Below are 910,656 nucleotides of genomic sequence, written 5' to 3' on the forward strand. Positions count from 1 at the left end.
CCGAGATCGCCGACATCGGGCTGTCACCGACGACGGGATACCGCAATATCACCGACACCGTGTCGATCAAGCGACCGTGCGGTCCGGGTCGGCTCAGCCCGCAGTGCGGGCAACGTAGACGGTGTTCGCGGACTGGCCGCCGGTCAGCGGGTTGGCGAACGGCACGACGTGCGCCCGCGCGGTCGCGAACACCTCGCTGAGCGCGGCCGTGAACTCGGCGTCCGGCGGGTCGTCCGACCAGAGCGCGAAGATTCCCTCCGGACGCAGCAGGGCGGCCAGACGCCTCAGCCCGGCCGGTGCGTAGAAGGCGGCGTGGCTGGGATGCAGGACGTTGCGCGGAGAATGGTCGACGTCGAGCAGCACGGCGTCGAACCGTCGCCCCGGCGCCTCGGCGTCGAACCCGGTGTCGCCGGCCACCGCGGCGAAGAAGTCGGCCTGCACGAACCGGGTCCGCGGATCCTCGGCGAGCCCCGCCGCGAACGGCAGCAGCCCCTGCCGGTGCCAGTCGATCACGTCCTCGATCGCCTCCACCACCAGCAGCGACCGCACCCGCGGGTCGTCCAGCGCGGCGCAGGCTGTGTAGCCCAGCCCGAGGCCGCCAACCACCACGTCGAGCGTGTCACCGGCCAGCTCGGCCAGGCCCAGCCGGGCCAGCTCGATCTCCGCGACCGGGAAGAGGCTGGACATCAGGAACTCGTCGTCGAGCTTGACCTCGTACACCTCGACCTGGAGCGCCGGGTCGCGACGCCGGCGCAGGCTGATCGCGCCGATCGGGGTTTCCCGCCAGGCCAGCTCCTCGAAACGCGTGCCCACGGGTGCCCTCTCGCCGCCGGATTCGTCCCCGGATGGTACCGGCCCGACCGGCGTCGGCCACGCAGGGTCCACGGGACATCGACGCAGCGCATATCCTGTGCCCCGGCCGATCCAGCGGGAAGGGACCTCACGCCGTCGCGGCAGGACCAGCTGCACTCCTACCAGTTCAGCGTCCAGCGGGCGGTCGCCGCACTGGTGATGCGCGAGACCGATCCGGCCCAGTCGCCGTTCCGGCGGCTGGCCGGCGCCGCCCTGGCCAGCGTCCTGGTCGCGGCGATCGGGCTGGGCGGCTCGGCGCTCTACGGCCTGTTCGCCGGCGGCGGCAGCGGCTGGCGCGAGCCGGGTGCGGTGATCGTCGAGAAGGAGTCCGGTGCCCGGTTCGTCTACCGCGAGCAGAAGCTGCACCCGGTGCTCAACCACGCGTCGGCGCTGCTGATCGTCGACGCGGACCGCTCGAAGACCGTGCGCTGCCCGCACCGGGCCGGTTGGCCACGGCGGCGTGGACGGTCTGCTCGACGATCCCGCCCGGCGCGGGCGGCGAGCTGCCCCGCTCCGCCCTGCTGATCGGCGCCGAGCCCGGCAGCGGCCGGCCACTCGGTGACGAGGCCCTGCTGGTGCGCCACCCGGACGGTGGGCTGCACCTGGTCTGGCACCAGCGGCGCTACCTGATCCGCGACCCCAGCCGGGTGCTGGCGGCGCTGGCCACCACCCGGGCCCGGGCGGTGCCGGTGGCTCCCGCCCTGCTCAACTCGCTGCCCGCCGGCGCCGATCTGGCCCCGCTCGCCCTGCCCGACCTGGGCCGCCGCGCCTCCGGGGTGCCGGGCGCCACGATCGGCCAGGTGTACCTGGTGCGCAACTCCGGTGGCGGACGGCAGTACGCGGTGGCGCTCGACGCCGGGCTGGCCGGGATCACCGAGTTGCAGGCCGGGCTGCTGCTGGCCCGCACCGGGCAGGGCGAGCCGGAGCCGATGACGTTGGGCCGGTTGGCCGCGCTGCCCACGGCGTCCGACCTCGCCCCGAACGGTCCGACCGCCCCGCCGCCGGCCCCGCCCCGGCTCGCGGCCGGCGGCGACGGGGCGCTCTGCACCCGGGTCGGCGACGACGGCGGGGCCGGGGAGGTGCGGTGGGGCGTACCGCTGCCGGACCTGGCGGCCGTGCCGCGGACCGCGCCGGTCGGCGGCGCCGTGCTGGCCGACCACGTGGTGGTGGAACCGGGCCGCGGCGCGGTGGTCGAGGCCGCGGCGGCGCCCGGCGCGTCCGGGGGCGCGGTCTCCGTGGTCACCGACCTGGGCCGGCGGTACGTGCTGGCCGACCGGGACGTGCTCGCGATGCTCGGCTATCGCAACGTGCGCCCCCTGCGGTTGCCGGCGGGCCTGGTCAGCCTGGTGCCGGCCGGCGCGACCCTGGACCCGGCCGCCGCGCGGGCCGTCGCCGCCCCCGCCTGACGGCCGGCGGACACGCGGGTGCCGAGTCGGGTGTCAGGCGGCCGGGCGGCGCAGGATGGTGACCGCGAAGGGCGCATCATCGCGCCACGGGCGCAGGTCCCAGGTGGCGAAACGGTGCTCCAGGCGCAGCCCGGCGGCGACCACGTCGGCGTCGAACGCGGTCAGCGCGTAACCGCGATCGGTGCCGAAGCCGACCGCCAGCACGCCGTCCGGGCGCAGATGCCCGGCGAGCCGGCGCAGCACCTCCGGCTCGGTGCCGGCGGCGACGAAGGCGAGCACATTGCCGGCCAGCACCGCGGCGTCGAACGGCTCGGCCTCACCGAGCGCCGGCAGGTCCAGCTCGGCCAGGTCGGCGACCAGCCAGTGCGGGCCCGGGTAATCGGTGCCGGCGGCGGCCACCAGCGTGGGGTCGGCGTCCACCCCCACCACGGTGTGCCCGCGGTCGGCCAGCGCCGCACCCACCCGACCGGTGCCGCTGCCCGCGTCGAGGATCCGGGAGCCGGGCGGGACCAGGGCGTCCACCAGCCGGGCCTCGCCGGCCAGGTCCGCTCCCTCGGCCGCGAGCTTCCGGAACCGGTCGATGTACCACTGCGAGTGCTCGGGTCCGGTGTCGGTCGCCCAGCGGGTCGGGTTGGCCATGTCGCCACCGTAACCGTGTCCGGCAGCGCCGCGACGCCCAACCCAGCCCCCGCCCCCGCCGCCGCCCCGCCCCCGCCCCGCCCCCGCGCCGGCCCCGCGCCGGTCCCGCGCCGCCGCCCCCGCGCCGGCCACCAGCGGCCGCCCCGCGCGCCGGCCACCCGCGTCGATCTAGGGCATATCGTCGTCCGTAGAGATCAACGAGCGCTGATATGCCCTAGATCGGCGGGGTGGGGGGCGCGGGGGCGGGGACGGAGGGTGGGGGCGTGCCGGGCGCGGGGGGTCAGCCCTTTTCGGCGCCGCTGGTCAGGCCCTCGGTGAGTAGGCGCTCGCTGGCGAAGAAGAGGATCACGATGGGCAGGGTGAGGACGACCGACCCGGCCATCAGCACCGTCTTGGGTACCTCGACCCCGTCGGCGAGCAGGGACAGGCCGAGCGACACCGTCCACCGGTCGGGCTTGTCGACCAGGAACAGCAGCGCAAAGAGGAACTCGTTCCAGGCGATCATGAAGTCGTAGAGCGCGACCGCCATGATCGACGGCATGGCCAGGGGCAGGCTGACCCGGCGGATGATCCCGAGCCGACCGGCACCGTCGATCGCGGCGGACTCCTCCAGACTGACGGGGATGGTCTCGAAGTAGTTCTTCAGCATGTAGACCGAGACCGGCAGCGTCTGCGAGATGTAGACGAGGACCAGGCCGAACAGTGAGCCGCGCAGCCCGGCCCGGGTGAAGACCACGAACAGTGGGATCGCGATGACGATCGACGGGAACAGGTAGACCGCCAGGAACAGGAAGTCGACCTGCCGCCGGCCGAAGAACCGCAGCCGGGCGACCGCGTACGCCCCGGGGATCGCCACCACCAGGGTGAGCAGGGTCGCCGCGACCGCGACCAGGCCGCTGTTGCGGATGAACGTGAGGAACCCCTGGCCGCCGTCGTCGGCGGCCTTGAGCACCTCGGCGTACGTGGCGACGGTCAGCTCGCCGAAGCCGACCACCAGTGAGCCGGGGTCGAGCAGCAGCCGCTCGATGGGGCGCACCGACAGCATCAGCATGTAGTAGAAGGGAAAGACGGTGACCACCAGGAACGCGGCGATCACCAGGCGGCGCAGCCAGCGCAGGCTCACCGTCTCGACGGCGTCCCGGTCCATCAGCCGACCCTCCGTCCGAAGAAGCGCAGGTAGATCAGCACGAACACGATCAGCACCACGGCCAGCACGACCGCCTGCGCGGCGGCGGCGCCGATGTCGGTCCGCGCGGTGAGGAACTCGTACACCCGCACGCTGACCACCTCGGTGCCGGCCGCCCCGCCGGTGAGCAGGTAGACGTCGTCGAACTTGTTGAACGTCATGATGAACCGCAGCACGCCCAGCAGCGCGATCACCGGCAGCAGCTGCGGCAGCAGGATGTGCCGGAACCGTTGGGTGGGGGTGGCGCCGTCGACCCGGGCGGCCTCCTCCAGCTCGCCGGGTACCGCTTGGAGCCGGGCCAGCAGGAACAGGAACGCGAACGGGAAGTACCGCCACGCCTCGAACACGATCACCGTGGCCAGCGCGGTCGACTCCTGGGACAGGAACGGCACCGGGGCGTCCCAGCCGAGCAGCCGCCGGCCCCAGTCGTTGACGATGCCGAGCTGCGGGTCGAGCATCACCTGCCAGACGAAGGTCACCGCGACCACCGGCGCCACGTACGGCAGCAGCATGGACGCCCGGACCAGGGTGCGACCGCGGAAGGGCCGGCGGACCACCAGGGCGGCGACCAGGCCCAGCAGGATCGACCCGACGGTGCCGCCGAGGCTGTAGACCAGCGTGGTCCACAGGGTGCTGGCGAAGCCGGGGGTGTGCAGGACCCGGTCGATGTTGTCCATGGTGAACTCGCCGAACAGCCCGGTCCTGCGCAGCGTGGCGAGCCGGACCCGCTGGAAGGCGAGCACCACGGTCCAGATGATCGGGATGCCGATGACCGCGATGGTGACGAGCAGGGTGGGTGCGACCAGCGCGAGGCCGGCTCGGGACTCGCGGCGGCGCAGGGTCAGGGGCCGGCGGCGCGCCGGCGCCGGCCGTTCCCGGGTGGGGGAGCGGCCCGGTCCGGGCGCGGTGGTGGTCAATTGACGCCCGCCTTGATGGCCTCGACGTCCTTCTTGGCTCGCGCGGCGGTGGCCGCGGCGTCGGACTTGCCGGCGATGAGGTCGCTCATCGCCTTGGGCACCGGCAGCTCGCCGAGCATCGCGCCGACCAGCTTGCCCTGCCCCTGGCTGAGCCCCCAGCGTTGGAAGGTGTCCGGGCTGCGGCGCAGCGTGGCCAGCACCTCGTCGCCGTACACGTCTGCGAGGGGCTTCTTGGCGTCGACGCCGGCCTGGCTGGTGTTCCAGGCGGTGAGGTACGCCTCGGGCTCGGCCGGGGTGCCCTTGCGCACCGGGAAGCGGCCCTCGGGCGACATGCCGAACCAGCGCGGGTAGCCGTCGCCGAGCATGTACTCCACGAAGGACTTCGCCGAGCTGGTCGCGGCGCCGTCGAGCACCGCCCACGAGCTGATCTCGCCGTACTGGGCCGGTTCGGCGCCGTTCGGGCCCTTGATCGCGGTGACGAACCCGCTGTTCTTCGCCAGGAACGTCGGGTCGGCCTGGCACTGCGGGCAGGTCGGCTTGGCGTCGTTGCGCAGCCCGGCCAGCTCGTCGAGGATGAACGGCGACCAGACCACCATGGCCGCCTTCCCGGCGAAGTAGGTGGCCCGGGTGGTGTCGACGTCCTGCGCGCCCTTGACGGAGCTGTTCCGGATCAGGTCGCCGTAGAAGCGGAAGGCCTCGACGCACTGCGGCGAGTCCAGGGTGACCTTGCCGGCGTCGTCGGTGAGCTGGCAGCCGTTGGCCAGCGCCAGGTGCTCGAAGGTCTGCTGGGTGAACACGTCGCTGGGGGACGTCGCCGCGGTGATCCCGGCGACGCCGCCGGTGTTCAGCCTCGTCGCGGCCGCGGTGATCCGCTCGTACGTGTCGGGGGCGGGCAGGCCGGCGGCGTCGAAGAGGTCCTTTCGGTAGACGAGCAGCTGCCCCCAGCCGTCGCTGGGCACGGAGAGCTGCTTGCCGTCGTCGGAGGTGAGTTCCAGCGCGCGGGGGGAGAAGGTCTGCTTGCCGAGCGTGTCGACGATCTCGGTGTTGGCCGAGGCGTGCAGCAGCTCGTTGCCGGCGAGGGTGCGGATGCCGGCCAGGGAGACCGAGCCGACCACGTCGGGCAGGTCGCCGGCGGCGGCGTTGGCGGCGATCAGGGACGGGAACTGGTCCTCGTTGACGGTGACCAGCTCGACCTGGATCCCGCTCTTCGCGGTGAAGTCGGCGATGATCGCCTTGGTGGCGGTGACCCGATCGGCCACGTCCTCCAGGCTCCACACGGTTATCTTCTTGCTGTCGCTTTCTGGCTTATCGTCCCCGCAGGCCAGCAGGGTGGACCCGGCCAGTGCCATGATCAGGGTGGTCGCGAGGATCCGCATCGGAGGTGCTGACATCGGTGGCACTCCTCTCGAAGGGTACATGACGGATTCAACGCGCTCGATTGATCAATGACAAGACATATAGCGATTTTTTGCTATCCTGGAGCCCAGTGCTACCGGGATGTGACTCATGGTCAACTGGGTTGTCTCACTTGCCGGGCCCCGACGGATCAGCCTCGAGCCCTGCTCGCCGGATCCGCTCGGTCCCGGCCAAGTCCGGGTCCGCACCTGCTACTCCGGCATCTCGGCCGGCACCGAGCTCACTCTCTACCGGGGCAGCAATCCACGACTCAGCAAGGACTGGGACGACGCCGCGCGGATGTTCGTGCCCCGGCAGACGCCGGTGCCCTACCCGCTGATCGGCTTCGGGTACGAGGAGGTCGGCGAGGTCGTCGAGGTCGCCCCGGAGGTCGCCCACCGGCACCCCGGGCAGATGGTCTGGGGCATCTGGGGACACCGCGCCGAGGCCGTGCTGGCCGCCGGGGCGGTCCGCCCGCTGCCCGCCGGCCTCGACCCGCTCGCCGCGGTCTTCGCCCGGCCGGGCGCCATCGCGCTGACCGCCGTGCTCGCCGGCGACCTGCACCTCGGCGACTGGGTCGGTGTCTTCGGGCAGGGCGTCATCGGGCTGCTCGCCACCCGACTCGCGGTGCTCTCCGGCGCCCGGGTGGTGGCGGTCGACCGCGTGCCCGGCCGGCTGGAGCACGCCGCCCGCTACGGTGCCCGGTCGACAGTGGACGCCGGCGCCGAGTCCGCCGCCGCCGTGCTGCGGCGGGCCACCGCCGGCCGGGGCGCGGACGTCTGCCTGGAGCTGTCCGGGGCGTACCCGGCGCTGCACGAGGCGATCCGGTCCACCGCACACGCCGGCCGGGTCGTGGCCGCCGGCTTCTACCAGGGCCAGGCCGACGGGCTCGGCCTCGGCGAGGAGTTCCATCACAACCGCATCCAGTTGGTGGCCGCCCAGGTCTCCGGCCCCACCCCCGCGCCGAGCATGGCCGGCCGGTGGACCGGCGACCGGGTGACGCAGACCTTCATGGAGCTGGTGGCTGAGCACAGCGTCGACCCGTTGCCGCTGGTCAGCCACATCGTCGACGCCAGCGCCGTCGCCGACGCCCTCGCGCTGCTCGACCGCGGCGCCGGTGACGTCCTCCAAGTGGTGTTGAGGTTCTGATGACCACCATCGCGCTGGCCTGCCAGGAACAGCTCCTGCCGGGCACCGACCTGATCCAGAAGTACGCTCTCGCCACCGCCCTGGGCTATCAGGGCATCGAGCTGCGCGGGCGCGGCGACCTCGCGTTCGCCCGCCGGCTGCCCGAGCTGCGCCGGGCCCGCGCCGCCGGGGTGGTGATGCCCACCGTCTGCGTCGAGATGGACCACTTCATCGGCGACTTCGATCCGGCCCGGTCCGCCGACGCGGTGCGCAACCTGCGCTCCCAGCTCTCGGTCATCGCCGAGCTGGGCGGCGTCGGGGCGATGACACCGGCATCCTGGGGGATGTTCTCCCGGCGACTGCCTCCGTTCGAGCCGCCGCGCCCGCCGACCGGCGACCGGCGGGTGCTCCTCGACGCCCTCGGCGAGCTGGGCGAGCACGCCCGGAGCGAGGGGGTCAGCCTCTTCCTGGAACCCCTCAACCGGTACGAGGACCACATGGTCAACCGGCTCGACGAGGCGGTCGCGCTCTGCGCGGCGGTCGGGCTGCCGTCGGTGCGGGTGGTCGCCGACACCTTCCACATGAACATCGAGGAGGACGACGTGCACCGGGCGCTGCGCGCCGCCGCGCCGTACCTCGGGCACGTGCAGATCAGCGACTCCAACCGGTACCAACCCGGCGCCGGGCACCTGAACTGGCCGGCGCTGGTGCGGACCCTGCTGGAGCTGGACTACCGGGGCTGGCTGGCGCTGGAGTGCCGGCTGCGCGGTGACCCCGTCCGCGCCCTCCAGCAGGCCGCCACGGTGCTGCGGCACGCGCTGCCCCGGCGGGCCGCGGCATGACCGCCGGCGCCCCGGCCCGCACCGGCGGGCCGGCAGACCTCGCCGGGCTGCGCCGGCTCGCGGTAGCCACCCTCGACGCCAACTGGGAGCACGACCACACCGTGCCCTCACGCACGCTCTACCCGCACCAGTGGAGCTGGGACTCCGCGTTCATCGCCATCGGGCTGGCCCAGGTCCGTCCCGAGCGGGCCTGGCGGGAGCTGGCGAGCCTGTTCCGGGCGCAGTGGGCCGACGGGCGGGTGCCGCACATCGTGTTCAACCCGGCGCTCCGGGTCGGCGCGTACTTTCCGGGGCCGGAGCTGTGGCGCTCGGCGACCGCCGAGGGGGCGCCGGCCGTCGACACCTCCGGCCTGGTCCAGCCGCCGGTGCACGCGCTCGCCGCGTGGCTCGCGTACCGGCGGGCGCCCTACCCGGCCGGCCTGGCCGCGCTGCGCCGGCTCTATCCCGCGCTGGTGGCCCAGCAGCGCTACCTGGCCGCGCGGCGGGACCTGACCGGCTACGGGTTGGCCTGCATCGTGCACCCGTGGGAGTCCGGCCTGGACAACAGCCCGGCCTGGGACGAGCCGATGGCCGCGGTGCCGGCCGAGGCGACGGTGATGCGCGCGTACCGCCGGCACGACACCGCCCACGCGGACGCCGCGCACCGCCCCACAGACCTGGACTACGCGCGCTACCTGGCGATCGTCGCCGCCTACCGGGACAACGGCTACTCCGACCGGGGCCTGGCCAACGGTCACCCGTTCCTGGTGGAGTGCCCGCTGTTCAACGCGGCGGTCGGCGCGGCCGAACACGCGCTGGCCGAGATCGCCGCGCTGGTCGGCGCCGACCCGGGGCCGCACCGGGCCCGCGCGACCCGGATCACCGAGGCCCTGGTGCGCCGGCTGTTCGACCCGGCCACCGGCACGTTCGCTCCCCGCGACCTGCGCACCGAACGGCTGGTCCCGGCGCGCACGGTGCTCGGGCTGGCGCCGCTGATCCTGCCCGACCTGCCGACCCGACAGGCCGACGCGCTGGTCGTCGAGGCCCGGTCGGCGCGCTTCGGTGTGGCCCGGCGGATGGACCGGCCGCTGCCCAGCTACGACCGGACCGCTCCGGACTTCGAACCGTTGCGCTACTGGCGCGGGCCGAGCTGGCTGAACGTCGGCTGGCTGGTGCGGCGCGGGCTGCTCGCGCACGGGCACCCGGAGCTGGCGGCCGGGCTGCGCCGGTCCATGATCGGGCTGGTCGCCGGGGCCGGATGCCACGAGTACTTCCATCCGGACAGCGGCGCCGGGCTGGGCTCGCCGGCGTTCAGTTGGACCGCCGCGCTGCTGCTCGACCTGTTGGCCGAGGACGCCGGGACCGCGCCGGGCTGAGCACGCCCGGTGCGTCGGCGTACCGTGTCCTCTTCCCATGGACGCGAAGGAGCATCGTGCCTGAGATCGACAAGGTGGCCTGGATCCTCATCGAGGACGGGCGGGTGCTGAGCACCCGCTCCCGGGGCAAGGACGTCTGGTACCTGCCGGGCGGCAAGCGCGAGCCGGGGGAGACCGACCTGGACACGCTGCGCCGGGAGGTCGCCGAGGAGTTGAGCGTCGCGGTGGACGTCGCCGGCGCCGTGCACGTGGGCACGTTCACCGCCCAGGCGCACGGCCACGCCGCCGGCACGACGGTACGCATGACCTGCTACCGGGCCGAGCACGACGGCGAGCTGAGGCCGGCCAACGAGATCGCCGAGGTGGCCTGGCTGGGGTACGCCGACCGGCACCGCACCTCCCCGGTCGACCAGGTCATCTTCGACCATCTGCTGGCGGCCGACCTGCTGCGCTGACGGCGCAGTTTGCCGGCACCGGCCGGGGGTAAGCGCCCGGGCGTGACCGACAGGGCGGGCGGCGGGCAGTTCCCACACTTCATCGACGCGGTGTCCCGGCGGTCCGGTCTGCCGACCGAGCAGGCCGCCGCCGTCGCCCGCGCGGTGCTCCAGACGATGGCCGAGCGGGTGACCGGTGGCCCGCCCGACCCCCTCGCCGGGCACCTCCCGGACGACCTCGACGGCTACCTGGCCGACCCGGCCCCGCCCGCCGTGACCGCCGGCCCGGACGGCGGCGTGGCCGGCCCGGATACCGGCGTGGCCGGGCTGGACGGCGGCGTGGCCGGCCCGGACAGCGGCGTGGGCCTGGACGTTGGCGGCACGGCTGCGGCCCCGCCGGCGCCGGACGCCGGGCCGGTGGAGTTTCTTCGCCGGGTGGGTCAGCGCGCCGGGGTGGACCCGACCACCGCCCGGACCGGCACCGGCGCGGTCTTCGCGACCCTGCGGGAGGCGGTGACCGTGCAGGAGTTCCGGGAGATGGTGGCGCGCTTGCCGCGCGACAGCGATGGCGCGGTCGCGCCGGCGCCGTCCGATCCGTACGGACACTGATACGGCGCACATGTGCGTTTCCGGCGAGATCCACTCCAGGTCGTAGAAAATTGCGTTATCCCTGACATTCGAATGGCCGCAGGCCTCCGAAACTGGTGTCGATCATCCGACGGATCGACTGTCGATCCCGCGACTCCACTGTGCCGGTCGGGAAATTCCACCGCGCAAGGAATCCCGGGCCGCAAAATTGGCCGCCGGCAATCGTGTTAGGCGAAAATTCGGCGTTACGCCAGGGGGATGATCGGACGAGATTCCCCGTCCCTCGTCCGAGCCCCGAGTCGACCCTTTGGCTCGACTCTAATCGATGATCTTTCTCGACAGTCATCGAACCCTATGCTCCTTCCATTGTGAAGTCCTGGGGGGGGATCATGATCACGATTGTCGATTGTTGCGCGGCCGTCTGTTGTGGATCGGCGTGCGCGTCCTGAGATGGGAAATTCGACGCTGATCCATCGCTTCAGCGATGCCGCCGCCGCTCGTCCCGACCATCCCGCCGTACTCGGCGACACCGGCCCACTCGACTACGCCGCCCTCGCCGGCCTGGCCGGGGGGCACGCCGACCTGCTGGCCGCGGCCGGCGTCCGGTCCGGTGACCGGGTCGGCCTGCTGACCGCCCATGGCGCCGGCACCATCGCCGCCATCCTCGGCACGCTCGCCGAGGGCGCCGCCTACGTTCCGCTCGACCCCGGCTTCCCGGAGCAGCGACTGCGCCACCTGCTCGACGGCGCCGACGTCACCGTCCTGCTCTGCGGCGGCGAGCACACCGAGCTGGCCCGTCGGCTCGCCGCCGACCGGCCCGGCCTACGGGTCGTCCCGGCCCTCGACGTGCGGCCCGCGCCGCTGCGGCCGGTGCCGGTGGCCCCGGACGCGCTCGCGTACGTGCTGTTCACCTCCGGCTCCACCGGGCGGCCCAAGGCGGTCGGGCAGAGCCATCGCAACCTGACGCACGTCGTGGACAACCAGATCGCTCTCCTCGACCTGCGGCCGGACGACCGGCTGAGCCTGCTCGCCTCGTTCAGCTTCGACGCGGCGATCCCCGACCTGTACCCGGCGCTGCTCACCGGCGCCACCGTCGTCCCGGTCGACCTGCGCCGGCACGGGCTGGCGTACGCCGTCGAACAGTTGGCCCGCCACGGCGTCACCGTCTACCACTCCACCCCGACGGTCTACCGGTACCTGCTGGACACCCCGGGCGTAAAGCGACTGGACCGGGTCCGGGTGGTCCTGCTCGGCGGCGAACAGGCCAGCTACGCCGACGCGGCCCGCGCGCGGGGCCGCTTCGCCCCCGGCTGCGTCCTGGTCAACGGCTACGGGGCCACCGAGATGACCTTCGGCGCCCGGTACGCGCTGCCGCTGGCCGATGTCGACCCGGCGGCCACCGGTCCGCTGCCGATCGGCGCCGCCCTGCCCGGGTACGCGCTGCGGCTGGCGCCGGACGGCGAGATCGTCGTACGCAGCCGGCACCTCGCCCCCGGCTACCTCGACCAGACCAGCGACCGGTTCGGCCACGACCCCGACGGCGTGCCGGCGTACCGCACCGGTGACCTGGGCGAGCTGCTGCCCACCGGCGAGCTGCGCTGCCTCGGCCGGCTGGACCGACAGGTCAAGGTGCGCGGGTTCCGGGTCGAGCTGACCGAGATCGAGTCCGTGCTCGCCGCCGAGCCGGGCATCGCCGAGGTGCGCGCCATCGCCCGCGACGGCGAGTTGCTGGCGTACGTCCGGCCGGCCGGGCCGCGGGTGGACGCGGTGGCGCTGCGGGCCGCCCTGGCCCGGCAGCTGCCCGAGTACGCGTTGCCCCGCGCCGTCGTGCCGGTCGCCGAGTTCCCCCTGACCGCCAGCGGGAAGGTCGACGAGCGGGCGCTGCCGGACCCGGCCCGGGCGGTGCCGCTCGGGGACCGGCCCGCCACCCCGACCGAGCGGGTCGTGCACGACATCTGGTGCGCCGTGCTCGGCCGGGACGCGGTCGGTCGCACCGACAGCTTCTTCGACGTCGGCGGGCAGTCCCTGCTCCTCGGCCAGGTGCAGCAGCGGTTGGCCGACCGGTTCGGTGTGGCGGTGCCGCTGCTGCGGCTCTTCGACCACCCGACCGTCGCCGCCCAGGCCCGGTTGGTCGACCCGCCGGCACCGACCACCCCGCCGCCCGCGCCGGTGGTTGCCACGCCGACCCTGCCCGCCGAGGCGCCAGCCGCCCCCGGCCTGTCCGCCGCGCCGGCCGGCGTGCGCGACCACACCGGCGACGAGATCGCCGTGGTCGGTCTCGCCGGCCGGTTCCCCGGCGCGCCGGACCTGGCCACCTTCTGGTGGAACCTGTGCGCCGGGGTGGACGCCATCCACGACCACAGCGACGAGGAGCTGGCCGCGCTGGGCGTCGGCCCGGGGCTGCGCGCCGACCCCCGGCACGTCAAGTCCACCGGCCGGCTCGGTGGGGTCGCCGACTTCGACGCGGAGTTCTTCGCCTTCGGCGACCGGGAGGCCGCCCGCACCGACCCGCAGCACCGGCTGTTCCTGGAGACCGCGTGGGAAGCGCTGGAGGACGCGGGTCACGACCCGGCCCGGTTCCCCGGCCTGGTCGGCGTGTACGGCGCCACCTCCGTCAACCGCTACTTCCTGTTCCACCTGATGGACAACCCGGCGGTGGTCGGCGACGTCGACCCGGACGACTGGGAGGCCCGGCTGATCGGACGGCAGCTCACCGACCACCTGCCCGGGCAGGTCGCGTACCGGCTGGGGCTGACCGGGCCGGCGGTGGCGGTGCAGAGCGCCTGCTCCAGCTCACTGGTGGCGGTCTGCCTCGCCGCGCAGAGCCTCGCCGACTACCAGTGCGACCTCGCCCTGGCCGGCGGGGTGAGCGTGACCTGGCCACGGCACCGGCACACTCCCGGTGGCCTGGCCTCCCCGGACGGCCGCTGCCGCGCCTTCGACGAAGCCGCCCAGGGCGCCGGGTTCGGCTCCGGCGTCGGGGTGGTGGCGCTGCGCCGGCTCGCCGACGCGCAGGCCGACGGCGACCAGGTCCTCGCGATCCTGCCCGGCTGGGCGGTCACCAACGACGGCGCCGAGCGGGCCGGCTACGCCGTCCCCGGCCCGGCCGGCCAGGCCGCCGCGGTGGCCGGCGCGCTCGCCGCCGCAGAGGTCGACCCCGGCGAGGTCCGCTTCATCGAGACGCACGGCAGCGGCACTCCGCTCGGCGACGCCATCGAGGTGGCCGCGCTGCACGAGGTGTACCAGGGCGCCGCCCCGGCCGAGACCTGCGCGCTCGGCTCGGTGAAGACCACCATCGGGCACCTCGACGCCGCGGCCGGGATCGCCGGGCTGATCAAGGCGGTGCTCGCCGTGCGGCACGGCGTCATCCCGCCGAACCTGCACTTCACCCGCCCGCACCCGGAGATCGACCTGGCCGCCGGCCCCTTCTACGTACCGACCAAGGTGCGGGACTGGCCGGACGCGCCGCGCCGGGTCGCCGGGGTCAGCTCGTTCGGGCTGGGCGGCACCAACGCGCACGTCGTGGTCGAGCAGGCCCCGCCGGCCGATCCGGTCGACCCGCCGCCGGCCGGGGCGCACCTGCTGCCGGTGTCGGCGCGTACCCCGGCGGCGCTGCGGGCGGCGTTGACCCGGCTGCGGCGGCACCTCGCCGGGACCACCCCGGCGCTGTCCGAGGCGGCCGCGACGCTGGCGCTGGGCCGGCGCGCGTTCCGTCACCGGGCCGCCGTGGTGGCCAACGACTCGGCCGGCGCGGTTGCCGCCCTCGACGAGTTGCTGGCCACCGACGCGCGGGTGGCCGGCGCACCCGGGCCGCTGCGCGAGCTGGCCGCCGCCTGGGTGGCCGGGCGCGACGCCGACCTCACCACCCTGCATCCCGCCGGCACCGTCCGGCGAACCTCGCTGCCCACCTACCCCTTCCAGCGGCAGCGGTACTGGATCGACCCCCCTCAGAAAGGCGTGCGGTGAACTGGTTCATCTCCGCCGGCAGCCGCGACCCGGCACCGGTGCAGTTGTTCTGCCTGCCCTACGCCGGTGCCGGCGCCAGCGCGTTCCGACACTGGCCCGACCGGCTCGGCCCGGACGTCGAGGTGCTGCCCGTACAGCTCCCCGGCCGCGAGAACCGGATCAGCGAGGACCCGCGATTCCAGATCGCCGACGTGGCCCGGGCCATCGCCGAGCGGGCCGACCGGCCGTACGCCATCTACGGGCACTCGATGGGCGGCCGGGTCGGCTTCGAGGTGGTCCGCGAGCTGCGCCGCACCGGGCGGCCGCTGCCACTGCGCCTCTACGTCGGCGGCGCCCGCGCCCCGCACGTCAGCGCGCCCAGCGTCTTCGACGGACTGTCCCAGGTGGACGACGCCGAGCTGCTGCGCCGCTTGGAGGCCGGTGGCGGGCTCCCCGCCGGGCTGCTGGAGCACCCCGAACTCGTCGAGCTGCTGATGCCGCTGCTGCGCGCCGACTTCGACCGGGTGGACGGCTACCGCTACCGGCCCGAGGCGCCGCTGCCGGTGCCGATCGTGGCGTTCACCGGCCGCACCGACCAAGCGGTGACCCGGCAGCAGAGCGCCGCCTGGCGGGAGCACACCGCCGCCCGCTTCGCCCTGCGCGAGCTGGACGCCGGGCACTTCTTCCTGCACGACGCGCTGCCCGCGCTGGCCGCCGTGATCCGCGCCGACCTGCGCGCGGCCGTCGGCGGGAGCGCCCCGGAGTCAGGCGGGCACCGGATGCCGCTGGGCGACACCGGCTGGTCGGTGTGGCGCGACGCCCTGCTGCGCAGCACCGGGTTCCCGGCCGACGGGCTGACCCTGCTGGCCGCACCGCGGGCCGCCGCGGCCGCCGACGAGCTGTTGGTCACCGGCGCCGGCGTCGAGCAGTTCGACAAGGAATTCGACGAGGCCGTGCTCGCCAGCGCCCGTCAGCTGACCGACCTGGCCGCGGACCCGCTGCTGCGGGAGGCGGTCACCTGGCAGAACCGGGGTGCGTTGCCCGCCCTGGACGGGCTGGTCCGCGGTGGCGCCGAGGCCACCCGCAACGTGCGCCGGCGGGAGCGGGAACGCGCGCTGCTGAAGTACTGGCAGCGGTACTGCGGCAAGAACGAGACCGTCGGCTTCTTCGGGCCGAGCTGCTGGGTCACCATCGACCCCGACCTGCCGGCCGCCGCCGAGGTGCGCCCGGGCGCGGCGCTGACCCGCCGCCGCTGGGTGTGGTTCGAGTCGTGGGCGCTGGCCGCGTACGCCGAGCGGATCGGCGCGGACCCGGCGGTGCGCCGGTGGTGGGCGCCCCGGCTCGCCCCGCACCTGAGCCTCGCCGGCCGCGAGGTGCTTCGCCCGGGCCGGCCGCCGGTGCCGCTGTCCCCGGTCGAGGCGGCGCTGCTGGCCACCGTCGACGGCCGCCGCCCGGCCCGCGACGTGATCACCGACGGGTCGATCGGGCTGCGCCGACCCGAGGACGGGTACGAGCTGCTGGACCGGCTCGTGCGGCGGGAGCTGCTCACCTGGGACGCCGCGCTGCCGGTGACCCCGCACGCCGAGGAGGTGCTGCGCCAGCGGATCGCAGCGATCGGCGACGCCCCGGCCCGGGCCGCCGCCGAGGCGGGCTTCGACCGGTTGTGTGCCGCCCGGGACGCGGTCGCCGCGGCGGCCGGTGACCCGGACCGGCTGCGGACCGCCCTGGACGCGCTCGACGAGACGTTCACCGAGCTGACCGGGCAGCCGCCGCAACGGCGGGCCGGGCAGATGTACGCCGGCCGCACGCTCTGCTACGAGGACACCAGCCGGGACCTGGACGTTGTCTTCGGCGCGCCGCTGCTGAACGAGCTGGCGGCGCCGCTGGCCGTGCTGCTGCGGGCCGCCCGCTGGCTGGCCGGCGCGCTGGAGGAGGCGTACGGCGCGGTCTTCCGCGAGCTCTACGACGAGTTGCGCGCCGAGGCGGGCGACGGCCCGGTCGCCCTGTCCGACCTGTGGTTCCTGGTGCAGGGCCTGTTCTGGGGCACCGGGGAGCGCCCGGTGGACGCGGTCGCCGCGCAGTTCGCCGCCCGCTGGGCCGACCTGTTCGGCCTGGCCGGGCACCCGTCGGGCGCCACCGAGGTCCGGCTGGACGTGGCGGACCTGGCCGCCCGGGTCGACGAGGCGTTCCCGCCGCTGGCGGCGCACTGGTCCAACGCCCGGCTGCACAGCCCCGACCTGCAGATCTGCGCCGCCGACGTGGACGCGCTGGCCCGTGGCGAGTACACCGTGGTGCTCGGCGAGCTGCACGCCGCCTGGCCGTCGTTCGACACCTACGCGGTGACCCCGTCGCACCCCGACGTGGAGCGGCTGCGCGCCGCGCTGGCGGCCGACCTCGGCCCGCGTCGGATCCGGCTGCTCTACCCGACCGACTGGCCGCGGCGCACCAGCCGGGTCGCCGAGTCGCTGGCCGGCCCGACCGACCGGCAGTTGGCCTTCGCGGCGGCGCCCGGCGCCGAGGAAGACCGGGTGCTCCCCACCGTCACGCTCACCGTGCACGACGAGGCCGGCCGGCTGGTCGTCACGGCCGCCGACGGGCAGCGCTGGCCGCTGACCGAGGTCTGCGCCGCCCTGCTCAGCACCCACGCCGTCGACGGGTTCAAGCTGGTCGCCGCCGCGCCATACACACCCCGGATCACGCTGGACCGGCTGGTGGTGGCCCGGCAGACCTGGCGTACCACGGTGGGGGAGTGCGGCCTGGCCACGGTGACCGGCGACCGGGCCCGCTACCTGGCGGTGCGCGACTGGCGGCGCGGGCTCGGCCTGCCCGAGCAGGTGTACGTCAAGCTCGGCACCGAGACCAAGCCGTGCTTCGTCGACCTGAGCAGCCCCGCGTTCGCCAGCCTGTTCTGCACGATGGTCCGGGCGGCCGGCCGCGATGGCGGCGACGAGGTCACGCTGGTGGTCAGCGAGATGCTGCCCACCCCGGACGACGCCTGGGTGCCCGACGCCGCCGGCCGGCGCTACTTCAGCGAGCTGCGGCTGCATATCGTGGACGCCGCCGAGCCGGAGCTGGCCCGATGAGCCACCGGCTACCGCTCGGGGAAACCCTCTGGTCGGTGTGGCGCGACGTGGTGCTGCGCACCGCTGGGTTCCCGGCGGTCGGGCTGGACGCCTTCGCCGCCCCGGACGCCGCCGACGCGCTGCTGGCCGGCGAGGTCGCCGCCGAGGTGTTCGACAAGGCGCTGGCCGTGGCGCTGGCCGACGCTTCGGCGACCGCCGGGCGGATCGCCGCCGATCCGCTGCTGCGCGAGGCGGTGACCTGGCAGAACCTGGAGATGGTCGCCGAGAGCGGGCTGGTCGGGGTGACCGGCGAGGCAGAGCGGTTCCTCGCGGTGCGCCGGTGGCCGGCCCGGCTCGGTCTGCCCGAGCGGGTGTTCGTGAAGGTCGGTACCGAGGTCAAGCCCTGCTACGTCGACCTGACCGGCGCGCTCTACGCCCAGTCGCTGTGCGCGATGGTCAACGCCGCCGCCCGCAGCGGCCCGGACGTCACGGTCGTGGTCGGCGAGCTACTGCCCGCACCGACGGACTGCTGGGTGACCGACGCGCGCGGGCGCGCGTACGTCAGCGAACTGCGTCTCCAGATCACCGATCCGATGACCTACCCCGGGGAGCACCGGTGACCGACATCCTGTCCATCAGCGCCGTACGGGGAGAGCCGCTGCCCTGGCCGGACGCGACGCTCGCCGAGCTGGTGGTCGCGCAGGCCAACCGGACCCCGGACGCGGTGGCGGTGCGCCAGTGGGACACCCGGCTCAGTTACGCCGACCTGCTGGCCCGCGCCGCCGCAGTGGCCGCGGCGCTGCGCGAGCGCGGCGTGGGCCGGCAGACCCGGGTGGGTGTGTGTGGCGGCCGCCGGCCGGAGCTGGTGGCCACCGTGCTGGGGGTGTTGCTGGCTGGCGGTTGCTACGTGCCGCTGGAGCCGGGCGGCCCGCGTCGGCGGCTGCGCGGGATCGCCGCCGACGCGGGCGTGTCCCTGGTGGTCGGCGACGCCGCCGACGCGGAGTTCGGCGACGCGCCGGGCATCGAGGCGCTCGGGCTGCCCGGCCCGGCCCCGCTCGCGCCCTGCCCGGCCCGCCCCGGCGATCCGGCGTACGTGCTGTTCACCTCGGGCTCCACCGGGCGGCCCAAGGGCGTGCTCACCAGCCACCGCAACGTGGTCGAGTTCGTCACCGGCGTGGTCGCTCTCACCGGCGCGGACGCGGGCGTACGCAGCCTCGGCATCGCTTCGCTCGGTTTCGACGCGGCCACCATGGACCTGTTCGTGCCGCTGCTGCTCGGCGGCACGGTGCAGCTGCTCGGCGCGGAGGACCGCGCCGACCCGGTGCGGCTGACCCGCTTCATCGCGGCGCACGAGGTGAACTGGGGCTTCATCACGCCCACCGTGCTGGCCATGCTGGACCCGGCGGAGCTGCCCGGCTGGCGCACCGTGCTGTGCGGGGGCGAGGCGGTGCCGGCCGCCCTGGCCGCCCGCTGGGCGCCGGGCCGCCGTTTCCTCAACGGCTACGGGCCGACCGAGACCACGGTGCTCGCGGTCAGCGGCCCGTTGAGCGCCACCGAGACCGATCCGGTGCCGATCGGCCGACCGCTGCCCAACCACCGGGCGTACGTGGTGGACACGACGCTGGCCCCGGTGCCGGCGGGCGAGACCGGCGAGCTGCTGATCGGCGGGCCCGGACTGGCCGACGGCTATCTGGGCCGGCCGGCGCTGACCGCCGAGCGGTTCGTCCCGGACCCGTTCTCCGGCCTGCCCGGCGAGCGGCTGTACCGCACCGGCGACCTGGTCCGGCACGGCCCGGACGGGCGGATCGTCTACCTGGGCCGCGCGGATCGACAGGTCAAGATTCGTGGGCAGCGCATCGAGCTGGGCGAGGTGGAGGCGGTGCTGGCCGACCTGCCCGGGGTGACCGGGGTCGCGGTGGAGGCGGTACCCGGACCCGCCGGCGTCGAGCTGGTCGCGTTCCTCACCCCGGCGGACGCGCCCGACGACGCCCGACTGCGGGCGTACGCCGGCAGTCGGCTGACCGCGGCGATGCTGCCGGCACGGGTGCTGCGCCGCGGGTCCCTGCCGGTCAGCGCGGTCAGCGGGAAGCTGGACCGGCCGGCGCTGCGCGCGCTGGCCGTGACCGCCCTCGCCACCCCGCAGTCCGACCCGGTCGACACCGGTGGTGCGGCCGCCGCCGAGCCGGCCGGTGACCCGGTCGCGGCGGCGGTGGCCGGGATCTGGACCCGGCTGCTGGGCGTGCCGCCCGGCCCGGACACCGACTTCCTCGCCGCCGGTGGCAACTCCATCGCGGCGATGCGCCTGGTCGCCGCGCTCCGCGCCGAGCTGGGCCGGCAGCTCGACACCCGCGAGGTGTTCACCCGGCGCACCTTCGGCCGGCTGGTCGAGGGGGTGGCCGCCGCGCCGAGCGGCGGCGACGGGCTGAGCACCGGCAACCCGCCGACGCTCTCCCCGCCGCAGCGCCGACTCTGGTTCGTCGACCAGCTCGCGCCGTCCAGCGCGCCCTACAACATCGCCGTGGCGCACCGGCTGCGTGGCCCGCTCGACACCGCCGCGATCGGCGCCGCGCTGCGGGCCGTCGCCGAACGGCACGACGTGCTGCGCTGGCGGATCCCGCAGACCGGCGGCGTGCCGTACGCGGTCTGCGCCGAGCCCACCGACGTGGCGGTGCCGGTGGTCGACCTCACCGGCAGCGCCGATCGGGAGGCCGAGCTGGCCCGGATGCTCGCCGCGGGCGCCGCGCACCCCTTCGACCTGGCCACCGGGCCGCCGTGGCAGGTCACCGCCTACCGGCTCGGCCCGGACGAGCACGTGCTGGCCGTCACCTGGCACCACGCCGTCTTCGACGGCTGGTCCGAGCGGGTCTGCTACGACGACCTGGCCACCGGGTACGCCCGCGCGGTGGCCGGCGAGCCGCCACGATTGCCGGAGCTGTCCGCCCGCTACGCCGACTACGCCGTCTGGCGGGCCGAACGGGACCGCCAGCGCGGTTCCGCCGATCTGACCTGGTGGACGGCGCACCTGGACGGCGTGCCGACAGTGCTGGAGCTGCCCCGGGACCGACCCCGGCCCGCGGTGCAGACCTACGCCGGTGCGGAGGCCGGCGTCCGGCTGTCCGCCGACACCGACCGCGCGGTCCGGGAGCTGGCCGAGCGGCGCGGCACCACGGTCGCCGCCGTGCTGCTGGCCGCGTTCGGCGAGCTGATCGCGCGGCTCACCGGCGGCGACGACCACGTGCTCGGGGCGATCGTCGCCGACCGGCGGCTGGCCGCGTTCGACGACGTGATCGGCTTCTTCATCGACACCGTGCCGGTGCGGGTCCGCACCGCCGGAGCGAGCTTCGCCGAGCTGGTCGACCGGTGCGCCGGGGAGCTGCACGAGGCCACCGCCCACCCGGGTGCGCCGCTGGAACGCATCGTCGAGGCGTTGGGCGTCGGCCGGGACACCGCCCGGGCGCCGCTGGTGCAGGTGCTGTTCAACGTGCTCAACTTCGCGCCGCCCCGGCTGACGCTGACCGGGCTGACCGCGGAGCCGGTGCCGGTGCCGGTGCCCAAGCCGGGCTCACCGTTCGACATCACCGTCTACGTGGTCCGGTCCGACGGCCGCACCGGCGTCGAGGTGGTCTACAACCCGGACCTCTTCGACGCCGGGCGCATCGACGACCTGCTCGCCGACCTGGTCGAGCTGGTGGGCGCGCTGGCCGCCGCACCGGACACGCCGGCCCGCGAGGTGGTCGCCGCGCTGCCCCGGCCCACCGTGCGGGTGCCGCAGCTCGGCGCGATGACCGTCGCCGGCAGCGAAACGACGCGCCACCCGCCGGCGCTGGTGCCCGCGGGCCCGGACGGGCTCACTGACACCGAGGAGCTGATCGCGGGAATCTGGCGGGAGGTGCTGGAGCGCGACCGGGTCGGGGTGACCGACAACTTCTTCGACATCGGGGGGCACTCCCTCGCGCTCGCCGCCGTGCACGCCCGGCTGACCGCCGCCACCGGCCGCTCCATCAAGATGCTCGATCTGTTCCGCCACCCCACCGTCCGGGCGCTCGCCGCCAGCCTCGATGGGGCCGCCGACCGCCCGGAGCTGGCGCGGGCCGCTCTGCGCGCCGCCGCCCGCCGCAGCCGTACCCGCCGTATCCCTCCCCGCCGCCCCGGCGGCACCGCGTGACGAAGGACAGCCTGATGAGCAACCCGACCGCATCCGACCTGCCCGACGACGTCACCGACCTGCCCGATGAGGGCATCGAACCGATCGCGATCGTCGGCCTGGCCGCGCGCCTGCCCGGCGCGGCCGACGTGCACGAGTTCTGGCGCAACCTCATCGACGGGGTGGAGTCGGTCACCGAGCTGACCCGGGAGGAGCAGCTGGCCCGGGGCGCGATCGTGGCCGAGGTCGACGACCCGGGCTGGGTCAGTCGTGCTCCGCTGGTCGACGGCTACGACGAGTTCGACGCCGCGCTGTTCGGGATGACCGCCCGGGAGGCGGAGCTGACCGACCCGCAGCACCGCCTGTTCCTGGAGTCCTGCCACACGGCTCTGGAGGACGCCGGCTACGACCCGACCCGCTACGACGGCGCGATCGGCGTGTACGCCGGCACCGGCGGCAACACGTACCTGCACCGGAATGTGCTGCGCAACCAGCGCGTCGGCGGCAACCCGCACGGCGCGGTCTCCATCGCCACCGGCAACTCGCCGAACTATGTGGCCACCAACGTGTCGTACCGCCTGGACCTGCGCGGGCCGAGCCTGACCGTGCACACCGCCTGCTCCACCTCCCTGGTCGCGTTCCACCTGGCGTGCGAGGCGCTGCGCAACGGCGAGTGCGACATGGCGCTCGCCGGCGGTGTGAACATCGAGCTGCCGCACGTCGGCTACCTCGGCATGGAGGGCTTCACCTCACCCGACGGCCGCTGCCGCCCGTTCGACGCCGCCGCCAACGGCACGGTGTGGGGCAGCGGTGTCGGGGTGACCCTGCTCAAGCGGCTCTCCGACGCGATCGCCGACGGGGACGCCATCCGCGCGGTCGTGCTCGGCAACGCGATCAACAACGACGGCGCCGGCAAGGTCGGCTTCACCGCGCCCAGCGTCGACGGGCAGGCGTCGGCCATCGCCCAGGCCGTGGCGATGGCCGACGTCGACCCCCGCACCGTCAGCTACGTCGAGGCACACGGCACCGGCACGGCCATGGGCGACCCGATCGAGGTGGCCGCGCTCTCCGCCGTGTACGCCCGCGACACCGACGAGCGGGGCTGGTGCGGCATCGGCTCGGTGAAGTCGAACATCGGGCACCTCAGTCAGCCCTCCGGCATCGTCAGCGTGATCAAGACGGTGCTCGCCATGGAGCACGGGCTGATCCCGCCGACGATCAACTTCGAGACGCCGAACCCGGCCGTCGAGTTCGCCGACACCCCGTTCTACGTGGCGAACACGCTCACAAAGTGGGACACGGACGGCGGGCCCCGCCGGGCCGGGGTCAGCTCGTTCGGCATCGGCGGCACCAACGCCCACGTGGTGCTGGAGGAGGCGCCGGCGGCGTACCGCACCGACCGTCGGGTTCGTCCGGCACATCTGCTCCGGGTCAGCGCGGCCACCCCGAGCGCCCTGGACGCGGCGGTGCAGCACCTCGCCGAGCACCTGGACGGCGCCGCCGACGCCGGGCCGGCGTACCTCGCCGACGTCGCGCACACCCTGCTCGTCGGCCGCCGCCAGTACCCGCACCGCCGCGCCGTGGTAGCCACCGACATCCCGGGTGCGGCCGCCGCCCTGCGCGCCCCGGTGCGCGGACCGCAACCATTGACCAACAGTTCAGCCCCGACGGTAGGGTTCCTCTTCTCCGGCCAGGGCGCCCAGTACGCCGGGATGGGCGCGCAGCTCTACGCCGAGCAGCCCCGCTTCGCCGCGGTCGTCGACGAGTGCGCCGAGCTGCTCCGCCCCGACCTGGGCCTGGACCTGCGCGACCTGATCCTGGGCCGCGACCCGGCGGCGGGGGAGAAGCTCACCGAGACCCGATACACCCAGCCAGCGCTGTTCACCGTCGAGTACGCCCTGGCCGCGCTCTGGCAGGCGGCCGGGGTCCGGCCGGCCGCGATGATCGGCCACTCCATCGGCGAGTACGTCGCGGCCACCGTGGCCGGCGTGCTGAGCCTGCCGGACGCGTTGCGGGTGGTCGCCGCCCGGGGTCGGCTGATGCAGTCGCTGCCCGCCGGGTCGATGCTCGCCGTCGCGCTGGACGAGTCGGTCGTCGTCGACCTGCTGCCCGACGGGCTCTGCGTGGCCACGGTCAACGGCCCGGGCACCTGCGTTGTGGCCGGTGAGACCGTGGAGGCGTTCGCCGCGACGCTGAAGGGCAAGTCGAAGGTGCTGCGCACCTCGCACGCGTTCCACTCGCCGATGATGGAGCCGATCCTCGCCGAGTTCACCGCGCTGATGGGTACGGTGCCGCTGCGCCCGCCGACGGTGCCGTTCCTGTCCAACGTCACCGGCACCTGGATCACCGCCGAGCAGGCCACCGACCCGGCGTACTGGGCGACGCACCTGCGTCAGCCGGTCCGCTTCGGTGACTGCGTGGCCACCCTGCTGACCGCGGGCACCTGGCAACTGGTCGAGTGCGGTCCCGGCCGGCAGTTGGCCAACCTGACCCGGATGCAGGTCGGCAAGGCCGCGCCGGAGCAGCGCACGCTCACCCCGCTGGGCAGCCTGCCCGCCGCCGGGGAGGCGACCGGTGACCTGGCCGCCCTGCTCGCCACCGCCGGGGCGCTGTGGTGCGCCGGGCTGCCGGTGCGTGTCGACGCGGACCCGACGGCCCGCCGGGTGCCGCTGCCCACGTACCCGTTCGAGCGCCGCCGCTACTGGATCGAGCCGGATCCGGAGCAGGCCGTCGCCGCCGCGCCGGTGGAGACCGGGCCGCGACCGCTGGCCGAGTGGTTCGCGGTGCCGGTCTGGCGGCAGGCCGCCCCGCTGCCGCCGTCCGGGTCGTTGGGTCGCTGCCTGGTCCTCACCGCGGGTCCGCGCGGTGACGCGCTGGTCGCCGGCCTGCGGGCCGCCGGTGCCGACCCGGTGCCGGTACGCCCCGGCGACGCCTTCGCCACCGCCGACGATGGCTACCGGCTCCGCCCAGGTGTACGTGCCGACCACGACGCGCTGGTCGCGGCGCTCACCGCCGACGCCACACCGCCGATCCGGCTGGTGCACGCGTTCACCCTGGACGGCGCGCCCACCGGCACCGACATCGGGGCCACCTGGGCCGCTCAGGACCTGGGCTTCTTCAGTGCCCTGCACCTGGTGCAGGCGCTCGCCGGCGCCGGCCTCACCGGCGAGGAGCACGGCGTCGCCCTGGACCTGGTCACCGCCGGCACCGGCGACGTGCGCGGCGACGACCTGCGTCGCCCGGAGCACGCCACCCTCACCGGGTTGGCCCGGGTGCTCCCCGCCGAGCTGCCCGGGCTGGCCGTCCGTCTCATCGACGCGGATCCAACCGACGACGACGCCAGCACGGTGGTCGCCGAGCTGCGCCGTCCCCGGGAGCCCGAGGTGGCCCTGCGCGGCGGCCGCCGCTGGGTGGCCGACGTCGAACAGGTGACGATCGACGCCGAGGGTGAGCCGGGCGCGGTGCGCGACGGCGGCCGGTACCTGGTCACCGGTGGGCTCGGTGGGATCGGCATCACCCTGGCCGAGGACTTCGCCACCCGGGCCCGCGCGCGGCTGGTGCTGCTGGCCCGCTCCGGGCTGCCGGAGCGCGAGCGGTGGGACGACCACCTCGCCGTGCACGGCGACGATCGCGCGGGTCGGGCGATCGCGGCGATCCGGCGGATGGAGGCCGCCGGCGCCGAGGTGCTGGTGCTCGCCGCGGACGTCACCGACCCGGCCGACCTGCGCCGGGTCCGCGACGCCGCGACGGCCGCGTACGGCGGCATCGACGGCATCGTCCACGCGGCCGGCCTGCCCGGCGGCGGGATGGCCGAGGTCAAGGAGCGGGCTGAGGCCGAACGGGTGCTCGCCCCGAAGCTCGCCGGCACCCTCGCCCTCGCCCAGGTCTTCGGCGACCTGCCCCTGGACTTCGTGGTGCTCTGCTCGTCCATCACCGCGGTGGTCGGCGGCTTCGGGCAGGTGGACTACTGCGCCGCCAACGCCTTCCTGGACGCGCACGCCCGCTCCGGCGCCGGCTGGCGGGCTCCGGTGCTGTCGCAGAACTGGGGCGGCTGGGCCGAGGTGGGCATGGCGGTCGAGACCGCCGCGCCGGCCGGCTTCCGGGCTGCCGGTCGCGACACGGTCACCAGCGCGGTCGACCACCCGGTGCTCACCACGAAGGTCACCGGGCCGGCGGAGACCGTGCTGCACGGCCTGGTCTCCGCCAGCACCCACTGGCTGCTCGACGAGCACCGGATCGGCGGCGTGCCGGTCGTACCGGGCACCGCCCACCTGGAATCGGTGCGGGCCGCGGTGGCCGTTGCGCTGCCCGCTCCCGGGCCGGGCGCGGCGGTGGAGCTGCGCGACGTGGTCTTCCTGGAGCCGTTCGCGGTGCCCGACGGCACCGTCGCCCAGTACCGGGTGGAGCTGACGCCGGCCGACGACGGCGGCACCGACTTCGCGGTCCGCAGCCTGGCCGATGGCCGACTGCGCACCCACGTGCGCGGCGCGGCCGGTTGGACCGACGAGCCGGCCCCGCCGGCTGCCCCGGCCGTCCCGGCCGGCCGCCGGGTGGACGACGACGCCTCCTTCGGCCGGGGCCGAACCAGCATGCTCACCTTCGGGCCGCGCTGGGCCGCGCTGGGCGAGCACCACCTGGCCGACGGCTCCGAACTGGCGGTGGTCGAGGCACCCGCCGCGGCCGTCGGCGACCTGCCCGCCTGGGGCCTGCACCCCGCGCTGCTGGACGTGGCGACCGCGTTCGGCCGGGGCCAGGGCAGCGGCACGTACCTGCCGCTGTCGTACGGCCGGATCGTGGTGCGGGGGCCGCTGCCGGCCCGGTTCACCAGCGAGCTGCGGCACCGGCCCGGCGACACCGACGAGGTCGTCGCCGCCGATCTGTCGCTGCGCGACCCGGACGGCCGGGAGCTGGTCGCGATCAGCGACTTCGTGCTGCGCCGGGTCGACCAGGGCGCGGTCACCGGCGGTCTGACCGGACCGTCCGGTACGGACGCCGACGCGGTGGCGCCGACCTCGACCGAGGACATCCGGCCGCTGGACGGCGCGGAGGCGTTCCGCCGTAGCCTCACCGCCGGCCTCGGCGCCCAGGTGGTCATCGCCACCCGGACGGTGGACGACATCCGGCGCCGCGCCGGGCGGGTCACCACCGACAACCTCACCGGCGACGACGCGGTCGCCGACCCGGCGGGGCCCCGCAACGGCGACGGCAGCGCCCAGCCGGGCACCGAACTGGAGATGACCATCGCCCGGGTGTGGCAGGACGGGCTCGGGGTGGCCGAGGTCGACGTCGACGACGACTTCTTCGCCCTGGGCGGCAACTCCCTGGTCGCGGTGCAACTCATCGCGGCGATGCGCAGGGCGACCGGGGTGCGGCTGCCGATGCGCAGCCTCTTCGAGACGCCCACCGTGGCCGGGCTGGCCGCCCGGATCGAGGAGCTGCGGGCCGCCACCACCGACGAGCCGGCCACCCCGGCACCGATCCCCGCCATTCCGCGACTGCCCCGCGCGTGACGAGAAATCAGGAGTAGAGAGCCATGAGCGACACGATCGCCACGCTGCCCGTGGTCGTCGAATCCGACGGCCGGGCGCTGACCGAGCTGATCACCGAGCGCCGCGCCGAGCTGCGCGCCACCTTGGCCGAGCAGGGTGGGCTGCTGTTCCGCGGCTTCGACGTGGGTGGGGTGGACGGCTTCGACCAGGTGGTCCGGGCGCTGTCCGGTGAGCCACTGACCTACACCGAGCGGTCCTCACCGCGGCACGCCATCAAGGGCCGGGTGTACACCTCGACCGACTACCCGCCGGACGAGGAGATCTTCCTGCACAACGAGAACTCGTACCAGGCGCGCTGGCCGTTGACGCTGTTCTTCTACTGCATCACCGCGCCGCAGACGCTGGGCGCCACCCCGCTGGCCGACATCCGGCAGGTCTACCGCGAGATCGACCCGGCGGTACGCGAGGAGTTCGTCCGCCGCCGCTGGATGCTGATGCGCAACTTCCACGAGGACTTCGGCGCCAGCTGGCAGCACGTGTTCGGCACCGACGACCGGGCCGAGGTCGAGGCGTACGCGGCGGCCAACCGGATCAGTCTGGAGTGGACGGGCCGCGACGGGCTGCGTACCCGGGCGGTCCGCGACGCCGTGCGCCACCGGCCCGGCTCGGACACCCCACGCTGGTTCAACCACGCCACCTTCTTCCACGTGAGCAGCCTGGCCAAGGACCTCCAGGAGGGACTGCTGGCCATGTTCGGCGCCGACGGGTTGCCGTCGAACACCTACTACGGCGACGGCGGCGAGATCCCCGCCGACGTCATGGACCACCTGCGCGCCGCCTACCGGGCCGCCAGCGTCCGCTTCGACTACCAGCGCGACGACGTGCTGGTGGTCGACAACATGACCGCCGCGCACGGTCGGGAGCCGTTCACCGGCCCCCGCAGGATCGCCGTCGCGATGGCCGAACCGCACACCCCCGACACCGTTGGAGAGCAGTGATGGCCGAAACCCGATTCCTGGTCGTGCGCAACGACGAGGAGCAGTACTCCATCTGGTCGGCCGAGCGGGACCTCCCGGCGGGGTGGCACGACACCGGGTTCGCCGGCACCCGCGAGGAGTGCCTGGCGCACATCGACACCGCCTGGACCGACATGCGCCCCCGCTCGGTACGCGAGGCGAGCAAGTGAGCGAGCGTAGCGAGCGAACCAGCAGGCACAGCAGCGCGGCGCTTGCGCCGCCGCGAAGCGGTGGCGTGAGCGCGAGCAGTGCAGCGAAGCGGAGCCGCGCAGTCGCGAACGGAAGGCAGCAACGATGACCAGCGAGTGGACCTTCCCGGCCTCCTTCGCCCAGGAGCGGGTGTGGACGGCCAACCAACTCGATCCCGGCTCGCCGGTCTACAACGTGTCCGCGCCGTGGCGGTTTCCGGCCGGCCTCACCGCGGCCCAGGCCGTCCAGGTGCTCGCCCAGGTGGTCGCCCGGCACGAGTCGCTCCGCACCCACCTGCGGATCGTCGACGGTGCTCTGGTGCAGGTCGTCCGTGCCGCCGAGCCGCTGGAGCTGCCCGAGCTGGACCTGACCGGCCTGCCCGCCGACGAGCAGGACCGCCGTCACCGCCAGACGATGACCGAGCTGGCCCGTACGCCGATCCCGCTGGACGCCCCGCCACCGTGGCGGGCCCGGCTGGTCCGGTTCGCCGGCGACCGGGTCGGGTTGCAGTTCGTGGTGCACCACGCGGTCTTCGACAGCCACTCCGCGGTGCTCTTCACCGCCGAGTTGGACGCGTTCGGTCGGGCCGCGCTGACCGGCGCGCCCGCCGACGTGCCCGAGCTGCCCATCCAGTACGCCGATTTCGCCGTCTGGCAGCGTGACCAGTTCGCCGGTGACGAGCTGACACGACAGCTCGCCGTCTGGCGCGACCGGTTGGCCGGCGCCCCCGCGGTGACCGGCCTGCCGCTGGACCGGCCGCGCCCCGCCCAGCTCGGCTTCGCCGGCGACGAGGTGCGCTTCGACCTTCCCGACGGGCTGCTGGACCGGGTCGGGCAGCTCGCCGCCACCACCTCGGCCACCCCGTACATGGTGCTGCTGGCCACGTTCGCCGCACTGCTGTCCAGGATCTCCGGCGACCCCGAGGTGGTGGTCGGCGTCTCCACCGCCGGCCGGGACACGGCCGAGCTGACCTCGCTGATCGGCATGTTCGTCAACCCGGTCGCGCTGCGGTGCGACCTGACCGGCGACCCGAGCGTCACCGAGCTGCTCGGCCGGGTCCGCGCCGGCCTGGTGGACGCGATGGAGCACGGTCAGACGCCGTTCCAGCGGATCGTCGAGGCGGTCGCCCCGCACCGTGACCCGTCGGTACAGCCGGTGTTCCAGACCGCGCTGAACTTCATCCCGAACTCCGGCCTGGACCCGGTGCCGCTGGGCACCACCAAGGACGACCTGGCCTTCGACATCACCGCCGGCACCAGCCGACTGGTCTACCGCACCGACCTGTTCGAGCGGGCCACCGCCGAGTCGGTCGTCGCCCGCTACCTGCGGCTGCTCGCCGCCGCCGTCACCGACCCGGCGACGCGGCTGTCCACGCTGCCCCTGCTCGACGACGCTGAACGCGACGTGCTGCTCACCTGGACAGGCACCGGCGGTGAGGTGGCCCCGGCCACCCTGGTCGCCGAGGTGGAGCGGCAGGCCGCCGCCACCCCGGCCGCTGTCGCGCTGGTCTGCGACGGGGTGCACCTGAGCTACGCCGAGCTGGCCGCCCGGGCCAACCGGCTGGCCCGGCTGCTGGTCGACCGCGGCGCCGGCCCGGAGACCCCGGTCGCGCTGCTGCTGCCCCGCTCGGTGGAGCTGGTGGTGGCCATCCTCGCGGTGCTCAAGGCGGGCGCGGCGTACCTGCCGGTGGACACCGGCTACCCGGCGAACCGGATCGGCTACCTGTTGGCCGACGCGGAGCCGGCGCTGGTGCTGGCCACCCCGCAGACGGCCGCGCTCGCCCCGACCGACGCGCTGGTGCTCGGCCCGACGACCGCCGCCGACCTGGACGACGCCGACCTGACCGACGACGACCGGCGGGCGCCGCTGCGCCCGGAGCATCCCGCGTACCTGCTCTACACCTCCGGCTCCACCGGCCGGCCCAAGGGAGTGCTGGTTGAGCACCGCGCGGTCACCGCCTACCTGGCCTGGGCCCGGGACACCTACCCGGGGCTGGCCGGCACCGCGCTGCTGCACTCGCCGGTCTCGTTCGACCTGACCGTGACCGGGCTGCTCGGCCCGCTCACCGCCGGCGGCACGGTCCGGCTGGCCGGCATCGACACGCCGGCGGCCCGCGCCGGCGGCCCGCCCACCTTCCTCAAGGTCACCCCCAGCCACCTGCCGCTGCTCGACGACGCGCTGTCGCCCACCACCGACCTGGTGATCGGCGGCGAGGCGCTGGCCGGTGAGCAACTGGCCGGTTGGCGGGCGACCCACCCCGAGGTGGCCGTGATCAACGAGTACGGCCCGACCGAGGCGACCGTCGGCTGCGTCGCGGCCCGGATCGCCCCCGGGCAGCCGGTGCCCGCCGGGCCGGTGCCGATCGGCCAGCCCACCTGGACGACCCGGGTCCACCTGCTCGACGCCGCGCTGACCCCGGTGCCGCCCGGTGTGGTCGGCGAGCTGTACGTCGCCGGGTCGCAACTGGCTCGGGGCTACCTGCGCCGGCCGGCGCTCACCGCCGAGCACTTCCTGCCCTGCCCGTACGGGCCGGCGGGGGAGCGGATGTACCGCACCGGTGACCTGGCCCGCTGGCGGGCCGACGGGACGCTGGAGTACGTGGGCCGCCGGGACAACCAGGTCAAGGTGCGCGGCATGCGGATCGAGCTGGGCGAGATCGAGTCGGTGCTGCGCGCCCGCCCGGACGTGGACGAGGCGGCGGTCGTGGTCCGCGCCGACACCGGCGAGCCGACGTTGGTCGGCTACCTGGTCGGCCCGGCCGACGAGGCGGCGCTCGCCGCCGACCTGGCCCTTGAGCTGCCCGCGCACCTCGTGCCGAGCGCGCTCGTCCGGTTGGACGCGCTGCCGCTGACCCCGAACGGCAAGCTGGACATCGCCGCGCTGCCCGCACCCGCCGCCACCACCTCCGACGATTTCCTCGCCCCGCGCACCGACGCCGAGGCCCTGGTCGCCGAGGTCTACGCCGAGATCCTCCAACTGGAGAAGGTCGGCGCGCTCGACGACTTCTTCGCCCTCGGCGGCAACTCGTTGCGGGGCATGCGGGCGATGGCCCGTATCCGCGCCGAGGTGGACGTGGAGTTGCCGATGCGGGCGTTGTTCAGCAGCCCGGTGGTGGCGGACCTGGCCGCCCAGATCGAGCAGCGGATCGCCGCCGAGTTCGACGAGCTCTCCGAAACCGAGGTCGCCGCGCTGCTCGCGGCGGAGAAGGACACCCCGACATGACCGACGTGAAGGACCCGGCCCGCGACGCCGCCCGACAGGCCCTGATCGCCCAGCGGCTGCGCCGACGGTCGGGCGGCACCCCGGCCGCGCGGATCACCCCCCGCCCGCCGGACGCCGAGGTGCCGCTGTCGTACGCCCAGGAGCGGGTCTGGTTCATGGATCAGCTCGCCCCCGGCGAGCCGGCGTACCACATCGCGGTGCCGCTGCGGGTGCGTGGCCCGCTCGATGTCGCGGCGCTGCGCCGCGCGCTGGCCGACCTGACCCGGCGGCACGAGTCGCTGCGCACGCGGTACCCGGCCGACTCCGACGGGCGGCCCACGGTGGTGCTCGACGACGCGGTCGAGGTGCCGCTGACCGTGGTCGACGCCGCCGACGAGGCCGCCGCGCGGGCGCTGGTCGACGAGGCCGCCGCCGAGCCGTTCGACCTGGCCAACGGGCCGCTGCTGCGCGCCCTGCTGATCCGCCTGGCACCGACCGAGCACGTGCTCTTGCTCGGCCAGCACCACATCGTCGGCGACGGCTGGTCGGTGGACGTGCTGCTGCGTGACCTGATCGCCCGCTACCGCGACGGGGAGCTGCCCGTCCTGCCGGTGCAGTACGGCGACTTCGCCGTCTGGGAGGCGCGGGAGCTGGCCGGGCCGAGCGCCCGCCGGCATCTGGACTGGTGGAAGGGGCGGCTGGCCGGGGTCACGCCGCTGGAGCTTCCGCTGGACCTGCCCCGGCCGGCCACCCAGACCTACCGGGGTGACTTCGTCGAGTTCACTCTCGACCGAGCCGGCACCGAGGGGCTGGCCGCGCTGACCCGCTCGTACGGCGGCACGCTGTTCATGACGCTGCTCGCCGCGTACCAGGTGTTCCTGGCCCGGCACGCCGGGCAGGACGACTTCGCGGTGGGCGCGTCGGTGGCCGGCCGGTCCGCGCCGGAGCTGGAGAACGTGGTCGGCATGTTCGTCAACATGCTGCCGATGCGGGCCGAGCTGACCGGCGACCCGACCTTCGGCGAGCTGCTGGAGCGGACCCGGCGCGCGGTGCTGGACGGGCTGGAGCACGCCGAGGTGCCGTTCGCCCGGGTGGTGCACGAGCTGGGGCTGCCGCGCGACGTCAGCCGCTCACCGGTGTTCCAGGCGATGTTCGTGTTGCAGAACTACGAGATGGGCCGGTTCGCCGGGGTTGCCGACGACGCCGGGGTCGGCTTCGAGTGGCATCCGATGGAGCTGCGCGCCACCCGCTTCGACTTCGAGTTGCACGCCGTCGAGACCGGCGACGGACTCTGGGGCAAGCTGGTCTTCAACACGGACCTGTTCACCCGGGACACCGTCGAGCGGATGGCGCACCGGCTGACCACCCTGCTGCGCGCCGTGGTCGCCGCCCCGGACCTGCCGGTCTCCGCGCTGGACCTGCTCGCCCCGGCCGAGCGGGAGCTGCTGGCCGGGTGGAACGACACGGCCGGCGACCTCCCCCGGCAGCAGACCCTGCACGCCCCGATCGAGGAGCGGGCCGCCCGTACGCCGGAAGCGGTGGCGCTGAGGTGCGCCGGCCGCTCGGTGACGTACGCCGAGCTGAACGCGGCGGCGAACCGCGTGGCGCACCGGCTGCGCGCTGCCGGGGTGGGTCCGGAGACCCTGGTCGGGGTCTGCGCGGAACGTTCGGTGGAGCTGGTGGCCGGCCTGCTCGGCGTGCTCAAGGCCGGCGGCGCCCACCTTCCGCTGGACCCGGAGTACCCGGCGGACCGGCTGGCCTTCATGGTCACCGACGCCGCGGCGCCGGTGGTGCTGGTGCAGGAGCACCTGCGCGACGTGCTGCCGGCGACCGACGCGAGCGTGCTCGTCCTGAACGACGAGTCGGTCTGGTCCGACCAGCCGACGACCGACCCGACGCCGACGGCCGGCCCGGCCAACCTGGCGTACGTCATCTACACCTCCGGCTCCACCGGCCGGCCCAAGGGCGTGCCGAACACCCACCGGGGCATCGTCAACCGCCTCGACTGGATGCAGCGCACCTACCGGCTCGGCGCCGACGACGCGGTGTTGCAGAAGACCCCGGCCAGCTTCGACGTCTCGGTCTGGGAGTTCTTCTGGCCGCTGCGTGCGGGCGCCCGGCTGGTGCTGGCCGAGCCGGGCGGTCACAAGGACGCCGGCTACCTGCGCGACCTGCTGATCTCCGAGCGGGTCACCACCGCCCACTTCGTACCGTCCATGCTCACCGTCTTCCTCGCCGAGGACGGCGTCGAGGCGGCCACCGCGCTGCGCCGGGTGATCTGCAGCGGCGAGGAGTTGCCGCTCGCCGCTGCCCGGGACTTCACCGCCCGGCTGCCCGGCTGCGGCCTGCACAACCTGTACGGCCCGACCGAGGCGGCGATCGACGTCAGCGCCTGGACGTGCGACCCGGCGCTGCTGGCGGAGCTGACCAGCGTGCCGATCGGCGCGCCGATCAGCAACCTGACGCTGCACGTGCTGGACGCCCGGGGCAACCGGTGCCCGGTCGGCGTCGCCGGTGAGCTGCACATCGGCGGCGTCGGGCTGGCCCGGGGCTACCATCGCCGGCCGGCGCTGACCGCGGAGCGGTTCGTGCCGGACCCGTTCGCCGCCGAGCCGGGCGCGCGGCTGTACCGCACCGGCGACCTGGCCCGCTGGCGCGGCTCGCCGGGCGGGTCGCCGGGCGGGGTGCTGGAGTTCCTCGGGCGGATCGACCACCAGGTCAAGCTGCGCGGGCTGCGCATCGAGCTGGGCGAGATCGAGAGCGCGCTGCGCGCCCAGCACGGGGTGACCGAGGCGGTGGTCCTGGTCCGCGAGGACAGCCCCGGCGACAAGCGGCTCACCGGGTACCTGGTCGGCGCGGCCGAGCACGACGCGGTCAAGGCGGCGCTGAAGGAGACCCTGCCGGAGTACATGGTGCCGGCGGCGTTCGTCACCCTGGACGCCCTGCCGCTGACCCCGAACGGCAAGCTGGACCGCAGGGCGCTGCCCGCGCCGGTGGTCACCCGCGCCGCGTCGGTGGCGTTGGTCGAGCCGCGCGACGACACCGAGCGGCTGCTCGCCGGCATCTGGTCCGACGTGCTCGGGGTGGCCACCCTCGGCATCGACGACGACTTCTTCGACCTGGGTGGGCACTCGATGCTCGCCACCCAGGTCGTGGCCCGGATCCGCACGGCCGAGCACGGCGGACGGCCGGTCGGCGTGATGGACCTGTTCCAGCAGCGGACCATCCGCGACCTGGCCGCGTTCATGTCCGGCGGTGGCGAGGGCGACGGGCCGCGCCGGTTGCTCTACGAGCTGACCAAGCCGATCCCGGCGGCGCAGAGGGTGATCACCTACGTCTGCGTGCCGTACGGCGGCGGCAGCGCGATCGTCTACCAGCCCCTCGCGGACGCACTGCCGGACGGTCACGCGCTCTGGTCCCTCGCGATCCCCGGGCACGACGTGGGGCTCACCGAGAACGCGCTGCCCTTCGATGAGCTGACCACCCGCGTCGCCGAGGAGATCCTCGAACGCGTCGAGGGCCCGCTCGCCCTGTACGGGCACTGCGGCGTCGGCAGCGCCATCGTCGCCGAGGTGGCCCGCAAGGTGGAGGCCGCCGGCCGGGAACTGACCGCGCTCTACATCGGCGCGATGTTCCCGTTCGCCCGTCCGAAGGGACTCTTCGCGGCGGCCCGTACGCGGCTGGAGAAGCTGCGCAGCAACAAGCACTACGCGAGCTGGCTCAAGTCGATGGGGGTGGACACCGACGAGCTGGACCCGGAGCAGGCCGACCGGATCATCAGCAACATGCGCGCCGACTCCCGAGCCTCGGAGGAGTACTTCACCGACCTGCTCGACCGACGCGCCGTGAAGCTACGCGCCCCGATCATCTCGGTGGTCGGCTCGGAGGACCCGGTCACCGACTACCACACCGAGCGGTACGCCGAGTGGCAGTTCCTCAGCGACCGCCTGGCGCTGGTCGTCCTCGACCAGGCCGGGCACTTCTTCCTCAAGTACCGGGCCGAGGAGCTGGCCGAGATCGTCACCCGGGTGCACCCGGCGCTCGTCGCCGGGAACGTGTCCGCGCTGACCGCCCAGGCACGCGGCGAGGACGCGGGTTGGGCGGTGGCCGACACCAAGGGCGCCCTCGCCGGCCCGGAACAGCCGGTGGTCCGGCCGAGTATGGCCCGGTTCGTGGCGGTCACCGTCGGGCAGCTCGTCTCCACCACCGGCTCGGCGCTGACCGCGTTCGCCCTGCCGATCTGGCTGTTCACCCGCACCGGCTCGGTGGCCAACCTGGGCCTGCTCTGGGCCCTCGCGCTGGTCTGCGGGGTGCTGATGCTGCCGGTCGCGGGCGCGATCACCGACCGGGTCAGCCGGCGGAAGATCATGATGATCGCCAGTTGCAGCGCCGGCTCGATCCAGCTGATCCTCGCCGCACTGCTCTGGACCGACAACCTCGCGCTCTGGCACATCTACGCCCTGGTGGCGCTGAGCCAGGTGGCCGGGTCGTTCCAGCGGATCGCGTTCCAGTCGGCCGTGCCGCAGCTGGTGCCCAAGCGCTACCTGGGCCACGTCATGGGCATCACCCAGCTCTCCAACGGCTTCGCCATGCTGCTGATGCCGGTCTTCGCCGCGGGCCTGCTGGCCGCGATCGACCTCAAGGGCATCCTGTTGCTGGACGTGGTCAGCTACTTGGTCGCCGTGGTGACCCTGTCGGTGGTCCGCTTCCCCGACCTGCTCGGCTGGCGGCCGAAGGAGCGGCTGCTGGTGGCTATCGCCAACGGGCTGCGCTACTCGTGGCGGCACCGCGGCTTCCGCCTTATGCTGGGCTACTTCGCGCTGGGCAACATCTTCCTGGCCCCCGCGCTGGTGCTCACCACCCCGTTGGTGCTCTCCTTCGGCAGCGCCACGCAGGTGGCCCAGGTGGCTCTCGCCGAGGCGCTCGGCGCGGTGGCCGGTGGCGTACTCATGTCGCTGTGGGGCGGGCCCCGGCACCGGCGCATGATCGGCGTGCTGATCGGCAACCTCGGCACCGCACTGGGCTGCGTCCTGGTTGGCCTGGACGCGTCCGTCGCGATGATCTGCGTCGGCGCGTTCTGGCTGGCCATGTCGATGACCACCGCGCAGTCCATCTACGCCACCATCGTCCAGGTCAAGGTGCCGCAGCGCTTCCACGGCCGGGTGTTCAGCCTCAACCAGACCATTTCCTGGTCGACGCTGCCGATCGGGTTCGCGTTGCTCGCCCCGGGGGCCACCGCGCTGTTCGAGCCGATGCTCGCCCCGGGCGGGACGCTCGCCGGGTCGGTGGGCGCGGTGATCGGCACCGGTCCGGGCCGGGGCATGGGGTTCGCGTACGTCTGCTTCGGCGCGGCGCTGATCCTGATCACCCTGGGCGGCTTCGCGATCCGGCTGCTGCGCCGCTTCGACCTGGAGGTGCCGGACTCGCTGCCCGACGACCTGATCGGCGCGCAGGAGCGGGAACGGCGGCTGGCGGCTCGCGCCGCAGAACGCGAGGAGGAGCGGGTGCCGGTGAGCGTCTGAGCCCGCAGTGTCGCCGCGGTGCCGCACGGCACTGCGGTGGCAGCCACCGAGCACAAGATCATCTTGGGGATTGGCCGGATCTGCCGAGCGGCGCCGTGGTACGAGTGCTCGGTGAATCCTGATGGCCGCCGCCGGCCGGGCACCAGCCCGAGATGGCGTGACCGGCTGGTGGCGCGTGCGAAGGCGACTGCTGCTCGGGTTCGGGGTCGAGGTGGCCGGGCGGGACGACTGCGGCTAAGTCAGTTGGAAGCGGCCCTGGTGATCTCGGTGCAGGCCGGACTCGCCGCGGCTCTGGCTTGGTCGATAGGTCACGATCTGCTGGGCAACCCCGCGCCGATCTTCGCCCCCTCCGCCGCGGTGGGCACGATCGTCGCCGCTCTGGGACAGCGTGCCCATCGCACGGTCGAACTGCTGCTCGGAGTCGGGTTTGGCATCGCCACCTCCGACTTCCTGCTGTCCTTTCTGGGCACCGGGTTCTGGCAGACCGGATTCGTCGTCGGATGCGCCATCCTCGCCACACTGGTGCTGTTTGGGCGCAGCGGGGCAGCCGTCGGCCAGGCCGGCGGTACGGCGGTGCTGCTCGCGACCCTGGCGCCAGCGCAGAAGGACCTGGAATGGCCGCGAATCGTGGAGGCGATGGTCGGCGGAGTGGTGGGCCTCGTGGTGGTCGCGTTGCTGGTGCCGCTGAACCCGATGCGGATCCTCGACCGTGACGCGGCCCCGATCTTCCACTGCCTCGCCCGTCAGCTACGGGAGGTTTCCGCAGCGCTCACGACGAGCGATCAACAGCGGGCGGTTCGCGCGTTGGACACCCTACGCGGCATGGGACCGGACCTCGACCGGATGCACGAGGCACTCAGCGGCGCCGAGGAGGTCGTCAGCCTCGCGCCGGCCCGCTGGCTGCGCCGTCAGGATGTGGAGCGGTTCGCACGCGCGAGCCAGCAGGTGGAACGAGTCATCGAGCACAGTCGGGGAGTGGCCCGCCGGTCAGCGCTGGCGTTGCAGTACAACGAACGGATTCCCGCCGACCTGGCCGACAGCGTCGGACAACTCGCCGACGCTGTCGAGCTGCTGCGCCGTGAGCATCGCGCCGGGCGCCCCACCGAGAGGACCCGCCACGCGGTACGCGCCGCCGCTTACCGGGCCGGCCGGACGCGGGCCCAGGGAATCGACGAGTTCGGGGACGCGGTGGTGACCCAGGTGCGTACCGCCGCCAGCGACCTCCTTCGCGCCACCGGGTGTGACGCGACAACCGCGAACGAAGAGGTACGCCATGCGGTGCAGCAGGGCGAGGACTCCGTTCGGGCGGGTGGTACGCCTGAGTGAGTTACGGGCCGAGGCCCACCCGGTGAAACGCTCGACCAGATCGCGCACGGGATGTCCGGGCCCAGACCGGCGAGATCGCCGGCGGCCTCCTCGCCCAGCGCCGCGAAATGGGTCAGCAGCGATATTCGGTCGGTCCGGTGCTCGCCGAGCAGGCGTCGAGCCTGGTGACGACTGAAGAGCTTGTCACTGTGTCAAGGTCAAGCGGGGCCACGCCGGAAGATGGGCAGGCAACCGTCCGGTGCCGGCATGGCGGAGCCGCCGCCGCGCCTGGCCGTCGGGCGAGGCGATCGGCGGCATCCGGGCCGCGCTCGAATCCCGACTTGCCGAGTTGGAGAAGTCAGCCCAGCGTGGCCGCCTTGCGGAGCAGCACTGAGCGTTCGCGCTGGTTGGCGCACAGCCGGGCCGCCAGCTCCAGCTCGGCGCGCGCCTCCGGTCGCCGGCCGAGGCGGGCCAGCAGCTCACCGCGTACGGTCGGAACCAGATGCGAACCGGGGAGCCGGTCCGAGGCGATCAGCTCGTCCACGATGGCCAGGGCCTGCACCGGACCCGAGGCCATGGCCACGGCGACGGCCCGATTGAGCTCGACCACCGGCGAGGTTGCGACCCGGCCGAGTGCCTCGTAGAGCACCACGATCCGGTCCCAGTCGGTTGCCTCGACCGAGGGCGCCGACGCGTGGGTGGCGGCGATCGCGGCCTGCAGGCCGTAGGGGCCGAGGCCGCGAGTCGATGCCTTGGCCAGCGCGGCCAGCCCACGGCGGATCGCCGAGATGTCCCACCGCCGCCGGTCCTGGTCCTCCAGCAGGACCGGCGAACCGTCTGCGCCGGTCCGGGCTGGGAAGCGCGCGGCCGTCAGCTCGCACAACGCCAGCAGGCCGTGCACCTCCGGCTCGTCCGGCTGCAGCGCGGCCAGCGTGCGGGCCAGCCGGATCGCCTCGTACGCGACGTCAGGGCGCAGCAGCCGGTCGCCCGACGTGGCCGTCGACCCTTCAGTGAAAATCACGTAGAGGACGCTGAGCACGGCGCCCAGCCGCTCCCGGCGCTCGCCGGCCGCCGGCAGCTCGAACGGCACCCCGGCCGCCGCGATCGTCTTCTTGCCGCGGGTGATGCGGGCCTGCACGGTCGGCACAGGCACCAGGAACGCGCGTGCGATCTCCTCGGTGGACAGGCCGCCGACCACGCGCAGGGTCAGCGCCACCCGAGCCTCGCGGGAGAGCACCGGGTGGCAGCTGACGAACATCAGCGCCAGGACGTCGTCGTCGATCCTGTCGAGGTCGATGTCGTCGTCGACCGCCGGGCCGGCCGCCAGTAGGGCGTACCGGTCCTGCAGGGCGGCCCGGCGGCGGATCGCGTCGAACGCCCGCCGCCGGGCCGTGGCCATCAGCCAGCCGGCCGGATTGGCCGGAGCGGCAAGCGGCCACGACACCAGCGCCTCAGCCACCGCCTCCTGGGCCGCATCCTCGGCCAGCCCGAAATCGCCGGTGAACCGGGTCAGCGCGGCGACAATCCGCGCCGACTCGATCCGCCAGACGGCCTCGACGTCGGCCGTACCCATCAGATCTGGCCGCTGCTCTCGCGCAAGACCCCTTGCTTGACGAACTTCCCGTTCTCCTGCGGGACCTCGTCCTCCCCGGGCACCCGCCGGACCTCGATCTTGGACCCGGGGGCCGCCGGGACCCGCTTGGCCCACTCGACCGCCTCCCGTTTCGAGGCGACGTCGAGCAGGAAGAAGCCCCCGAACAGTTCCTTGGTTTCGCCGTACGGCCCGTCCGTGACCACCGGGGCCTCGCCGCTGAAGTCGACCACGACGCCCTGCCCCGGATCGTCCAGCCCTTCCGCAGCGAGGAGAACGCCGGCCTTGACCATCTCCTCGATGAACTGGCGGGTCGTGGCCATCATCTCGTCGACGTTGGCCATCATGGCCGCGTTCGACTCGTCGGTGCCTCGCATGATCAGCAGGTACTTCGGCATTGCGTTCTCCTCGTTCGGAGGGGCCGCCACTCGGCCCTCGCACCCTCACGTCGAACGAGCGGCCCGCGGATCGACAGTGCCCCGGAGAAATCTCTCGCCGCGACGCAGCCGATCCCTCCGACCCGCGTCTCGCCCGTCAGACCGGCCGGTGAGCGATGGCTGACGCGGACGCCCTGCTGATCAGAAAGCTTATCTTTCCGCTACCGGTCTGAAGAGAGGGCGACGGGAATCTTCAGCGGCGTTTCGCGCTTCGTCACCGTGCACGGAAACGCCCCGGCTCAGGCGTCGGCCTCCGGTAGCTCCTCCGGCTCGGCGACCCAGCCGGAGAAGACCGGGATCCCGTGCCAGGGCCCGGTCGCGTCGCCGGCCCGCTGGTCGGTGGCGACCGCGACCACCGCGTACGGGTGGCCGAAGCGCAGCTCGGCGGTGCGGGCGAGGCCCTCCGGCGGCATGCTGGTCAGCTCGAACATGCCGGTCACCGCAGCCGCCTCGAAGCCGTACCGGCCGAACCGGGCCATCGCCGCCTGCCGGGCCTCGAAGTCCTGCACCGGCAGGGCCAGCGCCGTGGCCAGCGCCGCGGACGCGGCCGGGAAGCCGAGCGCCGGCGCGGTCAGATCGTGCTCGCTGCGGGCCGACCAGCAGGGGAGCACCGCCGTGTGCCGCTCCTCGCGGCCGTCGCGGGCCCGGGTGCGTACCCGTTCCTCGCGCAGCGTCCACAGGGGAGCGTCGCCGAGCGGCAGGTCGAACAGCGAGCGGCGGCCGGGCGGCTCCGCGCCGTCGGCCACGCCGGCGCTGAGCTGGTACGCGGCGGCCAGTACCTCGGCCGGCGGCACGTGCGGCTCGGCGGCCACCGAGACGACCACCAGCCCCGCGCCGTCGGCCGCCTGGGCGGGCGCGGCGTGCACGATCACGTCACCGGCCCGCGCGGTCGAGACGATGGCGCCCCGGTGGCCGCGGCGCGGGCTGCGCAGCACCCGGCGCAGCCTGCCCGCCCAAGCGCTGCCGGGGCCGAGCGCCCCGGCGTCGGCGATCTCGAACGGGTCCGCCCAGGAGATCCGGGTCGCCAGCGCGCTGGCCAGGGCCAGCACCACGTCCGGCCCGACCCGCAGCGGGAACTTCTCGATCAGGCCGAGGGTGTGCTCACGCGCCCAGGCGTCCAACCCGGCCTGGTCGGGCAGCGGGCCGACCTCGGTCGTCGCCGGCAGTGCCGCCCGCCAGTCGGTTGACCCGCCGTCGCCCTGACCCGGCCGGTGCCAGAGCGCGGTGGCGGACGCGACCAGCGGATGCGGCGCGTCCAGCAGCGCGCGGGCCACCTCGGCCGCGCTGGTCAGGTCGGTGCCGAGGGCCTCCGCGAGCCCCTCGGCCGCCGGGCGGTCGGCGCGGTCGGTCGCGGTCGTCGCGCAGAGCGCGAGCAGCAGCCAGGCGCCGAGCGGTGAGGCGACGTGGTGCTCGGTGCCGATCTCAGCGTGCAGGTTGTCGGCGTACCGGGACAGCGGGCTGTGCAGGTCGCTCGTCATGCCTCCACTCTGCCCCAACCGCCTCACCGGGGCAGGGGGCCGAAGTCACGAGAACAGTTCGAACGGCTCGTCGATCTCCTCACCGGCCAGGAAGGGCGTGATCAGCCGGGGGAGCTGCCCCGGGTAGAAGTTGGCCGAGCTGGCCACCACCTCCGCCAGCGGCCACCAGCGAAAGCCGAAGTAGTCCTCCAGCTCGTAGTCGAGCCGGTCCGTCTCGTCCACGTCCGGGCCCGGGCCGTCCAGCCGTACCGCGACGACCACCTCGTCCTGGACGTGGCGCAACTGACGGTGCAGGAAGGTCGCCCGCCGACGCCAGGTCGGCGCGCCCACCTGGTCGCCGGTGACCGCGATGCCGGTCTCCTCGCGCAGCTCCCGCACCGCCGTGTCGTGGTACGTCTCCCCGGGGTCCATGCCGCCGCCGGGCAGCTCCCACCAGGTGCCCCGCGCCGGGCGGTCCGGGTCGCGGGTGTGGAACAGCAGCACCCGGTCCGCGTGGTCGAGGACCACCACCCGCACCGCGCGTCGCTCCAGGATCGGCAGGTCGCGCGGCAGCTCAATCATTGGTTCCCCGCAGCCCGGCGCCAGCGATCACGGTGCGACCCAGCCGTACCGGGGTGCCACCGCGCAGGGAGTTGGGGATCTCGGCGATCGCGTCCACCCGCTCGACCAGAGCGCGGAGCACCTCCGGCGGGGCATCGCCCTCGACGCGGACGTCGTACCGGACCTCGCTGGACACCGCCGGCTCGCCGGTGAAGTCGCCGCGCACCGTCACCTCGACCCGGTGCAGGTCGAGGCCGGCCGCCCGCGCCTCCCGGAACAGGTCGTTGGAGACGCAACCGGCGACCGCGAGGTAGAGCAGTTGGCCGCCGTTGAACCCGAGCCCGCCGCCGCCGGCGTCCGAGGGCCGGTCCACCACCAGGGTGTACGCCCCGGCGGAACCGAGCGCCGTCGCCGTCCCGGGGAGCGTGCTGGTACGCACCTCAATCGTCACTGGGAGCACCTCCGCGTCGTCCCGCTGCCGGGCACCAGTGTGCCGCAACGCGGCCCGGCCAGGTGGCCGGCGTGGGGACCGGTAGGCTGCCCGCCGTGGCTGGTCTGTTGAGGAACGTGGCGGCGCGCATCTCCCGGGTTGGCGCGGTGATTCCGTCCCCGCGACGTACCGGGCCCGCCCCGGCGCAGGTGGCTCGCCGTCGCCAGGTGAGTGCGTTGCAGCGGCGCGAGCTGACCTACGCCCCGGAGCGGGACGGCCAGGCCGACCCCGGGGAGATCGTCTGGACCTGGGTGCCGTACGAGGACGACCCCCGGCAGGGTAAGGACCGGCCGGTGCTGGTCGTCGGACGGCACAGCCGGACGCTGTTCGGGTTGATGCTGTCCAGCCAGAGCGAGCGGGACGGGCAGCGGCACTGGTTCGCGCTCGGGCCCGGTGACTGGGACCGGGACAACCGGCCGAGCTGGGTCCGGCTGGACCGGGTGCTCACCATGCGCGAGGACAGCATCCGCCGCGAGGGCGCCGTGCTGGACCGCCCTCGGTTCGACCGGGTCGGGCAGGCCCTGCGCGCGGGCTACGGCTGGCGCTGACCGCACCGACCCCGCTCGCCGCGAGGGGCCGTCAGGCCGGCTCGCGGCTCGGACCGCCCTCCCGGCGCGTCCCGACGGCGGGTATTGGCTGCTCGGCGGCTGTCGGGCGAACCACGCGGACATTCAGGCTTCTTCCGGAAGGTGTTGACGGAACCGCGTTGAGCTGTATATTCAACTCGTCGGTTAATAAGCCAGATGGTTGAGAGCGACACATGACAACAGATCCGGTCAGCACCGTGTTCGCCGCTCTGGCCGATCCGACCCGTCGGGCCATCCTGGCCCGGCTGGCGACCGGCGAGGCGACGGTCAACGAGTTGGCGGAGCCGTTCCCGATCAGCGTTCAGGCGATCTCCAAGCACCTCAACGTGCTCGAGCGCGCCGGGCTGATCGTGCGGACCCGCGAGGCGCAGTGGCGGCGTTGCCGGCTCGACCCGGCCCCGCTGAGGACGCTGGCCGAGTGGGTCGAGCAGTACCGCCGGCTCTGGGACGCCCGTTACGACACATTGGACGACTACCTGCGCGACCTGAAGGAGAAGAACCGTGGACAAGTCCCGTGACCTCATCATCGACATGCCGTCCGACCGGGAGATCACTCTCACCCGGTCCTTCGACGCCCCGCGCGAGCTGGTCTACGCCGCGCACAGCCAGGCCGAGCACCTGAAGCACTGGTGGGGGCGGGGCAACCCGATCGACGTCGAGATCGACTTCCGGGAGGGCGGCGGCTACCGCAACGTCGAACACGCCGAGGACGGCAACGAGTACGCCTTCCGCGGTGAGTTCCGAGAGATCGTGGTGCCGGAGCGGATCGTGCAGACCTTCGAGTACGAGGGCATGCCCGGTCAGGTGGCGGTGGAGACGCTGGTCTTCACCGAGCACGATGGCCGCACCACCGTCACCAGCACCACCCGGTTCGACACCACCGAGCAGCGCGACGGCATGGCCGAGTCCGGCATGGCGCAGGGCGCCGCCGAGTCCTACGCCGCACTGGACCGGTACCTCGCCACCCTGCGCTGACCCGGGACGCGCCACCCGGGCCGCGACCGGTAAATCCGGGTGGGCCGGGTGGCGCACCCGGTGGCATCGTGTGCGCGTGATCGAGGACGCGTCGCGTCAGGTGGCCGGCTGGGTCCGCACGGACTTCGGCCCCGACCTGACCAGCATCGACGAGGTGACGCACGGGGCCGACCAGCACGCCCGGTTGTGGGAGGCGAGGACCGCCGACGGCACCGGGTACGCGGTGAAACTGAGCGGCGGCGGCACTCCGGCGGGGCTGGTCGTGACGGCGCATCTCGCCGAGCAGGGAGTGCCGGGTGTTCCCGCGCCGCTGCGCACCCGCGACGGGCGGCTGTACGGCGAGCACGCCGGCCGCCGTCTCTCGGTGGTGCCGTGGGTCTCCGACCAGCGGGCGCTCGACGTCCCGATGTCCGACGCGCACTGGCGCGCCTACGGCGAGGTGCTGGCCGCGGTGCACGCGGTGCCGGTGACCGAGGAGCTGGCGCGGCTGCTGCCGCCCGGCGGGGCGGCGTACCCCCGGATCGTGGCCGACCCGCGCGACGGCCGAGCGGCTGCGCGACCCGGACCGGGCCGACGCCGCCGGTCCGCTGGTCGCCGAGCTGGCGACCGTCTGGGCCGCGGCGGCCGACCGGGTGTCCACACTGGTGCGCGGGGTCGAGCGTCACGTCGCCGACCGGCCCGGCCCAGTGGTGGTGTGCCACGGCGACCCGCACCTCGGCAACCTGCTGCTCGGCACCGACGGCCAGGTCTGGCTGATCGACTGGGACGACGCGGTGCTCGCCCCGCCCGAGTGCGACCTGATGTTCATCACCGACGGGGTGCTCGCCTTCGCGCCGATCACCGCCGAGCAGCAGGTGGCCGTGCTCGCCGGCTACGGCCGGGTCGACATCGACCCGACCCGCCTGGCCTGGTTCCTCGCGGTCCGTGCGCTCGACGACCTCACCGACTGGACCCGTCAGGCGCTGGATTCCGACGCCAACTCGGTCGACCGGGCGAGGGCGGCCCGGATCGTGCGGGGACTGGTGTCGCCGGTCGGTCTGGTCACCCTCGCCGACGCGGCGCTGCGCGACCTCGGCCGACCCAGTTGAGCGCGGACCCCGCCCGGCGGGCGGACGCCGGAGCGGTCAGCACTCGGCGAGGCGGACGCTGTCCACGAGCTGGCGGGGCGATCGGTTGCCGCCGAGGCTCTTTGCCTGGTACATGGCCGCGTCGGCGCGGCTGAGCGCGTCGGTGAGCTGGGCCGGGCCCGTCACCGGGGCGAGCCCGACGGAGGCGGTCACCTGGACGCTGACCCCGCTGAGCCGGATCGGGGCGGCGACGGTCTCGCTGAGCCGCCGGGTGGCGTGCTCGATCCAGCGCCGGTCGAGGGTCGGGCTGGCCAGCAGCCCGGCGAACTCGTCTCCGCCCAGGCGGGCGACGAGGTTGTCCCCGGCGAAACCGGCCAGCCGCTCGGCGACGCTGATCAGCACCTGGTCGCCGGCGGCGTGCCCGTACCGGTCGTTGATCTGCTTGAAGTCGTCCAGGTCGAGCACGATGGCGATCAACGGCTGCCCGGCGGCGTCGGTGAGCAGGGCGGAGGCGAGGCGGTAGAAGGCACGCCGGTTGGGTAGCCCGGTGAGCGGGTCGTGGCTGGCGGCGTGCCGCTCGGCGGCGAGCTCGGCCTGGAGGTGCCCGATCTCGGCCTCGGCGCGCAGCGCCCGCCGCCGTAGCTGCCAGGAGGAGAGCAGCGCGCCAGCAGCGCAGATGCCGGAGGCGACACTCATCGGATCCGGCACGAACCCTCCCATCGCCGCGACCGCCTCCAGCCTCCGGCCGACACGGCGTGCGCCGAGTCGGGCCCGTTTCCCCCGATGGTTGCCCAAGCAGGGGTAACTCAACGTGAACGGGTCGGCACCGATCACGTGCGTTATCATGCTCGCCGTCCGATGCAGATGCAATAGCAGATGCACGTGCAGCACCGTCCGATGTCGATACCGCACCCCTCGCCGTCACCGCTCCTCCCACGGCCACCGGCGGGCTCGTGAGCAGAAAGACGCCCTCATGCAGCAGCCACCGAATGGCGTTCCGATCCATCAGTTGCCACCGCTGAGCTGGCAGAAGAGTCGCCGCAGCAACCCCAGCGGCAACTGTGTCGAGCTCGCCGAACTGCCCGGGGGAGCCGGCATCGCGGTGCGCAACTCGCGACATCCGGAGGGGCCGGCGCTGATCTACACGGTGGATGAGATCGCCGCCTTCGTGCTCGGCGCGCGGGACGGAGACTTCGATCATCTGATCAACTGAGCGGTCTCCGTACACCATCCCGGCGATGGGACTGATCCACCGGTCCGGGGAGTTCGCCTCACTGTCGGTCCATGGCATGCTTACACGTCGGCCGGGCCGCGGTGCCCGACCAAGCTGGTCGGTATCCGGAGGTCCGCACGTGACGATGGTTCCCGCCGAGGGCGGCCCGACAACCGGGCCGACCGTGCTGCGCATGCTGCTCGGTGCCCAACTGCGCCGGCTGCGGGAGTCCAGCGGCGTGACCCGGGAAGGCGCGGGCTGGGAGATCCGGGCCTCCGAATCCAAGATCAGTCGGATGGAGCTGGGCCGGGTCGGTTTCAAGGAACGCGACGTGGCGGACCTGCTCACTCTCTACGGGGTCACTGACGAGCAGGAGCGCGAGGCGCTGCTCAAGCTCGCTCGGGACGCCAACAGCCCTGGTTGGTGGCACCGCTACGGCGACGTCCTGCCGAGCTGGTTCCAGTCCTATCTGGGCCTGGAGGCAGCGGCGGCGCTGATCCGCACCTACGAGGTGCAGTTCGTACCCGGGCTGTTGCAGACGCGTGAGTACGCCCGCGCGGTCGTGCTGCTCGGGCACGGCGCGGCCGGTCCGGCCGAGCTCGACCGACGGGTCGCCCTGCGGATGCAGCGTCAGCAGCTGCTCCACCGGGAGCACCCGCCGCAGCTCTGGGCGGTCGTGGACGAGGCGGCGCTGCGCCGCCCGATCGGCGGTGCCGAGGTGATGCGTGGTCAGCTCACCGCGCTCATCGAGGCGACCAAGTCGCCGAACATCCGTCTCCAGGTCATCCCGTTCGCCGCCGGTGGTCACGCGGCCGCCGGTGGGGCGTTCACCATCCTGCGCTTCGGCGACCAGGAGCTGCCCGACATCGTCTACATCGAACAGCTCACCAGCGCCATCTACCTGGACAAGCGTGACGACCTGGATTATTACGCGGTGGCCATGGAACGGCTCTGCGTCGAGGCCGAGCCGCCGGAGCGCACCCCGGAGATTCTCGGTCGCCTGCTGGAGGACCTCTACCCAGCGTGACCGCCGGTCGGGGCGGCGCCTGAGGGCGCCCCTGGCCTGGATCGTGCACGTCTTGTGGCTCGCCCCCGCCACGGTCGGGGCCCGGCCGATGTCTGGTATTGACCGCCGCCGACGGGTTCGGCTAGTCTCTGGATCGATACAGACTGGATCGATACAGAGAGGTGCCGGTGAAGCCAACTCTGCAAGCCGTGGCAGACGCAGTCGGCGTCTCCCGCAGCACGGTCTCCAACGCCTACAGCCGCCCCGACCAGCTCTCCGCCGCGCTGCGCGAGCGGATCCTCGGCGCCGCCCGGCAGCTCGGCTACCCAGGCCCCAACCCCACCGCCCGCTCCCTGCGCCGCGGTTTCGTCGGCTCGATCGGCGTGCTGTTCACCTCGCAGCTGTCGTACGCCTTCACCGACCCGTTCGCGGTCCGCTTCCTTGCCGGCGTGGGCGAGGCCGCCCAGCGGCACGGCACCAGCATGCTGCTGGTCCCGCTGTCACGGGCGGAGCCCGATGCCCGTCGCGCGGTGGAGAACGCCGCGGTCGACGGTTTCTGCGTCTACTGCGTCACCGACGAGGAGTGGGCGTTGGAGGTGATCCGGGCCCGCGGGCTGCCGTTCGTCAGCACGGCCGCCCGCGACGACGCCGGCCCCGACGAGCCGTTCGTCGGCATCGACGAGCGGGCCGCGGCCCGCAGCGTGGCCACGCACGTCGCCGGCCTCGGCCACCGACGGGTGGCCCTGCTCGCCGACTCCGTGCTGCCCGACGCGCCGGCCGGCCCGCTCACCCTCTCCGGGGTCGACCAGGTGCCGCACCCGACCACCCATGGCCGGCTCGCGGGGTTCGCCGACGCATTCGCCGAGGTCGGCGTCGGCTGGGCCGAGCTGACCCTGGTCAACGCCCCGGGCAACAGTCGCCAGGCTGGCGCGGCGGCCGTCGCCGGGCTGTTCGACGGGCCCACGCCGCCGACCGCCGTGCTGGCCGGCTCCGACGTGCTCGCCCTCGGTGTGCTGGACGCGCTGGCCGAGCGACCGGCTGGCGACCGTCCGCCGGTCTCGGTGACCGGCTTCGACGATGTCCCCGAGGCCGCCGCGGCCGGCCTCACCACCGTCCGGCAACCGGCCGAGGAAAAGGGCCGGATCGCCGCCGAACTGCTGCTCAACCCGCCCGCGGACGCCGCGGCCGGTCATGTGCTGCTGCCCACCGCACTCGTCGTCCGGACCTCCACCGGACCTGTCCCGAGGAGTTGACCATGGAACACCCCACCGGATACCTCACCGCCCTGGACGCGATGAACCGACACGTCAACTCGGCCCGACCGAACGCGCCGGTCCAGGTCGAGCGAGCCCGCCCGGCATTGCTCGCCCCGACCCGGCAGGCCACCGCGCTCGCCCTGCGCAGGCTCGCCGACCGGATCCAGCCGCGACCAATGCCCACCGCCCCCCACTGCTCCTAGCCAACCGGCACACCAGCCATTTCGGTACGCACGGGATAAGCGGGCCGGGACCGGGCGTCGCGGGTGGTCGAGGGGGGCGCGGCCAGGCAGACTGGTGAGGCCATGTCGCCGTTCATGCCCACTCTCCGTCTCCACGACCGCTACGTACTGCACGAGCGGATCGGCCTCGGTGGCATGTCCGAGGTGTGGCGGGCCGACGACGAGGTGCTCGGCCGGCCGGTCGCCGTCAAGGTGCTCGCCGGGCAGCTCGCCACCGATCCGCAGCTGCGGGCCACCATCCAGCGCGAGGCCCGCGCGGCGGCCCGGCTCACCCACCCGCACGTGACCCAGGTGTACGACTACGCCGAGGCGACCCTGGCCGGAGGCGCTGTGGTGCCGTACCTGGTAATGGAGCTGGTCGAGGGGCACAACCTGGCCGACCGGCTCCGGACCGGGCCGCTGCCCTGGCCGGAGGCGGTGCGGGTGGCCGGGCAGATCGCCGCGGCGCTGGCCGCCGCGCACCGGATCGGCGTGGTGCACCGCGACGTCAAACCCGGCAACGTCATGCTCACCGACACCGGCGCCAAGGTGCTCGACTTCGGCATCGCCGCGCTCGGCGGCCCGCACCACACCCTCGGCGGCCAAGCGGGTGAGCCGCTGATGGGCACACCGGCCTACTTCGCCCCGGAGCGGCTGACCGCCGGCCCACCCGACCCGGCCAGCGACGTGTACGCCCTCGGCGCGCTGCTCTACCGCACCCTCACCGGGCAGGCGCCGCTGCCCGTGCAGACCTGGGAGGACGCGCTGGAGGTGCACCGGCGGGGCACTCCGGTGCCGCCGTTGCGGGTGCCCGGCCTGCCGGCCGACATCGCCGAGCTGACCGTCGCCTGCCTGGCCGCCGACCCGGCCCGCCGACCGACCGCCGCGCAACTGGCCACCCGGTTCGGTGCCGGCCAGCCGGTCGAGCCGCCCACCGAGCTGCTGCGCATCCTGCCGGCCGCCCAGTCGGCCCACCCGCCCACCCTGATCGATCGCTCGGCGGTCCGCCCCCACCCCGCGCCGGTCGGTGCCGCACCACGCCAGCGCCGGTCACGGCGGCCCCTCGCCGTGCTGACCGCGGCCGGCCTCGCCGCGCTGATCGGCATCGGCGCCCTGCTCGCTCAGGGCCTCAACCCGCCCGACTCTCCCGGCTCGGCGCAGGCCTCCAACCCGCCGTCGGGCGCCGCCCCAGCGCCCTCACCCACCACGCAGTCGCCGACGCCCGCGGCACCGTCCTCGCCGCCCAGCAGCTCGGTGCCCTCGACGGTCGGCCAGCAGATGCCGATCAGCCTGCGGGAGGTCAGCGCCGAGTTCGCGGCGGTGCTCACCGAGGCGCAGGCCCGTGACGAGATCGACCGGAACACCGCCGAGGACCTGCGCGACGACCTGGCCGACCTGAACCGGCGATCCAAGGACCGCGACAGGCGCATCGCCGACCTGCGGGAACGGATCGACGAATTGGTGGACCGGGAGCGGCTACCGGCGCGGACGGGCGCCCAACTCGACGCCCTGCTCACCCAGGCCCGGGCGCTCTCCAACGGTCGCAACGACTACTGACACATCCATCAGCGCCGCTGGCATGATGGTCCGATGCGGACGCGGCTGATCTTCGTACGTCACGGCGAGTCGGTCCACCAGGTCACGGAAATCGTGGGCGGCCCGCATGGCTGCCAGGGCCTGACCGAGCTGGGTCGGGATCAGGCACGCGCACTGGCCAGGCGGCTCGCCGGCGACTGCGCCGCCGACAGATCGGTGGCGGTGTACTCGTCGGTGCTGCGCCGGGCCGTCGAGACCGCGCAGCCGATCGCCGACGCGTTCGGCGTCCGCCCGATAGCGGACTGCGGGCTGTGCACCTGGCACACGCCGCCGTACGCCGACGGGATGCCGACCATCCGCTTCCGCGCCGACCACGCCGCGGAGGGTGGGGGTCTGTTCCGGCCCTTCGAGAAGGGCAACGAAAGCTGGGCCGAGCTGGTGGCCCGCGTCAGCCGCGCGATCACGGAAATCGCACATCGGCACCGGGACACCACCGTGATCCTGGTCGGGCATACCGAGACCGTCGAAAGCGCCTTCCACGCGCTCGCCGCTCAGCCGCTCTATCGCGCGTTCGACCTGGACGTGGCCCCGGCCTCGATCACCGAATGGACCACGAGGGACGACGCCGCCCGCTGGCCGCCGGCCCGCTGGACGCTACGTCGCTTCGGCGACACCGGCTGACGTGCCAGTGGCCTGCAGCGTGATCCAGTACCGCCGCGCGGCGCCGAGCTCGGTGTCCTGGATGGCCTCCAGGACACCGCCGTGGTGCTCGATCGTCCTGGCCGAGGGGATGTTGTCCACCACGCAGACGACCAGCACCCGATTCAGCCCCAGCGCCCGGGCCTCGCCGAGCATCCGCCCCAGCGCCCAGGTCGCCAGCCCACGCCCGCGTGCGGACGGCCGGATGCCATAGCCGACCTGGCCGGCGACCCGCAGCAGGTAGTCGTTCAGCTCGTGCCGCAGCGCGATCCCGCCCAGCACCCGGTCGCCCTCGACGATCCATCGGTACGTGCACCGCACCTGGCCGGCGTCCAACGGCCTTGCCGGATCCGACCTGTCCGCCACCCGGGAAACCCAGGCCGCGAACCCGTCCGGCGAGCGCACCTCGTCGGACTCCCGCAACCCGAAACCGTCCTCGTGCAGGCCGGGACCCCACTCGTCATGCGCATCGAGCCAGGCGGCGTGCAGGCGGACGGTGGGAGCGATCAACTCGGGCATCCTGCGACGGTATCGGTCCGGGGCCGTACACAGAGCACCCCGATCCGGTGGCGGCGGCCGTAGTCTCACCGGCATGACGACAACGCAGACACACACCCTCGCCGTACCCGGCGTCGACCTGGTCTACGACGTCCGCGGCCCGCTACCCCCGTCCGGTGGGCGTCCCGCGCTGCTCATGATCGGGCAGCCGATGACGGCGGAGGGCTTCACCGCGCTGGCCGCACACTTCACCGACCGGACGGTTGTCACCTACGACCCGCGTGGCCTGGGCCGCAGCATCCGCACGGACGGCCGGTCCGACCACACGCCGCAGCAGCAGGCGGCCGACCTGCACCTGCTGATCGAGGCGCTCGACGCCGGTCCGGTCGACGTGTTCGCCAGCAGCGGCGGTGCGGTGACCGCGCTCGAACTGGTCGCGACCCACCCCGGCGACGTCGTCACGCTGGTGGCGCACGAGCCGCCGATCAACGCGGTGCTCCCCGACGCCACGGCCGCCGAGCGCGCCCGGGCCGGCTTCTACGAGGCGTACCAGGCGAAGGGCACCGGCGCGGGCATGGCCGCGTTCATCGCGATGACGTCCTGGCAGGGCGAGTTCACCGATGCGTACTTCGCCCAGCCCGCGCCCGACCCGGCGATGTTCGGCATGTCGACCGACGACGACGGCACCCGCGACGACCCGCTGCTGTCGCAGAGTTCGTGGGCGATCACCGACTACCGGCCCGACGCGGGCCGGCTCACCGCCGCACCGACCCGGATCGTGATCGCGGTCGGCGAGGAGTCGGCGGGGACGTACACCGCCCGTACGGCCCTGGGCACCGCGGCTCTGCTCGGCCAGGAGGCCGTGGTGTTCCCGAGCCACCACGGCGGCTTCCTCGGTGGTGAGTTCGGTTACGCGGGCAAGCCCGAGGAGTTCGCGGCGAGGCTGCGCGAGGTGCTGGACGCCGGCTGACCGTGGAGACAGGACTCAGCCGAAGGAGATGAGGGCGCCGCGCTCGTCGAAGCGGGCCGTGCCCGCCCAGGCGATCTCCCAGCGGTTGCCCTCAGGGTCGGCGATGTAGGCCGAGCGCCCACCCCAGGACCGGTCGGTCGGCTCGGCCACCACCGTCGCGCCGGCCGCGACGGCCGCGGCAAAGGCCGCGTCGACCTCGGCGCGGCTGTCGACGTTGCAGGCAAGGGTGACACCGGACCAGCCGCCGGCCGAATCGGACACGCCGGGCGCCGCCTCGGCCGCCAGGTCGGGCAGCGGATAGAGCGCGAACAGGACGCCGCCCAGCAGGAAGGCCGACCAGCCGTCGTCACTGGACGGCAGCTCGGGCCAGCCCAGCGCACGGTAGAACGAGAGCAGCACGCGGATGTCGCGCGCAGCCAGGGTCACGACGGACAGTCGAGCGGGAAGTGGGCCCATGCGGCCGATCCTGCCCGAGCCGTACGACATGCCCCTGGACAACGCGATCCGCGGCGCTGTTCATCGGGCAGCGGTCAGGTCAGCTCGGCGGCCGGTGCCGGGACGGCCTTCTCCGCCCGACGACTCACCTTCTCCCAGCCGGCCCAGGTGTCCATGCGCCGGCGGGAGATGTCGAAGGCGAGGTCGTAGACCATGCTGCCCAGCAGTAGCCGCAGCGGCGGGTCGTCGCTGGCGACCAGCGTCATCAGCGCCTCGGCGGCCAGCCGTGGTTCGCTGTCGATCGACCCTTCCGCCCACTGCTTCTCCAACTCCGCGCGCAGTGGATCGTAGGCCGGGTCCGGGGTGGTCGCCCTGCTGCTGGTGTAGAGGTCCGTCCAGTAGCCACCCGGCTGGACAATGGTGACCTTGACCCCGAACCCGGCGGCCTCGGCGGCCAGCGCCTCGCTCATGCCCTCCAGCGCGAACTTGCTGGCGCTGTAGAGGCCGGTGCTGGGGAAACCGCCGAGCGCACCGATGCTGGAGATCTGCACGATGTGCCCGCAGCCCTGGGCCCGCATCGTCCGCAGGGCGGCCTGGCTGACCCAGAGCGCGCCGAAGAAGTTGAGGTCCAGTTGAGCACGGGCCTCGGCTTCGCTGAATTCCTCGACCATGCCGGCGAAGAGCGCCCCGGCGTTGTTCACGACGATGTCGAGCCGGCCGAAGTGCTGGACCGCCTGGCCGACGGCGTCGAAGACGGCCGAGCGGTCCGTGACATCCAGGCGCAGCGTCAGCAGGCGGCCGGGGTGTCGGGCGGCGAGGTCGTCGAGCGGCGAGACATCGCGGGCGGCGCCGACGACCCGGTCACCGGCGGCGAGCGCGGCCGCGGTGAAGGCGCGGCCGAGGCCACGGCTGGCCCCGGTGATGAACCAGACCCGGGATGCGGCAGTGCCTGAGGTTTCCATAGGGTTCCTTCCGCCGTGCGAGACGAACCGTCCCGTCTCGTTGCTGCCTGACTCTACCCGCCTGGAGCCGCCTGTCAAGACGGACCGTCTCGTCTCTTCTTTGCTAGATTGGTCGCGTGCCCAAGCAGGTTGCCCCCGACGCCAGCCGTCGCAGCCAGACGGCGCGGCGAGCAATCCTCGCCGCCGCCTTCGACCTCGTCGGCGAGGTGGGATACGCGAAACTCAGCATCGAGGGCATAGCCGCCGCCGCTGGCGTCGGGAAACAGACGATCTACCGTTGGTGGCCGTCAAAGGGTGCGCTGCTGTTCGACGCCTTCCTCGCCCTCACCACCGAGGGGGAGGACGGCCAGACCGGCGCCCTGCCCGACACCGGCGACCTGGCAGCCGACCTGAAGCTGGTCCTGCGGGCCACCGTCGTCGAGCTGAACGATCCGCGCTACGACCAACCCATGCGCGCCCTGCACACCGAGATCGTCCACGATCCCGCCCTGGCCGCCGACTATGCGAAGCGGTTGGACGAGCCGATGCGGGAGCTGAAGAAGGACCGCCTGCGCGCCGCCCAACGCGCGGGCCAGCTGGCCGAGGACATCGACCTCGACGTGGCCGTCGACATGCTGTTCGGCCCGGTCCTCAACCGGTGGCTCCAGCGCACCGGGCCTCTGAATTCCGAGTACGCCGACCAGGTGGTCGACACGGCACTGCGTGGTCTCCGGCCGCGCGAGCCGTAGCCCGGCCGACGATCCAGCCGGGCGAGCGCCCTCCGCTGGCTAGGCGAGCGTCAGCCGACCGTGACCGGGTCGCCCTCCGCCACCCGGCCGGCACGGACCACCCGGGCGTACGCGCCGATGCACGGCTCCGGACCCAGGCCGGGTAGCGGCTCGACCCGGTTCAGCCGGGCGGGTACCCGCAGCGCCCCGGTCTCCCGGGGCAGCGGGCCGTGTGCCAGCGTCGGCACCGCGCAGCGCGGCGTCGGCGCGAGTACGGCGAGCACCAGGTCCGGGCCGATCCGCAGCTCCCGGCCGACCCAGCCGTTCTCGGCGAAGGCGTCCCCGACCGTGTCGAGCACCAGGTTGGGCCGGTAGCGCTCCACCGTCCCGGCTCCGGGTGGCAGGTCCGTGGCGATGCGGTCGAGGGTCGCGGTGGTGACCAGGTGGATCGCAGCGAAGTCGAAGAAGGTGCCGGGCGCCGCCGACCCGAGCCGGCTCTCGTCCGCCGCGACCTCGTCCGCCGAGCCGGCGGCCAGCACCGCGTCCGGGTGGGACCGCAGCAGCGTGGCGCCGGCCGGTACGGCGTCGACCAGCGTCACCGGGCGGCCCGCCGCCGCGGAGAGCACCGCGTCGATGTCGGGATCCGAGGTCGACAGGTGCCGGCCGTCGGCCAGGGTGATCCGCACCCGGTCGGGTGTCGCGCCGGCCGCGCGAAGGGTGAGCAGGGTGCGCCAGCGGTGGGGTTGCTTCGCGCTGGCCACCCGACCGGTGGCCCGGTCCAGCAGGGCCAGCGCCCGGTCGCCCGCGATGCCGGTCTCGCCGACCTCGGCGGCAGGCAGCCGTTCTCCCAGCAACGACTTCACCGGATACCGCCGCAGCTGCACCAGCCGTCCGGAGATCATCCCGCCGCCCTAGTCCGGGGTGCGCACAGCGGCTGCGCCACCGCGAGCCGTGGCGGGGTGCGGTTCTCCACACCCTCGCCGCTGTGGCCGACCCGCGCGCCCGGGCGGTCCACCTCATGGTCGACTCTCAGGATCACTTCGTAGCGTGGGGGCATGATTCGAACGTCCCACGCCGTGCTCGCCACCGGAACCCCCGCCGCTGCGGCCGAACCGCCCCAGGACGGAATGGTCGGCTACGTCAGTGACCTGGTGGAACGACTCGGCGGGCCGGGCGCCGGCCTGGCGGTGGCGCTGGAGAACCTGTTCCCGCCGATCCCCAGCGAGGTGATCCTGCCGCTGGCCGGGTTCGTCGCCGCGCAGGGCCGGATCAGCCTGATCGGTGCGATTTTCTGGACCACGCTGGGCTCGGTGCTGGGCGCGCTGGCGCTCTATCTGATCGGCGCGTCGCTGGGCCGGGACCGGATGCGGGCCATCGTGGCCCGGCTGCCGCTGGTGAAGCTCAGCGACGTGGACCGGACCGAGGCGTGGTTCCTCCGACACGGCGTGAAGGCAGTCTTCTTCGGCCGGATGATTCCGATCTTCCGGAGCCTGATCTCCATCCCGGCCGGGGTGGAGCGGATGCCGGTGAGCACCTTCCTGCTCTACACCACGCTGGGCAGCCTGATCTGGAACACCACGTTCGTGCTCGCCGGCTACCTGCTCGGCGACAACTGGCACCTCGTCGAGGGGTACGTCGGGGTGCTCCAGAACGTGGTGATCGTGGCCTGTGTGGCGGCCGTCGCCTGGTTCGTCGGGTCCCGCGTGTTGCGGGCCCGCCGCGCCCCGCGGAACCCCGAGCCGGCCGGCTTCGACGGCCTCGACCAGCGCGGCGTACCCGACCCGGACGGTCGGGGCACCCTCTACCGTGGCGGCTCGTGGGCCTCGGACGAGCGCTAGGCCGACCGCCGCTACCCTGGTCACGGTCGAGATCGGGGTACGGGAGGGGTGGGTCCGGATGCGCGTGCACGACGATGGCGTGGGTGGCGCGGATCCCACCGGGCGAGGCTTGTCGGGGCTGGCCCGACGGGTCGCCGCACTGGACGGCCGTTCACGGGTGACCGGCCCGGCCGGCGGCCCGACCACGGTGGTGGCGGAGCTAATGTGCGGCTAGTCCTCGCCGAAGACTCGACGCTGCTCCGGGAGGGTCTGGCACGCCTGCTCGCCGAGGAGGACCACGAGGTGGTCGCGGCGGTCGGCACCGCCGACGAACTGGTCGAGGCGGTCGAGCGGTCCCGTCCCGACGTGGTCGTCACCGACGTCCGGATGCCGCCCACGCACACCGACGACGGGCTGCGCGCCGCCCTGGAGATCCGCCGGCGCTGGCCCACCACGGCCGTCCTGGTGCTTTCGCAGTACGTGGAGCGACGGTACGCCGGCCGGCTGCTCGCGGACCGCCCCGAGGGGGTCGGCTATCTGCTCAAGGACCGGGTGGCCCAGGTCGACGACTTCCTCGACGCACTGGACCGGGTCGCCGCCGGAGGCACCGCGCTCGACCCGGAGGTGGTCCGTCAGGTGGTGGCCGGCTCCGATCGGCCGGACCCGTTCGGTCGGCTGACCCCGCGCGAACGGGACGTGCTGCACGAGATGGCCCAGGGACACACGAACGCCGCCATCGCCGAGCGGCTGCACGTGTCGCAGAGCGCGGTGGAGAAGCACGTTAACGCCATCTTCGACAAGCTCGACCTCGCCCACGTCGCCGGCTACAGCCGCCGGATCCTCGCCGTGCTCCGCTACCTGGGCACCTGAGGCGCCGACCGACCACTGCGGCGAATGATTCTGTCGGTGCTGCCGCGGGATGGTCAGCCGTGATCCTGCGCTGGGCGCCGGAAGCCCATATTGTCGCTGGTCGCCGGGTACCGCTCGGTCCTTGCGGCGGATGCGCGCCAGGCCACCGTGCCGGGCGGTCAGTGTTGTGAGCGGTATACCTGTGAGTCATAGATATGCCCTCTGAGGTATACCGCTCATTGACTACCTCGCCCCGACTCGCCTTGCCCGGGGTTTGATCGACTCGGCTGCGCGGAACGCCCCAACCGGCCCATCCGAATCCGGAACGCTCGGCGATCTCGTGCCGGATGTCCGGTATCGGGGTGTCTGACCTGTGACCGGCTGCATCCCTCGGGTGGAATCGTGGCGGGCCGGGGGTCGTTACACACCCTGACGATCGCAGCACCACCGGCCCTGAGGGTTGGGATGGCAGCCAGGCCGGCGGGTTGGAATGCCCGCGGGTGCCCGGTCGTTGCAGACTCCCTGAGCGACCGCACCAGCACCTGATCTACCGGGTGTCGACGGATGGGCCAACCCCGGAATGACCCCGGCCCGGCGGTCGTTACACACGGTCCCGGCGCCACGAGGCCCCCGCCCGTAGGCCGCCGAAAGACTTTCCCCCTGTGTTGTCGAAAGCGCCGGACGAGGTGCTTGCACCCGCACGCCGTTCCCCTTTAGCGGTGGGTGTCTACCCCCTGAAGGAGCTCACCCTCATGAACACGATCATTCGTAAGAGCATGCTGTCCGTTGCTGGTCTCGCGTTCGCCGGTGGTGTGTTCGCCGGTCCGATCGCCCACGCTGGCACCCCGACCGTGGACGCCAAGCCGGTTGCCGTGGCGGTGCAGGCGGACAAGCCCGACATGGGCAAGCTGATCCCGCACGGCACCCAGGGTGCGCAGTCGCGCATCGACCTGAACGACGAGCAGGTTGCGAACGTCAAGGCGATCATCGCCGCGACGAAGAAGGCCGATCTGCCTGAGCGGGCCGCGGTCATCTCGATCGCCACCAGCCTGCAGGAGTCGAAGTTGGAGAACCTGGGTCACCTCGGCGACATGAACGACCACGACTCGCTGGGCCTGTTCCAGCAGCGCCCGAGCTCGGGTTGGGGTACGCCGGAGCAAATCACCGACCCGCAGTACTCGACGACCGCGTTCCTCAAGGGGTTGAAGCAGGTTGACGGGTGGCAGGACATGGCGTTGACCGACGCCGCGCAGACCGTGCAGGTCTCGGCCTACCCCGACGCCTACGCCCAGTGGGAGCAGCAGGCTGCCGACCTGGTCGCCCAGTACTGGAACAGCTGACCCACCGCATGACATCGACCGCTGGCCGGCACCCCACCTCGGGTGCCGGCCAGCGGCATGTCCATGACTGGATCAGGGTGGGTGCGGGCCAGGGAATGGTGTGGGGCGTCGGCTGGTTGTGGACAGTGTCGGTGTGACTCAGTGTCCCCGGGCCTCACCTAATATTGCCGTCGCGGAATACCGTTTGGCTGGAGCCGCGTCGCGCCACTCGCCGAGAGGCGACCTGCACACCGACACCAACGCCGCCCCCGGCCCACGGCCGGGGGCGGCGCTGTCTGTGCCCGCTGATCGGCCGGCGGGCGATGGTCAGATGCCGGTGGCGGCACAATGCTGGGGTGACTGTCGATCAGCCCTGGTCCCAGCAGTCGGGTGTGCTCGTCCTGCCCAGCGGCGCGGCGGTGCGCGGACGGCGCATCGCAGCGGAGGTCGACTCACCCGCCGACTTCGCTCTGCTGTTGGCGCCCGGCCCGGAGCCGGCCTGGGCGCACCGGCGGATCCGGTGGCCCGACTTCTGGGTCCCCCTCGATCGGGCGGACGCGCTCGACGCCCTGCGGGCGACGCTGCGCCGGGCGCACGACGGTGAGCGGGTGGAGGTGGCCTGCCGGGGCGGGGTGGGGCGTACCGGTACGGCGTTGGCCGCGCTGGCGATCCTCGACGGCCTGCCGGCCGACCGGGCGGTGCCGTGGGTGCGGGCGGGCTACCACCCGAAGGCGGTGGAGACCCCGTGGCAGCGGCGCTGGCTGCGCCGGATCGCCTGACCACCGCCGCCACACGCGCCCACCCGCAACGCCGGCTCTATCCCTGGGTGATCATCGTCGGCTCGGTGACGTACTCGCGCATTTGGTCGGCGGTGAGCGTGTCGCCCCGGGCGACCAGTTCGGCCGGTGTGCCGGTGAAGACGATCCGCCCGCCGTCGTGTCCGGCGCCCGGTCCCAGGTCGATGAGCCAGTCCGCGTGCGCCATGACCGCCTGGTGGTGCTCGATGACGATCACCGTGTTGCCGGCGTCGACCATCCGGTCCAGCAGGGCCAGCAGTTGGTCCACGTCGGCCAGGTGCAGGCCGGTGGTCGGCTCGTCGAGCACGTACGTGCTGGTCTTCTCCGCCAAGTGGATGGCGAGCTTGAGCCGTTGCCGCTCTCCGCCGGAGAGGGTGGTCAGCGGCTGGCCGAGGCTGAGGTAGCCCAGCCCGACGTCGACCAGCCGGCCGAGGATGAGGTGCGCCGGCCCGCTGGGAAAGAACGCGTGCGCCTCGGTGACCGACATGGCTAGCACCTCGCTGATGTTCTTGCCGCGCAGCCTGTACGTGAGCACCTCGTCGGTGAACCGCCGGCCCTCGCACCGCTCGCAGACGCTCGCGACGCCGGCCATCATCGCCAGGTCCGTGTAGATCAGTCCGATCCCTTTGCAGGCCGGGCAGGCGCCCTCGGAGTTGGCGCTGAACAGCGCCGCCTTGACCCCGTTGGCCTTGGCGAAGGCGGCACGGATCGGGTCGAGCAGCCCGCTGTAGGTGGCCGGGTTGCTGCGTCGCGACCCGCGGATCGGGGACTGGTCCACGATCACCACCCCGGCCCGGCCGCGCAACGACCCGTGGATCAGTGAGCTCTTGCCGGAGCCGGCCACGCCGGTGACGACGGTGAGCACCCCGAGCGGGATGTCCACGTCCACGTCGCGCAGGTTGTGCAGGTCGGCGTAACGGATGGCGAGCTGCCCGGTCGGTGGGCGTACCTCGTCGCGCAGGGTCACCCGGTGGTCCAGGTGCCGGCCGGTGAGCGTACCGGAGCGGCGCAGGCCGGGAACGTCGCCGGTGAAGCAGATCCGGCCGCCGTCGGTGCCGGCGCCCGGCCCGAGGTCGACCACGTGGTCGGCGATGGCGATGGTCTCCGGCTTGTGCTCGACCACCAGCACGGTGTTGCCCTTGTCCCGCAGCCGCAACAGCAGGTCGTTCATCCGGGCGATGTCGTGCGGGTGCAGGCCGACGGTCGGCTCGTCGAAGACGTACGTGACGTCGGAGAGGCTGGAGCCGAGGTGGCGGACCATCTTCACCCGCTGCGCCTCACCGCCGGAGAGGGTGGCCGACTCGCGGTCCAGGCTGAGGTAGCCCAGCCCGATCTCGACCAGCGAGTCCAGCAGGTCCCGCAGGTTGGCGATCAGCGGCGCCACCGCCGGGTCGTCGACCGCCCGGACGAACTCGGCCAGGTCGCTGATCTGCATGGCCGAGCAGTCCGCGATGTTGCGGCCGGCGATCCGCGAGGACAGGGCCGCCGCGTTGAGCCGGGTGCCGTCGCAGGCCGCGCAGGTGGTGAAGGTGACCGCCCGATCGACGAAGGCCCGGATGTGCCCCTGCATCGACTCGCGGTCCTTGGCGAGGTAGAGCCGCTTGACCTTGACCGCCAGGCCCTCGTACGTCCGGTTGTTGCTGCCCATCTTGATCTTCGTGGCCGGCTTGTAGAGGAAGTCCTGCCACTGCTCCGGGGTGTAGTCCTGGAGCTTGACGTCCGGGTCGAACAAACCCGACCCGACGATGGTCTGCCAGTACCAGGAGTCGACCGCGAAGTTGGGCACCGTGATCGCGCCGTCGTTGAGCGAGCGCTCGACGTCCACCAGCTCGTTCACGTCGAGGTCGGAGACCCGGCCCAGCCCTTCGCAGGTCGGGCACATCCCCTCGGCCAGGTTGAAGCTGAACGCCCCCGCGCCGCCCACCGACGGTTGGCCGAGCCGGCTGAAGACGATCCGCAGCATGGCGTACGCGTCGGTGGCGGTGCCCACGGTGGAGCGGGAGTTGACGCCCATCCGCTCCTGGTCGACCACGATGGCCGCGCCGAGGTTGCGCAGCGAGTCGACGTCCGGCCGGTTGAGGTTGGGCATGAACGACTGGAGGAAGGCGCTGTAGGTCTCGTTGATCAGGCGCTGGGACTCGGCGGCGATGGTGCCGAAGACGAGCGACGACTTGCCCGAGCCGGAGACACCGGTGAAGACGGTCAACCGGCGCTTGGGGATGTCGACCGAGACGCTGGCGAGGTTGTTCTCCCGCGCTCCGCGGACCTCGATCATGTCGTGGCTGTCGGCGACGGACCATGCTGGCTGCGACATGCGAACCCTTCACGAGATGGTGGCGGGGACAGTCCCGCCGGGCTGACGGATTACATTGTCTCATTCATTTACTCGTAGAGGCTTTTGCCGAGATTCCGCCGGGACCAGCGTCGGAACAACCCGCAAAGTCTCAAATCACGTCGCAAGCGGTACGGTGGCGGGCGTGGACACCGCACCGAAGGACCGCCTGCGGGCGGTGGACCTGGCCGCCACCGTCGGGATCTCGGTGCAGCAGGTGCGCAACTACGTCGAGGTGGGCGTGCTGCCGCCGGTCCGGCGCACCCCGAGCGGCTATCGGATCTTCACCACCGAGCACGCCCGGGCGCTGACCGTGGCGCGGCGACTGGCCGAGGGGCACGGCTGGAGCCGTACCCGGGAGATCATGGCGGCGGTGCACCGGGGTGACCTGCCGGCGGCCCTGGCGGCGCTCGACGGCGGCCACGCCGAGCTGGACCGGGAGCGCGCCGAGATTCGCCGGGTGCTCGGCGCCTTCGAGACCGTGCTGGCCAGCCCCGCGGCGACCCGACCGGCGCCACGCCGCGGCGCCCGCATCGGTGAGGTCGCCGCCCTGGTCGGGGTCCGGACCTCGCAGCTACGGCTGTGGGAGCAGCGCGGCCTGCTCCGGCCGGGCCGCACGCCGGGCACGAAGTACCGGGTGTACGACGAGGCCGAGTTACGCGCCGCGCAGGTGGTCGCGCTGCTGCGCCGGGGCGCGTACCCGTTCGACATCATCACGGCGGTGCTGGCCGAGCTGCGCACCACCGGCAGCGCCCAGCGGGTCCGTGCCGAGCTGGGCCGCCGTGAGCAGGAGCTGTACGCCCGCAGCCTGCGTCGGCTGCGGGGAAGCGCCGCGCTGCACGACTACCTGAGCGATCGGGGCGCTACCACATGGTCGGCCGGCCAACCGGTCCCAACGGGCGATCTTGTTGGCTAGGGTCGGGCCTATGAGAGCTGCGCTGCTGGCGGTCACGGCGTCCGCCGCCCTGCTCGCTCCGGCGCCGGTCACCGCCGCCGCGAGCGCCGCCGCCGCGACGACCGTGCGGTGCCCCAGGGCGCCGGCGCCTGCGGTGTCCCGGCCGCCCCGGCCCTCGCCTCCGCCCGCCGTGCCGGAGCAACAGGTGGTCGGCGGCGCCGGGCTGGCCACCAGCGGCCTGGTCGTGCCGGCCAGCGTCGGCGCGCCACCGGCGGTCACCGCCACCTCGTGGCTGGTCGCCGACCTGGACACCGGCCAGGTGCTCGGTGGCTGCGGCCCGCACGAGTACGGCACCCCGGCCAGCGTGCAGAAGCTGCTGCTGGCGGCCACGATGCTGCCCCGGCTGGATCCGAAGCAGACGGTCACCGTCACCGCGGCGGACATGGACATCGAGCCCGGGTCCTCCGCCGTCGGCCTGGTCGAGGGCGGCCGGTACACCATCGAGACGGTCTGGCTGGGGTTGCTGCTCAACTCCGGCAACGAGGCGGCGAACGTGCTGGCCCGGCTGGGCGGCGGGGCGGACGGCGCGGCCGGCGGGGTACGCGCCATGAACGAGCAGGCGCACCGGCTCGGCGCACTTCAGACGCACGCGGTCACCGCCTCCGGGCTGGACGGCAGGGGGCAGTTCACCAGTGCGTACGACCTGGCGCTGATCGCCCGGGCCTGCTTCGCCGAGCCGAACTTCCGCCGGTACGCGCTCACCGAGCAGACGCAGATCCCGGCCCAGCCGGCGCAGCGCACCAAGGGTTTCCAGATCCAGAACGAGAACCAGCTCATCTACCGGTACCCGGGCGCGCTCGGCGGCAAGACGGGCTTCACCGATCTGGCCCGGCACACCTACGTCGGGGCGGCGCAGCGTGACGGGCGGCGGCTGGTGGTGACCCTGCTGGGCGCCGAGCCGGCGCCGATGCGCGGCTGGGAGCAGGGTGCGGCCCTGTTGGACTGGGGCTTCACGCTGCCCCGCGACGCCGCCGTCGGCCGGCTGGTCGAGCCGGGCGAGTTGATGGCCACCCCGTCGGCCGCGCCATCCGAGCTGGCCGAGCCCGGTACGCCCCGGCCGGCGGCGGCCCACGGTCCGGTGCGCTCCGGGTCGGGGTGGCTCTGGTCGGTGACCGCGCTGAGCGGCGCCGGCGTGCTGCTGCTGGGCGGGCTGCTGTGGTGGCGCCGCCGCCAGTTGCCCTGACGGATCGACAACCAGCCTCGACATCCATAGACTCCGGTCTTTCTGGCACCACGAGTCCAGGAGGATCCCTTGTCGAGTGAACTCGAACCGCGGTCCGGCGTGGCGGCACCCCGCCGGTCGGTGCGCGCGCTGAACCGCCTCGCGGGGGTGACGGTGCTCGCCGGCGCGCTGGTCGCCGGCGCGTCCGCCGCCGCCGTCGCCGCACCGCGCCCGACCGTCGACGCGGTGACCGCCTCCGCCGCGCCGTCGGCCGCCACCGATGCCGCCACCCGCCCGCCGCGCACCACGCACGGCCCGTGCGCGTACACCGAGACGCCCGACGAGCCGGCTGCCCGGCCGGTGCCACTGCCGCCCGACCCGCGGCGTACGCCGGACCGGGGAACGGTCCGGGTGACGCTGGCGACCAACCACGGGCCGATCGGGATGACCCTGGACCGGGCGGCCGCGCCGTGCACGGTGCAGAGCTTCCTGCACCTGGTCCGCAAGCACTTCTACGACCGGACATCCTGCCACCGGCTCACCGCGTACCCCACGCTCAGCGTGCTGCAGTGCGGGGATCCGTCCGGAACCGGTTCGGGCGGGCCCGGCTACCGCTACGCCGACGAGCTGCCGACCGACCTGCCGCCGGCGCCCACCGACCCGACGGGCGAGCGCCGCCTCTACGCCCGGGGCACGCTCGCCATGGCCAACGCCGGCCCGGACACCAACGGCAGCCAGTTCTTCCTGGTCTACGCCGACTCGGCGCTGCGGCCGAACTACACCGTCTTCGGCTCGGTGGACCGGGCCGGGCTGGCCACGCTCGACCGGATCGCGGCGGGGGGAGTGGCCCCGACCGAGGAGGACCCGGCGCCCGTCGACGGCGCGCCCGCGCTACCGGTCGACATCCGCAAGGCCCTGCGGCACCACCACCGCTGACAGCTCACCTCCGCGCCGCGCCGACCGGGAACCGATCCGGCCGGCGCGGCGCTGCCGGCGGTTCGACGAGGTGATCACCGGTGGTTGCGGCCGGATTTCTCCGGAATTATCGGGCCCGGGCTGGAAGCGCTCGGGCCGCCCGTCGGGTGCGGGTCGGCCGTCACGACGCCCGCGACGACCCGACCGGCGGCGCGGTCGTGCTGTCGCGGACCACCAGCTCGGTGGCGAGTTCCACCCGGGGGGAGTCGATGGCCTCGCCCTGGGCGAGCCGCAGGACGGTCCGCGCGGCCAGTCGACCCATCTCGACCAGCGGTTGCCGCACAGTGGTCAGTGGCGGCGACGCCCACCGCGCCTCGGGCAGGTCGTCGAAGCCGACCACGCTGACGTCGCCCGGGACCAGCAGGCCGCGTTGCCGGATCGCCTCGTAGACGCCGAACGCCATCTGGTCGCTCGCCGCGAAGATCGCCGTCGGTGGCTCGTCGAGGTCCAGCAGCGAGGACCCGGCGGCGAAGCCGGACGCGTGGTAGAAGTCGCCGGGTCGGAGCAGGTGTTCCTCCAGCGGCAGGCCGGCGACCTCCAGCCCGGCCCGGTAGCCGTCCAGCCGGGCTCGGCTGCACAGCAGGTGCGTCGGCCCGGCCACGAACCCGATCCGCCGGTGCCCGAGCGAGAGCAGGTGCTCGGTCGCGGCGAGCCCGCCGGCCCAGTTGGTGGCTCCTATGGTCGGTACGTCGATGGCGGGCACACCGGCCGGGTCGACCACCACCACGGGCACGTTGAGCCGCCGCAGCTGGGCGTAGAGCGGCGGGCTGACGTGCGAGGTCACGAAGATGACGCCGTCGGTGGCCCGGGCACGCAGGTTCTGCAGCCACTGCCGGGCGGCGGTGGACTGTCGGTGTATCGCGGAGACCACGGTGCCCACGCCGGCGGCGTGCCCGACGTCCTCGACTCCGCGGATGATCTCCACGGCCCAGGGGCTGTCCAGGTCGTTGAAGACCAGGTCGACCAGGCCGGCGGGCTGCACCGTGCGGCTGGCGCGACGCCGGTAGCCGTGGTGGCGCAGCAGCTCCTCGACCCGTTCCCGGGTGCCGGGGGCCACGTCCGAGCGGCCGTTGAGCACCCGGGACACGGTCGGCACCGAGACTCCGGCCTCTCGCGCGATGGCGCTGATGGTGACCCTGCGTCCGTCGTCCGCGTCCACCCGCGTCTCCTTTGTTCTTTCGGGGCGGGCCGGACGCCGGCACCGGGATGCCCCGGAGCAGCGTGCCCGTCCCATCGGTCATCCTGCCGCACGGACCGGGGGCTGGCGACAGGGCGCATCGCCGCCCTGTTCCGGGAAGTTGCGGAGAATTCCCGGAAGTGCGGCTGATCGGCACGGGCCGGCGCGTCGCCGGGCCCGGCGCAGCACCCGGGACCGCGCCGCTCAGCCGCTTGCCGCACCGGCGGCCGACGGCGGCCGATCGGGCCCGGGGGAGGGCGTGTACGGGGCGCAGGAAGACCGGACGACCAGTTCGGTCGGCAGCCGGACGTGCGGGTCGCGTTCGACGCCGCCGACGAGGTCGATGAGCAGCCGCATCGCCTCGGCGCCCATGCGTTGCAGGGGTTGCGCGATCGTGGTGAGCTGCGGGGTGACCAGCGCCGACTCGGGGATGTTGTCGAAGCCGATCACGGACAGGTCGTCGGGCACCGTGAGGCCCATGGTCCGGGCGACGTCCATCGTGGCGATCGCGGAGAGGTCGTTGCCGGCGAAGACGGCGGTTGGCCGGTCGGGCCGTGCCAGCAGTTCCGCGGCCGTGGCGGCGGCGCTCTCGACCCGGAAACCGCCGACGCGGACGAGTCGTTCGTCGACCGCGACGTCCGCGTCGGCCATGGCCTGGCGGAAGCCGGCCTCGCGAAGGCGCGCCGACTCGAGGTCGGGGCGACCGCTGATGTGGCCGATGCGGCGGTGACCGAGCGACAGCAGATAGTTGGTCGCGAGCACCGCGCCGGCGAAGTTGTCGGAGTCGACGGTGGGCAGCCCCGACGGGCCGGTGTGGGGGTCGACGGCCACGACATGGAAGCCCTGCTTGGTCTCGACCACCGTCGGCGTGACGATCACGGCCCCGTCGATGAGCGTCCCGGACAGGCGGGCCAGCGAGCGCCGCTCCCAGCCGACGGCCGTGCCGTCGCCGTCGCCGCCGGAGTAGGCCAGCAGCTGGTAGCCGGTGCCGGCGACCTCCTTCGACGCGCCCTTGAGCAGTTCGGTCGAGAACGGCTCGAACTCGGCGACCAGGATGCCCAGGACGTTCGTCCGGTGGCTGCGCAGGCTCTGCGCTCCCAGGCTGGCCTCGTAGCCGAGCTGGTGGATGACCTCCCGGACGCGCTCCACGGTCGCCTGCGCCACGCCGTAGCGACCGTTGACGACCTTCGACACGGTCGCCACCGAGACGCCGGCCGTACGGGCCACGTCCGACATCTTGACACGCTCGGGGAAGGTCACGCCGACGATGATAGTGGGCCACCTGGGACTCGTCGCGAGGGGTAGAAAACGTTATCGACAACGGTTGACACCCCGTTACGGGACTGTAAAACTCGCCGCACCTAAGTACCGCCACTGCTAGTCGAGGAGACGTGTCGATGGCGATGAAGCACCGCGCGGGCGCCACCCTGGCGCTGTTGATGACCACCGCACTGCTCGTCGCCGGGTGTAACGGCGGCGACAGCGAGGCACCCGACGAGAACGAGCTTTACAAGAATCCGGTGACCCTGACCTGGTGGCACAACGCCTCCCAGGACGGGCCTGGCAAGACCTACTGGGAGAAGGTCGCGAAGGACTTCTCCGCACTGCACCCGACCGTCACGATCCAGATCGAGGGAATCGAGACCAACCAGCTCCAGCGCACCCGGCTCCCCGCCGCGCTGCTGAGCAGCGACCCGCCGGACATCTTCCAGGCGTGGGGCGGCGGCGAGATGCGTGAGCAGGTCGAGGCCGACTACCTCAAGGACGTCACCGATCAGGTCAAGGACGAGGTCGCCAACATCGGCAGCGCGACCGAGATCTGGCAGGTGGACGGCAAGCAGTACGGCCTGCCGTACCGGATGGGAATCGAGGGCATCTGGTACAACAAGGACATGTTCGCGAAAGCGGGCATCTCCGCTCCTCCGACCACTTTCGAGGAGCTCAACCAGGCGGTCGCGAAGCTCAAGGCCATCAACGTCATCCCGATCGCGCTGGGCGCCGGTGACAAGTGGCCCGCCGCGCACTGGTGGTACAACTTCGCGCTGCGTGCCTGCTCGGTAGACACGCTCAAGAAGGCGTCCGTCGACTTGGTCTTCGACGACCCGTGCTTCGTCAAGGCGGGCCAGGACCTGAAGAACTTCATCGGCACCAACCCGTTCCAGCCGAACTTCATCGCGACGCCGGGCCAGAACGACCCGACCAGCGCCAACGGGCTGGTCGCCAACGGCAAGGCCGCGATGGAGCTGATGGGCGACTGGAACAGGGGCACCCTGGAGACCGTCGCCGAGGACCCGAAAGCGCTCACGAAGTTCCTCGGCTGGTTCCCCGTACCGGCGATCGCCGGCTCCGCCGGTGACCCGAAGGCGGCCCTCGGCGGCGGCGACGGGTTCGCCTGCGCCAAGAACGCCCCGGCCGAGTGCGTCGAGTTCCTCAAGTACATCGTGAGCCCCGAGGTGCAGAAGGGCTTTGCCGGGACCGGCACCGGCCTGCCCGTAGCCAAGGGTGCGGAGGCCGGCGTGGCCGACCCCTCCCTGAAGTCCATCCTGGAGGCCACCTCGGGTGCGACGTATGTGCAGCTCTGGCTGGACACGGCCTTCGGCAGCACCATCGGCAACGCGATGAACGACGCTGTCATCGCCATTTTCGCCGGCAACGGCACTCCTGAGAAGGTCGTCGAGGCGATGAAGGCGGCCGCGAAGAAGTGACCTCCACCAACCCGACCCTGAGCCCCGTCGGCGGCGCGTCCGCGCCGCCGGCGGGCCCCCCGGCCGCCCGACGCCCGTCGTCCCGCGCTGCCGAGACCAGACGCAAGTGGTACGAGATCATCGGGCTCACCACGCCGGCGGTCGCCGTCTACGTGATGTTCGTGCTGGTGCCGATGGGCTTCGCGGTCTACTACAGCCTCTTCCGCTGGCGCGGAGTCGGGCCGCCCACCGAGTTCGTCGGACTCAACAACTACATCCTCGCCTTCCAGGACCCGATCTTCCTGGACGCTCTGCGCAACAACGCCATCATCGTGTTCGGGTCGCTGCTGCTCCAGGGCCCCATCGCCCTGGCCGTGGCCCTGCTGCTCAACCGTCGCTTCCGCGGCCGCACCGTGTTCCGGCTCCTGGTGTTCGTGCCGTACGTCCTCGCCGAAGTCACCGTCGGCATCATGTGGAAGTTGATCCTCACCGGCGGCGGGACCATCGACGTGCTGCTGCGGCAGATCGGCCTGGGCAGCCTGGTGCAGGCGTGGCTCGCCGACCTCGACATCGTCATCTGGACGCTGCTGGTCGTCCTCACCTGGAAGTACGTCGGCTTCGCGATCATTCTCCTGCTCGCCGGACTGTCGAACGTGCCGCCCGAGCTGACCGAGGCCGCCGCGATCGACGGCGCGAGCTGGTGGCAGACCCAGCGCCACGTCACGCTCCCGCTGCTCGGGCCGACGATCCGGATCTGGATGTTCCTGTCGATGATCGGCTCGTTGCAGGTCTTCGACGTGATCTGGGTGACCTCGGTGCCCGCGGTCCGGTCGCTCGGCGCCTCGGCCACCATGGCCACCTACATGGTGGACAACGGCTTCTTCGCCCGGCTCTGGGGCTACGGCAACGCGGTGGCCGTGATCCTGTTCGTCATCTCCTTCATCGCGGCGCTGCTGTTCCAGCGCTTTCTCCTCCGTCGCGACATCGAGGGCGCCGTCACCGGAAGGAGGAACTGACCGTGACCGAGAACGCGCTGACGTCCCCCTCGTCGCCGCACCGCCGTCCGTTCTCGTGGGGCAGTCCGCTGACCTACGGGCTGGCCCTCGCGATCGCCGCCGTCTCCATCGCCCCGGTGGTCTACGTGATCGTTGGGGGCTTCCGCACCACTCCAAACATCATCGCGGACCCGGCCGGGCTGCCCGACCCGTGGGTGTGGGACAACTACGCCAGGGTGCTGACGCGGAGCGACTTCTGGCAGCAGGCCTTCAACAGCGCGGTGATCGCCCTGGGTACGACGCTCGCCGTCGTGCTGCTCGGCGTCTGCGCCGCGTTCGTGCTCGCCCGCTACAGCTTCCGCGGCCGGGAGGCGCTCTACACCTTCTTCACCCTCGGCCTGCTCTTCCCGGCCGGGGCGGCGATCCTGCCGCTCTATCTGATGCTGCGTGACCTCAACCTGATCAACTCCTACTACGCGGTGATCCTCCCGCAGGTCGCCTTCTCGCTGCCGCTCACGATCGTGATCCTGCGTCCGTTCCTCGCCGCCGTACCCCGCGAGTTGGAGGACGCCGCGGCGATCGACGGCGCGGGCCGGCTCGGTTTCCTCTGGCGCGTCATGCTTCCGCTGTCCCGGCCCGCGCTGGTCACCGTCGGGGTCCTCGCGTTCGTGGCGAGCTGGAACGCCTTCCTCCTGCCGCTGCTCGTGCTCGGCGACGCCGACCTGCACACCCTGCCGCTGGGCGTGCAGAACTTCTCCAGCCAGTACACCTCCGACACCGCGGGAATCCTCGCGTTCACCTCGCTGGCGATGCTGCCGGCACTTCTCTTCTTCACCTTCGCCGAGAAGCAGATCGTCGGTGGCCTGCAGGGTGCGGTGAAGGGCTGAGCAGCACCGGTACGCGCAGAGTGGCGAAACACCGCATAACCGTCTACCTGTTCGCCCGGCGGGCCCTCGTACGGGGGCCGATGGGCGTCGGAGGAAAGTGACCGACAACGTGACGCTGGACATCGAACAAAGCACCGCGACCTGGAACGACCCGACACAGGAGTTGACCACCCGTGTCGACGCCCTGGTCGCCGCCATGACCCTGGCGGAGAAGATTTCGCAGCTCTACGGCGTGTGGGTCGGGGCCTCCGCCGACGGCGGTGAGGTCGCGCCCTACCAGCACGAGATGGAGGAGCCGGTCGACCTCGACGCGCTGCTGGAGACCGGGCTCGGCCAGCTGACCCGACCGTTCGGCACCGCACCGGTCGACCCGGCGCTCGGCGCGCTGTCGTTGCTGCGGACCCAGCAACGGATCACCGCCGCCAACCGCTTCGGGATCCCCGCGCTGGCCCACGAGGAGTGTCTGGCCGGCTTCGCGACCTGGGGCGCGACCGCGTACCCGGTGCCGCTGTCCTGGGGAGCCACCTTCAACCCGGTCCTGATCCGGCGGATGGCCGCCTCGATCGGCGCCGACCTGCGCCGCCTCGGTGTGCACCAGGGGCTCGCGCCGGTGCTCGACGTGGTCCGCGACGCCCGCTGGGGACGGGTCGAGGAGACCGTGGGCGAGGACCCGTACCTGGTCGGTACGGTCGCCACCGCGTACATCCAGGGGTTGGAGTCCACGGGAGTGGTGGCCACCCTCAAGCACTTCGTCGGTTACTCCGCCTCCCGGGCCGGGCGCAACCACGCGCCGGTCGGCATGGGTCCCCGGGAGCGGGCGGACGTGATGCTGCTGCCGTTTGAGATGGCGGTCCGGGAGAGCGGCGCGCGATCGGTGATGCACGCCTACACCGACACCGACGGGATACCGTCGGCGGCCGACGAGGAGCTGCTCACCGGCCTGCTCCGAGACACCTGGGGGTTCACCGGCACGGTGGTCGCCGACTACTTCGGCATCGCCTTCCTGCACACCCTGCACGGCGTGGCCGGCAGTTGGGGCGAGGCGGCCGGTGCCGCGCTCGCCGCCGGGGTGGACGTCGAGCTGCCCACGGTGAAGACGTTCGGCCTGCCGCTGCGGGAGGCGATCGCCGCCGGGCAGGTGCCCGAGGCGCTGGTGGACCGGGCGGTGCGCCGGGTGCTGCTGCAGAAGGCGCAGCTCGGGCTCCTCGACGCGGACTGGAACCCGGTGCCGCCGGCGCTCGACGGCATCGACGTCTCCAACCCCGACGCCGTACGCGGCACCATCGACCTGGACTCGCCGGCGAACCGGGCGCTCGCCCGGGAGGTGGCCGAGCAGGCGATCGTGCTGCTGCGCAACGACGGCACCCTGCCGCTCGCCGGACCGGCGCGGATCGCCGTGATCGGCCCGCAGGCCGCGAGTCCAACGGCGGCACTCGGCTGCTACTCGTTCCCGGTGCACGTCGGGTCCCGCCACCCGGAGCTGCCGGTCGGCATCGAGCTGCCCACCCTGGCACAGGCGCTGGCCGGCGAGTTCCCGGCGAGCGAGGTCGTCGTCGAGATCGGTGTGGGCATCGACGACCCGGACACCAGCGGTGTCGTCGCGGCCGTCGAGGCGGCCCGGGGCGCCGACGTGGTGATCGTGGCGCTCGGCGACCGGGCCGGACTGTTCGGTCAGGGCACCAGCGGCGAGGGCTGCGACGCCGAGTCGCTGGCCCTGCCCGGGGCGCAGCAGCACCTGCTGGACGCGCTGCTGGACACCGGCACGCCGGTGGTGGTCACCCTGATCGCCGGCCGGCCGTACGCGCTGGGCCGGGCGGTCGACGAGGCCGCGGCCATCGTGCAGTCCTTCTTCCCCGGCGAGGAGGGGCCCTCGGCGATCGCCGGGCTGCTCAGCGGCCGGGTCGAGCCGCAGGGGCGGCTGCCGGTCAGCGTGCCGCGCAGCCCAGGCGGCCAGCCCACCACCTACCTCGCCGCCCGGCTGGGGCATGCCACCGACGTCTCCAACCTTGACCCCACCCCGGCGTACGGCTTCGGGCACGGGCTCAGCTACACCCGGTTCGACTGGTCGGAGCTGACGGTCGAACAGGCGGTGGCGGAGACTGACGGCGAGCTGCGGCTGGCCTTCACGCTGCGCAACAGCGGCGACCGGTGGGGCAGCGAGGTGGTGCAGCTCTACGCGCACGACCCGGTGGCCTCGGTGGTGCAGCCGGTGCAGCGGTTGATCGGCTATCTGCGGGTGCCGCTGGACGCCGGCGCGGGTTGCCGGATCGAGGTGAGCGTGCCGGCCGATCTGCTGTCGTTCACCGGGCGGGACGGCCGCCGGGTGATCGAGCCGGGGACGGTGGAGCTGCGCCTCGCCTCGTCCAGCACGCAACCCCGGCTGGTGGCGGCGGTCGCGCTGACCGGACCGGCACGACACGTGGACCACACCCGACGGATGCATCCGCTGTTCACCGTCCACCCGACCGTCTGAGCGCCTCGTGTACACCGACCTGCCCGAGGAGCAGCTACGCGGCTACCGCAGCGCGGTGCGGGAGCCCGCGGACTTCGACCAGTTCTGGGCCGGCACCCTGGCCGAGGCCCGGGACGCCGGCTGGCCGGTCCGGGCCGAGCCCGTGGCGAGCGGACTGGCCGGCATCGACGTGCTCGACGTGACCTTCGCGGGCTTCGCCGGCCAGCCCGTGCGGGCCTGGCTGCGGGTGCCCCGTGGGGCCGGCACGGCGCTGCCGACCCTGGTCCAGTACGCCGGTTACGGCGGTGGGCGGGGGCACCCGCTGGAGAACCTGCTCTGGGCGTCGGCCGGGTTCGCGCACCTGCAGATGGACACCCGGGGGCAGGGTTCGGGCTGGAGCCGGGGCGACACCCCGGACCCGGGCGCCGCCGGACCGGAGGCGCCCGGGGTGGTCACCCGGGGCATTACCGACCCGCGCACGTACTACTACCGGCGACTGATCACCGACGCGGTCCGGGCGGTGGACGCCGTCCGGACCCTGCCGGTGGTCGACCCGACCCGCGTGGCGGTGCTCGGGCACAGCCAGGGCGGCGGGCTGGCGCTCGCGGCCGGCGCGCTGGCACCCGGCCTGCGGGCGGTGGTGGCGTTCGTGCCGTTCCTCTGCGACATCCCGCGTGCGGTGGTCGCCACCGACACCCGCCCGTACCAGGAGATCCGCGACTACCTGGCGATCCACCGGGACGCCGAGGAGCGGGTGCTGACCACTCTCGCGTACGTCGACGGGGTCAACTTCGCCCGGCGCTGCCGCCGGCCGGCGCGGTACTCGGTGGCGTTGATGGACGACATCGTGCCGCCGTCGACGGTCTACGCCGCCGTCAACGCGCACGCCGGCCCGACCGAGCTGGCGGTGTGGCGGTACAACGGCCACGAGGCCGGCGGCATCGACGACGACGAGGCCGCGCTGCGCTTTCTCGGTGAGCACCTGGTCGAGGGCGACGGTCCGCTCGGCGGGCGGCCGAACGTTGATCTGGCGCGGATCCTCGGCCGGGCCTGATAGACAGGACGGGTGCGCAGGTCAGGACGGGTGGGCGGCGCCGCCGTGCTGGCGCTCGTCGCGCTGCTCGGCGGCTGCTCGCGGCCGGAACCCCGCCCGGCGCCGACAGCTCCGGTGCCGGCGCCGTCGAGCCCTGTCCCGTCGAGCCCTGTCCCGTCGAGCCCTGTCCCGTCGAGCCCTGCCCAGTCCGGTGCCGGCCGGCTGCCGGGGTTCGTGGTGCTGTCCGACGTCGACCCGCGGATCCACAGCGACATCCGCTACGCCACGGCGCACAACTTCGTCGGCCGGCCGATCAGCGGCTACCGGGAACCGCTGTGCCTGCTCACCCGGCAGGCGGCCGAGGCGCTGCGGCGGGTGCAGGACGCCGCGCTGGCCGGCGGGCACAGCCTCAAGGTGTACGACTGCTACCGCCCGCAGCCGGCGGTGGACGACTTCGTGGCCTGGGCCAAGCGCCCCGGCGAGCAGCAGACCAAGGCCGAGTTCTATCCGGACGTGGCCAAGAGTCAGCTCTTCGCCGACGGCTACATCGGGGCGCCCACCGCTCACAGCCGGGGGAGCACCCTGGACCTGACGCTGGTCGACGAGCCCGCCGCCAGCCAGCCCCCGTACGATCCCGGCCGGCCGCTGGTCGCCTGCACCGCGCCGCGCGGGCAGCGCTTCGCCGACAACAGCATCGACATGGGCACCGGTTTCGACTGCTTCGACGCCCGGGCGCACACCGCCGACCCCCGCATCACCGGCACGGCGCGGGACAACCGGCGACTGTTGCAGCGGCTGATGACCGACGCCGGGTTCGTCAACTACGACCACGAGTGGTGGCACTACCGCTACCGCGACGAGCCGTACCCGGACACCTACTTCGCCCCGCCGGTGGCCCGCTCCTCGGTCGGCTGACGCCCGGGCGGCGGCTCACGTCCAGTAGAGGATCCGGCACGCCGGCACCCGCGCGGCCAGCTCGGCGTGGAACCAGCCGCGCAGCTCGGCCATCGTGTCGCGCGGATAGACGTACTTGACCGCGCCGAACCTGCCGTGCTTGCGGCTGCGCGACTCCTCGTCCATCTCCAGGCGGGTCCGCGGGTACCAGCCCAGCAGCACCTCCTTGCTGCCCGGGGTGAACCGGTGGGTGATCAGCTCGGCGGTCAGGTCCAGCTCCGGTACCCCGTCGACCGTCGCGGCGACCTGGTTCAGCAGGTCGCCGTAGCGTTCCCGCCAGTCCGGCAGCGGCATGATGGGCGCGATGGTCAGCCCGACCGGGTAGCCGGCCAGAGCGAGCCGGCGCAACGCGGCCAGCCGGTCCGGCACCCGGGCGGTGCCGCCCTCGAACCGCTCGCTGACGGGGGCGCAGTTGACGCTGAACCGGACCCGGGTGCGGCCGGCGTGCGGCAGCCCGACGAAGGTGTCCACGTCGGCGTACTTGGTGGTCCAGCGCAGCTGCACCGGCGCGTCCCAGCCGGCGAAGTGCTGCACCGCCCGTAGCCAACTGCCGGTCAGGTGCTCCAGAGCGAGGGGATCGGTGTAGCAGGACGCCTCGAAGGTGGTGCCCTCGTCGGCGCGCCGCGCGTTGCGGCTGGTCACCGTCCCGCGCCCGGCGTACTCGGCCAGCCCGGCCAGGATGTCGTCGAGGTCCGCGTACACGCGGGTCACCGGTGGGCCGGAGAGTGACCCGGCCAGGTAGCAGTACTGGCAGTGCGCCGGGCAGCCCTCCGCCAGGTCGACGCGCCAGTCGGCGCTGGGCGCGATGGGTTGCAGGGTGCGTCGCGAGGGTGGGCTCACCACGATCGCCATGGTCGCCTTGGCCCGGGCGTACGTCTCGCGTTCGGTGCGCCCGCGTACGCCGGCCAGCCGGTTGGTCCGCAGCCGCTCCACCTCGATGCCCAGTGCCCGCACGCGGTCGGCGATCCGCTGCCCGTGCGGGTGCTCCAGCGCGGCCGGGGTGGCCACCACCCGGGCATCCAGCTCTGGTCCTACAGCGGCGGCAACAACCAGCAGTGGCGGGCGGAGCCGGAGGGCGGCGGCTACTACCGCCTGGTCAACCGCAACAGCGGCAAGTGCCTCGACGTGCCGGGAGCGTCCACGGCCGACAGCGTCCAGCTCGTCCAGTACACCTGCAACGGCACCGCGGCGCAGTCCTTCCGGCTGGTCGCGCAGCCGTAACGACGCTTGCTTCTTCCCGCCGCCGGCGCGTCCCAGAGTTCTCCAGACGCTTGGCGCCGCCTGCCGGTCGGCGGGCACGGCCCGCACGGTGCGCGCCGACGTCGGTCAGGTGTCGTGACGACGGGAGGAGCCTGCGGCCGGTCACGGTCACGTCGTCCATGGCGGCATGAGCCACCAGATCAGGCCCGGCGGGAATCACCCGATCGAGCGATATACCTGTGAGTCATAGATATAACGCACAGGTATATCGATCAGAAGTAGAAGGACGCCTGGCGCGACAACCATCCGCCCGTAGGAAGTCGATATCGGTTGCTCGCCTATACGAGGCCTGATGAAATAGCCGAAACCGCCACCAACCTCAGGGAGTAGCAATGCGCGCTGCGTCGATGTCCGGCCAGAAGGGACCTGTCACCTACCTGAAGGACATGACGCTGCGTGAGAACCCTCAACCTCGGCATCCTGGCGCACGTCGATGCCGGTAAGACCAGCCTGACCGAGCGACTGCTGTACGCCGTCGGCGTGATCGACCGGCTCGGCAGCGTCGACGCGGGCAGCACCCGCACCGACTCCCTGGCGTTGGAGCGGCAACGCGGGATCACCATCCGCTCCGCCGTCGTCTCCTTCGTGCTGGACGACGTGACCGTCAACCTGATCGACACGCCCGGTCACCCGGATTTCATCGCCGAGGTCGAGCGGGTGCTCGGCGTGCTCGACGGTGCGGTGCTGGTGATCTCCGCGGTGGAGGGAGTCCAGCCGCAGACCCGGGTGCTGATGCGTACGCTGCGCCGGCTGCGCATCCCCACGCTGATCTTCGTGAACAAGGTCGACCGCGCCGGGGCGGACCCCGAGCGGGTGGTGCGGGCCGTCGCGGAGAAGCTGAGCCCGTCCGTGGTGGCGATGGGGTCGGTGGCGGGCCCCGGCACACGGGACGCCCGCTGCACGCCGTACGGCCCGGCCGACGTCGGCTTCACCGACCGGCTGCTCGACCTGCTCGCCGGGCAGGACGAGGCGCTGCTCGCCGACTGGGTGACGGACGCCTCGACGGTGCCGTACCCCCGGCTGCGCGGGGCGCTCGCGGACCGGACCGGCCGGGCGCTGGTCCAGCCGGTGTTCGCCGGCTCGGCCGTCACCGGCGCCGGGGTGGACGCGCTGATCGCCGGGATCACCGAACTGCTGCCCACGGTCCAGGGCGACGCCGACGCCCCGGTCTCCGGCACCGTGTTCGCCATCGAGCGCGGCCCGGCGGGGGAGAAGATCGCGCTGGTCCGGCTCTTCGCCGGCACCATCCGGGTCCGGGACCGGATCCGGGTCGGCGCGACCGGTGCCGCCCTCGTCACCGCGGCACGCGTCGTCGCAGACGGTGCGGACGTCGTGGCGTCGTCGGTTGCGGCGGGCCACATCGCCCGGCTGTGGGGGCTCACCGAGGCACGGATCGGTGACCCGGTCGGCGTACCCCCGGAGCGTGCCGGCGTGGACCGGCAGTTCGCGCCGCCCACCCTGGAGACCGTCGTGGTCCCGGCCCGCGCCGCGGACCGGGTCACGATGCACGCCGCCCTGAGCCAGCTCGCTGAGCAGGATCCGCTGATCAACCTCCGGCAGGACGACCGGCAACACGAGATCAGCGTCTCGCTCTACGGCGAGGTGCAGAAGGAGGTCATCCAGGCCACCCTGGCCGACGACTTCGGCGTGGTGGTGACCTTCCGGGAGACGAGCACGGTGCACGTGGAGCGGGTGTGCGGCGTCGGCGCGGCGGTCGAGGTCATCGCCGTGGCGCCCAACCCCTTCCTGGCCACCGTCGGGCTGCGGGTGGGCCCGGCGCCCACCGGGGCCGGCGTGAGCTTCCGGCTCGGCGTCGAGCTGGGCTCGATGCCGCCGGCGTTCTTCGCCGCCGTCGAGGAGACCGTGCACCGGACGCTGCGCCAGGGCCCGCACGGCTGGCAGGTCCCCGACTGCGAGGTGACCATGACCCACGCCGGCTACTGGGCCCGGCAGAGCCACTCCCACGGCACCTTCGACAAGAGCATGTCCAGCACCGCCGGGGACTTCCGCAATCTCACCCCACTGGTGCTGATGACCGCGCTCACCCGGGCCGGCACCCGGGTGCACGAGCCGGTGCACCGGTTCCGGCTGGAGGTGCCGGGCGACGTCCTCGGCACCCTGCTGCCCGCGCTCGCGCGGCTGGACGCGGTGCCGACCGACACCACCGGGCAAGGCACGTCGTACCTGGTGGAGGGGGAGATCCCGGCGGGTCGGGTGCACGCGCTTGAGCGCCGGCTGCCGGCGCTGACCCGGGGCGAGGGCGTGCTCGAGACCGCGTTCGACCGGTACCGGCCGGTACGCGGCCCGGCCCCGACCCGGCCACGCTGGGACCACAACCCGCTGGACCGCAAGGAGTACCTGCTGGCGGTCGCCCGTCGGGTCGTCGGCGGTCGGTGACCGGCGCGGCCGGGCCCGCCCCCAATATCCATTGCGGACGCGGCCCGGCCCGCTTAGCGTCATCGGCGCAAGGTCGACCGATCAGACCGCAGGGAGTACGCCGTGTCGCAGCGCAATCGCACCGAAGCCGCCTGGCGTACGCCAGGTGCGGGTGCCGCGTTGCCGTCCGGCGTGCGGTACCGGTGTCTCGGTCGGCCCGTCCAGGGTCGGCAGCCAGGGCGGCGCCACCTCTGACGCCAGCGCGTCCGGCGCCGCCGCCCACCCCCTGAGGGTCGGGCGGCCTTTTTCATGTCCGACGAGCTTCCGCGTCCGGCTCGACACAAGGAGACCATCATGGGATTCACCCCGCTCGCCGGCACCCGGGCACCCGTCCGGGTCTGGACCGACCCGTACGCCATCGAGCCGCAGGCCGCCCGGCAGCTGCGCAACATCGGCGCGCTGCCCTGGGTGCAGGGCGTCGCCGTGATGCCGGACGTGCACTTCGGCAAGGGCGCAACGGTCGGCTCGGTCATCGCCATGCGGCAGGCCGTCTCGCCGGCCGCGGTCGGTGTCGACATCGGCTGCGGCATGTCGGCGGTGCGCACCTCGCTGACCGCCGCCGACCTGCCGGACGACCTGGCCGGGCTGCGCTCGGCGATCGAGGCGACCATCCCGGTCGGCTTCGCCCAGCGGGAGAAGGCGGTCGACCCGCGCCGGGTCCGGGGCCTGGAGCAGGCCGGCTGGGACGACTTCTGGGGCCGGTTCGCCGGGCTGGACCGGCGGGTGGCGCAGCTGGAGACCCGGGCGCAGCGGCAGCTCGGCACCCTCGGTGGGGGCAACCACTTCATCGAGGTCTGCCTGGAGCAGGGTGGCGCCGACGAGGGGCGGGTGTGGCTGATGCTGCACTCCGGGTCCCGCAACATTGGCAAGGAGCTGGCCGAACGGCACATCGCCGTGGCCCGAGGGCTGCCGCACAACGCCGACCTGCCCGACCGGGACCTGGCGGTGTTTCTCGCCGGAACGCCGGAGATGGACGCCTACCGGCGGGACCTGTGGTGGGCGCAGGAGTACGCGCGGCGCAACCGGGCCGTCATGCTGGCCCTGCTCTGCGGCGTGGTGCGTGAGCACTTCCCGCAGGTCGGTTATGACGAGCCCATCTCCTCTCACCACAACTACGTCGCGGAAGAGAGCTACGACGGGGTGGAGGTGCTGGTCACCCGCAAGGGCGCGATCCGGGCCGGGCGGGGCGACCTGGGCATCATCCCCGGGTCGATGGGCACCGGGTCGTACATCGTGCGGGGCCGGGGGAACCCGGACGCCTACTGCTCGGCCTCGCACGGCGCCGGCCGGCGGATGTCGCGGGCGCAGGCCAAGCGGACCTTCAGCACGGCCGACCTGGCCACGCAGACCGCCGGCGTGGAGTGCCGCAAGGACGCCGGAGTGGTCGACGAGATCCCGGGCGCGTACAAGGACATCACCGAGGTGATGGCTCAGCAGGAGGACCTGGTGCAGGTGGTGGCGCACCTCAAGCAGGTGGTGTGCGTGAAGGGCTGACCGGCCGGCGGGCCGCGCGGGCCGGGATGACCGGCCCGCGCGGCACCAGCTCAGAAGCCGGCGAAGACCCGGCGCAGGTCGTCCAGGCTCACCGGGCCGGTCACCCGCACCCCGTCCGGGGTGTGCTGCGGGCCCAGCCGCCCGGTGGCCAGGCGCAGCCACGCCTCGGCCGGGGCGGTCAGCTCGCCGTCCGGCTGCTCCGGCGCGTCGGTCAGCTCGATGCGCTCGCCCAGCCGCAGCCCGTACGTCCGCTCGGGCTCCTGCAGCCGGACCAGCAGGGTGGCCTCCCGGCCGGCCAGCTCCTGCGGCCGGCTGGTCCACGCCAGCAAGCCGCCGATCTGGTCGAGCAGCAGGGACACCGCCTCCGGCGTCACCGCCGCGAACCGGTTGAACGCCACCTCGACGTCCCACTGGTGCAGCGCGAACTCACTCAGCCGGAACCGGCCCGCGGTGGCCACGTCGACCGGGTCCGGCAGGAAACCGAGGTCGATCCGCAGCGAGGCCCGGCTCCCGGCGTCCAACGCCTCGTACGCCTCGACGAGCCGCTGGTTGGCCTCGAGGAATCCGGCGGCGTGCTCGGCCGGGGACATCGCGTCCCAGCGCTGCCAGACGCCGCGGTTGAAGTCCCCGTCCGGGCCGGGTGCGCCGGTGCGGGCGGCGGTCAGCGCGGCGAGGTTGATCTCCGCGCCGCTGCCCAGGTGGCTGAGCACCTGGGACACCTGCCACTCGCTGGCCCCCGACGGCAGAAGGAGGTCGTCCTCCTTGAGGTCCCGGACGAGCGTGGCGAGTTCCTCGTGACCCGCGCGCAGAGCGGCGATGATCTGGTCGGCAGCAGTGGACATATGTCTCCTCAACGGATTTTCGGCGTTGGTCGGGACGTTACCGGACGCGTCCGCCGGCCGGCCCACACCCGCGCAGGAGCGGACCGGCCGGCGGATGCGTCGGTCGACTCAGCCCATGTGCACGGCGTTGCCGGCCGGGATGTCCTCCTTGCGTACCTTCACCAGGATCAGGGTGGCCAGCCCGGCGAGCACGATCAGGGCCGCGCCCCAGGCGAACGCGACGCGGTAGCCGTGCACCAGCGCCTCGATCTGGTTGGCCGGATTCGGCACGTGAGAGACCAGGTACGCGGTCACCGCGCTGGTGTACATGGTGTTCAGCAGCGCGGTGCCCAACGAGCCGCCGATCTGCTGGGTGGCGTTGAGCGTCGCGCTGGCCGCGCCGGCGTCGTGCTCCGGTACCCCGACCAGGGCGAGGCTGGACAGCGGCACGAAGGTGAAGCCGAGACCCATGCCGAGGATGACCTGGGCGGGCAGCAGAAGGGTGAGGAACGAGGTGTCCACGTCGATCTGGGTCAGCACCAGCATGGCCACGGCGGCGAGCACGGCGCCGCCGACCATCAGCGGCTTGGCGCCCACCCGTGGCATCAACTGGCTGGCGCCACCCGCCGCGATCAGCACGCCGGCGGTGACCGGCAGCGAGGCGAGCCCGGCCTCCAGGGGCTTGTACTGCAGCACCACCTGGAAGTAGAAGGTCAGGAAGAGGAACGCGCCGAACAGGCCCGCGCCGATCAGCGTCGACGCGAGGTACGCCCCGCCCCGGTTGCGGTCCAGGATGATCCGCAGCGGCAGCAGCGGGTGGTTGGAGCGCAGCTCGATCACCACGAAGGCGGCGAGCAGCACCACGCCGGCGGCGATGAAACCGAGCGTCGCGGCGGCGTCCCAGCCGTCCTCGGCGGCCTTGGTGAAGCCGTACACCAGGGAGACCAGACCGGCGGTGACGACGACCGCGCCGGGCACGTCATAGCGGGTGTTGCCGTGCGCCCGGCTCTCCGGCACCAGCGGCAGGGCGAAGGCGATCGCGATGGCGGCGACCGGGATGTTGACCAGCAGGCACCAGCGCCAGTCGGCGTACTCGGTGAGCACCCCGCCGAGCAGCAGGCCGACCGCGGAGCCGCCGCCGGCGATCGCGCCGTACACGGCGAACGCCTTGGCCCGCTCCGTGGCCTCGGTGAACAGGACGGTGAGCAGAGCCAGTGCGGCCGGGGCGAGCAGAGCGCCGAAGGCCCCCTGCAACGCGCGGGCGGCGAAGAGCATCCCGCCGGTGGTGGCCAGACCGCCCAGCGCGGAGGCCAGCGCGAAACCGGTCATGCCGACCAGGAAGGTGCGCTTGCGCCCCCAGTAGTCGGCGATCCGGCCGCCGAGCAGCAGCAGGCCGCCGAAGGCGAGCGTGTAGGCGGTGATCACCCACTGCCGGTTCGCGTCGGTGATGCCCAGGTCGGCCTGGGCCTGCGGAAGCGCGATGTTCACGATCGTGGCGTCCAGGACCACCATGAGCTGCGAGACCGCGATGACCGCCAGCGCGATCCAGCGCCGCGGGTGCGGCGCGTTCGTCGCCGTCCCGACGCCGGGCGCGCCGGGAGCGGTCGAGGTAGTTCCGGGCATGGTGAAGCCTTCCGTGTGTCAGTAGGTCAGGTCGGAGCCGGTCGGTCAGGGCTGAGCCGGGCGCTCGGGCTGGTAGCGGAGCACCGGGATGAGCACCTGGTCGACGACCTTGGTGAGGAACGCGTCATCGGCGGGTAGGCCGTGCGCGACGATGCGGGACATGGTGAGCGCGGGCGCCAGGTCGTGGAACAGCTCCCGTTCGCCGGCCTCGGGCGGGATCTCGCCTCGGGCGGCGGCGCGGACCAGGATGGCGGTGCTGGCCACCCGCCCGGCTGGCAGCACCTGGTGGCGCACCAGGCGTTCCAGCTCGGGGTTGGTCCGCATGGCGAAGGTCAACGCCTGCATCAGGTCACTGTCGGCCCTGCAGATGGCGGCCGTGGCCCGCAGCAACTCGATCAGGTCGCCGCGCAGGGAGCCGGTGTCCGGCGGGTTGTGCACGCCCACGTGCCGGTCGCGCAGCGCGGCGACGACCAGTTCGGCCTTGCCGTCCCAACGCCGGTAGATGGTGGCCTTGCTGACGTGGGCCCGGGCGGCGACGGCGTCGATGGTCGTCCGGTCGTAGCCGACCTCGCGCAGCAGGTCGATGACCACGGCGAACAGGTCGGAGTCGCTGCACCGGGCGCCCCGGGCAGCCGGCACCCCGGCACCCGCGCCCACCTGCTGACCGCCCAGCATTCCGACCCCCCGCGAAACGATGTCGTACTGACCCTAGTTCGCGTACTGGAGATCGTGCAGGCTTTTATGAGTTGCGTCGCACCGGGTGGACGAAACGATTACGTTTCTGTCCGGTGTCCGGCAGGTGAACCCGGTGCTCAACCTCCGGAGGGGGCGAGGAGCACCGGGACGGTCACCGTGTTGATCCGGGAGCCGTCCTGGGCGGACACCTCGTACACCTCGATGGTCCCGCGCTGCTCGCGGGCCGTGCGCCAGCCGACCACCACCCGGTACCCGCCCCGGCAGCCGCTGCCGCAGCTCGCGGTGCCGAAGCCGGTGGCCATCTCCCGGCCGGCGGCGTCCAGGACCCGGACGCTCACGGTGGCCTCGAACACGTCGGCGGTGCCGGTGACGGTGAGCGGTGCGGTGACGCGGTCGCCGACACCCGGGCCGGTGACCACGATCGGCGGCAGCAGGTCCGCGTAGTCGGCCCGGCCGACCGGGGCGCCGCCGCCGAAGCGGACCTGCCGCACGGTGGGGAACTGGGTGAGCGTCCACACCACCTGTGCCTCGCCCAGCCGCCGGCGGTCCGCGTCGTCGGCGGGAGCAACCGGCCCGAGTGTCGCCACGCCGTCGGTGATCCGGGTGACCTCGACGCCGGTCGGCAGCAGGGTGGCCAGCCCGGTGGCGGCCTCGGCCGGGGTGGGCCCGGCGGCCAGCTCGGTGAGCGCCAGCCGGGACGTCGCCACGGTGGCCGGTCGGGTCCGGCGGGTCGGGACGAGCTGCCCGGAACGGACGTACCACAGCTCGATGGTCACCGTGTCCGGCCGTCGCGTAGCGGTGGTGGACGGTGCCGGCGGGAGGGTCGGGGCGCCGGTGCGCGACGGTCGCGGTTCCGCCGACGGGGCGGGCGTCGGCTCCGGGCGCCCGGTGGGTGCGGTGGCGCTCGACGGCGGCGCTGCGGTGGGCGCCGGGCCGAGAACGCCGGACCGTGGGGTGCCGCACCCGGCGACGAGCATCGCGGCGATGAGCACCGGTGCGGCCAGCCGGGCCGTACCCCGCGGGCTCATCCGGCACCGCCCGACGGCGCCGTGCGGGCCGCGCGCCCGCCTCCCGGCGGCCCTGCCCGGGCGTGGTCATCGGGATGCTCGACCGGGCGGTGCGGAGGCCTGTCGTTCGGCCGGGTGGGAGCGAGGGCGGGCAGCTCCAGCCGGAACCGGCTACCCGCGCCCGGCGCGCTGTGCGCGCTCAGCACGCCGCCGAGCAGGGCGGCGTGTTCCCGGGCGATGGCCAGCCCGAGCCCGCTGCCGGGGCCCGAGCGGGACGGGTCGACCTTGTGGAACCGGTCGAACAGGCGCGGCAGATGCTCGGCCGGAATGCCCGGCCCCTGGTCGGTGACCTCGAACACGACCAGCGGGCCCACCCCCGCCACGGTGGCCCGGATCTCGCCACCGCCGTGTTCGACCGCGTTCGCGACCAGGTTGGCCAGCACCCGTTCCAGCCGGCGCGGGTCGGTGCGCAGCGCGACCGGATCACCGGTGACCAGCACCCGCTCCGACCACCCCCGCGCCGCGACGATCCCGCGCAGCAGCGCCGGCGCGTCGACCGGCTCGACGCTCGGCCGCTCCCGGCCGGCGTCCAGCCGGGAGATCTCCATCAGGTCCTCGACCAGCCGGCGCAGCCGGACCACGTCACCGACCAGCAGCCGCGCGGCCGGCCGGGCATCGTCGGGCAGCTGGTCGAGGTGCTCGCGCAGCAACGATGCCGCGGCCACCAGGGCGGTCACCGGGGTACGCAGCTCGTGCGCGACGTCGGCGGTGAACCGCCGCTCCCGCGCCTGCGCCGCGGAGAGCGCGGCGATCTTCGACTCCAGCGCCTCGGCCATCTCGTTGAACGACGCCGCCCAGACGCTGAACTCGTCGCGCCCGCGTACCGGCAGGCGGGTGGCGAGCAGGCCCTCGGTGAGCGCCCGGGCCGCCCGGCTGGCCCGGCCCACCGGCTCCAGGGTGCGGCGGGCCAGCAGGTGCCCCACCCCGGCGGCGAGCAGCACCACCAGCACCCAGCCGGCCAGCAGGGCGGTACGCAGCTGACCCAGGTCGGCGGCGATGTCGTCCTCGACGGTGATCACGTACAGCTCGGCGGTCGAGCCGGGGATGCGGCCGCCGACCACCAGCAGCCGGGGGCGCGCCGCTGGTGCGGACCGCTGGTAACCGAGCTGCCCGTCCGCGACCGTGGCCCGCAGCCGGGTGCCGAGCGTCGGGGCGTACGACGGGTGCGAGGGGCGGGCCGGGCCGTCGACGAGCACCACGTGCCGGCCGCTGCCCTCGAAGCTGGTGAGCAGCTCGGTGCTGCGCTGGTCGGTCAGCGGCAGGAACTGTCCGGCGAGGACGAGTTGGTAGCGGGCGTCGGCGGCGGCCTGGTGCAGCGAGGCGTCCAACCAGGACTGCCGCAGCAGCAGGCCGGTGCCCCCGGCGAGCAGGCCGGCGGAGACCCCGGCGACCAGCACGAACGCGATCGTCAGCCGGCGCCGCAGGCGGCCCGGGGGCACCGCGCGTCCGGCCATCGCCGACCTCCCGTCAGCCCGTGGAAAGCTTGTAGCCGGCGCCACGCACGGTGCGCACCAGCTGTGGGTGCGCCGGGTCGTCCTCGACCTTGACGCGCAGTCGCTGCACCGCCACGTCGACCAGCCGCGAGTCGCCCAGGAAACTGTGGTTCCAGACCAGGTCCAGCAGCAGTTCCCGGGTGAAGACCTGCCCGGGCCGGCGGGCCAGCTCCAGCAACAGGCGGAACTCGGTGGCGGTCAGCGCCACCTCCCGGCCGTCCCGGCGTACCACGAAGCTGCTCGGGTCGATCTCCAGGCGGCCGACCTCGATGATGCTCGACGCGACCGGCGCGCTCGCCCGGCGCAGCACCGAGCGAACCCGGGCCACCAGCTCGGGCAGGTCGAAGGGCTTGCGCAGGTAGTCGTCCGCGCCGCACTCCAGCCCGACGACCACGTCGAGCGTGTCGGTGCGCGCGGTCAGCATCAGGATCGGCACCTGGCTGGTGCGCCGGATCTCCCGGCAGACCTCCAGGCCGTCCAGACCGGGCAGCATGACGTCGAGCACGATCAGATCGACCGGGCGGGCCCGCCACGCCGCCAGGGCCTGCCGCCCGTCGACGGCGGTGTCGACCCGGAAGCCGGCGCGGCGCAGACCGAGGGCGGTGACCTCCCGGATGGAGGCATCGTCCTCGACCACCAGCACGCGGCCCTCCATGACCTGAGGGTAGACCCGCCGCGACGGTGGGCAGCCCTGGCGAAACGGTCGGTGTCGGCGGCCGGCCGGACCCCGTTAGGAAGGGCCCCTTCCCATACACCAGGCGATAAGAAGGGGCCCTTCCTTCGGTCACCACTTGTGGGCGACGTCGAGGACGATCCGGCTGTGGCCGGCGGGGCCGGCCAGCACGAACGTGCGGAACGGCAGCCGGGCACGCACGCCGACCGCGAAGGTGCTGTAGCCCTCGAAGCTGCCGCCGAAGACGACGTCGCGCAGCGTCGGGTAACGCAGCAGGTTCGCGGCGTGCTCACCGACCCGGTAGGGCACGGTGCCCACGTGGGAGTCGTCGTACGCGGGGGCCCGCAGCGAGACCCGCAGCAGGGCGCCCCCGGCGGTGTACGGCGACAGCGCCAGCCCCTCGCCCTCGGTCCACGTCTCGCCGTAGCCGACCGCGTAGCCGTCCACCGGGCCGGCGAACTCGAACACCACCCGGTCGTAGCAGTCGTGCCGGCCGGTGCGCACGTCGACCAGCGGGGCGCTGCTCAACGCGCCGGCCGACTTCTCCGCGCTGCCCCAGGTGATACCGCAGTACGGCGACGCGGTCGTCGCCATGGTGGTGCCCGCCGCGGCGCTGTTGCCCGCGCCGGCGACCAGCCCGGCGAGCACGACCGCCAGCGCCGTCAGTGCGCTTCTGATCCTCATCGTGGTGCCTCCGTCCGGTGTTCGAGGGCCACGCCGTGGCGGCGTTGCCGGTGACCCTCTGCCGTGACGGTGGTCCCGCCCCGGCACGACCACTTCGCCGCGGCGTAACAGCCACGTAACGGCGGTCGATGGTGGCGATGTGGACGGTGCCGGTCAGTTGGTCACGGGTGGCCGGCGCAGCGTGCGCAGCGGCGAGCAGAACACCGGAAGCCAGGTCAGCGCGTTGGCGGCGGCGCCGACCACCAGCGCGGTGCGGACGTCCGCGTACTGGCCGAGCAGGCCGGCGGCCACCGCGCCGATGGTGAGCGCTCCGGTGAGCAGGAACCGGAAGGTGGCGTTCATCCGGCCGAGCAGGGCGTCCGGGGTGGCGCCCTGGCGCAGGCTCACCCCGATGACGTTGCCGATCCCGGTCCGCCACGCCAGTGCCAGCCAGCCGAACGCGGCCAGCCAGAGCATCGGCCCGGTGTCGATGAGCGCGACCAGCCCACCGAGCGGGGCGACGAGCAGGCCGGGCAGCCAGAGCGCGCGACCATGACCGATCCGCTCGGCGAGCGGGCGCGCGCTGAGCGCACCGAGCAGGGCGCCGACTCCGCCCGCGCCCAGGAAGAGGCCGAGGGCGGCGGCACCCAGTCCCAGCTCGCGTAGGAAGACCACCGGCAGCATGGTGGTGGTGAGCTGCATGGTCAGGTTGATGCTCGCGGTGGAGAGGGCGAGCGGGCGCAGCAGAGGGTTGTCGAAGACGTGCCGGACGCCGGCGCTGAGCTGTCGGGCGAACCCGCCCGCCGCCGGAGACGGGAGCGGGCGGGGTGCGCTGCTGCGGATCCGGGCGAGAAGCGCCCCGGAGACCGCGAAGGTCACCGCGTCCAGCACGATCGCGACGGGCGCGGTGAGCGTCTGTACGACCAGACCGCCGAGCCCTCGCCCGGCGATCTGCATCGTTGCGTTCGTACTCATCATCAGCGAGTTGGCCGCGACCAGGCGGCTCCGGCCGACCAGTTCCGGTAGGTAGCTCTGCGCGGCTACGTCCGCGAAGACGGTGCCGACGCCGGTCAGCAGCACCACGAGGTAGAGCTGCGGGATGCTCAGCCAACCGGCCCACCACGCCACCGGCACGGACGCGACCAGAGCCGCCCGGGCGAGGTCCGCGGTGATCAGCACCGCGCGGTGCGGCAACCGGTCGACCCAGACCCCGGCCGGCAGGCCGATCAGCAGGAAGGCTGCCGTGCTCAGCGCGCCGAGCAGCCCCACCTGACCGGGACTGGCCGCGAGCAGGGTCACGGCGAGCACCGGCACGGCGAGCTGGCTGACGTAGAAGCCGATGCCGTCGACGAGGGCGGCGGCGTAGAGCAGCCGGAAGGAGCGGGGCCAGCGGCCCGCCCGGTGGTCGGGAACGGTCGCCGTCGGTGCGCTGGTCATGCCGCCACGGTGCCGGCTGCTTCGCGCGGGACCGATAGATTTGGCCCTCGTCAAATCTGTCGGGGGCGCCAATGATGCTGGTCGGGCTGGAAGCGCGCGATCTGGCGATGACCCGGTTCGCCATCTCGCCACTGTGGGAGGTGATCGCGAGCGTTCGGATCATCAAGGAGCCGCACCTGTTTCCGGAGCACCTTGCCTGGTACGGGCGCGTCCGTCCCCGGCTGGCCGGCGTGGACTGGCGGCTTCTCGCCGACCTGGTGCAGATACCGACCCTGGTCATTCCGACCTTCGTCTGCACGCCACCGGCCACGTCTCAACCCACCCTCGACGTGGAGCTGGCGACCCTTGTCACCACCCCACCCGAGGCGGTGCGGGCAAGTCTCGACACCCTGTCCGGCCCCCGTTCGGCGCGGCTGACCGCGCTGCACACCGAGCCGGTCGCCGGGCTGACCCGGCTGGCGGAGACGATCCGGGCGTACGCCGACGCGGCCATCGGGCCCTACTGGCCCCGGATGCGCACGCTCCTGGAGCGGGAGGTGCTGCTCGGCGCGCAGCGAATGGCCACCGAGGGGGTGCACGGCCTGCTCAACCACCTCGACCCGTACGTCCGGCTGGAGGCCGACACGCTTCGGGTGGATCACATCGTCCTGGCCGGCACGGTGCGACTTGATGGGCGGGGCCTGCTGCTCGTCCCGTCGGTCTTCGGCGGCCCCCGGGTCTGGTCCAACTTCGGCTCCCCGGGGCAACCGGTGCTGCGCTACCCGGCCCGGGCGGTGGCGACCCTGTGGGAGCGGGACCCGGCGCCCCGTGGGCAGGGTCTGGCCCGGGTGCTGGGTCGAACCCGCGCCACCCTGTTGCACGAGCTGGCGGTGCCGACCTCGACCCTGGAGCTGGCCGAGCGCAGCGGGCTCACCCCGGGCACCGTGTCGCAGCACCTCGGCGCGCTGCGCGACGCCGGCCTGGTAGGTGCCCACCGTGCCGGACGCTTGGTGCTCTACGCCCGCACGACCGCGGGCGAGGCGGTGGTCACCGCCAGCGGTGTGACCACCCCCTGACGCCGGTCGCCGTTTCGAGAGACCGGCCCTGCATCGGGGCGCCGGCATGGTCGCCGGTATGACGGTTCCGCTATGCCGGCAATCGACCGCCGTCACATTAACATTCACCTGCATCGATGACCGGCGGCCGGTGGCCGCCGGACTACCGCAGGGGAGTGCGTGATGTTCCGACGACAAGTGCTGCGTGCGGCGCAGGCCGTGCTGGTGGCCGTGCTGGCGGCGGCCGGGGTGCAGCTCGCCACCGGCGCTCCGGCCGCCGCCGTACGGACCGTCTACTACGACGCGAGCCGGACCGGCGAGTTCCGCACCAACTTCGACCAGGCGGCGCAGATCTGGAACAGCCGGGTCAGCACCGTCCGGCTGCAACCCGGCACCCCGGCCAGCATCACCATCTACGTCGACGACGGCTGGCCCCGGGCGCAACCGACCGGGCTCGGTTCGGGTCGGATCTGGATGGGCCGAACGGCCGTGAACCAGGGCTACGACCGCAACCGGATCGCCGCCCACGAGCTCGGCCACATCCTGGGCCTGCCCGACCGGCGCACCGGCCTCTGCTCCGACCTGATGTCCGGCAGCAGCGCCCCGGTCTCCTGCCGCAACGCGTACCCCAGCTCGGCCGAGGCGTCCCGGGTGAACTCGCTGTTCGCCGGCACGCTCGCCGCGCCGGTCACTGGCGCGACGCACACCTGGGACGGCGCCGGGGACGTCGGGCCGACGGTGGTCGGAGGCCGGCCGGCCTCCGAGAACTACCCGTTCATGGTGTACGTCTCCGGCTGCACCGGAACGCTGATCAAGGCCAACTGGGCGGTCACCGCCAAGCACTGCTCGACGCCGTCCTCGGTCCGGGTGGGCAGCGTCAACCGCACCAGCGGCGGCACCGTGGTCCGGGTGGCCCGCGCGGTCAACCACCCGAGCGTCGACGTCAAGCTGCTGCAACTGGCCAGCTCGGTCAGCTACGCCCCGGCACCGATCCCGACGACCTCCGGCGCGGTCGGCACCGCCACCCGGATCATCGGCTGGGGCCAGACCTGTGCCCGCCCGGGCTGCGGCTCGGCGCCCGCGGTGGCCAACGAGCTGGACACGTCCATCGTGGCCGACAGCCGGTGCTCCGGCATCAACGGCCCGTACGAGATCTGCACCAACAACACCAACGGCACCTCCGGTGCCTGCTACGGCGACTCGGGTGGCCCGCAGGTGCGCCGGGTCAACGGGGTGTGGAACCTGATCGGCGCGACCAGCCGCGCCGGCAACAACAACTTTACCTGCGCCACGGGCCCGTCGATCTACGTCGATCTGCCGTCCATCCGGTCCTGGATGTCCACTCAGGTCGGTGGCCTGCCGGTCTGATCACTTCGGACGCCCGAGGCGGGTACGCGCGACACGCGTGCCCGCCTCGCGTCGCCGGGTCACCCACGCGTCACCGCGCTGGGGTAGCGTGCCTGGCACACAGACCGATCCGAGGTGATCTCATGCCTGCCGTCGTCGCACTCGTGCTGACCCTCGCACTGTCGCCAGCGCCGTCGCCGTCCGCCCCCTCGGGCCCGGTCCGTGACCTCATCGGCGGCGTCGGTCAGATCGTCGACGACCTGCTCGGCGCTGGCAGCGCCCCGAGTGCTTCCCCGAACCCGACGCCGACCCAAACTCGGCCGCCGTCCGCCGGGCCGTCGGCACCGGCGGCGCCCACCCCGGGGACGCCTGCCCCGGTGGCGCCCGCACCGGTGGCGCCCGCACCGGTGGCGCCCGCACCGGTGGCGCCCGTACCGACCCCCACGCCCGCCGGATCGTCGGCCGGTTCCCGGCTACCTGCGGCACCCGCCGGACCGGACCGGACCGCCGGGGGCCGGGGCACCCGTGAGGCGGCCGTGCCGCTGACGAACGGTAACGACCCGGTCGCCCCGCCGACGCTCGCCGCTCCGGACCGGAGCGGCTGGCCGCTGCTGACCGCGTACCACCTGTTGGTCGCTGGCGTCCTCGCGGTGCTGGCGTTGCTGCTCCTGCGCCGCCGCCGGGCGGTCGGCACAGCCGGCTCCGCCGGTACCCCTGCGCCGGCGCCCGCACCGACCCCTGCGCCGGATCCCGGCCCGGTGCCGGACAATGTGAGCCGACTGCCGACCAACCTCAACGCCATCTACGAGCTGGGCCGGCTGGACGAGCGGCTCGAACAGGAGCGCCGCCAACGGTCCTGACGCGCGGCGTCCGGCCGCCGGCTCAGCGAGCCGGCCGAGCGCCCTCGCGCGGCGGGATCTCGTCGTCGTACGCTCCGACTGGCCCGCGGTAGCGAACCCCGCCCGGGTACGGCCAGGCGTTGGCCGTGCACCCGTGCAGGCCCAACGTCTGTTGCTGCATCACCGGTGCCGTCCGGCCCCGCCCGGGGCACCGCTCGTGACCCAGGCCGAGCCGGTGCCCGACCTCGTGGTTCACCATGTACTGCCGGTACGTGGACAGGTCAGCGCCGTAGCCCGGCACCGCCTTGACCCAGCGCGCCACGTTGAGCACCACCCGGTGGCCGTTGCGGCACGAAGTGTAGCCGTCCGGAACGTCCTGGCACAGTTCGTCACGGGTACCGGGGGTCGCCAGGTAGATGGTGAAGTCGGCCGGCGTGCCGGCGCCCACCCTGCGCAGCCGCCAGGTGCCACCGGCCGTCCACCCACGCGGGTCGTTGAGCGTCGCGGAGACCGCTGCGGCGACGTCCGCCACCGGCAGGCCGCGGATGTCGCGCTCCACGGCGACGCGGTAACGCAGCAGCCGCCCGCTGTCGCCGCGCCCGGACGCCGTCTCGGCGAGGGCCACCGACCAGCGGTTACCGCCGGTGGCGGGATAGCTGATCGCGACGGCCGGTGCGGGCGCGACACCGGCGCTCCCTGCGGCTCCCGCCGGTCGGCCGGTCGCGGCCTGCCCCGCCGCGGGTTGCCCGGCGGGGGCCGGCCCGGTCGTGACCGGGCCGGTGGCGGGCTGCCCGGCCGCCGGCAGGCCGCAGCCGGTGAGCAGCGCCACCACCAGCAGCAAGGCCGCAGAGGCGGCCTGTCCTCGACGGGTAGCCTTCGTCGACATGTCTCTCCCTTCGCGCGCCGGTCTGCGGCGCCGCAGGGGAGGAGACGGGTGACCCTTCCGAAAAGTTGATCTCGAGGACGCTCAACCTTTCGTGGTCCTCGCCCGTCCGTAACTGTGTGGGACGGGGGAGGGTTCGGCGTGGCGCGGGGTGACGCGGAGTTCGTCGAGTTCGCGCGGGCGGCGTCCGCGCGGCTGGTGCACGCCGCGTTCCTGATGACGGGCGACCATCACCAGGCCGAGGATGCCGCGCAGACCGCCCTGGCCCGCACCTATGCGTCCTGGTCCCGGATCCGCGACGACGACGCGTACGGCTACGCCCGCCGCATCCTGGTCAACCATCTCGTGGACGGATGGCGGCGCCCGATCCGGGAGTATCCGACCGAGGAGGTCCCGGAGCAACGGCGGGACGACGTGGCCGACGAGGTGGCCACCCGGCGCTGGTTGACGGCCATCCTCGGCGTGCTGAGCCCTCGCGAGCGGGCGATCGTCGTGCTGCGCTACTACTTCGACCTGCCCGAAGCGCAGGTGGCCCGGGAACTCGCCATCTCCGTGGGCACGGTCAAGAGCACCAGCTCGCGGGCCCTGGAGAAGCTGCGCGGCACCGGACCGCGTGCCGTCGACACCCAGGAGGCGTGCCGATGAGCGAGCTGGACCGGCTCCGCCACGCCATGCGGGTGACCGAACGCTCCGGACCCACCCTCGACCTGGCTGCCGTCATGCGTGACGGGCGACGGTTGCGGACCCGCCGTCGGGTCGCCGGAGCCGGGGCGGCGACGCTGGCCACCGGCCTGGTCGCCGCCGTCGTCGCGGTGGTGGTCGGCGCGCTGCCGGGCGATCCGCGCACGGTCGAGCGTCCGCCGCAGGTCGCCGTCGCGCCCACGCCGCCGGCCGGTGTCTCCCCGACGCCGCCAAACCCGTTCGGACCCACGCCGGCGACCACGGCCGGCCCTGAGGAGCCGGTGCCGTCGCCACTGGGCCAGGTCGTGGACAGCGGAATCCGGTACGGGGTCGACCAGCGGGTGTACTACGTCGTCCAGGTATCGGTGCCCGGCGAGGCCGGGGTGAAGATCGGGCTGGCCGCCGGCCGCCGTGCCCCGGACGGCACGCTGACCACGGACCTCCTGGTCAACGACGTCGAGGGGTCCGACCGCAGCCCCGGATTCCATCAGATCGGCTACGACAGCGGGGGATCACCGGCGCCGGTGCCCACCTTCGGCTACTTCGTCGGCAAGGCGCAGCGGATCATCGGCACCGTGGACGGCCGGCAGGTCGCTGCCCGGCTGGCCGGGTGGAGCGCCGACAAACAGGTGGTGATCTTCTGGTTCGACCCGGCCGAGCTGGCGCCGGGGGATCGGCTGGACGGCATCGTGGCCCGCGACGGCGGCAACCGCCGGTTGTGACGCGCTGGTCGCCGCGCAGGGCCGGCGGCTCAGGCCAGCCGACCCTCGATGGTCACCGTCGTCCCCTCACCGGTGGAGACCAGCCGCACGTCGCCGTAGGCGTTCATCAGCAGCGCGCCCCGGCCCCGGTCCATCGCCGGCCGGCGGTCCCGCCAGGTGCCGAAGTCGCGCACCGAGATCCGGACCAGGTCGCCGCCAGCCTGGAGCCGGACGCGCACCTCCGGGCGGGTGGGTCGCTGGGCGTGCTCGACGGCGTTGTTCATCGCCTCGGACGCGGCGAGCAGCAGGTCCTGCTGCACGTCCGGGTCGACGTCCAGGCCGCTCAGCGCCAGCCGGACGTCCCGGCGCATCGCCGCCGCCGAGGTGGGCGCGGAGGGGTACGTCCATCCGACGTCGAGGACACCGCCGGCCGGCCCGTTCCGGCCGGGCGCAGCCGCGCCGATCGCGACTGCATCGGCGACGGTGCTCTGGGTGGCCGGCGCGGGCATGGTCGGTTCCACGGCCGTCGGAGCCGGCGTGACGGTGGTGACCATGGCAGGTGGCGCCGCCGCCGGGGTGGTGTCGATTGCCGGTGCAATGCGGTCGGCCGAGGTCGGGGCCGCGTCGGACCGGGGTGCCATGCTGGCGCGGGACCTGCGGATGGCGGCCCGGATCCGGGCGATCAGCTCGGCCGCGGCGAACGGCTTCACCACGTAGTCGTCGGCGCCCAGGCTCAGGCCCACCACGCTGGCCTCCCCGCCGGCACGGGCGGAGAGGACCAGCACCGCAAGCGCCCGGGTCGCCGGGTCCGCGCGCAGCCGGCGGACCAGCTCGAAGCCGTCCAGCACCGGCATCATCACGTCGGTGAGGACCAGGTCCGGGGGGTCGCGGTGGACCGCGTCGAGGGCCTGCCGGCCGTCGGTGACGGCCCGCACCCGCCAACCCTGCGCGGTGAGCAGCCGGCTCAGGTAGGCCCGCATGTCGCTGTTGTCGTCGGCGACCAGGATCCGTGCCCCGGTCAGCTCGTCCCCGGCAAGGCCGGACGTCGGATCGGGCTCCGCGACGCCACCGCCCGGGTCGGCCAGCCAGGTCGACGCCTCCTGGACGGCCGCGCGGGCCGCGTCACCCCGTCCGTTGGGAGTTGATCCGGTCGCCACGGTGCGGCGCGCCGCCGACCACGGCAGCGCCACGGTGAAGGTGCTGCCGACGCCGACCCGGCTGGTCACCCGGACCTCGCCACCCTCGAGCCGGGCCAGCGCGTGCACCAGGGCCAGGCCGATGCCGGTGCCCTCGTGACTGCGCGAGAGGGCGCCCTGCACCCGGTGGAAGCGTTCGAAGAGCTTTGGCAGCTCCTGTTCGGCGATGCCGATGCCGGTGTCCGTGACGGTGAGCCGCACCTCCTCGTCGTCGGCCTCCAGGCCAACCCGGATCCGGCCGATGAACGTGTACTTCAGGGCGTTGGACAGCAGGTTGGTGACGATGCGTTCCCAGTTGACCGGGTCCACCGTGACCGGCCGGGGCAGCGGCGGGCAGTCGACCTCCAGGGTCAGCCCGGCGCGCTCGACGGCGGCCCGGAAAACGCCGGCCAGCTCGGCCGTGAGCGTGGCGAGATCGACCATCCGCGCGTCGCTGCGGGCCCGCCCAGCCTCCAGGCTGGAGAAGGTCAGCAGGCTGTTGACCAGGGTCAACAGCCGGGTGGCGTTGCGCCAGGCGGTCTCCACCCGCTCGCGCTGCACCGGTGCCAGTGGCGCGGCGGAATCGCTGAGCGCGTCGGACAACGGACCGAGCATGAGGGTGAGGGGGGTACGGAACTCGTGGCTGACATTGGTGAAGAAGTCGGTCTTCACCCGGTCCAGCTCGGCCAGCGCCTCGGCCCGGCGCCGCTCCTCCTCGTACGCCTGCGCGTTGCGTAGTGCCACCGAGACCTGCTGGGCCAGTAGTTGGTAGAAGGAGCGGTACGCCTCGTCCAGCCCTCGGCTGGGGCTGACTCCGACCAGCAGGACGCCGAGCGGCTGGTCCTCGGTGGCTGAGGGCAGCGGCAGCGCCAGCGCGGTTTCGACCGGGTCCTTCCACGGGCCGGCCGGCAGCGCCAGCCGACCGGTGACGTCGGTCACCTCGGTCGCTCGGCCCTCGGCGGCGGCCGGCAGACCCCAGGCGCGGGCGGCCGTGCTCGGGTCGGTCAGCTCGGTGGCCTCCGGCAGCGCCCCCGCCACGGTGGCGTCATCCGGGTCGCCCCCGGCCCAGGCAACCCGCCGCAGGACCATGCCGTCGCGCAGGTAGATCGCGGCGAACGGCACGTCTAGCGGGTGGGCGTCGATGGCGTCGATCAGCCGGGCGCAGGTGGCGTCCACGTCGATGGTGCGCCCGTCACCACGTACGGACAGGTCGCGCAGCAGCCGCAGCCGCCGTTCGCCGACCACCTGCTGGGTGACCTCGCTGCACACCGTCATGACGCCGACGGTGCGGCCCTCGTCGTCGCGGGCCGGGGCGTGCGAGACGCTGAAGTACGCCTCCTCGCGGTAGCCGGCCCGCTCCAGCAGCAGTTGCAGGGCGGGCACCCAGCTGGCCACACCGGTCGCCATGGCCTGCTGGATCAGCGGGGCGAGCACGTCCCAGCCCTCGGCGAGGGTCACCCGCACGTCGTCGCCGAGCGCGGCCGGGTGCTTGTCGCCGATCAGCGCGGAGTAGGCGTCGTTGTAGAGCTGGGAGAAGCGGTCGCCCCAGAGCAGCAGCATGGGGTAGCGGGAGGAGAGCACCATCCGCACCGCGGCGCGCAGGCTCTGCGGCCAGCCGGTCACGGGGCCGAGCGGGGTGGCGGTCCAGTCCAGCTCCGCCATCAACCGGCCGGTTTCACCGCCGCCGGTGAACAGGTCCGTGCTGGGTCGTCTCACGCTCGACCCGGCCCCATCGCAAGCCCCCCGTTCCGGGCCCGATGACCCCCTGCTGGCGTTACCTACCCATCCTGGCACCTTCACTCACCTGTGCCGTCGCCGGCACCCGCCGATCCGGCCGCCCGGGTCCGCGAGCGCTCGGCGTTCGGAGCGGCGGCGGCGAAACGGGACGTTCCCTCCCCGTCGTGTCCGTTCCGACGGACCCGCTGGGCAGAGCGGATGCCGCCACCGAACCGGCGGGGGTTCCGGACGAACGACCGATGCCCAAGACATTGATATCTGTAAGTGGCTCGGTTATCTCTCCAACCCCCGAGGAGCCCCCATGAGAGGCAGAACGCTGAGCGCGGGCATCGCGCTCGCCGTGTTCACCGGGATGACGGTGACGCTGGCCGCCCAGCCGGTGACCGCGTCACCCCCCGCCGGAACGGCAGTGGCCCGGCCGATCGCCGCACCCGCCGCCGTCCTGGCGGCGCCGGACATCTCCGTCAGCAACGTCCAGGCGCACCTGACCCAGTTCAACTCCATCGCCAGCAGCAACGGCGGCAACCGACGGGCCGGCTCGGCCGGCTACACCGCCTCGCTCACCTACGTCAAGACCAGGCTCCAGGCAGCCGGCTACACGGTCAGCGAGCAGTACTGCTCCAGCTGCACGTACCCCTCGAACAACCTGATCGCGGAGTGGCGCGGCGGCCCGGCGGACCAGGTGGTCATGTTCGGCGCCCACCTCGACGGCGTCTCGGCCGGCCCGGGCATCAACGACAACGGCACCGGTTCGGCGACCCTGCTGGAGAACGCGCTGGTCCTTGCCGCACAGAACCCGACCATGACCAAGCGGGTCCGGTTCGCCTGGTGGACCGACGAGGAGCAGGGTCTCAACGGCTCCCGGTTCTACGTCAACTCGCTCAACGCCACCCAGCGCGGCTACATCAAGGGCTACTACAACTTCGACATGGTCGGCTCGACCAACGGTGGCTACTTCATCAACCGGGTCACCTCGACCACCGCGGCGCCGCTGAAGGCGTACTGGGACTCGTTGGGTCTGCAACCGGAGGAGAACGTCGAGGGGCAGGGACGCTCCGACGACTACTACTTCCAGCAGGCCGGCATCCCCACCTCGGGCTACGCCGCGGGCGCAAGTGCCCGCAAGACCAGCGCACAGGCGGCCAAATGGGGCGGCACCGCCAACTTTGCGTACGACCCGTGCTACCACCGGGCCTGCGACACGACCGCCAACGTCAGCGCCACCGTGCTCAACCGCTCGGCGGACGGCGTCGCGTACGCGCTGTGGCAGCTCGCCATGGGCGGCGGCACCCCGACCAACGACTTCTCCGTCGCGGTCAACCCCACCTCGCGCTCGGTCGCGCGGGGTGCCAGCACCACCGTCACCGTGGCCACCGCCGGCTCGGCGCAGTCGGTCAGCCTCTCCGCCTCCGGCGCGCCCAGCGGCGTGAGTGTCTCTTTCAGCCCGTCCTCGGTGACCTCCGCCGCCGGCTACGCCCAGCGCACCGTCAACGTGGCGGCGTACGCCGGGCTGACGGTGACGCTGAGGTTCACCGGCACCGAGGACTCCTCGTTGCAGACCAGCTTCGTGATCGACGACGTGACGCTGCAGGCGAGTTGACGTAGGTCGTCGGGTGGAGGTGGGCGACCGCCTCCACCCGCACCTAGTCACGGCTGTCTATCTCTGGTAGAAATCCTTCAAGGCCGGCCCCTGGTTCGCAAATATTCCACCCATCCTGCGAACGGGAGTGCCATGTCCGCCACCCGATCCATCCTGCGCCGCCGCGTGCTCACGCTGCTGGTGGCCACCCTCGCAACGGTCGGCGCCGCGCTCGGTCTCGCCGCCCCGGCCTTCGCCATCACCCACTCCAGCGCCACCTCGCAGCTGCGCGCCGCCAACATCTCCTGGACCTCCAGCGGCAACTGCAGCGACCGCAACGTGCCCACCTGCACCTCGTTCACCGGGGTCCGCCAGGCCACCATCGACGGCATCATCACCTTCAAGCGGGCCAGCGGCTGCGCGGTCACCATCACCGCCGGCACCGAGGTCGGGCATGCCGGCGGCACGTACAGCCACTGGAACGGCTACAAGCTCGACATCGCGCTGAGCACCTGCATCCAGAACTACATCTCCGCGAACTACACCTACGTCGGCTACATCGCCGGCTTCGGCTACCAGTACCGCGCCCCCTCGGGCAACCTCTACACCAAGGAGGGCAGCCACTGGGACATCCTCTTCTACAGCTGCGGCGGTTGCTGACGCCTGCCCGCTGAGGCGGGTGCGCGGACGGAGCTGACCGCGTACTCGACGACGGGCCGCCGCCGGGAAGCCGGCGGCGGCCCGATCACGGCCGTGGTGTCGCAGGTCAGGGCAGCTGGGGGTAGAGCGCGGCCACGCCGCCGGAGAGGCCCGCCTGCACCTGCCGGCTGGTCTCGTCGGTCACGATCTCGTACGCGTCGGCCTCGATGCCGTCCACCCCGATCCGGGCGATCGCCGCTGGATCGGACTTCGGGGCGGTGACCGCCGCGGCCATGTCGGTGTCCATGTAGCCGACGTGCAGGCCGGCGACCCGGATGCCCCGCTCGGCGAGCTGGAGGCGCAGCGCGTTGGTCATCGCCCACTCGGCCGACTTGGCGGCGCCGTACGCCCCGTGCCTCGGGAAGTTCACCCAGGACAGGGCGGAGAGCACGTTGAGGATCGTTCCGCCGCCGTTGCCCACGATGACCGGGGCGAACGCCCGGATCATCGACAGGTTGCCGATGTAGTGGGTCTCCAGCTCGAGCCGGACGAGGTCCAGGTCGCCTTCCATCAGGTCGGTTCCGAGATCGATGCCGGCGTTGTTGACCAGCAGGTTCACGTCGCCGGCCAGCTCGGCGGCGGCGGCCACCGAGGCGGGGTCGGTGATGTCCAGCCGGACCGGCGTCACGCCGGGCAGGTCGACGCTGTCCGGGTTGCGGGCGCCGGCGTAGACGGTCGCGCCGCGGGAGAGGAGTTCGGCGGCCAGGTGCCGGCCGAAGCCGCGGTTGGCGCCGGTGACGAGAGCGGTACTTCCAGCGATCTTCATGGGAGCCAGGCTATCGGGCTGACTTACGATAACCAAAGTCAGCTACCTCACGGCGGCGCCACGCCCGGATCGGGAATACGACCCGGACGCGCCCACGACCCGGCCGGTGACGGCTCGTATCCTTTCCGCGAACCTCCGCATGAGCCGAGAAGGGAGACGGTGTGAGCAACCAGGCCGAGACGTTGGAATTCCAGGCCGAGGCGCGTCAGCTCCTCCAGTTGGTCGTCCACTCGATCTATTCGAACAAGGATGTCTTCCTGCGGGAACTCATCTCGAACGCGTCCGACGCGCTGGACAAGCTGCGGCTGGCGACCCTGGTCGACAAGGACCTCGTCGCCGACACCAACGACCTGCACGTCGCCATCGAGGTCGACCGGGACGCCCGCACCCTGACCGTGCGGGACAACGGCATCGGGATGACCCGCGACGAGGTGATCCGGCTGATCGGCACCATCGCCAAGTCGGGCACCGCCGAGCTGCTGCGCCAGCTGCGCGAGTCCGCCGACGCCCGTGCCTCGCAGGATCTGATCGGCCAGTTCGGTGTCGGCTTCTACGCCGCGTTCATGGTCGCCGACCGGGTCACCCTGCTGACCCGTAAGGCCGGCGAGACCGGCGGCACCCGCTGGGAGTCCACCGGCGAGGGCACGTACTCGATCGAGACCGTCGACGAGGCACCGCAGGGCACCACGGTGACCCTGCACCTCAAGCCGGCCGACACCGAGGACAACCTGCACGACTACACCGCCGACTGGACCATCCGGGAGATCGTCAAGCGGTACTCCGACTTCATCGCCTGGCCGATCCGGATGCGCGTCGAGCGCCCCGGCGCCGACGAAGCAGCCGCCACCAGCGAGGTGCAGACGCTCAACTCGATGAAGGCGCTCTGGGCGCGGCCCCGCGACGAGGTCGACGCCACCGAGTACCACGAGTTCTACAAGCACGTCAGCCACGACTGGGCCGACCCGCTCGAGGTCGTGCACATGAAGGGCGAGGGCACCTTCGAGTACGAGGCGCTGCTGTTCCTGCCCAGCCACGCCCCGCTGGACATGTTCGCCCCGCAGGGCCGCCGTGGCGTCCAGCTCTACGTCAAGCGCGTGTTCATCATGGACGACTGCGAGGCGCTGGTCCCCACCTACCTGCGCTTCGTCAAGGGTGTGGTCGACGCGCACGACCTGTCGCTGAACATCTCCCGGGAGATCCTCCAGCAGGACCGGCAGATCCAGATCGTCCGCCGCCGGCTGGTCCGCAAGGTCCTCGCCACGGTCCGGGACCTCAAGGCCAACCACCCCGAGCGCTACCGCACCTTCTGGACGGAGTTCGGCGCGGTGGTCAAGGAGGGGCTGATCGACGACACCGACAACCGCGACACCCTGCTGGAGATCCTGTCGGCGGCCTCCACCCACGACCCGGCCGAGCCGACCGACCTGGCCGGCTACGTGGCACGGATGAAGGACGGCCAGAGCGACATCTGGTACGCCACCGGCGACTCCCGGGCCACCATCGAGAACTCCCCGCACCTGGAGGCGTTCCGGGCCAAGGGCCACGAGGTGCTGCTGCTCACCGACCCGGTCGACGAGGTGTGGGTCGAGCGGGTCGGCCAGTACGACGGCCGCCCGCTGCGCTCGATCGCCAAGGGCGAGGTCGACCTGGACACCGACGAGGAGAAGCAGCAGGCCGAGACCGAGCGCGAGCAGCAGCGACAGGAATTCGCCGCGCTGCTCGACTGGCTCGGCACGACCCTGGCCGACAGCGTCCGGGAGGTCCGCCTGTCGTCGCGCCTGACCACCTCACCGGCCTGCGTCGTCGGTGACGCGCACGATCTCACCCCGACCCTGGAGAAGATGTACCGGGCGATGGGGCACGAGGTCCCGTCGGCGAAGCGGATCCTGGAGATCAATCCCGGTCACCCGCTGGTCGCCGGGCTGCGCAAGGCCCACGAGCAGAGCGGGGGCTCCGAGGCGCTGACCGAGACGGCCGAGCTGCTGTACGGCCTGGCGGTGCTCGCCGAGGGTGGCGAGCTGGCCGACCCGGCCCGCTTCACCCGGGCGCTGGCCGACCGGCTGGCGCGCAGCCTCTGACCGACGGACCCCTCCGGCCGGCGGGCCGCCCGCTCAGCGGGCCCCCGCCGGCCGGGCCCGAGCCGTGGCACCTGCTACCAGCGATCCCAATGAGCGAAAGCTCCGGCGTCCGCGCGGGGCCCGGGCTTGAAGTCCGTGCCGAGGGTGTAGGCCACCGGGGTGAGGGCCACCTGCACGACGGTGTCGTAGGGGATGTCGAGCAGGTCGGCCATCTCCCGCTCGTAGCTGAGATGGCTCGTGGTCCACGCGGTGCCCAGCCCGCGCTCCCGGGCGGCCAGCATGAAGCTCCAGAACGCTGGTATGACCGAACCCCAGGCCCCCGCCTGTCCGCGAACGCTGTCGAGCTCCGCGCGTGACTCGACGCGCAGACACGGAATGAGCAGCAGCGGAGCCTCGTGCAGGTGGTCCGCGAGGTGTTGCAGGCTGCCGGCGATGCGACCCCACTGCGCGGAGGCGAAGTCCATCCGGCTGAAGGCGGGACCGGCGCTCCCGGAGGCGGGTGGTGGGGCCATCAGGCCAAGCCGCCACAGCCGCGCGACGGCGGCGCGGGTCTCCTGGTCCTCGACGAAGATGAAGTCCCAGCGCTGCCTGTTCCGGCCACTGGGTGCCTGCAGGGCGATCCGGAGGCAGTCCTCGATGACGTCCCGGGGGACCGGGCGTCGCAGGTCGAGACGCTTCCGGACGGCGCGCGTCGTGGTCAGGACCTCGTCGGCGCTCAGGCCGAGCGTGCCCGTCGCGTCGGGCCGGGTAGATCTCGAGTCGGTCATGCCGGTGCTCCCGTGCGCTGGGGAATCTCAAGGTTCGCAGTGATCGCGGGAAGGACACCGGGAAACCGCTCATTGATCTCGTCGGCGCGCAATTCGTGACGGCGGAAACTGCCGTTCGGCGTGACGCGGAGGACGCCGGCCTCTCGCAGGACCTTCAGATGGTGCGAGAGCGTCGACATGCTGACCTCGGACAACGCCTCGAACTTTCCGCAGACGACGCCACCGGCCCGGGCCAGCTGCCGTACGACGCTCAGGCGCACCGGGTCCGCGAGGGCGCCGAGCAGCGTGGCCAGGTCGACCGAGGCGAGATCGGGATGATGCAGGGCTCTCATGGACACCATGCTAGCTTTCATTTCGGGATTTCGGGAATCATCGAAACGAAGGTCCGGCGAGCGCCGGCTCGGCCGGCGAGTAACGCAGCCCACGATCACGAACGGAGCAGCGTCATGTCCGTCGACACCGTCATCTTCAGCGGCGAAGGCCCGCACGCCGATCCCTGGCACCCATTGGCCGAGACCAGCGCCAAGATCGCCAGCCTGATCGGCGACACCGACCCGGTGGCGACCGTGACCTCCGTCGGCCAGCTCGACGCCGCACTCGACGGCACCCGCCTGCTGGTGGTCAACGCGAGCGCCAACCGCTCGACCCCGATTTCCGAGGACGAGGACTTCGCGCGCATCCTCGACGCCTTCCTGGCCCGCGGCGGCAGTCTGCTCGCCACCCACAGCGCCACCATCGCGTTTCCCCGGCTGCCGAGCTGGCGATCCACGATCGGCGCCGCCTGGGACCCCGGCCGGACCTACCACCCGCCGATCGGCCCGAGCCTGATCCGCCGCTCCGGCGTCGCGCATCCGCTCACCGAGGGGCTCGGTGACTTCGAGGTCTACGACGAGCGCTACACCGACCTGGAGTTGATCGCCGACGCGAAGATCGAGCCTCTCTACGTCCACGAGGAAGGCGGCGCCATCCACCCGCTGATCTGGGCGCGCACGGTAGGGGATGGCCGGGCCGTCTACAACGCACTCGGCCATGACGTCCGGTCGTACGAGTCGCCGGCGCACGTGGAGCTGCTGGGCCGCATCGTGGCCTGGCTCCGGCGCGACGCCTGAAATCCGACCCGATCGGAAACGGTCCATCGTGGTCACTGCACAGTCTCGGGACACCCGCAACCGCTGCGCGGGTCGTCCCGCGTGCCCCGGTGAAGAAGTTCACAGGGGGTGGGCGACCGTCACCAACCGTGCCTAACGTCGGTCGGGTTCGCCAATGCGGACACCGCGACCGGCAACGCCAAATCCTGCCCCCGGTCGTCGGAACCCAGTCACCCGGGCAGGAGCGGGGGACCCAACGTTCCTCGGTGCACGTCACCTCGGGGTGAAGCCGCCACCGCGCGGCCGGGCTCCTCGGCCCGAACCCGACAGCTCACCTCGCCGGCGTGGAGGAAGCTCACATGGCATCTGAATACACGCCCCGTCATCGACGGGTCACCACCCGCCGCGTCGCCGTCGGCACCCTCGCCGTCGGCGCGGTCACCGGGGCCGTCGCCCTCTTCGGCCCGGCCGCCCCGGCCCAGGCCGGGGTCAACTGGGACGCGATCGCCCAGTGCGAGTCCAGCGGCAACTGGCACATCAACACCGGCAACGGCTACTACGGCGGGTTGCAGTTCTCGCAGAGCACCTGGGCCGGCTACGGCGGCAAGAAGTACGCCGCCCGCGCCGACCTGGCCAGCCGCGGCGAGCAGATCGCGATCGCCGAGAAGGTGCTCGACGGGCAGGGCATCGGCGCCTGGCCGACGTGCGGCAAGAAGGGCGGCTCGTCGGGCGGCTCCACCGCGAAGTCCTCGACGAAGTCGTCGTCGAAGTCCACCTCGAAGTCCGACTCGACGTCGAAGCCGCAGCAGCGGTCGTCGCGCGGCGAGCAGCCGGCGACCCGCAACCACGAGCGCAGCGCGCCCTCTTCGGGCAGCGGGGCGTACCTGGTCAAGCCGGGCGACACCCTGTCGGAGATCGCCCACGCCCATCAGGTGGCCGGCGGCTGGCAGGCCCTGTACGAGCGCAACCGTCAGCTGATCGGCGCGGATCCCGGTCTGATCTTCCCGGGTCAGCGGCTCGCCCTCTGACGCACGCCGCGGGCGCCCGACCGGATTCCGGTCGGGCGCCCGCGGGCGTGTCGAGGAGGGGTGGGCGTCAGGCGGCCGACGCGGCAGCATCGGGACGCGCCGGCACCGACCCGGACCAGGCGCGGCGCGCGGCCGGAACGCCGTCACCGGGCCGGTCAGCGCGGTCGGCGGCGTCCTCGCCCCGCTCCGGACTGACTGTGGACGGTGTGTCGGCCGCACCACGGGCCAGCCGCAGTGACTGTTCAGCGGAGCGGCGGGCCGCGCACGGCCACGGCTGGCCGGCACAGAGCAGGTTGTGGCAGGCGCCGTCCTCGTCCGGCTCGTGGGCGCTGAGCACGTCGATCGCGAGCTGCCAGAGCAGCGGGTCGGTCACGTCGCCGGGACGCTGCTCGCGCCGGCTCGGACGGTTGCTGGTGTCGTCGGACATGGTGGTCCCCCCTGGTAAGGCTGAATCTTCATTACGTCACCGCTCAGGTAATCGCTAAACCCTCGCGGCCTGTGATGTCCGGCGCAGCCGCCACGCCGCCACCCGGTGCGGTCAGTCCGGCAGCAGCGGCATCTCGACGCCTGGATCCCGGCCGAGCAGCACCGCGCGGGTGAGCGCCGCCGATCCGAACCGGTCGCGGACCGCGTCCACCGCGGCGTCCAGCTCGGCCCCCGGGTCGTGGTGGAACGGCAGCTCCGGCTGGACCGGGTTGTCGTCCAGGTTGCCGACCGACACGCCGATCAGCGTGACGCCCCGCCGGCCGATCTCGGGCAGGGCGACCCGCAGCAGCGTCCGCGCGGCGGCCAGCAGCGGCGTGGTGTCCGCGGTCGCCTTGCCGATGGTGTGGGAGCGGGTCGCCCGGGTGTAGTCGCCGAAGCGCAGCCGCAGCACCACCGTGCGCCCGGACCGCCCGGCCGCCCGCATCCGCCGGGTGACCCGGTCGACCAGGCCGGCCAGGACGGCGTCCAGCTCCGCCGGTGCGTGTGGCGTCCGGCTCAGCGCGTGCTGCGCGCCCATCGAGCCGCGCCGGCGGCCGACCTGCACCGCCCGAGGGTCGCGGTTGTGCGCCAGGGCGTGCAGGTGCCGGCCGGCGCCGGCGCCGAGCAGTGACACCAGCGCCGCCTCGCCGAGCCGGGCCACCTCGCCGACGGTACGGATCCGTCGTTCCCGCAGCTTCGCGGCGGTGATCGGGCCGACGCCCCAGAGCCGTTCCACCGGCAGCGGGTGCAGGAACGCCAGCTCGGCGTCGGGCGCGACGACCAGCAGCCCGTCCGGCTTCGCCACCCCGCTGGCCACCTTCGCCAGGAACTTCGTCCGGGCCACGCCGACCGTGATGGGCAGGCGGACCCGTTCGCGGACCTCCCGGCGCAGCCGCTCGGCGATGTCGGCCGGCGGCCCGGCCAGCCGGCGCAGGCCGCCCACGTCCAGGAACGCCTCGTCGATGGAGAGCCCCTCGACCAGCGGGGTGGTCTGCCGGAAGATCTCGAACACCGCCCGGCTGGCCGCCGTGTACGCCGACATCCGAGGCGGCACCACGATCGCGTCCGGGCAGAGCCGGCGCGCCTGCTGGCCGCCCATCGCGCTGCGTACGCCCCGCGCCTTCGCCTCGTAGCTGGCCGCCAAAACCACACCGCCGCCGACGATCACCGGCCGCCCCCGCAGGCGTGGATCGTCGCGTTGCTCGACCGACGCGTAGAAGGCGTCCAGGTCGGCGTGCAGGATGCTGGCCCCGGGTGACACGTACATATGTTCGCATGGCGTCAACGATCACCACAGTGACCTGGGCCAACACGACCGGCGTGGCCGCCGGTCCCGGCGGCGCCTAGCCCTACGGCGCGGCATCGGTTGACAGGATGTAACGGCGCAGCGACACCGCGCCACCGTCGGGGGCGGTCCACTGCGCCGTGCTGGTGCCGGTGCACCGCCACCCGGTCCGCTCGTACAGGGCGGCGGCCGCGGTGTCGCCGGCGGCCACCTCGAGCGCCAGGTCCATCCCGCGTTCGCTCGCCCACCGCCGGGCCCGGGTCAGCAGCGCGCCGCCCAGCCCAGCCCCGCGGGCGGCCGGCGACACGAACAGGCGAGCCACCTCGGCGGTCGGCCGGGCGAGCGACCCGTCCGCCGGGTCGGGCAGCCGGTGCACCGCCACATGCCCGACGATCGTCGAGTCGGCGTCGACGGCCACCCACGCGCGTGCCGGACGGGGCTCGCGCAGCCAGCGGTGCGGGTCGGTGGGCCAGTTCAGCGGGTACCGGTCGGCCTGGTGGACGAGGGCGAGCGCCGCGACGCATCCGTCGAGGTCGGTGGCTCGCCGCCGCCGGATACGCGGTGGGGTCACAGCTCGTCGAACGGGCCGGCGTACCGGAACCCGCCCCGGATCGACTCCCGCCAGGCGCTCAACGGGCGGGCCTGGAAGTACTGCGGGCCCCAGGGCTGTGGCGGAGTGACGCCCAGCTCAACGGCCGGTCGGAACCCGAATCGCGGGTAGTAGTCGGGGTGGCCGAGCAGCACCACCAGCGGCTCGTCCCGGGCGTCGGCCGCGCCGAGCACCGCGTGCATCAGCGCCGAGCCGACCCCGCGCCGCTGCCAGTCGGGAAGCACGCCGAGCGGCCCCAGGCCGAGCGCGACCGGCTGACCGGCCACCTGACCGCGGGTGGCCACCACATGCCCCACCACCTGCCCGTCCGGGTCGGTCGCCACCAGGGAGTACGCGGGCAGCCAGCCCTCGTCGGCGCGCAGCGCGTCGACCAGCGTCGCCTCGATCGGTACGCCGTCGTCCGGCGCGGCGAAGGCGGCGGCGTGCACCGCGCGGATGGCGTCGACATCGGCGGGCGTCTCGCGTCTGATCAGCACCGCGCCACGATACGGCCCCCCGGCGTCCGGCTCCACGTGTTATCGGCGGGCGCCGGTCAGCCGACGGCGGTGGGGGAGGGAGTCGCGCTGCCGCCCTGCGGCGCCTCCGGTGCCATCAACCGGACGATCTCCGCCCGGTCGGCCGGCGAGGGCAGGCCCCACTCCGGCCGGTAGCCGTACACCTCGTGCAGTCCGGTGGAGCCGGTGCGGCCGTCCAGGATCTCCACCGCGTCGGTGCCGATCAGGCCGGGGTGCTCCACGCCGCACGCCTCGGCCACCTTCACCAGGTCGCGGCGCAGCGTCCGCAGGTAGTTGGCCGCGCGCACCGACTTCAGCGTCGGGTCCAGCCCCCGGGCCAGCCAGGCGTTCTGGGTCGCCACCCCGGTGGGGCAGGTGTCGGTGTGGCACTTCTGCGCCTGGATGCAGCCGATCGACAGCATCGCCTCCCGACCCACGTTGACCAGGTCGCAGCCGAGCGCGAAGGCCACGATGGCGTTGTCCGGCAGGCCGAGCTTGCCGCCGCCGACGAAGACCACCCGCTCGTGCAGGTTGTGCTCGGCGAAGACCTTGTAGACCCGGGAGAAGCCCTGCTGGAACGGGAGCGACACTGAGTCGGTGAAGATCAGCGGGGCGGCGCCGGTGCCGCCCTCGCCGCCGTCGATCGTCACGAAGTCGACGCCCCGGCCGGTGTCCCGCATCAGGGTGGCCAGATCCTGCCAGAAGCCCAGATCGCCGACCGCCGACTTGATGCCGACCGGCAGGCCGGTCTCGGTGGCCAGCAGTTCCACCCAGTCGAGAAGGCTGTCGCAGTCGGAGAACTCGGCGTGCCGGGAGGGGCTGACGCAGTCCTGCCCGGCGGGGATGCCCCGGGTGGCGGCGATCTCGGCGGACACCTTCGCACCGGGCAGCAGCCCGCCGAGGCTGGGCTTGGCGCCCTGGCTCAGCTTGATCTCCAGCGCTTTCACCGGCGCGCTGGCGACCAGGTCCCGCAACCGGTCCAGGCTGAACCGGCCGTGCTCGTCCCGGCAGCCGAAATACGCCGTGCCGAGCTGGAAGACCAGCTCACCACCGTTGCGGTGGTACGGCGACAGGCCACCCTCGCCGGTGTTCTGCAGGCAGCCGGCGAGCGCCGCACCCCTGTTCAGCGCCGCCACCGCGTTGCCAGAGAGCGAGCCGAAGCTCATCCCGGAGATGTTGACCACCGACTCCGGTCGGAACGCGCGGGCCCGTCCCCGGGCCGCGCCGAGCACCTTGGCGCAGGGCAGCCGCACGTCGTGCCCGGCGGTCGGTGTCGACGGCGGCACGGCCCGGCCGAACGTGCGGTGCTTGATGATCGGATAGCCGGGGGTGTACTCGATGTCGTTGTCGGTGCCGAAGCCGAAGTTGTTGTTCTGCTGCTTCGCCGACGCGTACACCCAGCGGCGTTGGTCCCGGGTGAACGGCCGCTCCTCGTTGTTGCCGGCCACGATGTACTGCCGAAGCTCCGGCCCGACCGCCTCCAGCAGGTACCGGGCGCGCCCGAGCACCGGGAAGTTGCGCAGCAGCGCGTGGTCGCGCTGGATCAGGTCCCGCGCGGCGAGCGCGGCGACGGCGGCGGCGACGGCGGGTACGGCTCGACGGGCCCATCTCATGCCCGGCACTCTTTCCGCCCGCGCCGTCGGCCAAACCGGCACACCGCCGACGGGTGCGCTGGTCAGGCCTGGGGCTGAACGATGTCGACCATCCAATTGACGCCGTACGGGTCGACGCACATGCCGAACTCGTCGCCCCACATCTGCTTCTCCAGTGGCATCGTCACCGACCCGCTCGCGGAGAGCTGCTCCCAGTAGCCGCGCAGCTCGTCGGCGTCGTCGCCGCTGAGGCTGATCGCGATGGTGGTGCCCGGTACGTGGTTCATCCCGGGCGCGGTGTCCGACGCCATCAGGACGAAGCCGTTGGCGGATTCCAGCTGCGCGTGCATGATCTGGTCCGCCAGGCCCGGATCCGGGCTGCCGAACTCGCCGAAGGTGTTCATCTTCAGCTCGCCGCCGAACACGCGGTGGTAGAACTCCATCGCCGCACGGGCCGTGCCGGGGAAGTTGAGGTACGGGTTGAGTCGCGTCTGCACAGCACCCCTCCTTGGTCCTGGTCGCCGTTATCGTCGCAGACCGGTGGAGGGCGAACAACGAGGCGCGCCGCGTTTCCGCTGGTGCCGGGCCTGGCGGCGGCACGGGTACGCGCCCGTGCCGCCGCCGGTGTTCCGGAGGATCAGCGGTGCCGGAACGACTGGCGGACCGTTCCGCCGACGATCGCGCACCACGTGCTCGTGCTGAGCTTGCCGTTGCGCGGCAGCCCGTGCAGCGCCTGCAGGTCCTTCACGGCCGCCCGGGTGGCGGGGTCGTACGCCCCGGTGACGGTGACGGCGTACCCCTTGGTGGCGAGGATCTCCTGCACCGCGATCACCGGCAGGCCGGTGGCGTCCTCGTCCAGCTCGGGCGCCAGGGTCTCCCAGGTCGGCGTGGTGAGCGTGGCGTCCACGTCCACCGGGATGCCGTTGCGCGCCTGCCAGTCTTGCACGGCGGTCACGGTCGCGGCGTCGAACGTGCCGCTGACCGTCACCGGGTAGCCGCGGAAGGCGAGCAGGTACTGCACCACCCGGACCGACGGGGAGTTGACGAAGCGCCACAGGTCCGGCCAGCGGCGGGCCGGGACGTCGGCCAGGTCGGTGCCGAGCTCCGCGAACACCCGCCGGCGCAGCGCCGGGAACTCGCGGTAGAAGGCGGCGCCGGGGCACTGCGTGGTGCGGAAGTCCCAGTGGCCGAAGATGTCGTGCGCGTGCAGCCCGTACTGCCGGCACACGGCGACGCAGAGCTTGACCAGCGAGTCGGTCAGCGCCTTCGGCGGGGTCTCGGTGACGTAGGTGCCCTCGTTCTCGATTCCGATGGCCCGGCCGTTCTCGCCCGGGCAGTGCGCCGAGATCATCTGCCGGTCGCCGGCTTCCAGCCGCTCCAGGCTGCCCCGTCGGCCCTCCAGCACGTAGCCGCCCCGGCTCACCGTGAAGTGCTGGCCGGTGTCCGACCAGCCGTTGCCGTCCATGTGCAGGTCCTGGCAGTCGTGGGCCAGCTTGACCGCCTGCTCCTGGGAGTAGTCGGTGACGTTCGGGAACGCCATGTGGTGCACGATGATCTTGTTGGTCGCGATGGCGCTGACCGCCAGCGGGTCCTTCGGCGGGCGGGCCGCCCACTCGTCGCAGCTGATGATCCAGTCGAGGTCGGCGCCGGGGGCGGCCTGCGCGGCGCCCGGGAAGGCGAGTTCGCTCCCGACCACGGCGACCGTGGCGGCGCCGAGACCGGCTCGTAGCAGCGTCCGGCGGTCCACTTCGGAATGGTCGACGTGCATGGTTTCTCCTCCTGCGGCCGGCGGCGGGGGAATGAAAAGTAGCTCCAATGGCCGCACTTTCCCCGGAGGATATTGCCAAGAGTCGCCCGTGCGCTAGAGGTTCTCCACGCCGCTTCATCGCTCGGCACGCCGCTCATACCGGCCCGCGTCGCCGGTCGCCGCTCACTCCTCGATGGCGCCGCCGATCCGTCGCAGGTGCCGGCGGAAGGTGTAGCTCGGGTCCTCCGCGCGCCGCCGCAGGTAGTCGGCGAACACGGTCTGCCGTCGCAGCGTCTCCCCGGCCGGGATCCGCGCGGCCTGCTCCCGCTCCACCCGCCGGATCTCCGCCGCCGTGGCCAGCACCTCGCCGCCCCGGTCGGCGGGCACGAACAGCACCCCGTCGTCGTCCCCGAACACCAGGTCGACCCGGTCCACCTCGTACCCACCGAAACGGGCACTGGCCAACGCGGCCGGCTCCCGATCGTCCAGCCGGGACGGCCCGAGCGGGCAGCTGCCGTAGCTGAACACCGGCAGCCCGATCTCGATCAGCTCCGCCGTGTCCCGGTGCAGCCCCCAGATCACCACACCGGACACCCCGGCCGCGCCCGCCTCCAGTACCGCGAGGTCACCCACGCAGGCCTCGTCCGACCGTCCGCCGTTGTCGATCACCAGCACGTCGCCCGGCTCGGCCCGCTCGAACGCCTCCAGGAACACGTCCACACTGCCGTAGTGCCGTGCCGGGAGCACCCGCCCCGCCACCCGTTCACCGGACACGACCGCCCGGATGCCCGGAGGCGCCACCCGCACCGGCACCCCCAGCCGCACGCACGCGTCCGCCACCAGCGCCGTCGACAACTCGCCAAACCCGTCCACCCTCGGCCCCCTCCACGCTCCGGCGAGCCGTCATCGTAGGGATCCCACCCGCCGCCTCCACGACGGCCAATCCCCACTGCCTGGCCCACGCCGAGCTCGATCACTTGATGCTTCGCAGGTCGAAACCATCCCCTGCAACTACTCAGCATCAAGTGATCATGGAGCGCTGTGCGAGGCTGCTCAGCTTTCGCCGGCGGTGATCAGGCCGGTCTCATAGGCGCAGATCACCGCTTGGGCGCGGTCTCGGAGGCCGAGCTTGGTCAGCACGTTGCTGACGTGGGTCTTCACGGTGTGCTCGCTCACCACCAGGGTCTGGGCGATCGCCGCGTTGGACAGGCCTCGGCCCAGCAGGCGCAGGGTCTCCCGTTCGCGTGTGGTGAGCACGCCGAGGCGGGCGTCGGGCGTGTCGGGCAGCCGGGTCGCACCGGGCCGGTGGCGGCCGGTGATGCCGGCGATGATCTGTCGGGTCACCGAGGGGGCCAGCAGCGAATCGCCGGCGGACACGACCCTGACGGCGTGGACGAGGTCGTCGCGGCGCACGTCCTTGAGCAGGAAACCGCTGGCACCGGCATAGAGCGCCTCGTAAATATAGTCGTCCTGATCAAAGGTGGTGAGCATGATCACTCGGCTGCCGGTGTCCGCACAGATGCGACGGGCGGCCTCGATGCCGTCCATCGTCGGCATTCGGATGTCCAGGAGCGCCACATCCGGCCGGTACTCCCGGACGGCGGCCACGGCCGCCTCGCCATCACCGGCTTCGGCAACGACGGTAATGTCCGGCTGGGCGTCAAGGATCATGGAGAATCCGCTGCGCACAAGCTCTTGGTCGTCCGCGATCACCACCCGAATCGTCACGCCGGGAACGGTAGCCGAGCCTCGACGGTGAACCCGCGTCCACCCACGCCCGGTCCGGTTCTCGCCGTACCGCCGCAGGCGGTCGCGCGTTCCCGGATGCCGACGAGGCCATGCCCGCCGCCCGGGCCGCCGGTTCCAACACCGTCGTCGCTCACGGTGATCGTGAGGGCGTCGGGCGACCAGTCGAGGTCTACGTCGACCTTGCTGGCCGCCGCGTGCTTGACGGCATTGGTCAGGGCCTCCTGGACGATGCGGTACGCGGCCAGCTCCACGTCGGCCGACACCGCGCGCGGCTCGCCGGTCACCCGGAGGCTGGCCACCGGGACGCCGTCGATCAGCGGCGGCAGCTGGGCCAGGGTGGGCTGCGGCCCGCGGGGGCCGGCCTCCGAGCGCAGCAGGCCGAGCATGCCGCGCAGCTGCACCATGGCGTCGCGGCCGGCGGCGGCGATCGCGTCGAACGCCGCCTCGGCCCGGTGCGGGGCGGTGCGCACCGCAACCGGCCCCGCCTCGGCCTGCACGATCATGAGGCTCACCGCGTGGGACAGCACGTCGTGCATCTCCCGGGCGATCCGGGCCCGCTCGCCCGCGGCGGCCCGATCGGCCTCGAACTCGCGCTCGCGCTCGGCCCGGAGTGCCCGGTCCTCTAGGACGGTCGCGCGTTCCTGGCGGGCGTGGCTGAGCCGACCCAGGACGTACGCGGTGAAGAAGACCAGGAAGGTGTAGAAGTACTCGCTCATGCGGTTGGTGTTGAACGCCACTCCTGCCGCCACACCTGGGAAGGTCGCGGCGAGCGCGCCCCAGCGCTGCCGGCGACCGCCGATTGCGGCGACCGTGTAGAGCGCGACCAGCCCGCCGTACGCGAGGGGCTGTCCTGGCGCGTCCACAGCTTTGCCCGCGATCGTGGCCAGTGCGACCACCACCAACACGGTGAACGGCACCCGCCTGCGCCAGATCAGCGGGATCGCCGTACCCGCGGTGAGCAGGTACGCCAGCAGCCCCGGTGTGCCGCCCGGCCGGGGAAACACGAACGGCAGTGACACCGCGACGAGGACGAACACGGTGATCGCAGCATCGACCGCGTACGGATTGGTGGTGCGCACGAAGCGGGCGAGCGACATCGCGACAGTATGCATAGCCCCTTGAGCTCCTCCCCATGGGCAACCGATCCCCCCGGCCCGGGGGGATCGGTTCCGGACTCTGTGCTCAGGCGAGCGCGGGCACCGGGTTTGCCGGGGTGGCGGCGGCAGTGCCGCGGGCCAGCGGGAGGAAGGAGACCAGCAACAGGACCGCGCCCAGCGGAATCAGGTCCTTGTCGATGAACGGCGTGGCGAGGTCGGCCAGCACCAGGACCGGCGTCCACAGCTTGATCCGGCGCTGCACGGCGAGCAGGACGACCAGCGCGAGCTGGCCGAGATAGAAGGCGTAGGGCCCGAAGTCGTAGGCCAGCTGCGAGATTCCCGGCAGAGTGCGTACCTGGTGGACGATCATGCTCATGCCGTAGTTGTCGGTGGCCAGAAAGCCGGCTGCGATGTCGATCGAGAACTGGATGATCAGCGCCACCGCTCCGAAAGTGCCGGCCGTGGCGCTCACCGTCGCCAGGACCCGGCCGCCAGCCATGCGGCGCATCTGCCAGAACGCAAAGATGAACGCGATGAGCGCGCCGAGGAACGCGAGGTGCCCGATGGTCCAGGCCGGGCCGGGACCACGAATGCCGTCCAGGCCGTCGACGAGACGGATGATCCCATAGCCCATGACCAGGACCGGAGCGGCGATGAAAGCCGGGCGGCGGAACTTCATTGTGGTGTCTCCTCGGGGTGTTTGCGCCGTGTGTTCAACGTGATCGAGCCTGCCGTTTCGCCGCCCCGCAAGCATCGCTCCGCCGGGCGATCTTGCCCGCACCCGGCACCTCCCTCGCACGCATGAGCGCCTCCTCCGCGCGGGCGAGACACCAGGCTCCGCGCGGCACCAACGATCCCGCTCGCCGGGTGTTGCGAGCGGGGCGGCATGGCGGGGATCGGAACGGGTACCCGGCGCTCCGGGAGGCGGGCGCCTCCGGGGGAGCGCGGATGTCATGGGAGCTGTCGTCGGCCTGGTCGTCGTGGCCGTGGTCGTGGTGCTGGTGTTGTCGCTCAGCGTCCGGCTGGTGCAGCAGTACCAGCGCGGCATCGTGTTCCGGTTCGGCCGGGTGCTGGAGCGGGTCCGCCAGCCGGGCCTGCAACTGATCGTCCCGGTCGCCGACCGGATGGTGCGGGTCAGCATGCAGACCACCGTGATCGGCGTACCGCAGCAGGGCGCGATCACCCGGGACAACGTCACGCTCACCGTCGACGCGGTGGTCTACTACCGGGTGGTGGACCCGGTGAAGGCGCTGGTGAACGTGCACGACTATCCCTCGGCGGTGCTCCAGGTCGCCCAGACCGCGCTGCGCTCGGTGATCGGGCGGGCCGACCTGGACACCGTGCTGGGCGACCGGGAACGGGTCAACGCCGAGCTGAAGTCCGTCATCGACGCGCCCACCGAGAAGCCGTGGGGCCTGCTCATCGAGCGGGTGGAGGTCAAGGACGTCTCGCTGCCGGAAGGGATGAAGCGGTCGATGTCCCGGCAGGCCGAGGCGGAACGGGAACGCCGGGCCCGGGTGATCGCCGCGGACGGCGAGTTCCAGGCATCGCGACGCCTCGCCGACGCGTCCCGGGCGATGGAGGCCACTCCCGGTGCGTACCAGCTGCGTCTGTTGCAGACGGTGGTGGACGTGGCGGCGGAGAAGAACAGCACGCTGGTCATGCCGTTCCCGGTCGAGCTGTTGCGCTTCTTCGACCAGTTGGCCCCGCACGCCGCCGGGTCGGGACGGCCGGCGACACCCGCCGCGCCCGATCTGGGGCCGGTGACGGAGCAGGTGGCCACCGCCGCCGAACAGGGCGACGACCACCCGGAAGCCTCGGGGCGCTGAGCGGCCGGCGTTTCCGCGCATGTCGGCGGGGGTAGGTCGGGGCCGACCGTCCCGGCTGCCCCGCATGGAGGAAAACCCGATGAGTGACAACGTCAGCGACGCGGTGGGCGACGCCCTCCGCTCGGTGATGCTCTTCCTGCCCAAGGCCGTCGCCTTTCTGGCGATCCTGGTGGCGGGATGGCTGATCGCCAAGGCCGTGCTCAAAATTATCGAGAAGGTGCTGGAACGGGTGGGCTTCGACCGCGCCGTCGAACGCGGCGGCGTCCGTCGGGCGCTGAGCCGCTCCCGGTACGACGCCAGCGACATCGTGGCGAAGCTCGTCTACTACGCGGTGCTGCTGCTCACCCTTCAGCTCGCCTTCGGCATCTGGGGCCCGAACCCGATCTCCGACCTGATCGCCGCGGTGATCTCGTGGTTGCCCCGCGCCTTCGTCGCGATCGTCATCGTCGTGGTCGCCGCCGCCATCGCCAACGCCGTCAAGGACATCATCAGTGGCGCGCTCGGCGGGCTGTCGTATGGCCAGGTGCTGGCCGGCATCGCCTCGGTGTTCATCCTCGGCCTCGGTGTCATCGCCGCGTTGAACCAGATCGGCGTGGCCACCGCGGTCACCACGCCTGTGCTGATCGCCGTGCTGGCCACCGTCGGCGGCATCCTCGTCGTCGGGGTCGGCGGCGGCCTGATCCGTCCGATGCAGAGCCGCTGGGAGACGTGGCTGAGCCGTGCGGAGCAGGAGTCGCAGCTGATCGCCACGCACGCCCGCGCCTACCGGGCGGGCCGCCGGGACACCGAGGCCGAACTGGCCCGGCAGTCGACCGCCGGCTCCGACCCGGAGGCCACCCAGGTGGTCACCCGCCCGGTCGACCCGGACGCCACCCAGGTGGTGCGTCCCTCAGCCGACGCGGACGCCACCCAGGTGGTCACCCGGGGCGTCGATGCCGAGACGTCGCCGGTGCTCACCCGGGCTCCGGTCGACGACACGACGCAGGTGGTCCCTCGGCCGGCCGACCCGGACGCGACGCAGGGGGTCGGCCGCGGCGTCGACGCCGAAGCCACCCAGGTGGTGAGCACCGGCACCGACCGCGTGGCGCCCGACCAGCGAACCAGCGACGACAGCGAGACCACCACGGTCATTCCGCCGGTCGACCCGCACCGTCGCTGACGACGAGCGGGACAGCGGGGCGGGGTCCGCGAGGCTCCCGCCCCGCTTCGCGTCGTCCGCCGCGCCGAAAGCGCTGGCCGGCGCCGCGCGGCGCGTCTAGCATTTCCGGCATGACCTGGCGACATTGATCCAATACCCTAGGCCAATCCCGTGGGCCACCGCGGGCACCGCACGTCCGGTGTCCGTCTCCACTCCCACGGGAAGGCCTCATGACCCGCATCGCCGCACGCGTGCCCGACCCGCCGGTCCGCCGGCTGACGATCACCCTCTACGGGTACGCGTTCCTCAGCGACCTCGTCCTGCTCTACCCGGTGTACGCGCTGCTCTTCGCCGACACCGGGCTGTCGGTGGGGCAGATCTCCTCGCTCTTCGTCATCTGGTCGGCCGCCGGCATTCTGTTCGAGGTGCCCTCCGGCGCCTGGGCCGACGCGGTGTCCCGCCGGCTGCTGCTGCGCCTCGCTCCGCTGGTGACCGCCGCCGCGTACGCCCTCTGGGTCGTGGTTCCGTCGTACCCGGCGTTCGCGGTCGGGTTCCTGCTCTGGGGCGCCGGCGGAGCGTTGGTCTCCGGCGCCCTGGAGGCGCTGGTCTGGACCGAACTGGACCGGCTCGGGGCGGTCGGACGGTTTCCCCGGGTGCTCGGCCGCGCCCGAACGGCCGGTGTGCTGGGCGTGCTGGTCTCCGGGGTGCTCGCCGGCCCGGTGCTCGCCGCCGGCGGCTACCCGGCGGTCGGCGTGGCCAGCGTGCTCGCCTGTCTGCTCGCCGCCGCTGTCGCCGCCTGCTTCCCGGAGCACCGTCCACCGTCGACCGCGCCCGCCGTTGCCGGAGAGCGCGACCCGGAAGCACCGTCCGGTGTGGACGCTGACGATCCGGGCTGGTGGGACACGCTGTGCGCGGGGGTGGCGCAGGTCCGCGCACATCCGCCGGTACGCGCCACCGTGCTGCTGGTCGCGGTGGTGGCCGCCGACTGGGGCGCCCTGGACGAGTACACCCCGCTGCTGGCCCTGGACACCGGCGTCGGGGCGCAGGTCGTGCCGCTGCTGCTCCTGCTGCTCTGGGCCGGGGTGACCACCGGCGGGCTGCTCGCCCCGGCGGGGGAGCGGCTGAGCGGGCTCGGCTACGCCGCCCTGCTGGTCGTCGTCGCCGGTGCGCTGGCCGGGGGAGCGCTCATCGCGCACCCGGCCGGGTTCGTGCTGCTCGCGGTGGCGTTCGGGGCCGCGCAACTGGCCACCGTGCTGGCCGACGCGCGGCTCCAGGCGCGGATCACCGGGAGCAGCCGCGCCACCGTCACCTCGCTCGCCGGGATGGCCACCGACGTGCTGATCATCGTGACCTACATCGGCTACGGTCTCGTCGCCACGGCGGCCGGCAACGCGGTGGCGTTCGCGGTGGCGGCCGGACCGTACCTCATCGTGGCGCTGGTGCTGGTGGCCCGCCGCCGGCGCCGCACGGCCAGCGCGGGCGCGCGCGGCGGCAGCGCGGCGGTCGGCGCACGCGGCCCGAAGTGACCGGGGCGACGTGCGGTACGAGCCCGGCGGCGGTCGCACCGACCGCCGCCGGACCCCGGCTCAACCGTGCATGTGCAGGAACGACCACTGGTGGCCGTCGAGGTCACGGAAGCCGCGCATGTACAGCCGGCCGTCGGTCGTCCCCGGCCCGAGCGACTCCCCGCCTGCCACCGCTGCCCGGTCGACCAGCTCGTCGACCTGCTCCCGGCTCTCCGCCGTCAGCCCCACGATGACCTCCCGGTTGCTCGCCGTGTCCGTCACGGCGACCCCGGTGTACTCCTCGAAGGCCGAGCGGAGGTGCAACATCAGCCGGGTGCTGTCGGAGATCGTGAGTGCCAGGCTGTCGCCCTCCAGCTCGGCCTGCTCGCTGGTGAAGCCGAGCGCCCGGTAGAACTCGGCGGCGGTGGTCAGGTCACGCACCGGAAGATTGATGAATGTCATGGTCATCCGTGGTCTCCGTCCGATTCCAGCGGAGAAGCCGCCGCCGCAGCGCTGACCGGGCCTCCGCAGACCGCGGGCCTGGGCGTGCGACGGTGAGGTGCGGCGCAGGACTACGCCACCGTCATCCTACGACCGAACCGGCCGTCGGGGCGGCCGTCAGGGCTGTTCGCCGTCGAGGTAGACCCACCGGCCGTCCTCGCGGACGAACCGGCTGCGTTCGGTCAGCGTGCCCGGGCGCCCCGCGTCCCGGTAGTGGGCGTGGAAGGTGACGGTGCCGGCGGTGTCGAGCAGGCCGCCCCGCTCGGTCTCGACGACCTCCAGGCGGGTCCACCGCTGCCCCGGGTCGAGCTCCAGCCGGGCCGGCCGGGTCGAGGAGTGCCAGCTGCGCAGCAGGTGGCCGGTCTCGCCGAGGGCGAAGGCGCTGAACCGGGAGCGCATCAGCGCCTCGGCGGTCTGCGCCTGCGCCACACCGCCGTGTACCGGCGCGCAGCAGTCGGCGTACGCCTGACCGGAGCCGCACGGGCAGGCCCGTCCCGTCGTCGCGTCCGCCCGCCGGCGCCCCGCTCCCTTGCCCACGTCGCCATCCTGCCGCACCACCTGCCGGCGCCGGGCACCGACCGTCGCCAGGGCGTGTCTCAGAAGTGCTGGCTGGCCATCGACCAGGGGCTGATTCCGCGATCGGGACCTTCGGCAGTCGAAGACCACGTCAGGTCCGGGGCGGCTCCGTGGGAAGGCGCAGCGTTCGCAGGTATTCGCCGGGAGTCGTGAAGACGGCGGAGCGGAAGTCGTTGACCAGGTGCGACTGATCGGCGTAGCCGAGGCGGGCCGCGATCTCGGCTGCGCAGCCCGCGCCGTTCGTCGCGAACTGCCGGGCGACCTCCTGGAGCCGTACCCACCGCCTGACCCACGCCGGACCACGACCGATCGTCTCCCGCAGGGCCCGTTGCACGGTCCGCGCCGACGGGCTGGCCGGCAGCGGGTCACCTCGGACGATCGCGGCCACCACATCGTTGGCGAGCAGTTGTCTCGGGGTCAAGGGTCGTTCGGCGGCCATCTCGCCGATGAGCGTGGTCGCTCGGGCGATCCGGGACTCGACGCCCGGTGCGCCGGCGACCGCCCGCATCAGCGCGTACAGCCGGGCGTCCAGTTCGGGAACGACCGGAAGTGTCCGGTCGGCGACCGCCTCGGGGGTCAGGTCGCTCACGACGGCGAGTCCGGCCGGGCGGAGCCGGATCGCGAACACGGTGCCCCACCCGGCGATCTCGCGCGTCCACGCCCTCCGGTGGACCCCGGTCACGACGAGTTCGGCGGGGACGTGCCCGGCCTCGACGGTGAGGGTCACCGCCGGATCGGTGATGATCTGCTGCTCGATGCGCTCTGCGCTGGGAAGGTTCCACGCCACGGTCCAGAAATGGTCGACCAGCGCGGCGACGGAGGCATCGGCTTCGTGGATCGTGGCCGAGTAGCGCGCGAGATTCTTCGGGTGCAGGACACCCGACCGGTCGGTCTGTCCGATCGGCCGCGGCGTGTTCGTCATGGCGCCAGGCTGACAGCCCGTGTCGCGAATCTCCAAGACCCTCCGTGCCACTGCGGAGAGGATGGCGTCCATGCACAGCACCAACTACGTGGACACCTTCATCCAGGTCGCCGAGGACAGCACGGCGTCGAGCGCTGCCGCTCCGCCGGCGCGGGCCACGCCCGGTATCGCGGAGCTCACGTTCCGGATGATCTTCGAAGCGCCATACCGCTACACCTCGGACGAGGTGGTCTTCACCGTCTGGGCCGAGCGGCGTGGGATACCAGAGGCCGAGCGTGCGGCCGCGAGGGAGGAGTTCTTCGCCAAGGGTCAGCCGTGCCTGCGTGCGAGCGACCTCGGCAAGCGGTACGGCTGGGGCGTCCACGCGGACTCCGCCGGCCGGGTCGCGCTGGTGCCCCTGGGCTCGACCGAGTACGCGCAGCTGGCCGGTGGCGGCGCAGCGGACGGACGGTCCGTCACCGTGACCCGTGCCATGCGCACCAGCCGGCGAGGTAGCCGGTAGGTCGTTGGCGTCAGACCGCGGTCCACCGGGTTTGCGCCCATGGCCAGCCAGGGCCGATCTGAACCCTCCGACGGTTGAAGATCAAGCTAGTCCAGTAGCACCGGCAGCGGCACGGGCCGCTTCGCGACCCGGTCGTCGCCCGACGAACGGCCGCGCAGGTGCCGGGCCAGCCAGGGCAGCAGGTGCCGTCGGGTCCAGGCCAGCTCGGCGCCGAACACCTCGCCCCGGCGACGCCGTGGCGGCGGCGGCAACGGCCGTGTCCACGAGTCGTCGAACCCGGGCAGGCCCGCCGTGTACGCCAGGGCGCCGGCGATCCGCTCGTGCCCGGCGCTGTTGGCGTGCAGCCGGTCGTCGCTCCACAGCCGGGGATCGGAGGAGACCGGGTGGGCGCCCAGGTCGAGCAGAGTCGCCCCGGTCCGCGCGGTTGCGGCCCGCAGCGCCTCGTTGAGTGCCAGCATCCGACCCCGCAGCGGCCGGGCCAGCGGCATCACCGGCGCCGGGTCCGGCATCGTGAACGTCAGCACGGTGGCGCCCTGCCCGACCAGTGCCCGCTGCATCGCCGCGACATCCTCGGCGACCTGGTCGGCGTCGAAGGAGGGGCGCAGCACGTCGTTCATGCCGGCGACCACGGTGGCCAGGTTGGGGGCCAGGTCGAGGGCGGGCTGGAGCTGCTCGGCGCGGATCCGCGCGGTGGTCCGGCCACGGATCGCCAGGTTCGCGTACTCCAGGCCGCCCTGGGCGCGTGCCACCGCCAGGGCGAACCGGTCGGCCCAACCCCGGTAGCCGCCAGCGCCGTCCGGGTCGTCGAGCCCCTCGGTGGTGCTGTCGCCGATCGCCACGTACCGCTGCCACATCACCCGCGCGAGGTTAGCCGCCCGCCACGACCGCCGGACCGCCGGCCGGGCCGCCAGTGACAGTTCGCGATCGATCTTGCACTTTCTGCCCCCGCGTTCCGGGCAAACGGCACCTTTCAGCGACCCAAACTGCAAGATCGCGGGGGAGGGGGCGGGGGGTCACAGCCAGCCTGAGCGGCGGAACAGGCGGTACAGGGCGAGGGCGGCCACCGCCATCAGGGTGAGCGCGCCGGCGTAGCCGTAGCGCCAGCCCAGCTCCGGCATGTGCGAGAAGTTCATGCCGTACACGCCGGCGATGCCGGTCTGGGTGGCCGCGATGGCCGCCCACGCCGCGATCTTGCGCATGTCGTTGTTCTGCTCCACGGCGAGCTGCGCCAGCCGGGACTGGACGATCGAGGTGAGCAGGTCGTCGTACGCGGCCACCCGGTCCACCGCCCGGCTCAACCGACCGTCCACGTCGACGAACCAGCGCTGCAAGGTGCGCGGCGGCCCGTCGGAACCCGGGTCGAGCAGCGTACGCAGGGGCGCCTGCAACGGCAGCACCGCCCGCTTGAACTCCACCACCTCCCGCTTGAGCTGGTAGATGTGCTGGATGTCGGCGGAGCGGTCACGGGCGAACAACGACTCCTCGACGCGTTCCAGATCCCGCTCCACGTGCCCGGCCACCTCCAGGTAGGAGTCGACCATCCGGGCGCAGACCGCGTACGCCACCGCCCACGGTCCCGCGGCCAGCAGCGCCGGTCGGCGCTCGATGTCGGCGCGGACGCTGCGCAGCGCCCCGGCGGCGCCGTGCCGCACGGTGATGGCGAACCGGTCACCCAGCAGCACCATCACGTCCCCGGTGTCGATCACCTCGGAGGTGTCGGTCAACTCGTCGTGCTCCACGTACCCGGCGGTGCGCAGCACCAGCAGAGTGACCGGCCCGTGGCGTTGCACGGTGGGCCGGTGCCCGTCGGCGAGCGCCTGTTCGACGGTCAGCTCGTCGAGCCCGAAGGTCCGGCCCACCGCGGCGAGCACCGCCGGCCCGGGGTCGTGCAGTCCCAGCCAGACGAAGGCATCCCGGCTGCGCTGGGCGTGGGCGTACGCGTCGGCGTAGTGCGGGCGGCCGGGTTCGCGCCGGCCGTTGACGTACACGGCGCAGTCGACCACGGCGTCCGGGTTGGACCGGCGCGGAGCGGGCGATTGATCCTCGGCCCGACCGAGCAGCCGACGGGTCAGGGCGCGTACGCCTCGGCCGGCCCGGTCCCGTACGGACTGCTGATCCACGTGTGCCTCCCCGTCGCCGGCGCACCGCCCCACGGTGCCCGGAGGGGATGGTGCCACCGCATTCTGCCGAGCAGGGTCCGGCTCGCGACAGCCGGGCGGCCCGGCTCAGGCCGTGCGGGTGGCGAAGACGACGATGTTGTCCACGTAGTTCCCGGTCCCGGCGTCGAACCGGCCGCCGCAGGTGATCAGACGGAGCCCGGCGATGTCCGCCGAGCCGTAGACCAGGGTGGTGGGGAAGTGGTCCTTCGGGTACGACCGCACACCGTCCACAGTGAACGTCGTGACCCGTGCGTCAGCGCGGGTGATCTGGATCTCCTGGCCGGCGCGTAGCCGCCCGAGGTCGAAGAAGACCGCCGGGCCGGCCGGGGAGTCGACGTGCCCGACCACGACGGCGTTGCCGGTCTCGCCCGGGCTGACCCCGTGCCGGTACCAGCCGGCGAGGGTCGGCCGGTCCAGTGGTGGCACCTCCAGCACCCCGGCGGCGTCCGCGCCAACCGGGACGACCTCGGCGCGTACGCCGATGGCCGGGATCTGCACCCGGACGGGCGCGGCGCGGGGCAGCGGCGCCAGGTCCGGTGCGGGGTGGGTGCGTGTCGGCGCGTCGGCTGGCGGCCGTGGTGGCCGCGCCGGGTCGGCGGTGACGCCGACGGTGATGAACCCCAGCCCGCTCACGACGAGCAGGGCGACCACGGCCGGAAGGGTCCGCCGTCTCCACACGTGCCGACCTCCGTACGGAATCGTCAGGGTGCCCGCGCCGGTGTCACCGGTGCGGGCACCCGTCCTCAGGGATGGAGCGGGTCGCCGGTCAGGCGACGGCGGACACCGGACGACGCCGGCGGAACAGGATCACCGCGCCCACGGCGGCGGTGCCGAGCAGCGTGCCGCCGGCGGCGAGGGCACCGTTGTCGCGGTTGCCGCCGCCGGAGCCGGCGGGGGCGCCGCCGATCGGTGTGACGGTGAACGTGGCGCTGCCGGCGGAGCTGCCGTCGCCGCAGGTGGCCGTCACGGTGTACGTGCCCAGGGTGAACCCGGCGGTGAAGAGTTCGGCGCTGAGACCGCCGCCGGCCGCGGCCGTGGTGGACCGGACGTTCTGGTCGCGGTTGGGGCCGGTGACGCGGAAGATGGCGTCACCAGATTTCGGGTTGCAGGTCGTCGCGGTGAGCACGACGGTCCCACCGACCGGGGTGGTGGCTGGTGACACGGTCGTGTCGGCCAGTGCGGCGCCCGGCAGCAGGAGCGTGCCGAGGCCCACGCCGAGCGCCGCCGAACAGAGTGCTGTTGAGACCTTCATACGCGTCTTCCCTCATTTCGTCCGCTGACTGCGTGGGACGTCGTTCGGGTGGCCAACTCCGTGACTAGCACCGGTGTGCCCAACACTAGGTGCGTTGGGACCTCGATCCGGTGAAAATGAGAAATCCTCATTGCCGTCACGTGTCCACCCGAAGGCGGGGAGAGCTGCGGAAAGGCCCGCACGGCCCGCCCGGCGCCGCTGATCCGATCGATGTCCGTCCGGCCGGGCTGTCACGGGTGGGTCGATGGCGAGGTATTGCCGGCGACGGCGGTAATGCACCACCGGCAGGCGGCTCAGCCGGCCCGCTGCGCCGGGGTCGGCTCGCGCATCGGCTCGCCTGTCTCCACCAGCGTCTTGAGGCTGGCCAGCAGCTCCGGCCAGCCACCGCTGCCGTCGAGCTGCCCGCTGATCGCCCGGTGCATCTCGCTGTCGGGGGAGAAGCCGTCGTGTACCAACCGGACCGCCGACCGGCCGTGCGGCTCGATCTCGAAGGTTACGGTCGACCGGCGCTCGTCGAGCCGGGAGGCCAGCTCCTCGGCGGTCCAGCCGAAGTGCTCGGCGTGCTCCGGCCCACGGATAAGTCGGGGGGAGCCCGGAGGGGCGCTGGTAGGTTCCGTGCCCGTGACACGGGACAGGGACGCCGGACTGGGCACGCGGTTCGCTCGGCTATGGGCGGCCAGCACCCTCTCCGCCCTGGGCAGCGGCCTGGCCACCGTCGCCGCGCCGCTCTTCGTCGCCTCGCGGACGGACGACCCGCTCGTGGTGGCTGCGGCATCCGCCGTGGCCTGGCTGCCCTGGTTGCTCTTCGCGCTGCCCGGCGGAGTGCTGGTGGACCGGATGGACCGACGTCGTTTGATGATCGTCATCGACCTGGTGCGAGTGGTCGCGCTGGCCGTGCTGGCCGCTGCGATCATGACCGGGACAGCCGGCGTGGTGCTGCTGTACGCGGTGCTGTTCGTGGTCAACACCGGTGAGATCGTGTTCCGTGCGGCCAGCCAGGCCATGCTCCCGACCGTGGTGCCCCGGCACCGTCTGGAGCGCGCCAACGGCTGGCTCGGCGGCGGCACCACCCTCATGCACGGCATGCTCGCCGGGCCGCTGGGCGGTCTCCTGTTCGTGCTCGCGGCGAGCAGCCCGTTCCTGGTCAACGCCGTCACGTACGCCCTCAGCGCGGTGCTGGTGGCGCTCATCGGAGGCGATTTCCGGGCCGCCGCCACCGACGTGAGCGCACGCCGGACCCGCTCGATCCGGGGGGAGATCGTCGAAGGGCTGCGCTGGCTGGCCCACCAGCGGCTGCTCCGGACGATGGCCGTGCTCATCGGCCTGCTCAACGTGACCCTGACCGCCGCGCTGGCGGTGCTGGTGCTGCTCGCCGACGAGCGACTGCGGCTCGGGTCCGTCGGCTACGGGCTGCTGTTCACCTGCATGGCCTGCGGCGGGGTGCTCGGCGCGCTCCTCGGCGATCGGCTCATCGCCTGGTCCGGCGCCACCTGGACGATACGGATCGGCCTGCTGATCGAGGCGGGGCTGCACCTGGCGCTGGCCGCCTCCCGCAGCACGGTCGTGGTCGGGTTCGCGCTCTTCGCCTTCGGCGTACACAGCGCACTGTGGAACATCGTGGCGAACTCGCTGCGCCAACGGCTCACCCCGCCGGCGCTGCAGGGCCGGGTGGCCAGCACCACGCTCTTCGTGGCGGCGGGCGGCAACTGCGTGGGTGCCCTGCTCGGCGGTCTGCTCGCCGCCCGGTTCGGCATCACCGCGCCGTACTGGGTCGGACTGGTGGTGGCGATCGGCGTCTCCGCCGCCACCTGGCGGGTCTTCACCCGCGCGGCGGTCGCCCGCGCCTACGCCGACCCGCCCCCGGCCGTACCCGAGCCCGCCCGGGCGGGTTGACGACGCGCCGCGTCGGTGGCGGCGCGTGCTGTGGTGGGCAGGTGTGGCAGCGTGGGGTGGTGACCGAACGCGCGCCGCTGGACGTCGACCTCGCGCTGCTCGGCGGCGGCGGCGCCGCGTCGCTGCTGCTCGCCGCGCTGGACCGGCACGGCGTACGCGACCTGCGGATCGCGGTCGTCGACCCGGTGCGCCGGCGCGGCCAGGACCGCACCTGGGCGTTCTGGGGCCGCCCGGACAGTGACCTGGACCCGCTACTCAGCGCGAGCTGGCGACAGGTCGAGGTGGCCACGCCGGCGCGGCGTCGGGTGCTGGACCTGGCCCCGCTGCGGTACGCCATGCTCCGCTCCGGCCCGGTCTACGACCGGGCTGCCGAGGCCGAGCGCCGCCTCGGCGCCACCCGGATCGTCGCGCCCGCCGAGTCGGTGGCCGACGACGGCACGCGGGTGGTGGTGCGCACCGGCGCCGGGCCCACCGTCCGGGCCGGCTGGGTGCTCGACTCCCGGCCCCGCCCACCGGCCCGACCCGGGCGGACCACCTGGTTGCAACACTTCCGGGGCTGGTGGCTCGAAGCCGACCGGCCGGTGTTCGACCCGGCGCGGGCGGTGCTGATGGACTTCCGCACCCCGCAGCCATCCCGGGGCGTCTCGTTCGGGTACGTGCTCCCGGTGAGCGACCGCTACGCCCTGGTCGAGTACACCGAGTTCTCGCCGGCCCTGCTCACCGATTCCGGGTACGACGCGGCGCTGGCCGGCTACCGGGACCTGCTCGGGCTCGACCCGGTCGGGCTGCGGGTGCGCGAGGTGGAGAACGGGGTGATTCCGATGACCGACGCGCCGTTCCCGGCCCGGCCCTCGCCCCGGGTGGTTCGCCTCGGCACGGCCGGCGGCGCGACCCGCCCCTCCACCGGCTTCACTTTCTCCGCGATGTACCGCCAGGCCGACCAGGTGGCCCGCGCCCTCGCCGCCGGCCGGCCGCCGGTGCCCGCGCCGGCGTACCCGCGCCGGCACCGCTGGATGGACGCGGTCGCGCTGCGCGCGCTGGACCGGGGCGGTGTCGGCGGCCCGGACTTCTTCGACCGGCTCTTCGACCGCAACCCGGCCGAACGGGTGCTGCGCTTCCTTGACGGCGTCACCACCCCCGCCGAGGAGGTCGCGGTGATGAACTCCACCCGGCTGCTGCCGATGATCGCGGCCACCGCCGGCGACGCGGCGGACCGGGTCCGCGACCGGCTGCGCCCGACCCGACCCGCCCCGGCCATCCCGGCAGCCGTGGTGGGCGTCCCGCCCTCCGGCGGAGCGGGCGATGCCGTGCCGGACGTCGCCGGATCGGAGCCCGGCGTGCCGCCCCGCTGACCGGGCGGGTCAGCGCTGGGCGGTCACCGCATCACGGATCAGGACCCGCAGGTCCTCCATCGGGTCACCGTCGCCGGCCCCGAGCAGCGTCTTCGTCGCCGCGACCGTCAGCCCCAGCTCCGGATAGGCGTACGCAAGGCTGCCACCGCTGCCAGCCGCGCCGAACGCCCCGTCGGAGTCCACCGCGTACCCGAGGCCCCAGGTCGTCTCCTGCCCGAACACCCACTCCCGACCCGGGCCGGCGGGCGTGGTTGCGGTGCGCAGCCGCGCCGGCGAGATCAGCCGAACGCCGTCCACCTCGCCGATCAGCGCGGCGAGCATCCGGGCCGCCGCGCGGGCGGTCATGGTGCCGGTGGCCGGCACATCGGCGGTGAGGACGTCGGCGCGGCTGCCGATCTCCGCGCCCGGCCGGACGCCGGGCGGGGCGACCCGGTCGAAGTTCGGCAGGTTGGCGCTGGCGTAGTCGAACAGCGCCGACAGGTTGCGGTCCTCGACCCGGGCCAGCCGCCCCAGCTCGGCCGCGGGCACCCCGACGTACAGCTCGCCCGGCACTCCGAGCGGGCCGGCCACGTCCTCGGCGAGGACCTGCGAGACGCGCCGGCCGGTCACCCGGCGGACCACTTCGCCGACCAGCCAGCCGAAGGTCCACGCGTGGTACGCCTTCACCTCGCCGGGCGGGGCGATCGGCTCAGCGTCGGCGACCATCGCGCACATCCGGTCCCAGTCGGTGAAGTCCTCCGGCGTCACGTCCGCCGGCAGGGCGGGCACGCCAGCGGTGTGGGTGAGCGCGTGCCGCAGGGTGACCCCCTCCTTGCCGTGCCGGGCGAACTCCGGCCACACCTCGACGATCCGCAGGTCGTAGTCCAGTTCGCCGTGCTCGGCCAGCACGTGCACCACGGTCGCGGTGAGCGCCTTGCCCGTCGACACGCTCCAGACGGGGGTGTCGGCGGTCAGCGGCCGGCCGGTGGTCCGGTCGGCGGCCCCGGCGTGCACCTCCAGGATCGCCTCGCCGTCGAGGTACGCGGCGACCTGCACGCCACCTTCCCGCCCGGCGGCGATCAGTTCGTCGATCCGCCGCCGCACCTCGGCCCGCAGGCCGTCCCAGTCTCCGCCCATGGTGATCGACTCTGGCAGACCGCGCCGGGGCGGCGCGCGGGATTTTCGGCCGGCGCCGGTCCGGCGTGGCGGCCCCCGAGCGCGGGGCGCGGCGTCGCCGCCCGGTAGGTTGCCAGGCATGGTGGACGCGGCGGCCGGCAGAGGTGTGCAGATCTGGACCGACGGGGCGTGCAGCGGCAACCCCGGACCGGGCGGTTGGGGCGCCCTGCTGCGCTACGGCGACCACGAGCGGGAGCTGTGCGGCGGTGAGGCCACCCCGACCACCAACAACCGGATGGAGCTGATGGCGGCCATCCAGGCGTTGGAGAGCCTGACCCGGCCGGTCACCGTGGAGCTGCACACCGACAGCACGTACGTGCGCAACGGCATCACCAGCTGGCTGGCGTCCTGGAAGCGCAACGGCTGGCTCACCGCCGCGAAGCAGCCGGTGAAGAACGCCGACCTGTGGCAGCGGCTGGAGGCGGCCTGCGAGCGGCACCAGGTCACCTGGCTGTGGGTCAAGGGGCACAACGGGCACCCGGAGAACGAGCGGGCCGACGCGCTGGCCAACAAGGGCATGACCGAGGCGCGGGCAGCCGCGCTGGCCAGCCGCTGAACCGACGCTGAGCCCGCGTCAGCGGGTCGCGTCCGGATGCCCGGGCATGTTGGACCCGCCACCGCTGCTGCCGGAGGAGCCCCCGGCGACACCCGAGTTGTCGTCCTCGGTCACGATGTCCGGCCGTACGTCGGTGCCCTCCGGCGCCGGGACCTCGGTGTCCGCCTCGACCTGCACCAACCGGGCCTGCCCGGCCTCGTCCTCGCTGTGCTGCGGGTCGCCCGGCAGCTCACCGTCGCGCTTTCGGAAACCCACGCCGTGCCCCCCGTCGGTGCCGTTCCGCGTCGGCGGTGGCTACCCGGCGTCGTCACCGGCGAAACCTCGCCCGACCGTGGCGACCGGGGGTTGCTTGGCCGCGCTCCCGTCCGGCGCGGCGGACGCCAGGCGCAGGGTGCGGCGACGGATGAGCGCGACGACCAGGGCCAGCGCCAGCGCGCCGGAGACCACCAGGAACGCCGGGGTGTTGCCAAGGTGGTCGTTGACCGCGCCGCTGGTCGACGAGCCGACGGCGATACCCAGCTGCCCGGCGGTCTGCAACCAGCCGTACGTCTCGGCGAGCCGGGTCGCCGGGGTGGACAGGGCCAGGATCTCGTCGGTGACCGCCAGGAACGGCGCCAGCGCGAGCCCGAAGACCGCCAGCGCCACGGCCATCTGCGGCACGGACCGGGGCAGCAGCAGCGCGAGCGAGGTGGCGGCCAACGTGCCGACCAGTGCCAGGTACGCCCCGGCGGGGCTGCCGGGCCGGCCGAGGCGGGCCAGCAGCAGGCCACCGGCCAGGCTGCCCACCGACCACACGGTGACCAGCAACCCGGCCTGCTCCGGATGCCCGACCGCGCTGGCGAAGGCGGGGACCAGCACCCACATGGCGCCGATGCCGACCATGTAGCCGACGTGGGTGGCCAGGACGGTGCGGCGGATGGCCCGACCGGGGGCCGCGGACCGGCTCCCCGCGGGTCGGCATCGCGGCGAGGTGTCACGACGGCGGTGCCGACCAGCCCGGCGGTGCCGATCGCGGCGAAGGTCACCAGCGCCCCGGCCGGACCGCCGATCAGCAGGCTCAGCGTCACCGCGAGCGGGCCGCCCACGTAGAGCAGCTCCTGCCCGACCGCGTTGACGGCGTACGCGCGACTCAACGCGGGGGAGGGAACCATCCGGGCGAGCTGGGCGCGCCCGCTGCCCATCGCCGGTGGGGTGCTGAGCCCGGCCGCGGTGGCCAGCGCGACGAACGCCACCGGACTGGTGACCACCGCCAGCCCGAGCAGGGCGAGCAGGTGGACGAGGCCGGTGGCGAGCAGCACCGGCCGGTCGTCGAGCCGGCCCAGTAGCCGGCCGACCAGCGGTGCGGTGAGTGCCAGCCCGATCCCGCAGCCGGCGCTGGCCGCCCCGGCCGTGGCGAAACTGCCGGTGTTCTCGTGACCGAGCAGCACGACGAGCAGCTGGCGCATGGCGACCGGTAGCTGCGCCACGGTCATCAACACGATGAGCAGCGCCGCCCGCCGGGGTAGATTCATGACTTATGAATCTACCCGAGGAGAGCTCTGCCAACCTGCTCGGTGCGCTCGCACTGCTCGCCGGCTCCCGGATGCGCGCCTCGGTCAACGCATCGATCGGGGCCAGCGGCGCACTCGCGGAGGCGCTCGTCGTCCTCAAGGACCAGCCGGGAGTGACGGCCGAGTGGCTGGGCCAGGTGCTGGGGCTCACTCAGCCCGGTGCCGCGCACCTGGTCCGGCGGCTGCGGGAGCAGGGCTGGGTGGAGCGGCGGGCCGGCGCCGACGCGCGCAGCCGAGCGCTGCACCTCACGCCGGAGGGCGCGAGCGCCGCCGCCCGGATCCTGCGCGCCCGGGCGGAGGCGCTGACCGCTCTGCTCGCCCCGCTGACCGCCGAGCAACGCCTCCAGCTCGCCGACATCGCCCGGGCCCTGCTGCACGACGAGGTGACGGACGCCCGCAGCCTCGCGCACCTGTGCCGGCTCTGCGACCGTGCCCGCTGTCCGCAGTGCCCGGTCCACGCCGGCTTCCAGGAGCGGTCCGCCGACTGACGCCACGTGCCATGGCCGAGCCGACCGACGCGGCGGCGCCGCGTCAGCGGCGCCGACCCCGGCGGGTGGGGACGGCGGCGCGGGCCGGCCGGCGGACCGGGGTGAGCGTCAGCGCCGTCCAGTGCGCCGGCCGGGTGAGCGTCGCCGGCAGCCCGGTGCGCGCGTCACCACGAGCGGCGTCCAGCTGGGCCTGGTGCAGGAAGAGGGTGGCCCGCAGGTCCGCGCCGCGCAGATCGGCGCCACGCAGGTCCGCGCCCGTGACGTCGGCCAGGCTCAGGTCGACACCGCGCAGGTCCGCACCGATCAGCAGCGCCCCGCGCAGGTTGGCCCGGCGCAGGTCCACCCCGCGCAGGTCCGCCCCCAGCAGCTGGGCACCCCGGCGGTCGGGGCCGGCGGTGCCGCCCCGGGATCGGGCCGCGTCCCCGGCCCGCGACAGCAGCGGGTTGACCCGGTCGCGGTGCGCGGCCACGTCCACCGCGCGCAGCTGCGCCGGGTCGCCCCCGGTGAGCGCCGCCGTCTCGGCGCGGGCGCGCTCCAGCTCGACGCGCAGCTCGGCCGGCGGGCGCAGCGCCAACGCCTCGGTGAGATACCAGAGCAGCTCGTGCAGCGGGCGCAGCACGGTGAACGCCGCGGCCATCTCCGGCAGCGTCTCCGGTGCGGCCCGCCAGTCCCGCCCACCGAAGGTCACCTGGGCGACCTGCTGGCCGGCGCCGAAGCAGTCGAACACCGTGCAGCCGGGAAACCCCCGCTCCCGCAGCTCGGTGTGGATGCCGCAGCGGTGGTCGGGACGCAGGTTGGCGCAGGGCTGACCGGCCGGCTTGTCGACGGCGAAGTCCGCCGACGCGGCGAAGGCGGGCACCACGCAGCACAGCCCGAAGCAGCGCCCACAGTCGGCGCGCAGCTGCGTCGGCCCGGACGGGGAAGCGGGGCTGGGCGACACGCGGGCGGTCCTCCTGACGATCGGGCACGGCGACCACCATTGTCGCGCGCGCCGCCCCGACCGAGCGGGTCGGGGTCACCGTCTGTGCCTGTCACTGCCCGCCGCGGAGCGGGGTACGGGGGCCGCCCGGCTGCTGCGGCGCCAACCGGCGGATCGCCCGCTCCCCGTTGCCGGGCCCGTACTTCTGGTCGAAGTGCCGGACCACGGTGGCAGCCGGCGTACGGTCTCCATCGGCCGGCTCGGCCAGGGCGAACACTCCCGGCGCCGCCCCGGGCGCCCGTGGCGGCAGCACGGCCCGCACGGTCAGCGGCCGGGCCAACCGGAACGCGTGGCAGTCGACGTAGTGCTGCCCGTCCACCGTCACGTAGGGCACCTGCACCTCGACCACGTCGGAGTCGTCGTGGCGCAGCGTGACCGTGACCGACCAGTACCGTTCCAGGTCCAAGGTCGCCTGCTCGTGCTCCCACAGCTCCTCGAACCGGGCGTGCACGAACCCGCCCCACGGGCTGTCCATGTCCACCTCGAGCTGGGGCACGTTGAACGACAGCTTTCCGATCGGGAAGAACGAGATCAGCGCCCGACCGTCCCACTGGTAGAGCTGGATCGACGGGGAGGCGTCGTAGAGCCGGACCTGCAACCGGTGCCGCAGCCGGGGTTCGAGGGCGTCGGAGAAGGCGGCCAGGTGGCGCAGGTTGGTGCGGATCTGCCGCGGCACGTTCACCCGCTGCCGTTCCAGCTCCTCGGAGCGCTGCTGCGCGGCGGTGCAGTCCGGGTCGAGCAGGAGCAACTGCACCTGGGAGCCGTTGGCCAGCGCTGCGCGGACCGCCCCCAGCGTCTCCTCGCGGTGGCGCTGCTCCAGCAGGATCGTCCAGGTGTCGAGGATCCGTACCCGGCGGCCGGCGCGGTGCAGCCGCGCCACGAACGCCTGCTGATCGAAGCTCAGGTGCTCCTGCACCCGCGCCTTGCGGGCCTCCTCGAACAGCGGGTCGAAGATGACGTACGAGATGGCCGCGAGCACCACGCTGGCGCCGAGGTTGAGCAGCAGGTCGCTGAGGAAACCCGCGCTGCGCCAGGCGGCCAGCAGCATCACGGCGGCGATGCCGAGCAGCGCCCCACCGACGACGAAGGCGCGCCGTTGCCGGCCGCCCCGACCAGCCCACCTGGGCATCCGGTCCCCCTCCGTCGCCGGCCGGCCTCACCGCCGCCGCTGATCACCGGAATGGGGAAGGATACGTGCCCGGTTTGCCGCTCGCTGTCCCGTTCGAGACCGAGGGTGTCTTCCGCCGGCGATCAGACCGACCGCCAGTCGTCGGTGGTCAGCGCGGCGGCCTGCGGGCCCATCAGCAGCATGCCGCCGTCGACCGGCCAGGAGGCCCCGGTGACGTAGCTGGCGGCGGGGGAGGCGAGCAGCGCGACCACGGCGGCGACCTCCCGGGCGTCGCCCGGCCGCCCCACCGGTACGCCGGGACGCTCCAGGGTGAACGGGTCGACGTCCTCCTGACCGGTCATCGGCGTGGCGATCTCGCCCGGGGCGACCGCGTTGACGGTGATCCCGTCCGCAGCCAACTCCTGTGCCATCACTTGGGTGAGCAGCCCCAGCCCACCCTTGGCGGCACAGTACGCGGCCGAGCCGACCCGGGGCGCGTGCTCGTGCACGCTGGTGATGTTGATGATCCGCCCGCCGGCGCCGGTGGCCCGCATCCGCCGCGCGGCCCGCTGCGCACACAGGAACGGCGCGTCCAGGTCGACGGCGAGCACCTCGCGCCACTGCTCCCACCCGGTGTCGACGAATGGAGCCGACGCGCCGGTGCCCGCGTTGTTGACCAGCACCCCGATGCCGCCCAGCCGGTCGGCCAACTCGTCCACCACCGCCGCCGCCTCCGGCAGCCGGGTCAGGTCCACCTCGGCGACCTCGCAGCGCCGCCCGGTGGCGCGGACCTCGGTGGCGGTCCGCTCCGCGCCGTCCGGGTCGCCGTACCAGGTGATGCCGATCTCGAAGCCGGCCTCGGCCAGGGCGACCGCGCAGGCCTTGCCGATGCCGGAGTCCGCGCCGGTGACGACCGCGATTCGCGGGTAGTTCTCGTATCGCTGGGGCATGCTCCCGCACTACCCGGACCGGACCGACCCCAATCGGGTGTAGCAGTGGGCGCGGCGGGTAGCCGCCGGGTATGGAACTGGTCCAGGAGTCGCCGTACCGGTTCCGGATCGACCGGGAGGCGCCGATGCAGGTGCCCGGGGTCGTGTTCGCCGTGCCGGAGCTGCTGCCCGACGTCGGTGCCGACCGGTCGCTGGACCAGGTGGCGAACGTGGCCACGCTGCCCGGCATCGTGGAGGCGTCGTACGCCATGCCCGACGTGCACTGGGGTTACGGCTTTCCGATCGGTGGCGTCGCGGCCACCGACGTCGCCGCCGGCGGTGTGGTCTCGCCCGGCGGGGTGGGCTTCGACATCTCCTGCGGGGTCCGACTGCTCACCGCCGAGCTGGACCGGGCGGAGCTTCCCCGGGTCATCGACGCGCTGATGGACGGTCTGGATCCGGCCATCCCGCGTGGCATGGGCCGGGGCGCGGTCTGGCAGCTCGCGGACCGCGCCGAGCTGGACGCGGTCCTGCGCGGAGGCTCCCGGTACGCCGTCGAGCAGGGGTACGGGGTGCCCCGGGACCTGGCCCGCTGCGAGGACGGCGGCGCGGTGACCGACGCCGATCCGGCGCAGGTCAGCGAGCGTGCCGTGCAGCGGGGGCAGGGCCAGGTCGGCAGCCTCGGCTCCGGCAACCACTTCCTCGAGGTGCAGGCCGTCGAGGAGGTGTACGACGAGCCGGTCGCCGCCGCGTTCGGGCTGCGCCAGGGGCAGGTCTGCGTCATGATCCACTGTGGCTCCCGCGGGCTGGGTCACCAGATCTGCACGGATTACGTGCGGGTCATGGAGCGGGTGATGCCCCGGCACGGCATCGAGGTGCCGGACCGGCAGCTGGCCTGCGCACCGGTCGATTCGTCGGAGGGACGGGCCTACCTGGCCGCGATGGCCGCCGCGGCGAACTACGCCCGGGCCAACCGGCAGCTGCTCACCGACGCGGCCCGCCGGGTCTTCACCCGGGTCGCCGGGACCGATCTGGATCTGGTGTACGACGTGTCGCACAATCTCGCCAAGATCGAGGAGCACGAGCTGGACGGCGGCGCCCGGCGGCTCTGCGTGCACCGCAAGGGCGCCACCCGGGCGTTGCCGCCGGGTCACCCGGACCTCCCCGCCGACCTGCTCGACGCGGGCCAGCCGGTGCTGATTCCCGGCTCGATGGGCACCTCGTCGTACGTGCTCACCGGCGTCGCCGGCAATCCGGCCTTCGCGTCCACCTGTCACGGCGCCGGCCGTACCCGCAGCCGGGGCGAGGCCAGCCGCGCCGTGCGGGGCCAGGACGTGCGGCGCGACCTGGCGGCGCGGGGCGTGGCCGTGCGCGGCGCGTCCTGGAAGGGGTTGGCCGAGGAGATGCCGGATGCGTACAAGGACGTGTCGGCAGTGGTGGAGGCGTCCCGGGGCGCGGGGCTGTGCCGGCTGGTCGCCCGGCTCACGCCGCTCGGCGTGGTCAAGGGCTGACCGCCCGTCCAGGGTGTGCACAGCGCGGGTCGCCGACCGCCGGCGCTCAGACGTCCAGGGTCACCGCGCACGACCAACCAGCGCCGTCCGGACCGACGCGCAGCGCGTGCAGCGACACCGCCTTCGGCACCGCGCCGACCAGTTCCACCGTGTCGGTGCTGGTCGATTGCCAGCGCGCCCGTAGGCCGCCGTCCTCGGTCGCCCGCACGTCGCAGTCCAGCGGCAGGGTGCCCTCGGTGTCCAGCCGGAAGATCACCTCGTCCAGCAGGCCGACAAGCATCTCGCCGTCGTCGCCGGGCGGCAGGTGGAACTCGGTGTCCGCCTGCGGCCGGGCGCCGCCGGTGTCGGCGAACGTCTCGACCAGCGCGGCGACCGCCTCGGCCAGGCATCCCTCCCGGTCCGGCGCCCACGCCTCGATCCGTACGTCGGCGGTGTGCGGCACGCTCCGGTGCCCCCGTTGCGTCGAGCGCTGCATGCCCCCGATCATGCCGGTCCGTGGCCCGGCGCCCGACCCACCGCCCGGATTCGCCTCCGGGACATCCCGGAACGGTCCCGGAGAGAGGGCCGCCCGGCTGGCCGCCGCGCCAATAAGAAGGGAGGCTACATGTAGTGACCCTTCTGGAGGTGGATCCGTGCCAACCCGACGACGACCCCGGCTCCGGGTGCTCATCGGCGTGCTCGCCGGCGTACTGGTGCTCTGCGGCGGCGGCGTCGCCGTGGCCACCTGGACGCTCGTCCGCGCCACCGACACCGTCGGCGAGGTGGACTTCGTCCGCCCGCTGGCCGTACCACCGCTGGCCGACTCCCGGCTCGACGACCAGGGCCGGCGGGTCTTCGACCTCATCGCGCGTGAGGGCCGGCGGGACTTCCGCGGCGATGGGCGGCTGACCCGCACCGCCGGCTTCGACGGCGACTTCCTCGGCCCCACCCTGCGCGCCAAGCGCGGCGAGCAGGTGCGGGTGAACGTCGTGAACAAGCTGGGCGAGGAGACCAACGTGCACTGGCACGGCATGCACCTGCCGGCGCGGATGGACGGCGGGCCGCACCAACTGGTCCGCCCCGGCGCCACCTGGTCGCCGACCTGGCGGGTGGACCAGCCGGCGGCCACCCTCTGGTACCACCCGCACCCCCACGGCGCCACCGAGGAGCAGGTGTACCGGGGCCTGGCCGGTATGTTCATCCTCGACGACGACCGGGAGGCGGCGCTGCCACTGCCCCGCACCTACGGGGTGGACGACGTGCCGGTGATCGTGCAGGACCGCAGCTTCTCGCGTAGCGGCCAGTTCAGCAAGACCCGCAACTCGATCGCCAGTATCGGCGTGCTCGGCGACACGTTGCTGGTCAACGGCACCGTCGGCCCCTATTTGGACGTGCGCACCGAACGGGTCCGCCTGCGGCTGCTCAACGCCTCCACCGCCCGCACCTACAACTTCGGCCTCTCCGACGACCGGCCGTTCGCGCTGATCGGCACCGACGGAGGGCTGCTGGCCCGCACCGCCCGGCTGACCCGGATACGGCTCTCACCGGGGGAGCGGGCGGAGATCGTGGTCGACGTCCGTCCTGGGGAGCGGGTGACGCTGCGCAGCACCCCGCCGGATCTGGGCATCGGTGGTCTGTCCCGGCGCTCGGCCGGCGGCGCCGACCGGCTCGACGTGCTGCAACTGCGCGCGGCCAGCACCCTGACCCCCGCCCCGCCGGTGCCGGACACGCTGGTGCCGGTGGACCGGTTGGACCCATCCGCCGCGGCCACCACCCGGACGCTGGAGTTCCAGGGTCGGGGCATCAACGGCCGGTCGATGCGGATGGACCGGATCGACTTCGCCGCCACCCGGGACACCACCGAGGTCTGGGAGGTGCTCAACTCCGACGGCACCCCGCACAACTTCCACGTCCACGACGTGCAGTTCCAACTGCTCTCGGTGGACGGCGCTGCGCCACCGCCCGAGCTGGGCGGCTGGAAGGACACCATCTACCTGCCGCCGCACCGGCCGATGCGGATCGTGCTGCGGTTCACCGACCACAGTGACCCGAACCTGCCCTACATGTACCACTGCCACCTGCTCTGGCACGAGGACAGCGGGATGATGGGCCAGTTCGTGGTGGTCGAGCCGGGCCAGGCGCCGGGGCGCCCGCCGACGCACGCCGGCCACGGCGAACACAACTGACCGTCCAGGCGTACCGTCGCCGGATGCGGATCACCCGGTTCACCCACTCCTGCGTCCGCGTCGAGCACGACGGCGGGGTGTTGGTCGTCGACCCGGGCACGTGGAGCGAACCGCGCGCCCTGGTCGGCGCGGACGCCGTCCTCGTCACCCACGAGCACACCGACCACGTGGACGTGCTGCGGCTGGCCGGCCTGGGCGTCCCGGTGTACGCCCCACAGGGCGCCCGGCTGCCCGATCTCGCCCCGCTGCCGGTGACCCGGGTCCACGCCGGGCAGCGCTTCACCGCGGCGGGCATCACGGTCACCGCCTACGGCGGCCGGCACGCCGCCATCCACGAGGGTCAGCCGGACTGTGCCAATCTCGGCTACCTGATCGGCGACGGGCTCTACCACCCGGGCGACGCGCTGCACGTGCCGGACGAGCCGGTGCGCACGCTGCTGGTCCCGGCGCAGGGGTCCTGGCTGCGCCTCGACGAGGCGATCCGGTTCGCCCGGGAGGTGGGCGCCGAACGGGCGTACCCGATCCACGACGCGCAGCTCAACGAGCGCGGCCTGGCCAGCGTCGCCGGCTGGTTCGCTGAGACGATTCCCGGCTACCGTCACCTCGTCCCCGGCGACACCGCCTGACCGGCCGAGCGAGTCGAGGCGCCACCGGCGGCCGTCACCGCGCCACCGGCGGCCGTCACGTCGAACCGAGGTGCGGCGGCGGTGAGCACGGCGGCCCGGGTCGCTGCGGACCACCCGTCGGCCAGCTCCGCCAGCAGCGCCGCGACCAGTCGGGTCACGTCCGCCTCGGCGCCGGAGTGCAGCGCCTCGGCGACGATCAGCACGGACGAGGTGCCCTCCCGCACGGCCGACCAGCCGCTCTGCCGGTTCGTCCAGCGTCGGGCGTGGGCACGGCCGGAGGCGTCCACGAAGGTCACCTCACCCGGGTCGGGGTGCTCGGTGTCGCCGGCGAAGGTCAGGTACTCCTCGTCGCCCCGGGCCGGCCGCACCACCAGGTCGCCGTCGACCCGGTCCAGGTCGAGCACCGCGACCGGGATCGCGTACGCGGCCGAGACGGCGTTGCAGAGGTCGACCAGGGGGTGCAGCCGGGGCAGGTCGCCGTCCAGGCGCAACCGGCGCAACAGCGCCTCCGCCGCGCACCGGTACCGGGTGGGTCGCAGCCCCATGGCCGCGTACGCCCGCCGCCACGCCTGGATCTCCGGGAACCCGCTCTCGGCGCCGCCGGCCAACCGCTCACGGGCGCCGGCGAGATGGCTGGCGGTCCGCTGCGCCACGTCGGCCGTGGCGGTGATCCCGGTGGCTCGCACCACGCCGGCGACGAGATCGGGGTACGCGGCACGGAGTTGCGCGGAATGCTCGAACTGCACGGGATTTCCTATCGTTCGGTGAGGGCGAGCGTCACGCCGAGCGCGACGAACGTGCCAGCGACGGACCGGCGCAGCCAGTCGGTGACCCGCGGCCGGGTCAGCACCCGCTCGCGGAGGCGTGCCGCGAAGATGCCGTAGCCGCTGAACACCAGGAAGGTGAGCAGCATGAACACCGCGCCGCAGGCGAGCATCGATCGGGTCGAGCCCGGGGCGGTGGTGTCCACGAACTGCGGCAGGAACGCGACGAAGAACAGCGTCGGCTTCGGGTTGAGCAGGTTGACCAGCACCCCGGAGACGATCACCCGGGCCGCCGAGCGGGGTGGCGCGGCGGTGGTCGCCGCGAAGGCGCTGCGGTCCCGCGCGGTCGACCAGCCCAGGTAGAGCAGGTACGCGACGCCGAGGTACCGGACCACCTCGAACGCCGCCGCGCTCGCCTGCAACAGCGCGGCCAGCCCGGTCAACGCCGCCAGCAGGTGCGGCACCACCCCCAGGGTGCAGGCGAACGCGGCCAGCACGCCGGCTCGGGCGCCCCGGGACAGCCCGGCGGAGAGGGTGAAGAACACCCCGGTGCCCGGGGTGACCACCACGATCAGCGTGGTGACCAGGAACGGGATCGTCACGTCGTCCTCCGATGGCCTTGGCGGTGTTCCCTGATCCCCACTCTGCTGCCAGGATGGTCCGGTGAGCAGGGCCAAACCGAGAGCACCCGAGAGGTCCATAACGGCCGGCTCGGACTACCTGCACCTGACCATCACCGACGCTCCGCCGGGTGGGCGGGCCGACTGGCTGGCCGGCCGGCTGCGCCAGGCCATCGCCGACGGGCGGGTGCCGGTCGGCGGGCGGCTGCCGGCCACCCGGGTGCTCGCCGCCGACCTCGGTGTCTCCCGGGGCGTGGTCACCGAGGCGTACCAGCGGCTGACCGAGGAGGGGCATGTCACCGGTCGGGGCCGCGCCGGCACGGTGGTCGTCGCCGCCCCGCCCGCGCCCGCCCCGCCGTCGCCCGCCCCGACCGCCGCGTCGGCGCCGGCCGCGCTCTTCCCTCCCGCTCCGGGCAGCGACATCTTCGACGCGGTACGCGCGGCGAGCGCGACCATCGACCTGACGCCCGGCGTACCCGATCTGGCCGCTTTTCCGCGCGCGGACTGGCTGCGCGCCGAACGGACCGTGCTGCGCCACCTCGCCGCCGCCGACCTGGGCTACGGCGACCCGTGCGGCACGCCCGCGCTGCGTCGGGCCGTGGCCGCCTGGCTCGCCCGCAGCCGGGGCGTCGCCGTCGACCCCGTCGAGGTGATCATCGTGGCGGGCGTGTCCCAGGCGCTCGGGCTGCTCGCCCAGGCGCTCGGCCCGGCCGGCATCGGCCGCATCGCGGTCGAGGACCCCGGCTCGTTGGGCGTACGGCAGCACCTGAACAACTGGGGGGTCGACACCCCGCCGATCGCGGTGGACGGCGCGGGGCTGCGCGTCGACGAGTTGGCCGCCAGCGGCGCGCCCGCCGTGATGCTCACCCCCGCGCACCAGTTCCCGACCGGCGTGGTGCTCGACGGCGACCGCCGCCGCCAGCTCGTCGACTGGGCCCGGTCCGGCGGTCTGATCATCGAGGACGACTACGACGCCGAGCACCGCTACGACCGGCCCCCGGTGCCGGCGCTGCGCGGCCTGCTGCCCGAGCAGGTCTGCTACGCCGGCAGCGTGTCCAAGCTGCTCGCCCCGGCGCTGCGGGTCGGCTGGCTGCTCGTGCCGGCCCGCCACCGGGAGGCGGTGGTGGCCGCCAAGCGCAACGCCGACCTGGGCAACGCGGTGCTACCGCAACTGGTGCTGGCGGAGCTGATGACCTCCGGCGCGTTGGAGCGACAACTGCGGCTGCTGCGCCGCCGACACATCCGCCGCCGGGACGCGATGATCGCCGCGCTGACCCGGCACCTGCCCGGCGCGACCGTGCATGGCGCGGCGGCCGGGCTGCACCTGATGATCACACTGGACTCCGAGCTGGCCGACACCGAGCTGGCGGCGGCGACGTTGGCCCGCGGGGTGAAGGTGCAGCCGCTGTCCTGGCACTGCCAGCGGCCACACCGGCCAGGTCTGGTGCTCGGCTACGCGGCGAACACCGCATCGGACATCGAAGAGGGTGTCGCGACGATCGCCACCGCGCTCCGCCAGCTCCGCCGCCGGAACGGCTGAAGGTCCGGGGCCGACCGGGCGGTCCGCCCGGTCAGCCCACGAGCAGGCGGACCAGGACCAGCACGGCGAGCAGCGCCGGCCCCCGCGCGCCCTGGCGCAGCAGGTCGACCGGGATCATCCCGAACGGCGTGTTCACCGTCGCCCCGCCGTAGTCGATCGCCGGTCGGGTGGCGGACCGCCAGGCGGCGGCCACCACTCCGAGCGCCAGCGTCGGCGCGAGCCACGCCGGCCCGCCGTCGACGGTCGACAGGGTCAGCAGCCACCACAGGCCCGCGCCGACTGCCGGCACGACCACGTGGATCCCGCGCAGCGCCGCGTCACTGCCACCGAGCGCCCGGCGCAACCCGGGCGACCGGCTGACCGACCGCAGGCCACCGGTCAACCGGTCGGCGGCGAGGTAGCCGAACACCACCTGCGCGGCACCGGCCAGCCCGGGCAGGGCGAGCGCCGTGGCGTACTGGACTCCGATCAGCGCCGCCCAGATCAGCAGGGCGCTGGGGTGGCGGCGGAGCCGGCGCACGTCGGCCTGGAGCAGCGCCCACCAGCCGGGGCCGGGCAGGAACCGGCTGCTGCGCACCCGGCCGATGCGGCGCCAGCGCCGGCTCTCCACCAAGCCGGTGAGCAGGCTCGGGTCGAGCAGGATCGTGGCCGTGGCGGCGGCGTTGGCGAACTGCGCGCCGGTGGTCAGGGTGGCCCGGTCCACCCGGGGCAGCGCGCGGACCGCGAGGACGGTGGCGACGACCGCGAGAGGCACCGCGACGGCCACCAGGGCGGCGGTCGGTGTCGCCGCCGGCCGGGGCAGTCCGTCGCCGAGACGACCGACGAGCACCACCAGCCCCGTGATGATGGCGGCCGCCAGCAGCGGCACCGCCCCCGCCACGGCCGGCCACCGCCGGCCCGCCCGGCTGCTCTGGGCGACGACGCTCAGCGCCAGCGCGGCCGCTCCCCACCCCGCGCCGGCCGCCGCCGCCCAGCCCAGCGCGGTCGGGTCGCTGACGCCGCCGAGCGCCGCCACGGCCACCCCGAGCAGCGCGGTGCCGGCCGCCGCGGCCGTCAGCAGGACGCCGAGGCGTGGCGTCAGCCAGGTCCGCCGGTCGACCGGCGCGCTGGTCACCCAGCTCTGGGTCGCCGGGGTGACCAGCAGCGGACCGAGCGCCCGCAGGCCGCGCCAGGCGAGCCCGGCGCCGGCCAGCAGCGCGGCGACCGCCAGCCACCAGCGCACCCCCGGATCGGCCCGGCCGACGGTGGGGGAGTTCAGCATGTCGCGGCTGGCGCTGATCGCGAACCAGCCGTACATGCCCACGAAGAGGACCATGACGTACGCGTCGCCCAGCACGTCGCCCAGGGAGTGGTCGTGATGCCGGCGGCGGGCCTGGCGCAGGCGCGTACGCACCTGCCGGGCGGTGGGCACCCCGGCCGGCGCGTCGGCGACGGTTGCCGGCGGGGCGGTCACCGGCCGATCTCGATGCGCTCGTCGACCACCGCGTCGATCAGCTCCGGGTCGTGCGAGGCCAGCAGCACGGCGGTGCCCGCCTCCCGCTCCCGACGCAGCCGGTCGGCCAACCACTGCCGGCCGCGTACGTCCAGCCGCTGCTCCGGCTCGTCCAGGATCAGCACCCGGCGCGGGCGGACGAAGCAGGACGCCAGCGCCAGCCGGCGGCGCTGCCCGCTGGACAGGGTCACCGGCAGTTGGTCGCGGGCCGGTTCCAGGCCCAGCTCGGCGAGCACCTCCTCGACCGGCTCGGCGTTGCCGCCGTGCGCGTACGCGACCAGCTCCAGGTGCTCGACCACGGACAGGTCGGGAAAGAAGTCGATGTCGTCCAGGGCGGCCGCCATCAGCGCCCGGACCTGGGGATCGGTCTCGTCGGCCCGGCGCCCCTGCACCCGCACCTCGCCCGCGTCCGGCCGGTCGGCGCCGACCACGCAGCGCAGGAGGGTGGTCTTGCCGCTGCCGTTGGGGCCCAGCACCACCGCGATCCGGCCCGCCTGGAGCGTGAAGCTCACGTCGTCGAGCACGACCAGGTTGCCGAAGTTGCGGCTAAGTCCCCGCACCGAGAGCGCATCCACGGTCACACACTCTCCCAGACCCCTGCAACCGGCCAACCTGAGCGACCCACATCACGCGGACTCCCCGTGCCCAGGGTGGGCCGAGCGCGGATCACCGACCGGCGGCCGGCAGGTCGCTGTCGTCCTCCAGCCGGCTGTCCGCGGCGGCCTGCCCGTCGGCGTCGCCGACCTCCTCGGCCACCGCAGCCGCGTCCGCCCAGTGTCGCCGCGCCTCGGCCGGGTCGCCCAGCGCGGCGGCGGCATCGCCCAGGTACAGCAGGGTGCGCGCCAGCCCCGCGGTGGGCCGGCTCTCCTCGCGCAACCGCCGGCCCTCGGCCAGCAGCTCGTACGCCGCCCGCGCCTGCCCGGGCGCGGCGGCCAGCAGCGTCGCCCCGGCGTTGAGCAGCGCCGCCGCCCGGCTCGTCGGGTCGCTGACCGACTCGTACTCGCGCAGCGCGGCCCGCCACGCCTGCGCGGCGTCCAGGTGCTCGCCGAGGGCGGCGTGCACCAGCACCAGGTTGGTCAGCGCCGCCGCGTAGCCGCGGGCGTCACCCACCGACCGGAACGTGTTCGCCGCCCGCACCAGATGGTGGTGCGCGGTGTCCAGCTCCCCCCGGGCCAGCTGCGCCGCGCCGAGGCCCAGGTCGGTGAGCGCGTGCCCGGCCCGGTCCGCCCCCGAGCGGTGCCGGCGGGACAGCTCCAGGTGCTCCACCGCGTCGTCGAGCTGGCCCAGGTCGAGCAGGGCCAGCCCGAGGTTCATCCGGGCCTGGGCGGTGCCCCGCCGGCCGCGCTCGGCCACCGCGAGGGTGAGCGCGGCGGCGGCGCCCTGCGGGTCGTGCCGGCGCCGGCGCAGCACGCCCAGCTCGTTGTGCGCCCACCCGGCGATCTCCGGTCGGTCGTCGGCGGTCGGGGTGGCCAGCACGGTGCGGCAGACCTGCTCCCACTCGTCCAGCCGCTCGACGTGCGCCAGCCATCCGCACAGCGCCACGGCCAGCCGGAACCACCACCGGCGCACCCGGCGGGGCAGCGTCTCGGCCGCGCCGGCCGGCACCCGGACCACCGCCAGCAGCAGCTCCTGGTGCAGGTCGAACCAGCCGTACGGGTCGTCGTCCAGCGGCAGTGACCACTCCCGGTCCGGTGGGGAGCCGAGGACGGCCAGGTTGGCCGCGTGCCGTTCCGCCCGGCGGGCCAGGTGCCGGGTCAGCCGGGCCTGCGCGGCGACCCGGGCCCGGGCCGGATCGGCGTCCCGCAGGTGTAGCCGGGCGTTGCCGGCCAGCAGCGGACGGATCTCGTACCGGTCGCCGGGCGCGCCCACCACGAACGCCGCGGCGGCCAACTGGTCGAGCAGCGCGGTCACCCGTTCCGGGTGCCGGCCGGCCAGCGCGGCGATGGCCGGCCGGTCCACCGGGGCGGGGGCCAGCGACATCAGCCGGTACAGCCGGCGGGCCTCCCGGGTCAACGCCCGGTACGCGGTGTCCCGCTCGGTGACCAGCCGGGCCGCCGGCGAGACGGTGACCCGCTGGTGCGGGGGCGTCTGCACCGCGCGGCGCAGCGCGTCGAGCACGTCGGCGTGCCGCCAGCCGTGCTGGGCGGTGCGGTAGCCGAGCGCCCGGACGGTGCGGGGCTGCCGCCCGCACAGCTCGACGATCTCGCCGACGGCGGGATCGGTGCGTGGGTCGGCGCGGCGGGCCCGCGCGGCCGGGGCGGCCCCCCCGGCGGCGGCGAACAGCTCGACCGCCTCGGCCGGGCCCGGCTCGGCGATCCAGTGCGCGACCACGCCCTCCAGCCCACTCAGCGCCGGACCGCCGGCGAGCAGCAGCCGGCAGGTCCGTGCGGTGGGCGGCAGCAGCGGCCGGACCTGCTCGGGTCGGTCGACGTTGTCCAGCACCAGCAGGATCTTGCGGCCGTCGAGCTGGCCACGCAGCGCGTCGGCGGCGACCGCGAGGGCGTCCGGCCGGCCGGAGATCGGCGGAGCGGTGCCCAGCACCCCGGCCAGCGCGGTGAGCACCTGCCGGGCGGACCGGGGCCGACCGCCGCGGCGCAGGTCGAGGTAGTACTGCCCGTCCGGGAAGTCCTCCCGGCACAGGTTCGCCGCCTGCACGGCGCAGGCGGAGGTGCCCACCGCCCGCCGGCCCAGCACGGCCACCGCATGCTCCCGGGTGAGCAGCGCGAGCACCGCCTCGACGTGCTCGTCGCGGCCGGTGAAGCCGGCCGGATAGGGCAGCGTCGGCGCACCGGTGGCCGGTGCGGCGACGACCTCGGTGGGCTCCGGGCTCACCTCCCGACCGGCACGGCGCCGGCGCATCTCGAACACCACGAACCCGATCGCGCCGCTGACCACCAGCGCGATGCTGGCCGGCCCGAGCACGCTGGCCGCCAGCTCGGAGAGCATGTTGCTGGCCAGGTTGCCGAGCACCCCGCTGACCAGCGTGCCGACCGCGATCAGCACCGGCCAGCGCGGCCCCCGGCCGCTGCCGGTGGGGCCGGTCACCGGACGCCACCGGAGACCAGCCCGGCGACGAGCTGCCGCCGGGCGAGCACCACCAGCAGCACCGGCAACACCGAGGCGAGCACCGAGCTGGCGGCCAGCACGCCGCTGTTGGACACGAAGCCACGCGACTGCCCGGCCAGGAACAGCCCCAGCGGGGTGGCCTCCGGCCCGCTGAACAGCAGGCCCACCACCAGGTCGTTCCAGACCTGGACGAACTCCAGCACGCAGACCGCGACCACCGCGGGCAGGTTGTGCCGGGCCAGCCGGCGCAGCGTGTCCCACCAGCGCCGCCCGCCCAGCCGGGCGCCGCGCACCTGCTCGGCGGGCAGGTCGGCGAACGCGTTGCGCAGCACCAGCACCGCGAACGGCACGCCCAACGCCACGTGCACCAGGGCCAGGCCGCGGGAGGTCCCGGAGGAGAGCACCAGGCCCAGCACCTCGTTGACCGGCCCGGCGATGACCTGGATCGGCACGACGCTGGCGGCCAGCAGCAGCAGCCCGGTGGCCTGCGCGGCCGGCCCGGTCAACCAGGCCAGCGGGTACGCGGCCAGCAGCGCGACCACCAGCACCGTGGCGGTCACCACGGTGGCCAGCAGCAGTGTGAAGCCCAGCGTCCGCCACAGCTCGCCGCCGGTGACCAGGTCACGGTAGGAGCCGACCCCCGGCGGGGCCGACCACCAGCCGCGCGCCGCAGCGTCCACCTGCCCGTGCAGCGAGGTGGCGACCAGCACCACCAGCGGCACCAGCCAGGCCACCGCGGCACCCGCCGCGAGCAGCCGGAACACCCGCCGGGGCGGCGCCACCCGGTCCGGGTCCGGTGGTGTCTCGGCCCGCGGTGGCGGCCACGCCTGCCGCACGAACAGCGCCGCCACGAGGATCCCGCCGATGACCGCCACCAGCCACACCACACCGAGCGCGGCGCCCTCGCCGGTGGTCGTGCCACCCGAGGTCTGCCAGACCCGCAGCGCGAGCACGGCGGCCTCGTCGCGAACCGAGCCGGGGGTCATCACCAGGATCAGGTCGAAGGTGCGGCTGGTGCCCACCGCGACCAGCGCGAAGACCACCGCCACGGTACGCAGCAGCAACGGGCGCCACTGCGCGTCCCACAGCACGTGCCGGCGACCGCCGCCGTAGGCGCGTACCGCGTCGGCCAGGCTCGGCGGCACCGCGTCCAACGCGGCCCGGAAGACCAGCACGGCCAGCCCGACCCAGGCCCAGACGAACGCCGACATCAGCGCCACCGTGACCAGGCCCGGCCCGAGCAGATGCGGGGCGTCCTCGGCGGACCGGCCGGTCAGCCGCGCCGCGATCAGCGTGGCCAGGCCCCTGCTCGGGTCGGGGTCGTACATCAGCCGGAAGGTCACGCCGGTGACGACCAGCGGCAACGCCACCGGCACCAGCAGGATCAGGCGGACCAGCCCGCCCTCCTGGGAGCGGCGCGACGCGGCGGCGAGCAGGTAGCCCAGCGCCGTCACCACCGCCGGCACCAGCACCGCCCAGAGGACCGTGCGGCCGACCACCGCGCCGGTGTCCGGCGCGTCGAGCGCGGCGCGGAAGTGCTCTGCGCCGACCCAGTGACCGTCGGTGGTGACGCTGGCGTGCACGGTCCGCAGAACCGGCCACAGCACCAGACCGCCGAGCAGCAGGATCGCCGGCAGCAGCAGTGCGGAGGTCGCTCCGGCCGCCGGGTAGGCCCGGCCGCGCCGGGGCGGCCCCACGTCGTCGAGCACGGCCAGCTCGCCGAGCACGCGAACCTGGCTCATCGGCCGCCACCCGCCCTGCGGGCCGCCGCGGCGAGGTGCCCGGTGGCCCGGCGCACCGCCTCGCCGGCGGGCACGCCGTCGGTGACGTCGGCGAAGAAGTCCTGCATGATCCGCCAGATGCCCACGCCGTCGGAGCCGGTGAACGGGCCGGGCAGCTGGTCGGAGAGGTCGAAGCGCAGGGTGCCGGGGGCGCGCATCTCGCCGGCGAGCTTGTGGCGGACCGGGTCGGTGTAGCTGTCCAGGGTGATCGTGGTGTTCGGCGACAGGTAGCCGCCGGCGTCCACCCAGGGCTGGAACGAGTCGGCCCGGGTGAGCCACTCGACCAGCTCCACCCCGCCCCGGGCGTCGGCGAACGCCACCGCCGCATCACCGCCGACGATCAGCGGGCCGCCGCCGCCCGGCCTGGCGCTCGGGAACCGGAAGGTGGCCGGCTCCTCCGGGCCACGCCGGAACCTGCCGACCACCTCGTCGGTGAAGTCGGCCTCGAAGACCATCACCGCCCGGCGGGAGCGCACCACCTGGATCACCGACTCCTCGTACTGGGTGAGCAGGGCACGGCGGCCGCCGCCGGGGAACGCGCCGTCGATGCTCCACAGCTCGGCGAGCTGGTCCAGGGCGTCGCGCACGGGCCGCCCCTGCCAGTCCGCGTCCGGCGCGGCGAGCGCGTCGTAGGCGTCGGGCGCCAGGTCGGCGAGGACGTTCTCGAACCAGTCGGTGAGCACCCAGCCGTCCGCCGCGCCGATCGCCAGCGGCGCCGGGCCGGACCCGCGCCGGGCGAGCGCGCCGAGATCGCGGGTCCGCGTGACCAGCTCGTCCCAGCTGCGCGGCGGGTTGGGCAGCACCGACGGCAGGTGCCAGATCAGGGACTTGTGCGCCGCCTTCACCCAGACGCCGTAGCGCCGCCCGCGGGTCATCAGCAGGTCGCTCAGCCCGGTCGGCACCGCGTACTCGGTCGACGGGCGCACCGGGCTCAGCCAGCCCCGCAGCGCGTACTCGGTGACCAGGCCGGGGCGCGGCAGGATCGCCACGTCGGGGCTGGTGCCGGCGAGGTGCCGGGCGCGCAGGAACGCGTCGATGTCGTTGCCGGCGCTGACCACGTGCACCGGGGCGGGGTAGCCGGCGACGACCCGCCGGAACCGGTCCAGCTCACTCCCGCTCCAGACCACCGCCACCTGCACCGACCGGGTGCCGCCGGCGCAGCCGGTCGCGGTGGCCGCAGCGCCGGCCGCGGCGGCGCACAGCAGGGTACGCCGGGTCGCCCGGCCTCCGGCCGTCACCGGACCGTCCCCTCGGGCTCGGTGACCAGGTCGTGCCGGCGCGGGATCTCGACCAGGGTGGCCGGGTCGGCGGTGCACACCAGCACGGCCACCCCCGGCGCGTCCGGTGGGGACAGTCGGGGCAGCAGGTCGCCGAGGCGGCTGCCGCCGGCCGGCTCGGCGGGCAGGTCGACGACGAGGACCTCGGGCAGGCAGACCGCGGCCCGGGCCAGCGCCACCCGGAACCGCTGGGCGTCGGAGAGCAGGTGCGGCAGCAGGGCCAGCGTCGGGGCCAGCTCCAGCCGGTCCACCACGGTGGCCGTCCAGTCGTCGGCCACCTCGTGCACCCGTTCGCGTTTGCGCTGGCCGTACTCGATGTTGCGACGCACGGTGAGCTGCGGCAGCAGAGCGCCGCCGGCGGGCACGTAGCCGATCTGCCGGCGCGGCGGCGGCAGGGCGGTGACGTCCCGCTCGCCGACGATGACCCGCCCGGTGACCGGGGCGGCGAGCCCGGCCAGCACCCGGGCCACGGCCGTGCCGACCCGGGGCGGCGCCACCAGGGCGGCGGTCGTGCCGGCCGGAACCTCGAGGGTCACCGGCCCGGTGCCGGGGACGGCGACCAGTGCGCGTAGCCGTAACGTGACCCTCACCTCCGGTGACCGCTGGTGACCGTCCCAGGGTGGCACACCGCGCCGACAGTCGATGCCCCGTGGATCCTCCATTGTGGAAGACGTGAACGGTGGCGCGGGCCCGCTACCGGGCCGGCTGGTCGGTGGGGGCGTAGAGGGCGGCCAGCCCGGCCGCCGTGGCGGAGAGCCGCTCGCGCAGCGCGACCGGGGTCAGCACCTCCACGTCGGCTCCGAGACGCAGCAGGTCACCGTGCGCGTGGGTGAGCGACTCGATCGGCAGCACCGCGGTCACCCAGCCCTGGGCGTCCGGCGGCCCGGCGGTGGCGTCCACCGCGGCCACCACCGGATCGCTGCCGATCTCCCGCAGCCGCTCCCGGCCGCCCGGGGAGAGCCGCACGGTGGCCTCGTCCTGGTGCAGCCGGGCCCGGAACTGCGCCACGTGCGCCCGCCACCAGGCCGGCAGGTCGAAGTCGGCCGGCCGGTCGAACTCCTGCGCGAGGGGGGTCAGCGCGAGGATCTGGTTGACCCGGTACGTCGCCGGGGCGCCGCGGCCGGGCCGGTCGGCCACCACGTACCACCGGCCGCCCTTGAGCACCAGCCCGTACGGCTCCAGCACCCGGGTCACCTCGCCGCGCCAGCTGCGGTAGCGCACCTCGATGCGGTGCTGCCGCCAGACCGCCTCGGCCGTGCGGGCCAGCTCGGGGGAGGCGTCGCCGTCGGCGTACCAGCCGGGCGTGTCCAGGTGGAAGCGTTGCTGGAGCTGGGTGGCCCGGTCGCGCAGCGGGGCCGGCAGCGCGGCGTGCAGCTTGAGTTGCAGCGCGGCCACCACGTCGCCGTAGCCCAGCTCGCCGGCCGGCCCGGGCAGCCCGGCCAGGAAGAGCCGGTCGGCCTCCTCGGCGGTCAGCCCGGTCAACCGGGTCCGCCAACCGTCGACCAGCTGGTAGCCGCCGGCGTGCCCGGCCTCCCCGTACAGCGGGATCCCGGCGGCGTGCAGCGACTCCACGTCCCGGTAGATCGTCCGTGGCGAGACGGCCAACCGTTCGGCGAGCTGCGCGGCGGTGAGCCGGCCGTGCGACTGGAGCAGCAGCAGGAGGGAGAGAAGTCGACTGGCCCGCACTTCACTGACACTAGCTGTCAGGGGAGTCGTTCTACCGTCCCGGCATGGCTTTTCGCGACAAGGATCTACGAACGCCGGGACCGGTCATGGTGGACGGTCGGCAGCTCAAGCGGTACCACATCGACCAGCCGGAACGGCCGATCGAGCCGGAGGTGGAGAAGGCCGCGTACGACCTGCTGCCCGCCCTGCTGGCTGACGTCCAGGACGACGGCACACCCGCCGCCGGATGGGTGGTGCTGCACCGGGGCGCGGACACCGGCGCCTACCTGCTGGCGTACACCTGGGTCTGGGACAACGTGGTGGAGGTCCGTATCGCGGCCGCCGGGCAGCCCGCACTGGACTGCCCGGACGATGATCCGGCACACTTCGTCGAACTGCGCCGCCCGGGAGTGGGCTGCGTCTGGGAGTTGGCGGTGCTGGAGCACGAGCGGGCCGCCTGGGTCCGGCACATGCTGGTGCCGGAGAGCCCCGACCTGACCGGTTACCTGCACGACACACGAGCGGAAGGGCCGGTGGGCCGCTGATGGGCGACTTCGACTTCTTTGTGGGCACCTGGAACGTGGTCAACCGTCGGCTGCGCAAGCGGCTGGTCGGCTCCGACGAGTGGGAGGAGTTTCCGGGGGTGTCGGTCGCGCACGGCTTTTTCGCCGGCGGTGGCCACTTCGACGAGATCATCTTTCCGACCAAGGGCTTCGCCGGCGCCACGATCAGGCTCTTCGACCCGGTGAGCGAGCAGTGGTCGATCTACTGGATGAACAGCGGTCGCGGCGAGTTGGAGCAGCCGCCGATGGTGGGCCGCTTCGTCGACGGAGTCGGCCGCCTCTACGCCGACGACCAGCATGAAGGGCGTCCGGTGCGGTGCCGGTTCATCTGGTCGGAGATCACCGCGACCTCCGCCCGCTGGGAGCAGGCGTTCTCCACCGACGACGAGCGCACCTGGGAGACCAACTGGATCATGACGTTCACCAAGGCGGCCGAGTAGATCAGGTCGACGGCGGGGGAGTGGTGTCGCGGTAGATGCCGGCCAGCCAGAGGTCGAGCAGCACGTCCACCACGTCCCGCTCGGCGACCGCCGGCCCGTCGCCGGCGAAGGTGGCGTACCAGACTCGCTCGTTCATCGAGTTGAGCGCGATGGCGAGGTCCCGGGCGGGCAGACCGTCCGGGGCCGCGCCGCGTCGCCGCTCCGCCTCGATGGCCGCCTCGATCGCCTGCACCCAGCGCTCCAGCACCGCCGCCCAGAGCCAACGCACCTCGGCGTTGGTGCCGCGGACCTGCGCGCAGGCGAGCACCAGCGCGCGGTGCGCGCCGAACGTCTCGTGGAACCGCTGGATCAGCTCGCGCCACCGGGCCCGCGGGTCCTCGGCGAGCCGGACCAGGACGTCTCCGGCGGCCGCGTCGGCCTCCTCGGTGACCCGGTCCAGCAGGGTCAGCAGCACGGCGTCCTTGGACGGGAAGTAGAAGTAGAACGTCGGCCGGGAGATCCCCGCCCCCCGGGCCAGGTCGTCGATCGAGATGTCGCCGAACGCCCGGTGCTCCAGCAGTCGCTCGGCGGTGGCCAGGATCGCCGTCTCCCGGTCGTCGCCAGCGGAACGGGCGGCGCGGCGACCGCGCGGGCTCGCTCGCCCAGCACCGGTACGGGCGGTCGTCATGGCCGGTGATGCTACCCGAACTCGACACCCTGTCGACGCCACTCGACAGGGTGTTGACTGCTGTCGACGGCGGTGGATAGTGTCCGTCCACTGCCCCGGATGGAGGAACGTCATGACCTCCGACCACGTCGACGTGCTCATCGTCGGAGCCGGCCTGTCCGGCATCGGCGCCGCCTGCCACCTGCGCCGCGACTGCCCCGACAAGACGTACGCGGTGCTCGAGGCCCGCGACGCCATCGGCGGCACGTGGGACCTGTTCCGCTACCCGGGCGTCCGGTCCGACTCGGACATGTTCACCCTCGGCTACTCGTTCAAGCCGTGGACCGACCCGAAGGCCATCGCCGACGGCGCGGCCATCCGCGAGTACGTCCGGGAAACCGCCCGGGAGTACGACGTGCAGCGGCACGTCCGCTTCGGGCACCGGGTGGTGCGCGCCGAGTGGGACAGTGACGCCGCCCGCTGGACGGTGCACGCACAACGCACCGACACCGCCGAGACCATCGTGCTGACCTGCTCGTTCCTCTTCGCCTGCGCCGGCTACTACCGCTACGACGAGGGATACACCCCGCCGCTGCCCGGCGTCGACGCGTATGCCGGGCGGCTGGTGCACCCGCAGCACTGGCCGGACGACCTCGACCACACCGGCAAGCGGGTGGTGGTGATCGGCAGCGGCGCCACGGCGGTCACCCTGGTGCCGGCCATGGCCGAGCGGGCCGCCCACGTGACCATGCTCCAGCGCTCACCGACGTACATCATGGCGCTGCCCTCGCGCGACGTCCTGGCCGACGCGCTGCGGCGCTGGCTCCCGGCGAAGGCCGCGTATCCCGTGGTGCGCTGGAAGAACGTGCTGCTGTCCACCGTCAACTTCCAGCTCAGCCGGCGCGCGCCCGGGCTGGTGAAGCGGCTGCTGCGCCGGGCCGCGAGGGGCCGGCTGCCGGTCGGCTACGACATCGACCGGCACTTCTCGCCCCGCTACGACCCGTGGGACCAGCGGCTCTGCGTGGTGCCGGACGGCGACCTGTTCACCGCCGTGCAGCAGGGCACGGCGTCGGTGGTCACCGACACCATCGACACCTTCACGACGCACGGCGTCCGGCTGGCCTCCGGCGACGAGTTGCCGGCCGACATCGTGGTCACCGCCACCGGGCTCAACCTGCTCGCACTCGGCGGCCTGACGCTCAGCGTGGACGGCGCCGAGGTCGACCTGGCCAGCACCGTCGCCTACAAGGGCATGATGCTCTCCGGCGTGCCGAACTTCGCACTCACCATCGGCTACACCAACGCGTCGTGGACGCTCAAGGCCGACCTGGTCGCCGGCTACGTCTGCCGGCTGCTGCGCCACCTGGACCGCACCGGCCAGCACGTCGTCACCCCGCTCCCGCCGCCCGACGACGAGCGGGTGCCGCTCATCGACCTGCGCTCCGGGTACGTGCAACGCAGCCTCGACGCGCTGCCCAAGCAGGGCGCGGCCGCGCCGTGGCGGCTGTACCAGAACTACGCCCGCGACGTGCTGCTGATGCGGCACGGCCGGCTCACCGACGAGGGCGTGTGGTTCTCCCGCGCCCGCGCCCGCGGCGCGACCGCGCCGGGCGAGCCCACCGTGCCGGCCACACCACCGACCGGCACCCCGGTCGCCTGAGTGTCGCGTCCGGACGGTCCGACCCCGGCCAGGTCGCCGGGGCCCGCCAGGAAAGGAGCACCGATCGTGCAGAGGTTCGACTTCGCCGGCGCGACGGCCGTGGTCACCGGCGCGGCCAGCGGCATCGGTGCCGCGCTGGCGCACGCGCTCGCCCGCCGCGGCAGCGACCTGGTCCTGCTGGACCGCGACTCCGGGCGGCTCGACGCGGTCGCCGCCGCCATCCGGGCCGAACACCCGGACCGCCAGGTGCACACCCACCTGGTGGACCTCGCCGACGCGGCGGCCACCGCCCGGGTGGCCGCCGAGATCGGTCAGCGGCACCCGCGGATCCGGCTGCTGGTGAACAACGCCGGTGTCGGCCTCGGTGGCCGGTTCGACCAGGTGACGTTCGACGAGTTCAGCTGGGTCATCGACATCAACTTCCGGGCCGTGGCGCAGCTGACCCACGCGCTGCTGCCCACCCTCAAGGCGGAGCCCGGCGCACACCTGGTCAACGTCTCCAGCCTGTTCGGGCTGATCGCGCCGGCCGGGCAGACCGCCTACTCGGCGAGCAAGTTCGCGGTGCGTGGCTTCACCGAGGCGCTGCGCCACGAGCTGGTCGACGACGGCATCGGAGTGACCTCGGTGCACCCCGGCGGGATCCGCACCCGGATCACCGAGAACGCCCGCGTCGGCAGCGGCGTCTCGATCGAGGAGTACGCGGCCGGCCGGGCGCAGTTCGAGAAGCTGCTCACCATCGCGCCGGAACGGGCCGCCGAGGTGATCCTGCGGGGCGTCGAGCGACGCCAGGGCAGGGTGCTGATCGGCTGGTCGGCGAAGCTGCCCGACCTGCTGGCCCGGGTCATGCCGGCCTCATACAACCGGCTGCTGGTCACCGGTTTGAACCGGGGCGTCGTCCGCCCGGCGCCCACCGGTGCGGTGCCGGCCGCCGACGTCGGCCGCGGCTGACGGTCAGGGCGGGCTGCTGCCCCGCTTCTCCTCCTGGGCCAGCACCGCGTCGCGGTGCTCCGGCTCGTCACGGCGGGCCAGCTCGGCGGCGAGCCGCGGGTCGGCCACCAGCCGCGCCCGGTTGCGGTGCAGGAAGCTCTCGAAACCCCCGGTGTACGGGCAGGTCAGGTCGCCGAGCGCCCGCTCGGGTACGTAGCGGCAGCCCGCGCAGTAGTCGCTGATCTCGTCGATGTCGGTGCCGTCCACCGCGTACGGGCGGGTGTCCACGCGGGCCAGATCGGCGTACTGGCTCATGCCGATCACCGTCGCGTTCATCACCCAGTCGGTGCCGTCGACGAAGCAGCGCTGGAACCAGTCCACCACCTCGGTCGGGCGCCAGCCGCGCTGCAACGCGTAGTTGCCCAGCACGAGCAGCCGGGGCGCGTGGTGTGTCCAGGCGCCGTCCCGGACGGTGGCGAGCACGTCGGCCAGGCAGTGGGCCTCCACCGCGTCGGCGTCCAGCTCGGCGAACCAGTTCGGCACCGGCTCGGCCGCGGCCAGCCAGTCCGCGCCCCGGAACCTGGGCTCGACGTACCAGTACAGCTGCCAGAGGAACTCCCGCCAGCCGAGCAACCCCCGGATGAACGGCTCCACCGCCGTACGCGGAACCGTGCCAGCCCGCCACGCCTGCTCGGCGGCGCGGACTGCCGACTCCGGGTCGAGCAACCCGAGGTTGAACGAGGACGAGAGCACGGAGTGCGCGAACAGCGGGTCGTCGGCGCTCATCACGTCGGCGTACCGGCCGTACCCGGCCAGCCGGTGGGTCAGGAAGTGCTCCAGCCGGGCCTGCGCCTCGCCGTGGGTGGCCGGGAATCGCCGGGGGCCGTCCCGGCCGACGAACCGCACCCCGTCGGCCGCCCACCGGTCCAGTTCGCGGCGGACCTCCGCGTCGATGTCGTCCTCGACGATCGGCGGCGGTGGCGGCGGCGCCGTTGGCGTGGCGGGGCCTTCGGTGCGAGGCCGACGCGTCGACCCGGTACCGCCGGCTGGGCGGGTCAGCACGTCGTGCCGGCGGCGGGCGTGCCGGTAGAAGTCGGTCATCCGCAACGGGCCGCAGCGGGTGCGGTCCGCCCAGCCGGCGAAGTCGGCCTGGCTGGTGATGAAGCCACGCGGTGGCAGCACCGTCAGCCCCGGCACCGATCGGGCGAAGCGTAACGCCGCCCGGGAGTGCGGATGGCACACCTCCACTGGCTCGGCGACCTGCGCCAGTGCCTCGCGGAAGGTCTCGGTACGCAGCAGCAGCGCCCGGTCGCCCAGCTCGGCCGCGCGGTGCCGCAGCGCGGAGAGGATCAGGTGCGCCTTCTGCCGGTGCGGCGGCCGGCGGCGGAACAGTTCCCGGATCTCCACCAGCAGCACCGGCTGGTCGGGGTCGTCGAGGAAGTGTGGCCCGAGCTGGTCGGCCAGCAACCATCGGCGGCGAGGCATGCCTCAATTCTGCCCACTCCCGAGCCGTCGCGCCCGACGGCGGGCCGGGCGGATCCCGGACGGGTCGTGCCGAATCAGGCCGCGTCGGCGTCGGCCGGCGCCGAGGTCAGCCGGACGTCGCGCCGGCGCGTCACCACCGTCAGCGCCACCAGGGCGAAGAGCAGCAACGCGAGCACGTGGACCGGGACCGGGCCCAGCGGCGCGAGCAGCGCCAGCAGCGCGACGATCGGAAAGGCGACGACCACCGCGCCGTGCTGCTGCCGGCGGACGTGCAGCACCCAGACGGTGAGTAGGTAGACGGCGATCGGGACGGCGACCGCGTACCCGGCGGTGACTCCGGAGACGTGCCCGATGTGCCGCTCGTGGTCGACCGCCACGACCAGGCCCGCGCCGACCGCGGCGACCGCGGCGAAGATCAGATAGTGGCCGTAGCCCCAGATCAGCGAATAGGGCAGCCGGTCGGGCGCCTCGATCGGCCGGTCGAAGTAGAGCCACCAGAGCGCGAACACGATGATCAAGCCCGCCGCGGTGAGCGTCCAGAGGTTCTGGTCGCCGGCGTCCAGTTCGGTCTGGATCGCCACCGAGACGGACAGCACCACCTCACCGAGCACGATGAGGGTGAACAGTCCGTACCGCTCGGTGATGTGCCGGGGGTGCCACGGGGTCATTCCGGGCCGCTCGGCCACCGCCGGCACGAGCAGGTCGGCCAGCGCCAGCAGCACGAACGACGCGATGCCCCACTCGGCGGGCAGGGCCAGCCGGAGCAACCAGCCGACCTGCACCACGGTCACGCCGATGGCGTAGCGGCGTGCCGCCGCGCGGTGCGCAGGGTCGCCGACGGCCGCTCGGCTCCACTGCACGACGGCGGCCAGCCGCATCACCACGTACCCGTAGGTGATGACGCTGAAGTCGCCGTCGGTGAAGGCGCGGGGCACTCCGGCCGCCAGGATCAATGCCCCGCTGATCTGGACCAGCGTGGTGATCCGGTAGACGTCGTCGTCGGTGTCGTACGCCGAGGCGAACCAGGTGAAGTTCATCCACGACCACCAGATCGCGAAGAACACCATCACGTAACTGGTCACGGCGTGCGCGAGGTGACCCGCGGAGACGTCGTGGTGCAGGCTGCCGGCGGCCTGTGCCACGGCCACCACGAAGCAGAGGTCGAAGAAGAGCTCCAGCGGGGTGGCCGAGCGGTGCGGCTCACTCCGGGATCGGGGCCTCATCGGCCGGTAGAACGGCCGCACGGATGGGGAACGGGTCAACACAGCTCCTCGGGTCGCCCACACGATAGCGAGCCCGGCACCCGTCCCGAGAACGATCGCCGCAGGGGAAATCAGCTGGCCGGGGCCACTCGGGCCGGCGGTGGCGCGACCGGCTCGCCTGCCTCACACCGGGCCAGGGTGCGCAGGGCCGCCTCCACCTCCGCCGGCAACCGCCGCCGGCCGCGCAGCGCCCACCCCAGCTCACGGCCGGCGTCGAGCAGCCCGCCCCGGCCGGCGGCGTCCCGGGCCACGGCGGCCGCCGTGCGCAGCACCACCCCGGCCGGACGGCGCAGCAGCGCGGTGAGCAGCCGGTTGCGCGTCTCCATCCGCCGCCGGGCCAGCCCGTCCCGCCCCGCCGGCAGCGGCAGATGGTGGGCCACCACGTCGTCGGCGTGCGCCAGCTGCCAGCCGGCCGCGGCCAGGTCCATCGCCAGCAGCGCCTCCTCGCCCCCAGCCGCTCGGTGAAGCCGCCGACCTGCTGGAACGCCCGTCGGCGCAGCACCACCGCGCAGGCCAGGAAGCCCAGCACCGACGGCCCCGGCGCGCCCGGCGGGGTGCCCAGGGGCGCGCGGGCCATCGCGGCGGACACCGGGTCGAGCCGCTGCTCCCGCCCGACCCGCACCTGCCCGGTGAGCAGGCCGGTGCCGGGGTGCCCGCGCAGGATCGCGGCGGCCCGTTCCAGCGCACCCGGCGCCCAGTAGGAGCCGTCGTCGGCGAACGCCACGAACGGCGTGTCGGCCAGCTCGACGCCGATGTTGCGGGCGGCGCCCGCGCCCGCGTTCCTGTCGAGCCGCACCACCCGCACCGCGGGAAAGGCCCGGGCCACCGCGGCCGGGGTGCCGTCGTCGGAGCCGTTGTCCACCAGGATCACCGGGGCGGTGTGCCGGCCCAGCGTGTCGAGCAGCTGCTCACGTCGGTTGCGGGTGGCCACCACCACGGTCACGTCGGTCATGGCGGCCCTGCTACCCCGGCGCGGCCCGCTCACGCCTGACGCGGGGGACCAACCCTCCCGTCGGTCGGATCAGTCGTGCCGGCGGCTGTGGGTCAACCCCTCCAGCACCAGGGTCAGCCCGGCGCCGACCAGCCAGACGTCCTTGGCCAGCCCGCTGCCCTGCTGGGTCGGGCGCACGCTGCCCGCCTCGCGCATCCCGGGCGTCTTCAGGTACAGCTGCACCAGGCCCGCGCCGAACGCGGTCAGGCCGAGCCCGGCCAGGGTGGCTGGCACGAACGGGGCGAGCAGCGCCGCCCCCAGGGCCATCTCGGAGTACGACAGCAGCTTGGCGAAACGCGCCGGTTCCAGCTGGCGGAGCTGCGGCATTGCCGCGACCGCCATTCCGTGCATGCCCTGCGCCGCCTCGCCTTCGAGGTTGCGCTTGCTCAGGCCCGAGTTGAGGACGTACGCGCCGATGCTGACCCGCAGCGGCAGGTGCGCGAGTTTCATGATCACTCCCGGTGGCCGTGGTCCGAATGCGGCCCGGGTACCCGCCGAGGCCCGCGATAACCCGTTGGGCCGACTGGGCCGGCCCTGGTGATCGCGGTAGGTTCGCGAGGGGCTCCCCGCCCGGCCCGGCCACCCGCCAGCCCGGCACCCGAGCCCGCCGCAGATCACCAGCAGGAGGCGAAGTGAGCCAGGAAGTCCGGGGAGTCATCTCCCGCAGTAAGGGCGCGCCGGTCGAGGTCACCACCATCGTGGTGCCCGATCCCGGTCCGGGTGAGGCGATCGTCCGGATTCAGTCCTGCGGGGTCTGCCACACCGACCTGCACTACCGCGAGGGTGGCATCAACGACGACTACCCGTTCCTGCTCGGCCACGAGGCGGCGGGCATCGTCGAGCAGGTGGGGGAGGGCGTCACCGACGTCGCGCCGGGCGACTTCGTGGTGCTCAACTGGCGGGCGGTCTGCGGGGTCTGTCGGGCCTGCCGCCGTGGCCGGCCCTGGTACTGCTTCAACACCCACAACGCCAGCCAGCGGATGACCCTCACCGACGGCACCGAGCTCGCACCGGCCCTGGGCATCGGCGCGTTCGCCGAGAAGACCCTGGTGCACGCCGGACAGTGCACCAAGGTGGACCCGGCCGCCCGACCGGCCGCGGTGGGGCTGCTGGGCTGCGGGGTGATGGCCGGGCTGGGTGCGGCGATGAACACCGGCAACGTCACCCGCGGCGACTCGGTCGCGGTGATCGGCTGCGGTGGCGTCGGCGACGCGGCGGTCGCCGGAGCGGCCCTCGCCGGCGCCACGACGATCGTCGCCGTGGACACCGACTCCCGCAAGCTGGACTGGGCTCGCCGGTTCGGCGCCACGCACACCGTGAACGCCTCCGAGACCGACCCGGTCGAGGCGATCCGCGCCGCCACCGGCGGCTTCGGCGCCGACGTGGTGATCGACGCGGTGGGTCGACCGGAGACGTGGAAGCAGGCGTTCTACGCCCGGGACCTGGCCGGCACCGTGGTGCTGGTGGGTGTGCCGACCCCGCAGATGAAGATCGAGCTGCCGCTGCTGGACGTCTTCGGTCGCGGCGGCGCCCTCAAGTCCAGCTGGTACGGCGACTGCCTGCCCAGCCGGGACTTCCCGATGCTCACGGAGCTGTACCTCCAGGGCCGGCTCGACCTGGACGCGTTCGTCACCGAGGAGATCGCGCTGGACCAGGTCGAGAACGCGTTCGACCGGATGCACAACGGCGACGTGCTCCGTTCGGTGGTGGTGTTCCCGTGAGCGCCCGGGTCGAGCACACGGTCACCGCCGGCACGTTCTCCCTGGACGGGCAGACGTTCGACGTCGACAACAACGTCTGGGTGCTGGGCGACGACAGCGAGTGCGTCGTCTTCGACGCGCCGCACGACGTGGCCGCGATCCTCGCCGTGGTGGGTGACCGGCGGGTGCGGGCGATCCTGGCCACCCACGCGCACGACGACCACGTCCGCGTGGCGCCCGAGCTGGCCCAGGCCACCGGCGCGCCGGTGCTGTTGCACACCGCCGACCGGGTGCTCTGGGACATGGTCCACCCCCAGCTGCCGCCGAATGGCGAGCTGCACGACGGGCAGAGCATCGACGTGGCCGGCACCACGCTGCGGGTGCTGCACACCCCCGGGCACAGCCCCGGCGCGTGCAGCTTCCACGCGCCGGAGCTGGGCGTGGTGTTCACCGGCGACACGCTCTTCGCCGGGGGCCCAGGTGCCACCGGCCGCTCGTACAGCGACTTCGACACCATCGTCCGGTCGATCCGCACCCGGCTGCTCACCCTGCCGTCGGAGACGGTCGTGCACACCGGGCACGGCGACGACACCACGATCGGCGCGGAGGCGCCGCACCTTCAGGAGTGGCTGGCCCGAGGCCACTGAGCACGGTCGGCTGGCCGGGCGGGGCCGGCGACTCAACGCTCGCCGGCCGCGCCCAGCACCGGCTTGACGTCGAGCACCGGCGTGCCGTCCAGCGCCTCTAGGTCGGCCACCCGCACGCGCAGCCCGTCCATCGCCAGCACCCGTACGCGGTGCAGCCCGATCGGGTTGGGCCGGTGTGGGGAGCGGGTGCTGAAAACGCCCGACTCCGGCCGTGTCTCGTCGCCGCGCGGGTGCACCGTCAGGATGTCCCGTCGAGCCCGGTCCAGCCAGGTCAGCACCAGCAGCTCCGCACCGACCCGTACATCGCCCAGGGCCCGCTCGACCTGCGGGTCGAAGACCAGCCAGGCGTCCGGCGCGCCCTCGTCGCCCTGCCTCGGCGCGCTCGCCGCGTCGGTCAGCGGCGAGAGGACCCGGCCGACCGGGCGCAGCAGGTACGCATCGTCGCTCTGGGCTTCGGTCATGGTCGTTCCCTTCCGGACGGTCGGTCGGTCCCAATCTAGTGCCGCCGGTCGGCGCTAGAATCCCGCCCATGGCCGCCGAGCAACCCGCACCCGCTGTCCGTCAGCTGCGCCTCGTCGTGGAGGCGGCCGATCACGACGCCGCCGTCGCGTTCTTCCGCGACGCGCTCGGCCTGCCCGAGCAGGCGGCGTTCAGCGGCGACGGGGACGCCCGGGTGGTGATCCTGGACGCCGGCCGGGCCACCCTGGAGATCGCCAACCCGGCACAGAAGCGCATGATCGACGAGGTCGAGGTGGGCCGGCAGGTGGCACCCCGCATCCGGGTGGCCTTCGAGGTGGACGACGCCCGGGAGACCACCGCCCGACTGGTCGCCGCCGGGGCGAGCGAGATCGCGCCACCCACCCGTACGCCCTGGCACTCGCTCAACTCCCGCCTCGACGCCCCGGCGGACCTCCAGATCACCGTCTTCCAGGAGCTGCGTACCCCGGACGAGCGGGCCGGGACGGACGGCTTCGGCACCGGACGTGACGGCGACGACTGAGCCGGGCGGGCTGCCCGCCGTCGCACTCACCCCGGCACAGACGGCCGCCCTGGCCCACGTCCGGTCGATCGCCGTGGCAGAGCGTCCCGCCGCCCTCGCCGCCCTCGCCCGGGAACTCGCCACCGCCGACGTCGGCCAACGGCCGGAGCAGTTGCTCGCCGCGGTCGTGCAACATGCTCGGCTGACCGTCAACTTCCACCCCGACCGGTTGTGCGCCGACGGTCGGACGGTCGCCGCGGCACTGGCCGACGACGGGGTGTATCGCAGCCAGTTCGTCACGGGCATCTCCAACGGCGGGCTCACCGCGTTCCCCGGCGGCGACCGGGACCGCTGGGAACGGCGAATGTTCGACGGCGCGTACCAGCGGCCCGGCGTGACGCCAGCCGACCGGCCCACGTACGGCGGTCTGAACCTGCTCGACCACGCGGACGGCGCCTGCCCTCGCTTCGGCTCCTGTCACCTGCGGCTGCGCCCCGCGGTGCTGGCCCGGGCGACCTTCTGCCTTGGCGACAGCCACCTCGGCCCGCGTACGGTGGGCACCGCCGACGCCTTCGAGGCGGTGCTCGCCGGGCTCGTCGCCGGCACTGCCGCCACCGGTGAATGCCTGGGACGCACCGGCACGGACGTCGCCACCCTGATCCGGACCTCGCTGAGCGTGCCGACCGGTCCGCGCACCGTCGGTCGCGCGCTGGACGACTACGTGGAGGCGCAGGTCCACGGCACCCTCGACCTTGCCGAGGACGTCGAGGAACTGGTGGTGGATCCGTCCTTCGCCGGCACGCCGACTGGCGCGACACTGGAGTTGATCGCCCAGCGGTTCGGCTACCCGCTGCGGTGGCATCAAGGTTTCGCGCTGGCGGTGGATCAGGTTGACCCGGAGTTCCGGGGCCCGGCGATCCCGGTGTTGGCGGCGCGCCTGCACCGGGAGTTCGCCCCACCGGGCGAACCGGTGGACGCGGCCCTGATCGGTCGGGGTGCGCTCTCGGTGATCACCGAGCCGGCCCGCTGGGCCGATCTGGGGCCCGCCGCCGACACCCTGCAGCACATCAAGCAGCTCTGGCACGTTCTCGTCCGGTACGGCACCCCGCACGTGAGCTGATGCGGCCGGATTCGCACGGCCTCGATCGTCCGAAACCGCGTCGCCGCCTCGAACTCACCCGCCGTGAGATATCGGGCCAATCACGGACGGTCAGCTAAGGCGCACTCGCCACCCTCGCCCGCAGCCGCCCACACCACCCCGGCCGGGCCCTTTGCTCTGCTTCAACAGACGCAACACATACCTTGAACTGCGAAAAGGCGATTTTGGGCGGTTGTGGAGGTTGTCGACCCGTCAGCACGGTCCGTGACTGTTGCGTCTATTGAAGCAGAGAAAAGGCTGCGGGGTGGGTGTGGCCCACGGCCGCCATGACCACTCTGAGTCACGTTGCGGGGCCCTTGGCGCCAAAAGGTGGACCCGTCCGATTCCGCAGGTGACCGGGACCGCAGCCTGGTGGGGCACCGGCATTTCCGGAATGCCCGACACGTCAACCTGGTTGTGTCCCCCGTACCGCCGGAGCCCAAACCCTTTCCGCGGTCATCTCCCGAGGAGTGTTCACCCCGGAGCGCTCCGCACGATCGAAAGGGCAACCATCGTGAAGGTCGACTTCACTCGATGGCTCCCCGCCATCGCTAAGGACTCGTACCGCAAGACCGCCCTGAGCGTTGTGGGTGTGGCCGCCCTCGGTGGCCTGGCACTCGCGCCGACAGCGGCCGCCGCCCCGGTCACCTCCGGGCCGCACCAGGGCGCCGTCGCCGCCATCGAGCTCGCCACCGGCAAGGCCGCCACCGCGGCACGCCAGCAGGACCAGCCCGTCGAGTCCGGGCTGACCACCGGCTCCGCCACCGGCAAGCCGCCGGCGGGCAAGCCGAGCCGCGAGGAGCTCATTCCGCACGGCATCGAAGGCGCCCAGTCGCGCATCCCGCTCGACGACGCGCAGCTCGCCAACGCCCGGGCCATCGTCGACGCCGCCAAGAAGACCGGCGTCGGTGACCGCGGCGCGGTGATCGGCATCGCGACCTCACTGCAGGAGTCGAAGCTGTACAACCTCGGCCACCTCGGCGCGTACAACGACCACGACTCGCAGGGCCTGTTCCAGCAGCGCCCGTCGTCCGGTTGGGGCACGCCCGAGCAGATCACCGACCCGGAGTACGCCGCCACGGCGTTCTTCGACGCGCTCAAGAACATCGGCGGCTGGCAGGACCTGCCGCTGACCACCGCCGCGCAGACCGTCCAGGTCTCCGCCTTCCCGTACGCGTACGCGCAGTGGGAGGAGCAGGCGGCGGACATCGTCCAGCAGCTCTGGTGACACCCGCACACACGACGCCGGCCGGCTCCCGAACAGGGGGCCGGCCGGCGTCGTCGTGTCGGTACCTCAGCAGGCGGGGTAGAGGCGCCGGGTGCCGACCCCGGCGGCGTACGCGGCCCGGTCGCTGAACCGGCAGCCGTAGTCGGGACGGGCCACCACCGCCGGGTCGGTCACCGTGTCGCCGGCGGGGCGGGCGCCGGTGCGTACCCAGGACACCAGGTCGTCCCAGGCGGCGCCGGCCTCGGCCGGGGTGAACTCGCAGTGCTGCGTGGCCCGGATGGCCCGCTGCACCACCAGCCGGCTGCGGCCGTGCCGCGCCACGTCGGTGGCGTACGCCTGCTCCATGCTGAACGGCACGAACAGGTCACCGAGGCCGTGCAGGCTGAGCACCGGCGCGGTGGGGCGGCCGGCGATCCGTGGCACCTCGGTCAGCGTCGGCAGGAGTCGCTGCCAGACGTTCTCCGGGGCGACCCGCCGCACGGTGGCGTTGACGTTGACCGGGCTGTTCGGGGTGTAGCGGGTGAGCAGGTTGGTGGAGAGCTGACCGGGTCGTTGGGCGGGGGAGTCGCCGCTGCTGGTCACGGTGATCGAGAAGAGGAAGTCCTTCCAGACCGCGAACGCGGCGTCCGCGCCGGGGCGCGGCCCGCCCGAACGGTTCACCGTGATGGCCCGTAGCTGCTTGCCCCGGTCGGTGGTGGTGTCCGGCCCCGTGGGAGTGAGCCCGGCCAGGCCGAGCGCCACCTCGATGCGGGGCACGGCGTTGGTCAGATAGTCGGCCGGCGTGGGATAGGCCGGCACCTCGGCGAGAGCCTGCGCGACCAGGTTGTAGTCCAGGTAGAAGTCGAGCAGCGTCTGGTCGCCGAGCACCCCGCACATGGGCAGCGCGCCGTCGTAGTAGCCGGGGTGCTGCTCCAGTGAACGGCCGATGATGTACCCGCCCATCGACACCCCGGCGAGGTAGGTGTGGTGCGGCCGGCGGACGGTCCGTCCGAAGTGGTCGGCGAGATCCTTTGTTCCCAGCACCCCGGAGCGGATGTCGAAGCCGTTGCGGTCGTACGAGGACGACGCCCAGGCGTACCCCTGCTCCAGCAGCCGCTGGCGCAACCCGAAGCCGGGCGGCTCCGGCGAGAGCACGGTGCCCTGGCCGCGGTAGCCGTGCGCCCACAGCACCAGGTCACCGTTCCACCAGGCGGGGACCTCGATGATGTATCCGGCGTGGCGGTGCACGCCCTGACGTACCGTCGTTGGCTTGCCGGCCACGACCAGCGGCGCCAGCGGCGGGTTCTCGATGGTGTACCCGGGCAGCGGCTGGCCGCCCCCGGGGTCGCGGTCGGCGGTGGCGCTGGCTGGCGCGGCGCCGGCGAGCCCGACCGCCAGGGTCAGGGTCGCGGTGGCGGCGAGCAGGCGGCGGAGGGTGCGAACGGGTGAGGACAGCATCGATGCTCCCCATCGGACGGATGTCGCCCGCGGGCGACCAGGCGGGACGGTTGCCTACCGGCCGGTAGCGTCCTGAACCTAGGACCGCCGTCGATCAGAGTCAATGGCTGCGTTGACCGGCCGGTCAGGCTCGACTGTCCGGCCATTCAGACCAGGCCGTGCGCGCCCACCCGCCGGAACCCTTGATGTTCGCCCCGGCCACGTAGTTGCCGGGCAGCCCGTACTCCTCGGCCGTGCTCCAGCAGCGGGCGTGGATGTCCCGCATCGTCTCCCGCAGCCGCTGCTGCGACTGGGCGAACGACCACGCCTGCCTCACCTGGCTCGCCGCTGGCCGCGCCTCACCTGGCCTGTCGGCCCGGCCCGGCTGTCCGGCCCGGCTGTGCGGCCTGTTGGGCGGGTCGGGTTGACTGGTCGTCGTGGACGAGTCGATCTGGGAGGCGGCCCGGGCGTCGCGCGGCTGGTTGGACGCGGCGAACGGCACCGGGCAGACGGAACTGACCTGCCGCATTCTCAAGCTGACCGAGGAGGCGGGGGAGGCGTCGGCGGCCTGGATCGGTCTGCTCGGGCAGAACCCGCGCAAGGGCGTCACGCACACCCGCGAGGACGTGGCAGCGGAGCTGGCTGACGTCGCCTTCACGGCGCTGGTGGCGATTGAGAGCCTGGGGCTGGATGCCCGGTCGGTGTTGGACTCCTGCGCCGCCAAAGTCCGCTCACGCCTCGCTGATTGACCGGATTCTCGAGGTTGTCGGGTTTGCCCGGTAGGGGCCCGCCGTGGCGCGCAGACCTGCGCGATCCCGGCGTTTCCGAACCAACCGTGCTTCCGACTCTTGACCGGCGTGCCGGGTCCGTGTGGTGCGGGGGGCCCGCCGTGCCCGGCTCCGGGCGGTCAGGCTTGATCCCTGCGCCGGGCACGGCGGGCCCCACCCCGTCGGTGGTCGCCGTTCGTCGTGATTCCTGCGCTGGGTATGGCAAGCCCCGGTGCCGGCGGCGATCGCCGTCGGTCTTGTTGCCCGCGCCAGGGGAGGTGGGTTTCATCCTGGCGGCGATCGTCGTTTGCCCTGATTTCTGCGCTGGGCGCGGTAGGTGCCGTGCCGTCGGGTTCCTCGTTCGACTTGAGCCCTGTGCTGGGCATCCGGCTGGCGGCCCCCGGACCCGGCCTTTGCGGTGGATGTGGCCAGGCCACCGTTCCGGGCGGTTGGTGTTGTGAGCGATATACCTGTGAGTCATACATATGCCTCTGAGGTATACCGCTCGTTGACGACCTCGCCCGGATCGCCTTCGCGCAGCGTTGATCGACTCGGCCTCGCGGATGTTGCGGTGTCCGCGGCCATCGGATGCCCCGATATCGGCGATATCGAGTCGATCAACCCCGAACCGGGCCCATCCGGCGCCGGGGCAGCCGATTGGACAGCCTCTCCGGATCGAGCCGAGCCCTCGGGCGACGGCCTGCTGGAACACTCGCCGATCTCGCGCCGGATGTCCGATATCGGAGTGTCTGACGTGTGACCGGCTGCACCCGTGGGCTGGAATCGTGGCCGGCCGGGGGTCGTTACACACCCTGACGATCGCAGCACCACCGGCCCGCCACCCCGCCCCTGTGGGTTGGGATGGCAGCCCGGCCGGGTTGGAATGCCCGCGGGTGCCCGGTCGTTGCAGACTCCCTGAACGACCGCACCAGCACCTGATCTACAGGGTGTCGACGGATGGGCCAACCCCGGAATGACGCCGGCCCGGCGGTCGTTACACACGGTCCCGGCGCCACGAGGCCCCGCCCGTAGGCCGCTGGACCCGGCGCCGCAGGCCCCCCGGCTTACCGGCCGCCAACCCCCAAGACTTTCCCCCTGTGTTGAAAGCGCCGGACGAGGTGCTTGCACCCACACGCCGTTCCCCCTGGTGGTGGGTGTCTACCCCCTGAAGGAGCTCACCCCTGATGAACACGATCATTCGTAAGAGCATGTTGTCCGTTGCTGGTCTCGCGTTCGCCGGTGGTGTCTTCGCCGGCCCGATCGCCGCCCACGCCGCCCCCGTCGACGGCAAGCCCGCCGCCGTGGCGGTGCAGACGGTCAAGGCGCAGGGCGCGCAGTCGCACATCAACCTGAACGACGAGCAGATTGCGAACGTCAAGGCGATCATCGCCGCGACGAAGAAGGCCGATCTGCCTGAGCGGGCCGCGGTCATCTCGATCGCCACCAGCCTGCAGGAGTCGAAGCTGGAGAACCTGGGTCACCTCGGCGACATGAACGACCACGACTCGCTGGGCCTGTTCCAGCAGCGCCCGAGCTCGGGTTGGGGCACCCCGGAGCAGATCACCGACCCGCAGTACTCCACGACCGCGTTCCTCAAGGGCCTCAAGCAGGTTGACGGATGGCAGGACATGGCGTTGACCGACGCCGCGCAGACCGTGCAGGTCTCGGCCTACCCGGATGCCTACGCCCAGTGGGAACAGCAGGCCACCGACCTGGTCGCCCACCACTGGAACAACTGACCCACCGCATGACACCGACCGCTGGCCGGCACCCCGAACCTGGGGTGCCGGCCAGCGGCATATCCATGAACAGATCTTGGCTTGGCGACGCACGGCAGCGGTGCGGTCAGCGCTGAGTGATCCGAACGGTGGGCAGGTACGTACTCACCGGCGGGGACCGGCGGAGGGACGAGGACATGGCCGCAGTGGGGCACGGCACGGATCTCCAGCCGGAGTCGGATCCAGAGCCGGAGCCGACGGGTGACGCCACCCCACGTCGGGGCTGGCCCATCGGGGCTCGGATGCTGCTGGCCGCCACGGCCGTCGTGCTGATCCTCGGCGCCGCCGCGGTGGCCGTGATCATCGCCGATCCGCACCGCCTCGGCATGTCCTACTCCAGCGCACCCGACGATGTCCGCCCCGGCGATGTCCGCCCCGACGGCACCCGGCCGGACGGCACCCGGCCGGACGGCACCGGGCCCGAGGGCACTCGCCCGGACGGCACCTTCCCGGACCATGCCCGCCCCGGCAGCGTCCAACCCGACGCTGGCCGACCTGGTGATGCGGGATCGGACGCCGGCCCTCGGGCGGGCGCCGCCGACCCCGACGCGGGCGGCGGGCCGGGTGACGAGGGCGCGGGCGCCGCCGGCCAGACGGTGACGGAGCCGTTGGCGGGGCGGCAGCGAGCCACCTTTGTGCTCGCGGACGGGTTGTCCTCGTTCGAGCTGCGGGTCGTTGACCTGGGTGACGACCTCTACCGGATCAGCAGCCCGACCGGCTCGGGCGTGACGGCCCGACCGGCGGTGCTGGGCGAGACCGTCCGGCTCGGCGTGGTGGCCACCGGTACGTCCGGGGCGAGGGACGTGCGGGTGTTGCTCAACGAACGGGTCAGTTGGCGTCTCCAGCTGGATGGCGGCGTGAGCAGCCAGGTGCTGGACCTGACCCGGGCCCGGCTGTTGGGGCTGGAGCTCGCCGGCGGGTCGGCCCGTACCGAACTCCTCCTGCCACCGGTCACCGGCACCATGACGGTCCGGTTGACCGGCGGGGCCAGCCAACTCGACGTCCGGGTGCCCGGCGAGCCGCCGGAACGGGTCCGCGTGGGAGCCGGTGCTGCCTCGGTGGTGCTGCGCGAGGAACGCTGGGCCGGGGTGGCCGCCGGAACGCTACTGGGTACGCCGGGGTGGGACCGGTCGGCGGACCGGCTCTATCTCGACCTGGTGGCGGGAGCCGGCAGCGTGACGGTGGGTGCCAGCACCCGGTGACCTGGGCCGCCCCGTGCGGGAAGCGCTGCGGCTGCGAGTGGGCGCGAGCGTACAGTCGGGCGGTGGAGCGTACTGAATCAATGCTGGCGGAGACCCGACCGCCCGGCGTGGCCGACGTAGATCCCGGCAGCGTGCTGCTGCCGGGCCACGACGTGCCGCTGGGCCGATACACCACCGTTCGCCGGCTGCTGCCCCAGCGCCCCCGCCGGATGGTCGGCGCGTGGTGCTTCGTGGACCATTTCGGCCCGGACGACGTCGAGCAGCGGCCCGGCATGGAGGTGCCGCCGCACCCGCACAGCGGCCTGCAGACGGTGACCTGGCTGTTGGAGGGCGAGATCCTGCACCGGGACAGCCTGGGCAACGTCCAGCCGATCCGGCCCGGTCAGCTGAACGTGATGACCTCCGGCCACGGCATCGCCCACTCGGAGCGGTCCCCGGCCACCCATCCGCCGGTGATGCACGGCGTGCAGCTCTGGGTGGCGTTGCCGGACCCGGCGCGGGCTGGAGCGGCGGACTTCGCGCACCACGCGGACCTGCCGCGCTGGCGCGACGGCGATCTGGACATGACCCTGCTGGTCGGTGAGTTCGCCGGGCAGCGGTCCCCGGCGGTGGTGCACACCCCGCTGGTCGGTGTGCAGCTGGAGTTGACCGGCACGGGGCCGACCACGCTGCCGCTGCGGCCCGATTTCGAGTACGCGCTGCTGGCGATGTCCGGCTCCGCCGAGGCGGCCGGTGTCGGGTTCGAACCCGGCGCGCTGCTCTACCTGGGCTCGAATCGCCGCGAGTTGACCGTGCGCGGCGGGACCGGGGCCCGGTTGCTGCTGCTGGGCGGGACGCCGTTCGACGAGCCGCTGGTGATGTGGTGGAACTTCGTCGGCCGCTCACACGAGGAGGTCGCGCAGGCTCGGGAGGACTGGATGGCCGGGCGACGCTTCGGCGTGGTCGCCGACGATCCGGCGCCGCCGCTGCCGGCGCCCGACCTGCCCACCACCCGGCTCAAGGCCCGCGACCGCACGGGCGGCCTGCACGGCTGAGGCCGCACCGCGCTCGGCGGGGGCCACGGCGTGCCCCCACGTCGGCGTGTGACCGACGTCGGCGTGGGTAGTCGCCGGCATGGCGACCACATTGATCACTCCGGTGGAGGACCGGAAGCGCCTGGCCCGCCGGCTCGCCGGCAGCGGACGGGGCTTCGCCGAGCAGTACGGCTTCCGGGTCACGAACAACCCGGCGAGCCTGTTCCAGGTGCTCTACCTCGCGGTGCTGCTGGCCCGACGTGGCGACTTCCGTCGGGCGTTGGACGGCGCGCGGGCACTGCGCGACGAGGGGTGGGACAGCGCCGCCCGGTTGGCCCGCTCGCTGCACCAGGACCGGGTGCGGGTGCTGCGCGACAGCGGCCAGCGCGGCGACGTGGACGCGTTGGCCGACGGGCTGGGCGACCTGGCTCGCACGGTTGTCGAGCGGTACCGGGGTGACCTGCGCCGGTTGCGCGCGTTGGCGCACCACGACCCGGCCCGGGAGCGCCAGCTCCTCGCCGAGCTGCCCGGGGTGGACGACCAGGTGGTCGACCTGTTCCTACGCGAGGCGCAGGCGTTGTGGCGGGAGGTCGCCCCGGTGGCCGACCGGCGGGCGTTGGCCGCGGCCCGCCGGCTCGGGCTGGGCCGGTCCGCCGACGACCTGGCCGGGTTGGCCGGCAGCGGAGAGTCGGAGCGGTTGGCCTGGCTGGTGGGGGCGCTCGCCCGGGTCGACCTGGAGCACCGGTACGCGGAGCTGACCGGTTGACCATGACGTGCCCTGGCCCACAGTTCGCCAAAATCTAACCGTACGGATGATGTTCTGTCGTATGGTTGTACCCGGCAGTGCTGGCCGCTCGGTTCGGGCGACCATCCACCGCCTGGTGGTCGCACCCGGTTCGGGCGCGGTTCACCGCCTGGGCAGGTTTGCGTGGCGCCCCCGGTCGCGGTTCGTGGCCCCGGGGCGCCCGCCTGTCCCGGCGCCGAGCAGCCCACCGCCCCGTGGCCACTCCGGGGTTCAGGTCGGGCGTCTTCAGCGGGCCAGACCGGCCAGCAGATTCACCGTGACGGCGATGATGAACGCGCCGAACAGGTACGACACCATCGAGTGCCGCAGCACCGTGCGCCGCATCTCGTTGCTGGTCAGGTTCGTGTCGGAGACCTGGAACGTCGTCCCGATGGTGAACGCCACGTAGGCGAAGTCGGAGTAGCGGGGCGGCTCGGGCTGATTGAAGTTCACCCCGCCGTCCGGGCCGGTGTAGTAGATCCGGGCGTACCGGGCGCCGAACACGGTGTGCACCACCAGCCAGGAGAGCACCACACTGAGCACGCCCAGCCCGCCGGACAGTTCGCGGTGCAGCCCGGGCGGTGCCGAGTGGGCGCTGGCCAGGACCAGCCCCACCGCCAGCAGACTGGCCAGGCAGGCGATCAGCAGCACCAGGTCACGGACGGCCCGGTTGGGGTCCTCGTACGAGGCCACGCGCGAGGTCTGCGCGGCGTCCAGCGGCCAGAGCTTGCGCCAGACCAGCCACAGCCAACTCAGTGCGGCCGCGTCCCAGCCGACCAGCGGGGCGAGCGTCGACGACCACGCCGCGGCGACGATGCCGCCGGCGATGATGCCGACCGCCCCCACCAGGACGAGCTGCACCGAGGCCGGGGTGTGCCCGTCCGGGGCCCGGGACAGCCGACGCGGGCGGATCATCCGCGCCGCGTCAGGACTCGGGCCGCCACCACTGTTGGATCAGATGCCGCGCAGGTGCTGCGAGACACGGTTGTGCTTGTCTCGGGTCTGCGCGGCCCGCTGGGAACGGCCCACCTCGGGGGCCGCCTCGATGCCGGCCGACCGCGCCACCTCGGTGCCGTTGGCGTAGTCCACCGGCGGCAGGGCGCGCAACGCCTTCAGCACGTCCGGCGGGGCACCCTCCCGCTCGGCCTCGCGGACCACGTCGTCCTTCTCGGCCGGGTAGTCCAGGCTCGACAGGTACTGCAGGACGTCGGCGTAGCTCGCCATGGCAGGGGCTCCCTCGGGGCATCGATGTGGTCACGACGGGCGGCGGTTACCCGCTCGCCGTTCGGTCACGCCCGGGTGGATGGCCGAATCGGCTGCCGTTTCCCCCCGGCCGTCGCGGGTACCCGCAGGCGCCGATGCCAGCCCGAGGGGGTACGCGATGAACTACGACACCTTCATCGACCAGGTTTCCCAGCGCACGCGGGCGCCGTCCGAGCGGTCGGTCGAGCTGACCCGGGCCGTGCTGGAGACGTTCGCCGAGCGGCTGACCGGCGGCGAGGTGCTGGATCTGGCCGCCCAGCTGCCCAGACCGCTGCAACTGGTGCTCAAACCGAGCCCGCGCACGGAGCAGGCGGACCGGTTCGGGGCGGCCGAGTTCGTGGCCCGGGTGGCGCTGCGCGCCGGCGTGGAGGAGCCCGCCGCCCGCGATGCCGCCCGGGCGGTCTTCACCACCCTGCGCGAGGCGATCACCGGCGGGGAGTTCGACGACGTGGTCACGCAGCTGCCGCGCGACTACCGGGGGCTCGTCGAGCCGGCGATGGCCCCGGGGGCGACGTTGCGTCGCGGCTGACCACACGCCAACTCATATTCAGCTGTTGGTCAGGGCAACCATCGACGTCCCGCTTGGCGTCGAGATTGAGCCTGGCCTAACCTTGTCGTGCGAGGGGAGTACTTCCCACGAACCATTCCGGTCAGTACGGCGCGCCCGGCGCGCCTCGGGTGGTTGCCCATCTCTGGTGGGTGAAGGAGACCTCGAACATGACACGGTGTTCGAGGAGGCCCCATGACCGAGGTGTCGTACCTGTCCGCTGCCGGTGAGTTGTCGTCGGTGGGCACGCCCACGCTGTGGGCGGTGACGATCGCCGGCGTGCTGCTGCTGCTGGTGCTGGACTTCCTGGTCACCCGCCGCCCGCACGAGGTGTCGATGCGGGAGGCGATCGGCTGGTCGGCGTTCTACATAGCCCTGCCACTGGCGTTCGGCGGCTGGATCTGGGCCCGCTACGGCTCCGAGTTGGGCGTGCAGTACCTCACCGGCTACCTGGTGGAGAAGTCCCTCTCGGTCGACAACCTCTTCGTCTTCATGCTGCTGCTGGCCGCGTTCGCGGTGCCGGCGGTGCTCGCCCAGCGGGTGCTGCTCTACGGCATCGCCGGCGCGCTGGTGCTGCGGGCGGTCTTCATCGCTCTCGGCGCGGCGGCGTTGCAGACTCTCGACTTCGCCTTCCTGCTCTTCGCGATCATCCTCATCGCCACGGCGGTGAAGCTGCTCCGCGACGCCCTCTCCGGGCACCAGCAGGAAGTCGACATCAACAAGATGCGCTCGGTGAAGCTGCTGAGCAAGTTCATGCCGGTGGTCGACGAATACCACGGCACCCGGATGACCGTCCGGCATGGAGCGAAGCGGGCGCTCACCCCGTTCGCCCTGGTGGTGGTCGCGGTGCTGGCCACCGACGTGGTCTTCGCGGTCGACTCGGTGCCGGCGGTCTACGGCATCACCGAGGATCCGTACCTGGTCTTCGCCACCAACGCGTTCGCCCTGCTCGGTCTGCGTGCGCTCTACTTCGTCCTGCACGCGGCGCTGAGCCGGCTGGTGCACCTCAGCTACGGCCTGGCCATCATCCTGGCGTTCATCGGTCTGAAGCTGGGCCTGCACTGGGCGCACGGAATCTGGGAGAGCGTGCCGCAGATCCCCACCCTGGCCTCGCTCGGGGTGATCATCGGGGTGCTGGTGGTGGTCACGCTGACCAGCCTGCGCGCCACTCGGGGCGGTCAGCCCGAGGAGCGCGAGGTGGTCGCGGAGCGGCGCTGAGCGCGCGCGCCGCGCCGGGGCGATGAGGAGGTACGCGGGAAAGCTCTTGCCCCGGCCGCCGCAGGTGGTACGACTGTGCAATGGGAATCGTGTCACCGGGCTTTCAGGGTCGGCCCCGAACGCAGGAGCCGGCCCTGCCACCCGGGCAGTACCTGACCGAGGACTTCCCGGTGCTCTCGGCCGGCCCGACGCCCCGGGTTTCGCTGGACACCTGGGAGTTCGTCATCGCCGCCGAGAACGGCACCGAGTACCGGTGGTCGTGGCAGGAGCTGATGGCGCTGCCGCAGGAGACGCCGATGGTCGACATCCACTGCGTCACCCACTGGTCCAAGCTCGGCACCACCTGGAAGGGCGTCTCGCTGGACACCCTGCTCGACGGCGTGGACACCGGCGCGCACTTCGCGCTCGCGCACTCCTACGGCGGGTACACCACCAACCTGCCGCTGGACGACCTGCGCGGCGGCCGGGCGTGGGTGGCGCACACCTTCGACGGCGCTCCGCTGGCGCCCGAGCACGGCGGGCCGGCCCGGCTGCTGGTGCCGCACCTGTACTTCTGGAAGTCCGCCAAGTGGGTGCGCGGCATCCGGCTCAAGACGATGGACGATCCGGGGTTCTGGGAGACCGCCGGGTACCACGACTACGGCGACCCGTGGCGCGAGCAGCGGTACCAGGGTGACTGAGCGCGCGGTCGCGACCGGCACACCGGCGCGGGCTCCCATCCGCTGGCACGTCGGCCGGCTGGTGGAGCGCCGGGTGGAGACGCCGAGCGCGCACACCCTGGTGCTGGAGGTGCCGGAGTGGCCGGGGCACCTGCCCGGGCAGCACGTCGACCTGCGGCTGACCGCGCCGGACGGTTATCAGGCGGCCCGGTCGTACTCGGTGGCCGGGCCCGCGGTGGACGGTCCGGGCGGCCCGCGGATCGAGGTGACGGTGCAGCGGGTGAGGGACGGCGAGGTGTCGCCGTACCTGATCGACGTCTTCGGCCACGGCGACCCGGTGGAGGTGCGCGGGCCGCTCGGCGGCTGGTTCATCTGGAGGCCGGAGGAGACCGCGCCGGTGCAGCTGCTCGCCGGCGGTTCCGGCATCGTGCCGCTGATGGCGATGATCCGGGCACGGCGGGCGACCGGCAGCAAGGTGCCGTTCCGGCTGCTCTACTCGGTACGGACCCCGGACGACGTGATTTACGCCGACGAGCTGCGCCGCCGGGTCCGCGACGACTTCGGGCTCGACGTGGCGTACGTGTACACCCGCGAGGCGCCCGACGAGTGGCGCGGTGAGCCGCACCGGGTCGGGCTGGCCGACGTCAACACCCACGGCTGGCCGCCGGACCTGGAACCGCTCACCTACGTCTGTGGCCCGACCGGGTTCGTGGAAGCCGTGGCCGACCTGCTGGTGGGGCTGGGCCACCCGTCGCGACGGGTCAAGACCGAACGCTTCGGCCCCACCGGCTGACCGCCCCGCTCGCCCCGCAAGTCGAGGAGACCCGATGACCGAGATGTCCTACCTGGACGGCAACATGCTCGACGGCCCACTGCGCGAGCTGTTCGCCGTCGACCTGAGCACCGCGACGGGCCGCTGCGAGAACTGCGGCATGACCGGCTCGATGGCCAGCCTGCACGTCTTCTCGAACGCCCCGGGACTGGTCGCGCGCTGCCCATCCTGCGAAGCGGTGATGCTGCGGCTGGTCCGGGGGCCGGACCGGGCCTGGCTGGACATGCGCGGCACCACCTTCCTTCAGGTCCCGATGCCGATGGAGCAGCCGTACCCCAGCCCGCTCTGACGGGATCGGTCGGCGTTGCCCGGCTGAGGCAGACTGGCGGAATGAGCGCTGGTCGATGGCGTGACGTGCCGCGCGCTGTTCGACTCGCCGTGTCGGTCGCCGTGCTGGTGTTCGCCTACGGCACGGTGGTCCACCTGCTTCAGTTGCTCGTGCCTGAACTGAGGCCGCAGCTCACCCTGCCTGGTGGGCTCACGTTCTACTTCGGGTCCCTGACTCTGTGGGATCCCCTGGCGGCACTTCTGCTGGCGGCTCGTCGGAGAAGCGGACTGGCGCTGGGCTGCGTCGTACTGGCGACGGACGCGACCGCGAACTGGTACGCCAACTACGTGCTGGATCCGGCGGCGGGTGTCACCCCGGGCCGGATCGGACAAGCTGTCATCACCGCCCTCGCCATCACGTTCGTCGCGCTCACCGCGTGGCTGGCACCGTGGTTCGTCCGGCCGGATGAGAGGCGTTGACCCGGTCGCCGGCTGAGCTCGACGTCCTCGGGTCGCGTTCGTCGATCATGCCCGGGCCGCTACGCCGTTCGGCTGTGCCAAGGGGTGCCAGGCCGCACGATGCCGTCAACCCCTGGGCCTCGATGCCGAGGGCGACGTTCCCCCGCGCGAACTGGTTCCCTAGGCCGCCGGTCCGCCGTGGGACGTGCGGCCGGTGCGGACGGCGTACGCCCGCTTCATCTTGATGTAGTTGCCGCAGCCGGCCATCGAGCACCAGCGGCGGGCCTGGTTGCGGGAGGCGTCGTAGTAGGCCCAGCGGCAGGTGTCGCGGGCGCAGACCTTGAGCCTCGGCCAGGTGCCATCCTCGCCGCACACGCGGATCGCGTCGACCAGGCCGGCCAGCGCCCGGTTCAGGGGACCGTCACCGGCGGCGACCAGGCGGTGGCCGTCGTCGGCGAAGCGCAGTGCGACGGGCGCCCCGACCAGGGCCTGGTTGAGCCGGTCGAGCGCGGTGGGGTCGGCGTGGTGACCGGCGTGGCCGAGCAGTATGGCGCGCAGGCCCTCGCGGACCGTCACGGCCACGTCGAGGTCCGCCGGCCCGAGGTGCGCGTCCCGCGCCACCAGGTCCTGTTCGACGAACCAGTTGCGGAGCCGGTCGGGGCTGGTCAACGTCTCGTCGTCGATCTGCGGTTCGTAGGTGTTCACGAAGTCCCGGACGAGCCGCACGGCGGCCGGCACCCCGGCGTCGTCGTCCACCGGCCATCTCCTTCCATTTACACCACCGTAGCGCGTTGACAGGTGTGAAATCGCCTGCGAGGGTCGGAAGTACACCAGTGAAACGCTTTTGATGGTGTGACATTCATCGGGGGAGGGTGGGTCGTGGCTTCCACGCTCAAGGACGTGGCGCGGCTCGCCGATGTGTCGGTGAAGACGGTCTCCAACGTGGTCAACGGCTATCCCCATGTGAGCCCCGACGTGCGCCGCCGGGTCGAGGCCGCCGTCACCCAGCTGGGCTACCGGCCGAACGTGTTCGCCCGGACCCTGCGCACCGGGCGCACCGGCGTGCTCGCTCTGGTCCTGCCGGACAGCGACGTGCCCTACGCGGATGATCTCGCGCGCGAGGTCGTCCGCGCCGCCCGGAGCCGGGGCTATCGGGTGGTCATCGAGCAGATGGGGCCCGACGACGAGCGCCCGGCGCCGTCGCTGAGCGCTGCCCGCACGATGCCGGTGGACGGCGTGCTGGTCAGCGCGCCCGTCGCACCGGCCGAGTTGGTCGAGGCGTTGCCGGCCACCGGGCGTCCCGTCGTGCTGGTCGGCGGCGAGGCCCGGGACGGGCGCTGCGACCAGGTGAGCGTCGACGTCGCCCGGGCCGCGGAGGACGCGACCGCGCACCTGCTGCGCGCCGGCCGCCGGCGGATCGCCGCGATCGGCGCGTACCCGACGGAGTCGGCCGCCGTGCCGCGGTCGCGCACGGCCGGCTACTACCGCGCGCTGCGCGAGGCCGGCGTGGCACCCGTGCCCGGTCACCTGCTGCCCGCGGGGCACCACCGCCGTGCCGACGGCTATCGCGCAGCCCGCGCGCTGCTGGCCCGGCCCGGCCGCCCGGACGCCATCTTCTGCTACTCCGACCCCCTCGCGATCGGCGCGATGCGCGCCGCCTTCGACGCCGGGCTGCGTGTCCCTGGCGACGTCGCGGTGATCGGCATCGGCGACATCGAGGAGGGCCGGTACTCCCGGCCCACACTGAGCACCGTCTCCGTCGACACCGGCTTTCTCGCCCGGGAGGCCGTGGCCCGGGTCACCACCCGGATCGACCAGCCGGACGCGGCCGTCGCCATGGTCACCGCGCCGCACACGGTGCTCCCGAGGGAGAGCACCGAAACAACGATGCGCTGACCGACGGTTGGACAGCGCCCGGGTGGGTCGGTCAGAGTGGTCCGCCGTGAGATACCTGCGTACCGGCGGTCCCGCCGCGATCCGCCGACCCCGGCCTGCCGACGCGGACGAGTTCCTCGCCGCCGTGCGGCGCAGCCGGGAGCTGCACCACCCGTGGCTGGCCGCGCCGGGCAGCCCGGAGGAGTACGACCAGTACCTGAGCCGGATCCGCCGCCGGGACAGCTCCGGCTACCTGATCTGCGACCGGGCCAGCGGCGAGATCGCCGGCTACGTGAACATCAGCGGGATCGTGCTGGGCGCGCTGCGCGGCGGCTACCTCGGGTACGCGGCGTTCCAGCCGTACAGCGGCACCGGGCACGCCTCGGCGGGCGTCGCCCTGGTCATCGACCACGCGTTCAGCGCGCTCGGGCTGCACCGGCTGGAGGCGAACATCCAACCCGGCAACGAGCCGTCCCGGCGGGTGGCCCGCAAGCTGGGTTTCCGGTTGGAGGGTTTCTCCCCGGACTACCTGTTCATCGACGGCGCGTGGCGCGACCACGAGCGGTGGGCGATCACCGCACCGGCGGCCACCTGAACGGCCGCCCGGCCGGATGGGCGGCGGGCCCGGTGGCGTTGGACGCCAGATCGGCGAGGGACGACCGGGACGGTCGAACGGGACCGCCCCGGCCGCCCGCCGTTCAGCTGCCGGGCCGGGGGAACGCGACCGGGCTGCGCAGGCCGTCACGGCCCACGGCGCGGATGCCGAAGAAGACGTTGTCCTTGGACAGGTCGATGCTGACCTCGGTGACGTCACCGACCGGGATGACGCGCTGCCACTCGGCGGCCGTGGTCTCCCGCCACAGCACCTCGTAGCCGGCCAGGTCCGGCTCGTCGCCGCGCTGCCAGCGCAGCGTGGTGTTGTTGGTCAGGTCGGTGGTCACGATGATCGCGCGCTTGGGCGTGCCGGGCGCCTGGGCCAGCGACCACAGCGCCGCGCCGTTGACCCGGGCCACCCGGGCGATGTACCCGAAGTCGCAGAACTCCGGCAGGTCACCGAACTGCTGCCCGTCCTGCACATCGGATGTCCTGATGCTGGTGGGCGAAGTCCTCGTTCGGCTCGGTAAACCGCGCCGCCGGCCAGCCCTCCCGCAGTCCGGCATCCTCCCCATCGATGGTGGTGCCTGTCCATATCATCGGACGTGGATGTTCCGTGGCTTTCACCCAGACCGGGTGATGACACCTGGTGTCCACCGTTCCTACGGTGGGTGCCATGGCTGCCGTGCGCGCGAGCTGAGCTGTCCGGCGTCGGCCGCTGCCTGCCGCGCCCGACCTGCCGGTTCTTCGACGTTTGTCCCGGGCTTCGACGGGAAACGGGCCGCAATGACGAAACCTCGTGTGGTGATCGTGGGGGCCGGGTTCGCCGGTTACCACGCGGCGAAGACGTTGAGCCGCCTCGCCCGGGACCGGGCCGAGATCGTGCTGCTGAATTCCACCGACTACTTCCTCTACCTGCCGCTGCTGCCCGAGGTGGCCGCCGGGGTGGTCGAGCCCAGGCGGATCGCCGTGCCGCTGACCGGGACGCTCAAGGGCGTACGGGTCGTGATCGGCGAGGCGGACCACGTGGACCTGCAGAACCGTTGGGTCGGGTTCACCCAGCAGGAGGGGGACAAGAACCGGCTGGCGTACGACCGGCTCGTGCTGGCCGTGGGCAGCGTCAACAAGCTGCTGCCCATCCCCGGGGTGACCGAGTACGCGCACGGCTTCCGTGGCCTGCCCGAGGCGGTCTACCTGCACGACCACGTGATCCGCCAGATCGAGTTGGCCGAGCAGGCCGAGGACCCGGCCGAGCAGCGGGCCCGGTCCACCTTCGTGGTGGTCGGCGCGGGCTACACCGGCACCGAGGTCGCCGCGCACGGGCAGCTGTTCACCGACGCGCTGCAGGCCCAGCGGCCCCGGCTCTCCGTCCGTCCCCGCTGGATGCTGCTGGACATCGCCCCCCGGGTGCTGCCGGAGCTGGACAAGCGGATGTCGCAGACCGCACACAAGGTGCTCGACCGGCGCGGCGTCGACGTGCGGATGGGCACCTCGGTGGCCGAGGCGACCGCCGACGGGGTGAAGCTCACCGACGGCGAGTACGTGCCCACCTGCACGCTGGTCTGGTGTGTGGGGGTGCGCCCCGATCCGTTCGTCAGCGAGCTGGGCCTGCGTACCGACAAGGGCCGCCTGGTGGTCGACGAGTTCCTCACCGTCCCCGGCTACCCCGAGGTGTACGCCTGCGGCGACGCCGCCGCGGTGCCCGACCTGACCCGCCCCGGCCAGATCTGCGCGATGACCGCCCAGCACGCCCAGCGGCAGGGCAAGCGGGCGGCGCACAACATCGCCGCGTCGTACGGGTACGGCCAGCGCAAGCCGTACAAGCACCACGACCTGGGCTGGGTGGTCGACCTGGGCGGCAAGGCCGCGGCGGCGAATCCCTTGCACGTGCCGCTGGCCGGGCTGCCCGCGAAGGCGGTCACCCGCGCGTACCACCTGTTGGCGATGCCGGGTAACCGGACGAGGGTCAGCGCCGACTGGGCGCTGGACGCCACGCTGACCCGGCAGGCGGTCCAGCTCGGCCTGGTACCGGCGAACGCGGTCCCGCTGGAGAGCACCTCACCCGAGTTCGCGGCCCGGTCCCGCTGAGCGCCCGCCGGTCCGGCCGGTCGAGCTCTGATGGGCGGGACCGGCCGGTCGGCGTCGCGGGTCGGGACCGGCCGGTGGCTTCGGGCGCAGCTGGGCCGGCCCGTACTCGCGCAGCAGGGCCTGGATGATGCCGGCGGCGGGGATGGCCAGCAGGGCGCCGAGCAGGCCGGCCAGCTCCGCCGCGAGCAGGACGCTGACCAGCACGGTCAGCGGGTTCAGCCGGACCGCGCGGGCCAGGATGAGCGGCTGGAGCAGGTGGTTCTCCACCTGCTGGTAGACCACGAAGAAGACCAGCACCACCACGCCGGCGGTGGGGGAGTGCAGGAAACCGGCCCCGGCCGCGATCACCGCTCCCAGTGTCGCGCCGACCAGCGGTATCAGGTCGGCCACCGCCACCAGCAGGGCGATCACGGCGGCGAACGGCACCCCGGTGAGCGCCAGCACCACGAAGGTCAGGGCCCCGCAGATCACGCTGATCACCAGGTTGCCGGTGAGGTAACCGGTGACGGTGCGCGAGACCTCCCGACCCACCCGGCGCAGCCGCTCGCCCCGGCCGTCCCCGGCCGCCGCGAGCACGCGGCTGGTGATCCGCGGCGCCTCCAGCACCATGAGGTACGCGAGCACGATGACCGTGACCAGCCCGGCGACCGTCTCCACCACGCTGCGCAGCACGCCGACGGCCGGCTCGCGCAGCCGGGCGCCGAAGGTACGCAGCTGCTCGGAGTGCTCGGACACGTACTGTCGGGCGCCGACGCGCTCCAGCAGGTGGCCCACCGGGCCACGGCCGGCGCGCACGTCGCGCAGCAGCTCCGGCGCCCGTTCGGCGAACCGCCCCAGCTCGTTCAGCAGCGGTGCCAGGATGGCCGCGGCCAGGATCGCCAGCAGCGCGAACGCGGCGAGGAACACCAGCAGAGTGGCCAACGCCCGCCGCGGCACGAACCGGCGTTGGAGCCGGTCCACCAGCGGCTTGAGCGCGACGGCGAAGAAGGCGGCCACCACGGCCCAGACCAGCACCCGGCGGGTCGCGTACACGAAGGCCAGCGCGAACGCGGTCGCCAGCACCAGACCGATCACGATCAGAGTCCGACGAGCGGTCACCCGGGTGTCGGCGTTGCTCATCCGGCGCGGCTTCCCCGCGGTCACCTCGGGAAACCCGGGACCCGCGCGGATCACCCGGCGGTGCGCGGCCGACGCGGCGGTGACCGCCGAGCGTCAGATGATCATTTTTGTGCGGCGTTGTCGGCGTCCGTGACGGGTCGGGCGCCCGCGACGAAGCCGTCCAGTGCGACGGCGTGCAGCAGGCCACCCGGGACCGGGTCGCGCAGGGCGGCCACCGCCAGCCGCCCGACCGGCAGCCCACCCGCGGGGGATGTCGCGGCGAGCACCAGGTTGCCGTAGCGCCGGCCGCGCAGCATCCGCCGGTCGCCGAGCACGCACACGTCGCCGAAGACCGCCCGCAGTGTCGCCACCTGCACCCGGGTGCCGACCAGTGGCGGCAGGTCCGTGACGTTGACCAGGTACAGCCCGTCCGGGCGCAGGGTGCGGGCCACCTCGGCGGCGAACTCCACGGTGCGCACGTGTCGTGGCATCCGGGCTGCCCGGTAGATGTCGGCGACCACTAGGTCGTACCGGCCGGCCGGGCTGGCGGCGACCGCCTCCCGGGCGTCGGCGACCTCCACCTCCACCTCGGGCGGCAGCGGCGGCAGCTCCCGGGCGACCAGCTCGACAACCGCCGGGTCCCGCTCGATGACGCGCTGCGGGGAGCCGGGTCGGGTGGTGGCCAGCCACCGGGGCAGCGTCAAGGCGCCGCCGCCCAGGTGCAGCGCGCTCAGCGGGTCGCCCGCCGGGGCCGCCAACTCCACCGCGGAGGCGATCCGCCGGACGTACTCGAAGTGCAGGTGCCGGGGATCCTCGACGTCCACGTACGACTGCTCGACGCCGCCGGAGAGCAGCATCCGCCCGGTCCGGCGGACTGGATCGGCGACCAGTTCCAGCCGGTCGGCGGCGCGGTTCATGCCCGGCACGCTAGCCGAGCCGCCGGAGCACGCGGCCCGTGGGCCGGCCGAGGCGAGCCCGGCTCGCGACGCCGGTGCCGCCGCCCCGGCCGGGCCCGGCCGTGTCGACGGGGGGGCACGGCGGGCGGGCCGGCGGCGTGGGTGTGCCCCGCGTCCGCCGGCCCGCGTGCGCCGAGGTGTCCGGTCAGCCGCCGGCCATCCCGGCACCCACCTCGTCGATCGCGTCGTCGATCCGGTGGGCGAGGTCCACGTCGAGCGCGGTCACCCCGTCCGCCTGGTTGGTCCGCACGGTCAGCACGGCGGCCGTGCCTCCGGGGCGCCCGATGCTCGGGGCGCGCCCCGTCTCCTGGCGCAGCTGGTCGAGCCGGTCGAGCACCCGGTCCAGGTTGTCCGGCGGCAGCGCGACCACCCGGAACAGGGCGTCACTGTCGCCGGCCCAGTACGGCAGGTCGTCCAGCGCCGCCCGCAGCTCGGCCGCGTCCAGGGTGGGTGTGGTGGTGGAGGCGCCGACGAGGCCGCCGCCGGCCTCCGGCGGGTTCAACAGGTCCCGCAGGCCGTCGGGTACGTGCAGCGACTCGACCAGGTCGCCGTCCTGCTCGGCGAGCGCGGCGAGGGTCGCCTCCGCCTGATAGCGGGCCTGCTCCGGGGTACGGCCGCTGATCCGGCCCACCTCGGCCAGGAAGCCGGGCAGGTCGCGGTGCCGTTCGACGCCGTCGACGGGCAGCACGTCGTGCAGCGAGGTCGGCACCGCAGTGAGCAGTCGCTGCCGTTCCGCCGCCTCCAGCGCGAAGGCGAGCACCAGCACGGTCGCCTCGGTGCCCACCTTGGCCGTCCTGAAGTCGACCCCGGCCCGGCGCCGAACGTCCTCGACCAGCTCCTGGTAGCCCACGCTGCTCGCCCCCGCCGCGCTGGCCGGTGGGGACGTCTGCGGCCGCGGATTGTCCGGCGTGCCGACCTGCGGCGGGGCCGGTCCACCGCGCGTGCTGTCCGGCTTGTGGTGTCCGGCCGGGCCCGGTCCGTCCCGCCTGCCCTGATCGAGGCTGGTGAGCTGCTTGGAGGCGCTCAGGCTGGCGCCGAACTCGCTGGGCTGGCGACCCTGTTCGCGGGCCTGCCGGGCCAGAGCCCGGCGCCTCTGGTTGTCGCCCTCCATCTGCTTGCGCATGGTGACACCCCTTCCGCTGGGGATCGTGCCTGCGTCCGTCGCCTTCCCGCCGTCCCGGGCACCGAAACGGACGCCGCCGGAGCGGGCGAGGCCGGCATCAGCGGGCTTCATCCGGCGCGGGTGATGGGCGCTCACCCGACCGGCCCGCAGGATCACATCAGGACCGCAGTTCTTCCGAGGTACGCGGAAGGAAGGTCGTCATGAAACGGATCGTCGAGATCGTCCCCGCTCGACCCGGCTGGTACGCCCGCTGGCAGCTGACGCCCGACGCGACGCGGTGTTACGCGGTGAGCCTGTGGGCCCTGCTGGAGGAGGCCGACGGGACCGGCCGCGAGGTGGTCGGCATGGACTGCATCGGCCAGTGGCCGGGCGCGGACGACAACGAGTCCGGTGGGGATTTTGTCCGCTACCTGTACCAGACGCCCGATTCGGGGACACCGCAGGACGCCGACTCCGCGCCGACCGGCGAGCTACGCGAGAGCGGACCCCGGCTCCAGCCGATGACCGCGCCCTAGACATTCCTCCGGCCCCCGACCCCAGGTCCCAGGGTCGGGGGCCACCCCCTTTTCGGGGCGGCCCGCTGGGCGCCGATCAGCTGATCGCGCGCAGGTCGTCGGCGGCGTGCTCCACGGCCAGCAGCTCACCCAGCCCGGTGCGGTCCAGCATCCGCTGAAGCTGCGGGCTGACCCCGGTCAGCCGGATGGCCCCGGCGGCGCGGTGCACCACGAGCAGGGCGCTGAGCCCGGACGAGTCGCAGAGGCTCACGCCGGTCAGGTCGATCATCAGCGACTGCTGGTCGTCGCCGCGCAGTTCGGCAACCGCCGCGATCAGGTCCGGCGCGGTGTCGTAGTCGAGGTCGCCGGTCAGCCCCAGCCGAACGTGCCCGGTATCGAGCCGGGTCACCTCGATGGTCAACAGCTGGGAGGACATTGCTCCATGTTCCCAGCCGGCGGACCGAACGCAAATCCGGGGGCCGTGACGCGCCGGCCGGTGGGTCGGCGAGCGGGCCTCCCAGCTGCCGTGAGGTGCCGCTCCCGGCCGCCCGGCGTAGGGTGGGCGGGACGGTATTGACCACAGGCGCCGGTTCCGGTGCGGGTCCGGTGGACGACAAGGAGTGAGGCTCAGCTGGTGACTGTTGCCGACGCCAGGGACTGGGACCCGGGCGACGGACGGATCTCCACACCGAGTACCACACGGGCCCCGGCGTGGTCAGCCGCCGGGCCGGTCCGGCCGACGGCCGCCCTGCCACCGCTGGCCCCCTACCGGGGGCAGGTCCCGCCCGACTGGTCCGAAGTCGTCGAGCACTTCCGCGAGGGACTGGTCGTCTGCGACGCCGACGGCGTCGTGCGGCACGTCAGCCCGGTGGCCGAGCGGTTGCTGCCCGAGGTGGTGCCCGGCGAGTTGCTCGCCGCGGCCGGCGTGCCCGCGTTGAGCGACGGGAGCCCGGGCGGCTTCACCCATCGCGGGCGCCGGCTCACCGCCCGCTGCGTACCCCTCTCCGGCAGCCGCTGCTGCTGGTACGTCGAGGACATCACCGAGAGCGTCAGCCGCGCCGACGCGCTCCTCGCCGAGCGGGCCCGCTCGGCCTTCCTGGCCGTGGTGGGCGACAAGCTGGGCAACCCGCTGCACCCCGACCGCGCCGCCGCGGCGGTCGTCCGGCTCGCCGTGCCGTCGCTGGCCGAGGTGGCCGTCCTGGTGCTCGCCCCGCGGTCGGGGCGGGCCCGCTGGTGGCGGGCCTCGCGGACGGACGACGAGGCGCCGATGGTGGACAGCGGCGTGCTGGCCGGCGGCGACCTGCCGGCGGCCATCGCCGACGGTCTGACCGGGGTCGAGCCGCACGCGGTGGACTGGCTGGTGGAACAGGCGGTCGACGCGGGCTGGCTGCCCGGCCTGCCCGGCACCGAGAGCGCCGCCCGGGTCGTTCCGCTGCCGGGCGGGGACGCCCCGGTCGGGGTGCTGCTGGTCGCCCGCCGTGCCACCCGACCGTACGACGAGGACGACGTGGAGCTGATCCGCGCCTTCGCGGCCCGGGCCGGCGCGGCGTTGACCACCGCGCTGCTGTACCGCGACCAGGCGGAGGTGGCCGACACCCTCCAGGCCAGCCTGCTGCCGGTGGAGCCGGCCGAGACCGCCGGCGTGCAGTGGGGCACCGCGTACCGGCCGGCACAGGCGGGGCTGCGGATCGGCGGCGACTTCTACGGCTCGCACCGGCTCGCCGACGGCGGCTCGCTGTTCTTTCTCGGTGACGTCTCGGGCAAGGGCGTCGAGGCGGCGGTGTTCACCGGCCAGCTGCGCCAGTGCCTGCAGGCCCTGCACCGGGTGGAGTCGCACCCCGGGCGGCTGCTGCGGCTGCTCAACGACGCCCTGCTGGAGACGACCCAGGCGCACGGCCAGGGCCGCTTCGCCACCATCGTGCTCGGCGTCGCCCGGCCGGAGCGCGAGGGTGGTCTCACGCTCACCATGGCCGGCGGTGGGCACCTGCCGCCGCTGGTGCTGCGCGCCTCCGGCGAGGTGGAGACCGTGCCGCGGCGCGGCATGCTCATCGGCGTGGTGCCCGACCCGCGCGTCGGCGAGGTGACCGTCCGGCTGGCCCCGGGCGAGACCTGCCTGCTCTACAGCGACGGGGTGACGGAGGCCCGTGGTGGCCGCCGCGGTGATGAGCAGTTCGGCCCGGAGCGGCTCGTCACCGCGGTGACCGACTGCCAGCGGATGCCGGCACCCGCCCTGGCCGAGCGGGTCGAGCAGGTCACCTGCGACTGGCTGGCGCACGGCGACCACGACGACATCGCGGTGCTGGCGCTGCGCGCGGTCGGCCCGGGCGGGCGGGCGTCGCGGCACCTGCACGCCGTGCCCCGACCGGCCGCGACCGACCAGCAGAGGGAGACCTGAGCGTGACCGCGCCGTCCACCGCAGCCGACCCGACCGACGTCTACCCCGGCTATCTGGACTGCCTCGCCGACGCCGACGAGTACGCCGCGATCGAGGTGGCGCTCGGCCTGCTCGACGCGGGCCTGCCGGCCGAGCGGGTGCTGCTCGACCTGGTCGCGCCGGCCCAGTCCGAGGTGGGCGAGCGGTGGGCGCGCAACGAGTGGAGCGTCGCCCAGGAGCATGCGGCCACCCACATCAGCGAGCGGGTGGTGGCGGCGGTCGCCGCGCACGCCAACCCGCGTCCGACCCGCGGGCGGGTCGTCGTGGCCTGCATGGACGGTGAGTGGCACGCGTTGCCGCCCCGGCTGGTGGCCGAGGTGCTGCGGCTGCGCGGGTGGCAGGTGACCTTTCTGGGCGCGAGCGTCCCGGCGGCGCACCTGGTGTCGTACCTGCACCAGCACGACGCGCACGCGGTGGCGTTGGCCTGTGCGCTGCCGGTACGGCTGCCGCACGCCCACCGCATGATCGAGGCGTGCCGCCGCTCGGACGTGCCGGTGGTGGTCGGGGGGCGCGGGTTCGGTGCGGACGGCCGGTGGGCCCGTCGGCTCGGTGCCCCCTGGGCGGCGGACGCGCCGGCGGCGGCCGAGCTGATCGCCGACGAGCGGGCGCTGCGTCGGGTGCCGCCGGCGCAGCTGTCGCACCTGGCCGACGACGAGTACGCGAGCCTGGTCCGGCGCCGGGGTGAGCTGATCGACAGCGCGCTGGCCGACCTGTGCGAGCGGGTCCCTGCGACGCGGGCCTACACGGCCGCCCAGCTCGACTCGACCGTGAGCGACCTGGGCCACATCGTCGACTTCCTGGCCGCCGCGCTCTACGTCGATGACGCCTCGCTGTTCACGGAGTTCGTGGAGTGGCTGGTGGGGATCCTGACCAGCCGTGGGGTGCCCGCCGCGGCGGTGGACCTGCCCCTGGTGCACTACGCCGCCGCGCTGCGCGACTTCCCCCGGGCGGTGCGCGCGCTGACCCTGGGCCGGACCGCGCTGCTCGCCGCCGGGGGCAGTGCCGCCCGCTGATCACCGGCCTGCGGCGCTGCCTGCCGATCACCGTGCCATGCGCTCGTCGGGGTGCCCCTGCTTATACTTGCCGCACTGCAAATGTCCCACCCAGCGGTGGAGCGAAGGGGGAGCACGGTGACGTTCAGCGTCAGGTACGCCGGGCGTGATGGCGATGGGTACTGCCTGAGGCTCGCCGGTGAGCTGGACCTGAGCACCGCGCCCGAGTTGGCCGCCGCGATCGACCGGCTCTCCGACGCGGGCGAGAGCCGCGTGCTGCTCGACCTCACCGACCTCACCTTCTGCGACTCCACCGGGATGGCCGTGTTCGTCCGGGGAGACAACCGGGCCGCCGCCGAGGGGGGTTGGTTGCGCCTCACCGGCGCCAGCGGCCGGGTCGAGCGGGTGTTGCGGGTCACCGGCCTCGCCGATGTGTTGCACTACCAGCCGGACACGGTCGACCCGGCGTCCCAGAGCGCCTCCTGATGGGCTAGATTTCCCCGCCAACACGGTGACCGTCTGGTCCCGTCCCCGCTGAACCAAGGCAGGTAGTGATGGGCGCAGACAGCTCGCATCCGGTACGGATCCTGGTGGTGGATGACGACCCGGGCGACGTGCTGATGATCGAGGAAGCGTTGGCGGACTCCGACGTGGACAAGGTCATCGACGTGGTGAGCGACGGCGAGGAGGCGATGGAGTTCCTCCGCGCCGAGGGGCGGCACCTGGAGGCCCGCCGGCCGGACGTCATCCTGCTGGACCTGAACATGCCACGGATGGACGGGCGGCAGGTGCTCGGCGCGGTGAAGCAGGACGAGGACCTGCGGACCATCCCCATCGTGGTGCTGACCACCTCGAACGCGGACACCGACATCGTGGGCAGCTACACGCTGCAGGCCAACGCGTACGTCACCAAGCCGATCGACCTCGACGACTTCAACGACGTGGTGCGGCGCATCGACGAGTTTTTCGGCCGGGTGGTCGTGCTGCCGAAGCGCGCCTGACCTGACCTGTCCGGCCCGGACCGGGCGGCATCGTCCACGCCGCCAGGCCCGACATCGCCCCCCGCCGCTCCGGGGAGGCCCCCGCACGCCCGCATGCTGAACAATTTTCCCGAACACCCTCGGCCGCTCGCGTGGCGACCGAGGATCCAGGTGGGGAAGAAACAGCAGCTGCCTGGGGGGCGACAGTATGAGGTTCTCCGTCGTTGAGACCGGTTACGACCAGCGGCAGGTGGATTCCTGCCTCGATGAGCTGGGGATCCGGTTGTCCCGGCTCGCGGCGCGTGCGGAGGGCGCCGCCGGGACCTCCCGGGTCTGGGACGAGATCCGCGAGGAGGCAACCTGGCTCAGCGGGCTGCTCCAGCGGCTGGATCTGGGCGACCCCGGGAGACCTCGGCATTCTGGCGACGCCGTGCGGCGGGAGGCGGCCGAGATCCTGGCCCTGGCCCGGATCGAGCTGGACGAGGCCCGCGCGGAGGCCCGGCAGGTGCGCGAGCGGGCGTACGCGGAGGCCATGCAGGCCCGGCGCGACTTCGAGGCGGCGCTGGACGCCCGCCGGCGGCGCGAGGAGCGGGTGGACGAGATTCTCGGCGGGGTGACCGCCGAGCCGGTACCCGCCGACGCCCCGACCGCGGCGGCGGGCACGGGCGTACCGGCGACCCGGGTGGCTGCCGGCGGCCGGGACGTGGGCCGGGAGCCGCCGGCCGGGCGGGACGGCGCGCACCGCCGCTGAGGCCCCTGCGCGCCCACACGGTCGCGCCACGACCGCCGTGTGCCCACGTGGGGGCAGCTCACTGCGCCTCAGGTGGTGAGCGCCGCCGCGACGGTCGTCGCCCGCTCCTCGTGCTGGGCGTACGCGTCGGGGAAGGCGGAGATCTGCACGGCCTGGGCGGCGGCGGTGACGCTCATGTCCTGCCAGCCCGGGATCTCGTTGAGCGCCTCGTAGAAGGCCCGCGCGGCGTACGACGGGCGCATCAGCTCGGCCACCGTGCCCCAGCCGCTGCTGGGCCGCTGCTGGAACAGCCCGACCGAGTCGTGGTCGGAGCCGCTGCCCTGGTTCGCGTACTGCGCCGACTCCGGCAGCACGTCGCTGGCCAGGTTGTAGAGGTTGCTCTCCTGCATGGCGGTGGCCAGCGCCACCACCAGCGCGCGGCGCGGCATCTTCATCTCCAGGCCGACGTCAACGATGATCTTGGCGTTGTCCATCTGGGCCTGGTCGAGTCCGGCTACCGGTCGGGGTCGGCGCGGCTTGACCGGCTTCTTGGCGGCCGCCTTGCGTACGGCGGTGCGGGTGGGGGTGGGCTTCGGGGTCGGGCTGGGGATGACCCGCGTGGGGGCGGCGTCACGGTCCAGCGACCGGGAGGCGCGCTCGTCGGCGATGGCGGCGCGGTCGGCAACCGCTTCGGCCAGCGGCTCCACGGGGCGGATGGTGTCCTCGCCGCCCCGGGCGGTGGTGACCGCGACCAGGCTGAGGCAGCAGGTGACACCGGTGGCCAGGGCGACCCGCAGCGGGGTCGAGCCCAGCAGGGAGCGGCGGGGCGGCTCGACGGCCCGGTGGCGGCCGATCGTCCGTTCGGTTGATGCGGCGTCGCTCGAGCGGGTGGTCAGGCGCGCGTCGGTCAGCTTCTCGTCGGCGGGGTCGTCGCGATGCACCCGCCGAGGCTAAAGAAGCGGCTGCCCGATGCCATCGGCCCGTACGGTGGCATGCGCCACAATTTGCCCCGATCTTGGCGACAATAAGGGGCAAGCACTTCACAAGGCTGATCAACTGCACCCTTCGGGCGAGCCGGTTATTCCCGATTCGCCCGGCGAAGGCGGTCCCGGCCGACGTCGTCGGCGTCGGTTCCGGCCGCTCATCAGGGCTCACCCTTACGACCGATGGCCTGTCCGCCGAACGGCCGAGGCCTTGGCGTGGCCGTTCGGTGGACGGACGACCCCGGTGGTGACCGGATCAGTGCCGGCCGTTCTCCGCCGGGGTGACGGTCAGCCGGTGCCGGCTGTTGTCGCCGCTGGAGAACGGCCAGAGCCGGTCGGCGTACTCGACCAGGTCAGCCAGCTGCTGCCGGCTCAGGCCGGCGGAGGAGATCGAGGCGTGCACGTCGGCGCGGTACCGGCCGTCGTCGTCGCGCCCCAGCTTCGCCTCGGCCCGCACCTGGACGGTGTGCGCCTCGTCGGTGATCTCCCCAGCCGCCTCCACCGCCGCGTGGTGCAGGCAGGACGCGAAGGCCGCCGCCAGCAACTGCTCCGGCCTCAGCCCGGTGCAGTGCGCTGCCAGCGGCGAGGCCAGCGCGGTGGAGAGTCCGCCATCGTCGGTGCGTACGTGGCCGCCCTCGGCGGTCGCGGTGGCCTCATGCAGCCAGGAACTCGGATCCGGCATCGCGTTCCTCCCGTCGCTCACCCGCCCGACTTCCCGGCCGTCGTCCGGCGAAACGCCGCGGGGCCGCGCGGTCAGCGCCCGCCGGACTGGTCCGACCCGTCGGCCACCTGCACCGCCTCGGTGGCCTCCATCGCGGCCTGTTCGGTCCACGGCGACGTCGGAGCCGGCTGGCGCGCCGTGGGAACCAGCATCGGCACGTACACCCGGGCGTCCACGGCTTCGGCCAGCAGGAGCGCAGCGAACAGGCTGGTCGGGCGCCGCGCCGGGTCCTCGGCCATGCAGGAGCGGCACAGCTCGGCCACCTCAGGCGGGAGCCCGTCGATCTCGGGCAGCGGCTCCGGTGGCCGGCGGCCGCGGGCGCCCAGCAGCTCGACGGTGCTGTCCGCCGCGTACGGCAGCCGGCCGGTGAGGCAGTAGTAGAGCAGCACGCCGAGGGCGTACATGTCGGCCGCCGGGGTGGCTGGCGCGCCGTCGAACTGCTCGGGCGCCAGGTACGCCGGGGTGCCCACGATCATCCCCTCCGGCATCGGCTCCGGCGCGCCGGCCGAGGTGGCGATGCCGAAGTCGAGCACCTTCACGCCGGAGGGGGTGAGCATGACGTTGGCCGGCTTGACGTCGCGGTGCACGATGCCGCTCGCGTGCGCGGCGGCCAGCGCGGCGCCGACCTCCGCGCAGACCCGTACCGAGATCCGCCAGTCCAGCGGACCGGCCCGCAGGTGCGCGGCGAGGGTCTCCCCCTCGGCCAGCTCCATCACGATGTACGGCACCCGGCGACCGGGCAACGCGGAGGAGGAGGTGCCGAAGTCGTGCACGCTCGCCACGTTCGGATGCACCAGGCGCGCCGCGGAGCGCGCCTCGGCCTGGATGCGCTCCACCGGGCCGTGCTGGCCGTCCACTCCCGGCGAGATCAGCTTCACCGCGACCGGCCGGTCCAGCACCCGGTCATGGGCTTGCCACACCTCGGACATGCCGCCAATGCCGATGCGCCGTTCGAGCCGGTATCGCCCGTCCAGCGTGCGCATTGACCGCTCCTCGCCCTCGTACCGCCGACGGCGGCGCCTCCGATTGCGGTACCCGAGCCCCGAGCTGGGCAAACCGTCGCGGAAATCGGGGGGCCGCCGGGCCGCGCACCCGCTGCGGTGCGGGCGGTGGGTGCGGTAGCTTGCGAGCCAGGGCCGGTGCCACCCAACGTGCCGGCACGGTCACCTGAGGGGACGCCGCGATGGGCGAGGTCACCGTACGCTTCATCGGCGGGCCCGCTGACGGCCTGGTCCGGGACGTGCCGGCCGGGCCGGACGGCGCCCCGCCGCCGCGCTGGATCATGCGACACCCGGATGGCACCGGGCCGATGCAGGCCGGCCCCGACCACCTCTACGAGCGCGACCGGCCGGACGGCGTGGGCGGCTGGAGCATGCGGTTCGTGCGCACCGACCCGTTCGGGGTGTCCGAGTGACCCCGGGGCGGAGCTGACCGGCGGTGACACCCACCCGCCGCCGACCCGCCCGCACAGCTGGCACACAGGTGCCGCAGAGGCGTGCCACAGGTGCCCCGCCCACGATGGGGGACATGGTCATGGACGGGCAGGCCGCGCCCAGCCGCATCGAGCTACGCCGGCCAGACGGCGAGCCGGTCCGGGTGCTGGTGGTCGACGACGAGCCGACGCTGACCGACCTGCTGTCGATGGCGCTGCGCTACGAGGGCTGGCAGGTGCGCAGCGCCGGCAACGGCACGGCGGCGTTGAACACCGCGCGGCAGTTCCAGCCGGACGCCGTGGTGCTCGACGTGATGCTGCCCGACCTGGACGGCTTCCAGGTGCTGCGCCGGTTGCGTGAGCAGTCGCCCACCGTGCCGGTGCTCTTCCTGACCGCCCGGGACGCGGTCGAGGAGCGCATCGCCGGCCTGACCGTCGGCGGCGACGACTACGTCACCAAGCCGTTCAGCCTGGAGGAGGTGATCGCCCGGCTGCGCGCGCTGCTGCGCCGCTCCGGCTTCGCGGTCGCCACCCGCGCGGACGCGGTGCTGACCGTGGGCGACCTCAGCCTCGACGAGGACAGCCACGAGGTTCGGCGGGACGGCCACCTGATCACCCTGACCGCGACCGAGTTCGAGCTGCTTCGCTACCTGATGCGCAACCCGCGCCGGGTGCTCAGCAAGGCGCAGATCCTCGACCGGGTGTGGAACTACGACTTCGGCGGCCAGGCCAACGTGGTCGAGCTGTACATCTCGTACCTGCGCAAGAAGATCGACGCCGGCCGGGCGCCGATGATCCACACGTTGCGCGGCGCGGGCTATGTCCTCAAGCCCGCCGATTGACCCCGGGGACCGGCCGGGCCGTCGGCCGGTGCGCGCCGCCCGCCGGTGGCTGGCCGGCCGGTCGTTGCGTACCCGGCTGGTGCTGGCCCTGGTCTCGCTGCTCGCGCTGGTCAGCGTCACCATCGGCGGGCTCACCACGGTGGCGCTTCGGCAGTTCCTGATCGACCGGCTCGACGCCCAACTGGCCCCCGCGACGGTGCTGCGGGGCGCCGGTCGGCCGGCCTTCCCGGGCAACGGACCGGCCATCCCGCCCGGATTGCCGCCCGGCACCGTGGTAGCCGACATCACCGGCGATCGGGTGACGGCCGCGTCCACACTGACCCGCAGCCCGTCCAGCGAGGACCCCTTTCCCGACGAGACACCCGTCCCGGCCGACGAGGTCGCCGCGTTGGCCGACGTGCCGGTCGGCGTCGAGCCGCGCACCGTCGACCTCGGCGCGCGCGGTGAGTACCGGGCCGTCGCCCGGCAGTTCCGCGACGGGCGGGTGCGGGTCGTCGCGCTGCCGCTGGCCGGCGTGCGGGAGACCGTCTGGTGGATGGTCGCCGCGCAGGCCGGGGTGGCCACCGTCGGGCTGCTCATCGCCGGGGTCGCCGGCGCGCTGATCGTCCGGGCCACGCTGCGACCGCTGAACCGGGTGGCCGCCACCGCCACCCGGGTCACCGAGCTGCCACTGGACCGCGGCGAGGTGGCGCTCGCCGTTCGGGTCCCGGCCGCGAACACCGACCCGCGTACCGAGGTCGGCCAGGTCGGGGCCGCGTTGAACCGGATGCTCGGCCACGTCGCGGACGCGCTCGCCGCCCGGCAGGCCAGCGAGACCCGGGTACGCCAGTTCGTCGCCGACGCCAGCCACGAGCTGCGCACCCCGTTGGCCGCGATCCGCGGGTACGCCGAGGTGGCCCGGCGCGGCCGCGACGAGGTCCCCGCCGACGTGGCGCACGCCCTGCGCCGGGTGGAGTCGGAGAGCACCCGGATGACCAGCCTCGTCGACGACCTGCTGCTGCTGGCCCGGCTGGACACCGGCCGCCCGCTCGCGGTCGACCAGGTCGACCTGTCCGCCTTGGTGGTGGACGCGGTCAGCGACGCGCACGTGGCCGGCCCCGAGCACCGCTGGCAGCTCGCCCTGCCCGAGGTGGTGATCCGGGTCCCCGGCGACGCCGCCCGGCTCCACCAGGTGGTGGCGAACCTTCTGACCAACGCCCGGGTGCACACCCCGCCCGGCACGGGGGTGACGACCACGCTGACCGTCGAGGGGGCCGCGGCCGTGCTCACCGTCGCCGACGACGGGCCCGGAGTGCCGACGGAGCTGCAGCCGGAGGTGTTCGAGCGGTTCGCCCGCGGCGACAGCTCCCGGTCCCGGGCGAACGGCAGCACCGGCCTCGGCCTGGCGATCGTGGCGGCCGTGGTGGAGGCCCACCGCGGCACGGTCGAGGTGGACAGCCGGCCGGGCCGGACCGTGTTCACCGTCCGGCTGCCGAATCCCACGGCTGACGCCTAGACGAGTAATTCCTAAGTCGGTCCGGGGCTGCGTACGCAGTGAAGGGTGTTGATGATCCGTTTGTGACGACAGACATCAACACCCTTCTCACCGCACTGTACGTGAAGATCGACGACTGGCTGGGGCAGCCCCGCAGGTCCGGTCGGCCACCGAAGCTGTCAGACGCCGAGCTGTTGACACTCGCGGTGGCTCAGGTGCTGCTCGGGATCCGGTCCGAGGCCCGCTGGCTGCGGTTCGTTCCCGCGCATCTGCCCGCAGCGTTTCCCTATCTGCCGGGCCAGTCCGGCTACAACAAGCGCCCACGAGCCGCCTTGCCGCTGCTCAAGCGGGCGATCAGAGCGGTAGCCGCGGACACCGACCTGTGGACCGACTCCGCCTGGGTGCTCGACTCCACCCCGGTCGAGTGCGGCCGGTCCCGGCCCACCGCGCGCCGCTCACGGTTGGCGCGATGGGCCAGCTACGGCTACTGCCCGTCGCACTCGCGCTGGTTCTGGGGCCTGCGGCTACACCTGATCTGCACCCCGGCCGGCCTGCCGGTCACCTGGGCCCTGGCCAGCCCGAAAGTCGACGAACGGCAGGTGCTGACCGCCGTACTCGAACACGACCCGGACCTGGTGGCCCAACGCCCCGGTTTGCTGATCATCGCGGACAAAGGCTACGCGTCCGCCGAGCTGGATCGCTGGCTGGCCGAGCGCAGGGTGCGCCTGCTACGACCTTCCTACCGCAACCGCACCCCACGCCCCGACGAGCACCTGCTCAAACCGATCCGGCAACTCATCGAGTCGGTCAACGACACCCTCAAGGGCCAACTCGACCTCGAGCTACACGGCGGCCGCAGCATCGAAGGCGTCGCCGCCCGCGTCGCGCAACGACTCCTGGCCATGACCGCCGCCATCTGGCACAACCGGGCCACCGGACAACCCCTGACCAGATCCTTGATCGCCTACGACCACTGACCAGGATTAGGACTTACTCGTCTAGATCGGCGACACGTCCGACCAAGCGGTCGCTGCGGTCGCATTCTGTGGCGAGGCTGGGAGTACACCGATGTGTCCGGTACGGGGAGGACGATCGGCGTACGGTGGCAGACAAGTCCGGCTTTCTGGGTCAAAAGCCTCACCGCTGTACGCCCGGGACGCCGGTGTCGAGACGGGCGAGGGTAAGGAGCGATCGGTGATCCATCTGGCCTACCTGGACGCGGGGTCCGGCAGCCTGATCGTGCAGGCGGTCGTCGGCGGGGTGGCCGGGGCCGCGGTCGCCGTCAAGCTCTACTGGCGGCGCCTGGTCGACCGGTTCCGCCGGCAGCCCACCGACCAGCGGTGAACCGGTCCGTCCCGGCGATGGCGATCTCACCCGCGGAGGCCCGGCCCGAGCCGGCCTCCTTCCGCGACCCGGCCAACCGGGTCTTCCACGTCGGGGACGAGGTGCTGCGCGGGCTGGACGCGCAGGCCGCCGAACACTGGCGGGCGCTGCGGGCCACCGCGTTCTTTCCGGCGCTGGTCGACGCGGGCAAGGTCTGCGCCACCGAGGACGCGCCACCGGCGCTGGTGCCCGCGTCCGCCGGGGATCCGTGGACGGCGGTGCTGCGCCACGAACGCATCCCGTTCGTCTCCCACCCGTACGAGTGGTCCTTCACCATGCTGCGCGACGCCGCCGTCCTGCACCTGGAGATCCTGCGCGCCGCGCTCGCCGACGGATTCACCACCAAGGACGGCTCGGCCTACAACCTGCAGTGGCGCGGCGCCGAAGCGGTCTTCATCGACATCGGCTCCTTCGAGCCGGTACGCGAGGGCGAGCCGTGGGCCGGCTACCGACAGTTCTGCCAGACGGTGCTCTACCCGTTGCTGCTCACCGCCCACCTGGGGGTGGACTTCCAGCCCTGGCTGCGCGCGCGGGTCGACGGCATCGAGGCCGAGCAGCTCCGCCCGATCTTCGCCGGAGCCCGCCGGCTGCGCCCCGGCGTCCTGACCCACCTGCACCTGCACGGCGCGATGCAGCAGCGCAACGCCGCCGCCAGCACCACCGACGTACGGGCCCAGCTGCGCGCCGCCGGCTTCTCCCGGGAGCTGCTGCTGGCCACCGTGCGTGGCATGGAGAAACTCGTCCGCAAGCTGGACCGCCGCCCGGCGGGCAGCCACTGGTCGGACTACCAGCGCACCTGCGGCTACTCCGCGCAGGACCGGGCGGCCAAGGAGCAGTTCGTGTCCGCCGCGCTGACCGCCGGCGCCCGGCCCCGCCTGGTGCTCGACCTGGGCGCCAACGACGGCCGATACGCCCGGTTGGCGGCCGGGCACGCCGACTACGTGGTCGCCGTCGAGCAGGACCCCGCCGTGGTCGACGAGCTGTACCGGGCGCTGCGGGCCGAGGGTCACCGCCGGATCCTGCCGTTGGTGCTGGATCTGGCCGACCCGTCGCCCGGTGGCGGCTGGCGGGGCGTCGAGCGCGCCGGCTTCGCCGACCGGGCGTCCGCGGACGCGGTGCTCGCCCTGGCGGTGGTGCATCACCTGGCGATCGGACGCAACGTGCCGCTGCCGGAGGTGATCGACTGGCTGGCGGGGCTGACCGCGCCGGGCGGTGCGGTGGTGGTGGAGTTCGTGCATCCGGAGGACCCGATGGCCCGCCGACTGCTCGCCAACAAGCCCGAGGGCCTCTTTCCGGACTACCGGCGCGACACCTTCGAGCGCCTGCTCGCGGGCCGGGGCCGGGTCACCGATCGTCTGGAGCTGCCCTCGGGCACGCGCACGCTGTACCGGGCGGTGATGGGTGGCTGAGCCAGCGTCGGCACCCCCACCGGACCCGCCGGCCGGAACGCCGGTGACCGGGCGGTGGGACCGGGGCTGGCGCGGAGAGCTGGGCCGCCTGCTGGAGGTCGTGGCCCTGGTCGGGCTGGTGGTCACCCAGCCGCTGCTGGACGTGCTCGGTCGCAGCCCCGACTTCTTCCTGTTCCACCGGGCCGACCCGGGACAGATCCTGCTGCTGGTCGCCCTGGTGGCGGTGGTGCCCACCGTGCCGGTGGCGCTGCTCGGTTCGCTGAGTCGGCTCGCCGGCCGGACCGCCCGCGCGCTCACCCACACCGGGCTGATCGGGCTGCTGCTGGCCGCGCTGGCCGTGCAGGTGGGCCGGCACGTGACGCCGCTTCGGGGCGTACCCCTGCTGCTCGTCGCCGGCCTGGCCGGCGTGGCCGGCGCGGCCGCGCACCGGCGGTGGCGGGCACCGGGCCGGGCGCTGCGGCTGGCCGCCGTCGGACCGGTGGCCTTCGTGGCGCTCTTCCTGCTCGGCTCACCCACCTCGGCGGTGGTGCTGCCGCGCGGCGACGGCGGCGCGGCCGGCACCGCGCAGGGCACCGGGGGACACCCGCCGGTGGTCATGCTGATCCTCGACGAGCTGCCGCTGGTCAGCCTGCTCGGCGCCGACGGGCGGATCGACGCGGGCCGGTACCCGCACTTCGCCGAACTGGCCGGTGGTTCGACCTGGTACCGCAACGCCACCGGAGTCAGCGGCTGGACCCCCAACGCGCTGCCGGCGATGCTCACCGGCCGGTACCCGGCGCGGGCGGTCGCCCCGCACTACTCGCAGTACCCGGACAACATCTTCACCGCCTTCGGCGGCCTGTACGACATCCGCGCCGAGGAGAGCATCACCCGGCTCTGCCCGCCCAGTCGCTGCGAGCAGCCGGTCGCCCCGGAGCAGGGGCTCGGCGTGCTGGTGCGGGAGACCGGCAAGCTGCTCGGCCAGGTCGCCGGGCCGACCGAGACCCAGGTGGACCCGGAGGACTCCTACCGGGAGCAGACCCGCGCCGAGGCCGGACTGGACGCCGCCGAGCCGGTTCCCGCCGACCCGAAGTTCCGCTGGGACAGCCTGGACGACAACCAGCCGGCCCGGTTCACCAGCTTCCTGGCCGGGCTGAAGCCGGCATCCCGACCCGCCCTGCACTTCCTGCACCTGCTGATGCCGCACTCACCGTGGGCGTACCTGCCGTCCGGGGCGCGCTACGACGCCCCCGAGGACCTGCCCAACGACGGCGCCGGCTGGGTCGAGCTGGCCCGGCAGCGCCACCTCGCCCAACTCGGCTACACCGACCGGCTGATCGGCGAGACGCTGCGCACGCTGCGCGCCAGCGGCCTCTACGACCAGGCCCTCGTGGTGGTCACCGCCGACCACGGGGTGAGCTTCCGCGCGGGCGCCCAGGGCCGGGGGATGGACGCGATCAAGGCGGCCGCCGGCGAGGTGGCGTGGGTGCCGATGTTCGTCAAGGAGCCCCGGCAGCAGACCGGCCGGGTGGACGACCGCAACTGGGAACACGTCGACCTGCTGCCGACCATGGCCGACGAGGCTGGCATCCGGCTGCCCTGGCGGGTCGACGGCCGCTCCGCCCGGCAGGCCCCGCGCACAGACGGCACGAAGCACTTCTACGACCGCCCCGGCGAACCGGTCACCTTCCCCGGCGGGGTGCCCGCCCCACCGCCGCTGCCGCCGCCGCACCGCCTCGTGGGCACCGAGGTCCGCGCCGGCCCGGCCGGGGGCAGCGCCAGGGTTGCCGACCTGGCCGCGTTCCGGGCGACCGACCCGGACACCGGCACCCTCCCGGCGCTGGTCTGGGGTGACGTACCGGACCAGATACCGGACGGCACGCTGCTGGCGGTGGCGGTCAACGGCCGGATCGGGGCGGTGGTCCCGGTGGTGCCGGCCGATCCCGGCGGACGCCGGTTCGCCGCGCTGCTCACCGACGACCAGCTGTTCCGGGCCGGCACCAACCAGCTCGACGTCTACCAGGTCGCGGCGGACGGTACGCTGCGTCGCCTTGCGCTGTCCTGAGCGGGCTCAGCGCTCGTCCCGGCGACCGGGACGCAGGGTTTCCCGGCTGCCCGGTCGGGAATCGGGTGACGCATACCTCACCGCCGAACCACGGCGGGCGGTGTCCACCGAGCCGCAATTACGGTAGAAGCGAAGGCAATTCAACGTAGATCTGCCGGCGAAGCGAGGAACCACATGACGGAAGTCAAGCTCGATCACCCCGGTGGGCAGCTGTCGATGCCGGTGCATCCCGCGGTCGAGGGCCCCGCCGGTATCGGGGTGAGCAAGCTGCTGAAAGAAACCGGAATGACAACGTACGACCCCGGTTTCGTCAACACCGCGGCTGCCTCATCCGCGATCACCTACATCGACGGAGACGCGGGGATCCTGCGTTACCGGGGATACCCGATCGAGCAGCTGGCCGAGAAGTCCTCCTTCCTGGAGGTCTCGTACCTGCTCATCTACGGTGAGCTGCCGACCGAGCAGCAGCTGACCGAGTTCACCGAGTGGATCCGGCGGCACTCGCTGCTGCACGAGGAGATGCGCCGCTTCTTCGACGGCTTCCCGCGGGACGCCCACCCGATGGCCGTGCTCTCCTCGGCGGTCAGCGCCCTCTCCACCTTCTACCAGGACAGCCTGGACCCGTTCGACTCCGAGCACGTGGAGATCTCGACGGTCCGGCTCATGGCGAAGGTCCCCACCATCGCCTCGTACGCCTACAAGAAGTCCATCGGGCAGCCGCTGCTGTACCCGGACAACTCGCTGGGGTACGTGGACAACCTGCTGCGGATGACGTTCGGCGTGCCGGCGGAGCCGTACGAGGTCGACCCGGTGATGTCGAAGGTGCTGGACATGCTCTTCGTCCTGCACGCCGACCACGAGCAGAACTGCTCCACCTCGACCGTCCGGCTGGTCGGCTCCAGCAACGCCAACCTGTTCGCCTCGGTCTCCGCCGGTGTGAACGCCCTGTTCGGCCCGCTGCACGGCGGCGCCAACCAGGCCGTGCTGGAGATGCTCCAGCAGATCCACGCCGGCGACGGCGATGTCCGGTCCTTCGTCCGCAAGGTCAAGGACAAGCAGGACGGCGTCAAGCTGATGGGCTTCGGCCACCGGGTCTACAAGAACTACGACCCGCGGGCGGCGATCGTCAAGAAGGCCGCGCAGGACGTGCTGGGCCGGATGGCCAAGCCGGACCCGCTGCTGGACATCGCCATGGAGCTGGAGGAGATCGCGCTCGCCGACGACTTCTTCGTCTCCCGCCGGCTCTACCCGAACGTGGACTTCTACACCGGCCTGATCTACAAGGCCATGGGCTTCCCGACGAAGATGTTCACGGTGCTCTTCGCGCTCGGCCGGCTCCCCGGCTGGATCGCCCAGTGGCGCGAGATGATCAACGACCCGGAGACGAAGATCGGCCGCCCGCGGCAGGTCTACGTCGGCTCCGCCGAGCGGGACTACGTCCCCTTCGCCGACCGCTGACCTCCACGACGCACCGCCGGCAGGCCGTCGACCCCAACCCGGGTCGGCGGCCTGCCGCCTTTCCAGCCGTTCGCGTCGCAGCTGCCGCCTCCGCCGTGGTCCCTGTTCCGGCCCCTGTAGACCTGCCCCATTTCCGGGGCGACGCCGCATCGAAACCACCGACCCGGTTGCCCCGGCGCGCGCCTACGCCAAAACGCTGACCCGGTTGCCCGGCGCCCGTCCACGCCACCCTGGTCGCCTCCCGACCTGCCCGCGTCCCGACCTGCCCGCGTCCCGACCTGCCCGCGTTTCGTCCTGGCCGGCTCTGACCTGGCCGCGTTTCGTCCTGGCTGTGCTCTGACCTGGCGCGTTCTGGCCTGGCGGCGTTCTGACGTGGCACGTTCTGACCGGGGCGCGTTTCGTCCTGGCGGCGTTCCGACCGCCCGCGTGCTGACCTGGTCGCGTTCTGACCTGGTCGATCCGCCTGGTCGCACCCACGCGGGGCGCGGCCGCAGCCCTCGGCACGGTGATCGGGCCGTCGGCCGTCCGTTCTGCGCGGTTGGTCCGCGCCGGACGGTCGTCCCGCGCCGATGGAGGCGGGTCCCGCGATGATCGACTCCATATCGCTGAAGTCGGGGTATCCGGGCGCTGGGGATACCCCGACTTCGGTGAAACGGAGTCGGTCAAGCGGCGGTGCCAGTCCTTCAGGGCCTCCCGGATGACCCGGGCCTTCGGATGACCCGGGCCTTCGGATGACCCGGGCCTTCGGATGACCCGGGCCTTCGGACGACCCGGGCCTTCGGACGACCCCGCGCCTTCGGACGACCCGCACCCCAGTCGGGCCTCCGGGTGGCCGCCCGCCCCACTTCTGGGGCAGCTCTACAGGGACTGCTGGGTTGTAGGTGGCCGACGGGTTGCGGGGCCCGTGCGAGCTCGCCGGGCGGCCGCCGACGTGTCGGCCGTCAGAAGGCGGAGATGTCCCGCCTTCGCTCGCTGCGGCTCAGCGCGCTGATCACCGCGGACTGGCCGTGACGGCGTACGGCCAAGCGCACCAGCAGGTCGCGCACGGGGTCGAACACTTCCGCCGGAAACGCCGGCGTGGGCACGCCGACGCTCACCGCGAGGTCGTCGGCGTGGACCACGATCTCGAGCTGGCGCGTGAGCAGGAAGTCGCCGCGCCGCAGCGACCAGCCCTGCCACGGGATCGGCACGATATCGCGGGCCGCCCCTCGCGAGAGCAGGTCGCCCACCTCTTCGAGCGCGACGGCCGAGCGGGCATGCAGGTCCGCTGGTCCCTGCGCCGCTTCGGCTTCGTCCGGGCCTGCGGCCACCGAATTCTCGTCCGGAGGCCCAGCGGTCACCCAGGCGGCCCGTTCGTAGTGGTCGTCAGCCGATTCCAGGAGCGGCAGGTCGGTCGCGGTCGGCAGCAGCTCCGCCGCCCGTACCGCCTGACGTCCCAGGTGGCACGCCAGAGCTCCCACGGACAGGTGCGGCAGTGCGCTCGGGCTCGACCACTGGTCGGACACCTCGGGGCGCCGGATCAGGTCCAGCGCGATCGAGGCGGCAACCGGGAAGGCGGAATCCAGGGCGTCGACAGGGCGAGGCACGCGCACATTCTGACAGACCCGGCGGGCCGGTGCCGACCTCGCACGCTCGCGTCGGAGCGCTGGTGTCCGTTCAGAGTCAAGGCAGCGGGACGACTTCAGGGCAGCGGTACGAGGTAGGAGTCGACGCGGGCGATGAGCCCGTCGCGGAACGTGAACAGGTCGTTGAAGGCGAACCGGAACGGCCCGTGCTCGACGCTGGCGCCGCGGCCCTCGCCCGTGGTGACGACGACCGGGCCGTCCTCGTGGACGCGGTGGACGTCGAGCTCGGGGCTGCCGGTGAACGCAGGATTCTCGATCTCGCCGTCGAACTCCGCCTTGCCACGAGTGGTCCGGTGGCCGTGGATGACCCACTCGACGTCGTCGGTGAGGGTCGCGAGGATTCGCGGGTGGTCGCTGGTCCGGAATCCGTCGAAGTACTCCGCGACGAGGTCCCGTTGGGTCGTTTGCGTCATGACGTTCTCCACTCTGGTGTGGCCTCGCGGTGCTGCAGGTGTGTGGCGAGAGCGTCGAGGATCGAGGCGAGCCCGTCCGCCGCTTGGGTGATCCGGAGCTCGGGGGGAAGTCGACGCTGGTGGACGGTGAGGTCCGTGCCGTCGTCGGCGGGCTGGACGGTCACGGTCGTGCGGAGGCCGGTGACGGGCTCGTCGAACACGAGTTCGCGCGGTGCGGCGATGCTCACGTAGACGAACCGGAGCCGGCGGGTTGCGCCGTCCGGTGCGCGGGTGTCGAGTGCGAACTCTCCGCCGGGACGCAGGTCGACGGTCACCGACTCAGGGGGCACGGTGGCATGTGAGCCGCCCCAGAACGCCGCGATGCTCGCCGGCGACGTGAAGGCGTCCCAGACGCGCTCCGGGTCGGCCGGGAGGCGGCGCCTGGCGATCAGTTCGTCGCCGCGTAGCTCCGCGCTGGCGGTCATCGGGCCGCTCCCTCGTCCCTGAGGTGCTGCTCGAGGGCGTCGAGGCGGTCGTCCCAGGCGCGGCGCTGGTCGTCGATCCACGTGCTGAGCAGCGACAGCTGATCGGCCCGCAGCCGGCAGGGGCGTCTGGTGCCTTCGCGTCGCTGCTCGACCAGGCCGCACCGCCGCAGGACACCCACGTGGTGGGAGATCGCCTGTGGGGTCAGGTCGAACGGTTCAGCCAGCTCTCCCACCGTGGCATCACTCCGGGCGAGACGAGTCACCAGGGCGCGACGGACGGGGTCACCGAGAGCGGCGAAGGCCAAATCGAGGTCTGGGCCAGGTGCCACGAGCGAGGAAGGCATGCCCTCACCCTAATACAAAGACATGCTTTCGCAAGCCATCGGTTTCGTATGGCTGCGAGATCCGCCATGACGCCGACATCGGCGTATCCCGGCGTAGGGACACCCCGATGTCGGCGGAACGGAGTCGATCAGCGAGCAGCAGCCCCGGTCAGCGCAGGCCGGCGGCGGCCAGCAGGTTGCCGGTGGGGAGGGCGGGGAGGGAGCGACCCTGGGACATGCGCTGCTCGGCGCGCTGGGCGGTGAACGCGGCGTCGTTGGCGGTGGCGGCGGCGTAGCTGGCGACGGTGCGCTGGGCGATGGCCGACCAGCCGTACTGGTCGTGCACCATCCGCCGCGCGCGGCGGGCCAGGGCGCGGGCGCGGTCCCGGTCCGACAGCAGCGCGTGCACGGCCTCGGTCAGTCCGTCCGGGTCGTGCGGTTGGAAGGTCATCCCGGTCACCCCGGGCTCGACGATCTCCGCGAGGCCGCCGGTGGCGGCCACCGCCAGCGGGGCACCGGCGGCGGCGCCCTCCAGGGCCACCATCCCGAACGGCTCGTAGATGCTCGGCACCGCGAAGCAGTCCGAGGCGGCCATCAGCGCCGGCAGGTCGGTGCCGCCCAGGAAGCCGGGCATGGAGACCATGCCGCCCAGGCCGCGGCGGTGGACCTCGGCCTCCAGCTCCGCGCGGTACGGGCCGTCGCCGGCGATCACCACGCGCAGCCCGGGGTGCCGCTCGCGCAGCCGGGGCAGCGCGGCGATCAGGTGCTGGACGCCCTTCTCATAGACCAGCCGGCCGGCGAAGGTGACCAGCGGGCCGTCACCGGCGAACCGGGCCCGGGCGGCGCTCACCGCGGCCGCCGGCACTCGCCAGCGGTGTGCCTCCACGCCGTTGGCCACCACGTCGACCCGGCCGCCCGGCACGCCGAACAGTGCGATCACCTGCTCGCGCATGTATCCGGAGCAGGTGATCACGCGGGTGGACTCGTTGCTGAGCCAGTGTTCGACGCCGTGGATGGTGCGGTTCATCTCTTCGGGCAGCCAGCCCTGGTGGCGGCCGGCTTCGGTGGCGTGGATGGTGCTGACCAGTGGGATGTCCAGGTGCTCGCGCAGTGTCATGGCGGTGTGGGCGACGAGCCAGTCGTGGGCGTGGATGACGTCGTAGGTGCCGGCCTGGGTGGCGCGCAGGGCGGTGCGGGTGAGGGTGTGGTTGAAGGCCATGGTCCAGGCCAGCAGGGAGTTGGTGGCCAGGGGGAAGGTGACGGGGTCTTCGGGGGCGCGCAGGATGCGCACGCCGTCGGCGTACTCCTCCAGGGGTGCGCCCTCGGCGTGGCGGGTGACGACGGTGACCTCGTGGCCGGCGGCGGCGAGGGCGACGGACAGTGCGTGGACGTGTCGGCCGAGGCCGCCGACGAGCACCGGCGGGTACTCCCACGACAGCATCAGGATGCGGCGGGTCTGCGGCGGCACCCCCGGGCCGGGCTGCGCCGGGAGCTGGGGCCGGGAGGTCAGGGTGGGCCGGTGGACCCGGTCCGTGGCGCCAGCGAGCTGCTCGCCGACCCGCAGGGTGGTCACATCAATCTCCGTCCATGCATGGTGGTACGCGCCGGCATCGGTGGCGGCGAAGCGGGAGGTGGCGGGGTGGCCGAAGGCCGAGTGGGGTACGCGCGGGCGCGTCCCCGAACAAGCAAAGGCCATCGAGCGCGGTAGCGCATCCCGAGAACGGCCAAGGTGACGGAAGACACCTGAAGGTTTAGCGCGCATCAGACAGGTGGATTCCGGGCACCGACTGAAAGGATGGATTGGCGCGGCGGGGCGTGGGGCAATACCGGCGTGCGCGCTGGCGACCCTTGCCGGTGCGCTCGTGGCGCAGTGCGCACATGACCATGGTCTGAAGGAGCGACATGCAGGTCTGGCCGGGCGAGCGGTACCCCCTGGGCGCCACCTACGACGGGATGGGCACCAACTTCGCCATCTTCTCGGAGCTGGCCGAGCGGGTCGAGCTGTGCCTCTTCGACGAGTGGGACACCGGCGCGGAGCTGCGGGTCGAGCTGCGCGAGGTTGACGCCTACGTCTGGCACGCGTACCTGCCGGGCATCGAGCCGGGCCAGCGCTACGGCTACCGGGTCCACGGGCCGTACGACCAGGCGAACGGGCTGCGCTGCAACCCCCACAAGCTGCTGCTCGACCCGTACGCCAAGGCGATCGACGGCGACGTGTCGTGGGATCCGGCGGTCTACGACTACGACCTGGACCACCCGGAGCGGATGTCGGAGACAGACTCGGCGCAGTTCATGCCGAAGTCGGTGGTGGTCAACCCGTACTTCGACTGGGGCAACGACAAGCCGCCGCGCACCCCGTACCACCACTCGGTGATCTATGAGGCGCACGTACGCGGGCTGACCATGCGCCACCCGGACATCCCCGAGGAGCTGCGCGGCACGTACGCCGGCATCGCCTCCCCGCCGATGATCGAGCACCTGACCCGGCTCGGGGTGACCGCCATCGAGCTGATGCCGGTGCACCAGTTCATCCACGACCACCGGCTGGTCGACCTGGGGCTGCGGAACTACTGGGGCTACAACACCATCGGCTTCTTCGCCCCGCACCACGGCTACTCCGCGCTGGGCCGGCTGGGTCAGCAGGTGCAGGAGTTCCGCGGCATGGTCAAGGCGCTGCACGCGGCCGGCATCGAGGTCATCCTCGACGTGGTCTACAACCACACCGCCGAGGGCAACCACCTCGGCCCGACGCTGAGCTTCAAGGGCGTGGACGCCCCCAGCTACTACCGGCTCAGCGAGGAGGACCGCCGCTACTTCGTCGACTACACGGGCACCGGCAACAGCCTCAACGTGCGCAGCCCGCACTCGCTTCAGCTGATCATGGATTCGCTGCGCTACTGGGTGCAGGAGATGCACGTCGACGGTTTCCGCTTCGACCTGGCCGCCACCCTGGCCCGCGAGTTCTACGCGGTGGACCGGCTCTCCACCTTCTTCGAGGTGGTGCAGCAGGACCCGGTGGTCAGCCAGGTCAAGCTGATCGCCGAGCCGTGGGACGTCGGCCCCGGCGGCTACCAGGTGGGCAACTTCCCGCCGGTGTGGACCGAGTGGAACGGCAAGTACCGCGACACCGTGCGGGACTTCTGGCGCGGTGAGCCGGCGACCCTGGCCGAGTTCGCGTCCCGGATCTCCGGCTCCGCCGACCTCTACCAGGACGACGGGCGCCGGCCCTTCCACAGCATCAACTTCGTCACCGTCCACGACGGGTTCACGCTCAACGATCTGGTGTCGTACAACGACAAGCACAACGAGGCCAACGGCGAGGACAACCGGGACGGCGAGAGCCACAACCGCTCGTGGAACTGCGGTGTCGAGGGCGACACCGACGACGAGGCGGTGCTCGCCCTGCGGGCCAAGCAGCGGCGCAACTTCCTGGCCACCCTGATGCTCTCGCAGGGCGTGCCGATGATCGGGCACGGCGACGAGATGGGCCGCACCCAGCACGGCAACAACAACGCGTACTGCCAGGACAGCGAGCTGGCCTGGGTCGACTGGGACAACGCCGATCAGCACCTGCTGGAGTTCGTGCGGACGCTGACCGCGTTCCGCGCCCGGCACCAGGTGTTCCGCCGCCGCCGGTTCTTCACCGGCCTGCCGGTCGGCGGCCGCGAGGTCGACGAGCCGCTGCCCGACCTGGCCTGGTACACCCCGGACGGGCGGGAGATGACCGGCGACGACTGGGGCAACGACTTCGGCCGCTCGGTGGCGCTTTTCGTCAACGGCGAGGGCATCCGTGAGCGCGGCCAGTACGGCCAGAAGCACCACGACGCCTCGTTCCTGCTCTGCTTCAACGCCCACGACGCGCCGCTGGACTTCACCCTGCCCGGCAGCGAGTACGGCCAGAAGTGGGAACGGGTGATCAGCACCGCCGAACCCGAACCGGACGACGTCATGGTGATCAGCGCGGGCGGCACCGTCCGGGTGCCGGACCGCTCCCTGCTGGTGCTGGAGAGGACGATCTGAGATGGCGGTGCCCCCTCACACCGACCAGACGACGACCGCGACCAACCCTGTCCGGACCACGTACCGGGTGCAGGTCCGCCCCGGCTTCGACCTGGACGCCACCGCCGACCTCGTCGACTACCTCGCCGACCTCGGCGTCAGCCACCTCTACAGCGCCCCGCTGCTGACCGCGACCCCCGGCTCCGCGCACGGCTACGACGTGGTCGACCACCGGGCGGTCAACCCGGAGCTGGGCGGCGAGGCGGGCCGGCAGCGGCTGCTGCGCGCGCTGGCCGCCGCCGGGCTCGGCCTGGTCGTCGACATCGTGCCCAACCACGCCGGGGTGGCCGTACCACCGGCCAACCCTGCCTGGTGGGACGTGCTGCGCCGGGGGCGCGCCTCGACGTACACCGACTGGTTCGACATCGATTGGGACCGGGGCCGGCTGCTGCTGCCGGTGCTGGCCGACGCGCCGGACGCTCTGGATGACCTGAAGCTCGTCGACGGGGAGCTGCGCTACCACGAGCACCGGTTCCCGGTCGCCGACGGCACCGGCGACGGCAGCGCGCGCGAGGTGCACGACCGGCAGAACTACGAGCTGGTCTCCTGGCGGCGCGGCGACGCCGAGCTGACGTACCGCCGGTTCTTCGCCGTTTCGGACCTGGCCGGGCTGCGGGTGGAGGACCCGGCGGTGTTCGCCGCCACCCACGAACTGATCCTGCGCTGGGCCGCCGCCGGGGAGGTCGACGGCATCCGGGTCGACCACCCGGACGGGCTGCGCGACCCGGCCGGCTACCTGACCCGGCTGCGGGCCGCCGCGCCGCAGGCCTGGCTGATCGTGGAGAAGATCCTGGAGTACGGCGAGGAGCTGCCGGACTGGCCGGTGGACGGCACCACCGGCTACGACGCCCTCGCTGCGGTCAACGGGCTCTTCGTCGACCCCGACGCCGAGGGCGATTTCGAGGTGCTGGACACCCGCCTCGTCGGGCGCCACACCTCCTGGGAGAACCTCACCCACGACACCAAGCTGGCCGCCGCCACCCGGCTGCTCGCCGCCGAGCTGACCCGGCTGGCCGCGCTCGCCCCCGAGGTGCCGCGCGAGCAGGCGCGGGCGGCGCTCGCCGAGCTGGCCGCCGCGTTCGCCGTCTACCGGGGCTACCCGCCGCACGGCGCCCGGCACCTCGCCGCCGCCCGCTCCGAGGCGGGCCGACGCCGCCCAGACCTGGCCAATGCCCTGGACGCTCTCACCCGCCGGCTGCGCGACCCCGACGACGAGCTGGCTCAGCGCTTCCCCCAGTTCACCGGCGCGGTGATGGCCAAGGGCGTGGAGGACACCGCGTTCTACCGGTGGAGCCGGTTCGTGGCGCTCAACGAGGTCGGCGGCAGCCCCGCCCACTTCGGGGTGCCGCCGGCGGAGTTCCACCGCTTCGCGACCGCCCGGCAGGTCCGCTGGCCGACCAGCATGACCACCTTCTCCACCCACGACACCAAGCGCAGCGAGGACGTCCGCGCGCGGATGGCGGTGCTCAGCGAGCTGCCGCAACGCTGGGGCGAGCAGGTCACCGCCTGGATGGCGTACGCCCCGCTGCCCGATCCGGCCTTCGCCCACCTGCTCTGGCAGACCGCCGTCGGCGCCTGGCCGATCGAACGGGACCGGCTGCACGCGTACGTCGAGAAGGCCGCCCGGGAGGCCTCGACCTCGACCAGTTGGGCGGACCCCGACGCGGTCTTCGAGCAGGCGATGCACGCCGTGGTCGACCAGATGTACGACGACCCGAGCCTGCACGACGAGCTGACCGAGTTCGCGGCGGCGATCACCCCGGCCGGCTGGTGCAACTCGTTGAGCCAGAAGCTGGTGCAGCTCGCCATGCCCGGGGTTCCGGACACGTACCAGGGCACCGAGCTGTGGGACAACTCCCTCGTCGATCCCGACAACCGCCGCCCGGTCGACTTCTCCGTACGCCGGGAGTTGCTGGCGCGTCTGGACGGCGGCTGGCGTCCGCCGGTGGACGACAGCGGCGCCGCGAAGCTCCTGGTGGTCTCGCGGACCCTGCGGCTGCGCCGGGCGCACCCGGAGCTGTTCACCGGCTACCGGCCGGTGCCGGCGCACGGGCCGGTGGGGCGGCACGTGGTGGCCTTCGACCGCGGCGGCGCGATCGCGGTGGCCACCCGGCTGCCGCTGGGCCTGGCCCGCGCCGGTGGGTGGTGCGACACAGTCCTGTCGCTTCCTGTTAACGAGGTGAAGGACCTGTTCACCGGCCGGGTCTACAGTGGCGGGGAGACTCCTCTGGACGACCTTCTGGCCGACTATCCCGTCGCTCTGCTGGCTCCCACCGCTTCCGTGGAGGCTGCGTGATGACCGAATTCACCGTGTGGGCGCCCGACGCCACCCGGGTCCGGCTGCGCCTGCCCGGCGACGGCGACCACGAGATGCGCGCCGCCCCGGACGGCTGGTGGCGGGTAGAGGTGCCCGACGCCGGGCTCGACTACTCCTTTCTGCTGAACGACGACGAAACCCCGCTGCCCGACCCCCGGTCGCCGTGGCAGCCTGCTGGTGTGCACGGGCCGAGCCGACGCTACGACCACGCCGCCTTCGAATGGACCGACGGCTCGTGGACGGGCCGGCAACTGCGCGGCAGCATCCTCTACGAGCTGCACATCGGCACCTTCACCCCGGAGGGCACCTTCGACGCGGCCATCGACCGCCTCGACCACCTCGTCTCCCTCGGCGTCGACCTGATCGAACTGCTCCCGGTCAACGCCTTCAACGGCGAACACAACTGGGGGTACGACGGCGTCTGCTGGTACGCACCGCACCAGCCCTACGGCGGCCCGGACGGGCTGAAACGGCTCGTCGACGCTGCCCACGCCAAGGGGCTGGGGGTGATCCTCGACGTCGTCTACAACCATTTCGGGCCCTCCGGGGCCTACGCGCCGCGGTTCGGGCCCTACCTCGCCGAGCAGAGCAACAGCTGGGGACGCTCGATCAACCTGGACGGCCCGCACTCCGACGAGGTACGCCGCTACATCATCGACAGCGTCCTGATGTGGCTGCGCGACTACCACGTCGACGGGCTGCGCCTGGACGCCGTGCACGCGCTGCCCGACACCCGCGCGGTTCCGCTACTCGAAGAGCTGGCCATCGAGGTCGAGGCGCTCTCCACCCACCTGGGCCGCCCGCTGTCCCTGATCGCCGAATCCGACCTCAACGATCCACGGCTGATCACCCCTCGGGAGGCGGGCGGCTTCGGGCTGCACGCGCAGTGGAACGACGACGCCCACCACGCCCTGCACACGCTGCTGACGGGGGAGCGGCAGGGCTACTACGGCGACTTCGGCTCGCTGGAGGCACTGACGGACGTGCTCACCGGCGGCTTCTTCCACGCGGGCACCTGGTCCAGCTTCCGCAAGCGGCACCACGGGCGGCCTCTGGACCCGCGGGTGCCGGGGCACCGGCTGGTGGCGTACCTGCAGAACCACGACCAGATCGGCAACCGGGCTACCGGTGACCGGATCTCTGCTTCGCTGTCGCCCTCTCTGCTGCGCGTGGGTGCAGTGCTGCTGCTGACCGCGCCCTTTACGCCGATGCTGTTCATGGGGGAGGAGTGGGCGGCGTCTACGCCGTGGCAGTTCTTCACGTCGCATCCCGAGCCGGAGTTGGCTACTGCGGTGGTTACCGGGCGGCGGCGGGAGTTCGCGGCGCACGGGTGGCCGGAGGGGGACGTGCCCGATCCGCAGGATCCGCAGACGTTTGTGCGGTCGCGGTTGGACTGGGCGGAGCTGGACAAACCTGAGCATCGGGAGATGTTCTCGTTCTATCAGCGGCTGATCGCGCTGCGGCGGTCTCTTCCGGATCTCTCTGACCCTCGGCTGCACGCGGTCAGCGTGCAGCATGGAGATCAGTTCCTGCTGATGCGGCGGGGGGACACGCTCGTGGTAGCTAATTTGGCTGGGCGGGGGCAGGGGATCTCGCTGCCGGGGGTGGCGCGCCGGGTGTTGCTGGCCACGGGGGAGGGGGTCACGGTGATGCGGGACCGGATCCAGCTGCCAGCGGAGACGGCGGCCATTGTGGCACTTTGAGGGAGTACGCGTCTGCTCAAAGGACTAGACGCGGCTGGTTCAGCGATATCCGTCCCAGACCCATCGAGGATCTGAGGGTTTACGGCGAGGGAACTGGGAGGGATTCCGCGTCGGCAGGTCAAGCAGATAGGTCGGCCGAGTCGGCCATGGCACCTCCTTGCCCTCCAGGTGCACGCTGAACTGATCCCCGACCTGTCGTCTCTGCCCGAAGGTTGTAGCCAGTTGGTCGACTGCCCCGCGGCGAGCCGCTGCCGCGGCTACCGCCTTGAGTAGCTCCAGGTCCGCGTCCGTGTGCGCGGACCCGATGTGCTCGATGTCCCGCGAACCCCGCCGCTGGGGATGCACAATCTGCACCGCCCGCGCCCCAGACGCCGTCCTCACCGTCCGCACGTACGCCACGACCGACACGATAGAACCCGCTGAATCTGCGTGCTGATGTTACGCATTAGCCCCGCGGAGGCGTTCGGCTGCCTGCGCCCGCAGCGCATCGCCGCCCGCCGAGGTGCCACCGCACAGTGCCATCTCCCGGGCGTTATACGCGGCCATCCACAAGCTGGCCGCCCACGCGACCTCCAGCTCCACCGCCGTGAACAAGCGCCCTCGAATGTCTTGATAAGCCACCAGGAACGCCTCGGAGCTTTCGATCGGCGCCAGCGTGGGCGGCCCGGCACTGGCAAACGACCCGCTCGCCGCTCCCACCAGCGCCGCCTCCGGCTGCCGCGCCAGGCTGTCCCAGTCGTGCACCGCCCACACCTGCCAACCCTGCCACCGCAGGTTCTGCGCCTCGAAGTCGGCGTGGCCGAGCACGCACGGCAGGCCGGCCGCCAGCAGCCGCCCCCGGGCCCGCAAAGCCGTCTCGACAATGTGCTCGGACACGACACTCTGGTCCCGGCTGTCGAGAAAGTCGATCGCCGGCCACACCCCAGAATCGGTGTGGTCCCAGCGCACCCAGGGCGGATTCGGCAGCGGCGGCGCGACGTTCACGCCGGCAAGTTCGGCCATCAGCCGGGCGAACACCTCCGCGCAGCGCACGGCTATGTCCGGCGAGTCCCCGTGCAACACCTCGCCGCCGGGCCGGAATTCCTCGGCGTGCACGGCCAGCGCACCTACACCGACCACCGGCGTGAGCGGCCGGGCACACGGCAACCCGCGCTCGGCCAGCCGGGCCTGCGCCGCGACACACGACCCGGCCCGGCCGTCGTCGGCGCGCGCCTTGACCACGACGTCCCTGCCATCGACCAACCGCAGACCGAACACCATCGAGACCTGTTGCGACCGGAACAGCACGCCGGCGGGCTCACCGCCCAGATGGTCAAGACACCAAGCCGGCAACCAGCCCGGCAGCTCGTCCAACGGCACACTCAGGACTGTGCCATAGACACCGAACGCACCGCAGGCGAGATCGTCTACGGGACGATCACCGGACCTCCGTGACGATCCGCCCTGCCACACATCGCCCTTGCGCAGCCGCAGCCATCACCGACCCGCACCTGTGGCAGCTCCAGACGGGGCACATACCTGGTCGACGCCGCGCGGGCGTACGTACAGGTTGGTGACCTGCGCGGCGCCGCTCGGGCCCTCGTCAACGCGGACAGTGTCGCGCCGGCGGAGGTCCGGTGCCGGCCGTTGGCGCGTACCGTGATCGCCGAAGTTGCCCGGCGCCGGCCTGCGTGGCGCGACTGGCGACGCTGGTCGGCCTGACCCGCTGACCGGCCGGCCTCAACTCGGGCTGTTCCGCCAGGAGATCATGTCGGTAAGGAAGATCTTGGATCTGTTGGGCGGGCGGCATACTCTGAGCGCCGTCCGCGCTATGAGGGAGAGTCGTGACAAGTAGGTTCACCGAGTTGACCGTCGACTGCCACGATCCGGGGAGGCTCGCGGCCTTCTGGTGCGAGGTCCTGGACTTCACGGTGATCGACCGGGGCGAGGGCAAGGTCGAGATCGGCTCCTGGGTGCCTACCGTCGAGGAGGTTCGGGCCCGCCAGATGTCGCCCACCCTGGTGTTCATCCAGGTGCCCGAGGGCAAGACCGTGAAGAACCGGCTTCACCTCGACGTCAGCCCGATCGACGGCAGCACCGAGGACGAGGTGACCAGACTGCTCGGCCTGGGCGCCACCAGGACTGATGTGGGCCAGGGCTCAGACCGGAGCTGGGTGGTCATGGCAGACCCCGAGGGCAACGAGTTCTGCGTCCTGCGCACCCTGGCGGCGCACAACTAGGCCGCGAGGGGGCTGCGGGCGAGCGTGGCAGAAGCGGACAAATAGCATACTTGGGGCATGCTTGCCAAGAGCAACGCCCCGCGGCTCGCGCGTCATCCGGGCCGACTGGTGGCTTTCAGCGACGCTGTCTTCGCCATCGCCGTGACGCTTCTCGTGCTGGAGATCCAACCGCCGGAGGACTTCGGGCATCTCCTGCGGGGCCTCGGGGCGTTGTGGTCGTCGTACCTGGCGTACGCGCTGAGCTTCCTGCTCATCGGGCAGGTGTGGGTCAACCATCACGTCATGTTCGACCGCGTCCGGCACGTCGACCGTGAGGTCCTGTTCCTCAACACGTTGCTCCTGATGGTCATCGCGTTCCTGCCGTTCTCCACGTCGCTACTCGCCGGGGCATTACGCGCGGAGCAGGGCCTGCGGACAGCGGTCGTCGTCTACGGCGCCACACTGTGGACGGCGGCAGCCCTGTTCAACATCATCTGGGCCCATCTCCGCCGCGCCAAACTGCTGGACCCCAGCCTCGGCCCCCTCGGCGTCCGGGCCATCGGCCGCCGATTCGCGCTCGCACTGGTCTGGATCGGTTCCGGCATCCTCGTCGGCGCGTTCGTGCCGATCGCGGGTGTCGCGATCATCGCCGGCTTCCTACCCGCCTACTACCTACCCATCCGCGGCGAGTACGGCGAGGGCAACAAGGCCAGCGACCGGCGCGACTGAACGGTCCGTTGGGCCGCCGTCGCCGAAGAAGTTGGAGTCCGGCGGCTGATCATTCGCCGCCCCTGAAGCGGGCCCGGCGCATGCTGCGCGCAGCCTGCGGTCGGGCCCGCTGGGGCGCCCCGCCTACTTCGCCAACCCGAATCCACCGAGTACGGTCTTGAAGTTGTCGGCCAGGATCTGACGAATCTGCTGGCCGTGCGGAGTGGCCCAGTCCTTGGCGAGTTCGCCGAGGACCGCGGCGGTGGTGGTCAGGGTGACGCCGGCCTGCGTCATGCGCAGTCGCGCCACCTCCTCGGAGATCTGGAACACTGATCCTCCGGCGTCGAGGACGGCGTAGACGTCGTATCCGGCCCGCTTGGCACTGAGCGCGGTGTAGATCAGGCAGCCGTCGTTGGTGGTGCCGGCCATGATCAGGGTCCGGCGGCCGGTGGCCTCGACGGCCCTTACGAAGTTCGGGTCGTCCCAGGAGTCGATGATGCCGGTGCGCTTGATCCGGTTCGCGTAGGCCTCCGGGTTGATCTCCTCCAGTCCGGGCATCCACCAGTCCTGGTTGTCGTCCTCGGTGCTGCTGGTCCAGACGTTCGGGATGTCGAGGACCTTCGCCGCCTTCACCAGGGTGATGCTGTTCAACTTGGCGACGTCGGGCGACTGGGTCTTGATGAACCCCATCGAGATGACCTGGTGGTCGATCAGGATCAGAGCACTGTCCTGCGCCTGTAGATCTGACATGGCTGTTAACTCCAATTCGGTATGGCGAACCCTCGTGGGTCCGTGTCTGCTGCCCCGAGCGGTCTGCTCGGGTTGATAGCGGGGAATCCGTCGCCTGGGGCGAGCGGCTCAGATGGTGCGGTCGGGCACCGCGCACCCGTCCGGGGCGCAGATGCCCTCGGCGTCGGCGACAACCGGCAGCGGCTGCGGAGCGGGATGACTCTCGTCCCACGCTTTGGCCATGACCGCGAGCAGGTCGTCGAGGCCGATCGCCCCGGGCACCGCGAAGCGGCCGTCGAACACGAGGAACGGTGCGCCGCGAGCCCCGAGGCGCTCGGCTTCGAGCTGGTCGGCGGCGACGCGGGCCCGGTAGCGGCGGCTGCGCAGGGCCTCGGCAGCCCCGGCGCGGTCCAGACCCACCTCGGCGGCGAAGTCGAGGACCTCCTCGGTCGTCCACAGCTTGCGGGCCTGCCCGAAGTGCGCCCGGAACATGGCCGTCCAGATCTCGTTGCCGCGTCCCTGGTCGGTCGCGTAGGCGAGCAGCTCGTGGGCGAAATCGGTCGGGCCGAGCGTGCGGTCGACCGCGCGGTAGGGCGTCAAGCCCTCCGCCTTGGCGGCCCGCTCGATCGGTCGCAGGACCCGGTCCACGGTCGTCGCGGGGGCCCCGGCCATCGTGATCAGCTCCCGTTGGCTGACACCCTCACGGGGCAGGTCGGGATGTAGCTGGAACGACCGGTGGATCACCTGCACCTCGTCGGCGTGCTCGAACCGGGCCAGGGCCTGGTGGAGCCGGTGATCCATCAGCCCGCAGTACGGGCAGACGATGTCCGACCAGAACTCGATCTTCATGGCACTCCTCCTCGTTTCTCACTTCCTGTTCGTAGCCCCATGATGCATTAGAATCGGAGAGCCACAAAAGGTACATTCATGTGCGTGGCAACCGGCTGACGGAAGGGGTGGCGGTATGAGTGGCGAGGATCTTCGACGGAGGCGCACCAACGTCCGGGCGAACGTCCGGAGCGCGCCGGGGCCCTGTGCGCACTGGAACGACGAAGACGCCGACTTCATCCGCGAGGTCCTGGACCTCGTCGGCGACAAGTGGAGCGTGTTGATCATCGGTACGCTCGCCGACGGCCCCATTCGCTACTCGAACCTGGGCGACGCGATCCCCGGCATCTCCCAGCGCATGCTCACGCTGACCTTGAAGCACCTGCAGCGCACGGGCCTCGTCAACCGGACCTCCTACCCCGAGGTCCCGCCCCGCGTCGAGTACGCCCTCACCGACCTGGGCACGTCACTGCTGTCCACCGTCCTGGCCCTGGCCGCCTGGTCCGCCGACCACCACGTCGAGATCCGCCGCCACCAGACGGAGTACGACAACGGCGCGACCTAGATCCGGCCTCTTTCGGACCGGTCGCACAGACGAGGGGCCGACCAGGGCAACAGGGGTATACTCGGTATGCTCTGCGGCCATGCGACCTGGTGACCGCACGGTGGCGCTCGCCTCCGTGGTGGGCGGATTCCTGCTCGGCTTCCTCGACTTCTGCTCGATCAAGTGGCTGCCGTTCCCCATCGCCGAACTCGGGAACTCCATCGCGACCTGGGCGGTCGCCGCCTTCTTCTTCGGCTACTGGGTGCGGTCCGGGCGGCTGCGTTCGGCACTCGGCGCCGCCGTCCTGCTCGTCGTCGCGGTGCCCAGCTACTACCTCGCGGCGCTCCTGCAAGGCGACGACCTCGCGGTGCTCTGGGCGCCGTCGTCGCTGGTCTGGATGCTCTTCGGCGTGCTGGCCGGAGTGGTCTTCGGCACCGGCGGGACCTGGGCGCGCGGCGCGGGGTGGCGGCAGGTCGTCGGGATCGCGATGCCCGCCGCCGTGTTCTTCGAGGAGGCGGCCCGGTTCGCCGGCAAGGCGACCGACCCCGACTACCCGGCCGGCGCATGGTGGAACGTGGCGATCGACCTGGCGCTGGGCCTGCTGATCGTGGCGCTGACCGGCGGGTCGCTTCGTCGGCGGGCGCTCGCCGTCGCGGTGGCCGTGCCACTGGCCGCCGCGATTCTGGTGAGCTTCGCGGTGGCCGGCGCGGCCGTCTCGTCAGCCTAGCCGCAGCGTGACGTAGGCGAAGTCCTCCTCCGGCGGCAGGTATCGGGACACCTCGACGAAGCCGCGCGCATCGGCGAACCGGAGGCCGTCAGAATTGGCCGCCCAGATGATCGTCTCGCTCCCTTCGGCCACCGTCGACCGTTTGTCTGTTGTGGACATATCTTCAGATCTGCCGGTGGCCACAGCGCGACCTGGTTTACCCGCGGCCCAGGTGGACGCTGTTCGAACCGCACACGCCGCAGGCGTCTCAACAAACCAACTCACCGACCAGTACGGCGTCCACCGTTCAGATCTGGTGCAAGGTCCGCTCCGCTGGTCGAATGGGGGACCCAGCTGGGATGTGACGATCCAAGGAGTTCAAGGCGTGGCAACAGATGCCCTCGACGGACCGGTTCCGGAAGCAGCCGTACGTGGGCAGCGAGTCCTCGACCTTCTGGACAAGGCAATCGACGTCCAGAGCGTGCTGGTGCGCAAGAACATCGCCCGGGCCCGCCAGCGGAACCCGGAGGCGACACCGGCACAGGTGATCCGCAATCTGGAGCGGATGTACGTCAGCGCCCTGACCGGAACGGGTGCTGCAGTCGGAGGAGCGGCAGCGGCGCCCGGCGTCGGCACCGGCATCGCACTGGCACTGTCGGCCGGCGAGGCACTCTCATCTCTTGAGCTGAGCGCCCTCTTCGCGCTCTCGATCGCCGAAGTCCACGGAGTCCCCATCGACGAGATCGAGCGCCGCCGAACGATCGTGATGGGAATCATGCTCGGCGGGTCCGGCTCCGCCACCATCACCAAGGTCGCCGAGCGCACGGGGCAACACTGGGGACGTCAGGTTGTCGCCAAGGTGCCTGCCGAGACGTTGCGTCAGATCAACAGGATCTTGGGGAGACACTTCATCACGAAGTACGGGACCAAGCAGGGAATCATCGTTCTCGGTCGAGCGGCACCGTTCGGTATCGGCGCTGTGATTGGCGGTGGCGCCAACGCTGCCCTCGCCACGCTGGCTGTGCGGGCCGGTCGTCGCGCATTTGGCCCACCCCCGACGTCGTGGCCAGCGCCGACGCCCAACACCCCGCCAGCGAGCACGCACCCCTAGTACAACCGCGCCACGTCTACCCGCTCCCACCAGCGGAATATCGAACGGCGGCGGCCGCACTAGAGTCGGTGGGATGCGGATCCGAATCGACGGCAGCGACCTGCCAGGGCGGCGCGTCGGTGCGGAAGCTGATGCGCTGCGGCTCGGCAACGTGCACGTCGGGGTCCAGCGCAAGGCCGAGGTGGTCGATCAGGTGCCGGCCGACGCGGCGACGGCGACCTGGTGCTTCGAGGTGTCCAGCTGGGAGATCGACGGGATGCTGGACGTCGGCGGGCCGTGGGTGCATGGGCGCCCCGGAGCACGGTTCCTGTATCTGAGCTGGGGCGCGGTGACCGATGAGGGCTTCGCGATGTTCAGACGAGCGAAGTTGATGTTCACCGACATCCCCACCGAGCTGCTCCGCGCCGCACACGACGGCAGCGGGATCCTGGTCGGCCGAGTCGGGTTGACCGACGCCGCAGGCGGGCCGCTGTGCGCTCGGGTCCACCCTCCCGCCATTGCCTGGTCGGTGGAGTGACTTCCGGACAGTGACGTTCGGGCTCCTTGCCCCCGGCGGCAGGTACCGGTCGACCTCGGCGTAGCCATGCGACTCGACGAAACGCAGGCCGCGTGTCCGGCTCATCGAGCGGAAGTGATCGCAGGCGTCTCCCCACGTACGGGGAAGCGACTCCCTCGGTGCAGGGATTCGCCCGCCATGCCGTTCGGGCACGGTGATCTCGGATGTGCCGATGTTCACCACCGATGCGGAGAGACCACCGTGATTCAAACGCCACGTGTGCAGGCCATTTCCGCCACAACGTCCGCGGCGCCTCGTACGCCACCAGCGCCGCCATGGGCGCACCGAGCCGGTCACGTGGCGTGGATAGCCCCCGTACTGGGATTCATCCCGCTGCACATTCCATGGATCCTCGGTATCCCGATGTTCGCCAATCCCGATCCGTTCCACGAGTGGTACCACGGTCGCGGGCCTGGCGTCGGCGATCATCCGGTCGACGGTTTCCTGGGCATGCCGGCCGGCGCGTTCTATCTGGGCCTCCTGTGCGTCCTCGCCGGGCTCGGCGGAGTCTTGGCGCTTGGACTCATCAGTGACTGGGGAGTGACCTTCCCCCGGTGGGTGCCGTGGCTGCGCGGACGTCGAGTGCCACCGTGGTTGCCGTTGACGCCAACGGTGGTGGGATCCGCCGTGATGATCGGCTATTCGGCGACCCTGCCCTGGCAGTTCGCGGCCGACCTGTCCCGGTCCAGCCCGCAGGACATCTTCACCCCGACGGGTGTCCTGATCGGCCTCCCGCTACTCCTGGCCTGGACGATCGCGCTGCCCCTGGCCGGTTGGTCCTACTACCGCCGCACCCGTCTGCCGCGATGACAAGACCGCTGAGAGGTGGTGGGTGCTGTCACCGCCGCGCGGGCGTACCTCCAGGTGGGTGACCTGCGCGGCGCCGCACGCGCGCTGGTGGACGCGCACAGTGTCGCGCCGGCCGAGGTCCAGTGCGGAACGCGTCGGGGGCCGGACTGGCGGCCGGCCCCCGACGAACCCGGCTACGAGACCTTGAATGGTCAGGTTGTGTTGGGTTCGAGGGTCAGTCCGGTGTGAGCGAGGAAGTCGTCGAGTAAGGCGGTGGGGTATTGGATCCGACACGATCGAAACGGCATCGCCGCGTAGGCACACTTGCGGGCATGCACGACTGGTATGCGCAGGCCGAAGCGGGTAGTGACGTTATCCGGATCTCGGAACCGCACGTCAATGAACTGGTGTCGGCGAACTTCTGGTGGTTGCGCGGCAACGATCGTGACATCGTGGTCGACGCCGGGCTCGGTGTCGTCGCCTTGCGGGAGGCGATTCCGGGCATGTTCGAGCGCGATCCGATGGTCCTGCTCACCCACGCGCATCTGGATCATGTCGGTGGGGCACCTGAGTTCGCTGACCGGGCCGCCCACCCCGCCGAGGCGGGGCTCTTGGCGGCGGGTGTACCGGCGAGCCTTTACGGCGCGGAGCTCTACGACAAACTCGGGATCGATGTAGCGGGAGAACCCGTCCCGGAGCTCATGATCGACGTCCTGCCCAGTCCCGGCTACGACCCGGCTACGTACCGCGTCGAACCCATGACCCTGAACCGCGTGCTCGACGACGGCGACCGAGTCGACCTGGGCGGGCGAGTACTGACTGTGCTGCACCTTCCCGGCCACACACCGGGAAGCATCGCCCTGCTGGAGGAGCGCACCGGGACCCTGTACTCCGGCGACATCATCTACGAGGGTGCCTTGATCGACAACCTGCCGAACTCCGATGTGGCTGCCTACCGGCGAAGCATGGAGTTCCTCGCCGACCTCGACGTGTCCGTCGTCCATCCTGGCCATGGGCACAGCTTCGACAGGACACGCCTTTACCAGTTGACCGAGACCTACCTGTGCAGGAAAGCTTAGGGGACGTCACCGGCCGCAGGCCCTGCACGCGCCGCGGGTGCGCAGGTGGTAGTCGCTTGACGCCGCGACGAGCCCGAGCCCCATGGTGCAGTACGCCGACATCGCCACCCAGAGGAACGTGTCGGAGAACTGGCTGATCGAGCCCGACGTCAACTGCACCATCCCCATGCCGAAGTAGGCGACGACGCCCGCCCCGAGCCCGAAGCCGGGCACCAGCAACAGCAGACGAGGGATCGTACGGCCGGCGAGCAGCGGTACCCAGCCCGGCCAGATCTCGCCCCAGCGATGTACCAGTGCCAGCGGCAACAGCACTCCGGCCAGCACCAGGCCGATCTCCAACCCGATCACGGACGCGTCGTGTGTAAGGCCGTCGAATCCCACCACGACCTGGGCCGCGAAGCGGGTGACGAGGCCGGCAACCGCGGCGTACGCGGCCCAGCGCGCCCACCGCGCGGGTGCTGAGTGCCGCAGACCCGGTCGGCCCGTCCGGCAGCAGTCCGGACAGTCGCCCCGGGTGCGCCGCTGATAGCGGGCGGTGGCCAGACTGAGCAGGACCGCTCCGGTGACACAACCGAGCCGGCTGGCGAACGCCACCGGGTCGAAGTACGGGCCGACCGTGAACAGCAGGAAGCCCACCAACTCCGGCAGAAGGATCGCGGCTGCCGCGATCAGTGCTCCGGCGACTGTCCAAGCGACTCCTGCGAGCGCCGGCCGCCATGTCGTCACCCGGTCCAGAGCAACCGCCAGAACACCCGCGGCCACGCACAACGCCACCGACCGCCAGCCGGTGAAACCGAGCAGGTCGGACCCGAACCGCCCGAACTCGGGAGCCTCGCCAACGGTCCACGCCAGACGTACGCCCCCGTATGCCACGGCCCAGCCGAGCACTGCGTACGTCAGGCCGTGGCCGCTCCTGCGAGCGATCGATGCCGATGTCGTCATGCACCCGATCCTTCCGGCGCCCCGGCGCGGGCGGCCCCCGCCGCCAGGGGAAGGCACTCCCTCGCAGGAGGGACCCACGTCCGAGGCCAGCTACAGGTACGGCCGCGTGATGATCTCGATGGCGTGCCCGGCCGTGTCGAAGAAGTAGAAACCGCGCCCGCCGTGCTCGGTGTTGGTCTCGCCCTCCCGCTGCATGTGCGGGTCGGCCCAGTACGTGATGCCCCGCTCCTCGATGCGCGCCAGGCATCGTGCGAACAACTCGTCGTCGACGAGGAAGGCGTAGTGCTGCATCTGGATGTCCACCGGCGGCTCGGCGAACTGGAGCAGCACACCTTCGTCGAGCAGGACGTTGGCGAACGGCCCCCACGATGGTGCCTCCGGCAGCTCGAACAGCTCCCGGTAGAACGCGGCCGACGCGTTCCTGTCCTTCGTGGCGATGATGGTGTGGTTGAACGTGACTGTCATGCGTACCGTCTTCCCGGTCGATCCGAAGACCCGACCGGAAGCCCGTGGCGTCCACCAACCGCACCGATGACAAAGCCCCGATGGCGCCGACGCCCCGGACTCCGCGCGAGACACACGTACGTCGTGTTGATCTCGGCGTGGCGGCTGAAGTAGCCACAACCTCCGGGGGGTAGGCCCATCTGGGGCGCGACGGAACGCTATCACGGCGGGTGCTCTCGATGAATTGATCATCACTGGGACATCGGCTGCCGTGCGCGTCCGTGAAGCCCTCTCGTTTTGCATCCGCCCTGTTGATCCTTGCCGCTACGACGGCTCTCGCCGCCTGCGGTGAAGCAGATACGGCGACGACGGCCGGCTCCTCGTTGCCTGCCCCCACGTCCGCCGCCCCGTCGTCAGTCGCCTCCTCCGCCGCCGCCACGCCGACGACGCCCGCTGAGGCGGGCGGCGTGAGCGACAAGAAGCTCTGCGAGTCGGCGAAGAAGGCCGGCGACGAGATGAGGGCGGCCCTCGTCGCCATGGCGACGGCTGGTGAGCCGTCGGCGGCCGACTTCAAGAAGATCCTGACCGAGCTGGACCAGAAATGACCGAGGTGGCGTCGACCGGCGGTGACAGCAAGGTCCCCGCTGCCCTGCGGGAGTTCGGCGTCCTAGCGTCCAAGGCGGCAGCGGAGCCGGACCCGGCGGCTGCGGCCGACAACCCGGCCTTCGAGAAGGCCGGCGCGGACATCACCGCTGCCTGCAAGGCGGTCGGAGTCAGCGTGAACTTCTGACCGTCGTTGCTCACCCGACGCCGGCCGGCGTGGCGTCCCTCGCCGCGCTGGTCGGCGTCGACCGTTGAGGCGCGCGGGTCACTCGAAGAACTTGATGCTGAATCCGGTGTCGGTCGTCGGGCCGGGCACGTTGGCGCGGCGGTAGGCGGTGTTTCCCCACCAGCAGAAGGTGCCGATGTACCAGTAGCGGTTCGCCCAGGAGTACAGGGTGCCCTTGGGCACGGCGTGGAACATCAGGGGGAACCTCGGCCCGGCGGGCGGGCTCGTGGCGATGTCGCCGTTGAGCAGCACGAAGCTGTGGTGGCCGGGGCCGTCGACGTGCAGGGTGCGGTCCCAGCCGGCCATCATGGTGGCCCGGTTCGAGCCGAACAGGCAGCCGTTCGACTTGTACCAGTCCCACACGTACGTCGGGTCGCCGCCGGCGCGCAGTCGCAGGTCGGCGAGGCAGTACTGGTTGCTCCAGCTGCCGTTGGCGGAGTAGACGATGTGGAGTTGCCCGTTGGGGTCCCTGATCGCCTCGGGGGCCTCGTTGATGTACGGGTTGCCGACGACGCGTTCCCAGCTCTCCCGCGGCTGGGAGATGATGAATCGGTTGCCCGTCGGGGTGAGCGGGTCACTCATTCGGCTGAGGTAGATGTTCTGTTCGACGTTGGTGTCGCCGGCCCACCCCGACCAGACGAACCACCGCTGCCCGTTGAAGGTGAACAGGCTGCCGTCGATGGCCCACTTGCCGCCGGGCAGCGTGAGCTGCCGCTCGGCCGTGTAGCCGCTGGCCGGTGACGATGAGCTGATCGCGTACATGCGGTGTGCGGGGCCGCGTCCGGCTGAGAAGTAGATGTAGTAGCGGCCGCCGTCGGTGACGATCTCCGGGGCCCAGACCTCGCCCAGGTTGCGGGTGTCCGTCCAGACCTGTCGCGCCGGAGCGGCGGCCAGCCCGTCGGTGGATGGTGCCTGGCGGACGGCGATTCCGCCGTTGAGCGATTGGACGGAGATGTAGGTGGCGCCGACGCGGATCACGCTCGGGTCGGCGGCCCGCAGGCTGGTCTGCCCGGCCGCCGCCGGTCCGGCGCCGGCGGCGGACAGCCCGGTGGCGAGCACGGCGGTGAGTACGACGGAGAGGAGTCTGGTTCTCACGGTGGTGGTTCCCTTCTCGACGTGCGTCGCCGGGCGTGGCATCGCTCGCATCGATGGGCGTCGAGCTTCTGTGTAGAGCCCCGATGAGGAGGCTGTCAATGGATTGATGCCGTACGGCCGCATCCGTTCAGGGCGCGAGCGTGAAACGGCTCCAGGTGGTCGCGTCCGTGGTGACCAGGAGGTGGTCCGGCTCGCCCGTCGACCCGTCATCCGGGCCGAAGAGCCAGGCGTACCCGGGGGCGACGCTGAGCGCGCCGACGACCGGGCCGTACTCGCGGGCGACCGTGAAGTGCCGCCCGTCGTCCCGGCTGACCAGGAGCCGCGCGAGGCGGTTCGGCTCCGTGCCTGCTCCCGCGGTGATCGCCAGCAGGGATCCGTCGGAGCCGACCGTGAGGTCCCAGTGCGCCTGCGTGGGCAGGTCCGCGCCGGTGTCCGCCCAGGTCTCCCCACCGTCCGCCGTTCTCAGCAGCCGCATCGCGCCGCCCGCCGTCGACGGCTCGGTCAACAGGTACCCCTCCCGGTCGTCGACCCCGACCACCGCCACCACGCTCGCGTCGGCCCCCACCTCCCAGGTGGTCCAGGTCGCGCCCCGGTCGGCGCTGCGCGCGACGGTCGCTCCCGAGGTGCCCGGCATCTGGTACGTCGTCCAGATCGTGCCGTCCGTGCTGGGATAGAGGCTGAACAGTGGACGCCACGACGGCGCCGGGCCGGTCAGCCGGTACACCGTCCCGGTCGACGGTTCCACCGCCAGCGGCTCCCGCAGAGCCCCGCAGCCGAACCCGCAGAAGACCGCCCGGGCCGTCGCCGGAAACGTGGGAACAGCCACGATCGCCTCGTTCCCGTCCCGCCAGGTCCGGCCGTAGTCGGTGGAAAGACGGGGTAGTCCGGCGTCGCTGACCAGGTAGGACCGGTCGCTGAGAACGGAGAACTCGAGGTCCCCCACCGTCGGCGCGGGGTTGGCCTCGCATCTGGTGCCCTGGAACCGCGTCCTGTCCCCGCTCGACCAGCTCCGGCCCCGGTCGTCGGTGAGCGCGAAGCGCAGGACGCAGCCCTCCCGTCGTACGTCGACGCCCGAGTCCGGACCGGTCAGCGTGAAGTCGCTGGAGTGGTCGGGGCGGGTTGACGGCTCGGGCGGCGCCACCGGGTGCGCCCGGTCCGGTCCGGACGCCAGCGGTACGGCGGTCACGCCGGCCAGTGCGACCAGGGCGGTCGCCACCATCGCCACGGACCGGTGTCGGCGCGTCCGGGCGGTGGACCGCAACTCGCCCAGGGGCGGCTGCCGGACGGCCTCGGCGATGGCCTCCACGTCGAACCCGGAGAACTCACGATCGGGCATCGATCCTCCCGGTTTCCGTGGTGTCGGTGGCGTCGGAGTCGGTGAGCAGCGCCGCCAGGGCGTGCCGGCCCCGGGACAGCCGGGACTTCACCGTCCCGGCCGAGACGCCCAGGGTGGCGGCGACCTCGTCCACCGGCAGGTCGACGAGGTAGTGCAGGGCGAGGGCCTGCCGCTGCCCCTCGGGCAGCCCGCGCAGCGCGGCGAGCAGGGCGAGGTGCTCCGGCGAGTGGTCGGCGACGGCCGGCGGCGGGCCGATCCGACGCAGCAGCCCATCGAGTACGCGCCGGCGCCGGTACCGGCTGCGGGCCACGTTCACCGCGACGCGGCGCAGCCACGCCTCCGGGTTCTCCAGCTCGGCGAAGCGCCGGGGCGCGGCCAGCGCCCTGGTGAACGCCTCCTGGACCGCCTCCTGCGCCTCGTTCAGGTCGCCCGTCACCGCGTACAGCTGGACCACCAGGCGCCGGAAACAGCCGGCGTAGAGCTCGGAGATCAGATCACCGTCGGACACCGCCACCCCCCTTCTTCCACCACTCCCACCAATGGGCGGGGGAGAAGGTTCCGGTGGCCGGTCAGAATATGGTCGGTCGGGGCGGGGTGCGCGGGCCACCGGCATACCGTGACTGGCGAATCAGCGGCTCATGACTGGTCAGTCGGTCCACTCGTGGCGTGGTTCGAGCGCGATGTGTGCGGACAGCGCGCGGAGGAAGTCGGGCGCGTCGAAGATCGCGCCGGCGGAGGCGACGCCGCTCGTCCTCGTCTGGCCGCCGAGAATGCGACGCACCGCTTCGACGGCGAGGGGTGCGCTGATGGCGTAGATGTCCTGGCCGCTGGCGATGACGCGTCGTCGCGTGTCGCCGGAGCGCACGATGACGTCGACGGTGAACGTCTGCGCGGACCGGCCGAGCTCGTCGACCGCCGCCGGGGCCGGTGTGCCCGGAGCGGCCAGGTCCCGGGCCGCGTCGGTGGTCATGTACGTGCGCACCTCGGGGATGGACAGGTGGCTGGGGACGGTGACGACGTCGGCCATCGTGAACTCGCCGAGGACGGTGCGGCGGCCCAGCGGAGCGGGGAAGTCCCATTCCATCCTCGGCAGGTCGCCCCCGTCGACGTAGTAGTCCAGCCGGCCGCCGGTGTAGCGGACGCGCTGGCCGGCGCGCCGTTCCCGGGAGACGGCGCCGGCGGCGAGTGTCCCGGCCGTCGGGTGCCAACTGCTCAGTCCGTACGCGACGTGCGCCTCGTCGGCCGCCGTCCAATCACCCATCGCCGTCGTCACCAGCAGATCGCCGAGCCCACCGAAGAAGGCCATCGCCGGGACCACCGCGACGCCCGCGGCCCGAGCGCGGTCGGTGAAGTGCGTGAACGTGTCGACGTTGGCCTCGATCTCGGCTGCCACGTCCACGTACGGGATCCCGGCGCGCAGGGCGGCCTCGATCACGGGGGCCGCGGTCGAGGCGAACGGGCCGGCGCAGTTGATGACCGCCGCCGAGCCCCTCAACGCCAGGTCGAGCGAGGCCGGATCGTCGACTGACGCCACCCGGTATTCGAGCCCCGACGCCGCCAGCGCCTGGAGCCTGCCCTCGTCCCGACCGACGAGCAGCGGAACGAACCCACGATCGCGCAACTCCGTCACCACGAACCGCCCGGTGTGCCCGTACGCACCGAAGACCGCGACGTTCTGACCCATCTGCACTCCCTTGAAAAGATCGACTGAGGAGAGCCTTTCGCAGCGGCCAGCCCCGGACCAGTGTCGGGAACGCCATGCCCCGTACAATTTCGGACATGGCCACTGTCGCGCTCGCCGCCACCGACGCGATGCTGCATTTCGAGCTCGCGATGGCCTGCGAGGTCTTCGTCCGGGATCCCTCCGGCCTGGCCGACCCGTGGTACGACCTGGTGGTCTGCGGCCCGGGCCCGGTGCGGATCGGCAGATTTTGGATGGAGCCGGACGACGGGTTGGACCGGCTCGCCCGCGCCGACACCGTGATCATCCCTGCCGTGGAGGACATCGACGCGGACGTGCCACCCGACCTGCTCGACTCCGTCCGCGCGGCCCACGAGGCGGGCGCCCGGATCGTCTCGCTGTGCACCGGTGCGTTCGTGCTGGCCGCCGCCGGGGTGCTGGACGGACTGCGCGCGACCACGCACTGGGCCCACACCGACGCGCTGGCCGCCCGTTATCCCCGGGTGACGGTCGACCCGGACGTGCTCTACGTCGACAACGGCAACGTGCTCGCCTCCGCCGGCAAGGCGGCCGCGATCGACCTGTGCCTGCACCTGATCCGCCGCGACCACGGCTCGACGGTCGCCAACGCCGTCGCCCGCCGCCTCGTCGTGCCGCCGCATCGCGCCGGCGGCCAGGCCCAGTACGTCACCACCCCGGTGCCCGCCCGCGACGACCATCCCCTTGCCAACCTGTTCCCCTGGGCGATGGAACGGCTGAACCAGCCGCTGACCGTCGAGGACCTGGCTCGCCAGGCGAACATGAGCTCGCGCAACCTGGCCCGCCACTTCAGGTCGGCAACCGGCACCACCCCGCTGCACTGGCTGTCGACGCAGCGGATCCGCCGGGCCCAGGAGCTGCTGGAGAATACCGACGACAGCATCGACGTCATCGCCGAGGCGGCCGGCATGGGCACCGCCACGACGCTGCGCCGGCACTTCCACCGCGCCGTCGGGGTTCCCCCGGACGCCTACCGCCGCACCTTCCGCAGCGCCGCACCGAAGACGACCGCCGCGAGGTAGGTGGCCCTGACCAGGTGCCGGTGTGGCGGTCCGATGCGCATTCTGTGACGCTACCCAGTCATCGCCCTCGATACCGTTTCCCGGTCGACCGTCCGCCGCCGACGGTCGCGTCCTCGACCGACTGATCCGCGTCGTCGGCTGCGCGATGTGGGGTCCTGCCCGTCGACGGGCTGGACGTCCGGGTCGACGGCTGACCTCGTTTGCGCCCAGAGAGCCTGGGAACTCGCCACGTTCGTCCGCCGGCAGGCCTGACGGCCGGTCGAGGAGACGGAAGGAGCGGGTCATGGATTACGAGCAGTTGATCGCCACGGTACGGCAGCGCGGGGGCCTCGGCGAGAATGAGGCCGTGCGGTCCGTACAGGCCGTTTTGTCGGTGCTCGGCGAACGCCTCGCCGGACGGGAGGCCGACCACCTGGCGGCACAGCTACCGGAGCGGCTGAACCCGTCCGTCACCCGCAACCCACAGGGTCGCCGGTGGGACGTCGGCGAGTTCCTGAAGAACGTCGGCGACCGGGAGCAGGTTGCGAACGCGGACCAGGTGCGTCAGCACGCCCAGGCGGTGTTGCGTACCGTCGCCGAGGCGCTCGACGACGACGAGCGTCACGACCTGTTCGCCCAGCTTCCCGGCGGCATCACCGATCTCTTCGGGGTTCCCACCCCGCGCGGTTGAGCACTGCCCCTGGCGGCAACCCGTGCGAGGGCGCACATCTGATCGGAGCAGGTCAGGTCTTGCGGACCGCGCTGGTGAAACCGGCGATGAAGAGGGTGGCGAAGCTCCAGGCGAGCAGTTGGAGGACCCAGCCGGCGATGGTCAGGGTCTGACCGGCAGGGGTGTCGGTGGGTTGGCAGCGGTCGCGGGCGCCGGTCTTGAGCAGTGGTGCGCCGAGGTCGAGGCCGACGCCGATATGGTCGATGGTGGTGCAGCCGGAGGTTGCGGCTGCACCACTGCTCCCCGGCTTCTGCGCGAGGCCGCCGTGGTGGCCGCCGATGACGCTGAGGGTGACGGCGATGGCCAGGGTGGCGAGGAGCAGGAGCAGAGCCCGCCAGGGCTGGTAGCCGTAGCCGAGAGCGATGCCGAGAAGGCGGCCCCAGGCGCGTTCGGAGGCGGTCAGCCCGGCGCGCTGGATCTGGTCGCGGCGTTGGGCGATGAGGATGGCACGGGCGTCGCGGTCGTGGCCGGCGGCGCGGTAGGCGGCGGCGAGGTGCTGGTAGGGCTGGGCGCTGTAACGGGGCGTGTGCTCGCGCAGCAGGGTCAGCCAGCCCCGCAGTGACGCGGGGCGCGGCAGCCCGCTGTAGGTGAGCCCGTCCACCTCGATCAGTGGTCCCGGACCGGGTGCCGTGCGTGTCACCCGGTCGGTGTCGAGGCGGAGACCGCCACCGATCCTCGCTCCGGCCAGCACCAGCACGACCACCTCGGCACCGCCGTTGGTGGCGCTGAAGCCGTCATCCAGGTGCACGTCCTGGTCGACCCGGAGGCCGTTCAGGTCGAGGGCCGGGCCGGTCGTGTTCTCCAGTCGCGCCCCACCGCAGGCCAGGAGTCCGCCGATGTGGGCGCCGGCCAGGCCGATGGTGCCCCACTCGCTGGTGCCGGTGGCGGTGAATCCGCCGTCCAGGGCCACGTCCCGGTCGACCGTGAGGCCGTCGGCGTCCAGGACCGGTCCGGCGGTGTTCGTCAGCCGCGCACCGCCGCCGCTCAACGAGCCGATGTGGGCGCCGAGCAGCCGGATGGTGCCCTGCTCGCTGGCGCTGGTGGCGGTGAAGCCGTTCGACAGCAGCACGTCCCGGTCGGTCCGGAGGTTGTCGGCGTTGAGCGCCGGCCCAGCGGTGTTCCTAAGTTGTGCGCCACCGCAGTTGAGCTGGCCGCCGATGTGGGCACCGAGCAGTCGGACGGTGCCTCGCGCGCTGGGGCTGGTGGCGGTGAAGCCGTCATTGAGGAACACGCTCTGGTCCACCTGGAGGCCGTCGGCGTCCAAGGCTGGTCCGGTGCCGTTCTCCCACCGCGCTCCGCGGCAGTCCAAAGTGCCGACGTGGGCGGCGGCGAGACGAATGGTGCCGGCGACGGTGTCAGCGGTGGCCGTGCTCCTGTCGAGCGAGAGCACCCGCGCGGCACAGCGGGTGGCGTCGAGTGCCGCGTCTACGGAACCGTCTGCCTGCTCGATGCGGCAGCCGGTCAGGGCAACCGCCGACAGGCGGGCGTTGCGAAGGTTCACGCCGCTGGGCAGCAGGCAGTCGCGCAGCTCCAGCGCCACATCACTGGTGATGTTCTCCAGATCGATCTGGCCGGCGATCCGGGCTCCGCGCAGCCGCAGGCCACGCGGGTCGGGATCGCCGACCAGCCGGCCGCGGACCAGCTCACGGATGACCGAAGCCGAGATCGCTCGGTCGTCGCCCCAGGCCCGCATCGCTGCCTCGTCGACCGGCCCGTCACCGGCCAGATCCAGCACCTTGCCGCGGGCGACGGACTCGATCAGTCGCTGCTCGACCCGACTGTGCGCTCCGCCGTTCGTATCCCGCACCCGCTGGGCGCCGACTGACGTCATGGCACCCATCATCACCGAGAAGTGCGCCGAGAGGTCCGCGCCACCACGCGGTCCGGTCAGCGCGGACGGACTCCGGGCTCCACCGTCAGGGTCCCCGCCACGGCGTCGATCGTGGCCCGGGAGCCGAGCGCAATGGTGAGTTGGCCGTTCCCATGGCCCAGTCGGAGCCCGCCCAGGACCGGCACGCCGAGGTCGTAGAGGCGGTCCTTCAGCATCGCCGCCGCGTCCCACTCGTTCGGGCCACCGACGCTGTTGGTGATCTGGCCGATGACCACTCCGGCAACCCTGGACAGCACGCCCACCCGGCGCAGCTCGGTCAGCATCCGGTCGATGCTGTACGGCGCCTCGTCCACGTCCTCGAAGAACAGGATGGAGTTGTCGTACTTCGGGGCGTCCGCGGCGCCCAGCGATGTGGAGATCAGCGTGAGGCATCCGCCGAGGAGGGGGCCCGTCGCCCGGCCCGGCACCAGCACGGGGGCGGCCGTCTCGGCCGGGTCCCGGGTGATGGTGACGGGTGCGGTCGTCATCACTGCCCGGCGTAGCGACTCGGCCGACTCCGGGCCGGTGCGGCTGTCGCTCCAGTTGACCATCGGGCCGTAGAACGTGACCAGCCCGGTCTCGCGCCAGAGCCGGCCGTGGATGCTGGTGATGTCGCTGAACCCGACGACCACCCTGGGATCGCGACGGAGCCCGGCCAGGTTGATCCGATCGACGATCCGCTGGGTCCCGTAGCCGCCGCGGGCGGCGAAGACGGCACGGATCCCGGGATCGTTGAGCGCGGCGTTCAGGTCAGCCAGCCGCTCCGCGTCGGTGCCGGCCAGATAGCCGTACCTGGCGAAGGCGTGCGCGCCCAGCTCGACCTCCAGGCCCCAACCGCGCAGGATCTCGATGCCCCGGGCCATGTTGTCCGGGTTGGGAGTGCCGCCGGGCGAGACGACCCGGACCCGGTCACCGGGCACCAGCACCGGGGCGCGCAACGGCCGTTTCGGGCCAGCCGGCGCGGCCTGCGCGGCCTCGGCCGTGCCGGCGAGCAACGCGCCGCCGGCTGCCGCCGCGCCCACACCCAGCATGTGCCTTCGGGACAGGGCGGTGCTCGCGGGCCTCTGGGTCGGGGTGCGGTCTGTTTCGGAAGTGGCCACAGGCATCCCTTCATCGGCATCGATGTCGGTGCCACGACAGCCTACGGCAAACATCATTAGCCTTGGGGGTCCACAAGGGACGATTCGCCGGGATCGAGTAGAGGCCACTGCGCCATCGGACGGTGGCGAGCCGCCATGTCGGTGGCCCGCGCAGCGCCGGACATCGCGGATCGACGACCGGCCGACTCGGGCAGGGGCGGGTCCGGCACCTGCGGCAACGCCAGCAGTAGCCTGACGTCGGCACGGGTTCGACCACTGAGACGTCAACAAGGAGTCCTGCCCATGATCAGGCTGGCTGACATCCGTAGCTACGCGATGGCGCTGCCGGAGGTCGTCGAGAAGCCGCACTTCCGGCTGCCCGGCTTCCGCGTCGCGGACAAGCTCCTCGCTCATCTGGAGAAGGGCGACGCGCACGCGATCATGTGTGTCGGGCAGGCGGAGGCCAGGACCGCGGCCGCGGCTCAGCCGGACATCTACGAGGAGGTGTGGCGCAACGGCCGGATCTTCGTCGGCCTCCGCGTCGACCTGGCCAAGGTCACCGAGGAGGGCATGCGGGAGCTGATCGAGCACGCCTGGCGCAACCGGGCGCCGAAGCGCCTGGTCGCCCTGCATGACAGCCGGTGACGGACCCGACCACGGCGTCCTGCGCGCCACCCACGAGGGGATTGGCTTGATGAAGAACGAGCGAGAGTCGGCGCCTGGCGTGGCGCACGACGGCGGGGAACCGACGGTACGACTGCGGCCGGTCGCCGAGGCCGACCTGGAGATGTTCCGGCGGTTCTGCACCGAGCCGGGGCTGATCGGGCTGGACTGGTCCGGCTTCCGCGACCCGGGTGCACCGGCACGGCGGTTCGCCGTGGACAACTGGCTGGGCGCCGACGACGGCCGGCTCATGGTCGAGGTCGAGCCGGAGGGGACCGCTGCCGGTATCGTCAGCTACCTGTCCGGGCGCTACAGCGGGTTGGCGTCGTACTGGGAGATCGGGATCGTCCTGCTGCCAGCGTGGCGCGGACGCGGCATCGGCTGGCGCGCCCAGGCGCTGCTCTGCGACTACCTGTTCCAGCACACCCCGGCGCAGCGCATCCAGGCCGGCACCCACCCGGAGAACGTCACCGAGCAGCGGTCGCTGGAAAAGGCCGGCTTCCAGCTCGAGGGCGTCGTGCGGGCCTGCGAGTTTCGGGCCGGGCGGTGGCGCGACGGGTACCTCTACAGCCGGCTGCGCGACGACCCGTCACCCTGGGACCGGCCGGGGGAGTGACGCCGGCTCAGGGGCCGGGCCGGGTTCAGGGGATGGGCCACTCGTGCACCGGGCGGTTGCTGTGCATCAGCGTCACGTAGTGCCGGACCACCTCGCGCAGCGCCGCCGGCCGGTCCAGGTGGTCGGCGGACTCCAGCCGGTGCAGCGTCTCCACCTGCCACGTCGCGCCGTTGCGGCCGGTCAGGCAGCGCTGCTCGATGATGCCGAGCAGCCGGTCGCGCTCGCCCGGATCCAGCCCCCACCGGTCCAGGCCGTGGTGCGCCAACGGCAGCAGCCGGCGCAGCACCAGCTCGGTGACCGGCAGGTAGCCGAGGCCGGGCCAGAAGACCTGCGCCTCGATGCCGTACCGGGCGCAGCTGGTGAAGTTCTCCTCGGCGGCGCTGAACGACATCTGCGACCACAACGGCCGGTCCGACTCGGCCAGGGCCCGGACCAGTCCGAAGTAGAAAGCGCCGTTCGCGATGGTGTCCAGTACGGTGGGCCCGGCGGGCAGCACCCGGTTCTCCACCCGCAGGTGCGGCCGGCCGCGCGACACGTCGTACACGGGCCGGTTCCACCGGTAGACGGTGCCGTTGTGCAGCCGCAGCTCGGCGAGGTTGGGCACCTCACCGGCGGCCAACGCCTGCGCCGGGTCCTCCGGGTCGCAGACCGGCAGCAGCGCCGGGAAGTAGCGGACGTTCTCCTCGAACAGGTCGAACACGTTGGTGATCCAGCGTTCGCCGAACCAGACCCGGGGCCGTACGCCCTGCGCCTTGATCTCCTCCGACCGGGTGTCGGTGGCCTGCTGGAACAGCGGGATGCGGGTCTCCCGCCACAGCTCCCGGCCGAAGAACAGCGGCGCGTTCGCGCCGAGGGCGACCTGGATGCCGGCGATCGCCTGGGCGGCGTTCCAGTAGTCGGCGAACTGGGCCGGGCTGACCTGGAGGTGGAACTGCGTGCTGGTGCAGGCCGCCTCCGGGGTGATCGTGTCGGCGGTGACCGCCAACCGTTCCACACCGCTGATGGCGATCGGCAGGTCCTCGCCCCGGGCGGCGAAGATCTGCTCGTTGAGCAGCGCGTACCGGGGGTTGTGCGAGAGCGTCTCGGCGGTCAGGTGCTCGGGGCGCAGCGTCGGCAGAATGCCGATCATGACCATGTGCGCGCCGATCGCGCGGGCCTTCTCCTCGGCGGCGTTGAGGCTGGCCCGCACGTGCTCCTCAAACTCGGCGGTGCCGGTGCCGGTCAGCCGGCGCGGCGCCACGTTGATCTCTATGTTGAACTGGCCCAGCTCGGTCTGGAAGCTCGGGTCGGCGATCGCCGCCAGCACGTCGGCGTTGCGCATCGCCGGCATCGACCCCTGGTCGACGAGGTTCAGCTCGATCTCCAGCCCCGTCAGCGGCCGGTCGATGTCGAACCGCGACTCGCGCAGCATCTCGGCGAAGACGTCCAGGCAACGGCGGACCTTGTCCCGGTAGCGGGCGCGGTCCTCCCGGCTGAAGGTCCGTACGCCGACATCCTCGCCCATGGTCACCACCCTGTCACCGCTGGTCCCCCTAACCTCGCACGTGTCGGGCGGGCGGGGAAGACCCGATGGGCCCTTCCTACCCAGCTGCGAGCTTGGTGATCCCTGTCGCGCCCGCGTGGTCCGCTCCGGTACGACCGGCCCGCACCGCTAACATTGCCGCCCGAGAGGTGGTGGCGTGGGAATGCGTGAGAAGGTGACCCGGCTCTTCGTCGCGGCGGCGATCGCTGAGGCGTGCTCGTGGTTGGCCCTGCTGGTCGGCATGGTGGTCAAGTACGGTCCGCCGGAGAACGAGCTGGGCGTCAAGATCTTCGGCCCGATCCACGGCGGCCTGTTCATCGCGTACATCCTCCTGGTGCTGGCGGTGGCCCGGCTGCACCGGTGGAGCCTGCTGGCCACGGTCGTGGCGCTGGCGTGCGCGGTGCCGCCGTTCGCCACCCTGGCCTACGAGCGCTGGGCCCGCCGTCGGGGCATGCTCGACACCGCCGGCCGACCGGCCCGCGAGCCCGCCCCGGTCGGCTGAGCAGCAGCACCACAGGCGAGCCGGAGCCGCCGTGGCGCACGCACAGGCGTACCGGGCGGACGTCGATCTCGTCGAGGGTGAATCCGGGAAACATGCCGGTGCCCGTTTCCACCCCGCCAGGCGCGGAAACCCGGACCCGGCCGGTCAGGTCAGCGCGGACCAGACCGCGACGCCGGCGAGCAGCAGCGCCCCCAGCATCGCCTGCAACAGCAGCGGCGGGCCGAGATGCGACCAGAGCGTCGCGGTACGCGGGGTGAGCAGCTGCCCGGTGGTGAGGTTCACGATCCGCTCGATCCGGGGCGGCAGCTCCGGGTCGCGTTGCGGACGCAGGGTGAGCTGCACCTGGTCGGCCGGGTGCAGGGCGCTCTGCGGCAGGTGGCCGTGCAGCTCCACCTCGCAGAGCTGGCCGGCGGTGTTGCGCAGCCGCACCGGGGTGACCAGGTACTCCGGGCCCTGCTTCAGCTCCTTCCAGCGCCGCCGGGTGCCGCCGCCCCCGGCGGAGAAGAGCGAGCGCAGCAGCAGGGCGGGAAGCCGGGCGAACGCGGCCGCGGCGAGTACCGCGACCAGCACCGGCTGGCCGATGGGTACCTCGCGCGTGTAGCCGTCGAGCAGGCGGACCAACCGCCCGGTGACGATCCGCTCCGTCGGGTGCACGATCCGTCGGGTATCGAGTCCGCTGTCCATCTCCACCACCGAGAGTCCGCTTCCGTTCACTCATCGTATCGACGTCCCCGGTTGAACGACGTGAATGAAACCTGGTCACGGGCTCACGGCCGCGAGGTGACATCCCGGGCGACCCGGGTAAGCGGGGGGCCGAGCTGGAAAGGGGTCGAGCATGCAGCTGTCCTTCCTGCGCCCGCTCTACGACCGACCCGGGCCGTGGTGCTCGGTGTACCTGGACGCCTCCGCCGACACGGAGGACGCCCACCCGGCGCTGGCCCTACGCTGGCGTGCCCTGGCGCGTCAACTGACCGATCAGGGCGCGGACGAGGCGACCGTCGCCGCGCTGGACCGGGTGATCCGTGGCCACGACCCGATGGTCGGGGACTACGGCCTCGCGGTGTTCGCCACCCGCGGCCACGTGGTGCTCTCCGAGTACCTCTCCGCGCCACCGCTGCGCGACCTGGCCAGTTACGCGCCACTGCCGCACGTGATGCCGCTGCTCGCGCAGCGCGGCGAGCAGGTGGCGTGGGTGCGGGTGCTGGCCGACCGGACCGGCGCCGACGCGATGGCCGTCAGCGCGGGCGGGGTTCCCCGGCGCGCCCACATCGCCGGCCGGGAGGAATTCCAGCTGCGCCGGGTACAGCCCGGCGGCTGGTCCCAGTCGCGCTACCAGCGGGCCGCCATGGAGGCGTGGCACCACAATGCCGGCGACGTCACCGCCGCCACCGTGGAGCTGGCCGAGAAGGTCGGTGCCGACGTGGTGGTGGTTGCCGGCGACGTCCGGGCCACCGGGATGATCGCCGCACAGATGCCGGAGCGTTGGCAGGACGCGGTGGTGCGCACCGACGCCGGGTCACGGGCCGGCGGCGCCGACCAGACGTTGCTGGACGACCTCACCGTGCAGACCATCGCGGAGGTCGCCGACCAGCGGATCAGCGCCGCGCTGAACCGGTTCGGCGTGCAGGAGGACGTCGGCGCCGGGCTCGACGCGGTCGTGCGGGCCCTGCAACGCAACCAGGTGGACACCATGCTGATCGTGGACGATCCGTCGGCCAACGGCGAGCTGTGGGTCGGCCCCGAGCCGACCGAGATCGCCGTCGACCCGGGGCAGCTGGCGGCGATGTCGGTGAACGACCCGCAACGGGTCCGCGCCGACGCGGCGCTGGTCCGGGCGCTCGTCGGCACCGACGCGGCGCTGACCGTGCTGGGTCCGGACGAGGCGCCCGAGCTCACCGACGGCGTCGGCGCGGTGCTGCGGTACGTCGATGCGAGCACGCCCGGGCGCGGCAATGGCTGAGCGCAGCGTGGCCGACCTGGTGGTGGAGCGGCTCCTGGCCTGGCGGGTGCCGCGCGCCTTCGGCTATCCGGGCGCGGCGATCGCCCCGCTGGTCGAGGCGCTGGACCGCACGGGCGGCGACCCGGCGTTCGTCCCGGCCCGGCACGAGGAGACCGCCTCGTTCATGGCCACCGGGCACGCCAAGTTCACCGGCGGCATCGGGGTCTGCCTGGCCACCCAGGGGCCCAGCGCGGTGCAGCTGCTCAACGGGCTCTACGACGCGAAGCTGGACAGCACACCGGTGGTGGCGATCATCGGCGAGGACATCTCCGGGCCGCTCGGCGGCGCGCACCAGCAGATCGGGCTCAGCCGGCTCTTCGGCGACGTGTGCAACCAGTTCGTGCAGTACGGCCGCAGGCCCGAGGACGTACCCGCGCTGCTGGACCAGGCGTTCCGCACGGCGGCGGCGACCCGCAGCCCGACCTGCGTGGTGCTGCCCCGGCAGTTGCAGGAGGCCGTGGTGCCCGACCTGCAGCCGCAGTCCGTGGGCGTGATCTCGGCGAGCCCGGGCGTGCCGCTGGCCCGGGTCCTGCCGCACGAGATGGACCTCGACGCCGCCGCGCAGCTGCTCGGCAGCGGCCAGCGCACGGCGATCCTGGTGGGCCAGGGTGGCCGGGACGCGGCCGGGGAGATCGTCGAGTTGGCCGACCGGCTCGGCGCCGGGGTAGCCACCTCGCTGCTGGGCAAGCCGGTGCTCGACGAGCGGCTGCCCTTCCACGCCGGGGTGCTCGGCGAGGTCGGCACCTCGGCCGCGGCCGAGCTGATGGGCGGCTGCGACACGCTGCTGATGGTGGGCACCAACGACCCGTGGACCGACTACTTCCCGATGCCCGGTCAGGCCCGCACCGTGCAGATCGACATCGACGGGCGGCGGATCGGCACCCGGTATCCGGCCGACGTGCCGCTCGTCGGTGACGCCGCCGAGACGCTGCGGGCGCTGCTGGCGCGGGTGCCCCACCGGCCGAGCGGGCAGTGGCGCGCCACGGTGGAGAGCTCGGTGGACCGGTGGCGGTCGGCCGCGGCCGACCGGGCCGCGGCGCCGGCCGAACCGGTCAACCCGCAGCTCGTGCTCCAGGAACTGTCCGCCCGGTTGCCGTCCGTCGGCGCGGTGGCGGTGGACGTCGGCTCCGTCCTCTACTGGTACGCCCGGCACCTCGTCCTGCCGCCCGGGGTGAACGCGCAACTGTGCGGCACCCTCGGCTCGATGGGCTGCGCCCTGCCGTACGCGGTAGCCGCCAAGCTCGCCGACCCGGACCGACCGGTGCTCGCACTGGTCGGCGACGGCGCCATGCAGCTCAACGGGCTCGCTGAGCTGATCACCGTCGCGCACCTCTGGAAGGAGTGGCGGGATCCGCGGCTGGTGGTGCTGGTGCTCAACAACCGCGACCAGGCCGGGATGGGCGGCGGGCGGCAGCCCTCGCCCGACCCGACGCGGCGCCGCCCTGACGTGCCGTACGCCGGCTGGGCCCGGCTGCTCGGGCTGCACGGCGTCCGGGTGGACCGCCCCGACCTGGTCGGTGCGGCCTGGGACGAGGCGCTCGCCGCGAACCGCCCCTGCGTGCTGGAGGCGGTGGTCGACGCCGCGGTGCCACTGGCGCCGCCGGAGCCGGCCTTCGCCGACCTGCGCAGCCTGTACGCCAACGGGGAGGCCGCCCGGCGGGTCCGCGAGCAGGTGGAGCTCACCGTGAACGCGGAGGGCCTCGTTTAGGCGTAGCCCGCCGGGGCATCAGTAGCGGCCCGAGGACGCTGGAGGTCACATGCCGGAGCCCGCCGATCGTCGCTACGGCCCCGCGCCCCTACCGCAGCCGCGCGGTCCGCTCTCCGCGGCGGTGGCCGGGGCCCTGCGGCGTCCGCCGCACGACCTGCCGCCGGGCCTCGGCGCCGACCTCGACCCGGCGGACCCGCTCGCCGACGAGGATCTCCAGCTGACCCTGTTCCTCTGCTACGAGCTGCACTACCGGGGCTGGCGCGGGGTGGATGAGGGCTGGGAGTGGCAACCGACGCTGCTGGCCCTGCGGGCCCGTGCCGAGCGGCCCTTCGAGGCGGCGCTGCGCCGGCTGGCCGCCCCGCCGCCGCTGCCGCCCGCCGGGGTGGCGGCGGGCCTGACCGACCTGGTCGCGGCCGACGACGGGCCCACGCTGGCGGCCACCCTCCAGCGGCGTGCCGACCTCGCCCAGTTCCGCGAGTTCGTCGCCCACCGCTCGATCTACCACCTGCGCGAGGCGGATCCGCACAGCTGGGCGCTGCCCCGCCTCGGCGGCCCGGCCAAGGCCGCCCTGGTGGAGATCCAGACCGACGAGTACGGCAACGGCCGGCTGGACCGGATGCACGCCGAGCTGTTCCGGCGCACGCTCGACCGGCTGGGCCTGGACACCGGCTACGGCGCCTACCTCGACGCGGTGCCCGCGGTGACACTGGCGACCAACAACATGATGTCGCTGTTCGGGCTGCACCGACGTCTGCGCGGCGCGCTGCTCGGTCACCTGGCCGCCTACGAGATGACCTCGTCGGTGCCGAACCGCCGGTACGGCAACGGGCTGCGCCGGCTCGGCCTGGACGAGGTGGCCACCCGCTTCTACGACGAGCACGTCGAGGCCGACGCGGTGCACGAGCAAATCGCCGCACACGACCTGTGCGGCGGTCTGGTCCGCGTCGAGCCGGCGCTGGCCGGCGACGTGCTCTTCGGCGCGGCGGCCGCACTCGCCGTGGACCGGCTGTTCGCCGCGCACCTGCTGGACAGCTGGGCCGCCGGCCGCAGCTCACTGCGGGCACCGACCGCGCTGACTCTCTCGCTGCCCGCGACCGCGACCACGATCGCTGCCACCGGACCGCTGGCCGGCGTCGCCTGACCGCGGCGGTCACCCCTCCCGGGTGGTGCCCGCGCGGAAGTTGACCATCTTGTGGGTGCCGTCGCAGAACGGCTTGAGCGCCGACCTGCCGCACCGGCACAGCGCCACCGTGCCCCGGCGCGCGTCGATCCGCTCACCGTCCGGGGTGACCAGGGCGAAGTCGCCGCGGACCAGCAACGGTCCGTCCTGGTACGGAGTGATCGTGGCGGCGGCGGGCTCGCCCGTGTCGTCGGTGCGCATGAGCCCGGAAGTGCCCGCCCTGGCCCCGGCGAAACCCGAGCGCCGTGCCGGGGCGTGGCCCGGCCCGTTCGGGCCCACCCGACCCGCTGCCGCCGCCCACGGCGGATCGTCGTCGAACGCCGGTGATGACCGGGGACCCACGCCGACCAGCGGATTGTGCCGCCGGGTGGGTGATGCCCCGTTTGAACCCCATCGGGACGGGAAGCCGGGCCGCGTGGTGAGCGAACGAGGCAAGGTGGGGCCGGTGCACAAGGTGCACAAGGGGCTCACGGCAGAGGGCGCCGGTCTGGCCGGCGACCGGGTCGTGGCCGTGGGCAGTCCCGCCCGGGTGCTGGTCGCCGCCACCGCCCGGGCACTGCGTGGCCTGGACTGCGCCGACCTCGGGCACGCCGGGCCGGTGTCGCGGTTCCCCGGCGCCCCGGAGCCGGTCCGCCGTGCCGCGGTCAGCCGGGCCGCCGGACGGGTCGCGATCACCATGGCCCAGGTCGACGAGGTGGACGCCGGCCGGGTCGCCCGCTGGTTCGTCGACCAGTACCCCCGCCAGCGCTACCCCGGAGTGCTGATCGGCTCACCGCACGGCGCGGCGGCCCACCTCGCGGTGGCGCTCGGCGTGCCGTGGCTGCCGGCCGGCTTCGACATGTCGGTGCACTGGACCGGCGGCGCGGTGGACCGCCCAGGGGCGGCGCTGCAGCACGGCGAGGCGCTCGCCGCCCGAATGCTCGCCGGAAACCCCGACGTGCATCTCCGCCAGGTGCACTGCCCCGCCAGCCGTGGCCCGCTGACCGGGGTGACCGTGTCGCTGGCCGCCCGCTGGCGGGCGCTGCCGGCGGCCTACACGCAGTTCCTCGCCGACCGGCTGACCGCCGGGGCCCCGGTTCTGCTAGTGCCCGACGCGCGGACCTGGCCGGTGCTGGAGCGCGGCCCGGGGCACAGCTTCCAGGTCGGCTGCCCGGCCAGCGGGCTGGACCCGGTGGACTTCCACCCGGACAGCCACGCGCTGCGGCAGGTGCTGCGCTCCGTCGGCGGAGACGCCGCCCGGTGGGAGGCGCCGGAGATGTCCGTCCCCTCGGGCACCGCCGAGCACGGCATGGACTCGGGCTTCGAGCTGGCCGCGCGGGACTGGGCGGCCCGCCGGGAGCACCCGCTGCACCGGGTGCTGGTGCCCCGGCCGGCCGCGCTGAGCGCGGGAGTGGCCGACCTGTACCGGCACTGGCTGCGCCGCGCCGGCAAGACCGGTAACCGGTTGGTGGTGGAATGTGGCCGCCTGCTCGATCCGTGGCAGGTGGTGCGGGCGGGGATGGTGCCGTACTGGTGCGAGAACGCCACCCGGCGCAGTGTCGACGAGGCCGAGTGGTGGCTGGCCGGCAGCGAGACGTTCAGCTCGGTGGACGTGCTGCCCGAGCCGCCCGGGGTGCGCTCGCCCGCCCTGGCCGGGCTGCCGCAGTGGCTGGCCGTGGCCGGGTTCGGCCGGCGCCGTCGGGCGTTGGACCGGACCGCCGCCCGGGGCTACCCGGTCACCTCGGTACCCACCCGCCGGGCCACCGAGGTGCTCCGCGCCCAGCCGTACGACCTGCCCACGCCGCCCCCGCTGGGGGTCGCCGAGGCGCTCTCCGTGCTCCGGGACAGCGGCGGCCACCAGGGGTTGCTGGTCTCCTGAGGCGAGCACGCCGAAACATCCTCGCGAACCCGGGGTCCCGTGATTGAGTACCTACGGAGCGGGAACATCGCTGACTGCGACGGCCTGATTGCGCTGCGTAGAGGCGTTGTCGCCCGCTGGCATCCCAGTCACTGACCCACTTTTCCGGCCCGGTGCGTGGCTCGACCACGCGCACGACCGGTTTCCCGATCCGGGCGGGGGACCTTCCTGAGGGAGGCGCGGATGTTCGGACAGACGAGCACGACCACACCACCACCCACCGATCGGGGTCTGGAGGACCTCGATGCGGCAGCCCTGGCTTACGCGGCCCGAATCGAAGGGCTGCCGCCGGAGCGGCGGCAGGAGGCACGGGACGACCTGGTCCGCTTCGCGCTGCCGTTCGCCGGCCGCCTGGCCCGCCGGTACCGGGGGCGCGGGGAGCCGCTGGAGGACCTGGAGCAGGTGGCCCGGCTCGGTCTGGTCAACGCCGTCGACCGGTATGACCCGGAACGGGGCTCGTTCACCGCGTACGCCGCGATCACCATTGTGGGCGAGATCAAGCGGCACTTCCGGGACCGCACCTGGGGCGTGCACGTGCCCCGCCGGCTACGTGACCTGATCCTGGAGGTCGGCCAGGCCACCGCCGCGCTGACCAGTGAGCTGTCCCGGGCACCCACCGTCGCGGAGCTGTCCAAGCGGCTGGAGACCCCGGAGGAGGAGATCCTCGCCGCGCTGGAGTCGGCGGCCGGTTACAGCCCCGCCTCGCTCAACGCCCCGGTGGGCGGGGAGAGCTCCGCGGAGTTCGGTGACCTCGTCGGCGAATCGGACAACGCACTGGAATCGGTCGACGATCGGGTGACCGTGAGCGGCCTGCTGCACCGCCTGCCCTGGCGGGAGCGGCGGATCCTGGCCATGCGCTTCTACGGCAACCAGACCCAGGCGGAGATCGCCGCCCGGTTCGGTATCTCGCAGATGCACGTATCCCGGCTGCTGTCGCGGGCACTGACCTGGCTGCGGCAGGCGATGCTCGCCGACGCGCCGCCGCCGTGGCAGAACGGCGCCGCCGAGCCGGACCCGGGCAAGACCCGGATCTCGGTGAAGCAGAACGGCGACCGGGTGGTCGTCGAGGTCGGCGGCGAGGTCGACCGGGACGGCGCGGACCAGCTGCGCCGGGCGATGCTGGAGGCGGTCACCGGCCAGCCGAGCGAGGTGGTCGTCGACCTGGTCGGCGCGGGCGGCTTCGACGCCGGCGGGATCGCCGCGTTGATGGCCGGGCGGGACGCGGCCGCACGGACCGGGGTGCCGCTGCGGCTGACCAGGGTCCAACCCGCGGTACGCCGTTCGCTCACCGCCGCCGGCCTGGCACCCGCGCGGGACTGAGCGCAGCCGGGCACGGTACGCGACGAGGGCCGACACCCGCGGGTGTCGGCCCTCGCCGGCGCGTACTCCTGGTCAGCTTTCCTCGGGGTCCCGGTCGCTGTGCGGGTGCCGCCAGCGCTCGTGCGGCTTCGGCGCTTCTTCGGTGTCCTCGGGCGCGTCACTCTCTTCGAAGCTCGGCCGGCGGACGCCCTCGGGCTCCGGGACATCCACGGGCCGGGCACCGGACCGCGGCGCCGGCTGGAACTCGGTCGCGTCGCGGGCGCCGTGCGCGCCCTCGGCGGCGGGCGACTCCGGCACGTGGGGCTCCATACGCAACTCCTCGGTGAAGTGCTGTGGCGGCTTGGTCGTGCGCTGTGGCAGGTCCCGGCCCAGGTCGGCGACGAGCGGGCCGTACTTCAGGTCGAACGCGGGGCGCTCGGAGCGGATCCGGGGCATCCGGTCGAAGTTGCGCAGGGGCGGCGGGCAGGTGGTGGCCCATTCGAGGGAGTTGCCGAAGCCCCACGGGTCGTCCACCGTCACCATCGTTCCGTACCGCCAGGACTTCCAGGCGTTGTACATGAAGAACAAAGTGGACAGGCCGAGGATGAACGCGAAGATGCTGGAGATCGTGTTCAGGGTGGTGAAGCCGTCGGTCGGCAGGTAGTCGGCGTACCGGCGGGGCATCCCCTCGCTGCCGAGCCAGTGGTGCACCAGGAAGGTGCCGTGGAAGCCGATGAACATGGTCCAGAAGTGCGCCTTGCCGATCCGGTCGTCGAGCAGCCGTCCGGTCATCTTCGGCCACCAGAAGTAGTAGCCGGCGAAGAGCGCGAAGACCACGGTGCCGAAGACCACGTAGTGGAAGTGCGCCACCACGAAGTAGGTGTCGTGGGTGTGCCAGTCCGCCGGCGGGCTGGCCAGCAGCACCCCGGTGAGTCCGCCGAGCAGGAAGGTGACCAGGAAACCGATGGCGAACAGCATCGGCGTCTCGAAGGTGAGTTGTCCCTTCCACATGGTGCCGATCCAGTTGAAGAACTTCACGCCGGTCGGCACCGCGATCAGGTAGCTGGTAATGCTGAAGAACGGCAGCAGCACCTGGCCGGTGGTGAACATGTGGTGCGCCCAAACGGTCATCGACAGCACGGTGATCGCGACGGTGGCCAGCACGATCCCGGTGTAGCCGAAGAGCGGCTTGCGGGCGAAGACCGGGATGACCTCGGTGACGATACCGAAGAACGGCAGCGCGATGATATAGACCTCGGGATGGCCGAAGAACCAGAACAGGTGCTGCCAGAGCAACATCCCACCGGTCGCAGGGTCGTACACGTGCGCGTTGAGCAGCCGGTCGGCCAACAGGGCCAGCAGCGCCGCGGCCAGCAGCGGGAAGACAAAGATCACCAGCACACTGGTGAAGAGCATGTTCCAGGTGAAGATCGGCATCCGGAACATGGTCATCCCGGGCGCGCGCAGGGTGAGGATCGTGGTGATCAGGTTGACCGCGCCGAGGATGGTGCCCAGGCCGGAGATGACCAGGCCGGCAATCCACAGGTTCGCGCCGACGCCGGGAGAGTGCTCGACGCTGCTCAGTGGGGAGTACGCCGTCCAGCCGAAGTCCGCCGAGCCCTGCGGGGTGAGGAAGCCACTGATCACCATCAGCCCGCCGAACAGGTACAGCCAGTAGGCCAGCGCGTTGAGGCGGGGGAACGACACGTCCGGCGCGCCGATCTGGATCGGCACGATGAAGTTGCCGAACCCGAACCCCGCGGGCGTGGCGAACAGCAGCAGCATCACCGCGCCGTGCGAGGTGAACAACTGGTTGTACTGCTCCGAGGAGAGGAACTGCAGCCCCGGTCGGGCCAGCTCTCCCCGCATCAGCATCGCCTGCACCCCGCCCACGAGGAAGAACCCGAAGGAGGTGAGCAGGTAGAGCACACCGATCTGCTTGTGGTCCGTGGTGGCCAGGAACTTGATCAGAGAGCTGCCGGGGACCCGCGAACGCAGTGGTCCGGGGAAGCCTCCGAAGCGGGCCGGTGCCAGGATCGCCGGGCCTCGATCGCGACTGGGTTCCGTGGTTACCCGCTTGGGCATGGCTGCTCACCCCGCCGTTGTGACAGAAAAGGACGGGTGTGCCTACCCGACCCTCTGACCATGAAACCAGGGCAGAGCAGTTATTTCAGTCAGATCGCCAGAGGGCGGCGGAACCATCTGGAACGCTCAGGTTGCCGACATGATCGCCCAGACCGCCTTGCCCTGGCCGGCCGGCACGCTGCCCCACCGCTGAGCCAGCTCCCGGACCAGCAGCAACCCACGCCCACCCTCGGCGCGCAGATCCGTCCGGGCCGGCCGGGCCGCCGCCGGGCTGCCATCCACCACGGCCAGGTGCAGGTACGGCCGACGCAGGGTCACCGTCACCTGCATCGGCGTGCCGGCGTGCCGGACTACGTTGCCGACGAGTTCACTGAGCACCAGTGCGGCCGGGCCCGCGGCATCGGGAAGGTTCCACCGCGTGCACGCGTCGACGACCAGTTCCCGAGCCCGCCGGCAGGCCTCGGCCACCGGCTCCAGCCGCGCCTGCAGCCGGGGCGCGGCGGCGGCGCCGGCCACCCGGGTCGCCTCATCGCAGTCCCGGGACACCGGGACCACCCGGCACGCGGTCGACTCGGCCAGCCAACGGGCGGCGTCCGGCGGTGGGGCGCAGAGCACCACCGGCACGGCCGGCCACTCCGCGGCCCGCCGAGCCGTCGCGGCGAAGACGGACAACGCCAGCCGGTCCCGGACGGTGACCCCGGCAAGGTCGACGACCAGCGCATCCGGTTCAGCGGCCAGGGCCCGGTCCAGCACGCGATGGACCGACCGCATGGTGCCCAGGTCCAGTGGACCGCAGAGCCGGACGACCGCCACCGGTGCGGTGTCGCACACCTCCCAGGTGATCCGGCTGGACATGGGGCCCTCACTTCGCTGATGTGTCGGGATCTGCGAACTACCCGAGGCGCAGCCCGGTCAAACCGGACCTACGGGCCGAGCGAGGCAGGTCACGGGTGGCGCGGCCGGTCAGGGACGGGCACGGCCGGTCAGCACGCCCAAGGCGATCATGCCGACACCGAGGCCGAGGTGCAGCCAGTCGTCGGCGTCGTTGACCGGCAGCACGTTCGCCCCGGTGTCGTGGTCCACCGCGAGGCCGTAGAGCCACAGCACCAGGTAGACGGCGCCGCCGCCGATGAGGAACGTTCGGGCGCCGCCGACCGTCCGGGCCAGCGCCAGGCCGGCCACCCCGGACAGCAGGTGCACCAGGTTGTGCAGCACCGACACCTGGAACACGCCGAACAGGTACGCGCCCGATCCGTGACCGGCGAACCGGAGATCGGCCGTGCCGCTGGTGATCCCCGGGACGAAGCCGAGCACGCCGATCAGCAGGAACAGCACCGCCACCGTCCCCGCGGCGCGGCGCACCGGCGGCTTGCCGTCGGCCGGATTGGGCCGGGCACGGGAGTGCGCCATCGGTCCGACCATCACCGACTCCTCGCTGCGCGGCGGCCGTGAGCGCTGCCGGCTACCCGTCGCCGCCGACGGCAAACCCCACGGCGGCGACGGACGGTCAGACCGGTTGCAGCCGCGGCGCGCTGGCCAGCTGGCGGACCCGCTGATACAGCTCGACGTAGCGCTGAGCCATCACCGCCGGGGTGAACCGCTGCGCGGCCACCCGACGGCACTCGTCGGCGTCGAGCAGGTCGGCCGCCAGCACCAGCTCACCGAGCTCCTCCTCGTCGGCGGTGAGCAACCCGGTGCGGCCGTGCTCGATCAGCTCCGGCAGGCACCCCCGGGCCGTCGCCACCACCGGCGTACCCAGGGCGAGCGACTCGACCACCGCCGTGCCGCCCGGCTCCTCCCAGCGCAGCGGGAACAGCGACGCGCGGGCGCTGGCGAGCAGATCGTCACGCTCCTGACCGGCCACAGTGCCGACCCAGCGGACCAGGTCACCGTCGACGTGGGGCGCCACCTCGTCGAGGAAGAACCGCACGTCCGGGTTCTGCCGGGCCTCGTCGCCGGCCGCGGCCAGCTCGGCCGGGCGGTGATAGGGGCCGACCGGCCCGGCCAGCACCAGCGGGAAACCGACCTGATGGGCCAGCCGGGCGCCCACGTCCTGCCCCTTGCCCGGGTTGATCCGGCCGAGGATGAGCAGGTGCTCGCCCTTCTCCGGGCGAGGCCGCCGGTCGGCGTCCACGGCGAGCGGGGTGGACAGGTGCACGTGCCCCACCGAGTGCTCCCGCAGCGCCTGCGGGGCCCGGGCCAGCTGGGACGCGGACACACCGTTGACGCGGACCCGCTCGCCACCGTCCAGGCTGCCGTAGAGCGCCGGGTGCTTGGCCAGGTCCCAGTGCAGGGTGTGCAGGGTCGGCGGGCCGCTCGGTCCCATCGCGGCGAGCGTGGCCAGCCCGACCGCCTCCACGTGATCGTGCACCAGGTCGATGTCGTCGCGGGCGTGCAGCTCGCGCACCACCCCGGCCAGGTGCGCCTGCGCGATCCCGCAGACCTGGTTGTACGGCCGCTGGAGCGCGGCGAACTGCCCGTCGGGAAAGACCGACACCCGCTCGTCCACCGGCAGGGTGCTGCTCTCCACCGAGGCGAGCACCACCCGTACGCCGAGTCGCCGCAGCTCCGGCACCAGCGTGGCGATCACGTTCTCGATCCCGCCGTAGCCCGGCGGCGGCACGGACAGCCACGGGCCGGCGTTCATCAGCACGGTGAGGCTCATCGGGCCCGGCCCTTTCCTGCGACGGCGCCCAGGGTGAGCGCCCGGGCCCTCACGCCGCGGCCACCCGTCGGCGGGGCACCCGGTGGCGCAGCTCGGCCAGCGGCGGGCGCTCTTCGATGGACACGTCGCTGACCACGATCTCGCGGCCGAGGTTCGGCAGCGTGTCGGAGCCGCCGCGGCGGAACTGGGTCAGCAGCGCCTCCGGTGACATCCCGGGGCTCGCCCAGCCACGCCGCTGCAACCGGGACCAGGCGGTCAGCATGATCTGTGCCGACATCCGGCCGAGCGCCGCGGTGTCCTGGTGCCGGTGCTTGCGTTCGCCGAGGTCGACCTGCGCCAACGCGTCCAGACCGACCATGTCGAGCAGATCGATCAGCATCGCCGTCTCCACCCCGTACCCGGAGACGAACGGCACCTGGGCCAGCACCTCGCGCCGGCCGGCGTACTCCCCGGCGAGCGGCTGCACGAAGCCGGCCAGCTCGGGCCAGAAGAGGTTGAGCAGCGGTCGCGCCATCAACTCGGTCACCCGGCCGCCGCCGTCCTGCTCCACGCTCGCGGTGCCCACCAGCGGCCGGTGGTAGAAGCCCTTCACGAATTCGACTGACGGGTCGGTCAGCAGCGGGCCGAGCAGCCCGCTCACGAAGTGCGGCCGGAACTCCCGCAGGTCGGCGTCGATGAACGCCACCACGTCCCCCTCGGCGGCGGCCAGGCCCGCCCAGAGCGCGTCGCCCTTGCCGGTGAGTCGAGGCAGCCCCCGGGTCATCTCGTCCTGGCCGACCACCTCCGCGCCAGCGGCCCGGGCCACCTGCGCGGTGCGGTCGGTCGAGCGCGAGTCCACCACGATCAGCTCATCGACCAGGGCGACCCGATCCATCAGGTGCTCACGGATGGTCGCCACGATCGCACCGACCGTGGCCTCCTCGTTACGCGCCGGCAGCACCACGCTGACCCGGCTCTCTCCCTTGGCACGCACCAGCCGGCGTGCCGGCCAGTCCGCCGCCGAAGTGGTCCGGTACGTGGCCCACGCCTCCACCACCGGTGACACGCTCGATGTCGTATCCCGCACGGGCACCCCTCCGAATCGTGGGCGGAAAAACCGAGATTGGTTGTTCCCATTCCCCACCATGCGCTAACCGCTTCCAGGGAAACAGCTTGATCACAGGGTGACCCCGCCGCGTTCCCGGGGGATGAACGTTTGATTGCGCCCACCCCGGGGGACTGCTCCCAGCGGAGATGAAACGTTCTCGAAGGGGCTTGTCGAATGCATGGATGCCGCGTGGGTCTGATCGGCGCCGGTGGAGTGGCACAGCGGCATGCCCGCGTGCTGGCCGGATTCGATGACGTCGAGCTGATCGGGGTCACCGACGTGGCGCCGGACGCGGCGTCGGCGCTGGTCGCGCAGTCCGGCGGACGGGCCTACGCCGACGTCGCCGAGCTGCTGGCCGCCGGCCCGGACGCGGTGTACGTCTGCGTGCCACCGTTCGCGCACGGCCCGGCCGAGGAGGCGGTGATCGACGCCGGTGCGCCGATGTTCGTGGAGAAGCCCGTCGCGGTCGACCTGGTCACCGCCGAGCGGATCGCCGACCTGATCGCCCAACGCGGGCTGCGTACCGCCGTCGGGCACCACTGGCGCTACCTGAGCGTGCTCGACCAGGCCCGCGAGCTGCTCGCCGACCGTCCGGTGCGGATGGTCAGCGGCTCCTGGTGGGACAAGGTGCCACCGGTGGCCTGGTGGTCGCGGCGGGACCACTCCGGCGGCCCGGTGGTCGAGCAGGCCGCGCACGTGCTGGACCTGATCCGGGCGCTGGTCGGCGAGGCCACCGAGGTCACCGCGTACGGCAACGGCACACCGCCGCCGGTGGACGGCGCCGACATCGATTCGGTGACCACCGCCACGCTGCGCTTCGCCGGCGGCGCGGTCGGCACGCTCAGCGCGGCCTGCGTGCTGGGCTGGAAGCACCGCGCCGGGCTGGAGATCCTCGCGGACGGGCTGGCCCTGTCGATCACCGAGGACGGCCTGCTGATCCGCGACACCGACGGTGAACGTCACGTCCCGGCCGACCCGGAGGCCGCCCGGGTGGCGGTCGACCGCGCCTTCATCGACGCGGTGCGCGGCATCGGCGACGACGTACGCGTCCCGTACGCCGAGGCGCTGGGCACCCAGCGACTGGCCCTCGCGGTGGCCGACTCGGCCCGCACCGGCGAGACCGTGCGGCTCGCTACACCCGTCGAGCCGGCGGTGCTCACCAGCGGGGTGACCGTCGATGCGTGACACGGTCGTGGTGGTGTCCGCCCCCGGTCGGGTGGAGCTTGTCGAGCAGGACGCCGCCCCACTGCGCCCCGGCACCTTCCGGGTCGAGACGCTGTTCAGCGGCGTCTCCGCCGGCACCGAACTGAGCTACGTCAAGGGCACCAACCCGTACCTGCACGTCACCTGGAACGCCGACCTGGGGCTGTTCCAGCCGGGCGAGGCGAGCAGCCCCTACCCGCTGACCCGGCTGGGCTACATGCAGGTCGGTCGGGTGGTGGAGAGTGACACCCCGGCGGTCGCGGTGGGCGAGGTGGGTGCGATGACCTACGGGCACCGCACCGGCTGGCTGGCCGACCCGGTCGCCGAGCGGTTCGTTCCGCTCCCCGACGACCTGGACCCGCTCCTCGGCGTCTACGTCGCGCACATGGGCCCGATCTGCGCGAACGGTCTGCTGCACGCCGCCGCTGACCTGCACGGCGCCGGCGTCCGCTCGCTCGGCGACGGGGTGCGTGGCCGGCGGGTCGCGGTGGTCGGCGCCGGCGTGGTGGCGCTGCTGACCGCGCTGTTCGCCCGGCGGCACGGCGCCGCCTCGGTGGTGGTGCTCGACCCCACCCCGCAGCGCCGACAGGTCGCCGAGGCGCTCGGCCTGGAAACCCTCGACCCGGGCTCGGACGACCCGGCCGTGGTGCTCAAGACCCGCTGGGCGCACACCGCCGGCGACCGCGGCGCCGACGTGGTGTTCCAGTGCCGGGGGCAGGCGTGGGCGTTGCAGCTCGCGCTGCGGCTGCTGCGGCCGCAGGGCACGGTGATCGACCTCGCCTTCTACCAGGGCGGCGCGGACGCGGTCCGGTTGGGCGAGGAGTTCCACCACAACGGGCTGTCGCTGCGCTGCGCGCAGATCGGCCGGGTGCCACGCGGGCTCGCGCCCACCTGGGACCGGGAGCGGCTCTCCGCCGAGACCGTCGACCTGCTCCGGGCGTACGGGGACGTGATCCGCAAGCACGTCGTCTCGGCGGTGGTGCCGTTCGACGAGGCGCCCACCCTGCTCACCGACCTGGCCGAGCGCCGCCGCCAGGAGCTTCAGGTGGTGCTGGCCGGCTGACCCGACGCCGGAGCGCGCTCTCCGGGTGACGGGGCGGGCTACCGTTCCCGCCATGAGCACCCCTGACGCCCGGCCGGTGGGCCTGGCCGCGCTGCTGCCGTACCTGCGTGAGCACCGCGGCACCCTCGCCGTGGTGGGCGTCCTGTCGCTGGCCGGCGCGGCGGCGTCGCTCGCCCAGCCGCTGCTCACCCGGTCGGCGCTCGACCGGGTGAGCGCCGGCCACGCGGTGACCGGGCTGGTGGCGGTGCTGGTGGTGCTGGTGGTGCTCGGCGCCGCGATCGGCGGGCTGCGCGACTATCTCCTGCAGCGCACCGCCGAGGGGCTGGTGCTGGGCACCCGGCGGCGGCTGGCCGGGCACCTGTTGCGGCTGCCCATCGCCGAGTACGACCGCCGGCGCACCGGCGACCTGCTCTCCCGGGTTGGCTCGGACACCACCCTGCTGCGCGCGGTGGTCACCTCCGGGCTCTTCGAGACGGTCACCGGGGCGGTGGTGGTGCTCGGCGCGGGCACGGCGATGGTGCTGCTCGACCCGCTGCTGTTCGGCGTCACCCTGCTCGGGGTGGGGCTGGGGCTGGGCTTCGCGGCCACCTTCGCCCGGCGGGTCCGGGCGCTGGCCCGTGCCGCCCAGGAGCGGATCGGCGAGATGACCGCGGCGGTGGAGCGGGCCATCTCCGCTGCCCGGACCATCCGGGCCAGCCGGGCCGAGACCCGGGAGGCGGAGATCGTCACCGGCAGCGCCCGGGAGGCGTACGCGGCGGGGCTGCGGGTGGCCCGGGTCCAGGCGGTGGTCGGCCCGATCGGCTCGGTCACCGTGCAGGGCGCCTTCCTGCTGGTGCTCGGCATCGGCGGGGCCCGGGTGGCCGCCGGCGCGATCACCGTCGGCGACCTCGTCGCCTTCGTCATGTACCTGTTCCTTCTGGCCCTGCCACTGGCTCAGGTGTTGCGCGCGTACACCCAGTTGCAGACTGGCCTGGGCGCGCTGCAACGGATCGAGGAGATCCTGGCGGTGCCGGGGGAGGGCGCGGCGGACCGGCCGGTGGAGACCGGCACGACGGCGACGCCGCGCCGCCCCGCCCCGATGATCGAGTTCGACCGGGTGGGTTTCGGCTACCCGGGCGGCGAACCGGTGCTGCACGAGGTGAGCTTCGCGGTGCCGGCCGGCACCCGCACCGCCCTGGTGGGCCCCTCCGGCGCCGGAAAGTCGACTCTGCTGGCCCTGGTCGAGCGCTTCTACGAGGTGAGCGCCGGCGCCGTCCGGCTGGACGGCAGGGACGTGCGGGAGCTGCCCCGCGACGTGCTGCGGGCCCAGCTCGGCTACGTCGAGCAGGAGGCCCCGGTGCTGGCCGGCACGCTGCGGGAGAATCTCTTGATCACCACTCCGGACGCCACCGACGACCGACTGCACGAAGTCCTCGACAAGGTCAACCTCGCTCATCTGGCGCACCGCTCCCCGCAGGGCCTCGACGTCCAGGTGGGGGAGGGCGGCGTGCTGCTCTCCGGGGGTGAGCGGCAGCGGCTGGCCATCGCCCGGGCGCTGCTGGCCGGCCCACCGGTACTGCTGCTCGACGAGCCGACCAGCAACCTCGACGCGCGCAACGAGATGGCGCTGCGCCGAGCCATCGACGCCGTGGCCGTCCGCCGGACACTGTTGATCGTGGCGCACCGGCTCGCCACCGTGGTCGACGCCGACCAGATCGTCGTCCTCGACGGCGGTCGGGTGGTGGCCGTGGGCACCCACGCCGAGCTGACCGCAACCGACCCGCTCTACCGGGAGCTGGCCACCCATCAGCTGCTGGTCGGCTGACCGCCGACATCCCCGTCGACATGCCGGCGAGTGCCGGGCCGCGCAGGCCGGCTCGAATCGCGTACCGTTGCCGCTCATGGGTGTGTCGCAACGGTTCAAGAGCAAGTTCCGGCGGTTCCTCCAGCGCCCGGGCTCGACGGTGGATCTTGCTCCGCTGGAGAAGCTGCTGCCGGCGATCGAGGCGCGCGAAGATGACCTCGCCGCGCTGGACGACGCCGGGTTGACCGAGGCCGCCGCCGCGGCAACCGGCTACGAGGAAATCTGCGCGGTCGGCCGGGAGGCCGCCCGCCGCGGCCTCGACCAGCGGCCGTACGACGTGCAGCTGCTCGGCGCGATGGCGCTGCTGTCGGGCAAGGTCGCCGAGATGGCCACCGGTGAGGGCAAGACCCTGACCGCCACGATCGCCGCGTACGGGCACGTCCGGCTCGGAAACGGGCCGGTGCACGTGCTCACCGTCAACGACTACCTGGCCCGCCGCGACGCCCAGTGGATGGAGCCGGTCTACACCCTGCTCGGCCTGACCGTGGGCTGGGTCAACGAGGCCTCCACCCCGCAGGAGCGGCGCGACGCGTACGCGTGTGACGTCACGTACGTCTCGGTCAGCGAGGCGGGCTTCGACTACCTGCGCGACCAACTCGTCACCGACGTGGCCGACCGGGTGCAGCCGCCGCTGGCCACCGCGATCGTGGACGAGGCCGACTCGATCATGATCGACGAGGCCCGGGTGCCGATGGTCCTCGCCGGCTCGGTGCCGGGCGAGCAGGACCCGGTGCACGCCGCCGCCGCGCTGGTGCGCGGGCTGCGCAAGGGCCGGCACTACACGGTCGCCGAGGACGGGCGCAGCGTGGCGTTCACCGCCGCCGGCCTGGCCGCCGTCGAGGCCAAGCTCGGCATCGACCTGTACGACGAGGAGCACGTCGCGCAGCTCTCCGCGGTCAACGTGGCGCTGCACGCGCAGGCCCTGCTGCACCGTGACGTCGACTACATCGTCCGGGAGGGCTCGGTCGAGCTGATCGACGAGATGCGCGGCCGGGTGGCCCAGCGCCGCCGCTGGCCGGACGGGCTCCAGGCGGCGGTCGAGGCCAAGGAGGGCCTGGACGCCACCGCCGAGGGTGAGGTGCTCGGCACCATCGCGGTGCAGGCGTTCATCGGGCTCTACCCGAAGGTCTGCGGGATGACCGCCACCGCGGTGCTGGTCGGCGACCAGCTGCGGGAGTTCTTCGACCTCGAGGTGGCGCTGATCCCGCCGAACACCCCGTGCGTCCGTGAGGACGAGCCGGACCGGATCTACGCCACCCGCGCGGAGAAGGACGAGGCGCTGATCGACGAGATCCGCCGCTGCCACGAGGCGGGGCGGCCGGTGCTGGTCGGCACGCTGGACGTCAAGGAGTCCGAGGGGCTGGCCGCCGGGCTGAACGCGGCCGGGGTGCCCTGCGTGGTGCTGAACGCCAAGAACGACGACGAGGAAGCGGCGATCATCGCCGAGGCCGGCGCGTACGGCGCGGTGACGGTCTCCACCCAGATGGCCGGCCGGGGCGTGGACATCCGCCTTGGCGGCAGCGACCAGTCCGACCAGGAGCGGGTGGCCGAGCTGGGCGGTCTCTACGTGATCGGCAGCGGCCGGCACGACAGCCGCCGGGTGGACGACCAGCTGCGCGGCCGGGCCGGCCGGCAGGGTGACCCGGGTGGGTCGGTCTTCTTCGTCAGCCTGGAGGACGACCTGGTCGTCCGGCACGCCGCCGACGCGGTGCCGGCATCGCCGCGGATGAACGCGGACGGCCTGGTCACCGACGACCAGGTGGACTACGCGGTGGAGCACGCCCAGCGGGTCGCCGAGGGCGTCAACCACGAGATCCACCGCAACACGTGGCGCTACAGCGTGGTGATCGAGCAGCAGCGCAAGGCCCTCGCCCAGCGCCGGGAGCGGCTGCTGACCAGCGACGTGGCCGCGCTGATGCTGCTCGACAAGATGCCCGAGAAGGCCGGCGAGATGGACGAGGACCTGCTCGCCCGGGCGGGCCGGTCGATCGCGCTCTACCACCTGGACCGGCTCTGGGCCGAGCACCTGGCCGAGCTGTCGGAGGTCCGCGAGGGCGTGCACCTGCGCGCGCTGGGCCGGCTCGACCCACTGGACGAGTTCCACCGGGCCGCCGTGCCGGCGTTCAACAACCTGGTCCCGGAGATCGAGGCCCGCACCCTCGCCACCTTCGCCGAGACCGAATTCGACGACGACTGGGAGGCCGAGGACGGCACCCTGGTCCGCCCGACCGCGACGTGGACCTACCTGGTGCACGACAACCCGTTCGGCTCCGAGCTCGACCGGCTGATCGCGTCGATCGGGCGTCGGCTCAGCGGCGCGCGCTGACGCGTCGGCTCAGCGGCTTCTGGGGTCCCCTGTCGCGCGTCCACGCGCCGCAGGGGCCCCGACTTCGCCGTTTCGACCCCGGTTTGCGAGGGTAGTAGGGCTGGTCGGTCCAGTCCGGGAGAGAGCAGACGATGACACAGGTGACGATGCTCGCTGGGTATGCGCGGGGGCGTACGGGGGCTGTGGGCCGGTGAACCTGGACACGCGAGAGCCGGTGCTGCAGAGCCTCGGCGTACTGGAGACTGCCGCGCTGCTGCGCGAGCTGACCGCCGGCCTGATCACGCTGACCGATTTCGATGAGGCGCTGCTGGCGCTGGTGCGGGTCACCCGGGACGCGGTGGCCGGCGTGCGCTGGTGCGGGTTCACCGCCCTGCGCGCCGGCGAGCCGGCCGGGGTGGCCGCCTCCGACGAGCGGCTGGCCGGCCTGGACGACCTGCGGCACGGGCCCGACTCGCCGGCGATGAGCGCGATCCGACGCCGGGAAATGGTCCTCGCCGTGGACCTGGCCGGGGAGCCACGCTGGCCGGCCTGGACGGCGCGCGCCCGCGACCTCGGGGTCCGTGGCGTCATCTCCGCGCCGGTGGACATCGACGACCAGGTGATCGGGGCGATCAACCTGTACGCCGCGGCGCCGGATCTGCTCACCCCGCAGCACCAGTTGACCGCGATGCTGCTCGCCGAGCACGCCGGCCTGCTGCTGGCCGCTGTCCGGGACCGGGGCCGCCAGCTAGCGCTCGCCGGTGAGCGGGACGCCTCGCTGCTGCACGACGGGGTGGTGGGGCAGGCCGTCGGCGTGATCATGACGCAGCGCGGGTGCCCGCCGGCCGAGGCGCTGGAGGTGCTGCGTAGCGCCGCGTCCTCGTTGGACATCCCGCTGCGCGAGGTGGCTGAGCGCCTGGTCCGGACGGTCTCCCGGCAACGCGACACCTGACCCGGCCGGCTTCGCGCGCCCCTCAGACTTGCCGTGTTGCCGGTGATCCCCGCGGTTTCGGTGATGTCGGGAGGTCCGGGTCACGGTGATGCCCCGGTTTCCTGGAACCCGGGTCGACCACGCCGCACTCGGGCCGCCGGGCATCGACGGCGCGATCGGGGTGCCCGTTCTCCCGACCGGCGGCGAGTCGGGCCGCGTCGTTTCGCCGCGAGCGGCCTCGGGTAGCACTCTGGTACTGGTGAGCTGCGCCGACCGGGGGAGGACCGATGCAGAGCCGGCTGCGGGTGCAGGGGCATCCCATCCAACCGATGCTCGTGACGTTCCCGCTCGGGCTCTTCGCCAGCGCGACCATCTTCGACCTCACCGACGTCGCCGGCGGTCCGGCCTTCCTCGGCGAGGTCGGCTACTGGACCGGCGTCGCCGCCCTCGCCGCCGCCGCGCTGACCGCGATCGCCGGCATGGTCGACCTGTGGGACGTGCCCGGTGACCGGACCCGCCGGACCGCGATCGCCTTCAACCTGGTGAACGCGGCGATGGCCGGCATGTTCCTGCTCACCTGCCTGATCCGCGCGCAAGCCCCGCAGCGCGGCGCGTCGGCCGCGATACTCGTCACCGAGCTGGTCGCGTTGGCCGTCGGCGGTGTCGGCGTGCGGCTGGGCGCCCGGTTGATGCGCCAGTTCGACGGGCGCCGTCGCACCGAGGCGGGCACGTTCGACGCGCTCGGTGGCGTGGCCGGCTCCACCGTCGAGGTCGTCCGCCCTCGCCAATGACACAAGACCGCCTCGGTGGGGGTGATCAACTCGGTGTCGGCGATGTCGCGGTGTCCCGGCCCCTTGGGCCCCGATGTCGGCGATACGGAGTGGATCACCGTGCAACGGGCCGGCCGGAGACCGGGCGACGAGCGGACGGTCGGCGGCAAATGCGTTGCCAGCGGTGTGGGCGGCCGGCGAGGCTGGCCGGCGTGGACACTGAGCGCGACGTCGAGGATCTGATCGCGGAGGCGGCCGCCGCGCCGGTCGACGGCTGGGGCTTCGACTGGCTGGCCGGCCGGGCCACCGAGGAACGCCCACCCTGGGGATACGCCGGGTTGGTCGCCGACCGGATGGCGCACGCCGACGCGGCGCTGGACGTGGACACCGGCGGCGGCGAGGTGCACGCCGAGGTGCCCCGGCCACCACGGCTGCTCACGGCCACCGAGGCGTGGCCGCCCAACGTCGAGGTCGCCCGGCGTACCCTGCGCCGGGTCGGCGCGACGGTCGTGGCGGTCACCCAGGCCGCGCCGCTGCCGTTCCGCGACGCCGCCTTCGACCTGGTGGTCAGCCGGCACCCGGTCGACACCGACTGGGCGGAGACCGCCCGGGTGCTGCGTCCCGGCGGGACGTTCCTGTCCCAGCAGATCGGAGCGGGCACCATGCGGGAGCTGAGCGAGGCGATGCTCGGCCCGCTGCCGCCGCCTGCCCAGCGGCACCCCGCGCAGGCGGTGGCCGCCGCCCGGGCCGCCGGGCTGAACGTCGTCGACCTGCGTCGGGCCACGCAGCGGGCGGTGTTCCACGACATCGGCGCGGTGGTCTGGTTCCTGCGCAAGGTGATCTGGACGGTGCCCGGCTTCACTGTCGACCGCTACCGCCCGCAGCTGCTCGCCCTGCACCACCGCATCACCACCGAGGGCCCCTTCCTGGCCCACGCCCACCGCTTCCTCATCGAAGCCACCCGCCCCTGACCCACCCGCCCCGGCCCCACCCGACCAGCTTCGTCGATCAGGAGGTTGCCGGGTCGATCCGGCGCTCGGCCGCCCGTCAACCTCATGATCACCGCGTCAGTACGGGTGGGGGTGAGTTTGGTGGTGGGCGGCCAGGACGTCGGCGCCGAAGTCGCTTGCCGGTCGGCGGAGCACGGTGTGCGCGTGGTTGCCGTCCTCGGTGGTGTTGTCGTACTCGATCAGCAGGTCGTCGCCCTGTACGCGGTAGTAGTGCCGCTGCCCGGGGTGGGTCGGACCGGCCCAGGCGAAGTGCAGCTGACCGCCGCCGAGCCGGCGTGCCTCCCGGATCGCCAGCTCCGGTGACAGCCGGTCCAGGTACAGCGCGACCACCTGGTCGAGCAGCGCCCGGCCGGTGGGCCCCAGTCGGTTCGCCGGCACGCCGAGCGGCTCCAACTGTCCGTCGACCCGCCCGCGGGTGGCGCTGATGATGTCCGCCGGGGCCTCATCGGCGATGATCGCGGCGGCCCGCTCTGCCGGGCCGAGCGCGTCGAGCAGCGCGTGGGCCAGGTCCTCCTCGGGGCCGAGCGGCCGGGAGACCGGCCGGCCGGCGTACCGGACCGCCGCCGGGTTGGCGCCGAAGAAGATCGGGGCGGGAGAGACCTGGTCGTCCACCACCGTCATGCTCACCGACAGGTGGTGGCCCTCCAGCCGCCACGCCCAGCGGTCGTCGCGCACCGGATCGCCGAACACCGCGACCCAGTAGTCGCCGCTGTGCCGCCCCCGCTGCCAGCCCTCGGCCCGGTCCAGCACCTCCTCCAGCGCGATGATCGCCATCGCCTGCGCGTACGCCGAGGGGCTGAGCGCGGTGGCCAACAGCCGGTGCGCGGCCTTGCGCCCGGCGATGTCCAGCTCTGCGAGGCAGGCGCCGGGGCGGGGCCGGGGCCGGTACTCCAGCCAGCGCCGGGCCGCCTCGTCGTCGAACGGGTGCACGGCCCGGTCGCGGGCCGCCGGGTCGAGCGCGGCCAGCAGCGCGGTGCCGGCGGCGCGCATCTGCTCGGGCAGGGGATCTTCCACCGACCCTGTATACCGGCCCGGCGGGGCCGATGTCAGCCGGCCCGCAGCAGCTCCGTCATCTGCGGCAGGTCGAAGAACTGCGCGGTCTCCGCCGCGGACGGGTTACCGTGCGCAGGGTCGGCGCCGGCGGCGAGCAGCGCGCGGACCGCCTCGGTGCTGCTGCGGAAGACCGCGGCGGCCAGCGCCGTCTGGCCCCGGTCGTTGATCCTGGAGTGGTCCGCGCCGCGGGCCAGCAGGGCGGCGGCCGTGTCCGGGTGGGCGTGGTACGCGGCCAGGATCAGCAGCGTGTCGCCCTTGTCGTTGGTCAGGTTCACCGGCAGGCCGGCGTCGACCTGCGCGGCCAGCTCCTCGGTGGAGCCCGCACGGGCCAGGTCGAACATCCGGTGCGCGAACGCCAGCGTCTCGGCGTCGAGGTCCTCGGTCACCGGTCCAGGATAGGGGCGTGGGCCCTGATAGGTTGCTCGGCCGGCGCGCTGGGGGAGGGTCCGATGGGTGAGACGGTGTACGTGGGCAACGCCGGTGTCGATGGCGCCGGCAACGCGGGCTGGCTGCTCGGTCACTTCGCACCGCGGGGGGAGATCCGGCACAGCACCGACGTCGAGGTGAAGTGGGGTGTGCACCCGCCCGGGGAGACCCGCTCGCGGTGGGCGACCGGGGAACGGCGGACCACGTTGCTCGTGCTGATCGAGGGACGGTTCCGAGTGGAGCTTCCGGATCGGACGGTGCGATTGGCCGCGCCGGGCGACTACGTGGTGTGGGCCCGGGGGGTGGACCACTCCTGGTACGCAGAGTGCGCCTCGGTGGTGCTGACCGTGCGGTGGCCGTCGGTTCCCGGCTACCGGGTGGACCCGCCGGTCCTGCGCTGAGTCGGTCATGCCCACTCCCGGCGTCCCGATAGGTGGAATTGTCTACTGCACCTATAGGATTTACCGGCTAGAGTACGGGGCACCCGCCGAACGACCCGCGAGGACCGTCATGACCCACCGCCGCCCGGAGCCCGACCTGCTCGCATTCGCCGCCCGCTGGGCCGACCCGTCCGACTGGCCGAGTGGCGCTGCGCTTCGACCCCCACGAGCGCTGGTACGCCCGGCTGGCAGCCGACGCTGACCCGGCTGGTGCAGCTGCTCGGCGAGTTGGCCGAGGCGGGGGAGAGCCCGACTGCGCACAGTCGACGACGTTTCGCCGCGACCGGCTCCCACCGACAGCGCGGAGCCCGCCACCGGCGCGGACCAGGTGTGCATCCTGGCCGGCTCCCGGATGGTCCGCCGGGGCGACCAGGTCGTCCCGCTGACCCGCATCGAGTACGAGCTGCTGCTGTTCCTGGCCGAGCGGCCGGATCAACGTGGACCACCGCCGCTGAAAATCCCTCGACTTTCAGGTCCACAGGCGGCGGAACGGGCCGCCGTGAACCGGGCGGGGACCCCCCGTATCGGGTTATCCGGACGGCTCTGCTGTAATCATCTGGCCTCGTACGCAGAGCGAGCACGCGGCTCCGATGTGTTCGTCAATTGTCACATTCATGCAACGCAGCCGCCTCTTGACCCTCGCCCGGGCGCCGGGAAGCATCGATGAAGCGGCGTCCCGGGCCGTGGGGGAGATACCCGGACCAGCCAAGGAGGACCATGTCGGTCAGCCCCGCCTCGTCGCGCGCCGGATGGCATACGTCCCAACCCGCGGTGCCCGGTCGACCACCGGGCGGCCAGCGCCGCCCGGCGAACACCGCCGCGCCGGTGCTCACCGTGACGCTGTCCATCCCGCTGGCCTGCGAGGAGTCGCTGACACCGCCCGCGCGCCGGCTGCTCGAGGCGGCCCGCGAGCTGCTGGAACGCGGCGAGGCCGTGATCACCAGCTCCGTCCCGGCCGAACGCCGTGCCGACCCGGTACCGGCCAACCGGTCGCCGGCCCGACCACTGAGCCCGACCATCCCCGCTCTGCACATCCTCGCCTCGTCCCGGTCGGTGCTGCGCGACGATGAGCCGCTGCCGCTGACCCGGCTGGAGTTCGATCTGCTGCTGCACCTGGTCGCGCATCCCCGCCGGGTCTTCACCCGGCTGCAACTGCTCAACGCCGTCTGGGGCTACGAGCACGCCGGCGTCCGCACCGTCGACGTGCACGTTCGCCGGCTGCGCGGCAAGGTCGGCGTCGACGTTCCGCTGGTCACCACCGTCTACGGCGTGGGCTACCGGCTGGCCGACGACGCCCGGGTCACCATCGACCGCACCGGCTGACCGGCGCCACCGCCCCGCGCGGCCCGGGGCAGGATGGTCCGGTGCGCATCCGCCCCATCTCGCCCGACCTGCTCGTCACCGAGCTGACCGGCCGGCTGGCCGACGCCGCGGCCCGCGCCGCGAACGCCGCCGCCGGGCCCGCGCGCCTGCGCGTGGCGGTGGACGGCGCCCCCGCTGGCGGCCCGGACGAGCTGGCTGCCGCGCTGGTCGAACCGTTGCGCGCCCGGGGCCGCCCGGTGCTGCACGTACGCGCCACCGACTTCCTCCGCCCCGCGTCGCTGCGCTTCGAGCTCGGCCGGACCAACCCGGACGCCTACTACGAGGGCTGGGTGGACGAGGCCGGGTTGCGTCGGGAGGTGCTCGACCCGGCCGGCCCCGGCGGCACCGGACGGCTGCTCCCCTCGCTCTGGGACGCCACCGCCGACCGGGCCAGCCGCGCCCGCTACGTCGACCTGCCACCGGGCGGTGTGGTCCTGGTCAGCGGCGCGCTGCTGCTCGGCGGCGGCCTTCCCTTCGACGTCACCGTCCACCTGGAGCTGTCCGCGGCGGCGCTGCGCCGGCGTACCGAACCGGCCCTGGACTGGACCCTGCCGGCCTTCGACAGGTACGCCGAGGAGGTCGTCCCGGCCAGCTTCGCCGACGTGGTGGTGCGGGCCGACGACCCCCGCCACCCGGCGCTCGTGGAGCCCGACTCCGACGCCTGACAACCGCCGAAAATTCGCCGGTTTGATCGACTGCCCCGGCGGGTACTCGCCCGGCTCACAGAGCGCGGGTGACCGCCCGCGCAACAGATGCGACCGTGACCGGGGCCAGGTGCCGCCGGCTTCCCGGTTCACCTTGACCAGGCCCAGGAAAGGCAGGCAGCGATGCTCGTCCACGACACGGTCGGTACGGGCCGTTCCCAGGCGGAGACCGATGAGATCCGGCGCTCCCTCCAGGCGCGCTACGACGAGCTGTCCGCGGAGTATGAGCAGGCCGTGCTGCAGAGCCAGGTGCTGCGGCTGGTGGAGGTCGGTGACACCGCAGGTGACGACCAGGCCGACAGCGGCACCAAGACGGCCGAGCGTGACACCGCGCAGTCCCTGTTGCGCACCATCCTCGACCGCCGCACCCAGTACGAGCACGCCCTCGCCCGGCTCGCGGAGGGCACCTACGGCTGGTGTGAAGGCTGCTCGGCGGCGATCCCGGTGGAACGGCTGGAGATCTTCCCGTCCGCCACCACCTGCGTGACCTGCAAGCAGACCCGCGAGCGGCGAGCGGCCTGAGAGCTGTCAGCGGTTGCCGGTCGGTCCACGACACGATGGACTCCACCCATGGGTGACATTCTCGTGGGCACCGCGTCCTGGACCGACCGCACGCTGCTGGACTCGGGCTGGTATCCGCAGACCGCGGACACGCCGGAGAAGCGGCTGGCGTACTACGCCCGGCAGTTTCCGCTGGTCGAGGTGGACGCCACCTACTACTCGCCGCCCGCCGAGGCGACCGCACGGCTCTGGGCCGAGCGCACCCCGGCCGGCTTCACCTTCAACATCAAGGCGTTCAGCCTGCTGACCGGCCATCCGACCCGGGTCAGCGCGCTCTACAAGGACCTGCGCCCGGAGACCGACAAGAAGAACGTCTACCCCGACGACCTGCCCGCGCAGGCGTACGAGGAGGTGTGGACGCGCTTCCTGTCCGCGCTGGATCCGCTGATCGAGGCGGGCAAGTTGGGAGCGCTGCTGTTCCAGTTCCCGCCCTGGTTCACCATCAAGCGGGACAACAAGCAGTACCTGCTGGAGGTGGCGAAGCGCTGCGCGCCGCTGCGGCCGGTCTACGAGTTCCGACACGCCTCCTGGTTCGACGGCGCCAACGCCGACGAGACGCTCGCCTTCCTGCGGGAGCACCGGCTGCCGTACGTCTGCGTGGACATGCCGCAGGGGCATCGCTCGTCGTTGCCCCCGGTGCTGGCCGCGACCGCGGACCTCGCCGTGGTGCGCTTCCACGGCCACAGCGACAAGTGGACCAGCAAGGACATCCACGAGAAGTTCGGCTACCACTACTCCAAGCGGGAGCTGGCCGACTGGGCGCCGAAGCTGCGCGAGCTGGCCGACGAGGCCGGGCAGACGCACGTGCTCATGAACAACTGCTACCGCGACTACGCGCAGACGAACGCGAAGACCCTGGCCGGGCTGCTCGGCACGGCCTGACCGGCGTCGGCCGGCTCACCCTTTCCGGGTGGGGCCGGGTCACCCACCGGACGGGCAGGCTGGCAGGTGCGTGCGGTCGTGACGGCGACCGGCGCCGGAGACGACACGGAGGTGACGGGAATGACGGTTCGACTGGTGGCGGATAGACGGCGTGGCGCCGTCCTGCACGTGGTCGGTACGGCCGACAACGCCCGGCGCGCGCCGCAGGGCAGCCCGATACGGGCCCGACGCGGCCCGGCGGGGCCGCCGCGGCGCAACGACTACCAACGGTGGGACACCGCGGAACGGGGGTCGACCGATGGCTGACACGATGATTTCGGCGTTCGAGTCCTCGCTGGACAAAACGAACCTCATCCTCAAGGACATCGAGGACGCCTACGGCTGGCCGAAGGACAGACGCAACCAGTCGTACGCGGCGTTGCGTACGGTGCTGCACCTGCTGCGGGACCGGCTGCCGGTGAATGAGAGCGTGGAGTTTGCCCAGCAGCTGCCGATCCTGGTCCGGGGGATCTACTTCGACGGCTGGAACCCCTCGGACGTCCCGATCAGGCTCAACCGGGACGACTTCCTCTACGAGGTGCGCCAGGGTTTCCCGTACGATGTGGAGGGCGGTGCCGAGCGGGTGACGCAGGTGGTGCTCGACACTCTGCGCCGACACGTCACCCAGGGCGAGTGGCAGGACGTCAAGGACACCATGCCCAAGGACCTGGCCCGGATGCTGCCCTGACGCTGTGAGCCCGTCCGACGGTCGTCGGACGGGCTCAGCCGTCGGGGGCGGCCACCGCCTCCGCTGGCGGTGCGGACGGCACCCGGGACACCGGGTGACCGGCCCGCCGGGCCAGCGCGGCGAACGCGACGGCGTCCACGATGGCGGCGCCGCCAGGGTCGTTGTTGAAGTAGACGTACGCCGGCTCGTCGGCGCCGAAGGCGTCGGCCAGCCGGCGCACCCATGAGGCGAGCGCGGTGCGACCGTACCGGGGCCAGGGCCGTGCCCGCCCCTCGTGCAGCCGCAGGTAGCCGAAGTCGGTGGTGCGCCAGCGCGGGGCGACCGGGCGACCCAGCCGATCCGCCCAGACCAGCGCCGCCCGCCGGCGTTCCAGCACCAGGCGGGTGGCGTCGGTCCACCACGAGGGGTGCCGCGGCTCCACCGCCACCCGCACCTCGGCCGGAAACAACCGCAGCGTCGCGTCGAGCGCGTCGACGTTCGCGGGCAGGTTCGGTGGCAGTTGAAGCAGCACCGGGCCGAGCCGGTCACCGAGCGCGGTCGCCCGGCCGAGGAACCGGGCCACCGGCTCCGCCGGGTCACGCAGTCGCTTGATGTGGGTCAGGTAGCGGCTCATCTTGACCGCCACGCAGAAATCCGCCGGGGTTCGCGCCCGCCAGGCAGCGAAGGTGTCCCGCTCGGGCAGCCGGTAGAAGGCATTGTTGACCTCGACGGTTGCGAACCCGGCCGCGAAGTGCTCCAGCCAGAGCCGCTGCGGCAGCCGCTCGGGATAGAAGCGGCCGCGCCAGTCCCGGTACTGCCAGCCGGACGTGCCCACCAGGATCACCCGTCCATCCTGGCACCGACCTGCGCCCCGGTGAACCGCCCGTGTCGCCCCGGTTCGGCGTCTACGGTTAGAGAAGATCGCGCGTGGGGTACCACCCGCAGCACGACGGACCCCGGCGTACGGCGGGGCGGCACACCCGAGGGAGCACCGATGGCACTCAACGATGACGACATGCAGACCACCGGCGGCGGCGGTGCCGAGGGCCCGGCCGACGGTGGCGCGACCCCCGGCCAGCAGGACGGCGGCGCCGACGGTGGTGCCGACCGCGGTGCCGAGCGGGGCGCCGACCGTGGCGCCGACCGGGGCGCCGAGGGCCCGGCCGACGGCGGTGCGACGCCCGGCCAGCAGGACGGTGGCGCCGACGGTGGCGCGGAGGGCCCCGCCGACGGCGGTGCGACCCCGGGCCAGCAGGACGGTGGCGCCGACGGCAGCGCCCGGTGACGGCAGCGCCATGACGCATCTCGACCCGCCGGGCGGCCACGGTCGCCCGGCGGTTCCGTCCGTACGCGCCTCCGCTGCGCTGGCCCGCTGCGTCTCGGTCGAACCGGCGAAGTTCGCCGCCGCGCACTGGGGACACACCCCGCTGCTGTCCCGCGCCGCCGAACTGCCCGACCCGTCGGGCTTCACCGACCTGTTCAGCCCCGCCGACGCCGACGAGCTGCTCAGTCGTCGCGGACTGCGTACCCCGTTCCTGCGCGTCGCCAGCGACGGGCAGCTCGTCCCGGCGGCCCGCTGGACCGGCGGCGGCGGGGCCGGCGCGGAGATCGCCGACCAGGTGCTCGACGAGCGGGTCCTGGAGCAGTACGCAGCCGGTGCCACGCTGGTGCTGCAGGGCCTGCACCGGATCTGGCCACCGCTGATCGACTTCGTCCGTGACCTGGGCCTCGCGCTGAGCCAGCCGCTGCAGATCAACGCCTACCTCACCCCCGCGGGCAGCCAGGGCTTCGCCACCCACTACGACACCCACGACGTCTTCGTGCTCCAGGTCGACGGTCGCAAGCACTGGCGGATCCACCCGCCGGTGCTGCCCGATCCGCTGGAGAAGCAGCCCTGGGGCGGCCGCGCCGACGAGATCAGCGCCACCGCTCAGGGCCCCGCCGCGCTGGACGTGGTGCTCGCCCCCGGCGACGCGCTGTACCTGCCGCGCGGCTGGCTGCACAGCGCGCAGGCGCAGGAGGCCAGCTCGCTGCACCTGACCGTGGGAATCCGCGCGCTGACCCGTTACGCCCTGGTCGAGGAGCTGCTCGCCCTCGCCGCCGAGGACCAGCGGCTGCGGGCGAGCCTGCCGTTCGGCACCGACGTCGCCGACCCGGACGCCATCGAGCCGGAGCTGACCGAGACGGTGGAGGCGCTGCGGGACTGGCTGCTGGGCGCCGACCCGGAGGCCGTCGCGGCGCGACTGCGGCAGCGGGCCTGGCCCGCCGCCCGCCCGGCGCCGATCCGGCCGCTCGCCCAGGCCGGCGCGCTGGCCGCACTGGACGCCGACTCCCTGCTCACCCTGCGCCCGGGCCTGCGCTGGCAGCTCGTGCCGCACGGGCCGGACACGGTGGCGCTGCGGCTGTTCGACCGCACCATCACCCTGCCCGCCGAGTGTGAGCCGGCCGTCCGCGCCCTGCTCACCGGCGCGGTCACCCGGGTGGGTGACCTGCCCGGGCTGCCCGACGACGCCGACCGGATCACCCTGGCCCGCCGGCTGCTCCGCGAGGCGGTCCTGGTCCCGCAGTGAGCACACCGGGCCCCGGAGGTGGGCGCGACTGCGACCGAAGCCGTCGTGCCTAGCCGGCCCTGACCAGCTCGATCCGGAGGGTGTTCGTGATCTCGTCGGTCAGCTCACCCTCCACGCCGACGGAGATCGTGCCCTCGTCGGTGACGCCGAACACGAGTTCCACCGTTGCGGTCTCAAGCACCAACGGGTCGTCACCGTCGGTGCCGGCGGCGACCGCCGCGCGGATCGTGGTGATCGCCTCGACGAGGGTCTCCTCGACGGCGCTGTCGCGCAGCTCGTACCGGTCCTGAAGGTCCTCGGCGACGAGGGTGACGTCGATCGTGTGGGTCTTCTGCCGGGAGTGGCTGCCGCCCACCTTCACCTTCCAGCCGATCACCGGGACCCGGAAGTCCAGGCCACCGCCCAGCTTCGTGGTGACGACCGCGCTGAGGATCAGCTGCACCGACCCGACCCGCAGATCACGCCCCGCGTCGGCCGTCGAGATGCGGGCCTTCCTCACCGCCTTCTTGACCGCCGACACGAGTTCCTCGACGGGCACGCTGTAGTCGATCACGTCCATGCCGCAATTGCCCTTCTGCGAGTTGAGCTGCCGCCGGTTCAGGCGGCCGTGGCGTATGGGTCGCCGTAGACGGTGTAGGCCAGCCACGTCGGGTCGAGCGGATCGTCCTGTTGCTCCCTGCGGGCGGCGAGGGCCGCCGCGCCCAACGTGGCGCCCTCGGCGAAGGACCGGTAGAACGCGGTCGCGAAGCGGGCCGAACTCTCCGATCGCACCGCCCAGAGCGTGCCGACGAACGCGCCCGCGCCGGACGACATGAACTGCTGCGCCCAACCGAGCATCTTCGTGTACGTCGGTGCCGCGCCCGCGCTCCGGCAGGCGTTGATGAAGACCAGAGGACCGGTCTCCTTGAGCAGTCTCCGGATGCTGGCCTCGGCGAGCAGGGCGGGCTTGAATCGGCCGCCGTCCATGTCGATGAACGAGCCGTCCGCGGAGAACGTGTTGTGGCAGGCGAAGTGCGTCGCGCCCAGCCTCCCGGAGTTGATCAGGGCGAGCAGGTCGTCCGCCCTGCTGATCGGTTCACCGTCGGCCGCGCCGAGGATCGCGCGGATGGCGGCGATCTCCTCGTGCGCCCCGCTGGGAGCCTGCCTCGGTACGACGAAGCGCGGATCGCGCAGGCCGACCTTCCGGGTCAGTTGCTGGCCGTAGGTGCGGCGCACCACGGGGACCTGCTCGACGAGGAAGCCGGAGTCCTGCCGGGCGCTGAGCGGATAGAGCAGTTCCCAGGGCACCACGTCGTAGTCGGTGGCGATCGTGAGGGCGCTCATGCCTGAGCCGACCTGCCAGAACTGGTCCTGGACGTCGGCGGGCACCATCTCCGACCACAGTTGGATCCCCGCCGACCGGATCACCTCGCGCGTCATCCTCGCGCTGTAACGGGAGCCGCCTCCGGCCAACTGCTGCAGCTCCCGGATGGCGTTCTCCACCGCGGCGTTCGGCGTGTTCGTGACCGACTCGACGACCGGGGCGAACAGCTCTCCCGCGTCGGACCGCAGCTGGAAGGTGTACCGGCTGCCGTCGAACCGCACCTCCATGGTGACCTCGCCCGGCCGTGCCTGCGGGGCGCCCAGTGGCGCCGTCTTCGGCTGCCCGTCCCGGAACGGGCCACCGGCCGCGACGGAGACCTCGACGGACACCTCGGTGAGGAACGTGCCGCCGGCCCAGGCCGTCACGTCGATGCGGTACAGCCCCGCAGTACGCGCTCCAAAACCAAACCGGATCGGCGGCGGATCCCCGGTCGGCGTGACCAGCACGGTCTGCTGGAGCGGCCCCTCGTTGTGCAGGCCGGCGGGTGCGTGGACGGTCACGGTGACCGGTGTGCCGTCGTCGGCGACGAGGAGGTTGGCCAGCGGCGACGTCACGGCGTCCGGGTGGAACGGTCGTCCTTCGGTGACGATCCGGACGTCAACGCTCAGGTCCTGGCCCGCCGGGACCTGGGTGGGCGCGCGCGCCACCAGCAACCGCTCCGGCTGCCCGGCGGCGACCGGCAGCGGCAGCGGCTTCGGATGCCAGCCGGTGCCCGGAGTGGATCTTGCCAGCGGCCCGGGCTCCACGCCTCGCCAATCGTCAGCCTCGAGCAGTTCGCGAAGCTGTAGCCGGTGTTCGGCGGCCAGATCGAGCAGGCGGCCTCTCGCCTGCTCCCCTTCCCGCAGATACCGGGAGGCCTGGTCGTCCACGCCCAGCCGGGTGCGTACGGAGCGGAGAGTGATGCCGCCGGGGACGAGATTGTCGCTGCCGAGCCGCCGCTCGATGGCCATCTCGGCCTGCACCGCCTCGTCGACGGTGAACTCCCGACTGATCGGCCGGAGGGTGTGCACCAGGAAGTCGCGGACCGGGGTCACGGCGTTTGTGATCGCGAGGCGGACGACCTCCGCCGGGTCGGTCACCCGGAAGTCGACCGCGAGCGTGGCGGTGAAGTGGTGCAGGTCGTCCTTGGCGGGAAGCGTGACGTCGAGGACGAGGTGGTGGTCGCTGATGTCCACCTCGTAGCGGGTCTGATGGCTGCGGATGAGCAGTTCGGTCCACCGCATCGGGCGGCGAGGATCGGCGACCTCCAGGTCACCCTCGTGGCTCGAGTAGACGACCGCCACCGCCGCTCGGTGTGCGAAGGGTGACGTGAGCCTCGGCACTGGCTTCTCGCTGAGGATCAGCGGGACCACCGGCCCGGCACCAACGTCTGCGCCGAATCTCGTGGCAAGGTCGTCGATCAGGTCGCGAATGTCCGCGTCGGCGGTGCGCTGGTGGATCTGCCAAAACTGCCGGCGGGCGAGCGGCCGGAGAGCGGCGGGCAGATCTGTTTCGCGGGGCGGTTCCGCGCCGCCCACCAGCACCGGGATGACCGGGATGTTCAGGTCGAAGGCGAACTCGATCTCGCGCTGGATGTGGTGCGGCGGATTCCCCAGGCCACAGACCGCGTCCCCGCGCCAGCGACGTCCGATCACGACTATCAGCGCTGTCGAGTCGGCCAGGCGGCGTGACAGTTCGGCGGCGAGGTCGGCGCCAGCCGGAAGAGAGCGGGTGTCGCGGAAGACGTTGTCGCTGCCGAACCGGGCGCTCAGCGCGTCGTCGATCAGGCGTGCCGCGACGCTCTCGTCGTCGAGGCGGTAGCTGAGGAAGAAGCTCACCATTTCGCGTACCGTATCGGAGTTCGGGCCCGGATTCACCGCACCGTAGGTCGGCTATGCGACGGTCCCGGGCAGCGCGGCGACCGGGGTCAGCGGCCGAGCACCAGCAGCAGCGCGGTGGTGACCAGGCCGGCGCCGAGCACCACGGTGATCGGCCGGGGCCCGAGCACCGCGTGCCGGCGGTCCGCCACCATCCGCGCCGGCACCAGGCCGACCAGCGGCCCGAGCAGGGTCACCACCAGCGCCAGCACCGGCATCCCCACAGCGAGATCGCCGCCGTACCCGACGCCGAGCGCACGTGCGCCGGCGCCAAGCGCGTACGCCAGCAACGCGCCGGCCACCCCAGAGAGCGCCAGCAGCGGGTTGACCGAGCCCGGCAGCTCACCCGGCTGCCCGGCGCGATCGAGCAGGTCGCGGGCGCGGCTGAGCAGCAGCACCGGGTCCGTCGCACCACCGTTGGCCGGGGCGGGCGGGCCACCGAGGCGGCGGGCGCCGGCGCCCAGCCGCTCCCGCAGCTGCTGCCACAGGTGCGCCACCTCGGCGTCCACCCGCTCCTGCTGCTCCCGCGCCGCGACCAGCTCCTCCTCGGCGCGCTGCACCTGCCCGGCGGCGTCGGCGACGGCCCGGTCGGCCGCCGCGCACTGCCGGTCGTACCAGGTGTGCGCCTCGGCGCGCTGCTCGCGCACCCGCGCGGTCAGCTCCGCCAGCCGCCGCAGCTGAGCCGCGTACGTCTCACTGGCCACCGGTTGACTCATCGCGACGGTCCATAAGGGATGATCACTTGCCCGGTGCGGTGCACCGCCCGGTCGAAGAAGAGCCCCCGCCACGGGCGGGGATACCAGTCCGGGCCGCCGGTGCCCGGGTAGAGCGAGGCGCCCAGCTCGCCGCCGTGCGCGTCTAGCGCCACCCAGGCGCCGATCTGGTCGGTGCGGGCGGCCGGCCCGCCCAGGTCGGCGCGCAGCCGGGCCACCCCCCGCCACCAGGCCAGCACGTGGGTCCGCCGTTCCGGCCCGTCGTGCAGGACCCGGCGCAGGTGCTCCAGGCCGGTCCGGTGACCCGCCCGCGCGGCCAACGCCCCGGCGGCCGCGTCCACCGCGAACAGCAGCAGGTAGTGCGGGCTGCCCGGTCCGGTCAGCCCGTCGGCGGTCTCGGCCATCAGCTCGCCGACGGTCTCCTCGTCGTACCAGGCGGCGTCGTCGGCCAGGTCGTCATAGAGCGCGCGGGCCATCGGGTCGGCGTCGGGGTCCAGGCAGGCGATGGAGAACCGGGCCGTGCCCGGCGGGTGCTGGCGGGCCAGCGACCGGGCGGCCGCGTCCAGCACCGCGCACGCCTCGTCCACCCGGGTGCCCAGCACCGCGAGGTTGCGCCCGGGGGCACGCGGCAGCCGCAGCGCCGCGGAGCGGGCCTGCACGTCGATGATCTCGCCGAGCAGGGCCACCGGGCTGCGCGGCGAGGTCCCGTCCGCCGGCGCGACGAGCGCCCGGAAATTCGGGGCGTCCGCCAGCCGGGGGATCGCGTCGCCGTCGAAGAGCCGGGCCGGCGCCGCGTCGGGCGGGCGCATCCGCCACAGCCGGTTCTGCAGGCCGCTCCACGTCTCCCAGTCGCTGGCCGACGGGATCCGGGCGATCTCGTTGCCCTCCACCATGCCCGACTCGGCGTTGACCACCGCGTGCCAGCGGGGCAGCGACTGCGCGGCGTCGTTGCGCTCGGCCAGGATCCGCAACGCCTTGGGCAGCGCGATGCGCAGGGCGAACTGGGCGACCAGCGCAGGGCGACCCCACAACGCCTCAATGCCGCGTACGTCCTGCGAGGCGAGCACCAGGTGGATGCCCTGCGACCGGCCCCTCCGGGCCAGGTCCTCCAGCAGGTCCGCCGCCTCCCGGGCGACCGCGTCCCGGCCGGCCAGCAGCATCTGGAACTCGTCGACCACCGCGACGATCCGCGGCCAGTGCCCCGCCGGGTCGACCGCGCGCAGCTCGGCCAGCTTGGTCACCTCGTGCTTCTTGGCCGCGTCGGCCCGCCGGCGCAGCTCCTCGGCGAGGAACCGCAGCAGCGCCAGCCCGAACTCCCGGTCGGTGTTCACGTTGATCCCGACCAACCGCATGTGCGGTAGCCAGCTCGGGTCGCGACGGCCCTTCGCGAGCCGTGCGAAGGACACCCCCTCCTTGAAGTCCAGCAGGTAGAACTCCAGCTCCGCGGGGGAGTAGCGGGCCGCCAGCGCGCCGATCCAGGCGAAGATCAGGTTGGTCTTGCCGGTGCCGGACGGCCCCCCGATCAGCGCATGCGGCGGATAGTCGCCCAGCGTCAACCGCACCGGCCGGCCCTGCCGCCCCTCGCCGATCGGGGCGGTCAGCCCGGCGGCCGAGTCCTCCCGCCACATCAGCTCCGGCGGCGGCAGCAGGTCGGCGAACGGGGCCGGCGGCGGGCCGGCGTTCACCCGGGCCGCGGTCTCCCGGCAGGTCTCGGTGACCAGCGACGCCGGTGGTGGCGGGTCCAGCCGGACCGGCAGGCCGGACGGACCGCCGATCCGGGCGCCGGACGCCTCGGCGACCACCCGGGTCACCGTCAGGTCCTCCGGCAGCGGCACGCCACGGACCACCAGATGCACCCCGCAGGCCGCACCGGCACGCACCACCCGGTCGAGCTGCCCGCGCTCGTGCCGGTTCAGCTCGTCGCCGCCGAGCAGCACCGCCACCCGCCACGGTTCGGGGCGGCGGCCGGTCGCCGCCGCCAGCTCCCGCAGCGAGCCGTACTCGCCGGCCAGCACGGTCTCGTTGATCCGGCGGATCTGCTCGACGAGGTCGTCCAGCAGCGGGCCCAGCCCGCCGGGGCCGACGAAGGTGAGCAGCCCCGCCGTGCCCAGCGGTGCGAACCCGGCCAGGCCGCCACCGAGGTGCTCCGGGTCGTACCCGATCAGCCGTACCGCGCCCGGGTCGGCGCGGCCGACGGCCCGCAGCAGCAGCGCGCCCACCACCGCGTCGCGGCCGGCGCGGTCGTCCCCGGAGAGGTGCACGTGACCGGCGTCGAGAAGCGGCACCAGCGCGGGCACCGGGTCGACGTCGTCGATCCGGACCGTGCCGACCCGTAGCGCGCCGGGCGGCTCGGCCCGGCGCGTGGGCGTGGGCGTCCATCCCGGCCAGTCGGCGCCGGCGCAGCCGGGCGCCTCCCGGCGGGCGGCGTCGGCGGCGTGGCGGGCCAGCTCGGCGATTCGGGCGGCGTGCCGGGCGTCGATCTCGGCCAGCCGGCGGTCCCGCTGGTCGCCCACCCGATCCGGTACTGCGGCGGCCGCCCGGCGCACCCGGTTCAGCCGCTCCCGCGCGGCGGTCAGCTCGGCCTGTGCCGCGGACAGCCGGGTACGGGTGGCGCCCAGCGCGTCGGCGAGAGTGTCCCGGACCCGGGCGGCCAGCTGTCCGCGCCGGTCAGCCATCTGAGCTCCGGCGTCGCTGCGGTGCCGGCGCGTCCCGCCACGGGCCGCCAGCCCGCGGCGGCAGCCCAGCGGCGTGCTGCCGGCCGCCATCGCGAAGCTGTGGGCCCGCACCGCCGGGACGTTGTCCCGCGCTGACCGGCTGCCCGGCGGTCGCGGCCTGCGGACCGGCGGCGGTGGGCAGGTCCCGTCCCAGCCGGGCGAGCAGCAGCCCGGTCGCCACGCCGGCCGTCACCGCGGAGTCCGCGGCGTGCGGCGGCTCGCCGGCACCACGCGGCGGCGGCATGCGGCACACCCGGGTCAGCAGCGCCTCCAGCACCGGCGGCGGCAGCCCGGGCAGCAGGTCGCGGACCCGCCCGTCCAGCTCCCCGCGCAGCCGGCCGAGGTCCGCGGCGCGGGGCGGGTGGCCCAGCAGCTCGCCGGCCAGCTCGCGCAGCAGCGGCGGGGCCAGCGCCGCCATCTGCAGGCCGGCGTCGGCCGGGGCGCGGCGCAGCTCGGCACGCAGCCGGTCCCGGTCGCCGGCGCGCACCCCGCGTACCACCCGGCGCAGCAGTTCCTGGGAGTCGTCCAGCCGCTCGTCGGGCTCGTCGGCGCCGCCCTCGCGTCCGCCGGTCAGCTCCGCCACCCGCACCGACCACCAGCGGCGCAGCCGGACCTGCTCGGCCGACTCCGGCGCCACGGCGGCGGGCCCGGCCGCGGGCGGCGTGTCGTGCCCGGGCTCGCGCTGCTGTGGGCGGGGCGGCGGCGCGCCGTCCGCGGTCAACCCGATCGCGGCCAGGTACGCCGACAACTGCTCCTGCGCCACCCGCAGCGCGTAACCGGCGGTCTCGGCATGCTCGGTGGCGGCGGACAGTTCGGGCACCCCCATCGGGTTGGCAGACTCCTGCCGTACCCAGCGCAGCCGCTCCGCGGCCAGGCCGAACTTCTCCAACGCCTGCCCCAGCAGGGCCACCGGGAACTCCTCGCTGGCGGCACGGACCTGCCCACCGACGTCCTCGATGATGGACATGGTGGCCTACAGCGTGGCGACGTAGAGCTGCGCCTGCTCCACCGCGACCAGTGTCGCGGCGAGACACTCCTCCAGCTCCTGGCTGGCCTGTGTCAGCGACGCCTGGGCCGCCTCCACCGTCTCGTGACCGCTGCCCTCCAGCGCGCCGGCCAGGGTCTGCTGCGCCTCGGCCAGCGTCTCGCCGGCCGCCTGCACGGCTGTCTGCCCGTCCCCGATCTGTTGGAGGGCGACATCGATGGCAGCCTTCAGCTCGGCGACGCTCGCCACGGCGGAACCTCCTGGGGGCGGGGAGGTCTTTATTAGAGCCTATCGGCGACCGCCGGAGAACATCCGCCCTGTCGGTGTTCCTGCCCAACCGTCCCGTTGCTGACCAGAAGCGCCGGGAGTCCGTTCTGTGGGAGTCCCAGTGCGAGAGCCTCTCAGGTGTTGGCGGGGGCGTCCCGCAGCCAGCGAGGCCCGTACACCTCGGCGCCCAGGGCCGTGACCCGGTCGCGCAGCTCCCGGTCGGCGGTGACCACCAGCCGGCGGCGCCGCGGGGCATCCGCGACCAGGTCGACCACGGTGTCGTCGCCCGAGCCGGCGGCCGAGACCACCCGGACAGCGTCGCTGCCGGGCACGTTCCGCGCGGCGCCCTCGACCACCAGCACCACCTCGACCGGTGCGGCCAGCCGGGCCGGCAGCCCGGTGGTGGCCACCGGGGCCAGCGAGTCGCGCAGCCGGGCGGCGGCCCCGGCCCGGTCCCGCCACCACCCGTTCGGGCGGGAGCCCACCACGTTGGCGCCGTCCACGATCAGCAGCGGGGTTTCATCCATGCCGTCAGCCTGCCACCACCGGCTGGCGCCGTCCCGATGCCACTCCCGCAACGCCGGGTGCGCCGCCACGTGCGGCGTTTGTCGGGGCGAGCGCCGGGTAGCCCCTGGCGACCGTGCCGCGCCCGACTGCGGAGGAGACATGATGGGACCCGGTGACTTCGGCTCCGACCCGTGGGATGAATTCCTGGCCCGGTACTTCGGCCGGGGCGAGGGAGGACGCCGACCTCCGCACCGGGTCGACATCACCCGGCTGATGACGGCCGACGCCCGGGAGATGCTGGCCGACGCCGCCCGGCGGGCCGCGCAGCGGCAGAGCAGCGACCTGGACACCGACCATCTGCTCTGGGCGGCGCTGCAACGCGAACCCCTGCGTGACCTGGTACGCCGGGCCGGCGCCGATCCGGACACCCTGCTCAACGCGCTCGGCGGGCGGGGCGACGGCGCGCCACGCGGGGAGGTGCCCCCGAACCTGTCGTTGACCCCGGCGGCCAAGCGGGCGCTGCTCGACGCCCACCAGCTGTCCCGCGCGATGGGCGCCAACTACATCGGCCCCGAACACATCCTGATGGCGCTGCCGCTCAACCCGGAGTCGCCGGCCGGGCGGATGCTGGCCGCCGGCCGGATCCAGCCGGAGTCGTTGCAGGCCGCCAACGCTGAGAGGGGGCCGATGACCGGGCCGAAGCCGGACCGGGGCACCCCCACCCTGGACCAGTACGGGCAGGACCTCACCGACCTGGCCCGCGCCGACCAGATCGACCCGGTGATCGGGCGCGCCGACGAGATCGAGCAGGCCGTGGAGATCCTGTCCCGGCGTACCAAGAACAACCCGGTCCTGATCGGCGAGGCCGGCGTCGGCAAGACCGCCATCGTCGAGGGCCTGGCCGAGCGGATCTGCGACGGGGACGTGCCGCAGACCCTGCTCGGCAAGCGGGTCGTCCAGCTCGACCTGGCCGGCCTGGTCGCCGGCACCCGCTACCGGGGTGACTTCGAGGAGCGGCTGAAGAAGGTGATCGACGAGATCCGGGCACACCGCGACGAGCTGATCATCTTCATGGACGAGATCCACACCCTGGTCGGGGCCGGTGGCGCCGGCAGCGAGGGCGGCATGGACGCGTCCAACATGCTCAAGCCGGCGCTGGCCCGCGGCGAGCTGCGGGTGATCGGCGCGACGACGCTGGACGAGTACCGAAAGAGCATCGAGAAGGACGCCGCTCTGGCCCGGCGCTTCCAGCCGGTGCTGGTGCCCGAGCCGAGCGTCGACGACACCATCGCCATCCTGCGCGGGCTCCGCGACCGGTACGAGGCCCACCACCAGGTGCGGTTCACCGACGAGGCGCTGGTCGCCGCCGCCGAACTGTCCGACCGGTACGTCACCGACCGGTTCCTGCCGGACAAGGCCATCGACCTGATCGACCAGGCCGGCGCCCGGGTCCGGCTGCGCACCCGCACCCCCGCCTCTGACGTGCGGGAGCTGGAGCAGCAGCTCGACGACGTACGCCGGGACAAGGAACAGGCCGTCGCCGACGAGCAGTACGAGCGGGCCTCCACGTTGCGCGACCGGATCTCCGAGCTGGAGGAACAGGTGCGCCGCGCGAACGGCGACGACGGCTCCACTACACAGGTGCCGGAAGTGGGTCCGCAGGAGATCGCCGAGGTGGTCTCCCGCGCCACCGGCATCCCGGTCAGCCAGCTCACCGAGGAGGAACGGGACCGGCTGCTGCGCCTGGAGGGCCACCTGCACCAGAAGGTCGTCGGCCAGGACGACGCGGTCACCGCGGTCGCCGAGGCGGTCCGCCGCTCCCGTGCCGGGCTGGCCGATCCGGAGCGGCCGATGGGCAGCTTCCTGTTCCTCGGCCCGACCGGCGTCGGCAAGACCGAGCTGGCCCGGGCCCTGGCCGAGGCGTTGTTCGGCGAGGCGGACCGGATGGTCCGGGTGGACATGAGTGAGTTCCAGGAACGACACACGGTCAGCCGGCTGGTCGGCGCCCCGCCCGGGTACGTCGGCTACGAGGAGGCCGGCCAGCTCACCGAGGCGGTGCGCCGCCGCCCGTACGCGGTGGTGCTGCTCGACGAGATCGAGAAGGCCCACCCGGACGTGTTCAACATCCTGCTCCAGGTGCTCGACGACGGGCGGCTGACCGACAGCCAGGGCCGCACGGTGAACTTCAAGAACACCGTACTGATCATGACGAGCAACCTCGGCTCCGAGCTGATCACCGGCATGCAGCGCGCCGTGGGCTTCGGCACCGGCGCGCCGGGCAGCGAGCAGGAGAACGACGAGCTGCGCGAGCGGCTGATGCGCCGCCTGCAGGAGAACTTCCGCCCGGAGTTCCTCAACCGCATCGACGAGGTGATCATCTTCCGTCGGCTGGAGGCCGAGCAGCTGCGTCAGATCACCGGGCTGCTGCTGGAGGAGACCCGCCGCCGGCTGCACGCCCAGGACATCCAGGTGGAGTTCACCACCGCCGGCGTCGACTGGCTCGCCGAGCACGGCTACCAGCCGGAGTTCGGTGCCCGCCCGCTGCGCCGGGTGATCCAGCGGGAGGTGGACAACCACCTGTCCCGGATGCTGCTGGAGTCGGCGATCTCGCCCGGGCAGAAGGTCACCGTGGACGCGCGCGAGGGCGCGCTCACCTTCGACGTGACCGCGGGCGAGCGGGGGTACACCGCCGCCACGACCACGCACCCGCGATGAGCGGGCCTGCGCGACGACCGGAACCGGAGAAACCGCAGGAGCCCGCGGAATCCCGGGACGAGGAGCACCATCCCGACCCGATCCTGGCGCCGCCCACCGCGAACCCCAGGAGGACCCGGGTGCCGCCGGAGGGCCTGCATCCGAAGACCGACGAGGACGACCCGGAGACGTCCGGGTCGCCGCCCGGAGAGGAGACCTGATGGTACGCGAGACTCGGATCGACCCCGAGGTGGAAGTGCTCTGGGATGACTTCCACGCCGAGGTCAACGTCCCGTCGGAGCAACTGCGCACCTGGCTGCTGACCCGGGGTTCGGGGGAGGAGTCGTTCGGCTCGAACCCGACCCTCGACCTGCCCCAGCCGGGCCGGGAGATCCTCAAGGTGCTCGCCAAGCGCAAGGTCGACCTCACCCCGGAGGACATCGAGGTGATGCGGGACGCGGTCGACCGGATCCGCGAGCTGATGGACGCCAAACCGCCACGCGGCAACGCCGACGACGAGTGGCGGCACTCCCTGCTCGACCTGGGCCACGACCCCCTCGTCGAACGCTGAACGCACGCTCGACGGTGCCGTCCCGGGCAGGGACGGCACCGTCGCGTCGAGCCTGGTCAGGCCTGATCGGGCTCCAGGCTGCCGATGGTCAGCCCGACCGCGTCGGCGGCGGCGTCCCGCTCGCCGCGGGTCCGTTCCTCACGGCTGAGCAGGTTGGCGTACTCGGCGACGTCGGCCGGGTCGGGCACGTCCGGTAGCCGGCGCAGGAACGCCTCCGTCTCGCGGGTGGCGGCGGTGTGCGCGGCGGCCGCCTGGCGGAGCAGTTCCCGGTCGCCGGTGGGCGGGTAGAGATCGGTCATGTCCGCCAGATACCCCGCCGACGGCGATTCGCACCGCCACCGGGCAGGGATTAACAGGCCGCCGCCCGCCACGGCGCGGAGCCGAGTGGGGATCGTGGTCAAACGCCGCTGGGCTGCCGGACGCCGAACCCGGGATTGCGCAGAAGCCAGGCCAGGTAGCCGGGATGCGGTGCCAGCGAGTCGGTGTACGCCGCCTTCGCCGTCTCCAGCACCACCTCCGCCCCCTGGGCGGCGGGCGAGTCCAGGTGCCAGCCCAGCAGCAGCCTCCAGCGCAGCGGTATCCCGGCCAGCCGTCGGGTGACCAGCCCGGCCACCGGGCGGAACGTCGCCTGACACAGGGCCACCGCCTCGCCGGCGTCCACCAGGTCCACGCAGCCCCGCACGTCGGTCTCGTACACCTTGCGGGGGGTGAAGCCGGCGCGGGCGCAGGCGGCGGCGAAGCAGTCGCCGAAGCAGCCGTCGCCCGGCGCGGCCACCCACTGCTCGTGGCGCAGGTCGACCAGCCGCACCTCGTCGCGCTCGGCGAGGGGATGGGTCTCGGGCAGCAGCACCAGCACCGGGTCGATGGCCACCTCGCGCCAGCTCAACCCGAACTCCGCCGACGGGACGGCGTCACCGCACACGCCGGTGAGCGCGAAATCCAGCCGGCCACCGGCCACCAACTGCGCCAACTCGTCCACCGACCAGGACGCGTACGTGGTGATCTGCGCGGGCGGCCGCTCGGCGGCCAGCCGGTGCACCAGCCGCCCCAGGATCGGGCTGTTCACCCCGCCGAACCGGTACCAGCGGGGCGCCTCGCCGGCGCCGGCGAGGCGGGCCGCCTCGTCCTGCAGGCCCTTCATCGCCGGCAGCAGCACCCGGGCCCGGGCCAGCACCAGCTCACCGAGCGCGGTGGGCCGGGCGCCGCGGCGGTCCCGGTCGAACAGCGGCCCGCCCAGTGTCCGCTCGATCCGCTGGAGCTGGGCGGTGAGCGCCGGCTGGGCCAGGCCGAGCGCCGACGCCGCCTTGGTCACGCTCCCCGTCTCCGCGATCGCGCAGACCACCCGCAGGTGTCGCAGCTCCAGGTTCATACGGTGACGGTAGGACCACGCCGCAGCCGACGGAAGGGTCCGGACGGATCGGTAAGGTTGAATGCTTCGGTGGGTGTCGCCGCTCCTCAGCCGCGAGGTGGCTCCGGCAGGTCCGCCAGGTACGTCGGCCGGCGGGTCACCGCGTCACGGACCTTGTCCACCACCCCCACCGCCGGCTCGACGATCCGGTTCCACGGCGGCGTGGCCGGGGTGCCCGGGTGCGGCCGGGTCGGTGCCGCCTCCTCAGCGATCTCCAGCCGGTTGCCCAGCCGGATCAGCTCCTCCTCGGTGGCCACCGCGCGCAGCTCGGCGACGAGCCCGCCGACCCCGTCCACGTGCCGGCGGACCCGCGCGACGACCTCGGTCAGCGTCTCGTCGTCGAGCGCCTTGAGGGTGGACAGCAGCGCGGCGTCGGCGTTGATCTCGGCGTCCACCCGCCCGGCCGCGTCCGGCAGCGCGGCGCGCACCGCCGGCAGCAGGTACTGCTCCTCCGCGGACAGGTGCCGCGACAGCGCGGCGGTGAGCACCGCGAGCCCGTCCTGCGGCGCGGCGTCCGGACCGGTCAACTGGGTCAGCAGCGCCAGCAGTTGCTGGTGCTCCCGGTCCACGATGTCGGCGATGCTGCGTCCGCCGGGCCGGTAGCCCTCCTCGGGGGTGGGCGGCAGTGGTGGCAGGGAAACGGCGGACATGGTGCCCTCCTCGACTGGCGGGCGGAAGCTCCGGCAGGGGATGTGCGGTCGTGGGCGGCGGTACCCGGCGGCGGGCTCGGCGAAACCGTCACCCGGATCCGCCGAGCTCAATGCCCGGCTCGCCGGGCCCGGTGCGCCGGCCCGCCGGCCAGCCCGGGCTGGTATGAAGAGGCGATGACGAGCGACGCCGCCCCCGCCCGACCGGACCCCACCGCAGAGGTCGTGGACCTCTGCCGCGATCTGCTGCGAATCGACACCACCAACACGGGGGACAACGACACCAGCGTCGGTGAGCGCCGTGCGGCCGAGTACGTGGCGGAGAAGCTCGCCGAGGTGGGCCTGGAGTCCGTGCTGCACGAGTCCGCGCCGGGCCGGGCGAACGTGGTGGCCCGCATCCCCGGCACCGACCCGAGCCGGGGCGCGCTGCTGGTGCACGGCCACCTGGACGTGGTGCCCGCCGACGCCGACGAGTGGTCGGTGCACCCGTTCTCCGGCGAGCTGCGCGACGGCTACCTGTGGGGCCGGGGCGCGATCGACATGAAGGACTTCGACGCCATGGTGCTCGCCGTGGTGCGGCACTGGCAGCGCACCGGCGTACGCCCCCCGCGCGACATCGTCCTGGCGTACACCGCCGACGAGGAGGCGGGCGGCGACTACGGCGCGCACTTCCTGGTCGAGCGGCACCGGGAGCTCTTCGACGGCTGCACCGAGGCGATCGGTGAGGTCGGCGGCTTCTCGTACTCCGTCAACGATGACCAGCGGCTCTACCTCATCGAGACGGCCGAGAAGGGCCTGGACTGGTTGCGGCTGCACGCCAAGGGCCGCCCCGGGCACGGCTCGATGATGCACGACGACAACGCGGTCACCGCGCTCGCCGAGGCGGTCGCCCGGGTCGGCCGGCACCGCTTCCCGGTGGTGGTCACCGACACCGTGCGGGCCTTCCTGGAGGAGGTCTCCGACGTGCTCGGCGTCGAGCTGGACCCGGAGGACCCGGAGACGGCGATCGCCAAGCTCGGCCCCATCGCCAACATCATCGGCGCGACCATCCGCAACACGGCCAACCCGACCCGGTTGAACGCCGGCTACAAGGACAACGTCATCCCCGGCCGGGCCACCGCCACCATCGACTGCCGCAGCCTGCCCGGCCAGTCCGAGCTGCTGGAGCGGCAGCTGCGCGAGCTGGTCGGCCCGGACATCGCGATCGAGTACATCCAGCGGCAGCCGGCGCTGGAGACCACCTTCGACGGCGACCTGGTCGAGGCCATGTCGGCGGCGCTGCGAGCCGAGGACCCGGGCGCGCGCCCGGTGCCGTACATGCTCTCCGGTGGCACCGACGCCAAGGCGTTCTCGCAGCTCGGCATCCGATGCTTCGGGTTCGCCCCGCTGCGGCTGCCCGCCGATTTGAACTTCTCCGCGTTGTTCCACGGCATCGACGAGCGGGTTCCGGTCGACGGACTACAGTTCGGCGTGCGGGTTCTCGACCGGTTCCTCCGCACCTGCTAACCGTGTCCGGTGCTGCACCCGGCTCGGACCCTCCCCATCGTGAAGGGACTGCCCCACATGACCGACCAGCACGGTGAGCTGGACGCCGCTCTCGAGCGGGTGATCGAAGCGGCCCGTCACCACCTGACCGCCGTACGTGCCGCTCAGGGCCGCGTCGACGACGACGACGTCTGGCAGGCCTACGTGGCCTTGAACAACGCGTCCTACGCCTACGACGAGCGGCTGCTCGACGCCTTCGGCGAGGTGACGCCATGGGACGTCGACTCGATCGACCCGGACGAGGCCGACGAGCGCTTCGGCGGCGCCGAGGGAGCCGAGGCCAGCGACCCGCACCCCCGGGTGATCTCCGTACGCCAGCGCCGCGACTACCGCGTCCCGAGCGTCTCCGCGCTGCTGCGGGTGGCCGAGGTGGCCCGCCGCGAGGGCACCCCGGAGGACGACGAGCCGGCGCCGGTGGAGGGTGTCGGTGAGGCGGTGCTGGAGCTGCTGCAGAGCGGCGACGGCTCGCTCGGCGCGCTGGACGTCCCCGAGCTGGAGCCGCTCGACGGAGTGGTCATGGTCAGCGAGGTGGGCACCCCGGTCGACCTGGAGTCGTTCGACGACGACGATGCGGTCGGCCCGTTCCAGCCGGCGGTCGACGATCGGCTGGTCGGCCGGCTCGACGAGCACCCGTTCCTGGAGCTCGACGACGACCACGACCACGCCGGGCACCAGCACTAGGCCGTGACACGCCCGGGGCCCGACCGATCATGGCCGGGCCCCGGGCCCCGGGCGCCGCACGCCCGGCCCGACCGGGCGTCAGTACGACAGGCCCGGCTGCAGCTGGTTGGCCCGTCGCCGACGCAGCACCACCTGCCGGGTGCCGTCCCGGAACAGCCGCACCCGGGCCAACTCCCATCCGGAGAACTCCGCCTGGATCGCCAACTGCGCCGCGGCGGTCAACCGGTCGACGTTCGGCGGCAGCCGCAGCGGCGCGTATTCGTAGTCCATGCCATCCATGCTGCCCAGCCCAGCGGCCGTTCGCCACCCCCTGCGGGGTGACCAATGCCGCTGCCGTGCGTGGTTCGTGCCGCCCTGGGCGCCGCCGCGTGATCCCTGCCGCGGGCCCGGCGCTACCCGGTCGGGGCGTTCGCCGCGAGAAGGGCGGCCAGCGCCGGCGCGGCCAGGGTGACCGCCCGGGCGCTGCCCGCGTCCACCGCCAGCCCCCACGACTCGTCCGGCCAGTCCTCGAGCAGTTCGGCGCAGGGCAGCGCGACGAACGGCACGCCGTTCCCGGCGAACGCGGCAAGGGCCTGCGGGGAGGTGAAGACCGGCAGCAGCGGCGCGCCCGTCGCATCGCCGACCACCGCCCACGGGACCTCACCGTCCGCTGCCGGTTCCCCGGCCAGCGGCACGCACACCACGGCGCCGGCCAGCACGCCGAGGTATCCGGGCAGGTCGCGTCGGTCGGCGGCCGCAGCGAGCCGCGCCACCACCACCGGCTCCGCCGCCTCCGCCGGCGCCGGCCCGGCGGTGGCCGGTCGCACCGTCGAGGTGGGGCGGGTGGCCGGTGGCACGGGTCGGCAGGAGAGCGCGCCCGGGTCGTCGGTGAGCACCTCGGCGGCGGTACGGGCCACCAGCATGCTGAGCCGGTCCAACTGCTCCGGGATGCGCGGCGACTCGTACCACCAATGCGCGTCGCCCGTCGGGCGGCGCCAGCCGAGCGCGGCCAGGCGTGCCTCCTCGTAGCCGGGGCAGAGCACCCGAACCAGGTCGCGGCGTACCAGCAGCCGGATCCCGCGCGCGGCCGCGGTGAGCTCCAGGTCGGTGTCGCGGTCGCAGCGGGCGATGGTGTCCCGTAGCCGTACGACGATCTCCGGCCAGGTCGGCGAGGTCATGCCGGCGAACCCGGCAGGCGGTCGTCCAGCCGCCCGAGCCGGCCGATGGTCTCCTCCAGGCGACCCAGCGCCGAGAAGTCACCGGGCTTGCCGAACAGGTCGGTCAGGCCCGCGCCGAGCTCGACGTCCAACCCCTCGGTGCGCTCCTCGACCCGCTCGGTGGCCGCAGCGCGGGCCCGCCGGTACGCGTCGAGCACCAGCTCCGCCACCCCCTCGGTGCCGGCGCGCAGCGCGGCGGGCGCGAGATTGAGGCCGGTGAGCACGCCGGTGGCGTCGACGGTCGCGGAGACCAGGCCGCTCTCGTCGCTCGCGGTGCCGGACAGGTCGGCCAGGTCGTCGCGTAGGCCCGCGAACCGGCGTTCGATGTCGGCGATCCGTCCGGCCAGCGCGTCGAACGCGGACATCGGGTCAGCCATGAGATTCCTCCCCCGTGGACCGTGCACCGGGGTGGTGCCCGGCGGTCGGGGAATCGTATCGTCGGTGCGCTGAACACATGGGGGAGGAACGGCATGGCGCCGGACATCGATGTCGACGTGCACGCGATCCGTCGACTGGAGACAGCCGCGAAGCAGGTTGCCAGCTCGCTGGCGGCGCTGGAGAGTCAGATCGTCTCGGCCGGTGACGTGCCGTCGGACGCCTTCGGTCATCTGCCGTTCGCCAGCGACATGCTCCGCGGCAAGTACGCCGAGCAGGTCACCGGTGGCGTGGAGCTGTTCGGCGCCGCCAACGCCGCGTTCGGCCGGGTCGCCAGCGCGCTGGCCGACACGGTCGAGACGTACGAACGCAACGAGCAGGACCTCGACGGCGGGTTCAAGGCCATCCAGGCGGGGCTGCCCGGATGAGCGGGCCGGCAGGTAGCGCCGTCCAGCTGTGGAACGGCCTCGACAACGCACTCTCCGGGGTGGAGGACGCGGTCGACAGCGTCTGCCGGACTCTCGCCTGGCCACTCATCCAGCTCGTCGACATGGTCGACGGCGAGCCCGCCGTGCTGCGCGCGAAGGCCGCCGAGTGGGACGCGCTGGCCGGGCAGGTGCGCGACCTGGCGCAGGGGCACCGCGGCGTCCGCGAGGCCGCGCAACCCGGGTGGCGCTCGCCCGCCGGCGAGGCGTACGGCCGGCGGCTGGCCGAGGTGGAACAGCAACTGCTCGACGTCGCCGAGCAGTTCGCCGCGGCCGCGGAGTATCTGCGCAGCGTCGCTGACGGTCTGCAGACCGTGCACGACGTGCTCGTCGATCTCTGCGTCGAGTTCGTGAACTTCCTGCTGGTGACGCTGGTGACGGCGTTGCTGATGGCGCCGTTCACCGCCGGGGCGTCCTGGGTGGCCGGCATGGGGGTCGCCGTGACCCGGGGCCTGATCGTGCTCACCCGCATGCTGAAGATCATCAGGCCGCTGGCGGCGCACCTGCAGAAGGTCATCCGCCTGCTCCAGCGGGTCATGCTGTACCTGCGCAAACTGCGCAACCACCTCGACAAGCTCGTCGACATGCAGAAGAAGCTGCGCACCGGCCAGAAGTACGCCGACAAGCGGAGCGCCGCCGGCAAGGCCGACAAGTGGCACCACAAGTTCCTCGACCCGGCGAAGGGCACCTACAAGCTGGGCAAGTCGGGTTCACCGTTCGACATGGGCGCCCTCGAGCGGGCCGCCGCGCTGCGCGCGCACGGCGTCGCCGACGGCGCCCGGGTGATCGCCCGGGACTGGGCGACCAACCTGCCGTGGAACGTGCCGAACTCGATCGTGCACGGCGTCACCTGGGGGTCCGTCGCGCTCACCAGCGGCCTCTCCGTTCCCGGCAGCGAGCAGGTCAGCGACCAGATCGACCAGGCGGTGCAGGGCGGTGCCGACTGGATCGACCAGAATGTCTTCGGGCAGCCGCCCGCAGGCCAGCCGGCGGGCCGTTAGGCCGGTCGAGGAGGTAAGGCGTGACGTCAGGGGAGCGGGGCCGGCTCGGCCGGTTGACCGACGCGGTGCTCGGCGGTGCGCGGGCGGCCCGGGACAAGGCCCGCGAGATGCGCGACGAGTTCCGCACCAGCGACGAGCCGGAACGCGCCCTGGTCGCGCCGCTGCTGCCCGACCAGGAGGTCCGCTACGTCGGTCTGGCGCCCGTCCGGGCACACGAGATGCACCGGGCGGGCAGCCAGTTCGCCGACACGATGACCGAGGCCGTGGCCGAGTCGCTGGAGCCCCGGGCGCTGTTCGGGCTGCTCAACATCGTCAACCCGGTGGTCTGGGTGGACGCCGTGCTGACACCGGTGCGGATCGCCGCGGGTGTCCTGCTGCTCCCCGGCAAGGCCGCCGCGCTCGCCGGTGGCGTCGCCGACGCCGCCGACCCGGAGTCCAACCTCCCGGCGCCGCGTCAGGGCGCCGAACCCCGCCAACCGCTGCCGTTGACCCCCGAGCAGGAGGCCTTCCGGGCGTTGTTCCGGCTCAGCCAGTACCGCCCCCTCGCCGACCAGCTCGCCGAGATCGCCTACCGGCGCCGGTACGTCTTCAGCGGCGAGCTGGCCAGCCTCGCCGGCAGCCTGCTGCTCTTCCTGGAGCGCTACACCGGCACCCCGCTGGCGGTGACCGACACGCACCTGCACCTGCTGCGGATGGGCCGTCGACCGGACGAGGGTCGGCCCGACCGCCGGCAGCCCCGGGTGCTGTGGAGCGTCGAGCGGCACCGGGTGACGCGCATCGACTGCGACCACGGCGCCGCGCGGCTCGTGCAGTTCCCGTCCACCATCGGGTTCGACGACGGGTCCTGGATCCGGATCGTCAACCCGGCGACCCGCGACGACCAGGCCCGCTTCCTCGCCGCCGTGCGCGACATCCCGGGCCAGCGGCCGGCGATCTGAGGCGGACCGGCCGCCCCCTCGCCGCTAGCCGTCCCGCTCCGGGTAGCCCACCGGCACCGCGGAGACGTCGTCCAGGGCGGTGGTGATCTCCTCGGGCAGCGTGATCCGCTCGACCTGGAGCGCGCCGAGCAGCTGCCCGACCGTGCGGGCGCCGAGGATCGGCGCGGTCACCCCCGGCCGGTCCCTGATCCAGGCCAGCGCCACCTCCAGCGGCGACACGCCCAGCCCGCCGGCCGCGGTCGCCACCGCCTCCACGATGCTGGAGCAGCGCGGCTCCAGGTACGTCGCGACGAACCGCTCGAAGTGCGGCGAGGCGGCCCGGGAGTCCGCCGGACGGCCGTGCCGGTACTTGCCCGTGAGCACCCCACGGCCCAGCGGCGACCAGGGCAGCACGCCGAGGCCCAGCGCGTCGCAGGCGGGCAGCACCTCCCGCTCCACGCCCCGCTCCAGCAGCGAGTACTCCACCTGGGCGGCGACCACCGGCGCCCGGCCCGGCCAGGCGGTCTGCCAGGCGGCGGCCCGCGCGGTCTGCCAGCCGGAAAAGTTCGACACCCCGACATAGCGAACCTTGCCGCTGGCCACCGCGTGGTCCAGCGCGGCCAGGGTCTCCTCCAGCGGGGTGTCCGGGTCGTACCCGTGCACCTGGAACAGGTCCACGTGGTCGGTGCCGAGCCGGCGCAGGGAGGCGTCCAGGGTCCGCAGCAGGTGCCCCCTGGAGCCGTCGCGGCGCCGGCCGCTGCCCGGGCGCAACCCCGCCTTCGTGGCGATCAGCAGATCGTCACGGGGAACGAGGGTGCCCAGCAGCGAGCCGATCACCGACTCGGCGTCCCCGTCGCCGTACACGTCGGCGGTGTCGATCAGGTTGCCGCCCGCGTCCAGGTAACTCTTCAGCTGGGCGGCCGCATCGTCGGCGTCGGTGTCCCGGCCCCACGTCATGGTGCCGAGCGCGAGCCGGGAAACCGCCAGCCCGCTTCGGCCGAGCGGTCGCTGTTGCATGGGTGAACCTTATTTCGAACCTGCCGCCACCGATATCCTCGCTCCCGTCATCTCTGCCGGTTCCGCCGGCGGCGGGTACCGCGACGGACGGTGGATCATAGGGGGCGAGCCGGTGATCGAGGCCGTAATCGCCATTGCGTAACCTGGTGCGACCTGTGCCACGGATGGGGGAGGACCAGTGCGACTCGGGCTCAGCCTCGGATACCAGACAGCGTGGAGCACGCCAGCGGACCACCTGGCGTTGGCCCAGGAAGCGGACCGGCTCGGCTACTCGGTGGTGTGGGCGGCGGAGGCCTACGGCTCCGACTCGCCCAGCATGCTCGCCTGGATGGCCGGCCAGACCGAACGGATCGACGTGGGCGCCGCGGTGATGCAGATCCCGGCCCGTACGCCGGCCGCCACCGCGATGACCGCCGCCACCATCGACGCGCTCTCCGGCGGCCGGTTCCGGCTCGGCCTGGGCGTCTCCGGCCCGCAGGTCTCCGAGGGCTGGCACGGGGTGCGCTTCGCCAAGCCCCTTGCCCGGACCCGCGAGTTCGTGGACATCGTCAAGCTGGCCATCTCCCGCAAGGAGGTGGCGTACGACGGCGAGCACTACACACTGCCGCTGCCGGACGGCCCCGGCAAGGCGCTGCGGCTGGGCTTCCACCCGCCCCGCGAGCACATTCCGATCTACCTGGCCGCGGTCGGCCCGAAGAACCTGGAGCTGGCCGGCGAGATCGCCGACGGCTGGCTGGCGGTGTTCTACGCCCCGGAGTTCGCCGCTGAGCAGCTCGCCTCGGTCAGCGCCGGGCGGGCCAAGGTCGGCAAGGAGCTGGCCGGCTTCGACGTGGTGCCCTCGGTGCCGGTGGTGGTCGGCGACGACGTGGCCTCCTGCGCGGAGTTGGTGCGCTGGTACGCCGCGCTCTACGTCGGCGGGATGGGCAGCCGGCAGCAGAACTTCTACAACCAGCTCGCCACCCGGATGGGTTACGGCGACGCCGCGCGAGAGGTGCAGGACCTGTACCTGGCCAAGCGGCAGCGCGACGCGGCCGCCGCGGTGCCGATGGAGTTCATCGACCGCACCTCACTGCTCGGCCCGAAGGAACGCATCGCCGAGCGGATGCGGGAGTACGCCGCCGCGGGCGTCACCACGCTGTCGGTGAGCCTGTTCGTGGCCGACCGGGACAGCGGTGTGCAGACCCTCCGTACCGTCGCCGAGGCGCTCGACCTTTCGGGAGTCGGCGAGTGACCTGGGTCGAGGCCATCGTCCTGGGCATCGTCCAGGGACTGACCGAGTTCCTTCCGGTCAGCTCGTCGGGGCATCTACGGATCACCTCGGCGATCTTCTTCGACCGCGACGCCGGCGCGTCGTTCACCGCGGTCACCCAGCTCGGCACCGAGGCCGCCGTGCTGATCTACTTCGCCAAGGACATCTGGCGGATCACCCGGACCTGGCTGGTCGGGCTGCGCGACCGCTCGGTGCGCTCCAGCCTCGACTACCGGATGGGCTGGTACGTGATCATCGGCTCGATCCCGATCGGGCTGTTCGGTTTCGTGTTCAAGGACCAGATCAAGACCGCCGGGCGAAACCTCTGGGTCGTGGCGACCACGCTGATCGTCTTCGCGTTCGTGCTGGCGTTCGCGGAGTACTGGGGACGGCAGACCCGCACCCTGGAGAACTTCCGCATGAAGGACGGCGTGGTGATGGGCTTCGCCCAGGCCATGGCGCTGATCCCGGGGGTGTCCCGCTCCGGGGGCACGCTCACCGCCGGGCTGCTGCTCAACCTGACCCGGGAGGCGGCGGCGCGGTACTCGTTCCTGTTGGCCATCCCGGCGGTGGTCATGTCCGGCGTGTTCAGCCTCGGGGACGTCTTCGAACCGTCCGCCCCGGGCACGTCCGCACCCACCGTCGCCCAGATGATCGTGGCCACGGCGATCGCCTTCGGCATCGGGTACGCGGCCATCGCCTGGCTGCTGCGCTACGTCGCCCACCACACCCTGTACGTCTTCGTGCTGTACCGGGTCGCACTGGGCACCCTGGTGCTCGCCCTGCTGCTGACCGGCACGATCAGCGCCACCTGAGCAACCGATCCGTCGACGGCCCGGACCGGGCACAGACAGCGCCGCCCCCGGCCGTGGGCCGGGGGCGGCGTTGGTGTCGGTGTGCAGGTCGCCTCTCGGCGAGTGGCGCGACGCGGCTCCAGCCAAACGGTATTCCGCGACGGCAATATCAGGTGAGGCCCGGGGACACTGAGTCACACCGACACTGTCCACAACCAGCCGACGCCCCACACCATTCCCTGGCCCGCACCCACCCTGATCTGTTCATGGATATGCCGCTGGCCGGCACCCCAGGTTCGGGGTGCCGGCCAGCGGTCGGTGTCATGCGGTGGGTCAGTTGTTCCAGTGGTGGGCGACCAGGTCGGTGGCCTGCTGTTCCCACTGGGCGTAGGCATCCGGGTAGGCCGAGACCTGCACGGTCTGCGCGGCGTCGGTCAACGCCATGTCCTGCCATCCGTCAACCTGCTTGAGGCCCTTGAGGAACGCGGTCGTGGAGTACTGCGGGTCGGTGATCTGCTCCGGGGTGCCCCAACCCGAGCTCGGGCGCTGCTGGAACAGGCCCAGCGAGTCGTGGTCGTTCATGTCGCCGAGGTGACCCAGGTTCTCCAGCTTCGACTCCTGCAGGCTGGTGGCGATCGAGATGACCGCGGCCCGCTCAGGCAGATCGGCCTTCTTCGTCGCGGCGATGATCGCCTTGACGTTCGCAATCTGCTCGTCGTTCAGGTTGATGTGCGACTGCGCGCCCTGCGCCTTGACCGTCTGCACCGCCACGGCGGCGGGCTTGCCGTCGACGGGGGCGGCGTGGGCGGCGATCGGGCCGGCGAAGACACCACCGGCGAACGCGAGACCAGCAACGGACAACATGCTCTTACGAATGATCGTGTTCATCAGGGGTGAGCTCCTTCAGGGGGTAGACACCCACCACCAGGGGGAACGGCGGTGTGGGTGCAAGCACCTCGTCCGGCGCTTTCAACACAGGGGAAAGTCTTGGGGGTTGGCGGCCGGCAAGCCGGGGGGCTTGTGGCGCCGGGTCCAGCGGCCTACGGGCGGGGGCCTCGTGGCGCCGGGACCGTGTGTAACGACCGCCGGGCCGGCGTCATTCCGGGGTTGGCCCATCCGTCGACACCCTGTAGATCAGGTGCTGGTGCGGTCGTTCAGGGAGTCTGCAACGACCGGGCACCCGCGGGCATTCCAACCCGGCCGGGCTGCCATCCCAACCCACAGGGGCGGGGTGGCGGGCCGGTGGTGCTGCGATCGTCAGGGTGTGTAACGACCCCCGGCCGGCCACGATTCCAGCCCACGGGTGCAGCCGGTCACAGGCCAGACACTCCGATATCGGACATCCGGCGCGAGATCGGCGAGTGTTCCAGCAGGCCGTCGCCCGAGGGCTCGGCTCGATCCGGAGAGGCTGTCCAATCGGCTGCCCCGGCGCCGGATGGGCCCGGTTCGGGGTTGATCGACTCGATATCGCCGATATCGGGGCATCCGATGGCCGCGGACACCGCAACATCCGCGAGGCCGAGTCGATCAACGCTGCGCGAAGGCGATCCGGGCGAGGTCGTCAACGAGCGGTATACCTCAGAGGCATATGTATGACTCACAGGTATATCGCTCACAACACCAACCGCCCGGAACGGTGGCCTGGCCACATCCACCGCAAGGACCGGGTCCGGGGGCCGCCAGCCGGATGCTCCCAGGCGCAGGGATCAGGGCCACGACGACCCCGACCGTGACTGGCAGAGGACGGCAAGCTCCTGGGGACGCCACAGCTCGCACCTGGCAAAGAAATCCGGGGCGGACGACGAACCGTATGGACTTATCGCACGTTTGCGCAGGTATTGGTGTGCGCACATCGATCCCCACCCGAAATGGGACTAAACCGCGCCTTGACGCAGGAATCCTTGACGCAGGAATCAGAGCGGATGGCGATCGCCGACCGGAGACGGCGCCGGCAACAACGCCCCGGGCAAGAAGGTCGTCCCGGAGTCGAGGGCTTGGCGGACCCGCGCAGGAATCGGACCGCACCGAACAACCTGCCGGGATGGGACGTGCCGGACCCCCGGGTCCGAACGGACGGCGACCACCGACGGGGTGGGGCCCGCCGTGCCCGGCGCAGGGATCAAGCCTGACCGCCCGGAGCCGGGCACGGCGGGCCCCACCCCGCCCCACACGGACCCGGCACCTCCAGTCAAACCCCCGCACCCGGGAGCCCGCGACGATCAAAGGCCTGGAGCAGGCCATAGGGTGGTCCCGTGGCGACCCTTCTGCTTCTGCGACACGGCCGGACCACCGCGAACGCGGACGGTGGGCTGGCCGGCCGCCAGCCCGTCGAGTTGGACGAGACGGGCCGGGCCCAGGCGACCGCGGTGGGGGAGCGGCTGCGGGGGGTGCCGCTCGCGGCGGTGGTGACCAGTCCACTGATCCGCTGCCTGCAGACACTGGAGCTGGCGCTTCCGCAGGCCGCTCCGGTGGTCGAGGAGGGCTTGATCGAGTGCGACTACGGCAGCTGGGAGGGGCAGGCGCTGAAGAAGCTCGCCAAGGAGCCGCTCTGGCCGGTGGTCCAGCAGCACCCCAGCGCGGTGGTCTTCCCGGACGGGGAGGCGATGGCCGCGATGGCGGCGCGTGCGGTGGCGGCGGTGCGCTCGTGGGACGCCCGGGTGAGCGCCGAGCATGGGCCCGAGGCGGTCTGGCTGGCCTGCAGCCACGGTGATGTGATCAAGGCCATTGTGGCGGACGCGCTCGGCGTACACCTGGATCTTTTTCAGCGGATCGTGGCCGACCCGGCGTCGGTGACCGCGATCCGCTACACGCCGTTGCGGCCGTTCCTGATCCGGCTCAACGACACCGGCGGCGACCTCACCGCCCTGGTGCCGCCGCCGCGCAAGCGGCGTCGGCGGGCGACCCGCGCGGGTGATTCCGACGCGGCCGTCGGCGGTGGGGCCGGTGCGCCACGATGACCGTGGCCACGACGCCTCCGCCCACCCACCGCGCCGGCACAGGCCGGGTCACGGACCGTCCGTCTCGGGTGCCGGCAGGCGGCCGAGGGGCCGCCACGCCCGGGTGCAGCCACCGGTACGCCGGGCGCGCCGCCGCCGGGGCGATTCGGGTCGGTGGGGTGCGCGATGCCATGGCGGGCCGGATAGGGTCGTGGGTATGACCCACCAGGTGCACGCCTTCGAACCGCCGGAGCGGTTCGTCGCCGGGACCGTCGGCCCGCCGGGAGAGCGCACGTTCTTCCTGCAGGCTCGCGGCGGCGGCCGGCTGGTCAGCGTCGCGCTGGAGAAGGTCCAGGTGTCCCTGCTCGCCGAGAAGCTGGAGGAGCTACTCACCGAGGCGCAGCGGCGCTTCGGCGTGGACCTGCCCGAGCTGGCGCCGGTCGTGGGCGACAACGAGCCACTGGACACTCCGGTCGACGAGGAGTTCCGGGTAGGGACCCTCGGGCTGGCCTTCGACGTGGACACCGCGACCGTGGTGATCGAAGCGATCGCCGCGGGCGAGGTGGAAGCCGAAGTCGAGCTGGGCGACGAGGACGACGAGGACGACGAGGACGAGGACGACGAGCCGGACGAGGACCTCGACCGCCTCCGGGTCCGGCTCACCCCGCAGGCGACCCGCCAGTTCATCGAGCGGGCCCGGCGAGTGGTGAACGCGGGCCGGCCGCCGTGCCCGCTGTGCGGCCAGCCGTTGGACCCCGCCGGGCACCTCTGCCCGCGGCACAACGGTTACCACCGGTGACGTCGTCCGGCCTCCAGCCCCGCCAGGACGGCGACGCAGCGCTGCGGCTGTTGCGTGACGGCTCGCTCGACCTGGAAGGTCGGCTGGTCGACGCGTCGAACACGACCCTGCGCGGCATTCTGACGCTGGACGACGTCTCCGCCCGCTGTGTCTACAAGCCGGTCCGTGGCGAGCGCCCACTCTGGGACTTTCCGGACGGCACCCTCGCGGGCCGGGAGGTCTCGGCGTACCTGGTCTCCCGGGCCACCGGCTGGGACCTGGTGCCGCCCACGGTGCTCCGCGACGGCCCGTTCGGACCGGGCTCCTGCCAGCTCTGGATCGACGAGCCGGAGGACGCCGAGCCGCTGGTCGGGTTCGTGCCCGCCGAGGAGCTGCCGCCGCGCTGGTTTCCGATCGCCGCGGCCCGTGACGACGACGGCGCCGCGTACGCGCTGGCGCATGCCGACGACCCGCGGCTGGCCCGGCTCGCGGTGCTCGACGCGGTGATCAACAATGCCGACCGCAAGGGTGGCCACGTGCTGGTCGGCGCCGACGACCGGATCTACGGCGTGGACCACGGGGTGAGCTTCCACGTCGAGGACAAGCTGCGTACGGTGCTCTGGGGCTGGGCCGGGAAGCAGCTGCCGCCGGACGCCGTGGAGATGCTCGACGGGCTCGCCGGCCAGGTCGCCGGGGCGCTCGGCGAGGAGCTGGCCGACCACCTGACGATCAGCGAGATCGCCGAGCTGGCCGCCCGCATCGACGTGTTGCGGCAGACCTGCCGGTTCCCGCAGCCACCGGAGGACTGGCCGGCGGTGCCCTGGCCGCCCATGTGATCCACTGTCATTTTGATCACCCGTGGGGCGGCCCGGGGCGGTCCTGGGGCTGGCTAGGCTGAAGCCATGGAGTCTTGGGCGGGACACGAGGTGCCACGGCTGCCGGGCAGGGGCGAGCCGTTGGCGTTGTACGACTCGGCGCGGCAGAGCGTCCACCCGAGTGAGCCGGACGAAGCGGGAAGCATGTACGTCTGCGGCATCACCCCGTACGACGCCACGCACCTCGGCCACGCCGCCACCATGATCACCTTTGACCTGGTGCAGCGGATGTGGCGCGACGCCGGCCGTCCGGTGCGCTACGTGCAGAACGTCACCGACATCGACGACCCGCTGCTGGAGCGGGCCGCCCGTGACGGCGAGGACTGGGTGGTCCTGGCGATGCGCGAGACGGCGTTGTTCCGGGAGGACATGGAGGCGCTGCGGATCATCCCGCCGGCGCACTACGTGGGCGCGGTCGAGTCGATCCCGGACATCGCCGACAAGGTCGAGGTGCTGCTCAAGGACGGGGCCGCCTACCGGCTCGACGACGGCACCGGCGACGTCTACTTCGACGTCTCCGCCTCGCCCCGGTTCGGCTACGAGTCCAACCTGACCCGGGAGCAGATGCTAAAGATCTTCCCGGAGCGCGGCGGTGACCCGGACCGGGTCGGCAAGCGCGACCCGCTGGACCCGCTGCTGTGGCGCGGCGCCCGCGAGGGCGAGCCGTCCTGGCCGGGCGGGGAGCTGGGCCCCGGTCGCCCGGGTTGGCACATCGAGTGCGCGGTGATCGCGCTGAACCTGCTCGGCGACCGGATCGACGTGCAGGGCGGCGGCAACGACCTGCTGTTCCCGCATCACGAGGCGTCCGCCGCGCACGCCGAGCGGCTCACCGGCCAGGCGCCGTTCGCCGAGCACTACGTGCACGCCGGGATGATCGGCCTGGACGGCGAGAAGATGTCGAAGTCCCGCGGCAACCTGGTCTTCGTGTCCCGGCTGCGCGCCGACAAGGTCGACCCGATGGCGGTCCGGCTGGCACTGATGTCCGGGCACTACCGCAGCGACCGCACGTGGACCGACGAGCTGCTGACCGCTGCTCAGGAGCGGCTGGCCCGCTGGCGCCGGGCCGCCGCGGCGCCCGCCGGGCCGTCCGGGGCCGAGCTGCTGGCCGGGGTGCGCGAGCGCCTCGCCGACGACCTCGACACCCCCGGCGCCCTGGCCGTGGCCGACCGCTGGGCCGACGCAACCCTCGCCGGCACCACGGATGACCCCGAAGCGCCCGCCCTCTTCGCGAACACGGTGGACGCCCTCCTAGGCATCCGCCTCTAACCCACCCAGCCCCGCCCTGCCCCTGCCCCTGCCCCCACCCCCGCCGTCACCCCGTTGATCATGAGGTTGGCGGGCGATTCGATCTCTGTCGGACCCGTCAACCCCATGATCGACAGGGTGGGCGGGGGTCGGCGGGGCGGGTTAGCCCAGGACCAGGCCGGGGTCGGGGGTCGGGTCCGGGGTTGGGCCGGGGATCTTGTACTCCTCGGTGAGGGTGGTCATCGGGCCGGGCCAGGTGGCCTGGGCCACCTCGATCGGCTTGCGGTGGGCGTCGTACGCGACGTGCAGCAGGTGCAGCACCGGGGTGTCAGGCCGGATCTGAAGGGTCTCGGCCTCCTCCCGGCTGGGCTGGCGCGCGCTGATCGTGTCGGTGGCCGAGACGTACCGCCGTCCGGTGGCTTCCTCGGCCTCCTGGTAGAGCGGCCGACCGAACGCCTCGGCGCGCTCCAGCGACGTGCCGGCGGTGTCGGTGGGCAGGAACCAGGAGGCGCCCACCTCGACGGGAGAGTCGTCGGTGCGGACCAGGTGCCGGCGGCAGAGCAGGTCGGTGCCGTCGGGCACCCCGAACGCGTCGGCGACCTCGGCCGGGGCGGGGGAGCGGCCGACCGAGACGAGCTGTTGCCGGTACCTGGCGGCCAGGTCGGTGTGGTAGCCGCGGAAGCCGCCGTACCGGCCGCGGGAGAGCCGGTTGAGCCGGCGGCGGGTGCCGCGGACGTACGTACCGGAGCCAGGTTTGGTGATCAGGATGCCCTCGACCCGCAGCTGGTCGACGGCGCGTTGCACGGTCTGCTTGGCGACGCCGAACATCTCGGCGATGGCCGGGATGGACGGCAGCCGCTCGCCGGGGGCCCAGTCGCCGCGGCGGACCTGGGCCTTGAGCTGCGCGGCGATCTGCCGGTGCGGGAACTCGGCGGCCCCGGGGTTGATCTGCATACCCGCCTCCTTGATCACAGCTAGGTTCCTAGGATGCAGTAGTGGGTGTGACCTCGCCACCCCGGACACGCGGAAACGCGCCACCGAGCACGAAAAAGGGGCCCCGGACACGAGGTCCGGGGCCCGCAGGAAACGGGGTGACGGGCGTTACCAGGAGCCGGCGGTGGGGCCGGCCGAACCGCCCCGACGGCGCAGGTACTTCTCGAACTCCTGGGCGATCTCGTCACCGGTCAGCGGGGTGATCCCCTCGTCGCCGACCCGCTCCTCCAGCTCGCGGACGTACTCGCCCAACTCGGCGTCCTGCTCGGCGGCGCTGCGTACGCGCTGCTCCCACTCGGCAGACTCCTCGGCCAGGTCGGCCATCGGCACCGGCAGGTCGAGAACCTCCTCGACGCGGTGCAGCAGGGCGACGGTGGCCTTGGGGCAGGGCGGGTTGTTGGCGTAGTGCGGCACGTGCACCCAGAACGAGACGGCGTCCACCTCGGCGCGGGCGCACGCGTCGTGCAGCACGCCGACGATGCCGGTCGGCCCGTCGTACCGGGTCGGGGTGAGCTGGTAGCGCTCGGCGGCCTGCGCGTCGGAGGCGCTGCCGCTGATCGGCAGCGGCCGGGTGTACGGCACGTCGGCGAGCAACGCGCCGAGCAGCACGATCCGCTCCACCTCGAGGCTGTGGCAGATCTCCAGCACCTGCTCGCAGAACGTCCGCCAGCGCATGCTCGGCTCGATGCCCCGGATCAGCACCACGTCCCGCTCGGTGCCCTCCGGGCTGGCCACCATGAACCGCGTCGTGGGCCACTCCACGCGGCGGGTCTCCCCGTCGGCCATCGTGATGGTCGGTCGGCTGACCTGGAAGTCGTAGAAGTCCTCCGGGTCCAGCTCGCTGACCTGCCGGGCGTTCCAGACCTGCTCCAGGTGCTCGACCGCCGCGGTGGAGGCGTCGGCGGCGTCGTTCCAGCCCTCGAACGCGGCGATGGCCACCGGGGACCGCAGCACCGGCAGTCCGTCGAACTCGGTCACGCCGTCACCTCACCCTGCTCGTCGCGGTCGACGCCGGGGCCGCGCCCGGTCGTCGGGCCGGGGGGCACGGTGGCGTCCCTGTTGTCCTTCACGTCCGTCAGCCTACGTGCCGGGCCGGGGTGCGGCCCGTCGGCCGCGCCGGTCGGCCCGACCCACGACCACGCATACGACGACGAACCGGACAACGTGATCCCGGTGACACAATATGGGATCGGGCGCGGACGGCGGTGGAGTGCGATGGCCGTCGCACTAACCTGAACGGGTGCGGACTTCGTTGATGGATGTGCTGGCCGACCGGATCCTCATCGCCGACGGGGCGATGGGCACGATGCTGCATGCCGCGGACCTCACGCTCGACGACTTCGACGGGCTGGAGGGGTGCAACGAGATCCTCAACGTCACCCGGCCGGACGTGGTGCGCGGCGTGCACGACGCCTACCTGACCGCCGGCGCGGACTGCGTGGAGACCAACACGTTTGGCGCCAACCTGGCCAACCTCGGCGAGTACGACATCCCGCACCGCATCCGGGAGCTGTCCGAGGCGGGGGCCCGGATCGCCCGGGAGGCCGCCGACGCGGCCAGCACCCCGCAGCGGCCCCGGTTCGTACTCGGCTCGATCGGGCCGGGCACCAAGCTGCCCACCCTCGGGCACGCCGACTACGCGACCCTGCGCGACGCGTACCAGGAGAACGCCGCCGGGCTGATCGTCGGCGGGTCGGACGCGCTGATCATCGAGACCTGCCAGGACCTGCTCCAGGTCAAGGCCGCGGTGGTGGGGTCGAAGCGGGCGATGGCCGAGCTGGGCCAGCCGGTGCCGATCATCTGCCACGTCGCCGTGGAGACCACCGGCACGATGCTGGTGGGCAGCGAGATCGGCGCGGCGCTGGCGGCGATCGAGCCGCTCGGGGTGGACCTGATCGGGCTGAACTGCTCCACCGGCCCGGCGGAGATGAGCGAGCACCTGCGGTACCTGTCGCAGCACTCCCGCATCCCCGTGTCGGTGATGCCGAACGCGGGCCTGCCGGTGCTGACCGCCGACGGGGCGTACTTCCCGCTGACTCCCGTGGAGCTGGCCGACGCGCTGGAGCGGTTCATCACCGAGTACGGCGTGGGCCTGGTCGGCGGCTGCTGCGGCACCACCCCGGAACACATCCAGGTGCTGGCTGAGCGGCTGCACGGTGTCACCGCCGCGTCCCGTGAGCCGCGGCACGAGGCGGGCGTCTCCTCGGTGTACCACCCGGTGCCGTTCGCCCAGGACGCCTCGGTGCTGATGGTGGGGGAGCGGACCAACGCCAACGGTTCCAAGGCGTTCCGGGAGGCGATGCTGGCGGGGGACTGGCGGGCCTGCGTGGAGATCGCCCGCAGCCAGGCGCGCGACGGCTCGCACCTGCTTGACCTCTGCGTGGACTACGTGGGCCGCGACGGCACCCAGGACATGCGGGAGCTGGCGGGCCGCTTCGCCACCGCGTCGACTCTGCCGATCATGCTGGACTCCACCGAGCCGGCCGTCGTCGAGGCCGGGCTGGAGAAGCTCGGCGGCCGGTGCGTCGTCAACTCGGTGAACTTCGAGGACGGCGACGGCCCCGACTCCCGGTACGCGCGGGTGATGCCGGTCGTGCGGGAGCACGGCGCGGCGGTGGTGGCGCTGCTCATCGACGAGGAGGGGCAGGCGCGTACCCGGGAGTGGAAGGTCCGGGTCGCGGCGCGGCTGATCGACGACCTGACCGGCCGCTGGGGGATGGACCGCGCCGACATTCTCATCGACGCGCTGACCTTCCCGATCGCCACCGGGCAGGAGGAGACCCGCCGCGACGGCCTCGAGACGATCGAGGCGATCCGGGAGATCGCCCGCCGCTACCCGGGAGTGAACTTCACCCTGGGCATCTCGAACATCTCGTTCGGCCTCAACCCGGCGGCCCGGCAGGTGCTCAACTCGGTGTTCCTGCACGAGTGTGTGCAGGCCGGGCTGACCTCGGCGATCGTGCACGCCAGCAAGATCCTGCCGATGTCGAAGATCCCCGAGGAGCAGCGCGAGGTCGCGCTGGACTTGGTCTACGACCGGCGCCGCGAGGGGTACGACCCGGTGCAGCGCTTCCTCGAACTCTTCGAGGGGGTCGACGTGACCAGCGCGCGGGCGAGCCGGGCGCAGGAGTTGGCCGCGCTGCCGCTGGACGAGCGGCTCAAGCGGCGGATCATCGACGGTGAGCGCAACGGCCTGGAGGCCGACCTGGACGCCGCGATGACCGGCGGCCGGTCCCCGCTGTCGATCATCAACGACATCCTGCTGGATGGGATGAAGGTGGTCGGCGAGCTGTTCGGCTCCGGGCAGATGCAGCTGCCGTTCGTGCTCCAGTCCGCCGAGGTGATGAAGACCGCGGTGGCCTACCTGGAGCCGCACATGGAGACCACGGAGGACGGCGGCAAGGGCCGGATCGTGCTGGCCACCGTGCGCGGAGACGTGCACGACATCGGCAAGAACCTGGTCGACATCATTTTGTCCAACAACGGCTACGAGGTGGTGAACATCGGCATCAAGCAGCCGATCAGCGCCATCCTGGACGCCGCAGAGCAGCACCGGGCCGACGCGATCGGCATGTCCGGGCTGCTGGTCAAGAGCACCGTGATCATGAAGGAGAACCTGGCCGAGATGGCCACCCGCGGTGTCGCGGAGCGTTGGCCGGTGCTGCTGGGCGGGGCGGCGCTCACCCGGGCGTACGTCGAGGACGACCTGCGCTCGACGTTCCCGGGGCAGGTGCACTACGCGCGGGACGCGTTCGAGGGGCTCTCCCTGATGGACCGGGTGATGACCGCCAAGCGCGGCGGCGCGCCGGTGGTCGACCCGGAGCGGGAGGCGGCGCTGGCGGCCCGGCGGGCGCGCCGGGAGCGGCAGCGCACGGTGGTCACCGAGTCGCTGCCGGAGCTGCACGACTCGTCGGTCCGCTCCGACGTGGCCGCGGACGTGGCGGTGCCCACCCCGCCGTTCCTGGGCACCCGGGTGGTCAAGGGCGTGCCGATGGCCGACTACGCGGCGCTGCTCGACGAGCGGGCCACCTTCCTCGGGCAGTGGGGGCTGCGCGGCGCCCGGGGCGGCGGCGGTCCGTCCTATGAGGAGCTGGTGGAGACCGAGGGCCGGCCGCGCCTGCGCTACTGGCTGGACCGGCTGATCGCCGACCAGGTGCTGGAGGCGGCCGTCGTGTACGGCTACTTCCCGGCGTACTCCGAGGGCAACGACCTGGTGGTGCTGGACGAGAACGGGCACGCCGAGCGGGCCCGGTTCTCCTTCCCCCGGCAGCGGCAGGAGCGGCGGCTCTGCCTGGCGGACTTCTTCCGGCCCAAGGGCGACCAGCTCGACGTGGTCGCGCTGCAACTGGTCACCGTCGGTCAGCCGGTCAGCGAGTACGCGGCGAAGCTGTTCGCCCGCAACGAGTACCGCGACTACCTGGAGGTGCACGGCCTCTCCGTGCAGCTCACCGAGGCCCTCGCCGAGTACTGGCACCGGCGCATCCGCACCGAGCTGACCCTGCCCGACGGCCGCACGCTCGCCGAGGACGATCCGGCGGACCTGGCGGGCCTGCTGCGCAACGACTACCGGGGCTGCCGGTACGCGTTCGGCTACCCGGCCTGCCCGGACCTGGAGGACCGGGCGAAGATCGTGCAGCTGCTCGGGTCGGAGCGGATCGGCGTGGAGCTGTCCGAGGAGTTCCAGCTGATGCCCGAGCAGGCCACCGACGCGATTGTGGTCCACCACCCGGAGGCGAGCTACTTCAACGCCAAGTAGCCGGCACAGGTGCCCTGACCTGCACCTCAGGTCGGCCGGAGAGCCGTTGAACCATGATCATGCCGTCTCCAGGCCGTCAACGGCTTCCGGGCCGTCCTCGGCCGCGCGGTCCTCAGCGAACGCGCGGTCGATGGCTCGGCGAGTCCGGTCCTCGCTGGTCGGCATGAATGCGTCCCTAGTTGTCCCTTGAGGAGGGCTAATGCCCAAACGACCGGCTCCGCGATGCCATCCTGCGCAACGGTCTGACGCCGGTCGGCGTCGCGGTGACGATTCTGATCGGGGACCCGACAAGCGAGGCAATCGAGCGGAAGAGCGTCGAGGAGGGTGCGCCGGGTGTGATGGCGGCAAAGATCCGTCAGGTTCAGCAGTACTACAAACGGCTTGACGGTGCGCCCGGAGTGAAGGTCCGTTACCACGACACGACGCTGTACAACTCGATCTATCGCTTTGATGACGAGATGTTGGTGAACATGCATGTGCTCGGGTTTCCGGCGCCACATGCGCCCGTGATGCACCTGCGCAGGCTCAACGGAGGGGACCTGTTCGGCACGTACGCCGACAGCTTCGACCGGGTCTTGGCTGTCTCGGCCATTCAGCCACGCGGCGAGGTGGCAGCCCGACAACGGCCTGTGGTCGCTGCCCGGTGGCGGCCAGGAGATCGGCGAGTCGGTCGCAGAGACGGCAGTCCGGGAGACTCACGAGGAGACCGGCATTAGCGTCGAGGTGTCCGGGATGGTTGGTGTCTACTCCGACCCCGGTCACGTCATCGAGTACTCAGACGGCGAGGTACGGCAGCAGTTCTCGCTTTGCTTCAGTGCCGTACCGGTCAGCGGCATACCGACCCCGAGCGACGAGTCACATGACGTCCGGTGGGTGGCCCGCGACGAGCTGGACGCGCTCGACATCCACCCGTCGACCCTGCTCCGCATCACTCACGGCTACGAGGATCGCCCGGAGCCCTATATCGGCTGACGGACGCTGTCGGCGAGCAGACGTTGAGTCCGTCGCACGGCAGCGACCATCTCCGGTTCCGCACGGCTGATGAATCGGGTCACCAGGTGCTCCGGGCCGTACCGTGATCGGATCTCTGCCAGCCGCTCCAGCACCTCGAAATCCTGGCCATCCGGCCCGGTCGTCATGTCCGAGCAGCACAGAGCGTCGGTCACCGCGGTTTCCTCCCGAGGGAACTCGGCAGCCAGTACCTCGCCAAGCCCGCGCTCCTCGGCTTCCAGCCAAGCGCAGGAGTGATGAGCCACTAGGGCGGCAATCCGCGTGTTGAAGCGCTGACGGCACAGCCAGCGGCCACCATCCAACGAGTGGAAGCCGGTATCGACCAGGTCGGGGCTGTAGCCCACATCGTGTAGCCACGCCGACGCTACAAGTACCTCGCGATCCTCGGCCGGAACGGCGGCGCTGATCCTGTCCGCCTTGGCGGCGACCGCCTGGACGTGACTCCATCGACGGGGCAACGGCGTCTCCAACAGGTGTCGCGCAACTTCCCGAGCGGTGTCGACGAGGGCGGCCATGTCGCCAGGGTACGGAGCGAACCAGCCTGCTCGCCATCCCGTGGACAGTGGGCCGACTGGGCGAGGGCGGCCGGGCTGCCGGCGATGCCGGGTCTCAAGACGTCCGTGACAGATCGGTCTCGGGACGTGGGTGACACTTCCGGCTAGCCGGGTCGTGACGGCAGCTCGCGTGGGTGTCGTCGTGCGCGCATCGCGTCAGCTACGGCGACTCCTGCCAGGACGACGACGGCGGCGGTGGCGATGCCTAGCGGCGGCACCAGGATCATCACTGGGGAGATGACGACGAGGACGAGGACCCCGATCGGCCGATCCCAGGACACACGGCGGAACACCGCATACTCGAAGAGGGCACGTCCGGCGAGGAACAGTGCGGGCCCGCCGAGGATCACGGCGATCCAGGCCGGCTGTGTGTGTCCGAACGGGTGCACGATGACAAGCTCGTCGCCGACGGCGATCGCCACGATGCCGGCGATCATGGCGAGGTGGGAGTACGCCCCCGGGATGCCCACGCGGAGTGGGTCAGGGGCGGCTGCCAGGGCCATGTCATACAGTTCACCCGCGCGGTAGATGTAGATCCGCCACAGCAGCACGATCGTGGCGAACGCCACTACGACCGCAGCGCTCCGGTCGGTCTCGAAACCGCCGTTGCCGAAGGCCAGCCCCGTCGCCAGGATCAACTCGCCGAGCGCGATGATGAAGAACTGCCGGTAGCGCTCTCCCAGGTGCTCGCCGGAGATCGCGAACTCCGCTGCACGGGCGCGGCCAAACCACGGTGTGGGGTAGCGCAGTGCGATCGCCGTGTACTCCACGGCCAGCGCGAGCGTCCATAGCACGGCACGCGCCGTACCGTGCGCGGCGGCTCCCGCGATCCACGGCACGGCAGATACGCCGAACCAGAAGAGCAGCCGCAAGTAGAAGGGGCGTACCTCGTCGTCACGCACGACGGCCACGATGAACACACTGCGGCCGACCTGAATGGCGACGTATGCACCTGCGAAGAACAGGCCTCGCTCGTGGAACGCCTCCGGGGCGGCGGCGGCCAGCAACAGAGTGCCGAACATCGTCGCGATGACCAGCAGCTGTATCGGCGCTCGTCGCGGGTCGAGTATGTCTGCTGCCCCCGCGGTATGGACCCAGACCCACCACAGGGCGAGCAGCAACACCAGCGTCTGGAAGGCGCCGCTCCAGGTCAGATGCTCCAGCAGCCCCTGCGAGACCCGGAAGAGCGCGAGGACGAACACCAGGTCGAAGAACAGTTCCAGGAACGTCGCTCGCTGTGGATCCTCGGGTCTCCGCCGCAGCCCCGCTGCACCACCCGTCATCGGCTCGCCCGCTTCTGCCGTTTCTGCCTGTCTTTGACGCAGTCGTACCACGACGCGGACTTCGCCGACGTGGATGTGCCGCGATGGCATTGGCTGGGGTTCGGCAGGCCCTGCTAACTCATGCGCCAGCGGTATAGGGGCGTGACTCCCGCCGGCCGTCGCCGCCGGTTCGCATCTGTTCGTCAACGTGGGGCCCAGGCGCGGGACCGGTGCTACAGGCGGCGGAATGTCACTCAGGTCCTGATACCGATCTGTCACGCAGGTCCCGAGACCGGACAGCCGGCTGCCGGCTGGGTGGTGAGAACTTTCTGTACGTCTTCAAGGCGGCCCGACAAGCGGGCCGCACGCGCCGCCGCCAGGGCGCGCGGCCCGGCCCCTCTGCGTTGCGCCAGGGCCGGACCACGCCGAACGCACGGCGGCTGGCGCGGACAGCGGGGAGCCCGAGCGGGCCGCAGCAGAACGACAGACCGTTGACGGGTGAGGGGTGGGCCGGCAGCCGGCCGGGCCGCGCGGCCACGAGCCGGCGCGGCGCAGGGCAGCGCACGCCGGCCGCGTCAGCGAGCTGGCGGCGGTCGCGGGGTCGCGGTTACTGCGCCTCCGGCGGGGGCGCTCCGGCTCCAGGATGGCCGGGGCACCGTCGGCGGGTCACGGTCCGCGGGTGGTTGCGGTAGACCATCCCGTCTGCCATCGACCCGGGCAAGCCGAGCAGACCCCCGCCCGACCCGCCAGCGCCCGAACGTGCGTCAAGGCCGTCTTGACGTGGCGGGCCGGGCGGCGGCCCGCTCCCCAGGAGGGCGGGTCGACGGCAGACGGGATGGTTTAGGCCTCCTGGGCAAGGCTCACTCGTATTCGGCCGCGCTGTCATACCTCACCCTGAACGCCATGACGCTCGGCCGTGTACCGCTCCTGGACAGATTGCGCCGCGCACCACAGTCGACAAGGGGTCGCGTCGTTTGGGCTATCTCCGCCGCTTCGGACACAAGTTGAACCTCGGGCCTGGCGCTGCAAGATGGTCGTCGGATTCGTGTTGGCGAGTTACGAACCACGGCGCTGTGAGGTCCAGGGCTGCTCCGCTCCGTCGGATGGCAAGCTCGTGCCTCATGATCGATGATTTCGCTAAGGACTATCTGCACGGCCAGCTCAGGTCGATACGTCAGGCGCTGATCTGGAAGCTCGGTGGGGACGCCGTGAGAAATCCGGATCTCGTGGAGGTTCGCCCGTGAGGGCGGTCATCGTCGCGGCCGCGGTCGCGTTCATCATCTCCCTGTTCGGCACGCCGGTGGCGATCCGCGTCTTCACCGCGCTCAAGGCCGGCCAGCCGATCCGATCCATCGGGCTTGCCAGCAACCAGGGCAAGAAGGGCACGCCCACGATGGGCGGCGTCGTCTTCATCGTGGCGACCGTCTTCGCCTACGTCGCCGGGCATATCGCCCTGACCACCGTGCCCGAGCGGCAGATCGCGGAGGAGGGGCCGACCATGACGGCCCTGGTGCTGCTCGGGCTGTTCGTCTTCTGCGGCGCGGTCGGCTTCTTCGACGACTTCCTCAAGGTGCGCCAGCGCAACTCCGACGGCCTGTCCGCCAAAGGCAAGCTGCTCGGCCAGGCGATCGTCGGCGGCGGGTTCGGCATCGCCGCTCTCTACGTGCCGAGCACCAACGGCCAGACCGTGGCCAGCGAGCACATCTCGCTCATCCGCGACATCAGCTGGCTGAACGTCGGCAAGGTCGGCGCGGTCATGGTCATCGTTTTCGTGATCATGGCGATGTCGAACGGCGTGAACCTCACCGACGGCCTCGACGGCCTGGCCACCGGCGCGTCGATCCTGGTGCTCGGCGCGTACGCGCTGATCGGGTTCTGGCAGTACCGGCACTGGTGCGCCGACGACGCGTACGCCCGCGTGAACGACTACTGCTACCAGGTCCGGGATCCCCTGGAGATCGCCATGATCGCGGCGGCGGCGGCCGGCGCCTGCGTGGGCTTCCTGTGGTGGAACACGTCCCCGGCGCGGATCTTCATGGGTGACGTGGGCTCGCTCGGGCTCGGCGCCCTGATCGGCGGGCTCGCGGTGGCAACTCGCACCACGCTGCTTTCGATCATGATCGGCGGGCTCTTCGTCATCATCACGACGACCTGGGTGATCCAGATCGTCTCGTTCCGGACCACCGGTAGACGGGTCTTCCGGATGGTGCCGTTGCACCACCACTTCGAGTTGGCCGGCTGGAGCGAGGTCAATATTGTGGTCCGGTTTTGGATCGTGGCCGGTGTCTGCGTGGCGGTCGGCCTGGGCCTGTTCTACTCGGATTTCTTGGCGGTCGTTGGATAAAGCCACGCGACAAGCCTGTGTCGTGCCACCGACGGTGATCCGCCGGGCAGGCTGGTTCCCCACCGGGGTGCCAGCGTCTGGCAGCAGCATTGCCTAAGCCGGTCGCGGCCAGACCCCTCGGTCGCTGTGTCAGCAAGAAGTCAGCAAGAGGTCTGGCGTCATCCATCACCGGCTTAGCGATAGGGGGATTTGAGGGCCAGCCTGACTGGGAGCCGTGCCCGATCCGTGCCCGATACAGCGGTCAACATCGGCCACGGGAGGTCCACCGGAGCGCTCGGTTGCCGCTTCCATCCTCCCTTGGCCAGGTGGCATGACGTCCATGGGCCCCGACTCAAACCGATTCCCAAGCTGACCGTCCCACGTGGGGGAACGGATACCGGTCCAGGCCCCTACGCCACTACGGTCTATGACGTGGAGGAGGACATCACGGGCATAGCCTGGCGGGCTCGCATACGAGCTGCGTGCTCGATTGAGCGCGACCGTGAAGCGCTCGCGCGCCTGGTTGACGAGGACCAGGACCCGGCCGAGATGTACTACTACGAGGCGGTCAGCGATCCAGACGCGCGGGCGATGAATCGGGCGCAGCGTTCCTACGCCGGCCAGTACGAGCGCAGGCTTCGGCGTTTCGACCCCCGACGTAGGTACGCCAAGAGCCCGGAGCTGGGTGACTAACCGAGTGACGATCGGTGAGCACATCGCCGGACAACCATGGACGCCAGCGGACCATCTCCGCAGTCCCTCGCTCCTATTGACGCTGGCACAGGCAACCCGGGAGTTCCTTCGGGACGAAGAAGTCGTGTGTTCGAATCCGGCCGCGCTGGGTCAGAAGACTGTCCTCTTTCAACGACAAGCATGGCCCGTCCCTTGTCACTCGGGTACTGGCGCTGCGCATGGTCACCCTGCATCATTTCGCCATGACTCTCTCTGCGGTCGTCACTCCGGTGGAACTACGGCCGCGCCGAATCTGGTTCATCATCGCGGCACTGGTCGCCGTCGGCGGCGTGTTGGCAGCGGCCGGCGTGATGCTGTTCGTTCTCCGCTCCGGGGGTGACCTGGGACAGCGCCTTACACCAGGTCAGGTGGTCACGGTGCACCTGTCGCCGGAAGAGGAGAAGATGGTGTGGGTCAAGGAGACCGGCCAGAGCGTCCCGGACGTCGGATGTGATACGTCACCGGTGGATGGTCAGGAGGTTCTCGAGTCTCGCGAGGTCCACCTGCTTTCCGAGAATGTCGAACTCAACGTCGACAACGAACGGTGGCGCGGCCTTCTCACGCTGTCCGCCGGGCCGGCCGGTAGGTACGAAGTGAGCTGCAGGACATCCGGGGTCGGCCCAGCACCGACCCTCTCGATCGGCGATCCACCACGGTTCTACGGTGCGCGCGATACGGCTCTCGGCAGCTTGGCGGCGTTCGGTCTGGCCAGTATCAGTGTGATCATCGGCGGGGTGCTGGCGGTTGTCGTGGCTGTCCGACGTGGCTTGCACCGGGTCCGCCTCCGTCAGCAGCGCACCGATGCAAATCACGGATGACATCCGAAGGAGCAGACCGGATCGAGCGTTACAGCCTGGACGGTCGCCGGCGTGCCCGATGCGTGCCCGACGTACTGGTTGACCCTCGGCTCCGTGCTGCGGACCAGATGCGGACCGGCCGCCGGAACGCCAGGGTGGGCCAGCCACGCCGCATGGAAGCATGTGCTGGCACCGACCACTTGAAAGACGGCTGTAGAGTTCACTCATGCAGATCGATCGGCGAGTAGCGGGGGCTATCGCTACGCTTGTTCGCTATGCCCGCCATTCCCGCAGGCTGTTGTCGCCGGCAGCATTCCTCGCGGTAGCTGCAACCGCTTTGACGATGGCAGTATGGCTCTTGCCAGAAGTTCTCACAAGAACCAATAGGACCATCAGCGCCAAAGATCTGCTGGACGCCAAAAACAACGTCCGAGTCACGCTGCTCCAAGCTATCGCTGGAATCGTTCTTGCTATCGGGCTTTACTTCACCTCCCGCACCCTAAAGTTGAATCACGAAGGCCAGATAACCGAGCGCTATGCAAAGGCAATCGAACTTCTAGGCAACGAGGCGATCGATGTCCGGGTGGGCGGAGTGTTCGCACTGGAGCGCTTAGCTCGGGACTCACAAGCGGATAGCGACACGATATGCGCGGTGTTGATTGCCTTCGTGAGCGAGCGAACGAGCGAGCCGGGGCGCTATGGGCGTGTCCCCCTAGAGGATCCCATCAACGCTGACGTTCAAGCCGCCTTGACGGTCCTGGGTCGTTGGCATTCTCCCATCCCTGACGGGATACGTCTACAAGGCTGTGGATTCAACCAGGCCAAGCTGTTCGGAAGCAGTTGGCCAAGAGCTCAATTCAACTACTGCAAACTGAACGGTGCCGGGTTCTCGGAAGCTGATTTGACAAACGCCGGCTTCTCCTGGACTCAGGTAACGGCAGGTGGGTTTCTGCGCGTAGAGGGCAGCGGGACGCATTTCGTCAGAAGCCGGGTTCAAGCTTGGTTTTGCGGAGCCGATCTCTCTGGTGCCGACTTCGCCTACGCCGATCTCCGAGGTGCGGACTTTGGAGAGCGCCGAGACGGAGACCCGATCGAGGGCAGACTTACCATCCCGGCCGCCAATTTAGACGGTGCGGACTTCACCAACGCCGACCTAGAAGGCACGATCTTCTGCGGCACCGACTTAAGTAACGCGCTCGGGATAAGTAGAGGGCAGTTCGCGAGGGCCATTACAAATGCCCGGACCGTCCCGCCTAAGCAATGGGCACCGGACCCCGTCTCGGTCGGTCCGGATGCAGACGTAGTGCCCTGGGACGCGAACGCCGACGGAGACTCAGAGAACATGCATCGGTCCGGCTGAGAACTTTAGTACTCCAACGTCACTTGGCGTCGGCGTTGGGCGTGGCGAAATCGACATGTGTGAGGCAGGCGGTAGGTGGTGTAGCAACGACGCGGCTTGTAATGTCACGAACGGACCTCGCGACCCGGCATGCGGGTAGTGACCTCCTGCAGCGTCCAGCCGTTTCCGTCCGGGTCCTGGAATGAGGCGTACGAGTTGTAGCTCTGACGTTCGGGGTCGGGGCCGGGTTGGCGCGTCTCGGGCCAGAAAGGGCTGCCGGGGCCGTGGTAGACCTCGGTGACGTCGACGCCCCGCTGGGCCAGCTCCTCCCGTGTGGCCACGACGTCGGAGGTCACTAGCTCTAGGTGCCGCATCGACCCCGGTGCAGCGGCTGTCGGCAGGCCTTTGCCGAACGCGATGGACGTATGGCCGTCACCAGTCGGGGTCAGTTGCACGACGCGGACGTCGTCGCCGACCTTGATGTCTGCGTCCAGTCGCCAGCCCAGGCGATCCCGGTAGAACTCCAGCGCCCTGTCGACATCCGAGACCGGGATCGTGACCACCTCAAGATTGACGTCCATCGTACCCACTCCTTGTCCGTCCTGTCTGCGGTGTTCTGTCCCGACGGCGGGAACCCTTTGGTCCTGGCCCCGGGCCACCCGGGCTCCCGCCGGCCATCAGTCACCAAGACCGGATCAATGCCCCTGTGATCGAGGAGCGGGAGCGGCTACTGCCGCCGCTGTTCCTACCGCCGGACGTTACCCCCGATTGGGCCACGTCGCGGAGGATCCGGAGGTGGTGCTGGCCGGATTTCCGTCGCGAGGGTCCGTGGCCCGCTGCCGGTGACGAGTGGTTCGGTTGCGGTCCAGCAGGCGGGACAGCGCTGCTTCGTTACGGTCCACGCTACAAGCACCTGGCGGAGTGACATGCATCAAATGTGCTGCTCGTGGTCGAGGTCGCCGATGAAACCACGATCCAAGATCTCAATGTCAAGGCGAAGCGCTACGGCCAGGCTGGCTACCCGGTCTACCGGGTGGTCACGGCGGTGACGATCTACGAGGTGCACGGGGCCCGGCTCGACGGGTTACCGGACGCGCGTGGCGTACCGCCATTGGGAGCGCATCCCGGCCCCGTACGTGCCTGCGAGACGCTGCCGAGGCCGTTCGTGCTGCCGCCTGCCGGCCATCCGCGGCGGGGCCTGCTTCGGCTGCCGCAGCCGACTGGGTGGGGAGCAGGCCGAGGGATCCAGCGGCCGCTGCGCCCCATCGCGGCGGCCGAGGTCGAAAGAAATCTCCGCCGGGAGTGCGGCGGCGTGGACGAGGTGTTCGCCGTCATGGTCCCTGCCTATCTGTGCGACTTCTAAGCAGGCCGATCGCGGAGGCGTAACCGAGCAGCAGCCCCCGCGAGTTGTTCCGGCAGAAGCCACCGCGGCTTCGGGTCGCGGCTCCACACCAGGCAGGCGCTTGGAAGAGCGACCAGAGCACGACCGCACCCGACAGCAGGTACAGCACTCCAGGACCCACCTGGGTCGTCCACCAGGCGGTGAGCAGCAAGGCCAACGCGACAAGGCCCCAGTACCGGCGAAGGATCTTCATGTGCGATCAGTAACGTATGCGCTGCTGTTCGTAAACAGGACCGACTAAAGCCGACACCTCATCGGGCCGTCCCTGGGCCGTCGCGGGGCCGTTAGAGGCCGACAAAAGCTAACCATCGACGACCATTAAAACCCGAAGAAACACCAGGTCAGCCACCATGTGACGGCGGCTGACCTGGCGGGCGACGGGCGAGTAAACCTGTACGCCGGATTCGCTGGCAGCTCGGACTTAGAGGTCCTAACAAAGTCGTACGACGTGTCGGTACGTGATGATGCAGGTGGCCAGGGCGAGGAAGGCTTCGTGGATGTCGTCGCGGCGTTCCCATCGGATGCGTAGCCGTTTCATGCCGTGGTACCAGGCGATCGTGCGCTCGATGACCCACCGGACCGTTCCCAGACCGGAGCCGTGGGGTTGGCCGCGGCGGGCGATGCGCGGGCGGATGCCCTTGGCCCGTACTGCCCGGCGGTACTTGTCGTGGTCGTAGGCGCGGTCGCCGAAGAGTTGGTCGGGGCGGCGACGCGGTCGGCCGCGGCGGCTTCGTACCGGCGGGATCTTGTCGATCAGCGGGAGCAGTTCGGTGACGTCGTGGCGGTTGCCGCCGGTCAGCGACACGGCCAGGGGGATGCCGGCGCCCTCGGTCAGGACGTGGTGCTTCGAGCCCGGGCGGGCGCGGTCGACCGGGCTCGGGCCGCTTTTGGGCCACGTCGGGCGGCCCGCACATGGGAGGAGTCGATCACGGCGCGGGACCAGTCGAGCTTGCCGGCTGCCTGCAGTTCGGCCAGCAGCAGTTCGTGCAGGCGCTGCCACACCCCGGCCCGGTTCCACTCCTCCAGCCGCCGCCAGCAGGTCATTCCGGACCCGAACCCCAGTTGTTGGGGCAGGAACTCCCACTGGATGCCGGTGTGCAGCACGAACAAGATCCCGCACAGCACCTGCCGGTCCGGGATCCGCTTGCGTCCCGGGTGCCGAGGGTTGCGCTCGGGCTTGGGCAGCAGCGGCTCGATGCGCTGCCACAGCCCGTCCGGCACGATCCACGGCGGCTGCTCGCCACGCCTCACGGCACGACATCGTAGATCACCCTCCACAAGGGACGAAAGGCCTAGAGATCATTTTGTTAGGACCTCTTACGGCGGTCGGTATTTCGACGACACGCGGCGCACGGCGGAACCAAGATCATGCCGTTTCCAGGCCGTCAGAGGGGAACCCGCAGCACCCAACGCTGACCATCAATGCCAGGCGTAACAGCAGCTCACGAGGTAAACAGTCCGCTTTGATCGACTACGCCCCCGCCGTTGATCAATACAACGCCAAATAGTCGGGGCAAGTGCCCTGACCTGCACTGCAAGCTTGTCTGAGGGTTACCGAAGCATGCCTCTTCGGCGCACGAGCCTCTGCCGCCCAAGGCGACGAAGGGCTGCACTGCGGTACTGCTTCACGCAGAGCAGACCTTCAACAATGACACCTCCGGCTAGTGCCCTGACCACAAACGTTCGCCGGGTTGGTTAGGCGGCCTTGGCTGCGGGGTGGCCCCAGCGGTGTTGTCGTTCGCTGCGGACGCGTGCGCGTTCGCGGCGTTGAGCGGTCAGGACGTCGGGGTGGCGGGCGTTGGCGTTGCGCCAGCGTAGGTATTGATGCAGGTGGCGACCGAGGGCGACGTGGTTTTGGTGGTCGGATCCGGCGATGACGAAGGTGCGCAGCGGGCCGAAGTGGGCCTCGATCGGGTTGGCCCAGGATGCGTAGGTCGGGGTGAAGCAGAGCTCGACCTTGTTCCGGGTCGCCCACTGCCGGATGGCGGCGCCTTTGTGCGCGGACAGATTGTCGAGGATGACGTAGATCGGGGCGCCGTCCGGCCGTTTCGCGCGGATCGATTTCAGGGCGGCGAGGGTGTTGGCCGCGGATTTCTGCTGGTGGATGACGCCGAACATGGTGTCGTCACCGACGGAGTAGCAGCCGTGGAACTGCCGGACGCCGTGCAGTTTGTGGTAGTTCGCAGGCAGCCGGTCCGGATGGTTTTTGCGCTGCCATCCGGACCCGGCCTGCGGTCGGATCGCCAGCGGCCCGAACTCGTCGAACGCGAACACCCGGTGCGGGAAGTGGTGCATGACGTGCTCGATGCGGGCCAGTTTCGCCTCACGTTGCGGGTCGTTCGACTCCTTCCACGTCTTCGTGCGCTGGAAGGTGATCTCGTGTTTGCGCAGGAGTTGCCGCAGTCGTTCGCGGCCCACCAGGACGCTCCGGTCGGGGTTGGTGGCCAGGTACTCGGCGAGTTTGCGGATACTCCAGCGGGTGAATGGGCGCCGGAGTTTGGTCGGGCGGGTGTTGGCCGTCGAGACGATGAACTGCTCGTCGTCAGGACTGATCTGGCGGGGACGGCCACCCGCCCACTGAGGGTCCAGGCTGGGCATTCCCATCTCGTTGAACCGGTGAATGACACCACGGACGGAGTCCTCGTCGGCTTGGACCAGCCGGGCGATGACCGGCACGCTGTTGCCGCCGGCGGAGGCCAGCACGACCATCGCCCGGCGCAGCCGGACCGCTGAACCGGTCCCGCGACGCACGAGGCGTTGCAGCTTCTGGCCTTCTGGATCGCTCAATCGGCGTACTCGAACGGGTTCTGCCACCTACACAGCCTTGACCGGCCCCGGGTCCACGCAGCGGACCCGGCCCGGTGTGTCACCCAACCCGGCCAACGTTTGTGGTCAGGGCACTAGCCGGGTGGTGACGGCGGCTCGGACGGGCGTCTGCGGGCGCGGGCCGCGTCGGATATGGCGATCCCGGTCAGGACGAGGGCAGCAGCGGCGGCGACCACGACTGGCGGCAGCGGGAGCATCGCCGGCGTCAGGGCGGCCAGCGCAAGGACGCCGATCGGTCGGGACCGGGACACGCGGCCGAATACCGCGTGCTCGAAGCGGGCGCGCCCGACCAGGTACAGCGCGGGTCCGCCGAGGATGACGGCGATCCAGGCCGGTGGGGTGTGCCCGAACGGATGGGCGATGACAAGTTCGTCGCCGACGGCCACAGCGACCACGCCGGCCACCATGGCCAGGTGGGCGTATGACGCCGATCCGGCGAGGCGGACCGGGTCGGCAGACACGGCAATCGCTTCCGCCAGGACCTGCCCGGCGCGGTAGATGTAGATTCGCCACAGCAGCACGGTGGTCGCCATCGACACTGCGAACGCGGCGACCCCGCCCGGCGCGAAACCGCTGCTGCTCAGCGCCAGTCCGGTAACCAGGATCAGCTCGCCGAGCGCGATGATGAAGAACTGTCGGTAGCGCTCGGCCAGGTGCTCGCCCGAGATCACAAGGTCTTGACCGGGCAAACGGCCCGCCCCCGGGGTGGGGAAGCCGATTCTGCCTGCCGTGTGGTCAAGGACCACCGCGAGTGCCCACAACGCGCCACGCGCCGTACCGTGCACGAGCGCCCCCGCGATCCACGGCAGCGTCGACAGGCCTTACCAGAACAGCCCGCGCACGGCGTTGCGCTGCAGCTGGTGACCACGCAGAACGGCCATGAGGACGAGCCCGCGGCCGAGCTGGACGGCGACGTAGGCGCCCGCGAAGATCAGGCCCGTCTGGCCGAATGCCTCGGGTACCGCGGCCGCCATCACCAGGCTGCCGACCATGGTCGCGATGACCAGCGCCTGGATTACCGGTCGTTGCGGGTCCGTCCGGTCGGTTAGCCACGCGGTGCTGGACCAGACCCACCACAAGGCCCCCAACAGCACCAACGTCCGGAAGGCGCCGCTCCACCCGAGATCCTCGGCCAGGCCGCGCGAGAGCTGAGCGAGCGCGAGGACAAACACCAGATCGAAGAAGAGTTCCAGGAACGTGGCCCGCTGCGGATCCGCGGCTTTCCGCACCAGCTCGGCCGTCCTGCTCGTCGTCATCGGCTCGCCCGTTCTGCCAGCTCTGCTCCAGGTTTGGGTGCATTCTGACATGCGGCAGCGGCGGTGACCGCGGACGTGCTGCCTCGGGCTGGATCGAGCGACCCGCGTTACACGGACGGGCGACGGTCGAGGCCGGTGAGTTCCTTTCATCCGTTGACGCGGGTTCGGATTAGCTCGTCCACCTTGGCCAAGCGTCGGCCGGTGCTACAGAGGGCGGAGTGCCATCCAGGTCCTGATACCGATATTGAGGATCGGCCGTCCGGATCAGTTCACGCAGAGGCAGAAGGGGTGACCTGCCGGGTCGAGGAAGACCCGGAAGGACGTACCGGGCTGGTGCGAGTGTTTGGTGGCGCCAAGATCGAGCACGGCCGCCTCGGCGGCATCGAGGTCGTCAACGATCACATCGAGGTGCATCTGCTGGGGCGGCTCCTGGGTTGGCCACACCGGCGGCGTGTACCCATTTACCTGCTGAAAGGAGATGCACTGACCGTACTCCGCGCGAACCTCGGCCCAGTCGGAGGAGACGTCGACCTTCCAATCCAGCATCGCGCCGTAGAACCTCGCGAGCGCACCAGGATCGGGGCAGTCGATGACGATGCTGGGGGAGCGAGCGATGGCCATGCTGGCCATGGTACGGGCGGTTGCGGACGATTCACGTCCCGATTGGGTCGGCGACATGCGGCGCCGCGGCTCGCCGAGACGTCCGTCCTGCCGCGAGTCGCGCGCGCGACGTGACTCCAGCGATCATGTCAGTCCAACGTAGGCCGGTGGTGGCAACTAATGCTAACCATGACTAGTCCCGGTCCAGGTCAAAGCGTGTCTCGTCCAGTTCGGATGCCGCGCCCCGCAGGGGCATCAATACAACGCCAACTGACGGCGGCAGGTGTTTTGACCTTCACCTCGGGTGGTCCAGAGGGCCGCTGAAGCATGAACTGCTCAGTCTGGCTCGTGGATGTCCTCGGGTGGAGCCGCCCAGGTGCGCGGGTGTTCCTGAACGGCGCTGGGCTGGTAATCAAGCGCGCCGGTGGCAGTGGGTCTCGAGCAACGACCGTAGCCGCGCGGGATCGCCGGTCACCAGGCCGCGCTTGGGCAGCACGAGTACCGCCGCACCAAGCCGCTCAGACGCGCGCAGAACGAACGACCGTTCCGTCTCGACATACCGCAGGTATTGGGACCACGCGGCTGTTTCGCTCCGGCTTGCGCTGGTGAGACGTAACCCGGTGTCATCCACGGCGGCTTGGATGGGCTCGGACAGCCAGGGATTCCCGCGCATGAGCAGGTGTACCTGCCAGCGATAGATCCAGCGGGCGGCGACCAGGAGCCGAAACAGCAGCAGGCCGAGCCCGATGCCGACGAGAGCCACCGCGGCGAGGGCTGCGACGTCAGCCGCCGACATGGCCCGGGATCCGTCGGAGGAGATGAGCCCAGGGAGGAGCCCGACGAGCGCGGCGACGATCAGTACCGGGACCAGCCAGGGACGCCGGACATGGCGCCGGTGGGCGATGAAGCCGTCGAGCCAGTCGTCCTTGGTGAGGGTGTAGCTGAGTTCGACCGGGTCGACGGTGACTTGCTCGGATGACATGGGAGGGCAGTGTATTCCCGGCGTCCCGTCCGTCTGGCGGATGGGTATGCCCGGTCGGCCATCGTCGACAAACTCCAGCGGCCGGGCATGAACACAGTCCGAAAGTCCAGGACTACGAAGACCTCGATCGGCTCTGCGACATACGCGGCCCGAGGGAGTCATCGTCGAGCTGGCCGAGCGGATCGGTACGGGCGCCGCAGCGGCGGTGACGGCCAGAGGCAGGTTCTAGGAATCGCGCCTGAGCCCAGCCATCGCCACCGAAGAAGGAGAACCACCAGAAGGACCTGGGGAGGGCAACCGTTCACCGCTGGTGCACGAGTTCGTCGACATCGCCGAGCGGTAGTCCCAGACGGCAGACCCCTCGCCTTCGGAAAGGCCCTGAGTATCGGCACTCGTCGCTACGGAGTCGCTGTGTCGGCGAAGGTTTCGCGGAGCGCCGGGTCCAGTGATCGGCCGGTCGTCGGCTCGATGAACAACTCGGCGAGCAGGAGGTCGGCGAGGTGGGCCGGGTTGACGCCCGACTCCTTGCGGCTCAGGGCCTGCAGCGCGCCGCCGAGTCGTAGGGAGGCCTTGACCGCGCCGGCCGGCAGGCGGGCGACCCGGCGACGTCGGCCGACCGCCTCGGCGATGCGCGCGATCATGTCGTTCCACGTGAGGTTCTCGTCAGCGACCGGAATGTCCTCACCGCGGGCCTGTTCGAGAGCGTCCACCGCGACCTCGGCCACGCTGCGCGCCGAGGCCGCCGCGGTCCCGCCGGCCGGGACGGCCAGCGGTGTCCGTGACCGTGCCCAACGGTCCAGCGGACCGGACCAGTTCGGTAGCCGGTCGCCGGCCCGGCCGAAGACGAAGGGCAACTCGAGCACGGCAACCGGCAGATCCGGGCCGGCGGCCGCCCGTCCCTCCCGGGCCCGCTCCACCCGGCATCGGATGTACGTGTGGCGGGCCGCGAGCCGCCACTGCGGACGCAGCCGGTCGAAGTAGGTGTAATACGAGCCCATGACCACACCGCGCGTGAGACCTTCCAGGCGGCCGGCCGTGAACAGGTTCACCACCGGCTCGACGTTGTCTCGGCGGAACGTCGGATAGATCGGCTTGCGTAGCGGTCGCTGCTCGTCCGTGCGGGTCGCGTACACCACCCCGTCATGACCGGCGACCAACGACCGCAGCTCGTCGACCGACGCAGACCCGACATCGATCAGATGATCAACACCGGGGCGGGCGGTACGCGCCACCGTCGTCGCGGCATGACCTCGCTCGCGCAGCACGTCCACGACATGGGCGCCGATCAGACCACTTCCACCCACCACGAGAATTCGCACGCCGAATCGTCCACTCTGGAGACCGCTGCTTGTCAAGTACGGATCGGATCCGGTTCCAGGGCCTGCCAGTTCAGGCGGCCCCGGTGCAGACGTTCCACGGCCATCCAGCCGAGAGCGAACGGCACGCCGCCCAGCGCGACGAGCCCCAGGACGTCAGCTCCGACCACGTCGAAGACGGCGCCCACGTCTCCGAACAACTGGGCGACGGTCTGGAAGGCGAGGTGGAAGCCGATGCCCGCCCAGATGTCACCGGTGGCGACGCGGAAGGCACCGAGGAAGAGAGCGAAAACGAAGAAGAGGAGCAGTCGGTCGGCGGAGGTGGCGGCGCCGACGAGGAACCCGAACAGGGTGAACAACACGGCCTGCCCGATGACGGCCTGCCAGGCCGGCAACCGGGTGGCGAGGTTGCGTTGCAGGTAGCCGCGGAAGACGAGTTCCTCCGGCAGCGCCTCGTAGAGCAGGACGAGCACGACCAGGAGTGCCGCCACCCGAAGGGCGTCCGCGGCGGAAGTGCGCGGGCTGATCTCGACCCAACCGAAGCCGAGGCAGAGCGCGAACCCCAGGGCGGCGGGCACGAGCCAGCAGGCCATGCCGAGCAGCAGGGGCCGCCATCCGGTGCGCAGGGAGGGCAACCCGAGACCGGTCCAGGGCCGCCGGTCGAGCAGCCGGCGGGCAACCACCACCAGGGGTACGACGAGCAGCGTCGTGAGGATGGCCCTGGCGACATGGGTCGGACGGTCGTAGTCACGGCCGAGCAGGGCACCGTGGTAGACGAACAGCCACACCAGCACGGTGCCGGCGAACACGATGAGGATTCGCCACGGCAGAGCGGGGCGTGCGTCGCGGGTTGCCCGGGGGTCGCGAGGTCGACCGCTCACCGCGCTCACCGTAGCCACCGAGGTCAAGGACGGGCCGTCAGCGACCGAGGACGAGGTACGTGAGGCCGAGGACTCCGCGATAGACCGTGAGGTACTGGTGCAGCCGGTCGTCGAGTTCCGCGCGGACCTCCGCCGCACGGGGGTCCTCCGGGTACGTCAGCAGCCACTCCTGCCGGCCGGCGAGCCAGGTGGACTCGAAGTCGTCCCACTCCCGTTGGTCGGCGGTGCTCAGGTGCAGGACCCGCCAACCGCGCTCGCGCGCCGCCTCGATGAGGCCTGGCAGATCGGTGACCTCCGCCCCGAAGATCTGCTCCGCCTCCCTGCTGGGGGGACGGTCCCAGTACCCCTCGCCGAACAGCAGCCGTCCACCCGGCCGGACCACGGCGGCGAGCGCGTCGAGGGCTGCACCGGTGCCGCCGAAGGCGTGCGCGGAGCCGATGCACAGGACCCGGTCGGCCGGCTCCTGCCAGGCCGCAGCTTCCCCCATCACGAACGCGACGTGCCGGTTCAGTGACCGGCCTGCGGCCAGCCTCCGTCCCCGGGCCAGCGCGGCGTCGTCGGTGTCGACGCCGACGCCCCTCGTCGCGACCGGTCCGGCGACACCGCCCGCGGCGACCGCTCTGAGCAGCAGCTCGCCCCAGCCGCAGCCGAGGTCGAGCACGCGCGAGCCGGGGCGGACGTCGAGCCGCTGAAGCAGCAGCGACGCGTGCTCCTCGGACAGTGGAGTGTTCCAGCGCATTCGGGCGTAGCGGCTGGTGGCGAGGTGGTCGATTGACTGCATCCGTTGAGGGTGTCAAGTCGTGATCGAGGGCGCACGTCCGGGCCGCCCCGCGCGCCGGAAGCCGTGATCGGGCGGCGGGCCGTACGGCAGGATCGGTGGGGTGGACACGGGCGAGCGGGGGCACGTCCGGCGGCCGACCCCGCAGGAGGTGGCGGCGGCGGCCGGCCGGGGACTGGTGGATGTGATCGGTCCCGGCCTGCGGGTGCTGTTCTGCGGCTTCAACCCGGGTCTCTACTCCGCCGCCGTGGGAGAGCACTTCGCCCGACGGGGCAGCCGCTTCTGGCCGGCCCTGCACCGCTCCGGCTTCACCGACCGGGAGCTGCACCCGTGGGAACGCGACGAGCTGCTGCGGCAGGGCGTCGGGATCACCAGCCTGAGCAACCGGGCCACCGCCCGCGCCGACGAGCTGACGTCGACGGAGCTGGTGGCCGGGGTGGCGGGGTTGGCGGTGAAGGCCGAGCGGCACCGGCCGCGGTGGGTGGCCATCCTCGGGGTGACCGCGTACCGGATCGCCTTTGCCCGGCCCCGGGCCGGGCTGGGCCCGCAGCCGGATCGGCTGGGCCTAGCCCGGGTCTGGGTGCTGCCCAACCCCAGTGGCCTGAACGCGCACTTCCCGTTGCCGGCGTTGACCGCCGAGTTCGCGGCGCTGTACGAGGAGACGCTCCGTCGTCCTTAGGGCGTGGCGCTCGTGAGGATGACGAGTTGCTGGGTCGCGCGGGTCATCGCGACATAGCGGTCGACCGCTCCATCGATGCCGCTGCCGAACGCCTCTGGGTCGACGAGGACGACCAGGTCGAACTCGAGCCCCTTCGACAGCTCCGGGGTCAGCGACCGGACGCGGGACGTCGTCGGGACGGTGGGATCACCGATGACGCAGGCGATGCCGTCGGCGTGCGCGGCGAGCCAGGTGTCGAGGATCGAGCTCAGGTCCGAGGCAGATCCGTGTACGACGGGGACGTCGCTGCTGCGGATGGACGTCGGCACGTTGGCATCGGGGAGCGCGGCCCGGATGACCGGCTCGGCTTCCGCCATGACCTCCTTCGGCGTCCGGTAGTTGATGCTCAGGGAGGCCAGGTTGACCCGGTCGAGCCCGATCCGCTCGAGCCGTTCCTGCCACGACTCGGTGAACCCGTGCCGTGCCTGGGCGCGGTCGCCGACGATGGTGAAGCTCCGGGACGGGCAGCGGAGCAGCAACATCTGCCACTCCGCGTCGGTCAGTTCCTGAGCCTCGTCCACGACGATGTGCGCGAACGGGCCGGCGAGCCGGTCCGGCTCGGCGCTGGGCAGTGCGGCCTCGTCGACCAGGGCGTCCTGGAGATCCAGTTGGCGCAGGCTCGACAGCACACCTTCACCGTCGTCATAGGTGTGGGCCTCAATCAGCTCGTCGATGACCGTGGCCCTGCGCTCCCGTTCAACGGCGACCGCGGCGTCGTGCTGGCGGTTGCGCCGTGACGCCTCCGGGTCGCCGAGCCGTTGCCGTGCCGCGTCCAGGAGCGGAAGGTCGGACACCGTCCAGGCCCGGGCCTCGCCGCGCTGGAGCTTCCGGACCTCGTCCGGGGTGAGCCAGGGCGCGCACCTGCGCAGGTAGGCCGGCACGGACCACAGGTCTCCGACGAGGTCGGTGGCGTCGAGCAACGGCCAGGCGCGGTTGATCGTCGTGAGCAGTTCCCGGTTCTGCAGCAGTGACCTGCGGACCAGGTCGTCCGGCTCATCGCCGTCGTACTTGTCCATCAGGATCGTGAGCAGTTCCTCCCAGATCTCGTCACGGGCCTCGTTGTGCGGGGTGCCCGGTCCCGGCGCCCGGAACGCCTCGGCCCAGTCGTCGGCGTTCAGCCTGATGTCGGTGTCGCCGGCCGTGACCGTCATCGGCCCGGGCGGCGGCTCCTCGTAGAACCTGACGGCCGCCTCGATCGCGTTCACCAGGTCCGCGGACGACTTCAGGCGGGCCACGTCCGGGTCGGTCTCGATGGTCGCCGCGGCGCCCTCGGGCACGAGGTCCCGCAGAGTGCAGGTCTGCACGTCCTGCTCGCCGAGGCTGGGCAGGACGTCGCCGACGTAGGCCAGGTAGGGCTGGTGCGGACCGACGAACAGCACGCCGCCGCGGCGTTGACCGAGGCGAGGGTCCGAGTAGAGGAGGTAGGCGGTGCGGTGCAGAGCGACGACCGTCTTGCCCGTACCCGGGCCGCCGTCGACGACGAGAGCGCCCCGGGACCCCGCTCGGATGATGGCGTCCTGGTCGGCCTGGATGGTGCCGAGCACGTCCCGCATCCGGGTCGACCGGCTGCCGCCCAGGCTGGCGATGAAGGCGGACTGGTCGTCGAGCGCGGCGTGCCCCTCCAACCCGTCCGGGGTGAACACCTCGTCCCAGTAGTCGCTGATCCGGGCGCGGGTCCAGCGATACCTGCGGCGGCTCGCCAGACCCATCGGGTTGCCGTGGGTCGCGCCGAAGAACGGTTCAGCCGCGGGGGAGCGCCAGTCGAGCAACAGCCGACGACCCGTGCTGTCCGTGAGGCCACGTCGTCCGACGTACACCGGCTCGGGGTTGTCGGCACTGACCATGCGTCCGATGCACAGGTCCAGACCGAAGCGGCGCAGTGCGCGTAGGCGAGCAGTCAGCCGGCGGACGTCCATGTCCCGGTCCACCGCCTGCCGGCCCTTGCCGCCGGGCGCCCTGCGCGCGGCGTCGAGACGGTCGGACAGCTCGGCGAACAACTCCTCGAGGCTCTCCGCGAGGGCCGCGAAGTGCCGCTCGTCGCGGGCGACCAGCGCCGGGTCGGCCTTGGGGGAGAGATGGTCGGGAAGGTCAAAGACACTGGTGGTCAGGGGGCTCACGCATCGGCTCCGATCTGAGGTCGCGGGCAACCGGGTACTCCGGATTTCCGCAGGTCCTGGCCTCGGTCGGCGATTCTGCGGCATCACCCGGGTCTTGCCGCAAGCCCCCCGGTGCGCTATACGTTAGAAGTGGCAGGGAGTGGGTTCGCCTCCTTTCCATTGATCGTCCGCAGTGGCGGACACTCTCCTCGCTCAGCTGAGGCGCGCTGGCGCGCGGCGTCACGTCGCGAGGTTCGCCAGGACCTCAGGCGGGCTGGGCGGAGTCGGGGGTCTCCCGGGCGAGTGCCTGGTAGTACGGCTGCATCGCGGGGTGATAGTCGTCGAACTCGGGCCGGGGCGAGCCGTCCCGGGAGGCGACGAGCATGTCCAGGTAGTACTCCCAGCCGGCGCCCACCTCGGCGATGCCCTCCACGCTGGTGAGGTGCTGGACGAACCGCAGCTCGGTCGTGCCGTCCGCCTCGGACAGCTCCATCTCCAGCAGCCAGGTGCCGTAGCTGTCTTTCATCGATACGGCGAGTCGCCGCTGCGGTTCGCAGGCGTCGATGTGGACGTCGCACCAGGGCTGCTGCTCCTCGTACGCCATCTGCACCCGGATGGTCCGGCCGGGCGCGGCGTCGCCCTCCCACGGGCCGAACCAGCGGGCCGTGCGCTCCGGTTCGGTCAGGCTGGCCCACACGTCCGCCGCCGGGGCACGGAACGTCCGGGTGAGGACGAGATCGTGGCCGGTGGCGGTGCGAAACAGTCGTCCGGCGGGTGTACGGGTCATGCCGTGTGCTCCCTTCGGTACTCCGCCGGGCCGCCGCTGCGGCGGTCCCGGCGGGTTCGGTAGACCTCGGTCTCCAACGCGTCGAGGTGCCGCTCCCACCGGTCGGCGGTGACCAGCCCGGCGAGCCAGTCGACCAGTTCGGCGAGCGGACCGGGATCGAGGCGGTAGATCCGCTTCCGGCCGACCAGGTCGTCGCGGACCAGCCCGCTCTCGCGCAACACCCGTAGATGTCGGCTGATCGCGGGTCGGCTGATCGCGAACCGCTGGGCGATCTCGCCCGCGGCCAGCGGCTCGTCGCGCAGCATGGTCAGGATGCGCCGCCGTACCGGGTCCGCGATCGCGGTGGCCACCTCGTTCACCCCCGAAGCGTAACCGATGAGTTACGGTTCCGCGCGAGCAGGAAGCCCTGGGCGGACTTCTCGTTACGGCCGGCTGTGGGTGGCGTCGATGCGCTCGGAGATCATGACGCTCGACGGTGGTGGGCAGGATCGGTCGCCCCAAACGGCTGCGTCGATGGTGGGCACATGATCACCCGACCTGGCAGTCTTTACGGCGTGGCCGCCCTGCTTCGCTCCCGAGTGACCGACTGGACCGTCGCCGTACCCGTGCTCGCCGTGCTGGTGCTGCTCGTGACATGGGGGCGGGAGTTACCCGCGCCCGTCGTCGTGGTGGTGGCGGCGTTGCTGGGTGGCGCGGTGCTCGCGGCGGTGCACCACGCCGAGGTGGTCGCCCACCGGGTCGGTGAGCCGTACGGGTCGCTGGTGCTCGCCGTCGCGGTCACCGTGATCGAGGTCGCCCTGATCGTCACGCTGATGGTAAGCGGCCCGGAGAAGACCCAGTCGCTCGCGCGGGACACCGTTTTCGCCGCGGTCATGATCACCTGTAACGGGATACTCGGCCTGTCCCTGCTGCTCGGAGCGCTGCGCCGGCGGGTGGCGGTGTTCAACCCGGAGGGCACCGGCGGGGCGTTGGCCACCGTGATCACCCTGGCCACCCTGAGCCTGGTCATTCCGACGTTCACCACGGCCCGGCCGGGTCCGGAGTTCAGCCCGGCCCAGCTCGTGTTCGCCGCCGTCGCGTCGCTGGCGCTGTACGGGCTGTTCGTGCTGGTGCAGACCGGCCGGCACCGCGACTACTTCCTACCGGTCGACAGCCAGGGCCGGGTGATAGACGCGGAGGAGCACGCGAAGCCGCCGACCACCCGTGCGGCGCTGGTCAGCCTGGGACTGCTGCTGGTCGCGCTGGTCGCGGTGGTCGGCGACGCCAAAACCGTCTCCCCGACCATCGAGGCCGGGGTTGCGGCGGCGAACCTGCCCCACGCGTTCGTCGGCGTGATCATCGCGCTGCTGGTGCTGCTGCCGGAAACCCTGGCCGCCGCCCGCGCCGCCCGCCGAGACCGGGTGCAGATCAGCCTGAATCTCGCGCTCGGCTCGGCGATGGCCAGCATCGGCCTGACCATCCCGGCGATCGCGATCGCCTCGATCTGGTTGGACGGCCCGCTGCTGCTGGGCCTCGGCGGCACCCAGCTCGCGCTGCTCGCGCTCACCGCGGTGACCGCGGTGCTGACCGTGGTGCCGGGCCGGGCCAACGTGTTGCAGGGCGGCGTACACCTGGTGTTGCTGGCCGCGTTCGTCTTCCTGGCCGCCAGTCCCTGACCCGTGCGTGAAGGAAGGGCCCCTTGTTGACGCCAGGCGTTAAGAAGGGGCCCTTCCTTTCCCGACCGGCGGTGCGTCGTCCGCCAGCCGGTCCGCGCGGGCGTTCAGGTAGCGCTGCTGCGCCAGGTTCGTTGACCATGCCGCCGCCATCCGGTACGCCTCGCGCGCCGCGACCCGTTCCCCGAGCAGTTCCCACAGGTGGGCGCGGGCGGCCGGTAGGCGGGGGTCGTCGGCCAGCCGGGTGTCGTCGGCCAGCTCGGCGAGCAGTGCCAGCCCGGCCGGCGCGCCCCGGCTCATCGCCACGGCCACCGCGTGGTTGAGCGCCACGACCGGGTTGTCGGAGATACCCAGCAGCACCTCGTACAGGGCGGTGATCTGTGCCCAGTCGGTGGCCGCCGCGCTGGGCGCCTCGTCGTGCACGGCCGCGATGGCCGCCTGGAGCTGGTACGGCCCGACAACCCCGCGCGGTAGCGCCGCGGTGATCAGGGCGACCCCTTCGGCGATCTGGTCGACGCGCCACCGGCCGCGGTCCTGCTCGGCCATCGGCACCAGCTCGCCGTGCGGGCCGATCCGGGCCGGGGCGCGGGCGCCGGTGAGCAGCATCAGCGCGAGGAGTCCAGTCACCTCGGGATCGTCCGGCAGCAGGCGGTGCACCAACCGGGTCAGCCGGATCGCCTCGGCGGTCAGGTCGCCGCGCAGCAGGCCGGAGCCGGCGGTGCGCGCGTACCCCTCGGTGAATATCAGGTACAGCACGTGCAGCACGGCGGCGAGCCGGTCGGCGCGCTCCGGGGCGGTGGGCGGCGCGAACCGCAGCCCGCTGGCCCGGATCCGCTGTTTGCCCCGGCTGATCCGCCGGGTCATCGTCGCCTCCGGCACCAGGAAGGCCCGGGCCACCTCGGCGGTGCTCAACCCGCCCACCGCGCGCAGTGTGAGCGCGATCTGCGAGGCCGGCGAGAGCGCGGGGTGGCAGCACAGGAACAGCAGGATGAGTGTGTCGTCGGCGTCCGCCGGTGGCCGGTCGGCGGCGGACGCCTGCCGCTGCTCGGGCAGCACCCACCGCGCCACGGCGTCCTCCCGCCGCATCCGGGCCTGCTCGCTGCGCAGCAGGTCGGTCAGCCGGCGGGACGCGACGGTGATCAACCAGCCCCGGGGATTCTCCGGTACGCCGTCGCGTGGCCAGCCGCTCGCCGCGGCGATCAGCGCCTCCTGGACGGCGTCCTCGGCGGTGTCGAAGTGCCCGTAGCGACGCACCAGCGCGCCGAGGACCTGCGGCGCCAGCGCACGCAGCAGGTCCTCGACCGGTGGAGTGCTGGCCGGCATCGCTCAGCCAGCCAGGTCCTCGACGCCGTCCAGAACCGGCCGCACGTCCACGTACCCGCCGGGGGCGTCCGGGTCGACCAGGCCGGCGGCGATCTCGGTGGCCCGGTCGAAGCTGGCGCACTCCACGATGGTGTAGCCGGCCAGCACCTCCTGCGTCTCCGGGTACGGGCCGTCGGTGACCACCGGCGCGCCGTCGCGCACCTGCACGCGGCGGGCGTGCACCGGCTCGCTGAGCCCCCGGGCGTCGACCAGTTCCCCGGACTCGGCGAGCGCCTGGTGGTACGTCTCCATGTGCTTGTGCATGGCCGCGATCTGCTCGGCCGACATGGCCGGCCGGTCGGTCGCCCGGCCGATCAGCACGTCGTAGTCCTGCTGCGAGCCGTAGAGCAGGATCATGTACTTCACGGTGGTCCCTCCTGTTCCGGCGCCGCGACGGCGCCGCTTCACCAGAGACGTCGAAGCCATTCCCCCCCACCCGGACACGCTACGACCCCCAACCCCACCCACCCCCGCACCGCACCGCGCACCGCACACCGCGCGTCGATCATGAAGTTGTTGTCACGACACGCCGCGCCACTCGGCAATAACTTCATGATCACCGGCGGGAGCGCGGGGCGCGGACGGCGCGGAGCGCGGGCGTGGGCGTGGGCGTGGGGGACGGTGTTGTGGTGGGGGGTGGTTAACGTGGCGGGATGACGACGGTGTGGGTGGTGGTTGGGGTCTTCGCCGCGGCGGGGGGTGCGGCGTTCGGGGTGGTGGTGTGGCGTGACCGGGCCCGGTTGCGCTCCGCCGACGACGATGCCGCCGGGCGGGACGCCCGGGCCATCCAGCACCGGTACGAGGCCGAGAGGCACGCCGACCAGGGCGACCTGTGGCAGCGTGGCCGCGACAGCACAGGTTGACCGGTCACTGCCCGTAGGAGAGTCGCAGCCGGTTGTTGATCAGGTAGTTGAGCCGGTGTCGCAGGTATCCGAGGGTGCTCTCGCCCGGCAGTTCCCCGTCGGTGGTGAGCGTCCAGCGCAGCGCGCAGTCCCGGCCGGGCGACGCGGGAGCCAGGTCGAAGCGGATCCGGTCGAGGGGCCGGTGCGGCCAGAGCGACGACCAGATCAGCAGCACCGGCGCGTAACCCGCCATCACCCGGGGCGCCACCTCGTCGTCGCGCAGCTCCAGCCACGGCCGGCTGCCGGCCTCGTACGGGTCGCGCAGCGAGCGCCACACGATGTGCGGCGGGGCCGGCTGGCTGCGCCGGCGGCTGCCCAGCACGTGCAAGACGACCCTCCTCACCGGACGGCGACATCCGCCCCGGCCCATTGTGGCCGTTCGACGCCGACTCCGTGAACCGCGCCTGAGCCGTGAACCATCCGGTGGCCACGCGCGTGAATGAGGTGGTGGGCATGGCGGCCGTGTCGTCGGGGTACTGCCTAGCTCAGCACGGACGCCAGGGGAGGCACAGTGGCGGCACGATCAGGACGCGATGCCCGGGGTCCACTGGCGGGCCTGCTGATCGCCGCGCTGGTGTCGGTCGCGTGTGCCGGCGGTGGGCTGGCCGAGCCGGAGGGTGAGGGCCCGGCGCCGAGCCGGTCGGCGGCCTCGCCGGGGCCGAGCACCACCCGGGCCGACGGCACCACCAGCGTGGCCGAGTTCGAGCAGGACGTCGCCGACGCCCAGGCAGTCGCCGAGCGGTACTGGGCGGCCCAGTTCAAGGCGTCCGGGCAGCGCTTCCAGCCGATCCGGCGGATCGCCCCGTACCAGCGGGCGGGCGAAGTGTCCTGCGGTGGCCAGCCGCTGCCGCGCAACAACGCGGTCTACTGCTCCCAGGGCGACTTCATCGCCTACGACATTGCCTGGTCGGTGGCGGCGTTCCGCCAGGTCGGCGACGCGTTCGTGTTCTACCTGCTCGGTCACGAGTACGCCCACGGCATCCAGGTGCGGCTCGGCATCAACTACAGCTTCACCATCCAGCAGGAGTTGCAGGCCGACTGCATGGCCGGGGCGTACCTCGGCGACTCGGTGCGCTCGCGCGACCTGAGTCTGGCCGAGGGTGACCTGGAGGAGTTCCGGGAGGGGGTGGCGGCGGTCGGCGACGACCCGGACCAGCCGTGGTTCGCCGAGGGTTCGCACGGCACCGCCGGGCAGCGCACCGAGTCGTTCTTCCGCGGCTACGAGCGCTCCCTGGAGGCCTGCGACCTGGGCTGAGCGGGTTGCCCGCGTCACCCCGGCGCCCGCCGCCGCCACCGGCGGCGGCCAGCCCTGGCAGGATCGCCGGTGTCGGCCACGACCCTGGAGGATCCGCTGAGCAGCCATCACCCCGCCGCCGTTCTCTTCGACATGGACGGCACTCTGGTCGACAGCGAGAAGCTGTGGGACGTCGCACTGCAGGAACTCGCGCGGGAGTACGGCGGCGAGCTCTCCGACGCCGCCCGCCGGTCGATCGTCGGCACCAGCATGGCCGACTCGATGCGCATCCTGCACGACGACCTGGGCCAGCCCGAACGGGACCCGGAGGCCAGCGCGGCGTGGATCAACGTCCGGATCCTGGAGCTGTTCCGCACCGGGCTGCGCTGGCGTCCCGGAGCGCTCGCCCTGCTGCGCGCGGTCCGGGCGGCGGGCATCCCCACCGCCCTGGTCACCTCCAGCGGCCGACCACTGGTCGAGATCGCCCTGGACACCCTCGGCCGGGACAGCTTCGACGCGGTGGTCTGCGGCGACGAGGTGGTCGCGGCCAAGCCGCACCCGGAGCCGTACCTGACCGCGGCCCGGCTGCTGGACGTGCCGATCGGCCGCTGCGTGGCGATCGAGGACTCGCCGACCGGGGTGGCCAGCGCGCTCGCCGCCGGCGCGGCGGTGCTGGCCGTACCCGCGGAGCCGCTGCCGAGCAGGCCCGGCGTACACCAGTTGGAGAGCCTCACCGGCGCGGACCTGGAGCTGCTCGCCGCGCTGCTGGTCGACCGGGCCGGCGCGACCGGCTGACCGGAACCGGCGCGGGTCAGGGGCGCTCGGCGAAGACCGCCGCGACCACCTGGTAGCCGTCGAACGCCCGGGCGGCCCCCGCGTACGCGGCCAGGTGGATGAACACCTCGACGATCTCCTCCTTGGTCACCCCCGACTGCAGGGCGATGCGCAGCTGGCCGCGCAGCGGCTCGTGGGTGCCGAGGGCGGCGGCGATCGCCACCGAGACGAGGCAGCGGCTGTGCAGGTCCAACCCCTCCCGGGGCCATGCCTCGCCGAAGGTCTGCACGGTGGCGAGGCGGCGGAAGTCCTGCCCCACCGGCGGCTCACCGTCGCCGAGGGGCAGTACGAGCGGCTGACCGAGCAGCCGCTCGGCGTTGTCCAGTGCCCGCTGGTAGGCATCCTGATCGGTCATGTCACCCCTTTGGCGCCACCGCCGTTCCGCGCCGGCACGGCCATCCTGGCAGCTCGGCGTCGGCGCCAGAGGACGATTCGGCCAGGCAGATGGCACGAGACCCCGGCACCACTCGCGGCGCCGGGGTCTCGTGGTGACCGGTCAGTCGTGGGCGATCGCGCCCAGGACGTTGATCCGGGCCGCCCGGATCGCCGGGAGCACCGCGGCCACCACCCCGATGATCGCGGCGAGACCGAGGAAGACACCCATCTGCCCCCACGGCAGGATCAGGTCGGTGATCCCCTCGTCCTTGAGCGCCTCGACCACCGCTGCGCCGAGGCCGGTGCCGACCACCACGCCGAGCAGCGCGCCGAACACGGAGATCACCACCGCCTCCACGGTGATCATGCCCATGGTCTGCCCGCGGCGCAGACCGATCGCCCGCAGCAGACCCAACTCGCGGGTCCGCTCCAGCACCGACAGCGCCAAGGTGTTGATGATGCCCAGCACGGCGATCACGATGGCGAGCGCCAACAGGATCTGGATCATCGTGAGCAGCCCGTCGAGCTGACTGGTCTGCTGCTTGATGAACGCTTCCCGGTCGGCCACCGACACCTCGGGGCTGTCCGCCAGCAGCGTCTCCACCTGCGGCTGCACGTCGGCGACCCGAGTGCCGGGGGCCAACTGGATGAAGCCCTGGATGGGCTGCGGGATGGCGAAGTCCTTCGCCGCCGTCACCGGCAGCACCACCGGGTTGGTCAGCTGGGACGACTCGTAGATGCCGCTGACCGTGTACGTCCGCGCCTCGCCCCGGGTCAGCTGCACGTTCACCGTCGAGCCCACCGACAGCCCGCGGGAGGTGGCGGTGTCCGAGCTGACCAGCATCTCGGTCGGCGCGAGCCGGTCGATGTCACCGGCGGTGGGCTTGGCACCGAAGATCTGCCGCAGCGACGCGACGTCGCTGCTCGCCGCGACCCAGGTGCTCTCGCCGTTGAGCTTCGCCATGTCGCCGTACTCGCCGTCGACCATCTGCACGCCGGGCAGTGCCTTGGCCCGGTCCAGCACACCCGGGTCGAAGGACGGCGGTCGCGGGCCGCCCTGCACGCCGGAGATCACCAGCTCGGCCTTGATGGTGTCCTCGGCGAGAGCGCTGATGCTGCCCTTGGCCGAGTCGAGGATCACCGTGACGCCGGTGACCAACGCGATGCCGACCATCAGCGCCGCGGCGGTGATCGCGGTACGGCGCGGGTTGCGGCCCGAGTTCAGCCGGCCCAGCTTGCCCGGCACCGACCAGGAGAAGATCGCCCCGAGCAGGCTCACCACCGGCCGACTGATCAGCGGCGTCAGCAGCGCCACGCCGATGAAGGCGAACAGCACCCCGCCCAGGATGGTGGGCAGCGTCTGGCCACGGGCGTTGCCGCTGAGCCCGAGGAAGAGCAGCACCGCGCCGATGCCGGTGATCACCGACCCGGCGATGGTGACCTTGGTCAGTGGCCGGTCCGGAGTGGCCACGTCCTGCATGGCGGCGATCGGTGGGATCCGGGACGCCCGCAGCGCCGGCAGCAACGCCGCCACCACGGTGATCACCAGACCGACGGCGAACGAGCCGATCACCGCGGCCGCCGGCACACCGATCCCGGCGAGGGTGAGCCCACCGGCCAGCTTGCCGAACAGGAACGCCAGCAGCGCGCCCACCCCGATGCCGGCCGCCAGGCCGAGCACCGAGGCGATCAGCCCGACCGCGATCGCCTCCAGCACCACCGAGCCGATGATCTGCCGGCCGCTGGCCCCGATGGCCCGCATCAGCGCCAGTTCCCGGGTGCGCTGGGCGACGATGATCGAGAAAGTGTTCAGGATCAGGAACGTGCCCACCAGCAGCGCCACCGCGGCGAAGCCGAGCAGGATCTTGTTGAAGAAGGAGAGGCCCTCCTTCAGGCTGGCCGAGGCGTCCGCGGCCACCTGCTCGCCGGTCTTCACCTCGTAGTCCGCGCCCAGGGTGCGGGCCACGTCGTCGCGCAGCGTCTCGTGGGAGACCCCGTCGGCGGCGCGCACGGTGATGCTGCTGTACGCGTCCGGCGCGCCGAGCATCAGCCGCTGCGCCACCGGGGTGGTGAAGAAGACCTCGTTCAGCCCACCGATCGAGTCCCGGTCGCCGCTGTAACCGAGGATGCCCACCAGCGTGAAGTCCCGCTTCTTCGACTCGAACGCGGTGAGCACGCCGACCTTCTGGCCGACCTGCACCTTCGCCGCCGTCGCCAGGGACTTGTTGACGACGATCTCGTCGTCGGCCTGCGGCCCGCGCCCCTCGCGCAGCTGCAGCAGCTCGCTCTCACCGGTCCAGTTCTCACCCAGCTGCGGCGGACCGAACGAGGTGACCACCTTGCCGTTGCTGCCGATCACGCGGGCACCGTCGGCGTTGACGATGCCGGTCGCCGAAACCACCCCCGGCACCTGCTTCACTCGGTCCACCACGGCGGCGGGCACCGGAGTGGCCGTCTGCTCGCCCTCGACCTCGCTGACCTCCACCTTCGGCTTCGCCGCGACGTTCACGTCGATCTCGGAGAACCCGTCGGCGAAGACCGAGTCGAAGGAGCGGCCCAGCGTGTCGGTGAGCACGAAGGCGCCGGACACGAACATCACTCCGAGCACCACCGCCAGCCCGGACAGGATCAGCCGGACCTTGCGGGCCAGCAGACTTTTCAGTGTCGCCCGGAACATCAGTTGCCCACCTCGGCCGTGGTGTCCAGCTTCTTCATGGTGTCCAGCACCGTGTCGGCGGTCGGCTCGATCAGCTCCGAGACGATCTGCCCGTCGGCGAGGAAGACCACCCGGTCGGCGTACGCGGCGGCGGTCGGGTCGTGGGTGACCATCACGATGGTCTGGCCGTGCTCGCGCACCGAGTTGCGCAGGAAGCCGAGCACCTCCGCGCCGGAGCGGGAGTCCAGGTTGCCGGTCGGCTCGTCCGCGAAGATCACCTCGGGTCGGGAGACCAGCGCACGCGCGCAGGCCACCCGCTGCTGCTGCCCGCCGGAGAGCTGCGCCGGCCGGTGGTCCAGTCGATCCCGCAGGCCGACCGTGTCGATCACCGTGTCGTACCAGGCCGGGTCCGGCTTGCGCCCGGCGATCGACAGCGGCAGCAGGATGTTCTCCTTCGCGGTCAGCGTGGGCAGCAGGTTGAACTGCTGGAAGATGAAGCCCACCTTGTCCCGGCGCAGCTTCGTCAGCCCGGAGTCGCCCAGCCCGGTGACCGTCGTCTCACCGATCGCCACCGTCCCCCGGGTCACCGAGTCCAGGCCGGCCAGGCAGTGCATCAGCGTCGACTTGCCGGAACCCGACGGGCCCATGATCGCGGTGAACCGGCCACGCTCGAACTCCGCGCTCACCCCGCGTAGCGCGACGACCTGCGCCTCGCCGCTGCCGTACACCTTCCACACGTCGTTCGCCCGGGCCGCGGCCTGCGCCTGCTGGCCTACCGTCGCGGTCACGTCATCTACCTCTTCCGTCTCTGCCAATACGCGCCGCCCCCGCTGGTCCGGCACGTCAATCATCGGCGCTGCACGCGCCCAGCCCGTCCGCCCGCGGGGGGATCCGGCGCGGATTTCACGCTGCGGGTGCACCCCCATGCCGGCTCAGGGTTGCCCCTGACCCGACGGCCGGTCCAGGTGTTTTCCGACCGGCGGAACGCTTCCAGGGCCGGACGCTAGGGGCTGACCCCACGAGAGGGTCAACCGCGCCGAGCCATCTCTGGTCACGGTAGGTGAGCGCGGCAACCGTGCCGTCCCCCCACGGAGGGATCTGTGCGTACGCCGGGTGAGGTAGCGGTCGGCAGGGGCTACGCCCGGGGACGGACCAGCCCCGACTCGTACGCCAGCACCACCGCCTGCACCCGGTCGCGCAGCCGCAGCTTGGTCAGCACGTGCCCGACGTGGGTCTTGATGGTGGTCTCGCTGACCGACAGCGCCACCGCGATCTCGGCGTTCGACAGCCCCCGGGCCACCTGCACCAGGACCTCGCGCTCCCGGTCGGTGAGCGTGCTGAGCACGGCCGACGGTGTCGCCGCCGGGTCGGGCAGCAGGTCGGCGAAGCGATCCAGCAGCCGCCGCAGGATCCGTGGCGCCACCACCGCGTCCCCGCCGGCCACCGTGCGGATCGCCGCGATGAGCTCCTCGGCCGGCACGTCCTTGGCCAGGAACCCGCTGGCGCCGGCGCGCAACGCGCCGACGACGTACTCGTCGAGGTCGAACGTGGTCAGCACCAGCACCCGCACCGGCAGCCGGGCGTCGACGATCGCCCGGGTCGCCGTGACCCCGTCCATCCGGGGCATCCGGATGTCCATCAGCACGACGTCGGGCAGCAGCCGGCGGGACAGCTCCACCGCCTCCAGGCCGTCGCCGGCCTCCGCCACCACGTCGAGGTCACCCTCGGCGCCCAGCACCATCCGGAATCCGGTGCGCAGCAGCGGTTGGTCGTCGGCGAGCAGGATCCGCACCGGTCGCGCCGAGGCCACCCGATCGGTCATCTCGTCTCCCTGTCCCGCGCCGACGCCGTGCTGCCCGCACCGGTCATCCTCGCGCACGCCGGCCGGTGCGTCGCGGACCACCGTAGAGGTCGGCCAGCCGCCGCGTCCCGACCGGCGTGGCACCGGTCCGGTCGGTTTCCGGCCCCGGCGCGGGGCGGCCACCGGCGGGACCCGGCGCGGGGAGGTCACCGGCGGGGCCCGGCGCGAGCGGTCAGGAGGCGCCGTGATCGGCGAGAGTCGCGGTGCCGGGCGTGCGCCGCAACGGGGGCGTCCGGAGGTCAGTCGTCGGCGCCCGGCGCCGCCGGAGCGGACCGGGCGTCGCGCAGGGGATCGGCGCCGGCCACCCCGACCGGGAACGGCGGCGGGGTGCCGCCGAAACTGGGGCACAGCGCCTGGTGGCTGCACCAGTCGCAGAGACGGCTCGGCCGGGGCCGGAAATCCTGCCGGTCGGTGGCCTGCTCGATCGCCCGCCACAGCGCCACCACGGTGCGCTCGAAGCGGACCAGCTCCTCGGCGTCCGGCGCGTAGTCCAACACCTCGGCGTCGCGCAGGTAGAGCAGCCGCAGCACCTTGGGCACCACCCCCCGGGTGCGCCACAGCACCAGAGCGTAGAACTTCAGCTGGAACAGCGCCCGCGCCTCGAACGCCTCCCGTGGGGCGCCGCCGGTCTTGTAGTCGACGACCCGCAGCGCGCCGTCCGGGGCCACGTCGAGCCGGTCGAGGTAACCCCGGATCAGCAGCTCCTCGTCGACCACCGCCGAGATCAGGCTCTCCCGCTCGGCCGGCTCCAGCCGGGTGGGGTCCTCCACCGCGAAGTAGCCCTCCAGCAGCCCTGCGGCCGAGCGCAGGAACTCCACCGGGCCGGCCGGCTCCGCGCCGTCGAAGATCCCGGCCAGCTCCGGCTGCTCGGTGACCATGCGGTCCCACTGCGGGGCCACCAGGTCACCGGCGGCGGCCGGTGTGCGGCCCTGGGCGGGCAGGTCGAACAGGCGCTCCAGCACCGCGTGCACCAGGGTGCCCCGGGCTTGCTCGATGGTGGTCCGCTCGGGTAGCCGGTCGATGCTGCGGAACCGGTAGAGCAGCGGGCAGGTCTTGAAATCCGCCGCCCGCGACGGAGACAGCGAGGCCCGCACCGTCGGCGGCGCCTGCGCCGGGGAGGGGGACTGGGGGGTGGTGACCGGTTCCGCCGTCATGTCGGCAAAGGTTAGGGCACCGGTGTGACACCGACCGCCACCCGCCCCGGGTACCGCCGGTCCGTAGCATCGTCCCGATGGAGCAGACATCCCGGCCGCCGCGGCGACCCGACCGGCGCAGCGGCTTGAGCGTGGGTCGGGTGTTCGGGGTGCCTCTGCACCTCAACGGCTCGATGGTCCTGCTCGCCCTGCTGCTCGCCGTGCTGTACGCCGAGTTCGCCCGCCGGCAGCTGGACCTGCCGCAGGTCAGCGGCTACCTGATCGGCTTCGGGTTCGTGGTGTCGCTGCTCGGCTCGGTGCTGCTGCACGAGCTGGGCCACGCGCTCACCGCGCGGCGGTACGGCATCGGTGTGCGCGGGATCACCCTGGAACTGCTCGGCGGCTACACCGAGATGGACCGGGACGCCCCTTCGCCCCGGGTCGACCTTCTGGTTTCGCTGGCCGGCCCTGCGGTCTCCGCGGTGCTCGCCGTCGTCGCGGTGGCCGCCACGCTCGCCCTGCCCGAGGGCACCGTGGCCCACCAGCTCTCCTTCCAGCTCGCGTTGAGCAACGTCATCGTCGCGCTGTTCAACATCCTGCCCGGCCTGCCCCTGGACGGCGGCCGGGCGCTGCGCGCCGCGGTGTGGGGGCTGACCCGCGACCGGCATCGTGGCACCGAGGTCGCCGGCTGGGCCGGCCGTGTGGTCGCCGTCGGCACCGTGGCGCTGGTCGTGCTGCTCACCGTGGCCGACTACCTGGCGCCGTTGGCGCTGCCGCTGATGCTGCTGGTCGCGGTCACCCTCTGGCGCGGCGCCGGGCAGTCGATCCGGGCCGCCCGGGTCAGCCGCCGGTTTCCGCTGATCGACCTGTCCCGGCTGGCCCGGCCGGTCTGGCCGGTGACCACCGGCACACCGCTGTCCGAGGCCCAGCGCCGACGCGCCGAGGGTGGGCAGCCCGCTGCCGCGTTGCTGATCACGGACTCCACCGGCCGGCCGGTGGCGCTGGTCGACCCGGCCGCCGCCGAGGCGGTGCCCGCCGACCGCCGCCCGTGGCTGGCCGTGGACGCCGTCGCCCGGTCGCTGGGCACGCTCCCCGCGCTGCCGGTCGGGCTGGACGGCGAGGGGGTGATGGAGGCCGTGCAGAGCCACCCGGGCGCGCAGTACGTGGTGACGGCAGGCGAAGATGTCGTCGGCATTCTGCACATCGCGGACCTCGCGCAGGTCCTCGAACCCAACCGGAAGATGACATCGTGACCGCAACTCCCTCCACCGTCCCGGCCGACGCCGCCTCCCCGGCGCTGACACCCGTGCACCGCGGGCCGTTCCGGCCCGGCGACCGGGTACAGCTGACCGACCCGAAGGGGCGGATGCACACCGTGACGCTGGAGCCCGGCAAGGAGTTCCACACCCACCGCGGCATCCTGGCGCACGACGCGCTGATCGGGCTGCCCGACGGCAGCGTGGTGACCACCTCCGGCGGCGGTACGGCGTTCCTGGCGCTGCGGCCGCTGCTGTCGGACTACGTGCTGTCCATGCCACGCGGCGCCCAGGTGATCTACCCGAAGGACTCGGCGCAGATCGTCGCGATGGGCGACATCTTCCCCGGCGCGAAGGTCCTGGAGGCCGGCGCCGGCTCCGGCGCGCTCAGCTGCTCACTGCTGCGCGCGGTCGGCACCGAGGGGGAGCTGCACTCGTTCGAGCTGCGTGACGACTTCGCCCAGATCGCCCGGCGCAACGTCGAGGCGTTCTTCAACGGTCCGCACCCGGCCTGGCAGCTGCACGTCGGCGACGTCGCGCAGTGCCAGGAGACCGGCTTCGACCGGATCATCCTGGACATGCTCACCCCGTGGGAGACCCTCGACATGGTCGAGCGGGCGCTGGTGCCCGGCGGTGTCTTCATCGGCTACGTGGCCACCACGCCCCAGCTCTCCGAACTGGTGGAGGCGCTGCGCGAGCGTGGCGGCTGGACCGAGCCGCGGGCCTGGGAGTCGCTGGTGCGGGACTGGCACGCCGAGGGCCTCGCCGTCCGGCCGGACCACCGGATGATCGCGCACACCGCGTTCCTGGTCTCCGCGCGCAAGCTGGCTCCCGGGGTCACCGCGCCGCCCCGCCGCCGCAAGCCCAGCAAGGGCACCGAGGCGTACGTGCAGCGCCGGCAGGTGCTGCGCGAGGCGGAGGCGGCCCGGCAGGCGGCCGCCGCGCAGGCGGCGGGTGTGGAGCCCGACACGACGGGGGAGTTGGACAGGCCGTGACCATCGAGCTGGGCGGGCCGGCGTGAGCACGCGTGCGGTTGCGGGCGTCCGGGCCGGTGTGAGCGGGCGGGCGGGTGTGGGTGCGCGGGCCGACCGGGGTGGCCCGCGCCCCGGCGCCGGCGTCGCCGAGCGGGGGGAGGCGGCGGCATGAGCCGACCGGGCTACGGCGGCGGCGATCTGCCCGCGGTGTTTCCGGACTGGTCGCCCTACCAGGACCTGGAGTCGGCGGCGCGCGCCTACCTGCGCGACCCGGACGTGGCCCTGGAGGCGCTCGGCGGGGTGTTGCGCGGCGCGTCGGTGCTCGGCTTCACCCTGGAACGCTTCGTCAACGAGGTCAACGGCGTGTGGCAGGAGGTCGTGGTCTGCGACGGCAGCCGGCTGATCCTCTGGCACGGCGAGGACGTGCCGCCGACGGAGGGCCCCCCGGGGTCGATGACGTCGTCGCTGCGCGTGGTGCCGGTCTCCACCGTCACCGAGGTCGGCTGCCGTCGCCGGCTCATCCGCACCGACAGCGGCGAGATCCGGGTCGACAGCATCGACGTGTACCTGCTGCTCACCTCGCTGGACGAGGCGCCGCCGAGCGAGGAGATCGTCGGCACGCCGCGGCACGACGCGCTGCGCTTCGGCAAGACCCTCGACGACGGCGGGGCCGGGCAGATCGCCCGGTTGGAAGAGTTCGCCCGGCTGGTCGCCTCGGTGGTCGGCCGCCCGATGCTCTGAGCCGCACCCCTGGGGCCGGGGCCGCGCTGGTTGGCGGCACCCGGCGGGGTGGCTCAGTCCTCGGCGTCCGGGCCGGCGACCTCGACACCGTCGCCGCGCACGACGTGGATGCAGTCGCCCGGGCACTCCTTCGCGGAGTCGATCACCTCGAGCCGCAGGTGCTCGGGCACGTCGACCCGGCTGCCCGGCGCCATCCGCAGCTCACCGTCGGCGCCCTTGACGTACGCCAGGCCGTCGATGTCGAACTCGAACACCTCCGGCGCGTACTGCACGCACAGCCCATCGCCCGTGCAGAGATCCTGGTCCACCCAGACCTGCAACTGGTCGGTCGCGACCTCGGCCACCGGTGCACCCCCCATGTTCTCCCGTCGTACGGTCCGACGGTACCTGAACGCCGGTACCGGCCCGCCAGGCCACCCTTGGCGATCAAGGTTCGGTGACGAGGGTGTTGCGTGGGACCGAATCGGCCTCATAGCGGCTAGTGTTAGGGCAGAACGTTCAAGCCCCCCGGGGAGGTGGGACGTGGCACGCAGCGACGACGCGGACTCGCGCGCCGCACGGTGGGAGAAGGAAGCCCACGATCTCTCCACGCAGGTCGCGTTTCTTCAAGAGGAACTCGCCCTGGTGCGGCGCAAGTTGACCGAAAGCCCCCGACACGTCCGGCAGCTCGAAGAGCGGCTGGCGGCCACCCAGGCACAGTTGGCGCGGCTGACCGAGAACAACGACCGGCTGGTGAGCACCCTCAAGGAGGCTCGCACGCAGATCGTGACGCTCAAGGAGGAGATCGACCGCCTCGCACAACCGCCGAGTGGCTACGGCGTCTTCCTGGCCAGCCACGACGACGGCACGGTGGACGTCTTCACCGGCGGTCGCAAGCTGCGGGTCGCCGTCTCGCCCTCGCTTGACGTGGCCGAGCTGCGCCGTGGCCAGGAGGTCCTGCTCAACGACGCGCTCAACATCGTCGACGCGTTCGGTTACGAGCGGGTCGGCGAGGTGGTGATGCTCAAGGAGATCCTGGAGGGGCCGGGTGGCGGGCCGGGTGACCGGGCGCTGGTGGTCTCCCACTCCGACGAGGAGCGCATCGTGCACCTCGCCGAGACGCTGATCGGCTCGGCGATCCGGGCCGGCGACTCGCTCATGATCGAGCCCCGCTCGGCATACGCGTACGAGCGGATCCCGAAGAGCGAGGTCGAGGAACTGGTCCTGGAGGAGGTGCCCGACGTCGACTACACCGACATCGGTGGCCTCCAGGCGCAGATCGAGCAGATCCGCGACGCGGTGGAGCTGCCCTTCCTGCACGCGGACCTGTTCCGTGAGCACCAGCTCCGCCCACCCAAGGGCATCCTGCTCTACGGCCCGCCCGGCTGCGGCAAGACGCTGATCGCCAAGGCGGTGGCCAACTCGTTGGCCAAGAAGATCGCCGAGCGGCAGGGCAAGGAGAAGCACACCAGCTTCTTCCTCAACATCAAGGGCCCTGAGCTGCTCAACAAGTACGTCGGCGAGACCGAGCGGCACATCCGGCTGATCTTCCAGCGGGCACGGGAGAAGGCCGGCGAGGGCACCCCGGTGATCGTGTTCTTCGACGAGATGGACTCGATCTTCCGGACCCGTGGCTCCGGTGTCTCCTCCGATGTGGAGAACACGATCGTCCCGCAGCTGCTCAGTGAGATCGACGGCGTGGAGGGGCTGGAGAACGTCATCGTCATCGGCGCCTCCAACCGGGAAGACATGATCGACCCAGCGATCCTGCGCCCCGGTCGGCTCGACGTGAAAATCAAGATCGAGCGGCCGGACGCCGAAGCGGCGAAGGACATCTTCTCCAAGTACATCCTCTCCGGGCTGCCCCTGCACCCGGACGACCTGGCCGAGCACGGCGCAGACCCCCAGGCCACCGTCGCGGCGATGATCGACGCCGTGGTGCTGCGGATGTACTCGGAGACCGAGGAGAACCGCTTCCTCGAGGTCACCTACGCCAACGGTGACAAGGAAGTCCTCTACTTCAAGGACTTCAACTCGGGCGCGATGATCCAGAACATCGTCGACCGCAGCAAGAAGATGGCCATCAAGGAGTTCCTCACCTCCGGGCGCAAGGGCCTGCGCCTGCAGCACCTGCTCGACGCCTGCGTCGACGAGTTCCGGGAGAACGAGGACCTGCCCAACACCACCAACCCCGACGACTGGGCCCGCATCTCTGGCAAGAAGGGCGAGCGGATCGTCTACATCCGCACGCTCGTCTCCGGTGGCAAGGGCGCCGAGGCCGGGCGGTCCATCGAGACTGCCAGCAACACCGGCCAGTACCTGTAGGGACAGCGCTCAACCGGGGCGACGCGTTTCGACGCGTCGCCCCGGTTGACGTGGTTGATGTTCTCGCCGGTGCCCGGCGGATGGTGTCCGCTAGCGTGAGCCTCAGGCGGGGCCGTCAGTGAAGATCCACTTACGGGACACGAAGAGGTTCAGCACCGCCAGGCCCCCGGTGGTGAGCACCTTGGCGATCAGGTAGGGAAGGCCAGCCCAGGTCAGCCCCTGCACGAGGGCGACGGTCAGGGCCAGGTTGACGATCACCAGAAGCAGATACCGCCAGGCCTGACCGCCGACGTCGCCGGTCGAGCCGAACGACCAGGCGCGGTTGAGCCCGAAGTTCACCACGAACGCCACGGCGAAGGCGAGCACCGTGGCGAACGGTAGCCACACTCCCAGCACACCGTGGAACAGGTAGAGGGCGCTGGTGTCGGTGATCGCGCTGAGTCCACCGACGATCAGGAACCGAACCTCGCTGCGTCGCGTCAGGCCGGCGATCGTCGCCGTAGCCGCCGCCTTCAACGCTGATCCTTGGACGCGGACCCGCCATGTGTCGTCACGGTGGAGCACGCTATCGTCTCCCCGTCCCGCGATCGCCCCGAGACCCCCCGAAGGTGTGCAGTGACCGACATGCCGAGCGTCTCCGTCCACCCGACAGCCGAGGTGGAGGCCGGAGCCAAGGTTGGCGCCGGGACCCGGATCTGGCATTTGACCCATGTCCGGTCGACTGCTCGCATCGGCGCCGACTGCACGATCGGCCGCAACGTGTACGTCGATGCTGGGGTCGAGATCGGCGACCGAGTCAAGATTCAGAACAACGTCTCGGTCTACGTTGGCGTGACGCTCGAGGACGAGGTGTTCGTCGGCCCTAGCGCCGTCTTCACCAACGACCTCAACCCCCGGGCGCAGAACCCGGACTGGCAGGTGACCCCGACCCGAGTCCGCACCGGCGCCTCCATCGGGGCCAACGCCACGATCGTCTGCGGCACTGAGATCGGGGAGTACGCCCTGGTCGCCGCAGGTGCGGTCGTCACTCGGGACGTGCAGCCGTACCAACTCGTCGCTGGCAATCCGGCGCGGCACCTTGGCTGGGTCAACCGCAACGGCGAGGTAGTCGCCCGCGGCACCGAGCAGTTCCCCACCGATGTGCTCGAAGCGCGCTGAATCTCACAGGAGACAACCCTTCATGTCGTCTATTCCCATCACCTCGGTGGTCATCGGCCCCGAGGAGGAGGCCGCGGTCCTGTCGGTGCTGCGTTCCGGCAGGCTGGCACAGGGCCCGATGGTCGCCGAGTTGGAACGATCCTTCGCGGAGCTGTGCGGCGTCCCCCACGCCGTAGCCGTCAGCAACGGCACGGTCGCGCTGGTGGCCGCTCTCGAGGCGCTCGGCCTGCAGCCCGGCGACGAGGTGATCACCACGCCCTTCAGCTTCGCCGCGACCCTCAACGCGATCCTCGAGTCGGGGGCGACGGTCCGCTTCGCCGACATCCGCGATGACTTCACCATCGATCCGGCCAGTGTCCAGGCGCTGATCAACGACCGGACGAAGGCGCTCCTCCCGGTGCACCTCTACGGCCTGCCCGCCGACATGACGGCGCTCACCGAGATCGCCGACGCCGCGGGGCTGGCGATCGTCGAGGACGCCGCCCAGGCGCACGGCGCGCGCGTCGGAGATCGCGCGGTGGGCTCGTTCGGCGTCGGCTGCTTCTCGATGTACGCCACGAAGAACCTGCAGTGCGGCGAAGGGGGTCTCATCACCACCTCCGACGACGCCATCGCGGATCGGCTCCGGCTGCTGCGTAACCAGGGTATGCGGGTGCGTTACCAGTACGAGGCGCCGGGGCACAACTGGCGGCTGACCGACCTGCAGGCGGCGATCGCCGTGCCGCAGGTCGGCCGGTTGGCCGAGACGACGGCCCGTCGGGCCGCGAACGCCGCGCGGCTGACCGCCGGCCTTGCCGGGCTGCCCGGGCTGACCACGCCTTCGGTGCCGTCCGGACGCAGCCACGTCTGGCACCAGTACACCGTTCGTATCGGCGCCGACGCGCCGCTGAGCCGTGACGACCTCGGCAAGTGGCTGGATGAGCGGCAGATCGGCTACGGGCTCTACTACCCCCGCCTGATGCACCACTACGACTGCTACGCGGGTCACCCTCAGATCGGCACGGATGAGACCCCCCGGGCCCTGCGCGCCGCCACCGAGGCGCTCTCCCTTCCCGTCCACCAGCACCTCGTCGACGACGACATCGACCAGGTGATCGAGGCAGTGCGAGGTGCCTTCAATGACTAAGTTGGCGATCATCGGCGCCGGCATCATGGGCGCGAACCACGGGCGCGTCGCCCGGGCGACGCCGGACGTCACCGTCACCATGGTCTGTGACCCGGACCCGCAGCGGGCGGCCACCCTGGCGAAGGCCATCGGCGCGCAGTACACCACCGACCTGGACGAGGCGTTGGCGGGCGCGGACGCGGCCGTCCTGGCGACGCCGAGCGAGACGCACGGCGAACTGGGCGAACGGATCCTGCGCAGCGGCCGTGACCTGCTCGTCGAGAAGCCGATCGCGACCTCCGTCGCCGACGCGCGGCGCCTGATCGAGGTGGCGGAGAAGCACGACCGCATCCTGATGGTCGGCCACGTGGAGCGGTTCAACCCCGCCGTGACGGAGCTTCTCCAGCTGGTGGACGACCCGCTGTCGCTGGAGATCACGCGGGTCGGCCCGTTCTCGAACCGCGCGCTCGCCGACGTCCTGCTGGATCTGATGATCCACGACGTCGACCTGGCCCGGACGGTGGCCGGATCGGAGATCGTCGCGCACCGCTCGGCGACCCGGGTCGTCCGCTCCTCGGAGCAGGACCTGGCCTTCGCCCTGCTGATGTTCGAGAACGGCATGATCGCGAACATCACGGCGAGCCGGATCAGCCAGAACAAGATCCGCCGCGTCACCCTCACCCAGCGCAACGACTGCGTCATCGCCGACCTGCTGCGCCAGCAGGTCGAGGTGCACCGGATCGAGCACTCCGAGTTCCTCTCCGAGGGCGGCGTGCGCTACCGGCAGAGCGGTCGGGTCGAGATCCCCTTCCTGTCCCAGCACGGCGAGCCGCTGATGCACGAGCTCCGGCACTTCGCCGACTGCGTCGTCAATCGTCGCCGCCCCGCGGTGACCGGCGAGGATGGCCTCGCCGCGCTCGAGATCTGCCTCGCCATCCGCGACACGGCACTGGTCGGCTGAGCGTGTACAAGGGGAAAAAGATCGCGGCGGTGGTGCCCGCGTACAACGAGAGCAAACTGATCGGCAAGACGATCATCACGATGCCCGATTTCGTGGACTTCATCGTGGTGATCAACGACCGTTCCACCGACGACACCTCGGCCCGCGCCCGAGCCGTCGGGGATCCCCGCGTTGTGGTCATCGACCACGAGAAGAACACCGGGGTCGGCGGGTCGATCATGGACGGGCACGAGCGGGCCCTGGCCCTGGGCGCCGACATCAACGTCGTGATGGCCGGCGACGCCCAGATGGACCCCGCTTACCTGCCGGCGCTGCTCGACCCGATCTGCGACGACGGCTACGAGTTCACCAAGGCGAACCGCTTCTTCTCCCGCACGTCGTTCGCCAACATGCCGGTCGTACGGATGCTGGGTAGCGTCGCCCTGTCCTTCGCCACCAAGGTCGCCAGCGGCTACTGGAACCTCTTCGACCCGCAGAACGGCTACACGGCGCTGGCCCGTCCGGCCCTGCTGCGGCTCAACGTCGCCGCGGTGGCCCGGGGCTACGAGTTCGAGAACGATCTGCTGATCTGGCTCAACATCGCCAACGTCCGAGCCAAGGACGTTCCGGTCCCCGCCAGCTACGGCGAGGAGGTGTCGACGATGCGCATCCACCGGGTGGCCCCCCGCATCGCCAGCCTCCTGTTCCGCGGCTTCTGGCGGCGGATGCTGCTCAAGCACGTGCTGGCCTCGTTCTCCGCCGTGGCGCTGCTCTTCTTCACGGGCCTGTTCCTCGTGCTGCTCGGCTCCGCCTGGGGAATCTGGGTGCTGGCGGAGACGCTCGGCCCACCGGTCGCCACCACCGGTAGTGTCCTGCTCTGCGTCGGGCCGTTGCTGACCGGCACCCACATGCTGCTCTCCGCGCTCACCCTCGACATCCAGTCGACGCCGGACTGATCCGCACCGGAGGCCCCCGGGACCGTTCCACACCCTTGGAAGGCACGCAGAGAACCGCGATGGCGACGACAGAACCTCCTGTGGCCGGCGACCGAGCCGTCCCCGGCCTCCGGCGCGTCTGGATCCTCGCGTTCGTCGGATTCCTGCTGATCTTCGGCGCCTGGTCGGCGGCCGCTCCCTACGACGGCACCCCGGACGAGCGGGAGCACGTCGTACGCGCCGCCGGCGTGGCGGCGGGGCAGATCGCCCCGCCGCCGGCCGCGGCCAAGAAGGGCTCGGGGGCCTTCCAGCGCGTCCCCGCCGGCCTGGTCAGGGCGCAGTGCTGGCAGTTCAAGCCGCAACGCTCGGCCGCGTGCGCGGTCCCGCCGGGCAGCGACGACACCCTGGTCCGAACGGGCACCGGCGCCGGCCGGTACCACCCCGTCTACTACGCCGTGGTTGGCTGGCCACTCACCATCTGGCCAGGCTGGTCCGGGGTGCTGCTCGCGAGGCTGATCAGCGCAGCCATCTCCGCGGCGCTGCTGGCCGGTGCGTTCGTCGTGGCGGTGAAGTGGTCCCGGCGTCGTCTGATGGTCGGTGGGCTGCTCGTCGCCGTCACCCCGATGGCCGCCCAGATGGCGAGCGCCGTCAACCCCAACGGAGTGGAGATCGCCGCCGGCGCGGCGTTCTTCGCCGCCGTCATCCCGCTGCTGCTGGACCGCCGACCGCGGCCGCACCGCGGGCTGCTGCTGCTGGCCGGCATCAGCGGCCTGCTGCTCGCGATGCTCCGTCAGACCGGGCCACTCCTGCTGGCCACCGCGTTCGTCGCCTTCGCCTTCCCGTGGCGTCAGAGCAACCTCGGTCGACTGCTGCGGGAACGGGCGGTGCGGTGGTGGGGCGCCGCGATCGTCGTCGCGGTCCTCACGGCGCTCGCCTGGGGCGTGGCGATGAAGACCTCCGACCTCGGCACCTACGGCGGCAACGTGTACACCTACGGCCAGGCCGCCTTCGCCGAGGCCGACCGGTGGCGCGGGTACCTCGACCAGATGGTCGGTGTCACGTCCTGGCTGGACACCCGGATGCCCGCCCCGGCCTACCTGATCTGGCAGTTCCTGGCCGCGGCGCTGGTGGTCGGGGCGTTCGTCTTCGGCCGGCTGGTCGATCGTTGGCGGCTGCTCGTCCTGTTCGTCGGCGGTGTCGTCGTGCCCTCCGCGATGCAGGTGGCCCTGGTCAAGCAGACCGGATTCGTCACCCAGGGCCGCTACATGCTGCCGATACTCGCCGGGATGCTGCTGTTCGCCGCCTACGTCTGGGAAGAGCGTGGCCTCGACGCCGCCCGCAGCCGCACCCTGGTCCGGCTCAGCATCGTCCTGCTTCTGCCGATCCAACTGTTCACGTTGATCTTCACGATGGTGCGCTGGCAAAACGGGCTGCCCCGGTACCTCACCTTCCGCACGCTCAACCCGTTCGCTGGCGACTGGCACCCGCCACTCGGCTCGATTACACCCCTGGTGGCGAGCGTGCTCGGTCTCGTCCTGCTCGGCGGCCTGGCGTGGTGGGTGTCGTCGCGTCCTCTCGCCGAGACTGGCGAACCGGCGTCCCCGGACGTCGTGCAGCCGCCAGCGGTGGGCCTCCGCTGATCGCCGGCCGAACCCGCCCGTGGCCGGTGCGGGCGTCAGCGTCGGTTGCGGACTAGGCTGGCGTCGAGGTAGTCCGAGCGAGTGGGAGCGCTGGCCCGCCGGTAACGAGCGTGGGACCGGGACGTCAGCCAGCTGAAGCGGGGACGCGGCATGAGCGTACGGCGAATCATGGGCACCGAGATCGAGTACGGCATCTCCGTGCCCGGCCAGGCCGGAGCCAACCCGATGGTCACCTCGTCCCAGGTGGTCAACGCATACGGAGCCCGCCCCGAGCTCAACCGGGGCGGACGGGCCCGCTGGGACTACGAGGAGGAGTCGCCGCTGCGCGACGCGCGCGGCTTCACCTACTCCGGGGCCGCCTACGACCCCGCCGAGGCCCTCGCCGACGAGGACCTCGGCCTGGCCAACGTGATACTCACCAACGGCGCCCGCCTCTACGTCGACCACGCCCACCCGGAATACTCCACGCCCGAGGTGACCAACCCGCGCGACGTGGTGCGCTGGGACAAGGCCGGCGAGCGGGTGATGGCCGAGGCGTCCCGCCGGGCCGCCACCATCCCCGGCAGCCAGCCGATCCACCTCTACAAGAACAACACCGACAACAAGGGCGCCAGCTACGGCGCGCACGAGAACTACCTGATGCGCCGGCAGACCCCGTTCGCCGACATCGTGGCGTACCTGACGCCCTTCTTCGTCACCCGGCAGATCGTCACCGGCGCCGGCCGCGTCGGCATCGGCCAGGACGGCGGCCAGAGCGGCTTCCAGATTTCCCAGCGGGCCGACTTCTTCGAGGTCGAGGTGGGTCTGGAGACCACCCTCAAGCGCCCCATCATCAACACCCGGGACGAGCCGCACGCCGACGCCGACAAGTACCGCCGGCTGCACGTCATCATCGGCGATGCCAACCTCTCGGAGATCTCCACCTACCTCAAGGTCGGCACCACCGCGCTGATCCTCACCATGATCGAGGAAAAGGCGCTCGGTCCGGACCTCGGCATCGCCGACCCGGTCAGTGAGCTGCGTGCGGTCAGCCACGACCCGTCCCTGTCCCACCGGATGCGGCTGCGCGACGGCCGCCGGCTGACCGCGCTGGACGTGCAGTGGGCCTACCTGGAGCGCGTCCGGTCCTTTGTCGACGACCGCTACGGCTCGGACGTGGACGAGCAGACCACCGACGTGCTCGACCGTTGGGAGAGCGTGCTGGACCGGCTGGGCCGCGATCCGATGCTCTGCGCCGACGAGTTGGACTGGGTGGCGAAGCTGCGGCTGCTGGAGGGCTACCGGGAGCGGGAGAAGCTCGGCTGGGGCGCGCACAAGCTCCAGCTCGTCGACCTGCAATACTCCGACGTCCGGCCGGAGAAGGGCCTCTACCACCGGCTGGTCTCCCGGGGCGCGATGAAGACGCTGCTCACCGACGAGGAGACGCGCACCGCGATGACGGAGCCGCCCGAGGACACCCGGGCCTACTTCCGCGGCCGTTGCCTGGCGCAGTACGCCTCCGAGGTGGTCGCCGCGAGTTGGGATTCGGTGATCTTCGACGTGGGCCGGGAGTCGCTGGTCCGGGTGCCGATGATGGAGCCGGAACGGGGCACCCGCGCGCACGTCGGGGCGTTGTTCGACCGCTGCGCCAGCGCCAAGGACCTCCTGGAGACGTTGACCGGCCGGTGAGCGGCAGTACGCCCGCTGCGGATCGCCCTGTGGCATGGGTGGTCATGGTCTTCACCGTCGTGCTGGCGTTCCTGTCCTGGCACCTGGTGGAGAAGCCCGCACTGCGGTTCAAGGACTGGACGCCCCGCCTCCGCCGTTCGGGGCCGCCCACCGGCGGCCCGGCGGAGCAGCCCGCGCCAGCGCGAGCCGGAACGTGCGCCGGTGGCGGAACCGGTGCCGGTCTCGGCCGACGGGCCGGCGCACCGCGGCTGACGGCCGGCACGTTGCTGTGGCTGTGCGCGCACTGATCGCCGTCGGCGACAGCGCGATCCGAACACGGCTGACGAGGGGGCTTCCTGTCGCCTCGGCGGGGTAGATTTCATGCCAGGCGATCTAGAGGAGGCAGCAATGGCCACTCGTGACAGCGGCGGTCAGTCGCAGTCCGGCAAGTCCCGGCAGGGCGAGGAGATCGAGGACGTCACCACCGAGGCCAACCCTGAGGTGGCGGAGCGGCACGCCGAGATCACCGAGGACGTCGACGACCTGCTCGACGAGATCGACTCCGTCCTTGAGGAGAACGCCGAGGAATTCGTGAGAGGTTACGTGCAAAAAGGGGGCCAATGAGCCTTATGTCCGGGTCGCCTGGGCAATCGGACAAGGTGTGCCCGCAGTGTAAGCGGCTGCTGCCTATCGCGGAATTCCACCGTGACCGTCGGCGGGCAGATGGCTTCGCCTTCTACTGCAAGTCGTGCGCCGCTTCCCGGTCTGAGGCGAGCCGCCGCAAGCGTGGCGTAGCCCCGCTGCGGAAGTCGCCAACACCAGTCGCCGACGGTCTCAAGTGGTGCCCGGACTGTGAGCACATCAAGCCGCTGGAGGCGTTCCCCACCACCACGACAAAGGCCAGTGGCCGGCACAGCTACTGCAAACCCTGCCATAATGCCCGGGGCAAGGAGAGCAGGCAGCGGCTGTACGGCGGCAGCCGCGAATACCACCTGCGGCGGCGCTACGGCGTAGGGCAGAAGGAGTTCGACGAGCTTCTGGCCGAGCAGGGCGGTGTCTGCGCGATCTGCGGCGGCGCGGACCCGCAACATCTGGACCACGATCATCGCACCGGATGGGTGCGCGGGATACTCTGCTTCAACTGCAACGGTGGTCTTGGCCAGTTCCGTGACAGTCCCATGGGGCTGGCCAGGGCGATCACGTACCTGAGAGGAACTACGTGGCAGCGGGCTTTGATCCATCCGGGCGTCTACCAGATGTGTTCACCAACGCGGGGACGTCCTCCTTCACCACGTTTCTGAGCCGGGTGGCGCCGGAGATGCTGCCCGGTCGACGGCCGCTGCCGCCGGGCATGGCCGCCGACCTGGCGCCGCACGCGACCACCATCGTGGCCATCGCGGCCGCCGACGGTGTGGTGATGGCCGGCGACCGACGGGCCACCATGGGCAACCTGATCGCCCAGCGCGACATCGAGAAGGTGCACCCCGCCGACGCGTACTCGCTGGTCGGCATCGCGGGCACCGCGGGCATCGGCATCGAGCTGATGCGACTGTTCCAGGTGGAGTTGGAGCACTACGAGAAGATCGAGGGCGCCATGCTCTCGCTGGACGGCAAGGCCAACCGGCTGGCCTCGATGATCCGGGGCAACCTGGGCGCCGCCATGCAGGGGCTGGCGGTCGTGCCACTCTTCGCCGGCTTCGACCTCGCCTGCGCCGATCCGACGAGGGCTGGCCGGATCTTCAGCTTCGACGTGACCGGCGGCCCGTACGAGGAGACCGGCTACGACGCGATTGGCTCCGGCTCGCTCTTCGCCAAGTCGGCCTTGAAGAAGCGCTTCCGGGCCGGCCTGTCCGTCGACGACGCGACCCGGCTGGCGGTCGAGGCGCTCTACGACGCCGCGGACGACGACACCGCGACCGGCGGACCGGACCTGACCCGACGGATCTACCCGGTGGTGATGACCGCGACCGCCGAGGGCACCCGCCGGCTGACCGACGCCGAGACGGCGGCGATCGCCGAGGGCGTGGTCTCCGGCCGGATGGAGAACCCGGGCGGTTGACCCTCGTCCACCCCCACCAGTCAGCAGTCGTCAGCACAGCGCCGTAAGGAGAACCGCCGCCGTGGCCATGCAGTTCTACGCCTCGCCCGAACAGATCATGCGCGACCGCTCCGAGTTGGCCCGCAAGGGCATCGCCCGGGGTCGCAGCGCGGTGGTCCTCAGCTATGCCGGCGGGGTGCTCTTCGTCGCGGAGAACCTGTCCAGCGCCCTGCACAAGGTCAGTGAGATCTACGACCGGATCGGCTTCGCCGCCGTCGGGCGGTACAACGAGTTCGAGAACCTGCGCCGGGCCGGCGTGCGGATGGCTGACCTGAACGGGCTCAGCTACGACCGGCGGGACGTCACCGGTCGGGCGTTGGCGAACGCGTTCGCGCAGACGCTGGGCGCGATCTTCACCGAGCAGTCGAAGCCGTTCGAGGTGGAGATCTGCGTGGCGGAGGTCGGGGCCACCGCGGACGACGACGAGCTGTACCGACTGACCTACGACGGTTCGGTGAACGACGAGCCGGGGCGGATGGCGATGGGCGGGCAGGCCGAGGCGATCACCGGCGTGCTGAAGTCCAACCACCGACCGGACATGTCGCTCGGCGAGGCAGTCAAGGTGGCGGTGCAGGCGTTGAGCACCGTCGGCGGGGAGGGCGGCGCCGCCCGGACGATCGCCGCCAACCAGCTGGAGGTGGCGGTGCTGGACCGTCAGCGGGTGGGGCGTACCTTCCGGCGGATCACGGGTGCGGCGCTGACCGGGCTGCTCGACGGGGAAGCGGAGCAGGCGCCCGGCGAGCGGCCGGGCTCTCCGACGGTGCCGACCGGGGAGACGGGCAAGCCGACCAGCTCGGCGGGCTCGGCGGACCTGGAGGATCGGCCGGGCCAGACCGAGCGCTGATCCGGAAAAGCGAGCGCCGGGGACCGGGCTTCCGGTCCCCGGCGTTTCTGTACCGGGATGGCCTCGTAGCGGGTCAGCGGCGCTGCAGCAGCGGCCGGGCCAGGGACCAGTAGCCGGCCGCAACCGCGTTGAACAGGCCCATTCCGGGGGGCGCGTCGACGTTCGACGGGGCGACCCGGGCGGTCATCAGTGCGGCGATCACGCCGTCGGGCACGGTGCGCTCGGCCTGGAGCTGTCGGCGGCGGGCGCTGACCCAGGACCGATTGCTCCACAGCCAGGCCCAGCCGCGTGCCTTCTGCCTGGTCCAGCCGCCCGCGACCGCGGCGGCGAGCATGGCGGCCTCGGTGAGCAGCAGCATCGGGGCGAGCAGCACCAGCGTCCGGGTCTGGTAGGCGGTGAGCAGGGTGACCAGCCGGTTGCGTTCCACCAGGTAGAGCTTCAGCTCGTTGCGGGAGAACTCGTAGTGGTGCCGGACGACGGCGTCCGGGACGTACTCCAGGCGTAGGCCGCGTTGCCAGAGCCGCAGGCTGAGTTCGGTGTCCTCGTGGTAGGCGAAGTACTCGGCGGCGAAGCCGTCGAGTTCCTGCCAGCGCTGACGGCTGATCACGAAGCAGCAGCCGCTGAGCGAGGGGACGGTGGTGCGGCGAGCATGGGCGGTTGCCGGTTCCCCGTTGCCGCCGGCCCAGGACAGCCCGGTGAAGTGCAGCGGGTTGCCGGAGGTGTTGATCAGCTCGGGGGTGTCGGCCAGCCGGATCGAGGCCATGGCGGCGCCGACGCCGGGCTCGGCGGCCACCGCGACGGTCTTGGCGAGGGCGTCCGGGGCGACGATCGCGTCGGAGTTGACGAAGGCGAGCCAGTCGCCGGTGGCCTCGGCGGCGCCGAGCCGGCAGCCACCGGAGTAACCGGTGTTGCTGTCGGGCCGGAACACCCGGACCTGTGGGAGGCCCTTGACGACGTCGATGCCACCGCCGGTGCAGCCGTTGTCGACGACGATCAGCTCGATGTCGACGTCGGTGCTGGCCAGCACGGCGCGGGCGGCGTCGACCAGGTACGGCTCGGCGCCGTAGGCGAGCATCACCGCGGTCACCTGTGGGCGGGTCATCGGATGCCTCCGGATACGGCGGGGGCCACGGCGTCGTCGAGAGACCGGGCGGGGGTGGGGGTGCGACGGAAGCCAGCGAACAGCAGGACGGCCATGGTGGCGGCCACCACGGCGGAGCCGACGGTGTAGGCGAGCTCGACCCGGAGGGTCACCGGTGCCGGGATCAGCGTCACGGCGATCAGGGCGGCGACGCCGACGGTCCAGGCGAGGGCCTGGCCGCGGTGCCGGTCGAGAGCGAGCAGTGCCTGACCGAGCACCATCGCCCACAGGTAGGCGAGGGTGGCGGCGGCCAGCCAGGCGAAGTCGCCGTGGCCGAGGACGTCGGGGGCGTCGAAGAGCGTGCGGACCAGCCATGGGCCGACCAGCACGGCGGCGATCGCCCCGGTGAGGCCGAGCGCGGTGACGATGCCGAGCGCGCGGCGCAGCAGGCTGTGGAAGCCGGCCCGGTCCCCGGTGGTGGCGGTGGTGGCCAGGCCGGGCAGCAACGACGCCTGCAACGAGCCGAAGACGAACAGCGGGATGCGCACCAGCACCAGGGCGGAGAGCAGCGCGCCGGCGGCGGCGACGTCGGAGGGGGCGAGCAGCTTGACGTTGATCACCCCGACGTTCACCACGACCTGGGAGAGCAGGCTGGAGACGGTGAGCAGGCCGAGGCCGCGCAGCAGGGTGGCCCAGGCGACCGGCGGACCGCCACCGATGGCGCGCAGCACCGGCGGCAGGGTGAGCACGACGCTGACCAGCGGGGCGGCGACCAGCACCACGCCGTACCAGACGGGGGAGGTCACGCCGGCCAGCCCGAGCAGGGCGACCATGATGATGCGCAGCCCACCGTCGATGCCGAGCTGGGTGCCGTACCAGGGGAAGAGTTGCAGGCCGGAGAGGACGCCGCGGGTGGCGTAGGCGACGGCCATCGCGGCGAGCGCGCCGACCAGCACGGTGACCATGGCGCTGTCGCCGGCGAAGAGCCGGTCGGCGAGCGGCTGACGGCCGGCGGTGACGGCCAGCACCAGCACGGCGAGCACCACGGCGGCCACCGTGACGCCGCGGGCCAGCACCGGCCCCGGTGGCAGCCCCTGGCTGTGGCGGGCGGCGACGAGCCGGGCGACCTCCTGCTCGACGGGCATGAAGACGCCGATGCCGAGGGTGAAGACGATCGACCAGAGCACCGACAGGGAGGAGTAGTCGGCCTCCGTGAGGCTGTGGCCGGCCACCGCGAGGTGAACGTAGGAGGCGAGGCCGAGGAGACCCAGTCCGGCACCCACGGCGATCGTGCCGGGTGGGATCAGGCGCAGCAGGCGAGAGATCATCGACGAATGAGCGCCAGCGTGAGCACCGCGAACGCGCGGCCCAGGTAGATCATCGCCTTGGCGGGGGAGTGGCTCGGAGTGCCGGCCATCCGCTTGCGCATGGCGACGGGCACCTGCCGGATCCGGTAGCCGCGACGAGCGGTGTGCACCAGCGTCTCCACCGTGTCGCCGAGGTACTCGGCCGGGTACCAGCCGGCGAACATCTCGATCACCCGCCGGTTGGCCGCCCGGAAGCCGGACGTCGTGTCGGTGAGCTTGGTGCGGGCCACCCGGGACAGCACGGCCGAGAGCATCACCATCGCCCAGCGGCGCGGGCCACGGACGCTGTAGTCACCCTCGCCGGCGAACCGGGCGCCGATCACCAGGTCGTTGTCGTCGAGCATGTCGACGAGCTTCGGCACGTAGCGCGGGTCGTGCTGGCCGTCGGCGTCGACCTGGATGGCCACGTCGTAGTCGTGGTCCCGGGCGTACCGGTAGCCGAGGCGCATCGCCCCGCCGACGCCGAGGTTGTACGGCAGCTTCGCGACCCGAGCGCCGGCCGCGGCGGCGACGGCCGCGGTGCGGTCGGTGGAACCGTCGTCGACCACGAGGACGTCCACGGCCGGCAGTTCGCCGAGGACCTCGCCGACGACGTCGGCGATGGAACCCGACTCGTTGAGGGCCGGGATGATGATCAGGATCCGCTTGCCGTTAATCATCGGTGGACACCAGTTCGTCTCGGGCCGCCCGGTCCGCGTCGATCTCCGCCCGCAGGAGGGCGAAGTCTTCGGCCAGGGTGCGGGTCTCCTCCTCCAGGGCGCTGACCTCCCAGCTCAGGTGCACGCACACCAGCAGCAGGAAGACGATGCCGAGGAAGAGCACCAGGCTGACGCCGGAGGCGACGCCGAGCAGTTCGGCGACGTTGTCCAGCAGGCGAGGGAAGAGCGACAGCGGGATGATGATCACCAGGACGCCGAGCCAGAGCATGCCGTACTTCTCGCGCAGCTGCCGCCGGCGCAGAAGCTCGACGATGGTGCCGAGCAGTATGAGGCCGGTCAGGCCGGTGACCAGGGTGAGCTTCATGCGACCTTCCACGGGGCGGGCGGAGCGGGGGAGGCGAAGGCTTCAACCAGGGTGGCGTGCCAGTCCGGAAGCGACGGCAGGCCCGCAGCGGCCCAACGGCCGTGCGATAGCACACTGTACGCCGGTCGGGGGGCGGGACGCCGAAACCGGTCACTGGTGGTGGGTCTGATCCGCTCCGGGTCCAGCCCGCGCAGCGCGAAGGCCGCCCGGGCCAGCCCGTACCAGGTGGTCTGGCCGGTGCAGGTGCCGTGGTAGACGCCGGGGGCGGCCCTGCCGGCCACCGCCGCGTCGGCGAGGGCGACCAGCCGCTCGGCGAGGGCGTACGACCAGGTGGGCTGGCCGTGCTGGTCGTCGACCACGTCGAGGTGCTCGCGCTGCTCGGCGAGCCGGAGCATGGTGGAGACGAAGTTCGGGCCGTGCGCGCCGTACAGCCAGGCGGTGCGCACGACGTAGCCGCCGTCGGGCAGCAGCCGGGCGACGGCCCGCTCTCCGGCGAGCTTGCTCCGGCCGTACGCGTTGACGGGCGCGGTGGGCGCGTCCTCGGCGTACGGGGTGTCGGCGTCGCCGGCGAAGACGTAGTCGGTGGAGACCTGGATCAGCCGGGATCCGGTGCCCGCGCACGCCGTCGCCAGGTGCGCGACGCCGTCGCCGTTGACCACGGTGGCGGCCGCCTCGTCGGCCTCGGCGCCGTCGACGTCGGTCCACGCCGCGGCGTTGATCACGACGTCGTGCCCGGCCACCGTGGCGCGGACCGCCGCGGCGTCGGTGAGGTCCAGGTCCGCGCGGGTGGCGGCGGTCACCTTCAGGTCCGGCCGGCCGTCGAGGACGGCGACCAGGTCCCGGCCGAGCATGCCGCCGGTGCCGGTGACGAGCAGTCGGGTCATGCGGCCGGGGCCGACTTCAGCGGCTCCCACCAGGCCCGGTTGTCCCGGTACCAGCGCACGGTGTCGGCGAGGCCGCGGTCCAGGTCGATGCTCGGGGCGTACCCCAGCTCTTCGCTGATCTTGGTGATGTCGAGCGAGTAGCGGCGGTCGTGGCCCTTGCGGTCGGCGACCGGGACCACCCGGTCCCAGCCGGCGCCGCAGGCGTCCAGCAGCCGGCCGGTGAGTTCCTTGTTGGTCAGCTCGGTGCCGCCGCCGATGTTGTAGACCTCACCGGCGCGGCCCTTCTGCTGCACGAGGGCGATGCCCCGGCAGTGGTCGTGCACGTGCAGCCAGTCGCGGATGTTGCCGCCGTCGCCGTAGAGCGGGACGGTGCCGCCGTCGAGCAGGTTGGTGACGAACAGCGGGATGACCTTCTCGGGGAACTGGTACGGCCCGTAGTTGTTGGAGCAGCGGGTGACCACCACGTCCATGCCGTGGGTGCGGTGGTAGGACAGGGCGAGCAGGTCGGAGCCGGCCTTCGAGGCCGAGTACGGCGAGTTCGGCGCCAGCGGCCAGGTCTCGGTCCAGGAACCTTCGTCGATCGAGCCGTAGACCTCGTCGGTGGAGACGTGCACGAACCGCCCGGTGCCGTGGCGCAGCGCGGCGTCCAGCAGCGTCTGGGTGCCGAGCACGTTGGTGGTGACGAACGGGGCGGCGCCGGCGATGGAGCGGTCGACGTGCGATTCGGCGGCGAAGTGCACGATCACGTCGTGCCCGGCGACAACCTCGTCGACCAGGGCCGGGTCGCAGATGTCACCCTGCACGAACCGCAGCCGGGGGTCGTCGCGCACCGGGTCGAGGTTGGCCAGGTTGCCCGAGTAGGTCAACTTGTCGAGCACGGTCACGGCCGCCGGATCGAGCCCAGGCACGCCCGCGGCGCTGCCCAGGGGCTTGCCCAGCAGCAGGCGAACGTACTCCGACCCGATGAATCCGGCTCCGCCGGTGACGAGGATCCTCACGGGTCCGGAAGTGTACGCGAAACGCGGCGGCGACCGCGGGACGCGACCCCCGCGCACCTTCGGCATCCATGCCGGTAGGCTCCCTCGGTGCGCGGAATCCTACTCGCCGGTGGCACCGGATCCCGGCTCTGGCCGATCACCCGGGCGGTGTCCAAGCAGCTGATGCCGGTCTTCGACAAGCCGATGATCTACTACCCGCTCTCCACCCTGGTGATGTCCGGGGTGCGGGAGATCCTGGTGATCACCACTCCGGAGGACCAGGACCAGTTCCGTCGGCTGCTCGGCGACGGCAGCCAGTTCGGGCTGCGGCTGGAATACCTCAGCCAGGCCCGCCCGGAGGGCATCGCGCAGGCGTTCATCCTCGGCGCGGACTTCATCGGCGACGATTCGGTGGCGCTGATCCTCGGCGACAACATCTTCCACGGCGTCGGCCTGGGCCGGCAGCTCGCCGACCACCGTGACCTGGTCGGCGGCCGGGTCTTCGCGTACCCGGTGGCCAACCCCCAGGAGTACGGGGTGGTCGACTTCGACGCCGACGGCCGGGTGCTCTCGATCGAGGAGAAGCCGGCCCGGCCGAAGTCCCGCTACGCGGTGCCGGGCCTGTACTTCTACGACAACCGGGTGGTCGACATCGCCGGCAAGCTCACCCCCAGCGCCCGTGGCGAGCTGGAGATCACCGCGGTCAACGAGGCGTACCGGGAGACCGGGGAGCTGTCGGTGACGGTGCTGGACCGGGGCACGGCCTGGCTGGACACGGGCACCTTCACCTCGATGATGCAGGCGGGCGAGTTCGTCCGGGTGGTCGAGGAGCGCCAGGGCTTGAAGATCGGCTGTGTCGAGGAGGTGGCCTGGCGGGCCGGCCTGATCGACGACGCGCAGCTCCGCGCGCTCGCCGAGCCGCTGACCAAGAGCGGCTACGGCGACTACCTGCTCCGTCTTCTCGCCGAGGGGCACGGCCCGCAGGTGGGTCGATGAAGATCCGGGAGCTGGGCATCGAGGGCGCCTGGGAGATCACTCCGCAGCAGCACGGCGACCCGCGCGGCATGTTCATGGAGTGGTACCGCTTCGACCGGCTCGCCGAGGCCGTCGGGCATCCGCTGCGGCTGGCCCAGGCCAACCTGTCGGTCTCCGCACGCGGGGTGGTGCGCGGCATCCACTTCGCCGACGTGCCCCCCGGGCAGGCCAAGTACGTCACCTGCGTACGCGGCGCCGTGCTCGACGTGGTGGTGGACCTGCGGGTGGGCTCGCCGACCTTCGGCCGGTGGGAGGGCGTCCGGCTGGACGACACCGACCGCCGGGCGGTCTACCTCAGCGAGGGGCTGGGGCACGGGTTCTGCGCGCTGACCGACGACGCGACCCTGAGCTACCTCTGCTCAACCACCTACAACCCGACCGGCGAGCACGCGGTACACCCGCTGGACGAGGAACTGGGCATCGAGTGGCCCGCCGACGTCCCGCTGCTGTCGGCCCGCGACGAGGCGGCGCCGACGCTGGCGCAGGCCCGCGAGCGGGGTCTGTTGCCGGAGTACGACAGCTGCCGGCGGTTCGTGGCGAGCCTCGGGCAGGACGGAATGTCGCACTCAGCCGGTATGTGACCGCCCCTCGCGCGCGACCTGTGGTCTGACAGTGACGAACGGGCCCTCCGGGCGGCTAATGTCACACCATGGAGCGGCGAATCTTCGGCCTCGAGACCGAGTACGGCGTCACCTGCACCTATCGCGGGCAGCGGCGGCTGTCCCCGGACGAGGTCGCGCGGTATCTGTTCCGTCGCGTCGTGTCCTGGGGTCGGTCGAGCAACGTGTTCCTGCGTAACGGGGCCCGGCTCTACCTGGACGTCGGGTCGCACCCGGAGTACGCCACACCGGAGTGCGACTCGGTGACCGACCTGGTCGCCCACGACCGGGCCGGCGAGCGGATCCTGGAGGGCCTGCTCGTCGACGCGGAGAAGCGGCTGCACGACGAGGGCATCGCGGGTGAGATCTACCTGTTCAAGAACAACACCGACTCGGCCGGCAACTCGTACGGCTGCCACGAGAACTACCTGGTCTCCCGGCACGGCGAGTTCGGCCGGCTCGCCGACGTACTCATCCCCTTCCTGGTCACCCGACAGTTGATCTGCGGGGCCGGCAAGGTCCTGCAGACCCCGCGCGGCGCGGTCTACTGCCTGTCGCAGCGGGCCGAGCACATCTGGGAGGGCGTCTCCTCGGCGACCACCCGCAGCCGCCCGATCATCAACACCCGGGACGAGCCGCACGCCGACGCCGAGCGCTACCGGCGGCTGCACGTGATCGTCGGCGACTCCAACATGAACGAGGTCACCACGCTGCTCAAGGTCGGCACGGCCGACATCGTGCTGCGGATGATCGAGGCCGGGGTGGTGATGCGCGACCTGTCGCTGGAGAACCCGATCCGGGCGATCCGGGAGGTCTCGCACGACATCACCGGCCGGCGCAAGGTCCGGTTGGCCTCCGGCAAGGAGGTCAGCGCGCTGGACATCCAGCAGGAGTACCTCGCCAAGGCCACCGAGTTCGTGGAGCGCCGCGGCGGCGACCAGGCGGCCAAGCGGGTGGTCGAGCTGTGGGGCCGGGTGTTGAACGCGGTGGAGACCGGGGACCTGGAGCCGGTCTCCCGGGAAATCGACTGGGTCAGCAAGCTGCGCCTGATCGAGCGCTACCAACGCAAGCACGACCTGCCGCTGTCCCACCCGCGGGTGGCGCAGATGGACCTGGCCTACCACGACGTGCGCCGCGGTCGCGGCCTCTACGGGCTGCTGGAGCGCCGCGGCGAGGTGGACCGGGTGGCCACCGACCCGGAGATCTTCGAGGCCAAGGAGACCCCGCCGCAGACCACCCGGGCCCGGCTGCGCGGCGAGTTCATTCGGCACGCCCAGGAGAAGCGGCGGGACTTCACCGTCGACTGGGTGCACCTGAAGCTCAACGACCAGGCGCAGCGCACCGTGCTCTGCAAGGACCCGTTCCGGGCGTACGACGAGCGGGTGGAGCGGCTGATCGCCAGCATGTGACGGGATGCGCCGGCCCCGGCGGTGGTGTCCGCCGACGGGGCCGGCCGGCCCGGTAGGCTGGGCGCGCCATGACGACTTCTGGACCTTCCGACCGCTCCGAGCGCGGCGCCGAGCGGCAGAACTGGGTCGAACGCCGGCGGGAGAAGATCCGCGCCGAGATCGACCGCAACCGGCGCGGCGAGTACACCGTGCCGACCTGGGTGCTGGCCCTGGCGCTGGTGCTCATCGTGGGCGGCTGGCTCGCCCTCATCTTCCTCGCCTGACCCCCTGCTGGCCCGACCGTGCCGCCGCTGGCCTGACCGGGCCACCGGGTCGGGTAACCGTCGCCGGCCACCGGACACCCGCACCCGCGGAACCCGGCGGCACCGGCATGTCCGACGGAGGGGGAGCCAGCGATGACGGGCGGGGACAGGGCGACGCCACAACCGCAGAGGGGACAGGCCGGCTGGCAGGATCCCGGGCCGCGCGACGTGGTCCGGGACCGGCAGAACCCCGATCTGTTGACACCACCGAGCACGGACGCGGGCACGCTGCCCAACCTGCAGTTCTCCTTCTCCGACGCGCACACCCGCATCCAACGCGGCGGCTGGACCCGCGAGGTCACCGTGCGGGAGCTGCCGATCGCCACCGAGCTGTGCGGCGTGGACATGACGCTGGAACCGGGCGCGTACCGGGAGCTGCACTGGCACAAGCAGTCCGAGTGGGCGTACGTGTCGCGCGGCAGCGCCCGGATCAGCGCGGTCGACCAGGAGGGCCGTAACTTCCTCGACGACGTGCGCGCCGGCGACCTGTGGTTCTTCCCGCAGGGGGTGCCGCACCACATCCAGGCCCTCGACGAGGGCGTCGAGTTCCTGCTGGTATTCGACGACGGGGCGTTCACCGAGAACGGCACGTTCCTGATCAGCGACTTCTTCGCGCACACGCCAAAGGAGGTGCTGGCGAAGAACTTCGGCTGGCGGCCCGAACAGCTCGACTCGATCCCGGAGCGGGAGAAGTACATCTTCGCCGGGGAGGTGCCGCCGCCGCTGGACCGGGACCGGGTGGTGAGCCCGACCGGGGACGTGCCCCGCACGCTGACCCACCGGCTGCAGGCACAGCAGCCGCAGCGGTTCCCCGGCGGCCAGGTGCGCATCGCCGACGTGGGCCAGTTCGCCGCGTCCACCACCATCTGCGCCGCGCTGGTGGAGGTCGACCCGGGTGGGATGCGGGAGCTGCACTGGCATCCCACCGACGACGAGTGGCAGTACTACCTCTCCGGCCATGGCCGGATGGGGTGTTCGCCAGCCAGGGTGTGGCCGGCACCTTCGACATGCGCTCCGGCGACGTCGGGTACGTGCCGTTCGCCTACGGCCACTACATCGAGAACCTCGGCGACGAGCCTCTGGTCTTCCTGGAGATTTTCCGCAAGCCCCGGTTCGAGGACATCTCCCTGACCCAGTGGATGGCCAACACGCCACCCCAGGTCATCGCCGACACCCTCAACCTGCCCCGGGAGATGATCGAAGCCCTACCCCGCGACAAACGCCCCGTGATCCGCTAACCCGGATCCGCGTCCGCCGGCTTCAGTGGGCGTGGGGTCAGGGGAGCAGGGTGGTGGCGTGGCGGCCGGCTGCCGCCGCCGAGAGGAAGTAGGCGTGGTCGGCGTCGAGGCCACGCCCCATGGTGGACAGTGGCACGACGCTGGCCCGCAGCGCGGCGTCGAGGCCGGCGGTGCCCACCCGGACGATCCGGTGCCGGGCCGCCAGCGGGGCCAGCGCCGCGTCCACCTCGGCGGCCAACGCCGGGTCCAGGTCGTCGGGCACCACCAGCTCCGCCGGGGCGAGCGCCACCCGCCCGTACGCGGTGAGGCTGTGGTGCGACACGCCCCGGTGCCGGGGGCGGGGATCGGCGGCGGAGATCCGCAGTGACCCGACCGGTCGACCGCCCAGCGTGGCGATCGCGTTGACCGCCTCGCCGACGGCCACGCCGGAGAAGCCCCACCGGGTGCCGGTACCGAGGTTGCCGGGGCCCTGCGCGACCACGGCCACGTCGGCGCGCAGCACGTACCGGGCGGCGAGCAGGCCGCCGTGCAGGGTGGTGGCCTCCAGGTCGCCGCCGAACGCCTGCCCGACGGTGATCGTGCCGGCCAGCTCGGCGCGCAGCCCGGCGAGGGTGCGGGAGAACCAGGCCGGCAACGCCCCGCCGTCGGTGAGCAGGTACGCCACCCGGGCGTGCGGGGCGTCGGCGCGGATGCCGGCCAGGATCGCCGCGAGGGCCGAGTGCAGGTCGGCGGTGACGACCGGCAGTCCGCCCAGGTCGTCGGCGTCGGCCAGCACGTCCCGGTGCGGTGACGCCTCCTCGTCGACGCCGAGCAGGATGGGTTGCAGTGGGGTGTAGCGGGCCTTGACGAGGTGCCCCGCGTCGCGGGTGTCGCCGGCGTCCGGCGGGTCCGGCGGCAGCCGGTCCGGCAGAGCCACCACCAGGGCGTACCCGCCGGTGCCCAGCCCCATCAGCAGCGCCCCGGCGTTGAGCAGCACCCGGTCGCCGGGCTCGGGCGTGCCGACCAGCTCCGGGTAGGCCAGCGCCCGCATGCGGGTGCCATCGGGCAGGTCGACGTCCAGCTCCACCGCCCCGGTCCACTGCCGTCGCAGCGCCGCCACCGTCCCCGCCCGCCATCGCACCATGACGGGCACGCTAGCCGCGCGGGCGCGGTGCCCCGCGCCCGGGTGGTCCGGCGCGTGGTTCAGCTGGGGTCGGGTTCGCCGCCGGCGTCCGGGCTCGGCCTGGCCTGGGTGTTGCGGGCCTGGCCGAGGGCGCCGGGCAGCGATCGGGTGGGGTCGAGGAAGACGTAGCGGATCTCCGGGAACCGCGCGGTGAGTCGCCGTTCGGCCTCGTCGGCGCTGGCCTCGATGGCCGCGCCGGTGGCCTCGTCGCGGAAGTCGATCTTCGCGGCGACCAGGATGTCGTCCGGGCCGAGCTGCATGGTCAGCAGGGTGTCGATCCGCTCCACATCCGGCAGCCCGGCCAGCTCCTGCTCGATCGCGCGGCCCAGCCGCGCCGGGACCGCCCGGCCGACCAGCAGCGAGAGGTTGTTGGCGGCCAGGATCCCGGCGACGGTCAGGAGCAGCAGCCCGATCAGGATCGACGCGACGCCGTCCCACACCTCGTCGCCGGTGGCCTGGGACAGGCCGACCCCGAGCCCGGCCAGCACCAGGCCGATCAGGGCGGCGCTGTCCTCCAGGAAGACCGCCTTGACGGCGGTGTCGGCGGTCAGCCGCAGGAAACGTTGGGGAGTGGTCTGCCACCGTCGGGATTCGCGGCGGACCTGCCGGACCGCCCGGGTCAGCGAGATCGACTCGATGACGAAGGACACCCCCAGCACGATGTACGAGATCAGGTAGTCGCCGCTGTGCTCGTGCACCAGGATGGTGGTCACGCCGTGGGTGACGGCGAAACCGGCGCCGGCGACGAAGGTGAACATGGCGGCGAAGAACGCCCAGACGTAGCTCTCCTTGCCGTACCCGAAGGGGTGCCGGGTGTCCGCCGGCCGGGCGCCGCGGCGTAGTGCCTGGTAGAGCAGCACCTCGGTGGTGGTGTCGGCGACCGAGTGCGCCGCCTCGGAGAGCATCGCGGCCGAGCCGGAGATGAGCCCGGCGATCAGCTTGGCCACCGCGATGGCGAGGTTAGCGGCGCCGGCGACGACCACAGTGCCGACGCTTCCGGTCTTGATCGCTTGCGCCATGAGGGCCACCATATGACCGGTAGCGGCGCCGCGCGCGGCTAGTGGCCCCGACCCACCGATCCGAACAGATGTGCGGCACGCCAGCGTGGGTGCACGTCTCGGGCGCGTCGGCTGCTAGCGTCTACCGCGTGTCGCGGACCCGCACCGAACGCCTGGTCAACCTGGTGATCTGCCTGCTGTCCACGCGACGGTTCCTGACCGCCGCGCAGATCGCCGCGACCGTGCCCGGTTACGAGCACGATCCGGACGACGCGCGTGACCACGAGGCGTTCCAGCGCAAGTTCGAGCGGGACAAGGCCGAGCTGCGTGAGCTGGGCGTGCCGCTGGAGACCGGGACGGCCAGCGTCTTCGACGCCGAGCCCGGTTACCGGATCGCCCACCGCGAGTACGCGTTGCCCGATATCCCTCTCGAACCGGACGAGGCCGCTGCCGTGGGCATCGCCGCGCGGCTGTGGCAGCACGCCGGTCTCGCCGCCGCCGCCTCGTCGGGACTGGCCAAGCTGCGCGCCGCCGGGGTGGACGTGGACCCGCAGGCCACCCTGGGCCTGGAGCCGATGGTCACCGTCGACCCGGCGTTCGCGCCGCTGACCGCCGCTGCCCGCGACCGCCGCGAGGTCGGGTTCGACTACCGAGTGCCCGACCGGGACGCGCCCAGCCGCCGGCGGCTGCAGCCGTGGGGCGTGGTCTGCTGGCGTGGCCGGTGGTATGTGGTCGGCCACGACCTGGACCGCGCGGCGACGCGTTGCTTCCGGCTGTCCCGGGTGGTCGGCGCGGTCCGGGTGACCGGCGAGCCCGGCGGTTACCAACCGCCGGCCGGCGTCGACCTGATCAGTCACGTGGCCCGCTGGTCCGGCCCGGTGGAGCGCACCGGCCGGGCCACCGTGCTGGCCGCACCGGGCCGGGCCGCCGGGCTGCGCCGCTGGGCGGTCGAGGTGACCGCCGGGCCGGACGGCGACCGGCTGGTCCTGCCGTACGCCGACCCGGACGGGCTGGCCGGCCAACTCGTCCGGTACGGCCCGGACGTGCGGGTGCTCGACCCGCCGGAGGTCCGCGAGGCGGTCATCCAGCGGCTCAAGGAGATCGCCGCCCGGCACGACGAGCTCGTCGTCACCGGGGGTGCCCGATGACCCGGCCGGCCGCCCGCGGCGGCTCCCGGGCCTCCGCCGACCGCCTGGCCCGGCTGCTCAACCTGGTGCCCTACCTGCTGGCCCGGCCGGGCATCGAAATCGCCGAGGCGGCCGGTGACCTGGGCGTCACCGAGCGGCAGCTGCGCGAGGACCTGGAGCTGCTCTGGGTGTGCGGGCTGCCCGGTTACGGCCCCGGCGACCTGATCGACATGGCCTTCGACGGCGACCGGGTGACCATCACCTACGACGCCGGCATCGACCGCCCGCTGCGGCTCACCCCCGACGAGGCGCTGGCCCTCGTGGTGGCGCTGCGGATGCTCGCCGAGACGCCCGGGGTGTCCAACCGGGAGGCCGTCGAACGGGCCCTCGCCAAGATCGAGGACGCCGCAGGGGATCTGGTCGGCGCGCCGGTCGCGGTGCGGCTGCCCGGGGACACCCGACGGGTGGAGGCGCTGCGCACCGCCGTGGAGGGCGGTCGGGCGCTGCGGATCACCTACTACACAGCCGCCCGGGACGAGACCACCGACCGCGTCATCGACCCGCTGCGGATGCTCATGGTGGGCGGCCTGGCGTACGTGGAGGCGTGGTGTCGCCGCGCGGAGGCGGTCCGACTGTTCCGCGCCGACCGGATCGACGCGATCACCGAACTGGACGAGCCGGCCACCGTCCCGCCGCAGGCCGTCCCGCACGACCTGACCGAGGGCGTCTTCCGCCCCTCGCCCGACCTGCCGCTGATCACCCTGCGGGTCGGCCGTGGCGAGCGGTGGATCACCGAGTACTACCCGTGTGAGCGGGTGGAGGCCGGCGACGGCGACCAGTGGCTGGTCTCGCTGCGGGTGACCGACCTGGGTTGGGCCCGCCGGTTCGTGCTCGGCCTCGGCCCGGACGTCACCGTGGTCGCCCCGGTCGAGCTGGCCGAGCAGGTCCGGGCGACGGCGGCTGCCGCGCTGGACGCGTACGCCGTGCCCGCGCCCACCGCCGCACCCCGCCAGCCCGAGGTCGACCCTGCGACGCCCGGCGCCCCGTCGGGCGACCCGGCGGTGGCCGGCCGCACGCAGTAGGCTGACCGCCGTGCTGAAATGGATCGTGCTCGCGGTGGTGCTGCTCCCGCTCGTGGCGCTCGCGCTGGCCGTGCGTCCGGTGCTGACCCGACTGCCCCGGCTGCGCCGCGCCGCGGTGGCGCTGCAACGGCGGGCCGCCGAGGCGGAGGCGCTGCGGGACACCGCCGAGGCGTTGCAGCTCCGCGCCGAGGGCGTTCAGCGCCAGCTCGACACCACCCAGCAGCGACTCGCCGTGATTCGGGCCAAGCGCGGCTGATCGATCCCCGCCGCAGCGCCGCCCCCGCTCGGGGCGGGCCGCTGCGGTCGCGACGGCTCCGCGATGGTTGACTGATCATCGCGGTTGGTCAAGACTTCACCGGCCGGGCCGCGACGACCGCCCCCGGCAGGTGGCAACCGGCCGATCCGCACGTACGATGGGCTGCGTACCACCCCCGGACACACAGAGCGACTGGAGCTTCTCATGGGTGCCCTCAAGCCGTGGCACATCGCGGTTCTCGTGGTTGTGCTGATCCTGCTCTTCGGTGCGAAGCGGCTCCCCGACGCGGCCCGCTCGCTGGGCCGTTCGCTGCGGATCATCAAGGCCGAGACCAAGAGCCTGCAGGACGACGACCGCGACCTCGCCGAGAAGGCCGACGCGCAGGCCGGCTACCAGCCGCTGCCGCCGCAGGTCGGGCAGCCGCAGCAGGCGCCGTACCAGCAGGCGCCGCCGCAGCCACCGGTCGCCGACCCGGTGCACCGCGTCCGCGACAACTGACCGAGAGGCCCGAGCACCGTGGCCTTCGCACTGCGTAAACGCGGCCCGCGCTCCTTCGAGCGCGCCGCCGACGGCTCGATGACGCTTATCGAGCACGTCCGCGAGCTGCGCGACCGCCTGTTCCGCGCCTCGCTGGCGATCGTGGTCGGTCTGATCGTTGGCTTCTTCCTGGCGCAGCCGGCGTTCAACCTGCTCAAGGAGCCCTACTGCAGCCTGCCGGATGCCACTGACGCACTCGGCAACTGCCGGTCGTTCCTTCAGCTGTCGCCCGCCGACGGCTTCATCCTGAAGCTGAAGCTGGCGCTGTGGATCGGCCTGATCGTCGGTGCACCGGTCTGGCTCTACCAGCTCTGGGCCTTCATCGCGCCGGGCCTGCACCGCCACGAACGCAAGTGGGCGTACGTCTTCGTCGCGATCGCGGCCCCGCTGTTCGCCGGTGGTGCCGTGCTCGCCTACCTCGTCGTGGACAAGGGCCTCGCGTTCCTGCTGGAGGCGGGCGTGACCGGCCTCTCCACCCAGCTGGAGGTCACCCGCTACATCTCGTTCGTCACCAACATGATCCTGTTGTTCGGGGTGGCGTTCGAGTTCCCCCTCATCCTGTTGATGCTCAACTTCACCGGCGTGGCCAGCGCCCGGCGGCTGCTGAGCTGGTGGCGCGCGGTCATCTTCATCTCCTTCGCCTTCGCCGCCATCGCCACCCCGGATCCGGGTCCGTTCGGCATGACGTTGCTGGCGCTCTCCCTCTCACTGCTGTACTTCGTGGCGGTCGGGGTCGCGTTCCTCAACGACAAGCGGCGCGGGCGCGGCAAGGACGTCTACGCCGGCCTCGACGACGACGAGGTGTCGCCGCTGGAGCACGACCCCGAGCCGGTCGAGGCGGGGCAGCGGGTGGACGCGACCGCGCCGGTCGGTGCGCCGGACCCGATCGCCCCACCGGCACCGATCGAACGTCGCTACGACGACATGACCTGACGGCCCCGCGCCGCCTGGTCCGCCGACGCCGTCCCCGCCTGCCGGGGGCGGCGTCGCCGCGTTCCAGGCTCGGGTTGCCGACACCGTCCCGACAGCTCACCGTAAGCGCCGAGCCCCGGACCGCTGGTGAGGTGGCCACCGCCCGGTGTACGGCGGGCGTCGGACCGGTTACGGTGCTGCCCGTGACCGCAGACGATCACCCGCTCGCCGGTGGCCCCGTCGCCGTGCTCGCCAACCCCACGGCCGGCCGGGGGCGGCACCGCAGCCTGCTGCCCCGGCTGCTGGACGGCCTGGCCGCCGCGGGTCGACCGGTCCAGCTGCTGTCGGCGGCGAGCCCCGCCGAGGCGGAGGCGGCGTGCCGCGCCGCGGTCGCCGACGGCGCCGGCGCGCTGGTCGCGATGGGCGGGGACGGCACCGTGCACCGGGCGATGCAGGCCGCCGCAGGCACCGCCGTACCGTTCGGGGCCGTGCCGGCGGGCACCGGCAACGACTTCGCCGTCGACACCGGCTTCCCGGCCGATCCGCTCGCGGCTGTGGCGGTGATCGCCGACGCGCTGAGTGCCGGCCGTACCCGCCTGGTCGACCTGGCCCGGATGACCGGCGCCGACGGCGCCGAGCGCTGGTACGGCGCGGTCCTCGCGGCCGGGTTCGACGCGATCGTCAACGAGCGGGCCAACCGGATGCGCTGGCCGCGTGGCCCCCGCCGGTACGACCTGGCGATCCTCGTCGAGCTGGCCCGGTTACGGCCCAGGCGGTACACGCTGCAGCTGGACGGGGTGCCGCACGAGCTGGACGCGGTGCTGGTGGCGGTGGGCAACTGCCCGAGCTACGGGGGCGGCATGCGCATCTGCCCAGACGCCGACCCGACCGACGGGCTGCTGGACGTGGTGGTGGGTGGCCGGATCGACCGGCGCACCCTGATCCGGATCAAGCCCCGCATCTACCAGGGCACCCACGTCGATCACCCCCTCGTGCGCAGCTACCGGGCGCGGACGGTGGAGCTGAGCGCCGAGGGCATCACCACGTACGCCGACGGCGAGCGTTCGCTGGACCTGCCGGTGACGGTCAGCGTGGTTCCGGGCGCGCTGCGGCTGCTGCGCTGACCCGCACCGCTCCGATGCTGGCGGCGATGACCAGCACGATGGCGGCGCACTCCAGCAGTGTCAGCGCCTGCCGCAGCACCAGCCAACCGGCGAGCGTGGCGATGGCCGGGCCGAGGCTCATCAGCACCGCGAAGGTGGCGGTGGGCATCCGGCGCAGCGCCAGCAGCTCCAGGGTGTACGGCAGCCCGGAAGCGAGCACCGCGAGGGCCGTGCCGAGCGCCAGCATGGCCGGTTCGAGCAGCACCGCGCCGCCGTCGATGATGCCGAGGGGCAGGGTGAGCAGCGCGGCGAGGGTGAGCGCCAGGGCCAGCCCGTCCGCGCCCGGGAACCGGCCGCCGACACGGGCGCTGAGCACGATGTACGCGGCCCACATGGCGCCCGCGCCGAACGCGAAGGCCACCCCCGCCGGGTTCAGTCGGTCGAAGCCGCCCTGCCCGAGCAGCGCCACCCCGGCCAGCGCCAGCCCCGCCCAGCACCAACTGGCCAGCCGGCGGGCGGTGAACACCGACAGCGCCAGCGGACCGAGCACCTCCAGGGTCACCGCCGGGCCCAGTGGGATCCGCTCGATGGCCTGGTAGAACAGCGAGTTCATGCCGGCCAGCGCCAGCCCGAACGCGCCCGCCGTCACCCAGGCCCCCCGGTCGTACCCGCGCAGTCGGGGCCGGCACACGACGAGCAGCAGCACGGCCGAGATCGTCAGTCGCAGGGTCACCGCGCCGGCCACCCCGGTACGCGGGAAGAGCAGGGCTGCCACGGCGGAGCCGAACTGCACCGACAGAGCCCCGCCGAGCACCATGCCCACCGCGCCGACGCCACCGGCTCGGCCGGCCGGCGCGCGGGCGGGTGTCGGCCGGTCAGGCAGCAGGGTGTCGGTCACGGTAGCGACGCTAGGGGGTGCCGTGTGGGTGAGGGTAATGCCGGTTCGACTGCGGTTATGCTTCCCGGTTATGACGGTGGAGTTGCGGCACCTACGCGCCTTTCTCACCATCGCCGAGGAGGGCAGCATCACCCGCGCCGCCGGGCGGCTCCGCGTCACCCAGCCCGCGCTGTCGCGCACGCTGCGCCAGCTGGAGGACCACCTGGGGATCCGGCTGGTCGACCGCTCCACCCACCACCTGCACCTGACCCCGGCCGGCCGGTCGCTGCGGGACCGGGCCGCCGCCGCGGTCGCGGCCGTCGACGACGTGCTCGATCCGGGGTACGCCGCCGGGCGGCCGCTGCGGCTCGGGCACGCCTGGTCGGCGCTGGGCGGGCACACCGTCACCCTGCTGCGCCGCTGGCGGAGCGCCCACCCGGACACGCCACTTGAGCTGCTGCGCATCGACGACCGCACCGCCGGGCTGGCCCGGGGCGCCGTGGACGTCGCGGTACTGCGTCAGCCGGTCGACCTGCCCGACGTGCGCACCGTGCGGCTGCTCACCGAGCCTCGGCTCGCCACGGTCCCGGCGGACAGCCCGTTGGTCGAGCGGGCTGTGCTCACCCTGGCCGACCTGATCGATCAGCCCATCGCGGTGAACACCGCCACCGGCACCACCACGCTCGGCCTCTGGCCGGCGGGCGCCGCCCCGGCGACCGTGGTGCCGGTGGCGAACACCGACGACTGGCTCGCCGCGATCAGCGCCGGTCGGGCGGTCGGGGTCACCACGTCCGCGACCGCCGCGATGTACCCCACGCCAGCGGTGGCGTACCGGCCCCTCACCGACGCTCCCGAGGTCACCGTGCTGCTGGCCTGGCGGCACCCGCCCCGGCACCCGGGCGTCGCCGACCTGGTCGCGCTCGCCCACGAGGTCGTCGCCGCCTGACCCGCCGGCTCAGCCCGGCAGGGCCAGATCTAGCACGGCACCCAGCCCGTTCTCCCGGCCGGGATCGGCGGCCGGCAGCACCAGCACCGCGCAGCCGGCTGCCACGGCGCCCGCGTCCGCCGGGGTGTCACCAACCATCAGCGTCTGCTCCGGATCGACGCCGAGCATCCCGCAGGCGCGCAGGAAGATCGCCGGGTCGGGCTTGCACCGCCCCACCTCGTAGGAGAGCACGAACGCGTCGACCAGCCCGGTCAACCCCCAGGCGTCGAAGTGCGGCCGCAGGTCGAAGCCGATGTTGCTGACCACCGCCACCCGCACCCCGGCCTCGCGCAGCGCGGTAAGGGTGGGAGCGGTGTCCGGGTACGGCAGCCAGCCCTCGGCGATCAGCAGCCGCTCGTAGAGAGCGTCGGCGAAGCCCTCGATGCCCGCGTCGACGGTCTCGGCCAGCCCCGTGTAGGCACCCCGGTGGGCGTGCGGGTAGAGGTCCCGGTCGGCCCACAGCTCGGCCAGCCGGGGCGGCACCCGGGCGGGCAGGGGCCCGCCGGCCCGGCCGGCGGTCAGCAACCGGTCGGCCAGCGAGGTGGCCCGTACCCGATCCAGCGTGACCCCGCATGCCGCCGCGGCCGCCAGCACCCACTGCCGCGGCTCCTCCACCTGGGCCAGGGTGCCGTGAAAGTCGAAGAGCACCGCCTTCACGGGCCGTCGGGACGCCCGGGAGGCGGCGGCGTCCTCGGCGCTGCCCGGCGGACGAGTCTGGGGCGGTTCGGCATGGTCCGGCACGCCGTGCACCCTACCGACCGCCGCCGACGACCCCTCCGCACGGCCTTGTCGGGTGTCGTGTCCCGGCACGCACTAATCTTGGTGACATGTCGAGCCCCGCCGAGCGGTACGCCGCGGCGCGCCGCCGGGCCGCGCAGGCCTCACAGTTCCCGGCGCTGGACGAGTTCGCCCTTGACCTGGGGTTCGATCTCGACGACTTCCAGCGGGAGGCGTGCCAGTCCCTGGAGCGGGGCAGCGGGGTGCTGGTCTGCGCCCCCACCGGCGCCGGCAAGACCGTGGTCGGCGAGTTCGCCGTACACCTGGCGCTGCGCGGGCGGCCCGGCGACCCGGCGGCGGCCGACGACCCGGCGGCACCGCCGACCCGGCGCAAGTGCTTCTACACCACACCGATCAAGGCGCTGTCCAACCAGAAGTACCACGACCTGGTCGCCCGGTACGGCGCCGAGCAGGTCGGCCTGCTCACCGGCGACAACGCCATCAACGGCGACGCGCCGGTGGTGGTGATGACCACCGAGGTGCTGCGCAACATGCTCTACGCGGGCTCCAGCACGCTGCAGGGGCTGGCCTACGTGGTGATGGACGAGGTGCACTACCTCGCCGACCGGTTCCGCGGCGGGGTGTGGGAAGAGGTGATCATCCACCTGCCTGCCTCGGTCACCCTGGTCTCGTTGTCGGCGACCGTCTCCAACGCCGAGGAGTTCGCCGACTGGCTGGTCACCGTGCGCGGCGAGACCGCGGTGGTGGTCAGCGAGCACCGGCCGGTGCCGCTGTGGCAGCACATGCTGGTCGGCAAGCGGATGTTCGACCTGTTCCACGACGCCGACGCCGCCCGCAAGCACGACGTCCACCCGGAGCTGCTGCGCTACACCCGCGACACCATGCGCCGCCTGGAGCTGGGCGAGGGCCGCAGCGCCGGGCCCGGCGCCGGCCGGCGGGGCCCGCGCTGGCGCGGCCCGATGCGCCCGGACATCGTCGACCGGCTGGACCGGGAGGGTCTGCTCCCGGCGATCCTGTTCATCTTCAGTCGGGCCGGCTGCGCCGCCGCGGTGCAGCAGTGCCTCGCCGCCGGGCTGCGGCTCACCTCGCCCGAGGAGCGGGCCGAGATCCGCCGCGTGGTCGAGTCCCGGGTGACCGCCATCCCCGGCGAGGACCTGTCGGTGCTGGGCTACTGGGAGTGGCTCGACGGGTTGGAGCGCGGCCTGGCCGCCCACCACGCCGGCATGCTCCCGGTTTTCAAGGAGATCGTCGAGGAGCTGTTCGTCCGAGGCCTGGTCAAGGCCGTCTTCGCCACCGAGACCCTCGCGCTGGGCATCAACATGCCGGCCCGCTGCGTGGTCCTGGAACGGCTGGTCAAATACAACGGCGAAGCGCACGTCGACCTGACCCCGGGGGAGTACACGCAGCTCACCGGGCGGGCCGGCCGGCGCGGCATCGACGTGGAGGGGCACGCCGTGGTGGTGTGGTCCCCGGAGACCGACCCGCGGCACGTCGCCGGGCTCGCCTCCACCCGCACCTACCCGCTGCGCTCCAGCTTCCGGCCCTCGTACAACATGGCGGTCAACCTCGTCGGCACGGTCGGCGCGGAGCCCGCCCGGGCCCTGCTGGAGTCCTCGTTCGCCCAGTTCCAGGCGGACCGGTCGGTGGTCGGCCTGGCCCGGCAGGTGCAGCGCAACACCGAGACCATCGAGGCGTACGGCGCGGAGGCCGCCTGCCACCACGGCGACTTCGACGAGTACTTCGCGCTGCGGGTGGCGATCGCCGACCGGGAGAAGGCCATCGCCCGGCAGGGGCAGACCCAGCGCAAGGCCGCCGCGGTGGCTTCGCTGGAGCGGCTGCGGGTCGGCGACGTGATCCGGGTGCCGGCGGGCCGGCGGGCCGGGCTGGCCGTGGTGCTGGACCCGGCGACCGGTGGCTTCGGCGAGCCCCGGCCGCTCGTGCTCACGCAGGACCGCTGGGCCGGGCGGGTCAGCCCGGGCGACTTCACCACCCCGGCCGAAGTGCTGGCCCGGATCCGGGTGCCCAAGCACTTCAACCACCGCTCGCCGGCCGCCCGGCGTGACCTCGCCGCCGAGGTCAGCGGCACCGGACTGGACCGGCACGGCGGCCGGCGGGGTGGGCGTTCCCGGCAGGTGACCGGCGAGGACCACCAGCTCACCCAGCTCCGCACCGAGCTACGTCACCACCCCTGCCACGCCTGCCCGGAGCGGGAGGAGCACGCCCGGTGGGCCGAGCGGCGCCGGCGTTTGGAGCGCGACACCGAGGAGCTGCGTGAGCGGGTCTCCGGCCGTACCGGGTCCCTCGCGCGGACATTCGACCGGATCGTGGCGCTGCTGACCGACCGGGGCTACCTCACCGGCGACGGCGCGGTCACCGACGCCGGTCGGATGCTCGGCCGGATCTGGACGGAAGCGGACCTGCTGGTCGCCGAGTGCCTGCGCCGGGGGGTGTGGGACGGGCTGTCGCCGGCCGAGCTGGCCGCCGCCGTGTCCGTGGTGGTCTTCGAGGCGCGCCGCGACGTCGACGAGCGGGCGTCGCTGCCGCGCGGACCGGTGGCCGACGCGGTCGACGAGACGCTGAAGCTGTGGGGCGAGATCGAGGCCGACGAGGCGGCGCGCGGGCTGACCGCGACCCGGGAGCCGGACCTCGGCTTCGCCTGGCCGGTCTACCGGTGGGCCCGTGGTGACGCGCTGGCCAAGGTGCTCGGCAGCGGTCACGAGATCGACGGTGAGATGCCGGCCGGCGACTTCGTCCGCTGGGCGCGCCAGGTGGTCGACCTGCTGGGTCAGCTGGCCGACTCCGGCGGCGCGTCACCGGACCTGCGCTCCACCGCCCGGCAGGCGATCGCGGCCATCAACAGAGGTGTGCTGGCGTATCACACCTCTGCCTGATCACTTTCGGTCACCGTCGTCGGCGAACCGACGCATCGGACGGTCACCGCGACAGCACCCCCCCCCGGATAGCCCGGGGGGTGCTGTCGCGCCTGTTCGGAGCACCCCTGATCATTGCCCCGGCGCTTCCTCTACGCGCCGGTAACGAACGGGGAGAAGGCCGCCATGGCGGAGATCAATCACTTTGAGTACGGGTGGATCACGCCCGCGCTGAGCTACGCGCTGTCCGTGCTCGGTTCGGTCCTCGGGCTGATCTGCGCCGGGCGTATCCGCACCGCCGGCACCGCCGGCCAGCGTGCGTGGTGGGGGTTGCTGGCCGCCTGGGCCCTCGGCGGCACCGCCATCTGGGCGATGCACTTCATGGCCATGCTCGGCTTCGCCGTCGCCGGCACCCGTATCCGGTACGACGTGCCGCTCACCGCGGCCAGCACGGCCATCGCCGTCGTGGCGGTCGGCATCGGCCTGGCCATCGTGGGCACCGGCCGGCTGAACCCGGTACGGCTGATCGCCGGCGGGATCTTCACCGGGGTTGGTGTGGCCGCCATGCACTACAGCGGGATGGCGGCGATGCGCCTGAACGGCAGCCTCGGCTACGACACGACCCGGGTCGCGCTCTCGGTGGCGATCGCTATCGTGGCGGCCACCGTCGCGCTGTGGCTCGCGATGACCGTCCGGCGGCCGCTGGCGATCTTCGCCTCCGCGCTGGTGATGGGCATTGCCGTGAACGGCATGCACTTCACCGGCATGAGCGCCCTCTCGGTGCACCAGCACGAGGAGCAGGGTGAGATCACCGGCACCGGGATGAGCACGCTCCTGGTGCCGATCGTGCTGGCGGTGATCTTCGGCGTGGTCGGTCTGCTCTACGCCCTGCTCGCCGCGCCGACCGACGACGACCGGGCCGCCGCCGCGTACCTGGACGGTCGGCGGGCCCCGGAGCCGGCCGCCGCGGCACCGGTCGTCGCCCCGGACCCGGTCGGGCTGCGCGCCCGCTCCACGCTCGGCCAGCCCGGCACCCCGTTCCCGTCCCGTCGGGAGACGCCACCCCGCTGACCGCGACCGGGCGGCGCGGAACGGGTCGACAGTGTGGGGGCCACCAGGGCGCGCGCCGAGATTCGGTGCACCGCCCTGGTGGCCCGCTGCTGTGGCTCAGCCGACGCGGGTCAGACCTGGGTCTGGTTCGGACACCACACGCCGGATCCGTAGTCCTTCAGCAGGTCGTCGCGGATTTAGCCGCCGACCCTGGCCTGCACGTTGGCGACGTAGGTCCACGTGTCGACCCCGTTGATGTCCAGCGCGTAGCAGTGGTAGTCGAGCGACTGGCTGGAGTACGAGACACCGGACTCCGCGCAGCGGGTGCTGGACCCGACGCGCATGTTGGCGGCCCCGGTGGTGTCGAGGTCCGGCGGAGCGCTTCGTCCGCAGCTCCAGTGCGCCGAGGCCTGCGTCGGAGCGGCGATCGCGCCAGCGAACGCGCCCGCGGCGACAACTGCGATCGCTGTTGCGACGGTGAAAGGTCGGAGAGCTTCTCTGGTCACGCTTCCTCCGATCGCTCTGCGTAATGACCGGGTGCGACGGTGATGGCGATTCTGATTGCGCGGGCTTCATGCCTAGAACTACTATGCATTGCAGATCTAGGTATAGGTGGTCCCATGCACATCACCAAGGACCTCGTGGCGGCCTCGGCGACACCACTCGTGCTGGGGATCCTCGCCGAGGGCGAGAGCTACGGCTACGCGATCCTCAAGCAGGTCAACGACCTCTCGGGCGGGCAACTGGAGTGGACCGACGGCCTGCTCTACCCACTGCTGCACCGCCTGGAGCGGCTCGGCCACGTCGAGTCGGCCTGGGAGACCCCGGCGGGAGGGCGACGCCGGAAGTACTACCGCATCACCGACCAGGGCCGGGCCGAGCTCGCCGAGCAGCGCCGCCAGTGGGCCGCCGTCGTCGACGCCCTGTGGGGCGTCTGGAGCACGACACAGTCCATCAAGCCGATCGCGGTACCGGCATGGGGGTCGGGACTATGACCGTCGACAACGATCTGGAGGGCCAGATCGCCGAGTGGCGGGCCTACATCCACCGCCGCCGGGAGCTGCACCACACCGATGCCGAGGAGCTGGAGGACCACCTTCGCAGCCGGATCGCCGAGCTGACCGAGGCCGGCCTGCGGGCCGACGAATCTTTCCTCATCGCTGTCAAGCGCATGGGCAGCCTCGATGACCTGTCGCGGGAGTTCGCCCGCGAGCACTCCGAGCGCCTATGGAAACAACTCGTGCTGCCCGGCGAGCCGGACGCGCCCACCGCCGCCCGCTCCCGTCGCGAGTTGCCCGTCATGGTGCTCTGTGCGGCCGTCGCGGCGCTCGCGATCAAGGTGCCGTCCTGGTTCGGGCTCGACCTGTCCGGGGACGACGACGCCGGCTTCTACGCGCGAAATGCCAGCCTCTTCGCGCTGCCGGCCCTTGCGGCGTACTTCGCCTGGCACCGCCGCGTCGGTCCTCGCGTCATCGGGGCGCTCGCGTTGCTGTTCGTTCTCGGCGCGGTCGCCGCGAACGCGTACCCGCTGGCCGACGGCTCGCAGACCATGGTGCTCACCGCGATCCACCTGCCGTTGGCGCTGTGGCTGGTTGTCGGCGTCGCCTACGCGGGCGGCGACTGGCGATCAGACCGGCGGCGAATGGACTTCATCCGGTTCACCGGGGAGTGGCTGATCTACTTCGTCCTCATCGGACTCGGTGGGGGCGTGCTCACGGGCTTCACGGTGAACGCCTTCGCAGCCATCGGCCTGGACGCGGAGGGATTCGTCCAATCGTGGCTGCTGCCGTGCGGCGCCATGGCCGCGGTCATCGTGTCGGCATGGCTGGTGGAGGCCAAGCAGAGCGTCATTGAGAACATGGCGCCGGTACTGACCCGGGTCTTCACGCCGCTCTTCACGGCCGCCCTGCTGGCCTTCCTGGTCGCCGTCGTCTGGACCACCAACGGCATCGACGTCGAGCGCGACGCGCTCATCCTCTTCGACCTGCTGCTCGTCCTCGTGCTGGGCATGCTGTTGTACGCCATCTCCGCCCGCGACCTGACGGCCCGACCCGGCCTCTTCGACCGCTTGCAGCTCGCGCTCGTCGTCAGCGCTCTGATCATTGACGTCCTGGTGCTGGCGGCGATCACGGGCCGGATCACCGAATGGGGCTTCAGCCCCAACAAGACCGCGGCACTGGGCGAGAACCTCGTCCTGCTCGCCAACCTGGCGTGGTCGGCATGGCTGTACCTCGGCTTCGTGCGTGGCCGCATGCCCTTCGCCCGCCTGGAACGGTGGCAGACCCGTTACGTGATCGTGTACGCCGGGTGGGCCTGGGCGGTCGTCCTCGCCTTCCCGCCCCTGTTCGGCTTCGCCTGAGCGGCAGACGCGGCTGTGCCCCCGTGGCTGCGGTCCCACCGCCCCGGTTCACGCGGGTCGAGGCGTCACGGCGGGTGGTGATCCTCGGTCACCGCCGGCTACGCCGCTGACCGCTGAGCCGCAGTGTGTTGCAGACGTCGAAGACACCGGGCACGTCGTAGGCGAGTTCCGCGGCGACCTGCCGCGTCTCCGAGTCGCTCACCACGCCGGTGAGGATGACGACCCGGTTCTGTACGCAGACGCTGATCTGCTGGCGCCGTGTCGTCCAGTCGACGCTCAGCCGCTGCGCGACCAGCGCCTCGATCCGCACGTCCTCGCGGTCCTGCTCGAACTGGTTCGAGGCGTCGGCGAACCAGTTCTCGTCGGGTAGTGGCCAGGGCATGTACACGTGAGCTCCTTGATCGTGGGCGGGCCAGGTCCGGAGTGCTGGCCGTGCTGCCGGATGGCCTTCCGGTGCCGGCGCTGTCTCGTCTCGGATTCACGTGGAGTCGGAGCGTTCTGAGCTGGCGGTGGCGACGACCAGCACCACGGCGATGCCGGCGAGACCGACCTCGATGATCACGGCCAGGAGGTTGAGGGCGTGGGTGTCGACGCCCGCGAGACGGGCGACGATGGTGCCGGCCAGCGCCGCGACGACCCCGACGGCCACGGTCAGCCACATCGGGGCCTCCCGACGTCCTGGGATGATGAGCCTGCCGAGCAGGCCGATGGTGACGCCGACGAGGAGCGCGGTGACGAGGCCGGTGATGGTCATGCGCTCTCCTCAGGTGTCGGTTGTCGCTGCCGGTGACGAGGGTCGGCGTCGATCAGGATCGGGCGGCCGTCGCAGTGGAGGCCGTGTGGCCGGACACCGGGCCCTGGGACAGTTGGGCGAGGGCCTCGTCGCGGCTCTCGAAGACAGGGAAGGCCCGGTCCAGACGCATGGTGTGCAGGACGGTGCGGACGAACCGCGACGGCGCGGCCAGGCACAGCGTGACGCCGCGGTCGCGGGCCTCGCGGTGGGCGCGGACGAGCAGACCGAGGTCGATGGAGTCGATGAGGTGCACTCGGGTCAGGTCGACCACGAGGTGTCCTTCCACCTCGGCCGCGTGACGCAGGGCGGCGCGCAGGCTGTCACCGGTGTCGAGATCGACGTCACCGGTGGCGGCGACGGTCAGGTCGTCGAGATGGTCGATGCCGAGGATGCCGCCGGGACCGTGGTTGTCGTACGACGCGTGACCGCCACCAGGGATCGGCAGCAGGCTGCAGTGCGGGCAGCGGTGCGGGCCGGTGGCGAACGGGGAGCCACTCCAGCCGTGTTCGGACACCAGGGTCCAGACGACCTCGGCGTCGGGGAGCACACACGCGGTGGCCCTGATGGAGTCGCCGCAGGTGTCGCAGATCAGTGTCATCAGGTGATCGTCCGGGACGACGGTCATTCTGCTGGTCCTTCCTGGGCCCGCGTCCGTCGGTTCGGCGGGCACGGCTTTCGGGGTGGGGCTGCGGCGGTGGTCCGGCTCCCGCGCTCGACGTGTCAGGCGCCGGCGCGGCGGTCCCGCCCGGTGGTGGCCAGGACGACGACCTGGCGGGCTCGTCACTGAGAGGTGGCCACGGATGCTCGGCCATGGGCGACCAGAGCCGGCTGCGCCGAGGCGGGTTCTTGTCCCGTCGCCGGAGTGCCTGGCGCTGACGACGGGGGATCGGTGACGATCGGCAGGACCTGGTCCAGACGGGCAGTGTGCAGGATCCGCCGGATGCGGGGGTTCGGGTTGCGGATGGTGAGGACCCCGGCGGTACGGGCCAGCCGCCGGTGCACCTCGAGCAGCAGGCCGATGGCAGCGGCATCGATGTGCCGGCACCTGGACAGGTCGACCACGACCTGCGCGGGATCCAAGGCAAGCAACCGGTCGAACACGGCTCCGGCCGCCGGCAGGCAGGCCCGGTCGAGTTCGGTGACGCGTACCTCGACCAGCGGCAACGTGCACGGCGTAGGTGCTGGTGGTCCTGTCACGGGCGTACCCCTTCCCTTTCCGGACCGGTCGCTTACGACCGTGCCGTGCCGGCTTGGCGGTCACCACGCGGATCTATGACAGTTGCGTGACAAATCCGCCAGCCGGCCGGCACGGTTGGCCGCGTGGTCGGTGGCCTGGGGATGATGCCGGGTATGACGGCCGTACTGGTGATCGAGGACGACGACCGTATCCGCCTGGCGCTGCTGCTCGCACTCGAGGACGAGGGCTACGACGCTGTGGGCGCGGCCACGGCTGAGGAGGGCCTGCGCGTCCAGCGCCGCAATCCGGCGGACTACGTGTTGGTGGACCTGATGCTGCCCGGCATCGACGGCTTTGAGTGCATCCGGCACCTGCGCCGTGACGACGACGTGCCGGTCGTGGTGGTCAGCGCCCGCGACGACACCCACGACATCGTCGCCGCCCTCGAAGCTGGGGCCGACGACTACGTCGTCAAGCCGGTGGCGATCAAGGAACTGACCGCCCGGCTGCGCGCCCTGCGCCGCCGCGCCCGTGCCGGCGTCGCGGGATCGGCGCCGGAGCCCGTGCCCGTGCTCGCATTCGGCGAGCTGGAGATCAGCCCCGATGGGGGAGAGGTACGCCGCGCCGGCCAGCCCGTACCGGTCACGCGCACCGAGTTCCGGCTGCTGTGCGAGCTGGCCGAACACGCCGGCCGGGTGCTGTCCCGCCAGCAGCTGCTGCAACGGGTCTGGGGCTACGACAGCGGTGACGAGAGGCTGGTCGACGTGCATGTCGGCCGGCTGCGGCAGAAGATCGAGTCGGACCCGGCGACCCCCCGGCACCTGGTCACGCTGCGGGGCCTGGGCTACAAGCTGCAGCGATGAGACGCCTCGGACTGCGCACCCGGGTCACCGCCGCGTTCGCCATCGGAGCGCTCCTGCTCGCCGCGTCGATGGCCCTGGTGTCGTACGAGCTGACCCGTCGCTCCCTCATGGACGAGCGGGAACGCACCGCCCTGCGCGCCGCCTACTTCGACGCCGCCGTCGTCCGTGCCGGGCTGGACACCGATACCCCCGACGTGGTGGAGGTGCTTCGGTCGCTGGACACGGGCGGCAGCCGGCGGCCCGTGCTGCATCTGGACGGCGAGTGGTACGCCCGGACCGCCGACCCCGGCACCACCACCGCCATACCCACCGCCCTGCGACGGGCCGTCGCCTCCGGGGAGCCGGCGGTGCAGCGCGTACGCGTCGACGGTCAACCCGCCCTGGTGGTCGGGGTGCCCCTGTCCGCGACGGCGACGTACTTCGAGGTCAACTCTCTGCGCGAGCTGGAGCAGACGTTCCAGGTCCTGTCACTCGCGTTGACCACCGTCGCGATCATGGTCGCCGGATCCGGCGCGGCCCTCGGCTGGTACGCGACCCGGCACGGGCTGCGCCCCTTGACGGCCGTCGCCGACGCCGCCGAGAAGATCGCCGCCGGCGACTTCACCGCCCGCCTCGACCCGGCCACCGACCCCGACCTGACGCGTCTGTCCTCCTCGTTCAACCAGATGGTCGACCAGCTCGCCCATCGCATCGAGCGGGACCGCCGCTTCGCCGCCGACGTCAGTCACGAACTGCGCTCACCTCTGCAGACCCTCGCCGCGGCGGCCAGCGTCCTGGCGCGTCGCCGGGAGCACCAGGACGAACGAACCGCCATCGCCGCCGGGCTCGTCGCCGACGAGATCAACCGGTTCCAACGGCTCGTCAACGACCTGATCGACCTGGCTCGGAGCGACCAGCCAGCCCATCGGGGCCCCGTGGACGTGGTGGGGCTGGCCCGGGATGCCTGCCGTGCTCTCGACCTGCCGGCCTCGCTCGTCCACCTCGCGGCGGACGCACCGGCGACGTGGCGGGTCGAGCGGCGGCGTATCGCGCAGATCCTGGCCAACCTGCTCGACAACGCCGTGACCTACGGGGGCGGCCCCGCGAGCGTCCGGTTGAGCCGCGACGGTGACGTCGGCGTCATCGAGGTCGAGGACGACGGCCCGGGTGTGTCCATCGAGGACCGGGAGGCGATTTTCGACCGCTTCGTCCGGGGGCGAGCCGCCCACACGCGCGGCGCCGGCGACGGCACCGGTCTCGGACTCGCGCTGGTCGCCCAGCACGCGGCGGCGCACCGCGGGCACGCCACCGTCACCGACCGCCCCGGCGGAGGCGCCCGCTTCCGCGTCACCCTGCCGGAGAGCCTGCCATGAACCACCGCCACGTCGCCCCACTGGCACTCGTCGCGTTGCTGACCGGCTGCGGCGTGCCCACCGACGACACCCCCCGAACGGTGGTGCCCCCGTGGGGGGTCCGCAGCGCTGCCCCCGTCGACACCACGGCACCGGCCGGCCGTGCGGACGAGACGCTCTGCCTCGTCCGCGACAACCGCATCGTCTCGGTGGTCCGGCACGTCGACCGCCCACCCACGGTCGAGGATCACCTGCGGCATCTACTCGCCGGGCCAGGTACGGCCGAACGCGACAGCGACCTGACCAGCGCGCTGCCGGGAGCGGTCGACGCCACCGGTGCGACAGCGACCGGCACGCAGGCCCGCGTCGCGGTCGACGAACCCGACGACGACGCTGGCCGCAGCGACGAGGTCCTCGCCTTCGGGCAGATCGTCTGCACTCTCACCAGTCGCGACGATGTCACCACCGTGGTGTTCCTGCGCGACGGCAGGCCACTCGCCGTGCCCCGCGCCGACGGTCTGCTGTCCGAACAACCGCTCACCCGCGCCGACTACGCCCCGCTCATCACCCCAGATTGACCAGGCTGAGCCGGACCCGCGCAGTGGCCGCTGTGGTGGTCGAGCTTGCCGCAGAGCGTCCCGGCGAAGGCCTCGGCCATGGCGAGCTGGTCGCGCAGTGCGGTGACGCGGGCGGTGGCGGCGGTCTCGAACATGGCGAGGCGGTCGAGCAGGGCGGCGCGGTCGGCGCCGGTGGCGGTGTCGAGCGCATCGAGGACGGTGAGCAGGTCCCGCATCTCGTCGAGGGTGAACCCGAGGGGCTTCATCCGCTTGACCACGGCGAGCCGGCTGAGGTCAGGCTCGGTGTAGAGGCGGAAGCCGCCCTCGCTGCGCGCGGAGGGGACGATCAGGCCGACTTCCTCGTAGTGGCGGATGGTCCGAATGCTCAACCCGATCCGCTCGGCTGCTTCCCCGATCTGCATCAGGCGGCAGGTAGCCGGGGCGGAGGTGTGCTCCGGCCCGTTCTCCCGGCTGGTGGTGACCATCAGTGGCCAACGCCGAGCTGGCCGGTGAGGGTGTCGTGGATGCGGGCGCTGGGCTTGTTCAGCTCGACGATCTCGACGGTCTTGCCGCGGGTGGCGTACCTGCTGGTGATCGCGTCGAGGGCGGCGACGGACGAGGCATCCCAGACGTGGGCGCGGCTCATGTCGATGACCACGTGCCCGGGGTCGTTCGCGTAGTCGAACTGGCCGACCAGGTCGTTGCTGGAGGCGAAGAACAGCTCACCGTGCACGGAGTAGATCCGGGTGGTGCCGTCCGGGTCGAGGACGCTGGTGACCTCGACCAGGTGGGCGACCCGGCGAGCGAAGATGACCATGGCGGTGAGCACACCGACGACGACGCCGACGGCAAGGTTGTGGGTGGCCAGGGTGGTGGCCACGGTGGCCACCATGACGACAGTTTCGCCGTACGGCATCCGCTTCAACGTCTTCGGCGCGACCGAGTGCCAGTCGAACGTCGACACTGCCACGATGATCATCACGGCGACCAGGGCGACCATCGGAATGACCGCGACCACGTCGCCGAGCGCCACGACCAGGACCAGCAGGAACACGCCGGCCAGGAACGTCGACAGCCGGGTACGGGCGCCGGACGCCTTCACGTTGATCATTGTCTGGCCGATCATGGCGCAGCCACCCATGCCGCCGAAGAAGCCGGTGACCATGTTGGCGACGCCCTGGCCCCAGGACTCACGCGTCTTGTTGGACCGGGTGTCGGTGATGTCGTCGACCAGCTTGGCGGTCATCAGCGACTCCATCAGCCCGACCAGCGCGATCCCCACGGCGTAGGGGGCGATCAGGGTGAGGGTGTGGAGGGTCCACGGAATCTGCGGCAGGCCGAGGGTGGGCAGGCTGTCCGGCAGGGCACCCTCGTCACCGACCGTCGGTACGGCAACCCCGGCGAACACAGTGACCACCGTCAGCACCACGATCGCGACCAGCGGCGCCGGGACGGCCCTGGTGAGTCGCGGCAGGCCGACCATGATCGCCAAGGCCGCCGCGACGAGTGGATAGACCAGCCACGGCACGCCGAGCAGGTGCGGCACCTGGGCAGCGAAGATCAGAATCGCCAGGGCGTTGACGAACCCGACCATGACGCTGCGGGGAATGAAGCGCATCAGCTTCGCCACGCCGAGCACCGCGAGCAGGACCTGGATCGCACCGCCGAGGATCACCGCCGCGATCAGGTAGTCCAGGCCGTGCGCCTTGACCAGGGGTGCGACCACGAGCGCGATGGCGCCGGTGGCTGCCGAGATCATCGCCGGCCGGCCGCCACAGATCGCGATGGTGACCGCCATCGTGAACGAGGCGAACAGCCCCACCCGAGGGTCGACCCCGGCCAGGATCGAGAAGGAGATCGCCTCCGGGATCAGCGCCAGGGCGACGACCAGGCCGGCGAGGACCTCGGTGCGGAACACCTTCGGCGACAGCCAGGACGGGCGGGACAGGCGCGTACGGGAAACTGCGGACAGCACGGAAGACATACGGCCATTTCCACTCAGGGCACGCCGGACGGGCGCGCACAGCCGGTGTCCTGGGTCGGACACCGGCAGCTACTCACGGATCAGCGACGGCCGGCTCGCATCCGGCCCCTGGGCCTCATCGCCCAGGACGCAACAGTTCGCCGAAGGGGTTGCCCACCCTCGACGACCGGCGACGACGCTACTCTTCCGTAACGGGAGAGTTCGCCGGAGGTGGTGATCATCACCTCCGCCCCGGGCTGCCTTGTTCAGTTGCCTGCGGTGCGTCCCGAGTCCGCGGCGCCGCGTCTGATGCGGGTCTGGGCGACGAGGCTGACGAGCGCGAGGAGCACGGTCAGCGCGGTGCAGCAGACGACTGCCGGCACCTCGCCGATCGGGCCGGCGAGCTGCCCCTCGATGACGATGGGTAGCCCGAAGGCGACGTACGACACGACGTAGATTCCGCCGACGGCTCCGGCGCGCTGGTGCGCCGCGAGCGGGATGATGAGGCGCAGGGCTGCGGTGAAGGACGCGCCGAAGCCGACACCGGCGAGTGCCTGCCCGATGATCATGACGGCCAGGCTTTCGACGAACACGCCGCCGATGATGCCGATGGCCCCGACGAGGGACGCGTAGATACCGATGGTCATCGCCCGCCGAGGATCGACGCGGGCGAAGGTCAGTCCGACGACGGTCGATACGGCCGGCGCGATGAACCCGGCCACGCCGTTGAGCAGGCCGCTGTCCAGATGGAAGACGCTGCGAACCATGCTCGGGGCCAGCCCGCCGGAGAGACCTGCGAGCATCCAGACGGCGGCGACCACGGGTGCCGCGGCGGCGAATTCCGCTCGAGCGGCGGGCGGGATGGCGACGCGCGGAACCATCGAGCGCAGCGCACCCGAGGTCCGCGGCGTGGTTTCCGGAGACAGGGCGATGACGACGGCGCCGAGAATCGTGAGGACGACGAGGACGGCGAAGACGATGGAGTTCGCCGCGGGCGTGAGCTGGATGGCGAGGCCCGCCAGCAGGGAGCCGACACTCAGCCCGCCGGTCAGGCCGACACTGCCGAGGATCGTGCCCAGTCTCTTCCTGTTCGGCGGGGCGAGCTCGACGAGCGCCGCGGTGAAGGCGGCCGTCGCCGCGCCGCTGGCCACCCCTTGCACGATGCGGCCGGCGATCACCCACTCGATGTTGGGGGCGACGAGAAACAGCACGTTCGACGCGAGCTGGACGACCAGAGCGCCGATGAGCACCGGGCGCCGGCCGACATGGTCAGACAGCGACCCCAACGTGAGGACGGCGGCGAGGAAGCCGATCGCGTAGACCGCGAACGCCAGCGTGAGCAGCGACGGGGCGAACTCCCACTGCTGCCGATAGACCACCAGCAGGGGCGTCAGCACGCCTGCCGCGAGATACACGCTCGTGAACGCGAGCGCCGTACCCGTGAGCGCCAGTCCGGCCGGGAGAGTGCGCCGCCGGCGGGCCGTGGGCGCGTCGATGGTTGCCTGAGATGAGGACACAGCTGCTCCAGGTAGCGGCCACGCGCGCGAATGCGGCGGCCAAGGAATGGGTGGTGGTGAGGCGGATCCGCCGCCGAGCCGGGCTGTCGTCAGCCGGAATCTCGTTGTCCCGAACGGGACTCAGCGCGGCTCAACGGCCGGATCGCGGTCGTTAGTCGGTGATGACGACGACGCCCGACGGCGCATCCAGCAGTTCCACCGTGCGCTCGGCGGCACGGTCGATCTGGACGCGAGGCTCGGCGGGGATCTGCTGCTCGTTGTAGGTGCCGGGCCCGTAGAACTGTCCGTAGCTGAGCACGACGCCGCCAGCGGCGAGAACGGAACGCTCCAGCTCGGCGACAGCCAGGGCGTCGGGTCCGTCCGGCAACTGCCAGGCGACGGTCTGGGCCAGGATCTTCGGCGATCCGCTCTGCCGTGCCGCCTCGATCAGGTTCTGGTTACCCTCGGTCCGGATCCGGGCGTTCAGCTCCGCATGATCGCCGATCTTCTCCACCTCGTCCGGCAGATCGGTCAGCTCGTTCAGGATGACGTCCGGTCCGAAGTCACGAACGGCCTGGATCAGGGCGGCCCGGTCGAAGACGTCACACAGGATCGGCTCGGCACCGAGCTGCGCCAGCAACTCCATCTTGCTGGACGAGCGCGTCATGCCACCCACCACGTGCCCCGCCTGAACCAGCCGGGGAATGAGCCGCTGCCCGATGACGCCGGACGCGCCGGCAAGAAATACCCTCATGATCTTTTCCCAACTATGTGATTGCGCGGTTTCAGGAATGTGACGCCGTTCCCTGCCACCTCGGCGGCCGGAGGCCCACTGGTCAGATCGAGGACGACCGGGAGACCAGGTGGGTGTCCTCGTACAGGTGCAAGCGCACGATCTTCGCTTCCTCGATGGTCAGATGCATGATCATCGGGGTGGTGAAGCGCTTGCCGCTGCGGGCGAAGGTGTGTGTGGCAGTGGCGACGATGACCGCGTCAGTGCCCTCCACCACGATCCGGTCCACCGCGTACTCACTCTGGCCACGACGGAACGCCGAGCCCATCGTCGTGAAGAACGCCGGCACCTCGGAGGCGCGGGTACGCGGTCCGGTCCAGGGCAGCTCAGCGTCGCCCGGCACGTACCAGTCGATGGTGTCGGCGAAGACGTCCGCGATGCGATCCGGGTCGCCCCCGCCGAGAAGCTGGAGAAAGGCCTCGGCCGTACGGCGGGTGTCGCCCGGTTCGGTGGTCTCTTTGATCATGTTTGACATGGCGCACCTTCGACGTGACCCGAGTTCTTGACCGACCGGTCCACCATACGTCAGTGATGGACCGGTCGGTCAAGAATTGCTATGCTGGTCACATGGCACGACCGCGGAAGTTCGACGAGGAGCAGGTGCTCCGCGCCGTCCGGGACCAGTTCTGGGACGCCGGCTACGCGGCGACCTCGCTCGAGGACCTCATGCGCGTCAGCGGGCTGGGCAAGGGCAGCCTCTACGGCGCCTTCGGCGACAAGCGCCAGCTCTTCCTCCGGGCGCTGCGCAGCTACAACGAGACCAGCTGCGGCTATCTACGGGACATGCTCTCGTCCACGCCCCGCGCTCTGGACGCCCTGCGGGCGTTCCTGGCCGCACCGGTGAACGACCCGGGCGGAGCCGCCGCCCGGCGCGGCTGCCTCATGGCGAACAGCACCTACGAGCTCGCCACCACCGACCCCGACGTTCTGGCCGAGGCGAGGCGCACCTACGAGACGACCACCAGCCTGGTCGCCGAGTGCGTCGCGCGGGCCCAGGACGAAGGTGACATGCCGGGCGATGCCGACCCGATCGAGACGGCACGCGCACTGCTCGTCGCGCAGCAGGGGCTCGTGTTCATGGGCCGCACCGGACTGGACATCGACAAACTCACGGTGACGGCGCACACCCTCACCGCCCAGCTCCTGCCGGGCGCCTGAGATTCCGGGGCGCCGGCCGGGATTTACCGGTCGGGCGTTGTAGCCGCCGTGGGCGTCCAGCACCGCGCCCGTGACGTCCGATGCGGCGGGTTCGCCAGGAAGGCATCGCGCCCGAGGTCCCGCGCCATGCCCAAGGCGTACCGCTCGAACCCATGTCAGCGGCGACGCGGCGTGACCAGTCCCGACTCGTACGCCCACACGACCAGCTGGGCGCGGTCGCGGCAGTGCAGCTTCGTCATCGCCCGGTTGACGTGTGTCTTGGCGGTCAGCGGACTGATCACCATGCCCGAGGCGATCTCGTCGTTGCTGAGCCCCCGGGCGACGAGCTCTACGATCTCCTGTTCGCGGGCGGTCAGCACGTCGCGTCCGGCCGCCGGCTCGGCCGGTGGTGGGCCGGCCACGAACTCGCTGATGAGCGTACGGGTGACAGTCGGGGCGAGCAGCGCGTCGCCGCGAGCCACGACGGCGACGGCCTGCAGCAGGTCGGCGGGGTCGGCGTCCTTGAGCAGGAACCCGCTGGCGCCCGCGCGGAGTGCGGCGAACACGTAGGAGTCGAGCCCGTAGTTGGTGAGCATGAGGACGCGGACCGCGGCGAGGTCCGGATCGGCGGCGATGCGCCGGGTGGCTCCGATGCCGTCGAGTCCGGGCATCTGCACGTCCATCAGCACGACGTCCGGCCGCAGGCTTCGCGCCAGGTGGACCGCCGATGTGCCGTCGGCCGCCTCGCCGACGACCTCCAGGTCGTCCTCGGCGTCGAGCAACGCGCGGAATCCGGCGCGCATCAGCGCCTGGTCGTCGGCGAGCAGGACCCGGATCATGCCAACTCCTCCCTCCGGTCGGAGCCGCCACGATCCGTGGCGGACTGAGCTGGTCGGACCTCGCGCAAGCGCTCGGTCATGTTGGACCGTCCAGGGGGAACGTGGCCCGTACCGCGAAACCGCCGTCGTCGCGCGCGGCGGCCCGCAGGGTGCCGCCCAGTCCGGTCACCCGTTCCCGCATGCCGCGCAGGCCCACGCCCGGTGTGATCGGCCGGACCGGCGACGCCGAGCCGTCATCGGCCACCGAGACGGTCAGCTGCGCCGGGGCGTACTCGATGTGGATCTGCGCGGTGGCGGGGCCGGCGTGGCGGGCCACGTTGGTCAGGGCCTCCTGGACGACGCGGTACCCGGCCTGGTCGACCTCGGCGGGCAGGTCCCGGGGCTGACCGGTGACGGTCACCTGCACCGGTACGCCGGCCGCCCGGGTCCGCTCGGCGAGCTCCTCCACCCGGGCCAGCCCGACGGGGTCTCCGTCGGTGGGTGAGCGCAGGACGTCCAGCGTGGTGCGCAGTTCCCGCATTGCGGCGCTGCTGGCCTCCTGGATCGCCAGCAGCGTGGCCGACGGTTCCTCGCCTTTTTTGCGGGCCAGGTGCACGGCGATCCCGGCCTGCACCTTGATCACCGAGATGCTGTGGGTCAGCGAGTCGTGCAGGTCCCGGGCGATGCGCAGGCGCTCCTCCCCGGCGCGACGCAACGCCATCTCCTCGCGGGTGCGTTCGGCCTCGAACGCCCGCTGCTCGACCTGCTCCAGATACGCCCGGCGCTGCCGCGCGACCAGCCCGGCGACGTTGGCCGCCACGAACCAGCCCAGCAGCAGGGACGTCCGCTCGACGATCAGCTGGCCCGGCCGGTCGGCGGGCGCGACCGAGATGTCGCGGGCCAGGAAGCCCCCGAGGAAGACGAGGCTGGCCAGGGCGGCGGCCGCACGGTGCCCCCGCCAGGCGGTGACGTAGACCGCGCCGAGGACGGGGAACGCGGCGGACACCCCGGGGTGCACCCGCACGTGGAGGGCCAGCATGGCGCCGCTCACCGCGACCAACGCCACCACCGGATAGCGTCGGCACGCCGCCAGGGCCACCGCCATGGCCAGGATCAGGCCGACGTCGACCGCCCGCACCGGTGCGGCGTCCGGCGCGAGCGCGGAGTTGGCGAGCAGGAGGACGCCGAGGGCGAGGCCGCCGAGGGCGTACGGCAGGTCACGGCGCATGATCGAACTGTAGAACGGTCGTTCGCGGGGAACATCCCCCGTTCGCGGTAGATAGGGTGTACCGCGGACGCGGTATCGGCGGGTGGCCAAGTGTCTGCGGCGGCACGACGCTTTCCGGGCCCGCCGCGGCAAGCATCGAGCCCATGACATACCGCTTCTTCACCCCCGCTCCCGCGAAGTCGGCGACCGGGCTCACCGCGGCGGTCTACCGGCAGCTACGGGACGAGTTCCTCGGGCCGGTGCCCACCTTCCAGGCGCTCTCGGTCGTGCCGGAGTTGCTGGCCGCGACCTGGGCGCTGATACGCGAGGCCCTGCTCGCCGGGGACGCGTCCCGGGTCGAACGCGAACTCGTCGCGTCGGCGGTGTCCCGGGCCAACCGCTGCCGGTTCTGCGTCGACGCCCACGTGATGCTGCTGCACGCGCTCAGCGAGCACGAGCTGGCCGAGGTCATCGCACGGGGCGGGACGCCGGCGGAGCCGAGGCACGCCGAACTCGCCGCCTGGGCCGAGGCCAGCCGCAGCCCGAAAGCCGCCGCCTGGACCAGCCCGTACGGCCCGGAGCTCACCGGCACCCTGCTCGCCTTCCACTTCATCAACCGGGGTGTCTCGGCGCTGCTCGACCCGGATCTGCTGCCCGGTGGCCTGCAGCGCTCCCCGGTGGTGCGGTCGGTCGGGGGCCGGCTCTACGCCAGGACGGCGCGGGAGCGGAAGGAGCCCGGTCTCAGCCTCCCGCTCCTCGAGGCCGGCACGACGGTCCCGCCGGCCTGGGCCGGGGACAGCCCGGTCGGCACTGCGTACGCGGCGTTGCGGAACGCGGCCCTGCGCGGCGGAGACCTGCTGGGCGACGTGGCGCGCCAGACCGTCTCGGCCACGGTGCGCTGGGAGGACGGACGGCACCCGGCTCGGCCCTCGGACTGGGCCGTCGACCTGGTCCGGGACGTCCCGGGCGCGGATCGGGTGGGAACACGCATCGCGCTGCTGGCGGCGTTCGCGCCCAGCGCGGTCACCGTCGGCGACGTCGCCCTCTGGCGGCTGTCCCATCCGGACGACGCCGACCTCGTACGGCTGGTCGCGTACGGGGCGATCACGGCCACCGATCACGTCGCCCAGGCACTGGCCTCGGCTCACCTCTAGGAGAGCACCATGCGCAAGGCCTTCGTCGTCGTCACCACTCTGCTGCTCATCGCGTTCGCTGTGCAGTTCGTCTTCGCCGCCGTGGGCGCGTTCACGAAGCCCGCGGGCGACGGCGCGTACGCGCTGCACAGCGTCAACGGGACGGCGGTCATCCCGGTTCTCACCCTGCTCACCATCCTGTTCGCCGCGCTGGCGAGGGCACCGGGCCGGCTCATCGGACTGACGACCCTGCCGCTCGGCCTCGTCGTCGTACAGGCGCTGACCGCCATGCTCGCGAACGGGTCCACCGACGCCGCGAGCGCCAGCACGCCGGTCGGCCTGACCATCGCCGGGCTGCACGCGGTCAACGGAATCATCGCGGTGCACGTCGTGGTCGGCATCCTCCGGGCAGCGCGAACGCTGGCCGACCCCGCGCCGGCGGGCGCCACCCAGGTGACCGTCCGGGAAGGGGAGCCGGCATGACCACCGGCTCGCTGCTCGCGGTCGACCTCGTGATCGCGGTCCTCGCAGCCGCCGCATGGCTGGGCGGCGGCGCCGCGTCGGCCGCCCGGCGCCGCCCACTCGCGCTGGGACTGGCCGCCTTCGCGCTGCTCGCCACGCTCGCCCGCGCGTTCACGATCATCGCGCTCGCCCGTGCCGGCTGGTGGTTCGCGGGGGAGAAGGTCCTCATCGCCGCCCCACTGTCGCTCGCGGCGGTGGTCGTCGCCGGGCCGCGGCTGCTGCGGGCCCCGGGCGACATCCGGTCCGTCGCGGTCCCGCTTCTTTTCGCCGGGTACGCCCAGAGCGGCGCACTGCTCGTGACGCTCCTGTACGGCTATCCGGCGTCGGCGGGCGTGGGACTGCTCGCGGTCGCCGGGGTGGTCGCGGCGACCGCGCTCTCGTGGCGCGTCCTCGGCGCCCGCCCGTCCCGGATGGTGTCCCGGGCGGCCCTGGTGGTGGCGGTCGCGGCGCTGCTGACCGGAACCGGGCTGGCCGTCGCCCCGGGAGCCGCGTCCGGCGTACCCCATGATCATGATTACCCGCTCGCGCGGACCGCCGACGAACCGACCAGGCGGTTCGCTCTGACGGCCGGGACCGCCACGGTGAGCGTGAGTGGCCGTGACGTCGAGGCGTGGGCGTTCAACGCGCAGGTTCCCGGGCCGGAGCTGACCGCCACCGCCGGCGACGTCCTCGAGGTGACGCTGCGCAACCGGGACATCGCGCGGGGCGTCACCCTGCACTGGCACGGGTACGACGTGCCGAACAGTCAGGACGGGGTGCCCGGCGTGACCCAGGCAGCGGTGCTGCCCGGGCAGGAGTTCGTCTACCGGTTCCGCGCCGACCAGGTCGGGACGTACTGGTACCACACGCATGCGGTCTCCGACGTCGGCGTGCGGATGGGCCTCTACGGTGTCCTGGTGGTGCGCCCGGCGCCGGTCACCGGCGTCGACGTCACGGTGCCCGTGCACACGCTGTCGGGCCTTCCGCTGCCCGAGCCGAAAGTGGAGCCGGTCGAGGCGGACGTGCCCGTGCGGCTGCGGCTGATCAACACCGACAGCACGACGCACCGCTACGCCCTGGCCGGGACTCCGTTCCGGGTCGCCGCGATCGACGGATACGACCTGCAGGGCCCGGCGCCCCTGGTGGACACGGCCGTGCTGATCCCGGCCGGTGGCCGCTACGACCTGGTGTTCACCGCACCCCCCACGCCGGTGGCGCTGTTCGTCGACGGACGGGCGGTCTACTCGACCGGACCGGTGTCGGCGGCGACCGGCGCGTGGCCGGTGCTGGATCCGCTCACCTACGGAGTCGGTTCTCCGGTGCCGTGGTCCCGGGTCGACCGGACGTTCACCCTCGTTCTCGACCGCGGCCTCGACCTGCACGGACTGCTTCCGCGATACGCCCACACCGTCAACGGCGCGGCCGACCCGGACATCCCGTCGCAGGTTGTACGCCTCGGCGACATCGTCAAGTTCACGATCGTCAACAGGTCTCAGATCGTGCACCCGTGGCATCTGCACGGCCATCACGTCCTGGTGCTGTCCCGTAACGGTGAGCCGGCGACCGGCAGTCCCCTGTGGCTGGACTCCTTCGACGTCCGCCCCGGTGATGTGTGGGAGGTGGCGTTCCGGGCCGACAACCCAGGAACGTGGGCCAACCACTGCCACAATCTGGCGCACGCCGACGCCGGGATGACGCTGCACCTGATGTACTCGTGATCCGCTTGAAGCGGCCTGCCACACGCACAACATCTGGTTGTGGCTCGCCGCCAGTTCAGTTGTTTGAACCCTCTCCCCGGCCCCTGCTTTGCTCAACCGATCAACGGCGGGTTGTTCGAGGGGGAGGCGCGGAGCGTGGGCAGACGATCCCTGGGCCGGCAGTTCGGATGGCTGTGGGCTGCCTACGCGGCCAGCGCCTATGGCTCGGGGCTGGGGTTCGGTGCGCTCCCGCTGATCGCCGTGCTGGTGTTGGACGCCAGCCCCGCCCAGGTGTCCGCACTGTCGGCGGTGGGGCCGGCCGTGGGGGCCCTGATCGCGTTGCCGCTCGGGCCGTGGGTGGAGTTTCGCCGCAAGCGACCGGTGATGATCGCGATGGACCTGGCTCGGTTCGCGGTCATCATGACGATCCCGGTCGCCTATGCCTTCGGCCTGCTCAGCTTCGTCCAGCTGCTGGTCGTCTCGGCCATCGTCGCCGCGGCCAGGATCGCCTTCAATGCGGCCAGCGGCGCCTACCTCAAGGCCCTCGTCCGGCCGGACGACCTGCTCGTGGCCAACGCGCGGTTCGAGTCGACGACGTGGAGCTCCATCGCCGTCGGGCCGCCGCTGGGCGGCGCGGGGATCGGCCTGCTCGGGCCGGTGACCACCGTGGTGGCCGACGCACTCAGCTATCTGTTCTCCGCTCTGGGCATCACGGCGATTGGCGGCCGGGAAGAACACCCGCGGCGGACCGGCAGGCAACGGGTCCGGGCCAACGAGTTGCTCGACGGCTGGCGACACCTCCTGACCCACCCCGGGCTGCGGGCGCTCTACCTCAACCAGCTGCTCGTCGGCGGACTGATCATGGCCACGGAGCCGCTGTTGGCCGTGCTCCTGCTCCGCCAGCTCGGATTCCCACCCTGGCAGTACGGCCTCGCCTTCGCCGTGCCCTGCGTCGGCGGACTCATCGGCTCACGCCTTGCCCGCGGTGTCGTGGCGCGGTATGGCCAACACCGGATCCTGCGTACCGTCGGCACGCTGCGGGCGATCTGGCTGATCGGCCTCACCTTCGTCCAGCCCGGTGTCGCCGGCCTCGCCACGGTGATGGCTGTCGAGCTCGCGATCATCATCAGCATGAGCCTGTACAACCCGGTGCTCGCCACCTATCGACTTGAACACACGCCCAAGGACCGCATCGTCCGCACCCTGTCGGCCTGGTCGATCAGCAGCAGCGCCTCCATCGCCATCCTCGGCGCGCTGGGCGGGCTGCTCGCCAGCGCCACCAGCGTGCGCACGGCTATCGCAGTCGCGGGACTGCTCATCCTCGCCAGCCCGCTGCTGCTGCCACGCCGACGGGATCTCGCATCCGTACCCGACCTCGAGCTGGCGCGTCTTCCCCCGACGACGGCGCCTTCCGGCTCACCGGGAGCCAGGTGACGACCGCCCTGTGCACCACGGAGGAGTCCGGAAGCCACCGTGAGAGGGCGGGTAGCGGACCGGTCCGGTGGTGGCGCGGATTGCCTGCCTTCTATACCGTGGCACGGTTGCAGGCGGCTACTTCCCCGACAGGGCTGTCCCGTGACCGGATTCGTGTAGGCAGTCGAAATGAGGGGGTTCGTCGTGACCATGGACTCGCAGGCGACCGACCGGCCCGAGGCTGGCGAGGACGCCGTCCAGCAGAGGATCGACACGTCGGTGCCGCATTCGGCGCGGATCTGGAACTACTGGCTCGGCGGCAAGGACAACTTCGCGGTCGACCGTGCGGCTGGCGACCAGTATCGGCAGGTCTTCCCCGGCGTCGTTGACGTTGCCCGTGCCTCCCGGCAGTTCCTGGTCCGCTCGATCACGTTCCTCGCCGGTGAGGCGGGCATCCGCCAGTTCCTCGACGTCGGCACGGGCCTGCCGACGGCCAACAACACCCACGAGGTGGCGCAGCGGATCGCGCCGGACGCGCGGATCGTCTACGTCGACAGCGACCCGCTGGTGCTGGTGCACGCCCGTGCGCTGCTGGTCAGCGCGGTCGAAGGCAGGACCGCCTACATCGACGCCGATCTGCGCGACCCTGCCGCGGTCATCGACGAGGCCGGCAAGACGTTGGACTTCGACCAGCCGATCGGCCTCATCCTCAGCGGCGTCATGGGCCACGTGCCCGACTACGAGACGGCCCGGTCGATCACGCGGCAGCTGCTGGCGCCGCTGTCGAGTGGCAGTTACCTCTCCCTCAACGACGGCACCAGCCTTCTCAGCCCGGAGATGCAGCAGGCCCAAGACGACTACAACGACACCGGGGCGACGCCGTACACGCTGCGCTCACCCGACCAGATCGCCGGGTTCTTCGAGGGCCTGGAGCTGGTGGAGCCGGGCGTCGTGCCGTGCCCGCAGTGGCGACCCGACGACGCGGTCGACACGCCCGCCGACATCGACGCCTTCGGCGGGGTGGGCCGCAAGCACTGACCTCGTACGCGCTCGCCCGGCCCGGCGTGGACCGCACGGGTCGCACGCCGGTCCGGACGATCAGCACACGGGCGGCGGTACGGTCACGGGGTCGGGACGAGGGTGTGGAGCACCGGGTCGGATCCGTCGTTGTCGGTCACCACGGCGTACAGCCGGGCGTTGCCCGCGGCGAAGGCGAGTCCACGGGGCGCAACGTCGTTGTAGGCGGTCGGGCGCATCCCGAAGTCGTACGTCCAACTCGCCTGGTCGGCCGTCTGCTCGTAGCCGAACACGTCGTTGTCAGAGCCGCTGGGGCTCTGCGCGCCGAGCGCGAGCTGATTGTCGGCCCCCACGGCTACCGCCATCGGGTTGGGACCGGTCACGTAGGTGCGGCTGGTGACCAGGCCGGGGATCTGCATCAACGTGTGGTACTGGCTGTCACCGGCGAGAACGATGCCGGCACTGTCCGAGGTCACCGTTATGTCCTGGACGATTTCCGACCAGTCCAGTCGGCAGGTGCCCGGCCCCCAGCACATAAGGTCGACGAGGTCGTTGTGGGCTCGTCGGAGGTGGCTGCGTCGACCCTAGGATCGGGACGATGCAGGAGACACGGCCAACGGTTCGGCCAGCGCGCTTGGGGGATGTTGCGTCATTGGTGCAGCTGCGCCTGGCCAACGCCGAGGCGCACCTTGCTCTCGACGCTGCCACCTACCGCGTGCCACCGCGTGACGCGGTGGTGTGCCATTTCGCGGCCATGCTTGCCGACGGGGCCGGGCGGGATGGTGTCCTTGTCGCTGAGGCTCATGGCGGCCAGGTGGTCGGGATGGTCGAGGTGCTGCGGCATGCCGATCCGCCGGAGCATCAGATCCTGCGTCCTGAACCTTCGGCCCAGGTGCACACGGTGGTGCTTTGCCCGAAGCCAGGGGACTCGGGGTGGGATCAGCGTTGCTGGCGGCGGCGGAACGGTGGGCGACCAGCCGGGGAATCAGGTACCTGTCGGCCGGCATCCACCACCGCAACGTCGATGCGGTGCGCTTCTACAGTCGGCACGGCTACACCGACGCCGGGCTCTCCCTCGGCAAGCGTGTGGATTAGCGCCCCAGTTCGCCGAGTCGCAACGTCCGAGGGTCAGTCGCCGACCGGGCGCGGTACTGGTCGCGGGTGATCGCATGAACGGCGACAGGCTGTTCGTGACCCGGTACGACAGTGTCGAATTCGCGCGTGAGTCCCAGCTTCTCCATGACCCGCGCCGACCTGTCGTTATCGACGTGGCGAACGCTGATGATGCGGTCCAGGCCGCGGTCGAGGAAGCCGAACCGCAGGGCCGCCGTGGCCGCCTCTGTCGCGTACCCATGTCCCCAGGACCGTCGGTCGAGCCGCCACCCGATCTCCACGGCCGGCATCACCTCCGGCAGGAAGTCGGGCACCGCGAGCCCGGCCCAACCGACGAACACGCCGGTCTCGCGAACCTCCACGGCGAACAGGCCGTATCCGCGCTCCTGCCAGTTCGCGATCATCTTCTGCAAGCCGTCAGCGCTCTGCCGGCGATCGCGCACGGAGCCGTCCATGATGTAGCGCATCACCTCCGGGTCGGCGTTGATGGCCGCCAGGGAGTCGAGGTCGTCGTTCCGCCAACCGCGCAGGGTCAACCGGTCGGTCTCCAGGGTGATCACGGGACCATTCTGCGTACCGCACCCGCCCCGCTCAAGGCCGACCTCTCCAGGTCAGGGTCGTAGCCGGATCTCGGCTGGTTCGCGGTCGCTGCGCAGCCCTTTCCACGAGGGGTGGCGCAATCGCTGATCTGGCGTCCAGGACCGGAAGGTGACGTCGCCGACCAGCTCCGGGTCGACCCAGACGGCGTGCCGGGCGTGTTCCCGCGGCACGGGAGAGCCGAACGGCGGGTCCGGTCGGCGTAGGGGGTCCAGGCGCTGCTGGAGATCGCGCAGCGCGGTCTGCGTGAAGCCGGTGCCGACGTGCCCGATGTACGTCAACGTGTCGTTCGGGTCGTACATGCCGAGCAGCAGGGAGCCGATCGTGCCCGCCCGCCTGCCGGCGCCGGGCTTGTAGCCCCCGACGATGACCTCGATGGTGTCGTTGAGAGGCACCTTGACCCACGCCGGCGAGCGGCGACCAGGGTCGTACGACGAGTCGAGCTGCTTGGCCACGACTCCTTCGAGGCCGAGGTCGGCGGCCGCGGTGGCCAGGTCCCGGCCGGCGTCGCCGGTCCAGGAGGGCGGCGTGTCGACGCTCTCCCCGCTCAGCTCCAACTGCTCCAGGGCGGCGCGCCGGTCGGCGTACGGCAGGGGCGTCAGATCCCGTCCATCGAGGTGCAGAAGATCGAACACATAGAGCCTAACCGGAGTCGTGCTGACCAGTCCGGCGGACGGAGCGCGGACGTGCATCCGGTGCTGGAGTGCCGAGAAGTCGGGCCGGCCCTTGCCGTCGAGTGCCACGATCTCCCCGTCCAGCACCGCCTGCCGGCCGGTCAACAGCTGGCTGAGTTCGCCCAGTTCGGGATAAGCGCGAGTGATGTCACGATCGTTGCGGCTGAGCAGCCGTACCCCGTCGGCGACGTAGCCGATCGCGCGTACCCCGTCCCACTTGAACTCGTACGCCCAGCCGGACCCGGTAGGCAGTGCGCCACTGGTCGCGAGCATGGGGCGCACGAGGGCCGGCATCCTGGACACACCTCGATCATGACCAACCTGACGGGCGGAGAGGGGAGCTTCGGCCATTCCGGCCCGGCGGCTGGAATGGCGCCGACGGGGTGGAACGGCCGCTAGTCGCCGGCGGTTCTGGCCGTCGCCGGGGGAGCGACTTCGGCGAGTGCGGTCCGGATGGTCTGCAGCAGTTGGCCGCCCGGGTGGTCGATCCAGTGCTGGACGGCGACGCGCAGGATGGCCAGGAAGGTCGCGGCCAGGAGGCGGGAGCGCAGCGCCACGTCGGCGCCGGTGAGCCGGTGTGCGAGGTCGCCGGCCAGCTCGCGCTCGATCGCGGTGTACGCCGCGACCTGGTGCGCGGCCAGGCCGGGGTGCCCGCGTAGCTGCCGGCGTTGGGTCAGCCAGGAATGGTCGCCATCGCCGAACGCCTCCTCGGTGAAGCGTTCGGCTGCCCGGCTCAGTGCCGTCCACGGCGGCTCGTTGGCGGGCCGCTCGCGGATCAGCTGCAGCAGCCTGCGCAGCCGCGTGGTGTCGCCGTGGAAGAGCGCCTCTTCCTTGTTCGAGAAGTAGTTGGAGAACGTCCGCCGGGAGACGTTCGCGGCGTCGGCGATCGCCTCGACGGTCACGGCGTCGAGCCCCTGGTCGGCGGCGAGGCGTAGGGCCGCCTCGTGCAGGGCGAGGCGGGTGGCCGCCTTCTTGCGCTCCCGTAGCCCGGTGGTCTCGTCCATCGCTTTCAGGGTACGTGGGGTGACGCGCTTCTCAATGCGCAAACTTGCCGAGTGCGCAAGATTGGTAGATGCTTGCATGCAGCAACCAACCGATTCGGGCGTGGGAGCAGACGTGCACAACAGCGTTCGGGAGCTCGGCCTTCGGCTGTACGACCTGGTGCGGAGTGTCCGATTGCTGAGGCAGCGCCGGGCTGACGAGCGGCCGGCCGTTCCGCTGGGGCTGGTCGGCATGCTCCTGCAGATCGACCAGCCCTCCAGCGGTTGCCACGCCCACGAGCTGGCTCAGCGCACCCGGCTCGACCCGTCCACTGTCAGCCGATCCGTCGCCGCGCTCGTCGCGCACAGCCTGGTCGAGCGGCGGCCTGATCCAGCGGACAAGCGGGCGAGCCTCCTGGCGATCACACCCGCCGGCCGGGCCGCCCTGGCCGGCACCTACAGCTGGTACGGCGAGGTGCTCGAGCGGGCGCTCGCCGACTGGACTCCCGGCGAGGTGGAGGCGCTGAGCGCCGCGCTCGACCGGTTCACCCGCGACATCGACGTCGCCCTCGGAAACAACGACAAGCTGGAGGCCGCGCGATGAGCGCACCCACCACCACGACCGGCGCTGAGCCGATGACCCATCGGCGGACGCTCGAGGCGCTCAGCGGCCTGCTGTTGGTGCTCTTCGTCGCGATGTTGAGCAGCACCGTCGTGTCGACCGCGCTACCGAAGATCATCGGAGCGCTGAACGGCTCGCAGAACCAGTACACCTGGGTGGTCACCGCGACCCTGCTCACCGCGACCGCGACCACCCCGATCTGGGGCAAGCTGGCCGACCTGTTCAACAAGAAGACCCTCATCCAGGTCGCCATCGTGGTCTTCCTGCTGGGCTCCGTCGTTGCCGGCTTCTCGCAGAGCGCCGGCCAGCTCATCGCCGCCCGCGCGTTCCAGGGCATCGGGGTCGGCGGTCTGCAGGCCCTCGTCCAGGTGGCGATCGCCGCCATGATCCCGCCGCGCGAGCGGGGGCGCTACAACGGCTACCTCGGCGGCGTCATGGCGGTCGCGACCGTCGGCGGCCCACTGCTCGGCGGCCTCATCGTCGACACGTCCTGGCTCGGCTGGCGCTGGTGCTTCTTCGTCGGCGTGCCGGTCGCCGTCGTCGCGTTGATCCTGCTCCAGGCCACCCTGCACCTGCCGACCCTGCGGCGGGAGAACGTCAAGATTGACTACCTGGGCGCCAGCCTGATCGCCGCCGGCGTCAGCGTACTGCTGATCTGGATCTCCTTCGTCGACGGCTCGTTCGCCTGGGCCTCCTGGCAGACCGCGGCCATGGTCGGCGGCGCGCTCCTCCTGCTCGCCCTGGCGGTCTGGGTCGAGTCGCGGGTGGCCGAGCCGGTCGTCCCGCTCAGCATCGTGCGCCAGCACACCACCGCGCTGGCCATCCTCGGCAGCCTCGCGGTCGGCATGGCCATGTTCGGCGGTGCCGTCTTCCTCGGCCAGTACTTCCAGATCGGCCGCGGCTACAGCCCGACGGAGGCAGGCCTGCTCACCATTCCGATGATGGCCGGGGTTCTCGGCTCGTCGATCATCGCCGGCCGGCTGATCACCCGGACCGGGAGGATCAAGCCGTACATCGTCGCCGGTTCGATCATCCTGGTCGCCGGGTTCGCGCTGCTCGGCACCATCGACCACGAGACGTCGCTCGTCCTGGTCGGCGCCGCCATGTTCATCGTCGGCACCGGCGTCGGCATGACCATGCAGAATCTCGTCCTCGCCGTCCAGAACACGGTCTCCCTCAAGGACATCGGCGCGGCGAGTTCCAGCGTCGCGTTCTTCCGGTCGCTCGGCGGCACCATCGGCGTCTCGGTGCTCGGCGCCGTCCTCGCCCACCGGGTCACCGACCAGATCACCCACGACCTCGCCGCCGCCGGGATTCCCGCCTCCGGCAGCGCGGGTGGCAGCAGCAACCTCAACATCACCGCACTGCCCGACGGGATCCAGCACATCGTCCGGGCCGCGTACGGCGACGCCACCGGGCACATCTTCCTCATCTCCGCCGCCATCGCGGTGGTCGGCGTCATCGCCGCGCTCCTGCTCAGGCCGGTCACCCTGCGGACCAGCCTCGACCTGCCGGACAGCGCCACGTCGACGGCCGTCGCCGCCGACGCGATCGACGGCGCTCCCGCCTTCGACCAGGTGTCCGTCGTGGCCGCACCGAACGGGGCGACCGACCGGCGCTGACGTCGGGGCGTACCACCCGGGGCCGCCGCCGTCTTCGGACGGCGGCGGCCCCGATCTGTCCGGCGAGGACCGGCACCGGGAAACGTGACCGAGCCTCAGCGTGTCGTCGACGAGCCGAGCGACCGCGGGTCCAGACCGGTACGGCCCGAACGTCGCCGGTGTGCCTAGTCCGGACGGGCGTTGGTGTCGGGGACGGCCCTCGGCGGAAAAGCAGGTTCGGTCGACCGGCCGGTCCGGGCAGGATGGCGGGATGATCCTGGGGAGTCGAGGCAGCGAGGTTCAGACGTCGCGGCCGGCAGTGGGGGAGGCCGGGCAACTGGCGGCTGTGCGGACTGCGGTTGGTGACGCCGCCGTCGGCCGGTGGGAGGCGTTGAACCATCTGGTCGAGATGCTGCTCGAGGTCGACGCCGGCGGCGAGGAAGTGGGGGCGCGGTCGGCGCTGGCGTTGGTGGCCGCCGGTCCGAGCCTGGTCGTCCGGCTCGACGCCCACGCGCGGCGGGGACCGTGGTACGGCCCGTACCGTGAGCCCGCGGTGCGGCGGGTCACCGAGCGCTTCTCGGGCGCGACCGCAGGGCCGGTGGCGATGGCGTTGGCCAGCATGCACGGCGACGGGCGGATCCGGGAACGCGCTGTCGCGGCGATCCTTGGCCGGCCCTGTCCGGAGCTGATGCCGTTCCTGGTACTGCGCACCGGTGACTGGGTCAAGCCGGTTCGGGAGCGGGCGCGCGCCGGGCTGGCGCTGCTGCTGTCCGATGATCCGGGCGTCTGGTTGCCGGCGGTGCTGCCGATGGTGCTGCGTCTGGACGCGCGGTTACGCGGTGGCTTCGCGGTCACCCAGGTGCGGGCGGCGTTGCTCTCCTCGACCCCGCAGGTGTGGCGTGGCCTGCTCGGCTCGGGCAGTCGCAGGGAGCGTCGGCTCGTGTTCGAGACCGGGCTGGCGCAGGGGTGGCTGCCCTCGCCCGACCTTGTGGCCTACGCCCTGACCGATCGGGATGTGTGGATCAGATCCGGGGCGGCCGAGGCGGCGTGCCGTGAGGCGGTCTGGACCCGCCGGCCCGACGTCCTACGCCGCCTGGCCCGCTCGACTCGACCTGAGGTGCGGGCGGTCGCGTTGACCGGACTGGTTCGCAGCGGTCACGACGGCGAGGTCGCCGCGCACCTGGACGACGACGCGCCCCTGGTCCGAGCGGTGGCCCGGGACGCGGCCCGTCGACTCGGCATCGACGCGCGGGAGCACTACCGCAACGCGGTCGACATCGGCGACCCGGCCCTGGGCGCGATCGCCGGACTCGCCGAGGCCGGCTCTGCCGCGGACGCCCCACTGCTGCGGCCGTTGCTGACCCATCAGCAGGCCAGGGTCCGCGCTCAGGCAGTCCGGAGTGTGCGCCTGCTGGACGCGGTCGTCGCGGCAGAGTTCGCCGCGCTGGTACGGGATCCTTCGCCGGCGGTGGTCCGGGAGGTGACCGCGGCGCTGCGGCCGCTGGCCAATGCTCTGCCGCCCGGTCTGCCGTGGGACCTGCTGGCCGACGCTCGGGTGGAGTTGCGTCGGGCCGGTTACCGGCTCCTGCGCGGCCGTGACGTCGCCGTCGTGTTGCGCGCGGCCTTGCTCGTCGCCCTTGACGTGGACCGGCGCCTGGCCCAACGAGGTAAGGCCGACGTGACCCGCCTGACTCGGGATGCCGTACGAACCACGTGGCGCCGCACTCCTCGTCCGGAGTTGCGGATCACCCGGACCGAGCACGCTGACCTCAGCGCGTTGGCCGCCCGAGCGGCGTCGACGCTCGGGGCGGAGACCAGCCAGCAACTCGCCGGCTGGCTGGCGAGTGCCCGACCCGGCGTCTGAGCGCCTCGCCTGGCTTCACACGGGCTCCGGATTGAGTTCGGCTCCCGTCTGCAGATAGATCAGCGCCGTCGGAGTGGAAACCTCCCAGGGTTCGTCGACGGCGACCTCCTCTCCCGGGCGGTCGAGGGCGTCGCCGATCAGGTCCTCGATCGGTGGGTACGGGTTCTTGCCGTCCCGCCAGGGGCGCGGGGTCAACGCCGGGATCTGCGAGGTTTCCAGGTACTTCCCGACCGCGTGCTCGTAGCCGGCGCGGACCGGCACCGTCACCCGGGCCGCTCCGGCCTGCAGGAACGCCTCGTGGATGAGATCCGAGCTGGTCCGGGTCCGTAGCGTCGCCCACCGTTCCCGGCCGGCCCACTGGTACGGGTAGAACAGGTAGACCATGTTCTCCCATTCGAAGAGATCCTCGGCGAACTGGATCTGGTCCGCCTCCGCGTTGATCTCGAGGCGGTTGATGCGGGGGGCGTCGTCGGCCGGGAAGGTCAGACTGCCGAACTGGTCGAACTCGTGGCCGAAGAGCACGCTCTGGCAGGCCCGCTTCAGTTCCAGCTGTTCGACCCGCCGGTTGATTTCGGAGGGCTGCTCGGACCGGTACACCGCGCGGGCCAGCCGGAGGCGTTGGTCGTTCTCGTAGGCCGCCAGCTGCGTCAGGTAGCTGGCGCGGATCGTCTCGTACGCGCGCAGCCGCCAGGCGTCGTAGGCGGCGTCGGTGCGTTCGCAGCGCACCCGCACCACGACCGTCAGGCCGCCGCGCTGGTCCGCGCTGATCCCGACGGGCAGCGGCCCGGGGAGCACCTGGTCGAGGCGGACGACGAACTCGCCGACGGTGGCGTCGCTGTCGGTGACGCGGTTTTCCCCGATCGCGATCTGTACGGCCTGGGGTGGATTGCCCTCCCCGGCGGCGTACTCGCCTGCCACCAGGCCCCACGTGGTCGTCACGTACGCCTCGGTCGCCTGGTAGCCGGTCGGCACCATGACTTCACCGACGTACGAGTTGTAGCCCCATTCGGGCTGGGACTTGTCGGTGGAGGTCTTTGCGTAGTCGAACGGCCGGGCCGGCGGGTCGGCGAACGTGAGGGTGGCCGACACCTCTTCCTCGGGTGGCGGTTCGACGCCGACCACGTCCCAGCGCGCGGCCTTGTCGGCGTAGTTCTCCTCGTTGAGGTCGGCGACGTCGAGGAACCAGCCGGCCGGCTTGGCGACCGCGCCCTCGTCGGTAATCTGCTGCGCCAGGTGGACCAGCACGGCGGCCGGCTCGGGCACGATGAACTGGAGCAGCAGCCGTTCTCCGTAGTTGTAGACCTGCGCCTGGTCGACCTTGGTGAGCCAGTGGTAGATGCCGGTGATGTTCGCCGACCCACCGGCGTTGTCGAACCGGTGCTCGTTGGTCTCGGTCACCCGGGTCGTGCTGGTGATGCTGCGACGCTCGGAGACCTCGCTGCGCAGCAGCTCGGAAGCCCGCTCGGTGAGCGTCTTGGAGTACGAAACGGCCGAACTCATGCTGCTGGCGGTGGTCGTGGACCGGTCGGCGTTGATGTCGACGCCGGCCTGGACGGGGCCGAAGCCCCCGGAGACGCTGACCCCCAGCGACATCGAGGTGCTCTGGGTGGCCGCAGTGGTGAGCGCGCGGTCGAGGCTGTTCTGCTCGGTGGTCTCCAACTCCTGCGTGGTCTCGGCGATCGACTGGGTCGACGTGGTGACCGACTCCCGGGTGCTGGTGTCAACCACGTGGGTCCGGCCGCGTACCTCGCTGGCCAGCACGTTCTCCAGATGCGAGATGTCGCCGAGGTCGTAGCGCAGATGCACGGTGCGGATGACCATGAGGTCGCCGCGGCCGGCGACCCGCGCCTGCGCGCTCAGCACGGGTACGCGTGGCGGGACGTATTCGACGTCGTCGTCGATGTCGATGGGTCCGCCCTCGACCATCCGCCCCGTCGGGTCGGCGCGCCGGTCCACGCGCCGGCGGGCAGCCTCGCGTTCGCTGTCGAAGAACTTGCGGAGGGTGCGCAGTTTGGCGGTGGCCGGCGCGCCGAGTTCGGCGGACGCACGGGACGTCGCCTCCACGGCCGGGCCGAGGTCGGCGAAGCCGGCCGCCTGAACGTCGGCGAGTGTCGGATCCGGGTTATCGGTGACGCGTGCCCGGGCGAGCAGCCGCCCCGCGTGGATGACCAGGTCGGCGAACTGCTGGGCATGTCCGACGTCGGCGTCGGCCTGTGCGGCCGGCTTCGGTGCGGGCGGAAGTTCCAGGTCGCGGCCGTTGATCAGCCGGCGGACCAGGCAGGCGTCCTCGGCGTCGCTCTGGGCGAGACGGATCAGCGTGATGCCGCGCAGCAGGCGCACGAGGACGGTTGACGCCGCACCGCGTGGCCGGCCCAGGAACCTCCCCAGAGCGGTCATGTCGACGCTCCAGCGGGTGAGGGTGGCCACCGCGCCGCCGAGTTGTTCCGCGATCATCTGCCGCTCGGCCGCCCACTCGCCGATGACGCGGCGCAGCTTGCCGACGGTGAGGCGCGAGTCGACAGCGGCGCGCCGCAGCAGCGCCAGGGCCAGCCGACCGAGGTCCTCGAGATGGTCGTCCTGCTCCTTTCGCCGGGGGGCGTACAGTGCCTGGGCCTGCTCAACGTCGCGGTTGGTTAGCGCGTTCCGGACCGGCGGTGACCAGTCGTCGCGGAAGTCGAGGACCGGTCCGATGATCTTCGGTCCGGTGGAGCAGTTGCCGTCCTCGGTGTCCGCGGGGTCGCCCGCGCGGCACAGTTGCACGAAACGGAGTGTGGCCTCTGGTGTTGCCGGCATCGCCGATCCTCCAGGTCAGAGTTGAGGCAGGTGCAGCGCGGTCGGCATGCCGTAGCCGTCGACCTGGCTGTTGAGCCGTTGCGTGAGCCGGTTCCAGGCCGCGGCCGCCTCCGGTGTCGAGGCCAGCGCCGCCTGCCATTCGTCGTCGTGGAGCGCCGCCATGAGTTCGGCCAGGGTCCGCTGGTCGAACGCGATGACCGGCTCGGTGACCCGGGCGATGTCGGTCAGGGGAAACGGCTCCATGGTCGCGCCGGAGGGGACGATGAAGTCCTGTGCGCGCGCCGCGTGGTCGTAGGCGGCTTCTTCCGCCACGGTCGGGACGACGCGGTTGCCCCAGCGGTCGAGCCTGCTGTTGCCGCCCATCATGCGCCCGGCGTAGAGGTCGGTCAGTGCGTGGTCCCGTGGGGAGAGCAGTTGCAGGTTGCCCGGCTCGCACGCCTCGGTCAGCATGGACAGCCGGCTGCTCCAGAAATCCTCGTCGAGCTTCTTTCGCAGCGTCCGGACCCAATGCTGCATCTCCCTGATGAACCGCTGGGGCCGCGCGTGTTCCCACTCGTAGACGCGGATGGCCACGTTCCGCGCCGACGGAAGCCGCATGGCGGTCTCGAACAGCTCGTCCCGGGACAGTCGGTAGTACGGATCGCGGCCGTAGCGGCTGCGCAGGTCCGCCGGATCTCCGCGCGGGCGGGTCGTGCTACGGCCGTGGTGGTCCCACAACCGCTGGAGCTCGGCGTTGTCGACGGTCAGGATCCGCTCGTCCTCCAACCGGGCCGCGAGTTCCCACCGTGCCTGCTCGGCTGTCCGGGTGCTGGGCGGCCCCGACTCGAACGAGAAGCGGTAGATCGGGGCGTCCCCGGTCGAGATCATGTGCGCGATCTGCACCTCGGACATCAACAGGTCGGGGTCGTAGTCCCAGGCGTGCACCTCGTCGAAGCTCTGGACGTGCAGCTCCCGGAACAGGTCCGGCCCCCGCGCGGTCAGCGGGACATCCCGGTCCCAGACCCGCGACCGCCAGCACCGTGCCGATCGAGCGGTGGCCGCGGGCGGTGACCACGCCTCCGTACGCCGGGTAACGCAGGTCCGGGCCGACCGGAGCGTTCATCGGCGTGACGTTCAGGTCGTCGGGCAGCTCGACGTGAAATCCCTCGTGGTATCGATAGGAGCCGTAGGACACGCCGCCGTCGAACGGCGTCGGCGCCGTCCTGAAGCTGGCGTAGGCGCGTCCCAGCGCGTCGACGTAGCGTGCGGGATCCGATGTGCGCAGCAGCGTCGCGGACGCCTCGCCGAGCAGCGCGTCGACGACACCGTGCAGGAGCGAGCCGTGGCCTCCGCTGGCCAGGAACCCCTCCATCGTCATGGTCGGGACGTCCCGGCGGGCTGTCTCGAAGGCGTGCTGCAGGAAGCCGGACCGGAAGCAGACGCCGGACCGGTCGATGAGCTGCTCGGGGTCGCGCATGAAGGCGGGCGCCGCGATGTCCTGCCGCAGGAGCGACCGGGCCTGTGGGGTCATGCGCTGGAGCTGGCCCAGCAGCGCGAGCCGCTCCGGTATGGACACGCCGGCGCTGGCCGGCGGGCGCGTCATCGTCGGCCTTCCTCGACGCGTTCGACCAGTGAACGGGCCAGCGCCGCGTCACCGGGCACCGTGGCCTCCGCCGCCTCCCGCAGGCGCCGCCCGGGGTCGTCGCCGAGGGTGGTGACCCGCCGGCCCGAGGCGAGCAACGAGCCGACCACACGTTCGGCGACCTCGGGAAGCAGCACACCGCCGATGGTGATAGCGGCCTCGAGGCCGCCCATCGGCTCGCCGTAGAGGTTCTTCCCGGTCAGCACGTACGACGCCACGCTGCCCAGGTCGCGCAGGTCGTACCCGACCTGGAGGGGTGGGAACGGGACGAACTCGCCGAGCGCGACGAGGATGTGAAGGATCTCCTCGATCGTCCCCGGCCGTGCCTCCAGATGGGCCTCGGTGTCGACCTCGCCGTCGGCGATCATCAGCGGCACGTCGTCGAAATGGGGGACGACCTTCTCGTGGTACTCGACGATACCGGCGATGTCGGACCCGCCGGCCGCGCCGAGGGGGAGGTCCACGACGACCCGCACGTTCTCGGTGCGGACCACGGTAAGCCGGAAGCACGGTGCGAAGGTCGCGGTCTCGTCCGGCGGTTCGGCCGACGCTTCGTCGTCCGGATCCAGAAAGTCGAGTCGATACGCGAAGCGGTCCTCTTCGCTCGCCGGATCGAGGCGGATGCGGATCGGTACCGGCGCGGTCTCCGGCAGCCCGCCGAGCCACTGGACGTAGGTGTCGAGCAGGCTCATCACCATGGCGAACACGGCGTCGTCGACGACCTTCGCCGTCTCGACCAGCCAGGTCGGCTGCCAGCTCCAGGGCGTACCCCGAGGCGGCCGGCGCAGGTCCGGCTTCATCAGCACCAGGTCCACGCCGTCCGGGCAGGTCTCCTGCACCGCCACGGGTTGCGGCTCGCCGAGGGCACGGCTCATGGCCACCGCGTTCGCGACGATGTCCGGCTCCGCCAGCGGCACCGGACGCAGCGGCGCGCCGAGCGGCGGCAGCGTCATCGGATGACGATGCCGCTCGAACTCGAAATGGAGCGCCTGATCGCAGGTGATGCTGCCGTCGCCCGGTCGGTAGGCCGCCCGGACGACGCTCAGGGCGGCGGCGCCCAGCAACGACCGCTGCTCGAACGCGACGCCGGGTGCCGCAGCGACCCGCAGCGACATCGCACTCCAGTGGAAGATCGCCGACGGGTCCGTCGCCAGATCGGTGCCCGGCGGCGCATCGGTGATGCCGAAGCCGCGCGCGGGCGCGAAGGCGTAGCCGAAGGAGAGCAGCTCGTACTCGACCGGGTCGCGGCCCGGCGCGAGCGTGACGGTCTCCGCCGCATCCCGGATCCTGTGCTTGACGGTCAGGTCGAAAGCGAGCGGGCGCGCGGTCGCGAAGTCCAGCACGGTCGCGGCGGAGGCGCCGAGCGGCCGGCCCAGCGAGGCGGCCGTCGCCACCTCGTAGTACCAGCCGGGCAGGTAGACGATCGAGAGGTTTTCGGGGTCGAGGTATCGCACGTGCAGCACGTTGCTCATGGCGTCGATGCAGACGAACACCGGGCTGACCGGCGACCCGCGGCAGAGCTCCACCCAGCGCCCGCCGACGTGGTCCGGAGCGTCCACCGTCTGCCAGACATCCGCCAGCAGGCCACTCAGGTGCCGCACCGCGTCATCGGCGGCCGCGAGGTTGGCGGTGTCTCCCATGCCGGGAGGCTAGCCGCGATACGCCGCCAGCACTGTCGCCCAGGTGCCAGTGCGGACCTGGTCCATCTCCCGCACGTGGGCCGGCGCGTCAGCTTCGGCTGCGATCCCGTCGACTCTCCAGCTCAGCGGGCCCTCTTCGTCGGCCGCTTGCGGGGCGGCGTCAACAGCTCGGCGATCGCCGCGATCGCGGACGGCACCAGGCGGTAGTACGCCCAGACGCCCCGCTTCTCGCGCTCGAGCAGGCCGGCCTCGGTGAGGATCCTGAGGTGATGACTCACGGTCGGCTGGGAGAGCCCAAGCGGCGCGGTGAGGTCACTCACGGACGCCTCGCCCTCCGGAGCGGACTGGATCAAACTGAGCAGCCGCAGCCGGGCCGGATCGGCGAATGCCTTCAGCACTCCCGCCAGCCGCTCGGCATCGACACGTTTGATCGGCTCGCCAGCAAGCGGCGAGATAACAGGCATAGCAGTAGTTTTCGCAGCTCCCACGCCTCCCATCGTTCCACCAACTCCATCGATAGGCCGGTGGAACCGGGACAGTCCCCCGATGGCGATCGTGAGCCGGTCGCCAGGGACCTCGTGCGGCTGATGCGGACAGGGCCCCCGGGCTGATGACCGGTCGTGGTCCTACGGTGCGGTGCCGTTGTCGTATGCGGTCTGTTGGCGGCGGATCTCGGCGTGGTGGTCGGCGGACCAGGCGGCCAGGGCCAGGACGGTGGACAGCAGTGAGGTGCCGAGCTCGGTGAGGGCGTACTCGACGCGGGGCGGGACTTCCGGGTAGGAGGTCCGGTTGACGAGCCCGGTGCGCTGCAGGTGCTTCAGAGTCAGGGTGAGCATGCGCTGGGAGATGCCGGGGATCGCGTCGGCCAGGTGTGAGTAGCGGGTGGGACCGTCGGCGAGGGTGCCGATGATCAGCACGCTCCATTTGTCGCCGACGAGGTCCAGGACCTCCCGGATGAAATCGGCGTCCTCATCCTTCCAGTGCGCGCAGGGTCCCGGCGCGTTCCGGACGTTCGCCCGGACGTTGGTTCGTCTCCGTCGAAGATCGTCTGCGCTCATCGCCGCCGTCCTGTCCGTCACCCGGTCGCTACGCACATGAATGTGCCTTTTGTGGCCTTCCGATTCTAATGCATCATGGCGCTACGAACAGGAAGTAAGAACTGAGAGGAGCGCGCTGAGGGTGCCGGTGACCCCGAAGTGTTTGTCGAGCCGGTGCGGGTTCGGAAAAGCAGGAGCGACCACTGCAGGAATTGATCAAATCGCAACTGGTGAAGAGTCATTGGCCGACTGTGCCCGATGAATGGCCAAGCCAATTGGTGGGATCTTCCTCTCCTGTCGGAATTTATACCTCCCGCGAATCCCGTTGGGCTTGTCCGGCCCAATTAGGCCAACTGGTCTGCCCGCCATCCACCTACCTGTTCCGGCCTGGCTGAGGTGGTCGGTGCTTATGGTGCTTGAACACGACCAAAGGTAACAAAATGGCGTGGTCGGCCAACAGGCCCAGGTCGGATATGGCGGTAGGACGGGCAGCCGTGCCTAGTTTGCCCGGACACGTCAAGGCGGGCACATAACAGACGAAACGCCTCGTTCCTGCCAACGAGGCGAACTCGGCGAAACGTTGCCCATGGCCGGTTACCGAAACCTTTTAAATTGGCCCTACTATCGCCAATTCGCAGGGAGAATGTGGCGAAAGGAAGTCGGAACCGGGGGGATGCATCATGGAGTTGAGGCAGCGATTGACGCTGTTTGCGGTAACCGTCGCAGCCACACCGTTGGTCCTCGGCGGGTGCACAACCGAGCGCAAGTCCGGTGCCGGGGCGCAGGGGAGGGCAGCGCCGCCGGAGCTGACCATCACACCTTCCGAGCGCGCTCAGGATGTGCCGCTCAGCGCCGAGGTGGGGACGGCCGTGAAGGGTGGGCGGATCAGCGCTGTACGGATCATCGACGATAAAGGAGTGCAGGTCGCGGGGGAGCCTCGCGAGGACGGTTCAGCCTGGGTGCCGAGCAGGCCCCTGCAGCCCCGGCGTACCTACACCGCCGAGGTCACCGCGACGGGCGACTCCGGGAAGACCACCACCCGGAAGACGACCTTCACGACAATGCCGAAACCCACCAAACCGGCGATCACCAGCACGCTCTATTTCACTGACAACCAGACCTACGGCACGGCGATGCCGGTAACCCTCGCATTCGATCCGCCCATCTCGAAAGAGGCCAGAGCGGACGTGCAACGCCGGCTGTTCGTGAAGACGAATCCCCCACAGCCGGGGACCTGGTCCTGGTTGGACGATGGGAGTCAGGCCTATTACAGGGCTCCCGACTTCTGGCGACCAGGCACCACGATCAGCGTCCGGGCCGGCCTTGGAGGCCTGCCCATCGGTAAGGACTGGGTCGGTGACGCCGACCAGAGCGCGACCTCCAAAATCGGCCGGCAGGTGTCCCTGGAAATCGACAATGCCACCAAACAGATGTCCGTCATGCGGGACGGCAAGCTGATCCGCAGGATTCCCGTCAGCCTCGGCAAGCCAAGTACGCCGACCTCCAGCGGCAAGATGGTGATCATGGAGAAGCACCAGTACGCGACGTTCGACACCCGCGGTGAACCGAATGGTGGCTACGTGGTCGACGTCGAGGACGCCCAGCGGCTGACCAATGGCGGCGAGTTCATCCACGGGGCGCCCTGGTCCGAGGGGGACCAGGGGAAAACGAACGTCTCGCACGGCTGCACCAACGTCTCCGCTGCCGCCGCCGACTGGCTCATGAACGTCACCCAGGTCGGGGACCTAGTCACCTTCAAGGGCACCGAGGTGCAGTTGCAGCCGGGCAACGGCTGGACCGCCTGGAACGTCAGCTGGGACGAATTCGTCAAGGGCAGCGCTCTGCCCGTACCGGCCGGGCTCCGCCCAGCCCCGGCCCTCGCACCGCACCCGGGCGCCGTGGCCGGCGGATCGCCGGCCCCGGCCCCGTCCGTCACCGGCGACTGACCCGGGCCTGTCCGACACGGGGGCCGGATCGTCGGAGACGACCCGGCCCCCGTGTCTCTCGTCATGCGAGGACGCTTACTTCATCAGAGCCGTGACGAGGTTGTGTTACAGCATGGACATATGGACGTGGTCCGTGTGGTCGGACGGGCCGCTGTAGGACTTCCAGCCCGTGGCCGGGAACCAGATCTGCCCGTACCAGATGACGTAGTACATGCCGAGGTGGTCGGCGTTGCGCACCAGAAAGGTGGTGAGATTGTTGCGGTACATCTTCTGGTCCTGCGTCTTGGCCGGGCTGAACCCACGACCCTGCAATGACCTGTCACAGGCTCTCCCCTTAGGATGCTCGCACGGCCCGCCAGGGCGGTAACGACCGACGATCCGGGTGAACCCAGCTCGTTTAACCTCTGTGGAGGCATGCAGGGTGCGACCGGTGACGCACCCGGAGGTCGTGGGGTCGGGCTTGTTGCACGCCTCTGCCGGCCAGTTGCCGCCGTCAAAGCCGCGTGCGAGCTTAGCCACCGCAGAGGTGGCGGCGACGAGCCCGTCGGCCAGTCCCGGGCCGCGAAGGAGGGCAAGCTGCTTCTCGGCAGCCTGCTTCTGCTTAACTTTTGCCGCAGCTTGTCGTTGCTGCTGCCCGGGGCGGCGGGGATGCGGTCACGGGTCAGCGCGGAGTGCACGTAGATGACGTGCGGCATGACCGTGGCGCCGAGGATGCCGGCGGCCAGCAGCCCGCTGTCGGTGCCCTGGAGCCGGGGCACGAGGCCGGCCATGGCGGAGCCCGGGTCGGAGCCCGCGGCGAGCAGGTTGGCGGCGAATGCCAGGACGATGACGCCGAGCCCCACGGCGATGGCGATCTCGAAGGCCCGGAAGCCGCGCGAGCGCAGCGCGAGTGCAGCGCGAGCACGGCGAACGAGGCGGTGCCGATGATGATTCCGCCGGGCAGCATGGGTATGCCGAAGAGCAGGTACAGGGCGACCGCGCCACCGATCACCTCGGCCAGGTCGGTGGCCATCGCGACCAGTTCGGCCTGCACCCACATCACCCGGTTGACCGGGCGGGGCAGGCGTTCCCGGCACAGCTCCGGCAGGCTGCGCCCGGTGGCCAGGCCCAGCTTGGCGGTCAGCGTCTGGACCAGCATGGCCATCAGGTTGGCCACCACGACGACCCAGACCAGCAGGTAGCCGTAGCGGGCGCCGGCTGCGGAGTTGGTGGCGAAGTTGCCGGGGAGTGCCCACCCGCCAGCGGCTACCGAACCCGAGCCTGCCGCAACCGACCCGGTAACTGTCATCAGCAACGGGCCGCGACGAGGACAGCCGTAGGCGACGAGCGGCGGACAGTCGCCGGGTCGGCGATGCGGACGGACCCCGCCAGACGAGGCGCTCAGAGCTCACAAGCGAGGGGGCCGACGGCCACGATCCGGAATACTGGTGGTCATCATGGCTGGGTGACTCGTAGGTGTCGTCGTTCGGCCAGCTCCTCCGCGCTGACCACGGTCAGAATCGGAGTTCCGGGAGGCGCGAACATGGTCACCACCAGCTGCGACTGCGCGTCCGGAAGGTTGTTGGCGCCCTGGTAGTGGATCACGTCGCCCCCGGGCTCGAACAAGGCGTCACCGGCCTTGAGTATCCGGGGCGGCTGCCCTTCCAGCTCGAAGAGGATCTCGCCCTGCGTGACGTAGCCGAAGAGCGGCCCGGGGTGTCGGTGCGGCGGCGCGCCGGGGTCGCCGGGCACCAGGGTGACTCGGATGGTCCTGGCCTCGGCGCCAGCCGGGATCCAGGTCGTCGCCTCCGGCAAGGTCGTGATTACCTCAACGCCCGGCGGCAGGTGTGTGTGCTCAGCGCTCATGTATTCCTCCAAACAGGGGCTGTCTACAGGAACGACAAGACGGCCTTCCTGTCGGTGACAGCCCTGCGCGGCCGACCTTCCCAGGGCCGCGCCGGAGATCCGGTCGCCCGAGAGGCAAGGCTAACGGTCTGCGAGTGCCCGACGAGGAGATTCGCTCGAGTCCGCAGGGACTTGGGCCGCGGGCATTGGGATCAGGCGCTGGCCGTGTGGGAGCGTCGAGGGTTCCACCTGGAGGAGTTTTGCCGCCGGACAGTTGGCCGCCGTTGGTGCGCGAGTCCGGGTGGTGGATCGGGCTCTCGACCGGGTTCACGAGTCCCGGGCCCTGGCGATTCAGCCGCGCACCTTGGAAGTCCTCGCCAGTCTCGGGGTGAGCGACGAGATGGTGGCTGCCGGGAGCGCCCCGCGCCGTTGGCCATCTCCCTCGCATCGTGAAGAATCTGGCATGTGGCAAATGATCTTCATGACGATTTCGCGGTCTCCCTTGAATGGCCCGTTCGGGCTGACGAGCAACTCCGAAGCGAGTGCCACCGCGTGATCGCGGCCGTGGTCCAACAGGGCGGGGCAATCGGGTGGTTGCAGGTTCCGTCCCGCGGAAAGACCGACGCATGGCTGGAGGGAGTCCTCCAGACTGTGGGGACCGGGCGCGGCGGCCTTGTCGTGGCGCGGGTCGAGACACGTGTCGAGGCATTCGGGGTATGGCTTGCCGGCCCATCCGGACCAGTAGGCCACGTTGCAGAACTGACCAAGGTCATGGCACACCCCGCCGTACGTGGCCTCGGATTAGGCAAGAGGGTGGTCTCCGCCTTGGTGGGCGCCTGTCGGAACGCCGGCATCGAGGTGATCACCCTTGGGGTGCGTGGGAACAACCACGGTGCGATCTCGCTGTACGAGTCCTGCGGCTTCCGTACGTGGGGTCTGCTTCCGAACGCTGTCGCAGTCGATGATCTTCGCTTCGACGACCTCCGCATGTTCCTACCTCTGTCCCTACCCGAGGACGTCCGCATCCATGGATCAGCAGCGGGTGGTCCGGGAGGTTCGGTTCGATGGACCATGACGGAAGAGGTGGCCCACTAACCATGGGAGAAGATGCCAACTAACCGTTGGAGTTTCTCCACGCTGGCCCGATGGAGACTCCCTAAGTGGCCAACCAGGTGTGGGAGTGACAGCAGGGTCATTAGCTATGCCGGCCGCCGGTCGGTAGCAACTCACCGGCAGGCGTTCGCCCGGACGTGTACACCGCACCACGGCGGCAGATCGGCTGCCCACACCCGCCGCCGCCGGCGTCTCGCCGCGTCTCGAACCGCCACGGAGTCAGGCGCCGCTGATAACAACGCGCTAAGTGGCATGTGCACGCGCATGCCGTCGACCGTGTGCTGGCAGATCGTGCCGGCAGTTGGTGACGGCGCTCCGTGTCACCTGGATGTCCGGAACTGTCGATGTCTGGACGTCTGCGAGCGGTCGGCAAGCTAGCCCTCAGACCAGCCCAGCTCATCGTCGGTGGCCTGCCCCGCGCGCTGACCGCCGAGACCGCAGCCGCCGCGCTGCGCAACATCCGCCCCCGCGCCGCGCTGGCCCGGACTCTGCGGAAGGTCGCTCTGGAACTGCTCAGGGAAGTCCGCCGCCTCGACCGGCGCATCACCGAGGCAACAGCGACCCTGTCCGCCGCCGTCACAGACTCAGGCACCCCGGTCCACGAGCCGCGGGGCGGGCAGCGCCGCCGGCACGCCCCGTCTGAGGGTCCATCGTGGAGCAGCGGCGCGGTGTACCGTCGCCGCATGACGGTGCTGCAGGAGTTTGTCGCCGCTCTTTCCAGCGGCCGGATCCAGGTTGTCGACCTCACCGCTCCGCTCTCGGACCAGACCCCGATCCTGGGTCTGCCCGAGCAGTTCGGCCAGACCTGGCCGTTCCGGCTCAGCGAGATCAGCCGGTACGACGACCGCGGTCCGGCCTGGTACTGGAACAACTTCTCCACCGGCGAACACACCGGCACCCACTTCGACGCCCCGGTGCACTGGGTCACCGGTCAACGGGGCGCGGACGTGTCGCAGGTCCCGGTGAGCCAGTTGATCGCCCCGGCGGTGGTGATCGACCACGCCGCCGACGCCGCCGACGACCCTGACTTCCTGCTCGAGGTCGAGCACATCAAGGCGTGGGAGGCGGAACACGGTGCCCTGCCCACCGGTGGCTGGCTGCTCTACCGCACCGGCTGGGACGCGTACGGCGACGACCCGGAGCGGTACGCCAACGCCGGGCGTACCCCGGGCATCTCCGTCGAGTGCGCCCGCTGGCTGGCCGAGGAGTCGCCGATCCAGGGCGTCGGGGTGGAGACGGTCGGCACTGACGCGGGCGCAGCGCATTCGTTCGACCCGCCGTTCCCGTGCCACTCGTTCCTGCTCGGCCAGGAGAAGTACGGCCTGACCCAGCTACGTAACCTGGCGCAGTTGCCGGCGACCGGCGCGGTGGTGATCGCCGGACCACTGCCGATCGTCTCCGGGTCCGGCAGCCCGTGCCGGGTCCTCGCGCTGGTCGACCGGTAGGACCAGAACCAGATGCGGGTAGCCGAGGTGGTCGGGCGGGTTCTGTACGGACACGGGGCACCCTACGTCTTCGGGGTGGTCGGCAGCGGCAACTTCCATGTCACGAACGCGCTTGTGGCGGCCGGCGCCCGGTTCGTGGCGGCGGCCCACGAGGGCGGGGCGGCGAGCATGGCGGACGGGTACGCCCGCACCTCCGGGACGGTGGGCCTGCTCTCGGTGCACCAGGGTCCGGGCGTCACCAACGCGCTGACCGGCCTCACCGAGGCCGCGAAGAGCCGTACCGCGATGGTGGTCCTGGCCCCGGAGGCGACCGCGCCCCGGTCGAACTTCTTCATCGACCTGCCGGCGCTCGCCACCTCGGTCGGGGCCGACTTTCACCGGGTACGCGCGACGCACGCGGCCGAGGACGCTGGCGCGGCGTACCGGGCCGCCGCCCGGGGCGCGACGGTGGTGCTGGGCCTCCCGTTGGAGGTGCAGCGCACCGCGACCGAGCCGTGGTCCGGTCCGGTCCCTGCGGTCGCGCCGACCCCGGCCACCGCCCCGCAGGTCGAGCCGTTGCTGGCCGCGCTCCAGGCCGCACGTCGACCGGTCTTCATCGCGGGTCGGGGCGCCCGGGCGGCCCGGGAACCGCTGACCCGGCTCGCCGACGCGTGCGGCGCGCTGCTCGCGGTCTCCGCCGCGGCGAAGGGACTGTTCGCCGGGAACCCGTGGAACATCGACGTGGCCGGCGGCTTCGCCACCCCGCTCGCCGCCGAGCTGATCGGCGCGGCGGACCTGGTCGTCGCGTGGGGCAGCACGCTGAACATGTGGACCACCCGGCACGGCGAACTGATCCCGCCCTCCGCCGTCGTCGTCCAGGTAGACCACGACCCGGCCGCGTTCGGGGTGAACCGCCCGGTTGACCTGACAGTGGCCGGCGAGGTGGCGGCGGTCGCCGGGGCGGTGCTCAGTCGGCTGGGCGCCGGCTCCACGGGGCCCGTGGACGTCGGTACCGGCGGCTGGCGTACGCCCGAGCTGGCACAACGGATTCGCGACCACGGCCGGTGGCGGACGGTCCCGTACCGGGACGAGGGTGACTCGGCGCGGGCCGGCGCACCGGCGACGATCGACCCGAGGACGCTCTCGGCCGCCCTGGACGACCTGCTGCCGCCCGACCGGACGGTGGTGGTCGACTCCGGCAACTTCATGGGCTACCCGTCGATGTGGCTCGACGTGCCGGACGTGGCCGGATTCTGTTTCACCCAGGCGTTCCAGTCGATAGGGCTCGGCCTGGCCAGTGCGCTGGGCGCGGCGGTCGCCCGGCCGGACCGGCTCACCGTCGCCGCGGTCGGCGACGGTGGCTTCGTCATGTCCGCGACCGAACTGGTCACCGCCGTCCGGCTGGCGCTACCCCTCCTCGTGGTGATCTACGACGACGCGGCGTACGGCGCCGAGGTGCACCATTTCGGCCCGGACGGGCACCCGTTGGAGACGGTCACCTTCCCCGAGACCGACCTGGCCGCGATCGCCCGTGGTTACGGCTGCGACGGGTTGACCGTCCGGACCGTCGACGATCTCGGGCCGGTACGCCGCTGGCTCGCTGGTCCCCGTACCCGGCCGCTGGTGGTCGACGCCAAGGTCTGCGCCGCGCGCGGCTCATGGTGGCTGGAGGAAGCGTTCCGCGGCCACTGAGCCACCGCCGCACCTACGGGGACGCGGGGCGGCGTGACCGGAATCAGGGCGGGACCTGACCGGGGCGCGACGAGTCCAACCAGGATGAGACGGGCTCTCAAGAGCATGTTCTCGCCGAGCGGTCCGCGTCGGACCTGATAGCCGGCCTGCCAGGACTCGACGGTTGCGCGCGATCATCTCCGGCTGCTCGGTGGTGCCGCAGTAGACGACACTGAACGGCTCCGGCCTTCCAGGCTGCTGTTGGCCGCCCTCCACCGTGGAAGCCGTCCAGATGCTGCTAGCTGCCGGTGGACCTCGGCCTTGTCGTCGGGGTCGGCGTCGCGCAGCACGGTGACGATGTCGCCGAGCGCTCGGACCAGTCGGCGATCTGGGAGCGGCTCCCGAGCAGGAACACCCGGCGGTCGAAAGTCGTCCGCGGTTTCACCGGGCGTCAGACGAACTGCCAGCGGTAGCGGGTCTTCCGGCCCGCATGTACGTGCCGGCGCGGGCCGGGTCGGAGAGCTGGTGCACGCCGTCCCACTGGCCGAGTTCCACGTTGCGGGGCCGTGCTTGGCGACTATGTGGCGGGGCTCGCGGCGAGTCCGGTGCAGGCGCGGAGGCCCGCGTACTCCTGGCCGATCCGGGCCTTGTCCTCGCCGTCGGCGAGTTCGGGTCGACCGGTGCGTCGGGAGATTGCCGCGGGCACCAGTTCCGTCTTCGAGATCGCCGAAGCGTCGAGGGTCACCCGCAGCACCCCAGTGTCGTTGCTGTAAGCGTCGTCACGCCACCAAAGGAAGTTGCCGAGTCCGTACTGGACAAAGGTCTTGCCGAGCCACCCGTCGCCGAGCAGTAGGTGGGCGTGGGTGCCGACCACGATCGTGGCACCCGCCTCGGCCATCTCGCGAGCGAACGCGCGAGCCTCGGCAGGTGGACACGCCTCGCCCTCCGTGCCCCAGTGGACGTAGACGACGACCACGCTGGCCTGGCGCCGGGCGGCGCGCACCGCCGCGACGGTGCGCGGCAGGTCCCGGGTCATCGCGATGCCGGCCCGGGTGTCGGTGGCTTTCCACTCCGACCACAGCTCGGAGACCTGGCTGAAGCCGAGGACAGCGATTTTGGTACCGCGTATCTCGGTGATCCACGGCCTGTACGCCGCCGCCGCGTCGGCCCCCGCCCCGACGGCCGGCAATCCGACGGTCCTGGCTGCGTCCACGGTGTCGGCCAGCCCCGTCCGCCCGTAGTCCAACGCGTGGTTGTTCGCGATCGACACGACGTCGATGCCGGCGGCCTTTACCGCGTCATACGCGCTTGCCGGCGCCCGGAAATGGAACTCCTTCGGCTCGGGAGTCCCGCGTGTGGTGACCGCCGTTTCCAGGTTGACCATCGCCAGGTCTGCGGCCGACAGCGTCGACGAGATCGACCCGAACGCGGTCGCCGGGTAGCCCAGCAGATCGGCCGTACGGTCGGCGAAGTGCACGTCGCCCGCGAAGGCCAAGGTGATCTCGGCGGGGTGCGACGGGGAGCCTGCAGGGGCGGAGCGGGTGGGCGCAGCGGCCGGCGGGGTCCGGACAGCATCGCACGCCGTAACAGTCAGGGTCGCCGCCAGCGCGACGAAGGAACGTGCCCACTTCACTCAGCGCAGCGTACGGAAACCCGCCCGACCCTGGGCCTACTTCGCCAGGATTGCCTTCGGCCTGACCTGCGTGAACCGGATCAGGTCATGCGACCCAGCGACGACGCCGTTGCGCGAGAAGCAGTACGAGGCCGACCACGATGAGGCTGCCGCCCACCGCAGTGAGCTCGCCGCTTCGGCACGGGCGCGTTCGGCCTGGGCGATCCAGCCGGTGACCACCGCGGGTCCGCTCCGGCGTCTAGGGCCGCCCTGTAGTGCTCCAGCTTGGCGCCGCATTCGGTGATGACGGGCTGCGGCTCTTCGAGCGGGTAGCTGACGGAGTGGGTGGCGAGCTGGCGCCCTGTGTGTCGTAGGCGACCGCCTTGGTGCTGGTGGTGCCGATGGCGACGCCGACCACCACGTCCCGGGATCCGCCCGAGCCGGCCACGACCGTCACCCCTCGCACCGGACCGGCGGGCCGCCACCGGCTGCGGGTGATGTTACCGAGACAGCCGGCACCCCGTACGGGCGATCACGGGCCTCGGCCGTTACCGAAGGGTTGGGAGAAGTGCGGCGATAGTCGTTGGGATTAGCAATTAGCGTCGAACTCTTCGATTGTGTTACATCGTGGAATCTGGGCCGCGCTATTTCATGCCGCGCGTATTCGCGCTAATGAGACAGATTGGCCAGTTTGGAGCGCTGCGCACCTGCCGGGGCTTCCGGAAAGCGGCGACGGCAATATGCTCCCAGACGTGCGCCTTCCACTGTCAATAGACATAACTAGATATCCCTCTCGCCATTCCGGTCGCCGTGCGAAGCGGAGTTTGGGAATGGGGCTGTCGCAGAGTGCGGATGCGCCACTATTGGGGGACACATGGCCGTCGTCGTAGTGCTCGATATCGATGAAACACTGCGCGAGCAGCACAGCCTGACGATCGAAGTCCGCTCGGACGACGCCGGTGTGCCCGTCGCGGTGGCCGCGCTCCGGCAGGCGCTGCTCCGGCTCGAAGCGACGGGAGCCGGCGGGGAGCCGCTGGGCCCGGCCGTCGTCTCGTCACCGATCGCCTTGCCCGGCGCGCAGCTCCTCGTGATCGACTTCGGCCCGCTTCCCGCCGAGCATGTCCTCGCCATACCGGAGCTGCTGGCCCGGCAATTGCGCGATGCCGGTGTGCGCGACGCTCTGGTCTCGGTGTCCCGGCGCGGCCCGAGCCACGACATCGAGGAGTTCGGCGTGTCCGCCCGGGCCTACCTGCGCGGGCCACTCGGCGCGCCGTTCGGCGACGCCCCGTGCCAACTGCCCCCGCCCCTGCTTGACGTGGCGCTCGACTGGTTGCACGCCGAGCGCGGACCCGCGGACGAGCTGAGCGCAGTCGTGCTCGGCGTGCGGGTTCCGCTCACCGCCGAGGCGGCCGGCTCGGCGACGGCCGCCGTACTGTCCACCCTGCCCACAGTCATCGCGGTGACCCTGCTCGCCGGCGACCTCACCAACCGGCTGGTGGCCGCGACCGTCGGCGGCTACCACGACATGCTGCCGGCGGCGGCGTTCACCGTCGCGCTGCCGCGCGCCGACCCTGCCGACGCTGGCGACCTGGTCGGTCCGATGCACCGGCTGCGCGACAAGCTGCACGCGCACAGCGGATTGCTGGCCTGGGCCGGAGTGGACGCCGAGCCGGACAGCCGTCGGGTGACCACGCCACAGTGGTGGCAGCGGCTCCCGAGCGACGGAAAGCCGGTGAACCGTCGCCCCGGGGTGGAGATGCTCGCCGACGCGCTCATCCCCGACGCCATGTGGTACCAGATCCTCTCCGCCGGGCACCTCGATCGGCTCGGCGGTCTGCCACCCGGGGCGACGCCGCTGCCCGGTGGGCGGGCCGAGTTGACCGTCGGGGACGCCGAGCAGTGGCTGCCGGGCCACCCCGACGCCCTCGAGGTCCTCGCCCGGGGCCGCGAGCTGCTCGCCGGCTGCCTGGTCGACGAGGCGCAGGCGTGGCAGATGACGGGCGCCCGGATCCGCCGTGCCACGCCGCCCGCCGACCGTTGACCGCATCGGGCGGGACGGTCGGCGTACCAGCGGTGTACGGGGCGCCGCGACGGCGACGAGAAACGCATGATGCAAACCGCCCAAGGTTCAACTGAATTCCGCTGATTGAGGCCACAGTCAGTTGACTGACCGGACAGTCAGCTGATTGATGCCGTAGTTGCGCAGCAACCAGTCGGCCGGACGGTCCTCGCCCGAAGGGAAGATCCGGCGGAGGCGTCGTAGACATGAATCGCGACGCCAGACCGGTGCGTGAGGCCCGCCTCTCACCGCGCGAGGTCGTCAACGGTCACCTGGTAGTCGCGGCCAGGCTGAAGTATGAGCACCGGCTTGTCCAGTGCGGCCGCGGGGAGACAAGGTACGAGCCCGGATCGGGGGAGCAGGTTGGGAGCAACAGGGCGCAATGAACGGCGGTGAACCACGCCGAACGGCATCCTAACTGCACCCACCCCTGCCTGCGACTACTCGTTTCCGCAGGTCAGGGTCGGCGGGTGTGACCTGCCGCGTAGCTGCGGGGCTGGTGGGGGGACGGGCGGCGGTCGGCGCTGGTCCGGCGGTGTGGCCCCGCCACGCGTCTACGGCGAGCAGCGTGAGGGCGGCCAGGGTCAGCAGCCCGCCGACGAGTGCCAGCGGGCGTGCCCCCGAGGTGGGCAGGAGGGCACCGCCGAGCAGCGATCCGCCGGCAATGCCGGCGTTGAAGGCGGTGCTGACGCCGGCCGATGCGATGTCGGTGCTACCCGGAGCCAGCTGCAGCATCCGGTTCTGCACGGCGGAGCCGAACGCCGCGTAAGCGAGGCCTATCCCGGCGAGGAGCGCGACCGCGCCGGGCCGGAGCGCGCCGACCGCGTACAGGCCGAACAGAGAGGCCGTGCCGATGCTCAGCGGCGTCAGCAGGGAAGCGATCGGCCGGGTGTCCAGGGTCCGGGCTGCGGCCAGGGTGCCGACGACGCCGGCGGCGCCGGCGGCGAACAGCAGCGGCGCCAGCACCGCGTCGGCGAAGCCGCTGACGTCGAGCAGGAACGGTGTGACGTAGGTCTGCAGGGTCATGAAGCCGCCGATGCTTAGGGCGGTTGCGATCAGCAACAGGGCGAAGCGCCGGCCGTGCGGTGCGGTGCCCCGGGCGGCGCCGCCAGTGGCCGGGGGATAGGACGGAAGCAGGACGAGCACCGCGACGGCGATGGCCAGACCGACCCCGGCCAGCACCGCGAACGCCGCGCGCCACCCGGCCTGTTGCCCGAGCCAGGTGCCGAGGGGTACGCCGAGGACCGGGGCGAGCGTCGCCCCGGTCGCGAACAGCGCTACCACCCGGCCGCGCACCGCGACCGGGAAGGGCCCGGTCACGGTTGCCGTGGCGATGGACCAGAACAGGGCCTGGGCGAGGGCGGTTACGAGGCGGGAGCCGGCCAGCACGGCGTACGTCGGCGCGAGCGCGGCGGTGGCGTTCGCGGCGGCGAACAGGAGCATCGTGACGCCGAGCAGTTGACGCCGGGGGATCCGCTGGGTCAGTCGGGCCAGCGGCACGGACGCCAGCACGACCACGACGGCGTACCCGGTGACCAGCAGACCCACCTGCGAGCGGGTCCGGTCGAGATCGGGTGCGATGTGGGTGAGCAGTCCGACGGGCAGCAGCTCGGTCGTGATGAACGCGAATGCGGCGAGGGAGAGCGCGACGAGCACGGCCCTGGCCCTTCGCGGCGACACCTCGGGCGCCATGGCCCACCCCCCTTTTCATGGTCACCGTAATCGAGGGCCCGACCCCCGCTCCGTTCGCGGGCCCCAGCGACTGGTTGGGCGAGCCGGCCGTCGTGGGCGAGCAGGGCGATCTGGGTGCGGTTGCCGAGGCCCAGCTTGGTGAGGATGTGTGAGGCGTGGGCCCGCACGGTGGTCACGCTCATCAGCAGCTCGGTGGCGATCCCGCGTTGGAGCGTCTGTGCGCGATGGCCAGCACGAGGTCGTTTTCCCGGGCCGTGAGCAGGGCCAGCCGGGTACGCGCGTGCTCGTAGGACTCGGCCCCGGACGCCACCCGCCGCGCAAGGCGGCGACCGCCGGTGAGGGCGGCCCGTTCGGCGAGACCGATCAGACCGTGCCGGCGCTGCCGGTGGCACCGCTGCCGGGCGTGGTCGGGTTGCTCACCGCAATGCTTAGGCCAGAACCGGGTGCGCCGCCCAGGGTGCCGCCGGAACTGGCTGGCTGCAGACCGGTGAACGGGAAGATCGACTCCTGGCGGGCCGCGGAGATCACCTGCACTCAGGCATCCTCGATGACCGTCCTCTACAGACCGACACCGGGGTTACGAGACGTCCCTTAGCAAAGTAGGCCGCCGCCCGGCGCAGCATCTCGTTCTCCTGCTCGAGAACCTTGTTCCGTCGACGCAGCTCCCGCAGTTCGGCCGACTCGCGGCTGGTGGTCCCGGGACGGACGCCGTCTTCGACGTCGGCGAGCTTGAGCCAGCGATGCAGGCACGCCTCGGAAATCCCGAAGTCCTTCGCGATCTGCCTCAACGGCGCCTCGCCCAAACGGGCGACCGCGACCACGTCAGGGCGTAACTCCGCAGGAAAGGCTTTCGGCATGTCAGACATTTTTTCAGCGAGGACGCATCCTCACAGGTCAGGAGTCAACCGAACCGGGGGCAGTCCCTCACTCGGCTGCGTCAGCAGGGAGATCTGGTCCGATCTCTGGGGACCCGAGGATGGTCGTGCCCGGACTCAGCGCCTCACGACGCCGGCTGAAAAGTAGTGACCACCGACTTGATGGCCTCGACGTAGTCGTAGAAACGCGCCGTCCGTTGCCCCGAGTCTCTCATTGCCCGGGACAAGTCCTCGGTGGGAAAGAACGACTTGCGCAGAGCGTGAGAGAGTTCTAGCTGTACCCCCGCTCCTCGTCGATCCTTGTTGCAGATGTTGCCGGGGTAGGTGCCGGCCACCTCGCTCGAGGCCGATATGACCCGGAAGCCTTTGTCGATCAGCGCGGCCGAGATGCTTTGCTGCAGGTCGGCGTCCAGCCCCCCAAGGGCCGTTTCTGCCTGGTCGGCGGTGCCGGCGTAGCCATGGAAGGATATGCATCTGTCCGCCGCCCCAACCATAGCTAGACATTGCGGCTCATCGAAACGCGAAGAGGTGATGTGCAGATCGGAGTTGTGGCTGGCTTTGATGCCGGCGAACACATACGTGTCCATGAGTCCGTCGCCTACGGCGAGCGCCAACTCACCGCTACCGGCTTCTATGCCGCCCCCGTGGATCGCGATGGAAGCCCACGACGTGGTGGGTCGGTAAAGCGCGGTCCGGGTGTAGGTAACGCCCTCTTCCTCGCCGGCAGCCAACTGGGCGTAGTTGTCATAAAGGTTGCCCACAAATGCCTCCGATCAGGACGCCCGCCTCGCCGAAGAAGTCCGAGATGCTGTCAGCGGGATCCGCGCCGATCGGCCGAGTTTGCCGACCGGCGCGCTCGACTCCGCGCTCACAGCGGCAATGTTACCCGCTGTTCCGGGGTCATTAGATCGATTCGGTGAGCACGCCGGCGGAAGCCGCCCACGCCAACCCTTGACAATCGCCATTGAAACCCGTTCGTGTCGTCTCGCGAACGGCTTTTCGGCGATCTTGCCAAAGGACGTCTCGTAACTCGGTGAAGGCGTTGCCTGGCAACGGTGCTGGTGCGGCGCAGTACTCCCGTCCGCAGGCCGCCACCTTCGACCAGGCGTTGCAGTCGGCGAACCTGCAACCGCGTTGGCAGGGCCTGGATTCCTCGCCGCCGATGCGAGTGCTGCCGGTCCTGCTTCTGCTCAGCATCCTGACAGTGCTGGTGTTCGGACCTGTTCCCGCCAGAGGCACCGATGGTTCTGGTTATGGGTGCTCACCGGGGTGCCGCTCGGAGCAACGTAACGGCGGACGAACGTCTCGCAGCCGTCCGCCGCGGTCAGAATGTGGCGATCGGGTTGACCGGGCTGCCGGACGTACCGGCGAAGCGGACCGGCGCGACCGCGAGCTGGAAGTCCCACTGGCCGAGCTCGGCAGCCGTCGTCGCGCACACCTCCAGGTCGCAGTTGTCGAGAAGCCACAGACCCATCGCGACGAGGCTCACGGCGTGAACCGGCATCAATACGTCTTCGTACCCTGACGGCTGAACGTCCTGGGGGGTGTCAGCGCCGATCAGCGCGACCTCGCGTTCATGCAGCCACGGCAGGCAGGACGCGTGCCAGCCCGCCTGCGTGAAACCGCTGGCCGCACCGGCCTCGTGCCGGACGCGGCCATAGCCGGTCCGCAGGAGTACCGCATCGCCGGATCGCACCCGCACACCCTGGCGACGCTCGGCCTCCTCGAGATCGTCGGGAAACACACCCTGCCCCGGTTCCAACCACGGCACATCGCGGACTCTCGCAATGTCCAGCAGGACACCACGCGTGATGATTCCGTTCGCCGCCGCCGTGACGGCCGCCCACGCCGATCCCGTTGCGGCGTCGACCAACGAGTGCGACCGCCCGTTGTACATCGTGCCGTCCCAGAAGATGTGGCACGGCGAGTCGACGTGGGTGAGGGTGTTGCCGTGGAACGTGACGCCGAGCCGCTCGGACGAAAAGCCCCAGCGCCGGTCGGCGTGAAAGCCGGGCACCGGCATGTTCTCGGCACCCGGCATGTCGGCGGCGCACGGGCACGTCGTCGTCGACCGCTCCATGTCTTCCGGTACGGCAACCTCCCATGCGCACGACACGCTCCTGCCGTGGCGCACAGCCCGCGCCGCCGCCAGCCGGACGTCGTCGGTGATGTGGTTCAGAGTCCCGAGCTCGTCGTCGTCGCCCCACCGTCCCCAGTTCGACAGCGTGCTGAAGTACCCGAGCACGTCGTCCTGTGTGGGCATCGGTCGCCCTGCCGTCATCCCAGCATCGACTCCTCCGGTCAGGCGGTCCGAGGCGCCGCAGGGTAAGGTTCCCGCCCTCTCCTTTGACCTGCCAAGGCCCGCTGAACTGGCAAGACACTACATCAGCGGGCCAGCAGTCGACCTGACCACCTGCCCCGACGGCACTCGGTCGCGGCCGAGCTCATCATCGACGCCTACCACGCCGTTCCAGATCCAGAAATAGTCGGCCAGCCCGGCCACGGTGAGACGCCGCTGGTTTGATGAGGTTGACCCTTCGGTCGGCCAGGCGGGTGTGCGTCTTGGCTTCGATGCCGACGGCGTCCTCCGAGAAGAGCGCGTGAACGTCGAAGTTAAAAGGGACGAAGGCGTCGCTCAGTTCCCGGACTCGGTCCAGTGGGTCGAGGCGGCGGCCGGCACGACGGCCGCCGGATACGACACTGCGGCGGCACCGGGAACGATGCCGCCGCAGTGCGAAACACGATCTCTAGCTGACGAAGGTGCGCTGCGGCCGGCGGGCCCGCCAGGTCAGGGCCGCGCCCGCGATGATCAGGGCGAGCGCGACGGAGACCAGCACGGGCACCGGAACGCTGTCGCCGGTGATCGGCAGGCCGCCGCCGTTGTCGCCGCCACCCCCACCGTCGGCCGGCGGGTCGTCGGAGTCGTCGTCCGCCGGAGGCGTGGCAGTGTCGCCGGTCATCCCGCGACGTGTAGACACGGTGCAGGTCGGCGTACGCGGAATCCTGAGTCGTCTGGTCCCCGGCGCCGTGTGGCACCATATGGAACGGATCCGTATTGGCGCAGCCCAATACGATTGATCGACAGCTATGGGTATCTTTTCGTTATCAGCGCTGAACGGAGACCGGGCATGAGCAACTGGGCCGACAACCCGCGGCTGAACACCTGGTTGGCGGCCCAGCAGACGGCCTTTCCAGTCTGGTCCCGTGAGACCGGGCAGGCGTGGGACGTCACCGTGGACTCCCTGGACCGCCTAGAGCAGCTGCTGCGTGAGCGGTTCGCCAGCCGGGACGACCTGCTCGCGGCCGAGGAGGCCGAGCAGCCCGCGGTCATGGTGCCGGGGTGGTACCTCGGCGAGGTGCTCAACCGCAATTGCGGGACCGTGTGGCACCGCAACCCGGTCGAGCCCACCCACCCCGACCAGCCGAAAACCCCGTTCGTCCAGCTCCCGGAGAACCCCGGAGCGGAGTACGAGGACGAGGACGACCTCCCGCTGGTCTGCAACCCGTTCACCGAGATCCGCGGGCTGCTCGTCCGCGGACCCAGCTACCACCTGCGGCAGGTTGTCAACCGATACGAAGCGGTAGGTCAACTCCCCGACGCTTGTCACACTCGTTGAGCCGCGACCTCGACGCCGAGGGCGTCCAGGTCCCGGCGGCCTTCGGCGGCACGGTCCGGCAGCAGCAGGAGCGTGGACGCCCGTTCGAACCGGGCGCCGATGTGCTCCCACCCCGCCACGGCCGCGGTGAGGGCTGCGGTGTCGCCGTAGAGGCGGCCTCGGGCCCGGGCGGTGCAGGCGGCGGCCCACGCGTTCTCGTGCCGCTCGGCGGCCGACAGCAGCTCCGGCGCGTCGGGAAGCCCGGCGATGACGGCCAGTTCGACGCCCACTGCCCGCGAGTAGGGCGGAGACCAGCTGCGGATGCCGTTGAACGTCAGGCGGACAAGCGCGGCCGCGTCCTCGACCCGCCCCGCGTGTACGGCGAGCCGCGCGTCGACCATCGACACGAACGTGGAGTGCGGGGGTAGCTCCCCGATGACCTCGATCGCGCGAGAGCGCCACAGCGCGTGCCCCTCGTCGTCGCCGCGTAGCCCGTGGACGAGGGCGACCGCGGCCATCGGCGGCGACATCGTGCCGGTGCGCGGTCGGCCGGCCCGCCGCCAACCCTCCCACGCGGTGCCCGCCATCCGCAGCGCCTCGTCGAAGCGTCCGCGGAGCACCAGCGGCGTGATCAGGAGGGCGGCCGAGTAATAGGAGCTGCCGGCGAGGTCGTCGTCCATGGTCCGCTGGCCGATCGACAGGGCGGCCGGCAGGTCACCGCCGCCGAGGGCAGCCAGGTGGGCCATCCGGTACGTGTCGACGATCTCCGGGGCGGCGTTCGGGTCGTGCCGGGACATCGCGGGCAGCAGGGCCAACCGTTCGTCCATGATCCGACGAACGTCCGCGGCCCGCCCCGCCACCATGTTGGCGGTGGCCACCGTGTCCAGAGCCGCGCTGATCAGCACCGGATCGCCGGTTGCCCGGGCGGCTGCCACGGCGGCCTCGGCGAGCGCCGGGTCGGCCTCGTACCTGTCGGCGGTCGCGGCCCAGGCCGCCGCCTCGGTGAGGCGGGCCGCCACCACGGCGTCGCTCGACCCGTCAGCTGCCGACGCCGCCTCGTCGAGGAGGTCACGCAGGCGCTCGTACGGAACCTCGGCGGCGAACCCTGCCGGGTGCCGTCGCGCGGTGGTGACCGCCTGCGCCAGCGCGATGGCCGTGGCCCCACGATCCCCGGCCACCCGGGCCCGCTGCGCGGCGGCGAGCAGCAGGTCGAAGGGCCGCTGACCGTCGTCGCCGATCGCATGGGAGACGGCGGCGGCCGCGCGCAGGTCCGCCGCGGCCTCGCCCGGAGCGGGGGCCCGTTCGGCGGCGGTCCGGTAGTGGCCGAGCGATTCCATCAGGAACCGCCGTGTGTAGGCGAGGTGTGCCAGTGCCTGGGCCAGCCGGTGCGGCAGCTCACCCGGGCCTTCGGGGGCGACGGCGAGGGCGGCTCTCAGATCGTCGGCGACGCCGTCGAACTCTTCGTACCACTCGTCGCCGTCCAGCCTCGTCTCCAGCTCGGTGGCGACGTCCGCCGCCCAGCGCAGGTGCCGGTCCTGGATCTCCGGCCGCTCGCCCGACACGTCCAGCTGTTCGATCGCGAAGGCGCGCACCGTCTGCAGCAGTCGCCACCGGGCCGCTCCGCCCCGGCGGTGCACGCTGACCAGGCTCTTGTCCGCCAGCCTGCCAAGCACGTCGGCAACCGCACCGCGGGTGCTCCCGGCAGGGCTCACCTCGGCGACGGCGGTGAGGTCGAACGCCCCGGCGAAGACCGCGAGCCGCCGGAACAACGCCTGTTCCTCGTCATCGAGCAGGTCGTGACTCCAGCCGATGACCGCGCGCAGCGAGCGGTGCCGCTCGTCCACACCCCTACCGCCGGCCACCAGCCGTAGCTGGTCATCGAGCGCGGCCAACAACCCGTTCTCGCCCAGGGTGGCACTGCGGGCCGCGGCCAACTCGATCGCCAGCGGCATACCGTCCAGTCGCGCGCACAGCTTGGCGACCACCACGGGGTCCGCAGCGAACCCGGGGTCCGCGGCGCGGTCGATGAAGAGTCGCTCGGCGTCGGACTCCAGCGGCAGCGGGCCCAGCGGTACGGTTCGCTCACCCCGTACGCCGAGGCGTTCTCTGCTGGTGGCGAGGATGTGGGTACCCGGGCAGGCGGCCAGCACCCGCTCCGCGAACGGTGCCACCACGTCGATCACATGCTCGCAGTTGTCCAGCACCAGCAGCGATCGACTCTCTCCGAGCCGCTCCACGACAGCGTCCTCCAGCGACTGCTGGGGGCGCTCGCTGACGCCGAGCGCGGTGGCCACCGCCTGTGCGACGTACCCGCCACGGGCCGGGACGAGGTCGACGAACGCGCCGCCGGAGGGAAACGAGGGCCCCGCCGCCGCGGCGACCTGGCCCGCCAGCCGGGTCTTCCCCATCCCGCCTGGTCCCACCACCGTCACGAGTCGGGTGCCGCGCAGCGTCTCCATCAGGTGCTCGCGCTCGGCGCTCCTTCCGATGAAGGTGGTGAGTGCCGGTGGCAGGCCGGCCAACCGCCTCGGCACGGGCGCCCCCGCCTGCGCCTGTACGGCGAGTTCGGCGAGCGCACTCCGGTCGGCCACGCCGAACTTGCGTAGCAGCGCGGAGACGTGATGCTCCACGGTCCGCACGGAGATGTGCAGCCGGCCGGCGATGTCGGCGTTCGACAGGCGCGCGCCGAGCATCACGAGCACCTCGATCTCTCGCTTCGACGCTCCGGCGGGATACACGACGGTCATCGAACCATCATGCCTGCACCTAGATCAGCACTGGGTGGGCCAATGGGTGGTGGAATGGGTGGCCGCCACTGATGCCCGTGCCCGTCCCGGTGCTGGAGGCTCTACCCGAGGTCGCCGAAGCCACGTTGGGAGGCAGACATGGGGCGGGTCGTCCTGTCCATCTTCACGACCGTCGACGGGGTCGTCGACGACCCGCAGCGGTTCACCTTCCAGTTCGTCAGCGAGGACTCCATGCGGACCGGGCTGGAGCAGCTCCGGGCCGCCGACGCACTGCTGCTCGGCCGGGTCACCTATGAAGGGTTCGCTGCCTCTTGGCCGGACATGACCGACGAGGCTGGGTTCGCCGACAAGATGAACAGCATGCCCAAGTACGTCGTCTCGACGACGTTGAGGCGGGGCGAGTGGAACAACACCACCGTGATCAGCGAGAACGTCGCCGGGACGATCACGAAGCTGAAGGCCCAGGTGGATGGCGACATCCTGATCTACGGCAGTGTCGCACTGGTCAGGTGGTTGCTGCGCCACGAACTCGTCGATGAACTGCGCCTGGTCACCTACCCGGTGGTGATGGGTGGTGGCGTGCGCCTCTTCGCGGAGTCGGGCGCGACGGTCCTTCGGTTGGTCGACGCGCGGGCGTTCGACTCGGGTGTGGTCGTGCTGACCTATGCTCCGAGCCGGGGTGACCTCCTCGGGTGGGAGCAGGAGTCCGAGACTCCTGCCGCTGACGGGTGAACGAGGAGGTATAGCGACACGATCCGGATCTACCACGAGACCAAGCTGGTCGATGTATCGCATCATCTTTGCAACGATAATGAAGGAGAAAACCATGAGTGACGATGTCACCCAGTACATCAACAAGGCACAGCCGTGGCAGATCGATGTGTGCGAGAAACTACGTGCGATGGTCGGCCAGACCATTCCAGATGTCGAGGAGCGGCTCCAGTACGGCAAGCCGCACTACCTCAAGAACGGGCACTACGCGGCCGTCATCGCGGTGGCCAAGGACAAGGTCTCGTTCATGATGTTCAACGCAACGGACATTCCGGAGGTCAAGGGGTTCCTTCGGTCATTGGGCAACGGTGAGCGCAAAGCCGTTGACATCAAAGACGGGCAGACCGTCGACTACGGCGCACTCGCCAGCATCCTGGAGAAGACCGCGACTGCTCTGTAGCTGCGAGGGTGGGTGCCGTGCAGGGTCTGGTGCTGGGATCGCGAGCCCAGGCGGCACCCGCCCGATGTCCGGCACCCACACCGAAGTCGTACCGACCAACACGCTGCTCGACAGTCTCATCCGCTTAACACAGACAGCGTCGGCAGCGTCATGGATGGCATCGGTCCCGCGCCGGTGTGGCGCGAGCCGCTGGTTCTCTACTCCTCGGGTTGCGCCTCACGGACGTCGCGCCACTGCCGCTGCAGGCGGGTGATCCGCTGTAGCGCCGCCTTGAAGCTGCTGTATTCCTCTGTGCCGAACGCCAGCTCATGGCGGCGCTCAATCGCCGCAAGGATGGCGCGGGCTCGCGTGATCTCGTCAAGGCCGTGGGCGGTGGGGACGACGAGTTTGGCTCGGCGGTCACGGGGATCGGGCTCCCGTGAGACGTAACCGAGTTGGACGAGTTCGTCGACGATCGTGCCGACGATCTGCTTGTGCTGGCCCGATCGCTGGGACAACTCGGTCGCCCGAGCCCCGTCGCGATCCAGGAAGGCCAGCACCGAACCGTGGCGCGGCCGCACGTCCGGATGTCCCTGCTCGGCCAGGGTCTCGAACAGCTCGTCCTGAACAGCACGCATGAACGTGCCGGTCAGCATGCCCACGTCCGGTTCCGGCCGGTCGTCACCCATGCGCCCTCCAGTTTAGTCACGAAGCTTGACTGTCATGAACGTTGACTATACGGTTCTCATCAGTTGATCGCCACGGACCACAGGAACGGGGAAGCCCATAATGCGCAAGATCATCGCTTCGACATACGCCACCCTCGATGGATTCATCGACAACCCGCACCTGTGGTCCATGAAGCACAACAGCGAGGATGCCATGGCGTACGCCCTGGACCTCACGCTCGGCTGCGACGCGCTTCTGCTCGGTCGCGTCACCTACAACGGCATGGCCCAGGCGTGGCCAGCCATGGGTGGCAACCCCTACGCCGACCACGTCAACAGCATCGCCAAGTACGCCGTGTCCTCGACCCTCGAAAAGCCGGCCGCGTGGGACAACTCCCATATCATCCCGGGCGACAAGCTCGTCGAAGCCGTGACCGAGCTGAAAGCCGAAGACGGCAAGGACATCCTCATCTGGGGCAATGGCCGACTCACCGACGATCTGGCCAAGCACGGGCTGCTGGACGAGTACAAGGTCTGGATCTACCCCGTCATCAAGGGTGGCGGCGAGGCCCTCTTCCGCCCCGAGAGCGCCAGCACCGTCGAACTCGTCGACAGCACCACCTTCACCTCGGGCGTCGTCGTCCTGACCTACCGCCCCACGCGCCCCTGAGGCGAGCCGCCCGTGTCCTGACGAAATACTTTCCACGTCTGTGAGTGGAAAGTATTTCGTCATGGGTTTCGCACGGCTTACCGACGGGGGGCAATCCACTGTCGAGCACCGGCTTGGCCTGTGCCGATGTACCCCAGGACCCCACCCAGCCGCAGCAGCCGGCCCCGCCGTCCGGGATACCCGCCGCCGCTGGACCGCATTTCCACTCGCGCACAGCACGGCCGGGGTGATGACGGCCGCGGCCGCCGGCACCGACCGCAGCCGTCACCTTCGACTCGATCGGTCGGGGTGGCCGTCGCCGCCGCGGGGTTGGGCTCGGACATGTGTGCCTGAAAGGTTTGCGGATGTTCGCCGCGCCGAGGGTGTAACAGCGCGCAAAGGGGGAGCGCCTGTAGTGCTGGAAGGCCGAGGTGCGCGACCTTTCGACCGGCCGGGACTGCTCGACCCCGCAGTCCCACCGGGATGACAGCCGAACAGGGCACCACCACGCGCCAGCGGAGGCATCGCACGGTGGCTGACTCGACATCGCACAACCCCCCGCCGCGCAGGCCCGGCCGAAACGGGGTGGCTGCACCTCCGGCATGGAACATGCCGACCCAGCCTCTTCGACCGCAGCCGCAGCGCTCCGGTGAGCGGTGGCCGTATGTCATGTTCGGCGGAGTCACCGTGCTGCTCGCGGCCCTTGCCGCGTTGGTTGTCTTCCTGGCCAGGTGAACCCGTCCGAGGTGAGCACCTGGCCCGGGATGGGTGGCCCTGCGGTTCCCGGGGTACCTGTAGCCCATGGACTCAAGCATGGAGAACTGGCAGGCGATCGCCGGCAGGCACTGCCATTGCGATGACGACCCTCGCCGGTGCCGCGACTGTCAGGCGTACTGGCCCTGCACGTACCGCCTGCGCGCCGATCACGAGTTGAGCGACGGACCGAGGCTCGCCACCTCGGCTCTGGCCGGCTAGGTCCGGTCGTCGGATCTTGCATCTGCCTGCGCCTTCACGGCCGGCCCGAGACCGGCTGCTACTCGCCGAACTCGCGCTAGCGGGCGGCCTTGTCCCGGATGGGTCGCGCGTGCTGGAACGCGACCAGCAGGGCGGAGACGAAACCAGCCACCAGCAGGATCCTTTCACGTTGAACAGCACCGAGTCGCCAGTGGAGTGGGGCGGGAAGGCGTCCTTGACGAGCCAGCCGACGCCCACCCCCAGCCCCAGCCCCAGGCAGGCGTGCATCACGGCCCGCAGGCGCGGGAAGGGCTGCGGGCGGCCGAAGATCCGGGGCACCGCCGTGCCGCCACGGCTCATGGCGAGCAGCGCGGCGGCGACCGCCAGGTTGGCCGCGGCGACCACGACGGCCAAGACCAGGTCCACGGATCCCATGGGCCCGCACGCTATCGCACGGATGCCCGCGACCGATCAGATCAGCAGGATCGCGCACAGGCCGATGACCAGGTTGCCGGCCAGCCAGACCAGCACGATCCCGAGTAGGTGCGTGCGGTTGGCGGTCGTCGGCACGGTCGCTGTCTGACACCTTCGCAGTTACGAGACGTCGCTCAGAGCGCAGACGGCGCACCAGACAGCGTGAAACGCCGGCAACCAACCACCAAATTCTGATCGGGCTGGCGAGAAAGGGACGGAAACCCTTCAACGCGGGTTGTCATTGCGAGACGTGTCAGAAACCGATGGCGGTAGCCCGTAAATGCCGGTCGCAGTCACGGTGGCGTCGTCGATCGTGCTCGGGTCGATGCTCCAGCGAGCGGCCATCGCCATCACGTCGGACTCGGACGGCGTCGTGGCGTACCACGCTGTCCACTCATCGTCCGCCCAGTCTTCCCACTCGGGCTCCGTACCGCGAATGCCGATGCCCAATTCGATCTCGTCGGCTGTCGGATCACCGATGAACAGCGGCACCTCGCCTCGCTCGCCGATGAAGCAGTAGGCGCGCAACAGCTCACCATCCAGGGCCTGAGCCCAGGCGTGATAGTCCGGGACCCGCTCGTTGGCGAAGAAGTGCACCTCGCCCAGGTGCCGGCTCAGCTCTCTGAGCCAGTCGGGGAAGGGCGGCTCGGTCGCGTCAAAACCCGTCGGGATATGCAGCCGGCCGTGGGCGAGGGTCCAGCCTGGCACCGGTGCGGCCACGTACACGCCGTATCGGTAGGCCCGGTCGGTGCCGGTGGCCCAGTCGAGGGCTTCCCGGTCGTGCAACTCAAGCGCATCGGCGACCTCCCCAGGGGTCCGGTTTCGGACAGCCAGCCACGACGTCTTGTAACTGAATCCGGCCACGCTGCCCATGATCCCAGGAGCTGCTGCGAGGCTGCTCGTTGGTGGAGCGTCGGTCGGTGTGGGGTCAACGGGTGCTCGTGGTTGCACCCGTTCGGCGGCGATGTCGCGGTCCTGTGGGATCGGCGCACAGGAGCCCGTCCCTGGAAGATCGGGGATGGGCTCCTGTGCTCCTGTGCGGGGTGACTAGACGACGTTGCCGATGGAGACGGCGCCGCGGCCGACGACCGCGCCCTCGGTGGTGACGATGGCCAGCTCGCCGAAGAGCTCACGTCCGGCGCCCGGGGTGGACTGGGCGGTCACCGTGCCGGTGAGGGTGGCGGTGGCGCCGTTGGGCAGGGCCAGCGGGGTGCTCGGGGTCGCGAGCGTGCCCAGCGACGGGGCCGAGAACGAGTCCCGGTAGTCGTAGGCGGTGCTGGTGTTCGGCCCGTCCACGGCGTACCCGTCGACGACGACCCGGTACGTGCCCGCCGGCGGGTTCGCGATGGTGACGGCTTCTTCGGAGTCACCGTCGGCAGCCTGCCCGACCTGGACGTCACCGCGGAACACGGTCAGGTCCAGATCCGCGCCAAGGTTGGCCGTGTTACCGATCCGGGCCGTGAAGCTGGTGGCACCGTCCGGAACCTCCACCACGTACTCCTGCTGGGCGCCCTCGGCGATGGTCGGCCGCTCGGCGTGCACGCTCGACAGCGGACCACCCTGACCGGTCACCGCGACCGGACCGAAGGTGTTGGTCAGCGTCCAGTTCGCCGAGGTCGGCTCACCGGCGGTGACCGACGGCAGCTCGATCACGGACGGCTCGACCTGCACGCCCTGCACCCGCGCCTGGAGCTGGAACGGGTTGTTCAGCGCCGGTGAGGTCCGCCGCGACTCCACCTCGATCTCCCATACCCCGGCGATCGGGTTCTGGTAGTCCCGCTCCTGCGGCTTGCAGACAGCGGCATCGGAGAAGTTGGTGTAGCAGGCGGTGCTTGCGGTGCTGTCCACCGGCACGCCGTACGGGTTGATGGCGATGAACCGGGTCTGCGAGCCGGTGGCGATGCCCGACAGGTTCACCTGCAGTGCTCCCGCGCCGGCCGGCACGGTGACGAAGTACGACGTGAAGGCGTTGCGAGCCACCGATCCCTCGGCGGAGAACGAGTAACCGGGCTTGGTGACGTCGTTGGCGGCCACCACGACGGCGGAGACCTCGAAGTCGATCACTGAGGTCTTCGGGTCGTCCACGGTCAGGATCGTGCCGTGCGCGCCGAGGGACTTCGGCTTGGCGGTGACCGGGACAGAGACGGTCTTGTTGAGCGGCAGCGCGACCGTCTTGGGCGCAGTGAACGTGCCGTCGTTGCCGCGCAGGGCCAGCTTGTGGCTGATCGTGCCGGCTGGGCCGCTGGTCCGGGTGACCTTGACCTGGTAGGTCCGGCTCTGGCCGACCTTCTGTCCGCCCTCTGCCGAGGTGCAGCGGTTGTAGACGCCGGCGCCGCGGTTCGGGTTCGGGACGAACCTGCTCAGCTCGCGGTCAAAGCGAGTGAGGTTTTCTGACAGCTCGGTGCAGACCGGGGCATCCGAGACGTACGAGCGGGTCTCGACGTTCTTGCTGAGCAGCTTCCACGCCCCCGGCACGTTGAACATCCCGTAGCCCTGCGCGTACGTCGCAACGTCGGCGATGGGCTTGGCGGAGGTGTAGATGGCCCGACGCAGCGCGGCCGGGGTCACACCCTTGTCGGTGGCCCTGGCGGCCGAGAGCAGCAGTGCGGCCGCGCCGGTGGCCTGCGGGGAGGCCATCGAGGTGCCGTTGAGCATCTGGTAGCCCGGCGGCAGCGGGTAACCGGCCTCAGGAACCGGGTTGCCCGGCTGCCAGGTCGGTGCGGTGGAGATCGCCGATCCGGGGGCGGCGATGTTCGGCTTGAAACCACCGTCCTCACGTGGGCCGCGGGAGGAGAAGTTGAACAGCGCGTTCTTCGTCTTCACCACCGAGCCGTAGTTGGCCAGCCAGGTGTCCTTGCTGATGTTCGCCGCCACACTGACGACGTTCTCGGCGACCGACGGGTCGCCGACGGTGTTCACGCCCGGACCGGAGTTGCCGGCCGAGATGAACAGCTGCACGCCGTAGGTGCTGATGAGGTCGTTGTAGAGCTGCGCCCGGGCGTTCGCGCCGTCGTTGAGCGTCGGCAGTCCGCCGATCGACATGTTGACCACGTCAACGTGACGGTTGATGACCAGGTCGGCCATGCCGGTGGTCAACGCGGCGGCGGTGCAGCCGCCACCCCACGAGCAGGCCCGCGCGGAGACGAGCTTGGCGCCCGGGGCGGCACCGTCGAAGGCGGTGTTGCCCAGCATGTCGTTGGCGGCGGTGATGCCCGCGACGTGAGTGCCGTGGGTCGCCTCGATGATGCCGATGTTGACATAGTCGGCGTACGGACCGGGGTTGCCGTCGGCCGGGTCGATGTCGACGTCCTCGCGGTACTCGACCACGAAGGGCATCTGGTCCCGCACGGCGGTGGCAGGATTGTCGGTGCCGAAGTGCCCGACGTCGAACTTCTCCCGGTACGGGCGCATCAGCGCCTCGTCGGTGAAGCTGTTGTCCTGGTCGAGGTCCACCCAGATGTCGTGGGTCGCGGGGTCGTAGAGGACACCCCAGGCGTCGGTGGTGTCCCCGTCCCGGTTGACGTCGCCGCCCGGGTCACTGGGAGCGGTGATCGACTCGCGGAACAGGTTGAACCGGTATGTCCCGGCGGGAGCGGTCCAGGTCGCGCCGCCGGCGGCGAACGACGGGCCGGTCACCTCGGTGACCATCCGCCGCCACGTGCCGTCGTTCTCGGTCACCGGGTCCGTCGCGGTGACCCAGTCGACGATCTTCCGCTCACCGGTCGTGGTTGTCTGCAGCGCCGGCTGGTCCAGGTCCACACCGGAGTCCATGATGCCGATGGTCACGCCGCGGCCGTCCCACTGCGGGTGGGCCGCCTTGAACGTCTCCGCGCCGGTCTCGTTGGTCGGCATGTACGGGTTGACCGCGCCGGTGCCTGCGCCGGGACCCGCCAGCGTGGCGGCCTGCTTGGCGGCCTTGGCACCGTTCGGGGCGGCCTCGGGGGCCGGGTCCGGCCGCTGGATCGTCTCGTCGAGGTCGACCGCGGAGACGCCCGGTAGCGCGGCCGCCTTGAGCACCTTCGACGTCGGCACCGTCGCCAGGACGTAGCCAATCTGGTCGAAGCGCCGGTTGACCGCGCCGCCCAGGGCCTGAACCCCGTCGGCGACGTCCTGAGTCTCACCCTTTTCGGTGGCGACGATCAGGGTCACCGTCGGCGCGTGCTTCGCTTCGGCCTCGGCGAGGAGTTTGGCGTCGTGCGAGCCCAACGCCTCAGCGGGGGTCGCCTGCGGAGTGTGGGGTGCGGTGGGGGCGGCGCTCGCGGTGGCGGCACCACCCGTCACGGTCATGGCGCCGGCGGCCAGGACCGATGCGAAGAGCGCGGCGGAGGTACGCCTGCTCGGGTTGCGGGGTCTACTCACGTTCTCTTTCCTCCAGAGAACAGGGCCCTATCGGTGCAGGGCACGCTGAGCGAATCCTTCGCGGTGTTGTAGTCGATGTCGATACATGCCCTGACGTTGTGATCTCTCCGTGATGTCGCCACCGCGCGCTGTTTGGCGGGGACAGGAATCTGCGGTCGGCCTCTGAGGACTGTTCCCTCGACCAGCATCCGGCCCGTCGCCGTCACGGCGCGGACGAGGACCCCGCTTTGTGGCTTGGACCGCCATGGTCAAGGACGCCTGTGGACGGACGGCGCCGATGTCACGTGTCGCGGAACAAGCCCCGGCGTGGCCCGGGAGGCCCAGCCGGCGGCAGCCCGTCGGCGATATACAGCCGCCGCCCACCCCAATCGGCACGCCGTTCGTCGAAGTCCACGCCAACGGGAAATGGTGGACGACATCGACGATGATAAAATTGCTGTGGATCCAGAACAACGAGGTGAACGTCCTGCGCCTGTTCGGGGTGGATGAGCTCATCGAGATAACTTGGATGGGTTGACCGCCATCAGGCAGTGCGTCGGGGTGGCGGTAACCCCACGAAGACCCGCAGGTCGCCGACGTACAGATCCGGCTGCTCCATCGCGGCGAAGTGCCTGCCCCGGTCGATGGCGGCACTAGCGTGTGGCGAGCCGCTCCAGCAGGGCGGCGCTCCGTGCCAGCAATGTCCGCTCCTCATCCGTGAGTTCGGCCTCGATGGCCTGCGCGAGCCAACCGGCCCTGCGGCCGCGCTCCGCTTCGAGCGCGGCCCGGCCCGCGTCCGACAGCTCGACCAGCGACTTGCGGCCGTCCGTGGGGTGCGCCCGGCGCGTGATGAGGTTCTGTTCTATGAGCAGCCCCACCGTCCGGGCCATCGACTGGGGGCGTACGCGCTGATCAGCGGCGAGGTCGCTGGTCGTCATGGTGCCGTCACGGTCGAGCGCACCGAGCACGGCGACCTGGCCCAGCGGGATGCGGTCCTCGTGTCTGACGCGTCGGGTGAGCTTGCCCATCGCGGTGCGCAGTTCGGCGGCGATGGCGGCGGCTTCCGAGGTGGGCATAGGGCACTCTACACCGTTGATCAGCAAAGCTGTGCACCTGACCTGTACAGCAACACTGAGCAGCATTGCTGTAGGTTTCCCGCTGTCGGGTTCAGCGCCAGCGTTGTCGCAGCCGGGCCAGGGCACACGACAACGGGAAGGAACTCCCATGTCCGCAAAGGCAGTCGGAACCGCCAACGCCGCCATCGAGACCGTCACCGCCCGCCGGATCATCGACAGCCGGGGCAACCCCACGGTCGAGGTCGACGTCGTCCTGGCGGACGGGTCGCTGGGGCGCGCGGCCGTCCCCTCCGGCGCCTCCACCGGTGCCCGGGAGGCTGTGGAACTGCGCGACGGAGACTCCGCGCGCTGGCACGGCAAGGGCGTCGACCGCGCGGCGGCCCACGTCAACGGCGAGATCGCGGCGGCCGTGCGCGGCCGGGACGCGGTGGACCAGGCGGGTCTCGACGCCGCGCTGGTCACCCTCGACGGCACCGCCACGAAGTCTCGGCTCGGCGCCAACGCGATCCTCGGCGTCTCCCTTGCCGCCGCCAAGGCCGCCGCGGCGGCCCACCGCCAGCCCCTCTACCGCTACCTCGGCGGCGCCGACGCCCACCTCCTGCCGCTACCGATGATGAACATCGTCAACGGCGGCGCCCACGCCGACAATCCGCTGGATTTCCAGGAGTTCATGATCGCGCCCGTGGGCGCGGACACCTTCGCCGAAGCCGTCCGCATGGGCAGCGAGGTCTTCCACACCCTGCGTCGCGATCTGCTGGCCGCCGGGCACTCCACGGGCGTCGGCGACGAGGGTGGCTTCGCGCCCGCGCTGCGTACCGCTGAGGAGGCGCTCGACTTCGTGATGACCGCCATCGAGCGCACCGGCTACCGCCCCGGCACGGACATCGGCCTGATCATGGACCCGGCGTCGTCGGAGTTCTTCCGGGACGGGGTGTACGACTACGCGGGCGAGGGGGTGCGCCGCACGCCCTCCGAGCACGCCGACTACCTGGCCAAGCTCATCGACGCCTACCCGGTCGTCTCCATCGAGGACCCGATGGCGGAAAACGACCTGGACGGCTGGCGCGAGCTGACCGCCCGCGTCGGCGACCGCTGTCAGCTCACCGGCGACGACGTGTTCTGCACCAACGAGACGCTGCTGCGCGAGGGCATCCGCACCGGCGTCGGCAACTCGGTCCTGGTCAAGGTCAATCAGATCGGGACCCTGACCGAGGCGCTGGCCGCGGTGGCCACGGCCCACCAGGCGGGCTGGACGGCTGTCATGTCGCACCGCTCGGGCGAGACGGAGGACACCACCATCGCGGATCTGGCGGTGGCGACCGGCTGCGGTCAGATCAAGACGGGTTCGCTCTCCCGCTCCGACCGCACGGCGAAGTACAACCAACTGATCCGGATCGAGGAGGAGTTGGGCGACTCGGCGCGCTTCGCCGGCCGCTCCGCACTGCGTCGGGCGTGAACAGCGGGCAGAGGTAGCGACCACGCGGGTCCCCCGATCACGATCGGGGGACCCGCTCGCCAGTTGGTGCCGGATCAGGCGTCGTTCGCGCTGTCGGGATGGGACGCGAGGCCGTGAGTCGCGCCCGGGGTGCGGCAGCGCACGGTTTCGACCCGGATTCCATCGATGTTCTCGAGGTTGGCCATCAGGCTCGCCGCCAAACAGTCAAGCCTGACTTTTTCTCAGTCGTGGCTTCGCGATGTATACAATCCAGGCACATAGATCTAGCTGTTCGTCGATGGCTGGGCTAACGTGCGGCCTCACCAGAGCAAGGAGGCGTGCCGTGACTCAACCTCCCAACCCATCCGAGACAGTCGCCCAGGTCGAGCGGTTCGGCTACCGACAGGAACTCAGCCGGACCCTCAGCTTCACCGACCTGCTCATCTACGGACTGATCTTCATGGTGCCGATCGCTCCCTTCGGCATCTTCGGCAGCGTGTACGCCGGCTCCGGCGGCATGGTCGCGCTGGCCTACATCATCGGCATGGTGGCGATGATGTTCACCGCCCTGTCGTACGCGCAGATGGTCCGCGCGTTCCCCATGGCCGGCTCCGTCTACAGCTACACCGGTCGGGGCATCGCACCGCCCGTCGGCTTCCTCGCCGGCTGGGTGATCCTGCTCGACTACGTACTCGTGCCCGGTCTGCTCTACCTGGTGGCCAGCGTGGCCATGCACTCCCTCGTGCCCGGCGTGCCGGTGTGGGCGTGGCTGGCGGCCTTCGTCGTGCTCAACACCGTCGTCAACTACTTCGGCATTCGGATGACCGCCCGGGTCAACCGGGTGATGCTCGCCGCCGAGTTGGTCATCCTGGTGATCTTCCTGGTCGTCGGCGTGATCGCGCTGGCGCAGGGCAAGGGTGCGGGCTTCTCGCTCCAGCCACTGTTCAACGCGGACACCTTCTCCTGGTCGCTGGTCTTCGGCGCGGTGTCGATCGCCGTGCTCTCCTTCCTCGGCTTCGACGGGATCTCCATGCTGGCCGAGGAGAGCCGCGAGGAGGCCCGGCAGATCGGCCGGGCGATGATCGCGGCGCTGCTGCTGGCCGGTGCCCTGTTCGTCGTGCAGACGTGGGTCGCGGCCCTCCTGGTGCCGGACGCGGCCGGCCTGCTCGAGAACGGCGACGCCGAGGGAACCGCGTTCTACGACGCGGCCCGCGTGGCCGGCGAGGGCTGGCTCGCCGGGCTGACCGCCCTGGCCACCGCGATCGCCTGGGGCTTCGCCAACTCCCTGGTAGCCCAGGCCGCGACCTCCCGCCTGCTGTACGCGATGGCCCGCGACCGGCAGATGCCGCGCTTTCTCGCCCGGATCAGCGTGAAACACAAAGTGCCGGTCAACGCCACCCTGCTGGTCGCCGGCATCTCCCTGGCGCTCGGCCTCTACATGGCCAGCCGGGACGACGGCATCTCACTGCTGTCCACACTGGTCAACTTCGGCGCCATGACAGCGTTCCTGGCGTTGCACGTCTCCGTCGTGACCCACTACGTGGTGCGCAGCGGCAGCCGAGACTGGTTGCGGCATCTGGTGGCGCCGGTGATCGGGTTCCTGATCCTGCTCTACGTCGTGATCAACGCCAAGGTCGCCGCCCAGGTGCTCGGTTTCGTCTGGTTGGGCGTCGGGCTGCTGGTCCTGCTGGCCTTCTACCTGACGGGTCGGCGTCCCGCGCTCGCCGCGCTCGTCGAAGTGCCCCACGACAGCGCCGACGAGCCGGTGAAGGAGCCGCAGTGAAGACCGACGTGGTGAAGTACCGGCCGGAGCCGGACGAGCTGTCCTACACCTTCGGCGGGCGCGAGGCGGTGCTCCGGGTGCGCCCGGGCACGATCCTCGAGCTGTACACCGAGGACTGCTTTGGCGGGCGCGTCCGGAGCACCGACGACCTGCCGTCGCAGGTCTGCCAGTTCCCGTACCTCAATCCGGTGACGGGGCCCATCCACGTCGAGGGGGCCGAGCCGGGGGACACCCTCGCCGTGCACTTCATCTCCATCGAGCCGGCCCGGGACTGGGCCGTGTCCACCACCTTCCCGCACTTCGGCGCGCTCACCGGCACCCACACCACGGCGACCCTGCAACCCCCGCTGGACGAGGTGGTCTGGCGGTACGACGTCGACGTCGCCGCTGGCACGGCGACGTACCGGGCACGCCGGGGCGATTACGCCGTGGCGCTGCCGCTGGATCCGATGCACGGCACCGCGGGGGTGGCACCGGGTGCCTTCGAGGCGCGGATGACGATCACTCCGGACGCGCACGGCGGCAACATGGACACCCCGGAGCTGCGGGCCGGAGTCACCGCGTACTTCGGCGTGAACGTGTCGGGAGCGCTCTTCGCCCTCGGCGATGGGCACTGCCGGCAGGGCCACGGCGAGGTCTGCGGCACCGGCATCGAGGCGGCCATGAACACCACGGTCGTGGTGGACGTCGTCAAGGGGGTCGGCACCCCGTGGCCGCGGCTGGAGTCGGACGACGCGCTGATGTCCACCGGCTCGGCCCGTCCGCTGGAGGACGCCTACCGGATCAGCCAGCACGACCTGGTCACCTGGACCGCCGAGCTGGTCGGGCTGGACCAGCTCGACGCGTACCAACTGGTCAGCCAGGCCGGTGAGGCGCCGGTCGGCAACGTGTGCGACACGAACTACACAATGGTGGCGAAGGTGGACAAGCGCTACCTGGGCGGGGTCGGCGGGTACGACGGGGTGCACGCCCGGCTGCGTGAGACGGCCCGCCACTATCTGACCCACCGCTGACCGGGGCAGGGGCCGGCCGGGTCGTCCCCGGCCGGACCCGCCACCCGATGAAGTAGCGGACGCGCTGCCGGCGGGAGCTTGACTCGGCGACCACCCGCGCGCGGGCGGAGTCCACGTCGTAGCCGGTCCGGCGCAGCTGCACGCCTGGCCCGAGCATCAACCTCCGCCGTACGAAAGACGGGCGCCGCGCCGGGGGCGTCCCCGGCGCGGCGCCCGTCAGCGTCGTGCCCTCGGCCGTGGCGTCAGCTCCGTCGCCACCGCCGGGCGGTTCAGCGGGCGGTGGCGTACGTGGCGCAACCGATCAGTTCGAGCGACACCTGGAGCCGCTCGAGGCTGATGTTCCTGGCGATGGTGTCCTCGGGGGTGTGGTACGGCGGCTCCAGCATCGCCGGAGTCTCCTCGCCCCGCCAGGAGAAGTTGGCACTGGCGATGCCGACCTCCTGGAAGGCCTGGTGGTCGCTGGAGCCGCGCTGCGTCACCGGCGAGATCCGCGGGTCGTAGCCGAGGCGGACGGCCGCTGCCGCCACCTCGTCGGTGGCCCGGTTGGACTGGCCGGTGTAGGAGAGCAGCCAGTAACGGGTCGCCGGGTCCCAGCTCGTGGCGACCATGTCGTTCTGGTACACCGCCAGGAACCGGTCTCGCTCCGCCTCCGGGAGCTGACGGACGTGGTGGCGGGCACCGAGCAGCCCCTGCTCCTCCGAGCCCCAGAGGGCAAACCGGAGAGTGGCCTCGACCGGGATCGCGCGCAGCACACGGGCCAGCTCGAGGCAGAGCACCGTGCCGGAACCGTCGTCGTTGGCGCCGGGAGCGCCGATGACCGTGTCGTAGTGGGCGCTGACCATGACCACCGGCCCACCGGCGCCGGACCGCCCCACGCGCTCGGCGATGACGTTGTTCGAGGTCAGGTCGCGGTGCGCGGAGGTGGTGACGGTGAGGGTGAGCCGACCGGCGGCGAGCAGGGCACGCAGCCGCTCCTTCTGCGCCTGGGCCGCCCCGACCACGGGGATCGGCACCGGCGAGCTGGCCGAGCCCGGCAGGGTGGGTGAGAACGCCCCGGTCCGCCGGGGCGGCACGCCGTCGGCCGCGAGGAACACGACGGCGGCGGCCCTGCGGGTCAGAGCGGTGGCGACCAACTGCTCGCGCCGCGCCGCCACGTAGTCCACCAGCACGATGCGGCCGGTCACGTCCGCGGGGTAGTTCTCCGGTGCGCCCGCGCCCACGTCCACCACGTCGCCGCTGACCGTGGTGTCCAGCGCGGCGTGTGGCGAGGCGCCGACCTGCCAGTTCAGGTCGGTGGGCAGTCCAGTCGGCGAGGCGAGCTGGGCGAGGAACTTGTCCGCCACGGCGAACGGCTCCAGCCGGACGTCGTACCCCAGATGGTCCAGTTCCTTCACCATGTAGTCGGCGGCGCGGCGCTCGGAGGCCGTGCCGCCGATGCGTGGTCCGATGTCCTCGCTGAGGACACGCAGGTGGGACAGCGCCCGCTCGGCCGACACCTGAGCGATGATCTTGCGGTCGTCCGGGGTGAGCGCCGGCGGACGGTAGGCGCCGGGGCGCTGTTCGGTGGCGGCCCAGGCCGGTGCGGGAAGTGCCACGGTGGCAGCGCCACCGAGGGCGATCGTCAGCATCCGTCGTCGGTTCACGCTGGAGGGAACGGGGTCGGTCGAGGGTGTAGCGGGATAGCCGCCGTTGGTCATGGCACCTCCTGATCTGTTGCGAAGCCGGGCACCGGTGGGTGGTTCGGCTCACAGAAACTTGAACGTATCCACTCTTCGCGAGCCGTCCAAGATCCGTTCGGGCGGTTGACACCGAGCCGTGCAGATGCCCTGACCAGGATCTGCCGCTGACAACGGGCGCCGCTCGACGAGCGGCCAGGGGTTCGGGAGTCGGACGCTGCCAGGAGCGGGTGGGGGCACTATCGTTCTGGCGTGCACATCCGTTTCGGCGTCCCAGCCGATCCCACCTACCCAGGCCGCGTGGCCGCTGCGCTCGGCGGTGTCCGGCTGCGCAAGTTCGGCTACATCGGTGCGGTGCTGGCGGCGGTCGGAGCGATCGGTCTGGCCGTCTCGCGGGGGTTCGCGTGGGGCGAGCAGATTTCGCCGCTGTGGACGGCGATGGTCGTGGGCGGCCTGCTGTCTATGTTGTACTGGCCGTGGGTGCGGTTTCGCGCCCGGCGCCGCTCCAGTCGCTACGCTGTCGAGGGCGCCTACGACATCACCGATGACAACATCATGATGCGCAGCGGCTCGGAGTCCGGCGGCATCGCCTGGGACGGAGTCGCCCAGGTAAGAGATACCCCTGAGTTCTGGATCGTGTACGTCGGCCGGATGCCGGCGACCGTGATCCCACGCCGGTTGATGTCCGCCGAGGATGCCGAGACGTTGCGAGCCTTCATGGCCAAACGTGGGCTGCTCCGACTTCGGTGAATTCATGTGCCGCGGGCCGCGCGTCTTGGCGTGCAGCCGTCTGACGGGTGGCTACCCGCGCGTGTCGAGAAGAATGTGCACCACATCTGGTCGACCGGCGAGGCGTTGCTCGATCTGCGACCGCCGACTCGGCGAGGCCGTATCCGTCGATGATCGTCCGGCCTTGCCGTGCTCGCCTCGCTGCGTCAGGAAGTTCGTGCAGGGCATGTCTTCGAAAGATCTGGGCGTGCCTGTCGATTGGGGTTGATCCTTTTCGTAGCCCTGGTGAGAGCCCGGCACCGAGACGGGCCAACACCCACTGGAGGGCACGATGACCGCCACTTTGAACGCGACCGGCGCCACCACTTCGACCGTCGGTGCGCTGATCCGGACCGGCGTACTCGCTGCGGTTGCCGCGAGCGCAGCCACCATGGTCGTCGCCGCCGTCGGCCACGCGGCAGGGGTCAGCCTCGATATGGGCGGCGCCCCGATTCCGGTGGCGGGGTTCGGCGTGCTGACCGCTGCCTTTTCGCTGATCGGCGTGGTCGTCGCCGCGCTGCTGACCCGTTTCGCCCGGCGCCCGCGGCGCACGTTCGTCCGCACGACCGTGGTGCTGACGGTCCTGTCGCTGGTGCCGGACGTGATCGCCGACGCCGGGGCGGGCACCAAGGCGCTGCTGATGCTCACCCACCTGGTCGCGGCCGCGATCGTGATCCCCGCTGTCGCGCGCCGCCTGGCCGCCTGACCTGTCGCCATCCCACCGTCGAACTACCGGAGGATCGTCATGAGGCAGTACCTGATTTCCGTGCATTCCGTCGAGGGCGCACCGGCGCTGTCCGACGAGGAGACGCAGACCCTGTTCAAGGAGACCGATCGGATCAACGACGAACTGCAGGCCGCGGGCGCCTGGGTCTTCGCCGGAGGGCTCCTGTCGCCGGACAGCGCCACCGTCGTCCGGATCGAGAACGGCACCACGACCATGAGCGATGGGCCGTTCGCCGAGACGAAGGAGCACATCGCCGGCTTCTGGGTCATCAAGTGCGCGGACCTGGACCAGGCGCTGGCCTGGGCCGAGAAGTGCGCGGCGGCCTGCGGCCCGGTCGAGGTGCGCCCCTTCGACGACCTGTCCCAAGCCTGAACAGGAGCCGGTCACCCGACATGGACCTGGCGAGCATCTACCGCGCGGAGTACGGCCGCTGCGTCGCCACTCTGGCCCGCCTCCTCGGTGACATCAACCTCGCCGAGGAGGCGGTCCAGGACGCCTTCACCACGGCGTTGCAGAAGTGGCAGACCCCGCCGCCGAACCCGGGCGCCTGGATCGTGACCACCGCACGCAATCGGGCTGTCGACCGGCTCCGCCGGGAGTCGACCCGCGAGGCCCGGCACGCCCAGGCCCTGCTGCTACATCAACAGGACGAGCCCCAGGAGGTGGGACCGGTGAAAGACGACCAGTTGCGACTGATTTTCACCTGCTGCCACCCGGCGCTCGCTCCGGACGCGCGGACCGCCCTCACGCTCCGCCTGCTCGGCGGCCTCGAAGTACCGGAGATCGCCCGGGCCTACCTGATTCAGGAGGCGACCGTCGCCCAGCGAATCGTGCGCGCCAAGAAGAAGATCCGGGACGCAGGCATCCCGTACCGGGTACCCGCCGAACATGAGCTGCCGGACCGGCTGCCGCCCGTGCTCACCGTGCTCTACCTGATGTTCAACGAGGGCTACACGTCCACCGCCGGACCGCTGATCAGAACGGACCTGTGCGCCGAGGCGATCCGGCTAGCCCGCGAGCTCGCCGCGTTGATGCCCGACGAGCCCGAGGTCCTGGGCCTGCTTGCCCTGCTGCTGCTGACCGAGGCGCGCCGCCCGGCCCGGCTCGACCCGACCGGCGAACTGGTGCTGTTGGCCGACCAGGACCGGTCTCTGTGGAACCGGACACTCATCGTCGAGGGCCACGACCTGGTCCGCCGTTGCCTGCGGCGTAACCGGCCCGGCCCGTACCAGATCCAGGCCGCGATCAACGCGGTGCACACCGACGGCGCCGCCACTGACTGGCCGCAGGTCCTGGCACTTTACGACCAGCTTCTCGCGCTCGCGCCAACCCCTGTCGTCGCGCTCAATCGTGCGGTCGCCGTCGCCGAGGTGCACGGACCGGCGGTTGCCCTCGCCGCGTTGGAGGGCGTCGATCTCCCTGGCTACCACCGGCTGCCGGCCACCCGGGCCGAACTGCTGGCCCGGCTCGGACGCGACGCAGAGGCCCGAGCCGCCTACGACCAGGCCATGGCGCTGGTCACCAACGAGACCGAGCGGGCCTTCCTGCGGACCCGTCGTACCGAACTCACACGCACAGGGAGAGCATCATGACCGCCACCTACACCTTCGACGTATTTTCCAGCCTCGATGGCTTCGGCACCACCAGCGGCGACTGGGGCGGCTACTGGGGTAAGCAGGGCCCCGAGTTGCTTGAGCACCGCCTCGCCTTGTACGGCGAGGAGCAGCGCATGGTCTTCGGAGCCGGCACGTACCGGGTGTTCGCGCAGATGCTGGCCGCGAGCACCGAGGAGTCCGAGGTCCGGGACGCCTAGGTCACCCCGATGAGGAGCCTCCCGGCGACGGTGGTGTCGAACACGCTGGAAGGACCCCTCGACTGGCCGGACGCGACCGTCGTGCGCGGTGACGCCGTCGACGTCGTCACCCGGCTGAAGGAGGAGTCCGAGGTGCCCTTGCGATCGCACGGCAGCCTGTCGTTGAACCGGGCGCTGATGGCCGCCGGTCTGGTCGACCTCGTCCAGGTGACGCTCTTCCCGGTGATCACCGGTCAGACCGGATCGGAGCCGATCTTCCAGGGGGCGGCCGACTTCGACCTGGAGCTGATCGGGAGCCGGACACTCGACGGCGGCTCCCAGGAACTCATCTACCGGCCCACCCTGCATGTCTGAATCGTCCGTGCACTGCGCCGAGCCAATCTTCGATGAGTGGCATCGCATCGCCGAGGGTCTCGACGATGTGGTGTGCGCTGGTCAGTTGGGCGGCGGAATGGGTGGTGCTCAGTGCGATCACGGTCATACGCGCCGCGCGAGCTGCTTCAATTCCGGCCGGGGCGTCCTCGATGACCAGGCAGCGCTCTGGTGGGGTTCGCAGCAGGTCGGCCGCGCGGAGGTAGCCTTCCGGGTCTGGTTTTCCGAGGGTGACCTGAGTGCTGTCCACAAGGATCGGGGGATCAGGTAGGCCGCCTGCTCGCAGTCGTTGCCGCACGGTAGGGGCTTGGCCGGAGGTGACCACACCCCACCGCTGGTCCCGAATGATCTTCAGCACGGCCGGGGCGTCGGGATATACCGGGAAGGCGTCGCCTTCGTCTGCCATGAAGTCGCGTACCAGTCGGTATTCGGCTTCGGCGTCGAGTTGTGGAGCGACGACTGCGATGGTGTCGATCGGCCGGCGGCCGTGGGTGTGTGCCCAGACAATGGCTGGGTCGAGGCTGTGGTGCAGCGCCCAGCGGTCCCAGATACGGCGATATGCGGCGTAGGAGTCGACCAGCACGCCGTCAACGTCGAACAGCACGGCAGCGCCGCCTTCGGCGTCTCCGTTGATGTGAGCGAGGGAGGTCATGGTTACGGGGCCCCGTCTGCCGTTTGAGTGGTGCCGCGCATCTGCTCGATGACGTTCACGGCCTGCGCCGTGAGTTCGTGGATGAGTCGGCCTGCCGGTCGGACGTCCCGGACGAGTTCGACCGATTGGCCGGCGTAGAGGGCCATGTCCGCCAGGTCGCCGGTCATGCCGGGCAGGGGGATCAGATCCTCGTACCGGTAATGGGCCTGGCCTGCGCTGTCGAAGGCCACGACGTCGCCCTCGTCCGGACGCCCCGGCGCTGGAGGTGAACCGGCCGATTCCCACCGTTGCAGGGTCGGATTCCGCAATGTGCGGTGCGCGGCGTCGGGCCATCCGCCGTCGAAGCAGTAGGTGTGGACGGTGTCCTCGGCGGTCGCAGCGACGAGGCGTTGCCGATACAGCTGGTGGGTGAAAGCGTCGGTGGTCGCCAGGAAACGCGTGCCCAGCCACGCGCCCTGTGCGCCCAGGGCCAGGACGGCGGCGAGGCCGCGGCCGTCGCTGATGCCGCCGGCGGCCATGACCGGAATCGGGCCGACCGCGTCGACAACGGCCGGCACCAGAACCATGGTGGTGGTCGTACCGCGAACATGGCCGCCGGCCTCCCAGCCCTGCGCCACGATCACGTCGACGCCGCAGCCGGCGGCGTGCACAGCCTCTTTCACGCCGCCGACGGCGTGCATGTGCAACGCACCGGCATCACGGATCCGGTGGCTGACGGGTTCTGGATCACCCCAGAAGGTGGAGATGACCGGTACGGCCTCGTCCAGGCACACCGCCAGCGTGTCCATGACGGGAAAGTCCAGCACCAAATTCACCCCGAACGGCCGCGAAGTACGCTGCCGAACGTGGCGGATGCCGAGGCGCGCGCGTTCGGGACTCTGCCAGGTCGACGCCAGCATGCCGAGTCCACCGGCTTCGGCCACCGCCGCAGCCAGTTCGGGCGCCGCCGCGGAGCCTATCGGCGCCTGCACCACCGGCACGTCGATGCCCAGCCGGTCGCACAACGCGGTACGCAACCTGGACGTCATATGTGCCCGCCCCTTCCTGCGCTTCGGAAACCGAATCACTGGCGAGGAGGGTAATGTATCGGAAATAGAAGCACCAGGAGAAGTGGGGCGACGTCCGATGGCAGCGCCGAGGCCAGGACACCCGGTTCGCGGGTCGAGCACCGGGCGCCCCTTGATGGCGGCACTCGACCTCTTCGGACGTCGATGGAGCCTGCGCATCGTCTGGGAGTTGCAGCGCGGCGCGCTCGGCTTCCGCGCGCTGCAGCAACGCTGCGACGGCATGTCGTCCAGCGTCCTGCGGCAGCGGCTGACCGAGCTGATGGAGGCACGCATCGTCAAGCAGGAACCGGACGCCGCCTATGCCCTCACCCAGTTCGGGCAGGGCGCCTACCGAGCCCTGCGCCCCCTCGTCCGGTGGTCGGACGACTGGGCTCGCGCCCTCGCCGACGGCGACCCGGCAACCGAGGCGGAAACCCCCCGGCGAACGGAGAAGCAGGACCGGGCGAGCGGTTGCCCTGACCGGCCTTGAACTGCGCCAACGCGTAGAACGACCCTGAACTGCACCCACCAGCTTCTCGTTATGCGCAGCGGGTGCCGGGCCGGCTCACTGCCTCGTTCTTCTCCGTCAGGCTCGGGAAGACGAGAGCGCCTCGGCGATCATTCGGTGGCCTTGGGCTTCGAAGGGCTCGTCGCCTACTCGGTAGGCCCAGGCTGCGGTGCCGATCGCCGCGCGGACCCGGTTGCGGTGCCACGCGTTCGTGTCGCGGGGATCGGTCCCGTACCCGTCGAGAAAGGCTGCCTCCAGGCTCGGGTCGCGGCGGAAGCCCTGGGCGGCCAGCCGGGCGAAGTCCGTGGATGTGGGGCGCATCGCCGCACGGCCGAAGTCGATGACGCCCACGACGTCGTGGTGGACGAGCCAGTTGCGGGGCTGCCAGTCCCCGTGGGTGGGTACGAGGGTCGCGGGTGGCGTCGGCCAAGTGGTGATCTCGGCTCGTAGCCGTGCCACGGTGGTCGCAGCGATCCGGTGTGGTTGGTTGAGCCACGCCAGTGACTTCTCGTTCTCGCGCCTCTCGTAGTCGGCGTCCGTGACGACACTCTGAGCGTGTAACAAGGCCAGCAACTCGCCTGCCTGCCGATAGGTGGAGCGGTCCTCGGCATGCTCGCTGCCGAGCACCAGTTCACCGGGCAGGTACCGGGTGATGAGGAGCTTCGCGTCCGCGCTGCCATGCACCAGATCCGGTGCGCGTCCCCTGCTGGTCCAAGGGCGCAACCAGTTGAGATGGGCATGGAGTTCCCGCTGGATGTGGTGGTCGTCATCGCCGCCGGCTTTGACGATGAATCGTGATCCAGCGCGGGTCATCTCGAGGACAGTGGTCGCCGTCAAGCCCCAGCTGTGGTCCCTCTCGACGGTTGCGCTTGGGAGCCACTGGTCCACCAACGCCCGCTGCCGCGGAGAGAGGTTCCCGAGCGCAGAGGTCACCGCAGGGATGATACGAGGTCCCGGGTCCGCTCGTCGGCGGCGTGGCCCGGTGGAGTGACCCGTCCGGTCAGCGCCAGGCGCGGATTCGATTCGAACCATCACCTCCGTCCACAACGGCCGGTGAGGTCATTGTCGGCTCCACAGCAAGAGCTGGTACGGGTCCTCGCCACGGGTGAGCCACGTGCTGTCACCGAGCGCCGTCGGGGCCTCTGAAACGGGAATCGGATACTCCACCTGACCGAGCACGTCCCCGCGTGCCGTGTCGATCAGCCAGTGCCGCGGGTGCGCGTGCTCCTCGTCGCTCTAGCCCGTACTCGCAATCACCGTGCTTTCGTCGACGAAGCCGCACTGGTAGTCCCAGAAGGGCTCTTCCTCCGGTTCGGACGGCGCCTGGGGATGTGGCGGGAGCCGGTCGTCGGCGACGACCTCGTGGGCCACCACACCGTCGGGAAGGCTATGGATCGCCAGTTCCCCTTGTCCGTGGGCGACCGTGAGGAACCGCGTTCCGCAGGGGCTGACGTCGATGAGGCAGCGGTCGTCGTCCCCGATGCGGTTGACGGCGAGCCGGGCACCGTCCCACCGACCCCACAGCAGCGGCACACCGTCCTGGCCCTCGCCGACGCTCAGGCCCATCTGTCCCGGGTCGGGGGAGGGGACGTGGTGCCCGGCCGCTGCGGTGTCCGTCGAGGCACGTCCCAGGATGCGGCCGTCAACGCCGTCGAGCACGAGCCACTCCTCGTCGAACTCCGAATTGACGTCATCGGGCAGCGGTGTGCGTACGTGGGCCCACACTGTCGAGCCGTCCGCGCTGATCCAGCAGGAGCCCGAATCGGGATGGCGGTGTTCTGTGCTGTCTGCGTACTCCTGGTAGGAGTCGTGCAGGGACAGGCAGGACGGGGCCCAGCATGCGTGCCGCACCTGCCAGCGCAGCGTGCCGGCGGCGTCGACCGCGTGCAGTGCGTGCTGACCGCTGAAGACCGCCAGGTCGAGGGCGGGACTCACCGCATCGATCCCGCCGGCTGGGCGGGGCCAGGGCGCCGGAAAACGGGCGGCGGGAGCGTCGTCGCCGGCGATGAGCCGGTCGAGGTCGTATGCCAACAGTGCGTCGTTCCGGCGGATCACGACGAGCCGGCGGTGCGGCCACCGCTGGACGGTGGGCGCGTCTGCGGTGTGATCGACACCGGGTACGCGAGCAGCGTTCGTTGGCACGCGCAAGGACGCCACGAGGCGAGGGATGATGGGCACCCGTGCATCCTGCCAGCCAGCTCACGGAGGGCGGGTCGGCGACAGTGCCGCTCAGCGGGCCCTCTCTGTTGCCCGCCTGCGGGACGGCGTCAACAGGTCCGCTATGGCCGCGATCGCCGGCCGGCACCACTGATCCAGATGCGTCGCCGGGTCGCGGTGGCCCAGGCCCTCGAACCGCATGATTCCTTCCTCAGGTGTGACCGGTATGGGGAGCTTCGATCGTGGCACGGCGGACAGCCGCCAACGATGACATCCCGCACCCGCGGGCTCCACCTGCCCGCGCGGCATGACAGACGACAGGCCGCGAACGGCAGCGGACAGGTATGGCGGTGACGTTTGCGGGTAAGCGGCCGCCCGCAGCGAACGCGGAGGGGGCGACCGATGAGTGACGCAGCGGCGGAACGGTCCGGGGGATCCGCACGCGCGGTCAGTCCGACGGAGCGGTTGGCGGCGGACGTGACCGAGGTGGTGCGCGAGGAGGTCCGGGAGATGCGCGCCCAGCTGATGAGGGTGGCTCGGCCGACCGGAGTCGGCTTGGCGCTGCTCGCCACGGCAGGGGGATGTCTCGTACTGGGGGCCGGGGCTGCCTCGACGACCGCGTTGCGCATGCTGGAGACCTTCCTGCCCCGGCGGCTGGCCACCGCAGGACTCACCGGGGGTTACCTCTTGGCCGCCGTTGTGCTGGGACGGGCGGGGCTGCAACAGCTGCGGGCGGCGGGAGGTGGCTCGGCCTGGCTGGCGGACGAGGTGCAGGACGCCGTGGCCACCACCGCCAGTCGGGTGGTGCCGGCCGGTGCCGCCGCCGTTCGGGACGAACTCGACCAGTGGGGCTCCGGCCGGCAGGACCGGTGATGTCTACATGCGGGGGCGGGTGGCGCCGATCGTGGCGTCACCGGCTGCCCCACGCCGGGTGAACTCGGGCGCTGCGGCCGGTGTTGGCTACGGCGTCAGCTCCAGACGCGGCCAGTCGGCGAGGTCCCGCAGCAGCTGACGGTCGTGCGTGGCGACGACGACGGTGGCGCTCGTGTCGCGGATCGCCTCGGTCAGCTCGTCGGCCAGCGCCGACGACAGGTGATTGGTCGGCTCGTCGAGCAGGATCAGCCCGGGCCGCCCGGCGAGCGCCAGCGCCAGGTCGAGGCGCCGCTGCTGCCCCTGCGACATCCGCCCGACTGGCGTGCGCATCGCACGGGAGTCCAGCAGTCCGAGTGCCCCGAGCGGGACGGCGTCGGCATCGCCGAGCGCCCCGCAGGCCATCAGCCGTCCCACCTGGCGGGCGTACACCTTGCGGGCGGTGAGTCCGGGGTCCTGCTCGGCGGTCTCCTGGGTGACCCGGGCGACCCGTGCCTCCTTCGCCGTCGAGACGTGCCCGTCCGTGGGGTCGAGCGAACCGGCCAGCACCGCGAGCAGCGTGGACTTCCCGGCACCGTTCGGTCCGGTGATGAGCAGCCGGTCGCCCCCGTCGAGGGTCAGGTGGACCGGACCGGCGAGCCGCCCGTCGACGGCCACGCCGTGCGCGCGCAGCTGCGGCGCACCCGGCCGGACGCCCAGGTCCGGCCACCGCAACGCCGGCGGCGGTTCCGGCACGTCGATCCGGTGCGCGCGCAGGGCGTCCTGCTGCCGGTTCAGGGCCTGCACGACGCCCGGCGCGCGGGACTGGCGCTGGTGCTTGCCGGTTCCCTTGTCCGGCCGCCAGCCGGTGGAGAGCCGGTCACGGGCCTTCGACACCGCGTCCTGCAGCCGCCGGTGCTCGGCTTGCTGCTGCTCGTGGTCCTGCTCCCAGCGCTCACGCTCGCGGCGCCGGGCGTCCTCCCAGGCGGCGTAGCCGCCGGCGTACAGCCGCGGCTTCCCGGCGCGGGTCGGGTCGAGGTCGAGGAACCGGTCCGCGACGTCCCGCAGCAGCGCCCGGTCGTGGCTGACGACGGCGAGGCCGCCGTCGTGCTCGCGCAGCCTGCGAGTCAGGAAGTCGAGCCCGTCGGCGTCCAGGTGGTTGGTCGGCTCGTCGAGCAGCAGCACGTCGTGCCGCGCGCCGAGCAGACACGCCAGCCGCACCCGGTAGCGCTGCCCGACCGACAGCATCGACAGTGGACGGTCGCGGTCCGTGCAAGCGCCGAGGGCATCGAGGGCGACGTTGATGCGGCGTTCGGCGTCCCACGCGTCGAGCCGGGTGGCGGCGTCGAGCGCCGCGGCGTAGCGGTCGTCGGCAGTGGGGTCGCCCTCGGTCACGGCGCGGGTCGCCTCGTCCAGCGCGTCGAGGGCCGCGAGCGACGCGGCCAGAGCCTCGGACGTCAGGGTGCCGACGGTTTCACCATCGTGCGCGGACAGCTCCTAGCGGGCCAGGCCGACCGTGCCGGCCCGGTGCACGGTGCCTTGGTCTGGCGTGATCAGTCCGGCGAGGACGTGCAGCAGCGTCGTCTTGCCACGGCCGTTCTCGCCGACGACGGCGACCCGCGACCGGGCGGAGACAGTGACCGAGAGGTCGTTCAGGACACGTCGGGACCCGCGGGTGACGGTGATGCTCGTGGCGCGGACGTGTGCGCTACCGCCCGCCTCGACGGGAAGGGACATGGTTTCGGGAGTTGGGGTGAGGTTCAACGGTGCTCCGCAGCTCGCAGTGGAGCCGGGCAGCAGCAGGCGGCCGCCCGGCGGGAACCGGGACGGCGAGCGCGGATTTCAGAAGGAAAGGCGCCGCCGTCAGCGGGCGGAGCGAACCTTCTGCGACCAGATACCTCGTGCCATGACGGTCACGTTAGCAGCCCCGACGCCCCTCGCTCCTCCGGATTTCGCCCGCTCATGGCGCGCGGCGTGGGGCACCTGGGAGCACTGTCACGACAGAACGCGAGCGGTCGAGGACCGGTGACCCATCCTCCTAGGACGCCTACGCAGCGTGAGCTACGGCACGGGGGATCGGGAAGGACACCCGGCCTCAGTCCACCGAGGTCCCGAGCGAGTGCGCCGGCCGGCTGCGAAGGTGCGGCTTTCGCCCACCACCCGGCGATAGGCTCCGGCCCTATGCGGACGAAGCCGGAGCTGAGCGACGCCATCCGACGGGAGCGGCGCGCGGCGCTCGTGGTCAACACCCACTCCCGCCGCGGTCGCCGGCTCTACGAGCACGCTCGGGACCGACTCACCTCCGCCGGCTTCAAGCTGCTGGCCGCGTACCCGGTCGACGTGCCCGCCGAACTCGAGCAGAGCCTCACCGCGGCCGCCGACCTCGGGCCGGACCTGCTCATAGCGGGCGGCGGCGACGGCACGATCAGCACCGCGGCACGCCTGCTCGCGCACCGCGACATCGCGCTCGGTCTGCTGCCGCTGGGCACCACCAACAACTTCGCGCGCACCGTGGGCGTCCCACTCCACCTCGACGCGGCCGTGGCGGTCCTCGCCGAGGGCAAGGTGATCGACGTCGACCTCGGCCTCGTGGGCAGCATGTGGTTCACCAACCACGTCGGCATCGGCTTGTCCGCCGACGTGATGCTCAGGACGCCGCGGCGCCTCAAGCGGGCCACCGGCCGGCTCGCGTACCCGGTCACCGCGCTGACGCTGCTGACCCGGCACCGTCCGCTGCGCGCCGTGATACGCGCGCAGGGGCGGGAGCACGAGTTCGTCACCCACCAGCTGTACGTGGCGAACGGCGGCTTCCACGCCGGCCGCCCGATCACCGCGGACGCGGACGCCGACGACCGGCTCCTGGTCGCCTATCCGGTGGGCGGAGCGCCCCGCCACGAGCTGCTGCGGCACACGGCCCGTAACGCCGCGACCGGGCACCGCCGCACGCTCGGCGACGAGCCGTTCCTCGCCGTCCACCAACTCTGGCTGGAGACCGACCGGCCCGCGCCCGTGGAGGTCGACGGCGAGCTGTACGGCGAGACCCCGATCCGGATCGGCCTGGATCCCAACGCGCTACGCATCATGGCTCCGGCCCACAGCCCGGACCGTTAGGCGTCGGCGCGGGCGGCGAGAGCGTCCACCAGCCGGCGGGCGGAGCCGGCCAAATTCCACGTGCCGGCCAGTTCGAGCAGCCGGTCCGGGTCGGCCGGGGCGGTCGGCAGCGCGGTGGGCAGCTCCGGCAGCGGCACGTCCAGCGCGACCCGGACCACCGTCGGCGCGACGGCCAGGTAGTCGCGGGCGGCGGCCAGCTTGGCCCGCAGGCCCGGTGCGAAGGACGAGTCCGAGTCGTCCAGGGCGGCCAGGATGCCGGCGATGCTCCCGTACCGCTCGATGAGCCGGGCGGCGGTCTTCTCGCCGACGCCCGGCACCCCGGGCAGCCCGTCGCTGGGGTCGCCGCGCAGCGCGGCGAAGTCGGCGTACCGGTCGGCCGGCACGCCGTAGCGGGTCCGCACGGCGGCGTCGTCGCAGTCGTCGAGCTTGGCCACGCCGCGACCGACGTAGAGCAGTCGGACCGGCCGGGCATCGTCGATGAGCTGGAACAGGTCCCGGTCGCCGGAGACCACCTCGACCGGGCCCGGCTGGGTCACCGAGAGCGTGCCGAGCACGTCGTCAGCCTCGTAGCCGGTCGCGCCGACGGCGGTGATGCCGACCGCGGCCAGCACCTCCAGGATCATCGGCACCTGCGGGGAGAGCGTGTCCGGCACGACCTCGCCGCCCTGCGGAGCCACCCGGTGCGCCTTGTACGACGGCAGCAGGTCGACCCGCCACGCCGGCCGCCAGTCGTAGTCCAGGGCGCAGACCATCCGGTCCGCGCCGCGCCCACGGATCAGGGTGGCGAGCATGTCGAGGAAGCCGCGCACCGCGTTGACCGGAGTGCCGTCCTCGGCCCGGGCGGCGGATTCCGGGATGCCGAAGTAGGCCCGGAAGTAGAGGCTGGGTGCGTCGATCAGCAGGATCGGGGGTCGGTGTGCCACGCCCGACAGCCTGGCACAGCCCCCCGACGATCAGGGGTACGCCCGGCCGCCGTGCGCGTCAGCGCCGCTCGTCGCGGCGGTAGACGGCCTCCCGCCGGGCCAGGTACTGCACGACGTAGCTGGTCAACAGCAGCAGGATCGCGACGAGCACCTCGACCCAGGCCGCGACGCCGTCGGCCACGGTGAGGCCGATGATCAGCAGGACCAGGCCGGCGAGCGCGAGGACCCCGGCCCACAGCTGGCGGCGACGGCGCGTCGCCGCCCGGTCCGCCCCGTTCGCTGCCACGTCGGTCCTCCTGGTCGGTGCGCCCGGCGTGGGCACCCCCGACCCAGGCTATGACCCCAGGGGCCGTCCGACCCGGGAAACCGCGGTGCGGCCCGTGCCCGACCGGCGCAGACTGCCGGTGTGGCGTTCCTTCCCGGTCTGACGCTCGCCCGCCGTTACCACGACGAGGTGGTCGCACCGGTCCTGCGCCGCCGGTTCCCGAGTCTGCGGTACGCGGCCGGCCTGCTGGACGGCGGCTCGGAGCTGCTGGGCCTGGACACCGTGCGGTCCACCGACCACGACTGGGGGCCGCGCGTGCAGGTCTTCGTGGCGGCCACCGACGCCGTCCGGATCCCCGGGCTTCGTACCGCGCTGGACGCCGACCTGCCGGCCGAGTTTCTCGGCTGGCCGACCCGTTTCACCGGCGACGACGGGCGGCTGGGCGTCGCCGACCCGGCGGGCACCCGGCACGGTGTCAGCGTCGACGAGCTGGCTGGCTGGTGGCGCGACCGGCTGGGCTTCGACCCCGCGGCCGGTGTCGCCGCGGCGGACTGGCTGGCCACCCCGACCCAGCGGCTGGCCGAGGTGACCGGCGGCGCGATCTTCCACGACGGCCTCGACGGCGCGCTGTCGGCGCGGCGGACGGCACTCGCGTGGTATCCGCCGGACGTGTGGCGGTACGTGCTCGCCGCAGCGTGGACCCGGATCGCGCAGGCGGAGCACCTGCCCGGCCGCTGCGCCGAGGTCGGCGACGAATTGGGCAGCCGGGTCGTCGCCGCCGGCCTGGCCCGGGACCTGATGCGACTCGGCCTGCTGCTGCACCGGCGCTGGCCGCCGTACGACAAGTGGCTCGGCACCGTCTTCGGCGGGCTGCCCGACGCGGCGCCGGTGGTCGCGGCACTGACCGACGCGCTCGGCCCGGGCGACTGGACCCGGCGCCAGGCCGGGTTGGTCGAGGCGCTGGAGACGGTGGCCCGGTGGACCGACGAGACCGGGCTCGCGGTACCGGTGCGCGCCCGCGCCCGGCGGTTTCACCACCGCCCGTTTCTGGTGCTGCACGCCGAGCGGATCGCCGCCGCGCTGCGCGCCGCCGTGAGTGACCCCGGGCTGCGCGACCGGCCGCCGGTGGGCGCGGTCGACCAGTATGTGCACAGCGCCGACGTGCTCACCCACGCCGGCCGGATCCGCCGCCTGGCCGACAGCCTTTGGTCGGGCGACGTGGTCACCGACCGCCGACGGTGACCGCCGGTTCGGCGGGACGCGGCGGATCGTCGTCCCGGTCGTGGTCGGTGAGGTCACGCAGGTGCCGGACGGGGGAGAGCAGCAGCGCCAGCGGCGCGCACACCACCGACGTCGCGAAGATGAACAGGGTGGCCCGCGCGCCGAGGGGGCCGGCCAGCGCGCCGGCGACCAGCCCGCCGACCGGGATCGCGCCCCATGAGACGAACCGGACGGTCGCCATCACCCGGGAGAGCAGATCGGGCGGGCTAGCGATCTGCCGGTAGGTCCGGGTGGTCACGCTCAGCACGACCGTGCCGAGCGAGAAGACGATGCTGCCACCGGCGAAGGCGGCGTACGCCGGCCAGCCGGTGCCCCACGGGATCAGGAACGCCCCGGCAACTGTGGTGAATCCCGCGACGATCAGCGCGCGGGCGGTGCCGATCCGGGCGGTGATCCGTGTGGTGAGTGCCGCCCCGACCAGCGCGCCGACCCCCTCGACGGCGAGCAGCACCCCGACCAGGCCGGCCGGGGCGTGCAGCTCGCGGACCAGGTAGAGCGGGAAGAGCGCGAACTGTGCGCCGCAGACGAAGTTCATCGCCGTCGCGGCCCACATGCCGGGCGCCATCACCGGGTGATGCGCGACGAAGCGCCAACCCTCGCGGATCAGCTCGCCGACGGGTGGCCAGCGGTCCGGCGCGTCGACGCGGCGGGCGGGCAGCGTGCGCAGCAGAGCCGCCGAGACGAGGTAGCTGGCCGAGTCGACGAGCAGGGTGGGCACCGCGCCGAGTGCCTGCACGGCGAGACCGCCGAGGGACGGGCCGCTGAGCAGGGTCGCGGCGTGGGTTGCCGAGGTCAGGCTGTTTCGGGACTGCAACTGCTCGCGGTCCACGATGCTGGGCAGGAAGGTCGAGTTGGCCACGTCGAACAGCACGTTGGCGAAGCTGACCACCAGCGCGGTGATGACGAGGTGGGCGACGGTGAGGTGGCCCCACCACCAGGCCAGCGGGATCGACGCGACGGCGACCGCCCGGGCCAGGTCGGCGCCGATCTGGGCGCCGCGCAGCGGCAGGCGCTGCACGATGACGCCGGCGGGTAGGCCGATCACGATCCACGCAACGTAGCTGGCGGCGGCGATCAGGCCCATCTCGAACGCGGTGGCGTCGAGCACGGTGAGTGCGGTCAGCGGCAGGGCCACCGCGCCGACCGCCGACCCGACCATGCTGGTCGTGCCGGCGGTCCACCATCGCCAGAACACCCCGGCCCGGTCTTCGACGTGCATGTCGTCCGCCCCCGTTCAACCGTGCCAGTGCGTTCCAATCTGGAACGGACTATAGTCGAGGGCGGAGCGGACGGGGGTGACGGGGTGCGGCGGGAAGATCTTGCCGACGCGGACTGCGGCATCGCCCAGGCGCTCGGCGTCCTGGGGGACTGGTGGACCTTCCTCATCGTGCGCGACGTCGCCGGCGGGACGACCCGCTTCGACGCCCTCCAACGCGAGTTGGGCGTCAGTCGACGAGCGCTGACCGAACGTCTCACCGCGCTGGTCGAGCACGGCGTGCTGGAGCGCCGGCCCTACTCCCAACACCCGCCCCGCTTCGACTACCTGCTGACCGCCAAGGGTGAGGGGCTGCTGCCGGTGCTGATCGCACTGCAGGACTGGGGGACGAGACATCTGATGGGTGACGGTGAGCTGACCGCGACCGCCGACCCCACCTCGGCCGAGGCCCGCCGGGTGCACGACCTGATCGGGCGGCGGCTGCCCGAGGTCGTCCTGCCCGGGCCGGACGGCCAGCCGGTGGCGCTGACCGACGGCGACGCGTGGAGCGTCCTCTACCTCTTCCCCGGGGCGTACGCGCCGGGGACCCAGGGCTACCCGCCGGGCTGGGCCGACATCCCCGGCGCCCGTGGCTGCACCCTGGAGTCGACCACCTACGCCGACCGGTACGCGGACTTCCAGGCCGCCGGAGCGCGGGTGTGGGGCATCAGCACGCAGCGGCCGGACCAGCTCGCCGACTTCGCCGCGTACACCCGGCTGCCGTTCCCGCTCCTGTCGGACCAGGACGGTCGGCTCGCCGCCGGGCTGCTGCTGCCCACCTTCCGGGCCGGCGGGATCACCCGGTTCAAGCGGCTGACGCTGCTGGTCGACCCGGCCGCGGTGGTCCGCGCGGTGCAGTTCCCGGTCACCGATCCGGCCGGCTCGGTGGACGAGATGCTCGACGTGGTCCGCGAGCACCGCGCCGCCTGAGTGTGTAAGGTAGGGCCCCCTGTTAACGCTCGGCGTCAACAGGGGGCCCTTCCTGGCGAACGTCAGGCCGGGAGGGTCCAGCGCTGGTTGGCGCCGGCGAAGCAGTCCCAGATCTGCAGCCGGGTGCCGTCGGCGGAGCTGTTGCCGGTGGCGTCCAGGCACTTGTTCGACTGCGGGTTGCGCAGCGTGCCGTTGGACTGGGCCTGCCAGACCTGGGCGCCGCTGCCGTTGCAGTCCCAGAGCTGAACCGGGGCGCCGTTGGCGGTGGAGCCGCTGGCGACGTCGGCGCACTTGCCGAGGGCGCGCAGCGTGCCGTTGCTGGCCACGGTCCAGCTCTGCGCGCTGGTGCCGTTGCAGCCCCACAGCTGCACAGCCGTGCCGTTGGCACTGCTCGCCGAGGCCACGTCGACGCACTTGCCGCCGATCCCGGTGATCGGGCCGGTACGACCGGTCGGCGGCGGGGTCGTGCCGCCCATGATGGTGTCGTACATCGCGCTGACCAGCGAGGTCGAGCCGGTGGTGTCCTGCGACAGTTCCCAGTTCATCACGCCGCCGGCGTTGGCCAGGGCCCACTGCGTCTTGCGCTTGACCGTCGGGATGGCGTTGTAGCACTGCTGTGCGCCGGCGACGGTGGTGCAGTCCCGGTTGGCGTTGGCCGGGTCCATCCCGACCAGCGCCGAGTAGGTGTAGTAGCCGGGGCGGCTGTAGAAGGGGATCCCGAGGACGGCCTTGCTGGCTGGCAGGCCGCGGGACTTCCACAGGTTGATGCTGGCGATCGACCAGTCGTAGTTGGCGTGCGGGCTGCCGCCGTCGTACGCCATGATGTTGAGCCAGTCGACCTGGCCGAACACGGCCGTCTGCACGCCCTGGACGCTGCCGCCCTCGGAGACCACCGCGGCGGTGAGCAGCTTGCCGCGGCTGTGCATCGCGCTGCCGAGCTGCGTCATGAGCTGGGTGTAGTTGTTCGCCGACGCGCCCGCGTCCGGGTACTCCCAGTCCATGTCGACGCCGTCGAGGTTGTACTGGTTGACGAAGTTGACCAGGTTGTTGACGAAGTTGGTCCGGCTGCCGGCGTTGGCGGCCAGCGCCTCGAATGCGGAGTCGTTGCCGTCGTTCCAGCCGCCGACCGCGATCGACACCTTGACGTTGTTGGCGTGCCCGAGCGAGACCAGCGAGGAGAGCTTGCTCGGGTTCTCCACCGGGCGCAGGCTGCCGTCGTTGTTGGGCAGCACGAAGGCGTAGTTGATGTGGGTGAGCTTGTTGTATTGGACGGTGTTGACGTTGCCGGCCCAGGAGGGCATGTAGCCGACGCTCTTGAAGTTGTTCGGCAGCACCACGGCCTGCGCGGCGGTGGGGACGAGGGTGACGGTGGCGCCGGCCGTGGCCAGCGCGAGCAGGCCGGCGGCGAGGGCGCGGCGCAGTGGTGAGGACATCGAGGGCCTTCCCGTGGGCGGGGGACGACAGCCGCCCACGCAGGGTGGTCGCGGGCGGTCGGTGCGGGACGCAGGGACGGTGGGCCTCGAGGCAGCCAAATCTTAAAGAGTGTTAACTGTCGTAGTCAATCAACGTTGGTGGATTTCCGGACGTGCCCGCCGTCAAGAAGGGGCCCCTGCTCTACACCAGGCGTTGATGAGGTGCCCTTCCTTCGGGCTGCGCGCCGGCTGCCGGCTATCCCCAAACGACCGTTAAGCTGAGCGGGTGGGAACCCAGGAGCTGTACCCGCCCGACCGGCTGATCGCCGCGCAGCGCGCCACCGCCGCCGCCGGCCTGGACGCCCTGCTGCTCACCCCGGGCTCCGACCTGCGCTACCTGACCGGGTACGACGCCCACGCGGGGGAGCGGCTGACCTGCCTGGTGCTGCCGGCGGGGGGCGAGCCGACGCTGATCGTGCCCACGCTGGAGCGACCGGCCGCGGAGGCCTCCCCGGCGCCGGCCACCGGGGTGCGCATCGTCGATCACGCCGACGGCACCGACCCGTACCCCCTGGTCGTCGCCGCCCTCGACGGACCGCCCGCGGCGATCGGGCTGGCCGACCGGATGTGGGCCGAGCAGGTCCTCGCACTGCGTGCCGCGCTGCCCACCGCGGCGCAGCGACTCGCCGGCGAGGTGCTGCGCGAGCTGCGGATCCGCAAGTCGCCGGCGGAGGTCGCGGCCCTGGCCGAGGCCGGCGCGGCGATCGACGAGGTGCACCTGCGAATGGGGGAGTGGTTGCGCCCCGGGCGCACCGAGGCCGAGGTGGCCACCGACATCGCCGCGGCGATCCGCGCCGCCGGGCACGTCAGCGTGGACTTCGTGATCGTGGCGGCCGGGCCGAACGGAGCCAGCCCGCACCACGGCACCTCGGACCGGCCGATCGGCGCTGGCGAACCGGTGGTGGTGGACATCGGCGGCACGATGCCCTCGGGCTACCGCTCGGACTGCACCCGCACGTACGTCTCCGGCGGACCGGCGCCGGCCGAGTTCCTGGACTACTACGCGGTGCTGCGCGACGCCCAGCGCGCCGCGGTGGCGGCGGTACGGCCCGGAATCAGCGGCGCCGCGGCCGACGCCGCGGCCCGGGAGCCGATCGCCGCCGCCGGCTACGGCCCCGCGTTCCTGCACCGCACCGGCCACGGCATCGGTCTGGACGGTCACGAGGAGCCCTACCTGGTGGCTGGCAACGACCGGCCGCTGGAGCCCGGAATGGCGTTCTCCATCGAACCGGGCATCTACCTGGCGGGCCGGCACGGCGCCCGTATCGAGGACATCGTCGTCTGCACCACGGACGGCGTGCAGCGGCTCAACACCACCCCCACGGAGCTCATCGCGCTATGACTGTCGACCGGATCCTCCCCACCGACGAGGCCCACGACCTGCTGGACCTCGCCACCGAACTCGCCGATCGCGAGCTCGCGCCGAAGGCCGTCGGCTTCGAGGAGCGCGCCGAGTTCCCCCGCGAGGTGCTGCGAACCCTCGGCCGGGCCGGTCTGCTTGGCCTGCCGTACCCGGAGGAGCACGGCGGCGCCGCACAGCCGTACGAGGTGTACCTGCAGGTGCTGGAGATCCTGGCCAGCCGCTGGCTCGCGGTCGCCGAGGCGGTCAGCGTGCACACCCTGTCCTGCTACCCGGTGGCCGCGTTCGGCAGCGACGAGCAGCGCAAGCTGCTGCCTGACATGCTCGGCGGTGAACTGCTCGGCGCGTACTGCCTCTCCGAGCCGCAGGGCGGCTCCGACGCGGCGGCGCTGAGCACCCGGGCGGTCCGCGACGGTGACGCGTACCTCGTCTCCGGCACCAAGGCGTGGATCACCCATGCCCGGACCGCCGACTTCTACAACGTCTTCTGCCGCACCGGCGGGCCTGGTCCGAAGGGCATCTCCTGCCTGCTCGCCGACGCCGGCACCGCCGGCATCGCCCCGCAGGCGGCCGAGCGGACGATGGGGCTGCGCTCGTCGCCGGTGGCGCAGGTCGCCTTCGACGAGGCGCGGGTGCCGGCCGAACGGCTGATCGGCGGCGAGGGGGCGGGCTTCACCATCGCGATGTCCGCGCTGGACTCGGGCCGGCTGGGCATCGCGGCCTGTGCGGTCGGGCTGGCCCAGGCCGCCCTGGACTACGCGGTCGGGTACGCCCGGGAGCGGCAGCAGTTCGGTCGGGCGATCGTCGACTTCCAGGGGTTGGGCTTTCTGCTGGCCGACGCGGCGACCCAGATCTCCGCCGCCCGCGCGCTGACCCTCGCGGCGGCCCGGCTGCGCGACGCCGGGCGTCCGTACTCGATCGAGGCGGCCAAGGCGAAGCTCTTCGCCACCGACATGGCGATGCGGGTGACGACCGACGCCGTGCAGGTGCTCGGTGGCGCCGGCTACGTGGCCGACCACCCCGTGGAGCGGTACATGCGCGAGGCCAAGGTGTTGCAGATCGTGGAGGGCACCAACCAGATCCAGCGGCTGGTCATCGCCCGGGCGCTGGCCAAGGGCTGAGCACGGGTCGACGATGCGTGGTGGCGTGGCTGCGGTGGGTCCACCGCGGCCCGCCGTCGGCGCGGTCCGGTGGGAGCCTCATCGCCGTCGGGCGTTTTTCCCGGTAGGTTGCTCGCCGTGGAGGAGATCGACCGCGCCATCGTCGCAGCGTTGACCGCTGACGGCCGCCTGTCGTACACCGACCTGGCCGACAAGGTGGGGCTGTCGGTGTCCGCCGTGCACCAGCGGGTGCGCCGGCTCGAGCAGCGCGGTGTGATCAAGGGGTACGCCGCGCGGGTCTCCTTCGAGGCGCTGGACCTGCCGCTGACCGCGTTCGTGGCGATCCGCCCGTTCGACCCGTCGCAGCCGGATGACGCGCCGGAGCGGCTGGCTCACCTGCCCGAGATCGACTCCTGCTACTCGGTGGCGGGGGAGGACTTCTACATGCTGCTGGTGCGGGTCGCCAGCCCGACCGACCTGGAGCGGGTGCTCCAGGAGATTCGTACGTCGGCGAACGTGACCACCCGGACCACGGTGGTGCTGTCCACGCCGTACGAGAACCGGCCGCCGAAGATCAGTGCCGGGCCACCGAGTCGGTCGCGGTCCCGGGTGCCGGAGGAGCCGGCTGGTTCCACCGCAGGATGACCTGCCGCCCGTGCTCGTGACCGAGCACGCTGACCGTGGCGGTGTCCAGGCGCAGCAGGCCGCCGGCGGACGGGGGCAGGCCGATCCAGCGGGCGCCGAGCACCCGCAGGCTGTGCGCGTGACCCACCAGCGCCACGGTGCCCCGGTCGAGCAGTGGGGCGACCCGGGTCAGCACCCGGTCGAGGCGGGCTCCCACCTGCGCGGGTGACTCTCCGCCGGGGGATCCGTCGGTCCAGATGTTCCAGTGCGGTTGGTCTTCGTGGATGTCGGCGGTGGTGCGGCCCTCGTACTCGCCGTAGTTCCACTCGCTGAGGTCCTCGTCGACGGTGTCGACGGTGAGCCCGGCCAGCTGCGCGGTGCGCAGCGCACGGGAGCGGGGGCTGGCCAGCACCGTGACGAATCGCCGCCCGGCCAGGAACGCGGCGAGGGTGCGGGCCTGCCGCTCGCCGTCGGGGGTCAGCTCCAGATCGGTGTACGAGGTGTGTCGCCGCGTGGCGCTCCAGGTGGTCTCGCCGTGTCGGATCAACAGGAGCTCTCCCATGCGGCCAGTTAACCATCGCGAACACGGCGGCACCGGTCGGCCTCCGATGCAGCCGCTTCATGCACTCAACCTATCGTCCTAGGACGCTCTACCGGATGTGCCGACCGGCACTGCCGGTTTCGGCACCCGGAGACCGGGCAAGCGAGCCGGGAGAGCCGCCAGACGGAGGAGGCACGATGAGCTTCACCGAGAAGGCACGGAACAAGGTCGAGCAGATGGCCGGTGCCGCGAAGGAGCGGGTCGGCGACAAGACCGACAACGAGCAGATGCGTGGCGAGGGCGCCAGCCAGCAGAGCAACGCGCGCGCCAAGCAGGCCGGTCAGGACATGAAGGAAGCCGGTCGCAACGTGAAGGACGCCTTCACGAAGTGACCTGAGCGGTCCGCGGGTCCCCGGGCGACGATGCGCCCGGGGACCCGTCGTGTGCGCCGGCTAGGGTCGCGAGGTGACCGTGCTGCGCTCCCTGGTGTTGTTCGCGCTGGCCGCGCTGGCCGAGATCGGCGGCGCCTGGCTGGTCTGGCAGGGTTGGCGGGAGCAGCGCGGCCTGTGGTGGATCGCCGCCGGCGTGGTCGCGTTGGGCGCGTACGGCTTCGTCGCCACGTTCCAGCCGGACGCGCATTTCGGCCGGATCCTGGCCGCGTACGGCGGGGTGTTCGTGGCGGGCTCGCTGGGCTGGGCGATGCTGGTGGACGGCTTCCGCCCGGACCGGTGGGACCTGACGGGCGCGGCGCTCTGCCTGCTCGGCGTCGCCGTCATCATGTACGCGCCGCGCGGCGCCTCGGCCTAGCGTCGCCGGCATGCCAACGCGCCGCCCCGCGGTCGTCGTTCAGACGGCGGAACGCTCCGCGATCGGCCGGCGGCGCAGGCCCACGCTCGAAATGGCCGGCGGTACGTAGGCCACGTCGTTGGGGCCGGCGTCGGTGCCGGGGGGAGCGATCTCGTCGATCCGGTCGAGGATGTCGTCGGTCAGCGTGACGTCGGCGCCGGCCAGCAGGTCGTCGAGCTGCGCCATGGTGCGCGGCCCGATGATCGCCGAGGTGACGCCCGGGTGCGCGATCGCGAACGCCATCGCGAGATGGGTCATCGGCAGGCCGGCCTGTTCGGCGAGCGGGATGAGCTGCTCCACCACGTCGAGCTTGCGCTCGTCGCTGAAGTGCTGCGGGGTGTAACCCGACCGGTGGCTGTCGAACTGCTGGCCCTTGCGGTACCGGCCGGTCAGCAGGCCCTGGCCCAGTGGGCTCCACACCAGCGTGCCCATCCCGTAACGCTGGCAGACCGGTAGCACCTCACGTTCGATGCTCCGGTTGAGGATCGAATACGGCGGTTGCTCGGTCCGGAAGCGTTCGAGGCCGCGCCGCTCGGCGACCCACTGCGCTTCGACGATGTCCGAGGCGGGGAAGGACGAGGCGCCGATCGCGCGTACCTTGCCGCTGTGGATGAGGTCGGACAGGGCGGACAGCGTCTCCTCCACGTCGACGGACGGGTCGGGACGGTGGATCTGGTAGAGGTCGAGGTGGTCGGTCTGCAACCGGCGCAGGGAGTTCTCGACCGCTGTCATGATCCAGCGCCGCGAATTCCCGCGGTGGTTCGGGTCGTCGCCCATCGGGTAGTGCAGCTTGCTGGCGAGTACGACGTTGTCACGGCGGCCCTTGAGCGCCTTTCCGACGATCACCTCCGATTCGCCGCCGGAGTACACGTCCGCGGTATCGACGAAATTGATCCCTGCATCCAGTGCCTTGTGGATGATGCGGATCGAGTCGTCGTGGTCGGGGTTTCCCATGGCGCCGAACATCATGGCGCCGAGGCAGTACGGGCTGACGTTGATTCCCGTGCGGCCCAGGTTGCGGTATTTCATGGTTGTCCCTTGGAGTGATTCGGTGATTGGTCGATCTCGTGCCGGACAGGAACGGCGCGTGACCGTTTCCTGGGGTGTGGACTATCCGGACCGAGTCGAGGACGCGGTGCGCAGTTCCTCGTCGTCGAACACGATTTCGACAAGTGGGCTGCCCGCGAACCAGTCGTCGAACGTCTGGCGCCGGCTGACCCGAGCGGCGATCTCGGGTCGGTTCTGCAGGTCGAGGACCGCGGTGATCACCCGCCGTCGTGTCGGCTCGTCGACCGGCACCGCGGTGGCGGGCAGGTCGGCGGTGACACCGTGCTTGAGATGCACCGTGAACCGTGGGTGGGCGCGTACGTTCGCGTACCAACTGCGGGGTCCGGGCATCCCGGTCAGGTACCAGCGACCGTCGACGCGGTGGAACCAGATTTCGATGCGTCGTGGGATGCCGGTGCGTGCGCCCAGTGTGGTGATGTCGATGGTGCGCTCGGCCGCGGACGAATCCGGTCCGATGGCGAGGGCTCGCGCGACGGCGTCGTTCACGGTCATGGGCGGATCGAGGGTTCGTCGTAGCGGGGCGCGTCGCCCTCGATCACGGTCCGGCTCGTTGTGTACGTCATTTTCTAACCCTCTCGCTGAGCGTGGGCCTGCACCGTCCTTTTTGCTTTTGGATGGCTGTCCCGGAATTTCCGGCAGGTTCTGATGAGTCCATTGAAGCAGCGCCGCAGAGGCCGAACTAGCGAAATCGTGTCGTGTGGTTGCACAATCCTCTCCGCCCAGAGTCGGCGTCAGGGAAGTGCGGTGCCGGCACTTCCAGATCCGGCACGTATTCGCAGCGCGTCGATGCTGGGCGGAGCGCCGAACAGGCGCCGGTACTCCCGGCTGAATTGGGACGGGCTGTCGTATCCGACGCGATGGGCAACGCGGGTGATGTCGTTGGGGCTGTTTGTCAGCAGTAGTCGCGCCGTCTGCAGCCGGATGTGCTTCTGGAACTGGATGGGGCTCATCGCCGTCACCGCCTGGAAGTTCCGGTGGAACGCGGAGACGCTCATTCCGGAGAGGTGTGCCACCTCCTCGACGCGGAACGGCCGGCTGTAGTTCTCTCGGATCCATTGGACGGCCCGGGCGATGTGGCTCAGGCTGCTGTCCGCCAGGCCGATCTGCCGAACGGCCTCACCTTGTTCGCCGGTCATCAACCGCCAGAGGATCTCGCGCTTGAACAGGGGGGCCAGGGTCCTGCGGTCCTGTGGCCGGTCGAGCAGGCGTAGCAGCCGCACGATGGCGTCGAGCAGCTCGTCCGGGGCGTCACTGACCGCGATTCCGGGCCGTGCGGTGCTGGGGGAGCGTGGCAGGTCGCCCGGCCCGGCCCGCAGCAGCAGCTCCGCGATGGCGGCGGGGTCCAGGGTCATCCCGAAGCCGAGTGCGGAGTGGCCCGGGGCGGCTTCGATGACGTGCCCTGTCACCGGGAGGTCGATCGAGGCGACGAGGTACTGACCTGGGCCGTACTCGTAGACCTGGTCGCCGAGGGCGAGGCGCTTGCCACCCTGGGCGATGACCGCCAGCACCTTGCCGGACATGGAGGAGACCGGGGGAGCGGTGTGGTCGATCCGGCAGACCCGCACGCCTTCGATGGCGGTGGTCAGATCGAGGCGCACATGCCGTTCCAACAGTTCGCGAAGCTCGTCCAGGAGCATGCCCCGAGTGCAGCACGAGACCTGCGGTGACCGCTGGTCAGCGGCAGGATCGTGCAAGGACTCGCCAGTTTCGTGGCTACGTCCATCGGGCCTGGTCGAGAGCTGGGGGACAACGGTTCGCCTTCACGTTTGCGATGATCACCGCCGTGATCCGACCTTGGTTGCGCCCGCTGCTCGGTGTTCTGGTCGCGGCGGCCGTCGTTGGCGCTGCGGCGTCCGCGATCGCGCTCTCCGGGGCGCCGTCGCCGGACGCGCCCACCCTCGTCGGCCCGTCCATCGAGGCCGCCGTTGCGGGAGGGCCGTCGAGTAGCGCCGAGGCCACCGCACAGGTACGTCCACCGGCGGCCACCGTTGCGGGAGCGACGCGGGTGGGGAGCCGGCCACCGGTGGTGGATCACGGCCCGCGTACCGGCAACCGGGTCGCGCTGACGTTCGACGCGGACATGACCGACGGGATGCTGCGGAACCTGCGTGCCGGTCGGGTGAAGTCCTACGCCAATCTGCGCATCGTCGACCTGCTGGAGCGGGAGCAGGTGCCGGCGACGTTCTTCCTGACCGGCAAGTGGGTGGAGCGGTATCCGGACCTCACCCGGCGGCTCGCGGACAACCCGCGCTTCGAGCTGGCCAACCACACGTACGGGCACCTGGCGTACACGGGCGACTGCTACGACCTGCCGCGGGTGCCCGCGAAGGGCATGACAGAGGACGCGGCGAAGACCTTTGAGCTGATCGAGCCGTACGGCGGCCGGCAGACGCGGTACTTCCGGTTTCCGGGGCTCTGTCACGACGCGGCGGCGCTGTCCGCGCTGGCACCGCTCGGCCTGACGGTGGTGGACGGGGACGTGGTCAGCGGCGACCCGTTCGCCACCGCCTGGGAGCCGATCGTGCGGGCGGTGCTGGACAACGTACGCCCCGGGTCGGTCGTGATCATGCATGTGACCGAGGCGAACGCCGCGATGACGGACGAGGCGCTGCCGCACATCCTGGCCGGGCTCCGCGACCGGGGCCTGGTCCCGGCGACGCTGTCCGAGGTGCTGGCCGCCACCTGACCGGCCCGCACGTCCAGGCTGAGGTGTCGACGTACGGCGCGGCGGGAGCTGTTTCTGATGCCGGTCAGGGAGGCTCCGGCATGATGTTGGCGAGCGCGATACCTCGGAGTCATATTGATACCCCAGAGGCATCACGCTCGTCACGGACCGACCGATGCCTTGCCGCGGCGGCTGATGTCGGTTCTCATCGGAGACTCATGCCCTCGCTTCGTCTTGACTGGCGGTGGCTCAGGTGGGAACGGGCCGGGACTCCTCCCGGTTCCCCGGCAGTAACGCGTCCAGCGTCGCTGCCCGGTCAGGATGTCTAGCGGCACCAGGGCCAGCACGACCACCTCGGCGAGCCGCCCGGAGCTGGCGAGATCGCCACGCTGGTGGCGAAGACCCGATGCCGGTTGAGCGGTTCGGCGACCGCGCCGGCGGCGAGCATAAGCTGGCGAAGGTGGCGTTGTAGCCGTTCACCACCCGCACGCTGGCCAGCCCGTCAGCCGACGGATCCTTGCGGCGGGTGGGCCGACGCATGGCGGAACGCCCAACCCGTCAATGGTTGGGCGTTCCCACCGTCGCGAGGCGACAGGTCACTTCTCGTCGTTGGACCGATCGTCCCCGTTGTTGTGGCCCTTGTCCCGGTCCTTGTCGCCCTTGTCGTCGTGGCCCTTGTCCCGGTCCTTGTCGCCCTTGTCGTCGTGGCCCTTGTCCCGGTCCCGGTCCTCGTGGTCCCGGTCCCAGTTCTTCTGGAACTCGTTCCAGTCCCGGTCCTCGTCGTCGCTTGACCACGAGTCCCGGTTCTTGTCGTCCTGGTCCCGCTTGTCGTCGCTCTTGATCTGGCCGCGGATTTCGCCGTTCGGGTACTTCTTGGTGTGCACGTTCACGTAGGTGACGCCGGCTTCGATCGCGTCGACGAGTTCGTCGAACTCGCCCGGCTCGATGCCCTGGTCGGCGGGGCCGACCACGTCATCGGGCTTGATGGTCCCCTCGATGGTGGCTGGGGCCTGGGGGCAGGACTGGACGTCGTGCGACGGGCCACCCTTCGCGTCCTTCAGGTTGGAGCACAGGAAGACGGCGATGCCGCCGCTCTGGTGCCTCCCTCCGAAGTGGATGTGCGCCTGCTGGACGTCCTTCAGGTCCTCGTAACTTCAGCTCGAACTCGATCTTCTTGTCCCGTTGGTCGATCGTGGCTTCGAACCGGCCGGAGCCGGGCGTCGAGATCGGCTTTGGGTCTTCCTCGAAGCCGCTGAGCTTGGCCCGGACGTTCACCTCCTTTCTGTCCCGCGAGTCGCTCCAGTCCCGCGAGTCGTGGGAGTCGTGCGACTCCCGCTTGTCGCCCGAGTCGACTCGGCCGTCGCCCATGGCGGCGGTGCCGATGGCGCTTGCCGCCACTGCTGCGCTGGCCGCCATCGCGACCGCCCAGAGTCGGGTACGTCCCATCACTGCTGCTCCCTTCTACGTGGAGTCCTGAGCCGCGGGATCACTGGCGGACGAACCACTCATGACCGGACTCAGGCAGGCAAAGGTGCCGTGCGCCGGAGGTCGTTGTCGTCGAGACCGTCCAGCACTCGGTTCGATTAGCACCCTTTGTGAAATTGTTCCACGTTCGTGGCAAAGGTGAGTCGGCTTCCCTGATCCGACCGCCAAGGGATCTTCGAGAGCTGTAGATCAGACTGTGCCCTGTGCGGCCCGCCCGGGCGGTTCGACGGGGCCGACCACGCTCGATGCGGCGGCCGTCGGTGCACGCCCCGGCGGTACCCTCCGGCACCAGCACGGCGGTGACGGTGACGAGCTGGACGTGGGGGAGGGTGACGCCGACGGCGACGGTGGCCAGCACCGCCAGCACGGCGCTGAGCCGGCTGAGGGGGATGGGCAGGCGCAGGGCGCGGCGGGCGGCGGTGACGCCGATCAGGAAGAGCGCCGCTGAGGGCGAGGCGGCGCCGGGGTCGCCGGCTGGTCGGGATGGGCGACGGCGGCGTGCAGCCCGGCGGCGGTGGGAATGACCCCGAGCAGCAGCAGGACCTGGGGAAGGACCTAGGCGCGGGCGGCGGTCCGGCTGGGCGGCGGGTGCCCCCGATCGGCGGTGCCGGCGTCCGGGGCGGGCCGCGGGTGGCGCCTGGTGGGGGCGGTAGTCGCCCGGAATGGCCGACACCCCCGGGAGGGGATCCCGGGGGTGTCGTGGGTGGTGGGTCAGTCGTCGCGGTGGTCGGCCCACCACTGCTGGCCGGCCTCGGGCAGGGTGTCGATCGGGTCGTAGTAGGCGTAGCGCTTGTTGAGCGCCTCCAGGTCGGCGGACTCGATGGAGGTGCGGTAGTTCTTGGTCCAGTAGGAGATGCCGCGGTCGCGGTCGTAGTCGGTGAGCATGTGCACCCAGCGCTTGCCGACGAAGGGGACGTCGCAGACGATTCGCGGGGTGGCGTAGCCGGGCAGGTAGCCCATGATGTCGTGCTGGAGCTGCTGGGCGTGCCAGACCGGGACCCGCCAGTGTTCGGCGTTGGGGATCATGTCGCACATGTAGAAGTAGTACGGCAGGATCCCGGCCTCGCCCTGCAGCGCGAAGCAGAGGTCGAGCAGGTCGGGGGTGGTGGCGTTGACCCCGCGCATGAGCACGCCCTGGTTGCGGACGTCGCGGACGCCGACGTCGAGGGCGGTCTGGGCGGCCTTGGCGACCAGTGGGGTGAGCGACTGGGCGTGGTTGACGTGGGTGTGGATGGCGAGGTTGACGCCGCGGCGGGCGGCGGTGCGGGCGACGCGTTCCAGGCCCTCGACCACGTCGGGCTGCAGCCAGTGCTGAGGCAGGCCCATGAGGGCCTTGGTGGCGAGCCGGATGTCGCGGACCGTCTCCAGTTCCAGCAGGCGCATCAGGTACGACTCGAGGTTGCGCCAGGGCACGTTGGCCACGTCGCCACCGGAGACGACGACGTCGCGGACGCCGGGGTGGGCCTTGAGGTAGCTGATGTGGGCGTCGTAGCGCTCGACGGGCTTGAGGGTGAGTTTGAGCTTGTCGACGGCGGGGGTGGAGTTGCCGACGAGGTCCATCCGGGTGCAGTGCCCGCAGTACTGGGGGCAGGTGGAGAGCAGCTCGGCGAGGACCTTGGTGGGGTAGCGGTGGGTGAGCCCCTCGGCGACCCACATGTCGTGCTCGTGCAGGGAGTCGCGGCTGGCGTACGGGTGCGACGGCCAGTCGGTGCGTCGGTCGGAGGCGACCGGGATCATGTAGCGACGGATGGGGTCGGCGAGCAGCGCCTCGGTGGTGAGGGACGCGAACGGCACCATCGTGTTGATCATCTGGGGTGGCACCAGCATGGACATGGTGGCCAGGGCCTGCTGGTCGGCCTCGAGGTCGGCGTAGAAGCTCTCGTCGATGAGGTCGCCGAAGACGACGCGCAGCTGCTTGATGTTCTTGACGCAGTTGACGCGCTGCCACTGGGCGGATTCCCACTGGTCGCGGGTGACGTGGCGCCAGCCGGGGAAGCGGGTCCAGTCCGGCTCGACCAGGGGGTGGCGGCGGTATTCGTACGGCTGCCCGGCGGTCGGTACGGCGACCGGGGCGTGACGGGGTTGAGGGATGGTCTCAACCGGTTGGGTCTGGGTCACGGCCCCTCCTCGGTGCTGCGGCTGATCAACGAAACCCGAAGGCTACTGGAAAATATCCGGTGAAGAAATTAGTCTGCCGTAAGTTTTCCCGTTACGCGAGTCCCTGGCCGGGGCTTCGGGCGGCTGGACAGGGGAGGTCGGCGTGACGTCACCGGTGGGACTGCACCGCGTCGTGGAACCGGCGGGGGTGCTGCCGCAGGCCGCCTGGCGGTTGGACGCGTCCGCCGCGATCGCGCCGAACGAGGTGCGGATCCGGGTGCAGCGGCTGAACCTGGACGCGGCGAGCTTCCGGCAGTTGTCGGAGAAGCACGGCGGGGACGGCGACGCGGTCCGCGCCGAGGTGCTGGAGATCATCTCGACCCGGGGGAAGATGCAGAACCCGGTGACCGGGTCCGGCGGGATGCTGATCGGCACGGTCGAGGAGGCCGGCCGGCGATCCCCGCTGGGCCTCAAGCCGGGCGAGCGCGTCGCCACCCTGGTCTCGCTGACCCTGACCCCGCTGGTGGTGACCGACGGGCTGGCCCGCTGGGACGGGCGCAGCGAGCAGGTGCCCTGCGACGGGTGGGCGATCCTGTTCGCCCGCTCCATCGCCGCGGTGCTGCCCGACGACGAGGACCCGCAGCTGTCCCTGGCCGTGCTGGACGTGTGCGGAGCACCCGCGCTGACCGCGCGGGTGGTGTCGCGCTACGTCGACGAGCGGCACCGCGCCGGCGATCCGACGCCGGTGCGCGTCGCGGTGATCGGCGGCGCGGGCAAGAGCGGGTCGCTGTCGCTGGCCGCGGCTCGGCGGGCGGGCGCCGCGCGTACCGTCGGGGTGGTGCCGGTGGCGGCGGAGCGCGACGCGCTGACGGCCGCCGGCCTGGCCTCGGTGGTGGCGATGGCCGACGCCCGGGACCCGGTGGCGCTGTCCACGGCGGTGACCACCGCCCTGGGCAGCCCGGCGGACGTGACGGTGGTCTGCGTGGACGTGCCGGGTTGCGAGCACGGGGCGGTGCTGGCCACCGCCGACGGCGGCACGGTGATCTTCTTCTCGATGGCGACGAGCTTCTCCGCTGCGGCGCTGGGCGCCGAGGGGCTGGCCGCGGACGTGACGATGCTGGTGGGCAACGGGTACGTGCCGGGGCACGCGGAGCTGGCGTTGGGGCTGCTGCGCGCCGAGCCGGGGGTGCGTCGGCTGTTCGCGGCGCGGATCGCGGCAGACTGAGGTCATGACGAACCCCTCGACCTTGTACCGCGGCGGCGTGCTGCACTGTCCCGCCGACCCGAGCGCGACCGCGTTGCTGGTCTCCGGTGGGCGGATCGCCTGGCTGGGGACCGATGGTGACGCGCCGCCCGCCGACCGGGTGGTGGACCTCGGCGGGGCGCTGGTGACGCCGGCGTTCGTCGACGCGCACGTGCACGCCACTGACACCGGGTTGACGCTGTCCGGGCTGGAGTTGTCCGGGGTGCGCTCGGCGGGCGAGTTGCTGGACGCGGTGGCCGCGTTCGCGGCCGGCCTGCCGGCGGACGCGGTGGTGCTGGGGCACGGCTGGGACGAGTCGAGCTGGCCGGACCCGGCGCTGCCGGACGCGGCGGCGCTGGACCGGGCGGCCGGTGGCCGGCGGGTGTACCTGTCGCAGGCGTCCATCCACTCGGCGCTGGTGTCGGCGGCGCTGCTGGCGGCGTGCCCGCAGGCGGCGGCCGCGGCCGGGTACGACGCGTCGGGCTGGTTGCGTCGCGACGCGCATCACGTGGTGCGGGCGGCGGCGCAGGCATCGGTGAGCCGGGCGCAGCGGGTCGCCGCGCAGCGGGTGGCCCTGGCGCACGCGGCGTCGCTGGGTATCGCCGCGGTGCACGAGTGCGGCGGCCCGGACATCTCCGACGAGGAGGACTTCACCGGTCTGCTGGGCATCTCCGGCGCCGGGCTGCCGGAGGTGTACGGGTACTGGGGTGAGTTGGGTGGCGCGGCGCGGGCCCGGGAGCTGGGTGCGGTGGGCGCCGGTGGTGACCTGTTCGCCGACGGGGCGTTGGGTTCGCGTACGGCGCACGTGTCGCAGCCGTACGGCGACGGCGACGGTTGCGGGCACGGGTACCTGTCGGTCGAGCAGGTGCGTGATCACCTGCTGGACTGCGCGGCGCACGGCATGCAGGGCGGATTCCACGCCATCGGCGACGCGGCGATCGGCACGGTGCTGGAGGGCTTCGCGGCGGCGGCCGGAACGCTGGGCGTGGAGCGGCTGCGCGCCGCCCGGCACCGCATCGAGCACGCGGAGATCATGAACAAGCGGCTGATCGCCGGGTTCGTGGAGTACGGGGTCGTGGCGAGCATGCAGCCGGCGTTCGACCGGCTGTGGGGTGGCGCGGGCCGCATGTACGAGTCGCGGTTGGGTCTGGACCGGTCGTTGGAGTCCAACCCGATGGGCGCGATGCACGGGGTGGGGGTGACGCTGGCGTTCGGGTCGGATTCGCCGGTGACGCCGCTGGACCCGTGGGGGTCGGTGCGGGCGGCGGCGGCGCACCACAACCCGGCGCAGCGGATGAGCGTGCGGGCGGCGTTCGCCGCGCACACGCGCGGCGGGTGGCGGGCGGTGCACCTGGACGTGGAGGGGGTGTTGGCGCTGGGCGCGCCGGCGACGTTCGCGGTGTGGTCGACGCCGGCCGGCGTACAGCGGGGCCTGCCGGTGCTGCTGGCCGAGGACCCGGAGCTGCGGGGTCCGGACGATCCGACGCCGCTGCCGGTGTGCCGGAGCCTGGTGCTGCGCGGTGAGGTCATCTATCAGGAAGGGTCGTCGTGACCGGGAAGCTTGATCTTGATCCGTTGCTGGTGGCCAGGGCGCGGGAGTTGGCGCGCCGGGCCGGGCAGCCGGTGGTGGACCTGGCGCGCAGCCACACCACGGTGTCGGTGGAGCGGGCGGTGCTGCGGCTGGCCGGGGTGACCGGCGCCGACCCGGACGGCATTCCGTGGGTGAACCGGCTCGTCGACGCGGTCGTCGCGGACGTGGGGCTGGGGCACGGGGTGGCCGTGCCGGTGTTCGACGCCCTCGCCCGCGAGGGCGTCACGGACGTGACGTTGCTGGCGCAGAAGGCCGCCGCCGGGTCGGTGCGTTTCACCCAGCCCACCGGGCGGGCCGCCACGGCCGCCCGGTCCGCGGCGCGCAGGGCGGTCGGCGCGGGCATCCGGCGTATCGACCGGCGACGCGCGGAGCGGGACCGCCTCGTCAAGCGGCACGGGGACCCGGCGCAGCGGCCGTGGATCTACCTGATCGTGGCGACCGGGGACATCTACGAGGACATTCCGCAGGCGCAGGCGGCGGCCCGGGCGGGCGCGGACGTCATCGCGGTGATCCGCTCCACCGGGCAGTCGCTGCTGGACTACGTGCCCGAGGGCGCGACCCGGGAGGGGTTCGCCGGCACGTACGCGACCCAGGAGAACTTCCGGCTGATGCGGGCGGCGCTGGACGAGTCGTCGAAGGAGTTGGGCCGCTACGTGCGGTTGACGAACTACGCGTCCGGGCTGTGCATGCCGGAGATGGCGACCCTCGCGGGGTTGGAACGCCTCGACATGATGCTGAACGACTCGATGTACGGGATCCTGTTCCGCGACATCAACCCGATCCGCACCTTCGTCGACCAGCGGTTCTCCCGGCAGGTCCACGCCCGCGCCGGGATCATCATCAACACCGGTGAGGACAACTACCTGACCACCGCCGACGCCGTCGACGAGGCGCACACGGTGACCGTGTCGCAGCTGCTCAACGAGTTCTTCGCGCACGAGGCGGGCCTGGCGGACTGGCAGTTGGGGCTGGGGCACGCGTTCGAGATCAACCCGGAGGTGCCGGAGTCGTTCCGGTTGGAGCTGGCGCACGCGCTGCTGGCCCGGGAGCTGTTCCCGGACGCCCCGCTGAAATGGATGCCGCCGACCAAGCACATGACCGGCGACGTGTTCCGGGGCAACCTGCTCGACGGGTTCTTCAACCTGGCGGGCGCGCTGACCGGTCAGGGCATCCTGCTGGTCGGGATGATGACCGAGGCGGTGGTGACGCCGTGGCTGTCCGACCGTGACATCGCCCTGCAGAACGTGCGGTACGTGCTGGGCGCGGCCGGTGGGCTGCACGAGGACTTCGTGCCGGCGCCGGGCGGGTTCATCCGGCGGCGCGCCAACCAGGTCCTCGGTGAGGCGTTGGATCTGCTGGAACGCATCGGGGAGCAGACGCTGCTGACCGCGATCGCCGAGGGCACGTTCGGGATCATGAAGCGGCCGGCGGACCGCGGTAAGGGCCTCGCCGGGGTCGCCGCGCACGAGGCCGACTACTGCAACCCGGCCACCGAGATCCTGGAAGGGGACGCGGCATGAGCGCCGCCGACGCGAAGAAGATCGTGCGGCCGTACGGGGACACCACCGGTGACGGGATGGTGCAGGTGTCGTTCACCCTGCCGGTGTCGCACGACAAGCGGGCCGAGGGCGCGGCGGTGCAACTGGCCAACCGGATGGGCATCGACCCGGCGATGGTGGTGCACGCCAAGCCGATGGGCGACGGGTTCACCTTCTTCGTCGTCTACGGGCGGGTGAACCACCTGGTCGACCTCGACGCGGTGCAGGTGGTGGAGCGGGACTTCGCGCTGCTGTCGGCCAAGGAGGTCAACACGGTGGTCAAGCAGCGGCTGCGGCGCAAGCTGTCCGTGGTCGGGGCGTGCATCGGCACCGACGCGCACACCGTGGGCATCGACGCGATCCTCAACGTCAAGGGCATCGCGGGGGAGAAGGGCCTGGAGTACTACCGGGAGCTGAAGGTCACCAACCTGGGCGCGCAGGTCAGCGTGCCGGAGCTGGTGGAGGCCGCCCGGGCGGAGAAGGCCGACGCGGTGCTCGTGTCGCAGGTCGTCACCCAGCGCGACGCGCATTTGCACAACACCCGGGAGATGTCCGCGGCGTTCCGCGAGGCGATGCCCGCCGGGCGGCGGCCGCTGCTGATCGTCGGCGGCCCCCGGTTCGACGAGTCGATGACCGACGAGCTGGGCGTGGACCGGATCTTCGGTCGGGGCACCACGCCCGGCGAGGTGGCCAGCTATCTGGTGCACGCCCTGATCACGCAGCGGAAGGCGATGGCATGACGGACTCCAGGCTCGGATTGACGGTGACGCACCGGCGGTACGTGCCGTACTCGCACGCCCACTACGCCGGCAACCTCGTCGACGGGGCGTACGCGTTGGCGTTGTTCGGGGACGTGGCGACCGAGGTGTGCATCCGCACCGACGGTGACGAGGGCCTGTTCGCGGGATATTCCGACGTGCGGTTCAGCGCGCCGATCCGGGCCGGTGACGTGGTCGAGGTGACCGCGCGGGTGTCCCGGGTGGGCTCGCGCAGCCGCACGCTGGAGCTGAGCTGCGCGGTGGTGTGCCGGGGTCGGCCGGACCGCTCCGAGTCCGCCGCCGAGGTCCTCGACCCGCCGATCGTGGCGGTCACCGCGACCGGCACCGTGGTCGTTCCCGCCGCGTCGTGACCCTGGCGGTCTGCGCGGACGTCGGCTCCACGTACACCAAGGCGGCCGTGGTGGACCTGGCCGCCGGTGTGCTGGTGGGCGCGGCGGCGGCGCCCACCACGGTCGGCAGCGACGTACTGCACGGCCTGGACGCCGCGGTCGCGGCGGCCACCGCCGGGCTCGGCGTGCGCGACGTGCCGTGGTACGTCTGCTCGTCGGCCGGCGGTGGGCTGCGGCTGGCCGTGATCGGCTACGAGCCGCTGGTCACCGCGCAGGCGGGCCGGCGGGTCGGGTTGTCCGCCGGGGCGCACGTGGTGCACGTGGCGGCCGGGCGGCTCGGCGCGGCGGACCTGGCGGCGCTGCGGGCGGCCCGACCCGACGTGGTGCTGCTGGTCGGCGGCACCGACGGCGGTGACGCCGACACGATCACCCACAACGCGACCCGGCTGGCCCGGGCCCGCTGGCGGGTGCCGGTGGTGCTCGCCGGCAACGGCGACGTACGCGCGGAGCTGACCGGGCTGCTGGAGTCCGCCGGGGTGCCGGTGACGGCGGCGGAGAACGTACTACCCCGCATCGGGGTGCTCGCCCCCGCGTCGGCGCGGGCGGCGATCCGCGCGGTGTTCCTGCGCCACGTCATCGGCGGCAAGCGGCTGTCCCGGGGCACCCGGTTCGCCCGGCTGGTGCGGGCGGCCACCCCCGACGCGGTCCTGACCGGCGTGGAGGTACTGGCCGACAGCATCGGCGGGGACCTCGCCGTGGTGGACGTGGGTGGGGCCACCACCGACGTGTACTCGGTGCTCACCCCCGACGAGCGGGCCACCGGGCCGGGCCGGGAGGTCGCCGGCAGCCTGTGGCGGGCCCGCACCGTGGAGGGAGACCTGGGCATGCGGTGGAGCGCCGCCGGGGTCGTGCGCGCCGCCGCAGAGGAGCGGCTGCTGACACCCGGTGAGCAGGACGACCTGGCGGTGGCCGCGGCGCGCCGCGCCGCCGATCCGGCTTTCCTGGCCGCCGACGACGCCGAGCGGGCCGTGGACGCCCGGATCGCCACCCTGGCGGCGACGGTCGCGCTGCGCCGGCACGCCCGGGGCGCCGCGACCGGCGAACGCGCCGGCCGGGACCTGCGCGACGTGCGGCTGCTGGTGGGTTCCGGCGGGGTGCTGCGGCACGCGCCGGCGGACGCGGCGGGACGGGTGCTGGCGGCGGTCCTCGGCGACCACGCCGGGGGTTGGGCGCTGCCGCGCGCCGCCCGGCCGGTGGTGGACACCGACTACGTGCTGGCCGCCGGTGGACTGCTCGCCGAGGAGCACCGGGCGGCCGCGGGGGCGCTGCTGCGCCACCACCTGATCACCCATTGAGACACGCCGACCCGACACGCCGTGGTGCAACACACGACAGGCCGGGGGTGGGTTGACAGGAGGCGGGGTGCAACACGTACCGTCTTTGAGTCCTACCACGGGAAGCGGCTGTTGTTCGCTTCGTCCCTTCGTCCGCTGGCCGAGCGACAGTTTTCAGCGTCATCGTCGCGGCGGCCAGGTCCAGCGGGCGGGGGTCGGCGGGGCGGCGCGAACCGGTCGCGGTTACCGGTGTACGGGCAGGGTGAGGTGCACGGCCAGTAGACAACGGCCCGGCGGGGGCAGCCAGTCCGCGTCCGGTCGGTCCGAAGGTCGGCGTGCCTCGTCCTCGCCGCACCGGCCGGGGAGGGCCTGGGAGCATCGGGGCGCGGCGCGAGCCGCGCCCCGATTTCATGTCCGCTGGGTGGTCCGTCCCCTGGCGGCCCGATGCGGCCAACAGGGCCGCCGGCCAGGTAGCCTTCGCCCCGTGATCGAGGAACCGCGGTGACGACACTGGACCGGGACGAGACGCGCACCCCGACGGTGCCGCCCCGGCCGGTCGTCGTCGGCCGCCCGCTGCCGCTGCGGGTCGCCGTGCCGATGGCCGTGGCCGCCGGGCTGGCGCTGCTGGTCGCGTTCCCGCCGTACGGAGTGTGGCCACTCGCGCCCGTCGGGGTGGCGTTGCTGGCCGCCGCGGCGCACCGGCGGCGGTTGCGCGCCGGCGCCGGCCTGGGCTTCCTCACCGGGGTGGCGCTCTTCGCGCCGCTGCTGGCCTGGACGAACCTGCACACCGGCTACCTGCCGTGGGTGCTGCTGTCGCTGTTGCAGGCCGGCTACCTGGCGCTGCTCGGCGCCGCCACCGCCTGGGTGTCGCCGCTGACCGACCGGAGCCGGTGGGCGTGGCCGGCGCTGACCGGGCTGCTCTGGGTGGGGCAGGAGGCGCTGCGCGACCGGACCCCGTTCGGGGGGTTCCCGTGGGGGCGCCTGGCGTTCAGCCAGGACTCCTCGCCGCTGCTGCGCCTGGCCGCGCTGGGCGGCGCGCCGCTGGTCACCTTCGCGGTGGCCCTCATCGGTGGGCTGCTGGTCACCGCCGCCTGGCGGGGCTTCACCGCCGTCCGGCAGACACCGCCGGGCGGCGAGACCGTACGGCGCTGGCTGCCGGTGGCCGTACCGGCCGCCGCCGCCGTGGCACTGGGCGCGGTGGGACTGCTGGTGCCGGTCGCGTCCGCCGGGTCGGGCGCCCCGGTGACGGTGGCGATCGTGCAGGGCAACGTGCCGCGCCTGGGGCTGGACTTCAACGCCCAGCGGCAGGCGGTGCTGAACAACCACGTCGACGCGACCCTGGAACTGGCCGCGCGGGTCGCCGCCGGCACACAGCGCCAACCCGACCTGGTGGTGTGGCCGGAGAACTCCAGCGACATCGACCCGCTGCGCAACCCCACCGCCGGGGCCCGCATCGCCCAGGCCGCCGACACGGTCCGCGCGCCCATCCTGGTCGGCGCGGTGCTGCTCGGCCCCGGCCCCGGCGAGGTCCGCAACGCGGGCATCCTGTGGCGGCCCGACACCGGCGCGGACCTGAGCCAGCTGTACACCAAGCGGCACCCGGTGCCGTTCGCCGAGTACGTGCCGCTGCGCGACGTCGCCCGGATGGTCAGCAAGCAGGTCGACCTGATCCGCAACGACTTCGTTCCCGGCAGCACCCCGGGCGTGGTACGCGCCGGCCCGGCGGTGCTCGGCGACGTGATCTGCTTCGAGGTCGCCTACGACGAGGTGGTCCGCGACACCGTCACCGGCGGCGCGCAGCTGCTGGTGGTGCAGACCAACAACGCCACCTTCGACGTGGCCGAGGCCCGCCAGCAGCTGGCCATGGTGCGCCTGCGGGCGGTGGAGCACGGCCGTGCGGCGTTGATGGCCTCCACGGTCGGGGTGTCCGGGTTCGTCGCCCCCGACGGACGGGTAAGCGACGCCACCGGGTTCAACACCCGGGAGGTCGTGGTGCGGGAGATGCGGCTCGACGACGGGCGCACCCTCGCCACCCGGCTCGGCTGGTGGCCGGAGCTGGCACTCGCCGGGTTGGCCGCGGCCGCCCTGGTCGGCGCGGCGGTGCTGCGCCGGCGGCAGCGGGTCCTGCCCGGATAGCAGCAGCCGGTACGCCGGCGGGAGCGGAGGAACCGTGATCCAGGCGACCGATACCGTCCGACGTCCCGACGAGGTGCCCGGCGTGGGCCGGGTGCTGGTGGTGATCCCCACCTACAACGAGGCCGAGAACATCGCCGCGATCGTGGCCCGGGTCCGCCGGGCCGCCCCGGCGGTGCAGATCCTGATCGCCGACGACAACAGCCCCGACGGCACCGGCGCCATCGCCGAGGCCCTCGCGGACGCCGACGCGCACGTGCAGGTCATGCACCGGGAGGGCAAGCAGGGCCTCGGGGCGGCGTACCTGGCCGGGTTCGACTGGGCGCGCGAGCGCGGCTACCAGGCCGTGGTGGAGATGGACGCCGACGGCTCACACGCCCCGGAGGACCTGCCGGCGCTGCTGCGGGCCGCCCGCGACGCGGACGTGGTGATCGGGTCGCGGTGGACCAGCGGCGCGCGGGTGGTGAACTGGCCGCTGCGGCGGTTGCTGCTGTCGCGCTTCGGCAACCTGTACGCGCGGCTCGCGCTGGGCATGCCGCTCTCGGACGCCACCGGCGGCTACCGGGTGTACCGGCTCAGCGCGTTGGACGCCATCGACCTGGCGTCGGTGTGCTCACAGGGCTACTCGTTCCAGGTGGAGCTGTCCCGGCTCGCGCACCAGGCCGGGGTGCGGATCGTGGAGGTGCCGATCACCTTCGCCGAACGGGAGCGCGGGGACAGCAAGATGAGCCCGCGGATCGTGGCCGAGGCGCTGTGGCGGATCACCACCTGGGGGGTGCAGGACCGCCGGCAGGCGGTGCGCCGGGGCCTGCACGGCACCCCGACCGGTCAGGTGCGGTGGCCGTGAGCGCGGCCGTGTCATGCTGGATGGGCGGGACACGTTCCTGTGTCGCGGGATGGCGATGAGGTGAGATGCGCCGAGGACTGAGGTTCGTACCGTTGGCCCTGCTGCTGGCGGTGGTGCTGGAGCTTGCGGTGTTCGTCCTGGTGGGGCGGGCGCTCGGATTCGGTGCGGCGGTGCTGCTGGTGTTCGCGGCGTCGCTGCTCGGGCTGGTGCTGCTGCGCCGGGAGGGGATGCGCGCCTGGCGTGGTTTCCGCTCCGCCGCGGAGGCCGGGCAGCCACCGGGGCGGCAGGTGACCGACGGCCTCGTCGGGTTGGCCGGCGCGCTGCTGCTGGCGGTGCCCGGCCTGGTCAGCGGGCTGGTGGGGTTGTTGCTCATGGTGCCGCCGCTGCGGCGCCTGGCCCGCTCCGGGGTGCAACGCACCACCGAGCGGCGGGTGTCGTCGATGGTCGCCGGTGACCTGTTCGGGCCGCGTACGGTGCGGGTGCGTCAGGGTGCGCCGCAACCGACACCGCGTGCCGAGCCGGAGCAGCCGGTGGTGGTCGACGGCGGCCGGGCCATCGAGGGCGAGATCATCGAGCCGCGCCGCAACTGAGGGTGGACACGACGACGCCCCCGGGAATTTTCCCGGGGGCGTCGTGTCGTGCGGTTGCGGCTCAGGCGCGGCCGCGGCGGGTCCGAACCTCCTGGAGCCTCTCGGCGAGGATGTCCTCGAGCTCGGCGATCGAGCGCCGCTCCAGCAGCATGTCCCAGTGGGTACGCGGCGGCTTGGCCTTCTTCTGCTCCGGCTCGTTGCCGTCGACGAGTCGAGCGACGCTGCCGTCGAACTTGCATTCCCAGGTCGTCGGGACCTCGGCGTCGACGGCGAACGGCACCTCGAACTGGTGGCCCTTGGCGCAGAGGTACTCGCGGGTCTGGCGCGGCGCGAGCTCCGTGTTGCGGTCGGATTCATAGCTGACCGCGCCCAGGCGGCTTCCGCGCAGCATACGCTCGCCCATGATCGACTTCCCCTCGTTCGTGGTGCTGGTCTTCTGGGTGTAACGGTGCGGTCCCGTCGAGCCATTCCCGCCCGAGGGCGTGAGGCGTCCACGGGTGGGCCGGGACCAAGGGTAGCCGGCCGGGACGGTCACCCGGCCAGGTGATCCCCGGCCGGGTCGGAACGGTGGAGTGTTTCGGCCGCCACCGGGGATGTTAACCGCCCGAGTGCAGCGGAGGTTGCGATGGCCCATGACGTCCCGGTCGAGCGTCGAGCCCCCACCGGGCGGACGTTCTTCGGTCATCCCCGGGCACTGGCCACCCTCTTCCTCACCGAGATGTGGGAGCGGTTCAGCTTCTACGGCATGCGGGCGATCCTCGTGCTGTACCTCACCGCCGAGGCCGCCGACGACGGGCTGGGCCTGAGCGACTCCAGCGCCAACGCGGTCTACGGCACGTACAACGCGATGGTGTACCTGATGGCGCTGCCCGGCGGCTGGGTCGCCGACCGGCTGATCGGGGCCCGGCGCAGCGTGCTGTGGGGCGGGGTGGTGATCGCGGCCGGGCACTACGTGATGGCGGTGCCCACGCGGTGGAGCGTCTTCGCCGGGATGACCCTCATCGTCCTGGGCACCGGCCTGCTGAAACCCAACATCTCCACCATGGTCGGCGCCCTGTACGACCGGGACTCGCCGCGCCGCGACGCCGGCTTCTCGATCTTCTACATGGGAATCAACCTGGGTGCGTTCATCGCCCCGCTGATCACCGGCTTCCTCGGCGAGAAGATCAACTGGCATCTGGGGTTCGCCGTCGCCGCGGTCGGGATGACCTTCGGCGTGATCCAGTACGCGCTGGGCCGGCGCAACCTGGGCGACGCCGGGGACCGCCCGGCCGATCCGCTGCTCGGCGCCGACCGCCGCCGGGCGCTCACCCGCGCCGGGGTGGTGGTCGCGGTGCTCGTCGTGCTCGTCGCCGCCCTGGCGCTGGTCGGGCTGTTCACCGTCAACACGGTGGTCAACGCGCTCACCGCCGTCACCGTGCTGGTGACCATCGGCTACTTCGCCCGGATCATGACCGACCGGGAGCTCAGCGCGACCGAACGCAGCCGGATGAAGGCGTACCTGTGGCTGTTCGTGTTCGCCGCCGCGTTCTGGCTGATCTACGACCAGGCCGGGTCGGTGCTGAACATCTTCGCCGCCGAGCGCACCGACCGGGACGTGGCCGGCTTCACCTTCCCGGCGTCCTGGCTCCAGTCGGTCAACCCCATCCTGGTCATCATCGGGGCGCCGCTGTTCGCGCTGCTCTGGCTGCGGGTGGGCAACCGGGTGTCCACGCCGGTGAAGTTCGCCGTCGGCCTGGTGCTCAACGGCCTGTCGTTCGTGCTGATGGCCGCCGCCGCGCAGGCCGCCGTCGGCGGTGACCTGGTGTCCCCGTGGTGGCTGGTGGCGGTCTTCGCCATCCAGGTCGCCGGTGAGCTGTCGCTGAGCCCGGTCGGCCTGTCCGCCACCACCAAGCTGGCGCCGGTGAAGTACGCCAGCCAGATGCTGGGGCTGTGGTTCCTCGCCACCGCCGTCGGCGACGCGATCGGCGGGCAGGTGGCGCGGCTCGCCGACGCCTGGTCCGAGTCGACCTACTTCCTCACCTTCGGCCTGGCGTCGGTGGCGTTCGGGCTGGGCGCGGTGATGTTCGCCCGGCACATCCGGGCGCTGATGGCCGGCATCCACTGACCGCCGGGTCAGCGGGTGGCGTCGTCGGGAGTGGCGGCGCCGAGCCGGGCCAGCGCCAGGGCCAGGTCGCTGACCTGGTCGCCGAGCTGCGCCACCCGCCGCTGGGCCAGGTCACGGTCGGTCTCGGCGGCCTCCAGCCGTACCGTCAGGGCGGTGAGCCGGCCCTCGGCGGTGGCCGCGGCCTGCCGGGCGGCGGCCAGCTCGGCGGTGAGGGTGTCGCGTTGCGCGGCCGTGGCGGTCAGCTCCGCGCGGAGCTGCGCGGCCAGCTCGGCGGCCTCCTGCCGGGCGTCGTCGGCCTCCCTCGCGGCGACCTGCGCGCGGTCGCGGGCCCGGTCGGCCTGCTCCCGGGCCCGGGCCGCGTCGGCGGCCTCCGTGCGGGTCCGGGCGGCGTCGGCGCGGGCCTGGTCGATCTGGCGCCGCACGTCCTGCACCTCGGCCTGCCATCGCCCGGCCCGCTCGGTCGCCTCGGCGGCCGCCCGGGTGGCCCGTTCGGCGTCGGCGCGCACCGCGTCGCGCTCGACGGTCAGGTCGGCCACCCGCTGGCGTTCGGTGTCGCGGTCGGCGCGCAGGTCGCGCAGCTCGTGGCGCGCCTGGTCGCGGTCCCGCTCGGCCTGGGCCCGCAGGGCCTCGGCGGCGCTGGCGTCGTGCCGGGCCTGGTCGCGGGCGGCCTCGGCGCGCTGCGCGCGCTCGTCGGCCGCTTCGGCCTGCTGCCCGGCCCGCTCGGCGCGCTGTCGGGCCTGCTCGGCGGCGGCCGTCGCCTCGCGGGCCTGCTCGCGGGCGCGGGCCGCGTCGGCCGCCGCGTCCTCGGCGTCACCGCGGGCCTCGTCGCGTTCGGTCTGCGCCGCCGCGATCTCGGTGGCGGCCTCGGCGCGGGCCTGGGCGAGCTGCCGCTGCACACCCACCGGGGACAGTTCGGCGTGCAGCGCCTCGGTCAACGTCTCGACGATCTGGTCGAGCCGGTCCACCGCCTCCCACGTGCGCGCTACCTGACCGGGCAGGCCCGGGGCGTTGCGGTGGCGCATCCGGCTGTTGCGCGAGGCGCGCTGACAGGCGCCGTCGTTGTCCCGGCAGTAGCGGAACGGCCGACCCGCGCCGACACGCTGCGGCACCGGCCGTCCACAGTGGGCACATGGGCGGGTTTCGGCGGGGGTGGGCTGGGCGTCCATCGAGGGCGAAGTCTAGTGCCGGGCGGTCGGTGGGTCAGCTCGCGGCCCGGGCGGTCGCGTCCAGGGTGTAGCGGCGTTGCAGCAGCAGCGCGGCGAGCATCGCCACGGCGGGCAGCAGCCCGAACCCGTAGCGGACCGCCGCGAGCGCCGCGTCCGGCTGCACCGGCGACTCACCGGCCGTCGAGGCCACGAACCCGCCCACGGCCAGACACAGGGCGTACGCGTACGGGCCGAGGGCCGCGCCGGTGGCCTCGGTGGCCGTCCACACGCCGGTGTAGGTGCCGGCGCCGGCCGCGCCGGCCGCACCGATCACGTCGGGCAGCATCGAGAACGGCAGCAGCTGCATGCCGGCGAACGCCACCCCGAGCACCGCCACCGCGCCGATCAGTACCGGCAGGCCGGCCGGTCGGCCCACCGCCAGCACCAGCGAGCCGGCCGCGAACGCGCCCTGCGCGCCGAGCAGCGCCCGCTGCTTGCCGACGCGTCGGGCCAGCAGCAGCCAGAGCGGGGTGACCAGCAGCGCCGGCGCGACGAAGGCGGCCACCAGCACCGTGGTCAGAGCGGGCGCGCGCAGCTCGTACTCGGCGTAGTAGGGCACCCCGGCCAGCACCAGGTGCGTGGTGGTGGACATGGCCAGGTAGGCGGCGACCAGCCAGCGGAACTGCCGGTCGCGCAGCGCGGTGCGCAACGCCCGCCACCCGCCGTGCGCCGCGGGAGCGGCCGCCGCCGCGGAGCCGCGCAGCCGGGCGATGCCGGCGACGCCGACCAGCATGGCGGCCAGCATCCCCACGGCCAGGACCACGCCCATCCGCTGGTAGCCGGCGCGGGTCGCGGCGTTGCCGCCGGTGAGCAGCGGGGCCAGCAGCCCGGAGACGAGGATGCCCAGGGTCAGCACGACCATCCGGAACGCCATCAGCCGGGTGCGTTCGTGGTAGCCGATCCGCAGGTCGGCCGGGGTGGCCAGGTAGGGAACCTGGTAGGCGGCGAAGAGCAGGTTGCCGGCGACGAAGAACACCGCCACCCACGCGGCGGCCGGTGCGCCCGTCAGCCCGCCGGGCACCGCGAAGAGCGCGGCGAACGCGACCGGCAGGGCGCAGCCGAGCAGCAGCAACCGCCGCCGGTCGCCCCGTCGGGTCTGCTCGACGTCGGCGCGGTGCCCCACCCACGGGTGCAGCAGCACGTCGGCGACCTTCGGCAGCAGCAGCGCGAGGCCGGCCAGCCACGGCTCGACGGCCAGCACGTCGGTGAGGAAGTAGAGCAGCAGCAGGCCGGGCACGGTCACCCAGACACCCATGCCGAGCGAGCCGGCGGCGAAGCCGGCCAGCGGGCCGCGGGGCAGCGTCGCTTCGGTGGCGGCAGCGGGCCGCCGGTCGAGCCCGGTCATCGCCGCATCCTCTCCGCAATCCAACGGTTGCTGGATTCTAGGGGCAGAATGGCGGCCATGACCATGCCCCGACGCCGTCCGGGTCGGCCCCGCCGCGACGAGAGCCGGCCGACCCGCGAGGTGGTGCTCACCGCGGCCACCGCGCTCTTCGCCGAGCGCGGCTTCGACGCCGTCGGGCTGCGGGAGGTCGCCGCCGCCGCCGGCGTCGACGTGGCCACGGTCGCCCACCACACGGGTACGAAGGCCGCGCTCTACGACGCCTGCTTCGCCCGGGTCTTCGCCGCCGAGCGGGAGGTCCTGACCGAGGCCGCCGTGCAGGCCCGCTCGGCTCTCGACGCGGGGCCGGACGCGGCGCGGCGCGCCCTGCACGACCTGGTCGACGTGTTCGTGGACTTCCTGGAGGACCGCCCGGAGACCACCGCGCTGTGGCTGCGCCGCTGGCTGGAACCGCAGCGGCACGCCGAGCTCGACCAGCGCTACGCCGAGCCGCTGTACCGGCTGGTGACGGAGCTGCTCACGGCTGCCGCGGCGGCCGGCGCGCTGGTCGAACCGACCCCGCACATCACCGTGCGGAGCCTGGTCTGGGCCGCGCACGGGCACGTGGTGGCGCTGGCGGCGGGCGCGCCGGGCGCCCGGGAGCGGCGCGAGTTCCGGGTGTTCGTGCACCGCTTCCTGGACGGGCTGTACGGACCGCCGGCCCCTTGACGGGCCCACCCGCTCACGACGATTATCCATCGGACGTTGGATTAAGTGGGGGCAGCGATGGGCGTACGACCCAGGGCGGTGGTGATCGGCGCCGGCGCGGCCGGGCTCGCCGCGGTCAAGGCACTGCGCGACGCGGGCGTGCCGGCGGTCTGCTTCGAGGCCACCGACCAGGTCGGCGGCCTCTGGGTGTACGGGGCGCCCGACTCACCCGCGTACCGCACGCTGCACCTGAACACCAGCCGCGGCCGCACCCAGTTCGCCGACCACCCGATGCCCACCCACTGGCCCGACTACCCCGACCACCGACGGATCGCCGGCTACCTCGCCGACTACGCCGACCGCTTCGGGCTGCGGGACACCATCCGCCTGCGCCACAGCGTCGAGCAGGTCACCCAGGATCCCGCCGGCACCTGGACGGTGCGGGCGAGCGGACCCGACGGGCCGGTCGAGGTCACCGTCGAGGCCGTGGTCGTCGCCAACGGCCACAACCGGGCGCCCCGACTGCCCGACCCGCCGTACCCCGACACCAGCACCGCCGAACAGCTGCACAGCCACGACTACCGGGGCCCCGAGCAGCTGGCGGGCAAGCGGGTCCTGGTCGTCGGGGGCGGCAACTCCGCGATGGACATCGCCGTGGACGCCTCCTACGCGGCCACCCGCACCCTGCTGTCGCTGCGCCGAGGCGTCTGGGTGGTGCCGAAGTACCTGCTCGGTCGCCCGTCGGACACCCTCAACGGGGCGCTGGCCCGCCGGCTGCCGTGGCGACTGCGCCAGCGCATCAGCCAGGCCATGCTCACCACCACCGTCGGCAGTCCCGCCCGCTACGGGCTGCCCGCGCCGACCCACGGCTTCCTGCAGGACCACCCGACGCTCTCCGACGGGCTGCTGTCCCGGCTGACCCACGGCGCCATCGAGGCCCGCCCCGGCGTCGCCGCCCTCGACGGCGACCGGGTCGAGTTCACCGACGGCCGCAGCGACAGCGTCGATCTGATCATCTGGTGCACCGGCTACCGGGTGGAGATCCCGTTCCTCGATCCGGTTCTGCTCGGCGGGGGCGCCGACAGCCTGGCGCTGTACCGGCATGTGTTCCACCCCGACGCCCCCGGCCTGACCTTCGTCGGACTGATGCAGTCCACCGGGTCGGCGTTCCCACTGGTGGAAGCCCAGGCCAAGTTGATTGCGGCGCAGCTCGCCGGCCGGTACGCGCTGCCGGACCCGGAGCGGCAGCGGGCCGTCTGCCGTGCCGAGCTGCGGGCCGCGACCGCCCGCTGGGGCCAGCGCCGCCCGGCGATGCGCGTCGACTTCGACGCCTACCTGGCCGAACTGACCCGCGAGCTGACCGCCGGCGCCCGCCGCGCCCGCGCCGCCACGCCGGTCGGAGCGGGGCGGTGAGGGGCCGGGCGGTGAACGGACTGAACGGCCGCCGGGTGCTGGTGACCGGGGCGAGCGGCACCTTCGGCCGTCACCTCGGCGCCGCGCTGACCGCCGCCGGCGCCCGGGTGGTGGGGCTCGACCTGCACGCACGGCCCGACGACGACCTGCCGGTGCTCGCCTGCGACCTGACCGACCCGGCCGCCGTGCCGCCGGCGGTGCAGGCCGCCGTCGACCGGCTCGACGGCCTCGACCTGCTGATCAACAACGCCGGAGTCGGTGGACCCGCCCCGGCCGAGCTGCCGCCCGACGAGGTGGTCCGCCAGCAGCTCGAGGTCAACCTGCTGGCCGCGTGGCGGACCACCGCCGCGGCGCTGCCCGCACTGCTCCCCGCACGGGGACGGGTGATCTTCGTGGCCAGCCGGATGGCCGTGCTGCCGCTGCCGCTGGCCGCCGCGTACGGGGTCAGCAAACGGGCCCTGGTCGCGTACGCCGACGCGCTGCGCCACGAGGTCGGCACCCACGTCGGGGTGAGCGTCATCTACCCAAGCATGGTGGCCTCACCGATCCACGACAGCACCGCCGAGGCCGGCCTGTCCCTGCGGGGCGTGTCCCGACCGGAGCCCGTCGAGGGGGTCGTCGCGGCGATCCTGCGCGCCGCCACCGCCCGACGGGCACCCCGGGACGTGGCGACCACCACGCGCGGGCGCCTGGAGATGGCCGTCGGCCGGCACGCTCCCGCGCTGGCCGACCGGCTGGTACGTCGCACCCTCGCCGCCCGGCTCGCCGCCGGCGACCTGGACGCCGCGCCACTGGCCGCCGGAATGGTCCGCCGGCACCGCGACCTGGGCGACTGAAGCGCGACTCAGGGGGTGGCGATCGCGGCGCGGGAGCGGTCGGTGGCGATCCGGACAGCCAGCGCCGCCAGCGCCGTGCCCGTCACCCACTGCTGCACCCGCAGCCAGACCGGCCGGCGGGCGAAGAATCCGGCCAGCGCGCCCGCGCTGAGCACGATCAGCGCGTTCACGCTCAGCGCGACGGCGATCTGAGTCAGGCCGAGCAGCAGGCTCTGCGCCGCGACGTGTCCCCGTCCTGGATCGACGAACTGCGGCAGCAGCGAGACGTAGAGGATGGCGATCTTCGGATTGAGCAGATTGGTGACCAGGCCCATGGTGAACAGCCGTCGCGGCCGGTCCGGCGGCAGCGGCGCGGGCGTGAACGGGGAGTGCCCACCCGGGCGCAGCGTCCGCCACGCCAGCCAGAGCAGGTAGCCGGCCCCCGCCAGCTTCACCACCGCGTACAGCGTCGGCACCAGGACGAAGACGGCCGCCAGCCCGGCGACCGCCGCGGCCAGGTAGACGCCGAACCCGGCGGCCACCCCGAGCAGCGAGACCATCCCGGCGCGGCGGCCCTGCGCCACCGAACGGGAGACCAGGTAGACCATGTTCGGGCCGGGCGTGAGCACCAGCCCCAACCCCACCAGCGCGATACCCAGCAGCGCACCCGCACTCACCATGACGACCCCCCCGTCGCACCGACACCCGCACCGACCGTAGGCCGGGCGGCCCTCCCGGCACAGGGCCACCTGCCACGCCGTGGCCTGCTGGTGCGGAACCGGACGTCGCGGCGGAAACCACGTCCGGCGGGTGACGACGGGAATGGCAGCCGGCCCGACCGCGCTGACCGTTGCGGTGCGCATCGCCGGCCGGAGGCGGCGCGTTACGGTGGCCAGGGAGGTGCCGCAGGGTGACCGAAGCGTGGGAAGCCGCCGTGGAGGCGCAGATCCAGGGGGCCGTGCAACGCGGCGAGTTCGACGACCTGCCCGGCATGGGCAAGCCGATCCCCGGCCGCGGAATGCCGTACGACGAGTCGTGGTGGATCAAGAGTTTCCTGGAGCGCGAAGCGCTCCCCAGCGACCTGCTGCTGCCCACGCCGCTGCAACTGCGCCGGCGCATCGACCAGGTCCCCGACGAAGTGCGTGACCTGCCCACCGAGCAGTCCGTCCGAGACTTCGTGGGTCAGCTGAACGCCCAGATCGTGGCCTGGCTGCGTAACCCCGAGGGCCCCCGGGTGGCGGTGCGGCCGGTGAACGTCGACGAGGTGGTCCGCCACTGGCGCGCCGAACGCTCCTCGCGTGAGCGCTCCGCGCCCACCACCCCGCCGCTCAACGCCGCGCCCGCCGTCGCACCGGCACGCCGGTCCTGGTGGGCGTGGCTGCCGTGGCGCCGCCGCCGGGCGCACTGATCCGCCCGGCGGATGCCCCACCTCGTCACTCGTTGTGCAGCACCTCCGCGATCGTCAACCGCGCCGCGGACCGGGCCGGGAGGAGCGCGCCGAGAACGGTGATGGCGAGGCCGGCGCCGGCCAGCAGCGCCAGTCCGCCGGGCTGCCACACCTGAAGCAGTGCCTTCGCGAGGCTCAGGTTCGCCGCGTCCGCCGTGATCGGCACCACGACGCGGTGGGCGAGCATCCCCAGCGGTACGCCGAGCAGCCCGCCGAACACCCCCAGCGCCGCCATCGACGTCACCATCATCACGACCACCTGTCGAGGCGTCATCCCGATCGACTTGAGCATGCCCAGGTCCCGACGGCGGTCACGGGTGTTGAGCACCACCGTGTTGAAGACGCCGAGCGCAGCGACGAGCCCGAGCAGCAGCGTGAGCACCGTCGACAGCGCCACGACCGCCGTCGTGTACGAGTTCGAGCCGCTGTTGTCCCACACGTCGAGCCCCGGGTCGGCGGTGCGGATCGCGGCGAGGTACCGCCCGGTGTCGGTGCCCGGAGCCACGGCGAGCGCGTAGTACATCTCGTGCGGGAGGATCCGGTAGTCCGGCGCGAGGCGTTCGAACGTGTCCCACCCGGCGACCATCCTCGGCCACCCGGGCGCGGTGGACATGATCTCACCGACGACGGTCACCGACCGCTCCCGGTCGCCGAACCGCACGATAACCCGGTCACCGACGGCCAGCCCGTGGTCGTGCAGCACCGTCGACGGCGCGACGACCTCATCGGCAGCGCGCAGCCAGCGCCCGGTGACGATCTGGTCCGCAAAGCCCATGGCCGGCACGTCACCCCGGACGAAGTACACGGTCGCCGGCTCCCGGTCGCCGACGATCGAGACCTCCAGGTCCAGTCCGCCGGCGACCCGCGTCGTGCCGGGCACCGAGCGCAGCAGCTGCTCCACCTCCGGCACCGACCGCTGCGTCACCGGCTGACCCCCGTCCGGGCGCAACGGTCGTACCGCGATGGGGGTGTCCTTCAGGTCGGTGAGATCGGAGTAGCGGCGCACCGTCTCCGACATGCCCGTCGCGAAGGTCACGGTGACCACACCGAGCACGACCGCCGCCATCGTCAGCGCCGTCCGGGCCGGGCGCGCGAACGGCAGGCCGAGGCCCAGGCTGACGGCGCGGGGCAGCCGGGTGCCGCCGAGCGCCCGCTGCACCCGCAGCGCGCGGCCGGGCCGCGGCGCACTGCCGGCGCTGATCGCCTCGGCCGCCGACAGCCGGTACGCGCGCAGCGCCGGCACGAGTGCGGCCAGCAGGACGACCGCCGGCGCTCCCACCAGCGCGGCGACGTCGATCCACGGCGCCACGCCGACCTCGGAGCCGAAGCCCAGCCCCAGGAACGCGGACCGCAGCAGCGGGCGGGCACCCAGGTCGCCCAGCACCGTGCCGAGGACGCAGCCGACCACGGCCGGCACCGACACCATCGCGAGGTACACCGCGACCACCTGCCGCGGCGTGAACCCCATCGCCTTGAGGACGCCGATGTGCCGGTAGCCGGAGACGACCGCACCGCTGACGACGTTGCCGACGATGAGGACCGCCACGATCAGCCCCAGGACGCCGAAGACGACGAGGAACGGCACGTACGCGCCGGGCCCGGCGGCGATGGTCTCCTTGACCACAAGGTGCGACTCGGCGGCGACCAGCGCGTCCGGCGGCAGCCCGGCCCGCAACGCGGCGAGATGGCCCTCGACCTTGCTCGTGGTGCCGGCGTCGGCGAAGCGGTACAACATCTGGACCGTCGTCGGGCGCAGCGCGGCGATCCGGACCGGCGCCACCCAGGCGTCGGCGGTCCGGCTGATGCTGTAGGCCCGGCCGACCACGGTGAACGTCGTGCCGTCGGCGAGGGTGACCCGTTCGTCCTCGGGCCCGAACCGTGCCTGGTAGCCGGCGGCCGGCGGCGCCTCGTTCAGCACGATCTCACCCGGCCCAGTGGCCCAGCGCCCGTGCCAGATGTCCACCGTGTCGACCGGACCGCCCGGGTCGGCGCGCCCGACGACGGTGAGGGGGCGGCCCTGCAGGCGAGGTACGTTCCCGTCGCGGGACGTGTCGACGGTGGCCTGCCGGAACGGCCCGGCGACCGCCGTGACGTCCGGCCGGTGCTCGGCGAGCTGCGCGTCGGTGACAGCCGCGGCGTCGTACGTCGCGACGACGTGCGCGCCCCGGCGTTCCGCGAACGCCCGGTCGAACGGCGCCGACGAGGCGTCGAGCAGCGCGAGGGCGACCACGATGGACGCGGTGGACAGCAGCACGACAAGACCGATCACGAACGTCTGCAGCCGGCGGCGGCGTACCGCCGCGCGGGACGCCCGCCACACCGCGCTCATGCCTTCTCCAGGGTGCGCACACGGGCGATCCGGCCGTCGGCGAGCTCCACCACGCGGCTCGCGCACCGGGTGGCGAGCCGTTCGTCGTGCGTGACGATCAGCAGGGTCTGCCCGATCTGGTTGAGGTCGAGCAGCAGGTCCATCACCTGCTCGCCGGCCCGGCTGTCCAGGGCGCCGGTCGGCTCGTCGGCCAGCAGCAGCGCCGGCCGGTTCATCAGGGCCCGGGCGACCGCGACCCGCTGCCGCTCGCCGCCGCTGAGCGCGGCCGGGTACACGTTGCGCCGGTCGGCGATGCCCAGCTCGTCGAGCAGTTCCAGGGCCCGTTGGCGGGCCGGTCCGGCCTTGCAGCCGGTCAGCTGGGCGGCGAGGGCGACGTTGTCCAGCGCCGGCAGGTCGTCGAGGAGGTTGAAGAACTGGAAGATCATGCCGATCCGGTGCCGGCGGAACAGCGCGAGCCCGGTCTCGTTCTTGCGGCCCAGGTCCTCGCCCTGCACAACGACCGTGCCGGCGGTGGGCCGGTCCAGCCCGGCGATCATGTTGAGCAGCGTGGACTTCCCGCAGCCGGACGGGCCCATCACCGCGACGGCCTCACCGGCGCGGATCGACAGCGACACCCCGTCGAGGGCGGTGGTGTCGCCGTACTCCTTGTGGACTCCGTCGAGCTGTACGACGGTCGCGTCTGTGGTCATGGCAGGAAGCTACGGTCGACGGCACCGGTCGGGCATCCCTCCGGGGATGCAACTCGCCCAGCTCGTCATCCCGAGGATGTACGGCCGTGGACACGCAGGATGATGCGGCGCCGCGCGGCGGTCTGCGAGGGTATCCGGGTGGGAGCAACCTCGACGGCGTGGCTGGCCGCCGCCCTCGTGGTCGCCAGCGCGGGCGCGGGATGGCTGTGGCTGGCGCTGGCTCGGGCGCGACGGCTGCACCGCCGCGCCGTCGAGCGCCAGGGCTGGCTCCTGGAGCGGGAACGGGAGGGCGCCGCCCGCGCCGCCGTCGACACCGAACGCGCCCGGATCGCCCGCGAACTGCACGACATCGTCAGCCACAACGTCAGCATCATGGTGGTGCAGGCGGCCGCGGCGCGGGAGATCCTCACGACCATGCCCGGGGAGGCCGCCGCGGCCCTCGAAGCGGTCGAGGGCGCCGGTCGGGGCGCGATGACCGAGTTACGACACCTGCTCGGCCTGCTCGCGCCGTCGACCGACGGCCGGGAAGGCCCAACGGAGTCCGACGGGCAGGGCGACGACGGCACGCGGCTGGAGCCTCAACCGAGCCTCAGCCGGCTCGGCGTGCTCGTCGACCGGATCGCGTTCGCCGGGCTGCCGGTGGAGGTACGGATCTCCGGTGAGCCGCGCCCGCTGCTCCCCGGCATCGACGTGACCGCGTACCGGATCGTGCAGGAGGCGCTCACCAACGCGCTCAAACACGGTGACGGCGGCAGGGCCGAGGTGACGATCCGATACGCCGAACGATCCCTGCGGGTCGAGGTGCTCAACGCCGGCCCGAGTGTCCTGTCGGGCAGCGCCACGGTGCCACGGGCGCGGCGCGACGGTGACGGCGCCGGCCGCGGCCTGCTCGGGCTCCGCGAGCGGGTAGCCGTCTACGGTGGCGACCTCGACGCGCGCCGACGCCTCGGCGGCGGCTACCGGGTCCGGGCCCGCATCCCGCTGGACCGGCCGTGACACCGCCGGGTTCCACCGCCACGCCGCGCGTCGTCATCGCCGACGATCAGGAGTTGATCCGTACCGGCTTCCGGCTGATCCTGACCGCGCGCGGGATCGACGTGGTGGGCGAGGCGTGCGACGGCGCCGAGGCGGTGGCCGTCGCACGCCGACTGCGACCCGACGTCGTGCTCATGGACATCCGGATGCCGGTCATGGACGGGTTGGAGGCCGCTCGCCGCATCCTGGCGCAGAGCCCGCAGTGCCGGGTGCTCATGCTGACCACGTTCGACCTCGACCGGTACGTGTACGCGGCCCTGTCCCTCGGCGCGAGCGGCTTCCTGCTCAAGGACGTCACCGCCGAACACCTCGCCAACGCCGTCCGGCTCGTCGACACCGGCGACGCGCTGCTCGCCCCGTCGATCACGCGGCGGCTCGTGGAGCGCTTCGCCGTCGCCGACCAGCGCCCGGCCGAACAGCCGGGGCGCCGCCGCGACCTCGAAGCGTTGACGCCTCGTGAGCGTGAGGTGCTGACGCTGCTCGGCCGTGGCCTGTCCAACACCGAGCTGGCGCGGGTCCTGACGCTGAGCGAGGCGACGGTCAAGACCCATGTCGCCCGCATCTTCGCCAAGCTGTCGCTGCGCGACCGGGCGCAGGCGGTGGTCGTGGCCTACGAGGCAGGTCTGATCACCCCCGGCGAGGTATAGGCGTGCAGAATGTGCGGATGCCGATCGAGCTTCGAGCAGTGCACACCTCGGCGCCGGACCTCGTCCTGCGGCCCTGGCGCGCAGACGACCTGGATGCGCTGATCGAGGCGTACCGGGATCCGGTGCTGCAACAGTGGACCCGGTACCCGGTGACCACCGCCGACCAGGGGCGGCTGTGGCTGGAGCGGACGCGACAGGACTGGGACGACGGCCGGCGGCTCAGCTTCGCCGTGCTGGAGGACGGCGCCGACGGTCCACAGCTGGTGGCGAACGTGGTGCTCAAGGGAGTCACCCCCGGGGTGACGGTGGCCGAGGTCGGCTACTGGACGGCGGCGTGGGCCCGCGGTCGGGGCGTCGCCCCGCGCGCGGCCACCGCGCTGAGCCGGTGGGCGTTCAAGCAGTTCACCGGGCTGGAGCGCCTCGACCTGCTGCACCAGGTGGACAACCCGGCCTCCTGTCGGGTGGCGGAGAAGAGCGGCTACCTCTTCCAGGAGGTGCTGCCGGCGTATCCACCCTTCCCGCGCGACGGCCACCGGCACGCGCTGACCGCTTCCGGGCTGGTCGCCGCCACGGTGTCCGGCCGCGCCCGGTAGGGCGGGTCAGTCCAGCGCCGCTCGCCAGCTCCACGAGGTACGCCGCGCCCGACCGGGCAGTTCGCCACGGCCCGTCATCCACAGCAGCACCTCGGATGCGGCGCCGGCCGGGGCGTCCGGGAAGAGCCGCCGCAGCACCAGGGTGCTCAGCCGTTGCGGCGGCTGCCACGGCACATTGAGCCCGAGGGCGATGTCGTGCGTGTGCAGCAGGGTCTCGGCCACCCCCATCGCGGCGAAACCGGCCGGGTCGCACGGGCCGAAGTGCCACGCCCGCGCCTCGGGTGGGGCGGCGTCGACCGCGACGGCGAGCAGCCCGGCGCAGGCGCGCACCACGGTCAGCACCTGCGCCGGCGTCGCGTCGGGGCAGACCCGCAGGTCGTACGGCAGGTAGCCGTCATCGGGTCGGCCGGTGACCTGGCCGGCGTACCCGAGCAGGTCGTGCGCCACGTGGGCGGCGGTGATCCAGCAGCTCCAGGTCAGCGTGCCGGCCGGCACCGACCAGTCCCGCTCCCGGTGCGGGTCGAGCACCCGGTTCATCTCCTCGGCCGCGTCCCGCACGTCGGCGCCGTCCGTCCCTGCCACCCGTCGACCCTCGCAGCGCCCGCCGCCCACCGCAACGCGATTCGGCTCAGCTGCGCGCGGGCGACCACCCGTCGGCGACGAGCCGGGAGGCGTCGCCGCCCTCGCCGTGGAAGAGCACACCGTCCCGGTCCACCGCGTCGACCCGGTCGACGTAGACGCCGCGCCCCTGCCCGGAGACATCCGTGCTGCTGCTCCACCGCAGGTGGGTGGCCTGGTCGGGCAACGTCACGGAGACCTGCCACCAGACCCGGCCGCCGTAGCCGGTCACCGTGCCGTCGGCGCTCCACCGTCGCCCGCCGTCACGCAGCCGCATGGTTGCCGGCACCCACGTCTGCCCCCCGTCAGTGGAGACCTCGAACCGCGCGCTGTCGTAGCGGGGCTCGGTGTCGTACCAGAGCAGGAAACTCGCCGTCCCACCCCGCGCCGGCCGACGCAGCGGCGCGGTGAGAGTGCTCGTCGCGGAGTCGCGCGGCTCGGCCCGCCAGGCGCTGGCCGAGCGTGGGCGCACCGGCATCGCCTCGGCGAGGTCCCGCGCGACCGCGCGGCGGGCCACGTTGTTGCTGCCCCACCCCCGGTCAGGGTGCACCCGGTTGCTGAGCAGGATGACGAACGAGTGGGAGAGCGGGTCGATGACGATCGACGTCCCGGTGAAACCGGTGTGCCCGAAGCCCACCGGCGAGGACAGCCCCATCATGTACCAGTGCTTGTTCAGCTCGAAGCCGAGCCCGCGGTCGCTCTCCGGGTAGGCCGACTCCAGCGGCGCGTTGTAGTTGACCAGCATCGCGCGCACCGTGTCCGACCGCAGGATCCGGCGGCCACGGTACTCGCCGCCGTTGAGCAGTGACTGGCAGAGGACGGCCAGGTCCGCCGCGGTGGAGAAGACCCCGGCGTGCCCGGCCACCCCGCCCAGCGACCAGGCGTTCTCGTCGTGCACCTCACCCCAGACCATGCCGCGCCCGGCGTACGGCTGGTATTCGGTCGCGGCGATCCGGGACCGCCGCTCCGGGCCCGGGTTGTAGCCGGTGTCGGACATGCCCAGCGGCCCGGTCACGCCGTCGCGGACCAGGTCGGCCAGCGGCCGGCCGGTGACCCGTTCCACCAGCACGCCCAGCGCGATCAGCCCGAGGTCCGAGTAGACGTACCGGGAACCGGGCGTCGCACCGGCCGCCAGTGGCGTGGCGAGCGCGGCGGCGAACCGCTCGGCCGGCGTCGGGTACCTGCTCCACAACGCCGTGAACGCGGGCAGACCCGAGGTGTGGGTGAGCAGCATCCGCACGGTGACCGTCTCCTTGCCGCCGGCGGCGAACTCCGGGACGTACCGGGCGACCGGCGCGTCCAGCTCCACCCGGCCCCGCTCCACCTGCTGCATGGTGACGATCGTGGTGAACAGCTTCGACACCGACGCCAGGTCGAAGATGGTGTCCGGCCGGGTCGCGATCTGCTGGTCGGCGGGGAGTTCCACGCCGACCAGGCCGGGCGGTGGCCCGACGGCGGCGTACCGCACCGCGCTGCCGGCGGCGGCGTGCTGCACGATCACGCCGTCCTTGGCCGCCAGGACCACCCCGCCGGCGTACGCCGGGTATCCGGGATGGTCCGGCGTCGGCTGAAGGTATCCGGCCAGGTCGGCCGGGAGCCGGTCCACGTGCTCCGGGAGCAGGCCGACCTGGCGGGCGTTGCCGCGGCGCAGCGTGTCGTGCCGGAACTGGATGTCGGCGGGGGTGACGGTCGGTGGTCCGGACGGGGCCGGGGGCGACGCCGCCACCCCGGTGGCTGGCAGCGTCGCACCCACGGCCACCAGGGCCAGGCCGAGCGCGAGTGAGCGGAGCGGACGACGGGTCGACCTGGTCATGACCGCACTCCTCAGTAGAGCAGGTAGGGCCGGCGCTGCCGGTTGAAGCTGGCCAACTCGTCGGCCCAGACGCCGACGACGTCGTCGACGTCGGCTCCGGCGTCGATCTGGGTACGCAGTCGCGGCGAACCGGTGAGCTTGTCGATCCAGTACGGACGCACCGCGTCCCACGAGTCGCTCCGCCAGGCGAACGCCGGGTACTTGTGCGCCTCCACCAGCATCGCCACCCCGGTGCGGATCGGGTCGTACACCGCCGGGTCGACGACCTTGACCTCCACGCCGGCGCAGAGCTTGTTGAGCAGCGCGGGCTTCTGCCCGGCCGAGGTCGGCGAGAAGTACGCCTCGCGGAACTCGACTCCGGGAAGGTTCCGGGCGTTGAGTCGGTCACCCCAGTGGTGGTCGAAGTCGGTCGCCAGCCCGCCGATCAGCTCGAACGGGCGGCACGTGCCGCGCCCCTCGGTGATCGACGCGACGCCCTCGAAGAGCCCGGTGCCCGGATAGACGAGCGCGGTGTCCGGGGTGGGCATGTTCGGGCTGGGCATCACCCAGGGCACGCCGGTGTCGGCGGCGAGGTCGTCGCGCTTCCAGTGCCGGCAACGCACCACGTGCAGGTCGACCGGTCGCCCCGCCTCGGCGGGCAGGAAGGTGGCGTTGAAATACCGGGCCAGCTCCCCGACGGTCATCCCGTGCTGCTGGATGATCTCCTTGAGGCCCACACCCGAGGTGTACGGGGTGGTCATCATCGGCCCGTACGCCCGCCCGCCGATTGGGTTGGGACGGTCCAGCACGACGTAGCGTCTGCCGACCCGGGCCGCGGCCATCATCGAGGTGTACATCGTCCAGATGTAGGTGTAGAAGCGGACCCCGACGTCCTGGATGTCGAAGACCACCGTGTCCACGCCGGCCTCGGTGAACATGGCTTCCCAGCGGGCCAGCGAGGCGCCGTACGCGTCGTACACCGGGATGCCCGTGCGGGCGTCGACGCCGGTGCCCTCGCTGCCGCCGGCCTGCGCGGAGCCGCGGAAGCCGTGTTCGGGGCCGAACGCCGCGACCAACTGCACCCGGCCGGAGCCGTGCATCAGGTCGACGAGGTGCCGGTAGGCCGCGTCGACGCCGGTCGGGTTGGAGACGACCCCCACCCGCTGGCCGGCGAGCTCGGCGAACCCCGAGGACACCAGCTCGTCCAGGCCGGTGCGGACCCGACGGCCACCGGGGCTGGCCGCCGCGGGCGTCACGGCCGCGCCGACGCCGAGCACCCCCGCGCCCGTACCGACCGCGCCGGCAAGGAAATTCCTCCGCTGCATTGGTTGCCTCCTACCAGCTCAGGCCGTGGCCGTAGGGGTAGAGCACGGAGCCCGTTCCCTCGGCCGTGGGGATCGTGACGGGCAGCCGCCCGCTCGGGGACAGCTCGCCGTGCAGCGCCCGGACGAGCGTGTCCATCGCCGCCCGGGTGTACGAGTAGGTCGCCAGGTAGGTGGTCACGCCCGGCAGGTACGCGATGTCGTAGGGATCGCGGACCGCCACGACGACCACGGGCTTCCCGGTCGCCAGCAGCGCCGCGACGAGGCGCTGCTGGGTGGCGCGCGGGTCGGTGACGGTGGTGTCCCACGCCTTGTTCACCAGCACGACGGTGAGGTCGTGCGCGGCGGCCTGGGTGGCCGCCGCGGCGATCACCGTGTCGGAGGGCAGGGTCGCAGGCCGGGCGGTGGCCCGGGCGCCGCGGGCGGTGAACCCGGCGGCGACCGTCGCGACCGGGGCGAAGGCGGCGCTGTCCCAGCCGGTGACCAGGACCGACCGGTCGGCGCGGGGCAGCGGCAGCACGCCAGCGTCGTTGCGGACGGCGGTGAGCGTCGGGTCGGTGACCCGGGTGACCGCGGCGAGGTGCTCCGGCGCGCCGACCGTCCGCACCGCCTCCTCGACGTCGACCAGCGGTGAGCGGGCCAGTCCCTGGCGGTACTTCATGCCGAGGATGCGACGCACCGACTCGTCGATCCGCCGTTCGGTGAGCTCGCCGCTGGCGACGGCGCGCAGCACGGCGTCCCGCGCCAGCGCGAGGTCCGGCGGCATCAGGAGCTGGTCGGCGCCGGCCTTGAGCGCCAGTACGGGCACCCGCTCGTCGCCGTACTTCGCCCGCACGCCGGCCATGTTGAGCGCGTCGGTGACGATGACGCCCCGGAAGCCGAGTTCACCGCGCAGCACTCCGGTGAGGATCGTCGGCGACAACGTCGCCGGGTCGCCGGAGGGGTCGAGCGCGGGAATGACGATGTGCGCGGTCATGATCGATTCGACGCCGGCTTTGATCGCGCGCCGGAACGGTGGCGCGTCGATGCGGTCCCACTCGGCGCGACTGTGGTTGATCACCGGGAGGCCGGTGTGGCTGTCGGTGGCCGTGTCGCCGTGCCCGGGGAAGTGTTTCGCCACGGCGGTCACCCGGGCGTCGTCCTGGAAACCGGTGACCTGGGCGGCGGTGAGGTCGGCCACCAGGGTGGGGTCGGCCCCGAAGGACCGGACGCCGATCACCGGGTTGCCCGCGTTGACGTTCACGTCGGCGATCGGCGCGTACGGCTGCCGGATCCCGACGGCGCGCAGCTCGCGCCCGGTGACGTCCGCCGACGTCCGGGCGGCCCGGGGTGACCTGGCGGCCCCCAGCGCCATCGCCCCGGGGAACTGGGCGGCGGGGGAGGGCATCCGCAGCACCGTGCCCTGCTCCTGGTCGGTGGAGATGAGCAAGGGCACGCGGCCCTTCGCGCCGTCGCCGAGGGCGGCCCGCTGGAGTCCGTTGGAGAGGGCGGCGATCTGGCGGGGACTGTCCAGGTTGTGTGACCAGGAGAAGTAGCAGACGCCGCCGAGGTGGTACCGCTCAATCACCTCGGCGGGTGTCTCCACACCGAACGCGGCGAGGTTCGCGGCACGGTCGGCGGCCGTGGGGCCTGTGGCGTCGCCACCGTAGACGTAGGTGGAGAAGAGCTGGCCCACCTTCTGTTCCAGGCTCATGTGCCGCAGCGTCGACGTGACCCAGCCGTGCTCGGCGGTCGAGGGGCGCACCGGGGTGGCGGCCTGGGCGGGGATGGGGGCGAGGGTGGCCGCCAGTGTGGCCACCAAGGTGGTCGCGGTAACGAGTCGGGTCTGCATAGACGCCTCTCAGTCCGGGTGGCTGAAACTTAGCTACGCGTCTAGCAATCGTCAAGAAGGTAACCTACAAATAGTGGCGGCGACCTCGTGAAGTTCGGGGTGACCCGCTGATCAGCCGGCCACCCCGGGTGCCGGCAAGAAACGTGTCACCAGCCGCAAACCACACGGATCGTGGAGATCTGGAGGTCCACGGGCGCGACCACCCGGAGGTTGGGGGCTGAGTCCATCAGGGACCAGCGTCAGAGCCGTTTCGGGTGTCCGGATCTGTCCTACCCGGCGCAACGGTGACGGTTGTCGGCGGTGGCGATCATCGAAAAAACGGCCAGGTCATGGGCCTCGCGCCCCTCCTGCTCGGCCATCCGCAGTGTGCCCTCCCGCTGGTACCCGGCCTTCTCGGCCACCCGCAGGGAAGCCACGTTGTCGACGCGACAGTGCAACTGAACGCGCCGCATTCCGCCCTCGGTGAGCGCCCACCGTCCAACCGCCCGGGCTGCCTCGGTCGCAAAGCCGCGACCTCGCTGACCGGTGTGTATCCCGTAACCGATCTCGGTGCGACCAGCCTCCCAGTCGGTGTCCCGCAACCCGGTACTGCCGACGATCTTGCCGGTGGTCTGCTCCACTATCGCCAGGTGTACGCCCTCGCCGCCCAATCGCCGCTGATGCACCTCGTCCGCCAGCCACGTGTCCACGTCAGCGACCGCCCCGGGGAAGCCCGGCGGCAGTGCCGTTCGATCCCCGGACGCCAGAAACGCCGCCACAGACTCGGTGTCCTGCGGACCGAACTCACGAATCTCCAACCCGCCGGAGATGATCTTCACTGGAGGAAACATGGTGTGCAGGGTAAGGCCACGCCCAGTGCGCAGCGCAGGGGATTTCGGTCCTGCCCCCAAGTGTGACCCCAGCCGCAAAGTAGCGATGAGCTGGAACAGGGGGGCGTACGGTCGATCGTCATGTCAACTGACTTCCGCTGCGCCCGTGCCCGCGGCCGCACTGGCGGTCGCAAACCTAAGATGACCCCCGCCCTGATCAACAAGGCGCAGCGCACGTACGACTCGAAGCAGTTCACGATGGCCGAGATCGCCGCTTCCTGCGGCGTCACCCCCATGACCATCTACCGCAACATCCGCACTGACACCGCGGAGCGGCCCACCACGGCGACCGCGTCTACCGCCGCACCGAGAGGCGGGCCCCGGTGAACCGGCCGGGCTGGCTACTCGACGTCGACGGCATCCTCAACGTCTCCCGCCCCCGCGTAACGCAGCGGCCCGCCCGCGGCCGCAGCTCCCGGTACGACGAACGTGATTGCATGTACCGGGCCGCCGTGGACGTCATCACCATGAAGATTCGGCTACGAGACCTCACGCGGGACTCGGGGTGACACGGTCAATCGGCCAGCTCATCAACGCTGCGTACTGCCGCCGAGAGCAACGCCGGGTCGGGCGCGGCGGCGAGTACGTCGGCGACCGCGTCGGCGTATTTGATCGCGTGCGGATCGCCGATCGCCACCGCCCGGTCGGCCAGCTCCGCGATGGTGGGGTCGGGGCGAGGCTGCGGTAGCAGGCGCGGTTCGGCCGGTGCGTATGCGGCAGTGACCGCAGCCGTTGCCGCCCAGGCCGCGGCGAGACTTGCCGGCCACATCGCCTCGGGAAGAACCGGCAGGACGCGCATGACCGCGTTCGGTGCGGTGACGGCGTGCACCAGCATCACCGAGTTGCCGTACCCGTAGCTGCCGTGCCGCTCGGCGGCCGCCCTCACCACAGCCGCAAGCCGCGCCGCCGTGCGTAAGCACATGACCGAGCTCACCGAGCAGACCCGGCGGTTGATCGGCTGCTCGTCGCTGGTCCTGGTCGCCAGCGTGGACGCCGAGGGCAACTGCGACGTCTCCCCGCGCGGCGGCCCCGCCGGGTTCGTCGCCGTCCTGGACGCGCGGACGGTGGCGATACCGGACGCGACGGGCAACAAGCGCCTGGACACCCTGCAGAACGTCGTCGCGACCGGGCGGGCCGGGCTGCTGTTCGTCATCCCGGGGCGCACCACGACCCTCAGGGTCAACGGCCGGGCCTGCGTCTCCACCCGCCCCGAGCTGCTCTCACAGCTGACCGCCGTGGGCAAGCCGCCGGCCAGTGCGCTGGTGCTGGGCATCGAGGAGGTCTACCCGCACTGCCCCAAGGCGCTGCTGCGCGGCGGGGTCTGGAAGCCGGAGCAGTGGCTGCCGGCGGACGCCCAGCCGACCTCGGCCGAGGTGACGCTGGCCCAGCTGCGGATGCTGGAGCTGACGATCGCAGACATCGAACAGGTGGAGGCGGACTCGCTGAAATACCGGTACGAGTGACGGGCCGCGGACCGGCCGGCCGGGCGCTCAGGCCCAGGCCGTGCCGGCCCTCGTCGCGTCCTACTCCTCCGGCTCCCAGGCGATCAGCTGGTCGAAGACGCGGCGGTCGCCGTCGAGCCGCAGCAAGTCCATCGGAATGCGGCCGTAGAAGAACATGACCAGCTCATTGGCCGTACCCCGGGCGGAGACATAGGCCGCCTCCGGGCCCTCGCCGGCGACCGGCGCGGAGAGCCGGGCGGTCCGTGCGCCGTCGGCGGAGAACCAGAGCCGCCAGGAACGGCCCTCGGTGGCGTGGTAGTCGATGACAGCGGGCTTGTGCGGCCACGCGGCCGTCGTCGCGACGCAGGTGGTCAGGAACTCGTCGACACCGTCGAGGGCCACCTCGTCCGGCAACGGCTGCGGGGCGCCCACGGCGACCTGGGCGTCATAGGTGTGCACGGCGACCTGCTGAAGCTGGTGCCGGGCAACGGCACCAGCGGTCTGCGGCGACTGCGACGGACCCCACCACGTCCAGCAACCACGATCCGGGCCGGCCTCCCGCAACGCGGCCAGCAGCTCCCCCGTCGACGCGGCGAACCAGGCCAGCAGGGCCTCGCGCTCCCGGGGCGGCACCGGGGCGGAGATGGCCGGCGGAGCGTCGGCGGGCCCCGCGGCCACGATGGCGGCCCACTTGCGGCGTCCCTCGCCCAGGTGCTGCACCAGGTCGAACAACGTCCACTCGGGGCAGGTCGGCACTCGCACGTCGAGGCTGGGTGCCGCGGCGACCGCCGCCCGGAAAGCGCTCGATCGTTCGTCCATCAGCCGCAACAGGTCGGCGAACTCCAGAGCCTTTTCCACCGCGGCTTTGTACCACCCCGCTCCGACAACCGACAGCGGGTTTCCCCGCCCCGGCGGCGGGGCCACGCGGAAATCCGTTGCCCGGCGGCCCGCGGGTTGACCATGCTGACGCGCATGGATCAGTGACCAGTGGCGCACGTGCGCGATGAAGGCGGGTTCGAGTCACCTCCCCGTCTCTGTCCGCCGTGCCACTCGAAGCCCGCACCGGGTGACCGGTGCGGGCTTCCTTCACGCGACGTGATCTGCGACGTCGCGCCAGCCGGCGTGCTCCGCGCCGAGACGCCGGCTGCCCGCCACTGGATCCGGGAGGCACCCCCTGGCGCGCCATCGCGCTGCCGGGCGCCTCCTGCCTAGACCTTGGAATCGCCGAAGCCGTGAATAGTTCCCGCCATGTCCGCGTGCCGGCCGACGGTCGCGGACCCGGCATCGACCGCAAAGCGCTGTGGGTGGTCAGCGAGCTCGGACTGCCGACCATCGTCAAAGCCTGCGTGTCGTGCAGGTCCACCCGTCACCGTCCCACCGGGAAGATCCGGGTCAACGCGAACCACAAGCTGCTCGACGTGTGGCTGCTGATCTGCTGCGACCTGTGCGGCCGCACGTCGAAGATCCCCGTCCACGAGCGCGTCAACGTGCGGGCGCTGGACCACGAGCGGCTACTGAGGTTCGAGAACAACGATCCGGCCATGGTGCGACAGCTGACCATGGACGCGACGCTCGCCCACAAGGCCGCCTACCAGCTCGACTGGACCGGCACCTGGCAGTTGGACACCGACATACCGTTCTACGACCTCCAGCGCGAGGATGCCGGGCCGCTCGAGGTCATCATCAGGTTCGAGCTCCCGGCACCCGTCCGGGTCGAGAAGCTGCTCACCGCCGGGTTCGGCCTGAGCCGTCCCGCCGTGCGAGGCATGGTCGACTCCGGGCGCATCCGCCTGCCCCTGCCCATCGACGCCAAGGCCCGCGAGGACTTCACCTTCCTTGTCGTCACCGCCCCACCGCTGTCACCCGAGCGGGCATAAGGTGCCACCCCACGGCGCGATGATGACCTGCGCCGTGGGGCGGCCCGTACCATCCGGCCCGCCGGCCGTCGCGGTCGGCGGGCCGGCCCAGCGTGCGGCGGCTCACTTGAATGTGCCGGCCTTCGCCCGCACGGACATGCCTGCGTGCGAATCCCGTGCTTCAAAGACCTCCGCTTGGCTGTCCGCGACATCTCGCCTGAGCGACTACTCCCGCCTCACGAGCAACGCATCCACCCTCGGGGGCGGACAGCACCTCCGCTCGCGGCCCGCGACGCGGACACCGAACCCGCGCCTTATCGCCCCGTTACACACCGCTGCCACGCACTCAGACGGGCGCCCCCTTAGGGCCGGGCGCGGATCGCCTGCGTCATGGCATCAGCCGACACCGGCATCCGGGTCGCGCAGGGACCGGGGCTGTCTCGCTAACGGTGTTTCCGGCGATCTTGGTTAGTAGGTTTCAGCGGCTGGGAAGCGGTCGCACTTCAACGCGGCCTGCTCGTTGGGGAAGTGGCCGCGGGCCTTGACTGCCCTGCGGTAGCGGGCATTCAACGACTCGATCGCGTTCGTGGAGCAGATGACGGTGCGGATTTCCAGGTCGTAGTCCAGGAACGGGATGAACTCTGCCCAGGCGTTGTCCCACAGCCGGATCACCGCCGGATACCGCCCGCCCCACTTCTCGGCCAGGTCGTCGAACGCCGCCCTGGCCGTGGTGGCGTTGACCGCGGTGTAGATCGGCTTGATGTCCCGCTTCAACTCGTCCCAGCACCTGCGGGAGGTCAACCGGAACGTGTTGCGGATCAGGTGAATGATGCAGGTCTGCACGACGGTCTGGGGCCACACGTTCGTCACCACCTCCGGCAGCCCTTTGAGGCCGTCGCAGACCAGGAAGAACACGTCCTTCACGCCCCGGTTGCGCAGGTCGGTCAGCACGCTCATCCAGAACTTCGCGCCCTCACCACCGGTGCCGGCCCACAGCCCGAGGATGTCCTTCTCACCGTCGAGGGTGACCCCGATCGCGGCGTAGAACGGCCGGTTCGCGACCTGTCCGTCGCGGACCTTGGCTCTGTCGCCGGTTGTGTGAAGCGTTCAGTGCGCGAGTAGGACGCGTTTGCGGAGTAGGTCGAGGCCAGCGCGGCCGAACATCTGCCGTTTGATCATCTTGAGGCGGTTGATGTTGCCTTCGACCGGTCCGGAGCTGTGCGGCAGGGGCAGGCCGTTGCGGACGGCGCCGAGGTCGCGGCGTAGGTTGCGGGCGAACCCGGTCAGGGGCGTGAGGGTGTCGTGTTCGACGGCGGTAATCCATTCTTCGAGGCGGTCGCCGTGTCGGCCGGTCATCATGATCGCGAAGGCTCGCACGTGTTTGACCAGGCGGTTCAGGTCTCGGTCGCGGCTTCGAACGTCGCGTAGCTTGGCCGTGTCGCGGGGGTCGAGGTGGTCGGGATGAGTCATGATCCATGAGGTGATCTGGCGCACCGATGGTGGTTTCGGGCCGGGGTGCGGGGCGTGACCGAGCCCTTTGCGGAAGCGGCGTAGGTACCGCTGGACGGCGAGTTCCCCGCCGGGGTAGCCCTGCTGTTTGATCTCGCGGAACAGTTGGGTGGCGTTGCGTTCTCCGTCGTTCCAGCGCTGGTGCAGGTAGGCGATGTAGTCATCGACCAGGTGCGCGCGTTGCTCGGTGACCGGCGGTCAGCTCGGCGACGCTGGCGCGGTCTCCAGGACCGCCTTGGTCAACTGCTTGAGCAGCCCGTCCGGGCCGGTCAGCGACAGCCCTTGTTCCTTCCACCGCATATACCTGCGCCGCGCCGGCGCCGATCGCCAGCACCTCACTCACCCGGGCCAGCGCCTTCGACATGGCCAGTCCGGAGTCGCTGCGCGGCGCCGTGCGCAGCCGCTCCAGCTCGGAGACCTTCTTGCCCTCGGGGACCTCCAGCAGGTCCCGCAACCGCAGCGGCAACTCGACGTCCGCGCCGGCCGCCGCCTGCGCCAAGCTCCGGTAAGCACGCTGGGCGGCTTCCTCCCGCACGCTCGATACCAGCCGGGCCAGCACGCTGACCCCTGGCAGCAGCACCCGCTCGCGCCGCAGCCACGCCCGTGTCTGCTCGAACAACGCCACCGCGCCCTCGGCATGGATCCAAGCCCGCGCGCCCATGAACTCCTCAAGCGACTCGCGCACCCCCGCGTCGCCGAAGTCGCGGTACCCGTACGCCGCCCGGATCTCCCACGAATGCTCGTACGCCGTCTGCTGCCGCTCGGTGTACCGCTTCACCACCGACGGATCCGCGATCTCCAACTGGGTAGCCACGTACTCCACCGCTGACCACGGCACCTCCAGCGGATCCTCGGTCAGGAAATGCCCCAGGAATCGCACCGTTCCGACCTGCAAGCCAAGGCCGATCTTGTGATGATCGGCGCGCTTGTGCGCGATCAGATCCAACGCGGTGCCGTCGAGCAGGAAGAAGCCCTCCAGCTCTGAACGGCTCAGCTCACCGACGAACCGCTCGTACGCGGCCACCTGATCATCAGACAAGAACTCAACGGGCACAGCGCAACAACGTACGTCGATTCACTCCGCTGCGGCAGGCCTCTCACCAAGATCATTTCTACCGCTAACCGCTGTCCTGATCTTCATCAACCCCGGCCTCAAGGACCTTCCGGTGCCGGAAGATGGCTGGCTTGCATGTCTCCAGTGGCTGAGCCGTCATGTCGAGATTGACCCCGCCGCTTCTTACCGGCACTCCTACTCCCGCGGTGACTCCAAGGCTTCGGTGAGGCCGCGGATGCCGGCGCGGATGACCTCGCCGTACGGGTCGTCCGGGAGCTGCCCGGCGAAGCGCTGGGCCATGGCCAGGTGCTCCCGGGCCACGGTGGTGTTGCCCAGGCGCCGCTGAACGTCGGCGAGGTTGAGGTGCAGCGACGGCAGGAATCCCTGAACCTGCAGCGAGTGGTGGTACTGCCGGGCACGTTCGTCGGTGAGCTCGGAGACGGCGGCCAGGGCGCGCTCGTCCCAGCTCAGTTCGGCTTCGGCGGTGTCCTGCAGGTCGGCGAGGTAGTGCGCGAGCGTGCAGCGGTGGAAAGGGTCGCCGTCGGCGCCGATCTCGTCCCACAGCGCGGTGAGGGTGTCGCGGGCGCGAACCTGCTGCCCTGATCGGCCGAGCTGCACGGCGTCGACGATGCGGGTCATGGTCGGGTCAGGCGTCGGCTGGTCGTCGTGGTCGTCCATGCCGGAAATGCTCGGGCCTCAACCCGGTCGAGGGTCAAACCGGCGCCGCACGGCCATTATCGGTTTGCCGGTAACGATAATCCGGTAAACCACCGCCACATAAGGGGCATACCGTGCACACATCATAATGACAGTTCTTGTGCGTAAGGATGCAGAATGGTGCATCGGCGGCACGAACGCCGTACCAGCCCCGGGCCACTCCTCCGCGGACAACCGGCCACCGACTGCTGGCATGGCCACGTTCCGCCATGCCAGCAGGCGGTGGATGTCCGGCGAGAACGCCGACCACTCCCAGTTTCTGGCCGACAGCGCCGCCGATCTGCTCGCCATCCCGCCACATATCGCGGGATGACCACACGAAGGCGCAATCAGTTGACGGGCTTGCCGAACCAGCGGGAGAGGTGCTCGTCCAGGTCCTGCTGATCGTCTCCGATCCAGGCGACGTGGCCGTCGGGGCGGAGCAGGACGCACGGAACATCCAGTACCGCGGTGGGGTCCCCGAGGTAATCGACCCGGTCCGACCAGCCGCCGACGGTCAGGCGTTCGGTGCGGTCCACCAGCAGGCCGCGGCCGCGATGCAGCAGACCGTAGAGGTGGCCCTGTTTCACGTCGATGTCGCGCAGGCGGCGGCCGAGCAGGTCGGGGCCTGCGCCGAAGTCGTAGCGGATGGCGATCGCGGTGATCTTCTCGATCAGATAGCGGTTCACCTCGTCGAAGTCCATCAGTTCGGTGAGCAGCCTGCGCGCGGCCTGCGGGCCCGGTTCGGTGGACAGCAGTTCCATCTGGGCGCGGGTGTTGTCCAGCACGTCCTCGGCGACCGGATGACGTTCGGCCTGGTAGGTGTCCAGCAGTGTTTCCGGCGCCCAGCCGCGGATCTGTGCGGCCAGTTTCCAGCCGAGGTTGAATGCGTCCTGAACGCCCAGGTTGAGGCCCTGTCCGCCGGTGGGTGGATGGATGTGTGCCGCATCGCCGGCCAGCAGCACCCGCCCGACCCGATAACGTTCGGCCAGCCGGGTGGCATCCCCGAAGCGGGACAACCAGCGGGGGGAGTGCACGCCGAAATCGGTTCCGGCGATGGTGCGCAACTGTTGTTTGAAATCCTCGAGGGTGGGCGGTTCCGCGCGGTCGCTGACTCCCGCGGCGGGGACGACGACGCTGTAGACCCCTTCGCCGAAGGGCCGGAGCCAGAATGGCTGATGGGTCTCGCGGATTTCGGTCACCTTGGCGGCGATCTCCTCATGCGGCATGCCCGCTTTCATCTCGCCCATCAGCGTCTCGGTCCGCGAGGGCTCGCCGGGGAAGCCGACGCCGAGAAGTTTGCGCACCGTACTGCGCCCGCCGTCACAGCCGACGAGGTAGCGCGAACGCAGCTGTTGCCCGTCGGCCAGCTCGACGGTCACACCCTCGTCGTCCTGCTCGAGACCGGCGACCGCGCAACCGCGCCGGACCTGCGCACCCAGTTCGATCGCATGTTCTTCGAGCAGGTGAACGATGACCGGCTGCGGGATGCCCAGCAGATAGGCGTACGCGGAATCCAGGCCCTCGGGCGCGGGTTTGTTGATGGCGGCGAAGAAGCCGCCGGCCGGACGCTGTCTTCCGTGTTTGAGAATGCGCTCCAGCAGTCCGCGCATTGCCATCAGCTCAAGACTGCGAATGTGCAGACCGACTATGCGGACGAACGACGCGGGCTCGGTTTCCTTCTCGACGACGAGTACCCGCACGTCGTGCAGCCGCAGTTCGGCGGCCAGCATCGCACCAGTCGGCCCACAGCCGGCAATGATCACGTCGAACATGAGGGGCGCGCGATCGGTGCCGGAGGCCGGCGATGGGAGTCCGGGGACGTCGCCCACGGTGGAGTCGCGCTCGGCCGTGTCGTTCGACGACGGCTCGGCGGTGAACTGCAGAGAGTGCACAGGTGTTGCCTTTCGGGAGTGCCTTGTTGGCGAGGCGCTCCCGGCGACACCTATGTCAATCGCCCGGCCGTGACGGGAAGGGGAGCACCCACATCGATACAGCGTTCATGGGTCTCACCTCCTCGGGCGGTGTCACAGTCGACTGCAAGCTACCAGCCCGATGCGATCCCGCCCATCCCTTTTCCCGCCACGTGATCGCGGCTTCCGAAACACGCGGCGCCGGCACCAAGCGCTTCCACCGCCGTGATGTCGGTGACCTCGACCTCGCCTACGAAAGCGTCGACCTGCTTTCCGAGCCCGGGCTCATCCTGACCCTCTACGCCGCCGAACCTGCCTCCCCGACCGCCCAGGCCTTCGACCTCCTGGCCTCCTGGGCAGCCGCCCAGACAACCGCTGACCGCGAGGGTTCACCGACAACCCCCGCGCCGGTCAGGGGAGCGGCAGGTCCGGGTCGCGGTGGGACGGGCAGGTTCCACCCTTGGCCGGGCGACCCCGGGCTCTCACGAGGGGTAGGAGACGTGGACCACGCTGACGAGCGAGCCAGGAATGAGGATCAGCTTCGCTTCTGAGGCGGTGCGTGGACTGTCGCCCGGACCGGTCCACGCCAACGGGTGCTGGAGCACGATGTCGCGCCGGGCGGGATCCCGGTCGGTGGAGACGTACCGCAGCCGGCCCTCCACGAGCCGTCCGTCCGTCAGTTCGATCGCCAGGAACGGTTTGCGCCCCTGCGGGGAACGGTCGGTGAGGGCCCGTACGGCAACTGTGCCCTCACGCATGCCCGCGCCCTGGCGTTGTGATGAGCGCTTGCCGGCGAGCGAGCCGGCGAGGGTGCTCAGCACGAGGCTCAGCGTCATGCTGAGCGCGGCGGACGCGACCCAGGACCACGGCCGGTCGCGGAAGTCCTCCGGTGTCGTCACGACTGTGTCCAGCGTGACCAGGGCCGGAATCAGCTCGCCCAGGGCTGCCGTGAGCACGAGACCCGCGACGGTGGTCAGGGCACCCACGCTGAAGAGTTCCACGACCTCGGTGGTCGATGACCGGGCGTCCTTGGGGGAGAACCGACGGAACGCCTGGTGAAAGGCGAACCCGGGGGTCAGGGCGGCGAGCAGGAGCACCGCGGCGATGACGTTACCCGGCATTGGTTGCTTCCGGCTCGTCCGGAGTCTGCCGGGTCGCCGTACCGGACGGAGGTGGCCCGGTCACCGCCGGTGGTAGCTCGACGTCATCTGCGTCGAGGTCCTCCCAGACGTACTCCCGGTCGGCGAGACCGCCGAAGTCGTCGAAATCCACCGGGCCCGTCGACTCCGGTTCCTGCGGGGATCCCGCGCGGCCTTCCTTATGCGACACTGCGCTGCTCCTGCTCGTCAGAGGTGGATTGGTACACGTCGGTGAACTGCGTCGTGATGCTGATGAGCCCTGCCCACAGCCAGGGCGGTACCGGCCCGCGCTCGCGCCGCCAGCGACGCTGCGCCGCGCGCAGGGCGGAGGAAGCGGGCACACCGTCGGCGAGTAACCGGTAGAGGATCGCCAGGATCCCCGCGGTGGGATGGCTGTACACCGGGTTGGCTGTGGGGCCATCGGGCAAGGGGAAGATTCCACCGATCACCGTCTCGGCCCCGCGACAGAGGGCCGCCGTGGGAATGCCCAGCGGATCGGTGCCGTGGCGTTCGTCGAGTTCGGCGGAGAGGCAGGCGTTGATCATCAAGAGCTGCGGGAATCGCAGCGTCAGCATGCGGGCTGCCGACAGCACCGTGTGGCGGTCCAACTTGAGGGCGTGCGCCAGTCCGGGGCGGCTGTTGCCGTGGACGGACACCACGGCGAGGGCGAGCGGAGCGCTGGCAGGGTCGAGGGCGTTCAGGAAGGTGGTGGGCTGGATCGCGTACTCGATGTCCGCGCCGTACGCCGCGTCCAGAGCTGCCCGCTCGATGGCCAACCCTTCGCGGTGGACGCCAGCGAGATAGGCGAGGGCCCGCACCGGGGCGCCCGGTGGTGCCGTCGGCGCGGTTGCCGGTTCCGGGGGGTCCTCGACCAGGGACAGGCTGGGCAGCATGGCGAGTACGGCACGGTCAGCCAGGTACCCCTCAGCGTGCCCCGGCTCCACCTTCACCGCGGCCCACGGCACCCGCCACAGGATCGAGTCGGGTATGAGCAGCAGCTTGGGCACCTCTCCGCCCGGGTCCTGTTGCGCCAGCAGCGTCACCAGGCCGGCCGGCAGCAGGAGCCCCGCCAGGTCGGTCCACGCGACGCTGTCGCCGTTGCGGAGATGGTGAAACCGTGGAGTCTTCCGCCAACCGGGTGCCTCGGCCCGAACGCCTTCGGCCGCACCGACAGCCGACAGCGACTCCTCGTCGCTGCCCGGGTCCCGTCGGGGTTCCGCCTCCGGATCCGGTCCGACCGAAAGGTCCGCGAGCCCGGCGACTTCGCCTATCAGCCGCGCCTGCTGCGAGTCCACCGGATGCAGGAAGGGGCGTCGGGCGCCATCGGGCGCCGTCCACAGGCCCGCGACGTGCATCGTGTCCCCATCGATCAGCAACCGCGTCTGGAGTACGTGCGTCTGCCACCGCACCGCCCAGAACCCCGCGTCGGTGGTCGAGGCGGCCGTCCTGCCCTCCATGGAGCGCCGGAACCGGAGCGACACCAGGCCCTCGAGGCGCTCGTGGGACGCTGCGACATCCTGTCGGCCGGCGGCCGCGACGGTCGCGGCCTGCGGGCTCTCCTCCTGCATGCCGAGGGTCAGGGCTTCGGAGACGCTGCCCTCGCGCGTCGCGATGGCGGCCAGCACCTCGACGATGCCCTGCAGGCTGGTTTCACCCAGATCATCGGGCTCGTCGACGAGGAGTTCACCGCGCAGCATCTGGCGTAGCGCGGTCCGGTTCCCGAGATCCAGCAGCGTGGCGAAGCCGTCAATGGCTGCCACATCGCCACGCAGGTGGAGTGCGTAGGCGCATTCGAACGCCGAGACTTCGTCCTCGCTGTAGATGTCGACGAAGTACGCCTGGGCATTGCGCCATCCCCAACCCGCGCGCAGGTCGGCGACGTCGTGCATCGTCCGCAGATACCAGCGCAGTGCCTCGTGACGATCGCCGTGTGCCTCGGCCACCTTGGCGAGGGCGACGAAATGGCGCAGCCGGTTGGGCAGCGTGGCATTCCCCCGCCGGTACGCGTCGGTGGCTTCGGTGACGAACCTGGTCGCGTCGTCGGTCCGGCCCTCGTGGAGCGCCCACCGGGCCAGCATGTCGCAGGCGATGCCGTGTTGAGCGTGGCACCGCCACCGGATCGCAAGCTCGCGGGCGGTCATCATGTGGCGGACCATGCGGGCCCCGTCGTCGTCGTTCAGCGCGATCACGGTGAGGAACAATTCCGTGCGGACCCGGCTCAGCCGGTACATCCGGCCGCCGCCGACCCGCACGGCTTCGGTGAGGGTCCGGTAGGCGTCGGCGTTGCTGCCTCGGATCAGCTGTATCTTGCCGAGCTTCTCCAGCGCCTCCGAGTGAGCTGCACGGTCCCAGCTCTGCCCGTGCACGGCGACGGCGATCTGCATCTCGTGCTCGGCCCTCTCCAGGTCCCCCTGGGCTTCCGCGATGGCGCCACGGACCATGGCGAACGCGGCAACCAGCAACGGTGCCCGTGTCATGGCCCGGGTGGCGGCGACATCGTCCAGGATCTCCACGGCAGCGGCGACGTCCCCCTGCTGAGCGATGGTCTCGGCGCGATGGACCCGGCCGTAGAGAGACCCCGCCTCGGGATCCTGCCTGAGCATCACGAACACATCGACGAGGCGGCGAATGCCGTCCCACAGTGCGACGAGGACCGTCACGCCGATCACGAGGGCGACGATGAGCACCGCCAGCGCCGGCCACCGGCCGGCCCGGACGACGAGCGACAGCGAGTATCCGAGCAGGCCCGCGGCGAGAACCGTGCCCCACGCTGGAATGCGGGCCTTCGTCCGGGCGCTTCGTGGATCGCGGAAACCCATCATCACAACCGTCCCGTATAGAGGCCGGTCAGCATACGGCTCCGTTGACCGCGGTCGCTGTCTGTGTCCGGACACTCCGGGGGCCCGTTGTCGCGTACGGTGCGGCGGTCCGTTCGCCACCCCAAGGAGTCGACGTGATCGCGCAGAGACTGAGAGTCGCCTCCTACGCGGTGTGCCTGCGCGATGGGCGTCTGCTGCTTGCCCGATGGGTCTCGCCCGACGGGTCTCGGCGTCATTGGACGCTGCCCGGTGGAGGGGTCGAGCACGCCGAGGACCCGTTCGACGCCGTCGTGCGGGAGGTGGCCGAGGAGACGGGTTACCAGGCGCAGGTGGAGCAGCTGCTCGGTGTGAACTCGCGAACGCGGCACGTGGAGTGGGGCGATAGGGGCGCTGCCGAGCTGCACATGCTGGCCGTCTTCTACCGGGCCCGGATCATCGGTGGCGAGCTTCGACCTGAGACGGGCGGCACGACGGACCTGGCCCAGTGGATGCCGATGACGCAGGTCGCGGCCGTGGAACGCTCCGTCGTCGTCGACATCGGGCTGGAGTTGCACCGCCGCACCCCGCCCACCGGGCACGTGGAGCCGGTCCAGGTCACCCGACTCCTGCGGCACTGACGACACCGGCGACCTCGCGGCCACAGTGGAGGGCTACGAGCGGCCGTACGCGGCGCGCGCCTGGGCCACCTCGGCGGCCGCGCGCTCACGCCACCGGCGCTGGGCCTCCCGGTTGCACGCCCGGCAGACCCGGCGGTAGCGGCCCGTGGCGGCGTCCAACTCGCGGTCGTGGCCGTTGCGGCACTGCGGTGCCTGCGACCGGCTGCGGCAGGCCTCCGAGCGGCTGACCTGGCGCAGGTGCGTCGGCTCGATGCAGTCGGCGGCGCCACAGGTCTGGTCGACGTCGAGGGTGGGGTCGTAACCGCCGACCAGGACCACGAACGCGGCGATGTGCGCCCACGCCCGTCCGGCGACCTTCTGGTGGACGCCGCGTCGCCGCCCGTAGCCGTGGATGACGAGGCAGCCGTCGTCGGTGCGGTGCGAGCGTCCCAGCAGGTACGCGCGCAGCGACTCCTCGGTGTGGTACCGGGACAGACCCTTCACCGCGGCGAGCACGCCGTCACCGTACCCGTACACCGTTGCCGTCCTGCCGCGGCCGCGCCACCTGCGGGCGCAGCCGCGGCGGCGGTCGCTAGCGCCCGAGCCACTCCCGGTAGGCGGTGGGCGCGATGACGGCGCCCTCGGTGGCGATGAGGACGTCGCCGGGCGCGGCGGCGAACATGCCGGCGCTGTCGTCGGTGACGACGGTGCGCTGGTCACCGCGGGCGGCGAGGGTGATCCTGCCCAGCTCGTCGAGCGGGAAGACGTCGGGCCCGGCGATGTTGCGCGTGCCCTGAAGTGGGGCGCCCATGCTGACGTCGGCGACGGCCTGTGCGACGTCGGCCGCCGCGATGGGCTGCAGCGCATTGCTGGGCAGGCGGACGGTGTTCTCGTCGGCGGTCCAGGACATGACCGCGTCCATGAACTCGAAGAACTGGGTGGCGCGCACGATCGAGTACGGGACGGGACCGGCCTTGAGGATGTCCTCCTGCAGGACCTTGGCGCGGTAGTAGTCCAGGGCGGGAACCTGGTCGACGCCCACGATCGAGAGGATGACCGCGTGGCCGACACCTGCACGCTCGGCGGCGGCCAGGAGGTTGTCCATGGTCGTCTGGAAGAAGGCGGGGGAGGCCTCGTCGAAGGTCGGCGAGTTGGTCAGGTTGACGACGACCTCGGCGCCCGTGAGCGCCTCGGACAGACCCTGTCCGGTGAGCAGGTCCACCCCGGTGGACAGCGAGAGCGGCACTGCCTCGTGCCCGGCCTCCCGCAAGATCGTGACGACCTGTGAACCGATGAGGCCCGTTCCACCCAACACGGCGATCTTCATGTCCAGCACACCTTTCCCTGCGGATATGGCTCTTCTGGGGCCGTGTGTCCGGCTGCTTCGTTGGAGCCGATACTCGGACTCCCCATGTCCGAGAACTATACTCGGACAAGAATCGTCCGAGTAATGGGGTGTGGCTAGGGTGAAACCATGAAGATGTCCGGCGGGGTCGAGTGGGCGCTGCACTGCTGCGTCGTCCTCACCACCAGCAGCAGGCCCGTCCCGGCGGCCAAGCTCGCGGAACTGCACGACGTCTCCGGCAGCTACCTCGCCAAGCAGCTCCAGTCCCTCGCCCGCGCCGGCCTGATCCACTCCGTCCAGGGCAAGTCCGGCGGCTACGCGTTGACCCGCGCACCGGAGAGCATCACGTTGCTCGACGTGGTGCGGGCCGTCGACGGCCCCGGCCCCGCCTTCGTCTGCACCGAGATCCGACAGCGCGGCCCGTTGGCGACCCCGGCCAACGCCTGCACCAGGGCGTGCCCGGTCGCCCGCGCCATGTGGAGCGCCGAGGAGGCGTGGCGCCAAGCGCTCGCCGCGGTCACGATCGCCGATCTCGCCCGGGACGTCGGCACCGACTCCGGCCCGGAGGCACTGCCCGCGGTACGCGCCTGGCTGACCGGCGCCACCGACGACTGAACCGCTGTCAACCGGCGTGGCGTACCTCGGTGCCCCAGATCTGCGCCCACGGACGCCGCAGCCCTCGGCACACGAAGATCGGGCCGCCGTTCTCGTCGTTGTCCACCTCGACCCGCTGGTCCACCCGCCCGGCGAGCGCGCACTCGTCGAACCAGGCGTTCAGCGGGGCTGAGCGTTCCCAGCCGACGACGATCACCACGTCGGCGTCGGCGGGTGGTCGGCCGAAGTCGACCATGCTGTTGTGCCCGGAGTACGCGCGGGGGAGGCCACGGGCCGGGCCGTAGCGCGCCAGCGCCCCCGCCTCGCCGTAGTTGCCGGTCAGAACGACAGCCCGCGCGCGCTCCTCGGGCGACAGGCCACGGTGGACGATGGCGACCGAGTCGGCGAACGCCGGCCAGCCGATGGTCTCACCGGCGTCGTAGTTGACGTCCACCACGAAGGCGGGCAGCCGGTCGGCCGGCAGCACCGGCAGCAGCAGCACGACGTTGGGTAGCAGCAGCGGCACCGCGCCCAGCGCGAGCAGACCCCGGCGCAGCACGACCGGACCGCGCGACGCCCAGGCGGCGGTGACCGCCGCGCCAGCGGCGGTGAGGACCAGCAGCAGTGGCGCGTCGTAGTAGCCCTTGCCTCCGGCGATCAGCACGATGCCGACCACGACCAGCCAGGCCCAGCCGACCCCCCGGTACGCCCGCCACGCCGGCCGGCGCAGCAGCGCGACGAGGCCGGCGACCCAGATCGGCACCGCGTACGGGCTGATGATGACGAACTGGAGGGTGAACGCGTCGAGGCGGCCACTGTAGGAGCTCTCACCACCGGAGATCGAGGCGGCCACCGACAGCTGCGGAAAGCCGTGCGCGGCCTGCCAGATCAGGTTCGGCGCGGCCAACAGCGCGGCGATCCCCGCGCCGGCGAGCACCCACCGGTCGCGCAGCAGCCGACGCGGCCCGGCGATGCCCACCCCGGCGATCAGCCCCACGGCCAGCAGCGCGGGCAGCAGCTTGCTGAGCATGCCCACGCCGAGCGCCAGCCCGATGCCGAGCGCCCACCGGCTGTCGCCGGTGCGCAGCAGCCGCACCGCGCACAGCACGGCGGCCAGCCAGACCAGCAGGTCGACGGTGGTGGTGCTGAGCAGATGCCCGCTGGCGAGCACGATGCCGGACAGCCCGGCGAGCAGCGCCGCGAAGCTCTGCCCGCCCCGGCCGGCGCCCAACTCCCGGGCGATGGCGGAGACCAGAAGGACCGCACCACCGGCCAGCAGCGCCGACGGGGTGCGCAGCACGACCAGGTTGCCCGGCGCGATCGTGTCGAGCAGCCGGGCCAGCGCCGGGACCAGCGAACCCTGGTCGACGTAGCCCCAGTCGAGGTGCCGGCCGGCGAGCAGGAAGTACAGCTCGTCCCGGTGATAGCCGTAGCGGCCGGCGAGCACCAGCAGCGCCACACTGACCGCCGCGGCCACCAGCCACGGCCCGAGCGTGCGGGGGCCGGGCGTCGGTGGCCCCGCCGGCGGGGACGTTGGGGCCGGTTGGTGGGGGCGGTCGGTGGCGGTGACGGGTTCGCTCACGCAGACATCATCACCGATTCGCCGCGCTAGGTCTCGCCCGTCACGTCGACCTCCGTCACCTGGCTGCGTCTGGCGTCAGCGCCCGATTCGGCAGTGGGGGATCGATCCGGCGAGAGTTGCCTCCGCCCGCTTGATGTCGGCCAGCGCGACGTCGACGAATGCTCCGACGCTGACCTGCGCGGCGTCCGCCAGCTGGGCGATGAGCAGTAGTCGATGCTCAGTGTGCTCCGGTTCGCCGGGCACGTCCGTGAACGGCGGTCGGTGACCGCCGGGCAGCAGTGCGGCCAGCAGCTCCCTGTCCACTCTCGGTAGCCAGGTTTCGGAGTGGTCGATCTGCGCCGCCAGACGTGGCCACTGGTCGCGCCCGCCCGGTTCGAGCTCCTCGGCGAGCAGCCCCGCGGTGTCTTTGAGGACCTGGTGCGCCCATGCGTGGGGCAGCCGCAGGAGGCGGTCGACGGAAGCCTGGAACTGCCCGCGGTCCGTCTGGTTCGCCGCTCGTACCCCGGCCACCACGGCGTTCCACAGTTCCTGCTCTGCCGGTGTAGGCGGCTGCCACATCACCATCTCCTCTCCGTTGCTGGGCTGGCAGAAGCCTGCTGGCCCGGACCTCGGCGGCACCTCGCCGTCGCGGTCGCTTCACTGTGCCTTCTGTTGGGGTGGCCGGCACGGGCCCGTAGGAGGCGAGACCCGTGCCGGCCGACGGTGATCACCCCCATCACCGTCTCGCGCCGTCGGCGGCTCAGCCGGGCCGTGTCGATTTCCGGCCGTGCCGTCGCGGCGTGGTTTCGCTCCGAACAACGCTCACATCAGTACTCGAGCGTGTTCGTGAAGAACATCTGGACCGTCCCGTTCGTCGGATGCGGCGGCCTTCGAAGCCGGCTGTACCGTCCGATCCCGCCCTGTCGTTCGCGGCGACCGAGGCCAGGGCAACAAGCGAGGGGGCCGCCGGGCGCTGAGGTCCTCGATCCAACCGAGGGCCAGAACGAGGCCGGTGAGGAGCACCAGGGCCACCACCAGGTAGCCCAGCTTGCCGAATCGCCAGACCCCGAGCAGGTCACCGACGGCGAAGCAGACCGCGATGGCGGCGTTGTGCCAGAGATAGATGGTCAGGGCCCGGCTGTTCAACGCGGTGACCAGCCGGTCGAGTGGCCGGATCCGGGCCAGCCAGGCCATCGATGGGGACACCCGCATTAGCAGCAGCACGATTCCGAGCGACCAGAACGCCTGCGCCACCGGGATGTCGTTGAGGTCGAGCCCGGCGTCCGGGTGCGTCGCGAGCCAGCCGACGGCGAGTCCCAGGCACAGCGCCGCCAGGGCCAGCAGCGACCGGAGTCGGAGCCGCTGCAGCTGACCGTCGCGGTGTGCGAAGCCCAGGAGCCAGCAGGCGCCGAACGTGGCCAGGGCGGTCAGTACCGAATCCGCCGGTCCGCCCAGTGCCGGTGCCGCGGTCTGCAGCAGGACCACGCCGGCCAGCGGCGTGAGCACGGACCACACCGGCCAGCGTCGGTACAGCGTCAGCATCGCGGGGGAGAGCAGCACAAACCACAGGTACGCGACGAGGTACCACAGCACACCCGTGACGTCCGCCGCCCACGCGCTGCCCGGCGGCTGCAGCACCGGGACCAGCCAGTTCAGCAGCGTCGGCCAGGCCGGACCGTCAGACCAGCCGTGCCAGGCCATCAGGGGCAGCAGCACGATGCCCAGGGCCCACAGCGCCGGTAGCAGGCGCCGGAGCCGGCCGCTGACCGCCCGCTGCGGCGAACGGTCGAGCGACCTGGCCATCAGGGAGCCGCCCAGCGCGAACATCACGCCCATGGCGGGGAAGGCCAAGCTCAGCCAGGCGGCCCCGAACATGTGGTACGTGATGACCCGAGCCAGCGCCAGCGCCCGCAGCGCGTCGAACCAGCGGTCCCGCCCCTCGCGTCCGGCCGTCGCCGGGGACGCGGCGAGGCGGGTGTCGTCCACGACGTCACCGGCCCGCTTGAGCTTGCGCCAGCCCAGCCGGGAGCCGGTCACCGCGGTCACCACGGACCGCGCCAGGACCACGTACATCAGCTGGCGGTAGGCGAACTGCTGGATCGGCAGGGTCAGCAGCGGACGCATCGGTTCCCGGTCGAGCCGGAAGGCCACCGCGGCGGTCGCCGCCTGGACGACCAGCATCGCCACCCAGGCCACCGCGGTCTTCTTCGTGTCCAGGAAGAAGAGGCCGTAGAGGGCGAGCAGGTCCAGCACCGGACCGAGCAGTGGCAGTACCACGCCGAAGAGGGCGAGCATCGGCAGGCCGAGCCGGCCGAATCGGCCCGCGGCGCCCCGATCGAACACCGCGCCCCGGTGCTTCCACATCGCCTGCATGGTGCCGTAACTCCACCGGTAGCGCTGCCGCCACAGCTCGCGCGCGGTGGCGGGTGCCTCCGTCCAGGCGCGGGCGCGGTCCTGGTACACCACCCGCCACCCGGCGCGGAGGACCGCCATGGTGACGTCGGTGTCCTCGGCCAGGGTGTCACCGCTCATCCCCCCGACGCCGACCAGGGCGCGGCGGCGGAAGGCCCCGATCGCTCCCGGGACCGTGGCGATGCAGCCCAGCCTCTCGTAGAACCGACGGTCCAGATTGAAGCCGATGACGTACTCGATGTGCTGCCACTGGCCGAGTAGCCGCCGCCGGTTGGCGACCTTGACGTTTCCGGCCACCGCTCCGATCCGCGGGTCGTTGAATGGCTCGATCAACCGTCGGATCGCATTCGGTTCGAAGACGGTGTCCGCGTCGACGGTCACGATGATGTCGTGTGAGGCGTACAACAGCCCGGTGTTGAGGGCGCTGGCCTTGCCGCCGTTGGGCTTGCGGATCACCCGGACGCCGTTCAGACCCAGCGAGTCGACGAGGTCTGCCGTGCCGTCGGTCGAACCGTCGTCGACCACGATCACCTCGATGTCCCGGTGGTCGTTGGCGACCAGCGAACGGACCGTAGCGACTATCCCGGCCCGTTCGTTGTACGCGGGCACGATCACCGACACCGGTGCGTCGAAGGCTCCCCAGGGCCAGCGGTGCGCCCGTCTGCGCCGGGCGAGCCGGCCGGCGATCAGGAGCAGCAGCAACGTCCGGGCCAGGACGAGGACCCCGACCACCACGAAGAGCAGGGTGAGTCCGCGCAGGATCGAGTCCGCCATCCGGATCGCCCACACCACGGGGGCGGCCCGCCAGCGGTCCACGGCCGACGTGGGGACGTTGCCGACGAACGGAGCCGCGCCCGGCCGCGCCCGGTTCATCCCGTCGCTGACCGTGGTGAAGGTGTAGCCGCGCGCCTGCATCATCGGGATGAACCGGTCCAGCGCCGCGATGGTCTGCGACCGGTCCCCGCCGGCGTCGTGCAGTAGCACCACGGCACCCGCCCCGTCAGCCGGCGTCATCTTCCGCACGATCGCGTCCACGCCGGGTCGGGCCCAGTCCTCGCTGTCGAGGTCGTTCACCACCGTCAGGTAGCCGAGCCGACCGGCCTCGCGGATCACCGGCCAGTGCGCGTCGTCGACCGCGCTGGGCACGGAGGAGTAGGGGAAGCGCAGCAGACTGGTCCGGACGCCAGCCGCGTCCACGATCGCCATCTGGGTCTGCGCGTACTCCATCCGTTGTCGCCATCCCGGCAGCAGGCTCACGTCCGGGTGGGTGAAGGTGTGTACGCCGAGCTCGTGACCCTCCTGAACGGACCGCCGTACCAGGTCCCGGTGCCGGGCGACCTGTGAGCCGATCACGAAGAACGTGGCCGGGGTTCGGTGTCGGTGCAGAACGTCCAGCACCCGGGGGGTCCAGACAGGGTCCGGCCCGTCGTCGAAGGTGAGGGCGATGGTTCGCGCGGGCAGGCGGTAGGAGCGGGTTTGGTCCTGCCGGGCATCGAGCACCGGGCCACCGTCGAGCACGTCGGCCGGGACGCTGCCCTGGTCCACGGCCTCTCGCACGTGATCGGGTCTGAAGCTGGAGTTGGCGTACGCCTCGACCAGCAGCACGCAGATCACCACCGCCACCAGGGAGGCACAGACGAACCGGCTGGCCCCCCGGCCGATGCGGCCGGGCCGGCGGTCACCGGCGTGGCCGGCGGCCCGGCGGCGACGGTTCACCAGGATCATCCCGCCACCCATGGCGCGAGCTCAAGCCTGATCGGCCGGGTCGGGACGGGTCCGGGGCTGGTTTCGGCCGGGGTGGACATGGTCGGCGAGGCGGTGACGGGCGGTGTCGAGCCCTCGGGCAGGGGAGCCGGCGGCGAGGTCGTCGGGGGCACTGGGGTGGTGGACGGACGACCGGTCGGGAGAGGGTCGGCCGAGTGGCTGGGTTCGGGATCGGGCGGGTTGATCGATGGCGCGGTCGTCGGCGCCGTACCTTCTGGCTCCGGCGCCGGCTCCGGGTCGGTCGGAAGCTGTGGACCGTCGACGGTGTCCTCCGGTTCGGGGGTGAGGTCCGGATAGGGATCGCCCTGCGGCGGCGGCGCCGCGTGAGGCTTTTCTCCGGTCCCGCCGCCTGGGTCGCCGACGGACCGTGGGGCGGGCTGCGCCGGCGCCGACGGACCGGGGAGCAGGGCGGTCGCGGCCATCGGCAGGTAGCTCAGCGATGCGACTGCGATCAGCACGCCCGCCCGTCGAATCCGGCGGCGGCGGACGCCAGTGGCGTCCACGAACACCGGTTCGATGGGTCGGGACAGGACAGTGGTCGGAACGTGCTGAGGGCGACCTGGAACCCCATCGAAAGACATCTGAACAGCCACCGGTCGAGGTTATGGGGGAGCTTATCGGTGTATGTCCTGATTCCTGGGACAGGCTCCGTTGGGTGTTTCGTCATTCGTATATCCCGAAATACGGGTTGTAAACGGTAGAACAGGACGAACGTTCGCTGAGTGGCGAAACAGGTTGAAAAGGCTCAGAGATGATCGAACGATGCGACAAGTTCAGTCGGTGACAAAACAGGACGAACGGTAGCAAGGTTTCCGTTGCGGACGAACGTGCCAGCGCCTCCGCCTCCGGTCCGGGTCCCGCAGCGGCCGCCCCCGCCGCCCCGGCCAGGGAGGCGGTGGCAAGATCGGCCAGGTCACTCGATCGGAAGGACGACATGCGCTATCGCACTCTGGGTGCCACCGGCACGGTGGTGTCGACCCTGTGTCTGGGAACCATGACCTTCGGCGCGGAGACCGACGAGGCGGGCAGCTTCGCCCAGCTGGACCGGTTCGTGGAGGCCGGCGGCACGTTCATCGACACCGCCGACGTCTACTCCGCCGGCGTCTCCGAGGAGATTGTCGGCCGCTGGCTGGCCGCGCGAGCCGGCCTGCGCGACCGGCTGGTCATCGCCACCAAGGGGCGGTTCCCGATGGGTCCGGGGGCGAACGACGCCGGCCTGTCCCGGGTGCACCTGACCCGCGCCCTGGACGCCAGCCTCCGGCGGCTCGGCGTCGAGGCCGTCGACCTCTACCAGGCGCATGCCTGGGACCCGCTGACCCCGCTGCCGGAGACGCTGCGGTTCTTCGACGACGCGGTCCGTGCGGGCAAGATCCGCTACGCGGGGGTCAGCAACTTCACCGGTTGGCAGTTGCAGAAGGCCGCCCTGCTCACTCAGCACCTCAACCTCACCCCGATCGTGACCCTGCAGCCGCAGTACAACCTGCTGGCCCGGGAGATCGAGTTCGAGCTGGTGCCGGTCTGCGAGAACGAGGGCATCGGCATCCTGCCGTGGTCGCCGCTGGGCGGCGGCTGGCTGACCGGCAAGTACCAGCGGGACAGCACGCCCACCGGCGCCACCCGGCTCGGGGAGAACCCGCAGCGCGGCGTCGAGGCGTACGCGGGCCGCAACGCCGAGGAGCGCACCTGGCGGGTGATCGGCGCGGTCAGCCAGGTGGCCACGGAACGGGGCGTGTCCATGTCGGCGGTGGCGCTCGCCTGGCTGGCGGCCCGCCCGGCGGTCACCTCGGTGATCCTCGGGGCGCGCACCACGGCGCAGCTCGACGACAACCTGACCGCCGCCGACCTGGTCCTCGACGCGGAGCAGACCCGGCTGCTGGACGAGGCGAGCGCCCCACCGGTGGGTGACTACCCGTACGGCCAGGCCGGTGTGCAGCAGCGCGGTCGCGACCTGCCCGCCGGCTGACGCGCCCCACACAATGGGTGGATGACCATGCCCTTCCCCGAGCCCACCAGCCCCGCCGGCAGCCGCACTGAGGTCTTCCTGCGCTACCTGGACTACTTCCGGGAGTCCGTGATGACCAAGGTGTCGGCGCTGCCCGAGTCGGAGCTGCGGCGCAGCGGCCTGCCGTCGGGATGGACCCCGCTGGAGTTGCTCAAGCACCTGCGGTATGTCGAGCTGCGCTGGATCGAGTGGGGTTTCCAGGGCCGGGAGGTCCCCGAGCCGTGGGGTGACCGCCGCGGGGAGCGCTGGTACGTCGCCCCCGAGGAGACCCGCTCAGATCTGGTGGCGGCGCTGCGCGCGCAGGGCGCGCACACCAGCGCGGTGGTGACGGCGCACGACCTGGCGGAGGTCGGCGCGCCGGGCCCGCGATGGAACGGCGCCGACCCCGCGTCGCTGGAGCGGGTGCTGTTCCACCTGCTCCAGGAGTACGCCCGCCACCTCGGCCACCTCGACATCGTGACCGAACTGGCCGACGGGCCGACCGGGGAGTGACCCGGCGACCGGTCGAACCCGCTCACCGCGCGTTGGCGACGGGTTCGACCGGTTGCGGTGCCGTGGCCGCCGGCCAGGTGAGCCGGCGTACGCCGGGGACCAGGGCGGTGCCGGCGCAGGCCGCCAGGACCAGCAGGCCGGCGATGGCCAGCGGTGCGGGTGCGCCGAAGGCGTCGGCGGCCAGTGGTGCCAGGGCGTAGCCCAGCGGCATCGCGCCCAGCGACACCAGCCAGTCGTACGAGGTGACCCGGGCCAGGACCTCGGGTGGGAAGTGGTGCTGCACGACGGTCTCCCAGACCGGGTTGAGGTAGCCGAGGGCGGTCAGCGCGACCCCGTAGGCGACGATCACCACCGGGGCGGGCGCGGCGACGGCGAGCAGTAGCAGCGGCGCGGCGTAGCTGGCCAGCCCGAGGTTGGCCAGCAGCACCGGCCGGTGGAGCCGGACACGCCCGGCCAGCAGCGAGCCGGTGAGCATGCCGATCGCGCCGGCCTGCAACAGCAGCACCCAGGTGGCCTCGCCGCCGAGGCGGTCGATGGCGATGGCCGGTCCGAGGGTCATCAGCACGGCGGCGGCGCCGTTCCAGACGCCGTGCCCGATCAGGCTGGTCCAGAACCAGTCGCGGGCGCGTACCTCGCCGAAGCCGTGCCGCAGGTCGGCGACGACGGAGCGGCGGGGCACCGGCACGTGCCGGACCCGGACGAGCGCAAGCAGCGCGGCGCTGAGCGCGAACGACGCGCTGTCGATGATGAACGCCCAGCCGGGGCCGGCGGCCCAGATCAGTGCGCCGGCCAGCGCCGGGCCGGCCAGCCGGCTGGTGTTGGCGGTGATCCCCATCAGGGCGTTGGCCCGCTGCCGGGCGGCCGGTTCGACCGTGCCGGCGACCAGCGGGGAGGCGGTCGGCATGGCGAACGCCGAGGCGGTGCCACCGAGCGCCGAGGCCACCACGATGGTGGCCAGCGACGGGTCGCCGCCGAGCAGCTCCACGCCGACCGCGAGCTGGGTCGCGCAGCGGACCAAATCGGCCACCAGGGCGACGCGGCGGGCGTCGAACCGGTCGGCGACGACGCCGCCGAGTGGCAGCAGGAGCAGCCGGGGAACCATCGCCGCGGCGAGGACGACGGCGAGCGCGCTGGTCGAACCGGTGGCCCGCAGCACGGCCAGGGCCAGGGCGGCGGGCACGACGGCGTCGCCGATCGCGGAGACGGTACGGCCCAGGAACAGCAGCCGGAAGGAGCGGGTACGCAGCGGAGAGGTCACCACCGCACGATACTTCGACACCGAATATTTCGGCAATGAATATTTCGGTGCGGTAAGCTCTGTCCATGAGCACCCACGACTCCGTCGACCGGCACGTCGAGCGTTGGCTGCCCGTCCTGCCCGACCTCGACCCCGACGTCGAGGGCGCGGTGACCCGGATGGGTGTCCTCACGCGGCACCTGCGCACGGTGAAGGAGCGGGTCCTGGTGGACTTCGACCTGCCGGCGCACGAGTACGACACGCTGCACGCGCTCGCCGGCCGGCAGGGGCGTGCTGCACCCTCGGAACTGGCCGCCGATCTGGCGATGGCGCCCGCGTCGATCACCGCGCGGGTCGACAGCCTGGTCGAGCGGGGCTTCGTACGGCGGACTCCATCCACCGTCGACCGCCGACGGGTGGATGTGGAGCTCACCGACACGGGCCGAGCCGCATGGCACGGCGCGATGGATGTCCGGGGCGCCGAGGAGCGCCGGCTGCTCGACGCGCTCACCCCGGCGGAGCGGCGAGTGCTCGCCGACCTGCTGCGCCGGGTGCTGCTCGTAGCCGAGCAACGACCCGACTGAGCCGCGGACCGTACCGAAAAATCGCGCCGTCCTGGTGACACCGCTGTCCTTCGGCCCGCTGCTGGGCACCGAGGCCGCCGCCAGCGCCCCGTCCGCAGCCGGCGGCCGGGACGGCGGATAAATCCGTTGACCGGGAACTGATGATCGACAGGTGACCAGCACGCTCCGACCCACCTGGGTGACCATCGCCGTCCATCCCGACCAGCCCGACGCGAGACTGCTGCTCCGCGAGTACATGACGGAGATGGTGGTCCGCTACCACGGCCGCCCCGCGCTGCCCGGTGAGGTCGACGAGGCGCTGGCCGAAATGCCCAGCGACGACCTGACGGATCCGACCGGCGTGCTCCTGCTCGCCCACCGCGACGGGGACCTGGCCGGCTGCGCCGGGCTGCGGTGGCAGCCGGACTGGGCGGAGCTGACCCGGGTGTTCATCCGCCCCGCACACCGCGGCACCGGCGGGGGCGGCGCGCTGCTGGCCGCCGTCGAGCAGCAGGCACGGGCGGTCGGGGTGGACCGGATCCGGCTGGACACCCGCAACGACCTGGTCGAGGCCCGAGCCCTGTACGCCCGGCACGGCTACGTCGAGATCCCGGCGTTCTCCCACGGCCCGTACGCCGAGCACTGGTTCGAGAAGCGGCTTCGCTGAGCGGTTGACGGCGGCGTCCGTTCGCGCTAAATAATGAAGAGGAACTTGAGTCAAGCAGACTCAACTCATCACCTTCGGCCAGGAGAACCGAGGAGGCACGACCATGTTGATGCGTACCGACCCGTTCCGCGAGATGGACCGGCTCGCCGAGCAGTTCTTCGGTACGGCAGCCCGTCCCGCGACGATGCACCTGGACGCCTACCGCGACGGGGACTACTTCTACGCCGCGTTCGACCTGCCCGGCGTCGACCCGGACACCATCGACTGCACCGTCGAGCGCAACGTGCTCACCGTGCGGGCCGAGCGGCGCCGGCCGACCGGCGACGGTGTCGAACTGGTCGCCGCCGAACGCCCGATGGGCACCTTCACCCGGCGGCTGTTCCTGGGCGACACCCTGGACACCGACAAGCTCGAGGCGGGCTACGACAACGGGGTGCTGACGCTGCGCATCCCGGTCGCCGAGCGCGCCAAGCCCCGCCGGGTGACCATCAAGGCCAACGGCGACGGTCGCCGGCAGATCAACGCCTGACCGGTGCTCGGGGCGGGCCCGCCGCCGCGCCCGGTCCGCCCTCAGCATCGGATTCCTTCGCAGCCGCACCTGCCGCCTGGTCACCGTCCACTTGCGCGAGAGCCCCGTCTGCCACCGACGATTCCGCGGCGCCGGGCGGTGGATAGAGCGCGGCGAGCGCGTGGGCGGTGCCGGCGAGGCGGTCCCGCAGCTCGGTCGGTGCGAGCACCTCCACCTGCGCGCCGAGCTTGAGCATCTCGACGTGACCGTGCCGGATCGACTCGATCGGCACGGTGGTGACCAGCCAGCCGTCCGCGTCCGGGGCACCGGCGGCGGCACGCGCCGCGCGACTCATCGCAGGCGGGAAGAGATGCACCGTCTGCGCCAGCGCCGCCACGGTCATCCGCACCCGGGCCTCGGCCCGATAGACGCTGCGCTCGTAGCGCTCGGTGTGCTCCTGCCAGCAGGCCGCCAGGTCGAACCCGGCCGGCCGCTCGGCGGGTTCATCCAGCACGGTCAGGTCCCCGATCGCGCCCACCCGGTAGGTGCGTACCTGTCCGGCCGCCGCGGCGACCAGATACCACCGGCCGGCCTTGAGCACCACGCCGAGCGGGTCGAGGACCCGGGTCACGTCCCGGGGTTGCTGCCACCGCCGGTAGCGCACCCGGATCCGGCGGTCCTCCCACACCGCGCCGGCCAGGGCGGCCAGGTGCGGTGTCGGCTCGGGCTCGCGGAACCAGCTCGGCGCGTCCAGGTGGAACCGTTGCCGGATCCGCCCGCCCCGGTCGGCGAGGTCGCTCGGCAGCGCGGCCCGCAACTTCAGCTCGGCGGTGGTCAGCACCGACCCCAGGCCCAGTTCGGCGGCCGGCCCCGGAACACCGGCCAGGAACAGCGCCTCGGCCTCGCCTGCGGTCAGCCCGGTCAGCCGCGTGCGGTAGCCGTCGAGCAGCCGGTACCCGCCGGCCGGGCCGCGCTCGGCGTACACCGGCACCCCGGCGGCGCCCAACGACTCCACGTCCCGGTACACCGTCCGGATCGACACCTCCAGGGCCTCGGACAGCTCCGCAGCGGTCATCCGCCCCCGCGTCTGCAGGAGCAGCAGCAGGGAGACCAGCCGACTGGCACGCACCGCCCGACGGTAACCGGCACACCGCGCCCCGACACCGGCCGGGGCCGGGTGGTCTCGGCGCGCCTTCGCGGCGAACCCACCCGAAGCTGAGAGTGTTTTTCACATGGTGTCCTCCGACGCTCCGGTGCTCGCCCGTCCGACGGCCCGACCGGCCCTGCCCGGCGGGCCGGTCGACGTCACCGAGGCGTGGCTGCGCAACCGCCGGTTGTCCGAGCACACCCGCGACGCCTACCGGCGCGACGTCACCGGCTGGCTCAGCTGGTGCGCCGGCCGCGACCTGGACCCGCTGCGGGCCAACTTCCTGCACGTCAACGAGTACGCCCGCGCCCTGGAGTCCACCCTCGGCGCGCGCAGTGGCCGACCACTGACCCCGGCGACCGTTGCGCGCCGGCTCTCCGCGCTGTCCAGCTGGTACGACTTCCTCGTCAAGCTCGGCGCGGTGCCGGCCAACCCGGTCGCCGGCGCGGACCGGCCGCGCGTCGACCGGGACCACTCCGCCACGGTCGGGCTCACCCCGGAGGAGGTGGACGCGCTGCTCAGCGCCGCCGACGCGGACACCGGCCCGACGGCCGCCCGCAACCGGGCCGCGATCGCACTCCTGGCCGACCTGGGTCTGCGCGTCGGCGAGCTGATCTCACTGGACCTGACCGACCTGGGCACCGAACGCGGGCACCGCAGCGTGCGCTTCGTCGGCAAGGGCGGCAAGCAGCGCCGGCGCGCCCTCACCCCCGGCACCGGGTACGCGGTGGACGCCTACCTGGCCCAGCGCGCCGCCGCCACCGGCGTGCCGGTGCCGCAGCTGACCGGGCCGCTGCTGGTCACCGCCAGCGGCGCCCGGCTGGACCGGCACTCGGTGTTCCGGATGGTCCGCCGGCTGGCCCGGGCCGCCGGCATCCCGGCCTGGGCGAAGCTCTCCCCGCACTCGCTGCGGCATGCCTTCGCCACCACCGCCCGCTCAGAGGGCGTTCCGTTGGAGGACGTGCAGGACGCGATGGGGCACGCCGACCCCCGTACCACCCGACGCTACGACCGCGACCGGCACAACCTCGACCGCGACCCGGCGTACGTGGTGTGGGCGGCCCGGTCCCGCCGCCGCGGCTGAGCGTCGTACCCCCGCCATACGGTCGGTGGATGAGACACGGCCTGGAGCTTCCGTGCGGCGGTGCTTCCGTCACGGTGTCCACCCTGGTCGAGCTGGGTGAGCTGGCCGAGCGCGCCGGATGGGACGGGGTTTTCCTGGAGGACTACCTCATCCACCACTCCGGCGACGACCCGTCCACGTACGACCCGTGGCTGGTGCTCACGGCGACAGCCGCCCGCACAAGCCGGGTGCGGCTGGGCACCGCGGTCACCGCGCTGCCCCGACGTCGTCCGGCGAAGCTGGCTCGGGAGGTGCTCACCCTCGACCACCTCAGCGCGGGACGGGCCACCGTCGCCGTCGGCGTCGGGGACCCCGGCGACCGGGGCCTGGCCGCGTTCGGCGAGCCGACCGAGGTGGCCGTCCGGGCCGCCATGCTCGACGAGGGCCTCGACCTGCTGACCAGGCTGCTCAGCGGGCAGCGGGTCAGCCACCAGGGCGCCCACTACCGCGCCGACGGGATGGCGCTGCGGCCGCCGCCGGTGCAGTCGCCCCGGGTGCCGGTCTGGGTCGGCGGCAGCACGCAGGCCGGGGCGGTACGACGCCGGGCGGCCCGCGCCGACGGCATCGTGCCGTACAAGCTCACCGACACCGACGGCTGGTCCGACTTCACCCCCGACGAGGTCCACGAGCTGGTGAGCGCCCTGCCGCCCACCCGCGCCGACGGCCAACCGTTCGATGTGGCGATCGGCGGCCGGCGGCGCCGACCGGACGAACGCGCCGAGCGGGCCTATCTCAGTGAGCTCGCCGCGGCCGGCGCCACCTGGTGGCTGGAGTACGTCCCGGTCGGCGACGCGGCGACGATGCGGGCCGCCGTCGCCCGCGGTCCGCTGCGCTGACCCACCGCGGCCGTGGCCGGGGCAGCCCAGCGGACCACCGGCGGAGAGCCTCAGCCCTGCGGGCGGGGGCAGATGCAGAACGGCTGTCCGATCGGGTCGATGAGCACCACCCACCGGTCGCCGCCGGGCTGGAACTCCGGCTTCGACGCGCCGGCCTCGACGAACTCCTTCTCCGCGGCTGCCAGGTCGTCGACGTAGAGGTCGAGGTGGTAGCGCTTACCGCCGGCCGGGTCCGGCCAGGACGGCGGCCGGTAGCCCTCGACCAGCCCGAAGCCGATGGAGACGCCACCGCCGTTGATCATGGCGTACTCGGCTTGGCTGTGGGTGATCTCCCAGCCCAGGGCCCGGTGGTAGAAGGCGGCGTGCGCGGCCGGGTCGGAGCTGTCCAGGTTGACCATGGCAAGGTCGGCGGTTGTCGTCATGCAGGCAGTCTGCGCCCGTCTACCTGCCAACCACTGTCAGGTACACGGCGTGTTTCTCGCCCGGTCAGCAGAGCAGGTCCAGGTGGTGGTGGGCGTCCTCGGCGATCTCCTTGTGCCGCAGCCAGCGCCGCGCCCACAGCCGGGCCGCCAACTTTGCCTGCTCGTCACCCCACGCGGCGTGCTCGACGAGCGGCGCGGTGGTCAGCGGTCCGGTGATGTCGCGGCCAGGTCGGCGAGGGACAGGGCACAGCCGTCCACCGGTCGCACCGAGTTTCCGACTTGTCGTGATTCGCTGCCACGGTGTTCTCTACGGTCGGTAGTCGTGGGTGCCGGCCAGCCGTACAGCCGACCGGCCCGGCGGCACCGCCCGATGCGTACCGGGCTGGCCTTCGCCGGGTTCGGGATGGCGCTGTGCTGCGTCGGGGTGGCCGGGCTGGGCGCCTGGAACCTGCAGACCGTACGCCAGGCCGCCGGCCCGATCCGGGAGACCGCCGACGGTTTCCTCAGCGAGATGACCCTCGGCGACAGTGACGGGGCGTACGAGCGGCTCTGTGCGGACGCGCGCAGCCGGTGGAGCCAGATCGGCTTCACCAGTTGGATGCGTACGCCGCCGATGGTGACCGACTACGAGATCACCGACGTGTCGGTGGCGACCCGCGGCGGGCGGCCACACGGCACGGTCACCGTGAAGTTGACCCGCGACGGCGGGCTCAGCGAGGAACGGCGGCTGCCGGTCATCCGCGAGGGCGGGGACTGGCGGGTCTGCGGTGACCCCTTCTGAGCCGCCGGTCGTCAGGCCGGTGCGCCCCTGGTTGCTACGCGAGCGTCGGGGGGTGGAGTCGACCACGTCGACGGAGCTCTTCTTCGACCTGGTCTTCATCTTCACCATCACCCAGTTGGCGCACTACCTGATCGCCCACCCGGACTGGCGTGGCGCCGCACGGACCACGCTGTTGCTGGCGCTGGTCTGGTTCGTCTGGGTCTACACCGCGTGGCTGACCAACTGGCTGCAACCGGAACGGGCGCCGGTACGGGCACTGCTGATCGGGCTGATGTTGGGCAGTCTGCTGCTGTCGGCGGCGGTCCCTGGCGCGTTCGCCGGTACCGGCCTGCTCTTCGCCCTGGTCTACGTGCCGGTACAGGTGGGCCGCACCCTGTTCGGGCTGTGGGCGGTGCAGGGCCATCCGTTGCTGGTCGACGGGTTTCAAAAGACGCTGCCGTGGTTCGTCGGGACGTCGGTGCTCATGGTGCTCGGCGGCCTCGCCGGCGGGTCCGCCCGGGAGGCGTTGTGGGCGGCGGCGATCGTGGTCGAGGTGGTCGGCCTGTCGATCGGGTATCCGGTGCCCGGTCTGGGGCGCACCCGCGCCGAGCGGTGGGTGGTGGAGGGCGGCCATCTGGCCCAACGGTGCCAGGCGTTCATCCTCATCGCGCTGGGCGAGTCGATCCTGGTCACCGGGAGCACCCTCGCGCAGCGGCTGAACATGATCACCTCCGGGGCGTTCGTGCTGGCGTTCGCCGGTTCGGTCGCGCTGTGGTGGGTGTACTTCGCCCGCTCGGCACCGGCCGCGACGGAGGTCATCGCCCGTGCGGGTGAGCGCACCGGCGGGTTGAGCCGGGTGGCGTTCAACTACCTGCACCCGGTGATGGTGGCCGGGATCATCGTCACGGCGGCGGGCGACGAGCGGCTGCTGAGCGAGCCCGGCGCGGACACGACCATGGTCACCGCGCTGTTCGCGTTGGGCGGTCCGGCGCTGTTCCTCGCCGGGCACGCCGCCTACAAGGCGGTGCTGTGGCGGGTCTGGCCGACCAGCCGGATCGCGGCGCTCGTGGTGCTGCTGGCGTTGGTGCCGGTCTGTGTCCTGCTGCCGCTGCCCGTCGTGGCGTGCGCGGCGCTGGCAACCGCCGTGACCGTCGCGGTGATCGTGGCCGACCGGTTTCGGGTCCCGCGGGCCGCCTCACCCGGCCCGGCCTGACGTGGCCGGTCAGTCGCGGGGGCCGAGGTCGCCGCTGCGGTAATGCCGCCGGCAGAGCACCTGGTAGCGCACCTCGGCGGTGTCGACCGTGTCGCCGATGACGACCTGCGCGCCCTCGCGCACCACCCGGCCGTCGACCACCCGGGCGTTGAGCAGCCCTTCCCGGCCGCACCAGCAGAGCACCTCGACCTGGATCCGGGCTACCTCGTCGGCCAGCTCGAACAGTCGCTGCGTGGCGGGGAACAGGCAGGAGCGGAAGTCGGTGGCCAGCCCGAACGCGAACACGTCAACGTCGTAGCTGTCGACGAGTTCGGCCATCTGCTCGACGTGCTCGACGGTGTAGAAGCACGCCTCGTCGCAGATCAGGTAGTCGACGCGTTCCCCCTCGGCCCACCGGCCCCGGACCAGGGCCCGCAGGTCCAGGTCGTCGGTGACCTCGATCGCCTCGTGCGCCAGCCCGATGCGGGTGGTGACCTGTGGGCCCAGCGACCGGTCGATGCGGGTGGTGACCAGGCCCCGCCGGCCCTGCCGGGCGTGGTTGTAGTTCATCTGCAGCGCCATGGTGGACTTGCCGCAGTCCATCGGCCCCCAGAAGAACTTCAACGCCGCGGCGTGCACCGGACGCCCGTCGAGCCCGCGCGCTGCCGCGCATCCGGCCGGAGCGTGCGGCTGGCCGGGGAACGGGTGGGCCAGGCAGGTCGGGGTGGCAGCGGCGTCGTCGGTCACGGTCGGGCAGCCTATCTGATCGGCCGGGGCCGATCCGGCGGGCGCGGCCTGCTCAGAGCACCTGGGGCGGGGTGTTCCCGGCGGCGACGATGGCCCGGCGGATCGGCACGGCCAGCAGGAGCAGGAACCCGACCACGAAGAAGATCAGCAGGGAGACCAGGCCCACCCGGTAGGAGGCGGTGAGCTGGAACACCAGGCCGAAGGCGAGCGGGCCGAGCCAGCTGGTGCCCTTGTCGCTGATCTCGTAGAAGCCGTAGTACTCGCCCTCCTTGCCGGCCGGGATGAGCTGGCTGAACAGGGACCGGCTCAGCGCCTGGCTGCCGCCGAGGACCAGCCCGATGGCCGCGCCGAGGACCATGAACGGCACCGGCGCCTCGGCGGGCAGCCGGAATGCGCCGATGATCACACCGGTCCAGAGCACCAGGCTGAGCAGCACCGTCTTCCAGGCGCCGATGCGTCGGGCCAGCGCGCCGAGGCTCAGCGCGCCACCGAAGGCGAGGAACTGCACGAGCAGGATGGTGACGATCAGGGTGCTCTGCTCCAGCCGCAGCTCCTCGGTGCCGTACTGGCTGGCGAGGGTGATGACGGTCTGGATGCCGTCGTTGTAGACCAGGAACGCGAGCAGGAAGAACAGCGTCAGCGGGTACGCCTTGACCTCACGCAGGGTGCGGCCGAGCTGCCGGAACCCGTCGGTGAGCACGTTGCCGCCGCGGGCCAGCGCCGCCGCGGTGGGGCGTTCGCGCAGCCAGCGCAGCGGCACCAGGGTGAACGCCGCCCACCACACCCCGGCGGACACGATCGACCAGCGGGCCAGGTCCAGGGTGCGCTGCGGGTTGTCGTCCTGGGTGAGCAGGGTGACCGCGACCAGGTTGAACGCCAGCAGCAGGCCACCGCCGAGGTAGCCCAGCGCCCAGCCGCGGCTGGAGATGCCGTCGCGCTCGTCGGGGCCGCCGAGCTGCGGCAGGAACGAGTTATACACCACGATGGCCGCGCCGAAGGAGATGTTGGCGACCAGGAACAGCGCCCCGCCGAGCAGGTAACGGTCGCCGGTGACGAAGGCCATCGCCATGGTCGCGCCGGCGCCGGTGAACGCCGCGCCACCGAGCAGCCGCTTCTTGTGCGCCGACCGGTCGGCGATCGCCCCGATGACCGGCAGCACGAACACGGTGAGAAACACCGACAGCGAGATCAGGTACGGGTAGTAGGAGCCGGCGGCCACCCGGATGCCCAGCGGGTGCACGTAGCCCTCGCAGCTGTCCGCGCCCAGCTCGCAGCCGGCGGCCAACTCGGCGACGGTGGTGAGGAACGGGCCGAGGAACACCGTGATGACGGTGGTCTGGAAGGCGGAGTTGGCCCAGTCGTAGATGTACCAGCCGCTGCGCTCGCGGCGGGTGCTCGCCGGGAGCGGGTTGTCGTCCACCGTGGGGGTCACGGTCTCGGCCATCGGGGTCCTTCGCCGGTCAGGCGGCCCAGTGGCCGCGGCTGCGGTAGACGTCGCGCAGCACGCCGACGTGATCGGTCATGATGCCATCCACGCCACGATCCAGTAACTCGTGCATCTGGGCGGGCTCGTCGATCGTCCAGACGTGCACCTGCAGGCCGAGTCGGTGGCAGTAGTCGAGGAACCGGCGGTCCACCACCGGCACCCGCCCGTAGCGTGGCGGCACCTGCGCGGCGACCACCGACGGAGGCAGCCGCAGCGGACGGCCGTGCAGCGAGGCCAGCCGCAGCCGGGCCACCCCGCGCATGCCCAGGCTGGTGGCGACCCGCCCGTCGGTGAGCGCGCGCAGCCGGGTCAGCCGGGCGTCGCTGAACGAGGCCAGCAGCACCCGGCCGGCGGCGCCGGCCCGGGTCACCGTTGCCACCGTCGGCTCGACACCGCCGTCGGCCTTCACGTCGATGTTGAACCGCACCCGCGGCCACGCGCCCAGCACCTCGTCGAGCCGGGGTACGACGGCGGCACCGCCGACGCGCACCGAGGCGAGATCGGCCCAGCGCAGGTCGGCGATGCGCCCCGGTTCGCCGGTGATCCGGCGCAGCGTCGGGTCGTGGAAGATCACCGCCACCCCGTCCGCGGTGGCGTGCACGTCGGTCTCCACGTACCGATAGCCCAGCCCGATGGCGCGCGCGAACGCCTCGGTGGTGTTCTCGTCACCCTCGGCGGCGCCGCCGCGGTGGGCGAACGCCAGCGGCCCGGGCGCGTCGAGGTAGCCGAATCGGGTCAGCACGCGACGCAGTATGCCCCTGGTTGGTGGCCGGTGGATGACCGGCCGGCGTCTGTCGCCCTCTGGCGCTGCCGTCGCACCAGGGGGAGCCGGTCAGCGCTTCAGGAGTCGGAGCGTCTCGTCCCAGAGGAGTTCGGCGTTCTTGTCGTTCAGGGCGTACGGGAGCACGCCGCTCATGCCGTCGGAGGGCTCGGCGATGACCGGGGCCTCGTTGCCGTCCTCGAAGTAGCGGCCCGTCACGCCGTCGACCTCGGGGGAGGCGGCCAGCAGGACCGAGGTGGCCGCGCCCTGCTGCGGGGTCTTCCAGCCCGGCGGCACCTGCAGGCGGTTGCCCTGCTCGTCCACCGCGCCCACGTAGCGCAGTTGCGCGTCGTCGAGGTGTCGCTGGAGGTTGGTCATGATGCCGCCGGGGTGCAGGGCGTTGGCCGTGATGCCGTCGGTGGCCCACCTTCTGGCCAGGGCGACGGTGAACATGATGGTCGCGGTCTTGGACTGGCCGTAGGCCGACCAGGCCTCGTAGGGCCGGGCGGTGAAGTGGATGTCGTCGAAGACGACCGGGGACTGCTGGTGGGCCGAGGAGCTGACGACGACGATCCGGGCGTCCCGCGCGGCGGCGAGCGCGTCGTGCAGACCCAGGGTCAGCTCGGCGTGACCGAGGTGGTTGATCGCGAACTGCCTCTCCCAGCCCTCGGCGGTCCTGGTCAGCTCCGGCAGGGCCATGACGCCGGCGTTGTTGACCAGGATGTGCAGCGGGCCGGTCCACCCGGCGACGAAGGCGTCGATGGAGGCGCGATCGGCCAGGTCCAGCCGGGCGACCCGGACCGCGCCGGGTGCCCCGCCCGCCGTGATGTCGGCGGCGGCGCGCTCGCCGGCGGCGGTGTCGCGGACGGCCAGCGTCACCTCGGCGCCGGCGTCGGCCAGCGCCCGGGCGGTCTCCAGGCCGATCCCGGACGCGCCGCCGGTGACCACGGCCCGGCGGCCGGTGAGGTCGACGCCGGCGCTCACCTCGGCGGCGGTCGACGCGGCCGAGTAAGGGGTGATGATTCGTGACATTGCGGAACTCCTTGGGCGTACGGATGCAGCGTGCGGGGTGGGGTCGGCGGGTGGCGGGTCAGCGCGCGGTGCGGTGGATCAGCCGCAGGGCCCGGCGGATCCGGTCGCGGAACTCGTCCCTGGTGGCCGAGGTCGACTTCCAGGTCAGCGCGGCGGAGAAGAGCAGGTCCATCACGTCGTCCGCGGTCAGGTCCTCGTCGAGCAGGCCGGGCGGGGCGACGGCGTCGATGTGGGCGCGCAGTGCCGCCCGGGCCCGCTCCTGGTAGTCGTGGAACATCGAGCCCAGCTGGGGCTCGCTGTTCTCGAGCAGCTCGTTGAGGTCGCGGGCCACCTGGGTGTCGATGTACGGACCCATCAACACATCCAGCCCCGCCACGATCCGCTCGTCGAAGCTCAGCGCCTGGTCGGCGAAGCGCGCCCGCATGGCCTGCTGGGCGCGTTCCATGACGCCCTGCATGGTGGCGCGGTACAGCTGCTCCTTGTTGGGGAACATCAGGTACAGGCCCGGCCGGGAGATGCCGGCCGCCTTGGCGACCGCCTCCATGGACGTCTTCTGGAATCCGTAGCGCCCGAACACCCCGACCGCCGCCGCGAGGACAGCGGCGCGTTTCGGGTCGTCGGGCTCCATCTCCACGCTGCTCACGTTAGACAGCCTAGACAGATTTCCAAAAGTTGTCTAATGCGTTAGGTCACTCGCGTCGGCGCCGATGGGTCCGGCTGGGGTCGCTCGGGCGGCCCGGGTCGACGTGCCGGGGTCGGTCGGGCTCGTCGGGGCGCAGCGGGGCGAGGGTGTCGGTGAGCGCGTCGATGATCCGGTCGGTGGCCCGGCGGGCGGCGCCGGGGCTGGCGGCGCTCACCTCGCCCAGGTCGAGGGGTGCGCCGAAGTGCACCCGGATCACCGGGCGGCGCCACAGGGCGCGGGCGATGCCGCGCAGCATTCCCCGGGGCGCCCGGTACGGCAGCACCTCGTGGGCGCCCCACTGGGCGACCGGGATGACCGGGGCGGCGCAGGCCAGGGCGAGCCGGGCGGCGCCGGTCTTGCCGCGTTCGGGCCACATGCCGGGGTCCAGGCCGATGCGCCCCTCCGGGTAGATGAGGATCACCGAGCCCCCCGCGACGGCGGTGGCGGCGGCGTCCAGTGCCCGGTGCACCGCCCGGGTGCCCCGGTCGACGCGGATGTGCCCGGCGTTGCGCATGGCGGCGCCGATCACCGGGGCACGGAACAACCCGGCGGTCGCCATGATCCGGGGGGCGACGCCGCGGGTCTGGCAGGCGGCGGCCATCACCACCGGGTCGAACGGGCTGATGTGGTTGGCGGCCAGCACCAGCGGTCCGCGGCGCAGGTGCGCGGGGACGTCGCCGGTGACCTCGAGGCGGGCCAACAGGCCGACCAGTGCTCGGGCCAGCAGTTGGGCGGCGCGCCAGATCAGCGGCGGTTGCCAGGGGGAGTGCGCGGTGTCCATCAGCGCGCCATCGTCGCACGCGCGAGCGGGGGCGCGAGGGCGGGTCGGCCGGCTTGCCGGAACCCTTGCGCCGGGCCGCCCGGCCCGGGTGATCAAGGTCATTGGTCCCGAGCCGGTTTGGGCCGCGCGCCCCTGCCCATCTTTCTACGACGAGCAGTAGTATTTACTACGTCTCGTAGTATGAAATGGCTGGGGGTTCCAGGTGGACGCGTTGGACGTCGCCCGATGGCAGTTCGGTGTCACCACCGTCTACCACTTTCTCTTCGTGCCGCTGACCATCGGCCTGTCCGTGCTGGTGGCCATCCTGCAGACGATGTGGCACCGCACCGGCAACGAGCGCTACCTCAAACTCACCAAGTTCTACGGCAAGCTCTTCCTGATCAACTTCGCGATGGGCGTGGTCACCGGCATCGTGCAGGAGTTCCAGTTCGGCATGAACTGGAGCGACTACTCGCGCTTCGTCGGCGACATCTTCGGCGCGCCCCTGGCCATCGAGGCGCTGGTCGCGTTCTTCCTCGAATCCACCTTCATCGGCCTGTGGATCTTCGGCTGGGACCGGCTGCCCAAGCGGGCGCACCTGGCCAGCATCTGGGCCGCCGCGATCGGCACGAACCTCAGCGCGTACTTCATCCTCGCCGCGAACTCGTTCATGCAGAACCCGGTCGGCTACCGAATCAACACGGACACCGGGCGCGCCGAGCTGACCGACTTCCCGGCCGTGCTGACCAACAAGGTCGCTCTGATCACCTTCCCGCACACCCTGGCCGGCTCGTTCCTGGTCGCCGGGTCGCTGGTCACCGCCGTGGGCCTGTGGCACCTGATCCGTAACCGCGGCTCCGCCGACACCGGCGCCTACCGCTTCGCCACGAAGTTCGGCTCCTGGGTGGTCCTGGTCGCCTCCGCCGGCGTGCTGTTCACCGGCGACATCCAGGGCAAGATCATGACCGACGTGCAGCCGATGAAGATGGCCGCCGCCGAGGGCCTCTACACCACCGAGAGCCCCGCCTCGTTCTCCGTGCTCACCGTCGGCAGCCTCGACGGCAGCCGCGAGGTGTTCGCCATCAAGATCCCGTACCTGCTGTCGTACCTCGGCACCGGCGACCCCAACGGCACCGTGCACGGCATCAACGACCTGCAGGCCCAGTACGCCACCCAGTACGGCGCCGGCAGCTACACCCCGATCATCCCGGTCACCTACTGGAGCTTCCGCTTCATGATCGCCTTCGGGATGGCCGCCGCCGCGATCGCCCTGCTGGTGCTCTGGAGCCAGCGCAAGGGCCGCACGCCCACCAGCAAGTGGCTGCTGCGCGCCGGGCTGGCCATGCCGGTGCTGCCGCTGCTGGCCAACTCCTTCGGCTGGATCTTCACCGAGATGGGCCGCCAGCCGTGGATCGTCTTCGGCGAGATGCTCACCCGCAACGGCGTGTCCCGCAGCGTCTCGCTGGCCGAGGTGCTCACCTCGTTCACCGCCTTCACGCTGATCTACGCCACCCTCGCCGTGATCGAGGTCAAGCTGCTGCTGCGCTACGCCCGCGCCGGCGTACCCGACGTCACCGAGACGCCCCCGTCCGACGACACCGACGACGCCGAGCGTCCGCTCGCCTTCGCCTACTGATCACCGGAGCCTGCCGTGGACCTCACCACCATCTGGTTTCTCCTCATCGCCGTGCTCTTCACCGGCTACTTCATCCTGGAGGGCTTCGACTTCGGCGTGGGCATGCTGCTGCCCGTGCTCGGCCGCGACGACCGCGAACGACGGGTCCTGATCAACACGATCGGCCCGGTCTGGGACGGCAACGAGGTGTGGCTGATCACCGCAGGCGGCGCGATGTTCGCCGCCTTCCCCGAGTGGTACGCCACCCTCTTCTCCGGCTTCTACCTGCCGCTGCTGCTGATCCTGCTGGCCCTGATCGCCCGTGGGGTGGCCTTCGAGTACCGGCACAAGCGCCCCGAGGTGTCCTGGAAGCGACGCTGGGACGCCGCGATCGTGATCGGCTCGCTGCTGCCGGCGTTCCTGTGGGGTGTCGCCTTCGCCAACATCCTGCGCGGCGTGCCGCTGGACGCCGAGCACGAGTACGTCGGTGGCCTGTTCGACCTGCTGCACCCGTACGCCCTGCTCGGTGGCGCGACCACCCTCGCGCTGTTCCTCACCCACGGCGCGGTGTTCATCGCCCTGAAGACCGCCGGCGACATCCGCGAGCGCGCCAGCGCCCTCGCGGTGCGCCTCGGCGTCGGCGCCGCTGTGCTCGCGGTGGGCTTCCTGGCCTGGACGCTGAGCATCCGCTCCAGCGCGGCCGCCGTCGTGCTCGCCGTCGGCGCGGCCCTCGCCCTGCTCGGTGGCCTCGCCGCCGCCCGCGTACGCCGGGAGGGCTGGGCGTTCACCGGCACCGCGGTGGCGATCGGGCTGGCGGTGGCGACCCTGTTCGCGGCGCTGTTCCCGAACGTGCTGCCCTCCACCCTGGACGCGGCGGGCACGTTGACCGCCACCAACGCCGCCTCCACCCCCTACACCCTGAAGATCATGACCTGGGTGGCGGTGATCTTCACGCCGGTCGTGCTGGCCTACCAGGGCTGGACCTACTGGGTGTTCCGCAAGCGGATCGGCGTGGCCAACATCCCGCAGCACTGACCGCCGCCGGGGCGGGGCCGGCACCGGCCCCGCCCCGGCCGTAATTCGGCGGCCCTCGAAAATCCATCCCGCTAGGGTGTGCCGATGCCCGAAACCGTGCACGTGCGCGAACTCACCGCCGACGACCTCGCCGAGGCCTGGGAGCTGGGTCGGCTCACCTTCGGGGGCGATCCGCAGCGACCACCGCACGCCACCGTCGCGGTGCCCGGCATGACCCGCTACGGCGCGTTCGACGACACCGGCCGCCTCGTCGGCAAGGCCGTCGACCTGCACCACGACCAGTGGTGGTCCGGGCGGGCCGTGCCCGCGGCCGACGTCGCCGGCGTGGCGGTCGCCCCCGAGGCCCGCGGTCGGGGCGTGGCCCGCGGCATGCTCACCGCCCTGCTGCGCGGCGCCCGCGAGCGCGGCGCGGCGATCAGCGCGCTGTACCCGACCGTCGCCGCCCCCTACCGTGCCTGCGGCTGGGAGGCCGCCGGGGTGCTGCGCACCGTCGACCTGGCCACCGCCGCGCTGTCGCGGCACCGGCCGGACCCCCGGTTGACCGTCCGCGCCGGCACGGCCGCCGACCTGCCCGCCGTCGCGGCCCTGTACGAGCGGGTCACCCGGCACCGCAACGGCCCGCTCACCCGCCGGGGTGAGCTGTTCGACTTCTTCGCCGCCGAGCGCGGCCTGCCCGGCGACGCGCTCACCCTCGTCGAGGACGGCGGTGACCTGGTGGGCTACGCCAGTTGGGAGCGGGGCCGGGGCTACGGCGCGGACTCCGTGCTGACCGTCGACGAGGCCCTGGCGACCACCGCCGAGGCCGCCCGGGAGCTCGTCGGCGTGCTCGGCAGCTGGGCCAGCGTCGCGCCGACCCTGCGGTTGTGCCCGCTCGACGGCGACGCCGTGAGCGTCCACCTGCCGCTGGAGTTGGCCCGTGAGCACGAACGGGACCTGTGGATGCACCGGCCGGTGGACGTGGCCCGGGCGGTCGGCATGCGCGGTTGGCCCGCCCACGTGCGGGGCGCCGTCGAGTTCACCCTCGCCGACGCGGTCGCTGACTGGAACACCGGCACCTGGCGGTTGAGCGTCGCCGACGGCGACGGCGAGCTGACCCGGATCGGTGGCGAGGCCGACCTGCGCGTGGACGTGCGCGGCTTCGCGCTGCTCTACGCCGGCGCCGCCCGCGCCCGGTCGGTCGCCGAGGCGGGCCTGCTGCACGCCGCCGGCGCCGACCCGGACGCTCTGGACCTGTTGGGCGCCGGAGGCCCGGCGCAGCTGCTCGACTACTTCTGACCGAGCGTCGCGGCGACGCCCGGTCCGGCCGGCATCGCTGCCAGTTCGGCGTTGGCGCGCTGGGTGACCAGGGTGAGGACCCGGGCGGCGGTGCTCGTCTCGTCAGCCGGGATGTCCGCGTACAGCCGGGCGGTGATGCCCGCGACGGCGTCGGAGATGCGGCCCTGCACGGTGTGGCCGGTGTCGGTGAGCCACACCCGTGGCTGCCCGGCGCCCGTCGGCGTGCGGTCGTCGACCTGGGCGAGATCGGCGTCGACGAGTTGGGTGATCAGCGTGTGCGCCGCCGGTTCGTCGACCTTGAGGGTGCTGGTGATCCGGTGCACGAGCCCGGTCCGCTCGATGGCGCCGGCGGCGAGGACGTTGAGGGTGAGCGCCTGGCCGAAGGTGACCCCGAGCGGGGCGACGGCCCGCTCCAGCAGGGCCCGGGTGGCGTAGTGGGCCTGGCCGACGACCTGGCCGTTGAGGGTGGGAGCGGTGGACATGACGCCTCCTTCTTAACGTTGGCTCGACCAACGTTGGTGCAGCCAACGTAGCATGGATCGTGGGTGGAACCAACGATTACTGCTAGGGTGCGACCCATGGAGTCCACCGCCCCGCAGTCACCCGCCGGGCTACGCACCACCCCGAGCTGGCTGCTCAACCAGACGGCCAGCCACGCCGCCCGCCTGGTCAGCGAGGGCTTCGCCGCCCACCACCTGCGCGGCTACCACTACCGGCTGCTGGCCGCGCTCGCCGAGGGCGGCCCCGCCAGCCAGGCCGACCTGGGCCGTCGCTGCGCCATCGATCGCAGCGACGTGGTGGCGGCCATCAACGACCTGGCCGGTCGGGGGCTCGTCGTACGAGCCCCCGACCCGGCCGATCGCCGCCGCAACGTCATCAGCCTCACCGACACCGGCGCCGACGAGGCACGCCGGATGGCCGAGACCGTCGACCGCGTCCAGCAGGACCTGCTCGCCCCGCTGTCCGCCGCTGAACGTGACCAGCTCGTCCGGCTGCTCACCCGGCTGCTGGACCACCACCGCCGGGACTGACCCGACCCGTCAGCGGGCCTCGCGCAGCTCCGCCAGCCGCGCCTCGATCTCGGCCAGCTCCGCGCGCAGCTTCTCCGCCTGCTGCTCCGCCTCCGCCCGTTCGGTGCCGAGGATCTGCTCCACCGCCTCCTGCACGCCCGGCACGTCGACCAGCGCCACCATCTTCAACGCCTCGGCCGGCTTCACCACGTACGGCTTCGCGAGGGCCTTGCTGCCCTGCTGCGCGGCGACCGTCCACTCACCCTCGGCGTACGCCAGTGTCACCGTCAGGCCCGCGGGGCCCTTGGGCTTCGCGGCCTTGACCGCCCGCCGCGCCGGCGCCTTCTCCACCTGCTCCACCTTCGGCTCCTCCCGCCGCGGCGTCGGCACCCGCGGCGTGTCCAACACGAACTCCGGCTCCGCCACCGCGGGCGGCTGCTCCTGCGCCGGCGGCTCCGGCTTCGGCTCGGCGACCCGACGACCGGCGCCCTTCGGCGCCACCGCGAGATCCGCGGGGGAGAACGGCAACTCGTCGCGGCCGAAGCGCACCACCACGAACTCGTCGGACACCTCGGGGTCGGTCAGCTCGACCACCTGGCCGATCTGACCGGCGACCTGCCCCGCCGACGCGGTGAACACCACCCTGGGCCGGCGGCCCGCCGCCAACGTATCCCGCAGGCTCTGCACCTCGTCAGTGGACAAACCCTGGCCGGCATCCATCACAACCCTCTTCCGTACACCTGTTTGATTGCTGTCTTGATACCAGCCGGCTGCGACACCCGCCGCACGGGGCTCACGCCCGCTCAGCCGCCCAACGCCCGCAGCGCCCGGTCGGCGTGGTCGTTCATGCTGATCTCGCTGTGGATCACCTCGATGACCCGCCGGTCCGCGCCGATCACGAACGTCATCCGCTTCGTGCTCAGCGGCCCCAACGGCAGCCGCCGGCGCACGCCGAACCGCTGCGCCACCGTCCCGTCCTGATCCGACAGCAGCGGATAGTCGAAGCCGTGCAGCGTGGAGAACTCCGCCTGCCGGGCCACGCTGTCGCGGCTGATGCCCACCCGCGAGGCGCCGACCGCCGCGAACTCCGCCGCCAGGTCCCGAAAGTGGCAGCTCTCCGCCGTGCAGCCCCGCGTCATCGCCGCCGGGTAGAAGAACAGCACCACCGGCCCCGCCGCCAGGAACTCCGACAGCCGCCGTGGCGTGCCCGTCTCATCCGGCAGATCGAAGTCCTCCACGACGTCGCCGACACCCACACCCGCCACCGCGCACCTCCGTTGTCGGACCAGACAGGCGGTGAGCGTAAGCGATCACGCCCAGAGGGCCGCCACCTCGTCCGCCACCACCGCGGCCTGCGTCCGCCCGGCCCGCGCGGATCCCGCCCGTCGCGCCGGATCCAGCACGTTGCGACCGATGGCCTTGCGCGCCGCCGCGTCCGGCGTCACCACCACCACCCGTGACCCGGCCGCCCGCAATCCGGCCACCTGCGCCGACAGCCGTGGCATCGGACCGAACGCCCCCGACGTCGGCGCGATCACCAGCACCCGTCGGGCATCCGCGGCCAGGTCGGCGTTCACCACCGAGCGCATCCCGCCGTCGACGTAGCGGCGCGCGCCGATCGTCACCGGCGGCCACACCCCGGGCACCGCGCAACTGGCGCCCACCGCGTCCACCAGGGACACCGCGCTGTCGTTGTCGAAGACCACGAACTCACCCGAGGACGCGTCCACCGCGGTCACCAGCAGCCGTCGCGCCGGCCACTGGGCCGTCGGCAGTCGGGCCTCGATGACGGCGCGTCGGGACGCCTCCGACGGGGTACGCGCCGCCACCGCCATCGCACCGATCCGCGCCCGTGCCCGTACCGCGTCGCGGGTCCGCGCGCCGGCCCACATCATCCGTGCCAGCACCGCCAGGCCCAGCCGCGCCGCCAGCTCGCCCGACGGCGGCGCCAACTGCGCCTCGTACAGCTGCTCCAGCGGCACCCCCGAACAGACCTGCGCCCCGACGACCGAGCCCGCCGACGTGCCCACCACCAGGTCGGCCTCGGTCACCGGCACGCCCCGTTCGGCGAGCCCCGCCAGCAGCCCCAGCTCCCAGGCCACGCCCGTGACCCCGCCACCGCCGAGCATCAACGCCCGCTCCATGTGACTCTCCTCTCGACGACCGGCCGCGCCGGTCACGGTAGCGTCGGCGCGGCCGGTACGCGGCCCCAGGAACCAGCGGGAGGCACCATGACACCCGTCACCGTCATCACCGGCGGTGGCCGCGGCATCGGCGCGGCCACCGCCCGCCGTCTCGCCGGAGCCGGTCACCACATCGCCCTGTGCTACCGCCGCGACCAGGCCGCCGCCGACGCCGTCCTGGCCGATCTGCGGGCCACCGGCGTGCAGGCCATCGCTGTACGCGCCGACACCACCGACCCGGACCAGGTCGGCGCCCTGTTCGACGCCGCCGCGCAGCTCGGCCCGCTCACCGGCCTGGTCAACAACGCCGGGGTCACCAGCCCCATCGGGCCCTTCACCGAGCTGCGCGTCGACGACCTGCGCCGGGTCGTCGACGTCAACCTCGTCGGCTACGTCCTCTGCGCCCAGCAGGCCGCCCGCCGGTTGACCGACGGCGGCGCCATCGTCAACGTCTCGTCCGCCGCCGCCACCCTCGGCAGCCCGGGAGAGTACGTGCACTACGCCGCCGTCAAGGCCGCCACCGACACCCTCACCGTCGGCCTGGCCAAGGAACTCGCCCCGCGCGGCATCCGGGTCAACGCGGTCGCCCCCGGCATCGTGCGCACCGACATCCACGCCGACTCCGGCGTACCCGACCGCGCCGACACCGCCGCCGGTCGCATCCCGCTCGGCCGTGCCGGCGAACCCGACGAGATCGCGGCCGCCATCGCCTGGCTGCTCGGCCCGGACGCCTCGTACGCCACCGGCACGGTGCTGCGCGTCTCCGGCGGTCTTTGACCGACCGGGGTGTGGGCGCCGCGCGGGACGCGGCACCCACCGGGGCGTCAGTGGGTGAACAGCTTCGCCGCCGTGATCACCGTCTGCGCCACCCCGTAGCCGAGCAGCGCCGCCACCACCAACCAGCTGATCCACAACCGGGCCTGCTGCCCGGGCCGTCCGTTCTCGCTCATCGGGTGCCACTCCTCTCCGCCGTCACCGGCGCCGTGTCCTCGGGGCCGTCTCCACTGGTGGGCGGCTCGTGGAACCGTTCCGGCACCGGCCGGATCAGCAGGTTCGCCACGAAGCCCACCGCCAGCACGCCGATCATCGTGAACAGCGCCGGCCGGTACGCCGCCGCCGTCAGCGTGCCCGGTTCGCCCTCGGCGTCGAGGAACCCGTTGACGATCAACGGGCCCGCGATGCCCGCCGCCGACCAGGCGGTCAGCAGCCGACCGTGGATCGCGCCCACCTGGAACGTGCCGAACAGGTCCCGCAGGTACGCCGGCACCGTGGCGAACCCGCCGCCGTAGAACGACAGGATCACGCAGGCCAGCAGCACGAACAGCGCCGTGGCCGTCTGCCCGAGCAGGGCCAGCAGCGCGTACAGCACCATTCCGACACCCAGGTACACCATGTAGATCGGCTTGCGGCCGATCACGTCCGAGGTGGACGACCAGGCGAACCGCCCGGCCATGTTGAACAGCGACAGCAGCCCCACGAACCCGCCGGCCGCGGCCACCGACACCGCCGATGTGCCGTTGTCCCGGAAGAAGTCCTGGATCATCGGGCTGGCCTGCTCCAGGATGCCGATGCCCGCCGTCACGTTGCAGAACAGCGCCACCCACAGCAGCCAGAACGACCGGGTCTTCACCGCGTTGGCCGCCGACACGTTCGCCGTGGTGACCAGCGGCTTGGACGCCACCGTCGCCGGGTCGAAGCCGGCCGGGCGCCAGTCCGACGCCGGCACCCGCACGTTCGCCACCCCGAACATCATGATCACGAAGTAGCCCAGTCCGAGCGTCACGAACAGCCAGACCAGGGCGCTGCCCGACGCCGTCGATCCCGCGACGGCCGGGTCGTAGCCCGGGTCGTAGAACGACAGCAACTGCCGGGACAGGGGAGAGGCCACCATCGCCCCACCACCGAACCCCATGATCGCCAGGCCGGTCGCCAACCCGGGGCGGTCCGGGAACCATTTGATCAACGTGGAGACGGGGGAGATGTACCCGATTCCCAGACCGATGCCGCCGAGCAACCCGTACCCCAGGTACAGCAGCCACAGCTGCTTCGTGGCGATGCCCAGGGAGCCCACCAAAAAGCCCGCCGCCCAGAAGCAGGTGGAGACGAACATCGCCTTGCGCGGCCCGTTCGCCTCCACCCAGGTCCCGGCGACCGCGGCGGACAACCCCAGCATCACGATCGCGATGCTGAAGATCACCCCGATCGCGGTCTGGCTGGCGTCGAAGTGGGCGATCAGCGAGTTCTTGTACACGCTGGTCGCGTAGACCTGGCCGATGCAGAGGTGGATGGCCAACGCCGCCGGGGGGATGAGCCAACGGCTGTAGCCGGGCGGCGCGACGGTGTGCCGACGATCGAGCGCGGAAAGCATGAGCTGCTTCCTCTCCGAAGCGGGCGAGAAACGTCCTCATCACTTCCCCACACCGCAGGGCAGGAGCAAACCTCACCGTCGCCGGACGGTCGATCCGGTGAGCTGAGCGGTCAGTCAGCCCGGCTCAGCCGCCCGGTGTCCGCCATCTGCTCGTCCGCCCCGAACCAGGCCGAGTCGAGCTTCCCGAACACCATCGCGATGCCGCGCTGTCCGAAGCGCTAGCTGGCCGAGTCCGCCCGCCAGACCCAGTTGCGCCGCTCGTACAGCGGCGTGAGACCCACCCGGAGCATGTTGTTCAGCGACGAGTTGGACGAACCTGGCTCGGGCCTGCCCGTCTCGGCGGTGACCCACCGGCAGCCGGCCTCCGCCGCAGCCGCCGCCCGGGCCGTCAACAGCGCCGACTGCGCCCCCCGACCCCGGTGCGTCGGCAGGGTCGCACCGGTGTTGAGCGAGCCCACCGCACCGTGGATGAACAGGTTGGCGGCGGCGACCATCTCGTCGCCGTCCCAGGCGGCGTACGGGTGAAAGCGCGGGTCACGCACGCCAGCCACGATCATCGGCCCAAGATGCTCCTCGGGCATACCGAAGCAGCGCAGCACCACCGACGCCCACTGGTCCACCAGATCGGCGCTCACCGGACCGACCCGGAGCTCGGTGCGTCCGGGTCGGAGCGTCTCGATCTCGGCGGCGAGCTTCACCCAGGTGCCGCTTGCGGTGATGTTCTCCCGCGCGCAGATCTCGTCCCAGTCCGCCGGCAGCCGGTCAGGGGCGATCTGGATGACGGCGGTGGGGGTCCGCTGAGCGCGGTAGAAGTCGCACACCCGGCCGATCAGGTCGCCGCTGACCGGCTCGGCGAAGCCGAACCCGAGCGCTTTGCTCCAGTAGTTGGTGGGGTCGTGCCGCATCGACAGCACCACTCCGCCACCCATCCGGGTGGCCGCCAAGCCGAGCGCATCCTGGACCTCGACCGGTGCCCCCGACTCGTACCGGAACATGAACTCGGCCTCGGCCAGCTCGGCAAGAGCGCGCACCGTGTCCTTCATGATCACCGCAGCTGCGGTGTGTGCCAGCCGTCGGCGAGCGCGTCGGCGTCCGCCGGGCCCCAACTGCCCTTGTCGTACGGCTGCACCGGCGCCGCCAGATCCAGGATCGGCTCGACGATGCGCCACTCCTGCTGGATCGTCTCCTCACGGGCGAAGCGCAGGTGGTGCCCGTCCATCGCGTCGTCGAGCAGACGCTCGTACGCCTCCTGGCGGTGACCGAGTGCCGCGCCGAAGTCGACGGACAGGTCCACCGGACGGCTCGCCACCTCGGCGCCGGGGCTCTTCGCCTGGATCGACATCGTGATGCCGTCGCCGCGACCGAGCCGGAACCGCAGCAGGTTCGCGGTGACCGCGGCACCGCCCTCGGCCCGGACGAGGGAGCGCTGCGGCTGCTTGAACTCGACCACGACCTCGGTGGCCGTGCCCGGCAGCGACTTGCCGGTACGCAGGTAGAAGGGCACACCGGCCCAGCGGCGGGAGTTGACCGTCAACCGGGTCGCCACGAACGTCTCCGTGTTCGAGTCCGGTCGCACGCCCGGCTCGTCCCGGTAGCCGACGTACTGCCCCCGCACGGTGGACTCCGGCGACAGCGGCTCGATCTGCCGCAGCACGGCGACCTCCGCCTCGCGGAACGCGTCGGTGGTGTCGGCGACCGGCGGTTCCATGCCGATCAGCGCGACGACCTGCAGGATGTGGTTCTGCAGCACGTCGCGGGTGGCGCCCACCGTGTCGTAGAAGCCGGCGCGCCCCTGGGTGCCGAAGCCCTCGGCGAGCGTCACCTGGATGTTGTCGATGTGCTCGCTGTTCCACAGCGGCTCGAACAGCCGGTTGGCGAACCGGAAGGCGTAGAGGCCCTCGACGGCTTCCTTGCCGAGGTAGTGGTCGATGCGGAACACGCGCTCCGGGTCGAACGCCGCGCGCAGCGTGCGGTCCAGCTCGTGGGAGGACTCCAGGTCACGCCCGAACGGCTTCTCCACGATCACCCGGCCCCGCTCGGCCAGACCGGCGGCCGCCAGGCCTTCGACCACGGAGCCGAACACCGCCGGGGGGATCGCCAGGTAGAAGATCGGTCGCTCGGCGCCGCGCAGGCGCTCCGCCAGACGCTGGTACGTCACCGGGTCCGCGTAGTCGCCGGAGATCATCGAGAGGTTGCCCGCCAGCGCGTCGAAGGTCTCGTCGTCGATCTCGTCGTTCGCCTCGAAGACCGACTTGCGGGCGGTGGTGACAAGTTGCTGATCATCCCAGGGGGATCGGGCCACGCCGATCACCGGGACGTCGAGGCGGTTGCGCCGGGTCAGTTCGTACAGCGCCGGGAAGAGCTTCTTCGAGACGAGGTCTCCCGTGACGCCGAACAGCACTACCGCGTCTGAGCGCACGTGCATGGCACTTCCATCCGATCGAGTGAACCTGATCTTCCGACGGGACAACCCCCCCGGCCCAGCTCGGAATTCCCCGCCGGCCTGCCCGGGTGAGGACAGCGACAGGGCCGCGCCGGGTGCGGCATGACCGGCCCGAACCATAAGGAAGGTTTACAGTCCAGGTGCGGCGCGGGTAGCGTGCGAGGTTGATCGATGACCACCGATAACGACGAAGGCCTGGAGGTATCCGTGCGTCGCCGACACACCATGACGCGGCTGCTGGTCATAGCCGCACTCGGACTGCCGTTCATCCTGCCCGCCGCCCCCGCCGTCGCCGCGCCGACCGCCCCGGCCCGCCACCTGCACGACGTGGTGCCCGCGCCCGTCGAGACCCACCCCGACGCCCGGGGCACGTTCCGCCTCAGCCCCCTGACGGTCATCCGCACCTCGCCCGGCTCGGCCGCCGCCTGGCAGGTGGGGCGACAACTCGCCGAGACACTGCGCCCCGCGACCGGCTACCCCCTGCCGGTGCTGCCCGCGCGCTCGACGCCGCTGCCCGAGATCGCCCTGGTCATCGGGGGAGCGGACGGGCGGGTCGGCCAGGAGGGCTACCAGCTCGACGTCACCCGCCGCGGGGTGACGATCCGGGCCAACACCGCGGCCGGGCTGTTCGCCGGCACGCAGACCCTGCGCCAACTGCTGCCCGCCGAGATCGAGGCGTCCAGCCGGCAGCGGGTCACCTGGACCGTGCCCGGCGGACGGATCGTGGACTACCCGCGCTTCGCGTACCGCGGGGCGATGCTCGACCTGGCACGGCACTTCCACACCGTCGACGAGATCACGGCGTACGTGGACCTGCTCAGCCAGTACAAGGTCAACTATCTGCACCTGCACCTGAGCGACGACCAGGGCTGGCGGATCCAGATCGACTCCTGGCCCCGGCTCACCACCGTCGGCGGCGGCCCCGGCACCGGAGTCGACGGGGTCGGCCCCGGGTTCCTCACCAAGGCCGACTACAAGGCCGTCGTCGCCTACGCCGCCGCGCGACACATCACCATCGTCCCCGAGATCGACATGCCCGGGCACACCAACGCCGCCCAGTCGACCTACCCCGAGCTCAACTGCGACGGCGTCGCACCGCCCCCACGCACCGACATCGCGGTCGGCTACAGCTCGCTGTGCATCGGCGACGAGCTGACCTACCGGTTCGTCGAGGACGTCATCCGCGAACTCGCCGCGATCACCCCCGGGCCGTACCTGCACGTCGGCGGCGACGAGGCGCACGCGACCACGGACGAGGACTACCGCACGTTCATGCAACGGGTCCTGCCGCTGGTCGCGAAGTACGGCAAGCGCGCCTCGGGATGGAACGAGATCATGCAGGTCGACCCGCCCACCGACGCCGTGGCGCAGTTCTGGGGCACCGGCACCACCAACGCCGACCTGGCCGAGGCCGCCGCGCGGGGCAACAAGGTGATCATGTCGCCGGCGAACAAGGCCTACCTGGACATGAAGTACGACGCCAACACCCGCCTGGGCCTGTCGTGGGCCGCCTACATCGAGGTGTCCGACGCGTACGGCTGGGACCCGGCCACCCGGGTGACCGGCGTCGGCGAGGACGCGATCCTCGGCGTCGAGGCCCCGCTGTGGTCCGAGACGCTGCGCAGCCTGGACGACATCGAGTACATGGCCTTCCCGCGCCTGTCCGCGATCGCCGAACTCGGCTGGTCGACGGCGGCCAGCCACGACTGGGAGTCGTTCCGCACGCGGCTGGGGGAGCAGGCACCCCGGTGGCGCCTGCAGGAGGTCGACTTCTACCCGTCCCCGCAGGTGCCCTGGCTCTGACCGGACGAGCGGGATGGGTCCGGGCCACGCGGCCCGGACCCACCCGCACACGGGCCCGTCCTGCTGGGCGATGGCGGCCCGACATGGCACGATCACGTACGTGACCAGCAGACCCGACGAGGCGCAGCACCTGCGTGACCTCGCACGCCTGCGCCGCGTCCGCGACCGGATCGACCGCGAGTACGCCCAGCCTCTGGACGTCGAGGCACTCGCCCGCGGCGTGAACATGTCGGCCGGGCACCTCAGCCGCCAGTTCCGGCTCGCCTACGGCGAGTCGCCGTACGCCTATCTGATGACCCGGCGCATCGAACGCGCCATGGCGCTTCTGCGCCGTGGCGACCTCAGCGTCACCGACGTCTGTTTCACGGTCGGCTGCTCGTCGCTGGGCACCTTCAGCACCCGCTTCACCGAACTGGTCGGTGTGCCGCCCAGCGTCTACCGGGACCGGGCGGCCGCCGCGACGGCGGGGATGCCGGCGTGCGTGGCCAAGCAGGTGACCAGACCGATCAGGAATCGAGAAGCGCGGGCCTCCCAGCCGCAACTAGCGTGACCGCCATGGACATCACCATTCACTCGAGCTTCCTGCCGCACACCGACCCGGACGCCTCGCTGGCCTTCTACCGCGACACCCTCGGCTTCGAAATCCGCAACGACGTCGGATACGAGGGCATGCGCTGGATCACCGTCGGCCCCGCCGGTCAGCCCGACACCTCCATCGTCCTGCACCCGCCGACCGCGAGCCCCGGCCTCACCGACGACGAGCGCCGCACCATCCTCGAGATGATGGCCAAGGGCAGCTACTTCGGGGTCAACCTGGCCACCGCCGACCTCGACGGCACCTTCGCCAAGTTGGAGGGCAGCGGCGCCGAGGTCGTCCAGGAGCCCACCGAGCAGCCGTACGGCGTCCGCGACTGCGCCTTCCGCGACCCCGCAGGCAACATGATCCGCATCCAGGAACTGCGCTGAGTTATGGCGACCCCAGCCCTGACCCACACCGACGGCACCGCCCCCGAGCCGCCTCACGACCAGAGTGCCGACCCCCGCTGGCCCGCTCACCGTCGTCGTGACACCGGGCACCGGCTCGCCCACGACATCGACGTCTGGGTGGCCAGCGCCTCGGCCGACGGTGCGCCCTACCTGGTGCCGCTGTCCTTCCACTGGGACGGCGAGACCCTGCTCCTGGCCACGGCGGCGGACAGCCCGACCGGCCGGAACCTGGCCGCCACCCGCGCCGTGCGGCTGGCCCTGGGCCACACCCGCGACGTGTCGATGATCGAGGGCGACGTCGAGGTCCTCGAGATCGACACGCTGCCGCGGGAGCGGGGGGACCAGTTCGCCGCGCACACCGGCTTCGACCCACGCGCCCTGACCACGCCGTACCGCTGGTTCCGGATCTCCCCACGCCGCATCCAGGCGTGGCGCGAGGTGAACGAGATGCCCGGCCGCGAGCTGATGCGTGACGGCCGCTGGTTGGTCTGACCCTGGGGATACCGTCGTTCCCGCACCTCGCGAAGCTGACCAGATCGAGCCAGGCGACACCGACGGAGACCGCGCCAGCGCGGTCTCCGTCCGACAGATGGAGACACGATGAGCAAGGCCACGAGGACGGACACGCAGTCGCCTGCGCCGCACATCGCCGACAGCCACGACCTGATCCGTGTGCACGGCGCGCGCGTGAACAACCTCAAGGACGTCAGCATCGAGATCCCGAAGCGCCGGCTGACCGTGTTCACCGGCGTCTCCGGCTCCGGCAAGAGCTCCCTGGTGTTCAGCACGATCGCCGCCGAGTCGCAGCGGATGATCAACGAAACCTACAGCGCCTTCCTGCAGGGCTTCATGCCGACGCTGGCGCGGCCCGAGGTCGACGTGCTCGACGGCCTGACCACCGCCATCATCGTCGACCAGCAGCGAATGGGAGGCGACGTCCGCTCCACCGTCGGCACCGCCACCGACGCCAACGCGATGCTGCGCATCCTGTTCAGCCGGCTCGGCAAGCCGCACATCGGCTCACCGCAGGCCTTCTCCTTCAACGTCGCCTCCATCAGCGGGGCGGGCGCGGTCAGCATGGAGCGCGGCGGAAAGACCGTGAAGGAGCGCCGCACCTTCACCATCACCGGCGGCATGTGTCCGCGCTGCGAAGGACGCGGCTCGGTCTCCGACATCGACCTCACCCAGCTCTACGACGACTCCAAGTCCCTCGCCGAAGGCGCCTTCACCATCCCCGGCTGGAAGTCGGACAGCTTCTGGACCGTCCGGGTCTACGCCGAGTCGGGCTTCGTCGACCCGAACAAGCCGATCCGCGAGTACACCAAGAAGGAACTCCAGGACTTCCTCTACAAGGACCCGGTCAAGGTGAAGGTCGACGGCGTCAACCTCACCTACGAAGGTCTGATCCCCAAGATCCAGAAGTCGTTCCTGTCCAAGGACAAGGAAGCGCTCCAGCCGCACATCCGAGCATTCGTCGACCGCGCCGTCACCTTCACCACCTGTCCCGAATGCGACGGCACCCGACTCAGCAAGGCGGCGCGCTCCTCCACGATCGACGGGATCAACATCGCCGAGGCCTGCGCGATGCAGATCAGCGACCTCGCCGAATGGGTCAGCAGCCTCAACGAGCCCTCGGTGGCGCCGCTGCTCGCCGCACTGCGCCACACCCTCGACTCGTTCGTCGAGATCGGGCTCGGCTACCTCTCGCTGGACCGGCCGTCCGGCACCCTGTCCGGCGGCGAGGCACAGCGCACCAAGATGATCCGCCACCTCGGCTCCTCACTGACCGACGTCACCTACGTCTTCGACGAGCCCACCATCGGCCTGCACCCCCACGACATCCAGCGGATGAACGACCTGCTGCTGCGGCTGCGCGACAAGGGCAACACCGTCCTCGTCGTCGAACACAAGCCGGAGGCGATCGCGATCGCCGACCACGTCGTCGACCTCGGCCCCGGCGCCGGCACCGCGGGCGGCACCGTCTGCTTCGAGGGCACCGTCGAGGGACTGCGCGCCAGCGACACCGTCACCGGCCGCCACCTCGACGACCGGGTCGCCCTCAAGGACACCGTACGAAAGCCCACCGGCACGCTGGAGATCCGCGGCGCGACGGCGCACAACCTGCAGAACGTCGACGTCGACATCCCCCTCGGGGTGCTCTGCGTGGTCACCGGCGTCGCCGGCTCCGGCAAGAGCTCACTCGTGCACGGCTCGATCCCCGCCGGCGAGGGCGTGGTCTCGGTCGACCAGGGCGCGATCCGCGGCTCGCGGCGCAGCAACCCGGCGACCTACACCGGACTGCTCGACCCGATCCGCAAGGCCTTCGCGAAGGCCAACGGCGTGAAGCCCGCGCTGTTCAGCGCCAACTCCGAGGGAGCCTGCCCCACCTGCAACGGCGCCGGCGTCATCTACACCGACCTGGCGATGATGGCCGGCGTCGCCACCACCTGCGAAGAGTGCGAAGGCAAGCGGTTCCAGGCATCGGTGCTGGAATACCACCTCGGCGGCCGCGACATCAGCGAGGTGCTCGCCATGTCGGTGACCGAGGCCGAGGAGTTCTTCGGCTCCGGCGAGGCACGCACCCCGGCCGCGCACGCCATCCTCGAACGGCTCGCCGACGTCGGCCTCGGCTACCTCAGCCTCGGCCAGCCCCTCACCACGCTGTCCGGCGGCGAGCGGCAGCGGCTCAAGCTCGCCACCCACATGGCCGAGAAGGGCGGCGTCTACGTCCTCGACGAGCCGACCACCGGCCTGCACCTCGCCGACGTCGAGCATCTGCTCGGCCTGCTCGACCGGCTCGTCGACTCCGGCAAGTCGGTCATCGTCGTCGAGCACCACCAGGCGGTCATGGCGCACGCCGACTGGATCATCGACCTCGGCCCCGGCGCCGGGCACGACGGCGGCCGGATCGTCTTCGAGGGCACCCCCGCCGACCTCGTCGCCGCCCGCTCCACGCTCACCGGCCAGCACCTCGCGGCCTACGTCGGCGCCTGACCGAGCCGTCTGATCCGTACCCGCCATCGCCGGGGGCGTCCGGGGGAGTACCCCGGACGCCCCCGTGCCGTCCGATGTCTATCCGCGACCTGAACCTGGCGTGGCGGTGCCGCCAGAGGTCGCCTCGGGTTTCGTGTACAGAATCTCGCGGGCCTGCTCCGCGGCGCGGGCGATGCTCTCGGCGATGAAGTCGACGAAGCGAGCGATGCTCTCGAGACGGATGGCGGCCGGGGTGCCGGGACCGAGGACGCTGACGCCCTGCCGCGCGACCTCGGCGAGCTGTGCGTTGGACCGGGCGCCGGCGATCGTGCTCTGGTAGAAGACGTCGTCGTCGACGACGTAACGCTCCCGGCGGCGGTCGTCGCGTTCCCGGCGAATGAGGCCCTGGCTCTCGAGGAACGTGATCGCCTTGGAGATGGACGCCGGGCTGACCTGGACACGTTCGACGAGCTCGGACGCGGTGAGGCTGCCCGCGTCGGCGGTGTAGAGGCAGGTCAGCACCCGCGACATCATCTTGGGAAGACCCTGCTGCATCAGGAGGGTCGTGAACATCTCCTCGTACTCGCGCACGGCCTCGGCGTCGCGTCCGTGGGCCTGCGAGGGTGCCTGCGGCCCTCGGGGAGGGACCTGCCTGCGCCGGTGAGAGCGGCGTTCGGTGGCGCGGTGGGCCAGGTCGGCACGGTAGGCGGTGGGGCCGCCGTTGCGCATCACCTCACGCGTGATCGTCGAGGTGGGACGGTCGAGACGCCGGGCGATTTCCGCGTAGGCGAGCCCGTCGGCCAGCCCGAGCGCGATCTGCTGGCGTTCCTGCTGGCTGAGCCTGCCTCCCGGCATCGCGATCTCCCTCCACGCTTGCTTGAAGCGCCAGCATAGCGTTCACTCCTGGCCTATTGCAACGGTGAGGATCTCGATCGTTGCGTTAAATTCAGACCAGTTGCAACGATAATTCGGCTCTCACCTGCCTAAATGCTTGCCGTGCGCAACGATTCTGTTGCCTGATCTCTAAACGCAACGTAGCGTTTCCGGTGTCAGAAACAAGAACGCAAGAGGAGAGCACGATGCAGACGTTCGACACCCCCACCCCGATCGCCGCCATCCTCGACATCCCCGCGGGGCGCGTCCAGTTCATCGCCGCCGACCGGGCCGACACCACGGTCGAGGTCCTGCCCGCGGACGCCTCGAAGGCCCGCGACGTGAAGGTGGCGCAGCAGACCACGGTCGAATACGGCGACGGCGTCCTGCGGATCAAGGCCTCGGCGAAGAACCAGCTCCTCGGCCCCTCCGGATCCATCGAGGTGACGGTCCAGCTGCCCGCCGGTTCCCAGCTCACGGTGAAGGCGGCCAGCGCCGAATTCCGCGCCGTCGGACGGTTCGGCGATGTCGCCTTCGACGGCGCGCACGGTGTAATCAAGATCGACGAAGCGGCGAGCGTCCGCCTCACCACCGCCGCCGGTGACGTCTCGGTCGGCCGCCTCAACGGGCCGGGGGAGATCAGCACCGTCAAGGGCGACATCCAGATCGCCGAGGCCGTGAGCGGCACGGTCGTACTGCGCACCCAGGCCGGCAACGTGTCGGTCGGCGCCGCCCACGGCGTTTCCGCCTCCCTGGACGCCGGCACCACCCTCGGCCGGATCCACAACGCGCTGATGAACACCGAAGGCGCCGCCGGCCTGACCATCCACGCGACCACCGCACAGGGCGACATCGTCGCCCGCAGCCTCTAAAGGAGCACCCATCATGACCAACCTGGCCATCGCGGCGAACGGCCTGCGTAAGTCCTACGGCGACAAGGTCGTCCTCGACGGCGTCGACCTGAACGTCCCCGAAGGAACGATCTTCTCCCTGCTCGGCCCGAACGGCGCCGGCAAGACCACCGCCGTCAAGATTCTGTCCACCCTCATCTCCGCCGACCCCGCCTCCGGCGCCATCCGCGTCGGCGGCCACGACCTCACCACCGCCCCCCAGGCGGTCCGCGCCTCGATCGGCGTCACCGGCCAGTTCTCCGCCGTCGACAACCTGATCACCGGCGAAGAGAACATGCTCCTCATGGCCGACCTGCAGCACCTGCCCAAGCGTGAAGGCCACCGCACCGCCGCGGAGCTGCTGGAACGCTTCGACCTGACCGACGCCGCCAGGAAGCCCGCCTCCACCTACTCCGGCGGCATGAAGCGCCGCCTCGACCTCGCCATGACCCTGGTCGGCAACCCGCGAATCATCTTCCTCGACGAACCCACCACCGGCCTCGACCCCCGCAGCCGCCACAACATGTGGCAGATCATCCGCGAACTCGTCTCCGACGGCGTCACCGTCTTCCTCACCACCCAGTACCTCGAGGAGGCCGACGAACTCGCCGACCGCATCGCCGTACTCAACGACGGAAAGATCGCCGCCGAGGGCACCGCCAAGGAACTCAAGCGGCTCATCCCCGGCGGACACGTCCGGCTCCGCTTCACCGACCCGACCTCGTACCAGTCCGCGGCCTTCGCGCTTCACGACGCCACCCGCGACGACGAGTCCCTCTCGCTGCAGATCCCCAGCGACGGCAGCCAGCGCGAACTGCGCGCAATCCTCGACCGGCTGGACTCGGCCACCATCGAGGCCGACGAGCTGACCGTGCACACCCCCGACCTCGACGACGTGTTCTTCGCCCTCACCGGCGGCGGCGCCAACGTCCCCACCCAGCCCAAGGAGGCCGTCCGATGAGCACCCTCTCCTTCGCCGTCCGCGACTCGTCCACCATGCTGCGCCGCAACCTCCTGCACGCCCGGCGCTACCCGTCCCTCACCCTGAACCTGCTGCTCACCCCGATCATGCTGCTGTTGCTCTTCGTGTACGTCTTCGGCGACACGATGGGCTCGGGCATCATCGGCGGCGGCGCGGACCGCTCCGAGTACATCGCGTACATCGTCCCGGGCCTGCTGCTGATGACCATCGGCAGCACCGTGATCGGGACCGCGGTGTCCGTCTCCAACGACATGACCGAGGGCATCATCGCCCGCTTCCGCACGATGGCCATCCACCGCGGTTCGGTGCTCGTCGGGCACGTCATCGGCAGCGTCCTGCAATCCATCGCAAGCGTGGTCCTCGTGGGTGCCGTCGCCGTGGCCATCGGCTTCCGGTCCACCGGTGCCGGCGTCCTGGAATGGCTCGCCGCGCTGGGGCTGCTCGTGCTCTTCGCCCTGGCGCTCACCTGGATCGCGGTCGGCATGGGCCTGGTCAGCCCGAACGCCGAGGCCGCCAGCAACAACGCGATGCCGCTGATCCTGCTGCCGCTGCTGTCCAGCGCCTTCGTCCCGGTCGACGCCATGCCCGGCTGGCTCCAACCGATCGCCGAGTACCAGCCGTTCACACCCGCCATCGAGACCCTGCGCGGGCTGCTGCTCGGCAGCGAGATCGGCCACAACGGGTGGCTCGCGGTTGTCTGGTGCCTGGGCCTCGCGGTGCTCGGCTACATCTGGTCGACCTCGAAGTTCAACCGCGACCCGAAGTAACCGCCATGACGGCGGGTCCTTCCCGCAACTCGTCCCGCGCGAGGGCGGCGTACTCCGACACGATGTCGGAGCACGCCGCCCCGTCGGCGTTCCACATATGTCCCTTCTCATTCATCCTGAGCCACCTGAACCACCCCTGACCTGCAGTGGCTCAAGATAGTGAGAACTGCCCAGCCAAAGCTTTTCTCATTATCTTGAGCCAAGTTCAAGTCTTGTCGTCCGTCCGACGCTCAAGACGCTGGCTTCTATCGGCAATGGGAGACGCTGTGGCAGTTACCATGCGTCACCTCTGCCAGGCGGTGGAAGACTGGCTCACCGAGCAGGACAGCAAGCGCGGCCGGCGGATGGAGTATCCCTCGGCTGGTCGATCGGCAAACCCGACCGCGGCAACCCCGCTCGTCTGCGATCTAGTTGAGGCGCGTCCAGAACCGGTCCCGGGCCGAACACCGCCGCGGGGACCACCAGCGGATCGCTCACGACGCCCCGTGAGGGGTCGCAGAGCGCTGGTCGAACAGAGCCCACCCTCTGCTGATCATGCCGGCGGAGAAGAACGTCAGGAAGAACATGCGCTCGACGCTCGCCGTGATCCTGATGTGAGCGATCCCCGCTGGCGCGCCAGGCAGGTCGACGCGGTGAGCGAGGGTCACCATGGACCAGAAGTCGCCGTGGGCGGTCCCGCTGCACAAGTTCCACGTCAGTTGCGCCACCGTCGGACCCATGACGTCATGCTCACCTGCGACTCGAACTACCTCCGTCGAACTGACCCCCTTGGTCGCCGCGGTTTCGTCCAGCCCGCAGCGGCGGGCGATCGCCTTGAGTTCGTCAATCCGGTCGGCCGCCGGCCGGGGCGCTGGCGCCCCCAGCATCTGCCTGACCCGCTCGCCGTTGCGGACGTCGGCCGCCGCAAAGCGCAGGCGGCGGGTGAGGCGCTCCGGCCGGCTGGCCGGCCCTAGTAACCACACAGCCGTGCTGGCGTTCTCAAACGCCCCCCTCAGCAGGGAGTAATGCGCGTACATGTGGATCATCGCCGCGTCACAAAGCACCGTGCGGTGGGCGTGCAGGTGGTCGACGGCGTGACTGAGTGCGATCCACGCGGCACGACTGGTGTGGTACGGGTTGACTCGCCGGTCGTCGCCGGCGAGAGCACTGCCGGCGCCGACGGTGCGGCGTGGACCTTCGGGGTTGAGGCGCGCCCGCCACGCGTCCACCTGCTCAAGGATGCCTAGCATCCCCTCGAAGAACGGCCTCTCGTGCTCTTCCATCGGGCACACCGTACGGGGCGGCACCGACGATTGACGGTCGGCCAGGTCCTGCCGGGACGGCCGTACGAGGATCGCTCGGTCTGCGGTGATGGCGGGCCTCCCGCCGGGTGGATCGGATCAGTAGCGACCCGGTCGCGGCGATCGTGGACGCACCATCCGCCGCTGGCCAGATAGGCGAAACCGACGTCGGCTTCTGGCCGTGCGGCCGATGATCAGGGCATGTGGGCGCGCGCCGACATTCCGGCCGTCTGGGGCCCCGTCGACGGCCGGAACCTGCTGGTGCCCGTCGACGACGACGGTTTCCCGCCCGAGATCCTCGACCAGAACTGGCTGTGGGTGGAGTACGGCGGCGAGCTGCTCGACACCGACGTCGGCGGGGTGTACGAGCTCGTGCCGCTCGGCGGCCCTGGGCCGCCGTGGGTGTACGTCTGGACGCCAGCGGCCGAGGCGCGATAAAGCGCGGGATGTGCTCCCGCCAGCGGCTCAGCCGGTTGCTCATCCAAACCAGAAGATCAAATAGACGTGGTGTGTGGGGGAGAGGTCGATCGGGCAGCTGTCGAGAGGACGATCGACACGTGATCGCCCGGCATCTGGTGCCACGCTCGACGCCACCCGGCGATGGTCTCCACCACAGGTGGCTTACGTCGGTGTTGCAGGACATTGCGAAGCTACCCCGGGCGTACCTGACGAACATCCACGAACACCCCCGCGCCTCGGTCCGACCCCTCAAACCGCAGGCGTACGAGAAGTACCTGCGGCAAGCACGGTGGTGGTCCTCGGGATCCGGGCGCAGACGAAGTTGTCGCGGCGCCCAGGTCCTGGCGGTGAACACGAGCGGCCGGGCCGGGGCCGTTCGCCGTGGCGTGGCGCGGCGAGGCCGAGGTGGACGGCTTCAACGAGCTGGTCCTGCACGGCGGCCTCACCCATCGAAAGCGGATCGCCGGTGACCTGGTCGAGAGCTGGATGCTGATCGAGATCGACCCGGTCCGGGACGTCGGCGAGCGGGACCGGCTGCGCCGGGAGCTGCAGCGGGTGCTGACCGACGTTCAGGAGGCGGTCGAGGACTGGCCGAAGATGCGCCAGCGCGCGCTCGCCCTCGCCGACGAGCTGGCCGCCGCGCGGACCAGCCGTCGACGCGTTTCTCGAACGGTTCCGCGACGACCCGGCCACCCGCGCCACCTACACCGAGACCCTGCGCTGGCTGCGCGAGACCGCCGGCGACCAAGTGCCGGTCGCGGCCCTCACCCCAGAGATCTACGAGCGGACGATGGCCCGCTGGGACGAGCGGGCCGCGAACACCTGGAACAAGCACCTGTCCGCGCTGACCTCGTTCACCGCCTACTGCGTTGTTTTTGGTCTGGAAACTACGGACGGGCCTGTACGCGCAGCCGCTGGACGCCAGCTACTGGAGTCCAACAGCCGGACGGCGGAGTCACCGCACGACACTCACGCCTCGGGCAGCCAGCCACGCTCCCGGGCACGCCAGCCCAACTGCAGGCGCGACTGCGCCCCCGCCGTCTCCATCAGGTGCTGCATCCGGCGAACGACGGTGCGCCGGCTCATCCCGAGGCGCGCACCCGCCGTCTCGTCGGTCATCCCGGCAACCAGCAGCGACAGCAACTTGCGGTCCTCATGCGAGATCTCGCCCCGCGCGGTAACCTCACCGGCGCCCGACAGGCCCAAGGGACTCGCTGTCGACCACACGCCCTCGAAGAGTGCGACGAGCGCGTCGAGCAGCGCGCACGGGTGGACGAGCACCGCCGCATCCTGCGCCGCATCCGTCAATACCAGAGGGAGCAGGGCCAGCGTGCGATCTGCGACGGCGAGCTTTGTCGGCACGCTCGGCGCGAGGCGCGCTATCTCGCCATTGCGGACGTGCTCCCCGGCCGCCGCCAGGGTGGCCGGATCGGCGAGCGCGTCGATGGTGTAGACGACGCGGTAGGTGATTTCCCGCCCGCGCTCCATCTGTACGCGGTTGACCTGCTCGGCCGCGGCGTACGGCGGCGCGACCAGCATCCGCATCGTTGCCTTCGCGACACGCTGTACCCGGTCGAAGGCACGCTGCACGCTTGCTTGCCCTTGGACGATCTCGATGAGTTCACCGGTACGCCGTCCGGCGGTACGGTCGCGGGTCTGGGCCGCCAGCGCGTGCGCCGCCTCGCGGACCCGGTCCAGCTCGGCGTGCTGGCGCTGGATCAACTGCTCGATCGCCTCGTCTGGCGGAACCGGCACGACCAGGCCGTGCGGCGGTGGCGTGCGGTGCACCATTCCTTTGCGGTGCAGGCCGGCCACCGCCCGGCTGATCTGCGTGGTGGGCCGTCCGGTGCGTCTGGCCAGCTGATCCACGGTGGCGCTGCCCTGCCGCAGCAGCCCAAGGTAGGCCGACTCCTCGGCGGTGGTGAGTCCGGCGGGCTCGAGCATGCGTGGGCCTCCCATCGAGCGGCGGTGTGGGACGGGACAGGTGGCGAGGCCGGCGGTTCCGGGACGTGTGATCGGCGGTGGCGCACCTGAGTCACGACTCATCTGCGCCCTTGAGTGATCTAGCCCCGGGTGGTGCCAAGTGTGACACTCGGCCGAGCTCGATTCCACGATCATCCGGGAGACCCGCGGTCGGGAGGAGGGCCCTGTCGTGAGGTCGCTACAGGGTCAAGAGCGGCCATTTGAAGAAAGGGTCCATGTCTGTGCATCCTTCCCGGCCACACCGGCGTACTGCCCTGACGGCGGTATCCGGTGCCCTCATGGTGGGGCTCGCGGCTCTGGCGGCCGTGCCTCCGCCACCGGCGCTCGCCTCGCCGCAACCTGCCACCGAGCCTGGCCCCGCGCAGCAGCGCGCCGAACACCACACGATCACCCTTGTCACCGGCGATACAGTGGCCGTCACTCGTGGACCGAAGGGCATCATTTCCTACAGCGTCACCCCGGGCCCTGGCCGCCAGGACGTGACGTTCCTGACCCGATCGGCCAGCGACGGCGCCGTCTCGGTAATCCCCTCCGACGCGCTGAACCTGCTCTCCGCCAACCAACTGGACCCCCAACTGTTCGACCTGGCCGCGCTGATCGACAGCGCGCCCGACGACGGTGGCGAACTGCCGCTGATCGCCCAGTACGCCAAGGCGACCACGGCCGGGCCCTCCAACCGGGTGCGGGGCGTGCTCGCCGACGGTGCCCGGACCACTCTCGCCCTGCCCCGGCTCGGGCTGAACGCGGTGCGCGTCCCCCCGAACAACACCGGACGCATGTGGCGTGCAGTCACCGGTGGAGAGAAAGCTGCACAGCGTCTGCGCGGTGGCCTCGGCAAGCTCTGGCTGGACCGCAGGATGAAGGTCTCGCTGGAGCGCAGTGTGCCCCAGATCGGCGCCCCGACTGCCTGGCAGGCGGGGCTCACCGGGACCGGTGTCACCGTGGCCGTTCTTGACACTGGCTACGACATCGACCACCCCGACCTCAAGGACGTGGTCGTCGCGTCCGCCGACTTCGTCGGCGAGGGCACGGTAGACGACCACGTCGGGCACGGCACCCACGTTTCCTCGACCATCGCGGGCAGCGGAGTGGCCTCGAACGGGCTGCGCAAGGGCGTGGCGCCCGGCGCGAAGCTGGCCGAGGGCAAAGTTTGTTCCGAAGAAGGCTGCCCCTGGTCGGCGATCCTCTCCGGGATGCACTGGGCGGCCAACGAGGTGCATGCGAAGGTCATCAACATGAGCCTCGGCGGGCTCGACTCCGCTGGTATCGACCCGCTCGAGGCCGCGGTGAACGACCTGTCGGCTCAGACCGGAGCCCTCTTCGTCATTTCGGCGGGCAACAACGGCTGCAGGTATGGCGCCCGCCCGGTCGGCTCGCCCAGCACCGCTGACGCGGCGCTGAGCGTGGCCGCGGTCGACCGGACCGACTTCATCGCCGACTTCTCCAGCTGCGGTCCACGCATGCTCGACAACGCGCTGAAGCCGGAGATCAGTGCGCCAGGAGTGGGCATCGTCGCAGCGGTCCCCGGCGGGGGCTACGGGTCCTTCAGCGGTACGTCGATGGCCGCCCCGCACGTCACCGGCGCGGCGGCGATCCTGGCCCAGCAGCATCCGGACTGGACCGGAGAGCAGCTGAAGGCCGGCCTGATGAGCAGCGCCTCCGAGCCCCGCTGGGAGAGCATGCCATCGCCCCGGTACGGGTCCGGCCGTGTCGACGTGGCGCGGGCGGTCGCCGCTCAGGTCACGCCGAGCGTCGGTGGTCTGAACATCAACCAGCCCTGGCCGCGTCCCACAGCGGGCGTCACCCGCACGGTCAGCTATCGCAACGTCGGGACCGAGCCGGTCGTCCTCGATCTGGCCGTCTCGTCGATCCCGGCCGCGCTGGTCACGCTGAACACCCAGCGGTTGACGGTGCCCGCCGGAGGCGGCGCCTCGGTGACGCTCACCGTCGGCAGCGAAGGCGAGGCAGAGGCCTACCACCTCGGCGCCCTCACCGCCACCGTCGACGGCGCCCCGGTGGCCCGGACCGCGCTGACCTACCACCAGGACGCGCGGTACGACGTGTCGGTGGAGCTGGTCAACCGGCTCGGCGCGCCCGCCGAGGGCAGTGTGGCCGCGGTGAACGGCGACACCGGCGCGGTGACGTACTTGACGGTCAATGGGGGCACGGCACGGGGGATGCTTCCCACCGGCCGGCACTACCTGCTGACCACGGTGTTCCCGGGCGGGCCGGAGGACATCGCCTTCACCTACGGGATCGTGCCGGTCACGGTCACCGACGATACGGCCGTCCTGCCGGTACGGGTCGACGCCCGCCGCGGCAGGCAGGTCCGGCTCGAAATCTCCGACCGCTCGGCCGAGCATGTCGTCACGTCCGTGGACCTGACCCTCGACGTGGCCGGCACCCGGATGGCGCACGGCGGCTCCTTCGGCGTGCAGGGCGCGAGCTACGTGCTCCCGGTCGAGGATCCGGCCGTCACCTATGGCGCCCGGGCGGTCTTCGACAAGAAGGGTTCGAGCGAGCAGTCGCCGAGCCCCTACCACTACCGGATCGCCGACACCCGCGCCGGCATCCCCACCGACCCGGTACGCACCGCGGCCAGGGAGGACCTCGCCCGGGTCGTCATGGACTTCAAGGCTCCCGGCGTCGCCTCCAGCGGATCCGCCGCCGTCGGCATGATCACCGACGACAGCCTTCCCACGCTCACCATCGAAGGGCCGGTCGACTTCCCGTCGAAGGTGATCGACTACCGGGCGCCGGGGCGGTACGAGAGCGAGATCCGCATCGGCGACAACTGGATCACGGCACCGGCCCGAACCGTCAGCCTGGCTGAACCCGGCCGGGAGACCTGGAACAACGCGCTCCTCGGGCCGACGCTGGACAGCACCGGGCTGAACGGAGACGGCTTCATGTCGATCCCCGACATCCCGTGGTTCGTCGACGCCGAGACGCACGACTTCGCGTACACCCCCGCGTCCGGCACCCTGACGCTGAAGCGGGAGGGGGAGCAGGTCGCGCAGTGGCAGGCCGGCCAGTGGGGCTACGCCTACGGGCTGCCCGTGGAGAAGGCCACGTACACCCTGCAGGCGAGCGTCACCCGGTCGGTGCCGTTCGCCACCCTGTCCAGCCGGATCGACGCCGAGTGGCGGTTCACCACGGCAGGCACCACGGAGTGGCTGGCCAATCCACTCATGGTGCCCCGCCTGGCAGCCGTCGGCCTCGACGAGTACAACCGGGCCGCCGGCAAGGCACCCACCAAGGTGCTGATCGGCGTCAGCGGCCAGCCCGCCGGCGGCGTCCCGGCCACCCGAGTCACCCGGGTGGAGGCGTCCTTCGACGAGGGCCGCACCTGGAAGTCGCTGAAGGTCACCGCTGGGCCGAACGGGACGCTGGGCAAGGTGATGGTCCCCAACCCGCCCGCAGCGGGCCACGTCGCGCTGCGGGTCACGCTGGCGGACCGGGACGGCAACCAGGTCACGCAGACCGTCCACCGCGCCTACGAGGTGCGGCCCCGGTAACCGAGCGAGGCCGGGCCCGAGCGGCTGTGCAGCCGCTCGGGCCCGGTCTTTTTCCGATCCTTTTCAGATTGGGCGGCCACACCGAACGTGCGTGCCTGCGGCAGATGCGGCCGACCCCCCAACCCCGGGAGCGAGATGCCCAGACGAATTCGGTGGCTGTTGGCGACCACCACAGTGGTTGCGACGCTGCAAGCGGTGCCGGGAACCCCGGCGCTGGCCAACCCGACCCCAGACCTCACCACCCCGAACCCCGCCACCGCGGCCCCGGCCGGCAGCGGTGAGACGCACACCGTCACGCTGCTCACCGGCGACGTGGTGACCGTCGAGGCCACCGGGTCCGGCTGCCCCCGGGTCCGCGTGCAGCCCGTCGACCCGGCCGGTGTGATCCGGCGCAGCTGCGGTGTCGACGGGCACCTGAAGGTCATCCCGGCCACGGTGGCGGCCCAGGTCGGCACCGTGCTCGACCCGGACCTGTTCGACGTGACCACGCTGATCGCGGACGGCTACGACGACGAGAGCACCACCGAGCTGCCGGTCATCGTGCAGCCCGCCGAGAACCAGCGGACGACGGCGCTCGCCGGCCTCCGGCCACTGTCGAGCATCGGCGCGGTCGCCGGGGCCGTGCCGAAGCGGTCCGCGGCCAACGCCAGGGCAGCCACCACCACCCTGCTCACCGGTGCGCGAAAGGTCTGGCTCGACCGGAAGGTGCACGCGACCGGGATCACCGCCGGCAACCACGGCGGCGGGCAGCCCGCTCAACTCGACCACAACATCAGCCAGGTCTCCGCGCCACAGGCCTGGCAGGCCGGCTACACCGGCAAGGGCACCCGGGTCGCCGTGCTCGACACCGGCGCCGACTTCAGCCACCCCGACCTGGCCGGCCGCGTCGTCGACCGCGCCGACTTCGTCACCACGGGCGGCGACGCGGTCGACCACAACGGGCACGGCACCCACGTCGCGACCACCATCGCCGGCACCGGGGCCGCCTCGCACGGCCAGCGTCGCGGCATCGCGCCCGATGCGCGCCTGGTCATCGGCAAGGTCCTCGACGACTTCGGCTCCGGTTCCGACTCCGACATCATCACCGGCATGGAGTGGGCCGCGGCCCGCGCCGACGTGATCAACATGAGCCTGGGCGGCGCCATGCCGGACGACGGCACCGACCCGATGGCGGTCGCCGTCGACAACCTGACCGAGCAGACCGACGCACTCTTCGTCATCGCCGCCGGCAACAGCGGCGGCGCGATCGCGTCCCCCGGCTCGGCCGGGCGCGCGCTGACCGTCGGCGCGGTCGACGCGGACGACGAGCGGGCCGACTTCTCCAGCCGGGGACCGCTGATCAACACCTGGGCGGCGAAGCCGGAGCTGGTCGCCCCCGGCGTCGACATCGTCGCCGGCCGCGCCGCCGGTACCACCCTCGGCACGCCGTTCGACGAGCACCACACCACGCTCTCCGGCACCTCCATGGCCGCCCCGCACGCCGCAGGGGCCGCCGCGCTGCTCGCCCAGCGCCACCCCGACTGGACCGCGGACCGGCTCAAGGCCGGGCTCGTCGGCGCCGCCGACCCGCTGCCCGACGCCGAGCCGTACACCGTCGGCGCCGGCCGGCTCAACGCGGCACGGGCACTCACCGGCCCGGTGAGCGACCAGCCGGTGGTCAACCTCGGCACCTTCAGCTACCCGCAGTCCGGAACCAGCGAGGTGCGGCTGAGCTGGACCGGCGACCGGACCCCGGCGACCGTCCCGCTCGACCTCGCCATCACGGTCGCCAACCACGACGGGACCACCGCACCCCGCCGGGCCGCGAAGCTGTCGACCACCCGGGTGACGCTCAAGGGCGGCGTGCCCGGCACGGCGACGCTGCGGCTCGACCGCGCGGCGCTGGCCGGCTCGCCCGGGTACTACCTCGCCACGGTCACCGCCCGCACGCCGAACCACGCGTTGGTCGCGACCACGCCGGTCGCCTTCTACGTGGAGCCGCGCAGCTACGACCTGACGATCCAGACCCGTGCCGTGCCGGGCGCCCCGGTGAACGGGTACAGCGCCGTCGGGGTGGAGGTGACCAACCTCGCCGACCCGCTGCTCTACGGCGGCGGGGCGTTCTTCACCCCCGGCAAGTCGGCCACGCTGCGGGTCCCGGCCGGCCGTTACCAGGTCACCGCGGCGTTCACCACGTACAACGACGAGACCGGAGCGCAGACGGGCGCGTTCGTCGGGGACAGCGACATCGCCGTCGACGGCCCCCGGACGGTCATCCTCGACTCGACGCAGGCCAAGCCGTCCACCGCGACCGTGTCCGGGAAGCCCACCCAGGCCCTCGCGAGCGACTTCCTGTACGTGCAGACGGCCGTAAACGGTCTCTCCTGGTGGCAGGCCATCGCCGCGTGGGGTGACTCGGCCACCGTCGCGGTCGGCCCGGTGACGCTACCCAGCGTCGGGTCGCTGCGGATGTACGGCGGCTGGGGGCTTGACTCGCCGGCGGGCACGGCCGCGCCGTACCACTACGACCTGGCTCACGAGTACACCGAGGGAGTGCCGGCCGACCCCACCTACCGGGTCACCGCCGCCGAGCAGGCCCGTCTCGCCCGGATCGACCAGCGGTTCAACCAGCTGGACCTGGCCGGGATGGTGACCTCGATGCGCCGCGCCGGCTTCACCCCCGACGGGTTCTACCTGACTCAGAACCCCACCTACGACCTGCCGGCGACGCGTACCGAGTACGTCTCGCCGGGGTTCCTCTGGCAGGACACCGGGACCTACGGCGGGCTCCCGGCCCAGGAGGCGCCCCGGGACTACGCCCCGGGTAGCCGGCAGACCAAGATCTGGGCGCGGCAGCCGCTGCGCTCCGACTGGTTCGACGACCCGGCCGGTGGGGAGTACAGCTGCGCCGGCGCGCCGTGGCGGTCCAGCGGCAACCTGCACGTCGACCTGGCCATGCTCGTCGACCAGCACCAGCGGGCCGACTGCCTGCAGCCCGGCGCGGTCGGCATCACGCGAACGCTGGCGCTGTACCGGGACGGCCAGCTCGTCGACGAGCGCAACGCCGCCCGGACCGACTTCAGCGTGCCGGCGAAGGCGGCGGACTACCGGCTCACCTTCGACGTCGACACCAGCCGGATCCTGCCGTTCTCGACCCACGTCAACACCGCGTGGACCTTCCGGTCGGCCGGACCGGCCGGCACGGCGCGCAGCGCCCTGCCGCTCCTGTCGGTCGACTACGCCCTGCCACTGGACGCGGCGAACCATCCCACCGGTGGTCCGGCCACGTTCACGGTCCGGCAGGCCCAGGGGGCGCCGGCCCAGCGGGTGACGACGTTCCAGGTCTGGACCTCGACCGACGACGGCGTGACCTGGCAGCCGACCACGGTCGACCGGGACCGGGACGGCTACCACGCCGCGCTGCCGACCGTGACGGGCGGACAGGCGGTCTCGTTGCGGGTGAAGGCCACCGCCGACGGCGGCAGCGGCATCGAGCAGACGATCATCCGGGCGTACCGCGCCGGCTGACCGTCCCGATCCGCCGTACCTCCACCGAGGCGCGGCCCGGTGCCGACCGGGTCGCGCCTCGGCGCGTTTCAGGCGGCTGGCTCAGGACGAGAGGGCCGCGTCGGCGAGGAACTCCCGCTCGGGTTGAAGCTGCTGACCTACGACCCGGCGGAGGACGCTTTGGCTGTCGATTTCACGGCCGGCGCTGCGGAGATCAAGAGCTTCGGGGCGGACGCTGTGCTGATCATCGGCTTAGCGAATCAGCCACGGTGATCCGCGCGCTGGCGGACGCGGGCGTGCTGCTGCGGCATTGAGCCACTGAACCTCCAACGGAGAGCGGCCGCACCAGATGGCCGGTGCGGCCGCTCTCGTCTCCGCCGCTTCGTCGCGGCCATCGACACCGACCTCCCCCCGCGCAGCCGCTCTCCGCGGACGCGGCCAAGGGCCAGCTGCCGGAGATCCACAGCGGATGACTGAGCGCTTTTCATCGTGGGTTTCGGCTGGTCTGGACGTGATGTAGGGCGAGGATGGCTTGGACGATCGCGGTGGCACGTCGGGGGCAGCGGCGGAGCTTGGCCAGGATCTTCCAGCCCTTGAGGGTGGCGACGGCGCGCTCGCCGACGGCGCGGATCTTGGCGTGGTGCCGGTTGACGGTTTTCTGCCGGCGGGACAGTCGCGGTCGGTGACGGCGGCGCTTGCAGGGCGTGCGGATGCTGCCGCCAGCGCCCTGGTACGCCTTGTCGGCGAAGGTCATCACGTTGACGCTGCTCAGCGCGTCGATCAGGCCGTGGGTGCGGGCGGCGGTCAGGTCGTGCACGGCGCCGGGCAGGGCGGGTGAGGCCCAGATGAGGCGTCCTTTGCAGTCCGCGATGACCTGCACGTTGACCCCGTGGCGCTTGTGCTTTCCGGAGCAGTACGGCCTCTGGTCCGCGACCCGGTCGATGGGGATCAGGGTGCCGTCGAGGATCGCGTAGGCAAGCCGGGCGATGCGCCGTATGGCCGCGTTCAGGTCCTCGGCGTGCGCGGCGAGTAGGTTGATGGCTTCTCGGACGTACCGCCAGGCCGTCGTGACGCTGACCGCGAAGCCGCAGGCCAGACGGGCGATGGTGTCCCCGTTACGCAGATGGGCCAATGCGAGCAGTGCCTGCTGGCCGGCATCAAGACGTCGCCACCGGCCGCGGCGGCGGGTGCGTTCGGCGCGGATGAGGTCGGCCAGGTGGTTCAGGGTGCGGCTGGACAGCGCGACCGTTGACGGGTAAGACAGCACAGCGAGGCTCCCGGTTGGGGCATCGGATCTTGGTCGACTGCTGTCTTAGAGCGTGTTTGAGATGGTCTGTTGTGGACGGTGTGTTGGCGTGACACCGCGGGTCTTCAGCGGGCAGGGTGGCTCGGGTGTCTGCTCGTCGTGGTTACCCCTCGGACCTGACCGATGCCCAGTGGGCGCTGATCGAGGCGCTGCTGCCGGAGCCGAACACGGACGGGCGGCGGGAGAAGCATCCTCGTCGGGAGATCGTCAACGCGATCCTGTACGTGGTGCGGGCTGGATGTCCGTGGCGGTATCTACCGGCGGATCTTCCGCCGTGGCAGACGGTGTACTGGTACTTCACCCGGTGGGAAGACGCCGGCGTGACCGAGAATCTCCTGGCGGCGCTGCGTATCAAGGCGCGGGTGCAGCAGGGCCGCGAGCCGCAGCCATCGGCGGGGATCATCGACTCCCAGTCAGTGAAGGGCGCTGACACCGTCGGCCGAGACAGTCGGGGCTACGACGCCGGGAAAAAGGTCAACGGCCGCAAGCGGTTCATCATCACCGACACCTTGGGCCTGCTGGTCACCGTGACCGTCCTCGCCGCGAGCTGGCAGGACCGCGACGGCGCCAAGACCGCCCTGCTCAGCGCCTACATGGCCGCCCCGATCCGACACGTCTTCGCCGACCAGGGCTTCACCGGACGACTCGTCGACTGGACCCGCGACATACTGCGCACCACCCTCGAGATCGTCCGCAAGCCCACCGACCAACGCGGCTTCGCCGTGCATCCCCGCCGCTGGGTCGTCGAACGCACGCTGGCCTGGCTCACCGCCTGCCGCCGACTGGCCCGCGACTACGAACGCCACCCCGAGGTCTCCGAAGCCATCATCCGCTGGGCCGCCATCGCCGGCATGACACGCCGCATCACCCGGGGTCGACCCGCCCGACGCCAATCCCGCCGCACCTTCATCTGGACCTGATCAGCCCATCTCAAACACGCTCTTACCGGGAGCCTCGTCCTATGTCGACACATGCTCCGCCGCGCCCATCGTGAGCAGGCCCATCACGATGAAAAGCCCTCATTGACGATCACCGTGGGTCGCCCAGGCTAGGACCGCCCGCCCAACGGCGGGCGGTCCTGTCCGTCGAACGACGATGACCGTCGAGAGAGTGTGCACCTTCGACTGCCCGATCGGAATTGGCTATCAATCTGGGTCCACGGCACAGGTGGGGCACGCTACGGCTTCAGCACGATCTTTCCTCGCGTGTGGCGGGACTCACTCAACTCGTGGGCAGCGGCCGCCTCTTCCATGGAGAACACGGCAGCGACCGGCACCGTGAAGCGGCCCCGCTCGGCGAGGTCGCCAGCGGCGGCGATTCCTTCGAGAGACGGTGAGTCCGCGCCGGGACCAGAGCCGCGCGATAGGTGCACGCCGTACGCCGCGGCGTTGATGTCTGCGATGCTCACCACCCTGTCCGGGCTTGCGACCAGGCGGACCAGGTCGGGTATAGAGCCAGAGCCGGCACAGTCGAGTACGGCATCTACTCCGCCGGGCATCAGAGCGTCGACCCGCTCGGCCAGCCCGGGGCCGTAGGTGGTCGGGATCGCCCCGAGCGAGGCGACGAAGTCATGGTTGCGGTCGCTGGCCGTGCCGATGACGGCCGCGCCGCGAGCGACCGCGAGTTGGATCGCGGTCGTACCGACCCCGCCAGCCGCACCCTCGATCAACAGCGTGGTGCCATCCTCCACGCCCAGTCGGTCGAGCACGCGCGTGGCCGTCTCGATGTTGCCGGCCGCGCCGCCGGCCTGTTCCCAGCTCAGGGCGGCCGGCTTCGGTGCCCACGCGACCAGGACGGCGTATTCGGCGTTTGCTCCGCCCATCTGGGCGTAGTCCGTGATCCCGAAAACCTCATCGCCTACCCGAACCGTGATCACTCCGTCACCGACCTCATCCACCACGCCGGCTGCGTCGACGCCGGGCACGTGCGGCAGGCGGAGCGGAATCCATTCCTGGAATCGGCCGGCGCGGACGTACGTGTCGGCCGGATTGACACCCGAGGCCCGAACCGCCACCCGGATCTGTCCCGGTCCGGCGTGCGGTTCCGGTGCCTCCGAGACCTCAAGCACACTCGCGGGACCATACTTGGAAAATTGCAGAGCCCTCATGCGCAGGGACGCTAACGCACGCTGCTGTCCACCTCGCTAAAGTGAGAGCAGTGACCGATCGTTTGCCTCACACCCTTCGCTCCGACGCCCTGGACAACCGCGAGCGCATCCTCGATGCCGCCCGCGCGGTCTTCGCCGTTGAAGGTCTGGACGTGCCGATGCGGGAGGTCGCACGGCGCGCCAGGGTTGCACCAGCCACCCTGTACCGCCGATTTCCGACCAAGGAGATGTTGGTCACCGAGGCATTCGCAGAGCAGATGTACGCGTGTCGCGCCGTCGTCGACGAGGGCCTTGCCGATCCGGATCCGTGGCACGGCTTCTGTCTCGTCATTGAGAAAATGTGTGAACTGCACGCACGCGATGGGGGCTTTACCGCAGCTCTCACCTCGACGTTTCCCAATGCCGTGGATTTCGACGCGCGCCGCGAATACGCGCTCAGGTCGATCGCCGAACTGGCCCGCCGCGCCAAGGAAGCCGGCCGTCTGCGCCCCGACTTCGCCCTGGACGACGTCATCCTCGTGCTCATGGCCAACAGCGGTATCCACGCGCCCTCGCCGACTGCCAAGGTCACCGCCTCCCGGCGCTTCGCCGCGCTCGCCATCCAGGCGTTCCACGCCAGCCCGGATGCCTCGCCGCTCCCGCCCGTGGCGCGGCCGGCGCCCCCGGCATCGGTATCCCGCGGCCAAGCGGGCTAGAGGAGCTCGGCGACGTGGGCGATCTGGCCGCTGGCTAAAACACGTCCCACGCGGTGCCTGTTTCAGCGGTTGCCCATCTCCTCACTTACCGGGGTTCGGCCGCTGATCAGGAGCGCGATCCCGAGGAGTACGGCGACGACGAGAACCGCCACTTGACTTGCGGTATCCGTCGCAGGCATGTGTCCAAGGTGAGTGACGTGATACGCGAAGTGCAGAACTCCGAAGACGGTCCAGGCGATGCCCAGTAGTCGATATCCGATCTGGGAGGGTCGCATGAGCCCGTATGCGCTCGCCGCGCCCAGCGCGAGGTACATGGCGCCGTGGTCGCGGACGAGGTGCTCGTTGTACGGACCGTCCTGCGAGATCCACTCACCCAAGACGGCGGGGAAGTGATGGAAAAACGCCTGCGGGAGGAAGTGCGACCACACGCCCACGACACCGGCGATGACCACGGCCGCGATGAGCGCTGTGCGCTGGAGGCGGCCCACTTGAGCCATTCCGGGTCCCAGCTGTCGATCCGTCGTCGCTTCAAGCATGCTGTCCACCTTTCGGTCAAGATCCGTTGGCCGGGAGCCAGCCGGTGAGTTTGGCCGGGTTGAGCATGATCCACACGTCGGTAACGAGGCCGTTCTCCACGTGGAAGCTCATGACGCGCTGCAGATCCAGCTCAAGCAGCCGCGAGTGGCGAGCACGCGGAAGGGCCGATCCGGCATGTAGCCCAGGTCCCACGCCGTCCACGTGACAATCCAAGGCCGCTCGGGTCGCGTGGCCGGAAGCGGCTGATCCCCGAACAGCACCGCTCCTACCGCTTCGGCCGCCGCGCGCATCTCTGCCTCCGGGTCCCGCAGCGGATCACATACCACCAGCAGGAGATCGCCGTGAACGAGTGTCTGGGCGGGGTGGCCCGTCTGCTGCCTGATCAGTGACCGAATCTCCTTCCGGAGGACGGCAAGCTGGTCGCCGGGCACCTCCCGGACCTCCGCGTACCCGTGCTCACGCACCACGCCGCAGACCACCTGGGCAACGACCGGGACCCTGCGGTCGACCGCAGGCGCGGGGAACAGGCGGTCCATCGCCGTCAGACACCGCCGGCAGGTCGGCGCGAACGCCGGCTCCCGGTACCTGCTCAGCGTGCCCCCTTCACCCCCGACCATCAGCGTCCACTCCCGGCCGCACATCGTCGTGTGCTCCCAGACCGGCTCCCGCAGCGCCTCAACGTCATACCGCCGCTGGACTGCCTCCCGCTCGCGATCCCCGCCCGTGAGGTAGTGCTCGGGTACAGCGTCGCGGCCCGGCTCCGACGGCCGGTGCCGGCGCGCGAGGTGCACGGCCTCACCACCGCTGACCGCCACGAGAAGCAGAACCTGCTCCCCAGCGATGATGACGTTCGGTCCATGCAGGCCGTCACGCATGCCAGCAGTATGGCTGCCCCTACTTGCAGGACGGCCACAGGCGAGGCTTGCGCGGCCCCGGACCCGCTGCCATTAAGTTCGTCGAGCACGACGACGCTGGACCGCATCTCCCATTGTCGCCGGCATGACACAACGTTCTCGCTTACATGGCGAACAGCTCGTCCGGCCGCTCGCAACTGCCGCTCTGCCCACCCGGCCCCGCCCGTGCCCGAGGCTGATACCGGCACTGCCCGTCCACGCTCGCCGGTGCTCGCCGCCGCGCAGGACGTACTGCTAGGGATGGCTGTCCCGTCGAGCTGCGGCCGGGTCGTCGCGCAACATCTCGGAACGTGGGCGGCGGGGCGGCTCTTCGTAACGCAGGCGATCCTGTCCACTCGGGCCGCTTATGTCCCCTCGAGTGGCGGCCTCCCGTGTCGCCTGCAGGACTTTGCCCGCGACGCACAAAGTCCTGCTAGCCTAAAGACCGCAGGACGCCCTTCCGGGCTCCCGCGCCCGCCTTGAGGCCCGCTGATGCGGGCCTCTCGTGCATCCGGATCAGTGCGGGTGGGTCATCGGATTCCAGCGGTGCGAGTGATAGCGCCGAGGCTCGACGAGTGCCCATAGCTGTTCGTTCACTGCGGCGGCATGCGGGTCGGTGCCGGGGATCTCCAGCCGCTGAAACAGGAACGTCACCAAGTCCACCGCCTGCACCAGGCGGCTCGCGTGGGACGGCGCGAAGTGCAGCGTGTCGACGATCCGGGTCAGCTTCCGCGACCGGTAGCCGCCGGTGCCCGCCACTCGATACCGTCCAGGTCAGCCCGATGGGCTGCCTGGTCGTGCAACTCGTCGGCGATGACCAGCGCGTACTCCTCTCGCGATGTGGCGTACCCGTCGATTCGCTCCAGCACGTGCGACAGCACCACCTCGTGAGCCGGCCGCGGGTAGGTGTACCGCTTGTTTAGCTGCTCCCGCTTCACACCGCGCAGGATGATCGCCACCTCGTCCTGAGCGCCGATGGCTGCCATAGCAGCCCTGTAGACCGCGATCCGCGCGCGAGGCGGCACACCCCTCCACGCCTTTCGGCCGTGGAAGATGTCGTAGCCGTGGAGCTCGGCGTCGACCGGCACGCCGTAGGCCTTCACCGCGTCGGTCACCACCTGGTCAAGCGCTTCGCTTAGCGGGATCGCGACGGCGTCCGGCACCATCAGGGCGCCGATCCAGTAGACGCTGGCTGTGAACGACTCGTCGACGTAGGTGAGCAGCACGAGCCGAGGTACGAACGGTTCTGACCGGCGGGCAGCCACTACGTGTGTGTGTCGAGTCCGGGCCGGCGCACGCAAGTCCTCCGTCTCTGGCCCGTGCGCCAGCGGTGCGACCACGGCTACGGCACGCCGAAGTAGCCCTCCTCTTCACCAAGCAGCAGCGGCACGTCGTACACCGACATGTCCGGCCGGGCCCGCGCGTACCGCACCCGATGCCGCCACCGCCCGTGCTCGAAGGCGACGTCGGCGTCGATCTCTGCCACCACCGTCGGCTCCACCTGCACGTACCGCAGCGGCTCCGGCCCCTCCAGCTGCCCCGACCAGGACGCCGGCAGCGGCTCCGGCCACGGGTGCACCGCGGCGGCCAGGCGGTGCTGCTGCGGGTGCAGCAGAGACAGCATCCCGGCGAGCTGCTCCCGCTGGGCGGAGGTCAGCGGGTGGGTCCGCCCGGTGTACCGCAGCCGGCCCCTCCGATCGAACCTCCCCAGCAGGACCGTGACCGGGTTGTGGATGCTGCCGGTCACCCCGCCGACGATCGCCTCGGTCACGAGCCTGGTCCGAGACTTCCACCAGCCGCGCTTGCCCATCTCGTAGCGCCCCGAGAGCCGCTTGGTGACCACGCCCTCGATGCCGGCCGCGACGGTCCAGTTCAGCAGCCAGTCCGCGACCTGCCGCATGTCCGTCGTCTCGGGGGTCACAGTCAGCTGGGGCGGCGCGTCGACGAGTAGCTGCTCGAGCCGGGCCTGCCGCTCCGACAGCGGCCGGTCGACGATCACCTCGCCGCCGGCGTCAGTCAGCAGATCGAACAGCACGTAGTGGGCGGGGCAGTCGTGGACCAGGCGCAGGAGCCCGCGGCCGGCGGTGATCCGCCGCTGCAGCAGCGCGAAGTTCGTCCGGCCGCGCTGCCACACGATCAGCTCACCGTCCAGCACCACCCCGGCCGGGAGCGTCCGGATCGCCCGGGTGATGTCCGGGAAGTAGGTGGTGAGGTTCCGGCCGGCCCGCGACTGCAGGTACACCCCGTCGGCCTCCCGGAAGGCGATGCACCTCCAGCCGTCCCACTTGGGCTGGTGTACGAGGTCGGGGCCCTCGGGCACGGCGTCGACCGGCGTGGCGAGCATCGGCGTGACCGGCCGGCGCAGCACAGGATCCGCCGCCGCGCTGGCCCGGCGCCGGGCCGGGCTCACCGCCGGCGCCGACCGTGAACGCTTCTCACCTCCGCATCGTGGGGGAGAGGACGCTCGGCGGGCAGCCGTGTCACCCCGATGTCACCTTGGCGAGGGAACAACCGCCGGGGGAGGATCGCGGCGTGGACGAGCTCGAGGCGGTGGCCACCATCACGGGCCCCGGTGAGCGGGCCCGCCGCGCCGGCGAGCTCATCACCGAGCACCAGCGCGCGATCACGGCCCTCTCGCAGATCCGCCGGGCCGCGCTCGAGGACCTGGACCGCGCCGGGCTGACCGACGCCGAGATCGCCGAACGGACCGGAGTGACCCGGCAGCGGGTCGGGCAGCTGCTCGGCTACACCACGAAGATCAAATGAGCGGGCCCAGTGAGGGGGAGAGGCCGACCGAGCCGGCCGGGCCGCCGGGCGTGATCGTCTTCGAGGTGGCCACCGCGCGGCGGGAAGGCTTGCAGCTGCGGTACGGCGGCGGGCCGCGCCTCAACGAGATCCGGGTAGAGCTGCGGGTCCTGCGAGGGCCCGGGCTACTCGGGTGGTAGAGCCTCCAGCCCGTTCGCCGCCCTGAGCACCCGCAGCGCCTCCTCGTCCTGCTCTTCATGCCGTCGGTGACGACCGGGCGGGACCTGGCCGACGGGCATGACCAGCTTCTTTGGCAGCAGAACCGTCGCCTCCACGTCCTGGGCTCCGGCTGAGAGGTCCACTTGAGCCGGCCTTGGATCGCGCGATGAGCAGCCGCAGTCCCTCCTGGACCGGCTGCACGTGGTCTACCGGCAGGCCAGCCAGTTCCTCGCGGCGCAGGCCGGCGAAGAAGCCGAGGCTCAACAGGCAACGGTCGCGCAGCGCGGCCAGGTGGTCGCGTCGCTGCTCCAGCGGTGCCTCGTTACCGGGCGGCGGGCCGGCGGGGCGGGTGGCGAGCATGGCGGCCAGCAGCGGCAGCGTGACCGCGGCCTTGCCCTCCACGGGCCGGCCGTGCAGGCGGCGCACCCCGTCGCGGATGCGGCGGAACCGGGGATCGTCGGTGACCGCATCGGTCAGCTGCAGCCGCGGCAGCAGCGGAATCACCGCTTCGGCAGCCGGTTTGCCGGTGAGCACCGCGGTGTCGACCAGGACCGGCCCGCCGGCCGGCAAGCCCGCCGGGGCCGGGCAGCCTGCGGCCGGCGCGACGGCGGCCCGGCCGGCGGTGTGGCCGCTGAGCGCGGCGGTCAGGTTCGGGTAGCGGCCGGCCATGCGCAGGGCCTCGACGAGGTCGCGGCGCAGGCGGGCCAGCGCGGCGGCCGGGGTGGCCAGGACGAGTTCGCCCGGGGCTGTGCCGGGCAACACGACGATGGCGCCGGGATGCAGTCCGGCGGCGTCGGCGAGTCCGGCGGGCAGGCGCACCCCGCGCCGGCTGTCCACGGTGGCCGGGGTCATGAGGTCGGTGCTGGCGGTCGGGGTCACGGCGTCTCCGGGCGGGTGTCGGTGGCGGCGAGCATGTCCTGGTAGCTGGCGTGCAAGCCCAGCCAGTCGGGGCCGGCGTCGAGCACGGTCGGGTCGATGAGGCCCAGGGCGACGCCGAGCCGCACCAGCCCTGGCGTTACGGGCGTAGCACCAGTCGGTCACCGAGATCGCCGCCGCGTGCCTCGGAAGGCACCCCGGTGTCGGCGCAGCCGCTGTGGACAATGCTCGACACGGAAGGCATCGGCCGGCTGGTACGCGACGAACAGTGCGTGGGGGCACCCTGGCCCGGCTGGATTCCGGAGAAGACACTGGTCACCTAATGGCCCCACTGAACATGCTGTGACAGCGGCCGCTCTGCTATTCTGTTGACGTCCATGGACCCGATCTCCAGGCCGGCGCCCGTCCGAAAGATGACGACTGAGTGGAATGGTGCAATCGCTCTCAGATCCGGACGACGACGGTGCTTCTGCCCCCGCCGAAGCGCCGCAGACCCGTTCCGGCGACCGCCTGCAGTCCCTCACCCGTGGGCTCGCCGTGCTCCGAGGCTTCTCGCGCCAGCACGCGACCATGTCGGTCTCCGAGGTCGCCAAGAACGCCCAGCTCAGCCGGGCGGCCGCCCGCCGGGTCCTGTTGACGCTCGAGGACCTCGGCTATGTCCGGTCGGAGCACGCCCGCTACTCGTTGCGGCCGAAGGTCCTTGAGCTCGGCTATGCATACCTGTCTTCGCTCTACCCCTGGGACTACGCGTTACCGGTGATGCAGGCCTTCAGCGCCGAGGTCGACGAGAACATCCTCGCCGGTGTGATGGATGGCACCGACGTTGTCTGCGTTGCGCGGACGACCCGCAAGCCGGTGTCTGTGTCGGTGCCGGTCGGTGGACGCATCCCGGCCTTCGCCTCGTCGATGGGTCGCGTGATCCTCGCGAACGAGGACGACGACAAGCTCGAGGCGTACCTCGACCGTGTGGAGCTACGGGCCTACACGCCCCAGACGATCACCTCGGTCGAGGAGTTGCGGGCCGAGCTCAAGCGGGTCCGCGCCCAGGGCTGGTCGCTGGTCGAGGACGAGCTCGCGGTCGGCGTTGTGGGCATCGCGGCCCCGATCTATGGCCCCGGACGGCGGGTCGTGGCGGCGCTGAACGTGTCGATCCATGGCAAGCACGACGAGTCGTCCGAGCACATCGCGGTGACCCGGGCACGCCTGCTCGAGTGCAGCCGGGAGCTCAGCCTGCTGTTCGGCGGTTCGGGCGGGGTGTGACAAGCACGCGAGCCGGTCAGGCGCCGCCGATCAGCCCCTAGCGCGTGGGCGAGACCGTCCGGGCGGCTCACGTCCCACCAGGCCTCCGCGACGGCATCCGGCCCCGATGCCCGTGCCGGCTCCAAGGCTGCCGCAAGGTCGACGAACTTGGCCCGCAGGTGCTCGGCAGGTCGCGGGTCGTTGCGGTGGCGGGCGGCCCCGGCAACGGTCACCTCGGCCCCACGGTGGGTCCGGGGCGCGGACGGTGGCGACGATGTCTCGCGGGCGCATGGCCCGCGTCAGGCCGATGAGCACCTCGTACGCGACGACGGTTGCGGTGAGGAGGCGTCGGCCGTCGACACCGGGTTCGTCGGCGAAGGCGAGCAGCCCGCCGAGGCAGTCGCTCGGGTGGAGGTTCGGCGCCCAGTCGTTGAAGTCCAGATAGCGGATCAGCACGGTGTTGACGAAGGCGGCGTCGGCCGGAGCCCCGGCCGACGCCACCCCAGGATCCGGCCGACGCCCCGTGTCCCTGGCGGGGCGGCGACCGCCACCGCCGCGCGGGCAGTCGGGCTCAACGCCGCACCGAGTGCGCAACCACGGAGTCGAACGGCCGCACCGCAGCTGCTCGCCCCACCTCGTCAGACAGATCGATGTACTCAAGTCCCGCGGCGAAGTCGACGACGACTCGTGCGACCTCATCCACGGTGGTTCGTTCGTTCGTTCCCGGCGTTACGTGTTGATGATCTCGAAGAGTGCTTCCTGCTGCCTGACGAAGTCATACAGCGGGTTGAGGACGACGAGCTGCGCCCCGAGGTCGATGACCTCCTGGATGCCCGCGGCCACGTCGTCGGCGGTGCCGTAGACGCTGACCTCGGTGCCCTTGTCCCCGTTCTTGGAGTACACCTCGAACCGGTCCTTGATCCGGCGCTCAGCCTCGGCCCGGTTGCCCTCCACTGCGATGTAGATGCGTTTGGCAATGGTGAACTGGGCCGGGTCACGGCCTTGTTCGGCAAGGATCTGCCGAATCTGCTGGACGTAGCTGCCGAAGTCCGCCGTGGAGGCACCACCCGGCCCCATCCAGCCTGTGCCGTGCTTGACCGCACGTCGCAGGCCGTCCGGATGGCGTCCGCCGAGCCAGATCGGCGGCGTCGGCCGCTGTCGCGGCTTCGGGTTCATGTCGACATCGTTGAGTTGCCAGATCCGGCCCTGGTAGTTTGCAGGGCCGTCGGAGAACAGGGCTTTGAGGATGTCGGCTGTCTCGATGAGCCGCCGTACCGGCCGGTCCATCTCGAAGCCGCCCATCTGCAATCGCAGCAGCGGCGCGCCCATCCCCAGCCCGACCATCACTCGACCGTTGGAGATCACGTCAAGTGAGGAGACCAGCTTGGCCAACTGCACCGGTGTGTGCTCGGTGACGATGAGCACAGACGTGCCCAGCCGGATCCGGTTGGTCATGGCGGCCACGTAGCTCAGCAGCGTCAACGGCTCCAGCACGTCGGCCTTGCCGACGACCTGCGCCTGGGTCCAGAGGCTGTGGAGGCCCGCTTGCTCGGCCCGCACAGCCACTGTCTCGACGACCTTCAGGTCGACCGCGGTCTCGGTGAACACCTGAGGGAGCATGAAACCGAAGTCGACCGGGAACTTGCCCGTCACGTGGCTAACTCCTCGATAGCTGGAATTGCGTTGGGAATGTTGTCGGGTGGTACCCGGGTCAGTTGGCCTGGTAGTTGAAGATGTCGTTCCACTCCGCGACCCAGTCCTCCTGGACCCGCCGCCATTGGTCGAGGTCGAGCACGACCATCGGCAGGTCGGTGTAGGCGGGCAGGCCCTCCGGCGCCGCAGCGTCGGTTCGGACCGCCCAGGCGCCGCCGTTCGCGGCCGCGACCGACTCCTGCCCGGCCTTCGAGTAGAGCCAGTTGCGGAAGAGTTGGGCCGCGTTCGGGTGGGAGTCCTTCACGACGCTCGGCTCTGACAGCAGCGTGTAGGTGCCGTAATCGGCGAGGCCGTCCGAGGGCAGGACGAAGTCGACCGGTGCCCCGTTCGCCTTGGAGGTCATGGCGGTCGAGGCGGAGACGATGCCGATCGGGATCTCGCCCCGCTCGACCTGAGGACCGAGGGTCGCGCTCGATGTCTGGATCTTGACGTTCTGCGCCGCCAGATTCTCCCAGTACTCCACGCCGAATTTTTCGCGCAGATACATGAAGTTGGACCAGGCGCTGCCGCCGACGCCAGCGATGAGCACGCCGATCTTGCCCTTGTATTCCGGCTTGAGCAGGTCCTGCCAGGTCTTCGGCGGCGTGGTACTGCCGAGTACTGCGGTGTTGTAGGCGATCACCATCGTGGAAACCGTCGTCGGGTAGGCGCAGCCCTTTGGGTCCAGGTAGCGGTCGTCGATCGTTGCGGTGAATGCCTCGTCAAGTACGTCGCACTTGATGACGCCGGCATCAACCAGGGCTGAGTTGTTGAGCGGGTCGCTAGTCTGGATGACATCCGCGCCGAGCAGCTTCGCGCCCCCCTCGGAGATGGTCCGCTCCTGGAGCTGGGTCGGGGTGAGCCGCACGGACTCGACGTCGATGCCGGTCTGCTTGGTGAAGTCGTCGGTGAACTTCTGCGCCACGTCCTGCAGGTACGCGGTGTACAGGCTCACCCTGCCCTCGGCCTTCGCGGCGTCGAGTAGTGCCGCGTCCGCGATGACCTCGCCGTTGACGACGAGTCGACCTGCTTCATCGGTTGCGGCGGTGCTGGAGTCACCGGAGCCGCAGGCTGTCGCTAGGAGCGTGCAGCCGATCAGAGCCGCGCCAATGCGAGCCAGACGGAGCCTCATGGCCTTGGTCCTTTCGCGCTATCTACGGGGATCGGTAATAGAGACGGATATCGGTGCGGACGTAGTAAGCAAGCGGCGATCACGTCTTGCCCAGGCCGAACAGGGCCCGGCCCAGGAGGCCGACCGCGAAGAGCACCGCGCTGAAGATGAGCGCGAGGCAGGACACCGACTGCCACGAGCCGTTGTCCCACTGGTGGTAGATGAGGATGGACAGGGTTTGCGTCTTGGTGGTGAAGAGCAGCAGCGTTGTTGACAACTCGCGGAAGGCGAGGATGAAGACGAGGAACAGTGTCGATCCGACGCCCGCCCGCACGAGGGGTAACGTGATGCTGCGCGCGGCGCGAATCCGTGTCGCGCCATGGGTGTAGGCGCTGTCCTCGAGGTCGCGTCCGATTTGGGACAACCCCGAGCTCATGCCCTGGTATCCCTGAGGGAGGAACCTCGTCACCGAGGCCAGGACCAGGATGTAGAGCGTGCCGTAGAGCGGGATCGGGCTGCGCGTCCACGTCCATAGGAAGCCGAGACCCACCACGAGGGCGGGCATCGCGAGCGGCATCGCCGAGATGTAGCTGAGGACCTGCCGGCCCGGAACGTTGGTCTTGTTCACCACGAACGCGACGGCAAAGAACAGCAACCCGCCGAGGATCGCCGCGCCGAGCGACACAACCATGCTGTTCTGCAGGCCGAGGTAGAAGTCATCCGACTCGAGCGTACTGCTGAACCGGGCGGTGCTCAGCACCGAGGTGTCGAACAGGTCCCCCACCGAGCCGACGTACTGGCTGCGACGCAGCGCGCTCACGACGAGCGCGAGCATCGGCAGCACCACCGCGATGAACAGATACAAGATCGTCGCGACGAGGGCGAGCCAACGCCATTTGCCGAGCGGCATCTTGCGGGGCCGATAGCCCTTGCCCGTAACGGTCGCGTAGTCGTTGCGCTTGAGAATGCGGTTCTGGAGCGCGACCACGCCGAAGACCACGACCATGAGCGCCACCCCGACCGCGGCGGCCTGGTTCTGGTTCGGCCGGTAGGAGACCATCAGGTTGTAGATCCGTGACGACAGGGTCTCGATGCCGTTGGGCACGCCGAGGATCTGAACGACGTCGAAGTTCTCCGCGATCAGCACGAAGACCAGCAGCGCCGCGGCGATCACCGCCGGCGTCAACAGCGGGAAGGTGACGTTGCGCAGGACGGTGAATCGCTTCGCGCCGTGGACCTGCGCGGATTCCTCAATCTCGGGGTTCATGACGGTCAACGCGCTGCCGATCAGGATGTAGGCATACGGCGAGTAGTACAGCGCGAAGATCCCGATCATGCCAGGGAGACTGTAGACGTTGAGGTTCCATCCGATGCCGATGCTGTCCAGCACGATATTGAGGTACCCGACCTCGGGCGAGGCCAGCAGGCTCCACGCCAAGGACGCGATCAGCAGCGAGATGAACAGCGGCATGAACCCGGCAAGGTGGATCAGCCACGGTGCAGGTGCGTCGGTGCGGGTGGCGAGCCACGCCAGCCCGCCACCGATGGCCAACGCGCCGAGGCAGCCGAAGGTGCTGACCACGATCGTGTGCAGGGCCGCGGTGGCGGTGCCCGTGCCCCACAGCGCCCGGTAGTTCTCGAGTGTGAAGTTCCCGAGCGGGGATCCCGGCCGCGGTGGTGAATCGAGGAACGACGTGAGGATCAGGGTGCCGACTGGGACCAGGACGAGGACCGCCAGGATCGCGCCGAGGATGACGACCGGCGAGACGCGTTTGGCGCGGGCGGCATGAGCGGTCAGGTTCAGTACCATGCCTGCCCCTCGATGTCGAAGACTCGTACCGCCGCCGGCGGGAGCGTCAGCCGCACCTTCGTGCCGCGCTCGAGCAGGTCGTCATTGCCGGTCCGCTTGACCTGGATCCGCTGTCCGGCGGAAGACTCGACGACGTACTGCGTGTGGTCGCCCATAAAGCTGGCGACGGCGACGACGCCCTCGACGGTGTTGTCCGCGGCGGGCTCGCCCCCCGCCGCCGCGATGCCGATCGCCTCCGGCCGGATCGACAGGGTGACCTTGTCGCCCACAGCGCCACGCATCGGGCAGGTCGTCTGCACGGTCGCGGCGCTCTGGCCGTCATCGGTGCCCCACCTGACCCCGCAGCCGGTGCCGTCCTTGCCAGTGGCCAGGACGCCGGGGAGGAAGTTGGTGGCACCGAGGAAGTCGGCCACGAACTGCGTCGCTGGCCGCCGGTAGAGGGTCACTGGGTCAGTCAGCTGGACGATCTTCCCGTCGTGCATGACCCCGATGCGATCGGCGAGGGCTAGTGCCTCCCCCTGGTCGTGCGTGACGTAGATGCTTGTGGTCTTCAGCGACTCATGCAGCTCCTTCAGCTCGATCCGCAGCCGCTCGCGCAGGCGGGCGTCGAGGTTACTCAGCGGCTCGTCGAGCACCAGCACGCTTGGGCGCATCGCGAGGCTGCGGGCAAGCGCGACCCGCTGCATCTGCCCACCGCTCAGCAGGCTCGCCGGTCGTGGCCCGAGCTCGGTCAGGCCGAGCAACTCGAGGGTCCGGTCGACCCGCTCGTCGGACTCGCGCTTGGCCAGCTTCTGGATCTTCAACGAGAACTGGACGTTCTGGCGGACGGTCATGTGCGGCCAGATCGCGTAGGACTGGAAGACCATGCCGATCCCGCGCTCGTTGGCTGGGATATGCAGCCGCTTCGAGGAGTCGAAGACGACCCGGCCATCGATTGTGATGCGGCCTTCATCCGGGTCCTCAAGGCCCACGATTGAGCGCATCGTCGTTGTCTTGCCACAGCCGGAGGGGCCGAGCAGGACGAGAGTCTCGCCTTGTCTAACCGAAAGGTCCACCCCGTCCACGGCGGCCTTGCCGTTGAACGTCTTGCGCAACGCGGTTATCTCGACCGAGACGTTGGCGTCTGCCGAGGTCATATGCTCCCCTCCGTCACTGTCCGGGTGGCGGCCCCGGGTACCGGCTGGGACGCGGTCGCGCGCCGAGGCACGCGACCCGCCGTCACGAGTGCGTTGGGTGATCATGGTCGGCAATGACGTCTTGGGCAATACGGAACGCCGACACCGCAGCTGGGACACCGGCGTAGATGCCCGCGTGCAGGAGGGCCTCCTGGATCTCCTCCTTGGTGCACCCGTTGCGTAGGGCGCCGGCCACGTGCAGGCGGAGTTCGTGCTCGCGCCCGAGGGCGGCCAGCATGCCGAGGTTGATCAGACTGCGGACGCGGTCCGGCAGACCGTCCCTGTTCCACAGCCAACCCCAGCAGTACTCGGTGACGAGCTCTTGCAGCGGGCGTCCGAATTCCGAGGCGCTCGCCAGGGAGCGATTCACGTATTCGTCGCCGAGGACGCGTCGGCGCGCCGCCGTGCCAGCAGCGAAACGGTCTTCGTTGAGCATCACAAGCTCCGTCTTCACGTGGTGGCCCGGCCCATGCCGGGTCCGGTCTATGCCGTTTGTCCGGTCGTTCCGCATCGATTGGCTGGTAGGTCCGGCCCAAACTCTTCGAGGGTTGGAGGGGTACGCCCTCATGCTGTGCGCTTTGCGCGCATCTGCTCGATAGGCGCGCAAGCAACGTAGCCACTGTTTCAGCGAGGTGTCAAGGAATCGTCCGAGGCGCCCGGGGTGTTGACTCGCTTCTCTCGACGCGGCTAGGGTGTGCGCTTACCGCGCACTTGCGCGCTCAGTGAGCAAGCCCCAGCTACGCCCGCCCCCTGGAGTCGTGCTTATGGATATCGGACTTGTCGGTTTAGGAGCGATGGGCGGACCCATCTCGCGCCATCTACTCGAAGCGGGCAACACGGTCACCGGCTACGACGTCTCTGCGGCGGCCCTGTCCCGGTTCAGCTCCCATGGCGGGAAGGCGGCGGGCTCGCCCCGCGAGGTGTCCGACCAGGCCGAGACCGTGCTCTGTAGCCTGCCCACGGCGGCCATCGTCGCCCAGGTCGTGCAGGGGGAGTCCGGCCTGATCGGTGGGCGGGCCATGCGGACGTTCGTGGAACTGTCCACTGTGGGCCGCCCGGCGGCCAGGACCGCAGCCGCGACGCTCGCGGCGGCCGGCGTCGGCTATGTCGACGCCCCCGTGAGCGGTGGGGTGACGGGAGCCGAGCTGGGCACACTGGCTGTCATGGTGTCCGGTGACGAGAACCTGGTCGACACCGTCGAGCCGCTGCTGCAGACCTTCAGCTCCTCGGTGATCCGCGTCGGCCCCGCACCCGGCCAGGCACAGGTGGTCAAGCTCGCCAACAACCTGCTGTCGGCGACCGCCATCGTGGTCAGCGCGGAGGCAGTGCTCCTCGCCGTTAAGTCGGGAGTCGACCCGCGGGTGGCGCTGGACGTCATCGGGCGCGGCACCGGGCGCAACTCGGCCGTGAACGACAAGTTCCCGCGCCTGGTGGTGCCGCGGCGCTTCGAGTCGGGCTTCAAGCTGGGCCTCCTGGCCAAGGACCTGCGGCTGTGCATGGGCGCTGCCGAGGACACGACGACCCCGATGCTCGCCGGTCGCGTGATCGAGAGCCTCGTCGCGCTCGCGGAGGGGCAGTTCGGATCCGACGCCGACTCCCTCGACTACGTGCGGATGGTTGAGCAATGGGCACACGCCCAGATCGACGACATCTCGTGGACGGCCGCGTGATGACGGCGGAGGCACGTCGGGACGCTGGCGCGATATGTGCGCACACGGGAAGGGTGACAGAACTATGACGGAACAGGTGCGGGATCGCAAGACGTACGCGATGCGCATCGGCGGCGAGTGGCGGCCGGCGATTCGCCAGTTCGACAGCATCGACCCCTTTACCGGACAGCCGTGGGCGTCGGTGCCGGAGGCTACCGAGGCCGACGTGGACGATGCCGTCGCCGCGGCTCGCGTCGCGTTCGACGACGGCCGCTGGTCGCGCCTGCCGGGCGCCGAGCGGGGCGAGGCGCTGCGCCGGCTGGCCGACCTCATCCTAGAGTCGGCCGACGAGCTCGCGCTGAGCGAGGTGCGCGACAACGGCAAGCTGCTGCGCGAGATGCGCGACCAGGTCCGCAGCCTGCCGGCCCACTACCGGTACTTCGCCGGGCTCGCCGACAAGATCGACGGGCGGGTTGTCGATACAGGTCGGGACAACTACTTCGGGATGGTGCTGCGCGAGCCGATCGGCGTCGTCGCCGCCATCCTGCCGTGGAACTCGCCGCTCCTGCTCCTAACCTTCAAGCTCGCGCCGGCGCTGGCCGCCGGTTGCACGGTGGTCGTCAAGCCCTCCGAGCAGGCGCCGGTGTCGATCCTGAAGTTCGCGGAGCTGGTCGACAAGGCCGGTATCCCGGCGGGCGTCTTCAACACGGTCGCCGGATCGGGCAAGGACGTCGGGCAGTGGCTGGTGTCGAACCCGGGAATCGACAAGGTGTCCTTCACCGGATCGGGCGTGACCGGCGCGGCGATCGCCGCTCAGGCGGCGACGCACCTCGCGCCGACCGCCCTCGAGCTTGGCGCCAAGTCCGCGAACATCGTCTTCGACGACTGCGAGGTGGATGCGGCGGTCAACGGACTGCTCGCCGGCATCTTCGCCGCCGCCGGCCAGAGCTGTATCGCTGGCTCGCGCGCGCTCGTGCAGCGCGGCGTCGCCGACGAGGTGACGGCAAAGCTGACCGAGCGCACGCGCAAGATCAGGCTCGGCGACCCCCGCCTGACAGAGACCGAGATGGGCCCGATCGCCTTCCCGGCCCAGCGCGACAAGGTAGCGTCCTTTGTGGAGCAGGCACGGGTCGACGGTGCCACAGTGGTCACCGGTGGGCGGACGACCGGCGAGATCGAGCAGTTCTACGAGCCCACGATCTTGTCGAATCTCCCCACGACGTCCCGGGTGTGGCGCGAGGAGATCTTCGGTCCGGTCCTCGCCGTGACGGTCTTCGACACCGAGGAGGACGCGGTCGCGCTCGCCAACGCCACCGACTACGGCCTGGCCGCCGGCGTGTGGACCACCGATGTGCGACGGGCACTGCGCCTTGCCCGCCGGCTAGTCGCCGGGACCATCTGGATCAATGCATATCGTACGCTCAACTACGCGATGCCATTTGGCGGCCTCAAGCGCAGCGGCTACGGTCGGGAGAACGGCGTCGAGGCCATGCACGAGTATCTGACCGACAAGGCCGTCTGGATCGAGCTCACCGGCGCGACCCGCGACCCCTTCACCATCGGCTGATGGACACCGCCACCCCTCAAGCCCTCGCCTTGCGGGTCCTCGAAGTCGGGCATACGACGCGGACGGCTGCATGCGGCTACCTGCTCTCCGGCGTCGGCGCGACCGTAACCAAACTGGTCGTGACCGACACAGGCGACGTCGGCGACGCGGACCGCGCTGCGCTGGGCAAGGCCGAGTCGCTCTATCTCGATCACGGCAAGTCCATCCGCGTGGTGTCCGCCGGCGCGGATGCTAGTGCCGAGGCCGTGCTGGACGGGGTTGACGTCGTGCTCTCCGGCTCGGACGCCGACCTCGTCGCGCTGCTCGGCGCCGACGCTGCCGGCCTGCGGGCGACGCGCCCGCAGCTGGTCGTCGCCCTCGCCACGGTGTTTGGTCGCTCGGGCGAGTACGGCTCGTACGTCGGTGGCGACCTGCTCGCGCTCGCCCTTGGGGGTCTGCTCAGCGTGATCGGCGAACGGGACCGCGAGCCGCTGCGGCTGGGCGGCAGCCAGGCGGAGTACTCCGCCGGTTTGGCGCTGTTCACCGCGGTCATGACGGGCCTGTTCGCCCGCGAGACGTCGGGCCTGGGCGCGCTTGTGGAGACCTCGGCTGTACGCACCGTGGCCTACCTCGACTGGAAGAGCCACGTCTACTACGCCGACCGTGGCATCGTCCTGCAGCGCGGCTCCGACAGCGGCCCGCTCGTTCTCCAGTGCGCGGACGGCTACGTGGGCTTCTACTACCGCGACGAGGAGTGGCCCGAGGTTAAGGCGCTCGTCGCCGACGCCCGCCTGGAGGACGAACGGTTCGCGACCCAGCTCGGTCGGGACAAGCATCGCACGGAATTCGCCGCCATCATGAACGACTTCAGCCGCCGGTTGCCCCGCAAGGAGCTCTACCACCTCAGCCAGGCCCGGCACATCCCGGCCGGATCCGTGCTGGGCATGGACGAGTTGGCCGACGATCCGCAGATGAAGGCGCGCGAGTTCTTCGGCACGAGGATCGCCGACGGTGTGCCGGTCACGGTGCCCCGGCTCCCGTGGACCGTCGACGGCATTCGAGAGGGGCAGTCATGACCGGGCGCGGCCCGCTGGACGGGCTCAAGGTGGTCGACCTCGGCAACATCACAGCCGGCGGTCGGACGTCGCAGTTCCTTGGTGACTTCGGCGCGACGGTCGTCAAGGTCGAGGGTCCAAGGCGGCCGGATCCCTTCCGGCACTGGAGCGGGGTCACCGGGGAGGCCGGTGCCGGGGACCTGGCCAGCCCGCCGTTCCGCGTCGTCGGGCGCAACAAGACGTCGGTTGCCATCGATCTAAAGCATCCGGACGGTATCGCGCTGATGCGCCGTCTCGTCGAGGACGCGGACTTGGTCGTCGAGAACTTCCGGCGCGGCGTGATGGAGAGGCTCGGCCTCGGCTTCGACACGCTCGTGAGCTGGAACCCCCGCATCTCCTGGCTGTCGATCTCCAGCCAGGGAACGGACGGCCCGGAGCGCGACCATGTCTCCTTCGGCGGCACGCTCGAGGCGCTCGGCGGCATGATGGCCGTCACCGGATACGGGCCTGCAGAGCCGACCTGGACCACGTCCAAGGTCAACCACCCGGACCAGGCGGTCGCCCTGCTCGCCCCCGGCCTCGCGCTGTGGAGTGTGCTCGTCGCCCGCCGACGCGGTCGGGGTATCCACGTCGATCTAGCGCAGCGGGAGACCGTCGTCGCCCTCATCGGCGAGCTGGTCACCATGGCCTCGTTGACCGGCGTAGCCCCGGTCGCCGCGGGCAACCTGGCACCCGGCGAGGTCGGGCTGTGCCTGCCCGCCCGCGGGCAGGACGAGTGGGTCGCAGTCAGCCTGACCGACGACACTCAGTGGCGTGGCCTGCTCGATGTCGCCGGGCGCCCCAAGTTGGCCCGCGACGATCGGTTCGCTACCCCGGCCGCGCGGCAGGCCAACCACGGCGAGCTGACGCAGGAACTGGCCAAATGGTCACGCAAGCACGACAAGGCCGAACTGATGCGCACACTCCAGCGCAGCGGCGTCCCCGCCGCTGCCGTCCTGCGGGCCTGGGAGCTCGAGGGCGAGCAGGAGGCCCGCGGCGAGACGCTGCACGTAGCCGTCCCGACCTTCGCCGGAAAGCCGGAAGCCCAGGTCTCCTGGCCGTTCACGATCGACGGCGAAGCCCAGCCCGCCATCTACCGACGAGCGCCACGAGTCGGCGAGGACACGGTTGATGTCCTATCGCGACTCGGAGTGGAGCCAGACCGACTGCGAGAGCTACTCGATGCCGGGGTGATCGCGGTCGCCGACCGCGATTCGGAAGGACTCACCCCGCCAGTTCAGGAACGGAGCACCATATGAGTACCCGCGACGGGGTAGCGATCGTCGGCGTCGGCACGACCGAGTTCGGCCAGCTCTACAAGGACCGGACGGCCAACCGTTCGGCGTACACCCTGGGCGCCCGGGCCTTCACGGCGGCGCTGGAGGACGCCGGCCTGGAGCGCGACGACATCGACGGGCTAATCTGCGCCCGGCTGCCCAACTACACCCGAATGGCCGACCTGGTCGGCCTGCGCCGCCCCTCGTACTGCCAGAGCATCGACGGCGCCGGCCGGATGAGCGCCGTCGCCGTGCAGCTGGCCATCGGCGCGATCCAGTCCGGACTGGCCCGTACGGTCGCGCTCGTCTACGGCAACAACGGCCGCAGCGCCGGTGCGACCTACGGCGGCGGGGAGGACGGTGGACCGACCACGGGGTACGACACCTCATACGGCATGACCTCTCCGGGGGCCTACGTCGCCCTGATGTACCAGCGGTATCGCGAGATGTATTCGGCGCCCGATCTGGCGTTGGCGCCACTGGCGATCAACAATCGCGCGCACGCGATGCACAACGAGAACGCGGTGATGCGCACTCCGCTCACCATCGACGACTACGTGAACGGCCGCTACATCGCCGAGCCGCTGCGGTTGTTCGACTACTGCCTCATCAACGACGGCGGCGTCGCGATGATCCTGACGTCGACCGCCATCGCCGCGAAGCTAAACCGGCCGATGGTGACGATCCGGGCGACCGCCTCCTCCGGTGACCTGACGAACTTCTACACCAGTGACGACTTTTTCCAGCAGTCGTGCAACAGCGTCGCCAACCGGGTCTTCTCGGCCGCGGGTATGTCCACAAAAGACGTTGACTGTGTCCAGATTTACGACAACTTCACGCCCACGATCCTGTTTTCGCTCGAGGGATTCGGCTACTGCGCTCCGGGGACCTCCTGGGACTGGGTACGCGACGGACGTATCGGGCTCGGCGGCGAGCTGCCGGTCAACACCAGCGGTGGCCACACGTCGGAAAGCTACATGCAGGGCTGGGGCTTGCACGTCGAGGCGGTGCGCCAGCTGCGCGGCGAGGCGGGATCCCGCCAGGTGCCCGACTGCGAGGTCGTCCAGTACATCTGCGCGTCGCCGATCACCGCGTCCCATCTGCTCGTCCGTTCCTGATCGGCGCCGTCGCGAACCAATTGGAGGTAGCTCATGCCAGAACTCGATCCCGAATACCTCGCGGGGGCGGCCGCCGGGAAACTGCGGCTACAGCACTGCGCCAAATGCGCGCGGTGCCGCTTTCCCGCGTCACCGCTGTGCCCGGGTTGCCTCAGCTGGGACTTCGACTGGATCGATGCGAGCGGGTGCGGCGAGCTATGGTCCTGGATCCGCATGCACAAGCCGTACTTCAAGAACCTCGACCGCGAGGTGCCCTACAACGTTGCGATGGTCCGGCTCGCCGAAGGCCCGCTGATGATCAGCGCCATCGACGGCGATGACCCTGAACTCGCCTGTGGCACGCCGTTGTCCGTCGTCTTCCGTTCCGTTGGCGGAGTACCGCTGCCATGGTTCACGGTGGCAACGACCGCCGGATCGGCCGCCAATGGGCAGTGATCGCCTCGTCGAGGTTGAGTGCGAGGAGGGCTTCGCCATCCTCACCCTCAACCGACCCGACAAGATGAACGCGGTGAATGTTGAGCTCGCCGACCAGCTCGTCGAAGCCCTCGAATCGCTCAGCAGCGTCCCCGTCGTGGTCCTCACCGGCCGCGGCAGGGCATTCTGTGCCGGCGTGGACCTCTCCAAACGTGGCGAGGTCCGCCGCACGTGGCGCGCACACCTCGGCACCGACCGCGGCCAGTACTGGGCCGCGACGGTGGAGGCCATGTACCGGCACCCGGCGGTGTTCATTGCCGCCGTCAACGGCTACGCGCTGGGCGGTGGGCTGACTCTGGTGAACGGCTGCGAGCTGGCCGTCGCCTCCGAGCGGGCCGAGTTCGGGATGCCTGAGCTCGGGTTCGGCAGCGTGCCGGCGCTGGCCGGTCCGACCACGGCGCAACGCCTGCTGCCCAAGCACGTCGCCGAGATGGCGTTCGTGCCCGGGCGCGTCGGCGCGGCCAAGGCGTTGAGCTGGGGCCTGGTCAACGAGGTCGTTCCTCCGGACGGCCTGCTGCCCCGCGCCCGCGAGCTGGCCCTGCAGATCGCAGGGCGCGACGCGGTCGCCCTCGCCTACACCAAGCGCCTGCTGCGCCGCGCCCGGCAGATGGACTGGTCGCAGGGCGTCGAGCATGGCGGCCTGGTCGCCGCCACCGTCACGACAACCAGGGACGGGTTGCGCCACGAAGCCGCGGCCGCGCTCGCCGCGGCAACGGCCGATGAAGGTGGAGCCTGATGGGAGGTGTCACCGATCGGCTTGCCGAGTTTGTCGCGGCCAACGCCGGCCGATCGTTCGGCGGTGACCATGCCGTGGCGACGAAGGCCGTAGTCCTCGACTCGGTGGGCGTGATCGCCGCCGGGGCGGGTAGCGAGGCCGGACACGCCGCACTGCGGTATGCCCGGTCCGCGTCGGTCGGCTGTTCGGCGGGACTGCGCTGGTGGGGCGGGCCTGTCGACGTGCCGCCGTCTGTCGCCGCCATGTGCACCGGAACGCTGGCGCACGCGCTCGACTTCGACGACGCCCTTCCGGGTGCCGGGCACCCCAGCGCCCTCCTGCTGTCGGCGCTGCTCGCCGACCAGCGCACACCGGTGTCCGGCGTCGCCCTGGTCTCAGCATTCATCGTCGGTTACGAGGTCAACGCGAGGCTGGCCAAGGCCGTCGGCCACCGGCATTACCTGCATGGGTGGCACACCACCGCGACGATCGGCAGCTTCGGCGCCACGGCGGCGGTGTGCGCGCTGCTCGGCTTGGACGAGCCGACCGTGCGCACGGCATTCGGCATCGCGGGCTCGCTGACCGGAGGCCTGCAACGCAACTTCGGAACGATGACCAAGCCGCTGCACAGCGGGCTCGCCGCGAGCAACGGCGTCCTGGCCGCCCGCCTCGCCAGCAACGGCATGACGTCGGCCGACGCGATCTTCGACGGCCCCCGCGGATATCTCGACATCTACTCGTTGGGTGCCTCCCGACTGGACGCCTTCGACGATCTCGGGGACCGCTGGGCGATCAGTTCGCCGGGGTCGACGGTGAAGAAATACCCCTGCGCACTTGAGACCTACCGGGCGGTGGAGGCGGCCGTCGAGGCGCGCGAGCAACTCGGCGTGCCGGCGACGGAAATCGCCGCCGTCGAGTGCATCGTGCCGCCGGGGACGATGGGCCCGCTGCGCTACCACCGGCCGACCACCGAACTCGAGGCGAAGTTCTCGATGCACTACACGGTGGCCGCAGCCCTGTTCGACGGCACCCTCACGCTCGACTCCTTCACGGATGCGGCAATCGAGCGTCCGGCCGTACGGGCACTCATGGAGCTCGTCGCCGTCCGCGAGGACGTCGTCTGTCGCCCCGAGGACCCGGAGGGCCTCAACAGCAGCGCCTCCTCCGGTGGATTTGTCGACGTCGTGGTGCGTACCCGCGATGGCCGCAGCGCGACGGCCCGCGTCACCAACGTTGTCGGCTCACCGGCCCGGCCGCTCACCGAGCAGGAGCAGCGCTCGAAGTTCACCGACTGCCTGCGCACCGGTGGTCGCGATACCGGACTCGTGGACGAGTTGCTCGCCCGCCTGCGGGATCTCGACCGCGTTGACGACGTCGACAAAGCTCTGACCGTCCTTACCCCGACGAACGCCGAGGAACACCGATGACCGATTCCCTGACCGCGAGGCTTGCCGACTTCATCGCGGATACGTCACGCAAGGACTTCCCCGACGGGATCGAGGACGCGGCCGTACGGCTCGTCATCGACACCATCGGCGTCATCCTGGCCGGGCGCTCCGGCGGCGCGGGGGCAAAGATACTGCACTATGCCGAACAGGCGTGTGGCTCGGTGGGCGGCCCGACCAACTGGTTGGGCATCCCCGTCTCGGCACCGCCGGAGCTCGTCGCGCTGGCGAGCTCGACACTCGGGCACGCGCTGGACTTCGACGACGAGCTCGCCGGCACCGGCCACCCCGCGTCGATTCTCGCCTCGGCCATCCTGGCCATGCCGACGCGGCCACTCACCGGCGAGAAGCTCATCGAGGCATTCGTGATCGGCTATGAGGCAAACGTACGAGTCGCCCACCTGGTCGGTCACCGACACTACCGCAAGGGCTGGCACACGACGTCGACCATCGGTGGCTTCGGCGCCGTGGCCGCCACGTCGAAGCTGCTGGGCCTCGACGCGGCGCAGATTCGCACCGCGTTGGGCATCGCGGGGTCGCTCGCAAGCGGCATCCAGCGCAACTTCGGGACGGAGACCAAGCCGCTGCACAGCGGTCTGTCCGCGCGCAACGGCGTGCTCGCCACGCAGCTCGCGGCGGCCAGCTTCACCGCGGCGCCGAACATCCTGGACGGACCGCGTGGCTTCACCGAAATCTACGCCGACGGCGGGGACCACCAGGACGCGCTGGACGATCTCGGCCAGAGCTGGGCGCTGCTCGCCCCGGGCGCGACCCTCAAGAAATACCCGTGCTGCTACGCAACCCACCGCCCCATCGACGCCGTCCTGCGGCTGCGGGCCGAGCACAACCTGAAGCCCTCGGACGTGGTGGCGGTGATCGACCGGGCGCCGACGTTCGGGCTGACGCCGCTCATCCACCACGACCCGAAGACTGGCCTGCAGGGCAAGTTCTCACTCGAGTACGTCGTCGCCGCGGCGCTGCTCGACGGTCAGATCACGCTCGGGTCGTTCACCGACGACATGGTGAACCGCCCCGAGATCCGTGCGCTCCTCCCTCTGCTGGACGCCAAGGAGGATCCGCGGTGCCGACCCGAGGATCCGACCGCCAAGGACAGCAGCGCCGGTACCGGTGGGTTCCACGAAGTCACCATCCGCACCACTGACGGGCGCGAACTCTCCACCCGGGTCGACTACCCGAGCGGTTCGCCGAAGCATCCGTTGAGTTGGGATGACAGCCGGGCCAAGTTCCGCGACTGCGTGCTCGCCGCCGGGCGGAACGAGGAGCGGGGAATGGCTCTGTTCGACGCGCTGCGCGGGCTGCCCAGCCTGACGGACGTCCACGCGACGCTCGACAGCGCGACCGCCTGACATAGATCTTCCACACGTAACCAGGATTGATAAGGAGGGCACCCCGATGGCTGAGAACATGAAGGGTAAGGTCGTCGTCGTCACCGGCGGCGGGCGTGGCATCGGTCGCAGCGTCGCACTGGAGGTCGCGGCGCAGGGCGCAGACGTGGTCGTCAGCGACATGTTCCGCGACGAGGATGGCAACACCGCCGCCGACAGCGTGGTCGCCGAGATCAAGGACCTGGGCCGAGGCGCGGTGGCCGTGGCCGCCGACGTCTCGATCGAGGCCGGCGGCGACGCGACCGTCCAGGCCGGGCTGGACGAGTTCGGCCGCATCGACATGCTGGTCAACTGCGCAGGCAACAACGTGCGGGCGCCGTTCGTCGACCTCACCGAGGCCCAGTGGGACTCGGTGATGGGCGTGCACGTCAAGGGGCACTTCTTCTGCTCCCGGGCCGCCGCACGGGCAATGATCGCGCGGGGCGAGGGCGGACGCATCGTGAACGTCGCCTCGCGCGGCGCCTTCTACTCGGTGCCGAAGTCGACACGCACCGAAGGCGTGCCGCACCGCTATCCGTGCGTCGTTTACAGCGCCGCCAAGGCGGCGATCCTTGGCATGACCCAGACCCTCGCGCTCGAGCTCGCCCAGCACCGGATCACCGTCAACGCGCTCATCCCCAGCGCCGACACGCAACTGTTCCCGGGCAAGGGCAGCCGTGGCGCGGGTGGCGTGCCGGGGACGATCAGCCTCGACCCCGCCTACATCGCGCCGTTCGTGGCGTTCCTCGGGACCGAGGCGGCGGCCGACATCACCGGCCGATTCGTGTACGCGACAGGCGGCGACGTCTGCTTCTTCCCGCAGCCGCTGCAATTGTCCGGCTCGTACTTCGTGCGCAAGCCCGGCAAGTGGACCGTCGACGAGCTCAGCACGACCATCCCGCCGATCGCCGCCGCGGGTCAGTCGTGACGACTGCAACCATGCTCATCGATGGGCAGTGGGTGCCTGCTATCGACGGACGCACATACGAGCGGCTCAGCCCGTACGACGGGCACCTGGTCAACACCTATGCCAACGGCGACATCGAGGACGCCCGCCGCGGCATCGTCGCGGCACGGCGCGCGTTCGATGCCGGCGACTGGCGATGGGCCTCGGTCGAGTCGCGGGCGGCGGTGCTGCGCAAGGCGGCCGTGCTGCTGCGCGAGAACAAGGACCGGCTGGCGAAGCTGCTGTCCGAGGAGGTCGGCCAGCCCAGGCAGGGCGGGGCCGTGAACGAAGCGGCCAACGCGCTGGAATACTACGCGTGGGTCGCCACCGATCGGCGGGACGAGGCAGTCACGGAGCAGCGGGCCGACGCCCTCGGGATCATCGCGCGCGAGCCCGTGGGTGTGGTAGGTGTTCTATCGGCGTGGAACGCGCCGCTGTCGGTGGTGCACAAGGCCGCTCCGGCGCTGGCCGTCGGCTGCACCGTCGTGGTAAAGCCGGCCCACATGACCGCCGGCGGCGTCCTCGAGCTCGGCCGCATCCTGCAGCGAGCCGGCCTGCCCGACGGCGTGTTCAACGTCGTCACCAGCGAACTCGCCAACGGGTCCGTCGTCGGGCACGAGATCGCAGCATCGGAGCTGGTCGACATGGTCACGTTTACCGGTTCGACCGCAACGGGGCGCAAGGTCATGGCCGCCGCCGCGTCGACCGGCAAGAAGGTCGTGCTCGAACTCGGGGGCAAGTCACCGAATGTCGTTTTCCCCGACGTGCCCGACCTCGACGCCGCGGTGGACGCCGCCTTCGACGGAATCATGAGTCTGGGCGGGCAGGCGTGCAAGGCTGGGTCGCGCCTGCTGCTGCACCGGAACATCCACGAGGATTTTCTCGCCCGGCTCGCCCCGAAGTTCGACGCGGTCCGGCTCGGCGACCCGCTCGACGCGGCCACCACGCTAGGCCCGCTGGTTAGCAAGGAGCAGCGCGACCGTGTGCACTCGCTCGTGCAGGGCGCCACCGAGGCGAAGGTGCTGCTGGGCGGTAGCTACCCGACCGACGGCCCGCTCGCCCGCGGCTGGTTCTACGAACCGACGCTCATCGATAGAGTCACACCCCAGTCGACCATCGCGCAGACCGAGGTGTTCGGTCCGGTGTTGTCGGTGCTGCCGTTCGAGAACGACAGCCAGGCCATCGAGATCGCCAACGGCACCATGTACGGTCTCGCCGGCGCGGTCTGGACCGCCGATATCGACCGAGCGCTGACGTTCGCCAAGCGCCTGCGCAGCGGCACCGTCTGGGTCAACACCTACCGCGAGTCGGGCCTGCGCAACATGCCATCGGGCGGGTGGGGCGCGAGCGGCCTCGGGCTGGAGCGCAGCAGCGAGGGCATCAACGAGTTCCTGCTCACCAAGAGCATCCATATCAGGCTCCGCCCGGGCCGTTAAGGCGCCGCCACACCGTGGACGCGCGCACAGAGGGAGGGAACCACCATGGAGGCCGCCCCGTCCGACCCGATCCGTGCGCTGGTGCACCACGCCTGCACGGCGCGCTTCACCGACCTGCCGGAGCAGACCGTCGCCGCCGTCCAGCGAGCGATGCTCGACACGGTCGGCGCCGGAATCGCGGGAACCTCCACGCCGATGGGCCGGATAGTCACGGCCGCGGCGCTGGAGACCGGTGGCCGCCCGGACAGCACAGTGTGGGGATACCGCCAGCGCGTGCCGGCGGCCGAGGCGGCCTTCGTCAACGCCATCATGGCACGGTGCCGCGAACTGGACGACGTGCACGAGGGCTCTCCGGTCGTCGGCATGGGCCACGGCGGCCACGTGAGTGTGATGGTGGTGCCGGCGGTGATCGCCGTCGCCGAGAGCCTGCCGCACCCGGTCAGCGGCGCGGAGCTCATCACCGCGATCGCCGTCGGCTCCGACCTGATCCCCCGCCTGCGGATGGCGGCCGGATCGGCGGGGCGGCTCGGATTCGAGGGACCCGCGGTGGCGCCGTTCGGCGTCGCCGCGGCGGTCGGCCGGCTCTATGGATTCGACGAGGACACGATGGCCAACGCGATGGGTGCCGCGTACGCCCATTGCGCGGGCAACGTGCAGGCCACCCGCGACGGTGCCTGGGACGTGTGGCTCAACGCCGGCATCGCCGCACGGGCCGGGTTCGTCGCGGCCGACCTCGCCCGCCGGGGCCATCACGGCACCGGCGCGCCGCTGCTCGGCGCCGCCGGCCTCTACCCGCTCTACTTCCGCGGCGAATACCACGAGCGGGGCCTCTTGACGGAGCTCGGCCAGACCTTCGAGGGAACCCACCTCAGCACGAAGCTGTACTCCTCATGTAAATACACGCATAATCCGATCTACACCCTCACGGAGCTGGCGCGCCAGAACGGGATCACGGCAGCGGATATCGAGCGCATCTCCGTGCTGACCAACAGCCACGAGATGCGGGTCGTGGTCCTAGACCAGGAGGGCCAGCACAAGCACGAGCCTGCCACCGTGGGCGCGGCGCAGTTCTCCCTGCCCTTCGTCCTGGCTATCGCCCTCGTCCACGGCGACGTGTTTCCGGACACGCTCACGGAGGAGAGCCTGCACGACCCAGAGACGCTCGCGCTAGCGAAGCGGGTCGTCGTGCAGGTGGACCCGGCGAAGGACGAGCTGCTGAAGAAGACCGGGTATCCACCGGACGACGTCGAAATCCGGACCTGGGACGGCCGGACCGTCGCCGCCTGCCTGCCATACACGAAGGGGCACCCGAGAAACCCAGTGACGTTCGACGAGGTAGTGACAAAGTTCGAACGATGCTGCGCGTTGTCGGAGCTATCGCCGAGTGCGAACGTGCGCGCCGCGTTCGTCGATGACGTGCACGCGCTGCCCACACTCTCGGACTGCCGCCACCTCGTCGCCGACCTCTTTAGGGACGCCCACGACGACGTCCCGGTCGCCGCCACCGCGGCCTGACCGCACCGCAGCTCATCGGCGGGGTATCACCGTCGCGACTGCCTGATCCGGTTCGTGAGCTCGGCGATCTGGTTGAACTGCGCGCGCCGCCCGGACATGAGCTGGCGGATCGGCGCCCCGATCAGACCACCCAGCACCGACGGCAGTGACGCTTCCATGCCGGCGATTCGTTCGGCGCGGCGACCACGCGCCGGTCGCTGGCGAACCGGCCGGAGGCGCCGTTCACGCCGACAGTCGCGACCCGGCCGGGTGAGCTGGTGCACATCGACTCGCCGGCCGTCTTTCCTTGACCGATATCGGTGAGGTTGGGGCCCCACTTCCATGGGGATCGTCGGCGTAGCCAGCTCATGCCTATGGTGTTGGCATGGCTTGCCGAATAACTGAGTTTGTGCTGGACGCGCATGACCCTGACCTGCTCGCCCGGTTCTGGTGCGAGGTCCTCGGCTATATCGAGCTGGACCGCACGGACGACGGCGACGTTGAGATCGGGCCGGCCGGTGTCGGCTTCGGCGGTCCGGAGCCCACCATCGTGTTCAACCGAACCGACGAGCCCAAGACAGCCAACCTACGCCTGCACATCGACGTCAATCCAACCGACCGCGACCAGGACGCCGAGCTAGAGCGGCTGTTCGCGGCCGGTGCCCGCCGAGCGGAGATCGGTCAGACGGGAAACGAGAGTTGGCACGTACTCGCCGACCCTGAGGGCAACGAGTTCTGCCTGCTGCGGTCGCGCGTGGCGCCGATATAGCGCGGATCGCTTACGCGAGAGCCGGAATACGGCGGCCACGAGATCGTCGAAGGAGAAACGCCGGCGACACGGGGTCATTTTTCACGCGTCGTCGACAATAGCTGGACGGGACCATTGACGTGCCTCCTTCGCTGCCGCCCTATCACCGCCCTCGTTGAACCCGGATTCCGCAGTTCATGGTCAAACGATCATCGGAATCCGGGCGGATCAGGGGCGGGTGCTGGTACGAGTGTCGGGGAAGGTGAAGCCGTCGCTGGCGAAGAAGGTCGAGGCGGCGCTGGCCGGCCTGTGACCAGCACACGACCGTGGTCCGCCACAGTGCTTCGCCCTGGGGACGGGGCATCGTCTACGCGCGTTGACGCGGTCGTCGCAGGCGGTGGCGGGTCTGGTGCAGCGGGCGAGGATCGTGTTGCTGGCTGCCGAGGGGATGGCGAACGCGGCGATCGGCCGGCAGGTGGGGGTGTCGACACCGACGGTCCTGGCGTGGCGTAACCGGTACGACGCGGGCGGGGTCGATGCGCTGGCCGACCTGGAGCGGTCCGGTCGTCCGGCGGTGGTCGACGAGGTCGCCATCGTGGTGCGGACCGTGTCCGACGGCGGGCGGCCACCAGCGGATCTGGGCGTGACGCACTGGTCGGCCCGGTTGCTGGCCGACCAGTTACGCCGGGAGGGCCTTGCGGTCAGCTTCGCCACTGTGTCACGGGTCTGGCGCAAGTGGGGGCTGCAACCACACCGATCCGAGACGTTCAAGTTCTCCACCGATCCGCAGTTGGAAGCCAAGATCCGCGACGTGGTCGGTCTGTACTTGGACCCGCCAGCCGGTGCGGTGGTGCTCTCGGTCGACGAGAAGTCCCAGGTCCAGGCCCTCGACCGGACCCGCACCCTCGGGTGAAGCTGCACGTCGTGGCGGACAACTACGCGCCGACATCGCTCGGGAGGTGGCGGCGCCGCTATGCGGCTGTGCGGCATCCTCCAGGCCCTCATCCCGGCCGTGACCCTGTTCGGCACGGAAGACGAGGTGCGGCAGGCCGCCGCACAGGCCAACACCCGGCTCCAGTGAGCCGCGCCCTGCCCGCCAGCGCCACCAGCTGGGGGACAGGGTACGCAACGCGCTGGGTGGGAGGTGGTCAGAACTGGCCATAGAGTTAGGGCATGGCCAACGGCGTCTTCTACGTCCCCCTCGGCATCGAGCTCGACCTCACCAGAGACGACCTCGGCCACCCCGCTCACACCGACCTCTGGGGCCGGATCTACCGGCAGCCCTACCGCGACGGCGTCCTCCAGTGCCTCGAGTGCCGGGAAGCCGCCCCCGACTGCCCTGAGTGGATGTTCCTGCGGGTGCGGAACGGGCGCCGTGAGGCCGTCCACCACACCACCGGCCTCCGCGAACACGGCGCGCCGGAAAGCGACGCGCACAAGGCCCTCAAGGAGCGCATCGCCACCGCCGCCACCACCGCCGGATTCGAGGCCGTCGTCGAGGACAGCCCCCAACACCGCCAGCGCCGCACCGACGTCCTGGTCCGCGGTACCGTCACCCTCGGCTGCGAGGCGCAGCTGTCGTACGCGACCGCCGCGTCCGTCCGCAAGCGCACCCGGGTCGCCGTGGCCGACGGGATCACCCCTCTCTGGACCACGACGGACCGCAAGGCCCAGCTCATCGACCAGGCCCCGTGGGCGCGCATCGACCAGATGCCCTGGCACCAGTACACCACCGATCCGCTGCCCGTCCGAGGTGGTGTCCGCGCGCTCGTCCGCGAGCAGTGCCACCGCCTCGGCACCGTGTGCCCCGACAAGAAGGCCGGCCGCCGCTGCTCCGGCTGGCACGGCCGTTGGGACGTCCGCCAGGTCCCCTTCGACGACCTCATCGCCCGCGGCGCTGCCGGCGAGCCGGTGCCGTACGCCGACCTCAAAGGCAAGCGGGTCGCGCGCTGGTTCTGGGTGCCGGCCGCTGACGCCGAGGAGGTCACGTACGACGACGAGCCGCCGGCCGACGGCCAGGTCGTCGACGCGGAGACGCGCGCACACCGGCGGGCCTTCAACCGGATGTGCGGCTACCTCGAGGAGTCCGACGTCCGCTCGACGAGCACGGTCCGGGACACCGGCGAGCAGGTCTTCGCCACCTTGGCCAACCCGCTGGCGCCGCAGCTGCTCACCCCGCCGCCGATCGTGATCGTCCGCCCGGGGGTGTGCGGCCGGGCGAACGGCTGCACGAAGAAGGCGCGCCTCTACCCGGGCGGCTGGGGCTGCGACGACCACAAGCCCTGACCACGCCCTACGGCTCGCCGAAGTAGCCCTCTTCCTCGCCGCCCCAGCGTACCGAGCAGAGGGGACACCCGCCCTGCGCTGGCGGTTGGAGTGGCGCGGCCGCGACGGGCCACTGCGCTCGCTGGGGACGGTGCTAACGGTCTGCCCGCCGCGGCACGTCGGCTTGACACCCAAGCACCTGCGGCCGATTGACCAGGTCATCGAAGACCTCCACGCTTGATCAGTTCGCTTCCGTCCGCCCCCCACGGGCCGGCGCGGTGGCTGACTGGTGTGCGGCAGGCGGAAAGGACACACGACCCCCCATGACGACGCGATACAACCCACCGCCGAACTGGCCCCGGCCCCCGGCCGGGTGGACGCCCCCGGCCGGCTGGACGCCGGACCCGGCATGGGGCCCTCCGCCGCCGCAGTGGCAGCTCTGGGTCGACGAGGAGATCCCCCTGTTCGGCGCCCGCGGCAAGGCGCGAGAGTTGGCCGCCGAGAACGGTGAGCTGCAGAAGAAGCTGACCGCGTGGCATGCCGAGGCCACCAAGCTGCAGGGCCAGCTGAACCAGCGTCAGGGTGAGCTCACCCAGCTGCGAGGCGAGCACGACCGTCTGCAGTCCGAGATGCGGCGCCTGGGGCAGATGGCGGCGTTCGAGCTGGAGCAGTACCGCGACCGGCTGACGCAGCAGACAGCCGAGCTCGAACAGCGAGTGGGCGCGCTGAGCCAGCAGGTGGTCGTCACCGAGGAGACCGTGCTGCTGCAGGAGGTCGGGGTGTACGAGTACCGGCACCCGCTGACCGATGCCGTCGCCTACCAGGGCAAGCTCGCGACCTTCCAGGACCGGATCAAGGCTATGGCCATGAAGGATGGCGGCGCCGTCCAAGCGGACACCCGCTGGACCGTCTCCGGCTCCGAGGCCAAAGGACGGGCCATGATCCGGGACTACTCGAAGCTCGTCCTGCGCGCCTACAACGCCGAGGCCGACAACCTGGTCCGCGGCCTCAAGCCCTACAAGGTGGACTCGGCCATCGAGCGCCTGAACAAGGTGGCGGAAACGATCGCGCGTCTGGGCAAGTCGATGGACATCCAGATCTCCAACGACTACCACCGCCTACGCAGGAAGGAGCTCGAGCTCACCGCGGACTACCTGGCGAAGGTTGCCGAGGAGAAGGAGCGGGAGCGGGAGGAGAAGGCGCGCCTGCGCGAGGAGCGAAAGGTCCAGCAGGAGATCGAGCGCGAGCGCGCACGCCTGGAGAAGGAGAGGCAGCACTACGCCAACGCGCTCGCCGCCCTTCGGGCCAAGGGTGACGCCGAGGGCGTGGCCCAAATGGAGGAACGCCTCGCCGAGGTCGAGGCGGCGGCCGAGGCCGTGGACTATCGGGCCGCGAACGTCCGCGCCGGGTACGTCTACGTGATCTCCAACATCGGGGCTTTCGGCGAGCATATGGTGAAGATCGGCATGACCCGGCGACTCGACCCGCTCGACCGGGTGCGAGAGCTCAGCGACGCCTCGGTCCCGTTCAACTTCGACGTGCATGCCCTGTTCTTCTCCGAAGACGCCGTCGGCATCGAGACCCAGATGCATGCCCGCTTGGCGGACCGTCGCGTGAACCTCGTCAACCAGCGCCGCGAGTTCTTCCACGTCACCCCTCAGGAGGCCAAGACGCACCTGCTCGCGCTGACCGGCAACCTCCTGCAGTACGACGAGGTGCCTGAGGCCTTGGAGTACCGGCAGAGCGTCACTAGTGCGCGGGTGGAGCCGGTGAGCGGCACCAGCAGCGCGACACCTGGCGACGGCCCCAACGCCTGACCGGCCAGGTTCCGTCCGACCCGACAGGCGCGGGCCGGCGCGGTGGATGACCGATCAGCGGCAACCAGCACCGAAAGCATCTGCTCGCCGCGCCGCGAGCGGACAAGACCCTGGCGGCCGAGGGCCAGCCCGCTGCAGAGTGATCATGGAGACGCTGGCGGGGGAGAGGCGGAGGAGCCGTCACCCTCGCCGCCAGCGAGGGACCAGGCGTCGTCGTGTTTGAGGTGTCGACCGTCGCCGCACAGGCCGACGCCCGCCTTCAGTAGCCGCAGAAAGCTGGCAGGCACGGCAACCAGCAACGGAAGAAGCCCGCCCACCGAGAAGTGGGCGGGCTTCCTCGTGCCCTAGCTCAGCTTCCACTCAGCCGGTTGACCCCGGTTCCCCTCTCCCTCGTACACCGCCACGAACGGCTTGCCCTTCACGGGCACCGTGAAGACGATCCACCCCTTCACGCACCGGCCCGGCTTAAGGGTCTTGTAGTTGAACGGGTACTCCGCAGCGACGACGTTGGACCACTTGTTGTTGTTGGTCTTACCGTCCGACCATTCCAGGGACCAGGGGGCGACATTCACCTGCCGTGGCTCGCTCGCGGTGGCCAGGTTGCAGGTCCGCACCTCGAGCCCACCGAAAGTCGCACCGTCAGGGGGTTCCTCGCCGATCGGCTGCGTGTACCGCAGCACCGTGGTGGTCATGGTGTTGGTCCGAAGGGTGAAGGTCTTGCCGACGGCGAGCATGTCGTCCTGACTCGGGCTGGCCGACGGCGACGCGGTCGGCGTCGATGAGGCCGGGGCCGCGGACGTTGGGCCGAGCGTGGCGCTGGTCGTAACGGGATCCTCCGCCCCACGGCCGCACCCGGCGAGCACAGTGACCAGGGCGAAAGCCGCGGAGTATTGGCGGGCGCGAGTCATGGCGGGGACCGTACCAGTCGAAAACACCCCGGCATGGGTGATTCGGGAATTCCGCTCATATGCCAGCCTGACCGGCTACGTCTCGCCGAAGTAGCCCTCCTCCTCGCCGAGCAGCAGCGGCACGTCGTACACCGACATGTCCGGTCTGGCCCGGGGCGTAGTGGACCCTGTGGCGCCATCGCTGGTGCTCGAACGCGACGTCCGCCTCGATTTCCACCACCACCGTCGGCTCGACCTGCACGTACCGCAGCGGCTCCGGCCGCTCCAGCTGCCCCGACCACGACGCGGGCAGCGGCTCCGGCCACGGGTGCGCCACGGGGGCGCCGCGGCGCTGGGTGGCCCGCAGCGGAGCCAGCAACCCGCCGAGCTCCTCCCGCTGGGGCGGCCAGCGGGAGGGTGCGGCCGGTGTAGCTACGCCCCGGCTCCAGTAGTCGCACCGCCCTGCCGGCGTTACCTTCCCGGCATGCCATCCGGGGACGCTCGCTCGTCTGGGTGACCGCACCCCATGGCCCGCCGCTGACTGGATCGACCATTCAAAACTGTCAGAGAGCTCAGCTGCCGCTGCCGTTCACGACCGCGGCGTGCTGACGGCCGAGCGAAGTCTACTGATTGGCTTGATATGCATGCCCGAGTTTAGGATCGATCACTTTTCCAACGCTCCCGCGACCCGAGGGGTATGGGTCGAACTGTACGTGTCAGAAGCGTCTCCAACGGTGCCCGGACAATATCCGGTCGCCCTCATGGTGCACGGCAGGAGCGTTCCGTCCCTTCCGGTTTTCAAATTCGGCGCGGATGTTGGCCCTCATGTCCGATACAACTGGGCCAAATACCTCTCCAAGCACGACGTTCGGGCCTTTGTCATGGATCTGCAGGGTATGGGCTTATCAACTCGCCCGTACGAGATGAACGATCCTCGCAATGTGATGGTGGCCGACCGAAGCAAGCTCGTCCCGCCGGTGAGCCCAACCGAGCCGTACCCGTATCCGCATCCGCTGACGGATACGGACAGCGAACTCGCGGAAGTCCGCAAAGTCCTCGACTGGATCTACGACTACACCGGCGTGCGTAAGGTGCATCTCGTCGGCTACTCCGCGGCGTCCTTCGCCCTCGGACGACTCGCAATGACGAACCCGGAGCGAGTCGCTAGCTTGTTCCTGCTCGCACCCGTCTTCCCGCCCTACGGCCTGAGCGCACGGCCGATACCGTACCCCGTCGGCTACCCGCCAATGAGGGTTGTGAACAAACAGGAGATGATAACCTCGTGGAACAATGACGCTGCTTTTGGGGCGCAGCGGCAGCCCGGCATCGACGACAAGATGTGGGGTTGGACCGCGATGTGGGACAGCACCGGCAGTCATTGGGGTAACGTGTCGCGGTACCCGAATACTCTGCGGTGGGGATGGAACAAGGCGGAGGTTCAGAACAACCAGAACCTCGGCATCACTGTGCCCGTGGCCATCGTGCGCGGAAACAGCGACTCGCAAATAATCCTGCCTACAGACCCTACAGATCCTAATCGCCGTCTGCCTGCCAACTTCGATGACCCCGGCTTAACAGAGAAGGCAGGCCCGCCCTTCAACGCCAAATGGCTGTACTTCGCGATTCCCGGCGCCAAAAAGCTGTCGATCACAATTTACAACACCGGGCATTTCATGCCCTGGGAAACCCAGCACGATGTCCTGCATACCTACTCGGCCCAATGGATCAAAGGCGGGTCCGTCGACGGGTACAGCCAGGGTATGTTCCTTCGGCACTGGTCCTCCGGTCAACTCCTCCCTACTGCTTAGTTAGTAGCGGTGCGACCTCGGCCCCAGCAGACGGATCGGTCATCTGAGCCTCCCCGCGCCACACACCAACTCTGTTGAGTGCGCTGCTACGTCTCGCCGAAGTAGCCCTCCTCCTCGCCGAGCAGCAGCGGCACGTCGTACACCGAGGTGTCCGGGCGGGCCCGCGCGTACCGCACCCGGTGCCGCCACCGTCCGTGCTCGAAGGCGACGTCGGCGTCGATTTCTGCCACCACCGTCGGTTCCACCTGCACGTACCGCAGCGGCTCCGGCCGCTCCAGCTGCCCCGACCAGGACGCCGGCAGCGGCTCCGGCCACGGGTGCACCACGGCGGCGCGGCGGCGCTGCAGAGGGTTCAGCGGAGACAGCATCCCGCCGAGATGCTCCCGCTGGGCGCCGGTCAGCGGGTGGGTTCGGCCGGTGTACCGCAGCCGGCCCCTCCGATCGAACCGCCCGAGCAGAACGGTGACGGGGCTGCGCATGCTGCCGGTCACCCCGCCGACGATCGCCTCGGTCACGAGCCTGATCCGGAACTTCCACCAGCCGCGCCGGCCCAACTCGTACCTGGAACCCAGCCGCTTAGTGACCACGCCCTCGATGCCCGCCGCGACGGTCCAGTTCACCAGCCAGTCCGAGACCTGCTGCATGTCGGTTGTCTGCGGAGTCAGGGTGAGCTGCGTCGGCGCGTCGACGAGCAGCTGCTCCAGCCGGGCCCGCCGCTCCGACAGCGGCAGGTCCAGGATCACCTCGCCTCCGGCGTCCGCGAGCAGATCGAACAGCACGTAGTGCGCCGGGCACTCGCGCGCCAGTCGCAGGAGGCCGCGGCCGGCGGTGATCCGGCGTTGCAGCTGCGCGAAGTTCGTCCGGCCGCGCTCGAAGACGATCAACTCACCGTCGAGCACCACACCAGCCGGGATCGCCTCGCGGATCACCCGGGTGATGTCCGGGAAGTAGGTGGTGAGGTTCCGTCCGGCCCGCGACTGGAGGTACACCCCATCGCTCTCTCGAAAGGCGAGCAGACGCCAACCGTCCTTCTCCAGACTCGCCGGTGTCTCATGAGACAGCCCTCGTTGGCCGCAGGGTTCGGTGCGCGACCTACGCTCGTACTGTCGACCTTTGTTGAAGCGGAACGACGACGGACGAGGTGTTCATAGCTTGCCTGCGTAGCGTGGTGTTTTCCGCTGCGAGGGCGGCGATGACGGTGGCAGCGGCATCGACCTGATCTTGCAGTTGGCGGCACCTTCGGCGGCTGGCTTCCAGGCTGCTTCGTAGATCGTCGAGTTCTTCGCCGCGGTGCCGTGAGGCGGCCCCGGCGAGGCTGTTTGCTACCCGAGCGTCCCATTCGGCGAGGATGTCGGCGGCGCGGTTCATGGTGGCGCGGCTGACCTCGGCCTCGCGCCAGAGGTTGTTTTTGGTCAGCTTGCCGTCGGTGTGAATCGGCTGGCCGTCGAACAGGCGCTTCATCGCCTCGCGCAGCCGTTGTTGTGTGGCTGGGGACACGGGGGCGGTCATTGATTGCTCCGCTTCAGCACTCGGTCAACTTCCTGGAGTTCAGACTCGACGCGGCGTCGATGGTTCGCGGCGATCTTGCCCTCGGCGAGTATCCGGCCCAGAGCGGATCGCTCTGCGGTCCAGATCGGGATGTGTTCGGGGGCGATGACGCTGTTGGGACAACGTCCTGGCTGGCAGCGGTCGAGCAGTGGTCCGCGGTGGCCGTCGGGGATGATCGCGTCTTCGAGGCACTTGGCGCCGGCGGGGTCGTTGTCGTTCATGGTGCAGTGGTTGAGTTTGCCGAAGCGGATGGAGATGCGGGTGCGGCGTAGCAGGTCGTGTTCGACGCGGATGTCGCCGCGCCGGGCTTGACCGGTGGCGCGCAGGCGCTCGGCCTGGTCGCGGACGGCGGTGAAGGCTTCGCGCATCCGGTCGGCGCCGGGCCCGTAGCCGATGTGCTGGCCTGCGGTGTCGGCGTTGAAGAGTTCGGTGAGGCGGTCGAAGCGGTGGTCGGCGATCGCGGTGTCGAGGTGGCGTGCCCAGGACGGGTCGTTGTCCATGTAGCTGCCGGTGACGCGGTTGGCCAGGGCTCTGGTGGTGACGTGCTTGAGCTGCATGCCGACGGCGATCTCGGAGCCTGGGAAGTCGCGGGTGAGCATGGCCATGGTGCGGCGGAACATGTGCGGGGTGACGTTGCCGTCCGGAATTTCTTCAAGGCCGCTGACATGCCGCCAGCGGTTGATGTGGTTGATGAGGTCGTCGATGGCGGCGATGCTGGCGAAGCTGTCACCGGCCCACCGGTCACCGACGGAGGCGAACGTGAGGTGATCGTGCTGCGATAGTCGCCCGGCCAACTCGATCGCGCGGGCGACCGGCGGAGTGATCCACCAGTGTTTGATCGGAAGGTCCGGGTCCAGCTTCTGCTTTGTGGATTTCACCGCGGGGCTGCCGTAGTGCTCGACCAGGGCGTCTTTGGTGATGGCCCGCAGCTCGCACTCGCGCATCATGGACAGCGCGGCGGTGAACACGAAGCAGGCGTTGCGCAACATGACCTGCTCCACCTGCAGCTCGGTGGGGCCGAGGCTGTCGTGCCACGGTCCGCGGCTGCCGTCCGGCCGGCCCACCTCCACCAGGTCCGGTAGCAGGCCCGGGTGGGTGCGCCCTTCGACGACGAGACGTTCGAGGGCTTTTCGGCGCCGGCGGCCGTGGGGTGTGGAGTTCTGGAAGAAATCCGGCGGGACGCCGATGATCCGGGCCAGCAGGCTGAGGTTGATCTTCGGCCCTGGGGTTTCGCTCGGCCGGGCGCGGCGCGTCGGGATCGTGTTCGCCGCATCCATCAGCCAGGTATCGAACCGTCCCGCCGCATCGGTGCCGGTCAACGGCCGGCTGCGCAGGTCGTCCCAGTAGGCGGCGACGCGCAGGATGTCGGGGGCGAAGACGTCGATGTAGGTCCAGCAGTTGCGGACCAGCGGGAACCACGTCTCCGGCGGGATGACCGGGGTGCGCAGCTCCGGAACGATCGGCTGGTTGGCCACGGCGTTGCTCGAGATTCCGGGCCAGGGGTCGTGCGGCAGGCCGCCGCAGGTCAGGGCCGCACGGACGCGGTGCAGGGCTTTGATCAGGTGGACGTGGTTGGTGACGGAGCCGGGCTCAGTGATCGTCTGCCGGTGCGCGATGTAGGCCTTGAAGTCCTCCGGGCTCCAGCCGCGCAGGTTCGGCGGCAGCCCTCGCTCGGCGCCGAACGCCGCCAGCGGCCGCAGGTGTCCGATCCGCTGCGTCACGGTCATCACCGCCAGCGGGTCGGCCCGCAGGTGGACGCCGGCGGCCAGGATCGCCGGGTGGCGCGGGTTGAGCCAGAGCATCGCCAGCTCACGCGCCATCAGGTTCCAGGCCGGGTCCAGGTCGTGGAACAGCACGCGGATGGCCGCCGACGGGTGGCTGGGCGCCTTGTGGACCACCCCATTGAGGTCCCAGCAGTCGGTGTCACCGAACCGGGGCGGGATCGCTCCGGGCAACAGTGGGTGCGACTGGATGACCGCCTCGTCGTCGCGGTAGAAGGCGGACGGGCGTGGGGCCGGTGAGGCGGTGGTGGTCACGCGTCGAACTCCACGGTGCTGGCCAGGGGAAGGTGCAGGGTGATGCCGTCCTCGGCGATTTGCCGTCGTGCCTGGGCGATCTCGGCAGGGGTGCGGGACTTGAGCACGTCGATCAGGTTCGTGCGGCTCTGGCCCCACAGCGCGTGGAAGTGCTGGGGCGACAGTCGCAGCGCGAGTTTGTCCAGGTGGTCGGCGAACAGCAGCAGCTGCGGCAGGTTCGACGGCAGCACGAAGGCGTTGCGGCACTCCAGGCAGCGTAGCGGCGCGACCGGGCACAGCTGACCGGGCCGGCCGAACGGCGACGCGAACGGGTCGGTGCAGTCCGTGACGCCCATGTCCAGCTGCCCGGCCCGCAGCGCCTCGACGTCGGCCGGGCTCAACCCGAGCACCGCCGCGGCCTGAGGGTCGGCCAGCGACTGGGTGGCCTGTTCGTCCAGGACGATCGGCCCGGCCAGTGCCTTGTGAAGCCAGTGCCGCTGCGCGGCGGTGACCACGTCTCCGGCGATCACCCGTAGCGTCGTGCCATGGGCGTAGTGGCCGCGGAACGTCTGCGCGGAATGGTCGTCGGCGATGTCACTGATCCGCCCCCGGAAGGCGATGGCCTTCTCGACCTTGGTGGATTTGCGCAGCCTGCGGATATCGGCGTCGCCGTCGACCGTCACGTTGTTGATCGCAAGCCAGTCGGTGAACGTCTGGCCCTTGCGCCGCGTCGGCAGCCCGACCGACAGCGACACGCCGTCCAGCGATGCCCGCAGGAACAGCGGGACCGGTGAGGTTCCCATCTGTTCGGCCAGCGGCCGGTTCAGCTCCAGCAGCGACCGGATGATCTCCGCCGCGTCCAGCCGCGGCCCCGACGGATGCAGCAGCCCGGCCGCGGCTGGCTCGCTGGAGAACGCCTGCCGCATCCGGGCGTGCGCGCGGTTCTTGCCGAAGGTGATCGTCACGCCGCGCGGGCTGAACTCGATGTCGTCCTCGGTCAGCCCGGTGATCTCCTCCGGTGCCCTGCCGGTGGCCGCCATCAGCAGGATCTTGTAGGCGTGCAGGTCCATGTTCGTCAGGAACAGCTGCCCCACCAAGTGGCGCAGCACGCCGCGCCGATCCCGCCGCGAACCTTGCAGTCCCGAGTCCTGGTGCGACGGCATACCGGCCGGGTCCGGCAGAAAGCTGACGATTTCGCTGCAGCTGCGGGCGTTGTGCGTGATGGCCCACAGCACGTTTCCCGCTTGCGTCCAGCCGCCGATCTCAGGGTCCGCGCCGGTAGCGGCCAGGGCCCGCCCGGCACGGATCCTCACCTCGGTCGCCCGCCGGGCCGCCTGCGCGGCCCGGACCAGTTTCTGCTTGTCGGCGCGGCTGAACTCATCCAGCTCGATGCTGCCGCCGCGCCGGACCCCGAGCACGCCGGCGACCCAGCCGTTCAAGTGCCCGGCGACCGGCCGATCCGGGTGCTCGGCACGCCGGGCGATCAGGGCACGGACCCGCCCAGCATGCCAGCCCGGCGTTCGTGAACCCGGAGCGTGCCGGGACGGCAGAATCCGGATCCACTCGGTGACCGCGTGATGCAGGTCCGGCTCGCCCCGTGCCAGCGACGCCGAACCAGCACCCGCGACCGTGGAACCGACGTGCGTCAGAAAGTCCTTCATCGCGGTCAGATACATGCGGCCTGCGCTCTCGCGCAGCCGTCCGGCCTGCACGAGTTCCACCCACTCGTCGGCCAACTCCGCGGCAAGCCGCGCACACGCGAACGAGGCCGGATCGAAGGACAGCACCGCCGTGGCCGAGCGCAGAGCCGCCTGGCCGGTCGCGGGCACCGTCACCCGCCTCACCCCGATCCTGGCGACAGACGGCTCCGCGGCGCGGGCTGGAGGGAATCCGGAGCGGTGCTCACCCCTGCGCGGCATCGCCGCCCCCGAGGCTCATCGTCGTCCGGGCGATGTCGGCGTAGGAGGCCCCGCCGGCGGCGGTCCAGGTCCGGAATGCCTCATCGACGTCCCGCATCGGGTCCTTCAGGTACCGGAGGTAGCGGTAGGTCGTCGCCGGACTCGCGTGGCCGAGCCGCCGCTGCACCTGCAACAACGGGTTGCCGCTCATGTGGTCCAGCAGCGTCGACATGGGCAGCTGCTGCGCCCGGCCGTCACCCAACGCCAGCCGGGTCAAGTAGATCAGCAGCCTCAGCGCGAACGTATGACGCAGATCGTGATACACCCAGCACCGGCGCGGTAGCTCCGGTCCCACCCCGCCGGTCGTCGCGGCCTTCATCCGCTCCCACGCCGCCCACCGGACCCGGTCCCATCCCGAGGCCGTGAGCATCCGCCCACCGGCGCCGATGAACACCGCCAGCGGATCGAGGCCGTCCCCGGTCTCTCGCACCGCGATCCGCCGCAGCCGCGGATCCATACCCCGGATCGACCTGGTGACCGTGCGGCCCTCAAGCACGCCGCAGACCTTCGCGCCATCCGCCTCCAGCCGGCTGATGACGAACAGGTCACGGTGGTCGCGCCGAAGCGTGCCCTGCGCCTTCGCAACGATCTCGGGCCGCTCCAGCAGCAGGTAAGGGCCCAGCAGTTCCATCGCGTCCCCCGGCACGTAGACCGAGCGGTGGTGCCCAGCTTTCGCGCACGCGCCGAGCTCGACATCGGCGGTGCGCGGCCGTCGAGCATCGAGCAGCCCCAGCTCGGGCAGCAGCAGTGTCGACCACTCCTGGATCCGCATCCCGGTCAGCAGTGCCAGCTCGCAGGCCGCGCGGTTGCGATGCGGTCGCCAGCCTCGGAAGCCCTGGTCGAGACCGCCATCGGGCGCCAGCCCGCCGAATCCGACGTCCCGGCAGTACAGGTACTGCTCAAGCTCCATGTGCCGCACCCGCATATCGCGGCGGGTCCCGCTGGCCAACGTCCGCTGCCGCCGGGTCGTCGCTCGCCATGGCCGACGGTCAACGACGCCCTGCCGCAGCAGAAAGTCGTAGAGGCAGCCGATCGCTGCCGCGTCGCGATCCCAGGCCGCCTCACCGACCGTCTGCCCGGCCTCGTCGAGCCGCCACTGCCGGAAGTCCTGGAGGTCAGCCTCGGAAGCCGACGCCAGGTCGAGCCCTCGGGCCTGCAGGAACCGCAGCAGCATCAACGCCGTATACGCGTACCCGCGCATCGTCTTTGGGCTACGCCGGTTCAGCGCCAACTCCCGGAACCAGCTGCACAGCGGCTCCACCGGCCACATCGACTCGGACAGCAGCACCGGCGTACCCGGTGCCGGCGCGAACCTCGCGAGCACATCGGAAGTCTCCGGTGCACTCAGAGCGTGTTTGAGATGGGCTGATCAGGTCCAGATGAAGGTGCGTCGGGCTGGGCGTCGGGCGGGTCGACCCCGGGTGATGCGGCGTGCGATGCCGGCGATGGCGGCCCAGCGGATGATGGCTTCGGAGACCTCGGGGTGGCGTTCGTAGTCGCGGGCCAGTCGGCGGCAGGCGGTGAGCCAGGCCAGAGTGCGTTCGACGACCCAGCGGCGGGGATGCACGGCGAAGCCGCGCTGGTCGGTGGGCTTGCGGACGATCTCGAGGGTGGTGCGCAGGATGTCGCGGGTCCAGTCGACGAGTCGTCCGGTGAAGCCCTGGTCGGCGAAGACGTGTCGGATCGGGGCGGCCATGTAGGCGCTGAGCAGAGCGGTCTTGGCGCCGTCGCGGTCCTGCCAGCTTGCGGCGAGGACAGTCACGGTGACCAGCAGGCCCAAGGTGTCGGTGACGATGAACCGCTTGCGGCCGTTGACCTTCTTCCCGGCGTCGTAGCCCCGGCTGTCTCGGCCGACGGTGTCAGCGCCCTTCACTGACTGGGAGTCAATGATTCCCGCCGACGGCTGCGGCTCGCGGCCCTGCTGCACCCGCGCCTTGATACGCAGCGCCGCCAGGAGCTTCTCCGTCACGCCGGCGTCTTCCCACCGGGTGAAGTACCAGTACACCGTCTGCCACGGCGGAAGATCCGCCGGCAGATACCGCCACGGACACCCAGCCCGCACCACATACAGGATCGCGTTGACGATCTCCCGACGAGGATGCTTTTCCCGCCGCCCGTCCGTGTTTGGCTCCGGCAGCAGCGCCTCGATCAGCGCCCACTGGGCATCGGTCAGGTCCGAGGGATAACCACGACGAGCAGACACCCGAGCCACCCTGCCCGCTGAAGATCCTCGGGGTCACGCCAACACGCCGTCCACAACAGACCTTCTCAAACACGCTCTCAGCCCTGGGGCACCACCAGCCTTACGGACCGTCCGCGCGTCTGCGAAGAACAGGTGCATTCCAGCTCCGGGCAGTCGACGACTACGTCAACCACTCAACGGCGCCAGCGTCCGACAGTAGCGGCGGATAGTCTGATCAGAATCCACTGGATGACCACGCCAGCTGACTACAGCGTGTTACCACGACGAGGGATAGAGCGCCCGGATCGCGGCTACTTGTTTCATTGACCTGCGACCGTGGCCCGGCCAGGCTTCGGTCGAGGCGCCCGGGCTGTCGCTTGCCGCGGGGTCTGCTGTTGGCGGTCCGATGGTGGGTTGATCGCGGCTTCGTAGGGTTGTGTGAACAGCAGAGCACCTTACAGATTCATCCGGCGATCTTTTCGCGGGCGGCGATCGTCGCGGCGAGCAGCGTCTCGTCCGCGCGTAGCTCGGCGTCGAAGCCGCCGATATTCAGCCCGGCCCGATGCCGCGAGGCCACGAACCGATCCAGCCGGTCGAGTATCGGCCGCGCATGCGACCCCATCGCGGCGAATACCCGCAGCACCTTGGCCGCGTATAGGTCGTCGGACAGGTACTTCGGCAGGACCTCCAGCAATTCAGCGGCTACCGCAGGACCTTCGTGAAGCCATAGTGCGCCGGCCGATTCCACCTCCCCGGATCCGTGAACCCGGAACAGGCTCCGCAGCTGCTTGTGCTGGCGGATGGTGAGCCCGCCGTGCTCGGCGAGCCAGGTCAGCAGCGCCGATACGAAGCGGCCACGGTGAAGTTCTTCCGGAAGTCCGGCGAGATACCGTTCGGCCACCCCCCGGTCCGACGTGACTTTGAGAAGGGCGAACGTCGCACCTTGCGTCCGATACTGCCGCAGCTCGGGGACCGCGGCTGCGGCGGCTGGGCCGATCCGTCCCAAGACATAGAACGCCCAGTCCGGAGTGTCGTTCTCCGCCCCCCGGAGCTTGGCGATGAGCTCCGGCACCGCGGCAGCCGCGGCCGGCCCGAACGCGGCCAGCACTCGCATCGGCAGTTCCGGCGCGTGCGAATCCGGATGTGCGGCCAAGATCTGCCGGGCAGCGGCCACCGGCGCCTCCGGATCAACGCCCGCCCGGGCAACCGCCCGGAACGCCTCAGCCAGGCGGGGCTCGTCGCTGACGGAAAGCATCAGCCGTACCAGATGCGGCACCGCTCGGTGATCGCCGACGCTGCCCAGCGCGGTGGCGGCCACCGCGCCGAGCTCAGGGTCGTCCATCACCGTCGCGAGCTCGTCGGCGGCCAGCCGGGACGCGGTCAACGACGCCGCCAGCGCGTGCAGTGCCGCCGACCGCACCTTGGAAGGCTCTTCCCTCAGGAGGCCGGTCAGCATCGGCGTCATCCGGCCGGGCGCGGCGCGCCACTCACGCATCGCCGCGACCGCCATCCGTACGCCTTCGAGCCTGGCCTCCGGGCTCTCGGCGGGGTTCGCCAGCCGTTCCGCCCAGACGCAGCAGTCGTCCTCCCGGTCGAGGCGGGTCAGCGCCCGTGCCCAGTGCTGACCCGCCGTCTCCGGAAGACGGGATCCCGGCGCGTCGAGGACACCGGCGGAGGCTTCGAGATCGGCACGGATCGCGGCGTCCAGCGCCGGCCAGGCCGCCGCGTCGTCCATGCTAAACACTGCGATGTTGGCCAGCAGCCGGATGGCCGGAACGGGATCCGACTGCAGGCGTTCCAGGATGGCTTGACGCCGCAGGACCTGGTGCCAGGGTATGGCGTCCACGAGGGCGATCCGGACGACCGGATCGGTCGAGGCGTTCAACGCCGCCATGGCCGATCAGGTTCGGCGGTGTTCACCAGTAACGTCGCCGCGGTACGCCGCACCGGCGGGTCCACGTCGCTCAGGGCCGGCTCGGCGGCGTCTGCCACCAGGGGCCAGTCGGAGTTCTGGCCGCACAACTGGTCCAGCAACTCGAACATCGTCCGGCGCGCCGATGCGCGGGGGTCGGTCGTGAAGGCCAGCAGGCGACGGGTCATCAGCCCGTCCCGGTCGGCCCGGACAAAGTAGAAAATGTGTTCCCGCTCATCGTTGCCGGGGACCAGGACGTCGCCCGAGGCGATGCCTATTTCCAACCATTCCCAGTTGGTCGGCGATGCCGCCGGCGCCGGGCCGTTCACTCTGCGAGGCGCGGGGCGCCCTTCACGTATGTCATGGCCTAATCTTGCTCGGGAGCGTTCCAGCGCGCAATGCGATCCGGTATCCGCTTCTCGGCACGTCCGGACGGCAACGGGGCCAGCTCGACGTGACGCTGCGTAACGCGCGGATTGCGGCATGACAGCGCATGTGACCTTGGGGCAGCAGGGCCGGTCGCGCCGCGCCCGGCGGACCGCACGGCACCGCCTCTTCTGGCAGGATCCGTCGGATGCGCAGACTGATGGTGCTCCTTCTCGTGATGGCTGTTGCCGGCTGCGGCGACGGTGACGCGACCGAGGCGGGAGCCACCGAACAGTTCACCCAGGGCGGCGTCAGTATGGAGCCGACGGTCAAAGCCGGCCAGGTTGTCACCGCACGGACAATAACCGGCACGTATGAGGCACGGCGCGGCGATGTCGTCCTGATCCGTTCCCCCGGCGGTCTCTGGGGTGACCGTAAGGCGCCGCTGCTCAAACGCGTCGTCGCGGTCGGCGGCGAAACCATCGCCTGCTGCGATACCTCGGGCAAAGTGACGGTCGACGGTAAGCCGCTGGCCGAGCCGTATGTGGCTGAGGACGCGTCGCTCGACGAGCCGCCGAACCCAAACTACTGCGGGCCGCGCCGGTTCGCCGCGATTACCGTGCCGGCCGACTCCGTCTTCGTCATGGGCGATAGCCGCGCCCGGTCGAACGACTCCCGGTGTGCCGGGCCGGTGCCGGTGTCGTCGGTCTTCGCCGTAATGGTCGACTGACCAGGGCACACCTGACACTTGCCACGGACGTACCGAGGCGGCCGACGCTAAGCGCTCGGGCGGCGGCAGATGTGGTAGTTGCGCCTGCGGTGGCGATGTTTAGAGTCTGTGTCGTGACTGACACTGGAGCCGACGTCGACAAGCGCGTTACCGAGGCGTGGGCGCGGATCGAGGCTGGCCTGAGTCGTGTCCTGCCGGCTTCCCTCCGGCAGCTCAATGCGCCGGCCGCGGTACAGGCAATCGATGCGGTGGAGGCCGCGTTGGCCTTGCCACTACCGCAGAATTTCCGCGCCAGCCTCCGCACCCATAACGGAACCAAGCGGGGGTACGACGACTCGGGTCAGCTTCAGCCCAGCCCGGTACCGCTGGAATACCTCTACGACACCAACGAAATCATCGAGATGACCCGGATGTGGCGCAACAACTATCATCCGGAGCCGGACTGGGACGATCCTCAGGTCTGGGCGCACCTGGTCGATGAGGAGATGCTCTGGCTGAACGGGCCGGTGCGACCGATCATCGGTTCGCCGGGCGCAGTGGTCGTGGGCGACATGAATGGCGACGTGCAGTGGCTGCTCGATTTTGATCCGGCACCGGGGGGAACGCCCGGACAGGTGGTTCGGGTTGATGTCGAATGCGTCTCGTGGGACGTGCTGGCGCCGTCCTGGACGCAGCTACTTGTCCGCTACGCCGACGATCTGGACCTGTTCGCGGCTGATCCTGACAGCTCGCCTCTAGTGATCACTCACCCTGGAGCTGGACCGGCGTGCGAATGGGGCAGCACGCCGTCGGACTCTTGGGGGGTGCGTCCGGCATGGCTGCAGGACGTTCAAGCTCGCAGTCCATACCCGTGATGACGGCCCCTGCACAGCTGTCCTCACGGCCGAGTGGGCCGCCGACCGCCTACGTGATCCTGACGCAGCGAATGCCCTGTCATCGGCAGAAGCGGACACCGCATCGATGTCGCAGAGCCGCCGGTAGCAACTCACCGTGGTCTCGATCAAGCCGCGCGGGTCGGCATGGTCAGGTTGACTGCGCGGGGACGTCTCGCCCCTGAGACACCTCGAAATCTCTGGAGAACCGTCCCACTTCGGTTCGTGGATCAGGTCGGGGCCCTCGGGCACCTGGTCGACGGTCGCGGCGAGCATCGCCGCGACCGGCCGCCGCAGCCTGGGGTCAGCCGCCGCCCCCGTACGGCGTCGGGCCGGGCTCACCCGCGCCGGCTGTGAGCACTCCTCATCTTCGCCCCCTCGGATCATCGTGGGGGAGAGCGGACCCGGCATGGGCGAAGTTCCACCACAACGAATGGGCCTTGCAAGCCGCAGCGTTTCAGGGTGGCGCGGTCCCGCGCTCGGGGGAAGGATCTGCCCGTGCTCATCACGCCAATGCCCGGCAGCAGCCGCGAAGCCCTCCGCTCCGCCCTGATCAACGTTCACGAGACGATCGTGAATCTCCGCGGCGGCGGAGGGCCCGACGCGCTCTCGCGCGCCCTCGCCTACCTCGACTGGTGCCACGAGGCGCAGCGGCGACTCCGCAACCAGGTCCGGCCGGCTGAGCTGGACTACCTGGTGCCGCCCAAGAGCTACGAGGTGGTGCTCTCGGCAGCCGGGTCGTTCGGGTTTGGGCCGAGTGGGGAACGTCTGATCAACGGGCTGGTCTCCACGCAGCTGGACGAACGGGTGAGCGTCCTCCAAGCCGCGCTTGACGACCTCACCGAGCAGGTGAAGCGGTTCGAGCGCCACGCGGAGCTCCTCGTGCTCGACACCAACGTCTACATGGAGCACCCCGAGAAAATCGAGGCCTGGGACCTCGCCGGCGACCTGTACCTCGGATTCGAGGACGTCCACATCATCGTGCCCCTGGTCGTGGTCGACGAGCTCGACAAGGGCAAGCGGCAGGGCACCGAGAAGGGATACCGCGCCGGCTACTCCGTCGCCTACATCGACCGCATCACCAACGAGCAGGGTGGAGTGATCCGGCCGAAGGACTTCTCCGTCGAAGAGAAGGCTCGCGGCACCGTAACCGTCGAGGTACTCCTCGATCCGCCCGGCCACGTCCGGCTCCCCATCAACGACGACGAGATCGTCGACCGGGCTGTCGCCGTGCAGGCCCTCGCCGGCCGGCCCGTCCGGCTGGTCACCTACGACACGAAGATGGCCATGCGCGGCCGCCACGTCGGTCTGCGGGTGCACAGGCTGGAACAGCCGGAGAAGGAAAAGGAAGAGGAGAAGCAGCCGCGGCGGCGCCGTGGCCGAGAGGCCAAGGGCGGCGATCGAGACGCCGAGGTAGAACAGATCCGAGACCCTGCAGTGCGCGCCGCCCGGGCCGGTGAGCTCATCAACGTCCGCCAGCAGTCGATCGGCCACCTGTCCCGGATCCGGCGAGAGGCGATGGAGGAGATGGTCGCCGATGGGCTGAACCACAGCCAGATCGCCGACCAGACCGGGCTCGCCCGGCAGCGAGTCGGGCAGCTGCTCGCCGCGCCGCCCGCGGACAAGACCCTGGCGGCCGAGGGCCAGCCCGCTCCGGAGTGATCATGGAGACGTCGGGTGGGGGAGAGGCGGACGAGCCGTCGACCCCCGCTGGCGGCGAGCGACCCGACGTCGTCATGTTCGAGGTGGCCACCGCGCGACGGGTCGGCGCGCAGCTGCGCTACAACGGCGGTCCGTGGCTGGCCGAGATCCGGTACTCGGCCGCGTTGCTGACCATGCAGCAACGACTCGGGGGGTATGCGGAGGGTGAGACAGTGTCGCGACGCGAGTTCCGGCGCCCGTCGACAACCCGGAGTGAGCCCCCGATCACCCTCTCTCGGCCGCACATAATCAATTCCGACTAGCCGCTCGGGGTGTCGCAGGAGCGAGCGTACCGAGGGTGGATGCGAGTGGGCGTCTACGCTCGCCTCGACCGCATGCCTGACCCGTTCAGGCCTACACAGGGGAGCGACGTGACCGAGTCCGAGAAACGCCGAGTCGACCTCCTGGAGTGGCTCTATGACTACCGCGGGGAACAGCCGGGAGCGATGCCGGCGGTGGTGGATTTCCTCGACGGTGAGCCTGACGAGCACACCGAGGAGCTCATGAGAAGCGCCGGCATCCCGATCGCATAACCCGGAAGCAGCCTGGGGGCAGTGGCTCACTAACTGCCGCCCAAGTCGAGCCGGCGTGGCGGACCTCCTGTGGCGCTCATTCACGATAACGTTCCTTCTCGTGAATGAGATTGAGGCCCGGGGGAGCGCCGAACCAACCACCTTCATCGATCCGAACGAGCAACTGTCGGAAGCGGCGCGGCGGCGCATCCGCGAGTCGGTGCCCGCGTCGACGCGGCGGGCCTACGCCGGGGACTGGCGCCGCTTCACCCACTGGTGCGACGACCACCAACGATCACACCTGCCGGCCACCGCGGCGACCCTGGCCGAGTACGTCTCGCACCTCGCCGACGAAGGCAAGGCCGCGTCCACGATCGAGCGCGCAATGGCGGCCATCACCGTCGCCCACGCCGCCGCCGACCTCCCGCCGCCCCACACCCGGCCGGCGCGCGCGGTGCTGCGCCGGCACCGCACCGAACTCGCCGAGGCCGGCCGAGGCGTGCGCAAGGCCAAAGCGGTCACCGTCACCGCGCTGCGGGCGATGGTCGACACCCTCGATAGGACCACCCTTGCCGGAGTGCGCGACCGGGCCCTGATCGTCGTCGGCTTCGCCCTCGGCGCCCGCCGCAGCGAACTCGCCGCACTGAACATCGCCGACCTCACCTTCACCAGCGAGGGCCTGCACGTCACCATCCGCCGCTCCAAGACCGACAAGGAGTCCGTGGGCCGCAGCACCGCCCTGCCCTACACCTCCCGACCAGCCACCTGCCCCGTACGCACCATGCAGGCATGGCTCGACGCCCTCGCCGCCCACGACCAAACATCCGGACCGGTGTTCCGGCGCATCGACCGCCACGGCACCCTCGGGCGCACCCCCCACGGCCGCGGCGACACCACCGGCCGCATCACCGGCCAAGCCGTCGCCATCATCGTGCGCCGCACCGCACTACGTGCCGGCCTCGACACCGCCAGCGCCTTCACCGGCCACTCCCTGCGCCGCGGATTCGCCACCGAAACCCACCGCAGCGGCAAGAACCCGCTGCGCATCGCCCGCCACGGCGGATGGAAAGACGGCTCCGCCACCCTCGCTGGCTACATCGAAGACGCCGACCAGTGGCAAGACAACGCCCTCAGCGACGTCGGCCTCTGACCCGTCGCACCGCACTGGTCTCGACCTGGCGCACCGCAGACGACACGAACTGCGGGAACAACCAGCAGAGCCAAGACAGCAGCTCCCACAGGCACCAGCACTACTGCCCGCTCATCACCACGGTCAAGTCCGGCGCTAGACACGGCACGTCACACACTCGATCCCGCCGGTTGTCGGGGCCCTGCTGTGGGGCCCGATCCATGACCGATACCCTGCATGCGCTCGCTCCGCGAGCGCATGCTCGACGAATCCGAGCCGTTTGCCGGGCTGCTGCGTAAGTGCCTTCTCCTCGGCGCCGAGACCGGTTCCGAGGCGCCGCGACTGGGCGCGCAAGGAACTCAACGGCTAGGCGTCGGAGGCTGACGCCAAGGATGCCGTGCAGGAGACGATGTACAAGGCCGACCGGCGGTGGGGGACCATCAACAACCCCGAGGCGTCGGCACGGGTGACCCGCATCCCGCGCGTAAGCCGCGCGTCGTCGGCACGCTAGACACGATTCCGGTCGACGACAGCGCGGAGCACACCCCGCACCGCGCGTGCAGCCGAATCGTCACGCCGCCACGGAAGGTGCACGGGGCAGGGCCGGATGCAGCTTCGGTGGCCCAACTTAATGAGAAGACTCGAGAGATGGCCCAAGTTATTGAGAATGGCCCAGGTCAAGTGAGAAACGACAAACTGACCGTTATCGAGCGTGGCAGAGCCCAAAAATGCCGTCAGCGACCGATTCGATAATGTACATTATGTAAAGTCGGGCGATCTGAAGGTCCCCTCGTCGGGGCCGGACAGGTGCTTCTCGATCAGCGCGACCCGCTCGTGCACCGGGCCGGCCGGCACGTCGAGCAGCCGGTGCCCGTACGCCGCGTACACCTGCTCGTGCACGCGGGCGAAGGTCAACGACTCGGCGTAGTCGATCCGGCGTGCGGCCGTGCGGGTGACGAAGCCCAGCGGGCCGATCAGAAACACCAGCCGCTGGTACACCTCCTGACGGACGATCCGATCCAGCTCGGCGGCGAGGTCGGGCCCGACCGGCCGTCCCAGGTGCCGAGCCAGCGCCAGCGTGCACAACGGTGACCGGTCATGGATCTGCAGGTCGCCTTCCGCGTCGGCCGCGATCCGGCGGCGGCGCTGGAGTCGTGCGACGGCGTCGACGAATTCCGGTTCCCGCCAGGGTTCGGCGCACCCCTGCGCCTGCCGGGCCGCGATGACGTCGGTGGCCGCCTCCGGGACCACCAGGTGCCCTCGGCGGCGCAGCGCCTGGATCAGCGTGGTCTTGCCGGCCCCCGGGGCTCCGGTCAGGACATAGCGCCTCGGTTGCGTCACCGCGCTCCCCCTCTCCCCCTTGCCAGTGAACGTGAAAAAGCTGCATAATATCCCTTATGCATGACAAAAAGGACGAATCGCTCGGGGTGCTGATCGAGGAGTTCCTGACCGCCCGAGCGACCCGCAAGCCCTCCCCGCACACCCTCGCGGCGTACCGGCGGGACCTGCACGCGGTGGCCGCCCTGATCGCCGAGGACGTCACCACTCCCCTCCCCCGTGCCCCGCTGTCGATCACCGATCTCTCCCCCCGGGTGATGCGGGCGGCGTTCGCCCGGTTCGCCGCCCCGCGCGCGCCCGCGTCGGTGCACCGGGCCTGGTCCACCTGGAACAGTTTCTTCACATTCCTCGTGGCGGACGGGGTGGTGGCGGGCAATCCGATGCCGGCGGTCGGCCGGCCCCGGGCCCTGCTCCCCCAGCCGAAGCCGCTGCGCGGGGCGGACACCCCCGAGCTGCTGCTCGCCTCGGCCGCGCGCGACGACGGCCGGCAGCGTGACCCGTGGCCGGAGCGGGACGTGGCGGTGCTGGCGGTGGCGCTCTGCGCCGGGCTGCGGCTGTCGGAGCTGCTGGCGCTGCGGGTCGGCTCACTGGCCGGTCGGCCCGGTGAACGGCGGATCGAGGTGGTCGGCAAGGGTGGGCGGCCCCGGGTGGTGCCGATCGAGCCGGACCTGGACCGGGTGCTGGTGGACTACCTGGACAGTCGGGTCCGGCGCTTCGGGTCGCGGTCGGTACGCCCGGACTCGGCGTTGCTGATGGACCGGCACGGCGAGCCGCTGCGCCGCGGTGGGCTCCAGTATCTGGTGGAGTCGTGTTACCGGCGGGCGGGAATCGGTGACCGGGTGCCGCGCGGTGCGCGGTTGCACGCGCTGCGGCACACGTTCGCGACGCGGCTGGCCGAGGACGGGGCGAGCGCGGCGGAGATCATGCGGCTGCTGGGGCACGCGTCGTTGGCGTCGTCGCAGACGTACATCGAGGTGACGGCCGATCAGCAGCGCGACGCGGTGCGGGCCAACCGCACCAACCGGGCGCTGGCCGGCCTGGGGCCGGTGGAGCAGGCGCGGTGAGCGTGGTCAGTGGGCCCGGTGGTCGGTGTCGGTGGCGGTGGTGGGCAGCGGGCCGAGTACCGCGTTGATGATGTGGATGCGCGCGTTGGTGGCCTGGTAGTCGGCGCACACCGCGTCGGCCCGGTCGCCGAGGCGGGCGGTGGGTCCGGTGCGGGTGAGGGTGACGGTGGCGCCGTCGAGGGTGGTGGCGGCGCCGGCGGTCACCAGCTCGTCGATGGGGTGGGCTCCGGTGATCAGGTGCGCCTTGAGCAGGGTGCGCAGCTGGTCGGTGTGGCGGGCCATCAGGTCGTCCCAGTTGTCCTCGGAGAACTTGGCGGCGAAGGCGTCGTCCGACGGCGCCAGGATGGTGACGCCGGTGCCGGCAGGCAGGTCGGCGAGGACGCCGCTGGTGCGTACGGCGGCCTCGAACGTGGTGAGGGTGGGGATCCACCGGAGCGCCTGGTCGACGGGTTGGCCGGCGAGGAAGGCCGGGTTTCCGGGTTCGGTGCCGGTGGGCAGGGCGGCGCAGAGTGGTCCGGTGACCTGGGGTGTGCTGGTGCCGCTCGGTGGTTGAGCGTCCGTTGTGGAGGCGCCAGTGCAGGCGGTGCTGCCCAGAAGCAGGGCCGACACGAGGAGACACAGGGCGCGAGACCGGGGGCGGGTTGTCTGCGACACGGCGGGCTCCACGGGTCGGGGTTGGTGGGTGGGGTGTGCCGGCGGCGCGGGGCGTGGTGCCCGCGCCGCCGGCACGGCTAGCTGACGGTCACAGTGCCGCGCACTGGCTGGTGCGCGGACCGTGCACGGTGTTGGCGACGCCCAGGTTGATCGGGGCGGGGCTGTTGCCGGTGCAGCTGAGCGGGCCGCCGATGGTGCTGCCTGCCAGCAGAGGTGCGTCGGTGCCGGTGGTGTTGCCGGACAGGCTGACCGGGCCGGTGATGGTGACGTCGATGATGGAGATCGCGTCGGTGGTGTTCGCGATCCGGACCGGGCCGCTGATGGTGGAGTCGGCGAGAAGGACGCCGGCGGCACCGGTGGCGGTGACCGGGCCACTGATGGTCGTTCCGGTCGTCACGAGTGCCGCGCCCGCCCGGACCGTGACCGGCCCGTTGATGGTGGCGTCGGCGGCGCAGGTGAAGCCGGAGACGACCAGCGGTCCGTCGCGTCGGCCGGTGAGGGTCGGGTAGACGCGTTCGCCGTCGGTCAGCTTCTCCACGCCCTTGGTGTCGAGCAGCAGCGGGATCAGGCCGCGTTCGGGCTGGTTCAGGGGTACGTACCAGCCGTCGCCGGTCTTGATGACCTTCCAGCCGTGTGCGGCGATGCGCTGCGCGACGGTGGTGCCCACACCGCCTGGCCCGTCGGTGCGTGCGCCGTTGTACTGCTCGTCGGTGAGCTTGTAGGCGCAGGGGGCGTTGTCGAGGATGAGGTCGGCGCGGGGCGCGTCGAGCGGCGGCGGGCTGTCGCCGGGGTGCGGGGCGGGGTGGGCGGGGATCGGTCGGGAGCCGCGGAAGACGAGGCGGCCGGTGTTGGCGGCCTGGATCTCGATGGACTCGGCGCGGGAGGTGAGGATGTCGCCGCGGTCGGCGCGGTGGTAGTCGAGGAACTGGTGGAAGGTCCACAGGGCCGAGTAGGTCTTGCGGCGCCGGTTGTTGGCGGTGTTGCCCTCGTCGGGTCGGGTCTGCCCGCCGGAGCTGCGCAGTTCCAGCAGGGAGTTGGCGACGTTCTTGAGCCCGAGGGTGTTGCGCAGGATGGTTTCCTCGCTGAGGCCGACGTTGCCGCCGCCTTCGCAGCCGTAGGGGCAGGCCCACCAGCCGGCTTCGGCGCCCTTGGCGTACATGTGGCCTTCGATCATGTCCTGGGACTGGTCGAAGATCGGTTGCGCGACGTTCTGGTGGCGCGGCGGCAGCATCGGCAGGTCGCCGGCGCGGGAGTTGCCGAACTCGTGGCCGTCGTAGCCGGCGACGGGTCGGTAGTCGCGGACCATCTTGATGTACGCGGCGGTCTCCGGCTGGCGGATCAGCGAGTAGTCGCGGTTGAGGTCCTGGCCGGTGGAGTTGCCGCGGGTGTTGTTGGCCCGGCCGTCGCCGTTGATGGTGGGGACGATCAGGACGGTGGTGTGACTGAGCAGGTCCGTGATCCGGGGGTCGGTGCTGAAGGCGAGTTGCCGGGCCATGATGAGGCAGGCTTCGCGGTCGCCGGGCTCGTTGCCGTGCACGTTGCAGTTGATGGCCACGGGTGCGGTGGCGGCGACGGCGTCCGGGGTGGCCGCCGGGGTGGGGTGACCGATGACCAGCATGTTGATGGGTCGGTTCTGGACGGTGCGGCCGAGCTCGACGACACGGACTCGGTCACTGAGGGCGTCGATGGCGGCGGTGTAGGCGTACTCGTCGGTGTCGCTGGTGTACTGCGCGGCGTGGGCGGTCTCCCACTGGGTGCGCAGTTGCTCGCCGGGGGTTCCGGGGTTGCCCCAGGGTGCGGTGGTGGTGGCGACGACCGGGTCGGAGTAGGGCTGTTCGGTGGTGCCGGCGCGGGCGCGTACCCGCCATTGGAACGTGTCGCCCGGGTTGAATCCGGCGTCGGCGAAGGTCGGTGACTGTTGGTTGATCTGGCGGTTGGGGCGCCAGATGCCGACGATGGTCGGCGCGCCGGTGGGGGTGCCGTCGGCGCCGACGGCGGTGCGTTCGATCTGGTAGTCGGTGGCGCCGTCGACAGGTTGCCAGGCGAGGGTGGCGTACCCGTCGGCCTGGCGGACGGTGAGGCTGGTGACCTGGTTGGCTTCCGCCGCGCTCTGCGCGCTGGCGGAGGTGGGTGCGGAGGTGAGGGTGACGGCGAGGAGGGCGGATACGGCTATGGCGATGGACCGCTGGCGTCTCATGTGGCCTCCGACTGGTTGATCGTGGCGCGGTTTCGACCAGCATGATCGTCGGAGTTCGTCGATGCAATGATCTTGAGGGAATCTTGCGGCTGGGTGCGGCCTCTCCCCCGCTACGCGGTGACCTGGTGGGGCTCCACCGCGCCGGTCGGGGTTCCGGGGTGACGGGTTCAGCCGAGGTCGACCAGCAGGGGTCGGTGGTCGGAGATGGTGGACAGCGGAGTGGTGACCGCGCGTACCGGTGGGAGCTGCTCGAGGGCGTACCGGTCGGCGAGGATGTGGTCGAGTTGGACGCGGGGTTGCCCGGCGGGGTAGGTGGGGCGGCGGCCCAGGGGGTGCCAGCCGGAGATGAGCCGGGCCGCTCCGGCGGGCAGGTTGAGATCGCCGAGCAGGACGCGGGGAGCGGGCAGCGCGCGCAGGGCGCGGACGGTCTGGCGGAGTTGGCGGGCGTTCCAGCCGGGGACGAAGGACAGGTGGGTCGCGGCGACGGTGAGCGGGCCGTGCGGGGTGTCCAGGACGGCGGCGAGCACGACGCGGGGTTCGTCGTGCAGCAGAACGAGGCCGCCGCCGGGGCCGGGCACGTAGACCGGGGAGCGTACGGGTGCGGGCTTGAGTCGGGTGACCTGCCAGCTGCGTACGGGGTGGCGGCTGATCAGGCCGATGCCGTAGCAGGGTTCGCCGTGGCCGTCGTCGTCGTGGCGCAGGGGGCGGAACCGTTCGCCGGGGGTGCCGACGACGGCGGCGGCGAAGCGGTGGTGGGGTGCGTCGAGGGCGCGCGCGGCGATGGCGGTGAGGTCGAGGTTGCCGCTGCGGCTCTGGTCGCGGTCGACCTCCTGCAGGGCCAGCACGTCGGCGTCGAGGGCGCGTACGGCGGCGGTGAGTCGGTCGGGGTCGACGAGCCCGTCGGTCAGGGATCGTCCGTGCAGCACGTTGAAGGTGGCCAGGCGCACCTCTGCACCTTACGTCCCCGTGGCAGGGTTGCCGGGTGGTGAAACTGCTGCTGTGTTCGGTGTTGGTGTTCGTGGCGATGGGCGCGTTGGGGGTGTGGTTGCGGCGGGCGCGGGGTCGTTGACGTGCGGGGGTGTGAGTGAGGCTGGCCACTTCGGTGCGGGCCGGGCGGGTGGGGGTGGGGAGAATTGCCGCCCGTGGACGCCGTATCGCTGAGCACTCTCCTGGCCGCCGCGGCCCTGGCCGGCTGGGTCGACGCCGTGGTCGGCGGTGGTGGTCTGCTGCTGTTGCCGGCGTTGCTGGTGGCCGCGCCGGGGCTGCCGGTGGCCACCGCGTTGGGCACCAACAAGCTGGCCGCGATCTTCGGCACGGCCACCGCGGCGGCGACGTACGCCCGGCGTACGAAGGTCGACTGGCGGGTGGCGGGGCCGGCGGCGGGGCTGGCGGTGTTCAGCGCGGGGGTGGGTGCGGCGTTGGCCGGTGCGGTGCCGGCGTCGGCGTACCGGCCGGTGGTGCTGGTGGTGCTGGTGGCGGTGGCGGTGTTCGTGCTGCTGCGGCCCCGGCTGGGGGTGGTGGCGGTGCCGCAGCGGCGGACCCCGGTGCGAGTGGCGCTGGTGGTCGCGGTTGCCGGGGTGGGCATCGCGCTGTACGACGGGTTGATCGGTCCGGGCACCGGCACGTTCCTGGTGCTGGCGTTCACCGCGCTGGTGGGTGCGGACTTCGTGCACGGCTCGGCGATGGCGAAGGTCGTCAACGCGGGCACGAACCTGGGTGCGCTGGTGGTGTTCGGGGTGACCGGGCACGTGTGGTGGTTGCTGGGCGCGGGGATGGCGGTGTGCAACATCGCCGGCGCGGTGCTGGGGGCGCGGATGGCGTTGCGCCGCGGGTCGGGGTTCGTGCGGGTGGTGCTGCTGGTGGTGGTGGTGGCGTTGGTCGCGAAGCTCGGCCACGACCAGTGGCTGGCCCGGTGAGCTGGCGCTGATGCCGGTACGCGCGGAGCACGACCGGGCCGTCCTGGCGGAGCTGTTGGGGCGTGATCCGGTGCTGCACGCCTATCAGTTGGGCGACCTGGACGACTTCTTCTGGCCCTACACCTCGTGGTTCCGTCGGGGTGAGCAGGTCGCGTTGCTGTATCACGGGGTGGACCCGCCGACGCTGCTGGCGTTCGCGGCGCCGGCGGACACCGCGGCGCTGGCGGTGTTGCTGGCCGAGGTGGCGCCGGTGCTGCCGGCCCGGCTGTACGCGCACCTGTCCCCCGGGCTGGCCGACGCCCTGGCGGGGTCTTTCCGGCTCGATTCCGGTGGCCGGCATCATCGGATGGCGTTGACCGACCCGGCCCGCCTCGCGCTGGTGCGCCCGGCGGGCGTGGTGCTCGGCGCGGATGATCTGGCGCCGCTGTGCCGGTTGTACGCGCGGGCGTACCCGGAGAACTGGTTCGATCCGCGGATGCTGGACACCGGGCAGTACGTGGGGGTGCGCGACGGTGGTGAGCTGCGGGCGGTGGCCGGGGTGCATGTGTGGTCGCCGGCCTACCGGGTGGCGGCGTTGGGCAACGTCACGACCGATCCGCGGTGGCGTGGGCGGGGTCTGGGCGCGGCGGTGGTGGCGGCGCTGTGCGTCCGGCTGCGCGCCAGCGTCACGCACGTGACGCTGAACGTGAAGGCGGACAACGCGGCGGCCGTGCGGATGTACGAGCGGGTGGGTTTCACCCGGGTCGCCGAGTACGACGAGTACACGCTGACCGCCGTGTAGGCGGCCTTAGGTCAGCGGCGGCGGCTGGGTGAGTCGAACCGGCCGGCGCGGATCTCGCGCAGGGCGCGGCGGCGGATGTCCCCGCGCAGGGTGTCGACGTAGAGCGTGCCGCGCAGGTGGTCGGCCTCGTGTTGCAGGGCGCGGGCGAGGAAACCGCTGCCGGCGATGGTCAGCGGCTCGCCGTGCTGGTCCACCCCGTGGGCGGTGGCGTGCAGGGCCCGCTGGGTCGGGAAGTACAGGCCGGGGATGGACAGGCAGCCCTCCTCGTCGTCCTGGCGTTCCTCGGAGAGTTCCAGGGTGGGGTTGATGAGGTGGCCGCGGTGTCCGTCGGCGTCGTAGACGAACACCTGGGCGCTGACGCCGATCTGCGGGGCGGCGACGCCGGCCCGGCCGGGCGCGCCGAGCAGGGTGTCCATCAGGTCGGTGACCAGGGCGCGCAGGTCGGCGTCGAAGGTGGTGACCGGCTCGCACGGGGTGCGCAGCACGGGGTCGCCGATGATCCGGATGGGCCGCATGGTCATGCGGGTCAGCGTATCGCCGGTGGCGGCGGGTTCAGCGCCCGGCCAGGGTGGCGCGGATCGGGGCGGTCTTCGCGGCGGCCTCGGCGACCTCGGCGGCGGGGTCGCTGTCCCAGGTGATGCCGCCGCCGGCCCAGGTGTGCATCCTGTCGCCGTCGGCGGCGGCGGTGCGGATGGTCAGGCCGAGGTCGATCCGGCCGGGGGCGACCCAGCCCAGCGCGCCCATGCTGGCGCCCCGGCCGACGGGTTCGAGGGCGCCGATCTGGGTCAGGGCGGCGAGTTTCGGCGCGCCGGTGACCGAGCCGCCGGGGCAGGTGGCGCGCAGCAGGTCGGCCAGGCCGAGGCCGTCGGCGACGGTGGCGCGGATGGTGGACTCGGCCTGCCACAGGTCGCACCAGCGGCGTACGGCGAACAGGTCGTCGACGCGGACGGTGCCGGTGCGGGCGATGCGGGCCAGGTCGTTGCGTTCCAGGTCGACGATCATGATGTGTTCGGCGCGTTCCTTCGCGCTGGCGAGCAGTTCGGCGCGGCCGGCGGCGGTGGCCGGGCGGGTGCCTTTGATGGGTCTGGTGGTGAGCTGCCCGCCGGTGACCTCGACGAGGGTCTCCGGGGAGGCGCAGCCGATCGCCCAGCCGTCGCCGGTGAGCACGCCGCCGTAGCGGGCGCCGGGCAGCGCGCCGAGGCGGCTCAGGGCGGGCAGCGGGTTGCCGGTGTATCGGGCGGCGGCGTGGCCGACGAGGTTGGTCTGGTAGACGTCGCCGCGGCCGATGGCGGCGCGCACCGCGTCGACGGCGTCGGCGTGCTGGCGGGGGGTCCAGCTCTCGGTCCACTCGCCGAGCCACCAGGGCGTCGGCGGGCCGGGCGGCGGGGTGCGGGCGGCGCCGTGGTCGTAGACGACCACGGCGAGGTCGGGCAGGGCGGGCGTGGGGTCGGGCGCTTCGGGCGGGGCGCCGGCCAGCTGCGCCCCGGCGGCGGCGGACAGGTAGAGCGCGGCGCCGCAGGCGCCGGTGGTGGGGTGTGTGGGGGCGGGCCGGGTCAGGTCGTGCAGTGCCAGGCCGTGGGCGGCGAGGAACTCCTCGGCGAGCGCGGCGGGGTCGCCGCCGTCGGTGCGGTGCCATTGCAGGCGGGCGCGCTCGACGAGCGCGCCCCGGCAATCGGGTTGCGCTGCGGGTGCGTCGACCAGCACCTGTGGGAGCGTTTCCACGCCGTATGGCCCAACCTTCCTCATCCGTTCAGTGGATTTCCCGTGCACCGGGCCGGCACCTGTTCGATGCTGGACACTTTCGCTTGGTACTGTGCGTCACTGGTCATGTGAACCATGACACAGTGCCCCCACAGTCCGGAGAACCCGATGTGCCAGCACCAACCGACCTGCCCCTCCGCCGAAGCCATCGACCGGGAAGCCGCCCGCGTCCTCGCCTGCTTCCCTGAGCAGGGCTGGAGCCTGCTCTGCAACGGTGTCATCGTGTTCGAGGACACCGGCGAGCTGCTCCCCGACGGCAGCAGCATCGCCCCGCACCGCGGCCCCGCCCGACACGCCCTCGTGGCCTGATCGACCACCCAGCGTCACCGAATCGCCGCCGTCGACCCAGGCTAGTCCCCCGGTACGGGACGTTCCCCGCCCAGGTCGGCGCGGCTGCCGGGGCGGCCACACCGCCCGCCCCGGCGCCCGTCGTCAGTCCTCGAACGCCTCCGGCGACGGGCACGAGCAGACCAGGTTCCGGTCGCCGTACGCGCCGTCGATGCGCCGCACCGGCGGCCAGTACTTCCCGGCCCGGTCCACCCCGGCCGGGTACGCGCCCACCGACCGCGGGTACGGGTGCGACCACTGGTCACCGCTGACCATCGCCGCGGTATGCGGCGCGTTGGCCAGGGGGTTGTCCCCCGCCGGCCACTGCCCCGACCCGACCTGCTCGATCTCCGCCCGGATCGCGATCATCGCGTCGCAGAACCGGTCCAGCTCGGCCAGGTCCTCGCTCTCGGTCGGCTCCACCATCAGCGTCCCGGCCACCGGGAACGACATCGTCGGCGCGTGGAAGCCGTAGTCGATCAGCCGCTTCGCCACGTCGTCCACGCTCACCCCGGTCGCCTTCGTCAGCGGCCGCAGGTCCAGGATGCACTCGTGCGCCACCAGGCCCTTGTTGCCGGCGTACAGCACCGGGAAGTGCCCGCGCAGCCGCGCCGCCACGTAGTTCGCGGCCAGCACCGCCACCCCGGTCGCCCGGGTCAGCCCGGCCGCGCCCATCATCCGCAGGTACGCCCACGGGATCGGCAGGATCCCCGCCGACCCGTACCTCGCCGCCGAGATCGCCGGCGTGGCGTCGACGTGCACGCCCAGCGGGTCACCGGGCAGGAACGGCGCCAGGTGCGCCCGCACCGCCACCGGACCCACACCCGGGCCGCCACCGCCGTGCGGGATGCAGAACGTCTTGTGCAGGTTCAGGTGTGACACGTCCGCGCCGAACTTGCCCGGCTTGGCGAACCCCACGAGGGCGTTGAGGTTCGCGCCGTCGACGTACACCTGCCCGCCGGCGTCGTGGACCTTCGCGCACAGCGACGCGATGCCCGTCTCGTACACCCCGTGCGTCGACGGGTACGTCACCATGATCGCGGCCAGCGCGTCGCGGTGCTTCTCGATCTTCGCGTCCAGGTCCACCAGGTCGACGTTGCCGTCGTCGTCGCAGGCCACCACGACCACCCGCATGCCGGCCATCACCGCCGACGCCGCGTTGGTGCCGTGCGCCGAGGAGGGGATCAGGCACACGTCGCGGTGCGCCTCGCCGCGGCTGCGGTGCCAGGCCCGGATGGCCAGCAGCCCGGCCAGCTCACCCTGGGAGCCGGCGTTGGGCTGCACGCTGACCGCGTCGTAACCGGTCACCTCGGCCAGCCACGACTCCAGCTGGCCGATCATCTCCCGGTACCCGGCGGTCTGCGCGTCCGGCGCGAACGGGTGGATGTGCGCGAACTCCGCCCAGCTGATCGGCTCCATCTCGGTGGTCGCGTTGAGCTTCATCGTGCACGACCCGAGCGGGATCATGCCCCGGTCCAGGGCGTAGTCGAAGTCCGACAGCCGGCGCAGGTAGCGCAGCATCGCCGTCTCGGAGTGGTGGCTGCGGAACACCGGGTGGGTGAGGAAGTCGCTGGTGCGGGCAAGACCGGTCGGCAACGCCGGGTCGACGTCGCCGTCGAACGTGGGCACGCCGAACGCCGCCCACACCGCCGCCAGGTGCTCGACGGTGGTCGTCTCGTCGCAGGACACACCAACGCGGTCCGCGTCGACCAGCCGCAGGTTGACGCCACGGTCCGCGGCGGCGGCCACCACCTCGGCGGCCCGCCCGGGCACGGTCGCGGTCACGGTGTCGAAGAACGCGACGTCCGGAACGTGCACCCCGCCGGCGCGCAGCCCGGCCGCGAGCCGCGCCGCCATGCCATGGGTACGCGCGGCGATGTCCCGCAGCCCGTCCGGGCCGTGGTAGACCGCGTACATGCCGGCCATCACCGCGAGCAGCACCTGCGCGGTGCAGATGTTGCTGGTGGCCTTCTCCCGCCGGATGTGCTGCTCGCGGGTCTGCAACGCCAGCCGGTAGGCGGGGTTGCCGTCCGCGTCGCGGGACACCCCGACCAGCCGGCCCGGCAGCATCCGCTCCAGGCCCGCGCGCACGGCCAGGTAACCGGCGTGCGGCCCACCGAAGCCCATGGGTACGCCGAAGCGCTGGGTGGTGCCGGCGGCGATGTCCGCGCCGATCTCCCCCGGCGCCCGCAGCAGCGTCAACGCCAGCAGGTCCGCCGCGACGGTGACCAGGGCGCCGACGGCGTGCGCGGCCTCGACCAGCGCCGCGTGATCGCGCACCGCGCCGGACGCCCCCGGGTACTGCAGGTGCAGGCCGAAGAACTCACCGGGCAGCTCGTCGCGTTCGACGTCGAGGACCCGCACCTCGATGCCGAGCGGCTCGGCCCGGCTGGTGATCACCGCGATGGTCTGCGGCAGCGCGTCGGCATCGACCACGTACACGGCGCTCTTGCTCTTGGACGCGCGGCGGGCCAGGGTCATCGCCTCGGCCGCGGCGGTGCCCTCGTCGAGCATCGACGCGTTCGCGGTCGCCAGGCCGGTCAGGTCGGTGACCATGGTCTGGAAGTTCAGCAGCGCCTCCAGGCGGCCCTGGCTGATCTCCGGCTGGTACGGCGTGTACGCCGTGTACCAGGCCGGGTCCTCCAGCACGTTGCGGCGGATCACCGCCGGGGTGTGCGTGCCGTGGTAGCCCAGGCCGATCATCGACACGGCGACGGTGTTGCGCGCCGCCAGGGCCCGCAGCTCGGCGATCGCCTGCGCCTCGGTGGCCGGGTCCGGCAGGTCCAGGGTGCCGTGCCAGCGGATCACCTCGGGGATCGCGGCGTCCATCAGCTCGTCGATCGAGCCATGCCCGACGACCTCCAACATCCGGCGCTCATCGTCCGGGCCGGGACCGATGTGACGGGTGGCGAACTGCTCTACGGTCATGCGGGGCGCTCCCGGGCGAGGTCGACGGATCGGCCTCCCCCTCTGTCGCACCCACAGGGCGCTCCACAGTGCCTGCCCACGAGGTCCTTTTGCCTGAGAGGTTCCGGGGAGGATTTGCCCCTTCGGCGCCGCCCTGAGTGCTGTCGGGCGGTCTCTCCCACGTGGGTGGTACCGGCATGGTCAACGCTACCAGCGCCGGTGTTTCCGGCAGATGTCCTACCCCGGGCCGGCCGTCACACCCCGACCGGAGTGACCGCCGCCGCGCCGCCGGTGACCCGCTCGGCCAGCGCCGGCAGCAACGCCCCCAACGGCGCGTCGACCCGCAGGGTGGCGTGCCCGTCACCGCGGGTCGCACCCTGGTTGACGATCGCCACCGGAATGCCCTGTTTCGCGGCACGGATCACGAACCGACGCCCCGACATCACCGTCAACGACGAGCCGAGCACCAGCAACGCCCGGGCCCGCTGCACCAGCGCGAAGCAGTGCGCCACCCGCTCGGGTGGCACCGTCTCGCCGAAGAACACCACGTCCGGTTTCAACATCCCGGCGCCGCAGATCCCGCAGTTCACGACCCGGAACGCGCCCACCTGCTCGTCAGGGAGATCCACGTCACCGTCCGGGTTGACCGCGGCGACCCGGGCCACGAAGCCCGGGTTGGCCTCGCGCAGCCGCCGGTCCAGCTCCTCGCGGGAGGTCAGGTTGCCGCAGTCCAGGCAGGTCACCTCGTCCAGGCGGCCGTGCAACTCGACCACCGGCTCGCTGCCGGCGGCCGAGTGCAGCCCGTCGACGTTCTGGGTGATCACCGCGTCGACCAGGCCGGCGCGTTGCAGCTGGGCCACCGCCCGGTGCCCGGCGTTGGGCGTGGCCCGGGCGATCAGCCGCCACCCCAGGTGGCTGCGCGCCCAGTAGCGCCGCCGCGCCAGGGGATCGCGGGTGAACGCCTGGAAGGTCATCGGGGTGTGCCGGCGGGCCACTCCGCTGGGCCCCCGGTAGTCCGGGATGCCCGACTCGGTGGACAGGCCGGCCCCGCTGAGCACCACCACCCCACCGCCGGCCACCAGCGAGGTCAACGCGTCCAGGCTCTGAGTCACCCCTCCATGCTGCCTCAACGCACCCGCCGCCGCCGAACCCCCGGGGCCTGTGGTGGTGACTACACCGCGACGATGTCGGCGATGACACAGGCGACATTGTCCGGCGCCCCTGCGGCCTGAGCCAGACCGATCAGTTCCCGCACGGTGCGCTCGGGATCGGTTGCCGCACCCAGCGTCGAGTGCAGGTCGGCACGGTCGACGACAGCGCACAGCCCGTCGGAGCACAGCAGGTACCGATCACCGGGCAGGGCGGTGCGTAGCGCAAGATCCGCCTCGACCTGCGGGCCGGCACCGAGGGCACGCACCAGCACAGCGCGCTGAGGATGCGCGGCGGCCTGGTCGCGGTCGAGCCTGCCCTGATCCACCTGAGCCTGCACCCAGGTGTGGTCCTGGGTCAGCAGGGACAGCTCACCGTCGCGCAGGAGGTAGGCCCGGGTGTCACCGATGTGCACGAGGGCCAGCTGGGAGCCGCTGCGCAGCAGCGCGGTCAGCGTGGTGACCGGCTGGTGGTCACCGGTGGCCAGCCCGCGCACGGTGCGGTCCGCGTCGGTGACCGCACCGGCGAGCATCGTCAGCAGGTCAGCAGCCGGTGCGTCGGTGAGCTCCAACGGTTTGAGGGCGTCGATGGCCGCAGCGCTGGCGGCCGCGCCGCCGGGTCCGCGCATGCCGTCAGCGACGGCAAGCAACCGCTCGCTGGCGTACGCGGCGTCCTCGTTGCTGTCACGCACGATCCCGGTGTCACAACCGGTGGCGTAGCGGACGGCAACGGTGGGATTCGCTTGAGACATGGTGGCGCCCCCTTCAGACAGGTGGTCCACGAGGATGGTGGCGAGCCGGGCGCGAGCCGCGGTGTCCGCGGACACCTGCTGCCAGTACGCGGTGATCGCCTCAGCCGCCGCCGCGGGCTCCAAGCCACAAATGATGCGGATCTCCGCCAGTGGCATGCCGATGCGACGGAGCTGCGCGACCAGCCGGGCCAACGGCAGCTGAGCCGGGTCGTAGAGCCGGTAGCCGGACTCGGGATCGACCGCGGCCGGCGGCAGGAGCCCCAGCTGGTCGTACAGGCGCAACGCCTTCGGCGTCAGTCCCGCCGCCTGAGCGAACGCCCCGATGGTCAGCAGCCCCACGTCGACATCCTCCTCGTGCCGGTCGCGGCGACCGGCACACACCAGGCTGGGGGTTGCCCGAAGGGCAAGGTCAAGGGCCTGAGCCCACGAACCCCGATCCGCTCAACACCGCCGGTAGGTTGGGCGCATGCGTGTTGTCATCGCCGGAGGTCACGGCAAGATCGCCCTGCTGCTGGAGCGTCACCTCGCCGCGCGCGGCGACACCGCCGTCGGCCTGATCCGCAACCCCGGACAGGCCGACGCGCTGCGCGCAGCCGGCGCCACCCCGCTCGTCTGCGACCTGGAACACACCGACGTCACCGACCTCGCCGCGCACCTCGACGGCGCCGACGCGGTGATCTTCGCCGCGGGCGCCGGCCCCGGCAGCGGCGCCGCCCGCAAGGACACCGTCGACCGGGCCGCCGCCGCGCTGCTCGCCGACGCCGCCACCCACGCCGGTATCCGCCGCTACCTGCTGGTCTCCTCCATGGGCGTGGACGCCCCACCGGCCGCCGGCACCGACGAGGTGTGGGCGGCGTACCTGCGGGCCAAGCGGGCCGCCGAGGACGACCTGAGCGCCCGCAACCTGGACTGGACGGTGCTGCGACCCGGCCGGCTCACCGACGACGAACCCACCGGACACGTCACCCTCGCCGCACACGCCGGGCGGGGCGCGATCACCCGCGCCGACGTGGCCCTGGTCCTCGTCGCGCTGCTCGACGAACCACGCACCGCCGGCGAGACCCTGGAACTCGTCAACGGGCCGACACCGATCGCCGACGCCATCGGTGCCATCACCGCAGGACCGGAACCGGACGCGCCACCCGGCACACCCTGACGGCGGGCCCACCGCCGCCACACCGACGTGAGGAGAGCAATGACCGCGCAGCCCCTCAACCACCGCTTCACCGCGCCGATCGAGAAGGACGGCGCCTTCACCACCTACGTGACGGTGCCCGACTCCGCGGAGCTGCTCGGCACCCGCCGCGCCGTCAAGGTCACCGGCACGATCGACGGTCACCCGTTCAGCGCCACCCTCATGCCCTCGGGCACCGGCCCGCACTGGCTGCCCATCCGCGCCGCCCTGTGCAAGCTCATCGGCAAAAGCGAGGCCGGCGCGCAGGTCACCTTCCACCTCGACCAACGCCTCAGCTGACCACGGCCCGACCTGCGCCGCTCGGGTGGGGTCCGCCCCGCGGCGAACCCCACCCGACGCTCACCGCGGCTGCTGGTGGCGCGGCAGCGCCGTCTGCCCCGCCGCGCCGACGGCGAACGGCGCCCCCGGCGTCTCCTTCGCGATCCGGTCCATCGTGCGGGCCAACTGCTCACTGCCGTCGTCGAGATGCCGCGCCGCCGCCTGCATGTGCGACACCATCATCTCGCCGAAGATCCGCAGCGCCTCCCGGGTGGCCACCGTGTCGTCGAAGCTCGACCCGGCCGAGCTGCGATAATCCGCCACCGCCCGCTCGGCCTCCTGCTTCGCCTCCTCCGCAGCCGCCTGCATGTAACTCTCGTACTGCACCCGGGCGTACTCGGCGACCCGCCGCGCGTAATCGTGCGCCTGCGCGATGATCTGCTCCGCCTCCCGTTGCGCCGCGGAGAGCAGATTCACCTCCTTGGCCGCCGGCACCTTCGCCGCCGCGCCCGTGCTCGGGATCACGCCATGCCGGTGCAACTCCACCCGGTCGTTGAGCCGCTCGTTCTCCGCGCGCAGGTGCGCGACCTGCGTCGCCAACAGGTCCAGCTCATCGGCGACCTGCACCCGGAACCGGTCCACGTCGGCGTTGTCATAACCACGCCGACCGAACGACGCCGTGCCGAACTCCCACCGCCGGACCCGGTCCGCGGTCATCCGCACCTGCACACCGCCGGCGACCTGCACACCGTCGTACCGGCTGATCGGGGTAGCGCTCACCGGACCTGCCCTCCGTTCGCGACTGCGGGGCTCGCAAGCTCACTCCTCGCGCTCACCGCACCCCGCCCTTCGTTCGCGACTGCGGGGCTCGCAAGCTCACTCCTCGCGCTCACCGAACACCTCCGGAAGTGTCACCAGCGGTCGACTGCTCCACCGCCGTACGCCAGGCCGGGCCGTACCAGTGCTTGCCCAGGCCCTCGTGGTGCACCTGCTCCGAGTGGTAACCCGCCCGGACCAACGTCTGCACCGCATGCGAAACCATCTCGTCCGAACCGCACACGTACACGTGCCGGGAGCGCCAGTCACCGTCGGCCAACGCCCGGTCCACGGCATGCACGAACTCCCCCGACCGGTTCACGTCGGCGCCCACCACGTAGGTCACCGTCAACCACGGGTACGACGACGCCAACTTGTCGATCGCGTCGCTGTCGTAGAACTCGCTGCGTGAACGGGCACCCACGTACAGGTCCACCCGCCGGCGAGAGCCCTCCGCGGCGACCTGCTCCACCAACGCCTTCACCGGCGCCCAGCCCGTGCCCGCCGCCAGCAGCAGCAGATCGCTGGAACCCGCCGACCACAACGACAGCCGATCCCCCACCGGCGCCGCCAGGTGGATGCGGTCACCCACCGCCGTGCCGTACACCAGCCGCGAGGACACCGCGCCACCCGGCGCGGCCCGCACGTGCAACTCCAGGGTGCCGTCCGCGCGCGGCGCGTTCGCCGGTGAGTAGTACCGCCACGAGCGCACCGACGGATGCGACACCCCGATCGACTGACCGGGAGTGAACGGCAGCAGGTACTGCGGGCGCACCGTCAGCACCGCCACGTCGAACGCCCGCCGCTCATGCGCGACGATCTCCGCCACCCACCACGGCGGATTCACCGTCTCCGCGGCCTGCGCGGCCTCCATCATCACCTGCGCGACCAGCCCGTACGCCGCCGCCCAGTCCTGCGCCAACTCCTCGGTCCACTGCTCGGCCAGGAAGTGCTGCAACGTCGCCAGCAGCGCCTCACCGACCGCCGGGTAGTGCTCCGCGCGGACCGCGAACTTGCGGTGGTCCGCGCCGAGGTCCCGCAGGAAACCCACCAGGTGATCCACCTGGTCCACGTTGGACACGATATGTCCGAGCGCGGTCACCAGCCGGTCCCGCTGCCCGGCCATGTTCGTCGGGAACATCTGCCGTGTCTCGGGGTGGGTCAGGAACAACGTGGAATAGAAATAGAGCGGCACCTGGTCGCCGTGCCCGCCGACCAGGGACCAACTCTGCTTGAGTCGAGCCGCGTCCACGATCAGATGCCCGGACGGTTCCCGGCGGCCACCACCTGGTCCTGCACCTGCCCCAGCACCGTCTGCACGTCGGCCAGGATGTCGGCCGGCACACCCAGCTCGGTCAGCGTCACGATCAGGTGCTCACCCACCTTGACGTAGTGCTCCACCGGGATGTTCAGCGGCTGGTGCGCCTCGGCCAACCCACGGCCGGCGTACTCGTTCGGGCCGCCCAGCACCGCGGTCAACATCAACGTCAGGTGCCGCCGCTGACCCGGCATGTTCACGTCGGCGAAGTAGCCCGCCAGGTCCGGGTCGACGAGCACCTTGTCGTAGAACAGCTCAACGGCCGCCTTGACCGAGCTGGCGCCGCCAATGCGGTCGTAGTGCGAGGCGGGAGCGGTTTCTTCGGTAACCGTCACGGTCGTTCCTTCCGGGGTGGAGGGTCGCGCGGGGTCGGCGCGGAGGGGCAGCGGCCCACCGGAGCGACGTCGTCATGCCACGGCGACACACCGGGGACCGTGACGGACCATAGCGTGTTGGCGTTTTCCGGTCAGCGCCCCCCTATCGGGTTCCCGACAGCGGCCCGACACACAGCGTCACCGCGACTGACGGAGCCATCCACAGTGGGCGAACACGACAACACCCACTGTGATCAACAGTGGGTATGGCCCGCTCCTCGACGCCGAACGGCACTCGCCAACGTGACCGTCAGTCACCGACCGGCCGTGAAAAACCAAACGTGAAAGCCGGGCGCGTCGACAGCCCGGACGGCACAACCGGCGCTCAGCCAGCCCGACGCCGCGCCCGCCGCGCCGCCAACTCGTCGCCCATCGGATCCGACCCGGACGCCACCACCGGCTCCGCCGGGCCGCTCGCCGGCTCCGCCGGCAGGTGCGACAACGAACCCTGGATCTCCTTGAACGCCCCACCGATCGCGATCCCGAACACGCCCTGGCCACCCTGCAACAGGTCGACCACCTCCTCCGGGGACCGGCACTCGTACACCGTCGTCCCATCGGAGATCAGCGTGATGCCGGCCAGGTCCTCCACCCCACGCGACCGCAGCGCCTCGATCGCCTTGCGGATGTTCTGCAGGGACACCCCCGCGTCCAACAACCGCTTCACGACCTTCAACACCACCAGGTCGCGGAACGAGTACAACCGCTGCGTCCCCGAACCCGAGGCGTCCCGCACGCTCGGCACCACCAGCGCCGTGCGCGCCCAGTAATCCAGCTGCCGGTAACTGATGCCCACCGCGTGACATGCGGTCACACCCCGGTAGCCCACCGAACCGTCACCCTCAGTCGCCACACCCGGCGACGCCACACCCGGCTCGTCCACCTTCGTACCCGGATCAGGATCCCGCGGCTCGTGCATCCGGACAACCTCCCCGTCAGTGTGGCGACGCGTCGTTTCCGGGACGCGCACCCCTCGACACGGCAACCCTATAGCCACCCTCAGGGGTTACCACGAAGGAACCGACGCGACACGCCGCTCAGCCACCGAGAAAGATCACCAGAGGCGCCACGGATCACCCACAGTGACGCCCCGGAAGAGAGCCGGGCAGAGCGGCTCAGCCCGCGAAGTCCTCCGGACGCACCTGCTCCAGGAACTCGCGGAACTTCTCCACCTCGTCCTCCTGCTCATCCGGGATGACGATCCCCGCTTCGCTGAGGACCTGCTCGGCACAACGAATCGGCGCACCGACCCGCAACGCCAACGCGATCGAATCGCTCGGCCGCGCCGACACCCGAACCCCGTCGCCGATCAACAGATCCGCGTAGAAGACGTTCTCCTTGAGCTCGGTGATCTCCACCGCCTGCAAAGGCGCCTTCAACGCCGTCAACACGTCCCGCAGAAGATCATGCGTCAACGGTCGGGCCGGCTTGACCCCCTGCTGCTCATAAGCGATAGCCGTGGCCTCGACCGCGCCGATCCAGATCGGCAGATAGCGGTCCCCCTCGACCTCCCTGAGCAGGACGATCGGCTGGTTGCTGGGCAGCTCCACCCGAACTCCGACCACGCTCAGCTCGCGCACCGCCGCCTCCGTGTCGTTGTCACCTACGCCGCACCGCGCCCTTCCCTGCACGGTACACGGACCGCGACACGGCCGTCCCATGCGCTACAGCAGCACGCCCGCGCCAGAAAGGGGTTACCCCGGCAAGCCTACGGCACGCTTCGGAAAGAGATCTTTCCGCTCAGCCACCACCCGCCGGGCACCCTCACCGACCCAACGTCGAGCGCAACCCCACCCGCACCAACGCGGCGTGCAACTGCTCCGACAACGCCACCAGCTCCCGCGCCGTCTCCGCCGCCCGCGCCCGCGCCGCCGGATCACTCTGCCGCGCCAACGGCGCCACCAACTGCGCGAACAAACCGACCTCACGGTCCGCCGCCGTCCGGTAACCCCGCAGATGCCGGGGCTCCAACCCGTACGCCGCCAACCCCGCCACCGCCGACGCGATGATCAACGCATCGCCGTCATACCACCCCGGCGGATCCGACACCAGCACACCGAGGCGCTCCAACTCGGCCAACGTCGACTCGTCGATCCCGCTGCGCGCGACCAGATCAGCCCGGCCGAGCCGCACCTGCGACGACTCGGCCGGCTCCGCCGACTCCCGACCCGGCACCGCACCATCGGGTCCCACCGCGACCAACGCCGGCCGCGACCGCCCCGGCTGCTCACCGGACGAGTCCCACTCCGCCAACTGCTCACGGATCACCCGCAACGGCAGGTACTTGTCCCGCTGCGCGGTCAGCACGAACCGCAACCGCGCCACATCGTCCCAGCTGTACTTCCGGTAACCCGCCGCCGTCCGCTGCGGCTCGACCAGCCCCTCGGCCTCGAGGAACCGCAGCTTCGAAATCGTCGTGTCCGGGAAATCCACCCGCAACTGCCCCAGCACCTCACCGATGCTCATCAGCGGCTGGGACCGGGCCGCCCCGGGTGGCGTGGAGGCCGCAGGCTCGTTCACCCCCGGCCGGCCTCCTCCTCCGGGCGCGGACCGGCGATGAACACCACCCGGAACTTACCGATCTGAACCTCGTCACCATTGCTCAACGTGGCAGCCTCGACCCGCTCACGATTCACGTACGTGCCGTTCAGGCTGCCGACGTCCCGCACCGTGAACGTGCCACCGTCACGGTGGAACTCCGCGTGCCGCCGCGACACCGTCACGTCGTCGAGGAAGATGTCACTGTCCGGGTGCCGGCCACTCGTCGTCACATCGTGGTCCAACAGGAACCGGGCACCCGCATTCGGGCCGCGACGAACCACCAGCAGCGCCATACCCGGCGGCAACGAACCGGACATCCGGCTCGGCACCACATCGGTGTCCGGCCCCTCCAGCACTTCGTCGAGCGAGCCGAGATTGAGCGTCGAAGTGACGTCGAGCGGGGGGAACTCGTCGTCTGGGCGCGTCATGGGACCACCTCACGGATCTGTTCGGTCGGCGTCGGGTAATGGCGGGTCTGGCCGCCGGGCACTTGAACACCCGGCGGCTGGCTCCCCGTGCCCGGGAAGGCAATTCCACAACGCTCAACTATTGGGTTCTCGGTCGACTGGGCGAGCCTAGCCAGCGCCGAAATGCAGGGCAACCGGACGCGCGCAGACATCGCACGCACCGGATCAAGCACACTCAGCCTTCGGTGATCTTGCGGTACGCGCCCGCCGTCAGCAACCCGTCCACCGCAGTCGGATCATTCGGGGTGATCTCCACCAACCAACCCTCGCCATACGGCTCCGTGTTGATCAGCTCAGGCGTGTCACCCAGCGCCTCGTTGCGCGCCGCCACCGTACCGGCCACCGGCGCGTAGATCTCCGACACGCTCTTGGTCGACTCGATCTCACCCAACGAGTCACCGGCGGCCACCACAGCACCCGCCTCGGGCAACTGCACGTACACGATGTCACCCAACGCGTCCTGCGCGAAGTGCGTGATGCCGACCCGGACCGAACCGGTGCCGTCACCCGCCACCCACTCGTGCTCGGCGGTGTATCGCAGATCCTCGGGAATCACCAGACGCGTCCTTCATCCATCGGTGCCCCGGACCACCCGGGCCCGGCGCGGCCGCGCCGGTCAGGAGACCGGACGGGCGTGTTCCAGCTTGATCGGCGCGTGCAGCGCCGAAACCTCGACAACCCCACGCTCCTCAACGGTCACGTTACCGCCGACACCCTGGACCGACGCGACCACCCCACCAGGAATGTTCAACGCCGTGCGCATCGTCGCCGGGTCACCGATCACCGTGATCGTGTACGGCGCCACCAACCGACGCCCCTCCACCACCAACGACCCGTTCTCCCCGTCCAGGAAGTACGTCGAGGCGATGATCCGCGCCGTCGCCCGATCACTCCCGGAGATCTGCATCGCCTCCGCGCCGGCACCCCGCAGCTCCTGCACCGCGTCCAGCACCTGGTTCGCCGAGATCGGCTTACCGCCGCCAGCGTCGAACCGCACGGTCAACCCCGGCCCCGTCGCCGGCAACGTGCCCGCCAGGATGCCCAACTCGTCCGCCCGCCGCGTCGCCTCGTCCAACGCCGCCTGCCGCCCCTGCTCACCCGAGCGCAGCTGCCGCTGGCTGTCCTCCAACGCCCGGATGTCCTGCTGCAACCGGTTCTCCCGGGCATCCAGGTCCGACAGGATCCGCACCAGGTCCTCCTGGCGCGTCGCCCCCAGCGTCGGATCCGTCGACGTCGTCTTGAGCTGCACCACCAGCGTGAAGCCCAGCAGCGCCAACAACGCCACGATCATCACCCCGGCCGTGCTCCACCGGAACCGACCCAACGCCAGCGACCTCGCCGACGCCACCGGCTCCTCAGCCGGCCCCGACGACCCGTCCGACCGCGATACCGCGCTCAAATCCGCCGTCGCGTCCTCGTCGACCGAAGCCACCGCGGACTCCTCAGCCGGCGGCTCCGGCTCACCCTCCGCCGGCCCGTGCGGCGCCAGCGGACTCAGCTCGTCCGGATCCGGCGCGTCCGGCCGCGGATCCGGCTCACCCGCCGGCCCACCCGGGCGCACCGGACCCGCCGGCTGCGGCCACCCGGTACCCGTCTCGGTCTGCTCGTCGCTCATCGCCATCAAACCTACGCCCGGAACAGGTGCCGACGGATCGCCGCCACGTTGCCGAAAATCCGCACCCCGAGCACGACCACCACACCGGTGGACAACTGACCGCCCACCCCCAACTGGTCACCGAGATACACGATCAGACCAGCGACCAGCACATTCGAGATGAACGACACCACGAACTGCTTGTCGTCGAAGATCCGGTCCAGCTTCGCCCGCACCCCACCGAACACCGCGTCCAACGCGGCCACCACCGCGATCGGCAGGTACGGCTGCAACGCCGCCGGCACGGTCGGATCGAGCCACACGCCGAGCACCACACCGGCGAGCAACGCCAGCACCGCGATCATCGGCCACCTCCGGAGGGGCTAGAGGTCGGCCCCGAGCCGGACGGCCCGGGACTGCCGGAACGGCCAACCGACGCGGAGGGGCTCGGACTGACCGACGGCTTGGCGTAGCGTAGCTGCGGCTCCGGAGCGGCCGGCAGGGTGAGGTCCTCCGCCTCCCGCACCCCGAACGACAAGCCCGTCGTCCGCGCGACATCCTGCATCAGCGCCGCGCTCCGGCTGTCCTCGAACCGCCGCTGCAACGAGCCCGGGCCGATCGCCGACACCTCGTACGGACCGGTCACCGGCCGGAAGTCCACCAGGATCGCCTCACCCGCCAACCGGATCGTCGACGTCGAGGTCAACCGCTGCCCGTTGATGGCGATCGCCTCCGCGCCCGCGCTCCACAACGCGTTCGCCACCCCCTGCAGGTCGCTGTAGAGCACCCGCGGCGGCCCCGCGCCCGCGCCGGTCACCGCGTCCTGGTTACCCGGCGCGTCGGCCAGCCGCACCACCACGCCGTCCCCGCGTACCCGACCCAGCCCGGTGCTCGCCTCCAGGTTGCGCAACCGCGCTGCGGCCGAACCACTCAGCGCCGCGTCCCGCTGCCGGCTGACCTCCTCGCGCAGCTCGTCGGCGCGCGTCGAGAGCCGGTCGGTCTCGCTCACCCGATCCTTGATCTGCGCCACCAGCCCGGAGCGTGCCTGGCTGCGCCCCGGCTCGTCCTCCATCGTCTGCCGGTACGCGACCGCGAAGAGGAAGCCCAGCACCACCACCACGACCAGGCTGACCGAACGCGCCGGCCAGGCCCGCCACCCCTTTGGCGCATCGGCCGGCCGCGACCGCCTGGCGGCCGCCGCGTCGGCGTAGCCCGGGTCGAGCGGGTTGCGGAACAGCTCGGTGAGGAAGTCCGGCGCGTACACCCGCTCCGGCCGGTTGCCCCTGGGCCGCGGCGCGCTGCTGTGCTCAGTGGTGCGCTCGCTGCGCTCGCTCACGCCGCCGCTCCCGGGCCTCGTGCCGCGCGCACCAGCCGGGCGGCCTGCACCACGTACATTCCGCCGGCCACCCAGTAGAGCACCAGCCCCCACCAGGCCAGCCCCCAGCCGATCGCGGCGGCCGCCGTCGCCACACCGGTCGACGCGGTGGCCAGCAGCAGCACCGGGAACGCGGCGAGCAGCAGGAACGTGGCGGTCTTGCCCACGTAGTGCACCGGCGGCGGCCCGTACCCGTAGCGGCGCAGCACCGCCAGCGAACCGAGCAGCAGCAACTCCCGGGCCAGCAGCGCCGCGGTGAACTGCCACGGCACCACCTCCCGGGCGGTGAAGGCGATCAGCGTGGCGAGGATGTAGAGCCGGTCGGCGAGCGGGTCGAGCAACTCCCCGAGCCTGCTGACCTGGCGCAACCGGCGGGCGATCCAGCCGTCCACCCAGTCGGTGGTGCCACCGATGGCCAGCACGACGATCGCCGCCACGTCGGCGCGGGCGACCAGGAACAGGTAGAGGAAGAGCGGCACGCCCAGCAGGCGCCCGAAGCTGATCAGGTTGGGCAGGGTGAGCACCTGGTCACCGGGGGTCTGGTCACCGGTGTCTCGCGGATGCTCTGCCCGAGCCGGCCGACGCGACACCGAACCTCCTCCGCGGCACGCCCCGGCGCCCGGCCGACGTCGGACGTGGCGGAGGTCGTACGCGCTGTCGGGCCGGCCACCGCCGGCTCCCCTGCGGCCCCGGACGGGACCTCTTCCCTGACGCGGCCCGCGATCTCGATGATCACGGGCCGGGTGAGTGCGCTGCCACTATATCGGGCTTCCGCCCGCGCCCTGGGTGCCGCCGCCGGCCGTTCGGTGCGGCTTTGCCGCACTGTGGCGTGGATCACCACGCGTAAAGCGTCCTAGGATACTGATGGAAGGACTTGGCGCGGAGTCAGGCGGTGCGCACCGCGGAGTCGGTCTGCTGCTCCGGCGCCGCCTGCGTCGCCGCCCGACCGAACGCGAGCAGCGCGAGCAGCAGGTCGTGCTGCACGCGCGGCGGCATCCGGTCCAGCACGACCTGTACCGCACGCTGCCGCCGTTCGGCCAGCTCTCGCAGCAGGGTCTGTGCGGCGGCGGTCGGCACCAACCGCACCTCGCGCCGGTCGCGCGGATCGGCCACCCTGCGGAGCAGCCCGGTCGCCTCCAGCCGGTCGCAGAGGCGGCTGGCAGAGGAGGGCACCACGTCCAACAGCTCAGCCAACCGGTTGACGTTGGTCTCCGCCCGGCTGCTGATCAGCGCCAGGACCCGCAACTGGGTCGGCGGCACCGGGTGTCGCGACGCCGCCGACTCGAGCACGGCGATCAGCGTCTCGGCTGCCGTGTCGATCGCCGAGGCGAGATCCGCAGGTCGCTCCACCCGATGTCCCCTGCCGTCGTCGCGCTGATGCCCGCCCGGTGGAGCGGCGGCGACTCTCACCCGCCGTCCCGTTCGCGCGGACCGTGCCAGTCCAGGCAGACCACGACGGCATCGTCGCGCAGATCGGAGTCCACGTGGTAGGCATGCAGTTCGCGCATCACCGTACCAACCGCCTCGGTCGCCGGCTGCAACCGCGTGGCGCGCAGGGAACGGGTCATCATCCGCTGCCCGTACGGCTCCCGGCCCACCGGCTCGGCGGCCCATACCCCGTCGCTGACCACGAAGACGCGGTCCCCCGGCTCGAGCTGGAACTCCTGCAGCTCGTAGCGGGTCTCGGCGAACATGCCCAGCGGCAGCTGCTGCTCCAGCTTCAGCGGCTCGACGGCCGCGCCCCGCAGCCGAAACATCTGTGGCGAACCGGCGTCGACGGCCCGTACTCGCCCGGTGCCGGTGTCCAGCTCGAGCAGCAGGGTGGCCACGTGCCGGCGACCCCGGTGCTGGTAGAACACCGTGTCCGAGGCCAGTTCCGCCTGCTCCACCAGGCCGCCGCCGGAGCGGCGCGCGTTGCGCATCGCGTTCACGGTGACCGCGGTCAGCAGCGACGCGGCCAGCCCGCTGCCCTCGCCGTTGAGCACCGTCACGGTGAGCCGGTCGCTGTCCAGCGACCAGTCGAAGTGGTCTCCACCGACGGTGTACGCCGGTTCGAGCTGGCCCGCCAGATGGAACGCGCGGTGTGCCACGCTGCGCCCGGGCAGCAGGTCCCACTGCATCTCGGCGGCCATGCTCAGCCGCTCGCGGCGTCGGATTTGGCGGTACCGGTCGGTCTCGCGCTCCGCGGCCCGCATCGCCATCGCCAGGGCACCGGCGATGTCCGCGGCGACACCGGTGACGGCCGGGCCCGGTACGGCCGGCAGCTCGATCAGCAGCACGCCCAGGCGCTCCCCCCACACCGTCAGCGGCAGGTAGAGCCGGCACGGGCCCTCATTGGCGGCGTCGCGTACCGGTTGCTGGCTGCTGAAACAGCGCTGCGCCACGGTGTGGCAGGCCAGGAAGCCGGCCGCCGGCAGGTCCGGGTCCAGCACCGGCCAGAGCCCGCTGATCCGGTAGTCGGCGACGAACACGTCGGTGCGCACCGCCCCCAGCGTCGAGCGGATCGCCCGGTCCGCGGCCTCCGCCAGCTGGTCGGGCGGGGCCTCGCGCAGCGCACGCGACACCACGTCCGGCGCGTCCACCATGGTCGTCCTCTCCAGAAGCTTGCTACAGGGCAAGCATCATACGGACGCCCACGGACAGGCCGTCGGCGCGGTCGTGGGGGTCAGTCGGTGCCGCGGGTCGCCAACACGCCGTGGAACGCGTCCGGCACCGATGCCGGCGGGCCGTCCGGCCGCCACCGGCTGACCGGGACGATGCCGTCCGTCGTCGGCGTCCACCGACCCAGCAGTGGCGCGAACGCGGCCGGCGCGCGCATCCGAAAGGCCGGCCCCATCATCGCCAGCGCCTCCGGATGATCGGCCAGCTCCTCGGTGTCGAAGTCCACCGCGAGCATGCTGCCCGGCGCTGCGGCGTCGTACAGCTCGTCGAGGGTGCGGGCCAGCGTGTCGTCGTCGAGGAACGCGGCCAGCCCGAGGAAGATCACCCCGACCGGCCTACGGCCCCAGCCCGGGACGAAGCGGTGCAGCTGCGCCGGGTCGACGGTGCCGATGTCGGTGGCGTCACCGTAGCCGTAGCCGGCCCGGTCGCTGCCGGCGAGGATGCGCTGCCCCAGCCGGATGGTGACCGGGTCGACGTCGGTGTAGAGCACGGTGGCCTCGGCGGCGACCTCGTGCACGTTGCCCATCGTGGGCACTCCCGCGCCGAAGACCAGGAACCCGTCGACGCCCTGCTCGGTGATGGCCCGCACCGCCCGGCCGAGAAAGGCCCGCAGCTCCCGGAACACCGGCGCGCGCGGCCCGTACGCCTGCTCGAACGCGGTCGCGGCGGCCACGTCGACCGGGAAGTGGTGATCACCGCCGAGCCAGAAGTCGATCACGCGGGCCGTGCTCGGCTGGTCCGGTTCACCCATCGACGACGCTCCCTCCCGGCTGGTCGTCGCCAGCGTACCGACCCGGAGGCTCTGGGCGGTATCGCTCCGCCGGGCCGTCCCCGGCCGCGATACTGGCCCCGGCGGGAGGTGCCCGGTGAACTCGGCGAACAGCGCGGCGGTGGTGGTCGGCGTGGACGGCTCGGAGCCGTCCCTGCGCGCGGTCCGCCTGGCCGCCACGGAGGCCGCCCGCCGACACCGGCCGCTTCGCGTGGTGCACGGGTTCATCTGGCCGCTGTTGCACGTGCCGGTCTCCCCCGCCCCGGACGCGCCACCCGGCGGCGGTCTGCGCCACCAGGCTGAGGAACTCGTCGCCGCCGCGGTGGCCGAGGCCCAGGCCACCGCACCCGGGCTGACGATCTCCGGCGAGATCATCGACGGCGAGGCCGCCGCGGTGCTGGTGGGCGAATCACCCACCGCCGCGCTCATCGTGCTCGGCGGCCGGGGGCTGGGCGGATTCGCCTCGCTGGTGCTCGGCTCGGTGGCGGTGCAGGTCGCCGCGTACGCCGACTGCCCGGTGCTGGTGGCCCGCGGCGCGGAACGGTCCGACGAGCCGGTGCTGGTCGGCATGGATGGTTCGGCGGCGTCCCGGCTCGCCGCCGAGTTCGCCGCCGAGGCCGCCGTGGCGCGGGGCGTGCCGCTGCTGGCGGTGCACGCCTACCGACACCCGGCGAGCACCGGCCCGGGCGACATGCAGCCCCTGGTGTACGACGAGGCGCGGCTGCAGGGCGAGGAGGATCGGGTGCTCGCCGAGTCGCTGGCCGGACTGACCGAGCGCTGTCCGGGGCTGCGGCTGACCTGGCGGTCGGTGCACGGCCGGGCCGGCGCCGTGCTCGCCGAGGCGTCCGAGTCCGCCCAGTTGGTGGTCGTCGGCGGGCAGGGGCGCGGCGAGGTGACCGGGTTGCTGCTGGGGTCGGTGAGCCAGTCGGTGCTGCACCACGCCCGGTGCCCCGTCGCCGTGGTCCGCGGACCCCGTTGACCCCCGGGGTTGGCCCACTGCCAGACGGGTAGACGGTCGCGGTACGCCAACGGCGACGAAGGAGGCAGCAGATGCCAGGACCACGGCCGGGCAGTAACGCCTACGACAAGCAGCGGGCGCGGATCCGCAACGCGATCGACGAGTCCGGACGGCGGGTGCCCGACGCCAAGGCCAACCAGGTCGCCAACCGGATCCTGCAGGAGGATCGCGGTCAACGGGGCGTGGTGCGCGGCGAGCGCACGTACGGCCCCAAGAGTGAGCGCGAACCAGGCGACCCGAAGTGAGGAGGGCCGACCTGGCCGACGGCGCCATCGCGGGCGCCGTCGGCAGCACCGCACTCAACGTGGTCAGCTACCTGGACATGGCCCTGCGGGCCCGGCCGGCGAGCAGCACCCCGGAGCAGACCGTCGACCGGCTGGCCGGGATCGCGCACGTGGACCTGGGATCCGGGGCCCCGGCGGCGAACCGCCGCTCGGGCCTCGGAGCCCTGGTCGGCTACGGACTGGGTATCGCCGCCGGCGTCGCGTTCGCGCTCTACGCCCGGGGCCGGCGGCAGCCGCTGCCGATGGCCACCGGCGTGCTCGGCACCGGCGTGATGGCGATGACCGACGGGTCCATCACCGCGCTGGGCATCAGCGACCCGCGCACCTGGCGGCGCGCCGACTGGATCTCCGACGTCGCGCCCCACATGGCGTACGGACTGACGGCCGCCGCCACCTGGAACAGGTTGCGGCGGCCGTCAGCTCGCCGTCGTTAGACCCGGTTGTCGCTGTCATCCTCGGCGATCGGCTCACCCGCCGGACCGTACGGCGACACCTGACCCTTGGGCACCGGCCGACCCTCGTCTCCCCGAGACGAACCACGGTTGAGCGGGTGCCCAGTCGGCTTGGGCCCCTTGCTGTCCTGACTGGTGGCTCCCTTGGCGTTGCGCCGGAACTCCTCCTGCTGCGGGTTGACCACGGGTGTCTCCCTCCGGGTACGGCAGGCGGCATTTGACCGCCTCCACCGCAGGCATACCCGCCCGACCCGGCGGCATTCCGCACCCGCTCACCGTCGAAAGGGCTAGGCGGCGGAGTCGTGGGTACCCACCGGACGTGGGCAACGACCGAACCGTGGCGCAGGTTCTGCTGGAACGGAGCAGCCGCACCTACGCGGAGGACGCCGGCATCCGGCTCTCCGACCGACCCGGGCCGCTGTACCAACTGCTGGTGCTGGCCACCCTGTTGAGCACCCGGATCCGGGCCTGCGTGGCGATGGACGCCGCCCGCGAACTGTTCGCGGCCGGCTACCGCACGCCGCAGGCGATGGAGGCGGCCACCTGGCAGCAGCGGGTCGACGCGCTGGGCAGGGGCCACTACCGCCGCTACGACGAGCGGACGGCCACCATGCTCGGCACCGGCGCCCGGCTCTGCCTGGACCGCTGGCACGGCGACCTGCGGCGGCTGCACAGGGAGGCCCGGGGTGATCCGGCCGGACTGCGCCGCCGGCTCACCGAGTTTCCCGGCATCGGGCCCACCGGGGCGGACATCTACCTGCGCGAGGCGCAGACGGTCTGGTCCGACCTGCGCCCGTACGCCGACCGCCGGGCGTTGGCCGGGGCGAAGCGGCTGGGCCTGCCGGGCTCACCGGACGGGCTGGCCGGGCTGGTCGACGAGCCGGACTTCGGGCGGCTCGCCTCGGCGCTGGTACGGGTGGCGCTCGGCGAGGAGTCCGCAAGTGAGGTCACCCGCGCCGCCCGCTGAAGCCGCTCACTTCACCGTCTTGTCGCCCGGCCGGGTCAGGTGCCACACCAGCAGCGCGGCGAGCAACGCCAGCACCACCAGCCCGCCGGAGATGCCCCGGCCCTCCTCGGGGCTGCGGCCGGCGGTGCCGAAGTAGATCACCGCGAGACCGGCCAGCACCGTGACGAACTTACGAAACCCTCGGTCCTTCACATATCGCACCGTATGCGGCGCAGATCCGCTGCGCGTGGAATCGGCGGGGTTGTCCCCCGTCCGGGTGGCGTCCCGGAACACCGCGCCGTCAGGGCTCGGCGGTGAACCCGCGTAGCCGCACCCGGCGGACCGCCCGGCCGGCGACCTCCACCACCTCCAGCGTCAGCCCGGGCAGCCGGACGGTCTCCCCCGGCTCGCCGGGCAGGTGACGCAGTCGGGCCAGCACCAACCCGGCCACCGTCGTGTACTCCCGCGACAGCGGAAAGCTCAACCGGACCCCCAGGTCGGGCAGGTCGTGCAGCGGGAAGTCACCGGGCACCAGCAGGGCCCCGTCCGGCTCCCGGATGACTTCGCGGACGTCCCGGTCGGTCTCGTCGTACAACTCGCCGACCACCTCCGCCAGCAGGTCCTCCAGGGTGACCATGCCGTCGATGCCGCCGTGCTCGTCGACCACCAGGGCCAGCTGCTGGTGCTCCAGGCGAAGCTGGCGCAGCGCGTCGGAGACCGGCAGCGTGACCGGCAGCAGCAGCGGCGGGCGGGCACGCTCCCCCACCGTGCCGTCGCCGGCCCGCACCAGGTCACGGATGTGCACCACGCCGATCACCTCGTCCAGGCCGCCCGGACCGGTGACCGGCGCGCGGGACCGTCCAGCGCCGGCGAGCCGCCGGACACCCTCGGCGGCGGCCAGGCTGGCCGGCAGGGTGGTCACCTCCCGCCGGGCCACCAGGATCTCCCGCAGCGTCCGTCCGGCGATGTCGAACGCGCCGGTGAGGATCTCCCGCTGCTGGGCCGACAGGCCACGCTGACTGACCAGCATCTCCCGCAACTCCTCCTCGGTGGTCTCCTCGCGGCTGGCCTTCGGATTGCCGCCAGCGAGCCGGACCACGGCGTCGGTGGTCCGGCTGAGCAGCCACACCGCCGGCCGGGACAGTCGGGCGAGCAGGTCCAGCGGGCCGGCGCTGAGCAGCGCCCAGCGTTCCGCGCGCTGCATGGCCAACCGCTTGGGGGCCAGCTCCCCGATCACCAGGGTGACGAAGGTCAGCGCCACCGTCACCAGGACCACCGCGGTGGGGCGGGCCGCCGCGCCGAGGAAGCCGAGCGGGGCGACCAGCGGCTCGGCCAGCGACACCGCGGCCGCCGCCGAGGCGAGGAACCCGGCCAGGGTGATGCCGAGCTGGATGGTGGCCAGGTAGCGGTTCGGGTCGCGGGAGAGCCGCACCAGCCGGTCGCCGGAGCGGCTCCGCCGGCCCAACCGCCGCAGCTGCCCCTCGCGCAGCGTCACCAGCGCCATCTCGCTGCCGGAGAGCGCGGCGTTGATCAGAATGAGCACGGCCACCAGCACCAACTGCCCGAGCTGGGCGCCCATCGCGTACCCCCGTCCACCGCCTGAGGCCACTCAACCGCAGCGGGGCCGACCGTGGGTCCGGTTTTCGGCCGGCCGGCCACGGCTCAGTCGTTCTCCAGGTCGTCCAGGGAGATGGCGTGGGTCATCAGCCACCGCGCCAGGGCCGACATGCCGAACAGCCAGAGCGGGGCGGACTCGGTGGGGCCGTTGGTGGCGTAGATGGCGAACCGCAGGTCCGGGGCGCGGTACGCCTCGATCCGCCACCGGTGCTGCCGGTCCCGCCAGACCGCCGAAGGGTCCATGGCGTCACCGTAGGTGACCGTAGCCGCCCCGGATGCCCATTAGCCCGGCACCACCGCGTCAGCGACGTAGCACCACCGGCCGCCGAACGGCCGCGACGGGGACAGCTGGGCCATCCCTTCACCGTCGCAGCGGCGCAATCCCGTCAGCTCGTGATCACGCCTTGATCCTGCGCGGCAGTGCACTCGGCGTAATCTGCCCGCATCGGCCATGTCTCCGTGACGCGGCGTCGGACTCGGGTGCCACCAGCCGTGCCGTCTGCGCGTCCTTTGCTCTGCTTAACAGGACGCACTGTTGAAGAGTAGGAAAGGCCAAACCAAGGCAGCCGAGACGGCGTCGGCAAGGATGACGGACCGTCAGTGTTGCGCCGGTTGAAGCAGAGCAAAGGCCACGACCCGGGTGAGCGGCGCCCCCCGTCGCATCACATGGCGTCAACCGTCGGCTCGGGCTTCCCGAACCCGAACAGGGGCCTGCGGTGCGCGTGGCGGACGGTCCGCTCAGGTGACGACGATCCGGGCGTCGTCGGGCAGCCGGCGGGTCGCGCCCCGACGGTCGAGCAGCTCCAGCAGGGGCACGGCCACCCGGCGGGTGGTGTCCAACGCCTGCCGGGCCGCGGAGAGGGTGAACGGCTGGGGCAGCCCGGCCAGCACCCGGACCGCGTCGTCGAGCGCGTCGGGCAGCAGCACCACGGTGTCGGCCAGCCGCAGCAGCGCGCCGGCGCGCACCGCGGCGCCGATCTCCCGGGGGCCCAGGCCCAGTGCCACGAGGCGGTCGGCTTCCGGAGCGCGGAACGGTCGGTCGGCGTACTCGGCGCGGACCCGCTGCACGGCCCGCGCCACCGGCTCGGGCAGCGCGCCGGCGCTCGCCGCACCGACGCGGCCGGCGTGGATCCGCAGCGGCGGCCGGACCAGCGCCTCGACCAGCACCCGGTCGGGCAGAGCGAGGCGCTGGCGCAGGGCGTCCACCGGCATGCCCGGCTCCAGCGGGTGCTCCCGGGCGTGGCGGGCGACCTCCTCGGTCAGTTGGTCGCCGAGTCGCCGCCAGTGCCCAGGGTCGGCCAGCCAGTCACCCGCCACCGGCGCGGCGTGCACCGGCACACCCATCCGGATCAGCGTGCCGGCCCGGACGAGCCGGCGGCGGCGCAGTTCCCCGGCCAGGTCGGGCCGGCCGTCCAGGTCGGCGAGGACCTTCGCGCGGGCGGCGGCGGCGCCACGGCGGGCCAGTGGTGGCGGTGCCACGTCCAGCACCCGCACCCCGCCGGCCACGTGGTGCCGGCCCGGATCGCGCAGCAGCGCCCGATCGCCGACCAGCAGGGGCAGCGGGCGGGCCAGCCGGAGCCGGACGGTGTCCGGGCCGAGCGGGCGGACCCGTACCGGCACCGCCGCCGACCCCACGTGCAGGGTGAGGGTGGCCGGCAGGTCGGCCGCCGGGTCGCCGGTGAGCCGGACGTCGACGAGGTCGGTGCGGTGGAACCGGCCCGGGGTGAGCAGCGTGTCGCCGCGGCCGAGCCGGTGGCGGGGCGTGCCGCGCAGGTTGACCGCCACCCGGGCCACCGCCGCCGCCTCGGGCCGGGCCTGGCCGAGCGAGTGCAGGCCGCGGACCCGGACCGGTTCGTCGCTGCCGGCCAGTTCCAGCTCGTCGCCGACCCGCAGCCGGCCGGCGCCAAGGGTGCCGGTGACCACGGTGCCGCTGCCCCGCACGGTAAAGCTGCGGTCGACCCAGAGCCGGACCGGATCGTCCACCGTGGGGGCCGGCAGCCGGGCGGCGAGCCGGTCCAGGGCGGCGCGCAGCTCCGGCAGCCCGGCGCCGGTCAGCCCGCTGACCGGCACCGTCTCCACCGCGCCGAGACTCGTCGCCGCGATCTCGGCCAGCGCCCGGGCCGTCGCGGGCCCCGGATCGGCCAGGTCCGCGCGGGTAACCGCCACCAGGCCGTACGCGACGCCGAGCGCGTCCAGCGCCGCCAGGTGCTCGGCGGACTGCGGCATCCACCCCTCGTCGGCGGCGACCACGATCAGCGCCGCCGGCACGGGGCCGACCCCGGCGAGCATGTTCGGCACGAACCGCTCGTGCCCGGGTACGTCGACGAACGCGACCGTCCCACCGGACGGCAGGGTCGTCCAGGCGAAGCCCAGGTCGATGGTCATCCCCCGGCGGCGTTCCTCGGCCCACCGGTCGGGCTCCATTCCGGTCAGCGCCCGGACCAGGGTCGACTTGCCGTGGTCGACGTGCCCGGCGGTGGCGACGACGAACACGGTCAGTCGTCCCCGGGTACGCGCAGCACGGCCGCCCGGACCGCCTCGTCGTCGGCGGCGGGTACGCAGCGCAGGTCGAGCAGGAGCCGGCCACGCACCACCCGGCCGAGCACCGGCCGCTCCCCGGTGCGCAGCGGCGCGGCGTACCGCTCGGGCAGGCTCAGCGCCCACGAGTCCAGCTCCACGCCGGGGGCGCCGCCGCCGCCGACCACGGCGACCGCCGGCACCACCTCCGCCTTGCGGCCGTCCGCGCCGAGCCGGTCGCGCAGCCGCTCCACCCGCTGACGCAGGGTGCCCGGGTCGGCGTGCAGCGCGGCCCGGGTCGGCGTGTCCGGGTGGTGCAGGGTGGCGGCCAGCGCGGCCAGGGTGAGTTTGTCCACGCGCAGCGCCCGGGCCAGCGGATGGCGGCGCAGCCGGTCGACCAGCTCGGCGTCGCCGAGCAGCAGCCCCGCCTGCGGGCCGCCGAGCAGCTTGTCGCCGCTGGCGGTGACCAGCGTGGCGCCGGCGCGCAGGCTGCCGGCCGCGTCCGGCTCGTCGGGCAGCAGTGGATCCGGGGCGAGCAGCCCGGAGCCGATGTCGGCGACCACCGGCACGCCCAGGGTGGCCAGCTGCCGTACCGGGGTGGCTGAGGTGAAGCCGGTGACCTGGAAGTTCGACGGGTGCACCTTGAGCACGAAGCCGGTCTGCGGGCCGAGCGCGGCGGCGTAGTCGGCGAGCGTGGTGCGGTTGGTGGTGCCCACCTCCCGCAGCCGGGCGCCGGTGCTCTCCAGCAGGTCGGGCAGGCGGAAACCGTCACCGATCTCGACCAGCTCACCTCGGCTGACCACGATCTCCCGGCCGGCGGCCAAGGCGGTGGCGGCCAGCACCAGGGCGGCGGCGCCGTTGTTGACCACGTGCACGGCGCCCGCGTCCGGTACGGCGGCGGCGAGCGCGTCGAGCGCGTCGCGGCCGCGGCGGGCGCGCCGCCCGGTGCTCAGGTCCAGCTCCACATCGGTGTGTCCGGCGGCGGCCACGATCGCGGCGACCGCGGTGGGTGACAGCGGCGCCCGGCCCAGGTTGGTGTGCAGCACGACGCCGGTGGCGTTGAGCACCGCGCGGGGGCCGGGCGCCGGCAGCGCGGCGACGGCGGCGTCACGGACCTCGTCGGGGCCGATCTCGCCATGACGGGCCCGCTCCTGCGCCCGGCTGACGACCGCCTTGACCCGGTCCCGGCCGAGCGTGGCGATGGCCGCCGCCAACCGGGGGTCGGCGAGCAGCGTGTCGGTGCGGGGCACCCGACGTCGCGGGTCCACCGGGCCGTCGGCCATCGCGTCATCTCCTGCCGCCTGTTGGCGGAGACGGACGGGAATCGAACCCGCCTGGCCCGGGTCCCGGACCACACCGGTTTTGAAGACCGGGAGGGGCACCAGCCGCCTGAACGCCTCCATCGGACATTCGATCACAGCACGGGCGGGGCCGCCCGGTCAGGTGACAGATCCGCCCCGGGTCCGCCGGGCCTCGACCCGCTCGCGCTGCGGCACCACCGTATAGCGAGGGTCGCGGGCGGAGGCGACGCCGCCGTAGAAGATGCCGAACCGGGTCGCGACCGAGGCGGCCAGCAGCGCGGCGCCGGAGAACGCCCCGACCATGCGGCTGCGCCGCCCGAGCAGCGCGCCGGTCACCCCGGCCATGGTCAGCAGTCGACCGGCGCGCAGCAACCGACCCGGCCGACCCTGCCGGTAGGGCTCGCTGAGCAGGCCGAGGCGGGTCTCCACCCGGTGCGCGCCGAACAGTTCCAGGGCCGCGCCGGCCACCGCCATCCGGCGGGCCGGCCCGGCCTCGGCCGGCGGCGCGGCGAGCAGACCCACGCCGGCGCCGCTGGCCAGCGCGCTGCCCGCGAAGATGACCGGCAGCTCCGGGTACGCCTCGTGCCACGACGGCACGGCCGTGTCGGCGAGCAGCACCCCGGTGTACGTGGCCAGCGCGGGCGCGGTGCCGGCGGCGAGCAGCCCAGCGGCGTGCCCGACCGGCGGCAGCGCCCGGCGGGCCAGTCCGAGCGGCCCGTGCCGGGGCAGCCAGCCGGCGGCCTCGGCGATCGCGGCGACCCCGGCGGCCGGCCCGAAGGCGGTGAGGATCCAGGTGCCCATCGACATCGGGGAGGTCGGCTTCGCGATCCGGAGCATGTGGTGGAACCGGGCCGGCCGGCCCAGGTCCCTGACCAGGAAGACGGCGCTGGCGCTGACGGCGGCCAGCGCGGTAACCCGGCCCGCCCGGCGCAGCGCCGGTCGGCCGGTGAGCTGCCCGCCCGCGGCGAGCAGCGACGAGCCGGCGGCCAGCCCGCCGGTGAACAGGTACGCGGCGATGTCCCACTTCCAGACCGGCGCCTTCAGCACGGGCCGGCCGTAGTACGAGGTGAACTCGGCCTCCGGCACCCGAAGCTCCTCGCCGCCGCCGCGACGACCGCCCCGCCGGCCCGCCCGCCGGCCGGTGTGCTCGGCGTTCCGCTGCGGCTGCGAGGTCACGTCGGCCCGGGCGTCGGCCGGTGCGCCGTGGATGCTCGCCTCCGGCCGGGCCGGGACGCCCAACCGGTCGGCCCCGTCGGCGGCCAGCCGGTCACGGAAGCGGCGGAACAGGTCGCCCACCTCGGGGCGGTGCGGACTCACGAGGAACCTCCGACGAACGCGGCGACGGTGGCCGCCGCCATGGCGAGGGCCGCGAGGCCGGCGCGTTTCCACATCTTCGGCAGGTCGCGGGTGGTCACGATCGGGTCCGGTGGCAGGCCGTACACCTCCGGCTCGTCCAGCAGGAGGAAGAACGCCCCGTCACCACCGACGCCGTCGTTCGGGTCGTGTCCGTACAACCGCGCCTCGGGCACCCCACGCTGGTGCAGAGTCGCCACCCGGGTCGCGGCCCGCTCCCGCAGCTCGTCGAGGGGCCCGTACTGGATCGACTCCGTCGGGCACGCCTGCGCACACGCCGGGGTCATCCCGGCGCCGAGACGGTCGTAGCACAGCGTGCACTTCCACGCCCGACCATCATCCTTACGCTGGTCGATCACCCCGTACGGGCAGGCGGAGATGCAGTAACCACAGCCGTTGCAGATGTCCTCCTGCACCACCACCGTGCCGAACTCGGTCCGGAACAACGAACCCGTCGGGCACACGTCCAGACACGCGGCGTGCGTGCAGTGCTTGCACACGTCCGACATCATCAGCCAACGGAAATCCGTACGCCCCTCCGCGCCGGTGCCCCGACCCGGCGGCTGCGTACCCGGCATGCCGAGGAACTCCGGCCCCGGGCCGCCACCGCCCGGACCGCCGTCGTCTGTGCCGCCCGGGCCGGCGGCGATCGGGTCGCCGAGCACGTCGGCGGTCCCGCCTGCGGCCATCCGGGCGGCGGCCGACGGTGCACCGGTCGGCACTCCCGGATCGGTGCCGGTGCGCTCGACGGTGCCAGCCGCCACGGCCGCCGACGCCGCGCTGACCGGACCGTCGGTCGGCGTCCCCGCGAACGGTGGCGTGCGGCGCCCGGCCGGGCGGGGCTGCTCGATGAACGCGACGTGCCGCCACGAGTTCGCGGTCAGCGCGCCGGTGTTGTCGTACGACATGCCCAGCAGGTCCAGGCCGGAGCCGGGCACCCCGTTCCACTCCTTGCAGGCCACCTCGCACGCCTTGCAGCCGATGCAGACGCTGGTGTCGGTGAAGAACCCCATCCGTGGCGGCGCAGATGACCAACCAGCGTCCGGCGCCGGGTCCAGCGGTCCGTACAGGCTGTTCGGGTCAGGTATCACCGCGCCCCTCCCCGTCGCTGTCGGTGGTGACTGCCGGGGCGTTCCGCCCCGGGGTGATCCCGGCTCGCCGCTGATACTCGGCCACCAGGTCGAGCAGGGCAGGCCCGCTGGGGCGGCGGCCCGGTCGGACGTCGCACGTACCGATCTTGCTCTCCTGGATCAGGACGTTGGGGTCGAGGCTGATGCCGAACAGGTCGTTGGCCGAGTCGCCGGTCACCAGGCCCTCGAAGCCGAAGTGGTACGGCAACCACACCTGGTGGATGATTCGACCGTCCACCCGCAACGGCGTGAGCCGATCGGTCACCAGCACCTTCGCTTCGATTACCGCACGGCCACTGACCAGGTGGGCCCAGCCCAGATGCGCCAGCCCGACCTCGGCGGCCAACTCCGGGGACACCTCGACGAACATCTCCGGTTGCAGCTCGGCCAGCGGACGGACCGTCCGGCTCATCCCACCCGCGGTGTGGTGCTCGGTGAGCCGGCTGACCGTGAATACGTACGGGAAGACCTGACTGTGCTCCTCCGGCGGGCTCGGGTTCACCGAGTTGACTGGATGCGCGTACATCTTGCGGGTCGGGTTGGCCTGCTGCTGGTAGAGCGGGTTGCGCACCGGCGACTCGACCGGCTCGTAGTGCGTCGGCATCGGCCCGTCCAGGACCCCGCTGGGCGCGTACAGCCAGCCCTTGCCGTCGCCCTGCATGACGAACGGGTCGTCACCGGCGATGCCCTCGGTGCCGGACGCACCCGGTGGCGGCCGGTACGACGGCGGTTTGGTCTTCTCGAAGTCCGGCACGTCGTAGCCGGTCCACTCGGCCTTCTCCGGGTCCCACCAGACGTACTTCTTGCGCTCGCTCCACGGTTTGCCGTCCGGGTCGGCGGAGGCGCGGTTGTAGAGAATGCGGCGGTTCGCCGGCCAGGCCCAGCCCCACTCCGCGGCCACCCAGTCCTGCTCGTGGCGGGACTTGCGCCGGGCCGCCTGGTTCACACCGTCCGCGTACACGCCGGTGTAGATCCAGCAGCCGATCGCGGTGGAGCCGTCCGCGCGGGCCTCGCCGAACGAGGACAGTGGGCGGCCGGTCGACACGTCGTACCCGTTGATCTCGCGCAGCACCGCCTCGGCGCTGGGCTCGGCGTGCGGGCCGTGCGTGGGGTAGTCCCAGGTGAGGTCGAGCAGCGCCCGGTCGCGTGGCAGGTCCGAGTCGGCCAGCTTCTCCCGCAGCTTGCGGCCGAGGTGGTAGAAGAACCACAGCTCGGAGCGGGCGTCGCCCGGTGGTTCGACGGCCTTCTCGCGCCACTGCAGCAGGCGCTGGGTCTGGGTGAAGCTGCCCTCCTTCTCCACGTGCGAGGCGGCGGGCAGGAAGAACACCTCGGTACGACACTGCTCGGGCACGATCTCGCCGGTCTCGATCTCCGGCGCGTGCTGCCAGAACGTGGCGCTCTCGATCATGAAGAGGTCCCGCACGACGAGCCAGTCCAGGTTCGCCATGCCGAGACGCTGGGCGCGACCGTGTGCCGAACCGACGGCCGGGTTCTGCCCGAGCAGGAAGTACCCCTTGATCTTCCCGTCGATCATGTCGAGCACCTGCTGGTACGTCCCATGGTCGCCGGTCATCCGCGGCATGTAGCCGTAACAGAAGTCGTTCTCCGGCGTCGCCGCATCGCCCCAGTACGCCTTGAGCAGGCTGGCGGCAAACGAACGGGCGTTGCCCCAGAAGCCCTTCTGCCCCGGGTGGCGAATGCTGTCCACCCACTCGTCGAACGTCGGGTGATCGGCGTGGTGTGGCATCGGCAGGTAGCCGGGCAGCAGGTTGAACAGGGTCGGGATGTCCGTCGAGCCCTGGATGCTGGCGTGCCCACGCAGCGCCATGACCCCACCACCCGGACGACCCATGTTGCCCAGCAGCAACTGGATGATCGCGCCGGTGCGGATGTACTGCACCCCGACGCTGTGCTGCGTCCAGCCGACCGAGTAGATCAGCATGCCAGTCCGCTCGCGGCCGGAGTTCTGCGTCCAGGCCTGGGCCAGCTCCAGGAACTTCTCCTGCGAGATGCCACAGACCCGCTCCACCATCTCCGGCGTGTAACGGGCGAAGTGCCGCTTGAGGATCTGGTAGACGCAGCGCGGGTGCTGCAACGTCTCATCGCGGCGGGTCTGCCCGCCCACCTCCGCGCCGTGCGACTCGTGCCGCAGGCCGGCGGCGCTGTCCCGCTCCTTGGCGGTGTGCCCGCTGCCGGAGGAGCCCTCGTGCCCCTCGTACTGCCAGCTGTCCTGCACGTAGCTGCCGGTCACCGGGTCGAAGCCGGAGAAGAACCCGTCGCCGTCCTCGGTGTCGGTGAACTCCTCGCTGACGATCGTCGCCGCGTTGGTGTACGACAGCACGTACTCACGGAAGTCCAGCTCGTTGTCCAGGATGTAGCGCACCACCCCACCCAGCAGCGCGATGTCGGTGCCCGCCCGGATCGGCAGGTACGAGTCCGCCACCGCGCTGGTCCGGGTGAACCGCGGGTCGACATGGAAGACCTTCGCGCCCCGGCGCTTGGCCTCCATCACCCACTGGAAGCCCACCGGATGCGCCTCGGCCATGTTCGAACCCTGGATGACGATGACGTCAGCGTTGGCGATGTCCTGCTGAAAGTCCGTCGCACCGCCACGACCGAAGCTGGCCCCCAGACCGGGGACAGTGGCGGAGTGTCAAATACGGGCCTGGTTCTCGATCTGGAGCGCCCCCATCGCGGTGAACAACTTCTTGATGAGGTAGTTCTCCTCGTTGTCCAGCGTCGCCCCACCCAGGCTGGAGATACCCAGCGTCCGGTTGAGCGGCCGGCCCTCGCCGTCGACGTCCTCCCAGGTCTGCTCGCGGGCGGCGAGCATCCGGTCGGCGATCATGTCGAGCGCGGTGTCGAGCTCCAGATCCTCCCACTGCGTCGAGTACGGGCGGCGGTAGCGAACCGTCGTCTGCCGCAACGGGCTGGTCACCAGGCTCTTGCTGGCCGCACCCTTCGGGCAGAGCCGACCCCGCGAGATCGGGCTGTCCGGATCACCCTCGATCTGGGTGACCTGCCCGTCCTTCACGAACACCCGCTGACCGCAGCCCACCGCGCAGTACGGGCAGACCGAGCGGGCCACGCTGTCGGCGTCCTCGGTGCGGGCGGTCAACTCCGCCGAGCGGGCAGACTGCGCCGCGGCACCCCGGCCCAGCGGGTCCGTGCCGGTGAGCTGCCGGTAGACCGGCCAACCCTCGATGAAGGTCCGCAGACCCATCCCCGACACCCCCTCCCACGCGAGCGACCCCATGAACATAGGTCAACCGAGGCATGTTCGCGAACCGAGGAACCGGCAACTGGCACAGACAGCGCCGCCCCCGGCCGGGTGGGCCGGGGGCGGCGCTGGTGTCGGTGTGCAGGTCGCCTCTCGGCGAGTGGCGCGACGCGGCTCCAGCCAAACGGTATTCCGCGACGGCAATATCAGGTGAGGCCCGGGGACACTGAGTCACACCGACACTGTCCACAACCAGCCGACGCCCCACGTCATTCCCTGGCCACACCCCCACCCTGATCCGGTCGTGGACATGCCGCTGGCCGGCACCCCAGGGTGGGGGTGCCGGCCAGCGGTCGGTGTCATGCGGGTCATGCGGGTGGTGCTTGGGTGGGTCAGTTGTTCCAGTGCTGGGCGACCAGGTCGGTGGCCTGCTGCTCCCACTGGGCGTAGGCATCGGGGTAGGCCGAGACCTGCACGGTCTGCGCGGCGTCGGTCAACGCCATGTCCTGCCACCCGTCAACCTGCTTGAGACCCTTGAGGAACGCGGTCGTGGAGTACTGCGGGTCGGTGATCTGCTCCGGCGTACCCCAACCCGAGCTCGGGCGCTGCTGGAACAGGCCCAGCGAGTCGTGGTCGTTCATGTCGCCGAGGTGACCCAGGTTCTCCAACTTCGACTCCTGCAGACTGGTGGCGATCGAGATCACCGCGGCCCGCTCAGGCAGACCAGCCTTCTTCGTCGCGGCGATGATCGCCTTGACGTTCGCAACCTGCTCGTCGTTCAGGTCGATGTGCGACTGCGCGCCCTGCGCCTTGACCGTCTGCACGGCGACGGCAACAGGCTTGCCGTCGACGGGGGCGGCGTGGGCGGCGATCGGGCCGGCGAAGACACCACCGGCGAACGCGAGACCCGCAACGGACAACATGCTCTTACGAATGATCGTGTTCATCAGGGGTGAGCTCCTTCAGGGGGTAGACACCCACCACCCGGGGGAACGGCGGTGTGGGTGCAAGCACCTCGTCCGGCGCTTTCAACACGGGGGAAAGTCTTGGGGGTTGGCGGCCGGCAAGCCGGGGGGCCTGCGGCGCCGGGTCCAGCGGCCTACGGGCGGGGGCCTCGTGGCGCCGGGACCGTGTGTAACGACCGGCGGGCCGCGGTCATTCCGGGGCTGGCCCATCCACCGGGCACCCGGTAGATCAGGTGCTGGTGCGGTCGTTCAGGGAGTCTGCAACGACCGGGCACCCGCGGGCATTCCAACCCGCCGGACGGGCTGCCATCCCAACCCTCAGGGGCCGGTGGTGCTGCGATCGTCAGGGTGTGTAACGACCCCCGGCCCGCCACGATTCCAGCCCACGGGTGCAGCCGGTCACACGTCAGACACCCCGATACCGGACATCCGGCACGAGACCGGCGAGTGTTCCATCAGGCCGTCGCCCGAGGACTCGGCTCGATCCGGAGGGGCTGTCCAGTCGGCTGCCCGGCATCGGATGGACCTGTTGGGGGTTGATCGACTCGATATCGCCGATGTCGGGGTATCCGGTGGCCGTGGATACCGCAACATCGGCGAGGTCGAAGTCGATCATCCCGGGCGAAGGCGATCCGGGGGCGAGGTGGCCAGCGAGCGGTATACCTCAGAGGCATATGTATGACTCACAGGTATACCGCTCACAACACCAACCGCCCCGAGACGGTGGCCTGGCCACACGGCACACCCCACCGACCCCGGCCACGACGGCAGCCGGGCCCCACCCCGCACGACCCGGCACACCAAACCGACCCCCGGCCACGACACGCGCAAATCGACGCCCAAGCCCGAGGCATCACGATAACCCAACCCGACATCCAACCCACCCGAAACAGCCACGCCGCCCGCAGCCCAGGGAACGTCGTGAGCGACACCAGCACCGGCGAGGGTTACCCTGACACCATGCAGGCCGTCTCCCCCACCACGACCGGCGTGGCCTTCCTGGCCCGCCCGGGTCGCCCTGCGGTGGTGGCGCGGACGCTCGCCGAGCTGGCCGGCCCCACGCGGGGCGTGGTGGAGCTACCGGTACGGCTGATGTGGAACGCCGAGCGCACCTTCGACCTCGGTGACCCCGACCAGCTGCTCTGGATGTACGAGAACGTGCTGCGGGAGACCAACCGCGCCGAAGATCTGCGCGTCCTGATCAACGGGCGGACGCTGCGTCGGGTGTGGCGGCTGCTCAACCTGCCCAGGGGCGTGCGCCAGGCGTGGGAGAGCCGGCACCGAGGTCTGCGCGCGGCGTGATCGCAGCACACCTGCACGAGTTCTACCGCGAGGTGGCGCGGGTGGCGCTCGCCGCGGCCGGGCCGCACCGGTTCGTGCTGGGCGGCGGGGTCGCCTGGGCCGCGCACGGGCTGGTCGCCCGCCCCACCGAGGACGTGGACCTCTTCGCCGACGTGGAGGGCGCCGCCGCGGCCGCCTCCGCCGGGGTACGCGTGGCGTTGGAGCGGGCCGGGTTCACGGTCACCGACGCCGATCCGGACAGCGACCTCGCCGACCTGTTCGACGGGTACGGGCGGGACATGAAGGACTTCGTGGTGAGCCGCGACGGGCGGCAGATCCGGCTCAGCCTGGCGCGGCTCGACCGGCAGCAGAGCCCGGTCGTGATGGACCTCGGGCCGGTGATGGACGTCCGCGACCTGGTCGCCAACAAGATCGCGGCGTTGGTCAACCGGCGGGAGGTTCGTGACTTCATCGACGTGGCGGCAGCTCTGGAGCACTACGACGTGACCGAGCTGTTGGAGCTGGCCCGGCAGGTCGACCCCGCACTGGACCCGGCGGACGTACGGGCCGCCGGGCGGTACCTGGACCGGCTGCCCGACCAGCGCTTCGGCCGCTACGGCCTGGGCCCCACGGACGTCGCCCGCGTCCGGCAGCGCCTGGCCACCTGGCCACGCTGACCCTGGTCGCCGACCGCGTCGGCCGACCGATGCGACACAGTCCGCGGGGCTGGCGTGGCAGGAGTGACCCCTGCTGGTTATGGTGCGCGAGGCGCCCACGAGGCGCCCCCACCCGATGGAAAGGCACGTCATGACCTCTCCCTCCGGCCCGTCGCGTCGCCAGGTGCTCGCCGCCGCGGCCGCGGCGGCGACCGCCCCGCTGATCGCCGCCGCCCCCGCGCAGGCGGCCGGCGCGGCCCGGTCACGCACCTGGGACCTCACCCTCCTGGGCACGTCGGACACCCACGGCAACGTCTACAACTGGGACTACTACCGGGACGCCGAGTACGACGACAGCAAGCAGAACGACATCGGCGTCGCGAAGTTGGCCACCCTGATCAACCAGATCCGCGCCGAGCGGCGCGGCAAGGCGACGCTGGTGCTCGACGCCGGCGACACCATCCAGGGCACGCCGCTGGCCACGTACTACGCCAAGCAGGAGCCGATCACCGCCACCGGGGAGAAGCACCCGATGGCCCGCGCGATGAACGTCATCGACTACGACGCGGTGACACTGGGCAACCACGAGTTCAACTACGGCCTGCCGCTGCTGGACGTGTGGATCCGCCAGCTCGGCTTCCCGGCGCTCGCCGCGAACGCCATCAACGCGAAGACCGGCAAGCCGGCCTTCCTGCCGTACGTCATCAAGAAGGTCTCCCTCGGCTTCGCCGCGCCGACCCTGCGGGTCGGCATCCTCGGCCTGACCAACCCCGGCGTGGCGATCTGGGACAAGGGCAACGTCGAGGGCAAGCTGCGCTTCGACGACATGGTCGCGACCGCGGCGAAGTGGGTGCCGATCATGCGCGCCCGCGGCGCCGACCTCGTGCTGATCTCCGCGCACGGCGGCGACAGCGGCACCTCCAGCTACGGCCCGGAGCTGCCGAACGAGAACCCGGTGGCCCTGATCGCCCAGCAGGTGCCGGGGATCGACGCGATCCTCTTCGGCCACGCCCACAACGAGGTCGTGGAGAAGTTCGTCACGAACGACAAGACCGGCGAGCAGGTGCTGCTCTCCGAGCCGTCGAAGTGGGGCCAGCGGCTCACCCGGATGGACTTCACCCTTGCCCGGCAGCACGGCCGCTGGAAGATCACCACCAAGCGGGCCAGCATGCTGAACACCAACACGGTGGTGGAGGACCCGAAGGTCCTCGCGGCGGTGCGGGCACAGCACCAGAAGACCATCGCCTACGTCAACCAGGTGGTGGCCCAGGCCACCGTCGAGATGTCCACCGTCGAGTCGCGGTACAAGGACACCCCGATCCTGGACTTCATCAACCACGTCCAGGCCGAGACGGTGACCACGGCGCTGGCGGGCACTCAGTACGCGAACCTGCCAGTGCTGTCGCAGGCCTCGCCGTTCAGCCGCACCGCGGTCTTCCCGGCCGGGGACGTGAAGATCCGCGACGTGGCGGGGCTGTACGTCTTCGACAACACCCTCGAGGCGGTCGTGCTCAGCGGCGCCGAGGTACGTGCCTACCTGGAGTACTCGGCGAAGTACTTCCGCACTCTCGCGCCGGGTGCCCCGGTCGACCCGGAGCAGATCAGCGACCCGGCGGTGCCGGACTACAACTACGACGCCCTCTCCGGCGTCGACTACGACATCGACATCGCCAAGCCGGTCGGCCAGCGGATCACGCGGCTGGTGCTGCCCGGCACCGACACCCCGGTGGCGGACAACGCGCAGTTCGTGGTGGCGGTGAACAACTACCGGCGCAGCGGTGGCGGCAACTTCCCCGGCATCGTGAAGACCCAGGTCTACAACGCGCAGCAGGAGATCCGCCAGCTGCTCATCGACTGGGCGCAGGCCAAGGGGACGATCGACCCGGCCGACTTCTTCCAGCCCAACTGGCGGCTGGTGCGCGAGGGCGTACCGGTCTTCTGACCGAGGCGTGCCGGTCGGCGAACCGGCACGTACCGCGAACGGGCCGTGGGTGGCGACACCTGCGGCCCGTTCCGCGTTCTCAGCCCTGCACGTTCCAGCGGACCGGGTCCTCGGTCCTCTCCGGGCGGTCACGTCCCGGATCGGTCTCGGTCAGCTCGACCCGCTCCTCGGGGCGGACGGCGGGCGGCAGCTCCCCGAACCGGACGTGGCGCAGGAACGCGTACTCATCATCGGTGAACGGCTGCTCGGCCATCGCGCACCCCCCTGCTCTCCCGTCATTGTGTGGCGGCCGGACCACCCGGCACCAGCGGTCCGGTCGGCGCGATCTGCCTGACGTTCGGATACGGCCGTCACCACTCGTAAGGCGTCCTAGGATCCTGGGTGAATGGAGAGCCCGGGTCGGGTCAGGGGCGGGCTGGTGCCGAAGCAGGCTGCCGGCGAGGACCCGGTAGCCGGTCCAGCACCGCGAGCGCCGCCCGGATCGATCGGCGCGCCAGCATCTCGTCGAAGCTGGCCCGGCCCTGACAGAACTGGACGAACATCCGCCACCCCGGCGGAGTCGCCAACAGGGCGTGGAACGCCTCCGGGCGGCGGGTGAAAAGCTCGAGCAGGCGGTACCCCGCCCGCATCGACGGCACCAGGCGCTCGGCCACCGCCCGCTCGTACCCGGTCAACTCGCCGTCGGCGACCGCCGCTCCGGCCAGCTCGCCGGAGCGCAGCGCGAAGCTGATGCCCTCCCGGCTCCACGGCTCCAGCAGACCGGCCGCGTCCCCCACGACCAGCACCCGACCGCGCCGCAACGGCGAGTCGTCGGTACGACAGCGGGTCAGGTGACCTGAGTCGTGCTCCGCCGGCAGCCCACTCAGCCCCAACCGGTCGACGAACCGCCGCAGGTAGTCCCGCGTCCCCTCCCCCGCACCCCGGCCCGCGATCACGCCGACCGTCAGCCGGTCGCCCTTGGGAAAGACCCACGCGTACGAGCCCGGCATCGCGCCCCAGTCCAGCAGCAGCCGTCCCCGCCACCGCTCCTGCTCCGCGGGCGGCACCGGCACCTCCAGCTCCAAACCCAGGTCCACCTGCCGGTAGCGGACCCCCACGTGCCGGGCGGTCACCCCCGAGGAGCCGTCCGCGCCGATCACCGCGCGGGCCGCGAGCGACGTACCGTCGGCCAGCCGCAGGCGTACCACCTCCGGGTCCTGTTCGATGGCGCGGACCACTACCCGCTCCCGCACCTGCGCGCCGGCGGCGACCGCCGCCGCGCGCAGCCGGTCGTCGAACTCCTCGCGGCGCACCATGATCACCACCGGACTGTCGTGCCGGCGGGTGAACTCACGGCGGCCGTCGCGGGTGAACGTCACCCGGGTCACCCGGTCGTGCGCGGGCACCTCGATCCGGTCCCGCACGGCGGCCAATGACGTGCCGATCAGACCACCGCCGCAGGTCTTGTAACGCGGGTGCTCGGCCCGCTCGACAACCAGGGTGCGGACGCCGGCGCGGGCGGCGGCATGTGCCGCGGAGAGCCCGGCGGGGCCGGCGCCGACGACGACGAGATCCCAGACGATCACGGGTGCAGCCTAGGGCACCACCCCTCCGCCGGCCCGGCCGCCACGCATCCCGAGGCGCCGCCCCGACCGCCCGATCGGGTGGGCATCTTCGGTCACCCAGGGGGTAACCGGCGCAGCGCAACCGCCTGCGCAGAGGCGGACGAGCCAAGGAGGATGTCATGCAGCAGGTGCAACTGTCTGAGGTCGAGCAACGGGTGTACCAGGCGGTCACCGCACTCGAATCGCGCGGCCAGGTGCCGTACCCAGACATGATCGCCGAAGAGTCCGGGCTGGCCCAGGAGCAGTTGAACGCACCCCTGCACCTGCTCACCGAGAAGGGCCTGCTGCACCGCGAGGATTCACCGATGGCGGGCCTCGATTTCGGTCCACGGTTCTGCGCCCGCCAGATGGCGTGACCCACGGTACGGCCCTCGACGGTTCGCCCCCCGGTGACCGGGGTAGCGGTCAGGAGCAATGATCGACGGTCAACGGGGGGCACGATGACAGCGGCGCGCTCGCCGCAGCCGGTCGACGCGGCGGAGAACCGGCGACGCTGGCAGGCCGTCGGCGTCGGGTTGGTCGCCGCGTTCATGACGCTGCTCGACGTGAGCATCGTCAACGTCGCCGTGCCGTCCATCGACCGTGCGCTGCACGCCTCCCCGAGCGACCTGCAGTGGGTCCTCTCGGGGTACGCGCTCACCTTCGGCCTGGTGCTGGTACCGGCCGGCCGCTTCGGTGATGCCCGTGGCCGGCGTAACGCGTTCGTCTTCGGCATCGCGCTGTTCACCGTGACCAGCGCGCTCGCCGGTCTGGCCACCTCCCCGGCGTGGCTGGTCGTCGCCCGCCTGCTTCAGGGCGCCGCAGCCGGCGTGGTCAACCCCCAGGTGATCGGGATGATCCAGCAACTGTTCCGGGGGCCGGAACGGGCCCGCCCGTTCGGAGTGCTCGGCGCCACCATCGGTATCTCCACCGCCGTCGGCCCGCTGCTCGGGGGTCTGCTCATCGCGATCGGCGGCGAGGAGCACGGGTGGCGGTGGGTCTTCTTCGTCAACGTGCCGGTCGGCATCGTCGCGGCGATCCTCGGCTGGCGCCTGCTGCCGGGCCGACCCGAGGGCCAGCCGGACCGGCGGCGACTCGACCCGGTCGGCGTACTGCTGCTCGGCGTGGGCGTCGTGCTGGTCCTGCTGCCGCTGGTGCAGGAGCAGCAGTGGCGGACCCCGTGGAAGTGGGCGCTCATCCCGGCCGGCCTGGCGGTGCTGGTCGCCTTCGGGTTATGGGAGCGCTGGTACGCGCGGCACCGGGAGCCGTTGTTCGACCTGCGGTTGTTCAGCTTCCAGTCGTACACCCTGGGTTCGCTCATCGCTCTGGTCTACTTCGGTGGCTTCACCGCGATCTTCTTCATCTTCACCCTATTTCTGCAGAACGGCCTCGGCTACAGCGCACTCGTCGCCGGCCTCGCCATCACGCCGTTCGCCCTCGGTTCGGCCGCGGCGTCCGCGTTGGGCGGACGCATCGTGAACCGCTTCGGCCGGCCGCTGGTCGCCATCGGCCTGCTCGGCGTGGTGATCGGGCTGGCCGGAACGGTGGTCGCGCTGCGCCTCGCGCCGGACGCCCCGGCGCCCTGGGTGACCGCCGGTCCGCTGCTCGTCGCCGGCATCGGCAGCGGCCTGGTGATCGCACCCAACCAGACCCTCACCCTCGCCCAGGTGCCGGTACCCCAGGCGGGCAGCGGCGCCGGCATGCTCCAGACCGGTCAACGGATCGGGGCCGCGGCCGGCATCGCCGCCGTCGGCTCGCTGTTCTTCTCCTCGCTCGCCGACAACCACGGCAACTGGACCACCGCCTTCGAACACTCACTCATGCTGGCCACCGGGATCATCGCGCTCGCGCTGATCGCCGCGCTGATCGACATCCTGCGCACGCGCAACCACACCAAGTACTGACGACCCGAGGGGTACGCCACCAGAGACACCGCGACGTGGATATGCCTCTGGCCGGCACCCCAGGTTCGGGGTGCCGACCAGCGGTCGGTGTCATGCGGTGGGTCAGCTGTTCCAGTGCTGGGCGACCAGGTCGGTGGCCTGCTGCTCCCACTGGGCGTAGGCATCGGGGTAGGCCGAGACCTGCACGGTCTGCGCGGCGTCGGTCAGCGCCATGTCCTGCCACCCGTCAACCTGCTTGAGACCCTTGAGGAACGCGGTCGTGGAGTACTGCGGGTCGGTGATCTGCTCCGGCGTACCCCAACCCGAGCTGGGGCGCTGCTGGAACAGGCCCAGCGAGTCGTGGTCGTTCTTGTCGCCGAGGTGACCCAGGTTCTCCAGCTTCGACTCCTGCAGGCTGGTGGCGATCGAGATGACCGCGGCCCGCTTGGGCAGATCGGCCTTCTTCGTCGCGGCGATGATCGCCTTGACGTTCGCAATCTGCTCGTCGTTGAGGTCGATGTGCGACTGCGCGCCCTGCGCCTTGACCGTCTGCACCGCGACAGCAACAGGCTTGCCGTCGACGGGGGCGGCGTGGGCGGCGATCGGGCCGGCGAAGACACCACCGGCGAACGCGAGACCCGCAACGGACAGCATGCTCTTACGAATGATCGTGTTCATGGGGGTGAGCTCCTTCAGGGGGTAGACACCCACCACCAGGGGGAACGGCGGTGTGGGTGCAAGCACCTCGTCCGGCGCTTTCAACACAGGGGAAAGTCTTGGGGGTTGGCGGCCGGCAAGCCGGGGGGCTTGTGGCGCCGGGTCCAGCGGCCTACGGGCGGGGGCCTCGTGGCGCCGGGACCGTGTGCAACGACCGCCGGGCCGGGCCCATTCCGGGGCTGGCCCATCCGTCGACACCCGGTAGATCAGGTGCTGGTGCGGTCGTTCAGGGAGTCTGCAACGACCGGGCACCCGCGGGCATTCCAACCCGGGCCTGGCTGCCATCCCAACCCTCAGGGGCGGGGTGGCGGGCCGGTGGTGCTGCGATCGTCAGGGTGTGTAACGACCCCCGGCCGGCCACGATTCCAGCCCACGAGTGCAGCCGGTCACAGGCCAGACACCCCGATACCGGACATCCGGCACGAGACCGGCGAGCGTTTCCAGCAGGCCGTCGCCCGAGGGCTCGGCTCGATCCGGGAGGGGCTATCCAATCGGCTGCCCAGCGCCAGATGGGCCCGGTTCGGGGTTGATCGACTCGATATCGCCGATATTGGGGGCATCCGGTGGCGCCGCGGACACCGCAACATCGGCGAGGCCGAGTCGATCAACGCTGGGCGAAGGCGATCCGGGGCGAGGTGGTCAACCAGCGGTATACCTCAGAGGCATATGTATGACTCACAGGTATACCGCTCACAACACCAACCGCCCCGGTTGCCTGGCCGCATCCACCGCAAAGGGCCGGGCCCCGGGGCCCGCCAGCCGGATGCCTCAGGCGCCGGGATCACGGCGAACGACGAACCCGACGCACGGGACCTACCGCGCTCGGGCAGGAATCGGGACGGATCACGATTGCCGCCGCATCGGGGCTTGCCGGACCCCAGCGCAGGGGGTCGGAACGGACCATGATCGCCACCGGATGGGACTCACCGGACCGGTCGCGGGAATCGGTACGAATGAGGATCGCCGCCTGATGGGCTTGCTGGACACGGCGGACGGGCCATGACGGACGGCGACCACCGACGGGGTGGGGCCCGCCGTGCCCGGCGCAGGGATCAAGCCTGACCGCCCGGAGCCGGGCACGGCGGGCCCCACCCCGCACGACCCGGCACACCAAAGCAACCCCGGCCCACGACGGCAGATCAGGCCCCGGACCCGGCACACCACAAGGACCAAGAACCACGGCACGCCTGGTCAGACTGCGCAGAAACGCACGCCCCGGAGCCGCACCGGCGTTCACGGCACAGACAGGCTGGCGCCCGTCGGACAACTCCGACGGGCGCCAGCCTTAGGTACTACCGGGCCGCTGCCCGGGTTGGTGGTGCGGATCAGTGCGCGGCCCCACCGAGGCGCTGGCGACGACGCCACGCGAGCGTCAGCAGCAGCATGACCGCGCCAGCGCCGACCAGGCCGCCGCCGAGCTTCATGGGCGTGCTGAGGCTGCTACCCGTGACGGGCGGCGGCTGCTTCTTGTGCAGCACCCGAAGCTCCGCGGTGGCGGTCCGATCGGACTCCCGGCCGGTGGCGGTGAAGGTCAGCAGACCCGTCACCGACGGCCGGTAGCTCTTGGTGAAGTAGCCCTTGCCGTTGGTTCGGGCCGCGAAGCTCAGCGGCGCGCTCGCCTGGTACGGGATCTCGTACCGTTATGGTGTTTCTCGTCCTTTACGAGAGGTTCCCTCGCGGGTCGACGCGCTCGGTGGCCCGGCCGGCCGCCTCGTGCAGCAGCCGCTCGATCCGGTCCACCCCGGCCGGCAACGACATCTCCCGCAGGTACGTCTCCCGGCCCCGGCGGCCCATCTCCGCCCGGGCGGGCGGGGGGATGGTGGCGGCCAACCAGAACCGGTCGGCCAGCGCGGCCCAGTCCTCCGGCGGGCAGGACAACCCGGCCCGGGCGCGTTCCACGAGCTCGGCGGTGTCCCCGCCGGCCGACGCCACCACCGGCGCGGCGCAGGAGAGCGCGGCCTGCAGCTTGCCGGGCACCATGCCCCGCAGCTCCGGCAGGTCCCGCAGCATGACGAGCTGGTAGTCGGCAGCGGCGTACAGCTCGGGCATGTCCACCGGGGAACGTCGCTCCACGAAGCGGACGTTCTCGGCGCCCAGGTCGGAGGCGAGCCCCCGCACCCGCCGCTCGTCGGCGCCCGAGCCGACCAGGACCAGGTCCATCGTCCGGTCCAGCGCCGCGGCGGCCCGTACCGCGGTCTCCAGCCCCTGTCGGGCGCCGATGGTGCCGGCGTGCATCACCACGCACCGACCGTCGCGGCCGACCAGCTGGCGCGCCGCCGCGCCGGGCGTCGCCGGGTGGAAGATCCTCTCGTCGGTCCAGTTCAGCACCAGCCGGACCCGGGCCGGGTCGGCGCCGGCGGCGACCACCAGGTCCCGCATCGACGGCGCGGCCACGGCGACCCGCGCGGCGGCCCGGTAGACGCGCGCCATCGCGGCGCCCATCCGTGCCGACCAGCGCCCGTCGCCCGCCTCGTCGGCGCCGTCGCGCGCCCATACGTCCTGCACGTGCAGCACCGCCGGCACCCGCCCGAGCAGCCGGAGGACTCCGGCGGCGGCGAATGTGGTGGCCGGCAGTTGAAAGACGTAGAGCGCGTCCACGTCGCCGAGGAACCGGCGCGCGACCAGCGTCGCACTGCCGGCGAAGGAGAGATAGCTGGCCATCCTGCCGCCGGTGGACGCGGCACCGCCGGAGTAGCGCGGCACCCGCCGCACGGACAGCCGTTCGCTGTGCGTCTCGTGGTGCCAGCGCTGGCGCCAGCCCGGGTAGACGTGTCCGCCGGGGTAGTCCGGAAACCCGGTGAGCACCCGCACCTCATGCCCGCGTGCGGCCAACTCCTCGGCGAGGCTGCCGGGGATGAACGCCGGCTCTGGCGGAAAGTGGTACGACAAGATGCCGATCTTCACCGGGCCACCGCCGTCCGCCATGGATCCGCCCCGGTCGGCGCGGCACCGCGACCGGCGGGTGTCCGGTCCGCGTACGATGCCGACAACCCCTCCCCGCGCGGCCACCGGCGTCGACGCACCGCGCCAGCGGTGCGGCCGCCCGCGTCCGCACCGATGAAAGGGGCACCGATGGTCGACCGCGTGCTGTTCGTCTGCCACGCCAACCTGTGCCGGTCGCCGATGGCCGAGTACCTGGCCCGCCGGCTGCTGGCCGACCGGCCGGTCACCGTGGCCAGCGCCGGCACCGACGCGATGGACGGACTGGCCATGCACCCGTACGCCATGGAGATCGCGGCCGAGGGCGGCGCGGACCCGGCGGCGTTCCGCAGCCGGGGGCTGCGCCCCGAGTATCTGGCGGACGCGACGCTGGTGCTGACCGCGACCCGGCGCCAGCGGTCGGTCTGCACCGCGCTGGCGCCAGCCGCGCTGCACCGGACGTTCACCCTGCGCCAGTTCGGCCGGTTGGCCGCGGCGGCGGAGCCGCAGGCCGAGCCGGCCGACGACTCGCTGCGGGCCGCGATCGCCGCCGCCGCCCACGCCCGGGGGCGGCTGCAACCCGCCGCCCCGGACGCGGACGACCTACGGGACCCGATCGGCGGCACCGCCGCCGACTTCCGACGCTGCGCTGAGGAGATCGAACGATCGCTACGACCCCTCGCCGCGCTCATCGGGGCAGCCGGGTGAGTTCCTGGGTGCGGTCGCTGACGCCGTTGACCCCGGTGCCCTCGCTGTGCCGGGCGGACGTTGCCCGGTCGGTCGGCGCCGACGGCGTTGCCGTGGAGGCGACCACCCGGTAGGCCTCGTACTGGTACACCTCGGCCTTGGCCACCTTGGCCATGTTCAGCACGCAGCCGAGCAACCGGACCGAGACCGAGTGCAGCGAGCGGGCCGCCGCGGCCACCTGGGTCCGGGAGGTCCGGCCCTGCTGGGTCACCAAGAGTGCGCCGTCGGCCTGCACGGCCACCACCACACCGTCGGTCACCGCGAGCAGCGGCGCGGTGTCGATGATCACGATGTCGGCCGACTCGCGCAGCGCCAGCAGCAGGTCCGCCATCGCCTTGGAACCGAGCAGCTCGCTCGGGTTCGGCGGGGCGGAGCCGCTGGGCAGCACGAGCAGGGACTTGTCCCCCCAGCGCTGCACCACGTCGCCGACCTGGACGTCACCGACCAGCACGTCGGTGAGGCCGACGCCGGCGTCCAGGCCGAGGTACTCGTCGACCTTGGGGCGACGCAGGTCCGCGTCGACCAACAGCACCCGCCAGCCCGCCTCGGCCAACGCGATGGCCAGGTTGCAGGAGAGCGTGGTCTTGCCCTCGCCCTGCAGGGCGCTGGTCACCGCGATGACCCGGGCCGGCTCGTGCACGTCCACGAAGCGCAGGTTGGTGCGCAGCTTGCGGACCGCCTCGGCCCGCGCCGACGTCGCGGCGTCGCCGACGATCAGCGGGGCGGAGCGGGCGCCGCTCTCGAACGGGATCTCGCCGAGCAGCGGGCTGCCGGTGGCACGTTGCAGACCGGCGGCGTCGCGCAGCCGGATGTCGGCCACGCCGCGCAGGATCGCCAGGCCGACGCCGAGCACCAGACCTATCAGTCCGCCGAGGGTCATGTTCCGTACCGGTTGAGGCGAGACGGGACTGGCGCTGACCCGTGGGCCGCTCACCACCTCGATCTTGATCGGCGCCTTGCCCTCGGGTGGCGTCTCGACCTTCTGCACGAGCTCGACGAACTTCGCGGCCAGGGTCTCGGTCACCCGCAACGCGCGGGTCTGGTCGGTGTCGGTGATCGACGCGCGCAGCAGGACGGTGCCGGTCTCGGTGGAGGTGCTCACCCGACGCTGCACCTCGTCCGCGGTGAGCCCGACCGGGTTCTCGGCCACCACGCTCTGCGCCAGCCGGTCGCTGCTGAGCAGGTCGGCGTACGACTTGACACGCTGCTGGAGGAAGAGTCCACCCTGATAGGCGTCGCTGACGCCCTGGTTGGAGGTGGTGACGAAGAACGTCACCGAGGCGACGTACCGGGGCTGGGCCCGTACGGTCAGGAACGCCGAGACGCCCAGGGCCACCATGACCGTGACCAACGGGATCCACCAGTGCCGACGCACGTGGCGCAATTGGCGGAGCAGGTCCATCAGGCGCGCCTCCGTGCCGGTCCGGTTACGCCAAAGAACTTCACGAAAACCCCCAAGGTCGTCTTAAACTCGTGAAACCATTAAAGCCGCTCATACGGCTTATGTCCGGAGTTATGTGTTTTCAGCGGCCACAAGTGCGTCCGCATGACCAACCCGAGAAACGTCCTTTCGGCAGCGGCGACATCGGGGAAAAGTCGGCAACCGATCGGCGGCATCCGGATCGCCCCTGCGATCGCCGGCACGGACGAGCCCGGATAGGGTCGACAGCGGTGTGCCGGGAAGCCTGGTCGGCGAGTGGATTCGTGCCGTCCTGACATCCCGAGGTGAGCGCCGCAGATGACCGACCCCACCCCGCCCTCCGACCGGTTCCGGCCGGCACGGCTGTTCTCGCGATCCTCCTGGCCCGAGGCCCGGCACCTGGCCGACGTGCTGCGCACCGAGACCGTCGGCGGCGCCCTGCTGCTGCTCGGTGCGGTGATCGCGTTGCTCTGGGCGAACTCCCCCTGGGCCGACGCGTACGCGCGGCTGGGCGACTGGGTGCCCTGGTCCGGCGGCGCGCGCTGGCACCTCGACCTGGACCTGGCCACCTGGGCCGCGGACGGCCTGCTGGCGATCTTCTTCTTCGTGGTGGGCCTGGAGCTCAAGCGGGAGTTCGTCGCCGGTGAACTGCGCGACCCGCGCCGCGCCGCGCTGCCGGTGGTGGCCGCACTCGGCGGAATGCTGCTGCCCGCGCTGATCTACGTGGCGGTCGTCCTGACGGCGGGCGGGGAAGGGCTGCGCGGATGGGCGATCCCGACCGCCACCGACATCGCCTTCGCGCTGGCCGTGCTCGCGGTGGTCAGCTCACACCTGCCCCAGGGCCTACGCGCCTTTCTGCTCACCCTCGCCGTGGTGGACGACCTCTTCGCGATCACCATCATCGCGATCTTCTACACCGCCGATTTCCATCCCGTCCCGTTGCTCGCCGCGCTGGCTCCGATCGGGCTATTCGCCCTGCTGGTGCAGCGCGGGCGTACCTGGTGGTGGGCGCTGATTCCGCTCGCGGTCGCCGCCTGGGCCCTGGTGCACGCCTCCGGTGTGCACGCCACGGTGGCCGGTGTCCTGCTCGGCTTCACCGTGCCGGTGCTGGCCGCCCGCAGGCGCGCGGGCGACGCCCCGACCGGCGACCGACCGGGCGCCGACGGGGAGGACGCCGGCGGGCTCGCCGCGCACCTTGAGCACCGCTGGCGGCCGGTGTCGGCCGGCTTCGCGGTACCGGTCTTCGCGCTGTTCGCCGCCGGCGTCACGCTGCGCGGCACCGACCTGGGCGCCCTGGTGACCGACCCGGTGGTGATCGCCATCGTCGCCGGGCTGGTGCTCGGCAAGAGCATCGGAATCTTCGGATCGACCTACCTGCTGGCCCGGTTCACCCGCGCCGAGCTGGACGAGGACATCACCTGGCCCGACCTGCTCGGGATCGCGCTGCTGGCCGGCGTCGGGTTCACCGTGTCGCTGCTCATCGGCGACCTGGCGTTCGACACCGGCAGCACGGCCGACGACCGGGTCAAGGCGGCCGTGCTGACCGGGTCGGTGATCTCCGCCGGGTTGGCCGCCACCGTGCTGGTCCGTCGCAACGGCGTGTACCGCCGGGTGGCGGAGCGGGAGCAGCTGGATGCCGACGGCGACGGCGTGCCCGACGTCTATCAGCGCAACGGCGACAGCTGACCGGCCCGCCGTCCCGGCTGCCGAGCGCAACACTCCCCGGCGGTCGTCGGCCGACCGGGCCCGGCGCGCCGTCCGGTCAGCGGCCGCGTTCGGCGGGGCGGCGCTCCTCGGTCTCCTCGGACAGCGCCTCGGCCGCCGGTTCGGTGAGGTCGTCACCGGGCACCGCCACCTCCTCGGCCAGGTCCTGTTCGTCGGGCTTCCCGCCGGGCTGCGGCTCGGGAGCGGTCGCGTCGCCGGCGAAGCCGTACTCGTTCGGTTCGTCGTGCCTGCTCATGTGGTTGTCCTCCCGGGTGCGCCGGTTTCGCCTCGTACCGCCAACGGTAGGTGGTGATCGTCCCCGGCGCAGGGCGGCCGGGATTGTCGACGCGACCACCCCGGCGCGGCGCCCAGCGCCGCCCAGAGCAGCTGGCGCAGCGCGATGACCGCAGCCGCGCCGGCCAGGCCGTTCCAGCCCGGATCGCCGACGAGCCGGAGCAGACCGGCCGCGATCAGCAGGTCCAACACCACCCGGATGGCGGTCCGGCCGGCCCCGGTGCTGAGCACGATGACCACACCGGTGACCAGAGCCAGCGCGGTCACCGCGGTCACCAGTCCGTCGATCACGTCCGGCGCTCCCCCTCGGCCACCTGCCGCTGCTCCTGGCGGATCTCCCGGCCCAGGAAGTAGTTCAGCGCCGTCCGGATCGTGGCGATGGCGGCCAGCTGGCCGATCTGGGTGAACGACGGGGACACCGCGGTGCGCAACACGTCGGCCGCCAGCTGGAACTCCAGGCCGAGGGTGAGAAACCGGCCCAGGGAGAGCCGGATCGGGGTGAACACAGCGGCGGTGCGGCGTCGCAGCCCCTCGACCACGAACCGCACCGCCGCCCAGATCGCGCCGACGAAGATCACCAGAGCGCCCGCGACCTCCACCACGGCGACCAGCACCGCGTCGCCCTGGCGCAGTAGCTCCGCCGCCTCCACCCCGCGCCGTTACCCGCCACCGGGGCAGATAGTCGGCAATCAGGTCAGCTGGCTCACCGCCTCCAGGATCAGCCAGAGGCCGCAGATGGCGAAGAGCACCGCGGCGCCGTACTTGATGGCCTTCTCCGGCAGGCGGCGACCGAGCATCCGGCCGACCAGGATGGCCAGCGCGTCCGCGGCCACCATGCCGATCGTCGAGCCGAGCCAGGTGCCGAACCAGCCGTACTTGGTGGCCAGCGTGATGGTGGCGAGCATCGTCTTGTCGCCCAGTTCGGCCAGGAAGAACGCCACCGAGACCGCGATGATCGCGGACTTGCTGGTCTTCTCGGCCTTGCGCTTCTCCTCGTCGGTCAGGCTGTCCCCGCGCAGGGTCCACGCGCCGAAGGCGAGGAACGCCAGGCCCGCCACCAGGGTGATCCATTCGGTGGGCAGCACGGCGCCGAGACCCGAGCCGATGGCGACCGACGCCAGGTGCACCACCGCCGTGGCGACGGTGATGCCGATCAGCACCGGCACCGGCCGGAACCGCGTGGCAAAGGTCAGCGCCATCAACTGGGACTTGTCCCCCAGCTCGGCGACGAAGATGACGCCGAAGCTGACGACCAGCGCGGCGAAGAATCCTTCCATGACACCCTTCCCGATCATGCCGGGAGGAGGTACAGGGGCGCCCTCGACCCGGCTGCAACAGCCTGAGTCGAAGGTCTCGCCCGCCCCGGAGACCGGGGCCGCGTGGCCGGATGCGGAACGCACCAGTATGTCGACCACGACATTGGGGGCTACTCCCCTTCGCGCGACCAGCCTAGCCGATCACCAGCGGGCCGCCTGGAGCGGGTGAACAGGATCACCGCGCCCGGGCCAGGGTGACCCCGAACAGCCCCTCCGGATCGGTCCAGAACTCCGCCGCGACAAAGCCGGCCGCCGCCAGCTCGGCGGCGACCCCCGCCGGGCGGAACTTCGCCGAGACCTCCGTGCGCAGCTCCTCCCCCGCGGCGAACTCCACGGTCAGGTCCAGCACCCGGACCCGCATCGGCCGGGTCGCCCGCAGCCGCATCTCGACCCACTCACGGTCCGGATCCCAGCGGGCGACGTGCTCGAACGCCTCCGGATCGAAGTCGGCGCCCAGTTCCCGGTTGATCACGCGCAGCACGTTCCGGTTGAACTGGGCCGTCACCCCGGCCGCGTCGTCGTACGCGGGCACGGTCACCGAGGGATCCTTCACCAGGTCGGTGCCGAGCAGCAGCCAGTCGCCAACCTCCAGCGCGGCGCGCATCGCGGCCAGGAACTCGGCCCGCTCGACCGGCAGGAGGTTGCCGATGGTGCCGCCGAGGAACACCACCAACCGCCGGCCGCCGGTGGGCAGCCGGTCCAACTGCCGGGTGAAGTCCCCGACGATGCCGCGGACCCGCAAACCCGGATAGTCGGCGGCGATCTCGGCGGTGGACCTGCGCAGCGCGCTGACCGACACGTCGAGGGGGACGAAGGTGCCCAGCCCGCCCCGACGGGTGAAGGCGTCCAGCAGCAGCCGGGTCTTCTCCGACGAGCCGGAGCCCAGCTCGATCAGGGTCTTGGCCCCGGTCAACGCCGCGATGTCGGGGGCCCGCTCGGCCAGCACGGCCCGCTCGGCCCGGGTCGGGTAGTACTCGGGCAGGCGGGTGATCTCCTCGAACAGCTCGCTGCCCCGGGCGTCGTAGAACCACTTCGGCGGTAGCCACTTCTGCTCGGCGCTCAGCCCGGCCCGGACGTCCTGGCGCAGCCCACGCTCCAGGTCCTGCTCCTCGAGGTAGATCTCCAGCGGTTCCGCCGTCATCACATCGCCTCTCTGCTCAGTCAACCGTTGCGTGCCCCACCGGTGCTGCTCACCTGGTCGGCAGTGGGCTCACCCGCACCTCGCTCGCGGTGGCGGTCACCAGGTGCCCCTCCGGCACCGGCCGCCATCCGGGATCGTCGTCGTGCGGCTCGGAGGCGAGCAGCACCGAGCCGGCCGCCGCGCGTACCGACAGCGCGTGCCCGGCCACGCTGGCCACCGCCCGGCGCCCGTCGGTGAGCAGCAGGTTGAGCCGTGACCCCGGCGCCGCCGCAGCCACGTCGGCCACCGTCTGCCCCACCGCCTCCGCTGGATCGGTGCCGGCGCGCAGCCGCTGCCGGACCAGCGCCCAAAGCAGCGCCGAGTCGGTGGCCGCATCCAGCGTGAGCAAGTCGCGCACCGGCAGGCCGGCGGCGAGCGGCACCACGACGTCCGGCCAGCCGCGCACCACCCCGTTGTGGCTGAACAGCCACCGCCCCTCGGCGAACGGCGCGGCGGCGTTGTCGAGCACCGCCATCCCGACGGTGGCCGAGCGGACCGCGGCGAGCACCGCACCGGCGCGGGTCACCGCCGCGAGCTGGGCGATGGTCGGGTCGCTCCAGATCGGCTGGGCCCGCCGATAGCGCACCGGGTCGCCGTCACCCGGGTACCAGCCGATGCCGAACCCGTCGGCGTTGATCGTGCCGCCACCGCGCATGTCGCGCGGCGCCCAGGACTGCCGCACCAGCGAGTACTGAGGATCGAACAGCAACTCGGCCAGGGTGACCGGCGGCCCCAGATAGGCCAGGTGGCGACACATCAGCGCACCCCGCCGGCCGGCGTGCCGGTAGCACTGCGGATCACCGGTGCGACTCGTCCGGACGCGCGTCGCGGGCGCAGCGGAAGCCGCTGAAGATCTGCCGCCGGATCGGATAGTCCCAGTTGCGGAAGGTGCCCCGGCAGGCCGACCGGTCGGTGCCGAACGAGCCGCCCCGCAGCACCCGGTGGTCGTCGCCGAAGAAGACCTCCGAGTATTCCCGGTACGGAAAGGCGGTGAAGCCGGGATGCCCGCGGAAGGTGGTCGAGGTCCACTCCCAGACGTCACCGATGAGCTGGTGCACGCCCAGTGGTGAGGCGCCGGCCGGGTACGCCCCCACCGGGGCCGGCCGCAGGTGGCGTTGGCCGAGGTTCGCGTGGGCGTCGGTCGGGTCGTCGTCGCCCCACGGGTAGCGGCGGGACCGCCCGGTCACCGGGTCCCACCGGGCCGCCTTCTCCCACTCCGCCTCGGTCGGCAGCCGCCTGCCGGCCCACGCCGCGTACGCCTGGGCCTCGTACCAGCACACGTGCACCACCGGCTCGTCCGCGCGGACCCGGTCCCACCGGCCGAACCGCTGGTACGACCAGCCGTCGCCGTCGGGGCGCCAGTGCAGCGGCGCGCTGAGCTCCTCCTGGAGTCGGTGCGCCCAGCCCGCCGGGCTCCACCAGCGCGGGTCGGTGTAGCCACCGTCGGCGATGAAGGCCTGGTACTGACCGTTGGTGACCGGAGCGGCGTCGATGACGTACGCGGGCAGGTCCACGCGGTGCGCGGGGCGCTCGTTGTCCAGGGCCCACGGGTCGGTGTCGGTGCCCATGGTGAACGGGCCGGCCGGCACCAGCACCTCCCCGGCGACCGCGGCGGGTGGCTCCGGCGGGGGCGGGGCGTGCAGCACCGCCGGCCCCGAGCGCAACTGGTGGGTGGCGAGCATCGTCTCGTCGTGCTGCTGCTCGTGCTGGACGATCATGCCGAAAGCGAACCCGTCGGCGACCAGCGGCCGCTCGGTGAAGGTCACCGCGTCGAGCAGGTCGTGCACCTTGTCCCGGACCGTGCCCAGGTAGGCGCGCGCCTCGGCGGGTGGCAGCAGGGGCAGCGCGGGGCGGTCCCGGCGAAGTTGCTTGAACGCGTCGTACAGCTCGTCGATGTCGCGCCGGACCGGCTCGCGGCCCCCGACGTCGCGGACCAGCCAGAGCTCCTCCTGGTTGCCGACGTGCGCCAGGTCCCACACCAGCGGCGACATCAGCGGCGAGTGCTGGCGCATCAGGTCGGCGTCGTCGACCACCTCGGTCAGCAGGGTGGTGCGGGACCGGGCCCGCGCCAGCTCCGCCGCGATCCGCACTCGCAACTGCTCCCCGTCGGCGGGTCCTGTCATGCTCGCGGTCACCACGTCGCGGTTCGTTCCCGACTGCGGGGCTCGCAACCCCGGCTCACTCCTCGCGCTCACCGGTCTCCCCTTTCCGCGGCGGCCAGCCGCCGCCGTACGTCGCGCTGGATCTCGTCGTGGGTGCCGGCCGGCAAATCGAGCCGGGGCAGCGTGGTCAGGGCCAGGTCGAAGAGCGCCGCCGCGGCGGTGGCCAGGGCCCGGTCGGCCAAGCCGTGCCGGGCGGCGGCCGACCAGCGGTGCGCCACCGGCGCGCCGATCGCGTACGCCGAGCGCACGGTGCCCGGGTCGGCGAACAGGGCGGTGAGCACCGCCGTCGGGAGCCGCCAGTCCCGGCCGGGCTGCGCGTCCAGGTAACGCAGCTCCAGGTAGCCGCGTGGACGCACCGGCGGAAAGAGGGTGCTGACGTGGTAGTCGAGGTCGTCGGTGGTGGGTGGGCGGGGCAGCGCGCCGTCGAGCCAGTCGGCGAAGGTCACGCCGGGTGGCGGGGTCCAGTCCGGGCCGTGCCGGCGCAGGCAGAGCAACGGGGCGGCGAGCACGTACCGGATCCAGGTGGCAATCGGGTCCTCGTCGGCGCGGCCCGGTGCCCAGACCGGGCGGGTGCGGGCCGGATCGATGGCCAGCCAGGCGGCCATCCGGGCGGAGGCCCAACCGGTGCGCCGCCCGGCGTGCCGGCTGGCGGAGGCGAACGCCGCGAGCAGCGGCGGGCCGACCGCGTGGGCCGCGGACCACCGCGCGGCGACCTGGTCCGGCTCGCCGGCGTCGAGGCAGACCTGCAGGCCGGCGGTGCTGTACATCATCGTCCGGCCGGCCGGACCGCGCCGGTCGAAGGCGCCGCGCATGGCGCGGTAACGGGGAGTTTCCAGCACCGGGCGAGGCCGGCGGTGCGGGTCGATGCCGCTGCGGCCGAGGATCAACCCGGCGGCGGCCAGCAGGTCGGTGACCTGGGCGATGTCGGCCTCAGTGGCCTGGATCAACGCGGCGATCGAGGAGCGCGGCGGGGTGGAGATCTCAAGCTGGCCGCCCGGCTCCACGGTCACCGTGCCGCCGTGTCGCAGCGGCTCGGCCGGGCTGGTCGCGTCCAGCGTGACGGGGCTGTGCCGCCCCAGCGCCGCCCGGAGCCGCGCCGGATCGACGGCTCGGGCGGGATCGGCGGCGTCGTGCACGGTCCATTCCAGTTCGACGCCGGTGCGGGTGGGCGGGCCGGTCTTGAAGCAGATCCGGGCGAGGTGCCGGCCTGCGGCACCGGACTCGCGGAGGATCGCGCGGCGGTCCAGCTCGGGCGACGTCACCAACGGTCGGGCCCCCTCTCCGTGCGCCGGCTCCGGAACACTGTGCCACCGTAAACTCACCCACCGACACCGTCGGGGGCGTCCACGGCGCCACCAACCTCTGTCTAACAGACGAATTTCCCGGTGCAGGGCGGAACGAACGGCCGCGGCCGTCGGACGCTCACTCCGGGGCGGGCCGGCCGGTCGCCGGGTGTGACGCCTTGACCTTCGCCGATGTGGACGGCTTCGCCTCAGGCGCCAACCGCTGGCAGTACGCCTCGACCTCGCCGGCGCCGCCGGCGGCGGTCACCAGCTCCTGGAAGGCCGGGGTCCCCAGCGCGCCGTCCCGCTGCTCGGGGTTCTTGGCCTGCCAGGCGTGGCACAGTCCGCGCAACTGGCCGACGGTCGCCGCGCCCGCGGAAGGTGTACCGGTGGCGGACGGCGAGCCGGTGACGGACGGCGTGCCGGGCGTCGACCGGCTGGGCGCGGCAGTGCGGTCGACGGACGGGGTCGCCTCGACGTCGCTGGGGGTCGGCGACGGGCTGCTGGGGGTCACCGGCACCGGGTCCGGCGCCCGGTCCAGGGTGACCGCCGCGAACGCGGCGCCCGCGGTGGCGGTGGCCGCCAGCGCGCCGATCCAGGCCACCGCGCTGGTGGTCAGCCGGCGGCGGTGCGGCCGGCGGGCCGCGGTGGGCGCCGGGTTGGCCCGAGCAGCCCGGAACGCGGCCAGTGCGGCCTCCTCACCGGCCAGCTCGCCGGGCCGGGCCGGGCCGGCGGCCGCGGCGAGCAGCCGGGCCAGCGGGTCCGCCGCGTTCACGTCGGCGTCGGCGGGGGTGGACGCGCGGATCTGGGCCGCTGCGGCGTCCGGGTCGGCGGGGGTGGACGCGCGGACCCCGTCCGGCGCGGCGTCGGGAGCGCCGGCGCGGGTCGCGTCGAGCAGCGGTTCGGTCTCGGCTCGCTCGGCCCGTCGGTCCGACGGGTTCGGGTTCATCCGGAATCCCCTCACGTCAGCCGTCCGCCGGTTCAGCGTGCGACGTCCGCGGGGACCGGCCGGTGCGCGGACGGGGCGGCACGTCCTCGGTGCCCGCCGACGGCGTGACGCCGTCGGCGCCCAGAGACGGCGCGACATCCCCGGCGTCGGCCGGCGGCGTGACCGGTTCCTGCCGTTCCATCAGAGCGGCGAGCCGCCGCAGGCCTCGGTGGGCGGCGGTCCGGACGGCGCCGGCCCGGCGGCCCAGCACACGGCCGGCGGACTCCGCGTCCAGGCCGATGACGGCCCGCAACAGGACCGCCTCAGCCTCGCGGGGCGGCAGGGTGGCGATCAGGGCCAGGGCCGCCTCGGTACCGATCGTCTCGCCCGCCCGCTCGGCGGTGTCCGCGTCACTGGCCAGGTCGGCGAGCGCCTGCACCGGAACCGGCAGCGACGGTCGGCGGCGCAGCCGGCGCAGGTGGTCCATCGCCCGGTTGCGGGCGATGGTGACGGTCCAGGCGCGGAACTCGCCGCCGGTGAAGCTGGGCAGGTCGCGGGATATCTGCAGCCAGGTCTCCGACGCGACGTCCTCGGCGTCGGCGCCCACCAGGGCGGTCAGATAGCGCAGCAGGCCGGGTTGGAGGCTGCGGTAGAGAAAGCGGAAGGCGTCCTCGTCCCCGTCCTGTGCTGCGGTGACCGCCTCCGACAGCTCGCCGGTCATCCGCGGGCCACGGAACGTCCGGGGCGCCCCGGCCCGATCCACCGCACCGGAGCATTCCAGGCGCCGTGAACCGTCGGCCCGACCAGCTCCCGCACCGCACCGCCCCTCCGCCGAACGTGATCGCGCCCGCGCCGTGGTGGGTCGGGGCGGGATGTCTGGACCAGCGCCACGGCGGGCGGTTCTCGACGCGCTGCCCCCCGGCTGGCCCGAGCCGGGCTAACGCTAGGAGGGAACCAGAGGGGGCGACAAGTCGGCACCACGTCACGGAAGAGTGACAATTATCTAGCCTGCCGGACGGCGTGTCGCTGTAACGGACCGTGACCAACGGGCGCTCCGCGTGCCAAGGGGCGCTCTTGCGCCGTCGCCGGGCAAGCGCACGCCGCAGTGTGTCGGGTTTCGTCACAGAGTGTTGCCACAGCGTCACAGGCCGGTCCATGTCCACACAGGTCAGACCGGATGGACCGGGTAGCTACGGCCACCCGGCCGGGCAGCCGCAGCGCGCCGTTCCGCGCCGCTTTGGGTACGGTAATGCCGTGTTGTCATCGGAGGTCGTGCTCAGCGGTCGGTACCGCCTGGACGAACGTGTCGCCACCGGCGGCATGGGCGACGTCTGGCGTGCCTCTGACCTGGTCCTCGGCCGTCAGGTCGCGGTCAAGGTCCTGCTGCCGGCGCTGGTCTCCGACCCTGATTTCATCGCCCGGTTCCGGGCCGAGGCGCGGATCATGGCGGCGCTGCGGCACCCGGGCATCGTGCAGGTCTACGACAGCGGCGAGGACGACCTGCCCGACGGCAGTCGGGCCGACTACCTGGTCATGGAGTTCGTCGACGGCGAGCCGCTGTCCAAGCGGATCGAGGCGGCCGGCCGGCTCGACGTGGCCGAGACGATGTCGATCGTGGCCCAGGCGGCCCAGGCGCTGAACGCGGCGCACCGCGGCGGCATCGTGCACCGCGACGTCAAGCCCAGCAACCTGCTGGTGCAGGAGGACGGCTCGGTCGTCCTGGTGGACTTCGGCGTGGCCCGTTCCACCAACGTCACCAGCATCACCAGCACCAACGCGGTGCCGGGCACGGCTCTTTACATGGCGCCCGAGCAGGCTGCCGGCCGGCCGGTCAGCGGCGCCACCGACATCTACGCCCTGGGCGCGGTGGCGTACTGCTGCCTCACCGGCGGTCCACCGTTCACCGGCGACAACCCGCTCCAGGTCGCCGTCCGGCACCTGGACGACGAGCCGCCGGAGCTGCCGCACGACATCCCGGAGGCCGTCCGCGCGCTGGTGTCCCAGGCACTGGCCAAGGATCCGCTCGATCGGTTCAGCAGCGGCGCGGCGATGGCCGAGGCGGCCCGGTCCGCGGTGACCGGCGGCGAGCCACCTACGGCGATGGTGACGGCGACCCCGCTGCGCAACGCCGGACCGGGCACGCGCACGGACGTGCCGCTCGGCGCGGCGGTGGCCGGCCGTCGGCGCCGGCGGGGCCCGCTGGTCGGTGCCGGGGCGGTCGTGCTGGTCGCGCTGGTCGGTCTGGGCGCAGCCCTGGGCGCGGCGCGTCACGCTGGCGAAGACCCGGCGATCACCGTGCCGACGACCGCGCCGGCGGTGGCGCCGACGAAGCAGGTCGACCTGCCTGCGGCGAACCCGCAGAAAACCGTGACTCCGGTCCGGCCGAACCGGCCGAACGTCCCCGCCAACAGCCCGTCGGCCTCCGTGAGCGCGACGCCGAGCGCCCAGCCCAGCGAGTCGGCCAGCCCACCGTCGCCGACCCCGAGCGCCACCACCGCGTCACCCACCGTTCCGGCGACCACCCCGGCCAGCGAGCCACCGTCACCTTCGGCCGAGCCGTCCACCAGCACGAGCCCGCCGCCGGCCAACCCGGAGGATCCGACCGTCTGAGCCGGCGGGCGCGGAGGCCTCGGTGAACCCCACCAGCACCGATATCCCCAAAACGGACTTACGTCACCGAAGACCCCTCTAGGCTCTCAGCAGGTCATTTCCACCATCTGCCGCGGGAGCCCTGGTGAGCGCCGAGAAGCTGGTCGTGATCGGCCAGGGGTACGTGGGACTGCCGTTGGCCATGCGAGCCGTCGAGGCGGGGCTGGACGTGGTCGGCCTCGACGTCGACGCCGACCGGGTCAAGCGGCTCGCCTCCGGCGAGTCGTTCGTCGAGGACATCCCCACCGACCGGCTGGGCCGTGCGCTGGGCAGCGGCCGATACCACCCGAGCACCGAGTACGCCGACGCCGAGGGCTTCGACATCTGCGTCATCACCGTGCCCACCCCGCTGCGCGACGGCACCCCCGACCTGAGCTTCGTCGAGCAGGCCGGCATCGACATCGGCCCGTATGTGCGGCCGGGCAGCACGGTGATCCTGGAGTCGACCACCTATCCGGGCACGACCGAGGAGCTGCTGCGCCCCCTGCTGGAGTCGGCCAGCGGGCTGCACAGCCCCGGTAACTTCCACCTCGGCTACAGCCCGGAGCGGATCGACCCGGGCAACCCGACCTGGCGGCTGGAGAACACCCCGAAGGTTGTCTCCGGAGTGGATTCGGCGTCGCTGGCCCGGGTGGACGGGTTCTACCGGCGCCTCGTGCAGCGCACCGTACCGGTGGACTCCACCCGGGTCGCCGAGCTGACCAAGCTGATCGAGAACACCTTCCGGCAGGTCAACATCGCGCTGATCAACGAGCTGACGATGCTCTCGCACCACCTGGACATCGACGTCTGGCAGGCGATCGACGCGGCGGAGACCAAGCCGTTCGGCTTCCTGCCGTTCCGTCCCGGCCCCGGCGTCGGCGGGCACTGCCTGCCGATCGACCCGTGCGATCTGTCCTGGCAGGTCAAGCGCCGCCTCGGCCGACAGTTCCGGTTCATCGAGCTGGCCAACGACGTCAACCACGAGATGCCCGAGCACGTCGCGCAGCGGATCATGGCTGGGCTGAACCGGACCGGCAAGGCGGTCAGCGGCGCCCGGCTGCTGCTGCTCGGGCTGGCGTACAAGAAGAACACCGGCGACATGCGGGACTCCCCAGCGGTGGACGTGGCCCGGCGGTTGCAGGCCCTCGGCGCCGAGGTCCACGCGGTCGAGCCGTACGCCGAGGCACACCACATTCCCGCCGGGGTGACCGTGGTGGGGCTGACCGAGCGCGAGGTGCAGGCGGCGGACGGGGTGGTGGTGGTCACCGACCACGACACCTTCGACTACGACCTGGTGGTCCGGCACGCCCGCTACGTCTTCGACACCCGCAACCGGTGCGCCGGCCCGATGGTCGAGCGCCTGTAGACCCGGCACCGCTGGCCGGTCCCGCCGCCGGGGAAGACGGCGGGGCCGGCCGGCGGATGTCCGTCCCCGTCGCCGCGGTCACTGGTCGCCGAGCGCCTCGACGACCGGCCGGGACAACGCCCGGCGGGCCGGTAGCACCGAGGCGAGCAGGGCGGCCAGCACCGCGACGCCGAGGATCAGCCCGAGCTGACCGAACGGCAGCACCACATGGAACTCCCCGCCGAGGCGGGCCAGCAGGGCCATCGCGGCGGCGCTGACCCCGGTGCCCAGGCCGACCCCGAGCACCGCGCCGACCAGCGCCATCAGCACCGCCTCCACCGCGAGCATGGCCCGCATCCGGCCCCGGGTGAGCCCGATCGCCCGCAGCACCGCGTTCTCCCGGGTGCGCTCCACCACCGAGAGACTCAGCGTGTTCGCCACACCGACCAAGGCGATCACCACGGCCAGGCCGAGCAGGGCGGTGACGAGGGCCAGCACCATGTCCACCGTGCCGGTGAGCATCTTCTTGTACGCGCCCTGGTCCAACAGGTTCACCGTCGGGTAGCGACCCAGCACCGCCTCGATCGCGTCCCGGGCCCGCTCGGCGCCCACCCCGGCGGCGGGGTCGATCTCGGCCAGGAAACCCCGCTGATCGGGAAAGAGCGCGGCGAAGTCCGCGTCGGCCATGTCGATGACGTGACCGGCGGGCACGCCGCTGGCGGGCGTGTCGTCGGTGACCACCGCGGCCACCCGGAACGGTCGCCCGCGGACGGTGACCGGGGAGCCGACCTGCCAGCCGCGCGCCTGGGCCAGCTCGCGCTGCACCAGCACCTGCCCCGGTCCGAGCCGGCCGACGGCGCCGGCGAGCACACCGGTCAACGTCCGGCCGACCAGCGCCGGGTGGGCGGCACGAACCTTGACGCCGGCGCTGACGGTGCTCCGTTGCTCGTGCACGATGCCCAGTTCGGGGCGGGCAGCCAGTTCACCGGCGAGCGGGGCGGGCAGGTCCTGGCCGATGCCGCTGACCACGAAGTCGGTTCCGATCTGGGCGTCCACGCTGCGCTCGATGCCGTCCTTGGTGCTGCGCGCGCCGACCACGAACGCTGACACCAGTCCGATCCCGATCACCAGGGCGGTGGCGGTCGCGGCGACCCTGCGCGGGTTGCGGACCGCGTTGGCCACGGCCAGCCCGGCGGTCGCCCCCGCCAGGCGGCGGGCCGGCCAGCCGAAGACCCGGACCAGCGCCGGGACGAGCATCGGTCCGAACAGCACGATCCCGAAGAAGGCCAGTACGCCGCCGACGGCCACCAGCAGCACCTGACCGGCGCTGGCGGCGCCGGCGAGCGCGGCGACGCCGGTGGCCAGCACCACCGCGCCGAGGGCCAGCCGGAGCCGACCGGCGCCCCGGCTGGGCTGCACCGCGGCGTCGGTGAGCGCGGCCACCGGGGCCACCCGGGTACCTCGCCAGGCCGGCAGCAGCGCGGCGCCGACGGTGAGCACGGTGCCCAGCAGCAGGCTGGTCAGCACGGTCGAGCCGGCCACGGTCAACCCGCCGGAGACGGGAACGTCCAGCCGCGACATCAGCAGTCGCATCCCGCCGGCGAGGGCCACGCCGAGCAGCACCCCGAGCGCGGAGGCCACCATCCCCACCACCGCCGACTCCAGCAGGGTGGCCCGGAAGACCTGCCCCCTCGTGGCGCCGACCAGCCGCAGCAGCGCGATCCGCCGGGAGCGCTGGGCCAGCACGATCGCGAAGGTGTTGGCGATCACGAAGCCGGCCACCACCACGGCGACGCCCACGAAGATCAGCAGCAACATGCTGAACTGGTCCAGGTCGCGGACCGCGTCGTCGACGGCCTCGTCGAGGATCTGCGATCGGCTCTTCACGCTGGTGTCCGCGCCCAGGACGGCGCGTACCCGGTCGGCCACCGCCGTGGCGGAGGTTCCCGGCCGGGCCGCCACCATGATCCGGCCATACCCGCGCTCGCCGGTGACCGCGAGCGCGTCCGGCCCGACCAGGCCGATGAACGGACCACCGATGTCGCGTGTGGTGCCGGCCACGTCGACGGTGCCGACCAGGGTGTACGGACGGGCCGCGCCGCCGGTGCCGCCGATCCGGACCGGGGCGCCGAGGGTGAACCCTTCCTTCGCGACCGTCGGCGCGTCGAGCACCACCTCCCCGGCACGGTCGGGCAGCCGGCCGGCGACCACGTCGTACGAGCGCAGGGCGTCCTCGGTGGGGATGGCGGCCAGCACGGCGAAACCGAGCACCGGCCGGCCGTCGGTGCCGACGACGCCACCGGTGCCGGTCAGCTCGCCGGCGGCGGCGGCCACCCCGTCCACCGTCCGGACCCGCTCGACCAGGCCGGCGGGCAGCGGTCGGTCGCCGGTCGGGTAGACGCCCAGGTCGGTGTGCCGGTCGAAGGTGCCGGCACGGTCGTACGCGCCGGCACGCATCCCATCGACGAGGATCAGGGTGCCGGCGATGAACGCGACACCGAGCACGACGGCCAGCGCGGAGAGCAGCATGCGCAGCGCCTCGGCGCGAAGTGAGCGCAGGGTCAGGCGGATCATCGCGGTCACCGCCCCCGTGCCGGCACCGGGCGGGCCGGGTCGAGACCGGCCAGGGTGTCCAGCACCTGCTCGGCGGTGGGCGCGGCGAGGTCGCCGACCAGCCGCCCGTCGGCCAGGAAGACCGCCCGGTCGGCGTGCCCGGCGGCCACCGGGTCGTGGGTCACCATGATCACGGTCTGGCCGAGGGTGTCGACGGCCTCGCGCAGCAGCCGCAGCACCTCCGCCCCGGAGCGGGAGTCCAGGTTGCCGGTCGGTTCGTCGGCGAAGATCACCCACGGCTTGGTGATCAGGGCGCGGGCCACCGCGACCCGCTGCTGCTGACCGCCGGAGAGCTCCGCGGGTCGGTGCCGCAGTCGGTCGGCCAGTCCCACCGCGGCCACCACCTGGCGCAGCCAGGCCGGGTCGGGCCGCCGGCCGGCGATGGTCAGCGGCAGCACGATGTTCTCCTCGGCGGTCAGTGCCGGCAGCAGGTTGAACTTCTGGAAGACGAAGCCGACCCGGTCGCGGCGCAGCAGGGTGAGCCGCCGGTCGTCGAGCCGGCCGAGGTCGGCCGCACCGATCCCGACCGTGCCGGCGCTCGGCCGGTCCAACCCGGCCAGGCAGTGCATCAGCGTCGACTTGCCGGAGCCGGACGGACCCATGATGGCGGTGAACCGGCCGGCGGCCACATCGAGGTCGACTGCGTCGAGCGCGACGACGGCAGCCGGACCACTGCCGTACCGTTTTTCCAGGCCACGGGCGGTGACCGCGACGCCGTTGCCGGCGTGGGTGGGAGGTGCGAGGGACATCGGGGCTCCCGGTCGAGGTGCGGATCGGACCCCTGAAACGCTATGGCCGGCGCGGCTCAGTCGATCTCCACCTGCACGCTCGACCTGCGTGCGTCCCGGGTCGCGATGCGCCCGCCCCCCGGTACGACTCAGGTCGTACGCCGGGTCATCCGCCCGGCGTGACCAGCCCGCTCTCGTACGCCAGCACCACCGCCTGGACCCGGTCGCGCAGCTGGAGCTTGGCCAGGATCCGCCCGACGTGGGTCTTCACCGTCGCCTCGGCCACGTGCACCCGGGCGGCGATCTCCGCGTTGGACAGCCCCTGCGCGACCAGCAGCAGCACCTCCCGCTCCCGCTCGGTGAGCTGCGCCAGCCGGGGGTCGGCGGTCGGGCCGGCGCCGAGCTGGCCGGCGAACCGGTCCAGCAGCCGCCGGGTGATCGACGGCGCGACCACCGAATCGCCCTGGGCGACCACCCGGATCGCGGCCAGCAGCTCCTCCGGCGGGACGTTCTTGAGCAGGAAGCCGCTCGCCCCGGCCTGCAACGCCGCGAACGCGTCGGCCTCGGTGTCGAAGGTGGTCAGCACCAGCACCCGGGGAGGGCCGGCGGGCCGTTCCGCGCAAAGCCGCCGGGTCGCCTCAACCCCGTCCATGGTCGGCATCCGGATGTCCATCACCACCACGTCGGCCTCGGTGCGGGCGAGCACCCGCAGCGCGTCCGCGCCGTCGATGGCCTCCCCGACCACCTCCAGATCGGGCTGGGAGTCCAGCACCATCCGGAACCCGGCGCGCACCAGCGCCTGGTCGTCCACGATCACCACCCGGACCGTCATGCCGCGATCACCTCCGTTGCGGGCTCCGACGGTAGCGGCAGGCGGACTTCGAGCTGCCAGCCCCCGGCCAGCCGGGCGCCGGCGGTGAGGCTGCCGTCGTACACCGTCACCCGCTCCCGCATGCCGAGCAGACCGTGACCGCCGGACGGCGCCGGGCTGACCACCGGTCGACCCCGACCGTCGTCGACCACCCGGACCGCGACGGCGTCGGCGCTGTACGCCAGGGTCAGCTCGACGGCGGCGCCGACACCGGCGTGCTTGAGCGCGTTGGTCAGCGCCTCCTGCACCACGCGGTAGATGGTCAACTCCAGGCCGGGTGGGAGCGTCGGCGGCTCGCCGTCGACGGTGTGCCGGATGCGCAGTCCGGCATCGCGGAACCGGGCCAGCAGGTCGGGCAGCTCGGCCAGGGCCAGCCGGCGGTGTTCCGGGTCGGCGGCCACCACGGGCCCGTCCGGGCCGCCCGGGCCGGTCGGGCCGGCGTCGCGCAGGACGCCGACCAGCCGACGCATCTCCTCCAACGCCTGCCGGCCGGTGTCCGCGACGACCTTGACGGCGGTACGCGCCTGCTCGGGGTCGCGGTCCAACATGAACCGCGCGCCATCCGCCTGGACGATCATCACCGCCATGCTGTGCGCCACCACGTCGTGCAGCTCGCGGGCGATCCGGGTGCGCTCCTCGGCGACGGCCGCGCGGGACTCGGCCTCACGCTCGCGTTCCAGGGTGCTTGCCCGCTCCTCCAGGCTCACCACGTAGAGGCGGCGGGTGCGCACGTTCAGCGCGACCAGCCAGACCGCGCCGGTGACCAGCGCGTACCACAGCGCGGTCGCCCACCATTTCATGACGCCCTGGGTCTGCGCGGCGGCGAGCAGCACGCCCACCGCGGCGACGGCACCCGCGAGCACGCCGTCGCGCAGCCGCTCGCCGTACTTCACCACGCTGTAGAGCGCGATCAGGACGGCGACGTCGAAGGCGAGCGGACCCCACTGGGCAACCACCTGGACCAGGGCGAGCACCGCCACCACCACGGTCACCGCGCCCGGATGCGAGCGGCGGAACAGCAGGGCCACCGCCATCCCCGCGCCGACGAGGGTGGCGGCCCAGCCGCCCGGCTGGTTCGCCGCGCCGGCCAGGCCGACGAGCACCACCAGGCCGGAGACGGCCACGTCGAAGGCGACGCCGCGCAGCGGGCGACCGAACATCGTGCGTTCCACGGTCACCCAGCGTACGTGCCGGATGTCGGATCCCCTCCGGCGTCCCTGTCGAGCTGCCCCATCTCCGGGGCGCCGAGCGTGCGGGGCCGGAGGTGCCGAGCGGGCTGGCTCAGTGACCGAGGACCTCGCGCATGCGGTCGATCTCGACGGTCTGCTCGGTGGCGACCGAGTTGGCGAACTCGCTGAGCGTCAGGTCGGAGCCGACCTTGAGCAGCTCGGTGGCCATCTCGATGGCGCCCTGGTGGTGTTCGGTCATCATCCGGACGAAGAGCCGGTCGAAGTCGGCGCCGCGGGCGGCGGCCAACTGCCGCATCGCCTCCGGCGACTGCATGCCCCGCATGGTGCCGTGGTCGTGCCCCTGGGCCTCGGGCGAGAGGCCGCGGGTCTGCAGCCAGCCGCGCATCATGCCCATCTCCGGGCCCTGGCTGGCCCGGATCCGCTCGGCGAGCGCGCGGATGTCCGGGTCGGCGGCCCGGCCGGGGGCGAGTTCCGCCATCTCCAGAGCCTGCGCGTGGTGCGGGATCATCATTCGGACGAACATGACGTCCAGCGAGTTGTGCGGGGCCGGGCCCGCGTCGCGGATCTCGTGGGCCGGGCGGGTCGCCGCCGACTCGCCCGGACGGCCGGGCACGATGATGGTCAGGTCGGTGGGAACGGGGCTGGCCGCCGGTGTCGAGGTGGCGGGTGCGGAGACCGGCTGCGCGGCGTCCGTCCCGTGGTCGCCGCCTGCGCGGACCAGAACGAACGCCACCAGCGTCAGCACCAGCGCCAGTGTGACGACCGACAGGGTCCGTGCGCGCCGACTGGTCATGGGCCACTCCCTGGGGTCGAGGTCATCGCGATGTTATCCATTGAGGAGAACGATTCGATGTGACCCAGATCACATCGATGCTCTTCATTCGGCGGTAAGGTGTCGACCATCGTCTCCCCCTTGCGAAGGGCCTCGCCGATGATCAGATTCCACATGCCACGGTTACGACAACTCCGGATCGTTGGCCTCGCCGCGACCGGGCTGCTCGTCGCCAGCGTCCTCGTCGCCCCGGCAAGCAACGCTCAGGTCGCGTCGCAGTCGGCTCCAACGACCGCCGCCGCGAACACCATCCCCGGTGTCGACGAGATCGTGAGCAGCCCCAACCTGCGCCAGATCGCCAACGTGCCAAAGGTCGCTCCCCTGGACGCGACCAACAGCGACATCGCCTTCCAGGGCAAGTACGCGTTCGCCGGCAACTACAACGGCTTCGTCATCTACGACATCTCGCGGCCCAGCGCGCCGAAGGTCGTGTCCCGGGTGCTCTGCCCGGGGTCGCAGAACGACATCTCCGTCCACGGTGACCTGCTCTTCCTCTCCACCGACTCGTCCCGCAGCGACGACTCCTGCAACAGCACCGCGCAGGCGGCGGACGTGAAGGGGTCCTGGGAGGGCATCAAGGTCTTCGACATCAAGAACAAGGCCAACCCGCGGTACGTCAAGTCCGTGGAGACCGCCTGCGGCTCGCACACCCACACCCTGGTGCCGGGCAAGAGCAGCAAGACGGTCTACCTGTACATCTCGTCGTACAGCCCGCGGGCCGAGTTCCCGGACTGCCAGCCGCCGCACGACTCGATCTCCATCATCAAGGTGCCGGTGAAGAAGCCGACCGACGCCGCGGTGATCGCGACCCCGAACCTCTTCCCGGACGGCGGTTTCCCGGGCAGTGAGACCGGGTCGGCGACCACCGGCTGCCACGACATCACCGTCTACCCGTCCAAGGACCTCGCCGCCGGTGCCTGCATGGGCGACGGCATCCTGATGGACATCCGTGACCGGGAGGCGCCCCGGGTGATCAACCGGGTGCGGGACACGGTGAACTTCGCGTTCTGGCACTCGGCCACCTTCAACAACGCCGGCACCAAGGTGATCTTCACCGACGAGCTGGGTGGCGGCGGCGCGGCGACCTGCAACGAGGCCATCGGCCCGAACCGGGGCGCGGACGCCATCTACGACATCACCGGTCGCGGTGACGCCCGGACGATGCACTTCCGCAGCTACTACAAGATCCCCCGCAACAACGCGGACACCGAGAACTGCGTGGCCCACAACGGCTCGCTGATCCCGGTGCTCGGGCGGGACATCATGGTCCAGGCGTGGTACCAGGGCGGCATCTCGGTCTGGGACTTCACCGACTCGGCCAACCCGAAGGAGATCGCCTTCTGGGAGCGCGGGCCGCTCTCGGCCGACCAGCCCGTCGGCGGTGGCACCTGGTCCGCGTACTACTACAACGGACACATCTACTCGAACGACATGGTGAAGGGCCTGGACGTCCTGGAGCTGAACGACTGGCGCACCTGGACGGCCAAGCTGGTCAAGTACAAGGAGCTCAACGTGCAGACCCAGCCCAGCTACCTGAGCCGGTAAGCACAAGCACGAAGCCGGGCCCGGTCCCCCATCTGCGGGGGCCGGGCCCGGCCACGTTCTGAGCGGGTGCGTGCGCCGGGGAGTCAGCTCATCGGCAGCTGGTAGCGCCGCTCGCCGCCACCGGTCGCGGTGACCAGCCGGACCTCGCCGCTGCGCAGGCCGTACGTCACCGACCAGCGGGTGTGCCCCTGCCGTACGGCGGCGAGCACCCGGTGCGCCGCCGTGGCGTCCAGCACCCCACCGGCCTCGGTCAGCGCGGCGGCGATCTGCCCGTATCGGCGGTCCTCGCGGCGACGCTGTTCGGGAACCCCGGCCACCGGCACGTTGGTCAGCGCCTGCCAGCCGCCCGTGCCCCGCTCCACCCGCAGCTCACCATCGACGAACTCGATCACGGCCGACGCGCCGGTCGCATCGGCCAGCAGGTAGTGCAGTGCCGGCCCGCCGTCGAAGTCGAGGTTGTGCCGGGTGAACACGGCGACCGCCTCCTCGACCGTGGCGGCCCGGTCCAGCACCAGCCGCAGGATCCGTACCGAACCGACGGTCGGCTTGCCCGGATCCGGGCGGACCGTCGCCGCGTCGTCGGCGGCCAACCCCACCGCGAGGCCCCGCTCGTTCATCCCGTCGAAGGGCAGCAGCGGCGCGTTGAGCAGCCGCCGGTCACCGGCCGGGTCCGTGCCGACCCCGAGGTAGGAGATGTCGACCAGCGAGACGGCCGCGTAGCCGTCCAGCGGATCGGTTCGCAGCACCAGCGCCGGGTTGGCGTCCCAGTCGAAGTTGCGGGCGAACAGCGGCCGGGCCGGGTCGCCCGCGGCGACGAACAGCGAGCAGCCGAACGGGCTGGGCGGGGTCGCGTCGGTGCCCACCGTCGGGTCGTATGCCCCGACGTAGGTCATCTCGTACAGCGGCAGGTCGTCCACCCGGCGCAGGCTGGCCATGGTCTGCTCGGCCTGGGCGGCGTCCTGGCGGGAGGCGGTCGGCGTGACCGCGGGCACCGGCGGCGGCCCGGTGAGCAGTGGCCCTCCGGACGTCGGTGTGGTGCAGGAGGTGAGGGCGAGCAGCAGGGCCGTCGTGACGGCCGGCAGGGTCCTGCGCATACCCGTTGGACGCTATGGGAGCGATCGATGGTTGTCCACAACGCCGGTACGGTCTGTCGGGTTCCGCGCGCCACGTGATCCCGTCCGCTCCCCCGGGACGCTCCGCCCGGGGCTGGTGCCGGTGCGGCTGCTGCTCTTCGTCACCGGCCTGTTCCTGGTGGTACAGACCCTCGGCCGGTACGGGCTGGACGACCTGGTCGCCGGCCTGCTCGGCACCGACGGCGGAGCGCTCGGCGCTGTTCGCGCCGGCGGCACCGGGGCTGCTGGCCAACGCGGTGAACAACCTGCCGGCCTACCTGGCCGGCGAGTCGGTGCTGCCCACCGGCGACGGGACCCGCCTGCTGGCGCTGCTGATCGGCACCAACATCGGGCCGCTGGCCGCCCGCTGGGCGTCGCTGGCCACTCTGTTGTGGTTCTCGGCCGGGGTGCCGGTGCCGGTGACCCGGTTCGTGGTGACCAGCGCCCTGCTCGCGGTCACCGGCACGCTCGCCGCGGTCGGCGCGCTGCTGCTGGTGAGCTGACCGCGATCCGCTACGTCGCCCTCTCCACGACGAACATGAAGCAGCCGTACACCACGTTTCGGCTGTGCAGCTGGTGCACCGCCGGGTCGGCGAACAGCTCGGCGATCACCGCCTCCGGGTCGGTGCCGTCGTGCAGCCGGCCGCCATGGATCCGGCCCCTCCGGTCGTACGCCCGCAGGACCTGGGGTCGACCCCGCCAGGCCGGCGGGTGGCCGCCGGCCGGCTCCGGACCCGGGCAGACGGCGGCGTGCGCGAAGACCGGGCCGATTTCCCGGTACGGGCCGGCGGCCACCGGCGGCGCGTAGCCGAAGAGCAGCAGCGACTCCCCGGCCTCGGCGTCGCGCAGGCAGCAACGCAGCGGTTCCCCGCCGCCCGCCGCAAGCGCCTCGACGGGTCGGTCAGCCGCGTCCCGGCCGGTGCGTCGAACGGTGTCGAGCGTCGCGACGGGCAGGGCGCGGACGCGGAAGGTGGTGCTGGTCGTCATGCGTCCAGCCTCGCCCGGCGACGCCGCGGGTGCTGGCGGCGATCGGACCTGGCGCTCGGCGCGGACCGGTGAGTCCCGGTGCGGCGTCCCGCGTCGAGGCGACCGGTCAGCTGACCGGCGACCGGCGGGGCGGCCGGGGACCGACCAGCCGGCGCACCACCGGCGCGGCATTCCACTTCGCCGCCCCGACGAGGTCGCGGGCGTGCTCCAGGACGGTGTAGTCGGGCCGGCTTAGCCCGTCGGCGATGGCCCGGTCGAGGTCGTTGCCGCACCGGCTCAGCACGGTGTCGAAGTCGCGGCGGACCGGCTCCAGCAGGTCGTAGCCGAACGAGCGGTGCAGCCGGGCGAAGAGTGGCTTGTACAGCCGGACCCGCTCGTGCAGCCCGGTGGAGTACGACATCGGGTTCTTCGGCCGCCGGCGGATGTAGTCGGGCAGCACGTCGGCGAACGCCCTCCGGACGATCCACTTCTCCTGCCCGTCGCGCAGCTTCAGCCCCAGCGGCAGGCGCATCGCCAGCTCCACCACGCTCAGGTCGAGGAACGGCACCCGGGCCTCGACACCGTGCCCCATGGCCGCCCGGTCGACCCGCTGCAACTCGGTCCGGCACAGGTTGCGGATCCGGTGCAGAAACAGCCGACGGGACGCGAGGGGGTCGACCTGGCGGTACATCGGGTACCCGCCGAACAGCTCGTCGGAGCCGTCGCCGGTGAGCACCACCTTGATGCCCAGCTCGCGCAGCCTCCGGAAGATCGGCACCGAGACCACCGCGTTGATGATGTCGCCGTACTCGGTCAGCTCGGAGATCCGGATCGCCTCACGCACGTCGGTCAGCCGGATGTCGCGCGGACGCAGCTCGACCACCTCGTGCGGCACGCCGAGGTCGGCGGCGAACCGCCGCGCGTACTCCACGTCCGGGCTGTCCGGCACGCCGACCGTCACCGCCACGCAGTCCGGGTGCATGTCCCGCACCTGCCGCAGGGTCAACGAGCTGTCCAGCCCGCCGGAGAGCACCACCCCCACGGTGAGGTCGGTCTCCACCCGCATCCGGATCGCGTCGGTCAGCGCGGCACGGACGAGCAGGGCGGCCTCGTCCGGGTCGTCGATGACCGGCAGACCGTCGCCGAGGGTGAGCAGGTCCACGTACGGGCGCAGCCGCACATGGCCGTCCGGGTCCGCCCAGCCGTGGTGCCCGGGCGGCACCTCGGCGATCGGGGCGCCGTGCCCGACCAGCGCCTTGACCTCCGAGGCGAGGTGCAGGCATCCGGGCCGCCGCGACCAGTACAGCGGCTTCACCCCGAGCGGGTCGCGGGCCAGGTACGCCCGGCCGGTGCCACGCTCGACGACCGCGAAGGCGTACTCGCCGCGCAGCCGGGTCACCGCCGCCTCGCCCCACTGCTCGAACGCGGCGAGCAGCACCTCGGTGTCGCTCTCGGTGCGGAACACCTGCCCGAGCCGGGTCAGCTGCGCGCGCAACTCCCGGTGGTTGAAGATCTCGCCGTTGAAGCAGAGCACCCAGCGCTCGTCGGCCGAGGTCCACGGCTGCACGGCCCGGTCCCGGTCCACCACCCGCAGCCGGCGGGTGCCGGCCAGCAACCCGCTCTCGGACCGGGTCTCGGTGACCTCGCCACGGGAGGCCAGGACGCTGAGCATCCGCCGGAAGGTCGCCGGATCGGCCTCGGGGCCGATGCTCAACGCGATGCCGCACACCGGCTCAGATCCCCATCTCGGTCTCGTACGCGCGGCGCAGCCGACGCCGGGCGGTGGGCGCGAGACAGAGATGCCAGGCCTGCCCCTCGTCGATCACGTTGAGCTCGCCGGCCTCCTGCCGGGCCAGCAGCAGCTCGGCCAGCGCGTCCCGAGCGCCGAAGCGCTCGTACCAGGCCAGCTCGACGTCCATGGAGTAGCCGAGGCAGTGCCCGCTGGGCAGCATCGCGGCGTAGCCCAGGCGGCGCAGCCGGTACTGGTGCTCGGTGCTGCGGACCAGACTGGTCACCCAGAGCGGTGGGGTGGCCGGTGGCGCCGCCGCGGCGAACTCCCGCCCGATGTCGTTCAGCAACGCGACCACCTCCCGCCGGGCACGACGGAACAGCAGCCCGGCGGTGCGCGGGGTGGCGTCCGGCCGCAGCCGGCGACGCAGCCCCCGCGCGGCCCGCCCCAGCATGGTGGCGGGCTGCTCCTGGTAGCGGAAGCAGAGCAGGTCGCGGCGACGCAGCCACTCCAGGTCGACCAGGTCGGCACTGCCGTTGACCTGGTCGTCGGTGACGAAGGTGGGTGCGTCCTGCCACCACAGCACGTCGATGCGGGAGAGCAGGTAGATCCGGACCAGCGCCGTGAGGTCACGCGCCGAGGTGCGCTCGTTCGGCTGGTAGCGCGCCATTTCCAGCAACAGCGTCTCGCGCGCGCCGATCAGCCCCTGAGGGGTGGCGTCGAGCACCGCGGCGAGCGCCGGTTCGCGCAGCCGCTCGTCGATGAGTACCTGACGGGCCCGGGTGCTGGCCGCGTCAGCCAGGGCACCCACCTCGACCAGCAGGTCGGCGACGGCCTCGCGGTAGGCGGCGAGATCAGGGGCGGTGGCGGGAAGGCGACGGGGGGCGGTGCCGGAGGGCCGTCGGCGAGCCGGGGTGCTCGGCGACACGGGCGGACGGGGTTGCTGTCCCGGACTACGGCTGGGCACTCGCATGACGGGGGTCCCTTCTCCGGTCACGACCGTGGGTAGATTGCCCTGAACACACCGTAATCAGCCGGACCGGAATAGGCCGAACAATCCTCCTATCTACCCCGAAGGGAGCGGCGGGGCCGAGGCGCGGCAGGCACGCCGTGGGGTGACGAACCACCGCCCGGGCCGGCGGCGACGTCAGTCGCCGTCCGCCGACACCAGGCCCTGCACCTCGGCGTACGACGGCAGCCCCCGCGGCGCCGTGAACCCGGCGGCACGGACCGCGTCGGCGGTGGCGACGGCGGCGGCCAGCGCGGCACGGAACAGCAGGGAGCCGGTGCTGACCCGGGCGACTCCGGCCCGGCTCAGCTCATCCAGTCCCGGCCCGCCCGGCTGGTACAGCGCGTTCAGCGGCGCGTCGATCCGTTCGGTCAGCACCCGCAGCGTCGCCAGGTCGACGGCGCCGGGCACGAAGATCCCGTCGGCGCCGGCGGCCCGGTAGGCCCGGGCGCGGGCCAGGGTCTGCGGCAGCGGGTCGGCCACCCCGAGCCACCAGGTGTCGGTGCGGGCGTTGACGAACAGGCCCGGCACCGCGGCCTTCACCGCCGCGATCTTGTCGGCGGTGCACTCCGGATCGGCCAGGGTGCCGTTCGCGCGCCCGTCCTCCAGGTTGATCCCGACCGCGCCGAGCCCGGCCAGCTCCGCCACGTACCCGGCGACAGCCCCCGGATCGTCGGTGAACCCGGCCTCCACGTCGACGGTGAGCAGCACCGGCAGCCGGGCGAGCCGGCGCGTCAGGGCCAGGGTCTCCGCGCCGGTGGCCGCCACGCCATCGGGGCGGCCGGCGGCCGAGGCGACCCCGAGACTGGTGGTGCCGATCGCCGGATGGCCGCGCGCGGCGAGCGCCGCCGCCGAGGCGTGGTCCCAGGCGTTCGGCAGCAACAGGGGGCGGCCGGTGTGGTGCAGGGCGCGGAACGCCGCACGGCGGTCGATCATCGGACGGTCACCTCCAGGGTCGTCGGCACCCGCAGGGTCGGGTGCGGCTCATGGCGCAGCACGGCATTGGTGCGCAGGCAACGCTCGCGCAGCACGTCGAGCACCCCGGTGGCGAGGGCCAGGGCGTGCCGGTCGCCGGGGCAGCCGCGCTCCCCCGCGCCGAAGGTGAGCAGCCCGGCGCCGAGCCGGCCGGGCCGGAACGCGGCCGGCTCGGCGAACGCCTCCGGGTCGCGGTTTGCGGCGTCGAACCGGAGCAGCACCGGGCTACCCGGCGGCAGGTCCTGGCCGCCCAGCCGTACCGCGGCGACGGTTACCCGTCGGGTGGCCCGGACCGGCGGGTCGAGCCGCAACACCTCGGCCAGCAGGTCCGCCGTCGCCTGCCCGGCGGGCAGGCCCCCCGTCTGTTCTCGGGCCGGCGGGTCCGCCGGTCCCTTCCCGGCTGGCGGGTCGGCGGCCTCGCGGTCGGCGGGTAGCGGCAGCAGGTGGTGGGCGGCGGCGCCGATCAGGCCGGCGGTCGCGTCGCACGCCTGGACCAGCAGGCCGATCAGATTCGCCCGCACCTCCGGCGTGGCCGGCGGCGAGAGCGCCAGCAGCATCGACACCGCCCGGTCGGCCCGCCGGACCAGCGAAGGGTCGACCCCCGGGTGGTACGCGGCGGCCACGGCAGCGACCGCCGTCCCGGCGGCGGCCGGGTCGGTGAGGCCGAGCCGGCCAGCCAGCACCCGCAGCGGCACCGGCCTGGCCAGTTCGCGCATCACGTCGAGGCGGTCACCGGCCTGGTCCAGGGCGGCGGCGGTCCGGCGGGCCGCCTCGTGCCGCAACTCGTCCGGGTCCAGCGCGGACAGCGCGGTCACCCCGATCGCCCGGCGCTCGCCGTGGCGCTCCGGCGGGCTGAACCGGCTGACCGTGCCGCGCAGCCACGCGAGGGTGCCGGGCGGCCCGGTGTCCACGGCCGGTACCTGCAAGGCCGGATCGGTCAGCGCCGCCCGGACGTCGGCGTGCCGGGTCACCCACCAACCGCTGCCGATCTCGAACCTGGGAGGCCCGCACGCCGGTACTCCGGCGGCGGGCGGAACAACGGGCCAGCGATCAGTCACCGCCCGACGGTAGAACCCGGACCGTTCGGCCCCCACCGAACAATCCCGCCGCGCCGCGTCCCGCCCCGCCGCTCCTCATCCCGCCCCGCCCCGCGGCCAAGATCGCGCTCGATCCAGGATGTTGTGTTCGCCGCTGCCCTCGACGTCACCGCCATCGACGTCGATGCCGGAGCCAGAGGTCAGGCTCGGCCGCTGGTGGGTGGCGGGGACGGGGTGAAGGTCAGTGTTTCCTCGGGGACGTCGAGGGTTTCGGCCAGGGCGGGGCGGCCGGTCGGAGTCAACCGGACCGCGCGGCCGGTGCCCCGCGCGGTCCAGCCCAACTCGGTGAAGCGACGGCAGAGCGCCGCGCCGAGCGCCCCGGCCAGGTGCGGCCGGCGCTCGGTCCAGTCCAGGCAGTCGCGGACCACCGGCCGCCGGGCGCTGCGCAGCACGTCCACCGGTACGCCCAGCCCGGCCGCCCACGCCCACCCGTCGGGCGTCAGCGTCAGCCCGCTTGCCCGGTCCAGCCGCCCGTCGGCCAGCAGCGCGTCGTACATCAGCACGCCCAGCCGCCCGGCGAGGTGGTCGTAACAGGTGCGGGCGTACGCCAACGCGGCACCGGCGGTGGTGACCCGCAGGGACCCGGTCGGCGCGGGTGGGGCCGGCGCGTGCCCGGCCAGGCTCTCGATCAGCTGGGCCACCGACGGCCCGGCCAGCCGCAGGTAGCGGTGCCGGCCCTGCCGCTCCTCGACCAGCAGCCCACCCCGGACCAGGCGGGTGAGGTGGTCGCTCGCGGTCGACGGCGCGACCCCGGCCCGCCGGGCCAGTTCCCCCGCTGTCCAGGCGCGGCCGTCGAGCAGTGCGAGGCAGATGCCGGCCCGGGTGCCGTCGGCCAGCAGGGCGGCCAGTTCGGCCATGCCCCGGCCCTCGGTGACAGCGCTCATCGCCCCATCATCGCCCCAGCCGGCGACGCGTCCCCAGGCCGGGTCCGGGCGCTGGCGCGGTCACGAGCGCCGGGGTCTGCCGGTGGCAGCACCGCATGGTCGACGGAACCGGGGTGCGCAGGGCCTGCGGCGGCGGGACCGGCGCGAGTCGCGCGGTCAGGTGATGTGTTGCACCACCGGGACGATCCGGAAGTCGACGGTGGCCTGGTCGATGGTCGCGTGCACCGGGGAATCGGCCATCTCGGTCATGATCCCCGCGGCGCTGCGCCGGCCGTCGCTGGCGGAGTCCCACGCCACAATGTCGGTGATGAGGCCGTCGTCGGCCTCGGTGATGCGGCGCCAGCGGAAACCGGGCTGGCGCCGCAGGTAGGTGTTGATGTCCTCGTTGGCGGCGACGAAGTCGGCGCCCGTGAGGCCGGCGACCAGCCGGAACGTCGTCATCTCGAGCGCTTCGCTCATGGTCGTACCCCTTGCCGTGAACGGTCGGTCAGCCCTGCGCGGTGGACCGCATGATGATCTCGTTGATGTCGACGGTGTCGGGTTGCGCGATCGCGCAGGCGATGGCGTCGGCGACCGCGACGGCCGGCATGCCGAGTTCCTCGGCCGCGGCCCGGGCCGCGGCCTGGATCTGCGGATCGCCGCCGTGTTCGGTGAGTTCGGAGTGGGTGTAGCCGGGGCTCACGAGGGTCACCCGCACGTCCCGGCTCTCCTGGCGCAGTCCTTCGGTCAGCGCCCGCACCGCGTATTTGGTGGCGCAGTAGACCGCGGCCGTCGGATCCACACGGTAGGCCGCGGAGGAGCCGATGTTGATGATGTGGCCGGTGCCGCGGGCCCGCATGAGCGGCAGGGCGGCCGCGACACCGTGCAGGGTGCCGCGCAGGTTCACGTCGATCATCTGCTCCCACTCGTCGGTCCGCAGCGCGTCGACGGTGGACAGGGCCATGACGCCGGCGTTGTTGATCAGTACGTCGATGCGGCCGTACCGGTCGTGCGCGCCCTCGACGAAGGCATTCACGCTGTCCCGGCTGGTCACGTCGAGTTGACGGTACTCGGCCGTGCCGCCTGCGAGGCGCAGGTCGACGACGAGTGCGGCGAGGCGGTCGACGCGCCGGGCGCCGAGCACGACGTGATGGCCGTCGGCGGCGGCCAGACGACGGGCTGTCGCGGCACCGATGCCGCTGCTCGCGCCGGTGATAAGAACGATCTTCGATCGCGGGTTGGTCATTGCTGCTCCTGGTCCGGTTACTGCCTGGCGCGCCCAACCATCCTGCTGGCCCGGGTGCCCGGGAAGGGCGCCGTTTCCTGGGATCAGCGCACCCAGGTACGGCAGGTCCGGCCCGGCGGGGAGCCGGCACCGGTCGGTCAGCGCCACGCCACGCGGAGGGCACGGCAGCGCGACTGGCAGGGAGCACCGCACCCTGGCAGGCCACTGACCAGGAGTTTTAGGCTGGTGGACATGCCCGCTACCCACGACCGGCTCGGCGAGTACCTCCGAGCCCAGCGCGCCCGCGTCGACCCTCGGGATGTCGGGCTGCGCGGTGGCGGCGACCGCCGGGTGGCGGGGTTGCGCCGCGAGGAGATCGCGGTGCTGGCCGGTGTGAGCGTCGACTACTACGCTCGCCTGGAGCAGGGCCGCGAACGCAACCCGTCGCCGCAGGTGCTCGACGCGATCGGGCGGGCCCTGCGCCTCTCCCCGGACGCGCGCGGCCACCTCTTCCGCCTCGCCGGGCTCAACCCCGCCCTGGGCCGGGACAGCTCCCGCGCCTCGGTCCACCCCGAGCTGCTGCGGTTGCTGGACGCCTTTCCCACCTCCGCCGCCTACGTGCTCAGTCCGGCGTTCGAGGTGCTGGCCACGAACGGTGTCGCGGCGGCGCTGCTGTCCCCGTTCGCGGGCACCGCCAACATGGTCCGGGTGCTGTTCGAGCATCCGCAGGCGCGCAGCGTGTTCCCGGACTGGCCGGCCCTCACCGAGAACGTCGTGCACGCCCCGCGGCTCAACGCCGGCATCTTCCCGGACGATGAGCAGATCCAGGCGCTCGTGGCCGACCTGCGGGAGGCCTCGCCCGCGTTCCGCTCGCTCTGGGAAGACCAGACGGTGGGCGGCCTGACCCGCATGTTCAAGGTCGTGCACCACCCGGACGCCGGACGGATCGAGCTGACCTATCAGACCTTTGACGTCCGCGACGCGCCAGGCCAGCAACTGCTGGTCGGCACCCCGGCGCCGGGCAGTCGCAGCGCCGAGGCCCTCGCCTATCTGGCCGCTGTGTACGCCCCGGACTGAAACCCGCCCACGGCCGGGCCACGCGCGGTGGCCCCGCCGACGACCTGCTGGGTGTCGCGGCACGGGGCAGCCCCGTCGTTCCCTGTGGACAGGTCCACCCCTCTTTACAACGTTGTATCCATCGTTGTAGAAACGGGGGCACACACCGACCCTTGTCGACACACCGCCCACTCCCCCGAGGCAGGTCCCATGCGACACCTTCGCCGCGGCGGCGCGCTCGCCGCCGCGCTCGGTCTGATCCTGGCCGCGACCGCACCCGCTCCCGCTGTCGGCTCCGACGACCCGTCCCGCTACCGCAACCCGATCTCGACCGCCGTCGGCGACACCTTCGCCGACCCGGTCATCGTCCGCGGCGACGACGGCTTCTGGTACGCCTACGGCACCACCGACCCGCTGCGCGAGGGCGAGCACGAGTTCCACCGGGTGCCCACCGCCCGCTCGGCTGACCTGGTCGACTGGACGTACGTCGGCGACGCCTTCGGCCCCGACCAGCGCCCGCCGTACGCGGCGCCCGGGGCGGCGTTCTGGGCGCCGGACGTGCGCCGCCTCGGCGACCGGTGGGTCATGTACGTGACGGTCACCGACACCACGGCCTCCACCGAGGGCAGCGACTACGCCATCGGCGCGGCAACCGCCCCCACCCCGACCGGGCCGTGGACGTTCGCCGACCAGCCGGTCGTCGCCCCACGTCCCGGCGGTGGTGGCGGCTACCTGTGGACCATCGACCCCAGCCAGTTCACCGACGTCGACGGGCGCAGCTACCTCTACTACGGCAGCTACTACGGCGGCATCTCGGTCACCGAGCTCAGCCCGGACGGGCTGACCGCGGTCGGCACGCCGACCCTGGTGGCGATCGACAACAAGTTCGAGGGCAGCTACGTGCTGCGCCACGATGGCTGGTACTACCTGTTCGCCTCCACCGCGAACTGCTGCGCCGGCCCGGCCACCGGCTACTCCGTCCAGGTCGGACGCGCGCGTGACCCGCGCGGCCCGTTCACCGACCGCGACGGCGTCGCGCTGACCGCGTCCCGGGCCGGCGGCACACCGGTGCTCACCCAGAACGGCAACCGGTGGATCGGCACCGGGCACAACGGCTTCCTCACGGACCTGTCCGGCCAGGACTGGATCGTCTACCACGCCATCGACCGCGCCGACCCGTACCTGGACGAGCCGTACGGCATCAACGAACGCCCGATGCTGCTGGACCGGCTCGACTGGATCGACGGGTGGCCGACGGTGAACGCCGGCGCCGGCCCGTCCGAGGGCACCCGGCCCGCGCCGGTGACCACCGGCCGGGTCGACGACCGGTTCGACGCCGCCGGGCTGACCGGCTGGCGACGTACCGCCGGCGAGTGGCAGGTCACCGACGGCCAGCTCACCGGCAGCGGCGCGCTGACCAGCCGTACCACCGTTGGCGGCGACGTCCGGGCGGAGGCCGACCTGCGGCTGACCGGCGCGGCCACCGCCGGGATCACCCTCGGCGACCGCGTCGAGGTCCGGGTGGACGCGGCCGGCGGCCGGCTGGTGGCCCGCGACGGCGACCGGCGCGCCACCGCGCCGCTGCCCGCCGGGCTCGACCTGGCCGACCGGCACAACCTGGCCATCGAGGTACGCGGCCGGCAGCTGGTCGCCGAGCTGAGCCCGGCCCGGCTCGGTGACCAGCTCGCCGTGGTGTCGCTGCGGCTGGACCACCCGGTCGCCGGTCGGCCCGGGCTGGCCGCCACCGGCGGCCCGGCCGTGTTCGACAACGTCAGCGTGGCCCGGCTGTACCAACCGGCACGGCGGGCGGTCTCCGAGCCCCGGATCGGCGCGCCGTTGCGGACGTACTCCGACGAGTTCGGCGACGGGCTGGACGGCGACTGGCAGTGGGTGCGCGAGGACCCGGCGGCCACCGTCACCGGCGGCGCGCTGCGCTGGCCGGTGCAGGCCGCCGACCTGACCGGCACCGGCAACACCGCGGGGGTGCTGCTGCGCGACGCGCCGCGCGGCGACTACGTCGTCGAAACGAAGGTGACGCTGGACCTGGGCGAGGAGACGGTCCGCAACTACCAGCAGGCCGGGCTGGTCGCGTACGTGGACGACGATCGGTTCGCCCGGCTGGCCCAGGTGGCGATCTGGAACACCCGGCAGGTCGAGTTCGGCTACGAGCTGCCCTTCGCCGGCCAGCCGGTGTACGGCGGCAGCATCGTCGGCACCCCGGCCACCACCACCTGGCTGCGGCTGGCGCATCACGTCGACCCGGTCACCGGAGAGCACGAGTTCCGGGCCGGCTCCAGCCGGGACGGGCGGAGCTGGACGTGGGGTGCGGTGTGGACCTTCCCGGCCGACAGCACCCCGAGGATCGGCCTGGTCGCGCACGGCGGCGCCGAGCCACCGGTCACCGCCGAGTTCGACTACCTGCGCTTCTACCGCTGAGGCGGTCGACGAACAGATACCCGGGGGCCTCCGTCGCGTGGACGGAGGCCCCCGGGGCCGGCGCGATGTCGGCGCCGAGTGCCTGCTTGCCTGCGGACGTACTCTGAAGGGGCCGCGACGCCATTGTGGCGAGTCGGGGCCCAAGCGCTCGCACCGCGGGCGGATAGAAGTAGCCGCATGATCTGGACGAGGCTCAGAAGCGACCGCACCCCTCCCCGACTCCGCGCCGTTGACGACCTGCAGTTTCCTGCAAGCGGACGTCAGCGTCTCCTGAATCAGCATCCCCATCTCAGCGGCGACGACATCCGTCTGGTCGAAGCCGCGACCCGCCAATGGTTCAGGCTCGTCGTCCGCCACTCCGACGCGAAGCTTTCGATGCCGTCGGTGATCGTGGACGATCTGTGGCAGGAGCTGACCCTGCACGAGCGGGACTACGCCACCTTCTGCGACGTTGCGTTCGGGCGCCTTCTGCACCACCAGCCGAGGTCTGCGACGAGCGCCGGCACCGTCAATCGCAACCCTCTGCTGCTGGCCACTCTGAGCTGTGGCCGCCGGGACGAGGATTGCGGCCCAACCGGTCTTCCCCTGCTGTTCCGCGTGGACCAGGAGCTCCGCATCCTAGATGGCAACCGCTACCTGGCCGACTGCGGAGGGCGTGGCGAGTGCTTCCCGGTCTCCAACCGGGTCTGCCTGCAACACCTCGGAGGGCCGGGCAAACGGCCCAAGCCACCCGGCATCCGCGGCGATCTGCCCTTCAACGACGGCCGCCACGGCTACGCCGGCGGTGCGGGCGGCGGTGGTGGCGGCGACGGCGAGTTGTATGGCGGCGGCGATGGCGGGGGCGGCGATGGTGGTGGGGGCAGCAACTGAGGCCCCACCTGCGTTGATGACCGCCCGATGCCCCTGCCGGATCGGACGGTCACGAGCGATCAGACGTGCTGGCGGGTCAGCGGCGTCACCGACCGGTCCGCGCCGTCGTAGCTACGGGCCGCGACGAACGCGCCCGTCGGCCGCTGGCCGCCGGCGACCGCCCGGGCCAGCCGCAGGTCCGCGTTGCGGAACCGCAGTGCCACGCTCAGGTGCGGCACCCACACACCCGGCGCGTGCCACGGACGATGTCCGGCGGCGTCGGCGAGCACGTCCCAGACGGCGGCGTGCAGCGCCGTCAGCGCCGGCGTGGGTCGCACGAGCCAGACCAACGGCGCACTGCCGTCGAGAACGACGATGCGGTCGAGTGTGACCGGCACCGGCAGCGCGGCGTCGAACAGGTCGGCCAGGCGATGCTCGGTACCGGGTGGGAACTCGTCCACCGCCGCGAGGGTTAGGTGCGGCCGGTTGGTCGGGTGGGTGTTGCGGGCCAGGCTGGGCAACCCTGCTGCGGCCAGCCGGTTCCAGGCGGCCCGGACCGCGCCGTCCAATCCGGGCGAACAGACCAGTTCCACCGTACGCACCGACCCACGCTACTCGGCGGGTTGCGGCTCGGTGCGCTGGTCGAGGACGCTCACCGGGCGTTCGAAGAATGTCTCCAGCACGACGATGGTCTGGGTGCCGGTCACTCCGCCGATCTCGAAGATGGCGCGGAGCACCGCCTGCAGGTCTTCGGTGGTCGCCGTGCGGATCTTCACCAGCAGCGAGGCCGCGCCGGCGATGATGTGCGCTTCCTGGATGCCGGGGATTGCCGCGAGCGCTTCGCGGGTGTCGCCCATCCACGTGTTGCCGTCGACCATCACGAAGGCCGACACCCCCCGGTCCACGGCAGCGGGGTCGACGTCGACGGTGGTGCGGCGGATCACGCCGCGGTCGCGCAGCTTGCGCACCCGATCGTGTGCCGAGCCGGCGGACAGGCCCACCGCCTTCCCCAGCGTCGCGTAGGACTGGGTGGCGTCCTCCTGCAGGCACGCCAACAACGCTCGGTCGATGTCATCTACCAAGCTCGCCGCTCCCGAGGATGTGATCTAGCAAATGAGCCGGTTGACCTTACCACGTTCGGTGTGCGTACGATTTGGCCGAATGTGGTCTACGAGATGCCGGAGGCGCGGCCATGGTCGAGACGATTCCCGCACAGTTCCACCTGCTCGACGAGCGGTTCCGTTACCTGGACGGCGACTTCGTCCTCGAACGGCTGCACACGGGAGCACGCAAGACCGAGGGCCCGGCGTACTTTCCAGCCGGCCGGTACCTGGTGTGCAGCGACATCCCCAACGACCGGCTCCTGCGCTGGGACGAGACCACCGGCGCGGTCGGCGTCTTCCGCCACGCCTCGGGCTACGCCAACGGCAACACCGTGGACCGCCAGGGGCGGCTCGTCACGTGCGAGCAGGGCAACCGGCGAGTCACCCGCACCGAGCACGACGGCACGATCACCGTGCTCGCCGACCGCTACGAGGGCCGACGGCTCAACAGCCCCAACGACGTGGTGGTACGCGCCGACGGCACGATCTGGTTCACCGACCCGAGCTACGGCATCCACTCCGACTACGAGGGCAACAGGGGCGACAACGAGTTCGACGGCGCCTGCTACGTGTTCCGCCTCGACCCGGCCACCGGCGACCTGCGTGTCGTCGCCGACGATTTCTGCCGCCCCAACGGCCTGGCCTTCTCCGGCGACGAGCAGCAGCTCTACATCGTCGACACCCGGCAGGATCCCAGCCACATCCGCGTCTTCGACGTCACCGACGACGGCACCCTGACCGGCGGGAAGGTCTTCGCCGAATGCGATCTCGGCCGCTTCGACGGCATCCGCGTCGACGACGCCGGGCGTGTGTGGGCCGCAGCCTGGGACGGTGTGCACTGCTTCGACCCCGACGGCAGCCTCATCGGCAAGCTCCTGCTGCCGGAACCGGTCGCCAACCTCACCTTCGGCGGCCCGAAACGCAACCACCTGTTCATTACCGCCGGCAGGTCCGTGTACGCGCTTCGAGTCACCTTCAACGGCGCCCGCTACCCCGCGCCCACTGGCGGCGAGGGGAGATGAGCGACGCGTCGATCATGAAGTTCGCGACGTCGGTACCGGCGTGTCGTGACGCTAACTTCATGATCACCCAGGAGGTCGGCCCTCGGCCCGGTCAGAGCCAGCCGTTGTCGCGGGCGGTGCGCACCGCTTCGGCCCGGTCGGCCGCGCCGAGCTTCTGCACGGCGGCGGAGAGGTGGTTGCGCACGGTGCCGGTGGACAGGTGCACCCGGCGGGCGATCACCGCCACCGGGGCGCCGAACTCGGCCAGCCGCAGCGTCTCCAGCTCGCGGGGGGTCAGCGGGCAGGCGGGCAGGGTCAACGCGTCCGCGGCGAGCGACGGGTCGACGTAGCGCCCGCCGCCGTGCACCCGGCGGATCACGTCGGCGAGCGCGCCGCCCGGCGAGCCCTTGGGCAGGAATCCCCGCGCCCCGGCGGTCAACGCCTGCCGCAGGTGCCCCGGCCGGCCGTGCCCGGTCAACACCACCACCGCACAGGCGGGCAGTGCCCGGGTCAGCTCGGCGGCCACGTCGATGCCGTCCAGGCCGGGCATCTCCAGGTCCACCACGGCCACGTCGGGACGATGCGCCAACGCGGCGTCGACCGCGGCCCGCCCCTCGGCGGCCTGGGCCACCACCTCGATGTCCGGCTCGAGCCCGAGCAGCGCGGCGACGGCGACGCGCACCAGCTCCTCGTCATCGGCGAGCAGGACGCGGATCACGAGGCCACCGGCACGGTGGCCTCCAGGGTGAACACCGCGTCCTCGCGGCGCACCCGAAGCTCGCCCCCGACGGCGGCGAGCCGGTCGGCCAGCCCGCGCAGGCCGTGGCTGTGCTCGTCCGCGCCCCCGTCGTCGGCGCCGTCGTTGGTCACCGTCATCCTGGCCACGTCGTCCTCCCGATGGATGTGGATCCGGCACCAGTCGGCCCGGCTGTGCCGCAGGATGTTCGTCCCCGCCTCGCGCAGCACCACGGCCAACTCGGTGGCGGCGGACTGCGGCAGGTCCGCCGGTGGCGGAAGCACCTTGCAGCGCACCCCGCACGAGCGCAGCACGCCCGCCACGGCCGCCAACTGTTCGCCGAGGTCGACCGCGCGGTAGCCGTGCACGGTCTCCCGGACCTCGGCGAGTGCGGACGCGGCGAGCCGCTGCACCTCGGTGGCCTCCCGACCGGCCCGCTCCGGGTCCACCGGGGCGAGCCGGGCGGCCAGTTCGGCCTTCAACGCGATCACGGTGAGGCTGTGCCCCAGCACGTCGTGCACATCGCGGGCGAAGCGCAGGCGCTCCTCGGCGGCGGCCAGCCGGGCCTGGGCGGCCTGGCCCTGCCGGGCCTCCACGAGCAGGTCCCAGAACCAGACCTGGAACCAGTTGACCGCCGCGATGGTCACCCCGATTCCGCCGGCCACGATCAGGTACCGCACGACGGATCCGCCGGTCCACCACGCCACGCCCGCCGACACCAGGAGCGTGCCGGCGATCACCGCCAGTGCCGCCGGCAGGCGGACCAGCAACGGCGCCATGCCGATCAGCGAGGCGCCCAACCAGGCCCAGGTCGGCCAGACACCGGCCGCCACCGGCCCCACCAGCGGGATGGTCAGCACCGCCACCCCGGCCAGGCTCAGCTGGGCGCGGCGCCGCCAGCGCTGGTCGAGCCACGGCGTGACGGCCGCGTACAGCACGGCGGTCTGGGTGGCCGCGAAGGCGAGGATGCCGACCGCGCCGAGCGCGACGCGGCCGGGGTCAGTGTCCCGGGTCAGGCCGACGGTAGGCAGCAGGACGCTCGCCCAGACGCCGGTGGCCAGCGACAGCAGGGTCGCCCGCCGCGCCCGGTGCAGCCGGCGGTCCGCCCGGGGAGTCACCGCCTCGCTCGACACGCACCGATACTAGGACCGCTCCGCGCCCGGCCCACCCCTGCGGGATGTCACGGTCGGACCGTGCGGTCCGCACGGATTTCCGGTGACGGACGGGGCTGCCCACCGCGCCGGGGACGCCGCCAGGCTGGACGGCATGGGGAAGACATGGACGCACACCGACACACTCGCCGTACCGCCGACCGGGCCGCGGCCGGCCGACCGGCCGGCACCGCCGGGCACGTCGCCCGCCACCGTGCCGGCCGGCGGCACGCGGCGGCTGCTGCGGCACCTCGCCGAGATGGCGCTCGCCATGGTCGCCGGGATGCTGCTGCTCGGCCCGTTGTGGGACGCGGCGGGCGCCGCGCTGGGGCTCGCCGGCCCGCTGGGCCGGCCGGAGGTGGCCGCCCTGGTGATGGCCACCGACATGACCATCGGCATGACGGTCTGGATGCGCTACCGGGCGCATCGCTGGCTCGCGGTCGGCGAGATGGCCGCCGCGATGTACGTCCCGTTCCTGCTGCTGCTCGTACCGTTTCGGGCCGGCCTCCTGGACGGCGACGCGCTGCTGCTCGGCGGTCACCTGCTGATGGTGCCGGCGATGGTGCTGGTGGCGGTGCGGCACCGGCACGAGACGCCGGTGCCGGTGCGACGGCATCCGGCCGTGGTGGCGCTCGCTCGCCGCTGGCCGACCGGATTGGCGCTGCTCATGGCCCTGGACCTGGTGATCGACCCGAAGGTGCTCAGCCCCTGGACGATGCTGGTGCTGCCCGGCGGCTACCTGGTGATCGGCCTGGTCCGCGGCACGCTACGCGGACCGGGCGTGCTCACCACCCAACTGCTCGGATTGGCCGGCTGGGTCGCCCTGACCCTGGTCGCGGTCACGGCCGGCGGACGGACCGCCGCGTGGCTGGTGGCGTTCGGTTGGCTGGCGCACGCTGGCTGGGACCTGGTCCACCACCGCAGCGGCCGGGTGGTGCCGCGCGGCTACGCCGAGGGGTGCGGCGTACTCGACGCGGTTGTGGGCATCGCCGTGATCCTGGCGATCCTGACCACCGGCTGAGTCGACCGCCCGCCGGCACGGGGCGGCGGGCGGCACGGGGCTCCCGCGGGGCGTTGTGCCGGTCGCCGCAGCGGGTGCGGCGGCGTGATGAAAAGCTTGGCGCATGAGTTCCGCACCTGCACAGCACGACGCACCGACCGACACCGCCCCCGACGGCACCGACGAGGCGAACGCCTTCACGGAGCTGGGGCTGCGCGCCGAACTGCTGGGCGCGCTGACCGCCCTCGGTTACGAGGAACCGACCCCCATCCAGCGGGAGGCGATCCCACCGCTGCTGGAGGGCCGGGACCTGCTGGGCCAGGCGGCCACCGGCACCGGCAAGACGGCGGCGTTCGCACTGCCGCTGCTGCACCGGATGCCGGCGCACCGCGACGGCGGGGACCCGGTGGCGTTGGTGCTGGTGCCGACCCGGGAGCTGGCGGTGCAGGTGTCCGAGGCGTTCCACCGCTACGGCAAGGACCTGGGCGCCCGGGTGCTGCCGATCTACGGTGGGCAGCCGATCGGGCGGCAGTTGCGGGCACTCGACAGCGGGGTGGACGTGGTGGTGGCCACCCCGGGGCGGGCGCTGGACCACATCGCCCGGGGCACGCTGCGGCTGGGCGGGCTGGCCACGGTGGTGCTCGACGAGGCCGACGAGATGCTCGACATGGGCTTCGCCGAGGACATCGAGGCGATCCTGGAGCACGCCCCGGCGCAGCGCCAGACCGTGCTCTTCTCGGCCACGATGCCGTCCCGGATCGACGGGATGGCTCGCCAGCACCTGCGGGAGCCGGTGCGGATCGAGATCGGCCGGGAGCAGCAGGTGGCCGGCGAGGCGCCCCGGGTGCGGCAGAGCGCGTACATCGTGACCCGGGCGCACAAGCCCGCCGCGCTGGGTCGGGTGCTGGACGTGGAGTCGCCCACCGCGGCGATCGTGTTCTGCCGGAGCCGGGAGGAGGTGGACCGGCTGACCGAGACGATGAACGGCCGGGGCTACCGCTCCGAGGCGCTGCACGGCGGGATGAGCCAGGAGCAGCGGGACCGGGTGATGGGGCGGCTGCGGGCCGGCACCGCCGACCTGCTGGTCGCCACCGACGTGGCGGCCCGCGGGCTGGACGTCGAGCAGCTCACCCACGTGGTCAACTACGACGTGCCGTCGGCGCCGGAGTCGTACGTGCACCGGATCGGCCGGGTGGGCCGGGCCGGGCGGGAGGGCGTGGCGATCACCCTGGCCGAGCCGCGCGAGCACCGGATGCTGAAGACCATCGAGCGGGTGACCGGCCAGCGGATCACCATCGACAAGATCCCGACGGTGGCGGACATGCGCACCCGCCGGCTGGAGCTGACCCAGGCGGCACTGCGGGAGAGCCTGCTCGAGGACGACCTGGACCCGTACCGGGTGATCGTGGAGACGCTGACGGACGAGTTCGACCTGATGGAGGTGGCCCTCGCCGCGGTGAAGCTGGCACACGAGGTGACCTCGCCGGGTTCGGACGACGAGGAGGAGATCCCGCAGGCGCCGGTGCGCGGCCCGCGCGAGGGCCGGCCGGAGACCGGCGGTCGGGGCGGTGACCGCCGCGGTGGCGGCCGGCCGCGCTCGGGTGGCAACGGCGTCCAGGTCTTCATCGGCCTGGGCCGGCGCGCGGGGGTGCGCCCGCAGGATCTGGTCGGCGCGATCACCGGGGAGACCGGGATCAGCGGCCGGGACATCGGCTCGATCGAGATCGCCGACCGGTTCTCGCTGGTGGAGGTGCCGCCGGGGATGGCCGACGAGGTGATCGCCGGGTTGCGCGGCAGCACCATCAAGGGCCGCAAGGCCACCGTGCGCCGGGACCGCGGCGGCGACCGCTGAACGGACCGCCGGCGATCGACGGGTACGACGGTCGCCGGCGGAAGGATCAGGAGGGGTACGGGCCGAACCGGCCCGACGCCACGACCGCGGCGAGGACGAGCGACACCCTCCGGGGGACCGCCTCGCGCGGGCGAGGTGGTTGAGGGTTCGAGCACGACAGCACGGTTCGCCGCTCGACTCGTACAGCGACAGGCCCCCGCCGTCGGGAGAGACGGCGGGGGCCTGTCGTGGTGGGTCAGGCCGCGGCGAGCGCCGGGCCGTCGAGCGCGTCGACCTCGGCCGGACGCAGCGCCAGGGCGAGCACGTCGGCCACGTCGGCCAGGGTGTGCACGGTCAGCGCCTCGCGCACCTCGGCCGGCAGGTCGTCCAGGTCCGGCTCGTTGCGCGCCGGGATGATCACCTCGGTGAGGCCGGCCCGGTGTGCGGCGAGCAGCTTCTGCTTCACCCCGCCGATCGGCAGCACCCGACCGGAGAGCGTCACCTCACCGGTCATCCCGAACTCCGGGCGGACCGGGCGGCCGGTGACCAGCGACGCCAACGCGGTCACCATGGTGATGCCGGCGCTGGGGCCGTCCTTGGGCACCGCACCCGCCGGAACGTGCAGGTGGATCCGCCGCCCCGCCAGGGCGTTCGGGTCGATGCCGAGCCGGCGCCCGTTCGAGCGCAGGTAGGAGAGCGCGATGTGCGCCGACTCCTTCATCACGTCACCGAGCTGACCGGTCAGGGTCAGGCCCGGCTCGCCCTCCATGCTGGTCGCCTCGATGAAGAGCACGTCCCCGCCGGCGCCCGTGACGGCGAGGCCGGTGGCCACGCCCGGCACCGCCGTGCGTTCGGCCGACTCCGGGGTGAACTTCGGCCGGCCCAGGTAGCTGGCGAGGTTGCCGGTGTCGACGCGTACCGGCGCCGGGTCGGTCGCCAGCGCCACCGCCACCTTGCGCAGGATCTTGGCCAGGGCACGCTCGAGCTGCCGGACGCCGGCCTCCCGGGTGTACTCCCCCGCGATCAGCGCCAGCGCCTCGTCGGCGACGCTGACCTCCTCGGCGGTCAGCCCGGCCCGCTCCCGCTGCCGGGGCAGCAGGTGGTCCCGGGCGATGGCGACCTTCTCGTCCTCGGTGTACCCGTCCAGGGTGACCAGCTCCATCCGGTCCAGCAGCGGGCCGGGGATGGTCTCCACCACGTTGGCGGTGGCCAGGAAGAGCACGTCGGACAGGTCCAGGTCGACCTCCAGGTAGTGGTCCCGGAAGGTGTGGTTCTGCGCCGGGTCGAGCACCTCCAGCAGGGCGGCGGCCGGGTCGCCGGCGTAGCCGGCGGCCAGCTTGTCCACCTCGTCGAGGAGCACGACCGGGTTCATCGAACCGGCCTCGCGCAGCGCGCGGACGATCCGGCCGGGCAGCGCCCCGACGTAGGTGCGCCGGTGACCGCGGATCTCGGCCTCGTCGCGGACGCCGCCGAGCGACACCCGCACGAAGTTGCGCCCGAGCGCCCGGGCGACCGACTCGCCGAGGCTGGTCTTGCCGACCCCGGGCGGACCGGCGAGGGCCAGCACCGCGCCGGACCCGCGACCGCCGACCACGCCGAGGTTGCGCTCGGCGCGGCGGTTGCGCACCGCGAGGTACTCCAGGATGCGGTCCTTGACGTCGGCCAGGCCGGCGTGGTCGGCGTCGAGCACCGCCCGCGCCGCGGCCAGGTCGGTGTTGTCCTGGGTACGCGTCCCCCACGGCATCTCGAGCACGGTGTCCAGCCAGGTGCGGATCCAGCCGGCCTCCGGGGAGGCGTCACTGGCCCGCTCCAGCTTGCCGACCTCGCGCAGGGCCGCCTCGCGGACCTTCTCCGGCAGGTCGGCGCCCTCGACCCGGGACCGGTAGTCGGCCGAGCCGTCCGGCTCGTCCTCACCCAGCTCCTTGCGGATCGCGGCGAGCTGCTGGCGGAGCAGGAACTCCCGCTGGGACTTCTCCAGCCCCTCCCGGACGTCGGTGTTGATCTGCTCGGTGACCTCCTGCTCGGCCAGGTGTTCCTTCACCCAGCCGACCAGCAGCTCCAGCCGGGCGGTGACGTCTGGCGCGGCGAGCAGCTCGGTCTTCTGCTCCAGGCTCAGCCAGGAGACGTAGCCGGCCGAGTCGGCCAGCTCGGACAGGTCGGTCATCCGCTCGATCGCGTCGATGACCTGCCAGGCGCCACGCTGCTGGAGGACCGAGGTCATCAGGGCGCGGTACTCGCGGGCGAGCTCACGCGCCCGACCGGCGGGCGCGGGTTCGGTCAGTTCGGTCGCCTCGACCCAGAGCGCGGCACCGGGGCCGGGCACGCCGGAGCCGATCCGGGCCCGGGAGAGGCCACGGACGACCGCGGCCGGCTCGCCGTCGGGCAGTCGGCCGACCTTCTCGATGGTGGCGACGGTGCCCACCGGGCCGTACTCGCCGTCGATGCGGGGCACGGCGAGCAGCTTGCGGTCACCGGTCGCGCGGGCCGCGTCGACCGCGGCCTGGGTGGTCGGGTCGAGGGTCACCGGGATGACCATGCCAGGCAGCAGCACGCTGTCGGTCAGGGGAAGTACCGGAAGAGTTGCCATCGAACACCTGCTATCGCGTTGACTTGAGCGTGTCTCACTCAAGTAACAAAGCGTTCCCCTTGTTCCGCACTGTGACCCAGACCACTGCCGGGTTCCGGACGGCGGACCGGAAACAGCAGCTCACGCGCGGGCGCGCCGGCATCAGGTGGCGTCGTCGTCGAGCAGGTCGTCGGCCAGGTCCGGGGTGGTGCCGTACAGGCGGGGGTCGCCGGGTGCGAGCACCGGTTCGGGGGCCTGGGTGAACTCGGTGGAGTCGGTGAAGGCGTCGGGGACCGGCATTTCTTCCAGGCCGTCCTGCTTGAGTTGTTCGATGGCGGCCATCCACATGTTCTGGTGCATGGTGTCGCGGGCCAGCAGGAAGCGCAGCATCTGCTTGACGCCGGGGTCGTCGGTCATGTTGAACAGGCGGGCGACCTGCAGGCGGCCTTGTGCCTCGGCGGTGACGTTGAGTTGGAAGTCGGCCATCAGGTTGCCGCTGGCGGTGATGAACGCGGCGTTCCAGGGCACGCCGTTGCTGTCGGTGGGCAGGGCGCCGCCGCCGCCGTGGATGAAGTGCGCGGGGTTGGACCCGCCGTAGATCGCGGCGACCATGGGGTTGTCGTCGGCGGCTTCCTGCAGGGACAGGGGGGCGTTCTCCAGCAGGCGGGTGATCATGGTGGCGATCATCTCGACGTGGCCCATCTCCTCGGTGCCGACGTCGAGCAGCAGGTCCTTGTACTTGCCGGGCAGCCGGCAGTTCCAGCCCTGGTAGAGGTACTGGTTGGCGACGGTCATCTCGCCCCACTTGCCGCCCAGGATCTCCTGCAACCGGCGGGCGAACGCCGCGTCCGGGCCGTCCGGCTTCGCCTCGAACTGCAGGTCCTTGACATGACCGAACATCGGTCCTCCTCGGTGCCGGCGAGCTGGCAGGAGGACCATTCCCCGCCCGGTGACCCGGCCGGGCCAACCCGTGTCCCGGCGGGGTCAGCGCACCGGCCGAACCACGGGCAGGAGCACCTCCAGCGCCACACCGCGCGGCCGCAACCGGTGCACCCGTAGCACTCCCCCGTCCGCCGCCACCAGCTGTCGCACGATCCAGAGACCGAGGCCGGACACCCCGGCCACCGGCGCCGGGCGGCGCATCGCGGCCAGCAGCGCGTCGTCCACCCGCCCCTCGTCGGTGACCAGGATGCTCAGTCCGGGGCGGCGCAGCGCGGCGTAGAGCCCGACCTGACCCTCCGCCGGCCCGTGCCGCAGCGCGTTCTCCACGAGATTCACCAGCACCTGCCGGGTCCGCCCGGCGGGCACCGGGCAGGCGCAGGCCCGCCGGGTGGCCCGAGCCCGCCGCCGGTCCGCCGGCACCAGCGCGGCGGCCTGGCGCAGGATCCCGGCCAGCGGCACTGCCGGCTCCGGCTGCGCGCTCAGAGCCAGCGCGCCGGTGCCGGCGGCCGCGCCGCGCAGCAGACCCTGCAGGTGTACGGCCTGGTCGCGGGCCAGCTCGGTGATCGCCCGCCGGTCCGCGCCGGTCAGCTCCCGCCGCTCGTCGGCCAGTGCCCGGGTCAGCGAGGTCAGGGTGGTGACCGGAGTACGGAACTCGTGGCACAGCACGCGCAGCAACAGCTCGGAGTCAACCTGCGAGGACCCCCGCTCACCAGGCCCGACATCGGTCCGGCGCAACCCTCGCAACAGGCCCTGCAAACCGTGGCGTGCGCGCATCCACCCGACTCCCCTCGTTCGGTGCGTACCCGCATGATCGGTACCCGCTGGGGAACGGCCCAGACATGCCGGACGCCCCCGCCATCAGACTCGCGGTCGTGGACGACCACCCCCTCTTCGTCCGCGGCCTGGAGCTGCTGCTCCCGCTGACCACCGACGGCCGCGCCGAGGTGGTCGGCTCGACCGGCGACGCCGCCGCGGCGGCCGCCCTGGTCAGCCGCTGCCACCCCGACCTGGCGCTGGTCGACCTGCACATGCCGCCACCGGGTGGCACCCGGGCGGTGGCCGCGATCCGGCGGACCACCCCACGGGTGCGGGTGGTCGCGATGTCCGGCTCAGCCGACCCGGCACCGGCCTTGGAGGCGCTGCGGGCGGGCGCCGAGGGGTTCCTGCCGAAGACCAGCGAACCCGAGGAGCTGCTGCCCCCGCTGCTGGCCGTCCTCGACGGCTGGGCGGTGCTGCCGGCCGAACTGCTGCGCGCCGTGCTGCGGCCCTCGCGTGCCGCGCCGGTCGACCTGGACGGCGAGGAGCGCCGGCTGCTGCGCGCGATCGCCGCCGGCCGTAACACCGTCGACATCGCCGAGGAACTGCACGTCTCGGAGCGGACGGTGAAACGGATGACCGCCGCGCTGCTGCGCAAGCTGCGGGTGACCAACCGGGCGGAGGCCGCCGCCGTCGCCGGGCACGCCGGCCTGCTCGGCGAATGAGGCCGGGCCCTTCCCCGACTCAGCGTCCGTTCCCGGTTTTGCGGCAGGGAAATCGCGACGCGCCGAAATGAAATGGGACGCATATTGTTGCGGTTTCCCGGGGTGATAGGTCAGACTTTGGACACATCCCGCCACACACAGGGAGTAATTGGCAATGGCGAGAAAAGTAATCACGGTGCTGACCGACGACCTCGACGGTGGGAAGGCCGACCGGACCGTCGAGTTCAGTCTTGACGGCGTGGCCTACACGATCGATGTCTCGGACGAGAATGCCGGCGTCCTGCGCAAGGCGCTGGATCCGTACATCAATGCGGGTCGGCGGATCGGCCGAGGCCCGGTGGAGAACACCCGGACAGTTCGGCGGCCGGGGCGACCCAGCGGCGCCGGAATGGATCGGGAGCAGAACCGGGCCATCCGGGAATGGGCCGTCAAGAACGGCTACAAGATTTCCGAGCGGGGCCGGATCCCGGTCGAGGTCGTCGAGGCGTACAAGAACCGCTGATCGCACGACACGCGGACGGGGTCTCGCCGGAAACGGCGTGACCCCGTCGGACTTTCACCGGCCGTCTTCCGTCGAAGGCTCATTCCCCGGCGGCACCGCTGCGCGCCGGGGAGATACGCGGCGGCCGGTCACCCGGGCTGTCCGCCCCGGTGACCGACCGCCGCTGGTCGGCTCGATCTGTTCCGACCTAGCTGACCTCGATACGCACCGCGTCGAACGCCGGGGTCTGGTTGGCCCGTTCCATCATCGGCAGACGGTGCGAGCCGTCACCGGCCCACACCGCGCACTGCGCGGTGCCCGACTCGGGCAGACCCGGGATCTGGATGGTCACCTCGTCCGGCTGGGCACCACCGCGCCCGTCCTCGGTGGCGACGAAGAAGGCGGGCACCTCCTGCGGCTCGGGCGGGGCGGTCAGGCTGTCCAGCATCCGGCAGGCGGTGTGGAAGTGCCCGCGGACCAGGCCCTGGTCGTTGAGCAGCGAGCTCTCCACGTAGTACCCGCCCTGACCGGCAGCCAGGAAGCGGTCCCGGATCAGGTTGCGGGTGCTGACCCGCAGGGTGAAGGCCTGGTTCTGGCCGACCTGCTCAGGGAACTCGGTGATCAGCAGCGAGGGGTTGTTGGCGGCCGCGCCGACCTCACCGAACTCGGTGCTCACGCAGCGGTTGCCGTTCTGGAAGCCGTCGTGCGGCTGGAGCTGGCTCTCGTCGCAGTTGTTGGCCAGCACGCCGAGCCCGGCACCGGGAGCATTGCCGCCACCGGTGTCACCACCGCCAGTGTTACCACCGCCGGTGTTGCCACCACCGGTGTTGCCACCGCCGGTGTTACCACCACCCGTGTTGCCGCCGCCGCTGTTACCCGTCGGCTGCACCTGGCATTCGGCGAGCTGCGCGAGACCCTGCGGGCGCGGCCCGGCCCGGTCGATGGCGGTCGTGATGCGGTCCAGCACCGCGCGCCGCTTGGCCGCCAGCGGTTGCAGGAGAGAGGTGCGGATGACGGCTTCGCCCTTGCTGCCCTCGGCGGCCAGCCGGCGGTCGGCCTCGGCGATCTGGGTCTGCAACTGGGCGAGGTTGCGGTCCACCTCGGCCCGGGCCCGGGCCGGCACCTGCGGCAGCTTGGCCGTCACGTCCGGGCAGGCGATGGCCGAGCCGCTGCCGACCGTGCCGTCCTTGCCGTCCTCGCACTCGGGGACCGACTGCTGCCCGTCACCCCAGTGGTTACGCACCCACCGACCGTTCTGCCACGTCCGGGTGGTCGAGCCGTCGCCATTCGGCGCGGTAGCGCCCGGGCTCGGCTGCACACACTGTCCAGAGGCCGGCCGTGGATTGTTCGGCCGCCGGTCCTGGGCCGACGAAATCTGGGTCACGGCGACTACTCCACCGAAGACCACGAGCGTGCCGACAACGGCCAGCAGACGCTTGCTCCGCGCGTTGCCGGATGACCGGCGCGCCCGTGTGGACCTGCGCATCGAATTGCTCTCCTTCTCGATCCGGTAGTGGATTCCTGCCCTCGGCGGACCGACGGATGTGAGATGGCACGCCACGGCGGCGACCACCGCGACCTACCCGGTGACGTGTCGATGGCCGACGATGCCCTTTCCGCACCGTCTCCCGCGTCCCGTCGACGCGGATGGGGAGATCCTCTTCATTCGCGCAGGAGTACGGGACGGCGAGCGGGAAGGTTCAACCGACGCACAGGAAATTGCCGCGATCTGGCGCGGGCCGCGCCGGAAGGGTCGGCTGGATGCAGCGGGTAACGGATCAGTCGACGCAGAGGTGGTCGAACGCGAAACCGCCCACCAGCTCGTGCCGGCGCCGACTCAGCGCGACGATCTCCGCGGTGAGCTCGGCGCGCGGCAGCAGGTCCGGGTCGACGGGTTCGGTGACGCGCAGTCGTTCCCCGACGGCGACCGTGGCGAGGTCCTCGGCCAGCCGGGCCGCGTCGATGCCGCAGGAGAAGCGGTGCTCGGTCACCGAGACCCGCTCGACCAGGCAGGCGTCGGGGCGCACCTGCACCCAGCTCCACCCCTGCGCCGGGCCGTCCGCCCAGCGCACGTGCAGCCCCCGCACGATCGGGTCGGCCAGCCGCCGGGCGACGTACGCCTCGACCGCGGCCGCACGGGCCAGCGCGCCGAGGTCGTTGACCGGCCCGGTCCGGCCGTCCGGCAGCCGGCCGAGGATGTCCCGGAAACCCACCGGGGTCGGCTCGTCCCCGGCGCCGCCCGCCGCGTAGTCCCGCGCGTCGATGACGTACTCCACCAGGCGTCTGCCGTGCTCCGCCGCCCGCAGGGTTGGCGACCCGACCCGCAGTACGGGCAGCCCGACCGCCGCGCTCACCGCGTCCTTGAGTCGCTCGGCCCGCTGCTCCGCGGAGCCGGCGGTCGCGACCGGGCCGATCTCCACGGCGACGATCGGCCGACCGGTGTCGGCGGCGCAGACCACGAAGTCGAAGCCGGCCCGGCTGGCCGAACTCCACTGGCTGCCGGTGACCCCGGGTGGACGCCCCTGGACCAGCTCGCTGAGGCGGCGCGCCGGGTGCACCCGGTGACCGGCGCGGGTGAACAGCGTGTCCCGCTCACCGTCGGCGGGCAACGCCCGCAGCCAGCCACGGTCGTCGCTGACGGTGCTCGTCATCTGCCTGATCCATCCGCCGGTCGGTCGAGCCGGGCCGAGTCTAGGCGGTCGATCATGGCGCGCGCGTCGGCGGTGCGGCCGGGACCGCCCGGCCGGCCGGACCGGCGGTTACTCGGCGGCGCCCATCACCAGGCCCTCGATCGTGTGCTTCTGCCGGATCGGCTCCAGCCGGTCCACCACCGGGCAGGGCAGGTGCGCCCGGACCAACGCGGGCAGGCGCTCCCAGTAGGCGTGGGTGACGGCCATGTCGTGGTGTGCGGCGTTGCCCGCGCCGGGGGCGTCCACGCCGAGCACCAGCACCGGGCGGGGCGACTGGGAGACGTTCGGGGTGCCGCGGTGGATCGTCAGCGCCGACCGGGCGGAGATGTCCCCGCGCTGCGGGTACTTGCGCACCGCCCGCTGCTGGTACCGCGGGTAGCGCTCCCGGGGCGGGAACATCTCGTGGTCGAAGTCGACGCCGTCGTCCCACTGGGTGCCGGGGGCGATCTCGAACGGCCCCATCTCCTCCACCGTGTCCACGGTGGTCAGGTTGAACGCCAGCGAGGTGAGCCGCCGCTGCCGCCGGGTCTCCTCCGGCATCGGGAAGTCCCGGTGCCAGGGTTGCATCGCCGCCCCGGGGAAGGGGATGTCGAAACCCAGCTCGACGATCTCGTACTCCGGGCCGAGCACCGCCCGGCAGACCGACACCACCCACGGGTGGGTGACCAACTCGACGAAGCCGCGCAGCTGCTCCGGATGGATCTCCACGTACCAGCGTTGCGGGCCGCGGCCGACCGCGCCGTCGGGGCGGGAGCGTGCCTCCTCGAACGCGACGGCCACATCGTTGCCGACCTGCTCCGCCCAGCCCGGGTCCAAGGCGCCCCGGCAGGCGGTGATGCCGTCGCGGTACAGGTCGCCGAGCGCCTCGACCGGTACCTCGTCATCGCCGCTGGGCACGGGGTCGGCGGCGGGCGCCGCCGGCGGCGCCGGGGGAACACGCATGAGGCCTCCTCGGGACGAAGCGAGCGTTACAACGTTGTAGAAGCGTGTCAAGGACCATCGGAGCGCGCCAGTGCCCGGACAGCTGCTGTGACTCACATCACAGAGCAGCTGGGTTCCAGGGGTCGCCGCAGCGTGTATCCAGCGGGGTCGTCGGTAGCGGACCGGTCGGGAGGTCAGCATGTCGGAACGCCAGTTCGGCGTCCTCGCCGGTAACGGTCCGGGCGCTCGCGGGCGCCAGGGTGACAGCGCTCGCCGTGCCGGCCGGCCTCGGCTGGCCGGCGATCCGACCATCCTCCGGCGACCTCGCGCCGGCCGCGCAGGGCGCCACCACCGGCTCGCGGCGCCACCCGGCACCATCCGCCCGACCGCCGGCCCCGACCCGAGCGGCGGCACCGTCGCGACCGCCGGTCGGGATCCGAGCGCCGGGACCCGCCCCAGCGCCCGGACCGGCCGGAACGCCGGAATCAGCCCCAGCGCCGGGACCGGCCCCACCGCCGGGACCGGCCAGAGCGTCGGCGCGGGCCGGTGGGAACGGGGCACCGCCGGGTCGGCGGACGTCGCGCGCATCGCAGCCGACGCGGCCGGCCGGGTGCCGGGCGTGTCCGGCGCCCACCCGGCCACGGTCCGCATGGACCACCGGTCCGTGGGCCTCGACCTGCATCTGGTCACCTGGTACGGGCACAGCGTGCCCGCCGTCGCCGAGGCGGTCCGGGTGGCGGTCGCCGACCGGGTGGCCGCCGACACCGGGCTCACCGTGGCGGCGGTGACCGTCACGGTGGACGACCTGCTCGTCCCCGGCGTCGACGTGCCCCACACCGGGCAGGCGGCTGGAGGCTGACGTGCGGACCGCCAACCGGGTCGCCTCGGTGCTGCTGGCCGCCACGCTGCTGGCCGGCGGCGCGCTGCTGGCCGTGCAGGCGCTGCTGGTCACCCTGGATCGCCCGGCGCCGCTGCTCGCCCGGACCGGCTGGTACGACACGCTGACCAGCGCCCGTTGGCGCGACCCGGGTGTCCGTGCCGCGGCCGGCGGGGCCGTGCTGCTCGGCCTGGCCGTCCTGGCCGCCCAGCTGCGGCGCTGGACGCCGGTCCGTCTGCGCGTCGACGAGCGGGACGGCTGGTACCTGCACCGCCGCTGTGTGGAGCGCCGGCTGGCCGACGCGGCGGGCACCGTGCCGGGTGTGCGCCGGGCCCGGGTCCGGGTCCGCCGGCGCGGCGCCGAGTGGCGGCCCCGCGTACGCGCCACCGGCGACCCGGCAGCCCGTGCCGAGGTGGAGTTCGCGGTGCACCAGGAGCTGCACCGCCTCGCCGCGCCACGCACCGGCCGGATCGAGGTCCGGCTGCTCCCCCGCGGGTGGCCGGTATGACAGACGCCGCCCACCGACTGCTGTGGACCATCGTCGCGCTGCTGCTGGTGGCGGGCGGCACCGTGACGCTGGCGGCCAGCTTCGGGATGCTGCCCGGCGGCGACCCCAGTGCGGCACTGCTCAGCGCCGGTCTCCTGAGCCGGTGGCGGCTGGCCACGCCGTGGACCACCCTGGCCGCGGCGGTTACCGGGGCGCTGCTCGCCCTGACCGGGCACCAGCTGCTGGGCTGGGAGCTGCGCCGGCCCGTCTCCGCGGTGCGAGGCACGCTGAGTCACCCCGGGCGCCGTCCGGGTCGCACCCGCCTGGCCGCCGACGTCCTCGTCCACGCGCTTGAGCGCGACCTCACCGGCGGCCCCGGGGTCCGCCGTGCCCGGGTGGTGCTCACCGGCGCGCCGCCGCGACCGGACGTGTGGATCCGGGTGGACCTGACGGCCGACACCCCGGCCGCCGGCGTACGGGAACATGTCCGCGCCGCGGTCCGCCGGTTCGCGACCACCGCCGGCTGCCAACCGGCGCACCTCGACGTGACCGCCCGGATCGAGCCCGGACGACCCTGACCGGAGCCGCACCGGCCCGGCCGGCATGATCGGTACCGGACGGGATGGCTGACGGAGGTGCGCGGTGCGGGTGGTGTCGCTGGTGCCATCACTGACCGAGGCGGTGGCGCTGACCCTGCCGGGTGTGCTGGTCGGGGCCACCGACTGGTGCACCCACCCGGCCGGGCTGGACGTCGCCCGGGTCGGCGGCACCAAGTACCCGGACCTGGACCGGGTCCGCGCGCTGCGGCCGGACCTGGTGCTGCTGAACGTGGAGGAGAACCGCCGGGAGGACGCAGAGTCGCTGCGGGCCGCCGGCGTGCCGGTGCGGGTCACCTATCCGCGTACCGTTCCGGGCGCGTTGACCGAGCTGGCTGAGCTGCTGGCCGAGCTGGGCGCGCCGGCGGAGCCGGCCTGGCTGCGGGCGGCGCGGCGGGCGTGGGCCGCGCCGCACCGCCTGGCACCCGCCCGCCGGGCGGTGGTGCCGGTCTGGCGTCGGCCGTGGGTGGTGCTCGGCGGCGACACGTTCGCCGGCGATGTGCTGCACCGGCTCGGCGTGATCAACGCGTACGACCGGCACGCCGAGCGTTATCCCCGCCCGAATCTGGCCGAACTGCGCGACCAGCGGCCGGAGCTGGTGGTGCTGCCCGACGAGCCGTACCGGTTCAGCGCCGACGACGGGCCGGAGGCGTTTCCCGGCGTACCGTGCGCACTGCTCTCCGGGCGACACCTCACCTGGTACGGCCCGTCCCTCGCCGAGGCGCCCGCGCTGCTGGCCGACCAGTTGTCCCGCCCGACGCTGGCCGGCTGACGTCGAGCGGGGTCAGCCGGTGGCGCGGGCACGCCGGGCGGCCATGATGCTGGCCACGATGGAGACCGCAAGGGTCAGCACCACCACCGTGAGGGTCAGCCAGACCGGCAGCTTGCCCACCGGCGTCTCGGCCAGGATCAGCTTCAACCCCGCGAAGGCGAGCAGCAGGGCCAACCCGTAGCGCAGGTAGCCGAAGTGGCGCAGCAGGCCGGCGAGGCAGAAGTAGAGGCTGCGCAGCCCGAGCACGGCGAACGCGGTGGCCGTCCAGACCAGGAAGGTGTTCGTGGTGATCGCGAGGATCGCCGCCACCGAGTCGATGGCGAAGACCACGTCGGTGGCCTCGATGGCGACGAGCGCCACCAGCAGCACGGTCGCCGTGCGCCGGCCCTCGACCCGGGCGGTGAACCGGTCTCCGTGGTACCGGGCGTCGGTGGGGACCAGCCGCCGGAACAGCCGGACCACCGGATTGTGCTCCGGGTCGACGTCCGGCTCCCCCCGCACCGCCAGGCGCCAGCCGGTCCAGATCAGGAAGGCGCCCAGCACGAACCCGGCCCAGGCGAGTCGGTCCAACAGCTCGGCACCGGCGAAGATGAACACCAGCCGGAACGCGAGCGCGCCCACGACGCCCCAGAACAGCACCTTGTGCTGGTAGCCCGGCGGCACCCGGAAGTAGCCGAAGAGCAGGGCGAAGACGAAGACGTTGTCCACCGAGAGCGCCTTCTCCAGCAGGTAGCCGGAGTAGTAGGCGATCGCGGGGTCGCCGCCGAGGCCGAACCAGACGACCAGCCCGAACAGCAGGCCGGCGACGATCCAGACGCCGCTCCAGACCAGCGCCTCCCGCAGCTCGATGACGTGGCTGTCCCGGTGCATGAGCACGTCGACCGCGAGCATCACGGCGATCACCGCGCCGACCGCCGCCCAGGCCCACAGCGGCACCGCGACCGTCGCCTCAGCCACCCGGCGCCCCCCGCATCGACCACTGCGCACCGCCCGCCCACCCGCCGGACGGCCGCTCCCGAGCCTAGGCGAGCAGCCGATCCGACGGCGGCGCTCCGGCGAAGTCGCGTGCGCCGACCGGCCGGCGGTGGCGCTCAGGCGACCGGCGTCACCTGCGCCGGATCGAATGCGGTGTCGTCCGCCTCGTAGCCGATCGTGTTGGTCACCTCAACCACGCCGCTGACCTGGGCGGCGAGCCGCCCGGCGAGGTCGACGGCGGAGCGGCGGTCCAGCCGGCCGGCCAGGGTGACCTCGCCGTGGCGGACCTCGACGGTCACCAGGCCGTCCCGCACGGCGAGCACCCGGCGGAGCACCTCCTGCACCACGTCCTCGCGGATCTCGGCGTCCGAGCGCAGGTGCACCCGCAGCAGGTCGGCGCGACTGACGATCCCGACCAGCCGGCCGAGGTCGTCCAGCACCGGCAGCCGCTTGACCTGCTCGCGATCCAGCAGCCGGGCGGCGGCCGGCAACGATGCCTGCGGACACGTGGTGACCGCCGGCGCGGTCATCAGATCGCCGGCCAGCAACGCCTCGCTCTTGTCCAACGAAGCACGTCGGCGACGGCTCTCGAAGGCCCGCCGCTGCGCCGGCTCGCCAGCGCGCTCGATCCGGTGCAGCAGATCGGCCTCGGACACCACGCCCAGCACCCGGCCGAACCCGTCGACCACCGGCACCGCGCTGACCTCGCGACGCACCAGCACGTCGACGATCTCCCGGTACGGGGTCTCGGCCACCACGGTCGCGACCTCCCGGGTCATCACGTCACCCACCTGCCAGGTCCTCATCACGGCCTCCCTCTCGTCGTCCACCTCGGACGTTACGGCCGGGCGCCGGCCACGGTCAGGGCCTTCGGGCCGGGCCACAGGGGTCCAAGGTCCCGGGCCGTTGCGGTCCGTCGGCCCTGCCGTCGACGCCGCGACAGGCGTCCACTGGAGATGCCACCGGGAAGCGCGGTGCGAAGCAGAGAAGGGACGTGGAGACCATGGCCGCGACGATCGAGCGGATCAGCGCCGAGACCACCGCTCCGACGGCGGGCACCCCCCGCGAGAGGGCCGCCCGGTACATCCTGGCCGGCATCCGGCTGGCGCTCGGCTGGATCTTCCTCTGGGCGTTCATCGACAAGCTGTTCGGCCTCGGGCTCGCCACCGAGTCGAAGAACGCCTGGGTCAACGGGGGCAGCCCGACCGAGGGGTTCCTCACCTTCGGGGTCGCCGGCCCCTTCCAGGACGTCTACGCCGGGATCGCCGGGGCCGCCTGGGCGGACTGGCTGTTCATGGCCGGGCTCGCCGGGATCGGCGTCGCCCTGCTGCTCGGCATCGGCATGCGGGTTGCCGCCGTGGCCGGCGGGCTGCTCCTGGTGCTGATGTGGACCGCCGTCCTGCCTCCGGAGAACAACCCCTTCATGGACGACCACCTGATCTACGCCGCGGTGCTGGCGGTGCTGGCGCTGGTCAACGCTGGCGATACCTGGGGCTTCGGCCGGGCCTGGGCACGGCTGCCGATCGTCCGGCGGATGCGCTGGCTGCGCTGATTTACACCGCACCACCGCTCGGGCGGGCGTCACCACCGGTGACGTCCGCCGAGGCGTGTGGCCGGCCGCACACCCCGGTGGATCACGGGTCCGCCGGGGTGTCGCCACGCCGGTAGCGGGACCGCCGCACATCGGTGGGGTGCGATCCGGCAGGATCGACGGTGACCGGACACATCACCCAAATGGCAGGAGTTCCCCGCATGAACCAGGCAGCAGGCGCCCGATCGGGCAAGCCCGAGGTGGGTCCGATCGAGGGTGCGCCGCCGGCCGACCTCGTGATCGAGGACATCACCGTGGGCGAGGGCCCGCAGGCCCAGCCGGGTCAGCTGGCCAGCGTGCACTACGTCGGCGTGTCGCACTCCACCGGTAGCGAGTTCGACTCGTCCTGGAACCGAGGCGAGGCGTTCGAGTTCCCGCTCGGCGGCGGCCAGGTCATCGCCGGCTGGGACCAGGGCGTTGTCGGCATGCGCGTCGGCGGCCGGCGCCGCCTCACCATTCCGCCGCACCTGGGGTACGGCGACCGCGGCGCGGCCGGCGTCATCAAGCCGGGCGAGACGCTGGTCTTCGTCGTCGACCTGCTCGGCGTGCGCTGATCTGATCCTCGGGGGGTCGCCGGCCCGAGCCGGCGGCCCCGCCGCTGGCCGGAGGGACCCGCCGCTGGGCGGAGGGACCCGCCGCTGGGCGGATCCGGCGCGCGCCCGGGATCAGGCGGAGGCCCGGGCGCTGGTCAGGCGGCCAGCGCCAGACGTGCGGCCGCGACCGCCGGGCGGCGCGCGGCCTCGACCGCTCGGGCGGGCTCCAGGATCGGCATCACCCGGTGCAGACCGGTGGCGCGCAGCACCCGGGCCACCACCGGGGTCGGATCGACCAGGACGAGCTCGCCGCCACGGGCACGGACCCGCAGATGCGCGGCGAGCAGCGCGCGCACCCCGGCGGCGGAGAGCAGTCGCAGCTCGGACAGGTCCAGCTGGAGCACCGGGCGGGCCGGCGCGGCCCACAGCGCGGAGCGGAACGCGGCCACCGTGGCGATGTCGACCTCGCCGGCCACCCGCACCAGGACCACCTGATCACTCACGCTGACCTGCACGTCCAACCGGTCGCTGCGCTCTCCCATGCCGAGAAATCTAGCCCCCACCCCCGACAGTTTCGCCCCTCCGCGGAGTGATTCCGGGTACGTCCAGGGTCAAACCCCGAGGCCACCCCGATCCCCCTTACGGAGGAGGCCAGGGTGCCCCGGCCCCGCGCTCGCCACCATGGAGAGACCCACGCCGCCGCCCGATGCCCGCGACGACCACCGGGAGTCCGACGCCCGGCTGCTCGACCGTCCGCCGCGCCGCGCCACGGCGGTGATCCGGCCCGGCGGGCATCGGCGGTGGAGAATGGACCGATGCTGATCCCCCGGCCCCGGCCGCCCCGGCTCATCCGGCCCGTCCGCGAGCAGGCCACCGTCCCTCCGCCGCTCACCGGGGCGTGGGCGGCCACCGACCGCCGGCTCGACCAGGTCGACCTGCTGCCACTGCCCGACGGCGCCGTCGGCCCCGAGGACGTGCTGGTCGACCCGGGTGGCCGGGTGATCAGCGGGGACGAGGACGGCCGACTCTGGTGGTGGCCGGCCGACGCGCCGGCCGGCACCCGACCCCACCTGCTGGCCGAGACCGGCGGCCGGCCGCTCGGCATCGAGTTGGACCGGTCCGGTGAGGCGCTGATCGTCTGCGACGCGTACCGCGGGTTGTTGCGGGTCACGCCCGACGGCGCGGTACGCGAGCTGACCGGCACGGCACCCCCGGTCCACCTGGCCAACAACGCGACGGTGGCCCGCGACGGCACCATCTACTTCACCGACTCCTCCGACCGGTTCCCGGTCTCGCACTGGAAACGGGACCTGCTGGAGCACCGCCCCAACGGCCGGGTGCTCGCGCACCACCCGGCCACCGGGCGCACCGAGGTGGTGGCCGACGGGCTGTACTTCCCGAACGGGATCGCGCTGACCCCCGACGAGTCGGCGCTGATGCTGGTGGAGACCACGACCCACCGGTTGCTCCGCGTCGAGCTGGGCGGCGGGGTGCGGGTGCTCGCCGACCTGCCCGCCTATCCGGACAATCTCTCCGCGGTGGGCGACGGCACGTACTGGATCGCGCTGCCCAGCCCGCGGGTGCCGGTCGCCGAGCGGCTGCTGCCGCACCCGCGACTGCGTCAGCTCGCCGCGTTGCTGCCCGACGCGATGCAGCCGCAGCCGCGCCGCTACGGGCTGGTCGCGCTGGTCGACGGCGCGGGCACGGTCCGCCGGACGCTGCACGGCCCGGCCGGGCACTATTGGATGATCACCGGGGTACGCCAGCACGGCGACCAACTCTGGCTGGGCAGCCTGATCGGGCCCGGGGTGGCGCGGGTACCGGTGGACTGAGCGCCCGGGCCCAAATCCACCCGGTGCGGCGTACCTCCGGGGCTCCTTACCGGGTCCGGGGCCGGCCCGCCGGAATGGCGGGCCGACCCCGAGGCCGTCGAGGCTGTGTCAGCGGCCGCTGATCGAGGGCGCCGGTGCGGGCGACCCACCGGCCACCGCCCCCGGGTGCGCCGGGGCGACCGGCGCGGGCCGCAGCCCGGGCGGCACCGGCAGGGCGCTGCCGCGGACGAACTCGTCCCAGCTCACGTTCCACGCGGTCCAGCCGTTGCCGGCCTGCAACGGCACCTCGGTGCCCTTCACGGTGACCAGGTCACCGACCTGGGTCACCCCCATCAACCAGTCCGCTGCGTTGGCGGCGACGTTCGTGCACCCGTGCGAGACGTTGGTGCTGCCCTGGTCGCCCTCCGACCATGGGGCCGAGTGGATGAACTCGCCACCCCAGGTGAGTCGCTGAGCGTCGTCGACGTCGACCACGTAGCCGCCGTCCGGCTCGCCCCGGGTGTCGAACGTGGTCCGCTCGTGCTTCTCCATGATCACCATCTTGCCGCTCGAGGTGGGCGTGCTCGACTTGCCCAGGCTGACCGGGATCCGGCGGACCTGCTTGCCGTCGCGCAGCACGGTCATCTGCTTGGTGGCGTTGTCGATCTCCAGCGCGACCTGCTTACCGATCTTGGAGGTCGCGGTCCGCTCGGCGTCACCGACCCGGTCCTTGCCGATCGGCAGACCCTGCAGGCCGGCCCGGACGCTGATCGTCGTCCCCGGACGCCAGAAGTCGGGCGCCCGGTAGTAGACCTGCGTGCCGTCGTCCAGCCACGACCAGGCGCCCGGCTGCGGCGGATTCGTCTTTACGAACAACCGGCGCTGGACGTCCGCCCTGGCCTCTTTCGGAATTCCCGGGTCGAACGCCACCGTTACCGGCATGGCCGTGCCGTACGTCCGGTTGCCGACGAAATAGAGCGTGCTGGTGATCTGCGGTTTGGTGGATTTGGCCATCGTGGTGAACGTGGTGGTGCGGGTCGTCGTGGCGCCCGAGTCGCCGGTCGCGGTCACCTCGGCGGTGTAGGTCCGCTTCGGTTGCAGCGGCGTGCTCGGCACCCAGCCCGAGCCGTCCTCACGCGGCTCCGCCTTGACCTGGTTGCCCTTGTCGTCCTTGAGCCGGACGTCGGTGACCCGCCCGCCCTTGACCGCGGTGCCCAGCTCGGCGCTGACCGGCACCTCCCGGGCTTTGTCCCCCGGTGTCACGGTGAGTTCCGGCGGGGCGGCGTGCCGTTTGCTCGACGCCGGGTCCCGCTCGGAGGTGCATCCGCCCACAACCAGCGGTGCGGCTGCGATGGTTACCGCCAACAGCGTCAATCGCCGCCTCAACGTCATGTTCAGTCCCCCCGTTTTCGGCTTCCCTCTGCCACATTCTCGCCGTCTCCATCGGGGTGCCCATGCCATTCGGAAATAATCGGCGGCGCATTTATCGGCGCATTTTCCGGCGCTGAGTCACTTGACGAAACAAAGGCGTAACCGGCCCGCCTTGAGCGGCACCGACCCACTCCGACCGGCCGCGCCCCACCCGACCCACGACGTCCCGTCCGACCCCGACCACGGCGACCTTGCACGTTCTGCCACGGTTGCGCTGCTTTCGCCCCTGGCGCGACGGGCAGGAATCCCACGATCTGGCCGTACGACGCTGCACCGGGCCGGGCCGGGGCGGAGCCGGCGCGAGAAGCCGGCGAACTACGGCTGGCCGTACTGTGTGACCCCGACCATCGCGTACCGCGACTACGACTTCGCCACCGGCGAGTCCGGTCCGAAGTTCAACTGCAAGCGCCCGGTCAACGACTCACCCCACAACACCGGTAAGCGGCAGCTGCCGCCGGTCGAGCAGCCGCAGGTCTGGTACCCGTCCGCCGCCTCCGGGGAGTTCCCGCAGCTGGGCACCGGCGGCATCGGGCCGATGGGCGGCCCGGCGTACGACTACGACGGGACCAGCACCTCGCGAACCCGGTGGCCGGCCTACTACGACGGGGTGCCGCTGTTCTACGAGTGGACCCGGGACTACATCAAGGAGTTCCGCCTCGACGAGGACGGCGACGTCAAGGACATCCGGCCGGTGGTGCCGTCGCTGGTGGTGGACAACCCGATGGACATGAGTTCGGTCCGGACGGCGCGCTCTACGTGCTGGAGTACGGCGACGGCTACTTCGCCGAGAACCCGGACGCCCAGCTGTCCCGGATCGACTTCGTCCGGGGCAACCGGACGCCGATCCCGAAGATCAGCGCCACCCCGACCGCCGGGCAGGCGCCGTTGACCGTGACGTTCTCCAGCGCCGGCACGGTCGACCCGGACGGTGACGCGCTGCGCTACGCGTGGGACTTCAACGCGGACGGCTCGGTGGATAGCACCGACCCGAACCCGACCTGGACGTTCCAGGAGAACGGCTCCTACACCCCCACGGTGAAGGTGACCGACCGCACCGGACGGTCGGCGGCGGCGACCCTGCCGCTGCTGGTCGGGCCGCGCGCGCCGATCGTCGAGTTCGTCAGCCCGGTGGCCGGTCAGCCGTTCCAGTTCGGGCAGACGGTTGCCTACCAGGTGAAGGTCACCGACGACCTGCCGGTGGACTGCTCCCGGGTGAAGGTCACCGACGACCTGCCGGTGGACTGCTCCCGGGTGAAGGTCACCTACGTGCTCGGCCACGACGAGCACGGGCACCCGCTCTCCTCGGCGACCGGTTGCTCCGGGACCATCGCCACGTTCGTCGACGGTGGGCACGGCGGGGCGGACAACCTCACCGCGGTCTTCGTCGCGGAGTACACCGACGCGCCGACTGAGCCGGGCGTACCGCCGCAGACCGGCACGGCGACGGTCGCCGGTCTGGCCGGCTGACAGGTCCTGACGGCGGCGGCCGGTGTACTCCGGCCGCCGCCGCTCAGCCCCAGTCGCTGTCGTCGTGGTTGTCGCGCCAACGCCCGCCCACCGGCGGGGTGTCCAGCCGCATCCCGTCGTCGGCGTTGCCGCCGAGGTCGTTCCCCTCGACCCGGCAGTCCACGCAGCTGCCCCGCTCGGTGATCCACAACCCGTTGGTCTGGGTCCGGGTCTCATGGTTGTCCCAGATCCGGTTGCCCCGGATCGTCGCCGAGTCGAACGCCGCGTCGATGGTGATGCCGGCCCGCCGCCCGGGCGCCGGGGACAGCTCGTACCGGCAGCCCGGCGGCGGGATGTCCCCGCTCCACGCGCTCAGCGCGTCGGGACGGACCGGGGCGAGGGTGAGTTCGTCGCCGGTGTTCGAGGCGACCAGCGCCATGGATCGCCCGACCCGCAGCACCTTGCCCCGGTGCCCGTCGTGCGGCCAGTCGGCCGCCCGGTCCACCAGGGACCGCTCGCTGTAGCGGACCGTCTCGCCGGCCCCGCCGGCCGCCTGCGCGAACTGCCGGCCGTTGTTGCGGATCCGGTTGTTGAGCAGTGCCGCGTCGACCATCGGATGGTCGACCCGGACCGCGTCCAGTCCATTGCCCCAGAACTCGTTGCTCTCGATCACCACGTCCCGTGCCGGGCCCTGGTAACCGTGCCCGAGGTCGTGCCCGTGGTAGCCGTGCCGACCGTTGCCGCTGATCCGGTTGCCCCGGATCGTGTACGGGCCAGGGGTGTTGCCGATGCTGATCCCGTCGCTGATGTTGCCGTCGATGACGCAGTCGGTCAGCAACCCACCCCGGCCGGCCACGCCCGCGGTGCCCTCGGCGGAGACGTCGAAGCCGGCCTCCAGGTTGGCGGTTATCGTGCAGGCGGAGACGATCAGCCCGTCCGCGCCCCAGTCGGAGATGCCGAACCGGTTGCCCTGGCTGTGGCAGCCGATGATGCGGTAGCCCCGGGGTGGGGTCCAGTAGCCCTTCTGGAGTTCCAGGAAGATCCCGTTGGTGCCGTTGGCCAGGGTGGTGCAGTTGGCGATGGTCAGCCGCTCCACGGCGCCCCAGCCGCCGATGCCCACCCCGATGCCCGCGCCGCCAATCTGCTCGCCGTTGTCCAGCCGGCCACAGCCGACCACCACCACACCGTCGATCAGGCTGTCCTGGAGGAAGTCGCAACCCAGCCCGGTGGCCGCGGTGTGGTGGATGTAGAGGTTGCGGAACACCCCGCGGACCACGTACTGGAGGCCGAGGCCCTTGGCGAGGTAGTTGTACTCGGCCATCGCCACCCCGGAGCCGTCGATCTCGAAGTCGGCGAAGGCGCAGTCGGCGATGTGCCGGTCCCGGCCGGCGCCGTGCTGCACGGTGGTCCAGTAGGCCAACGGGGTCGGGTCGGCCCGGTTGCCCTCGTTGCTGAGCAGGAACCGGGTCGCCGCCGGCCCGGCCCCGACCAGCGAGACGCCGCTGCGCCACACCGTGCCGGCGTCCCGAATCGAGTAGATGCCCGGTGGGCAGTAGATGACGCGGGCACGCCCGTCCGACGCGTACCCGTCGCCGAGCCGGTCCACGAGGGCGGCCAGCGCCGGCTGGTCGTTGGTCCGGCCGTCGCCGCACATCCCGTACTCCAGCGCGTCGCAGTAGAGCGGCGCGCCGGCCGAGGCGGGCCGGCGCTCCCGGACGGCGTTGGGTACCTGGTACGCCACGGACCGGCTCCCTTCGACGCGACGGTGCACTCCGCGGGGCCGACTTCCCGATGACACGTTGGGGAAACCCCGGGCGTGCGCCGGCCCCGGCGCCGCATGAGGCGTCGCCGGGGCCGGGGTACGCCGGGTCAGACGGCGGCGATCAGCAGCGCCGGGCGCTCCACGCAGTCGGCGACGTGCCGCAGGAAGCCACCGGCCACACCACCGTCGCAGACCCGGTGGTCGAAGGTGAGGCTGAGCTGGGTCACCTTGCGCACGGCGAGCTGCCCATCCACCACCCACGGCTTGTCCACGATCCGCCCCACGCCGAGCAGTGCCGCCTCCGGGTGGTTGATGATCGGCGTGGAGCCGTCCACGCCGAACACCCCGTAGTTGTTCAGGGTGAAGGTGCCGCCGGTCAACCGGGCCGGCGCCAGGGTGCCCGCCCGCGCCGCCGCGGTGGTGGCCGTCAGTTCCGCGGCCAACTCGGCGGTGGTGAGCCGCTGGGCGTCGCGCAGCACCGGCACCAGCAGGCCCCGGTCGGTCTGCGCGGCGATGCCCAGGTGCACCCCGGCGGACTGGACGATCCGCTGGGCCTCGGTGTCGACCCGGGCGTTGAGCTGCGGGAACCTGCGCAACCCGGAGAGGCAGATCCGGGCCAGCAGGGCCAGGATGCTCACCGGCGCGTCCGGCGTCGCCGCGTTGATCGCGGCCCGGGTCTCCAACAGCCCGGTGGCGTCCACGTCGACCCAGATGGTCACCTCGGGGATCTCCCGCCGGCTGCGGGAGAGCTTGTCGGCGATCACCTTGCGGACGCCAGTGAGCGGGACGATCACATCGCCGTCCCCGCCCGGGGCCACCGTCACGTGCGGGTCCGGCACGGCCGCCAGCCGGGGGGCGGGCGCGGTCAGCGCCGCCTCCACGTCGGCGCGGCGGATCACCCCGCCGGGCCCGGACCCGCGCACCGTGCCCAGGTCGACGCCGCGCTCCCGGGCCAGCCGCCGGACGATCGGTGAGATGACCAGGGCGGCCGGCGCGGTGGCGCCGGACGGGGCAGCACCGGAGGCGTGGTCGGTACCGCCCGCCGGGCTGGTCCCGGCGGGCAGGCCGGAGACGGCGTCGGTGGGCTCGGGGGCCAGCGCGAGCCGGGGCCGGCGTCGGCGCCGGACCGCTCCACCGCGCCCGGTGCCGTACCCGATCAGCACGTTGCCGGAGCCCGCGCGCTCCTCCTCGCGGTAGGTGGTGTGCCCGGCCGGCTCGTCGCCGCCGTCCAGCGGCGCGATGGTGATCAGCGGCTGGCCGACCGGCCGTACCTCACCCGCCGCGCCGTGCAGGGTGACCACCCGGCCGGCGTACGGGCAGGGCACGTCGACGACCGCCTTGGCGGTCTCCACCTCGACCACGCTCTGGTCGACCGTGACCACGTCGCCCACCGCGACCCGCCACTCGACGATCTCGGCCTCGCTCAGCCCCTCGCCCAGGTCGGGCAGGAGGAAGACCTGCGTCCGCTCGACCGTGGTCATGCCGCGCTGCCCTGCGTCGACCAGCGCGGGTCCGGCTGGTCGTCCCACTGCAACCGGGCCACCGCGTCAAGCACCCGGTCCACCCCGGGCAGGTGGGTGTGCTCCAGCATCGGCGCCGGGTACGGGATGTCCAGCCCGGCCACCCGCAGCACCGGGGCGTGCAGCGCGTGGAAGCAGCGCTCCTGCACCCGGGCGGCGATCTCCGCGCCGACGCCGGCGAACCCGGGCGCCTCCTGGATCACGACGCACCGGCCGGTACGCCGGACGGAGGCGGTGATCGTGGCGTCGTCGAACGGCACGATGGTGCGGACGTCCACCACCTCCAGGTCCCAGCCCTCCTCGCGGGCGGCCTCGGCGGCCTCCAGCGCGACCGGCACCGCCGGCCCGTACGCCACCAGGGTGGCGTCGCGCCCGGGCCGGCGCACGACCGCCCGGCCGAACGGCTCGGTACGCGCCGGCAGCTCCGCGTCGGCGCTGGCGAAGTAGAGCTTCTTGGGCTCCATGAAGACCACCGGGTCCGGGTCCTCGATCGCCTCCCGCAGCAGCGAGTACGCGTCCTGCACGGTAGCCGGGGTGACCACCTTGAGGCCGGGGGTGTGCGCGTAGTACGCCTCGGACGAGTCGCAGTGGTGTTCCACCCCGCCGATCCCGCCGGCGTACGGCACCCGGATGACGATCGGCACGCTCAACGCGCCCCTGGTGCGGTTGCGCAGCTTCGCCACGTGCGAGGCGATCTGCTCGAACGCCGGGTACGCGAACGCGTCGAACTGCATCTCGACCACCGGCCGCAGCCCGGACATGGCCAGGCCGACGGCGAAGCCGACGATGCCGGCCTCGGCCAGGGGGGTGTCGAAGCAGCGGTTCTCGCCGAACCGGGCCTGCAGGCCGTCGGTGATCCGGAAGACGCCGCCGAGCTGGCCGACGTCCTCGCCGAAGACGACGACGCGCTCATCGGCGGCCAGCGCGTCGGCGAGCGCGGTGTTGAGGGCCTTCGCCATGGTGGTGGCCATCAGGCGTCACCCTCCTCGTCGCGGGCGGCGGCCAGCTCGGCGCGGACCTGCTCGCGCTGCTCGACCAGCTGCGGGGTGGGCTCGGCGTAGACGTGGTCGAAGAGGCTCAGCGGGTCGACCGTGGGCTGCTCGTTCATCCGGGTCCGCAGGTCCGCCGCATACGCCTCGGCCTGCTCGGCGATGTCGGCGACCGCCGCGTCGTCGAGCACCCCGCGCGCCCGCAGGTAGGTCTCCAGTCGGGTGACCGGGTCCCGGTCCCGCCAGGCGTCGACCTCGGCGCCGTCGCGGTAGCGGGTGGCGTCGTCGGCGTTGGTGTGCGGCTCCATCCGGTAGGTGTGCGCCTCCACCAGGTACGGGCCCTTGCCGGCCCTTGCGTGGGCGACCGCGCGGGTCAGTACGGCGAGCACCGCGACCGGGTCGTTGCCGTCGACCTGCTCGCTGGGCACCCCGTAGCCGACGCCCTTGTACGCCAGCGACGGCGCGGCGGTCTGCCGGGACAGCGGGACGCTGATCGCGTACCGGTTGTTCTGCACGAAGTAGACCACCGGCGCCTTGAACACGGCGGCGAAGTTGATCCCCTCGTGGAAGTCCCCCTCGCTGGTCGCGCCGTCGCCGATGAAGGCCAGTGCCACCGTGTCGCGCCCCTGGTACGCCTCGCCGTGCGCCAGCCCGGCGGCGTGCACGCACTGGGTCGCGAGGGGGGTGCACTGCGGTGCGGTCCGGACCGCGGCCGGGTCGTAGCCGCAGTGCCAGTCGCCGCGCAGCAGGGTGAGCACCTCGACCGGGTCGATGCCCCGGGCAACCAGCGCCATCGATTCGCGGTAGGTGGGGAACACCCAGTCGGTGTCCCGGACCGCGAGCACCGCGGCGACCTGGCACGCCTCCTGCCCGCGGGAGGACGGGTAGACGGCGAGCCGGCCCTGCTTGGTCAGCGCGGTCGCCTGGGTGTCGAACCGGCGGCCGAGCACCATGCGGCGGTACAGCTCACGCAGCGCCTCGACGGGTGGCTCCGGGTAGTCGGTGCGGGCGGGCAGCGGCGTGCCGCTCGGGTCGAGCAGGCGGACAGGCTCGGCGTCCGGCAGCAGCGGGCGCGCCGGATCGGGCGGGGTGGCCGCCCGGCGGGTGCGCGGGGATGCCCTGCGGACCGCCTGGGGTGTGGTCGTCACGGCGGGACCTCCTGGGACGTGTGGTGGGCCTATGCTTCCGCCTGTCGGATGATTGACTCAAGATCCAGGTAGAAGGCGGGACGGTTGGCATGCGATGGGTGCATCGGTGAGCCAGGAGGCCGCAGACGAGGCCGGCCGGACGACCGGATCGGGACGATCGGCACGCCCCTTGGACGAGGTGGACCGGCGGATCCTCGACGAGCTGGTCCGCGACGGGCGGACCTCGGTGCGCACCCTCGCTGAGCGGATCCACATTTCCCGCACCAACGCGTACGCCCGGGTGGAGCGGCTGCTGCGCGACGGAGTGATCACCGGGTTCCGGGCCCAGGTGGAGCCCGTCGCGGCCGGCCTGGGCACCTCGGCGTACATCGCGCTGACGATCGAGCAGAACACCTGGCGGGAGGTTTCCGCGGAGCTGGCCCGGGTGCGCTACATCGAGCACGCCGCGCTGCTCGGCGGCGACCACGACGTGCTCGCGCTGGTCCGCGCACCGGACAACGCCGCGCTGCGGGACGTGGTGCTGGGCCGGGTGCAGAGCATCCCGGGGGTGCTGTCCACCCGCACCTGGCTGGTCTTCGAGGAGTTCGACGGGGCCGGCAGCCCGTGGGCGTGACCGCCGGGCCGCTCAGCGCTCCGGCGGGGCCTCCAGCCCCTCCCGGTCGGCCAGCTCCAGCAGCGGCTCGAGCGAATGCCGGTCGCCGTCCAAGCCGGCGTGCGGGTCGCCCCGTTCGGCGAACCGGGCCGGCATGCTGAGCACGTCGAAGTCCTCCGGCCGCACCCGGTCCAGTTCCGACCAGTCCAGCGGCGCGGAGACCAGCGCGGCCGGCGTCGGCCGGATCGAGTACGCCGACGTCACCGTGTGGTCCCGGGCCATCTGGTTGTAGTCGACGAAGACCGGCCGGTCCCGCTGCTCGCGCCACCAGGTGGTGGTGACCAGGTCGGGCAGACGGCGCTGCATCTCCCGGCCCAGCGCGAGCACCGCCCGCCGGCACTCGCCGAAGCTCCACCGCGGCTCGATCGACAGGTAGACGTGCAGGCCCCGGCCGCCGGTGGTCTTCGGGTAGCCGGTCATGCCCAGCTCGGCGAGGAACGCCCGCACCTCATGGGCCACCGGCACCACCTGCGCGAAGTCGACGCCGGGCATCGGGTCGAGGTCGATGCGCAGCTGGTCGGGGCGCTCCACGTCGGCGGCGGTGACCGGCCACGGATGGAAGCGCAGCGTGCCCAGGTTGGCCGCCCAGATCACCACGGCCAGCTCGCTCGGCGCGACCTCGTCGGCGGTGCGGCCGCTCGGAAAGGTGATGTGCGCGGTCCGCACCCAGTCGGGCGCGCCCGCCGGCAGCCGCTTCTGGTAGAACGCGTCACCCCGGTTGGTCTGCCGGGTGGCGATCGTGGCGCCCTCGAAGACGCCGCGCGGCCAGCGTTCCAACATGGTCGGCCGGTCCCGCAGCGCGCGCAGAATGCCGTCGCCCACCGCCAGGAAGTAGCGCACCACGTCCAGCTTGGTCAGCCCGCGTTCCGGAAAGTACGGCTTGTCAGGGCTGGAGACGCGGACCAGCCGCTCCCCCACCTGGATCTCCTCCGCCGCCGTGGCCACGCCCACGAGGGTACGACGCCGGCGGGCTCCTCGCGGTCATCGAACGGAGACGAGAAGGGCGCGGCGCGCGCAGCGCGGGCTGCCCCGCGGTCGACGCCGTCGCCGGGTCAGGTGACCAGGAGGACGCCGACCAGGATCAGCGGCAACCCGACGAACAGGAAGATGCCGACCCCGGTGAGCACCCGCCCGCCGCCGGCCTCCTCGCGCTCCGGCGCGAGCCCGAACGTGGCGCGCGGGCCCAGCATGCCGATGCGGCTGAGCGTCAGGTCGCCGGTCACCCCGAACAGTGCGCCCACCACCATCAGCGCGATCCCCAGTCGGCCGGTGTAGTCACCCCCGTCGACCGCCACCCAGACCGCCGCGGCGACCGCGACCAGAACGGCGGCGATCAGGAACAGCAGCAGCGCTTCCCGCAGACCCCGGACGACCGTCATCGCCGACCCACCCCTTCGTCTCGGGGCGGCCCCGCCGCCCCGGACGGAGATTGTTCCCCATCGACCCCTCGCGGCGCTGTCCCGAACCTGACCGGTCACGCGTGCATCGAGGGGGTTGTGGGGACGTGGGGCGGTGGCCGGAGTTCAGCGCGGCGGATGCCGGTCATCGACCGGCATCCGCCTCCGCCCCGGCGATGTTCGCCGCGGTCAGCGCTTCTCCTGCTGCATCCGGGACACCAGCATCTGCTTGCCCTGCTCGCCGGCCTTGCGGCTGTTGTCCTGGATCATGCGGAACCAGTTGGCCAATTCACTGTCGCCACGCCCCTCGGCGTCGGCGATGTACGTGTCCATCCGGTACACGTTCTCCAGTGACATCTGCAACGTCCGGATCAGGTCGTAGTTCTTGTCCTTTACCGGGCTGGCCTGCTCCTTGACCATCGTCGCCACGGCGCACCTCCCCTGTCGGCTTCGCGGTGAAGCCCACGCTTACCCGACCGGGGCGGGTTCACGCGCCGACCGGGGTCGCCGGTGCCGCATGATGACGCGGTTACCGGGCACACGGGCCGGGTAGGGGTGCCGCATGGCCGAACTGGCAACCCTGTGGATCATCCGGCACGGCGAGAGCACCGCGAACGTGGCGGCGACCGAGGCCGAGTCCAACGGTGCGGACCTGATCGGGCTGACCCACCGGGACGCCGACGTGCCGCTCTCCCCCACCGGCGAGGAGCAGGCCCGGGCCACCGGCCGCTGGCTGGCCGGACTGCCCGCGGACCGACGCCCGGACGTGGCGGTGGTCTCGCCGTACCTGCGGGCGGTCTCCACCGCCGAGCTGGCACTGCACGGCACCGGGGTGCCGGTGAGCCGGGACGAGCGGCTGCGCGACCGGGAGCTGGGCATCCTCGACGGGCTGACCGGGCACGGGGTGCGCCGGCGGTTTCCGGACGAGGCCGAACGCCGGGCCCGGCTGGGCAAGTTCTACTACCGGCCGCCCGGCGGGGAGTCCTGGACCGACGTGGCGCTGCGGCTGCGGACGCTCCTCGGCGACCTGCGCCGGGACCACGCCGGCCAGCGGGTACTGCTCTTCGGTCACGACGCGCTGGTGTTCCTGCTGCGCTACCTGGTGGAGGGCCTGACCGAGCCGGAACTGATGGCGCTGACCCGCGAACACGTGATCGCCAACTGCTCGATCACCCACTGGTCGGCCGACAGCGAGGATCGGCTGATGCCCGGCGGGTTCAACGAGGTCGGCCACCTGCGCCGCCAGGGCGCCCAGCCGACCAGGGAGGACGAGGTCCATGCCGAGCCGGTCTGAGGTGCAGGTGATCACGCCGGGGCTGCTGCGGGACTGGGAGCTGCCGGTCCCGGCCGGCGGCAAGGAGAGCCGGGGCACCGTGCTGGTGGTCGGCGGCTCCCGCTTCACCCCCGGGGCGGTGCTGCTCGCCGGGGTCGCCGCGCTGCGCGCAGGCGCGGGGGTGCTCCAGCTCACCGCCGCCGAGTCCACCGCTGCCACGCTGAGCGTCCAGGTGCCCGAGGCGCTGGTGATCGGGCTGCCGGAGACCCCGGCCGGCGCGGCCGCCGCGGACGGGGACGGCCAGCTCGGCGAGTTGATCGGTCATGCCGACGTGGTGGCCCTGGGCCCCGGGCTGAAGGGGATCGACGAGACGCGCCGGCTGCTGCGCCTGGTCCTGGACGCGGCGGGGCCGCGTACCCCGCTGGTGCTCGACGCGTACGCCCTGGGCGCGCTCAGCCACGAGCCGGACCTGCTGGTCGGCTCGGGGCGACCGGTGGTGCTGACCCCGAACGTCACCGAGGCCGGGCACCTGCTCGGCCGGGACCCGGGCGACGACCTGGACGCCGAGGCGGCCGAGCTGGCCGCCCGGTACGAGGCGGTCGTCTCGCTGTACGGGCACGTGGCCGCGCCGGACGGGCGGCGTTGGCGCGAGGAGAGCGGCGACGCCGGGCTGGGCACCTCGGGCAGCGGGGACGTGCTCGCCGGGCTGCTGGCCGGTCTGCTCTCCCGGGGCGCGGAGCCGGCCCAGGCCGCCTGCTGGGGAGCGTTCGCGCACGCGGTGAGCGGCCAGCGGCTCATCCCCCGGTACGGCCGGATCGGCTTCCTGGCCCGGGAACTGCTCGACGAGATCCCCCGCACGCTGGCCACGGTCTGACACCTTTCGTCCCACCCGTCGGGGTGTGTGTAACGCCACATCGACTCCCCGCGCTGGAGTACCAGAGACGGGCATCCCGCCCGCCCTCGGCCGGTCGCTCCCCGCCCGGGAGCCGCACCGGCTGGTACCCGTCCCTGGGAGTCTGTGTGAAGAACCTCCGCCACAAGACACTGGCCGCCGCGTCCGCGGTGACGCTCGGCGTCGGTCTCGCCGTCACCGGCGGACTGGCACCGGCGGCGGCCGCCGGCCCGGACACCACGTTCCTGGTCCTCGCCCCGCAGGGCGCGAAGAACGACCGGGCCGCTGCCCAGGTGGCCGCCGCCAACGGCACCGTGGTGGCCAACTACGAGCAGATCGGCGTGCTCGTCGCCCGCTCCAGCAACCCTGACTTCGCCCGCAGGGTCGCCGGTGCCGGGGTCGAGTCGGTGGCCGCGACCACCGGGCTCGGCACCGCTCTCGACGAGGGCGAGACCGTCGAGGTCTCCGCCGCCGACCTCGCCAACGCCACCGGTGACCCGACCGCCGAGCCCCTGTTCGGCCAGCAGTGGGACATGCCGATGATCGGCGTCCCGCAGGCCCACGCCGTCACCACCGGAAGCGCCGACGTGGTGGTGGGCGTGCTGGACAGCGGCATCTCCTCCAGCCACCCCGATCTGGCCAGCCAGATCGCCAAGGACAAGAGCACGTCCTGCCTTGGCGGCGTCGTCGACACCACCGAGGCGGCCTGGAACCCGACCACGTCCGACCACGGCACCCACGTGGCGGGCACCATCGCCGCCGCCATCAACGGCGTCGGCGTCACCGGCGTCGCCCCGGGCGTCAAGGTGGCCGCCGTCAAGGTGGTCAACAACGACGGCTTCATCTACCCCGAGGCGGCGGTCTGCGGCTTCCTCTGGGCCGCCGAGCACGGCATGAAGGTCACGAACAACAGCTACTACATCGACCCGTGGGAGTTCAACTGCCGCAACGACGCGCGCCAGCGCCCGGTGTGGCAGGCCGTGCAGCGTGCCATCCGCTACTCGAACAGCAAGGGCGTGCTGAACGTCGCTTCCGCGGGCAACTCCAACGTCGACCTGGCGCACAAGACGGTCGACGCGGGCAGCCCGAACAACGGGACGCCCGAGGTGCGCGAGATCAACAGCGCCTGCGTCGACCTGCCGGCCGAGGCGCCGGGCGTGGTGACCGTCTCGGCGGTCGGCCCGACCGGGGAGAAGAGCTACTACTCCTCGTACGGCCAGGGCGTCGTGGACGTCACCGCTCCGGGTGGTGACACCCGGTTCCGTACCCAGGGTGCCCAGTCGACGCTGACCGACGGCATCCTGTCCACCACCTTCAACACGGCGACGCGGACCAACGGCTGGGGCTACAAGCAGGGCACCTCGATGTCCGGCCCGCACGTCGCCGGCGTCGCGGCGCTGGCGGCCTCGGCCCACCCGGGCATGTCCCCGGGCCAGCTGGCGTCGTTCCTGGAGCGCACAGCCCAGGCGCAGAGCTGCCCCGCTGGTGTCTACAACCCGGTGCCGCTGCTGGGTGCCGCCTTCGACGCGACCTGCTCCGGCGGGGCGCGGACCGGCTTCTACGGCGCGGGCATGGTGAGCGCGTACAACGTGGTCCGCTGACCAACGGTACGACCAGTGTGGGGCCTGGCGCTTCGGCGCCGGGCCCCACCCGTTCGCCCCTGTTTCCGCAGTTCATCCCCCGGGTACGGGATCGACACCAGACGAGATCCAGGGAGGTCATACCGGTGTCGACCGATGCCATCGTCCTGCTCAAAGAGGACCACAAGGAGATGCGCCGCCTGTTCAAGGCTTTCCAGGATGCCGAGGAGTGGCCGGCGAGCCAACGGCAGAAGCTGGTGGGCCAGATCCTGGAGGCCCTGACCGTGCACACCTACCTGGAGAACGAGGTGATATACCCGGAGATCCGCCGGCTCCTGCCCGACCTGAAGGACGACATCCTCGAGTCGTACGAGGAGCACCACGTGGCCGACCTGCTCTGCTTCGAGCTGGCCGGGATGGACGCCAAGGACGAGCGCTTCAACGCCAAGACGACGGTGCTGATCGAGAACGTCACGCACCACGTCGAGGAGGAGGAGCAGGAGTGGTTCCCCAAGGTGCGCGAGGCACTGGGCCGCAAGCAGCTCCAGGAGATCGGCGAGAAGATGATCGCGCTGCGCGCGGACGCGCCGCGTACCCCCAGCGAGCCGAAGGCGATCAAGAAGGCGATCGACGCGGTGACCGCCTGAGCCACCCCGCGTACGACGAAGGGCCCGGCACCGTGCCGGGCCCTCGTGGTGCGCCACCCCGCTCGGGGCGGCGCCGCGCTCAGTCGCCCGAGCCCGGCTCGGCCATCCGGCGGTGCTGCTCGGACTTGAGCTTGTCCGGGACGATCTTGCCGGCCGCGGTCTGCACCTTGTTCATCAGCGAACCCGCGGTGACCGTCTGGTCGCCCTTCATCAGCGCGGCGAAGCCCTGCGCGGCGACCTTCGCCGGGTCGTCCTTCTTCCCGGAGCCGACCCGGGTGTCCTCCATGTCGGCCCGGTCGAAGAACTCGGTGTCGGTCGGCCCGGGCATCAGCGAGGTCGCCGTGACGCCGCTGTCCTTCAGTTCGTTGCGCAGCGCCTCGGCGAAGGACTGCACGAACGACTTCGACGCGTTGTAGACCGCCTGGAACGGCCCGGGCATGGTGGAGGCGATCGGACGAGGTGAACAGCACCCGGCCCGCCCTGCGCTCGACCATCCCCGGCAGCAGCCGCTTGGCCAGGTGCACCGTCGCGCGGACGGTGAGGTCGACGATCTCGAGCTCGTCACGCAGGTCGGTGCCGCCGACGAAGGCCCCGCCGGCACCCCGGCCGGCGTTGAGCGCCAGGGCCTCGATCGGGCGGCCGGTCGAGGCGACGGCCGACGCCAGCTCCTCCACACCCTGCTCGCGGGCCAGGTCGACGCGGACCGGCTGGACCTGCGGGCCGCCGTCGCGACGCAGCTTCTGCGCCGCCGCCGTGATGCCATCGTCCTCGGCGGCGATGACCAGGTCGAAGCCGTGCTCGGCGAACTGCGCGGCCAGCTCGTACCCGATCCCGCTGGACGCCCCGGTCACCACCGCGAGCGGCCGCTCGGTGGTCGGTGTGGTCATGGTGTCGACTCCTCTCGTGCGGACGGCGGCCGCACCCGCACCGGTGCGGCAGACCCCTACCGAATGCCCTGCCACGCCCCGTCCAACCACCTCGGCGGGCCGCGTCCGGAGGTCGGCCGGGCGGGCCCGGGTCGGCCCGGTAGGATCGGCCCGGGCCGTTACTGGCGCGTGGGGATGGAGAACCATCGGGGAGCGGCCCCGTCACGAGGACGTTTGCCGAGCGCCTGGGCCTTCCGCACGCCTGTAGGAGGTCGCATGTCGCGCAACGCCGAGTCCACCGCATTCCGGAGTGCCCTTGAGGTGATCCGGGCCGTCGAGCCGCGGGTGGCCGACGCCATCGGCGCCGAGCTGACCGATCAGCGGGAGTCTCTCAAGCTCATCGCCAGCGAAAACTACGCCTCTCCAGCGACCCTGCTCGCGATGGGCAACTGGTTCAGCGACAAGTACGCCGAGGGCACCGTCGGGCGCCGCTTCTACGCCGGTTGCCAGAACGTCGACACCGTCGAGGCACTCGCCGCCGAGCACGCCCGCGAGCTGTTCGGCGCGGCGCACGCCTACGTGCAGCCGCACTCGGGCATCGACGCCAACCTGGTCGCGTTCTGGGCGGTGCTGGCCGACCGGGTGGAGTCCCCCGCGCTGAAGAAGGCGCAGGTACGCCAGGTCAACGACCTCACCGAGGCCGACTGGTTCGCGCTGCGTCGCGAGCTGGGCAACCAGCGGATGCTCGGCATGTCGCTGGACGCTGGCGGCCACCTCACCCACGGCTTCCGGCCGAACATCTCCGGCAAGATGTTCGACCAGCGCAGCTACGGCACCGACCCGGCGACCGGTCTGATCGACTACGACCAGGTGGCCGAGGCGGCCCGCGAGTTCAAGCCGCTGATCCTGGTCGGCGGCTACTCGGCGTACCCCCGGAAGGTGAACTTCCGGATCCTGCGGGAGATCGCCGACTCGGTCGGCGCCACCTTCATGGTCGACATGGCGCACTTCGCCGGCCTGGTGGCGGGCAAGGTGTTCACCGGCGACTTCGACCCGGTGCCGCACGCGCACATCGTCACCACCACCACGCACAAGTCGCTGCGCGGCCCGCGCGGCGGCATGGTGCTCTGCCAGCCGGAGCTGGCCGACCAGGTGGACCGGGGCTGCCCGATGGTGCTCGGTGGCCCGCTGCCGCACGTGATGGCCGCCAAGGCGGTCGCGCTGGCCGAGGCCCGCCGCCCCGACTTCGCCGACTACGCCCAGCGGATCGTGGACAACGCGCAGGCCCTCGCGGAGGGGCTGCTGAGCCGGGGCGCGAAGCTGGTCACCGGCGGCACCGACAACCACCTGGTGCTGATCGACGTGTCCGGCTACGGGCTCACCGGCCGGCAGGCCGAGCAGGCGCTGCTGGACTCGGGCATCGTCACCAACCGCAACTCGGTCCCGCAGGACCCGAACGGCGCGTGGTACACCTCGGGCATCCGGATCGGCACCCCGGCTCTGACCACCCGGGGCCTGGGCACCGCGGAGATGGACCAGACCGCGGAGCTCATGCACACCGTGCTCACCCAGACCACGGCCGGCGCCAACGCCGACGGCACCCCCTCGAAGGCCAAGTACACCCTCGACCCGGCCCTCGCCGACAAGATCGCCCGCCAGGCCACCGACCTGCTGGCACCGTTCCCGCTCTACCCCACCGTCGACCTCACCTGAGCACCAGCCCGACCAGTCTCGTCGATCATGGAGTTGTGGGTGCCCGGTACGGGCGGTGCCACCACAACTCCATGATCGGCGAGGGGCGGGTGGTGCAGGGTCAGGCCAGGGGACGCTTGAGGTGGTAGCGGTGTACCTCGGTGCTGCCCTGCACGTTGTTCACGTCCTCGACGGCGGAGACCAGCTCCCAGCCCTCCCGGCCGGCGCGGTTGAGGTGCGCGATGGCGGTGTCGCCGAAGGCGGTGATGTCCTTGCGGGAACCGTCCGGCGCGTACCAGACGAACGAGACGTGAAAATTGCGGCCCTGTCCCTGATAGCGGCGGACGAGCAGGGCGTACTCCCAGGCAACCATGCGGCCCATTATGACCGTCCACCCAGGACGCCGGTACGCGGGTCGTCGCGCTATGCCATCCGATGAACGCGGTGTGTCAACACACCGAGCGGGTCGCAGCCACCGCTCAGCTCACCGCCACCGTGCGTAGCTCGCCGGCCGCCGCCGGGTCGGGGCAGCCGGCGAGGGTCAACGCGTCGCGCAGTTCGGCGGCGAGCAGCGCCAGCGCGTCCCGCGCGGCGGGCTCGCCGCCGACTGCCAGCGCCCAGAGCAGCGGGCGGCCGACCAGCACGCCGACGGCGCCCAACGCGAGCGCCCGCAGCACGTCGGTGCCACCGCGGATGCCGCTGTCCAACAGCACCTGGCAGCGGTCGCCGACCGCGTCGACCACCTCCGGCAGCATGGTGACGCTGGCCGGCGCCCCGTCCAGCTGCCGGCCGCCGTGGTTGGAGACGACCACCGCGTCCGCGCCGGTCCGTACCGCCTCGACCGCGTCCCGGGGGTCCAGCACCCCCTTGACCACCAGCGGCAGGTCGACGTGCTCGCGCAGCCAGGCCAGATCCGCCCAGCGCAGCGCCGGCGCGAACGACGCGTCGGTGTGCGCGTCGTTCGCGGACAGCCCAGGAGCGCCGGCGTGCGCCAGGGCGTCCCGCCCGCCGGGCAGGTTCGCGGCGATCACCTCGGCGGGCAGCCGGAACGCGTTGCGCAGGTCCCGGGGGTGCCGGCCGAGCACCGGGACGTCCACGGTGACGACCAGCGCCCGGCAACCCGCCGCGACGACCCGGTCCAGCAGGTCGCGGACCAGTGCCCGCTCACGGAGCCAGTAGAGCTGGAACCAGACCTCGGCGCCCGTGCCGGCGACCTGCTCGATCGGCGTACTGGCCAGCGTGCTGGCCAGGTACGGCACTCCGGCCGCTCCGGCCGCGGCCGCGAGCGCCAACTCCCCGTCGGGGTGCACCAGCCGTTGGTACGCCATCGGCGCCACCCCGACGGGCATCGCGTACGGGCGGCCGAGCAGCCGGGTTCCCAGGTTGGCCGTGCTCACCCCGGCAAGCACCCGGGGCAGCACCGCGACCCGGTCCAGGGCGGACCGGTTGGCGTGCAAGGTCACCTCGGCCGCGCTGCCGCCGGCGACGTAGTCCCACACGGCCGGCGGCAGCACCGCGCGGGCGCGCTCGGCGTAGTCGTCGAGCGACACCGCTGACATGCCATCTCCTCAGAATCGACCGGAAACGTCCATCGTGTGGCCGCCTGGGACCGTCCGCTGCCTGCGGGCGCCCGACGACGGTGCAGAGCCTAACCGCTGTCGATGATCGGCTTCGCGACCCGCGCCCGCCACCGACCCCCACCCCCCGGCGTAAAGCCGGTTGCGGTCCCCGGCCGGCCCCCGCAGGCTCGGACGGATGGACGCACAACACCTGCCCGACGTACCCGACACCGACGACGCGGTGGCCGCGCGGATCGACGTGGCACTGGTCCGCCGCCTGGTCGCCGAGCAGTTCCCGCACTGGGCCGACCTGCCGGTACGCGCGGTGGAGGTCGGCGGCTGGGACAACCGCACCTTCCACCTGGGCGACACGATGACCGTGCGGCTGCCCAGCGGCGAGGGGTACGCGCTCCAGGTTGCCAAGGAGCAGCGCTGGCTGCCGGGGCTCGGCGCGCGGTTGCCCTTGGAGGTGCCCACCCCCCTGGCCCACGGTCGGGCGGGCGTCGGCTACCCGTACCCCTGGTCGGTCTACCGATGGATCGACGGACGGACCGCCCGGCCCGAGCGGATCGACGACCTGACCCGGTTCGCCACCGACCTCGCCGGCTTCCTGCGCGCCCTGCGGAGCGTCGACGCCACGGGCGGCCCCGCCGCCGGCCGGCACAGCGCCTGGCGGGGCGCGCCGCTGTCCACCTACGACGCCGAGACCCGGGCCGCGATCGAGACGCACCGTGACCGGCTACCCGTCGCCGTCGTCAGCGACATCTGGCAGGCCGCCCTCGACGCCACCTGGGCCGGGCCTCCGGTCTGGTTCCACGGCGACGTCGCGTACGGCAACCTCCTGGTCCGCGACGGCCGGCTCGCCGCCGTCATCGACTTCGGCTGCTGCGGCGTCGGGGACCCCGCCTGCGACACCGTGATCGCCTGGACCCTGCTGCACGGCGCCAGCCGGGCAGCCTTCCGCGACGCGCTCGACGCCGACGCGGCCACGTGGGCCCGCGGGCGGGGCTGGGCGCTGTGGAAGGCGCTGATCACCCTGGACGATCCGGAGCCGGCCATGGCCGCCGAGGCTCGACACGTGCTCGGTCAGCTGCTCGCCGAGCACACCGTGGCCCGCTGAACCCCCGTACCGTGTCGTCATGGCCAGCTGGGAGGACGTGCGCCGGATCGCGCTCGCGCTGCCCGAGACCACCGAACGGGGCTCGTACGACGGGCTGCCCGCCTGGCGGGTGCGGGACAAGCCGTTCGTGTGGGAACGACCGCTCCGCGGGGCCGACCTGGCCGCCCTCGGCGCCGCCGCACCGGACGGGCCGCTCCTCGGCGTGCGGGTGCCCGACCTGGGCGTCAAGGAGGCCCTGCTCGCCGACGACCCGTCGGTCTACCTCACCACCCCGCACTTCGAGGGCTACCCGGCCGTGCTGGTCCGGCTCGACCGGATCGGTGTGCCCGAGCTGATCGAGGTGATCACCGAGGCGTGGTACGCCCGCGCCCCCAAACGGCTCGCCGCCGCACACCGGGCCCGGCAGGAGTCGGCCGACGGCTAGGCTCAACCCGGTGGAGCAGGTGGACGCGATCGTCTTCGACATGGACGGCACGCTGATCGCCTCGCACGCCGCCCACCGAATGCATTGCCAGGGAACTGTTGACCCGCGGCGACCCGGACAGCGCCCTGCCGATCAAGGTCACCACGTCCGAGCCGGTACCCCCCTGGAAGAGCAGCACGGTCACCCTGCTCGGCGACGCCATCCACGCCATGACACCGGGTCGCGGGGTGGGCGCGAACACCGCGCTGCGTGACGCCCGGCTGCTCTGCCAGCAGCTCACCCGCGCCGTCGCCGGTGACAAGACACTGCTGCAGGCGGTGGCCGACTACGAGGCGGCGATGGTGCCGTACGGCTTCGCGCGCGTCACTGAATCGTTGAACCGCAGCGGCACCAACGGCGACGACCGGATGTACCGCCCGATGGTGGGTCGGCTCGCGCTGCTCGGCGCGCGGCTACTTCGGGGTGACCAGCCGGATACCCCGGCTGCGTCGCCGGTTCGTCGACGACTTCCACACCTACGAGGGCGACCAGGACTGATACACACCGACCGGTCACGCCGACCCGGGCCCGGCGTCGGTACGCCGGGCCCGGATCCGTCGTGTCCGACGCAACACTGCGTCACTCGCCGGGCACCCGGCGCAGAGACCGTCCCACCCGTACCGCCCCCGACCGAGCCTCCCTGTCGTCGTCAACGCGCATGTGCAAAGCTGCGGCGAGTTTTTCTCGTGACTTTTCCGACGAGGTGAGAGGGAGGTTCGCCGTGGAGTGGTCTATCGGACACTCGCTGATAGTGGTACTGGCGCTGTTGCTGGGCCTGGCCGCCGGGCTGTGGCTGCGCGGCCGGCGGGGCGTACGGGCCAGCGGGCAGGGTCCGTCGATCGTGGACGGCGATCCCGTCGCCAGCCTGGCCGTGGTCGCCACGCCGGCGCCAGCTGCCGCCATCGACGACGCCCGGCCGGCGGCGACCGTCGACCCGGCGCCGGCCGCGGTCGCCGACGAGCCGGCCCCGGTGGACACGGTCAGCGCGCCGGCCGCGGTGACCACCGACGCCACGCTGGACGGTCCCGCCCCGGCCGACGCCCCGAGCACCGCCGACCCGGCCGACATGGCGTTGACCGACGCCCCGCCGGCCAGCCCCGTTGCCGAGCGGGCGGACGCGGCCGACCTCCGGCCCGAGCCCGTCGCAGAGCCGGAGCCGGTCGCCGTCGCGGAGCAGTCCGCCCCGGCCACGGTGATCGCTCCCCGCCAGCCGGGGGACGACGTCGGGCCCACCGACGCGCCGCACGCCGACACCGCCCCGATCGAGGCCACCGCGACCGAGGTCGCGCCGGCCGAGACGGCACCGGCGGAGACCCTGCCGGCCGAGGCCACGACGGGCGGCACGACGCCGGCCGAGGCGCCGATTGTCGGTGCGTCGGCGGACCTCGACTCCGAGCCGGTGCGGGCCACGCCGCCGGTCCGGCCGACCGCCACCCCGCCGGTCCGCCCGGTGGCCGACGCGGCGCCGAGCGGTGCCAACACCGACCCGGAGGGCCTGGCCGACGACTTCCGCCGGATCCAGGGGGTCGGACCGAAGATGGCAGCCGCGTTGCAGGCGGCCGGCGTGCGCACCTACGGCCAGCTCGGCGAGCTGGACGAGCCGGCGCTGCGCGACCTGATCCGGGCCGCCGGCCTGCGCGCCGCGCCGGCTCTGGCCAGTTGGCCGCAGCAGGCCCGCGTGCTGGCCGGCGCCGGCGACGAGATGGCCGCCGTAATGCCGGGCGACGCCCGGGGCTGACGACGGAAACCGGGCCCCGGCGGGCCGTCCTGCGAGGGCGGCCGGCCGGGCCCGGCCGTTCGAGCGGAACGAGCGTGCGCTGATCGCCAAGGCCCGATGATCGACTCGGTGTCCAGGAAACCGGCCTGTCCGCACGACCGGGACACCCCGACTTCCTGGGAACCGAGTCGATCACCCCGGTCGGGGGAAGACCGGACCACCGGGAGGTAGCGTCTTCGGCTGGTCGCTACCGTCGGTCGAGGTGCGCCGGACGGCCCGCCACCTCGACCGGCACCACAGGAGCAACCCGTGCACTTCGCCGCGCCGGAGCCCGGGTCCCGCCCTCCGGTGCGCGACCCGGAGTCCCCGCGCCGGGTGACGCTGCTCGAGCTCTTCTTCGACCTGGTGTACGTGGTCGCGCTCGCGCTCATCTCCCGGGGCATGGTCGAGGGCCTCGACTGGCATCGAGCCGCCGAGGCGCTGATCCTGCTGTCCGCCGTCTGGTGGACCTGGGCGATCACCACCCTGGTCACCGACATGTACGACCCGGCCCGCAACGAGATCAAGCTGCTGATCACCGCGGTGATGTTCGGCGCGCTGCTGATGACCACCGCGATTCCGGAGGCGTTCGGCGCCCGGGGCCTGGTCTTCGCCGCCACCTACGTGGCGATCCACCTCGGCCGTGGGCTGTTCCTGATGCCCATCGTGCGCCACGAACCGCAGACCCAGCGTCGGGCCGCGCGGATCTTCGTATGGTTCGCCGTGTCGGCGATCCCCTGGATCATCGGCGCGTACGTCAGCGATGACGCCCGGATCATCTGCTGGACCGTCGCGCTCGCCATCGACTATGGCGGTTTCCGGCTCGCGTACCCGGTGCCTGGCCTCGGAGTCGTGCCGGAGCGGCTGCGCAACGTCACGGCGGAGCACCTCTCCGAGCGCTACCAGCAGTTCTTCATCATCGCCCTCGGCGACGCCATCCTGACCATCGGCACCACGTTCAGCCTGGCGCACTCGGAGGCGGAGAACATCGGAGCGTTCGCGGTGGCGTTCCTGACCACCCTGCTGCTCTGGCGGATCTACGTGCACAAGTCCGGCGAGCTGCTGCCGGTGGCCATCCAGGCGGCCAGGGAGCCGAGCAAGTTCCTGTTCACCGCCCCGTACACCCACCTGCTGATGGTCGCCGGGGTGGTGACCACTGCCTCCGGGTTCGACCTGGTGCTGCACGAGCCGACCGGGCGGACGCCGCCGGCGTGGCTGGCGGTGATCCTCGGCGGCCCGGCGCTGTTCCTGGCCGGCCGGGCCGCCTTCGAGTACGAGGTGTTCAGCCGGGTGTCGCCGTCCCGCCCCGGCGGCATGCTGGCGCTGCTGACCATCGCGCCCGCGGTGCTGTACCTGCCGCCGGTCTTCGCCTCCCTGGGAGCCATGCTGGTGCTGGCCGGCGTGGCGTACGCGGACTTCCGGCGCAGCCGCGGAAAGCCGCCGGAGGCTCCCGTCCCGCCGCACTGAACCGGCCGGTCGCGTGGCTGCCGGTGCCAGGGCCGGTCGTCGGATGGCGCGAGGCTCCGGTCAGCGCGGCGTCGCCCCGGCCAGCAGCCGACCGGCGTCCGGCACGTACGGCTCGACGCCCAGGCCGGTGAGCAGTTGGTGCACGGTGGCGGTGGCCGCGGTGAGCACCGGGCGGCCGAGACGGGCCTCCACCTGCGGCACCGCGGCCAAGGACGGCAGCTGCACACAGGCGGAGAGGACCACCGCGTCCACGTCGGTAACGTCCAGCCGGTCGGCCAGCTCCACCAGCCGCTGCGTGGGGATGCGGCCCACCGCGACGTTGTCCGGCTCGCTGAGGCTCACCGCCTCGGTCACCAGCACACCGTGCCCGGCGAGGTAGCCGGCGACGGTCGCGGTCAGCGGTGGCAGGTACGGCGCGATCAGTGCCACCCGGCGGGCGCCCAACGCGCGCAGCCCGGCGACCAGCGCGCCCGCGCTTGTCACCACCGGCATGCCGTGCCCGGCTCGGCCGGCCGCCCGGCCCAACCGCTGCTCGGCACGCTCGTGCGCGCCGGGACCCTCGCACATCACCGCCACCAGGCAGGCGTACGCGAGCACGTCGCAGCGGGCGTCGGCGAGCTCGGCGGCGCACCGGACCGCGGAGCGGTTCATCCGGGCCAGTTCGTCGGGGGTGACCTGGTGCAGCCGTACCCGGCTGGCGTGGGTGGTGAAGTGGACCGTCGGGTCGACGGTCTCGCGCCGGCGCAGCATCGCCGGGATCTCGGTCTCCATGGTGGTGTTCGAGCTGGGCACCACCAGGCCGATCCGGTAGCCGCTCACACCAGCGCCCCGGCGTATCCCCGGACCTGCAACCGCTGCCTGGCGGCGCCACCGAGACGCACCTGGAGGCCGAGCGGCGCGGCGGCCCGGCGCACCTCGTCCAGGTGCAGCGAGCCGTGCCGGTCCACGGTGAGCACCGGCGGCTCCTCCAGCTCGCCCTCGGGGGCGTGGAAGGAGAGCAGGGTGACCGAAGTGGTGAGGTACCCCGGATAGGCGGCGCGGGCCGCCGCCTCGTCCCGGTGGGCGAGCACCACCAGGTCGTCGAGGTGGGCGAAGTCGGCGGCGAGGCCGCCGGCCTTCCAGTGCGCGGGCTCCTCCGCTGCGCCGGTGAGGTGCCGGGACCGGTTCGCCGAGGTGATGTAGAGGTGGTCCGACCCCGTCTCCGCGAGCGCCCGCTCGAAGAATGCGTTGGACGGGCAGGTCAGGCCGGGCGCGATCACCTGGGTGGTGCGCAGCCCCTGGTCGATCTGGGTGAGGTGCTCCGGCAGCCGGTCCGCCGCCGGGCCCCGGAAGCCGAACGGCCCGGCGCCGTAGAGGGCGTCCATCAGCGCCCGCACCCGGCCGACCGGCAACCGGGGCGAGATCCGGGACCAGTCGAACATCGCCGGGATCCGGCCGACCGCGGTGGTGATGCTGCCGACCTGGTGGATCGGGCGGCCCTTGGCCAGGTTGACCCGGCGCACGGTGGCCGCGTCCGGGCGGGTGACGATGACGTAGAAGTTGGCGAAGGCCGCCGCGACGACCGCGCCGCCGGCGAGCGCGCGAGCCGCGACCGCGACGTCCTCGGGGCGGTCCAGGTACAGGGTCGGTGTCGGGGCGTCCATGAGTCCTCCTCGGCGGTGGCCGTGAGGCAGTTCTACGTCGGTTGACCGGTACGACGGCCGGGTCCGTCGTCGATCCGATAGCCGGCCCGCCCTACCCGGTGCGGGCGGCCGATGTCAGGGCTGTACCGACGGCGGACGGTATCGGCCGGACGGACGATCCGCAGGGGCGGTCGCGGGCAGCAGTTAGCGGCTCGACCCGATTGGGTACATCGCCTGCACCTCGATCCACCACATTCCCTCAGGAGGCAGCGATGCGCGGCACCTCGATACTCGGAGTCATCGTCGTGATCTGGTTGGTGATCGGCGCGATCGCCGCCGGCCAGCGGGGCTACTACGGCAACGACGACACCAACTGCGCCGAAGCCGGCACGATCCTGGTCACCATCGTGGCCGGGCCCCTGAACTACATCGGCGCGAACCCCAAGGTCGACTGTGAGCTGCCTGAGCCGTCCAAGTAGGACCGAGCCGCCGGCCCGCGCCCTTTCGGGGCGCGGGCCATTCGCTGTCCGGACAGCCGTGGGCGTCCCTCGGCCGCGAGTCTCGCGGCTGTCCGGTCGCGTGTCCGACGGGGCACACCCCGTATCGCGTCCTAGGAGGCTGGTTTGCACGTCCGGTAGGCGCATGGCGCTGAGGCGCCGACGAGGCGACGCCGGGCATGGGTCGCCAACAAGCGGTATACCTCAGAGTCATATCTATGACTCTGAGGTATACCGCTTGCCACACCGACCGCCCGGAAAGGACGGCCGTGGCTGGCGTCCACCGCCGAGGACCGAACACACCAGCGATCACCAGCGGGATCCGGGCCCAGCGCAAGGATCGACGCGAACGACGACCCCGACGAGACGAACGGGTCTGCCCGGACGATCGTCGCGATCGTCCGGGCGGCCGGCTGCCCACGGGATGGGTACGCGCCCCGCTCATCGGAAGCAGTGCGCGATCGGTACCGCGCTGCCCTCGCAGTTGATCGGCTCATTCTCGACGACCACACTCTCGTCGTCGATCTTGACCTGGGCGTGCTCGCCGAAGATGCCGCCCGGCTTCAACGTGGCCGCGTTCCGGGTGACCTTGCTGGTGTAGATCGCCGCCGACCCCTGGGTGGCGTAGATGCCGCCGCCCTTGGACGTCACGCCGACCGCCTCGTTGGCGGTCACGTCGCTGCCGCGCACCAGCAGATTCGACTTGGCGGCGTAGATGCCGGCGCCGATGCCGTGGGTGATGTTGCCTTCGACCACGCTGTCATCGAGCGGCAGCAGGCCCTGTACGGTCGAGATGCCGCCGCCGTTGACGGTGGAGGTGTTGCCGCGAATGGTCATCGTGCGCATCACCAGCACCGCGTCGGAGTTCGCGGCGCCGCCGCCGATCTGCGCGGTGTTGTGCAGCAGCTCGGTGTCGTAGACCTTGGTCCGGGCCGAGAAGCTGGCCAGGCCTCCGCCCTGGCCGGCGCTGTTCTGCGCGAAGGTGGTGCTCTCCACCTCGGCCGCGCCCCGGTAGTTGCCGAGCCCGCCGCCGTAGCCGTTGGCGCTGTTGCGGTGGAACTCGGAGCGCTTCAGCGTCAGCACACCACCGTTGAGCAGGCCCCCGCCCTTGCCCGCGGCGCCGGACGCGCTGTTGCCGATGAACGTGGAGTCGGTGACCACCATGTTGCCGTCGTTGAAGATCCCGCCGCCGCCCCCTTCGGGAGACAGCGACGTGCTCTGGGTGACGGTGACCCGCTCCACCACGGCGGTGGCGCCGTGCACCACGTGCACGCTGCCGCCCTCGATGGCCGAGCGGCCGTTGTGCAGCTCCAGGTCGCGCAGGGTCAGCTCGCCACCGTCGCGGACGGTGAAGAAGCGGAACGCCGCGGCCTGGGCCTCGCGGGCGATGGTGGCGCCGGCACCGTCGATGGTGATGGGCTGGTAGATCGCCGGCAGGCCGGCGGTGTCGTCGGCCGGGTTGTGCGGCGGCGCATCGGCGTCGCCGGGGGTCTCCGCGGCGTCCGCCGCCTCCCGCGCGTCGCGGATCCCGCCGTCGTACTGGTCGGTCTCGTGGAACGCCTCACTGAGGGTGTACCGGCACTTCGGCGCGAGCCGCAGCTCGGCGCCGCCCTCGGCGTTGGCCGCCACGAGCGCCGCCACCAGCTTCGCCGCGTCGCAGGGCACCGACACCACCTCCCGCTTGCCGGTGCCCGGGGTGTCCGGCCGGCCCCGCTCGGCGCCGTCGCGCTCCGGCGTGGTCCGGTCGTCGTCCTGGGCCGTGGCGGTGAGCCGGCCCAGGCCCGGGAGAGAGATGTCGCGGTCGGCGGCGGCGGCGACACCAGCAACGCCGGCCGCCCCCACCACCAGGCTCCCGGCCAGGAACCCACCGGCTAAGAACCATCGGGACCGCCGTCTGGGTCGTGCCGGGCGATCTCCTCCTCGGTCTGTGGACATCACGGTGCCTGCCTTCCTGCCTGCGTGAACGTGACCGCGCGCCGATTCGGGCGCGGGGGAATCGACGCGCCGCCGACCACCAAAGGCCACGATAAGCCGCAATACGGACAGGTAGGTGTGAACGTGAAGAAGTGCCGCTATTCATCTTCCACGTGCGCGGGATCGCGCGTCGATCAACCGCCGACGTGGATGCCGGGCCGGCGCAGCGGGTCCGGCTCGGTGCGGCGGATGATCTCCCGCACCACCGGCGGGGTGTCCCCCCGGCCGAGGATCAGGTAGCGCAGCAGGTGCGCGATGGGGCTGCCCTCGGACCACTCGAAGTGCGCGTGCGGCCGGACCCGGGTGGCGTCGCGCAGCGCGAGCAGGATAGCGGCGATCGCGTTGGGCGCGGCCGGGCTGCTGGCCCGCAGCACCCGGAAGCCGCCCACCTCGACCCCGTGCACCCGCAACACCTGGCTGAACTCGGACGGGTCGACCACGTCGATCTCCAGGAACAGCACGTCGGCGGCCCCGGGCACCGGGTTCATTCCGCGCTGCGCCCGCTCCTTGACGGTGTACTCCTTTACCGAGCCGCTCTGCCGCTTGTTCGCGATCAGGTGCAGCTTCCCGTCGTGGGCCAGCGACTCGGTGATGAACCGGCGGGCCGGCTCGTCGAACTCGATCCGCTCGGCGCGCAGCTCGGTGGTCCGGGTGACCCGGGAGACCAGCGAGACCCCGATGATGCCGAGGATGAACAGCGCCGAGATGGTGATCCCGTCCGGCTGCTCGATGACGTTCTCCAGCAGCGCGTACACCAGCACGAGGGTCAGCACGGTGAAGCCGACGGCGGCGGCGCGCCGGTGGTGGCGGGCCGCGGAGATCGTCACCGCCACCGCGCCGGAGACCATCATCGCCAGGATGCCGGTGGCGTACGCCCCGGCCTGGGCGTTGACGTCGGCCCGGAAGGCGATGGTGATGGCGACGCTGACCAGGGTGTAGACGATCACCACCGGACGCACCGCCCGCGCCCACTCCGGGGCCATGCCGTACGAGGGCAGGTAGCGGGGCACGATGTTGATCAGGCCGGCCATCGCCGAGGCGCCGGCGAACCAGAGGATGAGCACGCTGCTCAGGTCGTAGACGGTGCCAAAGGCCTCACCCAGGTACGTGTGCGCCAGGAAGGCCAGCGCACGGCCGTTCGCGGCGCCGCCCGGCCGGAACTCCTCGGCCGGGATGAGCGCCGTGGTCACGAAGGTGGTCGAGATCAGGTACACCGACATGATCAGCGCGGCGGTGGTGAGCAGCCGGCGGGTGTTGCGGATCCGGGTGGTCAGCCGGGCCTGCCGGTCCGGTCCGCCGGCCGCCACCAGCGGCATCATGCTGACCCCGGTCTCGAACCCGGACAGCCCCAGCACCAGCAGCGGGAAGGCCAACGCGGCGGTCAGCAGCACGCCGCCCAGCCCGCCGCCGCCCGCGGTCACCGCGGTGGTCCAGTCCGACAGGACGCCCGGGTCGGTCGCGATCCGGGTCACCGCGACCAGCACGATCACCGCGTTGAGCAGCAGGAAGATCGCGACCAGCGGGATGGCCACCACTACCGCCTCGCGGAAGCCGAGCAGGAACACCCCGCCGAGGATGAGCAGCAGCGCCACGGTGACCGCCACCGGGACGAAGCGGCCGTGCAGGGCGTCCGGCAGGTACGGGTTCTCCAGCAGGTGCACGGTGGCGTCGGCCGAGGAGAGCGTGATCGTGATGATCCAGGAGGTGGCCACGAAACCGAGCAGCACGAGCACGAAGATCTTGCCCCGCCAGAACGGCAGCAGCCGCTCCAGCATCGCCACCGAACCCTGCCCGTGCGGGCTCTCATGGGCGACCCGCCGGTACATCGGAAGCATCCCGAACAGGGTGAGCGCGACGATCAGCAGCGTCGCCAGCGGAGAGAGCGCCCCGGCCGCCACCGCCGCGATGCCCGGCAGGTACGACAGGGTGGAGAAGTAGTCCACCCCGGTCAGGCACATCACCTGCCACCAGGCGTGCGCCCGGCTCTGCCCCTCGGTCGCCTCCGGGCCGGGCGGCTGCACCTGGTGCTGGAAGAGCCACCGGCGCAGCGGGCTGGCCGGCGCCACCGGGCGGACCGGGCTGGCCACCCGTTCGGGCACCACGACACCCTGCCGACCACCCCGGTGCGGACGGGCCGGGTCACGGGCGGCGCGCAGCGCCGGGTCCGGGCCGGTGGGCGGGTGGTGGCGGCGTCCGCCCCCGCGTCGCGGTTTCCCCCGGTGCTCGTCAGCCATCGCCCGTCCCACCCTCGCAGGTCCTGATCCGACGGTAGGCGGTGCCCCGCGCCCCGACCGGCGGAACGGGGCAGGCAGGTTGCCTGCTCAGGGCAGGTCCGGGCCGGCGAACAGCCGGGCCAGGGCGGGCGGATCGGCGATGGTCACCGTGACCGCCGGGTGCCGGGGCCACCCCCCGGGCGCCACGGCCGGCACCGGTACGCCGAAAAGTAGGCAGACCCCGCCGGCCGTGCTGCTGCCGAAGCTCACACCGCCGTCGGCCAGCGACACGTGCGGGCCGATCGCCCGCCACCACCGGTACGGGCCGCTCACCTCGGCGCCGGTCACATTGTCCCGGTCGGTGCGCAACCGCCACGGCCCGTACCGGATCAGCAGTTCCCGGTCGGTGACGGCGACCCAGGCCGTCGCCGGCCGCACCCCCAGCAGCGCCAGCGCCGGGCGGAACACCGGGTCGAAGCGGAACGGGAACCGGGTCGCGGGACCCATCATCCCGCACCGGGCCGGACGGTGGGTCGCGGCACCGGGCCACCCGGCCGCAGTGGGCCGGGCCGCGCGGGCCGGGGTCGGGCGGCGGGCCGGCGCCGGGCCAGGACGGTCATTGCGCGGGCGTACCCCGTTCAGGCCCGACGACACCCCCCGTCCGGTCGGATCCTCCCGCCACCGGCGACGGGGACCCGGTGCCCCCTCCCACCAACTCCCCCACCGCCGGCCGGCACCCCCCGGGCCGGCCGACGATGGCAGACGGTCGACACCCCCCGGGTCGGCCGGCTGTCACCCGGAGCCGACCGGAATCCCGGGCGGCGTCGCGGGTGGGTGGAGCTGGCGGGGCGGGACGCGTCCCCGCGCTCCGCCGCCCCCCATCGGGCGGAGCGCGGGGACCCCCCGTCCCGGCTACTGCAGGAACGCCCCCAGGGGCGAGAGCAGCAACCGGCCGAGCGCCGCGGCGTTGTCGTCCAACCGCGTGCGCTCACACTCGCGGGCGTCCGGATCGTGCCGGCACCGCCAGATCTTCTGCGCGTTGCGCCAGGCGACATCGCGGGTGTACTCGACCAGTTCCCCCTGGTACCAGTCGTCGATGTCACCGTTGAGCATGTCGATGAGCAGCTGCCACCGCTCCAGGTAACCCCGACGCAGGCCGGGGATCTTGTCCGCGAAGATGTTGTTGATCTCGAGGTAGTCGTGGTGCTGGTCGCTGCCGTCGACCGGCTCCGACTCCAGGTGGTCGAACGTGGTGACCAGGGCGAACGGCAGGTCGAAGTTGATGTGCGCGTTGACCCCGGCCGCCGCCGACGGCAGCGGGCGGGCGTCCGGCCCGCCCATCCGCTCGAACAGGCACGACCACGCCTTCGGGGTGCCCGGGCTGGAGTCGGTCCACAGTCGCATCGCGTCGAAATACCGCGCGGCGAACTCGACGTCCAGCCGGGAGAGGAACGCCGGGTCGACGAAGCGGTCGTCGTACAGCCCGTCGAGGACGCTGCTGGTGATGGTCAGGTAGAGCTTGTTGAAGTCGGCCAACGGGCAGCTCTCCTCCAGCGGAGGCAGCCGCACCAGCAGGTCCTGGAGCTTGGTGAGGTGATCGACAACGGCTGGCACGTCAGCCGGATGGTCGGCGAGCAGGTCGACGATGTCCCGGTGCACGGGCCCCCAGACCGGTCCGGTCATCTTTCCTCCATGGTGGTCCGCGGCACCCCCGTGCCGCCGTCGACGGTGCTCAGCCTTTCAGCCGACACCGACCGCCGGATCAGTAGAACGACGTATCCCGGCGCGCACAGGCGCCGGCTGACCGACCGGTCGGTCAGCCGCGCCGGTTGCGCAACTGGATGGCGCTGGCCTGGACCCGGGTACGGACCTGGAGCTTGTCGAAGATGTGCGACACGTGCACACCGATGGTCCGCTCGCTGATGAACAGCCGCTGCCCGATCTCCTTGTTGGTCAGTCCCTCGGCGACCAGCGCGAGCACCTCCCGCTCCCGCGCGGTGAGCGCCGCCAGCTCGTCGGCGACCGGCTCGGCCGGGGCCGCGCCCCGCGCACGGTCGCCGGCCTCGCGCTCCTCCAGCGACACCCGGGCCCGCCCGGCCAGCTCCCGGATCTCCGAGGTCAACGGCACCGCGCCCAACCCCTGCGCCACCCGGTACGCCTCGCGCAGCAGCTTGGCGGCGGTGGCCACCCGGCTGCGCCGCGCCAACAACGCCTCGGCCTGCCGCAGCCGCGAGTACGCCGCCGGGTAGGGGTGGTTGCGCCGGTCCCACTCGGCGACCGAGCTGGCCCACAGCTCCGGGTCGCTGCCGTCGAGTCGACTCACCTCGGCGGCGCAGAGCGCCAGGAAGCCATCCACCACCGATCGCACCGGACGGGCCGCGGACGCGCTCTTGCGCGCCACCCGTTCGGCGACGTCCCGCAGCCGGCGCACCGCCGTCGGGTCGACCGCCACCGTGCGGCTGGCGTGCGCCTCCGCCTCGGCGCGCAGGCCGTGCCAGACCAGCGCCGAGAGGATGGTCACGTCGTCGGAGCGGCTCTCGGTCAGGCCGCGCTGCACCGCCTGCCGCGCCACGTCGTGCCGGCCCTCCCACATGGCCAGCCCGGCGCGCAGGGTGAGCAGGGGGATGACGTGCCGGGCCCCGCCGCCCGCGAGCACCATGGCCACCGCGTCGAGGTCCCGGTCGGCGGCCTCGATGTCGCCGTAGCCCACCGAGAGCCGGCACCGGGCCAGCAGCAGCTCGACGGCGTCCGCGCCCGACGGGCGGTGCCGGAGCGCGGCGGCGACCACCTTCTCCGCCTCGGCCCACTGGCCCACCCGGAACAGCCCGTTGGTGGCGATGGCCAGCAGCCGGGTCTCCCAGGTGCGGCCCAACCCCAGCTCGGCCACCCGCTCGGCGCCCCGGCGGGCCACCACCACCCCCTCCTCAAGGATGTTCAGCGGACCGGTCAGCAGCTCCGCCAGGTGCAGGTACGCGCAGGCCACGTCCTCCGGCCGGCCGGCGCGCTCGGCGGTGTCGAGCGCCTGGCGCATCACCGCCAGCCCGGCGTCCGGGTCTTCCAGGTATGCCTCGCTGAAGCCGAGCGCCGAGCTGGCCAGCACCACCTCGGTGGTGGCTCCCTCCACCGTGGCGGCCAGCGCCAGGGCCTCCCGGGCCCGCTGGCCGGCGTCGGCGTACCGGCCGAGGTGCAGCAGCAGCTCGGCCAGGTGCGCGGCGGCGGTGGCCCGCTCACCCGGGGAGCAGTCCGCCGCCTCCAACGCCCGCTGGTACTCCTCCTCGGCCAGCGCCGAGCGCCCGGCGGCGGCCAGGTAGCGGGCCCGGCGGATGTGCAGCGCGCAGCTCGGCTCGTTGCCCCGCACCGCGGCCAGCTCCTCCAGCAGGGCCAGCGCCCGAGCGTGCTCCCCACAGTGGTGGGCCGCCTCGGCGGCGTGCCCGAGCAGCTCGACCCGGTCCACACCCGGCGTGCCGGGGTCGCCGGCCAGCTGCAGCGCCGCCGACCAGTGCCGGTGCGCCTCGGCGTAGCCGTGCAGCCGCTCGGCCTCCTGCGCGGCGGCCACCGCCGCCGGCAACGCCCGGGCCGGTTCGCCGGCCAGCCGCCAGTGGTGCGCCAGTCGGGCCTGGTGCAGCTCGGCCGGCGCGGCGGTCAGGGCCTCGGCGTAGCGACGGTGCAACCCGGAGCGCTCGGCCGGAAGCAGCTCGTGCGCCAGGACCTCGGCCACCAGCCTGTGCCGCAGCCGGTAGCCGTCGTCGGCGCCGACCAGCAGCCGGTGCGCCACCGCGGCGCGGGCCGCCTCGATCAGCTCCTCCTCCGGCAGCCGGAGCACCTGGGCCAGCAGCCAGTGCTCCACCGGCTCGACGCCGGCGGCCACCGCGTGCACCACGGCGTGCGCGTGCTGGGGCAGCGCGTCGACCCGGGCCAGGAAGATCTCACGTAGCGTCTCGGACAGCCCGTCCCGGCCGTCGCGCAGGTCGCGGGCCAGCTCCTCGATGACGAACGGGTTGCCGCCGCTGCGCTGCCACACCTGCTCGGCCGCGTCGACGGCGAGCTCCCGGCCGACCACCGCGGTGGCGAGCCGTTCGGTGCCGGCCCGGTCCAGCGGGGCCAGGTCGAGCACCCGCACCGTCCGCAGTCGACGGAGCTCGGTGAGCACCCGACGCAGCGGGTGTGCGCCCTGCAACGACTCGGCGCGGACCGCGGCCAGCACCGAGAGCTGAAGGTCGCCGAGCCCGGCCAGCAGGTAGAGCAGCAGCTGGCGGGTGCTCCGGTCGACCCACTGGAGGTCGTCCAGGATCAGCACCAGCGGCCGGCCCTCGGCGATCAGGTGCAGCCCCCGGGAGACCCGCTCCAGCAGCGCGCCCGCGCCGTCCGGACCGGCGGTCTCGTCGGCGAACATCTGCAACAGCCCGCGTACGGCCGAGGAGGTGCGCGCCTGCGAGGTGGACAGGTCAGCGTCGAAGCGCCGCAGTGCCTGCAGCAGCGGGTGCAGCGGGGAGGCGTCACCGATGTCCAGGCAGCTGCCGGTCAGCACCAACGCGCCCTGGTCCCGCAGCCGCGCGCCGATCTCGCCGAGCAGCCGGGTCTTGCCCACACCGCTCTCACCGGTCAGGAAGACGGCGGCGGTCTGCCCGTGCGCGACGTCACCGAGCAAAGCGGACCGAACCGTCTGCACCAGCTCGGCCCGGCCCACGAGCGGTGCGGTGTCCACATCGCTGGCCATGGCACGCAGCCTAATCACACGCCCCCGTACCGTTCTACGGCCATCAGCCGCTTGTGGTACTCCTCGCGTCGACATTGCGACTAAAGGTTGCGTGTGGCCGACATACGTCGTTCTGCCGATCCCCCGTCAGCCCAGGAATGCCAATCTCCGAGGGTCGTCAGACAGCAGTGGGAGAAAGGCCGGTGCGATACCCCATGACCACCATCGTCACGCAGCGGACCACCGCCCCACACTGGCCGGTGCCGGAGGAGAGACGCACGGTGACCGTGCTCTTCGCCGACATCGTCGGCTCCACCGCCCTGGTGGACCGACTGGACCCGGAGGACGTCCGGGCGCTGCAACGGGCCTACTTCGACACCGTCGCCGGCGTGCTGCACCGCTGGCAGGGGGTGGTCGAGAAGTATGTCGGCGACGCGGTGATGGCTCTCTTCGGCGCACGGCACTCCGATGGCTTCGACGCGTACCGCGCGGTCCGCGCCGGATTGGAGATCCAGGCCGCGCTGGACCGCCGGCCGATGGTGGGTGACATCGCGCTGCGGGTGCGGGTCGGCGTGGCCACCGGCGAGGTGGTGGTCGACCTGGCCAGCGCGGTCAACGGCGGTCACGGCGTGGCCAGCGGCGCGGTCATCACCACCGCGGCCCGCCTGCAGGAGTACGCGCCACCCGGCGCCGTCGCGCTCTGTGCGGCCACCGCCCGGGCCACCGCCGGTCTGATCGCCCAGCGTCAACTGGCACCGGTGCCGGGCACCGGGCGGGTGCCGCCGGTGCCGATCTGGCACGCCGTCGGCCCGGTACGCCCGAGTGCCGACCCGCACGACGGCCCGCTGATCGGCCGCCGTCGCGAGCTGGCCACCGTGCGGGACCAGCTGAGCCGGGCGGTCCGCGAGCACAACCCGCGCTGGGTGTCCCTGGTCGGTCCGACGGGCAGCGGTCGTAGCCGTCTGCTGCACGAGCTGACCTCGTCGCTGACCACGGTGGACGGGGTGGCCGTGCGCTGGTGCGTGGCGACCTGCCAGCCGTACCCGGATCAGGTGCTGGCGCCGGTCGCCGACCTGCTCCGCGTACTCACCGGGATCCGCCACGGCGACGGCCCGGCAGTGGTTCGGGACCGGTTGACGGCGACCCTGGCACCGCTGCTCCCGCCGTCCCGGGTCGCTGCGGCGGTCCCGGCGCTGGAACGGTTGCTGGCCACCCCGGACGGCTCGGCGGCCGCGCTGGCCGGCGCCGCGGCGTGCCGCGATGCCCTGCTGCGCCTGGCCGCCCGACGGCCGCTGATCGTGGCCGTGGACGACCTGGACCGGGCCGCGTCCGCGGTGAGCCGGTTCCTGCACGCGCTGTTCACCGCCGCCACGGCACGCGGGCTGCCGCTGGCCGTGGTCACCCTGCACCAGCCGCACTGGGCCGACACGCGACCCGGCGCGGCCCGGCGGGTGGCGGTCCGGCCCCTGGCCACGGTGCAGAGCGGGCGGCTGCTGCGCCTCCTGCTGACCCGGGCGGGGCAACCGGTGGCGCTGGTCGACCGGCTGCTGCCGGTGGTGGGTGGCCGTCCCGGGCACGCGGCGGCGTACGTGCGTTCCATCGTCGACGGTGCCGACCCGGCGACGCTCCCGCTGCCCGACGAGGTGCGCCGGGCCGTCGGCGCGGAGCTGGACCGGCTCGACGGCGAGCGGCGAGCGGTGCTGATGGCCGCTGCCACCCTCGGCGGCGTGATCACCGGCGCGGCGGTGGACCGCGCGCTCGGCTGGACACCCGGCCGGTCCGCACCGGCGCTGCGCGGCCTCGTCGCCGCCGGGCTGCTGCTCCCCCGCCGCGCCGGTGGGTACGCCTTCGCCGCACCCGCTCTGCGCCGGGTCGCTGCCGAGCGGCTGCCCCGCGCGCTGCGGGCCGCCTTCGCCCACCGCGCGGCCAACGTCGCCCACCCCGCCCCGCCGGATGCGGTCGCGCAGGACGCCCGCTCCGCCCCCGACCGGCCGGCCGCGGTCGGCGCCGACAAGGCCGTCCCCGCCACGCACCGCGCGGACACCGCCGTCTCCGCCGCACAGCGGACCGAGGCTCGCGGCTCCACCGTGCGCCGCACGGACGCTTCCGGCTCCGTCGCGCACCGCGCGGAGGTCGCCGGCTCCGTCGCGCACCGCACGCCTGCTGCCGGCTCCGCCGCGCGCGCGCAGGTCAGCGCTCGGGCGGAGGTCGTGCCGCTCAACTCCGCCCGATCCCGGGCCCACCGCCTCGACGCCGTCTTCGCGGCACTGGCCGCGTGGCCGGCCACGTCGACTGCTCCGGCGGGGTCGCGCCGGCACTCCGGCACGCCGGCGGCTGCCCCGCCGCCCCGGACCGACCCTCCGGCGCCCGTGCGGCGGCTCCGGACGGCCGCCTCGGCGGATGACGTGTCCCCGGCCCGATCGTCCCCCGCCCTCGCCCCGGCCCTGGCGACCTCGGCCGCACCGATGCCGCCGGCCACCGCGGGCAGTGACCGGAGATCGAGCGTGGACCCGCCGCTGGCATCGGTCCGCGCGGCGCCCGCCGCACGGGGTTCGTCCGGGCCGCGGCGCACGCCCCCGCCCGGCGCGCTGACCGTCGTCCATGGTGCGACCGGCGCGGCGCGCGCCGTACCTCGCCCGCCGTTGATCCACCCGCTGGACGGCCTTGCCGCGTCCGCGTGACCGTTCCGGCGGCGATTCGGGCCGACGCTCGCCGGGAGGCGGTCTCGCGTACGCCCCGCTGCCGGCCCGGCTGCTGATGCCGATCATCGGGCCCTGGCTCTTCGCCGCGCACGCCAAGCGGGTCCACGGCACCGCCCCCGCGCGTCGGCGTTGGCGCCGCCCGCTGAGCCCGGAACCCCGATCGACGACCTGATCGTGGTGCCGCTCCGGCTGGGCGCGACGCTCAGGGAGTGGCGAGGAAGGCCAGCACCCGCGGCCAGGTCGCCGCGGCGGCGTCCGGGGCGTACTCGGCGAGGTCCGGGTCGGTGAACAGGTGCCCCGCCTCGGGGTAGCGGAACACCGTCAGGTCGGCGCCGGCACCGGACATCGCCCGCCGCCACTCGTCGACCTCGTCCGGCGCGTCGTACGGGTCGGGGTCGGCGAGATGCAGCTGGACCGGCAGCCCGGCGCGGACGGCTTCCGGCGCGCCACCGGTGCCGTGCAGCAGGAGCAGACCAGCGGCGTCCGGGCGTTCGGCCAGGAGTGCCCCGGCCACTCCGGCACCCATCGAGAAACCGGCCAGCACGGTCTGCGCCGGCAGCTCCCGCAGCGCCGCCCGGGCGCGGTCGAGCACCACCTCCTGGCCGATCTTGTCGAGCAGCGCGAAGCCCTCCTCGACGGTGTCGGTGGCCTGGACGCCGTAGAGGTCGGGAGTGACGACCCGGTGCCCGGCGGCACGTAGCCGGTCCGCGGCGGCGCGCACAGCGGGCCGCAGCCCGTACACGGAGTGGAACAGCACGACGTGTCGCATCCGCTCATCCTGCCCCAGCTGGGCGGCCGTGCGGTGTGGGCACGCAGGGGCGGCCGTCAGACCAGCGCGGCCAGCCGGGCCACCAGCTCGGACGGCGGCGGCATCGCGGCGATCTCGCGGCCAACCTGCCCAGCCGCGGTCCGCAGGCCGTCGTCGGTGAGCAGCCGGGTCAGCGTCCGCGGGGTGATGTCGCGGGAACGTAGTGCCAGGCCGGCGCCACGACGGGCCACCAGCTCGGCATTGTGCCGCCGGTCCCCCGGACCGACGGTGGCCAGCTGCGGCAGGCCGGCGGCGAGGGCACCGAAGACGCTGCCCGCCCCGCCGTGGTGGACCAGCGCCGCGGTCGCCGGCAGCGCCTCGTCGAGCGGGATCCAGTCGACCACCCGGACGTTGCCGGGCAGCGCACGGGTCGAGCGATGGTCCGGCCGGACCAGCACGATTTCGGCGTCCACCTGGGCGGCGGCCGCGACCACGGCGGGCATCGGCCCCCGGTCGCCGGGGCCGGTGAGGGTGCTGCGGGTGACCAGGATCCGGGGCCGGTCGCCCGGCTCGCGCAGCCAGGCCGGTAGTTCGCCGCCGCCGACGAAGGAGGTGTACCGCATCGGCCAGCCGTCCTGCGTGGTCACGCTCGGCGGGGCCACGGCGAGGGCCGCGGCCGGCGGCGGCAGCTCGGTCAGGCCGTGCCGGCGCAGCGCGGCGCCGAGCCGGGCGGTGGTGGCGCGGACCAGATCCCGACCGTCGAAGAGGGCGTTCTCCTGCCGGACCGCCGGCACGCCCAGCCGGGCGGCGGCCACCGCGCCGGCCACCGCGAACGGCTCGTGCAGCACCAGGTCCGGATGCCACCGGGTGGCCAGCGCGACGACCGGATCGGTGAGCTGGTCGTTGAGCGCCCCGAAGAGCAGGCCGGCGCCCCGGGTGCCGGCCGTGCCGGCCAGCTCGGCGCGGGCGACGAACGGGTGGCGCGGCAGCACGCGCAGCGCGATCCGGCCGAAGTCGAAGCCCGGCGCGACGTCGTGCACCGGCAGGCCGGCGTCGGCGGCGGCCAGGCCACCGCCACCGGTCGCCAGCAGCACGTCGTGGCCGGCGTCGCGTAGCGCGACGGCGAGCGGCACCAGCGGAAAGACGTGGCCGACGAGCGGCGCGGACACCACCAGGACACGCATGGGCGGATCCTATGTCGACGGTGGCGACGCCGATGACCGGCTGCGGCCCCGGAACTCCGCGACCACCTCGCCATCGTCCCGCGCGACCGTGACGTCGTAGATGCCGCTGCGGCCGTAGCGGGTGCGCTCGGTGGCGCGGGCGGTGAGCAGGTCACCGGCGCGCGCCGGCCGGACGAAGGTGATCTCACCGCCCGCCGCGACGGTGACCGGGCCCCGGCTGTTGCAGGCCAGCGCGAAGGCCGTGTCGGCGAGCAGGAAGACGAAGCCGCCGTGCGCGATCGCGTGGCCGTTGAGCATCCGCTCGGTCACCCGCATCCGGGCCACCGCCGCGCCGTCGCCCGCCTCGACCAGCTCGATGCCGAGACCGCGCGAGGCCGCGTCGGCGGCGAACATGTCGTACGCCGGGTTGTGCTGTTCCGCCACGTCAGCCGGCCCGCCGCTGGTCGACGATGCGCCGCATCTTGCCCACCGAACGCTCCACCCCGTCCGGGGCGAGCACCTCGACCGCCACGCTCACCCCGATGGTGTTCTTCACCAGCTCCACCAGGGTCGCGCCGGCGCGCTCGGCGGCGTCCACGGCGACCCCATCCCGCCGTTCGACCCGCACCGTCAGGGTGTCCAGCCGGCCCTGCCGGTCGAGTACGCACTGGAAGTGCGGCGACAGCTGCGGGGTCCGCAGAATCAGCTCCTCGATCTGGGTCGGGAAGACGTTCACCCCGCGCACGATCATCATGTCGTCCGTCCGGCCGGTGATCTTCTCGATCCGGCGCATCGGGCGGGCGGTACCGGGCAGCAGCCGGGTCAGGTCCCGGGTCCGGTAGCGGACCACCGGCATCGCCTCCTTGGTCAGTGAGGTGAGCACCAGCTCGCCCTGCTCGCCGTCGGGCAGCACCGCGCCGGTGAGCGGGTCGATGATCTCGGGATAGAAGTGGTCCTCCCAGAGGTGCAGCCCGTCCTTTGTCTCGACGCACTCGGTGGCCACACCCGGGCCCATCACCTCGGAGAGCCCGTAGATGTCGACCGCGTGGATGTCCAGCCGGTGCTCCATCTCCCGGCGCATGTCCTCGGTCCACGGTTCCGCGCCGAAGATGCCCACCCGCAGCGAGGTCGCCCGAGGGTCCAGGCCCTGGCGCTGCATCTCGTCCACGATGGCCAGCATGTAGCTGGGCGTGACCATGATGACCTCGGGTTCGAAGTCGCGGATCAGCATGACCTGGCGCTCGGTCATGCCGCCGGAGACCGGGATGACGGTGCAGCCCAACTCCTCGGCGCCGTAGTGCGCGCCGAGCCCGCCGGTGAACAGCCCGTAGCCGTACGCCACGTGCACCCGGTCGCCCGGACGGCCGCCGGACGCGCGGATCGACCGGGCCATCAGCCGGGCCCAGGTGCGCAGGTCGTCGCGGGTGTAGCCGACCACGGTCGGCCGGCCGGTGGTGCCCGAGGAGGCGTGCAGCCGGGCGACCCGCTCGCGGGGCACGGCGAACATGCCGAACGGGTAGTTCTCCCGCAGCTCCGCCTTGCCCGTGAACGGGAAACGGGCCAGGTCGTCGAGGTCGCGGCAGTCGTCGGGATGCACCCCGGCCGCGTCGAACGCCCGACGGTAGTGCGGCACGTTGTCGTACGCGTGCCACAACGACCAGCGCAGCCGCTCGCGTTGCAGGTCGCGTAGCTCGTCGACGCCGACTCGCTCGATCGGCTCCAACTCCTCCAGGCGAGGGGTGCGGTCCTGCATCGGGGGTGCCTCCTGTCCACGGGCGCGGCCGGTTCCACGCCGGCCGCCCCGGGTAAGGTACGCCGCCTCGGTCAAGCGTTCTCCGGGTCCAGGTTCCGCTCCCGCAGCAGCGCGTCGAGCTTGGCCTCGATCCGCTCGTCGGACTCACGGGACTGCGACGAGCCCCAGTAGTAGAAGAGGGCCAGCCCGGCCGCCTGCCAGATCAACTGGAGGAACTCGGACTGCCAGTTCTCGAAGGTGGAGGCGAAGAACTGGGGTAGGAACTCGCTCCAGGCGAAGGACTGCCCGTGCTGGGTCGCCTCGTTGCTCTCGACCACCAGCTGGAAGACGAACTGGCCGAGCCAGGAGAAGACGAACAGCGCCCCGGTGACCAGGGCGAAGGCGTACGCCTTGGGCCAGCGCGGCTTACGGAACGGTGGCCGGTCGGCCCGCCCGGCGCCGCGGTGGGCCGTTGTGCTGCCGGGTGAGCGCCGGCCATTGGACGTGGTGGCCTCGGCCATCACGCACCCCCTCTCGACGATCCTCTGACTGGGCTTGCCCCAGCTCAGCGGCCTCGAAACGGTGCACGGGCGCGCCGCCCACCAGGGCGTGCCGGTCAGCCGGTCGTCGGCAACCGGTGCAGCGCGGCCACGAGCGGGGCCAGCTCAGGGGTGGCCTGCGCCTCGGCCAGCGCGTCCTCCAGCACCTGGTCGTGGGTGGGTCGGGCCCGCGTGAGCAGCTCGGAGCCGGCCGGGGTCAGCTCGGTGTAGATGCCGCGCCGGTCGTCGGCGCAGAGGATCCGGGTGAGCAGGCCCCGCTGTTCGAGCCGGTTGACCAGGCGGGTGGTGGCGCTGCCGGAGAGCGCGGCGGCGCGCGCGAGCTGGCTCATCCGCATGTGCCAGCCGTCCTGCCGGGAGAGCGCGTCGAGCACCGTGTACTCGACGACGGACAGGTCGTGGGTGGCCTGCAACGCCCGCTCCAGGGAGGTCTCGATCAGCCCGTGCAGGGCGGCGAGGGTGCGCCAGCCCTGCGCGCGGATCTCGACCGCGTCGTCGGCGATGCCCATGCCGGCCTCCTCGGATGTGATCTGAACGGCCCCAGGCTAGCACGCTTGCGCCGGTATAACGCGCGTGCAAGTATTTCGTTGTTGCCGCGCGTAGTTGCACGCGCTGCCTATCTGACCCCTCCCCGATGGGACGACCATGTCCGTACGCCACAAGTCCATGCCGCCCGGCCTGATCGCGCTGGCCCTCGGCGCCTTCGGCATCGGGCTCACCGAATTCGTGATCATGGGGCTGCTGCCCGAGGTCGCCGCCGACTTCGCGGTCACCGAGCCGGTGGCCGGATGGCTGATCTCCGGCTACGCGCTCAGCGTGGCCGTCGGCGGGGTGGCGCTCACCGCCGCGGTCACCCGCCTGCCGCGCAAGCCGGTGCTGCTCGGCCTGATGGTGCTCTTCATCATCGGCAACCTGCTCTCGGCGGTCGCCGGCGACTATGCCGTGATGATGGCCGGCCGGATCGTGGCCGCGCTCTGCCACGGCGCGTTCTTCGGCATCGGCGCCGTGGTGGCCGCCGGCCTGGTCGCACCGGCCCGCCGAGCGGGCGCGATCGCGCTGATGTTCGCCGGGCTGACCATCGCGAACGTGCTCGGCGTCCCCTTCGGCACCTTCCTCGGCCAGCACTTCGGCTGGCGGTCGACGTTCTGGGCGATCACCGGTATCGGGGTGGTCGCGCTGATCGGGCTGGCCCTGCTCATTCCCGGCCGCGGCTCCGTCGACGCGCAGCGCCCGGCAGGCGGGCTGCGCGGCGAACTGCGCGCCTTCACCCACCCGCAGGTCTGGCTCTCCCTGGTGATCACGATCCTCGGCTTCGGCGGCATGTTCGGCGCGTTCACCTACATCGCCTACACGCTCACCGAGGTCAGCGGCTTCGCCACCAGCACCGTGCCGTGGCTGCTGGTCCTCTTCGGAGTCGGGCTCTTCGCCGGCAACCTGCTCGGCGGTCGGGCGGCGGACGTGTCGCTGTCGCGCACCCTGGTCACCGTTCTGGCGGCGCTCACCGTGGTGCTCGTCGGGTTCGCCCTGACGGCGTCGAGCCCGGTGCTGACCATCGCCTCGCTGGTGCTGATGGGCGCGTTCGGCTTCGCCACCGTTCCGCCGTTGCAGATGCGCATCATGCGGTACGCGCACCAGGCGCCCACCCTCGCCTCCGGAGCGAACATCGCGGCGTTCAACCTCGGCAACGCGCTGGGCGCCTGGATCGGCGGGGTGACCATCGCCGCCGGGCTCGGCTACACCGCACCGATTTGGGCGGGGGCCGCGCTCACCCTGGCCGGCCTGGGCGTCCTGCTCGCCTCGCTCCGGCTGGCCCGCCGCAGCGAGGCGACGACGGCCGACGCGGACCTGGCCCCGACCGCGGTCTGATCCCGGGCCGCTCCAGTCGCGGGCGGAGCGCCGGGCCGGGCGGACGACCGGCCCGGCGCCCCTGTGATCATCGCGTTGCCATCCTCTAGCAATTGCAAATTATGTGCAACAAGGTCTGGACAGGCGCCGAGCTACGTAACTAGCCTGATAGTCATGACTCCTTACATCACGGATCTGTCGGCGTGGCAGGAGAGCTGGAATCGCCAGCAGGAGGCGTACCTACCGGACCGCGAGCACCGGTTCACCGCCATGCTCGACGCGGTGGACGCGGTCCGCGACGGCCGGTCGCCGCGTGTGCTCGATCTGGCCGGCGGCACCGGCACCATCTCCCTGCGGACGCTGGCGCGGTTCCCCACCGCCGAGGTGACCCTGGTGGACCTCGACCCGGCGTTGCTGGCCATCGCCCACGCCTCCCTGACGGACCGGGCCACCATCGTCACCGCCGACCTCGGCGCCCCCGAATGGCTCTCCGCGCTGCCCCACCGCGAGTACGACGCCGTGCTCACCGCCACCGCGCTGCACTGGCTTCCGGCCGAGCGGCTCGGCCGGCTCTACCGCGAGATCCGCGACCTGCTGCGGCCGGGCGGGATCTTCGTCAACGCCGACCACATGCCCGACGACACCCTGCCGGAGCTGACCAAGCGGCTGCTCGACCGGGCGCGGGACCGGCGGGCCGCCCGGTACGCCACCGGGTCCGTGCTGTCCTGGTCGGACTGGTGGGACCGGGCCGGCGCCGACCCGGTGCTCGCCCCGCTGGTCGCCCAGCGGCATGCCATCTACCCGACCGGGCACAGCCCCGAGTGGAACCCGCCGGTCTCCTGGCACCTGGCCACGCTGACCGCGGCCGGCTTCAGCGAGGCCGGCACGGTGTGGCGCGGCGGCCCGGACGCCGCGGTCGCGGCGGTGCGCTGACCGGCCAAACCCGGCGCCCGCCGATCGGGCCGGCCCCCGCCGGTCGGCCCGGCGCTGCACGGGCCGGGCGATATGCTGACGCCGGAGCCGGACGGTTCCCGGCGGTGGGGCTCGCCGTCCCGATGTAGCACCGGGAAAACCCCGACGCCGCTCGCCAACGGTCCCTGCCAGTGAGACCCGTGCTGGTAGGGAGGCATCATGTCCGGACCATCCGACCCTCGCACCGATCCCGACGTCGATCTGCGTGTCCCCGCCGACCGGGGCGAGCTGCCCGCCCGCCCCGCCGCGGTGCTCACCGCGATCGCGGCCGGCGGCGTGCTCGGCGCGCTGGCCCGGGCCGGCCTGCAACACGCCGTCCCGCACCAGCCGACCGGTTTCCCGTGGGCGACCTTCGGCATCAACCTGACCGGCTGCCTGCTGATCGGCGTCCTCATGGCGGTGCTCGGGCATGTCGGCGGTGGACGTCCGTTGGCCCGCCCCTTCCTCGGCGTCGGGGTGCTCGGTGGATTCACCACCTTCTCCACCTACGCGGTGGACGTGCAGCAGGCGGTGGTCGCGGGCGCTCCGGGCACCGCGCTGGCGTACCTGGCCGCGACGGTGCTCGGTGCGCTGGTCGCGGTGTGGCTCGGTGACGCCGCCGCCGCTCGGCTGCTCGATCGCAACGGCCGCGACGACGGACCGGCCGCCCGGTGACCGTGCTGCTCATCGCGCTCGGGGCGGCCGTCGGCGCGCCGCTGCGCTACCTCACCGACCGGGCCGTCCAGGCCCGGCACGACTCGGCGTTCCCGTGGGGGACGTTGACCGTCAACGTGCTCGGATCGCTGCTGCTCGGCGTACTCGTCGGGCTGCCGGCCGGGCCGGCGGTCAGCGCGCTGCTCGGCACCGGTTTCTGCGGCGCGCTGACCACCTACTCCACCTTCAGCTATGAGACGCTGCGACTGGCCAGGACCGGCAACCGGCTCTTCGCGCTGGCCAACGTGCTGGCCAGTGTGACCGCCGGACTCGCCGCCGCGACCGCCGGCTACGCCCTCGCCCGGGCCCTGACCGGCTGACGTCCCGCCGCCAGCGAGGACCGCCCCGGAGCGGGCGTCGCCCCATCGACGGGAACCGCCGCACGATCACGCTGCATCGTGGAAGTAGTGGCCTTCCCCGTGGGCGAGGCCACTACTTCCGGGATCGAGCGCGATCATGCGCGGGGCTTCACGCGGGAGGCGCCGCCAGGGCGACCACCGGGCCGAGGACGAAGACGGCCGGCGGGGCGATGCCCTCGCGGGCGGCCACCGCGCCGATCTCGTCCAGCCGGGCCGGCACCGACCGCTGGTCGGGGTGCCCGGCGTCCTGGATCGCGAGCACCGGAGTGTCCGGGGCGCGGCCGTGCTCGACCAGCGCGGCGGCGATCTTCCCGATGGTGTCCACCGCCATCAGCAGCACCAGGGTGCCCCGGGCCCGAGCCAGCGCCGCCCAGTCGACCAGCGAGTCGGGGTGGCCGGGCGGCAGGTGCCCGGAGACCACGGTGACGTCGTGCGCCACGCCCCGGTGGGTCACCGGCACCCCGGCCAGCGCCGGTGCGGCGATCGCACTGCTCACCCCGGGCACCACGGTCACCGGTACACCGGCGGCCCGGCAGGCCTGCACCTCCTCGTGGCCGCGGCCGAAGACGTACGGGTCACCGCCCTTGAGGCGGACGACCCGCCGGCCGGCGCGGGCGTGCGACACCAGGGCCGCGTTGATCGCGTCCTGGGCCATCGAGGGGCCACGGGGCACCTTGGCGGCGTCGACCACCAGCACGTCGGAGCGCAGGCCGGCGAGCAGCCCCTGCGGTGCCAGCCGGTCGACCACCACCACATCCGCGGCGTCGAGCAGCGCCTGGCCGCGTACCGTGATCAGGTCGTCGGGCCCCGGCCCGCCGCCGACCACCGCGACCGAACCGTGCCCGTGGTGGTGGTCGTGCCCGTGGTGATGATGGTCGCCGCCGACCGGGTCGTCGGGATGGTCGTGCGGGCGTTGCGGGCGGCCCACCTTGTCGGCGAAGCCCGGCATCAGCACCCGGTACGCGCAGGTGTCGCAGTTCATCCGGATGTCCCCGCCCAGCGCCTCGGCGTACCGCTCCAGCACCAGGTCGGCCAGCGCGTCGCAGTCGCCGATCAGGTCGGCGACCCGCACGTCCAGCTCGCGGTGGGCGGCGGCGAACTCCGCCGCCTGGGCGACGATCCGGTCCGGCAGCACCCCGGCGAACAGGAAGTACGGCGCGACCACGATCCGCCGCGCGCCGAGCCGACGCAGCCGGTCCAGCACCGCCGGCACCGACGGCTCCGCGAGGGAGATGAATCCCGGCTCGACGCCCGCGTAGCCACGCCCCTCCCAGAGCAGCCGGGCGACCTTGGCCACCTCGGCGTTGGCGTCCGGGTCGGTGGAGCCCCGGCCGATCAGCGCGACCCAGGTGCCGGCCCGGTCCGCGCCGGCCAACGCCGCGTCGATGCGCTGTTCGAGGGCGTCGTGCAGCAGCGGGTGCGGCCCGAGCGGGCGACCGTAGCGGTAGCTCAGCCCAGGGTGGCGCTGCTGCTCGCGCGCCATCGCGGCGGGGATGTCGCCCTTGCCGTGCCCGGCCCCGGTGAGCACCAGCGGCAGCGCCACCAACGCCCGGTGCCCGCGCGCGACCAGCGCGCCGACCGCGTCGGTCAGCGGCGGGCGGGACAGCTCGATGAAGCCGCCCTCGACGTCGCCGACGTCGCCCGCGCCACGGCGGCGGACCCGCTCGACCAGCGCGGCGAACTGCTCGACCCCGGCCGCGCTGCGCGTGCCGTGCCCGACGATCACCAACCCGTTCATGACGTCTCCTCGACATAGAGCAGGGCGTTGAGGGCGGCGGCGGCGACCGCCGACCCGCCCTTCTCCCCCACGTTGGACACCCCGGGCAGGCCGCTGGCCCGCAGCGCCGCCTTCGACTCGGCCGCGCCCACGAAGCCGACCGGCAGGCCGACGACCAGCGCCGGCGCGGCGTCCAGGGTGAGCAGTTCGACCAGTGCCGTCGGGGCGCAACCGACCACCCAGACCGCGCCCGGGCCGACCCGGTCCAGCGCGATCCGCACGGCCGCCGCCGAGCGGGTGATCCCGGCCGTCCGACCCAACTCGGCGGCGGCCGGCTCGGCGATCGGGCAGACCAGCTCCAGACCGGCCCGGGTGATCCCGGCGGCGACCATCGCCACGTCGGTGACCACCGGCACGCCGGCCCGCAGCGCGGCCAGCCCCGATTCCAGGGCGGCCTCGTCGCAGACCAGCTCGTCGACGTACGCCAGGTCGGCGCTGGCGTGCACCACCCGCTCGGTCACCGCCCGGCTCAGCGGCGGCAGGTGGGACAGGTCGACCCGGTCGCGCAGGATCCGGTACGACTCGGCCTCGATCGGGTGCACCACGCGGCTCACCGCTGCTCCTGCACACCGACGGCGGGCTGGGCGGCCCCGTAGCGGCGGTCGTAGCCGCGCAGCTTCCATAGTGCGACCGCGCCGACCCACGAGGCGACGAAGAGGCCCACCACCACGTAGCCGAGCTGCTCGAAGTGGTCGGCGACGCCCGCGTACCCGGCGAGCGCGGTCATCCCCAGGTGGTCGACCAGCAGACCGGCCAGGTAGACGCTGGCCACCACGGCACCGACCAGCACCGTCATCGCCGTGGTGGCCAGGTTGTAATAGAGCCGCCGAGCCGGCTGCCGGTACGCCCACGAGTAGGCGCGGCTCATCAGCAGGCTGTCCGCGGTGTCCATCGCGGACATCCCGGCGGCGAACAGCAGGGGCAGGGTGAGCAGGGCCAGCACCGGCAGCCCGCCCGAGGCGGCGGTGCTCGCCGACAGCGCCAGCAGGGTGACCTCGCTGGCCGTCTCCAGACCCAGGCCGAAGAGGAACCCGACCGGGGCCATGTGCCACGAGGAGCGGACCAGCGCCCGGGCCCGCGAACCGAGCACCCGCTGCATCAGCCCCCGGTTGAGCAGTTGCAGGTCCAGCTCCCGCTCGTCGAGCTCACCGTGGCGCAGCCGGCGCCACAGCCGTGCCAGCCCGCCGAGCACCACCGCGTTGAGCGCGGCGACCAGCGCCAGGAACAGGGTCGCGGTGACGATCGCAACGGTGGCGCCCAGCTCACGGGCCTGCTCCAGCCCCGGGCCGGTGAGGTTGGCCGAGGCCAGCCCGACGATCAGGGCGAGCAGCAGCACCACCGCGCTGTGCCCGAGGGCGAAGAAGAAGCCGACGCCCACCGGCCGCCGGCCGCGCAGCAGCATCAGCCGGGTGGTGTCGTCGATGGCGGCGATGTGGTCGGCGTCGAAGGCGTGCCGCACGCCGAGCACGTACGCGAGGGCGCCGGCGCCAGCCAGGCCGCCGGCCGCCACGGGCTGGTCGTTCCAGTACAGGTACAGACTCCAGCCGGCGATGTGCAGCACCGCGACGGCGAGCACGATGCCGCCGAGGCGTACCCGCTCGGCGCGGCTCCACCGGCCGGCCGGGGGTGCGGTGCTGACGGCGGTCGAACTCATCGGGCTCCTCCACGTTCATCGGGTTCGGCGACGCGGATGGCGTCGACCGGGCAGATCTCCAGGCACTCCAGGCAGCCGGTGCAGCGGTCGGCGCGGACGGTCAGTCCGCCGGCGACCGGCCGGATCGCGTGGGTGGGGCAGGTGAGCAGGCAGGCGCCGCAGCCCTGGCAGGCGCCGATGGTCACGATCGCCACCGGTACCCCCGGGGTGTGACCATCCGGCCGGCGACCAGCCGGGTGTCGCTGCTGCCGACCACCACGACGCTGTACATGTCGACCACGGCCGGGTCGAGGGTGGCCAGGGTGGCCAGGTGCACCCGTTCGCCGGGCCGGCTGGCGTTGCGCACCACACCGACCGGGGTGTCCGGGGGCCGGTGGCTGGCCAGGATGCCGAGCGCCCTGCCGAGCTGCCAGTCGCGGGCCCGGCTGCGCGGGTTGTAGAAGAGCGTCACGAAGTCGCCCTGCGCGGCGGCGGTCACCCGCCGCTCGATGACCTCCCACGGGGTGTGCAGGTCGGACAGGCTCAGGTAGGCGTGATCGTGGCCGAGCGGGGCGCCGAGCAGCGCGCCGGCGGCGAGCGCGGCGGTCACCCCCGGCACGCCGACCACGTCGATCCGCTCGTCGGCGTACTCCAGGGCAGGGCTCGCCATCGCGTACACGCCGGCGTCGCCGGAGCCGATCAGCGCGACCGCCCGGCCGGCGGTGGCCTCGGCGACGGCGACGCGGGCCCGCGCTTCCTCGGCGCCCAGCCCGCTGGAGAGCACGCGGGTTCCCGGTCTGAGCAGGTCGCGGACCTGGTCGAGGTACTGGTCGAGGCCGACCACGACGGCGGCGCGGCGCAGCTCGGCCACCGCGCGCGGGGTGCGCAGGTCGGCGGCGCCCGGACCGAGCCCGACGACGGCCAGCCGACCGCGCGGCGCGTGCCGCGCCACCGCCACGGTGGCCATCGCCGACGCGGTCTTCGGCACCAGCAGCGCGGCGTCGGCCGGCCGGCCGGCCGGGCCGAGCAGCGCGGCGGCCTCGGCCACGCTCGGCGTGCCGACCGCGGCGCGGACCACCTCGCTGGGATGCGGCACATCGACCGCCGCCAGCTGCGCCGCCGGCCAGGTCACCAGGGGTACGCCGAGCGCGTCGGCGGTGCACAGGATGCCCGCCTCGTCGGCCTTGACGTCGGCGCTGGCCAGGCAGCGCAGGCTGGCCGGGCTGAGGCCGGCCTCGGCCAGCACCCGGTGCAGCAGCTCCGACACCTCGGCGGCGGGTACGCCCCGACTGGCGCCGACCCCGGCGACCAGCGACGGTGGTCGCAGCACCGCGGTCCGCCCGTCCAGCGGCACCTCCCGGTCGGTGACCAGCAGCCGGTACCCGACATCCGCCGCGCCGCCGTCGGTGCCTACCGCCTCGGGGTGGACGTTCGGTGGCAGCGCGGGCAGCGGCCAGTCTGCGTCGGCGATGAGGCGGACCGGCTCACCGTCCAGGATGGCCCGGGACACCGCGGCGACCGCGCCCTGCACCGGCCAGCCGAGGGTGTCCAGCCCGGGTAGCCCGACCGCGTCGGTGGCGGTGGTGACCACCGGCCGCGCGTCGAGCAGCGCGCCGACCTGCTCGGCGAGGTCGTTGCCGCCACCGGCGTGCCCGCCGAGCAGCGCCACCGCGTGCCGGGCGGCCTCGTCGACGACCACCACGGCCGGGTCGGTGCGCTTGTCGCCGAGCAGCGGGGCGAGGATCCGCACGACCGCGCCGGTGGCCAGGAAGGCGACCACCGCGTCGCACCGCGTCCAGGCGGTACGCAGCGCGTCGGCGACGCTCTCCCCCTCGACCAGCCGGGCGTGTGGCCAGGCCGTGGCGACGGTGTGGGCGTGCCGCCGACCGGCCGCGGTGCCCGCGACCAGGCCGATCCGGGTGGGCGTACTCAGGTCGTTCACGGGCGCTCCCCGGTGAGGACGACCACCGGGTTGGTGGCCGCGAGGCGGATCGACCCGCCGGGCAGGTCGGCGAGGCGGGCGGCGGAGAGCTGGCTGCCCTCGACCGTGTAGCCGGCGGCGCGCAGCAGGCCGACGGCCGGCACGACCCGGTCCAGGGCGGCGAGGGTGAGCACCACCCGGTCGGGCCGGCGGGCCGTCACGGCGGCGAGGACGTCGGCACCACCGCCGCCGACGAAGACCGCGTCCGGCTCGGGCAGGCCGGCCAGCGCCGCCGGAGCCCGCCCGACGACCAGTCGGAGATCGACGTCGTGGGCGGCGGCGTTGGCCCGGATCGTCTCGGCGCCCCGCGGGTCCTGCTCGACGGCGAGCACGGCCGCGCCGAGCAGCGCGCACTCGATGCCGACCGAGCCGCTGCCGGCGCCGATGTCCCACAACAGCCGGCCGAGCCGGGGGCGCAGCCGGGCGATGACGAGGGCGCGCACCTCCGACTTGGTGATCATCGAGTCGCGGTGGGCGTACCGGCTCTCCGGCAGCGCCCAACCGCCGGCCGGCGCGGCGGCGGGCTGGTTGTCCGCGCGCATCCCACCGGGCGCCGCCTCGGCGAGGCTGAGCAGCACGTGCGGATCGGACCAGGTGCCGGCGGCCGCCTGCTCGGGGGTCACCTCGCGGATCCGCTCGGCGTCGGTGCCGAGGTGCTCGGCGACCACCAGCCGGCGGGACCAGCCGGCCAGCCCGGCGCCCAGTTCGGCGGCACCGGCGCCCGGTGCGGTGAGCACCGCGACCAGCGGGAGCGCCCGGCAGGCGTTCAGCGCCGGTCGCGGGTCGCGACCGTGCGCGGTGACGACGGCGGCGCCGTCCCACGGCAGCCCGGCGCGGGCGAACGCGGCGGCCACACTGGACACCGCGGGCACCACCCGCAGCGGCAGCCCGGCAGCGCGCAGCCGCCGGACGATGCCGAACAGGCCGGGATCGCCGCTGGCCAGCACCACGGCCGGCACGCCGTCGGTGACGGCGGCGGCCAGCCGCTGCACGGCGGGAGCGAGCGGCCCGAGGGCGACGGTTGTCGCGCCGGGCGGTACCGGCACCGCGGCCAGGTGCCGGGCGGCCCCGACCAGCAGCCCGGCGGCGGCCAGCGCGGGCGCGAGCGCCGGGTGCGGCGGGGCGCCGGCGGCGTCCAGGCCGACCACGGTCACCGGGGTCATCGGGGCCACCGGCCCGAGGAGGCGACCACCCGGGCGCCCGCGAAGTCGACCATCGCCACGTCCACCGTGACCGCCTGCTCGGCGAACCGCAGCAGCACCTGGCGGACGCGCTGGCAGAGCAGGTCGCCGGCCGACGCCAGCAGCCCGGCGTCCTCCCACAGCTCGTACGCGTGCCGGCCGGTGTTCGCCTCGGTCACCGCGGCGACCAGCGCCGGGTCGCCGCCGGCTTCGGCGGTCACCGCGCCGAGCAGGGAGAGGTCCACCTTGGAGCGGGTGTAGTGGGTCATCAGGATGCCGGCGGCGAGTTTGGCCAGCTTTCCGGCCATGCCGACGAAGACCACCCCGGTCATCGCGTCGCCCACGGCGGCGGTGACCGCGGCCCCGGTGAAGTCGCCGACCTCGACGAAGCAGACCTCGGGCAGCTCGGGCAGCAGCGCGCGGGCGGCCCGCTCGGTGCGCCCGCCGGTGCAGAGCACCACCGTCCGCTCGCCCTGGGCGGCCATCACGTGCACGGCCTGCACCACGCTGGCCCGCCAGGAGGCGGTGGAGAACGGTCGGACGATCCCGGTGGTGCCGAGGATCGAGATGCCGCCGAGGATGCCGAGCCGCCGGTTGGTGGTCTTGCGGGCCATGATCTCGCCCCGCGGGACGCTGATCACCACCTGGACGCCGACCTCGGTGAGGTCGACCACCTCGGCCACCGCCTCGCTGATCATCCGGCGTGGGGTGTCGTTGATCGCCGGGCCGCCGACCGCGAGCCCGAGGCCCGGTCTGGTGACCGTGCCGACGCCGGGGCCGCCGGCCAGCCGCAGCCCGGGGACGTCGGTCCAGTCCACGGTGGCGGTCAACTCGGCGCCGTGGGTGACGTCCGGGTCGTCGCCGGCGTCCTTGACCACCACCGCCTCGGCCCGGGCCGGCGGCGTGCCGGTCAGCTCGCAGCGGGCGACCGGGAAGCGCACCCGGCGCCCGGCGGGCAGCCCGATCTCCACCTCCGGCTGGGCCGCGCCGGTGACCAGCGCGGTGACCGCGGCCTTGGCCGCCGCCGTCGCGCAGGCGCCGGTGGTCCAGCCGGTACGCAGCGCGGTCGGCCGGACCTTCGCGGTACGCGGCAGGTCCGGCTCGCGCAGCGGCGGCTCGGCGTACGTCACGAGGTGGGCCCGACATCGGGTGTCGCCGGCACGCCGCCGGCCTGGACCGTCCCGCTGGCGCGGGTGCCCGCCTGGCGGCGGAGTTCGGCGCGGGCGGTCGGCTCGGCCCGTCGGAACGTGTGGAAGTGCCCGGGGTGGTACAGGTGCGAACGGGTGCCCTCGGCGGCCAGCGCCGGCCCGACCAGGAAGAGGGTGTGCTTCCACAGCCGGTGCTGCTTGACCGTCGCCTCCAGGGTGCCGACCGTGCAGCGCACCACCAGCTCGTCCGGCCAGGTCGCCTGGTACGCCACCACGGCCGGGGTGTCCGCCGGGTAGCCGCCGGCCAGCAGCTCGGCCTGCACCTGCCCGGAGCGGGCCGCGGAGAGGAACAGCGCCATGGTGGTGCCGTGCCGGGCGAAGTCGCGCACCCGCTCCCCGGGCGGCATCGGGGTCTTGCCGCCCTCCAGCCGGGTGAGGATCACCGACTGCGCCACCTCGGGGACGGTCAGCTCCCGCCCGACGATCGCCGCGACGGCGGTGAACGAGGAGACCCCGGGCACGATCTCGACGGCCAGGCCGAGCGCCCGGCACACGTCCAGCTGCTCCTGCACCGCGCCCCACAGCGCCGGGTCGCCGGAGTGGATCCGCGCCACGGTCAACCCCTGCTCGGCGGCCCGCGTATAGAGCGGGAGCACCCCCTCGATGGGTAGCTGCGAGGAGTCCACGATCTCGGCGTCGGGCCGGGCGTGCGCGAGCACGTCGGCGTGCACCAGGCTGGCCGCCCAGATCACAATGTCCGCCTCGGCGATCACCCGGGCGGCCCGCAGGGTCAGCAGGTCCGCCGCCCCGGGGCCGGCGCCGACGAACCACACCGTGCCGTCGCTGGTCACAGCTTTCCTCCTCGGTGTTCGCGGCGCGCCGGGACCAGCAGCGTCGACAGGTACGGCAGGTCGTGCTCGGAGTCGTCGACCGGGCCGATGCGTTCCCCGGGCAGCCCCAGGCTCCGCCCGAGCACGGCGTCGGCGAGCCGGCCCTGTCGGCGCAGCTCGGCGAGCAGTTCCGGGTGCCGCCGCCAGCCCTTGTACGCGACCACGGTGCCCGGCCCGGCCAGCGCGTCGGCGAACAGCGCCAACCCGGCGGTGGCCGGCAGCAGGGTCAGCGGCTCGCGTCCCTCGCAGAGCGGGGTGCCGCTGCGCGCGGCCAGCTCCTGCATGGCGGTGACGCCCGGCACGGTCGCCACGCGCACCGCCGGGCGCAGCGCGCGGACGCTCTGCGCCAGGTAGCCGAAGGTGGAGTAGACGTTCGGGTCACCGATGGTGGCGAAGGCCAGCGACCGGGCGCCCGCGCCGATCGCCTCGATGACGACCCGCGCGGCGGCGTCCCAGGCCGCGGCCCGCCGGGCGGTCACCCCGCCCCGGTCGTCCAGGGCGAAGGGCAGCCGGCGCAACCGGTCGGCCGCGACGTGGGCCCGCACCGTCCGCTCGGCGCGCCCCGGGTCCGCGCCCGGCGGACCGGCGGTCGCGGTCGGCTCGGCCCGGTCGGCCATCACGGGTACGAGGACCAGGTCCGCCTCGCGCAGCACCCGCACCGCCTTGACGGTGAGCAGTTCCGGGTCGCCTGGCCCGACACCCACTCCGGTCAGCGTGGCCACCGCCCGGGCGCCGTCGGCGCTCACTGGCACGCCTCGACGAGACGACGGGCGGCACCGGGGTGGCCGGCCCAGTGGGTGTGCAGGTAGGAGGCGTGCACCCGGCCGGCGACGAAGCCGTGCTCCGCGCCGTTCCAGCGCCACGCCGGCCGGTCGCCGTGCCCCGGGTCGGTGGCGGTGCGGTGGAACTCGTGCCCGCGTACCGGCTCGCCGGCCCGGGCCACCGGGGAGTCGGTGACGGCCAGGGCCTCCCGGTAGCCGAGGGTGAGCCGGCCGGTCATCCGGGCGGTCAGGTCCAGCCGACCGCACATCGGCGCGCCGTCCAGGGACCGCCCGAGGTAGAGCAGCCCGGCGCACTCGGCCACGATCGGCCCGTCGAAGGCGGCCAGCTCGGCGCGGAGCGCCGCGTTGCCGGCCAGCGCCTCCGCGTACGCCTCGGGAAAGCCGCCGCCGACCACCACGGCGCGGGTGCCGGCGGGCAGCGCCGGATCGCGCAACGGGTCGACGGTGACCACGTCCGCGCCGGCCGCGGTGAGCAGTTCGGCGGTCTCCGCGTACGAGAAGGTGAAGGCGGGACCACCGGCCAGCGCGACCGGCGGCCGCTCCCTGCCGGCCGGCCCGCCGACGGCGGTGACCGGGTCCCAGGCCAAGGCCGTCAGCGGTGGGGCGCTGCGGGCCAAGTCGAGCACCGCGTCGAGGTCCACGGTGGACTCGACCAGCTCGGCCAGGGCGGTGACGATCGCGAGGGACTCGGGTGCCCGCTCGGCGACCGGGACCAGGCCCAGGTGCCGGGCCGGGGCGGCCACCTCGGCGGCCCGGGTGACCGCCCCGAGCACCGGTACGCCCACCTCGGCCAGCGCGTCGCGCAGCAGGGTCTCGTGCCGGGGCGAGCCGACCCGGTTGAGGATCACCCCGCCGATCCGCACGGCGGGGTCGAAGGCGGCCATGCCGAGGGTCAGCGCGGCGGCCGAGCGGCCCTGGGCGGTGGTGTCCAGCACCAGCAGCACGGGGGCCTCGATGAGCCGGGCGACGTGCGCGGTGGAGGCGTAGTCGCGGCGGCCGACCGCGCCGTCGTGCAGACCCATCACGCCCTCCACCACGGCCACGTCGGCGGGCGTCGGGACGTTCGCGCCGTGCCGCAGCAACGGGGCGATCCGCTCCGCGCCGACCAGGAACGGGTCGAGGTTGCGGCCGGGTCGCCCGGCGGCGAGGGCGTGGTAGCCGGGGTCGATGTAGTCCGGGCCGACTTTGTGCGGGCTGACCGTGAGGCCCCGGCGGCGCAGCGCGGCGAGCAGCCCGGTGGCGACGGTGGTCTTGCCGTGGCCGCTGGCCGGCGCGGCGACCACCACCCGGGGCAGCGGCCACGGGTCGGCGTGGACGCTCACCACTCGATGCCCTTCTGGCCCTTCTGGCCGGCGTCCATCGGGTGCTTGACCTTGGTCAGCTCCGCCACCAGGTCGGCGGCGGCCACCAGGCGCGGGTCGGCGTCCCGGCCGGTGATGACCACGTGCTGGAAGCCGGGGCGGTCGGCCAGGGTGGCCACCACCTCGTCGACGTCCACCCAGCCCCACTTCATCGGGTAGGTGAACTCGTCCAGCACGTACAGCCCGTAGCGCTCGGCGGCCAGGTCGCGCTGGATCTGCCGCCAGCCCTCCAGGGCGTCGGCGGCGTGGTCGGCGTCGCCGCCGCGCTGGATCCAGGACCAGCCCTCGCCCATCTTGTGCCACGCCACCGGCGCGCCCTGGCCGGTGCGCTCGTGCACCTCGCCGAGGGCCCGGAAGGCGTTCTCCTCCCCCACCCGCCACTTGGCGCTCTTGACGAACTGGAACACCCCGACCGGCAGGCCGGCGGTCCACGCCCGCAGCGCGAGCCCGAAGGCGGCCGTGGACTTACCCTTCATCTGTCCGGTGTGGACGATCAGCAGTGGCCGGTGCCGTCGCTGCCGGGTGGTCAACCCGTCGGCGGGCACCGTGCTCGGCTTTCCCTGCGGCATCAGCAATCTCTCCTTCTCGTCCCCACGCCCGGCACCCACACCCGCACCCGCACCCGCACCCGCACGATCTTGCAGTTTCGGTCGGCCATATATGTGCTTCGTCCGCTATGACCGGGCAGCAAGTGCAAGATCGCGGGTGGGGGTGCGGGTGGGGGTGCGGGTGAGGGTGGGGGGTTGGGTCAGGGTGGTTAGGGGGTGGTGGGGGGCGTTGTTGAGTTGGGTTGCCAGGCGGCGGGCCAGGTGCAGGCGGACGGGGCCGGACTCGCAGTCGACGACGACGCAGGCCGCGCCCGTCGCGGCCAGCACCGCCGCCGCTGCCGCCGCGCGGTCCAGCGGGCGCTGGCCGGCGGTGGCCCGGCCGTCGGTGACGACCAGGACCAGCGGGCGCCGCTTCGGGTCGCGCAGGCGCTCCACCCGCAGCAGGTCGGCGGCGGCGAGCAGCCCCTCGGCCAACGGGGTACGCCCGCCGGTGGGCAGCTCGGCCAAGCGGGTCGATGCGGCCAGCACCGACGAGGTGGCCGGCAGCACCGTCCGCGCGCCGGCGCCCCGGAAGGCGATCACCGCGACCTTGTCCCGCCGCTGGTACGCGTCGGTGAGCAGGGCCAGCACCGCGTCCTTGACGGCGGTCATCCGCTGCCGGGCGCCCATCGAGCCGCTCGCGTCCACCACGAACAGCACCAGGTTGCCCTCACGCCCCTCGCGGACCGCCGCACGAACGTCGGCCGGGCGCAGCCGCAGCGGGCCGGCCAGCCGCCCCCGGGCGGCCTGGTGCGGGGCGGCGGCGCGGACCGTGGCCGGCAGGTGCAGCGCACCGACCCGACCCGAAGGCACCCGGGCCCCGGTGGTGCGGCCCCGCCCGGTGCGGGCACGCGAGCGCCGACCCGGCACCCCGTCACCCACACCGGGCGCGGTGAGCAGCCGCGCTCTCAATCCACCCCGGGGTACGGCCACCGGCTGACCGCTCCGGCCGTCTCCGGCGCTGCCCCGCCCACCGGACGGGTCGTCCTCGCCGCCGGCCGTTCCGTCCCGTCCGTCGGTCCGGCCGGCTTCCTGCCCGCCCGCACCATTGTCGTTCGTCGCACGCTGGGGCCACTCGCCGTCGGCGGGCCCGTTCGCCCCCTCGGCCGGCCAGTCCGGCCCGGTGCCCGGATACGCGGTCGAGGTGGCTCTGCCCTGGTCGGCTCCGTCGTCCCTTCCCTCGGCGCTCGCGTCGGGGCCACGTCCGTCCGGGCCGCCGTCGCCGGCTGGACCACCGCCGGGACCGCCCCCACCGGCCGGACCGCCGCCGTCGGGGCCACGGTCGTCGGGGCCGCCGTCGTCCGGGTCATCGGGGTGCGCGTCCTCGGCCCGTTGCAACGCCTCGTCGAGGCGCTTCTCGTCCAGGCCCGGAGTGTCGAACGGGTCGCGGCGACGGCGGTGCGGCAGGGCCAGCCGGGCGGCCACCCGTACGTCGTCGATGGTGACCCGGTCCCGGCCGTGCCAGGCGGCATGCGCCAGCGCGGTACGCGCGGTGACGATGTCGGCGCGCATCCCGTCCACATCGAACGCGGCGCACACCTCGGCGATCTGGCGCAGCGCGGCGTCGGGCAGACGTACCCCCGGAAGCCGGCGGCGGGCGGCCGCCACCTGGCCGGCGATCTCGGCGTCGGCGTCGGCCCAGCGGGCGGCGAAGCCGGCCGGATCGGCGTCGGCGGCGAGCCGGCGGCGCACCACCTCGACCCGGACGGCCGGGTCCCGGCTGGCGCCGACCTCGACCGTGAGCCCGAACCGGTCGAGCAGCTGCGGGCGCAGCTCCCCCTCCTCCGGGTTCATGGTGCCGACCAGCAGGAACCGGGCGGCGTGACTGACCGAGACGCCCTCCCGCTCGACGTGGCTGCGGCCCATCGCCGCCGCGTCCAGCAGCAGGTCGACCAGGTGGTCGTGCAGCAGGTTGACCTCGTCGACGTAGAGCACGCCCCGGTGCGCGGCGGCGAGCAGGCCCGGCTCGAAGGCGCGTACCCCCTCGCCGAGGGCCTTCTCCAGGTCCAGCGAGCCGACCACCCGGTCCTCGGCGGCGCCCACCGGCAGCTCCACCAGCCGGGCCGGACGGGTCTCGGGGGCGGCGCCCGCCGGGTGCGGGCCGTCCGGGCAGGCCGGGTCGGGCTCGGCCGGGTCGCAGCCGAACCGGCAGCCGGCGACCCGGTGCACCGGCGGCAGCAGCGCGGCGAGGGCGCGCACGGCGGTGGACTTGGCGGTGCCCTTCTCGCCGCGGACCAGCACCCCGCCGATCGCCGGGGAGACCGCGTTGAGCAGCAACGCCAGCCGCATGTCGGCCATGCCGAGCACGGCACTGAACGGGTAGGTGGTCATGCGCGGTCCTCCAGGTCACCCTCGCTGGCCAGGTACGTGTCGCGGAGCCGGTCGAGGGTGGCCGGCTCCGGTTCGGCCCACAGCCCCCGGTCGGCGGCCTCCAGCAGCCGCTCGGTGATGCCGCGCAGCGCCCACGGGTTGGACCGCTCCAGGAACTCCCGGGTGGTCTCGTCGAAGAGGTACGCGGCGGCCAGGTGCTCGTACATCCAGTCGTCGACGACACCGGCGGTGGCGTCGTAGCCGAACAGGTAGTCCACGGTGGCGGCCAGCTCGAAGGCGCCCTTGTAGCCGTGCCGGCGCATCGCGGCGATCCACTTCGGATTGACCACCCGGGCCCGGAACACCCGCCGGGTCTCCTCGCCCAACGTGCGGGTACGCACGTCGTGCGGCATCGCCGAGTCGCCCACGTACGCCTGGGGCGAGGCGCCGGTGAGGTGGCGGACCATCGCCACCATCCCGCCGTGGTACTGGAAGTAGTCGTCGGAGTCGACGATGTCGTGCTCGCGGGTGTCCTGGTTCTTCACCGCCACCGCGATCCGGGCGAACGAGCGTTCCATGTCGGCACGTGCCTCCCGCCCGTCCAGGCCACGGCCGTAGGCGTAGCCGCCCCAGACCGCGTACACCTCGGCCAGGTCGGCGTCGCTGCGCCAGGTCCGGGCATCGATCAGCGGCAGCAGCCCGGCGCCGTACGCACCGGGTTTGGAGCCGAAGATCCGGGCGGTGGCCCGCCGTTCGTCGCCGTGCTCGGCGAGGTCGGCGGCGACGTGCGCTCGCACGTAGTTCTCCGCGTCCGGCTCGTCCAGGGCGGCGACCCGGCGGACGGCGTCGTCGAGCAGCGCCACAACGTGCGGGAACGCGTCGCGGAAGAAGCCGGAGATGCGCACGGTGACGTCGACGCGGGGCCGGCCCAGCTCGGCCGTCGGCACCACCTCGATCCCGGTGACCCGCCGCGACCGGTCGTCCCAGACCGGCCGGCAGCCCAGCAGCGCGAGCACCTCGGCGATGTCGTCGCCCTGGGTGCGCATGGCGCTGGTGCCCCACACGGTCAACCCCACCGAGCGGGGGTACTCGCCGGTGTCGGCGAGGTGTCGGGCCAGCAGCGAGTCCGCGAGGGCCACCCCGACGTCCCAGGCGTTGCGGCTGGGGATGGCCTTAGGGTCGACGGAGTAGAAGTTGCGGCCGGTGGGCAGCACGTTGACCAGACCCCGGGTGGGTGAGCCGGACGGGCCGGGCGGTACGAACCGGCCGTCGAGCGCGCCGAGGGTGTTGGTCAGCTCGTCGGTGGTCCGGTCCAGCCGGGGCACCAGCTCGGTGGCGGCGAAGCGCAGCACGGCGGCGACGTCCGGGATCGGTCGGCCGGTCACCTCCTCGACCACCGCGTCGACGGCTTCGGCGGTCCAGCCGAGGGTTTCCATCCCGACCACCAGCCGGCGGGCCAGCGCCTCGATCAGGTCGACCGCGTCGGCGGCGGTGCCGGCCGGCCCGTCCGCGACGTCGGTCAGCGCCGCGGGCAGGGTCAGTCGCTGTCCCGGCGACGCGAGCAACTCCTGCTCATCGAGCCCGTACGCGGCGGCGAGGGCCTGCCGCAGGCCGGGCAGGGCGCGGGTGCCGCCCCAGATCTGCGGGGCGCGCAGCACCGCGAGGACCAGGTTGACCCGGGGCTCGCCGGTGGGCGCATCGGCGAGGATGTGCAGCCCGTCGCGGATCTGCACGTCCTTGACCTCGCAGAGGTACCCGTCGAGGTGCAGCACGAAGTCGTCGAAGTCGTCGGCGTCCGGCATCGCGTCGGCGTTCAGGTCGTGGTGCAGCTCGGCGGCGCGCACCAGGTCCCAGATCTGCGCCCGCACGGTGGGCACCTTGGCCGGGTCGAGCGCCTGCACGGTCGCGTACTCGTCGAGCAGTTGCTCCAGCTTGGCCAGGTCGCCGTAGGTCTCGGCGCGGGCCATCGGCGGCACCAGGTGGTCGATGACCACGGCGTGCGCCCGCCGCTTGGCCTGGGTGCCCTCGCCCGGATCGTTGACGATGAACGGGTAGACCAGCGGCAGGTCGCCGAGGACCGCGTCGGGGGCGCAGTCGGCGGCGAGGCCGAGGCCCTTGCCGGGGAGCCATTCGAGGGTGCCGTGCTTGCCCAGGTGCACCACGGCGTCGGCGCCGAACCCACCGTCGGCGACCGGCGCCGCCAGCCAGCGGTACGCGGCCAGGTAATGGTGGCTGGGCGGCAGGTCCGGGTCGTGGTAAATGGCGATCGGGTTCTCGCCGAAACCGCGCGGCGGCTGGATCAGCAGCACCACATTGCCGAAGCGCAGCCCGGCGAGCACGATGTCCCCGCCGTCGGTGTACAGCTCGCCGGGGGGCTCGCCCCAGTGTGCGAGCATCCGCTCGCGCAGCGCGCCGGGCACCTGCTCGAACCAGCGCCGGTAGGTCACGCCGGGCACCCGGGCCTCGGCCGCGGCCAGCTGCTCCGGGGTGAGCCACTCCACGTCGTGACCGCCGGCGGCGATCAGCGCGTGGATCAGCGCGTCGCCGTCGTCGGGAACCGGGGTGTCGCCGAGGTGGTAGCCGGCGTCGGCGAGCGCGGCGAGGAGCCGGACCGCCGAGACCGGGGTGTCCAGCCCGACGGCGTTGCCGACCCGCGAGTGCTTGGTGGGGTACGAGCTGAGCACGACCGCGATCCGCTTGTCCGCGTTGGGCACGTACCGCAGCCGGGCGTGGCGCACCGCGATGCCGGCCACCCGGGCCGCGCGTTCCTCGTCGGCGGCGTAGACGGAGAGCCCGTCGGCGTCGATCCGCTTGAACGAGAACGGCACGGTGACGATCCGGCCGTCGAACTCGGGAATGGCGACCTGCATCGCGGCGTCCAACGGGGACATTCCGGCGTCGCTGCCGGCCCACTGCTCGCGGGTGCTGGTCAGGCAGAGCGCCTGGATGATCGGCACGTCCAGGGCGGCCAGCACGCCGACGTCCCAGGCGTCGGAGTCCCCGCCGCCGGACGCGTCCGCGGCGACCGCGCCGCCGGCCGCGAGCACGGTGACCAGCAACGCGTCGCAGCGGGCGAAGAGCCCGAGGGGGCCGGCGCCGGTGGTCAGCCCGCGTAGCGAGCCGCAGAAGATCGGCAGCGGGTTGCCGCCGGCCGCCCGCACCGCGTCGGCCAGCACGTCGACGAAGCCGGTGTTGCCGGCCAGCGCGTGCGCCCGGTAGAAGACGATTCCCACCGTGGGCCGGTCCGACTCCGCCGGGTGGTCGCCGTGCACGCCGTATGCCGGGGTGGGCGCGGGCGGGGCGAAACCCTCGCCGGTGAGCAGCACCGTGTCGGAGAGGAACCGGGCCAGTTGCCCCAGGTTCTCCGGACCGCCCTCGACCAGGTACGCCAGCGCCTCGGTGACCACACCGGACGGCACGGTGGAGACGGCCATCAGCTCCGCGTCGGGCACCGCCTCGCCGCCGAGCACCACCGTCGGCAGGCCGGTGGCGAGCACCTGGGCGAGGCCGTCCGGCCATGCCTGCCGGCCTCCGAGCAGGCGTACGACGACGAGGTCCACCCCGTCGAGCAGGGCGGGCACCTCGTCGGCGGCGACCCGCGCGGGATTGGCCAGGCGGTAGTCGGTGCCGCTGGCGCGGGCGGCCAGCAGGTCGGTGTCGGCGGTGGAGAGCAGCAGGATGCGCACGGAGGACTCCGGAGAGTGACGCCCGGACCGCCACGGGGCGGCCTGGACGAAGTGGGTGGGTGCGGCGTCAGCGGGTACGACGAGCCGGCCAGGTCACCGACGCGGGCGTCGGGGAACGGTCAGCGCGGCGACGCGCAGCTCAGCGGTGCCGGTGGCCGGCGCGGCCGACAGCCCGGGGCAGGTCGGTACGACCGGGGCCGGGTGCAGCGGTGGGAGCGGCGGAGCGTCCGCCGTACGGATCATGACGATGTTCGTCGATGAAAGAGACGCCGTGCGTCATCGGGTCCTCCTCGGGTGTCCACGCCCTGGGGCACATCCCGACGGCCGAAGTATCCTGGCTTCCGGATCGACGCTCTCCCCCGGCCTTCCAACCGCAGACACACGGCCGTGACTCACGAGGGGGGATCACTCCCCGGTGACAGTGGCGGGACCGCGTCGGAATCACACCGACTTCCTTCACTGCCGTCAGGCCGCGAATGCTGCCACACCCGTCCGTCGCCGGTCAACGCCGGCCCCGGCACCGCCGAGCTGGTGCCAGCCATCGATATCTGACCGTTGATGGATGCTCGAACGCCAGCATCGGAATGCCCCGGTCAATGCGACACGTCCTTTGCTCTGCTTCATCCAGCGCAACAGTGACGACGCCTTTTCGTTGCGTCCGGGTAAGCAGAGCAAAGGACGCGCACACGTACTCCGGCCTGCCCCGATCGTCTGACAGGGCGGCGGCTCGCGGCCCGGTCGACCAGGGTCAGCGAATCGCCAAGGCAGCGTCCGCGATCAATCTGGCGGCGAGGACATCGTCGCCATGCGGTTCCGCCATGTGACGGCCGCGGCGGGCGCTCTCTCGCCGGGCGATCCCGACCCGGACGCGGTCCCGGCCGGCGTCGCCATGGTGGCCGACAGGGCGGCGGTGTGATGATCGACGCTGGGCAGAGCCCGACAGGCCGGCGGAATCCAGGCCGCGTCGACGGGTGCGGGCTGTGCTCAGCGGGCGTGGCGTTCCGGGTGGGCCCGGCTCCAGGTGCGCATCCGCTCCGGGTAGCCGGTGCGGGCCGCCTCGTACAGCGGCACCGCGTGCTTGCGCGCGATGGCGCCCGCCGCGCGGGGCGTGCCGGTCCGGCGGCGGATCCACTCGCCGTCGTGGGCGATCGCCACCACCGTGGTGTCGGTGGCGGTGGTCTCCGGCTCAAGGTAGAACTCCACCCCACGCCGGCTGGCGATGAACGCCTCGAGCGCGGCGAGGTCGTCCCGGGTCGCCTCCCGGTCCAACTTGGTCGGGGTCGCCTCGGCGCCCCGGGCCCGCCGACTGAACCAGCCCATGCCCGACTCCTCTCCTCGACGCCCCTCCAGTGCACCACCGGATCCTGGCAATACGCTGCACGCCGGGTGGGAGTGAGCTGACCGGACCGCGGATGGAACCCGCGGCGCCCGGGCGGTGTCATGAGTGTGATCCAACCGGAGGTCCCCCTGGACGACGACGACGTGCTCGTCACCCGCGCTCGGGCAGGTGACCTGGAGGCGTACGACCTCCTGGTCGCCCGGCACACTGCGTCCGCGTACCGGACGGCGGTGCTGCTCGGCGCGGGCTCGGACTCCGAGGACGTCATCCAGGAGGCCTTCGTGAAGGGGTACCGCAAGCTCTCCCGCTATCGGGGGGACTCGTCGTTCCGCTCCTGGCTGCTGGCGATCGTCGCCAACGAGACCCGCAACCTGCACCGGTCGCGTAGCCGCCGGGACGGCCTCGTCCTGCGCGCCGCGGCGGCGAACCCGGCGTCGGAGATCGCCGAGGACGGCGCGGTCGGCGCGGTCCTCGCCGGGGAGCGCCGCGCCGCGCTGGTGGAGGCCCTCCGCCAACTGCCGGTACGCGACCGTGAGGTGATCGTCTGCCGGTTCCTCCTCGACCTCAGCGAGGAGGAGACGGTGGCGACGTTGGGCTGGCCCCGGGGCACGGTGAAGTCGCGGACGTCCCGGGCACTGGCGAAGCTCCGCGGCCTGCTCGACCGTGAGGGGGTCCGGCGTGGATGACCTCGAACGGGAGCTGCGCGACCTCTCTTCGTGGCTGGAGACACCCGACGCGCCCGACGTGACCGCGCGCGTGCGCGCTCGGCTCACCGCGCCCCGGCGGCGCCGGTGGCGCGCCTGGGTCGCCGCGGCGCTCGTCGCTCTGCTCGTGGCGGTGCTGCCGCCGGGGCGGGCCGCCCTCGCCGACGCCGTCGCGCAACTGCTGCGCTTCGCCGGAGTCACCGTTGTCACGTCGTCCGCCCCGGTGCTGCCCACCGGCACCCCGTCGCCGTTGCCCACGCAGCGAACCGCCGCCCTGGACGAGGCACAACGGGCGGTGCGGTTCCCGATCCGCCTACCGGCGAAGCTCGGCCCGCCCGAGCAGGTGCTGGTCGCCGATCCCGACGACACGGGCGCCTGTCGGGTGGCGACGCTGCTCTACCGCGGGGGTGCGCTGCGCGTCGACGCCTTCGATGGTCGTCTCGACGTGGCGTTCCACAAGCAGTCCAGCCGGCCGGGAGCGGAGTGGGTCCATGTCAGCGGCGGCTTCGCCGTCTGGGTCGGCGGTCCGCACGTCCTGGCCTACGTGGACCGGTCCGGAGAGGTCCGGATGGAGACCGCCCGGCTCGCCGCCTCGACCCTGATCTGGCAGGAGGCCGACGTGAGCTACCGGCTTGAAGGCGACCTCACCAAGGCCGAGGCGATCGAGATCGCCAGATCGCTGGACTAGGTGTACCGCCCAGGGAGGCGCGGATCGGGAACCTGGCGGGCGCGTCCGGTGTCTTGATGGTGCGACACACGTTCCGAGTCCTCGACATCCGGAAGGGGCGAGATGGGTTCATGGGGCAGGTTGATGATGGGGTCGGTGCTCCTGCTGACGGCGTGCACGACAGCCGGTCGGTCGGCCACGCCGGTCGACGCGCCGACCAGCACGGCCTCCGCGACCGCCGCGACGAGTTGCGGCTCGCGGATCGAGACGGGGTCCCTGCCCGACTGGGCCGCCGGCGGGTTCAGCGGGGACGCCCGGGGCCCGCACGTCTTCGGCGCCAAGGGCGACATCGTGGCGGTGCTGTTCGCCCACCCGCTGGCGCAGGTCAGACAGGACGGGTCGAACAACAAGATCCTGTGGGTGTCCCGCACTGCCTCGACGTCGCCGGACGACCTGGCGATCACCGCGACGCTGCACGGCACCGACACCAGGGTGACCCGGGAGGTCGCCGGCGGTCCGGGTCCGTCGATCATCGACATGCCGCGCGCGGGTTGCTGGCACCTCGAGCTCCGCTGGTCCGGGCACACCGACACGATGGACCTGGTCTACGCCGACCGGCTGCCCTAGGTGTTCCGTCCATCGGACAGAACACCTAGGCTGCGCGGCGTGCCCGAGGACGTGCGGGAGTCGGCGGCCCGCAACAACGCCGAATGGTGCGCCGTGGTCTGCGGCAGCCATGGGCTGGCCGGCCGGACCGACGGCTACGCCTGGTCGGTTCCCCGCCGCTCCCCCACCTGGTACCCGGACGCGGTCACGCTGCGCCCCGGCGTCGACGCCGACGCCCTGCTGGCCCGGATCGACGCCGGGCCCGGCGCCTCGGTGAAGGACAGCTTCGCCGACCTCGACCTGTCCCGGTACGGCTTCCGGGTGCTCTTCGACGCACAGTGGATCCGCGGACCATCGCTGGACCCGCCCACCGGCGCTCCGCTGACCCCGGTCACCACGCCGACGCAACTCGCCACCTGGGCGGCGGCGCACGGTGGCGGGACGCTGTTCCGGCCGGCCCTGCTGGCCGATCCGCGGGTGCGGATACTGGCCCGGTACGACGACCGGGGCACGGTCGTGGGCGGCGCGGTGGTCAGCGGCGACACCGTGTACGGGGTCTCCAACCTCTTCGCCCACGGAGTCGACCCCAGCGAGATCTGGCACGGCGTCCTCGCCACCGTGCCCCGGGTACCGCTGGTCGGCTACGAATCCGGGCCGGATCTGACCCCAGCCCAGGCGGCGGGCTTCACCCGACAGGGCCCCCTCCGCGTCTGGCTCCACCCCCCCAACCCCGGTGATCATGAAGTTGGCGTCCTCGCCACCGGCGTGTCGCGCCGCCAACTTCATGAACACCGAGGCAGAACCGGGGTCAGGTGAGGAGGGCCAGGTCTTCGGGGGTCAGGCGGAGGGCGGCGGCGGCGATGTTCGCGGTCAGGTGCGCCGGGTCGCCGGTGCCGGGGATGGCCAGCACGTGCGGCCCCTGGTGCAGGGTCCAGGCCAGGCGTACCTGGTGCGGGGTGACGCCGTGGGCCCGGGCGACGGCCCGAACGGCCTCGCCCTGCTCGGGGCTCGCGCCCGCCTCCCGGCCGCTGCCGGCAAGCGCGAAGAATGGCACGTAGGCGATTCCCCGCTCGCCGCAGACGCGGACGAACTCGTCCTGCTCCCGGTAGGCGTCCACCCCGTAGTTGTTCTGCACGCAGACCACCGGCGCGATGTCCGCCACCTCCTCCAGCCGTTCGGGCCGAATGTTGGAGAGCCCGAGGTGCCGGATCAGCCCGGCGGCGCGCAGCTCGGCCAGGGCGCCGAACCGCTCGGTGAGCGGCACCGGGCCGGACCCCCGGCCGTGCCGCAGGTTCACCACGTCCAGGCAGTCCAGGCCGAGCCGACGCAGGTTCTCCTCCACCTGAGCGCGCAACTGCGCCGGGGTGAGCGCTTCGGTGAAGCCGGACACCGGGTCGTACCCGAAGCCGACCTTGGTGACGATCACCAGATCCTCGGGGTACGGGGCGAGCGCCGCCCGGATCAGCTCGGTGGCGTACCGCGCCGGGCCGGTGCCCACCCCCAGGGTCCCGCCGGGCGAGACGTAGAAGGCGGCGGTGTCGATGTGGTTGACACCCAGCTCCACGGCGCGGCGCAGCAGGGCGATCGCCCGGTCGCGGTCCGGATTGGCGGTGATCCGCATGGAGCCGAAGCCCATCCGGCGCACCGCGCGGTCACCAAGGGTCCAGCTGCCCGCCGCGGCGGCGGTGATCGAGTCGGTAGGCATCGGGCGACCGTAGCCAGCCGGGGCGCGCGGCGCAGTCGGCCGCGCGCCCGATACCGCTCGGCGGCGTTCCTTGTTAGTTTTTCTGTGCTGGCGGGGTCGGTTCGGCGGCGCCCGGCGGGCGCAGCACCGGCACCAGCGCCAGCGTCGGCAGCAGCAGCAACGGCACCACCAGCAGCGCGTGCAGGATGCCGACCCGGTCGCCGAGCAACCCCAGCAGCGGTGGCCCGCCCAGGAACGCGGTGTAGCCGATCACCGCGACCACGCTGACCCGGACGGGCGCGTGCGCCTCCTCGTCGGCCGCCGCGCTCATCCCGACCGGGAAGCCCAGCGACGCGCCGAGTCCCCAGAGCGCGACGCCGACGATGGCCACCGGCCCCGAGCCGGCCAGCACGGCCAGGCCCGCGCCGAACGCGGCGAGCAGGACGGTGCCGGTGAGCACCGGCACGCGACCCCACCGGTCCAGCGCGACCGTGCCGGCGGTACGCCCGAGAGTCATGCCGACGACGAAGACGCCGAAGACCGCCGCGCCGGCCGCCTCGCTCACGTCGCGGCCATCGACGAAGGCCACCGCCAGCCAGTCGTTGGCGCTGCCCTCGGTGAAGGCCGCCACCAGCACGAAGAGCCCGATCAGCAGGGTGCGCGGCTCTCGCCAGGCGGCGAGCTGGGCGCGGCGGCGAGCGCGCGGACCGGCGTCCGCCGTACCCTCCGCCTGATCGACGACCGGCTGGGGCAGGAACGCCCGCGCGCCGAGCACGGTGCCGGCCAGCACCACCACCGCCACACCGGCGAGATGCGTGCCGACGGGCAGGTCGAACCGGGCCGCCCCGGCCCCGAGCGCCGCGCCCGCCACCGAACCGAGGCTCCAGGCCGCGTGGAAGCGGGGCATGACGGTACGCCGCAGGCGCCGCTCCACCGCCGCGCCCTCGACATTCATCGCCACGTCGCAGGCGCCGGAGCCGTACCCGAACGCGGCCAGGCCCACCGCGACGACGACGACCGAACCGGCCACCGTGGCGCCCAGCCCGGCGACGGTCAGGCCGACCGCGACCAGCACGGTGGCGAGCGTCACGGTGCGGGCCGCGCCGAGACGCTGGGCGAGCAGGCCGGAGGTGGGCATGGCGAGCAGCGCGCCGACGCTCATCGCGAGCAGCAGCAGCCCGAGCCGGCCGGCGGAGAGGTCCAACGCCTCGCGGACCGCCGGCACCCGGGAGAACCAGCTGCCGACCGCCAGCCCGTTGAGGGTGAACACGACGGCCACGCCGTTGCGGGCGGTCCGCACGGCCCGGGAGGGCGCGGGGGCGGTGGCCGAGGGGACGGGCGGACTGGTGGCGGCGCTCACGGGGACGGTTCCTCTTCCTCGGGGTGATCTCCTGGCACGATCGCACACCTGAGAGCGCTTCCACCACAACCGGGGTGACCGCCCCTTACCGCCGGTGACCCGGGCGGGGCATGATGCCGGACAGGCGTCCGTCCGCCCGGACGGGCGGTCGGGGGGAGACAACGATGACGGCAGCGGCACACCGACCGGCCACGCTGGAGGACGTCGCGCGGGCCGCCGGGGTGTCCCGGTCCACGGCCTCACGGGTGATCGCCGGGACCGGGTTCGCCTCGCCGGCCGCCCGGGAGCAGGTCGCGGCGGCCGCCGACCGGCTCGGCTACGTGCCCAACCCGGCCGCCCGGGCACTGGTCCGCGGCGGCGGCGTACGGCTGGTGGTCGCGGTCGCCGGGCCCAGCGCGGCGGTGCTGGACGACCCGTACGTGCACCGGGTGGTCGGCTCGGCGGCCCGGGTCTGCGCGCCGGCCGCCATCGGGGTGGCGCTGCACTGGCTCCCGCTGAACGAGCCGAACAGCCTGGACCAGCTCGCCGGCGACGGCAGCGTGTGCGGGGTGGTGCTGGTGAACACCACCGAAGAGCTGCTGGACGCCGTGCCGCGGTCGCTGCGCGGCCGAATCGCCTCGATCGGCATCGGCTCGGCCACCGTCCCGTCGTTCGACGTCGACAACGGCGCCGGCGCCGACGAGGTGCTGCGCCACGTGTACGCCAGCGGTCGCCGCCGGATCGCCATGGTGACCGGCCCCCGCTGGCTGCCGTGCTCCCAACGGCCGGTGCAGGCGTACCGCCGGCTGATGCGCCAGGCGGGGCTGCCGGAGCGGGTGCTGCCCGGGGACTTCACCGCGGCGAGCGGCCGCGCGGCGGCCGGCGAGGCGTTGCGCCGCTGGCCGGACCTCGACGCGGTCTACGCGATCAGCGACGAGACCGCGCTCGGGGTGATCGCGGCGCTGCGCGACGGTGGGGTGCGGGTGCCCGGCGACGTCGCGGTGGCCGGCTTCGACGACATTCCGCTGGCCGGGATGACCGCCCCCGCGCTGACCACCGCGAGCCACCCGGTGGGCCGGATCGCCGCCGCCGCGGCCACGGCTGTGCTGGACCGGCGCCCGGCCGCGCCGGTGACCCTCTTCCCGTCCGTCCTGGTGGCCCGCGACAGCGCCTGACCCGCTGCCGACGGTTAACCTGCGGCGGGCCGGGTAACCGCGGCGCACACCCCGCCGACAGCGAGGAGCCGTGACCGTGTCCGACCCCACGCCGCCAGACCGTGAGCAGGGGAACGACTCCCGGCACGGCCGGTTGACCGCCCGCGCCCACCCGCCGGTGGCGCCGGCGCCCGCCGGGCTGATGCCGCTGAGCGCCCCCGGCGGTGGGCTGTTGGCGATGGTGTACGCCCCGGAGCCCGCCGCCGACGACGCCGCGTACCGGCTGGTGGTGCTGCTGCACGGGGCGGGCGGCTCCGCGCGGCAGGGCCTGGACCTGCTGCTGCCGGTCGCCGACGCACACCACCTGCTGCTGGTCGCCCCGCAGGCGGCCGCCAGCAGCTGGGACCTGATCGCCGGGGGCTTCGGGGTGGACGTGCGGCGCATCGACGGGCTGCTGGCCAACGTCTTCGACGGCTACCCGGTACGCGACGTGACGTTCGGCGGGTTCTCCGACGGCGCCTCGTACGCGCTCTCGCTCGGCCTGACCAACGGCGACCTGGTCGACGCGGTGCTGGCCTTCTCCCCCGGTTTCGCCGCGCCGCTGGCGACCCAGGGCCGGCCACGGATCTTCGTCTCGCACGGGGTGGACGACCGCGTCCTGCCGATCGACGTGTGCAGCCGCCGGCTCGTCCCGCACCTGCACGACCTCGGCTACGACGTCACCTACGAGGAGTTCCCCGGCGGCCACGAAATTCCCACCCCGATACGGGAGTCCGCCACCGCCTGGCTGACCACCTGAGCCCGACCGCCCGGGTGCGGGTCAGAGCGGGGGAAGGCCGAGGGCGTCGTCCACCCGGGTGAGGACGGCGACGTCGTCGTCGGGGTTGACGCCGCGCAACAGGTCGATGGCCGTGGCCCGGACCTGGCCGATGATCATGGCGAGCGGGAGGGTCTGGGTCGGCCCGAAGAGCTGTCCGGCGGTGTGCACGGCGGCCAGCGCCGCCTCGTTCGCCCGGTCGGCGTGCCGGTCGGCTGCCTCGTCCTGCCCGTCCAGGTCGGCCGCGAGGGCCGCACCGGCCTCCCGGACCGCCTCGGCCAGCGCACGGAGGGCCGCGCCCAGCTCGGGGGGCGCCGGGGATTGCAGCCGGCTGAGTGTCACCCCGGCGCGGGCCAGCACCCGGACGTTGCGTACCGCGTAGTCGATCTGCCGGATCGACTCGTCCACCGACCGCAGCCGGCCGATGTGCCGGCGCCGGCGCACGTTGAGCCGCAGCGCCTCGCCGGCCGCGAGCACCCCGTCGCGCAGCCCGTCGACCCGGGCGTCCATGCCGCGCGCCCGGGTCAGCGCGGCGACCGCCCCGGGCTCGTCGCGGCGATCCAGCGCATCGGCGATCCCGCCCAGCAGTCCGGCCAGCTCGTCGAAGGTCCGGCGTACCTCGGCGACCAGCGGGGCCAGCGGGTGCCGGGCGTCGACGAGCAGACTGACGGCGAGCGCGACCGCGCCGCCGATCAGCGCGTCGACGAAGCGGAACGGCACCAGCGACCCGTCCGGCGGTGCGACCACCACCAGGTAGAGCGCGGAGACCGCGGCCTGCACCAACGTCACGCCGGTGGCGCCGAAGGCCGCCGAGAGCAGGACGGTGAGCAGGATGACGGTGAACACCGTCCAGGTGCTGCCCGTGCCCAGCGCCTGCACCACCAGGTCCGCCACCAGCACGCCGGCGGCGACACCGAGGACGACCTCGACGGCCCGCCGGATCCGTTGTCCCCGGGCCTGGCCGAGGACGATGAGCGCCGCCGCCGGGGCGAAGAAGGGCTGCGGGTGCCCGACCAGCCGGGTGGCGAGCAGCCAGGCCACGGTCGCCGCGAGAGTCGTCTCCAGCACCGGCCGCCAGTCCCGGCGCAGCCGGTCACCGGCGACCCGCAGTCCCCTGAACCGCACCTTCGCCCACCTTCCGCACCACGTCACCGGCACCGCGAGTCCCCTCGCGATCGTCTACCATCGCGCGGTGGACCCCCTCACCGGGCTGCTCGACGGCCCCCGGGCCCGGGGCGCCTTCCTGCTCCGCTCGGTACTCGAGCCGCCGTACGCGCTACGGATCGAGGACCGAGCGCCGCTGACCGTCGTGGCGCTGGTCAGCGGCACCGCCTGGCTCGTACCGGACGACGCCGCCTCGGCGGCGCTGCGCCCCGGCGACGTGGCGGTGCTGCGCGGGCCGGACGGTTACCTCGTCGCCGACGATCCGGCCACCCCACCGCAGGTGGTGATCCATCCCGGTCAGCGCTGCACCACCCTGCGCGGCGAGCCACTGACCGAGTCGATGGCGCTGGGCGTACGCACCTGGGGCACCGGCCCACACGGGTCGACCGTGCTGCTGACCGGCACGTACCAGCTGCCCGGCGAGGTGAGCCGGCGGCTGCTCACCGCGCTGCCGCCGCTGCTGGTGGTGCCCGCCGACGAGTGGCGCAGCCCGCTGGTCCCGCTGCTGGCGCAGGAGGTGGCCCGGGACGCGCCCGGCCAGGCGGCGGTCCTGGACCGGCTGCTGGACCTGCTGCTGATCGGCGCGCTGCGCGCCTGGTTCGGCCGCCCGGACGCGGCGCCGGGCTGGTACCGGGCGGCCGGCGACCCGGTGGTCGGCCCGGCAATGCGGCTGCTGGAGAACGACCCGGCCCGACCGTGGACGGTCGCCGCGCTCGCCGCCGAGGTGGGCGTCTCCCGGGCGGTGCTGGCCCGCCGGTTCACCGACCTGGTCGGTGAGCCCCCGATGGCGTACCTGACCGGGTGGCGGCTGGCCCTCGCCGCGGACCTGTTGCGCGAACCGGACGCGACGCTGGGCGCGGTGGCCCGCCGGGTCGGCTACGCCAGCCCGTTCGCGCTGAGCACCGCGTTTCGTCGGGTCCGCGGGATCAGCCCGAGCCAGCACCGGGTCGGCGCCACCGTCGACTGATCGCCGGCGGGGTCAGCTCCCGGTCAGGGCGTGCAGCAGCGTGCGGACGGCGGCGGTCAGGTCGGCCCGGCTGGCCGGGCTGCCGGGCTCCGGGGCGGTGAGCGCGCCGGCGCCGACCAGCCGGTCGAAGAGCAGCCCGTCCACGAACGCGACGAACTGGTCGCCCTGCCGGTGCGGGTCGGTGGCGCCGGCCCGGGTCAGCAGGTCGCGGGCCTGGACCCGCAGGCCGGTGCCGTGGTGCAGGATGCCGCGCAGCTCGGGACGGTGCACGGCCTCCAGCAGGCAGGCGTAGCGGGCCAGCGTCCGGCTGCGTCCGGTGCTCAGCCAGCGGTCGAGCACCTGGGCGACGCCGGCGGCGAGCCGGTCGAGGTCGTCGCCGTCGAGCCGGGGACCCGGCGCCGGTGGTGGCGTGCCGGTCGGCAGGTCGTACGCCGCCAGGTCGGCGCGATCCCGTTCGGCGAGCCGTTCCACCACCGCCTCGATCAGCGCCTGCCGGGTCCGCAGGTACGCGGAGGTGGTGCCGGGCGGCATGTCGGCGCGGCCGTCCACCGCCCGGTGCGTCAGCGCTCGCATGCCGCCGTCGGCGATCAGCTCGATGGCCGCGTCGGCCAGCAGCGCGATCCGGTTCGTCCGGGCCGTCACGCACCTCCCCCTTTCCGATGGTCCGCAGTAGTATCACCCTTCTACAGCTGTAGAAAGGCGGTCGACATGGACGACCCGCACGCGGTGGTGGTCGGCGCCGGGATCGGCGGGCTGAGCGCGGCGCTCGCCCTGCACCGACACGGATGGCGGGTCACCGTCCTGGAGCGCGCCGCCGAGCTGCGCGAGGTCGGCGCCGGGCTCACCCTGATGGCGAACGCGCTGCGCGCGCTGGACGCGCTCGGTCTCGGCCCGGCCGTCCTCGAAGGCGAGCACGCCGAGGCGCCCGGCGGGATCCGCGACCGGCACGGCCGGTGGCTGTCCAGGGTGGACGGAGCGGAGATGACCCGCCAGCTGGGCACCACGGCGCTCGGCGTGCACCGGGCCACCCTGCACCGCATCCTGCGCGAGGCGCTGCCGGCCTCGTCGCTGCGGACCCGGGCCGAGGTGGAGCACGTCGAGCCCGGCCCGGAGCGCGCCGACGTGCGCTACCGGACGCCCGACGGCCGGCGGACGCTCACCGCCGACCTGGTGGTCGGCGCCGACGGCCTGCGCAGCCGGCTGCGCGCCCAGCTCTGGCCGCAGACCCCCGCCCCGGCGTACGCGGGCTCGACTGCTTGGCGGGCCGCCATCGCGTTCCCCGAGCCGGTGCCGGCGGCGATCAGCTGGGGTCCGGCGGCCGAGTTCGGCATGGTGCCGCTCGGCGCCGGTCAGGTCTACTGGTACGCCGCGCTCACCGCCCCGCCCGGCGGCCACGCCCCGGACGAGCTGGCCGCCGTCCGGGAGCGCTTCGGCGACTGGCACGCCCCCATCCCGGAGCTGCTGGCGGCGACCCCACCCGGGGTCGTACTGCGCAACGACATCTACCACCTGGCCACCCCGCTCCCCTCGTACGTGCGGGGGCGCGTGGTCCTGCTCGGCGACGCCGCACACGCGATGACGCCCAACCTCGGGCAGGGCGCCGGCCAGGCCATCGAGGACGCGGTGGTGCTCGGTGCGGTCTGCAGAGGCGGCCTCGACGGGCTGCCGGCCGCCCTGGCGGAGTACGACCGACTGCGTCGCCCCCGCAGCCAGGCTCTCGCCCGGGCCGCCTTCCGCGCCGGCCGGTACGGCCAGCAGCTCCGCAACCCTGTCGCCGTGGCGGTGCGGGACGCCGCGTTGCGGCTCACCCCGGCCCGGGCGGCACTTCGCGGGATGGCCCGCTACGCCGACTGGCGGCCTCCAGCGGGCTGAGCCGGTCCCGGCGGTCGTCTCAGCCGGCGGTGGCCGTGCCGGCGTACCCGGTTGCGGCGAGGAACCGGGTCAGCACCTCGACGGTGCCCGGTGTGTAGGGGCGGCCGTCGAGCACCTCGCCGCGGGGCACGAAGACCATCGCCGCCCCCTCGCCGAGCACCACGTCCTCCTGGCGGGCCCCGGTGCCGCCGATGAAGTAGTGCTTGACCCGCCCCAGCTCCGGCAGCGGCTGCACCGCGTACGGGCGCAGCGGGCCGTCGGCGCGCAGGCCGGTCTCCTCCCACAGCTCCCGCTCGGCGGTCTGCTCCGGCGTCTCCCCTGCCTCGGCGTGCCCGCCGGGCAACCCCCACACGTTGGGGTGGTAGCGGGCGTTGCCGTCGCGCAGTTGCAGCAACAGTCGTCCATCGGAATCCACCAGCAGCACACACGCGATCACGATCATTTCCGGAGCCTAGGCCGGGCGGGTGACACTGTCGGGTAGGCGCTGACGCGTCGGCAGTGGGGTGGACACGCCCTACCCTCGGATGATATGCGGTGGCGAATCGGTTACCGACTGCGCAACGCGCTCATCGTCGGCGGCACCGTCGGGATGGGCCTGTTCGGCTGGCAGACGTTGACCGCCGACGTGCCGAGCCGGCCCCCCGCCGTCGACGTCTGCAGTCTCGTCCGCCCCGAGACGATCGCCCGGCTGGTGCCCGAGGCGTCGCCGCCGACGATCGAGCCCGGCAACGGGGGATACATCTGGTGCGTATACTCCGGATCGGTGGGTGCGGGCGACGACCGGGCCGAGGTGGAGCTCTGGTTCGGTTACCACCGCCTCACCCGGGCGGAGGGCGAGTCCGCGGTGCAACGGGCCCGCGACGAAGCGCGCGCCTGGAGATGCATGATCTGCCGACCACGTCCGACGCCGGTCCGGATCGGCGACGAGTCCTACGAGTACGGCCGCACCGGCAACGACGGGCGGCAGTCGGCACAGGTCACGGCTCGGGTCGGCACGGTCGCGATCGTGGCCGAACTGGACACGCCCTACGCGTCCCGGGATGCCATTTTCGAGGCCGTGCGGAGTTTGGCGCAGGAGGTGGCCGCGCGATGCCACGCAAGATGCTGAGCGAGTCGGACCCCGTGCTGGTGCTCGTCGCCGTCACCCTCTTCCTGGGCGGCTACGCCCTGGGCAAGGTTGCCGCCACACCGGTGGAGCGCGCCCAGACCACGGTCGTGGACCGGTTGGTCGAGCCGGTACCGATACCCCCGTTGCCGGTGGCACCCCACTATCCACTGTCGACGCCGCGGCAACTGCCGTCGTCCACCGGATCGCCTGTCGGCGCGCAGTTCGCCCCGGGCGAGGCGACGCCCCTCGGCGAGCCGGGGCCGCCGGTCGCGGTGCTGGTACCCCGGGGCACCGAGTGGCGTTGCCTGGTGTTCAGTCTTGCCGGCACCGGCACCGCGTCGACCGCCGAGTGGGAGTGCTCCGAGGGGTCCCGGGACACCACCGGCAAGGGGACCTCGCTGCGCGTGCTGCTCGCACCGTGCCCGCAGCTGTGCGACGCCCAGGCGAGAGCCCGGTTACGGCCGCCCTTCGTGGACCGGCCCACCCGGGCAGTCGACGACACCACCTGGCTCGCCGACGGCTCGATCGCACCGGATCAGCTGAACGGCCCGGCCCTGCACCTGATGGAGCACGTCTGGGCGGCGCCGGCCGGACTGCTGGGACCGGGCTCCCCGGGCCAGACCCTCTACGTGGCGGCCCGCGTGACGAACCGGCCCGCCGACCGGGCAACCGCGGAAAAGATCATGAGCAGCCTGCGCAGCCAGATGTAGCGCCGAGGCGCGTGAAAAATCGCGTTGAGCCCAAAACTCCAGAGTAGTCATTTGTGCCGGCGCCGGCCTCGGCCGAACATGACAGCACACCGGTAATATCGGCGACCGCGTTGTGACTGATCGCCGACTGCTCGTGTGAATGCGATCACACACACTGAGCGCATGAACAGGAGAGTCAACCGCGGTAGGGCACTCCGCGTCGCGGTGTGTCTCCTCCTTCTCGCCGTTCTGAGCGGCTGCATTCAGGACGGTCGAGGGCGCAGCGTTCTCGTCCGGCACGCACCGCCAACGCCCGATATCGTCGTACCAGTATTTCCGGGACTGGAACGACCCGTGTTCACCCGATTCTGGGCCGCTCAACTCAACATGGGGCTCACCGTCAACACCGACGACACAGTCGACGGGCAGCTGCTGCTGACTGCTCACAGGTCCCGGCTGGTCGCCTTGAACAAGAATATCCCGGCGGCCATCGCCGAGTTGCGCCAGAACATCCCCGCGCTGCCGCCCGGCGAGGAGACCGGCTACGAGGACGGCAATCTCTTCGGCACCCAGATCAGTTACCGCAAGGCACCACTGACGACCTTCGACCGCGAGAGCATGAAACTGGTCCGGGACAACGATTTCTACCGCTTCACGCTGCCGCTCGATCCGACGAAATACGGCAGAAAAGCAGCCGAACAGAATCCGCAAAACCAGCAGGCATTCCTCAAGCTGATGTCGTTCGAGATCTCGGTGACATTTCCCGGCCGAGTGATCGACACCAATGGCACCGTCAACGGCCGGTCGGTCAGCTGGAAGGTGAACTCCAACCAGGACAAGCCGATCGAGCTGCGGGCCGTCGCCGAGGCACCGCCCCGACCGTCGGCCTCGCCGGTCGCCGCCGCCGACGGAGGCGGGTTCCCCTGGCTGCTGATCGTCGGCGGGCTGCTCCTCCTGCTGCTGCTCGCCGCGGTGGGCGTACTCCTGCTGCGTCGCCGCCGCCCGGCGGCGCCCGCCGCACCGGGCGCGACCGCAACGGGACCGACCTCGCCGGGCCCGCCCGCCGGCGCGCCCGGGCCCGGCTGATCCATCCGGTGGCCGGCCCTGCCGGCCACGCCCTGCCCCGGCCGCCCGGCCACGACGGCGACCGGCCCCGGTGCTCCCACCCGGGAGCACCGGACCTCACCACCACATCCCGGTCGCACCATCGCAGAAAAGGGGGATCGCCGTGAACGATCTCTTCACCTGGGCCGCCCTGGGCAGCCTCGCCGGCGCAAGCGCCGCCACCCTGCTGGCCACCAACGTCATCGGCGGGCTGATCGGCCCCAGCGGCGACAAGATCCGCAAGTGGATCGCCATCGGCATCGCGCTCCTGCTGTCCTACGTGACCGCGGCGTTCGCCGACGACGCCGGCGGCGAAAAGTGGATCATCGCGTTCTTCAACGCACTGGTGATCTTCTCCGCCGCGCTCGGCGTCAACCAGTTCCCGCCCGGCAACCGGCAGGCGACCCAGCCGTCGCCGACCCAGGTCGCGCAGGGTCGCGAGCCCCGTGTCTTCCGGTCCTGGGTCTGAAGGGGTGACGTCATGGTCTTCGGAATCATCAGCGCGGCGGTCCAGGTCGGCTTCGGCGCCCTGCTCGGCCTCCTGGCCGGCGGCCCGATCGGGCTGCTGATCGGCGCCGTCGTGGGCCTGCTGGTCGGCGCGGTCTTCGGCTGGGCGACGGCCTCCGCCGGGGTGGACGCATCGGATACCCGCGGCATCTTCCTCTTCATCGTCGACCACACCTGGAGCCTGCTGAACACGGTCGTCGGTGCCATCTACCTGGCCGTGCACCTGCTCTTCGGGCACTCGCTGGATCGGCCCACCTCGCAGGGCAGCGGCCGGGTCAGCCTGGTGGAGGGTGTCTCGCCCCGCTACGCCACCACCATCGGCACCGTCTGCGCCGGCTCCAGCCCGGGCATCCAGCGGCACGAGGACGTGCACATCTTCCAGGGCCGCCTGCTCGGCCCGCTCTACATCCCACTGGTGCTGGCGAACTACGTGCTGTTCACCATCGCACCGGTGTGGCTGCTCTACCACGACCACACCAACGCGCCGATCAACCGGTTCACCCGCTACTTCGAGATCGGCGTCTACCCGCACGTGTGGAACGAGGCCATCGCGTACCGGATTCAGGGGACGCCACCGCGATGAGCACCGACGGGCGCGGACCGATCGAGACGGCGACCGCCGAGTTGGCCGCCTGGCTGACCAGCGCGGCGGGGGAAACCGTCCCGGTCGGCCCGCCCCGTACCGACGGCGACGCCGCCGGGCTCACCCTCTGGCCGATGGAGCTGCGTTCGGCGCGGCAGACCCGCTCCAGCGGCGCGGTCCGCGAGCCGTACCGGTTCACGGTCCGCTACCTGCTCTGCGTGACCGGTCCGGCCGGGCTGCCCCGGCTGGACCGGGTGCTCACCGCCGCGACCCGCGACGGTCGCTACCCGGTGGTGCTGGAGGCCGGGGAGGCGCCGCTGTGGACCGCGTTCGGCACCGCGCCACGCCCCGGGCTGCTGATCGACGTGCCGGCGCAGGTGGACCACCCGACCCCGGCCGCGCCGCCGGTGCTGCAACCGCTGCGGCTGCGGCAACTGGAGCTGCGCACGCTCACCGGCCGGGTGGTCGGCCCCGAGGAGCAACCCCTCGCCGCGATGCGGGTCGAGCTGCCCGGCACGTCGTCCGTCACCCGCACCGACCCCGACGGCCGGTTCCTGATCGTCGGTGTACCGCACGACCCCGAGCGCCCGGGCCCGGTCCGGCTCCGGCTGACCGGGCGCGGGCTCGTGCTCACCGCCGAGGTCGACCCCGCCGAACCCGACATCGTCATCGTCTGCGCGCCACCGACCCACTGACGCCCACCCGCACAGGAGGACCGATGCCCAGCTACTTCTCCCCCGGCATCTACGTCGAGGAGGTCCCCAGCGGCGCCCGACCGATCGGACCGGCGAGCACCAGCATCGCCGCCTTCGTCGGCGTCGCCCCGGACCGCTCCGCCCAACTGGGTAAGGCGGTGCCGGTCAACAACTGGACCGAGTTCCTGCGGCTCTACGCCGGCGGGGAGCAGGCGGAGAGCACCGCGCTGGCCCGGGCGGTCTTCGGCTTCCTGGACAACGGCGGCGCCCGCTGCTGGGTGGTCAACGTCGGTGAGGGCGGCGCGATCAGCGGCACCGGGCAGCGGCGCGGCGGCCTGCAACTGCTGGAGGCGATCGACGAGATCTCCATCATCGCCGCGCCCGGCTTCCACGACGTCGTCGCGCACGAGGCGCTGCTGAGCATGGCCGAGCGGACCCGCACCATGGTGGCGATCTGCGACCCGGCGCCCGACATCGACGACATCTCCGCGTTGACCCGGGTCGCCACGCCGTCCTCCGGCAAGCCCCCCAAGCCCGCCGAGGGCGCGGGCGGGGGCCCGGCCAGCGGCTCGGGCGGCGGTTCCGGCGGCGGTCCTGGCGGCTCGGGTGGCCACGAGGGGGCGGCGTACCGGCCCCGGCAGTCGGAGTTCGGCGCCTTCTACTACCCGTGGCTGCGCGTGCGCGACCCGATCAGCGGGGAGCTGGAGCTGACCCCGCCGAGCGGTCACCTGGCCGGCATCTGGGCCCGCACCGACGCGCTGCGCGGCGTGCACAAGGCGCCGGCCAACGAGCCGGTCCGCGGCGCCGTCGACCTGGGCTACCTGGTCACCCGGCCGGAGCACGACGTGCTGAACCCCAAGGGCGTCAACGTGATCCGCTACTTCGCCGGTGAGGGCATCCGGGTCTGGGGCGCCCGTACGCTCGCCGCCGAAGCGAGCGAATGGCGCTACCTCAACGTGCGTCGGCTCAGCATCGCCATCGAGCAGGCCATCGCCAACGGCACCCGGTGGATGGTCTTCGAGCCCAACGACTTCACCCTCTGGCGCTCGATCCGGCGCGACATCGGGGCGTTCCTGACCCGGGTGTGGCGCGACGGCGCGCTGCTCGGGCGCAGCCCCGAGGAGGCGTTCTTCGTCAAGTGCGACGAGGAGACCAACCCGGCGGAGGTCCGCGACGCGGGCATGGTGATCGCCCACATCGGCATCGCCGTCGTCAAGCCCGCCGAATTCGTGGTGTTCAAGCTGAGCCAGTGGGCCGGCGGCACCGAGACCGAGACGATCGGAGGCTGACATGCCCACCACAGCCACCCCGCAACCGGGTGCCCCGGTCGACCCGTACCGGGCGTACAACTTCCGGCTGCTCATCAACGGCGTCACCAACGGCCACTTCACCGAAATGAGCGGGCTGGAGGTGAACATCCCCGGCCAGCCGTACCGGGAGCACGGCCTGGGCCGGATGCGGATGGTGCCGGGTCAGGCGGAGTACGAGCCGGTGACGCTGCACTTCGGGCTCACCGCGTCCCGGGAGCTGTGGGACTGGGTGCACGCCACGGCCCAGGGCACCCTCAACCGCCGCAACGTCTCGGTGGTGCTGCTGGACTCCGTCGGGACCGCCGAGGTGCTGCGCTGGAACCTGATCGACGCCTGGCCCACCCGGTGGCGCGGGGCGCACCTCAACACACTCAGCCACGAGATCGCCGTCGCATCGCTGACCCTGCGCTACGAGGGTCTGGAGTTGGAGACCGGCGGTGCCACCGCGCCGACTCCCGCGTAGCTGGCTCGCCGGCCGGCTGCGCTCAGCGGCCGGGGCGGTGCAGCGCCTCGCCGGGCGCGTCGAACCCCCCGGCGCGACCGGGCACCGGCCGTCGGACGTTCGCGCGGCCGCGCCGCGCCGCTTCGGGGAGCCACCGCAGCACTGGCTGGACCTCGTCGCCGCACACGCCCCCGGTCTGTTGCAGGACCTGGACCTCGACGGGCCGCCGGCCAGGCACGCCGCTGGCGACGGTACGGACGGACACCACGGCGGGCCCGACCACGAGGACGCCGTCCGGCGCGCAGAGGCCGGCGATGGGGCGGGCGGGGCCACCGAGGGATCGGGCCGTCACCGGCCCACAGCCGACCCATCGGGTGGGTCCGGGGGGTATGACGCTGCCGAGTTCGGCGGTCCTGCCAGCGCTGGCCGCCCGGATGGCGCGTCCGGAGTTCCTGATACGGGCGGGTTCGGAGTGCCCGTTGCGGGTGGTGCATCCGGCGGGCCGAGGGCGCGCCGGTTCGGAGTGCTTGGCGCGGATGGTGCAGCTGATCGGATCGGCGATGTGAACCCAGGCAGCGGCGGCGGCTCGTCCGGTCGGGGCGCCAGGATCGACGCAGCCGGCTCCGCGGACGCGGGCGCTCCCGGCACCACGGGCATGTTTGGCGTGGGGATGGAGTTCGGGGCGCCGGATGGCCTGGCGGCCGACGGCACGAGGCCAGCCCGACCGCGCTTCCGCCGTGGGTTCGCTTCGCCGCCCGGGCCGGGTGCGCCGGCAGGGTCGACTGCGTTGGCGGGATCGGGTCCATCGGCGGGATCGGGTTCGAGCTCGGGGCTCGGCGGACCGGCGCAATGGGCTGCCTCCGACGTCGTTGCCGGGATGGGCGGGGACCGGCCGCCGCGATCCGGACAGGCGGGGGAACACGTTGCGCCATTCCGGCCGATGATCCGTCCTGCCGTCCCCGGCCCACCGCATCCGCCCGCCGGCACCGGCCCTTCGCACGGATCCGAGCACCCCGCAGCGGCCTCGCCCTCCACCGCCGCGCGCGACCCCCGCGGGCCGGGCCGCGTCGTGGACGGTTTCGGCCGCTCCAGGGGCACTTTCCCACCACGATCTGCTGTCGGATCCGAGCGCGGGCCGGATGAATGGGGCAGCGACCGGTCCACGGCGGGCGGTAGCAGGCACCCGGCGGGAACGAGCGGCTTTGAGACGGGCAGCGATGGGTCCGAGGTCGGTCGAGGCGGGCTCGGGACGGGCGGTGGTCGAGCGGGGCGGCCGGGCGTGGCTTCGGCGGCGACTGGAGACGCGCCGCGCGGGCCGCACCCGGGCGAGGCCGAAAAGCGAGCGGGGCCCACGGGCCCGATGGGGCCCGCGACGGGTGGTGGCCCGCTCGACGTGGCCCGCGCCGCCGGCAGCGGACCCTGGCCGGCACTGCCCGACGAGCCGGCGTGGCCCGGGCACCGGCCCGGCGGGGCGGAGGCGGTCACCGGCGGAGCGGTCATCGGCGCGGCGTGGACGGGTGGGTCGGGGCGCGGCCCGTTCGGCGGAGGGTGGTTGGCGGTGACCGGCGATCTGTGGCCGGCGCTGCCGGACGACCGCCTGCTGTGGACGGTGCCCGATGCGGCGCTGGACGCGACTGATCTGGGCCGGCTGGAACGGGAACAGGCGGGTGACTGATGGAACGCGTCGCCTTCCTCATCGACTCCTCCGGCGAACGGGTGGACTGCCTGCTCAACCCGGAGACCGTGCAGGTGACCCGGCTGGCCGGGGTACGCCATCGGGCGGCCGCCGGTGGGCAGCTCACCGGGTCCGGGCTGGCCGACGACCCGCTGGTCTTCACCGGCGGCGGCCGGACCGAGCTGGTGCTCGACCTGCTCTTCGACGTCGATTTCGTGGAGGCGCAGGTTCGTCCGGGTGACGTACGGGTCCTCACCCGTCCGTTGTGGATGCTGGCGGAGAACTCCACCGCCGAGCACGGGTGGCTGCGTCCGCCGCTGGTCCGGCTGGTCTGGGGCAAGACCTGGAACGTGCCCGGCGTCATCATCGCGGTGGCCGAACGGTTCGACGCGTTCACCGGCACCGGTTCGCCGCGCCGCTCCTGGCTGCGGCTGAAGCTGGTCCGGGCCGCCGAGACGGCCGATCAGGCGGAGGCCGGCTTCGCCGAGGAGTTGGCCGCGGCGAGCACCCCGACCGCCGCTCCGGGCAGCGCGGTGGTCGCCGCCGGTGACGGCGCCGCCGAGCCCGGTCGCTCCGGGGTGCGCTTCGATCTGCTGGCCAACGACGCGCTCGGCTCACCGCTGCGCTGGCGGCTGCTGGCTGAGCACAACCGGGTCACCGATCCGCTGGCCGTGCCGGCCGGCACCACGCTGGCCGTCCCGCCGCCCGGCGGCCCGGCCGGCGGTAGCGCGGGCGCGTCCGCGTTGACGGATGCGGTGGTCGGGATGGCGAGGGCGGTGGCCGGTGCGGTGGGTGCCGGCGCGTCCTTCGTGGGCACCTCGATCGCCACCGCGCCCGCGGCCTGGGGAGCGACCGGAACGACGACCGGCCCGGCACCGACCGGCGCCAGCCCGGCCAGCACCAACCCCGCCGGCACGAGCCCGGGCGGCACCGGTCTGGGCGGCGCGCCGTGACCAGCGTCGCGCCCCGGGCGCTGACCGTCCTGCTCGACGGCGTCGAGCTGGCCGGCGCGGCCCGCCAGCGGATCCGCTCGCTGCGGGTGGCCGCCCGGCTCGACCAGCCCACCCAGGCCGAGCTGGTGCTCGCCACCACCGCTGGGAGCGGCGCGTTCGACCCCGCGGTACGCCCCGGCACGGCACTCGACGTACGGCTCGCCGATCACCCCGACGCGCTTTTCACCGGGGAGGTCACCTGCGTGGAGGTCGAGTACGGCGCCGACGGCGCGGCGGTGCTGCGCCTGCGGGCGTACGACGCGCTGCACCGGCTGCGCAAGCGACAGGGGCTGCGGGTGTTCACCTCGGTGACCGCCGCCGAGCTGGCCCGGGACCTGTGCGGCGAGGTCGGGCTGACGGTGACGGCGGAGACCGACGGGCCGCGGCTGGAGCGGCTGCTCCAGCACCGGCACAGCGATCTGGAGCTGCTGCGCGAGATGACCGGCCGCGCCGGGCTGCACCTGGCCACCGACGGCGACGGGGTCCGGCTAATCACCCTCGCCGGGTACGGGGAACCGGTCGCGTTGGCCCTCGGCGCGGGCGTGCACACCCTGCGGCTGGCGACCAACCTGGACCAGGCCAGCGGCGCAAGCGCGGCGCTGGGCTGGCATCCACAGCGGGCCGAACCGATCAGCCAGCAGGCCGACGAGGCGCGCTGCGGCCGGCCGGCCGGTGACCGGCCGGACCCGGCGGACGTGGGCGCCGACGGGGTACGCACCGCCGTCGACCAGCCCGGCCGCAGCGACGACGAGCTGGCCGCGTTGGCCCAGGCCCGGCTGGACACCCGCGCCGCCGCGCTGGTCACCGCCGAGGGGGTGGCCGAGGGCGACCCGGCGCTGCGCCCCGGCCGGCGGATCGACCTGACCGGCGTGCCCGACCCGGTCGCCGGGGCGTACGTGCTGACCGAGGTGGTGCACACCGTGGACGGCAACGGGCACCTGACCCGGTTCTCCACCGTGCCACCGGCCGCGCCGCCCACCGCGTCGACCACCGGGGCGGTGGTCACGCTCGGGACGGTCACCGACGTCGCCGACCCGGACGGGCTGGGCCGGGTCCGGCTGACCCTGCCGGCGTACGGGGACCTGGACGCCGGGTGGCTCGGCGTGCTCTGTCCCGGTGCCGGGCGCGGCAAGGGGCTGGTGGCACTCCCCGACCCGGACGACACCGTGCTGGTGGTGCTGCCCGGCGGCGAGCCGGCCTCCGGCATCGTGCTCGGCTCGCTGTTCGGGGCCGTCGAGCCGTACGACGCGGGCATCGACGACGGCCGGGCCCGCCGTTGGACGCTGCGGACCGCCGGAGGGCAGTCGATCGTCGTCGACGACGTGCAGCGCAGCCTGCGGCTGGCCACCGAGGGCGGCAGCTGGCTGGAGCTCACCCCCGACCTGGCCACCCTGCACGCGGCGACCGACCTGGTGATCTCCGCGCCCGGCCGGGCCATGGTGGTTCGCGCCCGCAGCGTGGACTTCCTGCACGCCGAGGCGACCGAGGACCCGACCACCGCGGCGGAGCGGGCCCGTGCGCTCGCCCGCGCACACCACGAAGGAGGCGGCTGATGCGCTGGATCCACCGCGACTCGGTGATCACCTGCGACCACGACGGCCGGGTCGAGAACCGGCCCTCGCAGCGGTGGGTGACCGTCACCGGCGTGCCGGTGCTGGTGGACGACGACCCGGAGGGACGGAAGATCATCGCCTGCCCGAACTACGGCCCGACCATCAAGCCGTGCACGACGACCGAGAGCCTGCGCGTCGGCTACAGCGACTGGCTGCGGGTCGACGGGCAGCGGGTGGTGCTGTCCCACCTGGAGGGGTTCACCAACGGGACGCCGCCCAACGTGGTCCATCACACGGTGCGCGACCCGCGCCAGCGGTTCCTGGGGGCGGACCGGTGAGGGCGTTCCGCTTCGTCGGCGCCGGCTTCGATGCCGGGCGCAGCGGCGGCCTGGCGCTCACCGCGGCCGGTGGCCTGGCCATGACCGAAGGCGACGAGACCGTACGCCAGGCGCTGTTCCTGCTGTTGTCGACCACGCCGGGCGAGCGGCTGATGCGACCCGGGTACGGCTCCCGGCTGCACCGGCTGATCTTCGCGCCCAACGACGACACCACCGCCGGGCTGGCCATCCACTACGTGCGCCAGGCGATCGCCCGCTGGGAGCCCCGGGTCGAGGTGATCGACGTGGACGCCGGGCCGGATCCGGACGACGCGTGGCGGCTGGTGATCCGGCTGGACTACCGGGTGCGCGCCAGCCTGGCCCCCGGGCAGCTGGTCTTCTCCGTGGACCTGCTCCCGATCGACGAACCGGCACCGGGAGGACCGTCTTGACATCCTCCACCGCCGTGAAGGGCGGGGATTCCCTCGGTCGCCCGAGGGGGTTCCTGCTTCACCGGGCCGCGCCTTCGCCGCTTGCGCGGGTCGGGTCTTACCGTCCCTCCACAGGCGTTTTACCTCTCCGCCAGCCCGGCGGCGAGGATGTTCCTAGCGGCGTTGACGTCACGGTCGTGCACGGCATCACAGCCGGGGCACGTCCAGGCGCGAACGCCGAGGGTCATGGCGGTGTTGATCCGACCGCACGCCGAGCAGGTCTTCGTGCTCGGATGCCAGCGGTCGACGGCGATCACGGTCCGCCCGTACCAGGCGGCCTTGTACTCGATCATGCTGCGCAGTTGCGTCCACGCCGCGTCGGAGATGGCGCGGGCCAGCGAGTGGTTGCGCAGCATGTTGCGCACGCTGAGGTCTTCGATCACGACCGTTTGGTTCTCGCGGACGAGTCGAGTCGACAGCTTGTGCAGGTGATCCCGCCGCCGGTCGGCGATGCGGGCATGAATCCGGGCCACCACAAGGCGGGCCTTGGCCCGATTCGCGGAGTCCTTGCCCTTGCGGGACAGGTCGCGTTGCGCCTTGGCCAACTTGCGCCGGTCAGCGCGCTCATGACGCGGGTTGGTGATCTTCTCCCCGGTGGACAGGGTGAGCAGACTGGTGATGCCCGCGTCCATCCCCACCGCAGTGCTGAGCGGAGGAAGGGGCTCGACGGTGGGGTCGTCTACCAGCAGGGACACGAACCATCGGCCGGCCGCGTCGCGGGACACTGTGACCGTGGACGGTTGCGCGCCCGAGGGCAGGGGCCGGGACCACACGACGGTCAGCGGCGCGTCCATCTTGGCCAGGGTGAGCTGGCCGTCGCGCCAGCGGAACGCCGAGCGGGTGTATTCCGCCGACGCCCGGGACTTGCGCTTGGCCTTGAAACGCGGGTAACGCGAGCGCTTGTCCCAGAACGCGGCGAACCCGGCTTGCAGGTGCCGCAGCGTCTGCTGCAAGGGCACCGAGCTGACCTCGTTAAGGAACGCCAGCTCCTCGGTGCGCTTCCACTCGGTCAGCCACGCCGAGGACTGCACATAGGTGCTGCGTTGCCGGTCGACGGCCCACGCCCGGGTGCGGGCGTCCAAGGCGAGGTTGTAGACCTTGCGCACGCACCCGAAGGTGCGGTTGAGCTGACCGGCCTGCTCAGGGGTCGGATAGCAGCGGTACTTGTATGCCCGCTTCACCACCTTACCCATGCTTCACATTCTAGCTTTTACCTATCTGAATCTGCTCTTGAGGGGAGGGAGCGGCGTTTCCTCCTCCGCCTGAAGGCGAAGGTGTCCACGCCGCGATCGCGATGACGCTGCCCGTGCCGCACCTGGACGACCGCGCGTTCCTCGATCTGGTCACCGAGGCCCGCGAGCGGATCCGCCAGTCCTGTCCGGCCTGGACCGACCTGTCGGCGCACGACCCGGGCATGGCGCTGGTGGAGGCGTTCGCGCACCTCACCGAGGTGATGATCTACCGGCTGAACCAGTTGCCGGAGAAGGCGTACGTCTCCTTCCTGAACCTGCTCGGGGTGGCCCGGCACGCGTCCACCGCGGCCTGGGCGGACGTCCGGTTCACCCGCAGCGGCACCGACCGGGGCGCGGTGCGGATCCCGGCCGGCCTGCGGGTCGCGGCGGCTCGCGGCGCCGACCCGCGACCGGTCGTGTTCGTCACCACCGAGCCGGCGCTGCTGCCCGCCGGAGAGACCTCGATGACCGTGCGGATGCACCACTGCGAGCCGGTCGAGGCGGAGCTGCTCGGCACCGGCACCGGTCAGCCGGGCCAGGTGCTGCGAGCGGCCCGGGCCCCGCTCGCGCACACCGCCGAGCCGCTGGACCTGCTGCTCGGGGTGGAGGTGCCGGCCGGCACCGTGGAGTTGGGCGCGGCGGCGCGCGAGCACGACGGCCGCACGTTCGAGATCTGGCGGCCGGTGGACAGCTTCGCCGGGGTCGGACCGCAGGCCAAGGTGTACCTGGTCGACCGCTGCTCGGGAACGGTCACCTTCGCCCCCGCCCTGGACCTGCGGCCGCCCGCCGGGCCGGCCCACCCCGGCGAGCCCGCGCCGGCCGAACCGGCCGCGCCCGCCGATCCTCCGGCCACACTCGGTGGCCCGGCGCGGTCGCCGGTGACCGTGGCGGCGGTCCCGTCGGCCGGGCGGCAGATCCGGCTCTGGTACCGGGCCGGCGGCGGGCCGACCGGCAACGTGGCCGCCGGCACGCTGACCAGCCTGCGCGACCCACTGCCCGGGGTACGCGTCGACAACCCCGGACCAGCGGCCGGCGGCCGGGAGATGGAGGCGCTGGAGTCGGTGCTGCTGCGCGGCCCGTACGAGTTCTTCGCCCAGCAGCGTGCGGTCACCGCCCGCGACTTCGAGGTGCTGGCCACCAGCTCCGGCGCGGTGGCCCGGGCCCGGGCGTTCACCCGCGCCGCGGTGTACAGCTTCGCCCGGCCGGGCGAGGTCGAGGTGGTGCTGGTGCCGTACGTGCCGGCGGAGGCCCGGCCGGGTGGCCGGCTGCCGGTGGCGGTGCTGCGCGAGCACGAGGTGCCCGAGGCTCGGCGCCGGGTGGAGAGCGACCTGGAACAGCGGCGGATGGTCGGTATCCGGTCCCGGGCGACCTGGGCCCGGTTCAAGGCGGTCTCGGTGCGGGCCCGGGTGGTGGTCCGGCGGGAGGAGGACGTGGACGCGGTCCGCCGGCGGATCCACGACCGGCTGCACCAGACGCTGAGCCCGCTGCCCACCGCGCTCAACCCGACCGGCTGGCCGTTCGGCGAGCCGCTGCGGGCGTCCAACGTGTACCGGCTGCTGGAGCACGCCGAGCCGGGCGTGCGCTACGTCGAGTCGGTGCGGTTCGTGGTCGACGAGGCGCCCGACGCCGAGGTACGCGCCCTCGCCGTCGACCAGTACCAGCCGCGCACCTGGTACGCCGGGCGGGGCCCGGTGCTGTTCCGCTCCAGCAACGCGGGCGCGGGTTGGGAGCCGACCGGCCGCTTCGACGACGAGACGGTGCTGCGGGTGGCGCCCGCCCCGGCGCCGGCGCGCCCGGGCATCGTGCCGCGTCCCGGCTCGGTGGCCGTGGTGACCCTGCGTGCCTCCGGCGGCTCCCGGGTGCACCTGAGCACCGACCTCGGCGAGACGTGGTCACTGCTGACCGACCTGGACTCGCGGATCTCCGACGTGGCCTGGCTGGATCGCGACGGCGCGGGCGCGCTGCTGGTGGCCACCGACACCGGCCTGTACGAGGTGTCGCTGCTGCCCGGCGCGGTGCCGTTGCAGATCCTGGTCGACCCGTCCGACGCCGACCGGGGGTTCTACGCGGTCCGCGCCTTCGTCTCCGAGCGGGGCGCGCCGGGCGTGGCGGTGGCCGCGCAGGCCGGTTTCGGGGTGTACCTGTCGACGGCTGGCGGTCGACCGGGCAGCTTCGCCCACGTCGGTCTGTCCAACGTGGATAACCGGGTGCTGGCGGTGCAGTACGACGGCCCGGCCACGCTGCTGTGGAGCGGCGCCGGCGAACCGGACCCGAAGAAGCCGGGCCAGGGCTGCCACCGCACCCGGCTGTTCGAGTCCGACGTGCAGTGGCAGTCGGTGCAGGGCGGCTGGATCGGCGGCACCTGCCGGGATCTCGCGTTCGCCGGCCCGCTGGCGGTGGCGGCCACGCAGAGCGGCGGCGTGCTGCGGCTGGACACCCTGGCCGCCCAACCGCAGTGGCAACCGGTGATGGTCAACTGCGGGTTGCCGCTGCGCGACCGGACCCGGTTCGTACCGGTCGACGCCATCGCGGTGAGCGGCCACGCCGCCGGCAGCGGAACGACCGGCGCCGACAGCCGGACGGCGGAGCGGCTGATCCTGGCCGGCGGCGAGCGCGGCGTGTACCGCAGCGCCGGCGCGGTGGACTGGACCGCCAGCGCCAACCAGGCCACCGCCGACGTGGTGACCGTCCCCGACACCTGGCTGCTCTGCTCCGGCGAGCACGACATCGAGGTGGTGCGGCAGGATGCGACGCTCGGCGATTGAGCGGCTGCTGCCCGCCGCGTACCAGCGGGCCTGCGTGCCGGGCAGCGTCCTGTGGGCGCTGCTGGAGGTGATGGAGGGGCTGCACGCCCCGGACGAAGCGATCCTCGTCGAGGTGGACGCCCTGTTCGACGCGTACCGGGCACCGGACGGGCTGGTCGTGCGGCTGACCCGCTGGGTGGCGATGGACCACGTGGTGGCCTCGCCCCGCCCGGACGCGCCGCTGCCGCTGCCGGTGGGCCGGCTGCGGGACCTGGTGGCCAACGGCGCGCTGCTGGCCCGTTGGCGCGGCACCCCGTACGGCATGTGCAGGGCCCTCGAGCTGGCCACCGGGCTGCGCGGTTTCGCGATCGACGAACCAGCGGACCAGCCGTTTCACGTCGTGGTGCGGGTGCCGGCGGCCGCCGCCGACCAGCTCGCCGTCATCACCCGCATCGTCGAGGCGGAGAAGCCCGCCTCGACCACCGTCGAGATCGTCGTCGCAGAGGAGTCGTCATGACCACCGAGTGGGCGGTCGTCGCCGCCGCCGAACAGTTCACCCTCGACCCGCGCAACAGCGGCGAGCTGACCTTCACCGTCTCCAACCCGGGCAACGCGCCGGACACGGTGGTGTTCGACGTTGCGCCCGGCGACGGCTCCCAGCGGGCCTGGTTCACGGTGACCGAGCCGCAGCGGGTGGTGCCCGGGCAGGGCTCGGTCTCGTTCCTGGTCAAGCTCGCCGTCCCGGCGGGCACCCCGCCCCGGCGCTACGACATGACCGGGTTCGCGTACTCGGCGAACACCGCGCCGGAGGAGAGTTCCCGCTCCAGCGGCCGGGTCACGTACGAGGTGCGGGCGGTCGTCCCGCCCCGGCGTACCCCGTGGCCGTGGATAGCCGCCGCGGCGGCGCTGGTGCTGGTGGTGGTGACCGTGGGGGTGGTGCTGCTGACTCGCGGCGGCGGGGAGCCCGCCCCCAGCGAGCCACGGGTGGTCACCGTCGAGGCGGAGAGCCTGGTGGACGCGGCGGTGGTGGAGTCGCCGCAGGGAAGCCGGGCGGTCGTGGTGGCGCAACCGAACTGCTGCGGGGTGACCTGGTCAGAGGACAAGCAGCTGTTCTTCCAGGGGCTGGCCATCGGCGACCAGGTCACCGTGACAGTGCAGATCCCGGCGGACGGCACGTGGCGCTTCGCGGCGGTGCGCACCACCTCGTTCGACTACGCCAACACCGTCTTCGCCATCGACGGCACCCAGGTGGGCGGGGCGTTCCTCGGCTTCACGCCGACGGTGCAGAAGACGGAGTTCCTGGACGTCGGCACCATCCGGCTGACCAAGGGCCCGCACCGCGTGACCCTGGTGGTGGTGGGCAAGACGCAGGGCACCAACCGCTACTTCGCGGGCGTCGACGAGATTCGGTTCACCGAGGTCGCGCCGCCGGCCGCCGCGCGATGAGCGGCCGCCAGAAGGCTCTGCTGGGGCTGGTCGCCGTCCTTCTGGTGGCGCTGTTCGTGGTCGCGGTCGGCACGGGCCGGGACGACCGGGGTGACCCGGCGGCCCGGCACGGGCTGGTCGAGCGGCTGGGCGCGCTGGGCGGCGAGCGTTCCGCGGTGGACCCGGCCGCGGTCAGCGCCGACTGCGCCGAGCAGACCGGCCGGCTGGTCTTCTCGGGCAGTTGCGTGCTGCGGGTCGCCGACCCGGGCGGGCTGCGCACCCTGGTGCTGCGCAGCGCGCGGCCGTTCACCGTCGTCGCGCCGGCGCCGGGCGACGCGGACCTCACGATCCGCGACGAGGTCGAGCCGGCGTCGGACGGCACCGGCGCGGTGGCGAAGGTCGCCGTCGACCAGTCCACCGAGGTGGCCGTCATCTGCCCCGGCCTGGGTGGCTGCACGGTCACCGTGGCCACGTCCTGACCCGAGAGGAAGGTGCCGCCGTGGGTGACCTGCGCAAGCCGTTCCTGCTGCTGGCGATGCTCGCCATCGTCCTGGCGATCGGGGTGGAGCTGGGCGCCGGGCTGCTGCTCGGCGGTGCCGACGCCGGCGCGGCGCTGGCGGACAGCGCCGGCGCGTTGGACGTGGAGCTCGACGACGTGTCCGGGGTCAGCGAGCCGTCCGGCCGGGGCACCGGCTACCTGGCGTTGATCGACGCGGTGGCGGTCTGGAGCACCGGGCTCTTCTGCCTGGGTCTGCTGCTGCCCGAACGGGTCCAGGGCCGGGTGCAGGGTGTCGCCAGCCTGATCTTCTCGATCGTCCTGATCATCGTCGGGCTGGTCGCGCTGGTCATCGCGTTCGTGGAACTGATGATCATGGTGTCGCTGTTTCTGGCCGCGCCGTTCGGCACGCTCGCCTACCTGGCCCTGTGGGGGTTCTTTCCGGTCGGCGAGGCGGCGGTGCTGCTGGGGTTGGTGCTGCTGCTCAAGCTGGTCTGGGCCGGGCTGCTGGTGCTGGCCCAGCCGCGCTTCCTGCAGAACAAGGGCCTCGTGCTGCTGATCCTCACCACCCTGCTGTGCACGGTCGTGCTGGAGTTCCTGCACAACCTGGTGCCGGTGATCCTGGTCAGCATCGTGGACGACGTGGCGGCGCTGGTCTTCGCGGTGGTCGCCATCATCTGGGGACTGGTGCTGCTGATCGGTTCGATCCCGGCGATCGTCAAAGCGGTCCGGGTGACCGCCGCGCTGCCCGCCCGCGCCGGTGGCCGCGAGCCCCGGTGATCATGAAGTTGTTGCCGCCGCTCTCGGCGTGTCGCGGCGACAACTTCATGGTCAACAAGCGGGTGAGGCGAGGGCCGCGGCGGTGGCGCGGTCCAGTGTGCCGTCGGCGATCACCACGCGGTGCCGGCCGCGCCGGTCGGTGCCGGCCGCGATCGTGACCGGCCGCTCGAACGCGAACGCCACGCCCACGCCCGGGTACATCGCGGTCCGCACGAACCACCGGTCGCCGTCGCCGAGGCCTGTGAAGACCAGGGTGTACGCCCGGCCGTCCGGCCCGGTGCCGCACAGCGCGACCCACGGCTCGGCGGAGCCGTTGACCGCCTCCTCCCCCGTCGCCGAGGCGCTGAACACCGACGCCGGGTCGGCCGAGACCGCTCGCCAGAAGAACCCGCCGTAGCCGGCCCCGTCGGGGCGGCCGTTGGTGGCCGGACTGCCCAGCCGCACGTCCTGCCCGGGCGGGGCACTCAGCGTGTAGTCCACCTCCAGCCGCCAGGCCGACACGCCGCCGCCCGGCCCGTCGGCAGTCAGCGGCCCGTCCCCGGTCAGTGGCCCGTCCCCGGTTAGCGGCAGGTCGGCGGTCAGCGGAACGGCGGCGAGCCGGCGACGCTCGGTGAGCAGCACCGCTTTGTGCGGGTCGCGCCACTCGAGCCGGTGGGCCAGATGGTCGGCGGCCCGCTCCGACCAGCCGGTGTGCGCGATGACGCCGTGGTCGTCGCGCCACGTGTAGCCGACATCGCGCACGTAGGTGCGCCCGCCCCAGAAGTTGACGCCGTTGACGTCCTGCACCGCGAGGGAGGCGCCGAGGTGCCACACGTGGTCGGCGGGCAGCGCGTCGGTGACGACCGTGCCGCCGAGGGTGCGCACGGGATGCAGGTAGGGCCGGGGCCCGTGCCGTACGTCCAGCGCCGGGTCGAGCACGTACCGGGCCACCTCCGTACCGCCGACCAGCAGCCGCGCCGGCTCCTCGGTCGCGGTGGCCGGGCCGGATCCGGTGGCGCGGGACGGAGGCTCGGTGGTCACGGCAGCTCCGGATGGGCGGCAACCGACCGGCGGTGGGCGACGGCGTGCAGGGCGGCCACGGTGTAGCCGGCGAGGATCGGCACCGCGGCCGGGGTGACCAGGACGGCGAGCAGACCGGCCATTGCGGTCACCCCGGTGAGCGCGGCCCAGCGGGTGGGCGCATCGAGGCAGGCGCGGGCGGCGGACCGGGCCGCGGCCCGCCACCGCCCGCCCCCGTTGCCGCCCACCTCGACGACGACCAACCCGGCGTACCCCGCCAGGCCGGCCGCGACCAGCGCGGTCACCAGCCGCGCCGGCGGGCCGCCCGGAACCCGGCCGGTGGCCAGCGCCGCCAGGTCGGCGGCGAGCAGCCCGGCCACGGCGAGCGCGAGCAGGCTGACCGGTACCCCGGGCAGCACCGACCGGCGGAACCGGCGCAGGCTCGCCCGCGCCGGTGGCCAACTGCCGGTACGCGTCCAGTCGTGCACCGCCGCGCTGGCCGTGCCCGCCGCCGCGGCGGCGGTCAGCAGCGGCGCCGCCGCCAGCACCAGCAGGATGCCGACCAGCGCCAGGTCGGCGGCGTCCCGGACGACGTCGCGCCAGTCCCGCCGTCCGCCGGTGTCCGCCGGCTCAGCCCTTGATGCCACTGGTGTTGATCCCCTCGACGAGCATCCGCTGGAACGCGACGAAGAACAGGAAGACCGGTAGCAGCGACAGCACCGACATGGCGAACATCGGCCCGACCGCGCTCTGGCTGGTCGAGTCGATGAACAGGGTCAGCGCGACCGGCACCGTGTAGTCCTCCAGTTGAGATAGGAAAACCAACTGGCGGAAGAAGTCGTTCCAGGTCCAGATGAACGAGAAGATCGCGGTGGTGACCAACGCGGGGCGGCTCAGCGGCAGGATGATGTGCCGGAAGATGCCGAACGGGCCGGCGCCGTCGATCCGGGCCGCCTCGTCCAGCTCGCGCGGGACGCCCCGCATGAACTGCACCATGAGGAAGACGAAGAACGCCTCGGTGGCCAGGAACTGCGGGATGAGCAGCGGCAGGTACGGCCAGTCCCCACCGACGAGCCCGAGGGTCCGGAACAGGATGTACTGCGGCACGATCAGCACGTGTTGGGGCAGCAGCAGCGTGCCGATCATGACGGCGAACCACATGCCCCGCAGCCGGAACCGCAGCCGGGCGAAGGCGTACGCGGCCAGCAGGCAGGACAGCCCGTTGCCGACGACGGTGAGCAGGCTGACCATCGCGCTGTTGAGGAAGAACCGGCCGAAGCTGACGTCGAAGTTGGACCACCCGGCGGTGTAGTTGCCCGGGGTGAACCGCTCCGGCAGCAGCCCGACGTTGTTGACGATTTCCTCCTGGGACTTCACCGACGTGCCCACCATCCAGATCAGCGGGTAGAGCACCACGGCGACGATCGCCACCAGGATCAGCAGTCGCAGCACCGGTCGTCCGCCGGGGCGCCGTCGGACGACGGGCGCCGGTCCGGTCGGTACGCCGGCCGTCGGGGTCACCGCCACCATCACCGGTCCTCCCCGTCGGAGTAGTGCACCCAGAACCGCCCGGTGCTGAAGAAGATCGCGGTGATCACCGCGATGGCGAGCAGGAAGACCCAGGCCATCGCCGAGGCGTAGCCCATCTCGAGGTCGGTGAAGCCGGTGATGTAGAGGTTCAGCGTGTACATGAGGGTGGAGTCGACCGGGCCGCCGGTGCCGTTGCTGAGCACGAACGCGGCGGTGAAGCCCTGGAACCCGTTGATCGTCTCCAGCACCAGGTTGAAGAAGATCACCGGGGAGAGCATCGGCAGGGTGACGTTGCGGAACTGCCGGAACCGGCCGGCCCCGTCGACCGAGGCGGCCTCGTACAGCTCGGTGGGCACCTGCTTCAGCCCGGCCAGGAAGATCACCATCGGCGCGCCGAACTGCCAGATCGCCAGCACCATCAGCGTCTCCAGGGCCCAGTCCGGGTCGTTGACCCAGGGCTTGCCCTGGATGCCGACGAGGCTGAGCAGCGAGTTGAACGCGCCGTCGCGGTTGAACATGTTGACCCAGACGATGGCTAGGGCGACGCTGCCGCCGAGCAGCGACGGCAGGTAGAACAGCCCGCGGAACAGGCCGACCCCACGCCAGGCGCGGTTGAGCAGCAGCGCCACGCCGAGCGCCGCAGCGAGTTTCAGGGGTACGGCGATCAGCGCGAAGGTGAGGGTGACCCGCACCGAATGCCAGTACGACGGGTCGGCGGTGAACATCCGCTCGTAGTTGGCCAGCCCCACCCACTGCGCCTCGGAGAATGGGGTGAGGATGTCGTAGTTGGTGAAGCTCAGGTAGAGCGACAGCAGCATGGGGATCGCCGTGACACCCATCAGGCCGATGAGCCACGGCGACAGGAAGACGTACCCCGCCAGACCTTCGCTGTGCCGGACGCGTCCGGGCCCGCGCCGGTCGGCGCGGACCCGGACGGAGCCGGGATCAGGTCGGGTGGGGTCGGGTGCCGTGGTCAACGCCACGAACAGCTCCTCTCCTCGCCTGGTGGGCGGTCAGGCGATGGCGGCCTTGCACGCCTCGACGAACTGGGTGGCGGCCTCGGCGGTGGTGGCCCGGCCGTACTGGGCGTTCTCCGCGGCCTTGATCAGCTCGGACTTGACCTTGCTGTGCCCCTTGATCGGCACCTGCGGCGACTCGCCGAACTTCTGGGTCAGCTCCGCCTCGACGGCGATCGACTGCTTCATGGCCGGGTCAGTGGTGTCGTCGCTGACCGCCCGCCGCAGGTCCAGGTTGGACGGCAGGCCACGGTCGGTGCCGAGCAGCTTGACCGCCTCCTGGTCGTTGTTCAGGAAGTTGATCACGTCGACCGCGACGTCCTTGTTCTTGCTGCCCTTGAACACCGACCAGTACATCGAGGCCCGGGCCCACTGCGCGCTGGGGTCACCGGGGTAGGCGATCACGCCCAGCTCGTCCTTGGTGTTCTTCTTCAGGTCCGGCATCTGGTTGGCCCAGACCCAGGAGGTCGCCGACTTGCCGGTGACCACCAGTTGCTTGGTGACGTCACTGGAGTTGCCCTCGTGGATGACGTCGGCGGTCGGGGTGGCCTTGCGGTCGCGGGCACCCTTCCACAGGTCGAACCACCTGGTCACGTCCTCGGCGGTGAAGCCCAACTCCTTGGCCTTGTAGAGGTCCTTGCCCTGCTGGCGCAGCCACACCCAGAACGCCTTGTAGTCGGCGCTCGGGTCCTGCGTGCCGGGCACGCCGGTCTTCTTGGTCACCTGCTCGGCCCAGGCGATGTGCTGCTCCCAGGTCATCCCGGTGGTCGGCTCGGGCAGGTTGTGCTTGGCCAGCAGCGTCTTGTTGTAGACCAGGCCCTGGGTGTTCTCCCCGGCGGCCAGGCCGGCGAGCTTGCCGTCGACCACGCCGTACTGCCAGAGGCTCTTGGGGAACTTGGAAGTGTCCACCTTGCCGGACTCCTGGTAGGAGGTCAGGTCGAGCGTGGTGCTGCGGGCCGCGTACTCGGCCAGGTAGTTGTCGTCGATCTGGAACAGGTCGGGCGGGTTGCCACCGGCGGTGAGCGTCGCCAGCTTGTCGAAGTAGCCCTGGTTGGCCTGCCAGGTCTTCTCGAACGTCACGTTCGGGTGCTTCTTGGTGTACAGCGCCAAGGCGTCCTCGGCGAGCTTGGCTCGGGCGTCACCGCCCCACCAGAAAATGGAGAGCTTGACCGGAGCGTTCGGATCGGTGGCGGTGTCATCGTCTCCGCCGCAGGCCGCGGCGCCGAACAGCAGCGGCGCGGCGACCGCCGCGGCGAGCACGCCGCGCAGCAGCCGCCGCCTGGGCAGGGGGGTACGGTGGGTGCGCCCGACGGGCGCGCTGGCGGTGGGGGGCGTTGCGGGGTGCATGTGCGCTCACTCCTCGGCATTAGGAGGCGACGGCGTCACCGGTGGCCGTGGTCGGGATGCCCGGGCCCGCAGGGCAATGCGGGTCCGGGCTCAGCGGCGCGGCCAGGGGACGTGCCGGTCGGGCCCGCGGGCCCGGGCCGGTCGAGTCGCGGATGACCAGGTCGGTCTGGAGCATTACCTGTGCGGTGGTACGACGGACGCCGATCGCCGTGCCGGCACCGAGCCCCCGCGTACCGCGCGGTGACTCGGTGTCCTGTTGCAGCAGCATGTCGACGGCCGTCCGGCCGGCGGCCGCGGTGGGTGTGGCCACCGTCGTCAGTTTGGGGCGGGTGAGCCGGCTCAGGGCGATGTCGTCGACCCCGACGACGCTCACCTCCTGCGGCACCCGGACCCCGAGCGCGTCCAGCCCCTCGATGAGGCCGATCGCCATCAGGTCGTTGTAGGCCAGCACGGCGGAGACGCCGCTGCGCCGCACCTGCTCGGCGACCGCGGACCCACCGGTCTCGGTGGGCGCGTTCGGGCCGAGCAGGGTCAGCTCCGCGCCGCCGGCCCGGGCGGCCGTAGCGGCGGCCCGGCGCATCTCCCGGTTGGTCCACGAGCTGCGTGGGCCGCCGAGCAGCGCGATGCGGGTGTGGCCCAGGCCGATCAGGTGGTCGATCGCCGCCCTGGCGCCCTGCCCGACATCCATCAGCACACAGGGCAGGCCGGTGACCTGGCGGTTCACCACCACCAGCGGCACCTCGCGGCTGAGCTGCTCGATCAGGCTGTTGCTCATCCGCGGGCTGCACAGCAGCACCCCGTCCACCTGCTTGGCCAGGGCGTGGACCAGCTCCTCCTCGGCGGTCGGGTCCTCATTGGTGTCGGCCACGAAGACGTGGTAGTCGCGGTGCCGGGCCTGACTCTCCGCCGCCTTGATCAGCGGCGGGAAGAACGGGTTCGCGATGTCCGCGATGATCAGCCCGATGTTGTGCGTCCGCCCGGTGATCAGGGCCCGGGCGGCCCGGTTCGGCCGGTAGCCCAGATCCTCCGCGCAGGCCAGCACCCGGACCCGGGTCTCCGGGTTGACCAGGTGCGGGGCGGAGAAGGTGCGGGACACGGTGGAGATGTGCACCCCGGAGGCGCGGGCGACGTCCCGGATGGTGACTGGCACGGCGGCCCCTTCGTCCGATGTGGCGGCGGTCACGTGGGTGTGGCCAATTAATGCAAACGGTTGCTCCACTGTCAACGACGCCTGATTACGGTTCTGTTGCGCCAGAACTCCTATTGGCGACTTCCAGGCCCGCAAACACTGACATTTACCGCCGATTGTGCCGCCCTCGTTGACGCGATCGAATCGAGCGTGATTACTTCACTGCAAACCTTTGCAGGATCACCGGGGAGGCGACCTCATGTCACCCAGAGCCGACGGTCGGGTCCGGCACGCCGTCGTGGGCACCGGAGCGCGGGCGGAGATGTTCGTCCGGGCCCTGGTGCTCGACCACGCCGACACCACCGAGCTGGTCGCCTTCACCGACGTCAATCAGGCCCGGATGGACGCACACAACCGCTGGCTCACCGAGCTGGGCCACCACCCGGTGCCGACCTACGCGGCCGGCGACTTCGGGGCCATGCTGGACAAGGAGCGGGTCGACGTCGTCCTGGTCACCAGCGTGGACGTCACCCATGACGAGTACGTGGTGGCCGCGCTGCGCGCCGGGCGCGAGGTCCTCACCGAGAAGCCGATGACCGTGGACGCGCCGCGCTGCCGGCGGATCCTGGACGCCGTGGCGGAGACCGGCGGCCGGGTGACGGTCGCCTTCAACTACCGCTACAACCCGCTGCACGAACAGGTCCGCCGGCTGCTCGCCGACGGCGCGGTGGGCGAGATCGGCTCGGTGCACTTCGAGTGGCTGCTCGACGTGCGGCACGGCGCCGACTACTTCCGCCGCTGGCACCGGGACAAGGCCGTCTCCGGCGGGCTGATGGTGCACAAGGCCAGCCACCACTTCGACCTGGTCAACTGGTGGCTGGACGCCACCCCGGTCGAGGTGTACGCCGCCGGGCGCCTGTTCTTCTACGGTGACACCGGCCGCCGGCACGGCTACGCCCGCGACTACGACCGGGCGCACGGCTCCCCCGCCGCCGCGGACGACCCGTTCGCGCTGCGGCTGGACGCGCACCCTCGGCTGCGCGAGCTGTACCTCGACGCCGAGGCCGAGGACGGCTACCAGCGCGACCGCAACGTGTTCGCCGCCGGGGTGAGCATCGAGGACGACATGGCGGTGCTCGCCCGCTACTCCACCGGCGCCACGATGACCTACCACCTCACCGCGTACGCCCCCTGGGAGGGCTACCGGGTGATGGTCAACGGCAGCCGGGGCCGGCTGGAGCTGGAGGTCACCGAGAATGACTTCGTCGACCGGGGCACCGCCGGCGCGGTCAAGGGCGCCGCGCTGCACGGCACCGAGGCGCCGGCCGAGGGCGGTGGCGCGACGCTCACCCTGCGCCCGTTCTGGGCGCCGCCCCGGCAGATCCCCGTCGAGGGCCGCACCCGGCACGGGCACGGTGGCGCGGACGCCCGGATGACCGGGGTGCTCTTCGGTGGCCACCCCGACCCACTGGACCGCGCCGCGACCGCCGACGACGGCGCCCTGGCCCTGCTCACCGGCCTGGCCGCGAACCGGTCCTTCGAGACCGGTCAACCGGTCCGGGTCGCCGACCTGCTCACCACCCGCTGACCCACCGACGAGGAGCCCATCCCCGTGCCCACGTTCGACAACACCGACCTGCTCCTGCCGCCCGAGCCCGGCCAGCGCGCGCTGGCCCGGGAGCTGTACGCGCTGGCCGCGGAGCAACCCATCATCTCGCCGCACGGGCACGTCGACCCGGCCCTGCTCGCCGAGGACCGACCGTTTCCCGACCCGGCGCAGTTGCTCATCGTGCCCGACCACTACCTGACCCGGATGCTGCTCAGCCAGGGCGTACCCCCGGCGGACCTGGGCGTGCCGACCCGCGACGGCAGCCCGGTGGAGACCGACGGCCGGGTCATCTGGCGGCGCTTCGCCGCGCACTGGCACCTGTTTCGGGGCACCCCGTCGCGACTGTGGCTGGAGCAGACCTTCCGCACCGTGTTCGGGGTGCACACCCCGCTCGGCCCGGCCACCGCCGACACCCTCTACGACGAGCTGGCCGCCCGGCTCGCCGAGCCGGACTTCCGGCCCCGAGCGCTGTTCGAGCGGTTCGGCATCGAGGTGCTGGCCACCACCGAGTCGCCGCTGGACGACCTCGGCCAGCACGCCAAGCTCGCCGCCGACGGCTGGGGTGGGCCGGGCGGCCGGGTGGTCACCACTTTCCGGCCCGACGACGTGGTGGACATGGAGTTCGAGGGCTGGTCGACCAACGTCGAGCGGTTGGGCGAGCTGGCCGGGGAGAACACCGGCACGTACGACGGCTACCTGGCCGCGCTGCGGGCACGCCGGGTCGCGTTCATCGCCGCCGGAGCGACCTCCTCCGACCACGGCCACCCCACCGCGCGCACCCTGGACCTGGCACCGCAGGAGGCCGCGCGGCTGTACGACCGGGGCCGGCGCGGCGAGGCCGACCCGGCCGACGCGGAGGCGTTCCGGGCGCACATGCTGGTGGAGTTCGCCCGGATGTCGCTCGACGACGGCCTGGTCATGCAGCTGCATCCGGGAGCGGTGCGCAACCACAACCGCTGGCTGCACGCCCGGCACGGTCGCGACGTCGGCGGGGACGTCCCGCAGGCCACCGAGTACGTGCACGCGCTCGCCCCGCTGCTGGAGCGCTACGGCAACGACCCCCGGCTGCGGGTCGTGCTCTACACCCTCGACGAGGACGCCTTCACCCGCGAGCTGGCACCTCTGGCCGGCGGCTACGCCGCGCTGCTGCTCGGCGCACCCTGGTGGTTCCTGGACTCCCCCGAGGTGCTGCGCCGGTTCCGGGAGACGGTCACCGAGACCGCCGGGTTCTACAACACCACCGGGTTCGTCGACGACACCCGGGCGTTCTGCTCCATCCCGGTCCGCCACGACGTGGCCCGCCGGGTGGACGCCGGCTTCCTGGCCCGGCTCGTCGCCGAGCACCGGCTGCCGATGGACGAGGCGGCCGAGACCATCGTCGACCTGGCGTACCGGCTGCCGAAGCAGGTCTTCAACTTCGGGGGGCAGAACCAGTGAGCGTCACCATCACCTCCGTCGAGGTGCACGACGTGCGGTTCCCGACCGCCGCGCGGGGCGACGGCTCCGACGCGATCAACCGGGGCGACTACTCGGCGACCTACGTGGAGCTGGGCACCGACGCCGGGCCGACCGGCGCCGGTTTCACCTTCACCAACGGCCGGGGCAACGAGATCACCTGCGCGGCCGTCCACGCGCTGGCCCACCACGTTCGGGGGCGGACAGTCGAGGAGATCGTCGCCGAGCCAGTGGCGTTCTGGCGTTCGCTCAGCGCTGATGTGCAACTGCGCTGGCTGGGCCCGGAGAAGGGCGTCATCCACATGGCGACCGGCGCGCTGGTCAACGCGGTGTGGGACCTGCGGGCCACGCTGGCCGGCAAGCCGATGTGGCGGTTCCTCGCCGAGCTGCCCACCGATGAGCTGGTCGCCAGCGTCGACTTCCGGCACATCACCGACGCGCTCACCCCGGACGAGGCCGCCGCGATCCTCAACAAGGGACGCGACGGGCTCACCGACCGTCTGGCCACGCTGGAACGCGACGGTTTTCCTTCGTACACCACATCGGTCGGCTGGCTGGGCTACCCGGACGACAAGGTGCGGGCGCTGACCCGGCGGGCGTACGACGACGGCTGGCGGGCGATGAAGATGAAGGTCGGCGGCCCACTCGTCGACGACCTGCGCCGGGCCCGGATCATCCGGGCCGAGATCGGCCCCGACGCGCTGCTGATGATGGACGCCAACCAGGTGTGGGACGTCGACGAGGCGATCACGGCGATGACCGCGCTGGCCGAGGTGGACCCGTACTGGATCGAGGAGCCGACGCACGCCGACGACATCCTCGGCCACGCCCGGATCGCCCGCGCGGTCGGCGAGCTGACCGATGGCCGGTGCCGGGTGGCCACCGGTGAGGTGGCCGCCAACCGGGTGATCTTCAAGCAGCTGCTCCAGGCTGAGGCGATCGGCGTGATGCAGATCGACGCGTGCCGGGTCGGCGGGGTCAACGAGGTGCTCGCGGAGCTGCTGCTGGCGGCGAAGTTCGGGGTGCCGGTCTGCCCGCACGCCGGCGGCGTCGGCCTCTGCGAGTACGTCCAGCACCTGGCGATCTTCGACTACCTGCGGGTGGGCACCGGCCTGGACGGGCGGATGATCGAGTACGTCGACCATCTGCACGAGCACTTCGTCGACCCGGTACGCACCCGTGGTGGCCGCTACCTGCTGCCCGAGCGGCCCGGCTACAGCGCCACCATGAAGCCGGAGTCGATCGCCGAGTTCCGCTTCCCGGACGGCCCGGTGTGGCGGTGACCGTCGGCGCCTCCCGGCTCGGCCTGGGCGTGCTACGCCGGCTGCCCGCCGCGGCCCGACCGCTGGTGCGGCCGGGCACCGTGCCGGCCGGTGTGGTGCACCTCGGGCTCGGCGCGTTCCACCGGGCGCACCAGGCGGTCTACACCGAGGCCGCGATCGGCGCGGCCGGTGGCGACTGGGGCATCGTGGCGGTCGCCCCGCGCAGCACCGCCCTGGTCGAGGCGCTCGCCGCGCAGGACAACCTGTTCAGCGTCAGCACCCTCTCCGCCGCCGGCAGCGCCACCCGTGTGGTGGGCGCGCTGAGCGGGGTACGGCACGCGCCCAGCGACCCGTACGCCGTGGTGGCGCTGCTCGCCGACCCGGCGGTGCGGGTGGTGACGCTGACCGTCACGGAGAAGGCGTACCAACTCGACCCGGTGACCGGCCAGTTGTGCCCGGACTCGGCGCTCGCCGCGGACCTGGCCGGCGGCCGTCCTCCGACCACCGTGCCGGGTCTGCTGCTGCGCGGGCTGGCCGCGCGGGCCGCCGCGGACGCCGGGCCGGTGGCGCTGGTCAGCTGCGACAACCTCCCGGCGAACGGCCGGCGGCTGCGTGGCCTCGTCGACCAGGCGGTCGGCCGTGCCGCCGGGGTGCCCACCGGGCTGGTCGACTGGGTGGCCGGCAATGTCACCTGCCCGGGCACCATGGTGGACCGGATCGTGCCGGCCAGCACCCCGGAGACGATCGACGCGGCCCGGCGGGCGCTCGGCGTGACCGACCTGGCCGCGGTGGCCGCCGAGCCGTACGCGCAGTGGGTGATCGAGGACGACTTCCCGGGCGGCCGGCCGGGCTGGGAGCACGCCGGTGCGGTGCTCACCGGCGACGCCGGCCCGTGGGAGCGGTTGAAGCTGCGCACCCTCAACGGCGTGCACTCGGCCGTGGCGTACCTGGGTGCGCTGGCCGGTCGCGAGACGGTCGCCGACGCGTTGGAGATACCGCACCTGGCCGACGTGCTGCGCCGGCTGATCGCCGAGGACGTGGCGGTCAGCTTCACCCCGCCGGACGGCGTCCGGGTGGTCGACTACGGCGAGCAGGTCCTGGCCCGGTTCGGCAACCCGGCGATCCGGCACCGCACCCTTCAGGTGGCGACGGACGGCTCGCAGAAGCTGCCGCAGCGGGTCCTGCACACCATCGCCGACCTGCGCGCGGCCGGGCGATCCGCGCGCTGGGCGGCGCTGGTGGTGGCCGCCTGGTTGCGGTTCGCGCTGGGCCACGCCGACGACGGTCGGGCACTACCGTTCCAGGATCCCCTCGCCGGGCCGATCCGGGCCGCGCTGGACGCCGGCGCGCAGAACCCGGCCGGCGCGGTCGACGCGGTCTTCGCGCTGCGCGAGGTGATTCCGGTCGAGGTGGCCGAGGACGAGGAGGTTCGCGCCGACGTGATCGCCTGGATGACCGCGCTGGAGCGACACGGCGTCGAGGCGACACTGGCCGGTGCCCGGTGAACGGGCCGACGCTGGCCGGTGCCCGGTGAACGGGGCGACGCTGGCCGGTGCCCGGTGAACGGGGCGACGCTGGCCGGTGCCCGGTGAACGGGGCGACGCCGCCGCCACGCGTGGCGGTGGTCGGAGCGAACGGGCACGGCCGGTGGCACCGGCGGGTCATCGCGCCGCTGCACGCCGCCGGTCGGCTGCGACTGGTCGCCCTGGTGGACGTCCGGCCGGTGGAGGACGAGCCGGACGCGCCGGTGCCGCCCGGGATCGGGGTGTTCACCGACCACCGTGCGATGCTCGCCGTGTCGCGCCCGGAGGTGGTGGTGATCTGCACCCCGCCACACACCCACCTGCCGATCGCCCGGGACGCCCTGGCCGCCGGCGCGGACCTGCTGCTGGAGAAGCCGCCGGTGCTGTCGCTGGCCGAGCACGAGGAGTTGACCGGGGCGCTGGCGGCCGCCGGCCGGGTGGCCCAGGTCGGTTTCCAGGCGCTCGGTTCGGCGGCGCTGACCGCGCTGACCGACGCGCTGGCCGCCGGCCGGCTGGGCACGGTCAGCGGCATCGCCACCGTCGCCGCCTGGCAGCGGCCGGACGCCTACTACGCCCGCTCCCCCTGGGCCGGTCGGCGGAGCGTGGACGGCCGGCCGGTGCTGGACGGTGCCCTGGCCAACCCGCTCGCGCACGCGGTGATGCAGTGCCTGGCGGTCGCCGAGGCGCTCAGCGGGGCGCCGCCGTGGCCGACCGCGATCGAGGTGGAGCGTTACCGGGTACGACCGATCGAGGTGGAGGACACCGCGGTGCTGCGGGTCCGGTTCCGCGCCGGCCCGCCGGTGCTGGCCGCGGTCACCCTGGCCGCCGAGGAGTTCGTGGCGGGCGAGGTGGTGGTCACCGGCACGGCAGGGCGGGCGGTGCTGGAGTATCCGACGGACCGGTTGCGGCTGCCCGGGGACGTGGTGACCCGGCGGGTCCCCGGACGGCGGGGGCTGCTGGAGAACCTGCTGGCGCACCGGGCCGACCCCGCCGGGGCGACGCTGATCGCCCCGCTGGCCCGTACCGCGCCGTTCACCGCGCTGCTGGACGCGCTGCGGGCCGCGCCGGAGCCCCGACTACTCGACGGCGACCTGGTCGACGTGGGGGGCGACGGCGGGGAGCGGGTACGCCACCTGCGGGGCGTGGTCGACGTGCTACGCCGGGCGGCCGAGCGGGGGCGCTGCCGAGTGAGCTGGCGGTGCCGTGGGCGGTGCCGGCGTACCGCGCGGAGCTGGCGGGATAGGGGTCGACGGCAACCGGAGTGCAAACACCGCCCGGACTCGTCCGGGCCGCATCGGACGGATCCCCGGATACCCGACCCGCGACGGTCGGGGCAATGCCGGTCGAGCCCGACAACTGCAACATTCCTGCACACAGTACATATTGACTCCCGTAAAAGTGCGAACCTACCGTTCCTGGTGACTGCCGAACCACCACCAGCGAACGGGAAGAATCGATGCGCAGAATCCTCACCGCCGCTACGGTGACCGCCCTCCTGCTCGGTACCGCTCCGGCCCACGCCGCCTCCCGCCCCGACCCGACCGCCGCCGGCGACCGACTGCCCCGGGCGGCCCACCACCTCGGCCGGCAGGTCCTGCCCGAGCGGGACGGCTGGGCGGCCGAGGGCACCGGGACCACCGGCGGCGCGGCGGCGAGGCCCGAGCGGACCCGGGTGGTCCGCAGCCGGGCCGAGTTGGTCGCCGCGCTCGGCGGCGACAACGCCAGCAACGCCACCGACGCCACCCCGAAACTCATCTACGTGGACGGCGTCGTCGACGGCTTCGAGGGGCCCGACGGCACGCCGCTGAGCTGCGCCGACCTGGCCGACCCGGAGTACCGGTTGGACGCCTACCTGGCCGCGTACGACCCGGCGGTGTGGGGTCGGGTGCCGCCGGCCGGGCCGCTGGAGGAGGCCCGGGTGCGCTCGGTGGCCAACCAGACCCGGCAGACCCAGCTCAACGTCGGCCCGAACACCACCATCGTCGGGCTGCGCGGCGCCCGGCTGACCGGGCTCACCCTCATGATCGACCGGGCGTCGAACGTCATCGTCCGCAACCTGACCTTCGTCGACGCCCGGGACTGCTTCCCCGCCTGGTCACCGACCGACGGCGAGGCCGGCAACTGGAACAACCAGTACGACCAGATCTCGGTACGCCGCAGCGAGCACGTCTGGGTCGACCACAACACCTTCACCGACGGCGACAACCCGGACAGCGCCCAACCGACCTACTTCGGACGGCCGTACCAGGTGCACGACGGGTCGCTGGACGTCACGCACACGGCCAGCCTGGTCACCGCCTCCTGGAACCGCTTCACCGGGCGCGACAAGCTGATGCTGATCGGCTCGTCCAACACGGTCGGCCCGGACGTTGGCCGGCTGAAGGTCACCCTGCACCACAACCTCTTCGACGGCGTCCTGCAACGGCTGCCCCGGGTGCGCTTCGGCCAGGTCGACGTCTACAACAACCACTACCGGCTCGGCGGGGACGACTTCCAGTACGCGCTCGGCGTCGGCGTGCAGTCCGCGCTGTACGTCCAGAACAACTTCTTCACCCTGGACGCGGCGGTCGACCCCGCCGACCTGCTGTACGACTGGGGCGGCACCGCGCTCACCGAGCGGGGCACCTGGATCCGCCAGGGCGGCGGCCCGGCCCGGCCGGTCGACCTGCTGGCGGCGTACAACGCGGCGCACGACCCCGACCTGGGCGCGGACGCCGGCTGGACTCCCACCCTGCGTCACGGCCCGGTCCTGCCGGCGCCGCTGGTCCCGCTCCTGGTCGGTCCGCTCGCCGGCGCCGACCGCCTGCCGGTCTGACCGACCGGCCCACCGTCGCGGCGGCGCCGAAGCGTCCGGCGCCCGCCCGGCACCTCCGACCGCCCACGGGCGGCCGGCACCCGCACCGTCCGCACCATCCAGGTCCTCGTCGACAGCGAGTCCATCCTCACCGGCGCGACTGCCAGCAGCCAGCAGCCCTGGAAGTACCTCACCGACGACGAACGCGTTGCCTAGAGGGCGACCCCACAGCCATGGGGGCTCTCGCGCAACGGCTCGCGAACACCCGACACCTGCCGGCCCCACGCCCCAGGAGTTCGGGACCACAGCGTTCATCGCGCTCACCGACGTTCGCCTGCGGCCGCCGGAGGCGCCGTGACTCGTGCCTCGGCGATCGAAGCTCGCCAACGAGCCGGTAGACCTGCGAATCGCGTCGATGGAAACCAGCCGCGGCGCGGTCAGTGGGAGTCTGGTCTGGGGATTCGGATGCCGGCGGCGCGGAGCTTGGTCTCGAAAAGCGCGGCCAGCCGCGCCGCGGCCGGCGTCTGCTTCTCGCCGTGGTGGGCGATCAGCGTGTACCGGGTCGCGGCCTCGGTGCGGGCTTGCAGGCCGGTCACGGTCTTCAGCAGTGCCGGGTTGGCGAGGTAGTGGTCGGCCGCGGCGGTGGCGAGCTCGGCGATGCGGGGGTCGTCCGGGTCCCAGGCCGCGGCCTCGGCTGCGCGTTTGGTCAAGGCGACGAGCCGGGTGTCTTCGAGGGCGTGCTCGAAATGGGTGAGGTAGTCGTCGAAGCCTTCTGGAACCAGTGCCTTGGCCAGCACCCAGCCCTCCCTGGTGGCCGCCACCTCGTCCGCGGTGAAGCCGAGGCCGGGCATCCGCTCCAGCAGCGCCACAGCGCGGTCGGGTAGCAGAGCCCGGTCCCCATCGGCGAGCCGATGCAGCGTGTCACGCCGCGAGATCAACTCCTCGATCCGTTCGGTGAGCTGCCGCTCGACGTCGGCGAGCGCGGCGGCGAACAGCGCGGCATCGGCGTCGAGCAGGGGCCCGATCTCGGCCAGCGGAACCCCGGCGGCGGCCAGCGTCCGAATCTGCACCAGCCGTAACAGATCGGCCGATCCGTACCGCCGGTAACCGGAGCTGTCGCGTTCCGGCTCCTCGACCAGGCCGAGCTTGTGGTAATGCCGCACCGTCTTCACCGTGACGCCGACGAACGCCGCCGCCTGCCCGATCGTGACTCCGTTCATCTGCCCAGCCTGCCTTGTGCTCGAACTCGGCCACTACGCACACCACGGCCGAGCGTATGGACGGGCCACGCCGAGCTTGTTGAGCTCGGCGTGGCCCCGGTTCGCGTTCTAACTGATGCACGACCGGAAGGGGCCGCCCCTCGAGGCGTACGGGTCACAGGTGTTCAGTCCGTCGGCTGAGCCCTATCGGCCTGCCCACCGCAGAACACCTCGCTGACGAGCCTCTGCATCGCCTTCTGGAACGCCTCGCCTATGGACAGGTCGGCGTCGTCCACGCAGTTCAGCGCGGCGGTCAGGGTCTTGCTGCCGTCGGGTGTGCTGTACATCAGCGCCGCGTGGCCCACGGCGGCGCCGTTGTGGGAGATGACGGTGCCGCCGCCGTCCGTGGTCATCACGAACACTCCCAGGCCGTAGTCCATGTTTGGGATGCCCGTCGGGTGCGGGGTGCACATCTCGGCCAGCAGCGGGGCAGGCACGAGTCTGCCACCCATGAGCGCGGAGATGAACGTGTGCAGGTCCTGGGTGGTCGAGATCATGTCACCGCCGGCGGAGATCCAGGAGGGGTTCTGGCGGGTGACGTCGACCGTCTTCTGCTGGCCGGCGTCCTCGTATCGGTAGTAGGCGTGGGCGTGCGGCTCGGGGATCTCCGGCGAGGCGTCCGGCACCGCGGTGCCCGACAGCCCGAGCGGCCCCAGGATCCGCTCCTGCGTCTCCTCGGCGACCGAGCGGCCGGTGACCTTTTCGATCAGCAGCCTGGCCAGCACGTAGTTGGTGTTGGAATAGCTCCAGCCCGTCCCCGGCTCGAACCGCGCCGGCTTGGACAACGCCAGCTCCACCAGCTCCTGCGGCCGGTAGGTCTTGAACCGGTTGTCCATCCACGCTTTGCCCGTGGTGCCGTAGGGGATGGGGATCCCCAGCGCGACCGTCCCGTCGTCGTAGACCTCGCCGCTGAAGTTGAACACCCCGCTGGTGTGCTGCAACAGCATTCGCACCGTGATCCGCTCGTCCAGCCCGAACTCGGGCAGGTAGTCCGCCGCCGGGGTGTCCAGCCCGACCTTGCCCTCGGCCACCAGTTGCAGCACCAGGGTCGCGGTGAAGGTCTTGGTGTTGCTGCCGATCCGGACATGCCCGTTCGTCGGCGGCTTCGCAGCCCCGCCCAGCTCGGCCGCCCCAGCGCTGCCAACCCACTCGCCCCGTTCATCGTGCACGCGCAGCGACACCCCGACGAAACCGGAATCGACGATCTCCTCGATCGCTTTCTGCAGCTCCGGGCGATCCTGCCCGGCAGCAGCCGCCGGCGCAGCCCCGCTGTGCGCAGTGGCCATCGCGGCGGCGTCGAGGGCGGCGGTGATCTTGCGGGCCATCTCGGCCGTGGTGGTGCTGGGTTTGTCCGGGTGGACCTGGGCGGCTTCGATGGCGAGGAGGATGGTGCTGCGGAAGTTGTCGGCTTCTGTCGGAGCTTGCTTGCCGAGCAGCTCTACGGCTGCGGTCAGGGCCGGCAGAACCCGGTCGCCGAGTTCGGCGACGGTCTTGCCCTTCAGTTCGATGTCCTCGGCCTTCGCGGTGAGCACGTGCCCGACCAGACCGGTCGCCGACATCAGGGCGATGGAGGCATTCGTGGCGGCCTTCTGGGGCGCGCCGGTGGCTGCGGCCATCAGCGACACGGCGCCGTACGCGGCGGTCCGCAGGGTGCTCTTGTCCTGGTCGGAAAGAGTGATGGACATGGTGGTTGGCTCCTTGAAATCCGTTATGCCCGATCGGCGTCGTGCCGCTGCGACGAGCTTCCACCCTGACCCAAGGTCAACCTCAACCATGATCCAGATCACAGGATGCCGAGCTTCAGACCGAGCAACTGCTGACGCTCGGCGTCCCGCGCGAGCGGATCTTCATCGACAAGGAGTTGTCCAGCACGACACGCAAGAACCGGGTCGGGCTGGACAACACGTTCGCCGCGGTCACCTCCGCATCTACGACTGGCACAGCCCGACAAGCCGTCCTACAGCCACGGCATCGCCACCACGAACGGCGCCGGCGTGCTGGTCGAAGGGAACTACTTCGAGAAGTGACCGACCCATGCACGTACGGCCGGGTCGGTGGCCGCCATCCCCCACCGGTACACGATGGACGCCGCGAGCACCGTCAAGGCGACGGTGACCGCCGGCGCCGGCACCGGACGAATCACCGGCTGACCCGACCGCCCCCACGATCGGGTCGACGCCCGCACGGCCGTCGGCCCGATTCCGTGCGGTCGGGTCGGCGACGCATGGGGCCATCGACATGGTGAAGATCGGATATAAGTGACGCATGGACTTCCCGCCGCACCTGGGCAGCATGCCGATGCACGCGATCACCGAGATCCACGGCGAACCGGGCCTGCTGGAACGCTTCCGGTTGGAGATCCAGCAGTTCGACGGCAGCGCCCGTGCCCGGCTGACCGCCGCGCTCGACCTGGCCGCCGACCTGCACCGTGACGACCGGCGGGTTCGCGAGCCGTACCTCAACCACCTGCTGCGGGTGGCCATCCGGTTGATGCACCACTACCAGGTGCGCGACGTCGACGTGATCGTCGCCGGCCTGCTGCACGACGCTGTCGAGGACCACCCGGGCGAGCTCGCCGACGGGGGCAGCGACCCGCGCGGGGGCGCGCTGGCCACGCTGGCCACCCGGTTCGGGCCGCGGGTGGCGACGCTGGTCGCGGCCGTCACCAACCCGGTGTACGACCCACAGCGCGACCGCAACACCCAGTACCGCGAGCACCTGTCGGTCAGCCTGGACCGGGAGCCCTGGGCCCGGGTGATCAAGGTGTCGGACTTCACCGACAACGGGGTGGGTGTGATCCACACGGTCGGGCCGAAGGTCGTCTCCTCGGCGATCAAGTACCGGCCGCTGGTGCCGCTCTTCCGCGACCTGATCGGCCGGCCCGACACGCCGCTCTCGCTGGCGGTGAAGCGGCACATCTTCAGCCAGCTCGACCTGGCCGAGGAGCGGTTCAGCGCGATCCTGGACCAGCCCGTCCACCCGAACTGACCGACCGGCATCGCACTCCTCCTCTCGGCCGGCGGATCCGCGTCGAATCTGGAGCGGGGTGTGCCCGATGGCGATATACCTCTGTGTCATAGAAATACCTGTGTGTCATAGAAATACCTGTGCGGTATACTGGTCTGCCGCGATTCCCTGCCTCGTTCGCTCGCGCACCACCGGTTACCGTGTGGCCCGTCCTGCTGGCTCCACTGCTGCGCCCTGATCCGGGTGCAGACCGGCCCGCACCAGGTGCTCCAGCCAGGGTGTCGGAGCGATCCCGAGCTCCCGGCCCAGGTCGGCGCGGAACAACTCGAACCGGCGTACGGCCTCGTTGATGTTCGCGCGGCCAGATGTACGGCGATCAGCGTCCGCCGGGGTGGGGTTCAGGCGGCGGTGGCCCGTGACGGTTCGCATCGGCGTGGCGGCGGGCGGATCGGTCACCGGTTGTTAGCGTGAAATGCCGGTTCCGTGACCATGGAGGGGTGCCATGACGGACGCCCCCGATGGGAGGCCGAAGCCCGCGGATCGGTGGCGACAGTGGGGCATCCGCGGGCTGAACGTCACCCGGGACGCGAGCGTCCGCGGTTGGCGCTGGTGGGCGCGGACCTGGGATCGAGTGGTCGCCTCGCTCCAGGATGAGGCGCCCGTGGGGCCCGGCGCCGACCCGACGCCATCCGGGCCGCTCGTCGAGCAGCGCGACGCGCCCCGGCTGATCGCGGTTCCCGCCCGCGGGTACGTGTACTCCTTCTACATCCGCGCCACGTTCGCCTGGTCGTCTCAGGCGAGCCTGCGGTCCGAGGTGCTGAGCTGGTACGTGCGGTACTTCCAGCCGAACGCGATCCACCGGCTGACCCGGCTCGCCGCCGACGCCGCCCGGGACCTGGCGCCGAACCGGGCAGGCGACCTGGAGGTGGCGTTGCAGCGGGCGCTCGCCGACGACCCCATCTGGCGCTACAAGCGGGGCGAGGTCGTCATCACCTGCCAACCCGACGCCTCCGTCCGGCTCGACGAGCGGATCATGCCAGCGCTCCAGCCGCACATCGACCGGCTGGTCAAGCTCGAGTACCAGTTCGACGAGCAGCTTCGGCAAGCCCGATACGCCGAGGAGCTGAGCCGCCGCTGGGCGGAGATCCTGGCCCAACACGCCAACGTGACCGGCGACCAAGACTTCGCCGACGCCCGCGACCACATGCTCACCGCGCAGAAGGACGCCACACGGTGGATCAACGAACTCCTTCACCACCGCTCCAAACACCCCACCGACCCGATCCCCTCCCCCTTCATCCCACCCCAGCAGACCCGCCCAGCCCCGGATACACCCCCTTCGTGACGCTGCAGACCGCGCACAGCACCTCGCCCGCCCGCCACGCCCTCGTCGCGTAGTCACGCCGGTCCTTGCGCTGGAACGAATAGGTCTTGGTGGACCCCTCGCCACGCCGTCACGCTGCCCGACGGTCCGGCCAGCTACTCTGCTCCCCCAGATCTGCTCGCAGCCGGTCTGCCAACTCACGGACTGCCGCCGCGTACCGATCGTCCGATTCATTTGGCATGTGCCCCTTCACCTGTGGCGGAGGGCTCCCCCCTGGCCGAGGCAGCACGTTTTCGGGGTCGCGTAGGCGGCGATCCACCAACGCGACGCGCGAAGGTCGCAGGGGAGAATCCCCGGGCCGATGCCCGGAGAAGATCCAGCCACCGATGGGGTCGGTGTCGCTCCACAGGTTCAGCCAACGCCACCCGATCCGGTCGCCGACCTCGTGCAGCACGGGATCGCCGAAGTACGCGGGGTGGAGCTGGGCGTAGAGCCGTTTGAGGGGGGAGGCGTAGGTGAGCAGCGCGACTCGTCGCCGCACCTCTGGGGGCAGTCGCAGCACGGTTGCGGCCAGAATGACCGACCCGTGGCTGTGTCCGCTGAGCACCACACCGTCGTAGCGCCGCGCCAGCCGGCAGATCCGATCCGTCAGCTCGGGCACCGCCCGGTCGGTATAGCAGGGCGGCGCGAACGGGTGGGCCGCATGGGGCCAGAAGGTGCCGATGTCCCACAGCACTCCGCCGTAGCGGCGAAACCCCGCCGTCTCGTGCGGGAACAGCCCGCCCACCAGGAGCCCGCCGACGACCGCGAGAATCATGTAGCTGCCGATGGCCATCACCACGCTCACCGCCCCACTCGGCACGCCAAGGCGGCTCTGCACCAGCGGGCCGGGCTCCAAGCCCACAAGAGCCAGCACGCCGGCCGCGAGCCCGATCACGGTCAGGCACGCGTAGGCGATGCCAAGTGAGCCCAGCTGCTCGGTGAGGGAAGCCCGGATCACCGCTTTCCTCACTCGTTGCACCTGAGTGGTCGCTTCCGGAGGAGGAGCTGGGTAGTCCCGGGTCACGATGGCCGCCGCGGTCCGCCGACGGTCCGCGCGAGCCGACAGGATGATGATGGCCCACGTCGCCGCGCCGGCGATCGTGGTCAGGAAGAAGGCCAGGATCGCCCACCGGTACGCCGGCGCTGGCACCGCCGGGTCACTGGGCCGCAGCACGAACGTCGCCCCGCTGAGCAGGGACGCCGTACGGTAGACCAACTCGCCGGAAAGGGCCCCGGCCAGGCCCGCCGCGACTGTGGCGACGATGACGGCGCCCAACCCGTGCAGCAGCGCCGGCCGGCGGTCCCGGCCGCCAGGACGCCACAGCACCAGTACGGCGAGCGCGACGAGCAGCGCCGTCTGAGCGACGAAGACGATGGCGACGATGGCGTCGTACCTGGGCAGCCCGTTCGACCGCGGCCAGCGGACCGGTTCCATGGCGACGGCCCCGAGCGTCGCGACCGTCAGGCCGCCGGCTACGACGTGCAGCGCCACCGGCATCCGATCCGTGGTGCTGTCGGTCGAAGTCGGCTCCAGCAGGCGCGAGAAGCAGAGCAGCACGACACACGTCGCCAGCAGCGCTCCGGTGAGCGCGGACAGCACGATCACCGCCACGGACGCCCCGGCGGCGGCGCGTGCGGCGAGCAGCACGAGGTCCAGCGTGACGACAGCAGCGGCGACGTGGATCGCACGAAGCCGCTTCGCCGTCGGCGAAACGTCCCACCGGTCCAACGCCGTGAAGTGGGCATCCTGCGAGTTCGCCGCCGGCAACCGGAAGGCCCCGTAAGAGCGAACCTGTCGTGCGCTGAGCAACCACGCCAGTGCCACCGCGGCGAACGGCACCAGGGCCAGCAGCGCCAGGCGCAGACCGACCGGTCGGCCGGCCAGCCAGGACAGCCAGCCACGCCCGGCGAGACAACGGGACGAGCCCAGGCACGTCCATCCCAGGAGATCGAGGACGACCCCGGCCGCCGTCAGCGCGTACAGCAGCGTCAGGGTGAGCGCGAGGAGCCGGCACAGCGCCGTGACGCCGGACCGCAAGCCCCCGCCCGCTGGACGCATCCAGAAGGTCACGTTGCTCAGCATGAACGGCAGGAGAAAGACCAGGGACAGCGTTCGCCCCGCGGTGCCCGAGGGCAGCTCGCTCCACTGGTACGCCTCCAGCACGGTCCCGCCCGGACCGGAAGTATGCCGGGATTGCGCCCCGGGGCGGTAGAAGCCGGCCCGCCGGTCGCCGGCCACCTGACGGACGTCCTGGCAGCCGAGCATTTGACCGGCCCCGGTGCCTGCCACCCCGTGGACCCTCAGCTCCACGATCTCCCCCGACAACCGCCCTGGTACGGATGACGGTGTCACGTCGCACATCAGTCAGCGACCCCCAAGCGCGGCGGCCAGCAGACAATGGTCAGCCGCGACCACGATTGCGGTGGTCACTGCCTGGGCTGGCGCTGATGTCTACCCGCGCCGACCCCCGACAACCACCCGGCGGAGGGTGTGGCGCTTTTGCGGCTACTGCTTACTCCTCGTCCTGTTTTTCCATCTCGCCGGTCGCCTCGTAATGCCATCCGTCATCGTCGCGGCGAACCCTGCGGTACTCCACGTACCAGGTGCCATCACGGCTTTCATGGGTGAACTCCACGAGTTCGTCGGTGGCGCCAGCCAGTTGCCGGTCCACCCCGTCGAGTGGCCCACCGTGCAGGTGCGCAACCAATCCAGTCATGGCTGCCGCCTACCCGCGCCATTGCCGGGCCATGCCTCCGGCGGCACCGCACGTGCTGCTCCCCAACATAGAAGACGAGCGGCCTGGCGACCTCGGTGCCGACCGCCCGGCCGACGGCCTTGCGCGTGGCGTCCGGTCAGGCAGCGACTGCAGGGAACACTACGAGCGATCCGTCGCTGCTTCGTTCGATCTCAATCGCAACGTCAGCCAGGTGGATTCCCACGTTGAGGCCATCGCCCAAGCCGCGAAGGCGATATGCGGCTTTGAGTAGGTCGTCGACCTCGCCCTGCGTGAACATGATGCTTCGGAAACCGCCGTGCCGCTTCAACTCGAGAGTCGACAATCGAAGTAGGACCGAGTTGATGCCTGATTCCAACTCGTCGACGCGACGCTCGTCGTCCTGCAAGCTTCCGATGAAGCTCTTGAACGGATTGTCCGTTCCCGGCTGTTGAGCGTGTTCAACTGCTTGAAGCACGAGCACTCGGCGTTTGAGAGCAATGGCGAGTCGGGCAAGCTCGATGTGTGCGCGGAATGCACCGCCCTCCTCGTTGATACCGGGGAACGACTTCGTCAATGCACCGACTTCGACCGGGCCGTCGGGCAGCGCAGCTAGCGCATCTTGCCATTTTATGAGCCGACGCTTGGTTCGTTCGATCGCCGTGTTGATCGCGTACGACGAGGAATCCAGTCCTAACGACAGGCCGATTCTGCCCTGGTCGAGGAGAACCGACGTCGCCTTGTCGATCGCGTCACGACAACCGTCCAACTCGCTGCGTTCGTTCTCGAGTTTGTCTTCGTGCAACTGCTCCAGGAGGTCGGTGATTCGCTCGATCGCTTTCTGGCGTTGGTGATCAGCGTAGGCGCTGACGCTGACCGCGACGGCCATCAGCACAAGTGGCGCGGCCACTGTCAAGGCTCCGGTGCTGGCCACGGCCACACCAGCCGTGGTGGCCGAGCCGGTTGCAGCACCTGCAACAGCGGCCTTGCCAGCAACGGGCACAAACGTGGCTTTTGCTACGATGCCGGTGGAGTTGACCAGGTCGCCGTAGAACCCTCCTGCAGATGCTTTCGCAGCCATGGGCCGGACAAGTCCTTTACCGACCTGTGCGGCGAACTTTGCCGGTACCACCATTTTATAGAGCACGTCACCGGCAGCGGCGACGTTCAGCGTCGGAGGAGCTGACTTCGCTGTCTGAGCCACGAGTTGCGACAACTGTTGAGCGAGCGGACTGGCTGCATGAAGCGGAATCCCCCCGTTCCGATCGCGCTTGGTTGACATCGGATGCGCTTCGAGCGTGGCGATGGGGGAACCTGCAAGTGTTGCCAGGACTGTTCTCAGTTCTGCGAGCCGGGCCGGTGTCATGCCCTCATCGCCTAGCACGTCCGGCACGCTCACGGCCTCCGTAGCGAGTGTCCATACTGGCACGGCTGCCTTGTTATCAGTGCTCACGTCTTGTCCCCTCCCCAAACTGACATCCACACCATAGGCGGTGGTAGCGACACCAACAACAACCTCAGGCCGCAGACGGCAGTCACCGCTATTCGTTATCGGGCTCTTCGGACAATTGGTGGGGGTGGGGCTCGCCGGGTGACACCAACGTCCGGCTGGCGGCCTTTCGTCAGCGCAGCCGTCCATTCCGGGGTGCCCTGACCCGGTAGCACGATGACGTGGTTGTCACCGCAGATGTCCGGTCCGTGCATCTCGATACGGCCAGGACGGCGTCGCAACGATTCCGCGCGCCGCGACGGCAGGTCGGGCGACACCGCGTACTCCCGGTCGAAGCCCCGCTCACCGCCGGTCTTGGCGGACGCCGCATCGACGAGCAGGGTCTCGGCGGCCTGCCATGCTCGGCCGACGATCTCGGCGCGGTACCGGCTCTCGAACGGGAACGGGCCGGCCGCCACCCAGGCGTTGAGCATCCGGGCAGCGGCCATGACGGGCGGCTGGCGGAGCAACCACAGCGCCGTGTCGATGTCCGGGCAGGTGAGGAACTTCTCCTCGGCGAGGGTGTTGGTCCGGTCTTCCGGCACGTCGATACCACGCCGTCCCCACTCCTCCAGGTCCACCGTGCCCGCGTCCATCGCCAGGACGATGGGTGCTCCCGCCACCCGCAGCGACACCTCCTCGCCGGATTCGTACACGCCGCGGGTTTCCGGCACTCCAACGGTCAGCCGTCAACTCCTCGTCCAGCAGCGCGAGCCTGACGGGTTCCCGAGCCGGCAGCTGCGGTCACCGGGTACGAGAGCCGTGAAGGTTCTCAGGCGGCCTTGAACACCGTATCGAGATGCCACTCCAGGAACTCACCATTCGGCCGGTCGCCACGCCGCTCTGGAAGGGCTATCCGCGTTCCGGCCTTGGAGTAAAACTGGTCGCCGTTGCCGAACTCGCTGCGCAGCCGTGGGCTGACCATCAGCCGGTGCTTCGGGTCCACCCCCAGATAGCCCCTGTCGAAGAGGATGTGGACGTCCGACTTGAGGAGCAGACCGTTGTCCAGGCGGTGCTCGCCGCCCATTGGAAGCGGCCGGATGTGGGCAGCCTGCAACACCGGCTGGACCTTGTTACCGGTGATGGCGCAGCGCCGACCGTAGGCTCCGAGCACCACAGCCTTGAACGACTGCTGACCGAGGCGCTGCGGCACCAGCCTGGGATCCCCGTACACCGGCCCCGGACGGTGCCAGGGCTCGCTCAGATCAACCTCGACCGTCGTACCGATCAGGCGGTGGATCAACAGGTTGAAGTAATCGGCCGAGAGCCCGTCGGCAAGATCATAGGTCTTTCCCTGTACGACGTTCGACGCGAATCCAGGCGGCGCCGCAACGGTGGACTCGTTTGGGAAGAAAGTGGTATCGCGGACAAAGATGCACCCGATGACCGGATCTTCGTCGAGGCCGATCGCCTGCTTGCGGTACCGGCCGACGCTACGACGCATCTCATCGAGGCTGGCGACGCCGTTGGCTTCGCCGAACAGCTCCCAGGCTTCCGAAATCCGCAACTGCGTGAAGCCACTGAAGAAGCCGCCACCGATGACCCGGTTGAGGGGATAGTGAGCCTTGAAGAAGAAGGGCTCGCCAGGGGTGAGTGCACGAAATCCGCCTCCTGAAGGGCGCCAGAAGTTGACCTCGTTCAGGCCGGGGCGGGCCGCCAGGAAGCGGTACCACTTCTCGTCCGTCACTCCCACGAAGGCCTTCACAACGGCCAGATTGCACCGAAGTTGATCTCGTCGCCACCACCCGAACGGTCATGACTCCACTTGCAACCATCCCCATCCCGTGGGGACGGTGCTCGCCCCCCGCCCTCAATTCCTTGATGACGACCTGCGTCGTTCAGCAGCCCGCGTCGATCAGCAGATTCTGGAGGACATCCAACCGGTCGGCGAGGGTGAAGTGGCTGAGCACCATCGTGTCCAGGACCAGGACCAGGACCAGGACCGGCACCGGCACCGGCACCGGCACCGGCACCGGCGAACCCGACCACACGGCTCCATCTCCAAGTCGTCGTTCACCGGCAGGTCCGCGTCGACGACCTGGTCGTGCATCAGCTCCAGCGCCCGGGCCTGGGTGATCCGGTTCGCCCGCCAGGCCTCCATCACCGCGTGCGCGTACGTCGGCGGTATCCGCGCCGAGTCAAGGTAGGGCTGTGGAGTCCACCCCGACGCCTCGATGAATTCCGCTCGAATACTCGAGGCCGATAACGAGATGGCCCAGCTCGTGCGCGGCGGTTGCCCTGCGGCGACCGGGGTCACTCATGGGCCTGACCACCGCGACCGCGATGTCTCCGTGGACGGGCAACGCCCCGTCGCCCGGCAGGTCGGTGACCAAGTGCCCAATGACCGGCTCACCGACAAGCTGCCAGTTGAGGCCTTCCGCCATAGTGCGATATCGCACACGGATTGAGACTTTGAACTACTGCGACGGATTAAGCCACAGCAACTTCGGTCACGGTTCGCGCATCCAGGTCTTCGGGTCGGTGACGAAGACGCCCTTGCCCTGCTGCCGCCGGATCACCCGCAGCGCCTCTAGGCGGGCGTAGGCCATCTGCACGGTTCCGTGGCTGACGTCGTAACGAGCGCGCAGCTCAACGATCGAGGGCAGCTTGTCCCCCGGCTTCAACTTCATCGACCTGACGTCGGCGATCACATCATCGGCGATGCGCCAGTAATCCGGCACTTCTCGCATGGCACTCCTCGCGTGGCGATCCGATTCGATCACACCGCGACGCGCCTAACAAGCGACGTTGACTCATCTGACATATCTAGTTATGTTGGTTCCGAGCCGCTCCTCGCGTGGCAACGAGTTCGGCTCATCCCCTGGTCGGGGCGGGTGCGTGTGCCCGTCCCGACCCGTCGGACTGCTCTGCTGTCGTACCGCTGAATTGAGCTGCGGTGGCCGAGCGGGCGGGTCGCCCGCGGCCCCCGCGCAGGCGACCCGCCCTTCCACACCCCCTGCCGGGAGCCTCCGCGCTTCCGCCTGCCCGCAGAGAGGATCGTCGTGGCTCAGGTGTATCGAGGTGGCCAGCCCTACCCGGCCGGTCACCCGGGCCGGTTGACGCCGCACGAGGTGCGGACCCGCGAGTTCGCCGCGCGCCGGCGCGGCGTCGACCCCGATGAGGTACGCGAATTCCAGGCCCGGGTGGCCGACGAGCTGGCCATGCTCAACGAGGCGGTACGGCTGCTCAGTCAGGAGAACGACCGGATCAAGCGGGCGCTGCGCGACTGGCAGACTCTGCACGCGCGGGAGTGCCGGCCGCCGCAGGAGTACGACCGAAACTCCGGTCACTGGTGACCGTACGGCCCTCCCCCGGCGGCCTGCTCGCCATCGACGGCCGGGCCTCGGTGCAGTTCGCCGGGGACCGCGCCCTGACCTTCCGCGTCGTGTCGGTCTCCGACCAGCCGACGTACCACGGTTGGATATGGCTGACCGGCTACGTCCTCGACCGGCGCGGCGAGGCGACCGCGAAGCGCGAGGTCTACGTCCAACTCGCCGGCCTCCGCCCGGCTCGCGCTCCTGACACCATGGCCCGCCGCTCCGCGCGCTCCCACCGTGCCTCGCCCTATGCTCGGCGGCATGATCAGGACTGCGCCGCAACTGGCGACCGCTCGGGGCTGCGTGCTGGGGCTGATGCTGGGTGACACCATCGGGGCGACCGGTGGCATGGTGCCGGCGAGCGGGTCGCTGCGCGCGACGAGCGCGGGCCAACTCGCCTGCTTCACCGTCGAAGGTCTGATCCGCGCTCACGTACGCGGCATGCACAAGGGACTGACCCACCCGCCCGGCGTGGTGTGGTACGCCTACAACCGTTGGGCGGTGATCCAGGGCATCACCGGTGTGAAGCCGGCACACGGAAGCGATCCGATGACCGGCTGGCTCGCCAAGGTCCCGGTGTTGCGGGAGCGACGGGGCTCCGCCCCCGCCACGGTCGCCGCCTTGCAGGGCGGAAAGGCGGGCACGCTGGAGCGCCCGGGCGGCGCAAGCATCGGCGCACACGGCCTGACGCGCGCCCTCCCGGCAGGGCTCTGCACCTGGTGGCAGTCGCCCGGTGCGTTGGGCGCCAGCCTGGCAGCCCTCAGTCACGGTGGCTCGGCAATGGCAGCGGCGGCGCTGGGCGCCACCATGATCCACCTGATCGACCTGGGCAACGATGTCGCCGGAGCCGCCATGAGGGCTCATCACATGCCGCACGGCAGTTGGCCCGGCACCACCGCAGACACACTCGCGCCGGCGCTCGCCGCAGCCGAGGCCAAGCCCGCTCAGGCGGCGGAGCTGGCCCGGCTCGCCGCTGGCAACACCGCCCACGGCGCGCTGCTCGGGGGCGTCTACGTGGCGGTTTCCTTCCCGGAGCGGGAGCAGGTGCGGGATGCGTTGCTGTTCGCGTCATCCGCCGGCGCGAAGCACGCGGCGACCGTGGCCGGTGCGCTCCTGGGTGCCGCACACGGCCCGGATGCCCTCCCCGTCGACTGGTTGTCTCGGCTGGAACTGGCCTGGGTCGCCGACACTCTCGCCCGGGACTACGTGACGCAGGTCGAGCACAGCCCGTCCGGTGCCGAGTACGTCGAGGCGACCGACCCCCACTGGTGGGGCCGCTACCTCGGCGGCTGACGATCGAGGGCGGCCGGCCGCCGCTGCGGGTGCACGTTGGCGTTGCCGGCCGGCGCCGGCGCACCCGCCACCAGTTGGTGCGCGACCCGGAGCGCCGCCGCTACGGTCTCGTACAGGTAGGGACCGCCGTTGAGCGGTCCCCACCGGTAGCTGCCTCGGGCGGAGGGATTGGTGAAGGTCGCGACGAGGGTGTCGACGCCTGCGACTCGCGCCTGGGTGAGGTGTGGGGCAACTTGACGACGCCGGCTGATCAGCTCGGTGATCACCTTGTTGACCTGGACGCCCTGCACGATGCACAGCGTCGGCTCCAGGATCTTGATCGTCGCCGCCAGATGCGGGAGACAGTTGCGGCTCATCGTCGCCTTGCTCAACGAGCTCTCTCCGTCGGCCATGGCCGAGCAGAGCCGCAAATTCGCCATGGCGTACGCGTCAAAGAGATGCACGGGTTGTCGTGCCTCGCTCAGGCGGAGTTGCTCGCCTTCGCGATCGTCTCCCGGCTCGTGCCCCACAGCGAGCCGGAGGGCACTGGTAGTGCCCTGCATGTGCGCATTGCGACCGGTGAACGGCAGCTCGGCGGACTGCATGACCTCGGCGTGGCGCTGTTCAAGCTTGACGTGCTCTCTCAGTCGCGCCGTGTCCATGGCGATCACCAGGATGCGGCACGGCACTCCGTCCAGCGTGAGGTCGTAATGACGGCCGACGTGCGACAGCTGCCCGGCGGCGAAGGACACCTCAGGCCGCGGCGCCCCGTGCCGGTCGAACAGGACGCTCCGCCGGCAACTGCCCAGCTTCCGGCAGACGCACTCGCCAGACGACCCGAGAACCTGCGCGCCCATGTACTGGCGCAGCCTCTCGATGCGCCCGGCCGTAGCGAGAGTGTCGCTCGCCGCGGTCATGGCGCCACGTTGGCAATACTGCCAGCGACTACGGGTTCAGCAACAGCACCGGTCCTCGGTCGAGGAGGCGGCGGCCCACTGCCATCGCTGGCGGTTCCCCCACCGATCAGTGCTTCCCGCAACAGGGCCGTCTCCTTGGCGCTCGGCGGGCCGGCTGACCCTGGATGCCACTCGACAACCAGCCGCTGCCCCGACGGCAGCCCGTACGTCCGCACCGCCCGACTGGGCACCTTCGAGCCATAGTCCCTGCCACCCGACCCCAGCCTGCCAGTCAGCGGCAGCTCGAGTGCCTGAGCGATGGCGTCCCAGGGCCGGCCGAAGGCGAACACGTCTCGCACGGGCAGCTCCGCGATCGGCTGCCAGACGAACTCCTCGATGACCTCCGATGGCGGCCGTAGTGGCGCGGTGAGGGCCTTCGAGTGCCACGGGTAGCACTCGAAGATCAGCAGGTCGCGGTGGTCGGCGTTCGGATCCTGGAGCCACCGGCGGGTGAACGCGAGCCGGGCCCCGTAGTACCGGCAGACGGCCCTGCTGAACGTGTTCGGCGCACACGTCATGTAAGACGTCGCGGTCGGGCGTCGTGAGCGGCGAACGCAACCTCCTCGATAAGTCCGCGCTCGCCCGCTGGCGCTGGGACAGCCTGGTCGGTGCGTTTTCGCTGCTTCTAGCCGCCGAAGCTCAGCGCCTGCCGCAGATTCACGTCGAGGCTTTCGTTGTACTGCGGATCGGGCTCAGTTCCGGCAGCGCTGAGGACGGTGCTGAAGAAGCATCTGGCGCCAACGGTGAGGATCATGCGGAAGAATTCCGTGTCATCGAGACCGTGACCGCGTAGGCCCGCGATACCAGGCGGCCGCCGCCCGGCGCTCCCCCATCGGTCAGCCTCATCGCGGTCAGCCTCATCGGGTCAGCGGCCGAGTTCGCGGTACGCCCGCGGCAGATCGTCCACGGCGAGCACCTGCACCGGTGCCCCGGCCCCCTTGCCCGTCACCAGCACCAGCGGGTAACCGCCGTCGGCGTCGTCCGGCCGGTGCAGGGCCGACTCGAGCGCGGCCACGGCGCTCGCGAGCGCGGCCGACGGGTCGAGTTGACTCGGCCGCACCGGACCGACCTCTGGGTGATCCGCGAGCTCCGACACCGCGGCGCTCAGATCGAGCAGCACCATGCCGTCGGCTTCAGCCTTGGCCTCCGCCCAGCGGCCGACCTGTTCCCGGGTAACGAGGAGCCAGCCGCGCTGCTCGTCCCGGTAGGGCAGTTGGGAGAAGTCGCCCCGGTGCATCGTCTGCAGCGCCTCGCGCAGTGGCGTGGTCGGGAGGCACGTGCTGGCCTCGGTGGCGATCTCCCCCACTTTCCGCGGATGCCGCAGACCGCCTAGGATCTTCTCCAGGCGCTCCACAATCTCTCTGGGCGGGGACGCGACCGGCCCCGAGTAGCCCTCGAACGACACGTGCGCGTAGGCGTTGCGGACGCTGCGGCAGCGGTCCAGGAACCGTTCCTGATCGGTGGTGAGCAGCTTCTGGTCCCGGGCCCAGGTCAGCATGCTGAACGTAGTCTGCTGCTGCCCCGAGCCGCCGCCGGTCCGCTCCCTCCAGCGATGCTTCAGTTCCGATTCGAGCGCCTTCCAGGCCGCGTCGAAGCGGTTGGCCATTGATTCCCTGTCGTGCTTCGCCATCAGCCAATCCCTTCATCCGCTGGTGGTCCGGGACCGGCCCGGTGCCGCAGCGGATGATCATAGGGGACATGATCAGCTCAGGTATGAGCCCTGCGCCAATGGCGGACGGTGGGCTCTCAAGCAGAAGGTCGCGACGCCGCCAACAGGTGTCAGTCGCAGTAGCCGCAGGCTCCGCTCACCGGGAGCTGAATGCCACACCGGGGACAGCTGGGGCGGCGAGGTTGCGGAGCGCTCCGGCGCTGGCGCCGCACGGCCTCCTCCAGTCTCGGCGCGAGGGCCGGCTGGCCACCGTCCGCCGGAAGCCCTGACGCCTCGAAGTACCGGTAGCAGTCCAGCCGGGCCGACGCAGCATGTCGCTCGCGTTGCATGTCGTCCTCGACCGGCGGCTGCCCGGCCATCTGCAACACCTCGGCGTATCCAACGCCGACCTTGCCGTCGTCCTTGTGCACGACCAGCGCCGTCAGCGGTGGGTGACCCTGGTTGTGCGCGCGGCGGACCACCCGCCCGAGGACGGAACCGATCCAGTTCTGCAGGAGCGCGGAGGTCCGGACGCCCGACCTGTCCTGCACCTCCTTGCCAACCTCACCGTAGGTGGTGACCGCGTGATACCGCCGCGCCACCTCCAGCAGGACGTCGTACGCGTGCGGTGCCCAGATGTCCCAGGCCTCCTCGGCGCTGACCGCATCCCCGGACTCTCGCCAATATCCCCGTCGCACGACTGTCTTCTCTTCTCAGGAGGCGGATCGCTGTCACCCGGCAGGGTAGCGAGCCTCCGACTTAAGGGCCGCCCCGTTAGTCGCCGCTGATGTGCCTGCCTGAAAGGCCCACCACCTCTAGCCGGCGTGCCACATCGGTGCGCTGCGCCGGGCGGTCCGTACCACGATCTCGGGGTCGGCGAGGACGCCGACCAGTCGCCGGCTGGCCGCCACCGCGAGCGGCCCGAGCGTCGCGTGCCCGACGGACGCATGGCAAGCCTGCAGCCCGATCTCCGCCAGCTCCCGCCGGGTCAGCGCGAAACGCCGCTCGCGTTGCTCGACGAGCGCGGCGCGGACCCGCCGCAGCACCTCGCCCGGTTCGTCGGTGACCCGGCGCAGCACCTGGACCGACCAGTTCCACGTCTGCAGCAGCACGAGGTCGGCGCGGTCGGGAGCCTGGTCGGTGAGCAACAGCTCGTGGTGGCAGACGACGACGGCGGCCTCGGGGTCGCCGTCGTCGAGAAGGAGGCGGGCCAGCAGCCCGGCCGCAAGGGGCACGGATCGGCCGGCGCCGTCGCCGGCGCTGCCGCTGGCGAGCAACCGGCCCAGCAGGGTCCGCGCCGCGTCGGTGTCGCCTTCGGCGAAGTGCAGGGCCGCCAGGAACTCGTCGGTGCCGCGATCCGTTCGCGTGTCGTCGTCCTCAAGGTGGCGCAGTTGCTCGGCGGCGGCCCGCAGCTCGGGAAGCGGCGCGTTGGCGGTGAGCAGCCGGGCGATCCGCTCACGCTGCGCGGACACCGGCGTGGTGGTGCTGGGTGTGGTCGGTGCGGGCATCAGCGCCAGCAGGTCCGCGAGCCGGGTCCACTGCCCGGCGGCGGCCCCGGCCAGCAGTGCCTTGCGCAGCGCCGCCACGGTCAGGCGATCGACCGACCCGATGCTCTCCGCCCTGGCCCGTGCGACGGCGGCGAAGGCGCCCAGCGCCTCGGTCCAGTAGCCGGCGCGGGCCAGCTCGATGCCGAACTCCTCCCGCAGCCGGCTGCCCCGCCGCCCGGTCAGCGACCCGGCGGCCAGCCGACTCTGCAGGCGGCCGTGCCGGAACCGGTACGCGCCGGCGCCGTGTCGCAGCAGGCCGACCGACTCCGCGTAGGCCAGGAACGCCAGCAGCTGGAAGGGGATGCGTCCTTTTGCGGCGAGCACGGCCTTCCCCACCGTGAACCGGATCCAGGCGGCACCGCCGCGCCGGTGCAGCCACCAGGCCAGCCCCAGACCCATTCCGGCGTACGCCAGCGACGTCATCGGCGGCGCGGCCGGCAGCAGCCCGCCCAACCGAAGCACCGCCACGGCGACGAGCAGGCGCAGGACTGCGGTGGCGACGGTGGTGAGAGCCGACGCGACGCTCGCCGCACGGTCCGCGTCGATGGTTTCCGCCGCGCTGGTGGCACCCAGCTCGGCGGCGGGAGCGGCGACGTCGACCCGCAGGCCGGCCGTGACGGCGCTGTACGTCCAGAAGAGGACACCGACCACCACCGCGCCGCGCACCGGGTCGGACCACGCCGGCAGGCCCGGCACTCCGTCCAGCAACCCGACCAGCTCCGGCGACGGGGTGACGGTCGACAGCAGGGTCAGGGTGGCGAACGCCCAGAACGCGCCCCCGACCAGGCCGGCGATCAGCCCGTACCGCAGTGCCCGCCGGCCGCCGACGAACAGCACCCGACGAGGCGTGTCCCGCGCCGTGCGACCGCGCAGCAGCGCGGCGCACACGGCCAGCAGGAAGGCCGCGACGGCCAGGCCGTCGACATTGCGGGCGATCGCGTTCAGCAGGTGGCGCGTGCCGATGTCGCTGACGAGCGCGGCGGTCTCGGTGAGCGCGTCATGGGCGTACGAGAGTGCCACCCAAACGGCCAGCCCGCTGCGCAGGCCGTCGAAGATCGCCCAGAACGGACCGGGCAGCGCGGCGGGCAACTGCCACCAGCGGAACTCGCGCTGGTCGAGTGATTCCAGGTGCGCGGCGAGGAAGGCGAGGTACCGCCGGGACGTGTCCGGCTCCCACCGGCGTAGCCCCTGGCCGCCCCGCCCGGAGCGCAGTGCGGCATCGACGGCCCGGGTCAGCAGGTCGTCCTCCACCGACCGGCGACCCTGCTCCCGGGCCAGCGGGACGAGGTCGCGCGGGTCGGTGCCGGGCTGGTCGAAGGCGCTGCGCGCCATCGCCACCATCAGCGGTGTGGACAGTACGCCGGTCAGTTCGGTGTCGTCCCCGATGGTGGCGGCTACGGTGCACCAGTTGTTCGCCTGGTGATACGGGGCCGCGTCGACCAGGTAGTCGGCCACCTCGGCGGGGCTCAGCGGTTCCAGCACCACGACGGCAGTGCCGCGCAGCTTCTGTCCCTGAGTGAGGTAGCGCTCGTACACCGATGATCGACAGGTGAGCACGAACCGCTGGGTGGCCAGGGCGTTCAACTGCTCTAGGCAGGAGACCAACCGCTGCTCGGGCATCTCGTCCAGGCCGTCCAGGACGGGCACCAACAGGCCCGCCTCGACGAGGTCGCGTAGCACCGCCTCCGGGTGGGGGTGCTCGGCGGCGAGCTGCGGGTACCGCCGGGCGATTCGGTCGACCAGCCAGTCGGTGAAGCCCTCCCGGTCGGGGTCCCATGACGCGACCGGTATCGGCACCGGGACGGGGGTGTCGGGCTCGCGGTGCGCCGGCAGCTCCCGGGCCATTCGCAAGGCGGTGATCGACTTCCCGGAACCGGCGCTGCCGAGCAGGAGCAGCCGTCCGGACGGGATGCTGCGGTATCGGGTCCAAAGCGCGCCGTCGCGGCCGGACAGGTCCAGCGGGACTGCGTCGCTGGAGCGGCCGATCGCCCGCCAGGACGGCAACAGGCGGGCCGGCGCGGTGGACCAGCGCACGGGCAGCGGGTACGGCTCATCGACGGCGCGGAGCACCGTGTCGTCGCTGGGGTCGCGGCGGACCAGATCGGCGAGCTGGTCCGCAACGGCACGTCGGTGCGTGACGAGCGCCGTGGACGCCGCCGGCCGGTTGGTGAAGACCTGGTCCAGGACGACGTAGACGGCGACGAACCCGGCGATGACGCCCCAGGCCCAGTTGACCTTCTCGAAGTCGTAGCGCAGCCAGACCCAGCCTGTCCCGCCGGCCGCCAGTGCGGCGACGACGGTCAGCAGGCCCCACTTCCACATCGGACGCCGCACCACCTGATTGTGATCCACTGCTGCACGCGGGGACACCCCGCCGGGGTCGGCGCTGCCCGGTCGCGGCCGATCAGCTCGGGACGTCGCGGTGACGGAATCCGGCGACGCCGACGGCGAGCAGCGCCGCCGCCACCCCGGCGAGCACCACCAGCGGCAGCACCGCCGGGTCGACCGCGGGCACGGACGGCACATGGGTGTACGGCGAGACGTTGAGCGCGGCCTGTGGCAGGTCCAGCACCGCGCCGAGCTGCCCGAGGAGCAGGAAGACCAGCAGCGCCGTCCAGGAGAGCACCACCGACCGGCGGGGCAGCAGGCCGAAGAGCGCGGTCACCCCCCCGGCCACAACGAGCAGGGCCGGCAGCCGCAGCAGCGCGGCGCCGCCCAGCGCGATGGCCTCGCCGAACGGGTCGCCGGTGACCAGGCCGTAGCCGAGCCCGGTGGTCAGGCCGGCGAGCAGCAGCAGGGCGAGCGCGCCGAGCGCCGCGGCGAGGACCTGGGTGCCGAGCCATCGGGTCCGGCTCACGGCGGTGACGAGGGCGGCCTCCAGCACCCCGTCGGCTTCGTCGCCGCGTACCCGGAGCAGGGCCTGCACCACGTACGCCCCGATGGTCAGGGCGAAGAGCCCGAGCATCGCGGCCAGGTACGCGTCGACCAGGTCGGCTCCGCCGCCCATCGCGTTGATCGCCTCGGCGGCGGCCGGATTCTGCTCGATCATGGCGTTGAACTCGTCGGCGGCGACGCCCATCGAAACGCCGAGCACGGCGATCCCGACCGCCCAGCCGAGCAGCGTGCCGCGCTGCATCCGCCAGGCCAGCCCAGCCGGGCTGAGCAGCCACGCCGCACCGGTCGCGGGCTTGCGCCGGGGTGCGACCAGCCCGGCGCCCTGGTCCCGCCGCTCCGCAAGGGCGGACGCCAGCGCCACCCCGGCGAGCAGCAGTGCGACGGGCAGGGCGAGCACCCACCAACGTTCCCCGCCGAAGGCCCGCACCTGGTTGCCCCAGCCGAGCGGGGAGAGCCAGGAGGGCCAGGCGCTCTCCACCCGGGTGCCGTCGACGCTGGTGTCGCCGAGCACGTCGCCGGCGGCGCGCAGCACGAAGGAGAGCCCGACGACGGCGGCGGCGAGCGCGTTGGCGCCCCGGGAGGTGACGGAGACCTGCGCGGTGACCGCGGTGACGCCGGTGAAGGCCACCCCGACGCCGCCGACCGCGCCGGCTGCCGCGACGGAGCCGGCCAGTGGCAGGCCCGCGCCGGCCAGTGCGACGGCGAGCAGCGCCGCGGCCGCCACGTTCGCCGCGACCACGACCAGCAGCGCGGCGGTGAGCGGCGCGTACCGGCCGACCACGGAGGCGCCGAGCAGCTCGGCGCGGCCGGTCTCCTCGTTCTGCCGGGTGTGCCGGGTCACCGCGAAGGTGCTCAGCAGCGCGACGATCAGGGCCAGCGTCACGTACGTCTCGGCGACCACCACGGCACCGACGTCGGGGCCGGCGATGGGGCCGTTGAAGGCCCGGGCGACCAGGCTGGACGCTGACGTGGTCGCGTAGCCCTGACGGGCCGCCTCGTCGGGATAGATGCCGGCGACGCTCCCGGCGAGGGCATAGCCGAGCAGGGGCGTGCCGAGCACCCAGATCGCCAGGCGGATCCGGTCGCGGCGCAGCACGAGCCGGGCCAGCCGGCGGGTGCCGGTGAAGGCGGTCACCGGGCACCGGCCCGCTGGGCCTCCGCCGACCCGGAGTCGTCGGCGGTGACGCGCTCGTCGCCGTAGTGCCGCAGGAACAGCTGCTCCAGGGTGGGCGGGGTGCTCGTCAGCGCGCGGACGCCGAAGCGGATGAGCTGGCCGAGCAGCTCGTCGAGGTGCGCCGGCTCGACCTCCAGGTGGGTACGCCCGTCGACCTCGCGCACGTCGTGCACGCCCGGCAGCGCGTCCAGGCCGGTCACCGGGCGGGCCGTCTCGACGGTCACCGCCGTGCGGGTGAGGTGGCGCAGCTCGGCGAGGCTGCCGGACTCGACGGTGCGACCCTCGCGGATGATGCTGACCCGGTCGCAGAGCGCCTCGACCTCGGCGAGCACGTGGCTGGAGAGCAGCACGGTGGCGCCGGCCTGCTTGATTCGCCGCACCTCGTCCTGGAACACCGCCTCCATGAGGGGGTCGAGGCCGGAGGTCGGCTCGTCGAGCACGTACAGCTCCACGTTGGAGGAGAAGGCGGCGACGATGGCGACCTTCTGCCGGTTGCCCTTTGAGTACGTGCGGCACCCGCGGGTGGGGTCCAGATCGAAGCGTTGCAGCAGCTCGTCGCGGCGACGCCGGTCGAGGCCGCCGCGCAGCTCACCGAGCAGGTCGATCGCCTCCCCGCCGGAGAGGTTCGGCCAGAGGTTGACGTCGCCCGGCACGTACGCCAACCGGCGGTGCAGGCGCACCGCGTCGCGCCAGGGGTCGGCGCCGAGCACCCGCGCCTCGCCGGAGTCGCGGCGGAGCAGCCCGAGCAGGATCCGGATGGTGGTGGACTTCCCGGAACCGTTGGGCCCGAGGAAGCCGTGCACCTCCCCCGCCTCGACCCGCAGGTCGAGCCCGTCGAGTGCCCGGATGCCGCCGAAGGTCTTGACCAGGTTGTCGATCGAGATGACGGGCATCGCCCCTCCAGCCGTTGGATGCGTCGACCGTCCCCACTGTACTGACCGACGGTCAGCACAATCAACGCTGACGTCAGCCACCGGTCAGGACGCGGGCTAGGCTGGCCGGCATGACCGCCGATCCCGCGGACGACACCCGCACCCGGATCCTGCGCGCCGCGCTCGACCTCTTCGCCGAACAGGGCTACCAGCGCACCTCGCTGCGCCAGATCGGCGAGCGGCTGCGGCTGACCAAGGCCGCGATCCTGTACCACTTCCCGGCCAAGGAGCACCTGCTCGCGGCACTGGTCGAGCCGCTGCTGGCCGACCTGGAGGCGCTGCTCGACGCGGCCCAGGAGCAGCCCACCGAGCAGGCCCGGTGGACGGTGCTGGAGGGCTGGGTGGACACCATACTGGCCCACCGTCGGCCGCTCGGCATGCTCTTCCACGACATCGCGTTGGTCGGTCGGAACGACACGTACCACCGGTTGATGAGGATCGCGATGCGGGCCAACGACCTCATCGCCGGACCGGCCGCCGGGCGCCGGGAGCGGGTCCGGGCGGTGCAGGCGGTCGCCGCGTGCAGCGACCCCGTCGTGTTCTTCACCGACGTGCCGGACGAGGTGCTGCGCGCCGACATGCTCGACGGCGTACGCCGCCTGCTGGCGGCGCCGCCGGCCCCGACCGCCGGCACCCCCGGCGTCGCGGCGGGTGAGCGTCGGCGGCGACCGGGGCGACCGCGGGCGCTGGGCCGGGAGCAGGTCGAGGCGGCCCGGCGGATGCACGCGGCGGGCACCCACTCGGTGGACGCCATCGCCGCCACCCTGGGCGTCTCACGGGCCACCGTCTACCGCCACCTGGACGAGCAATAATGAGACGGATTTAGCGACGGTTTCGAGACGGTGGTGAACCCGACGGTCAGGCGGCCAGGGTGGCGTAGCGGCCGTTGCGGTGCAGCAGGCTGTCGTGGGTGCCGGCCTCGACGATCCGGCCGTGGTCGAGCACCGCGATCTGGTCGGCATCGCGAACGGTGGAGAGCCGGTGCGCGATGGTGATCGTGGTGCGCCCCTCGGCCAGCACGTCGAACGCCCGCTGCACGGCCCGTTCGGTCTCGGTGTCCAGCGCGCTGGTGGCCTCGTCGAGGACCAGGATGCGCGGGTCGCGCAGCAGCGTGCGGGCGATGGCCAGCCGCTGCTTCTCGCCGCCGGAGAACCGGTGGCCGCGCGAGCCCACCACGGTGTCGTACCCGTCGGGAAGGCCGGCGATCAGGTCGTGGATCTGGGCGGCGCGGGCGGCGTCCTCGATCTCCGCGTCGGTGGCGTCCGGCCGGGCGTAGCGCAGGTTCTCCCGGACGGTGGTGTGCAGCAGGTACGTCTCCTGGCTGACCACGCCGACGATCGAGGCCAGGTCGGCCAGACGCAGGTCGCGCAGGTCGATCCCGTCGATGGTGACCCGGCCGGCGGTCGGGTCGTGCAGCCGGCTGACGAGCCCGGCGAGGGTGCTCTTGCCGGAGCCGGTCTCGCCGACCAGGGCGAGGCTGGTGCCGGCGGGCACGTCCAGGGTGACCCCGGCGAGGGCGGCGGTGTCGCTGCCCGGGTAGCCGAAGGTGACGTCCTCCAGGCGCAGGTGGCCGCGCACCTGCGCGGGGTCGAGGCGGACCGGCTCGGCGGGGTCGGCCACGTCGACCGGAAGGTCGAGGTATTCGAAGATCCGGGCGAACAGCGCCAGTGAGGCGGTCAGCGACACGCCCACGTTGAGCAGGCCCATCAGCGGACGGAACAGGCCGCCCTGCAACGCGGTGAAGGCGACCAGGGTGCCGATGCTCAGCGTGCCGGCGGTGCCGGGCAGGCCGGCGGCGAGGTAGATGACCGCCGGTACGGCGGCGAAGATGATGCTCATCGAGGCCATCCGCCAGCGACCGGCCAGTTCGCTACGCAGTTCCAGGTCGACCAGGCGGGCCGACGAGGCGGTGAACCGGTCGATCAGCGCGGGCCCGGTGCCGAGGGTCTTGGCCAGTTGGACGCCGCTGATCGACAGCCCTTCCTCCACGGTGACGTTGAGGTCGGCGAGCTCCCGCTGGCGTTGGGCGGTGATCTCCCGGCGCATCCGGGCGACCCGGCGGGTCAGCCAGATCGCCGGCGGCAGCACCACCAGCGAGACCAGGGAGAGCTGCCAGGAGAGCGCGACCATCGCGACGGCGGTGGCGATTACGGTGGTGAGGTTGGCCGCGACGGCGGTGGCGGTCGAGGTGACCACCGACTGCATGCCGCCGATGTCGTTGGTGATGCGGGACTGCACCTCGCCGGTGCGGGTCCGGGTGAAGAAGCCCAGCGACTGCCGCTGGAGGTGGCTGAAGACGTCGGTGCGCAGCCGGTGCATGATCTGCTGCCCGACGCGGGTGGAGATCCAGGTCTGGATGACGCCGAGGGCGGCGGTCACCGCGGCCACCGCGACCATGCCGAGGACCAGCCAGACCAGCAGGGTCACGTCGCCCTGCGGCAGCGCCCGGTCGATGACGGCGCGCAGCAGGAACGGGGTGGCCATCGCGATGATCGAGGAGGCCACGATGATCGCGGTCACGGCGGCCAGTGCGGGCCGGTGGGCGGTGAACAGGCGGCCGATGCGGCGCAGTGACACCTGGCGGGCCTGGGCCTTCTCGTCGGCGCTGACGGTGCGGGGGCCGCGGTCGCGGCGGGTGGGGGTCGGTTCCAAGGGGCACTGCCTCTCGTCGGTATTGCTGAGGTTACCTCATCATGAGGTAGCAACCGCATCCCCTGCTACCGTATTCCCCGTGACCGAGCGCACGGCGGACGGCGACGACGAGAGCCTGGCGGAGACGTTCTGGGCGGTGGCCGGGCGACTACGCCGGCAGGCGCGGGAGTCGCTGGCGCCGTGGGACGTCACCCCCAGCCAGTCCCGGGCGCTCGGGGTGCTGGCCCGGCACGGTGAACTGCGCCCCGGCACCATCGCCGAGCACCTGCGCATCGCGCCCCGCTCCGCCACCGAGGTCGTCGACGACCTCCAGGCCCGAGGGCTCGTCGAACGCCGACCCGACCCGGCCGACCGGCGGGCGACCCTGGTCGCCCTCACCGAGGAGGGCAACCGCGTCAGCGCCGCCATCCGCGCCGCCCGCCGGGCCGAGGCCGACCGCTTCTTCGGCCACCTGGACGACGCCGACCGCGACCAGCTGGCCCGCATCCTGCGTACCCTGCTCGGCTGACAAGCAAGGAAGGGCACATTGCTAACGGCTGGTGCATAGAAAGGGCCCTTCCTAACACCGGGTTTGCCCACTCAGCGCCCGGGTAGCCAGCGCGGCCCGTCCGGTCGGCAGGACCGGCCGTGACGGGCCGGGCGAGGTGACAGGAGGATGGCCGTGCCGCTGGTGTCCCATCTGACTCACCAACCCGCCTGATGTGCGGGATCAGCGGGGAGGCCCGATTCGACGGCCGACCGCCCGACGCGGCGGCGGTCACCCGGATGGCCGAGGCGATGCGGTCGCGGGGCCCGGACGGCGAGGGGCTGTTCACCGACGGCTGGGTGACGCTCGGGCACCGCCGGCTGACCATCATCGACCTGTCCGACGCGGGCGGCCAGCCGATGGTGCGCGACGACCTGGGCCTGGCACTGGTCTTCAACGGCTGCATCTACAACTATCCCGAGCTGCGCGAGGAACTCACCCACGCCGGGTACGCCTTCCACTCCACCAGCGACACTGAGGTGATCCTGGTGGCGTACGCGCACTGGGGTGACCGCTTCGTCGACCACCTGGTCGGCATGTTCGCGATCGGGCTCGTCGACCGGGCCCGGCGGCGGCTGGTGCTGGTCCGCGACCGGCTCGGCATCAAACCGCTCTACCTCGCCGAGACCCCCGGGCGGCTGCGGTTCGCCTCCACCCTGCCCGCGTTGCTGCGCGCCGGCGACGTGGACACCAGCATCGACCCGGTGGCGCTGCACCACTACCTGTCCTGGCACTCCATCGTGCCCGCGCCGCGGACCGTGCTGCGCGGCGTGCGCAAGCTGCCGCCGGCCACCCTGCGGGTGATCGAGGCGGACGGGCGCAGCCGGGAGGAGGTGTACTGGCGGCCGGACTACGTGCGGGAACCGGCCGACGCCGGGATGGACGCCGCCGACTGGCGGGCCGCCATCGGGGACGCGCTGCGCACGGCGGTACGCCGCCGGCTGGTCGCCGACGTGCCGGTCGGGGTGCTGCTCTCCGGCGGGCTGGACTCCAGCCTCATCGTGGCGCTGCTCGCCGAGGCCGGCCAGCGGCACCTGCGCACGTTCAGCATCGGCTTCGACAGCCGCGGCGGCGAATCCGGCGACGAGTTCCACTACTCCGACCTGGTGGCCCGCGCGTACGACACCGACCACGACCGGATCCGCCTGTCCAACGACGACCTGGTGCCCGCCGTGCGGCGCGCCGTCCTGGCGATGGCCGAACCGATGGGCAGCCACGACGTCGTCGCCTTCCACCTGCTCTCCGAGCAGGTGGCCCAGCACGTGAAGGTGGCCCAGTCCGGGCAGGGCGCCGACGAGGTGTTCGCCGGCTACGGCTACCACCACCCCCTGACCGAGGTGCCCCGGCACGGCGCCGCCGAGACGTTCGCCGCCGCGTTCTTCGACCGCGGCCACGACGAACTGCGCCAGATCGTCGGTCCGGCGTACGCGCTGGACCGCGACGCCAGCCGCGACCTGCTGACCGAGCACCTCGCCGCACCCGGTGCGCAGACCGCGCTGGACGCGGTGCTGCGCCTGGACACCCACGTGATGCTGCCCGACGACCCGGTCAAGCGGGTGGACAACATGAGCATGGCGTGGGGCCTGGAGGTGCGCACCCCCTTCCTCGACCAGGACCTGGTCACCCTGGCCGCGCACTGCCCGCCGGAGCACAAGGTGGCCCAGGGTGGCAAGGGCGTGCTGAAGGAGGTGGCCCGCGAGGTGCTGCCGGCCGAGGTCATCGACCGGCCGAAGGGCTACTTCCCGGTGCCGGCGCTGCGCAACGTGGACGGGCCGGTGCGCGAGCTGGTGGCCGAGGCGTTGCAGGCGCCGGCGGCGCGGGAGCGGGAGCTGTTTCGCCGGGACTACGTGGCACGGCTGCTCGCCGAACCGGACCGGGCCGAGGCGGCGGCCGGCAGCAACAAGCTGTGGCAGCTCGGGCTGCTGGAACTCTGGCTTCAGACGCACGACATCCGCTGAGCAGGCGAACGCCGCACCGTCGGCCGGCCCGGCACGTCACTCCAGCGCCACGGCCGCCGCCCGCCCGGTGAGGAAGGTCTGTTCCGCCGCGTTGTCCGTCAGTGCGGCTGCCGTCCGGTACGCGACGGCGGCCTCCTCGCCCCGGCCGAGCCGCGCCAGCAGGTCGGCGCGGACGGCGTGCCGCACGTGGTAACCGTCCAGGTCGAGGCGGTCCACCTCGGCCAGCGCCATCGCGGGCCCGGCCACCTCGGCGAGCGCGACCGCCCGGTTCAGCGCCACCACCGGGCCGGGGGCCACCGCCAGCAGCTCGTCGTACAGCTGGAGGATCTGGTCCCAGTCGGTGTCGACGGCGCGGGGCGCGGCGCTGTGCACGGCGGCGATCGCGGCCTGGATCAGGTACGGCCCCGGCTGGTCGCGGCGCAGGCAGCGGCGGACCAGCGACTGTCCCTCGGCGACCAGCGCGGCGTCCCACCGGGCCCGGTCCTGCCGGGGCAGCGGAACGAGGTCGCCGTCGGGAGTGGTCCGCGCGTCCCGGCGGGACTCGGTGAGCAGCATCAGCGCGAGCAGGCCGAGCGCCTCCGGCTCGTCCGGCATCAGCTCGACCAGCAGCCGGGTCAGCCGGACCGCCTCGGCGCAGAGTTCCGCGCGGACCAGTCGCCGCCCGGCGCTGGCCGTGTACCCCTCGTTGAAGATCAGGTAGAGCACCGCGAGCACGGCGTGCAGCCGGTCGGGCAGGTCGGCGTCGCGCGGCACGCGGTACGGGATCCGCGCGTCGCGAATCTTCGACTTGGCCCGAACGAGCCGCTGCGCCATCGTCGGCTCGGGCACCAGGAAGGCTCGGGCGATCTCGGCGGTGCTGAGCCCGCCGAGCAGGCGGAGGGTGAGCGCGACCCGGGCGGCCGGGGCGAGCGCCGGATGGCAGCAGGTGAAGATCAGACGTAGCCGGTCGTCGCGCACCGGCGCCTCCTCGGCGGGTGGGTCGGCGGCGTACAGCAGGGCCGCCTGGGCGTGCCGGTCGGCCCGGGACGCTTCCCGGCGCAGCCGGTCGATGGCCCGGTTTCTGGCGGTGGTGATGATCCAGCCGGCCGGGCTGGGCGGTGGTCCGGTCTGCGGCCACCGTCGGAGCGCGATGGTGAAGGCGTCCTGGACGGCCTCCTCGGCGAGGTCGATGTCGCCGAGGAGGCGGACCAGGACGGCGACCGCGCGGCCGTACTCCGCGCGGAACACCGCCTCCGCGTCCTCCATGGTCAGTCGCCGGCCCCACCCTGGAACGGGCGGACCTCGATCGGAGTGTGGTGGCCAGCGCGTAGCGCCGGCCCCAGTCCAGGGCGACGTCCAGGTCCGGCACGTCGATGATGGTGATGCCGCCCAGGTGCTCCTTGCCCTCGACGAACGGCCCGTCGGTGACCAGCACGTCGCCGTCGCGGGGGCGCAGGACGGTGGCGGAGTCCGGGCCGTGCAGGCCCTGCCCGAAGACCCATGACCCGGTGGCCGTCAGCTCGTCGCGCAACTCGCCGAGCTGGCGCATCACGCCGGCCAGGAATTCCGGCTCGGGCGGCAGCTCACCCTGTGGCTGGTGGATGCTGAGCAGGTACAGAGTCATCGTTCCTCCTCGCGGGCGGCCGGCCCGTCGCCGACCTCTCATCCTCCACACGAACGGCCGGCGGCCAGATCGACAGGCCGCCCGGAAAAGGTTCGACCGTCGTCCGCGCCGCCCGCGTCTGCCGAGGTCGCGGGGCAGCCCGACGAGAGCGTCGGCCAGCGCGTCCGTTCAGGTGGTGCCCAGCAGCATCTGCCCGTCGATGAACCGGGCCTCGTGCCAGCGGACCCCGGCCAGTCCGGCCACCGCCTCGCTGAGATCGCCGAAGAACGCCTGCGCCTGACCGTTGCGGTTGTCCTCTTCGGCGTAGCTCAGGAGAAAGAGTGGCACGCCCGCCTCCGCTGACGGGTCCCACGACCGGTGCGCTCGGTGAAGGACCGTCGATGCCAGATCGGCCGAAGCGCGATCATCGCGGGGCCGCGTCGGGGAGTCATATGCCCGACGGTTGGGGTATGCCGGGGACGTGGCCGGGGGCATCCGGGTCGGATCGTGGGCGGGCCGGTGGCGCGGTCAGTTCGGGGTGAGCTTCAGCGTCGACCGCGCGGTCAGCGTGTCACTGTCGACGAAGACCGTGTCGATCGCCGGCTCGGTGACCGTGATCGGGACGGCTGACGCGAGCGGGATGCCGTCCGGGAGCGGCAGGTCCGGGGCAAGTATGATCTTGTTGTCGAGAAGCTTTCCGACCAACCTGGTGGCGTAGAAGGCAACGTTCCCGTCGAGCGTCAGCTCACTGGTGCGCAGGGGCAGCATCCGGCCCGCCGGGGCGGGTGCGTCGAGCAGGAGATCGTCGGTGACCGCGCGGTCCAGCTTGAACTTCAACGTCGTGACCGTGCCGTCCGCTGTGGGCAGCTTGACGATCCCCTCGACCCGGAGCCCGGTCAGGGTCACCCGCGACCCGGTCCAGCGTGACGGCGTCACCGCCACCACCGGCTGTCCAGGCTCAGGCGAAATCAGGGGCAACGGCTTCCTGGCCTCGGCGCCGCCGGTGGGGGTCCGTGGCGGCCCCGGAGTGCAGTCGATGGTCGGACAGGTGGGTCCGTCCAGCGTCGGGGTGTCGGGACCGGACGCCCGGCCCGGGCCGGGCGCCGCCAGGGCAACGGCGGCGGAGATACCCAGCAGCACCGTGGCGATCCGCAGGTCGGTGTGCCAGGGCATCGGCTCCGGTCGCCCGGACCGCCGAGAACCACGGCGCGCGACGCGCACCCCGTGGACCGTGGACACCGGCGGCGACCCACCCCGCCCGGTGCCGTCCCGGCCGGTCATCAACTCGTCGAGGAGCGCGGGCCGCCTGCCCTCGGCGGCGTGCGCGCGGTGTCGTCAGCCGGCTGGTCATCGGACCGGACGGTCCGGTGGGTGTCCGGCATCCAGCCGAAGCCGAGGGCGCTGCCGAACGCGCCCAGCAGCAGCCCGATGAAGAAGCCGCCGAGGTTCACCCCGATCAGGGAGAAGAGTGCGGTAACCGCCGCGACCACCGCGTAGAGGATCCGGTGTTGCGGCTTGAACCACATCAACATCCCGCAGGTCACCAGAATGGCGGGGATCAACCAGGACAGAAAGCCGGTCGGACCCAGCTGAAATGCCAGACCACCGAGCGACATCTGGGTCGTGCCGAAGATCTCCAGACCGGCCAGTGCGGTGAGCAGGCCACCCCAGAACGGACGGGTCCGCCGCCAGAATCGGAAGCCGCCCAGCGTGTCGCGGAACCGGGTGGACCCGGCAGTTTGCGGTTCGGCGGTCGTCACGCATGGCCTCCTGCCGGGGAAGGGAAATTTGAGGGCCGGCACGGAAAGCCGCGAAGCCCTCCCGCGGACTCCGGTGGTCAGCTCAGAAGCATTCCTTCGCCGCGGCGCCCAGGTTGACCTTCAGCCGCAGACCCGTCAGGTTGAACGTCCCGGCCTGGGTGGAGCGGGCCACCTGACGAAGGTTTTTGATCGTCACCACGTCGGCCTGCTGACCGAAGCCCTTCCGGGGACCCTGCGCACCGTCCGGACCGCCTTGCAGGGTCGACGCGTCCTGCCCGATGTTGACGTTCTTGAACACGACGTCACCCTCGAGCGACTCAGCGTCGATCAGGAGGTCGCTCGCGGTGGCGGGTCTACCGCCGCCGCCGGCGTTGATGGTGAGCACCACGGGGAGGCCGGGCGTCTTCACCGACTGACAGAGGTCGTAGAGTCGCGCCTCGCGGATCCCGGTGACCGCAACCGGGTGTTCCTTGCCGTCCACCTCCCGGGCAACGCCTCCGTACTGGACGAAGCCGGTGCCCTGCAGCTCCGACGCGGACACCTTGAACGTCTGGCCGGAGACGGCGAACGAGGCTGCGACCGCGCCGTGGGCCATGCCGAGCACGATGGCGCCCGCGACCACGACCACCGGAACCAGCAGTGCGGCGGAGCGCCGCCACCGGGTGTGACCCGGGTTGTCGATCCGATCCTGCACGATTCCTCCTCAGGGTGGATGTCGCGCCGGGTGTGGGAAGAATGCGACGGCTCGAACCGCGGGTCGTTACCCGCTGCCCAGTAGGGACGACCGGGCGACCGGGCGCGACGCACGTCATAGCGCCCTTATTTGCCGACGCTAACACGGCACGATGACCGGTGTCCTATTCATTGCCGCCGACATATGTGCGGGCAACATCCGGCACCAGACGTGGCGGACAAACACGCTGATCGGGACGTTGACGGCCACATTCCCTTTAGCCGACCCGATTCATCGTGGATGGGGAACATAATGCCGGGGCCTATCGAACTCCACGGCGCCACCTTCGGCACGCCAGTCCCGAGGGCCACGACTTTTCGTGATCTCCTGCGCCGTCGTCCCAGCGCCGAAGATGATTCCGATGTCGGGTCTGCCGGCCCCGCCGACGCTGAGTTCCTACCGAACCTGGCGCGTGCCGGCCCCTACGAGCAACGCAGGTCGAGCATGACGCACCCGTTTCCACATCGAACCGGAGTTGTCAAATGCACGCACGTAAGCTGCGTTTCCTGGCTGCCGCTCTGGTACTGGCGCTCGGGTTGACAGTCCTGGTGAATGAGCCAGGAAACACCCAGGCTGCGCCAGCGGACGCTTGCGAGAATTTGACTACCGGCCGGGATTCCGACGCGGTCGGCACGAAGTTCATGGTGGCGGCGGCCAACCCGCTCGCGGTCCAGGCCGGCTGCCGGATCCTCGCCAAAGGCGGCAACGCCGCCGATGCCGCGGTGACGGTGCAGGCCGTCCTCGCCGTGGTGGAGCCACACGCCTCCGGTCTGGCGGGCGGCACGATCATCAACTACTGGGATCCGGACAAGCGCACCGTACGCCTCTTCGACGGAATGGCCACAGCACCGAGGACCGTGACGCAGAACCTCATGACTCCCAGCGAGGAGGAGAGCAGAAAGCTGGACGTCGACCGCTTTCCCTGGGACGTGTCGGCGACCGGGCGCGCCTTCGGCGTTCCCGGAACGCTGAAAGTGCTCAAGGACGTGCACGACGTGTACGGCACTCTCGATTGGGACCGGCTCTTCGACGACGCCATCCGCTTGGCCGCCAATGGCTTTCCGATGTCCGAATCCCTGAGCAGCGGTCTCAACGATCGCTTCAACGGACGTAAACGGTGCAACTATCCCGACCTCCGGCCCCGGTACTGCAACGGCGACCGGGCCAAGTCGCCGGGGACGACGCTGAAGAACCCGGAGATAGCCCAGGTGCTGCGCGAGGTCCGCGACGGCGGCGCGGACGCCTTCTACGACCCGAACGGCACGATCGCGCCCGCGATCGCCCACCACGCGGCGAAGGGCCCGATCAAGCTCAAGGGGAACACCGCCGGCCCGGTGGTGATCCCCAGCCTCATGACGGCGGACGACTTCGCCGACTACCGGGCCATCGAGCGGGAACCGCTCTGCCGCAACGTCTTCGGTGTGAAGGTGTGCACGTCGGCGCCGGCGGCGTTCGGCGGTGTGACGGTCCTGGAAATGCTCGGGATGCTCGAACGCGGCCAGGTGGCGAACACGAAACCGGGTTCGGGAGAACGGCTGCATCTCTCGGTCGAGGTCAGCCGTCTGGCGAACTTCGACCGCCGGGCGTACGTGGGCGACCCGAAGTTTCATGACGTGCCCGTGGACGGGATGCTCGACAACGCCTACCTCGACCGGCGTTTCTCGCTCTTCGACCCGGACAAGGCGATTGATCCGATCACCCCGGGGGATCCTCCGGGAGTCGTCCCTCCCGCCGGCCCGCCGAAGGATGCCGTCCCCAGCACGGTGGACGTGGGCGACCCGACGAGCCACGTCAGCATCGTGGATTCGGACGGCAACGCCGTGGCGATGACCACGACCAACAACACCCACTTCGGGTCGCACCTGGAAGCGCGGGGAATGATCCTGAACAACGCGCTGAACAACTTCACCGACACGTCGTCCGTCTCGCCGGGCAAGCCGGTGAACGTCCAGGAGGCGCAGAAGCGGCCGACCGCCTCGATGGCACCCACCATCGTGCTGGACAAGGACGGGCGGAAGCTGCGGCTGGTGGTGGGCGCCGCCGGCGGCTCCCACATTCCCGACTACGTCGTCCAGGCCCTGGTCGGTGTGGTGGTGGACGGGATGAGCCCGGTCAAGGCACTCGATCAGGGGCACTTCAGCGGGCAGGACATCACCCGCAAATGCGGCAGGAAGGTCGGCGCACCCTCCGAACTCGAAGCGGACCGGGGGGTGGCCACCCGCTTCGCCGATTTCGTGACACTCCAGCATCCCTGCCCGAGGCTCGTGGCACTGGACAGCGGCAGCACCGCGATCCAGGTCCGCGGCGAGCAGCTCCTGGGCGCGGCAGACCGCCGCAGAGACGGTACCGCGGCAGGAGGCTGACGCCCGGCCTGCGGCCGGCCTCGCGCTCGATTCATCTGGGTTGGGTGAGGTCGCCTCACCCCACCCCGTCCGACCATGAGGATCGGTCCTGCCACGCCACATCTCTGCGGAAGGAAGGGGTGGCCATGACGAGTGAGAACAGAGGCGATGAGTCCGCGCCGGACCAAAGCACGGGGCGGGGGCGGTTCAGCGGACGCGCTCCGGTAGCGGGCCCCACCCCACCCCCCGAACAGGTCGTCCCATGGCGACGTCGGGCGCTCGACCAGCAGCTGCCAGCTGCCGGGTTTCCCGCGGGCTCCAACAAACCGTCACTGGTCTACATCTGGGCGACCATGGTGCTGGCCGCCGCCATCGTGCTCGGGTTCGCCGTGAACAACCAACGGGGTGTGCCCCCGGCCGTTGTCGAGTCGCAGCGGGACAACGTGGCAAAGGTCGCCTCGAGCATGCGACTGACCATCAACCACTCGGTCGAGGACCTCGACCAGCGGATCGCCGGCCGGTCACCGACGACGCCCGACCCTGAACTCCTGAAACAGGTGGTGGCCAACGGGACGGAATGGACCGGAGCCACGATCGTGGAGACAGCCACCCGTCGACCGCTGGCGACCGCCGGCTCGGGCGTACCGCTGGAGCTGCTGCCCCCGGCGTTGCCCGCCAAGGACACCTTCCCGATCACCACGCCCAACGGCCCGGCGCTGGTCCGCAGCCTCGCCCTGGACGGCTCAAAGACCCTGCTCGCGACGCAACCGCTCGACATGGACGAGCTGCGGCTCAACCCCAAGGCCCGACAGGGGGTCTTCGTCATCACGCCGGATGGCAAGAGCACCCTGATGCAGGGCGTCAGTGCCGTACCCGAGGTTCACCTGCCCGTGGCCTTCCAGGGGCTGGCCGCGTCCACGTCAAACGAGGGTCACCCGATCAGGGTGACCGAGTGGGTCAACAGGCAGTTGGTTGTCTCGTCCGCCCCGGTCGGCGACACCGGCGCGACCGTCGCCACCCTGATCGTCGCCGACGAAACGGGCGGCACGTCCACGGTCCAGGGCTTCGTGCTGGGCCTGACCCTGCTGGCACTGGCCGTACCCAGCTTCCTGCTGATGCGGATGTCGCTCGTCGGCCCGGTGCGGTCGCTGTTGAAGCAGGCCAAGGACAACGCCTGCGGGGCCGTTCCGACCAAGCGGTATCCGCTGCGGGTCGCGGAGGCGCACCGCATCGCTCGGGCGCTGGCTCTCACGTCCGGGGACCGCTCGCCTCCCGCCGCGCCCAGGTGGCGATGGCGTTGGCGGCCAACCGTGGTCCAAGGTATGGCCGCGGCGACCGTGGTGGCTCTGCTCTGGCCGGCGGCAGCCGTCGCGTACACGCTGCGTGAGCCCGAGGCGGCACTGCCCGACCAGCTCGTCAGTGATGAGGAGAGCAAGGCCGAGGGGGCGAGCACCGTGCTGGGGAAGATCCTGAACAACGGCCTGCAGACGGTCACCCGTACCTCCCAGGCCGCCGAAGCCACGGATCCGAGCCAGATGACCCCGGCCCTGGAGCAGGAGCTGGCCGACAAGAACCGGTTCCGCGCCTTCTACCTGATGGACCCCAGCGGGTCCGTGCTCAGTTCGGCGGGTCGCGAACCACTGCGCAAGGAGCCGCTGCGCGGCGAAACCGGGATCGACCTGGACGGCGAGACGTCCCGCGTCCCGGTGGTCTACGCGTTCCGGGTGGCGGACAACGGTGTCGCGACCGTCGGCGAGTTCGACATCGACTACCTGTTGGACGTCCTGCGCTCGGTGGACGGACAGGCCCGGATCGTTGACGAGGATCTGCGCACGGTGTTCGACTCGGAGGGATTCCGTGCCTTCGAGGCGTTGCAGGGCAACGCCCGCGTCGCCGCCAGCGAGGCGCTGAAGGGCGGCACCGTGGGGATGGCGGAGACACCCGACGGGGAACCGGCGCTCGTCGCCGCCGCCGGTCTGAACAAGCCCAACACGGTGGCTCCGCTGAAATGGTCGATCGTCGTCGAGCAGGATCTGGCCGGATTGCGGCTGCCCGAGAGCGACGGGCGGCGGTGGACCCTGCTGGTCGCCGGTGCCGTGACGGGCATCGTGCTGCTCACCCAGATGTGGCAGTACTACGTGTTCGCCCGGCCGCTGCGTCGACTCGCCACCGCGGCGGACCGGATCAGCGACGGTTCGGTCGAGGAACCGATCTCGCCGCAACGGCACGACGACATCGGGGCGTTGGCCATGTGTCTGGAGATCTGCCGCCAGGTTCGGCACACCGGCTCCGACCGGCTGGGCGGTGCCAGTCGGCTACGCGGCACGGAGGATGACCGCACCGTGGTGCTTCCCGAGGTCCCGCAGTCCGGCGCCGACGCGCCGGCGCCGCCAGCCACTGGCCGAGCCGACGATCAGACCGATGATCGGGAAGGTAGAGGTTGACGTGACATATCTGTATCTCGTTCTCGTTCTCTGCTGTTCGGCCCTGCTCATCGCCGGGATCGTCGAGCAGCGCAACCACTACCGGAACCTGGACAGGATCCCGAACCGGGTGCTGGTCAACGGCATCCGGGGCAAGAGTTCGATCACCCGGCTCTGCGCCGGTGCCCTGCGCGGCGGCGGCCGGTTGGTGGTGGGGAAGACCACCGGGACCGCCGCTCGGTTCATCTTCCCGGACGCCAGCGAGGAGCCGGTGCACCGCAAGTTCGGCATCGCGAACGTGGCCGAGCAGATCGGCATCGTCCGCCGCGCCGCTATGTACCACCCGGACGTTCTGGTGATGGAGTGCATGGCGGTGATGCCGGCATTGCAGGAGATCAACCAGAGCAAGCTGATCCGCTCCAACATCGGAGTTCTGTGCAACGTACGTGAGGACCACCTCATGGAGATGGGGCCGACCCTGGACGACGTCGCCCGGTCGCTGAGCAGGTCGATGCCGGAGGGGGGCGTCTGCGTCACCGCCGAACGAGATCGGCTGGCGATCATTCAGGAGGAGGCCGAACGGCGCGACTGCCACCTCATCTCGGTCGATCCGGAGTCAGTGACCGACCAGGAGATGGAGGGCTTCGGCTGGATCACCTTCAAGGAGAACGTCGCCATCGCGCTGGCCGTCGCCGAGCTGCTCGGCGTCGACCGGCGGAGTGCTCTGAAGGGCATGTGGGAGGCGCCCGCGGACCCGGGTGTGCTCTCCGTGGCGCGGGTCATGCACGGGACGAAGCGGTTCCGGTTCGCCAACGTCTTCGCCGCGAACGATCCCGAGTCCACGCTGATGAACATCGAGCAACTGGAGAGTCAGCAGCTCATCACCCGTCCGCTGACGATGGTGATCAACTGCCGGCCGGACCGGATCGAACGCAACGGTCAGATGGGCGAGTTGAGCGGCCGGGTACACCCGGAGAACATCATCCTCATCGGCGAGGTGACGAAGAGCGCGCGCACCTCCGTCCCGGCGGAACTCCAGGACCGGATCATCGATCTCGGCGGGAAACCCGACCCGGCCAGCCTGCTGGAGAGCGTGACGGCGGCGACACCGAACGACTCCTCGATCGTCGCGGTGGGGAACATCCACGGCCAGGGCGAGGTGCTGGTCCACCAACTGGCGAGCCTGCCCGGCTGGACCTGCGACGACGGTTCACCGTCGGCCGCCACGCTGCGTACGCCGACCGGAGAAAGGATCCAACGATGACCACCTTCGGCGGAGAATTCAGCGCTCAGCTCGCCACCGCCAGCCTAGGCATCGGACTGGTATTCGCGTTGCTGTGCTACCTCACCACCAACCTCTCGCCCGGCGGAATGATCACGCCGGGCTGGATCGCGTTGACACTGATCGAGGACCAGCTGCAAGCCGTGGTCGTGGTGGGGGCGACGATCCTCACCTACCTCATCGCCAAACTGATGCAGCGGGTGGTCATCCTCTACGGAAAGCGGCTCTTCGCGGCGATCGTGCTGGTCAGCGTTCTCCTGCAGTTGACCCTGTTCCTCATCGTCCAGCGTGACCTGCCGCTGCTGTTCGCCCATCAGACACTGGGATTCGTCATCCCGGGGCTCATCGCGTACCAGCTCGTGCGTCAACCGCCACGGGCCACCATCCTGGCGACCCTCGTGGTGACCGCGATCACGTTCGGTATCGCCTTCAGCGGTGTCGTCGCCGGTTTCGTGCCGGTGACGTGAGCGCTCAGAAGCCCCGTCGTGAAGGGAGAAGCGGGCATGAAGTTCCGGAAATACCGCCCCAGGCCGACCGTACTGCTGACCGTCGCCGGATTCGTGCTGCTGATCGCCGCGAGCACGTTGACCTATGTGGTGGTACGACCGTCGCCGGCCGACCAGCCGGTGCTGACTCTGGGCGGGGCGAAGGCGTCCGGTGACGACCAGCCTCGCGGTGCCTCCGGCTACACCTACCAGCGCTTGTCGAAACCAGATCGCACCGAGATCACCGACTCCTCCGGCCATCCCGTGGCCGTCATGACCGACAACGCGCGGACCGCGCACCTCTACGGTCCGTCCCGGACGTTCGAGGAACCGCGATACACCGATGCGAAGATCGAGACCGACATGTGGGTCCGGCTCGCGCCGCAGACCTGGCGCGCGGGCGCCGAGCGGGAACGGTGGTTCACCGATTGGCTCGCCGCAGCCCGGGCGGACCGCTCACCGGACGTGCTGGCGATCGCGTTCGAGTACGTCGACGGAGCGCCGGTGAAGAGGGACAACCAGGGACAGCAGTACTCCGGTGACGCCTCGTTCGGGCCGCCCGACCCGAACGATCCCGAGGGCCGTGCGGAGCGCTCCGACTTCTACGACTACCTGGCTCTGCCGTGGTCCTTTGCGGACGGCAAGTCCGTACTGCCCGACCCGAGCCGCAACCTGGCCCTGGATTGCTCCGGCTACCTGCGGATGGTGTACGGCCATCGACTCAACTATCCCCTTCGAGGCACCAACACACCCGGCGAGGGCCTGCCCCGCCGGGCGTACGCGATGGCACAGTTCGGCCCGGGGGTCCAGTTGATGCCCAATTCCGGCCAGCGTGCCCGAGGGATGGAGCGCCTGCTCCCGGGTGACCTGCTGTTCTTCAACGCCCAGCCGGTGCCCAACGGCCAGATCGACCACTCGGGCATCTACCTGGGCGTCGACGACGGTGGACACCACCGGTTCATCTCCAGCCGGTCCCAGACGGACGGTCCGACGATGGGCGACCTCTCCGGTGCTCCACTGCTCGACGGGATCGGCTACTGGCCGGATCGGTGGCTCACCGCCCGCCGGCTCTGATCCCACCCGCCCGCGGGCAGACCGGGGTCGATGTGGGCCCCAGGTTGGCCGTCCACCTGTGATTCGTCGAATGGCAGGTGGACGGCCAACCGTGCGTGCCACGAAGGGACATCGGGGCCGATTTCACCGGCGCCGGCGACGGCGGAACCCCGGTGGGGCTCATCCTCCTCCTATCCGGGCCTGCCAGCAGCGTTATCCGAAAACCGGCTCGGGTAATCGGTAGGCGCAAGCCGGTAAGCCGACCGGATGGGAGCTTCACGATGAACCCGATTATCCGCAGGAGCGGGCTCTCGATTGCTGGTTTCATGATCGCGAGCGGTTTCGCCGCAGGTCCCGCGGTCGCGATGGAACGGCCGCCGGCCACGGGAGACCCGCCGGTCCCCACGGCGCAGCCGCCGCCCCCGCCGCCAGCGGAGGGTGATGACAAGCAACTGCTCCACTACGACTACCAGCGGCAGAAGACCGAGTACTACTGTGCGCCGGCGGCGACCGCCATCGCCTTGTCCACCCAGGGCAAGTCCGTCAGCCAGCGCGAGGTTGCCAACAAGCTCGGCACCACCACGGATGGCACCGAATCGGTCGAGGACACGACCCGGGTGCTCAACGAGATGACCGGTGGCGGCTACGAGACCACGGAGATCGACGGTGTCGAGGCACAGCCGCAACAGGTCCAGGAGCTGCGTACGGACGTGGTGGAGGCGGTTGACGACAACCGTGCCGTGGTCGCCAACATCACCGGTACCGCGGAGGACACCAACGGCAGGCAGTACTCGTACACGGGTGGGCACTACCTGAGCATCGTCGGCTACGAAGACGGCGGTGACACGCTGAAGATCGCCGACCCGTATGACCGGAGCAAGGACTACTGGATGGACGAGGAGGACGTCGCCGACTGGGTCGCCGAGCGCGGCTACTCCAGCTGACGTCGAGCGTTGCACGGCGGCGGGCCGGGTTTCCAAACGGAAGCCCGGCCCGCGGCTGTTTCGGTCAATCTGGTCGGGCGCGGTGCGTCTGGTCAGGGGTCGCGACCTGTTGTCCGCTGAGCGTGCATGAGTGTGCACGGGGTGACTACAGTTGCGTATGATGCTCCTGTGAATCTGACGGAGTGGGCACGTGCGCAGGGGATCAGTCCCCACACGGCGTATCGCTGGTTCCGTCAGGGCACCTTGCCGGTCCCGGCTCAGCGGGTTGGCCCCCGCATGATTTTGGTGAATGTGGACGCCAACAGTGCGCCGGCCGCCACGGGTGGCGTGGGTCTGTACGCCCGGGTCTCGTCCCACGAGCAGAAGACCGATCTGGAGCGCCAGGTTGCCCGACTGTCGGGGTGGGCGGCCAAGGCCGGGCACCGGGTGGTGCGTGTGGAGTCCGAGATCGGCTCGGGCATGAACGGCGCCCGGTCGAAGGCCCGGCGTCTGCTGGCCGACCCGGACGTGAGCACTGTCGTGGTTGAACATAAGGACCGGCTGGGTCGCGTGAACGTCGAACTGGTCGAGGCCGCGCTGGCCGCCCACGGTCGCCGGCTGGTGGTGCTGGACGAGGGCGATGTCGATAACGACCTGGTCGGCGACATGGTTGAGGTGCTGACGTCGTTTTGTGCTCGCCTGTACGGGCGCAGGTCGGCCCGCGATCGGGCCAGGAAGGCGCTGGAGGCCGCCGAACATGGCTGACCTCCGCTCGATCGACGAGCCGTTCGTCGCCCTCGGCCCGAGCGGGGTCGCCATCCGCGACCGCCTCAAAGGTCTCACGGCGCGAGACGAGGAGATCCTGCGCCTGGTGGGTGCACACCTGGGCTCGCTCGCGGCGAAGGACCTCAAGGTTCGGTGTGCCGACCGGCTGGAGCACTCCACGCACGCGTGGGCGGCGCGTAAGCGCGACCTGACGCCTGGCTCGTCGCCCCCGGTGGGCGGGGGCGATCACCAAGGCCACGCACGACCAGTGGGCGCTGGCCCGCAGGTGCCAGCTAGTACACATCGGTAACCTCGAAGCCGGGGTCGCGATGATTCGACATCGGCTGTCCCTGCCGGTCGGCCAGCGCGGCACCAAGGGCGTACCGGGCGGCTACCGCAGTCGGCAGGAGTGGTTCGCCAAGAGTCGCCGTCTGCACGTGCTGATGCAGCGGCTGGAGCGGGAGCGGGCCGAGCGTGAGGCCGGGCTCGTGCATGTGATGCGCGGCGGGAAGCGGCTCGCCCGCAACCGCCACAACCTGGCCCAGGCTGGACTGACCGGGGCGCAGTGGCGCGACCGCTGGGAAGCGCAGCGCTGGTTCCTTCAGGCCGACGGGGAGTCGGGTAAGCGGTACGGCAACGAGACGATCCGCGTCACCCCCGGCGGCGAAGCGTCGATCAGACTGCCCGCACCGCTGGCCGGACTGGCGAACGCCCCCCACGGCCGGTATGTCCTCGCGGCGAAGGCGCGGTTCCCACATCGCGGGCAGGAGTGGGTCGACCGTATCGAGACCAACCGGGCGGTCGCCTACCGTATCCACCACGACGCGCGGCGCGGACGCTGGTACATCACCGCGTCCTGGCAGTACGCGCCCACCAAGACGGTCCCGCTGCAGGCCGCCCTCGCCGACGGCGCGATCGGGGTGGACACCAATGCCGATCACATCGCCGCCTGGCGGCTCGACGTTCACGGCAACCCAGTCGGCAACCCACGCCGGTTCCACTACGACCTGTCCGGCACCGCCGAGCACCGTGACGCCCAGCTGCGTCACGCCCTGACTCGGCTGCTGAACTGGGTGAAGGTCTGCGGCGTGAAAGCTGTCGCCATCGAGGACCTGGACTTCGAAGCGGAGAAGACCCGGGAGAAGCACGGCCGCCGCAAACGGTTCCGCAATCTCATATCCGCGATGCCTGTCAGTAAGCTGCGCGCCCGGCTCACGTCGATGGCCGAGGCGCCCGGCATTGCGATCGTCGCGGTCGACCCCGCATACACCTCCAAGTGGGGCGCCCAGCACTGGCAGAAGCCCCTAACCAGCAGAACCCGCACCGCAACTCGCCACGACGCCGCCGCCGTGGCGATCGGACGACGCGCCCAGGGTCACCCGATCCGGCGTCGGACGGCACCGCCCCCAGCTCACCAGAGTGATGGGCAGGGGCATCGGACCGTCCAGGCCGGACCGGGTGACCCTGAGCGCGAGGGAACCCGCCCCCGTAACCTCGGACCGCAGACACGATCCGTGCGCGCCGGATACGGAGCGAACGCGGGAGACCAGCGTGCCCAACACCGTTCGGGACACGCGGCTGAACACACGCAACTCGTGCTCAGTCCCCAGGAACGGTAGGTGGTCAGGTACACCTGCTGGGTGGCCGCGTTCGCGGTGCCGCCGGCGTTGTTGATCACCCGGTTGATGGTGCCGACGCCGCCGAGCGAGACGGTGACCATGTTGGTGAACCGCACGTTCGGGTTGGTGGGCGCCTTGATGGCCCGGTCCGCGATGACGGCCGGGTTCACGTTGAAGCAGCAGTAGCTGCCCATCCCCCACGCCTGATGGCTGGTGACCGAGTCGGCCACCTTACACGCGGCGTACCCCCGGGTCGCGCCGTTCATCCAGGCGCCCTGGTTGGGCGGGTCGTAGGGCATCTCGTTCTGGTAGAAGTACGTCCGCCCGCCGTTGCCGTTCCAGACCGTCTGGTACTTCTGGTAGTGCTCGACGAAGAGGCCGTACATGGTGGTGCTGACCCTGCTCACCCTCTTCGTCGTCATCCCGCTCTACGTGATGGTCACCTCCGCGGCGAAGCCGTTGCAGGACGTGCAGAACGGCTTCACCTGGTGGCCCAGCCGGCCCACCCTGCAACCGTTCGTCGACATGTGGAGCACCGTGCCACTGGCCCGCTACCTGGTGAACAGCCTGGTGGTGTCGACCATCGCGGCGATCTGCTCGGTCGCGGTGGCGATCTTCGCCGCGTTCGCGGTCAGCCGCTACCGCTTCCGCGGCCGGGGGGTCTTCTCGGTGACGGTGCTGTCCACCCAGATGTTCCCCGGCATCCTGTTCCTGCTGCCGCTCTTCCTCATCTACGTCAACCTGGGCAACGCCACCGGCATCGAGCTGTACGCCAGCCGCACCGGCCTGGTGATCACGTACCTGACGTTCTCACTGCCGTTCTCGATCTGGATGCTGGTCGGCTACTTCGACTCGATCCCCCGGGGGCTGGACGAGGCGGCGCAGGTCGACGGCGCCGGGCCGCTGCGCATCCTGTTCCGGGTCATCCTGCCGGCCGCCGTGCCCGGCGTGGTTGCGGTCACCGTGTACGCGTTCATGACCGCCTGGGGTGAGGTGCTCTTCGCGTCGGTGATGACCGACGAGGGCAGCCGCACCCTGGCCGTCGGCCTCCAGGGCTACTCCACCCAGTTCAACGTCTACTGGAACCAGGTGATGGCCGCCTCGCTGGTGGTCAGCATCCCCGTCGTCGCCGGGTTCCTGGCGCTGCAGCGCTACTTCGTCGCCGGCCTGACCGCCGGCGCTGTCAAGTGAGTCACCCAATCCCAGAGGAGAACCAACCCGTGCCGGACCTGTCCAAGCGGCCGCCCGACTTTCTCTGGGGCGTCGCCACGGCGGCGTACCAGATCGAGGGGGCTGTCGACGTCGACGGCCGGGCGCCCTCCATCTGGGACACCCTCTCGGCGACCCCCGGCAACGTCGACAACGGCGACACCGGCGCGGTGGCCTGCGACCACTACCACCGGTGGCCGGAGGATCTGGCACTACTGCGCCGGCTCGGCGTGGACGCGTACCGGTTCTCGGTGGCCTGGCCCCAGGTGATGCCCGACGGCGTCGGCCGGGTCAACCCCGCCGGGCTGGACTTCTACGACCGGCTCGTGGACACGCTGCTCGCCGACGGCATCCGGCCGTTCGTCACGCTCTACCACTGGGACCTGCCGCAGGCGTTGCAGGACCGGGGTGGCTGGCCGCAGCGCTCCACGGCAGAGGCGTTCGCCGACTACGCGGCCGTGGTCGCCGCCCGCCTCGGTGACCGGGTGACCGACTGGAACACCGTCAACGAGCCACTCTGCGTGTCCTGGATCGGGCACCTGGAGGGGCGGATGGCTCCCGGCGAGCGGGACCTGACCCGCGCGGTGCACACCTCGCACCACGTGCTGCTCGGGCCCGGCCTGGCCACCCAGGCGGTCCGGGCCAACGCCGCCCGACCGGCCTCGGTGGGGCTGGTGCTCAACCTCAGCCCGATCGAGCCGGCGACCGATCGGCCCGAGGACGTCGCGGCGGCCCGGCGGGCGGACGGACACGTCAACCGCTGGTGGCTGGACCCGGTGCACGGGCGCGGCTACCCCGCCGACATGGTCGCCACCTACGGTGTCGAGCCGCCGGTGCGCGGCGACGACCTGGCGGTGATCGCCACGCCCACCGATTTCCTAGGGGTGAACTACTACTTCCGGCAACTCGTGGTCGACGACCCGGCCGGGCCGCCGCCGTACGCCCGGCAGGTGCCGGTGCCCGGTTCGGTGGAGACCGCGATGGGCTGGGAGATGTACCCGGCGGGGCTGGAGCGGCTGCTGGTCGAGGTGAGCGAGGGGTACCGGCCGGGCCGGATCATCGTCACCGAGAGCGGCTCGGCGTGGCCGGACGAGGTCACCGCGGACGGCACGGTGGAGGACAAGGAGCGCACCGACCACCTGGAGCAGCACCTGGCGGCCTGCGCGTCGGCGGTGGCCGGGGGGTGCCGCTGGACGGCTACTTCGTCTGGTCGCTGCTGGACAACTTCGAGTGGGCGTACGGCTATGACAAGCGTTTCGGGTTGGTGCACGTGGACTACGCCACCCAGCGCCGGACGGTGAAGGCGAGTGGCCTGCGCTACGCCGAGCTGATCCGCGCCCACCAGCGCCTCGCCGGCACGACCGGGACCGCCGCGCCGGTGGCCTGAACGGGGGTGGGCGAGACCGAGGCACCCTGGGCGCCGCGCCGATCGGCGCCCAGGGTGCCGTGGTCTCGTCCGGCGCTCAGTCCAGGACGCGACGGGCCAGCGACGGCGGCGGCCGGCCGGCGAGCAGCCATCCGGCGCCGGTGGCGACCAACAGCAGTCCGCTGACGATCGCCACGAGGTGCGCGACGGGCACGGCGCCGAGCGGGTCGAGGTCACGGTGCAGGGCGGCGGCCAACGCCAGGTACGCGCCGGCCACACCCAGCACGGCACCGAGCAGGGCGAGGGCACCGGCGGTGGTGGCGGTGAGGGTCCGCCGTACCCGCCTCGACGCACCGGTCGCGGTCAGGGTGCGCAGGTCCGCTGCCGCCTCGCCCCGGATGAGCCCGACGGTTGTCGCGAGCACCCCGAGCGCGAGCAGCACGCCGGCGACGGTCGCGCCGGTCCGCAGCGCGGTCAGCGACCCCTGTTCCCGGCGTGCCTCGATGGTGAGCCCGGCGGCGGCGGCCAGCTCCTGGGCCGTGGCCAGCTGCGCGCTGGTGAGGGGGTGGTCGGCCGTGAGGAACCACCCGACCCGGGCCGGCTGCCAGCCGTGCCGGTCGAGCGCGGCGGGAGTGATCAGCGAGTCGGGCAGCCCGGTGTAGCCGGACCGGGCCAGGGTGCGCACGGTGGGCCGAACGCCCCGGGCCGGGATGTTCATCAGCGCCAGCTCACCGGTGCGGGTGGTGAGCACATCGGTGTCGGCGTCGACCGCCATTCCGGCCGCCCCGTTCAGCCGGAGCAGCTCGGGACTGACCACGTAGAGCGGATGCGAGGTCGTCGACTCGCCGGCTGCGCGCGGAACGCCGATCTCGACGGCCGGGTGGCCGGTCGGTCCCCCCTCCCGACCCGGGTCGGTGTGCGAGGCCACCACCGCCATGTCGAGCGGAATGACGATCGCCCCGCCAACGCTGGCCGCGATGGTGTCGGTCCGGGCATGGAGAGCGGCGATCTCGGCGGCCGTGCGCTCCGGAATCACCGGGTCCGGCTGGCCGATCCGGACCAGCAGCTGGCTGTCCGCCAGGTTGCCCAGCCCGGCCGCCTCCCGGCTGCGGTACTCCGCCGCGGCGGAGCCCACCACGATCGCCGCCGACAGGCCCACCGCGAGACTGATCGCGGCGAGCGCCGCACCAGCCCGAACGCGATACCGGGCCAGGTCGGCCAGCGCGAGCCGAACGGCCACCGGAAGGCCGCCCCGGGCCGCCGCCAGCGCCGGGATGGTGAGCGGGCTGGCGAGCAGCACGCCGAGCACGGTGCCGACGCTGCCCACGACGATGAGCAGCGGGTTCGACCCGTCGGAGAGCACCAGGGCGGTGAGGCCGGCGGCGAGCAGCGCGGCCGCGGCCACGGCGGTCCGCCGCGCCGCCGGCGGGGCCGGTGGCCGTGCCGACAGCGCGCTCATGATCGGGGTACGCGCCACCGCGCGGGCCGGCCACCAGGCGGCGGCGGTCGCGGTGACCACGGCCAGCAGCATGCCCACGCCGATGGTGAGCCAGGGCAGGTCGAAGCGGCCGATGCGGTGCCCGGCCGCGGTCTCGACGAAACCGGCGGTGACCAGCCAGGCGGCGACCCCGACGGCGGTGCCGCAGACCGCGGCGACCACCCCGACAGCCGCGCCGTTGACCAGCAGCACCAGCCGCAGGTGTCGGCGGGTGGCGCCCATCGCCGCCAGCATGCCGAGCTGACGCAGCCGGCGCTGGGCCAGCACCACGAACCCGGCGGCGGCCACGAGCGACACGAGCAGCAGGCCGACGGTGGCCAGCGCCAGCGCGGCGAGGGTGAGCGTGGTGCGCTCGGCCACCGGCCGGGACTCGCGCACCAGCGGGCCGTCGACGGTCCGGCGGAAGGCCTCCATGGTGTCGTGGTCGCCGGCCACCAGCACCGTCACCGACTGCGGCCGGTTGGCGTGCGCCGGGTCGGTGAGGGCGAACTCGTCGTGCAGATCCGCCGGGTTTTCCACCACGCCGACGATCAGGCGGTCGGCGTCACCGAACGGGACCCGGGCGCCGAGCCCGGCACGCAGGGCTCGCGCCACCCCGTCGGTCACCGCCAGCTCGGCGGGCCCGGTCGGGTAGCGGCCCTGCCGCAGGTCGAGCATCGGGCCGCCGTACGCGCCGGCGGGGTCCTGGGCCCGGACGTCCACCGGGTCGAACAATCCCGGCACCGGCACGCGCCGGTGACCGATCACGTCGATCGTGCCGAACCACTCCCGGGCCGCGGTGACCCGGGTGTCCAGCGCGGCGGGGTCGTCGCCGGGGATCCGGATGAGCTGGTCGGCGCGGCCGAACGTGGCATCGCTCGATGGGGGGAGGTTCCACGTCGCCGCCAGACCGAAGGTGGCACCGGTGACCGCGACGGTGAGCAGCGCGATGGCCAGCAGTTGCTGCCGCCACTCGCGGCGGAACAGTCGTACCGCCCAGCGGATCACCGCGCGGCGGGCCGCAAGCCCGCCGCCCGTGGGCCGGGCGGCCGTCCGGCTCGGATTCGCGGTGGCGGTCACAGCGCCGGGTCCGGGGCGAGCAGAGCGTCCGGGCCGGCCGACGGCGCGGTCTGGTCGACGACCCGGCCGTCCCGTATGAAGATCACCCGATCGGCCCAGGAGGCGAGCTGGGCGTCGTGGGTGACCATCACTCCCGCGATGCCGCGCTTGCAGGCCGAGCGGAGCATCCGCAGGACGGCTTCGCCGTTGGCCGCGTCGAGGGCGCCGGTGGGCTCGTCGGCGAGCAGCAGCCGCCGGTCCCCCACCACGGCGCGGGCGATGGCGACCCGTTGGCGCTCGCCCCCGGAGAGGTCGTCGGGGAAGTGGCCGGCGCGGTCGGTCAACCCCAGCTCGTCGAGCACCCGCAGGGCGGCGGCTCGCGCCGGACGCGCGGCCATGCCGTCCAGCTCCAGGGGCAGGGCCACGTTCTCGGCGGCGGAGAGGCCGGCGAGCAGGTTCAGATCCTGGAAGACGAAGCCGAGCGACCGGCGACGCAGCCGGGCGGTGGCGTCGGCGGAGAGCGTGGCGAGCTCGGACCCGCACACCGTGACCTGGCCGTCGGTGGGCTCCTCCAGGGTGCCCGCGATGGTCAGCAGGGTGCTCTTGCCCGAGCCGCTGGGGCCCATCACGGCGACCAGTTCACCGGCGACCACGTCGAGGTCGACCCCGCGCAGGGCGTGTACGGCGGCGGCTCCGGCGCCGTACACCTTGGACACCTGTCGCAGGGTCAGCACGACGCTCATCGCCGGGCTCCGGACGTCTTGTCGCGGTCCGCCCGCGTCGTACGCCCGGCGGGGGCGTCGGCGGCGGGCGGCGCGCTGGCGGCGTCGGCGGGCGGCGTCGGGCGGGTGCGCAGGCGGGCGTCCGCGGCGTCGAGCCAGCGGACGACCGCTTCCAGCCGGAACAGCTCGGCGTCGACGACGAGGCCGAGGCCGACGTCCTCCGGTGCCGCATCGGCCTTGAGGTGCGTGTAGTGCTGCATCTCCTCGACGATCCGCCGCCGGTGGGCCTGGAGGATCTCGGTCACGTCCACCTGCGGCAGCCGCATCGCCACCTGCACCTTCATGACGAGCTCGTCCCGGGGCGGCGGCCCGGCCTGCGGCGGCGTACGCAGCCAGCCGTACAGCTCACGCTCGCCGTCGGCGGTGAGCCGGTAGCGCTTCTGGGCGCCGTCGCGACCGGCGTCGTCGGACTGGACGTGCCCCTCGCGCTCCAGGCGTTGCAGCGTGGTGTAGACCTGCCCGACGTTGAGCGGCCAGACCTCGCCGGTGCGCGCCTCGAACTCCTGGCGGAGTTGGAGACCGTACTTCGGTGCCTCGGTGAGCAGCGCCAGCATGGCGTGACGGATGCTCACGACCCATCACTTACGGTTAACATACTCGGTATAATACACAGTATTCTCGGATTGGTGCCTCCGCCCGACCACCGGACCGCGGAGATCCAGGGCCCCCGTCCCGTTCGGACAAAGCGCCACTCACACCCGCCCTGGCGGTTAGCCTGCGGCAATGGCCGCAGCAGCCGACGAGGTCGAGCAGCCCGACGCCGGGCTACGCATGTCCGAGACGGACCGGTTGACCGCGTTCAGCGACGGCGTCTTCGCCATCGTCATCACACTGCTGGTCATCGAGCTGCGGGTGCCGGAGTACCACAAGGGTGAGTTGCTGACCGGGCTGCTCGACGAAGGAGCGTCCTACCTGGCCTTCGTGGTGTCCTTCGTCTACGTCGGAGTGCTCTGGCTCAACCACCACGCGCTGGTCCGGCTGATCCGCGCCACCACCCTCGCGCTGAGCTGGATCAACCTCGGCATCCTCTTCGGCGCGGTGATCATCCCGTTCCCCACGGCCGTGCTGGCGTCCGCGCTCACCCACGGCGACACCGCCGACCGCCGCGCCGCCGTCGCCCTGTACGCGCTGGCCGCCGCGCTGATGTCGGCCCCCTGGCTGGTGTTCTTCGGCTACCTGCGCCGCCACCCGGCGCTGCTCCGGCGCGGGGTCAGTCCCGATTACGTGCGGGCGCAGCGACTGCGACCGGTCACCGGCCTGGTCCTCTACGGGCTCAGCGGCCTGCTCGGCTGGTTCGTCAATCCGATGCTGGGCCTGATCGGCGTCATCGTCATGATCATGTATCACGCGTTCACCAGTGAAGGGCTGCGCCGCCGGGCCGCACATCGCTGACCCTTCGACTCCGGCCTCCGCGCGGTCGCTCACGCGCCGGGCAGGTCCGCCGGGGTGTCCACGTCGACCGGTGAGCCGGCGTCGTCGCAGGGCACCTCGACCACCAGGTCCGGGCGGGCCCGCAGCAGGTCGCGCGCGCCCCGGTCGCCGACTGCGTACCCCTCTAGCAGCGGCCAGGTCGACCGGCCCAGCAGCACCGGATGCCCGGGCCGGCCGGCGTAGGTGGCGACCGCCACGGCGGCGCCGTCGGCGTGCGCCCGAAGTACCCGGCGGACCGCGACCGGGCTGATCAGCGGCTGGTCGACGAGAATCACCACGACCGCCGGCGCGTCGACCGGCAGCGAGGCGAGGCCCCGGCGCAGCGAGGAGCCCAACCCCTCCTGCCAGCGGTCGTGGCGCACCGGCACCGCGCCGGGCAGCGCCGGCAGCTCGTCCGCGCCCGCGCCGAGCACCACGTGCACCGGTGCGCAGCCCCCGTCCCGCAGCAGCCGGATCCCGCGCCGCACCAGCGGCTCCCCGGCCAGCTCGACCAGCGCCTTGGGCCGGCCGTAGCGCCGTCCGGCGCCGGCAGCCAGCAGCAGCCCGGCGATCACTGGCAGTTGTCCCACCTTCCGTGCGAGGGTCCATGGGTTGTTCGCCCGTATATGTACCAGTAAAGCTAGTCTGAGTCGGTGCGGGGCGGACCGGAGAGCGAGACGACCACCGACGAGCGGCACTCGTCCCAGGTGGCGTTCGACGTCAACGACGCTCGGCGCGAGCTGACCCTGGACAACCGCACCACCCTGCTGGACGCGCTGCGCGAACGGCTCGGCCTGACCGGGGCGAAGAAGGGCTGCGACCACGGCCAGTGCGGCTCGTGCACGGTGCTGCTCGACGGCCGCCGGGTGAAGAGCTGCCTGGTCTTCGCGGTCACCCTGGACGGCCGGTCGGTGGTCACCGTGGAGGGGCTGGCCGGGCCGGACGAGCTGTCCCCGCTCCAGGCCGCCTTCGTCGCGCACGACGCTTTCCAGTGCGGCTACTGCACCCCCGGACAGCTCTGCTCCGCCCGCGGCATGCTCGACGAGGTCGCCCGGGGCTGGCCCAGCGCCGTCACCGACGATCTCACCGCACCGGCCGAGCTGACCGACGCGGAGATCCGCGAACGGATGGCGGGCAACCTGTGCCGCTGCGCCGCGTACCCGCACATCGTCGCGGCCGTCCGCGAGACGGCGGCGGCGCGGTGAGACCGTTCCGCTACCACCGGCCGGCCGGCGTGACCGACGCGGTCGCCGTGCTGGCCGCCGAGCCGCAGGCGGCGTACCTGGCCGGCGGGACCAACCTGGTCGACCTGATGAAGCTCGGAGTGCAGCGGCCCGACCTGCTGGTGGACGTGACCCGGCTGCCGCTGGACGCCGTCGAGGAGCTGCCCGACGGCGGGCTGCGGATCGGCGCGACGGTCCGCAACAGCGACCTGGCCGCCCACCCGGTGGTCCGGCGCGACTACCCGGTGCTGGCCCGCGCCCTGCTCGCCGCCGCCTCCGGACAGCTGCGCAACCTGGCCACCACCGGCGGCAACCTGTTGCAGCGCACCCGCTGCGTCTACTTTCAGGACACCGGCAAGGCCTGCAACAAGCGCGAGCCGGGCAGCGGCTGCGCCGCCCGGCACGGCCAGAACCGCGACCTGGCCGTGCTGGACTGGTCCGACCTCTGTGTGGCGACCCACCCGTCGGACCTGGCGGTCGCGCTCGCCGCGCTGGACGCCGTGGTGGAGGTGCACGAGCCTGACGGTCCCCGGGACGTTCCGTTGGCGGCGCTGCACCGCTCACCCGGCGAGCACCCCGAACGGGAGACCACCCTGGCCCGGGGAGCGCTGATCACCGCCGTCCGGCTACCGCACCTGCCGGCCGCGCGCCGCTCGGCGTACCTCAAGGTGCGCGACCGGGCGTCGTTCGCCTTCGCCGTCGGCTCGGTGGCCGCGGTGCTGGACCTCGACGGCGACGTGGTCCGCGACGTCCGGCTGGCGTACGGGGCGGTGGCGCACCGGCCGTGGCGGGCGTACCGGGCCGAGGAGGAGCTGCGCGGGCGGCCGTTCAGCCCGGAGCTGGCCGCGCGGGCCGCCGACGCCGAGCTGGCCGAGGCCCGCCCGTTACGGCACAACGGCTTCAAGCTGCCGCTGACCCGGGCGATCACGGTGCGGGCCCTGACCGAACTGGCCGAGGGGACCCCCGCACCATGACCACCGGCGCGGTGGGCCGGGCGTACTCCCGGTTGGAGGGCCGGGAGAAGGTCACCGGCACGGCACGGTACGCGGTGGAGTACCCGGTGGACGGGGTCACCTACGGCTGGGCGGTGCCGGCGGCGGTGGTCCGGGGACGGATCACCCGGGTCGACGCGGCGCCGGCGCTCGCGCTGCCCGGCGTGCTCGCCGTGGTGCACCACGGCAACGCCCCCCGACTCGCACCCGGGCCGGAGCGGGACCTGTGGCTGTTGCAGGAGCCCGCGGTGCACTACCGGGGGCAGCTGATCGCGGTGGTGGTGGCCACCAGCCTGGAAGCGGCCCGGGAGGGCGCCCGGCTGGTACGGATCGACTACGACGCCGGGCCGCACAGCACGGTCCTCACCGCCGAGCACCCCGGCCTGTACCGGCCGGACCAGGTCAACCCCAGCTACCCGACGGACACGGCGGAGGGCGACTTCGACGCCGGGTACGCGGCCGCGCCGGTACGGATGGACGCCACGTACCGGACGCCGGCCTACCACAACAACCCGATGGAGCCGCACGCCACCACCGCCCAGTGGCGCGACGGGCGGCTCCTGGTGCACGACTCCAACCAGGGCGCCGCGCCGGTGCAGGCCGCCCTGGCCGAGCTGTTCGAACTGCCCCGGGAGTCCGTCCGGGTGATCACCGAGCACGTCGGCGGCGGCTTCGGCGGCAAGGGGTACGCGAAGGCCGCCGTGGTGCTGGCCGCGCTGGCGGCCCGGCAGGTGGACCGGCCGGTCCGGTTGGCGCTGACCCGGCAGCAGGTGTTCGGGCCGGTCGGCTACCGCACCCCCACCATCCAGCGGGTCCGGCTCGCCGCCGACACCGACGGGCGGATCACCGCGATCTGCCACGACGCGATCAGCCAGACGTCGACACTCCGGGAGTTCGCCGAGCAGACGGCGGTCTACACCCGCAGCATGTACGCCGCGCCGCACCGACGCACCACGCACCGGCTGGTCCGCCTCGACGTGCCCACACCGTTCTGGATGCGCGCCCCGGGCGAGTGCCCCGGCGCGTACGCGCTGGAGTCGGCGATGGACGAGCTGGCCACCGCGGTCGGCATCGACCCGGTGGAGCTGCGGATCCGCAACGACCCGGCGGTCGACCCCGAGCTGGGGCGGGCCTTCACCAGCCGCAACCTGGTCGCCTGCCTGCGCGAAGGCGCCCGCCGGTTCGGCTGGGCCGAGCGGGACCCCGCACCCCGGGCCCGGCGCGACGGGCGCTGGCTGGTCGGCACCGGGGTGGCCGGCGCGAGCTACCCGGCCCGGGCGCGCGCCGCCGCCGCGACGGCCACCGCGCGCCCCGACGGCGGTTTCCTGGTCCGGATCGACGCCACCGACATCGGCACCGGGGCCCGGACCGCGCTCTGGCAGGTGGCGGCCGATGCGCTAGGGGTGCCGCCGGATCGGGTGGACATCCAGATCGGCGACAGCGACCTGCCGCCGGCCGGGGTGGCCGGCGGCTCGATGGGCACCGCCTCCTGGACCTGGGCGGTGATCCGGGCGTGCGAGGCGTTGCGGGAGAAGCTTCGGCACACCCCCGGCGGGGGGCCGTCCGACGGCGAGGTGACCGCCGAGGTGAGCACCGCCGACGAGGTACGCGAGCAGCCCGCGCTGCCCCGGTACGCGTACGGGGCGCACTTCGTCGAGGTCCGGGTGGACGCGGACACCGGCGAGGTGCGGGTGAACCGGATGCTCGGGGTGTTCGCCGCCGGGCGGGTGGTGAACCCGACGACCGCGCGCAGCCAGCTCATCGGCGGCATGACGATGGGCCTGTCGATGGCGATGCACGAGGAGGGCGTGCTCGACGAGCGGTACGGCGACTGGGTCAACCACGACCTGGCCACCTACCACATCACGGGGTGCGCGGACGTGGAGCGGATCGAGGCGCACTGGCTGGACGAGCAGGACGGCGAGCTGAATCCCGCCGGGGTGAAGGGCATCGGCGAGATCGGCATCGTCGGCTCTGCGGCGGCGATCACCAACGCGGTGCACCACGCCACCGGCGTACGCATCCGCGACCTGCCGATCCGGCTCGACAAGCTGATCGGGCTATCACCCTTGGCTTAAATAAGCCGATGCTGATATAAAGGTCGTCGTGCACGCCTTCGACGTGCTGGGCGATCCGGTCCGGCGCCGCATCCTGGAGCTGCTCGCCGACGGCGAGCAGACCGCCGGCGCGGTCAGCGCGGTAATCCGCGAGGAGTTCGGCATCTCTCAGCCCGCCGTGTCCCAGCACCTCAAGGTGTTGCGGGACAACGGCTTCGCCACCGTGCGGCCGGAGGGCGCCCGGCGGCTCTACGCGGTCGACCCGCGCCCACTGCGCGAGGTGGACGGCTGGCTGGAGCACTTCCGCCGGTTCTGGACCCCGCCCCTGGCGGCACTCGCCACCGAGCTGGCCCGGGGCCGACGCGAACGTCGGCTGCACGGGCCCGCCGACCCACCCGAGGAGAGGAACCCACAATGATCGACGCGATCGAGCAGATCAATGCCGTCCAGCGCCACGTCGGCAGCCGCACCCTGGAGGCCGGGGAGGCCCGGGTGAGCACGCTCAGCCAGACGTACGACGCGACGATCGAGGATCTCTGGGACGCCTGCACCAACGCCGAGCGCATCCCACGCTGGTTCCTGCCGATCTCCGGAGACCTGCGGCTGCACGGCCGGTACCAGCTCGAGGGCAACGCGAGCGGCACCATCGAGAGCTGCGATCCGCCGCACCGCTTCACCGCCACCTGGGAGTTCGCCGGCGAGGTGAGCTGGATCGAGGTCCGGCTCACCCCGGTCGACAACGAGCGGACCCGCTTCGAACTGGACCACATCGCGCACGTCGACCAGGACCGGTGGGCCCAGTTCGGGCCGGGCGCCGTCGGCGTCGGCTGGGACCTGGGCCTGCTCGGTCTCGCCTCGTACCTCGCCGGCGACGGCAGCGGGGTCTCGCCGGAGCAGAGCGTCGAATGGAGCGCCTCCGACGAGGGCCGGCGGTTCACGGAGCTGAGCAGCGAGCTGTGGGGACAGGCGAGCATCGCCGCCGGCACCGACGCCGACGAGGCGAAGGCCGCCGCCGAGCGCACCACCGCCTTCTACACCGGCACCCCAGCCCCCTAACCCCGCCACACCCGCCCCGCCCCGCCGCCGCCCCGCCCCGCCGCGCCGCCCCGCCCCGCCGCGCCGCCCCGCCCCGCCGCGCCGCGCCGCCCCGCCGCGTCGATCTAGGGAGAATCGTGGTGATCAGAGATCACCTGGCAGTGATTCTCCCTAGATCGACGCGTAAGGTGCTGCGGCATGACCGGTACGCCGTACTCGCACTGCTCCTACTGCGGCGCCGCCTACCCGGCGGCCGGGTGGCCGCGGGTCTGTGCGGCCTGCGGCGAGACCGTCTGGCGCAACCCGCTGCCCGTCGCGGTGGCGGTGCTGCCGGTCCGCACCGCCGATGGCCTGGGTGTGGTGGTGGTCCGCCGGGACATCGAGCCGGCCCGCGGGCTGCTCGCGCTGCCGGGCGGTTTCATCGAGTACGGCGAGGAGTGGTCCGACGCGCTGGTCCGTGAGCTGCGGGAGGAGACCGGGCTGGTGGCGGCAGCCGAGGACGCCCGGCTGTTCGCGGTGCACGGCGCCCCGGCGGGCGGCACGATGATCGTCTTCGGGGTGCTGCCCGAGCGGCGAGCGGAGGAGCTGCCGCCGTCGGCGCCGACCGAGGAAGCGACCGAGTGGCTGGTGCTCACCGAGCCGGTCGAGCTGGCGTTCTCGACCCACACCCGGGTGCTCGCCGACTTCCTCACCCCCGACCGCCGGCGCTGACCTCTCCCAGCCCCGGCCGAGCACCCCATCCGGCCAGCCCCGCCCGCACCACTCCGCCGTTCTGCCCGCCCGGGCGCGCCGCGCGAGATCGTGCTACATCCTGGAAGTAGTGGCATCGGCAGCGGGCGAGGCCACTACAACCAGAATCCAGCGCGATCTTGGCCGAGCGAGGTCGCGGCGGAGCAGGCCGGGTGGTCAGCGGGGTAGCGCGTCGTCGGTGCCGGCGAGGTAGCCGCTGGCTTGGAGCTCGAACAACTCGCGGTAGAGACCACCGGCCGCCATCAGCTCGTCGTGACTGCCGTGCTGGACGAGTCGGCCCCGGTCCATGACGAAGATCCGGTCGGCGTGCCGGACGTTGGCCAGTCGGTGGGTGATCAGGACGACCGCCCGGTCCGGTCGGCGACGCAGATGCTGGAACAGGGCGTGTTCGGCGCGGGCGTCCAGGGCTGCCGACGGCTCGTCGCAGATCAGCAGCGCGGCGTCCCGGTAGAGGCCCCGGGCGGCGACCAGCCGCTGCCACTGCCCGCCGGACAGCTCGTGGCCATTCTTGAACTCCCGGTCGAGCAGGGTGTCGTACCCGTGCGGCAGGCCGACGATCATGTCGTGCGCGGCGGCCGACGCGGCCGCCTCCTGCACGCTGGGCCCGGGTCGGTCCGACGGGCGGTCGTGCCGGCCGACGCGGATGTTCTGCCCGGCGGTGAACGGAAATCTCCACCAATCCTGGGTCATCACGGCCACCTGCGCGCCGAGCGCGCGTGGGTCCAGCTCAGCGGCGTCGACGCCGTCCCAGCGGATCACCCCGCCGGTCGGCCGGTAGAGCCCCGCGATCAGCTTGGCCAGGGTGGTCTTGCCGGAACCGTTCTCGCCGACCAACGCGATCACCTCACCCCGCCGGACGGTCAGGCTGACCCGGTCCACCGCCGGCGCGTCAGTGTCCGGATAGCGCAAACTCACCTCGTCCACCTCGATCGCGTCGACACCGTCGGCCACCCGGTCGCCGCCGATCGGCACCCGGGTGTGAGCGCGGTCGAGGAAGTCGCGGTAGTCCTGGTAGTAGAGGGCGTCCTCGTAGAGCGAGTTGGTGGCGACGACGGCCACGCCCAGGCTGGTCCGCGCCGACTGCAGGGCGAGCATGGCGGTCGCCGCGGCGGCGAGGGCGACCATTCCGTTCAACAGCAGACCACCGAGGACCGCGTACACCCCGAAGGTGGCCAACCCCGCGACGGACGCGCCCACCACCCGGGTGCCGGTCTGCGAGCGGACCAGCCGCAACTGGGCCCGGGTCTCGACGGCCATCACAGCCCGGTACTCGGCCAGAAGGAAGCCGCGCATCTGATAAGCACGAACCTCGGCGGCGGTGCGCCGGTTGGCCATCAGATGGGCGAGCATCCACATCCGACGCTGCCGGGTGATCCGGGCCAGCATCGCCAGGTACTCACGGCGGGCCATCCGGACCGCCGTGACCGCCTGCGGCACCGCGGCGAGCAGCAGGAACGGCAACAGCAGCGGCTGGATGACGGTCACCGCGACCGCGGTGGCGAGCATTCCGACCACGCCGGTGACCAGGTTGACGGTGTGGTCGACGATGTACGCCGCCTCGCCCATCCCCCGGTCCCGCACACGGTCCATCTCCTCGGCGAACCCCGCGTCATCGAACGCGGCCAGGTCC

At 72.2% G+C, this 910,656-nt stretch carries 876 protein-coding genes, 1 tRNA gene, 21 pseudogenes and 4 riboswitches (1 of these 902 only partly in view); of the genes and pseudogenes, 442 read left to right on the forward strand and 456 right to left on the reverse strand.

Annotation, left to right across the window (positions count from 1 at the left end; all coding sequences use genetic code 11):
* Positions 1-93 precede the first annotated feature (93 nt).
* A complete protein-coding gene (locus BUS84_RS05120) occupies positions 94-813 on the reverse strand; it encodes a polyamine aminopropyltransferase (RefSeq protein WP_074312122.1) in 720 nt (239 codons plus the stop codon).
* A 90-nt stretch (positions 814-903) separates the two neighbouring features.
* On the opposite strand from BUS84_RS05120, the pseudogene BUS84_RS05125 reads away from it, so the two are divergent.
* Positions 904-2,258: pseudogene (locus tag BUS84_RS05125) on the forward strand (type VII secretion protein EccB).
* A gap of 33 nt (positions 2,259-2,291) precedes the next feature.
* Here BUS84_RS05125 and BUS84_RS05130 read toward each other — a convergent pair.
* The 4 genes from BUS84_RS05130 to BUS84_RS05145 form a co-directional block, all read right to left on the reverse strand.
* Entirely contained in the window at positions 2,292-2,897 is a 606-nt protein-coding gene (locus tag BUS84_RS05130) for a class I SAM-dependent methyltransferase (protein WP_074309168.1), read from the reverse strand.
* Positions 2,898-3,177: 280 nt separating this feature from the next.
* Entirely contained in the window at positions 3,178-4,044 is an 867-nt protein-coding gene (locus BUS84_RS05135) for a carbohydrate ABC transporter permease (RefSeq protein WP_074309169.1), read from the reverse strand.
* Positions 4,044-5,000: a carbohydrate ABC transporter permease gene (locus tag BUS84_RS05140; RefSeq protein WP_074309172.1), complete on the reverse strand. Its 957-nt coding sequence runs from the start codon at positions 4,998-5,000 to the stop codon at positions 4,044-4,046. The genes BUS84_RS05135 and BUS84_RS05140 overlap by 1 nt, the downstream gene beginning before the upstream one ends.
* Positions 4,997-6,391, reverse strand: coding sequence for an ABC transporter substrate-binding protein (locus BUS84_RS05145; RefSeq protein WP_074309173.1), 1,395 nt, complete (start codon positions 6,389-6,391; stop codon positions 4,997-4,999). Before BUS84_RS05145 ends, BUS84_RS05140 begins: the two co-directional genes overlap by 4 nt.
* Positions 6,392-6,506: 115 nt before the next feature.
* Between BUS84_RS05145 and BUS84_RS05150 the strand changes: the two genes are divergently transcribed.
* The 15 genes from BUS84_RS05150 (at position 6,507) to BUS84_RS05220 (ending at position 38,636) form a co-directional block, all read left to right on the forward strand.
* Positions 6,507-7,544 carry a zinc-dependent alcohol dehydrogenase gene (locus BUS84_RS05150; RefSeq protein ID WP_074309174.1) on the forward strand — a complete coding sequence of 346 codons (1,038 nt, stop codon included), beginning with the start codon at positions 6,507-6,509 and terminating at the stop codon, positions 7,542-7,544.
* Positions 7,544-8,365, forward strand: a complete 822-nt coding sequence (locus BUS84_RS05155) for a sugar phosphate isomerase/epimerase family protein (protein ID WP_074309176.1) — start codon at positions 7,544-7,546, stop codon at positions 8,363-8,365. The genes BUS84_RS05150 and BUS84_RS05155 overlap by 1 nt, the downstream gene beginning before the upstream one ends.
* Positions 8,362-9,720 carry an MGH1-like glycoside hydrolase domain-containing protein gene (locus BUS84_RS05160; RefSeq protein ID WP_074309178.1) on the forward strand — a complete coding sequence of 453 codons (1,359 nt, stop codon included), beginning with the start codon at positions 8,362-8,364 and terminating at the stop codon, positions 9,718-9,720. Before BUS84_RS05155 ends, BUS84_RS05160 begins: the two co-directional genes overlap by 4 nt.
* Before the next feature lie 56 nt (positions 9,721-9,776).
* Positions 9,777-10,175, forward strand: a complete 399-nt coding sequence (locus BUS84_RS05165) for an NUDIX hydrolase (protein WP_074309179.1) — start codon at positions 9,777-9,779, stop codon at positions 10,173-10,175.
* Positions 10,176-10,217: 42 nt separating this feature from the next.
* The gene (locus tag BUS84_RS05170; RefSeq protein WP_074309185.1) at positions 10,218-10,763 is read left to right on the forward strand and encodes a DUF2267 domain-containing protein; all 546 of its coding nucleotides are present in this window, start codon (positions 10,218-10,220) and stop codon (positions 10,761-10,763) included.
* A gap of 429 nt (positions 10,764-11,192) precedes the next feature.
* On the forward strand, positions 11,193-14,708 hold the full coding sequence (locus BUS84_RS05175) for an AMP-binding protein (protein ID WP_074309187.1): 3,516 nt from the start codon (positions 11,193-11,195) through the stop codon (positions 14,706-14,708).
* Positions 14,705-17,770 carry a thioesterase domain-containing protein gene (locus tag BUS84_RS05180; protein WP_074309189.1) on the forward strand — a complete coding sequence of 1,022 codons (3,066 nt, stop codon included), beginning with the start codon at positions 14,705-14,707 and terminating at the stop codon, positions 17,768-17,770. Before BUS84_RS05175 ends, BUS84_RS05180 begins: the two co-directional genes overlap by 4 nt.
* Positions 17,767-18,369 carry a hypothetical protein gene (locus tag BUS84_RS39605; protein WP_074309191.1) on the forward strand — a complete coding sequence of 201 codons (603 nt, stop codon included), beginning with the start codon at positions 17,767-17,769 and terminating at the stop codon, positions 18,367-18,369. The genes BUS84_RS05180 and BUS84_RS39605 overlap by 4 nt, the downstream gene beginning before the upstream one ends.
* Positions 18,366-21,914, forward strand: a complete 3,549-nt coding sequence (locus BUS84_RS05190; RefSeq protein WP_074309194.1) for a non-ribosomal peptide synthetase — start codon at positions 18,366-18,368, stop codon at positions 21,912-21,914. The genes BUS84_RS39605 and BUS84_RS05190 overlap by 4 nt, the downstream gene beginning before the upstream one ends.
* 14 nt (positions 21,915-21,928) lie before the next feature.
* Positions 21,929-27,403: a type I polyketide synthase gene (locus tag BUS84_RS05195; RefSeq protein ID WP_074312124.1), complete on the forward strand. Its 5,475-nt coding sequence runs from the start codon at positions 21,929-21,931 to the stop codon at positions 27,401-27,403.
* Positions 27,404-27,426: 23 nt separating this feature from the next.
* Positions 27,427-28,380 carry a TauD/TfdA family dioxygenase gene (locus BUS84_RS05200; protein ID WP_074309197.1) on the forward strand — a complete coding sequence of 318 codons (954 nt, stop codon included), beginning with the start codon at positions 27,427-27,429 and terminating at the stop codon, positions 28,378-28,380.
* Positions 28,380-28,568 (forward strand): MbtH family protein, encoded by a 189-nt coding sequence (locus BUS84_RS05205; RefSeq protein WP_074309199.1) that lies wholly within the window; start codon positions 28,380-28,382, stop codon positions 28,566-28,568. Before BUS84_RS05200 ends, BUS84_RS05205 begins: the two co-directional genes overlap by 1 nt.
* Before the next feature lie 124 nt (positions 28,569-28,692).
* The gene (locus BUS84_RS05210; RefSeq protein ID WP_074309201.1) at positions 28,693-31,809 is read left to right on the forward strand and encodes a non-ribosomal peptide synthetase; all 3,117 of its coding nucleotides are present in this window, start codon (positions 28,693-28,695) and stop codon (positions 31,807-31,809) included.
* Entirely contained in the window at positions 31,806-37,310 is a 5,505-nt protein-coding gene (locus BUS84_RS05215; RefSeq protein WP_074309202.1) for a non-ribosomal peptide synthetase/MFS transporter, read from the forward strand. Before BUS84_RS05210 ends, BUS84_RS05215 begins: the two co-directional genes overlap by 4 nt.
* Positions 37,311-37,568: 258 nt before the next feature.
* Positions 37,569-38,636: an FUSC family protein gene (locus BUS84_RS05220; RefSeq protein ID WP_244298389.1), complete on the forward strand. Its 1,068-nt coding sequence runs from the start codon at positions 37,569-37,571 to the stop codon at positions 38,634-38,636.
* A gap of 337 nt (positions 38,637-38,973) precedes the next feature.
* On the opposite strand, the gene BUS84_RS05225 is transcribed toward BUS84_RS05220, so the two are convergent.
* The 5 genes from BUS84_RS05225 to BUS84_RS05245 form a co-directional block, all read right to left on the reverse strand.
* Entirely contained in the window at positions 38,974-40,188 is a 1,215-nt protein-coding gene (locus BUS84_RS05225; protein WP_143728238.1) for an RNA polymerase sigma factor, read from the reverse strand.
* A complete protein-coding gene (locus tag BUS84_RS05230; protein WP_074312130.1) occupies positions 40,188-40,604 on the reverse strand; it encodes a YciI family protein in 417 nt (138 codons plus the stop codon). The genes BUS84_RS05225 and BUS84_RS05230 overlap by 1 nt, the downstream gene beginning before the upstream one ends.
* A 278-nt stretch (positions 40,605-40,882) precedes the next feature.
* Positions 40,883-42,121, reverse strand: coding sequence for a serpin family protein (locus tag BUS84_RS05235; RefSeq protein WP_074309204.1), 1,239 nt, complete (start codon positions 42,119-42,121; stop codon positions 40,883-40,885).
* Between the two features lie 45 nt (positions 42,122-42,166).
* The gene (locus BUS84_RS05240) at positions 42,167-42,682 is read right to left on the reverse strand and encodes an NUDIX hydrolase (protein ID WP_208869527.1); all 516 of its coding nucleotides are present in this window, start codon (positions 42,680-42,682) and stop codon (positions 42,167-42,169) included.
* Positions 42,675-43,112, reverse strand: coding sequence for an OsmC family protein (locus BUS84_RS05245; RefSeq protein ID WP_084757222.1), 438 nt, complete (start codon positions 43,110-43,112; stop codon positions 42,675-42,677). The genes BUS84_RS05240 and BUS84_RS05245 overlap by 8 nt, the downstream gene beginning before the upstream one ends.
* Positions 43,113-43,207: 95 nt before the next feature.
* Here BUS84_RS05245 and BUS84_RS05250 point away from each other — a divergent pair, with 95 nt between their 5' ends.
* From BUS84_RS05250 to BUS84_RS05265, 4 genes and pseudogenes are all read left to right on the forward strand, one after another.
* Positions 43,208-43,699, forward strand: a complete 492-nt coding sequence (locus BUS84_RS05250; protein ID WP_074309205.1) for a type II toxin-antitoxin system PemK/MazF family toxin — start codon at positions 43,208-43,210, stop codon at positions 43,697-43,699.
* A 212-nt stretch (positions 43,700-43,911) separates the two neighbouring features.
* Complete coding sequence (locus tag BUS84_RS05255; RefSeq protein ID WP_074309209.1) at positions 43,912-44,256, forward strand: ArsR/SmtB family transcription factor; 345 nt, start codon at positions 43,912-43,914, stop codon at positions 44,254-44,256.
* Positions 44,240-44,713 carry an SRPBCC family protein gene (locus tag BUS84_RS05260; protein WP_143728239.1) on the forward strand — a complete coding sequence of 158 codons (474 nt, stop codon included), beginning with the start codon at positions 44,240-44,242 and terminating at the stop codon, positions 44,711-44,713. The genes BUS84_RS05255 and BUS84_RS05260 overlap by 17 nt, the downstream gene beginning before the upstream one ends.
* Positions 44,714-45,222: 509 nt before the next feature.
* Positions 45,223-45,801, forward strand: a pseudogene (locus tag BUS84_RS05265) (phosphotransferase family protein); the annotation flags it as partial.
* Between the two features lie 36 nt (positions 45,802-45,837).
* Here the strand turns inward: BUS84_RS05265 and BUS84_RS05270 are convergent.
* Positions 45,838-46,488, reverse strand: a complete 651-nt coding sequence (locus BUS84_RS05270) for a GGDEF domain-containing protein (RefSeq protein ID WP_074312138.1) — start codon at positions 46,486-46,488, stop codon at positions 45,838-45,840.
* Positions 46,489-46,753: 265 nt separating this feature from the next.
* On the opposite strand from BUS84_RS05270, the gene BUS84_RS05275 reads away from it, so the two are divergent.
* The 6 genes from BUS84_RS05275 to BUS84_RS05300 all read left to right on the forward strand — a co-directional run bounded on the left by BUS84_RS05275 (position 46,754) and on the right by BUS84_RS05300 (position 51,693).
* Positions 46,754-46,993 (forward strand): DUF397 domain-containing protein, encoded by a 240-nt coding sequence (locus tag BUS84_RS05275; protein WP_074309213.1) that lies wholly within the window; start codon positions 46,754-46,756, stop codon positions 46,991-46,993.
* Between the two features lie 145 nt (positions 46,994-47,138).
* A complete protein-coding gene (locus BUS84_RS05280) occupies positions 47,139-48,020 on the forward strand; it encodes a helix-turn-helix domain-containing protein (RefSeq protein WP_074312140.1) in 882 nt (293 codons plus the stop codon).
* Between the two features lie 188 nt (positions 48,021-48,208).
* The gene (locus BUS84_RS05285; protein WP_244298390.1) at positions 48,209-49,252 is read left to right on the forward strand and encodes a LacI family DNA-binding transcriptional regulator; all 1,044 of its coding nucleotides are present in this window, start codon (positions 48,209-48,211) and stop codon (positions 49,250-49,252) included.
* A gap of 2 nt (positions 49,253-49,254) precedes the next feature.
* Positions 49,255-49,458, forward strand: a complete 204-nt coding sequence (locus tag BUS84_RS05290; protein WP_244298391.1) for a hypothetical protein — start codon at positions 49,255-49,257, stop codon at positions 49,456-49,458.
* A gap of 114 nt (positions 49,459-49,572) precedes the next feature.
* The gene (locus BUS84_RS05295) at positions 49,573-51,033 is read left to right on the forward strand and encodes a serine/threonine-protein kinase (protein WP_244298392.1); all 1,461 of its coding nucleotides are present in this window, start codon (positions 49,573-49,575) and stop codon (positions 51,031-51,033) included.
* 33 nt (positions 51,034-51,066) lie between these two features.
* Positions 51,067-51,693 (forward strand): histidine phosphatase family protein, encoded by a 627-nt coding sequence (locus BUS84_RS05300; protein ID WP_074309221.1) that lies wholly within the window; start codon positions 51,067-51,069, stop codon positions 51,691-51,693.
* Here BUS84_RS05300 and BUS84_RS05305 read toward each other — a convergent pair.
* Positions 51,667-52,230 (reverse strand): GNAT family N-acetyltransferase, encoded by a 564-nt coding sequence (locus BUS84_RS05305; RefSeq protein WP_074309223.1) that lies wholly within the window; start codon positions 52,228-52,230, stop codon positions 51,667-51,669. The genes BUS84_RS05300 and BUS84_RS05305 overlap by 27 nt on opposite strands.
* Positions 52,231-52,303: 73 nt before the next feature.
* On the opposite strand from BUS84_RS05305, the gene BUS84_RS05310 reads away from it, so the two are divergent.
* Positions 52,304-53,179 carry an alpha/beta fold hydrolase gene (locus tag BUS84_RS05310; protein ID WP_074309225.1) on the forward strand — a complete coding sequence of 292 codons (876 nt, stop codon included), beginning with the start codon at positions 52,304-52,306 and terminating at the stop codon, positions 53,177-53,179.
* 15 nt (positions 53,180-53,194) lie between these two features.
* On the opposite strand, the gene BUS84_RS05315 is transcribed toward BUS84_RS05310, so the two are convergent.
* Positions 53,195-53,605, reverse strand: coding sequence for a VOC family protein (locus tag BUS84_RS05315; protein WP_208869528.1), 411 nt, complete (start codon positions 53,603-53,605; stop codon positions 53,195-53,197).
* A gap of 104 nt (positions 53,606-53,709) precedes the next feature.
* Positions 53,710-54,576 carry an SDR family oxidoreductase gene (locus BUS84_RS05320; RefSeq protein ID WP_074309226.1) on the reverse strand — a complete coding sequence of 289 codons (867 nt, stop codon included), beginning with the start codon at positions 54,574-54,576 and terminating at the stop codon, positions 53,710-53,712.
* Between the two features lie 116 nt (positions 54,577-54,692).
* Between BUS84_RS05320 and BUS84_RS05325 the strand changes: the two genes are divergently transcribed.
* Complete coding sequence (locus tag BUS84_RS05325) at positions 54,693-55,304, forward strand: TetR/AcrR family transcriptional regulator (RefSeq protein WP_074309228.1); 612 nt, start codon at positions 54,693-54,695, stop codon at positions 55,302-55,304.
* A gap of 50 nt (positions 55,305-55,354) precedes the next feature.
* Here the strand turns inward: BUS84_RS05325 and BUS84_RS05330 are convergent, their stop codons facing one another.
* Positions 55,355-56,185, reverse strand: a complete 831-nt coding sequence (locus BUS84_RS05330) for an MOSC domain-containing protein (RefSeq protein ID WP_074309230.1) — start codon at positions 56,183-56,185, stop codon at positions 55,355-55,357.
* A gap of 153 nt (positions 56,186-56,338) precedes the next feature.
* Here BUS84_RS05330 and BUS84_RS05335 point away from each other — a divergent pair, with 153 nt between their 5' ends.
* The 4 genes from BUS84_RS05335 (at position 56,339) to BUS84_RS05355 (ending at position 60,047) form a co-directional block, all read left to right on the forward strand.
* Positions 56,339-57,121: a DedA family protein gene (locus BUS84_RS05335; RefSeq protein WP_074309232.1), complete on the forward strand. Its 783-nt coding sequence runs from the start codon at positions 56,339-56,341 to the stop codon at positions 57,119-57,121.
* A 204-nt stretch (positions 57,122-57,325) separates the two neighbouring features.
* The gene (locus tag BUS84_RS05345) at positions 57,326-57,970 is read left to right on the forward strand and encodes a response regulator (protein ID WP_074309234.1); all 645 of its coding nucleotides are present in this window, start codon (positions 57,326-57,328) and stop codon (positions 57,968-57,970) included.
* A gap of 731 nt (positions 57,971-58,701) precedes the next feature.
* Positions 58,702-59,289, forward strand: a complete 588-nt coding sequence (locus BUS84_RS05350) for a hypothetical protein (protein ID WP_074312146.1) — start codon at positions 58,702-58,704, stop codon at positions 59,287-59,289.
* 335 nt (positions 59,290-59,624) lie between these two features.
* Positions 59,625-60,047 carry a protein-tyrosine phosphatase family protein gene (locus tag BUS84_RS05355; protein WP_208869529.1) on the forward strand — a complete coding sequence of 141 codons (423 nt, stop codon included), beginning with the start codon at positions 59,625-59,627 and terminating at the stop codon, positions 60,045-60,047.
* A 37-nt stretch (positions 60,048-60,084) separates the two neighbouring features.
* Here BUS84_RS05355 and BUS84_RS05360 read toward each other — a convergent pair whose 3' ends face one another.
* Positions 60,085-62,379, reverse strand: coding sequence for an ATP-binding cassette domain-containing protein (locus BUS84_RS05360; RefSeq protein ID WP_074309239.1), 2,295 nt, complete (start codon positions 62,377-62,379; stop codon positions 60,085-60,087).
* Between the two features lie 163 nt (positions 62,380-62,542).
* On the opposite strand from BUS84_RS05360, the gene BUS84_RS05365 reads away from it, so the two are divergent.
* From BUS84_RS05365 to BUS84_RS05375, 3 genes are all read left to right on the forward strand, one after another.
* On the forward strand, positions 62,543-63,313 hold the full coding sequence (locus tag BUS84_RS05365) for a MerR family transcriptional regulator (protein ID WP_074309241.1): 771 nt from the start codon (positions 62,543-62,545) through the stop codon (positions 63,311-63,313).
* Positions 63,314-63,323: 10 nt separating this feature from the next.
* Positions 63,324-64,535 carry a D-alanyl-D-alanine carboxypeptidase family protein gene (locus BUS84_RS05370; RefSeq protein WP_074309243.1) on the forward strand — a complete coding sequence of 404 codons (1,212 nt, stop codon included), beginning with the start codon at positions 63,324-63,326 and terminating at the stop codon, positions 64,533-64,535.
* A gap of 69 nt (positions 64,536-64,604) precedes the next feature.
* Positions 64,605-65,450 (forward strand): peptidylprolyl isomerase, encoded by an 846-nt coding sequence (locus BUS84_RS05375; RefSeq protein WP_074309245.1) that lies wholly within the window; start codon positions 64,605-64,607, stop codon positions 65,448-65,450.
* 160 nt (positions 65,451-65,610) lie between these two features.
* On the opposite strand, the gene BUS84_RS05380 is transcribed toward BUS84_RS05375, so the two are convergent.
* Positions 65,611-66,648 (reverse strand): LacI family DNA-binding transcriptional regulator, encoded by a 1,038-nt coding sequence (locus BUS84_RS05380; RefSeq protein WP_074309247.1) that lies wholly within the window; start codon positions 66,646-66,648, stop codon positions 65,611-65,613.
* Between the two features lie 222 nt (positions 66,649-66,870).
* On the reverse strand, positions 66,871-67,926 hold the full coding sequence (locus BUS84_RS05385) for a LacI family DNA-binding transcriptional regulator (protein ID WP_074309249.1): 1,056 nt from the start codon (positions 67,924-67,926) through the stop codon (positions 66,871-66,873).
* Between the two features lie 137 nt (positions 67,927-68,063).
* On the opposite strand from BUS84_RS05385, the gene BUS84_RS05390 reads away from it, so the two are divergent.
* From BUS84_RS05390 to BUS84_RS05415, 6 genes are all read left to right on the forward strand, one after another.
* Positions 68,064-69,371: an ABC transporter substrate-binding protein gene (locus BUS84_RS05390; RefSeq protein WP_074312148.1), complete on the forward strand. Its 1,308-nt coding sequence runs from the start codon at positions 68,064-68,066 to the stop codon at positions 69,369-69,371.
* Positions 69,368-70,366 (forward strand): carbohydrate ABC transporter permease, encoded by a 999-nt coding sequence (locus BUS84_RS05395; protein WP_074309251.1) that lies wholly within the window; start codon positions 69,368-69,370, stop codon positions 70,364-70,366. Before BUS84_RS05390 ends, BUS84_RS05395 begins: the two co-directional genes overlap by 4 nt.
* A gap of 2 nt (positions 70,367-70,368) precedes the next feature.
* Entirely contained in the window at positions 70,369-71,232 is an 864-nt protein-coding gene (locus BUS84_RS05400) for a carbohydrate ABC transporter permease (protein ID WP_425293425.1), read from the forward strand.
* Positions 71,233-71,329: 97 nt separating this feature from the next.
* Positions 71,330-73,705: a beta-xylosidase/alpha-l-arabinosidase gene (locus BUS84_RS05405; RefSeq protein WP_074309253.1), complete on the forward strand. Its 2,376-nt coding sequence runs from the start codon at positions 71,330-71,332 to the stop codon at positions 73,703-73,705.
* Between the two features lie 7 nt (positions 73,706-73,712).
* Positions 73,713-74,738, forward strand: coding sequence for an acetylxylan esterase (locus BUS84_RS05410; RefSeq protein ID WP_084757226.1), 1,026 nt, complete (start codon positions 73,713-73,715; stop codon positions 74,736-74,738).
* Between the two features lie 12 nt (positions 74,739-74,750).
* The gene (locus BUS84_RS05415) at positions 74,751-75,632 is read left to right on the forward strand and encodes a M15 family metallopeptidase (protein ID WP_244298393.1); all 882 of its coding nucleotides are present in this window, start codon (positions 74,751-74,753) and stop codon (positions 75,630-75,632) included.
* Between the two features lie 15 nt (positions 75,633-75,647).
* On the opposite strand, the gene BUS84_RS05420 is transcribed toward BUS84_RS05415, so the two are convergent.
* Positions 75,648-76,682: a spore photoproduct lyase family protein gene (locus BUS84_RS05420; protein WP_244298394.1), complete on the reverse strand. Its 1,035-nt coding sequence runs from the start codon at positions 76,680-76,682 to the stop codon at positions 75,648-75,650.
* Here BUS84_RS05420 and BUS84_RS05425 point away from each other — a divergent pair.
* From BUS84_RS05425 to BUS84_RS05435, 3 genes are all read left to right on the forward strand, one after another.
* On the forward strand, positions 76,653-76,892 hold the full coding sequence (locus tag BUS84_RS05425; protein WP_244298395.1) for an RICIN domain-containing protein: 240 nt from the start codon (positions 76,653-76,655) through the stop codon (positions 76,890-76,892). The two genes, BUS84_RS05420 and BUS84_RS05425, sit on opposite strands and share 30 nt — an antisense overlap.
* Before the next feature lie 435 nt (positions 76,893-77,327).
* On the forward strand, positions 77,328-79,328 hold the full coding sequence (locus BUS84_RS05430) for an elongation factor G (RefSeq protein ID WP_074309255.1): 2,001 nt from the start codon (positions 77,328-77,330) through the stop codon (positions 79,326-79,328).
* A 333-nt stretch (positions 79,329-79,661) separates the two neighbouring features.
* Positions 79,662-80,861 (forward strand): RtcB family protein, encoded by a 1,200-nt coding sequence (locus BUS84_RS05435; protein WP_074309257.1) that lies wholly within the window; start codon positions 79,662-79,664, stop codon positions 80,859-80,861.
* Between the two features lie 50 nt (positions 80,862-80,911).
* On the opposite strand, the gene BUS84_RS05440 is transcribed toward BUS84_RS05435, so the two are convergent.
* The 8 genes from BUS84_RS05440 to BUS84_RS05475 all read right to left on the reverse strand — a co-directional run bounded on the left by BUS84_RS05440 (position 80,912) and on the right by BUS84_RS05475 (position 89,334).
* Positions 80,912-81,703 (reverse strand): maleylpyruvate isomerase family mycothiol-dependent enzyme, encoded by a 792-nt coding sequence (locus tag BUS84_RS05440; RefSeq protein WP_074309259.1) that lies wholly within the window; start codon positions 81,701-81,703, stop codon positions 80,912-80,914.
* A 108-nt stretch (positions 81,704-81,811) separates the two neighbouring features.
* Positions 81,812-83,305: an MFS transporter gene (locus tag BUS84_RS05445; RefSeq protein WP_074309261.1), complete on the reverse strand. Its 1,494-nt coding sequence runs from the start codon at positions 83,303-83,305 to the stop codon at positions 81,812-81,814.
* Positions 83,306-83,350: 45 nt separating this feature from the next.
* Positions 83,351-83,980 carry a TetR/AcrR family transcriptional regulator gene (locus tag BUS84_RS05450; protein ID WP_074309263.1) on the reverse strand — a complete coding sequence of 210 codons (630 nt, stop codon included), beginning with the start codon at positions 83,978-83,980 and terminating at the stop codon, positions 83,351-83,353.
* A gap of 137 nt (positions 83,981-84,117) precedes the next feature.
* On the reverse strand, positions 84,118-85,029 hold the full coding sequence (locus tag BUS84_RS05455; protein WP_074309265.1) for a Gmad2 immunoglobulin-like domain-containing protein: 912 nt from the start codon (positions 85,027-85,029) through the stop codon (positions 84,118-84,120).
* Positions 85,026-86,522, reverse strand: a complete 1,497-nt coding sequence (locus BUS84_RS05460; protein ID WP_084757227.1) for a sensor histidine kinase — start codon at positions 86,520-86,522, stop codon at positions 85,026-85,028. The genes BUS84_RS05455 and BUS84_RS05460 overlap by 4 nt, the downstream gene beginning before the upstream one ends.
* Positions 86,523-86,535: 13 nt before the next feature.
* On the reverse strand, positions 86,536-87,216 hold the full coding sequence (locus tag BUS84_RS05465) for a response regulator transcription factor (RefSeq protein WP_074309267.1): 681 nt from the start codon (positions 87,214-87,216) through the stop codon (positions 86,536-86,538).
* 129 nt (positions 87,217-87,345) lie between these two features.
* The gene (locus BUS84_RS05470; protein ID WP_074309269.1) at positions 87,346-87,918 is read right to left on the reverse strand and encodes an AMIN-like domain-containing (lipo)protein; all 573 of its coding nucleotides are present in this window, start codon (positions 87,916-87,918) and stop codon (positions 87,346-87,348) included.
* Positions 87,919-88,071: 153 nt separating this feature from the next.
* Complete coding sequence (locus BUS84_RS05475; RefSeq protein ID WP_074309271.1) at positions 88,072-89,334, reverse strand: MFS transporter; 1,263 nt, start codon at positions 89,332-89,334, stop codon at positions 88,072-88,074.
* 74 nt (positions 89,335-89,408) lie between these two features.
* On the opposite strand from BUS84_RS05475, the gene BUS84_RS05480 reads away from it, so the two are divergent.
* The 4 genes and pseudogenes from BUS84_RS05480 to BUS84_RS38140 all read left to right on the forward strand — a co-directional run bounded on the left by BUS84_RS05480 (position 89,409) and on the right by BUS84_RS38140 (position 92,575).
* Positions 89,409-90,389 (forward strand): ArsR/SmtB family transcription factor, encoded by a 981-nt coding sequence (locus BUS84_RS05480; RefSeq protein ID WP_208869530.1) that lies wholly within the window; start codon positions 89,409-89,411, stop codon positions 90,387-90,389.
* A 228-nt stretch (positions 90,390-90,617) separates the two neighbouring features.
* Positions 90,618-90,977 (forward strand): annotated as a pseudogene (locus BUS84_RS41145) (snapalysin family zinc-dependent metalloprotease); the annotation flags it as partial.
* Positions 90,978-91,019: 42 nt separating this feature from the next.
* Positions 91,020-91,736 carry a S1 family peptidase gene (locus BUS84_RS41150; RefSeq protein WP_425293438.1) on the forward strand — a complete coding sequence of 239 codons (717 nt, stop codon included), beginning with the start codon at positions 91,020-91,022 and terminating at the stop codon, positions 91,734-91,736.
* Between the two features lie 122 nt (positions 91,737-91,858).
* Entirely contained in the window at positions 91,859-92,575 is a 717-nt protein-coding gene (locus tag BUS84_RS38140; protein WP_074309278.1) for a hypothetical protein, read from the forward strand.
* 22 nt (positions 92,576-92,597) lie between these two features.
* Here the strand turns inward: BUS84_RS38140 and BUS84_RS05495 are convergent, their stop codons facing one another.
* Positions 92,598-93,440, reverse strand: coding sequence for a DUF3152 domain-containing protein (locus BUS84_RS05495; RefSeq protein ID WP_084757228.1), 843 nt, complete (start codon positions 93,438-93,440; stop codon positions 92,598-92,600).
* A gap of 138 nt (positions 93,441-93,578) precedes the next feature.
* On the opposite strand from BUS84_RS05495, the gene BUS84_RS05500 reads away from it, so the two are divergent.
* Positions 93,579-94,082: a SigE family RNA polymerase sigma factor gene (locus tag BUS84_RS05500; protein WP_074309280.1), complete on the forward strand. Its 504-nt coding sequence runs from the start codon at positions 93,579-93,581 to the stop codon at positions 94,080-94,082.
* Entirely contained in the window at positions 94,079-94,840 is a 762-nt protein-coding gene (locus tag BUS84_RS05505) for a hypothetical protein (RefSeq protein WP_074312158.1), read from the forward strand. Before BUS84_RS05500 ends, BUS84_RS05505 begins: the two co-directional genes overlap by 4 nt.
* 29 nt (positions 94,841-94,869) lie before the next feature.
* Here BUS84_RS05505 and BUS84_RS05510 read toward each other — a convergent pair whose 3' ends face one another.
* Positions 94,870-97,710, reverse strand: a complete 2,841-nt coding sequence (locus BUS84_RS05510) for an ATP-binding protein (protein WP_074309282.1) — start codon at positions 97,708-97,710, stop codon at positions 94,870-94,872.
* 322 nt (positions 97,711-98,032) lie between these two features.
* Between BUS84_RS05510 and BUS84_RS05515 the strand changes: the two genes are divergently transcribed.
* Together BUS84_RS05515 and BUS84_RS05520 are read left to right on the forward strand one after the other, a co-directional pair.
* A complete protein-coding gene (locus BUS84_RS05515; RefSeq protein ID WP_074309284.1) occupies positions 98,033-99,331 on the forward strand; it encodes a M28 family metallopeptidase in 1,299 nt (432 codons plus the stop codon).
* A 132-nt stretch (positions 99,332-99,463) separates the two neighbouring features.
* Positions 99,464-99,970 carry a hypothetical protein gene (locus tag BUS84_RS05520; protein ID WP_074309287.1) on the forward strand — a complete coding sequence of 169 codons (507 nt, stop codon included), beginning with the start codon at positions 99,464-99,466 and terminating at the stop codon, positions 99,968-99,970.
* A gap of 106 nt (positions 99,971-100,076) precedes the next feature.
* On the opposite strand, the gene BUS84_RS05525 is transcribed toward BUS84_RS05520, so the two are convergent.
* Positions 100,077-100,775: an SDR family oxidoreductase gene (locus BUS84_RS05525; RefSeq protein ID WP_074309290.1), complete on the reverse strand. Its 699-nt coding sequence runs from the start codon at positions 100,773-100,775 to the stop codon at positions 100,077-100,079.
* Between the two features lie 161 nt (positions 100,776-100,936).
* Between BUS84_RS05525 and htpG the strand changes: the two genes are divergently transcribed.
* Entirely contained in the window at positions 100,937-102,853 is a 1,917-nt protein-coding gene (gene htpG, locus BUS84_RS05530; protein WP_074309292.1) for a molecular chaperone HtpG, read from the forward strand.
* 74 nt (positions 102,854-102,927) lie between these two features.
* Here htpG and BUS84_RS05535 read toward each other — a convergent pair whose 3' ends face one another.
* Positions 102,928-103,620, reverse strand: coding sequence for a nitroreductase family protein (locus tag BUS84_RS05535; protein WP_074309294.1), 693 nt, complete (start codon positions 103,618-103,620; stop codon positions 102,928-102,930).
* Positions 103,617-103,952: an ArsR/SmtB family transcription factor gene (locus BUS84_RS05540; RefSeq protein WP_074312160.1), complete on the reverse strand. Its 336-nt coding sequence runs from the start codon at positions 103,950-103,952 to the stop codon at positions 103,617-103,619. Before BUS84_RS05540 ends, BUS84_RS05535 begins: the two co-directional genes overlap by 4 nt.
* Positions 103,953-104,066: 114 nt before the next feature.
* Between BUS84_RS05540 and BUS84_RS05545 the strand changes: the two genes are divergently transcribed.
* The gene (locus tag BUS84_RS05545; RefSeq protein ID WP_074309297.1) at positions 104,067-104,729 is read left to right on the forward strand and encodes a ThuA domain-containing protein; all 663 of its coding nucleotides are present in this window, start codon (positions 104,067-104,069) and stop codon (positions 104,727-104,729) included.
* Between the two features lie 166 nt (positions 104,730-104,895).
* A riboswitch (cyclic di-AMP (ydaO/yuaA leader) is annotated at positions 104,896-105,067 on the forward strand.
* A complete protein-coding gene (locus BUS84_RS05550; protein WP_074309300.1) occupies positions 105,068-105,736 on the forward strand; it encodes a LysM peptidoglycan-binding domain-containing protein in 669 nt (222 codons plus the stop codon). It abuts the riboswitch before it with no gap.
* Positions 105,737-105,803: 67 nt separating this feature from the next.
* On the opposite strand, the gene BUS84_RS05555 is transcribed toward BUS84_RS05550, so the two are convergent.
* The 11 genes from BUS84_RS05555 to BUS84_RS05605 all read right to left on the reverse strand — a co-directional run bounded on the left by BUS84_RS05555 (position 105,804) and on the right by BUS84_RS05605 (position 115,454).
* Positions 105,804-106,163 (reverse strand): hypothetical protein, encoded by a 360-nt coding sequence (locus BUS84_RS05555; RefSeq protein WP_074309302.1) that lies wholly within the window; start codon positions 106,161-106,163, stop codon positions 105,804-105,806.
* 111 nt (positions 106,164-106,274) lie between these two features.
* A complete protein-coding gene (gene dinB, locus BUS84_RS05560; protein WP_084757429.1) occupies positions 106,275-107,462 on the reverse strand; it encodes a DNA polymerase IV in 1,188 nt (395 codons plus the stop codon).
* Between the two features lie 88 nt (positions 107,463-107,550).
* Positions 107,551-108,057, reverse strand: a complete 507-nt coding sequence (locus tag BUS84_RS05565) for a GNAT family N-acetyltransferase (RefSeq protein WP_074309307.1) — start codon at positions 108,055-108,057, stop codon at positions 107,551-107,553.
* Complete coding sequence (locus tag BUS84_RS05570; protein ID WP_074312162.1) at positions 108,054-108,572, reverse strand: GNAT family N-acetyltransferase; 519 nt, start codon at positions 108,570-108,572, stop codon at positions 108,054-108,056. The genes BUS84_RS05565 and BUS84_RS05570 overlap by 4 nt, the downstream gene beginning before the upstream one ends.
* A 56-nt stretch (positions 108,573-108,628) precedes the next feature.
* Positions 108,629-110,203 carry an FMN-binding glutamate synthase family protein gene (locus BUS84_RS05575; RefSeq protein ID WP_074309309.1) on the reverse strand — a complete coding sequence of 525 codons (1,575 nt, stop codon included), beginning with the start codon at positions 110,201-110,203 and terminating at the stop codon, positions 108,629-108,631.
* Between the two features lie 62 nt (positions 110,204-110,265).
* Positions 110,266-110,679: a VOC family protein gene (locus BUS84_RS05580; RefSeq protein ID WP_074309311.1), complete on the reverse strand. Its 414-nt coding sequence runs from the start codon at positions 110,677-110,679 to the stop codon at positions 110,266-110,268.
* A gap of 140 nt (positions 110,680-110,819) precedes the next feature.
* Positions 110,820-111,950, reverse strand: a complete 1,131-nt coding sequence (locus tag BUS84_RS05585; RefSeq protein ID WP_074309313.1) for a peptidoglycan recognition protein family protein — start codon at positions 111,948-111,950, stop codon at positions 110,820-110,822.
* Between the two features lie 162 nt (positions 111,951-112,112).
* Positions 112,113-112,802 carry an RraA family protein gene (locus tag BUS84_RS05590; RefSeq protein WP_074309315.1) on the reverse strand — a complete coding sequence of 230 codons (690 nt, stop codon included), beginning with the start codon at positions 112,800-112,802 and terminating at the stop codon, positions 112,113-112,115.
* Positions 112,803-112,982: 180 nt separating this feature from the next.
* Entirely contained in the window at positions 112,983-113,600 is a 618-nt protein-coding gene (locus BUS84_RS05595) for a response regulator (RefSeq protein ID WP_244298542.1), read from the reverse strand.
* 53 nt (positions 113,601-113,653) lie between these two features.
* Complete coding sequence (locus tag BUS84_RS05600) at positions 113,654-114,775, reverse strand: sensor histidine kinase (protein ID WP_074309320.1); 1,122 nt, start codon at positions 114,773-114,775, stop codon at positions 113,654-113,656.
* An 85-nt stretch (positions 114,776-114,860) separates the two neighbouring features.
* A complete protein-coding gene (locus tag BUS84_RS05605; protein WP_074309322.1) occupies positions 114,861-115,454 on the reverse strand; it encodes a hypothetical protein in 594 nt (197 codons plus the stop codon).
* 274 nt (positions 115,455-115,728) lie between these two features.
* On the opposite strand from BUS84_RS05605, the gene BUS84_RS05610 reads away from it, so the two are divergent.
* The 3 genes and pseudogenes from BUS84_RS05610 to BUS84_RS05620 all read left to right on the forward strand — a co-directional run bounded on the left by BUS84_RS05610 (position 115,729) and on the right by BUS84_RS05620 (position 119,268).
* Positions 115,729-116,604 (forward strand): SPFH domain-containing protein, encoded by an 876-nt coding sequence (locus BUS84_RS05610; protein WP_084757233.1) that lies wholly within the window; start codon positions 115,729-115,731, stop codon positions 116,602-116,604.
* A gap of 79 nt (positions 116,605-116,683) precedes the next feature.
* Positions 116,684-117,529, forward strand: a pseudogene (locus BUS84_RS05615) (membrane protein); the annotation flags it as partial.
* 443 nt (positions 117,530-117,972) lie between these two features.
* Positions 117,973-119,268: an MFS transporter gene (locus BUS84_RS05620; protein WP_074309325.1), complete on the forward strand. Its 1,296-nt coding sequence runs from the start codon at positions 117,973-117,975 to the stop codon at positions 119,266-119,268.
* 60 nt (positions 119,269-119,328) lie between these two features.
* On the opposite strand, the gene BUS84_RS05625 is transcribed toward BUS84_RS05620, so the two are convergent.
* From BUS84_RS05625 to BUS84_RS05635, 3 genes are all read right to left on the reverse strand, one after another.
* A complete protein-coding gene (locus BUS84_RS05625) occupies positions 119,329-119,715 on the reverse strand; it encodes a VOC family protein (protein WP_074309328.1) in 387 nt (128 codons plus the stop codon).
* Between the two features lie 150 nt (positions 119,716-119,865).
* Positions 119,866-120,285: a YchJ family protein gene (locus tag BUS84_RS05630; RefSeq protein ID WP_074312166.1), complete on the reverse strand. Its 420-nt coding sequence runs from the start codon at positions 120,283-120,285 to the stop codon at positions 119,866-119,868.
* A gap of 130 nt (positions 120,286-120,415) precedes the next feature.
* Positions 120,416-121,246 (reverse strand): AraC family transcriptional regulator, encoded by an 831-nt coding sequence (locus BUS84_RS05635; RefSeq protein ID WP_074309331.1) that lies wholly within the window; start codon positions 121,244-121,246, stop codon positions 120,416-120,418.
* 70 nt (positions 121,247-121,316) lie between these two features.
* Here BUS84_RS05635 and BUS84_RS05640 point away from each other — a divergent pair, with 70 nt between their 5' ends.
* Positions 121,317-121,748 carry a DUF6157 family protein gene (locus BUS84_RS05640; RefSeq protein WP_074312168.1) on the forward strand — a complete coding sequence of 144 codons (432 nt, stop codon included), beginning with the start codon at positions 121,317-121,319 and terminating at the stop codon, positions 121,746-121,748.
* Positions 121,749-121,834: 86 nt separating this feature from the next.
* Here BUS84_RS05640 and BUS84_RS05645 read toward each other — a convergent pair whose 3' ends face one another.
* The 5 genes from BUS84_RS05645 to BUS84_RS37305 all read right to left on the reverse strand — a co-directional run bounded on the left by BUS84_RS05645 (position 121,835) and on the right by BUS84_RS37305 (position 125,812).
* Entirely contained in the window at positions 121,835-122,602 is a 768-nt protein-coding gene (locus tag BUS84_RS05645) for an SGNH/GDSL hydrolase family protein (RefSeq protein ID WP_074309333.1), read from the reverse strand.
* A 159-nt stretch (positions 122,603-122,761) separates the two neighbouring features.
* Positions 122,762-123,868: a magnesium and cobalt transport protein CorA gene (locus BUS84_RS05650; protein ID WP_084757235.1), complete on the reverse strand. Its 1,107-nt coding sequence runs from the start codon at positions 123,866-123,868 to the stop codon at positions 122,762-122,764.
* Between the two features lie 105 nt (positions 123,869-123,973).
* Positions 123,974-124,585, reverse strand: a complete 612-nt coding sequence (locus BUS84_RS05655) for a class F sortase (RefSeq protein WP_084757236.1) — start codon at positions 124,583-124,585, stop codon at positions 123,974-123,976.
* A gap of 88 nt (positions 124,586-124,673) precedes the next feature.
* A complete protein-coding gene (locus BUS84_RS05660) occupies positions 124,674-125,159 on the reverse strand; it encodes a hypothetical protein (RefSeq protein WP_074309341.1) in 486 nt (161 codons plus the stop codon).
* A gap of 293 nt (positions 125,160-125,452) precedes the next feature.
* Positions 125,453-125,812: an SRPBCC family protein gene (locus tag BUS84_RS37305; protein ID WP_143728244.1), complete on the reverse strand. Its 360-nt coding sequence runs from the start codon at positions 125,810-125,812 to the stop codon at positions 125,453-125,455.
* On the opposite strand from BUS84_RS37305, the gene BUS84_RS05665 reads away from it, so the two are divergent.
* Positions 125,781-127,052 (forward strand): MFS transporter, encoded by a 1,272-nt coding sequence (locus BUS84_RS05665; RefSeq protein WP_074309342.1) that lies wholly within the window; start codon positions 125,781-125,783, stop codon positions 127,050-127,052. The genes BUS84_RS37305 and BUS84_RS05665 overlap by 32 nt on opposite strands.
* Positions 127,053-127,093: 41 nt before the next feature.
* Positions 127,094-128,404 carry a lycopene cyclase family protein gene (locus BUS84_RS05670; RefSeq protein WP_074309343.1) on the forward strand — a complete coding sequence of 437 codons (1,311 nt, stop codon included), beginning with the start codon at positions 127,094-127,096 and terminating at the stop codon, positions 128,402-128,404.
* 9 nt (positions 128,405-128,413) lie between these two features.
* On the opposite strand, the gene BUS84_RS05675 is transcribed toward BUS84_RS05670, so the two are convergent.
* The gene (locus BUS84_RS05675; RefSeq protein WP_074309345.1) at positions 128,414-129,520 is read right to left on the reverse strand and encodes a serine hydrolase domain-containing protein; all 1,107 of its coding nucleotides are present in this window, start codon (positions 129,518-129,520) and stop codon (positions 128,414-128,416) included.
* 118 nt (positions 129,521-129,638) lie between these two features.
* On the opposite strand from BUS84_RS05675, the gene rnhA reads away from it, so the two are divergent.
* Complete coding sequence (gene rnhA / locus BUS84_RS05680) at positions 129,639-130,115, forward strand: ribonuclease HI (RefSeq protein ID WP_074309347.1); 477 nt, start codon at positions 129,639-129,641, stop codon at positions 130,113-130,115.
* A gap of 18 nt (positions 130,116-130,133) precedes the next feature.
* Here the strand turns inward: rnhA and BUS84_RS05685 are convergent, their stop codons facing one another.
* The 3 genes and pseudogenes from BUS84_RS05685 to BUS84_RS41155 all read right to left on the reverse strand — a co-directional run.
* A complete protein-coding gene (locus BUS84_RS05685) occupies positions 130,134-130,370 on the reverse strand; it encodes a preprotein translocase YidC (RefSeq protein WP_074309349.1) in 237 nt (78 codons plus the stop codon).
* 39 nt (positions 130,371-130,409) lie between these two features.
* Entirely contained in the window at positions 130,410-130,997 is a 588-nt protein-coding gene (locus tag BUS84_RS05690) for an MFS transporter (protein WP_074309352.1), read from the reverse strand.
* Positions 130,937-131,626: pseudogene (locus BUS84_RS41155) on the reverse strand (MFS transporter); the annotation flags it as partial. The pseudogene BUS84_RS41155 and the gene BUS84_RS05690, both read right to left, overlap by 61 nt.
* Positions 131,627-131,631: 5 nt before the next feature.
* Here BUS84_RS41155 and BUS84_RS05700 point away from each other — a divergent pair.
* Complete coding sequence (locus tag BUS84_RS05700; protein WP_074309354.1) at positions 131,632-132,153, forward strand: MarR family winged helix-turn-helix transcriptional regulator; 522 nt, start codon at positions 131,632-131,634, stop codon at positions 132,151-132,153.
* 43 nt (positions 132,154-132,196) lie between these two features.
* Here BUS84_RS05700 and BUS84_RS05705 read toward each other — a convergent pair whose 3' ends face one another.
* The 3 genes from BUS84_RS05705 to BUS84_RS05715 form a co-directional block, all read right to left on the reverse strand.
* Positions 132,197-133,093 carry a pentapeptide repeat-containing protein gene (locus BUS84_RS05705; RefSeq protein WP_074309356.1) on the reverse strand — a complete coding sequence of 299 codons (897 nt, stop codon included), beginning with the start codon at positions 133,091-133,093 and terminating at the stop codon, positions 132,197-132,199.
* A gap of 91 nt (positions 133,094-133,184) precedes the next feature.
* On the reverse strand, positions 133,185-134,261 hold the full coding sequence (locus BUS84_RS05710; RefSeq protein ID WP_074309358.1) for a DUF5919 domain-containing protein: 1,077 nt from the start codon (positions 134,259-134,261) through the stop codon (positions 133,185-133,187).
* A 122-nt stretch (positions 134,262-134,383) separates the two neighbouring features.
* Complete coding sequence (locus tag BUS84_RS05715) at positions 134,384-135,190, reverse strand: SDR family oxidoreductase (RefSeq protein WP_074309360.1); 807 nt, start codon at positions 135,188-135,190, stop codon at positions 134,384-134,386.
* A gap of 71 nt (positions 135,191-135,261) precedes the next feature.
* Here BUS84_RS05715 and BUS84_RS05720 point away from each other — a divergent pair, with 71 nt between their 5' ends.
* Positions 135,262-136,680 (forward strand): RtcB family protein, encoded by a 1,419-nt coding sequence (locus BUS84_RS05720; protein ID WP_074309362.1) that lies wholly within the window; start codon positions 135,262-135,264, stop codon positions 136,678-136,680.
* Positions 136,681-136,726: 46 nt separating this feature from the next.
* Here BUS84_RS05720 and BUS84_RS05725 read toward each other — a convergent pair whose 3' ends face one another.
* Positions 136,727-137,155: an archease gene (locus BUS84_RS05725; protein WP_084757430.1), complete on the reverse strand. Its 429-nt coding sequence runs from the start codon at positions 137,153-137,155 to the stop codon at positions 136,727-136,729.
* Positions 137,156-137,312: 157 nt separating this feature from the next.
* Between BUS84_RS05725 and BUS84_RS05730 the strand changes: the two genes are divergently transcribed.
* Positions 137,313-138,845, forward strand: coding sequence for a multicopper oxidase family protein (locus tag BUS84_RS05730; RefSeq protein WP_074309367.1), 1,533 nt, complete (start codon positions 137,313-137,315; stop codon positions 138,843-138,845).
* A gap of 23 nt (positions 138,846-138,868) precedes the next feature.
* Positions 138,869-139,471 carry an MBL fold metallo-hydrolase gene (locus BUS84_RS05735; protein ID WP_074309369.1) on the forward strand — a complete coding sequence of 201 codons (603 nt, stop codon included), beginning with the start codon at positions 138,869-138,871 and terminating at the stop codon, positions 139,469-139,471.
* Here the strand turns inward: BUS84_RS05735 and BUS84_RS05740 are convergent.
* A complete protein-coding gene (locus BUS84_RS05740) occupies positions 139,444-140,217 on the reverse strand; it encodes a B3/B4 domain-containing protein (RefSeq protein WP_074309371.1) in 774 nt (257 codons plus the stop codon). The genes BUS84_RS05735 and BUS84_RS05740 overlap by 28 nt on opposite strands.
* 8 nt (positions 140,218-140,225) lie before the next feature.
* On the reverse strand, positions 140,226-140,837 hold the full coding sequence (locus BUS84_RS05745; protein WP_074309373.1) for a LysE family translocator: 612 nt from the start codon (positions 140,835-140,837) through the stop codon (positions 140,226-140,228).
* A 61-nt stretch (positions 140,838-140,898) separates the two neighbouring features.
* On the opposite strand from BUS84_RS05745, the gene pdxR reads away from it, so the two are divergent.
* The gene (gene pdxR, locus BUS84_RS05750) at positions 140,899-142,395 is read left to right on the forward strand and encodes a MocR-like pyridoxine biosynthesis transcription factor PdxR (RefSeq protein WP_208869532.1); all 1,497 of its coding nucleotides are present in this window, start codon (positions 140,899-140,901) and stop codon (positions 142,393-142,395) included.
* A 31-nt stretch (positions 142,396-142,426) separates the two neighbouring features.
* Here the strand turns inward: pdxR and BUS84_RS05755 are convergent, their stop codons facing one another.
* The 7 genes from BUS84_RS05755 to BUS84_RS05785 form a co-directional block, all read right to left on the reverse strand.
* Entirely contained in the window at positions 142,427-143,848 is a 1,422-nt protein-coding gene (locus BUS84_RS05755) for a DUF6297 family protein (protein WP_074309375.1), read from the reverse strand.
* On the reverse strand, positions 143,845-144,468 hold the full coding sequence (gene ccmA / locus BUS84_RS05760; protein WP_074309377.1) for a heme ABC exporter ATP-binding protein CcmA: 624 nt from the start codon (positions 144,466-144,468) through the stop codon (positions 143,845-143,847). Before ccmA ends, BUS84_RS05755 begins: the two co-directional genes overlap by 4 nt.
* An 85-nt stretch (positions 144,469-144,553) precedes the next feature.
* Complete coding sequence (locus BUS84_RS05765; protein WP_074309379.1) at positions 144,554-146,932, reverse strand: tetratricopeptide repeat protein; 2,379 nt, start codon at positions 146,930-146,932, stop codon at positions 144,554-144,556.
* Complete coding sequence (locus BUS84_RS05770; RefSeq protein WP_084757240.1) at positions 146,929-148,695, reverse strand: ABC transporter permease subunit; 1,767 nt, start codon at positions 148,693-148,695, stop codon at positions 146,929-146,931. The genes BUS84_RS05765 and BUS84_RS05770 overlap by 4 nt, the downstream gene beginning before the upstream one ends.
* Complete coding sequence (locus tag BUS84_RS05775; protein ID WP_074309383.1) at positions 148,692-149,972, reverse strand: type 2 periplasmic-binding domain-containing protein; 1,281 nt, start codon at positions 149,970-149,972, stop codon at positions 148,692-148,694. The genes BUS84_RS05770 and BUS84_RS05775 overlap by 4 nt, the downstream gene beginning before the upstream one ends.
* Entirely contained in the window at positions 149,969-150,601 is a 633-nt protein-coding gene (locus BUS84_RS05780; protein ID WP_159450988.1) for an ATP-binding cassette domain-containing protein, read from the reverse strand. The genes BUS84_RS05775 and BUS84_RS05780 overlap by 4 nt, the downstream gene beginning before the upstream one ends.
* A gap of 103 nt (positions 150,602-150,704) precedes the next feature.
* Complete coding sequence (locus tag BUS84_RS05785) at positions 150,705-151,697, reverse strand: helix-turn-helix transcriptional regulator (protein WP_074309388.1); 993 nt, start codon at positions 151,695-151,697, stop codon at positions 150,705-150,707.
* A 44-nt stretch (positions 151,698-151,741) separates the two neighbouring features.
* Here BUS84_RS05785 and BUS84_RS05790 point away from each other — a divergent pair, with 44 nt between their 5' ends.
* Positions 151,742-152,221 carry a hypothetical protein gene (locus BUS84_RS05790; protein ID WP_074309390.1) on the forward strand — a complete coding sequence of 160 codons (480 nt, stop codon included), beginning with the start codon at positions 151,742-151,744 and terminating at the stop codon, positions 152,219-152,221.
* Entirely contained in the window at positions 152,221-152,679 is a 459-nt protein-coding gene (locus BUS84_RS05795) for a hypothetical protein (protein WP_074309393.1), read from the forward strand. The genes BUS84_RS05790 and BUS84_RS05795 overlap by 1 nt, the downstream gene beginning before the upstream one ends.
* A 1-nt stretch (position 152,680) precedes the next feature.
* Here BUS84_RS05795 and BUS84_RS05800 read toward each other — a convergent pair whose 3' ends face one another.
* The gene (locus tag BUS84_RS05800) at positions 152,681-153,346 is read right to left on the reverse strand and encodes a TetR/AcrR family transcriptional regulator (RefSeq protein WP_074309395.1); all 666 of its coding nucleotides are present in this window, start codon (positions 153,344-153,346) and stop codon (positions 152,681-152,683) included.
* A gap of 112 nt (positions 153,347-153,458) precedes the next feature.
* On the opposite strand from BUS84_RS05800, the gene BUS84_RS05805 reads away from it, so the two are divergent.
* Both BUS84_RS05805 and BUS84_RS05810 read left to right on the forward strand, forming a co-directional pair.
* Complete coding sequence (locus tag BUS84_RS05805) at positions 153,459-154,985, forward strand: flavin-containing monooxygenase (protein ID WP_084757244.1); 1,527 nt, start codon at positions 153,459-153,461, stop codon at positions 154,983-154,985.
* 66 nt (positions 154,986-155,051) lie between these two features.
* Complete coding sequence (locus BUS84_RS05810) at positions 155,052-155,933, forward strand: SDR family NAD(P)-dependent oxidoreductase (RefSeq protein ID WP_074309397.1); 882 nt, start codon at positions 155,052-155,054, stop codon at positions 155,931-155,933.
* 3 nt (positions 155,934-155,936) lie between these two features.
* Here the strand turns inward: BUS84_RS05810 and BUS84_RS05815 are convergent, their stop codons facing one another.
* The 5 genes and pseudogenes from BUS84_RS05815 to BUS84_RS05830 all read right to left on the reverse strand — a co-directional run bounded on the left by BUS84_RS05815 (position 155,937) and on the right by BUS84_RS05830 (position 160,100).
* Positions 155,937-157,397 (reverse strand): cryptochrome/photolyase family protein, encoded by a 1,461-nt coding sequence (locus tag BUS84_RS05815; RefSeq protein WP_074309399.1) that lies wholly within the window; start codon positions 157,395-157,397, stop codon positions 155,937-155,939.
* Positions 157,398-157,471: 74 nt separating this feature from the next.
* Positions 157,472-158,659: a low temperature requirement protein A gene (locus BUS84_RS05820; protein WP_208869533.1), complete on the reverse strand. Its 1,188-nt coding sequence runs from the start codon at positions 158,657-158,659 to the stop codon at positions 157,472-157,474.
* Positions 158,660-158,730: 71 nt separating this feature from the next.
* On the reverse strand, positions 158,731-159,087 hold the full coding sequence (locus tag BUS84_RS39615; protein ID WP_244298567.1) for a hypothetical protein: 357 nt from the start codon (positions 159,085-159,087) through the stop codon (positions 158,731-158,733).
* Positions 159,088-159,194: 107 nt separating this feature from the next.
* Positions 159,195-159,611 (reverse strand): annotated as a pseudogene (locus tag BUS84_RS39620) (glycosyltransferase family 2 protein); the annotation flags it as partial.
* 69 nt (positions 159,612-159,680) lie between these two features.
* A complete protein-coding gene (locus BUS84_RS05830) occupies positions 159,681-160,100 on the reverse strand; it encodes a hypothetical protein (protein ID WP_074309401.1) in 420 nt (139 codons plus the stop codon).
* A gap of 182 nt (positions 160,101-160,282) precedes the next feature.
* Here BUS84_RS05830 and BUS84_RS05835 point away from each other — a divergent pair, with 182 nt between their 5' ends.
* Both BUS84_RS05835 and BUS84_RS05840 read left to right on the forward strand, forming a co-directional pair.
* Positions 160,283-161,371, forward strand: coding sequence for an S-(hydroxymethyl)mycothiol dehydrogenase (locus BUS84_RS05835; RefSeq protein WP_074309403.1), 1,089 nt, complete (start codon positions 160,283-160,285; stop codon positions 161,369-161,371).
* The gene (locus BUS84_RS05840; protein WP_074309405.1) at positions 161,368-161,997 is read left to right on the forward strand and encodes an MBL fold metallo-hydrolase; all 630 of its coding nucleotides are present in this window, start codon (positions 161,368-161,370) and stop codon (positions 161,995-161,997) included. The genes BUS84_RS05835 and BUS84_RS05840 overlap by 4 nt, the downstream gene beginning before the upstream one ends.
* 32 nt (positions 161,998-162,029) lie before the next feature.
* On the opposite strand, the gene tsaA is transcribed toward BUS84_RS05840, so the two are convergent.
* Positions 162,030-162,458 carry a tRNA (N6-threonylcarbamoyladenosine(37)-N6)-methyltransferase TrmO gene (gene tsaA / locus BUS84_RS05845; protein WP_074309407.1) on the reverse strand — a complete coding sequence of 143 codons (429 nt, stop codon included), beginning with the start codon at positions 162,456-162,458 and terminating at the stop codon, positions 162,030-162,032.
* 68 nt (positions 162,459-162,526) lie between these two features.
* Here tsaA and BUS84_RS05850 point away from each other — a divergent pair, with 68 nt between their 5' ends.
* The 3 genes from BUS84_RS05850 to BUS84_RS05860 all read left to right on the forward strand — a co-directional run bounded on the left by BUS84_RS05850 (position 162,527) and on the right by BUS84_RS05860 (position 165,342).
* On the forward strand, positions 162,527-162,997 hold the full coding sequence (locus BUS84_RS05850) for a VOC family protein (protein ID WP_074309409.1): 471 nt from the start codon (positions 162,527-162,529) through the stop codon (positions 162,995-162,997).
* The gene (locus BUS84_RS05855) at positions 162,981-164,096 is read left to right on the forward strand and encodes a DUF3626 domain-containing protein (RefSeq protein WP_084757245.1); all 1,116 of its coding nucleotides are present in this window, start codon (positions 162,981-162,983) and stop codon (positions 164,094-164,096) included. The genes BUS84_RS05850 and BUS84_RS05855 overlap by 17 nt, the downstream gene beginning before the upstream one ends.
* A gap of 532 nt (positions 164,097-164,628) precedes the next feature.
* Positions 164,629-165,342 carry a hypothetical protein gene (locus BUS84_RS05860; protein ID WP_074309411.1) on the forward strand — a complete coding sequence of 238 codons (714 nt, stop codon included), beginning with the start codon at positions 164,629-164,631 and terminating at the stop codon, positions 165,340-165,342.
* Positions 165,343-165,408: 66 nt separating this feature from the next.
* Here BUS84_RS05860 and BUS84_RS05865 read toward each other — a convergent pair whose 3' ends face one another.
* Complete coding sequence (locus tag BUS84_RS05865) at positions 165,409-166,779, reverse strand: alpha/beta hydrolase (protein ID WP_074309413.1); 1,371 nt, start codon at positions 166,777-166,779, stop codon at positions 165,409-165,411.
* 124 nt (positions 166,780-166,903) lie between these two features.
* Complete coding sequence (locus tag BUS84_RS05870) at positions 166,904-167,095, reverse strand: hypothetical protein (protein ID WP_074309415.1); 192 nt, start codon at positions 167,093-167,095, stop codon at positions 166,904-166,906.
* A gap of 100 nt (positions 167,096-167,195) precedes the next feature.
* Here BUS84_RS05870 and BUS84_RS05875 point away from each other — a divergent pair, with 100 nt between their 5' ends.
* The 5 genes from BUS84_RS05875 to BUS84_RS05895 all read left to right on the forward strand — a co-directional run bounded on the left by BUS84_RS05875 (position 167,196) and on the right by BUS84_RS05895 (position 172,284).
* Entirely contained in the window at positions 167,196-167,507 is a 312-nt protein-coding gene (locus tag BUS84_RS05875) for a MazG-like family protein (protein ID WP_074309417.1), read from the forward strand.
* 1,202 nt (positions 167,508-168,709) lie between these two features.
* A complete protein-coding gene (locus BUS84_RS05880; RefSeq protein ID WP_074309419.1) occupies positions 168,710-169,264 on the forward strand; it encodes a hypothetical protein in 555 nt (184 codons plus the stop codon).
* 128 nt (positions 169,265-169,392) lie between these two features.
* The gene (locus BUS84_RS05885) at positions 169,393-170,505 is read left to right on the forward strand and encodes a hypothetical protein (protein WP_143728248.1); all 1,113 of its coding nucleotides are present in this window, start codon (positions 169,393-169,395) and stop codon (positions 170,503-170,505) included.
* A 62-nt stretch (positions 170,506-170,567) separates the two neighbouring features.
* Positions 170,568-171,539 (forward strand): pirin family protein, encoded by a 972-nt coding sequence (locus BUS84_RS05890; RefSeq protein ID WP_074312176.1) that lies wholly within the window; start codon positions 170,568-170,570, stop codon positions 171,537-171,539.
* 79 nt (positions 171,540-171,618) lie between these two features.
* Entirely contained in the window at positions 171,619-172,284 is a 666-nt protein-coding gene (locus tag BUS84_RS05895) for a hypothetical protein (protein ID WP_074309423.1), read from the forward strand.
* A 264-nt stretch (positions 172,285-172,548) separates the two neighbouring features.
* Here the strand turns inward: BUS84_RS05895 and BUS84_RS05900 are convergent, their stop codons facing one another.
* Together BUS84_RS05900 and BUS84_RS05905 are read right to left on the reverse strand one after the other, a co-directional pair.
* A complete protein-coding gene (locus BUS84_RS05900) occupies positions 172,549-173,217 on the reverse strand; it encodes a DUF1345 domain-containing protein (RefSeq protein ID WP_084757247.1) in 669 nt (222 codons plus the stop codon).
* A gap of 39 nt (positions 173,218-173,256) precedes the next feature.
* Complete coding sequence (locus BUS84_RS05905; RefSeq protein WP_074309426.1) at positions 173,257-173,526, reverse strand: DUF2795 domain-containing protein; 270 nt, start codon at positions 173,524-173,526, stop codon at positions 173,257-173,259.
* A gap of 157 nt (positions 173,527-173,683) precedes the next feature.
* On the opposite strand from BUS84_RS05905, the gene BUS84_RS05910 reads away from it, so the two are divergent.
* From BUS84_RS05910 to BUS84_RS05935, 6 genes are all read left to right on the forward strand, one after another.
* Positions 173,684-174,094 (forward strand): DUF2267 domain-containing protein, encoded by a 411-nt coding sequence (locus tag BUS84_RS05910; protein ID WP_074309428.1) that lies wholly within the window; start codon positions 173,684-173,686, stop codon positions 174,092-174,094.
* 213 nt (positions 174,095-174,307) lie between these two features.
* Positions 174,308-175,330, forward strand: a complete 1,023-nt coding sequence (locus tag BUS84_RS05915) for a TerC/Alx family metal homeostasis membrane protein (RefSeq protein ID WP_074309430.1) — start codon at positions 174,308-174,310, stop codon at positions 175,328-175,330.
* Positions 175,331-175,410: 80 nt separating this feature from the next.
* The gene (locus tag BUS84_RS05920; RefSeq protein WP_074309432.1) at positions 175,411-176,010 is read left to right on the forward strand and encodes a sulfite oxidase-like oxidoreductase; all 600 of its coding nucleotides are present in this window, start codon (positions 175,411-175,413) and stop codon (positions 176,008-176,010) included.
* Positions 176,003-176,782: a ferredoxin reductase gene (locus BUS84_RS05925; protein WP_074309433.1), complete on the forward strand. Its 780-nt coding sequence runs from the start codon at positions 176,003-176,005 to the stop codon at positions 176,780-176,782. The genes BUS84_RS05920 and BUS84_RS05925 overlap by 8 nt, the downstream gene beginning before the upstream one ends.
* Positions 176,783-176,816: 34 nt before the next feature.
* A complete protein-coding gene (locus BUS84_RS05930) occupies positions 176,817-177,110 on the forward strand; it encodes a DUF6510 family protein (RefSeq protein WP_074309435.1) in 294 nt (97 codons plus the stop codon).
* 89 nt (positions 177,111-177,199) lie between these two features.
* Positions 177,200-177,568: a hypothetical protein gene (locus BUS84_RS05935; RefSeq protein WP_244298397.1), complete on the forward strand. Its 369-nt coding sequence runs from the start codon at positions 177,200-177,202 to the stop codon at positions 177,566-177,568.
* 159 nt (positions 177,569-177,727) lie between these two features.
* On the opposite strand, the gene BUS84_RS05940 is transcribed toward BUS84_RS05935, so the two are convergent.
* Complete coding sequence (locus BUS84_RS05940) at positions 177,728-178,303, reverse strand: CGNR zinc finger domain-containing protein (RefSeq protein WP_074309440.1); 576 nt, start codon at positions 178,301-178,303, stop codon at positions 177,728-177,730.
* Positions 178,304-178,426: 123 nt separating this feature from the next.
* Here BUS84_RS05940 and BUS84_RS05945 point away from each other — a divergent pair, with 123 nt between their 5' ends.
* Positions 178,427-179,443: a LacI family DNA-binding transcriptional regulator gene (locus BUS84_RS05945; RefSeq protein WP_074309442.1), complete on the forward strand. Its 1,017-nt coding sequence runs from the start codon at positions 178,427-178,429 to the stop codon at positions 179,441-179,443.
* A gap of 46 nt (positions 179,444-179,489) precedes the next feature.
* Entirely contained in the window at positions 179,490-180,017 is a 528-nt protein-coding gene (locus BUS84_RS05950) for a GNAT family N-acetyltransferase (RefSeq protein ID WP_074312180.1), read from the forward strand.
* A gap of 103 nt (positions 180,018-180,120) precedes the next feature.
* Here the strand turns inward: BUS84_RS05950 and BUS84_RS05955 are convergent, their stop codons facing one another.
* Positions 180,121-180,498, reverse strand: a complete 378-nt coding sequence (locus tag BUS84_RS05955; protein WP_244298398.1) for a hypothetical protein — start codon at positions 180,496-180,498, stop codon at positions 180,121-180,123.
* Positions 180,499-180,802: 304 nt separating this feature from the next.
* On the opposite strand from BUS84_RS05955, the gene BUS84_RS05960 reads away from it, so the two are divergent.
* The gene (locus BUS84_RS05960) at positions 180,803-182,104 is read left to right on the forward strand and encodes an NAD(P)/FAD-dependent oxidoreductase (RefSeq protein ID WP_074309444.1); all 1,302 of its coding nucleotides are present in this window, start codon (positions 180,803-180,805) and stop codon (positions 182,102-182,104) included.
* Here BUS84_RS05960 and BUS84_RS05965 read toward each other — a convergent pair.
* The 3 genes from BUS84_RS05965 to BUS84_RS05975 all read right to left on the reverse strand — a co-directional run bounded on the left by BUS84_RS05965 (position 182,075) and on the right by BUS84_RS05975 (position 185,281).
* Complete coding sequence (locus tag BUS84_RS05965) at positions 182,075-183,247, reverse strand: AI-2E family transporter (protein ID WP_244298399.1); 1,173 nt, start codon at positions 183,245-183,247, stop codon at positions 182,075-182,077. The genes BUS84_RS05960 and BUS84_RS05965 overlap by 30 nt on opposite strands.
* A 77-nt stretch (positions 183,248-183,324) precedes the next feature.
* Positions 183,325-184,119: a spermidine synthase gene (locus BUS84_RS05970; RefSeq protein ID WP_074309446.1), complete on the reverse strand. Its 795-nt coding sequence runs from the start codon at positions 184,117-184,119 to the stop codon at positions 183,325-183,327.
* A 184-nt stretch (positions 184,120-184,303) separates the two neighbouring features.
* Positions 184,304-185,281 carry a DUF2267 domain-containing protein gene (locus BUS84_RS05975; protein ID WP_074312182.1) on the reverse strand — a complete coding sequence of 326 codons (978 nt, stop codon included), beginning with the start codon at positions 185,279-185,281 and terminating at the stop codon, positions 184,304-184,306.
* A 200-nt stretch (positions 185,282-185,481) separates the two neighbouring features.
* On the opposite strand from BUS84_RS05975, the gene BUS84_RS05980 reads away from it, so the two are divergent.
* Entirely contained in the window at positions 185,482-185,796 is a 315-nt protein-coding gene (locus tag BUS84_RS05980; protein WP_074309448.1) for a hypothetical protein, read from the forward strand.
* Between the two features lie 76 nt (positions 185,797-185,872).
* Here the strand turns inward: BUS84_RS05980 and BUS84_RS05985 are convergent, their stop codons facing one another.
* A complete protein-coding gene (locus BUS84_RS05985; protein WP_074309450.1) occupies positions 185,873-186,211 on the reverse strand; it encodes an STAS domain-containing protein in 339 nt (112 codons plus the stop codon).
* Positions 186,212-186,409: 198 nt separating this feature from the next.
* Between BUS84_RS05985 and BUS84_RS05990 the strand changes: the two genes are divergently transcribed.
* From BUS84_RS05990 to BUS84_RS06010, 5 genes are all read left to right on the forward strand, one after another.
* The gene (locus tag BUS84_RS05990; protein ID WP_074309452.1) at positions 186,410-188,170 is read left to right on the forward strand and encodes a PP2C family protein-serine/threonine phosphatase; all 1,761 of its coding nucleotides are present in this window, start codon (positions 186,410-186,412) and stop codon (positions 188,168-188,170) included.
* A 2-nt stretch (positions 188,171-188,172) separates the two neighbouring features.
* Positions 188,173-189,222 (forward strand): cobalamin B12-binding domain-containing protein, encoded by a 1,050-nt coding sequence (locus BUS84_RS05995; protein WP_074309454.1) that lies wholly within the window; start codon positions 188,173-188,175, stop codon positions 189,220-189,222.
* 117 nt (positions 189,223-189,339) lie between these two features.
* Positions 189,340-189,687 (forward strand): STAS domain-containing protein, encoded by a 348-nt coding sequence (locus tag BUS84_RS06000; RefSeq protein WP_074309455.1) that lies wholly within the window; start codon positions 189,340-189,342, stop codon positions 189,685-189,687.
* A gap of 68 nt (positions 189,688-189,755) precedes the next feature.
* A complete protein-coding gene (locus BUS84_RS06005; RefSeq protein WP_074309457.1) occupies positions 189,756-190,202 on the forward strand; it encodes a response regulator in 447 nt (148 codons plus the stop codon).
* 187 nt (positions 190,203-190,389) lie between these two features.
* Positions 190,390-190,932, forward strand: a complete 543-nt coding sequence (locus tag BUS84_RS06010) for a F0F1 ATP synthase subunit B family protein (RefSeq protein ID WP_074309459.1) — start codon at positions 190,390-190,392, stop codon at positions 190,930-190,932.
* Between the two features lie 68 nt (positions 190,933-191,000).
* Here BUS84_RS06010 and BUS84_RS06015 read toward each other — a convergent pair whose 3' ends face one another.
* From BUS84_RS06015 to BUS84_RS06025, 3 genes are all read right to left on the reverse strand, one after another.
* Positions 191,001-191,852 (reverse strand): hypothetical protein, encoded by an 852-nt coding sequence (locus tag BUS84_RS06015; protein WP_074309461.1) that lies wholly within the window; start codon positions 191,850-191,852, stop codon positions 191,001-191,003.
* A 298-nt stretch (positions 191,853-192,150) separates the two neighbouring features.
* Complete coding sequence (locus BUS84_RS06020) at positions 192,151-192,576, reverse strand: OsmC family protein (RefSeq protein WP_074309463.1); 426 nt, start codon at positions 192,574-192,576, stop codon at positions 192,151-192,153.
* A gap of 71 nt (positions 192,577-192,647) precedes the next feature.
* Entirely contained in the window at positions 192,648-193,598 is a 951-nt protein-coding gene (locus BUS84_RS06025; RefSeq protein WP_074309465.1) for a serine/threonine-protein kinase, read from the reverse strand.
* Positions 193,599-193,798: 200 nt separating this feature from the next.
* Here BUS84_RS06025 and BUS84_RS06030 point away from each other — a divergent pair, with 200 nt between their 5' ends.
* The 8 genes from BUS84_RS06030 to BUS84_RS06060 all read left to right on the forward strand — a co-directional run bounded on the left by BUS84_RS06030 (position 193,799) and on the right by BUS84_RS06060 (position 202,657).
* On the forward strand, positions 193,799-194,029 hold the full coding sequence (locus BUS84_RS06030; RefSeq protein ID WP_074309467.1) for a hypothetical protein: 231 nt from the start codon (positions 193,799-193,801) through the stop codon (positions 194,027-194,029).
* Between the two features lie 113 nt (positions 194,030-194,142).
* Entirely contained in the window at positions 194,143-194,889 is a 747-nt protein-coding gene (locus tag BUS84_RS06035) for a response regulator transcription factor (protein ID WP_074309469.1), read from the forward strand.
* A gap of 49 nt (positions 194,890-194,938) precedes the next feature.
* Positions 194,939-196,384 (forward strand): sensor histidine kinase, encoded by a 1,446-nt coding sequence (locus tag BUS84_RS06040; RefSeq protein ID WP_074312184.1) that lies wholly within the window; start codon positions 194,939-194,941, stop codon positions 196,382-196,384.
* Between the two features lie 62 nt (positions 196,385-196,446).
* Positions 196,447-197,340, forward strand: coding sequence for an IS982 family transposase (locus BUS84_RS06045; protein ID WP_074309471.1), 894 nt, complete (start codon positions 196,447-196,449; stop codon positions 197,338-197,340).
* Between the two features lie 217 nt (positions 197,341-197,557).
* Positions 197,558-197,707: a hypothetical protein gene (locus BUS84_RS38575; RefSeq protein WP_167627025.1), complete on the forward strand. Its 150-nt coding sequence runs from the start codon at positions 197,558-197,560 to the stop codon at positions 197,705-197,707.
* A 17-nt stretch (positions 197,708-197,724) separates the two neighbouring features.
* On the forward strand, positions 197,725-199,155 hold the full coding sequence (locus BUS84_RS06050) for a class I SAM-dependent methyltransferase (RefSeq protein ID WP_074312186.1): 1,431 nt from the start codon (positions 197,725-197,727) through the stop codon (positions 199,153-199,155).
* Positions 199,148-201,199, forward strand: coding sequence for a sulfatase-like hydrolase/transferase (locus BUS84_RS06055; RefSeq protein WP_074309473.1), 2,052 nt, complete (start codon positions 199,148-199,150; stop codon positions 201,197-201,199). The genes BUS84_RS06050 and BUS84_RS06055 overlap by 8 nt, the downstream gene beginning before the upstream one ends.
* A 174-nt stretch (positions 201,200-201,373) precedes the next feature.
* The gene (locus tag BUS84_RS06060) at positions 201,374-202,657 is read left to right on the forward strand and encodes a citrate synthase (protein ID WP_074309475.1); all 1,284 of its coding nucleotides are present in this window, start codon (positions 201,374-201,376) and stop codon (positions 202,655-202,657) included.
* Between the two features lie 941 nt (positions 202,658-203,598).
* Here BUS84_RS06060 and BUS84_RS06065 read toward each other — a convergent pair.
* The 5 genes from BUS84_RS06065 to BUS84_RS06085 all read right to left on the reverse strand — a co-directional run bounded on the left by BUS84_RS06065 (position 203,599) and on the right by BUS84_RS06085 (position 207,055).
* Positions 203,599-204,243, reverse strand: coding sequence for a maleylpyruvate isomerase N-terminal domain-containing protein (locus tag BUS84_RS06065; protein ID WP_244298400.1), 645 nt, complete (start codon positions 204,241-204,243; stop codon positions 203,599-203,601).
* Between the two features lie 95 nt (positions 204,244-204,338).
* Positions 204,339-204,695 carry a nuclear transport factor 2 family protein gene (locus BUS84_RS06070; protein ID WP_074309477.1) on the reverse strand — a complete coding sequence of 119 codons (357 nt, stop codon included), beginning with the start codon at positions 204,693-204,695 and terminating at the stop codon, positions 204,339-204,341.
* Entirely contained in the window at positions 204,692-205,159 is a 468-nt protein-coding gene (locus BUS84_RS06075; protein WP_074309479.1) for an SRPBCC family protein, read from the reverse strand. The genes BUS84_RS06070 and BUS84_RS06075 overlap by 4 nt, the downstream gene beginning before the upstream one ends.
* Positions 205,156-205,503, reverse strand: coding sequence for an ArsR/SmtB family transcription factor (locus BUS84_RS06080; RefSeq protein ID WP_074309482.1), 348 nt, complete (start codon positions 205,501-205,503; stop codon positions 205,156-205,158). The genes BUS84_RS06075 and BUS84_RS06080 overlap by 4 nt, the downstream gene beginning before the upstream one ends.
* Positions 205,504-205,651: 148 nt before the next feature.
* Positions 205,652-207,055 (reverse strand): glycosyltransferase family 4 protein, encoded by a 1,404-nt coding sequence (locus BUS84_RS06085; protein WP_074309484.1) that lies wholly within the window; start codon positions 207,053-207,055, stop codon positions 205,652-205,654.
* 329 nt (positions 207,056-207,384) lie between these two features.
* On the opposite strand from BUS84_RS06085, the gene glgX reads away from it, so the two are divergent.
* From glgX to treZ, 3 genes are read left to right on the forward strand one after another with little or no spacing between them, the layout of a single operon-like run.
* Positions 207,385-209,502 carry a glycogen debranching protein GlgX gene (gene glgX / locus BUS84_RS06090; protein WP_074309486.1) on the forward strand — a complete coding sequence of 706 codons (2,118 nt, stop codon included), beginning with the start codon at positions 207,385-207,387 and terminating at the stop codon, positions 209,500-209,502.
* Position 209,503: 1 nt separating this feature from the next.
* Entirely contained in the window at positions 209,504-211,837 is a 2,334-nt protein-coding gene (gene treY, locus BUS84_RS06095) for a malto-oligosyltrehalose synthase (RefSeq protein ID WP_074309489.1), read from the forward strand.
* Entirely contained in the window at positions 211,837-213,561 is a 1,725-nt protein-coding gene (gene treZ / locus BUS84_RS06100; protein ID WP_074309490.1) for a malto-oligosyltrehalose trehalohydrolase, read from the forward strand. Before treY ends, treZ begins: the two co-directional genes overlap by 1 nt.
* A 230-nt stretch (positions 213,562-213,791) precedes the next feature.
* Here treZ and BUS84_RS41160 read toward each other — a convergent pair.
* A pseudogene (locus BUS84_RS41160) lies at positions 213,792-213,969 on the reverse strand (IS1634 family transposase); the annotation flags it as partial.
* Between the two features lie 30 nt (positions 213,970-213,999).
* Positions 214,000-214,920: an aminoglycoside phosphotransferase/kinase family protein gene (locus BUS84_RS06105; RefSeq protein ID WP_074309492.1), complete on the reverse strand. Its 921-nt coding sequence runs from the start codon at positions 214,918-214,920 to the stop codon at positions 214,000-214,002.
* Positions 214,921-215,384: 464 nt separating this feature from the next.
* Here BUS84_RS06105 and BUS84_RS06110 point away from each other — a divergent pair, with 464 nt between their 5' ends.
* Together BUS84_RS06110 and BUS84_RS06115 are read left to right on the forward strand one after the other, a co-directional pair.
* The gene (locus BUS84_RS06110; RefSeq protein WP_074309493.1) at positions 215,385-215,780 is read left to right on the forward strand and encodes a VOC family protein; all 396 of its coding nucleotides are present in this window, start codon (positions 215,385-215,387) and stop codon (positions 215,778-215,780) included.
* A gap of 57 nt (positions 215,781-215,837) precedes the next feature.
* A complete protein-coding gene (locus BUS84_RS06115; protein ID WP_074309495.1) occupies positions 215,838-216,488 on the forward strand; it encodes a TMEM175 family protein in 651 nt (216 codons plus the stop codon).
* A gap of 123 nt (positions 216,489-216,611) precedes the next feature.
* Here the strand turns inward: BUS84_RS06115 and BUS84_RS06120 are convergent, their stop codons facing one another.
* Complete coding sequence (locus BUS84_RS06120) at positions 216,612-217,217, reverse strand: isochorismatase family protein (RefSeq protein ID WP_074309497.1); 606 nt, start codon at positions 217,215-217,217, stop codon at positions 216,612-216,614.
* Positions 217,218-217,325: 108 nt separating this feature from the next.
* Positions 217,326-218,045, reverse strand: a complete 720-nt coding sequence (locus BUS84_RS06125; protein ID WP_074309499.1) for a DsbA family oxidoreductase — start codon at positions 218,043-218,045, stop codon at positions 217,326-217,328.
* A 115-nt stretch (positions 218,046-218,160) separates the two neighbouring features.
* Between BUS84_RS06125 and BUS84_RS06130 the strand changes: the two genes are divergently transcribed.
* Positions 218,161-218,589, forward strand: a complete 429-nt coding sequence (locus tag BUS84_RS06130) for a winged helix-turn-helix transcriptional regulator (protein WP_074309501.1) — start codon at positions 218,161-218,163, stop codon at positions 218,587-218,589.
* Between the two features lie 79 nt (positions 218,590-218,668).
* Positions 218,669-219,295: a DUF6518 family protein gene (locus BUS84_RS06135; protein WP_074309503.1), complete on the forward strand. Its 627-nt coding sequence runs from the start codon at positions 218,669-218,671 to the stop codon at positions 219,293-219,295.
* Here the strand turns inward: BUS84_RS06135 and BUS84_RS38145 are convergent.
* Positions 219,287-219,427 (reverse strand): hypothetical protein, encoded by a 141-nt coding sequence (locus BUS84_RS38145; protein WP_159450990.1) that lies wholly within the window; start codon positions 219,425-219,427, stop codon positions 219,287-219,289. The genes BUS84_RS06135 and BUS84_RS38145 overlap by 9 nt on opposite strands.
* 232 nt (positions 219,428-219,659) lie before the next feature.
* Between BUS84_RS38145 and BUS84_RS06140 the strand changes: the two genes are divergently transcribed.
* The 5 genes from BUS84_RS06140 (at position 219,660) to BUS84_RS06160 (ending at position 222,809) form a co-directional block, all read left to right on the forward strand.
* Positions 219,660-220,385 (forward strand): hypothetical protein, encoded by a 726-nt coding sequence (locus BUS84_RS06140; RefSeq protein ID WP_074309505.1) that lies wholly within the window; start codon positions 219,660-219,662, stop codon positions 220,383-220,385.
* Positions 220,386-220,458: 73 nt separating this feature from the next.
* Entirely contained in the window at positions 220,459-220,902 is a 444-nt protein-coding gene (locus tag BUS84_RS06145) for a DUF5990 family protein (protein WP_074309507.1), read from the forward strand.
* A 402-nt stretch (positions 220,903-221,304) separates the two neighbouring features.
* Positions 221,305-221,751, forward strand: a complete 447-nt coding sequence (locus tag BUS84_RS06150) for a hypothetical protein (RefSeq protein ID WP_074309509.1) — start codon at positions 221,305-221,307, stop codon at positions 221,749-221,751.
* 18 nt (positions 221,752-221,769) lie between these two features.
* The gene (locus BUS84_RS38950; protein ID WP_143728250.1) at positions 221,770-221,979 is read left to right on the forward strand and encodes a hypothetical protein; all 210 of its coding nucleotides are present in this window, start codon (positions 221,770-221,772) and stop codon (positions 221,977-221,979) included.
* Between the two features lie 83 nt (positions 221,980-222,062).
* Complete coding sequence (locus tag BUS84_RS06160) at positions 222,063-222,809, forward strand: MBL fold metallo-hydrolase (protein ID WP_074309514.1); 747 nt, start codon at positions 222,063-222,065, stop codon at positions 222,807-222,809.
* Between the two features lie 6 nt (positions 222,810-222,815).
* Here the strand turns inward: BUS84_RS06160 and BUS84_RS06165 are convergent, their stop codons facing one another.
* Positions 222,816-223,751, reverse strand: coding sequence for a hypothetical protein (locus BUS84_RS06165; protein WP_143728251.1), 936 nt, complete (start codon positions 223,749-223,751; stop codon positions 222,816-222,818).
* 90 nt (positions 223,752-223,841) lie between these two features.
* Positions 223,842-224,216, reverse strand: coding sequence for a VOC family protein (locus tag BUS84_RS06170; protein ID WP_074309519.1), 375 nt, complete (start codon positions 224,214-224,216; stop codon positions 223,842-223,844).
* Between the two features lie 446 nt (positions 224,217-224,662).
* On the opposite strand from BUS84_RS06170, the gene BUS84_RS39625 reads away from it, so the two are divergent.
* Complete coding sequence (locus BUS84_RS39625) at positions 224,663-224,800, forward strand: hypothetical protein (RefSeq protein WP_244298401.1); 138 nt, start codon at positions 224,663-224,665, stop codon at positions 224,798-224,800.
* A complete protein-coding gene (locus BUS84_RS39630) occupies positions 224,797-224,985 on the forward strand; it encodes a hypothetical protein (protein ID WP_084757251.1) in 189 nt (62 codons plus the stop codon). The genes BUS84_RS39625 and BUS84_RS39630 overlap by 4 nt, the downstream gene beginning before the upstream one ends.
* A 78-nt stretch (positions 224,986-225,063) precedes the next feature.
* On the opposite strand, the gene BUS84_RS06180 is transcribed toward BUS84_RS39630, so the two are convergent.
* The 4 genes from BUS84_RS06180 to BUS84_RS06195 form a co-directional block, all read right to left on the reverse strand.
* Positions 225,064-226,119: a glycoside hydrolase family 43 protein gene (locus tag BUS84_RS06180; protein WP_244298402.1), complete on the reverse strand. Its 1,056-nt coding sequence runs from the start codon at positions 226,117-226,119 to the stop codon at positions 225,064-225,066.
* A gap of 127 nt (positions 226,120-226,246) precedes the next feature.
* Positions 226,247-227,455: a WD40/YVTN/BNR-like repeat-containing protein gene (locus BUS84_RS06185; protein WP_074309523.1), complete on the reverse strand. Its 1,209-nt coding sequence runs from the start codon at positions 227,453-227,455 to the stop codon at positions 226,247-226,249.
* Positions 227,442-227,963, reverse strand: a complete 522-nt coding sequence (locus tag BUS84_RS06190) for an RNA polymerase sigma factor (protein WP_244298403.1) — start codon at positions 227,961-227,963, stop codon at positions 227,442-227,444. Before BUS84_RS06190 ends, BUS84_RS06185 begins: the two co-directional genes overlap by 14 nt.
* A 138-nt stretch (positions 227,964-228,101) precedes the next feature.
* A complete protein-coding gene (locus BUS84_RS06195; protein WP_074309528.1) occupies positions 228,102-229,139 on the reverse strand; it encodes a saccharopine dehydrogenase family protein in 1,038 nt (345 codons plus the stop codon).
* A gap of 95 nt (positions 229,140-229,234) precedes the next feature.
* Between BUS84_RS06195 and BUS84_RS06200 the strand changes: the two genes are divergently transcribed.
* Both BUS84_RS06200 and BUS84_RS06205 read left to right on the forward strand, forming a co-directional pair.
* A complete protein-coding gene (locus BUS84_RS06200) occupies positions 229,235-230,197 on the forward strand; it encodes a helix-turn-helix domain-containing protein (RefSeq protein WP_074309530.1) in 963 nt (320 codons plus the stop codon).
* Positions 230,198-230,480: 283 nt separating this feature from the next.
* Entirely contained in the window at positions 230,481-230,867 is a 387-nt protein-coding gene (locus tag BUS84_RS06205; RefSeq protein WP_074309532.1) for a DUF2267 domain-containing protein, read from the forward strand.
* 52 nt (positions 230,868-230,919) lie between these two features.
* Here the strand turns inward: BUS84_RS06205 and BUS84_RS06210 are convergent, their stop codons facing one another.
* Together BUS84_RS06210 and BUS84_RS06215 are read right to left on the reverse strand one after the other, a co-directional pair.
* Positions 230,920-232,737 (reverse strand): hypothetical protein, encoded by a 1,818-nt coding sequence (locus BUS84_RS06210; protein WP_074309534.1) that lies wholly within the window; start codon positions 232,735-232,737, stop codon positions 230,920-230,922.
* A 56-nt stretch (positions 232,738-232,793) separates the two neighbouring features.
* Entirely contained in the window at positions 232,794-233,807 is a 1,014-nt protein-coding gene (locus tag BUS84_RS06215) for a S66 peptidase family protein (protein WP_084757255.1), read from the reverse strand.
* 351 nt (positions 233,808-234,158) lie between these two features.
* Here BUS84_RS06215 and BUS84_RS06220 point away from each other — a divergent pair, with 351 nt between their 5' ends.
* Both BUS84_RS06220 and BUS84_RS06225 read left to right on the forward strand, forming a co-directional pair.
* Positions 234,159-234,500, forward strand: a complete 342-nt coding sequence (locus tag BUS84_RS06220) for an MmcQ/YjbR family DNA-binding protein (protein ID WP_074309536.1) — start codon at positions 234,159-234,161, stop codon at positions 234,498-234,500.
* 49 nt (positions 234,501-234,549) lie between these two features.
* Positions 234,550-235,134, forward strand: coding sequence for a GNAT family N-acetyltransferase (locus BUS84_RS06225; RefSeq protein ID WP_074312192.1), 585 nt, complete (start codon positions 234,550-234,552; stop codon positions 235,132-235,134).
* Positions 235,135-235,159: 25 nt separating this feature from the next.
* Here BUS84_RS06225 and BUS84_RS06230 read toward each other — a convergent pair whose 3' ends face one another.
* Positions 235,160-236,638 carry a glutamate-cysteine ligase family protein gene (locus tag BUS84_RS06230; protein WP_074312194.1) on the reverse strand — a complete coding sequence of 493 codons (1,479 nt, stop codon included), beginning with the start codon at positions 236,636-236,638 and terminating at the stop codon, positions 235,160-235,162.
* Positions 236,639-236,819: 181 nt separating this feature from the next.
* Between BUS84_RS06230 and BUS84_RS06235 the strand changes: the two genes are divergently transcribed.
* Complete coding sequence (locus BUS84_RS06235; protein ID WP_074309538.1) at positions 236,820-237,158, forward strand: DUF3817 domain-containing protein; 339 nt, start codon at positions 236,820-236,822, stop codon at positions 237,156-237,158.
* Between the two features lie 144 nt (positions 237,159-237,302).
* Here the strand turns inward: BUS84_RS06235 and BUS84_RS06240 are convergent, their stop codons facing one another.
* On the reverse strand, positions 237,303-237,851 hold the full coding sequence (locus tag BUS84_RS06240; protein WP_074309540.1) for a hypothetical protein: 549 nt from the start codon (positions 237,849-237,851) through the stop codon (positions 237,303-237,305).
* A gap of 142 nt (positions 237,852-237,993) precedes the next feature.
* Here BUS84_RS06240 and BUS84_RS06245 point away from each other — a divergent pair, with 142 nt between their 5' ends.
* The 3 genes from BUS84_RS06245 to BUS84_RS06255 are packed head-to-tail and all read left to right on the forward strand — an operon-like array spanning position 237,994 to position 242,006.
* Positions 237,994-239,118: a baeRF2 domain-containing protein gene (locus BUS84_RS06245; protein WP_074309542.1), complete on the forward strand. Its 1,125-nt coding sequence runs from the start codon at positions 237,994-237,996 to the stop codon at positions 239,116-239,118.
* Entirely contained in the window at positions 239,111-240,865 is a 1,755-nt protein-coding gene (locus BUS84_RS06250) for a thiamine pyrophosphate-binding protein (protein ID WP_074309544.1), read from the forward strand. The genes BUS84_RS06245 and BUS84_RS06250 overlap by 8 nt, the downstream gene beginning before the upstream one ends.
* Before the next feature lie 49 nt (positions 240,866-240,914).
* The gene (locus tag BUS84_RS06255; RefSeq protein ID WP_244298404.1) at positions 240,915-242,006 is read left to right on the forward strand and encodes an iron-containing redox enzyme family protein; all 1,092 of its coding nucleotides are present in this window, start codon (positions 240,915-240,917) and stop codon (positions 242,004-242,006) included.
* Positions 242,007-242,015: 9 nt separating this feature from the next.
* Here BUS84_RS06255 and BUS84_RS06260 read toward each other — a convergent pair whose 3' ends face one another.
* Complete coding sequence (locus tag BUS84_RS06260; protein WP_074312196.1) at positions 242,016-242,246, reverse strand: CDGSH iron-sulfur domain-containing protein; 231 nt, start codon at positions 242,244-242,246, stop codon at positions 242,016-242,018.
* A 244-nt stretch (positions 242,247-242,490) separates the two neighbouring features.
* Between BUS84_RS06260 and BUS84_RS06265 the strand changes: the two genes are divergently transcribed.
* Both BUS84_RS06265 and BUS84_RS06270 read left to right on the forward strand, forming a co-directional pair.
* Positions 242,491-243,903, forward strand: coding sequence for a hypothetical protein (locus tag BUS84_RS06265; protein WP_143728252.1), 1,413 nt, complete (start codon positions 242,491-242,493; stop codon positions 243,901-243,903).
* Positions 243,904-244,125: 222 nt separating this feature from the next.
* Entirely contained in the window at positions 244,126-245,262 is a 1,137-nt protein-coding gene (locus BUS84_RS06270; RefSeq protein ID WP_074309546.1) for a SigB/SigF/SigG family RNA polymerase sigma factor, read from the forward strand.
* A gap of 72 nt (positions 245,263-245,334) precedes the next feature.
* On the opposite strand, the gene ctaD is transcribed toward BUS84_RS06270, so the two are convergent.
* The 5 genes from ctaD to BUS84_RS06295 all read right to left on the reverse strand — a co-directional run bounded on the left by ctaD (position 245,335) and on the right by BUS84_RS06295 (position 251,057).
* Entirely contained in the window at positions 245,335-247,326 is a 1,992-nt protein-coding gene (ctaD, locus tag BUS84_RS06275; RefSeq protein WP_074309548.1) for an aa3-type cytochrome oxidase subunit I, read from the reverse strand.
* A 126-nt stretch (positions 247,327-247,452) separates the two neighbouring features.
* Positions 247,453-248,181, reverse strand: coding sequence for an ATP-binding protein (locus tag BUS84_RS06280; protein WP_074309550.1), 729 nt, complete (start codon positions 248,179-248,181; stop codon positions 247,453-247,455).
* 108 nt (positions 248,182-248,289) lie between these two features.
* Positions 248,290-248,748 carry a DUF4383 domain-containing protein gene (locus tag BUS84_RS06285; RefSeq protein ID WP_084757257.1) on the reverse strand — a complete coding sequence of 153 codons (459 nt, stop codon included), beginning with the start codon at positions 248,746-248,748 and terminating at the stop codon, positions 248,290-248,292.
* Positions 248,749-248,833: 85 nt separating this feature from the next.
* Complete coding sequence (locus BUS84_RS06290; protein ID WP_074309552.1) at positions 248,834-249,991, reverse strand: glycosyltransferase; 1,158 nt, start codon at positions 249,989-249,991, stop codon at positions 248,834-248,836.
* A 49-nt stretch (positions 249,992-250,040) separates the two neighbouring features.
* Positions 250,041-251,057 (reverse strand): glucosyl-3-phosphoglycerate synthase, encoded by a 1,017-nt coding sequence (locus BUS84_RS06295; protein ID WP_074309554.1) that lies wholly within the window; start codon positions 251,055-251,057, stop codon positions 250,041-250,043.
* A gap of 195 nt (positions 251,058-251,252) precedes the next feature.
* Between BUS84_RS06295 and BUS84_RS06300 the strand changes: the two genes are divergently transcribed.
* The 7 genes from BUS84_RS06300 (at position 251,253) to BUS84_RS06330 (ending at position 260,164) form a co-directional block, all read left to right on the forward strand.
* Positions 251,253-252,263, forward strand: a complete 1,011-nt coding sequence (locus BUS84_RS06300) for a Gfo/Idh/MocA family protein (protein ID WP_074309556.1) — start codon at positions 251,253-251,255, stop codon at positions 252,261-252,263.
* Complete coding sequence (locus BUS84_RS06305; RefSeq protein WP_074309558.1) at positions 252,256-253,344, forward strand: zinc-binding dehydrogenase; 1,089 nt, start codon at positions 252,256-252,258, stop codon at positions 253,342-253,344. The genes BUS84_RS06300 and BUS84_RS06305 overlap by 8 nt, the downstream gene beginning before the upstream one ends.
* Positions 253,345-253,396: 52 nt before the next feature.
* On the forward strand, positions 253,397-255,148 hold the full coding sequence (locus BUS84_RS06310) for an ABC transporter ATP-binding protein (protein ID WP_074309561.1): 1,752 nt from the start codon (positions 253,397-253,399) through the stop codon (positions 255,146-255,148).
* 76 nt (positions 255,149-255,224) lie between these two features.
* Entirely contained in the window at positions 255,225-257,513 is a 2,289-nt protein-coding gene (gene secA2 / locus BUS84_RS06315; RefSeq protein ID WP_074309563.1) for an accessory Sec system translocase SecA2, read from the forward strand.
* Positions 257,514-257,703: 190 nt separating this feature from the next.
* On the forward strand, positions 257,704-258,444 hold the full coding sequence (locus tag BUS84_RS06320) for a GAF and ANTAR domain-containing protein (RefSeq protein WP_074309565.1): 741 nt from the start codon (positions 257,704-257,706) through the stop codon (positions 258,442-258,444).
* A gap of 266 nt (positions 258,445-258,710) precedes the next feature.
* Positions 258,711-259,214: a DUF2231 domain-containing protein gene (locus BUS84_RS06325; RefSeq protein ID WP_074309568.1), complete on the forward strand. Its 504-nt coding sequence runs from the start codon at positions 258,711-258,713 to the stop codon at positions 259,212-259,214.
* A 191-nt stretch (positions 259,215-259,405) separates the two neighbouring features.
* Entirely contained in the window at positions 259,406-260,164 is a 759-nt protein-coding gene (locus tag BUS84_RS06330; RefSeq protein WP_074309570.1) for a class I SAM-dependent methyltransferase, read from the forward strand.
* Positions 260,165-260,260: 96 nt separating this feature from the next.
* On the opposite strand, the gene BUS84_RS06335 is transcribed toward BUS84_RS06330, so the two are convergent.
* Both BUS84_RS06335 and BUS84_RS06340 read right to left on the reverse strand, forming a co-directional pair.
* A complete protein-coding gene (locus tag BUS84_RS06335) occupies positions 260,261-261,217 on the reverse strand; it encodes a DUF3500 domain-containing protein (RefSeq protein ID WP_074309572.1) in 957 nt (318 codons plus the stop codon).
* A 32-nt stretch (positions 261,218-261,249) separates the two neighbouring features.
* Positions 261,250-261,597, reverse strand: a complete 348-nt coding sequence (locus tag BUS84_RS06340; protein ID WP_425293439.1) for an ankyrin repeat domain-containing protein — start codon at positions 261,595-261,597, stop codon at positions 261,250-261,252.
* A gap of 108 nt (positions 261,598-261,705) precedes the next feature.
* Between BUS84_RS06340 and BUS84_RS06345 the strand changes: the two genes are divergently transcribed.
* The 6 genes from BUS84_RS06345 (at position 261,706) to BUS84_RS06375 (ending at position 266,358) form a co-directional block, all read left to right on the forward strand.
* Complete coding sequence (locus BUS84_RS06345) at positions 261,706-262,083, forward strand: cupin domain-containing protein (protein ID WP_074309575.1); 378 nt, start codon at positions 261,706-261,708, stop codon at positions 262,081-262,083.
* Between the two features lie 756 nt (positions 262,084-262,839).
* Positions 262,840-263,445, forward strand: coding sequence for a winged helix-turn-helix domain-containing protein (locus tag BUS84_RS06350; RefSeq protein WP_074309577.1), 606 nt, complete (start codon positions 262,840-262,842; stop codon positions 263,443-263,445).
* 41 nt (positions 263,446-263,486) lie between these two features.
* A complete protein-coding gene (locus BUS84_RS06355) occupies positions 263,487-264,149 on the forward strand; it encodes a nucleoside/nucleotide kinase family protein (protein ID WP_074309579.1) in 663 nt (220 codons plus the stop codon).
* 162 nt (positions 264,150-264,311) lie between these two features.
* Positions 264,312-264,710 carry a TraR/DksA family transcriptional regulator gene (locus BUS84_RS06360; RefSeq protein ID WP_074309581.1) on the forward strand — a complete coding sequence of 133 codons (399 nt, stop codon included), beginning with the start codon at positions 264,312-264,314 and terminating at the stop codon, positions 264,708-264,710.
* A 48-nt stretch (positions 264,711-264,758) separates the two neighbouring features.
* Positions 264,759-265,631: a DUF72 domain-containing protein gene (locus BUS84_RS06365; RefSeq protein WP_074309583.1), complete on the forward strand. Its 873-nt coding sequence runs from the start codon at positions 264,759-264,761 to the stop codon at positions 265,629-265,631.
* Between the two features lie 298 nt (positions 265,632-265,929).
* Positions 265,930-266,358: a DUF2267 domain-containing protein gene (locus tag BUS84_RS06375; RefSeq protein WP_074309585.1), complete on the forward strand. Its 429-nt coding sequence runs from the start codon at positions 265,930-265,932 to the stop codon at positions 266,356-266,358.
* 34 nt (positions 266,359-266,392) lie between these two features.
* Here the strand turns inward: BUS84_RS06375 and BUS84_RS06380 are convergent, their stop codons facing one another.
* Positions 266,393-267,181, reverse strand: coding sequence for a DUF72 domain-containing protein (locus BUS84_RS06380; RefSeq protein ID WP_074309586.1), 789 nt, complete (start codon positions 267,179-267,181; stop codon positions 266,393-266,395).
* A 150-nt stretch (positions 267,182-267,331) separates the two neighbouring features.
* On the opposite strand from BUS84_RS06380, the gene BUS84_RS06385 reads away from it, so the two are divergent.
* Together BUS84_RS06385 and BUS84_RS06390 are read left to right on the forward strand one after the other, a co-directional pair.
* A complete protein-coding gene (locus tag BUS84_RS06385) occupies positions 267,332-267,622 on the forward strand; it encodes a hypothetical protein (protein ID WP_074309588.1) in 291 nt (96 codons plus the stop codon).
* A 10-nt stretch (positions 267,623-267,632) separates the two neighbouring features.
* On the forward strand, positions 267,633-268,907 hold the full coding sequence (locus tag BUS84_RS06390; protein WP_074312204.1) for a cupin domain-containing protein: 1,275 nt from the start codon (positions 267,633-267,635) through the stop codon (positions 268,905-268,907).
* A gap of 49 nt (positions 268,908-268,956) precedes the next feature.
* Here the strand turns inward: BUS84_RS06390 and BUS84_RS06395 are convergent, their stop codons facing one another.
* The 7 genes from BUS84_RS06395 to BUS84_RS06425 all read right to left on the reverse strand — a co-directional run bounded on the left by BUS84_RS06395 (position 268,957) and on the right by BUS84_RS06425 (position 277,332).
* On the reverse strand, positions 268,957-269,466 hold the full coding sequence (locus BUS84_RS06395; protein ID WP_074309590.1) for a trypco2 family protein: 510 nt from the start codon (positions 269,464-269,466) through the stop codon (positions 268,957-268,959).
* Positions 269,467-269,504: 38 nt separating this feature from the next.
* A complete protein-coding gene (locus BUS84_RS06400) occupies positions 269,505-272,090 on the reverse strand; it encodes a CHAT domain-containing protein (protein ID WP_074309592.1) in 2,586 nt (861 codons plus the stop codon).
* 86 nt (positions 272,091-272,176) lie between these two features.
* Positions 272,177-272,842 carry a hypothetical protein gene (locus BUS84_RS06405; protein WP_074309594.1) on the reverse strand — a complete coding sequence of 222 codons (666 nt, stop codon included), beginning with the start codon at positions 272,840-272,842 and terminating at the stop codon, positions 272,177-272,179.
* Positions 272,839-275,514: an FtsK/SpoIIIE domain-containing protein gene (locus BUS84_RS06410; RefSeq protein WP_074312206.1), complete on the reverse strand. Its 2,676-nt coding sequence runs from the start codon at positions 275,512-275,514 to the stop codon at positions 272,839-272,841. Before BUS84_RS06410 ends, BUS84_RS06405 begins: the two co-directional genes overlap by 4 nt.
* Positions 275,507-276,520: a hypothetical protein gene (locus tag BUS84_RS06415; protein WP_074309596.1), complete on the reverse strand. Its 1,014-nt coding sequence runs from the start codon at positions 276,518-276,520 to the stop codon at positions 275,507-275,509. The genes BUS84_RS06410 and BUS84_RS06415 overlap by 8 nt, the downstream gene beginning before the upstream one ends.
* Positions 276,521-276,526: 6 nt before the next feature.
* A complete protein-coding gene (locus BUS84_RS06420) occupies positions 276,527-276,787 on the reverse strand; it encodes a hypothetical protein (RefSeq protein WP_074309598.1) in 261 nt (86 codons plus the stop codon).
* A 152-nt stretch (positions 276,788-276,939) separates the two neighbouring features.
* On the reverse strand, positions 276,940-277,332 hold the full coding sequence (locus tag BUS84_RS06425) for a PIN domain-containing protein (RefSeq protein WP_074312208.1): 393 nt from the start codon (positions 277,330-277,332) through the stop codon (positions 276,940-276,942).
* A 139-nt stretch (positions 277,333-277,471) separates the two neighbouring features.
* On the opposite strand from BUS84_RS06425, the gene BUS84_RS06430 reads away from it, so the two are divergent.
* The 3 genes from BUS84_RS06430 to BUS84_RS06440 are packed head-to-tail and all read left to right on the forward strand — an operon-like array spanning position 277,472 to position 280,577.
* The gene (locus BUS84_RS06430; RefSeq protein WP_074309600.1) at positions 277,472-280,027 is read left to right on the forward strand and encodes an ATP-dependent Clp protease ATP-binding subunit; all 2,556 of its coding nucleotides are present in this window, start codon (positions 277,472-277,474) and stop codon (positions 280,025-280,027) included.
* A complete protein-coding gene (locus BUS84_RS06435) occupies positions 280,024-280,227 on the forward strand; it encodes a hypothetical protein (protein ID WP_074309602.1) in 204 nt (67 codons plus the stop codon). Before BUS84_RS06430 ends, BUS84_RS06435 begins: the two co-directional genes overlap by 4 nt.
* Entirely contained in the window at positions 280,227-280,577 is a 351-nt protein-coding gene (locus BUS84_RS06440; RefSeq protein ID WP_074309604.1) for a DUF3140 domain-containing protein, read from the forward strand. Before BUS84_RS06435 ends, BUS84_RS06440 begins: the two co-directional genes overlap by 1 nt.
* A 56-nt stretch (positions 280,578-280,633) precedes the next feature.
* On the opposite strand, the gene BUS84_RS06445 is transcribed toward BUS84_RS06440, so the two are convergent.
* The 3 genes from BUS84_RS06445 to BUS84_RS06455 all read right to left on the reverse strand — a co-directional run bounded on the left by BUS84_RS06445 (position 280,634) and on the right by BUS84_RS06455 (position 282,635).
* Positions 280,634-280,876, reverse strand: a complete 243-nt coding sequence (locus tag BUS84_RS06445) for a hypothetical protein (RefSeq protein WP_074309605.1) — start codon at positions 280,874-280,876, stop codon at positions 280,634-280,636.
* Between the two features lie 98 nt (positions 280,877-280,974).
* On the reverse strand, positions 280,975-281,946 hold the full coding sequence (locus BUS84_RS06450) for a LysR family transcriptional regulator (RefSeq protein ID WP_074309608.1): 972 nt from the start codon (positions 281,944-281,946) through the stop codon (positions 280,975-280,977).
* Positions 281,947-282,032: 86 nt separating this feature from the next.
* Entirely contained in the window at positions 282,033-282,635 is a 603-nt protein-coding gene (locus BUS84_RS06455) for a hemerythrin domain-containing protein (protein WP_074312210.1), read from the reverse strand.
* 174 nt (positions 282,636-282,809) lie between these two features.
* Here BUS84_RS06455 and BUS84_RS06460 point away from each other — a divergent pair, with 174 nt between their 5' ends.
* The gene (locus BUS84_RS06460) at positions 282,810-284,138 is read left to right on the forward strand and encodes a M20/M25/M40 family metallo-hydrolase (RefSeq protein WP_074309610.1); all 1,329 of its coding nucleotides are present in this window, start codon (positions 282,810-282,812) and stop codon (positions 284,136-284,138) included.
* A gap of 57 nt (positions 284,139-284,195) precedes the next feature.
* On the forward strand, positions 284,196-284,858 hold the full coding sequence (locus tag BUS84_RS06465) for a hypothetical protein (RefSeq protein WP_074312212.1): 663 nt from the start codon (positions 284,196-284,198) through the stop codon (positions 284,856-284,858).
* Positions 284,859-284,936: 78 nt separating this feature from the next.
* On the opposite strand, the gene BUS84_RS06470 is transcribed toward BUS84_RS06465, so the two are convergent.
* The 3 genes from BUS84_RS06470 to BUS84_RS37330 all read right to left on the reverse strand — a co-directional run bounded on the left by BUS84_RS06470 (position 284,937) and on the right by BUS84_RS37330 (position 286,431).
* Positions 284,937-285,128, reverse strand: a complete 192-nt coding sequence (locus tag BUS84_RS06470) for a DUF5703 family protein (protein WP_074312214.1) — start codon at positions 285,126-285,128, stop codon at positions 284,937-284,939.
* Between the two features lie 122 nt (positions 285,129-285,250).
* The gene (locus BUS84_RS06475; protein WP_074309613.1) at positions 285,251-286,015 is read right to left on the reverse strand and encodes an SseB family protein; all 765 of its coding nucleotides are present in this window, start codon (positions 286,013-286,015) and stop codon (positions 285,251-285,253) included.
* Positions 286,012-286,431, reverse strand: coding sequence for a YbaB/EbfC family nucleoid-associated protein (locus BUS84_RS37330; protein WP_143728253.1), 420 nt, complete (start codon positions 286,429-286,431; stop codon positions 286,012-286,014). Before BUS84_RS37330 ends, BUS84_RS06475 begins: the two co-directional genes overlap by 4 nt.
* A 93-nt stretch (positions 286,432-286,524) precedes the next feature.
* On the opposite strand from BUS84_RS37330, the gene BUS84_RS06485 reads away from it, so the two are divergent.
* From BUS84_RS06485 to BUS84_RS06495, 3 genes are read left to right on the forward strand one after another with little or no spacing between them, the layout of a single operon-like run.
* Positions 286,525-286,857 (forward strand): hypothetical protein, encoded by a 333-nt coding sequence (locus tag BUS84_RS06485; RefSeq protein WP_074309618.1) that lies wholly within the window; start codon positions 286,525-286,527, stop codon positions 286,855-286,857.
* Positions 286,854-287,915 carry a WXG100 family type VII secretion target gene (locus tag BUS84_RS06490; RefSeq protein ID WP_074309619.1) on the forward strand — a complete coding sequence of 354 codons (1,062 nt, stop codon included), beginning with the start codon at positions 286,854-286,856 and terminating at the stop codon, positions 287,913-287,915. Before BUS84_RS06485 ends, BUS84_RS06490 begins: the two co-directional genes overlap by 4 nt.
* Positions 287,916-287,935: 20 nt before the next feature.
* Complete coding sequence (locus tag BUS84_RS06495; RefSeq protein WP_074309622.1) at positions 287,936-288,853, forward strand: hypothetical protein; 918 nt, start codon at positions 287,936-287,938, stop codon at positions 288,851-288,853.
* A gap of 24 nt (positions 288,854-288,877) precedes the next feature.
* On the opposite strand, the gene BUS84_RS06500 is transcribed toward BUS84_RS06495, so the two are convergent.
* Complete coding sequence (locus BUS84_RS06500; RefSeq protein WP_074309625.1) at positions 288,878-289,849, reverse strand: aldo/keto reductase; 972 nt, start codon at positions 289,847-289,849, stop codon at positions 288,878-288,880.
* 178 nt (positions 289,850-290,027) lie between these two features.
* Between BUS84_RS06500 and BUS84_RS06505 the strand changes: the two genes are divergently transcribed.
* Together BUS84_RS06505 and BUS84_RS06510 are read left to right on the forward strand one after the other, a co-directional pair.
* On the forward strand, positions 290,028-291,080 hold the full coding sequence (locus BUS84_RS06505) for an LLM class F420-dependent oxidoreductase (protein WP_074309627.1): 1,053 nt from the start codon (positions 290,028-290,030) through the stop codon (positions 291,078-291,080).
* Positions 291,077-291,913, forward strand: coding sequence for an undecaprenyl-diphosphate phosphatase (locus BUS84_RS06510; RefSeq protein ID WP_074309629.1), 837 nt, complete (start codon positions 291,077-291,079; stop codon positions 291,911-291,913). Before BUS84_RS06505 ends, BUS84_RS06510 begins: the two co-directional genes overlap by 4 nt.
* A gap of 312 nt (positions 291,914-292,225) precedes the next feature.
* Here the strand turns inward: BUS84_RS06510 and BUS84_RS06515 are convergent, their stop codons facing one another.
* Positions 292,226-292,780, reverse strand: a complete 555-nt coding sequence (locus BUS84_RS06515; RefSeq protein WP_074309419.1) for a hypothetical protein — start codon at positions 292,778-292,780, stop codon at positions 292,226-292,228.
* Positions 292,781-294,144: 1,364 nt separating this feature from the next.
* Between BUS84_RS06515 and BUS84_RS06520 the strand changes: the two genes are divergently transcribed.
* From BUS84_RS06520 to mshC, 4 genes are all read left to right on the forward strand, one after another.
* Positions 294,145-294,849, forward strand: a complete 705-nt coding sequence (locus BUS84_RS06520; RefSeq protein ID WP_074309631.1) for an MSMEG_4193 family putative phosphomutase — start codon at positions 294,145-294,147, stop codon at positions 294,847-294,849.
* A 196-nt stretch (positions 294,850-295,045) separates the two neighbouring features.
* Positions 295,046-295,627: a DUF3090 domain-containing protein gene (locus BUS84_RS06525; RefSeq protein ID WP_074309633.1), complete on the forward strand. Its 582-nt coding sequence runs from the start codon at positions 295,046-295,048 to the stop codon at positions 295,625-295,627.
* A complete protein-coding gene (locus tag BUS84_RS06530) occupies positions 295,624-296,442 on the forward strand; it encodes an SCO1664 family protein (protein WP_074309635.1) in 819 nt (272 codons plus the stop codon). Before BUS84_RS06525 ends, BUS84_RS06530 begins: the two co-directional genes overlap by 4 nt.
* Positions 296,443-296,508: 66 nt before the next feature.
* The gene (gene mshC / locus BUS84_RS06535; protein WP_074309637.1) at positions 296,509-297,747 is read left to right on the forward strand and encodes a cysteine--1-D-myo-inosityl 2-amino-2-deoxy-alpha-D-glucopyranoside ligase; all 1,239 of its coding nucleotides are present in this window, start codon (positions 296,509-296,511) and stop codon (positions 297,745-297,747) included.
* A gap of 141 nt (positions 297,748-297,888) precedes the next feature.
* On the opposite strand, the gene BUS84_RS06540 is transcribed toward mshC, so the two are convergent.
* Together BUS84_RS06540 and BUS84_RS06545 are read right to left on the reverse strand one after the other, a co-directional pair.
* The gene (locus BUS84_RS06540) at positions 297,889-298,680 is read right to left on the reverse strand and encodes a GntR family transcriptional regulator (RefSeq protein WP_074309638.1); all 792 of its coding nucleotides are present in this window, start codon (positions 298,678-298,680) and stop codon (positions 297,889-297,891) included.
* Between the two features lie 147 nt (positions 298,681-298,827).
* On the reverse strand, positions 298,828-299,697 hold the full coding sequence (locus tag BUS84_RS06545; RefSeq protein WP_074309640.1) for a PAC2 family protein: 870 nt from the start codon (positions 299,695-299,697) through the stop codon (positions 298,828-298,830).
* 277 nt (positions 299,698-299,974) lie between these two features.
* Between BUS84_RS06545 and metH the strand changes: the two genes are divergently transcribed.
* From metH to BUS84_RS06555, 3 genes are all read left to right on the forward strand, one after another.
* A complete protein-coding gene (gene metH, locus BUS84_RS06550) occupies positions 299,975-303,475 on the forward strand; it encodes a methionine synthase (protein ID WP_425293440.1) in 3,501 nt (1,166 codons plus the stop codon).
* A gap of 263 nt (positions 303,476-303,738) precedes the next feature.
* Complete coding sequence (locus BUS84_RS39635) at positions 303,739-304,191, forward strand: hypothetical protein (protein ID WP_244298405.1); 453 nt, start codon at positions 303,739-303,741, stop codon at positions 304,189-304,191.
* On the forward strand, positions 304,103-304,447 hold the full coding sequence (locus BUS84_RS06555) for an NUDIX hydrolase (protein WP_244298545.1): 345 nt from the start codon (positions 304,103-304,105) through the stop codon (positions 304,445-304,447). Before BUS84_RS39635 ends, BUS84_RS06555 begins: the two co-directional genes overlap by 89 nt.
* Here BUS84_RS06555 and BUS84_RS06560 read toward each other — a convergent pair.
* Both BUS84_RS06560 and BUS84_RS06565 read right to left on the reverse strand, forming a co-directional pair.
* On the reverse strand, positions 304,435-305,001 hold the full coding sequence (locus tag BUS84_RS06560) for an HD domain-containing protein (RefSeq protein WP_074309643.1): 567 nt from the start codon (positions 304,999-305,001) through the stop codon (positions 304,435-304,437). The two genes, BUS84_RS06555 and BUS84_RS06560, sit on opposite strands and share 13 nt — an antisense overlap.
* Positions 305,002-305,144: 143 nt before the next feature.
* Positions 305,145-306,413, reverse strand: a complete 1,269-nt coding sequence (locus BUS84_RS06565; RefSeq protein ID WP_244298406.1) for a low temperature requirement protein A — start codon at positions 306,411-306,413, stop codon at positions 305,145-305,147.
* 1,010 nt (positions 306,414-307,423) lie between these two features.
* Between BUS84_RS06565 and BUS84_RS40570 the strand changes: the two genes are divergently transcribed.
* From BUS84_RS40570 to BUS84_RS06585, 5 genes are all read left to right on the forward strand, one after another.
* Positions 307,424-307,546 carry a hypothetical protein gene (locus BUS84_RS40570; RefSeq protein ID WP_280175098.1) on the forward strand — a complete coding sequence of 41 codons (123 nt, stop codon included), beginning with the start codon at positions 307,424-307,426 and terminating at the stop codon, positions 307,544-307,546.
* Positions 307,543-308,646 (forward strand): phospho-N-acetylmuramoyl-pentapeptide-transferase, encoded by a 1,104-nt coding sequence (gene mraY / locus BUS84_RS06570; protein WP_074309647.1) that lies wholly within the window; start codon positions 307,543-307,545, stop codon positions 308,644-308,646. The genes BUS84_RS40570 and mraY overlap by 4 nt, the downstream gene beginning before the upstream one ends.
* 411 nt (positions 308,647-309,057) lie before the next feature.
* Positions 309,058-309,318, forward strand: coding sequence for a hypothetical protein (locus BUS84_RS06575; RefSeq protein WP_074309648.1), 261 nt, complete (start codon positions 309,058-309,060; stop codon positions 309,316-309,318).
* A gap of 218 nt (positions 309,319-309,536) precedes the next feature.
* Positions 309,537-310,175 (forward strand): hypothetical protein, encoded by a 639-nt coding sequence (locus tag BUS84_RS06580; protein WP_074309651.1) that lies wholly within the window; start codon positions 309,537-309,539, stop codon positions 310,173-310,175.
* Positions 310,176-310,380: 205 nt separating this feature from the next.
* The gene (locus tag BUS84_RS06585) at positions 310,381-311,514 is read left to right on the forward strand and encodes a pentapeptide repeat-containing protein (RefSeq protein WP_084757261.1); all 1,134 of its coding nucleotides are present in this window, start codon (positions 310,381-310,383) and stop codon (positions 311,512-311,514) included.
* 104 nt (positions 311,515-311,618) lie between these two features.
* Here BUS84_RS06585 and BUS84_RS06590 read toward each other — a convergent pair whose 3' ends face one another.
* A complete protein-coding gene (locus tag BUS84_RS06590; RefSeq protein ID WP_074312218.1) occupies positions 311,619-312,074 on the reverse strand; it encodes a VOC family protein in 456 nt (151 codons plus the stop codon).
* 356 nt (positions 312,075-312,430) lie between these two features.
* Between BUS84_RS06590 and BUS84_RS06595 the strand changes: the two genes are divergently transcribed.
* On the forward strand, positions 312,431-312,856 hold the full coding sequence (locus BUS84_RS06595; RefSeq protein ID WP_074309656.1) for a hypothetical protein: 426 nt from the start codon (positions 312,431-312,433) through the stop codon (positions 312,854-312,856).
* Positions 312,857-313,325: 469 nt separating this feature from the next.
* Here the strand turns inward: BUS84_RS06595 and BUS84_RS36560 are convergent.
* The 8 genes and pseudogenes from BUS84_RS36560 to BUS84_RS06640 all read right to left on the reverse strand — a co-directional run bounded on the left by BUS84_RS36560 (position 313,326) and on the right by BUS84_RS06640 (position 321,537).
* A pseudogene (locus tag BUS84_RS36560) lies at positions 313,326-314,173 on the reverse strand (IS5 family transposase).
* Between the two features lie 417 nt (positions 314,174-314,590).
* Positions 314,591-315,709: an IS630 family transposase gene (locus BUS84_RS06610; protein WP_074308194.1), complete on the reverse strand. Its 1,119-nt coding sequence runs from the start codon at positions 315,707-315,709 to the stop codon at positions 314,591-314,593.
* Between the two features lie 86 nt (positions 315,710-315,795).
* Positions 315,796-317,127: pseudogene (locus BUS84_RS06615) on the reverse strand (low temperature requirement protein A).
* A gap of 114 nt (positions 317,128-317,241) precedes the next feature.
* Positions 317,242-317,598, reverse strand: coding sequence for a VOC family protein (locus BUS84_RS06620; RefSeq protein WP_074312222.1), 357 nt, complete (start codon positions 317,596-317,598; stop codon positions 317,242-317,244).
* Positions 317,599-317,989: 391 nt separating this feature from the next.
* On the reverse strand, positions 317,990-318,559 hold the full coding sequence (locus BUS84_RS06625; RefSeq protein WP_074309660.1) for a YcxB family protein: 570 nt from the start codon (positions 318,557-318,559) through the stop codon (positions 317,990-317,992).
* A 398-nt stretch (positions 318,560-318,957) separates the two neighbouring features.
* Positions 318,958-319,878 carry an NAD-dependent epimerase/dehydratase family protein gene (locus BUS84_RS06630; protein WP_074309662.1) on the reverse strand — a complete coding sequence of 307 codons (921 nt, stop codon included), beginning with the start codon at positions 319,876-319,878 and terminating at the stop codon, positions 318,958-318,960.
* 32 nt (positions 319,879-319,910) lie between these two features.
* Positions 319,911-320,756, reverse strand: a complete 846-nt coding sequence (locus tag BUS84_RS06635) for a CPBP family intramembrane glutamic endopeptidase (protein WP_143728258.1) — start codon at positions 320,754-320,756, stop codon at positions 319,911-319,913.
* Positions 320,757-320,793: 37 nt separating this feature from the next.
* Entirely contained in the window at positions 320,794-321,537 is a 744-nt protein-coding gene (locus BUS84_RS06640; protein WP_074309664.1) for an SAM-dependent methyltransferase, read from the reverse strand.
* Positions 321,538-321,637: 100 nt separating this feature from the next.
* Here BUS84_RS06640 and mug point away from each other — a divergent pair, with 100 nt between their 5' ends.
* Entirely contained in the window at positions 321,638-322,213 is a 576-nt protein-coding gene (mug, locus tag BUS84_RS06645; RefSeq protein WP_143728259.1) for a G/U mismatch-specific DNA glycosylase, read from the forward strand.
* Here the strand turns inward: mug and helR are convergent.
* The 3 genes from helR to BUS84_RS06660 form a co-directional block, all read right to left on the reverse strand.
* Entirely contained in the window at positions 322,210-324,360 is a 2,151-nt protein-coding gene (helR, locus tag BUS84_RS06650) for an RNA polymerase recycling motor ATPase HelR (protein WP_208869633.1), read from the reverse strand. The two genes, mug and helR, sit on opposite strands and share 4 nt — an antisense overlap.
* 253 nt (positions 324,361-324,613) lie before the next feature.
* On the reverse strand, positions 324,614-325,135 hold the full coding sequence (locus tag BUS84_RS06655) for an SRPBCC family protein (protein ID WP_074309673.1): 522 nt from the start codon (positions 325,133-325,135) through the stop codon (positions 324,614-324,616).
* Positions 325,132-325,494: a metalloregulator ArsR/SmtB family transcription factor gene (locus BUS84_RS06660; RefSeq protein ID WP_074309676.1), complete on the reverse strand. Its 363-nt coding sequence runs from the start codon at positions 325,492-325,494 to the stop codon at positions 325,132-325,134. Before BUS84_RS06660 ends, BUS84_RS06655 begins: the two co-directional genes overlap by 4 nt.
* Positions 325,495-325,659: 165 nt before the next feature.
* Here BUS84_RS06660 and BUS84_RS06665 point away from each other — a divergent pair, with 165 nt between their 5' ends.
* Entirely contained in the window at positions 325,660-326,790 is a 1,131-nt protein-coding gene (locus BUS84_RS06665; protein ID WP_208869535.1) for a calcium:cation antiporter, read from the forward strand.
* A gap of 39 nt (positions 326,791-326,829) precedes the next feature.
* On the opposite strand, the gene BUS84_RS06670 is transcribed toward BUS84_RS06665, so the two are convergent.
* Positions 326,830-328,110, reverse strand: coding sequence for an RNA polymerase sigma factor (locus tag BUS84_RS06670; protein WP_074309678.1), 1,281 nt, complete (start codon positions 328,108-328,110; stop codon positions 326,830-326,832).
* A 3-nt stretch (positions 328,111-328,113) separates the two neighbouring features.
* Entirely contained in the window at positions 328,114-328,506 is a 393-nt protein-coding gene (locus BUS84_RS06675) for a YciI family protein (RefSeq protein ID WP_244298546.1), read from the reverse strand.
* A gap of 296 nt (positions 328,507-328,802) precedes the next feature.
* Here BUS84_RS06675 and BUS84_RS06680 point away from each other — a divergent pair, with 296 nt between their 5' ends.
* Complete coding sequence (locus BUS84_RS06680) at positions 328,803-329,012, forward strand: hypothetical protein (protein ID WP_074309682.1); 210 nt, start codon at positions 328,803-328,805, stop codon at positions 329,010-329,012.
* A 4-nt stretch (positions 329,013-329,016) separates the two neighbouring features.
* Here BUS84_RS06680 and BUS84_RS06685 read toward each other — a convergent pair whose 3' ends face one another.
* Positions 329,017-329,394, reverse strand: a complete 378-nt coding sequence (locus tag BUS84_RS06685; RefSeq protein ID WP_244298407.1) for a hypothetical protein — start codon at positions 329,392-329,394, stop codon at positions 329,017-329,019.
* 168 nt (positions 329,395-329,562) lie between these two features.
* On the opposite strand from BUS84_RS06685, the gene BUS84_RS06690 reads away from it, so the two are divergent.
* Both BUS84_RS06690 and BUS84_RS06695 read left to right on the forward strand, forming a co-directional pair.
* The gene (locus tag BUS84_RS06690; protein ID WP_074309685.1) at positions 329,563-330,306 is read left to right on the forward strand and encodes a neutral zinc metallopeptidase; all 744 of its coding nucleotides are present in this window, start codon (positions 329,563-329,565) and stop codon (positions 330,304-330,306) included.
* Between the two features lie 84 nt (positions 330,307-330,390).
* A complete protein-coding gene (locus tag BUS84_RS06695; protein ID WP_280175127.1) occupies positions 330,391-331,080 on the forward strand; it encodes an HAD family hydrolase in 690 nt (229 codons plus the stop codon).
* 16 nt (positions 331,081-331,096) lie between these two features.
* Here BUS84_RS06695 and BUS84_RS06700 read toward each other — a convergent pair whose 3' ends face one another.
* From BUS84_RS06700 to BUS84_RS06720, 5 genes are all read right to left on the reverse strand, one after another.
* Entirely contained in the window at positions 331,097-331,474 is a 378-nt protein-coding gene (locus BUS84_RS06700; protein ID WP_074309686.1) for a carboxymuconolactone decarboxylase family protein, read from the reverse strand.
* A 141-nt stretch (positions 331,475-331,615) separates the two neighbouring features.
* Positions 331,616-334,171 carry an ABC transporter permease gene (locus tag BUS84_RS06705; RefSeq protein WP_074309691.1) on the reverse strand — a complete coding sequence of 852 codons (2,556 nt, stop codon included), beginning with the start codon at positions 334,169-334,171 and terminating at the stop codon, positions 331,616-331,618.
* On the reverse strand, positions 334,171-334,938 hold the full coding sequence (locus BUS84_RS06710; protein ID WP_074309693.1) for an ABC transporter ATP-binding protein: 768 nt from the start codon (positions 334,936-334,938) through the stop codon (positions 334,171-334,173). The genes BUS84_RS06705 and BUS84_RS06710 overlap by 1 nt, the downstream gene beginning before the upstream one ends.
* A 347-nt stretch (positions 334,939-335,285) precedes the next feature.
* Positions 335,286-335,972 carry a response regulator gene (locus BUS84_RS06715; RefSeq protein WP_074312230.1) on the reverse strand — a complete coding sequence of 229 codons (687 nt, stop codon included), beginning with the start codon at positions 335,970-335,972 and terminating at the stop codon, positions 335,286-335,288.
* A gap of 278 nt (positions 335,973-336,250) precedes the next feature.
* Positions 336,251-337,165, reverse strand: a complete 915-nt coding sequence (locus BUS84_RS06720; protein ID WP_074309695.1) for a RecB family exonuclease — start codon at positions 337,163-337,165, stop codon at positions 336,251-336,253.
* Between the two features lie 140 nt (positions 337,166-337,305).
* On the opposite strand from BUS84_RS06720, the gene BUS84_RS06725 reads away from it, so the two are divergent.
* The 3 genes from BUS84_RS06725 (at position 337,306) to BUS84_RS06735 (ending at position 340,115) form a co-directional block, all read left to right on the forward strand.
* The gene (locus BUS84_RS06725; protein ID WP_425293441.1) at positions 337,306-338,397 is read left to right on the forward strand and encodes a site-2 protease family protein; all 1,092 of its coding nucleotides are present in this window, start codon (positions 337,306-337,308) and stop codon (positions 338,395-338,397) included.
* Positions 338,394-339,395 (forward strand): tRNA (adenine-N1)-methyltransferase, encoded by a 1,002-nt coding sequence (locus BUS84_RS06730; protein ID WP_074309700.1) that lies wholly within the window; start codon positions 338,394-338,396, stop codon positions 339,393-339,395. The genes BUS84_RS06725 and BUS84_RS06730 overlap by 4 nt, the downstream gene beginning before the upstream one ends.
* Positions 339,396-339,542: 147 nt before the next feature.
* Positions 339,543-340,115 (forward strand): hypothetical protein, encoded by a 573-nt coding sequence (locus BUS84_RS06735; protein ID WP_074309702.1) that lies wholly within the window; start codon positions 339,543-339,545, stop codon positions 340,113-340,115.
* A gap of 53 nt (positions 340,116-340,168) precedes the next feature.
* Here BUS84_RS06735 and BUS84_RS06740 read toward each other — a convergent pair whose 3' ends face one another.
* Positions 340,169-340,459 (reverse strand): ferredoxin, encoded by a 291-nt coding sequence (locus tag BUS84_RS06740; RefSeq protein ID WP_074309704.1) that lies wholly within the window; start codon positions 340,457-340,459, stop codon positions 340,169-340,171.
* 178 nt (positions 340,460-340,637) lie between these two features.
* Here BUS84_RS06740 and arc point away from each other — a divergent pair, with 178 nt between their 5' ends.
* Entirely contained in the window at positions 340,638-342,419 is a 1,782-nt protein-coding gene (gene arc / locus BUS84_RS06745; RefSeq protein WP_074309706.1) for a proteasome ATPase, read from the forward strand.
* Positions 342,420-342,521: 102 nt separating this feature from the next.
* On the opposite strand, the gene BUS84_RS06750 is transcribed toward arc, so the two are convergent.
* Positions 342,522-342,935 carry a GtrA family protein gene (locus tag BUS84_RS06750; RefSeq protein WP_074309708.1) on the reverse strand — a complete coding sequence of 138 codons (414 nt, stop codon included), beginning with the start codon at positions 342,933-342,935 and terminating at the stop codon, positions 342,522-342,524.
* Positions 342,936-343,043: 108 nt separating this feature from the next.
* On the opposite strand from BUS84_RS06750, the gene BUS84_RS06755 reads away from it, so the two are divergent.
* From BUS84_RS06755 to prcA, 11 genes are all read left to right on the forward strand, one after another.
* A complete protein-coding gene (locus tag BUS84_RS06755) occupies positions 343,044-343,577 on the forward strand; it encodes an acyltransferase (RefSeq protein WP_074309710.1) in 534 nt (177 codons plus the stop codon).
* Between the two features lie 22 nt (positions 343,578-343,599).
* Positions 343,600-344,703, forward strand: a complete 1,104-nt coding sequence (locus BUS84_RS06760) for a DegT/DnrJ/EryC1/StrS family aminotransferase (protein ID WP_074309711.1) — start codon at positions 343,600-343,602, stop codon at positions 344,701-344,703.
* Positions 344,696-345,643, forward strand: coding sequence for a Gfo/Idh/MocA family protein (locus BUS84_RS06765; RefSeq protein ID WP_074309714.1), 948 nt, complete (start codon positions 344,696-344,698; stop codon positions 345,641-345,643). The genes BUS84_RS06760 and BUS84_RS06765 overlap by 8 nt, the downstream gene beginning before the upstream one ends.
* 2 nt (positions 345,644-345,645) lie before the next feature.
* Positions 345,646-346,578, forward strand: coding sequence for a glycosyltransferase family 2 protein (locus BUS84_RS06770; RefSeq protein WP_074309716.1), 933 nt, complete (start codon positions 345,646-345,648; stop codon positions 346,576-346,578).
* A gap of 80 nt (positions 346,579-346,658) precedes the next feature.
* Positions 346,659-348,197, forward strand: a complete 1,539-nt coding sequence (locus BUS84_RS06775) for a DUF2142 domain-containing protein (RefSeq protein WP_074309719.1) — start codon at positions 346,659-346,661, stop codon at positions 348,195-348,197.
* 150 nt (positions 348,198-348,347) lie between these two features.
* The gene (dop, locus tag BUS84_RS06780) at positions 348,348-349,865 is read left to right on the forward strand and encodes a depupylase/deamidase Dop (RefSeq protein WP_074309721.1); all 1,518 of its coding nucleotides are present in this window, start codon (positions 348,348-348,350) and stop codon (positions 349,863-349,865) included.
* Positions 349,866-349,894: 29 nt separating this feature from the next.
* The gene (locus BUS84_RS06785; RefSeq protein ID WP_074309723.1) at positions 349,895-350,152 is read left to right on the forward strand and encodes a hypothetical protein; all 258 of its coding nucleotides are present in this window, start codon (positions 349,895-349,897) and stop codon (positions 350,150-350,152) included.
* Between the two features lie 100 nt (positions 350,153-350,252).
* Positions 350,253-350,468: a ubiquitin-like protein Pup gene (locus BUS84_RS06790; protein ID WP_067366797.1), complete on the forward strand. Its 216-nt coding sequence runs from the start codon at positions 350,253-350,255 to the stop codon at positions 350,466-350,468.
* Positions 350,465-351,145, forward strand: a complete 681-nt coding sequence (locus BUS84_RS06795; RefSeq protein WP_244298408.1) for an endonuclease VII domain-containing protein — start codon at positions 350,465-350,467, stop codon at positions 351,143-351,145. The genes BUS84_RS06790 and BUS84_RS06795 overlap by 4 nt, the downstream gene beginning before the upstream one ends.
* Complete coding sequence (gene prcB / locus BUS84_RS06800) at positions 351,064-351,903, forward strand: proteasome subunit beta (protein ID WP_208869536.1); 840 nt, start codon at positions 351,064-351,066, stop codon at positions 351,901-351,903. The genes BUS84_RS06795 and prcB overlap by 82 nt, the downstream gene beginning before the upstream one ends.
* A gap of 61 nt (positions 351,904-351,964) precedes the next feature.
* Entirely contained in the window at positions 351,965-352,786 is an 822-nt protein-coding gene (gene prcA / locus BUS84_RS06805) for a proteasome subunit alpha (protein WP_074309728.1), read from the forward strand.
* A gap of 73 nt (positions 352,787-352,859) precedes the next feature.
* Here the strand turns inward: prcA and BUS84_RS06810 are convergent, their stop codons facing one another.
* From BUS84_RS06810 to rfbB, 6 genes are read right to left on the reverse strand one after another with little or no spacing between them, the layout of a single operon-like run.
* A complete protein-coding gene (locus BUS84_RS06810; RefSeq protein WP_074309731.1) occupies positions 352,860-353,888 on the reverse strand; it encodes a glycosyltransferase family 2 protein in 1,029 nt (342 codons plus the stop codon).
* Positions 353,885-355,195 (reverse strand): lipopolysaccharide biosynthesis protein, encoded by a 1,311-nt coding sequence (locus tag BUS84_RS06815; RefSeq protein ID WP_074309733.1) that lies wholly within the window; start codon positions 355,193-355,195, stop codon positions 353,885-353,887. The genes BUS84_RS06810 and BUS84_RS06815 overlap by 4 nt, the downstream gene beginning before the upstream one ends.
* Positions 355,192-355,893, reverse strand: coding sequence for a glycosyltransferase family 2 protein (locus tag BUS84_RS06820; protein WP_074309736.1), 702 nt, complete (start codon positions 355,891-355,893; stop codon positions 355,192-355,194). Before BUS84_RS06820 ends, BUS84_RS06815 begins: the two co-directional genes overlap by 4 nt.
* Positions 355,886-356,257: a DUF2304 domain-containing protein gene (locus BUS84_RS06825; protein WP_074309739.1), complete on the reverse strand. Its 372-nt coding sequence runs from the start codon at positions 356,255-356,257 to the stop codon at positions 355,886-355,888. Before BUS84_RS06825 ends, BUS84_RS06820 begins: the two co-directional genes overlap by 8 nt.
* Positions 356,254-357,141, reverse strand: coding sequence for a dTDP-4-dehydrorhamnose reductase (gene rfbD, locus BUS84_RS06830; protein ID WP_074312234.1), 888 nt, complete (start codon positions 357,139-357,141; stop codon positions 356,254-356,256). The genes BUS84_RS06825 and rfbD overlap by 4 nt, the downstream gene beginning before the upstream one ends.
* Complete coding sequence (gene rfbB / locus BUS84_RS06835) at positions 357,138-358,139, reverse strand: dTDP-glucose 4,6-dehydratase (RefSeq protein WP_074309741.1); 1,002 nt, start codon at positions 358,137-358,139, stop codon at positions 357,138-357,140. Before rfbB ends, rfbD begins: the two co-directional genes overlap by 4 nt.
* Positions 358,140-358,226: 87 nt before the next feature.
* Here rfbB and rfbA point away from each other — a divergent pair, with 87 nt between their 5' ends.
* The 6 genes from rfbA to BUS84_RS40575 all read left to right on the forward strand — a co-directional run bounded on the left by rfbA (position 358,227) and on the right by BUS84_RS40575 (position 362,701).
* On the forward strand, positions 358,227-359,114 hold the full coding sequence (rfbA, locus tag BUS84_RS06840; RefSeq protein ID WP_074309743.1) for a glucose-1-phosphate thymidylyltransferase RfbA: 888 nt from the start codon (positions 358,227-358,229) through the stop codon (positions 359,112-359,114).
* Complete coding sequence (gene rfbC, locus BUS84_RS06845) at positions 359,111-359,734, forward strand: dTDP-4-dehydrorhamnose 3,5-epimerase (protein WP_074309745.1); 624 nt, start codon at positions 359,111-359,113, stop codon at positions 359,732-359,734. The genes rfbA and rfbC overlap by 4 nt, the downstream gene beginning before the upstream one ends.
* 68 nt (positions 359,735-359,802) lie before the next feature.
* Positions 359,803-361,161, forward strand: a complete 1,359-nt coding sequence (gene pafA / locus BUS84_RS06850) for a Pup--protein ligase (RefSeq protein WP_074309747.1) — start codon at positions 359,803-359,805, stop codon at positions 361,159-361,161.
* 68 nt (positions 361,162-361,229) lie between these two features.
* Positions 361,230-361,424, forward strand: coding sequence for a hypothetical protein (locus BUS84_RS06855; protein ID WP_074309749.1), 195 nt, complete (start codon positions 361,230-361,232; stop codon positions 361,422-361,424).
* Between the two features lie 132 nt (positions 361,425-361,556).
* Entirely contained in the window at positions 361,557-362,594 is a 1,038-nt protein-coding gene (locus BUS84_RS06860) for a cupin domain-containing protein (RefSeq protein WP_280175099.1), read from the forward strand.
* Positions 362,495-362,701 carry a cupin domain-containing protein gene (locus BUS84_RS40575; RefSeq protein ID WP_280175100.1) on the forward strand — a complete coding sequence of 69 codons (207 nt, stop codon included), beginning with the start codon at positions 362,495-362,497 and terminating at the stop codon, positions 362,699-362,701. Before BUS84_RS06860 ends, BUS84_RS40575 begins: the two co-directional genes overlap by 100 nt.
* Before the next feature lie 37 nt (positions 362,702-362,738).
* On the opposite strand, the gene BUS84_RS06865 is transcribed toward BUS84_RS40575, so the two are convergent.
* Together BUS84_RS06865 and BUS84_RS06870 are read right to left on the reverse strand one after the other, a co-directional pair.
* Complete coding sequence (locus BUS84_RS06865; protein ID WP_074309751.1) at positions 362,739-363,824, reverse strand: DUF3866 family protein; 1,086 nt, start codon at positions 363,822-363,824, stop codon at positions 362,739-362,741.
* A 59-nt stretch (positions 363,825-363,883) separates the two neighbouring features.
* Positions 363,884-364,882, reverse strand: coding sequence for a cation diffusion facilitator family transporter (locus tag BUS84_RS06870; RefSeq protein ID WP_074312236.1), 999 nt, complete (start codon positions 364,880-364,882; stop codon positions 363,884-363,886).
* A gap of 128 nt (positions 364,883-365,010) precedes the next feature.
* Here BUS84_RS06870 and BUS84_RS06875 point away from each other — a divergent pair, with 128 nt between their 5' ends.
* The 6 genes from BUS84_RS06875 (at position 365,011) to BUS84_RS06900 (ending at position 369,899) form a co-directional block, all read left to right on the forward strand.
* The gene (locus BUS84_RS06875) at positions 365,011-366,009 is read left to right on the forward strand and encodes a helix-turn-helix transcriptional regulator (protein WP_074309753.1); all 999 of its coding nucleotides are present in this window, start codon (positions 365,011-365,013) and stop codon (positions 366,007-366,009) included.
* On the forward strand, positions 366,006-367,070 hold the full coding sequence (locus BUS84_RS06880) for a helix-turn-helix transcriptional regulator (protein ID WP_074309757.1): 1,065 nt from the start codon (positions 366,006-366,008) through the stop codon (positions 367,068-367,070). Before BUS84_RS06875 ends, BUS84_RS06880 begins: the two co-directional genes overlap by 4 nt.
* Before the next feature lie 10 nt (positions 367,071-367,080).
* On the forward strand, positions 367,081-367,326 hold the full coding sequence (locus BUS84_RS06885) for a hypothetical protein (RefSeq protein ID WP_074309759.1): 246 nt from the start codon (positions 367,081-367,083) through the stop codon (positions 367,324-367,326).
* 204 nt (positions 367,327-367,530) lie between these two features.
* Positions 367,531-367,824, forward strand: coding sequence for a Sec-independent protein translocase subunit TatA (gene tatA, locus BUS84_RS06890; protein ID WP_074309760.1), 294 nt, complete (start codon positions 367,531-367,533; stop codon positions 367,822-367,824).
* A gap of 18 nt (positions 367,825-367,842) precedes the next feature.
* Complete coding sequence (gene tatC / locus BUS84_RS06895) at positions 367,843-368,796, forward strand: twin-arginine translocase subunit TatC (RefSeq protein WP_074309763.1); 954 nt, start codon at positions 367,843-367,845, stop codon at positions 368,794-368,796.
* Between the two features lie 173 nt (positions 368,797-368,969).
* Positions 368,970-369,899 (forward strand): diacylglycerol kinase, encoded by a 930-nt coding sequence (locus tag BUS84_RS06900; protein WP_074312238.1) that lies wholly within the window; start codon positions 368,970-368,972, stop codon positions 369,897-369,899.
* On the opposite strand, the gene BUS84_RS06905 is transcribed toward BUS84_RS06900, so the two are convergent.
* Positions 369,862-370,695 carry an EamA family transporter gene (locus BUS84_RS06905; RefSeq protein WP_244298547.1) on the reverse strand — a complete coding sequence of 278 codons (834 nt, stop codon included), beginning with the start codon at positions 370,693-370,695 and terminating at the stop codon, positions 369,862-369,864. The two genes, BUS84_RS06900 and BUS84_RS06905, sit on opposite strands and share 38 nt — an antisense overlap.
* A gap of 151 nt (positions 370,696-370,846) precedes the next feature.
* Between BUS84_RS06905 and BUS84_RS06910 the strand changes: the two genes are divergently transcribed.
* Positions 370,847-371,701, forward strand: a complete 855-nt coding sequence (locus BUS84_RS06910) for a LysR family transcriptional regulator (RefSeq protein WP_074309766.1) — start codon at positions 370,847-370,849, stop codon at positions 371,699-371,701.
* A gap of 9 nt (positions 371,702-371,710) precedes the next feature.
* On the opposite strand, the gene BUS84_RS06915 is transcribed toward BUS84_RS06910, so the two are convergent.
* Entirely contained in the window at positions 371,711-372,481 is a 771-nt protein-coding gene (locus BUS84_RS06915; protein WP_074312240.1) for an HAD family hydrolase, read from the reverse strand.
* Positions 372,482-372,567: 86 nt separating this feature from the next.
* Here BUS84_RS06915 and BUS84_RS06920 point away from each other — a divergent pair, with 86 nt between their 5' ends.
* Complete coding sequence (locus BUS84_RS06920; RefSeq protein WP_074309768.1) at positions 372,568-375,369, forward strand: DEAD/DEAH box helicase; 2,802 nt, start codon at positions 372,568-372,570, stop codon at positions 375,367-375,369.
* Positions 375,370-375,534: 165 nt separating this feature from the next.
* Positions 375,535-376,419: an MHYT domain-containing protein gene (locus tag BUS84_RS06925; RefSeq protein ID WP_074309770.1), complete on the forward strand. Its 885-nt coding sequence runs from the start codon at positions 375,535-375,537 to the stop codon at positions 376,417-376,419.
* Positions 376,420-376,595: 176 nt separating this feature from the next.
* Here BUS84_RS06925 and BUS84_RS06930 read toward each other — a convergent pair whose 3' ends face one another.
* On the reverse strand, positions 376,596-376,904 hold the full coding sequence (locus tag BUS84_RS06930) for a hypothetical protein (RefSeq protein WP_074309772.1): 309 nt from the start codon (positions 376,902-376,904) through the stop codon (positions 376,596-376,598).
* 114 nt (positions 376,905-377,018) lie between these two features.
* Here BUS84_RS06930 and BUS84_RS06935 point away from each other — a divergent pair, with 114 nt between their 5' ends.
* Positions 377,019-377,393: a PadR family transcriptional regulator gene (locus BUS84_RS06935; protein WP_074309774.1), complete on the forward strand. Its 375-nt coding sequence runs from the start codon at positions 377,019-377,021 to the stop codon at positions 377,391-377,393.
* Positions 377,390-378,757 (forward strand): permease prefix domain 1-containing protein, encoded by a 1,368-nt coding sequence (locus tag BUS84_RS06940; protein WP_074309775.1) that lies wholly within the window; start codon positions 377,390-377,392, stop codon positions 378,755-378,757. The genes BUS84_RS06935 and BUS84_RS06940 overlap by 4 nt, the downstream gene beginning before the upstream one ends.
* Positions 378,758-378,845: 88 nt before the next feature.
* Here BUS84_RS06940 and BUS84_RS06945 read toward each other — a convergent pair whose 3' ends face one another.
* The 4 genes from BUS84_RS06945 to BUS84_RS06960 all read right to left on the reverse strand — a co-directional run bounded on the left by BUS84_RS06945 (position 378,846) and on the right by BUS84_RS06960 (position 380,714).
* The gene (locus tag BUS84_RS06945) at positions 378,846-379,145 is read right to left on the reverse strand and encodes a BON domain-containing protein (protein WP_074309777.1); all 300 of its coding nucleotides are present in this window, start codon (positions 379,143-379,145) and stop codon (positions 378,846-378,848) included.
* Between the two features lie 90 nt (positions 379,146-379,235).
* Positions 379,236-379,511 carry a transglycosylase gene (locus BUS84_RS06950; protein WP_074309779.1) on the reverse strand — a complete coding sequence of 92 codons (276 nt, stop codon included), beginning with the start codon at positions 379,509-379,511 and terminating at the stop codon, positions 379,236-379,238.
* A gap of 52 nt (positions 379,512-379,563) precedes the next feature.
* On the reverse strand, positions 379,564-380,175 hold the full coding sequence (locus tag BUS84_RS36565; RefSeq protein ID WP_084757265.1) for an STAS domain-containing protein: 612 nt from the start codon (positions 380,173-380,175) through the stop codon (positions 379,564-379,566).
* Between the two features lie 155 nt (positions 380,176-380,330).
* Positions 380,331-380,714: an STAS domain-containing protein gene (locus BUS84_RS06960; protein WP_425293442.1), complete on the reverse strand. Its 384-nt coding sequence runs from the start codon at positions 380,712-380,714 to the stop codon at positions 380,331-380,333.
* 186 nt (positions 380,715-380,900) lie between these two features.
* Between BUS84_RS06960 and BUS84_RS06965 the strand changes: the two genes are divergently transcribed.
* From BUS84_RS06965 to BUS84_RS06975, 3 genes are read left to right on the forward strand one after another with little or no spacing between them, the layout of a single operon-like run.
* Complete coding sequence (locus BUS84_RS06965; RefSeq protein WP_074309783.1) at positions 380,901-381,590, forward strand: response regulator transcription factor; 690 nt, start codon at positions 380,901-380,903, stop codon at positions 381,588-381,590.
* Entirely contained in the window at positions 381,587-382,942 is a 1,356-nt protein-coding gene (locus BUS84_RS06970) for a sensor histidine kinase (RefSeq protein ID WP_074309785.1), read from the forward strand. The genes BUS84_RS06965 and BUS84_RS06970 overlap by 4 nt, the downstream gene beginning before the upstream one ends.
* Positions 382,939-383,499: a GerMN domain-containing protein gene (locus tag BUS84_RS06975; protein ID WP_074309787.1), complete on the forward strand. Its 561-nt coding sequence runs from the start codon at positions 382,939-382,941 to the stop codon at positions 383,497-383,499. The genes BUS84_RS06970 and BUS84_RS06975 overlap by 4 nt, the downstream gene beginning before the upstream one ends.
* On the opposite strand, the gene BUS84_RS06980 is transcribed toward BUS84_RS06975, so the two are convergent.
* The 5 genes from BUS84_RS06980 to BUS84_RS07000 all read right to left on the reverse strand — a co-directional run bounded on the left by BUS84_RS06980 (position 383,472) and on the right by BUS84_RS07000 (position 388,205).
* Positions 383,472-383,900 carry a MerR family transcriptional regulator gene (locus tag BUS84_RS06980; protein ID WP_074312244.1) on the reverse strand — a complete coding sequence of 143 codons (429 nt, stop codon included), beginning with the start codon at positions 383,898-383,900 and terminating at the stop codon, positions 383,472-383,474. The two genes, BUS84_RS06975 and BUS84_RS06980, sit on opposite strands and share 28 nt — an antisense overlap.
* Before the next feature lie 62 nt (positions 383,901-383,962).
* Positions 383,963-385,462: a SulP family inorganic anion transporter gene (locus BUS84_RS06985; RefSeq protein ID WP_074309789.1), complete on the reverse strand. Its 1,500-nt coding sequence runs from the start codon at positions 385,460-385,462 to the stop codon at positions 383,963-383,965.
* 245 nt (positions 385,463-385,707) lie between these two features.
* Positions 385,708-386,958 carry an MFS transporter gene (locus tag BUS84_RS06990; RefSeq protein ID WP_280175101.1) on the reverse strand — a complete coding sequence of 417 codons (1,251 nt, stop codon included), beginning with the start codon at positions 386,956-386,958 and terminating at the stop codon, positions 385,708-385,710.
* Positions 386,959-387,109: 151 nt separating this feature from the next.
* Complete coding sequence (locus tag BUS84_RS06995; RefSeq protein ID WP_074309791.1) at positions 387,110-387,691, reverse strand: NAD-dependent epimerase/dehydratase family protein; 582 nt, start codon at positions 387,689-387,691, stop codon at positions 387,110-387,112.
* An 82-nt stretch (positions 387,692-387,773) separates the two neighbouring features.
* Positions 387,774-388,205, reverse strand: coding sequence for a nuclear transport factor 2 family protein (locus BUS84_RS07000; RefSeq protein WP_208869537.1), 432 nt, complete (start codon positions 388,203-388,205; stop codon positions 387,774-387,776).
* Between the two features lie 92 nt (positions 388,206-388,297).
* Between BUS84_RS07000 and BUS84_RS07005 the strand changes: the two genes are divergently transcribed.
* On the forward strand, positions 388,298-388,888 hold the full coding sequence (locus tag BUS84_RS07005) for a TetR/AcrR family transcriptional regulator (RefSeq protein ID WP_074309796.1): 591 nt from the start codon (positions 388,298-388,300) through the stop codon (positions 388,886-388,888).
* A 155-nt stretch (positions 388,889-389,043) separates the two neighbouring features.
* Here the strand turns inward: BUS84_RS07005 and BUS84_RS07010 are convergent, their stop codons facing one another.
* Positions 389,044-389,706, reverse strand: a complete 663-nt coding sequence (locus BUS84_RS07010; protein WP_074309798.1) for a response regulator — start codon at positions 389,704-389,706, stop codon at positions 389,044-389,046.
* 76 nt (positions 389,707-389,782) lie between these two features.
* Positions 389,783-390,913, reverse strand: a complete 1,131-nt coding sequence (locus tag BUS84_RS07015; protein ID WP_074309800.1) for a sensor histidine kinase — start codon at positions 390,911-390,913, stop codon at positions 389,783-389,785.
* A gap of 143 nt (positions 390,914-391,056) precedes the next feature.
* Here BUS84_RS07015 and BUS84_RS07020 point away from each other — a divergent pair, with 143 nt between their 5' ends.
* The 5 genes from BUS84_RS07020 (at position 391,057) to BUS84_RS07040 (ending at position 396,674) form a co-directional block, all read left to right on the forward strand.
* Positions 391,057-392,046 carry a carboxymuconolactone decarboxylase family protein gene (locus BUS84_RS07020; RefSeq protein ID WP_074309802.1) on the forward strand — a complete coding sequence of 330 codons (990 nt, stop codon included), beginning with the start codon at positions 391,057-391,059 and terminating at the stop codon, positions 392,044-392,046.
* 9 nt (positions 392,047-392,055) lie between these two features.
* Entirely contained in the window at positions 392,056-392,508 is a 453-nt protein-coding gene (locus tag BUS84_RS07025; RefSeq protein WP_074309804.1) for a DUF6220 domain-containing protein, read from the forward strand.
* Positions 392,505-394,244: a multicopper oxidase family protein gene (locus BUS84_RS07030; RefSeq protein ID WP_074309806.1), complete on the forward strand. Its 1,740-nt coding sequence runs from the start codon at positions 392,505-392,507 to the stop codon at positions 394,242-394,244. Before BUS84_RS07025 ends, BUS84_RS07030 begins: the two co-directional genes overlap by 4 nt.
* 135 nt (positions 394,245-394,379) lie before the next feature.
* On the forward strand, positions 394,380-395,657 hold the full coding sequence (locus BUS84_RS07035; protein WP_074309809.1) for an MFS transporter: 1,278 nt from the start codon (positions 394,380-394,382) through the stop codon (positions 395,655-395,657).
* Between the two features lie 168 nt (positions 395,658-395,825).
* Positions 395,826-396,674, forward strand: a complete 849-nt coding sequence (locus BUS84_RS07040; protein ID WP_244298411.1) for an SAM-dependent methyltransferase — start codon at positions 395,826-395,828, stop codon at positions 396,672-396,674.
* Positions 396,675-396,757: 83 nt separating this feature from the next.
* Here the strand turns inward: BUS84_RS07040 and BUS84_RS07045 are convergent, their stop codons facing one another.
* Positions 396,758-397,129 (reverse strand): hypothetical protein, encoded by a 372-nt coding sequence (locus tag BUS84_RS07045; protein ID WP_074309811.1) that lies wholly within the window; start codon positions 397,127-397,129, stop codon positions 396,758-396,760.
* Positions 397,130-397,302: 173 nt separating this feature from the next.
* Positions 397,303-397,515 (reverse strand): hypothetical protein, encoded by a 213-nt coding sequence (locus tag BUS84_RS07050; RefSeq protein ID WP_074309813.1) that lies wholly within the window; start codon positions 397,513-397,515, stop codon positions 397,303-397,305.
* A gap of 47 nt (positions 397,516-397,562) precedes the next feature.
* Here BUS84_RS07050 and BUS84_RS07055 point away from each other — a divergent pair, with 47 nt between their 5' ends.
* Positions 397,563-397,748, forward strand: coding sequence for a GNAT family N-acetyltransferase (locus tag BUS84_RS07055; protein WP_084757266.1), 186 nt, complete (start codon positions 397,563-397,565; stop codon positions 397,746-397,748).
* Here BUS84_RS07055 and BUS84_RS07060 read toward each other — a convergent pair.
* From BUS84_RS07060 to BUS84_RS07070, 3 genes are all read right to left on the reverse strand, one after another.
* On the reverse strand, positions 397,745-398,302 hold the full coding sequence (locus tag BUS84_RS07060; protein ID WP_244298412.1) for a GNAT family N-acetyltransferase: 558 nt from the start codon (positions 398,300-398,302) through the stop codon (positions 397,745-397,747). The genes BUS84_RS07055 and BUS84_RS07060 overlap by 4 nt on opposite strands.
* A gap of 75 nt (positions 398,303-398,377) precedes the next feature.
* Positions 398,378-399,331: a non-homologous end-joining DNA ligase gene (gene ligD, locus BUS84_RS07065; protein WP_244298413.1), complete on the reverse strand. Its 954-nt coding sequence runs from the start codon at positions 399,329-399,331 to the stop codon at positions 398,378-398,380.
* 101 nt (positions 399,332-399,432) lie between these two features.
* Positions 399,433-400,041, reverse strand: coding sequence for a TetR/AcrR family transcriptional regulator (locus tag BUS84_RS07070; protein ID WP_074309815.1), 609 nt, complete (start codon positions 400,039-400,041; stop codon positions 399,433-399,435).
* A 112-nt stretch (positions 400,042-400,153) separates the two neighbouring features.
* On the opposite strand from BUS84_RS07070, the gene BUS84_RS07075 reads away from it, so the two are divergent.
* The 3 genes from BUS84_RS07075 to BUS84_RS07085 all read left to right on the forward strand — a co-directional run bounded on the left by BUS84_RS07075 (position 400,154) and on the right by BUS84_RS07085 (position 404,104).
* Positions 400,154-400,621: a MarR family winged helix-turn-helix transcriptional regulator gene (locus BUS84_RS07075; RefSeq protein ID WP_244298414.1), complete on the forward strand. Its 468-nt coding sequence runs from the start codon at positions 400,154-400,156 to the stop codon at positions 400,619-400,621.
* A complete protein-coding gene (locus BUS84_RS07080; RefSeq protein ID WP_074309819.1) occupies positions 400,618-402,261 on the forward strand; it encodes an MDR family MFS transporter in 1,644 nt (547 codons plus the stop codon). The genes BUS84_RS07075 and BUS84_RS07080 overlap by 4 nt, the downstream gene beginning before the upstream one ends.
* A 325-nt stretch (positions 402,262-402,586) precedes the next feature.
* The gene (locus BUS84_RS07085) at positions 402,587-404,104 is read left to right on the forward strand and encodes a hypothetical protein (protein WP_244298415.1); all 1,518 of its coding nucleotides are present in this window, start codon (positions 402,587-402,589) and stop codon (positions 404,102-404,104) included.
* A 15-nt stretch (positions 404,105-404,119) separates the two neighbouring features.
* Here the strand turns inward: BUS84_RS07085 and BUS84_RS07090 are convergent, their stop codons facing one another.
* The 5 genes from BUS84_RS07090 to BUS84_RS07110 form a co-directional block, all read right to left on the reverse strand.
* Positions 404,120-406,897, reverse strand: a complete 2,778-nt coding sequence (locus tag BUS84_RS07090; protein WP_143728265.1) for a hypothetical protein — start codon at positions 406,895-406,897, stop codon at positions 404,120-404,122.
* A gap of 15 nt (positions 406,898-406,912) precedes the next feature.
* Positions 406,913-407,821 carry a hypothetical protein gene (locus tag BUS84_RS07095; protein ID WP_074309823.1) on the reverse strand — a complete coding sequence of 303 codons (909 nt, stop codon included), beginning with the start codon at positions 407,819-407,821 and terminating at the stop codon, positions 406,913-406,915.
* A gap of 654 nt (positions 407,822-408,475) precedes the next feature.
* Positions 408,476-410,158, reverse strand: a complete 1,683-nt coding sequence (locus tag BUS84_RS07100) for a hypothetical protein (RefSeq protein WP_074309825.1) — start codon at positions 410,156-410,158, stop codon at positions 408,476-408,478.
* Positions 410,159-410,280: 122 nt separating this feature from the next.
* A complete protein-coding gene (locus BUS84_RS07105) occupies positions 410,281-410,622 on the reverse strand; it encodes an ArsR/SmtB family transcription factor (protein WP_143728267.1) in 342 nt (113 codons plus the stop codon).
* Between the two features lie 162 nt (positions 410,623-410,784).
* Positions 410,785-411,216 (reverse strand): winged helix-turn-helix transcriptional regulator, encoded by a 432-nt coding sequence (locus tag BUS84_RS07110; RefSeq protein ID WP_074309829.1) that lies wholly within the window; start codon positions 411,214-411,216, stop codon positions 410,785-410,787.
* Between the two features lie 659 nt (positions 411,217-411,875).
* Between BUS84_RS07110 and BUS84_RS07115 the strand changes: the two genes are divergently transcribed.
* Positions 411,876-413,141 carry a L,D-transpeptidase gene (locus BUS84_RS07115; protein ID WP_074309831.1) on the forward strand — a complete coding sequence of 422 codons (1,266 nt, stop codon included), beginning with the start codon at positions 411,876-411,878 and terminating at the stop codon, positions 413,139-413,141.
* 105 nt (positions 413,142-413,246) lie between these two features.
* Here BUS84_RS07115 and BUS84_RS39640 read toward each other — a convergent pair.
* Together BUS84_RS39640 and BUS84_RS07125 are read right to left on the reverse strand one after the other, a co-directional pair.
* Positions 413,247-414,429: pseudogene (locus tag BUS84_RS39640) on the reverse strand (Nramp family divalent metal transporter).
* A gap of 146 nt (positions 414,430-414,575) precedes the next feature.
* A complete protein-coding gene (locus BUS84_RS07125) occupies positions 414,576-414,986 on the reverse strand; it encodes a cupin domain-containing protein (RefSeq protein WP_074309833.1) in 411 nt (136 codons plus the stop codon).
* Positions 414,987-415,239: 253 nt separating this feature from the next.
* On the opposite strand from BUS84_RS07125, the gene BUS84_RS41165 reads away from it, so the two are divergent.
* The 4 genes from BUS84_RS41165 (at position 415,240) to BUS84_RS07145 (ending at position 419,194) form a co-directional block, all read left to right on the forward strand.
* Positions 415,240-415,521 carry an FAD-dependent monooxygenase gene (locus BUS84_RS41165; RefSeq protein ID WP_074309835.1) on the forward strand — a complete coding sequence of 94 codons (282 nt, stop codon included), beginning with the start codon at positions 415,240-415,242 and terminating at the stop codon, positions 415,519-415,521.
* 95 nt (positions 415,522-415,616) lie between these two features.
* Complete coding sequence (locus BUS84_RS41170; RefSeq protein ID WP_425293443.1) at positions 415,617-416,060, forward strand: GNAT family N-acetyltransferase; 444 nt, start codon at positions 415,617-415,619, stop codon at positions 416,058-416,060.
* Between the two features lie 362 nt (positions 416,061-416,422).
* Complete coding sequence (locus BUS84_RS07140) at positions 416,423-417,523, forward strand: cyclase family protein (protein ID WP_244298416.1); 1,101 nt, start codon at positions 416,423-416,425, stop codon at positions 417,521-417,523.
* A 12-nt stretch (positions 417,524-417,535) separates the two neighbouring features.
* Complete coding sequence (locus tag BUS84_RS07145) at positions 417,536-419,194, forward strand: thiamine pyrophosphate-binding protein (protein ID WP_074309839.1); 1,659 nt, start codon at positions 417,536-417,538, stop codon at positions 419,192-419,194.
* 556 nt (positions 419,195-419,750) lie between these two features.
* On the opposite strand, the gene BUS84_RS07150 is transcribed toward BUS84_RS07145, so the two are convergent.
* Positions 419,751-420,806 carry a CapA family protein gene (locus BUS84_RS07150; RefSeq protein WP_074309841.1) on the reverse strand — a complete coding sequence of 352 codons (1,056 nt, stop codon included), beginning with the start codon at positions 420,804-420,806 and terminating at the stop codon, positions 419,751-419,753.
* A gap of 853 nt (positions 420,807-421,659) precedes the next feature.
* Between BUS84_RS07150 and BUS84_RS07160 the strand changes: the two genes are divergently transcribed.
* On the forward strand, positions 421,660-422,826 hold the full coding sequence (locus tag BUS84_RS07160; protein ID WP_074309845.1) for a hypothetical protein: 1,167 nt from the start codon (positions 421,660-421,662) through the stop codon (positions 422,824-422,826).
* Positions 422,827-423,258: 432 nt separating this feature from the next.
* Here BUS84_RS07160 and BUS84_RS07165 read toward each other — a convergent pair whose 3' ends face one another.
* Positions 423,259-424,536, reverse strand: coding sequence for an MFS transporter (locus BUS84_RS07165; protein WP_084757269.1), 1,278 nt, complete (start codon positions 424,534-424,536; stop codon positions 423,259-423,261).
* 17 nt (positions 424,537-424,553) lie between these two features.
* Here BUS84_RS07165 and BUS84_RS40580 point away from each other — a divergent pair, with 17 nt between their 5' ends.
* On the forward strand, positions 424,554-424,688 hold the full coding sequence (locus BUS84_RS40580) for a hypothetical protein (protein WP_280175102.1): 135 nt from the start codon (positions 424,554-424,556) through the stop codon (positions 424,686-424,688).
* Between the two features lie 211 nt (positions 424,689-424,899).
* Here the strand turns inward: BUS84_RS40580 and BUS84_RS38955 are convergent, their stop codons facing one another.
* The 6 genes and pseudogenes from BUS84_RS38955 to BUS84_RS07190 all read right to left on the reverse strand — a co-directional run bounded on the left by BUS84_RS38955 (position 424,900) and on the right by BUS84_RS07190 (position 428,371).
* Positions 424,900-425,070 (reverse strand): hypothetical protein, encoded by a 171-nt coding sequence (locus BUS84_RS38955; protein WP_208869540.1) that lies wholly within the window; start codon positions 425,068-425,070, stop codon positions 424,900-424,902.
* Positions 425,071-425,126: 56 nt separating this feature from the next.
* Positions 425,127-425,393, reverse strand: a pseudogene (locus BUS84_RS07175) (transposase); the annotation flags it as partial.
* 143 nt (positions 425,394-425,536) lie between these two features.
* The gene (locus BUS84_RS07180; protein WP_074309852.1) at positions 425,537-426,172 is read right to left on the reverse strand and encodes a poly-gamma-glutamate hydrolase family protein; all 636 of its coding nucleotides are present in this window, start codon (positions 426,170-426,172) and stop codon (positions 425,537-425,539) included.
* A 563-nt stretch (positions 426,173-426,735) separates the two neighbouring features.
* Entirely contained in the window at positions 426,736-427,674 is a 939-nt protein-coding gene (locus tag BUS84_RS07185) for a cyclase family protein (protein WP_074309853.1), read from the reverse strand.
* A gap of 184 nt (positions 427,675-427,858) precedes the next feature.
* A complete protein-coding gene (locus BUS84_RS40875; protein WP_342197932.1) occupies positions 427,859-428,143 on the reverse strand; it encodes a GIY-YIG nuclease family protein in 285 nt (94 codons plus the stop codon).
* A gap of 15 nt (positions 428,144-428,158) precedes the next feature.
* Positions 428,159-428,371 carry a hypothetical protein gene (locus BUS84_RS07190; RefSeq protein ID WP_074309855.1) on the reverse strand — a complete coding sequence of 71 codons (213 nt, stop codon included), beginning with the start codon at positions 428,369-428,371 and terminating at the stop codon, positions 428,159-428,161.
* A 168-nt stretch (positions 428,372-428,539) separates the two neighbouring features.
* Here BUS84_RS07190 and BUS84_RS07195 point away from each other — a divergent pair, with 168 nt between their 5' ends.
* A complete protein-coding gene (locus BUS84_RS07195; protein WP_074309856.1) occupies positions 428,540-429,028 on the forward strand; it encodes a hypothetical protein in 489 nt (162 codons plus the stop codon).
* Here BUS84_RS07195 and BUS84_RS40585 read toward each other — a convergent pair.
* Positions 429,016-431,754, reverse strand: a complete 2,739-nt coding sequence (locus BUS84_RS40585) for an ATP-binding protein (protein WP_074309858.1) — start codon at positions 431,752-431,754, stop codon at positions 429,016-429,018. The genes BUS84_RS07195 and BUS84_RS40585 overlap by 13 nt on opposite strands.
* A gap of 138 nt (positions 431,755-431,892) precedes the next feature.
* Here BUS84_RS40585 and BUS84_RS07205 point away from each other — a divergent pair, with 138 nt between their 5' ends.
* The gene (locus tag BUS84_RS07205) at positions 431,893-432,486 is read left to right on the forward strand and encodes a dihydrofolate reductase family protein (protein ID WP_074309860.1); all 594 of its coding nucleotides are present in this window, start codon (positions 431,893-431,895) and stop codon (positions 432,484-432,486) included.
* 94 nt (positions 432,487-432,580) lie between these two features.
* Positions 432,581-432,925, forward strand: coding sequence for a DUF1801 domain-containing protein (locus BUS84_RS07210; RefSeq protein ID WP_074312258.1), 345 nt, complete (start codon positions 432,581-432,583; stop codon positions 432,923-432,925).
* A gap of 197 nt (positions 432,926-433,122) precedes the next feature.
* Here the strand turns inward: BUS84_RS07210 and BUS84_RS07215 are convergent, their stop codons facing one another.
* Complete coding sequence (locus BUS84_RS07215; RefSeq protein WP_074309863.1) at positions 433,123-433,593, reverse strand: MarR family winged helix-turn-helix transcriptional regulator; 471 nt, start codon at positions 433,591-433,593, stop codon at positions 433,123-433,125.
* A 100-nt stretch (positions 433,594-433,693) separates the two neighbouring features.
* On the opposite strand from BUS84_RS07215, the gene BUS84_RS07220 reads away from it, so the two are divergent.
* Positions 433,694-434,242 (forward strand): dihydrofolate reductase family protein, encoded by a 549-nt coding sequence (locus tag BUS84_RS07220; RefSeq protein ID WP_074309865.1) that lies wholly within the window; start codon positions 433,694-433,696, stop codon positions 434,240-434,242.
* A gap of 1,632 nt (positions 434,243-435,874) precedes the next feature.
* Here the strand turns inward: BUS84_RS07220 and BUS84_RS07230 are convergent.
* Positions 435,875-436,513, reverse strand: coding sequence for a hypothetical protein (locus tag BUS84_RS07230; protein WP_208869542.1), 639 nt, complete (start codon positions 436,511-436,513; stop codon positions 435,875-435,877).
* A gap of 183 nt (positions 436,514-436,696) precedes the next feature.
* Positions 436,697-440,008, reverse strand: coding sequence for a S8 family serine peptidase (locus BUS84_RS07235; protein ID WP_074309871.1), 3,312 nt, complete (start codon positions 440,006-440,008; stop codon positions 436,697-436,699).
* 277 nt (positions 440,009-440,285) lie between these two features.
* Between BUS84_RS07235 and BUS84_RS37350 the strand changes: the two genes are divergently transcribed.
* Positions 440,286-440,525 (forward strand): hypothetical protein, encoded by a 240-nt coding sequence (locus BUS84_RS37350; protein WP_159450993.1) that lies wholly within the window; start codon positions 440,286-440,288, stop codon positions 440,523-440,525.
* 115 nt (positions 440,526-440,640) lie between these two features.
* Here the strand turns inward: BUS84_RS37350 and BUS84_RS07240 are convergent, their stop codons facing one another.
* Positions 440,641-441,063 carry a MarR family winged helix-turn-helix transcriptional regulator gene (locus BUS84_RS07240; RefSeq protein WP_074309873.1) on the reverse strand — a complete coding sequence of 141 codons (423 nt, stop codon included), beginning with the start codon at positions 441,061-441,063 and terminating at the stop codon, positions 440,641-440,643.
* A gap of 148 nt (positions 441,064-441,211) precedes the next feature.
* On the opposite strand from BUS84_RS07240, the gene eno reads away from it, so the two are divergent.
* Entirely contained in the window at positions 441,212-442,519 is a 1,308-nt protein-coding gene (eno, locus tag BUS84_RS07245; RefSeq protein ID WP_074309875.1) for a phosphopyruvate hydratase, read from the forward strand.
* A gap of 74 nt (positions 442,520-442,593) precedes the next feature.
* Here eno and BUS84_RS40590 read toward each other — a convergent pair whose 3' ends face one another.
* Complete coding sequence (locus BUS84_RS40590; RefSeq protein WP_280175103.1) at positions 442,594-442,719, reverse strand: hypothetical protein; 126 nt, start codon at positions 442,717-442,719, stop codon at positions 442,594-442,596.
* Between the two features lie 122 nt (positions 442,720-442,841).
* Here BUS84_RS40590 and BUS84_RS07250 point away from each other — a divergent pair, with 122 nt between their 5' ends.
* On the forward strand, positions 442,842-444,281 hold the full coding sequence (locus BUS84_RS07250) for an APC family permease (protein WP_074309879.1): 1,440 nt from the start codon (positions 442,842-442,844) through the stop codon (positions 444,279-444,281).
* Positions 444,278-445,294 (forward strand): acetamidase/formamidase family protein, encoded by a 1,017-nt coding sequence (locus tag BUS84_RS07255; RefSeq protein ID WP_208869543.1) that lies wholly within the window; start codon positions 444,278-444,280, stop codon positions 445,292-445,294. The genes BUS84_RS07250 and BUS84_RS07255 overlap by 4 nt, the downstream gene beginning before the upstream one ends.
* Positions 445,295-445,563: 269 nt before the next feature.
* On the opposite strand, the gene BUS84_RS07260 is transcribed toward BUS84_RS07255, so the two are convergent.
* Entirely contained in the window at positions 445,564-446,991 is a 1,428-nt protein-coding gene (locus tag BUS84_RS07260; protein WP_074309881.1) for a M28 family peptidase, read from the reverse strand.
* Positions 446,992-447,222: 231 nt separating this feature from the next.
* Between BUS84_RS07260 and BUS84_RS07265 the strand changes: the two genes are divergently transcribed.
* A complete protein-coding gene (locus BUS84_RS07265) occupies positions 447,223-447,720 on the forward strand; it encodes a YcxB family protein (RefSeq protein WP_074309884.1) in 498 nt (165 codons plus the stop codon).
* Positions 447,721-447,771: 51 nt separating this feature from the next.
* On the opposite strand, the gene BUS84_RS38590 is transcribed toward BUS84_RS07265, so the two are convergent.
* Complete coding sequence (locus tag BUS84_RS38590) at positions 447,772-448,131, reverse strand: hypothetical protein (RefSeq protein WP_167627014.1); 360 nt, start codon at positions 448,129-448,131, stop codon at positions 447,772-447,774.
* On the opposite strand from BUS84_RS38590, the gene BUS84_RS07270 reads away from it, so the two are divergent.
* The 5 genes from BUS84_RS07270 to BUS84_RS39655 are packed head-to-tail and all read left to right on the forward strand — an operon-like array spanning position 448,130 to position 450,632.
* Positions 448,130-448,444, forward strand: coding sequence for a DUF6069 family protein (locus tag BUS84_RS07270; protein WP_244298417.1), 315 nt, complete (start codon positions 448,130-448,132; stop codon positions 448,442-448,444). The genes BUS84_RS38590 and BUS84_RS07270 overlap by 2 nt on opposite strands.
* Before the next feature lie 39 nt (positions 448,445-448,483).
* Positions 448,484-448,837, forward strand: a complete 354-nt coding sequence (locus tag BUS84_RS07275; RefSeq protein ID WP_074309888.1) for a YciI family protein — start codon at positions 448,484-448,486, stop codon at positions 448,835-448,837.
* 20 nt (positions 448,838-448,857) lie between these two features.
* On the forward strand, positions 448,858-450,057 hold the full coding sequence (locus BUS84_RS07280; protein WP_074309890.1) for an RNA polymerase sigma factor: 1,200 nt from the start codon (positions 448,858-448,860) through the stop codon (positions 450,055-450,057).
* Positions 450,054-450,278 (forward strand): dihydrofolate reductase family protein, encoded by a 225-nt coding sequence (locus tag BUS84_RS39650; protein WP_244298418.1) that lies wholly within the window; start codon positions 450,054-450,056, stop codon positions 450,276-450,278. The genes BUS84_RS07280 and BUS84_RS39650 overlap by 4 nt, the downstream gene beginning before the upstream one ends.
* A gap of 9 nt (positions 450,279-450,287) precedes the next feature.
* Complete coding sequence (locus BUS84_RS39655) at positions 450,288-450,632, forward strand: dihydrofolate reductase family protein (protein WP_244298419.1); 345 nt, start codon at positions 450,288-450,290, stop codon at positions 450,630-450,632.
* Here BUS84_RS39655 and BUS84_RS07290 read toward each other — a convergent pair.
* Together BUS84_RS07290 and BUS84_RS07295 are read right to left on the reverse strand one after the other, a co-directional pair.
* Positions 450,604-451,254: an HAD-IA family hydrolase gene (locus BUS84_RS07290; RefSeq protein ID WP_074312262.1), complete on the reverse strand. Its 651-nt coding sequence runs from the start codon at positions 451,252-451,254 to the stop codon at positions 450,604-450,606. The two genes, BUS84_RS39655 and BUS84_RS07290, sit on opposite strands and share 29 nt — an antisense overlap.
* Positions 451,255-451,304: 50 nt before the next feature.
* Positions 451,305-452,318, reverse strand: a complete 1,014-nt coding sequence (locus BUS84_RS07295; RefSeq protein ID WP_244298420.1) for an NAD(P)H-dependent flavin oxidoreductase — start codon at positions 452,316-452,318, stop codon at positions 451,305-451,307.
* 166 nt (positions 452,319-452,484) lie between these two features.
* Between BUS84_RS07295 and BUS84_RS07300 the strand changes: the two genes are divergently transcribed.
* Complete coding sequence (locus BUS84_RS07300; protein ID WP_244298421.1) at positions 452,485-452,838, forward strand: winged helix-turn-helix transcriptional regulator; 354 nt, start codon at positions 452,485-452,487, stop codon at positions 452,836-452,838.
* Positions 452,839-452,934: 96 nt separating this feature from the next.
* Here the strand turns inward: BUS84_RS07300 and BUS84_RS07305 are convergent, their stop codons facing one another.
* Together BUS84_RS07305 and BUS84_RS07310 are read right to left on the reverse strand one after the other, a co-directional pair.
* The gene (locus BUS84_RS07305) at positions 452,935-453,789 is read right to left on the reverse strand and encodes a phosphotransferase family protein (protein WP_074309896.1); all 855 of its coding nucleotides are present in this window, start codon (positions 453,787-453,789) and stop codon (positions 452,935-452,937) included.
* A 303-nt stretch (positions 453,790-454,092) separates the two neighbouring features.
* Entirely contained in the window at positions 454,093-454,887 is a 795-nt protein-coding gene (locus BUS84_RS07310) for a hypothetical protein (RefSeq protein ID WP_143728269.1), read from the reverse strand.
* A 528-nt stretch (positions 454,888-455,415) separates the two neighbouring features.
* Here BUS84_RS07310 and BUS84_RS07315 point away from each other — a divergent pair.
* A complete protein-coding gene (locus tag BUS84_RS07315; protein ID WP_084757273.1) occupies positions 455,416-455,886 on the forward strand; it encodes a phage holin family protein in 471 nt (156 codons plus the stop codon).
* An 87-nt stretch (positions 455,887-455,973) separates the two neighbouring features.
* Here the strand turns inward: BUS84_RS07315 and BUS84_RS07320 are convergent, their stop codons facing one another.
* The gene (locus BUS84_RS07320) at positions 455,974-457,257 is read right to left on the reverse strand and encodes an ATP-binding cassette domain-containing protein (RefSeq protein ID WP_244298422.1); all 1,284 of its coding nucleotides are present in this window, start codon (positions 457,255-457,257) and stop codon (positions 455,974-455,976) included.
* A 102-nt stretch (positions 457,258-457,359) separates the two neighbouring features.
* On the reverse strand, positions 457,360-457,626 hold the full coding sequence (locus BUS84_RS39660) for an ATP-binding cassette domain-containing protein (RefSeq protein ID WP_244298423.1): 267 nt from the start codon (positions 457,624-457,626) through the stop codon (positions 457,360-457,362).
* A 417-nt stretch (positions 457,627-458,043) separates the two neighbouring features.
* On the opposite strand from BUS84_RS39660, the gene BUS84_RS07325 reads away from it, so the two are divergent.
* Entirely contained in the window at positions 458,044-458,973 is a 930-nt protein-coding gene (locus BUS84_RS07325) for a diacylglycerol/lipid kinase family protein (protein ID WP_074309899.1), read from the forward strand.
* On the opposite strand, the gene BUS84_RS07330 is transcribed toward BUS84_RS07325, so the two are convergent.
* Together BUS84_RS07330 and BUS84_RS07335 are read right to left on the reverse strand one after the other, a co-directional pair.
* On the reverse strand, positions 458,970-459,896 hold the full coding sequence (locus BUS84_RS07330; RefSeq protein WP_074309901.1) for a 5'-3' exonuclease: 927 nt from the start codon (positions 459,894-459,896) through the stop codon (positions 458,970-458,972). The genes BUS84_RS07325 and BUS84_RS07330 overlap by 4 nt on opposite strands.
* A gap of 58 nt (positions 459,897-459,954) precedes the next feature.
* A complete protein-coding gene (locus tag BUS84_RS07335; RefSeq protein WP_074309903.1) occupies positions 459,955-460,182 on the reverse strand; it encodes a hypothetical protein in 228 nt (75 codons plus the stop codon).
* Between the two features lie 120 nt (positions 460,183-460,302).
* On the opposite strand from BUS84_RS07335, the gene BUS84_RS07340 reads away from it, so the two are divergent.
* Positions 460,303-461,403, forward strand: coding sequence for a DUF4037 domain-containing protein (locus tag BUS84_RS07340; protein WP_074309905.1), 1,101 nt, complete (start codon positions 460,303-460,305; stop codon positions 461,401-461,403).
* Here the strand turns inward: BUS84_RS07340 and BUS84_RS07345 are convergent.
* The gene (locus BUS84_RS07345; protein WP_074309907.1) at positions 461,384-462,661 is read right to left on the reverse strand and encodes an MFS transporter; all 1,278 of its coding nucleotides are present in this window, start codon (positions 462,659-462,661) and stop codon (positions 461,384-461,386) included. The two genes, BUS84_RS07340 and BUS84_RS07345, sit on opposite strands and share 20 nt — an antisense overlap.
* Before the next feature lie 84 nt (positions 462,662-462,745).
* On the opposite strand from BUS84_RS07345, the gene BUS84_RS07350 reads away from it, so the two are divergent.
* Positions 462,746-463,627: a winged helix-turn-helix transcriptional regulator gene (locus BUS84_RS07350; protein ID WP_074309910.1), complete on the forward strand. Its 882-nt coding sequence runs from the start codon at positions 462,746-462,748 to the stop codon at positions 463,625-463,627.
* Positions 463,628-463,689: 62 nt separating this feature from the next.
* On the opposite strand, the gene BUS84_RS07355 is transcribed toward BUS84_RS07350, so the two are convergent.
* Positions 463,690-465,060, reverse strand: coding sequence for a glycosyl hydrolase family 18 protein (locus BUS84_RS07355; protein ID WP_074309912.1), 1,371 nt, complete (start codon positions 465,058-465,060; stop codon positions 463,690-463,692).
* Positions 465,061-465,325: 265 nt separating this feature from the next.
* Here BUS84_RS07355 and BUS84_RS07360 point away from each other — a divergent pair, with 265 nt between their 5' ends.
* The 3 genes from BUS84_RS07360 (at position 465,326) to BUS84_RS07370 (ending at position 468,204) form a co-directional block, all read left to right on the forward strand.
* The gene (locus BUS84_RS07360) at positions 465,326-466,441 is read left to right on the forward strand and encodes a M24 family metallopeptidase (RefSeq protein ID WP_074309914.1); all 1,116 of its coding nucleotides are present in this window, start codon (positions 465,326-465,328) and stop codon (positions 466,439-466,441) included.
* On the forward strand, positions 466,438-467,580 hold the full coding sequence (locus BUS84_RS07365; RefSeq protein ID WP_074309915.1) for an acyl-CoA dehydrogenase family protein: 1,143 nt from the start codon (positions 466,438-466,440) through the stop codon (positions 467,578-467,580). Before BUS84_RS07360 ends, BUS84_RS07365 begins: the two co-directional genes overlap by 4 nt.
* 117 nt (positions 467,581-467,697) lie before the next feature.
* A complete protein-coding gene (locus tag BUS84_RS07370; protein WP_074309917.1) occupies positions 467,698-468,204 on the forward strand; it encodes an Lrp/AsnC family transcriptional regulator in 507 nt (168 codons plus the stop codon).
* Here BUS84_RS07370 and BUS84_RS07375 read toward each other — a convergent pair.
* A complete protein-coding gene (locus BUS84_RS07375) occupies positions 468,134-468,745 on the reverse strand; it encodes a histidine phosphatase family protein (RefSeq protein WP_074309919.1) in 612 nt (203 codons plus the stop codon). The genes BUS84_RS07370 and BUS84_RS07375 overlap by 71 nt on opposite strands.
* 176 nt (positions 468,746-468,921) lie before the next feature.
* Between BUS84_RS07375 and BUS84_RS07380 the strand changes: the two genes are divergently transcribed.
* Both BUS84_RS07380 and BUS84_RS07385 read left to right on the forward strand, forming a co-directional pair.
* Positions 468,922-469,116 carry a CsbD family protein gene (locus BUS84_RS07380; protein WP_074309921.1) on the forward strand — a complete coding sequence of 65 codons (195 nt, stop codon included), beginning with the start codon at positions 468,922-468,924 and terminating at the stop codon, positions 469,114-469,116.
* Positions 469,117-469,189: 73 nt separating this feature from the next.
* Positions 469,190-469,531, forward strand: a complete 342-nt coding sequence (locus BUS84_RS07385) for a YnfA family protein (protein WP_074309923.1) — start codon at positions 469,190-469,192, stop codon at positions 469,529-469,531.
* Positions 469,532-469,570: 39 nt separating this feature from the next.
* On the opposite strand, the gene BUS84_RS07390 is transcribed toward BUS84_RS07385, so the two are convergent.
* The 3 genes from BUS84_RS07390 to BUS84_RS07400 all read right to left on the reverse strand — a co-directional run bounded on the left by BUS84_RS07390 (position 469,571) and on the right by BUS84_RS07400 (position 472,275).
* Positions 469,571-470,599, reverse strand: coding sequence for an aldo/keto reductase (locus BUS84_RS07390; RefSeq protein ID WP_074309924.1), 1,029 nt, complete (start codon positions 470,597-470,599; stop codon positions 469,571-469,573).
* 81 nt (positions 470,600-470,680) lie between these two features.
* Positions 470,681-471,130: a nitroreductase/quinone reductase family protein gene (locus BUS84_RS07395; RefSeq protein WP_074309926.1), complete on the reverse strand. Its 450-nt coding sequence runs from the start codon at positions 471,128-471,130 to the stop codon at positions 470,681-470,683.
* 239 nt (positions 471,131-471,369) lie between these two features.
* Entirely contained in the window at positions 471,370-472,275 is a 906-nt protein-coding gene (locus BUS84_RS07400; RefSeq protein WP_074309928.1) for an AraC family transcriptional regulator, read from the reverse strand.
* 146 nt (positions 472,276-472,421) lie between these two features.
* Here BUS84_RS07400 and BUS84_RS07405 point away from each other — a divergent pair, with 146 nt between their 5' ends.
* Positions 472,422-473,324 carry a polysaccharide deacetylase family protein gene (locus BUS84_RS07405; protein ID WP_244298424.1) on the forward strand — a complete coding sequence of 301 codons (903 nt, stop codon included), beginning with the start codon at positions 472,422-472,424 and terminating at the stop codon, positions 473,322-473,324.
* Positions 473,325-473,899: 575 nt separating this feature from the next.
* Here the strand turns inward: BUS84_RS07405 and BUS84_RS07410 are convergent.
* A complete protein-coding gene (locus tag BUS84_RS07410; protein ID WP_084757274.1) occupies positions 473,900-474,445 on the reverse strand; it encodes a CHRD domain-containing protein in 546 nt (181 codons plus the stop codon).
* A 662-nt stretch (positions 474,446-475,107) separates the two neighbouring features.
* Between BUS84_RS07410 and BUS84_RS40595 the strand changes: the two genes are divergently transcribed.
* Positions 475,108-475,236, forward strand: a complete 129-nt coding sequence (locus tag BUS84_RS40595) for a hypothetical protein (RefSeq protein WP_280175104.1) — start codon at positions 475,108-475,110, stop codon at positions 475,234-475,236.
* A gap of 263 nt (positions 475,237-475,499) precedes the next feature.
* Here the strand turns inward: BUS84_RS40595 and BUS84_RS07430 are convergent, their stop codons facing one another.
* The gene (locus BUS84_RS07430; RefSeq protein ID WP_074309939.1) at positions 475,500-476,906 is read right to left on the reverse strand and encodes a KamA family radical SAM protein; all 1,407 of its coding nucleotides are present in this window, start codon (positions 476,904-476,906) and stop codon (positions 475,500-475,502) included.
* A 142-nt stretch (positions 476,907-477,048) separates the two neighbouring features.
* On the opposite strand from BUS84_RS07430, the gene kdd reads away from it, so the two are divergent.
* The 9 genes from kdd (at position 477,049) to BUS84_RS07475 (ending at position 487,269) form a co-directional block, all read left to right on the forward strand.
* A complete protein-coding gene (gene kdd, locus BUS84_RS07435; protein WP_074309941.1) occupies positions 477,049-478,110 on the forward strand; it encodes an L-erythro-3,5-diaminohexanoate dehydrogenase in 1,062 nt (353 codons plus the stop codon).
* A gap of 4 nt (positions 478,111-478,114) precedes the next feature.
* Positions 478,115-479,680: an amidohydrolase gene (locus BUS84_RS07440; protein ID WP_074309942.1), complete on the forward strand. Its 1,566-nt coding sequence runs from the start codon at positions 478,115-478,117 to the stop codon at positions 479,678-479,680.
* Positions 479,677-481,239: a lysine 5,6-aminomutase subunit alpha gene (gene kamD, locus BUS84_RS07445; RefSeq protein WP_074309944.1), complete on the forward strand. Its 1,563-nt coding sequence runs from the start codon at positions 479,677-479,679 to the stop codon at positions 481,237-481,239. Before BUS84_RS07440 ends, kamD begins: the two co-directional genes overlap by 4 nt.
* Positions 481,236-481,997: a lysine 5,6-aminomutase subunit beta gene (gene kamE / locus BUS84_RS07450; protein WP_074309946.1), complete on the forward strand. Its 762-nt coding sequence runs from the start codon at positions 481,236-481,238 to the stop codon at positions 481,995-481,997. The genes kamD and kamE overlap by 4 nt, the downstream gene beginning before the upstream one ends.
* A complete protein-coding gene (gene kal / locus BUS84_RS07455) occupies positions 481,994-482,386 on the forward strand; it encodes a 3-aminobutyryl-CoA ammonia lyase (protein ID WP_074309948.1) in 393 nt (130 codons plus the stop codon). The genes kamE and kal overlap by 4 nt, the downstream gene beginning before the upstream one ends.
* Complete coding sequence (locus tag BUS84_RS07460) at positions 482,383-483,720, forward strand: glutamate mutase L (RefSeq protein ID WP_074309950.1); 1,338 nt, start codon at positions 482,383-482,385, stop codon at positions 483,718-483,720. The genes kal and BUS84_RS07460 overlap by 4 nt, the downstream gene beginning before the upstream one ends.
* Before the next feature lie 489 nt (positions 483,721-484,209).
* Complete coding sequence (gene lnt, locus BUS84_RS07465; protein WP_425293444.1) at positions 484,210-485,835, forward strand: apolipoprotein N-acyltransferase; 1,626 nt, start codon at positions 484,210-484,212, stop codon at positions 485,833-485,835.
* A gap of 34 nt (positions 485,836-485,869) precedes the next feature.
* Positions 485,870-486,679: a polyprenol monophosphomannose synthase gene (locus tag BUS84_RS07470; protein WP_074309954.1), complete on the forward strand. Its 810-nt coding sequence runs from the start codon at positions 485,870-485,872 to the stop codon at positions 486,677-486,679.
* Positions 486,680-486,744: 65 nt separating this feature from the next.
* Positions 486,745-487,269: an FxsA family protein gene (locus BUS84_RS07475; protein WP_074309956.1), complete on the forward strand. Its 525-nt coding sequence runs from the start codon at positions 486,745-486,747 to the stop codon at positions 487,267-487,269.
* Positions 487,270-487,330: 61 nt separating this feature from the next.
* Here BUS84_RS07475 and BUS84_RS07480 read toward each other — a convergent pair whose 3' ends face one another.
* Positions 487,331-487,672, reverse strand: a complete 342-nt coding sequence (locus tag BUS84_RS07480; protein ID WP_007460094.1) for an RNA polymerase-binding protein RbpA — start codon at positions 487,670-487,672, stop codon at positions 487,331-487,333.
* A gap of 222 nt (positions 487,673-487,894) precedes the next feature.
* On the opposite strand from BUS84_RS07480, the gene BUS84_RS07485 reads away from it, so the two are divergent.
* Positions 487,895-489,376, forward strand: coding sequence for a peptide MFS transporter (locus BUS84_RS07485; protein ID WP_074309958.1), 1,482 nt, complete (start codon positions 487,895-487,897; stop codon positions 489,374-489,376).
* Between the two features lie 8 nt (positions 489,377-489,384).
* On the opposite strand, the gene BUS84_RS07490 is transcribed toward BUS84_RS07485, so the two are convergent.
* Both BUS84_RS07490 and BUS84_RS07495 read right to left on the reverse strand, forming a co-directional pair.
* Positions 489,385-490,542, reverse strand: coding sequence for a coiled-coil domain-containing protein (locus BUS84_RS07490; RefSeq protein ID WP_074309960.1), 1,158 nt, complete (start codon positions 490,540-490,542; stop codon positions 489,385-489,387).
* A gap of 34 nt (positions 490,543-490,576) precedes the next feature.
* The gene (locus BUS84_RS07495; RefSeq protein ID WP_074309962.1) at positions 490,577-491,926 is read right to left on the reverse strand and encodes an MFS transporter; all 1,350 of its coding nucleotides are present in this window, start codon (positions 491,924-491,926) and stop codon (positions 490,577-490,579) included.
* A gap of 57 nt (positions 491,927-491,983) precedes the next feature.
* Between BUS84_RS07495 and BUS84_RS07500 the strand changes: the two genes are divergently transcribed.
* Genes BUS84_RS07500 through BUS84_RS07510 form a run of 3 tightly spaced genes read left to right on the forward strand, consistent with a single transcriptional unit; the run spans position 491,984 to position 494,859 of the window.
* Positions 491,984-492,631 carry a TetR/AcrR family transcriptional regulator gene (locus BUS84_RS07500; RefSeq protein WP_244298425.1) on the forward strand — a complete coding sequence of 216 codons (648 nt, stop codon included), beginning with the start codon at positions 491,984-491,986 and terminating at the stop codon, positions 492,629-492,631.
* Between the two features lie 57 nt (positions 492,632-492,688).
* The gene (locus BUS84_RS07505; protein WP_074309964.1) at positions 492,689-494,023 is read left to right on the forward strand and encodes a flavin-containing monooxygenase; all 1,335 of its coding nucleotides are present in this window, start codon (positions 492,689-492,691) and stop codon (positions 494,021-494,023) included.
* 11 nt (positions 494,024-494,034) lie between these two features.
* A complete protein-coding gene (locus tag BUS84_RS07510) occupies positions 494,035-494,859 on the forward strand; it encodes an SDR family NAD(P)-dependent oxidoreductase (protein ID WP_208869544.1) in 825 nt (274 codons plus the stop codon).
* Positions 494,860-494,867: 8 nt separating this feature from the next.
* Here BUS84_RS07510 and BUS84_RS07515 read toward each other — a convergent pair whose 3' ends face one another.
* On the reverse strand, positions 494,868-495,518 hold the full coding sequence (locus BUS84_RS07515; RefSeq protein WP_074309969.1) for a LysE family translocator: 651 nt from the start codon (positions 495,516-495,518) through the stop codon (positions 494,868-494,870).
* A gap of 230 nt (positions 495,519-495,748) precedes the next feature.
* Here BUS84_RS07515 and BUS84_RS07520 point away from each other — a divergent pair, with 230 nt between their 5' ends.
* The gene (locus BUS84_RS07520) at positions 495,749-496,246 is read left to right on the forward strand and encodes a DnaJ family domain-containing protein (RefSeq protein WP_074309971.1); all 498 of its coding nucleotides are present in this window, start codon (positions 495,749-495,751) and stop codon (positions 496,244-496,246) included.
* 25 nt (positions 496,247-496,271) lie between these two features.
* Here BUS84_RS07520 and BUS84_RS07525 read toward each other — a convergent pair whose 3' ends face one another.
* Both BUS84_RS07525 and BUS84_RS07530 read right to left on the reverse strand, forming a co-directional pair.
* A complete protein-coding gene (locus BUS84_RS07525) occupies positions 496,272-498,614 on the reverse strand; it encodes an ABC transporter permease (protein WP_074309973.1) in 2,343 nt (780 codons plus the stop codon).
* Entirely contained in the window at positions 498,611-499,303 is a 693-nt protein-coding gene (locus BUS84_RS07530) for an ABC transporter ATP-binding protein (RefSeq protein ID WP_074309975.1), read from the reverse strand. The genes BUS84_RS07525 and BUS84_RS07530 overlap by 4 nt, the downstream gene beginning before the upstream one ends.
* 102 nt (positions 499,304-499,405) lie before the next feature.
* Between BUS84_RS07530 and BUS84_RS07535 the strand changes: the two genes are divergently transcribed.
* From BUS84_RS07535 to BUS84_RS07545, 3 genes are read left to right on the forward strand one after another with little or no spacing between them, the layout of a single operon-like run.
* On the forward strand, positions 499,406-500,299 hold the full coding sequence (locus tag BUS84_RS07535) for a sensor histidine kinase (RefSeq protein ID WP_084757441.1): 894 nt from the start codon (positions 499,406-499,408) through the stop codon (positions 500,297-500,299).
* The gene (locus BUS84_RS07540; RefSeq protein WP_074309977.1) at positions 500,296-500,985 is read left to right on the forward strand and encodes a response regulator; all 690 of its coding nucleotides are present in this window, start codon (positions 500,296-500,298) and stop codon (positions 500,983-500,985) included. Before BUS84_RS07535 ends, BUS84_RS07540 begins: the two co-directional genes overlap by 4 nt.
* 17 nt (positions 500,986-501,002) lie before the next feature.
* Entirely contained in the window at positions 501,003-501,578 is a 576-nt protein-coding gene (locus tag BUS84_RS07545) for a GNAT family N-acetyltransferase (RefSeq protein WP_074312270.1), read from the forward strand.
* Between the two features lie 6 nt (positions 501,579-501,584).
* On the opposite strand, the gene BUS84_RS07550 is transcribed toward BUS84_RS07545, so the two are convergent.
* The 5 genes from BUS84_RS07550 to BUS84_RS07570 all read right to left on the reverse strand — a co-directional run bounded on the left by BUS84_RS07550 (position 501,585) and on the right by BUS84_RS07570 (position 507,971).
* Positions 501,585-502,160 (reverse strand): maleylpyruvate isomerase N-terminal domain-containing protein, encoded by a 576-nt coding sequence (locus BUS84_RS07550; RefSeq protein WP_074309979.1) that lies wholly within the window; start codon positions 502,158-502,160, stop codon positions 501,585-501,587.
* Positions 502,161-502,206: 46 nt separating this feature from the next.
* Positions 502,207-504,009, reverse strand: coding sequence for a serine hydrolase domain-containing protein (locus BUS84_RS07555; RefSeq protein ID WP_074309982.1), 1,803 nt, complete (start codon positions 504,007-504,009; stop codon positions 502,207-502,209).
* Between the two features lie 11 nt (positions 504,010-504,020).
* Entirely contained in the window at positions 504,021-505,313 is a 1,293-nt protein-coding gene (locus BUS84_RS07560; protein ID WP_074309984.1) for an exo-beta-N-acetylmuramidase NamZ family protein, read from the reverse strand.
* A 10-nt stretch (positions 505,314-505,323) separates the two neighbouring features.
* Positions 505,324-507,141, reverse strand: coding sequence for a glycoside hydrolase family 3 protein (locus tag BUS84_RS07565; RefSeq protein WP_084757275.1), 1,818 nt, complete (start codon positions 507,139-507,141; stop codon positions 505,324-505,326).
* Between the two features lie 269 nt (positions 507,142-507,410).
* Positions 507,411-507,971 carry a GNAT family N-acetyltransferase gene (locus BUS84_RS07570; protein ID WP_074309986.1) on the reverse strand — a complete coding sequence of 187 codons (561 nt, stop codon included), beginning with the start codon at positions 507,969-507,971 and terminating at the stop codon, positions 507,411-507,413.
* A 180-nt stretch (positions 507,972-508,151) separates the two neighbouring features.
* Here BUS84_RS07570 and BUS84_RS38965 point away from each other — a divergent pair, with 180 nt between their 5' ends.
* The gene (locus tag BUS84_RS38965; protein ID WP_208869545.1) at positions 508,152-508,337 is read left to right on the forward strand and encodes a hypothetical protein; all 186 of its coding nucleotides are present in this window, start codon (positions 508,152-508,154) and stop codon (positions 508,335-508,337) included.
* Positions 508,338-508,524: 187 nt separating this feature from the next.
* On the opposite strand, the gene BUS84_RS07585 is transcribed toward BUS84_RS38965, so the two are convergent.
* On the reverse strand, positions 508,525-508,899 hold the full coding sequence (locus BUS84_RS07585) for a hypothetical protein (RefSeq protein WP_074309990.1): 375 nt from the start codon (positions 508,897-508,899) through the stop codon (positions 508,525-508,527).
* Between the two features lie 19 nt (positions 508,900-508,918).
* On the opposite strand from BUS84_RS07585, the gene BUS84_RS07590 reads away from it, so the two are divergent.
* Positions 508,919-509,473 carry an MSMEG_1061 family FMN-dependent PPOX-type flavoprotein gene (locus tag BUS84_RS07590; protein ID WP_244298426.1) on the forward strand — a complete coding sequence of 185 codons (555 nt, stop codon included), beginning with the start codon at positions 508,919-508,921 and terminating at the stop codon, positions 509,471-509,473.
* Between the two features lie 60 nt (positions 509,474-509,533).
* On the opposite strand, the gene BUS84_RS07595 is transcribed toward BUS84_RS07590, so the two are convergent.
* A complete protein-coding gene (locus tag BUS84_RS07595) occupies positions 509,534-510,310 on the reverse strand; it encodes a maleylpyruvate isomerase family mycothiol-dependent enzyme (RefSeq protein WP_074309994.1) in 777 nt (258 codons plus the stop codon).
* A gap of 215 nt (positions 510,311-510,525) precedes the next feature.
* Between BUS84_RS07595 and BUS84_RS07600 the strand changes: the two genes are divergently transcribed.
* Positions 510,526-511,329, forward strand: coding sequence for a DUF1062 domain-containing protein (locus tag BUS84_RS07600; RefSeq protein ID WP_084757276.1), 804 nt, complete (start codon positions 510,526-510,528; stop codon positions 511,327-511,329).
* Between the two features lie 447 nt (positions 511,330-511,776).
* Here the strand turns inward: BUS84_RS07600 and BUS84_RS07605 are convergent.
* The 5 genes and pseudogenes from BUS84_RS07605 to rox form a co-directional block, all read right to left on the reverse strand.
* Positions 511,777-512,388: pseudogene (locus BUS84_RS07605) on the reverse strand (IS256 family transposase); the annotation flags it as partial.
* A 27-nt stretch (positions 512,389-512,415) separates the two neighbouring features.
* Entirely contained in the window at positions 512,416-512,802 is a 387-nt protein-coding gene (locus BUS84_RS07610) for a transposase (RefSeq protein WP_208869546.1), read from the reverse strand.
* 559 nt (positions 512,803-513,361) lie between these two features.
* A pseudogene (locus tag BUS84_RS41175) lies at positions 513,362-513,871 on the reverse strand (DUF4158 domain-containing protein); the annotation flags it as partial.
* Positions 513,872-514,066: 195 nt separating this feature from the next.
* Positions 514,067-514,549 (reverse strand): hypothetical protein, encoded by a 483-nt coding sequence (locus BUS84_RS07620; RefSeq protein ID WP_074310000.1) that lies wholly within the window; start codon positions 514,547-514,549, stop codon positions 514,067-514,069.
* A gap of 368 nt (positions 514,550-514,917) precedes the next feature.
* Positions 514,918-516,342 carry a rifampin monooxygenase gene (gene rox, locus BUS84_RS07625; RefSeq protein WP_208869640.1) on the reverse strand — a complete coding sequence of 475 codons (1,425 nt, stop codon included), beginning with the start codon at positions 516,340-516,342 and terminating at the stop codon, positions 514,918-514,920.
* A 227-nt stretch (positions 516,343-516,569) separates the two neighbouring features.
* Between rox and BUS84_RS38160 the strand changes: the two genes are divergently transcribed.
* Positions 516,570-517,031, forward strand: a complete 462-nt coding sequence (locus BUS84_RS38160) for an MmyB family transcriptional regulator (protein WP_159450994.1) — start codon at positions 516,570-516,572, stop codon at positions 517,029-517,031.
* Here the strand turns inward: BUS84_RS38160 and BUS84_RS07635 are convergent.
* The 3 genes from BUS84_RS07635 to BUS84_RS07640 are packed head-to-tail and all read right to left on the reverse strand — an operon-like array spanning position 516,963 to position 520,306.
* Positions 516,963-517,601: a DUF6338 family protein gene (locus tag BUS84_RS07635; protein WP_074310004.1), complete on the reverse strand. Its 639-nt coding sequence runs from the start codon at positions 517,599-517,601 to the stop codon at positions 516,963-516,965. The two genes, BUS84_RS38160 and BUS84_RS07635, sit on opposite strands and share 69 nt — an antisense overlap.
* On the reverse strand, positions 517,591-517,809 hold the full coding sequence (locus BUS84_RS37360) for a hypothetical protein (protein WP_143728271.1): 219 nt from the start codon (positions 517,807-517,809) through the stop codon (positions 517,591-517,593). Before BUS84_RS37360 ends, BUS84_RS07635 begins: the two co-directional genes overlap by 11 nt.
* Entirely contained in the window at positions 517,799-520,306 is a 2,508-nt protein-coding gene (locus tag BUS84_RS07640; protein ID WP_143728272.1) for a CHAT domain-containing protein, read from the reverse strand. Before BUS84_RS07640 ends, BUS84_RS37360 begins: the two co-directional genes overlap by 11 nt.
* A 266-nt stretch (positions 520,307-520,572) precedes the next feature.
* Between BUS84_RS07640 and BUS84_RS07645 the strand changes: the two genes are divergently transcribed.
* Positions 520,573-521,055 (forward strand): NUDIX hydrolase, encoded by a 483-nt coding sequence (locus BUS84_RS07645; RefSeq protein WP_208869548.1) that lies wholly within the window; start codon positions 520,573-520,575, stop codon positions 521,053-521,055.
* 33 nt (positions 521,056-521,088) lie between these two features.
* Here the strand turns inward: BUS84_RS07645 and BUS84_RS07650 are convergent, their stop codons facing one another.
* Positions 521,089-521,571, reverse strand: coding sequence for an HNH endonuclease (locus tag BUS84_RS07650; protein WP_244298427.1), 483 nt, complete (start codon positions 521,569-521,571; stop codon positions 521,089-521,091).
* 55 nt (positions 521,572-521,626) lie between these two features.
* A complete protein-coding gene (locus BUS84_RS07655; protein ID WP_074312278.1) occupies positions 521,627-522,361 on the reverse strand; it encodes an SDR family oxidoreductase in 735 nt (244 codons plus the stop codon).
* A gap of 147 nt (positions 522,362-522,508) precedes the next feature.
* Between BUS84_RS07655 and BUS84_RS07660 the strand changes: the two genes are divergently transcribed.
* Positions 522,509-522,994 (forward strand): RrF2 family transcriptional regulator, encoded by a 486-nt coding sequence (locus tag BUS84_RS07660; RefSeq protein WP_074310008.1) that lies wholly within the window; start codon positions 522,509-522,511, stop codon positions 522,992-522,994.
* Between the two features lie 7 nt (positions 522,995-523,001).
* On the opposite strand, the gene BUS84_RS07665 is transcribed toward BUS84_RS07660, so the two are convergent.
* The 3 genes from BUS84_RS07665 to BUS84_RS40880 form a co-directional block, all read right to left on the reverse strand.
* Positions 523,002-524,555: an ArnT family glycosyltransferase gene (locus BUS84_RS07665; protein ID WP_074310009.1), complete on the reverse strand. Its 1,554-nt coding sequence runs from the start codon at positions 524,553-524,555 to the stop codon at positions 523,002-523,004.
* A 75-nt stretch (positions 524,556-524,630) separates the two neighbouring features.
* Positions 524,631-525,113, reverse strand: coding sequence for a hypothetical protein (locus BUS84_RS07670; RefSeq protein ID WP_143728274.1), 483 nt, complete (start codon positions 525,111-525,113; stop codon positions 524,631-524,633).
* Positions 525,114-525,356: 243 nt separating this feature from the next.
* Complete coding sequence (locus BUS84_RS40880) at positions 525,357-528,671, reverse strand: glycosyltransferase (RefSeq protein ID WP_342197462.1); 3,315 nt, start codon at positions 528,669-528,671, stop codon at positions 525,357-525,359.
* Between the two features lie 973 nt (positions 528,672-529,644).
* On the opposite strand from BUS84_RS40880, the gene BUS84_RS07685 reads away from it, so the two are divergent.
* A complete protein-coding gene (locus BUS84_RS07685; protein ID WP_074310017.1) occupies positions 529,645-530,673 on the forward strand; it encodes an aldo/keto reductase in 1,029 nt (342 codons plus the stop codon).
* 21 nt (positions 530,674-530,694) lie between these two features.
* A complete protein-coding gene (locus BUS84_RS07690) occupies positions 530,695-531,204 on the forward strand; it encodes a DinB family protein (protein ID WP_074310019.1) in 510 nt (169 codons plus the stop codon).
* A gap of 22 nt (positions 531,205-531,226) precedes the next feature.
* On the opposite strand, the gene BUS84_RS07695 is transcribed toward BUS84_RS07690, so the two are convergent.
* Positions 531,227-532,462, reverse strand: coding sequence for an MFS transporter (locus tag BUS84_RS07695; protein WP_074312280.1), 1,236 nt, complete (start codon positions 532,460-532,462; stop codon positions 531,227-531,229).
* Positions 532,463-532,527: 65 nt separating this feature from the next.
* On the opposite strand from BUS84_RS07695, the gene BUS84_RS07700 reads away from it, so the two are divergent.
* The 3 genes from BUS84_RS07700 (at position 532,528) to BUS84_RS07710 (ending at position 534,200) form a co-directional block, all read left to right on the forward strand.
* Positions 532,528-533,025, forward strand: a complete 498-nt coding sequence (locus BUS84_RS07700) for a MarR family winged helix-turn-helix transcriptional regulator (protein ID WP_074310021.1) — start codon at positions 532,528-532,530, stop codon at positions 533,023-533,025.
* Between the two features lie 151 nt (positions 533,026-533,176).
* Entirely contained in the window at positions 533,177-533,671 is a 495-nt protein-coding gene (locus BUS84_RS07705; RefSeq protein ID WP_244298428.1) for a GNAT family N-acetyltransferase, read from the forward strand.
* Positions 533,672-533,774: 103 nt separating this feature from the next.
* Positions 533,775-534,200, forward strand: a complete 426-nt coding sequence (locus tag BUS84_RS07710; protein WP_074310024.1) for an Hsp20/alpha crystallin family protein — start codon at positions 533,775-533,777, stop codon at positions 534,198-534,200.
* On the opposite strand, the gene BUS84_RS07715 is transcribed toward BUS84_RS07710, so the two are convergent.
* Positions 534,190-535,308: a helix-turn-helix transcriptional regulator gene (locus tag BUS84_RS07715; RefSeq protein ID WP_074310026.1), complete on the reverse strand. Its 1,119-nt coding sequence runs from the start codon at positions 535,306-535,308 to the stop codon at positions 534,190-534,192. The two genes, BUS84_RS07710 and BUS84_RS07715, sit on opposite strands and share 11 nt — an antisense overlap.
* A gap of 103 nt (positions 535,309-535,411) precedes the next feature.
* On the opposite strand from BUS84_RS07715, the gene BUS84_RS07720 reads away from it, so the two are divergent.
* Both BUS84_RS07720 and BUS84_RS07725 read left to right on the forward strand, forming a co-directional pair.
* Positions 535,412-536,410, forward strand: a complete 999-nt coding sequence (locus tag BUS84_RS07720; protein ID WP_074310028.1) for a tyrosine-type recombinase/integrase — start codon at positions 535,412-535,414, stop codon at positions 536,408-536,410.
* A gap of 29 nt (positions 536,411-536,439) precedes the next feature.
* Positions 536,440-537,285 carry an LLM class flavin-dependent oxidoreductase gene (locus tag BUS84_RS07725; protein ID WP_074312284.1) on the forward strand — a complete coding sequence of 282 codons (846 nt, stop codon included), beginning with the start codon at positions 536,440-536,442 and terminating at the stop codon, positions 537,283-537,285.
* A gap of 50 nt (positions 537,286-537,335) precedes the next feature.
* Here the strand turns inward: BUS84_RS07725 and BUS84_RS07730 are convergent, their stop codons facing one another.
* Entirely contained in the window at positions 537,336-537,707 is a 372-nt protein-coding gene (locus BUS84_RS07730; RefSeq protein ID WP_074310030.1) for a VOC family protein, read from the reverse strand.
* A gap of 322 nt (positions 537,708-538,029) precedes the next feature.
* Between BUS84_RS07730 and BUS84_RS07735 the strand changes: the two genes are divergently transcribed.
* Positions 538,030-538,488, forward strand: a complete 459-nt coding sequence (locus BUS84_RS07735; protein ID WP_074310032.1) for an Rv0361 family membrane protein — start codon at positions 538,030-538,032, stop codon at positions 538,486-538,488.
* 52 nt (positions 538,489-538,540) lie between these two features.
* Positions 538,541-539,680 (forward strand): low temperature requirement protein A, encoded by a 1,140-nt coding sequence (locus BUS84_RS07740; RefSeq protein ID WP_159450995.1) that lies wholly within the window; start codon positions 538,541-538,543, stop codon positions 539,678-539,680.
* 9 nt (positions 539,681-539,689) lie between these two features.
* Here the strand turns inward: BUS84_RS07740 and BUS84_RS07745 are convergent, their stop codons facing one another.
* From BUS84_RS07745 to BUS84_RS07770, 6 genes are all read right to left on the reverse strand, one after another.
* Positions 539,690-540,406 carry a thymidine kinase gene (locus tag BUS84_RS07745; protein ID WP_074310038.1) on the reverse strand — a complete coding sequence of 239 codons (717 nt, stop codon included), beginning with the start codon at positions 540,404-540,406 and terminating at the stop codon, positions 539,690-539,692.
* A 52-nt stretch (positions 540,407-540,458) separates the two neighbouring features.
* On the reverse strand, positions 540,459-541,850 hold the full coding sequence (locus BUS84_RS07750; protein ID WP_074310040.1) for an MFS transporter: 1,392 nt from the start codon (positions 541,848-541,850) through the stop codon (positions 540,459-540,461).
* Between the two features lie 16 nt (positions 541,851-541,866).
* A complete protein-coding gene (locus tag BUS84_RS07755) occupies positions 541,867-542,634 on the reverse strand; it encodes a glycerophosphodiester phosphodiesterase family protein (protein WP_074310042.1) in 768 nt (255 codons plus the stop codon).
* A gap of 90 nt (positions 542,635-542,724) precedes the next feature.
* On the reverse strand, positions 542,725-543,684 hold the full coding sequence (locus tag BUS84_RS07760; protein ID WP_074310043.1) for an SDR family NAD(P)-dependent oxidoreductase: 960 nt from the start codon (positions 543,682-543,684) through the stop codon (positions 542,725-542,727).
* A gap of 58 nt (positions 543,685-543,742) precedes the next feature.
* On the reverse strand, positions 543,743-544,327 hold the full coding sequence (locus BUS84_RS07765) for a TetR/AcrR family transcriptional regulator (protein ID WP_084757279.1): 585 nt from the start codon (positions 544,325-544,327) through the stop codon (positions 543,743-543,745).
* A gap of 46 nt (positions 544,328-544,373) precedes the next feature.
* The gene (locus BUS84_RS07770) at positions 544,374-545,147 is read right to left on the reverse strand and encodes a lysophospholipid acyltransferase family protein (RefSeq protein WP_074310045.1); all 774 of its coding nucleotides are present in this window, start codon (positions 545,145-545,147) and stop codon (positions 544,374-544,376) included.
* A 202-nt stretch (positions 545,148-545,349) separates the two neighbouring features.
* On the opposite strand from BUS84_RS07770, the gene BUS84_RS07775 reads away from it, so the two are divergent.
* The 3 genes from BUS84_RS07775 (at position 545,350) to BUS84_RS07785 (ending at position 549,051) form a co-directional block, all read left to right on the forward strand.
* The gene (locus BUS84_RS07775; RefSeq protein ID WP_074310047.1) at positions 545,350-546,762 is read left to right on the forward strand and encodes a cytochrome ubiquinol oxidase subunit I; all 1,413 of its coding nucleotides are present in this window, start codon (positions 545,350-545,352) and stop codon (positions 546,760-546,762) included.
* A 15-nt stretch (positions 546,763-546,777) separates the two neighbouring features.
* On the forward strand, positions 546,778-547,776 hold the full coding sequence (gene cydB / locus BUS84_RS07780) for a cytochrome d ubiquinol oxidase subunit II (RefSeq protein WP_074310050.1): 999 nt from the start codon (positions 546,778-546,780) through the stop codon (positions 547,774-547,776).
* 84 nt (positions 547,777-547,860) lie between these two features.
* A complete protein-coding gene (locus BUS84_RS07785) occupies positions 547,861-549,051 on the forward strand; it encodes a GNAT family N-acetyltransferase (RefSeq protein ID WP_208869549.1) in 1,191 nt (396 codons plus the stop codon).
* On the opposite strand, the gene BUS84_RS07790 is transcribed toward BUS84_RS07785, so the two are convergent.
* On the reverse strand, positions 549,042-549,533 hold the full coding sequence (locus BUS84_RS07790; RefSeq protein WP_074310052.1) for a hypothetical protein: 492 nt from the start codon (positions 549,531-549,533) through the stop codon (positions 549,042-549,044). The two genes, BUS84_RS07785 and BUS84_RS07790, sit on opposite strands and share 10 nt — an antisense overlap.
* A gap of 96 nt (positions 549,534-549,629) precedes the next feature.
* Between BUS84_RS07790 and BUS84_RS07795 the strand changes: the two genes are divergently transcribed.
* Positions 549,630-550,082, forward strand: coding sequence for a MarR family winged helix-turn-helix transcriptional regulator (locus tag BUS84_RS07795; RefSeq protein ID WP_074310054.1), 453 nt, complete (start codon positions 549,630-549,632; stop codon positions 550,080-550,082).
* A gap of 9 nt (positions 550,083-550,091) precedes the next feature.
* On the opposite strand, the gene BUS84_RS07800 is transcribed toward BUS84_RS07795, so the two are convergent.
* The 3 genes from BUS84_RS07800 to BUS84_RS07810 form a co-directional block, all read right to left on the reverse strand.
* Positions 550,092-550,781, reverse strand: coding sequence for a hypothetical protein (locus BUS84_RS07800; protein ID WP_074310056.1), 690 nt, complete (start codon positions 550,779-550,781; stop codon positions 550,092-550,094).
* Positions 550,782-550,864: 83 nt separating this feature from the next.
* Positions 550,865-551,326, reverse strand: a complete 462-nt coding sequence (locus tag BUS84_RS07805; RefSeq protein WP_280175105.1) for a peroxiredoxin — start codon at positions 551,324-551,326, stop codon at positions 550,865-550,867.
* A 45-nt stretch (positions 551,327-551,371) separates the two neighbouring features.
* Positions 551,372-552,205, reverse strand: a complete 834-nt coding sequence (locus BUS84_RS07810) for a patatin-like phospholipase family protein (RefSeq protein ID WP_074310060.1) — start codon at positions 552,203-552,205, stop codon at positions 551,372-551,374.
* Positions 552,206-552,292: 87 nt separating this feature from the next.
* On the opposite strand from BUS84_RS07810, the gene BUS84_RS07815 reads away from it, so the two are divergent.
* The gene (locus tag BUS84_RS07815; protein WP_074310063.1) at positions 552,293-553,021 is read left to right on the forward strand and encodes an SDR family NAD(P)-dependent oxidoreductase; all 729 of its coding nucleotides are present in this window, start codon (positions 552,293-552,295) and stop codon (positions 553,019-553,021) included.
* A gap of 47 nt (positions 553,022-553,068) precedes the next feature.
* Here the strand turns inward: BUS84_RS07815 and BUS84_RS40600 are convergent, their stop codons facing one another.
* The 4 genes from BUS84_RS40600 to zwf all read right to left on the reverse strand — a co-directional run bounded on the left by BUS84_RS40600 (position 553,069) and on the right by zwf (position 557,037).
* Positions 553,069-553,194, reverse strand: coding sequence for an MFS transporter small subunit (locus BUS84_RS40600; RefSeq protein WP_269458402.1), 126 nt, complete (start codon positions 553,192-553,194; stop codon positions 553,069-553,071).
* Positions 553,191-554,612, reverse strand: coding sequence for an OFA family MFS transporter (locus BUS84_RS07820; RefSeq protein ID WP_074310065.1), 1,422 nt, complete (start codon positions 554,610-554,612; stop codon positions 553,191-553,193). The genes BUS84_RS40600 and BUS84_RS07820 overlap by 4 nt, the downstream gene beginning before the upstream one ends.
* Before the next feature lie 218 nt (positions 554,613-554,830).
* Positions 554,831-555,655: a GNAT family N-acetyltransferase gene (locus BUS84_RS07825; protein ID WP_074310066.1), complete on the reverse strand. Its 825-nt coding sequence runs from the start codon at positions 555,653-555,655 to the stop codon at positions 554,831-554,833.
* A 2-nt stretch (positions 555,656-555,657) separates the two neighbouring features.
* Positions 555,658-557,037 (reverse strand): glucose-6-phosphate dehydrogenase, encoded by a 1,380-nt coding sequence (gene zwf, locus BUS84_RS07830; RefSeq protein ID WP_074310069.1) that lies wholly within the window; start codon positions 557,035-557,037, stop codon positions 555,658-555,660.
* A 189-nt stretch (positions 557,038-557,226) separates the two neighbouring features.
* Between zwf and BUS84_RS07835 the strand changes: the two genes are divergently transcribed.
* The 5 genes from BUS84_RS07835 (at position 557,227) to BUS84_RS07855 (ending at position 562,839) form a co-directional block, all read left to right on the forward strand.
* Positions 557,227-558,858, forward strand: a complete 1,632-nt coding sequence (locus BUS84_RS07835; protein WP_244298429.1) for a beta-N-acetylhexosaminidase — start codon at positions 557,227-557,229, stop codon at positions 558,856-558,858.
* 70 nt (positions 558,859-558,928) lie between these two features.
* A complete protein-coding gene (locus tag BUS84_RS07840) occupies positions 558,929-559,408 on the forward strand; it encodes a helix-turn-helix transcriptional regulator (protein ID WP_208869641.1) in 480 nt (159 codons plus the stop codon).
* A gap of 5 nt (positions 559,409-559,413) precedes the next feature.
* Positions 559,414-559,824 (forward strand): VOC family protein, encoded by a 411-nt coding sequence (locus tag BUS84_RS07845; RefSeq protein ID WP_074312294.1) that lies wholly within the window; start codon positions 559,414-559,416, stop codon positions 559,822-559,824.
* 3 nt (positions 559,825-559,827) lie between these two features.
* Positions 559,828-560,337, forward strand: a complete 510-nt coding sequence (locus BUS84_RS07850) for a pyridoxamine 5'-phosphate oxidase family protein (protein WP_074310071.1) — start codon at positions 559,828-559,830, stop codon at positions 560,335-560,337.
* Positions 560,338-560,445: 108 nt separating this feature from the next.
* Complete coding sequence (locus tag BUS84_RS07855) at positions 560,446-562,839, forward strand: ATP-binding cassette domain-containing protein (RefSeq protein ID WP_074310073.1); 2,394 nt, start codon at positions 560,446-560,448, stop codon at positions 562,837-562,839.
* Positions 562,840-562,917: 78 nt separating this feature from the next.
* Here BUS84_RS07855 and BUS84_RS07860 read toward each other — a convergent pair whose 3' ends face one another.
* Positions 562,918-563,673 carry a helix-turn-helix domain-containing protein gene (locus tag BUS84_RS07860; protein ID WP_074310075.1) on the reverse strand — a complete coding sequence of 252 codons (756 nt, stop codon included), beginning with the start codon at positions 563,671-563,673 and terminating at the stop codon, positions 562,918-562,920.
* Positions 563,674-563,897: 224 nt separating this feature from the next.
* Between BUS84_RS07860 and BUS84_RS07865 the strand changes: the two genes are divergently transcribed.
* From BUS84_RS07865 to BUS84_RS07875, 3 genes are read left to right on the forward strand one after another with little or no spacing between them, the layout of a single operon-like run.
* Positions 563,898-564,563, forward strand: coding sequence for a DUF4097 family beta strand repeat-containing protein (locus BUS84_RS07865; RefSeq protein WP_074310077.1), 666 nt, complete (start codon positions 563,898-563,900; stop codon positions 564,561-564,563).
* Between the two features lie 13 nt (positions 564,564-564,576).
* Complete coding sequence (locus BUS84_RS07870; RefSeq protein ID WP_074310079.1) at positions 564,577-565,542, forward strand: ATP-binding cassette domain-containing protein; 966 nt, start codon at positions 564,577-564,579, stop codon at positions 565,540-565,542.
* Positions 565,539-566,330, forward strand: a complete 792-nt coding sequence (locus BUS84_RS07875; protein ID WP_074310081.1) for an ABC transporter permease — start codon at positions 565,539-565,541, stop codon at positions 566,328-566,330. Before BUS84_RS07870 ends, BUS84_RS07875 begins: the two co-directional genes overlap by 4 nt.
* Before the next feature lie 473 nt (positions 566,331-566,803).
* On the opposite strand, the gene BUS84_RS07880 is transcribed toward BUS84_RS07875, so the two are convergent.
* Complete coding sequence (locus tag BUS84_RS07880; protein ID WP_074310083.1) at positions 566,804-567,592, reverse strand: hypothetical protein; 789 nt, start codon at positions 567,590-567,592, stop codon at positions 566,804-566,806.
* Between the two features lie 219 nt (positions 567,593-567,811).
* On the opposite strand from BUS84_RS07880, the gene BUS84_RS07885 reads away from it, so the two are divergent.
* Together BUS84_RS07885 and BUS84_RS41180 are read left to right on the forward strand one after the other, a co-directional pair.
* Positions 567,812-568,048: a hypothetical protein gene (locus tag BUS84_RS07885; protein ID WP_074310085.1), complete on the forward strand. Its 237-nt coding sequence runs from the start codon at positions 567,812-567,814 to the stop codon at positions 568,046-568,048.
* 486 nt (positions 568,049-568,534) lie between these two features.
* A pseudogene (locus BUS84_RS41180) lies at positions 568,535-568,729 on the forward strand (hypothetical protein); the annotation flags it as partial.
* A gap of 309 nt (positions 568,730-569,038) precedes the next feature.
* Here the strand turns inward: BUS84_RS41180 and BUS84_RS07900 are convergent.
* Positions 569,039-570,013, reverse strand: a complete 975-nt coding sequence (locus tag BUS84_RS07900) for a helix-turn-helix domain-containing protein (protein WP_074310087.1) — start codon at positions 570,011-570,013, stop codon at positions 569,039-569,041.
* 317 nt (positions 570,014-570,330) lie between these two features.
* Between BUS84_RS07900 and BUS84_RS07905 the strand changes: the two genes are divergently transcribed.
* From BUS84_RS07905 to BUS84_RS37365, 3 genes and pseudogenes are all read left to right on the forward strand, one after another.
* Positions 570,331-573,570: a S8 family serine peptidase gene (locus tag BUS84_RS07905; RefSeq protein ID WP_074310089.1), complete on the forward strand. Its 3,240-nt coding sequence runs from the start codon at positions 570,331-570,333 to the stop codon at positions 573,568-573,570.
* Positions 573,571-573,705: 135 nt separating this feature from the next.
* Entirely contained in the window at positions 573,706-577,077 is a 3,372-nt protein-coding gene (locus BUS84_RS07910) for a S8 family serine peptidase (protein WP_143728276.1), read from the forward strand.
* Between the two features lie 123 nt (positions 577,078-577,200).
* A pseudogene (locus BUS84_RS37365) lies at positions 577,201-577,370 on the forward strand (ABC transporter substrate-binding protein); the annotation flags it as partial.
* A 170-nt stretch (positions 577,371-577,540) separates the two neighbouring features.
* Here the strand turns inward: BUS84_RS37365 and BUS84_RS07915 are convergent.
* Positions 577,541-578,323 (reverse strand): IS5/IS1182 family transposase, encoded by a 783-nt coding sequence (locus BUS84_RS07915; protein WP_074310091.1) that lies wholly within the window; start codon positions 578,321-578,323, stop codon positions 577,541-577,543.
* Positions 578,324-578,439: 116 nt separating this feature from the next.
* On the opposite strand from BUS84_RS07915, the gene BUS84_RS07920 reads away from it, so the two are divergent.
* Positions 578,440-579,282, forward strand: coding sequence for an IS5 family transposase (locus tag BUS84_RS07920; RefSeq protein ID WP_084757281.1), 843 nt, complete (start codon positions 578,440-578,442; stop codon positions 579,280-579,282).
* Between the two features lie 257 nt (positions 579,283-579,539).
* On the opposite strand, the gene BUS84_RS07925 is transcribed toward BUS84_RS07920, so the two are convergent.
* A complete protein-coding gene (locus BUS84_RS07925; protein WP_074310095.1) occupies positions 579,540-580,469 on the reverse strand; it encodes an NADP-dependent oxidoreductase in 930 nt (309 codons plus the stop codon).
* A 50-nt stretch (positions 580,470-580,519) separates the two neighbouring features.
* Between BUS84_RS07925 and BUS84_RS07930 the strand changes: the two genes are divergently transcribed.
* On the forward strand, positions 580,520-581,164 hold the full coding sequence (locus BUS84_RS07930) for a TetR/AcrR family transcriptional regulator (protein WP_074310097.1): 645 nt from the start codon (positions 580,520-580,522) through the stop codon (positions 581,162-581,164).
* A gap of 62 nt (positions 581,165-581,226) precedes the next feature.
* On the opposite strand, the gene BUS84_RS07935 is transcribed toward BUS84_RS07930, so the two are convergent.
* From BUS84_RS07935 to BUS84_RS07955, 5 genes are all read right to left on the reverse strand, one after another.
* The gene (locus tag BUS84_RS07935) at positions 581,227-581,700 is read right to left on the reverse strand and encodes a hypothetical protein (protein ID WP_208869550.1); all 474 of its coding nucleotides are present in this window, start codon (positions 581,698-581,700) and stop codon (positions 581,227-581,229) included.
* Between the two features lie 108 nt (positions 581,701-581,808).
* A complete protein-coding gene (locus tag BUS84_RS07940; RefSeq protein ID WP_244298431.1) occupies positions 581,809-582,576 on the reverse strand; it encodes a hypothetical protein in 768 nt (255 codons plus the stop codon).
* A gap of 534 nt (positions 582,577-583,110) precedes the next feature.
* Positions 583,111-583,353 carry a DUF3800 domain-containing protein gene (locus BUS84_RS39675; protein ID WP_074310101.1) on the reverse strand — a complete coding sequence of 81 codons (243 nt, stop codon included), beginning with the start codon at positions 583,351-583,353 and terminating at the stop codon, positions 583,111-583,113.
* The gene (locus BUS84_RS07950) at positions 583,317-583,820 is read right to left on the reverse strand and encodes a DUF3800 domain-containing protein (protein WP_074310103.1); all 504 of its coding nucleotides are present in this window, start codon (positions 583,818-583,820) and stop codon (positions 583,317-583,319) included. The genes BUS84_RS39675 and BUS84_RS07950 overlap by 37 nt, the downstream gene beginning before the upstream one ends.
* Before the next feature lie 116 nt (positions 583,821-583,936).
* Positions 583,937-585,004: an ATP-dependent DNA ligase gene (locus BUS84_RS07955; RefSeq protein WP_244298432.1), complete on the reverse strand. Its 1,068-nt coding sequence runs from the start codon at positions 585,002-585,004 to the stop codon at positions 583,937-583,939.
* A gap of 122 nt (positions 585,005-585,126) precedes the next feature.
* On the opposite strand from BUS84_RS07955, the gene BUS84_RS07960 reads away from it, so the two are divergent.
* Together BUS84_RS07960 and BUS84_RS37375 are read left to right on the forward strand one after the other, a co-directional pair.
* Entirely contained in the window at positions 585,127-585,360 is a 234-nt protein-coding gene (locus BUS84_RS07960) for a hypothetical protein (RefSeq protein ID WP_074310105.1), read from the forward strand.
* Entirely contained in the window at positions 585,357-585,539 is a 183-nt protein-coding gene (locus BUS84_RS37375) for a hypothetical protein (protein WP_143728277.1), read from the forward strand. Before BUS84_RS07960 ends, BUS84_RS37375 begins: the two co-directional genes overlap by 4 nt.
* Before the next feature lie 55 nt (positions 585,540-585,594).
* Here the strand turns inward: BUS84_RS37375 and BUS84_RS39680 are convergent, their stop codons facing one another.
* On the reverse strand, positions 585,595-586,437 hold the full coding sequence (locus BUS84_RS39680; protein WP_244298433.1) for a site-specific integrase: 843 nt from the start codon (positions 586,435-586,437) through the stop codon (positions 585,595-585,597).
* Positions 586,434-586,562, reverse strand: a complete 129-nt coding sequence (locus BUS84_RS40605; RefSeq protein ID WP_280175106.1) for a hypothetical protein — start codon at positions 586,560-586,562, stop codon at positions 586,434-586,436. Before BUS84_RS40605 ends, BUS84_RS39680 begins: the two co-directional genes overlap by 4 nt.
* A 301-nt stretch (positions 586,563-586,863) precedes the next feature.
* On the opposite strand from BUS84_RS40605, the gene BUS84_RS07970 reads away from it, so the two are divergent.
* Positions 586,864-587,694 carry an IclR family transcriptional regulator domain-containing protein gene (locus BUS84_RS07970; RefSeq protein WP_074310107.1) on the forward strand — a complete coding sequence of 277 codons (831 nt, stop codon included), beginning with the start codon at positions 586,864-586,866 and terminating at the stop codon, positions 587,692-587,694.
* A 30-nt stretch (positions 587,695-587,724) separates the two neighbouring features.
* Here BUS84_RS07970 and BUS84_RS41185 read toward each other — a convergent pair whose 3' ends face one another.
* The 6 genes from BUS84_RS41185 to BUS84_RS08000 form a co-directional block, all read right to left on the reverse strand.
* The gene (locus BUS84_RS41185) at positions 587,725-588,372 is read right to left on the reverse strand and encodes an MmgE/PrpD family protein (RefSeq protein ID WP_084757445.1); all 648 of its coding nucleotides are present in this window, start codon (positions 588,370-588,372) and stop codon (positions 587,725-587,727) included.
* A gap of 30 nt (positions 588,373-588,402) precedes the next feature.
* Entirely contained in the window at positions 588,403-589,326 is a 924-nt protein-coding gene (locus BUS84_RS07980; RefSeq protein ID WP_074310111.1) for an LLM class flavin-dependent oxidoreductase, read from the reverse strand.
* A 58-nt stretch (positions 589,327-589,384) separates the two neighbouring features.
* Positions 589,385-590,497, reverse strand: coding sequence for an ABC transporter substrate-binding protein (locus tag BUS84_RS07985; protein WP_074310113.1), 1,113 nt, complete (start codon positions 590,495-590,497; stop codon positions 589,385-589,387).
* A 79-nt stretch (positions 590,498-590,576) separates the two neighbouring features.
* On the reverse strand, positions 590,577-592,058 hold the full coding sequence (locus BUS84_RS07990) for an ABC transporter permease (protein WP_159450996.1): 1,482 nt from the start codon (positions 592,056-592,058) through the stop codon (positions 590,577-590,579).
* 218 nt (positions 592,059-592,276) lie between these two features.
* Positions 592,277-593,527 carry an ABC transporter ATP-binding protein gene (locus tag BUS84_RS07995; protein WP_208869551.1) on the reverse strand — a complete coding sequence of 417 codons (1,251 nt, stop codon included), beginning with the start codon at positions 593,525-593,527 and terminating at the stop codon, positions 592,277-592,279.
* Positions 593,505-593,897, reverse strand: a complete 393-nt coding sequence (locus BUS84_RS08000; RefSeq protein ID WP_074312302.1) for a carboxymuconolactone decarboxylase family protein — start codon at positions 593,895-593,897, stop codon at positions 593,505-593,507. The genes BUS84_RS07995 and BUS84_RS08000 overlap by 23 nt, the downstream gene beginning before the upstream one ends.
* A 328-nt stretch (positions 593,898-594,225) precedes the next feature.
* Here BUS84_RS08000 and BUS84_RS08005 point away from each other — a divergent pair, with 328 nt between their 5' ends.
* From BUS84_RS08005 to BUS84_RS08060, 12 genes are all read left to right on the forward strand, one after another.
* Positions 594,226-595,131 carry an NAD(P)-dependent oxidoreductase gene (locus BUS84_RS08005; protein WP_074310117.1) on the forward strand — a complete coding sequence of 302 codons (906 nt, stop codon included), beginning with the start codon at positions 594,226-594,228 and terminating at the stop codon, positions 595,129-595,131.
* A gap of 100 nt (positions 595,132-595,231) precedes the next feature.
* Positions 595,232-596,677, forward strand: a complete 1,446-nt coding sequence (locus BUS84_RS08010) for an aldehyde dehydrogenase (RefSeq protein WP_208869552.1) — start codon at positions 595,232-595,234, stop codon at positions 596,675-596,677.
* A complete protein-coding gene (locus BUS84_RS08015; protein WP_074310121.1) occupies positions 596,677-597,732 on the forward strand; it encodes a CoA transferase in 1,056 nt (351 codons plus the stop codon). The genes BUS84_RS08010 and BUS84_RS08015 overlap by 1 nt, the downstream gene beginning before the upstream one ends.
* Positions 597,729-599,009 (forward strand): CaiB/BaiF CoA transferase family protein, encoded by a 1,281-nt coding sequence (locus BUS84_RS08020; RefSeq protein WP_074310123.1) that lies wholly within the window; start codon positions 597,729-597,731, stop codon positions 599,007-599,009. The genes BUS84_RS08015 and BUS84_RS08020 overlap by 4 nt, the downstream gene beginning before the upstream one ends.
* The gene (locus tag BUS84_RS08025; RefSeq protein WP_074310125.1) at positions 599,006-600,145 is read left to right on the forward strand and encodes a thiolase family protein; all 1,140 of its coding nucleotides are present in this window, start codon (positions 599,006-599,008) and stop codon (positions 600,143-600,145) included. Before BUS84_RS08020 ends, BUS84_RS08025 begins: the two co-directional genes overlap by 4 nt.
* A gap of 33 nt (positions 600,146-600,178) precedes the next feature.
* Complete coding sequence (locus tag BUS84_RS08030; protein ID WP_074310127.1) at positions 600,179-600,580, forward strand: Zn-ribbon domain-containing OB-fold protein; 402 nt, start codon at positions 600,179-600,181, stop codon at positions 600,578-600,580.
* Positions 600,570-601,355: an enoyl-CoA hydratase/isomerase family protein gene (locus tag BUS84_RS08035; protein WP_074310129.1), complete on the forward strand. Its 786-nt coding sequence runs from the start codon at positions 600,570-600,572 to the stop codon at positions 601,353-601,355. The genes BUS84_RS08030 and BUS84_RS08035 overlap by 11 nt, the downstream gene beginning before the upstream one ends.
* Entirely contained in the window at positions 601,355-602,761 is a 1,407-nt protein-coding gene (locus tag BUS84_RS08040; RefSeq protein ID WP_074310131.1) for an MmgE/PrpD family protein, read from the forward strand. Before BUS84_RS08035 ends, BUS84_RS08040 begins: the two co-directional genes overlap by 1 nt.
* Positions 602,758-604,146, forward strand: coding sequence for an MmgE/PrpD family protein (locus BUS84_RS08045; RefSeq protein ID WP_074310133.1), 1,389 nt, complete (start codon positions 602,758-602,760; stop codon positions 604,144-604,146). The genes BUS84_RS08040 and BUS84_RS08045 overlap by 4 nt, the downstream gene beginning before the upstream one ends.
* A gap of 46 nt (positions 604,147-604,192) precedes the next feature.
* Positions 604,193-605,092 (forward strand): SDR family NAD(P)-dependent oxidoreductase, encoded by a 900-nt coding sequence (locus tag BUS84_RS08050; protein ID WP_074310135.1) that lies wholly within the window; start codon positions 604,193-604,195, stop codon positions 605,090-605,092.
* Positions 605,093-605,103: 11 nt separating this feature from the next.
* Positions 605,104-606,546, forward strand: coding sequence for an aldehyde dehydrogenase family protein (locus tag BUS84_RS08055; RefSeq protein ID WP_074310137.1), 1,443 nt, complete (start codon positions 605,104-605,106; stop codon positions 606,544-606,546).
* A 45-nt stretch (positions 606,547-606,591) separates the two neighbouring features.
* Positions 606,592-608,061 carry an MmgE/PrpD family protein gene (locus BUS84_RS08060; protein WP_074310139.1) on the forward strand — a complete coding sequence of 490 codons (1,470 nt, stop codon included), beginning with the start codon at positions 606,592-606,594 and terminating at the stop codon, positions 608,059-608,061.
* 26 nt (positions 608,062-608,087) lie between these two features.
* Here BUS84_RS08060 and BUS84_RS40610 read toward each other — a convergent pair whose 3' ends face one another.
* Positions 608,088-608,219, reverse strand: a complete 132-nt coding sequence (locus BUS84_RS40610) for a hypothetical protein (protein ID WP_280175107.1) — start codon at positions 608,217-608,219, stop codon at positions 608,088-608,090.
* Positions 608,220-608,425: 206 nt separating this feature from the next.
* Here BUS84_RS40610 and BUS84_RS08065 point away from each other — a divergent pair, with 206 nt between their 5' ends.
* The 5 genes and pseudogenes from BUS84_RS08065 to BUS84_RS08080 all read left to right on the forward strand — a co-directional run bounded on the left by BUS84_RS08065 (position 608,426) and on the right by BUS84_RS08080 (position 612,870).
* The gene (locus BUS84_RS08065; protein ID WP_074310141.1) at positions 608,426-608,809 is read left to right on the forward strand and encodes a VOC family protein; all 384 of its coding nucleotides are present in this window, start codon (positions 608,426-608,428) and stop codon (positions 608,807-608,809) included.
* 154 nt (positions 608,810-608,963) lie between these two features.
* On the forward strand, positions 608,964-609,101 hold the full coding sequence (locus tag BUS84_RS38165; protein ID WP_159450998.1) for a hypothetical protein: 138 nt from the start codon (positions 608,964-608,966) through the stop codon (positions 609,099-609,101).
* 96 nt (positions 609,102-609,197) lie between these two features.
* Positions 609,198-609,689: pseudogene (locus BUS84_RS08070) on the forward strand (IS630 family transposase); the annotation flags it as partial.
* A gap of 272 nt (positions 609,690-609,961) precedes the next feature.
* Positions 609,962-611,074: a competence protein CoiA family protein gene (locus tag BUS84_RS08075; RefSeq protein ID WP_074310145.1), complete on the forward strand. Its 1,113-nt coding sequence runs from the start codon at positions 609,962-609,964 to the stop codon at positions 611,072-611,074.
* A 470-nt stretch (positions 611,075-611,544) separates the two neighbouring features.
* Positions 611,545-612,870, forward strand: coding sequence for an SNIPE associated domain-containing protein (locus tag BUS84_RS08080; RefSeq protein WP_244298435.1), 1,326 nt, complete (start codon positions 611,545-611,547; stop codon positions 612,868-612,870).
* Positions 612,871-613,214: 344 nt separating this feature from the next.
* Here the strand turns inward: BUS84_RS08080 and BUS84_RS08085 are convergent, their stop codons facing one another.
* Entirely contained in the window at positions 613,215-613,778 is a 564-nt protein-coding gene (locus BUS84_RS08085; RefSeq protein WP_143728280.1) for a DUF4352 domain-containing protein, read from the reverse strand.
* A gap of 713 nt (positions 613,779-614,491) precedes the next feature.
* Between BUS84_RS08085 and BUS84_RS08090 the strand changes: the two genes are divergently transcribed.
* A complete protein-coding gene (locus tag BUS84_RS08090; RefSeq protein ID WP_074310149.1) occupies positions 614,492-615,565 on the forward strand; it encodes an alpha/beta fold hydrolase in 1,074 nt (357 codons plus the stop codon).
* An 86-nt stretch (positions 615,566-615,651) separates the two neighbouring features.
* Here BUS84_RS08090 and BUS84_RS08095 read toward each other — a convergent pair whose 3' ends face one another.
* The 8 genes from BUS84_RS08095 to BUS84_RS08130 form a co-directional block, all read right to left on the reverse strand.
* Positions 615,652-616,626 carry an ATP-dependent DNA ligase gene (locus BUS84_RS08095; RefSeq protein WP_074310151.1) on the reverse strand — a complete coding sequence of 325 codons (975 nt, stop codon included), beginning with the start codon at positions 616,624-616,626 and terminating at the stop codon, positions 615,652-615,654.
* A gap of 31 nt (positions 616,627-616,657) precedes the next feature.
* Entirely contained in the window at positions 616,658-617,074 is a 417-nt protein-coding gene (locus BUS84_RS08100; RefSeq protein WP_074310153.1) for a hypothetical protein, read from the reverse strand.
* Positions 617,071-619,149: a hypothetical protein gene (locus BUS84_RS08105; RefSeq protein ID WP_074310155.1), complete on the reverse strand. Its 2,079-nt coding sequence runs from the start codon at positions 619,147-619,149 to the stop codon at positions 617,071-617,073. Before BUS84_RS08105 ends, BUS84_RS08100 begins: the two co-directional genes overlap by 4 nt.
* Positions 619,146-620,963, reverse strand: a complete 1,818-nt coding sequence (locus BUS84_RS08110) for a hypothetical protein (protein ID WP_084757286.1) — start codon at positions 620,961-620,963, stop codon at positions 619,146-619,148. Before BUS84_RS08110 ends, BUS84_RS08105 begins: the two co-directional genes overlap by 4 nt.
* Positions 620,964-621,030: 67 nt before the next feature.
* Positions 621,031-622,410, reverse strand: a complete 1,380-nt coding sequence (locus tag BUS84_RS08115) for a tyrosine-type recombinase/integrase (RefSeq protein WP_074310159.1) — start codon at positions 622,408-622,410, stop codon at positions 621,031-621,033.
* Between the two features lie 45 nt (positions 622,411-622,455).
* A complete protein-coding gene (locus BUS84_RS08120; RefSeq protein WP_084757132.1) occupies positions 622,456-623,298 on the reverse strand; it encodes an IS5 family transposase in 843 nt (280 codons plus the stop codon).
* Positions 623,299-623,731: 433 nt separating this feature from the next.
* Complete coding sequence (locus tag BUS84_RS08125) at positions 623,732-625,162, reverse strand: HEAT repeat domain-containing protein (protein WP_074310161.1); 1,431 nt, start codon at positions 625,160-625,162, stop codon at positions 623,732-623,734.
* Positions 625,150-625,509, reverse strand: a complete 360-nt coding sequence (locus tag BUS84_RS08130; protein ID WP_074310163.1) for a hypothetical protein — start codon at positions 625,507-625,509, stop codon at positions 625,150-625,152. Before BUS84_RS08130 ends, BUS84_RS08125 begins: the two co-directional genes overlap by 13 nt.
* Before the next feature lie 245 nt (positions 625,510-625,754).
* Here BUS84_RS08130 and lepB point away from each other — a divergent pair, with 245 nt between their 5' ends.
* From lepB to BUS84_RS08160, 6 genes are all read left to right on the forward strand, one after another.
* A complete protein-coding gene (lepB, locus tag BUS84_RS08135) occupies positions 625,755-626,276 on the forward strand; it encodes a signal peptidase I (RefSeq protein ID WP_084757287.1) in 522 nt (173 codons plus the stop codon).
* Positions 626,277-626,389: 113 nt separating this feature from the next.
* A complete protein-coding gene (locus tag BUS84_RS08140) occupies positions 626,390-627,130 on the forward strand; it encodes an SMI1/KNR4 family protein (protein WP_074310167.1) in 741 nt (246 codons plus the stop codon).
* A 516-nt stretch (positions 627,131-627,646) separates the two neighbouring features.
* Complete coding sequence (locus BUS84_RS08145) at positions 627,647-628,810, forward strand: PIN domain-containing protein (RefSeq protein WP_143728283.1); 1,164 nt, start codon at positions 627,647-627,649, stop codon at positions 628,808-628,810.
* A gap of 2 nt (positions 628,811-628,812) precedes the next feature.
* Positions 628,813-629,112 (forward strand): hypothetical protein, encoded by a 300-nt coding sequence (locus BUS84_RS08150; RefSeq protein ID WP_143728285.1) that lies wholly within the window; start codon positions 628,813-628,815, stop codon positions 629,110-629,112.
* A 45-nt stretch (positions 629,113-629,157) separates the two neighbouring features.
* Positions 629,158-629,382 carry a hypothetical protein gene (locus BUS84_RS08155; protein WP_143728286.1) on the forward strand — a complete coding sequence of 75 codons (225 nt, stop codon included), beginning with the start codon at positions 629,158-629,160 and terminating at the stop codon, positions 629,380-629,382.
* A gap of 100 nt (positions 629,383-629,482) precedes the next feature.
* Complete coding sequence (locus BUS84_RS08160; protein ID WP_159450999.1) at positions 629,483-630,511, forward strand: site-specific integrase; 1,029 nt, start codon at positions 629,483-629,485, stop codon at positions 630,509-630,511.
* 738 nt (positions 630,512-631,249) lie between these two features.
* On the opposite strand, the gene BUS84_RS08165 is transcribed toward BUS84_RS08160, so the two are convergent.
* Positions 631,250-631,831 (reverse strand): AAA family ATPase, encoded by a 582-nt coding sequence (locus tag BUS84_RS08165; RefSeq protein ID WP_074310177.1) that lies wholly within the window; start codon positions 631,829-631,831, stop codon positions 631,250-631,252.
* A gap of 56 nt (positions 631,832-631,887) precedes the next feature.
* Between BUS84_RS08165 and BUS84_RS08170 the strand changes: the two genes are divergently transcribed.
* The gene (locus tag BUS84_RS08170; protein ID WP_074310179.1) at positions 631,888-632,892 is read left to right on the forward strand and encodes a tyrosine-type recombinase/integrase; all 1,005 of its coding nucleotides are present in this window, start codon (positions 631,888-631,890) and stop codon (positions 632,890-632,892) included.
* A gap of 6 nt (positions 632,893-632,898) precedes the next feature.
* Here the strand turns inward: BUS84_RS08170 and BUS84_RS08175 are convergent, their stop codons facing one another.
* From BUS84_RS08175 to BUS84_RS08185, 3 genes are all read right to left on the reverse strand, one after another.
* Complete coding sequence (locus BUS84_RS08175; RefSeq protein ID WP_074310181.1) at positions 632,899-633,501, reverse strand: fasciclin domain-containing protein; 603 nt, start codon at positions 633,499-633,501, stop codon at positions 632,899-632,901.
* Between the two features lie 133 nt (positions 633,502-633,634).
* Positions 633,635-635,743 carry a M14 family zinc carboxypeptidase gene (locus BUS84_RS08180; protein WP_074310183.1) on the reverse strand — a complete coding sequence of 703 codons (2,109 nt, stop codon included), beginning with the start codon at positions 635,741-635,743 and terminating at the stop codon, positions 633,635-633,637.
* Between the two features lie 167 nt (positions 635,744-635,910).
* Positions 635,911-636,690: an endonuclease/exonuclease/phosphatase family protein gene (locus BUS84_RS08185; protein ID WP_074310184.1), complete on the reverse strand. Its 780-nt coding sequence runs from the start codon at positions 636,688-636,690 to the stop codon at positions 635,911-635,913.
* A gap of 195 nt (positions 636,691-636,885) precedes the next feature.
* Between BUS84_RS08185 and BUS84_RS08190 the strand changes: the two genes are divergently transcribed.
* Both BUS84_RS08190 and BUS84_RS08195 read left to right on the forward strand, forming a co-directional pair.
* Complete coding sequence (locus BUS84_RS08190; protein WP_074312308.1) at positions 636,886-637,659, forward strand: sulfite exporter TauE/SafE family protein; 774 nt, start codon at positions 636,886-636,888, stop codon at positions 637,657-637,659.
* A 10-nt stretch (positions 637,660-637,669) separates the two neighbouring features.
* A complete protein-coding gene (locus tag BUS84_RS08195) occupies positions 637,670-638,440 on the forward strand; it encodes a GNAT family N-acetyltransferase (protein ID WP_074310186.1) in 771 nt (256 codons plus the stop codon).
* 11 nt (positions 638,441-638,451) lie between these two features.
* Here the strand turns inward: BUS84_RS08195 and def are convergent, their stop codons facing one another.
* Both def and BUS84_RS08205 read right to left on the reverse strand, forming a co-directional pair.
* Positions 638,452-638,961 (reverse strand): peptide deformylase, encoded by a 510-nt coding sequence (gene def / locus BUS84_RS08200; RefSeq protein ID WP_074310188.1) that lies wholly within the window; start codon positions 638,959-638,961, stop codon positions 638,452-638,454.
* 31 nt (positions 638,962-638,992) lie between these two features.
* On the reverse strand, positions 638,993-640,186 hold the full coding sequence (locus BUS84_RS08205) for a chorismate-binding protein (RefSeq protein WP_074310190.1): 1,194 nt from the start codon (positions 640,184-640,186) through the stop codon (positions 638,993-638,995).
* Positions 640,187-640,309: 123 nt separating this feature from the next.
* Between BUS84_RS08205 and BUS84_RS08210 the strand changes: the two genes are divergently transcribed.
* The gene (locus tag BUS84_RS08210; protein WP_074310192.1) at positions 640,310-640,510 is read left to right on the forward strand and encodes a DUF5999 family protein; all 201 of its coding nucleotides are present in this window, start codon (positions 640,310-640,312) and stop codon (positions 640,508-640,510) included.
* Positions 640,511-640,633: 123 nt separating this feature from the next.
* On the opposite strand, the gene gcvP is transcribed toward BUS84_RS08210, so the two are convergent.
* The 3 genes from gcvP to BUS84_RS08225 form a co-directional block, all read right to left on the reverse strand.
* Positions 640,634-643,456: an aminomethyl-transferring glycine dehydrogenase gene (gene gcvP / locus BUS84_RS08215; protein ID WP_074310194.1), complete on the reverse strand. Its 2,823-nt coding sequence runs from the start codon at positions 643,454-643,456 to the stop codon at positions 640,634-640,636.
* A gap of 71 nt (positions 643,457-643,527) precedes the next feature.
* A riboswitch (glycine riboswitch) is annotated at positions 643,528-643,626 on the reverse strand.
* A 63-nt stretch (positions 643,627-643,689) separates the two neighbouring features.
* Positions 643,690-644,547, reverse strand: coding sequence for an NAD-dependent protein deacetylase (locus tag BUS84_RS08220; protein WP_074310196.1), 858 nt, complete (start codon positions 644,545-644,547; stop codon positions 643,690-643,692).
* Positions 644,548-644,606: 59 nt separating this feature from the next.
* Positions 644,607-645,674 (reverse strand): MerR family transcriptional regulator, encoded by a 1,068-nt coding sequence (locus tag BUS84_RS08225; RefSeq protein WP_074312310.1) that lies wholly within the window; start codon positions 645,672-645,674, stop codon positions 644,607-644,609.
* 127 nt (positions 645,675-645,801) lie between these two features.
* On the opposite strand from BUS84_RS08225, the gene BUS84_RS08230 reads away from it, so the two are divergent.
* Together BUS84_RS08230 and BUS84_RS08235 are read left to right on the forward strand one after the other, a co-directional pair.
* Positions 645,802-646,491 carry an SDR family oxidoreductase gene (locus tag BUS84_RS08230; RefSeq protein WP_074310198.1) on the forward strand — a complete coding sequence of 230 codons (690 nt, stop codon included), beginning with the start codon at positions 645,802-645,804 and terminating at the stop codon, positions 646,489-646,491.
* 39 nt (positions 646,492-646,530) lie between these two features.
* A complete protein-coding gene (locus BUS84_RS08235) occupies positions 646,531-646,809 on the forward strand; it encodes a DUF1905 domain-containing protein (RefSeq protein ID WP_074310200.1) in 279 nt (92 codons plus the stop codon).
* Between the two features lie 60 nt (positions 646,810-646,869).
* Here BUS84_RS08235 and BUS84_RS08240 read toward each other — a convergent pair whose 3' ends face one another.
* The 15 genes from BUS84_RS08240 to BUS84_RS08310 form a co-directional block, all read right to left on the reverse strand.
* Positions 646,870-647,568 carry a DivIVA domain-containing protein gene (locus tag BUS84_RS08240; RefSeq protein ID WP_074310202.1) on the reverse strand — a complete coding sequence of 233 codons (699 nt, stop codon included), beginning with the start codon at positions 647,566-647,568 and terminating at the stop codon, positions 646,870-646,872.
* Positions 647,569-647,677: 109 nt separating this feature from the next.
* On the reverse strand, positions 647,678-648,856 hold the full coding sequence (locus BUS84_RS08245) for a globin domain-containing protein (protein WP_074310204.1): 1,179 nt from the start codon (positions 648,854-648,856) through the stop codon (positions 647,678-647,680).
* A 2-nt stretch (positions 648,857-648,858) separates the two neighbouring features.
* Positions 648,859-649,257, reverse strand: coding sequence for a group I truncated hemoglobin (locus BUS84_RS08250; RefSeq protein ID WP_074310206.1), 399 nt, complete (start codon positions 649,255-649,257; stop codon positions 648,859-648,861).
* Positions 649,258-649,621: 364 nt separating this feature from the next.
* Entirely contained in the window at positions 649,622-650,215 is a 594-nt protein-coding gene (locus tag BUS84_RS08255; protein ID WP_074310208.1) for a MerR family transcriptional regulator, read from the reverse strand.
* Between the two features lie 196 nt (positions 650,216-650,411).
* On the reverse strand, positions 650,412-650,876 hold the full coding sequence (locus tag BUS84_RS08260; RefSeq protein WP_074310210.1) for a bifunctional nuclease family protein: 465 nt from the start codon (positions 650,874-650,876) through the stop codon (positions 650,412-650,414).
* A 184-nt stretch (positions 650,877-651,060) separates the two neighbouring features.
* Positions 651,061-651,762: a transcriptional regulator FtsR gene (ftsR, locus tag BUS84_RS08265; RefSeq protein ID WP_172899233.1), complete on the reverse strand. Its 702-nt coding sequence runs from the start codon at positions 651,760-651,762 to the stop codon at positions 651,061-651,063.
* Positions 651,763-651,812: 50 nt separating this feature from the next.
* The gene (gene odhI / locus BUS84_RS08270) at positions 651,813-652,265 is read right to left on the reverse strand and encodes an oxoglutarate dehydrogenase inhibitor Odhl (protein ID WP_007071101.1); all 453 of its coding nucleotides are present in this window, start codon (positions 652,263-652,265) and stop codon (positions 651,813-651,815) included.
* A gap of 214 nt (positions 652,266-652,479) precedes the next feature.
* Positions 652,480-652,860, reverse strand: coding sequence for a glycine cleavage system protein GcvH (gene gcvH, locus BUS84_RS08275; protein ID WP_074310214.1), 381 nt, complete (start codon positions 652,858-652,860; stop codon positions 652,480-652,482).
* 60 nt (positions 652,861-652,920) lie between these two features.
* The gene (locus tag BUS84_RS08280; protein WP_074312312.1) at positions 652,921-653,919 is read right to left on the reverse strand and encodes a DUF881 domain-containing protein; all 999 of its coding nucleotides are present in this window, start codon (positions 653,917-653,919) and stop codon (positions 652,921-652,923) included.
* A gap of 11 nt (positions 653,920-653,930) precedes the next feature.
* Complete coding sequence (locus tag BUS84_RS08285; protein ID WP_007460356.1) at positions 653,931-654,263, reverse strand: small basic family protein; 333 nt, start codon at positions 654,261-654,263, stop codon at positions 653,931-653,933.
* Positions 654,260-655,162, reverse strand: coding sequence for a DUF881 domain-containing protein (locus BUS84_RS08290; protein WP_074312314.1), 903 nt, complete (start codon positions 655,160-655,162; stop codon positions 654,260-654,262). Before BUS84_RS08290 ends, BUS84_RS08285 begins: the two co-directional genes overlap by 4 nt.
* A 68-nt stretch (positions 655,163-655,230) precedes the next feature.
* The gene (clsA, locus tag BUS84_RS08295) at positions 655,231-655,863 is read right to left on the reverse strand and encodes a cardiolipin synthase ClsA (protein ID WP_074310216.1); all 633 of its coding nucleotides are present in this window, start codon (positions 655,861-655,863) and stop codon (positions 655,231-655,233) included.
* Positions 655,864-656,158: 295 nt separating this feature from the next.
* Positions 656,159-656,623: a MarR family winged helix-turn-helix transcriptional regulator gene (locus tag BUS84_RS08300; RefSeq protein WP_074310218.1), complete on the reverse strand. Its 465-nt coding sequence runs from the start codon at positions 656,621-656,623 to the stop codon at positions 656,159-656,161.
* Positions 656,624-656,679: 56 nt separating this feature from the next.
* Positions 656,680-657,858: a PP2C family protein-serine/threonine phosphatase gene (locus BUS84_RS08305; protein WP_074310220.1), complete on the reverse strand. Its 1,179-nt coding sequence runs from the start codon at positions 657,856-657,858 to the stop codon at positions 656,680-656,682.
* 80 nt (positions 657,859-657,938) lie between these two features.
* A complete protein-coding gene (locus BUS84_RS08310) occupies positions 657,939-658,685 on the reverse strand; it encodes an SAM-dependent methyltransferase (protein ID WP_074310223.1) in 747 nt (248 codons plus the stop codon).
* A gap of 115 nt (positions 658,686-658,800) precedes the next feature.
* Between BUS84_RS08310 and BUS84_RS08315 the strand changes: the two genes are divergently transcribed.
* The 3 genes from BUS84_RS08315 to BUS84_RS08325 all read left to right on the forward strand — a co-directional run bounded on the left by BUS84_RS08315 (position 658,801) and on the right by BUS84_RS08325 (position 660,439).
* Positions 658,801-659,682: a universal stress protein gene (locus BUS84_RS08315; protein WP_074310225.1), complete on the forward strand. Its 882-nt coding sequence runs from the start codon at positions 658,801-658,803 to the stop codon at positions 659,680-659,682.
* Positions 659,683-659,753: 71 nt separating this feature from the next.
* Positions 659,754-659,966, forward strand: coding sequence for a phosphatidylethanolamine-binding protein (locus tag BUS84_RS08320; RefSeq protein WP_074310227.1), 213 nt, complete (start codon positions 659,754-659,756; stop codon positions 659,964-659,966).
* Positions 659,963-660,439, forward strand: a complete 477-nt coding sequence (locus BUS84_RS08325) for a hypothetical protein (protein WP_074310229.1) — start codon at positions 659,963-659,965, stop codon at positions 660,437-660,439. The genes BUS84_RS08320 and BUS84_RS08325 overlap by 4 nt, the downstream gene beginning before the upstream one ends.
* Here the strand turns inward: BUS84_RS08325 and BUS84_RS08330 are convergent.
* Complete coding sequence (locus tag BUS84_RS08330) at positions 660,436-660,642, reverse strand: hypothetical protein (RefSeq protein ID WP_074310231.1); 207 nt, start codon at positions 660,640-660,642, stop codon at positions 660,436-660,438. The genes BUS84_RS08325 and BUS84_RS08330 overlap by 4 nt on opposite strands.
* Positions 660,643-660,776: 134 nt before the next feature.
* Between BUS84_RS08330 and BUS84_RS08335 the strand changes: the two genes are divergently transcribed.
* On the forward strand, positions 660,777-661,424 hold the full coding sequence (locus BUS84_RS08335; RefSeq protein WP_074310233.1) for an HhH-GDP family DNA glycosylase: 648 nt from the start codon (positions 660,777-660,779) through the stop codon (positions 661,422-661,424).
* Between the two features lie 6 nt (positions 661,425-661,430).
* Here BUS84_RS08335 and BUS84_RS08340 read toward each other — a convergent pair whose 3' ends face one another.
* From BUS84_RS08340 to BUS84_RS37385, 11 genes and pseudogenes are all read right to left on the reverse strand, one after another.
* Positions 661,431-661,616 carry a hypothetical protein gene (locus tag BUS84_RS08340; RefSeq protein ID WP_074310235.1) on the reverse strand — a complete coding sequence of 62 codons (186 nt, stop codon included), beginning with the start codon at positions 661,614-661,616 and terminating at the stop codon, positions 661,431-661,433.
* 88 nt (positions 661,617-661,704) lie between these two features.
* A complete protein-coding gene (locus BUS84_RS08345) occupies positions 661,705-662,982 on the reverse strand; it encodes a hemolysin family protein (RefSeq protein WP_074310237.1) in 1,278 nt (425 codons plus the stop codon).
* A gap of 83 nt (positions 662,983-663,065) precedes the next feature.
* Positions 663,066-663,263 carry a hypothetical protein gene (locus tag BUS84_RS08350; RefSeq protein WP_074310239.1) on the reverse strand — a complete coding sequence of 66 codons (198 nt, stop codon included), beginning with the start codon at positions 663,261-663,263 and terminating at the stop codon, positions 663,066-663,068.
* A 495-nt stretch (positions 663,264-663,758) separates the two neighbouring features.
* A complete protein-coding gene (selB, locus tag BUS84_RS08355) occupies positions 663,759-665,513 on the reverse strand; it encodes a selenocysteine-specific translation elongation factor (RefSeq protein ID WP_074310245.1) in 1,755 nt (584 codons plus the stop codon).
* Between the two features lie 2 nt (positions 665,514-665,515).
* Complete coding sequence (gene selA / locus BUS84_RS08360; protein ID WP_074312316.1) at positions 665,516-666,820, reverse strand: L-seryl-tRNA(Sec) selenium transferase; 1,305 nt, start codon at positions 666,818-666,820, stop codon at positions 665,516-665,518.
* A 22-nt stretch (positions 666,821-666,842) separates the two neighbouring features.
* Positions 666,843-666,938, reverse strand: a tRNA-Sec gene (locus BUS84_RS38170).
* Between the two features lie 38 nt (positions 666,939-666,976).
* A complete protein-coding gene (nrfD, locus tag BUS84_RS08365; protein ID WP_425293445.1) occupies positions 666,977-667,924 on the reverse strand; it encodes an NrfD/PsrC family molybdoenzyme membrane anchor subunit in 948 nt (315 codons plus the stop codon).
* Positions 667,925-668,151: 227 nt separating this feature from the next.
* Positions 668,152-669,279: a 4Fe-4S dicluster domain-containing protein gene (locus tag BUS84_RS08370; RefSeq protein ID WP_074312318.1), complete on the reverse strand. Its 1,128-nt coding sequence runs from the start codon at positions 669,277-669,279 to the stop codon at positions 668,152-668,154.
* A 13-nt stretch (positions 669,280-669,292) separates the two neighbouring features.
* Positions 669,293-672,544, reverse strand: a pseudogene (fdh, locus tag BUS84_RS08375) (formate dehydrogenase); the annotation flags it as partial.
* Positions 672,545-672,933: 389 nt separating this feature from the next.
* Entirely contained in the window at positions 672,934-673,488 is a 555-nt protein-coding gene (locus BUS84_RS08385) for a hypothetical protein (protein WP_074310251.1), read from the reverse strand.
* Positions 673,489-673,912: 424 nt separating this feature from the next.
* The gene (locus BUS84_RS37385; protein WP_143728292.1) at positions 673,913-674,122 is read right to left on the reverse strand and encodes a hypothetical protein; all 210 of its coding nucleotides are present in this window, start codon (positions 674,120-674,122) and stop codon (positions 673,913-673,915) included.
* Between the two features lie 344 nt (positions 674,123-674,466).
* Between BUS84_RS37385 and BUS84_RS08390 the strand changes: the two genes are divergently transcribed.
* The 3 genes from BUS84_RS08390 (at position 674,467) to BUS84_RS08400 (ending at position 677,385) form a co-directional block, all read left to right on the forward strand.
* Positions 674,467-674,808 (forward strand): hypothetical protein, encoded by a 342-nt coding sequence (locus tag BUS84_RS08390; RefSeq protein ID WP_074312322.1) that lies wholly within the window; start codon positions 674,467-674,469, stop codon positions 674,806-674,808.
* Complete coding sequence (locus BUS84_RS08395) at positions 674,805-675,464, forward strand: nucleotidyl transferase AbiEii/AbiGii toxin family protein (protein WP_074310254.1); 660 nt, start codon at positions 674,805-674,807, stop codon at positions 675,462-675,464. The genes BUS84_RS08390 and BUS84_RS08395 overlap by 4 nt, the downstream gene beginning before the upstream one ends.
* A 130-nt stretch (positions 675,465-675,594) precedes the next feature.
* Positions 675,595-677,385, forward strand: a complete 1,791-nt coding sequence (locus BUS84_RS08400; RefSeq protein WP_074310256.1) for a bifunctional metallophosphatase/5'-nucleotidase — start codon at positions 675,595-675,597, stop codon at positions 677,383-677,385.
* Positions 677,386-677,464: 79 nt separating this feature from the next.
* On the opposite strand, the gene BUS84_RS38595 is transcribed toward BUS84_RS08400, so the two are convergent.
* Together BUS84_RS38595 and BUS84_RS08405 are read right to left on the reverse strand one after the other, a co-directional pair.
* Positions 677,465-677,638 carry a hypothetical protein gene (locus BUS84_RS38595; RefSeq protein ID WP_167627027.1) on the reverse strand — a complete coding sequence of 58 codons (174 nt, stop codon included), beginning with the start codon at positions 677,636-677,638 and terminating at the stop codon, positions 677,465-677,467.
* Between the two features lie 151 nt (positions 677,639-677,789).
* On the reverse strand, positions 677,790-678,950 hold the full coding sequence (locus tag BUS84_RS08405; RefSeq protein ID WP_074310258.1) for a geranylgeranyl reductase family protein: 1,161 nt from the start codon (positions 678,948-678,950) through the stop codon (positions 677,790-677,792).
* A 158-nt stretch (positions 678,951-679,108) separates the two neighbouring features.
* Between BUS84_RS08405 and BUS84_RS08410 the strand changes: the two genes are divergently transcribed.
* Both BUS84_RS08410 and BUS84_RS08415 read left to right on the forward strand, forming a co-directional pair.
* Positions 679,109-679,345 (forward strand): hypothetical protein, encoded by a 237-nt coding sequence (locus BUS84_RS08410; RefSeq protein ID WP_074310260.1) that lies wholly within the window; start codon positions 679,109-679,111, stop codon positions 679,343-679,345.
* A gap of 84 nt (positions 679,346-679,429) precedes the next feature.
* Positions 679,430-680,872: an MFS transporter gene (locus BUS84_RS08415; protein WP_074310262.1), complete on the forward strand. Its 1,443-nt coding sequence runs from the start codon at positions 679,430-679,432 to the stop codon at positions 680,870-680,872.
* Positions 680,873-680,974: 102 nt separating this feature from the next.
* On the opposite strand, the gene BUS84_RS08420 is transcribed toward BUS84_RS08415, so the two are convergent.
* The 3 genes from BUS84_RS08420 to BUS84_RS08430 form a co-directional block, all read right to left on the reverse strand.
* Positions 680,975-681,529, reverse strand: a complete 555-nt coding sequence (locus tag BUS84_RS08420) for a hypothetical protein (protein ID WP_074312324.1) — start codon at positions 681,527-681,529, stop codon at positions 680,975-680,977.
* Between the two features lie 1,364 nt (positions 681,530-682,893).
* On the reverse strand, positions 682,894-683,115 hold the full coding sequence (locus BUS84_RS08425; RefSeq protein WP_074310263.1) for a hypothetical protein: 222 nt from the start codon (positions 683,113-683,115) through the stop codon (positions 682,894-682,896).
* Positions 683,116-683,227: 112 nt separating this feature from the next.
* Positions 683,228-684,472: a glycosyltransferase family 4 protein gene (locus BUS84_RS08430; protein ID WP_074312326.1), complete on the reverse strand. Its 1,245-nt coding sequence runs from the start codon at positions 684,470-684,472 to the stop codon at positions 683,228-683,230.
* A 168-nt stretch (positions 684,473-684,640) separates the two neighbouring features.
* Here BUS84_RS08430 and BUS84_RS08435 point away from each other — a divergent pair, with 168 nt between their 5' ends.
* Entirely contained in the window at positions 684,641-685,195 is a 555-nt protein-coding gene (locus tag BUS84_RS08435) for an arsenate reductase/protein-tyrosine-phosphatase family protein (protein ID WP_074310265.1), read from the forward strand.
* Here the strand turns inward: BUS84_RS08435 and BUS84_RS08440 are convergent.
* Positions 685,176-686,636, reverse strand: a complete 1,461-nt coding sequence (locus tag BUS84_RS08440) for a tyrosine-protein kinase domain-containing protein (protein ID WP_074310267.1) — start codon at positions 686,634-686,636, stop codon at positions 685,176-685,178. The two genes, BUS84_RS08435 and BUS84_RS08440, sit on opposite strands and share 20 nt — an antisense overlap.
* A 336-nt stretch (positions 686,637-686,972) precedes the next feature.
* Between BUS84_RS08440 and nhaA the strand changes: the two genes are divergently transcribed.
* Complete coding sequence (gene nhaA / locus BUS84_RS08445; protein WP_074310269.1) at positions 686,973-688,340, forward strand: Na+/H+ antiporter NhaA; 1,368 nt, start codon at positions 686,973-686,975, stop codon at positions 688,338-688,340.
* 76 nt (positions 688,341-688,416) lie between these two features.
* Here the strand turns inward: nhaA and BUS84_RS08450 are convergent, their stop codons facing one another.
* From BUS84_RS08450 to BUS84_RS08495, 10 genes are all read right to left on the reverse strand, one after another.
* Entirely contained in the window at positions 688,417-688,614 is a 198-nt protein-coding gene (locus BUS84_RS08450; protein ID WP_074310271.1) for a hypothetical protein, read from the reverse strand.
* On the reverse strand, positions 688,611-688,943 hold the full coding sequence (locus tag BUS84_RS08455) for a hypothetical protein (protein ID WP_074310273.1): 333 nt from the start codon (positions 688,941-688,943) through the stop codon (positions 688,611-688,613). The genes BUS84_RS08450 and BUS84_RS08455 overlap by 4 nt, the downstream gene beginning before the upstream one ends.
* Complete coding sequence (locus BUS84_RS08460; protein ID WP_074310275.1) at positions 688,940-689,302, reverse strand: DUF1622 domain-containing protein; 363 nt, start codon at positions 689,300-689,302, stop codon at positions 688,940-688,942. Before BUS84_RS08460 ends, BUS84_RS08455 begins: the two co-directional genes overlap by 4 nt.
* Positions 689,303-689,341: 39 nt before the next feature.
* A complete protein-coding gene (locus tag BUS84_RS08465) occupies positions 689,342-689,929 on the reverse strand; it encodes a TMEM165/GDT1 family protein (protein ID WP_074312328.1) in 588 nt (195 codons plus the stop codon).
* Between the two features lie 214 nt (positions 689,930-690,143).
* Positions 690,144-691,109 carry an L-histidine N(alpha)-methyltransferase gene (gene egtD, locus BUS84_RS08470; RefSeq protein WP_074310277.1) on the reverse strand — a complete coding sequence of 322 codons (966 nt, stop codon included), beginning with the start codon at positions 691,107-691,109 and terminating at the stop codon, positions 690,144-690,146.
* Between the two features lie 49 nt (positions 691,110-691,158).
* On the reverse strand, positions 691,159-691,905 hold the full coding sequence (gene egtC, locus BUS84_RS08475; protein ID WP_074310279.1) for an ergothioneine biosynthesis protein EgtC: 747 nt from the start codon (positions 691,903-691,905) through the stop codon (positions 691,159-691,161).
* Between the two features lie 40 nt (positions 691,906-691,945).
* Positions 691,946-693,271 carry an ergothioneine biosynthesis protein EgtB gene (egtB, locus tag BUS84_RS08480; protein WP_074312330.1) on the reverse strand — a complete coding sequence of 442 codons (1,326 nt, stop codon included), beginning with the start codon at positions 693,269-693,271 and terminating at the stop codon, positions 691,946-691,948.
* A gap of 68 nt (positions 693,272-693,339) precedes the next feature.
* A complete protein-coding gene (gene egtA / locus BUS84_RS08485) occupies positions 693,340-694,575 on the reverse strand; it encodes an ergothioneine biosynthesis glutamate--cysteine ligase EgtA (RefSeq protein WP_074310281.1) in 1,236 nt (411 codons plus the stop codon).
* Positions 694,576-694,732: 157 nt separating this feature from the next.
* The gene (locus BUS84_RS08490) at positions 694,733-695,542 is read right to left on the reverse strand and encodes a hypothetical protein (protein ID WP_074310283.1); all 810 of its coding nucleotides are present in this window, start codon (positions 695,540-695,542) and stop codon (positions 694,733-694,735) included.
* 16 nt (positions 695,543-695,558) lie between these two features.
* Positions 695,559-696,242, reverse strand: coding sequence for an RNA polymerase sigma factor (locus BUS84_RS08495; protein ID WP_074310285.1), 684 nt, complete (start codon positions 696,240-696,242; stop codon positions 695,559-695,561).
* A 533-nt stretch (positions 696,243-696,775) separates the two neighbouring features.
* On the opposite strand from BUS84_RS08495, the gene BUS84_RS08500 reads away from it, so the two are divergent.
* Positions 696,776-698,131: a serine/threonine-protein kinase gene (locus BUS84_RS08500; RefSeq protein ID WP_208869554.1), complete on the forward strand. Its 1,356-nt coding sequence runs from the start codon at positions 696,776-696,778 to the stop codon at positions 698,129-698,131.
* Between the two features lie 124 nt (positions 698,132-698,255).
* A complete protein-coding gene (locus BUS84_RS08505) occupies positions 698,256-699,518 on the forward strand; it encodes a nucleotide sugar dehydrogenase (RefSeq protein WP_074310289.1) in 1,263 nt (420 codons plus the stop codon).
* 78 nt (positions 699,519-699,596) lie between these two features.
* Here BUS84_RS08505 and BUS84_RS08510 read toward each other — a convergent pair whose 3' ends face one another.
* The 5 genes from BUS84_RS08510 to BUS84_RS08530 all read right to left on the reverse strand — a co-directional run bounded on the left by BUS84_RS08510 (position 699,597) and on the right by BUS84_RS08530 (position 705,692).
* Positions 699,597-702,071, reverse strand: coding sequence for an ABC transporter permease (locus BUS84_RS08510; RefSeq protein ID WP_074312332.1), 2,475 nt, complete (start codon positions 702,069-702,071; stop codon positions 699,597-699,599).
* A gap of 5 nt (positions 702,072-702,076) precedes the next feature.
* On the reverse strand, positions 702,077-702,859 hold the full coding sequence (locus BUS84_RS08515) for an ABC transporter ATP-binding protein (protein ID WP_074310291.1): 783 nt from the start codon (positions 702,857-702,859) through the stop codon (positions 702,077-702,079).
* Between the two features lie 145 nt (positions 702,860-703,004).
* A complete protein-coding gene (locus tag BUS84_RS08520; protein ID WP_074310293.1) occupies positions 703,005-703,670 on the reverse strand; it encodes a response regulator in 666 nt (221 codons plus the stop codon).
* A complete protein-coding gene (locus BUS84_RS08525; RefSeq protein WP_074310295.1) occupies positions 703,667-704,887 on the reverse strand; it encodes a sensor histidine kinase in 1,221 nt (406 codons plus the stop codon). Before BUS84_RS08525 ends, BUS84_RS08520 begins: the two co-directional genes overlap by 4 nt.
* 103 nt (positions 704,888-704,990) lie before the next feature.
* Positions 704,991-705,692, reverse strand: a complete 702-nt coding sequence (locus BUS84_RS08530; RefSeq protein ID WP_074310297.1) for a DUF305 domain-containing protein — start codon at positions 705,690-705,692, stop codon at positions 704,991-704,993.
* A gap of 138 nt (positions 705,693-705,830) precedes the next feature.
* Between BUS84_RS08530 and BUS84_RS08535 the strand changes: the two genes are divergently transcribed.
* Positions 705,831-707,276 carry an LVIVD repeat-containing protein gene (locus tag BUS84_RS08535; protein WP_074310299.1) on the forward strand — a complete coding sequence of 482 codons (1,446 nt, stop codon included), beginning with the start codon at positions 705,831-705,833 and terminating at the stop codon, positions 707,274-707,276.
* A gap of 83 nt (positions 707,277-707,359) precedes the next feature.
* On the opposite strand, the gene BUS84_RS08540 is transcribed toward BUS84_RS08535, so the two are convergent.
* Complete coding sequence (locus BUS84_RS08540; RefSeq protein WP_074310301.1) at positions 707,360-708,370, reverse strand: linear amide C-N hydrolase; 1,011 nt, start codon at positions 708,368-708,370, stop codon at positions 707,360-707,362.
* Positions 708,371-708,645: 275 nt separating this feature from the next.
* Between BUS84_RS08540 and BUS84_RS39685 the strand changes: the two genes are divergently transcribed.
* Complete coding sequence (locus BUS84_RS39685) at positions 708,646-708,891, forward strand: hypothetical protein (protein WP_244298437.1); 246 nt, start codon at positions 708,646-708,648, stop codon at positions 708,889-708,891.
* A 10-nt stretch (positions 708,892-708,901) separates the two neighbouring features.
* Here the strand turns inward: BUS84_RS39685 and BUS84_RS08550 are convergent, their stop codons facing one another.
* The 8 genes from BUS84_RS08550 to BUS84_RS08585 form a co-directional block, all read right to left on the reverse strand.
* Entirely contained in the window at positions 708,902-709,375 is a 474-nt protein-coding gene (locus tag BUS84_RS08550) for a DUF1203 domain-containing protein (RefSeq protein ID WP_074310303.1), read from the reverse strand.
* Positions 709,376-709,481: 106 nt separating this feature from the next.
* Positions 709,482-711,083, reverse strand: a complete 1,602-nt coding sequence (locus BUS84_RS08555; protein WP_074310305.1) for an asparagine synthetase B family protein — start codon at positions 711,081-711,083, stop codon at positions 709,482-709,484.
* A 4-nt stretch (positions 711,084-711,087) separates the two neighbouring features.
* Positions 711,088-712,056: a DUF5715 family protein gene (locus BUS84_RS08560; protein WP_074310307.1), complete on the reverse strand. Its 969-nt coding sequence runs from the start codon at positions 712,054-712,056 to the stop codon at positions 711,088-711,090.
* Between the two features lie 174 nt (positions 712,057-712,230).
* Positions 712,231-713,028 carry an isocitrate lyase/PEP mutase family protein gene (locus BUS84_RS08565; protein WP_074310309.1) on the reverse strand — a complete coding sequence of 266 codons (798 nt, stop codon included), beginning with the start codon at positions 713,026-713,028 and terminating at the stop codon, positions 712,231-712,233.
* The gene (locus BUS84_RS08570; RefSeq protein ID WP_074310311.1) at positions 713,025-714,038 is read right to left on the reverse strand and encodes a cytochrome P450; all 1,014 of its coding nucleotides are present in this window, start codon (positions 714,036-714,038) and stop codon (positions 713,025-713,027) included. Before BUS84_RS08570 ends, BUS84_RS08565 begins: the two co-directional genes overlap by 4 nt.
* Positions 714,039-714,304: 266 nt before the next feature.
* A complete protein-coding gene (locus tag BUS84_RS08575) occupies positions 714,305-715,048 on the reverse strand; it encodes an ArsR/SmtB family transcription factor (protein ID WP_074310313.1) in 744 nt (247 codons plus the stop codon).
* Between the two features lie 156 nt (positions 715,049-715,204).
* The gene (locus tag BUS84_RS08580) at positions 715,205-715,507 is read right to left on the reverse strand and encodes a hypothetical protein (RefSeq protein ID WP_074310315.1); all 303 of its coding nucleotides are present in this window, start codon (positions 715,505-715,507) and stop codon (positions 715,205-715,207) included.
* Between the two features lie 28 nt (positions 715,508-715,535).
* Positions 715,536-716,273 (reverse strand): SDR family oxidoreductase, encoded by a 738-nt coding sequence (locus BUS84_RS08585; protein ID WP_074310317.1) that lies wholly within the window; start codon positions 716,271-716,273, stop codon positions 715,536-715,538.
* A 231-nt stretch (positions 716,274-716,504) separates the two neighbouring features.
* Here BUS84_RS08585 and BUS84_RS08590 point away from each other — a divergent pair, with 231 nt between their 5' ends.
* From BUS84_RS08590 to BUS84_RS38600, 3 genes are all read left to right on the forward strand, one after another.
* Positions 716,505-717,329: a helix-turn-helix domain-containing protein gene (locus BUS84_RS08590; RefSeq protein ID WP_074312334.1), complete on the forward strand. Its 825-nt coding sequence runs from the start codon at positions 716,505-716,507 to the stop codon at positions 717,327-717,329.
* A 189-nt stretch (positions 717,330-717,518) separates the two neighbouring features.
* A complete protein-coding gene (locus BUS84_RS08595) occupies positions 717,519-719,744 on the forward strand; it encodes a glycoside hydrolase family 43 protein (RefSeq protein ID WP_074310319.1) in 2,226 nt (741 codons plus the stop codon).
* A gap of 177 nt (positions 719,745-719,921) precedes the next feature.
* A complete protein-coding gene (locus BUS84_RS38600) occupies positions 719,922-720,614 on the forward strand; it encodes a glycine-rich domain-containing protein (protein WP_167627016.1) in 693 nt (230 codons plus the stop codon).
* 59 nt (positions 720,615-720,673) lie between these two features.
* Here the strand turns inward: BUS84_RS38600 and BUS84_RS08600 are convergent, their stop codons facing one another.
* Together BUS84_RS08600 and BUS84_RS08605 are read right to left on the reverse strand one after the other, a co-directional pair.
* A complete protein-coding gene (locus tag BUS84_RS08600) occupies positions 720,674-721,195 on the reverse strand; it encodes a 2'-5' RNA ligase family protein (RefSeq protein WP_074310321.1) in 522 nt (173 codons plus the stop codon).
* Between the two features lie 9 nt (positions 721,196-721,204).
* On the reverse strand, positions 721,205-721,675 hold the full coding sequence (locus tag BUS84_RS08605; protein WP_074310323.1) for an Lrp/AsnC family transcriptional regulator: 471 nt from the start codon (positions 721,673-721,675) through the stop codon (positions 721,205-721,207).
* 110 nt (positions 721,676-721,785) lie between these two features.
* Here BUS84_RS08605 and BUS84_RS08610 point away from each other — a divergent pair, with 110 nt between their 5' ends.
* A complete protein-coding gene (locus BUS84_RS08610) occupies positions 721,786-722,718 on the forward strand; it encodes an SMP-30/gluconolactonase/LRE family protein (protein ID WP_074310325.1) in 933 nt (310 codons plus the stop codon).
* A 91-nt stretch (positions 722,719-722,809) separates the two neighbouring features.
* On the opposite strand, the gene BUS84_RS08615 is transcribed toward BUS84_RS08610, so the two are convergent.
* Positions 722,810-723,415, reverse strand: a complete 606-nt coding sequence (locus tag BUS84_RS08615; RefSeq protein WP_074310330.1) for a response regulator transcription factor — start codon at positions 723,413-723,415, stop codon at positions 722,810-722,812.
* Positions 723,412-724,566, reverse strand: a complete 1,155-nt coding sequence (locus BUS84_RS08620; RefSeq protein WP_084757293.1) for a sensor histidine kinase — start codon at positions 724,564-724,566, stop codon at positions 723,412-723,414. Before BUS84_RS08620 ends, BUS84_RS08615 begins: the two co-directional genes overlap by 4 nt.
* 133 nt (positions 724,567-724,699) lie before the next feature.
* Here BUS84_RS08620 and BUS84_RS08625 point away from each other — a divergent pair, with 133 nt between their 5' ends.
* Positions 724,700-725,605: a hypothetical protein gene (locus tag BUS84_RS08625; RefSeq protein WP_244298438.1), complete on the forward strand. Its 906-nt coding sequence runs from the start codon at positions 724,700-724,702 to the stop codon at positions 725,603-725,605.
* Between the two features lie 103 nt (positions 725,606-725,708).
* The gene (locus BUS84_RS08630) at positions 725,709-727,436 is read left to right on the forward strand and encodes a DEAD/DEAH box helicase (RefSeq protein ID WP_074310332.1); all 1,728 of its coding nucleotides are present in this window, start codon (positions 725,709-725,711) and stop codon (positions 727,434-727,436) included.
* Positions 727,437-727,671: 235 nt separating this feature from the next.
* Here the strand turns inward: BUS84_RS08630 and lon are convergent, their stop codons facing one another.
* The 3 genes from lon to BUS84_RS08645 all read right to left on the reverse strand — a co-directional run bounded on the left by lon (position 727,672) and on the right by BUS84_RS08645 (position 731,697).
* Positions 727,672-730,002 carry an endopeptidase La gene (lon, locus tag BUS84_RS08635; RefSeq protein ID WP_074310334.1) on the reverse strand — a complete coding sequence of 777 codons (2,331 nt, stop codon included), beginning with the start codon at positions 730,000-730,002 and terminating at the stop codon, positions 727,672-727,674.
* A gap of 141 nt (positions 730,003-730,143) precedes the next feature.
* Positions 730,144-730,881: a manganese catalase gene (locus BUS84_RS08640; RefSeq protein WP_074310336.1), complete on the reverse strand. Its 738-nt coding sequence runs from the start codon at positions 730,879-730,881 to the stop codon at positions 730,144-730,146.
* 84 nt (positions 730,882-730,965) lie between these two features.
* A complete protein-coding gene (locus BUS84_RS08645) occupies positions 730,966-731,697 on the reverse strand; it encodes a sensor histidine kinase (RefSeq protein WP_143728293.1) in 732 nt (243 codons plus the stop codon).
* Between the two features lie 98 nt (positions 731,698-731,795).
* Between BUS84_RS08645 and BUS84_RS08650 the strand changes: the two genes are divergently transcribed.
* Complete coding sequence (locus tag BUS84_RS08650; protein ID WP_244298439.1) at positions 731,796-732,404, forward strand: response regulator; 609 nt, start codon at positions 731,796-731,798, stop codon at positions 732,402-732,404.
* A 154-nt stretch (positions 732,405-732,558) separates the two neighbouring features.
* Positions 732,559-732,906: a histone-like nucleoid-structuring protein Lsr2 gene (locus BUS84_RS08655; RefSeq protein WP_074310340.1), complete on the forward strand. Its 348-nt coding sequence runs from the start codon at positions 732,559-732,561 to the stop codon at positions 732,904-732,906.
* A gap of 187 nt (positions 732,907-733,093) precedes the next feature.
* On the opposite strand, the gene BUS84_RS38975 is transcribed toward BUS84_RS08655, so the two are convergent.
* The 3 genes from BUS84_RS38975 to BUS84_RS08670 form a co-directional block, all read right to left on the reverse strand.
* Complete coding sequence (locus tag BUS84_RS38975) at positions 733,094-734,371, reverse strand: hypothetical protein (RefSeq protein ID WP_074312342.1); 1,278 nt, start codon at positions 734,369-734,371, stop codon at positions 733,094-733,096.
* 292 nt (positions 734,372-734,663) lie between these two features.
* Complete coding sequence (locus BUS84_RS08665) at positions 734,664-735,536, reverse strand: DUF2726 domain-containing protein (RefSeq protein ID WP_074310342.1); 873 nt, start codon at positions 735,534-735,536, stop codon at positions 734,664-734,666.
* Between the two features lie 108 nt (positions 735,537-735,644).
* Positions 735,645-736,517, reverse strand: a complete 873-nt coding sequence (locus BUS84_RS08670) for a phytanoyl-CoA dioxygenase family protein (protein WP_084757295.1) — start codon at positions 736,515-736,517, stop codon at positions 735,645-735,647.
* A gap of 178 nt (positions 736,518-736,695) precedes the next feature.
* On the opposite strand from BUS84_RS08670, the gene BUS84_RS08675 reads away from it, so the two are divergent.
* The 4 genes from BUS84_RS08675 (at position 736,696) to BUS84_RS08690 (ending at position 739,228) form a co-directional block, all read left to right on the forward strand.
* Complete coding sequence (locus BUS84_RS08675; RefSeq protein ID WP_074310344.1) at positions 736,696-737,355, forward strand: Asp23/Gls24 family envelope stress response protein; 660 nt, start codon at positions 736,696-736,698, stop codon at positions 737,353-737,355.
* 1 nt (position 737,356) lies between these two features.
* Positions 737,357-737,881, forward strand: a complete 525-nt coding sequence (locus BUS84_RS08680; RefSeq protein WP_074310346.1) for a DUF6286 domain-containing protein — start codon at positions 737,357-737,359, stop codon at positions 737,879-737,881.
* Entirely contained in the window at positions 737,878-738,438 is a 561-nt protein-coding gene (locus BUS84_RS08685; protein ID WP_074310348.1) for an Asp23/Gls24 family envelope stress response protein, read from the forward strand. Before BUS84_RS08680 ends, BUS84_RS08685 begins: the two co-directional genes overlap by 4 nt.
* A gap of 64 nt (positions 738,439-738,502) precedes the next feature.
* Positions 738,503-739,228 (forward strand): helical backbone metal receptor, encoded by a 726-nt coding sequence (locus BUS84_RS08690; RefSeq protein ID WP_074310350.1) that lies wholly within the window; start codon positions 738,503-738,505, stop codon positions 739,226-739,228.
* Between the two features lie 12 nt (positions 739,229-739,240).
* On the opposite strand, the gene BUS84_RS08695 is transcribed toward BUS84_RS08690, so the two are convergent.
* Positions 739,241-740,185, reverse strand: coding sequence for a TerC/Alx family metal homeostasis membrane protein (locus BUS84_RS08695; RefSeq protein ID WP_084757296.1), 945 nt, complete (start codon positions 740,183-740,185; stop codon positions 739,241-739,243).
* Positions 740,186-740,319: 134 nt separating this feature from the next.
* Positions 740,320-741,009 carry a CBS domain-containing protein gene (locus tag BUS84_RS08700; RefSeq protein ID WP_074312348.1) on the reverse strand — a complete coding sequence of 230 codons (690 nt, stop codon included), beginning with the start codon at positions 741,007-741,009 and terminating at the stop codon, positions 740,320-740,322.
* A gap of 188 nt (positions 741,010-741,197) precedes the next feature.
* Here BUS84_RS08700 and BUS84_RS08705 point away from each other — a divergent pair, with 188 nt between their 5' ends.
* Both BUS84_RS08705 and BUS84_RS08710 read left to right on the forward strand, forming a co-directional pair.
* Positions 741,198-741,755, forward strand: coding sequence for a DoxX family membrane protein (locus BUS84_RS08705; protein WP_143728294.1), 558 nt, complete (start codon positions 741,198-741,200; stop codon positions 741,753-741,755).
* A 200-nt stretch (positions 741,756-741,955) separates the two neighbouring features.
* The gene (locus tag BUS84_RS08710; RefSeq protein ID WP_074310352.1) at positions 741,956-742,348 is read left to right on the forward strand and encodes an FKBP-type peptidyl-prolyl cis-trans isomerase; all 393 of its coding nucleotides are present in this window, start codon (positions 741,956-741,958) and stop codon (positions 742,346-742,348) included.
* A gap of 134 nt (positions 742,349-742,482) precedes the next feature.
* Here the strand turns inward: BUS84_RS08710 and BUS84_RS08715 are convergent, their stop codons facing one another.
* Positions 742,483-742,869, reverse strand: a complete 387-nt coding sequence (locus BUS84_RS08715) for an STAS domain-containing protein (RefSeq protein ID WP_074310354.1) — start codon at positions 742,867-742,869, stop codon at positions 742,483-742,485.
* A gap of 273 nt (positions 742,870-743,142) precedes the next feature.
* Between BUS84_RS08715 and BUS84_RS08720 the strand changes: the two genes are divergently transcribed.
* Positions 743,143-744,159 carry an SMP-30/gluconolactonase/LRE family protein gene (locus BUS84_RS08720; protein WP_074310356.1) on the forward strand — a complete coding sequence of 339 codons (1,017 nt, stop codon included), beginning with the start codon at positions 743,143-743,145 and terminating at the stop codon, positions 744,157-744,159.
* Positions 744,160-744,267: 108 nt separating this feature from the next.
* Here BUS84_RS08720 and BUS84_RS08725 read toward each other — a convergent pair whose 3' ends face one another.
* Entirely contained in the window at positions 744,268-745,530 is a 1,263-nt protein-coding gene (locus BUS84_RS08725) for a L,D-transpeptidase (RefSeq protein ID WP_074310358.1), read from the reverse strand.
* A gap of 373 nt (positions 745,531-745,903) precedes the next feature.
* Here BUS84_RS08725 and BUS84_RS39690 point away from each other — a divergent pair, with 373 nt between their 5' ends.
* A complete protein-coding gene (locus tag BUS84_RS39690; RefSeq protein ID WP_244298440.1) occupies positions 745,904-746,458 on the forward strand; it encodes a PQQ-dependent sugar dehydrogenase family protein in 555 nt (184 codons plus the stop codon).
* 2 nt (positions 746,459-746,460) lie between these two features.
* Positions 746,461-747,036, forward strand: coding sequence for a PKD domain-containing protein (locus BUS84_RS39695; RefSeq protein ID WP_244298551.1), 576 nt, complete (start codon positions 746,461-746,463; stop codon positions 747,034-747,036).
* Positions 747,037-747,079: 43 nt separating this feature from the next.
* Here the strand turns inward: BUS84_RS39695 and BUS84_RS08735 are convergent, their stop codons facing one another.
* The 4 genes from BUS84_RS08735 to pdhA all read right to left on the reverse strand — a co-directional run bounded on the left by BUS84_RS08735 (position 747,080) and on the right by pdhA (position 752,434).
* Positions 747,080-748,756 (reverse strand): right-handed parallel beta-helix repeat-containing protein, encoded by a 1,677-nt coding sequence (locus tag BUS84_RS08735; protein ID WP_074310362.1) that lies wholly within the window; start codon positions 748,754-748,756, stop codon positions 747,080-747,082.
* A gap of 128 nt (positions 748,757-748,884) precedes the next feature.
* On the reverse strand, positions 748,885-750,258 hold the full coding sequence (locus BUS84_RS08740) for a dihydrolipoamide acetyltransferase family protein (RefSeq protein WP_074310364.1): 1,374 nt from the start codon (positions 750,256-750,258) through the stop codon (positions 748,885-748,887).
* Complete coding sequence (locus BUS84_RS08745; protein WP_208869644.1) at positions 750,255-751,271, reverse strand: alpha-ketoacid dehydrogenase subunit beta; 1,017 nt, start codon at positions 751,269-751,271, stop codon at positions 750,255-750,257. The genes BUS84_RS08740 and BUS84_RS08745 overlap by 4 nt, the downstream gene beginning before the upstream one ends.
* Positions 751,268-752,434 (reverse strand): pyruvate dehydrogenase (acetyl-transferring) E1 component subunit alpha, encoded by a 1,167-nt coding sequence (gene pdhA, locus BUS84_RS08750; protein ID WP_074310368.1) that lies wholly within the window; start codon positions 752,432-752,434, stop codon positions 751,268-751,270. Before pdhA ends, BUS84_RS08745 begins: the two co-directional genes overlap by 4 nt.
* 94 nt (positions 752,435-752,528) lie before the next feature.
* Between pdhA and BUS84_RS08755 the strand changes: the two genes are divergently transcribed.
* Positions 752,529-753,047 (forward strand): Lrp/AsnC family transcriptional regulator, encoded by a 519-nt coding sequence (locus tag BUS84_RS08755; RefSeq protein ID WP_074310370.1) that lies wholly within the window; start codon positions 752,529-752,531, stop codon positions 753,045-753,047.
* A gap of 12 nt (positions 753,048-753,059) precedes the next feature.
* Here BUS84_RS08755 and BUS84_RS08760 read toward each other — a convergent pair whose 3' ends face one another.
* The 3 genes from BUS84_RS08760 to BUS84_RS08770 all read right to left on the reverse strand — a co-directional run bounded on the left by BUS84_RS08760 (position 753,060) and on the right by BUS84_RS08770 (position 754,903).
* Complete coding sequence (locus tag BUS84_RS08760; protein ID WP_074312352.1) at positions 753,060-754,031, reverse strand: DNA polymerase domain-containing protein; 972 nt, start codon at positions 754,029-754,031, stop codon at positions 753,060-753,062.
* Positions 754,032-754,138: 107 nt separating this feature from the next.
* Positions 754,139-754,465 (reverse strand): hypothetical protein, encoded by a 327-nt coding sequence (locus tag BUS84_RS08765; protein ID WP_074310372.1) that lies wholly within the window; start codon positions 754,463-754,465, stop codon positions 754,139-754,141.
* 207 nt (positions 754,466-754,672) lie between these two features.
* Positions 754,673-754,903, reverse strand: coding sequence for a hypothetical protein (locus BUS84_RS08770; protein ID WP_074312354.1), 231 nt, complete (start codon positions 754,901-754,903; stop codon positions 754,673-754,675).
* 142 nt (positions 754,904-755,045) lie between these two features.
* On the opposite strand from BUS84_RS08770, the gene BUS84_RS08775 reads away from it, so the two are divergent.
* From BUS84_RS08775 to BUS84_RS08790, 4 genes are all read left to right on the forward strand, one after another.
* Positions 755,046-755,777 carry a histidine phosphatase family protein gene (locus BUS84_RS08775; protein WP_074310374.1) on the forward strand — a complete coding sequence of 244 codons (732 nt, stop codon included), beginning with the start codon at positions 755,046-755,048 and terminating at the stop codon, positions 755,775-755,777.
* Positions 755,761-756,630, forward strand: coding sequence for an NAD(P)H-hydrate dehydratase (locus BUS84_RS08780; RefSeq protein ID WP_074310376.1), 870 nt, complete (start codon positions 755,761-755,763; stop codon positions 756,628-756,630). The genes BUS84_RS08775 and BUS84_RS08780 overlap by 17 nt, the downstream gene beginning before the upstream one ends.
* A 146-nt stretch (positions 756,631-756,776) precedes the next feature.
* Complete coding sequence (locus BUS84_RS08785) at positions 756,777-758,249, forward strand: S8 family peptidase (RefSeq protein ID WP_074310378.1); 1,473 nt, start codon at positions 756,777-756,779, stop codon at positions 758,247-758,249.
* Positions 758,250-758,374: 125 nt separating this feature from the next.
* A complete protein-coding gene (locus BUS84_RS08790) occupies positions 758,375-758,875 on the forward strand; it encodes a hemerythrin domain-containing protein (RefSeq protein ID WP_074310380.1) in 501 nt (166 codons plus the stop codon).
* 79 nt (positions 758,876-758,954) lie between these two features.
* Here the strand turns inward: BUS84_RS08790 and BUS84_RS40615 are convergent, their stop codons facing one another.
* Together BUS84_RS40615 and BUS84_RS40620 are read right to left on the reverse strand one after the other, a co-directional pair.
* Positions 758,955-759,314, reverse strand: a complete 360-nt coding sequence (locus tag BUS84_RS40615; protein WP_280175108.1) for an SDR family NAD(P)-dependent oxidoreductase — start codon at positions 759,312-759,314, stop codon at positions 758,955-758,957.
* 61 nt (positions 759,315-759,375) lie between these two features.
* Positions 759,376-759,948: pseudogene (locus BUS84_RS40620) on the reverse strand (SDR family NAD(P)-dependent oxidoreductase); the annotation flags it as partial.
* A riboswitch (ZMP/ZTP riboswitch) is annotated at positions 759,910-759,999 on the forward strand. Its footprint overlaps the pseudogene before it by 39 nt.
* Before the next feature lie 18 nt (positions 760,000-760,017).
* Here BUS84_RS40620 and BUS84_RS08800 point away from each other — a divergent pair.
* The gene (locus tag BUS84_RS08800; protein ID WP_074310382.1) at positions 760,018-761,454 is read left to right on the forward strand and encodes a glycine hydroxymethyltransferase; all 1,437 of its coding nucleotides are present in this window, start codon (positions 760,018-760,020) and stop codon (positions 761,452-761,454) included.
* A gap of 100 nt (positions 761,455-761,554) precedes the next feature.
* Here the strand turns inward: BUS84_RS08800 and BUS84_RS08805 are convergent, their stop codons facing one another.
* Both BUS84_RS08805 and BUS84_RS08810 read right to left on the reverse strand, forming a co-directional pair.
* Positions 761,555-761,815, reverse strand: a complete 261-nt coding sequence (locus tag BUS84_RS08805) for a hypothetical protein (protein ID WP_074310384.1) — start codon at positions 761,813-761,815, stop codon at positions 761,555-761,557.
* Positions 761,816-761,912: 97 nt separating this feature from the next.
* The gene (locus BUS84_RS08810; RefSeq protein WP_074310386.1) at positions 761,913-762,992 is read right to left on the reverse strand and encodes an alpha-hydroxy acid oxidase; all 1,080 of its coding nucleotides are present in this window, start codon (positions 762,990-762,992) and stop codon (positions 761,913-761,915) included.
* A gap of 196 nt (positions 762,993-763,188) precedes the next feature.
* Between BUS84_RS08810 and BUS84_RS08815 the strand changes: the two genes are divergently transcribed.
* From BUS84_RS08815 to BUS84_RS08835, 5 genes and pseudogenes are all read left to right on the forward strand, one after another.
* Positions 763,189-764,112: an aminoglycoside phosphotransferase family protein gene (locus tag BUS84_RS08815; RefSeq protein WP_074310388.1), complete on the forward strand. Its 924-nt coding sequence runs from the start codon at positions 763,189-763,191 to the stop codon at positions 764,110-764,112.
* Between the two features lie 19 nt (positions 764,113-764,131).
* Positions 764,132-764,536, forward strand: a complete 405-nt coding sequence (locus BUS84_RS08820) for an MmcQ/YjbR family DNA-binding protein (protein ID WP_074310390.1) — start codon at positions 764,132-764,134, stop codon at positions 764,534-764,536.
* Positions 764,537-764,625: 89 nt separating this feature from the next.
* Positions 764,626-765,073 (forward strand): annotated as a pseudogene (locus tag BUS84_RS08825) (FAD-dependent oxidoreductase); the annotation flags it as partial.
* Positions 765,074-765,296: 223 nt separating this feature from the next.
* Entirely contained in the window at positions 765,297-766,313 is a 1,017-nt protein-coding gene (locus BUS84_RS08830; protein ID WP_074310392.1) for a hypothetical protein, read from the forward strand.
* Between the two features lie 288 nt (positions 766,314-766,601).
* The gene (locus tag BUS84_RS08835; RefSeq protein WP_074310394.1) at positions 766,602-767,798 is read left to right on the forward strand and encodes a low temperature requirement protein A; all 1,197 of its coding nucleotides are present in this window, start codon (positions 766,602-766,604) and stop codon (positions 767,796-767,798) included.
* A gap of 60 nt (positions 767,799-767,858) precedes the next feature.
* Here the strand turns inward: BUS84_RS08835 and BUS84_RS08840 are convergent, their stop codons facing one another.
* Both BUS84_RS08840 and BUS84_RS08845 read right to left on the reverse strand, forming a co-directional pair.
* The gene (locus tag BUS84_RS08840) at positions 767,859-768,617 is read right to left on the reverse strand and encodes a maleate cis-trans isomerase family protein (RefSeq protein ID WP_143728296.1); all 759 of its coding nucleotides are present in this window, start codon (positions 768,615-768,617) and stop codon (positions 767,859-767,861) included.
* The gene (locus tag BUS84_RS08845) at positions 768,614-769,441 is read right to left on the reverse strand and encodes a hypothetical protein (protein WP_074310396.1); all 828 of its coding nucleotides are present in this window, start codon (positions 769,439-769,441) and stop codon (positions 768,614-768,616) included. The genes BUS84_RS08840 and BUS84_RS08845 overlap by 4 nt, the downstream gene beginning before the upstream one ends.
* A gap of 251 nt (positions 769,442-769,692) precedes the next feature.
* On the opposite strand from BUS84_RS08845, the gene BUS84_RS08850 reads away from it, so the two are divergent.
* On the forward strand, positions 769,693-769,899 hold the full coding sequence (locus BUS84_RS08850) for a hypothetical protein (RefSeq protein WP_074310398.1): 207 nt from the start codon (positions 769,693-769,695) through the stop codon (positions 769,897-769,899).
* 459 nt (positions 769,900-770,358) lie between these two features.
* Here the strand turns inward: BUS84_RS08850 and BUS84_RS08855 are convergent, their stop codons facing one another.
* The 5 genes from BUS84_RS08855 to BUS84_RS08875 all read right to left on the reverse strand — a co-directional run bounded on the left by BUS84_RS08855 (position 770,359) and on the right by BUS84_RS08875 (position 778,821).
* Positions 770,359-771,852, reverse strand: coding sequence for a hypothetical protein (locus BUS84_RS08855; protein ID WP_074310400.1), 1,494 nt, complete (start codon positions 771,850-771,852; stop codon positions 770,359-770,361).
* 173 nt (positions 771,853-772,025) lie between these two features.
* Complete coding sequence (locus BUS84_RS08860; protein WP_208869555.1) at positions 772,026-774,125, reverse strand: APC family permease; 2,100 nt, start codon at positions 774,123-774,125, stop codon at positions 772,026-772,028.
* A gap of 87 nt (positions 774,126-774,212) precedes the next feature.
* Positions 774,213-774,611, reverse strand: a complete 399-nt coding sequence (locus BUS84_RS08865) for a hypothetical protein (RefSeq protein WP_074310404.1) — start codon at positions 774,609-774,611, stop codon at positions 774,213-774,215.
* Between the two features lie 405 nt (positions 774,612-775,016).
* A complete protein-coding gene (locus BUS84_RS08870; protein ID WP_074310406.1) occupies positions 775,017-775,787 on the reverse strand; it encodes a DUF5995 family protein in 771 nt (256 codons plus the stop codon).
* 133 nt (positions 775,788-775,920) lie between these two features.
* Positions 775,921-778,821, reverse strand: coding sequence for a helix-turn-helix transcriptional regulator (locus BUS84_RS08875; RefSeq protein ID WP_074310408.1), 2,901 nt, complete (start codon positions 778,819-778,821; stop codon positions 775,921-775,923).
* Between the two features lie 194 nt (positions 778,822-779,015).
* Here BUS84_RS08875 and BUS84_RS40625 point away from each other — a divergent pair, with 194 nt between their 5' ends.
* The gene (locus BUS84_RS40625) at positions 779,016-781,481 is read left to right on the forward strand and encodes an AAA family ATPase (RefSeq protein ID WP_074310410.1); all 2,466 of its coding nucleotides are present in this window, start codon (positions 779,016-779,018) and stop codon (positions 781,479-781,481) included.
* Between the two features lie 223 nt (positions 781,482-781,704).
* Here BUS84_RS40625 and BUS84_RS08890 read toward each other — a convergent pair whose 3' ends face one another.
* From BUS84_RS08890 to BUS84_RS08915, 6 genes are all read right to left on the reverse strand, one after another.
* The gene (locus BUS84_RS08890; protein ID WP_074310414.1) at positions 781,705-782,271 is read right to left on the reverse strand and encodes a dienelactone hydrolase family protein; all 567 of its coding nucleotides are present in this window, start codon (positions 782,269-782,271) and stop codon (positions 781,705-781,707) included.
* A gap of 56 nt (positions 782,272-782,327) precedes the next feature.
* Entirely contained in the window at positions 782,328-783,434 is a 1,107-nt protein-coding gene (locus BUS84_RS08895; protein WP_074310416.1) for a nucleotide disphospho-sugar-binding domain-containing protein, read from the reverse strand.
* Between the two features lie 9 nt (positions 783,435-783,443).
* Entirely contained in the window at positions 783,444-783,827 is a 384-nt protein-coding gene (paaI, locus tag BUS84_RS08900; RefSeq protein WP_074312358.1) for a hydroxyphenylacetyl-CoA thioesterase PaaI, read from the reverse strand.
* A 31-nt stretch (positions 783,828-783,858) separates the two neighbouring features.
* The gene (gene paaK / locus BUS84_RS08905) at positions 783,859-785,166 is read right to left on the reverse strand and encodes a phenylacetate--CoA ligase PaaK (protein WP_074310418.1); all 1,308 of its coding nucleotides are present in this window, start codon (positions 785,164-785,166) and stop codon (positions 783,859-783,861) included.
* 71 nt (positions 785,167-785,237) lie between these two features.
* Entirely contained in the window at positions 785,238-785,666 is a 429-nt protein-coding gene (locus BUS84_RS08910) for a DUF6766 family protein (protein WP_143728297.1), read from the reverse strand.
* A gap of 95 nt (positions 785,667-785,761) precedes the next feature.
* Entirely contained in the window at positions 785,762-786,211 is a 450-nt protein-coding gene (locus tag BUS84_RS08915; protein WP_074310420.1) for a MarR family winged helix-turn-helix transcriptional regulator, read from the reverse strand.
* 136 nt (positions 786,212-786,347) lie between these two features.
* On the opposite strand from BUS84_RS08915, the gene BUS84_RS08920 reads away from it, so the two are divergent.
* From BUS84_RS08920 to crcB, 4 genes are all read left to right on the forward strand, one after another.
* Complete coding sequence (locus BUS84_RS08920; protein ID WP_244298442.1) at positions 786,348-787,568, forward strand: MFS transporter; 1,221 nt, start codon at positions 786,348-786,350, stop codon at positions 787,566-787,568.
* A gap of 153 nt (positions 787,569-787,721) precedes the next feature.
* A complete protein-coding gene (locus tag BUS84_RS08925) occupies positions 787,722-788,480 on the forward strand; it encodes a class I SAM-dependent methyltransferase (protein WP_074310424.1) in 759 nt (252 codons plus the stop codon).
* Positions 788,481-788,678: 198 nt separating this feature from the next.
* Complete coding sequence (locus BUS84_RS08930; RefSeq protein ID WP_074310426.1) at positions 788,679-789,173, forward strand: fluoride efflux transporter FluC; 495 nt, start codon at positions 788,679-788,681, stop codon at positions 789,171-789,173.
* A complete protein-coding gene (gene crcB, locus BUS84_RS08935) occupies positions 789,170-789,532 on the forward strand; it encodes a fluoride efflux transporter CrcB (RefSeq protein ID WP_074310428.1) in 363 nt (120 codons plus the stop codon). Before BUS84_RS08930 ends, crcB begins: the two co-directional genes overlap by 4 nt.
* A gap of 148 nt (positions 789,533-789,680) precedes the next feature.
* On the opposite strand, the gene cobA is transcribed toward crcB, so the two are convergent.
* The 15 genes from cobA to BUS84_RS09005 all read right to left on the reverse strand — a co-directional run bounded on the left by cobA (position 789,681) and on the right by BUS84_RS09005 (position 808,227).
* Positions 789,681-791,309, reverse strand: a complete 1,629-nt coding sequence (gene cobA / locus BUS84_RS08940; protein WP_074310430.1) for a uroporphyrinogen-III C-methyltransferase — start codon at positions 791,307-791,309, stop codon at positions 789,681-789,683.
* Positions 791,306-791,902, reverse strand: coding sequence for a precorrin-8X methylmutase (locus BUS84_RS08945; RefSeq protein ID WP_074310432.1), 597 nt, complete (start codon positions 791,900-791,902; stop codon positions 791,306-791,308). The genes cobA and BUS84_RS08945 overlap by 4 nt, the downstream gene beginning before the upstream one ends.
* Complete coding sequence (locus tag BUS84_RS08950; RefSeq protein ID WP_074310434.1) at positions 791,899-793,002, reverse strand: HoxN/HupN/NixA family nickel/cobalt transporter; 1,104 nt, start codon at positions 793,000-793,002, stop codon at positions 791,899-791,901. The genes BUS84_RS08945 and BUS84_RS08950 overlap by 4 nt, the downstream gene beginning before the upstream one ends.
* Positions 792,999-793,196: a DUF362 domain-containing protein gene (locus BUS84_RS08955; RefSeq protein ID WP_074310436.1), complete on the reverse strand. Its 198-nt coding sequence runs from the start codon at positions 793,194-793,196 to the stop codon at positions 792,999-793,001. Before BUS84_RS08955 ends, BUS84_RS08950 begins: the two co-directional genes overlap by 4 nt.
* Positions 793,184-794,923: a precorrin-3B C(17)-methyltransferase gene (gene cobJ, locus BUS84_RS08960; RefSeq protein WP_074310438.1), complete on the reverse strand. Its 1,740-nt coding sequence runs from the start codon at positions 794,921-794,923 to the stop codon at positions 793,184-793,186. Before cobJ ends, BUS84_RS08955 begins: the two co-directional genes overlap by 13 nt.
* Positions 794,920-796,125 (reverse strand): precorrin-6y C5,15-methyltransferase (decarboxylating) subunit CbiE, encoded by a 1,206-nt coding sequence (gene cbiE, locus BUS84_RS08965; protein ID WP_084757449.1) that lies wholly within the window; start codon positions 796,123-796,125, stop codon positions 794,920-794,922. Before cbiE ends, cobJ begins: the two co-directional genes overlap by 4 nt.
* Positions 796,122-797,273, reverse strand: a complete 1,152-nt coding sequence (locus BUS84_RS08970; RefSeq protein ID WP_074310440.1) for a cobalt-precorrin-5B (C(1))-methyltransferase — start codon at positions 797,271-797,273, stop codon at positions 796,122-796,124. Before BUS84_RS08970 ends, cbiE begins: the two co-directional genes overlap by 4 nt.
* Positions 797,270-798,142 carry a precorrin-4 C(11)-methyltransferase gene (cobM, locus tag BUS84_RS08975; protein ID WP_074310446.1) on the reverse strand — a complete coding sequence of 291 codons (873 nt, stop codon included), beginning with the start codon at positions 798,140-798,142 and terminating at the stop codon, positions 797,270-797,272. Before cobM ends, BUS84_RS08970 begins: the two co-directional genes overlap by 4 nt.
* On the reverse strand, positions 798,139-798,903 hold the full coding sequence (gene cobI / locus BUS84_RS08980) for a precorrin-2 C(20)-methyltransferase (protein WP_074312362.1): 765 nt from the start codon (positions 798,901-798,903) through the stop codon (positions 798,139-798,141). Before cobI ends, cobM begins: the two co-directional genes overlap by 4 nt.
* A 20-nt stretch (positions 798,904-798,923) precedes the next feature.
* The gene (locus BUS84_RS08985) at positions 798,924-800,288 is read right to left on the reverse strand and encodes a cobyrinic acid a,c-diamide synthase CobB (RefSeq protein WP_074310449.1); all 1,365 of its coding nucleotides are present in this window, start codon (positions 800,286-800,288) and stop codon (positions 798,924-798,926) included.
* Positions 800,282-800,893 (reverse strand): cob(I)yrinic acid a,c-diamide adenosyltransferase, encoded by a 612-nt coding sequence (gene cobO, locus BUS84_RS08990; RefSeq protein ID WP_074310451.1) that lies wholly within the window; start codon positions 800,891-800,893, stop codon positions 800,282-800,284. Before cobO ends, BUS84_RS08985 begins: the two co-directional genes overlap by 7 nt.
* Before the next feature lie 105 nt (positions 800,894-800,998).
* Positions 800,999-803,242 (reverse strand): VWA domain-containing protein, encoded by a 2,244-nt coding sequence (locus BUS84_RS08995; RefSeq protein WP_074310453.1) that lies wholly within the window; start codon positions 803,240-803,242, stop codon positions 800,999-801,001.
* Positions 803,239-806,907: a cobaltochelatase subunit CobN gene (gene cobN / locus BUS84_RS09000; RefSeq protein ID WP_074310455.1), complete on the reverse strand. Its 3,669-nt coding sequence runs from the start codon at positions 806,905-806,907 to the stop codon at positions 803,239-803,241. The genes BUS84_RS08995 and cobN overlap by 4 nt, the downstream gene beginning before the upstream one ends.
* A gap of 93 nt (positions 806,908-807,000) precedes the next feature.
* Positions 807,001-807,150: a hypothetical protein gene (locus tag BUS84_RS38175; protein ID WP_159451000.1), complete on the reverse strand. Its 150-nt coding sequence runs from the start codon at positions 807,148-807,150 to the stop codon at positions 807,001-807,003.
* A gap of 62 nt (positions 807,151-807,212) precedes the next feature.
* Positions 807,213-807,389: riboswitch (cobalamin riboswitch) on the reverse strand.
* 502 nt (positions 807,390-807,891) lie between these two features.
* Entirely contained in the window at positions 807,892-808,227 is a 336-nt protein-coding gene (locus tag BUS84_RS09005) for a hypothetical protein (RefSeq protein ID WP_074310459.1), read from the reverse strand.
* A gap of 120 nt (positions 808,228-808,347) precedes the next feature.
* Here BUS84_RS09005 and BUS84_RS09010 point away from each other — a divergent pair, with 120 nt between their 5' ends.
* The 4 genes from BUS84_RS09010 (at position 808,348) to BUS84_RS09025 (ending at position 811,039) form a co-directional block, all read left to right on the forward strand.
* Positions 808,348-808,932, forward strand: a complete 585-nt coding sequence (locus BUS84_RS09010) for an RNA polymerase sigma factor (protein ID WP_074310461.1) — start codon at positions 808,348-808,350, stop codon at positions 808,930-808,932.
* On the forward strand, positions 808,925-809,638 hold the full coding sequence (locus BUS84_RS09015; protein ID WP_074310463.1) for a hypothetical protein: 714 nt from the start codon (positions 808,925-808,927) through the stop codon (positions 809,636-809,638). Before BUS84_RS09010 ends, BUS84_RS09015 begins: the two co-directional genes overlap by 8 nt.
* A 126-nt stretch (positions 809,639-809,764) precedes the next feature.
* Positions 809,765-810,244: a hypothetical protein gene (locus tag BUS84_RS09020; RefSeq protein WP_244298443.1), complete on the forward strand. Its 480-nt coding sequence runs from the start codon at positions 809,765-809,767 to the stop codon at positions 810,242-810,244.
* A gap of 39 nt (positions 810,245-810,283) precedes the next feature.
* Complete coding sequence (locus BUS84_RS09025) at positions 810,284-811,039, forward strand: hypothetical protein (protein WP_208869556.1); 756 nt, start codon at positions 810,284-810,286, stop codon at positions 811,037-811,039.
* Here BUS84_RS09025 and BUS84_RS09030 read toward each other — a convergent pair.
* Together BUS84_RS09030 and BUS84_RS09035 are read right to left on the reverse strand one after the other, a co-directional pair.
* Entirely contained in the window at positions 811,032-811,928 is an 897-nt protein-coding gene (locus BUS84_RS09030) for an aldo/keto reductase (RefSeq protein ID WP_074310467.1), read from the reverse strand. The two genes, BUS84_RS09025 and BUS84_RS09030, sit on opposite strands and share 8 nt — an antisense overlap.
* Before the next feature lie 73 nt (positions 811,929-812,001).
* Positions 812,002-813,267, reverse strand: coding sequence for an MFS transporter (locus tag BUS84_RS09035; RefSeq protein ID WP_074310469.1), 1,266 nt, complete (start codon positions 813,265-813,267; stop codon positions 812,002-812,004).
* A 164-nt stretch (positions 813,268-813,431) separates the two neighbouring features.
* Between BUS84_RS09035 and BUS84_RS09040 the strand changes: the two genes are divergently transcribed.
* Entirely contained in the window at positions 813,432-814,421 is a 990-nt protein-coding gene (locus BUS84_RS09040; RefSeq protein ID WP_074310471.1) for a LacI family DNA-binding transcriptional regulator, read from the forward strand.
* Between the two features lie 76 nt (positions 814,422-814,497).
* Positions 814,498-815,199, forward strand: coding sequence for an alpha/beta hydrolase (locus BUS84_RS09045; protein WP_074312364.1), 702 nt, complete (start codon positions 814,498-814,500; stop codon positions 815,197-815,199).
* 21 nt (positions 815,200-815,220) lie between these two features.
* On the opposite strand, the gene BUS84_RS09050 is transcribed toward BUS84_RS09045, so the two are convergent.
* The gene (locus BUS84_RS09050) at positions 815,221-816,342 is read right to left on the reverse strand and encodes an FUSC family protein (RefSeq protein WP_084757298.1); all 1,122 of its coding nucleotides are present in this window, start codon (positions 816,340-816,342) and stop codon (positions 815,221-815,223) included.
* Between the two features lie 67 nt (positions 816,343-816,409).
* Between BUS84_RS09050 and BUS84_RS09055 the strand changes: the two genes are divergently transcribed.
* Positions 816,410-817,348 carry an AraC family transcriptional regulator gene (locus BUS84_RS09055; protein ID WP_074310473.1) on the forward strand — a complete coding sequence of 313 codons (939 nt, stop codon included), beginning with the start codon at positions 816,410-816,412 and terminating at the stop codon, positions 817,346-817,348.
* Positions 817,349-817,360: 12 nt separating this feature from the next.
* On the opposite strand, the gene BUS84_RS09060 is transcribed toward BUS84_RS09055, so the two are convergent.
* Positions 817,361-817,990, reverse strand: a complete 630-nt coding sequence (locus BUS84_RS09060; protein WP_074310475.1) for a TetR/AcrR family transcriptional regulator — start codon at positions 817,988-817,990, stop codon at positions 817,361-817,363.
* Positions 817,991-818,056: 66 nt separating this feature from the next.
* On the opposite strand from BUS84_RS09060, the gene BUS84_RS09065 reads away from it, so the two are divergent.
* A complete protein-coding gene (locus tag BUS84_RS09065) occupies positions 818,057-819,220 on the forward strand; it encodes an FAD-dependent oxidoreductase (RefSeq protein ID WP_074310477.1) in 1,164 nt (387 codons plus the stop codon).
* Positions 819,221-819,239: 19 nt separating this feature from the next.
* Here the strand turns inward: BUS84_RS09065 and BUS84_RS09070 are convergent, their stop codons facing one another.
* On the reverse strand, positions 819,240-819,662 hold the full coding sequence (locus BUS84_RS09070) for an NUDIX hydrolase (RefSeq protein WP_074310479.1): 423 nt from the start codon (positions 819,660-819,662) through the stop codon (positions 819,240-819,242).
* 87 nt (positions 819,663-819,749) lie between these two features.
* On the opposite strand from BUS84_RS09070, the gene BUS84_RS09075 reads away from it, so the two are divergent.
* The 8 genes from BUS84_RS09075 (at position 819,750) to BUS84_RS09110 (ending at position 825,679) form a co-directional block, all read left to right on the forward strand.
* Positions 819,750-820,328: a hypothetical protein gene (locus tag BUS84_RS09075; RefSeq protein WP_074310481.1), complete on the forward strand. Its 579-nt coding sequence runs from the start codon at positions 819,750-819,752 to the stop codon at positions 820,326-820,328.
* Positions 820,310-821,038, forward strand: coding sequence for a hypothetical protein (locus BUS84_RS09080; protein ID WP_143728298.1), 729 nt, complete (start codon positions 820,310-820,312; stop codon positions 821,036-821,038). The genes BUS84_RS09075 and BUS84_RS09080 overlap by 19 nt, the downstream gene beginning before the upstream one ends.
* A gap of 135 nt (positions 821,039-821,173) precedes the next feature.
* Complete coding sequence (locus BUS84_RS09085) at positions 821,174-822,103, forward strand: LppM family (lipo)protein (RefSeq protein WP_244298444.1); 930 nt, start codon at positions 821,174-821,176, stop codon at positions 822,101-822,103.
* Positions 822,104-822,245: 142 nt separating this feature from the next.
* Positions 822,246-822,590 (forward strand): hypothetical protein, encoded by a 345-nt coding sequence (locus BUS84_RS09090; protein ID WP_074310485.1) that lies wholly within the window; start codon positions 822,246-822,248, stop codon positions 822,588-822,590.
* Positions 822,591-822,602: 12 nt separating this feature from the next.
* The gene (locus tag BUS84_RS09095; RefSeq protein ID WP_074310487.1) at positions 822,603-823,211 is read left to right on the forward strand and encodes a glycine zipper family protein; all 609 of its coding nucleotides are present in this window, start codon (positions 822,603-822,605) and stop codon (positions 823,209-823,211) included.
* On the forward strand, positions 823,208-823,906 hold the full coding sequence (locus BUS84_RS09100; RefSeq protein WP_074310489.1) for a carboxypeptidase-like regulatory domain-containing protein: 699 nt from the start codon (positions 823,208-823,210) through the stop codon (positions 823,904-823,906). Before BUS84_RS09095 ends, BUS84_RS09100 begins: the two co-directional genes overlap by 4 nt.
* Positions 823,907-823,929: 23 nt before the next feature.
* Positions 823,930-825,195: a phage tail sheath family protein gene (locus BUS84_RS09105; RefSeq protein WP_074310491.1), complete on the forward strand. Its 1,266-nt coding sequence runs from the start codon at positions 823,930-823,932 to the stop codon at positions 825,193-825,195.
* A gap of 1 nt (position 825,196) precedes the next feature.
* The gene (locus tag BUS84_RS09110) at positions 825,197-825,679 is read left to right on the forward strand and encodes a phage tail protein (protein WP_074310493.1); all 483 of its coding nucleotides are present in this window, start codon (positions 825,197-825,199) and stop codon (positions 825,677-825,679) included.
* Positions 825,680-825,701: 22 nt separating this feature from the next.
* On the opposite strand, the gene BUS84_RS09115 is transcribed toward BUS84_RS09110, so the two are convergent.
* On the reverse strand, positions 825,702-826,010 hold the full coding sequence (locus tag BUS84_RS09115; protein WP_074310495.1) for a hypothetical protein: 309 nt from the start codon (positions 826,008-826,010) through the stop codon (positions 825,702-825,704).
* 1,008 nt (positions 826,011-827,018) lie between these two features.
* Here BUS84_RS09115 and BUS84_RS09120 point away from each other — a divergent pair.
* From BUS84_RS09120 to BUS84_RS09140, 5 genes are read left to right on the forward strand one after another with little or no spacing between them, the layout of a single operon-like run.
* A complete protein-coding gene (locus tag BUS84_RS09120; protein WP_074310497.1) occupies positions 827,019-827,333 on the forward strand; it encodes a hypothetical protein in 315 nt (104 codons plus the stop codon).
* Positions 827,333-828,286: a CIS tube protein gene (locus tag BUS84_RS09125; RefSeq protein WP_074310499.1), complete on the forward strand. Its 954-nt coding sequence runs from the start codon at positions 827,333-827,335 to the stop codon at positions 828,284-828,286. The genes BUS84_RS09120 and BUS84_RS09125 overlap by 1 nt, the downstream gene beginning before the upstream one ends.
* Positions 828,283-829,878, forward strand: coding sequence for a contractile injection system protein, VgrG/Pvc8 family (locus BUS84_RS09130; protein ID WP_074310501.1), 1,596 nt, complete (start codon positions 828,283-828,285; stop codon positions 829,876-829,878). The genes BUS84_RS09125 and BUS84_RS09130 overlap by 4 nt, the downstream gene beginning before the upstream one ends.
* Positions 829,878-830,216, forward strand: coding sequence for a hypothetical protein (locus BUS84_RS09135; RefSeq protein WP_074310503.1), 339 nt, complete (start codon positions 829,878-829,880; stop codon positions 830,214-830,216). Before BUS84_RS09130 ends, BUS84_RS09135 begins: the two co-directional genes overlap by 1 nt.
* Entirely contained in the window at positions 830,213-830,647 is a 435-nt protein-coding gene (locus BUS84_RS09140; protein WP_074310505.1) for a GPW/gp25 family protein, read from the forward strand. The genes BUS84_RS09135 and BUS84_RS09140 overlap by 4 nt, the downstream gene beginning before the upstream one ends.
* A gap of 119 nt (positions 830,648-830,766) precedes the next feature.
* Here the strand turns inward: BUS84_RS09140 and BUS84_RS09145 are convergent, their stop codons facing one another.
* Positions 830,767-831,879, reverse strand: coding sequence for an RNA-guided endonuclease InsQ/TnpB family protein (locus BUS84_RS09145; RefSeq protein WP_074310507.1), 1,113 nt, complete (start codon positions 831,877-831,879; stop codon positions 830,767-830,769).
* A 101-nt stretch (positions 831,880-831,980) separates the two neighbouring features.
* Between BUS84_RS09145 and BUS84_RS09150 the strand changes: the two genes are divergently transcribed.
* From BUS84_RS09150 to BUS84_RS09170, 5 genes are read left to right on the forward strand one after another with little or no spacing between them, the layout of a single operon-like run.
* Positions 831,981-834,683 carry a putative baseplate assembly protein gene (locus tag BUS84_RS09150; RefSeq protein ID WP_074310509.1) on the forward strand — a complete coding sequence of 901 codons (2,703 nt, stop codon included), beginning with the start codon at positions 831,981-831,983 and terminating at the stop codon, positions 834,681-834,683.
* The gene (locus tag BUS84_RS09155) at positions 834,664-835,179 is read left to right on the forward strand and encodes a phage tail protein (RefSeq protein WP_074310511.1); all 516 of its coding nucleotides are present in this window, start codon (positions 834,664-834,666) and stop codon (positions 835,177-835,179) included. The genes BUS84_RS09150 and BUS84_RS09155 overlap by 20 nt, the downstream gene beginning before the upstream one ends.
* Positions 835,176-836,108: a carbohydrate-binding protein gene (locus BUS84_RS09160; RefSeq protein WP_074310513.1), complete on the forward strand. Its 933-nt coding sequence runs from the start codon at positions 835,176-835,178 to the stop codon at positions 836,106-836,108. The genes BUS84_RS09155 and BUS84_RS09160 overlap by 4 nt, the downstream gene beginning before the upstream one ends.
* Entirely contained in the window at positions 836,105-836,566 is a 462-nt protein-coding gene (locus BUS84_RS09165; protein WP_074310515.1) for a hypothetical protein, read from the forward strand. Before BUS84_RS09160 ends, BUS84_RS09165 begins: the two co-directional genes overlap by 4 nt.
* 20 nt (positions 836,567-836,586) lie before the next feature.
* The gene (locus tag BUS84_RS09170; RefSeq protein WP_074310517.1) at positions 836,587-837,363 is read left to right on the forward strand and encodes a hypothetical protein; all 777 of its coding nucleotides are present in this window, start codon (positions 836,587-836,589) and stop codon (positions 837,361-837,363) included.
* Between the two features lie 51 nt (positions 837,364-837,414).
* On the opposite strand, the gene BUS84_RS09175 is transcribed toward BUS84_RS09170, so the two are convergent.
* From BUS84_RS09175 to BUS84_RS09200, 6 genes are read right to left on the reverse strand one after another with little or no spacing between them, the layout of a single operon-like run.
* Positions 837,415-838,383: a DUF6807 domain-containing protein gene (locus BUS84_RS09175; RefSeq protein ID WP_084757299.1), complete on the reverse strand. Its 969-nt coding sequence runs from the start codon at positions 838,381-838,383 to the stop codon at positions 837,415-837,417.
* A complete protein-coding gene (locus tag BUS84_RS09180; RefSeq protein WP_074310519.1) occupies positions 838,380-839,009 on the reverse strand; it encodes a hypothetical protein in 630 nt (209 codons plus the stop codon). Before BUS84_RS09180 ends, BUS84_RS09175 begins: the two co-directional genes overlap by 4 nt.
* Positions 838,993-839,892, reverse strand: coding sequence for a carbohydrate ABC transporter permease (locus BUS84_RS09185; RefSeq protein ID WP_074310521.1), 900 nt, complete (start codon positions 839,890-839,892; stop codon positions 838,993-838,995). Before BUS84_RS09185 ends, BUS84_RS09180 begins: the two co-directional genes overlap by 17 nt.
* Positions 839,892-840,875: a carbohydrate ABC transporter permease gene (locus BUS84_RS09190; protein WP_074310523.1), complete on the reverse strand. Its 984-nt coding sequence runs from the start codon at positions 840,873-840,875 to the stop codon at positions 839,892-839,894. The genes BUS84_RS09185 and BUS84_RS09190 overlap by 1 nt, the downstream gene beginning before the upstream one ends.
* Before the next feature lie 30 nt (positions 840,876-840,905).
* Positions 840,906-842,255 carry an ABC transporter substrate-binding protein gene (locus BUS84_RS09195; protein ID WP_074310525.1) on the reverse strand — a complete coding sequence of 450 codons (1,350 nt, stop codon included), beginning with the start codon at positions 842,253-842,255 and terminating at the stop codon, positions 840,906-840,908.
* A 19-nt stretch (positions 842,256-842,274) separates the two neighbouring features.
* Entirely contained in the window at positions 842,275-843,405 is a 1,131-nt protein-coding gene (locus BUS84_RS09200) for a LacI family DNA-binding transcriptional regulator (protein ID WP_074312372.1), read from the reverse strand.
* 238 nt (positions 843,406-843,643) lie between these two features.
* Here BUS84_RS09200 and BUS84_RS09205 point away from each other — a divergent pair, with 238 nt between their 5' ends.
* From BUS84_RS09205 to BUS84_RS09230, 6 genes are all read left to right on the forward strand, one after another.
* On the forward strand, positions 843,644-844,972 hold the full coding sequence (locus BUS84_RS09205; protein ID WP_074310527.1) for a Gfo/Idh/MocA family protein: 1,329 nt from the start codon (positions 843,644-843,646) through the stop codon (positions 844,970-844,972).
* Positions 844,973-844,996: 24 nt separating this feature from the next.
* Positions 844,997-846,430 carry a glucuronate isomerase gene (uxaC, locus tag BUS84_RS09210; protein ID WP_074310529.1) on the forward strand — a complete coding sequence of 478 codons (1,434 nt, stop codon included), beginning with the start codon at positions 844,997-844,999 and terminating at the stop codon, positions 846,428-846,430.
* Entirely contained in the window at positions 846,427-847,731 is a 1,305-nt protein-coding gene (locus tag BUS84_RS09215) for an enolase C-terminal domain-like protein (protein WP_074310531.1), read from the forward strand. The genes uxaC and BUS84_RS09215 overlap by 4 nt, the downstream gene beginning before the upstream one ends.
* Complete coding sequence (locus BUS84_RS09220) at positions 847,722-849,215, forward strand: mannitol dehydrogenase family protein (protein WP_074310533.1); 1,494 nt, start codon at positions 847,722-847,724, stop codon at positions 849,213-849,215. The genes BUS84_RS09215 and BUS84_RS09220 overlap by 10 nt, the downstream gene beginning before the upstream one ends.
* 83 nt (positions 849,216-849,298) lie before the next feature.
* Positions 849,299-850,720: a Gfo/Idh/MocA family protein gene (locus BUS84_RS09225; protein WP_342197600.1), complete on the forward strand. Its 1,422-nt coding sequence runs from the start codon at positions 849,299-849,301 to the stop codon at positions 850,718-850,720.
* Positions 850,690-852,048 carry a pectate lyase family protein gene (locus tag BUS84_RS09230; protein ID WP_074310535.1) on the forward strand — a complete coding sequence of 453 codons (1,359 nt, stop codon included), beginning with the start codon at positions 850,690-850,692 and terminating at the stop codon, positions 852,046-852,048. The genes BUS84_RS09225 and BUS84_RS09230 overlap by 31 nt, the downstream gene beginning before the upstream one ends.
* A 416-nt stretch (positions 852,049-852,464) precedes the next feature.
* Here the strand turns inward: BUS84_RS09230 and BUS84_RS09235 are convergent, their stop codons facing one another.
* Positions 852,465-853,247 (reverse strand): MerR family transcriptional regulator, encoded by a 783-nt coding sequence (locus tag BUS84_RS09235; RefSeq protein ID WP_074310537.1) that lies wholly within the window; start codon positions 853,245-853,247, stop codon positions 852,465-852,467.
* A 164-nt stretch (positions 853,248-853,411) separates the two neighbouring features.
* Positions 853,412-854,971: a serine hydrolase domain-containing protein gene (locus BUS84_RS09240; RefSeq protein WP_244298445.1), complete on the reverse strand. Its 1,560-nt coding sequence runs from the start codon at positions 854,969-854,971 to the stop codon at positions 853,412-853,414.
* Positions 854,972-855,551: 580 nt separating this feature from the next.
* Between BUS84_RS09240 and BUS84_RS09250 the strand changes: the two genes are divergently transcribed.
* Entirely contained in the window at positions 855,552-856,274 is a 723-nt protein-coding gene (locus BUS84_RS09250; protein ID WP_074310539.1) for an HD domain-containing protein, read from the forward strand.
* Positions 856,275-856,448: 174 nt separating this feature from the next.
* On the opposite strand, the gene BUS84_RS09255 is transcribed toward BUS84_RS09250, so the two are convergent.
* On the reverse strand, positions 856,449-856,709 hold the full coding sequence (locus BUS84_RS09255) for a hypothetical protein (RefSeq protein ID WP_074310541.1): 261 nt from the start codon (positions 856,707-856,709) through the stop codon (positions 856,449-856,451).
* A gap of 46 nt (positions 856,710-856,755) precedes the next feature.
* On the opposite strand from BUS84_RS09255, the gene BUS84_RS09260 reads away from it, so the two are divergent.
* Positions 856,756-857,598 carry a hypothetical protein gene (locus tag BUS84_RS09260; protein WP_143728299.1) on the forward strand — a complete coding sequence of 281 codons (843 nt, stop codon included), beginning with the start codon at positions 856,756-856,758 and terminating at the stop codon, positions 857,596-857,598.
* A gap of 109 nt (positions 857,599-857,707) precedes the next feature.
* Here BUS84_RS09260 and BUS84_RS09265 read toward each other — a convergent pair whose 3' ends face one another.
* The 7 genes from BUS84_RS09265 to BUS84_RS09290 form a co-directional block, all read right to left on the reverse strand.
* Positions 857,708-859,909, reverse strand: a complete 2,202-nt coding sequence (locus tag BUS84_RS09265) for a hypothetical protein (RefSeq protein WP_244298446.1) — start codon at positions 859,907-859,909, stop codon at positions 857,708-857,710.
* 223 nt (positions 859,910-860,132) lie between these two features.
* Complete coding sequence (locus BUS84_RS37400; RefSeq protein ID WP_143728300.1) at positions 860,133-860,336, reverse strand: hypothetical protein; 204 nt, start codon at positions 860,334-860,336, stop codon at positions 860,133-860,135.
* Between the two features lie 136 nt (positions 860,337-860,472).
* Positions 860,473-861,732, reverse strand: coding sequence for a hypothetical protein (locus BUS84_RS09270; RefSeq protein ID WP_208869557.1), 1,260 nt, complete (start codon positions 861,730-861,732; stop codon positions 860,473-860,475).
* Positions 861,733-861,881: 149 nt separating this feature from the next.
* A complete protein-coding gene (locus BUS84_RS09275) occupies positions 861,882-862,496 on the reverse strand; it encodes a hypothetical protein (RefSeq protein WP_143728301.1) in 615 nt (204 codons plus the stop codon).
* Positions 862,497-862,594: 98 nt separating this feature from the next.
* Positions 862,595-863,527: an HNH endonuclease gene (locus BUS84_RS09280; protein WP_074310549.1), complete on the reverse strand. Its 933-nt coding sequence runs from the start codon at positions 863,525-863,527 to the stop codon at positions 862,595-862,597.
* A 133-nt stretch (positions 863,528-863,660) separates the two neighbouring features.
* A complete protein-coding gene (locus tag BUS84_RS38180) occupies positions 863,661-863,813 on the reverse strand; it encodes a hypothetical protein (protein ID WP_159451001.1) in 153 nt (50 codons plus the stop codon).
* Positions 863,814-864,272: 459 nt separating this feature from the next.
* A complete protein-coding gene (locus tag BUS84_RS09290; RefSeq protein ID WP_074310553.1) occupies positions 864,273-864,512 on the reverse strand; it encodes a winged helix-turn-helix domain-containing protein in 240 nt (79 codons plus the stop codon).
* 312 nt (positions 864,513-864,824) lie between these two features.
* Between BUS84_RS09290 and BUS84_RS09295 the strand changes: the two genes are divergently transcribed.
* Genes BUS84_RS09295 through BUS84_RS09305 form a run of 3 tightly spaced genes read left to right on the forward strand, consistent with a single transcriptional unit; the run spans position 864,825 to position 866,432 of the window.
* A complete protein-coding gene (locus tag BUS84_RS09295) occupies positions 864,825-865,118 on the forward strand; it encodes a DivIVA domain-containing protein (RefSeq protein WP_244298447.1) in 294 nt (97 codons plus the stop codon).
* The gene (locus BUS84_RS39705; protein ID WP_074310555.1) at positions 865,115-865,465 is read left to right on the forward strand and encodes a hypothetical protein; all 351 of its coding nucleotides are present in this window, start codon (positions 865,115-865,117) and stop codon (positions 865,463-865,465) included. Before BUS84_RS09295 ends, BUS84_RS39705 begins: the two co-directional genes overlap by 4 nt.
* Positions 865,401-866,432 carry an ADP-ribosylglycohydrolase family protein gene (locus tag BUS84_RS09305; RefSeq protein ID WP_208869558.1) on the forward strand — a complete coding sequence of 344 codons (1,032 nt, stop codon included), beginning with the start codon at positions 865,401-865,403 and terminating at the stop codon, positions 866,430-866,432. Before BUS84_RS39705 ends, BUS84_RS09305 begins: the two co-directional genes overlap by 65 nt.
* Here BUS84_RS09305 and BUS84_RS09310 read toward each other — a convergent pair.
* Both BUS84_RS09310 and BUS84_RS09315 read right to left on the reverse strand, forming a co-directional pair.
* On the reverse strand, positions 866,417-867,328 hold the full coding sequence (locus BUS84_RS09310; RefSeq protein WP_074310559.1) for a hypothetical protein: 912 nt from the start codon (positions 867,326-867,328) through the stop codon (positions 866,417-866,419). The genes BUS84_RS09305 and BUS84_RS09310 overlap by 16 nt on opposite strands.
* A complete protein-coding gene (locus BUS84_RS09315) occupies positions 867,325-867,885 on the reverse strand; it encodes a hypothetical protein (protein WP_074310561.1) in 561 nt (186 codons plus the stop codon). The genes BUS84_RS09310 and BUS84_RS09315 overlap by 4 nt, the downstream gene beginning before the upstream one ends.
* 23 nt (positions 867,886-867,908) lie before the next feature.
* Here BUS84_RS09315 and BUS84_RS37405 point away from each other — a divergent pair, with 23 nt between their 5' ends.
* Positions 867,909-868,160: a hypothetical protein gene (locus BUS84_RS37405; RefSeq protein WP_143728302.1), complete on the forward strand. Its 252-nt coding sequence runs from the start codon at positions 867,909-867,911 to the stop codon at positions 868,158-868,160.
* A 72-nt stretch (positions 868,161-868,232) separates the two neighbouring features.
* Here BUS84_RS37405 and BUS84_RS09320 read toward each other — a convergent pair whose 3' ends face one another.
* The 5 genes from BUS84_RS09320 to BUS84_RS09340 all read right to left on the reverse strand — a co-directional run bounded on the left by BUS84_RS09320 (position 868,233) and on the right by BUS84_RS09340 (position 875,524).
* A complete protein-coding gene (locus tag BUS84_RS09320; RefSeq protein ID WP_143728303.1) occupies positions 868,233-868,997 on the reverse strand; it encodes a CBS domain-containing protein in 765 nt (254 codons plus the stop codon).
* Positions 868,998-869,146: 149 nt separating this feature from the next.
* The gene (locus BUS84_RS09325) at positions 869,147-869,713 is read right to left on the reverse strand and encodes a hypothetical protein (RefSeq protein ID WP_208869559.1); all 567 of its coding nucleotides are present in this window, start codon (positions 869,711-869,713) and stop codon (positions 869,147-869,149) included.
* Between the two features lie 117 nt (positions 869,714-869,830).
* A complete protein-coding gene (locus tag BUS84_RS09330; protein WP_159451002.1) occupies positions 869,831-872,896 on the reverse strand; it encodes an NACHT domain-containing protein in 3,066 nt (1,021 codons plus the stop codon).
* A 70-nt stretch (positions 872,897-872,966) separates the two neighbouring features.
* On the reverse strand, positions 872,967-874,592 hold the full coding sequence (locus tag BUS84_RS09335; protein WP_074310567.1) for an ABC transporter permease: 1,626 nt from the start codon (positions 874,590-874,592) through the stop codon (positions 872,967-872,969).
* Entirely contained in the window at positions 874,589-875,524 is a 936-nt protein-coding gene (locus BUS84_RS09340; protein ID WP_074310569.1) for an ABC transporter ATP-binding protein, read from the reverse strand. The genes BUS84_RS09335 and BUS84_RS09340 overlap by 4 nt, the downstream gene beginning before the upstream one ends.
* 110 nt (positions 875,525-875,634) lie before the next feature.
* Here BUS84_RS09340 and BUS84_RS09345 point away from each other — a divergent pair, with 110 nt between their 5' ends.
* The gene (locus BUS84_RS09345) at positions 875,635-876,375 is read left to right on the forward strand and encodes a TetR family transcriptional regulator (protein ID WP_074310571.1); all 741 of its coding nucleotides are present in this window, start codon (positions 875,635-875,637) and stop codon (positions 876,373-876,375) included.
* A 46-nt stretch (positions 876,376-876,421) separates the two neighbouring features.
* On the opposite strand, the gene BUS84_RS09350 is transcribed toward BUS84_RS09345, so the two are convergent.
* The gene (locus BUS84_RS09350) at positions 876,422-878,215 is read right to left on the reverse strand and encodes an ABC transporter ATP-binding protein (protein ID WP_074310573.1); all 1,794 of its coding nucleotides are present in this window, start codon (positions 878,213-878,215) and stop codon (positions 876,422-876,424) included.
* A gap of 79 nt (positions 878,216-878,294) precedes the next feature.
* Between BUS84_RS09350 and BUS84_RS09355 the strand changes: the two genes are divergently transcribed.
* On the forward strand, positions 878,295-878,723 hold the full coding sequence (locus BUS84_RS09355; protein ID WP_074310575.1) for a MarR family winged helix-turn-helix transcriptional regulator: 429 nt from the start codon (positions 878,295-878,297) through the stop codon (positions 878,721-878,723).
* Positions 878,724-878,914: 191 nt separating this feature from the next.
* On the forward strand, positions 878,915-880,699 hold the full coding sequence (locus BUS84_RS09360) for an N-acetylglutaminylglutamine amidotransferase (protein ID WP_074310577.1): 1,785 nt from the start codon (positions 878,915-878,917) through the stop codon (positions 880,697-880,699).
* A gap of 36 nt (positions 880,700-880,735) precedes the next feature.
* Here BUS84_RS09360 and BUS84_RS09365 read toward each other — a convergent pair whose 3' ends face one another.
* From BUS84_RS09365 to BUS84_RS09380, 6 genes and pseudogenes are all read right to left on the reverse strand, one after another.
* Positions 880,736-881,944 (reverse strand): RNA polymerase sigma factor, encoded by a 1,209-nt coding sequence (locus BUS84_RS09365; RefSeq protein WP_074310579.1) that lies wholly within the window; start codon positions 881,942-881,944, stop codon positions 880,736-880,738.
* A 121-nt stretch (positions 881,945-882,065) separates the two neighbouring features.
* A pseudogene (locus BUS84_RS09370) lies at positions 882,066-882,344 on the reverse strand (YciI family protein); the annotation flags it as partial.
* A gap of 126 nt (positions 882,345-882,470) precedes the next feature.
* Positions 882,471-882,629 carry a hypothetical protein gene (locus tag BUS84_RS38185; RefSeq protein ID WP_159451003.1) on the reverse strand — a complete coding sequence of 53 codons (159 nt, stop codon included), beginning with the start codon at positions 882,627-882,629 and terminating at the stop codon, positions 882,471-882,473.
* 180 nt (positions 882,630-882,809) lie between these two features.
* A complete protein-coding gene (locus BUS84_RS37410; protein WP_143728305.1) occupies positions 882,810-883,454 on the reverse strand; it encodes a hypothetical protein in 645 nt (214 codons plus the stop codon).
* A 107-nt stretch (positions 883,455-883,561) separates the two neighbouring features.
* Positions 883,562-884,041: a DUF6114 domain-containing protein gene (locus tag BUS84_RS37415; protein WP_143728306.1), complete on the reverse strand. Its 480-nt coding sequence runs from the start codon at positions 884,039-884,041 to the stop codon at positions 883,562-883,564.
* 82 nt (positions 884,042-884,123) lie between these two features.
* On the reverse strand, positions 884,124-884,735 hold the full coding sequence (locus BUS84_RS09380) for a DUF6230 family protein (RefSeq protein WP_074310581.1): 612 nt from the start codon (positions 884,733-884,735) through the stop codon (positions 884,124-884,126).
* 638 nt (positions 884,736-885,373) lie between these two features.
* Here BUS84_RS09380 and BUS84_RS09385 point away from each other — a divergent pair.
* The 11 genes and pseudogenes from BUS84_RS09385 (at position 885,374) to BUS84_RS09435 (ending at position 898,262) form a co-directional block, all read left to right on the forward strand.
* Positions 885,374-887,137 (forward strand): gamma-glutamyltransferase family protein, encoded by a 1,764-nt coding sequence (locus tag BUS84_RS09385; RefSeq protein ID WP_159451004.1) that lies wholly within the window; start codon positions 885,374-885,376, stop codon positions 887,135-887,137.
* Positions 887,138-887,262: 125 nt separating this feature from the next.
* Positions 887,263-889,560 carry a HAMP domain-containing protein gene (locus BUS84_RS09390; RefSeq protein ID WP_143728307.1) on the forward strand — a complete coding sequence of 766 codons (2,298 nt, stop codon included), beginning with the start codon at positions 887,263-887,265 and terminating at the stop codon, positions 889,558-889,560.
* Position 889,561: 1 nt separating this feature from the next.
* Positions 889,562-890,803 (forward strand): poly-gamma-glutamate synthase PgsB, encoded by a 1,242-nt coding sequence (gene pgsB, locus BUS84_RS09395; RefSeq protein ID WP_074310587.1) that lies wholly within the window; start codon positions 889,562-889,564, stop codon positions 890,801-890,803.
* Positions 890,800-891,288, forward strand: coding sequence for a poly-gamma-glutamate biosynthesis protein PgsC/CapC (locus tag BUS84_RS09400; protein ID WP_074310589.1), 489 nt, complete (start codon positions 890,800-890,802; stop codon positions 891,286-891,288). The genes pgsB and BUS84_RS09400 overlap by 4 nt, the downstream gene beginning before the upstream one ends.
* A 36-nt stretch (positions 891,289-891,324) precedes the next feature.
* Positions 891,325-892,380, forward strand: a complete 1,056-nt coding sequence (locus BUS84_RS09405; protein ID WP_074310591.1) for an NlpC/P60 family protein — start codon at positions 891,325-891,327, stop codon at positions 892,378-892,380.
* A 260-nt stretch (positions 892,381-892,640) separates the two neighbouring features.
* Positions 892,641-893,303 carry a C39 family peptidase gene (locus tag BUS84_RS09410; protein ID WP_074310593.1) on the forward strand — a complete coding sequence of 221 codons (663 nt, stop codon included), beginning with the start codon at positions 892,641-892,643 and terminating at the stop codon, positions 893,301-893,303.
* Positions 893,304-893,471: 168 nt separating this feature from the next.
* Entirely contained in the window at positions 893,472-894,047 is a 576-nt protein-coding gene (locus tag BUS84_RS09415; protein ID WP_074310595.1) for an IS607 family transposase, read from the forward strand.
* A gap of 443 nt (positions 894,048-894,490) precedes the next feature.
* Positions 894,491-895,666 (forward strand): hypothetical protein, encoded by a 1,176-nt coding sequence (locus BUS84_RS09420; protein ID WP_208869560.1) that lies wholly within the window; start codon positions 894,491-894,493, stop codon positions 895,664-895,666.
* Complete coding sequence (locus BUS84_RS40890) at positions 895,667-895,852, forward strand: hypothetical protein (RefSeq protein WP_208869561.1); 186 nt, start codon at positions 895,667-895,669, stop codon at positions 895,850-895,852.
* A gap of 198 nt (positions 895,853-896,050) precedes the next feature.
* Positions 896,051-896,857: a carbohydrate ABC transporter permease gene (locus BUS84_RS09430; RefSeq protein WP_074310597.1), complete on the forward strand. Its 807-nt coding sequence runs from the start codon at positions 896,051-896,053 to the stop codon at positions 896,855-896,857.
* Positions 896,858-896,886: 29 nt separating this feature from the next.
* Positions 896,887-898,262, forward strand: a pseudogene (locus BUS84_RS09435) (GH1 family beta-glucosidase).
* 76 nt (positions 898,263-898,338) lie between these two features.
* Here the strand turns inward: BUS84_RS09435 and BUS84_RS09440 are convergent.
* From BUS84_RS09440 to BUS84_RS09450, 3 genes are read right to left on the reverse strand one after another with little or no spacing between them, the layout of a single operon-like run.
* Positions 898,339-900,798, reverse strand: a complete 2,460-nt coding sequence (locus tag BUS84_RS09440) for an FtsX-like permease family protein (protein ID WP_074310599.1) — start codon at positions 900,796-900,798, stop codon at positions 898,339-898,341.
* Complete coding sequence (locus tag BUS84_RS09445; RefSeq protein WP_074310601.1) at positions 900,795-901,520, reverse strand: ABC transporter ATP-binding protein; 726 nt, start codon at positions 901,518-901,520, stop codon at positions 900,795-900,797. Before BUS84_RS09445 ends, BUS84_RS09440 begins: the two co-directional genes overlap by 4 nt.
* Positions 901,517-902,131 (reverse strand): PadR family transcriptional regulator, encoded by a 615-nt coding sequence (locus BUS84_RS09450; protein WP_074310603.1) that lies wholly within the window; start codon positions 902,129-902,131, stop codon positions 901,517-901,519. Before BUS84_RS09450 ends, BUS84_RS09445 begins: the two co-directional genes overlap by 4 nt.
* 151 nt (positions 902,132-902,282) lie before the next feature.
* On the opposite strand from BUS84_RS09450, the gene BUS84_RS09455 reads away from it, so the two are divergent.
* Positions 902,283-902,951: a TMEM175 family protein gene (locus BUS84_RS09455; protein ID WP_084757301.1), complete on the forward strand. Its 669-nt coding sequence runs from the start codon at positions 902,283-902,285 to the stop codon at positions 902,949-902,951.
* Positions 902,952-902,980: 29 nt separating this feature from the next.
* On the opposite strand, the gene BUS84_RS09460 is transcribed toward BUS84_RS09455, so the two are convergent.
* Complete coding sequence (locus BUS84_RS09460) at positions 902,981-903,559, reverse strand: nucleotidyltransferase family protein (RefSeq protein WP_244298448.1); 579 nt, start codon at positions 903,557-903,559, stop codon at positions 902,981-902,983.
* Between the two features lie 63 nt (positions 903,560-903,622).
* Between BUS84_RS09460 and BUS84_RS09465 the strand changes: the two genes are divergently transcribed.
* The 6 genes from BUS84_RS09465 to BUS84_RS09490 all read left to right on the forward strand — a co-directional run bounded on the left by BUS84_RS09465 (position 903,623) and on the right by BUS84_RS09490 (position 908,987).
* The gene (locus BUS84_RS09465; protein ID WP_167627029.1) at positions 903,623-904,174 is read left to right on the forward strand and encodes a 2Fe-2S iron-sulfur cluster-binding protein; all 552 of its coding nucleotides are present in this window, start codon (positions 903,623-903,625) and stop codon (positions 904,172-904,174) included.
* Entirely contained in the window at positions 904,171-905,166 is a 996-nt protein-coding gene (locus tag BUS84_RS09470; protein ID WP_074310607.1) for an FAD binding domain-containing protein, read from the forward strand. Before BUS84_RS09465 ends, BUS84_RS09470 begins: the two co-directional genes overlap by 4 nt.
* Complete coding sequence (locus BUS84_RS09475; protein WP_074310609.1) at positions 905,163-907,262, forward strand: xanthine dehydrogenase family protein molybdopterin-binding subunit; 2,100 nt, start codon at positions 905,163-905,165, stop codon at positions 907,260-907,262. Before BUS84_RS09470 ends, BUS84_RS09475 begins: the two co-directional genes overlap by 4 nt.
* Positions 907,263-907,290: 28 nt before the next feature.
* Positions 907,291-907,659: an ArsR/SmtB family transcription factor gene (locus BUS84_RS09480; RefSeq protein ID WP_074310611.1), complete on the forward strand. Its 369-nt coding sequence runs from the start codon at positions 907,291-907,293 to the stop codon at positions 907,657-907,659.
* Entirely contained in the window at positions 907,656-908,297 is a 642-nt protein-coding gene (locus BUS84_RS09485) for an SRPBCC family protein (RefSeq protein ID WP_074310613.1), read from the forward strand. The genes BUS84_RS09480 and BUS84_RS09485 overlap by 4 nt, the downstream gene beginning before the upstream one ends.
* 177 nt (positions 908,298-908,474) lie before the next feature.
* Positions 908,475-908,987, forward strand: a complete 513-nt coding sequence (locus tag BUS84_RS09490; protein ID WP_074310615.1) for an NUDIX domain-containing protein — start codon at positions 908,475-908,477, stop codon at positions 908,985-908,987.
* 195 nt (positions 908,988-909,182) lie between these two features.
* Here the strand turns inward: BUS84_RS09490 and BUS84_RS09495 are convergent, their stop codons facing one another.
* Positions 909,183-910,656, reverse strand: partial view of an ABC transporter ATP-binding protein gene (locus tag BUS84_RS09495; protein ID WP_074312386.1) — the 3' portion only. The gene runs 461 nt beyond the window's last position; the window shows 1,474 of its 1,935 coding nt (coding positions 462-1,935); its start codon lies beyond the right edge, outside the window — the gene reads right to left on this strand; the stop codon is at positions 909,183-909,185.

It is taken from the genome of Micromonospora cremea (assembly GCF_900143515.1).
Lineage (GTDB): Bacteria > Actinomycetota > Actinomycetes > Mycobacteriales > Micromonosporaceae > Micromonospora > Micromonospora cremea.

Coding starts and splice junctions, on each gene's coding strand:
- BUS84_RS37400 (WP_143728300.1), bottom strand. CDS start 860,336: ATGACTGGATTGGTTGCGCACCTGCACGGTGGGCCACTCGACGGGGTG.
- BUS84_RS07565 (WP_084757275.1), bottom strand. CDS start 507,141: ATGCAGACCCGACTCGTTACCGCGACCACCTTGGTGGCCACACTGGCG.
- BUS84_RS07100 (WP_074309825.1), bottom strand. CDS start 410,158: ATGGGAGACACCGCCAACCTCGCGGCCGCCGATGACGCGGTGCGGCAC.
- BUS84_RS38590 (WP_167627014.1), bottom strand. CDS start 448,131: ATGGTGGCTGCGCTCGCGGCAACCGCAGCGAGTACGCCGGTCCGGATC.
- BUS84_RS06080 (WP_074309482.1), bottom strand. CDS start 205,503: ATGCCTTCCTCGCTCGTGGCACCTGGCCCAGACCTCGATTTGGCCTTC.
- BUS84_RS41185 (WP_084757445.1), bottom strand. CDS start 588,372: ATGAGGTCGCACGAGTCGTCGTCGACTTCGCCGCGGGACTTGAGTACA.
- BUS84_RS37410 (WP_143728305.1), bottom strand. CDS start 883,454: ATGCCCTGGCACACCGACCTGCGGATCGCCACGGTGCTGCTGGGTATC.
- BUS84_RS07750 (WP_074310040.1), bottom strand. CDS start 541,850: ATGGCCGAGACCGTGACCCCCACGGTGGACGACAACCCGCTCCCGGCG.
- BUS84_RS08305 (WP_074310220.1), bottom strand. CDS start 657,858: ATGGTGGACGCGCCGGACGTGGTGTCGCGTGCGCTGCGCGAGGCCCCG.
- BUS84_RS05520 (WP_074309287.1), top strand. CDS start 99,464: ATGTCCGCCACCCGATCCATCCTGCGCCGCCGCGTGCTCACGCTGCTG.
- BUS84_RS07855 (WP_074310073.1), top strand. CDS start 560,446: ATGAGCAAGGCCACGAGGACGGACACGCAGTCGCCTGCGCCGCACATC.
- BUS84_RS07545 (WP_074312270.1), top strand. CDS start 501,003: ATGCCGATCGAGCTTCGAGCAGTGCACACCTCGGCGCCGGACCTCGTC.
- BUS84_RS36565 (WP_084757265.1), bottom strand. CDS start 380,175: ATGACCGTCGTCCCGGACGATCACCTGATGACACTGATCTGCGACACC.
- BUS84_RS08015 (WP_074310121.1), top strand. CDS start 596,677: ATGGACACCGCCACCCCTCAAGCCCTCGCCTTGCGGGTCCTCGAAGTC.
- BUS84_RS06670 (WP_074309678.1), bottom strand. CDS start 328,110: ATGCCGGCCAGCACTCCACCGGTCGAGGACCTGCTGCGTGCGCTGGCG.
- secA2 (WP_074309563.1), top strand. CDS start 255,225: ATGGGTGTGTCGCAACGGTTCAAGAGCAAGTTCCGGCGGTTCCTCCAG.
- egtC (WP_074310279.1), bottom strand. CDS start 691,905: ATGTGTCGCCACCTGGCCTATCTGGGGCCGCCGGTCACCCTGGCCGAG.
- BUS84_RS06625 (WP_074309660.1), bottom strand. CDS start 318,559: ATGTCATCCGAGCAAGTCACCGTCGACCCGGTCGAACTCAGCTACACC.
- BUS84_RS05805 (WP_084757244.1), top strand. CDS start 153,459: ATGACCTCCGACCACGTCGACGTGCTCATCGTCGGAGCCGGCCTGTCC.
- BUS84_RS06120 (WP_074309497.1), bottom strand. CDS start 217,217: ATGTCAGATCTACAGGCGCAGGACAGTGCTCTGATCCTGATCGACCAC.
- BUS84_RS08210 (WP_074310192.1), top strand. CDS start 640,310: ATGTGCCAGCACCAACCGACCTGCCCCTCCGCCGAAGCCATCGACCGG.
- BUS84_RS07770 (WP_074310045.1), bottom strand. CDS start 545,147: ATGGACACCGCGCACTCCCCCTGGCAACCGCCGCTGATCTGGCGCGCC.
- BUS84_RS07985 (WP_074310113.1), bottom strand. CDS start 590,497: ATGAGGCTCCGTCTGGCTCGCATTGGCGCGGCTCTGATCGGCTGCACG.
- BUS84_RS05830 (WP_074309401.1), bottom strand. CDS start 160,100: ATGAAACTCGCGCACCTGCCGCTGCGGGTCAGCATCGGCGCGTACGTC.
- BUS84_RS09315 (WP_074310561.1), bottom strand. CDS start 867,885: ATGACGTGTGCGCCGAACACGTTCAGCAGGGCCGTCTGCCGGTACTAC.
- BUS84_RS07010 (WP_074309798.1), bottom strand. CDS start 389,706: ATGATCCGGGTCCTGCTCGCCGACGACCAGGCGCTGATGCGCGCCGGA.
- BUS84_RS05865 (WP_074309413.1), bottom strand. CDS start 166,779: ATGCTGTCCTCACCCGTTCGCACCCTCCGCCGCCTGCTCGCCGCCACC.
- BUS84_RS05960 (WP_074309444.1), top strand. CDS start 180,803: ATGACGAAACCTCGTGTGGTGATCGTGGGGGCCGGGTTCGCCGGTTAC.
- BUS84_RS07365 (WP_074309915.1), top strand. CDS start 466,438: ATGACTGTCGACCGGATCCTCCCCACCGACGAGGCCCACGACCTGCTG.
- BUS84_RS08775 (WP_074310374.1), top strand. CDS start 755,046: ATGGCCGAACTGGCAACCCTGTGGATCATCCGGCACGGCGAGAGCACC.
- BUS84_RS08195 (WP_074310186.1), top strand. CDS start 637,670: ATGCCGGTACGCGCGGAGCACGACCGGGCCGTCCTGGCGGAGCTGTTG.
- BUS84_RS05540 (WP_074312160.1), bottom strand. CDS start 103,952: ATGAGAGCCCTGCATCATCCCGATCTCGCCTCGGTCGACCTGGCCACG.
- BUS84_RS09080 (WP_143728298.1), top strand. CDS start 820,310: ATGCCACGCAAGATGCTGAGCGAGTCGGACCCCGTGCTGGTGCTCGTC.
- metH (WP_425293440.1), top strand. CDS start 299,975: ATGGATGTGCTGGCCGACCGGATCCTCATCGCCGACGGGGCGATGGGC.
- BUS84_RS09475 (WP_074310609.1), top strand. CDS start 905,163: ATGACCACCGGCGCGGTGGGCCGGGCGTACTCCCGGTTGGAGGGCCGG.
- BUS84_RS05905 (WP_074309426.1), bottom strand. CDS start 173,526: ATGGCGAGCTACGCCGACGTCCTGCAGTACCTGTCGAGCCTGGACTAC.
- BUS84_RS07815 (WP_074310063.1), top strand. CDS start 552,293: ATGACACCCGTCACCGTCATCACCGGCGGTGGCCGCGGCATCGGCGCG.
- BUS84_RS08285 (WP_007460356.1), bottom strand. CDS start 654,263: ATGATCGCGGTGCTGGCGTTGCTCGCCGGTGTGGTGCTCGGCGTGTGG.
- BUS84_RS08075 (WP_074310145.1), top strand. CDS start 609,962: ATGGCCAACGGCGTCTTCTACGTCCCCCTCGGCATCGAGCTCGACCTC.
- BUS84_RS06425 (WP_074312208.1), bottom strand. CDS start 277,332: ATGGATGAAACCCCGCTGCTGATCGTGGACGGCGCCAACGTGGTGGGC.
- BUS84_RS07710 (WP_074310024.1), top strand. CDS start 533,775: ATGTTGATGCGTACCGACCCGTTCCGCGAGATGGACCGGCTCGCCGAG.
- BUS84_RS08755 (WP_074310370.1), top strand. CDS start 752,529: ATGGGTGCATCGGTGAGCCAGGAGGCCGCAGACGAGGCCGGCCGGACG.
- rfbC (WP_074309745.1), top strand. CDS start 359,111: ATGAAGATCCGGGAGCTGGGCATCGAGGGCGCCTGGGAGATCACTCCG.
- BUS84_RS06215 (WP_084757255.1), bottom strand. CDS start 233,807: ATGCTGGGTGTGGGCGCGGCGGCAGCCGGCGGCGCGTTGCTCGCCGGC.
- BUS84_RS40610 (WP_280175107.1), bottom strand. CDS start 608,219: ATGGAAGCGTCACTGCCGTCGGTGCTGGGTGGTCTGATCGGGGCGCCG.
- BUS84_RS07165 (WP_084757269.1), bottom strand. CDS start 424,536: ATGGCGCCCGAGGTGTCGCCGCGAAGGGCCAGGGCCGTGCTCGTCGCG.
- BUS84_RS08720 (WP_074310356.1), top strand. CDS start 743,143: ATGCTGATCCCCCGGCCCCGGCCGCCCCGGCTCATCCGGCCCGTCCGC.
- BUS84_RS07760 (WP_074310043.1), bottom strand. CDS start 543,684: ATGTCACGAATCATCACCCCTTACTCGGCCGCGTCGACCGCCGCCGAG.
- BUS84_RS09445 (WP_074310601.1), bottom strand. CDS start 901,520: ATGAGCGTCGTGCTGACCCTGCGACAGGTGTCCAAGGTGTACGGCGCC.
- BUS84_RS08235 (WP_074310200.1), top strand. CDS start 646,531: ATGACCGCGCAGCCCCTCAACCACCGCTTCACCGCGCCGATCGAGAAG.
- BUS84_RS40625 (WP_074310410.1), top strand. CDS start 779,016: ATGACCACCATCGTCACGCAGCGGACCACCGCCCCACACTGGCCGGTG.
- BUS84_RS08020 (WP_074310123.1), top strand. CDS start 597,729: ATGACCGGGCGCGGCCCGCTGGACGGGCTCAAGGTGGTCGACCTCGGC.
- BUS84_RS09165 (WP_074310515.1), top strand. CDS start 836,105: ATGAGCGGCCGCCAGAAGGCTCTGCTGGGGCTGGTCGCCGTCCTTCTG.
- BUS84_RS08930 (WP_074310426.1), top strand. CDS start 788,679: ATGTCCGGACCATCCGACCCTCGCACCGATCCCGACGTCGATCTGCGT.
- BUS84_RS09160 (WP_074310513.1), top strand. CDS start 835,176: ATGACCACCGAGTGGGCGGTCGTCGCCGCCGCCGAACAGTTCACCCTC.
- BUS84_RS06415 (WP_074309596.1), bottom strand. CDS start 276,520: ATGTCCATCATCGAGGACGTCGGTGGGCAGGTCCGTGCCGCCAGCGAG.
- BUS84_RS07490 (WP_074309960.1), bottom strand. CDS start 490,542: ATGGACGCCCAGCCCACCCCCGCCGAAACCCGCCCATGTGCCCACTGT.
- BUS84_RS05455 (WP_074309265.1), bottom strand. CDS start 85,029: ATGAGCCCGCGGGGTACGGCCCGGCTGGCCGCACCGGTGCTCATCGCC.
- rox (WP_208869640.1), bottom strand. CDS start 516,342: ATGTTCGACGTGATCATTGCCGGCTGTGGGCCGACTGGTGCGATGCTG.
- BUS84_RS06950 (WP_074309779.1), bottom strand. CDS start 379,511: ATGACCATCACCGGCCTCGTCACCGCGCTCCTCGTCGGCGTCACCATC.
- lepB (WP_084757287.1), top strand. CDS start 625,755: ATGCGCAGACTGATGGTGCTCCTTCTCGTGATGGCTGTTGCCGGCTGC.
- BUS84_RS06455 (WP_074312210.1), bottom strand. CDS start 282,635: ATGTCCGCCGTTTCCCTGCCACCACTGCCGCCCACCCCCGAGGAGGGC.
- BUS84_RS06470 (WP_074312214.1), bottom strand. CDS start 285,128: ATGGACTACGAATACGCGCCGCTGCGGCTGCCGCCGAACGTCGACCGG.
- BUS84_RS06700 (WP_074309686.1), bottom strand. CDS start 331,474: ATGACCGATCAGGATGCCTACCAGCGGGCACTGGACAACGCCGAGCGG.
- BUS84_RS05545 (WP_074309297.1), top strand. CDS start 104,067: ATGTCCGTCGACACCGTCATCTTCAGCGGCGAAGGCCCGCACGCCGAT.
- BUS84_RS07300 (WP_244298421.1), top strand. CDS start 452,485: ATGGCGGCACTCGACCTCTTCGGACGTCGATGGAGCCTGCGCATCGTC.
- BUS84_RS06340 (WP_425293439.1), bottom strand. CDS start 261,597: ATGTTCGACCTGGCCCGTGCGGGCTCCACCGAGGAGCTGGCCGCGCAG.
- BUS84_RS06985 (WP_074309789.1), bottom strand. CDS start 385,462: ATGTCTTCCGTGCTGTCCGCAGTTTCCCGTACGCGCCTGTCCCGCCCG.
- BUS84_RS05815 (WP_074309399.1), bottom strand. CDS start 157,397: ATGCCTCGCCGCCGATGGTTGCTGGCCGACCAGCTCGGGCCACACTTC.
- BUS84_RS37350 (WP_159450993.1), top strand. CDS start 440,286: ATGTCACGTGTCGCGGAACAAGCCCCGGCGTGGCCCGGGAGGCCCAGC.
- BUS84_RS06020 (WP_074309463.1), bottom strand. CDS start 192,576: ATGCCGGATCCGAGTTCCTGGCTGCATGAGGCCACCGCGACCGCCGAG.
- BUS84_RS08800 (WP_074310382.1), top strand. CDS start 760,018: ATGTCGCGCAACGCCGAGTCCACCGCATTCCGGAGTGCCCTTGAGGTG.
- BUS84_RS05660 (WP_074309341.1), bottom strand. CDS start 125,159: ATGAAGGTCTCAACAGCACTCTGTTCGGCGGCGCTCGGCGTGGGCCTC.
- BUS84_RS07500 (WP_244298425.1), top strand. CDS start 491,984: ATGACCATGCCCCGACGCCGTCCGGGTCGGCCCCGCCGCGACGAGAGC.
- BUS84_RS05915 (WP_074309430.1), top strand. CDS start 174,308: ATGACCGAGGTGTCGTACCTGTCCGCTGCCGGTGAGTTGTCGTCGGTG.
- BUS84_RS08420 (WP_074312324.1), bottom strand. CDS start 681,529: ATGAACACGATCATTCGTAAGAGCATGCTGTCCGTTGCGGGTCTCGCG.
- BUS84_RS08700 (WP_074312348.1), bottom strand. CDS start 741,009: ATGAGGACCTGGCAGGTGGGTGACGTGATGACCCGGGAGGTCGCGACC.
- BUS84_RS06880 (WP_074309757.1), top strand. CDS start 366,006: ATGACCCGGCCGGCCGCCCGCGGCGGCTCCCGGGCCTCCGCCGACCGC.
- BUS84_RS07820 (WP_074310065.1), bottom strand. CDS start 554,612: ATGCTTTCCGCGCTCGATCGTCGGCACACCGTCGCGCCGCCCGGCTAC.
- BUS84_RS05980 (WP_074309448.1), top strand. CDS start 185,482: ATGAAACGGATCGTCGAGATCGTCCCCGCTCGACCCGGCTGGTACGCC.
- BUS84_RS07685 (WP_074310017.1), top strand. CDS start 529,645: ATGCGCTATCGCACTCTGGGTGCCACCGGCACGGTGGTGTCGACCCTG.
- BUS84_RS05235 (WP_074309204.1), bottom strand. CDS start 42,121: ATGACGAGCGACCTGCACAGCCCGCTGTCCCGGTACGCCGACAACCTG.
- cbiE (WP_084757449.1), bottom strand. CDS start 796,125: ATGACCCCGGTGACCGTGGTCGGCCTGGACGCCGCCGGCGCCCCGCCG.
- BUS84_RS08385 (WP_074310251.1), bottom strand. CDS start 673,488: ATGAACACGATCATTCGTAAGAGCATGTTGTCCGTTGCGGGTCTCGCG.
- BUS84_RS08645 (WP_143728293.1), bottom strand. CDS start 731,697: ATGCGCGCACGCCACGGTTTGCAGGGCCTGTTGCGAGGGTTGCGCCGG.
- BUS84_RS05210 (WP_074309201.1), top strand. CDS start 28,693: ATGACCAGCGAGTGGACCTTCCCGGCCTCCTTCGCCCAGGAGCGGGTG.
- BUS84_RS39655 (WP_244298419.1), top strand. CDS start 450,288: ATGAGGAGCCTCCCGGCGACGGTGGTGTCGAACACGCTGGAAGGACCC.
- BUS84_RS06980 (WP_074312244.1), bottom strand. CDS start 383,900: ATGCAGATCGGGGAAGCAGCCGAGCGGATCGGGTTGAGCATTCGGACC.
- BUS84_RS05800 (WP_074309395.1), bottom strand. CDS start 153,346: ATGACGACCGCCCGTACCGGTGCTGGGCGAGCGAGCCCGCGCGGTCGC.
- BUS84_RS06440 (WP_074309604.1), top strand. CDS start 280,227: ATGGTACGCGAGACTCGGATCGACCCCGAGGTGGAAGTGCTCTGGGAT.
- BUS84_RS09020 (WP_244298443.1), top strand. CDS start 809,765: ATGGGGTCGGTGCTCCTGCTGACGGCGTGCACGACAGCCGGTCGGTCG.
- BUS84_RS06500 (WP_074309625.1), bottom strand. CDS start 289,849: ATGCAACAGCGACCGCTCGGCCGAAGCGGGCTGGCGGTTTCCCGGCTC.
- BUS84_RS08060 (WP_074310139.1), top strand. CDS start 606,592: ATGGAGGCCGCCCCGTCCGACCCGATCCGTGCGCTGGTGCACCACGCC.
- BUS84_RS05930 (WP_074309435.1), top strand. CDS start 176,817: ATGACCGAGATGTCCTACCTGGACGGCAACATGCTCGACGGCCCACTG.
- BUS84_RS05305 (WP_074309223.1), bottom strand. CDS start 52,230: ATGCCCGAGTTGATCGCTCCCACCGTCCGCCTGCACGCCGCCTGGCTC.
- BUS84_RS07380 (WP_074309921.1), top strand. CDS start 468,922: ATGAGCTTCACCGAGAAGGCACGGAACAAGGTCGAGCAGATGGCCGGT.
- BUS84_RS06580 (WP_074309651.1), top strand. CDS start 309,537: ATGGTCACCCTGCATCATTTCGCCATGACTCTCTCTGCGGTCGTCACT.
- BUS84_RS06395 (WP_074309590.1), bottom strand. CDS start 269,466: ATGGACGTGATCGACTACAGCGTGCCCGTCGAGGAACTCGTGTCGGCG.
- BUS84_RS08055 (WP_074310137.1), top strand. CDS start 605,104: ATGCTCATCGATGGGCAGTGGGTGCCTGCTATCGACGGACGCACATAC.
- BUS84_RS07725 (WP_074312284.1), top strand. CDS start 536,440: ATGAGACACGGCCTGGAGCTTCCGTGCGGCGGTGCTTCCGTCACGGTG.
- tsaA (WP_074309407.1), bottom strand. CDS start 162,458: ATGACCGAAGCCCAGAGCGACGATGCGTACCTGCTGCGCCCGGTCGGC.
- BUS84_RS05975 (WP_074312182.1), bottom strand. CDS start 185,281: ATGCGCAAGCAGATGGAGGGCGACAACCAGAGGCGCCGGGCTCTGGCC.
- BUS84_RS38975 (WP_074312342.1), bottom strand. CDS start 734,371: ATGCGCAGGTCCACACGGGCGCGCCGGTCATCCGGCAACGCGCGGAGC.
- BUS84_RS06400 (WP_074309592.1), bottom strand. CDS start 272,090: ATGGTGAGCTTCTTCCTCAGCTACCGCCTCGACGACGAGAGCGTCGCG.
- BUS84_RS08180 (WP_074310183.1), bottom strand. CDS start 635,743: ATGAGACGCCAGCGGTCCATCGCCATAGCCGTATCCGCCCTCCTCGCC.
- BUS84_RS06160 (WP_074309514.1), top strand. CDS start 222,063: ATGCACGACTGGTATGCGCAGGCCGAAGCGGGTAGTGACGTTATCCGG.
- BUS84_RS06905 (WP_244298547.1), bottom strand. CDS start 370,695: ATGGTGCTCGGCGGGGCTCTGTCGGTGCAGTTCGGCTCCGCCGTGGCA.
- BUS84_RS08125 (WP_074310161.1), bottom strand. CDS start 625,162: ATGGCGGCGTTGAACGCCTCGACCGATCCGGTCGTCCGGATCGCCCTC.
- BUS84_RS09125 (WP_074310499.1), top strand. CDS start 827,333: ATGGAACGCGTCGCCTTCCTCATCGACTCCTCCGGCGAACGGGTGGAC.
- BUS84_RS07845 (WP_074312294.1), top strand. CDS start 559,414: ATGGACATCACCATTCACTCGAGCTTCCTGCCGCACACCGACCCGGAC.
- pafA (WP_074309747.1), top strand. CDS start 359,803: ATGGAGCGGCGAATCTTCGGCCTCGAGACCGAGTACGGCGTCACCTGC.
- BUS84_RS07050 (WP_074309813.1), bottom strand. CDS start 397,515: ATGCTCCGGCGGATCGGCATGCCGCAGCACCTCGACCATCCCGACCAC.
- BUS84_RS07240 (WP_074309873.1), bottom strand. CDS start 441,063: ATGCCCACCTCGGAAGCCGCCGCCATCGCCGCCGAACTGCGCACCGCG.
- BUS84_RS08045 (WP_074310133.1), top strand. CDS start 602,758: ATGACCGATTCCCTGACCGCGAGGCTTGCCGACTTCATCGCGGATACG.
- BUS84_RS08855 (WP_074310400.1), bottom strand. CDS start 771,852: ATGTCCACAGACCGAGGAGGAGATCGCCCGGCACGACCCAGACGGCGG.
- BUS84_RS07115 (WP_074309831.1), top strand. CDS start 411,876: ATGGAGTTGAGGCAGCGATTGACGCTGTTTGCGGTAACCGTCGCAGCC.
- BUS84_RS06225 (WP_074312192.1), top strand. CDS start 234,550: ATGAAGAACGAGCGAGAGTCGGCGCCTGGCGTGGCGCACGACGGCGGG.
- BUS84_RS08925 (WP_074310424.1), top strand. CDS start 787,722: ATGACTCCTTACATCACGGATCTGTCGGCGTGGCAGGAGAGCTGGAAT.
- BUS84_RS05230 (WP_074312130.1), bottom strand. CDS start 40,604: ATGCCGAAGTACCTGCTGATCATGCGAGGCACCGACGAGTCGAACGCG.
- BUS84_RS07210 (WP_074312258.1), top strand. CDS start 432,581: ATGAGTGACGATGTCACCCAGTACATCAACAAGGCACAGCCGTGGCAG.
- BUS84_RS05460 (WP_084757227.1), bottom strand. CDS start 86,522: ATGGCCGGACGCGCGGTGCCCCCGGGCCGCCTGCGGCGCCGGCTGACG.
- BUS84_RS06735 (WP_074309702.1), top strand. CDS start 339,543: ATGAGCCGACCGGGCTACGGCGGCGGCGATCTGCCCGCGGTGTTTCCG.
- BUS84_RS06565 (WP_244298406.1), bottom strand. CDS start 306,413: ATGCCATCGCGGCACATCCACGTCGGCGAAGTCCGCGTCGTGGTACGA.
- BUS84_RS08170 (WP_074310179.1), top strand. CDS start 631,888: ATGCATGACAAAAAGGACGAATCGCTCGGGGTGCTGATCGAGGAGTTC.
- BUS84_RS07700 (WP_074310021.1), top strand. CDS start 532,528: ATGAGCACCCACGACTCCGTCGACCGGCACGTCGAGCGTTGGCTGCCC.
- BUS84_RS08845 (WP_074310396.1), bottom strand. CDS start 769,441: ATGGACGCCCCGACACCGACCCTGTACCTGGACCGCCCCGAGGACGTC.
- BUS84_RS07875 (WP_074310081.1), top strand. CDS start 565,539: ATGAGCACCCTCTCCTTCGCCGTCCGCGACTCGTCCACCATGCTGCGC.
- BUS84_RS08280 (WP_074312312.1), bottom strand. CDS start 653,919: ATGAGCGACGAGCAGACCGAGACGGGTACCGGGTGGCCGCAGCCGGCG.
- BUS84_RS05725 (WP_084757430.1), bottom strand. CDS start 137,155: ATGCAGCGCTCGACGCAACGGGGGCACCGGAGCGTGCCGCACACCGCC.
- BUS84_RS06350 (WP_074309577.1), top strand. CDS start 262,840: ATGTCGGTCAGCCCCGCCTCGTCGCGCGCCGGATGGCATACGTCCCAA.
- BUS84_RS09455 (WP_084757301.1), top strand. CDS start 902,283: ATGGCCGCAGCAGCCGACGAGGTCGAGCAGCCCGACGCCGGGCTACGC.
- BUS84_RS05435 (WP_074309257.1), top strand. CDS start 79,662: ATGGGATTCACCCCGCTCGCCGGCACCCGGGCACCCGTCCGGGTCTGG.
- BUS84_RS09230 (WP_074310535.1), top strand. CDS start 850,690: ATGCGCAGAATCCTCACCGCCGCTACGGTGACCGCCCTCCTGCTCGGT.
- BUS84_RS05715 (WP_074309360.1), bottom strand. CDS start 135,190: ATGCCCCAGCGATACGAGAACTACCCGCGAATCGCGGTCGTCACCGGC.
- BUS84_RS06675 (WP_244298546.1), bottom strand. CDS start 328,506: ATGATCCTGCTCTACGGCTCGCAGCAGGACTACGACGTGCTGATCGGC.
- BUS84_RS05240 (WP_208869527.1), bottom strand. CDS start 42,682: ATGATTGAGCTGCCGCGCGACCTGCCGATCCTGGAGCGACGCGCGGTG.
- BUS84_RS07885 (WP_074310085.1), top strand. CDS start 567,812: ATGTGGGCGCGCGCCGACATTCCGGCCGTCTGGGGCCCCGTCGACGGC.
- BUS84_RS08035 (WP_074310129.1), top strand. CDS start 600,570: ATGGGCAGTGATCGCCTCGTCGAGGTTGAGTGCGAGGAGGGCTTCGCC.
- BUS84_RS07785 (WP_208869549.1), top strand. CDS start 547,861: ATGCCCGAAACCGTGCACGTGCGCGAACTCACCGCCGACGACCTCGCC.
- BUS84_RS07860 (WP_074310075.1), bottom strand. CDS start 563,673: ATGCCGGGAGGCAGGCTCAGCCAGCAGGAACGCCAGCAGATCGCGCTC.
- BUS84_RS05895 (WP_074309423.1), top strand. CDS start 171,619: ATGGCGACCACATTGATCACTCCGGTGGAGGACCGGAAGCGCCTGGCC.
- BUS84_RS08230 (WP_074310198.1), top strand. CDS start 645,802: ATGCGTGTTGTCATCGCCGGAGGTCACGGCAAGATCGCCCTGCTGCTG.
- BUS84_RS05645 (WP_074309333.1), bottom strand. CDS start 122,602: ATGTGGCAGCGGTACGTGGCGATCGGCGACAGCACCACCGAGGGGCTC.
- BUS84_RS05495 (WP_084757228.1), bottom strand. CDS start 93,440: ATGTCGACGAAGGCTACCCGTCGAGGACAGGCCGCCTCTGCGGCCTTG.
- BUS84_RS05465 (WP_074309267.1), bottom strand. CDS start 87,216: ATGGAGGGCCGCGTGCTGGTGGTCGAGGACGATGCCTCCATCCGGGAG.
- BUS84_RS09100 (WP_074310489.1), top strand. CDS start 823,208: ATGAGCACCGACGGGCGCGGACCGATCGAGACGGCGACCGCCGAGTTG.
- BUS84_RS37385 (WP_143728292.1), bottom strand. CDS start 674,122: ATGATCGACTTCGACCTCGCCGATGTTGCGGTATCCACGGCCACCGGA.
- BUS84_RS06205 (WP_074309532.1), top strand. CDS start 230,481: ATGGATTACGAGCAGTTGATCGCCACGGTACGGCAGCGCGGGGGCCTC.
- mshC (WP_074309637.1), top strand. CDS start 296,509: ATGGAGTCTTGGGCGGGACACGAGGTGCCACGGCTGCCGGGCAGGGGC.
- BUS84_RS07635 (WP_074310004.1), bottom strand. CDS start 517,601: ATGCCGGGTAACGTCATCGCCGCGGTGCTCCTGCTCGCCGCCCTGACC.
- BUS84_RS08065 (WP_074310141.1), top strand. CDS start 608,426: ATGGCTTGCCGAATAACTGAGTTTGTGCTGGACGCGCATGACCCTGAC.
- BUS84_RS09490 (WP_074310615.1), top strand. CDS start 908,475: ATGACCGGTACGCCGTACTCGCACTGCTCCTACTGCGGCGCCGCCTAC.
- BUS84_RS07040 (WP_244298411.1), top strand. CDS start 395,826: ATGAGGGGGTTCGTCGTGACCATGGACTCGCAGGCGACCGACCGGCCC.
- BUS84_RS06935 (WP_074309774.1), top strand. CDS start 377,019: ATGCACATCACCAAGGACCTCGTGGCGGCCTCGGCGACACCACTCGTG.
- BUS84_RS06185 (WP_074309523.1), bottom strand. CDS start 227,455: ATGCCCGATCGTGAGTTCTCCGGGTTCGACGTGGAGGCCATCGCCGAG.
- BUS84_RS09420 (WP_208869560.1), top strand. CDS start 894,491: ATGCAGCGGCTGGAGCGGGAGCGGGCCGAGCGTGAGGCCGGGCTCGTG.
- BUS84_RS08875 (WP_074310408.1), bottom strand. CDS start 778,821: ATGGCCAGCGATGTGGACACCGCACCGCTCGTGGGCCGGGCCGAGCTG.
- BUS84_RS06925 (WP_074309770.1), top strand. CDS start 375,535: ATGGCGGAGATCAATCACTTTGAGTACGGGTGGATCACGCCCGCGCTG.
- BUS84_RS06270 (WP_074309546.1), top strand. CDS start 244,126: ATGTTCGGACAGACGAGCACGACCACACCACCACCCACCGATCGGGGT.
- zwf (WP_074310069.1), bottom strand. CDS start 557,037: ATGCACGTGCGCTCAGACGCGGTAGTGCTGTTCGGCGTCACGGGAGAC.
- BUS84_RS07145 (WP_074309839.1), top strand. CDS start 417,536: ATGCGGGTAGCCGAGGTGGTCGGGCGGGTTCTGTACGGACACGGGGCA.
- BUS84_RS07000 (WP_208869537.1), bottom strand. CDS start 388,205: ATGTCAAACATGATCAAAGAGACCACCGAACCGGGCGACACCCGCCGT.
- BUS84_RS06490 (WP_074309619.1), top strand. CDS start 286,854: ATGAGCGGGCCGGCAGGTAGCGCCGTCCAGCTGTGGAACGGCCTCGAC.
- BUS84_RS08675 (WP_074310344.1), top strand. CDS start 736,696: ATGTCGGAACGCCAGTTCGGCGTCCTCGCCGGTAACGGTCCGGGCGCT.
- BUS84_RS06715 (WP_074312230.1), bottom strand. CDS start 335,972: ATGACCGATCGGGTGGCCTCGGCGCGACCGGTGCGGATCCTGCTCGCC.
- BUS84_RS07505 (WP_074309964.1), top strand. CDS start 492,689: ATGGGCGTACGACCCAGGGCGGTGGTGATCGGCGCCGGCGCGGCCGGG.
- BUS84_RS05200 (WP_074309197.1), top strand. CDS start 27,427: ATGAGCGACACGATCGCCACGCTGCCCGTGGTCGTCGAATCCGACGGC.
- BUS84_RS07910 (WP_143728276.1), top strand. CDS start 573,706: ATGCCCAGACGAATTCGGTGGCTGTTGGCGACCACCACAGTGGTTGCG.
- BUS84_RS06210 (WP_074309534.1), bottom strand. CDS start 232,737: ATGACGTCAGTCGGCGCCCAGCGGGTGCGGGATACGAACGGCGGAGCG.
- BUS84_RS08490 (WP_074310283.1), bottom strand. CDS start 695,542: ATGAACCCGAACCCGTCGGACCGACGGGCCGAGCGAGCCGAGACCGAA.
- BUS84_RS06375 (WP_074309585.1), top strand. CDS start 265,930: ATGGCTGACACGATGATTTCGGCGTTCGAGTCCTCGCTGGACAAAACG.
- BUS84_RS05735 (WP_074309369.1), top strand. CDS start 138,869: ATGCGGATCACCCGGTTCACCCACTCCTGCGTCCGCGTCGAGCACGAC.
- BUS84_RS07560 (WP_074309984.1), bottom strand. CDS start 505,313: ATGCAGCGGAGGAATTTCCTTGCCGGCGCGGTCGGTACGGGCGCGGGG.
- BUS84_RS08665 (WP_074310342.1), bottom strand. CDS start 735,536: ATGACGAGCACCGTCAGCGACGACCGTGGCTGGCTGCGGGCGTTGCCC.
- BUS84_RS05135 (WP_074309169.1), bottom strand. CDS start 4,044: ATGGACCGGGACGCCGTCGAGACGGTGAGCCTGCGCTGGCTGCGCCGC.
- BUS84_RS07270 (WP_244298417.1), top strand. CDS start 448,130: ATGGTCGTCGCCGCCGTCGGCCACGCGGCAGGGGTCAGCCTCGATATG.
- BUS84_RS08520 (WP_074310293.1), bottom strand. CDS start 703,670: ATGACGGTCCGGGTGGTGATCGTGGACGACCAGGCGCTGGTGCGCGCC.
- BUS84_RS09065 (WP_074310477.1), top strand. CDS start 818,057: ATGGACGACCCGCACGCGGTGGTGGTCGGCGCCGGGATCGGCGGGCTG.
- BUS84_RS40600 (WP_269458402.1), bottom strand. CDS start 553,194: ATGAGCGAGAACGGACGGCCCGGGCAGCAGGCCCGGTTGTGGATCAGC.
- BUS84_RS38600 (WP_167627016.1), top strand. CDS start 719,922: ATGATCTGGACGAGGCTCAGAAGCGACCGCACCCCTCCCCGACTCCGC.
- BUS84_RS06130 (WP_074309501.1), top strand. CDS start 218,161: ATGAGTGGCGAGGATCTTCGACGGAGGCGCACCAACGTCCGGGCGAAC.
- BUS84_RS08030 (WP_074310127.1), top strand. CDS start 600,179: ATGCCAGAACTCGATCCCGAATACCTCGCGGGGGCGGCCGCCGGGAAA.
- BUS84_RS09235 (WP_074310537.1), bottom strand. CDS start 853,247: ATGAACGGAGTCACGATCGGGCAGGCGGCGGCGTTCGTCGGCGTCACG.
- BUS84_RS06620 (WP_074312222.1), bottom strand. CDS start 317,598: ATGGCCATCGCTCGCTCCCCCAGCATCGTCATCGACTGCCCCGATCCT.
- BUS84_RS06755 (WP_074309710.1), top strand. CDS start 343,044: ATGCCGAGCGTCTCCGTCCACCCGACAGCCGAGGTGGAGGCCGGAGCC.
- BUS84_RS05350 (WP_074312146.1), top strand. CDS start 58,702: ATGAACACGATCATTCGTAAGAGCATGCTGTCCGTTGCTGGTCTCGCG.
- BUS84_RS08810 (WP_074310386.1), bottom strand. CDS start 762,992: ATGTCAGCGGTGTCGCTCGACGACTACGCCGAGCGCGCCCGCGCGGTG.
- BUS84_RS08630 (WP_074310332.1), top strand. CDS start 725,709: ATGAGTTCCGCACCTGCACAGCACGACGCACCGACCGACACCGCCCCC.
- dop (WP_074309721.1), top strand. CDS start 348,348: ATGAGCGTACGGCGAATCATGGGCACCGAGATCGAGTACGGCATCTCC.
- BUS84_RS06365 (WP_074309583.1), top strand. CDS start 264,759: ATGGGTGACATTCTCGTGGGCACCGCGTCCTGGACCGACCGCACGCTG.
- BUS84_RS06585 (WP_084757261.1), top strand. CDS start 310,381: ATGCAGATCGATCGGCGAGTAGCGGGGGCTATCGCTACGCTTGTTCGC.
- BUS84_RS06870 (WP_074312236.1), bottom strand. CDS start 364,882: ATGGCGCAAGCGATCAAGACCGGAAGCGTCGGCACTGTGGTCGTCGCC.
- glgX (WP_074309486.1), top strand. CDS start 207,385: ATGCAGGTCTGGCCGGGCGAGCGGTACCCCCTGGGCGCCACCTACGAC.
- BUS84_RS06290 (WP_074309552.1), bottom strand. CDS start 249,991: ATGAGCCTCACCGTGCTGATGAACGCCGGCCCGTGGCTGTCCGTGCCG.
- BUS84_RS08255 (WP_074310208.1), bottom strand. CDS start 650,215: ATGCACGAGCCGCGGGATCCTGATCCGGGTACGAAGGTGGACGAGCCG.
- BUS84_RS08590 (WP_074312334.1), top strand. CDS start 716,505: ATGCCCGCTACCCACGACCGGCTCGGCGAGTACCTCCGAGCCCAGCGC.
- BUS84_RS05505 (WP_074312158.1), top strand. CDS start 94,079: ATGAGCGAGCTGGACCGGCTCCGCCACGCCATGCGGGTGACCGAACGC.
- paaK (WP_074310418.1), bottom strand. CDS start 785,166: ATGCAGGACCGCACCCCTCGCCTGGAGGAGTTGGAGCCGATCGAGCGA.
- BUS84_RS05515 (WP_074309284.1), top strand. CDS start 98,033: ATGAGAGGCAGAACGCTGAGCGCGGGCATCGCGCTCGCCGTGTTCACC.
- egtD (WP_074310277.1), bottom strand. CDS start 691,109: ATGACGGCGGAACCGCTGGAGATCTACCTCGAGGAGCAGGACCTGGAG.
- BUS84_RS05160 (WP_074309178.1), top strand. CDS start 8,362: ATGACCGCCGGCGCCCCGGCCCGCACCGGCGGGCCGGCAGACCTCGCC.
- BUS84_RS08625 (WP_244298438.1), top strand. CDS start 724,700: ATGGGGAAGACATGGACGCACACCGACACACTCGCCGTACCGCCGACC.
- BUS84_RS05880 (WP_074309419.1), top strand. CDS start 168,710: ATGAACACGATCATTCGTAAGAGCATGTTGTCCGTTGCTGGTCTCGCG.
- BUS84_RS05720 (WP_074309362.1), top strand. CDS start 135,262: ATGGAACTGGTCCAGGAGTCGCCGTACCGGTTCCGGATCGACCGGGAG.
- BUS84_RS07870 (WP_074310079.1), top strand. CDS start 564,577: ATGACCAACCTGGCCATCGCGGCGAACGGCCTGCGTAAGTCCTACGGC.
- BUS84_RS08780 (WP_074310376.1), top strand. CDS start 755,761: ATGCCGAGCCGGTCTGAGGTGCAGGTGATCACGCCGGGGCTGCTGCGG.
- BUS84_RS07530 (WP_074309975.1), bottom strand. CDS start 499,303: ATGACCACAGACGCGACCGTCGTACAGCTCGACGGAGTCCACAAGGAG.
- BUS84_RS09410 (WP_074310593.1), top strand. CDS start 892,641: ATGAACCCGATTATCCGCAGGAGCGGGCTCTCGATTGCTGGTTTCATG.
- BUS84_RS05195 (WP_074312124.1), top strand. CDS start 21,929: ATGAGCAACCCGACCGCATCCGACCTGCCCGACGACGTCACCGACCTG.
- BUS84_RS08440 (WP_074310267.1), bottom strand. CDS start 686,636: ATGGACCTGCTCCGCCAATTGCGCCACGTGCGTCGGCACTGGTGGATC.
- BUS84_RS06285 (WP_084757257.1), bottom strand. CDS start 248,748: ATGGTCGGACCGATGGCGCACTCCCGTGCCCGGCCCAATCCGGCCGAC.
- BUS84_RS08740 (WP_074310364.1), bottom strand. CDS start 750,258: ATGACCACGGTCGAGCGGACGCAGGTCTTCCTCCTGCCCGACCTGGGC.
- BUS84_RS08710 (WP_074310352.1), top strand. CDS start 741,956: ATGAACCAGGCAGCAGGCGCCCGATCGGGCAAGCCCGAGGTGGGTCCG.
- BUS84_RS07655 (WP_074312278.1), bottom strand. CDS start 522,361: ATGAAGATCGCCGTGTTGGGTGGAACGGGCCTCATCGGTTCACAGGTC.
- BUS84_RS07670 (WP_143728274.1), bottom strand. CDS start 525,113: ATGTGGCAGCCGCCTACACCGGCAGAGCAGGAACTGTGGAACGCCGTG.
- BUS84_RS06590 (WP_074312218.1), bottom strand. CDS start 312,074: ATGGACGTCAATCTTGAGGTGGTCACGATCCCGGTCTCGGATGTCGAC.
- BUS84_RS08915 (WP_074310420.1), bottom strand. CDS start 786,211: ATGGGCATCGCCGACGACGCGGTCGAGATCCGCGCGCAGGGCTGGCGC.
- rnhA (WP_074309347.1), top strand. CDS start 129,639: ATGGTGGACGCGGCGGCCGGCAGAGGTGTGCAGATCTGGACCGACGGG.
- BUS84_RS06765 (WP_074309714.1), top strand. CDS start 344,696: ATGACTAAGTTGGCGATCATCGGCGCCGGCATCATGGGCGCGAACCAC.
- cobA (WP_074310430.1), bottom strand. CDS start 791,309: ATGAACGGGTTGGTGATCGTCGGGCACGGCACGCGCAGCGCGGCCGGG.
- selA (WP_074312316.1), bottom strand. CDS start 666,820: ATGGCCGACGGCCCGGTGGACCCGCGACGTCGGGTGCCCCGCACCGAC.
- BUS84_RS05690 (WP_074309352.1), bottom strand. CDS start 130,997: ATGGTCGGCATCGGCGCCATGTGGGTGCTGGTCCCCGCCTTCGCCAGC.
- BUS84_RS08550 (WP_074310303.1), bottom strand. CDS start 709,375: ATGACGACCAGCACCACCTTCCGCGTCCGCGCCCTGCCCGTCGCGACG.
- BUS84_RS05475 (WP_074309271.1), bottom strand. CDS start 89,334: ATGACCAGCGCACCGACGGCGACCGTTCCCGACCACCGGGCGGGCCGC.
- BUS84_RS07280 (WP_074309890.1), top strand. CDS start 448,858: ATGGACCTGGCGAGCATCTACCGCGCGGAGTACGGCCGCTGCGTCGCC.
- BUS84_RS37375 (WP_143728277.1), top strand. CDS start 585,357: ATGAGCGGGCCCAGTGAGGGGGAGAGGCCGACCGAGCCGGCCGGGCCG.
- BUS84_RS07315 (WP_084757273.1), top strand. CDS start 455,416: ATGAGTGACGCAGCGGCGGAACGGTCCGGGGGATCCGCACGCGCGGTC.
- BUS84_RS06465 (WP_074312212.1), top strand. CDS start 284,196: ATGACCGACCAGCACGGTGAGCTGGACGCCGCTCTCGAGCGGGTGATC.
- BUS84_RS05605 (WP_074309322.1), bottom strand. CDS start 115,454: ATGAAGTTCCGCCGCCCGGCTTTCATCGCCGCTCCGGTCCTGGTCATG.
- BUS84_RS06145 (WP_074309507.1), top strand. CDS start 220,459: ATGCGGATCCGAATCGACGGCAGCGACCTGCCAGGGCGGCGCGTCGGT.
- BUS84_RS07535 (WP_084757441.1), top strand. CDS start 499,406: ATGCGGCGCCGCGCGGCGGTCTGCGAGGGTATCCGGGTGGGAGCAACC.
- BUS84_RS08560 (WP_074310307.1), bottom strand. CDS start 712,056: ATGCGAGTGCCCAGCCGTAGTCCGGGACAGCAACCCCGTCCGCCCGTG.
- BUS84_RS07070 (WP_074309815.1), bottom strand. CDS start 400,041: ATGGACGAGACCACCGGGCTACGGGAGCGCAAGAAGGCGGCCACCCGC.
- BUS84_RS09110 (WP_074310493.1), top strand. CDS start 825,197: ATGCCCACCACAGCCACCCCGCAACCGGGTGCCCCGGTCGACCCGTAC.
- BUS84_RS06865 (WP_074309751.1), bottom strand. CDS start 363,824: ATGGTGCGATGGCGGGCGGGGACGGTGGCGGCGCTGCGACGGCAGTGG.
- BUS84_RS05335 (WP_074309232.1), top strand. CDS start 56,339: ATGATTCGAACGTCCCACGCCGTGCTCGCCACCGGAACCCCCGCCGCT.
- BUS84_RS08515 (WP_074310291.1), bottom strand. CDS start 702,859: ATGTCCCTCGCACCTCCCACCCACGCCGGCAACGGCGTCGCGGTCACC.
- BUS84_RS05225 (WP_143728238.1), bottom strand. CDS start 40,188: ATGGGTACGGCCGACGTCGAGGCCGTCTGGCGGATCGAGTCGGCGCGG.
- BUS84_RS08085 (WP_143728280.1), bottom strand. CDS start 613,778: ATGACTCGCGCCCGCCAATACTCCGCGGCTTTCGCCCTGGTCACTGTG.
- BUS84_RS06390 (WP_074312204.1), top strand. CDS start 267,633: ATGACGCATCTCGACCCGCCGGGCGGCCACGGTCGCCCGGCGGTTCCG.
- BUS84_RS06975 (WP_074309787.1), top strand. CDS start 382,939: ATGAACCACCGCCACGTCGCCCCACTGGCACTCGTCGCGTTGCTGACC.
- BUS84_RS07935 (WP_208869550.1), bottom strand. CDS start 581,700: ATGCTTGAAGCGACGACGGATCGACAGCTGGGACCCGGAATGGCTCAA.
- BUS84_RS05600 (WP_074309320.1), bottom strand. CDS start 114,775: ATGTCGCTCGCCCGCTTCGTGCGCACCACCAATCCGTACGCGGTCGAT.
- BUS84_RS09260 (WP_143728299.1), top strand. CDS start 856,756: ATGACGGACGCCCCCGATGGGAGGCCGAAGCCCGCGGATCGGTGGCGA.
- BUS84_RS07375 (WP_074309919.1), bottom strand. CDS start 468,745: ATGGGAGAGCTCCTGTTGATCCGACACGGCGAGACCACCTGGAGCGCC.
- BUS84_RS09290 (WP_074310553.1), bottom strand. CDS start 864,512: ATGCGAGAAGTGCCGGATTACTGGCGCATCGCCGATGATGTGATCGCC.
- BUS84_RS08670 (WP_084757295.1), bottom strand. CDS start 736,517: ATGCGTGTTCCCCCGGCGCCGCCGGCGGCGCCCGCCGCCGACCCCGTG.
- BUS84_RS05575 (WP_074309309.1), bottom strand. CDS start 110,203: ATGAGATGGGCCCGTCGAGCCGTACCCGCCGTCGCCGCCGCCGTCGCC.
- BUS84_RS09360 (WP_074310577.1), top strand. CDS start 878,915: ATGTGCGGGATCAGCGGGGAGGCCCGATTCGACGGCCGACCGCCCGAC.
- ligD (WP_244298413.1), bottom strand. CDS start 399,331: ATGCCGGCCCTCGTGCGCCCCATGCTCGCGACCAGTGGCGCACTGCCT.
- BUS84_RS06680 (WP_074309682.1), top strand. CDS start 328,803: ATGACGACGGTGTGGGTGGTGGTTGGGGTCTTCGCCGCGGCGGGGGGT.
- BUS84_RS07835 (WP_244298429.1), top strand. CDS start 557,227: ATGACCACCGATAACGACGAAGGCCTGGAGGTATCCGTGCGTCGCCGA.
- BUS84_RS06705 (WP_074309691.1), bottom strand. CDS start 334,171: ATGTTCCGGGCGACACTGAAAAGTCTGCTGGCCCGCAAGGTCCGGCTG.
- BUS84_RS05390 (WP_074312148.1), top strand. CDS start 68,064: ATGGCGATGAAGCACCGCGCGGGCGCCACCCTGGCGCTGTTGATGACC.
- tatA (WP_074309760.1), top strand. CDS start 367,531: ATGGGTGCCCTCAAGCCGTGGCACATCGCGGTTCTCGTGGTTGTGCTG.
- BUS84_RS08345 (WP_074310237.1), bottom strand. CDS start 662,982: ATGGGCGCCCAGCTCGGGCAGTTGGTGCTGGTGGCCGTGCTCATTCTG.
- BUS84_RS05620 (WP_074309325.1), top strand. CDS start 117,973: ATGACCCGCATCGCCGCACGCGTGCCCGACCCGCCGGTCCGCCGGCTG.
- BUS84_RS05275 (WP_074309213.1), top strand. CDS start 46,754: ATGCAGCAGCCACCGAATGGCGTTCCGATCCATCAGTTGCCACCGCTG.
- BUS84_RS06280 (WP_074309550.1), bottom strand. CDS start 248,181: ATGTCCAGCCGGATCACCTGGGAGGTGTGCGACACCGCACCGGTGGCG.
- BUS84_RS06820 (WP_074309736.1), bottom strand. CDS start 355,893: ATGATTAACGGCAAGCGGATCCTGATCATCATCCCGGCCCTCAACGAG.
- BUS84_RS39615 (WP_244298567.1), bottom strand. CDS start 159,087: ATGGACCTGGCCGCGGCCGGCTGGCAGCTGGCGCACGCCGACGACGTG.
- BUS84_RS40570 (WP_280175098.1), top strand. CDS start 307,424: ATGATCGATGATTTCGCTAAGGACTATCTGCACGGCCAGCTCAGGTCG.
- BUS84_RS09010 (WP_074310461.1), top strand. CDS start 808,348: ATGAGTGTGATCCAACCGGAGGTCCCCCTGGACGACGACGACGTGCTC.
- BUS84_RS06325 (WP_074309568.1), top strand. CDS start 258,711: ATGCAGAGCCGGCTGCGGGTGCAGGGGCATCCCATCCAACCGATGCTC.
- BUS84_RS05595 (WP_244298542.1), bottom strand. CDS start 113,600: ATGATCCTTGACGCCCAGCCGGACATTACCGTCGTTGCCGAAGCCGGT.
- BUS84_RS07080 (WP_074309819.1), top strand. CDS start 400,618: ATGAGCGCACCCACCACCACGACCGGCGCTGAGCCGATGACCCATCGG.
- BUS84_RS05640 (WP_074312168.1), top strand. CDS start 121,317: ATGCACAGCACCAACTACGTGGACACCTTCATCCAGGTCGCCGAGGAC.
- BUS84_RS05130 (WP_074309168.1), bottom strand. CDS start 2,897: ATGGCCAACCCGACCCGCTGGGCGACCGACACCGGACCCGAGCACTCG.
- BUS84_RS05255 (WP_074309209.1), top strand. CDS start 43,912: ATGACAACAGATCCGGTCAGCACCGTGTTCGCCGCTCTGGCCGATCCG.
- BUS84_RS06150 (WP_074309509.1), top strand. CDS start 221,305: ATGTTCGCCAATCCCGATCCGTTCCACGAGTGGTACCACGGTCGCGGG.
- BUS84_RS38965 (WP_208869545.1), top strand. CDS start 508,152: ATGACCCCCGCCCTGATCAACAAGGCGCAGCGCACGTACGACTCGAAG.
- BUS84_RS08995 (WP_074310453.1), bottom strand. CDS start 803,242: ATGACCACCTACCCGTTCAGTGCCGTGCTCGGCATGGCCGACATGCGG.
- BUS84_RS08050 (WP_074310135.1), top strand. CDS start 604,193: ATGGCTGAGAACATGAAGGGTAAGGTCGTCGTCGTCACCGGCGGCGGG.
- def (WP_074310188.1), bottom strand. CDS start 638,961: ATGACCATGCGGCCCATCCGGATCATCGGCGACCCCGTGCTGCGCACC.
- BUS84_RS38595 (WP_167627027.1), bottom strand. CDS start 677,638: ATGGCCGAGCAGCCGTTCACCGATGATGAGTACGCGTTCCTGCGCCAC.
- BUS84_RS06125 (WP_074309499.1), bottom strand. CDS start 218,045: ATGAAGATCGAGTTCTGGTCGGACATCGTCTGCCCGTACTGCGGGCTG.
- BUS84_RS06445 (WP_074309605.1), bottom strand. CDS start 280,876: ATGACCGATCTCTACCCGCCCACCGGCGACCGGGAACTGCTCCGCCAG.
- BUS84_RS07865 (WP_074310077.1), top strand. CDS start 563,898: ATGCAGACGTTCGACACCCCCACCCCGATCGCCGCCATCCTCGACATC.
- BUS84_RS07215 (WP_074309863.1), bottom strand. CDS start 433,593: ATGGGTGACGACCGGCCGGAACCGGACGTGGGCATGCTGACCGGCACG.
- BUS84_RS06245 (WP_074309542.1), top strand. CDS start 237,994: ATGCAGCTGTCCTTCCTGCGCCCGCTCTACGACCGACCCGGGCCGTGG.
- treZ (WP_074309490.1), top strand. CDS start 211,837: ATGACCGAATTCACCGTGTGGGCGCCCGACGCCACCCGGGTCCGGCTG.
- BUS84_RS06795 (WP_244298408.1), top strand. CDS start 350,465: ATGAGCCTTATGTCCGGGTCGCCTGGGCAATCGGACAAGGTGTGCCCG.
- BUS84_RS07205 (WP_074309860.1), top strand. CDS start 431,893: ATGGGGCGGGTCGTCCTGTCCATCTTCACGACCGTCGACGGGGTCGTC.
- BUS84_RS05445 (WP_074309261.1), bottom strand. CDS start 83,305: ATGCCCGGAACTACCTCGACCGCTCCCGGCGCGCCCGGCGTCGGGACG.
- BUS84_RS06760 (WP_074309711.1), top strand. CDS start 343,600: ATGTCGTCTATTCCCATCACCTCGGTGGTCATCGGCCCCGAGGAGGAG.
- BUS84_RS07795 (WP_074310054.1), top strand. CDS start 549,630: ATGGAGTCCACCGCCCCGCAGTCACCCGCCGGGCTACGCACCACCCCG.
- BUS84_RS07400 (WP_074309928.1), bottom strand. CDS start 472,275: ATGCTCCTGGACGAGCTTCGCGAACTGTTGGAACGGCATGTGCGCCTC.
- BUS84_RS06940 (WP_074309775.1), top strand. CDS start 377,390: ATGACCGTCGACAACGATCTGGAGGGCCAGATCGCCGAGTGGCGGGCC.
- BUS84_RS07190 (WP_074309855.1), bottom strand. CDS start 428,371: ATGACCGGCGACACTGCCACGCCTCCGGCGGACGACGACTCCGACGAC.
- BUS84_RS07940 (WP_244298431.1), bottom strand. CDS start 582,576: ATGCGTGACGGCCTGCATGGACCGAACGTCATCATCGCTGGGGAGCAG.
- BUS84_RS38140 (WP_074309278.1), top strand. CDS start 91,859: ATGCCTGCCGTCGTCGCACTCGTGCTGACCCTCGCACTGTCGCCAGCG.
- paaI (WP_074312358.1), bottom strand. CDS start 783,827: ATGTTCGCCGCCGACGCGGCCTCGCGCGGTCTCGGCATCGAGCTGGTC.
- BUS84_RS06410 (WP_074312206.1), bottom strand. CDS start 275,514: ATGGCTGACCGGCGCGGACAGCTGGCCGCCCGGGTCCGGGACACTCTC.
- BUS84_RS07220 (WP_074309865.1), top strand. CDS start 433,694: ATGCGCAAGATCATCGCTTCGACATACGCCACCCTCGATGGATTCATC.
- BUS84_RS07900 (WP_074310087.1), bottom strand. CDS start 570,013: ATGCTCGAGCCCGCCGGACTCACCACCGCCGAGGAGTCGGCCTACCTT.
- BUS84_RS05985 (WP_074309450.1), bottom strand. CDS start 186,211: ATGTCCTCCCAGCTGTTGACCATCGAGGTGACCCGGCTCGATACCGGG.
- treY (WP_074309489.1), top strand. CDS start 209,504: ATGGCGGTGCCCCCTCACACCGACCAGACGACGACCGCGACCAACCCT.
- BUS84_RS38160 (WP_159450994.1), top strand. CDS start 516,570: ATGGGTCTCACCTCCTCGGGCGGTGTCACAGTCGACTGCAAGCTACCA.
- BUS84_RS09240 (WP_244298445.1), bottom strand. CDS start 854,971: ATGTCCATCACTCTTTCCGACCAGGACAAGAGCACCCTGCGGACCGCC.
- BUS84_RS08495 (WP_074310285.1), bottom strand. CDS start 696,242: ATGACCGGCGAGCTGTCGGAGGCGGTCACCGCAGCACAGGACGGGGAC.
- BUS84_RS05710 (WP_074309358.1), bottom strand. CDS start 134,261: ATGCCCAGGTGGGCTGGTCGGGGCGGCCGGCAACGGCGCGCCTTCGTC.
- BUS84_RS07555 (WP_074309982.1), bottom strand. CDS start 504,009: ATGACCAGGTCGACCCGTCGTCCGCTCCGCTCACTCGCGCTCGGCCTG.
- BUS84_RS05300 (WP_074309221.1), top strand. CDS start 51,067: ATGCGGACGCGGCTGATCTTCGTACGTCACGGCGAGTCGGTCCACCAG.
- BUS84_RS05790 (WP_074309390.1), top strand. CDS start 151,742: ATGGCTTTTCGCGACAAGGATCTACGAACGCCGGGACCGGTCATGGTG.
- BUS84_RS09005 (WP_074310459.1), bottom strand. CDS start 808,227: ATGGGCTGGTTCAGTCGGCGGGCCCGGGGCGCCGAGGCGACCCCGACC.
- BUS84_RS06305 (WP_074309558.1), top strand. CDS start 252,256: ATGCGTGACACGGTCGTGGTGGTGTCCGCCCCCGGTCGGGTGGAGCTT.
- BUS84_RS06860 (WP_280175099.1), top strand. CDS start 361,557: ATGACGGGCGGGGACAGGGCGACGCCACAACCGCAGAGGGGACAGGCC.
- BUS84_RS06255 (WP_244298404.1), top strand. CDS start 240,915: ATGCCGGAGCCCGCCGATCGTCGCTACGGCCCCGCGCCCCTACCGCAG.
- BUS84_RS07020 (WP_074309802.1), top strand. CDS start 391,057: ATGACATACCGCTTCTTCACCCCCGCTCCCGCGAAGTCGGCGACCGGG.
- BUS84_RS08820 (WP_074310390.1), top strand. CDS start 764,132: ATGGCCAGCTGGGAGGACGTGCGCCGGATCGCGCTCGCGCTGCCCGAG.
- BUS84_RS08010 (WP_208869552.1), top strand. CDS start 595,232: ATGCGCATCGGCGGCGAGTGGCGGCCGGCGATTCGCCAGTTCGACAGC.
- BUS84_RS09070 (WP_074310479.1), bottom strand. CDS start 819,662: ATGATCGTGATCGCGTGTGTGCTGCTGGTGGATTCCGATGGACGACTG.
- BUS84_RS08450 (WP_074310271.1), bottom strand. CDS start 688,614: ATGAGCAGGCACGACGAACCGAACGAGTACGGCTTCGCCGGCGACGCG.
- rfbD (WP_074312234.1), bottom strand. CDS start 357,141: ATGACCCGACTGCTCGTCACCGGCACCGGCGGCATGCTCGGCCGGGAC.
- BUS84_RS08350 (WP_074310239.1), bottom strand. CDS start 663,263: ATGGACCCTTCGGCGGTCTGGCGGGACCGGCAGCACCGGTGGCGGATC.
- BUS84_RS05625 (WP_074309328.1), bottom strand. CDS start 119,715: ATGACCATGACATTCATCAATCTTCCGGTGCGTGACCTGACCACCGCC.
- BUS84_RS08870 (WP_074310406.1), bottom strand. CDS start 775,787: ATGACCGGACCGGTCTGGGGGCCCGTGCACCGGGACATCGTCGACCTG.
- BUS84_RS06525 (WP_074309633.1), top strand. CDS start 295,046: ATGACCCACCAGGTGCACGCCTTCGAACCGCCGGAGCGGTTCGTCGCC.
- BUS84_RS06075 (WP_074309479.1), bottom strand. CDS start 205,159: ATGACCGCCAGCGCGGAGCTACGCGGCGACGAACTGATCGCCAGGCGC.
- BUS84_RS08025 (WP_074310125.1), top strand. CDS start 599,006: ATGAGTACCCGCGACGGGGTAGCGATCGTCGGCGTCGGCACGACCGAG.
- BUS84_RS06135 (WP_074309503.1), top strand. CDS start 218,669: ATGCGACCTGGTGACCGCACGGTGGCGCTCGCCTCCGTGGTGGGCGGA.
- BUS84_RS06825 (WP_074309739.1), bottom strand. CDS start 356,257: ATGAAGCTCACCCTGGTCACCGGCCTGACCGGCCTCATACTGCTCGGC.
- BUS84_RS09195 (WP_074310525.1), bottom strand. CDS start 842,255: ATGCACCCCGCAACGCCCCCCACCGCCAGCGCGCCCGTCGGGCGCACC.
- BUS84_RS07185 (WP_074309853.1), bottom strand. CDS start 427,674: ATGCCCACACAGGACGACGTGCTCGGGTACTTCAGCACGCTGTCGAAC.
- BUS84_RS06790 (WP_067366797.1), top strand. CDS start 350,253: ATGGCCACTCGTGACAGCGGCGGTCAGTCGCAGTCCGGCAAGTCCCGG.
- BUS84_RS05310 (WP_074309225.1), top strand. CDS start 52,304: ATGACGACAACGCAGACACACACCCTCGCCGTACCCGGCGTCGACCTG.
- BUS84_RS08510 (WP_074312332.1), bottom strand. CDS start 702,071: ATGATCCGCCTGACCCTGCGCTCACTTCGCGCCGAGGCGCTGCGCATG.
- kal (WP_074309948.1), top strand. CDS start 481,994: ATGACGGACTCCAGGCTCGGATTGACGGTGACGCACCGGCGGTACGTG.
- BUS84_RS09405 (WP_074310591.1), top strand. CDS start 891,325: ATGAAGTTCCGGAAATACCGCCCCAGGCCGACCGTACTGCTGACCGTC.
- BUS84_RS07730 (WP_074310030.1), bottom strand. CDS start 537,707: ATGACGACAACCGCCGACCTTGCCATGGTCAACCTGGACAGCTCCGAC.
- BUS84_RS06965 (WP_074309783.1), top strand. CDS start 380,901: ATGACGGCCGTACTGGTGATCGAGGACGACGACCGTATCCGCCTGGCG.
- BUS84_RS07525 (WP_074309973.1), bottom strand. CDS start 498,614: ATGAGCGCGGTGTGGCGGGCGTCCCGCGCGGCGGTACGCCGCCGCCGG.
- BUS84_RS06450 (WP_074309608.1), bottom strand. CDS start 281,946: ATGAACCTGGAGCTGCGACACCTGCGGGTGGTCTGCGCGATCGCGGAG.
- BUS84_RS38175 (WP_159451000.1), bottom strand. CDS start 807,150: ATGATCCGTACGGCGGACGCTCCGCCGCTCCCACCGCTGCACCCGGCC.
- BUS84_RS05330 (WP_074309230.1), bottom strand. CDS start 56,185: ATGATCTCCGGACGGCTGGTGCAGCTGCGGCGGTATCCGGTGAAGTCG.
- BUS84_RS08565 (WP_074310309.1), bottom strand. CDS start 713,028: ATGATCGACCGCCGTGCGGCGTTCCGCGCCCTGCACCACACCGGCCGC.
- BUS84_RS08805 (WP_074310384.1), bottom strand. CDS start 761,815: ATGGGCCGCATGGTTGCCTGGGAGTACGCCCTGCTCGTCCGCCGCTAT.
- BUS84_RS07880 (WP_074310083.1), bottom strand. CDS start 567,592: ATGGAAGAGCACGAGAGGCCGTTCTTCGAGGGGATGCTAGGCATCCTT.
- BUS84_RS08595 (WP_074310319.1), top strand. CDS start 717,519: ATGCGACACCTTCGCCGCGGCGGCGCGCTCGCCGCCGCGCTCGGTCTG.
- kamE (WP_074309946.1), top strand. CDS start 481,236: ATGAGCGCCGCCGACGCGAAGAAGATCGTGCGGCCGTACGGGGACACC.
- BUS84_RS06385 (WP_074309588.1), top strand. CDS start 267,332: ATGGCACTCAACGATGACGACATGCAGACCACCGGCGGCGGCGGTGCC.
- BUS84_RS07395 (WP_074309926.1), bottom strand. CDS start 471,130: ATGACCGTGAACGACGCCGTCGCGCGAGCCCTCGCCATCGGACCGGAT.
- BUS84_RS07090 (WP_143728265.1), bottom strand. CDS start 406,897: ATGCCGGCAACACCAGAGGCCACACTCCGTTTCGTGCAACTGTGCCGC.
- BUS84_RS07810 (WP_074310060.1), bottom strand. CDS start 552,205: ATGGAGCGGGCGTTGATGCTCGGCGGTGGCGGGGTCACGGGCGTGGCC.
- BUS84_RS07275 (WP_074309888.1), top strand. CDS start 448,484: ATGAGGCAGTACCTGATTTCCGTGCATTCCGTCGAGGGCGCACCGGCG.
- BUS84_RS09345 (WP_074310571.1), top strand. CDS start 875,635: ATGACCGCCGATCCCGCGGACGACACCCGCACCCGGATCCTGCGCGCC.
- BUS84_RS07690 (WP_074310019.1), top strand. CDS start 530,695: ATGACCATGCCCTTCCCCGAGCCCACCAGCCCCGCCGGCAGCCGCACT.
- BUS84_RS09105 (WP_074310491.1), top strand. CDS start 823,930: ATGCCCAGCTACTTCTCCCCCGGCATCTACGTCGAGGAGGTCCCCAGC.
- BUS84_RS07850 (WP_074310071.1), top strand. CDS start 559,828: ATGGCGACCCCAGCCCTGACCCACACCGACGGCACCGCCCCCGAGCCG.
- BUS84_RS09030 (WP_074310467.1), bottom strand. CDS start 811,928: ATGCCTACCGACTCGATCACCGCCGCCGCGGCGGGCAGCTGGACCCTT.
- BUS84_RS07025 (WP_074309804.1), top strand. CDS start 392,056: ATGCGCAAGGCCTTCGTCGTCGTCACCACTCTGCTGCTCATCGCGTTC.
- BUS84_RS08205 (WP_074310190.1), bottom strand. CDS start 640,186: ATGAGGAAGGTTGGGCCATACGGCGTGGAAACGCTCCCACAGGTGCTG.
- BUS84_RS06430 (WP_074309600.1), top strand. CDS start 277,472: ATGATGGGACCCGGTGACTTCGGCTCCGACCCGTGGGATGAATTCCTG.
- BUS84_RS06655 (WP_074309673.1), bottom strand. CDS start 325,135: ATGACCCGTACACCCGCCGGACGACTGTTTCGCACCGCCACCGGCCAC.
- BUS84_RS07970 (WP_074310107.1), top strand. CDS start 586,864: ATGGTGCAATCGCTCTCAGATCCGGACGACGACGGTGCTTCTGCCCCC.
- BUS84_RS08540 (WP_074310301.1), bottom strand. CDS start 708,370: ATGCGCAGGACCCTGCCGGCCGTCACGACGGCCCTGCTGCTCGCCCTC.
- BUS84_RS06170 (WP_074309519.1), bottom strand. CDS start 224,216: ATGACAGTCACGTTCAACCACACCATCATCGCCACGAAGGACAGGAAC.
- BUS84_RS06235 (WP_074309538.1), top strand. CDS start 236,820: ATGCGTGAGAAGGTGACCCGGCTCTTCGTCGCGGCGGCGATCGCTGAG.
- BUS84_RS05155 (WP_074309176.1), top strand. CDS start 7,544: ATGACCACCATCGCGCTGGCCTGCCAGGAACAGCTCCTGCCGGGCACC.
- BUS84_RS07800 (WP_074310056.1), bottom strand. CDS start 550,781: ATGGATGCCGGCCAGGGTTTGTCCACTGACGAGGTGCAGAGCCTGCGG.
- BUS84_RS05850 (WP_074309409.1), top strand. CDS start 162,527: ATGGCCGCCGAGCAACCCGCACCCGCTGTCCGTCAGCTGCGCCTCGTC.
- BUS84_RS06260 (WP_074312196.1), bottom strand. CDS start 242,246: ATGCGCACCGACGACACGGGCGAGCCCGCCGCCGCCACGATCACTCCG.
- BUS84_RS06300 (WP_074309556.1), top strand. CDS start 251,253: ATGCATGGATGCCGCGTGGGTCTGATCGGCGCCGGTGGAGTGGCACAG.
- BUS84_RS07015 (WP_074309800.1), bottom strand. CDS start 390,913: ATGCGCCGTGACCTGCCGTACGCCCTCGGCGGCCTCGCCCTCGGCGTC.
- BUS84_RS07110 (WP_074309829.1), bottom strand. CDS start 411,216: ATGAGCGCAGACGATCTTCGACGGAGACGAACCAACGTCCGGGCGAAC.
- BUS84_RS09485 (WP_074310613.1), top strand. CDS start 907,656: ATGATCGACGCGATCGAGCAGATCAATGCCGTCCAGCGCCACGTCGGC.
- BUS84_RS07925 (WP_074310095.1), bottom strand. CDS start 580,469: ATGAGGGCTCTGCAATTTTCCAAGTATGGTCCCGCGAGTGTGCTTGAG.
- BUS84_RS07570 (WP_074309986.1), bottom strand. CDS start 507,971: ATGTTTCCTCCAGTGAAGATCATCTCCGGCGGGTTGGAGATTCGTGAG.
- BUS84_RS09430 (WP_074310597.1), top strand. CDS start 896,051: ATGGTGGTGCTGACCCTGCTCACCCTCTTCGTCGTCATCCCGCTCTAC.
- BUS84_RS08920 (WP_244298442.1), top strand. CDS start 786,348: ATGTCCGTACGCCACAAGTCCATGCCGCCCGGCCTGATCGCGCTGGCC.
- BUS84_RS09390 (WP_143728307.1), top strand. CDS start 887,263: ATGACGAGTGAGAACAGAGGCGATGAGTCCGCGCCGGACCAAAGCACG.
- BUS84_RS07440 (WP_074309942.1), top strand. CDS start 478,115: ATGACGAACCCCTCGACCTTGTACCGCGGCGGCGTGCTGCACTGTCCC.
- BUS84_RS09155 (WP_074310511.1), top strand. CDS start 834,664: ATGCGACGCTCGGCGATTGAGCGGCTGCTGCCCGCCGCGTACCAGCGG.
- egtB (WP_074312330.1), bottom strand. CDS start 693,271: ATGACAGGACCCGCCGACGGGGAGCAGTTGCGAGTGCGGATCGCGGCG.
- BUS84_RS08895 (WP_074310416.1), bottom strand. CDS start 783,434: ATGCGTGTCCTGGTGGTGTCCGCGCCGCTCGTCGGCCACGTCTTTCCG.
- BUS84_RS06230 (WP_074312194.1), bottom strand. CDS start 236,638: ATGGGCGAGGATGTCGGCGTACGGACCTTCAGCCGGGAGGACCGCGCC.
- BUS84_RS06310 (WP_074309561.1), top strand. CDS start 253,397: ATGAGCACCCCTGACGCCCGGCCGGTGGGCCTGGCCGCGCTGCTGCCG.
- BUS84_RS05480 (WP_208869530.1), top strand. CDS start 89,409: ATGCTGGTCGGGCTGGAAGCGCGCGATCTGGCGATGACCCGGTTCGCC.
- BUS84_RS07030 (WP_074309806.1), top strand. CDS start 392,505: ATGACCACCGGCTCGCTGCTCGCGGTCGACCTCGTGATCGCGGTCCTC.
- BUS84_RS06250 (WP_074309544.1), top strand. CDS start 239,111: ATGGCTGAGCGCAGCGTGGCCGACCTGGTGGTGGAGCGGCTCCTGGCC.
- BUS84_RS09365 (WP_074310579.1), bottom strand. CDS start 881,944: ATGGAGGACGCGGAGGCGGTGTTCCGCGCGGAGTACGGCCGCGCGGTC.
- BUS84_RS07825 (WP_074310066.1), bottom strand. CDS start 555,655: ATGAAGGACACGGTGCGCGCTCTTGCCGAGCTGGCCGAGGCCGAGTTC.
- BUS84_RS05920 (WP_074309432.1), top strand. CDS start 175,411: ATGGGAATCGTGTCACCGGGCTTTCAGGGTCGGCCCCGAACGCAGGAG.
- BUS84_RS09310 (WP_074310559.1), bottom strand. CDS start 867,328: ATGACCGCGGCGAGCGACACTCTCGCTACGGCCGGGCGCATCGAGAGG.
- BUS84_RS09145 (WP_074310507.1), bottom strand. CDS start 831,879: ATGGGTAAGGTGGTGAAGCGGGCATACAAGTACCGCTGCTATCCGACC.
- BUS84_RS08610 (WP_074310325.1), top strand. CDS start 721,786: ATGGTCGAGACGATTCCCGCACAGTTCCACCTGCTCGACGAGCGGTTC.
- lon (WP_074310334.1), bottom strand. CDS start 730,002: ATGGCAACTCTTCCGGTACTTCCCCTGACCGACAGCGTGCTGCTGCCT.
- BUS84_RS07620 (WP_074310000.1), bottom strand. CDS start 514,549: ATGGACGACCACGACGACCAGCCGACGCCTGACCCGACCATGACCCGC.
- BUS84_RS05555 (WP_074309302.1), bottom strand. CDS start 106,163: ATGTCCGACGACACCAGCAACCGTCCGAGCCGGCGCGAGCAGCGTCCC.
- BUS84_RS07125 (WP_074309833.1), bottom strand. CDS start 414,986: ATGAGCGCTGAGCACACACACCTGCCGCCGGGCGTTGAGGTAATCACG.
- BUS84_RS09305 (WP_208869558.1), top strand. CDS start 865,401: ATGATCAGGACTGCGCCGCAACTGGCGACCGCTCGGGGCTGCGTGCTG.
- BUS84_RS05290 (WP_244298391.1), top strand. CDS start 49,255: ATGGAACACCCCACCGGATACCTCACCGCCCTGGACGCGATGAACCGA.
- BUS84_RS06025 (WP_074309465.1), bottom strand. CDS start 193,598: ATGCGCACGCTGGACGGGCGATACCGGCTCGAACGGCGCATCGGCATT.
- BUS84_RS06640 (WP_074309664.1), bottom strand. CDS start 321,537: ATGCAGTCAATCGACCACCTCGCCACCAGCCGCTACGCCCGAATGCGC.
- cobO (WP_074310451.1), bottom strand. CDS start 800,893: ATGCCGCAGGGAAAGCCGAGCACGGTGCCCGCCGACGGGTTGACCACC.
- BUS84_RS40880 (WP_342197462.1), bottom strand. CDS start 528,671: ATGATCCTGGTGAACCGTCGCCGCCGGGCCGCCGGCCACGCCGGTGAC.
- BUS84_RS06200 (WP_074309530.1), top strand. CDS start 229,235: ATGGCCACTGTCGCGCTCGCCGCCACCGACGCGATGCTGCATTTCGAG.
- BUS84_RS07720 (WP_074310028.1), top strand. CDS start 535,412: ATGGTGTCCTCCGACGCTCCGGTGCTCGCCCGTCCGACGGCCCGACCG.
- BUS84_RS06475 (WP_074309613.1), bottom strand. CDS start 286,015: ATGACCTCGCCGACCTGGCCGGAGATCGTCGTACGGCTACGGGACACC.
- BUS84_RS06005 (WP_074309457.1), top strand. CDS start 189,756: ATGGGCGCAGACAGCTCGCATCCGGTACGGATCCTGGTGGTGGATGAC.
- BUS84_RS07905 (WP_074310089.1), top strand. CDS start 570,331: ATGGTGGGGCTCGCGGCTCTGGCGGCCGTGCCTCCGCCACCGGCGCTC.
- BUS84_RS08585 (WP_074310317.1), bottom strand. CDS start 716,273: ATGACCAACCCGCGATCGAAGATCGTTCTTATCACCGGCGCGAGCAGC.
- odhI (WP_007071101.1), bottom strand. CDS start 652,265: ATGACGCGCCCAGACGACGAGTTCCCCCCGCTCGACGTCACTTCGACG.
- BUS84_RS08535 (WP_074310299.1), top strand. CDS start 705,831: ATGATCAGATTCCACATGCCACGGTTACGACAACTCCGGATCGTTGGC.
- BUS84_RS08890 (WP_074310414.1), bottom strand. CDS start 782,271: ATGCGACACGTCGTGCTGTTCCACTCCGTGTACGGGCTGCGGCCCGCT.
- BUS84_RS07325 (WP_074309899.1), top strand. CDS start 458,044: ATGCGGACGAAGCCGGAGCTGAGCGACGCCATCCGACGGGAGCGGCGC.
- BUS84_RS06405 (WP_074309594.1), bottom strand. CDS start 272,842: ATGAGTCAACCGGTGGCCAGTGAGACGTACGCGGCTCAGCTGCGGCGG.
- BUS84_RS09135 (WP_074310503.1), top strand. CDS start 829,878: ATGCGCTGGATCCACCGCGACTCGGTGATCACCTGCGACCACGACGGC.
- BUS84_RS07485 (WP_074309958.1), top strand. CDS start 487,895: ATGGCCCATGACGTCCCGGTCGAGCGTCGAGCCCCCACCGGGCGGACG.
- BUS84_RS06360 (WP_074309581.1), top strand. CDS start 264,312: ATGCTCGTCCACGACACGGTCGGTACGGGCCGTTCCCAGGCGGAGACC.
- BUS84_RS05150 (WP_074309174.1), top strand. CDS start 6,507: ATGGTCAACTGGGTTGTCTCACTTGCCGGGCCCCGACGGATCAGCCTC.
- BUS84_RS37330 (WP_143728253.1), bottom strand. CDS start 286,431: ATGGCTGACCCGATGTCCGCGTTCGACGCGCTGGCCGGACGGATCGCC.
- BUS84_RS07515 (WP_074309969.1), bottom strand. CDS start 495,518: ATGGTGAGTGCGGGTGCGCTGCTGGGTATCGCGCTGGTGGGGTTGGGG.
- BUS84_RS05550 (WP_074309300.1), top strand. CDS start 105,068: ATGGCATCTGAATACACGCCCCGTCATCGACGGGTCACCACCCGCCGC.
- BUS84_RS08655 (WP_074310340.1), top strand. CDS start 732,559: ATGGCGAGAAAAGTAATCACGGTGCTGACCGACGACCTCGACGGTGGG.
- BUS84_RS05585 (WP_074309313.1), bottom strand. CDS start 111,950: ATGCACGTCGACCATTCCGAAGTGGACCGCCGGACGCTGCTACGAGCC.
- BUS84_RS40580 (WP_280175102.1), top strand. CDS start 424,554: ATGGTCACCGTAATCGAGGGCCCGACCCCCGCTCCGTTCGCGGGCCCC.
- ftsR (WP_172899233.1), bottom strand. CDS start 651,762: ATGAGCATCGGTGAGGTGCTGGGGCAGTTGCGGGTGGATTTCCCGGAC.
- BUS84_RS06035 (WP_074309469.1), top strand. CDS start 194,143: ATGGTCATGGACGGGCAGGCCGCGCCCAGCCGCATCGAGCTACGCCGG.
- BUS84_RS09340 (WP_074310569.1), bottom strand. CDS start 875,524: ATGCCCGTCATCTCGATCGACAACCTGGTCAAGACCTTCGGCGGCATC.
- BUS84_RS08715 (WP_074310354.1), bottom strand. CDS start 742,869: ATGGGAGAGCGCAGCGACCGGTTGGACGTGCAGGTCAGCGTGAGTGAT.
- BUS84_RS08815 (WP_074310388.1), top strand. CDS start 763,189: ATGGACGCACAACACCTGCCCGACGTACCCGACACCGACGACGCGGTG.
- BUS84_RS08640 (WP_074310336.1), bottom strand. CDS start 730,881: ATGTTCGGTCATGTCAAGGACCTGCAGTTCGAGGCGAAGCCGGACGGC.
- BUS84_RS06195 (WP_074309528.1), bottom strand. CDS start 229,139: ATGGGTCAGAACGTCGCGGTCTTCGGTGCGTACGGGCACACCGGGCGG.
- BUS84_RS05215 (WP_074309202.1), top strand. CDS start 31,806: ATGACCGACGTGAAGGACCCGGCCCGCGACGCCGCCCGACAGGCCCTG.
- BUS84_RS08580 (WP_074310315.1), bottom strand. CDS start 715,507: ATGAGCGAAGCGCTCGAGATGACGACGTTCCGGCTGGTCGCCGGCCTC.
- BUS84_RS08685 (WP_074310348.1), top strand. CDS start 737,878: ATGACAGACGCCGCCCACCGACTGCTGTGGACCATCGTCGCGCTGCTG.
- BUS84_RS09075 (WP_074310481.1), top strand. CDS start 819,750: ATGCGGTGGCGAATCGGTTACCGACTGCGCAACGCGCTCATCGTCGGC.
- BUS84_RS08865 (WP_074310404.1), bottom strand. CDS start 774,611: ATGGGTCCCGCGACCCGGTTCCCGTTCCGCTTCGACCCGGTGTTCCGC.
- BUS84_RS05910 (WP_074309428.1), top strand. CDS start 173,684: ATGAACTACGACACCTTCATCGACCAGGTTTCCCAGCGCACGCGGGCG.
- BUS84_RS05280 (WP_074312140.1), top strand. CDS start 47,139: ATGGTTCCCGCCGAGGGCGGCCCGACAACCGGGCCGACCGTGCTGCGC.
- BUS84_RS06720 (WP_074309695.1), bottom strand. CDS start 337,165: ATGACGGCGGAACCGGTCACCACCCCCCAGTCCCCCTCCCCGGCGCAG.
- BUS84_RS08435 (WP_074310265.1), top strand. CDS start 684,641: ATGGTCGACCGCGTGCTGTTCGTCTGCCACGCCAACCTGTGCCGGTCG.
- BUS84_RS05450 (WP_074309263.1), bottom strand. CDS start 83,980: ATGCTGGGCGGTCAGCAGGTGGGCGCGGGTGCCGGGGTGCCGGCTGCC.
- BUS84_RS09095 (WP_074310487.1), top strand. CDS start 822,603: ATGGTCTTCGGAATCATCAGCGCGGCGGTCCAGGTCGGCTTCGGCGCC.
- eno (WP_074309875.1), top strand. CDS start 441,212: ATGTCCGCAAAGGCAGTCGGAACCGCCAACGCCGCCATCGAGACCGTC.
- BUS84_RS08415 (WP_074310262.1), top strand. CDS start 679,430: ATGACAGCGGCGCGCTCGCCGCAGCCGGTCGACGCGGCGGAGAACCGG.
- BUS84_RS09120 (WP_074310497.1), top strand. CDS start 827,019: ATGGGGCCCGCGACGGGTGGTGGCCCGCTCGACGTGGCCCGCGCCGCC.
- BUS84_RS05795 (WP_074309393.1), top strand. CDS start 152,221: ATGGGCGACTTCGACTTCTTTGTGGGCACCTGGAACGTGGTCAACCGT.
- BUS84_RS08310 (WP_074310223.1), bottom strand. CDS start 658,685: ATGGGTGAACCGGACCAGCCGAGCACGGCCCGCGTGATCGACTTCTGG.
- BUS84_RS06995 (WP_074309791.1), bottom strand. CDS start 387,691: ATGAGGGTATTTCTTGCCGGCGCGTCCGGCGTCATCGGGCAGCGGCTC.
- BUS84_RS06665 (WP_208869535.1), top strand. CDS start 325,660: ATGATCACCCGACCTGGCAGTCTTTACGGCGTGGCCGCCCTGCTTCGC.
- BUS84_RS05295 (WP_244298392.1), top strand. CDS start 49,573: ATGCCCACTCTCCGTCTCCACGACCGCTACGTACTGCACGAGCGGATC.
- BUS84_RS05145 (WP_074309173.1), bottom strand. CDS start 6,391: ATGTCAGCACCTCCGATGCGGATCCTCGCGACCACCCTGATCATGGCA.
- BUS84_RS08320 (WP_074310227.1), top strand. CDS start 659,754: ATGCCAGGACCACGGCCGGGCAGTAACGCCTACGACAAGCAGCGGGCG.
- BUS84_RS09185 (WP_074310521.1), bottom strand. CDS start 839,892: ATGGTGGCGGTGACCCCGACGGCCGGCGTACCGACCGGACCGGCGCCC.
- BUS84_RS06810 (WP_074309731.1), bottom strand. CDS start 353,888: ATGACCCGCCCACAGGTGACCGCGGTGATGCTCGCCTACGGCGCCGAG.
- BUS84_RS05970 (WP_074309446.1), bottom strand. CDS start 184,119: ATGAACCGCGCCGCCGACCGGCTGGAACTGGTCGCCGATCCAGTCCGC.
- BUS84_RS05470 (WP_074309269.1), bottom strand. CDS start 87,918: ATGAGGATCAGAAGCGCACTGACGGCGCTGGCGGTCGTGCTCGCCGGG.
- BUS84_RS05700 (WP_074309354.1), top strand. CDS start 131,632: ATGAATCTACCCGAGGAGAGCTCTGCCAACCTGCTCGGTGCGCTCGCA.
- BUS84_RS07345 (WP_074309907.1), bottom strand. CDS start 462,661: ATGCACGTCGAAGACCGGGCCGGGGTGTTCTGGCGATGGTGGACCGCC.
- BUS84_RS06855 (WP_074309749.1), top strand. CDS start 361,230: ATGACGACTTCTGGACCTTCCGACCGCTCCGAGCGCGGCGCCGAGCGG.
- BUS84_RS06435 (WP_074309602.1), top strand. CDS start 280,024: ATGAGCGGGCCTGCGCGACGACCGGAACCGGAGAAACCGCAGGAGCCC.
- BUS84_RS06220 (WP_074309536.1), top strand. CDS start 234,159: ATGATCAGGCTGGCTGACATCCGTAGCTACGCGATGGCGCTGCCGGAG.
- BUS84_RS08400 (WP_074310256.1), top strand. CDS start 675,595: ATGACCTCTCCCTCCGGCCCGTCGCGTCGCCAGGTGCTCGCCGCCGCG.
- BUS84_RS09250 (WP_074310539.1), top strand. CDS start 855,552: ATGGACTTCCCGCCGCACCTGGGCAGCATGCCGATGCACGCGATCACC.
- BUS84_RS40615 (WP_280175108.1), bottom strand. CDS start 759,314: ATGCCCGGGCCGTTCCAGGCGGTCTACAACGCGTCGAAGTCGTTCGTG.
- BUS84_RS08575 (WP_074310313.1), bottom strand. CDS start 715,048: ATGAGCGCTGTCACCGAGGGCCGGGGCATGGCCGAACTGGCCGCCCTG.
- BUS84_RS07660 (WP_074310008.1), top strand. CDS start 522,509: ATGAAGATGTCCGGCGGGGTCGAGTGGGCGCTGCACTGCTGCGTCGTC.
- BUS84_RS39630 (WP_084757251.1), top strand. CDS start 224,797: ATGACCGAGGTGGCGTCGACCGGCGGTGACAGCAAGGTCCCCGCTGCC.
- BUS84_RS07390 (WP_074309924.1), bottom strand. CDS start 470,599: ATGAAATACCGCAACCTGGGCCGCACGGGAATCAACGTCAGCCCGTAC.
- BUS84_RS06560 (WP_074309643.1), bottom strand. CDS start 305,001: ATGGCCGCCCTCGTCGACACCGCTCGGGAAGTTGCGCGACACCTGTTG.
- BUS84_RS39650 (WP_244298418.1), top strand. CDS start 450,054: ATGACCGCCACCTACACCTTCGACGTATTTTCCAGCCTCGATGGCTTC.
- BUS84_RS07790 (WP_074310052.1), bottom strand. CDS start 549,533: ATGTCCACCGCTCCCACCCTCAACGGCCAGGTCGTCGGCCAGGCCCAC.
- BUS84_RS07160 (WP_074309845.1), top strand. CDS start 421,660: ATGGCCGTCGTCGTAGTGCTCGATATCGATGAAACACTGCGCGAGCAG.
- BUS84_RS06970 (WP_074309785.1), top strand. CDS start 381,587: ATGAGACGCCTCGGACTGCGCACCCGGGTCACCGCCGCGTTCGCCATC.
- BUS84_RS08530 (WP_074310297.1), bottom strand. CDS start 705,692: ATGACCAGTCGGCGCGCACGGACCCTGTCGGTCGTCACACTGGCGCTG.
- BUS84_RS08100 (WP_074310153.1), bottom strand. CDS start 617,074: ATGACCGCCCCCGTGTCCCCAGCCACACAACAACGGCTGCGCGAGGCG.
- BUS84_RS08860 (WP_208869555.1), bottom strand. CDS start 774,125: ATGGCTGACGAGCACCGGGGGAAACCGCGACGCGGGGGCGGACGCCGC.
- BUS84_RS05175 (WP_074309187.1), top strand. CDS start 11,193: ATGGGAAATTCGACGCTGATCCATCGCTTCAGCGATGCCGCCGCCGCT.
- BUS84_RS05320 (WP_074309226.1), bottom strand. CDS start 54,576: ATGGAAACCTCAGGCACTGCCGCATCCCGGGTCTGGTTCATCACCGGG.
- BUS84_RS07105 (WP_143728267.1), bottom strand. CDS start 410,622: ATGCCTGTTATCTCGCCGCTTGCTGGCGAGCCGATCAAACGTGTCGAT.
- BUS84_RS08150 (WP_143728285.1), top strand. CDS start 628,813: ATGGAGACGTCGGGTGGGGGAGAGGCGGACGAGCCGTCGACCCCCGCT.
- BUS84_RS05360 (WP_074309239.1), bottom strand. CDS start 62,379: ATGTCGCAGCCAGCATGGTCCGTCGCCGACAGCCACGACATGATCGAG.
- BUS84_RS08410 (WP_074310260.1), top strand. CDS start 679,109: ATGCAGCAGGTGCAACTGTCTGAGGTCGAGCAACGGGTGTACCAGGCG.
- BUS84_RS08390 (WP_074312322.1), top strand. CDS start 674,467: ATGCAGGCCGTCTCCCCCACCACGACCGGCGTGGCCTTCCTGGCCCGC.
- BUS84_RS05770 (WP_084757240.1), bottom strand. CDS start 148,695: ATGAGCCAGGTTCGCGTGCTCGGCGAGCTGGCCGTGCTCGACGACGTG.
- BUS84_RS08725 (WP_074310358.1), bottom strand. CDS start 745,530: ATGACGTTGAGGCGGCGATTGACGCTGTTGGCGGTAACCATCGCAGCC.
- BUS84_RS06460 (WP_074309610.1), top strand. CDS start 282,810: ATGACGAGCGACGCCGCCCCCGCCCGACCGGACCCCACCGCAGAGGTC.
- BUS84_RS08850 (WP_074310398.1), top strand. CDS start 769,693: ATGCGCGGCACCTCGATACTCGGAGTCATCGTCGTGATCTGGTTGGTG.
- BUS84_RS06115 (WP_074309495.1), top strand. CDS start 215,838: ATGCTTGCCAAGAGCAACGCCCCGCGGCTCGCGCGTCATCCGGGCCGA.
- BUS84_RS08910 (WP_143728297.1), bottom strand. CDS start 785,666: ATGGCCGAGGCCACCACGTCCAATGGCCGGCGCTCACCCGGCAGCACA.
- BUS84_RS07355 (WP_074309912.1), bottom strand. CDS start 465,060: ATGTCCTCACCACTGCGCCGCGCCCTCGCCGCCGGCCTGCTCGCGCTG.
- nhaA (WP_074310269.1), top strand. CDS start 686,973: ATGACCGACCCCACCCCGCCCTCCGACCGGTTCCGGCCGGCACGGCTG.
- BUS84_RS05205 (WP_074309199.1), top strand. CDS start 28,380: ATGGCCGAAACCCGATTCCTGGTCGTGCGCAACGACGAGGAGCAGTAC.
- ctaD (WP_074309548.1), bottom strand. CDS start 247,326: ATGCCCAAGCGGGTAACCACGGAACCCAGTCGCGATCGAGGCCCGGCG.
- BUS84_RS09320 (WP_143728303.1), bottom strand. CDS start 868,997: ATGGCGAAGCACGACAGGGAATCAATGGCCAACCGCTTCGACGCGGCC.
- BUS84_RS05370 (WP_074309243.1), top strand. CDS start 63,324: ATGAGAGCTGCGCTGCTGGCGGTCACGGCGTCCGCCGCCCTGCTCGCT.
- BUS84_RS06910 (WP_074309766.1), top strand. CDS start 370,847: ATGACGGTGGAGTTGCGGCACCTACGCGCCTTTCTCACCATCGCCGAG.
- BUS84_RS06515 (WP_074309419.1), bottom strand. CDS start 292,780: ATGAACACGATCATTCGTAAGAGCATGTTGTCCGTTGCTGGTCTCGCG.
- BUS84_RS08950 (WP_074310434.1), bottom strand. CDS start 793,002: ATGAGTTCGACCGCCGTCAGCACCGCACCCCCGGCCGGCCGGTGGAGC.
- BUS84_RS08770 (WP_074312354.1), bottom strand. CDS start 754,903: ATGGTCAAGGAGCAGGCCAGCCCGGTAAAGGACAAGAACTACGACCTG.
- BUS84_RS06010 (WP_074309459.1), top strand. CDS start 190,390: ATGAGGTTCTCCGTCGTTGAGACCGGTTACGACCAGCGGCAGGTGGAT.
- BUS84_RS39605 (WP_074309191.1), top strand. CDS start 17,767: ATGAGCCACCGGCTACCGCTCGGGGAAACCCTCTGGTCGGTGTGGCGC.
- BUS84_RS05675 (WP_074309345.1), bottom strand. CDS start 129,520: ATGGGCGGAGACTGGGACGGCCTGCGGGCCGAGGTGCGGCGGCGGATC.
- BUS84_RS05535 (WP_074309294.1), bottom strand. CDS start 103,620: ATGACCGACTCGAGATCTACCCGGCCCGACGCGACGGGCACGCTCGGC.
- BUS84_RS06815 (WP_074309733.1), bottom strand. CDS start 355,195: ATGATCTCTCGCCTGCTGCGCCTGATCCCACCCGGCACGATCGCCGTG.
- BUS84_RS09205 (WP_074310527.1), top strand. CDS start 843,644: ATGTCACCCAGAGCCGACGGTCGGGTCCGGCACGCCGTCGTGGGCACC.
- BUS84_RS07260 (WP_074309881.1), bottom strand. CDS start 446,991: ATGACCAACGGCGGCTATCCCGCTACACCCTCGACCGACCCCGTTCCC.
- BUS84_RS40585 (WP_074309858.1), bottom strand. CDS start 431,754: ATGACCGTCGTGTATCCCGCCGGAGCGTCGAAGCGAGAGATCGAGGTG.
- BUS84_RS07140 (WP_244298416.1), top strand. CDS start 416,423: ATGTCTGGACGTCTGCGAGCGGTCGGCAAGCTAGCCCTCAGACCAGCC.
- BUS84_RS05635 (WP_074309331.1), bottom strand. CDS start 121,246: ATGACGAACACGCCGCGGCCGATCGGACAGACCGACCGGTCGGGTGTC.
- BUS84_RS06920 (WP_074309768.1), top strand. CDS start 372,568: ATGTCGAGCCCCGCCGAGCGGTACGCCGCGGCGCGCCGCCGGGCCGCG.
- BUS84_RS09040 (WP_074310471.1), top strand. CDS start 813,432: ATGACGGCAGCGGCACACCGACCGGCCACGCTGGAGGACGTCGCGCGG.
- BUS84_RS06540 (WP_074309638.1), bottom strand. CDS start 298,680: ATGCAGATCAACCCCGGGGCCGCCGAGTTCCCGCACCGGCAGATCGCC.
- BUS84_RS08765 (WP_074310372.1), bottom strand. CDS start 754,465: ATGACGGTCGTCCGGGGTCTGCGGGAAGCGCTGCTGCTGTTCCTGATC.
- BUS84_RS05900 (WP_084757247.1), bottom strand. CDS start 173,217: ATGATCCGCCCGCGTCGGCTGTCCCGGGCCCCGGACGGGCACACCCCG.
- BUS84_RS06165 (WP_143728251.1), bottom strand. CDS start 223,751: ATGACGACATCGGCATCGATCGCTCGCAGGAGCGGCCACGGCCTGACG.
- BUS84_RS07840 (WP_208869641.1), top strand. CDS start 558,929: ATGGCGGCCCGACATGGCACGATCACGTACGTGACCAGCAGACCCGAC.
- BUS84_RS07480 (WP_007460094.1), bottom strand. CDS start 487,672: ATGGGCGAGCGTATGCTGCGCGGAAGCCGCCTGGGCGCGGTCAGCTAT.
- BUS84_RS07495 (WP_074309962.1), bottom strand. CDS start 491,926: ATGACCGGGCTCGACCGGCGGCCCGCTGCCGCCACCGAAGCGACGCTG.
- BUS84_RS08005 (WP_074310117.1), top strand. CDS start 594,226: ATGGATATCGGACTTGTCGGTTTAGGAGCGATGGGCGGACCCATCTCG.
- BUS84_RS07995 (WP_208869551.1), bottom strand. CDS start 593,527: ATGATCACCCAACGCACTCGTGACGGCGGGTCGCGTGCCTCGGCGCGC.
- BUS84_RS06485 (WP_074309618.1), top strand. CDS start 286,525: ATGGCGCCGGACATCGATGTCGACGTGCACGCGATCCGTCGACTGGAG.
- BUS84_RS05525 (WP_074309290.1), bottom strand. CDS start 100,775: ATGAAGATCGCTGGAAGTACCGCTCTCGTCACCGGCGCCAACCGCGGC.
- BUS84_RS07005 (WP_074309796.1), top strand. CDS start 388,298: ATGGCACGACCGCGGAAGTTCGACGAGGAGCAGGTGCTCCGCGCCGTC.
- BUS84_RS06050 (WP_074312186.1), top strand. CDS start 197,725: ATGGCGATCTCACCCGCGGAGGCCCGGCCCGAGCCGGCCTCCTTCCGC.
- BUS84_RS06070 (WP_074309477.1), bottom strand. CDS start 204,695: ATGACGCAAACGACCCAACGGGACCTCGTCGCGGAGTACTTCGACGGA.
- gcvP (WP_074310194.1), bottom strand. CDS start 643,456: ATGACCGTAGAGCAGTTCGCCACCCGTCACATCGGTCCCGGCCCGGAC.
- BUS84_RS08040 (WP_074310131.1), top strand. CDS start 601,355: ATGGGAGGTGTCACCGATCGGCTTGCCGAGTTTGTCGCGGCCAACGCC.
- BUS84_RS07195 (WP_074309856.1), top strand. CDS start 428,540: ATGAGCAACTGGGCCGACAACCCGCGGCTGAACACCTGGTTGGCGGCC.
- BUS84_RS05440 (WP_074309259.1), bottom strand. CDS start 81,703: ATGTCCACTGCTGCCGACCAGATCATCGCCGCTCTGCGCGCGGGTCAC.
- BUS84_RS06030 (WP_074309467.1), top strand. CDS start 193,799: ATGGGCGAGGTCACCGTACGCTTCATCGGCGGGCCCGCTGACGGCCTG.
- BUS84_RS07475 (WP_074309956.1), top strand. CDS start 486,745: ATGCGCCGAGGACTGAGGTTCGTACCGTTGGCCCTGCTGCTGGCGGTG.
- BUS84_RS08465 (WP_074312328.1), bottom strand. CDS start 689,929: ATGGAAGGATTCTTCGCCGCGCTGGTCGTCAGCTTCGGCGTCATCTTC.
- BUS84_RS09150 (WP_074310509.1), top strand. CDS start 831,981: ATGACGCTGCCCGTGCCGCACCTGGACGACCGCGCGTTCCTCGATCTG.
- BUS84_RS05610 (WP_084757233.1), top strand. CDS start 115,729: ATGGGAGCTGTCGTCGGCCTGGTCGTCGTGGCCGTGGTCGTGGTGCTG.
- BUS84_RS08000 (WP_074312302.1), bottom strand. CDS start 593,897: ATGCTCAACGAAGACCGTTTCGCTGCTGGCACGGCGGCGCGCCGACGC.
- BUS84_RS06345 (WP_074309575.1), top strand. CDS start 261,706: ATGGGTGAGACGGTGTACGTGGGCAACGCCGGTGTCGATGGCGCCGGC.
- BUS84_RS06060 (WP_074309475.1), top strand. CDS start 201,374: ATGACGGAAGTCAAGCTCGATCACCCCGGTGGGCAGCTGTCGATGCCG.
- BUS84_RS09400 (WP_074310589.1), top strand. CDS start 890,800: ATGACCACCTTCGGCGGAGAATTCAGCGCTCAGCTCGCCACCGCCAGC.